Genomic DNA, 922,746 nt, shown 5'->3' with positions numbered 1-922,746 from the left:
TACCAGCGCGACAGCTACTGGCTGAGCGCCCCGGCCGCCCCGGTGGCGCCGAGGCAGGCCGGCGGGCACCCCCTGCTGGACCAGGCGGTCGAACTCGCGGCGGGCCACGGATGGCTGTTCACCGGCACGCTCGACGCCGGCGTGCATCCCTGGCTGGCGGAGCACGCCATCCTGGGCCGGCCGCTGTTGCCGGGCGCGGCCGTCGCGGAACTCGCCCTGTACGCGGCCCGGCGGGCGGGCGCGGCGCAGGTCGCCGAGCTCACCCTCGAACAGCCGCTGCCGCTGGACGAGCGCGTCACCGTCCAGCTGATGGTGGGCGCCCCCGGGCCCGACGGGACGCGCACCCTCGCGCTCCACTCGCGGCCCGAGGGGACGCCGGGCGCGGCATGGGTCCGGCACGCCTCCGGGCTGCTGGCCGACGAGGCCTCCGCAGTGCCCGACGACGCGGCCGACCTGGCCGTCTGGCCGCCCCAGGGAGCCGCCGAGATACCCGTCGGCGACCTGTACGCCCGCCTCGCCGAGCGCGGATACACGTACGGCCCCACCTTCCAGGGCCTGCGGACCGTATGGAGCCGCGGGAGCGACCTCTTCGCGGAGGTGGTGCTCCCCGCGAGCGCCACCGGCCCGCACCCAGACGGCTTCGGTCTGCACCCCGCCGCCCTGGACGCGGCCCTGCACACCGCCCTCGTCGGGGCCGGCGACGGGGACCGGCTGCTGGTGCCCTTCTCCTGGAGCGGTCTGACCCTGCGGACGTCCGGCGCCACGGAACTGCTGGTCCGCATGCGGCGGGGCGCGGGCGACAGCTACTCCCTGCTGATCGCCGACCTGTCCGGTGCACCGGTGTTCACCGCCGACTCGCTCGCCGTCCGCGAGCTGCGGGCGGACCCGGCGGCCGCCGCCGGACCGGTGCACGGGGCCGCACTGTTCGAGCTGCACTGGTCCCCTCTGCGCGAGACCGTTCCCGTTCCGGCCGGCCCGTGGGCCGTCCTGGGCGACGCGGACTCCGCCGTCGTGGATGCCGTACGGGCCGCCGGTGTGGCGGTGCGGGCCTACCCCGGCCTCGACGGGCTGCAGGACGCGGTCGACGGGGGCGCACCGGTGCCCTCCGTGGTCGTGGCCTCCGTGCCCGCCGTCCCGGCCGGGTCGGGCCGGGCCGTGCTCACGGCCCTGGCACCGGCCCAGCGCTGGCTGGCCGACGAGCGGTTCGCGGACTCCCGGCTCGCCTTCCTGACCGAGGGCGCGGTCGCCGCCCGGGACACCGAGTACCCGGATCCCGCCGTGGCGGCGGTCTGGGGGCTGATCCGCTCCGCCCAGTCGGAGCAGCCCGGCCGGTTCGCGCTCGTCGACACCGACGGGCGGCCCGAGTCCGTACGCGCTCTCGTACCGGCCCTGGCCTCGCAGGAACCGCAGCTGGCGGTGCGGGCCGGGCGGATCTCGGCGCCCGCCCTGCGCGGTCACCGGCCCGCCGTCACCGAGGACGCCCCGGCGGCCTTCGGAGCGGACAGCCACGTCCTGGTCACCGGTGGTCTGGGCACACTGGGCCGGCTGCTGGCCCGGCACCTGGTGGAGCGCCACGGGGTGCGGCTGCTGCTGCTGACCGGCCGCCGCGGTGCGGCGACGCCGGGCGCGGAGGAGTTCACGGCCGAACTGGGCGCGCTGGGCGCCGAGGTGGCCGTGGCCGCCTGCGACACCGGCGACCGGGCAGCCGTGGCCGCCCTGCTGGCCTCCGTACCGGCCGGCCGGCCGCTGACCGCGGTGGTCCACGCCGCGGGAGTGACCGACGACTCCGTCCTCGCCGGGCTCACCCCGGAGCGGATGGAAGGGGTGCTGCGGCCCAAGGCCGACGCCGCCCTCCACCTGCACGAGCTGACCCGGGACCTGGAACTGTCGGCCTTCGTCCTCTTCTCCTCGCTCGCGGGCACCCTGGGCTCCGCGGGACAGGGCAACTACGCGGCGGCCAACGCCTTCCTGGACGCCCTGGCCCAGCGGCGCCGGGCCGCGGGGCTGCCCGCCCTGTCCCTGGTCTGGGGCCTGTGGGCGCAGGAGAGCACGCTGACCGGCGACCTGGGCGCAGCGGACCTGAAGCGTCTGGCCCGCTCCGGGATCGGGGCGCTGTCCGCCGAGGAGGGCCTGGCCCTGTTCGACGCGGGCGCGGCCTCCGGCGCCGCGGTCCTGACGGCCGCCCACCTCGACCTGCGGACGGCGGATCCGGAGGCGGTCTCGGCCTTGCTGCGGGGGCTGGCTCCGGCCCGCCGCCGCGCGGGCGGCGCTCCGGCGGCCCCGGACACGGCGGCCGACCTGCGCGAGCGGCTGGCCCGGGCGCCCCGGCGGGAGCACCGTCACCTCCTGCTCGAAGCGGTACGGGTCGAAGTGGCGGCCGTACTGGGCCATTCGAGCCGTGACCGGGTGCCGGCCGACGGCCGGTTCCAGGACCTGGGCTTCGACTCCCTGACCGCGGTCGAGCTGCGCAACCGCCTGACGGCCGCGACCGGCGTCAAGCTGCCGCCCACGCTCATCTTCGACCACCCGACCCCGGGTGCCCTCGCGGACCGGCTGCGGGCCGCGCTCGTACCCGACGTCCCGGCGCAGGACGCCCCCGAGGAAGCCGTGAACGGCGCCGCCTGTCCCGACGGCACGGACCTGCCGGACGGCGGGAGCGCGCTCGACACCATGAGCGCCGACGACCTGGTCCGCCTGGCCCTGGGCGAGGGCTGACCCCCCGCCCGGCCCCGGCTCCGGACCCGTTCCGGACCCCGACCCAGACATCAGACCCACACCCAGCCCCCCACGGGGCCCCCAACAGGGAAGTACGGAGAGAACAGGATGGCTTCCACAACCCAACAGCAGGTCGTCGAGGCGTTGCGGGCCGCGCTGAAGGAGAACGAGCGGCTCAAGGCCGACCACGCCCACCTCGTGGAACGCGAGCACGAGCCGATCGCGATCGTGGGCATGGCCTGCCGCTACCCGGGTGGCGTCCGTTCCCCTCAGGACCTGTGGCGACTGGCCACCGACGAGGTGGACGCCGTCGGGCCGTTCCCCGCCGACCGCGGCTGGGACCTGGCGGGCCTGTACGACCCCGACCCGGACCGGCCGCACACCTCGTACACCCGGGAGGGCGGTTTCCTCTACGAGGCTGCGGAGTTCGACGCCGAGTTCTTCGGTGTCTCGCCGCGCGAGGCGCACAGCACCGACCCGCAGCAGCGGCTGCTGCTGGAGACCGCGTGGGAGGCCTTCGAGCACGCGGGCATCGATCCGGCCACGCTGCGCGGCAGCCGCACCGGCGTGTTCGTCGGCACCATGTACGCCGACTACATGAACCGGTTCTCGCCCGCCCCGGAGGAGTACGAGGGCTTCCTGAGCGTCGGCGGCGCCGGCAGCGTGGCGTCCGGGCGGCTGGCCTACACCTTCGGGCTGGAGGGCCCGGCCATCACGGTCGACACGGCCTGCTCCTCCTCGCTCGTGGCGCTCCACCTGGCCTGTGCCTCGCTGCGGCGCGGCGAGTCCTCGATGGCGCTGGTCGGCGGTGCCACGGTGATGGCGACGCCCATGCCGTTCGTGGAGTTCAGCCGGCAGCGCGGGCTCGCCGCCGACGGCCGCTGCAAGGCCTTCTCCGCCTCCGCGGACGGCACCGGCTGGGCCGAGGGTGCCGGTCTGCTGCTGGTCGAGCGGCTCTCCGACGCCCGCCGCAACGGGCACCCCGTGCTGGCGGTGGTCCGCGGTTCGGCCATCAACCAGGACGGCGCGAGCAACGGGCTGACCGCGCCCAGCGGCCCCGCGCAGGAGCAGCTCATCCGCCAGGCGCTGGCCGGCGCCGGTCTCACCACCGCCGACGTCGACGCCGTGGAGGCGCACGGCACGGGCACCTCGCTCGGCGACCCGATCGAGGCGCAGGCGCTGCTGGCCACCTACGGCAGCGGGCGTCCTGCGGACCGGCCCCTCCACCTGGGCTCCCTGAAGTCGAACATCGGGCACACCCAGGCCGCCGCCGGGGTCGGCGGGGTCATCAAGATGACGATGGCGCTGCGCGAGGGGCTGCTGCCGCGGACCCTGCACGTGGACGAGCCCACCCCGCACGTGGACTGGTCGAGCGGCGCCGTCTCCCTGCTGACCGAGACGATCCCGTGGCCCGAGCAGGGCGGCCGGCCGCGCCGGGCCGCGGTGTCCTCCTTCGGCATCAGCGGTACGAACGCGCACGTCATCCTGGAGCAGGCGCCCGCGCAGGAGCCGGCCGCCGCCGGGAGGGCGGCCGCGCTGCCGACCGTACCGGTGGTGCTGTCGGCGGCCGGCGAGCCCGCGCTGCGCGCGCAGGCCGACCGGCTGTACCGGCACCTGACCGAGGCGGACGGCGACGGGCTGCTGGACGTGGGCTTCTCGCTGGCCACCACCCGCGGCCACCTTCCGCACCGGGCGGTGCTGCTGTCCGAGGACCGCGACGAGCTGCTCGACGGGCTGCGTGCGCTGGCCGACGGCGTGCCGGGGCCGGACGTGGTCCGCGCGACGGCCGGGGAGGGCCGCACCGCCTTCCTCTTCGCCGGTCAGGGCTCCCAGCGCGCCCGGATGGGCCAGGAACTGTACGAGGCCTTCCCGGTGTTCGCGGCAGCCTTCGACGAGGTCTGCGCGGCCCTGGAACCGCACCTGGAGCAGCCGCTGCGGGAGGTGGTCCTCGCGGCCGAGGACAGCCCCGAGGGCGAGCTGCTGAACCGGACGCGGTACACGCAGCCGGCGCTCTTCGCCTTCGAGGTGGCCCTGTTCCGCCTCCTGGAGTCGTGGGGCATCCGGCCCGACGCCGTCCTCGGGCACTCCGTCGGCGCCCTCGCGGCCGTGCACACCTCGGGCGCCCTCTCGCTGGCGGACGCCGCCGAGCTGGCGGCCGTACGCGGCCGGATCATGCAGCAACTGCCGCCGGGCGGGGCGATGGTGGCCCTGCGCGCCTCCGAGGAACAGGCGACGGACCTGCTCGCGGGGCGCGAGGAGGCGGTCTCCCTCGCGGCCGTGAACGGCCCGGCCGCCACGGTGCTCTCGGGTGACCGGGAGGCCCTGGCCGCCGTGGTCGCGGACTTCGAGGCGGCCGGCGGGAAGGCCACCTGGCTGCGCGTCGGCCACGCCTTCCACTCGCCGCTGATGGAACCGGCGATGGCGGAGCTGCGGGCCGTGGTCGCGCGGCTGACGTTCGAGGAACCTCAGCTCGCCTTCGTCTCGGACCTGACGGGCCGGCCCGCGGGGGCGGACGAGCTCGCGGACCCGGAGTACTGGGTCCGCCACGCGCGCCGCACCGTCCGCTTCCAGGACGGTGTGGGCGCCCTCGCGGAGCTGGGCTGCGCCCGCTTCGTGGAGGTGGGGCCGGGCACCGATCTGACCTCGACGGCCGCCGACTGCCTGGAGGAAGTCGGCCCGGGCCGCTCCGGGGGTCACACGCTGATCCCCTCGCTGCGGCGGCGCCTGCCGGAGGTGACCGCGCTGCTCACGGCGGTCGCGCGGATGCACGCCTGCGGCGGTGACGTCGACTGGGCCGCCGTGTTCGCGGGCCGCGGGGCGCGCCGGGTGGAGCTGCCCACGTACGCCTTCCAGCACCGGCCGTACTGGATCGACCTGCCGGCCGGGACCGGGGACGTGAGCTCCGCCGGACTCACCGCCGTCGGACATCCGCTGCTGACCGCCTCCACCGAACTGCCCGACAGCGGCGGCCTGCTGCTGACCGGCCGGCTCTCCCTGGCGCGCCACCCGTGGCTGGCCGACCACCGCGTCGGCGGGCGGGTGCTGCTGCCCGGCACCGCGCTGCTCGACCTGGTGACCCGTGCCGCCCGCGAGGCGGAGTGCGGCCTGGTCGAGGAACTCCTCCTGGAGGCACCGCTGGTGGTCCCGGAGGAGGGGGAGGTCCGGCTGCGGGTTTCCCTGGCCGCCGCGGACGGCTCCGGCAGCCGGGCCGTCGCCGTCCACTCCCGTCCCGAGGACGACGCCGACGGGCAGGGCTGGTCCCGCAACGCCCAGGGCTCGGTCCTCCCCGACGCCTCCGGCCCGGCGCCGGAGCAGGCCGCGGACCTGGCCCCGGTGTGGCCGCCGCGGGACGCCGAGCCGGTCTCCGTACCGGTCTCGGAGCTCTACGCCGCGCTCGGCGCGAAAGGCCTCTCCTACGGGCCCGTCTTCCGCGGCGTGCGCGCCGTGTGGCGGCGCGGGGCGGAGGTCTTCGCGGAGGTGGCGCTCCCCGGTGAGGGCCGGCCCGGCGCCGACGCCTACGGGCTGCACCCGGCGCTGCTCGACGCGGCCCTGCACCCGATCGCACTCGGCGGCCTGATCGACGAGGGCGACGGCGGCGGGCGGACCTTCCTGCCGTACGCCTGGTCCGGCGTCCGCACCCACGGCCCCGCCGGCTCCGTCCTGCGGGTGCGGCTCGCGCCGTCCGGCGCGAACGCGGTGAGCATCGACGTCGCGGACGGCTCGGGCCGCCCGGTCGCCTCGATCGGCTCGCTGGCCCTGCGCCCGCTCCCCGCGGAGGCCGTGGACGCCCACGAGGCACCGCGCGACGGACTGCTGCTGCCGACGTGGGAGGAGCTGGCCGAACTGCCGCCCGCCCCCGCGACGCACCGCTGGACACTGCTCGGCACGTACGGGCGCGACGGCGACGGCGACGGCGCCGAACCGGGCCTGGGTGCGGCCCTGTCCGGCCTGCCGGCCCTGACCGACGCGCTCTCCGCCGGCGCCGACGCCCCCGCACTGCTCGTCCTGCCCTGCCCGCCCTCCCCGGGCGGCGGCGCACCGGACACCGGCGCCGAGGCGGCCGTGCGCACCGCCCTGCACCAGGTCCTCGACACCGTCCGGCTCCTCGTCGAGGACGAGCGGCTGGCCGGCACCCGGCTGGCGGTCCTCACCCGGGGCGCCGTCACGCTGGGCGGCGAGCAGCACCCCGGCGAGCTCGCCCACCGCGCGGTGTGGGGCCTGCTGCGCTCCGCGCAGGCCGAGCACCCCGACCGGTTCTCGGTCCTCGACGAGGACGGCACCCCCGCCTCCCGGCGGGCCGTGGCGGCCGCGCTCGCCACGGGTGAGCCGCAGCTCGCCCTGCGCGGCGGCACCGCCCACCGGCCCTCGCTCGCCGCGCGGGACGAGGACACCGTGCTGCGGCCGCCCGCCGACACCCCGCACTGGCACCTCGACTACGTGGCCAAGGGGACCTTCGCGAACCTCGCCCTCAAGCCCTGGCCTGAGGCGGCCGCCCCGTTGGAGGAGGGCCAGGTGCGGATCCGGATGCGGGTCGCCGGCCTGAACTTCCGCGACGTCCTGCTCTCCCTCGGGGTGATCCCGCCGTCCGTGGACGGGCACGCGGGCGGTTCGGGGCAGGGCGGCGAGGGCGCCGGCACCGTCCTCGAAGTGGGCCCCGGGGTCACCGACCTGAAGCCCGGTGACCGGGTGATGGGCCTGTTCTACGGCATCGGCCCGACCTCGGTCACCGACCGCCGGTTCGTGTGCCGGATACCGGAGGGCTGGTCCTTCCGGCAGGCCGCGGCGGTTCCCGTCACCTACCTGACCGCCTACTACGGCCTGGTGGACCTGGCCGGCCTGCGGGCGGGCGAATCGGTGCTCGTGCACGCGGGCGCCGGCGGCGTCGGCACGGCGGCGATCCAGATCGCCCGCCACCTCGGCGCCGAGGTGTACTCCACGGCGAGCCCCGCCAAGTGGGACGCACTGCGCGGCGCGGGGGTCGCGGACGGGCGCATCGCCTCCTCCCGCACCCTGGACTTCGAGGAGGCCTTCCTCGCTGCCACCGGGGGCGACGGCGTCGACGTGGTGCTCAACTCCCTCGCCGGGGAGTTCGCGGACGCCTCGCTGCGGCTGCTGCCGCGCGGCGGGCGGTTCCTGGAGATGGGCAAGACCGACCGGCGCGACGCCGCCGAGGTCGCCGACGCGCACCCCGGGGTGACGTACCGGACGTACGACGTACGCGACCCCGGTCCGGACCGGATCCAGGAGATCTTCACCGACCTCCTCGGGCTGTTCGAGCGGGGTGCACTCCAGGCACCGCCGGTGGCGGCCTGGGACCTGCGCCGGGCACCCGATGCCTTCCGCTACCTGAGCGAGGCCCGGCACATCGGCAAGGTGGTGCTGGACCTGGCCGACGAGAACGAGCGCTGGGACACCACCCGGGCCGTCCTGATCACCGGCGGCCTCGGCTGGCTGGGCCGGCTGGCCGCCCGCCACCTGGTGGCGGAGCACGGGATACGGCAGCTGGTCCTGATGGGCCGCGGGCTGCCCGGCGAGGACGCCGCACGGGACATCGCCGAGCTGCGCGCCCTGGGCGCGGACGTCCGTACGGTGCCCTGCGACGCGGCCGACCGGGCCGCGCTGGCCGCGGCCCTCGACGGGCTGGCCGGTGACGGCGTCCGCCTCGGCGGGGTCGTGCACGCGGCGGGCGTCCTGGACGACGGCCTGCTCACCTCGATGACGGCCGAGAGCCTGGAGCGGACCCTGCGTCCGAAGGTGGACGCGGCGCTCAACCTGCACGCGCTCACCGAGCCCCTCGGCCTCGACGCGTTCGTCGTCTTCTCCTCCCTCGCGGGAACGCTCAGCTCTCCGGGGCAGGCCGGCTACGCGGCCGGCAACGCGTTCCTCGACGGGCTGATGGAGTACCGGCGTTCGGTCGGCCGCCCCGGCGTCTCCGTCGTGTGGGGCCTGTGGGAGGGGGCCGGTGGCATGGGCGCCGGTCTCACCGACGCGGACGTCGCCCGCATGGCGCGGGTGGGAGTCGCTCCCCTCACCTCGGAGCTCGGACTCGAACTGCTGGACGCCGCGGTGCGCCGCGACCGTCCGGTGGCGGTGGCCGCGCGCTGGAACCTCGACGGGCTGCGGGCCCGGATCGCGGAGGGCGCGGCGGTGCCGGCGCTGCTGCGGAGCCTGGTGCCCGCCCCGGCGGCCGCCGCGGGGGCGCGGTCCGCGCCCGGGGCGGCGCAGGCGGCGGCCGCCGAGGCCTCGCTGACCGGCGACCGGCTGCTGGACGCCGTACTCCACGAGGTCGCGGCCGTCCTCGGGCACACCTCCGGCGCGGCGGTGGACCGGGACGGGGCGTTCGACCGGCTGGGCTTCGACTCGCTCACGGCGGTGGAGCTGCGCAACCGGCTCGCCGTCGCCACGGGCATCAAGCTGCCCGCGACGTTCATCTACGACTGGCCGACCCCGGCCGAACTCGTGGGCCACCTGCGGGAACAGCTCCCGCAGACGGCCGCCGAACCGGCCGCGGAAGCCACCGCCGAACCGGCAGCGCAACCGGCCGCGGGCACGGCAGCCGCCGGCACGGCCGCCCCGGCGGACACGGCCGGCCACGGGGCCGGCGTCACCGTGGCGCTGCTCGCCGACATCGCCCGGCTGGAGGCCGCGGTCGCCGACCGGCCGCTGAGCGGGGCGCAGAGCGCCGCCGTCAGCGAGCGGCTGCGCGAGCTGCTGACCGAATTGGGTTCTATGAAGGAGGATCACTCCGCGTGGGCATGACCAACACCCCGACGGCCGCGCCGGCTCCGCCGGCCGGCCGTGCCACCGGGTCGACCGGGCCCGCGAACAGGCCCGTCGACCCCTCCCGGTGGATCCGTACCCACCACGCCCGGGAGTCCGCGACCGCCCGCCTCGTGTGCTTCCCGCACGCCGGCGGGGCCGCGAACGCCTTCATGGCGCTCTCGGCCGCGCTGCCCGAGGACATCGAGCTGCTCGCCGTCCAGTACCCCGGCCGCCAGGACCGGCGCGCCGAACCCTGCGCCGAGGACATCGGCGAGCTCGCCGCGGGCGTGGCCGAGGCCCTCGCCGCCCGCTCCGACCTGCCGCTGTTCCTCCTCGGTCACAGCATGGGGGCCCTCGTGGCCTTCGAGACGGCCCGGCTTCTGGAGGAACGCGGCGCCGTGGCCCGGCTGTTCGTCTCGGCGGCCCGGCCCCCGGCGCAGGACTGGGAGGAGCCCGACCTGACCGGCGTCGGCGACGAGGAGCTGGTCGCCGGGCTGCGGCGGCTCGGCGGCATCCCCGAACCGCTGCTGCGGGACCCGGAGATCGTCGGCGAGGTGCTGCGCCTGCTGCGCGCCGACCACCGGGCACTGATGCGCTACCGCTGCGCCGACGGGGCAGCGGTGGCGGCCCCCCTCACCGTGCTCCTGGCGGCGTCCGACCCGAAGAACTCCCTGGAGCAGATGGCCGACTGGGCCCGGCACGGCGGCAGCGGGCACACGGTCGTGACGCTGTCCGGCGGGCACTTCTCGCTCGTCGAACGGCCCGGGGAGACCGGGCCGCTGCTCACCCACTGCGTCCGCGAGGACCTGGCGCGGCTCTCCGCGGCGCCCCCTTCCGCGCAGCCGCAGGCGTCCGCCCCGACCGAGGAGCCCCTCGCCGACCTCGTACGGGAGATCCTGCTGGGCGGCCTCGAAGGCCGCACCCCGGCGCTGCCCACCGACCCGACCGCGCTGGAGGCCGCCGCCCGCGCGGTGATGTCCCCCGAGGGCTACGCGTACGTGGCGGGCACCGCCGGCTCCGGCGCGACCGGCCGGGCCAACCGCGCGGCCTTCGACCGCCGGCAGCTGGTGCCGCGGACGCTGCGCGGCACGCGCCGGACCGACACCTCGGTGACGCTGTTCGGGCAGCGGCTGCCCGTGCCGGTGCTGCTCGCGCCGCTGGCCGCGCAGCAAGTGGCCCATCCCGAGGGCGAGTCGGCCACGGCGCGGGCGGCCGCGGCGGCCGGAGTGCCGCTGGTGCTGTCGACCTTCGCCTCCCGCACCCTGGAGGAGGTCGCCGAGCAGGCGGGTGACCACCCGCGCTGGTTCCAGCTGTACCTGCCCTCGGACCGGGCGGTGGGCGAGTCACTGGTGCGGCGCGCCGAGGCCGCCGGCTACACGGCGATCGTGGTCACCGTCGACGCCACCCACCTCGGCTTCCGTCCGGCAGAACTCGACAGCGGCTACTCGCCGTTCCTGCACGGGACCGGCATCGCCAACTTCACGGGCGATCCCGCGTTCCTGGCCGGGCTGCCGGCCGGGGCGGACGCCACCGCGGCCGTGCTGCGCTGGGCGCAGATCTCCACCGACCCCACCCTCACCTGGGCGGACCTGGCCTGGCTGCGCGGGCTGACCCGGCTACCGCTGCTCGTCAAGGGCGTCCTGCATCCGGACGACGCCCGGCTGGCGCTGGAGCACGGCGCGGACGGCGTGGTCGTCTCCACGCACGGCGGCCGCCAGCTCGACGGCAGCGTGTCCGCCCTGGACGCGCTGCCCGCGGTGCGCGCGGCCGTCGGCCCGGACGTACCGGTGCTGATGGACTCCGGGGTCCGGACCGGCAGCGACGTGGTCAAGGCCCTGGCCCTGGGCGCGGACGCAGTCCTCTACGGCAGGCCGTACGTGTACGGGCTCGGGCTCGGCGGCCGGGACGGCGTCGAGCACGTCCTGCGCTGCCTGCTGACCGACCTCGGCCTGGCGCTGGCACTCACCGGCTGCGCCTCCCTCGCGGACGTCGGGCCGCACCTGCTCGCGGGCACCACCTCGGACACCTCCGGGTCCCACGGGCCCGCGGAGAACGGAGATCGGCGATGAAGCGACCCTACGGCTCGGGCTCCGACCCGACGGGCTGGCTGCGCAGTTACCACCGGCCGCCGGCCGGAGCCCCGACGCTGGTCGTCTTCCCGCACGCGGGCGGCTCGGCGACGGGCTACTACAGCCTGTCGGCGGCCCTGTCCGACAGCGCCGAGGTGCTCAACGTGCAGTACCCGGGCCGCCAGGACCGGATGGGCGAGCGCTGCATCGAGGACATCGGGGAGATGGCCGACCAGGTCGTCGAGGCCCTGCTCCCCCGCGCTCACCGGCCGCTCGCCCTGTTCGGGCACAGCCTGGGCTCGATCGTCGCGTACGAGGTGGCCCTGCGGCTGGAGCGCCTGCACCCGGACCGCGCACCGATCGGCGTGATCGTCTCGGGCCGGCCGGCGGCCGCCATCCACCTGAGCCGGGGCCTGTCCCGCATGGAGGACGAGGAGCTCGCCTCGTCGATCTTCGACCTGGCCGGTACACCGCCGGAGCTGTTGGCCGACAAGGACCTGATGGCGGCGGTCCTGCCCTCCCTGCGCGCCGACTTCAAGGCCGCGGAGGGCTATCGGGGCGGCGTGGGCTCCCGGCTCGCCTGCCCCCTGCACGCGTACTCCGGGGCACAGGACTTCAACGTGCCGCGCGAGGGGCTGCTGCAGTGGAGCGAGCACACGGCGGCCGCCTTCACGGCGCGCTTCTTCGAGGGCGGCCACTTCTACCTCCAGTCCTCCGAGCACGAGGTGGCCCGGGCGATCGCGGACGATCTCCGCGCCTTCGCCGCCGCCTCCCTGGTCGGCAGCGGCCGCTGACCCGGTGACCCGGGCCGGCGGCCGGGCATATTGATACGAGACGGCCGGCCCGGATCCCTTTCCGTCAGTGCTCGGCGGGGTCGTCCCGGCCGGGTGTGTCGGGATTCCCGAGGGACAGGCACCACGGACATTCGTGGAGGTCGCTCGCGGCCCTCGCCGGACGGGGCGAGGGCAGGCAGAAGCCCGCCCTGTATTCGTCCTGAAGCACCTGGGTCGAGCATATTTTCGTCGGGGGCGAGCCGGCTGAACCGGCCGTGCCCGCCTCGGCGAGGCGGCGCATCACCCGCATCAGCGCCGCCCGCACTGCGCTCGCCACCCGGACTGCCGCCAGCCGGACACGGCGCCGGGCAGCTGCCCAGGAGCCTCGGAATCGGTCACCGTAGGGGGCCATGCTCACGCAACCCTTCTCTTGGTCGCACGCGGTGGGACGGATAGACCTTGCTGCCGGAGGGCGGCCCCGGGAAGGGTGGCAGCCCCTTGCGAATTGCCGACCAGAGACCCCCTCAGGAACAGAAAGATGATATTTCTTTTATTTTTGACACTTCTCACCATTTCCCCAGACGCGTAGCACGGAAGTACGTCGAACGAGAATGAGAAAGGTCGCGACAAATTCAGCGTGCCCAAATATCGCGGCGAGAGCCAGCAATGTACGGATTGCCGGGGTTTTATGCGACCGGCCGCGTGCGGATTGCCGGGGTTTTTGAGAGATTCAGCGATATCGGCCGCGCTCGAACAGTGGTCATTCGGCGAGTGGCGACGGCCGGCGACGGGGAGGGGCACCGCCGTAGAGGTCTCGCGCGAACGGCGGCCGACACGGCTCGTGGACGACCCGGAACGGGTCCTCGCCCACGCAGGCCGAGGCGCCTGCGGGCCCCTCTCCCGGTTGCACCGACGCCGCGGCCGCCTGGCGAGACAGCCGGATGGCATCCACATGACAGGACAGGACATGCCTGAAGCGCTGTTGGCGCCTCAGTTCAAGGGCGTCCACGCGCCATAGACGGCCAGTCCCTGATGACGTCAAGGCAGTGCAACCTGTGCCCAGGGCTGCGGAGATCAGCACGATCCACAGGAGGATATTGCCCACGGCTGGTCCTTTCGAAGGCTGATGGTTCAAGGGGCGCACACGACCTGAGCCCCGGCGATCGTCGGTCATAACGCAGGGGCATATGCAGAGTTGCGCCCTCCCCGCCGATTGCAGCCATGCGCAGCAATCGGCCCAGCCTTGGCATCTCAGTCTTTCAACTGATGATCTGCCGGATGGCGGCCCGTCGCGGGAGTGGATACGTGTGACCCGTCCGCCGTCGCGGCGGACCGGATGTCAGGGGTGAGCGGCGAGGGGTCCACTGGACTCGGGACCCGCTCCGGCCTGCCGCTCTTCGTCTCCGTGAGCTGCGGCGCGGCGGCGCGGCAGGACGTGGCTGCCGAACTCTTGTCGTGTTTGCAGAACCGATAAACGGCAGGCAACGCCTGTTCATCTGCCACCATCACCCGGATGGCGCACACCCTGACCAACATCGACAGCGTTTATGGAATATGACAACAGCAAAGCTCCCCGTCTTCTTCCGCAAGCCTGTGGAAGTGGACGGACAGGGAGGCAGCTTTCACTCCGGGGCCACCCGGATCGGAAAGTGGACTTTCACCCCACGCGCAACAGGGTGCAGCGAGTCCGGGAACGCAACGCTGGAACACGAGAGCCGGGAGATCGATCTGAGCTACTCATCCTCGATCTTTGAGGACTTCCTCCATACGATGAGCGTGATCCAGGTCGAGTTCGACCGGAGGTCGGGGAGCACCGCACCGTCCACGGCGCCTGTCGACGAGCACTCGGGCGGCAACTCCCGTGTTTGAGCCGTACGGATACCCGGACATCCACGGCCTCCCGCAGCCGGACACCACCGCGTTCTGGCGCCGGCCGGACCACGTACAGCAGCACTTCCCCGGGCAACCGCTCGGCGGGGCCGACGGGCCGGACCGGCCGTGGGATCCGGCGGAAGAGCTCGCCATCCTTCTCCAGGAGAGCGCTCCGCCCGGGCAGCCGGAGCCCTTCAGCCACGTCGGCTTCGACGACGCCGGTGACACGGTCGACGCCCTCGGCCTCGTAGCGGGGCTGAAGCAAACGCCTGCCGAGCGGCCGCCCAAGCAGGCCTCCAGCGGACACCGCCGGAGCACGTCGAAGTCGCCGGTGGTGACCCTGCTGCGAACGGGCAGCCTGTTCACCGCCGTGCTGGTCGCCGTCATCGCCGCCGTGGTGAGCATCCTCAGCGGACTGGCCATCTGTGACGCCCTGCGCCACAGCGCCGGACTCCACACGGCCAGCGAAGTGGTCGGCTGGTGGCCCCTGCTGATCTACGGCCCCTGGATGGTCGCTTCCCTGTCCATCCTCAGATCCGCGCTGCACCAGCGCCGCGCGCTGCATTCGTGGTCCATCGTGCTGCTGTTCTCCACCCTGGCCACGCTCCTGTGCGTGGCTCAGGCGCCCAGAACGATCGCTGCCGGGACGTCGTCCGCACTTCCCGCGGTCGCGGCGCTGGCCTGCTTCCAGCAGCTGGTCCGCCAGATCACACTGACGCGCCCGCCCCGCCAAGCTGCGCCACGGCACCGGACCCCGCCCGCCTCGGTGCTCGGGCAGGCGACCGCGGCCGGGCGCGGCCAGGACGGTGTCCCTCCCCGCTACTCCGTGGCGGAGAAGAAGGCCGTTCGCTCTGCGTCCGGCGGTCGTGGATTCGGGTACGGCGCATGACGGCCGTACGCGCGCGGCGGTGTCCTCTGCAACGCAGGTCAGAGCTGCGGTCCTCGGCCGGGACCGTGGGTCGCGGGGTTCTCGGGTCGGCTGCTCGGCGCGAGTCGGTGAGCTCCCGTGAGAGGGGTGCCGACGGACCGCGACGCGAGAGGGCCGGGCATGGCGTGGACGGCGACCGCGAAGAGCGGGGGCGGTGACAGCCGCTAACTTCCTTGACAACCCACTCCTTCCCCACGCGTCACAAGAGTGCTCGCCTGCACCTTTGAAACGAAGATCGAAACCGATAGTCACGGGCCGTCCACAGACTCAGCCCCACGGTCTACGTCCTCGTCCCGTCGCATCGCGGCCTGGGCCCGGACCCGCTCCCCGCGCTGCGGGGCGGACCGCGTCGCGCCCCGGCCATCCGGTGGCTGCGGCACATCCGGACGACGCGCCGCCGGGCACGGCCGTGCCCGGAAACGGACGCCGGCCGCTGCCGTCGGCATCCCCGACGGACCGGACCGGACCGGACCGAACCAGATCCACGCCGCGCTCCGGCGCGTCACCTCCCACGCCTACCACGAGAGATCATCAGCATGGCCTACGAAATGACCTACACCGAACGAACCAGGTACAAGCGGCGCCAGGACTCCGCCTACCGGGCCGGCGAAGAGGCCGTGACCAACCTCCAGGCGGCGCTCGCGCTCGCGGACCTGACCCTTCCCTCGCTGTGCAACGACGGGCCGGTGGCCGGCCACGGCTTCGTCCGGCTCGGAGGCTGCAACGCGGACTTCGCCAACCGGCTCGCCGAGATCATCGCCGCGGGGGCCGACGCTCTGCAGTGTCAACGGTGAACAGCCGGAAGGCAATTGCCGTCGACGTGTCAGGCTCCGGTGCTTTCCGGAGGACGGCCATCAGGCCGGGCGTTCGCCGGTCAGGCGGACCTTCAAGGTGGCGTGGCCGTTGGCGAAGTTGGAGAAGAGCCGGGTGGGCGGGGCGAGCAGCTCGATGTCGGCCACCCGCGTCCGCAGCGACTCCAGCATGGAGATCATGTGGACACGGCCCAGGTAGGCGCCGAGGCAGAAGTGCGGTCCGTGGCCGAAGCTGACGTGCTTGTTGGGCGTGCGCGCCAGGTCGAAGGTGTAGGGGTCGGTGAACGCGTCCTCGTCGAAGTTGGCCGAGCTGTTCCACAGGGTGACGATCTCACCGGCCTTCACGACGTGGTCGCGGATCGGGATGTCCACCAGGGCGTGCCGGCCGAAGTGCATGGTCGGTGTGGTCCAGCGCATGACCTCCTCGGTGGCGCTCTCCAGCGTGACCTCCGCGTTCTTCAGCCGGCGCCACTGGTCCTCGTACTGGCTGAAGGCGTGCACGATGCCGGAGGCGGTGGCCCGGCTCGACTCGTCGCCGCCCAGGATCAGGCTGTACGCGTTGTAGATGATCTCCTCCTCGCTGAGCGGCTCGCCGTCGATCGTGGCGGTGGCCAGCGTGCTGAGGACGTCCTCGCCGGGGTTGCGGCGGCGCTCGGCCATCAGGCCGGAGATGTAGAGCACGATCTCGTTGCGCGCCATCAGCGAGACCTCTTCGCCGTCGTCGGCGCTGTACCGCGACAGGGTCTGGGCGTTCCAGTCCACGAGCTGCTCGCGGTCCTCGGCGGGGATGCCCATGAGGTCGCCGATGCTGTGGATGGGGATCCGGTCGGCGACGGCGGCGACGAAGTCCACCTCACCCTGCTCGACGGCCTCGGAGACGAGGCGGTCGGTGAGCTTCTGGACGTTCTCCACGACCGGGGCCAGGACGCGCGGCGAGAAGGACTTCATCATCAGGTTGCGGATCTCGCGGTGGCGCGGGCCGTCGGTGACGGCGAGCATCTTGCCCGCGGCGGAGTCCTCGCCGAGCAGCAGGGTGCTGAGCACGTTGCCCTGCTCGGAGGTGTACCGCTTGTTGTCGCGGTAGGCGGTCATGATGTCGTCGTACTTGGTGAGGACCCAGAATCCGGGCTTGCCGTCCCGGGCCGCGTGCCAGAAGACCGGGTTGTGCGCGCGGAAGGGCCGCCACAGCTGATGCGGGTCGTTGTCCTCGAAGGTCTGCGGGTCGGTGAGGTCGTAGGCGGCCGGATCGGCCAGGGCCGCCAGATCGGCCGAGTCGGCCGCCGGCAGGGTGGGGGCAGTCATCGGTATGTCTCCTCCAGGGCCGCGGACCCGGAGGTCCGCGGCACGGTAACGGTCTTCGACGGAGGTGGGCAGGGGGCGGGCGGAGGGCCTCAGGCGGCTTCCGCCGCCACCGCGGTGGTGGCGAGTTCGGCGATCGTCTGCTTGCGGAACACGTCCTTGGCGGAGATCACCAGCCCCGCCTTCTTCGCCCGGGCGACCACCCTGATGCCGAGGATGGAGTCCCCGCCCAGCTCGTAGAAGTTGTCGGTGACGCCGACGGCCGGGATGCCGAGCACGTCGGACCAGATCTGGGCGAGCAGCCGCTCGGTGCCCGTACGGGGCTCCCGGGCGCCCGCGGGGGCGGTCGCGTGCTCCGGGGCGGGCAGGGCCTTGCGGTCGACCTTGCCGCTCGGGGTGAGCGGGAACTGTTCCAGGCACACGAGGGCGGACGGCACCATGTGGACGGGCAGCCGGGCGGAGACGAACTCCCGCAGCTCTGCCGGCTGCGGGTGGTGTCCCGCGGCGGCGGGCGTCACATAGCCGACGAGGCGCTTGTGCTCTCCGTCGGCCAGGGCCAGCACCAGCGCCACCCCGACCTCGGGGTGCTGCTGCAGGACGAGTTCGATCTCGCCGGGCTCGATGCGGTAGCCGCGGACCTTGACCTGGTGGTCGGCCCGGCCCACGTACTCGATGACGCCCGCGCTGGTCCAGCGCACCAGGTCGCCGGTCCGGTACATCCGGTGGTCCGGGGCCCCGCCGTACGGGTTGTCCAGGAAGCGGTCCGCGGTCAGTTCAGGCCGGTTGAGGTAACCCTGGGCGACGCCCGGGCCGGCGATGAACAGCTCGCCGGCCACCCCGATCGGCGCCGGCCGCAGCTGCTCGTCGAGCACGTACGCGGTGGTGTTCGCGACGGCGCGGCCGATCGGGACGGGCATGTTCTCGTCGGCCTCGCGGATGAGGTGCCAGGTGCCGAGGACGGCGGTCTCGGTGGGTCCGTAGAGGTTCACGAGCCGCTGCGGCGGCGCGGCCGCCAGCACCTCGGCCACCCGGACGGAGTTGGCCGCCTCACCGCCGAAGAGCACGTGGCGCAGGGCTCCGAAGGCGTACGGGTCGGCGGCGACGACCTGGTTGAAGACGGCGGTGGTCACGAACAGGGTCGTGACGCCGCCCCGGCGCAGTGCGGCGGTGAGTTCCGCCGGGTCCAGCAGCGTGTCCTTGTCGATGACGACCATCCGGCTGCCCGCCAGCAGGGGGCCCCAGATCTCGAGGGTGGCGGCGTCGAAGGTGACGTCCGAGCCCTGGGCCATGACGTCGTCCGGGCCCAGCGACACCCAGTCGGCGTTGCGGAACAGCCGGACGACGGAGCGGTGTCCGATGACGGCGCCCTTGGGCGTGCCGGTGGAACCCGACGTGTACATGATGTACGCGGGGTCGTCGGCGGTGACCCGGACGTCCGGGGCGCCGGCCGGCTGGGCGGCGACGGCCTCGTACTGCTCGTCCAGGGAGATCATCCGCGTTCCGTCGGACGGCAGCTTGCCGGTCAGCCAGGACTCGGTGAGGCACAGCGGCACTTCGGCGTCGGAGAGCATGAAGCTCAGCCGGTCCCCGGGGTAGTCGGGATTCAGCGGCAGGTAGGCGCAGCCCGCCTTCAGGACGCCGAGCAGTGCGGTGATGAGCTCGGGACCGCGGGGCAGGCAGACGGCGATGAACGTGCCGGGCCGGACCCCGTCGGCGACGAGCAGGTTGGCCAGCCGGTTCGCGCGGGCGTCCAGCTCGGCGTAGGTCAGCGTCTCCAGGCCGGCGCTGACGGCCACGGCGTCGGGGCGCAGGCGCGCCTGTTCGGCGACGAGCTCGTGGACGCAGCTTTCGGAGGGGAACTCGGTCCGGTTGACGGCCCATTCGGTGGTGAGGAGGCGCAGCTCCTCCTCGTCGGCGAGCGGCAGCTCGTCCACGGCGGTGGCCGGGTCGGCCGCGGCGGCGCCGAGCAGCACCGCCAGGTGGCGGGCCAGCACCTCGACGGTGACCGCGTCGAAGAGGGCGGTGTCGTACTCCAGCGCGCCGGCCAGCTCGCCCGTGCCGGTCTCGGCGAACTCGACGGTGATGTCGTACTCGGCGGGCACGCCGGGCGCGGGGAAAGCCTGTACGGCGAGTTCCGGCGCCTGCACCGGCCCGGCCGCCCCGGCGGCGCCGCGCAGCACCACCATCACCTGTACGTCGGGGGTGTCGCCGGCGTCCTTGCCCTCGCCCAGGGCGGTGCGGACCTGCTCGAAGGGCACGTCCTGGTGGGCGGCGGCCTCGGCGAGGGTGGCGCAGGTCTGCGCCAGCAGCTCGGTGAACGGCGCCTCGGAGCGCAGGTGGGCGCGCAGCAGGAGCGGGTTGTCGAACGCCCCGACCAGGCCGTCGAGCACCGGCCGGGGGCGGCCGTCCGCCAGGGTGCCCAGGGCCAGGTCCTCCTGGCCGGTGTGCCGGGAGAACAGCACCTGGCAGGCGGCGAAGAGGCCGGCGAACAGCGTGCCGCCGTGCGCCTCGGCCGCCGCGGTGAGGCCTTTCGCGGCCTCGGCCGGTATCCGGAACTCGTGGCGGGCGGCGGGCGCGCTGCGGGCCCGGGACCGGGGCCGGTCGGTGGGCAGCCGCAGGGCGGGCAGGCCGGCGAGGTGGCCGCGCCAGTGCTCCAGCTGCGCGGCGAGTCCGGCCTCGGTGACGCGTGCGCGCTGCTCGGCCGCGTACTGGGCGTAGCGGACCGGGAGTTCGGGCAGCCGGGCGGCCCTCCCGGACACGGCCGCCGCGTACAGCTCGGTCAGCTCGGCGACGAGGAGCGCCCGGGAGCGAACGTCCACGGCGATGCGGTGGGCGTTCAGCACCAGCACGTGCTCGTCGGCGCCGAGGCGGACCAGGAGGGAGCGCAGCAGCGGGCCGGAGGCGAGGTCGTACGGCCTGGCGGCCAGTTCCGCGATGCGGGCGTCGAGCCGGCGGCCGCGCTCCGCTGCGGGCAGCGCCGCCAGGTCGGCGGACTCCAGCTCCAGCGGCCCGGCCGGCCAGACCTTCTGCACGGGCCGGCCGCCGGCCTCGGTGAACGTGGTGCGCAGCGGCTCGTGCCGGGCCGCCAGGAGCCGCAGGGCCCCGGTGAGTTCGGTCCGGTCGAGGGTGCCGGTCAGCCGGAGCGCGATGACCGGGTGGTGACCGTACGCCCCCTCCTGCCGGTGTCCGGACCGGATGAGCTCCTGCCCGAAGGTGAGCGGCAGCCGGTCGTTCCCGGTGGTCCCGTCGGTCATCCCTTCATTCCTTCCATGTCCATCTCTTCCATCAGGTCGAGCAGTTCGGGGGTGACGAATTCGTCGAGCGGGCAGACACCGGACAGCGTGGAGAAGTACCGGTCCGTCAGTTCGCGGCTGGTGGCGATGGCGCGCAGCAGGTCCACGTGGTGGGCGGGCGGGTCCAGCCGGGCCGTCTTGAGGGTGGCGCGGTATTCGGGCGTGAGGGCCTCCATCCGCTGTCCGGCGTAGGTGTCGAGGGCCGTCCGCAGCCGGTCGGGGTCGTGGAGGCCATCGCCGATGCAGTCCGCGAGCAGCTGGGCCTGGTAGAAGCCGTCGGTGATCCCGCGCGCGGTGATCGAGTCCTTGTGGTGGGCGGCGTCGCCGACGAGCACCCAGCCGGGCCCGGCGGCCTGCCGGAAGAAGTTGCGCTGGTCGCCGGTGCCGTAGACGCGCTCCAGGCGGGCGCCGCCCGCCATTTCCTCCCGCAGTTCGGGGGCGGTCTTCTCCACGTTGGCGAGCAGGGCGTTCAGGGCGTCGCCGCGCACGCTGTGGAACTGGTCCTGGGGGAGGTAGCCGGCGACGAGCGTCGCCCCGTCGTTGGTCGGCACGGTGCCGACCCAGTGCCCGGGGGTGTCGTACAGCCTGAATCCGGGCTGGAGGCCGGACCAGTAGGAGTAGTAGGCGCACGTCGAGGTGGGGTCCTCGACGACGAGCGGGGCGCCGGCCTTCGCCGCGACGGTGGAGCGCATGCCGTCGGCGCCGACGACGAGCGTGGCCCGCTCGACGGTACCGGTGGAGCCGAGCCGGACGCCGACGACGCGGTCGCCGTCGAAGACGAGGTCGCTCACGGAGCAGTTCTCGCGGAATTCGACGCCCGCGTCGACTGCGCCCTGCGCGAGGATCGGGTCGAGCAGGTAGCGGCGGGGCGCGTAGGCGGCACGCTGCCCGTCGGCGGCCCAGGAGCAGCCGTCGAGCCGGATGTCGCCGTGGGTGTAGCGGACGTGGTCGAGGGCGGGGGCGCCGGTGGCCGCCACCGCGGGGAGCAGGCCCCACCGGGCGAGGGAGGCGACGCCGGGCTGATGGATGTAGAGCGTGGAGAGGGTGTCCTTGGGGAAGGTGCCGCGCTCGACCATGAGCACCCGGTAGCCGGCGCGCGCGAGCAGCATCGCGGCCGGAGCCCCGGCGCACCGGGCGCCGACCACAATCACGTCGTAGTGGGTCAAGAGATGCTCCTTGTCCTGCGCCGGCCGCGGTGGCCGGTGTCGTCGTGCCCAGTGGAGACCGCCCGTGAGGCATACGCCGGCGCGCTGCCGGCGTATGCCTCACGGGGTCGTGTGGGGGGGTACGGGGGGCTAGTTCACCCGGATCGGCAGCTTCCAGACCCCGGTGAACTCCGGGGACGTGAGGAAGGTCGGCTTGTCGTCCGGGTCCACCCGCAGCTTCGGGAAGCGGTCGAACAGGATGTTCATCGCGATCCGGCCCTCCAGCCGCGCGAGCGGTGCGCCGAGGCAGAAGTGGATGCCCCGGCCGAAGCCGATCTGCGGGTTGGGATTGCGGGCCGGGTCGAAGACGTCCGGGTTCTCGAACACCCGGGCGTCCCGGTTGGCGGCCGAGAACCAGACCTCCAGCACGTCGCCCTCGGGCACCTTGACCCCGGCGATCTCCACGTCGCGCGTGGTGACCCGGTAGCCCGCGGCGAGCGGGCTCAGGTAGCGCAGCGACTCCTCCAGCAGGGTCGGCACCAGCGACCGGTCCTTCCGCACCCGTTCGTCGACGTCCGGGAAGGCGTCCAGGCACAGGATGGTGTTGCCCAGCAGCATGGTGGTGGTGATGTGGCCGGCCGAGATGAGCAGATTGGCGAAGTTGACGATCTGCCGGTCGGTGAGCCGCTCCCCGTCGACCTCCGCCTCGACGAGCCGGGACAGGAGGTCCTCCTGCGGCTCGGCGCGGCGCTGGGTGACCAGGTCGAGGATGTAGAAGCCCATCGCCATGGCCGCTTCGGCCTGGGTGTCGAGGGACTCCTCCTGCGCCTTGTCGCCCTGGTGCGTGGTGAGCTGGGTGCTCGCCATGAGCGACTGGTCGGCCCACTCCTTGAGGAGCTCGCGGTCCTCGCGGGGGATGCCGAGCATGTCGCAGATGACGATCACGGGCAGCGGGTAGGCCAGTGCCTCCGCGAGGTCGAAGGTGTCGCCCTCGACCTCGTCGAGCAGCTCGTGGGTGAGCGCGGTGATGCGCGATTCGAGCTCGGCCACCATCTTCAGGGTGAAGGTGCGGCCCACCAGCTTGCGCAGCTTCTGGTGCTCCGGCGGGTCCGCCTGGGTCAGGTTCCCGTCGAAGGCGACCTCGGCCTGTTCGGGGCTGACGTAGCGCGCGGCCACCTCGGAGGAGTACGTCGCGGGATCGCTGAGGATCTCGAGCGTCTCCGGGTACCCGTAGACGTGCCACATCCCGACCTCGGGGTCGTACTCGATCGGCGCCTCGGGCTGGATCCCGCGCAGCCAGAAATGCCGTGGATGCATCTCCCACTTGTCGAGGGGGCTGGGCGTGCTGCGCGTGCTGCTCATCGGGGGTTCTCCTTCACCGGCCCGGTCGGGGGCCGCGGGTCGGCGCCTCATCGGACGAGGAGCGGAAGCTCCGAGGTCGAGATGACGTGGGGCAGCGGCAGGAAGGTCGGCGGGTTGTCCGGGTCCGTCCGCATCTTCGGGAAGCGGTCCAGCAGGATGTCCGTCGCGATCCGGCCCTCCATCCGGGCCAGCGGGGCGCCGAGGCAGAAGTGGATGCCCCGGCCGAAGCCGATGTGCGGATTGGGGTCGCGGTACGGGTCGAACAGGTGCGGGCGGGTGAACTGGCGCTCGTCCCGGTTGGCCGCCGACAGCGAGATGGCGACCAGCTGCCCCGGGTGCACCTTGACGCCGGCGAGCTCGCCCTCGGCGACGCAGGCCTTGTAGGCCGTCGCGATCGGGCTCAGGTAGCGCAGCGACTCCTCGATCAGACCGGGCGTGAGGTCCGGGTTCCCGCGGACGGCGGCCAGGTGCTCCGGGTAGGCGTCCAGGCACAGCAGGGTGTTGCCGAGCAGCGCGCTGGTGGTGGCGTGGCCGACGACGAGCAGCTCGTTGGCGAAGTTCACCACCGCGTTGTCGCTGAGCCGCTCCCCGTCGACCTCCGCCTCGACCAGTTTGGTCAGCAGGTCCTCGCGCGGCTTGAGCCGGCGCTCGGCGGCGTGCTCCCGGAGGTACTGGAACATCTCCGGGACCACGCGCATGGCGGCCTGGGCGTCGACGTCCTCGTCCAGGTCCCGGTCGCCGGAGGTGAGGGCGACCGCGCTGTGGGCCATCCGGTCGACCCACGTCTTGAACAGGTCGCGGTCGCTCTGCGGTACGCCGAGCAGCTCGGAGATGACGATGATCGGCATCGGGTAGGCGAGGTCGTCGACCATCTCGATGCTGTCCTGGCCGTCCACCGCGTCGAGCAGTTCGTGGGTGATCTCGACCATGCGCGGCTCCAGGGCCGCGACCATCCCGCGGGTGAACGCCTTGCTGATGATCTTGCGCAGCTTGGTGTGGTCCGGCGGGTCGGACTGGAGCAGGGTGCCGTCGCTGAACTCGGGGTCGATCTCCACGTCGCCCGCGATCAGTTCGGCGACGTCGCTGGAGAACGTCCCCGGATTGCCGACGACCTCCAGCACCTCCTTGTACCCGTACACGTTGACGATGCCGTAGTCGTTGACCTCGACCGGGTGCTCGGGCGTGTGGCCGCGCAGCCAGAAGAACTCCGGATTGATGCCCATGCGGTCGACGAAGGCCGCCGCTTCCTTCGCGTCCGCGCCGGCGGATGTCCCGGTCATGGTCAGTTCCCCTCAAGGTGGAGGTTGATGATGCGGGCGATCTCGGCCGCGGGCTGCGCCTTCGGCATGCCCATGTGCGTGGCGTCGATGTCGTGTTCGTGGATGGTTCCGCCGATGTGCGGGGCCCAGATCGCCGCGTAGGACTCGTCCGGGTTCTGCGTGGCGTTGAAGAACACCGCGTCGCCGTCGTAGACGGGCGAGTCCCACTCCAGCAGCATCTCGGCGTGCGACTTGAAGAGGTGGCTGCCGTTCTCCACCAGCGCCTCGCGGTCCTCGTCCACTCCGGAGCCGATGAAGAACTCCTTGAAGAACTCGCGGACCTCCGGCATGTTCACCGGGTCCTCGATGTGCCGGAACCAGCCGCTCGGCGGGCTGTCCATGAGGGCCAGCAGCGCCACCTCGTGTCCCCGCTGCTTCAGCGCCGCGGCGAGGGCGTGGGCGTAGGTGCCGCCCGTGGAGTGCCCGACGAAGTGGTACGGGCCCTCCGGCTGGACCGCCAGGATCTGCTCCAGGTAGTCGTCGAGCATCGCCTGGGTGGACCCGGCCCGGCCCGTGCCGTCGAAGCCGCGGCCCTGGATTCCGTACACCGGCCGGTCGCCGAGGAGCTGGGCGAGGCCGACGTAGGACCAGCACAGTCCGACACCCGGGTGGATGAACCACAGGGGCGGCTTCGTGCCTTCGGTGCGCATCGGCAGGACGACCGCGAACGGGTCGGCGAAGACGGGCGCCTGGGCGGTCTTGACCTGGGACTCCAGGTACTCGGCCAGCTTCGCCACCGTGGTGGCGCCGAACATCACGCGGATCGGGACCTTGGCCCCGAGGACCGCGCGGATCCGGCTGATCAGGCGGGTCAGGCGCAGCGAGTGACCGCCGAGGTCGAAGAAGTCGTCGTCGATGCCGACCTTCTCCAGTTCGAGCGCCTCGGCGAACAGCTTCGCGAGGGTGGTCTCCAGCGGGTTGCGCGGGGCCCGGTAGTCCGCTCCGCCGGTGAACTCCGGGTCGGGCAGGGCCTCCCGGTCCAGCTTGCCGTTCGGGGTGAGCGGGAGCTGCTCCAGCGTGACGAAGGCCGACGGAACCATGTACTCCGGCATTCGGCCGGTGAGGTGCTTGCGCAGGGCCTCGGCCACCACGCTCTCGCCCGGTGCGGGGACGACGTAGGCGACGAGCTGCTTGTCGCCGGCCAGGTTGTCCCGGGCGGTGACCACGCCGTGGTCCACCGTCGGGTGGGCCGCCAGCGCGGACTCGATCTCGCCCAGCTCGATGCGGAAGCCGCGGATCTTGACCTGGTTGTCCGTGCGTCCGCGGAACACCAGCTCGCCGTCCCGCGTCCACTCGACCAGGTCGCCGGTGCGGTACATCCGCTCGCCGGGCTCGCCGAACGGGCAGGCCACGTACCGCTGGGTGGTCAGGTCCGGCCGTCCGACGTAGCCGCGGGTCAGACCCGCGCCGGCGATGTAGAGCTCACCGGGCACGCCCGGCAGGACCGGCCGCAGTGCGGTGTCCAGCACGTACACCCGGGTGTTGCGGATGGGGCGGCCGATCGACACGGCGCCCTCGGCGGTGAGCTCGCTCACCGTCGCGCCGATGGTGGTCTCCGTCGGACCGTAGCCGTTGAACATCCGGCGTCCGGCGGACCAGGTGGCCACCAGCTCCGGCGAGGTGGCCTCACCGGCCACCATCAGCGAGGCGACGCTGGACAGCGAGCCCGCCGGCATGGCGGCCAGCACCGTGGGCGTCAGGATCGCGTGGGTCACCCCGTACGTGTCGGCGGTCTCGGCGAGCGGGGCTCCCGGCGTGAGCCGGTCCGGGTCCGCCATGACCAGGGCGCCCCCGGCGAACAGGGACATGCACATCTCGGCGACGGAGATGTCGAAGCTCGGCGAGGCGAACTGCAGGACCCGGCTCCCGGCGGTGATGCCGAGCAGCTCCGTCACCTCCGCGACCATGTTGGCGAAGCCCGTGTGCGTGACGGCCACGCCCTTCGGCCGGCCCGTGGATCCCGAGGTGTAGATGACGTAGGCGGTGTTGGCCACCACGAGCGGGCTCAGCCGCTGCGCGTCGGTCAGCACGGCGCCGTCGGTGCCGGCCAGGGCCTCGGCGAACTCCGGGGCGTCCAGGACCAGCAGCTGCGAGGGCAGGTCGGGCAGCCGGTCCGCCGTGGCCCCGTCGGTCAGGATCAGCCCGATCGCCGAGTCCTCGACCATGTACGTGAGCCGGTCGGCCGGGTAGGCCGGGTCGAGCGGCAGGTAGGCGCCGCCCGCCTTGGTCACGGCGAGGACCGCGACGGGCCACTGCGGCGAGCGCCGCAGGGCCACGCCCACGACCGTCTCCGGTCCGACACCGCGCTCGACGAGGGCCCGCGCCAGCCGGTTGGCCCGCGCGTCCAGTTCCCCGTAGGTCACCTTCTCGTCCTCGAAGAGCACCGCGATCTCGTCCGGCGTCTCGGCGGCCTTCCGCTCGAACAGAGCGGGCAGCGTGAGGGCCGGGGTCTGCGTCGCCGTCTGGTTGAAGGCGAGGAGGAGCCGGTCGCGCTCGGCCTCGTGGAGCACGTCCAGCGCGCCCACCGGGATCTCCGGGTCGGCGATCAGCTGCCGCAGGATGTGCAGCACCCGCTCGGCGATCCGCTCCACCGTCTGCGCGCTGATGGCCTGCCGCTGGTACTGCAGGATCATGCGCAGGTACGGCTCGGCGTCGGCCGCCAGGCCCACCAGGTAGGCGGCGCCGGCGGACGGGCGGATGCCGGTGAACGAGACGCCCGCCGCGGTGTTGGCCGCGCCCAGGGCCTCCTTGTCGACCGGGAAGGACTGGAACAGCACGATCGTGTTGAAGAGCTCCTTCAGGCCGGCCTCCCGCTGGATGCGGTGCAGCCCGAAGTGGTGGTGGTCCAGCAGCGCGGTCTGGCGCTCCTGGAGGTCCTTCAGCACCTGGCCGAGCGTGTCGCTCGGCGCGTACTCGGCGCGGATGGGCAGGGAGTTGACGAACAGACCCACCATCTGGTCGACGCCGGGCACCTCCGCCGGGCGGCCGGAGACCGTGGTTCCGAAGATCACGTCCCGCTTTCCGGTGAGCTGGCCGAGCATCAGCGCCCACACGCCCTGGACCAGGGTGCCCATCGACACGCCCAGTTCGGCGGCGCGCTTCTTGAGCGCACGGGCCTCGTCCAGCGGCAGCGGGACGTCGACCTGTCCGACGCGGGCGTCGTCGCCCGCGTCCTGCGGGGTCTCGGCGGCGAGCAGGGTGGCTTCGCCGACCCCCTCCATCTCCTTGGCCCAGGCCGCGGCGGCCGCCTTGTCGTCCCGCCGGGACAGCCAGCGCAGGAACTCCCGGTACTCGGGCACGCGCGGCTGCTCGGACGCGTCGCCCTCGGCCGCGTACAGGTACGCGAGGTCCCGTACGAGCAGGGGGAACGACCATCCGTCGAAGAGCGCGTGGTGCACCGTCAGCACCAGCTCGGAGGTCTCCTCCGCCAGCTGGACCAGCGAGGCCCGCAGCATCGGCGGCTTCGCCGGGTCGAACTGCGCGTAGTGGTCCTCGGCGAGGATCCGCTCCAGCCCCTCCTCGCGGCCCGCTTCGTCCAGCCCGCGGAGGTCGGCGACCCGCCAGGGCAGTTCGACCTCGTCGAGGACGAGCTGGGTGAGGTCGCCGCTCGCGTCGGTGACGAAGGCGGTACGCAGGTTGGCGTACCGGTCGAGGAGCGCCTGCGCCGCGACCCGCATCCGGGCCGGGTCGACCCGACCCTGGACGTGGAAGGCCACCTGCACGATGTGCGGGTCGAAGGCGTCCTCCTCCAGGCGCATGGTCTCGAAGAGCAGGCCGAACTGCAGGGGGGTCAGCGGCCAGACGTCGGCCAGACCCGGGTACTGCGCCTCCCAGTTCTCGATCTCGCCCTGGGTCATGCGGACCAGCGGCACGTCCGAGGGGGTCAGGCCGCCGGCGCCGGGGGTGGCGACGTGGTGGGCGAAGCCCTCCAGGGCGCGGACCCACAGGTCGGCGAGTGCCTGGGTCTCGGCCTGCGTGAGCACACCGGCCGGGTAGGAGACCCGGGCGTTGAAGCGCGGGCCCTTGGCGGTGTCGGTGACGTAGGCGCTGATCTCGACCGTGGAGAGCGCGGGCATGTCCGCGTCCAGGTCCGCGGCCAGGCCGAGCGCGTCGGCGGCCAGGTTCCAGCCGGCGCCCTGCTGCCCGTCGGCGGTGTCGTCGGCGGCGACCCTTCCCAGGTAGTTGAACGAGATCTGGGGGGTGGCCCGCCAGTCGAGTTCGGCGGCGGTGGACGGGTTGAGGTACCGCAGGAGGCCGAAGCCGACGCCCTTGTCGGGGATGGCCAGGAGCTGTTCCTTCACGGTCTTGAGCACGCCGCCCGCGGCGGCGCCGCCGGCGAGTGCCTCCTGCACGTCGTGCCCGCCGAGGTCCAGCCGCACGGGGAACATGCTGGTGAACCAGCCGACCGTGCGGGAGAGGTCGGCGCCGGGCACGACCTGCTCCTCGCGGCCGTGTCCTTCGAGCCGGATCAGCGTCGAGGACTCCTCGACCCCCCGGTCCGCGCGCCACTGCGTCACCGCGAGCGCGAGGGCGGCCAGGAGGCCGTCGTTGACCCCGCCGTGGAAGGCGGTGGGGACCGTGGTCAGGAGCGCCTCGGTGACCTGCTCCGGCAGTTCCAGGGAGACCGTCTCCACGGTGGACATGACGTCCACCGCGGGGTTCAGGGCCCGCGAGCCGAGGACCGGGTCGTTGCAGTCCAGCAGCTCGGACCACTGCGCCAGTTCGGCGATGCGGTCCGGGTCGGACGCCTCGTCGAGCAGCGCGTGCGCCCAGCGGCGGGCCGAGGTGCCGACCGCGGGCAGGCTCGGGGCGGAGCCCGCGCCGATCTGCTCCCAGGCCGTGGCGAAGTCCGGGAGCAGGATGCGCCAGGACACGCCGTCGACGACGAGGTGGTGCAGGACCACCAGCAGCCGGCCGGCGCCCTGCTCCGGGGCGAACCAGACGAACTGGGCCATGGCTCCGGCGGCCGGGTCCAGGCGGCCGGTGGCGGCGTCGAGTTCGGCCCTGGCCGTCTCCAGCCACGCCTCGTCCCAGGTGCCCGCGCAGTCCACCCTCCGTACCAGCGCGGCCGCGTCGACCGTGCCGGGGGCGGCGATCTCCAGGTTGCCGTCGCCGCCCCGGACGAGACGGGAGCGCAGGATGTCGTGGTGGTCGAGCACGGCGGTCAGGACCGCGGTCAGCCCGTCCTCGTCGATGTCCCGGGGCAGTTCGAGCGCCGCGGACATCGAGAACCGGTTGAAGCTGCTGCCCAGTTCGAGCATGTACTTGGCGATCGGGGGCAGCGGCATGACGCCGGTGCCGCCGCCGTCCAGTTCCGCCAGGACCGGGCCCAGGCTCTGGCTGCCGGCGGCCGTGGCCAGCTCGGCGACCGTCCGCAGCTCGAAGATCTGCCGCGGGTTGACCACGACGCCCTGCGCCTTGGCGCGGGAGACGATCTGGATGGACCGGATGCTGTCGCCGCCGATGGCGAAGAAGTCGTCGTCGATGCCGACCCGTTCCAGGCCGAGCACTTCGGAGTAGACCCCCGCCAGCACCTCCTCGGTGCGGCCCCGCGGGGGGCGGTAGCTCTCACCGGTGAAGTCCGGCTCGGGCAGGGCCGCGCGGTCCAGCTTGCCGTTGGGGGCCAGTGGCAGCCGGTCCAGGGGCACGAGCACCGCCGGGACCATGAACTCGGGCAGCCGTCCGGTGATGAAGCGACGCAGCTCCCGCATGGTGATGCCGGAGGTCATGTCGGCCTCGAACCGGCCCTGCGCGTCCACCTGGCCGCCGGAGTCCGGGGAGCTGACCACGTAGCCGACCAGGCGCTTGGCCCCGTCGGGGGCGGTCTGGCCGGTCACCACGGCGTGTTCCACGCCGGGGTGGGCCGTCAGCGCCGCCTCGATCTCACCGGGCTCGATGCGGAACCCGCGGATCTTGAGCTGGGCGTCGCCCCGTCCGACGTACTCCAGCTGCCCGTCGGCCCGCCAGCGGGCCAGGTCGCCGGTGCGGTACATCCGGGCTCCGGGCGCACCGTACGGGTCGGCGACGAAGCGCTCGGCGGTCAGCGCGGCGCGGCCGTGGTAGCCGCGGGACAGGTTGCCCGCCACGTAGAGCTCGCCCACGGCGCCCACGGGCACCGGCTTCAGGCCGGCTCCCAGGACGTACGTGCGCATGTTGCCCAGGGGCGCGCCGATCGGGGCGGTGTGCGCGGTGTCCCAGTCCTCGTCGGCCGGCAGCGCGAAGGTGGTGGCGTAGAAGCTCTCGGTCTGGCCGTAGGCGTTGACCACCCGGATGCCCGGGACGGCCTCGCGGACCCGGCGGACCAGGGACGCGGGCAGCGCCTCGCCGGCGAACACCACGGCGTCCGCCGTGATCTCGCCGTTGACCTGGTCGAGGAGTTCGGCGAAGACCGAGGGGACCGTGCTGATCACGCCGCCGGTCCAGCCGCCCTGCTCGCCGATGACCAGGACGTCGCGGGCCAGCTCGACCGTGCCGCCCGCCGCCAGCGTGGTGAAGACCTCGAAGACGGAGACGTCGAAGTTGACGGAGGCGCCGGCGAGCGTACGGGTGCCGGAGTCCACGCCGATCGTGGAGGCGAGCCGCAGCACGCCGTTGACCACGTTGGCGTGGGTGACGGTCACGCCCTTGGGCACGCCCGTCGAGCCGGAGGTGTACATCACGTACGCCGCGTGATCGGGCAGCAGGGCCGCCGGCGGCGCCGTGTCGCCGGAGCCGGCCGCGGAGCCGCCGAGGGCCAGGTCGCCGAGGTACAGGCGGGTGATCCCGGACTCCGGCAGGACACCGGCGGTGGCCGCGTCCGTGAGCAGCAGCCCCGGCTGCGCGTCGGACAGGATGTGCTCCAGGCGCCGGCTCGGGTACTTCGGGTCGATCGGCAGGTACGCGCCGCCCGCCTTCAGTACGCCGAGCAGGGCCGCGACCAGGTCCGCCGACCGCGGCAGGGCGACGCCCACCACCGTCTCCGGGCCCACGCCGCGTCCGGCCAGCTCGCGGGCCAGCCGGTTCGCCCGCTCGTCCAGTTCGCGGTAGGTCAGCGACTCCTCGCCGCAGACCAGCGCGACCGCGTCGGGCCGCTCCGCCGCCTGGAGCTCGAACAGCCCGGGCACGGTGACCTCGGGGGTCGGCTCCTGCGTGGCGTTGAAGCCCTGCAGCACCAGCTCGCGTTCGGCCGGCTGCACCAGCTCGACCGCGGACACCCGCTGCTCCGGGGCTGCGGCCAGCAGGCCCACCACCCGTACGAAGCGGTCGGCGACGGCCTGGGCCGTCTCCCGGTCGAACAGGTCGGTGGCGTACTCCAGGAGACCCACCACACCCATGCCGGGCAGGTCGGCCATGTTGAAGAACAGGTCGAACTTGGCGGTCTCGGTGCGGACCCGCTCGAACTCCACCTGCAGACCCGGCAGGGCGAAGTCCTTCCGGGCGAAGTTCTGCCAGGCGAACATCACCTGGAACAGCGGGGAGTAGGCGGTGGACCGCTCCGGGTTCAGCACCTCCACGAGCCGCTCGAAGGGGACGTCCTGGTTGTCGTACGCGGCCAGGGACTTGCCCCGGACGCGCTCCAGCAGCTCCGTGAAGGCGGGGTTGCCCGACAGGTCGACGCGCAGCACCCAGGTGTTGACGAAGAAGCCCACGAGTTCCGCGAGGGCCTCGTCGGTGCGGTTGGCGATCGGGGAGCCGATCGTCAGGTCGTCCCCGCCGCCGAGCCCGTGCAGCAGCACGGCCAGCGCGGACTGGAGCACCATCGAGGAGGTCGCACCGTGCCGGCGCGCCAGCTCCTCGACCGCGGCCGCGACCTCGGGGGCGAGGGCGAACTCGACCGACTCTCCGCGGTGGGAGGCCTTGGCCGGCCGCGGCCGGTCGGAGGCGAGCTGCAGCGGCTGCGGCACACCCGCCAGTTCCCCGCGCCAGTAGCCCACCTGTGCGGCGAGCGCGCTGGCCGGGTCCTCCTCGTCGCCGAGCACCTCGCGCTGCCACAGCGTGTAGTCGACGTACTGGACCGGGAGCTCCGCCCACTGCGGGGCGCCGCCCTCCTTGCGGGCCGCGTACGCGGTGGCGAGGTCGCGGGCCAGCGGGGCCATCGAGGAGCCGTCGCTCGCGATGTGGTGGATCAGCAGGACCAGGACGTGCTCCTGCGCGCCGAGCCGGAGCACGGGGGCCCGTACGGGGATCTCCGTGGCCAGGTCGAAGAGGTACGCCGAGGCCTCGGCCATGGCGTCGGCCAGGCCGCCCTGCGCCACCTCCACGAGCGGGACCTGCAGCCGTGCCTCGTCGGCCGGCAGCACGCGCTGGGCCGGGACGCCGTCGGCGTCCTCGACGATCAGCGTGCGCAGGCTCTCGTGGCGGGCCACGACGTCGCGCAGCGCGGCCTCCAGCGCCGGCAGGTCCAGCTCGCCGGTCAGGCGGAGCGGGAAGGGCGCGTTGTAGGTGGCCGAGGGGCCCTCGAAGCGGTCGATGAACCACAGGCGGCGCTGGGCGAACGACAGCGGTACGGAGTCCGGGCGCTCGGCGGTGCGCCGCAGCGGCGGCCGGACCGGCGCTCCGGCGGCGAGGTGCCCGACCAGCTCCACGACCGTGGGCGCCTCGAACACGACCCGGATGGGCAGTTCCACGTCGAGGACCTGGCGGATCCGGCTGACCAGGCGGGTGGCGAGCAGGGAGTGCCCGCCCAGGGCGAAGAAGTCGTCGTCGATGCCGACCCGGTCCAGGCCGAGCACCGCGGCGAACAGGCCGCACAGGACCTCTTCCTGCGGGGTGCGCGGAGCCCGGCCGGTGGCCGCCGCCGCGAAGTCCGGTGCGGGCAGCGCCCGCTGGTCCAGCTTCCCGTTGGGGGTCAGCGGAACCTCGGCGATGGCGACGACGGTGGACGGCACCAGGTGGTCGGGCAGCCGGTCCTTCAGGTAGCCGCGCAGGGCGCCCACCAGGGTGCCGATCCGGCCCGCGGCGGCCGGCTCGTTGGCCAGCGTCCGGTCGGCCCGGCCCGACGGCGTGAAGCCGCCGGTCAGCACCAGGTCGGTGACGGGACCGGCCGGGAAGAAGACCGCGTCGAAACACTCGGCCGCGGCGGCCGACCAGGTGAGCAGCACGCCCCAGCCGCGCTCGGCGGCCCATTCCCGCAGGTCCTGCGGGTCGAGCACCGGGCCGGAGGCGGCGGGTGCGGAGATCACGCCCACGGCCGCGGCGGACTCGACCTCGTCGGCGAGCCGCGCATTGGGGATGCGGGTGACGCGTACGGGCTGCTCGCCGCCCGCTCGGACGAAGTCCTCCAGGCCGAAGAGGTCGTCGACCTGGCGGCCCCACTGCCGGGCCGGGACCCCGCTCAGCGGGAGCGCGGCCACGGGCGCCTTGTGCAGCAGCACCTCGTAGCGGTGGCGGGTGAGCTCGTTGTGCGGACGGCCGGCCTTCAGCCGGATGTCCACGCCGCCCGCGCCGTGCCGCTCGGCCCACCGGGTGAACCACTCGGGGTCGAGGACGAGCTCCTTCTCCATCAGGATCGCGCGGGCGACCGCGGCGCGGCTCACCGAGGCGGAGGCCTCGGGGTGCAGCGCGCGCTGCACGCCGGAGCGGAAGAGCCGCAGGGTGGCGGCGTTGCGGACGTCACCGACGAGGATCCGGCCGCCGGGGGCCAGCAGTTCCATCGCGTTGGCCAGGACCAGGTCCATGTACTCCGCGTCGGGGAAGTACTGCACGACGGAGTTGATGACCACGAGGTCGAAGTGCTCGCGCGGCAGGCCCGAGATGTCGTCGCCGTTCAGGTGCCGCAGGTGCACGCGGTCGCCGAAGCCGGTCTGCTCCACCTGCACGAGCAGCCGGTCGATCACCGCGGCCGACATGTCGGTGCCCCAGTACTCCTCCACCTGCCCGAGGGTCTGCGACATCAGCAGGCCGGTGCCGACGCCGATCTCCATCACGCGGCGCGGCGACCAGTTGGTGATCTGCTCCACGGCGGCGTCGCGCCACACGGCCATCTCGTCCAGCGCGATCGGCTGTCCGCCGGTGTAGCTGGAGTTCCAGCCGGTGAAGTCCTCGCCCCAGGCGGCGTCGGAGACGGCGTAGAGGTCGTCGTAGATCTCCTCCCACTCGTCGACCTGCTCGGCGGCGCCGGAGGTGTCGGAGCCGTCCACGCGCGGGACCACGTAGCCGACCAGGCGGCGTTCGCCGGCCCGGTCCTCGTTCCACGTGACCACGGCCTGGGCGACGCCGGGGTGGGCGGCCAGGGCGGCCTCGACCTCGGCGGGCTCGATGCGGAAGCCGCGGATCTTGACCTGGGTGTCCACCCGGCCCCGGAAGACGAGTTCGCCGTCCGGGGTCCAGGCCACCACGTCACCGGTGCGGTACATCCGCTCGCCGGGGCCGCCGAAGGGCGAGGCCACGAAGCGCTCGGAGGTCAGCGCGGACCGGTGGGCGTAGCCGCGGGCCAGGCCCGCACCCGCGATGTAGAGCTCGCCGGCCACGCCGGGGAGGGTGGGGCGCAGGCCCGCGTCGAGGACGTAGACCCGCATGTTGTCCATCGGGCGGCCGATCGGGATCGGCTCGCCGACCCGCTCCGGGTCGGGCATCGGGTGGGTGGTGGCGAAGGTGGTGGTCTCGGTCGGGCCGTAGCCGTCGACGACCTTGAGGCCGGGGCAGGCCCGCAGGGCGCGGGTCACCGAGGCCGGGGAGACGACGTCACCGCCGGTCCACACCTCGCGGACCCCGGTGAAGCACTCCGGGTTCTCGTCGGCGATCACCTTGAACAGACCGGCGGTCAGCCACAGCGCGGTGATCCGCTGCTCGGCGATGACCGCGGCGAGCGCACCGGCGTCCAGCTTGCCGACGGGCGCCACCACCGCGGCGCCGCCGCCCAGCAGGGGGACCCACAGCTCGTAGGTGGAGGCGTCGAAGGACTGCGCGGAGTGTACGAGGACCCGCTCGTGGGCGCCGCCCCGGTACCGGCGGTCCAGCGCCAGGCCGGACACGGCCCGGTGCGTGACGCCGACACCCTTGGGGACGCCGGTCGAGCCGGAGGTGTACATGACGTACGCGAGCTGGTCGACGCGCCCGTGGGCGGCGGCCGGCAGGGCGTCGGCGGGAGCCGCGGAGACGGCCGGGGCCGTATCCGTGTCGTCCAGGACCACGTACGGGCAGGGGCCGGCCGGCAGCCCGGCGACGATCTCGGAGTCGGTCAGGAGCAGGGTCGGCGCGGCGTCGCGCAGCATGAACTCGATGCGCTCGGCCGGGTACTCCGGGTCCACCGGCAGGTAGGCGCCGCCGGCCTTCAGGACGGCGAGGAGGGCCACGACCAGCTCCGTCGAGCGCGGCAGGGCCACGCCCACGACGGACTCCTGGCCGACGCCGCGCGCGGCGAGCACGTGGGCCAGCCGGTTGGCCCGGGTGTCCAGTTCGCGGTAGGTCAGGCTCTGGCCGCCGAAGGCGACGGCGGTCGCCTCCGGCGTCGCGGCGGCCTGCTCCTCGAACAGGGCCGGGACGGTCTTCCCGGGGGCGGGCACGGCCGTGTCGTTGAACTCGCCCAGGAGCCGGTCGCGCTCGGCGGGCTCCAGGACGTGCACCGCGCCGACCCGCGTGTCCGGGTCGGACACGAGCTGCTGGAGGATCCGCGCGAACCGGGCGGCGATGCCCTCGACGGTCTCCGGGTCGAAGAGGTGGTGCTGGTACTGGAGCGCCACCCGCAGGTGCGGGTCGGCGAAGGCCATCACGACCAGCGGGTAGTGCGCGCCGCTGAGCGGGCTGATGCCGGTGATCGAGATGCCCGCGGCCGAGTTCGCCTCGTTGATGGCGACGCCGTCGATCGGGTACGACTCGAAGCCCACGAGGGTGTCGAAGAGTACGTTCAGCCCGATGGAGCGGTGGATGTCCAGCAGCCCGTGGTGGTGGTGGTCGAGCAGGGCGCTCTGCCGGTTCTGCAGGTCGCGCAGCAGCTCGCCCAGGGTGGCGCCGGGTCCGCACTCCACCCGGACGGGCAGGGTGTTGATGAACAGGCCGACCATCGAGTCCACGCCGGGCACGACGGGCGGGCGGCCGGAGACGGTGGCGCCGAACACCACGTCCTGGCGGCCGGTCAGCCCGGCGAGCACCAGCGCCCAGGTCCCCTGGACCAGGGTGTTGAGGGTGAGGCCCAGCTCGGCGGCGCGCCGGCCCAGGTCGCGGGCGGCGTCCGCGGACAGCGGGATGTCGATCTGGCCGATGCCGGCCGGGTCGGCCGCGGCGGCGGACTCGGGGGCGATCAGGGTCGGCGACTCGACTCCGGCGAGCTCCGCGGCCCAGGCGCGGGCCGAGGCCTCGCGGTCCTGCCCCGCCTGCCACACCAGGAAGTCGCGGTAGCCGGGCACCCGCGGCAGCGCGGAGGTGTCGCCCTCGGAGCCGTAGAGCCGCAGCAGGTCCTGCATGAGGACGGGGATCGACCAGCCGTCGAAGAGGACGTGGTGGGCGGTGAAGACCAGCTCCCAGCGGTCGGGGGCCAGCATGACGAGGGACATCCGGACGAGCGGGGCCCGGCTCAGGTCGAAGTGGGAGTCGTGGTCCTCGGTCAGGAAGCGCTTCAGCGCCTCCTCGCGGCCCTCCTCGCCGAACCCGCTGAGGTCGAGGTACTGCCAGGGCAGCTCCACGCGGTCGCGTACGACCTGCACCCGGTCCCCCGCCGCGTCGAACACGAACGCGGCGCGGAGGTTGGCGTACCGGTCGAGCAGTGCCTGGCCGGCGGCCCGCATCCGGCCCGGCTCGACCTCGCCGGCGAGGTGGAAGACGAGCTGCATCTGGTACGCGTCGAAGGTGGAACCGGCCAGCTGGGCGTGGAAGAGCAGACCGTCCTGCATCGTGGTCAGCGGCCAGACGTCCTCCAGGCCGGGGTAGTGCTCCTCCCAGGCCTCGATCTCGCCCTGGGTCACCCGGACCAGCGGCACGTCCGAGGGGGTCAGACCGCCTGCGGCGGGCTCGGCGGCGTGCCGGGCCAGGGCCTGGAGGGCGGTGCTCCACAGCTCGGCGAGCTCCTCGACGTCCTCCGCCCGGAGCAGGCCCGAGGGGAAGGCGAGCCGCGCGGTGAGCTGCGGGCCCTGCTCGGTGTCGGTGACGAGCGCACCGACGTCCAGGGTCGAGAGGGCGGGCATCCGCTCGTCGGGGTGCGCGATCAGCTCCGTGGTGCCCTCGGCGAGGGTCCAGCCCAGGCCGCGCAGGTGCTCGGGCACGTCGGCGGAGGAGGAGAAGCGGCCCAGGTAGTTGAAGCCGATCTGGCCGGTCGGGTACCGGCGCAGCACCTCGGCGGTCTGCGGGTTCAGGTGGCGCAGCAGGCCGTAGCCCACGCCCTTGTCCGGGAGGGACAGAAGCTGCTCCTTGACCGCCTTGACCGCGGAGCCGGCGGCGGCGCCGCCCGCGAAGGCCTCGTCGAGGTCGATCCCGGCGAGGTCGAGGCGGACGGGGAACATGGTGGTGAACCAGCCCACCGTGCGCGACAGGTCGGCCCCCGGGGCGACGTCCTCCTCGCGGCCGTGTCCCTCGACCCGGATCAGGGCGGAGGACTCGTCGATGCCGCGGGCCCGGCGCCAGCGGGCGACGGCCAGCGTCAGCGCCGCGAGCAGACCGTCGTTGACACCGCCGTGGAAGCGCGCCGGCAGGGTGGTGAGCAGGGTCTCGGTCACCGGCACGGAGAGCTTGAGCCAGGTGTGGTCCACCGTGGACATCACGTCGACGGCGGGGTCCAGGGCCCGCGATCCCAGGAGCGGGTCGGGGCCGGCCACGACCGAGCGCCACAGGGCGAGTTCGGCGACGCGCTCGGGCGACGACGCCTCCTCGACCAGGGCGTGGGCCCAGCGGCGGACCGAGGTGCCCACCTCGGGCAGCTCGGGGGTGCGGCCCTCGCGGACCTGCTCCCAGGCGGCGGCGAGGTCCGGCAGCAGGATGCGCCAGGACACGCCGTCGACGACGAAGTGGTGGAGGACCAGCAGCAGTCGGCCGGCGCCCTCCTGCGGGGCGAACCAGACGAACTGGGCCATGACGCCGGCCGCGGCGTCCAGCCGCCCGGTGGCGGCGTCCAGTTCGGCGGTGGCCGCCTCGAACCACTGCTCGTCCCAGCGGCCGTCGCACTCGACGCGGCGGATCAGCGCGTCCGCGTCGACCGAGCCGGGCGCGCCGGCCTCCAGGCCCGCACGGGCCGCGCCGTCGCCGTCGCCGCCGGTGACCAGGCGGGAGCGCAGGACGTCGTGGCGGTCGAGCACCGCGCCGAGGGTGGCGGCGAGAGCGGCCCGGTCGATGCCCTCGGGCAGCTCGACGGCCATGGACATGGCGAACCGGTCGGTTCCCTCGCCGAGTTCCAGCAGGTACTCGCCGATGGGCAGCAGCGGCATCCGGCCGGCGCCGCCGCCCTCCAGCTCCGCCAGCACCGGGCCGGTGCCGGCCGCGACTCCGACGACCGCGACCGCGGCCAGTTCGGCGACGGTGCGGTGGTCGAATATCTGGCGCGGGCTGACCTCCACGCCGCCGCTGCGGGCGCGGGAGACGACCTGGATGGAGCGGATGGAGTCGCCGCCGATGGCGAAGAAGTCGTCGTCGATGCCGACCCGGTCGAGGCCGAGCACCTCGGCGTAGACCGCGGCGAGGACCTCTTCCGCGGCGTTGCGCGGGGCGCGGTACTCGCCGCCGCTGAAGTCGGGCTCGGGCAGCGCCGCCAGGTCGAGCTTGCCGTTGGCGGTCAGCGGCAGCCGGCCGACCATGACGAAGACGGACGGGACCATGAACTCGGGCAGCCGGCCCGCGGCGAAACGCCGGAGCTCGCGCACGGACACGCTGGTGGTCAGGTCGACGTCGAGGTCGCCGAGGCTGGCGACGGTGCCGAAGCCGCTCTGGTCGGCCTCCAGGGGGACCACGTGGCAGACGAGCTGCTTGCTGCCGCGGCCCTCGCGGATGGTGACCACGGCCTGGGCCACGCCCGGGTGGGCGGTCAGGACGGCCTCGATCTCACCGGGCTCGATGCGGAAGCCGCGCACCTTCATCTGCGCGTCGTCGCGGCCCGCGTACTCCAGCTGTCCGGCGGCGTTCCAGCGCGCCAGGTCGCCGGTGCGGTACATGCGCGAACCGGCCGGCCCGAAGGGGTCGGCGACGAAGCGGTCGGCGGTCAGCCCGGTGCGGCCGAAGTAGCCGCGGCCGATCTCGCCGGCGACGTACAGCTCCCCCACCACGCCGACCGGGACGGGCCGCAGGCCGGGGCCGAGCACATAGGTGCGGACGTTGCCGAGCGGGGCGCCGATGGGGGCGCTGCCGGAACCGTCCCACTCCTCGTCGGCGGGCAGCGCGAAGGTGGTGGCGTAGAACGACTCGCTCTGGCCGTAGGCGTTGACGACGCGGACCCCGGGGATCGCCTCGCGGACCCGCTGCACGAGCGAGGCGGGCAGGGCCTCACCGGCGAAGACCACGGTGTCGACGCTGATGTTCCCGTTGACCTGTCCGAGCAGTTCCGCGAAGACGGACGGGACGGTGCTGATCACGCCGCCGCTCCAGCCGCCGCGCTCACCGATCACCAGTGCGTCACGCACCAGTTCGACGGTGCCGCCGGAGCAGAGGGTGGCGAAGAGCTCGAAGACGGAGACGTCGAAGTTGACCGAGGTGCCGGCGAGCACGCGCGTCCCCGCGCCGACGCCGATCGCCGAGGCCAGCCCCAGCACGTCGTTCACCACGTTGGCGTGGGTGATCGCCACGCCCTTGGGCGTGCCCGTGGAGCCGGAGGTGTACATGACGTACGCGACCTGGCCCGGGCGGGCGGTGACCGGGGCGGCGGGAGCCTGTGCGTCCTGCGGCGCGCCGAAGTCGGTGCCGAAGTCGATGTCGCCCAGGAACAGCTGCGGAACCTGCGCCTTCGGCAGTACGCCGACGGTCTGCTCGTCGGTGAGGATCAGCCCGGGGGCCGCGTCCTCCAGGATGAAGTCGAGCCGTCGGCTCGGGTATCTCGGGTCGATCGGCAGGTACGCGCCGCCGGCCTTGAGCACGCCGAGCAGCCCGGCGACCAGGTCCGCCGTACGCGGGAGGGCCACGCCCACGAGCGTCTCGGCGCCCACGCCGCGCGCGGCCAGCTCCTGCGCCACGCGGGAGGCCCGCGCGTCGAGCTCGCGGTAGGTGAGGACCTCGTCCCCGGCCTCCAGTGCGATCGCGTCCGGGGTCGCCGCGGCCTGCCGCTCGAAGAGCTCGGCGACCGTCACCTCGGGCAGGGCCACCGCGGTGTCGTTGAACTCCCGTACGACGGTGTCCAGTTCGGCGCCGTCCAGCACGGGCGCCAGGGCGACCGGCCGGTCCGGGCGGGCGACGACCTCGCGGATGACCCGCAGGTAGCGGTCGACGACGGACTGCGCCGTGGAGCGGTCGAAGAGGTCGGTCGCGTATTCCAGGTAGCAGAGCATGCCCGGACCGGCCGGGTCCGAGAAGTAGTTGAACTCCAGGTCGAACTTGGCCGTCGGGGTGGCGAGCACCTCGAAGCGGGCCCGCTCCAGACCCGGCAGGTCCAGCTCGATCCAGGCGTCGTTCTCCCAGGTGAACATCACCTGGAACAGCGGGTGGTAGGCGGTGGACCGCTCCGGGTTCAGGACCTCCACCAGGTGCTCGAAGGGAGCGTCCTGGTTGTCGTACGCGGTCAGCGCCTTCTGCCGGACCTGCTCCAGCACCCGGTCGAAGGTGGGCGCGCCGGAGAGGTCCGTGCGCAGTACCCAGGTGTTCACGAAGAAGCCGACCAGGTCGGCGAGTTCGTCGTCGGTGCGGCCCGCGACGGTGGAGCCGATGGCGATGTCCTGGCCGGCGCCCAGGTGCTGGAGCACCACGGCGAGGGCGGCCTGGAGCACCATCGGGACGGTCATGTCCCGCTCGCGGCCCAGGGTCTCGACGGCCGCGAGCAGTTCGGCGTCGATCGGGAAGCCGACCGTGTCACCGCGGTGGCTGGCCACCGGCGGGCGCGGGCGGTCCGAGGACAGGCGCAGCGGAGTCGGCACGCCCTGCAGCTCGTCCTGCCAGTAGGCGACCTGCGTGGAGACCACGCTGTCGGGGTCGTTCTCGTCGCCGAGCAGCTCGCGCTGCCACAGCGTGTAGTCGACGTACTGCACCGGCAGGTCCGCCCACTGCGGGGCCCCGCCCCGCAGCCGCGCGGTGTACGCGGTGGCCAGGTCGCGCGAGAGCGGCTCCATCGACTCGCCGTCGCTGGCGATGTGGTGGACCAGCAGGAGCAGCACGTGCTCCCGCTCGCCGGAGCGCAGCAGGGTGGCGCGGACCGGGATCTGCGCCGACAGGTCGAAGGTGTACTGCGCCGCCTGGAAGACGGCCTCGTCCACCGCGTCGGGCGCCACCTCGACGAGCGGCACGTCGAGCAGCGCCTCGGCCACCGGCAGCACCTGCTGCGAGGGCACGCCCTGCTCGTTCATCACGATGAGCGTACGGAGGCTCTCGTGCCGTGCCACGACATCGCGCACCGCGGACTGCAGGGCGGTCCGGTCCAGCTCGCCGGTCAACCGCACGAGGAAGGGGACGTTATACGTCGCCGACGGTCCCTCGAATCGGTCGATGAACCACAACCGACGCTGTGCGAACGACAACGGGATCATTTTACTGTCCACTCCTGTCCATCTTGCGCAGTCGAGGCCGGCTCGACGTGCCTGCGTTCTTGACCGTGCGCGAAAGCTCTGAAATTGCGTGGTTCTCGAAGATCGACCGCAAAGGCACGCTCACCCCGAGCACCTTCCGGATACGGCTGGTGAGCCGTGTTGCCAGCAGGGAGTTGCCCCCCAGTGCGAAGAAGTCGTCGTTCATGCCGACCCGTTCCACGCCGAGCACCTCCGCCAGCAGCTCGCAGAGAGCCGCCTCCTCGGGAGTGCGCGGCGCGCGGTAGGGGCGGCCGGCCGGTTCGGGTTCGGGCAGCGCGGCCCGGTCGAGGCGGCCGCCGGGCGTCATCGGCAGCCGCTCCAGGGTCACGAGGACCGCGGGGACCAGGGCCGCGGGCAGGCAATGCGCCGCGTGGGCCCGTACCTCGTCGGCGTAGGCCCCGGGCTCGGCGCCGTACGGCTCGGCGGGTACGAGGTAGCCCACCAGCTGCGCGGTCCCGCCCGGCCCGTGGCCCTCGCGGGCGACCACGGCGGCCTGCGCCACCCCGGGGTGCCCGGTCAGGACGGCCTCGACCTCGGCGGGCGCGATCCGCGTGCCGCGGACGGCCGCCTCCGCGTCGCCGCGCCCGAGGAACTCCAGCCGGTCGTCCCCGGTCCAGCGGACCAGGTCGCCGGTGCGGAACATCCGCGATCCGGCCGGGCCGTACGGGTCGGCGACGAACCGCTCGGCGGTCAGTCCGCCGTGCCCCCGGTAGCCGCGGGCCGGCGCGCCGCCCGCGAGGTACAGCTCCCCGACCGCGCCGTGCGGCACCGGAGTGAGGCCGGCGCCGAGGACGTACGCCCGCACTCCGGCGAGCGGTGTCCCGGCGGGCACGGCCGCGGTGCCCGGCGGCTCCTCCCCGTCCGGCGGTGAGAAGGCGGTGGCGAAGCCGGTCTCGGGGTGCCCGTGGAGGTTGACCAGCCGGGCCCCGGGGGCGGACTCGGCCGCCCGCCGCGCCAGCGCGGCCGGCAGCGGCTCGCCCGAGAACACGATCGTGTCCGCGTGCAGATCCCCGGCCACCTCGTCGAGCAGGTCGGCGAAGGCCGAGGGGGTCGTCGCGAGCGCCCCGCGCGCGGCGGCGGAGGGGCCGAGGAGGCGGTGCCCGGCGAGGGCCCGCGGATCGGGCAGCACCTCGACGCCCCCGCCGCCGCAGAGCGCGGCGAGGATCTCCAGGACGGGCGGTTCGATGTCTCCCGGAAGCCCGGCCAGCAGCCGCGGGCCGGCCGCGGAGCCGAGCCGCGCGAGCAGCCCCGTCACCCGGTCGGCCGCGTTCCGGTGGGTGGTCTCCACCCCGGTCGGCCCGCCCGGACCACCGCAGGCGTACGAGAGGTACGCGAGCCCGTCGGGCCGCCGGACGGGGGCCGCCGGAGCGCAGGCGCCGTCCCCGGAGCCCAGTTCGTCCAGGTGCGCGGCCGGGACCGCGGTGCCCGCCGCGGCGGCCGCCGTGTCCGGGTCGGTGAGCACGAGCAGCGGCCGCGCGTCGGCCAGGACGCGCGCGAGGCGGCCGGCCGGGTGGCGCGGGTCGAGCGGCAGGGCGGCGGCGCCGGACTTCAGTACGCCGAGCAGCGCGACCACCAGGTCCGCCGACCGGGGCAGGGCCAGGGCCACCGGGGTCTCCGGGCCGGCCCCTCGGGCGATCAGGCCGTGTGCCAGCCGGTTCGCCCGCTCGTCGAGTTCCCGGTAGGTCAGGGACTCCGCGCCCGAGACCACGGCCACGGCCTCGGGGGTGGCGGCGGCCTGCCGCTCGAACAGCTCCGGGACGGTCGTCCCGCCGGCGTCCGCGCCGGTGGTCTGCGGGCCCGCGCCGAGCCCGTTCAGCAGCCGGTCCCGCTCGGCGGGCTCCAGTACGTCCACGGCGCCCACCCGGCGGCCGGTGTCCTCGGCCAGCTGCCGCAGGATCGCGGCGAACCGGGCGGCGAGGGACTCGGCCACGGCGGGGTCGAGCACGGTGCGCTGGTACTGCACCGCCAGGCGCAGCCGGTCGGGCTCGATGAAGGCGAGCACCGTCACCGGGTAGTGGCTGGCGGTGAAGGAGCGGATGCCGGTGATCGAGATCCCGGCCGCGCGGCTGGCCTCGACGATGCCGGCCCGGTCCATCGGGAAGGACTCGAAGCCGACGATCGTGTCGAAGAGGGCGTCCATCCCGGCGGCCTGCTGGATCTCGCTCAGGCCGAAGTGGTGGTGGTCCATCAGCGCGGCCTGCCGGCCCTGCACCGCGGTCAGCAGCTCGGCGAGGGTGTCCGCGGGGGCGCACCGCACGCGTACCGGCAGGGTGTTGAGGAACATGCCGACGGTGGAGTCGGCGCCGGGCAGGGCGGGCGGGCGGCCGGCGACGGTGGAGGCGAACACCACGTCCTGGCGGCCGGTGAGCTGGGCCAGCAGGATCGCCCAGGCGCCCTGGACCACCGTGTTCAGGGTGACGCCGAGATCGGAGGCACGCCGGAACAGCTCGCGGGAGGCCTCGACGGGCAGCGGCACCTCAGCCTGCCGCATGGCGATGTCCTCGGCGGACTCGGGTGCCCCGGCGGACTCGGCGGCCCCGGCGGCCGGGGCGGCCACCACCGGGGCGAGCAGCGTCGGCTCCCCCAGTCCGCTGAGCTCCTCGCGCCAGACGCGGGCGGACTCCTCGGGGTCCTGTCGGGAGAGCCAGGCGAGGAAGTCCCGGTAGTCGCGGGCGGGTTCCAGGCCGGCGGCCTGCCCGGAGGCCTGCCCCGCCGATCCGTAGAAGGTGAGCAGGTCCTGCATGAGCAGGGGCACCGACCAGCCGTCGAACAGCACGTGGTGGGCGGTCAGTACGAGTTCGTACGTCTCCTCGCCGGTCCGGATCAGCGTCATGCGCAGCATCGGCGGCGCGATCTGGTCGAAGTGCGTGGTCAGGTCCTCGGCGAGGAACCGCTCGAAGGCCTCCGTGCGTTCCGCCTCGCCGAGCCCGGACAGGTCGAGGTCCTGCCAGGGCAGGGTGACGGAGTCCAGGATGAGTTGGACCAGGTCCCCGTACGCGTTGGGCACGAAGGCGGTCCGCAGGCTGGAGTGCCGCTCCAGCAGGGACTGTCCGGCGGCGCGCAGCCGGCCGGCGTCCACCCGCCCGGACAGGTGCAGGGCGTACTGCACCTGGTAGGCGTCGAAGGAGGAGTCCTCGAAGATCGAGTGGAACAGCAGGCCCGACTGGAGCGGGGTGGTGGGCCAGACGTCGGTGAGGCCCGGGAAGCGCCGCTCCCAGCCGTCGATGTCGGACTGGCTCGCGGTCACCAGCGGCAGGTCCGAGGGGGTCAGACCGCCGGCGCCGGGCCGGGCCGCGTAGCGGGCGAGGCCCTCCAGGGCGGCGCACCACAGGTCGGCGAGCTCCCGTACCTCCGCCGGGGTGAGCACTCCCTCCGGCGCGCTGAAGGCGGCGTTCAGGACCGGGCCGGCCGGCTGGTCGCTGACCGTGGCGTTGATGTCGAGTTCGGCGGAGGCGGGCATCCGCGGGTCCTGGGCGGCGTCGAGCTCGGCCAGTTCGGCGATGTCGGCCGCCTCGGGGGCCTGGGTGAAGCCCGCCCCGCCCTGTTCGCCGGGCCGGTCGGTGCCGGCGGCGAAGCGGCCCAGGTAGTTGAAGCCGACCTGCCCGAGGGGGTATTCGGCCAGCTGGGCGGCGGTCTGCGGGTTCAGGTGGCGCAGCAGGCCGTAGCCGATGCCCTTGTCGGGCAGGGAGCGGAGCTGCTCCTTGACCTTCTTGACGGCGAGGCCGGCGGCCGGTCCACCCGCGAAGGCCTCGTCGAGGTCCACCCCGGCGAGGTCGAGGCGCACCGGGAAGGCGGTGGTGAACCAGCCCAGCGTGCGGGCGAGGCTCGCGCCGGGTGCGGCGGCCTCCTCGCGGCCGTGTCCTTCGAGGCGGATCAGCGCGCAGGTCTCGTCGACGGAGCGGGTACGCCGCCACTGCGCGAGCGCCAGGGCCAGTGCGGCCAGCAGTCCGTCGTTGACCCCGCCGTGGAAGGCCGCGGGCAGGTCGGTCAGTACGGCTTCGGTGACGGAGACCGGGAGCTGGACGTGGGTGACGCGGACGGAGGACCGTACGTCGACGGCCGGATCCAGCCGGCGGGTGCCGAGCAGCGGGTCGGGGCCCTCGACGACCGAGCGCCACAGGTCCAGCTCCGCGACCCGCTCGGGGCGCAGGGCTTCGTCGGCCATGGCGTGCGCCCACCGGCGCATCGACGTTCCCACGGGCGGCAGTTCGGGGGTGTGGCCGGAGCTGATCTGCTGCCAGGCCGAGGCGAGGTCGGGCATCAGGATGCGCCAGGACACCCCGTCCACGATCAGGTGGTGGAGGACGAGCAGGAGCCGTCCGGTGCCACCGCGCTCGGCACCCTCGGCGGCCTCGGCACCTTCGCTGCCGGACGCATCGAACCAGACGAACCGGGCGACCGCGCCCGCCGCCGGGTCCAGCTGCTGCGCGGCCTCCTCCAGTTCCGCGAGCAGCAGGCTCCGCCAGGACTCGGCGTCCCAGCGGCCGTCGCACGCGACGCGGTGCAGCAGCGGCTCCACGTCCACGCAGCCGGCGGGCGCGACCACCAGTCCGTCGGCCTCACCGTCGCCCTCGGCGTCGGCGACGAGGCGGGAGCGCAGCAGGTCGTGGCGGTCCACCACGGCCGTCAGGGTGGCGGCCAGGCCGGCCCGGTCGATGCCCTCGGGCAGCTCCAGCACCATGGCCTGCAGGAAACGGTCGAAGCCGGGGCCCCACTCGCGGATCCAGCGGGCGACGGGCAGCAGCGGCATCCATCCGGTGCCCCCGCCGTCCAACTCCTCCAGGACCGGGCCGGTGTGGGCGCCCTCCCCGTTCGCGACGGCGATCTCGGCGAGGCGGGCGACGGTCCGCTGCTCGAAGACCTGGCGGGCGGTGACGACCAGGCCGCGGGCCCGGGCCCAGGACACGACCTGGAGCGACTGGATGCTGTCGCCGCCGATGGTGAAGAAGTCGTCGTCGATGCCGACCTGGCCCACGCCCAGCGCCTTGGCGAAGAGGTCGGCGAGGATCTCTTCCTGCGGGGTGCGCGGGGCCCGGTAGGTCTCGCCCTTGAACTCGGGTTCCGGCAGGCGGGCCTTGTCGAGCTTGCCGTTCGGGGTCAGGGGCAGCCGGTCCAGCAGGACGAAGGCGGCGGGGACCATGTGGTCGGGCAGGTGCTCGGCGGCGAAGGCGCGCAGCTCGCCGGCACCGAAGCCGGAGTCGAGGGCGATGCTGCCGTAGGCGCTGCCCTGGGGGCCCGCCCGGCCGGGGCGGCCGGAGGCCGCGGGAACGACGTAGGCCACCAGCTGGCGGCTGCCGCGCCGCTCGTACGGCAGGACCGCGGTGTCCGCCACGCCGGGGTGTCCGCTGAGCACCGCCTCGATCTCGAGCGGCTCGATCCGGATGCCGCGGATCTTGACCTGGGTGTCGGCGCGCCCGTGGAAGACGAGTTCGCCCTCCGGGGTCCGCTCCACGAGGTCGCCGGTCCGGTACATCCGCGTGCCGGGCCCGCCGAAGGGGCAGGCCACGAAACGCTGGGCGGACAGGTCGGGGCGGCCCAGGTAGCCGCGGGCCAGCGAGGCGCCGGAGACGTACAGTTCGCCGATCACGCCGGCGCCGACCGGGCGGAGCGCGTCGTCCAGGACGTGCACGTCGGTGTCGGTGATCGAGCGTCCGATCGGCGGTACGCGGCCGTCGCCGGCCAGCGGCGCGCTCATCGTGGCGCACACGGTCGTCTCCGTGGGCCCGTACGCGTTGATCATGCGGCGGCCGGACGACCAGGTGGCGACCAGCTCGGGGGTGGTGGCGTCACCGGCGACCACGAGGGTCTCGACGGAAGCCATGGCCCCGGCCGGGAGTGCGGCGAGCACCGGGGGCGGCAGCGTCACGTGGGTGACGCCGTGCCGGGCGATGGTGTCGGCCAGGGGGTCGCCGGGGGCCAGCGCCTCCTTGTCGGCCAGCACGAAGGCGGCGCCGGAGAGCAGGCCCATGCACATCTCCCACACCGAGGCGTCGAAGCTCGGCGAGGCGAACTGCAGCACCCTGCTCGCGGGGCTCACGTTGAGCCGCTCGACGTGCGTAGCGAGCAGCGGGGCGAGGCCGTTGTGGGTGACGGCGACGCCCTTGGGCCGGCCGGTGGAGCCCGAGGTGTAGATGACGTACGCGGTCTGCGCCACCCGCTGCGGGCGGATCCGGTCCGCGTCGGTCAGCGGGCCGGCCGCCTCGGCGGAGACCGCCGCCGCCGTCTCGGGGGCGTCCAGCAGCAATACGGGGGCGGGGAGTTCGGGCAGCAGGCCGCCGGTGACGGTGTCCGCCAGGACCAGGCGGGCGCCGGAGTCCTCCACCATGTACTCGAGGCGGTCGGCGGGGTACGCGGCGTCCATCGGCAGGTACGCGCCGCCCGCCTTGAGCACCGCGAGGACGGCCACCCACAGCTCCGGCGACCGCTGCGCGGCCACACCCACGACCGACTCCGGTCCGACTCCGCGTCCGACCAGGACCCGGGCGAGGCGGTTGGCCCGCGCGTCGACCTCGCGGTAGGTCAGCGAGGTTTCGCCGAAGACCAGCGCGACGGCATCCGGCGCGGTGACGACCTGCTTCTCGAACATCTCAGGAATCGTCGCCACCGGCACCGCCGTGTCATGGAACGAGCACAAAGCGACCATCCCCCAATGGTTGGACATGAAGACCGGAATCTTGTGGGTTTGATTTCTCATTGATCTCAGCCGGCGGGCGGTGCGGCAAGCCCGAAAAAGCCGCCACACAGGAATTTCCCGCGGAATCCGCGCCGCCCGTGATGCGGCCCGATGGGGAGCTTAGGGCTCCAGCACCGTACCGGCGATGAATTCCAGGAGCTCGGCGCTCAGTCCGGGCTCGAAGAGATAGAAATGCCCGCTGGGGTAGACACGCAGGTCGAAGGCGGTGTCCGTGTGCGCGCCCCAGGTCTCCATCTCGTCCAGCGGCGCCCGGCTGTCGGACTCGCCGACCAGCGCGGTGATCGGCACGTCCAGCCGCGCGTCGACGGGCATGGCGTGCTGCTCCCAGAGGGAGAAGTCGTCCATCACGGACGGCAGCAGGGCCTCCATGGCGTCCTCGTCGTCGGCGAGCTCCTCGTCGAAGCCGCCGAGCCGCAGCACCTCGGCACGGAACTCCTCGTCGGACAGTCCGTGCAGCTGGGGCCGGTTGCGGAAGGGCTCGGGCGAGGCCTGGCCGGAGAGGAACAGGTGGGCCGGCCGGGGGCCGCCGCGCGACTGGAGCGCCAGCGCCAGCTCGAAGGCCAGCAGGGCCCCGCAGGAGTGGCCGAAGAAGGAGAACGGGCCGTCCAGGACGGGGCGCAGGGCCTGCATCAGGGCCCGGACGAGCGGGCCGACCTCGGTGGCGGGGTCCTCCATGATGCGGTTCTGCCGGCCGGGCAGCTGCACCGCGACCACCTCGATGTCGGCCGGGAGTTCCTGCACCCAGTCGGCGAAGGCACCCGCTCCGCCGCCGGCCTGCGGGAAGCAGACCAATTGATGGCGGTGTCCGGGCCGTCGCGCCCGCCATATGAAGGGACTTTCGACGACCAGTCCGGCGGCGGTTTCCGTTGCGTGGCTGCGCGTGTGTATGACCATGACCCCTCTGCAGATTTCGGTGGAAGCGGAAAGCAGAAGAAAGTGGAATGCAGTACCGGGTGCGCTGGTGCAGCGGGCCGGATCGGTCACGGCCTATTTCCCGCACTTCCGCAATTGATCGTAGGAGTGGCCCTCCGGCGAGGCAAGGAATGCCCGCACAGCCCTGCCGGACGGGCACTGGTGAGCGATTCCTCCTTGCGTTTTCGGCCATCGCGCCCCGTTCTTCGCGCCTCCCCCCCCTGTCCCGTCGACGGGACAGGGGGGCACGAAAAACGGGGCTGCCCGGCCTTTCGGCCGGGCAGCCCCGTTCAGGGTTCTGCGGTGGTGCGGTGGTGCGGTGGTGCGGTGGTGCGGTGGTGCGGTGGTGCGGTGGTGCGGTGGTGCGTTAGATCTTCGCCTCGCGGCTGAAGGCCGAGCGGGCCCACAGGAAGCCGAGAAGGCTGAGGACGACGCCCCAACCGAGGGCGAGCCAGGCACTGTTGCCGATCTCCGTGCCCATGAGCAGGCCGCGGAGGGTGTCGGTCATCGGGGTGAAGGGCTGGTACTCGGCGAACCAGCGCAGGCCGACCGGCATGGACTCCGGCGGGACGATCGCGCTGCCGAGGAAGGGCAGGAAGGTCAGCGGCATGGGGGCGTTGCTCGCCGCCTCGACGCTGCTGGACCCCAGGCCGATCGCCGCGGACAGCCAGCTGAGGCCGAAGGCGAGCAGGGCGAGGATGCCGGCGGCGGCCAGCCACTCGACGAAGGTCGCGTTCGGGCGGAAGCCCACGGCGAGGGCGACGGCGATGACCAGGACCAGGCTGATCATGGTCTGGATGACGTTGCCCACCACGTGCCCGGTGAGCACGGAGGACCGGGAGATCGACATGGTCCGGAAGCGGTTGATGATGCCTTCGGTCATGTCCGTGCAGACCGAGACGGCGGTCGAGACGGCGCCGGCGGTGGCGGCCATCAGGAGGATGCCGGGGGCCACGAAGTTGGTGTAGTCACCCCGGTCGCCCTTGCCGCCGCCGGGCAGTTCGATGCCGGCGCCGAGCGCGCCACCGAAGACGTACACGAACAGCAGGAGCATCAGGATCGGCATCGCGACGATCGAGATCGTCATCGAGGGGTAGCGCTGCGCGTGCTTGAGGTTGCGCCGCAGCATCGTCATCGAATCGCGCATCGCGTACGTCGTGCTCATCGCCGGGCCTCCTTCACCGTGTTGGCGGGGCTGGGAACGGTGGTGGCGTGGTGGCGCGACCCGTCACCGGTGAGCGCGAGGAAGACGTCGTCCAGGTCGGGCGTGTGGACGGTCAGCGCGTCCGCCTCGACACCGGCGCTCTCCAGCAGGTCGAGTACGGCGCGCAGCGCGGGAATGCTGCCGTCGCTCGGGATCTGCAGGGTGAGCTTCTCCTCGTCGCGGGCGTCGGGGTCGAGGGCGAGCCGGCGGGCGGCGGCGTCCAGACGGAGCACGTCGGCGAACTGGAGGCGGATGTGGCCGCCGGGGATGCGGCGCTTGAGCTCGTCCGCGGTGCCCTCGGCGACGATCTTGCCCTTGTCGAGGACGGCGATCCGGTCGGCGAGCTGGTCGGCCTCTTCCAGGTACTGCGTGGTGAGGAAGATGGTGACGCCCTGGGCGGTGAGCTGCTGGATGAGCTCCCACATGGTGCGGCGGCTGCGGGGGTCGAGGCCGGTGGTCGGCTCGTCCAGGAAGATCAGGCTCGGGTTCCCGACCAGGGTCATGGCCAGGTCCAGCTTGCGGCGCATGCCTCCGGAGAAGGTGGAGGCCATCTTGCCGGCCACCTCGGTGAGTTCGAACTGTCGGAGTAATTCTGCGGTGCGGCGCTTGCCCTCCGCCCGGTCCAGGTGGTGCAGGTCCGCCATGAGGAGCATGTTCTCCTCGGCGGTCAGCAGGCCGTCCACCGCCGCGAACTGACCGGTGACACCGATCTCGCCGCGGATCGCCTCCGCGTCCCGCTGCAGCGAGTGCCCTGCCACGGTCGCCTCGCCGGCATCGGCGGCGATGAGTGTCGAGAGGATCTGGACCGTGGTGGTCTTCCCGGCTCCGTTGGGGCCGAGCAGCGCGAAGATCGTTCCCGCCCGGACCTGAAGGTCAATCCCGTCGAGTACGACCTTCTCGCCGTACGACTTGCGCAGGCCGACTGCGCTGATCCCCTTGGGCGGGGCCATCTGTTCGGTCGCGGCACTCATCGTGCCCCCTCCATTTCGTAGCTGTTGCGAGGCAGAGCTCTGACGTCAGGCGCCGTGCGCACGCTGGATGGTGATGTCACCGAGGCTGGTCCTCGCGTGCACCTTGACGGTCTCCGCGCCCTCCGTGGGGCCTTCGGCGGATCCGAGGGTGCTGTAGACCGTCCCGGACTGGGAGTTGATGTCGAGCCAGGCGGCAGTCCCCTGGCGAATCCCGACCTCGAGGTTGCCAGCCTTAGTCTGGAGCTCGACCGTGCCGCGCGCCACTTCCTCGATGCGTACGTTGCCATTCGAGCTCTTTGACGTCACCGACCCTTGCGCCCGGCCGACGGTGATGTTTCCATTGGCGACCTTCATCCGCAGATCGCCCGCCACGTCGTCCAGCCACGTGTTGCCGTTGGAGTTCTTGATGTCGGCGTCCCCGCCGATCGTGCGGACCCGCACCTCGCCCGAACCGGTCGTGACGTCGACGTCGCCCGTCGCCGTGTCGAGCTGGACGTCCCCGTGCTGGGTCTTCAGCCGCACCGGACCGGCCTGGTCGAGCCGGATGTCGCCGGCGCTGGTGCGGACCTCGCACTCGCCCAGCGTCCCCTTGCAGGTGATGTCACCCATCTCCAGGGTCCCGAGGAGCCGCGAGCCCTGCGGCAGCGAGACCTCGACCAGGACGGAACCGCGGGCGGAGAACAGCCCGCGCGCCTTCGGCGTACGGATCGTCAGCGTGCCGTCGGAGAAGTCGACCTTGGTCTCGTCGGCGGCGCGCTGGTCGTCCTTGTCCCCGGCGGTCCGCGGGTGGATCTCGACCACCGCGTCGGTGCGGTCCCCGGCACTGATCCGGGCGACACCGACCTCGACGTGGATGTTCGCGGTGATGGGTCCCTTGGTGTCGTAAGAAGGCATGGCTGTCCCGTCCTCGTGAGTCTGGTGGTCGCCCCCACTCAGGGGACGTGAAGATGTGACGCGAGAGTGGTCGGCCTCTCGCACGCCGAAACGGTGCTCCGGTGGGGCTAGCTCACCCAGCCCGTGAAGCTCTTCCTGCCACTGCCCCGCTGGGGCGCCGGACCGTCACCCTGCCGCCCGCCGGCGGGTTCGAGTGCACCCGAAACCGCCCTGACGAGCCATGCGTTGAGCGACAGCCCCTCCCGCGCGGCCGCCTGCTCCGCACGCGCCTTGACGTGGCCGGGGAGTCGGAGATTGATACGTGCGGTACTGCTGTCCTCTCCTTCCGGCACGGGCGGCACGGCGGGCAGGGCATGCGTTTCCTCGAAACCCTGCGCCGCGAAGGGCTCGTCCCTCGGCGGCGCGGTCACGACGAACTCGGGCTCGAGCCCGCGCAGCCGCACGTCCACCGAACCCGGAGCGAGCTCCCGGGTGACCTCACCCATGGCGTCCGACAGGGCATTCAGGAGGGTGAGTCTGGCTGCCGACTCTAGCGGTGCGGTGATGCGCTCGGCGAGAGCGCGAGCATCGTCGCCACCCGCTTCGGCGGCCACCGCGAGCTCGTGCCGAAGACTGGCGACATAGGGCGTGAGGTCCATGTCCCACAGCATGACACACACGTGGCGCCATGTCGAGCCAATCTGGCACCACCTGTGTCATCACCCATAAAACCGCAGGTCAGACGCGGCAATACCGTTGCGCCACCCTGAGCCACATGGCGCCACCACCCGACGGCCGCACCACTGCGGCACCACATGCGGGCGGCCGCTCAGAAGCTCGGGAGCGGGCCCGGGCGCGCCGGAGTCGGGCAGCGCGGTGCGAGCCGGCGCCACACGCCGGGACGCGCGCTCGACCGGGGCAGCACCCTCGGGCGCGCGCCTGCCGGGCACCTCCCTCCCGTCGCGCCGTGGCGCGGGTGCCACCACCCGCGGCACGGCGCCGGGGCACAAAAGGACGCACAACGCCCCGCCGGAACGGCCCCGCCGCAACCGGAGGACTTCACTCCCGAACGGCCCGTCCCGCCCCGTCCCGTCCCGTCCCGTCCCGTCCCGTCGACAGGACAAAACAACCCACCCGCCCCCTTGGCCCGCCCCGGCAGCGCCACGTGCAGCCCGTCGGAGACCGCCTACCCGAAGGCCTCCCCATCCGCCGATCGTTACGTGCGACGCGGAAGCTATGGCCACAGCTCCAGCAGGGCGTCCAGGGTCAGCTTCCACATCGGCTCGGCACCCGTGCCGAACGCCGCGGCGAGCGCGTACCCGACGGCCGCGTCGTCGGCACCCGGTTCACCCTTCCACTCGACGGACACCCGGCCGTCCCCGCTCGACGAGAAGAGCCCGAGGACCGCTCCACCCCGGAGCAGCCTGCTCCCGTCGAGCGAGTCGGGGACCAAGCGGTACGCGCCGACGTCCACCCGGTAGGACTTCCGCGTCAGGAACCCCTTGGCGGGCCGCAACGACACCTCCGCCCCGTCGACGGTCATCGACAGGCAATCCGGGTCCCGCGTCCCGATCGGCACGTGGCTCTCCACCGCCACACCGGCGGCCCGCTTCACCTCGACCCGCGAAATCCCCTCCCCGTCCACGACGAGACTCCCGCCGGCGTGATCGAGTTCGACATCGACCCCACCGAACAGCGGGTCCTGGGCGGGTACCTACGAGAACGGGTGCATCAACTGGTCCTTGCCCCTGGGAATCCCCCCATGGTCAGCTCCGACCGACCCCGCCCCGGGCGCGCATCCCGGGCAGGTCGGCGGACCGTACGGCACACCCCGCACGTTCCACCGGATCGGCGGGCGAAGCCCTCTTCCCGCTCACCGCCCGAACCGCAGGGCCTCTACCCGGCGATGCTGCCGAGCCAGAGCAGGTCCCGAGCCCTGGTCATGGCCACGAAGAGCTGGCTGCGCCGCAGTTCCTCCCGCTCCCGGGCCGTCTGCGACGTCTCCGTACCGCCCGCCGTGTCGACAGCCGTCCCGTTCGCGAACACCGTGTCGTGCTGGGGCAGGAAGACGTTCTTGAACTCCAGGCCCTTGGCCCGGCGATAGGTGCCCAGCTTCACCGCGTCGACGGCGTGGCCGTCGTAGTGCTCCAACTGGCATACCGGGATGCCCGCCTGGGCGAGCAGCCGCTGGTAGTGGCCGATGGCACGCACGGAGGGGCACAGCAGGGCGGTGTCGGCCAGCGCACCGTCGGGCAGGGAGCGCAAGGCGTCCAGGAGCGCCCTGTCCTGGGCGTCCACCGTGGGCCTGGTGACGCGTACGACGTCCCCCTCGTGGTAGGTGAGGTCGACATCGCGGCGGCCCGGAGTGCGCAGGCCGTCGAGGTCCTCGAACGCGTCGTCGGCCACGACGGTGAGGGCCGCGTCCAGGATCTGCTTGCTGTTGCGGTAGTTGGTGCGCAGCACCTGTCCGCGATCGCCGCGGATGTCGATGCCCGCGTCGGTGAGGCGGAAGCCGCCCGGGTACACGGTCTGCTGGCCGTCGCCGACGAGCAGCAGACCGTTGGGCACGTCACCGACGAGTGCGTGCAGGAGGCGCACTCCGACAAGGGTGAGGTCCTGGACCTCGTCCACGATGACGGCCGCATACGGGGGCCGTTCGCGCCGGCGCGACGCTTCGGCCAGGGCGAAGGAGAGGACGTCGTTGAAGTCGTGGACGCCGCGCTCGCCGCGCAGCGATTCGTACGCTTCGTACAGCTCCCACACCGACTGCCGGTGCGTTCGGTGCAGGCTCGCCTTCCGTCGCCGCCTGTGGACGGTCGCGTACTCCTCGAAGCTGGTGAGGCCTCGCCCCTTGATGACGTAGTCGATCTCTTCGCGCCAATAGGTCGGGGCCGGATCGAGCGCGACCAGCCGGCTTTCACGGCCGACGTTCTTCCAGGCGAGGCTGAAGGCGGTCTCGGCCTTGTCCCGGTGCAGCCGCACCGGTATGCCCCGCTCCTGCAAGAACTCCTGTGCCCAGGAGTGCAGGCTGCGGAAGTCCACCCGGTCCGCGACGGCCGGAGCCATGGTCCGGAGGAAGGTGCTCTGCACCCGGGGCAGGTTGTTGGCGAAGGTGACGTACAGGATGCGGCCGGTGGTCCGCCTGGCCAGGTGGGCCGCACGGTGCAGGGCGACGACCGTCTTGCCGGTACCCGCCGGTCCGCTGATGCGTGCCGGGCCCGACCAGTTGCGGCGCACCAGTGCGACCTGATCGGGGTGGAGGAAGGTCATCCACTGCTCGATCGGCGCCTCCATCGCGCCCTTCAGCGCCGCATCGCGCAGCCCTTCCAGATCGAACAGCCCGTCCGCAGCGCCCTGTCGGTGACGCTCGGGCGCGGACGAAGCCTGCTGGTCGACCGCCGACCCCACGTGGTCCGGGAACACCCGCTCGAGGTGATCGGCGATCGCACGGACCGATTCCGCTCGCAGCCTGTGCCGTTGCGACAGCAGCACCGGGCCGATCTCGTGTTCACCCAGGAGCCGTATCCGGCCGAGGCCGGCGTCGAAGCGCCGCCCGGCGAACACCATGAGCGGCTGGACCGCCACGGGTGACATTCCGAGGGACGCCACCGCGCTCTCGGCAGCCTTCGTGGCGGTGAGCAGCTTGGCCGCGTGTTCGTCCCGCTGCTCGCCTCCGGCCGTGACGTCGACGACGAAGACACCGCCGGGTCCCACCAGCATCATGTCCGCGTTGGCGGTCCGCGTTCCGGACCATTGCCGGTCGACGAGCAACCGCCACCCGCGCGCGGTCAGTACCAACAGCTGGGCGAGAACCCGCTGCTCGCCCTCGCCGGCCGCTTCCCACCTCAGGGCCTGCCGGCGGGCGGCCTGCCACTGCTCCCGGAGCAACCGCTCCTGCCGCCGCGCCTCCGGCGCCCGCTGCGATGCCGCCTCGCCTGCCCCCATGCCGAGCCCCCCCTCGTACGCGGAGTGGCGATCATAGGACGGAACGCAACCGCAGCGGCAGGGCGCGTGCCGGCCCGGCCGCGGCCCCGTCTTCACTCCTTGCGCAGGACGGTGGTGGTGAACCGTTCGTGCGCGGGGCACGATGCACAGCGGTCCGCACGGGCGACGGCCCGCCCCGGAATCCGTGAGTCCGGGATCCGGGACGGGCCGTCGCTCTTGTTCGTTTCCTTCGGCTTCGTTTCCTCCGGCTGTGTTTCCTCAGCGCAGGGAGACGAACTTGGCGGTGCTCGGTACCCCCTTCTCGTCCAGCAGGAAGAGCATGTAGTGGCCGGGCGGGGCGTCGTTCGCGGAAGGCGGGGCCTGCAGGCCGATCGTGTTGCCCTCACGGTGGACGATCCGCAGTTCCAAGTGGCGCTGACTCGTGTTGACGGCGTGGGTCGCGGTGGTCGGCGCCAGCAGGACGGCCTTCTTGACCTGACCGGGGGTCGAAGTCGTCACCCTGAAGCGGGAGTCGTAGCCGATGGGGCCGCCGGGCACGCGGTCGAGCTTGGGCCGGGTGCCCTGGTGGAGGTAGGCGGGCTCGAAGATCTCGATGCTGCCGTTCATGTCGTCGTCGATCTTCGGATCGTTGGCGAGCTGCTGGAGTTCGTCGCCGGTGACCATGACGCGGCCGTCGGGCAGGAGGACCGAGTTGGCGTGGTAGCCGCGCGGCAGCCGCTGCACGGGCCCGAGCCGCCACTCCCCGAGCGCGTTGCGGGTCTCGATCTGGCGGTACTTGAGATCGGACTTGGGGTTGTAGTCGCCGTTTCCGTAATCCCGGATGCCGTAGGCGCCGTTGACCGTCAGCAGGCTCGCGTCCGGGAGGAGGAGGGTGTTGTCCTGGGTGCGGCCGAAGGCGCGCGGCTGCTTCTTCTCCCACACCCCGTCCGACAGCTGGTAGGTGTTGGGGTCGTCGCGGTCACCGCCGAGGACCAGTACGGAGGTCGGGCCGCGGAATCCGGCGGGCAGCGCCACCGCCGAGCCGTAGCCTCGGTGGACGCCGTCCGGGCGGGCGGGAAGGTCGGTACGCGTCTCGGCGACCGGATCGAAGGCCCACTGCCGGGTGGCGTGGCGGCCCAGGCCGTACACCTTGCCGTCGCGCAGGGTGAACAGGTGCGGGTAGTCGCTGTCCTCGCCGAACGGGGCGTCGACGCGCAGGGTGTCGGTGGGAACGTTGCGCGGGATCACGGTCTTCTCGAAGGGCACCGGGTGGCTCTTGGCCGGGAACCGCTCGACGACCGAGGTGGAGGTGCCCCAACCCGCGTCGGTGTGACCGGACATGATGAGCAGGCGCCCGTCGGGGGCGGTGGCGACGGTCGGGTACCAGCGGCCCACCGCCATGTCCTTGTTGACGGCCCACGTCTCGGTCCACGGGTCGAAGACGAGGGACAGCTTCGCTCCTGCGCCTCCGCCGTAGCCGAGGTTCCCGCCGAAGACGCCGAGCATGCCGTTGGGCAGGAAGGCGTGCCCGGCACAGAAGAAGGGGGCCGGGCGCTTCACGTTCGTGCCGTCCGGCACGACCAGCTCCGGCGGGGTGACCTTCTTGAACGCCTCGGGGCCGGTCCCCTTCCCCGGATCCCAGAGGAAGGCGCGGCCGGCGTTCTCCGGCCCGAGCGTGTTGGTCGGCGCCGGCTCCTCCGTGGGGTCGGTCTCGACGCGCTCGAAGGAGAACAGCAGCACCTTGCCGGTCGGCAGCATGGCGATGTGGGCGGCGAAGTCGGGCGACTGGAAGTACTCCGCGAACTGCCCGTACGCCTTGGGGTGGAACTTCGAGTTCGCCAGCTCCTGGGACCTGGTCAGATCGCTCAGGCTCTCGATCCGCGCCAGCTGGGAGTACCCGCCCAGAGCCTGGGCCGCCGCGCGGATCTTGGCATGCTCCTGAGCATGCCCGGTCCCCAGCGCCGCGGCTTCGTCGGGATGGCTCTCCCCGTCGTGGGCGGCGGCCGGGACGGCGGCGACGAAGAGGGCGGTGGCCGCGAGCGCGGAGAGTGACGCCGCGATTCTCTTGGGGCGGTGCCTGCGTGACATGTGACTCCTCACCTGTAAGCACGTACGGACAGGCGGAGAGCCTGCCGTGGGCGTTGATCACCCACAGCGACAGATGTATGACGATATACATGCAGCGCGCTTGCCGAATCCGGAGCCCCGCGGCAGGGCCGTCGGTGTCACGGGCCAGCACCGACCGCCCGACACACCGAACCCCCAGCCCCGCCACGGTCCCCCGCACGGCCGTCACCCTTCGTAGACGAACACGCCGACAGCGACCGGGTCGACGGGCGGGCCGGCCCGGACGTGTGGCGACGTGGAGGGAGAGGGCGGGCCTCCGTCCCGAGCTCGTGCGCAGCCGACGGCGGGAGCCGCCGGGCTGAGCACGCAGAAGCGGCCCGCCCCCATGGAGTCAGGTCAGCGGGCGGTGGCCGTCCCCCGCCGGCGTACGTAGACCACCACACCCCCGATCGCCGCCAGGCCCGTGGCCCCGGCGATGGCGACCGGCTGCCAGGACGCCTCGGCCGCCGGCATTCCGGACGCGGCGGCCACCGGCGCTCCGGACACGGCGGCCACCTGCTCCGGCTGGTCCTCCACGAGGCCTCCGTACCCGCCGGCCAGGCCCTTGCGGTCGTACTCCGAGCCGGGCATCTTGTCGCCGTAGCGGGCGGTGACCAGCTTCTGGTACGCGGCGAGGGTGATGCCGCGCTTTCCGCCGAGGCCGGTGGTCGCCTCCTCGTTGAGCGGCTCGACCGTGCCTTCGGGGGTGAGCCGGTACCAGGCGTGGATCTGTGGCTCGGTGAACGTACGGGCCTGTGGAGTGCCGCGCTCCGCAAAGCCGAGCTCGACGTCCCCGTCCCGGATTCCGGCCAGCTGCCAGCCCTCGGCACCGACGTTCTGCACGGCGCCTTCCGCGGCAGCGGCGTTGCCCTTGGGTTCGAGCAGTACGGCGGCGTGCTTGCCGTCGGAGGCGGTCACCCGGGAGGCCAGGTAGGAGAGCCGGAGCGCGGTCTCCGGGGTCGCCCGGGTCTTGCCGGTCACGAACTCGGGGCTGATCTCGAACATCGGCACCGGGTCCTTGAGATCGAACGCGGGCGGCGCGGCGACGGCGGCCGGCGCGTTTCCGGGGGCGCCGACGGCACCGCCGTCCGCGGCGGGGGCACTGCCGGCCTGCCGGGCCGAGACCAGGAACCGGGAGACGGTGTCGCGAAGTTGGCCACTGCGGATGGTCTGCTGCGCGGACGGGTAGCCCGCGATGCCGTCACCCTCCGCAGCCTGTGCGGGAACGATTCCGCACAGGGCGGCGGCGAGCGCGGCCGTGGTGAGGGCCGCGGCCCGGACGGCCGCGTGCCTGGTGCGTCGCATGGTCTGCAAGGTCTGCATGGTCGGTGTTCTCCTCAGCCCTGGATCCCGATGCGGGAGTGGGTCCACTGGAACGAGTTGTTGTTCACGTAAGTGGCGTGGTTCCACCAGGTGTAGGTCTGGGTGGTCTGCCACGGGTCACCGACCGCGATCATGTTGGTGGCGCTGTCGTAGCCGTAGACGACGTTCATGTGACCGCCGCCGGTGCGCCAGCCGAACCGGACCGCGAACGGCCGGCCCGCGGCGATCTCGGTGACCGATTCACTGAACGAGGCATTGCGGTACAGGCTGCGGCCGCTGTTCCTCAGCCCCAGCCGCGCCAGGCCGTTGGCCATGTCCTCCAGCGTCGCGGGCTGGTTGTTGCAGTCCACCCAGGTTCCCTGGGCGGCGAGTTGGCAGAACTGCTCCTGACTGACGGAGCGGCCCCAGTGTTTGGCGATGGTCACGCCGGAGGCGTCCCAGCACCACTGGGTCCTGACCTGCTTCTGCATGACGATCGGAAGTGTCTTCGCGGTCGTGGGTTTCGGGTTCGGGTTCGGGCTCGAACCGCACACCGGCAGGGGGGTGGTGTTCTCGCTGATGAAGGCGTCGGCGATGTAGTAGGAGCCGGTGTAGATCCATCGCGGATTGTTCTCCACGGTGTCGCCGGTGGTCCGGCAGGACATCTGGATCCTGTCCCCCACCTTCGAGGAGCCGTTCACCTGAGCCGAAAGGGACGGCTTGGCCCGGTGGTTGACGGTTCTGTGGTTCCCCTGCCCGCCAATGACCGTGCCGCTGACCACGTCGGCCTGGGCAAGGGCACCGAAGCCGAACAGGAGACCGCCCGAGAGTGCGGCGGTGATCGCGGCTATCAGCGTCTTCTTGCGGCGGGACGCGCGACGTCTGTGCATCATGCTCCTTGATCTGAGAATGCGACTTGCCTGCCCGGCGGCGCCCGGAATGAGTGACGAACAACCGGCCCGCCGGCCCCGCGACATCCCGCCCGTCCGGGCAGCCGCGACGGACTCCACTGCGCGGCGATTACGTCGAGACCGCCGGTACTCCGAGGACCGGGGCCGGGGCGGCGCTGCCAAGGGTGGACAGCTCAACCGCCCTACGAGGCATACATGTTGACGGCAGGGACGCCGGGGTGGGCCGGGTAAGGCACCAGCGGCGATGGGCCGACGGCGTCTGCGTCGGTCGCGCTCACCGTGCGGGCGATGGTGCCGCAGGTGGCGGCGAACCGCGATGCCGGTGGCGACACCGCTTTCGATGGGGCTGCCGAACTGGAGGTACTTGCGGGACGCGCGGCCCGAATCCGCACGTGCCCGTTGCGGCGCGGTCGGCCGATCCGCCCAGACGACTACCGCCGGGCCGCACCGACTGACCGAGCGTCACATTCGGGCGGATCGGGGGCCCCGCACTGCCGGTGAAGCCGAGGTTCAGGCCCTCTGAGACCAGGCACAACCGCACCTCTTCCCTTGAGTGGATTGGGTGCCGGGAATCCTGCCAGAGAGATGGAGGGATGCGAACGAAGTTGCTCTACGCGCGAAGATGTCGCCTATTCAATCACCGAAAGCAATCGAGATGACGGATCGTCAATTCAACAGTGCTTCAACCTGGTTGACGATCACACAACTCTTGGTCCAGGCCTTTTCCACGCACCCGACGGCGCACGACTTTACGCAAACTTGATACATCGCAGCCCTTTATTGGACGCAATGTCAAATAGCGAAATCGCCGAGAGTGTGCGGCGCGTGACTCTCCATCATTTCAGAAAGGGAAATCCCTCGGGCCTTTTCCGGCTGGGCCACCAGCCGGTCGGAAGGGCCCGGCGCGCCCAGGCCCGCCCTCGTCGTGGGCGGGGACGACTGGCGACAAAGCACGACAAGGGCCGGTTCGAATCGCGGACCCCGAACGTGTCGTGTCAGCCTTCACCTCGCAAGGTCCGTCAGCAGCACATCCAGAACTGACTCCTCCTCGACACGCAGGGCGTGCTTGGCAAGAGCGAGCGCCAGGTCCGGGTCCCATGGCGACAGCGCCGGTTTCCCGTCCAACGGGCGCAGATCAGGACCAGCGGCTGCTACGGCCCCACGGTAGTCGTCGGCCGTGTAGCGCCAGGGCAGCCAGGGCACGTGCCCCAACAGCGTCGTGGCGATGCGCAGACCGCCCCAGTCGAAGTCGCCGTGGTAGCGGAAAGCGGCACCGAGCTCGTGCAGACGGGCGAGAAGGGTCAGGGCGGCGGCCGACGGCTGGCCCTGCACGCAGACCAGTGGTCGGGCATCCGGTCCGTGGTGATCCGCCGCGGCCGAAAGGACCGCAGGATTCTCACAGATGTGGACCACGGGCGGTGCCGTCCGCGGCGGACGGTGGGCGAGCTGTCGGAGGGTGAGTACGCACGGCTCACCCACGTCGGCCATCCAGTCCAGGGCCGGAGTCCCGCGGAGGTTGAGAGTGAGCACCGTCGAGGAGACGTCGTCCCGGAGCAGGCCGGCGGAAGCCCATGCGGCCCGCCGCCAGGCCGCTCCCGCTCCCTCGGGATGGCCGGTCAGAGCGCGGGCGCCGGAGAGGGCCAGGGTGGCCACCGGCGTGCCGTCGTCGAGTGCGTGGGCACTCCCCAGAATGTCCGCGGCAAACACCGACAGCGACCGCGCTGGTTCGACAGGCAGCTCCCGCAGTACGCGGACGGTCTGTTCCAACAGCAGACGGGCGGCGGTGGGAGTACGGGCGAGGCGGCGTACGAGGCCGTCGTCACGAACGCGACCGGCCCAAGCGGCGTACTCCGGATGCTCTTCGGCCAGCTGCATGAGAGGCGCGTACGCCTCTCCCCAGGCCTGGTCCTCGCTCCGGCGGACCTCGTCGAGAGGGACGACCGGCCCAGTGAGCACCGTCATGGCCGCCGCCAGGCCACCGGGGCTGATGCCCGATCTGACCAGCACGGCGTCCACGGCGTCGAGCCGGACCGTCAGCGCCCTCCCGGCACCTGGTACCCGGCCCAGCAGTCTCTCGGCCGCGGCCCGCTCGGCCGGGCTCGGCGTTGCCAGCGAGACGGCTCCGGTGAGTGGCTGTCCGCGCTCCAGCCGCCGGCGTGCCCGCTCCACCAGCCAGGCCAGGTCGGCGCCGCCGAGGAGTCGGCGCAGGCGCACTTCGTCCACCGGCGGACCGCTCACGCCCACAGGGGCTCCGGGTCGACCGGACGCACGGGGTCCTCGCGGCGCGTGCGGGCCGTGCCGTCCCACTCCCAGCGGGTGACCAGGACAGCGGCCACCTCGTCGACGCGGGCGAGCTGGGCGATGGCGATGCCCGGTACCTGCGGATAGCAGGCCCACTCCCGCTCGCTGGTCATGACCACATCCAGGTCGAAGGCGTGCAGGAGCCCGAGGCACTTGGCACGCGAGTCGTCGTCCACACCCGCGAACGCCTCGTCCAGGGTCACCAGGCGCGGCGCGTACGGGCTGCCCGCGCTCGCATAGTGCGAGGAGGCGGCGGCGAACAAGGGAACGGACACGGCCAGGACGCGTTCGCCTCCGGAAGCGGGCCCCGTGGCGGGTACCCAGCGGCCGTGCTGCTGACGCTCAACGGCGAACTCGTGCCAGGAGCGGTAGTCGAGGGCGGCGGTGAGGTGCTCCAGCCAGCTGCCCGCCGCGTCCTCGGTCTGCTGGCGGGCGATCTGCGCCTGCAGGAACTCACCGACCGCGGCCCGGTCCTCGGCCGTCCAGGCATCAGCGGTCTGCAGCAGGCGGCCACGGGCCTGGGCGAGGCCGACCGGAGCCTTGCGGGAAGGCCGCCACACCAGGCGCAGCCTCATACCGGTGGAAGTGGGCCGTTCCTCCAGCTCGGCGTTCATGGCCAGCACCTGCCGCTCGGCAGCTGCGATCAGCTCCTGGAGCGTGCCGGCCACCTCGGTGATGAGGTGGGTTTCGAGGATCTCACGCTCGTGTGCGGAGAGGATGCGGGTGAGTTCGCCGACCTCGACCGCCAGGGCCTCGGCGAGCTCGGGCACGGCTCGCTCACGGCCCTGGTAGACGATGTCGACGATCATCCCGTCCTCGACCATGCGGGCCGAGGCAGTGTTGCCGTGCCGTGAGAGTGCGTCCTGGAGGGTTTTGAACTCCTCGCTCAGACGCCTCTGCACACGTTCCCAGGCGCCGTCCGAGTCGTCGGTCGTCGACAGCTCCGATTCGAGGGCACGGGCCAGGGCGATGGCTGGGGTGGGGGCCCACGGGCCGTCGTCCGCGGCCGGTACGGCGAGATCCGGAAGTGCGACGGCGATCAGTCCTGTGGCCGTGAAGCGCTGGAGCGCGGCAATGGCCTCGGAGCGCGTCGCGGCGGATTCGGTGACGGCCTTCTCCAGCTGTTCGATGCTGCCCTCGGCCCGGCTGGCCCGTCGGTCCGCCTCCGTGTGCTGGTCCTGGGCGCGCTCCTGGTCGGCGGCGCAGCCGCGCAGGGCTTCTGCGGTCTCCGCGAGCAGCCGCTCCAGCTCTGCGACGGCGGCGCCGACGGTTGAACGCAGCGTGGCCAGCCGCTCGTCCGCGGCTGCCGCCTCACGGGCGGCCTCCTCCGCACGAACGGCGAGTTCGGCGGTCCGCTCCCCTGCCCGGACCGCCTCTTCGCGTTCGTCGTCCGCCTGCCGGGACGCCTCGCTCCGCTCGCGGAGTGCGGGCCAGAGTCCGGCCAGGACGACGTCGAGCTCGGCGAGGGCCTGCCGTACGGCGGCCAGTGCCGGCCGGTCCGGGGGCAGCCCCAGATCGGCTGAGGTCTCGTGCAGTTCGGCGGCGGCCGACTCTGCCCGCTCGGCTGCGGCCGTCACCTCGGCGGCCCGCTCGTCGCACCGGGTCCGCGCCCGGCGCATGGTGTCGGCGGCAGCCGCGGCGTCGGCGTGTGCCCGGATCAGGGGCGCGTCGTCGGGCACGGCGGCCAGCTCGGTGTCGAGCGTACGACGGCGGGTCGCCAGAGCCTGCGCCTGCCCCTCAGCGTCGGCCGACTCCTGCCGCAGGAGGGAGAGTTCAACCTGCAGTGCTGCGATCCGGGTCCGCCTCGCGGCTTCCCGGGCGCCCTCTCCGATGTACTCGGCGGCGGGTTTGGTCCAACGGCCGGTGAGGACGCCGACGCGGTGGCGTCCGTCCAGCGCGACCCAGGTGCCGTCCGTGGCCCCGATGCCCAACGGGCCGGCGCCCGGTACATCGCCGGCCGATGCCGTGTCACCGGAGGTCCCGCCGAGGCCGATCGCCTCCAGCAGCCGGGCCACCGCCTCCACTGCGACCTGTGCGGCCTGCGCGTCTCCGTGGTCCACGGCCGGGCGCAGTACGTCGGCGAGCGACGCCCCCTCGACCGGTCCCGTGTTCGGGGCGAGGAGTACGTCGTGACCGTCCACGGCGACGGCCGCTCCGTCCGGGCGCACCCACGCGTCCAGCAGCCCGGACGCCTCCAGGGCCGCCTCCAGCCCGGCGCGGTCGTGGTCCGCGACCTCCTCCCGGAAGTCGATCAGCCGCCACAGGGGGGCACCGGGTGCCTGGTCCCGCAGGCCGGGGGTCCGGGTGTACGGGGCCTGCGGCCCGCGCCGACCGCCGGACTCCAGCCCGGCGAGTTCCTGTTCGGCGTCGCGGGTCCGGGCGGCCAGGCCGGCCCGGTGTTGTGCTGATTCCGCCGCCTGGTCGGCGAGTACCGCTGCGGTGGCGCTGTGTGCTTCCGCGGCACGGCGGCGCGCCGGGTAGGGGCCGTCCTGGTGCCGGGTCCACTCCTGGAGCTCGTCCAGAAGTCCGGCCGGGTCGGCGTACGCCAGCTCCCCGCACCGGCCCGCGTGCTCGCGTACGGCATCGACCAGAGCCCGTCCGGCGGCCTGCGCCGTGTCCTCGGCCGTGTCCAGCGCCTCGGCGGCGTGCGCCAGCTCGGTCTCCGTCTCGTCGAGCCGGAGTACGGCGGCCCGGCGCCCGGCCGCCGCCGCCTCGGCCTGGTCGGCGAGCGCCTCGACGTGCGTGAGGGTGCGGTGCCTGCGGTCGGTCGCTTCGGCCACCGCGGCCCGCAGGTCGGCAACCGCCTGTCCCTCGCCTCCGGGAAGGTTCAGCCGGGCTGCCGCAGCCGTCTCCCGGGCCCGGAGCAGCGTGTCCCCGGACAGCTCCCGGGCGACCCTGAGCCGGTTCTCCGCAGCACCGAGGCGGTCGAGCGCCTTGGTGTGCTGAAGGGAGGCCTTCTCCCGGTCGTCGCGCGCGCGGGCACAGTCGATCTCCGCCCGGTCCACCGCCTGTGCGACCCGCTCCAGTTCGCGGGCACTGCGCATCTCCGGGCCCTCGCGCAGGGCTGCGTCGGCCGCCTCCAGCCTCGCCCGGGTCTCGGTCAGTGTGGCGACGCGCTCCTCCGCGGCCGCCCGGTCCTCCTCCGCCGCGGTCTTCCCGGCCTGCGCTTCGGCGAGATCGCGCAGCAGCTGCTCGTACTTCGAGTGTTCGCTGCGCGGGAGACGGGCGCGACGGCGGGAGGCCGTGCGGGCGTAGCGCCGATAGTGGTCGAGGAACACGGAGGCCGCCCGTTCGGCGGCCCCGGCCGCCCGCAGCTCCTCCTTCTCCTCGTCCAGGGAGCGGAAGGCCTCGGCCACATCCGCGATGACGGCCTGGTCCATCGGCGGAAGGGCCTCGGTGAGGGCGCGGGAGAGGGCGGCCTCGTTGGGACGCTTGGACAGCTGGGGCTGGCGCAGCTGGATGAGCAGGTCCACGAGGGCTGCGTAGCGCTGCTCCCCGAGGCCGAACAGCGCCTCGTCGACGGCCCGGCGGTAGGCCTTGGCCTGGTCGTAGACCAGGCCCCGGCCGGCGACCGCCTCGATGAGCCGGTCCCGGGACAGGACGGTGCCGGTGGCGTCGAGCAGGCTCAGTGACGCGTCCGCGCGCATATCGGCCGGGCCGTGGTCGATCCGCTGCCCGGTCACCGCCCACCAGTGCCGGGCGATGCCGCGCCCGCTGACGGCCTTGAGCCCGCACAGGAGCGTACGGAACTGCTCCTCGCCGCTCACCTCATCACGGCGGCCGAACTCCACCCAGGTGTAGCCGAGGCGTTCGGAGTGCGGGTGCTCACCCCCGAGCAGGAGGTTCCACTCCATCCGCTTGCCGGCGTCCCCGTCCGGTTCCACTCGACGGGCGCTGAGGTCCCCGTCGAGGAGGAAGGGCAGGGTCAGGGCCAGCACCTTGGACTTGCCGGTGCCGTTGTTCCCCCGGAGCAGCAGCCGGCCGTCGCGGAAGTGGAACTCCTCCACGTCGTAGTGGAAGAGGTCGACGAGACCGATCCGCAGGGGCTGCCAGCGGGGACGCGCAGGGGCGGGGAGTACGGGACGGGGGGTCAAGGCAGGTACGCCTTTCGCTGCGCGGGCACCTGCGCGGTGCCGGCTGTACGGGGTTCGAGTACGACGGTCTGTCCGACCGCGTAGCGGGCGAGCGCCGGGCGCGGCACGACCCCGTCGGCCGTGCGGGCGACCAGGCCGAGAGCGGCCAGCCGGGCGACGGCCTGCTCGGCCAAGTCGGCCTCGGCCCCTGGCTCACGAGCCGACTTGGACCAGAATCCGCTGTGTTCGGCGGCCAGTTCGACGACGCGGCGCTCAAGGTCGCCCATGGGGACGACCAGGCCTCCGACCGCCGTGAGGTACTCGGCGAGCAGGAGGGTGATGTGGCCGCGGGTCCCTGATTCCGGCATGCGGACGTCGGTGAGGTCGTCCTCGGGGTCGACCATGGCGATGCCTTCGGCCCGCACTTCGGCGACCAGCCCGGTCAGTTCGCTGATGCGGGCGGTGAGGAAGCCGCGCTGGCGCGTGAGGTAGCCGAGCTCGGCATCGGTCAGCTCGTCGTAGTAGAGGACGGGGTCGTCGAGCAGCCGCCGGGTCAGCGAGCGGCGCAGGGCGCGGAAGCGCAGTTCGTCGCTGTCGAGGGCCGTTTCCGCGGCGAGTTCGGCGAGCCGGGCATCCGGCGTTTCGGCCCGGACGGTGGAGGGTCCCCGGCGGGTGGCGAGGAGACCTGCGAGGACCCGCCGTTCGACGTCGTACAGGACGTCGCCGGCTCCACTGACGTACGCGTCCTCGTCTCCGGCGACGCGCCGCAGGACTCCGAGGTGGAGCAGGAGCCGCACGACGGCGGCCAGGTCGAGCCGCTCGTCACGGCGGTCCAGGGTGAACTGGATGCCCGCCGCGGCCAGCTGGGGGTCCTTGGCGTCCAGCATGATCTGGTCTGCGAGGCGGCCCAGCGCGATCTGCGCCTCGCCGCGTTCGAGGGCGGCGAGGGCGAGGCAGAGCAGGACGTACCGACGGCGGCTGAAGGGGACGGCGCTACGGGTGACCTCGCGCGCCGGGTGCGTGGCGTCGTCCGGCACACCGGGGATCTTGCCCAGCCGGGCGGTCTCGGCGTCCACCTGGAGGGACCAGCCGGTGTTGCGGTCGAACCAGTCGCGCAGCTCGGAGGCGTGCCGCCGGACGAGGCGGAACTCGTCGGCGTACGCGCCGTGCGCGAGCAGCAGGGGCTGCTTCAGCAGGGCACGGGCCGCCTTGCGCCGCTCGGCGGCGTGCTGCCCGTCGAGTACTTCGGCGAGCGGGGTCGTCATCACGCTCCGCTCCCTCCTCTTCCTTCTGCGAGGTCGACGATCTCGATGGTGTGGTCCGGGCCGCGGAAGGTCCCGTCCAGTGTGCGGACCTCGGCCGTGGACCCGTCGGTCGGCGCGGTGAGCCGGATCTCCATGGAGCCGTCCCCGCTGGTGGCCGAGGTGTGCGTCATACCGGGCCGCCAGGTGGCGAGCGCGTCGCCGAGGAGCTGCAGGAAGAGCCGGAAGCTGAGGGGGTCGAGCTCGCCGAGTCCGGACAGCCTGGTGACGCCGTGGGTGACGAGCCGGGCCCGGGCGGCCACTGTCTCGGCGGCCTGCTTGGCGGCCGTCTCGGCGAGCAGTCGGCGCGCTTCCTGCCGGTCCTCGACCCTGCGGGGCTTGCCGCGCCGCTCGTAGCTTCCCGTGCGGCGCAGCTGCGGGCTGATCCGCAGCGGCGCGGCATCGGCCCATGCGGTTCCCGCGGGCTCGGGACGGGCGTGGCGGGCGGCCAGCGTCTCGGCATCCACGGTCAGGTGCCGAGCCGGGTACAGCCCGAAGGCGGTGCGCCACAGCCGGTGCCGGGCGTCGTCGTCGGGCGCTTCGGCGAACCAGCGCGCAAGGGTGCGGAAGTCGGCGGAGCGGTCCGAACGCCCGGCCCGCCTCTCGTTCAGCGACCGTACGACGGCCAGCAGCTGCGGGATCGCGCCCAGTGCCCGGCCGCGCAGCAGCCGGGCCTGCGACTCCCGGCCGTCCCGGCTGAGGAACCAGGCCGCCAGCCCCGCCCACCGGCCGGCCCACCGCTCGTACGCGGCCTGCCCCGCGTACGCCGCCTCCTGCGGGGTGGCGTCCGCCGCCTCACGGGCGGCCGCAGCCCGCAACAGCTGCTCGATGCTCCCGCCCTCCTCCAGCTCCAGGATCAGCCGGGCGATGCGCCCGCCGAGGGTGATCAGGTCCTGGATGAACCGCTCCAGGTACTGGATGAGCTGGTCCTTGTAGGCGAGGAAGACCTCCTCCCCCACGTCGTGGAGGTCGATGGTCCGCTGGAGCGAGCCCATGAAGGCCCGCGCATTGTCGGCGAGCGCGCCGAAACGACTCGCGAGCCCGTCCAGCGCCAGATGCGCCTTGGCCGGATCGGGCTCCTCCTCGGCCGCCAGCACGAGCAGGGCCCGCAACTGCGTCACGATGTCGTGCAGCGCGACGGCCTGCAGCGCGCCCCGCCGCCCGAGCGCCTCGTCGTACGCGGACAGGGCCTCCTCCGCCGCCTCGCCCTCCCGCGTGAGCTGGTAGATGAACCGCTTGCGGTAGAAGTCCTCGACGGCGGTGACCCGCCCGGTGTCCGGATCGGCGCGCAGGTTCCCCCACCCCACCAGGCTGTCGAGCGCCTTGACCACGGCGTCGAGCTCGGTCGGCCGGGCCCCGGAGGCCAGCCCCGCGTACACGTCCTCGGGCCGCAGATGCACGGCGAACCGCTCCTTGGCGACGAGGAAGGCCCGCATCACCACGCGGTAGAGCAGCACGTTCGGAGCCGTGAGATGCGCGAAGGGCCCGTACGCGTCGGGCGGGCCCTCCGCCTGCGGAGAAGTCATGTCCATTGCCCGCCATCCTCCTGGAGCGCGGTCCATGATCGGCAGGGACTTACGTACTTGGCCGATTCACATCGGTCCTGATCCTGTCCGGCCCGCGGGCGACGTTACCGGAAGCGCTGGAGCCGCGTACCGACCGTCCCTTCCGCCACGTGGTGATCGACGAAGCCCAGGACCTCCACCCGGCGCGGTGGCGCTTGCTGCGGACGCTGGTCGCCCCGGGCCCGACGATCTGTTCATGGCCGGCGACACACACCAACGCCTCGACGGCAACAAGGTGTCACCGCGCAGCCTCGGCGTGAACGTGACCGGCAGGACGAGATGGACGGCGGAACCGAATCGCTGACGGGGTACCGGTCCGTGCTGAACGGCGGGAACCCGGGCCGAGGGCGTCGTGCGACGGGACAGCGAGGGCCTGGCCGAGGCCGTCCAGCGCGACCGCGAGGTCCACGAGTGGCTCACCGCCGCCCGCGACGCCGACCTTCTGGTGATCGCCTCGGCCGCCGTGCTCGTCGAGGTGGTCCACCCCCGGATCAATGACGCCGCCCTCAAATGGACGCTGTCCCGATTGCGGGTCGAGCCGGTCACCCAGACCCTCGCCCAGTCCGCCGCCACTCTGCTGCGCGCGTCCGGGCTGCATGGCCACAAGTACGCCATCGACGCCATGCTCTGCGCCACCGCCCTCGCCCAGCGGGGGCGAGTGACCATCTCGACGCTGACGTCGAGGACATCACCATGCTCACCGCCGACCACCCCCGCGTGACCATCGAGAAGGTCTGATCCACGTCGCTCCGGCCTCTCACACCAGAGCCGTGCGGGACGGGCAGGCCGGTCGTTCAGTGGGGGTCGGGCCGGTGCTCGGTTATCCAACGGGCAGCGAGCAGGCCGGAGGCGGCGGTGAGCACAGCGGCGGCGATCACGGTGGCGTTCAGGCCGAGGGCGTCGGCGAGGATGCCGGCGACGAGGGCGCCTGCGGCGTAGCCGATGTCCCGCCAGAACCGGTACGTGCCCAGGGCGTTGGCCCGCCATGCCGGGTGGGCGTGGTCGGAGATGGACGCGATGAGGGCCGGGTAGACCATGGCCGTGCCGAGGCCGAGTGCAACGGCGGACAGGACTCCGGCAAGCAGAGGCCGGTCGAGCAGGGCGAGGACGAGGACGAAACCGCCGGCCTGGACGAGCATCCCGTAGACGATCAGGGGTTTGCGGCCGATGCGGTCGGCGAGGTGGCCGGTCGGGATCTGCCCGAGGCCCCACAGAATGGGGTAGAGGCCCTTGATGAGGCCGACGGCAGCGAGGCCCAGGCCGTGGTCGGTGAACAGGAGGGGAAAGACGCCCCAGGTGAGGCCGTCGTTGAGGTTGTTGATCAGTCCGGCCTGACTGGCACCGCGCAGCGAGCGGTTGCGCCAGGAGGTGCGGATGAACGTGGCCTTCAGGCCGGTGCCCTCGTCGGTGGGCAGGGGCTTGGTGTGGTGGGCGAGTTCGAGGGCGACATGGGCGGCGGTGTCGCGGACGACGAGAGCCAGGGCAAGGCCCGCGACGACGAAGACGACGCCGATGAGCTCGGGGACCGGGCGCAGTCCGTAGCTGGTGGCGAGGTAGCCGGTGAGCAGGGCGGTGACGCCGACGGCGGTGTAGCCGGCGGCCTCGTTCAGCCCGGTGGCCAGTCCTCGCCGCGAGGGACCGACGAGGTCGATCTTCATGTTGACGGTCATCGACCAGGTCAGGCCCTGATTCAGGCCGAGCAGGACGTTGGCCGCGACGATCCAGCCCCACGACGGCGCCCAGGCGAGAGCGAAGGGGACGGGGATGCCGATCAGCCAGCCGGCCACCAACAGCTGCTTGCGGCGGAAGCGGGAGGTCAGGGCCCCGGCAGCGAGATTGGTGAGGGCTTTGGAGAGGCCGAAGGCGATGATGAAGGAGAAGACGGCCAGCTCGCTGGTCAGCCCGAACGTCTCGGCGCCGATGAGCGGGACGGTGGTGCGTTCCAGGCCGACCAGGCCGCCGACGCAGATGTTGACGACGACCAGCAGGGTGAACTGGAGCCGGTTCTCGCGCAGGCCGAGGCGTACCGGACGACTGGAGGCGTCCGTCGGCGCCGTCGAGATGGGAGTGGTCTTCACGAGCGGGTGCCCTCCGCACCCTGGACGAGCTTCTCGCCGTGGGCGGCGGCGAAGTCGGCTGGTCCGCCGTCGAGCACAGCGACATCACTGTGACCGGCGCGCTCAAGGAGGCTGGCGGCGGTCATGGCGCGCTCGCCATGCCCGCAGGCCACGATCGCGCCCTCGGGAGCTTCCGCGGCGACGTGGGCGAGGCCGCCGAGTTCGATGTTGACCGCGCCGGGGACATGTCCGGCGGTGAACTCCGACTCCTGCCGCACGTCGATATACGGATTGCCCCCGGCGCGGTCGGCGGTGACGAACGCGGTGGCGGCCAGTCGGTGGCCAGCGGCCGTCCATGCGTCCATGCCCCCCGCGAGGCGGCCGGTGAGGCGCTCGTAGCCGATCTTGTACGCCTGCCAGACGATCTCGCTCAGGTCCTGGCCGTCGGCGGTGACGAAGGCGAGGGGGGCGGTGTCGGGCAGGAGCCAGCCGAGCCAGGTGGCGAACTGGCCCCGCAGGGGGATGGAGAGCGATCCGGGGATGTGGCCGGCGGCGTAGTCGGCGGCCTGGCGCACGTCGACGACGTGTCCGCCGTCCGCAACAAGGGCGCGGACTTGTTCGGCGGAGAGCTCGGTCAGCAGCGGGGTGCCGGTGACAACGCCGGGTCCGCGCCGGTTGGCCTCGCCGAGCCGGTCGAAGTACGCGGGGTAGGTGCCCAGGCTCGCGATCAGCTGGGACACGAACGTGTCCTCGTCAGGTGCGGCCAGCAGCGGGTTGGCCTGCTTCTGCGCGCCGATGGAGGAGGTGCGTTCGGTCCCGGGCGGGGCGGAGCAGAACGAGCCGGCCCCGTGCGTGGGCCATACCGCGGTGTTGTCGGGCAGTTCGGTGAGCCGACGCAGGGACCGGTACTGGGCCCGGGCGAGTTCCTCGGTCCGCTCGGGGCCGAGGAGGTCGGTGCGGGCGGCGGAGTTCACTGTCAGCGACCCACCGGTGAAGACGCCCAGTTCTGCCCGGCCGTCCAGCAGCAGGAAGGAGAGGTGCTCATCGGTGTGGCCAGGGGTGGCAAGTGCCCGCAGGGTGAACCCGCCGAGGTCGACTTCGTCCCCGTCGGCCAAGCCCTGGTGGCCGAAGGCACGCCCTCCGGCGGCGGAGGCCAGGATCGACGCGCCGTGCTCGTGGCCGAGCTGCACGGCGCCGGAGAGGAAGTCGGCGTGAAGGTGTGTGTCTGCCGCATAGGCGACGGTCAGACCGCGCCGCTCGGCGGCGGTGTACAGGGTGCGCAGGTCACGGCTCGCATCGACGGCGAGAGCGCGGCCATCGCTCAGATCGACGAGGTATGCGCTGTTGCCGAGTCCTTCGTCAACCAGGGGGATCAGGTGATCTCCGGGGAATCCCATCGAGCTGTCCTTCACGTGGAGAAGGGGGCGGGCGGAAGGCGTCACCGCCCGCATGAGCTACAGTAATCCATAGATATTTGGAGGATGCAATGCGCGACGCCATCACCAGCGGCACGAAGGCCGCCCTCTACGACGCGTTCGCCGCCAGCGGCAAGGCGCTGGCCAGCGGCAAGCGCCTGGAACTGCTCGACCTGCTCGCGCAGGGCGAGCGCACCGTGGACGCCCTGGCGAAGGCTGCCGGACTGAACCTGACCACCGCCTCGGCGCATCTGCAGACCCTCAAGCAGGCCGGTTTCGTCGCCACCCGGCGCGAAGGCGTACGGATCCACTACCGGCTCGCCGGTGACGACGTCGCCCAGCTCTTCGCCCTGCTGCGCAAGGTCGCCGACCGCCACCAGGCCGCCGTTCCCGTCGCCCGGGACGCCTACCTCGGTGAGGACGGCGCAGCCGAGGTCACCCGCGAGGAACTCCTGGCCCGGGTCGAGGCCGGCAACGTAGTCGTGCTCGACGTCCGGCCGCTGGAGGAGTACCTCGCCGGACACATCCCCGGGGCTGTGTGCATCCCGGTCGCCGAGCTGACCGACCGGATCGGCGAGCTGGCCGAGGACGCGGAGGTCGTCGTCTATTGCCGCGGCGAGTACTGCGCCCTCGCCTACGACGCCGTGCGCCTGCTCACCGACCACGGCCGACGGGCGATCCGGCTCAACGACGGCATGCTCGAGTGGCGCCTGGCCGACCTTCCCGTACACGCCGGGGCGACAACGTGAATCCCATCCCCGAAAGCGTTCCCTCGCACCCGCGTCTCGCCGGCGGGCCGGTCTACCTGGACCACAACGCCACCACCCCGGTCGACCCGCGAGTCGCCGAGGCGATGCTGCCGCATCTGACGGATTTCTTCGGGAACCCCTCCAGCAGCCACCCCTACGCCCAGGCGCCTCGCCGGGCACTGGACGAGGCCCGCGCCCAGGTGGCGGACTTGATCGGTGCCAGGGCGGGGAAGGCCGTCTTCACCGCCTCCGGTTCCGAGGCCGACTTGACGGCGCTGCGCGGTGTGGTGCTGGCCTCCAGCCGCGTCCGCACGTGATCACGCAGGCCACCGAGCACCCCGCCGTGCTGGAGACATGCCGTGCGCTGGAGCGGCTGCACGGCGCGAAGGTGACGCTCCTGCCTGTCGACCGGGAGGGGCTCGTTGAGCCGAAGCCGTTGGCCGCCGCCTTCACCGAGGACACGGTGCTGGTGTCGGTGAAGGCGGCGAACAACGAGACCGGGGCCCTGCAACCGGTGGCCGGACTCGCCACGCCGGCCCACGAGCACGGGGCACTCTTCCACCGCGACGCCGCTCAAGCGGCGGGGCAGGTCCCGCTCGCCATCGAGGGGCTGGGGTCCCGGCGCCACCCTCGCCTATCGGCAAGCTGCTCCCCACAGCCTGCTCCGTGCGCGAATCCTACGCCTGCCCGCCCTCGCCACGGAGCACGTCACCGACGGTCTGGCAGGACTCGACTCTGTGCTGTGCGCGCCGCGATGATCACGGCAGGAGCTCCGCCGCAGTAAATCCGGCATGCACTGCGGCAGTTGTGCATACGTCTCCGCAATCGAGCATCTGCCCGAATGCGGTTCTGCTGTGCGGACTCGAGGGGAGGGGACTGTCGGTGCCCGACGCCGACCAGGCCAGGCGCCAGCGTGTTTGCCTGGGTCATACCCCCAGGTCCTCCGTCACGGGCAGGCACTCGGCGAGCAGGTCGACGACGTCGCGCCAGGCTCGCTGCGCGTGCTGTGGGTGGTAGCCGACGCCGGGGACCATGGGGTGGTCGACCGGCGGGTGGTGGAAGGCGTGCAAGGCGCCGCCGTAGACCGCGAGGCGCCAGTCGACGCCCGCGGCCTGCATCTCAGCGGTGAACGCGTTCCGTTGCGCGGGCGGCATGATCGGGTCTTCCGACCCGACCCCGGCCCACACCGGGCAGCGAATGCGCGCCGCCTCGCCCGGTCGGCCCGTGGTAGTTGCGTTGACTGTCCCGATCGCGCGCAGGTTGACGCCATCGCGCCCGAGTTCCAGCGCGATGGCGCCCCCGGTGCCGTAGCCGACGGCGGCGATCCGGTCGGGGTCGGTCCGCGGTTCGGTGCGCAACACGTCGAGCGCCGCGTGGCCGATGCCTCGCATCCGGTCGGGGTCGGCGAGCAGCGGCATGCAACGGGCCAGCATCTCCTCGGGGTCCCCCAAATAGCGCCCACCGTGAAGGTCGAAGGCCAGCGCTACATATCCCAGCTCGGCGAGAGCATCGGCCCGGCGGCGCTCGACGTCGCTGAGCCCCATGCCCTCTGGTCCGAGCAGCACCGCGGGCCGGCGGTCGACACCGGCCGGGAGCGCGAGGTGCCCGATCATCGTCAAACCGTCGGCCGGATACTCGACCGTACGCGTCGTAATCGTCGTCATGAGACTGGACTGTAGTGATCGTCGGGCCCGGTCCGGCCGGTGTTCTGCCGCTGGCAGAACAGCCCGGGTATCCCTCCGAAAACGGACGAGCGTGAAGTCCTCGCCGGCATGCTCACCCAGGACATCGACCTGCTGGCCACCCGCCCCGGGCAGACCATACGGCTGGGCAGCGACCTGCGAGGAGCGGTTCGGCACCCACCCGGTGCAGGTCGTCCACGAGTGGAACTCCGCCGTGCACGTGGAGGAGGCCGAGGCCGACGCCGGGAAGCGGGCTTTCACCCATGACGAGCTGCAGGCGTTCTTCGACCACGCCGACGATCAGGTCGAGCGGGTCCGCGGCCGGGGCCGCAAGGGCTGGCTGCCAGCCTTCCGCGACGCGGTGCTGTTCAAGACCGCGTACGCCTTCGGCCTGCGACGAAACGAGACGAGGATGCTCGACAGCGTCGACTTCGGCCGCAACCCCGAGGGGCTCGAGTTCGGCGACTACGGCGTCCTCTACGTGCGCCACGGCAAGGCGAAGAAGGGCTCACCGCCCAAGCGCCGCAGCGTACTGACGGTCTGGGACTGGTCGGCGGAGATCCTGCAGCAGTGGAACGAGGAGGTCCGCCCGCTGTTCGCCACCTCCGGCACCGGGGCGCCCTTCCCCTCCGAGCGCTCGGCCCGGATCGGGTTCTCGCAGATGAACACCCGCTTCGCCGCCTACCGGGACGCGCTCGGCCTGGACGAGAATCTGGAGCGGATCGCCGCCGCACCGATCCTGCTCTATGCCCAGCCCATCCGGCGTCTGGTCCGGCTCACCATCCACGACGTCCAGCACGAAACCGATCAGGTCGCACTCCGGCTCGGCGAGCCGCCCACCCCAGTCCCCGAGCCCTTCGCCGGCGTGCTCCTCGACTACATCCACACCGCACGGCCGAACCGGCCGAACGGCACCGCTCCGGCCAGCGACTGGCTCTTCCCCGGGCGCCGAGCCGGGCAGCCGATGGACCCCGCGAGCCTTGGCAGGCGGCTCGCTGCCGGGGGTATTCCCACCCTCCACGGCCGGACCGCAACCCTGCAACAGCTCGTCTTTCAAGCCCCACCCTCGGTCGTCGCCGGGATGCTCGGCTACCACGCCGTCCATACCGAGGCCGTTGCCGCGCAGGCGGGAGGAACCTGGAAGAAGTACGCCCCCGGTGACCTCACCGGCCGTCAGACCGCGTCTGAGATCTGTAGCAAGGCAGATGGACTACTGAACGAAGTCCTGCCAGAAGGCGACGGTGGCCCGCGGGTTCCAGGTCTCGGGGTGGTCGTGCCCCTCTTCGAACTCGTGGCTGATGTAGTCGGCAAGGTCTTCGCCGTAGTAGATGATGTCCGTGCCCCAGATCGACAGGACCGGGTGCCCATGGGTTCCCCCACCTGCGGGAAGGAACCGGTGCGCGTAGAGAGGTACCAGTTGGGGCACCGACGCCAGGTGCTTCTTTGCTGCGGCCCGGGCGTCCTGCGGTTCTGCGAGGCGCGGGCCCCACGAGGCGTGCCAGTACCCGTGCTCGACCGCTGACAGCACCGCATCGGTCGGCCAGGCGAGATGGGAGCGGAGTTCGTCGGGGTCGCCGTTGCGCCAGTCCGGCCAGGGCTTCTCCCAGGTGGCGCCCTCTTCGGGTGGTGAGCACACGGGTAGGCCGGCGGCCAGGAAAGCGCGGTGGTCGTCGGAGAACTGGATGCCGTACTCGGCCTCGATGCGATCGAACTCGTCGTGGCTGAGGCCAGGTTCGATGGTGCAGCAGTCGGTCTGCCGCAGGCGGCGGGCGGCTTCGACCCCGAGGCGGGTTCCGTCGATGTTGATCACAGTCGAACGGTAGTGCCCTTGTCGTCCCAGAGTTCAGGTACTCAGCCGAGAGGCGTTGTCGTCTCTCTCGGTAGGCGGATCCAACGGTCAGATCCCAGCCGTGGGGACCAGTGGAAAGTCAGTAGCGCCTGGCGCATGCGTAGCAGCGGGCCCGGGTCGGTGCAGTCCTGGCCGGCCTTCGCGTCGCGAACGGGGCAGCGGCGGCGGACCCAGAACCGGCGGGCGACCTTCTCGTGCAGGGCGACTTCCGGCCCGTCGGGCGGGGCTGCACCGCCCTCGGGGCGCACTCGCCGGGCAGATGCCGCCACGCGTCGTACCGTCGCAGCTGGCGCACTTCTTTGCCGATTTCCCCGTCTCCCGGGGCTTGGCGCGGGCGGGGTCGTACGAGCCCCGGGACAGCCGCGGGGCCAGGGCCGGCCGGGTCTCCTGGGTGCCGTCGCGACGCACGATGGTGACGTCGGAGGCCGGCGGCCGTCGTACGCGGGGAGCTCCGGTGCGGCAAGGTACGGCTACCCCTTCGGGCCCGGTCACTGACGATGCTTCGGCATACCCGGCAGCGTGGCCATCGGCCCGGACGGGCGGCAGGGCGCGACGGGCATGGCCGGAGGCGAGATCGGGTCGGTGGCCACCGTGGTGGGCCCGGCCTTCCCAGGGGCGGGCGGCAGGCCATGCACGGCGGGCACGCTCGCGCCGGACACCTGCTCGTTGGTGGCCGCGATCAGCTTCGGCGCCATCCAGCGCAGCTCCCCCGTACGCGGGGGCGTCGGGGGCGACGCCCAGGCGCCCGGTCTCCGCGTCGAACTTCACCGCCTGGACGTGCCCGACGAGCTCGGGCGCGGCCGTCGGGAGGCCGGCCCCTCACTGGGCCGGGGCGCTGCCGCCGGCGGCCGGGGCGACCAGGCCGCGCTCGGTCATCATCATGCCGATCGCCGCACCCAGCCCGAGCGGCTCATACTGTCATCCCGGCGCAGAACCGTGCCGGTGCGGCGCTTCTGCTCAACCGCCTCTTCGCCGCCTTCTCGTACTGCACTGGTCTTTGTGGTGACGGTCGGGCAGGTCAGTTGTTGGTTCGGTCATGGGTGGGGAACTGGTGACCGAGCCGGCGGAAGCTGGGCGCGCACGCATCCGCCCGCGGCGTGAAACGACGGCGGCCGGCGGATGTCCGCCGCCCGCCGTCGTGTGTCACGCGAGCGTGAGGAAGAGCTTCTCCAGTTCCTGCTCGGTCATGGGGGGTGCGCCTTCCTCGCTCTCGGCGAGGCACTGGCGCATCCCGCTCGCGACGATCTTGAATCCGGCCCGGTCGAGGGCGCGGGAGACGGCGGCGAGCTGCGTGACGACATCCTTGCAGTCGCGGCCGGCCTCAATCATGGCGATGACGCCCGCGAGCTGCCCTTGAGCGCGCCGCAGCCGGTTGAGGACCGCGGTCGCCGCCTCTTCTTCCACCTTCACCGGGTTCCTCCTTCTCACCGACCATCGACTCAAGAATACCCCTCTGGGTATAACGCCAGGGGTGTGCGGCCGATTCCCCGGAGCCTACCTGGGGTGCGTACATGGCGGGCCGTGGGCGGCGTGCCCGCACTGTGCCCCAGGTCACGGCGGTCGCTGCCGCGAGGCCGATGCCGGTCCAGGTGAGCGGGCTGGCCCAGATCGCGTGGGGCAGTTGCCGGCTGAGGACGAAGACGCCCATGACGACGACGAACCAGCCGAAGGCCTTGCGGAGGGTGTCCTGGGGGATGCGTCCGGCGAAGCGGCTGCCGATCAGGCTGCCGACGATGGCCGCGGCGGTCACCATCAGCGCGAGGTTCCAGTCGATCTGGACTCCGTTGAGGTGGCCGGCGAGTCCGGAGAACGACTTCATGGCGATGACCAGGAGCGAGGTGCCGACGGCGACGCTCATGGGCAGTCCGCCGAGCAGGGCGAGGGCGGGAACGACGAGGAATCCGCCGCCGGATCCGACCAGGCCGGTGACCGCGCCGACGACGAGGCCCTCGACGATCACGTGCTTGACGGGCAGTTCCGTGTGTGCGGGCTTGACCGGCTTCGCCTTGCGGGACTTGCGGAGCATGGCGGCGGCGGTGGCGAGCATCATCAGCGCGAAGGCGATGAGCAGGACGGTGCCCGGAATGTGTTCGGCGAGGCGTCCGCCGCCGTAGGCGCCGACCATGCTGACCGCGCCGAAGATCAGGCCGGTGCGCCAGCGGACCCGGCTGGCGCGAGCGTGCGGGACGAGCCCGACCAGGCTGGTGACACCGACGACGAACAGCGAGGTGGCGATGGCCTCCTTGGTGTCCTGCCCGGCCAGGTAGACCAGGATCGGCACGGTCAGGATGGAACCGCCGCCACCGAGGATGCCCAGACTGACGCCGATCAGGACGGACGCCACGAGGACGAGCGTGATCACGAGCGGTCCCGCAGGGAGGCGATGACGGTGCGGATGTCGGTGCGCGGGCCGCGGTTGTAGGGAAGCTTGGCCAGCATCATGCCCATCGCACAGGTGTTGCTGAGCGCGGCGAACGTCAGCCCGGCGCCGATCGCGGTGCCGATCAGGTGCGCTCCGGGCACGAACACGCCCACGACGCCGGTGACGAGCACGATCGATCCGGCGATCAGGCGGACCTGGCGCTCCAGGTCCCAGCGCGCCTCGCCCCGGTTGACGGGAGCACCGGCGGCCTCCCAGGCCATCATGCCGCCGTCCAGGACGCGCAGGTTCGGCAGACCGGCCTCGGCGAGGGCCTGCTCGGCCTGGGCGGCGCGGGCACCGGAACGACAGACGAGGACGACGTCCTCGTCGAGGTGGGTCAGGAGTTCGGCGCGGTGCTCACGCAGGGTGTCCAGCGGGACGTTGTAGGAACCGGGAATGTGGACCGTCCGGAACTCGCCCGGGGTCCGCACGTCCAGCACGCGGGGACCGCGCCCGCTGCCGATCAGCTGCTGAAGGGCGGTGGGGGTGAGGCCGGCGATACGGGAGGCGTCGGTCGTCATGAAAACTCCGTCGTGGTGAGATGATTCCGTACGCAAATACGGGGCGGGGTATATCTGAGGTCAGCGTCGGGGGCCGGGGCCCGCGCGAGGAGGGCCCGTCAGGGCAGAGGGTCTCCCCGCACGGGCGCCGGCGGTTCGTCGCGGCCGGGAAGGGCCGGTCTGTGGGGCGGCAGCCGGTCAGACGGTCGCGGGGGTGTTCAGTAGCGCCCAGGCGGCGTAGCCGCCGAGGATGTCCGAGACGTCGGTGAAGCCGTGGTGGCGCAGCAGGCTCGCGGCGATCGAGGAGCGGTGGCCGCCCGCGCAGTGCAGGACCAGGGGCCGGTCGCCGGGAACCTCGTCCAGGCGGCGGGGCAGCTCGCCGAGCGCGATGTGCAGGGCGCCGTCGATGAAGCCGTTGTCACCGCGCTCGCCGCAGTTGCGGACGTCGATGACGACCGGCGGGTTGTCGCCCGCCAGGGCGGCACAGGCCTGGGCGGCGGTGAGGCGGCTGGCCGGGGTGACCTCGTCGGCGAGGGCGGTCAGGGCGTCGTCCGGGGAGCGCAGGTATCCGGCCACGCGGTCGAAGCCGATCCGGGCCAGGCGCGTGACGATCTCCTCCTCGCGGTTCTGCGGGGCGACGACCAGCAGGTCGGCGTCGGTGGGCAGGACGGTGCCGGCCTGCTCGGCGAAGCGGCCGTCGGCCGGCACGTTCACCGAGCCGCGCAGGTGTCCGGCGGCGAACTCCTGGGGGTCACGGGCGTCGACCACCACGGCGCCGGAAGTGCGGAGGCCGGTGAAGTCCTCGACGCTCAGCGGCCTCGGTGCGGCGGCCGGATCGAACAGCGGACGCTCACTGCGGTTCAGGATCGCGTCGTAGACGAAGTAGCCGGGAGCAGCGGACTGACCGGCGGTCACGATCGCCACGAAGTCCTCCTGCGACATGGGCGCGCAGGCGTAGTTGGTGGCCCGCTGCTCGCCGATGGTGGACTGCTTCTCCGTCGAAAGGTTCTTGCCGCAGGCGGATCCGGCGCCGTGCGCGGGGAAGACCCGCACCTCATCCGGCAGGCCCATCAGCTTGTTCTGGACGCTGTCGTAGAGCATGGCGCCGAGTTCGCCGGCGGTGACACCGATGGAGGCGAGCAGGTCGGGGCGGCCCACGTCGCCGATGAAGAGCGCGTCACCGGTGAGCACGCCGTACGGGACGGTGTCCTGACCGTGCTCGTAGACCAGCACGCTGATCGATTCCGGGGTGTGCCCGGGGGTCTCCATGATCTCCAGGGTGACGCCGCCAAGGCTGATCGTCTCGCCGTCGGCGAGCTTGCGGATGGGGTACTCGGTCTCGGCCCGGCGTCCGTAGCCGATCCAGGCGCCGGTCTCGGCCGCCATCTCGAGGTGTCCGGCGACGAAGTCCGCGTGGAAGTGAGTGTTGATGACGCCGACCACAGTGAAGCCGCGAGCCTCGGCGTCCGCCAGGTACTCCGAGATGTCCCGGCGGGGGTCGACGACCACCGCCTTGCCGGTGGTCTCGTCGGCAATCATGTACGACGCCTGCGAGAGGCAGTCGAGGTAGTACTGGGCGAAGAACACGGAAACCTCCGTAGTCGATGACTCGGATACCCTGGGGGGTATCCGAGAGGTCAAAAGGTGGCCGCTCCCCGGAGGGGCGGGCCCGCGTGAACGGGGGAGGGTCAGACCGCCCCGGGGGCGGATCCCGTTACGACCGGGCGGCCCGTGCCGGCCCAGCCTCGGGTCCCACCGGCGACGGAAAGGGCATCCATCCCGACGGCGGCAAGGCGGTCCGCGGCCCACTGGCTGCGGTTACCGCTCGCACAGATCACATACACCGTTCGCCCCTTGGGTACCCGGGGCAGTGCGGCGGCCAGCGTGGACAGCGGGGCGAGGTGCGCACCAGGCACGTGCGCCGCCCGATACTCCTCCGGCTCCCGCACGTCGAGAACCACGGCGCCGGCAGTCCAGGCCGCGGCGAACGTCTCCAGGTCCACTTCACGAGCCATGAGCGAGATTCACCTCCAGATACCCCCCTGGGTATTACGTCTTCGACGGTAAGCGCCTCCACCAGCGCTGTCAAATACCCCCCTGGGTATTCGACAGCCAATGGATCGCGGGAGCTTGGAACAATCCCGCCCTTACGCCCGTTGAAGCTCCCATATACCCCACCGGGTATATGGGAGGAGAGTGGAACCCATGCCGACCGTCGAGCTGACCAAGGAAAACTTCGAGAAGACCGTCACGGGCTCTGAGATCGTGCTGATCGACTTCTGGGCAGGATGGTGCGGACCCTGCCGCATGTTCGGCCCCGTCTACGAGCGGGCGGCCGAGCGCCACCCGGATATCGTCTTCGGCAAGGTCGACACCGAGGCACAGCCGGAACTCGCCGGCGCCTTCCGGATCTCATCCATCCCCACCCTGATGGCCGTCCGCGACCGGACCGTGCTCTACGCACAGCCCGGCGCACTGCCGCCACCGGCCCTGGAAGAACTGATCACCAGGATTCGGTCCGCCGCCATGGACGACGTCCACCGGCAGGCCGCCACCCGCACGGCCGAGCGAAACTGACGCCCGGAGCGTCACCACGAGGTCAGACCGAAGGACCGAACGGTCTCTCAGCGCCTGTCGTCCGCCTCTGGACGGGTGCGTCAGGACATCATGCCGTTCGCGGCCCAACCCTGGGCCGACCGCTGGCAGCACGGCGACCGGGGTAGCAGCACGACGACCGGGTCGGCCGCATGCCGAGGCGGTCGCCATCCGAAGAGTGAGGTGAAGACCATGCACTACGACCGCACCATCAAGGTCGCCGGAACCTTCGACGAGACGGTGGAGACCGTCCGGCGCGCCCTCGCCGACCAAGGCTTCGGCATCCTGACCGAGATCGACGTCCAGGCCACGCTCAAGGCGAAACTCGGCCACGACATGGAGCCGTACCTGATTCTCGGAGCATGCAACCCCCCACTCGCCCGTCAGGCACTGGACGCCGACCGCTCGATCGGGCTGCTGCTGCCCTGCAACGTCGTGGTCCGCACCGATGGCGACCAGGTGATCGTGCAGGCGATCGACCCCGCGACCATGGTCACGCTCACCGGCGTCGACGCCATGGCCCCCGTCGCGGTCGAGGCGGCGCGCCGCCTCGACGCCGCACTCGCCACCGTTGCAGAAGGCAGTACGTGAGCCGTCGGGACGCCGTGCAGAGCCAACCACCGCCCGCCCCCCCGAGGCCGCCGCACGGTGCGCCCCGACATGCCATCCCCCTGGGGGCAGCGACGAACTGGCTCCCGGCGGGATGCGGCGCAACGATGGAGGCACGGTCCGACCGTCGACCCTGCGCGGCAACCGATACGGCAAACATGCCGGTGGTGAGCCTGCCGCGCATCACCACTGTCGCTCTCCACCGCCCGGCGCCGCGTTCCCCATGCGTCGCTCCGGTGGCCGGCGGCCGCTAGAAGGGAGACGCATCATGTCGTACGGCACCCAGGTACGGGACGAACTGCGGGCACCCGGCCGTGAGCTGCGGCGCGCGATCCCGCAGGTGTACGAGGGCTACAAGCAGCTCCACGACAGCGCGCTGGAATCCGGTGCGCTGGACGCCAAGACCAAGGAGCTCATCGCGCTGGCCATCGCAGTGAGCAAGGAGTGTGACGGCTGCATCGCCCATCACGCCCAGGCCGCCGTCCGGCAGGGCGCCACCGAGCAGGAGGCAGCCGAGACGATAGGGGTCGCCATCTTGATGAACGGTGGGCCGGGCACGGTCTACGGCCCGCGCGCCTTCGCCGCCTTCCGCGAGTTCCAGGAACAGACGACCACCGCCTCTTGAGCACCCTGCCCGTGGTACGACCGGCGCGATCCCGACGGCGCAGCGCCAGGCCCGCTGGCCGTGATCACACATCAGCCACGCCTGAGAGTCGTGAAGTTGACTCGACATCTTCCTGGTCACCCGAGGCGGGAGTCGAGGCCCGGACCAGATGTCCGGCGCGCGAATCGCCGTCCGACCAGGGGACGGACGGTGACCTCAAGTCATGGGCCCGTCACGTGGGGGCGCGCCGGGCGCACTCCCCTCTTCGCAGGCAGGGACTCTCGGTGGCACGCATGCCACGCCTCGGTTACCGCGATCCCCGTTGCCGCGCACTGATCACAAACCAGAGTCGGTAACCAGGTTGACGCGGCAGCCGGCGACTCGCCGGACACCAGCGCTCTACAGACGAGTGACTGAAAAGCCGATGAGGACAACCGCGGTCACCACGATGCCGATCAGCCCGACCCAGCCGCCCACCAGCGCGCACGTCGCCACGATGAGGAAGGCCCCGAGCATGATCGCCGCGAATGCCCCTACCGACAGAGCGCGGTCGTGGTCCCCGTCGGCGGCTCGAGTCTTCTTCATCCAGTTCACGCCAGACACGGTAACCACTACAGCCAGCGCAGTCGTCACCCGGGCCGACTACCAGCGACCGAAGGCTGGTCCCGACCGGGGCGCCGCGCACGCCTTTGATGATGTGGCCGCTCCCGGCGACGCCGTGCCGTGCCGTGCCGTGCCGTGACACCGATCGGCCGGCACGCTTCCCGGTTCCGAAACCCGTCGCCTTCCCGGCTCACTCACACGGTCTGCGGTCCCGTGATCCGGACCAGCAGGTCGCCGTCTCCCTGGCCTTCGGCCCCCTGCAGGCGATTCGGCCTCCGCGGGCAGGCAGCCGAAGGCAAGCGTCTGGCTGACCTGGAGGAGGCCCAGCAGAAGCGCATGCGACGGGAAGCCGTGAAACGCCAGGCCACGGCCGAATGCGCAGAGGCATACCGCGCCCGCCACCTTGAAGCACAGAACGCGGCGTGGAGGCGCGCAGCGGGTCTTGTCGAGTACGTCGACGCACTCCGACTCCACGCAGAGAGTCTGCCGCTCGGACCGGCCAAGGACGAAGCCGAGGCGTGGATCGCCTGGGCCGAGGGCCACGTGCAACGCCTGAATCCGCTCAGCGGTTCACCGTTGATGCCGGAAATCCCCGAGCCCTGGGCCGAGGACCTCAAGCCGTTCATGCACGGCTCGAGCCCCTACGGACCCAGCTGCTGAGCACCCACTCTGCCGGCCGCCAGCCGCGATGCCACACCCGGCAGAGCGCCCGCCGCCGCAACCAGCGACGGCGGAACGGACCGATTTCCTTCAAATCTCCGCAAAGCCAGACCGCACAAACCGAGCTCAGCATCCAGCCCGACCTGCACGATCACAGTCCTGACGCCACGTCAGAACGAGCGTCACGAGCGTCATTTCAGCCTCAAGATATCGCCCGTAACGCCCGCAATGCGCATAACGCACATCGGGAAACCTGCAGGTCAGGCGCCCTTCGCGATGGGTTCAAGGATCGCGACGCACTCCACGTGGTGCGTCATCGGAATAAGATCCAACAAAAACAGGTCAAAGGAAACCACAGGTCAGCGACCCACAAGACACAAAATGGACAGGATGCGCGTGTGCGTTACGTGCAGAGTGGGCGCTATGTGCAGCATGCTGACGCTCTTTGCCCACCTCTGGTCACGGCAAACGGGGCCTGAAGCCGCCGAGGAAGCCGGTCAGGCATGAAGGGGACACCGCGGGCCCCACGAGGGCGCCCGGAGAGAACCATGCCGGCCTGGCTGACGGTCCCACGCCCACCCCAGGACTCTTCGCCGAGACGCTCGCTCATCTCTCTGCGTGTGGCTGCCGCGCCCCTCCAGCAAGGGTTGGGATCTTGGTCGGCTGTACTTCCGGGAGGCGAAACGCCCGGGGCCAAGCCCGGTCAGATGCCTGTGTCAATGCTCCCGCAGAATTGAGCACGCTCTGCTCCCGCAGATTTGACCCCTTGGGGGTTGGTTCAGTCGCGGTGTGTGCGGTTCTCCTTGGCGAGGAGTTCGCGTCGTTGGCGGGTGCGGTAGGAGTCGCCGGTGAGGGTGAGGACCTCGGCGTGGTGGACGAGCCGGTCGATCATGGCGGCTGCGACGACATCGTCGGAGAAGGTTTCTCCCCAGCGATCTGGGGCTGGCACTTGTTCCCTCACAAGAGTTGCCGCTGCCACCTGGCCGTATCCCCCTCCTGCGGTCCTCGTTGGTTCTCGCGGTAGCTGCCGGATTTTCAAGGTGCTGCCTTGACCGTTCAGGTGCGAGGAAGGTATGCCGGTGAGCGAGGTGAGACTGTAGGTCATCGCGGGCGGGGCCGTCCCGCAGGAGATTCCGACGACGGATCCGTGGCAGTTCCAGTCGCTGTGCGTCGACGCGTTCGTAGCCTCGTGGCGGGCCCGCGGGTTCAGCCCGGTGACGATCGACAACGACACCGGGCTGCTGGAGCGGACGCTGACGGCGCTGGGCCGGCCCGCATGGGAGGTAACCCCTGAGGACATCGATCGCGTGGTCGGTGACCTTGCGGTTCAGGGCCGCAAGACCTCGACCCGGCGCGAGTACGTGCAGATCTTCAAGGGCTTCCACCGGTTCCTCCAGGCCCGCAAGTCCGTCGAGATCGAAGCCGCTTTCGGCGTCCGCCTGGTCTGCCCGGTCGATGAGTTCAATGCCTCAAGGCATGTCGGGGACGATTCGCCGGCTCTGTTGCCGCCCCCGACCCCGGAGCGAGTGGGCGAGTTCTTCGGCTTCATGAAGCAGCGGATCGCCACCGCGAGGAAGTACGGACCCGCCGCTCGGGACTATGCGATGTTCCGGACGCTGTATCACGCCGGGCTCCGCTCGGAGGAGGCATCGCTGCTGGAGCGACCGGACCTGCACTTCACCCGCGGCCCGTTCGGCAAACTCCACGTCCGCTTCGGCAAAGGCGCCCACACCTCCGGCCCGCGACCGCGATGGGTGCCCATGCTCGACAACCTCGACCTGGTTCTGCGGTGGTTCCTGGAAGACGTACGGCCCAAATTCCCCGACTCACCCGTCCTCTTCGCCGACGAATCCGGCGGCAGCCTCCATCGCGGAACCGTCCGCAACCGGCTCCGCTATCTGATGGAACTCGAAGGACGCCCGGCGGCCGAACGGTTCAGCCCGTGGCCCGGACCGTGAGTGACGCCCAGGTCCAGGACGCCGTCCGGTCACTGGCCTTCACGACCAACGCGGCCGGGCAGCGTGTGCTGGCTCCGGAAGGGCTCTATGGGCGGCGCAAGATGCTGGCCCTACTCCGCCGCACTCTGCTGCCCGAGGCCGGGTTCGGCGCCGTCGACCGTGCGATGCGCTCGCTTGGCCTGGCCGGCGTCGTCCGCGGGAAGAGACCGAGAACCACGATCCCGAACCCCGCCGACACCCGGGCCCCGGACCTGCTGGACCGGGACTTCACCTCTCCGACCCCGGACCAGAAGTGGATCACCGACTTCACCTACGTCCGCACCTACCAGTCGTTCACCTACGTGGCGTTCATCGTGGACTGCTTCTCCCAGAAGATCGTCGGCTGGCACGCCTCCATCAGGAAGGACGTGGAGCTGGTCGACGTGCCGCTGCGGATGGCACTGTGCGCCGCGGCCACGAAGGAAACCCCGTCCCGCGAGGCCAGTTGATCCATCACAGCGATGCCGGGTCGCACTATACGAGTGTGCACTTCACCGAACACCTGCACATCGAGGGCATCCGGCCCTCGATCGGGAGCGTCGGGGACGCGTACGACAACGCGCTGATGGAGACGATCAACGGCCTCTACAAGGCCGAGTGCATCCGCACCAAGGTCTTCCACGACGGTCCCTGGAGAACCGTCTCCGACGTCGAGTACGCCACCGCCTCCTGGGTCGAGTGGTACGACAACCGCCGTCTGCACTCCACTCTGGGCATGATCAGCCCCACCGAGTACGAGGCAGCACACTACGCTGAAACAGAAGCACGAGCCGACTGATCACCGGCCAACAAACCACCGGCAGGAAAGTCGGAACGGTTCATGATGGCGCGCATGTGGAGGTGTGACGGCGCAGGGGGGTGAAGGGATGAGGTGGGGGAATAGACCGATCCCGCGGCTCGCGGGCACGCTGAAGGATCTGGGGCCACCGGAGTGCCGTCCGTGGCCGATCTGCTGAGCGTGTGTGGAGACGGGACCGTACCGGCCCGGCTGCGCACAGACGCCCCACCGAATGCCATCGTAGCGAATCCGGACGGCTGGGGTAACTGCCCTCGTGTAGCAATTCGATGAATCCGTTCACCAGGTCCCGTGGCCCACGGCCAGTTCGTCGAACAGGACCCGTGTGCCGCGGAGGATCTCGTCCGTCGCCTCGGGGCGGGACCCGATCAGTGCAAGCTGCAAGAGATCGAGGTCGGGCTCGATCCCCCACTGGCGGCGCATTTCGACGGCGTACCGCATCAGCGAGTAGGCCGTGCCTGCCGTGAGGGGAACACTGTCGAGGGAGGGACGGACGTTGAACGCCCAGGCCATCGCGTCGGCGCCGCGCCCTCCGGCGCCCACGGCGGGCGGGCGGGCTCCGGAGGGGGTTCCGCTCCGAAGGACCTGGGGTGGTGTGAAGGGTCCCAGGAGATCACTCAGCAATCCCATCTCCAGCGCGCTGAAGAGGGTGCCGAAGTCCTCGTTCAGGCCGTCTCGGAAGCCAAGGCCGGCGACGGCTGCCATTTGGGTCTCCGTCGCCCGCAGCTGTACAGCTTCCACCACCCGGTGCAGCTCTCGGTTCGCCTCTACGTCTCGGCCTATGTAGGCAGCCGTCCACTCGTCGACTAGGTTCGCCTGCTCCCGCAGTCGGGCAATGAGAGCCATGGCATCCGGGGGGCCGTCGTCCACCGCTGGGCGTCGCTGCGCATCCAGGGCCCTCGGATCGTAGGTCTGGGACAGCGATGTGCTGTCCCGGTCAGGCGAGGGAGTCTCCGCCTCTTGCTCTACAAGGGAGGGAGCGGCGTACTGGTCCAGTATGGAGTGGACGCGGTTGTAGGTGGGTGCCAACGACGGAGCAGTGGACAGTCGGCCCAGCATCGCTACTCCGTAGTCGTGTTGGGTCTGTACTCGGAGTCCGGGTGCTTGCAGTCTCGTGGTCTCCTGGCGGATCAGTGGATGCATGGGGATGGGGGCCAGGCCCGCCAGGGGTGACGCCGTCCGGTCGTGGATCTGCCGTAGTCGGTCCGTGGTGAGGCCGACACGCTTGATCTTGGCCTGTGCGGCCAGCTCGAAGAGTTCTGAGCGGTGTGCCTGGGACACCGGCGTGTCGGGCGCGAGGCCGAAAACGCGGTGGATCAGGGGGTTGAGGTGTTCGGGCCGTGGGGCCCCGTTCTGGTCGAACTCCCGGTGCAGCAGTGCCTGGAGCTGCCTGCCCGCGGTCAGCAGCCGCTTGTCGGGAAGACCGCTGCCGCCCAGGGCGTCACGCACGAAGTACACGGTCTCCTTCGTCTGGAGGGCTTCGCGGGGGGTGACGGCCTGCGGGTCGCGCTGGCGGAAGAGCTGGTTCTTCGGCTTGTGCACGCCGATGTCGACGGCGAGCGTGCTCAGCTGCTCGATGGTCAGGGAGAGGACCGTGTCAAGCGTCCCGTCCGTCGAGCTCGCGAGCTCGTACCCCGAGTCCAGTGATCCGTCGGTGCTGCCCTGCCACGCCTCGCGCTCGGGGCGCAGTGCGAAGTCCCGTACCAGCTCGAAGTGGCGGGTTTCCACGGCGGTGTTGCCGGGCAGCGGGTCCAGGTTCTGGCGCCGGGCGAGACTCGTGGCGAGGGCCTCCTGGAAGGCTCCCAGCACGGTGTCGATCCGCTCGGCGGCGGTCCGCAGGTCCTCCTCCTCGTGGATCCGGGCGGTGAACCGGATCGCCGGGGGCCGTATGCCCTGGGCGATCCGCCAGAGGCCGACCTTGGCGATCTCCTCCGCGATCTTGCCCAGGCGCTCACGATGGAAGTCGCTCAGGCCCTGTGGTGCGCCGGGCATGGCCGTTCCCTCCATCTTGGCGTCGTTGTGACCGCCCTTGACCAGGACGACCATGGGGTTGGCGAACACCGAGTCGTCCGGGCCGGCCCACGTGTCGAAGAAGCTTTCCCCCGGGCTCCGCCCGTGCATGGTGAAGAACCAGCCCTCGTTCGGATCGCCGTACGTGTCCACGGACAGCTTGCTCATGTGCGCGATCGCCGCAGTCATCGTCCGTGCTTCCTGCGCCACCAGGGCGTCCCTGGCCGCGACCGGATCGGCCTGCGCCGACGGGTCCGCGTCCAGAGCGGCGATCTTCCCACGCAGGGTATGGATCAGCCGCAGCGTCTTGGCCAGGTGCGTACGCGTGGCGCGCTTGGGATCCGCCGGGACCGCCGGGACCGCCGGAGCCGCCGGGACCGCCGGAGCCGCCGGGACCGCCGGAGCCGCCGGGACCGCGGGGGCCGCGGGGGCCGCGGGGTCTGCAGGGGCCGCGGGGGCTTCCCACCGGTCGAGTTCGGAGGGGGGATAGTGCGCCAGGTTGGCCTCGACGGCGTCGCGCATGTCCTGGTTGAAGTTTTTTCGTGAGGTGAACATCTGCAGGGCGATGTGGTGGTTCTCGTCGCCTGCCACGACCGGCGCGAAGTGGTAGCCGGCCGTCTGCTGGACCGCGGGCGTGTCCGGACCGGTGCCGTGCGCGTAGTCCTCGTCGTAGAGGCGGACATTATCGGTCACCGCATGCGCGAGCGCCTGGACGACATAGCCGTCACCGGGCTTCTGGGCGATGGCCGACTCGTTGACACCGATCTTCTGGATCAGCTCCCACCAGCGCCACGCGGCCTGCAGATCATGCTTGGCACGGAACAGGGCCTGCCCGTACTCCCTGCCCACGGCAGGCCAGTCCTGCTCAACAGAGTTCCAGACATTGTCCAGAAGAGCGCGGCCCCACTCCACTCCAAGGACGTCCCGCCGGCCTTCGGGTGCGTGGAAGGCCTCCACCAGCCCCTGCGCCAGGTAGGCGGGCCCGGAGATCTCCTTGTCGTGACCGAAATGGGCCAGAGGCGCGGCGGTGGCCGCGGTACCCCCCTCCGCGAGGGGCCGGGCGTCGTGCAGCACCAGGTTCTGGTGCTGACCGCCCAGGATCTTCGCGGAGAAGTCACGCGTCAGGGAACTCTTCTCACCCCGTATCTCAGGCGTGACCCTGTACAGACGCTTCAGCACACCGTCATGCGCGAACTCGGCATACGTCGAGTGATCAACCTTCAGCGTGAGCTTCGCGCCGGTCAGGCCGAGGTGCCTGTGAGCGTCGGCCACCACCTCCTCCGTCGCGAAGAACTCCCGGTTCTGCCCCCCATGGACGGCCAGAGCCAGGTTCCCGTCCCCCGCAACCGCCAGCACGGGATGCTCCTGCACCTCCACCGGACGCATCGCCACGAACCGCGGGAAGACATCGCCAGCCTCCTGGCCCGGGGCCACACCCGTCCGGCTGGACAGACGGTACACAGACGGCGCCTCGGCCAGCTTCCGGGCATCGGGCACATCCGGCCCCCCAACGAACGGCGACGTCAGCGTGTAATCAGTCACCAGCCGCCGGGGCCGGGCAGTGCCATCCGTGAACACCTCACGCCGGCCCAGCACCCCGCCCAGATCCGCCGACCCCACCCCGGCGAACCTCTCCCGACCCCCGGATCCGGCTCCGTCCCGGGAGGCACGTCGCCCAGCACCTCCATCGGACGCGGCGGCGCGGACACCGCGGTCACCCGCAAAGGCCCCTCCTCCAGACCAGCGGGATCAGCGACGCCCACAGGCGGAATCAAACCCACCATGTAGCGCCCGTCCTGGAGGACCAGCAGCACAGTGGGCCCCCCCGCACCCCCCAGGTGCCGCACCGAAGAAGCGTCCTCCAGTTCCGCAAGGGCGACGCGGAACCCCAGCTTGCGGCCCATCAGGTCCGCCGCGAGCTCACTCACCAGACCGTCCCGCCTGTCCTCCCGGCCCAGCAGGAGACGCGCCTGGTCAGCCCGGCCCAGCCTCGCATCCCTGACCGTGACCGCACCCCCCTGGAGAGCGGCCTGGGTACGGACGACCACACTCGGCTCGACACCGGCCTCGAAAAGCTCCTTCAAAGTGAGCGACCGCCTGGACTCCAGGAGGGACGCCCCCGCCGGGATGTCCGGCTCGGTGACCGAGCGGCCCACCCACGCCAGCACCGCCTCAACGTTCTCAGGCAGCATCGCCTGCGGGTCAAGGCCCAGTTCACGACCGGTCGCCGTGTCAAACAACTCAGGCGCCGAATACAGCACAGCGTGCACGACACCCTCAACCAGACGCTTGCCGAGACCAGCCACCTCACGCAAACGCACCTCATTCCCCCCGAAACGCACAACCCAGTCCCCGGAGACACTCCGAACACGACGGGACTCAGGCGTCGGCAGCATGCCACCACTCCCGACAATCCGCTCGATGACAAGGCTCTGCGGCCGCCGCGACCTCCGGTCCTGACCACGTACCGACCGAACCAGACCAGCGAAACCGTAAACGTTGACGAACTCCGCAGACGGACGCGACGGCATCGCCTCCATCGTGACGAACACGCGACGGTCACTGGTCCGCTCATTCACACCTTGAGAAGGCGCCAGCAGGTCGAGCGCCTCGGCCGCGAGGTCGGCCTGTGCGGACATCCAGGCACGGACACGGTCCGTGACCACGGCCAACGCCCGGTCAATGCCCGCCCTGAGTTCGTCTGTCGGCGGCCCGCTCAAGAGGTGTACGAGGTCAGCGGCCAGCGCCCTGAAGTCGGGATCGGTCAGCAGTGATTCCGGAACGCCGTTCGAGATCCCTTGGCCCCGCTCCATCGCCAGGTGCCGGATCGCGGCTCTCATCAGCCACTCACCGTTCCGGTCCCCCAGACGGCTCGCCTGCAGGAAAGCGTGGAACAAACGGTCGTCCGGAGAGACGTACCCGTTCACCGCCGTCAGGTACGGCGCCTGTAGCTCGCGTCGGGCCTCGGTCTTCCACGCGGGGATGACAAGCCGGGAGGAGATGCCGACCGCGTCGGCCGACCCGCTTCCCGCCAGCACCGAAGCCATTGCCGTGTGGTTGCCGGCCGTGTCCCCTACCACGCGCCCGCCGTTGATGCCGTACCGCTCGGCGTACAGGCGGTGGTGCGGGAGTGTCCGGGCCGGGGCGAAGTGCTGTCCGGCCCACTGGTGCAGGCGTGATCCGTCCGTCGCCAACGCGGTCGTCAGCGCGTCATCGGCCGTGCCCACACCAGCGCTCTGACCGTCGGCCAGCACCTCGGACAGGGACTGGACACCCGAGCGCACCGCCCAGGCCACAACCGCCCCCCGGAAACGAAGCTGTTGCTCCGCATCCGCCCCCAAAGCCCGGTAGGCCTCCATCAGCGCCAGCGCCGGCCCCCGCCTGCCCCCCGCATAACGGAACCCGCGCGCGTCATGCGCCAACCGGTACAGCCCGCCGTCCCCGCCCGGCGAAACCACCGCCGGCCTGGTGATCAGGCCCGGCACAGTCGACACCAGCGACGTGGGCGCATCCGAGTACACCGCCCGCGCGAACGCGTCCATCAGCGCAGCCGCACCCGGCTCGGAGCCGATGAACTCCCGCACGGACCACGCGCCCTGCGGCACACGGCCTCCCCCGGGGAAGAAGGCCGCATTCGCCCCGTCCGCACCATGGATCCGCGTCAGAACATCGAGCAGGCCCATGATCGCCCCGCTCACGACCTCGGCCGAATCACCCCCCGCAGCCTCCTCCGCCAGCGCCTGCTCGTACTCGAAGCTCAACGCCCGCCACCGCCGGTCCGCATAGAACGACGCGAACCTCACCGAGCCCGGGGACGCGGGCAGCGCAACGGGCGACGCCTCCGGCCGCCGCCCCGGACGTACCACCGTCCATCCCGTGGCCCGCCCCCGGACATCTTCCAGAACGTGAACGACAGGAAGATCCAAAACACCCGGTGACCCGCCGGTCGAAGTCGCGGTCGCGGGGGGGACGACTGCGATGCGGCCCTGCGGCCGCAAGACCGTCAGGCCACTACGCTCAGCGAGCCGCCGCAAAGATGCGTCCATCGCGGCCGGACGGCCGACGGGGAAATCCGGAGCACACGCGATGAACATGAGGGTGTGGAAGCCCGCGGCTGCCAGCCCGCCGTCCACAAGATCCCTCGCCCACGCCCACTCCGGGCGGACGGGGCCGTCGACGGAAAGCCCGGAGACCAGGGCGTCCGCCGTCCGGCCGTGCATCGCGAAGAACGCGGTGCCACTCCCCCCGGCGGGCATCGCGACCCTCACCGCCACAGCCTCACCCGACGGCGCGACGCTCCACTGCTCGTAGTGCGACACCTCCCGCAGACGCCGATACGCCTTCTCCCGCAGCCCGAAATCCCTCTCCCCGAACACCGTCCAGACAAACGCCCTCCCGCCACCGTCCGCCAGAACACGCAGCTGCGGACCCTGCTCCCCGAAACCCCCTGCAACCGGGCCGTTGACCAGCCCCGCAGACGGACGGACCACCGCGGAAGCGGAAACGGAAACGGAAGCGGAGGCGGAGGCGGAGGCGGAGGCGGAGGCGGAGGCGGAGGCGCCGAGGTGGAACACGGGCGCCGGGTAGCCAGGGGCCGTCCAGTCCACCACCGGCACAGCATCCGGAATGTGGGACTGCGTACGTCCGCCGGGATGATGGACGAGCCAGCCGCCCGGCGTCCCGTCAGGAGCCTCAAGAAGATGCACGTAACCGCTCTGAGCACCCTCCGCCGCGGTAGCGGCCGCCCCCCAACGCGGCTGGATGACCGCAAGACCCGTGGCATCACTGACCAAACGACCGACCGCGGAATCCGCCGCTCCCGTGCCACGCTGGAGCAGCACGATGACCGTCCCGGAGGAAAGCGTCGCCAGGTGCGGCCGGCCCATGACCGCACCCGCGACATCCGCCCCCCGCAAAAGCCTTGTTCCTCCATCGGCGAGGGCCACGGCCAAATGATCACTGTCCCCGTTCCCCGCCAGAAGGAAACGCGTACGTGACTCCAGCGGCATCGGCACCAGCCGGGACACGAGGCGGCCATCCGCACCGCGGCTCCACTCCACATACGTGCCGGCCCCGGCCGCCTGCCGCAAAGCCGGCTCACGGCGCGCGAACTCCCCCGGGCTGAACGACGCCTCACCCAGGACCTTCCCCTTCACATCACGCACCACGTGCATCACAGCCGACACCGGCCACCCCGGCGCCGGAGCCAGTGCCGGCCGGCCCAGCCCAAGCCGGTTCCCGGAATCCCGCAACGCACCGGAGCGCACCATCGCGGCCGCCGAGCGCAGATCCATACGGACCACCACCGGAACCGGCAGCGGAACCTCGACCGTGCCCCGAACCTCCCCCGACCCGACACCAAGCCGCGGACTACGGCCCGCCTCCAACCGCAGATCCACATCAAACTGGACCAGCACAGCAACAGTGTTCAACCGCGAAAGCGGACTATGCCCCGACCCAACCCCCGAACCCAGACCAACAGCACCGCCAAGGATCGGCCCGCCACTGTTCTGCTGATCGTGCACGTCCGGTTCCCGGTAGCGAAGCCAGCCCCCGCCGAAGGCCGAGGGGCCGCCCGACTCCCCGTCGGAGGTACCTGTCCCGAAACTGCTCTCGACGAGCGTCGGTACGTCCGTACCGGCTCCGCCGACGATCTCGAACTCCATCCGGTCGACGGGCCCGAGAACTTCCCCGTTGGTGAAGCGGGAGTACAGGCGGACACTCACGTCGTCGTCGATCAGCAGCCCGGAAACGAACAGGTCGGGCAGCCGCTGGCCTGCGATGAGCCCGGGCAGTGCCGCGGTCGTCCACTCGGTGGAGAACAGTCCCTCGACCGCCTCCGACGCACTCGTCCCGACGGTATTGACCTCTGCCCTCGTTCCCAGACCCACGGCCAACTGCCGCAGAGCTGAACGGAGCAGCGGGGTACCGCTGCTGCTGTCGACCTGGGCCTCGGCCGGCAGTCGGATGCCTTGCCCCTGCCAGTCCTCAAGAGCTTGCGAGCGGCTCATCGGAAGCCAGAGCGATGCGGCCGGGACCCGACCCGCCCGAACGCGGGTGAGCGCGTGCAAGTCGGACTCCAGCATGTCCTGGAGCAGATAGCGATCGTCCTCCCCCTGCTCAGGAGCATCGAGTTCGACAACCGCATCCGGCGTCAAGTCCACCCCCAAGCCCGCCTTGAACACCTCCAGCCTCGCCTGCACCGGGTAACGAAGGCGGACCATTTCGACGTCGGAGGAGACACCGACGCGAACCGAGTTCTCGTACTTCCGTTTCAGTGCCTGCCTGTTCGTCCGATTCGTCTCCGCTCCGGCGGAGACGAACGGGGCCGGTGAGCCACCGCTGTAGCCGTCCTCACCGTTGAGAATGATGACGGGCAGGGCGAACGCTCCTCCCTGCTTGACACTGCTCGCCCCACGGACCAGCGTCTCCTCTTGGGTGGCGCTCTGCGTGAGCTCCATGGTCGGGCGATCGTCCGGGCGGCCATCGAAGGTGCCTTCGCCACGGGTCACCGAGAACCTGACGACGTAAGCCGGGCTGCCGTTCCTCCCGTAAAGGGTGACGGTGCTGCCACCGTCCAGGGCACTGGCAAGCCTCGACTGGCCTCCGATCGTGTTCAGCAGGTTGGTGAGCCGCTGCGTGTTGCGGTAGCGGTCCGCGACGAGTTGTGCGGGCAGCAGTGGCGTGTGGTCCCTGCCGCCCAGAGTCGCCAGCCGTGTCCGCAGGCCCGACAGCAGCCGGCTGAAGTCCGGCACGTGCGCGATCCGGCCGAAGCCCAGCGGGCCCCCGTGCGGCGGGCGCAACCGGGCCACCGGATCCGGGGCGGAGGTAGTGGCCGACGTGTTGAGCAGCGCGTCCGGTCGTGCGTCCAGGCCGAGCTCCCGCACCTGGGCCTCGGAGAGCCAAGCGGACATGGCACCGGGTACCCTGCGTCCCCCCCAGGCGACCGACGGGGTGCCGTCACGCAGCGAGGCCTCGGCCACCATCAGGACATCGAGATCGGCCCGGACCAGGAACATTCGGTCACCCTTGACGGAGGCGGTCGTGCGTTCGATGCTGCCGCCGATGCCGTACGAGGAGGCCCGTGACCAGCCACGAGCCGCGCCGGCCGCCAGCCCCCCGAACATCCACAGGGTCGGCATCGCGACGCCCGCGCCGCCCACGAACCCTCCGCCGGAGAGCGTGAACCCGCCTCCGCGTGCCGAGCCCGCACGGTGTCCACCTGCGTACACCTGGTCGAGCGGCGGTGTCGTCACCGCGCTCTCCTTGCCACCGGCCTCCTTCTTGCCGCCGGTGACGTGCACGACGGTGGGGTGCACCGCGTGGAAGCGGACGCCGACCGCCCCGCGGATACTGCCCAGCCTGCGCTCGAAGCGCAGCCCGTCGACCACCCAGACGTTGCGGGTGGCGAGCGGGAAAGCGGCCTCGACGGCCTCGGGGCTGAAAGCGTCCTCGACGAGGATGCCAGGATCCAGCTCCGGTACGCCGAGCGCGCTGTCGCCTCCCGCCGCCTCGGTCAGCAGTTCCCGGGCCATGTCCACCACGGCCTGGTCGGCTCCTGTGTCCTCCATCCACAGCCAGTCGGTGACCCTGCTCTCCTGCGGCCGGGCCGCCCACCGGGTCTCGTACATGTCAGCGATACCGCGCGCCGGGAGGACCGCGATGGGGATCGGGAGCTGCCGCTCGCGGACGAGCCCGGCAGCGGCCGCCGGCTGCTTGAGCGTCAGCGCGGTCGGTGCTGTCAGCATGACGGGTACGGCCGCGAGGGACAGGGCCTCCGGCGAGGCGGTGGTGTCCAGATGGACGGTGGACACCGGGGTCTCCCGGCCCGGGGCGCCCGGAACGGCCATGCGCTGCCACTGCCGCGGCCGCCGGACGGAAGTGATCTCCACGTCGAAGACGAGCACCGACTCGAACACGCTCACGGGGTCCTGACCGGCAATGGTCGTGCCCGTCATACGGTTCGCTGTCAGAGCCGACTGCGATTCGCGCATGCTGTAGGCACCGAGGGCACCGGTGGCTGCGAGGTAAAGGTGGCCGGGAACGGGTTTGACGCTGAACCGGGCCCGGAGGGAGGCGCCCATCTGGCTCGCGGCCGCTCCCTGGACGTCGGTGTTCAGGCCCGACACCATCAGGACCGACCAGTCCTTGATGTCACCGCGGTACGCGATGTCGTCGCGCAGCCGGCCCGTGACACGGACCAGGAGGTGTTCCGTGTCGTTCCAGTGCTTACGGCGCAGCCTGACCGCGACGCCGGAGGTGAGCAGTTTCTGCTTACGGGTCATCAGGTTGACTGCGGAGAGCGTGGTCGTCAATGCGCGATAGTTCTCCCGCATGCGGGTTTCGTCCGCCTTGGGGGCCATCCAGGTGGACCGCTGGTCGGAGGCGTCGAAGCCCGGAAGGTAACCCGCCAGCGCAGGCAATTCTCGGAACCGGCCCTCGATGGCCGCCACGAGCTGGCTGGTGTCCAGCCCGACGAGCCTCGCGCTGCTCCCCAACGGGCCCGCGGGCAGAACCCGGTCGAAGCCGGGGTGATCGAACAGTGGTGAGGGGGTCATGCCTTCGGGCAGCGGCAGACCCAGATGGGCCGCCTCCTGCGCACTCATGTGGAACCAGACGGTGACCTCCGCCTCGCTCGGCCGGTTTCCCGAGCCGGGGCGAGTGCGAGGACGCGGGCCCATGCCGCTCACCTCGACCCTGACGCGGGCCTGGTAGGACACCTGGGGTGCCAGGATCTCGCTGCCCTGGACGGCGACGGTCTGGGTGCCCGATGCCGCTGACCGGCTCCAGCTCGATTCCAGGCCCGGCTGCAGGAACACCCGCGCCCTCGGGCCGCCCGCCATGACTCCGATGGCGATACCCGGGCCGACCGCGATGCCCCATCCACCGCTCTTCGTGACCTGCGTCGTACGGCCTAGGGCCGACTCGTGGAAGGGTGCCATGCCCCGAAGGTCGGAGCCGCTCACCAGGGGCCGGGGTACGGCGGCGCTGTCCTCGAAGAGGGGGCCTGCCACGGCGGCGGGACCGTCGGCGGCCGAAGCCGCAGGGGTCGTTCCCGCTCCGCCACCGAGCCGGGTGAGGGGCGCAACGGCGGTGATGGTTGCCCTCATGCGGTAACCACCGGTGATCGTGTCGTGGGCGCTCGCCATGTCCTGCGAGGGGACCCAGTCCGCCAGCATGCGCGGCAGGTCCCGGACGAAGTTCTCGGAGGAGGCTGCCTCGTACGCCACTGTCCGTCCCGGTGCGCCATGGCTGATGACGGAGGGGTGGACCTGGCTCTGGATCGCTCCGAACAGGCTGCCGTTGCCCGGGTACGGGCTCCCCGTGTCGGCGGACAGCGGTGTGAGTGACAGGGCCACCTTGAGACGGGCCGCGACAGCGGGAGTGAGAGGGGTCATCCGCGGCGGCCGTGCCGTCACTCCGACGGGCACGAGTTCCTCGATCGCGACATGCGCCACGACCGAGCCCTGGCCCTCGCGCATCAGCGGGTGCCGTACACCGGCCTTCTGGACGCGCAGCTGCCACATCACCTGGCGGGGTACCGCGACCAGGCCGTTCTGAGAGACCAGGATCCGGCCCTCTGCGACGGCCAGCGACCGGTCCGTCCGTGTGGACCACTGGCGGACGGGGACGTTGACGTTGGCCATGGCACCGGCGAGGAAGAACGGATTGTCGGTGGGGAGGAGAAGCATGCCCGCGTAGCGCAGGCCCACGCCCCGGGTGGAGCTGCTGCCGAACGCGCTGGCCGCCTCGGTGGCCCGCTTCACGCGGTTGTGATCGCCGGCCCGGCCACCGAGGTCAGCGGCGGTGATCAGCGTCCGGGGCTCCTGGGGGTCACGGCCCATGGTGACGGTGACGTCGTACCAGCCGTCGCCCCCCCGCACCTGGAACGGCTTCCCGTGCCCCAGGAACACCTCCGGGCCAGCGGTGATCGCGTCCAGGATCGCGTCGGGAGACCCGTTCGCGGTCAGCGCCCGGACCTCATCGGCGATCCACCGCATACCGGTCGGCGCCGTCAAACGGGCCGTACCCGCGGCCCGCATCTCCTCCAAGTAGGACGGCAACCGCCACGAACCGGGCCTCACCACCCCCGACCGCGCGCCGTCGGCCGGGGCGGGGCTGCCGCCTACGGAGGCTGTCGAGGCGAGGGCGGACGGCTCTGCCGGATCGATGCCGAGATCCTCGACGACAACCGTCAGGGCGGCATTGGCCGTGATGGTGGCTCGCGCGGTGCCCTCGGCGGAGTGCGGCGCGGAATCGGGCGCCTGCGCCGGGACGTGCGCCGATTCCGCACGGGGTTCGGGCACCAGTAGCCGGGCGGCGTGGGTGTATTCGCCGATCTGCCGGCCGTCCATGCTGGGCGCGCGGCTGCTGACGTCATCACGCGCCCACGCCGAAACCGGGATCCGCCCGGCCACCGGGACCTCCCGAATCCTCGCGAGCACGTAACTGTGCCCGCTCCCGGCCGTCTCCGTCGCCCACGACACCACACGGAACTCCACCGGCCCCGGGTAACGCACGACCCCCTCCCCGTCGAAGTCGGAAAGGTCACGGCCCGAGGAACGTTCCACCTCGTACAGCACCGGATAGCGCGCCTCACCCACGCCCCCGCCGGACCCCGCGCCGGACCTCGCGAGCGTGAGCGCCCCGCGCACGGCGGCGTCCCGGTCCGTGGTCGCCCGGTGGAACCGCCCCACCTCCACCACCAGCCCCCCGGGACGCCCCAGGACCGGATCCCCCGACTCCTGCCCGACCCACCAGACGGGCCCCGCCACCTCCGCAAGCGCCTCCAACGCCTCCGTCGCCACCGCACGGTGCAACGGCGACTCATCACGCAGCCGGTCCGTGAGCACCTCGGCACCCCCGCCAAGAAGCCTCAGGGCCAGCCCATGCGGCGTCTCACGCGGCAGCGTGGACCGGCCGCCCAGCTCCCCGGCCCGCGCGGCATCGACCGGACCCGACCCCAACAGGCGTGTGGTGGGCACCAGCTCACCGAGCAGTTCCGCGTACACACGCAGGTGCGGCGGCCACAACCGCTCGTCCGTACCCAGCGCCGGCCAGGGAATCACGGCCCCCGCACGCCGAACACTGCTCCCCCGCACGGGTGTCCGGAGCCTGGACTCCATCGAGGGCCGCCGGGAGGAAACGGCAGAGACCCCCATGCCCGGACCGACACGCTGAACGTAACCCGACTGGCTCGCCGGACGGCTCGGGCCCCCTGAACCGGTGACCCGGCCGACCGGCGCCAGCACCGTCCCCGCCCAGCGGTACAACCCCGTGCCGTCCACCGTACCGGGATCAGGATCGGTAACGCTGTACACACCCGCACGGTGAGACGCCGCGAGGACCTCGGCCAGAGAGTGACCACTGGTGGCCATCAGCGCCTCACGGAACCGCAGCACATCCCCACCCGGCACGTTCAACCACTGGTGGACCCGGAGCAGCCACTCCACAGAATCGGCGCGACCACGCCCCCAGCGCAGCCCCCTCATACCAGACAGGAACGGCAGCTCGAGACCTTCCCTGACGAGTGGAGCGGACACCTTCCCCCGATACGGACCGGGGTTGGCCGCCTCTGCGTTGTTCAGTCGTGTGTTACCTGTGACGCCCGCCGACGCGCGGCGCAGCATGTCCCGCGAAGCCGTGAAGAAGCGGCTGGCACCGCGCCATGCGCCCCTGGAGCCGTCGCGCCAAAGGCGGCTCAGGGTGTGGGTGCCTTCGGGGTTGACGTAGGCAGCGTTGCCGAAGGCGGTCATCAGCTCGTCCAAGGTGGCGTCCGCGCCCGGATCCAGAAGCCGCTCCATCGCCGCCACCTCAGCGCCGTGCGCCGGAGCCGGGACGAAGAAGGCCCGCCGGGCAGCCCTCTGCCCGTGCTGCCCCGACAGGTAGGCGTAAAGGCGGGCCACCGCTGCCCGGGCCTCCGCCACCACCCTCGCGTCCTCGCCCAGGAGCTCGGCGACGGCAACCTCATACTCGTCTGTGATCTCCTCCCACCGGGCACTCCCGTAGACAGCCGCGTCCCCCAGGGCCGGTATCAAGGGCTCGAAGTGCCGTGCCACACCCTCCCGTACGGGCACCGGGCGGGATTCGGAACGCGCTGCGTCTTGGACCGGTCCCGAACGGCCCGGGTCCAAGCGCAGGCCGTCGAGGAACCGGCTGGAGAGCATCCAAGCGTCTCGGGTCACGGCGTCATAATCACCCGCGGGTTCCTCGTCCGAGCCGCTGTTCCAGTCCTCCTCGTCGGGCTCCGCCACCGGCACCGCCCGGCCGGGTGCCGGCGTGCGCGCCGGCTCCGCCCCGGACCCCTGCGGCGGCGTCTGCGCGGCATGGGCGGACTCACCGGTGTACCGCCCGTCCAGACCGGACACGCGGTTGTTTACGTCGTCACGCGACCATGCCGAAACCGGGGTCCCGCCGCTCTCCCGGAGTTTCACGAGGACATACGACTGGCCGTACTGCGTTACCGCGATGGCCCTGGAGACCACGCGGAACCTCGTCGGCCGCACGTAGCGAACGGCACCTGCCTCGCCGACGGCGGAGAGGTCGCGTCCTGAGGAGCCTTCCACCTCGTACAGCACGGGGTGGCTGCCCTCGCGCTCGGCCAGGCCGATGGCGGACCGGGAGAGCGTGAATGCCTGTTGCAGGGTGGTTTCGGGGTCCGTGACCGCACGGTGGAAACGTCCTACCGTCACGACGGAAGCCGGGTTCCCCGGCGTCCGCTCCACCCACCAGACAGGTCCGCCCACCAGGGGAAGCGCCTCCAACGCCTCCGTCACCACCGCGCGGTGCAACGGCGACTCCTCGCCCAGCCGCTCCGCCAGCACCGGGTCGGCCCCGTCAAGCAGCCGCAGCGCCAGCTCGTGCGGTGTCTCGCCCGGCAGGCGGGTAGCGGGTGCCAGTTCGCCCATCAGCTCGGCGTAACGGCGCAGATGCGGCGGCCACAGGCGTTCGTCCGGCCCCGGTGCCGGCAAGGAGCCGGTGGCCCGGCCGTCAGGCACCAGCACGGTTGCCGCCCACTGGTACACCTGCATGCCGTCGGCCGTGGCGGGATCGGGCTCCCCGACGGACCGCGCGCCCGCGACGCGCTGGAACGCTTCTAGGACGTCGACCATGGAGTGGCCGGCGGCGATCAACGCGTCGCGGAAACGCCCGGCGTCCCTGCCCGGTACGTTCAGCCACCGATAGACCCGGACCAGCCATTCCACGGAGTCGACGCCCCCGGGCCTCCGCCGCAGTCCACGCGTAGTGGACGTCGAACCGGCTTCCGCCCCCTCTTCGGGCAGCCGGATGGTCCGCACTTCGGGATGGGGCCCCGGGATGGCCGACCTCGGCATCACATCCGGCCGCGCGTGGCCGGCCACCACACCGCGCAGTGTGTGCCGTGAGGCGGTGAAGAAGCGGCTGACACCGCGGTCCGCGCCGCCCTCGGGGCGGTCGCGCCACAAACGGCTCAGGGTGTAGGTGTCGGTGGAGTTCGCGTAGGCCGCGTTAGCGAAGGCGGTCATCATTTCGTCGAGGGTCGCGCCAGCGCCGGGGTCCAGCAGCCGACGCATGGCCGCCGCGGCTCCGGAGCGGGCCGGAGCCGGGTCGAAGAAGGCTCCGCGGGCGGCGCTCTCCCCGTGCTTCCGGGACAGGTACGTGTAGAGGCGGGCCACCGCGGCGCGTGCCTGGGCCACTACCTCGGTTCCCTGCCCAAGGAGTTGCGCGACGGCCGCCTCGTACTGGCCGGTGAGCTCCTCCCACCGGGCACTGCCGTACACAGCCGCGTCGTCCATGATCGGCGTCTGCGGCAGCCCCAGCAGGAGCAGCCGCGGGCGGGTCAACGCGACAGGGGCGCTCAGGGGCTCGTTCCGCGATGCCGCCCCCGCCTGCCCCGCACCCTCGTCCGGCTGTACTTCCGTCCCGGCAGCGGTGGCGCGCACGTGCACGTACCGGCCGCCCGCCTCGTCCCGCCGCTCCTGCCAGTCCAGGACGCGAAGGGTCTCCGGTCGCGCGAACCGCCCCTCCCCGCGGCCGGGATCCGACGAGAACTCCGACACGTCGCGGTACGCCGTCGAGGTCTCCACCTCGACCAGCAGCCGCAGCACGCCCTCGCCTCCGGCGGTTGCACCCACAAGATCGCGCAGTGCCTGTGCCCGGTCCCACGTGCCGGCGTACAGCTCGGGCACCAGCAGTGTGGCCACGCGCTGCGCCGGCCCGGACATGGTCAGCCACACGACCTCGCCGGCGGGCGCGGCCGCCAGCTGGGACAGCGCCTCAAGGGCCATCGCCCGGTGCGCCGGGGTCTCCCGGCGCAGGTCGCCGAGCAGCTGACCGGCCCGGGTGAGCAACGCTCGCCGCAAGGCCGGGCGCACGTCCTCGGCTGCGGTGGCGAACTCGTCGACCAGTTCGGCGAAAGCCGGATCGCGCATCAGCAGGACGGGGAAGCGGCGGCCCGCACCGTCCAGCGCAGCCAGAACCGCACGGACGACTTCCCGGTCGTGTTCGGCACCGGCGTAGGAAGCGGTGAGGAAAGGTGCGTCCGGCCCGCTCAGCAACGACAGGGCCAGGGCGTACGCCGACTGGGGGCGGCCGGGGAACAGTGGGGCGACCAGGTCGGTGTAGGCGGTGTGATGGGGCGGGAGCACGGGCGGGTCCTGGCGTGTCCGCCACAGCTGGTAGGGCAGCAGGAGCCGGTGGACGTATCCGTAGAGGTTCGCAGCGTCGCCGTACTGGAGGGAGATTTCCAGTCCCGCACCCGGATCGAGGGGCAGCAGGGCATCGAACAGGTCATAGAGGGAATAGAGGTTGTCCGGGAGCAAGCCTCCCATCAGTACGGCCCGCACGACCTCCAGACCCGTCTCGGTCAGGTTGATGTGCTCCTTCAAAGCCCTCACGATCTCACGGGGCAGCCCGGGATTCCTGATGGCCAGGAGGCCGCGTGTGCGCAGGTTCCTGGAGGCCCCGCTGTTCTCGTTTCGCAGCTGCGCCCACAAGCCCGGGGCGAGGCTGTCCGCCAGGACGGTCACGAGCTCCCGGAGCGAGACCGCGGACCCCGGGTCGAAGAGGTGGGCTCGTATGCCCGCGTGGTCGAGGGTGGCCGGGTCCGCCGTCGGCAGCAGTTTGCGCAGCGCCAGGTCGGGGTCGTTCGGCTCCGCCGCCAAGTAGCTCTCGTAGAGCCGTCGAACGAGGGCACGAGCCTGCCTGACCAGTCGTCGGTTGCCGGACAGGGTCCGGCCGAGGGCGTCCTCGTACGCCCGGGCCAGCTCCTCCCAGCGCGCGGTGCCGTAAAGGGCGGCGTACCGCCCCGAAGCCCCCCCGAAGACGGCTTCCGCGTCCCGCGCGGCCGCGTCGACGGCAGCCCTGTCAGGGGCCGTGAACGACAGCCACCGCGGCGCCGGCTCGGCAGAGTGGTTCTCGAGGCTCAGTCCAACGGTGCCGTCGGACTGGATCGTCGTGGAGCTGCCGGAGTTCGGCGCCCACACGGTCTGGCGCGGGTTCGCGGCCGCCACCGATTGCGCGAGGGGGGCCAAGCCGGGAAGCACCCGGCCTGACCGTGGTGCGTCGAGGACCAGAGCGAGCTGCTCCCCGGGACGGAAGTGTTCGAGCAGCACCCGCAGGTGACGGCCGAGTTCCCTGCCCGTCACCATGCGTCGTCCTCTGCCGGATCCGACGGAGAAGTACATGCCTTGACCCGTGCGAGCGCTCAGGACGAAGCCGTCGCCCGATCCGTCCCAGGGAAGAGCACGGGCTCCGCTGCTCCGGGGGAACCGCTGGTCGACCACCTCGTAGGTCCTGGCGTCGAAGAAGGTCTCGACGACTCGCCTGGTCCGGGCGGGTTCGAGGGACGGTGCCATGGCCTCGACGCCAATAACGCGGTCGGTCCCGGGACGGGTGACGGCGCGAGTGACGATCTCCCGGTCCCATGCACCGGCCGGCAATGGTTCGGGCAGCTCGGAAAGGACGACGTGCGTGTACCGCTGGCCGGTCGCGACATCGAGAGCCTCCTCACGCGACACCTCGCGCAAACCGGTCGGCCGGGGGAAGAGCGCGGGTCCGGACGCCGGGGTCGCGGCGAAGACGGCGACGTCGCGCGCTGTCGACTCCCTGACCTCATAGACCACCAGAGCACCCGGCTCACCGTCGGCGGCCGCCTCGCGCAGGACCGCTTCCCTGCTTGTACGGGCCGGGTGGAGTGCGGGCACCGCCCTGACGGGCCGGTCATCGCGGGTGGCCCACCACACGGAGGCCAGCAGGGCGGGCAGCAGCTCGACCGCTTCCAGTGCCATCTCCCGGTGCCGGATCACCTCCCGGTGCAGCCGCTCGGCCTGGACCAGCAGAAGGTCCGCCGTCCGGTTGGCCAGCGCGGTCAGCCGCGCCGGCCGACCGGGATCGGCCGCTCCGACCGCCTGGGCCTGCATCACCAGACCTGCCACGTCGGACGGCCGCTGCGCGTACAGCGGAAGCTCCGCCAGTACGTCGCTGGAGGCAAACGCCCGTGCCACCACCGTCCTGACCACTGGCTCCAGCACCTGCGGGCCCTGGTCCAACGGTGCCCGCAGCAGTGCCCCGTCCGGTCCCGCCGCCAGATACAGGGCCGGGAGATGCTCGGTCTGCACGTTCCGCAATACGACCGGGTGTCCATGGCGCACTATCCAGGCGCGCAACGCGTCCCACCGCGTCTCCACCGCCGGCACGGCGACGGTGGGCTGTCGCCGGACCGCGTCGTACTCGGTGCTTCCCGGTGCTCCGGTCAGCATGGCGATCGACCACAGCACGGCCTCGCCACCGGTGAACTCCGGCGTGAGCCAGTCGCTGAGCAACGCGTACCGCCGACGGTCCGGCAACGTGAGCTCGCCCGCCTCGAAGCCCCACGGCAGCCGCGCTGTGCGCGAGCGCTCCACCGGATTCAGCGCGTGGTCGATCCAGCTGTGGAGCGCGACCGTTTCCGCCTCTCGGGCGTCCGGTTCCGCCGGGTCCCACACCCCTGCCCGCTGCGCCGCCTGCAACACCTGCCGGAAGGTCATGCTGTTCTGGCCGAGCATGACACCCATGAGGACATTGCGGAACTGCAGTGAGTCGGAGTCGGCCAGGTTCAGGGCCCGATAGGCACGCAGCAGCCACTCCACGACGGCCCCGGGCTCGGCAGCAGCGGGGGCGAGCGGCACGCCCTGCGGACGCAGCGCGGGGTGGGCCGCCCAGACGGCGCCCAGCGTGTAGGGCGAGGAGGGATGGGAGTACGCGGCGCTGGAGAACGCCTGCACGAGGGCACGCATCTGCGTGTTAGGGCTGTCGATCAGTCTCCGCAGGTCGGTTTCGGTGTCGCTGTCCGTACCGGTCGGGAAGAAGGCCTGGCTCACAGGGGCCGTTCCTCCCACGGCTCCCGTCAAGAAGGATTCCAGGCCCGCGACAGCATTGCGCGCCAGTCCCAACAGGTGCGGGTCGCCGCTCAGGACGTGGCCCACTGCTCTTTCGTATACCAGGCTCTGGTCATCCAGCGACGGCAGGTCCGGCTCGTCTTCCTCCCAGCCGGAGTTCCAGTCCTGCTCCTCCGGTTCCGCCGGTCCCTGGTCCGGACGGTCATCGGGGCTCCCCGGCGCGTCCACCTCCGGGTCGGTCACGCGCAGGTGCACGTAGGGCCCGTGGAAATCCTCGCGGACCTCGCGGTCGAGGACCTTCAGGACGGTCCCTTCGGGGAATACGGCCTCCCCCCGGGAGGGGTCCGGAGCGAACAGCGACACATCACGGTGGCGGGACGCCACCACCTCGGCCTGCACCCGGTAGGCCTCCGGTCCGGCCCCGGACTCGGTGGCCGCGGCGAGGAGGTCGGTCGCCGCGACACGAGCGTGCTGCGTGGCCGCGGTCAAGGCCGGCACCACGAAGGAGCCGAAGCCGTTCGGTTGCCTCGCCGGCTCCGTATCCGCCAGCACGCCGGGCACAAGCAGCGTCAGCCATACCGGAGGGCCGCCCAAGGCCGGCTCAGGCAATGCCTCCAGCGCCTCTACAGCCATCGCCCGGTGCATCGGCACCTCGCTCTGCAGGTCCGGCAGGAGGCCATTGGCACGGTTGAACAATTGACTCAACAGGACGGGTCGCCCGGTGGGCGGAGCCTGGTCGAGGGAGCGGGCCAGCTCGGCGAAGCCGTCATCGCGCATCAGCAGAGCCGGATACCGCCCCATGCCGGCGGCGGCCGACCGCACCGCCGTGATCAGCTCCTCCCCCCGTCCCCCGCTCGCGATGAACGGTCCGTCGGGGCCGCGGAGGAGATACAGGGCCGCAGCATGGGCGGGGTGCAGCCCGTCCAGCGCCGAACCTCCGTGGCGCTCGTGCCACGCGGTGAGAGCGAGCTGCCGTGCACGCCAGCTGCCGAGCGGCGCAGCCGTGTCGCCAGACCGCGGCTTCGGCGTGGGACCGTCGGCCGCAAGCGCGGCCTCCCCCCGAGCCAGCGCCTGCCAGACACCATCGGGAACAGCACCGTCCCCGCTCACCTCGGGAGTGAACCACCGCAGACGGTCGAGGTAGGCACCGTGGTGCGGCAGCTCCCACGCGCGATCGTCTGCTACCTCCGGCAGGCCGCGTGACCGCAGCACCATCCGAACCCACGCGTACAGGTGGACGGCATCGCCACTCGGCAGCCAGCGCTCCGCGCCGTACGCGGCGTCGGCCTCCACGATTGCCTGCACGAGGTCGTACAAACCGTACTCGTTGCCGTACAGCAGTCCGCCCAGCATGATCAGCCGCAGTTCGTCCATCTGACGCGCGGACAGGTTCAGGGCCGACTCCACGCGCTCCAGTACATTGCTCACTCGGTCGGGGGCACTGACGGTGAGGAAGCCACGCTTCTCAAGCTCGACCACGTCTTCCTCACCGGACGGCTCGTGCTCGATGTCACCGGCCATCGCACCGAGCAGGGCCTGCGCGTAACCCGGCAAGAACGCAACCGTGTTCTCGTCGAGCAGCCGGCCGAGTTGCGTCTCCGCTTCGCCCGTATCACCGTCCGCCACGAAGAAGACGCTCTCCGCGCCCTCGTCGTCGTGCTCGTGCTCGTGCTCGTGCTCGTGCTCGTGCTCGTGCTCGTGCTCGTGCTCGTGCTCGTGCTCGTGATCGCGCAGTTCGATCTGAGCGTCGATGAGGCGACGAACCAATTGCGTCGCCGAAGCGGTGAGCTGCGGATCGGCTGCGAGCGCCCGGCCCAAGGCATGCTCGTGCGCACGGATCCGCGCGTCCCAGTCGTCCGAGCCGAAGAGCGCGGCGAAGCGGTACGGCGCCCCCGCGAAAGAGCGTCCCCATGCACGCACGGCCGCCTCGGCCTCAGCCCTCTCCTGGGGAACGAACGTCAGCCAGCGAGGCTCGGGCCTGCCGGGCCCGTCCAGAAGCACCACATCCGCATCCACCACTCCATCGGTGGTGGCGTAACCAGTCGCCACAGTCGCGGCGATAGTCCTCCGCCGACTTTCGTTGGCCACGGTCTGCGCCCAGGGGTTCATGCCGGGGAGACTCCGCCCGGCGTGGCAGGCCATGACAACGAGTCGCAGCCTCTCGCCGGGCCGCGACACCGGAACCCTGTTGCGCAGGAACCGTCCGACCTCCCCGCCGGTCGCCACCCGGTGGCCCCTCCGGGACCCGGCGACGGCCGCCAGGGCGTTCACGTCACCGTGGGAAAGCCAGAGGAACTCCTCCTCCTCGGTCCCGTAGGGGACGGGTAGCGGCCCGCGCTTATCGCTGCCGTCCGTCACGAAGTACTCGCGCCGCTCGAAGAACCGGCTGGTGTCGTTCTCGTGAAGGAAAGCCTCGGAACCGCTCTGTGTGCTGACGCCGATGATTCGGCCCGTAGAGGGATGGATCAGATTTCGAGTGATGATCTCTTGGTCCCAGGCATCCTTCGGCAGCGGCCGCGGGAGCTCGGCGAGCACGACATGCGTGTGCCACCGTCCGCTCGCCGCGTCCAGGACCTCCTCGCGCGATGTCTCCCGCAGCCGCGTCGGGTACGGGAACAGCGCCGGGCGACCACCCGGCTCCGCGGCGAACACGGCAACATCACGCGCCGTCGCCTCCCGGACCTCGTACAGCACGGGCCGGCCCGGACCGATGCCCGACACCTCCCGCAGCGCCACCTCCTTGCTCGTGGTCGCGGAATGCAGCGCGGGAACCTCCAGGACCGACTGCCCCGCGAGCGCCGTCCAGTACACCGGGGCCAAAACCGCAGGCAGCAACTCCACCGCCTCCACCGCCATCTCCCGATGCCGACGCAGATCACCGTGGAACGCCTCGACGTTCGGGACCAACCGCGCGGCGACCGCAGCCGCCAGCTCTCCCAGTCCCCGGTCCCCGCCGGAGCCCGGCGCACCCAGCACCTCGGCCAGGCGATCATCGGTCATCGCGTCCCGACGCAAGAGCAGCGGAAGCGCCGCCCCTACATCCTCACTCGCCAAAGCCGTGACCACAGCCGACCACACCGCTGAGGCCAGCTCCGCCGCCCCCGCCTCCGACGCAACCCGCAGCAACGGAGCATCCGGGCCTGTCACCAGGAACAAAGCCGGAACGTGCTCGATGTGGACGTTGCGTAGGAACTGCGGGTCACCGTGGCGCAACAGCCACGACCAGAGGGCCCCTTGCCGTTCGACGCGCGTCCTGTCGCTCTCCTCGGCGAATACCTCCCCGTCGGCCAGAGCGAACTGGCGGTAGTCACCACGACTGCCGGGTATGTTGGCGAGGTCGGCGATCGACCGCAGGATGTTCGTGCTGCCGGGGCCGTCTGCGTCGCCTGTGAGCCGGTCCTTCATCCAGGCCGTGGACCACCCGTACAGGCGACGGTGCGGCAGCGCGAGATTCTCCGCGTCGAAGTCGTCGGGCATGAGCGGGCTGTCGAGCCGACTGTCCAGCTTCAGGGCGTGGTCGGCCCAGCTGTACAGGACCGTCGGGTCCGCGTCGGCGTCGGGCTCCGTCGCATCCCGTACTCCCGCGCGCTGCGCCGCCTGGAGGAACTCCGGCAGCGCCATCTCCCGGGAAAGCGACCAGGCCATCAGTGCGTCCCGGAAGGCCATCGGTGGCGACTCGGCGACGTCAAGGGCCCGGTGGACACGCAGTAGCCACTCCACTGCCGCGCCGAAGGTGTCTCCCGTCGGCCGGACGGGCAACCCATGACCATTGAGATCGGGATCGTCGGCCCACAACCGGGCAAGGGTGAGCGGCGAGCCGGTGTTCGCGTATGCGGCCTCGACGATGGCGGTGACAACGCGGTCCAGCGTGGTGGCGTCGACCTCCTCGTCGGTCAGGAGGTGGAACGCCTCTTCGGGATTCTTCTCGGTTCCCGACCTGAAGAAAGCCTCCTCGACGTCGTCACGTTCATGCCCCTGGGAGAGGATCACCGACAGGCCGCCAAGGAAGGCCCTCGCTGGAGCGACGAGCATGTTGTCCCTGGCTATGACAAAGGCAAGTGAACCGTCGTACGTACGGCTCATGTCCGTCAGCATGGACTCTTCGTCCGCGGGTGAGAGGAACGGCTCCGTCGAGTCGTCGGCCTCCGAATCGGAACCGCTGTTCCAGTCCGCTTCGTCGGGCTCGGCCTGCGGGCCGGCCTCGGCCGCCTTCACATGGGTGTAGGGACCACTCTCGTCCTGGCGTTCCTGCCAGTCACTGACCGTCAGCACGGTCTGCCCGGCGAACAGGTACGGGAACGTCTCGGGCTGCTGCGCGTAGCGGGAGATGTCCCGCAGCGACGGCGAGGACCCCACCTCCACCTCCACCAGCATCCGCCGCCCACCGGGCAGTGCCGCAACCTCCCGCATCGCCAGCCGCTGATCCCGCGTTCCCGCCTGAAGCCCGGCGACCACCAGACTCCCCACCGGCCCGCCCGGACCGGCCATCGCCACCCACACCGACCCCGCAGCACCATCGGCGGGAGGCAACGAGGCCAGCGCCTCCAACGCCATCGCCCGGTGCGCCGCGGCCTCCCCCAGCAGGCCCTGCGCCAGCTCACCAGCCCGCTCGACCAAAGCAGCCCGCGAAGCAGCACGCGACCCCGGCGCCACACCACCATGCGCACCCGCCAGAGCGGCGAAAGCCCCGTCACGCATCAGCAGCGACGGGAACCCGCCCCCACCGTCCGCCGCACGCACCACCGAACGCACAAGCTCCCGCACCTGCCCGCCGAGGTCGCCGTCAGCGGCCAGAAGAGGACCATCAGGACCACTGACCACATGAAGCGCCAGCACATGAGCCCGATGCTCAAGACCCCCGGAACCCTCCACCCGAGCACGGCCCCCGGTGAGCGACCCGGCCAGCTCGAGATACGCGGTGCGGTGAGGCAGATCAACAACATGCTCCGGGCTCCACGGCAACCCGTTGGGGCGGAGGAACTGCTCGGTCCGCTCATACAGGTTCACCGCGTCCCCGTGCAGCAGCGACAGCTCCAAGCCCTGGGCCGTTTCGGAGCCCACTGACGCCTCGAACAGGTCATAGAGGGAATAGCGGTTGCCCGGGAGCAGGCCGGCCATCAGCACGGCTCGCAGGACCCGCACGTCCACGTCGTTGAGAAGGATGCGCTCCTTCATCCCGTCCACGATCGCGCGCGGCAAGGCCGGATTCGCGACGGCGAGGAAACCCCGGGCCCGCAGCCCATGGAATCGGGGGCTGTTCTTGTCTCTCGGTGTTGCCGATGCGACCCCGCGCAGGCTTCCGGCCAGGGCAGCGACGATCTCCTCCAGCGTGGCTCCGGACCCCGGCTGGAGGAAGTGCGCCCTCCAGTCCTCCTCGCGGCCCTCAGACATGTCCGCGTCGGGCAGCAGCATCTGCAGGGCCCGGCCCGGGTCCCCCGTCTCCTCCAGGTAGCTCTCGTACAAACTTTGCATGAGGGAACGCCCGTCCTCGACCAGCGCCTGGTTGCGGGCCAGCGCGCGGCCCAGGGCGTCCTCGTACTGCCGGGTCAGCTCCTCCCACCGCTGCGAGCCGAAGAACACGTCGTAACGCCCCGGCCGCCCACCGAAGACGGCATCCGCCGCCCGCCCTGCCGCGGCAATCGCCTCCGGCCCACGTCCCGTGAACCGCTCCCAACGCGGCTCCGGATCACCCGACTGGTGCTGCAGAGCCAATGCCACTCCATCGGCGGTGCCCACACCGTATCCGCTGCTGATGACGTTAGGTGCCCATACGACGTGGCGCGGATTCGCGTCCGCCACCGTCTGGCCCAGCGCGTCAAACCCGGGAAGCGACTCGCCCGGCCGGCACGCGAAGAGGACCAGGGCGAGCCCCTTCTCTCCCCGCCGGTGGCGTCTGAGGAGCTCTCCCAGGTGACGGCCGACCTCCCCGCCCGTCGCCCTGCGACGGCCACGCCGGGAACCGAGCGCAAAGAACATCCCATTCGCATGGGAACTCAGGACGAAGCCGTCACCCGCTTCGTTCCACGGGACCGGGATAGAGGGGGCGACGAACCGGTGCGATTCGTCCCTTCTGTCGTAGTGGCGTATGTCGAAGAAGATCTCGGTCGTACGGTGGTGCCGCACATGCTGCTGTGATAGCGGCATGGCGTTGGCGCCGATGACGCGGTCGGTGCCAGGGCGGGCAGTGGCACGGGTGATGATCTCCCGGTCCCACTCGCGGACCGGCAGCGGAGCGGGAACCTCGTCAAGGACCACATGCGTGTACCGCTGACCGGTAGCCGCGTCGAACACCACCCCACGCGACACCTCCCGCAACTCCGTCGCCTGCGCGAACAACGCCGGCCGGGCACCGGGATCCGGCGCGAACACCGCCACATCACGCGCCGTGGAATCCCGGACCTCATACAGCACCAGACCATCCACACCACCAGCAACGGCCGCTTCACGCAACACCGCATCCCGGCTCGTGCCCGCCCGGTGCAGAGCAGGAACCCCCGACACGCTCTGACCCCCGGACCCCACCCACCACACCGGCCCCAGAACGGCCGGCAGCAGCTCGACCGCCTCCACCGCCATCTCCCGGTGCCGCACCAGCTCACCGAGCAGCCCCTCACCCCCGCCCAGCACCACATCAGCCGCCGTGCCCGCCAGCCCGGCCAGCACCACCCCCCGGTCCAGCCCGGCAGCAGAAACCGCCTCCGCCCGCGACAGCAGCTCCTCGATGCCCCGCCGCCGCAGGATCAGCGGCACCGCGGCACGCACATCCCCCGACCCGAACGCCTCACCCAGCACCGACCGCACCAGCGGATACAGCGCCGCAACACCCTCATCCAGCCCCGCCCGCAGCAACACCCCATCCACACCAGCCGCCAGATACAAAGCAGGCACATGCTCCACCTGCACGTTGCGCAGGATGTACGGGTGCCCGTGCCGCAACACCCACGACCGCAAAGCGTCCCGCCGCACAGCCACCCGGCCGAGCGAATCCGCCGTCGCAGCCCCCAGGGCACCGAACTGCGCGTAGCGCCCGACCGACCCCGGAACACCGGTCAGCGCCGCGGTCTCCGCCAGCACGGGAGCGCCCGTGAGCTGCGGAGTGAGCCACCCGGTCGACAACGCGTACCGCACACGGTGCGGCAAACTCAGGTCCCCCCTGTTGAAGCCCGCCGGGAGACGCAGACCCGCCAAGCGCTTCTCCGGGTCGAATGCGTGGTCGGCCCAGCTGTGGAGGGTGACCGTGTCCGCCTCCCGGACATCGGGCTCCGCCCGATCGCGCACGCCCGCCTGCTGCGCCGCCCCGAACGCCTCCACCATGCTCATCCGCTTGTCCCTGAGCATCACACCCATCAAGAAATCACGGAATCCCAGCGGATCGGGCTCCTCCATGCTTTCCAAGGCCTTGTAGACGCGCAGCAGCCAGGCCATGACGGCAGCCGGCTCTCTGCCGGCGGGCGCCAGCGGCACACCCTCCGGATTCAGCCCGGGATCCGCCGCCCACAACGCACTCACCGTATGAGGCGACGAGGGATGCCCAGAAGCCGCCATGGCGAAAGCAGCGAGGACGAGCCCGAGGTCGGTATCGTCCTCGGGATCCATCAGGTTCGCCAGCAGCTCATCCGTGTTGTGCGTGCCCGGCGGGAAGAACACCTCACTGACCTTAACCATCGCGTCAGTGCGCAAGGTGATGTAGACGAAGAGAGCCTTGAGTGCTTGGCCCGCGGTCTCGGCCAGACGCGGGTCGGCGACCAGAACCTCCCCCACCGCGGCCTCATAAACAGCGTCGAGCTCCCCCTGCGAAGGCAGCCCCTCTTCCTCATCGATATCGGAACCGCTGTTCCAGTCCGCTTCCTCAGGCTCGGCCTGCGGACCGGCCTCGGCCACCTTCACATGAGTGTAGGGACCACTCTCATCCTGGTATTCCTGCCAGTCACTGACCGTCAGCACGGTCTGCCCGGCAAACATGTGCGCAGACGTCTTGCGCTGCTGCGCGTAGCGGGAGATGTCCCGCAGCGACGGCGAGGACGCCTCCTCCACTTCCACCAGCATCCGCCGCCCACCGGGCAGTGCCGCGACCTCCCGCATCGCCTGCCGCTGATCCCGCGTGCCGGCCTGGAGCCCGGCGACCACCAGACTCCCTACCCGCTCGCCCGGACCAGCCATCACCACCCACACCGGCCCCGCGGCGGCCGCAGCGGCATCGGCGGGGGGCAACGCGGCCAGCGCCTCCAACGCCATCGCCCGGTGCGCCGCAGCCTCCCCCAGCACGGCCTTCGCCAGCTCACCAGCCCGCTCCACCAAAGCAGCACGCGAGGCAGCCCGCGACCCCGGCGCCATACCAGCATGCGCACCCGCCAGAGCGGCGAAGGCCCCGTCGCGCATCAGCAGCGACGGGAACCCTCCCCCACCGTCCGCCGCACGCACCACCGAACGCACAAGCTCCCGCACCTGCCCGGCGAGATCGCCGTCAGCGGCCAGAAGAGGACCATCAGGACCACTGACCACATGAAGCGCCAGCACATGAGCCCGATGCTCAAGACCCCCGGAACCCTCCACCCCGGCACGGCCCCCGGTGAGCGACCCGGCCAGCTCGAGATACGCGGTGCGGTGAGGCAGATCAACGAACGGATGCTCCGGGGTCCACGGCAACAGGTCAGGGCGGGTGAACTGCTCGGTCCGCTCATACAGGTTCACGGCGTCCCCGTACTCCAGCGACAGCTCCAAGCCCCTGGCCGTTCGGGATTCCACTGACGCCTCGAACAGGTCGTAGAGGGAATAGCGGTTGTCGGGGAGCAGGCCTGCCATCAGCACGTCTTGCAGGATCCGCACGGCCCGGTCGGTGAGAAGGAGGCGCTTCTTCAGCCCGTCCACGATCGCGCGCGGCAAGGCCGGATCCGCGACGGCGAGGAAACCCCGGGCCCGCAGCTCGTGGAATCCGGGAGTGTCCTTGTCTCTCGGTGTTACCGATGCGACCCCGCGCAGGCTTCCGGCCAGGGCAGCGACGATCTCCTCCAGCGTGGCTCCGGACCCCGGCTGGAGGAAGTGCGCCCTCCAGTCCTCCTCGCGGCCCTCAGACATGTCCGCGTCGGGCAGCAGCATCCGCAGGGCCCGGCCCGGGTCCCCCGTCTCCTCCAGGTAGCTCTCGTACAGCCCCCTCAGAAAGACAGCTCCGCCCTCGACCAGCGACGGGATACGGGCCAGCGCGCGGCCCAGGGCGTCCTCGTACTGCCGGGTCAGCTCCTGCCACCGCTGCGAGCCGAAGAACACATCGTAACGCCCCGGCCGCCCACCGAAGACGGCATCCGCCTCCCGAGCCGCCGCAGCAATCGCCTCCGGCCCCCGCCCCGTGAACCGCACCCAACGCGGCTCCGGATCACCCGAATCGCGGGCCAGGCCCAATCCCACTCCAGCGGCGCCCACACCGATTTCGCCGGGGTGCACACCGCGTTCGTTGCTGACGACGTTCGGTGCCCACACGACCTGGCGCGGATTGGCGTCCGCCACCGTCTGGCCCAGCGCGTCAAACCCGGGGAGCGACTGGCCTGGCCGGCACGCGAAGAGGACCAGGGCGAGCCCCTTCTCTCCCGGCCGGTAGCGTCTGAGGAGCTCTCCCAGGTGACGGCCGACCTCCCCGCCCGTCACATTGCGAAGGCCACGCCGGGAGCCGAGCGGAAAGAACATCCCCACGGTCGCATGGGAACTCAGGACGAAGCCGTCACCCGCTTCGTTCCACGGGACCGGAACAGAGGGGACAGCGAGACGGTTTGGCCCTTCATACAGCTCATACTGCCGTATGTCGAAGAAGACCTCGGCCGTGCGGTGGAACCGCACATGCTGCTGTGACGGCGACACGGCCTCGGCGCCGATGACGCGGTCGGTGCCAGGGCGGGCAGTGGCACGGGTGATGATCTCCCGGTCCCACTCGCGGACCGGCAGCGGAGCGGGAACCTCGTCAAGGACCACATGCGTGTACCGCTGACCGGTAGCCGCGTCGAACACCACCCCACGCGACACCTCCCGCAACTCCGTCGCCTGCGCGAACAACGCCGGCCGGGCACCGGGATCCGGCGCGAACACCGCCACATCACGCGCCGTGGAATCCCGGACCTCATACAGCACCAGACCATCCACACCACCAGCAACGGCCGCTTCACGCAACACCGCATCCCGGCTCGTGCCCGCCCGGTGCAGAGCAGGAACCCCCGACACGCTCTGACCCCCGGACCCCACCCACCACACCGGCCCCAGAACGGCCGGCAGCAGCTCGACCGCCTCCACCGCCATCTCCCGGTGCCGCACCAGCTCACCGAGCAGCCCCTCACCCCCGCCCAGCACCACATCAGCCGCCGTGCCCGCCAGCCCGGCCAGCACCACCCCCCGGTCCAGCCCGGCAGCAGAAACCGCCTCCGCCCGCGACAGCAGCAGCTCGATGCCCCGCCGCCGCAGGATCAGCGGCACCGCGGCACGCACATCCCCCGACCCGAACGCCTCACCCAGCACCGACCGCACCAGCGGATACAGCGCCGCAACACCCTCATCCAGCCCCGCCCGCAGCAACACCCCATCCACACCAGCCGCCAGATACAAAGCAGGCACATGCTCCACACGCACACTGCTCAGGATGTACGGGTGCCCGTGCCTCAACACCCACGCCCGCAAAGCGTCCCGCCGCGCATGCGTCACAGCCGTCGGATCACCGAACTGCGCGTAGCGCCCGACCGGCCCCGGAACACGGGTCAGTGCGGCGATCTCCGCCAGGACGGGAGCGCCCGTGAGCTGCGGAGTGAGCCACCCGGTCGACAGCGCGTACCGCACACGGTGCGGCAGGTTCAAGTCACCCCCCTTGAAGCCGGCCGGGAGACGCAGACCCGCCGAGCGCTCCACCGGGTTGAGTGCGTGGTCGGCCCAGCTGTGGAGGGTGACCGTGTCCGCCTCACGGACATCGGGCTCCGCCCGATCGCGCACGCCCACCTGCTGCGCCGCCCCGAACGCCTCCACCATGCTCATCCGCTTGTCCCTGAGCATCACACCCATCAGGACATCCCGGAATCCCAGCGGATTTGACTTCACCACGTTCAAGGCTTTGTAGACGCGCAGCAACCAGGCCATGACATGCATAGACGTTCTGCCGGCGGGCGCCAGCGGCACGCCCCCCGGATTCAGCCCGGGATCCGCCGCCCACAACGCACTCACCGTATGAGGCGACGAGGGATGCGCGAAAGCCGCCATGGCGAAAGCAGTGAAGACGAGCCCGAGGTCGGCATCCCCCTCGGGATCCATCAGCTTGCCCAGCAGATCAACTGTATTGCGCGTGCCCGGCGGGAAGAACACCTCACTGACCTCGACGGTCGCGTCAGTACGCAAGGTGATGTAGGTGAACAGGGCCTTGAGCGCCTGGCGCGCCGTGCCGGCCAGACGCGGGTCGGCGATCAGAACCTCCCCCACCGCGGCCTCGTAAACAGCGTCGAGCTCCTCCTGCGAAGGCAGCCCCTCTTCCTCATCGATGTCGGAACCGCTGTTCCAGTCCGCTTCCTCAGGCTCAGCCTGCGGGCCGGCCCCGGTCGCCTTCACGTGGGTGGAGGGACCGGCCTCGTCCTGGCGTTCCTGATCTGCGGAGGACCCCGGCACGATGCCGGTCGGGGCGGGATACTGCTTGACGGACGTCGTTTCCGTGGCCGTCACATACCAGTACCGGCCGTGGTCGTCCTCCCGCCAGGCACCCTGGCCGAGGCGCAGCTCCGTTCCGGCCGCGTAGATCGCGGGCTGTAGGGCGGGCTGCGCCGCGGCGAAGGATATGTCCCGTGCCGAGGAGTCGGCCACCTCGATGAGTGTCCAGTGGCCGTCCTCGCCCGCGGGTACCCCGGGGAGAGCGGAGCGAGTACCGCCCTCATCCAGTGACACCGCCTGGAACTGCGGGACGACGAAGGTGCCGGCGTTGCTGGGCAGCCACGCGGTGTACCAGACCGACGAGTTGACGGGTGGGAGCAGCTGGAGGGCTTCGGCTGCCATGGCCAGGTGCACGGGGACCGCGTCGCGCAACTCCGATTCCAGCCCGTCGACCTGGAGGCGCAGGGCCTCTGCCGCAGCCTTCCATCCGCCATCGGCAGGAGGCCTGCCTGCCTCGGCAGCCAGCATGGTCTGCTCGACCACAGCGCGGAACGAAGCGTGACGCATCAGGAGGAGCGGGAAGGCGGGCCCGCCCTGGGCGGCCCGGAGCGAGTTGAGGCCGCGGCGGACTGCCTGGTGGGCGCGGAGTGCAAGCCCGGGGTGAGGGGCGGTGAACTTCACGTCCAGCAGGTCACGATCGCGTGTGCTGCTGAGCAGGTACAGCGCAGTGATGTGCGCCGGTGTCAGTGCGTACAGGGGCGTGGCACTCGAATGCCGCTCGTTCCACGCGTCCACGGCCTTTCTGCGGCCGTCGGAAGCGGCATCGCCGCGGAGCGCGCCGACAATGTCAGCGGGGATGCTCTCACCGCCGGTCAGCGCCGGCGTCAGCCATTGGTTCCGGATTCCGTACAGAGTCTGGTAAGGGGTGTGTCCCCGTCCGGGGTCCGTGCGGTCCAGTTCGGTGAAAGCCCATGCGTACAGGTGCGCCGCGTCGCCCACGGCGACGGCCTCTTCAGCGGGAGACGTCAGTAGCGGCCGAGAGCCGTTGAACGCGTCAGCGAGGGTGCCGTGGCCCTGTGCCAGCATCCAGCTGAACAACGCGGTTCGGGCCATCGGGACCTGTTCTTCCGGCATCCGATCCATGTGAGCCTTGAGGAAGGTGGTCACGATGCTCTGCCGGGTCGTGTCCGCGGGCGGGAGACCCCGGCCACCCGGCTGGACTCGTGCGGCGTCCCCTTGCAGGGAGCGGACTGCATCCCCCGACACCACGCCGGCAGCGACCGCGGCATCTATGGCAGCGGCGACGAGTACGTCGGCGCCGGCGCCCTCACCGAACTGCGACACCCCTCCCTCTTCATCGCCCCACGCGGCAAGCATCAAGTGGGCCGCTTCGCGCACCTTAGGGTCCACCGCGAGCCGACGGCCCAACGCACGCTCATAGGCTGCACCGAGTTCGGGCCAGAGCGGGTCCTGGTAGAGACCGCGTAGCCATGCCGCATAGGAAGCGAAGGCCGGCCCGCTCGTACCGATCCTCCCGCCGGAGCCGGACTGGGGCGAGAAGTGGTCGAACCGTGCCGATTGCGTGCTCGAGCTCACCTCCTGAATGGGCACAGGATGGCCGGTGTCTGATCTGGGGACGTGGATCTTGCGGGTCGGAGCGGTAACAAACAACCCGCTGCCCGTAGCCACTGCTTGCGCCAGTGGCACACCGCCGAGTACACCAGCTCCCGACTCGCAGGCAAGCAGGACGATGCGAGAGTCCTGCGGCAGCTTGTTGCTCTGCACCAGTCGCCTGATGTGTTCTCCGAACTCCGCACCTGCGACATTCCTCCCGCCGTAGCGGGACAGCACGAAGAACCCGCGCGGTGAGGAGTGGGTGTAGACGGACAAGGAGCGTCGGTCCCACGGGACGGGAGCTGCCCTCCCGGCCTCGTCAAGACTGGCTCCTGCCATCGTGGTGAACCAGTGGGTGGCCCTGTCCCAGTTCGGTGCTCCGTGCTCGAAGTTTCGCCAGTCTCTCTGGTTGAGGCTGCTGAAGCCCACGAGACGATCTGGCCCCATCACCGGCAAGGTCAGGATCTCGGGAATCCACGGCCCCCTGCGCTGGAGCTCCCTGAGAGTGACGTGGAGGAACTGTGTCCCGGTGGCCCCGTCGACGGATGACGTGGCCGATTCCACCTTGAATCCACTCAGCTTCGGGAAGAGCACCGTCTCCTCCGAGGCCGTGCGGCTCAGCGGGGTGATGTCGCGCCCGTTGGATCGTTCCACCGACCACACGACCGCCACCGAATCGCTGGTCGCGGGTGGGGCACCGAGTCCGGCGATCGCTCCTGCCAGCGTGTTCCGCGCCCTGTGGAAGGGGGGCACCTCGAACTTGGCTCCCGGCCGCGGCGGTTCGGCCTCCCAGCTCGCCCACATGACCCGGTGCGGCGCCTTGGGGAGCATGGCGAGGGCTTCAGTAGCCATTTCGCGGTGCGAAACCAACTCGTGGAGGCGTCCGTCAGTGATCTGCACCCCGCGCCGCACCAGACGAGCTGACCGATCGGCACGCACTTGCGGCGTCCCCGCCTCTTCATCCAGCAGCGAACGGAAGGTCTGGTCTTGCAGGAACAGCAGCGGCAGGTGCGCCCTCGGCGATCGCTCACCAAGCGCCCTCTGGATCAGGGAATCGATCACGTTCTCACGTCGCGCCTTCGCGCGCTCACCGCCGTAGGTGAGTGCCGGGTCCATCAACCGGGAATCGGCACCACTGGCGAAGAAGAGGGCCAACAAGTAAGCATAGTTGAGATTGCCGACCATCAGATCAAGCGCGCCATGACGCGTGATCCACTCAGCCAGCGCGCCGCGCCGGTGCCGGAGGTCTTCGGCCAGCCGCTCGGAGAGCGGGGCTTGCGAGTGATCGGGCTGAGGGAAGATCAGTTCGCCCAATCCCGTCAGGATGGCTCCGCCCTCTGCCATCCCATCCAACAACCGGACGTGTCGGGCGAGATACATCGTGTGATGGGCCGGCTGGAAGTCGGGGCGGGACAGGTTCGCGGCCGCCACCGCGTTCGCCACATCGGAGTGGGACTCCACGCGCTTGTACGCGTTCAGGAAACCGTGTGCCCACCCGTACAGCGCTGCCGCGTCCTCGTGCGCCATGTCGGGCGCGTGCCCTTGTTCCACGCCCGCCACGCGAGAGCCGTGCAGCACCTCCGCCAAGGTGTAGTCGTCCTCTGGGGGAAGACCGGCCAGCAGTGCCTCGCGGAACAGAGTGGGATCACTCTCCTCGATGGGCAGCGCATCGTAGGCACGCAGCAGCCACGCGATCCTCGCGACGGCTTCCGGCCGCATCCGGATCCCACGTGCAACCTGGTGGGGAGGTGTCTGTGCGTGCGGAGGTAGCGCAGGGGGCTTGAGCGAGAGGGGGTGCGTGGCCCGTGGGCCGTCGCGCCACACGTCGCTCAGTGTGCTGCCGGACGGGCCGGGGAGTGCAGCCCTGGTGAACAAAGTGATCAGCTGGTCGAGGTGGAGGGAGTTGTCGTCGTGGTCCGTCCACTCCATGAGCGATGCCCGCAGGCTTTCGGCCTCGTTGTTGGAACCGGGCAGCGCGAAGGCGAGCGCCGCAGCATCGGGGCCGAAGTGCTGTTCCAGGACGGTCAGCAGGGCATGTACGGCATCCTTGGCGCCTCCGATGACCCGTGGATCGGCGGCAAGGGCCGTCCGGACGGCGGCTTCATACTTTTGACTGCGCGACTCCCACCTCGGGTCGGCATACAGATCCGGGAAGCGCTGTGCCAACACGGTACGTGTGCCGACCGCGAGTTCGGTCCGGGGCTCCGGCTCGCCCGAGTTCCAGTCCTCGGGCAGCGGTTCGTCCACGAAATGCGGCAAGTCCGCTTTCTGCGGGCGGTTCGGGACGCTGGGCGTGGGGGGCGGGGGTGTCGCATCGGGCGGCACGTCGGCGGCGTTCCGGGGCTGGAATTTCCGCCATTCGGTCGCTCTGCCTTCGTCGTCGTGTCGCAATGTGATGTGGTCGCCGTCGCCTGAGTCCGTCTCGGAGAAGGCGACTTTTCCAGTGGGGGCGTTGACGGTCAGGCCGGAGATGTCGGCGACGATCTGGGCGTCGGCGATGGTGTTGTGGGCACCGTCGGCGCCGGCTGTGCAGGAGAAGAGGGTGATCTCCTTGAAGTCTGAGAGTTGTGGTTTGAGGTGGCGTACGAGTTCGCCGAGCTCTTGGGCGCTCATGCGGATCTGGCGGGTGCGGGGCGCTGTTCCGGGGCGGCGGGGGGTGTTGGGGTCTTCGACGACGGCCTTGAAGCCCTTCTCGTCGTGGTGCAGGCCGAGGAAGAAGGAGTCCTTGAAGTTCGGCGGCAGGTCCTGCCAGGAGCCGTCCCACTCGCCTTCGCTGTTCCGGACGCCCTGGTAGAACTGGGTCTGGTCCGACAGCTTTCCGTAGTTGCCTTTTCGCCGTGCCAGGTGGTTGTCGTTGAATGAGATTGCTCCCGTCACCTTGCCCTGTGCGTTGGTGACGGGCTGAAGACGCAGCTGGGGTCCCGTCCATGCGCTTGCCGGGGGCTTGGTGTACTTCTTCGGCGGTTGCGCGGGCTTGCGGGGCGGGACGGTGTACGTGCCGGTGGTCGCAGGGCCTGCGGGGGAGGCTGCCGCGGGGGAGGCTGCTGCGGGGGAATGCGCCGTCTGCGTGCCGCGGGCGTCGGTTGCGGCCCCGGTGGCATCGGTGACGGGCTGCGTGGTGGCGGGCCGGGTGGTGGTGGGTGCGGGGTCGGCGGACTGGGTGGAGACCATGCCGACGGTGGGGGGCAGCCCGGGAGTGGTGGGCAGGCCGGGAGTCGTGGGCAGGCCTGTCCTGCCTGGGGTCGTGGGCTGCTGTGTGGGTGTGGTGTTCGTGTGGGGGATGGGCTGTGTCGTCGGGCTGGAGGGGGTGGCTGCGTGGGGCGTGCTGCCCGTGGTCGCGGCCGGGGCGAGCGGGGTGGCGGTGCCGGGCGGGACGGCTGTGCCCAGCACACCCGCAACCGGCACGCCGGCGGCCGGGGTTCCGTGGACCGGCACACCCGCAACCGTCGTGCCCTGAGGCACGCCAGTGACCGGCAGGCCCGTGACGGGGGTGTCCGTGACCGGCTGGCCTGTGACGGGGGTGTCCGTGACGGGCAGGCCCGTGACCGGCTGGCCTGTGACGGGCAGGTCCTGGGGTATGTCCTGGGGCAGGTCCTGGTGCTGGGCGCCCTGGGGCAGGCCCGCCACGGGTGTGCTGTGCGGCAGGCCCGTGACCGGCAGGTCCCGGGGCTGGGTGTGAGGCACGTCCCGGACCGGGGTGGCGGGGTCGGGAATCACTGCGGGATCGAAGGCCCGGGTGGGGTCGGTCGTGGACCAGGTGGGGCTGGTTCCGGCCGTGAACGCCTCGCGGCCGGATGCCAGGGGCAGGCCGCCGGGGTCGAAACCCGTGAGCGGTGAAGCGGTACCCGGGTCGGTGAAGTCGGTGGTGACGTCCTCGAGGTCGGAGAGGTTGGCGACGTCGTCCGACAGGGCGCTGACATCACTCAGGCCGGAGGGGATGCCATGGATCCCCGAGAGCGCGCTGACGTCACTGAAGACCGACTCGGTATCACTGAAGTCGGTGGTGACGTCCTCAAGGTCGGAGAGGTTGGCGACGTCGTCCGACAGGGCGCTGACATCACTCAGGCCGGAGGGGATGCCATGGATCCCCGAGAGCGCGCTGACGTCACTGAAGACCGACTCGGTATCACTGAAGTCGTTGGTGCCGTCGTTCTGGAACCCGTCACCCGGGTCCACGACCCCCTCGGCGGGGACCTGTTGCGTGGTGTCGTCGATCCTGCCGGTGAACGGCGCAACGGGTGCGGTCCCGGCCGTGACCGCACCGGGCACCACCGGAACATCCTGCCCGACGGTGAAGGCCGGCGGGACCGTTTCCGCGGCCACCATGGGCAGCGGCGCCACCACGGGCGGCGGGCCCGGCCGCGTGAGACCGGGAGCCGAGACCACGCCCGTGACACCGGGAACCGTGCCGGGCGGCACCTCGACCCCGCCGCCCACGGGCAGTTCCGGCAGATCCCCGGACGCCACCGACGGCCGGTCCACACGCCCGCCCGCACCACCCGCCACCGTGTCCGTGTTCGTGTTCGTAACGGTGCCGGGCAGGGTGACATCGAACTTCCGCTGGAAAATGTCGTGGACCGCCTGACCGGTCCACTCCGCCAGACCCTCCGCGACCGTGAACAGAACACCACTGGTACCAGCACTGACGAACGTGCCGAGATCGACGGCGAACTTGCCCTCGAACATCCACTCCACCAGGGTCTTCGCCCCGGTCTCCGCGAAACCCTCGTTGACGAACGACTCCGGGACCTCGAAGACCTCCTTCACCCACTGCGGCTTGTCCCTCAGGAAATCCTTCGTGAACTTCGCGGTGACCTCGCCCAGCCCGCCCCCCAGCACACCGGCCACCAGCCCGAACACAGCCGACTTCCCGATGTCACGCCAGTCCAGCGCCGTCCGCCGACGGTCCGTGTCCTCCGGCGCCAGCATCGAGGTGACCTGCGCCAGAAACGTCACGAAGGCCTCCTGCAAAGCCTCCATCACACCCGACACAGGCGTCCCCAGCCCATGCCCCATCCGCTGGAGGATCAACAGCATCCGCAACGCCGTACGCGACTTCGCGGTGATGATCTGCGTCAGCGACGACCCACCCGTGAACACCGACAACGCCAAAATCAACGCGATCTCCAAGTTCATGAAAATGAACTCAAGGAGGATCTCGTACTTGCTCTCACTGAGCTTCCTCGACCGGTCGACCTGCGTCCAGCCCAACCCGTCAAGCTGATCAGCGAAATCCCGAAGATGATTCCGCCCACCATCATCGACAAACAAATTCAACGCGGCAATGAACTCCCGCGCCACCCGCGGCGGAAGAGAATTCCCCACCGTCGACACCGCACTCGTCAACGACGTCGACAACTCACGGAGGTCATCAGCCAGATCCTCATAAGGATACCGGCTCGCATAACCCAGGTCCTCATTGCCGGTCGCAACATTCGCACCGACCCAGACCTCAATAAACCCCCGGAGCTCGGGCGAGAAATCAATCACCGTATATTACCGCTTCGCGTCGTCTTCACTAGCCGTGCCTTGCGTGACAATGTCATCCAGCGCATCCACCTGCGGCTTCTGCACATGCTCGGCCTGCGCCGCTACAACCCCGATCAGAGCCGTAAGCCCCTCCGTGATCGACCGCAACGTCGTCAAGACCCTCTCCTGCTCCTCCACACACTGCTGCCCCACCACGTTGGCGAACTGGTCATCCCCGCCTTCCTGTCCCCACCACCCGTAGTACCGCTCAAGCGAGTCCTCGAACTGGACGGGAAGTCTCTTGCAGGACCTCACGGCGTCGGCGATGTGCCTGGACCCGGCGAAAACCTTTTCCATGTCAGCGGAATACTCAGCCATGGCGGGTGCTCCCTTCTTCTTCCTCGTCGTCGATCTCGTCACGCAGCCGGCTCATGGGCGACGGTGTCCGCTCACCGGCGGCCACGTCCTTCCGAAGCGGACCGAAGAGCTTCTCCCAGTCGACTCCGAGTCGTTCCTTCGCCGAACCCCCGGTGAGCTTCCTGGTGAGAGGTTCCAGCATGTCGATGACCTGGCGGGCCATGTCGGCGCGCGCATCGGCAGAGGCCTGGAGCACCGCGTCAGCCAGCTGTGAGGCGGCCATCTGCCTGTACTTGCCGTCCAGGAAGTCGATGCTCACCAGTTCGCCCTTGGAACCGACGGTCACCTGCACCGACCGGTCCGCCGACGTTCCCGTCCACGAGGTCTTCCGGAACACCGCCTCAGCCTTGGCGACGGCCTTCTCCGTGGCCTTGAGGTCGGCCATCGCCTTGGTGACGCGGTCTTCCATCGACTCACTCACGAGATTCCCTCTCCGGCCTGCTCTGCGTATCAGGTTTCATCGGCCCAGAGCCTGCGGCAGGCCGCCTTCGTCCGTACCCCAGACGTCTTCGTCCTCCGCGAGCCACGAAGTCCGTTCTCGGTCCCCGCTGCTTTGGTCTGTTGTCCCCCTCCGGGCGCTCCCCCACCCATCGGAGGCATGAAGGGAGTGGCGTTGCTGCTGGTCTGCGTTCCACGCGGGGCCACCCGGTGCTCCTCGTCTTCTGTCGTCGGAGCCGGGGACTGCCGTGTGGGGCGGCCGTTGCGATCGACGACGGTGCGCGTCCGCTCCCCGGCGCCTCCGTCGGCACCGCCACCGCCCATGCCGTGCATCATGGGCGGCATCATCCCGGGCGAACCGCCACCGCCGGCGGCGCCGTTCGCCCCCACGAGCGCGGGATCGCCGCCTCCACGGCCGAGTGCGCCCGCCAGGTCGCCCTGGTTGAAGAGGTTGTCGCTGAACTGGCCGGAGAAGGGGCTGCCCGCACCGCCGCGGGGCAGATCGGGCTGAGGCAGGTCGGCGATGCGCTGACGGATCAGATCTTCCATGTTCTTGTCGCCGGCCGCCACACGATCCTGGTCCGCCTGGATGTCACCCATGCGTTGGTCGAAAGCCGCCCTGGCATCCCGGCGCGCCTGCTCGGCCTCCTTGCGGGCGTCCTCCCGCTCCTGCTGGGCCTCGGCACGCTGCTCTTCGAACTTCCCCTTGGCATCGGCCTCGCGCCGGTCGGCGCCCTCGAGAGCGGCCCGCTCGGTGGCGTCGATCTCGGCGTTCCGCTCGTCGAACTCCCGCCGCGCGTCTTCCGCGCTGGTTCGACCGTCCTCGAGATCCCGGTCCAGCTGCTGTTGCGACTCGGCCCGAGCCGCATCCGCCTCTTGTCGGGCCTGCTCCCGCTCGGCCTCGGCTTCCGCCTTCTCCCGCTCGAACTCCTGCTTCGCCGCGGCTTCCTGCTGATCGGCCTGCTGCTCGGCGGCGTTGCGTTCGGTGAGGGCCTCGGCGTTGGCGCGGTCCAATTCGGCCCGGGCGGACTCCTGAGCCTGCTGGGCCTCCTCACGGTCCTGCTCGTTCTGCGCCCGGACCTCCTCCCGCTCCTTCCTGGCCTCTTCCTTGGCGGCCTCCTGCTCCTTCTTGGCCTCCTTGCGGTCCTGCTCGTTCTGCGTCCGGACCTCTTCCCGCTCCTTCTTCGCGTCCTCCTTCTCCTTCTTCGCGTCCTCCTTCTCCTTCTTGGCTTCCGCCTCGTCCGCGAGAGCGGTGAGGGAACCCTTGGAGACGTCAGTCACCTTCTGCCCGAACGGATCGTCGGCCGCTCGCAGCGCTGAGTCGATGGCGACGATCACGTCCGCGGCCGCCGCACTCAACCAGCCCTGTACCGAGTTCTCCCAGCGACGGACGGCCTCGTCCCCGATCGCCTTCCACGTCGCCAACTCGTTCGGCGGACCATAGTCCTGGCCCTCGATGGTGATGGTGTTGCGGAAGCCTGCCCCCGCAACGATGCTGATGTCGCCCCGGGCACCGGAGCGAAAATCGACCTGGGTGTACTGGTTGTCGAACATGCTGAGCTGAGCGTCCATCAACATGTCGTAGAGCCAGCGGTGCGGCGAGCTCTCCGGCCTCCACGCTTCCCAGGCATTGATCAAGTTTACGGCTTCTCGCTGGATGATGAACTGTGCGTTCATCACCGCGCGGCCGGGCGCGGACCCGATCACCTCGCCCTCGATCGAAACGGTCGGGACGAATCCCTCGCCCTTACCCACCCTGTTCGGCGTAGCCCTCGTAGTTCTTGGCGAGCTTCTCCACGAGTTCCTTGAAGAGCTCCGCCCCCGTGCCGGCCCAGGCCTTGCTGCCTTCGCCGATGTCCTCGGATCTCCAGCGCTCGATCTCTTTGGCGCTGTCCTGGAAGAACTGCACCACCCGGTCGAACGACTTGGCCACTTCGGTGAAGGTCAGCAGGTCCACGAAGGCGTCATCGCCGACTGAGATGCCGCTGTCTTCGAAGCCCTGCGTGGTGTGCGGGTACAGCGCGAGCTTGTCCAGGGCTGCCCGGAAACCACGCACGTACTGCATCAAAGGCAAGGCATCCCAGGTGAGCGCCCCGCCCTCCTTGTTCCACATGCCCTTGTCCTTGAGCGCGCCGCTCGTCCTCTTCCCCCCGGCGACGACGTCGTCACCACTGGGCGGAGCCGAACCTGCCTTGCGCCCGATGAGTGTGATGAAGGCCTTGTAGTGCGAGAGGTATTCGTTTCCGGGCGCGGGATCTTCCGCGCCCCCGTCCTGGTCTCGGTAGTAGGGCAGGACGAAGTCCGAGTTGCTCCGGCCCCACCCGCCTGAACTCACCCATCCTGGAAGGTACTTCGAGCCACCGACCTTGTGCAGCCGGACGTGCATCAGGGGAATGCCGTCATTGCCCTTGAGGGTGTCGAACAACGTGGAACGTTCCGGCAGGATGTATCCGGTGAGCAGTTCGACCGCTCTCTTCCAGTTGTCATCGTTGTTCGTGACGGCAGGCACGTCGGCCATGGCGGGGCTCCAGCCTCTCCTCAGGCGTCCTTGGCGGGCATGTCAGAACTCACAGCGGTGTCCACATCCTCGAAGAGATCGAGGAAGGTCTCGGTCGAGATCTTTTGAAGGCTCTTCCCCTGCCTCTCCCGCATCCTCTGGATGGTCTCCCGAAGAGCGTCTTCCACTTCTTCCCACAGCAGATTTTGGTCGGTGAGTATTTTTACGATGCTCGCCGCCGTCTCCTGTATCGCTTTATTGAGATCCCCTCCACCGACCCCTTTCTCGCCGGCCATGAGCCCCAACGCAAGCGGCTTGGTGGCGACGAGGGTGGTGCTGGTGAGCATGGCATCGGCGATGAAACTGATGGCGCGCCCATTAGGGTCGTCCTTGAGAATCTTCTGCAAAGTGGCACGAAATTCATCGATGTTCTCGTGAATGAATCGCTTCAACCACTCGCTGTCGAGAACCGTCGGCGTTCGGCCTTTGTCGGCCACCGGACCTCCCTTCTCATGTGACGAGGTGTGTCAGCGCCGTCGATCTCGCCCGGCACGGCGTAGAACGACGGCGCATGGCTGTATATCGATCAGCGGCCTCCGATTCGAATGTCCCCCCACTTCTGGGCGAGATTGTTCTCGGTGAAGCGATAGTTCCCTGAGATGTCCGTGAGGAGCGCGGAGTGACTAGCGAGAAGAGCCTTGATGTTTTCGACAGCCTGGTCCCATTTCGCCTGGACCTCACTGTAGACCTCGCGGTCGTCACCTATCCAGGTGTTCCTGAGTTCCGCGAGTTCCATTTCCAGGTTGGCGATGATACTCATGATCGCTTGCGACTGGGAGACCATGTCGTCCGCGGCATTTTCAGCATGGTTGTAGTCGACGTAGATGTAGCCGTCGCTGAAGTCCATAGAAGCCTCGATTCGACTGCGAGGGGTCGGATTCCGAGCCATCACCTGTGGGCGGGGCGTGGTTCGGCAGTGCGGTGTGCGGGCGTGCGGTATTACGGGGCGGCTGCAGCGATCAGGAACTGTGGCCGGCACCCGGATTGAGCGTGTCGAAGACATTCGTCGCCTGCGAGTACGCAGAGTCGATGGACTCGTTCGCGGAACCCTGGGCCAGACCGTGCTCCGTGAGCGTGCTGTTGAGCTCGTCCACCATTCTGTCGAGATTGGTCAGGATCGTATCCACATGCCCGTCCCACTGATCCAGGAGCTTGCCGTACTGGCCGCCGTCGGCCCCTCCATATCCAGACGCGAGGTTTTGCCGCGTCCCCTGGACGTCCTGCTGACACTTCAGGACACCGGAGTAAGCCTGCTCCAGCGCCATGATCCCATTCCGTGTTGCGCCCTCTTCGGACTGCTGCATCGCCACCAGAGATCCCCCTTCGGAAGAATTCAACTCAGCGCCTCCGGGACCTACCACAGGGCGCGACGTGTGACGAGCCAAAAGATAGACCGACCCGCCCTGAGGGGCAATATTCCAGCCGTAATCAACTCCCGCCAACCGGTCAAGAGGAATGCTCGATCGAGCAATAACCAAAGGAGCCGCCGCTCAATCGAGCAAAAGCCGAGGCGAGATGGGGCGTTCTCGGGCATTTCCCCCCAGGGGCATGCCCCTGCGTCACGGAAGTTACGCTGAGTCATATCACTCCAGGGCATGACACTTTGGCCATGGGCGCCGATCAGCTACAACGCAGTGTTACTCTTGCCTCACCGAGGGAAAGGGAAGCGGACTCCGGCGTCAGGTCGGGCCCGGTGGGCAACATCGACAGCAATTGCGCGGGAAGCGTCCTTATCCTCGAACTCTCCAGCCCCAGCAGCCCTGCGGTCGCGGCTCCGATCGCCCTGATCCACCCGGCCGCACCGGGCAGGGCGAGAGCGACGAGTCCGAGCATCATGGTGGCGGCGGCAAGACCGTGCAGAAGACGCCTGCTGGCATCGGCGTTCCAGCCGTGCGACTGGTCCTGCATCGCCGTGGAGATGCCGTCGACCAGGTCGTCGAGGTGTACGTCCGGCAGCGCCTCGTCCCGGGCTCTGAGATAGAGGGCTTCGCCCTCGCGCAACGCGAGGGAGTCCAAGACACTCTCAGGATCGAGCGGTGCGCCGCCCAAGCGCTGGAGGATCCAACCTCCGTGGTCCAGGCCGGACTCCTCCAGGGCCTTCCTCCGTAGCTGATCACCGTGGGCAACAGGTCGGCTATGGGGACATCGGCGGGAACGGCCAGGTCAATGAGCCTTTTCCAAGCTCATGTTGAGGCGTGGTGGAGGACGAGGACTGTCTTCACGATGTCGGTGATCCGGTTGGTGCTGCAACGGAGCTTCCGCAGGAGGCGCCAGCCCTTCAGCATGGCCATGGCCTGCTCGCCGACGCAGCTGATCTTGGCGTGGCTGCTGTTGTGCCGTCGCTTCCAGCGCTTGAGCAGGCGGCCCCGGAAGGGGACCGGAATGTGCAGGCCGGCGCCTTGGTAGGCCTTGTCCGCCCAGCATTTCAGTCCCGCGGCGGCGAGCGCGTCGACGATGCCATGGCTTCGGGCGGCGGTGAGGTCGTGAGTGGCTCCGGGCAGGGCTGGTGACGCACAGAGCAGTCGGCCGAAGGGGTCGGTGAGGACCTGCACGTTCATGCCGTGCCGCTTGTGCTTGCCCGAGTAGTACGGGGTGTCGGCGGCGATCCGGTCGATCGGCAGCAGGGTGCCGTCCAGGATCACGAACGCCTTCGTCCGGGCCGTCTCCATCACCTCGGCCAGGGTCGGCGCGAGAGCGCCCAGGACTTCGATGGCCTCGCGTATGTACCGGTAGACGGTCGCGATGCCGATTCCGAAGCCGGCGGCGAGCTGGGCGTAGGTGTCGCCGCACCGCAGGTGGGCCAGGGTGAGGAGGGCCTGACGGCCGGCGGGCAGTCGTCGCCACCGGGTACCGATCTCCCGTTGCCGAACTGTGAGCTGCCCGGTCAGGTGCCGCAGGGTGCTGGTGGACAGATCGATCGACGACGGGTGAACAAGCACGCGAAGCTCCTGGCGGACACGGGTGATCTTGGTCGAGAACCCGTCTACCAGGAGCTTCGTCGTTCCGTACAGCCCAGCTCTCGCCTGATGCCAGTCCTGCGCCTGCTCACGCAGGACAGTGGCGAGCTGGGCCTGGATCGCCTGCTCCCGCGCCGAGTCCATCGCAGCCTGCCACCGGACCTTCCGGTCCTCCTCGGCCCGCTTCTCGTCGATCCGGCGTTGGGCGTCCTCTCGCGAGCGGACTTCCACCTCGCGCAGGACCGCGCCGAGGACGTCCTCCAGCTTCCACCGTTTCCGGTCGGCCCACTTGCCCTGGCGGCCCGATCGGCTGTACGGGAGCTCGATCATCAGACTGTGCGCCCGCTCCGGGTCCTCGGACTGGGGAAACTCCTGCTTGATGGTCACCGTGTACGTGAAGTCGCCGACGGCCAGGTCCAGCTCGCCCTCGCGCCGGGAGGGACGAGATGGGACGTACGTGCCGCCGAACGCATAGGCCCGGCTGCGGTAGTTCCCATCCATCGGGTGCTCCCGTACCGTGTGGCCCCGTTTCACCGCCTCCGCACACAGGCCCTGGAGCAGACGCAGAGCCCTGCTCCGAAGAGTCGCGGACACGGCGAGGCGGCACTGGTCTCCCTTGAGAGCAGCCACCACTGGTTGAAGGGAGCGCAGTTGGGCGGAGACAGGGATCGGCGGCGCGCTCTCCGGCCTCTCGCTCTTCGCGTTGTGATGCGGCCCGTCTTCGAGGGAGATCCGAAGGTCGCGGTTCCACAGGCGGAGCTTCTCGATGCGCTTCCCCGCCGACGTGAGATTGTGCCGCTTCGCGTAGTCGATGGCCCGCCGGTATTAGGCTTCCGTCGCCTCGTCCGGCCCTGGAACGACCACCCGCCGCTCAGCCACGAGCCGTTCGATCAGCTCCGCCGTGGCGCGCCGCGCCCCAACCAAAGCCCGCTCCGAGTACGCCACAGGCGCCTTCTCGGCTCCCTCCTGGGGCGCGGCGGCGTACCGCGGATCCTCCGGATGGTGACCGTGCTCCAGATAGAACTTCCCGGCCTCGGTGACCTCGGCCCGCACCGCCCCGTCACGGCGTACGACGACCAGCGGCCCTCGGTCGCGCAGCGCATGCGCGGAAAGTCGTTCAGCCGACGCCGAGCCCAGCTCCCCGCCGGCATCCAGCCTCCGCAGGAGTTCGCGTCGGCGGCCGTTCAACGGGGACCAGCGGTGCATGCGCCACCTCACGCTCGCAGCCGGCAGTTGCCTCCGCTCTACCGGACATGGGCCGGCATCGGGCCGAAAGCCGGCGAATTGATCCCGACTCGACCGCCGTCGGCTAGATGTCCTGTCCGCGGAGGTTGGGGACGGCGGCCAGGACGGCAACCGCCAGGCTGAGGGTCTGGCCCATGCCGCCGAAGCGAGCAGCGGGGACCCAGAGTCGCTACAGAGCGTGACCGGCAGGAGCTCTTGCACATCGCACCGTCAGAGGCCGACATTCGGCACCACGGTAGGCAGAAAGCCGTCTTCCCGACCAGGCGCACAGCCCGGCCGAGACGACGGCTCCCGCTACTGACGCGACGTCAGCCAATGCTGACAGCTCGTCAGTAAACGTCTCCCGCGAGCGTCAAATGAGCGTCACGAGCGTCATTTCAGCGTCAGGGTATCGCCCGTAACGCCCATAGTGCACATAATGCGCACCCACAAACGTGCAGGTCAGGAGCTCTTCGCAACCTGTTCAAGGATCGCCACGCACTCCACGTGGTGCGTCATCGGGAAGAGGTCGAAGACGCGGAGGGTGCGGACCTTGTAGCCGTTCTCCTTGAAGTAGCCCAGGTCGCGGGCCAGGGCCGCCGGGTCGCAGGCCACGTAGGCGATGCGGCGGGCCGAGAGGCCCGCGATGTGGCGGACCGTGCCCTTGCCGGCGCCCGCGCGGGGCGGGTCCAGGACGACCAGGTCGCACTCCGTGATACCGGTCTTCGGGAGGATCTGGTCGACCTTGCCCTGCTCGATGCGGACCCGCGGGAAGTCCGCCAGGTTGTGCCGGGCGTCCTCGACCGCGCGCTTCGTCGACTCGATGCCGAGCACCGCGCCGGTCTCGCCCAGGCGTTCCGCGAGGGCGCCCGCGAAGATGCCGACGCCGCAGTACAGGTCGAGGGCCATCTCGCCCTTGCGCGGCATCAGGCCCTGCATGACGGCCTTGATCAGGGTGTCGGCGGCCTGCGGGTGGACCTGCCAGAAGCCGCCCATGCCCACGCGGTACGTACGGCCGTCCGCGCGCTCCCGTACGAAGGGGCGGCCGTGGACGCGGTGCACTCCGCCGTCCTTCTCCTCGACCCGGAGGACCGAGACCGGCTTGTCCAGCTCGACGAGGGGGAGGCGGCCGCCGGGGCGGGGGGTGAGGACGACCTGGCGGTCCTGAGAGCCGGTCGCGGCGATCGCCTCGACCGTGGCCATCTGGGGCCAGTCCTGCTGCTCGATGCCCAGTTCGGTGACGCCCGGGGCCGCGATCATGCACTGGTCGATCAGCTCGATGTCGTGCGAGCGGTGCTTGCGCAGGCCTACGCGGCCGTCCTCGTCGATCGCGAACTGCACGCGGGTGCGCCACTGCGGCACCTGACCGGCCGGGAGCTTGTCGCCCTCGGCGGGCATCACGGTGCCGTCCCAGCCGGCTTCCTCCGGGGTGAGCCCGGCAAGCCGCTTCAGCTGCTCGGCGACGACCTCGCCCTTGAGCCGGCGCTGTGCGCCCGGCTTGGCGTGCTGCCAGTCGCAGCCGCCGCACTTGCCGGGGCCGGCGTAAGGGCAGGGGGCCTCGACGCGGTCCTTGGAGGCGTCGAGCACGGTGACGGCGTCGGCGCGCAGGTAGCGCGAGTCCTCGTCGCCCTCCGTCACACGGGCGATGACCTTCTCGCCGGGCAGGGTGTGGCGCACGAACAGGACGCGGCCGTCCGAGGTCCGGGCGATGCAGTGCCCGCCGTGCGCGACGGGGCCGACCTCGACCTCGTACTCCTCCCCGACCAGTGACTGCTTCTCGTTCTGCTCGGCGCTCGTCATGGTGGGGAGACTCCAAGAAAGTGGCTCAAAAGGTAACGGCCGGACGACCGACCCACCAGTTTACGTGGATCTCGTCCGGCCGTTCACCAACCCGGTCAGCCCTTCGAGGCGGGCTCCTTCGGGGGCCGCGGGGTGTCGACCGGGCCGCGGCGCACGGCGCCCGGGGCGTTCCAGTCCTGGCGCTTCTTCGCCCGCTTCTTGGCGAGCTCCGAGGACTCCAGCTGGTAGGGCACCGAGGTGACCATCACACCGGGTGTGAAGAGCAGCCGGCCCTTGAGGCGCAGCGCGCTCTGGTTGTGCAGCAGGTGCTCGTACCAGCGTCCGACGACGTACTCCGGGATGTAGACGCTGACGGCGTCGCGCGGGTTCTCGCTGCGCAGGCCCTTCACGTACTCGACCACCGGGCGGGTGATCTCGCGGTACGGCGAGTCGAGGATCTTGAGCGGGACGTTGATCCCGCGCCGGTCCCACTCGTCGCGCAGCGCCTTGGTCTCGGCCGGGTCGACGCTGATGCTGAGCGCTTCCAGGGTGTCCGAGCGGGTCAGCTTGGCGAAGGCGAGGGCGCGCAGCGTGGGCTTGTGGACCTTGGAGACCAGGACGATCGAGTGGACCCGGGAGGGCCGCACGCTGTCGTCGCTCGGGCCCTCGGCGGCGGCGATCTCGGCGGAGACGCGGTCGTAGTGCTTCCGGATCGCGCTCATCGTGCCGTAGAAGATCAGCATGCCGAGCAGGGCGACCCACGCACCGTGGGTGAACTTCGTGGCGAGGACGATGACCAGCACCATGCCGGTGAAGAAGGCGCCGAAGGCGTTGATCGCCCGGGAGCGGTGCATCCGGCGGCGTGCGGACTGGTCGCGCTCCGACTTCAGGTGGCGGTTCCAGTGCCGGACCATGCCGATCTGGCTCAGCGTGAAGGAGACGAACACGCCGACGATGTAGAGCTGGATCAGCTTGGTCGAGTCCGCGTCGTAGACCCAGACGAGCAGGATGGCCGCGCCGGCGAGGAGCACGATGCCGTTGGAGAAGGCGAGCCGGTCGCCCCGGGTGTGCAGCTGGCGCGGCAGGTAGCGGTCCTGCGCGAGGATCGAGCCGAGCAGCGGGAAGCCGTTGTACGCGGTGTTCGCCGCCAGGAAGAGCACCAGCGCGGTGGCCGCGGCCAGCAGGACGAAGAGGAAGCTGCCGTCGCCGAAGACGGCCTCGGCCACCTGCGAGATCACCGGGTTCTGGATGTACTCGGGGCCGACCGGGACGCCGTTCGCCAGCAGGTCCTCGGAGGGGTTCTCGGCCATCCTCACGTCGCTGGCCATGGCCAGGCCGATGATCCCGCAGAACATGGTGACCGCCAGGCCGCCCATGTAGGCGAGGGTGGCCGCGGCGTTCTTGCTCTTGGGCTTGCGGAAGGCGGGTACGCCGTTGCTGATGGCCTCGACGCCCGTCAGGGCCGCGCAGCCGGAGGAGAAGGCCCTGAGCAGCAGGAAGACCATCGCGAAGCCGGCCAGCCCCTGTTGCTCGGGTTTGATCTCGAGGTCGGCGGTCGGCGCCGTCAGGGTCTCGCCGAGGACGATGCCCTTCCAGGCGCCCCAGCCGATCATGACGAAGACGGCGGCGACGAACACATAGGTCGGGATCGCGAAGAGCTTGCCGGACTCCCTCACGCCGCGCAGGTTCATCAGCGTGAGCAGAAGGATCATGACGGTCGCCGAGAGCACCTTGTGCTCGATGACGAAGTGCACGGCGGAGCCGAGGTTCTCGACCCCGGAGGAGATCGACACGGCGACGGTCAGGACGTAGTCGACGAGCAGGGCGCTCGCGACGGTCAGACCGGCCCTGGGTCCGAGGTTCGTGTTCGCCACCTCGTAGTCGCCGCCACCGCTCGGGTAGGCGTGGACGTTCTGGCGGTAGGAGGCCACGACGGTGAACATCAGCACGACGACCGCGAGTGCGATCCAGGGGCTGTACTGGTACGCCGACACGCCCGCGATCGACAGGACCAGCAGGACCTCGCCAGGGGCATATGCCACTGAGGAGAGCGGGTCGGAGGCGAAGACGGGAAGGGCGATCCGCTTGGGCAGGAGGGTTTCTCCGAGGCGGTCGCTGCGTAGCGCCCGGCCGATCAGGATCCGTTTGGGCACGTCGGTCAGTTTGGACACGCAGAGGATCGTAAGCGTTCGAAATCAGCCTGACGAACCCCCCACCCCCTGATACCGCAATCCCGCCGCAATTCCTCCCCGGCGGCACCACTACTGCGACGCAAGAGGCCCCACTGGTGACCGCCCGTGTGTAGCTTGGGCCATGGTCTGAGACCCTGTTAAACCAGAGCATGCAATGAGGCTGGGTACCAGCGAGTCGCTGACAGCCGGAAGGACGGCCGTGCACATCGTCATTATGGGCTGCGGAAGAGTGGGCTCCGCCCTCGCGCAAACCCTGGAACAGCAGGGGCATACGGTCGCCGTCGTCGACCAGGACCCCACCGCATTCCGCCGGCTCGGCGCCGGATTCGGCGGCCGCCGCGTCACCGGGGTCGGCTTCGACCAGGACACCCTGAGGGAGGCGGGCATCGAAGACGCGGGCGCCTTCGCCGCCGTCAGCAGTGGTGACAATTCCAACATCATCGCCGCCCGCGTGGCCCGGGAGACGTTCGGCGTCGAAAACGTCGCCGCCCGCATCTACGACCCCAAACGCGCCGAGGTCTACCAGCGTCTCGGTATTCCCACCGTCGCCACCGTGCGGTGGACCGCCGACCAAATGCTGCGCCGGCTGCTGCCGTCGGGCGCCGAGCCGCTGTGGCGCGACCCGAGCGGCGGTGTCCAGCTCGCCGAGGTGCACACCTCTGCCGCCTGGATCGGGCACAAGGTCAGCAAGCTCCAGGAGGAGACCGGCGTCCGCGTCGCCTTCCTCACCCGCTTGGGCGAGGCCATGCTGCCCACGTCGGCGACCGTCCTCCAAGAGGGCGACCTCGTCCACGTGATGATGCGTACCGACGAGATCGACAAGGTCGAGGCGGCGTTCGCCGAAGGGCCTGAGGAGGCACACGCATGAGGGTCGCGATCGCCGGGGCAGGCGCGGTGGGCCGCTCCATCGCGGGCGAACTGCTGGAGAACGGCCACGAGGTGCTCCTGGTCGACAAGGCGCCGACCGCCATCTCGGTGGAGCGGGTGCCGCAGGCCGAGTGGCTGCTGGCCGACGCCTGCGAGATCACCTCGCTGGACGAGGCGGCGCTCCAGCGCTGCAACGTGGTCATCGCGGCGACCGGTGACGACAAGGTCAACCTCGTCGTCTCGCTGCTCGCCAAGACCGAGTACGGGGTGCCGCGCGTGGTGGCCCGTGTGAACAACCCGAAGAACGAATGGCTCTTCAACGAGTCCTGGGGCGTCGACGTCGCGGTCTCCACGCCGCGTCTGATGTCGGCCCTGGTCGAGGAGGCCGTCAGCGTCGGCGACCTGGTGCGGCTGCTGCGCTTCAGCCACGGCGACGCCAACCTCGTCGAACTGACCCTGCCGGCCGACTCCTCGGTCGCGGGCACCCAGATCAGCGAGATCACCTGGCCCGAGGACACCTCGCTGGTCACGATCATCCGCGGCAACCGGGTCCTCACCCCGCACGCGGAGGAGACGCTGGAGCCCGGCGACGAACTGCTCTTCGTGGCCGCCCAGGCCCGCGAGGAACAACTGGAGGACCTCCTCCAGGCCCGCGGCTAGCCCTTGGCCCTGCGGGCACGCTCGACGACGAAGGGGGCGCGCCCTGCGGGGCGCGCCCCCTTCGGGCTTTCCGCCCCCGGGCCGTCTCGGGTGCGACGGCGCGGGTGCAGGGTCCCCTGCCCCTGCACGGCGGCGCCGGGCACCCGGCCCGGCACGGACGCGCGCTCCCGGGCCCGTCACGGGCCGTGGACGGGTCCGGCGGCGCGTGACAGGCCGCCGGCTCTCCGGGCCCACCCGTGCGCCCGCAGACGCGCTCCCACCGCCGGGATCGCGTACGCAGCGCCGCCCGGCGCGCAGGGGCCCGGCGGCACGAAGGGGCGGGACCGGCCACCTGGGCCGGTCCCGCCCCTTTCGCCGGCTGTGGGCCGTCAGGCCTTCGGCCCCTTGGCGGCGGCCTCCTCGGCCTCCTTCGCCTCCCACTCCGCGATCACGTCGATCGGCGGCGGCGCCTTCGCCAGGAAGACCCAGGTGAAGTACACGGCGAGCACCATCGGCGGCAGCTTCAGCGCGATCAGCACCCAGCCCAGCTGCGTCGCGTCACCCCACCAGTACAGCGGGAAGAGGATCGCGTACTTGGCGAGGAAGATCAGGCCCCAGGCCAGGCTGGCCTTCGTGTACGCCTTCTTGCGCCCCGGGTTGCGCGTGCGCCAGGACAGGTTCTCCTTGAACACCGGGCCCAGGATCACGCCCAGCAGCGGGAAGCCCACGAGCGCGGAGAGGGTGAAGGCGACCCCGAGTCCGGCGCCGTAGATCATGCCCGGCAGGTAGAAGCCCTTCGGGCTGCCCGTGAACAGGGCGAAGGCCACGCCCACGCCCACGCCGAAGACCCCGCTGAAGGCGTGCTTCACCGTGTCTTTGCGCAGCAGCCGGACGATCACCAGGAGCACCGCGACGGCGCCCGCGGCGAAGGCGGACCACTTCAGGTCCTTGTTGATCGTGTAGATCATGACGAAGAGCAGTCCGGGGAGCATCGTCTCCACGGTGCCCCGGATGCCTCCGAAGGCGTCGAACAGCGCCGCCTGCGTCACCGCGCTCTGGTCCTCGGACGGCGTGGCGGCGGGTTCCGGGGGGGTCGGTTTGTCGAATGACGTCACCGGTCAGTGCTCCTGTCCGAGCGGTCGGAGTTCGTACTTCGGGTTGAAGAGCACCCGACGGCCATGACTCATCGAGATGCGCCCGGAGGCGATCATGCGTCGCCCCGGCTCGATTCCCACGATCGAGCGACGCCCGAGCCAGACCACGTCCAGGGCGGCGGAGCCGTCGAACAGCTCCGCTTCCAGTGCGGGGACGCCCGCCCGCGGCCGCAGGGTGACGGTGCGCAGGGTTCCGGTCACCTTGACTATCTGGCGGTCGTGGCAGTCGCAGATCCGTGTGCACCCCGCGGCTTCTGCGTCCTCCTGCAGCTCCGCCGAATGCAGCTCCTCCTGCGAGGTGGACAGCCGCTCTATCATCCGGCGGAACCGGCCCGCCGGCCTGGCCGGCTTCGCGAGCTTCTCGGGACGCGGTTCAGCACTCATACAAGGAAGCCTACCGGCGTGCCCACTACCTCTCGAAGCGGTATCCCATGCCCGGTTCGGTGATGAAGTGCCGGGGGTGCGAGGGGTCCGCCTCCAGCTTGCGCCGCAGTTGGGCCATGTAGACCCGCAGATAGTTGGTCTCGGTGCCGTACGAGGGCCCCCAGACCTCCTGGAGCAGTTGCCTCTGGCTGACGAGCTTGCCGCGGTTGCGGACCAGGACCTCCAGCAGGTGCCACTCGGTCGGCGTCAGCCGTACGTCGCGCCCCTCGCGTACCGCCTTCTTCGCGGCCAGGTCCACCGTGAAGCCCTCGGTCGCCACGATCACCTCGCCCTCGCCGGAGCCGGCCGGGGGTTCGGCACGCCGGACGGCGGCGCGCAGCCGGGCCAGCAGCTCGTCCATGCCGAAGGGCTTGGTGACGTAGTCGTCGGCCCCCGCGTCCAGCGCCTCGACCTTCTCGTCGGAGCTGTGCCGGGCGGAGAGGACCAGGATCGGCACCCGGGTCCAGCCGCGCAGCCCCTTGATCACCTCGACGCCGTCCATGTCGGGCAGCCCGAGGTCGAGGACGACCACGTCGGGGTGACGGGCCGCCGCGAGCTCCAGTGCGCTGGCACCGTCGGCGGCGGCGTCGACCTCGTACTTGCGTGCCTTCAGGTTGATCACAAGGGCTCGGACGATCTGCGGCTCGTCTTCCACCACGAGCACCCGGGTCATTGAGGTCCTGCCTTCTGTCGTGTCATCCGATCACTGCTGTGATCACGTTCCATGTGTTCCGGTGGTTCCGGCGGTCCTTCCGGCGGCGGGCCGGAGGGCACCGCGCGCAGGGTGAGCACCATGGTCAGCCCGCCGCCGGGGGTGTCCTCGGCTGCCAGGGTGCCGTCCATGGCCTCGGCGAACCCACGGGCGACCGCGAGCCCGAGGCCGACTCCGGCCCCCCGTGGGGCGTCACCGTACCGCTGGAAGGGGGCGAAGATCCGGTCCCTGGCCTCTTCGGGCACCCCCGGCCCGCGGTCGACGACCCGTACTTCGACGCGGTCGCCGAGGCAGCTGGCCGCCACCAGCACCGACTCCCCCGGCGGGCTGTACTTGACGGCGTTCTCCACGACGTTGGCCACGGACCGCTCCAGCAGCCCCGGGTCCACCGCCACCATCGGCAGCGTCTCGGGCACGTCCAGCAGCACGCTGTCCTCCGGTACGCCGCCCAGCGCCATCGGGACCACCTCGTCGAGGTAGATCTCCCGGATGAGCGGGGTGACGGTGCCGGTCTGCAGCCGGGACATGTCGAGCAGGTTGCCCACCAGGTGGTCGAGGCGGTCGGCGCCGTCCTCGATGCCTTCCAGGAGCTCGGCCCGGTCCTCCTCGGACCACTCCACGTCGTCGGAGCGCAAGGAGCTCACGGATGCCTTGATCGAGGCCAGCGGCGTACGGAGGTCATGGCTCACGGCGGCCAGCAGCGCGGTCCGGATCCGGTTGCCCTCGGCCAGCCGGCGGGCCTCCTCGGCCTGCCCGACCAGCCGCTGGCGGTCCAGGACCACCGCCGCCTGGGCCGCGAAGGCGCCCAGCACCCGGCGGTCCTCGGCGGGCAGGACCCGACCGGACAGGGCCAGCGCCATGTGGTCGCCGATGGGCATGTCCACATCGGCGTCCTCGGGCCGGTCGGCGGGGCTCGGGCCGACGCTGCCGGCCGGCTTCCAGGGCTCCACGTCGTTCGCCCGCTCCAGGAGGGCCACGGACTCCATGGCGAAGGTCTCGCGCACCCGCTCCAGCAGCGCGTCCAGCGTGGTCTCCCCGCGCAGCACGCTGCCGGCCAGGAAGGAGAGGATCTCGGACTCGGCGCGCAGCCGGGCCGCCTGGTGGGTGCGGCGCGCAGCGAGGTCCACCACGGACGCCACGGAGACGGCCACCCCGACGAAGACGGCGATGGCGACGATGTTCCGGGAGTCGGAGACGGCGAGCCGGTGCAGGGGCGGGGTGAAGTAGTAGTTCAGCAGGAGCGAGCCGACGGCGGCGGAGGCGAGGGCCGGCCAGAGGCCGCCGAGCAGCGCCGCCGCGACCGTCAGCGCCAGGAAGAGCAGCATGTCGTTGGCGAGCCCGGGATCCCACGCGACGTGCGTCAGCAGCAGGCACAGCAGCAGCGGGAAGACCACGCCCACCACCCAGCCGGCCAGGATCCGGGGCCGTCCGAGCCGGGCCGCCGAGCGGACCACGGGCAGGCCGCGCCCCTTGGCGGCCTCCTCGTGCGTGACGATGTGCACGTCGAGGTCGGGCCCCGAGTCGCGGGCCACGCTCGCGCCGACACCGGGGCCGAAGACGTACTGCCACGAGCGCCGGCGGCTGGAGCCGAGCACGATCTGGGTGGCGTTGACCCCGCGCGCGAATTCGAGCAGCGCGTCCGGGATGTTGTCGCCGATCACATGATGAAACGTTCCGCCCAGGTCCTCGACCAGCGTCCGCTGGACCGCGAGCTCCTTCGGCGACGCCGCGGTCAGCCCGTCGCTGCGGGCGATGTAGACGGCCAGGATCTCGCTGCCGGAGCCCTTGGCCGCCATCCGTGAGGCGCGCCGGATCAGCGTGCGCCCTTCCGGGCCGCCGGTCAGCCCGACGACGATCCGCTCCCGCGCCTGCCAGGTCGAGCGGATGTCGTGCTCGCCCCGGTACTGCTGGAGGTACTCGTCCGCCCGGTCGGCCACCCACAGCAGCGCGAGCTCGCGCAGGGCCGTGAGGTTGCCGGGCCGGAAGTAGTTGGACAGGGCCGCGTCGACCTTTTCGGGTTTGTATATGTTCCCGTGCGCCATCCGCCGGCGCAGCGACTGCGGGGACATGTCGACCAGCTCGATCTGGTCGGCCCGGCGGACCACCTCGTCGGGCACGGTCTCCCGCTGCCGCACCCCGGTGATCGACTCGACCACGTCCCCCAGGGACTCCAGGTGCTGGATGTTCACGGTGGACACGACGTCGATCCCGGCCCGCAGCAGCTCCTCGACGTCCTGCCAGCGCTTGGCGTTGCGCGAGCCGGGCACGTTGGTGTGCGCGAGCTCGTCCACGAGCGCGATGGCGGGCCTGCGGGCGAGGAGCGCGTCCACGTCCATCTCGGTGAAGGAGGCGCCGCGGTAGGTGAGGGCCCCCCGCTCCACCTGTTCGAGACCGTGCAGCATGACCTCCGTACGCGGCCGCCCGTGGTGCTCGACGAAGCCGACGACGAGATCGGCGCCCCGCTCCACCCTGCGGTGACCCTCGGAGAGCATCGCGTAGGTCTTGCCCACACCGGGTGCCGCGCCGAGATAGATCCTGAGCTTGCCGCGTCCCATGCGCCCATTCTCGGGGACGTCCGTGCCGTCCACGCACCGATCACCGCCCGGGCAGCGATCCCTGACGGATCCCTGACGCTCCGCGCGGATACCCTGCCGCGGCGGGCGGAGCGGGACGGGCCCCGGGACGCGGCCGGGCGTGCGAAAGCCGGTGGGCCCCACCCCGAAGGAGTGGGGACCACCGGCCGAAAACATGCGACGGCCCCCTGTGCGCACGGGGGCCGTCCGGGGTCAGCGGACCTCGGTGATCTCCGGGCCGCGCTCGAGCTGGCCCATGCCGCCGCCGAAGCGGGAGCCTTCCTGCTCCTCCGTCTGCACGCCGTCCGGCACCATCTGGGCGTCGTTCGGCAGCTTCAGGACGATCGGGTCGCGGGGGGCCATCGGGCCGTCGCCGCGGACGACGACGGTGTCCCGGAAGATCTGCTCCAGCACGCCCGACGACTCGGGGCGCACCGCGCCCTGGCCGGAGATGACGCCGCGCAGGAACCAGCGCGGACCGTCGACGCCGACGAAGCGGACCAGCTGGGCGCCGGTCTGCCCGTCCGGGAGCGGTACGGGCACCTGTGCGCGCAGCTCCCAGCCCAGCGAACCCTGGGCCTCGTCGATGATGCCGCCCTGCTGGGTGATGCCCGCGGCGATCTCCTCGCGGACCTCGCCCCAGATGCCTTCCTTCTTGGGCGCGGCGAAGGCCTGCAGCTGCACGGCGCTGTCGCCCAGGACCACGGTCGCGGCCACGATCGCGTCACCCGCGACCTCGACGCGCAGTTCCATGCCCTCGACACCGGGTACGAGGATGCCGCCCAGGTCGACCCGGCCGTCGGCCGGGTTCCCGAGTACCTCGGAGACGTCCCAGGGGCCGTCGGGCCGCGGGGCGGGAGGCAGGTTCACCCGGCGCGGCGTGGCAGCGCCGTCCTGCTCGCCCGCGTCGTCCGGCTCACCGGAGCCGACGCCGTCTACGACCTGCTCGGCCGCGCCGCCGTCCTTGGCGGAGTCGTTCTTCTTGCGACGTCCGAACACGTCACTGTCCTTCCCGGTCGGTTACGACCGAAGCGTAGCCATTCCCACCCTGCTGACCAGCCCCGGATCCGGCCACGGCCGCATGACCGCCGGTGGAGCCGAAACCCCCCTCGGCCCGGGCCGAGCCGGGAAGTTCCGCCACCTCGTGGAAGCGCACCTTCTCGACCCGCTGGACAACCAGCTGGGCAATGCGGTCGAAACGCTCGAACCGGACGCTCTCGCGAGGGTCGAGATTGACCACGATCACCTTGATCTCTCCACGGTACCCGGCATCCACCGTCCCCGGGGCATTCACGAGGGCGAGCCCGCAGCGTGCGGCCAGGCCGGACCTGGGGTGCACGAACGCCGCGTACCCGTCGGGCAGGGCGATGGACACTCCGGTGGGCAGCACGGTCCGCTCGCCGGGAGCCAGCTCCGCGGCCCGGGTCGTCACCAGGTCGCAGCCGGCGTCGCCCGGGTGACCGTACGCGGGAAGGGGGACCTCGGGATCGACGCGGCGGATCAGCACGTCGACCTCATGGCGGGGTCCGTTGTGGTTCAGGGACATCAGGGGTTCACCTCGAAGGCGCGTGCGCGCCTGACCTGGTCCGGGTCGGCCATCGCCGCCCGGATCTCCTCGGGCCGTCCGTTGTCGATGAAGTGGTCGACCTTCACCTCGATGAAGAGGGCGTCGGCGCGCACGGCGACCGGGCCCTGCGGACCGCCTATCCGGCCGACGGCGGTGCAGTAGATCTTGCGCCCGGCGACGGCGGTGACCTCGGCCTCCAGGTACAGCACGGTGTCCACGGGCACGGGCCGTACGAAGTCGGTCTCCAGCCGCCCCGTCACCGCGATGACGCGCAGCAGCCAGTTCAGGGAGCCCAGGGTCTCGTCGAGCGCGGTGGCGAGCACCCCGCCGTGGGCGAGGCCGGGAGCGCCCTGGTGTGCGGGCTTGACGGTGAACTCGGCGGTGATGCGCACGCCCTCGCCCGCGCGGGCCTCCAGGTGGAGTCCGTGCGGCTGACCCCCGCCGCAGCCGAAACAGTGCTCGTAGTGCGCACCGAGGAGCTCACCGGGTGCCGGGGCATCGGGGTGCCGGACCGGCGCGGTGGCATCGGCCGGAGGCGTCAACGCTGTGTTTCGTCCACTCACAGCCGCAGACCTTACCCGCGCGGCTACCCACCGGTCGCCTCGTGGCAGGCTTGAGCTCATGCAGCTCTCCCCCGCGCACCACGACGAACGTCTGACCGCCCCCCGCTTCTGGTGGGGCATCGCCGTGATGACCGGCCTCGCGTGCGCGCTGATGCTGCTGCCGCTGGGCACGATGCCGCTGCTGGCCGGCCTGGTCGGAGGCACCGCGCTGACCGGGCTGCTGGTGAGTTCGTACGGTTCCGCGCGCGTGCGCGTGGTGAACGGGTCGCTGGCGGCCGGGGAAGCCCGGATCCCGGTGACCGCGCTGGGCGAGCCCGAGATCCTGGACGCGGAGGAGTCGCGCGCCTGGCGCACGTACAAGGCGGACACCCGCGCCTTCATGCTGATGCGCAGCTACGTGCCCACCGCGGTCCGCGTCGAGGTCACCGACCCGGCCGACCCGACCCCGTACGTCTACGTCTCCACCCGTGAGCCCGCGGCCCTGGCCGCCGCGATCCGAGCGGCGAAGGCGCAGGCCGTGCCGGCCGAATAGCGGCTGCGCTTCCCGGCGGCGGCCGGCCTCAGCCGTGCGGGAAGGGGTCCCGGCCCTCGAGTGCGGCCCTGGTGGCCTCGGGAAGGGGCTGTACGGGCTGCTCCAGGGGCGGCAGGGTGGGCAGGGCGTCCCACGTCACGGCCCGGCTCCGCAGGTCGCCACGGACCTTCTCGGCGACTTTGAGGGTGTCGCGCCGGTTCATGATCGCGCCGACGGCGGCGCCCACCATGAACGGCATGAGGTTCGGCAGGCTGCGGAACATCCGCTTCATGATCTGCTGGCGCAGTTCGCGCTTCATCTGCCCGCCGAGCGCCACGTTCAGCGTCGTCGGCTTGGCCAGGTCGACTCCGCGCTCCTCCGTCCAGGCGGTCAGGTAGGCGTAGCTGCGCTGTCCGAGGGTGCCGGGCGCGCGGAGCCCGTACACCTCGTGGAGCTCGGCGACGAGCTTCAGCTCGATCGCCGCGACCCCGGTGATCTCCGCCGCCAGCTCCGCGGGCATCGCGGGCGGGACGGGCAGCATGGCCGCCGCGCCGATCCCCGCTCCAACGGTGGAGGTGGCGTTGGCTGCGCCCGAGATCAGCTTGTCGGCAAGCTGATCGGGGCCGAGGCCCGGGAACTGCGCGCGCAGGGTCGCGAGGTCCCGAACCGGAACGCGCGGTGCGTTCTCGATGACTCTTTCGGTGATGTACAGGACGGCGTCCCTGACACTCTCGCCGCCCTTGCGTACACCCTTCTTGACGGCTTGCAGCCGATGGGCCCCGGACCTGTGCCGGGCCCCCTCACCGGGCTCTGTGGCCGACGGCACCGCCGGGGCGGTGTCGGAGGGCACGGTGATCACTTCGCTGGCGGAGTCGCCGGGGGCTCCGGAACCCGTTTCCGAGTCCAGGGGTGCCACCTGCGCCTCCGCCGGATCACCAGACTTTCGGAAGCGCCGCTTCCGAAAGGGTGTCGAGCCAGCCACGGCCGACGCCTCTCAGTCGCAGTCGCGACAGATCGGCTGACCGTTCTTCTCGCGCGCCAGCTGGCTGCGGTGGTGCACCAGGAAGCAGCTCATGCAGGTGAACTCATCGGCCTGCTTGGGCAGGACCCGGACGGCCAGCTCCTCATTGGAGAGGTCCGCACCGGGAAGCTCCAGGCTCTCGGCCGAGTCGAATTCGTCCATGTCCACGGACGAAGACGACTTCTCGTTACGTCGGGCCTTCAGCTCTTCAATGCTGTCGTTGTCGACGTCGTCGTCGGTCTTGCGCGGGGTGTCGTAGTCCGTTGCCATTGTTCGCTCTCCCCCTCTGGGTGTTAGCGGTGTCTCAGCGCACGTAACGCACGAGAGGCCGGACTTGTGCCCGACCTGAGGCGGAGATTTTGCCTCACATCAAGGTCTGTTACTCAATCGACACCCAGCCGCCCACCTGAAGGGGCGATTGGCTGGGATGACGACCGGGACCGTACACGGTCCGGGGGCCGTCTTGCACAAACGCCACCCCGTGTATTTCCCGCCATACGGGGGGCCGGAAACCCGGACTTCCCGGGCTTTCCGGCCGCCCCGGAGTCACTGAACGCACATGCGCCGACACTCGCCACTGTGATCGATCACACAGGAGCAATTGTTTTCAGAGGGCAAGCATTCAGCCAACAGCGAACACGGGGTGTACTGCTCACAAAGGAAGAGTGACACGCATCACGAGGCCACCGCCTTCCCGGGGCACCGCCTGGATCCTTCCGCCGTGTGCGCGCGCCACGGAGCGCGCGATCGACAGACCGAGTCCGACACCCTTGTCACTGCCCGTTCGCTCCGTACGCAGCCGCCTGAACGGCTCGAAGAGGTTGTCCACCTCGTACGCGGGAACAACGGGACCCGTGTTCGATACCAGGAGGACCGCCTGACCGTGCTCGGCCTCGGTGGTGACCTCCACCCATCCGTCCTCCGGCACGTTGTACCGGACGGCGTTCTGCACCAGGTTGAGGGCGATCCGCTCCAGCAGCACGCCGTTGCCCTGGACGACGGCCGGCGCGCGCTCGCCGCGGATCTCCACACCCTTCGCCTCGGCCTCGCCCCGCACCTGGTCGACGGCGCGCGAGGCGACCTCCGCCAGGTCCACGGGCTTGCGCTCGACGATCTGGTTCTCGCTGCGGGCCAGCAGCAGCAGGCCCTCGACCAGCTGCTCGCTGCGCTCGTTGGTGGCGAGCAGGGTCTTCCCGAGCTGCTGGAGCTCGACCCGAGCCCCCGGATCGGAGAGGTGGACCTCCAGCAGGGTCCGGTTGATCGCGAGCGGAGTCCGCAGCTCGTGCGAGGCGTTCGCCACGAACCGCTGCTGGGCCGTGAAGGCCCGCTCCAGCCGGTCGAGCATCTCGTCGAAGGTGTCGGCGAGCTCCTTGAGTTCGTCGTCCGGCCCGTCCAGCTCGATCCGCCGGGTCAGGTCGGAGCCGACCACCCGGCGGGCGGTCCGGGTGATCTTGCCGAGCGGCGAGAGCACCCGGCCGGCCATCGCGTAGCCGAAGGCGAAGGCGATGATGCTCAGCCCCAGGAGGGCCATCAGCGAGCGGCTCAGCAGGTCGTCCAGGGCGTGCCTGCGCTGTTCGAGGAGGCACTGGCCCGTCGCGACGTTGAACTGGTCGGGCGTCAGTTCGCCCACCAGGCCCGGGCAGGAACTGCTGGTGACCCTGACCTGGCCGCCGACGATCGTGAACGGGAGGGCGTTGCCCTGCCGCAGGGCCTGCGCCGCCAGCAGGTAGATGATCGACAGCAGCAGGATGCCCGCGATCAGGAACATCCCGCCGTAGAGCAGCGTGAGGCGTATCCGGATGGTCGGCCGCAGCCACGGGAAGGGACCCTCGGGCTGGCCGGGGTCCCAGGTCGGTTTCGGTGGCGCCGCCGGTGGCGCCGGGGTGGTTGCCACGCGGGTCAGATCCGGTATCCGGAACCGGGCACGGTGACGATGACCGGCGGCTCACCGAGCTTGCGCCGCAGGGTCATGACGGTCACCCGTACGACGTTGGTGAACGGGTCGGTGTTCTCGTCCCAGGCCTTCTCCAGCAGCTGCTCGGCGGAGACGACGGTCCCCTCGCTGCGCATGAGGACCTCCAGCACCGCGAACTCCTTCGGGGCCAGCTGCACCTCCTTGCCCTCGCGGAACACCTCGCGCCGGTTCGGGTCCAGCTTGATCCCGGCCCGCTCCAGTACGGGCGGCAGGGCGACGGTGGTGCGCCGGCCGAGCGCCCGCACGCGGGCGGTCAGCTCGGTGAAGGCGAAGGGCTTGGGCAGGTAGTCGTCCGCGCCGAGCTCCAGGCCCTCCACCCGGTCGCTGACGTCGCCGGAGGCGGTCAGCATGAGCACGCGGGTGGGCATGCCGAGCTCGACGATCTTCCGGCACACGTCGTCGCCGTGCACGAGCGGGAGGTCCCGGTCGAGCACGACCACGTCGTAGTCGTTCACGCCGACCCGCTCCAGGGCGGCGGCGCCGTCGTACACGACGTCCACGGCCATGGCCTCCCGGCGCAGGCCGGTGGCCACCGCATCGGCGAGCAGCTGCTCGTCCTCGACGACGAGTACGCGCACGTCGTTTCCTTCCTCCGAGCCCAGAAGGGCACACGTGTATTGCGTCGCCCATCCTGCACGTTTCGGCCGTAAACCGGCTGTAAGACGGCTCATGGAGGGGCTCACGGGGCGGAAGTGAGGATTCCCTCGCCTTGAGAGGTTTCTGGGCCCAGGGTGCCGGGGAGGACGAACAGCACACCCCATCCACTCCCTGACGGCGGACTTCCACGTGCCGCCGCCGACCCACGAAGAGGGGGCGAACCCATCATGGACGCATTCACCGCGGGTCTCCTGCAGCGCATCAGGTCCACGCAGTCGGACCTCATGCACGCCCGCGAGACGGGCGACGACTTCCTCGCGGAAGTGGAACAGGCGGAGCTGGAAGACCTCCAGCGGCTCGCCGCCGAGCACGGTGTCCCCGTCTCGGCCACCGTGCCCGCCTGCTGACCCCGGCCCGCCGACCCGACCCGACCCCGGCCGACCTGCTGATCCCGCACGTCACGAACCCCGGCTGATCCCTTACCTCGCGAACCCCGGCCGCCCCCACGGGCAGCCGGGGTTCGCGTGCTTCCGGCGACCGGAGGGGGCGCGGGGCGGCGCGGGAGGGGTCAGTCGTGCCAGGCCCCGGACTCGTCCAGCAGCGGCTGCAGGGAGGCGAACACGGCGGGTGTGGCGGCCAGGGCCAGCTCGCCCGAGGCCCGCTCCCCCGGCCGGCCGCCCGTCACGGCCCCCGCCTCCCGCGCGATCAGATCGCCGGCGGCCAGGTCCCAGGGGTTCAGCCCCCGCTCGTAGTACCCGTCCAGCCGGCCGGCGGCCACGTCGCACAGGTCCAGTGCCGCCGACCCGCCCCGCCGGATGTCGCGCACCAGCGGGATGATCCGGGCCGCGATCTCGGCCTGGCGGGCCCGCCGGGTCTGGACGTACGCGAAGCCCGTCGCGAGCAGTGCCTGGTCCAGCGGCGCCGCCGGCCGGCACGCGAGGCGCGCCGTGCCCAGCCAGGCACCGCCGCCGAGCACCGCGTGGTACGTCTCCCCGCGCATCGGCGCCGCCACGACGCCCACCACGGTCTCGCCCCCGTACTCGGCGGCGATGGACACGCCCCAGCTCGGGAGCCCGTAGAGGTAGTTCACGGTGCCGTCCAGCGGGTCGACGACCCAGCGCACCCCGCTCGTCCCCGGGGTGTCCGCGCCCTCCTCGCCCAGCAGCCCGTCCTCGGGCCGCCGTTCGGCGAGGATGCCGGTGATCAGCTTCTCCGCGGCGATGTCCATCTCGGTCACCACGTCGATCGGGCTGGACTTCGTCGCCGCCACCGCCAGATCGGCCGGCCGGCCGTCGCGCAGCAGAGCCCCGGCCTGGCGGGCGGCCTCCAGGCCCACGTCCAGCAGTTCGGCCTTCAGCTCTTCGGAGATCACGGTCCCTCTTCCTAGGCGTACGGACTGTCCACGCCCGCGGCCGCCGGCCGGGGGCCGCGCGCCGGGCAGCAGCCCACGGCACACAGGTCATGACTCTGCCCCTGGGTGCCCACCCAGCACTCGGCGGCACGCTCCCCGCGTTCCCGGGCGGCACGCTCCAGCACCAGTTCCCGTACGGCCGCGGCGAACCGCGGATCGGCGCCGACGGTCGCGGAGCGCGCCACGGGCAGACCCAGTTCGGCCGCCTTGGCCGTGGCCTCGGTGTCCAGGTCGTACAGGACTTCCATGTGGTCGGAGACGAAGCCGATGGGCACCATCACGACGGCGGGTGCGCCCTCGGCGTGCAGGGCCTCCAGGTGGTCGCAGATGTCCGGCTCCAGCCACGGGATGTGCGGGGCGCCGCTGCGGGACTGGTAGACGAGCTGCCAGGAGTGGGCGACGCCGGTCCGCACGGCGACCTCGTCCGCGATCACCCGGGCGACGTCGAGGTGCTGCTTGACGTACGCCCCGCCCTCGCCGTCCTCGGTGTGGTCCTCGACCGGGCCGGAGGTGTCCGCCGCGGCGGTCGGGATGGAGTGGGTGGTGAAGGCGAGGTGCGCGCCGGTGCGCACCTCCTCGGGCAGCGCGGCGAGCGAGGCTACCACCCCGTCGATCATGGGCTCCACGAAGCCGGGGTGGTTGAAGTAATGCCGCAGTTTGTCGACGTGCGGCAGCTCCACGCCCTCCTCGGCCAGGGTGGCCAGGGCGTCGGCGAGGTTCTCGCGGTACTGGCGGCAGCCCGAGTACGAGGCGTACGCGCTGGTCGCGAGCACCGCGATCCGGCGGCGCCCGTCGGCGGCCGTCTCCCGCATCACGTCGGTCAGGTACGGGGCCCAGTTCCGGTTGCCCCAGTAGACCGGCAGGTCCAGCCCGTGCCCGGCGAAGTCCTTGCGCAGCGCGTCCAGCAGCTCGCGGTTCTGCCCGTTGATCGGGCTGACCCCGCCGAAGCCGAAGTAGTGCTGTCCGACCTCCTTGAGCCGCTCGCGCGGGATGCCGCGCCCGCGCGTGACGTTCTCCAGGAACGGCACGACGTCGTCGGGCCCTTCGGGACCGCCGAAGGAGAGCAGCAGGAGGGCGTCGTACGGGGCGGCGGACCCGCCGGCGGGCGGGAGGAGCTGGTCTGACATGCATCGAATCCTGCCACCCGGCGTCCCGCGGAGAGAAGCGGCCCGGCCACGACCGACCCCCGCAGCATGGGTAAGGTGAACCTAAGTTCCTGAATCCGGAACCTTCCCCGTGCGGGTGCCCTGTAAGCGGTCGTAACCTGTATGGGCCCACGACGTCCCTTACGGAGGGCCCTTGCCCAGTCCCTATCGCGCCATATTCGCGGCCCCCGGCACCAAAGGGTTCAGCGCCGCCGGCCTCATAGGCCGGCTGCCGATCTCCATGGTCGGCGTGGGCATCCTCACGATGATCTCCGAGATCACCGGTCGCTACGCCATGGCCAGCGCGCTCACCGGCACGCTGGCGCTCGCCGCCGCGGTCGTCGGACCCCAGGTCTCCCGGCTCGTGGACCAGTACGGCCAGCGCCGCGTCCTGCGCCCCGCGACCCTCATCTCCGTGGCAGCGGTCACCGGACTGCTGCTGGCGGCCGCGAACGGCCTGCCGGACTGGACGCTCTTCGTCTGCGCCGCGATCGCCGGCTGCGTGCCCAGCGTCGGCTCGATGGTCCGTGCCCGCTGGACCGTCATCTACCGGGACTCCCCGCGCGAGCTGCACACCGCGTACTCCTTCGAGTCGGTGGTGGACGAGGTCTGCTTCATCTTCGGCCCGATCCTCGCCATCGGACTGTCCACCACCTGGTTTCCGGAGGCAGGGCCGCTGATCGCCGCCGTCTGCCTGATGGTCGGCGTGTGGCTGCTCACCGCCCAGAGCTCCACCGAGCCCGCGCCTCACCCGCGCGACAAGAGCGTGGAACGCACCTCGGCCCTGCGTTCGCCGGGCCTGCAGGTGCTGACCGCCACGTTCGTGGCGACCGGCGCGATCTTCGGCTCCATCGACGTGGCCACCCTGGCCTTCGCGGAGGAGCAGGGCAGCAAGTCCTCGGCGAGCTTCATCCTGGCCGTCTGGGCACTCGGTTCCTGTCTGGCCGGCATCGTGTTCGGCCTTCTGCATCTCAAGGGCCGGACAGAACGCCGTTGGGTACTGGGCGTATGTGCGATGGCCGTGACTATGATCCCCCTCCTACTGGCCGGGAACCTTCCGATTCTGGCCGTGGCGCTCTTCGTCTCGGGCCTCGCCATCGCTCCCACGATGATCACCACGATGGCCCTGATCGAGGCGCACGTACCACACGCGAAGCTGACCGAGGGCATGACCTGGATCAGCACCGGCCTCGCGGTCGGCATCGCGCTCGGGTCCTCCGTGACCGGCTGGGTCGTGGACGCGGCCGGCGCGCGGACCGGGTACGTCGTCTCCATCTCGGCGGGGGTGGCCGCGGCGGCGGTGGCGTTCGCGGGATACCGCCGGCTGACGAGGCCGGCGCAAGGGGAGGAGCCCTCTAGCGATGGCGACGGCGACAGCGGGGACAGCAGGGAACAGCAGGCCGACCACCACGTGGCATAACTGGGCAGGGACCGTCACCGCCACGCCCGTCCGCGTGGTGACGCCGGCCTCGGTCGGCGAGCTCCAGGAGACGGTCCGCCGGGCCGCCGAAGAGGGGCTGCGGGTGAAGGCGGTCGGCACCGGCCACTCCTTCACCGCGGCCGCCGCGACCGACGGGGTGCTGGTACGCCCCCAGGCCCTGGCCGGGATCCGGGCCATCGACCGGGCCGCCGGCACCGTCACGGTGGAGGCGGGCACGGTCCTCAAGGACCTGAACCGGGCCCTGGCCCGGGAGGGCCTGTCGCTGACCAACATGGGCGACATCATGGAGCAGACGGTCTCCGGCGCGACCAGCACGGGCACCCACGGCACCGGCCGCGACTCGGCCTCCATCGCCGCCCAGATCCGCGGCCTGGAACTGGTCACCGCCGACGGCCGCCTGCTGACGTGCTCGGAGAACGGGACCGACGAGGAGCGCGCGGTCCTCGCGGCCGCCCGGATCGGCATCGGCGCGCTCGGCATCGTCACCGCGATCACCTTCGCCGTGGAGCCGCTCTTCTTCCTGACCGCCCGTGAGGAGCCCATGGGCTTCGACCGGGTGACGGCCGAGTTCGAGGAGCACTTCGCGGAGAACGAGCACTTCGAGTTCTACTGGTTCCCGCACACCGGCAACTGCAACACCAAGCGGAACAACCGCAGCCAGGGCCCCGCCGCCCCGCCCGGACCGGTGAGCGCCTGGGTCGAGGACGAGCTGCTCTCCAACGGCCTCTTCCAGGTGGTGAACTCGGTGGGCCGCGCGGTCCCCGCCACCATCCCCTCCATCGCCCGCGTGGCCAGCCGCGCCCTGTCGGCGCGTACGTACACGGACATCCCGTACAAGGTGTTCACCAGCCCGCGCCGGGTGCGGTTCGTCGAGATGGAGTACGCCCTCCCGCGCGAGCAGGTGGTCGAGGCGCTGCGGGAGCTGCGCGCGATGGTCGACCGCTCGCGGCTTCGGATCAGCTTCCCGGTGGAGGTGCGCACGGCTCCGGCGGACGACATCGCGCTGTCGACGGCCTCGGGGCGCGAGACGGCGTACATCGCGGTGCACATGTACAAGGGCACGCCCTACCAGGCCTACTTCACCGCGGCCGAGCGCATCTTCACCGCGCACGGCGGGCGGCCGCACTGGGGCAAGGTGCACACGCGGGACGCGGAGTACTTCGCGCAGGTCTATCCGCGCTTCGGCGAGTTCACCGCGCTGCGGGACCGGCTCGACCCGGACCGGGTCTTCGGCAACGACTACCTGCGGCGGGTCCTGGGCGCCTGAGGTCCCGGCCGACGTCACGTGGGGTCAGGGGGTGCTCTGCCGCGCCGCCGGTGTCGACGGGTCAGCGCTCGGCGGCGGGGTCGGCGGAGCGGGGGTCGGCGTCGGCGTCCGCTTCGACGGGGAGGGGCCGGGCGTCTGCTCCCCGGAGCCTGAGGAGCTCGGGTCGGGGCTCGGACCCCGGCCCGTGCCCGGGCTCGGACCGCCGGGCGGCCGGGGGGAGCCCGGGGAGGTCCCGGACCCGGGGGCCCTCCCGCCCTTCCCGCCGCCCGCCGGCTCGTCCCGGGGCGCCGACGGCCGGTCCTGGCCCGCCGTGCGGGTGCCGCCGGAGAAGAGCGTGCCGCCGTCGCTGCTGACGGAGGTGCCGGCCATCGCCTCGTAGGTGCCGAGGCCGCCGATGGCGAGGACGAACGCCGCTCCGGAGGCCACCGCGGTGCGCTTCCAGCCCCGTACCCGGGTGCCGTGCACGGTGGCCTCGCCGAACTCCTCGCCGAACTCTCCGGCGGGCGCCGCCGCGTGCGGTGCCGTCATGACGTCGGCCGGCTCCCGCTCCTCGCGGGGCAGCGGCACCTGACGGTCGCCGGGCCGGGCGCTCGCGCGCAGCTGGTCGCCGGCACGCCGGAAGAAGTGCTGGATGACGGGGCCGCCGGCGGTGGCGACGACGCTGACCACACCGGCCCCGAGGATGGTCCCGTAGACGCCCATCTTCGAGGCGAGCAGGGCCGCCGCGACGGTGGCGAGGGAGGAGCCGGCGACCTGCGCCGCACTCAGGTCGAGCTTCTTCTCCTCCGGTTGGTTCCCGGTGTCCTGCGTCGTCTTCTGACCCGTCGGCATCCCGTGTGTGTCCCGCCTCTCACGCTTCTCCTCTTCCAGCAGTTACTGACAGCTGAGCGAAGCGGAGAGTTCCGTTTCTGGCGATTCTGTGAAGCAAGACACCCGAAATCGGACGTCGGGTGCAGGTGGGACCCGATGGAGGGCAGCCCAACTCCCGCCGTCCGGGAGAAGTTCGGCGGCGCGGCGGTCCACCCAGGTGGCCCGAATGGAGTACTGTGGCGAGCCCTGGGGCCGTCCTTCCTTTCGGATGTCCGGACTCGGGAGAGGGGGCCGGCTGATGGAAAACGGCACTCAAGACCGGTGATGCCGCGGTATTGCACGGGCTCCTGCTGCGCACAGTAACCGTTCGGTCACTGTGTGTGCCCAACAGGTAACCGTGCCATAACGGCGATCAAGGGCGCATGCCCGACACGCCGGTTTAACTCGGCAAGGTTGTGGCAGGCTGCACCCGGGCAGGCCACACTCGACTAGCGGAAGCAGCGACGCACGTGACGTCGGCAGGCACCACCCGGGAGGTCCCCATGCCCGAACTGCGTGTCGTGGCCGTCTCAAATGACGGCACACGACTGGTGCTCAAGGCTGGGGACAGCACGGAGTACACGCTTCCGATCGACGAGCGGCTGCGGGCTGCCGTCCGCAACGACCGTGCGCGCCTGAACCAGATCGAGATCGAGGTGGAGAGCCACCTCCGCCCCCGCGACATCCAGGCCCGCATACGGGCCGGTGCCTCCGCGGAGGAGGTCGCTCAACTCGCGGGCATCCCCGTCGACCGCGTACGCCGCTTCGAGGGCCCCGTGCTCGCCGAGCGCGCGTTCATGGCCGAGCGGGCCCGCAAGACCCCCGTGCGCCGTCCCGGCGAGAACACCGGGCCGCAGCTCGGCGAGGCCGTGCAGGAGCGGCTGAGCCTGCGCGGGGCCGACAAGGAGTCCGTCCAGTGGGACTCCTGGCGCCGCGACGACGGCACCTGGGAGGTCCTGCTCGTCTACCTGGTGGCCGGTGAGCCGCACTCGGCGAGCTGGACGTACGACCCTCCGCGCCGGCTGGTCGTGGCCGTGGACGACGAGGCCCGCTCGCTGATCGGCGAGTCGGACGACCTGCCGGCGACGCCGGAGCCGAGCTTCCCCTTCGTACCGAGGATCGCGCGGCTGCCGCGCGACCGGCCGCTGGACCGTGCCCTGGACCGGCAGCTGGAGCGGCCGGACAGCAGGCCGGCGCCCGCGCCGGACCCGGAGGAGGAGCGGGACACCCTGACCAGCCTGCTGGAGGCGGTCCCGAGCTTCCGCGGCGACATGGTGGTCCCCGACCGCACCGAGACCCCGGCGACGGAACCGGAGGCCGAGGAGCCGCCGGCACCGGCCGCCTCGGCGGGCGCGGGCTCCGCGTACGCCGACGTCCTGATGCCCCGCACGGTGGCGGGCCACCGCGACCGCCTGACGGGCACCACCGACCGCCAGGCCGAGGCCGACGGGGTCCGCCCCGGGCGGCGCGCCGCCGTGCCGAGCTGGGACGAGATCGTCTTCGGCACCCGCCGCAAGAAGCAGGAGTAGCGCTGCCGACGCCTGGAGCGGCGGGCTGAACGGTACGGCGGGACCGGTGAGCGCGCCGGTTGCACCGGTGCCGGACACGCGCCGGCGCGTCTCCTCGGACGCCGAACGCGACGACGGGCCGGAGGGCCGGGCGGCATGGCGTCCGGCGCCCTGCGGGGATCGCCCCGATACACCCACCCGGCCCCGCCACGCCTACTGGGGGTCCGGGCCCGTGGCCACCGGCCGGGCCGGGTCCGAGGACCACTCCGACCAGCTGCCCGCGTAGAGGTCGGACGCGATGCCTGCCACCTCCAGGGCGAGGACCTCATGGGCTCCGGAGACCCCCGAGCCGCAGTACACGCCCACCGGGCCGCCCTCGGACGCGCCGAGCCCCTCGAACCGGGCGCGCAGTGCGTGCGCGGGCAGGAAACGCCCGTCCGGTCCCACGTTCTCCGTGGTCGGTGCCGACAGCGCGCCCGGGATGTGTCCCGCGACCGGGTCGATCGGCTCGACCTCGCCGCGGTACCGCTCCCCCGCCCGGGCGTCGAGGAGTACCCCTTCGCGCGCCCGTACGGCCGCCGCGTCCGCGTCCAGCAGCCCGACCACCCCCGGAGCTGGCTTGAAATCGCCCTCCTCGGGAGTCACCCGGTCGGCCGTCACCCCACCCCCTGCCGCCGTCCACGCGGCCAGTCCGCCGTCCAGGACCCGCACGTTCGGGTGACCCGTCCAGCGCAGCAGCCACCACGCCCGGGCGGCCGCCCAGCCCTGGCCGCCGTCGTACACAACGACGGGCGCGTGCGCCGAGACGCCGGCCCGACGCATCACCGCCCCGAAGGCCTCCGGGTCCGGCAGCGGGTGGCGGCCGCCCGCCCCCGGCGGACCTGCCAGTTCGCGGTCGAGGTCGACGTACACCGCGCCGGCCAGGTGTCCTTCCTCGTAGGCGGGCCGCTGGTCGGGGCCGCCGAGCTGCCAGCGGACGTCCAGCAGCACCGGCGGCCGGGAACCCGCCAGCTCGTTCCTCAGTTCGGCGGCGGAGAGGATCGCATGTTTCGCAGTCATGCCGGCCATCTTCCTCCCCACCCGGAACAGGCGTAACAGGCCCGTCATCGGCGGGCCGCACCGATCCGGTCAACTCGGCGCCAGGACCCCGCGATGCGGCGCGGTCGGGGCGCGCCGAGTCCTCCGGAGTGGAAGCATCAGCACCGGTAAGCGGCACGACGGAGGAGACGGCTGACATGACCGAGGCAGCGGAAGCGACGCGGCGCACGCCCGGTACCCCGTGCTGGGTGAGCCTCATGGTGCACGGACTCGGGACCACCGAGGACTTCTACGCCGATCTGTTCGGCTGGGAGTACGTACCGGGACCCGAGCAGCTGGGCCCGTACGTGCGCGCCGTGCTGGACGGCGAGGAGGTGGCCGGGATCGGCGAGATGCCTCCGGACCGGCATCTTCCGGTGGCCTGGACGACGTACCTCGCCACGGACGACGCCGACGCGACCGCCGAATCGGTGCGTTCGTGCGGCGGCACGGTCGCGGTGGGCCCACTGGACGCGGGCATCGCGGGGCGGGTGGCGATCTGCTCCGACCCGCTCGGCGCGATCTTCGGGCTGTGGCAGGCCCAGAGCCGCATGGGCACCCGGCTGCCCGGCGGGCCCGGCACCCCCGTCTGGAACGAGCTGGTCACCCAGGACACCTCGACGGTCGGGAAGTTCTACGAGCACGTCTTCGGCCACGAGGCGCTGGCGCACAGCACGGCCTCCGACGACTTCGACTACCTGACCCTCAACCTGGAGGGCCGGCCCGTGGCCGCGGTGCACGGCGTGGGCCGCTCGCTGCCGCACGACCGCGGCCCGCACTGGATGGCGTACTTCGAGGTGGCGGACACCGACGCGGCCACGGCCCGGGTCGCCGAACTCGGCGGACGGGTCGTCGAACCGCCCCGCGAGGGCATGCGCGGCCGCCAGGCCACGGTCGCGGACCCGGAGGGCGCGGTCTTCACCCTCGTCCACTCACGGGCCTAGCGGGACCGGGGTACTGGTCGGGGGCGCGGGGAGTACCCGGGTCCTCGTGCCCACGGGCGACGCCACGGACCGGGCCCGCTTCCTAGTGTCGGGGCATGCGGAGGGACACACGGTGCACCGCACCTGCGGTGCACGACGCCGTGCGTTCCTCCGCCCTCGACCTCTCCGACACAAGGAGCGCCACCCATGGCCGACCTTCGTCCTCTCCGAGCCCGGTCCGTGCACGCCTCGTCCTCGTCCGGGCGGCGGCGGGCCGTCGTCGCGGCGGTGGCCGTGGCGGCCGCCGCCCTGACCGTGGCCGCCGCCCTGCCCTCGGCCGCGGCGGAGTCCCACGGTCCGCGGGATGCCGTACGCAAGGGGCTGGAAAGGCTGGTGGCCGACGACGGGTTTCCCGCGGCGCTGGCCGCCACCGTCGACCGTGCCGGCCGCGCCGCCAACTACACGGCAGGCGTCGCGGACTTGAAGACCCGGGCGAAGGTCCCGGTCGACGGCCGGGTGCGGGCGGGCAGCAACACCAAGACCTTCACCGCCACGGTCGTGCTGCAACTGGTCGGCGAGGGCAGGGTGGTGCTCGACGCCCCCGTGGAGCAATACCTGCCGAACCTGCTGCGGGGCAAGGGCATCGACGGCCGCGCCATCACGGTCCGCCAGCTGCTCCAGCACACCAGCGGACTGCCCAACTACACCGACCACATACTGGAGTCCGTGCTCGGCGAGGAACGCCACACCTATCGCCAGCCGCGCGAGCTGCTCGACATCGGGCTGGCCCACGAGGCGCAGTTCGCCCCCGGAACCGGCTGGGCGTACAGCAACACCAACTACGTCGTCGCAGGTCTGCTCATCGAGAAGGTCACCGGCCGGCCGCTGGCCGAGCAGATCACCGAGCGGGTCATCGACCGCGCCGGACTGCGCCGCACCTATTTCCCGGGCGTGGGCGAGCAGGGCATCCGCGAGGCCCACCCGCGGGGCTACCACGCGGCGGAGCCCGGAGCGCTCTGGGAGGACATCACGGAGATCGACCCCTCCTGGGGCTGGTCCGCCGGGCAGCTGATCTCCACTCCCGGGGACCTGAACCGCTTCTTCTCCGCGTTGATCGGCGGCCGGCTCCTGGCTCCCGCACAGCTGGCGGAGATGCGTACCACCGTCAAGGCCGAGAGCCCGGGCTGGCGGCCCGGCACCCGGTACGGGCTCGGTGTGTCCAGCACCCCGCTGAGCTGCGGCGGCCTGATGTGGGGCCACGGCGGCGACACCCCCGGCTACCACTCCGTCCCCGGCGCCACCGATGACGGCCGCGCCGCCACCGTCGTCGTCACCGGCAACATGGCACCCCCCGAGTCCCTCGCCCACGCGGACGCCCTCCTCGACACCGCCCTGTGCCGGAAATGACCGCGGAGGGGCGGCCGGTAAGCGGGAGCGCGGAGGAGGACCCGGCGCGGTCCGTGGCGGACCGCCCGGGTCACATGGGACGGTCCTCGAAATGGTGGACGACGAACCAGTAGTCGTCGTCCTCCTCGGTGAGGGCGCACAGCCGTCGGCCGTCCGGGGACATCGCGATGACCATGGAGCCGGCCCCGGGTAAAAGGGCGGCGCAGAGCGCGGTGTGCGCGGTGCGGCGCACCCGGACCCAGTCGCGGTCGGCCCCCCGGACCAGGAAGCAGCCCTCGTCATCGATGACGGCAGCGGTCCGCGCGTGCTCCAGCCACAGCCGGTCGGCCTCCTGCAGCGCCCCCGGAGCCGTACGCGCCACGGTGGCCCGCGGGGCCACCTCGACGTTGACGACGGCCTTGAAGGCCCGCGCGTACGAGGGCAGCCCCTCGACGCCGTGGGCCAACACCTCCAGCCCGGCCTTCGCCAGCCGCGGGGCCGGCGCTGGCGCGCTCCGGCACCGTTCGTCCGTCATCCTCAGCCACCGTTCGGGTTGGTGCCGGGCGCGCCGCCGCGACCAGGCGGTCAGGTGTGGTTGACCGGGAGGACGTCCGGGGAGAGGGCGCCCGCGTGGGCCGCGGCCGAGGTCGTGCGACGGCGGTGGTGGCGGCGGCAGAGCACCTCGTAGCCGATCTCGCCCGCCGGGCGGTTCACATCGCCGACGACGACCTGAGCGCCCTCGACCACCATCGCCCCGCCCACCGTACGGGCGTTGTGGGTGGCGCGGGCGCCACACCAGCACAGGGCCTCGACCTGCAGCTGTTCGAGCCGGTCCGCCAGCTCGATCAGGCGCTGCGAGCCCGGGAAGAGCTTGGTGCGGAAGTCCGTGGCGATCCCGAAGGCGAAGACGTCCAGCCCGAGGTCGTCCACGATCCGGGCCAGCTGGTCGATCTGCCCGGGGGCGAGGAACTGCGCCTCGTCCACGATCACATAGTCCGCCCTGCCTCCCTTGGACAACTGCGCGACCAGGTAGGCGTACAGGTCCATGCCCTCCGGCGCCTCGATCGCCTCCGTCACCAGGCCGAGGCGGGAGGACAGCTTGCCCTCGCCCGCCCGGTCGTCACGGGTGAAGATCACGCCCTGGAGCCCCCGCGCGTCGCGGTTGTGCGCGACCTGGAGCGCCAGCGTCCTCTTGCTGGGGCATCCACCACGTTGGCTGAGCCGCGCCTGCTCCTCACGACTCCTCGCCTCCCGCTGGAAGGGAAGTACCTGCCGGAGCTGCCACAGGCCGGCGACGATGAGGCACGGCCGGATCGGCCTCCAGAAGAAGAGGGCGAGACCAACGGAGGGTGCATCACCCGTTCGGATGCATGACCTCGTGCAAAGGCAGACCGTCGGTCGCCCAACGCTTGAGCTGCTCGCGGTCTATGAGACGGATGCGGTCCTCGGTGATCGCCCAGAGCCTGCACGGCGTGGTGAAAGAGCCGTTGGTGACGACCAGCGCTCGCGGAAGTGGTCGCATGGCCGAAGCGGCGCCGAACAGGTCGCGAACCACGCTTGCCCCCACACGTCGCTCGCCGCCCTCAGTGTGCTTGCACTGAACAACCAGCGGGTAGCCCCACGAGTCGTAGGCGTGGACGTCTATGCCGCCGTCCCCCGCCCCACCCCCCGCCTTTTCGATTCGGTATCCATCGCGATGCAAGAGGTCCGCCACGAAGTACTCAAAAGCATCCGGGCTGAGGGCGTCGACCTCGGCAAGCGGATTCGCTTCGGGCGGGGCGGGCGGTTGCGACTCATGGTCCACCCACTGCAGCGCCTGCGCCAGAGCACGGCCAACCTCCCTCAGAAGGACCGGCGATGTGGCCTCAACGACCTGCCGATACCCCTCGGACGTAGGCCCACGGAAAACCCAGTCGGGAGGGAACCCCCTTACGAACGACGCCTGGCTCACAGTCAAGCAGGGCCCCCAAGGACCAAGCAGGCTGCGCTCCGGGCTACTGGCATCGTCCAAGAAGACACGACTGGCGTCGATGCCGCGTTCGCGCCACGCAAGGATTCCGTTCGGGTGCAATACCTCTACGGATTCCTCGTCAACACCCGCCAAATCGATCAGCTGTGGAACGGTCTGAGCTGACGCAAGCGCCGCCCAGCGCGCGTACGCGGCATCGGCACGCGGGTCTTGACCGAACCCATCGAACCGACCACGCATGCTCTCCTCAAGAAGATCCCGCAGCGAAAGTGACTGAGGAGGCTCCGGCGTCGAGAGGTCGAAGGGGCGATCACAGTCCTGGCGCAGCGCCACCAGGATGGCTGCGTTCCACGGGCTCGGGCCCCCATACGTCCGCGCGTCGAAGCGTGACCAGGTTCGGACGGTGTACCCCGCGTGGGCCAGTTGCTCACAGACGAACTCTCGGTACTGCTGCATCGCATCGCGGAAAATGGTGTGCGGGGATTCCAAGACGAATGCTCTGGGCATGAACGCCTCGACTGCGGCGAGTATCGCCGGAACGTCGTCCCGTTCCGTAGCTGACCCAGGGCGGTTCGCCCTACCGTACAGAACGTCCAGCGCACCACGATCCATGTCACTTGGCACGTACCGCGCGAGCGAATCCGGCACGATACGACACCCCGGGAGATTCGCCGCGAGTGTGTCCGCGCAGTACCTGTCCGCCTCCACTGCCTCGACGGCAGTGAATCCCGCCCTGTTCAAGCCTACGATCTGCCCTCCGGATCCTGCGTTCAGGTAGATCGCCGTCAGTAACTTTCCTGCGCCACCGACTTCCCTCACCTCTCGCAGGGCGGCGGCCGGAACCTTCCCGCCCGTGTACGCCGACTGCCCCGTCTTGGCTCCCATGAACGCCCTCCCACCCTCGAACCCGTTCAGGGATGCACGCTAGCCGTAGCCGCCGACAACGCCACCGTTCTCCACCAGCACGCTGAGAGCCGAAGACGGTGCGGGACGGGCTCAGATTCCGTGCGTCGACAGGCAGAAGGGATGACCCGCCGGGTCCAGGAGCACCCGCCACACGTCGGGCCGCGGCTGGAAGGAAGGCAGGACGGCACCCAGTGCGAGCATCCGCTCCTGCGCGGCGTCCAGGTCGTCGACGCCCAGTTCGAGGTGGGCCTGCTTACTGTGGGTGGGATCAGGCCAGGCCGGAGGCTGGAACCCGGCCTGGCGGACGAAGCCGAGCCCAGGGGCTCCCTCCCGCCCCAGCAGGACAAAGCCGTCACTGCGGTACAGCAGGGGCAGGTCCAGGGCATCGCCGTAGAAGCGGGCCAGCTCAGCCGGGTCAGGACAGTCGAAGTCGAAGGAAAGCAGACGGATCTCCGGGTTGCTCATGGGACGGACCGTAGGCCATGACCCTGACAGGGCCTGTCCTGGTCATACGGGACACTGGGTGACTGTGATCAGGACCTCCTCCCGTCTGCTGCGCTTGGTTTCGCTGCTGTCCGTGCGCCCCGAATGGACCTGCCGTGAACTGGCCGAGCGCATGGCGGTCACCGACCGCACAGTCCGCCGGGACATCGCCCGGCTACGGGACCTGGGCTACGGAGTCGAATCCGCTCCCGGCCCCTGGGGCGGCTACCGGCTCAGCCCCGGTGCCCGGATGCCGCCGCTGGTCCTGGACGACGAGGAGGCCCTGGCCGTCGCTGTCGCCCTGCGCGAAGCCGCGCTCAACGGAGTCCTCGGCACCGGGCAAGCCGCCCTCTCCGCGCTGCTCAAGCTCCGCCAGAGCCTGCCCGCACACCTCGCGGACCAGCTGAGCACACTGGACGGGGCACTCGAACACACTCCCCGCTCCGGCGAACCGCAGATCGACACGCTTCTGCTGCTGGAACTGGCGCGAGCCTGCCACGGCGCACTCCGCACCACCCTCTCCTACCGGAACCACGCCGGCCAGGCCTCCGTGCGAGCCGTAGACCCATACCGCCTGGTCCACACCGGCCTGCGCTGGTACCTGGTCGCCCGGGACGTCACCAAACAGGAATGGCGTACATTCCGCGCCGACCGGGTGGTGAACGTACGCCCCACGACCGAACCAGTCGACCTGACCGATCCGCCCGACGCCGCAGCACTGGTCTCCTGGGGGATCGCGAGCGTCGTCTACCCCGTGTACACGACGATCCGCCTCCCGCTCCCCCTGGACCGCGCCCTGCAAAAAGTCCCACCCACCATCGGCACACACAGCCCTGACGGCCCCGAAGCCACCATGGTCGAGATCGGCGGCAACAGCACCGACTGTCTCGCCGACTACCTCATCAGCCTGGCCACACCTCTCACGGTGCTGTCCCCGGAGGAGGTACGCCAGGCACTCATCCGCCACGCCCACGCCCTCCTGGCAGCCAACCGCTGACAGCGACGAGCAAGGCGAAGAAGCATCACGATCCCCAGGACGAAGAGACTTCACCGCCCCCACCTTGAAGCGCCGCAATCGCACGAACGGACCAGACCCGACACTGAATGTGGTGACTGGGCAGAAGGAAATCGTCATCCGTGAAGCGGCCACGGAAGCGAGGCCGGCAGATACGCCCGTCAGGTGTGGTTGACCGGGAGGACGTCCGGGGAGAGGGCGCCCGCGTGGGCCGCGGCCGAGGTCGTGCGCTTGCGGTGGTGGCGGCGGCAGAGCACCTCGTAGCCGATCTCCTCCGCCGGGCGGTTCACATCGCCGACGACGACCTGAGCGCCCTCGACGACCATCTCACCGCCTATCGTGCGGGCGTTGTGGGTGGCGCGGGCGCCACACCAGCACAGGGCCTCGACCTGCAGCTGTTCGAGGCGGTCGGCCAGCTCGATGAGGCGCTGCGAGCCCGGGAAGAGCTTGGTGCGGAAGTCCGTCGTGATGCCGAAGGCGAACACGTCCATGCCGAGGTCGTCCACGATGCGGGCCAGCTGGTCGATCTGCTCGGGGGCAAGGAACTGGGCCTCGTCCACGATCACGTAGTCGGCCCTGCCGCCTTTGGACAGTTGGTCCACGAGGTACGCGTACAGGTCCATGCCCTCGGTCGCCTCGACGGCCTCCGTCACCAGGCCGAGGCGGGAGGACAGCTTGCCCTCGCCCGCGCGGTCGTCGCGGGTGAAGATCACGCCCTGGAGCCCGCGGGCCGAACGGTTGTGTCCGATCTGGAGCGCCAAAGTACTCTTCCCGCAATCCATGGTGCCGGAGAAAAATACCAATTCGGACATCAGAGGAGGGTGACCTTTCGGGGCGGGCAGACCGTGGGGCAGCGGTGGTCGACGGCCCCTACGTGAGATGGCGGACTCCCCAGCGAGTTGGTGCTCTTTCCGCAGTCCATCGTTCCGGAGAAGAACACCAGCTCGGGCATGGGAAGTACGGGACCTTTCGGGCCGTGGTCGGAGTGCGGGACGGGAAGAGGGGTCAGGAACGGATTTCGAGCAGCGGGACCAGCTGCTCCGCCGCGGTCATGGAGCCGTGCATGCCGACGAGCGCGGACTCGTTCGGCTCGTTGCGCGAAGCGGTGATCGCGACGTCGGCCTGGGCGGCGGCGACCACGTCGCCGATGCGTCCGAGCACGCGCTCGTCGCACTCCCCCGGCGCGCCGAACCACCCCAGGTCCAGCGCCTCTTCGCGGCTCGCGACCCAGAACCGGTCGCCGAGGACCTCGCGCCACACGGTCAGTACGTCGTTCTGCGCGCCCGGCACCGCGTACACGTGCCGGGCCCGGCCCTCGCCGCCCAGCAGGGCCACGCCGGCGCTCAGCTCCCAGTCCTCGTCGAAGTCGAACCGGGAGTCCTCGTCGAACGGGACGTCGACCATGCCGTGGTCCGCGGTCACGTACAGCGCGGTGCGCGGCGGCAGCTGCTCGGCGAGCCGCTGCACGAGCCGGTCGACCAGCATCAGCTGGCCGCGCCAGGCGTCGGAGTCCACGCCGTGGCGGTGGCCGGCTCCGTCGAGCTCGCTGAAGTACGTGTACACGAGCGAGCGGTCACCGGCCGCGAGCTGGATCGCCGCGAGGTCCATCCGCTCCTCGCCGGTCATCCGGCCGTGGAAGGTGCCGCCGCTCAGCGCGACCTTGGTGAGCGGGGTCGTCTGGAAGGCGGGCGAGGACACCTGGGCGGTCGCGACACCGGCCTTGTCGGCCAGCTGGAAGACCGTCGGGTACGGCTGCCAGGGCTTCGGCGAGGTCCACGGGTGCCAGCGGAGCTGGTTCATCAGTTCGCCGGTGGCCGGATTACGCACGGCGTAGCCGGGCAGGCCGTGCCGTGCGGGCGGCAGGCCGGTGCCGACGGAGGCCAGCGAGGTGGCGGTGGTCGCCGGGAAGCCCGCGGTGATCGGGTGGCCGGTGCCGCCGCGCGAGCTGCCGAGGAGGGAGGTGAGGTACGGGGCCTCGTCGGGGTGGGCCTTGATCTGCTCCCAGCCCATGCCGTCGACCAGGAACACGCAGTTCCGGTCGGCCGGGGTCAGCTCGGCTATGGCGGCGGTGAAACCGGGGACGCCCTGGCCGGCCGCGAGCGTGGGCAGCAGGTCGGCGAGCGACCCGGTGCCGTACTCCGGGACGGGGGCACCGGCCAGGTCCAGCAGCTCCGGCTCGGGCCAGTTCTGCGCCGCGGAGTACGCCATCAGCGGGCGGAGGGGGAGGTCGACGTCGCTGCGGTGGCTTCGGAGAGTGCCTGCGCGAAGACCAGGGTCTGGCGCACCGCCTCGGGGCCGTCGCCGGCCTCGCTGACCCGCAGGCTGAGGTCGTCCGCGGTGGAATTGCCGGTGTATCCGTGGTCGGAGTCGCAGTTCGGGTCGCCGCAGGCGGCCGGCTCCAGGTCGATCCGCGAGACCGCGCCCCAGCCGATGGTCAGGACGACCTCGCGGGGCAGGGTGCCCGGGGTGTAGGACTCCGGGTTGGCGACGACACGGCTCAGCACCACGGAGGAGATGCTGGACAGCTTGACCGACTCGGTGGAGGTGGTCGCGTACGGGGACGGGGACCCGGCGTCGGCGGCCTGCTCGTCGGTGTGGCTGACGATGAAGCGGTTGCCGGTCAGGACCAGCACGGTGACGTGGCGGCGCACCTCGTTGGAGTCGAAGGTCGTCTCCTGGTGGACCAGGTACGACGAGATCGGCTCGCCGCCCACCGCGGCCTCCACGGCCTCGGCCACGAGGGCCGGGTAGTAGCCGCTGCGCTCGATCGCCGTGCGCAGCCCCTGGGTCGTCGTACCGGATTTCGCCATGAGGTCCATCCTAAGGCCCGTACGGGGCCCCCAGGCCGCGTCGTACTCGCTCAGTAACTGGGGAGGGTCCGCGGGCCGAGGTCGCCGCGGGCGGGCGGGTGCGCGACGCGGACGGTGGCGCTGAGCACCGAGAGGCCCTCGGCGGCGACCACGACGGGCTCCAGGGAGACCCCGATCACCTCGGGGTGGTCGTCCACCAGGCGCGACAGCCGCAGGAGCAGTTCCTCCAGGGCCGGGGTGTCCACGGGGTCACTGCCGCGCCAGCCGAAGAGGAGGGGTGCGGCCCGGATCGAGCGGATCAGTCCTGCGGCGTCCCGGTCGGTGGCCGGAACCAGCCGGTGGGCGGTGTCGCCGAGCAGCTCGGAGGCGACGCCGGCGAGCCCGAAGGAGAGGACGGCGCCGGCGGCCGGGTCGATGACGGAGCGGACGACGGTGTCGACCCCGCGCGGCACCATGGCCTGGACCACGGGCTGCAGCTCGGCCGGCTTGCCCAGCACGTCGGTGAGCTCCTCGTAGGAGCGCCTCAGCTCGGTCTCGTTCGCGAGGTCGAGCCGTACGCCGCCCAGGTCGGCGCGGTGGCGCAGGTGCGGGGCTGTGGTCTTGAGGGCCACCGGGTAGCCCATGATCCCGGCGGCGCGGACCGCCGCGTCGGCGCTGGGCGCGGGCAGGGCGGCCCGGACGCCGATCCCGTACCGGGCGAGCAGCTCGCGGGCGTCCCACTCCGTCAGGGTCAGCACGGCTGCGCCGTCGACGTCGGCCAGCAGCCGGGCCAGCTGGGCGGCCGCCCCGGCCTCGTCCACGTCCTCGAACTCGGGGACGTGTCCGCCCTCGGCGAGGCCGCGGCGCCACTGCCCGTACCGGACGGCTTCGGCGAGGGCCCGTACGGCCCGCTCGGCGGCGGGGTAGCTGGGGATCCGGTCCCCCGCGGGGGGCTTCTCCGCCGCCCCGCCCGATTCGTCTCGCCCGGCGTTCGGGGGCACGGTCGGGTAGGGCACGTACGGGGCCGGGGGCGGGGTCCCGGTCCTGGTTCCGGTTCCGGTTCCGGTTCCGGTTCCGGTTCCGGGAAGGGGCGGGGTGGGGGAAGGGCCCCGCGTGGCGGACAGGGCTTCGACGAGCTCGCCGAGCTCGACGTGCACCACGGCCACGGGCTTGCCCGGGACCTCGGCCACCGCCTCCCGCAGCGCGTCGGCCAGGTCGTCGGCCAGGGCGTGTTCGCTGACCCAGGGAATGGCCGTGACCACGACCGCGTCGCAGTCCTCGGAGGCGAGCGCGGCGGCCAGGGCGGCCCGGAAGTCCGCCGGCGCGGCCGCCGTCGTGAGGTCCAGCGGCGGCAGCGGCCTCAGGTCCTGGGCCAGGCAGGCGTCGTAGGTGAGGACCCCGAGGGACTCGGAGTTGCCGAGGATCGCGATCCGGGGCCCGGCGGGCAGCGGCTGCGCGGCCAGCAGGAGGCCGACGTCCACCAGCTCCGTGACCGTGTCGACCCGGATGACGCCGGCCTGCCGCAGCAGGGCGGAGACGGTGGCCTCCGGCAGCCTGGTTCCGGGAACGACGTGCCCGGCCGGGGTGTGGCGGCCGCCCTTCGCGACGACCACCGGCTTGACCGCGGCCGTCCGGCGGGCGAGGCGGGTGAACTTCCGCGGGTTGCCCAGGGTTTCGAGGTACATCAGGGCGACGTCGGTGGCCTCGTCGTCGTACCAGTACTGGAGGATGTCGTTGCCGGAGACGTCGGCCCGGTTCCCCGCGGAGACGAAGGAGGACAGGCCTTCGCCGCGCCGCAGCAGCGCGGAGAGCAGGGCGATGCCGATCGCCCCGGACTGCGTGAACAGGCCGATCCGGCCCCGCATCGGCATCGGCGCGGGCGTCAGCGAGGCGTTGAGCTCCACCTCCGGCGCGGTGTTGATCACCCCGTAGGCGTTCGGTCCGATCAGCCGCATCCCGTACGAGCGCACCTGCCGCACCAGTTCGCGCTGGCGGGCCAGGCCGGCCGGGCCGCTCTCCCCGTATCCGGCGGACAGGACGACGAGCCCCTGCACCCCGTGCTCGCCGCAGGCGGCCACCGCGTCGGGGACCCGCTCGGCCGGAACGGCGATCACCGCGAGGTCGACGGCGGCTCCGATGGCCCCGATCGTGCGGTAGGCCCGTACGCCGTCGAGCAGATCGCGCGTGACGGCCTCGTTGACGGCGTAGAGGTGGCCGTGGAAGCCGCTGTCCCGGAGGTTGCGGAGCGCGGCCGCGCCCACGCCGGCTCCGGAGCGGCTGACTCCGATGACGGCGACCGAGCCGGGGGCCAGCAGCCGCTGCACCGAGTGGGCCTCGGCGCGCTGTTCGCGGGCGCGCTGCACGGCGAGGGACTCGGCGGTGGGTTCGAGGTCGAGGGTGAGGTGGACGGAGCCGTCCTCGAAGCTGCGCTTCTGCTGGTAGCCGACGTCCGTGAACACTTTGATCATCTTGGTGTTGGCGGGCAGCACCTCGGCGGCGAACCGGCGGATGCCGCGCTCCCTGGCCACCGCTCCGATGTGCTCGAGGAGGGCGGAGGCCACCCCGCGGCCCTGGTGGGCGTCCTGGACGAGGAAGGCGACCTCGGCCTCGTCGGCGGGCTCCGAGGCGGGCCGGCCGTCGGGGCCGATGCGGTCGTAGCGGACGGTGCCGATGAACTCCCCGCCGATGGTCGCGGCGAGGCCCACCCGGTCCACGTAGTCGTGGTGCGTGAAGCGGCGCACGTCGCGGTCGGAGAGCCGGGGGTAGGGGGCGAAGAACCGGTAGTACTTCGACTCGTCGGAGACCTGCTCGTAGAAGCTGACGAGCCGGCCCGCGTCCTCGGTGGTGATGGGCCTGATCCGGGCGGTGCCGCCGTCGCGGAGGACGACATCGGCTTCCCAGTGGGCCGGGTAGGAGGGGTCCGACTCGATGGTCATGGGGCCACCTTAAGGCCGGGAGGGGCCGGACAGCCCCTGCGCGGCGCATAAGGCAAACCGGGACAAACGGTGCAAGCTGGGGAAGGTCGAACGGCGGCAGATTCGGACCGAAGGCCGGTCGGAGCATTCCGAGCGTCGTGAGAGACTGGTCTAGACAACCGTAAGAACCTGAAGGGCATCACCATGGCAGAGCGCCGCGTCAACGTCGGGTGGGCCGAGGGCCTGCACGCTCGTCCCGCCTCGATCTTCGTCCGTGCGACGACCGCTTCCGGCGTCCCGGTGACCATCGCGAAGTCCGGCGGCGACCCCGTCAACGCCGCCTCCATGCTGGCGGTCCTCGGCCTGGGCGCCCAGGGCGGCGAGGAGATCGTCCTCGCCTCCGAGGCCGAGGGTGCGGAAGCCGCACTGGACCGCCTCGCGAAGCTGGTCGCCGAGGGTCTCGAGGAGCTCCCCGAGACCGTCTGACCCTTCGGGTTCGACCCACGCGGTACCGAGCCGAAGCCGCGGCCCCCGATCATCAGGGGGCCGCGGCTTCGCCGTTTTCCGCATCGGAGCCCGCGGGCGGCGGCGCCCGCCGAAGCCGAGGCGCCCCACCGGGCGCCGGATCGGCGGGAAACCGGTGTTCCGCGCACGGCGGGCTGCCCCGGAATTCAGCTCCACAAGAAATTCGGCAGGCCGGAAATCAATTCCGGCCACGATCCGCCCGCGCCACCCGCGCCGCGAATTCACGCGGGCTGCGAATTCCGGCAGCAGTGCCCGACGCCACCTTTGTATACGGCTCCTGTTAATGCCGGCCGCTCGACATGTTTACGGCAGGTTGCGAAGTGCTCACCGCCGGACGGAGCCGCAACCGGTGCGCCCCCGCAGCCCGGTCGGCGTGGACCACGGTCAGCGCCCGCGCCCGCTCCGCGTCCCCGCGGGCCACCGCGTCGACGATCGCGCCGTGCTCCGCCCAGGACTCCGCGGGCCGCACCGGCGCCTCCACCACGTACATCCACGCCACCTTGTGCCGCATCTGCGTGAGCAGCGCGATCAGCCCGGGGCTGCCGGAGGCCTGCGCGAGCGTCTCGTGGAACCAGCCGCCCAGGGACCGCAGATCCTCCCCCTGCCCCCGCCTGGCCCGCTCCTGCCCCAGCCTGACCAGCCCGCGGAGCACCTTGAGGTGCGCCTCGGTGCGCCGCCGGGCGGCCCTGGCGGCCGCCAGCGGCTCCAGGAGCATCCGCACCTCCAGGAGGTCCGCGGCCTCCTGTTCGGTCGGCTCCGCCACACAGGCCCCCGCATGGCGCCGCGTGGTCACGAAGCCCTCGGACTCCAGGGTCCGCAGAGCCTCGCGGACCGGGACGCGCGAGACTCCGTACCGGCGGGCCAGCACCTCCTCGGTCAGCCGGCCGCCCGGCTCGAACACCCCGGAGACGATGTCGTCGCGGATTGCTGTGCATACCGCGTGCGCAGGAATACGCAAGACCGAACCTCCGCCTATTTCCGACTGCCAGCCTCATTGCACGCACGTGCGCGTGCTGCGACTCTATTGCAACACACGATAATTTCCGAGAGCGGTCGGAAATCCGAAACATTTGCACAAAGACGCAACACGAAGGCCCCGACTCGGGGAGCCGGGGCCTTCGGTGAAGCGGTGCGGGGCGGAGTCAGAGGCTGACGCCGTGCGAGCGCAGGTACGCGATCGGGTCGATGTCCGAGCCGTACTGCGAGCCCGTGCGGGCCTCGAAGTGCAGGTGCGGGCCGCTGGAGTTGCCGGTGGAGCCCGACAGGCCGATCTGCTGGCCCGGGGTGACCTGCTCGCCGACGGAGACGTTCAGCGAGGTCATGTGCCCGTACTGGGTGTACGTACCGTCGTTGTGCTTGATGACGACGTTGTTGCCGTACGCGCCGCCCCAGCCGGCCTCGACGACGGTGCCGGAGCCCACCGCGTGGACCGACGTGCCGGAGGCGGCGTGGAAGTCGATGCCGGTGTGGCTGCCGGAGGACCACATGCCGCCGCCCGCGTGGTACTGCGTGCTGACGTACGAGCCGTCGACCGGGGCGACGAAGGTGTTGAGGCGCTTGCGCTCCTCCTCGCGGGCCGCACGCTCGGCGGCGTCGCGCTCGGCCTTCGCCTTGGCCTCGGCGAGGCGCTTGGACTCGGCGGCCTTCTGCTTGGCGTCCGCCTCCGCCTGCGCCTTGGCGGCGGCGTGCTCGGCGGCGCGGTGCTGGGACTCGGCCTGGTCGGCGATGTCACCCGCGAGGTCCTCGGCGACGACCACGGCACCCAGCCCGTTCTCCGGGGCGGTGCTGCTGTGGTTGTCCGCGGCGAAGGCCGGGGCGGCGAGGGAGCCGACGACACCCGTGGTGGCGATCGCGGCGATACCGGCGTAACCGGCGGTCTTCTTGCTCAGACGGCTGGAGCCACGGTGCTTACCGGTACCAGCGGGACGACTGCCAAACGCCATGAAGGGTTTGATCCTTTCCTTCCTTCTCGCCTACCGGGTTAGCTGACGGGTTCGGAGCAGGAAGGTCTCCTACGGGCCTCCTCTTGCGAGGGGGTCCGATTCACCCCAGGGACTCATGTGGGTCCCCGGCTCCCCAGGCTCGCGCCTGACGGGGACTCGGCGATCGCTGTCCGGTGCCGCGGGTGCGGCGGGCACAACTGACGGACAGCACGGACGACGCTAGGCGGATCATCAGTCAATCGCCAAACAGACGCGCCTTTTTGTTGCGTACGCCACACCGCATACAAGCAACCTAGCCACCAAACGGACAAAAGGGGCTCCGGCGGATGTGCCCGCCAGAGCCCCTGCGCGATCCGTCGGTCGACCGTCAGCCGGCCGTCACCGACAGATCAGTTGGTGACGACCGTGACGTCACCGATCCCGAGGGCGCGCACCGGCTCCTCGATCACTGCCGCGTCGCCCACCAGGACCGTGACCAGGCGGTCCGCCGGGAAGGCCTTCACGACCGCCGTGGTCGCCTCCACAGTGCCGGTTTCGGCGAGCCGCGCGTACAACTGCGCCTGGTAGTCGTCCGGCAGCTCCTGCTCGACCTGGTCGGCGAGGGTGCCGGCGACCGAGGCCGCCGTCTCGAACTTCAGCGGGGCCACGCCCACCAAGTTCTGTACGGCCACGTCGCGTTCGGCGTCGGTCAGACCGCCCTCCGCGAGGGTGCGCAGCACCTTCCAGAGGTCCTCCAGCGCCGGTCCCGTGTTCGGGGTGTCCACCGAGCCGCTGATGGCGAGCATCGAAGCGCCCTTGCCGTCGGCGGTGGAGCGCAGCACCTGGCCGAAGGCGCGTACGCCGTAGGTGTACCCCTTCTCCTCGCGCAGCACCTTGTCCAGGCGGGAGGTGAGGGTGCCGCCCAGGCAGTACGTGCCCAGCACCTGGGCCGCCCAGACCTGGTCGTGGCGGTCCGGCCCGATCCGGCCGATCAGCAGCTGCGTCTGGACCGCGCCGGGCCGGTCCACGATGACCACGCGGCCGGTGTCGTCCGCGGTCACCGGCGGCACCAGAAGGGCCGCGGCGGTGTTGCCCGTCCACGCGCCCAGGGTGTCCGCCAGCACGGCGTCCAGGTCGATGCCGGTCAGGTCGCCGACGACCACCGCGGTGGCGGTGGCGGGGCGTACGTGGGCCTCGTAGAAGGCACGTACGGCGGCGGAGTCGATCCGGGCGACGGTCTCCTCGGTGCCCTGGCGCGGCCGGGACATCCGCAGGGAGGCGGCGAACAGCTCCTTGGAGAGCTGCTTGGCGGCGCGGCGCTGGGGGTTGGCCAGCTCGTGCGGGATCTCGTCGAGCCGGTTGCGCACCAGGCGGTCCACCTCGGCGTCGGCGAAGGCGGGGGCGCGGAGCGCCTCGGCGAGCAGGCTCAGCGCCTTGGCCAGCCGGGAGGCCGGGACCTCCAGGGAGACCCGGATGCCCGGGTGGTCGGCGTGCGCGTCGAGGGTGGCGCCGCAGCGCTCCAGCTCGGCCGCGAACTCCTCGGCGGAGTGCTTGTCGGTGCCCTCCGAGAGCGCGCGCGCCATGATGGTCGCCACGCCGTCCAGGCCCTCGGGCTCGGCGTCGAGCGGGGCGGCGAGATTGATCTCGACCGCGATCACCTGCTGGCCCGGCCGGTGGCAGCGCAGCAGGGTCAGCCCGTTGGACAGCTCCCCGCGGTCGGGGGCCGGGAAGGCCCACGGCTGCGGCTCGCCGGCCTGCGGGCGCGGGTGGAAGGTCATCGTGACGGCTGCGGTGTCGCTCACTGCTCCGCCCCCTCGTTCTCGTCGGACTCGTCGTTCTCGTCGTCGTCTGCCGCGATCGGCTCGTAGACGAGCACCGCGCGGTTGTCCGGGCGCAGTCGGGCCGCGGCCACGGCCTGCACCTCCTCGGCGGTGATGTCGAGGACGCGCTGGACCGCGGTCAGCGCCAGCTGCGGGTCGCCGAACAGCACCGCGAAGCGGCACAGTTCGTCGGCGCGGCCGGCCACCGTGCTCAGCCGGTCCAGCCATTCGCGCTCCAGCTGTGCCTGGGCGCGCTCCATCTCCTCGGCCGTCGGGCCCTCGGCGGCGAACCGCGCGAGCTCCTCGTCCACGGCCGCCTCGATGGCGGGGATCTCGACGCCGCTGGAGGTCTTGACGTCCAGCCAGCCCAGCGAGGGCGCGCCGGCCAGGCGCAGCATGCCGAAGCCGGCCGCGACGGCCGTCTGGTCACGGCGTACCAGCCGGTTGTGCAGCAGCGAGGACTCGCCGCCGCCCAGGATCGTCAGCGCCACGTCGGCGGCGTCGCACCCGCGGGTGCCGTCGTGCGGCAGCCGGTAGGCGGCCATCAGCGCGCGGGCCGGGACCTCCTCGACGATCTCCTCGCGCAGCTGCTCCCCGATGACGTCGGGCAGCGAGCCGTCACGGGGCGGCTGCTTGCCGTCGTGCGCGGGGATGGTGCCGAAGTACTTCTCGACCCAGGCGAGGGTCTGCTCGGGGTCGATGTCACCGACGACCGAGAGCACCGCGTTGTTGGGCGCGTAGTACGTACGGAAGAAGGTGCGCGCGTCCTCCAGGGACGCGGCGTCCAGGTCGGCCATGGAGCCGATCGGGGTGTGGTGGTACGGGTGGCCCTCGGGGTACGCCAGGGCGGTCAGCTTCTCGAAGGCCGTGCCGTACGGGACGTTGTCGTACCGCTGGCGGCGCTCGTTCTTGACGACGTCGCGCTGGTTCTCCATGGACTCGTCGTCCAGGGCGGCCAGCAGGGACCCCATCCGGTCCGCCTCCAGCCAGAGCGCGAGCTCCAGCTGGTGGGTCGGCATCGTCTCGAAGTAGTTGGTGCGCTCGAAACTGGTGGTGCCGTTGAGGGAGCCGCCGGCCCCCTGGACCAGCTCGAAGTGCCCGTTGCCCGGGACGCTCGCCGACCCCTGGAACATCAGGTGCTCGAAGAGGTGAGCAAGGCCGGTGCGCCCCTTGACTTCGTGACGCGAGCCGACGTCGTACCAGAGGCAGACCGCGGCGACCGGGGTCAGGTGGTCCTCGGAGAGCACCACGCGCAGGCCGTTGGCCAGCCGGTGCTCGGTCGCTGTCAGGCCGCCGGAGCCGGCCTGGGCTGTGGCCGTGTGACCCATGGGCATGTGGTCCCTTCGATCGCGATGTAGAGATTTCCGTCAGACCTGCCACTGTATGCAAGCGCGTCGGCCGCCGGATAAGTTCCCGGGTCACTCCCCCGGGGTCGGAGTCGGCGTTGTCGGTGCCTCGGGCCACAATGGTCCGCGTCATACCCCGTCCGGACACCCGCCCGCCCCGGCAAGACCGGCCAGACCCAGCCAGACCCCCAGCAGACCAGCCAGACACCCAGCACACCCCATTCTTGGTTAAGGAGCCGCGCAGCGATGGCCCGCCGCAGCACGAAGACCCCGCCGCCGGAGGATTTCGAGGAGAAGATCCTCGACATCGACGTCGTCGACGAAATGCAGGGCTCCTTCCTCGAGTACGCGTACTCGGTGATCTACTCCCGCGCCCTGCCCGACGCCCGGGACGGCATGAAGCCGGTGCACCGACGCATCGTCTACCAGATGAACGAGATGGGGCTGCGCCCCGACCGCGGCTACGTGAAGTGCGCCCGTGTCGTCGGCGAGGTGATGGGCAAGCTCCACCCGCACGGCGACGCCTCGATCTACGACGCCCTCGTGCGCATGGCCCAGCCCTTCTCCATGCGGCTCCCGCTGGTCGACGGCCACGGCAACTTCGGCTCGCTCGGCAACGACGACCCGCCGGCCGCCATGCGTTACACCGAGTGCAAGATGGCCGATGCCACGTCGCTGATGACGGAGTCGATCGACGAGGACACCGTCGACTTCACCGCCAACTACGACGGCCAGGAGCGGGAGCCGGTCGCGCTGCCCGCCGCTTACCCGAACCTGCTGGTCAACGGCGCGTCCGGGATCGCGGTCGGCATGGCCACCAACATGCCCCCGCACAACCTCGGCGAGGTCATCGCGGCCGCCCGGCACCTGATCCGCCACCCGCAGGCGGACCTGGAGGCGCTGATGCGCTTCGTGCCGGGTCCCGACCTGCCCACCGGCGGCCGGATCGTGGGCCTGTCCGGGATCAAGGACGCCTACGAGAACGGCCGCGGCACCTTCAAGATCCGCGCGACGGTGGCCGTGGAGAACGTGACGGCGCGCCGCAAGGGCCTGGTCGTCACCGAACTGCCCTTCACGGTCGGCCCCGAGAAGGTCATCGCGAAGATCAAGGACCTGGTCGGCTCGAAGAAGCTCCAGGGCATCGCCGACGTCAAGGACCTCACCGACCGCTCGCACGGTCTGCGCCTGGTCATCGAGATCAAGAACGGCTTCCACCCGGAGGCCGTGCTGGAGCAGCTCTACAAGCTGACGCCGATGGAGGAGTCCTTCGGCATCAACAACGTGGCGCTGGTCGACGGACAGCCGCTGACGCTGGGCCTCAAGGAGCTGCTGGAGGTCTATCTCGACCACCGCTTCGAGGTCGTCCGGCGGCGCAGCGAGTTCCGCCGCACCAAGCGCCGGGACCGGCTGCACCTGGTCGAGGGCCTGCTGGTGGCGCTCATCGACATCGACGAGGTCATCCGGCTCATCCGGGACAGCGACAACTCCGCGCAGGCCAAGGCCCGGCTGATGGAGCGGTTCTCGCTGAGCGAGATCCAGACCCAGTACATCCTGGACACCCCGCTGCGCCGGCTCACCAGGTTCGACCGGATCGAGCTGGAGTCCGAGCGCGACCGGCTGACCGGCGAGATCGACGAGCTCACCGGGATCCTGGAGTCCGACACGGAGCTGCGCAAGCTCGTCTCCACGGAACTGGCGGCGGTCGCGAAGAAGTTCGGCACCGAGCGGCGTACGGTCCTGCTGGAGTCGGCGGGTACGGCGGTCGGCGCGGTTCCGCTCGAGGTCGCGGACGACCCGTGCCGGGTGCTGCTGTCCTCGACGGGCCTGCTGGCGCGTACCGTCACCGGCGAACCGCTGCCGGAGACGGAGGGCGGCACCCGTGCCAAGCACGACCTGGTCGTCTCTCAGGTCGCGGCGACGGCCCGGGCCGAGGTCGGCGCGGTCACCTCGTACGGACGCCTGCTGCGGCTGTCGGTGATCGACCTGCCGCAGCTCCCGGACACGCACGCCGCGCCGAACCTGGCGGGCGGCGCCCCGGTCTCGGAGTTCCTGTCCGGGCTGGAGGCGGACGAGAAGGTGATCTGCCTGACCTCGCTGGACGAGTCCTCGCAGGGCCTGGCCCTGGGCACCGAGCAGGGCGTGGTCAAGCGCGTCGTGCCGGACTACCCGGCCAACAAGGACGAGCTGGAGGTCATCACCCTCAAGGACGGTGACCGGATCGTCGGCGCGGTGGAACTGCGCACGGGCGAGGAGGACCTCGTCTTCATCACCGACGACGCCCAGCTGCTGCGCTACCCGGCGGGCCAGGTCCGGCCGCAGGGCCGTCCGGCGGGCGGTATGGCGGGCATCAAGCTCGCCGACAACGCCAAGGTGATCCACTTCTCGGCCGTCGACCCCGGACGGGACGCCGTGGTGTTCACCGTGGCGGGCTCGCACGGCACGCTGGACGACTCGGTGCTGTCCGGCAAGCTGACCCCCTTCGACCAGTACCCGCGCAAGGGCCGGGCCACCGGTGGTGTCCGCTGCCAGCGGTTCCTGAAGGGCGAGGACGTGCTGGTGCTGGCCTGGGCGGGCGGCTCCCCCGTCCGCGCGGCGGCGGCGAACGGCACTCCGGCGGAGCTGCCGGCCGTGGACCCGCGCCGGGACGGCTCGGGTACGGCGCTGCCCGCGTCCGTCGCGGCGCTGGCGGGTGCCGCGCTGTAGGAGGTACGAGGTCATTCGGGTGGTACGTCCGTGGGACGTACCACCCGAATGGCGACTAGTGTTTTCCCTCTTGGCACTGTCGGGTGGGGCGGGGAGACACAGAGCTGATGAGTCGTCGGTCGGGCGGAGTGATCGGGGACTGGGCCGAGGCCCAGCGCCGGATGCAGCAGACGCAGCTGATCCAGCAGCGCGAGACGGAACGCCGCCAGCGGGCGTACGAACGGGACGTGGCGCGGGGGCAGCGCGAACAGCAGGCCGCCTACCGCCAGCATCGCGAGGCCGAGGCTCGGCGGCGTACGGAGCACATCGAGGCGGAAGTCGCCGCACTGCAGGGCCTGCTGACCGCGGGCTGCCGGGCACCGGCGTTCCGTGCGGCCGCACTGGTCAGGTCCGAGCGGCTGGAACCCTTCGCCCCGGGGAACCTGGCGCATCCGCTGCCCATGCCGCACATCGAGCAGTTCCAGCAGCAGAACGCCGGCTGGACGTTCGGTTCGAACCGCCGGGCGCAGGCGGAACGCGAGGCGCACGCCCGCTACACCCAGGCCTGGCAGGCGGCACACGCCGCGGAGACGCAACGCCAGCAGCAGCTGGCGGCGTACCGGCAGCAGTACGACCGGTGGGCGGCGGAACAGCTCGCCGGGATCCGGGCGCACAACAGCGGGCTCACCGAGCTGGCCGGGGCACTGCGCACGGGCGACGCCGAGGCCGTGGTCGAGTACTTCTCGGCAGCCCTGTACGCCTCCACCGCCTGGCCCGAGGCGCTGCCGAGGCAGCTGGCGGCCGCGTACGACCGCCGCGCGCGCGAGCTGGTGCTGGACTGGCAGCTGCCCGGGTTCCAGGTGGTGCCGGAAGCCAAGTCGGTTCGGTACATTCCGAGTACGGACCAGGACAAGGAGACGGCCCGCCCGGTCACACAGCGGCGGGCGCTGTACCGGGACCTGCTGGCGCAGTGCGTGCTGCTGGTGGTGCGCGATCTGTACGCTGCAGACGAGTTCGCCGTGCTGGACTCGGTCGTGGTCAATGGCTTCGTGGACGACCACGACCCTGTGACGGGGCAGGAGGCGCAGCTCGTGCTCGCCACGCTGTCGGTGGCGCGGTCTGCCTTCGCAGGGCTGCGGCTTGAGCAGGTCAGCGCGGTGGACTGCCTGGTCGAGGGGTTGCGGGGGCAGCTGTCGGCGCGGCCCGACCAGCTGACCGCGGTACGCCCCGGGCGCAGGCCCGACGAGGTCGGCGGCGGGGTCGTCAGCCACGGCGGGCACGCGGGCGGCGACCAGGACGAGCCCGACCTGTTCGAGATGGACCCGATCGCCTTCGAGAACCTGGTGGCGGAGCTCTTCCGGGCGATGGGCATGGAGGCGCTGACCACCCAGCGGTCGGGCGACGGCGGGGTGGACATCGAGGCGAACGACCCGTCCCCGATCACGGGCGGGCGGATCGTGGTGCAGGTCAAGCGCTACCGGAACACGGTGTCGCCCACGGCGGTGCGGGATCTGTACGGCACGGTCCAGGACAAGGGGGCGAACAAGGGGGTGCTGGTCACCACCGCGTCCTTCGGGCCGGGTTCGTACACCTTTGCCAACGGCAAGCCGCTGGAGTTGGTTCCCGGCGACAAGCTCGTGGAGCTGCTGCACCAGTACGGGCTGCGCGGCCGGCTGGGCGGCGTCCCGGCGGGCATCCCGGCGCAGCGGGCACCCGAGCCCGCCCCTTCCCCGGACCACAACGTGCTCGGCATGTCCTGGTCCGGCCGGGTCGCGCTGGACGTGTGCGCGCTCGTCTGCACGGGCAACCGGGTGCTGAGCGAGGACCACTTCGTCTTCTTCAACAACACCCGGACCCCCGACGGTTCGGTACGGGCCCGCGCGCACGCGGCGCCCGACAAGGCCGCCCTCGAGGTCTCCTTCGACGCCCTGCCGCGCGAGGCCGACCGCCTCGTCCTCGTGGCCGCGGTCGACCCCGAGGCCGACCCGCACGCCGACCTGGCCGGCTTCACCGACGCCCGGATCCGGCTCCTCGACGCCTCCGGCGCGGAGGCCGGTCAGCTGGAGGTCTCCGACGGGCGGGCCGGCGAAACGGCGTTGGTGCTCGGCTCGTTCCGGCGCCGGTCGAACGGCGATTGGGACTTCGTGATCGGCGGCAAGGGCTACCGGGGCGGCCTGGAGGACCTGCTGCGCGAGTACGGCGTCGAGGTCGCCTAGGGTCTGCCGCATGACTCTTGATTACGATGCGGCCGGCGACGGTCCCGCGCTGGTGCTGCTGCACTCCGCGGTGTGCGACCGGAGGATGTGGGACCCGCAGTGGCCGGCCCTGGCCGATGCCGGATACCGGGTGGTGCGTTGCGACTTCCGGGGCTTCGGCCAGAGCCCCCTGCCGGACCGGCGCCACAACGACGCAGAGGACGTACTGGACCTGCTGGACACCCTCGGCATCGAGCAGGCGGCCCTGATCGCCTCCTCGTACGGCGGACGAGTTGCCGTGGAGATCGCCGCACGCCGTCCGGACCGGGTCTCTGCCATGGCACTGTTGTGTTCCGGGCTGCCCGGACATGAACCCAGCGATGAGCTGCGCGCGTTCGGCGAGCGGGAGGACGCGCTGATCGAGGCGGGTGACATCGCGGGGGCCGTGGAACTGAACGTGGACACCTTCCTGGGGCCGGACGCCGGGGAGACGGTCCGGGACGAGGTGCGCGAGATGCAGAGGCGTGCCTTCGAGGTGCAACTGGCCGCCCCCGAGGGGGCCGGGCGGAAGAACGTGGACATCGACCTGTCAGCGGTCAAGGCGCCCGGTCTCGCGCTTTCGGGCGGCCTCGACCTGGCGGACTTCCGGGAGATCGCGGCCCGGCTGCCGGGGCTGCTCGCCGACACCCGGCACGTCGAACTGCCCTGGGCGGGCCATCTCCCCAGCCTGGAGCGGCCCGCCGCCGTGACGCACCTGCTGATCGACTTCCTGCATGAGACGGTTCCCGCCGGCTGAGCCGGATCACCCGGCCTCCGGTTCAGCGCATCAGACGACCTCGGCCCCGGCCCCGAGTCCGGACTCCGGCTCTGCTTCGGCTCCGGCTTCGGGATGGGCCGCGGGCCGGTGCTCGGCGACGTACCGCAGCACGCCCCACATGCTCTCGGGGGATGCGTCCTGCGGGGCCGCCTCGCGGCAGGCCTCCAACTCCCGCACCAGCGCCTCGCCGTCGGTGCCGGAGCCGATCAGGACGAGCTGCGTCAGGCGCGCTTCTCCCCGCCCCCAGGGCTGCGGGGCGAAGCGGAGGAACCGGCCGACCGCGTGGACCTCGTACTTCTCCTCGTGACCGGGGACCCCGAACCACACGAAGCCCTTGATCCGGTAGAGCCCGGCGGGCCGCCGGTCGAGGAAATCGATGAACCGGCGCGGGGAGAGGGCCTGGTCGGAGGCGAACTCCGTGCTCTCGTAGGCGGCGTGCGCGTGGGTGCAGTGGTCGTGGCCGTCGGCCTTCGCGAGGAGGTCCTCGAAGGAGAGCTGGCCCCGGGTCTCGGTCCAGGGGCGCCGGTCGAAGAGCAGTTCGGGGTCGATCCGCCCGTGGTCGGCGCCCACGACCGGGGTGCCGGGCGCGCAGAGCCCGGCGAGTTCCGTCTCGATCCGGGCCCGTTCGCCGGGGTCGACCCGGTCGGTCTTGTTGAGCACCACCAGGTCCGCGACGGCGAGGTGGCGGTCGGTCTCCGGGTGCACGGCCCGTGTCGCGTCGAATTCGGCCGCGTCCACGACCTGCACCAGCCCGCCGTAGCGGATGGCGGGGTTCTCGCTGGCCATGAGCATCCGGATCATCTCCTGGGGCTCGGCCAGCCCGCTCGCCTCGATGACGATCACGTCGATGCGGTGTACGGGGGCCGAGAGCTTCTCCAGGTACGCGTCCAGCTCGCTGCCGTCGACGGCGCAGCAGAGGCAGCCGCCGCCGAGGGAGACCATCGAGTCCCCGACCTGGCCGGCCACCGACATCGCGTCGATCTCGATCGATCCGAAGTCGTTCACGACGACCCCGATCCGGGTGCCTCCGCGACCGGCGAGAAGGTGGTTCAGCACGGTGGTCTTGCCGGATCCGAGGAAACCGGCGAGGACGACGACGGGGAGGGGCTGCCTGCTGTTCACCCGGCCGATCGTAGCCAGCCTCCGCCGGTCGATCAGTCGATCACCGGCACCGGCTGGGGCGGGGTGGGGCCGCTGTACCGGGCTGCAGGGCGGATGATCTTCGAATCGGCGGCCTGTTCGAGGACGTTCGCACTCCAGCCGACCACACGGGCCGCGCAGAAGGTCGGGGTGAACATCTCGCGCGGCAGCCCGCACAGCTCCATGACCACGCCCGCGTAGAACTCCACGTTGGTGTGCAGCTCCCGGCCCGGCTTGAGCTCGGCGAGGATCTCCTCGACCTGGCGCTCGACCTCGACGGCGAAGTCCACGAGGGGCCCGCCGAACTGGAGGGCGATCTCGCGCAGCATGCGTGAGCGGGGGTCCTCGGTGCGGTAGACGGGGTGGCCGAAGCCCATGATCCGGTCGCCCGCCAGGACCCGTTCGCGGATCCACGGCCCGATCCGGTCCACGGTGCCGATGGCGTCGAGGGTGTCCAGGGCGCGACTGGGGGCGCCGCCGTGCAGCGGTCCGGAGAGCGCGCCGATCGCGCCGGTCAGGCAGGCGGCCACGTCGGCGCCGGTGGAGGCGATCACGCGGGCGGTGAAGGTCGAGGCGTTGAAGCCGTGGTCGACGGTGGATATCAGGTACCGCTCGACCGCGCGGGTCTCGGTCGGGCCGGGCTCCCGGCCGGTCAGCATGTAGAGGTAGTTGGCGGCGTACGGGAGGTCGTCGCGCGGCTCGACGGGCTCCAGGCCCTGGCCCAACCGGTACAGGGCGGTGAGCAGGGTCGGTACGGCGGCGCACGCGGCCAGCGCGTCGGCGGCCCGGCGGGTGGGGTCGAGGTCGTACACCGGGCGGAAGCCGGCGGAGGCTCCGAGCAGCGAGAGTGCGGTGCGCAGCCCGGCGAGCGGGCCGGAGAGCCGGGTGGCCCGGGCCAGGCCCGGCAGCGCGTCCCGGACCTCCTCGGGCAGGTGGCGCAGCGGGGCGGTCTCGGCGGCGAACGCGGCCCGCTCGGCGGCGTCGGCGGGCAGTGTGCCGCGGAACATCAGGTGCCAGACGTCCTCGAAGCTGCGGCGGGCGGCGAGTTCGACGGCCGAGTACTGGCGGTAGTGGTAGAAGCCCTCACGGCCTCGGACATCGCCCAGCCCGGTTTCGGTGACCACGACCCCCGCGAGGCCGCGCGGTCCTTCGATGGTGCTGTCGGTGGTGTTCATGGATCGACCATCCATGATGGATTGAATCCTTGTCAACGTTGATTGGGTCAACATGCAAATCCATCTGTAGGGTGTCCGTCATGAGCGACCAGACGGACGGCGGGCGCAGGCTGAGCACACAGGAGGCGGCGGGGGTACTCGGCGTGAAACCGGCGACGGTGTACGCGTACGTCAGCCGGGGCCAGCTCACCAGCCGCCGCGATCCGGCCGGGCGGGGCAGCACCTTCGACGCGGCCGAGGTGGAGGCGCTGGCCCGGCGGAGCCGGCGCGAGGCGGCGGCGCCCGCCGGAGAACTTTCCGTCCGCACGGCGCTCACCCTCATCGAGCCCGACCGGTACTACTTCCGGGGCGTGGACGCCGTGGCGCTGGCCTCGGAGCACCGCTATGAGGAGGTCGCCGAGTGGCTCTGGACGGGGCACGTCGTGCACGGGGCACGGTTCACCGCTCCCCCGGAAGCCCTGGCCGCGGCCCGGCGGGCGGTGGCCGCACTGCCGGCCCACGGAGGCCCCATCGACCGGCTGCGGGTGGCGGTGGCCGCCGCCGCCGTGGCGGACCCGCTGCGCTTCGACCTGTCCGAGGAGGCGGTCCTCGGCTCCGCTCGCAGTCTGATTCCCACACTGGTGGGCGCACTCCCCCCGGCGGGCCCGGCCCAGTGGGCCGGTGACGGCCGGATCGCCCGGCAGTTGTGGTCGCGGCTGACGGCCCGGGAGCCGGACCCGGACGCCTTGGCCGTGCTGGACCTGGCGCTGGCGCTGCTGGTCGACCACGACCTGGCCGCCTCGACCCTGGCCGTACGGGTGGCCGCCTCGGCGCGGGCCCATCCGTACGCGGCGGTGTCCGCGGGGCTCGGCGCGCTCGAAGGACCCCTGCACGGCGCGGCCGGACGCCTCGCGCACCGGATGCTCGTGGAGGTGCTGGAACAGGGCGGGGCCGCGCCGGTGGTGGCGGAGTACCTTCGGGCCGGGCGCCGGGTCCCGGGGCTCGGACACCGCCTGTACCGGGGGGAGGACCCGCGTGCGCGGGCGCTGTTCGCCCGGCTGGAGGGGCTGGAACAGGCCGCTCCCGCCCTGGGTGCGGCGCGCGAGGTGGCCGCGGTGATGGCCAGGCAGGGCGGGCTGCACGCCAATGTGGACCTGGCACTGGCGGTGCTGACCGTGTCGTGCGGGATGGCCGCGGAGGCCGGGGAGACGGTCTTCGCCGTGGCCCGTACGGCGGGCTGGATGGCACACGCCCTGGAGGAGTACCAGGAGCGGCCGCTGCGGATGCGGCCGAGCGGGCAGTACCACGGCCCCCGCCCGCCCCAGCCGATGCCGTAACGGCCCCGCCCTCCGTCCGTACGACCTCCGCTTCACCGCCTTCACCGCCTTCACCCGCAGTGAAGTGCGCAACACGGCCCGAACGTGACAGAAGTGGCGAAGCCGACAAGCTCGCCGCAGACGTTCCGCTCGTGCCGGGGCCGACCTACCGTTGCTGCCCATGCGGTTCCCCCTCATGAGCGCTCGGCGCCTCGGGCTGCCCAGACGGGCCGTCTCCCAGATCCTGCTGACCCAGCTGGCCATCGCCGCCGGGGTCGCCGTCCTGGCGACCGGACTCTTCCTGGCACCCCTGAGCGCGCAGCTCGACGACCAGGCGATGCGGCGCGCCCTCGCGATCGCGCAGAGCGCCGCGGCCGACCCCTCGCTGGCCGCCGACCTCCTGGACTCCGGGGCCTCGCCCGACAGCCCCGTACAGTCCTCGGCCGAGCGGATCCGCCGGGCGACCGGGGCCGAGTACGTGGTCGTCCTGGACCTGGACGGCATCCGCCGCTCGCACCCGAGCCCCGACCGGATCGGGCTGCCGGTCTCCACCGACCCGAGCGCCGCGCTGGCGGGCCGCGATGTCATGGAGATCGACGAGGGCACCCTGGGCCGCTCCGCCCGCGGCAAGGTCCCGCTCGTCGCGGCAGATGGCGAGATCGTCGGCGCCGTCTCGGTGGGCATCGCCTACGACAGCGTCCGTGACCGGCTGATCGGCGCCGTACCCGGCCTGCTCGCCTACGCGGGCGGCGCGCTGGCCGCGGGCGCCCTGGCCGCCTATCTGCTCTCCCGCCGGATCCAGCGCCAGACCCGGGACCTGGCCTTCTCCGACATCTCCGGCCTGCTCGCCGAGCGCGAGGCGATGCTGCACTCCATCCGAGAAGGAGTCATCGCCCTCGACCGCCGCGGCCGGGTCCGGCTCGTGAACGACGAGGCCGCCCGGCTGTTGGGCCTCGCCCCGGACTCCACCGGCACCCTGGCGGGACGCCCGCTGGACGACGTACTCGGCGCCGGCCGCACCGCCGACGTGCTGTCGGGCCGCGTCACCGGCCGGGACCTGCTCACCGTCCAGGGCCCGCGGGTCCTGGTCGCCAACCGCATGCCCACCGAGGACGGCGGCGCCGTCGCCACCCTGCGCGACCGTACCGAGCTGGAACGCCTCGGCCGCGAACTCGACTCCACCCGGGGCCTCATCGACGCCCTGCGCGCCCAGGACCACGAGCACGCCAACCGCCTCCACACCCTCCTCGGCCTGCTGGAACTGGGCCTGCACGAGGAGGCGGTGGAGTTCGTCACCGAGGTCGCCGACGTGCACCGCACGACCTCCGAACAGGTCACCGAGAAGGTCCACGACCCGCTGCTGGCCGCCCTTCTCGTGGGCAAGGCGACCGTCGCGGCGGAACGCGGCGTCCCCCTGCGGCTGGCCGAGGCCACCCTCCTCCCCGACCGCCTGGTGGACCCGGGCGGCCTCGTCACGATCGTGGGCAACCTGGTGGACAACGCCCTGGACGCCGCCGCCGGTTCGACGGCGCCCCTGGTCGAGGTGGAGCTGCGCGCGGAGGGCCGTACCGCCGTGCTGCGGGTGCGCGACAGCGGTCCCGGAGTGCCCGCCGCGCGCCGCGAGGAGATCTTCACCGAGGGCTGGTCGACCAAGCAGCCCAGCGCCCACCGCGAGCGCGGGCTGGGCCTCGCCCTCGTACGCCGCCTCGCGGAGCGGCAGGGCGGCAGTGCCCGGGCCGGTGAAGCAGCGGACGGAGGGGCGGAATTCTCCGTCGTGCTCCCGGAGGCCCTGCGATGAACGAGACCCCGATCCACGTATTGGTCGTCGACGACGACATGCGTGTTGCCCGGATCAACGCGGCGTACGTGGCGAAGGTTCCCGGTTTCCGCGTCACGGCGCAGGCCCATTCGGCGGCCGAGGCACTGGAGTTCCTCACCTCGCAGGTGGTGGACCTGGTCCTCCTGGACCACTACCTCCCCGACGAGAACGGCCTGGACCTGGTCCGGCGCCTGCGCCAGCTCGGCCACCAGACCGATGTGATCATGGTCACGGCCGCCCGCGATCTCGCCACCGTGCAGGCCGCGATGCGTCTCGGGGCCCTCCAGTACCTGGTCAAACCCTTCACCTTCGCCGGACTGCGCACCCGACTGGAGGCGTACGGGGCCCTGCGCCGCACCCTGGAGACGGGCGGCGAGGCCGAACAGGCCGAGGTGGACCGGATCTTCGGCGCCCTCGCCGCCGCGGGACCCGCGAACGAGCTCCCCAAGGGTCACTCGCCCACCACGGCGGAACTGGTCCGCCAGGTCCTGCGCTCCGCGGAGGGCCCCTTGTCCACCCAGCAGATAGCCGACCGCGCGGGCATCAGCCGCCAGACCGCCCAGCGCTACGTGAAGCTGCTCGAACGCACCGCCCGCGTGACCCTGGCCCTGCGCTACGGCGAGACCGGCCGACCGGAGCACCGCTACACCTGGCTGCCGTCGGAGGGGCCGGCCTGACGGCGCTCAGACCGCTCCGGCGCCGGTGAGGGAGCGGACCTCCGTCTGAGCGTGCTTCGCCTCGTCCGGCTCCTCGCCCGAGGTGACCGTGCCCAGCCAGCCCGCCAGGAACCCCAGCGGGATCGAGACGATGCCCGGGTTCTGCAGCGGGAAGTACTGGAAGTCGACACCCGGGAAGAGGGACTCCGCACTGCCCGACACCACCGGCGAGACCAGTACCAGCAGCACCGCCGGAACCAGGCCCCCGTACACCGACCAGACGGCTCCCCGCGTGGTGAAGCCGCGCCAGAAGAGCGAGTACAGCAGCACCGGAAGGTTCGCCGAGGCCGCCACCGCGAAGGCCAGTCCCACCAGGAACGCCACATTGAGGTCCTGGGCGAGCAGCCCGAGCGCGATCGCCACCGCCCCGATGCCGACGGCCGCGACCCGGGCCACCGCGACCTCGCTGCGCTGCTTGGCCCGGCGCCGCTTGAGGGATGCGTACAGGTCGTGCGCGACGGAGGCCGAAGAGGCCAGGGTGATGCCGGCCACCACGGCCAGGATGGTGGCGAAGGCGATGGCGGCCACGAAGGCGAACAGCACCGCGCCTCCGGTGGATCCCGCGCCCCCGCCGAGGAAGGCCGCGAGCAGCGGAACGGCCGTGTTCCCGGAGGCGTTGGAAGCCCGCACCTCGTCCGGGCCCACCAGCGCCGCCGCCCCGAAACCGAGCACGATGGTCATCAGGTAGAAGCCGCCGATCAGCGCGATCGCCCACACCACCGACCGGCGCGCCGCACGCGCCGTGGGCACCGTGTAGAAGCGCGACAAGATGTGCGGCAGCCCGGCGGTCCCGAGGACCAGCGCGAGGCCGAGGCTCATGAAGTCGACGCGCGAGGTCCAGTCGCCACCGTACTTGAGGCCGGGGCCGAGGAACTTGGACCCGTGCCCGCTGCGGTCGGCGGCGCTGGTGAGCAGCTGGTCGAAGTTCCCGTGGAAGCGCAGCAGCACGAGCACGGTCAGGGTGACCGCCCCGCCCATCAGCAGGACGGCCTTGACGATCTGGATCCAGGTGGTGGCCCGCATCCCGCCGAAGGACACGTAGACCACCATCAGTGCGCCCACCCCGATCACGGTCAGGGTCCGGGCCGCTGCGCTCGAACTGCCGAGCAGCAGGCCCACCAGGCTGCCCGCGCCGACCATCTGCGCGACGAGGTAGAGCACGGAGACGACGACCGAGGAGGTGCCGGCCGCGATCCGCACCGGACGCTCGCTCATCCGCGCGGCGACCACGTCGGCGAGGGTGAAGCGCCCGCAGTTGCGGACCAGTTCGGCGACCAGGAACAGGACCACCAGCCAGGCGACGAGGAATCCCACGGAGTAGAGCATGCCGTCGTAGCCGAAGAGGGCGATCAGACCGGAGATGCCGAGGAAGGAGGCGGCGGACATGTAGTCGCCGGCGATGGCGAAACCGTTCTCCATCGGGGAGAACAACCGCCCGCCCGCGTAGAACTCCTCGGCCGACCCGTGCCGGTTCCGGCTGACCCAGGTGGTGATGCCCAGGGTCACCGCGATGAAGACGCTGAACAGGATCAGCGCGAGGGTCTGGTGCTCGGTGGTCACCGGCCGGCCCCCCTCGCCCGGGTCCGCTCCTGGTCGCGTTCCTGCTCGAAGACGGTCCAGCGCAGATCGAGGGCGGCCCGGTCCCGGCGCAGCCGCGCGTGCCGGGCGTAGGCCCAGGTCAGCAGGAAGGTGGTGAGGAACTGGCCGAGCCCCGCCAGCATGGCCACGTTGACCGCGCCCACCACGGGCCGGGCCATCACACCGGGTGCGGCGGTGGCGGCGACCACGTAGGCGACGTACCAGAGGAAGAAGCCGGCGGTCGCGGGGACGACGAACCTGCGGTAGCGGCTGCGGACCTCCTGGAAGGCGGCGCTGCGCTGCACTTCGAGGTAGATGTCGGATGCGCCGGGCGCGGGGCTGCCGCCCGGGGCCGGGCGCGGTGGGGACGTTTCCTCGCCCTCGCCCCAGCCGACGGCCAGCGCGTCGTACCAGGGGTCGTCCAGCCGGATCGTTCCGGCATCACGACCTTCGTGCTTGTCCACCGAACTCTCCTTGTCCGCCGCCGCATTGGCCGCGTGCCCACAAGGATGTGCTCAATAGTCGCTTTCCGGACTGGTGTACCGGCGCTCTTCACTCCAACAGGTGATGGAGGGAAGAGCGCCGGTGTGCCGCGAAGCCCTTCGGCGCCGTCCGCGTCTGACCCGGTCGGTGCCGGGCGCCGGCTCCGACCGGGTCAGACACCCCATGTCGTTTGGTGTCAAGCGGCATGGGGGTGGGTGTGGTGGGACCAAGCGGTCGCTTCGTCGTAGCGGGTGCGGGTTTTGAGGCAGCCGTGGAGGATGCCGACGAGCCGGTTCCCGAGCTGGCGGAGGGCGGGGTTGTAGCCGGCCTCACGGGCGCGTTGCTTGTCGTAGTAGCCGCGGGCGCCGGGTGAGGACCGCAGAGCGGAGAACGCCTGGGTCTGAAGCGCGTCGGCGAGCCGGTTGTTGCGGACGTAGCGGGCCTGGACGGTGTGGCTCTTGCCGGAGGCCCTGGTGATGGGGCTCGTGCCGGCGTAGTTCTTGCGGGCCTTCGCGGACGTGTATCGGGTGGGGTCGTCTCCGAACTCGGCGAGCACCCGGGCGCCGACGATCTCACCGATGCCGGGCATCGAGAGGTAGATCTCAGCGTCCGGGTGCGCCAGAAAATGTGCCCTCACCTGCTCTTCCATCACGGCGATCTGCTCGTTCAACGCGATGATCAGACGGGCGTGAGCGGTGGCGGCGGCCGCGTAGGCGGCGGTGACCGGCTCGGGCAGGCCGAGCTGCCGCTCACGCAGCGCGCTCTGGACGGTGGCCGCTTTCGCGTCCCGGTTGTGGCGGCGGTGGCGGGTCAGGACGGCGGTGATCTGGGTGCGGGTCAGCTTCGCCGCCGTGGCCGGGGTGGGTGCCTTGATCAGCAGTTCCAGCGCGTCGGTGCTGGTCAGGGTCAGGTCCGAGTAGGCGTTCAGGGCGGCGGGGAAGTACTCGCGCAGTGTGGTGCGCAGCCGCTGGAAGGTGCGGGTGCGTTCCCAGATGAGGGTCTGGTGGGCGCGGGCGACGACCTTGACGGCCTGGGCCGCCTCGCTGTCGCCGGCCACCGGCCGCAGCTGGGCCCGGTCGATGCGGACCATGTCGGCGAGCGCGTGCGCGTCGCCCTTGTCGCTCTTGGCTCCGGAGGAGCCATACCGTTCCTTGAAGCGGTTGACCTGCCGGGGGTTGACCGCGAACACCTGGTAGCCGGAGGCGATCAGGGCCTGCACCCACGAGCCGCGGTCGGTCTCGATTGCGACCACGACGCCGGCCGGGTCCAGGTCCTCACCGCCGTGGCGGGCGACGAGTTCGTGCAGTTTCGCGATGCCCGCCACTCCTTCGGGCAGGTTCGCGGCGGCCAGTTTCCGGCCGGTCTCGTCCTGGACCTCGACATCATGGTGGTCCTCGGCCCAGTCATCACCGATCAGCAGCAACAGACCCTCCCCGGTCACGTACTTCACCCAGCGGTGCAGCCTGCGGAAGGCACGGCACGCGGCCTAATGGATCCAGTGCTCACGCCCCGTGGGGCGGGCACGCCACCCCATCAGCGGTCTGGCCTCCCGGCCGACCAGCAAGGGCACGGTCTGACCTCAGAGCTCGAAGGCTCCGGCGTCGAAAGTGCTCACCAGCTGGCGGCTACGGAACCGAGCATTCCCCGGTTCCGTAGCTCCCATTAGGCGTCGATGCGCGAGCGGTCCAGGGTCGCCGCGGAGCTCGTGATGAACTCCTTGCGCGGCGCCACCTCATTGCCCATGAGCAGGTCGAAGACCTGCTCGGCCGAGTCCAGGTCGCCGATGTTGATCCGGCGCAGGGTGCGGAAGCGGGGGTCCATGGTGGTCTCCGCCAGCTGGTCCGCGTCCATCTCGCCGAGGCCCTTGTAGCGCTGGATCGAGTCCTTGTACCGGATGTTCTTGCGCTGGTACTCCAAAAGGGTCTGGCGCAGCTCGCCGTCCGAATACGTGTAGACGTACTTGTCCTGGCCCTTCTTCGGCTGGATCAGCTCGACCCGGTGCAGCGGCGGCACGGCCGCGAAGACCCGGCCGGCCTCGACCATCGGCCGCATGTACCGCTGGAAGAGCGTGAGCAGCAGGCACCGGATGTGCGCGCCGTCCACGTCGGCGTCGACGAGCAGCACGATCTTGCCGTAGCGGGCGGCGTCGATGTCGAAGGTCCGGCCCGAGCCGGCTCCTATGACCTGGATGATCGCCCCGCACTCGGCGTTCTTGAGCATGTCCGAGATCGAGGACTTCTGGACGTTGAGGATCTTGCCGCGGATGGGCAAGAGCGCCTGGAACTCCGAATTCCGGGCGAGCTTCGCCGTACCGAGGGCCGAGTCGCCCTCGACGATGAAGAGCTCGCTGCGGTCCACGTCGTCACTGCGGCAGTCGGCCAGCTTGGCGGGGAGCGAGGAGGTCTCCAGCGCGGTCTTGCGACGCTGCGCCTCCTTGTGCTGACGGGCCGCGATCCGGGTCCGGGCGGCCGCGACGATCTTCTCCATCACGGCGCGGGCCTGCTGCTTGTCGTCGCGCTTGGTGGAGGTCAGGAAGGCCTTGAGCTCCTTGGCGACCACGGCGGCGACGATCCGGGTGGCCGCCGAGGTGCCGAGCACCTCCTTGGTCTGGCCCTCGAACTGCGGCTCCGCGAGGCGGACGGTCACGACGGCCGTCATGCCCTCCATCGCATCGTCCTTGACCACGTCGTCCTCGGCCACGCGCAGCAGCTTGGCCGAGCGCAGCACCTCGTTCACGGTCTTGGCGACCGAGCGCTCGAAGCCGGAGACGTGGGTGCCGCCCTTGGGGGTGGCGATGATGTTCACGAAGGACTTGACGTTGGTCTCGTAGCCCGTGCCCCAGCGCAGGGCGATGTCCACGCCGAGCTCACGCGTGACCTCGGTGGGCGTCATGTGGCCGCGGTCGTCGAGGACCGGGACGGTCTCCTTGAAGGTGCCCGTGCCGTTCAGGCGCAGCACGTCGCAGACGGCCTTGTCCTGGGCGAGGTACTCGCAGAATTCGCTGATGCCGCCGTCGAAGCGGAACGTCTCCTCGGTCTTGCCGGCGCCGTCGATGCCGCGCTCGTCGCGGACGACCAGCGTCAGGCCCGGGACGAGGAAGGCGGTCTGGCGGGCGCGCTGGTAAAGCGTCTCCAGATTGAGCCGGGCGTCCTTGAGGAAGATCTGGCGGTCGGCCCAGTAGCGGACCCGGGTGCCGGTCTTGCCCTTGGCGATCCGCTTGACCTTGCGCAGGCCGTTGGCGGGATCGAAGGGGCTGTCGGGGCCCTGCTCGATGAACATGCCGGGGACGCCGCGGCGGAAGCTGATGGCGTGGGTGGAGCTGCCCCGGTCGACCTCGACGTCCAGCCGGGCGGAGAGGGCGTTGACCACGGAGGCGCCGACGCCGTGCAGGCCGCCGGAGGCCGCGTACGAGCCCCCGCCGAACTTGCCGCCGGCGTGCAGCTTGGTCATGACGACCTCGACGCCGGACAGGCCGGTCTTGGGCTCGACGTCCACGGGGATGCCGCGGCCGTTGTCCCGGACCTCGACGGAGGCGTCCTCGTGGAGGATCACCTCGATGTGGTCGCAGTAGCCGCCCAGGGCCTCGTCGACGGAATTGTCGATGATCTCCCAGAGGCAGTGCATCAGGCCCCGGCTGTCGGTCGAGCCGATATACATGCCGGGGCGCTTGCGGACGGCCTCCAGCCCTTCGAGGACGAGCAGGTGCCGCGCGGTGTAGTTGGAACCGTCCCGGTCTGCTCCGGACAGCAGCGCGCTGGAAGGCACGGACGTGTCGGCGGTCACGCAGTTCGCTCCTCGCTGAATTTCTTTTCTGGCCCGGTCGGGCGCAGGGGTGGCTCGGCTGCCGGTCGAAGGGTACCGAGGCCAGGTAGAGCCGATGCAACGCCACCCTCGTGCGTTCCTCACCCTAGTCCAGATCCGCACGGATGTTCGATCCCCCGGGCGGGTGAAGGAAACATCACGTTCCCTTCCGCGCATGAACCATTTAGGGTTCGGGCACGTCCTCATGAACAACCTGGCACTCACGCCGGGGAGGATGGAACTGCAACAAGCGCACGACTGACAACGCGAAACCGTAAAGCAACGCAATACGGCTCCTTCGCCGCCAACCGGCAACAGCCGGCCAGCTTCGGAAGGAAGTTTCGAGGAAAAGCCGCGAGCGGGAACGTTTTCGGCCTGGTTGGATGTTGACCCTGGTACGACAGCTCGTCGAGCTAGAGAAGAGGCGACGTGACTACTGTTCTGACACCCGCGACCCCGCTGACGGCCGCTGACCGATGCGACCGTTGCGGCGCCCAGGCATATCTGCGCGTCGTCCTGCTGAGCGGCGGTGAACTGCTCTTCTGCGCCCACCACGGTCGCAAGTTCGAGCCGGAACTCAAGAAGATCGCCGCGGAAATACAGGATGAGACCGAGCGGCTTACGTCCGCTCCGGCTGCCAATGCCGAACCCGAGGACCGCTGACACAGGCCTACACCTCGCATCCGACGAGCCAGGACCGGCGATGCCGGTCGACGGGCGGCACCCCTGAGACCCAGGGGTGCCGCCCGTCCTCACATCCACGGCCGCCCGCGCTCGGGGGCGGGCGGCCGTACGGTCCCTAGCGCCTGCGATGCCCCTGTGCGGCCCCTGCACCCGGTACGGAGCGCCTGCGAGCCTCCCACGCACCATCCTGGACCCCGGCGGGCTGCGCGGCCGTCTCCGGGGCCGTCACGAAGCCGGCCAACGGGGCGATGCGCGTGTACACCCCCGGGCTGTCCGCGCGCCCACAGCCGCGGCCCCACGAGACCAGCCCGATGAGCCGCCCCTGCGCCACCAGCGGTCCGCCGCTGTCACCCTGACAGGCGTCCTTGCCGCCCCCGCCGTCCCCCGCGCACACCATGGACTCGGCGCGGTACTGCCCGTCGGCGTCCCCCGGGTACGCCCGCCCGCACACCTCGTCCTCCAGCACCGTCACCCGCGCGGCCCGGAGCGCGTACGCGTAGTCCCCGAAGCCGCTCGTGTCGCCCCAGCCGTAGACGGCCGCCTCGGTCCCCGCCCCGTAGGCGGGATGCCCCGCCTCCGCCACGGGCAGGACGTGGTGGGCCGGCACGGCCTCGGCCAGGTCCAGGACGGCGAGGTCCCCCGCGTTGCTCTGCGGGTCGTAGGCCGGGTTCACCCGCGCCCCGCGCACAGGGATCTCCCGGCCGTCGCTCGCCTGAAGCTCCGTACGCCCGACGATCACCCGGAAATCGGGCACCGATTCGACCGGGCCGCCCAGCACCTGGCTGCCCAGGCAGTGCGCCGCGGTCAGCACCCGGGTCGGGGCGACGACGACTCCCCCGCAGAACTGCCCGCCCCGCGTACCTCCGAACCGGTCACGGCTGGCCAGGGCCACGACCCAGGGGCTGTCGGCCACCTTGACCGGCTTGCCGCCGATCACCACGCTGTCCGCGGCCGCCTGCGGCATCTGGGCGAGCGGCGCCGCGGCCGCTCCCGCCGCCAGGGTCAGCGCGCCCGCCAGAGCACGGGCAAAGGGACGACGCATGAGGCCTCCTGACTCCGAGTGTGCATGACTCCACCCAGAGTGGGATGCCCGGTGGCCGAGCGCACCCGCGCGGCCACCGTCGCTGCCGTCCGCCGCCGTGACCGTGCCCGGTCAGTCCAGGTAGTCGCGGAGTACCTGGGAGCGGGACGGGTGCCGCAGCTTCGACATCGTCTTCGACTCGATCTGGCGGATCCGCTCGCGCGTGACCCCGTAGACCTTGCCGATCTCGTCGAGGGTCTTGGGCTGGCCGTCCGTGAGGCCGAAGCGCATCGAGACCACGCCGGCCTCGCGCTCGCTCAGGGTGTCGAGCACCGAGTGCAGCTGCTCCTGCAGGAGCGTGAAGCTCACGGCGTCGGCCGGGACCACGGCCTCGGAGTCCTCGATCAGGTCACCGAACTCGCTGTCGCCGTCCTCGCCGAGCGGCGTGTGCAGGGAGATCGGCTCGCGGCCGTACTTCTGGACCTCGATGACCTTCTCGGGGGTCATGTCGAGTTCCTTGGCCAGCTCCTCCGGGGTGGGCTCGCGGCCCAGGTCCTGGAGCATCTGGCGCTGCACGCGGGCGAGCTTGTTGATGACCTCGACCATGTGCACCGGGATGCGGATGGTGCGGGCCTGGTCGGCCATGGCGCGCGTGATCGCCTGCCGGATCCACCACGTGGCATAGGTCGAGAACTTGTAGCCCTTGGTGTAGTCGAACTTCTCGACCGCGCGGATGAGACCCAGGTTGCCCTCCTGGATCAGGTCCAGGAAGAGCATGCCGCGGCCGGTGTAGCGCTTCGCGAGCGAGACCACGAGGCGGAGGTTGGCCTCGAGCAGGTGGTTCTTGGCGCGGCGGCCGTCCTCGGCGATGATCTCCAGCTCGCGCTTGAGCTTGGGCGCCAGCTTGTCGGAGTTCGCCAGCTTGTCCTCGGCGAACAGCCCGGCCTCGATGCGCTTGGCGAGCTCCACCTCCTGCTCGGCGTTGAGGAGGGGGACCTTGCCGATCTGCTTGAGGTAGTCCTTGACCGGGTCGGCGGTGGCGCCGGCGACCACGACCTGCTGGGCGGGGGCGTCGTCCTCGTCGTCGGAGATGACGAAGCCCTTGTTCTCGCCGCCCTCCTCCTCTTCGTCGGCCTCGGCCTTGGCGGCGTCGGGGCCCTCGTCGGAGGTCTCGTCCTCGCCGGCCTCGTCGGCGTCCTTCTTGGCGGCGGTCTTCTTCGCCGCCGTCTTCTTGGCGGCGGTCTTCTTGGCGGGCGCGGCCTTCTTGGCGGCGGTCTTCTTCGCCGCCGTCTTCTTGGCGGCCGGCTCGGTTCCGGGCTCCTCCGCGACAGCGTCCGCGGTCTCCGGGTCCGCCGTTTCGGCTGCCGGGGCCTCGGCGGGCGCGGTGGCTGCGGGCTGCGCTGCCGTCGTCCTGGCCGCCGTCTTCCTGACGGGCTCGGTGGCCGTCCGCTTGGCCGGGCTCTTCGCTGCGACGCTCTTGCGGGTGGTGCGCTTGGGCGACTCCGCGGCACTGACCATCAGCGTCACACCCTCTTCCTCGAGGATCTGGTTGAGGCTGCGCAGAACATTCTTCCACTGGGTCGCAGGAATCTGGTCAGCCTCGAAGGCCCGACGCACGTCATCGCCGGCGATCTGCCCCTCGGCCTTGCCCCGCTCGATGAGCGCCATCACAGACTCGGAATCGGCGATCTCCGGCGGGAGCGTACGGGATGTGCTGGCCGACACGAACAACCTCTCGGAACGATGGGAACGGCTTCCGACGCCGGGCCTGGTGGTGCTGGACCGGAGCCGACGACCACCGACCGGGGTTGGGCCGGCGGCGCGGGCAGGGGCCGGGGAGCTGCACAGCACCCCCAAGGGCTGCTGTCTTCCCTCCGTCGGCCATCACCTCTTAGGTCATCGCGTGACCTCGCAGAGTGTTACGCCCAATCTTCGTGGCCCGAGTCACACCCCGTAGGCACGGACGCCGGTCAGGCGGTCCTACCGGCGGTCCGGAGCTGGTCGGACACCCGTGACAGAGGGCCCCACGCCGGTGTCGCCGGACCCGACCGGGCCCGGCGACACGTCCTGCGAACCCCCGCTCCCCCGCGCGTCCGCCCTCAGTGCTCGCGCGGGGCGGGGACCACGCGCTCTACCTCCGGATGAACCGTCAGGAGCTGACGCATGGCGTTCTCGGCGCCGGTCGCGTCACCCGCGGCGAGGGCCTCGACCATCCGTGCGTGATGGGCCACGCAGGTCTCGCTCGGCCGGTCGCACGCGGTGATCGGGCTGCCGGAGACCTGGAGGGCGGCGGAGACGATGCCGGAGAGGTGCTCCAGCATGCGGTTGCCGGCGACCTGGATGAGGAGTGCGTGGAACTCGTTGTCCGCGCGCGCGAAGGTGATCGAGTCGCCCTGCCCGAGGGCGTGGCCCATGATCTCGACCATGTCGGCGAGGCGCTGCTGGATGTCCGGGCGGCCGTGGCCGGCCGCGAGGCGGGCGGCGAGCGGTTCGATGGTCCAGCGGAGCTCGCCCAGCTCGCGGCGCTGGTCGTCGCGCTGGGGTCCGAAGGCGCGCCACTCGATGATGTCGGGATCGAGCAGGTTCCAGTCGGCGACCGGGCGGACCCGGGTGCCGACGTTGGGGCGGGCGCTGACGAGGCCCTTGGCCTCCAGCACCCGCAGCGATTCGCGGACGACCGTACGGGAGACCTCGAAGCGCTGGCCGATCTCCTCGGGGACCAGGGGGCGGTCCGCTCCGAGGTCGCCGGAAACGATCATCTGGCCGAGCTGCTGGACGAGTTGGCCGTGCAGTCCGCGGCCGCGGCTGCCTGCCGCGCGGCGGCCGACCCGGCTCAACTCGACGTCGGCGCCGTCCCAGTGGGGCGCTCCGACGCGGTCGGACCCGGGGGTCTCCGCGTAGGGGTAGCGGTCGAGTTCGCCCGGGCCGGCGAGGCCGGAGTCGGCGTGGCGGGCGGCGGTCATCATGGCGTGCGCAAGGGTACTCACGAATCCTTTGTCGGCCGCGCCTCCATGAGCCTTGAGGTCTTTGGTGAAAAGCACACGAAAGGGTGATCGGTGCCACCTACGCAATTGACGACTTATCGTAAAGAACCGGGCCTTTTGCGGGGAGTTGTTGTCTGCTTGACGCGACACGGACGGCAACGGTCCCGTCCGTGACTTCTCCGGCACCGTAACGATCACCAACGGACCCTGCTGCGCAGTCCGGTGAACCCATAGGCGCACAACAGGACCATCAGCGACAACACCAGTGCGGTCCCGACGGGTTGGGCCATCACCCGTAGGGCCCCCGCGAGCAGGCGGTCCGCCTCCGGCGGCCACTGCACCCAGGTCAGGCCCCGCAGCCGGGGGCCGAGCCCGGTCACCGGGTACGCGGACGGACCCTCCAGGGCCTTGCGCACCAGCGGCACCACCATCACCGGTACGGCGAGCACCGCGGCCAGCCCGGCGGTGGCCGACCGGAAGACGCCGGAGGCCAGTACGCCGGCCCAGGCACAGCCGATCAGCAGCCCGGCCCAACTCACCGCCGGGGACAGCCACTCCACAGGGGTGCGCAGCGGGCCGCTGTCGAATACGAGTGCGAGGGCGGCGGCGTCGGCCGCCACGGCGAGGGCGCCCAGCAGCAGGGCGAGGGCGGCGCAGACGCCGAGCTTGGCGGTGAGCAGCCCCATCCGGCGGGGCACGGTGCCGCGGTCGGCGGCGAGCGCGGGGTAGCGGTACTCCTCGCCGAAGGCCAGCGCGCCGAGCAGGCCCGCCCCCAGGGCGGCGGGCGGCAGCGGCAGCAACTCGGGCCAGGCGGCGAGCAGCCGGTTCTGCGGTGTCTGACCGGCCCGGGCCAGGACCAGAGCGGTGACGACGGAGACGGCGACGACGAGGGCGGCGGTGAGGACGGGCGTGGCGGTGCCGAAGACCCGCAGCAGCTCGTAGCGCAGCGGCCGCAGCGGCCCGCCCACGCGGCGCACGGCCGAGGTCGGCCGCCGGGGGCGGCGACCGGAGTCCTCGGCACGCGCTTCTGCGGGCTCCGGAGGGCTTGCTGCACTGGAGGCGCGGGCGTGCGGGACCGGCGCCGTCGGCGAACCGGCGTCACCCGTCTCGTCGGCGAGCTGGTGGACCAGTACGCCGTGCCGGAACGCCGCCTCGCCGACCTCGGCGCAGTTGCTGCCGTACACCGACAGACGGCTGCCACTCTCCTCGACGATCTCCACCGAGCGCTGGGCGGCCCGGGCCTCCCGGCCCAGCAGGTCGGCCAGCCGTGCGGCGTGCGGGGTTCGCACGGCGACCCGCGGCCGCAGCCGGGTGCGGGCGAAATCGGCTGCGTCCTGGTCGGCGACGAGCCGGCCCGCCTCGATGCTGACGACCCGGTCGGCGCTGCGCGCGGCTTCCTTCGCGTCGTCTGTCGTGAAGAGCACGGCCCCGCCGAGGGAGGCGTGACCGCGCAGCAGCCCGTGCAGCCAGCCGCGCTCGCGGGGGGAGAGTCCGGCGCCGGGCTCGTCCAGGAGCAGGGTGCACGGATCGGCGAGCAATGCCGAGGCCAGTGCGACCCGGCGCTCCATGCCGAGCGAGAGCGAACCGAGCCGCTGGTCCCGAAGGCCGGCGATGCCGACGACCTCCATCATGGTGTCGGCCCGGGACGTCGGCACCCCGGCGGCGGCGCAGAGCATCCGCAGCTGGTTGCGGACGGTCCGAGAGGGGTTGCCGGGGACGTCCCCGAGCACCACGCCGACCTCACGGCCGGGGTACGGGAGCCGGTGCAGCGGGCGGCCGCGGAAGTAGGTGACGCCGCGGCCCGGTTCGAGTTCGAGCATGAGCCGCAGCGCGGTCGTCTTGCCCGATCCCGGCTCGCCGAGCAGGGCGGTCACGTGCCCCGGGCGGGCCTCGAAGGTGAGGTCGTCCACGAGGGGCGGGGCGTCGGTTCGGTGTTTGCTGGTGAGTCCGATGGCCTGGAGCATCGCTTCTCTCGCGGGGGGTGAGACCGCTCTGCGGCAGGGTGAGTACCGCAAGCAAGATAGCGTGATATGTCCGATTTTCTGCGCAACCGGTCCGATGGGATGCCGATATTGCCGTCAGGGTCGGTGCGCCCGCCGGGCCCGGTCCCCGCGCCGCCGGCCGCACCCCGGCCGGCCCATGCCGCGCGGCGTCAGACTTCCGGGCGCAGCATCGGCGGGTTGAGCAGGGTGGCCCCGCCCGCGCGGAACAGCTGGGCCGGGCGCCCGCCCTGACGGGTCGTCGTTCCTCCGGCCGGCACCAGGAATCCGGGGGTCCCGGTGACCTTGCGGTGGAAGTTGCGCGGGTCGAGGGCCACGCCCCAGACAGCCTCGTAGACCCGGCGCAGCTCACCGACGGTGAACTCGGGCGGGCAGAAGGCGGTGGCCAGCGAGGAGTACTCGATTTTCGAGCGGGCCCGCTCCACACCGTCGGCGAGGATCCGGGCGTGGTCGAAGGCGAGCGCGGTCGCGGCCTCGTCGGGGGCGGCCAGCAGCTCGTCGACGGGGGCCCAGCGCGCGCTGTTGGCGTCGCCTCCGGCCCGCGGCGCCGGCAGGTCCGGAGCCAGCACCAGGTGCGCCACACTGACGACACGCATCCGCGGATCCCGCTTCGGATCGCCGTAGGTGGCCAGCTGTTCGAGGTGTGCCCCGTTGCCCGCGCCGGGCAGGGCGGGATCGTGGGCGCACAGGCCGGTCTCCTCGGAGAGCTCCCGCGCGGCGGCACCGGCCAGGTCCTCGTCCCCGCGGACGAATCCGCCGGGCAGCGCCCAGCGCCCCTGGAACGGCTGCTCACCCCGTCGGACGACCAGCGCGCACAGCGCGTGGCGCCGCACGGTGAGCACGACCAGGTCGACGGTGACGGCGAAGGGCGGAAAGGCCGACGGGTCGTAGGGCGACATGCCGCGATCATAGTCGTCTGCCTGACGATAAACAGCTCTTTGGTGACCTTGAAGACACTGTTCCGGAGCCGGGAGGCCGCCGACCCGACAGACAGCCCGGTACGACCGGCCACGGCATTAGCCGCCCAGTTGGAGTGCATCGGCGGCCTCCTCCACCATGCCGAGGCCGAGGCGGCTGACCCTGACGGCGAAGGGCTCCCCCGACACCCGCAGGCCCGCGAGCCGCAGCGCGCCGAGGGGGGCGCCGGCGAGCGGGGCGAGGGCGACCGTGCCCGAGGGGGCGTCGGGGCGGATCCCGGCGAGGGCGGTCAGTACGTGGACCCCGGCCGCCGCGGCCACGGCGGCCGGGCGGCAGGCCGCCGGGTGCGGGACGGGGGCGCTGCCGGCGGTGCGCTGCTCGGCCGCGAACATCTCCGGCAGCCGGTACCCGAAGGCCTCGGCCGCGTCCAGCAGGCCCCTCAGCAGGCCCGCGGCCTCCTTCTCGAAGCCCGCCTGGGCCAGGCCCGCCACCGCCACGGCACTCTCGTACGCCCGGACCGCGCCCGAGCGGTGGCCGAACGGGTTGTGCCCCTGCTCCCTGGTGGCCATGCTCCGCAGCCCCCATCCGGAATCCATGGCGGGGGCTCCGAGCAGCCGCGCCAGCTGCTCCGACCGCGCGCGGTCCAGGAGCCCGGGGGCCGTGCGTCCGCCACCGATCAGTCCGGTGTCGAGCAGGTGGGCGGCGGCACCCGTCAGCCTGGGAAGCGGCCGCCCGTCGGGATGCAGGGCCGAAGCGGGCCGCCCGCCGTCCGGACCGTCGATCCAGAACCCGGCCCGGAACCGCTCCCGCAGTGCGGCGGCCCGCTCCCGCCACTCCTCGGCGCCGGGCCGCCCGCATCCGGCGAGGAGGTCCGCGCCGAGCACGGCGGCCCGGTGGGCGTGGGCCTGGGTCTCGCAGCGCCGCGGACCCGGGTCGGGATCGGCCAGCAGGCCGTCCTCCCCCAGCGCGCCGCGCAGCCAGTCGAGGCACCGCTCGGCGGCCGGGAGCAGCCGGGCCACCTCCTCTTCCGGCATGCCCCAGAGCCGGGCTTCGGCGAGCACTGCGGGGAAGGCCAGGGTCGCCTCCGTGCCGGTGCACCCCGGCGGCAACTGCGGGCCCGCTCCGCGCAGCGGCCCCGGGATCTTCCCGGCGTCGGACCCGCACCCGTCGGTCTGGGTCCGGGCCAGGATGCGCAGGGTGGCCGCGGCGAGACCGGTCCCGAGGGGCAGCGCCATCCGCGCGGCCCACAACGATTCGGCCGGGGCCAGACCCAGCCTCCAGGGCGCCCCTGCCGCCACGAAGGCGTCGCCCGGTACCTCGGGATCCCTCAGGAGCAGCGCGCCCAGGTCCTCGACGCTGCTGCGGAACCACGCCTCGACCCTCGGATCGTCCCCTTCGGCCCGGGCGTCGGCCAGTGGGTTCGCCACCTGCCCCGCGGAGGCCCGCACGACCCGGTCCTGGCTGGTCCGCAGCTCGATGGTGCGGGATTCGCCGGGGCCGAGTTCGAGCTGCCAGCGCAGCAGCCCCGCCGAGGCCAGCGCGTCGTCCGGCGGCGGCTCGGCGGCGGTGACCGTCTGCACCTCGCCCGTGCTCCAGCGCAACCCGGCGGCGTGCACCCCGGCGGGCAGCTCCGGCCCGGCCCGGCCGGCCGCCACGGCCGCCAGCTCCGCCAGATCGGTCCCGAGGAGGACCTCCACGGGCAGGCGCAGCGGCCGGGCCGAGAAGCTGCGCAGGGTGATCCGCTCGGTGCCGTCCGCGTGCCTGACCCGTTCCACACCGATGTCCGGGTCGGGGCCGGGCTCGGCACCGGTGCGCACGGTCGCGGTGAAGGCGGCCCTGTCGGAGCCGAGGCTGCGTCCTTGGACGGCGACCGGGTCCCGGCCGCCGACGCGCAGCACGCAACGGGAGAGCAGCCTGCGACCTGCCCGGTAGATCCCGTCGATCCCCCGCCCGGTCAGCTGGCCGTGCTCCGGCGAGATGACCAGACAGGGCGCGGCGACGCAGATGACGGCGCCGTGCACGGGCGGCAGTTCGGACCTGCGGGCGGCGGGCACGCCGGATGGGCGGGGAGGTGCGGGGTGAGACATGTGTCGCCTTGTCTGCGCTCCGGTCGGTTCAGCTGGGCGGCGGCGTGGCCGGGCCCCCACCACCCCACATCTGAACGCCCCCGCCCCCGCCCGGGTCACGGTCTCCCGCCCCGCCCGGGCAGCGAGTGCCGGTCCCGTCCGGATCGCGAGCCCCGGCCGTGCGCGGGTCACGGGCCCCGGCCGCAGAGGCCCGGGGCGGAGGCTGCGCCTCAACGTCCGGACCAGGGCGCTCCGGAGCAGCCGTACCGGTCCACGGCGCCAGGGCCGGCGCGCCTTCACTGCTCGCTTCCCGCGGTGCGGCGGGACCCGCGGCGGGGCGCCGTCCGGCCCCGCCGCCCGGGAGGACGAGTACCGGCCGAGGAGCGCCCCCGCCTGGGCTCGCGGCGGCGGCGCTCCTCCCGCAGGCACTCCCGCAGCCCCTCGGGGTCGATCCCCTCGTTGCACGCGTGGTGGAGCAGCTGGGCGAAGCGGTACTCGGCGTCCGCCCGCAGGGCCAGTCCGAAGGCGATCCGGGCGGTCGGCTCGTCCCCGGTGGACCAGGAAACCCAGCCTGCGAGGGTGAGCGGGGCCGCGGCGTGCTCGCCGTAGGCCCCGACGCAGCGCCGGGCGAGGGCCCGCCACAGCCGCAGGGCCGGGGCAGCCTCCTCGTCTTCCATCCACTCCGCCGCGATGTCCCGGATCTCACGGTCCTGGAGGCCCAGGATCAGCGAGGCGGCCTCGTCGTGACCCAGCAGGGCGTCGTCCCAGTCGTCTGCGTGGGAACCGCCCTCGACCGGCGGGGCCAGGGTCATGCGCCGCATCAGGGCCTGCGCGAGCGAGATGGTCTCGGCCCCGACCTCCTCCCGGGTGGCCCCGTCGAGGATCCTCGGCATCAGGGCCGCGGCCGCCCGGTCCAGGGCCCGTTCCGCCTCGTCGGCCACGGCCCCGCGCAGCGGTGCGAGCCTGCCCTCGATCTCCTTGAGGGAGCCCCGTACCTGGAGCCCGGCGAAGGTGGCGGTCGCCGCCATCACCGACGTGCCGACCGCGGCCAGCCGGGTGCCCTCGGCCGGGCAGCACCGCTCGTCGGGGCAGACGTAGGACCAGAATCGGCCCTCGGAGAGGCACAGGGCCTCCAGGACCGGGACGTCCAGCGCACCGCAGGCAAGCCGGATCCGCTGGGCGAGCGGCCGCAGCCGGGTCATCACCCGCTGGCCGCTCTCCTCCCCCCGCGGCTCCTGGCAGAGGTACACGACGATGCCGTCCGGCTTGCCGCCACGGCGTTCGCTGCCCCGGATCAGGCAGTCGGCGACCTGCCGGGCGGTGTCCTCCCATTCGGCGGGCGCGGTGGGGATGCCGACCCGGAGCCGGCCGCCGAAGCGCCCGCCCTCGCCGTGCACGGCGACCAGGACGAGGGAGTCGCTCGGGTGGAAGCCGAGCATGTAGGGCAGCGCGTCGGCCAGTTCGGCCGGGCTGCGCAGGGTGATCTGGGGGCCGGTGGCGGCTCCGGCCGGGCTGATGGAGGGCCGGTCGGACGGGCTGCGTGATTCGTGGTTGTTCGTCATGGCACGAAGGTCCCGTGCGTGATCCGATCCGGAAAGCCCTGTGGATAACTGTTGACGCTTCAATGTCCACAGGCTCAGAGCAGCATTGGCGCGATGTCACAGGCATCGGGTTGCATGGGGGCATGAACGCAGACCTGAGGTCCTCGGCCGACTCCGTACTAGCCCGTCTCGTGGGCGACCCCACGGGCACCGCCCGGCTGCGCGAGGACCAGTGGCGTGCGATCGAGGCCCTCGTCGCGCACAAGCGGCGCGCGCTGGTGGTCCAGCGCACGGGCTGGGGCAAGTCCGCGGTGTACTTCGTCGCCACCTCGCTGCTGCGGGCGAGCGGCGCCGGCCCCACCGTGATCGTCTCCCCGCTCCTCGCGCTGATGCGCAATCAGGTCGAAGCCGCGGCCCGGGCCGGCATCCGCGCCCGCACCATCAATTCCGCCAACCCCGAGGAATGGGAGGGCATCCAAGCCGAGGTCGCCGCCGGAGAGGTCGACGTCCTGCTGGTGAGCCCGGAGCGGTTGAACAACCCTGACTTCCGCGACCAGGTCCTCCCCAAGCTCTCCGCCGCAACGGGTCTGCTCGTCGTGGACGAGGCGCACTGCATCTCCGACTGGGGGCACGACTTCCGCCCCGACTACCGCCGGCTGCGCACCATGCTGGCCGACCTGCCGCCCGGCGTCCCGGTGCTCGCCACGACCGCCACGGCCAACGCCCGCGTGACCGCCGACGTCGCCGAACAGCTGGGCACCGGAGCCGGCACGGACGCCCTGGTGCTGCGCGGCCCGCTGGACCGCGAGAGCCTGAGCCTGGCCGTGCTGACCCTGCCCGACGCCGCGCACCGGCTGGCCTGGCTCGCCGACCGCCTCGGCGATCTGCCCGGCTCCGGGATCATCTACACGCTGACCGTGGCCGCGGCCGAGGAGGTCACCGCGTACCTGCGCCACCGCGGGCACACGGTCGCCTCGTACACCGGCAAGACGGAGAACGCCGACCGCCAGCAGGCCGAGGACGACCTCCAGGCGAACCGGGTCAAGGCGCTGGTGGCCACCTCCGCCCTCGGCATGGGCTTCGACAAGCCGGACCTGGGCTTCGTGGTGCACCTCGGCTCGCCCTCCTCCCCCATCGCCTACTACCAGCAGGTCGGCCGCGCCGGCCGTGGCGTGGAGCACGCGGAGGTGCTGCTGCTCCCCGGCCGCGAGGACGAGGCGATCTGGCAGTACTTCGCTTCCGTGGCCTTCCCCCCGGAGGAGCAGGTGCGCCGCACGCTCGACGTCCTGGCCCAGGCCGGCCGGCCGCTGTCGCTGCCCGCCCTGGAACCTCTGGTGGACCTGCGTCGCACCCGGCTCGAGACCATGCTCAAGGTCCTCGACGTCGACGGCGCCGTGCACCGGGTCAAGGGCGGCTGGACCTCGACGGGCGAGCCGTGGGCCTACGACGCCGAGCGCTACGCCTGGGTTGCCCGGCAGCGGACCGCCGAGCAGCAGGCCATGCGCGACTACGCGGCGGCCACCGAGTGCCGGATGGAGTTCCTGCGCCGCCAGCTCGACGACGAGGAGGCCGCGCCCTGCGGCCGCTGCGACAACTGCGCCGGCGCCCGGTTCACCGCCGAGGTCTCCACCACCGCCCTGGACACCGCCCGCGGCGAGCTCGGCCGCCCGGGCGTGGAGCTGGAGCCGCGCAAGATGTGGCCGACCGGGCTCGCGGCGGTCGGCGTCGACCTCAAGGGCCGCATCACCGCCGGGGAGCAGGCCTCGACGGGCCGGGCGCTGGGCAGGCTGTCCGACATCGGCTGGGGCAACCGGCTGCGCCCCATGCTCGCCCCGCAGGCTCCGGACCAGCCGATTCCCGACGACGTCGCCCAGGCCGTGGTCGCGGTGCTCGCCGACTGGGCCCGGGGGCCCGGCGGCTGGGCCTCGGGAGCGCCGGACGCCCCGGCCCGGCCGGTGGGCGTGGTCGCCCTGCCCTCGCGCAGCCGTCCTCGGCTGGTCGGTTCGCTGGCCGCGCGGATCGCGGAGGTCGGCCGGATGCCCCTGCTCGGCACGGTCGCCTACACCGATCAGGCTCCGGAGTTCGGAGCTCCGGCCTCGAACAGCGCCCAACGGGTGCGAGTGCTCCACCAGGCCCTGACCGTGCCCCCGGAGTTGGCCGAGGCGCTGGCGCAGGCGGCGGGTCCGGTGCTCCTCGTCGACGACCGCTCGGAGAGCGGGTGGACCCTCGCGGTGGCCGCCCGGCTGCTTCGGCGGGCGGGCGCGAAGGAGGTGTTCCCACTGGTGCTGGCGCTCCAGGGGTAGCCGAATGCGTCATCCTCGGCGTGGCGGGGCAAGGATATGAACGGCATACCGGCGAATTCCGGTCGGCGGCGTCAATTGCTCGTTGCCGCATGCTCAGGAGCCACGCGAGAATTGGAGTGCTCCCGCCCGGCTCCTCGGCACCCTCCTGGGCCGCGCTGCGGCGCGCCCTGACTCCAGCCGTGCCCGTCCGCGGGCGTGTACCCGAAGGGAGGACCGTGACCTTCGGATTCGCGCCGCCTTCGACCACGTCCCTGGCAACAACCAACGTCGCCGCCAGCCGGCACGGCAGGCTGCTGGAACCGGCCGAATGGACGGCGGCGGGCATTCCCCTCCTCCGCAATCCCCGGGAGGTCGTCAGCGGACTGCACTCGCGCCACAGCCCGGTGCCATCGACCGCGGTGATCGCCGTCCTCGGTCCGGAGGAGCGGCTCGTGGCGAGCGCCTCGTTCGTGCAGCGGTCGGCCTCGGCGGACGGCTGGGAGTACCGCAACGCCCTGCTGTCCCGGCTGCGCCGGGTCCTCCCGCACGACCTGCGGCGACGGACCCCTGTGCGTACGGCGGTCCTGCTCTACTGCCGCGAGGGCGACGAGCGGTGGACCGAGGAGGACGGGGCGTGGATGTGGGGGCTGAGGGACGCCTGCACCCTGCACGGGCTGCGCTGCGGCGCGTACATCACACTGACCCGCGGCGGCTGGCAGGTGCTGGGTGAGGGCCGTGGCGGCCGTCAGCCCAGTTCGGACTCGCGGCCCCAGCGCCTCGGCGACACCGTGGCCGAGTTCGCTCCACTCGCCCTGCACACCGGCGGTGGCGCGGTCGAGGCCCTGCGCCGGACCGCCGCGCGCTGACCTTCGTACGGCCGGCCTGGCCGCACGGGTTCGACCGGGCGGACGTACGCACGACGGGTGACGGCGACGGGCAAACGACGTAGCGGCCTACCGGCCCACGCGGACCGGACGTGCGCGGGCAGGCCTCACGGCCGTACACCCGGAACCGGGCGTACGGCGGATCAGGCCTCGGACTGCAGCCCGAACTTCGGCTCGGGCCTCACACCGGATGCGGCTCGGGCCTCACACCGGATGCGGCTCGGGCTTCGACCCGGACCTCGGCCCGGGCTTCAGCGGGGCCGGCTCGAAGCCCGCCCCGCCCCTCGCCCGTGCCGGGGTACAGGGCGTCAGACGCCCGCACCCAGCACGGAGTTGATCTGCTGCGTGTCACCGCACACGATCAGCAGCGCACCGGCCCGGGTGAGCGCGACCGGCAGGGCGCCGGCAACGCTCTCGACCGCTCCGCCGTTGACCGCGAAGACCACGACCGGACGGCCCGCGGCGCGCTGGACCTGCGCCGCGTCCGCGTAGAAGACGTCGTCCCCGGCGTCGTGCAGGGCCCAGTACGCGGCCTCGCCGAAGGACAGCTCGTGCGCGGCCCACGGGTGCGGGTCGCCGGTGGTGAGCACCAGGATGTCGCCGGGCGCGCGCCCGGTGTCGAGCAGCAGGTCGACGGCTTCTTCGGCGGCGTCCAGCGCACCCTCGACGGAAGCCGGGATCAGCTGGATCTGCGGCACCGCCGCGGAGACGGACGGTGCGGTGGGAGCAGCGGCGGGCGCTGCGGGAACGGGTCCGGAGGCGGCTTGCGGCGCGCGCTGCGCGGGCGCTGCGGGCCGGGGGGCACCACCCGTGCGGCTTGCCGCTACGGGGGAGGGACCAGGGCGTCCGGGCCGCGGTACGGCGGCGGGACGCGGACCAGGTACAGGGCGGGGGGTCTGCGCGGTGCGGCTCGCGGCCGGCGTGACGCGGGGACCCTGGGCACTCTCGTGAATCTGAGGCTCCTCGATGGCGGGGGTGAGAGGCATGAGTTGATGTCTATCAAACACCGGTACGAAACGTACCGGCCGGTGGCACATGGGTGCGATCAGAAATCGAAGCCGAGTTGGCCTCCGTTTTCCAGCTCCACCGATTCCTCGCTGCGACGCACCTTCTTCAGGTGGCGCCACCGGGGCAGCCCGTCGAGGTAGGACCACGAGAGCCGGTGGTAGGGGGTGGGCCCCAGTTCCTCCAGCGCCGCCCGGTGCACGGGCGAGGGGTATCCGGCGTTGGCGGCGAAGGCGAAGTCCTCGATTCCGCCGCCCTGTTCGCCCAGTTCGGCCATCATCCGGTCGCGCGTGACCTTCGCGATGACCGAGGCTGCGGCAACGGCGATGCAGGACTGGTCGCCCTTGATCACCGTTCGGACCCGCCAGGGTTCGCCGAGGTAGTCGTGCTTGCCGTCGAGGATCACCGCGTCGGGCCGTACCGGCAGGGCCACCAGGGCGCGCTCCGCCGCCAGCCTCAGGGCGGCCGTCATGCCGAGCTCGTCGATCTCCTCGGGCGAGGCGTGCCCGAGGGCGTACGCGGTGACCCAGCCCTCCAGGACGTCGAGCAGGGCATCGCGTCGCTTGGCGGTGAGCAGTTTGGAGTCGGTGAGCCCGGCGGGCGGCCGGCGCAGGCCGGTGATCGCCGCGCACACGGTGACGGGACCGGCCCAGGCCCCTCGTCCGACTTCGTCGACCCCGGCGATGACCTTGGCGCCGGTGGTTGCACGGAGGGAGCGTTCGACGGTGTGGGTGGGTGCTTCGTACGGCATGGCGCCAGCAAGGTTACGCCGCCCCGGGCCGACTGCACACCCCCGCCCGGGTCCGACCCCCGCCCGATCCGGCTCGGATCCCGCTCCGAACGCCCCCGGCCACGCCCGCCGCGTCTCACGCCCTGAGCAGCGGCACCATCACCTCGTCGATCAGCTCCACGATCTCCGCGTCCCCCCATTCGCTACCGCACACCTTGGCGCGGTACATCAGCATCGCCGGAATGACATCCACGACAAACGGACCAGTCGCGTCCGGCCGTACGTCACCCCGCCCGATTCCCCGCAGGACAAGCTCCCTGATCAGCCGCTGGGCCGGCTCGTGCAGGCCCGACCAGATGACCCCGTGGAACCGGTCGACACGCCTGTGATCGCATTCGTGAAGAACCGACCGCAGCGCCTGTCCGGCGCGGGAGTGCATGACGTCCCGCGTGCGCACGCACAGCAGGCGGAGGTCCTCACGGATCGATCCGCCGTCGGGAATCTCTCCTATCTGCGGCAGGCCGGTCCGCAGCGCATCGGCCACGAGGTCCGCCTTCGACGGCCAGCGCCGGTAGAGCGAGGCCTTGCCGGTGTGCGCGCCGGCCGCGACGCCCTCCATGGTGAGCGCGTTCCAGCCGACCGTGCTCAGCCGCTCCAACGCGGCGTCCAGAATCGCCCGTTCGAGTTCGGGGCCCCGCCTGCGCCCCGGCGACGCCACCGACCAGCGTGAACCCGCCATCTCTCCACCTCCCGACCGGCCCCCGTGCCCGACGTACGCATTTTCAGCCTTAGCCTCAATACCAGTGATTTAAGGGTCCGGGGTGCCTGGGGTCTTCGGTGGGTTGGTCGGGGCCGTTTTGTGGTGTGGGGCGATGGCCACGGCTCGGGCTGGGTCGAGTGTCGGCTGTGGCCAGAGCCGGTGTGCGGTGCGCTTGACGCCGAAGTTGGACATCTTGCGTTTGACGACGCGGGCGTTCGACCGCTGTCGTCGCGGTGGCAGGAGGTGACGGGCTATCTCTCGTATCCCGTCGGTGAGGGCTGTGGCCAGGCGGTCAGGGGGAAAAGGCCGCCTGCGCGGTGACCTGGCGTCGGGCGAGGCGGAGGGTGCGGGTGAAGGAAAGCCGGTCGGTATCGGTGTCGGTGTCCCGGGCGGCGGTGTGCATGAGCTGGCGGATCGCGTGATGGAGGTCATGTCCCCCTTCGTGGTGTAGCCGATCACTCGGTGGGCGCGTTGGTGGCGTTGGGTGGTGCGGGGGCGCTTTTAGGGAGCTCGGTGGGGTAGATCTCGTCCATGCTTCCCTCGGGCAGGTAGCGGCGGGGGAAGGCGATCCATTCGTCGTGCAGTTCGAAGAGCACGGCTGTGACCAGTCGCAGGAGGGCGTCGTCGTTGGGGAAGACCTGGACGACGTCGGTGCGGCGCTTGATCTCGCGGTTGATCCGTTCGAGCGGGTTGGTGGACTGGATCTTCTTCCAGTGCCGTTCCGGGAAGGCCGCGAAGGCGGTCAGGTCGTCCTTGGCGTCCAGGAGCATCTGTTTGACCTTGGGGAACTGCTTGCCGAGCATCTCGGCGACGGTGTCGAGCTGGGTGCGGACCGCGTCCTGGGTGGGCTGGGCGAAGACTGTGCGGATGGTTGCGGCGACCATCTCGGTCGCCTCCTTCGGAATCACCGCGAAGACATTTCGCAGGAAATGAACACGGCATCTCTGCCACGCGGCGCCGAGCATGACCTTGCGGATCGCCTTGACCAGGCCGGAATGGCTGTCGGACAGGACCAGGCGGACCCCGGTCAGGCCGCGTTCGCGCAGGGAGCGCAGGAACTCGGCCCAGAACGCCTCGGTCTCGCTGTCGCCGACCATGACGCCCAGGACCTCGCGGCCGCCGTCCTCGGTGATCCCGGTGGCGACGACCACGGCGCGAGAGACGATCTGGTGGTTCACGCGTGCCTTGCAGTAGGTGGCGTCCAGGTACATGTAGGGGAAGCGGGTGTGGTCCAGCGGCCGGGTGCGGAAGGCGGTCAGCGGCTCGTCCAGGTCCGCGCAGATCCGGGAGACCTCGCTCTTGGAGATCCCGGTGTCCGCGCCCAGGGCCTTGACCAAGTCGTCCACCGACCGGGTGGACACGCCATGGACGTAGGCCTCCACGATGACCGCGTACAGGGCCTGGTCGATCCGGCGCCGGCGCTCCAGCAGGCTGGGGAAGAAGCTTCCGGCGCGCAGTTTGGGGATGGCCAGCTCCAGGTCGCCGGCCTGGGTGGTGAGCGTCTTCTCGCGGTGCCCGTTGCGCAAGGCGGTACGGGCCTCGGTGTGCTCGTTCCAGCCGGCACCGATGTGGGCAGCGGCCTCGGCCTCGATCAGCTCCTGCAGCATCCGCTCGGCGATGCCGCGGACGAGTTCGAGTCCGTCTGCCGAGCGTAGTGACTCCAGCAGGCGTAATAGGTCAGACTGGGACAGGGCCACCTCGCACCTCCGTTGTTGAACTGGCCGTTCAATACGGAGAGTTGCATGGTGGCCCACCTCATGCGCAGAGAGCGCGAGCCCTCCGCGGGTGTGCGCCCGGCGAGCAAGCCCGCGCACACCTCACCCTTGATCGGCTACACCACGTGGCGGGACGCCATCGTGATGGACGAGGAGGTGGGCCCAGACCTCCTGTTCGACGCCGTCGGGCGATCGGGAGCGCAGGACCTGGGCGGGGCCGCGTTGGTGGGTCTTCAGCTCGTCCAGTGTGGTCTCGATCTCCCATCGCTCGTTGTAGAGGGCCGCCAACTCCGCCGCGGGTGCGGCTTCGTGGTCGAGGATGGTGGTGATCAGCCGGTACGGGGCGTCGTGCTGCGGGCGTCCGGGGTCGTCCAGGGTGTACTCGATGACCCGCACCACGGTGGGATCGGTGCGTTTGCGGTGGTCCTTGGCCGCCACGATGTCGGAGAGGTAGGACCCGTCGGGGAGCTCGCGCCGCACGGGCAGGACGGCGTTGGACTTGATGCGCCAGAGCAGGTCCGCACCGCTCGGCCGATGCCGCTCGCCACTGCTCCAGCCCGGCGAAGCCCCGGTCGGCCATCAGCAGGTCATCCGGTCCAAGGGCGTCGAACAGCTCCCGCGCGATCACGGACTCCGCGGTGGTGAACGGCCCCAGAGCCGCGCGGGTGATGGCGTGCGTGCCGCACTCCGCCAGCGCCACCACCCGCACCTGCGGGAACGCGGTCCGCTCGCCCCGGTGGGTGGCGGGACGACCGAACCGGGCGTCGTTCTCCTCACTGTCCGGCACGTCGAACGTGGTCCCGTCGACCGCCATCAGACGCCAACACCCGTACCACGCACCGGGAGTGGACTCGGTCGCCACAGGCCCGGCGGACTGCTCGAAGAGAGCCTTGAGCGGCTCGGGCCCGAGCCTGGCCCGGGCCCGGGAAACCGCACCGGGCGTAGGCACCTGCCACGAACCCGACCAGTGCTTGGCCCAGGCCAGACCCTGAGTGAGCAGCCGTGCGACCTCTTCGTAGCCCTGACCGGAGAACAAGCACATCGCCAGCACGAAGTAGACGACCACCCGTGGAGGCAGCAGCCGGTTGCGCTGCCCGGCCTTCCCGGATTCCTCCACGACCCGGTCCACCAGCTCCGGCGGGAACGTCCGCGTCAGCAGTCCGATCGCGATCCGATCCGACAACCGCTCGTCCGTCTCCGGCTTGACCTGTCCAGGGCGTGGCATCCAGACACCTCCTGGCCAACACCCTACCAGCCGAGATCCTTAAGTCACTGGTATTGGCCTTAGCCTCGATCCACCGACTGGCCTGTGTACTGTGGACAGAGAACCGAAGAGAGGTGCCTGCTGACCTGCGATGATGGGAGTTCTGACGCTTCCAGCACGCACAATCAGCAAGGCACCTCGTAGATGAAAGCTTCCCATACTCCGGCGGCGGTCTCCGCTGCGTTCGACGACCGGAATCTGATCGCGCATGCCGGGCTGGTCCCGGTGATGCGCCTGGCCGAGCGGTGCGGGCTTGCCCGTCTGGCCGCGGAGAAGGTGAAGCTGACCGGGGCGAAGAACGGTGCGGGTGCGGCGGCGGATGCCAAGGTCACCAGCATCGTGGCCGGGATGGCCGCGGGTGCGGACAGCATCGATGACCTTCACGTCCTGCGCCACGGCGCGATGCCCGTGTTGTTCGCAGGCGTCCGTGCGCCGTCCACGCTGGGCACGTTTCTGCGCGCGTTCACCCACGGTCACGCACTTCAGCTCCACGCGGTGCACCGCAGGTTCCTGGCCGCTCTGGCCGCGCATACCCCGCTGCTGCCCGGCGCGGGCGAGAAGGCGTTCATCGATGTCGACTCCACCCACAAACGGGTCTACGGCCGGGCCAAGCAGGGCGCCGAGTACGGCCGGTTCAAAGGCGTACGCACCCTGCACCCCCTGCTCGCCACGATCTGCACCCCGCACTCCCGCCCGGTGATCGCCGGGGTGCGGATGCGCCGCGGCAAAGCGGCCGATGCCCGCGGCGCCCCCAAGTTCGTCAGTGAAGCCCTGGCCGCCGCCCGGGAGGCCGGCTGCACCGGGACCCGTATCCTGCGGGCGGATTCACAGTTCTACAACGCCGGTGTCATCGCCGCCTGCCGCCGGGCCGGGGCCCGCTTCTCGGTCACCACCGGCATGAACCCCTCCATCAAACGGGCCATCCACAGCATCCCCGACCAGGCATGGCAGCAGATCACCTATCCCACCGCGGTGCCCGACCCCGACACCGGAGAGCTCATCTCCGGCGCCGAAGTCGCCGAGATACCCGCCTACACCGCCTTCGCCGGCCGCAAGAAGGCGGAACAGGTCACCGCCCGGCTGATCGTGCGCCGCGTCCGTGACCTGGCCAAACCCACCGTCGTGGGTGACCAGGGCGAGCTGTTCCCCGTCTGGCGCTACCACCCGTTCTTCACCGACAACCCCGCCGGAACGCTCCAGGCCGAGCGGGAACACCGTCACCACGCCGTCGTCGAGCAGGTCATCGCCGACAGCAAAGCCGCAGCTCTGGCCCACCTGCCGTCCGGACACTTCCACGCCAACGCGGCCTGGCTGACCCTGTGGGCCATGACCTACAACCTGCTGCGGGCCACCGGTGCGCTGACCTCCGCCTTCCACGCCAAGGCCACCACCGCCACCCTCCGCACCCACCTGATCCACGTTCCGGCCCGGACCGCCCGCTCCGCCCGGCGCGTCACCCTGCACCTACCGCACAACTGGCCCTGGCAGCACGCCTGGACACACCTCTTCGACACCGTCCACGGACCAGCCGGCTGACACGAACCGCCCCTGCCCACCCCCCGCCCGCCAGGGCCCAACCGGAACCGAACACGTGGAAACGCTGGGCAGACCAGCAGCTACAACCTGCCCACCTACAAGCACCGACCCGGAACCGGCACAGAAACCCGCCAGAAGATCACTTCCGAACCACGCCGGTGGATCGAGGCTTAGAGAACGCTTGCGTTCCCTAAGGATCGGCTCCTACCGTGGCCCCGTAGTGAACGAATGCGTTCACTATTTCACTTTGGGGGGGGGATCCTCAGTGACAAGCTCTCAACTCGCCACACCCCGGATACCGGGGGCGGCCCGCCGCGAGGGGCGTCCCGGAGTGGCGCTCGCCGTCATCGCCGCGTGCCAGCTCATGGTCGTCCTCGACGCGACGATCGTGAACATCGCACTCCCGCACATCCAGGACGCGCTCAGCTTCAGCACCACCGACCTCTCCTGGGTGCTCAGCGCCTACACCCTCACCTTCGGCGGCCTGCTGCTGCTCGGCGGCCGGGCCGGTGACATCCTGGGCCGGCGCCGCGTGTTCCTGTCCGGAATCCTGCTCTTCACCCTGGCCTCCCTCCTCGGCGGATTCGCCCAGGAGCCCTGGCAACTGCTCGCGGCCCGCGCCCTGCAAGGGGTGGGCGGCGCGATCGCCTCCCCGACCTCGCTCGCCCTGATCACCACGACCTTTCCCGAAGGCCCCGAACGGAACCGGGCGTTCGGGGTGTTCGCGGCCGTGTCCGCGGGCGGCGGCGCGATCGGCCTGCTGGCCGGCGGCATGCTGACCGAGTGGCTCGACTGGCGCTGGGTGCTCTTCGTCAACGTCCCTATCGGCGTGCTGATCGCGGTCCTCACCCCGCTCTACATCACCGAGTCCGAGCGACACCCCGGGCGCTTCGACATCGCCGGAGCCCTCACCTCCACCGGCGGCATGGCCTCGCTCGTCTACGGGTTCATCCGCGCCTCGGAGGACGGCTGGCGCGATGCACTCACCATCGGCTCCTTCGCCGCGGCCCTCGTTCTGCTCGCGCTCTTCGTCGTCATCGAGTCTCGGGCCCGCGAGCCGATCATCCCGCTGCGCATGTTCGCCGACCGCAACCGCACCGGCACGTACGTGATCATGCTCGGCCTCGCGGCGGCGATGTTCGGCATGTTCTTCTTCATCGTCCAGTTCGTGCAGAACGTGCTGGGCTTCTCCCCGATCCAGTCCGGGCTCGGCTTCCTGCCCGTGACCGTCGCCATCGTCACCGCCGCCGGCCTCTCGCAGCGGTTCCTGCCGCGCTTTGGCCCCAAGCCCTTCATGGTCATCGGGTCCGCGCTCACCGGAACCGGGCTGGCCTGGCTGACCTTCCTCCGGACCGACAGCTCGTACGTCTCCGGAGTGCTCGGGCCGATGCTGCTCTTCGGCTTCGGCATGGGCCTCAACTTCGTGACCCTCACCCTCACCGCCGTCTCCGGGGTGGCGCCGAAGGAGGCCGGCGCGGCCTCCGGGCTGCTCAACGCCAGCCAGCAGGTGGGCGGCTCGCTGGGCCTGTCCATCCTGGTCACCGTCTTCGGCACGGCCAGCCGCGACGAGGCCGCGAAGCAGGTCCCGGCCTTCATGGCGCAGGCGGATCCCGACCAGCTGGCCGCCTTCAAGGAGACCCGGCAGCTGCCCGACCCCTGGGGAGACCTCGTCCTCGCCCAGGGCATCTCCACCGCGTTCTTCGCCGCCGTGGCGATGGCGGGCCTGGCCCTGGCCACCGCCCTGCTGGTGATCCGGGTGCGCAAGAGCGACCTGGACGCCCTGGCCGGCGCGGCCGCACAGGGCGGCCCGGCCGCCTGAACCCCTGTCGTACGAGAGCCCGGGCGCGGGGACCGTTCCCCGCGCCCGGGCTCTCGTACGAACTCTCCCGGCGCCGCGACCCCTAGTACTGCAACCGCATGTGGCGTGACGGTTGGCGTCGATGCTCGTTGTTGTGACTGTGTGATCAAACGCTGACGGTCGAGCAGATCGAGTCGTGGTCCGAGGGTGTAGCGGACTTGCATGCCCGGTTCGGGCATCGTTTTGGCAGGTCGGAGCCACGTGATCGGGCTCTGGACTACCTCAGGGGCCTGCTTGCTCCGCTGGAGAAGAAGAACGGGTGGACGCTGGCCGAGCAGGTCGGCCAGCTCCGCCCGGACGGTGTGCAACGCCTGCTCAATCACTCCGAATGGGACGAGAACGCGGTCCGGGACGATGTCCGGGACTTCGTCGTGGAGACCATCGGCGCCAGAAACGGCGTGCTCATCGGGGACGACACCGGGTTCCTGAAGAAGGGCACCAGGTCAGCAGGGGTCCAGCGGCAGTATTCCGGCACCGCTGGCCGCACCGAGAACTGCCAGATCGGCACCTTCCTCGCCTACGCATCCGCCAAAGGGCGGGCGCTGATCGACCGGGAACTCTACGTCCCGAAGTCCTGGACGGACGACCGCGACCGCTGCCGGGCAGCCGGAATCGACGACACGGTGCCGTTCGCCACGAAGATCGAGCACCTCAAGTGGATGCTGCAACGCGCCATCGACGCGGCTGTTCCCTTCGCCTGGGTCACCGCGGACGAGGCATACGGGCAGGTCAAACACTTCCGTGCCTGGCTGGAAGAACGCCGGGCCGCGTATGTGCTGGCGACGAAGGTCAACGACACCGTGATCACCGCCGACGGCCGCGACGCGCGCGTCGACGAGCTGATCGCGGCCCTGCCGAAGCAGGCATGGAAGCGGATCTCCGCCGGAGCCGGCGCCCACGGCCAGCGGATCTACCACTGGGCCCGCGTCGCGATCCGGCCCACCTGGGAGGGCGGATCCGGGCACTGGGTGCTCGCCCGCCGCAATCTGTCCGACCCCACCGACATCGCCTACTACGTCTGCTACGGCCCCGTCACTTCCCGGCTGAAAGACCTGGTCAGGACCGCCGGAGCCAGGTGGGCGGTGGAGGAGTGCTTCCAGACCGCGAAGGGTGAATGCGGGCTCGACCACTACCAGGTGCGGCTCTACCGGGCCTGGTACCGGCACATCACCCTCGCCATGGCCGTCCTGGCCTACCTCACGGCCATCCGTGCCGCAGAAGCCGCAAAAGGGGCAGCGGAGACGACGAGCAAGACCTCATACCCCTCAGCGTCCCGGAGATCCGCCGGATGATCGGGCACGTCGTCCTCACGCCCCGCTGCCACACCAACGAGCACCGTCTCCACTGGTCACACTTCCGACGCCGCAGCCAAGCCCGAGCCCGCCGCTGCCACTACCAACGACGGGGCCACGACCCCCACATGCGGTTGCAGTACTAGTACTCCAGGCGGCTTCCGAAGGCGCCCAGGCGCGAGCAGACCTCGTACGGGGCCGTCACCGGTCGCTCGCGCAGGATCTGCCGGGCCCGGTACTCGCCCAGGCTCATGGCGTACCAGGGGACGTCTCCGGCCCTGGACATCTCGTCGTTGATCCCGCGAAGGGAGCAGGACCTCTGGGGCTCGGGCAGCCGGTCCAGGGCGGGCGCGGCGTCGGCCGACAGGGACTGGAAATAGGCCAGGTCGATCTTGGCTGCGTCCTCGAAGCGGGCGACGTTCCGCTCGGCGACCATCCCGTCGGGGGACAGCAGGCCGAAGGCCAGGACGGCTGCGGCCGCACTGCCCGCGACCGCGCGCGGCAGCCAGCGTGCGCCGAACACCCCGGCAGCCATGATCAGTACGATGACCAGCCCGAGCCACAGCTCCATCGCGGCCACCGACACGCGCAGCCTGGTCAGCCCGTACGCGTCCACGTAGAGGTCCATCCGGCGCAGCGCGGCGGCGACGACGACCAGGGTCAGCGCGCACAGCACGCCGAGGACGATCCGGACGAAGCGGCGGTCGCCCGCTCCGGAGCGCGGGGCCCAGCGCAGGGCGAGCGCGATCACCGCGAGCGTGAACAGGGTGGCCCACAGCAGCTGCCAGAAGCCCTGGCGGGCGTACTCGGCATAGCTGAGACCGGTGCTCTCCAGGACCTTGTCGTAGCCGCCGAACAGGACGGCCAGCTGGACGGCGTTGAAGCCGGCGAAGAGCAGATTGAGCACGACGAGGGGAAGGGCCCATTCGACCCGGGAGCGCGGCTTCCCCGGGGCCACCTTGATCCGGTCCCAGCGCAGCGGGGCCGCGGCGGTGCGGGCGGCGGCGAGCGCGATGAGCGTGCCGAGGAGGAAGAGCAGGAACCGGATGGGCCCGTTCTCGGTCGACACGTCGGGCATCAGGCCGCTCAGGAGGTCGGCGAAGGCGGCGTCGGCGGAGGCGAACAGCGCGCCGAAGACCACCAGGAGGGCCACGGCGACGGCGGTCGCCTTGGCGATGGGCAGCCAGCGGTCCCTGCCGACCCCGCCGCGCGACCGCAGTCCGACCAGGGCCCAGGCGAGCCCGGAGACGGCGGAGTCGAAGAAGCCGAGCGGGCTGAGCAGGACGCCGGGCCAGGTACGGCTGCCGTGCAGGGCCAACGCGCCCAGCAGGACGGCGGACAGGATCGCGAGCGTGGACGGCCAGGCGGAGTCGCGCAGGGCGGGTACGGCGAGGAGGGCGAGGCAGCCGATCGCCCAGACCACGGTCCAGGGCCGGGCCGTACGCCGTGCCGTGCGGGCGGCGACGTACGCGGCGACGACGGCGGGCAGCAGCGCGAGCAGCAGGCCGGGACCCATGCCGTCACCGAGGAGCAGTGCGGCCGCGAGGCCGGCGGCGAGGGCGGCGAGGAGGGTGGCGGTCGCGATGGGGGCTGCCTCGGCGGGGCGCACGCGCGTGACCCACGAGGGCGTCACGGACGGCGCGTGTGCGCCGGGCCATGGGCGCTGCTGGTGCTGGTGCGCCTGCCAGGCCTGCCACGCGGCGGCGTCGGCGGGCCCCGCCGACGGTGGACCAGCCGGGCCGGTGGGTGTGCTTCCGGCCGGAGCAGCGGGCGCCGCCGGAGCCGTCGGAGCCGGACTTGCGGGCGAATCCCCGGCCGTGGCACCTGCGTTGACGGTGCCGTCGGGGGCCTTCGAGTCCTTCGGGTCCTTGGACCGGGCTTCGTCCGCCCCGCCGGTGTTCTCTGACATCGGGTTTCCTCCCCTGTCGGCCGCCCCATCGTTCCTCGGGGGCGGCGCAGCGGACAGAGTAGGCCGGCGGCAGGCGGTTTTGAACAGGATCAAAAGAGCCCTGTGGCAGGACCGTGACAATCGGAAGGACTCATTTCACCCCGCCCCGGACGCCCGGAGCGGCGATCCGTCAGCGCGCCGCCGACTCCGGCAGCCAGGCCGGCAGGGCCTCGGTACGTGCCAGCCACGCGGCCGGCAGCACCGCGTCCCCGCGTGCCCCCAGCACTCCCCCGACGATCGCGCAGGTCGTGTCGACGTCTCCGCCCACCTGCGCGGTGGTCCAGAACGCCCGCTCGTAGTCGTCCAGCGCACGCGCCGCGGACCACAAGGCGAACGGCACGGTGTCATGGGCGCTCGTGCGCCGCCCGCAGCCCAGAACCGCCGCGACCGTGGTCGCATCGCCGTAGTCCAGCATGTCCCGCGCCCGCCGCAGCCCGGCGCCCACGGCGCTGCGCGGCACCAGCGCGATCACTCCGTCCAGCAGGTCGGAGGCCTTCGGCGGACTGTCCGGAGCGGCGGCCAGCGCGGCCGCCGCGGCGACGGCCATCGCCCCGCACACGGCCTCGCGGTGCTGGTGGGTGGTGTAGGCCGAGATCTCCGCCTGGTGAGTGGCCTGCTCCGGGTCGTCGGCGTACCAGGCGCCCAGCGGCGCGATCCGCATGGCGGCGCCGTTGCCCCACGAGCCCTGCCCGTTGAACAGTTCCGCGGCCAGGGTGCGCCAGTCCTCGCCCTCCCGCACCAGCCGCAGCATCCGGTTGACCGCGGGCCCGTAGCCCCGGTCGAAGTCGTGGTGGTGGGCGAAGGAACGCGCGAGCGCGTCCTGGTCGATCCGTCCGTGCTCGGCCAGCACGGCCACCACCGAGCAGGCCATCTCGGTGTCGTCGGTCCACTGCAGCGTCTCGGTGCCGGCGGGCAGCTCGCGCCGCTTGAGCAATGGGTAGTTCACGGGGACGAAGTACTGGGAGCCCAGGGCGTCACCCAGTGCCAGCCCGCGGAGGCTGGACATGGCGCGTGCGTAGCGCCGTTCGGGAGTGGAGTCAGGCGTCATCGCGGGTCACTCTAGCCGTCCAGGTCATAAGGCTCGGGTGTGGTCCACCGCTCAAACGGGCGGTCCATCCGGTACCGGCCGTCCGGGCCCCGCAGGAGCACCCGGAATTCGCCGTTGCCGGGATTGGACAGGGCCTCGAATTCGGCGACCGACCAGTGGAACCAGCGCATGCAGAACAGCCGCATCGTCAGCCCGTGCGTCACCAGCAGGACGTTCTCGGGGTGGTCCGGGGCCTCGAAGCTGCGGTAGAGGCTTTCCAGGAAGGACCCGACCCGGTCGTACACGTCGGCCCCGGACTCGCCCTGCGCGAACCGGTAGAAGAAGTGCCCGTACGCGTCCCGGTACGCCTTCTGCAGCCGTACGTCGTTCCGGTCCTGCCAGTTCCCCCAGTCCTGCTCGCGCAGCCTCGGCTCCTCGCGCATCCGGACCCGGGCCGGGTCCAGCCGGAGCTCGCGGAAGGTCTGCAGGGTCCGGCGGTAGGGGGAGACGTACGCGCTGATGGTCTCCTCGCCGAAGAGCTCACGCAGCCGCACCCCGGCCGCCGCAGCCTGCTCGCGCCCGTTCCGGGTCAGCCGCAGGGCGTGGTCGGGCTCGCGTTCGTACACTGAGTCGTCGGCGTTCCCCTCCGATTCCCCGTGCCGGACAAGGACGATGCGCCGTGGTCGAGCCATCCCACGACCCTATTCGGCCATCGGCCGACCGGTGCACCGGGCACGCCGAACGGCCTGGCGGTAGTCGTACGGTCATACCGTCCAGGACGGTTCGAGGTCGACCACGTCACCGGTGAGGGCCTCGACATCGGCCTGGATCTGGGCGCGCAGGGAGAGCCGCTCGACCCGCTCCTGCCGGTACTTGCCGTGCTCGGCGGCCGCGTGCCACATCGACAGCACCAGGAACTCCCGGCCCGGGGCCTCCCCGAAGAGACCGCGGATCATCCCGGGCGAGCCCGCCATGGCCGGATTCCACACCTTCTCCTGCATCAGGGCGAAGTGGTCGACCCGGCCCTCCCGGACGCGGGTGTGCGCGACCCGCACCACGTCGGCGTCGGTGAAGCGCGGCTCGAAGCCGGTCTTCACGTCGAAGCGGTGGTCGAAGAGGGTGACCCGCAGGTCGGTGTAGGTGCCGTTCTGCGCGGCGGCCAGCCGGTCGTGCGAGCGGGCCATGAAGGAGTCGTAGAAGGACCGGCTCTCCCAGAACGCGAAGACATGCGCGACCCCCTGCCGGCCCCGGCTCCAGCCGCCGCCCTGCCCCCGGAAACCCGGCTCGCCCGGCAGCCCCGCCCATTTTCGCTGCCCGCGCTCGAACCCGCGTCGGTCCGTCACCGTGCAGCGAATCCACTTGACCAGCACTGCGCCATCGTACGGGCCAGGCGCGGCCCGGGTCAGTCCCCGGCGCAGTGGATCCGCACCAGTTCCGCCGCATCCCGCTCGGCCAGGCGAAGTCCGAACTCCCGGTCGAGTACGGCGAGCAGCTCGTCCGAGCCGACGGCCCTCCTCTCGGCCCGACCGTCGGGATGCAGGAGGGTGAGCTCCCGCCCGACGAGCGCCCGGCGGACGGAATCGCCCGGGTAGTGGACGACGAGCCGCCCCACGAAGGAGGAGCGGGGGTGGGTGGAGCTGTAGTGGTTGAGCAGGACGTAGTCGACGGGGTGGTAACGCTGTGGGGAGAAGGCGTACAGGTCCCGCCAGGTCCCACCGCGCAGGAGGCACAGCACGAGGATGCCGTCCTCTTCCTCGCGGACGCGGTACGTCCACTCCCCCTGCTCGACTGCGACGCCGGGGCGCCCAAACGGAACCGGCTCACGGGGGCCCTGGTGGCCGAACCCCACGTCGCACAGCCATGGTTCGCCCTCGACCGTGACGACGAGGACGGCGTGCGTCACTGCCAGGAGGGAGTCCCCGCGGGTGCGGTTGCGGGCACCGCGTCCGGAGACCTCGAAGCCGATCCGCTCCAGGGCAGCGGCCAGCAGCGAGTTCTGCTCGTAGCAGTAGCCGCCCCGGCGGGCGTGCACGAGCTTGTCCTCGATCGACTTGACGTCCAGCGCGACGGGGCGGCCGAGCAGGACGTCCAGGCTCTCGAAGGGGATGGCCGCGGTATGGGCCCTGTGCACTGCGTACAACGTGGCCAGGTCCGGCCGGAGTTCCCGGCTCTCCCCCGGGTTCTCCTGATATCCGATCCGCGCGAGATACGCGTCCAGGTCCAGCTCGTCACCGCTCCACATGGCTCACCGCTTCCCCGTTCCCCCGTGCGCGTCGGCATAGCGCCGCCGTGAATTCCCGGGGCACCGGCTCGCCGCACCCCGCACAATGATCGCCATGACGGCCCTGCACACCAACCCGCTTTTCGCCCGCCTCGCCGACGCCGAACGCATCCTGGTCGCCGGCGCGGGCGGCGGCTTCGACATCTACGCCGGCCTGCCGATCGCCCTCTCCCTCCTGCACCAGGGCAAGGAGGTCCACTTGGCGAACCTCTCCTTCAGCTCCCTCGCCGGACTGCCCCTCGAGGAGTGGGCCGCTCCCGACCTCGCCGTCATCACACCCGACTCCGCACCGCACCAGACGTACTTCCCCGAGCGGACGCTGGCCCAGTGGCTCCGGCTGCACGGCTACCCGGCGCGCGTGTACGCCTTCCCGCAGATCGGGGTGCAGCCGCTGCGCGCCGCCTACCGCGCGCTGGTGGACCTCCACCGCATCGACGCGATCGTCCTGGTCGACGGCGGCACGGACATCCTGATGCGGGGCGACGAAGCGGGCCTCGGTACCCCCGAGGAGGACCTGACCAGCGTGGCGGCGCTGGCCCCGCTGGACGACGTACCGGAACGGCTCGTCGTGTCGGTCGGCTTCGGCGTGGACGCGTACCACGGGGTCAGCCACGCCCTGGTCCTGGAGAACATCGCGGCGCTGGAGCGCGCGGGAGCGTACCTCGGCGCGTTCTCCGTGCCGCGCGCCACCCGCGAGGGCGCGCTCTTCCTGGACGCGGTGGCCCATGCCCAGGACCGCACGCCGGACCGCCCCAGCATCGTCAACGGCTCGATCGCCGCAGCTGTCCGGGGCTCCTTCGGCGACGTGCAGTTCACCTCCCGCACCCAGGGCAGCGAGCTCTTCGTGAACCCGCTGATGTCGTTGTGCTTCGCCTTCGACCTGCCGGGCCTGGCCGCGCGCTGCCTCTACCTGGACCGCATCGAGGACACCCACCTGATACGCCAGGTGCATTCCCGGATCGCGGAATTCCGCGAGGACCTCGTCACCCGCCCGCCCCGCCGCATCCCCCACTGAGAATGCCGGAGGCGGGCAGGTCCCCCCGGGGGGACCTGCCCGCCTCGGTGGTTCACGGCGTCAGCCAGGTCCCTGGTGGGGAAAGGCCCGCAGTTCGAGCTCCGGCGCCACGGAGTCCGCGAGCCACGTCAGTTGCCCGTCCCCGGCCGCGAGTCCCTCCCGCGCCGTGTCGCACCAGTCCGCACGGTCGACCAGGGTCAGGTAGGACGCCCTGGCCCGGGCCCAACGCGCCGTGGCGCCGGCGTCGTCGGACCAGGCGGGTGATTCCTTGGTCAGGTAGTGGGCGACCGTCGCCGCTGCGAAGTAGCGCTCGGCAGTCGGCCCCAGGCGCCCTAGGTGGCGGACGTGGGCCTCCATCACCGCGAGCGCATGCGGGTAGTGGCGGAGCGAAGTCCCCATGCCCTCGCAGTACGTCATCACGTGGAGGATCCGCCCCGTGTGGTCCACCACTTCGGCGTCGTCCCCGGAGTCCGCGATGATCTCGTGGAGCCTGGCCGCTTCCGCGACATCGGAGGCGAAGTAGCTGTTGAGGAAGTCGCCGTCGGCGGCCCTCCGCAGCAGCCAGGGGCGGACGGCCGGGTGATCGTCGGCGTGCCCGCACAGCGTCTCCACCCCATGGCCCCGGCCCCAGCCGGTGACCCGCTCCGCGAGCCAGATCAGTGCGTCGACACCGCCCGGCAGGCGTTCCAGGGCGCGGGCCGCAAGGGGGCCGAAGGCGTTGGAGAGCAGGCCGATGGTCTGGATCCTCGGGATGTCGTCCACCGTGCCGACCTCGGCGAGCAGGGCCAGCCCGACGCCCACCGTGCCGGTGTCGGTCCCGTGCCGGACCAGCCACCGGCCGGTTTCCCTGGCCCTCGCTGCCGGAGCCCTCAAGGCTGCGCCGCTGATGTGCTCGTTGTGGCAGACCGTCACGGGAAGGCATCGGAGTCTGCCGGCCAACTCGGGCGGCGAGGCCCTTGCGTCACGGAAGTACTCGACCACACCCTCCGCGACGTCGATGCCGCGGAGGGTGTGGTCGAGCGGCCGATCCCGCCGGGGTCCGCTCCGACGCCCTCCCCCGTCCGGAAACGGCTCCCCGCTACGGAAAAGGGGCTTGTCCGGCGTCAGCCGATGCAGCCGATGCAGCCGGAGGGCGTGCTGAAACAACGTGGTCGTGGTTCCGGGCAGTCCGGTCCCGGGCGTCCCGCTCACAGGCGGACGGAGGACTCGATTCTCTTGATCATGCCCGGAGCCTGCCACGACCACCCCCTGCGCGCCAAGCCTCAGAGGTCTCGACGTCGTCCCGGCTCCGTGTCCGGGCGGGCGTACGGAATGCAGGGACACGGCGAAGGGGGGCCGGCCTCGGGCCGGTCCCCTTCGTGACCTGCCGGTCAGCTGCGCGCGGGCTACGCCGGACGGTGAGTCCGTCGCGGCCCCACCCGGTGTACTGGTACAGGGCACTTACTCCTGGCGTGCGGCATTCCCCGCGCCGTCGGCCCCGTACGATTCGCGGAACACGGTGCGCTCCCGGGCACGCCGCCCCGGATGGCGCCGGTCCTCCGCCGGGTAGCCGACCGACACCAACAGGGCGATGGCCAGGTCGTCACGGTCACCGATACCGATCACCTTCTTCACCTTGTCCTCGTCCCAGCCGTTCATGGGCGAAGTCGCCAGGCCCATCTCCGTGGCGGCAAGCATCACGAAGGAGGCCGCGATCACGGCGTCCTTGACCGCGTACTCCCGGAGCAGACCCCGCCGGTCGAGATCCTCCTGGAACGCCCGTGATGCGGCGGCGAACATCGCGACGAACTCGTCGCTCCACGCACCGCCGCGCCGCGCCTGCTCGTAGACGTCGTTGTGGTCATCACGCCAGGACTGAGGCTCGGCGACGAAGACCAGTACGACAGGAGCCTCTTGCGGCTGGGGCTGGCCCCCCGTGGCCCATGCCAGCCCCGCACGGCCCTCGTCCCCGGATACCGCGACGATCGACCGGTCCTGCAGGTTCCAGCTGGTGGGGGCCTCAACGGCGAGACCGAGAAGCGCGTCGAGCGTGGCATCCGGGATCGGGTCGGGCAGGTAATGGCGGACGGTGCGGCGGGTACGGATCGCTTCTGCGACAGACATCGTGGGACTCGTCATGTCACTCACTATTGGAGAGTCGCTCTCCGATAGGAAGAAGGCACTATTTTGTGCGTTACTCTCCCCGCATGGAGACCATTGTGGAATCGTCCGGGCTGCCGGCCGACGTCTACTCCGCGAAGTGCCCGACACGCCAGGTCCTCGATCACATCTCCGGCAAGTGGACCATTCTGGCCGTGGACGCCCTCCTCGCAGGCACCCTGCGGTACACCGACTTGAGCCGGCGCATCGAGGGCGTGTCGCAGAAGATGCTCACTCAGACTCTGCGCGGACTCGAAGCCGACGGGTTCGTCACCCGCACCGTGTATCCCACCGTTCCGCCCCGGGTCGAATACGACCTGACGGAGCTCGGCCGCAGCCTCGCGGAGCCGATCACCGCGCTCCGCCAGTGGACGGAAGCCCATATCAACGAGATCGAGCGGGCTCGGGCCCGGGCCGCGTCGGAGGCCGGGAAAGCCCCCTGATCCGTTGCACCGCATGCATGCATACAATCGGCAAAGCGAGAGCGGGGAGTCGGTATTCCCCGACTCCCCGCTCTGACCAGGCACTTCATGCCTGGCGGTTACCTATTTTCAGCTGCAGCCGCTGGTGGATCCGCAGCCCTCGCAGATGTAGCAGGAGCCGGCGCGCTGCATCTTCGTACCGCAGGAGAAGCAGAGCGGGGCGTCGGCGGAGACCCCGAGCTGCATCTCGACCAGTTCGGCGTTGCTGTGCGCCGTCTTCGGGGCCGGGACCGCGACGGTCACGGCCGGCTTCGGCGCCGACGGCACCGCGGCCAGCGGGACCGACTGGGTCAGGGACTCGGTGTCCAGCTCGTCCTCGAGGGGCTCGTAGGAGCCGGTGTCGAGGTGGCGCTGGCGCTCCTCGGCGGTGTGGATGCCGAGGGCCGAGCGGGTCTCGAAGGGCAGGAAGTCGAGCGCCAGGCGGCGGAAGATGTAGTCGACGATCGACTGCGCCATCCGCACGTCCGGGTCGTCCGTCATGCCGGCCGGCTCGAAGCGCATGTTGGTGAACTTCGAGACGTAGGTCTCCAGCGGCACGCCGTACTGCAGGCCGACCGAGACGGCGATCGAGAAGGCGTCCATCATGCCCGCGAGGGTCGAGCCCTGCTTGGACATCTTCAGGAAGACCTCGCCCAGACCGTCGTCCGGGTAGGAGTTCGCGGTCATGTAGCCCTCGGCGCCACCGACCGTGAAGGAGGTGGTGATGCCCGGGCGGCCCTTCGGGAGGCGCTTGCGGACCGGCCGGTACTCGATGACCTTCTCGACGGCCGCGCGGATGGTCTCCTCCGTCTTGGCGGTGACCTCCTCCTTCTCCTCTTCCTTCTTCTTCGCGGAGAGGGGCTGGCCGACCTTGCAGTTGTCGCGGTAGATCGCGAGCGCCTTGACGCCCATCTTCCACGCCTCGAAGTAGATCTCCTCGATCTCCTCGACGGTCGCCGTCTCCGGCATGTTGACCGTCTTCGAGATCGCGCCGGAGATCCAGGGCTGGATCGCGGCCATCATGCGGACGTGACCCATCGCGGAGATGGAGCGCTCGCCCATGGCGCAGTCGAACACCGAGTAGTGCTCGGTCTTCAGGCCCGGGGCGTCGACGACCACGCCGTGCTCGGCGATGTGGGAGACGATCGCCTCGATCTGCTCCTCCTGGTAACCCAGGCGGCGCAGGGCCTGCGGGACGGTGCCGTTGACGATCTGCATCGAGCCGCCGCCGACGAGCTTCTTGAACTTGACCAGGGCCAGGTCCGGCTCGACACCGGTGGTGTCGCAGGACATCGCGAGACCGATGGTGCCGGTCGGCGCGAGGACGGAGGCCTGGGAGTTGCGGAAGCCGTTCTTCTCGCCGAGGCGCAGGACGTCCTGCCAGGCCTCGGTGGCCGCGGCCCAGATGACGTTGTCGAGGTCCTCGGTGCGCGGTGCGACGGCGTTGGCGTCGGCGTGCTGCTTCATGACGCGCTTGTGGGACTCGGCGTTGCGGGCGTAGCCGTCGTACGGGCCGACGATGGCGGCCAGCTCAGCGGAGCGCTTGTACGCCGTACCGGTCATCAGCGAGGTGATCGACGCGGCGAGGGTGCGGCCGCCGTCCGAGTCGTACGCGTGGCCGGTGGCCATCAGCAGGGCGCCGAGGTTGGCGTAGCCGATGCCCAGCTGGCGGAAGGCGCGGGTGTTCTCGCCGATCTTCTGCGTCGGGAAGTCGGCGAAGCAGATGGAGATGTCCATCGCGGTGATGACGAGCTCGACGACCTTGGCGAAGCGCTCGGCGTCGAAGGACTGGTTGCCCTTGCCGTCGTCGTTGAGGAACTTCATCAGGTTGAGCGAGGCGAGGTTGCAGGACGTGTTGTCCAGGTGCATGTACTCGCTGCAGGGGTTGGACGCGGTGATGCGGCCGGACTCGGGGCAGGTGTGCCAGTTGTTGATCACACCGTCGTACTGGATGCCCGGGTCGGCACAGGCCCACGCGGCCTCGGCGAGCTTGCGGAAGAGCGCCTTGGCGTCGACCTTCTCGATGACCTCACCGGTCATGCGGGCACGCAGGCCGAACTCGGTGCCGTTCTCGACGGCCGTCATGAACTCGTCGTTCACGCGGACGGAGTTGTTGGCGTTCTGGTACTGGACGGACGTGATGTCGTCGCCGCCCAGGTCCATGTCGAAGCCCGCGTCGCGCAGGGCACGGATCTTCTCCTCCTCCTTCACCTTGGTCTCGATGAAGGCCTCGACGTCCGGGTGGTCCACGTCCAGGACGACCATCTTGGCCGCACGGCGGGTGGCGCCGCCCGACTTGATCGTTCCCGCGGACGCGTCGGCGCCGCGCATGAAGGAGACCGGGCCGGAGGCGTTGCCGCCGGAGGAAAGCAGCTCCTTGGAGGAGCGGATGCGGGAGAGGTTCAGGCCGGCGCCGGAGCCGCCCTTGAAGATCATGCCCTCTTCCTTGTACCAGTCGAGGATCGACTCCATGGAGTCGTCGACGGCCAGGATGAAGCAGGCGGAGACCTGCTGCGGCTGGGGCGTGCCGACGTTGAACCACACCGGGGAGTTGAAGCTGAAGATCTGGTGCAGGAGGGCGTAGGTCAGCTCGTGCTCGAAGATCTCCACGTCGGCGGGCGACGAGAAGTAGTCGAAGTCCTCGCCGGCCTTCGTGTACGTCTTCACGATCCGGTCGATCAGCTGCTTCAGACCGGTCTCGCGCTGCGGGGTGCCGACCGCGCCGCGGAAGTACTTGCTGGTGACGATGTTGACCGCGTTCACCGACCAGAAGTCGGGGAACTCGACGCCGCGCTGCTCGAAGTTGACCGAGCCGTCGCGCCAGTTGGTCATGACGACGTCACGGCGCTCCCAGCTCACCTCGTCGTACGGGTGCACGCCCGGGGTGGTGTGGATGCGCTCGATACGCAGGCCGCCCTTGGCAGTCTTGGTCCCCTTGGCGCGGGAACCTCGTGCCGAGCCGCTCGCCGTCTCTGTCATGCCGCTTCCTCCCATATGCGGGCAAAAACGCCCTAAAGTGCCAGCGCTATTCCGCGGCACGGTGCTGTGTGTCTGTTTCTACGTTTTTTCTCCCCCGGCTCCCGCCGGGAGGGGCCTCCGGACCGACCGGCCGCGCCCTGATGCATGCGCATCACGGCGCGGGCCGTCCGGTCAGTCGGAGGCGGAGGCGGGCACGGGGACCGAAGCGGTCCCTCGGGGCTCGCACTCACCGGAATGAGGCCGCGGCTCGCGCAGTTCCACGATGGCGGTCTCGAAGTCTTCAAGGGTGTCGAACGCTTTGTAGACGGACGCGAAGCGCAGGTAGGCGACCAGGTCGAGCTCCTGCAACGGGCCGAGAATGGCCAGACCCACGTCGTGGGTGGTCAGCTCGGCACTCCCGGTGGCGCGCACCGCCTCCTCGACCCGCTGGCCGAGCTTGGCGAGGGCGTCCTCGGTGACCGGCCGCCCCTGGCACGCCTTGCGCACGCCGGAGATGACCTTGGTACGGCTGAAGGGTTCCGTCACCCCGCTGCGCTTGATCACCATCAGCGAGGCCGTCTCCACCGTCGTGAAGCGACGGGAGCAGTCGGGGCACTGACGGCGCCTGCGGATCGACGTACCGTCGTCCGTGGTGCGGCTGTCGACGACACGGCTGTCGGGGTGCCTGCAGAAGGGGCAGTGCACGGTTCCCTCACCCTCCCTCTTGGCACGACAGAATCACCCCACAGGCCCCTGAACAACAGAGACGGACTCTGTCGGGGGCTCGTGGAGCAGCCACCAGCATATGCGATCCCAGGAGCCTCAACAGACCCGAGGACCACTACTTCTGGGTGGCAGCACCCATCCAACCACTAGATCTTGGGTTGGGGTGGATTTTCGTGGCTCTGCGTGTCGCGGTGTCCGCCAGGCGGTCACGAGGCCCTTCGATGCCACACTGGGCGCAGGCCGGCGCCGGCGACACAGGCCGGCACGGGCCCGGACGGCGGCGACCCGACCGGGAAGGGTAGCGTAAGCAACGGACGCGGATCGAACCCGCGTTCGGTGAGCCGATCGTCCATACACCCCTTGATGTGCCCACGCCGGACGATCCCCGATTTTTCACTCGAACGTGTGTTTGGCGCAACCTTTCGAAAGCTACTACCGTTGTCCAGCTAGGGAGAACATTTCGAGAGGGGCCGACGTGACCACCACCGCAGACAGTGCCACCATCACTGCCCAGAACCGCTCCCAGAGCCGACTCGAGCCGGTGCATGCCATGAACGACGCAAACCTGAACCCGGATGCGGAGCCCGTAGTACGCCCCGCACGCTCGCTGCCAGGTCGACCTCCAGGCATCCGCGCCGACAGCTCCGGGCTCACGGACCGGCAGCGGAGGGTCATCGAGGTCATTCGCGACTCCGTGCAGCGTCGGGGTTACCCGCCGTCCATGCGGGAGATCGGCCAGGCGGTCGGCCTGTCCAGTACCTCGTCGGTCGCCCACCAGCTGATGGCCCTCGAGCGGAAGGGCTTCCTGCGCCGCGACCCGCACCGCCCCCGCGCCTACGAGGTACGCGGCTCCGACCAGCCCAGCTCGCAGCCCACCGACACCACCGGCAAGCCCGCCGCCTCCTACGTTCCCCTGGTCGGCCGGATCGCGGCCGGCGGCCCGATCCTCGCCGAGGAGTCGGTCGAGGACGTGTTCCCGCTCCCCCGCCAGCTCGTCGGCGACGGCGAGCTCTTCGTCCTCAAGGTCGTCGGCGACTCGATGATCGAGGCCGCCATCTGTGACGGCGACTGGGTCACGGTCCGCCGCCAGCCCGTCGCGGAGAACGGCGACATCGTCGCCGCGATGCTCGACGGCGAAGCCACCGTCAAGCGCTTCAAGCGCGAGGACGGCCATGTCTGGCTCCTCCCGCACAACGCCGCCTACCAGCCGATCCCCGGCGATGACGCGACCATCCTCGGCAAGGTCGTTGCAGTGCTGCGTCGGGTCTGACCCCCGCCGCCTCCATCCGGCCCCCGGGACCCACTGCGCCGGTCCCGGGGGCTTTCATGTGCCCCCGGAACTCGTTCGCCCCGGGTTCGCCCCCGGCCGCCCCGGAATTCCTGCTCCCCGGGACCGGCGGACCGCTACGTACCGTCGGCCTTGGCCTTCGCGTCGATCGCCGCCAGGGAGCGGCGGGCCTGGTTGCGGTCCGTGGTGTACCAGAAGTCAGGCAGCGTGGCCCGCAGGAAGCTCCCGTACCGGGCCGTGGCCAGCCGGGGGTCCAGCACCGCGACGACACCCCGGTCGCCCGTGGCTCGTACGAGACGACCCGCGCCCTGCGCCATCAGCAGGGCGGCATGGGTGGCCGCGACGGCCATGAAGCCGTTGCCGCCGTGCTCCTCCACCGACTTCTGGCGGGCACTCATCAGCGGGTCGTCGGGGCGCGGGAAGGGAATCCGGTCCATGACCACGAGTTGGCAGCTGGGGCCGGGCACGTCCACGCCCTGCCAGAGTGACAGCGTCCCGAACAGGCAGGTCTTCGGGTCCGCGGCGAAGGCCTTGATCAGCTCGCCGAGGGTCTCCTCGCCCTGGAGCAGGATCGGGTTGTCCAGCCGGCCGCGCAGCTCCTCGGCGGCCGCCTTGGCACCGCGCATGGAGGAGAAGAGGCCGAGGGTCCGGCCGCCGGCCGCCTCGATCAGCTCGGCGAGCTCGTCCATCATGTCGCCACGGGTCCCCTCGCGGCCCGGCGTGGCCAGGTGCTTGGCGACGTAGAGGATGCCCTGCTTCGGGTAGTCGAAGGGCGAGCCGACGTCGAGGCCACGCCAGACGGGGACGTCGTCCCCCTCGACCCCCTCGGGAGACAGCCCCAGGGAGGCCGCGACACCGTTGAAGTCACCGCCCAGCTTGAGGGTGGCCGAGGTCAGGACCACCGAGCGGTCCTCGAACAGCTTCTCCCGCAGCAGGCCGGACACCGACAGCGGGGCGACCCGGAGGGTGGCGCCGAAGCGGTCGTGGCGCTCGTACCAGACTACGTCGTACTCGGAGCCGTTGGTGATCCGCTCCGCCACCCCGTGGACGCTCTCCACCGCGGCCAGGGCCTGCTTGCGCACCGCGTCCTCGTCCTGGACGGACTTGTCGCGGGTCGAGCCGATCGCCGAGATCACGTTGCGCGCGGCGTCGCGCAGCGACATCAGCGCGTAGCCGAGGTCTTCGGGAACCTGCTCCAAGCGGCCCGGGAGCGCCAGCTCCATGACCCGCTCGAAGGACTCGGACGCGGTCTGCAGGGAGTCGGTGGTCTTCTCGTCGACCAGCTTGGCCGCACGCTTCACGGCCCGGTTGACCTGCCCGGGCGTGAGCTCGCCGGTGGCGACGCCGGTGACCCGGGAGACCAGCTCGTGGGCCTCGTCCACGATCAGCACCTCGTGCTGCGGCAGCACAGGAGCGCCTTCGATGGCGTCGATGGCGAGCAGCGCGTGGTTGGTGACGACCACGTCCGCGAGCTTGGCCCGCTCGCGGGCGGCCTCCGCGAAGCACTCGGCCCCGTACGCGCACTTCGTCGCGCCCAGGCATTCGCGCGAGGAGACGGAGATCTGCGACCAGGCCTTGTCCGAGACGCCCGGGGTCAGGTCGTCGCGGTCGCCGGTCTCCGTCTCGTCCGCCCAGTCGCGCAGGCGCAGCAGGTCCTTGCCGAGCTTGCTGGTGGGGGTGGCCGCTTCGAACTGGTCGAAGAGGCCCTCCTCCTCGTCCTGCGGAGCACCCTCGTGCAGGCGGTGCAGGCACAGATAGTTCGACCGGCCCTTGAGCATGGCGAACTGCGGGCGGCGGCGCAGCTGCGGATGCAGTGCCTCCACCGTCCGGGGCAGATCACGCTCGACGAGCTGCCGCTGGAGCGCGAGGGTCGCGGTGGCCACGACCACGCGCTCGCCGTGGGCGAGGGCCGGCACCAGGTAGCCCAGGGACTTGCCGGTACCGGTACCGGCCTGGATGAGCCGGTGGGAGTTGTCGTCGATCGCTTCGGCGACGGCTTCGGCCATGGTCACCTGGCCGGGGCGCTCCGTGCCGCCGACGGCGGAGACGGCGGCGTGCAGCAGGTCGGGGAGGGAGGGCTTCGTCATAGCACTGCCAACCCTACGGGGCCCCACCGACAGCGCGTGCACCGACGAGGAATCAAGGCCGGTACAAGGGGTTGGGTACGGTGCCGTGCTGCACGGCGTGCGGGCGGTCGGGGCGGTCGCGGTAGCCGTCCTCGTAGAGCCGGTTCCGGTTGAGGCAGAGCCGCCCGATGCGTTCGCCGAGCAGGTCGAAGAGCTCGTAGCGGTCCTTGAGCTCCGGGAAGCGGGCCTGGTAACGCAGGATCTCCGCCCGTACGAGGGACCAGAACTCGTCCTCCGGGACGCCGAGGCGGTCCTCGCACAGGGCCGAGAGGTAGCGGAAGACGCCGACGAACAGCCCGGAGTGGATGAACTGCGGCAGGAAGTCGGCGGGCTCGGTGAGCAGGGCCGCCCGGACCTCCTCGGGCAGGGAGGCCAGCTCGGGCAACGGTTCGTCGCTGATGTTGATGTCGTCCACGAAGTCCTTGACCCCGAGCCGGACCGGGACGTCGTGCTCGTCGAAGATCACGATGGCGTTCTCGCCGTGCGGGGAGAAGACGGTGCCGTAGCTGTAGAGGAAGTGGAGCAGCGGCGGCAGGAGGGCGGCGAAGAGGCGCTGCAGCCAGACGGAGGGGGTCAGCCCGGACCTGGCCACGAGCTCGGCGGTGAAGGACCGGCCGCGCGGGTCGGTGTGGAGGAGCGAGGCGAGGGTGCGGGCGCGCTCGCCGGGGGCGAGGAGTCCGGTGAGGGGCTCGCGCCAGATCGCACCGAGGAGCTCTTTGTACTGGTAGGGGACCTCGGGGAGCTCTTCGTACACCGGGTGGCGGACGGTGACGGAGGCGACCTCGCCGAGCAGGACGACCCGGCACTCGTCGCGCAGGAAGGGGTCGGCGTCGCGGAGGGAGTGGATCCAGGCGGTGACGGCAGGGGCGGCGAGGGCGAGGTCGGAAGGCAGGCCACGCCAGACCATGGTGTTGAAGACGGAGAGCGGGAGTTTGACGCTGTGCCGGTCGGGGTGGCTGAGGTTGAGGAAGGTGCGGATCGATTGCTGGGGCAGGCGCAGGTCGGGATCGGCGGGGAGCGGCACGAGGGCGCCGGAGGAGAGCGCAGGGGCGAAGAGGGGGAGGACGACCTCGTCCCACTGCCAGGGGTGGACCGGTAGGTAGAGGTAGTGGAGCGGGTCGAGGCCGCGGTCGCGGAGCGTCTGGTCGAAGGCCGCGCGGGTGACGGGGTCGAGCTCGGCGGAGTAGAGGCGGGCGGGGTCCTCCAGTCCGGCGGTGCCGCGGTAGGCGGCGAGCGAGGTGTGGGCGGCGAGCCACGGCAGGCGCTGGCGGGTGCGGGCCTCGGGGGCCCAGGAGGCCGTGTCGGAGGCGGAGAGTCCGATGCGGCCCTTGTTGAGGACGAGCCAGGGGTGGCCGGTCTGGTGCCCTTCGAGTGCGGCGTAGTCGAGGTCGGCGAGGACGTCGGCGGTGAGGGCGGTGTGGTCGATCCGGGCATCGGCGGCGAGGGTGGCGCTGAGTTCGCGGACGAGGTGGCCGAGGGTGGGTCCGTCGAGTCCGAGGAGGGTGCGGGCCCGGACGAGGAAGGCGTACGGGTCCCCGAAGGCGGTCGGGTTACCGGAGGCGGTCGGGTTACCGGAGGCCGTGGGTGCCTGGGGTGCGGCCGGCGGCGGCGTGAGGGTGATGGTGTCGGCGACGACGTGCCAGCTGTCGTAGGAGCGGCGGCGGGCACGGAAACCGAGACTGCTGCCGTCGTCGAGGGCCAGGGTCCATGCGTCGCCGGCGGCGGCCGGGGCGGGGACGGGGCTGACGACCTCCTCGTAGGCGAACTCGGCGATCATCTTGGCGAGCAGCCGACGGGCGGCGAAGTCCCAGGTCGGACCGTTGAGTTCGGGCGGTGTGCAGGGGTGCTGGGGCGACGGTGGCACGGCGGGTTCCGTCGAGTCGGGGGCTGCGTGGAGGTTCGGCACGGGACTCCTCGAAGATCGGGAACTTTGCTGCGCGACGCAGAGTTTTCTAAGGGAGAGGTGCGAAGCGGCGACGACGGTCAGGGCTTGTTGGGCGGCACTCAGAGGAGATTGCGCAGCGCCCGCTCCCGGATCATCAGGGCAGCGCGCTTCTCGGGGAGGTCGATTTCCGCGGAGCAGCGGAAACCGGAGTTCAGGAAGGCAGATACGGAGGGGGTGTTGCGGATGTCCGGTTCCGCGATGACACGAGTGCAGCGGGGGCGGTTGCCGAGCACGAGGTCGGCGACGGCGCGCAGCAGGGTCGTGCCCAGGCCGCGGCCGCGGTTCGTGCCGTCTCCGATGAGCAGGTGGATACCCGTGTCGTGGGGGCGCGCCGGGTAGTGGAGAGAAAGCGGGTCGAGGTCGGCCCGGTAGATCTCCCAGTAGCTCATCGGCGTGCCGTCGAGGAGGCCTAGGCAGGGGATGCTGCGGCCGTCGCCGTCGAGCTGCGCCCGTAGGTGGGCCGCGGTGACCGCGGCGGGGCCGGCGAGTTCCCAGTAGGCGGCCACCTCGGGATCGTTCATCCAGCCGGTGAGGAGCCCGAGGTCCCGGCCCGGCCGTACGGGTTCGAGGCGGAAGGCTCCGGCGGTTGTGGCGGCGCTGCCCCAGAGGGCCGGCGAGTCGAGCAGGTCGGCTTCGGCGAGTAGCGGCAACAGGTCGGCGTTGAGCCGTGGTTCGACGGTGTGCTCCACCACCTCGATGGCGCCGAGGGCGTCGGTGGCGGAGCCGGCGGAGTGGGCGGGTGTGTCGGTGGAGCGCATCGGGGGCTCTTCTCCGCGTCGGCGCCGACGCGTCAATCGTGAAGGGGGTTGGTGATGGTGACGTAGACGGACTGGGTGTCGACGGGACCGACCAGCTCGTCGAGACCTCCCAGGCGGGTGAGCAGATTCGCCTTGCAGCGCAGGGTGGGCGAGTCGAGCAGCCGCGTGGGGAGCGGGCCGAGGCCCGCAGCCTTGGCGAGGAAGCGGCGGAAGGCGGCGAGGAGCACGCGCTCGTCGGCGAGCCGCTGGGATCCGAAGGCGCCGATGAGGCCGAGCACGTTGTTGATGCCCAGGTAGTAGGCGAAGCGTTCGTCGGTGACGGCGTCGGAGACGAAGGTGTCGCTGGCGCTGCCGATGCCGGGGAGCCGGTGCTCCAGTTCCGCGCGGCGGGACGTGCGGAAGTAGTAGCCCTGGTTGTCGCGGTAGCGGCCGCCACTCGGCCAGCCGGCCGGGTCGAGGAGGACCAGGGTGTTCTGCTGGTGCGCTTCGAGCGCGATACCGGCGAGCGCGTCGAAGGCGAGGACCGGCAGGACCACGTGGTCGAGGTAGCGCAGGAACCACTCGGCGGCGACGGCGGACGTGCTGCGTCCGGTGGCGGCGGCGAGGCGGGAGACGAGTTCGGCGAGGCGGGAGTTCATGGTGGTCCGGCCGGGCCACGGGCGGGGAGCGGTGAGCGCGGCGATGCAGACGGCGTCGTCGCCCGAGCGGAAGGGGTTGTGGCGCAGCAGGGCGTCGAGTCCGGGAACGGGGGTGCCGTCCGGGGCGTCCACGGCGACCCAGGCGGGGTCGCGGACGATGTCGAAGCCGGGGTGGACCGCCTGCCACTGCTCGGCCAGGCCGGTGCGGAGCAACCGGTGGACCTCGACGCCCCGGTGCAGTTCCTTGCGGAGGTTCTCGCGGCGGGAGTTGGTGATGCGCAGGCCCAGGGAGAGCTTGAGCATCGCGGGAGCGCCGGGACGGTGGACGGTGCGGACGGAGGAGGTGGGGTACCAGGGTTCGCCGTGCGGGCCCAGGTCGTGCAGAAGCCCTGCGTCGCGGAGGGCGGTGACAGCGGGGCGCTGGAGCAGGTCGCGGGCCTGCCAAGGGTGCAGGGGAAGGGGGGTGGTGCCGTCGGGCAGCGGGAGCCCGGGGGCGAGTCGGCCGAGGAGCTGGGACGCGGAGACGGGGCGTCCGCGCTCGGTCCAGGCCGATTCGGTGGCGAGGACGGAGGGGTCTACCGCGAACCAGTGCAGGGGGAAGGAGCCGTGGAGTTCGGGCGAGTAGTGACGCGCCTCGGCTTCGGAGAGTCCTTCGCGGCTCTTCGGGTCGGGTTGGAGGGGGTGACCGAGAAGGAGTGACTGCTCGGCTGTGAGGAAGCGGTCCCCGTCCACGGGGGCCGGGGTGGTGGGGCGCTCGCGTCGGTCGGCGATGAACTCGGTGGTACGGCGCACCGAGTCGGCGACCCGGCCGACGAGGTCGGCGCCGCCGCGGCCACCTCTGGTTCCCTCACGGGCGATGAGGGAGGCGAAGGTGACGGCGTCCAGGCAGGGTGCGCCGGTGGGGGAGCCTTCGAGCCGGGCCGGGCCGAATCGGTGCCAGCCGGCCTGGGACCAGTAGCGGACGGCGACGAGTGCGGCGGTGCCTGATGCGGGGAGGGGGATGCGAAGCGGGGTTCCGGTGGGGCCGTCGGGACGGCCGATACCGGCTTCTCGGACCCAGCACCGGAGCAGGTTCTCCACTGCCGCGGCCTCGGCGGCAACGGCCGGGTCCGGGTGGTCCAGGAGGTCGGGCAGCGCGGCCGGCTCGGGCCAGACAGGGCCAGACCACCCGGAACGGGCTCTGGGCGTGCCGTCCTTCTGGCGCGGCACGGTGACCGATGCGCCGGTGCCGTCGGCGGCGAGCTGCCAGGCCTCGCTGCCTCGCGGATCGGTGGGGGTGCCCGCCGGGCCCTCGGCCTCGTGCTCCGGGGTGGCCCCGCCGGGGTGGGCCGGCATACCGGAGCAGGAGCCCGCGACCGGGTCTGCGGAGGTCCCGTGCGGTCTGGCGGCAAGGGGGGCCTGCCCACCGTCGGCGCCTCGCGGGGCGGCGGGGGGCGCTGCCGGGGTGTCGTCGGCGGGAGTGGGCAGCGCCGTGGCCGCACCCGGGACGGTGGCGGCGTCGGGAGACGCTGCAGATGTCGACCACTGCTGCCGGCCTTCCATCTGGGGGGCCGATGGGCTCACCGCGGGGCTCGGCGCGGTGTCGGGAGACACCTCAGAAGTCGGCAACAGCGGCCGGTCCTCCATCGGGCGGGCCGACTGCCCCACCACAGGGCCCGGCGCGGAGGTGTCGGGCGACGCGGCCGAGGTCGGCCACGGGTGCCGGTCCTCGATCGGGCCGACCGACGGACTCACTCCGGGGCCGGGAGCGGCCGTATCGGGAGACACAGCCGAAGTCGGCCACGGGTGCCGGTCCTCGATCGGGCCGACCGACGGACTCACTCCGGGGCCGGGAGCGGCCGTATCGGGAGACACAGCCGAAGTCGGCCACGGGTGCCGGTCCTCGATCGGGCCGACCGACGGACTCACTCCGGGGCCGGGAGCGGCCGTATCGGGAGACACAGCCGAAGTCGGCCACGGGTGCCGGTCCTCGATCGGGCGGGGGGACGGGCTCGCTGCGGAGTCCGGGGTGGGTGGTTGGGGCTGGGGGGTCGGTGCGGGATCCGGCGTCGGTGTGGGAAGCGAGGAGCCGGCGGTGTCGCGTACGGGGCCGGGGGCCGGCAGCGGTGACGACCGGTGGGCGGGAGCCGACGACAGTGGTGGTTGGGGGGCGGGTGCGGTTTCCGGGAGGGGGTTGGGGGTGGTGGGGCTGGACTGGTGCGGCTCTGGCATCGCGGGTCCTCGCAGGTCAGTGGGTCCGGCGGGCGGCGGCCGGGATGGCGTCGGCCAGGCGGTCCAGGACCGCCGCGGCCTGCTCGTCGGTCAGGGTCAGCGGGGGGAGCAGGCGGACTACGGCGCCGTGGCGGCCGCCGAGTTCGACGATCAGGCCGCGGTCCAGGCACTCCTGGCGGACGGCCGCGGCAAGGGCCGGTGCGGCGGCCCCGGTCTCGGGATCGACGAGTTCGACGCCGATCATCAGGCCCCGGCCCCGGACGTCCCCCATGCAGGGATGGCCGGCGGCCAGACCGCGCAGGGCCGTCAGCATCCGCTCGCCGAGGACGGCGGCGCGCTCGGCGAGGCGGTTCTCTCGCACGAAGGCGAGCGTGGCGGTTCCGGCGGCCATGGCGAGCTGGTTGCCGCGAAAGGTTCCGGCATGGGCTCCGGGGACCCATACGTCCAGGCCGGCCCGGTACACGATCACCGCGAGCGGCAGGCTGCCGCCGATCGCCTTGGACAGGACCATCACGTCCGGCACCACCCCGGCGTGGTCGACTCCCCAGAAGGCACCGGTGCGGCCCACGCCCGTCTGCACCTCGTCGGCGATCAGCGGGATCCCCCTCGCCGTGGTGATCTCGCGCATCCGGCGCAGCCAGGCGTCCGGGGCGGGAATGACTCCGCCCTCGCCCTGTACGGGTTCGACGATCAGGCCGGCCGGGGCGGGTACCCCGCCCTTGGGGTCGTCCAGCAGGTTCTCCGTCCAGCGCGCGGCGAGTTCGGCGCCCGCGGCGCCGCCGACACCGAACGGGCAGCGGAAGTCCTGCGGGTACGGCAGCCGGGTCACCCGTACGTCCTGGGCGCCGCCCGAGGCGTCCAGCGCCCCTGCGGTCATGCCGTGGTAGGCCCCGGTGAAGGCGAGCAGGCCGGACCGCCCGGTCGCGGTGCGCACCAGTTTGAGGGCGGCCTCCACGGCGTCCGTACCGGCCGGCCCGCAGAACTGGATGCGCGCGTCGGCTGCCAGCGCCGGCGGCAGGTTGGTGAACAGCTCGGTGGTGAAAGCGTCCTTGACCGGGGTCGCGAGGTCGAGCACGTGCAGCGGGGCCCCCGAGTCGAGGACCCCACGGACGGCTTCGAGCACCACCGGGTGGTTGTGCCCGAGGGCGAGGGTGCCGGCGCCGGAGAGGCAGTCGAGGTAGCGCCGGCCGTCGGCGCCCTCGATGGTCAGCCCCCGGGCCCGCACCGGGACGATGGGCAGGGAGCGCGCGTACGTCCGGGCGGCGGACTCCCGCTGCGCCTGCCTGCGCAGGATCCCGTCGGCGGCGACGGCGCCGCCGCGTTCGCCTCGGCCCGGTACCCGGCTGCCCTGTGGCGCCACTTGGGGCGCGTCCTGCGGCGGGATCTGTGTCGCGGCCGCCGTCGCGGCCGGCTCGGTCAAAGCCACGAGTGTCGGTCCTCCCGCACTGAACGCTCTTCCGGATTGCGCCTCGAACACCAACGCTGCTCCCCCATCCCCCGTACGTACCAACGACGGTGACGGCGACGGATCACGGGTGGCCCCAAGATCCTTGCCGCGCAGGGGCGGGCAACAGGAACCACGGCCCCGGGCTGTGTCGTCATGGGCGGCAGCGGCATAGTGGGGGGCTGCACTCCACGCCTCGAAACCACCAGGGGGACGAACGACATGCGACCGAACCGACCGGTCACCGCGATCCTGTGCGCGGCCGCGCTCGCGCTGACCGCAGCTGCCTGCGGCCCCGGCGACGAGGAGGCCGGCGGCGACGCCAAGCCGACCGTGGCGGCGAGCCTCCCCGGCCCGGACGGGATCAAGATCCCGGACCAGCTCAAGGAGAAGCTCAAAGAGCGCGGCATCGACCTGGAGAAGTGGAGGGGGGGTGAGTGGAAGAACTGGAAGCAGGAGGACTGGCTCCGCGAGGCGGGCGACTACATAAACCCGATCATCGAGGGCCTGTGGGACCCGGACCGCATGCGTGACGCCGAGCAGCCGCAGCGCCCGTCCGTCGACCCGGACGCGGGCAAGGACCAGGGCGTCACCGACCCGACCCCGGCCCCGGCCCCGGTGACGGCCAAGCCGGCAAACCCGCCCTACCACCAGAGCGTTCCGGAGTCCGGCAAGGTCTTCTTCGACGGGCCCGAGGGCTCGATGGTCTGCTCCGCGACCGTGGTCAAGGACCCGGCTCACCCCGGCAAGTCCAACATGGTCTGGACCGCGGGCCACTGTGTGCACGCGGGCAAGTCCGGCGGCTGGTACCGCAACATCGCCTTCGTCCCGTCCTACAACAACGCGGGCAAGCCCTCGGCGCAGCTCAAGGGCGCGCCCCGCGAGCAGGTGGCCCCGTACGGCGTCTGGTGGAGCGACTGGGCGCAGACCTCGGACCAGTGGATCGCGACCGGCGGCCCGACCGGTGGCGCGGGTGCGCCGTTCGACTTCGCGGTGCTGCACGTGACGCCCGAGAAGGGCAGCGGCAAGTCCCTGGAGGAGACGGTCGGTTCGGCGCTCCCGGTCGAGTTCGCCGCGCCGGCCGTGCCGAAGGTCGCGAGCATCACGGCGACCGGCTACCCGGCGGCGGCTCCGTTCGACGGCCAGAAGGCCTTCCAGTGCACGGACAAGCCGGGCCGGCTGTCCCTGAACGCGACCGACCCGGCGATGTACCGCATCGGTTGCACCATGACCGGCGGTTCCTCCGGTGGCGGCTGGGTCGCGGCGGGCGCCGACGGCAAGCCGGCGCTGGTGTCGAACACCTCGATCGGCCCGGCCAAGGCGGGCTGGCTGGCCGGACCCCGGCTGGGTCCGGAGGCGAAGGGCGTCTTCGAGGCCGTCAGCCGCAAGTTCAAGTAGCTCCAGCCCCAGCTCCAGCCCCTGCCCACACCGTTGGGCAGGACCGAACGACCGAGGGCCCCCTGCACACCGCAGGGGGCCCTCGCCCGTCAAGCCGTCAAGCCGTCAAAGCGGCAAGCCGTCCGGCCCGCTCACTGCTTCGCGAGCGCGTACGGTGCCAGGTCCGCCGCCAGCTCCTGGTGGACCCGCGCCCTGAGCAGGGTGCCGTCCGGGGTGTGCTCCTCGGAGATCACCTCGCCCTCGGCGTGCGCCTTGGCGACCAGCGAGCCGCGCGTGTACGGCACCATGGCCTCCACCTCGACCTCGGGCCGCGGCAGCTCGGAGTCGATGAGCGCGAGGAGTTCCTCGATGCCCAGTCCCGTCCGCGCCGATACGGCGATCGAGTGCCGCTCGATCCGCAGCAGCCGCTGCAGGACGAGCGGGTCCGCGGCGTCCGCCTTGTTGATCACCACGATCTCGGGCACGTTGACCGCGCCGACCTCGCGGATCACCTCGCGCACCGCCGCCAGCTGCTCCTCCGGCGCCGGGTGCGAGCCGTCCACGATGTGCAGGATCAGGTCGGAGTCACCGACCTCCTCCATCGTGGAGCGGAACGCCTCGACGAGGTGGTGCGGCAGGTGCCGGACGAAGCCGACCGTGTCGGCCAGGGTGTAGACCCGGCCGCTGGGCGTCTCGGCCCGGCGCACGGTCGGGTCGAGGGTGGCGAACAGTGCGTTCTCCACCAGGACGCCCGCGCCCGTGAGGCGGTTGAGCAGCGAGGACTTGCCCGCGTTGGTGTAGCCGGCGATGGCGACCGAGGGCACCTTGTTGCGGCGCCGTTCCTGCCGCTTGATGTCGCGGCCGGTCTTCATCTCCGCGATCTCCCGGCGCATCTTCGCCATCTTCTCGCGAATCCGTCGCCGGTCGGTCTCGATCTTGGTCTCACCGGGGCCTCGGGTGGCCATGCCGCCACCGCCGCCGCCACCCATCTGCCGGGACAGCGAGGCACCCCAGCCGCGCAGTCGCGGCAGCATGTACTGCATCTGCGCGAGGGCGACCTGTGCCTTGCCCTCTCGGGACTTGGCGTGCTGGGCGAAGATGTCGAGGATGAGGGCGGTCCGGTCGACCACCTTCACCTTGACGACGTCCTCGAGGGCGATGAGCTGGCCGGGGCTGAGCTCGCCGTCGCAGACGACGGTGTCGGCGCCGCTCTCCATGACGATGTCACGCAGCTCGCGCGCCTTGCCCGATCCGATGAAGGTGGCCGGGTCCGGCTTGTCGCGGCGCTGGATCACACCGTCGAGTACGAGAGCACCCGCGGTCTCGGCGAGGGCGGCGAGCTCCGCGAGGGAGTTCTCCGCGTCGTTCACCGTGCCGGAGGTCCAGACACCGACGAGAACGACGCGCTCCAGGCGCAGCTGCCGGTACTCGACCTCGGTGACGTCTTCGAGCTCGGTGGAGAGGCCGGCCACGCGGCGCAGGGCCGCGCGCTCCGAGCGTTCGAACTGCTCGCCGTCCCGGTCTCCGTCGATCTCGTGGCTCCAGGCGACGTCCTCTTCCATCAGGGCATCGGCCCGAAGGCTCTCGGTGAAGCTCTGCGGGTCCGGCACGTCCTGTGCGTCCCGCGCGTCCTGGGAAGGGGAAGAAGAGGAGGTCATTGGATCCTTACGTCGATTCGAATAGCACTGGCACGTGAACAGGCACGTTAACTGTCACGTCCAACGTGCCACACCGCCGGGGGATTCCCCGAACGGCCTCGTCGATGGTGACATGCCCGTTCCTCACCGGTCACACTCTTTATTTGCGGGACGCGGCCGGGGTGCTCCACTCCGGGTGCCCGGGCATCGCCGGGGTGGTCTTGCCGTACAGCCAGGGCTCCAGGAAGGCCCCAAGGTCCCGGCCGGCCTCCTCCGAGGCCAGGCGTACGAAGTCGGCCGTGCCCGCGACCCCGTCCCGGTGCTGCGACACCCAGCGCCGCTCCAGCCGGTCGAAGGCCTCGGTGCCGATCTCCTGCCGCAGCGCGTAGAGGATCAGCGCGGACCCGTCGTAGACCACCGGCCGGAAGAGCCCGATCTTCTCGCCGGGCGCGGCGGGCTTCGGTGCGGCCGGGGGGCCGCCCGCCGCCCGCCACTGGTCGGAGCGCTGGTACGCCTCGCGCATGCGCCGCTCCAGGGAGTACTTGCCCAGCCCGTCCGCGTACAGGGCCTCGTACCAGGTGGCGTGTCCCTCGTTGAGCCACAGGTCGGACCAGGTCAGCGGGGTGACGCTGTCGCCGAACCACTGGTGGGCGAGCTCGTGGACCATCACGGACTCGACGTACCACTCGGGGTAGCCCTCGCCCGCGAACAGGCTGTGCTCGAAGAGCGAGAGGGTCTGGGTCTCCAGCTCGAAGCCGGTCGTCGCCCGCGCGATCAGGATCCCGTAGTTCTCGAAGGGGTAGCGGCCGACCCGCTCCTCCATCCACGCGATGTGCCCGGCGGTCTTCTTCAGCCAGGGGTCCAGCCGCTCCCGGTCCGCCGCGGGGACCACGTCGCGCAGCGGCAGCCCGTGCGGGCCGGTGCCGTGCACGACGGCGGACCGGCCCACCGAGACCTGGGCCAGTTCCGTGGCCATGGGGTGCCGGGTCCGGTACGTCCACGTCTTCGAGGAGCCGAGGCGCATCGCGGGGACCACCTGCACCCCGTTGGCGACGGCCGTGAGCCCGGGCGGGGCGGTGATCCGGAAGGTGAAGAAGGCCTTGTCGGCGGGGTGGTCGTTGCAGGGGAACACGCGGTGGGCGGCGTCCGCCTGGTTGGCCATGGCCAGGCCGTCCTCGGTGGGCACCCAGCCGCCGTCCCCGCGTCCGCGCGGGTCGCTGGTGTGGCGGACGGTGATGTGCAGCGGCCCGTTGTCCGCCACCGCCCGCGCGGGGGTCAGCACGAGGTCCTCCCCCACGCTCTCGAACCGGGCCGGCTCCCCGTTGACCTCGGCGGACGCCACCTTGCCGTGGGTGAAGTCCAGGTTGATCCGCTCCAGCGGCTCCAGCGCACGGGCGTCGATGACGGTGACCGCGTCGAGCGGGCTGCGGTTGTCCTTGTACGCGAAGGACAGGTCGTACGAGAGCACGTCGTACCCGGGGTTCCCGAGCTCGGGGAAGAGCGGGTCGCCGATGCCCAGCGGCTTCGGCGGAGGCAGTACGGCGGCGACGAGGGTCAGGGAGGCCGCGGCGAGCAGAGCGGCGCGCAGGCGGGGGGAGGAGAGCTGCATCCACCACCGCTTACCAGCGCCCGCCGCACGGCCGCGTACGGCGCGCGACGTTTCCACCCGAACGGGGCCTTCCGGGGCCGTCCCGGCCTACTCCGCACTGACGCAGGAGCGAGGGCGGACCCGATGCCCGGGCAGGGGCTGGCCGACGCCTGGGCGGGGTTGCGGCGGACGTCCGGGCGGCGTCCGGGCGGACCTCCGTGCTCCCCCGGCGGGCGGGGCCCGGGCCTTATGCCCGGCGCACGTCGTACACGCCCGGCACGTCCCGCATGGCGCGCATCAGCGCGGGCAGCCCGGCCGCGTCCGGCAGCTGCAGGGTGTAGCTGTGCCGGACCCGCTGCTCGACCGGGGGTTCCACGGTCGCGGAGACCACCTCGACCCCCTCGCGGGCGATGGCCTCGGTGAGGTCGGCCAGCAGGTGCGGGCGGCCGAACGATTCCGCGAGCAGGGTGACCCGGCAGTCGGCCGTGGCCCGCCAGTGCACGGCGACGGAGGTGCGCCCCACGGCGCGCATCTGCGCCACCGCCGCGCAGTGGATGCGGTGGACGGTCACGGCCCCGCCCCGGACCAGGAAGCCGGCGACGGCATCGGGCGGCACCGGAGTGCAGCACCCGGCGAGCCGCACGGTGGCGTCCGGCAGGTCGGCGACCGCGTTGCCCCCGCCGCCCCGGGCCCCGATCACCGACAGCGGCGCCCGCGCGGCGGAGGTGGTGGACATGGCCCGGTCGGGATGGGATTCGAGCCAGCTGCTGATGGCGATCCGGGCGGCCGGGGTCCGCGCGTGGTCCAGCCATTCGGCGGCCGGTCCCGAGGAGGCGTCCTGCGCGAGCAGCAGCTGCACGGTGTCGCCGTCGGACAGCGGGGAGGACAGGGAGGTGAGGCGCCCGTTGACCCGGGCGCCGATACAGCCGTGGGCCGCCTCGCCGTGCTGGGCGTAGGCGGCGTCGATACAGCTGGCCCCGGCGGGCAGGCCCAGTGTTCCCCCGTCGGCCCGGAACACGGTGATCTCCCGGTCCTGGGCCAGCTCCGCGCGGAGCACGCTCCAGAAGGTGTCGGGGTCGGGCGCCGACTGCTGCCAGTCGAGCAGCCGGGACAGCCAGCCGGGCCGGGTGGGGTCCACCCGCTCCTCGTCGGCGTCGGCGGCGGCGTCGGGCGTCGCGGTGGCGTACGGGTTGCCGAGCGCCACCACGCCGGCCTCCGCGACGCGGTGCATCTGGCGGGTCCGCACGATGACCTCGGCCACGTACCCCTCGGGCGTGGCGACGGCGGTGTGCAGCGACTGGTAGAGGTTGAACTTCGGGGTGGCGATGAAGTCCTTGAACTCCGAGACGACCGGGGTGAAACAGGTGTGCAGCTCCCCGAGCACCCCGTAGCAGTCGGCGTTCTCGCCGACGAGGACGAGGATGCGGCCGAAGTCGGAGCCGCGCAGCTCGCCGCGCGTCCGGGCGATGCGGTGCACGGAGACGAAGTGGCGTGGCCGGACCTGTACCTCGGCGGCGATGCCGGCGTCGCGCAGGACGGCCCGTACGGAGTCGGCGATGGCGGGCAGCGGGTCGCGTTCCCCGGCGTGGGCCGCGATGAGCGCGCGGGTGCTCTCGTACTCCTCGGGGTGCAGGATCGCGAAGACGAGGTCTTCCAGCTCGGTCTTCAGGGCCTGGACGCCGAGCCGTTCGGCCAGCGGGATGAGGACGTCGCGGGTGACCTTGGCGATGCGGGCCTGTTTCTCGGGGCGCATCACGCCGAGGGTGCGCATGTTGTGCAGCCGGTCGGCGAGTTTGATGGACATGACGCGGACGTCGTTGCCGGTGGCGACGAGCATCTTGCGGAAGGTCTCGGGTTCGGCGGCGGCGCCGTAGTCGATCTTCTCGACCTTGGTGACCCCGTCGACGATGAAGCAGACCTCGTCGCCGAACTCCGCACGGACCTGATCGAGGGTCACCTCGGTGTCCTCGACGGTGTCGTGGAGCAGAGAGGCCGTCAAGGTGGTGGTCTCGGCGCCGAGTTCGGCGAGGATCAGGGTGACGGCGAGCGGATGTGTGATGTACGGCTCACCACTTTTTCGCATCTGGCCTCGGTGCGAGGTCTCCGCGAGGAGGTACGCCCTTCGCAGAAGGGACAGATCGGCGTCCGGATGGTGGGCGCGGTGGGCCTCGGCGACGTGGCCGATGGCGTCCGGGAGCCGGTCCCGGGACGTGGGCCCGAGCAGGGCCGCTCGCCCGAGCCGGCGCAGATCGAGCCTGGTCCGGCCCCGTCTGCGGAGCTCAGGGCGCGCTTCGGGGTGTGCTTCGGGGTTCGTGGCCTCTGCACTCATGGGCACCTCCGGCGGCTTCGACCGGCGGTGGCGGGCATGGGGTGAGCCCTCAGGGCCGGTGCCTGATGTTACCGACCCCACCACGTGGCGCAGTCCACCTCTCGCTCAGCGTGAAACGGATCACCCATTAGAGGGAAGCTTCAGGCGAAAGCCGTTTCGTTGAGCCAGGCCGCGTCGAACTCGCCCGCGGCCACGATCACGGCCGGTCCGGTCATGTCGATCTGCCCGTCGGGGTGTTCCGTGATGTGCAGGGTTCCGCCCGGGAGGTCGACGGTGTACGTGACCGGTGCGCCGGTGACGGCCGGGTCCACGCCGTCGCGGCGGATGGTGGCCACGGCGACGGCGCAGGCGCCGGTGCCGCAGGAGCGGGTCTCGCCGGAGCCGCGCTCGTGGACGCGCATGGCGACGTGCCGGGGGCCGCGGTCGACGACGAACTCGACATTGACACCCGTCGGGTAGGCGGACGCCGGGCTGAAGGGCGGGGCGGTGTAGAGGTTCCCTGCGTCGTCGAGGCTTTCAACGAAGGCCACCGCGTGCGGGTTCCCCATGTTCACGTTGCGCGCGGGCCAGCTCCGGGAGCCGACGCTGACCGTGACCTCGCCCTCGGGGAGTTCGGCGCGGCCCATGGAGACGGTGACGTCGCCGGTCTTGTCCAGGTGTACCCGCTTGATCCCGCCGCGGGTGGCGACGGCCAGGTCCCCGGGCTCGACATGGCCGGCGTACTGGAGGTAGCGGGCGAAGACGCGCACGCCGTTGCCGCACATCTCGGCGATGGAGCCGTCGCTGTTGCGGTAGTCCATGAACCACTCCGCCTCGCCGGCGAGGTGGGCCGCCTCCGGGTGCGCGGCGGACCGGACGACGTGCAGGACGCCGTCCGCGCCGATGCCGGCCCGCCGGTCGCACAGCTTCGCGACCGCGGAGGCGGGCAGTTCGATGGCGTTGTCCGGGTCCGGGACGATCACGAAGTCGTTCTCGGTGCCGTGGCCCTTGAGGAAGGAGAGGGTGCGCTGCGTCACCCGCCCATGGTACCGAGGCCCAGCTCAGCGGCGCCGCACGGTCCAGTACGCGGACCCCTGCGGGAGGGCCGGTCAGCGCAGCCGGGCGACCCGGTACACGGCCAGGCCCACGACGGCCAGCGCGATCACGGCGTACAGCGCGGCCATGCGCCAGTCCGGGCGGCGGCCGCTCCCCCGGGCCGGGAGCCCGGGCCACGTGTAGCCGACCCTTCGGGCGGCCATCATGCCCCAGCCTCCGGCGCAGCAGCTGATCAGGAAGCCGAGCATGGCGACCACGGCTCCGCCGTCGCCGAACTCGAAGGCGAGCGGGAAGGCGAACATCAGCGAGCCGGCGGCGGCGAGCATGGCGATGGGGGCGATCTGCCACAGGCGCAGGCGGCGCTGCGGGCGCAGTTCCACCTCGTACTCGGGGCCTGCGGCCGCCTCAGCCTCGGCGGTGTCCGGGGCGTCCGGGCCGTCGGGGGTCAGCCGCGCGGGATCCGCGGGCAGCCCGAGGCCTGCGGGCCCGTCCGTACCGTCGAGAAGCGTCGGATCCGCTTCCCGTCGGGTGTCGTCCCGCCCGGTGTCGCGAGGGCCGGCCTCCATCGCCACGCGCCCTCCCCACTCGGACTCAGTGCGCCGCCATTCACCGCAGGTGACCGCACCCGCAGAAGTTTGATGATGGCACGCCCCCGGCCCCGCAACGGGCGCCCGGGGCGTCCCGATGCCATCACGTGATCAGGCTGTGACCGCTCGTTCGACCAACGACTGCGCGAGTCCGGGGAGTTCCCCCCGGTCGGCGGCGGCTCCGCTGAGCCAGTGCACGCGCGGGTCGCGGCGGAACCAGGAGTCCTGGCGGCGGGCGAACCGCTTGGTCGCCCGGACGGTCTCCGCCCTGGCCTCGTCCTCGGTGCACTCCCCGGCGAGCGCGGCGAGCACCTGCTGGTAGCCGAGCGCCCTGGAAGCGGTGATTCCGTCGCGCAGTCCGCGGGATTCCAGCGCGCGGACCTCGTCCACCAGCCCGGCCTCCCACATCCGGTCCACGCGCAGCGCGATCCGCTCGTCGAGCTCCGGCCGCGCGACGTCGACGCCGATCTGCACGGTGTCGTAGACGGACTCGTGGCCGGGCAGATTGGCGGTGAAGGGGCGTCCGGTGATCTCGATGACCTCCAGCGCGCGGACGATGCGACGGCCGTTGCCGGGCAGGATGGCCCGGGCCGCGGCCGGGTCGGCGGCGGCGAGGCGGGCGTGCAGGGCGCCGGAGCCGCGCAGCGTGAGCTCGTCCTCCAGCCGGGCGCGGGCCTCGGGGTCGGTGCCGGGGAACTCCATGACGTCCAGGGCACCCCGGACGTACAGGCCTGAGCCGCCGACGAGGACGGGCGTGCGGCCCTCGGCGAGCAGCTTGTCGATCTCCAGGCGGGCCAGGCGCTGGTACTCGGCCACGTTGGCGGTGTCGGTGACGTCCCAGATGTCGAGGAGGTGGTGCGGGACTCCACCGCGCTCCTCGGTCGTCAGCTTGGCGGTGCCGATGTCCATCCCCCGGTACAGCTGCATGGAGTCGGCGTTGACGACTTCGCCGTCGAATTGGCGGGCCAGGGCGACGCCCAGGTCTGACTTTCCTGCCGCGGTGGGACCGACGACGGCGATGACCCGCGGGGCGGGGGCTGCTTTCCTCACTGCCCCAGTCTCGCAGCCCCCGGTCAAGACACGGCCATGTACCCGATCGAGTTACGTGACGGGGTGTGGGCAGGGTCGTTGCCCTGGCGAGGTTCCGGCCCGGCATGCGCCCTGCGTACGCCCGGCGGAGGCCGGTCCGGCCAAGGCGGAACTTCACTCACACGAGTAACGTTATGGGAGTAGACATGGGCGTTTTTGATCGGTTTTTTCGTCGTAAGGAAGAGGCTGCGACCGAGGAGGTCGCTACCGAGGCCCTGACGGCGGAGTCCGGTGCGGCCGAAGAGGCCGAGGCCGGGCCGGCTGTTGCGGAGGCCCCGGCGGCGGAAGCCGTGGAGATCCCGAAGCAGCAGTCGGCCGAGGTGGCCGCGGACAGCGAAGCCGGCGAGGGCGCCCGCACGTAGCGACCGCCAACGGAAGGTGACCCATGGGCCTGCTGGACAATCTGAAGGCCAAGCTCGCTCCGGCGAAGGAGAAGGTCGAGGGCCTCGCGCAACAGCACGAGGGCAAGATCGGCGAGGGTCTGGACAAGGTGGCCAAGGCCGTGGACTCCAAGACCCACGGCAAGTACAGCGACCGGATCACGAGCGGTACGGGCAAGGCGAAGGACGCCCTGGGCAAGATCGCGCACAAGGACGCCCCCGGCGGTACGACGCCGCCGACCACCTCCTGACGCGCTTCCGGAAGGGGCGCGGGACCAACGGCTCCCGCGCCCCTTCGGCGTCTTCCGGAGCCCCGGCTACGACCAGGCGGCCACGAAGTAGCCGACCCCGTACGGCGCGTCCTCGTACAGCAGGCGGCCCTCGAGGCCCGCGCCCTCGGCGGCGCCCGCCAGCACCTGCCAGGGGGCCCGGCCGGCGGCCTGGAGTTCGGCCGCGAGCTCGGCGTCGAGCGCGGCGAGGGCGGCCGTGTCGGCGGCGCCCAGGGCGCGGGCGGCGGCCGCGTCGAAGTCGGCGGCGCGCTCGTCGAGGTAGCCGGGGGCCTTGAGGGTCCGTCGCGCGCTGCCGTCACCCATGACGAGCAGCGCGACCCGGGCGTCGCGAGCAGCGAGCTCCCGGCCGGTCTCCAGGCAGCGCGCGGTGTCCGTCGGCTCCCCCACGCCCAGCCCCTCGACGGGGGCTGCGCCCCACCGCGCGTGCCGCAGCAGCCAGGCGCCGACGGCGAGCGACGGGGGCAGCAGGCGGGGCCCCTCATCGCCTTCCCCGAGCTGTACGTCGCTCTCGACGCCGAAGCCGCGGAAGCTGCCGCGGGCGCCCTGCGGGTAGGGGCCGCGGTGGTCCCGGTCGGCGGCGCCGACCACGACCAGCAGGTCGGGCCGGGAGGCGGCGAGCACCGCGAGCGCGTCGGAGCAGGCGGTGCGGGCGTCGCCGAGTTCGGCGGCGGCCCCCGCGGCGACCTCCGGCACGAGCAGGGGCGGGGCGGGACAGACGGCAGCGGCTACGAGCATGATCCGCAGCCTAACGCCAGCGCGGCTCGGGCGGGGCGGGGCGGGGCGGGGCGGCCATGCTGCCTCGTAGCCGCCCTCGTCCGCGCGCCTGCAAGCCCCGGGGCTCCGGCCGGGCCCCGCGCCTCAAACTCCGGCGCGGCCGGATTCGGCTCAGCCCTGCGGCACCGCGCAGCCCGACGTGGTGGCCGGGAGGGGGGCCGGGACCCCGAGGGTCGGGATGCCGAGCATGACGCCCGCGGGCTGGGCCGGGGCGGCGTTGCGCTTCTCCCAGGCGTCGCCGGCGCGGGTGCGGCGCACGGTCAGCGTCGGGCCCTCGGCCAGGAGGTGGTGCGGGGCGGCGTAGGTGATGTCCACGGTGACCACGTCGCCGGGGCGTACCTCCTGCTCCGGCTTCGTGAAGTGGACCAGGCGGTTGTCGGGGGCGCGGCCCGACAGCCGGTGCGTGGCGCCGTCCTTGCGGCCCTCGCCCTCCGCAACCATGACCTCCAGGGTGCGGCCGACCTGCTTCTTGTTCTCCTCCCAGGAGATCTCCTCCTGGAGGGCGACCAGGCGCATGTAGCGGTCCTGCACGACCTCCTTGGGGATCTGCCCGTCCATGTCGGCGGCGGGGGTGCCGGGCCGCTTGGAGTACTGGAAGGTGAAGGCGTTCGCGAAGCGGGCCTCGCGCACCGCGTGCATCGTCTGCTGGAAGTCCTCCTCCGTCTCACCGGGGAAGCCCACGATGATGTCGGTGGAGATCGCGGCGTGCGGGATCGCGGCGCGGACCTTCTCGATGATGCCGAGGAACCGCTCCTGCCGGTACGAGCGGCGCATCGCCTTGAGGATCGGGTCCGAGCCGGACTGCAGCGGCATGTGCAACTGCGGCATCACGTTCGGGGTCTCGGCCATCGCGGCGATCACGTCGTCCGTGAAGTCGCGCGGGTGCGGGGAGGTGAAACGGACCCGCTCCAGGCCCTCGATCTGGCCGCAGGCGCGCAGCAGCTTGCTGAAGGCCTCGCGGTCGCCCAGGTCGGAGCCGTACGCGTTCACGTTCTGGCCGAGCAGGGTGATCTCCGAGACGCCCTCGGCGACCAGGGCCTCCACCTCGGCGAGGATGTCACCGGGCCGGCGGTCCTCCTCCTTGCCGCGCAGCGCCGGAACGATGCAGAAGGTGCAGGTGTTGTTGCAGCCGACGGAGATCGAGACCCAGGCGGCGTACGCGGACTCGCGGCGGGTCGGGAGCGTGGAGGGGAACGCCTCCAGCGACTCGGCGATCTCGACCTGCGCCTCTTCCTGGATGCGGGCGCGCTCCAGCAGCACGGGGAGCTTGCCGATGTTGTGCGTACCGAAGACGACGTCGACCCAGGGGGCCTTCTTGACGATCGTGTCGCGGTCCTTCTGGGCGAGGCAGCCGCCGACGGCGATCTGCATGCCGGGGCGCTTCGTCTTCATCGGGGCCAGCCGGCCCAGGTTGCCGTACAGCTTGTTGTCGGCGTTCTCGCGGACCGCGCAGGTGTTGAAGACCACGACGTCGGCGTCGCCGTCGGAGCCCTCGGGTGCCCGGACGTAACCGGCGTCCTCCAGCAGACCGGAAAGTCGCTCGGAGTCGTGCACGTTCATCTGGCACCCGTAGGTGCGCACCTCGTAGCTTCGCTTCTCGTCCACTGCCTGGCTCCGGTCGCTGCTGGTCATGCAACAAGGGTAGGCGGTACCCGGGAGCCCTCCGGTCCCGCGTGCGACCGGCCGCGGCAGGGCGGCCGGGGGGACCGGGGCGGGTGCCCGGGCGGCCGCGCCGTGACAAGGCGGCGGACGGATGGCAGGATCGCGGACATGCCTCTCGTACCGCCCCGGATCAGCAGGCGCCACGCCCTGCGGGTCCTGGTGGCCGTACTGGCCGTGCTCGGCGTCCTGACCTGGTGGCTCAAGCCCTTCGGGGAGCCGGAACTGCAGGGCGAACTGACCATCAGCACGGGCGCGCGGACCGGGGTCTACCACCGGTACGGGCAGCTGCTGCAGCAGGCGCTCGGGCGGGACGTGCCCGGGGTGGACGTGCGGCTGGAGACCAGCGAGGGCTCGCAGGAGAACCTGAAGCGGGTGGCCTCCGGTGAGGCGGACTTCACGGTGGCGACGGCGGACGCGGTCGCCAAGTACCGGCTCGACGGGAAGCCGCGCGCGGACCTGCTGCGCGGGGTCGCCCGGCTCTACGACGACTACGTGCAGCTGGTGGTGCCGGCCGACTCCCCGGTGCAGTCGGCCCGGGACCTGCGGGGCAAGCGGGTCGCGATCGGCCAGCCGGGGTCCGGGGTGCGGCTCGTCTCGGAGCGGCTGCTCACGGCGGCGGAGCTGGACCCGGTGCTGGACGTCACGCCGGTGTCCATCGGCATCGACACGATGCCGGGCGAGCTGGAGGCCGGCCGGATCGACGCCTTCTTCTGGTCCGGCGGCCTGCCGACGAACGCGGTGCGCGAGCTGTCCGAGCGGTTCCAGATCCGGCTCGTGCAGCTCGGCGACCTGGTGGAGCAGTTGCAGGGGAGCGGCAGCCCGGCGCGCTACTACCGGACGGCGGTCATGCCGCAGGACGCGTACGCGCGGGCGCGCAACACCAGTGCGGTGACGACCCTGGCCGTGCCGAACCTGCTGGTGACCACGGCGGAGACGGACCCCGCCCTGACGGAGCAGCTGACGCGGACGGTGATCCTCAGCCGCGACCTGGTCGGGCGCGAGGTCCACGCGGCGCAGCTGGTGGACCTGCGGACGGCGATCTACACCGATCCCCTGAAGCTGCACGAGGGCGCGGGCCGGTACTACCGGTCGGTCAAGTCCTGACGTCCCCTCTGGGGGCGAGGGCGGGAGCGAGGCGGCCGGGCCCTATGGGGGCGGAGGCGACGGCAGCAGCATCATCGCCGCGGCGGCCGCGCCGATCAGGCCCGCGTGGGTGCCCAGGGTCGCCGGGACCACCCGGAGCTCCTTGACGAAGGAGAGCGTGGCGTAGGCCTCGAGGTGGGTGCGGATCGGGGCGAAGAGGATGTCGCCGGAGGCGGCGACCCCGCCGCCGATGACGGCGATGTCCGTTTCGACGAGGGTCGCGGTGGCGGCGATGGCGGCGGCGAGCGCACGGCCCGCGCGGTCGAAGGCGGCCAGGGCGATCGGGTCGCCCGCGGCGGCGGCCGCGGCCACGCCGGCGGCCGAGGCGTCCCGCGTGCTCCCCGTGCCGTTCCCGCTGCTCGCGCCGGCCGCCGGGGTCCAGCCCTGGTCCCGGGCCCAGCGGGCGATCGCCGTGCCGGAGGCGACCGACTCGACGCAGCCGCGGCTGCCGCAGACGCACGGTTCGCCGTCGAAGGCCACGCTGATGTGGCCGATGTGGCCCGCGTTGCCCGTGGGGCCGGGGTGTAGCTGGTTGTTCAGGATGAGGCCGCCGCCCACGCCCGTGGAGACGACCATGCAGAGCGCGTTCGCGTGCCCCCGCGCCGCGCCCAGCCAGTGCTCGGCGGCGGTCATCGCCACGCCGTCCCCGGCCAGTACGGTCGGCAGCTCGGCCCCGCGCGCCGCCAGTTCCGCCGCCACCCGGGCCTGGACCGGGAACTCCCGCCACGCCCCGATGTTCACCGGGCTGACCGTGCCCCGGGAAGTGTCCACCGGGCCGGCACTGCCGATCCCGCAGCGGACCGCCGAGGCCCACAGCGGGGAGCCGGACAGGTCGGCCACGACCTCGCTCACCGCCGCCATGACACCCTCCGCGTCCACTCCGCGCGGGGTCGCCCGGCGGGTGGTGGCGGTCATCGTGCCGTCGGGGTGCACCAGCGCACCGGCGATCTTCGTACCGCCGATGTCGATCGCCACCGTCGGGCCGGCGGCCGCGCCGGCGCGCGGTGCGGGGAAGGGGGCGGCGGGGGTGATCACGGGGCGGCTCCAGGAAGGGTTCAGGATTCAGTATGCGCCGGGGGCGGCGCCGTGCTCTCGCGAGGCTCCAGTCGCGGCTGCTCGCTGATCCGGACCCCGGGCGGCCCGCCCGCGAGGACGGCGAGGAGCTCCTCGGCGGCGAGCCGGCCGAAGCCGGCGGTGTCGCGCACGAGGGCGGTGAGCCGGGGGTGGGTGACCCGGCAGAGCGCGGAGTCGTCCCAGGCCACGACCGAGAGCCGGCCCGGTACGGGGATGCCCAGCTCGGCGGCGACCGCGCTCCCGGCGACGGCCATCACGTCGTTGTCGTAGACGAGTGCGGTCGGCGGCTGCGGCTCGGCGAGCACCCGGCGGGTGGCCGCCGCGCCCTCGGCGTCGGAGTAGTCGGTGACCACCGAGCGCACCTGGTCCGGGCCGAGTCCGCGCCGCGCGGCCTCGGTCCGCAGGGAGTCCATCCGGCGGACGGTGTGGGCCAGGCCGGGGAGCCCGGCGATGTGGACGATCCGGCGGTGGCCCAGCCCGTGCAGGTGGTCCAGGACCTGGGCCATGGCCCCGGCGTCGTCGGCCCGCACCGAGGAGACCACCACGGCCTCGGGGACCTCCGGGGCCGGGGAGGAGCCGTCGGCGGGCTCGGGCTCGCCGATGGTGACCGCGGGCAGGCCCAGCTCCCCGAGGAGGGCCGGGCGCGGGTCCCGCATGCGCGGGTCGACGACGAGGACCCCGTCGACCCGCCGTTCGGCCCACCAGCGCCGGTAGACCGCGCATTCGGCGTCGATGTCCTCGACGACCTGGAACAGCAGCGCGGTCCGGGCGGCGGAGAGGACCTCCTGGATGCCGGAGACGAGCTGGAGGAAGAAGGACTCCACGCCGAGCGTGTGCGCGGGCCGGGCGAGGACCAGCCCGACGGCTCCGGACCGTTCGCCGGACAGGGCGCGGGCGGCGCTGTTGGGCTGCCAGCCGAGTTCCTCGGCGACGCGGCGGATCCGGGCCCGGGTGTCCTGCGAGACGCCGGGCCGGTCGTTGAGCGCGAACGAGACGGCGCTCTCCGACACCCCGGCCTGCCGGGCGATGTCCTTGATCGTGGGTCTGCGGGCCATGACCTGTCTCATTCGTCCTTCGGGTGCGTCAGCGGCGGAATACGGAGGGCAATGGCCGGACCGTACGCGATCCTGCCCTGGCAGGTGGCCTTGACCGCGATCCAGTACTCCCCGGGAGGGGTGTCGAGCGGCGGCCGCACCTCGAACTCCACCTCGGCCGGCTCGTCCGCCGGTACGTGCAGGGGCAGGGCGGCGGGTGCCGTCAACTGCCAGGTTCCGTAAGGGGAGACGGCGTAGGCGCGGCCCGTCAGCGCGCTGCGGACGCCGGTGCTGCCGATCCGGGCCCGTACGAGGCCGCGCGCGCCGGGGGCGACGACGACCTGCCGGTCGGGCGCCTCGACCCACAGCCCCGCGGGGACGGGGCCGCCGGGGACGGTCACGGTCAGCACGTCCTCGAACTCCCCCGCGGGGGTGGCGGCGAGGATCCGGACCAAGTGTTCGCCGGGTTCGGCCGCGGCAGTGGGCGTCACGCCCAGCGGGATGCGCTCGTACCCGCCGGGCGCCGGCTCCGTGGTCCGCCGGGTCCAGGAGGTGTGCCAGCCGTCGGGGGCGCGGACCTCCAGTGCGACCGGGCCGCCCGCACCGGCGTGGGAGGCGAGGGTCACCGTCGCGGCGGACGCCGGGCCGTCACACGTCACCGTGTACGGCGCGTCCCCCAGCGGAGCCGTCCCCGTGTTGTGCAGCCAGTACCGGCTGAACACCGGCTGGTGGAGCTCTCGTCCGCCCTCCCGCAGCGGCATGCCGGAGGATGTGCGCAGCAGCACAGTGGTGGTGGCCGCACCGCCGATGCCCGCCCCGAAGGGGCCCAGCGGGCGGTCCAGCAGGTCCGCTTCGGCGCTCGCCCCGGTGGGCCAGAGCACCTCGGGCGCCGCCGGGCTGCCGTGCGTTTCGCGGAGCCGGACGGCCAGTCCGCCCTCCTCGCCGCGTTTCACGGCCTCGACCAGCACCCGGCCGGCCGGTTCCACGCCGAGGAGGGAACGGGACGGCGGGCGCGGTCCGCCCGCCGGCACTCCCGTCACCGCGGTGAGGGGCTTGTTGAACTCCCGCCCCCGGCACGCCAGGTCCACTTCCCGCCGGTCCCCCTCGCCCGCCACCAGCGCGTGCTCGAAGACGTGCGTCCAGTGCTGGAGCTGGAAGGAGCTGCCGTCCGGGGCGGTGCGCCGGGGAGGGTCCATCCAGGCGCCGCCGGGGCGGCCGGTGCACGAGCGCATGAGGCTGCTGTGCAGCCGGCCCGCCGTGTCCACGGCGAAGCCGGGCGTGCCCCGGACCAGGATCCCGACGGTCCGGTTCGCGTACGGGACTTCGTGCGCGGCCTCCTCGGCCGGCTGCCCGGCGCCCGGCAGGCGGCCCGAGGCGGCGACGGTCCGGGCGAGTTCCGCCGGTGAGCCGGTGTGCACCAGGACCGGCAGGTCCCGGATGCCGGTCAGGTCGCAGCCGGGGCTCCACAGTGCGCGGAGCCGGGCCCGGGCCGGGATCCACGTCCGCGCGTGTTCTCGTACCTCCTGTGCGTAGGCGGGATCGGCCCCCTCCAGAACCGCCGCCGTGAAGGTATTGGCCCCGGGGCCGCCGAGGGCGATCCGGAAGTCCGGGAGGCTGCTGTCCACCGCCAGGTCGCCCCAGCGCGGACCGGCGGGCCGGGTCGGGGTGGCGGTGACCCCGTACCGGCCGAGCGCGGTGACCAACTCCCGCAGCCCGTCTGGAGTTCCGGCGTCCGGCAGCACGATCTCCGCCGCGCCCAGCGCCCGGTCCGGCCCGGCCAGCGGCGCCGAGAGCGCGAACCAATTGAGGCACGGACTGTCCAGGGTCCACGGAGCCCGGACGTGGTCGGCCCCCGCATCCGCCTCCGGGAAGGCGAAGCCGCGTCCCACGGTGGCGGCAGCCGTCTCCGCGACCGGGACCGCCCCTGGCACGTCCGCCGGGATCCGCAGCCGCACCAGCTGGTCGGAGCCGTCGAACTCGTCGATCCGCGTGGTCAGTTCCACCCGGTCGAGGCCCTCCCACAGGGTGGTGGTGCGGGTCCAGCGGACCGGCCCGGTGCGCCCGGTCGCGACGATCCGCGCCCCGAGCGGCCCCCGCTCGACCCGGCAGGACGCGGCGGGCGCAGAACCCGAACCGGTGCCCGGCCCCTTCGGCAGCAGGTGCCAGGGGCCCTCCTCGAAGTAGGGGTGTTGGGGGTACTCGTCCTGCACGACCAGTTCGTCCACTTCCCCGGCGCGCAGGAGTTCCCGCCCGGTGCGCCGGTCCTGCAGCCGGGCGAGGCCGCCGCCTCGCGCCGGATCGGCCTCGGCGCGGAAGAACTCGTTCTGCACGGTGAGGCCGTCCGCCGGCTCCCAGCCGCCCGAGGCGGCGGGCCGCGGGAGCGGCGGCCGTGCTGCCTCCAGCCACCAGGTCCGGTGCCCGAGCGAGGGAACCGCCACGGCGAGGAACACCACCTCGGCCACGGCTTCGGCCGCCGCCTCGATGTGGACGGGCGCGTACCGGCCCTCGGCGTCACGGACGGTGATCCGGTGCGCCTCCGCGGCCGTCAGCCCCAGCGCGGCCAGGTCGACGGACGTCCGGACCAGGTCGGTCCGCGTCCAGGACACCGGGTTGTGCACGGTCACCGCGAGCGGCGACGGCCCGCGGGTGTCGGCCGCGCCGGTGAGCGCGGCGAGCGCCTCCTCCCGTACGGCGGCGGCCAGTTCGTGCGCCTCCCGCCAGGTCGGGAGCAGGTCCAGGTACACCTGGTCGGAGAAGGTCCCGGTCACCGCGTCGTGGAGCAGGTGCCGCCAGGCCTTGGCCAGTGTCTGCGCCGGATAGTCGAGCAGTCCCTCGGCGCAGGCCAGTGCGGCGAACGCCTCGGCCTGTTCGAGGAGGTTCTCGGCGGCCCGGTGGGCCTGCTTCACGTCGATGTAGGTGACGTCCTTGCCGGTGTAGACCGGCCCCATCTCCCGGGTCACCGGCAGCGGCCGCTCCCCGCGCGCGGCGAACTCGGCCCGGACGGCGTCGAAGTGGGCGCGCGGGCCGGAGTGCTCCATGCGCGGCCAGCAGTAACGGCGTTTCCAGGCGTGCTGCACGTCCAGGCCCCAGCGGTGGGGCCAGGAGAAGTCCGTGCCCATGGGGATCAGGACGTTGCGGGTGGCGGCGCGGATGCGCAGCAGTTCGTACAGGTCCAGCAGCTGCTCGGCGGCGCTCTCGGCGTCGGGTGCGCGGTGGGAGGGCCAGCCGGCCGAGTAGTGCGCGGGCAGGTAGTGGAGCAGCAGACCCTGCCCGCCGTCGTCGCCGGGCGCGATCCACTCGAACTCGGCGGGCAGCTGCATGGCCGTGGGCGCCCGCAGCGGGTCGCCCCACCGGTCCGTCATCGGGCCCCACTGGTGGTGCGGGCCGCGGGCGAGGACGGCGGAGTCGAGTCCGCAGCCGGACATCAGGGCGGGGAAGGACGGGTCGTGGCCGAAGACGTCGAGCTGCCAGGCGGTGCGGGGGTCGGCGTCGAGGGTGCCGCGGTGCAGGGCGAGGCCGTGGAGGGCGCTGCGGACGGTGGTCTCGGCGCAAGTGAGCGTGGTGGACGGTTCGTTGTAGGTGCCGCCGACGATCTCGACGCGCCCCTCGGCGATCAGCGCGCGCAGCTCGGCGCGGCCGGCGGGACGGGTGTCCCAGTAGGGCTTGAGGTAGTCGACCTCGGAGAGCACGAAGCGGTACGCCGGTTCCTCGCGGGCCTGTTGGAGGTGGAGCGGGACCAGGGTGAAGGCGGGCACGCCCGCGTACTCCCATCCCCGCTCCGCCTCGCCGGGCCGTGGCGGGGCGTCCCACAGGGCGGTGTAGGCGGCCTGGGTGTTCCACCACATCGGGTTGTAGTGGAAGTGCGGGACGAGCCGGACGGTCCAGCCGGGCTCGGCGACGGTCAGCCCGAACGGCAGCTCGGCGAGGGGGCGCCCGTCGGGGGTGGTGACACGGGCGGTGGCGGCCAGCAGCTCCCCGGGGGCGGCGGCCCCGGTACGGACGGCGACCTCGACGGTGGCTTCGCGCTCCGTCCCGTCCGCGGCCGCGTCCTTCGCGGCCGGATCCGTGTCCGCGTCCGCGTCCGCGTCCGTGTCCGCGCGCAGGATGCGCGGGTGCGGCGTGGTGAGGCCGTCGCCGCGCACGGTGACGTACAGCGGACCGGCCGGACGCTCCCTGCGGATGCGCACGCGGACCACCTGCGCGGGCGTTTCCGGCGGCCCGGTGAAGAGGGCCGGAGTGGTGACCGCCGTGACCGAAATTCCGCTGTCCATTTCCACATGCTTCCCTGTGGCCAGCCAGAACTAAACCGCATTAGTTCCCTCAGGTTCCAGCCAACAGAACCCTTGTGTCAACTGGACTGAAGCGCATAAGTAGCCAAGCCTGAGGCCCTGTTGACTTTCCTCATCCACACCGGCAGGTTGTGGCCCATCCGGTGAATTCCCCCAGAACTCCAGGACGCCCTGTGCACGATGACGCGCTCCGCTTCGGCGCCAACTACACGCCGGCCCGCGGATGGTTCCACCACTGGCTGGACTTCGACCTCGACGAGGTCAGGGCCGACCTCGACTCGATCGCCGCGCTCGGGCTGGACCACGTCCGCGTGTTCCCGCTGTGGCCGGTCTTCCAGCCGAACCGGACGCTGATCCGCCCGCGCGCTGTGGAACAGCTCGTCGCGCTCGCGGACGCGGCCGCCGAACGCGGGCTCGACGTCAACGTGGACGGGCTGCAGGGCCACTTGTCGAGCTTCGACTTCCTGCCGGCCTGGACCCGGACCTGGCACCGGCGCAACCTCTTCACCGACCCGGATGCGGTCAACGGGCAGCAGGAGTACCTGCGCACGCTGGCCGCCGCGCTCGCCGACCGGCCGAACTTCCTGGGCATGACCGTGGGCAACGAGATCAACCAGTTCTCCGACGCCCCGCACCCCGACCCCGACCGGATCACCCGGGACCAGGCCTGCCGCTGGCTGGAGCGGATGCTCGCCGCCTGCGAGCAGGGCGCACCGGGGCGGCTGCACCTGCACGCCGAGTACGACGCCGCCTGGTACCAGGACGGGCACCCCTTCACGCCGGCCCAGGCGGCCCGGCTGGGCGCGGCCACCGCCGTGCACTCCTGGGTCTTCAACGGCACCGCGCAGCGCCACGGCGGGCGCGGGACCGCGACCGAGCACCATGCCGCGTACCTCATCGAGCTCTCCAAGGCCTGGGCCCTCGACCCGCACCGTCCCGTGTGGCTCCAGGAGGTCGGCACCCCGGCGCCGCTGATCCGGCCGGAGCACGCGGCGCGGTTCACCGAGGCCACCGTCACGAACGCGCTGGACTGCCCGGACCTGTGGGGCGTGACCTGGTGGTGCTCGCACGACGTGTCCCGGGAGCTCGCGGACTTCCCGGAGCTGGAGTACGGCCTCGGCCTGCTCACCAACGACCGCCGGACCAAACCGGCCGGCGCCGTCGTGGCCCGGATCGCCGAGGAGTGGCGGGGCCGTGCGCACCGCCCGGCCGTGCGCTCCACCGCGCTCGCCGTGGACGTCGGCGGGGCGCAGGAGGCGCCGGGCCGGTCGGTGTGCGCCCCGGGCGGCACGTTCTTCGAAGCGTGGGCCGCGCTGACGGCCCAGGGGGTGCGCCCCTCGGTGGTCCTGGCGGAGCAGGCCGAGGACCCGGCCCACCTGTCGGCGCGCGGCATCACCGAGGTGCTGCGCGTGCACGACGTGACCTGACCGATCCCCTCGCGAGGAGCCCCGCATGGCCGAGACCAGCGAGACCGACGAGACCAGCGAGACCGGCAAGATCAGCGGGACGCGCAACGGCGTCTACCCTCATACGCCGCCCGCCGCGCCCGTACGACCGTCCCGGCGCGCGGTGCTGGCCGCCGGAGCCGGGGCCGCCGCACTGCTGGGCGCGGCGGGCCAGGCCCCGTACGCCTACGCCGCGCCGGCGCCCGCCGCCCCCGACGCCCCGATCACGCCCGCCCCGCCCGCCCCGCCGGCCCCGGCCGACCTGGCCCCGTACGCCTCGTACTGGTTCCCGGACTCCCTCCCGGCGGGGAGCCCCGGCCCGGGGATCGTGTGGCGCTCGCTCCTCCAGTGGAGCCCGGAGGGGGACCCCGACCTGGCCCACAACACCGCGACCGTGCCCCTGGCGCAGCGGTTCACCCCGGTCCCGGCGCACCGGGGCGCCCGGGCCGGCCAGGCCCGGATCGCCTCCCTCGTGTCCTTCGGGCCCACCGCCGGGAACCCCTCCCAGGGCTCCCCGACCGCCGACTACTACGCGCTCACGCACTGGGCGTACATCGACGAGCTGGTCTTCTGGGGCGGCTCCGCCGGCGAGGGCATCGTGCTCGCCCCGAACGCGCCCGTGGTCGACGCCGCCCACCGCAACGGGGTCCGGGTGCTGGGCAACGTGTTCCTGCCGCCCGTCGCCTACGGCGGCGACCTCCGGTGGACCCGCGACCTGGTGCAGCGGGACGCCCTCGGCCGGTTCCCGCTCGCGGACAAGCTCGTCCAGGTGGCGCGGACGTACGGCTTCGACGGCTGGTTCGTGAACGCCGAGACGGACGGCGGCGACAGCGAGCTGGCCGCCCGGATGCGGGAGTTCCTGCGCGCCCTGCGGGCCGCGGGCGCGCCGCACGGGTTGCGCATCACCTGGTACGACGCCATGAACACCACGGGCCGGGTGGGCTGGCAGGGCGCCCTCAACCAGCTCAACCAGGAGTTCTTCGAGGACCGGGGCGGGAAGGTCGCGGACACGATGTTCGTGGACTTCCGCCGGACCGCGCAGACCCTGGCCTCGTCGGGAGCGCTCGCCGACCGGCTGGGGCGTTCCCGCCACGAGCTGTGGGCGGCCGTGGACACGGAATCCCGCGGCTGGGACTCCGCCGTCCCCTGGGACGCGATCATCCCGCGCGACCGCGAGCACGTCGTCAGCTACGGCTTCTACCGGCCCGAGTGGACCCGCAACCACCTCACCGACCGCTCGCCCGGCGCGTTCCACCGCGCCGACGACCGGTTCTGGACGGGCGAGTCCCTGGACCCCGCGAGACCCGCCCCCGAATCCGCCTCCGGGTCCGGGGCCGCGTCCGGCTGGCGGGCCCCGGCCACGGCCGTCGCCGACCGGTCCACGGTCACCGGGCTCCCCTTCGCCTGTTGCTTCAACACCGGGCACGGGCTGCGCTGGTACGAGAACGGCAAGGCCGTCTCCGACACGCCCTGGAACCACCTCGGGCTCCAGGACCGGCTCCCGGGCCGCCGCTGGGTGGTGGACACGGCCGGCGAACGCCCCTCCGTCACCCTGGACTTCGCGGACGCCTGGCGCGGCGGCTCCAGCCTGCTGGTCGCGGGCGCCCTGAGCGCCCCGGCGGTCATCGGGCTGCACTCCACGCGGCTGCCGCTGACCCGCGGGAGCGTCCTGGAGCTGGTGCACGCCAGCGGGTCGGGGCCCGTCTCGGTGGAGGTCGGCGTGGCCGTCCGCGAGCCCGCCGCCCCCGGCGAGCCGGTCCCGTACACGTGGCTGCCCGCCGGAAGCACGGACCGCGGGCAGGGCTGGCGCACGGCGCGGGCCGGGCTCGGGGCGCTGGCGGGGAGGACCGCGTACGCCCTGGCCGTACGGATCACCGCACGGGGGAAGGAGCCGGCGGTGTGGCGGCTCGGCGCCCTGTCGGTACACGACACCCCTCGCCCCGGGCGCCCGGCCCCGCCCACCGCGCCGGCCGTCGCCGCCTCGGCCCGGCGGGACGGAAGGGCCTGGCTGCGCCTGTCCTGGCGCGGCGCGGCCGGCCCGCACCGGCAGCCGCGCCACTACGAGGTGTCGCGCGTCCTGCCCGACGGCACCCGCCGTTTCCTCGGTGGCACGTGCGGTACCGCCTTCTACCTCCCGGCCGTCCCGCGGGCCGGGCGGGAGCGGGCGGCCGCCTTCGAGGTGCGGGCCGTGGACGAGCTGTACGCGGCCTCGGCCCCGGCCCGCGCCACCCTCGTCTGGCAGCGGCTCAGGCGCCGTGGGGGCCGGTGCGCGGCACGGACACGGTCACCCGCAGCCCGTGCGGCGGGTTCGTCTCGTACGAGAGGGATCCGCCGCCCGCGGCGAGCAGCGCGCGGGAGATCGACAGGCCGAGCCCGGAGCCCTTGATGTTCTGGTGGCGGCCACTGCGCCAGAAGCGGTCGCCGACGCGGAGCAGCTCCTCCTCGGTGAGGCCGGGTCCGCGGTCGGCGACGACCACGCGGGCGACGCGCCCCTCGGCGGCGACCGACACCTCGACCTCCTCACCTTCAGGGGTGAACTTGAGGGCGTTGTCGATGACGGCGTCGAGCGCGCTGGACAGGGCGATGGGGTCGGCCCAGCCGGTGACGGCGGTGCGGCCCGTCTCGGTGAGCCGTACGCCCTTCTCCTCCGCGTACGGGCGCCACGCGGCGACCCGCTCGGCGGTCAGCGCCCCGATGTCGGTGAGGCTGATCTCGGCGGAGGCGTGCTCGGCCAGCGCCAGGTCCAGGAGGTCGTCCAGCACCTGGGTCAGGCGTTTGCCCTCGGTGCGTACGGAGGCGATCTCCTCGTTCCCCTCGGGCAGTTCGAGGGCGAGCAGCTCGATCCGCAGGAGCAGCGCCGCGAGCGGGTTGCGCAGCTGGTGGGAGGCGTCGGCGACGAACGCCCGCTGCTGCTCCAGTACCTCTTCGACGTTGTCGGCCATCTCGTTGAACGAACGGGCCAGGCGTTGGAGTTCCGGAGGTCCGCCGGCGGCCGCGACGCGCGAGTTCATCCGTCCGGTGGCGATGCCGTGGGCGGCCGCGTCCAGGGTCTGCACGGGCTTGAGCACCCAGCTGGTGAGCCTCAGGGCGGCGCCGAAGGCGACCAGCATGGCGGCGGCGAGGCCGCCCGCGATGAGCAGCCAGCCCTGCAGGATCCGGCCGCGCATCAGGTCGGTCGGCGAGTCGGTGGCGACGACCGCGACCACGTCGCCGTCGAGGACGACCGGGGAGACGACGAGCAGTCGGCCGTGGGTCTGCCAGGGCCACACCTGCGGCGGATCGTGGCTGCGCCGGCCTGCGAGGGCCTCCTCGAAGGCCCGGCGGCCCTCGCCCGACTCCGGGAGCTGCCACCAGCTGGGCGAGCGGGCCATGTCGTTGTCGTCGCGGTAGAAGATGCCGACGCGGATGCCGTACAGCTCCTGGTAGCGGCCGAGTTCGAGCTGGAGGGTCTCGCGGCGGGCGTCGGCGCCGGTGGATCCGGAGCCCTGGGCGTCGATGACGAGCTGGGCGAGGGCGGCGAACCGGGCGCTGTCGTCGATGCGGTCGACCACCACCCGCTGCTGCTGTCCGGCGGCCAGGCTCACCGCGAGCGGGAAGCCCAGCGCGAGCAGCGTGCCCGCCATCAGGATGACGAGCAGCGGGAGCAATCGGGCGCGCACGGCAGAGGACCCCTAGGGGGCGGTCGGGGCGGTCGGAGTGACGAGCCGGTAGCCCACCCCGCGGACGGTTTCGATCAGGGCGGGCATGCGCAGCTTGGAGCGCAGCGAGGCGACGTGGACCTCCAGGGTGCGCCCGGTCCCCTCCCAGCTGGTGCGCCACACCTCGCTGATGATCTGCTCGCGGCGGAAGACGACGCCGGGCCGCTGCGCGAGCAGGGCCAGCAGGTCGAACTCCTTGCGGGTGAGCGGCACGTCGGCGCCGTCCACGCTGACCCGGCGGTTGGGCAGCTCGATGCTGACGGGGCCGAGCCGGACCGTCGCGGGCGTACCGGTCCCGGTGGCCGCGGCCTCCTCGGAGGCACCCGTGCGCCGGGCGACGGCGTGGATGCGGGCGAGGAGCTCGCCGGTGTCGTAGGGCTTGGTGACGTAGTCGTCGGCGCCCATGTTCAGCCCGTGGATGCGGGAGCGTACGTCGGCCCGCGCGGTCACCATGATGACGGGGGTGGCGGTGCGCTTGCGGATCTTGCCGCACACCTCGTAGCCGTCCTGGTCGGGCAGGCCGAGGTCGAGCAGGATCACCCCGTAGGGAGACGCGCCGGGCAGGGCCCCGGCGGGCAGCAGCGCCTGCAGGGCTTCCTCGCCGCTGCGGGCGTGGGTGACCTGGAAGCCGTGCCGGGCGAGGATCGCGGACAGGGCGGCGGCGACGTGATCGTCGTCCTCGACGAGCAGCAGTCTCATGTCGTCCCCCTCTCCTCTTCTCGCTCCCGGGCTTCGCCGGGCATGGTCACACGGATGGCCAAAGGGTGGCCATCATGCATACACGCCGATGCGGCGTCCCACGTCAAGGGGGTTCCGCTGCGGCGCGCCTTCCGTTATGCACCCGGTACGTGCCGCGCCCGGCCGTGCCGGTGCCGCGCACGGAGCGTATCCGAGGAAGCCGGATCGTTATCCTCAATTCTCCCTCAGATGTGATGACGTTGTGGGCGTGACGTCACTACTGTCCTCCCAACCGAGGAGGACGGAGCAAGAAGCCGATGAGCGGAGTATCAGTGACCAAGGACGTGCAGGACGCGGCCGGTGCCGCGGACGACCTGGTCGTACTGAGCAACGTCAACAAGCACTTCGGCGCGCTGCACGTGCTTCAGGACATCGATCTGAGCATTGCCCGCGGTGAGGTAGTCGTCGTGATCGGTCCCTCGGGATCGGGCAAGTCCACGCTGTGCCGGACGATCAACCGTCTGGAGACCATCGACTCGGGCACCATCACGCTCGACGGCAAGGAGCTGCCCTCGGAGGGCAGGGAACTGGCCCGGCTGCGCGCCGACGTCGGCATGGTCTTCCAGTCGTTCAATCTCTTCGCGCACAAGACGGTGCTGGAGAACGTCATGCTGGGCCAGGTCAAGGTCCGCAAGACCGACGGGACCGCAGCGCGCGAGAAGGCGGTGGCCCTGCTGGACCGGGTGGGCGTCGGCTCGCAGGCCGACAAGTACCCGGCGCAGCTCTCCGGCGGCCAGCAGCAGCGCGTGGCGATCGCCCGGGCGCTGGCCATGGAGCCGAAGGTCATGCTGTTCGACGAGCCGACCTCGGCTCTCGACCCGGAGATGATCAACGAGGTGCTGGAGGTCATGCAGCAGCTCGCCCGCGAGGGGATGACCATGGTGGTCGTCACGCACGAGATGGGCTTCGCCCGCTCGGCGGCCAACCGGGTCGTCTTCATGGCCGACGGAAAGATCGTCGAAGAGGCCACCCCCGAGCAGTTCTTCAGCAACCCGCGCAGTGACCGTGCCAAGGACTTCCTGTCGAAGATCCTGCACCACTGAGGGTCTCGTCTGGTAGTCATCCGTATGCGGATCACTGCCGGAACGGTTCCTGTCGGCCGTGCGTACGCCGTAAGCGTCGCTCGTCGTTCAACAACGTCTCATCCGAGGGAAGTTCACCATGAAGATCTCCAAGGCCGCTGCGGCCGCGGCCGTCGCCGTCGCCCTTTCCCTGACCGCGACCGCCTGTGGCGGCAGCAAGCAGGACGCCGCCAGTGACGGCGGTGCGTCCGGCGCCGCCAAGGACAAGATCGTCGTCGGCATCAAGTACGACCAGCCCGGTCTCGGTCTGAAGACCCCCGACGGCAAGTACACCGGCTTCGACGTCGACGTCGCCACGTACGTGGCCAAGGAGCTCGGCTACGAGCCGAACCAGATCGAGTTCAAGCAGGCCGTCAGCGCCGAGCGCGAGAACCTGATCAAGAACGGCGACGTGAAGTTCGTCGTCGCGACGTACTCGATCAACGACAAGCGCAAGGAGCAGGTCGACTTCGCCGGCCCGTACTTCCTCGCGCACCAAGACCTGCTGGTCCGTGCCGACGACACGAGCATCACCAAGGTCGAGGACCTGAACAAGAAGAAGCTCTGCTCGGTCACCGGCTCGACGTCGGCGCAGAACGTCAAGAAGACCCTGGCCCCCGAGGCCGACCTGCTGGAGCAGGGTGGCTACTCCGAGTGCCTCACCGGCCTGGAGAACAAGGCCGTTGACGCCCTGACCACGGACAACTCCATCCTGGCCGGCTACGCCGCGCAGGAGAAGAACAAGGGCAAGTTCAAGCTCGTCGGCCTGAGCATGAGCAACGAGAACTACGGCATCGGTCTGAAGAAGGGCGACAAGGAGCTCCAGACCAAGATCAACGCCGCGCTCAAGAAGATGGTCGAGGACGGCAGCTGGCAGAAGGCCGTGGACAAGAACCTCGGCCCGGCCAACTACAAGAACGAGCCTGCCCCGCAGATCACCGAAGGCAGCTGATTCATCGGTGAGGTGCGTCGCCGCCCGCCTGCCGCGGGCGGCGCCGCACCTCACCGGCCATCCTGGGGAGAGCGCAGGGCATCGTGTTCGATTTTCTTGATTCCGGGCAGTACGACGTGCTCGGAGCCTTCTGGGTGACGGTTCAGCTCACCCTCTACTCGGCGGTCGGGTCCCTGATCTGGGGCACCGTCCTGGCGGGGATGCGGGTCAGCCCGGTCCCGCTGCTGCGGGGCTTCGGTACCGCGTACGTCAACCTGGTGCGCAACACCCCGCTGACCTTGCTGGTCATCGGCTGCTCACTGGGTCTCAGCCAGACCCTCAAAATCAACCTGGGCGGCGACACCTTCAAGGAGATCGGCTTCCGGCTCGCGGTCCTCGGACTGATCGCCTACACCGGCACCTTCGTCTGCGAGGCCCTGCGCTCCGGCATCAACACCGTGCCCGTCGGCCAGGCCGAGGCGGCCCGGGCACTGGGGCTGAGCTTCTTCCAGGTGCTCACCCTGATCGTGCTCCCCCAGGCCTTCCGGGCGGTCGTGGCACCGCTCGCCAACGTACTGATCGCGCTCACCAAGAACACCACGGTGGCGGCGACCATCGGCGTGGCCGAGGCGGCTCTGCTGATGAAGGAAATGATGGAGAACGAGGCGCAGGCCCTCTTCGCCGTCTTCGCGATCTTCGCCCTCGGCTTCGTCCTGCTGACCCTGCCCACCGGCCTGCTCCTGGGCTGGGTGGCCAAGCGAGTGGCGGTGAAGCGATGACCTCCGTGCTGTACGACGTCCCCGGCCCCAAGGCCAAGGCGCGCAACTGGATCTACAGCGGGATCTTCATCGTCCTGTTCGGGCTCTTCATGTGGTGGGCTCTGTCCCTCATGGCGGAGAACGGCCAGCTCGAAGCCGACAAGTGGACCCCGTTCGTCACCGACAGCCGGGTGTGGACCACGTACCTGATTCCCGGCCTGATGGAGACCCTCAAGGCCGGGGCGCTCGCCATGCTGATCGCCCTCCCGCTGGGAGCGGTGCTGGGCATCGGCCGGCTGTCCGACCACGCCTGGGTGCGGGGGCCGGTCGGTACGTGGGTGGAGTTCTTCCGTGCCATCCCGGTACTGATGCTCATGCTGTTCAGCAGCGCGCTGTACGCACCGCAGTTCATGGACGTCCCGTCCGACACCCGGCCGTTCTGGGCCGTCGTCACGGGCCTGGTCCTCTACAACTCGGCCGTCATCGCCGAGATCGTCCGGGCCGGTGTGCTCTCCCTGCCCCGCGGCCAGACCGACGCGGCCAAGGCGATCGGCATGCGCAAGGGTCAGACGATGTTCTACGTCCTGATCCCGCAGGCCGTCACGGCGATGCTGCCGGCCCTGGTCAGCCAGCTCGTGGTGATCCTCAAGGACACCGCGCTCGGTGGCGCCCTGCTCGGCTTCCAGGAACTGCTCTCCATGAACCGGCAGATCTCGGCCAACTACAGCAACACCATCGCCACGCTCGTCGTGATCGCCCTGATCTACATTGTGGTGAACTTCGGCCTCACCACCTTCGCCTCCCAGCTCGAGGGCCGGCTGAGGAAGTCGAAGAAGAGCACCGGCGCGGTGCTCGGCGCGGAAGAGATCGACGACGCGGTCCCCGGGGCGAACACGGCCGCCGGAGCCTGACGGCACCTCCCGTTCGCCGCCCCTTCGGGGCTGACCGGACTGCAGTCATAGTGCGTATCCAGTGTGGTGCGGCGGAACTCATCCGCCGCACCACACTGCGTTGCGCCCTCTTGTGTCACTTGACGCAGACACCTCCAGTGGGTTGCATACGTTCTGTGATCACATACCGGACACCGGGAGCCACATCATGGACCCGGTGATCGTCGTCGGCGCGGGGCCCGTCGGCCTGTCCCTGTCCCTCGCCCTGGCGGGCGCGGGCGTGCCCTCCGTCGTGCTCGACGAAGGGCCCGGCAAGGAGGAACCGCGCCCGGCCCGTACCGTCGTCCTGCACGCCGACACCGCGGCCATGGCCCACCGGCTGGGCTGTACGACGCTGCGCGACGAGGGGGCGTACTTCGCCGCCTGGCGCACCATGCGGCGCGGCCGTGACGCCCAGCGGATCACCTTCGAGGACCACCCGGCCCCCCTGCACGTGCCGCAGCACGCGCTGACGCGCGGGCTGCGCGACGCCGCCTCTGCCCACCCGCTGGTCCAGTTGGTCACCGAGAGCCGTGTGGACTCCGTGGAACAGGACGACCACGGGGTCACCGCCCACACCCGGGGCGCCGAGACCACGTGGTGGCGCGGGAGTTACCTGGTCGGCTGCGACGGCGCCCGCTCCACCGTGCGCAAACTGCTCGGCATCCGCTTCCCGGGCCGCACCGCCGTCGAACGGCACGCCGTGGCCGCACTGCGCACCGAACTTCCCTGGCCGGGCGAGGCCCTGCTGCACCGCAGTCCGCCGCAGGAGGTCACCTCCCGGCCGCTGCCCGACGGGGTGTGGCGGCTGGACTGGCTGCTTCCCGCCCGCGGGGAGCTGGTGACCCCCGACCTGCTGGTGACCCTGATCCGGGACACCCTCGCGGTGTGGTGCGGGGGCAAGACGCCCCCGTACGACCTCATCGACACCGGGGTCCACACCCTGCACCACCGCCTCGCCCGGCGCTGGCGCGACGGCCGCGCCTTCCTCGCCGGCGACGCCGCGCACCTGCTGGGCGCACTCGGCACCCAAGAGGTCGAGGAGGGGCTCCGGGACGCCGAGAGCCTCGCGTGGAAGCTGTCCCTGGCCTGGCACCAGGGAGCGTCCGAGGCCCTGCTCGACAGCTACGAGGGCGAGCGGCGCACCGCGGTCGCCTCCCGGCTGCGCGCGGCCGACCAGGCGATTCCGACGCTGCGGGCCGGCGGCGGCCTGCGCACCTACCTGCCCGGAGCCTCGCGCTCCGCCGAATCCCTCCTCACCGACGGCCACCTGGGGCGCGGGCCGCTGGGCGCGGAGCCGACGTACGCCCCGCCGGTCGCCGTACGCGAGGTCCCGACGGCCACCGAACCGGGCGGTCCGGTGGCGAACGTGCCCGTGACCGCACCCGACGGGTCGACCGTGCCGCTGCGGGACCTGCTGGGGCAGGGCCGGCTGCTGGTGGTCCTGGTCGCCCCGGGCACCGGGGTCTGGGACCGGCGCCACTGGCTCGGCGCCGGACTGATGCCCCGCCTCGCCGCGGCGGTCAGCGCCCTCCCGGTCCGCACCGACCTGCTGGTCGCGGACTCCTACCCGGGGGCGCCGGCCCACACCGTGCTGCTCGTACGGCCGGACGGGCATCTGGCGGCGACCTTCGCGGGCGTCCGCCCCGCGGAACTGTACGAGGCGGCGGACACGGTCCGGGCGGGCGCGCCCACGCCCCGGCGAACCGCGCCCTCGACGACACCGACCGTGGTGATCGATTGACCGTCCTCCCGGACTCGTGGTTCACTCGCCGAATGACCGGCAACGACGTACGCCTGTGGCGGAGGGTCCATATGGACCTGCTCCGCTACGCGGGCTGCGTGTGTCGCCCTTCCTGCTGATTCGCCCTTCCCTCCGCGCGCCCCGTGCCGTCCACCGGCCTGCGCGCACCTCCGCGAACCCAGGAACGGTCCCCCTTCATGTCTGCACCCGCGTCCACCGCACGCCCGTACGCCCCTGAGCCCGTGACGGCCGGGGGCCCCACGGCCGCCGAACTCCTCGACTTCGCCCTCCGCACGGCCGCCGATCCCGCCGTCGTGGCTTCGCTGCCGCTCGATCCCGAGGGCCGCACCTGGATCCGGCTGGACGGGCCGGGCGGCAGCGAGGCCTGGCTGATCGGCTGGCCGCCGGGCACCGGCACCGGCTGGCACGACCACGCCGAATCGCGGGGCGCGTTCGCCACCGCGCGCGGCCGGCTCACCGAACACTCGCTGACCGTACGGCTGCCCTCCGAGGGCTGGCGGTCGCTGGAGCTGGCCCCCGACGTCGACCGCAGCCGCAGGCTGGACACGGGCACCGGACGGGCCTTCGGGCGCCACCACGTGCACGAGGTCCTCAACGAGTCCCCGACCGAGCACGCGGTCTCGGTGCACGCGTACCACCCGCCGCTCCCGCTGATCCGCCGCTACAGCCGCAGCGGCCCGGTGCTCCACCTCGAGCACGTCGAGCGTCCGGCGGACTGGCAGTGAGCGCCCCGGCCGACATCGACGAGCTGCTGGAGCAGGTCCGCGCTGGCTACACCCGCGTCGGCCCGGAGGAGGCGCACGCCGCCTCCCGCGCCGGCGCCCTGCTGGTGGACATCCGCTATCAGGCCCTGCGCGAGCGCGACGGCCTGATCCCGGGGGCGCTGGTGGTCGAGCGCAACGAACTGGAATGGCGCCTGGACCCCCGCGGCAGCCACCGCGCCCCCGAGGCCACGAGCCACGACCTCCAAGTGGTGGTGATCTGCAACGAGGGCTACGCCTCCAGCCTCGCCGCGGCCTCCCTCCACGCCCTGGGCCTCCACCGCGCGACCGACCTGACCGGCGGCTTCCAGGCCTGGAAATCAGCCGGCCTCCCGGTCACCGACAGCCCCGCCGGCGTCTGAAGCGATCATTCAGCCCCGCCGGCGCTTGAGGCGATCTTTCAGCCCCGCCGGCGCTTGAGGCGCGGGGGCTCGGGGGCGGAGCCCCCGCAACGGCGCCGCACGGGTCCGGACCAGGGCCAGGGCCAGGCCTTGGCCGTGGCCACCTCTACCGGGGCCACCCTCCCCGGGAGGGAAGTCGCCGCGAGGGCCAACAATCCGCCCACCCCCAGCACCACCGCGTACGCGACCGGCCGCACCGCCGGCGCCGCAGCAGGGCGAGTTCGCGGTGGCGCTGCTGGACGGAGAGCGCGAAGGTGCCGACCACCACGAGGGTCGCGACCAGGAGCGAGGTGCCGCCCAATCGCGCCGCCCATGGAGACCAGCTTGATCCGGGCGCCGGCGGCGTCGAGGAACTCCACCGGCCCGCGCTCGTCCCCCGTACTGACCTGCGCCGTGGTGCCCTTCAGCGCCTGCGCGACCCGGTCGGCGAGCTCACCGGCGTCGACACCCGGTGCGGGCAGCACCCCGATGGCGCTGACCTGCCCGTCGCGGGCTGCGAGGCGCCGGGCCTCGTCGTCGCTGAAGAACAGCGTGCTCTGCCGGGCGAGGTCGCCGCGGGGCGTGGTCGCGATCCCGCTGACCTGGTACGTCCTGGGCTCGCCGGTGGAATGGACGGTGAGCTCGGAGCCGGGCTTCAGCCCCGCGCGGGCGGCCGGCGCCCGGTCGAGGACGATCTCGCCGCCGCCCCGGGGCGCACGGCCCTCGGTGATCGTGAAGGGGGTCAGCGCAGCGGAGGCCCAGGCGTGTCCGTACGAGGGCTTGGGCTCGCCGGAGGCCTTGACCAGCGGGACGGTCTGGAACGGAGCTCGGGCACGGCCCGCTCGACGCCGGGCACGGCACGGACCGCGTCCACGGTGGCTGCCGGGAGCCGGGCCCGCTCGGCGACGGGCTTGGCCTTGTGCTCGCTCTTGGTCTTGGTCTTGGTCTTGGCCTTCTCCCCCTCGCCCTTCCTCTTGACCGTGGTCTCGTGGACGTTCTGGTCGGCGGAGAAGAGGACGGGCGCGGATGCGTAGCGCTCGGTGCCGATCTTTCTGCGGAGTCCCGTTTCCAGGAGGGTTCCGCAGGCGGTGACGCGGGCGGCCGCGCACAGCAGTGCGACCGATGGCACCGAGGAAACCGGCTGTGCGGTCCCGGCGGGCCTGAAGGGCGTAGCGCAGCATCATTCCGTCAACTCTGCTGGCGGGCAAACCTCCTGGCACTGGCGTACCCCGACATCCGCACCCGGGGGCTACCCCCACCCCGGGCCCGGCGGCTCACTCCCCCGGGTACCCGAGCTCGTCGGCGTCCTCGCCCTCCGCCTCCAGCGCACGGCGGACCACCCGCAGGGCCATGCCCTCCGGGTATCCCTTGCGCGCGAGCATCCCGGCGAGGCGCCGGATCCGCTTGTCGCGCTCCAGGCCCCGGGTGGCGCGGAGCTTGCGCTCCACGAGCTCCCGGGCGGCCTGTTCCTCCTGCTCGGAGTCGAGCAGCTCCAGGGCCTCCTCCACGAGGGTCGCGTGCACCCCCTTGGTCCGGAGCTCCTGGGCGAGCGCCCGGCGGGCCAGGCCCCGGCCGCGGTGCCGGGACTCGACCCAGGCTCCGGCGAAGGCGGCGTCGTCGATCAGGCCCACCTCCTCGTACCGGGAGAGGACCTGCTGCGACACCTCCTCGGGGATGCCCCGCTTGTGCAGGGCGTCCGCGAGCTGGCGCCGGGTGCGCGGGCTCCCCGTGAGCAGGCGCAGGCAGATCGCCCGCGCCTGCTCCTCGGGGCTCTGGGGCGGCAGTTCCTGGCGGTCCTCACGACCGCGCCTGCTCCTGCCGCCCCCTTCCTGCTCCTGCACGGGTCAGCTCTTGGCCACGGCGGCCTTGGCCGTCGTCTTGGCCTTCGACGCGGGCGCGGGCACGGCCGTGGCCTCGGCGGGCGCAGCGGCGGCGCCATCGGCGGCGGCGTCCTTGCGGACACCCACGCCCAGCTTCTCCTTGATCTTCCGCTCGATCTCGTTGGCGAGATCCGGGTTGTCCTTCAGGAAGTTACGGGCGTTCTCCTTGCCCTGGCCGAGCTGGTCGCCCTCGTACGTGTACCAGGCACCGGCCTTGCGCACGAAGCCGTGCTCCACGCCCATGTCGATCAGTCCACCCTCGCGGCTGATGCCCTGGCCGTAGAGGATGTCGAACTCGGCCTGCTTGAACGGGGGCGCGACCTTGTTCTTGACCACCTTGACGCGGGTGCGGTTACCGACCGCGTCCGTGCCGTCCTTCAGGGTCTCGATACGGCGGATGTCGAGGCGTACGGAGGCGTAGAACTTCAGCGCGCGGCCACCGGTGGTGGTCTCCGGCGAGCCGAACATCACACCGATCTTCTCGCGGAGCTGGTTGATGAAGATCGCGGTGGTCTTGGACTGGTTGAGCGCACCGGTGATCTTCCGGAGCGCCTGGCTCATCAGACGGGCCTGGAGACCCACGTGCGAGTCGCCCATCTCACCCTCGATCTCCGCGCGCGGCACGAGGGCCGCCACGGAGTCGATGACGATCAGGTCGAGGGCACCGGAGCGGACGAGCATGTCCACGATCTCCAGCGCCTGCTCGCCGGTGTCCGGCTGCGACAGGATGAGGTTGTCGGTGTCCACGCCGAGCGCCTTCGCGTACTCGGGGTCGAGCGCGTGCTCGGCATCCACGAAGGCGACGGTGCCGCCGGCCTTCTGCGCGTTGGCCACGGCGTGCAGGGTCAGGGTCGTCTTACCGGAGGACTCCGGCCCGTACACCTCGATCACGCGGCCGCGGGGCAGCCCGCCGACGCCGAGCGCGATGTCCAGCGCGGTCGACCCGGTGGGGATGACCTCGATGGGGTCGTTCGGCTTGTCGCCGAGGCGCATGACCGCACCCTTGCCGAATTGCCGTTCAATCTGTGCGAGAGCGGCGTCGAGAGCCTTCTCGCGGTCGGTGCCTGCCATGGGTTCCACCCGGTTTGCTTGAGTCGATCGCTTCACGCCATTGACGCTAATGCCTGCCACTGACAATGCGCCTCCACGACCGGTTCGGCTGTGGATAACTCATCAGAATAGATGTTCGATTTCCCTGTCAAGCGCGCCACGCCCACCCCGCCCGTTGCCGGGCCCGCGGCCGCCCCGGCGCCGTCAGTAGCGGACTCCTTGGCCTCGCACCCTTCGAGCCCGCCGTGACCAGGTAGGCCGAAGCCCCCGCCCGGTGACCGGGCGGGGGCTTCGCGGGCCCGGGATCCGTCGGGGCGAGGGCGTCAGCTCACGGCCTGCTTCACGAGCGCGGCGATCCGCTCCTCCACCTCGGCCGTCACCTCGGTCAGGGCGAAGCCGGCCGCCCACATCGCGCCCTCGTCCAGCTTGGCCAGGTCGCTGAAGCCGAGGGTCGCGTAGCGCGCCTTGAACTTCTCCGCGCTCTGGAAGAAACAGACGACCTTGCCGTCCAGGGCGTAGGAGGGCATCCCGTACCAGAGCTTCGGCGCGAGGACCGGGGCGGCGGCCGTGATGACGGCGTGCACGCGCTCGGCCATGATCCGGTCCGAGTCCTGCATCTCGGCGATCTTCGCGAGGACCTCCCGCTCCGCCTCCGCCGCCTTGTCCGCGCGCGAGCTGCGGCGCGCGGCCGTCTTCAGCTCCTGGGCGTGGTCCTTCATCGCGGCCCGCTCCTCGGCCGTGAATCCCTCGTGCGTGCTGCCGCCGGTCCTGCTCATGCCGGATCTCCTCCTTGAGGTTCTTGATGCGCGCGCCTTGAGAGGGACCTTAACCCCGCCCACCGACACGGCCCCTGTCGATGCGTCACAAGTGGAGATCGTTCAACAGCGTTTACCTAAGGCTTGGCTGTGGCCCGTCGGCGGTCGTTCACCGACGGCGCGAGCGGCGCGCCCTGGACGGGCCGCTCACTTCTGCGACAGGCCGGCCCTGATCATCGACACGGCGCTCACCAGCCTGCCGAGACTGGAGCTCGTCCCCCTTCGCGGCACCGGCGACGCACTCCTCCGTGCCGCGCCTGAATCCGTCCAGGGACTCCTTCCCGTAGCCCTGGGCGGCTTCGCGCGGGATCGGGCCGAGCCTCTCGGCCGCGGTGACCTCTTTCAGCAGGTCCTGACAGGCGGGCCCCTGGACGTCGAGCGTGCGCATGCTCACCTCGTCGACCCGGCCCACGCTCTCGTTGAGCTGCTTGATCCGGGACTCGCCCCCCGAGGAATACCAGTCCTCCAGCTCCTCGGCCGGCGTCTGGGAACAGCCCGCGAGCAGCACGGCAACGGCTGCGGCGGCAACGACGACGGCGGCCGGCGCGAGGACGCGCGCACGTAACGGCATGGAACCCCCCGAGTCGGTCCGACCGATGCTGCCAGGGGCCGCCCGATCCCGTACGCCTCGTGATGCTTTCGTGACGGATCGCGATCACATCAGCCCCTTCCCACGAAGTGACAACCTAAGGTTGACGCCCTCCTGACTGTCAACCTACGGTTGCACTCATGACGAACCCATCCGTGGAACCCGTTCGCATGACCAATCCCGTACGCCTCGACGACCTGATCGAGGCCATCAACAAGGTTCACACCGACCCCCTGGAGCAGCTCAGCGGCGCCGTCGTGGCCGCCGAGGCCCTCGGGGACGTCGCGGACCACCTCATCGGCCACTTCGTCGACCAGGCCCGCCGCTCCGGCGCTTCCTGGACCGACATCGGCCGCAGCATGGGCGTCACCCGCCAGGCGGCCCAGAAGCGCTTCGTCCCCAAGGCGGACAAGGAGGGTGCCGCCGCGCTCGACCCGAACGCGGGCTTCGGCCGGTTCACCCCCCGCGCCCGCAACGTCGTCGTGACCGCACAGAACGAGGCCCGCGCCGCCGGCGGCACCGAGATCCGCACGGACCACCTGGTCCTGGGCCTGCTGGCCGAGCCCGAGAGCTTCGCGGGACTCGCCCTGGGCGCCCAGGGGGTCACGGCGGACGACGTACGCGCCGCCGTGGCCGCCCTGCTGCCCCCGCCCCATGCGGAGGTCCCCGACCTCATCCCCTTCGACGCGTCCGCGAAGAAGGCCCTGGAGCTCACCTTCCGCGAGGCCCTGCGCCTGGGGCACGACTACGTCGGCACCGAGCACGTCCTGCTCGCGCTCCTGGAGCTGGAGAACGGCGAGGGCCCGCTGAGCGGCCTCGGAGTGACCAAGGCCGCCGCCGAGGCGACCGTCACCGAAGCCGTGGCAAGCGCACTCGGCGGCGCCGGGGACGCGCCGTAGAGGAATCCGCCTCCTCCGTCAGCGCGTAGCGCTTCACGTACGCGCCGAGGAAGGCCTGCAGCGTGGCGACGGCCGGGATCGCGATGAGCGCCCCGACCGCGCCGAGCAGGGCGGTGCCCGCGATGACCGATCCGAAAGCGACCGCCGGATGGATGTCCACGGTCTTCGAGGTCAGCTTGGGCTGCAGGACGTAGTTCTCGAACTGCTGGTAGACCACGACGAAACCGAGGACGTACAGCGCGTACCAGGGGTCGACGGTGAAGGCGATCAGAACCGGCAGCGCACCCGCGAGGTAGGTGCCGATGGTGGGGATGAACTGCGAGACCAGGCCCACCCACATCGCGAGGGCGGGCGCGTACGGCACGCCGAGGACCGCCAGCAGGATGTAGGTGGCGAGACCGGAGATCAGCGCCATCAGCCCGCGCGAGTAGAGGTAGCCGCCCGTCTTGGCGACGGCGATCTCCCAGGCGCGCAGCACCTCGGCCTGCTTCGCGGGCGGCAGTACGGAGCACAGCGCGCGCCGCAGCCGCGGTCCGTCGGCGGCGAAGTAGAAGGAGAACAGCCCGATCGTCAGCAGCTTGAAGAGTCCGCCGAGCACCGTGGCGGAGACGTCGAGCACACCGGACGCGCTGTTCTGCACGTACTTGCGCAGCCAGTCGGAGCGCAGCACGCTCTGCTGGATCTCCAGCCGGGACAGTTCGGTGTGGAAGGTGGAGTTGATCGCTTTGATCACCGAGTCGAGATAGCCCGGGAAGCCCTCGACCATGGCGACGATCTGCCCGGCGAGCAGCGAGCCGAGCAGCGCGAGGAAGCCCGCGGTCACGACGAGCACCGCGAGGAACACCACGAAGGTGGCGAGCCCGCGGCGCACCCCGCGGGCCGCCATCCCGGACACCGCCGGTTCGATCGCGAGCGCGAGGAAGAACGCGATCAGGATGTTGACGAGCAGCCCGATGAGCTGGTGGAAGGCCCAACTGCCGAGCTGGAAGCAGGCGACGAGCGCCAGTACGAGGATCACGGCGCGCGGCAGCCAGCGCGGCATCCGCGCCTCCGCCCCGCCGGGGGCCGCGGGGGCCGCACCGGCCGGAGGGCTCCCTGCGCCGCCGGAGCCGGCCTGCGGGACGGGGCCGCCGGGGGCTACCGGGCGGTGCGGGCCGCCGGGGCCTTCGGCCCCTCGATCGGAGGCCGGGCCGGAGGCCGGACCGGGAGCCGCCGGCATGCTGCCCGGCCGCTCGCCCCGGACGTCGGCGGTCTGGTCGTCGGTCGTCGTCTCATCACTGGCTGCCACGCCGCCAAGTCTGTCCCACCGGCCGCCCGAACCACGAAGCGGTGCCCGGCGGCATCAGCGCAGCGAGGCCGGCACGTCCATCGCCGAACACACCGCGCGCCACACGTCCTTGGCCTCCCAGCCCGCGTCCAGCGCTTGGTGGACGGTTCGCCCGCCCAGCTCCGTCATGACGTGGTCCCGCGCGAAGGAGTCGGCGTAGCCGGCGCCGAAGTGCTCGGCCATCCGCTCCCAGAAAATCGTCAACCGCATGCCCCCAGTATCCCGCCCCGGGAGAGTGCACCGGCCGCGTTCGCCCCTCCTGGCCGCACCGCCGCGTCCTAGGTTGCACGCATGCCCGGAGACGAAGCTTCCTCGCAGACGTCGCAGACCCCGCACGCCCCGCAGCCCCCGCAGACCCCGCTGGCCCGCGCGGAGCAGTTCATCTGGCTCACGGCCCGCGTGCTGGAGCAGCGGCAGTTCGCGTTCCACTTCCTCGGCGGGGACGCCGACCCGGTGGACACCGCCCTCGGTTCGTACCTCAACGGCGACGGCGGCTACGGCCACGCCCTCGATCCGGATCTGCGCGGTCCGCTCAGCCAGCCCCTGCACACCGCGCACGCGCTGCGCGTGCTGGACAGCCTGGGCCGCTGCGCGGGGCAGCGCATCGAGCGGCTCTGCCGCCACCTGACCTCGGTCTCCACCGCGGACGGCGCGCTTCCGGTGGTCTCCACGGCCCCGCGGGCCTACCCGGCGGCCCCGTACCACCCGATGTACGACGTCCCGCCCGGCGAGCTGCTGACCACCGGCCCGGTCGTCGGCCTGCTGCACCGCAACCGGGTCTGGCACGCCTGGCTCTTCCGGGCCACCGACTTCTGCTGGGACCGGGTCGAGAGCCTGCGCCACTCGCATCCGTACGAGGTCCAGAGCGCGGTGGCCTTCCTCGACGGCGTCCCGGACCGGGCGCGCGCGGCGGCGGCCGCGGACCGGCTGGGCCGCCTGGTGCGCGCGCAGAAGCTCGCGGTGCTCGATCCGGGGCGCCGCGGGGAGTACCCGCCCGCCCCGGGCTACGCACCGGGCGAGCTCCTCTTCCCGCACGACTTCGCGCGGCGGCCCGAATCGCTGGCCCGCGGCTGGTTCACGGACGACGAGGTGCGCCGCTCACTGGATCACCTGGCCGCCGCGCAGCAGGGGGACGGCGGCTGGCCGGTCCGCCGCGAGGCCTGGGCTCCGGGGAGCTCGCTGGAGCGGCGGCCGATCGCGACGCTGGACGCCCTGCTGACCCTGCGGGCGTACGGGCGCCTGCCGGCCGGGATCAGCCGCCCAGCGCCCGTACCCCCGCGGTGACGACGACGGCGGCCGCGACCACGACGAGGAACGGGGCCCGCAGCAGCAGCGCCAGCCCGGCGGCGGCGAGCCCGGCGGCGCGGGCGTCGACGACGAGGGCGGAGCCGGTGCTGAAGGTCTGCTGGGCGGTGAGCGCGGCGAGCAGCGCGACCGGCAGCAGGGCGGCCAGCCGGCGTACCAGCGGCCGCTCCAGGGCCCCGGCGGGGACGAGCAGCCCGGCGAGCTTGACGGCGTAGCAGCCGACGACGGTCAGTCCGATGGCGATCCAGACGTTCACGGACGGCGTCCCTTCGTCCACAGCACGACGGGGGCGGCCAGGGCGGCGATCAGCACGGGCACCCCGGCGGGCAGCACGGGCAGGAATCCGAGCCCGAGGACGAGCGCGAGGGCGGCCACGGCCCGCTCGGTGCCGGTCTTCAGCATCGGCGCGAGCAGGGCCAGGAACACGGCGGGCCCGGCGGCGTCCAGCCCCCACGCCTCGGTGTCCCCGACGGCCTCGGCGCCGAGCGCGCCGAGCAGGGTGGTCAGGTTCCACAGCGCGTAGAGGCTGAGCCCGGTGGCGGTGAAGCCGAGCCGGGCCGTCCTCCGGTCGGGCTGGGCCAGCGCCACGGCGGTGGTCTCGTCGATCACCCAGTGCGCGGCGAAGGGCCGTACGGCGCGGGGCAGCGCGAGCAGCTGCGACAGGCGCAGCCCGTAGAAGGCGTTGCGGGTGCCGAGGAAGAAGGCCCCGGCGGCGGCGGTGAACGGATTCCCGCCCGCCGCGAGTGCTCCCACCAGGGCGAACTGCGAGGCGCCGGTGAAGACGAGCAGGCTCAGCACGCAGGCCTGGAGCGTGCTGATGCCGGCCCCGGCGGCGGTCACCCCGAAGGCGAACCCGGACAGCCCGACGGCCACCCCGACCCCGAGCGCGTCGCGGATGACGGCGGCCCGCGGCCGCCCGTCGGGCACTGCTGTCTCTCGTATCTCTGGCTCTGTGACCAGCTGCTTCTCTCCCACGCCCCGAAACTACGCGGGGCCCGGGCGGATGGTCTTGTACGTTCTTGCGCGCCCCCGTCGGCCCTGGTCGGCCCCGGCGCGGCGGGATCGGAAGGCTAGACGGCCCGTTCGCGCCGGTACGCCCCCGGGGGGACCCCCACGATGCGGGTGAAGTGCCGGTTCAGGTGCGGCTGGTCGGTGAAGCCGACGGTGACGGCCGCCTCCGCCGGCGCGGTGCCCGCGTCGAGCAGCCGGCGGGCCTGCCGGACCCGGGCGTCGGTCAGCCAGGTGTGCGGCGGCATCCCGTACTGCTCGCGGAAGGCCCGCAGCAGCGCGAAGGGGCTGGTTCCGAGGTCGGCCGCCAGCTGCTCCAGCGACGGCGGGTCGGCCATCCGCTCCGCCAGCACCGCTCGGGCCCGTTCGGCGTCGGCGGCGCCCGCGCGCCGTGCCCTGCGGGCCGGCAGCGGGCCCGCGTGCCGGGTCAGCATCCGTGCCACGACTCCTCGCAGCAGCGTGTCGGCGGCCAGCGCGTTCCCGGCCTCGGCGGCCCGGTGCACCTCGGTGATGGTCCGCGATCCGTGCGGGTCGGTGACCACGTCGGCCGTGAAGCCGGGAGTGCCGCGCAGGGTGCCGATCTCGTCGGCGACCTCGGTGATCAGCTCGCGGGAGGGGTAGAGGGTGGCGTACGCCCAGCCCTCGGGGACCCCGGCGCGCGCGGTGTGCGGCACCTCTGGGTTGATCAGGACCACACTGCCCGGTCCGGCGCGCACGACGTGGCCCGGCAGGCCGACCTCCTCGATGCCGCCGGTGACGGCCGCGATGACGTACCCGTCGTGGGCGTGGCGCGGGAAGGTGTGGCGGACGTAGTGGGCGCGCAGCAGGTCCAGCCCGGGCAGTTCCGCGTACTGCCAGTGCCGTGCCCACTCCCGGCCGCCCTCTCGCGTCCCCATCCCCCCATTCTGCGCTCCGCCCGTGACGGACGTTTGCCCAGGTCCGGGACGTTGTCAGTGGCCGGGTGCACGATGGGGGCATGGCAGGCGCTGCGCTCGACTCGTTCTCCCCCGCGACCCGCTCGTGGTTCACGGGGGCCTTCCGTACGCCCACCACCGCTCAGGAGGGTGCCTGGCGGGCGATCGGGGAGGGCTCGGACGTGCTGGTCGTGGCTCCGACCGGCTCCGGCAAGACCCTGGCCGCGTTCCTCGCCGCCCTCGACCGGCTCGCCTCGACCCCGCCGCCCGCCGAGTCGAAGAAGCGCTGCCGCGTCCTGTACGTGTCACCCCTGAAGGCCCTGGCCGTCGACGTGGAGCGCAATCTCCGCAGCCCGCTGACCGGGATCCGTCAGGAGTCCGTCCGCCTCGGCCTGCCCGAGCCGGACATCCGGGTCGGGATCCGCTCCGGCGACACCCCGCCCGCCGAGCGGCGGGCGCTGGCCACCCGCCCGCCGGACATCCTGATCACCACCCCCGAGTCGCTGTTCCTGATGCTGACCTCGGCCGCCCGGGACGCCCTCGCCGGGATCGAGACCGTGATCCTGGACGAGGTGCACGCGGTCGCCGGGACCAAGCGCGGCGCCCACCTCGCCCTCTCCCTGGAGCGGCTGGACGAGCTGCTGCCGCGCCCGGCGCGCCGGATCGGGCTGTCGGCGACGGTCCGGCCGGTGGACGAGGTGGCCCGGTACCTCGCGCCGCGCGGCAAGGTGGAGATCGTCCAGCCGCCCTCCGCCAAGGAGTTCGACCTGTCGGTGGTCGTCCCGGTGCAGGACATGGGCGAGTTGGGGGGATCTCCGGCGACCGAGGGCAGGGAGGGCGGGGACAAGCCGTCGATCTGGCCCCATGTGGAGGAGCGGATCGCGGACCTGGTGCAGGCCCACCGCTCGACGATCGTCTTCGCCAACTCCCGCCGCCTCGCCGAGCGTCTGTGCAACCGGCTCAACGAGATCGCGTACGAGCGCGCGATGGGCGAGCGGCTGCCGGAGGGTTCGCCCCCGGCCGAGATCATGGCCCAGTCGGGCGCCGCCCTGGGCGCCCCGCCCCTGCTGGCCCGCGCGCACCACGGCTCGGTCTCCAAGGAGCAGCGGGCGATCGTGGAGGAGGACCTGAAGGCGGGAAGGCTGCCGGCCGTCGTCGCCACCTCCAGCCTGGAGCTGGGCATCGACATGGGCTCGGTGGACCTGGTGGTGCAGGTGGAGTCCCCGCCGTCGGTGGCGTCCGGGCTCCAGCGGGTGGGCCGGGCCGGCCACCAGGTGGGCGCGGTCTCCACCGGGGTGGTCTTCCCCAAGTACCGCGGCGACCTGGTGCAGGCGGCCGTGGTCACCGAGCGGATGCGCACGGGGGCGATCGAGTCCCTCCGTGTCCCCTCCAACCCCCTGGACGTACTGGCGCAGCAGCTGGTCGCGATGGTCGCGATGGACACCTGGCAACTGGACGACCTGCTCGCCCTGGTGCGGCGGGCGGCGCCCTTCGCCGCGCTGCCGGAGTCGGCGTTCACCGCGGTGCTGGACATGCTGGCGGGCCGCTATCCGTCGGACGCGTTCGCCGAGCTGAGACCGCGCGTGGTCTGGGACCGGGTGGCGGGGACGATCACCGGGCGGCCGGGGGCCCAGCGCCTCGCGGTGACCTCAGGCGGCACGATCCCGGACCGCGGTCTCTTCGGCGTCTTCCTGGCCGGCTCGGACCCGAAGAAGGGCGGCGGCCGGGTCGGCGAGCTCGATGAGGAGATGGTCTACGAGTCCCGCGTCGGGGACGTCTTCACGCTGGGCACGACCTCGTGGCGGATCGAGGACATCACCCGCGACCGCGTCCTGGTCACCCCGGCCCCCGGGGTGCCGGGCCGGCTGCCGTTCTGGAAGGGCGACCAGCTCGGCCGCCCGCTCGAACTGGGCCGCGCGGTCGGCGCGTTCCTCCGCGAGCTCGGCGGCCTCACCGACGAGGACGCCCGGCTGCGGCTGCTGGCCGCCGGCCTGGACGCCTGGGCCGCGGAGAACGTGCTGGCCTACCTCGCGGAACAGCGTGAGGCCTGCGGCCACGTCCCGGACGACCGGACCATCGTGGTGGAGCGCTTCCGCGACGAGCTGGGCGACTGGCGGGTCGTGGTCCACTCCCCCTTCGGCGCCCAGGTGCACGCCCCGTGGGCGCTCGCGCTGGGCGCCCGCCTCGCCGAGAAGTACGGCATGGACGCGCAGGTGATGCATGCCGACGACGGCATCGTGCTCCGCCTCCCGGACGCGGACCTGCTGTCCATGGACCTGCTGGACCACGACCCCGCGGCTCCGCAGCCGTTCGAGTTCGACGACGAACAGGCCCCGCTGGGCGCGGCCGACGTCGCCTTCGACCACGGCGACATCAACCAGATCGTCACCGACCAGGTCGGCGGCTCCGCGCTCTTCGCCTCCCGCTTCCGCGAGTGCGCGGCCCGCGCCCTGCTGCTGCCGCGGCGCAGTCCGGGCAAGCGCACCCCGCTGTGGCAGCAGCGCCAGCGTGCCTCCCAGCTGCTCCAGGTGGCCTCGGAGTTCGGTTCCTTCCCGATCGTGCTGGAAGCCGTACGCGAGTGCCTCCAGGACGTCTTCGACGTGCCCGGCCTGACCGAGCTGATGGGGGACATCGAGGCGCGCCGCGTGCGACTGGTCGAGGTCACCACCCCGGAGCCCTCCCCCTTCGCCCGTTCCCTCCTCTTCGGGTACGTCGCCCAGTTCCTCTACGAGGGCGACTCGCCGCTCGCCGAGCGCAGGGCGGCTGCGCTGTCGCTGGACTCCCGGCTGCTGGCCGAGCTGCTCGGCCAGGCGGAGCTGCGCGAGCTCCTCGACGCGCAGGTGCTGGAGGATCTGGAGCGGGAGCTCCAGTGGCTGACCGAGGACCGGCGGGCCAAGGATCCCGAGTCGGTGGCCGACCTGCTGCGCATGCTGGGCCCGCTGACGCAGGACGAGCTGACCGAGCGCGGGGCGGAACCGTCCTGGGCACACGAGCTTGCCGAGGCCCGCCGCGCCATCCGGGTCCGGATCGGCGGCGCGGACCACTGGGCGGCGATCGAGGACGCGGGCCGGCTGCGGGACGCGCTGGGCACGGCGCTCCCCGTCGGCGTTCCGGAGGCCTTCACCGAGCCGGTCAAGGACCCGCTCGGTGACCTGCTGGCCCGGTACGCGCGCACCCACGGGCCGTTCACCACGGCCGCCGTCGCCACCCGCTTCGGGCTGGGCACCGCGGTGACCGAGGGCGCGCTGCACCGGCTGGCGGCGGCCGGCCGGGTGGTCCAGGGCGAGTTCCACCCGGCGGGCATCGGCCAGGAATGGTGCGACGCGACGGTGCTGCGCCGGCTGCGCCGCCGCTCCCTCGCCGCGCTCCGCCAGGAGCTGGAGCCCGTGCCGCCGACCTCGCTGGCCACGTTCCTGCCCCAGTGGCAGCACCTGGGCGGAGCCCTGCGCGGCCTCGACGGACTGGCCCGGGCGGTCGAGCAGCTCCAGGGCGCCCCGGTCCCGGCCTCGGCGCTGGAACGGCTGATCCTCCCGTCGCGGGTGGCGGGCTACTCCCCCGGCCTCCTGGACGAGCTGACCACTGCCGGAGAGGTGGTCTGGGCGGGCGCGGGAGCCCTCCCGGGCAAGGACGGCTGGATCTCCCTGTACCTGGCGGACGCGGCCCCCCTGCTCCTGCCCCCGCCGCACCCGCTGGATCCGAGCCCGCTCCACCAGGCGGTCCTGGCCGCCCTGACCGGCGGGTACGGCCTGTTCTTCCGCCAGATCGCGCAGTCGATCCGCGCCGACTTCCCCGAGGTCTCCGACGTCGCCCTTTCCGAGGCGGTGTGGGACCTGGCCTGGTCGGGCCGGCTCACCAACGACACCCTGGCCCCGCTGCGCTCGCTGCTGGGGTCGGGCCGCACGGCGGGCGCGACGGCCCACCGGGCCCGGCGCACGGTCCCCCGCGGCCGGTACGGCACGCTCAGCGCGACCGTGTCCCGTACCGGCCCGCCCACGGTCTCCGGGCGCTGGTCGCTGCTGCCGTCCCAGGCCCCCGACCCGACCCACCGGGCCCACGCCCTGGCCCGCACCCTGCTGGACCGGCACGGCGTGGTCACCAGGGGCGCGGTGGCGGCGGAGGGCGTCGAAGGGGGCTTCAGCGCGGTGTACCGCGTCCTGTCGGCCTTCGAGGACAGCGGCCAGGCCCGTCGGGGCTATGTGGTCGAGGGACTGGGCGCGGCCCAGTTCGCGATGGACGGCGCGGTGGACCGCCTCCGTGCCGCGGAGCGGACCCCGCCCCCGCTGGCGGCGGTGGTCCTCGCGGCCGCCGACCCGGCGAACGCGTACGGCGCGGCCCTGCCCTGGCCCGAGCCCCCGGCCGGCGCCACCCACAAACCGGGCCGCAAGGCCGGCTCCCTCGTGGTCCTGGTGGACGGCGAGCTCACCCTGTACCTGGAGCGCGGCGGCAAGACCCTGCTGGCCTGGCCCCCGCCGGAGGATCCCCGCCTCGCGGCTGCCACGGCCGCCCTGGCCGCGGCCTCGCGCGCGGGCACCCTCCCGGCCCTCACGGTGGAACGCATCAACGCGGCCGCGGCGCTGACCTCCCCCCTGGGCCGGGCCCTGGAGGCGGCCGGATTCCACGCCACCCCGAGGGGTTTGCGCTTGCGTTCCTGACGACTGCAAACCGGCGCCGACTGTTCCGCTCACGTCCTGGACATGTCACAGAACTGTTGTGGGCCGCCCCCTGGGCTGGCACAGCCGCTTACTCATCCTTTATCAAGATGATCACAGGCATTGCATTGGCGATGCACAGTCATGGGGGAGTAGAAGAGTGAGCACCATCAGCATGCGTACCACCACCCTCGGCGCGGTCGTTCTGGCGGTCGCCGGCACCCTGGCCCTGACCGGATGCAAGAACGGCAACGAGGAGCTGGCCCCCGCGCAGCCGAGTGATTCCGCCTCGTCCGCCTCGCCGGCCGCCCCGTCCGAAGCACCCAGCCCCAGCGCCACCGCCCCCACCACAGGCGGCAGCGAGGCCCCCGCCGGGGCGAACGGCACGGCGAAGTCCGGCCAGACCTTCAAGATCGGCGAGGCCGCGGAGATCCCGTTCAGCTACGGAAGCAACAAGGGCGGCCAGATCGCCCTCACGGTCACCGCGATCGAGCAGGGCAACCCCGCCGACCTGGACGCGCTCAAGCTCGGCGACAAAGTGAAGGGGATGATCCCGTACTACATCCGCTACTCGGTCAAGAACACCGGCACCACGGACCTGTCGCACTCCTCCGTGACCCAGGTCAAGGGCCTGCTCGGGGACGGCACCGAGGCACAGCGCGTATCGATCATAGGCAAGTTCGAGAAGTGCCCGAACGAGTCGCTGCCGAAGGGCTTCGTCAACGGCCAGACGCAGACCAGCTGCGCGGTGGCCCTCGCCCCGTCGGCTCAGAGGCTGTCGGGTGGCCGGTTGATTACGCTGCGATGAGGTCTTCGACGGTCGTGGTTCGGGCAGCCTTGCGGTGGGATTCATGGCTCCACCGCGATGGCTGCCCGGCGAGCCGGACCAGCATCAGGCGGATCATCGCTACTTTGATCATGGCCTCGGAGGTCGCGGTCAGCCGTTCGTAGTCGCGGGCCAGCCGGCGGTTTCGGACCAGCCAGCCGAAACTTCGCTCCACCACCCAGCGACGGGGCAGGACCTTGAAGCCCTTGACGTCGTCGGTCCGCTTCACGATCTCGACGACGATGTCCAGCGCATCCCTGGCCCATGAAAGCAGTGTGGAGTCAACGGAGTTGGCGTATCCGCCGTCGGCCCACACCAGGCTGGCCGTGCGGAAGCCGGCGGCGAGCCGGGCCAGGACGGTGCGGCCTCCGGCCCGGTCCTGCACGGACGCGGAGGTGACGGCGACGACCAGCAGCAGGCCCATCGTGTCAACGATCACGTGTCTCTTCCGCCCTGTCGTCCGCTTGCCCGCATCGAACCCGCGCGCCTCGCCGCCCTCGCTGGTCTTGATCGACTGGGCGTCGATCACGGCGGCCGACGGCTCGGGATCGCGTCCGGCCCCGATCCGGACCTGGCGGCGGAGCTCGTCGTGGATGCGGTCCCAGGTCCCGTCCCGGCGCCACTTGGTGAACCAGCGGTGGGCCGCGTCCCAGGGCATCAGGTCGCGCGGGAGCATCCGCCACTGGCAGCCCGAGCGCAGTACGTAGAAGACCGAGTCGAGCACCAACCGGTCTCCGTACTTGCGCACCCCGCCACCTTTTCGCAGGTCACGCGCGGGAAGGAGCGGCTGGATGATCTCCCACATCTCATCGGTCAGGCTGGACGGATAGCATGGGCCGCTGACGGCCTCGGAGTTGTCGCACTGGCACACACCACGTGATCATTCCGGGGCCGTCGCCATGCCCGGAGGGCAGATCGCGACCGTCACGCTTCACGCATGATCAGCCAACCGACAGGCTCTTAGAAGTCCTTGAACTCCACCGGGCCCCGGTCCATCGCCACCACGCCGTCGGCGTAGAGCATCGGACGGCTCTCCGAGCTGCGGCGGCTGTACTTCTCGACCTGGCTGATCCGCACTCCGTGCGGGTTGGTGAAGTCGACGAGGGCGATGGCCACCCAGTAGGCATACTCGTTCTTCGAGAACAGCGGCGCCACGACCGTCGATCCGCGCCCGTCGCTCACCACCGCCTTCGCGCCGAAGCTCTTGAAGCTGCCGGTGCCGTTACCCACCGCGCTGTACGCGCAGATCAGTACGTAGCCGTGCGCGTCGGGGCGCTGGATGCGGACCGTCTCGCAGCCCGGCTCCTGCGCGTCCCCTTCGAGGGCGATGTAGGGCGCCGCGTCGAGCGTGCCGAGGTTGTTCCAGTACACGGCGCCGGCCGCCGGGTCCTCCTCGCTCGCCTCGTCCGCCTCGTACCGCTCGTCCTTGCCGAGCTTCGGGCGCACCTGCTGGGCCGGGGCGAACAGGGCGTACAGGTCGAGGTCGGCGGCGCCTTCGGCGCGTGTGCCGCCGTCCCACTCCAGGGTCGCGGTGACCACCGCGCCGGAGTCGCTCTTGTCGAGGGAGATCGTCGCCGCCCCGTGCTTGGTCAGCTCCACCTTGCCGAGCGCCACCCCCGGTATGGCGGCGGGTGCGGCCAGAGGTGCGGCGGGTGCCGGTACGGCCGCGGGCGCGGGCGCCTCATCGGCGTCCTCCTCCACCGTGATGCCGAAGTCGGTGGCCAGCCCCGCGAGGCCGGTCGCGTAGCCCTGGCCCACCGCCCGCAGCTTCCAGCCGCCCGCGCGCCGGTACAGCTCGACGAGCAGCAGCACCGTCTCACCGTTCGTCAGCGGCGGCGGGGTGAACCGCGCGTCCTGGCCCCCGCACACCACCGAGACCGCCGGGGTCGAGGCGGTGTCGAAGGCCGCGCCGGGCTGGTCCACGTCGATGCTCGCCACACAGACCACCGTCTCGATCCCCGCCGGGATCCGCTCCAGGTCCGCCTCCACCACCGCGCCAGCCACCCGTAGGCCGTCCTGCTCCGGGTGATTGAAGAAGACCAGGTCGGAGTCGTCGCGCACCTTGCCGTCCGCCGTGAGCAGCAGCGCGGAGACGTCCACGGCCGCCGTGGTCCGTACGGTCACGGTGACCGCTCCGCCGGGGAGGGGGCAGTTGCCGCCCTTGCCGAGTGTCACAGGTGTCACTGCCACAGTTCCCACCCCGATCATCGAAGTTCTCCGTTCAACTTCCAGATTCTGCACGAGGACCGCCGCACGCGCATGCGGAGCCCTCACATCCAGGTTGTCAGTGGGGCTCGCGAGTCTCCCGACATGGGCCTGCTGCTGGTCGTCGCCGTCACCTCCGCGTCCGTGCAGGACCGGGCCGGAGGCCGCACCGTCCTGGCCCGGCTCGCCGCCGGCTTCCGCACGGCCAGCCTGGTGTGGGCCGACGGCGGATACGCCAACTCCGTTGACTCCACACTGCTTTCATGGGCCAGGGATGCGCTGGACATCGTCGTCGAGATCGTGAAGCGGACCGACGACGTCAAGGGCTTCAAGGTCCTGCCCCGTCGCTGGGTGGTGGAGCGAAGTTTCGGCTGGCTGGTCCGAAACCGCCGGCTGGCCCGCGACTACGAACGGCTGACCGCGACCTCCGAGGCCATGATCAAAGTAGCGATGATCCGCCTGATGCTGGTCCGGCTCGCCGGGCAGCCATCGCGGTGGAGCCATGAATCCCACCGCAAGGCCGCCCGAACCACGACCGTCGAAGACCTCATCGCAGCGTAATCAACCGGCCACCCGACAGCCTCTCAGACGAAGGTCACCGCAGCCGAGTACTGGGGCAACCCCTACAACTATCCGAACAAGGGTCTCGTCTGGAAGTGATGAGCGGCCTCTCCGGCCCCTCCGGCCTCTCCGGCCTCTCCGGCCCCTCCGGCCCCTCCGGCCCCTCGGACCCCTCCTGCATCACAGAGCCCCTGCGGCCACACCTCGCCGCAGGGGCTCGCCCCGTTCGCCCGGCCCGGCGGGCCCCCGGACCTCCCGGAACCCGGCCCTCGCAGGCCGCGGCGGGCGACAATGGCCCCATGCCCGAAGGCGACAGCATCCGGCGCGCGGCGACCCGTCTCCACGCCGCCCTGGCAGGCCGCGAACTCACCCGCAGCGACCTCCGCGTCCCCCGTTTCGCCACCGCCGACCTCACCGGCCGCGTCACCCTCGACGTCACCCCCCGCGGCAAGCACCTCCTCACCCGCTTCGAGGGCGGCCTCACCCTGCACAGCCACCTCCGCATGGACGGTGCCTGGCACGTCTTCGCAGCCGGCGAGAAGTGGCGCGGCGGCCCCGCCCACGAGATCCGGGCCGTCCTCGGCACCGCCGAGCACACCGCCGTCGGCTACCGCCTCCCCGTTCTGGAACTGCTCCGCACCGCCGACGAGGACAGGGCCGTGGGTCATCTCGGCCCCGATCTCCTCGGCCCGGACTGGGATCCCGCGCGAGCCGCCGCCAACCTGCTCGCCGCCCCCGAGCGCCCCCTCGGCGAGGCCCTGCTCGACCAGCGCAACCTCGCCGGTATCGGCAACATCTACAAGGCCGAGCTCTGCTTCCTGGCCGGGGTCACCCCGTGGACACCGGTCGGCGCGCTCCCCGAGGCCACCCTGCCGCGCCTGGCCGCCGCCGCCCACCGGCTGCTGTCCGCGAACACCGGCGAGCGGCCGGGCCCCCGCAACACCACCGGCAGCCGCCGCCCCGGCCAGAACCTCTTCGTCTACGGCCGCTCCCACCGGCCGTGCCTGCGCTGCGGCACCCCCGTCCGCGAAGCCCCCCAGGACGACCGCCCCACGTACTGGTGCCCCCGCTGCCAGCCGGGCCCGACTCCGTAGACGGCGTCCAGGCGGCAGGACGCACCGGTTGACGCTCCGTCAGATCCGGTCGTACCGTCCCGGCATGCCCACACCCACAGCCTCGTACGACCTCACCGGCCGCACCGCCCTGGTCACCGGCGCGGCCAGCGGCATCGGCCGCGCCACCGCCGTCCTCCTCGCCGAGGCGGGCGCGCACGTCCACTGCGCGGACCGCGACGAGCAGGGCCTCGCCGAGACGGCTGCCCTCGTCACCAAGGCCGGCGGCGCCGCCACCGTCCATCCCCTCGACGTCACCGACCAGGTGGCGCTCCGGGCGGCCGTCTCCGCGGCGGGCCCGCTCGACATCACGGCCGCCATCGCCGGGGTCATGCACATCAGCAGCGTCCTGGAGACGACCGACGAGGACCTCGACCGGGTCCTGGACGTCAATTTCAAGGGGGTGCTGCGCACCTGCCAGGAAGCCGCCCGCAGCATGATCGCGGCGGGCCGTCCCGGCTCCATCGTCACCATGGCCTCCGGGGCCGTGGACGCCGCCCAGCCCGGCCTGCTCTGCTACAGCGCCGCCAAGGCCGCCGTGGTGCAGCTGACCAAGACCCTCGCCACCGAGGCCGGCCCGCACGGCATACGGGTCAACGCCGTCGCCCCCGGCTGGATCCGCACCCCGATGACCGGCCGCCACGGCCCCGAGGTCCAGGAACGGACCGAGGCGGCGATGGTCCGCATGTCCCCCCTGCGCCGGGTCGGCGAGCCCGAGGACATCGCCCAGGCGGTGCTCTACCTGGCCTCGGACGCCTCGTCCTTCATGACGGGTCAGATCCTTCGCCCGAACGGCGGAGTGTCGATGCCCTGGTGACTCCGGAACCTCCGACGGCCCCCGCACCTCCGGCACCCTCCGCACCCCCGCCGCCGGCATCCACCGACCGCCGCGCCTTCCGCACCGGGCCCGGTACGCAGTGCACCGGCAGCAGCCCCAGCCCCCAGCCGCCCACCGCCACCGCGCCCTCCACGGCCCCGGACTCCTCGGGCGCCAGCACCAGCCGCAGCACGGCCCACCACCACAGGACCCCCACCGTCAGCGCGAGGGCCGACGCCGCAGGTACGTGCAGTAACCGCCGCACGGCTACCTCCCTGGGGGTGCCCCCGGACGGAGTCTGGGGGAGGGCCGGGACCCGGACGGCCCCATCCTCCCGCACCACCCCCGGGACCGCACCCAGAACGGCCCGGAGCCCCGGCCGGTGCTTCACGCACCGGCCGGGGCTCCGGCCACGCTCAAACGCTCACGTGCTCGCTCACGCGGCTACGACATTCACCGCTTCCGCAGGCGCCTTGATGGTCACCCGCTCCGGTCCACCCGTGACCGAAGCCATGGAGACCGAATTGAGCATCGGGCGGACCGGCACACTCACCGGTTCGCTTGCCGCGGCCGACTGTGCCAGCTCGGCCAGCGACAGTTCATCGCTGACTTCGCGCATCAGCTCGGACATCCGTACGTCCAACGCGTCGCAGATCGCGGAGAGCAGCTCGGAGGATGCCTCCTTCTGCCCCCGCTCCACCTCGGAGAGATAGCCGAGCGAAACTCGGGCCGACGAGGAGACTTCGCGCAGAGTACGGCCCTGGCGCTGGCGCTGCCGACGCAGCACGTCACCCAGCAGGCGACGGAGCAGAATCATCGGTGGCTCCCTCCTCTGACCGTGTAGCCGCATCCTTCACGCCCCACCGTACCGCCTCGCGCCGCGGCCGTGCGGGGAGCGATGTCGTGTTCACTCAGGGCTGCAAACATCAAATCCCCCCGTTCTGTTCCGTATCCTGCCTCCGCGCATTCTCACGGAGTTGGCCTGAGAGAAGCTCGAGCACTGTGCGTGCACTCTCCCTACGGATTTCCGCACGGGAGCCGTTCAACCTCAGCCGGACCGTTTTCCTGCTCCCCGGACCGTCCACCGCGACGAAGACGGTGCCCACAGGCTGCCCGTCCTGCGGCTGCGGACCGGCCACCCCGGTGGTCGCAATTCCCCACGAAGCGCCCATCACCCGCCGCACCCCGGCTGCCATCTCCGCCGCGACCTGCGCGTTCACCGCGCCCTCGGCCGCGAGCAGTCCCGCGTCCACCCCGAGGACCAGGTGCTTGATCTCCGTGGCGTACGCCGTGACCGATCCGCGGAAGGACAGCGAGGCGCCGGGAACCGCGGTGAGCTCGGCGGCCACCATGCCGCCGGTGAGCGATTCGGCCACGGCGAGCGACTGGTCACTTTCCGTGAGCAGGCGCAGCACCTCCGCGGCCGTCTCGAACACATGATCGACCGCTCCGACCCCGCCGTCCGCCTCTGCTCCGCCTCCGGTCACCGGAAGGATTCCCCCAGGCCGTTGGTCACTGCGCGGCCCGCTCCGCCGCGATCCCCTGCCGGCGCAGCACGACGGCCTGCCGGATGTAGTCCAAACCGGTGACGACGGTCAGCACGACGGCGATCGCCATCACCCAGAAGCGCATGGTCGCCAGCGCCCCGGTCAGCGCGAGTACGTACATGCCCACGGCCGTGCCCTGGGCCAGGGTCTTCAGCTTGCCGCCGCGGCTGGCCGGAATCACTCCGTAGCGGATGACCCAGAAGCGCAGGAGCGTGATCCCGAGCTCCCGCCCGAGGATCACCCCGGTCACCCACCACGGGAGGTCACCGAGCCAGGAGAGACAGATCAGCGCCGATCCCATGATCGCCTTGTCGGCGATGGGGTCGGCGATCTTGCCGAAGTCCGTGACCAGGTTGTACGTCCGGGCCAGGTGCCCGTCGAAGATGTCCGTGATCATGGCGACGGCGAACGCCGCCCAGGCCCAGGCGCGCCAGGCCGGGTCGTAGCCGCCCTCGGCGAGCAGCAGGAAGACGAATCCCGGCACCAGGACGAGCCGGATCATCGTCAGGATGTTGGCGATGTTCCACAGGCTGGCCTGATTGACCGCCGCGGCCCCCAGCTTCGCGCCGGGTACGGGCCGGCCGGTCCCGCCCGCCGCAGATGCCGGGACTCCGGTCATCCGGCCGCCTCCTCAAGATCCATGCCCAGGGGCTCCGCCACCAGGTCCACACCCAGGGTGCCGACCACCTTGGCCGTGACGATACGTCCGGGGACCAGGCCTGTGCTGTCCGTGAAGACGACCTGGCCGTCGGTCTCGGGGGCCTGGTGGGCGGCGCGCCCGTAGGCGCCGTCGCCGTCCTCGTCCACCGCCTCCACGGACTCGACGAGTACCTCCAGGGTCTCCCCGATCCGCTCCTCCGCGCGCTGCGAGGTGAGCTCCTCGGCGAGCCGCTGCATGTGCGCGAGCCGCTCGGCGATGGTGTCCTCGTCCAGCTTGTGGTCGTAGGTGACGGCCTCGGTGCCGTCCTCGTCCGAGTAGCCGAAGACGCCGATGGCGTCCAGCCGCGCGTGGGTGAGGAAACGCTCCAGCTCGGCGAAGTCCGACTCCTTCTCGCCGGGGAAGCCGACGATGAAGTTGGACCGCACACCGGCCTGCGGGGCCTTGCTGCGGATGGTGTCCAGCAGTTCCAGGAACCGGTCGGTGTCACCGAAGCGGCGCATGGCGCGCAGCACGTCGGGGGCCGAGTGCTGGAAGGACAGGTCGAAGTACGGCACGACCTTGGGGGTCGAGGTGAGCACGTCGATCAGGCCCGGCCGCATCTCGGCGGGCTGCAGGTAGCTCACGCGGACGCGCTCGATGCCGTCCACCGCGGCCAGCTCCGGGAGCAGGCTCTCCAGCAGCCGGATGTCGCCGAGGTCCTTGCCGTACGAGGTGTTGTTCTCGGAGACCAGCATGACCTCCTTGACGCCCTGCTCGGCGAGCCAGCGGGTCTCGCCCAGCACGTCGCTGGGGCGGCGGGAGATGAAGGATCCGCGGAAGGACGGGATGGCGCAGAAGGAGCAGCGCCGGTCGCAGCCGGAGGCCAGCTTCACCGAGGCCACGGGGCTCTTGTCCAGGCGGCGGCGCAGGGGCGCGCGCGGCCCGGAGGCGGGTGCGAGTCCGGTGGGCAGGTCGGCGGGGGCCTCGGCCGGCTCCTGGGCGTGGCCGGGGAGGGCCACCTCGGCGCTCTGGCGTTCCGCCGGGCTGATCGGCAGCAGCTTGCGCCGGTCGCGCGGGGTGTGGGCCTCCACGCTGCCACCGTTCAGGATGGTCTGGAGGCGGTTGGAGATGTCGGCGTAGTCGTCGAAACCGAGGACTCCGTCGGCTTCCGGCAGGGCTTCGGCGAGCTCCTTGCCGTAGCGCTCGGCCATGCAGCCGACGGCGACGACCGCCTGGGTCTTGCCGTGATCCTTGAGATCGTTGGCTTCCAGGAGGGCGTCTACGGAGTCCTTCTTGGCGGCTTCGACGAAGCCACAGGTGTTGACGACGGCTACGTCCGCGTCGGCGGCGTCCTCGACGAGCTCCCAGCCATCCGCCGCCAAGCGGCCTGCGAGCTCCTCCGAGTCCACCTCGTTACGGGCGCAGCCAAGAGTGACAAGGGCGACGGTACGGCGTTCGGGCATGGACTCAAGACTACTTCGTCCCGGCGTCGGCCCCAGCCGCAAGTCCCCGTACAGCAAGATCCCCGGGGTGCGGCGCAGCACCCCGGGGATCCGGATTTCCCTGTTCCGCCTGGGGGCGGCCTCTGCTCAGCCCGCCTGGGGCTGATCCTGAAGAGGGTCCGCCTTGGTGTATGTGAGACGTTCCACCTGACCCGGCTGGAAGTCGTCCTTGATCTCCTTGCCGTTCACGAAGAGCTTCACGGCCCCGGCGTCGCCGAGCACGAGGTCGACGGACTCCTTGTCCGTGAAGGTCTTGGACTCACCCTGCGTGAGGGTGCCGTCGAAGAGCAGACGGCCGGTGGAGTCCTTGGCGGAGATCCAGCTCTCGCCCGTGTCGGCCGTCAGGACGACGGTGACGAGGTCCTTGGGCGCGGCGGCGATCGCGCTGTCCGAGGGTTCCGGCTTGGGCGCGGCAGGGGTCTGCTGGGGCTGCGCGGCCGGCTTGCCCCCGGTCTGCTTGGGAGCCGCGGGCTTCGGGGTGGCGGAACCTTCCGCCACCGGCCGCTTGTCCTTCTCGTCGCCGCCGCTGAAGGCGGTGAAGCCCACGAAGCCGATCACGGCGACGATGGCGGCGACCATGGCCGCGGTCCAGTTGGGCCGCTGCCGTTCGGGACGGATGCGCTCGGCATCGAACATCGGCGCGGCGGGCGTGGGTGCCGGCCGGCCGCCGTGGGCCGCGTCGTAGCTCTCGACCAGGGGTACCGGGTCGAGGTCGACGGCGCGGGCGAGCGTACGGATGTGACCGCGGGCGTACACGTCGCCGCCGCACCGCGTGAAGTCGTCCTCTTCGATCGCGTGCACGATCGGAATGCGCACGCGGGTGATGGAACTGACCTCGTCGACGGTGAGCCCGGCGGCGATGCGGGCCTTCTTGAGGGCGGTCCCGATGGACGGGGTCTCGACAGGTCGTTCGACGATGCGGTCCTCGGACCGGTCGTCGGTCGAAGGCCGCTCTTCTTCTGGGGAGTTGGCGTTGCCGATGGACACGTGGGCGCCTTTCGAGCGTGTAGCCACCTGCTGGATGTCCAGTCTAGGGGGGTGACGAAAGGGTGGAGCAACCGGAGGGTGCACTTCATACGCCATACGAATGGCGAAGGGAGGCCCGCTCCGGCGTGGCGGACCGACGCCGTACGCGAGGTCGTGCGCGGTGCCACTACCTCCCTTCAACTGGACGTGGGCCCAAGGGAAACGGTTGCTCGCGAATTGGTTACGGATGGGCCTCGCCGCGGATGACGGCGAGCACGTCGTCCAGCTCGTCGGCCTTCAGCAGGACGTCGCGCGCCTTCGAACCCTCGCTCGGGCCGACGATCCCCCGCGATTCCATGAGGTCCATCAGCCGCCCGGCCTTGGCGAAGCCCACCCGCAGCTTGCGCTGGAGCATCGAGGTGGAGCCGAACTGCGTGGTGACCACCAGCTCCGCCGCCTGGCACAGCAGGTCCAGGTCGTCGCCGATGTCCTCGTCGATCTCCTTCTTCTGCTTCTGCCCGACGGTGACGTCGTCCCGGAAGACGGGCGCCATCTGGTCCTTGCAGTGCTGGACGATCCCGGCGATCTCGTCCTCGGTGACGAAGGCCCCCTGGAGACGGACCGGCTTGTTCGCCCCCATCGGCAGGAACAGCCCGTCACCCTTGCCGATGAGCTTCTCGGCGCCCGGCTGGTCGAGGATGACCCGGCTGTCGGCGAGCGAGGAGGTGGCGAAGGCGAGGCGCGAGGGCACGTTCGCCTTGATCAGGCCGGTGACCACGTCCACCGAGGGCCGCTGGGTGGCGAGCACCAGGTGAATGCCGGCCGCGCGGGCCAGCTGGGTGATCCGGACGATCGAGTCCTCGACGTCGCGCGGGGCCACCATCATCAGGTCGGCCAGCTCGTCGACGATCACGAGCAGGTACGGGTACGGGCTGAGCTCCCGCTCGCTGCCCGGCGGCAGTTTGATCTTGCCGTCCCGGATGGCCTGGTTGAAGTCGTCGATGTGCCGGTAGCCGAAGGCGGCCAGGTCGTCGTAGCGCAGGTCCATCTCGCGCACGACCCACTGCAGGGCCTCGGCGGCCCGCTTGGGGTTGGTGATGATCGGCGTGATCAGGTGCGGGATGCCCTCGTACGCCGTCAGCTCCACCCGCTTGGGGTCCACGAGCACCATCCGGACGTCCTCCGGGGTCGCCCGGACCATGACGGAGGTGATCAGGCAGTTGATGCAGGAGGACTTTCCGGAACCGGTGGCGCCGGCCACGAGCACGTGCGGCATCTTGGCCAGGTTGGCCATGACGTAGCCGCCCTCGACGTCCTTGCCGAGCGCGACCAGCATCGGGTGGTCGTCCTCGGCCGCGTCCGCGAGGCGCAGCACGTCACCGAGGTTGACCATCTCACGGTCGGTGTTCGGGATCTCGATGCCGACCGCCGACTTGCCCGGGATCGGGCTGATGATCCGCACGTCCGGCGAGGCCACGGCGTAGGCGATGTTCTTGGTCAGCGCGGTGATCCGCTCGACCTTGACCGCGGCGCCCAGCGTGACCTCGTACCGGGTGACCGTCGGCCCCCGGGTGAAACCGGTGACGTCCGCGTCGACCTTGAACTCGGTGAACACGTTGCGCAGCGAGGCAACCACCGCGTCGTTGGCGGCACTGCGGGTCTTGCCGGGCCCGCCCTTCTCCAGCAGGTCCAGCGAGGGCAGGGCGTACGTGATGTCCCCGCGCAGTTGGAGCTGCTCGGCGCGCGGCGGCAGCGCCTGGGTCTGCGGCGGCGCCTTGGTCAGGTCGGGCACCGACAGCGTCCCGGAGGCCGCGGCGGTGGTGGCGTGCGGCTGCTCGGCGGTGGTTTCGGGAGCGGTGGGGGGCTCGGCGGCGGCGGGCGCCGCGGTGCGCTCCCCGCGGGCGGTCGGCACGGGCGCGGTGATCTCCGCGCCCTCCCGCTCGACGCTGATGCCGTGGGTGAGCTCGGCGACGAGCGGGGAGGGCGGCAGGCCGCCGTAGACCGCCCCGTCCAGCGCGGCGGCGGCCGCCGCCGCCACGTCGACGGCGTCCATCTCCCGGTCCATGGCAGGCCGGGCGGAGCTCCTGCGCGGCCGGCGCCGCCGGGCGAGCGCCTCCTCCTCGGCGGCGTCCGCCGGGTCGCCGGAGCCGGCGCCGGAGCCCGTACGGGCCCGCCACTGCTCCGCGTCGTGGCGGTCCCGCCGGTCGGCGGCGCCGCCCTCGGTCTCCCCGTACCCCTCGTCGTACTCGTTCGGGGCGATGATCCCGAGCCGGATGCCGAGCCGGCGCAGGCGCTGCGGGATCGCGTTGACCGGGGTCGCGGTGACCACCAGCAGCCCGAAGACCGTCAGCAGCACCAGCATGGGCACGGCCAGCGGCGCGCCCATGGTGAAGATCAGCGGCTTGGAGGCGCCCCAGCCGACGAGCCCGCCCGCGTTCTGCATCGCGGTGGTGCCCTCGTCCCGGCCGGGCGCCCCGCAGGCGATGTGGACCAGGCCCAGGACCCCGATGACGAGGGCGGAGAGCCCGATGCCGATGCGGCCGTTGGCGTCGGTCTGCTCGGGATGGCGGATGAAACGTACCGCCATGACGCCGAGCAGGATCGGGACGAGCAGATCCAGTCGTCCGAAGGCACCGGTGACCAGCATGGTCACCAGATCCCCGACCGGACCGCTCAGATTCGACCAGGTACCGGCGGCCACGATCAGCGCGAGGGCGAGCAGCAGCAGCGCGACGCCGTCCTTGCGGTGGGCGGGGTCGAGGTTCTTGGCCCCCTGGCCGATCCCGCGGAAGACGGCGCCGACGGCGTGCGCGCAGCCGAGCCACACGGCGCGCACCAGCCGCACCACGCCCCCCGTCGGAGACGGCGCGGGCTTGGCCGCGGCCTTCTTCGCCGGGGCGCGCTTGGCGGCCGCGGCCTTCTTCGCCGGGGGCTTGCGCGCGGGGGCCGCCTTCTTGGCCGGCGCCGTCGTACGGCCGGTGCGGCCCTTCGCGGTGCCCGCGGTGCTCTGGGAACCCTTGCCGGACGTACTTGAGGCCATGGGCCCGAGGTTACCGGTGCGCGCGCCGGTGGACACGCGTGCCCACCCCTTCACCCGTTCGTGTCGTCGGCTCCGTTGGTGCTTTGACGCACCGCCAGAGCCGACGCCCGCGCGGTCAGTTCTGCGAGGGCAGGGCCGGAGCCCCTCCGGCGGTGCCGGGCTCCAGCGCGTCGAGCGCCCGCCGCAGACCCGTGAGCTTGCGCTCCAGGTGGGCCGCGGTCGCCACCACGCCGGCGTCGGCCGAGTCCTCGCCGAGCTGCTTGGTCAGCGCCTCTGCCTGCTCCTCGACCGCCGCGAGCCGCGCGGAGAGCTCGGCCAGCAGTCCGGCCGTCTCCTTGCTGGCGTCCACGCCGTTCGAGCTGCCGCCCTCCAGCTGGAGCCGCAGCAGGGCCGCCTGCTCGCGCAGTTGGCAGTTCTTCGTGTACAGCTCCACGAAGACCGACACCTTGGCCCGCAGCACCCACGGGTCGAAGGGCTTCGAGATGTAGTCGACCGCACCCGCCGCGTAACCGCGGAACGTGTGGTGCGGACCGTGGTTGATCGCGGTGAGGAAGATGATCGGGATGTCCCGGGTCCGCTCGCGCCGCTTGATGTGCGCGGCCGTTTCGAATCCGTCCATTCCCGGCATCTGGACATCCAGCAGGATGACCGCGAAATCGTCCGTCAGCAGCGCCTTGAGCGCTTCCTCCCCCGACGACGCCCGGACCAGTGTCTGATCGAGCGCGGAGAGGATGGCCTCCAGCGCCAGCAGATTCTCCGGCCGGTCGTCGACCAGGAGGATCTTGGCCTTCTGCACCATGCCCTGTCCTCCTCGCCCCGGCATGGGGCCTCCCCGGCTCCTGGCTCCGGCCTGTGTGCCGGGCCCCGCCCCAGAGGACGGCATCCTTGCGCCGTCCGTCCTTGTGCCGGTCATCGTAGCCCCAGTCCCGAGATCGCCACACCCTGTCACCAAGATGTCACTGTGCACGAAGCAGAAACGTGGCGGGAGAGCAGAAGGTTCCCCGTATACCGGGGTCACACACCGCTCCGGCCACAGTGAGTCAGCAATTGATGTGCAGCGCTCTCCCCGCGATCACTTTCCTCGCATCCACTGCTCCATCACCGACAGGAGGTAGTCGGGGTCGACGGGCTTGGTGACATAGTCGGAAGCACCGGAGTCGATCGCCTTCTCCCGGTCGCCCTTCATCGCCTTCGCCGTCAGCGCGATGATCGGCAGCCCCGCGAACTGCGGCATCCGCCGGATCGCCGAGGTCGTGGCGTATCCGTCCATCTCGGGCATCATGATGTCCATCAGTACGACCGTCACATCGTCGTGCTGCTCGAGGACTTCGATGCCCTCCCGCCCGTTCTCCGCGTACAGCACGGCCAGTCCGTGCTGCTCCAGCACGCTGGTGAGCGCGAAGACGTTGCGTACGTCGTCGTCCACGATGAGCACCTTCTCGCCGTGGAAGTCGTACGTCCGGGGCACCACCGGAAGTTCATCCTCCGCGCTCCCCCAGCCGTCCTCGGCCGCCACCGCGTTCGGCTGCCCCGGCACCGCCGTACGCGGCTCCAGGTCGCTCAGCGCCTTGCGCCGCCGCCGGAACAGCGCGGCCCCGCCGCCCTGCCCCGGCCCGCCCTGCTCGGCGGCCGACAGCGCCGGCCGCGCCGACTGGGGCGGCTGGGGCGGCTGGGGCGGCCCCGACGGTACGGCCGCGGGCCCGGCCGGGGCCGCCGGCAGCACCGGCCGGGCCCCGTCGAGGGACCTGCGGTACAACTCGCCGCGGCCACCGCCGGGCGTGGGCGGCGCGTACCCCTGCGGAGGCAGCTCGCTCGGGTGCAGCGGCAGGTACAGCGTGAAGGTGGACCCGCGGCCGGGCTCGCTCGCCGCGTGGATCTCCCCGCCCAGCAGCCGGGCGATCTCCCGGCTGATGGACAGGCCCAGTCCGGTGCCGCCGTACTTGCGGCTCGTCGTCCCGTCGGCCTGCTTGAACGCCTCGAAGATCACCAGCATCTTGCTCGCCGCGATCCCGATGCCCGTGTCCGTCACGGAGAACGCGATCAGATCCGCGTCCGCCTCCCGCAGCGAACCGGCTTCCAGCAGCTGCTCGCGGATCGCCGTCGGCACATCGGCCCCGGCCGGCCGGATCACCAGCTCCACCGCCCCGGTGTCGGTGAACTTCACCGCGTTCGACAGCAGGTTGCGCAGCACCTGGAGGAGCCGCTGCTCGTCGGTGTGCAAAGTGGCGGGCAGCTCCGGCGAGACCCGCACCGAGAAGTCCAGGCCCTTCTCCGCCGTCAGTGGCCGGAAGGTCGCCTCCACGTAGTCGACGAGCTGGACCAGTGCGATCCGGGTCGGCGAGACGTCCATCTTCCCGGCCTCGACCTTCGACAGGTCGAGGATGTCGTTGATCAGCTGCAGCAGGTCCGAGCCCGCGCCGTGGATGGTCTCGGCGAACTCCACCTGCTTCGGCGACAGGTTCTCGTCCGCGTTGTCGGCGAGCAGCTTGGCCAGGATCAGCAGCGAGTTGAGCGGCGTGCGCAGCTCGTGCGACATGTTCGCCAGGAACTCCGACTTGTAGCGCATCGAGACCGCGAGCTGCTCGGCACGCTCCTCCAGGACCTGCCGGGCCTCCTCGATCTCGGTGTTCTTCACCTCGATGTCCCGGTTCTGCTGGGCCAGCAGCTCGGCCTTCTCCTCCAGCTCCGCGTTGGCGGCCTGGAGGGCCTTCTGCCGGTTCTCCAGCTCGTCCGAGCGCTCGCGCAGCTGCTCGGTCATCTCCTGCGACTGCTTCAGCAGCATCTCCGTCTTGGAGTTGACGCTGATGGTGTTGACGCTCGTACCGATCATCTCGGCGATCTGGCTGAGGAAGTCCTTCTGGATCTGCGTGAACGGCGTGAACGAGGCCAGCTCGATGACGCCGAGCACCTTCCCCTCGAAGAGCACCGGCAGCACGATCACATGCGCCGGCGGTGCCTCGCCCAGCCCCGAGGAGATCTTCAGGTAGCCGGGCGGGGTGTTCTCGACGAGGATCGTCCGCTTCTCCTCGGCGACGGTCCCGATCAGTCCCTCCCCCGGCCGGAAGGCGATGGGCATCTGACCGCCCGCGTACGCGTAACTCCCGCGCATCCGCAGCTCGTACGAGCCGTCCCCGCCCCCGTCCGTACCGATCTCGGTGGAACCGCCGGTCGGCAGCGCCAGGAAGAAGGCGCCGTGCTGCGCGGAGACCACCGGAGTGAGCTCGCTCATGATCAGCGAGGCCACGTCGTCGAGCTCCCGGCGGCCCTGCATCAGGGCGGAGATCCGGGCGAGGTTGCCCTTGAGCCAGTCCTGCTCCTTGTTGGCCAAGGTGGTGTCGCGCAGGTTGACGATCATCGTGTTGATGTTGTCCTGGAGGACCTGGATCTCGCCCGCCGCGTCCACGTCGACCTTCAGGCTCAGGTCGCCCCGGGTCACCGCCGTGGCCACGGCCGCGATCGCGCGCACCTGCCGGGTGAGGTTCCCGGCCATCTCGTTCACGGACTCGGTCAGGTCCCGCCAGGTGCCGTCGACGTCCCGGACCCGGGCCTGACCGCCCAGGATGCCCTCGGTGCCCACCTCGCGGGCCACCCGCGTGACCTGGTCCGCGAACGAGGACAGCTGGTCGACCATCGTGTTGATGGTGGTCTTGAGCTCCAGGATCTCGCCCCGGGCATCGATGTCGATCTTCTTGGTCATGTCGCCCTTGGCGATGGCCGTCGTGACCATGGCGATCTGCCGCACCTGACCGGTGAGGTTGGAGGCCATGAAGTTCACCGAATCGGTGAGGTCCTTCCACGTCCCCGAGACCCCGGGCACGTGCGCCTGACCGCCCAGGCGTCCCTCCGTACCCACCTCGCGGGCCACGCGCGTGACCTCGTCGGCGAAGGAGGACAGGGTCTTCACCATCGTGTTGACCGTGTCGGCGAGCTGCGCGACCTCGCCGCGCGCCTCGACCGTGACCTTCTTCGTCAGGTCGCCGTTGGCGACCGCCGCCGAGACCTGGGAGATGTTGCGCACCTGCGAGGTCAGGTTGTTGGCCATCAGATTGACGTTGTCGGTCAGGTCCTTCCAGATGCCCGTGACCCCGCGCACCCGGGCCTGACCGCCCAGGATGCCCTCGGAGCCCACCTCGCGGGCCACCCGGGTCACCTGCTCCGCGAACGAGGACAGCTGGTCCACCATCGTGTTGACGGTGGTGACGAGTTCGAGGATCTCGCCCTTCGCGTCGACGGTGATCTTCTTGGAGAGGTCGCCCATGGCCACGGCCGTGGTCACCTCGGCGATGTTGCGCACCTGCGACGTCAGGTTGTTCGCCATGAAGTTGACGGACTGCGTGAGGTCCTTCCAGGTGCCGGAGACACCCTTGACCTCCGCCTGACCGCCGAGGATGCCCTCGGTACCCACCTCACGGGCCACCCGCGTCACCTGCTCGGCGAAGTTCGAGAGCTGGTCGACCATCGTGTTGAGGGTGTTCTTCAGCTCCAGGATCTCGCCCCGGGCGTCCACGTCGATCTTCTGCGACAGGTCGCCCCGCGCCACCGCCGTGGCCACCTGCGCGATGTTGCGGACCTGCGAGGTCAGGTTCCCGGCCATGCCGTTCACCGAGTCCGTCAGGTCACGCCATACGCCGGCCACCCCGGGTACCTGCGCCTGGCCGCCGAGCCGGCCCTCCGTACCCACGTCCCGGGCCACCCGGGTCACCTGCTCCGCGAACGCGGAGAGCTGGTCGACCATCGTGTTGATGGTGTTCTTCAGCTCCAGGATCTCGCCCCGGGCGTCCACGTCGATCTTCTGCGACAGGTCGCCCCGCGCCACCGCCGTCGTCACCTGCGCGATCTGGCGCACCTGCGAGGTCAGGTTCCCGGCCATGAAGTTGACGGAGTCGGTGAGCTCCTTCCAGGTGCCGGACACCCCCTCCACCCGGGCCTGGCCGCCGAGCCGGCCCTCCGTACCCACGTCCCGGGCCATCCGCGTCACCTGGTCGGCGAAGGAGGACAGCTGGTCCACCATGGTGTTCACGGTGTTCTTCAGCTGGAGCATCTCGCCGGAGACGTCGACCGTGACCTTCTGCGAGAGGTCGCCGTTGGCCACCGCCGTCGTCACCTGCGCGATGTTGCGCACCTGCCCGGTGAGGTTGCGGAAGGCGGTGTTCACCGAATCGGTGAGGTCCTTCCACGTCCCCGCGGCACCCGGCACCTGCGCCTGGCCGCCCAGCTCGCCCTCGACACCGACCTCACGGGCCACCCGCGTCACTTCGGCACCGAAGGACTGGAGCTGGTCCACCATCGTGTTGACGGTGTTCTTCAACTCCAGCATCTCGCCGGCCACGTCGACGGTGACCTTCTGCGACAGGTCTCCGTTGGCCACCGCGGTGGTCACCTGCGCGATGTCCCGCACCTGCGTGGTGAGGTTGCGGAAGACCGTGTTCACCGAATCGGTGAGGTCCTTCCACGTCCCTGCGGCACCCGGCACCTGCGCCTGGCCGCCGAGCAGGCCCTTGGCGCCGACCTCGCTGGCCACGCGCGTGACCTCGTCCGCGAAGGTCCGCAGGGTCTCCGTCATCTGATTGATCGTTTCGGCCAGCTGCGCCACCTCGCCGCGCGCGCTGACCCGAACCTTCTGCGACAGGTCGCCGTTCGCGACCGCCGTCGTCACCTGCGCGATCCCGCGCACCTGGGCCGTCAGGTTCCCGGCCATGGTGTTGACGGAGTCCGTCAGGTCCTTCCACACGCCCGCGACCCCGGGCACCTTCGCCTGGCCGCCCAGCTCGCCCTCCGTACCCACCTCGCGGGCGACACGGGTCACCTCGGAGGAGAAGGACGACAGCTGGTCCACCATCGTGTTCACGGTGTTCTTCAGCTGGAGCATCTCGCCGGCCACGTGCACCGTGACCTTGCGCGACAGATCGCCCTTCGCGACCGCCGTCGTGACGAGAGCGATATCACGTACCTGGGCGGTGAGCCGGTACGCCATGGTGTTGACGGAGTCGGTCAGGTCCTTCCACGAACCGGACATTCCACGCACCTGGGCCTGGCCGCCGAGCTTGCCCTCGGTACCCACCTCCAGTGCCACGCGCGTCACCTCGTCGGTGAACGCGGACAGCTGGTCGACCAGGTTGTTGACCGTGCGCCCGACCTTCAGGAACTCCCCGCGCAGCGGATGCCCCACCCCGTCGGCGGCCTGCGTCCGCAGGTCCATCCGCTGGTCCAGATCGCCCTCGGCCACCGCCGACAGCACCCGGCCCACTTCGGACACCGGCCGGGCCAGGTCGTCCACCAACTGGTTCGAGGCGTCGATCGCGGCCGCCCAGGAACCCTCGCAGGCACCCGTTTCCAGCCGTTCGCTCAGCTTGCCCTCGCGGCCCACCATCCGCCGCACCCGGGACAGTTCACCGGTCAGGTGGAGGTTGCGGTCGGCGACCTCGTTGTAGACGGCGGCGATCTCCGCCATCACGCCCTCGCCGGACACCGTCAGCCGCTTGCGGAAGTTCCCGTCCCGCATCGACACCAGGGCCGTGAGCAGCCTGTTCAGAGCGGCGGTATCGACCTCCGTCGTGCCACTGCGCCGGGGACGTCCGCCCTTCGGCCGCGTTCCCGTACGCCGCACCGCTGCGCCAGACTCCACCGTGTCCCTCCCGAAAGGGTCGACCGCTGTTCCGCCGGGCTTCGAGTGCTGCTGCCCGGCTCTTCAAGCCTGCCCAGTGTTTCACCCTGGCCGAACCCGGCCATAACACTTCGGCACCATCGCACACCCGCCGTACCCTGCGGGTGGATTCCCGGACGACGGCACCATGCCGACCGTGAAGGTAAGTAACCTGGCAACCGATGTCCAACCGCGTCGAAGGAGATTCGTGATCACGGCACGGGCGGCTGCCAGCTTCGACCCCCTCGGGCGCTCGGTCGCCGCCGCTCGCGCGTTCGTCCGCGACACCCTGCAGGGCTGGGGTTTCGCGGACATCGTCGACGACGCGGTGGTGCTCACCAGCGAGCTCGTCACCAATGCCGTGGTCCACGCCGGAACCCGGGCCGAGGTCCTGTGCCTGCGCGCCGAAGGCGGCGTACGCGTCGAGGTCGCCGACCGGTACCCGGAGCGCGAGCTCCCGCTCCGGCACCCCGACGAGCGCCCGTACGCCGACCCCGACCGCGAGAACGGCCGCGGCCTGATGCTCTGCGCCGCCCTCGCCACCCGCTGGGGCGTCGAGTACACGGCCACGCACAAGCACGTGTGGTTCCGCCTCGACCTGCCAGACCGGCCGGTCGGTACCCGCTCCGCCGGTCCGGTCGTCCCCGACCGCATGCTCCCCCTCGCCGACAGCCGGGTCCGCGTCGCCGTCCTCCAGATCGACGCCTCCGACGCCATCTCCGCCTGGAACGAGGACGCGGAGCACATCTTCGGCTACCCCGCCGAGAAGGCCCTCGGCCGCCCCCTCGCCGAACTCGCCGCCTGGCCGCAGACCCCCGGCACCGGAACCGGCATCGCCGAGGCCCTGCGCCTGTCCCGCTGGGAGGGCAGCTACGGAGTCCGCGGCTCGGACGGCCGCGTCATCCCCGTCTACGCCTCCCACCTGCGCGTCCGCGACGCCCACGGCGAGCCGTCCATCGTCTGCCTCCTCGTCCACGACGACGAGCGCGCCCTGCTCCAGACCCCCGTACGGGTCCCGGCCACCGACAGCGGCCACTTCACCGAGCCGCGCCCCGCGGACCCCTTCGAGGTCTTCATCGGCTCCCCCACCCCCGACGACCTCGACGGACTCCTCCAGCGCACCGTCGAACGCGCCCGCGACCTCCTCGACGCCGACGCCGCCTTCCTGCTGCTCGCCACCGACGACGAGACCGAGCTGGAGGTCCGCGCCACCACCGGCCTGCCCTCCACCCGCCAGCGCTTCGCCCGCGTCCCCATCGAGGCCGGCACCAACCGCTACGGCTCCGCCCGCATGCCCGCCGTCCACGACGACCTCACCGCGGTCCCCGGAGCCGTCCCGCTGCTGGAGGCCACCGGCATGCGCTCCGCCGTCACCGTTCCCCTCAAGGTGGAGGGTCGGCTCACCGGCTCCCTCGGCGTCGCCGCCGAAACCCCCGGCCGCTACACCAACGAAGAGGCGCTCCACCTCCAGTTCGCGGCCGACCGCATCGCCCTCGCCGTCGAATCCGCCCGCCTCGGCGAACTGGAACGGCTGCGCCGCGGCTCCCTCTCCTTCCTCGTCGAGGCCTCCGACCTGCTGGCCGGCACCCTCGACCGGGACCAGACCCTGGCGCTCATGGCCCAGATGACCGTCCCGACCCTCGCCACCTGGTGCGCCGTCTACACCATCGCCGACCAGTCCTCCGACCCGTACCTCTCCTACGTCCTCCACGAGGACGAGGAGCGCATCGACGGACTCAAGGCCCTGCTCTCCCGGGTCAGCCCGCCCGATCCGGTCCGCGAGGCCGGCGCCCGCCCCTGGCCCGAGGCGACCCTCGCGGTCGGCGGGGAGACGGTGGTCCTGCCCCTCCTCGCCCGCAACCGCGTGATCGGCATGCTCACGCTCGGCAAGCCGCGCGAGGAGCACTTCCGCCAGGAGATCCTGGAACTCGCCGAGGACCTCTCCCGCCGGGCCGCCCTCGCCCTCGACAACGCCCGCCTCTACTCCGAGCGCACCGCGATCAGCCGCTCCCTCCAGCGCAGCCTGCTGCCGCCCGGCTCGCCCGCCATCCCCGGCATGGAGGTGGAGGTCATCTATCGCGCCGCCGGCGAGGGCAACGAGGTGGGCGGCGACTTCTACGACGTCTTCCCGATCCGCGACGGCGCGTACGGCTTCGCCATCGGCGACGTGTGCGGTACGGGTCCCGAGGCGGCCGCCGTCACCGGCCTCGCCCGGCACGCACTGCGCCTGCTGGCCCGCGAGGGCCTCGGCGGCCCGGCCGTCCTCGAACGTCTCAACGCGGCCATCCTCGACGAGGGGGCCCGCAGCCGCTTCCTCACGCTCCTCTACGGAGAGCTCCACCCCCAGCCCGACGGCGGCGCCCTCATGAAGGTCGTCTGCGCCGGCCACCCGCTCCCGCTCCGCCTGCGCCCGAACGGCCAGGTCGACGCGGCCGCGGACCCGCAGCCCCTGCTGGGCGTGATCGAGGACCTGGACCTCTACGAGCAGACCCTCACCCTCGACCCCGGCGATGTCCTGCTCTGCGTCACCGACGGCGTGACCGAGCGCCGCGAGGGAACCCGCATGCTCGGCGACGACGGCCTCGCCGAGGTCCTCACCACCTGTACGGGCCTCACCGCGGGCGCGGTCGCCTCCCGCGTGCTGCGCGCCGTGGAACGCTTCGCAGCCGAGCCGGCCTCGGACGACATGGCCATCCTGGCCTTCCGCGTCCCGGAACAGCGCACGGGCGACTAGTCCACTAGTTCACGACGGGACCGTGGGTGGGGTCGTCGGTGTCGCTGGTGACACGTACGGGCGCGGTGCTCGGGGCGGCGGACGCCGAAGAGCACAGGGAGACGCCTCCGGAGCCCAGAGCGATCACGATGACGAGGGCGAAGCGTCGGATCCTTGCGATGGCCATGAGAGAGGCCCTTCCGCGGCTCGAGGGAACGGACTGTCCACTCCATTGCGCCCCGCGCGGCTTCCCGGGTCACGGTACGAACAGTCGGGACTTGACAACGGCCCGGAAACGCAAGAAGGCCCCCGCCAAATGGCGGGGGCCTTCTTATTTGGAGCCCTTTAACGGAATCGAACCGTTGACCTTCTCCTTACCATGGAGACGCTCTACCGACTGAGCTAAAAGGGCGGGTTGTTCGGCGGCGTCCTACTCTCCCACAGGGTCCCCCCTGCAGTACCATCGGCGCTGAAAGGCTTAGCTTCCGGGTTCGGAATGTAACCGGGCGTTTCCCTAACGCTATGACCACCGAAACACTATGAAATTTGAACGCTGGCATGAACACAGCTGTTCGTTATTTCAGAACTAACACAGTGGACGCGAGCAACTGAGGACAAGCCCTCGGCCTATTAGTACCAGTCAGCTTCACCCGTTACCGGGCTTCCACATCTGGCCTATCAACCCAGTCGTCTACTGGGAGCCTTACCCTCTCAAGGAGGTGGGAATACTCATCTTGAAGCAGGCTTCCCGCTTAGATGCTTTCAGCGGTTATCCCTCCCGAACGTAGCCAACCAGCCATGCCCTTGGCAGGACAACTGGCACACCAGAGGTTCGTCCGTCCCGGTCCTCTCGTACTAGGGACAGCCCTTCTCAATATTCCTACGCGCACAGCGGATAGGGACCGAACTGTCTCACGACGTTCTAAACCCAGCTCGCGTACCGCTTTAATGGGCGAACAGCCCAACCCTTGGGACCGACTCCAGCCCCAGGATGCGACGAGCCGACATCGAGGTGCCAAACCATCCCGTCGATATGGACTCTTGGGGAAGATCAGCCTGTTATCCCCGGGGTACCTTTTATCCGTTGAGCGACGGCGCTTCCACAAGCCACCGCCGGATCACTAGTCCCGACTTTCGTCCCTGCTCGACCCGTCGGTCTCACAGTCAAGCTCCCTTGTGCACTTACACTCAACACCTGATTGCCAACCAGGCTGAGGGAACCTTTGGGCGCCTCCGTTACCCTTTGGGAGGCAACCGCCCCAGTTAAACTACCCATCAGACACTGTCCCTGATCCGGATCACGGACCGAGGTTAGACATCCAGCACGACCAGAGTGGTATTTCAACGATGACTCCACAACCACTGGCGTGGCCGCTTCACAGTCTCCCACCTATCCTACACAAGCCGAACCGAACACCAATATCAAACTGTAGTAAAGGTCCCGGGGTCTTTCCGTCCTGCTGCGCGAAACGAGCATCTTTACTCGTAGTGCAATTTCACCGGGCCTATGGTTGAGACAGTCGAGAAGTCGTTACGCCATTCGTGCAGGTCGGAACTTACCCGACAAGGAATTTCGCTACCTTAGGATGGTTATAGTTACCACCGCCGTTTACTGGCGCTTAAGTTCTCAGCTTCGCACGCCCGAAAGCGCACTAACCGGTCCCCTTAACGTTCCAGCACCGGGCAGGCGTCAGTCCGTATACATCGCCTTACGGCTTCGCACGGACCTGTGTTTTTAGTAAACAGTCGCTTCTCGCTGGTCTCTGCGGCCACCCCCAGCTCACGGAGTAAATCCGATCACCAGTGATGGCCCCCCTTCTCCCGAAGTTACGGGGGCATTTTGCCGAGTTCCTTAACCATAGTTCACCCGAACGCCTCGGTATTCTCTACCTGACCACCTGAGTCGGTTTAGGGTACGGGCCGCCATGAAACTCGCTAGAGGCTTTTCTCGACAGCATAGGATCATCCACTTCACCACAATCGGCTCGGCATCAGGTCTCAGCCTTAATGAGGGACGGATTTGCCTACCCCTCGGCCTACACCCTTACCCCGGGACTACCACCGCCCGGGCTGGACTACCTTCCTGCGTCACCCCATCGCTTACCTACTACAAGTCTGGTTCGTCGGCTCCACCACTTTCCTTTCCCCGAAGGGTCCGGAACGGCTTCACGGACTTAGCATCGCCTGATTCGATATTGGGCGTTTCAAAGCGGGTACCGGAATATCAACCGGTTGTCCATCGACTACGCCTGTCGGCCTCGCCTTAGGTCCCGACTTACCCTGGGCAGATCAGCTTGACCCAGGAACCCTTAGTCAATCGGCGCACACGTTTCTCACGTGTGTATCGCTACTCATGCCTGCATTCTCACTCGTGAACCGTCCACAACTAGCTTCCGCTGCTGCTTCACCCGGCACACGACGCTCCCCTACCCATCACAGCGGGCGTTGGCCCTATTGCTGCAATGACACGACTTCGGCGGTACGCTTGAGCCCCGCTACATTGTCGGCGCGGAATCACTTGACCAGTGAGCTATTACGCACTCTTTCAAGGGTGGCTGCTTCTAAGCCAACCTCCTGGTTGTCTCTGCGACTCCACATCCTTTCCCACTTAGCGTACGCTTAGGGGCCTTAGTCGATGCTCTGGGCTGTTTCCCTCTCGACCATGGAGCTTATCCCCCACAGTCTCACTGCCGTGCTCTCACTTACCGGCATTCGGAGTTTGGCTAAGGTCAGTAACCCGGTAGGGCCCATCGCCTATCCAGTGCTCTACCTCCGGCAAGAAACACACGACGCTGCACCTAAATGCATTTCGGGGAGAACCAGCTATCACGGAGTTTGATTGGCCTTTCACCCCTAACCACAGGTCATCCCCCAGGTTTTCAACCCTGGTGGGTTCGGTCCTCCACGAAGTCTTACCTCCGCTTCAACCTGCCCATGGCTAGATCACTCCGCTTCGGGTCTAGAGCGTGCAACTCAATCGCCCTATTCGGACTCGCTTTCGCTACGGCTTCCCCACACGGGTTAACCTCGCTACACACCGCTAACTCGCAGGCTCATTCTTCAAAAGGCACGCAGTCACGACCGTTGCTCCGAAGAACAACGGCGACGCTCCCACGGCTTGTAGGCACACGGTTTCAGGTACTATTTCACTCCGCTCCCGCGGTACTTTTCACCATTCCCTCACGGTACTATCCGCTATCGGTCACCAGGGAATATTTAGGCTTAGCGGGTGGTCCCGCCAGATTCACACGGGATTTCTCGGGCCCCGTGCTACTTGGGAGATGAGCAAGCAAGCCGCTGATGTTTCGTCTACGGGGGTCTTACCCTCTACGCCGGACCTTTCGCATGTCCTTCGACTACATCAACGGTTTCTGACTCGCCGACCGGCCGGCAGACCGATCAAGCTCATTCCCACAACCCCGCATGCGCAACCCCTGCCGGGTATCACACGCATACGGTTTGGCCTCATCCGGTTTCGCTCGCCACTACTCCCGGAATCACGGTTGTTTTCTCTTCCTGAGGGTACTGAGATGTTTCACTTCCCCTCGTTCCCTCCACATGCCCTATGTGTTCAGGCATGGGTGACAGCCCATGACGACTGCCGGGTTTCCCCATTCGGACACCCCCGGATCAAAGCTCAGTTGGCAGCTCCCCGGGGCCTATCGCGGCCTCTCACGTCCTTCATCGGTTCCTGGTGCCAAGGCATCCACCGTGCGCCCTTAAAAACTTGGCCACAGATGCTCGCGTCCACTGTGTAGTTCTCAAACAACGACCAGCCACCCATCACCCTGCTCCCTCAAGGAGAACAAGTTCACTGGGGCCGGCACTGAAGACATGACCTCACGGCCGTACCTTCAGGACCCAACAACGTGCCAAGCATCTTCGTTCTTCCGTCTCCTCTTTCCACGCCGAAGCAGTACTCGAGAACCATCAGATCCGAAGATGCCAACTAATCAACGTTCCACCCATGAGCTGACCGTGCAGAACATTTGTCTGCAATCGGTACTGTGCTCCTTAGAAAGGAGGTGATCCAGCCGCACCTTCCGGTACGGCTACCTTGTTACGACTTCGTCCCAATCGCCAGTCCCACCTTCGACAGCTCCCTCCCTTACGGGTTGGGCCACCGGCTTCGGGTGTTACCGACTTTCGTGACGTGACGGGCGGTGTGTACAAGGCCCGGGAACGTATTCACCGCAGCAATGCTGATCTGCGATTACTAGCAACTCCGACTTCATGGGGTCGAGTTGCAGACCCCAATCCGAACTGAGACCGGCTTTTTGAGATTCGCTCCACCTTACGGTATCGCAGCTCATTGTACCGGCCATTGTAGCACGTGTGCAGCCCAAGACATAAGGGGCATGATGACTTGACGTCGTCCCCACCTTCCTCCGAGTTGACCCCGGCGGTCTCCTGTGAGTCCCCATCACCCCGAAGGGCATGCTGGCAACACAGGACAAGGGTTGCGCTCGTTGCGGGACTTAACCCAACATCTCACGACACGAGCTGACGACAGCCATGCACCACCTGTATACCGACCACAAGGGGGGCACTATCTCTAATGCTTTCCGGTATATGTCAAGCCTTGGTAAGGTTCTTCGCGTTGCGTCGAATTAAGCCACATGCTCCGCTGCTTGTGCGGGCCCCCGTCAATTCCTTTGAGTTTTAGCCTTGCGGCCGTACTCCCCAGGCGGGGAACTTAATGCGTTAGCTGCGGCACCGACGACGTGGAATGTCGCCAACACCTAGTTCCCAACGTTTACGGCGTGGACTACCAGGGTATCTAATCCTGTTCGCTCCCCACGCTTTCGCTCCTCAGCGTCAGTAATGGCCCAGAGATCCGCCTTCGCCACCGGTGTTCCTCCTGATATCTGCGCATTTCACCGCTACACCAGGAATTCCGATCTCCCCTACCACACTCTAGCTAGCCCGTATCGAATGCAGACCCGAGGTTAAGCCTCGGGCTTTCACATCCGACGTGACAAGCCGCCTACGAGCTCTTTACGCCCAATAATTCCGGACAACGCTTGCGCCCTACGTATTACCGCGGCTGCTGGCACGTAGTTAGCCGGCGCTTCTTCTGCAGGTACCGTCACTTTCGCTTCTTCCCTGCTGAAAGAGGTTTACAACCCGAAGGCCGTCATCCCTCACGCGGCGTCGCTGCATCAGGCTTTCGCCCATTGTGCAATATTCCCCACTGCTGCCTCCCGTAGGAGTCTGGGCCGTGTCTCAGTCCCAGTGTGGCCGGTCGCCCTCTCAGGCCGGCTACCCGTCGTCGCCTTGGTGGGCCATTACCCCACCAACAAGCTGATAGGCCGCGGGCTCATCCTTCACCGCCGGAGCTTTCAACCCCCGCCCATGCAGGCAGGAGTGGTATCCGGTATTAGACCCCGTTTCCAGGGCTTGTCCCAGAGTGAAGGGCAGATTGCCCACGTGTTACTCACCCGTTCGCCACTAATCCACCCCGAAGGGCTTCATCGTTCGACTTGCATGTGTTAAGCACGCCGCCAGCGTTCGTCCTGAGCCAGGATCAAACTCTCCATGAATGTTTACCCGTAATCGGGTGCACACATCACTTAGAGCGGGCACGTCATGTCGGAATAAGACCGACGCGCCACAACGTCCTCGCTGTGTAATTGCCTGCCAGCACCCGAAGGCCCGACAGGACTTTTTCAAAGGAACCTCATCCACCGAAGCGGACGGGGTATCAACTTCTGGCGTTGATTTTTGGCACGCTGTTGAGTTCTCAAGGAACGGACGCTTCCTTTGTACTCACCCGCAGCTACATTCGCTGAGGCTTTCCTCCGGGCTTTTCGTTCTGTGTTCTTGCGTTTCCGACTCTACCAGACTCTCTCGGGCCCGACTTCCTCGATGCTTTCCAGTTCCTGCGCTTTCGCGCTTTCCCTTTCCGGCGATTCCGACTCTATCAGATTCTTTCCGGGCCGTTTCCGGCTGGATTCGAATTCCGATGGCCTTCGGAGGGCCTTTCCCTTTCGGGCGGACCAGACTTTATCAGGTCTCCCCGGTCTGGATTCACACCCGCTCGCGCGAACCGTCCGGACACACGTGTGTGCCCGGATGCCGTGCGAGGTGGAGACGTAAACGTACTGGAGCGGGGCCCCCGGATGCAAATCCGGTTGCCCCGCTCCCGTTCGGCCGTTACGGCGAGGCTCAGACCTCGACGACGACCGGGAGGATCATCGGGCGGCGGCGGTAGCCGTCCGAGACCCACTTGCCCATCGTGCGGCGGATCAGCTGCTGGATCTGGTGCGGCTCGGCGACGCCGTCGGCCGCGGCGCGGGCGATGGCCTCCTCGATCTTCGGGATGACCGATCCGAAGGCCGAATCGTCGATGCCGGAGCCGCGGGCCTGGATGTTCGGGCCGCTGACGACCTTGCCCGTGCTGCTGTCCACCACGACGTAGACCGAGATGATGCCCTCGTCGCCGAGGATCTTGCGGTCCTTGAGGTGGACTTCCGTGACGTCGCCGACCGACAGGCCGTCCACGTACACGTAGCCGGCCTGGACCTTTCCGGAGATCCGGGCCTTGCCGTCGATCAGGTCGACCACCACGCCGTCCTCGGCGATGACGATGCGGTCCTTCGGGACACCCGTCATGGCACCGAGCTCGGCGTTGGCGCGCAGGTGGCGCCATTCGCCGTGCACCGGCATCAGGTTCCGCGGCTTGCAGATGTTGTAGAAGTACAGCAGCTCGCCGGCCGAGGCGTGGCCCGAGACGTGCACCTTGGCGTTGCCCTTGTGCACGACGTTGGCGCCCCAGCGGGTCAGGCCGTTGATCACGCGGTAGACCGCGTTCTCGTTGCCCGGGATCAGGGACGACGCCAGGATCACGGTGTCACCGGGGACGATCCGGATCTGGTGGTCGCGGTTGGCCATGCGGGACAGGGCCGCCATCGGCTCGCCCTGCGAACCCGTGCAGACCAGGACGACCTCGTGGGCCGGCAGGTCGTCGAGGGTCTTGACGTCCACGACGAGACCGGCCGGGACCTTCAGGTAGCCCAGGTCACGGGCGATGCCCATGTTGCGGACCATCGAGCGGCCCACGAAGGCGACCCGGCGGCCGTACTCGTGGGCGGCGTCCAGGATCTGCTGGATCCGGTGCACGTGGCTGGCGAAGCTGGCCACGATGATCCGGTTGTGGGCGTTCGCGAACACCGTGCGCAGGACGTTGGAGATCTCGCGCTCGGGCGGGACGAAGCCCGGGACCTCGGCGTTCGTCGAGTCCGAGAGGAGGAGATCGATGCCCTCTTCGCTCAGACGCGCGAAGGCGTGCAGGTCGGTGAGGCGCTTGTCCAGCGGGAGCTGGTCCATCTTGAAGTCGCCGGTGGCGACGACCAGGCCCGCGGGGGTCCGGATCGCGACGGCCAGGGCGTCGGGGATGGAGTGGTTGACCGCGATGAACTCGCAGTCGAAGGGACCGAGGCCCTCGCGCTCGCCTTCCTTCACCTCGAGGGTGTAGGGGCGGATGCGGTGCTCCTGGAGCTTCGCCTCGATGAGGGCCAGCGTCAGCTTGGAGCCGATCAGCGGGATGTCCGGCTTCTCCCGGAGGAGGTAGGGGACGGCGCCGATGTGGTCCTCGTGACCGTGCGTGAGCACGATGCCCTCGATGTCGTCGAGGCGGTCCCGGATGGACGTGAAGTCCGGCAGGATCAGGTCGATGCCCGGCTGCTCCTCCTCGGGGAAGAGGACGCCGCAGTCGACGATCAGCAGGCGACCGTCGAACTCGAAGACGGTCATGTTGCGGCCGATCTCGCCGAGACCACCCAGGGGGGTGACTCTGAGGCCGCCCTTGGGCAGCTTCGGCGGCGGACCGAGTTCCGGATGCGGATGGCTCAAAAGTGTCTCCTCACCACGCACGCCACGTACCCGGAAGGCACGTGGCGCGCATGTCATTCGTGCACTTGCTGTTGTCTGTTCTGTATTTGTTCGTCGTGCTTGTTCAGTTGTGAAGTCTGTTGTCAGAGCTGTACCCCGCCGGCGGCAAGATCGATCTTGAGCTGCGCCGTCTCTTCGGCGGTCAGTTCGATCAGCGGGAGCCGGAGCGGGCCCGCGGGCAGGCCCTGCAGGTTCAGCGCGCCCTTGGTGGTCATCACGCCCTGGGTGCGGAACATGCCGGTGAAGACCGGGAGCAGCTTCTGGTGGATCTCGGCGGCCTTCTGGACGTCTCCGCCCAGGTGGGCCTCCAGCATGGCGCGCAGCTCGGGGGTGACCACGTGGCCGACCACGGAGACGAAGCCGACCGCGCCGACCGAGAGGAGCGGCAGGTTCAGCATGTCGTCGCCCGAGTACCAGGCCAGGCCGCTCTGCGCGATGGCCCAGCTGGCGCGGCCGAGGTCGCCCTTGGCGTCCTTGTTGGCAACGATACGGGGGTGCTCGGCCAGTCGTACGAGAGTTTCCGTCTCGATCGGGACACCGCTGCGGCCGGGGATGTCGTAGAGCATGACCGGCAGCTCGGTTGCGTCCGCGATGGCCGAAAAGTGCCGGTAGAGGCCCTCCTGCGGCGGCTTGCTGTAGTACGGGGTGACGGCGAGCAGGCCGTGGGCGCCGGTGCGCTCGGCCTGGCGGGCCAGTTCCAGGGTGTGGCGGGTGTCGTTGGTACCGATGCCGGCGACCACGTGGGCGCGGTCCCCGACGGCTTCGAGTACGGCTCGTACGAGGTCGTTTTTCTCCGCGTCGGTGGTGGTCGGCGACTCACCGGTGGTGCCGTTGACGATCAGGCCGTCGTTGCCTGCGTCCACCAGGTGGACGGCGAGCTGCTGCGCGCCGTCGAGGTCGAGTGCGCCATCCGCCGTGAACGGCGTGATCATGGCGGTGAGGACCCGCCCGAAGGGGGTCTGCGGAGTCGAGATCGGAGCCATGGGTAACACGCTACTCGCTGCCATGCTCGCGGTGTCCCCTCGGGGGACGACAACGGGGTGTGCCGCCCGGCGGCGGCCGGGGGGCGATGTTGGACGCCGGCACTGCCTGCTCGGGGGTTCAAGCAGTGCCGGGTCCGTTTGATCAGCCTAGATGAAGTTTACGAAACGTCGCAATACGGACACTTGGGACTTAACGCAGCACATCTGTGCGTCGCGGGACCAACGGGCCTTACGGGGCAACGCGCCCGTTGCCGTTGTAGGCCGCGTACGTGAGCGGCATGAGCTTCGCCCAGTGCTGCTCCATCTTCTCGCCGACCATCTCGATCTCCCGCTGCGGGAAGGACGGCACGGTCGCAAGCTCGTGCTGGGTGCGCAGGCCGAGGAAGTGCATCAGCGAGCGCGCGTTGCAGGTGGCGTACATCGAGGAGAAAAGCCCGACCGGCAGGACCGAACGGGCAACCTCCCGGGCCACGCCCGCGGCGAGCATCTCCTGGTAGGCCTCGTAGGCCCGCACGTAGGAGTCCTCCATGACGCGGCCGGTCAGCTCCTGCTGCGCCTGGGTGCCCTCGACGAAGACGTACTTGCCCGGGCGGCCCTCCTGGACCAGCTTGCGCGCGGCGTCCGGAACGTAGAAGACCGGCTCCAGCTCCCTGTAGCGGCCCGATTCCTCGTTGTACGACCAGCCCACGCGGTGACGCATGAACTCGCGGAAGACGAAGATCGGGGCGCTGATGAAGAAGGTCATCGAGTTGTGCTCGAAGGGGCTGCCGTGGCGGTCGCGCATCAGATAGTTGATCAGGCCCTTGGAGCGCTCCGGGTCCTTCTGCAGCTCCTCCAGGGACTGCTCGCCGGCCGTGGAGACGCGCGCGGCCCACAGCACGTCGGAGTCGGCGGCGGAGTGCTTCACCAGCTCCACCGTCACATCACTGCGGAAGCTGGGTTTCAGATCTGAAGCGGCGGTCTCGCTCACCGGGGGTCCTTCCAAACGTGCGTTCCTGGGGCGCGCCCACTCTACGGCGCCCCTCGCGGGTCCTCGCGCAAACGCACGCGCAGGGCGGACTCACCACAGCTGACGCACAGCCATGAAATCTGGTGAATGTCCCGAAATCCGGCACCGATTGACCGGCTCGTTCGTCCTACAGGGCAGAACCCCCACCCCACCATCCCGAGGAGATTCGCTCTGATGTTCCTCCGGCGCGAAGCCGTCCCGTTCGCTTTCGTCTCCGAGGCCGACCGTTTCCGAAGCAACGTCACTCCGCCGCCGCGCGAGCGTCTGAGCCGGACCCAGATGGCCGCCCGTAGTCTGGTCGGACTGACCGTGGTTGCGGGGCTCGCCGGCTCGCTGCTCTTCGGCATGCCCGCGCTGCAGCCGAACAAGGCACCGGAGAAGTCGCAGCAGTCGGAGGCGTCTGAGGGGCGGTAGCCTCACGGGCACAGTCCAACCGAACGTGCATGTGAGTGAGGTCCAGCCGTGCCCCTGCCCTTCCTGACGGCCGACGGCGTATCCGATGCGGATGACGACGACGAGGTCCTGGCCCATGCCGACCACGACCGCTGGCGCCGTCCCTACCGGCCCGGCCCCTGGCGCGTGGCCATCGCCGCGCTGCTGCTCCTGCTGTCCGCCTTCATGCTGCTGGCCACGATGATCATCGCTTTCGCGGGTGCGTGGGGCGGGGCCGGCGTCTGCCTGGCGGCCGCCCTCGCGGTCGTCGGGTCCGCGGTGCAGACGCTGCGCGTGGGCGTGTGGGTGAGCCGCAAGGGACTGCGCCGGGTGGGCTTCTTCGTGACCCGCACAGTCAAGTGGAGCGAGATCGCCGGGGTCCGTACGGTGCAGCAGCCGGTGCGCTGGCTCGGGCTGCCGAGGACCGTACAGGGGCAGGCGCTGACGATGTCCGGGCGCGGCGGCGCGGAGCTGGCCGTGCCGGTGCTGCTGACCGACCACAACGCCGATTTCCTGTCGCGGGCCGAGGCCTTCGACCGGGCGGCCGACACGGTGGGTGCCTGGGTCGACGAGTACCGGCCCGTGCCCGCCTGATCGGCCGCAGCGCGCCCGGGAAGCCCGTACAGGTGTCAGACCTGCACGGGCTTCTTGTCGTGCAGGGCGATCGCCCGCTGCATGGCCTTGCGCGCCCGCGGGGTGTCCCGGGCGTCGTGGTAGGCGACGGCGAGCCGGAACCAGCTGCGCCAGTCCCCCGGCGCGTCCTCGGTCTCGGCCTTGCGGCGCGCGAAGACCTCGTCGGCGGAATCCCGCAGGATCCGCCCGTACGTGTCCCGCTCCAGCTCGTCGACGGGCAGTCCGCCCTCGGCCTCCAGCTCGGTCGCGAGGTGGTTGGCCCTGGTGACGAACTGCGTGTTCTTCCAGAGGAACCAGACGCCGATGACCGGCAGGATCAGCACGGCCACACCGAAGGTGACGGTGAGCCAGGTGCCGTGCTGGATCAGCATCAGGCCCCGGCTGCCGACCAGGACGAAGTAGACGACCAGGACGGCGGCCGTGAGGAAGTAGGTGATCTTCGCGCGCATCGTGAAATCAGTCCGTCAGCCCAGGTCGAGGAAGTGTTCCAGGCCGAACGTGAGGCCCGGGGTCTGCGTCACGCGGCGCACGCCGAGCAGGATGCCCGACATGAAGCTGCTGTGGTGCAGGGAGTCGTGACGGATGGTCAGGATCTCGCCCTCGCCACCGAGGAGCACCTCCTGGTGGGCCAGCAGCCCGCGCAGGCGGACGGCGTGCACCGGGACGCCGTCGACGTCCGCGCCACGGGCCCCGTCGAGGGCCGTTTCGGTGGCGTCGGGCTGCGCGCCGAGGCCGGCCTCGGCGCGGGCGGCCGCGATGAGCTGCGCCGTACGGGTCGCCGTACCGGAGGGGGCGTCGACCTTGTTGGGGTGGTGCAGCTCGACGACCTCGACGGACTCGAAGTAGCGCGCGGCCTGGGCGGCGAACTTCATGGTGAAAACGGCGCCGATGGAGAAGTTCGGGGCGATGAGCACACCGGTCTCCGGGGAGCCGGCGAGCCAGGTGTTCAGCTGGGCGAGGCGGTCCTCGGTCCAGCCGGTGGTGCCGACCACTCCGTGGATGCCGTGGCGGATGAGGAAGTCCAGGTTCCCCATCACCGAGGCCGGGGTGGTCAGCTCGACCGCGACCTGGGCGCCGGCCTCGGCCAGCGTCTCCAGCTTGTCGCCGCGGCCGAGGGCTGCCACCAGCTCCATGTCGTCGGCGGCCTCGACCGCCTTGACCGCCTCGGCGCCGATGCGGCCCTTGGCACCGAGGACTGCCACGCGCAGCTTGCTCATATTGCTTCCTCACTCACGTACGGAACTAGGCGACCGCTTCGTCGAGACGGGCGGCCTGCTTCTCCTTCAGCGGGCCGATCACCGCGAGCGAGGGCCGCTGGGCCAGTACATCCTGTGCGACCGAGCGGACGTCGTCCGGGGTCACCGCGGCGATCCGGGCCAGCATGTCGTCGACCGACATCTGGTCGCCCCAGCACAGCTCGCTCTTCCCGATGCGGTTCATGATCGCGCCGGTGTCCTCCAGGCCGAGGACGGTGGAGCCGGACAGCTGGCCGATGGCCCGCTTGATCTCCTCGTCGCCGATCCCGTCGGCCGCGACCTTGTCGAGCTCGTCGCGGCAGATCCGGAGCACGTCGTGCACCTGGTTGGGCCGGCAGCCCGCGTACACGCCGAAGAGGCCGGTGTCGGCGAAGGCCGAGGTGTACGAGTACACGCTGTAGGCGAGGCCGCGCTTCTCCCGGACCTCCTGGAAGAGCCGGGAGGACATGCCGCCGCCGAGGGCGGTGTTGAGCACGCCCAGCGCCCAGCGGCGCTCGTCGGTGCGGGCGATGCCGGGCATGCCGAGGACCACGTGGGCCTGCTCGGTCTTGCGGTTCACCAGCTCGACGCGGCCGGCGGTGCGGATGCGCTTGGCGCCGCTGCGCGGGCCGATCGGCTCGGCGTCGGTGCGGCCGAGGGCGCCGGCCTTCTCGAAGGCGGCGCGGACCTGGCGTACGACCTTGTTGTGGTCGACGTTGCCGGCGGCGGCCACGACGAGGTGGGTCGGGTCGTAGTGCTTCTTGTAGAAGCGGCGGATCCGGTCGGCGCCCAGGGCGTTGATCGTGTCGACGGTGCCGAGGACGGGGCGGCCCAGAGGGGTGTCCCCGTACATGGTCTGCGCGAACAGGTCGTGGACCATGTCGCCCGGGTCGTCCTCGGTCATCGCGATCTCTTCGAGGATGACGCCGCGCTCGGCGTCGACGTCCTCTTCGCGGATCAGCGAGCCGGTGAGCATGTCGCAGACCACGTCGATGGCGAGCGGCAGGTCCGTGTCGAGCACCCGGGCGTAGTAGCAGGTGTACTCCTTCGCCGTGAAGGCGTTCATCTCGCCGCCGACCGCGTCGATCGCGGAGGAGATGTCGAGGGCGCTGCGCTGGTGCGTGCCCTTGAAGAGGAGGTGCTCCAGGTAGTGCGTGGCGCCGTTGAGCGTGGGCGTCTCGTCACGGGAGCCGACGTGCGCCCAGATGCCGAAGGTGGCGGAGCGGACGGAGGGCAGCGTCTCGGTGACGACCCGCAGTCCGCCGGGCAGGACCGTGCGCCGGACGGTGCCGATGCCGTTCTGGCCCTTGAGGAGGGTTTGGGTACGGGCGACGGCCCGCCCCTCCGAAGAGGGGCGGGCCGTCACACGGGAACTACGCGACATCACTTGTCGGAGTCGTCCTTGTCAGCGTCATTGTCGGCGTCACCTGCAGATTCGCCGTCGATCACGGGGATCAGGGAGAGCTTGCCGCGCTGGTCGATCTCGGCGATCTCCACCTGGACCTTGGTGCCGACCGCGAGCACGTCCTCGACGTTCTCCACGCGCTTGCCACCGGCGAGCTTGCGGATCTGCGAGATGTGCAGCAGGCCGTCCTTGCCGGGCATCAGGGAGACGAAGGCACCGAAGGTGGTGGTCTTGACGACCGTACCCAGGTACCGCTCGCCGACCTCCGGCATGGTCGGGTTGGCGATGGCGTTGATCGTGGCGCGGGCGGCCTCGGCGGCCGGGCCGTCGGAGGCACCGATGTAGATGGTGCCGTCGTCCTCGATCGTGATCTCGGCGCCGGTGTCCTCCTGGATCTGGTTGATCATCTTGCCCTTGGGGCCGATGACCTCACCGATCTTGTCCACCGGGATCTTGACGGTGATGATCCGCGGGGCGAACGGGGACATCGCGTCCGGCGTGTCGATCGCTTCCATCATCACGTCGAGGATGTGGAGGCGGGCGTCGCGGGCCTGCTTGAGGGCCGCGGCCAGGACGGAGGCCGGGATGCCGTCCAGCTTGGTGTCCAGCTGGAGGGCGGTGACGAACTCCTTGGTGCCGGCGACCTTGAAGTCCATGTCGCCGAAGGCGTCCTCCGCACCGAGGATGTCGGTGAGGGCGACGTAGTGGGTCTTGCCGTCGATCTCCTGGGAGATCAGGCCCATGGCGATACCGGCGACGGGGGCCTTGAGGGGCACACCGGCGTTCAGCAGCGACATGGTGGAGGCGCAGACCGAACCCATCGACGTCGAACCGTTGGAGCCGAGGGCCTCGGACACCTGACGGATCGCGTAGGGGAACTCCTCGCGGGTCGGGAGGACCGGCACGATCGCGCGCTCGGCGAGCGCGCCGTGGCCGATCTCGCGGCGCTTCGGCGAACCGACGCGGCCGGTCTCACCGACGGAGTACGGCGGGAAGTTGTAGTTGTGCATGTAGCGCTTGCGGGTCACCGGGGAGAGGGTGTCCAGCTGCTGCTCCATGCGGAGCATGTTGAGGGTGGTGACGCCCAGGATCTGGGTCTCGCCACGCTCGAACAGCGCCGAGCCGTGCACGCGCGGGATGGCCTCGACCTCGGCGGCGAGGGTACGGATGTCCGTGAGCCCGCGGCCGTCGATGCGGACCTTGTCCTTGATGACGCGCTCGCGGACCAGGGCCTTGGTCAGGCTGCGGTAGGCGGCGGAGATCTCCTTCTCGCGGCCCTCGAAGGCCGGGAGGAGCTTCTCGGCGGCGATCTCCTTGACGCGGTCCAGCTCGGCCTCGCGGTCCTGCTTGCCCGCGATGGTCAGCGCCTGGGAGAGGTCACCCTTGACGGCGGCCGCGAGGGCCTCGTACACGTCGTCCTGGTAGTCCAGGAAGACCGGGAACTCGCCCTCGGGCTTCGCGGCCTTGGCGGCCAGGTCGGCCTGGGCCTTGCAGAGGACCTTGATGAAGGGCTTCGCGGCGTCGAGGCCGGAGGCCACGATCTCCTCGGTCGGCGCCTGGGCGCCGCCCTTGACCAGGGCGATGGTCTTCTCGGTGGCCTCGGCCTCGACCATCATGATCGCGACGTCGCCGTCCTCCAGGACGCGGCCCGCGACGACCATGTCGAAGACGGCGTCCTCGAGCTCGGTGTGCGTCGGGAAGGCCACCCACTGGCCGCGGATCAGCGCGACGCGGACGCCGCCGATCGGGCCGGAGAAGGGCAGGCCGGCCAGCTGGGTGGACGCGGAGGCAGCGTTGATCGCCACGACGTCGTACAGGTGGTCGGGGTTGAGCGCCATGATCGTCGCGACGACCTGGATCTCGTTGCGCAGGCCCTTCTTGAAGGACGGGCGCAGCGGGCGGTCGATCAGGCGGCAGGTGAGGATCGCGTCCTCGGAGGGCCGGCCCTCACGACGGAAGAAGGAGCCGGGGATCTTGCCGGCCGCGTACTGCCGCTCCTCGACGTCCACCGTCAGGGGGAAGAAGTCGAGCTGGTCCTTGGGCTTCTTCGACGCGGTGGTGGCGGACAGCACCATCGTGTCGTCGTCCAGGTAGGCAACGGCGGAGCCGGCGGCCTGGCGGGCCAGACGGCCCGTCTCGAAGCGGATGGTGCGGGTGCCGAAGGAACCGTTGTCAATGACGGCCTCGGCGTAGTGGGTCTCGTTCTCCACTAGCGTTTTCTCCATTTTCGTCGTCTCCGTCCGCCGCCCGTGTGGCGGTGGACGGTTGCGGAGAAGCGCTCCTGGCGTGCGGGCCGGTCTTCGATCGAAGCATCCGGTTCGTTGCCCCCCTGGGGCATTCCGGGTGCCACTACCGAGGACCGGCGGCGTGGGAGGGCGCTCCTCCTCTTCAGTTGTGCGCGTCTTCCTCAGACGCGCACGTGCGTCCGTTCCAGACTACAAAGGGTCCGGTCCGGTGCGCACGTACAGCAAAGGGAGCGGCCCCCTGATGTGGGAACCGCTCCCTTCACGGCGTGTTACTTGGCGCCGGCCGCACCGCGGCGGATGCCGAGGCGCTCGACCAGCGTACGGAAGCGCTGGATGTCCTTCTTGGCCAGGTACTGCAGCAGGCGGCGACGCTGGCCGACCAGGATCAGCAGACCACGACGGGAGTGGTGGTCGTGCTTGTGCGTCTTGAGGTGCTCGGTCAGGTCCGAGATGCGGCGGGAGAGCATCGCAACCTGGACCTCGGGGGAGCCGGTGTCGCCCTCCTTGGCACCGAACTCGGTGATGATCTGCTTCTTCGTAGCGGCGTCGAGCGGCACGCGTACTCCTCGTTTTAGGTCTTCGTTGCCACCGAGTGCCCCAGGTCTGAGTCTCTGGGGAGCTTCCGTAACTCGGGAGGCGGGGTCCGCTGAGCGCAGTCCACAGACCCTTGGGAAGGAATCCGGGGGACGCGTACACAAACGGCCGTCACACAGCGTACCAGGCTGCCGGGACGCGGCGTCTCAGCTGGTGAGAGCGCGGGCCCGGGAGTAAACGTCCAGCACGGCCAGGGTCAGGGGGACCAGGCTGAGCAGGACCGCCGCCTCGGTGAGGTCGAGCAGCCTTCCCCAGAAGGGTGACAGACCCTTGCTCGGGATGACAAGCGCAATTCCCGCGAGGAGGGCCGCGCCGGCCGCGACGGCGGCGGTCAGCCAGATCGTACGGAGGTCCAGGCCACTGCGGTCCTGCTCGAGGACCAGGGCCTCGATCAGGTCGACCGGCGGGTGCAGGGCCATGCCCAGGATCAGCAGGGCGATGGCGGCGAGACCGGCGGCGAGGGCGCACACCACCTGGGAGGTGTAGCGGAAGAGGCGGGCGCGCAGCAGCATGGCGAGGCCGGTGGCGAGGGCCAGCAGGCGGCCCCAGGTGTTGTCGGAGAAGCCGAGGACGGCGGCGGACGCGACGGCGACGGCGGCGCAGCCGCCGACCAGGCCGAGGAGCATCTCGTGGCCGCGGCGGGCCTGGGCGGCGATCGCCTCGGCGTCGAGCGGGGTGCCGGCCGCCTCGTGCTGGTCGGAGCCGGACTGGTCACCGTACGGCTCGGTCTCGTAGCGGTCCGGGGTCTCCGCATAGTCGGTGTACTCATCCGTGGCGCTCTGCGGGGCGGCGTAGCCGATCGGCAGCCGGGCGAAGCGGGCGGAGAGGCCCGGGAGGAAGGCGACGAGCCCGATGGCGACGGGGGCGCAGGCGGCGGCGGTGTGGGTCGCGGACGCCTCGGTGGCGATGGCGACGAAGGTGGCGAGCGTTCCGGTGGCGGCGACGAAGGTGGCCGCGACGAAGGGGGCGTCGCCACTGGGGGTGAGCGCGACCAGCGCGACGGAGGCGACCAGGACGCAGACGCAGCCGAGCAGGAACTGGAGCCGGCCGGGGCCCTCGCCGACGGCGGGGGCGGTGATCCCGGAGCCGGCGATCAGCAGGTGCGGGAGGGCTCCGAGGCCGAGGGCCACGGCGGAGAGGCGGTCGCGGTAGACGCGGGCCCGGACCCCGGCCACGGCGGTGAGCAGGACGCCGACGGCCCCGGCGATGATCCCGGGCAGCCCGTGCATGTCGTGGCGGACCGGGTCCGCGTACCAGAGGACGAAGCCGAGCATGACGAGCAGCAGGGCGGCGCCGGCCAGGCCCGCGCCGCGCAGCATGTCGTCGCTCCAGCGGTGCCGGTCGCGGACGACGGCGGAGGCGACGGCGTCGGACACGTCGTCGAACACCGCGGGCGGCAGGGACTCGGCGAAGGGGCGCAGGCTCAGCACCTCGCCGTCGAGGATCTGCTGGGCGGCGAGGGTGCGGGCTCCGTCGAGGACGGTGCCGGAGCGGCGTACGAGGTGGAAGCCGGTCGGGGCGCCCACGGGCTGGGTCTGTCCGGTGAGGCGAAGCAGCTCGGGATAGACGTCGGCGACGGCGATGTCCTCGGGGAGGGCGACGTCGATCCGGCTGTCAGGAGCCACGACGGTGACCCTGCAGAACCCCGTCGTTGCGGCCGTACTCACCTGTGTGACCCCCCTGGTTGGTGCCCGCACCGGCGGACGATTCGCGGATGCGCATGCTGCGCGCGCCACCCTACCGGGCGTCTGCCCTACTGTCGGCAAGTAGGATCACCGTCGCGTGGGGGAACCCCCTTCGCGCCCGGGACTTGGGGGCGCCGGTTATGACGTCCCGTCCGTTTTCGAGGGATTGATGCTCCGGTGAGCCAGATCGTCGTCAAACGCCCGCCGCGGTCCCTGCCGCCCGAGGTTCCCTCGGACGAGCTGAGGCTGGAAGCTCCGCCCGAACTTCCGCGCGGGCAGCAGGAAGGCATGCTGATGCAGCTCCTGCCGATGCTCGGCATGGGCTCTTCCGTCGTCTTCTTCTTCATGCCGGGCGCGGCACCGTTCATGCGCATCATGGGTGTGCTGATGCTCGTGTCGACCGTCGGCATGGTCATCGCCCAGCTGATGCGCCACCGGCGCGGTACGCAGGGGCAAATGGCCGATGTGCGCCGGGACTACCTCAAATACCTTGCGCAGACGCGCCGTCAGGTACGCAGGACCGCGCGGGCGCAGCGCGACGCGCAGCTCTATCTGCACCCGGCCCCGGAGCAGTTGTGGTCGGTGGTGGCGGAGGGTTCGCGGCTGTGGGAGCGGCGGGTCGGCGACCAGGACTTCGGGCAGGCCCGGCTCGGGCTGGGCGCGCAGCGGCTGGCGACCACGCTGGTGGCGCCGGAGACGGCGCCGGTGGACGAGCTGGAGCCGCTGACCGCGGGCGCGATGCAGCGCTTCCTCAAGGTGCACTCGTCGCTGGACGGGCTGCCGGTGGCGCTGTCGATCCGGGCGTTCTACCACGTGACGGTCTCCGGGGAGCCGGACTCCGCGCGCAGTACGGCGCGGGCGATGGTCGCGCAGCTGGCGACGCTGCACTCCCCCGAGGACCTGATGGTGGCCGTGGTGGCCGCGCCGGGTGCGGTGCCCTCGTGGGACTGGACGAAGTGGCTGCCGCACACGCAGGTCCCGGGCCAGGTCGACGGGGCCGGAACGAAGCGGCTGTTCGGCGACGACCTCGCCGAGCTGGAGGGGCTGCTGGGATCCCGGCTGGAGGGCCGTCCGCGGTTCAGCCGGGACGTTTCCCCGGTCCTGGACCAGCCGCACCTGGTGGTCGTGCTGGACGGCGGCATGGTGCCGCCCGACTCGGTGTTCGCGGCGGCCGAGGGGCTGCAGGGCGTCACCATCGTCGAGGTGGTCGCGGGCGAGCTGGACGAGCCGCGCGGCGGGCTGTCGGTCGTGGTGCGGCCGGGCCGGCTGCGCCTGGAGTCGGGCGGCGGGGTCGCGTACGAGGGCGTCCCGGACACCCTGTCGCTGCCCGCGGCGGAGGCGCTGGCCCGGCAGTTGGCGCCGATGCGCACGGGCGGCGGGGACGACGACGAGCCGCTGCTCGCCAACCTCGACTTCACGGACCTGCTGAACCTGGGCGACGCGGCCGCGGTGGACGTGGCGCGGACCTGGCGGCCGAGGTCGGCCGGTGAGCGGCTGCGCGTGCCGATCGGTGTCGGCGAGGACGGCGCCCCGGTCATGCTGGACCTGAAGGAGGCCGCGCAGGAGGGCATGGGCCCGCACGGTCTGTGCGTGGGCGCGACCGGTTCGGGCAAGTCGGAACTGCTGCGCACGCTGGTGCTGGGTCTCGCGGTCACGCACACCTCGGAGACGCTGAACTTCGTGCTCGCCGACTTCAAGGGCGGTGCGACCTTCACCGGCATGGGGCAGATGCCGCACGTCGCGGCCGTCATCACCAACCTGGCCGACGACCTCACGCTCGTGGACCGCATGGGCGACTCGATCCGCGGTGAGCTGCAGCGCCGTCAGGAGCTGCTGCGCTCGGCGGGCAACTACGCCAACATCCACGACTACGAGAAGGCCCGCGCGGCGGGCGCCCCGCTGGAGCCGCTGGCCTCGCTGGTGCTGGTCATCGACGAGTTCAGCGAGCTGCTGACGGCGAAGCCGGACTTCATCGACATGTTCATCCAGATCGGCCGCATCGGCCGGTCGCTGGGCGTGCACCTGCTGCTGGCCTCGCAGCGCCTGGAGGAGGGCAAGCTGCGCGGCCTCGACACGTACCTGTCGTACCGGATCGGCCTGCGGACCTTCTCTGCGGCGGAGTCGCGGACGGCGATCGGCGTGCCGGACGCCTACCACCTGCCGTCGGTGCCCGGTTCGGGCTACCTGAAGTTCGGTACGGACGAGATGACCCGCTTCAAGGCGGCGTACGTGTCGGGCACCTACCGCTCGGGCGGGCCGGACCTGTCGGTGGGGCTGTTCCCGGTGGAGCGGCGGCCCGCGCTGTTCACGGCGGCTCCGGTGCCGGTGGTGTACGCGGCTCCGGACCCGGCGTACCTGGCGGCGCAGACGCCGCGGGAGGACGACGCGCTCGCGGACACGGTGCTCGACGTGATCGTGAGCCGGCTGGAGGGGCAGGGGGTGCCGGCGCACCAGGTGTGGCTGCCGCCGCTCGACCAGGCCCCGCCGCTGGACCAGTTGCTGCCGGCGCTGGCGCCGAGCGCGGAGCGCGGGCTGCACGCGGACGGGTACACGCGGCCCGGCGGGCTCGTGGTGCCGCTCGGCCTCATCGACAAGCCCTTCGAGCAGCGGCGCGAGGTGCTGTACCGGGACTTCTCGGGTGCGGCGGGCCACATGATGGTCGTCGGCGGTCCGCAGTCGGGCAAGTCGACGCTGATGCGGACGCTGATCGCTTCCTTCGCACTCACCCACACACCGCGCGAAGTGCAGTTCTACGGGCTGGACTTCGGTGGCGGCAGCCTGTCGGCGGTGGCCGAGCTGCCGCACGTGGGCGGGATCGCCTCGCGCCTGGACCCGGAGCGGGTACGGCGTACGGTCGCGGAGGTCGGGGGCATCCTCAACCGCCGGGAGGAGTTCTTCCGCGCGAACAACATCGACTCGATCGGCACCTACCGGCGCCGCCGGGCGGCCGGCGACCTGCCCCACGAGCCGTGGGGCGACGTGTTCCTGGTCGTCGACGGCTGGGGCAACTTCCGGGGCGAGTACGACGGCCTGGAGCAGATCGTCACGGACATCGCGTCCCGCGGTCTGGGCTACGGCATCCACGTGGTGATCACCGCGGCGCGGTACATGGAGGTGCGGGCCGCGCTCAAGGACCAGATGCTCAGCCGGCTGGAGCTGCGCCTCGGTGACACGATGGACTCCGAGTTCGACCGCAAGGTCGCGGCGAACGTCCCCACGGGGATGCCGGGCCGCGGCCAGGTGGCGGAGAAGCTGCACTTCCTGGGCGCGCTCCCGCGGATCGACGGCTCGCACGAGGCCGGGGACCTCTCGGAGGCCACGACGGCCTTCGTGGAAGCGGTGAAGCAGAACTGGTCGGGCCAGTCGGCTCCCGGCGTACGGCTGCTGCCGCGGCTGCTCCACTCGGACCAGCTGCCCAAGGGCGGGGAGTTCCCCGGCCGCGGGATCGCGATCGGCATCGACGAGAACGACCTGGAGCCGGTCTTCGTCGACTTCGAGTCCGACCCCTTCCTCCTCGTGTTCGGCGAGAGCGAATCGGGCAAGACGAACCTGCTGCGGCTCATCGCGAAGCAGATCGCCGAGCGCTACACGCCGGACCAGGCGCGGCTGGTCGTGGGCGACTACCGGCGCAGCCTGCTCGGGGCGCTGCCGGAGGAGCACCTGCTGGAGTACGCGCCGATGGCGAGCTCGCTGCAGATGCACATGGAGGCGCTGGGCGGGGTGTTCTCGCGTCGGCAGCCGCCGACCGACGTCACCCCGCAGCAGCTGCGCGACCGCAGCTGGTGGACGGGCCCGGACGTGTTCATCGTCATCGACGACTACGACCTGGTCTCCACCAGCCAGGGCAATCCGCTGGCGCCGCTGGTGGAGTTCCTGCCCTTCGCCCGCGACACGGGTGTCCGCTTCATCATCGCGCGCAACTCGGCGGGTGCCTCGCGCTCGCTGTACGAGCCGTTCATGCAGCGGATCAAGGAGCTGGGCGCGCAGGGCCTCGTGCTGTCCGGCGACCCGTCCGAGGGCGACCTGGTCGGCAATGTCCGGTCGCGTCCGATGCCGCCGGGCCGGGCCTACTTCGCCTCGCGCAAGCGGGGGACCTCGCTGGTCCAGCTCGGCCGGATGCCGGGCCACATGTGATCACCTTCCCGGTGGCCGGACACCTGTCAGGGGCCGGCCACCGGGAAGGATCGGGTGGAAACTTATCCCGGCCGGCGGCGCAGCCCCGATAATCGGCGGTGAAGACCGCGCCACCGAGGGAAAGGCCTCCTATGGGCACCCAGCAGGAGAAGGACGAGCTGTACGCACTGGACATCAGCGGTGTGGAGTGGGAAGGGCCGCCCGGCACCAGCCCGGACGAGGAGCGGGTCGAGATCGCCCGGCTTCCCGAGGGAGCGGTCGCCATGCGGTCCTCGCTGGACCGGGACACGGTGCTGCGCTACACCGCCGCCGAGTGGGAGGCGTTCGTACTCGGGGCCAGGGACGGCGAGTTCGACCTCGACCGGCACCGTCCCTGATAGGACCGCAGGACAACGCCGAAGGGGCGCGCCCGGTGTGGGCGCGCCCCTTCGGCGTGTGCGGACCTGTCGGCGACCGGGCTCAGAAGGCCTCGGTGAACAGGCTCGACGCCCGCTTGTCGGTGGCGCGGTAGTCGTCCTTGCCGCGCTCGATGAGCTGGGCGACCTTCTCCAGCATGTTCTTCATGTGGTCGGCCTTGTCACGGTACTTCTTCTGGAGATCGACGTACTGGCCGTGCGCCTCGCCGTCCCAGGTGTCCGTGACGACCGCCACTGCCCGCTCCATCGCGTCCAGGTCCTCGATGATGTGCTTCGAGACCTGGCGGAGGCGGTTGGCCATCTGCTGGACGCTGTCATACCGGACCTTAGTGTGGCCGTCGTCGGCAGCCATGTGCTTCTCCTTCTCGCTGAGCGGGTTACCTGAAAACGACGTGGGTCAGAGGCTGTTGAGGCCGGAGCTGCTTGTACCGTGAGCCTGGATCCCCTGCCTGAACGCCGCTTGCACCTCGTCGTCCTGGGCGTTGGTCAGGTTCTTGGTCTGGGACACCGCGTTGTGCAGGACGCGGAGCAGACGACGGATCTCGTCGTGGTCAGCGTTCAGCAACACCTGGGCTCGCTTGAACCCGTCGGCACCGACACCGGTCCAGCCGGCACTCACAGTTTCGAGGATGTCGGCCATCTCGCGGGCCTGCCTGGAGACGGCAGTGGCCGTCTCTTCGATCTTGGTCTTCGCCTTGACAACCGGAGTGTCTGCAAGTCCGAAAGTGTTCGTGCTCATACGAAGCTCCTCACTTCTCAATTCGCCGGCGGAACCGGCGGATTGCGTGGCGGAGCGAACACGGCCCCGGCGCGGTCTTGAGCCACGCGCCCTCGGGCGTCCCCCTCCGCTCCACGCGATCCCCCGATCACACTCGTGAAGCCTGGTGTCACTCTAGCCAGTTCGGCGCCCAGTCCCAACACCGGTAGGCCGCTTCCGTTGATGAACTGTGACCGTTCACTGCAAACGGCGTCGGCGGCCGCGTGCATCCCGGATGACCGTCGCGGTCCCCGCGATGACGGCGATGAGGACGGCGCCGATGCCGAGAGCGTACGTGCCGAACCGCTCCTCACGCTCCTGGGCCGTCTCGGTGAGCTGGAGCGCCGCCGCCTCGGGGGCCGTCGCCGGGGGCGGGCCGGGGTCCGGGACCGGGGCCTTGGGTGCCTCCTGGTCCTGGCTGAGCGCGCGCACCGGGTCGACGATGCCCCAACCGACGTAGTCGTCGCGGCCGTTGACCGAGCGCTCGGCGGTGTTCTGGATCTGCCAGACGATCTGCTCCGCGGACCAGTCCCCGTGCTCGGCGCGCAGCAGGGCGGCGACCCCGGCGACGTACGGGGCGGAGAAGCTGGTGCCGTTGTCGATGCACTGGCCGAAGCCCGGGACGGTGGACACCATGTCGACGCCGGGCGCCGCCACCCCGATGAAGTCGCCGGGCTGGGAGAACGGGGCGCGCTCGTTGTTGCGGTCCGAGGCACCGACGGCGAGCACTCCGGGGAAGGCCGCCGGGTAGGTCTTGCGCTTCTCGCCGCTCATGCCGTCGTTGCCGGCCGAGGCCACGACCACGACGTTGGCGGCGACCGCCTTCTGGACCGATTTGCCGAGCTCTGAGTCCGCGGACAGCTGTGCGTCGGTGTCCTGGGAGATGTTGATCACGTGGGCGCCCTTGGCCACCGCGTGGTCGATCGCCTGGCTCAGGGACAGGGCGTTGCCCTTGCCCTGCCCGTCGTTCTGCCGGATCGGAATGATCGTGGCGTCCGGGGCCAGGCCGACGAAACCGGTGCCCTCCTGGGGGCGGGCCGCGATCAGCCCGGCGACCTTCGTGCCGTGGCCGACGGTGTCGCTCGTGCCGTCACCGCCCTTGGGATCGACGAAGTCCTTGCCGGCGCCCGTGTCGAGGGCGCCGCTGAGCTGCGGGTTCACCCGGTCCACGCCGGTGTCGATGACGGCGACGCGGACGCTGGCGCCGTTCTTGTCCTTGCCCTTGGTCTGGGCCCAGAGCTCGTCGAGCAGCAGCCGCTGCAGGGCCCAGGGGCGGTCCGCGATCTGCTTCTTCATGGGGAAGGTGCACTCCCCCGCGCCGTCCGGGCGCAGGGCGTACGGGGCGGGCGGGGCCTGCGGCGCGGGTGCTTCGGCCGCGGCGGCCGCGCCCGCGCCGCCGGAGACCAGGGTGAGGGCGAAGGCGGCGGCGAGGAGCACGGTCCGGGGCGTCTGGGGCTGGGGCATCGGCGGCTTCCTCACGAACCCTGGGGCTGACGGGCGGAGTTGGTGTCCAGGCGCGGGCCCTTGGAGAGGAACTCCGACCAGGCGATGGGCACCATGGCCGGGGTGATGCTTCCGTAGCCGAGCCGGACCTGCGCCTGGCTGGCCTCGGGGCGGCCGTCGGCACCCCCCTTCGCCTGCGGGTCGGGCGCGCCGATCTTCGACTTCTCGGCGTCGCTGTCGCCGTTGGCCTGGACGGCGTACCGCAGGCCGGTGTCGGTGACCAGGAAGAGGGAGCCGCCGGCCGTGGTCTGCTTGCCCTGGACCTGCGTGTAGAGCAGCCCCGAGCCCGGGGTGACGTACGCGCTGGTGCCGCTGGCGGTGATGTCGATGGGGAAGCCGGTGCCCGCCCAGGTGCTCAGGGTCTGGTTGCCCTGGCCGTCGACCGAGCGCAGGACGTTGCAGACGGTGTCGCGGTTGTTGGAGCCGCCCGTCTGGTTGCCGGCGGCCGGCGCCGTCTGGTTGATCCGGTCGGACTTCTCCTGCGGCCACTTGACGTCGCCGGCGAACGGGGCGGCGTCCGGGTTGAGTGACTGGAGGTCGACCTCGCGGGCCTTGCCGTGCATGTTGAGTCCGTCGGTCGCGGGTGCCGAGATCAGCAGCCAGGCCACGAAGTCGGAGACCGGTGCGACCTTCCCCGGCAGCACCACGTAGTGCTGTGCGCCGGAGCCGGTCTGGGCCTTGAGCACCATGCCGACCTTGTTGTCGGCGGTGACCAGGCCCTTGACGTCGGCGTTGGCGCCGGCCTTGCCGGGGATCGGCGGGAAGGCCAGGTCGTCGCCGGAGTTGAGGGTCCCCAGCCATTCCGGGGTGACCTGCTGCGGGGTGGCGCCGGTGCCGACCAGGGCGTTGGTCATGGTCCCGGCGGCGGGCGTGCCCTCCGGGAACTTGTACTTCGCCCCGGTCCAGTCGACCAGGTAGCGCTCCTTGCCCGGACCGGTGCTCTGCACGTACAGCGACTGGGTCTCGGTGAGCCTGCGGGCGTCGTCCGTCTTGGCCGCCTCGCGGTCGGCGAGGACGAAGGTGGCGGTCTGCACGCCGCGGCCGTTGCCGCCCGGCTGCTGGCAGACGGCCCAGCGCTTGGCCTTGCCGGCGTCCTCCTTGGAGGGGAGCCGGTCGGGGGCGTACGGGATGCCGATGATGGGGCCGCGCGGCGGCTTGCCCGCGTCGAGGACCTTGTCCTCGACCTGGATCACCTTGAACTTCTGCGGATCCAGCAGGAGTCGGGCGGAAGCGAGGTTCAGCACCGGGTGCAGCCGCGTCTGGTCCTTGCCGTTGACCTTCGTGGTCAGGACCACGTACCGGGTCGTCGAGTCCTTGCCGACGATGACCCTGGTCCCGGGCTCCGCCCAGCCCTTGGGGGCGGTCGGCTTGAACATGCCCCAGGCGCCGAACCCGGCGAGCACGAGCGCGCCGACGATCAGGCCCGGCAGGACCGCGCGCAGCGGGCGCGGCGCGCCCTCCTCGGTGCCCGTGGCGGATGGCTGGAGGAACGCGGCCACCGTGCGCCGCTTCGCAAAGGTGTACGCGTTGAGCTCATCACGTCGTGATGCCATGACCGCCTGTTTCTCCCCGCACGGCCCGGCCGGTGAGTACGGTCCCCGGGCCTCGATTGTCGGACCGGGCACCTACTATGCCTCTTGACGGACGGTATGCACGGGCCGGGTAGGGTGAGGCAGCCGCTCAGTGCCTCCCGCACCGGGGTAATCAGGGCTTGTTGAGGTGGATTGGGGAGATTCCGGGGTCGTGCGGCAAGTGTCGCGCAGCGCCGGACTCATGGGTTCTGGCCCTGGGGGCACCACCCAGCGTGGCTGGGGAAGAGAGGGGAAGTGCGCGAGTGATGGCAACCGCGACGGAGCCGCAGACCGGCGCACCCGCGCCCGCACCCGCCCGTGGCGGGGTGACGCCGCATCCGAAGTCGAGCCCCGGCCGCTTCGGACCGTTCCGACTGCAACAGCTCGTACTGCTCCAAGTCGCCGCGGCCGCGCTGCTGGTGGCCTGGGTGGTCGAACCGCTCCTGCTGGTGCCCGTCGGCGTACTGGCGCTCGTGCTGGTGGTGCTCGCGGTCGTACGCCGCCACCAGCGCTCCCTGCCGGAATGGATCGGCAGCGCGCTCGCCCTGCGGGCGCGGCGCGGCCGTGCCGCGTCCCTCGTCGTGCCCGCGGGCACCGAGCCCGGGCTGGCCCCGCTGGTCGAGGCCGATCCGGCGCTGCGCACGCTCACGTTCAGCGCCCGGGAGCGGCGTCCGGTCGGGATGATCGGCGACGGGACCTTCCTGACCGCGGTCGTCCAGGTCGACACGGACGCCACCGCGCTGCGGCCCGACCGGGCGGCTCGGCCGCTGCCGCTCGGCCTCGTACGGGACATCCTCGAAGTGGACGGCATCCGGCTGGAGTCCGCGCAGTTGGTGCAGCACACCCAGCCGGCGCCGGCCCCGCACCTGCCGGCCCAGTCGATGGCCACCCGCAACTACGCGCCGCTGCAGGCCCGGACCGGGACTCCGGCGGTGCGGCTGACCTGGATCGCCCTCAAGCTCGACCCGGAGCTGTGCCCCGAGGCCGTCACCGCGCGCGGCGGCGGGCTGTCGGGGGCGCAGCGGTGCGTGGTGCGCGCGGCCGACCAGTTGGCGAGCCGGCTGGCCGGGGCCGGGTTCACGGCCACCGTGCTGACCGAGCAGGAGCTGACGGCGGCGCTGGCCACGTCCTCGTGCGCGAACCCGATGGCGATCACCCAGGCCGGGCGGTCGGCCAGTACCGGGCGGCGCACGGAGGAGACCCCGCGGACCTGGCGCTGCGACGACCGGCGGCACACGACGTACTGGATAGGCCGCTGGCCGCAGCTGGGCGGCGCGGGAGCGGCGGCGCTGCCGCAGTTCGTGGCGCTGCTGACCTCGCTGCCCGCGCTCGCCACGAACTTCAGCCTGACGATGGCCCCGGCGGAGCGACAGGGCGTGACCCTGACCGGACACGTACGGGTGACCGGGCGCAGCGATGAGGAACTCGTTGCGGCCCGCCGGGAGTTGGAGAGGACGGCGCGGGGCGTGAAGGCCGGGCTGGTCCGGCTCGACCGTGAACAGGTGCCGGGGCTGCTGGCTTCGCTGCCGCTGGGAGGGGCGCGATGAGGGGCGGTTTCGGGCTGGTCGGCCCGCGACGGGAACGGCACGTGGTGCCCGCGGCGGACCTGGACGCGCTGGCGCTGCCCGTCGGGGACGACGGGGTCGTCATCGGCGTGGACGCCGAGGGGAGGCCTGCGGTGCTCGGCATCAACCGGCCCACCCCGTACGAGGTGACGCTGATCGGCGGTCTGTGGACGGCGCAGGTGCTGGCGCTGCGCGCGGCGGCCACGGGTGCGCGGGTGGCCGTGGAGACCGGGCGCGGCCAGGTGTGGTCCGGTCTGGCCCAGGCGGCGGGCGGCGGGCAGCAGTGCGTGACCCTGCACGAGGTGGGCCGGGTCCCGCCGCAGGGTGCCTCGGCGGGCAGCCCGGTGCTGGTGGTCCGCGACTGCGGGATGCGGCCGCCGCGCGGGCGCGTGGTGGCCGGGCCGTGGCAGTCGGTGCTGACCCTGCTGCCGTATCTGAGCCCGACGGCGCCGCGGTTGCTGCAGCAGGCGTCGCTGGTGGGCGTGCAGCGGGTGTCCCCGGACGAGGCGGAGCAGATCGGCCGCCTGATGCAGCTGCCCCGGCAGGCGGTGGCTTCCCTGCCGACGCTGGGTGACGGAGTGACGCTGTGGTGCACGCCACGGGACCGGCAGTTCGTGATGACCCAGGGGACGGAAGCCGAGACGGGCCTGCTGGGCGGAGCCCGGCGCATCGACTGACCACGGGCCCCTGAGGGGGGCGGACAGTGATGTCGGGGCGCGATTAGGCTGGGTCCGGGCGCGGCGAGGTGGACGCCGGACCGGTGTTCAACAGACCAGGAGGACCAGTGAGCGGCGATCGGAACGAGAGGCGCGGCGGGACGTGGGACGTCCCGACGGACGATCAGTCCGACGCGGAGCCCGAGCTGACGGGCGAGTTCACCATCGACTACACCCCGCCGGCCTGGTACACGCAGGGCGCGGCCCCGGCCGCGCAGGTTCCGGGGCTCCCCGGGGGCAGCGGCTTCGAACCGCACCGCCCGACGGACGTGGAGCCGCCCTCGACGATGCGGATGGCTCCGCCGGCCCAGCGGACCCCGTCCGACGGCGCGGGCCTGCCCGTCCCGTTCCCGGCGCCCACACCGGCCGAGTCGCCGCTCCCGGCCCCGACGCCGCTCGAGGCACCCGCTCCGGCTCCGGCCGACGTCGCCCCGCCGAACCCGGCGCCGGCGCCGCTCGATGCTCCGGCTCCGGCTCCAGCTCGGGCCTACGACATCCCCGCGTATCCGGCCCCGGCCCCGGTCGAGGCGCCTGCTCCGTTTCCGCCGTACACGGCTCCTGCCCTGGACCCGGCCCCTGTCGAGGCTCCGGTTCCGGCGGACGCCCTCCCCGCTGCCTACCCGGCCGCGGCCTCGCTCGAGGCGCCTGTTGCGGCTCCGGCCGACGCCGCCCCGGCGTATCCGGCCCCGGCGCCCTCGTACTCGGCGCCGGTGGAGAACGGGCTGCCCGCTCCCGACGCCCCGGCCCCCGTCGCGCCGTTCGGCGCTCCCGACGAACCGGCTCCGTCCTACGCGCCTTACGCCCCGGGCCCGGCAGCGATCGAGGCTCCGGCTCCGGCGGACGCCCTCCCGGCTTACCCGGCCCCGGTCGAGGACGCTCGGCCCGCGCTCGACGCCCCGGCGCCGTTCACCGCTCCCGCCCTGGAGCCGGCCCGGGTCGAGCCCCCGGCTCCGGTCGCCGACGAGCCCGTCGCCGACGCGGTCCCCGCAGTGCAGGCTTCCTCCGGCGGCTGGGCCGGTCCGCAGGACACCCCCGCCGACGGGGTGTCCGTGCTGCCTCCCGCCGAGCAGGCGCAGGCGCAGGCCGGCGGGGAGACCCCGTTCGGGGGACCCGGTGGTGAACTGCCTTCGCTGCCGCCCGCGTTCGCGACGCAGGATGCCTATCCGTTCCCGCCGCCGGCACCCGCCCCACAGCAGCAGCTTCAGCAGCCGCAGCCGCAGTCGTACGACCCCCGCTCCGCCGGGCAGTGGCCCGTGGGACCGGGGCAGCAGCAACAGCCGCCGCAGCCCCAGCCGCACGACCCGCGCTACTCCGCCGGCCCGACCGGCGGCGGGGCGCCGCTCGGCTACACCGCCGCGGTCGAGCTGTCCTCCGACCGCCTGCTGCGCAACAAGCAGAAGCCCAAGAACAACAACAACGGCGTCGGCGGCCGCTTCCGCTTCGGCGGCAAGGCGGCCGAGGCGGAGCGCCAGCGCAAGCTGGAGCTGATCCGCACCCCGGTCATGTCCTGCTACCGCATCGCCGTCATCAGCCTCAAGGGCGGCGTCGGCAAGACCACGACCACCACCGCGCTCGGCGCCACCCTCGCCACTGAGCGCCAGGACAAGATCCTGGCCATCGACGCGAACCCCGACGCCGGTACCCTCGGCCGCCGCGTGCGCCGCGAGACCGGTGCCACCATCCGCGACCTGGTCCAGGCGATCCCGTACCTGAACTCGTACATGGACATCCGCCGGTTCACCTCGCAGGCGCCCTCCGGTCTGGAGATCATCGCCAACGACGTGGACCCGGCCGTCTCCACGACCTTCAACGACGAGGACTACCGCCGCGTCATAGAGACGCTGGGCCGCCAGTACCCGATCATCCTCACCGACTCGGGCACCGGCCTCCTCTACTCCGCCATGCGCGGAGTCCTGGATCTGGCCGATCAGCTGATCATCATCTCGACCCCGTCCGTGGACGGCGCCAGCAGCGCCAGCACCACCCTCGACTGGCTCTCCGCGCACGGGTACGCCGACCTCGTCTCCCGCTCCCTCACCGTCATCTCGGGGGTCCGCGAGACGAGCAAGATGATCAAGATCGAGGACATCGTGCAGCACTTCGAGACCCGCTGCCGCGGTGTCGTCGTGGTGCCGTTCGACGAACACCTCGCGGCCGGCGCCGAGGTCGATCTCGACATGATGCGGCCCAAGACGCGCGAGGCGTACTTCAACCTCTCCGCGCTCGTGGCGGAAGACTTCCTGCGGGCCCAGCAGCAGGCCCCGCAGGGCCACTGGGGAGCGCCGCAACAGCCCCAGCAGTCCCACCAGCCCCACCCCCAACAGCCGCAGCCCCAACAGCCGCAGCCGTACGGCCAGCCCCAGGGCCAGCCCCCGTACCAGCAGCCACCTCAGGCGCCGCAGCAGCCGCAGCCCTACGGCCAGCCCTACCCGCAGCCCGGCCAGCCCTGGCAGCAGCCCCCGGCCCCGCAACAGCAGCCGCAGCCCCAGCAGCCCCCGCGCGACCCGCGCCTCGGCTGACCGGCACAACAGGAAGGGCCCGTACCGCGCCCGGACCGGATCGAGGAGGATCCGGTTCCGGCGCGGTACGGGCCCTCGCCCGTTCGTCCGTCAGCGATGCAGGTCGTACGTGTCCGTGAGCACCCGCGCCCGCTTCACATCGTCCGCGATCGCCTCCAGCAGCCCGTCCAGCGACTCGAACCTCGCCATCCCCCGCACGTACGCGAGGAAGTCGACGGCCACGTGCTTCCCGTACAGGTCCAGCCCGACCCGGTCGATCGCGTACGCCTCCACGGTCCGCTCGGTGGCGTCGAACTGCACGTTCGTCCCCACCGAGATCGCCGCCGGCATCCGCTCGCCGTCCGCCGTCAGCCAGCCCGCGTAGACCCCGTCCGCCGGGATCGCTGTGTGCGGCGCCGTCTCGACGTTCGCCGTCGGGTAGCCGAGTTCGCGCCCGCGCTGCGCACCGCGCACCACCACGCCCTCGACCCGGTGCGGGCGTCCCAGGACCTCGGCCGCGCCGTCCATGTCGCCCTCGGCGACGAGCCGGCGCGCCAGCGTCGAGGAGAACGGCACTCCACCGCCCGCCTCGCCCCGCTCGACCAGGTCCACGACCTCGACCTCGTAGTCGTACGTGGAGCCCAGCTCGCGCAGGAAGTCGACGTTCCCGGCGGCCCGGTGGCCGAAGCGGAAGTTCGGGCCCTCGATGACGGCCCGCGCGTGCAGCTTGTCGACGAGCACCTTCACGATGAAGTCGGCCGGGGACAGCTGCGAGAACTCCGCCGTGAACGGCAGGATCAGCAGCGCGTCCACACCCAGCCCGGCCATCAGCTCGGCACGCCGGTCGTAGGGGGCCAGGATCGGCGGGTGGCTGCCGGGGCGGACGACCTCGCTCGGGTGCGGGTCGAAGGTGACCACGACGGACGGGACGTCGAGCGCGCGCGCCCTGGACACGGCCCGTCCGATGATCAGCTGATGTCCCCGGTGCACGCCGTCGTAGGAGCCGATGGTGACGACGCTGCGTCCCCAGTCCTGGGGGATGTCCTCCAAGCCACGCCAGCGCTGCACTGTGACCGCTCCTCGCCCGAACCCGGTTGGTCCTTGAACTGATTGCCGATTGCAGGTCTAAGACTGCCATGCCGGTGGCCGCTGCCCCGCATCGGTGTCTGGGTCGGACCACTGCCGCGGGATATCGCTTCACGTCACGTCCGGCGCCGTCCTGCCGAGTGTCTCCACCGTCCGCCGCGCGCTCGGCCCCAGCAGGGCCGCGGCCTCCGCGCGCGCCTCCGCCAGCCAGCGGGCGACGAGCGCCCCGAAGGCCGGTTCGGCCCGGGCCAGCTCCACCGTCCGCCGCTCGAAGACCGCCGGCCCGCCGGGAGCCCTCAGCAACTGCCGCCCGGTGCGACGCAGCAGTTCCCGCGTACGGGCCTCCGGGCGCCCGGAGGTCCCGGCCGCCAGGCCCCCGAGGAACGCGCCGAGGACCTGCGGATCGGCCACCTCGCGCAGCAGTACGCCGGCCAGCTCGCCGCGCAGCGGGTACGAGCACTCCCCGCCCGGCGCGGCCAGTACGGCGGCCAGCTCCGCCCTGACCCCCGCCGGGGCGTTGCGCAGCAGGTCCAGGACCAGCGGGCGCAGCACGGGGGCGGCGGCCGGGCCCTGTTCGAGCCGCCGTTCCACGAAGACGGCCGCGTGCGGTGCGTCCCCGGGCTTGCGCGCGAGGTGCTCCCGTACGAGGTCACCCGCGCGGCGGGCCAGCCCCGGGGTGGTCAGCGCGGCCAGGGCGCGCACCACCTCCCCGTCGGCCCGGGCCCGCAGGGCGGCGAACACGGCGTCGGGGTCGGGCAGTACGGGCAGGGCCGCGACCAGCGCCGCCGCGGGCAGCCGGGAGCCGGGCTCGGGGGCGCGGAAGCAGGCGAGGGCCTCGGGCAGGTAGCGGCCGCGCACCTGCGGGTCGCGCAGCAGCACGGCCAGGGCGCTGCCGTGCAGGGTCGCGTCCGCGGGCCGGGCGAGCAGCGCCTGGGCGGCGTGGCGCAGCAGCTCGCGGTCGGCGGGGGTGCGCACGTGCGGGGCGGTGGCGAGCCCGTAGGCGGCGGCCGCGACCCGCCGCCCGGGCCGTTCGTCGTGCGCCCAGCGGTCCACGGCCCGGCACATCGCGGACGGCTCCTCCTCGGCGAGTACGGCCAGCAGTTCGTCGGCGCGGGGGTGCGCGGCGGTGACGAGCGCCTCGGCGAGGTCGTCCACGGCGAGCCGGCGGTGGGTGTGCAGCAGGGCCTGTGCGGCAGTGGCGACGGTGGCCCCGGGGCGGCCGCGCAGTCGGCGGCCGTCGGCGAACCAGGCACAGAGCAGCGGCTGCGCGCGCTGCGGGTCCCGGACCAGGCGGCGGGCCGCGGCATCGAGATAGCGGTCGCCGGGGACCGCCTCGGCGGGGTCGGCGGGCAGCAGGCGGCGCAGCAGGTCGAGGCGGTCGGGCTCGGGCAGCCGGAGCCGGTTCCAGAACCAGCCGCCGAACTCCCCCGGGCCCGCGCGGGCCACGTGCTCGGCGAGGGCGTGCAGGACGGGCAGGTGGGGGTACGCGTCGGGAGCCCGGAGCAGGCTCTCGCGCAGCAGCCGGGCGGCCCACCAGGCGCGGTCCGGGCCGGCCTGCGCCGGCTCCTCGGCGAAGTGGTCGAGGCGGTGGACCAAGGCGGTGAGCTGGCCGCGCAGGTGCTCCGCGGGCAGCCTGCGCAAGGCCTCCAGAACGGGGCCGATCCGGTGCCGGGGCACGGGCAGCCCCGGCCCGGCGGGGCCGTGTACGAGGAAGGCGAGGGTCGTCGGGACGTCGAGGTGGACGGCCTGGATCCAGTCGGACAGCTCCTCGTGGGCGAAGCAGTAGCCGGTCCCGGCGGGCACCAGCAGACCCTCGGTGAGCACGGCGGAGGCCCAGCCGGTGCGCCAGGGGAAAAGCTCCTCGAAGGAGGCCCGGTCCAGCTGCCCCTGTCCGGGCCCCAGGCAGCGGCGCGCGGCCTCGTGCACGCTGCCGGCCACGCGCGCCGCGAGCCGCCGGACCCCGGGGCCGTGCACGCCGGCTCCGCCGGCGTCGGCGCAGGCCGCGGCGACGCGGACGGCGGTGCGCAGGCACAGCAGGTCCAGGTGTGCGGCGAAGACCTCGTCACGGCCGGGGCGGCCGACGGTCACCTCGGCCGCGCGGATCCCGGCCAGCAGGCTCAGGGTGAGCGGGTGGCGGGCGTCGGCCGCGCGGACGGCGTCGGCGGGGATGCCGAGACGGGCCCGGACGGTCTCGGCCTCCGCGGCGGTGAGGTCGCCGAGCGGGAGCGCGGGCGGCAGCCGCCGGGCGGGCCGGGGTGTGCAGTGCCCCGGGCGGGTAGAGGGCGCCGGCCCGCTCCCAGTACTCGGGCCGGGCGGCGACGACCAGCCGGGCCCCGGTCCCGCGCAGCCACCCTGCGGTGGCCTCGGTCCAGGGCCCCAGCCGGTGGGCGAGCTCCCGCGGCATCTCCTCGGGGGCGTCGAGCACCACGAGCAGGGGCCGGCCGGCGCGGGCGACCACGTGCGCGAGATGCTCCGCGATGCCGGGGGCTCCGGCCGGGGCAGCGGTTTCCCCGGCGGGGGCGGACGGGTGCCGGGGCTCCCGCTGGCGCGGGGCATCGAGGCTCGTCCCCGGCGGGGCGGTTCGGGTGGAGCCGGACGCGGGTTGGCTGCGCCACTGGCCCGGGACGGCTCGGTCGGGGCTCACCCCCGGCGGGGTGGGTCCGCCGGGGCCGGACACGGGTTGGCTGCGCCACTGGCCCGGGACGGCTCGGTCGGGGCTCACCCCCGGCGGGGTGGGTCCGCCGGGGCCGGACACGGGTTGACTGCGCCACTGGCCCGGGACGGCTCGGTCGGGGCTCACCCCCGGCGGGGTGGGTCCGCCGGGGCCGGACACGGGTTGACTGCGCCACCGGCCCGGGACGGCTCGGTCGGGGCTCACCCCCGGCAGGGTGGGTCCGCCGGGGCCGGACACGGGTTGACTGCGCCACCGGCCCGGGACGGCTCGGTCGGGGCTCACCCCCGGCAGGGTGGGTCCGCCGGGGCCGGACACGGGTTGACTGCGCCACCGGCCCGGGACGGCTCGGTCGGGGCTCACCCCCGGCAGGGTGGGTCCGCCGGGGCCGGACACGGGTTGACTGCGCCACCGGCCCGGGACGGCTCGGTCGGGGCTCACCCCCGGCAGGGTGGGTCCGCCGGGGCCGGGCGCGCGCCGGGGCGTCTCCTCGGGCGCCGAACGTGGCGGGGGGGTCGGAGGGCCGGGCCGCATGGCGTTCGACGCCCTGCGGGGAGCGCCCCGGCACACACCCGTCCCGGTCGGGAGCGGTGCGCGGGCCGGGTGCCTCTACGATCCGGGCCGCCTTCGTCAGCGCGCGCGTCACCGCGTCGGACAGGGAGGTGTCGTCGGCGTGCAGGTCCGCGCCGCGGAGCCAGAGGGTGGGGGCGGGGCGGGGGCCGTGGGCTCGGCGTACGGCCAGGGCCGCGAGTGTGGTGGTGCGGCCCGTGCCGGGTTCTCCGACCAGGCCCAGGACCGGGCGGTCGCCGTCCGTGAAGGCCGCCAGTTCGGCAGTGGTACCCGGCCGTTCCACCGGCTCGGAGGCGTCAGTGGGGAAGGCCGTGCCCAGCGTGGTCACGGTGAGTTCCAGTGCCCCGGCGAGGTTCAGGTCGGGGCCGTGGCCCGGCACGGTGGCGGCGTTGCGCTCCAGCAGGGCGGCCAGGGGGCCGCCCGGGTCGGCAGCGGCGGCGGTGCGCAGGGCCACCGCGAAGGGCGCCGAGCGGTGTTCCGCCTGCAGAGCGGTGCCCAGGACCGCGAGCACCGCTCCGGTCCGGGCATCGAGGACCGGGCCCCCGCAGGCCTCCCCGCCCAGCAGCAGGGCGTCCCGGCCGTCCGTGCCGATCGCCAGCTCCACCGCCGGGTACGTGACCTGCGCGCCCCCCAGTACCCGCGCCTGGCGCCAGCCCCGCGCGGGCAGCCGTACGTAGGTCCCCGGATCGATCGCCTCGCGCATCGCGACCGGCAGCGGCCGCATGCCGAGTCCGTCGCTCCGTACGAGCGCCAGCGCCAGCCCCGGCAGCGCGGTCACGTCCGCCGCTTCCGCCAGCCAGGTCCGCCCGGGGCCGTTCAGGAGCACCCGGGTCAGTCCGTCGACGGCCTCGTGGCTGGTGACCACCGTGCCGCGGTCGTCGGCGACGAATCCGCTGCCGCGCACCCGCCCGGTGGGATCGCAGATCTTGACGAGCTCCGCCATGGCCGCACCACTCCCCCGCAACTCCCCGTGTTCACGACGGTAGGCAGGTGAAGATCAGCACGGAAAGCACGCGTGGCGAACGCGCCCCCTTACGCTCCCTCCCTTCACTCCGAGCGCCTGCTCGGACGGGTGAATACGGGCGTCCGGGTGGATAGAGACCTACCCGAGGGGGGTCGTGGAGCGGTGAGCAGCAGTCCATGTGCGCTCACCGCTCCACGTCAACGATCAGACGAAGACCGCGAGGGACTTCGCCTTCCCGTTCTTGCTCTCGACGAGCCCGAGGAGCTGCCCCTGCGGCCCGAAGACCGCGACCGTGCGCCCGGCCTCGTACTCCTCCGGCATGTCGATCCGCACGCCGTTGGCGAGCAGCGAGGCCCGCCGGGCGTCCAGGTCCCAGCGCGGGAAGGCCGCGGCGGCCGCCTCGCCGATGGGCATGACGGTCAGCTCCTCCTGGAGCTGGTCCAGGGTCCGCGCCCGGTCGAGCTTGTACGGGCCCACCCGGGTGCGCCGCAGCGCGGTCAGGTGCCCGCCGACGCCGAGGTCGGCGCCCAGGTCGCGGGCGAGGGCGCGGATGTACGTACCGCTGGAGCAGACGACGGAGACGACGAGGTCGACGACCTTGGTGCCGTCCTCGGCCTCCGCCTCCCGCATGTCGTACACCTGGAAGGAGGAGACGGTCACCGGCCGGGCCGGGATCTCGAAGTCCTCGCCGTCCCGTGCGCGCTTGTAGGAGCGCACGCCCTTGATCTTGATGGCGCTGACCTTGGACGGGACCTGCATGATCTCGCCGGACAGCTTGGCGACTCCCGCGTCCACGGCGTCCCGGGTGACCCCGGTGGCGTCCGTGGAGGAGGTGATCTCGCCTTCGGCGTCGTCCGTCAGGGTGTTCTGGCCCAGTCGGATCGTGCCGAGGTACTCCTTCTCCGTGAGCGCGAGGTGGCCGAGGAGCTTGGTGGCCTTCTCGACGCCCAGGACCAGCACGCCCGTCGCCATCGGGTCGAGCGTGCCGGCGTGGCCGACGCGGCGGGTCTTGGCGATCCCGCGCATCTTGGCGACCACGTCGTGCGAAGTGAAGCCGGACGGCTTGTCGACGATGACAAGGCCTCCCCCAGCCTCCGGCCGGGAGGTGCCCCCAGGCGTCTTCCCTGCGTTGGTGCTCATTCCGCGGCTGCGTCCTCGTCGTCGTCCTCGCCCGGCTTCTTGTACGGGTCGGCATCACCGGCGTACTGGGCGCCGGAGGACACCTCGCGCACCTGGGCGTCGGAGGTACGCGCCTTTTCGAGGAGGTCCTCGATGGTCTTCGCGTTCTCCGGGAGGGCGTCCGCGACGAAGGTCAGGGTGGGCGTGAACTTGGTGCCCGCCGCCCGGCCGACCGCGGAGCGCAGGACGCCCTTCGCGCTCTCCAGGCCCGCTGCCGCGCTGGCACGGTCCTCATCGTCCCCGTAGACCGTGTAGAAGACCGTGGCCTCCCGCAGGTCGCCGGTGACCCGGGTGTCCGTGATGGTCACGTGCGTACCGAGGCGGGGGTCCTTGACACCACGCTGCAGCTTCTCCGCCACCACCTCCCGGATGAGGTCCGCCAGCTTCTTCGCCCGCGCATTGTCGGCCACTGGTCCGTCTCCTTCTTATGTCTTGCTATCAGTCTTCATCACCGTGGAAGCGCCGTCGTACGGACAGCAGCTCCACTTCCGGACGCGCCGCGACCAGCCGCTCGCAGCGGTCCAGTACATCCGAGAGGAACCCCGCGTCCCCGCTCACCAGAGCGACCCCTATACGGGCCCTGCGGTGCAGGTCCTGGTCGCCCACTTCAGCCGCGCTCACGGGGAACTTTCGTTGGAGCTCGGCGACGATGGGCCGGACGACGGAGCGTTTCTCCTTCAGCGAGTGGACGTCGCCGAGGAGCAGGTCGAAGGACAGAGTCCCCACGTACATGCAGTTCCGGATATCCCGCCGGTGCGGGTTCGGTGGCCTGCCGGGCCGTCGCCCGGAAGGAACACCCGGCGCTCGCGCGGCCGGGTCACCAGAACCGTACACGCAACGGCCGGGGCCGATCGACGGATATTCCGCCGACCGGCCCCGGTGTTACGAGTTACGACACGGTGCGAACCGCCTCGTGCTTACGCGCGGGGCTTCTCGCGCATCTCGTACGTCGCGATGACGTCGTCGATCTTGATGTCGTTGAAGGAACCGAGGTTGATACCGCCCTCGAAGCCTTCGCGGATCTCGGTGACGTCGTCCTTGAAGCGGCGCAGACCGGAGATGGTGAGGTTCTCGGCGATGACCTTGCCATCGCGGATGAGACGCGCCTTGGTGTTGCGCTTGACCTCGCCGGACCGGATGAGGACACCGGCGATGTTGCCCAGCTTGGACGAGCGGAAGATCTCGCGGACCTCCGCCGTACCGAGCTCGACCTCTTCGTACTCCGGCTTGAGGAGACCCTTCAGGGCCGCCTCGATCTCCTCGATGGCCTGGTAGATCACCGAGTAGTAGCGGACGTCGACGCCCTCGCGGTCCGCCATCTGCGCGGCACGGCCGGCCGCACGGACGTTGTAACCGATGACGATGGCGTCGGAGCCCATCGCCAGCGAGATGTCGGACTCGGTGACCGCACCCACACCGCGGTGCAGGACCCGGATGTCGACCTCTTCACCGACGTCGAGCTGGAGCAGCGAGGACTCGAGAGCCTCGACCGCACCGGACGCGTCGCCCTTGATGATGAGGTTGAGTTCCTGGACCAGACCGGCCTTGAGCACGGAGTCGAGGTCCTCGAGGGACACGCGACGGACGCGCTTGGCGAAGTTGGCGTTGCGCTCTCGCGCAGCACGCTTCTCGGCGATCTGACGGGCCGTACGGTCCTCGTCCACGACGAGGAAGTTGTCGCCGGCGCCGGGGACGTTGGTGAGACCCAGGACCAGGACGGGGGTCGACGGACCCGCTTCCTCGACGTTGTTGCCCTTGTCGTCGAGCATGGCGCGCACTCGGCCGTAGGCGTCGCCCACGACCATCGTGTCGCCGACGCGGAGGGTACCGCGCTGGACGAGGACGGTGGCGACGGCACCGCGGCCGCGGTCGAGGTGGGACTCGATCGCAATACCCTGAGCGTCCTGCTCCGGGTTGGCGCGGAGGTCGAGCGAGGCGTCGGCGGTGAGGACGACGGCCTCGAGCAGGGAGTCGATGTGCAGACCCTGCTTGGCGGAGATGTCGACGAACATCGTGTCGCCGCCGTACTCCTCGGCGACCAGACCGAACTCGGTGAGCTGACCGCGCACCTTGACCGGGTCGGCACCTTCGACGTCGATCTTGTTGACCGCGACGACGATCGGGACGCCGGCGGCCTTGGCGTGGTTGAGCGCCTCGATCGTCTGCGGCATGACGCCGTCGTTGGCCGCGACCACGAGGATCGCGATGTCGGTCGACTTGGCACCACGGGCACGCATGGCGGTGAACGCCTCGTGACCCGGGGTGTCGATGAAGGTGATGCGACGCTCTTCGTCGTTGACCTCGGTGGAGACCTGGTACGCACCGATGTGCTGCGTGATGCCACCGGCCTCGCCCGCAACGACGTTCGTCTTGCGGATGGCGTCGAGCAGTCGGGTCTTACCGTGGTCGACGTGACCCATGACGGTCACGACCGGCGGACGCGGCATGAGGTATTCCTCGCCGCCCTCGTCCTCGCCGAACTCGATGTCGAAGCCCTCGAGGAGCTCGCGGTCCTCTTCCTCCGGGCTGACGATCTGGACGACGTAGTTCATCTCGCCGGCCAGCATCTCGAGCGTCTCGTCGGAGACGGACTGCGTGGCAGTGACCATCTCGCCGAGGTTCATCATCACGGCGACGAGCGACGCCGGGTTGGCGTTGATCTTCTCCGCGAAGTCGGTGAGGGAGGCACCGCGCGACAGGCGCACGGTCTCGCCGCCACCGCGCGGCAGCATCACGCCGCCGACGGACGGGGCCTGCATGGCCTCGTACTCCTGGCGCCTCTGACGCTTGGACTTGCGACCACGACGGGCCGGACCACCGGGACGGCCGAAGGCACCCTGCGTGCCACCACGGGCACCGGGACCACCGGGACGACCACCGAAGCCGGGACGACCGCCGCCACCGGCACCGGCCGGACCGCCGCCGAAGCCGCCGCCACCGGGACGCGGGCCGCCGAAGCCGCCACCGCCACCGGGACGCGAGCCCGGACCGGCCGGACGGCCGGCGAAGCCGCCGCCCGCGGGACGACCTGCGCCACCGGGACGCGGACCGCCCGCACCGGGACCACGGCCACCGGGGCCGCCACCGGGACGGGGACCGGGACCACCGGCAGCGGGACGCTGCGGCATCATGCCCGGGTTCGGACGGTTACCACCGGGGGCACCACCCGGACGCGGGGCGCCGGCCTGCGGGCGCGGCATGCCGCCCGGGGTCGGACGGGCGCCGCCGGGACCCTGCGGACGCGGAGCGCCGCCGGGGCCGCCCTGCGGGCGGGGAGCACCCTGGCCGCCACCGGCGCCGGGGGCACCGGGACGGGGAGCGCCGGCCGGACGGGGCGCCTGCGGGCGCGCCATGCCGGTGGAGCCACCAGAGGTGAAGGGGTTGTTGCCCGGACGGGGACCGGCCGGACGGGCGCCCTGGGGACGCGGGGCCTGCGCACCCTGGGGGCGCGGGGCCTGGCCACCGGGAGTGGCGCCGGCCGGGCGCGGGGCGCCGGGACGGGCGCCGGCCTGGCCACCCTGACCCTGAGCCGGACGCTGCTGCGCCGGACGGGGACCCGGGGCCGCGGCGGCGGGACGCTCGGTGCGCGCCGGGGCGGCCGGAGCCGCCGGAGGCGCGGAGAACTCGGTCGCCACGGGCGCCGCCGGAGCGGGCTTCGGGGCGGCCGGAGCCTTCGGGCCGGGACGCGGGCCGGAGGCGGCCGGAGTCACCGGGGCGGGCGCTGCGGCGGCCGGAGCCTCCGCGACGACCGGCTTGGGGGCCGGTGCGCCGGGCTTCGGCGCAGCGGGACGTGCAACGGCACCCGGGGTCGGGGCCCCGGGCCTGGCGGGTGCGGCCTTGCGGGGCGCACCCGGCTTCGCAGCGGACTTGCCGGCGTTGCCGCCGGGGCCCTGCAGTGCGTCGGTCAACTTGCGTACAACCGGCGCCTCGATCGTCGAGGACGCCGAACGGACGAACTCACCGAGTTCCTGGAGCTTGGCCATGACGACCTTGCTCTCAACTCCGAACTCCTTGGCGAGTTCGTATACCCGGACCTTAGCCACTTCGCTCCTTTTAGGTCCGGGTTACGCCGGACCGTTGCTACTTCATGGGCGTACTCATCGCGTACTCATCGAGTGCTCATCGCAATCTCGACCTACTTCCAACTCGCGAGGTACCTGACCGCACGGGGTATCCGTGCCGTTCTACGTCTTACGGTGTGGCCCCGGCCTCAATGACCAAGACTTTGCGCAGTTCCGTTGTGTCGAGTGCTCCGGCGGACCGAAGGGCCCGGGGGAACGCTCGGCGGCGGACCGCCTGGTCGAGGCAGACCACGGCAGGGTGCACGTAGGCACCCCGGCCGGGCAGCGTACCGCGAGGATCGGGGACGCATTCGTCCTCGATCGCCACGATCCGCAGCAGATCGCTCTTGGCCGCTCGCTCCCGACACCCCACACAGGTGCGTTCGGGGCATGCGCGGGCTTGCGTCCGGCCAGACACGCCTAAGTCTACCTCCCCGCACCGACCTCTCCCCCGACAAGTGGCGGGCGAAAGATCGAACGGCTGTTGTGTTGTCTTGATCCGCTGCCTCTGCAGCGGCCGTACGGCACGGCCCGGCGGCAGCCGTACGCCTTGTCTACCGTCCGGGTAGCCCCGGCCGGTACCGGTTTATTCCCCGCCCCGGTCCCGGTCCGCGTCCGGGGACGCCTCGGTGTCGGGACGGATGTCGATGCGCCAGCCGGTGAGCCGCGCGGCAAGGCGGGCGTTCTGGCCCTCCTTGCCGATGGCCAGCGACAGCTGGTAGTCGGGCACGGTCACCCGGGCGGAACGGGAGTCCCAGTCGACGACCTCGACCTTGCTCACCCGGGCGGGCGACAGCGCGTTCGCGACCATCTCCGCCGGGTCGTCCGACCAGTCGACGATGTCGATCTTCTCGCCGTGCAGCTCGGCCATCACGTTGCGCACCCGGCTGCCCATCGGGCCGATGCAGGCGCCCTTGGGGTTCAGGCCCGAGCGGGTGGACCGCACGGCGATCTTGGTGCGGTGACCGGCCTCACGTGCGATCGCCGAGATCTCGACGCTGCCGTCGGCGATCTCCGGGACCTCCAGCGAGAAGAGCTTCTTCACCAGGTTGGGGTGGGTGCGGGAGAGGGTCACGGACGGGCCGCGGACACCCTTCGCCACCCGCACGACGTACGCCTTCAGGCGCAGACCGTGCGTGTACTCCTCACCGGGGACCTGCTCCTGCACCGGCAGGATGGCCTCCAGCTTGCCGATGTCGACGAGGACGTTCTTCGGGTCCTTGCCCTGCTGGACCACGCCGGTGATGACGTCGCCCTCACGGCCGGCGAACTCGCCGAAGGTCAGGTCGTCCTCGGCGTCGCGCAGACGCTGCAGGATCACCTGCTTGGCAGTCGTCGCGGCGATCCGGCCGAAGTCCGACGGGGTGTCGTCGAACTCCTTGGGCTCCTGGCCCTCTTCGAGATCCCTCGGGTCTTCCGTCGCCCACACGACCACGTGACCGTTGGCGCGGTCCAGCACGACGCGTGCGCGGCGGAAGCTCCCCTCGGTCCGGTGGTACGCGATGAGGAGGGCCGACTCGATCGCCTCGACGAGCAGGTCGAAGGAGATCTCCTTCTCCCGGACCAGACCCCGCAGGGCACTCATGTCGATGTCCACGGCTACGCCTCCTCTTCCTTCTTGTCCTTGCGGTTGAACTCGATCTCGACACGCGCCTTGGCGATGTCGGTGAAAGCAATGCGGCGGGCGGTCGCCTTGCGGCCCTTCACGCCCGGTACTTCGAGGTCCATGCCCTCGTCGTCGACGTCGAGGATGCGGGCGACCAGTTCCCCGGCAGCCTTGTCACCCTCGGCGGACAGCTGGAACTTCACGAGACGGCCGATGGCCCGTACGTAGTGACGGTGCTCAGTCAGCGGGCGGTCGGCGCCCGGCGAGCTCACTTCGAGGACGTACTCGTCCTCACCCATCACATCGGTTTCGTCGAGCTTGTCGGAGACCTCGCGACTCAGCTCCGCACACGCGTCCAGCTCCACGCCCTCGTCGGAGTCCACGATGATCCGCAGCATCCGGCGCTTGCCCGCCCGCGACATCTCGATCTCTTCGAGGTCCAGGCCCTTGGCGGCGACGAGCGGCTCCAGCAGTCCGCGCAGCCTGTCGCTCTGGGTGGTGCTCATCCGGGTGACTCCTCGGCCGCGTGTGCTGTTGTGATTTCCGTCGTGTGTCAGGTCAAAGGGTATCCGGTGTCGGAGGGTGTTGCCGTCCGCCCTGTGGACGGGGCCCCGGGTACCGTGATCACACCCTTCCCTGCCATCACCACCGAGGACGTCGCCGTGCCCTGGACTCTGCCTTCGAGACCCTCGCGCCGGAGCCTGCTCGCCGGAGCCGCCGGCGCGGCCGGAGCCGCGCTGCTGACGGGGTGCTCCGACGACCACCCGGCCGGCGGCGAAACCGGGATTCCACTCGAACGGCGGATGCGGGAGACGGCCGTTCGTGACAGTGCGCGCCTGCTGGAACGTTACGACGCCACCGCAGCCGCCCATCCGGCCCTGGCCGCGCGGCTGGCGCCGCTGCGCGCCGCCGTCGCCGCGCACTCCGCGGCCCTGGCCCCGACCCCTGCGGGCTCGCCCTCGCCCTCCGCGTCCCGCTCGGGCGGTACGGGGGCCGCCGCGCCCGGGGCGGCGAGCGGCGAGCCGGTGCCCCCGAAGCCCGCCGACGCCCTGACCGCCCTCGCGGACGCCGAGCGGAGCCTGTCGGAGGCCCGGACCATGGACCTGGCCGGGGCCCCGGGGGAGCTCGCCCGGATGCTGGCCTCGGTGGCCGCCTGCGGCGCCGTCCACGCGTACCTGCTGACCTCGACCCCCGGAGCCACGTCGTGAAGCCCGAACCCCCCGCCGCCGGCCGGGCCCTGGAGGCCGCCCAGGCCGCACTCGCCGCCGAGCACGCGGCCGCCTACGGCTACGGAGTGATCGGCGCCCGCAGCACCGGCGCCCGCGCGACCGAGGCCCGCGAGGCGTACGGCGCCCACCTCGCGCGCCGTGACGCGCTCGCCCGGACCGTACGGGAACTAGGCGGTGCGCCCCGGCCCGCGGAGGCGGCGTACGCCCTGCCGTTCGAGGTCCGCACCCAGGCCGAGGCCGAGCGGCTGGCCGCGGTGGTCGAGGACCGGGTGGCGGGCGCGTACTCCGATCTGGTGCGTGCGGCGGAGGGTCCGCTGCGCCGCGAGGCGGCCGACGCGCTGAGCGCCGCGGCCGTGCGCGCGGCACGCTGGCGCGGTGTCGGCGTAGCCTTCCCTGGGCTCGCGGAACGCGCTGACGAGGCGCAACGGGCCCAGCACAGCTGAAAGGGACCACGCACGCATGGCTTTCGAACCGCCGCAGCGGCTTGTACGGGCGCTCGGCGAGATGCCGGAAACGGCGCAGGACGAGGACTGGCTGGAGCAGTTGCCCCGACTCACCGAGGCCGCGCTGTCCCGGCGCGGGGTACGCGCGCAGCGCGTGCAGGCCCCGGGCGGGCGCAGCAGCCTGGTGGTCCTCGTCACGTACGCGGACGGGACCCCGGCCGCGCTGAAGCTGGCGCCCCCGCACGCCCGGCCCGACCGGGAACTGGCCGCGCTGGCGCACTGGGGCGGTTTCGGAGCCGTACGGATCCTCGACACCCGGCATCACGAGGACGACGGGGCGCTGCTGCTGGAGCGGCTGCACCCGGAGGTGTCGCTGCGGTCGCTGCCGGAGGCGAAGGCGCTGCTGGAGGCCAGCGGCACCCTGCGCAGGCTGTGGGTGGCCCCGCCGGCCGGGCACGTCTGGGAGACGGTGGCGGAGCGCACCGGGCAGCAGTCGGCGGCGCTGCGGGCGGCCCCCGCGGAGGTCCGGGCCCTGGCCGACACGGCCCTGGCGATGCGCGAGGAACTGCTCGCGGCCCCGCCGGAGGAGCTGCTGCTGCACGGCAACTTCCGGCAGGGCAAGGTCCTCGCGGGCGAGCGGGCGCCGTGGCTGACGGTGGGACCCGACCCGCTGGTCGGCGAGCGGGCCTACGACCTGGCGCGGCTGGTCCGGGACCGGCTGGAGGACCAGGTGGCCTCCTCGGCGGGGGCGGCGGGCGCGCGGCGCCGGGTGAACAAGCTGGCCGACGCCCTGGAGGTGGACCGGGACCGGCTGCGGGGCTGGACCCTGTTCCGGGCGGTGGAGTCCGGGAACCGGGCCCTGGCCGCCGGACGGCTCCGGGACGCGGAGCTGCTGCTGGAGTTCGCGGCCTGGCTGTAGGGCATACCGTAGGTAGGAAGATGCGTCCGGCAGGGGGCCGTCATGGTCGAAGAACTGCTGACAGCGGCGATCGCCGCGGGTGTGGGCGTCATGGTCTACGTGGGCGCCGCGGCCCGGGTGGTGAAGCAGTACGAGCGGGGCCTGGTGTTCCGCTTCGGCAGGCTGCGCGAGGAGATACGGCCGCCCGGCTTCGCGATGGTCGTTCCGGTGATCGACCGGCTCCACAAGGTGAACATGCAGATCGTGACGCTGCCGGTGCCCGCGCAGGAGGGCATCACCCGGGACAACGTCACCGTGCGGGTGGACGCGGTCGTGTACTTCAAGGTCGTCGACCCGGCGAACGCGATCGTGGCGGTGGAGGACTACCGGTTCGCGGTCTCGCAGATGGCGCAGACCTCGCTCAGGTCGATCATCGGAAAGTCGGACCTGGACGATCTGCTGTCCAACCGGGAGATGTTGAACCAGGGCCTGGAGCTGATGATCGACAGCCCGGCGGTGGGTTGGGGCGTGCAGATCGACCGGGTCGAGATCAAGGACGTCTCCCTGCCGGAGACGATGAAGCGGTCGATGGCCCGGCAGGCGGAGGCGGACCGTGAGCGGCGGGCCCGCGTGATCAACGCCGACGCGGAACTCCAGGCCTCGCACAAGCTCGCCCAGGCGGCGGAGGTGATGTCGGAGCAGCCGGCCGCGCTGCAACTGCGGCTGCTGCAGACGGTCGTGGCCGTCGCCGCCGAGAAGAACTCGACGCTGGTCCTGCCGTTTCCGGTGGAGCTGCTGCGCTTCCTGGAACGCGCGGCCCCTTCGCCTGCGGCGGCGGCGGCCGCGCCCCATGAACCGGCCCCGGCCGGCCCGGCTTCCGAAGGCCCCGGGCCGGCCGAGGTCGCCGATGCGCTCGACGAAGCCCCGGCTCCGGACGCCCTCGGCGGCCCGGCGGACGGCCAGCTCCTGGACGCGCTACCGCCGGAGCACGAGCCGGACGGGCCGCGCGGCTAGCCGCTGCGCGGAGCCTTCTCCCCACCCCGCCCTTTCTCCGTTTCTCCCCCGGCTATCGCTGGGAGGTGTCCCCGGGCGCTGCCCGGACCCGGTCCTCAAACGCCGGACGGGCTGAAATTGCCCGGCCTCGGCCAAAATCCAGCCCCTCCAGCGCTTGAGACGCGGGGTGCGGGGAGCAGCCCCGGTCTTTCAGCCTCGCCGGCGCTTGAGGAGCGGGGTGCGGGGCCGAGCCCCGGGAGTTCGGCCGGTCAGGGCGTCAGGCGGGCGAGGGCTTCGGTCAGGGGGAGTTCCTCGCGGGTGCCGGAGGCGCGGTCCTGGAGTTCGACCACCGACTCCGCGGAGCGCCGGCCCGCCACGAGGATCCACGGCACGCCGATCAGCTCCGCGTCCGTCAGCTTCACCCCCGGGGACAGCCCGGGCCGGTCGTCCAGCAGGACCCGGAGGCCGGAGCCCGCCAGGGCCGTCGCCGCCTCCTCCGCCAGGGCCAGCGGCACGGCCTTGCCCGCCGCCACCACGTGGACATCGGCCGGGGCCACCGCCGCCGGCCAGCACAGCCCCCGCTCGTCCGCCGTCTGCTCGGCCAGCGCCGCCACCGCCCGCGAGACACCGATGCCGTAGGAGCCCATGGTGACGCGGACCGGCTTGCCCTCCTTGCCGAGGACGTCGAGGCCGAAGGCGTCCGCGTACTTGCGGCCCAGCTGGAAGATGTGGCCGATCTCGATGGCCCGGTCCAGTCGCAGTCCGGCGCCGCAGTTCGGGCAGGGGTCGCCGGGTTCCACGACCACCACGTCGAGGTACTGGTCCACTTCGAAGTCGCGGCCGCAGACCACGTTCCGGGCGTGCGTGTCCGCCCGGTTGGCCCCGGTCACCCAGGCCGTGCCGGGCGCGACCCGCGGGTCGGCCAGGTAGCGGACCTTGTCGAGGCCCTGCGGGCCCACGTAGCCGCGTACGAGGTCGGGCCGGTCCGTGAAGTCCTCGGCCGTGACCAGTTCGACCACCGCCGGGGCCAGGTGCTCTCCCAGCTTGCCGAGGTCCACCTCGCGGTCCCCCGGCACGCCCACGGCGACGATCTCGCCGTCCACCTTCACCAGCAGGTTCTTCAGCGTCGCGGAGGCGGGGACGCCCAGGTGCGCCGCGAGGGTCTCGATGGTCGGGGTGTCCGGCGTGTCCACCTCCTCCAGCGCCGGGTGCTCGGCGGACACGGGGGTCAGGGCGAAGGTCACGGCCTCCGTGTTCGCCGCGTAGTCGCAGGAGGGGCAGTCCACGAAGGTGTCCTCGCCGGCCCCGGCCGGAGCCAGGAACTCCTCCGACGCCGAGCCGCCCATCGCACCCGACACCGCCGAGACGATCCGGTGGTCGAGGCCGAGCCGCTCGAAGATGCGGACGTACGCCTCGCGGTGGAGCCGGTAGGACTCCTCCAGTCCCTCGTCGGACACGTCGAACGAGTACGAGTCCTTCATCTGGAACTCGCGCCCGCGCAGCACGCCGGACCGGGGCCGCGCCTCGTCTCGGTACTTGGTCTGGATCTGGTACAGCATGACCGGCAGGTCCTTGTACGAGGTGCACTGGTCCTTCACGAGCAGGGTGAAGATCTCCTCGTGCGTCGGGCCGAGCAGGTAGTCCGCGCCCTTGCGGTCCTTGAGCCGGAAGAGCAGGTCGCCGTACTCCGACCAGCGGCCGCTGACCTCGTACGGCTCCTTGGGCAGCAGGGCCGGGAGGAGCACCTCCTGGGCGCCGATGGCGTCCATCTCCTCGCGGACGATGCGCGAGACGTTGTCGAGGACCCGCTTGCCGAGCGGCAGCCACGTCCACACCCCGGCCGAACTGCGCCGGACGTAGCCGGCGCGGACCAGGAGCCGGTGGCTGAGGGTTTCGGCGTCGGCCGGGTCCTCGCGGAGGGTCTTGGCCATGAGGCGGGACATGCGCTGCACGTGTTGCGTAGACATGCCGGGAGGTTACCGGGGCCCGCGCGGGCCCCGGTAATCAATTCAGTGCCTGCTCAGCGGCAGTGTGGCGCCCATGACGGCGTACGGGAGGCTCGCGCTCGGGAAGTGGACCTGGCGGGCGAGGTCGATGTAGCCGAGGGCCCGGTAGAGCCCGCGGGCGGGGCTCTCGGTGTCGACGGCGGAGAGGATCGAGCGGGGCTCGGCGGCGGCGTCGGTGATCCGGGTGATCAGCTCGCGGCCCACTCCGTGGCCCTGGAAGCCGGGGTGGACGTGCAGTTCGGTGATCACGAAGGAGTCGTCGAGCCAGCCCTCGTGCCCGCCGGCCCGCAGATAGGGCTCGACGATCGTGGACCACCAGTGGGTGCGGTCGTTCGGCATCCCGTACACGAACCCGGTGAGGGCCCCGTCCTCGGCGAACGCCCCGAGGGCGCGGGCGCCGCGGCAGGTCATGTGGCGCTGGACGATGTAGCGCCGGATGCCGACCTCCTCCTCGCTGAGGCCGAAGGCGACGGCCTGCACGCGCAGGGCCTCGTCCACGCGGGCGGCGAGGTCGAGGGGGCCGATGCGGAGTCCGGAAGGCAGCATGCGGCGACCTTACTTCGCGGTAGGGGCGTGCCGGAATGCCACCGGCGGGGTCCGCCCCCCACCTTTTCGATCAGGACGGCCGGGCCCGCTGCCGCCTTCGGAACGGCACGCTTTCAGAACAGCACGCTCATGAACGCGCCGACCTCGCGGAAGCCCACCCGCCGGTAGGCCGCCCGTGCGGCGGTGTTGAAGTCGTTCACGTAGAGGCTGACGACGGGGGCGACGTCGCGCAGCGCGTAGGCGACGACCGCGGCCATTCCGGTCTCCGAATGCCCGCGGCCGCGGAACTCGGGGGCCACCCACACGCCCTGGATCTGGCAGGCGCGCGCGGTGGCGGCGCCGATCTCCGCCTTGAAGACGACCTTGCCGTCCTCGACGTGCGCGAAGGAGCGGCCGCCGGCGACGAGCTCGGCGACGCGGGCCTGGTAGAGCAGCCCGCCGTCCCCGGCCATCGGCGAGATGCCGACCTCCTCGGTGAACATGGCCACGCAGGCGGGCATGATCAGGTCCATCTCGTCCTTGCGGATCCGGCGGACCTGCGGGTCCGCCTCGACCGTGGTGGACGGGCGCTCGATGACCATGAGCGGCTGGTGGGAGCGGACCTCGCGGGCCGGCCCCCAGCTGGGCTCCAGGAGCTGCCACAGCAGCCGGGTGGCCTCGGCGGGGCCGACGATGGAGGAGCAGCGGCGGCCGGTGCGGCGGGCGCGGTCGGCGAAGGCGCGCACGGCGTCGGGCTCGGCGCAGACGGGGACGAGGTTGGCGCCCGCGTAGCAGAGCGACCGGAGCTCGCCGTCGGCGTACCAGCCCCACATCTCGCCGCCCAGGCGCCAGGGGTCGAGTCCGGCGACCTGGACCCGGGAAGTGACGAAGGCGTTCTCGACCGGCTCGCGTCCGAGGATGTCGAGCGCGGCGTCGAGATCACTGGGCTCAAGGACCCGGGTGGTGGTCTGCGTCAACGCTGGGGCCTCACCATGCAAGTCTGCTGATCTCCGCACTGTACCCGGCGATGCCTGGCGATGCCGCGTCGCAGGTCACGAAAAAGCCCCGGCCCCGCCCGCGAACTGCGGGAACGGGGCCGGGGCGGCACCTCGGGGGTGCTCAGACTCCGATGGCGACGGTGGGCTCGCCGCTCATCACGCCGTCCTTCTCCATCTGTTCGGCGATCTTCATCGCCTCTTCGATGAGGGTCTCCACGATCTTGGACTCGGGGACGGTCTTGATGACCTCGCCCTTGACGAAGATCTGGCCCTTGCCGTTGCCGGAGGCGACACCGAGGTCGGCCTCGCGGGCCTCGCCGGGGCCGTTGACGACGCAGCCCATGACCGCGACGCGCAGCGGGACCTCCATGCCCTCCAGGCCCGCGGTGACCTCTTCGGCGAGCTTGTAGACGTCGACCTGGGCGCGTCCGCAGGACGGGCAGGAGACGATCTCCAGGCGGCGCGGCTTGAGGTTGAGGGACTCCAGGATCTGGATGCCGACCTTGATCTCCTCGACCGGCGGGGCGGAGAGGGAGACGCGGATGGTGTCGCCGATGCCCTCGGAGAGCAGCGCGCCGAAGGCGACGGCGGACTTGATGGTGCCCTGGAAGGCGGGACCGGCCTCGGTGACGCCCAGGTGCAGCGGGTAGTCGCAGGCCGCGGCCAGCTGCCGGTAGGCGTTGACCATGACGACCGGGTCGTTGTGCTTGACCGAGATCTTGATGTCGCTGAAGCCGTGCTCCTCGAAGAGGGACGCCTCCCACAGGGCGGACTCGACCAGGGCCTCGGGGGTGGCCTTGCCGTACTTCTTCAGCAGCCGGGCGTCGAGCGAGCCCGCGTTGACGCCGATCCGGATCGGGGTGCCCGCGTCCTTCGCGGCCCGCGCGATCTCCTTGACCTTGTCGTCGAACTGCTTGATGTTGCCCGGGTTCACGCGGACGGCGGCGCAGCCGGCGTCGATCGCGGCGAACACGTACTTGGGCTGGAAGTGGATGTCGGCGATCACCGGGATCTGCGACTTCTTCGCGATCACCGCGAGCGCGTCCGCGTCGTCCTGGGTCGGGCAGGCCACCCGGACGATGTTGCAGCCGGAAGCGGTCAGCTCGGCGATCTGCTGGAGCGTCGCGCCGATGTCGGAGGTACGGGTGGTGGTCATCGACTGCACCGACACGGGCGCGTCGCCACCGACGGCCACGGAACCGACCTGGATCTTGCGGCTGACCCTGCGGTCGGCAAGCTTCGTCGGCACGGCCGGCATTCCGAGAGAGATGGCAGTCATCTGCTGTGCAACCCCAAGGTGTGGATCAAGGTCCCGAATTCGGCGGGCTCCAGCCTTCGAGATTACGCCAACCACGGCGCGCCCCGTGCATCCGAGGGGGTGCGCCACCCGAACGCAGGGAGCCGGGCACGATCTGTGCCCGGCTCCCGTTGATCAGGGGTAAGGCTCCGCGGGGGCTAGGTGATCTTGATGGGGTTCACCACGTCCGCGACCATCACCAGCAGGGTGAAGCAGATGAACAGACCCGCGACCACGTACGCGACGGGCATCAGCTTCGCCACGTCGAAGGGGCCGGGGTCGGGACGCCGGAAGACCCGCGCCACGCCCCGCCGGACCGACTCCCACAGGGCGCCGGCGATGTGTCCGCCGTCGAGCGGGAGCAGCGGCAGCATGTTGAAGAGGAACAGCGAGAGGTTGAAGCCGGCCAGCAGGTTGAGGAAGAACACCAGCTGGTGCTGGGCGGGGATGTCGAGGGTGAAGATCTCACCGCTGACCCGCGCAGCGCCCACGACGCCCATCGGGCTGTCCTGCTTGCGCTCGGCCCCGTTGAAGGCCGCGTTCCACAGGTCCGGGACCTTGGACGGCAGCTGGACCAGCGACTGCACGCCGGCCTCCATCATCTCGCCCATGCGGTCGACGGACTGGCCGAAGGACTGCGGGACGTAGCCGGAGGCGGGGGCGAAGCCGAGGAAGCCCGCGGTGACGTACTGGTCCTTGACGTACCGGCCGTTGCCGTCGGTCTTGGCGACCTTGTTCTCGATCAGGTTCGCCGTGAGGTCGGCGCGCTCCCCGGCCCGCTCCACCGTGATCGTGGCGGGGCCGACGGTGGCGCGGATGTCCTTCTGCAGGGCGGACCAGTCGCGGACCGGGCGGCCGTTGAAGGCGACGATCTTGTCGCCCGCCTTCAGGCCCGCCGCCTTGGCGGGGGCGGCCGGGTCCCCCGGGGCGCACTTGTCGCGCTTCTCGCTCTGCTGGATGACGCAGTCGGAGACGGTGGCGACCGAGGTGGTCTGGGTGTTCAGCCCGAAGGCCATCAGCGTGGTGAGGAAGATCGCCACGGCCAGGACCAGGTTCATGAAGGGGCCGGCGAACATCACGATCACGCGCTTCCACGGCTTGCGCGTGTAGAAGAGCCGGCTCTCGTCCCCGGGCTGGAGCTCCTCGTACGCGGCGGAGCGCGCGTCCTCGATCATCGACCGGAACGGCGAGGTGGAGCGGGCGGTGACCTTGCCGTCCTCACCGGGCGGGAACATCCCGATCATGCGGATGTAGCCGCCCATGGGGATGGCCTTGATCCCGTACTCGGTCTCGCCCTTCCTCCGCGACCAGATGGTCGGGCCGAAGCCCACCATGTACTGCGGCACGCGAATGCCGAAGAGCTTGGCCGTGGACAGGTGCCCCAGCTCGTGCCAGGCGATGGAGACCAGCAGGCCGACCGCGAAGACCACGACCCCGAGCACCGTCATCAGTAGCGTCATGCGCGCGCCTCCACGGCGGCCCGAGCCGCCATCTCCCGCGCCCGGGCCCTCGCCCAGGCCTCCGCTTCAAGGACGTCCTGGACGGTCAGGGAAGTTCCCGACTCCGGTGTCCCGTGCTCATCGACCACGGCAGAGACGGTATCCATGATTGCTGTGAACGGCAGCCGACCGGACAGGAACGCCTCCACGCACTCCTCGTTGGCCGCGTTGAACACGGCCGGGGCGGTGCCGCCGAGGGTGCCCACGTGCCGGGCCAGGCCCACGGCGGGGAAGGCCTCGGTGTCCAGGGGGAAGAACTCCCAGGTGGAGGCCTTGGTCCAGTCGAAGGCGGGGGCCGCGTCAGGGATCCGCTGCGGCCAGCCGAGGCCGATCGCGATGGGGCCCCGCATGTCCGGCGGGGTGGCCTGGGCGAGCGTGGAGCCGTCCGTGAACTCCACCATCGAGTGCACGTAGGACTGCGGATGGACCACGACCTCGATGCGGTCGAAGGGGATGTCGTAGAGCAGGTGCGCCTCGATGACCTCCAGCCCCTTGTTGACCAGGGTGGCGCTGTTGACCGTGATCACCGGGCCCATGGCCCAGGTGGGGTGCGCGAGGGCGTCCTTGACGGTGACGTTCGCCAGCTCGGCACGGGTGCGGCCGCGGAAGGGCCCGCCGGAGGCGGTGACCACGAGCTTGCGGACGTCGGCCCGGGTGCCGGCGGCGAGCGCCTGGAAGAGCGCCGCGTGCTCGGAGTCCACCGGGATGATCTGGCCGGGCTTCGCGAGGGCCTTGACCAGCGGGCCGCCGACGATCAGCGACTCCTTGTTGGCCAGGGCCAGGGTGCGGCCGGCGCGCAGCGCGGCGAGGGTCGGCGCGAGGCCGATGGAACCGGTGATGCCGTTGAGGACGGTGTGGCACTCGGAGGCGGCGAGCTCGGTCGCGGCGTCCGGACCGGCCAGGATCTCGGGCAGCGGCTCGGACGGGCCGTACTGGGCGCTCAGCGCCTCTTTCAGGGCCGGTACGACGTCCTCGCGGGCGACGGCCACCTTCTGGACCCGCAGCAGCCGGGCCTGCTCGGCCAGCAGTCCGACCCGTCCGCCGGCGGCGGACAGCGCGGTGACCCGGAACCGGTCCGGGTTGCGCAGGGTGAGGTCGATGGCCTGGGTGCCGATGGACCCGGTCGACCCGAGGATGACGATGTCCCGGAGGCCGGCCGCGGGGTCGAAGAGGAGGTGCGGATCGGCGAGGGGGGCTGGGCGGTCGCTCATGCCCCCATTGTTGCCGGAAGTCAGGAGCGGCCCGACACGGAGCCCCCTTCAGTGACCCGGAGCAGCAGGTGCGGGAGGGTTCCGGCGAAGTCCGGGAGGGTGCGGGCCACGCGCCACCAGGCGTCCGGGTCCTCGCCGAGGGCCGCGGCGAACAGCCGGTCCGCCTCGGCGTGGGCGGCGAGGACGGCCTCCGGGTGGTCGTGCCGGTCGGGATGGTCCACGTCGCCGAGCCAGTGGTCCTGGTCGAGGGCCCAGCAGGCCGGCAGCTTGTGCCGGATCACGTCGATGCCGGTGAGCAGGCCGCGGTCGAGGCAGGCGCGCACCCAGCGGATGTCCTCCCCGACGCTCTCCATCGGCACGGCGAGGCTCGCCAGCGCCAGCTCGCGCTCCACGTCCCCGGAGGGCTCGACGGCCGCCGGGGCCAGGTGGCGCACCGCCCGGGTGAGTTCGGGGCCCGGGTCCCGCGCGCCGGCCGGCTCGGGCAGGGTTCCGTCGGCCACGGCGGCCACCAGCTCGGGCAGCGTGCCCGGGTGGCCGGGGGCGTGCCGGAGCAGCTCCGCCCACAGGCGCGGGTCGTCCCCCAGCGGGCGCAGGGCCCGCATCACGGCCGTCTGCATGCCGGCCTGTTCGGGCAGGGTCCAGCGCAGGGAGCGGAGGGCGGGGAGGTGGCCGAGGAGCAGGGTGTGGCGTGCGGGGGCGACGTGGGCGACGAGTTCCTCGTGCGTGACCCGGCCCATCCGCACGGCGCGGACGGCGGGCCGGTGCCAGGAGCGCTCGTCCGCCGCAGCCCCGGTGGCGAGCAGCCCGCGGACGGTGTCCAGGGGCAGGTCCTCGACGAGCAGCAGGGCCTCGACGGAGCCGACGGGCAGCGGTCGGCGGAGGTGCTCGGCGAGCAGCAGCTCCGGGTCCGGCCGGTGGCGGAGCGCCAGGACGTTCAGCGGGACCCGGGGCCCGCGCCGGCCGTGCCGGCGCAGCAGGCCGATCAGCTCGGGCGTGGTGAGCGGCTCCTCGCCGGGGTCCCGGCCGAGTTCCGCGCGGAGCACCGGCAGGAGTTCCGGCGGGGTCCGGCGGCGGGCGTACCGGGCGGGCCCGGGCAGGCCGGGCAGCGGCCGGCCCACGACGCGGGGGTTGCGGGCTATGTAGGTCCGGTCGGCTGCGCCTCCGTGGCGCAGCAGCAGCGTGACGGTCGAGGCCGCCAGCCATTCGTCCCGGCACAGGTACTTGAGGGCGGGCTCGTCGAGCCTGCCGATCAGGTCGGTGACGACGTGGTCCGGTGCGTGGCGCAGCAGGTGCGCCACGCACCAGGCCAGCCGTCGGCTGGCGCGGTCTTCCTCGGCCGTCGGCATCTCGTCCGCCTCGCGCTGTGCTCGTACGCGTACCAGTACTCGTACTCATCCTCGTACGTCTGTCCGACGTCTGGCGATGATCGCAGGTCAGCGGATGGGGCGGTGCACGTTTTTCTGAGTGGAGGGTCCGGGGGCGGCGTCCGCGATCCAGGGGCCGTCTCCGGAGGGGTCGAGGACGCCCTCCTCCAGCCAGGCGTAGGTGCCGGACAGCACCCCCGCGACGACCTTGCGGTCGAGGTCGTCGGTGTTGGCCCAGAGCCGGCCGAAGAGTTCCTCGACGCGCAGCCGGGACTGCTCGCAGAAGGCGTCGGCCAGCTGGTACGCCTCGCGGCCGTGCTCGCCCGAGGCGCGCAGGTGCTCGGCCCGGACGCAGGCCGCGCTCATGGCGAAGAGCTCGGCGCCGATGTCGACGATCCGGCCGAGGAAGCCCTGCTTGGTCTCCATGCGGCCCTGCCAGCGGGACATGGCGTAGAAGGTGGACCGGGCGAGTTTGCGGGCGCTGCGTTCCACGTAGCGCAGGTGGGTGGCGAGGTCGGGGTGGCCGCTCGGGTGGAAGGCCCGGTAGGTGCCGGGGACCTGGCCGGGGCCGGTGACCAGCTTGGGCAGCCAACGGGCGTAGAACCCGGCGGCGCGGGCGCCCGCCTTCGCCTTGTCGCCGAGTGCCTTGTCGGGGTCGATGAGGTCGCCGGCCACCGAGAGGTGGGCGTCCACGGCCTCGCGGGCGATCAGCAGGTGCATGATCTCCGTCGAGCCCTCGAAGATCCGGTTGATGCGCAGGTCGCGGAGCATCTGCTCGGCGGGAACGGCACGCTCGCCGCGGGCGGCCAGCGAATCGGCGGTCTCGAAGCCGCGCCCGCCGCGGATCTGGACCAGCTCGTCGGCCATCCGGCAGGCCATCTCGGAGCCGTAGAGCTTGGCGAGGGCGGCCTCGATGCGGATGTCGTTGCGGTCCTCGTCGGCCATCTGGGAGGCGAGGTCCACGACCGCTTCGAGGGCGAAGGTGGTGGCGGCGATGAAGGAGATCTTGGCGCCGACCGCCTCGTGCTTCGCGACGGGCCGGCCCCACTGCTCGCGCACGCCGGACCATTCGCGGGCGATCTTCAGGCACCACTTCCCTGCGCCGACGCACATGGCGGGCAGCGACAGCCGTCCGGTGTTGAGCGTGGTGAGGGCGATCTTGAGCCCGGCGCCCTCGGCGCCGATGCGCTGGGCCGCGGGGACCCGGACGCGGTGGAAGCGGGTCAGGCCGTTCTCCAGGCCGCGCAGGCCCATGAAGGCGTTGCGGTGCTCGACGGTGATGCCCGGCGAGTCGGCCTCCACGACGAAGGCGGTGATCCCGCCGCGGTGGTTCTCCGACTTCGGGACGCGGGCCATGACCACGAGGAGGTCCGCGACGACGCCGTTGGTGGTCCACAGCTTCACGCCGTCGAGGACGTACGCGTCCTCCCCGTCCGGGACCGCCGTGGTGGCCAGCCGCGCCGGGTCGGAGCCGACGTCCGGCTCGGTGAGCAGGAAGGCGCTGATGGCGGTGGTGGCGCAGCGCGGCAGGTAGGCGTCCTTCTGCTCCTGCGTGCCGAACATCTTCAGCGGCTGCGGTACGCCGATCGACTGGTGGGCGGAGAGCAGGGCGCCGATGGCCGGGCTGACCGAGCCGACGAGGGCGAGCGCCTTGTTGTAGTAGACCTGGGTGAGGCCGAGTCCCCCGTACTTGGGGTCGATCTTCATGCCGAGCGCGCCGAGCTCCTTGAGCCCGCGCACGGTCTCGTCGGGGATCCTCGCCTCGCGCTCGATGCGTGCGCCGTCGATCTCGGTCTCGCAGAAGGCCCGCAGCCGGGCCAGGAAGGCCTCGCCGCGCCGGACGTCCTCGTCGGCGGGGAGCGGGTGGGGGTGGATCAGGTCGAGCCTGAACCGTCCGAGGAAGAGTTCCTTGGCGAAACTGGGTTTGCGCCAGTCCTGTTCCCGGGCCGCTTCCGCGACCTGACGCGCCTCGCGCTCGGTCACCTTGGGCTGTGTGCCGCTGGGCTGTACGGGCTGTGTTGCGGACATGAGGGGACTCACCTCGCCGCCGGAGTCGGGGGGTTCACCGGATTACCAGCCGGTGCTACCTGTGAGTCGTACCCAATGTGGGCGGGATGGAAAAGGGGGACGGCCGGAGCCCCCGCACAGTAGGCTCCGGCCGTCGGCTTTTTGGCCGTACGAGATCAGATGTCGAGGCCGGTCAGGACCAGGACTCGCTCGTACGTGTAGTCGTCCATCGCGTAGCGGACACCCTCGCGGCCCACACCGGACTGCTTGACGCCGCCGTACGGCATCTGGTCGGCGCGGTAGGACGGCGCGTCGCCGATGACCACGCCGCCGACCTCGAGCTCGCGGTGCGCGCGGAACGCGGTCTGGATGTTCCGGGTGAAGACGCCGGTCTGCAGACCGAACTTCGAGTCGTTCACCGCGGCGAAGGCCTCGTCGGTGTTCTCGACCCGCTGCAGGGTCAGGACCGGGCCGAAGACCTCCTCGGTGGCCAGCTTGACGCCCTCGGGCACGTTCGCGACGACCGTCGGCTCGTACGAGGCACCCTCGCGCTTGCCGCCGGTGAGCAGCTTCGCGCCGGCGGACACGGCCTCATCGACCCAGGACTCGACACGCTGGGCGGCGGCCTCGGAGACGAGGGGGCCGACGTCGGTGGCGGAGTCGGAGGGGTCGCCGGTGACCTGCGCCTGGACCTTCGCGACGACCTTTTCGACGAGGCGGTCGTAGACGGAGGCGTCGGCGATCACGCGCTGCACGGAGATGCAGGACTGGCCGGCCTGGTAGTTCGAGAAGGTCGCGATGCGGGTCGCGGCCCAGTCGAGGTCGGCGTCGGAGGACCAGTCGTCCAGGACCACGGCCGCGGCGTTGCCGCCGAGCTCCAGCGTGCAGTGCTTGTGGGGCACGGACTGCTGGATGGCGTAGCCGACGGTGTCGGAGCCGGTGAAGGAGATGACGGGCAGACGCTCGTCCTTGACCAGGGCGGGCATCTTGTCGTTCGCGACCGGCAGGACCGACCAGGAACCGGCCGGGAGGTCGGTCTCGGCGAGCAGCTCACCGAGGATCAGCCCGGAGAGGGGCGTGGCCGGGGCGGGCTTGAGGATGATCGGCGCGCCGACGGCGATGGCCGGGGCCACCTTGTGGGCGCACAGGTTCAGCGGGAAGTTGAACGGCGCGATGCCGAGGACCGGGCCCTTGACGAAGCGGCGGGTCAGCGCGAGACGGCCGACGCCACCGGCGTCGGTGTCGAGGCGCTGGGCCTCTCCGCCGTTGAAGCGGCGGGCCTCTTCGGCGGCGAAGCGGAACACGGACACCGCACGGCCGACCTCACCGCGGGCCCACTTGACGGGCTTGCCGTTCTCGGCGGAGATCAGCTGGGCGATCTCCTCGGTGCGCTCGGCGAGCCGCTTGGACACGTGGTCCAGCGCGGCGGCCCGTACGTGGGCGGGCGTCGCGGAGAACTCCGCCGTCACCGCGTACGCCGCGGCCACGGCTTCTTCGACCTGCTCGTCGGTGGGCACGCTGACGGCGGCGACCAGCCTGCCGTCCCACGGGGAGTGGACGTCGAAGCTGTCCTCGCCGGTGGCCTGGCGGCCGGCGAGCCAGAAGGCGTGGGTGGAAGTCATGCGAATCCCGGCCCTTCGGATGTGTGCGGTGGGCTTGTCCCCTCCACCGTAGGACTCCGTCGGCGTTTCGGCGTTTGTCCCTGATGGAGCGGCGGGTCGCCGGCCTTCGCCGCTTTGTCACTGTCGCCGGGCCGAAACCGGGCCCCGTCGGCGCGCGGCCCGTCCGCCCCGCCGGCGTGTGAGGCGCGGGCGCTGGGGCGCAGCCCCGGTCTTCCAGCCCCGCCGCCGGGCCGATCCAGCCTCGCCGGCGCTTGAGGCGCGGGGTTCGGGGCGGAGCCCCGGGTCCTTCAGCCCCGCCGGCGCTTGAGGCGCGGGTCCGGGCGGGGCCCGGCTGGGGCAGGGCGACGGAACGGCCGGAACGGGCGGTCGGCTACGACGGGGCCGAGGTGGCCTTGAGGGCGAGCCACAGTTCCATGCGGACGTCCGGGTCCTCCAGAGAGCGTCCGAGGATCTCCTCGACCCGCTTCATCCGGTAGCGCAGGGTGTGCCGGTGCACGCCGAGGTCGGCGGCGGCCGCGTCCCACTGCCCGTGCCGCGAGAGCCACGCCTGCAGCGAGGCCACCAGGTCGCCGCGCCCGGTCGCGTCGTGCTCGCGCAGCGCCCGCAGCGTGCCGTCCGCGAAGGCCCGTACCGCGTCGTCGGCCAGCAGCGGCAGGACCGAGCCCGCCGCCATGTCCTCGTGCTCGACCATCGGCCGCCCGCGCCGGCGGGCCACGGCGAGCGCCTGGTCGGCCTGCTTGAGGGCCGCCGCCACGCCTTCCGGACCGGCCGGGGCGGACAGGCCGACCACCAGTTCGTCCGGCTCGGGCCCGGCCGCGTCCCGGCCGCGCCTCGACTCCAGCGCCTCCGCGTGGTCCACGCACGCCTGTACGACCGGGCCCGCGTCGGAGGCCAGCACCACCAGCCGCCCCGGCTCCGGGACCACCAGCAGCGCCTCCCCGGTGCGGGCGGCCGCCGACTCCACCGCGTCGGCGAGCAGCGCCAGGCCCTCGGGCTGCGCGGTGCCCGGCAGCGCCGGCTCGGCCACGATGAGCCGGAACGGCGCCTCCAGCAGGGACCCGTACAGGTCGCCGGCCACCGACCGGGCGTGCTCCGCCTCGCCCGCCAGCAGCATCCGCAGCACCGCCGCCCCCAGCCGGGACTCGGCGTCGTGCAGCGAGCGCGACCGCTCGGTGGTGAGGGTCAGCAGTGCGACCGCGGAGTGGACGGCGTACCGCTCGGCCGTGCCCAGCGGGGCCCCGGTGCCGACGGCGAGCGCGCCCCGCGCCCGTCGGCCCGTGCCCAGGGACTGGAGTTCGACGCGGTCCTCCGAGCCGCCGACCACGGCGCTGGCGGGCGCCGGCCGCTCCCGCAGCCGCTCCACGTCGGGGGTCAGCCGGGCGGCTCGCCGCGCGGCCCAGTCGGGGGCGGCCGCGACGACCGCGCCCGAGGTGTCGTACAGCGCGGCCCAGCCGTGCACGTGCGCCGCCAGCTTCGCCAGCAGGTCGGCGGGCCCGTCGGCGGAGAGCGCGGCACGTGTCAGCTCCCGCTGCGCCTCGAAACCGGCGGTCACGGCCCGGTACTGGTCGGCCGCGAGGGCCGCGGAGACGGCCTTGCTGATCGCCAGGAAGGGGGTCCGGCGCGGCACCTCCAGCAGCGGCATGTCCTCGGTGCGGGCGGCCTCGACGAGCGCCTCGGGGATCGCCTCGTAGTTCACGCCGATCGCGAACCCGATGCCGACGACCCCGGCCGCGGCGAGCCGGCGTACGTAGCGGCGCATCTCCTCCGGATCCTCCGCGTCGAGCTTCATCGCGGTGATCAGGAGCAGCTCGCCGCCCTCCATGTACGGGACGGGGTCGGCGAGCTCGCTGACGTGGGCCCAGCGCACGGGGGTGTCCAGGCGGCCCTCTCCCGCCCGGACGCCGAGCTTGAGCGCCGAGTGCTGGACGAGTGAGGCGAGGGTGAGCGGCATCGGTTACCAGGGGCCTTCGCGGGAGGGGGCGACGGAGGGGCTACGGAGGTCTACGGGCACGCCTTCGGGCGCGGGTGCGCGCCCGAAGAAGAGGAGCAGAGCAGCCGCGGGCACTTTTCGCCTTAACGTATGAACGACTCCCCTTGATTCTGCCACCCCGTACGGGTAGGGGCTTGGGTCAGGCCGTCGGACCGGACCCGCCCTCAGCCAGTCGGACCAGCAGCGGAGCCGCCCGTTCCCCGCGGACCGAGGTCAGCGACAGCACCGCGTGCCCGGGCGGCACGGTGTGCGCCAGGTCCGAGGCGGACCACCGCTCCCGCTCCACCTGCCGCACGGTCACCGCGTCGGTGGTGACCGCCTTGCCGGTGACGAGCTTGCGGAAAGCGTGCATCGCCCGGGTCAGCGGCTGGTCGGCGAAGACGGTGCGGTGGGTGACGTCGCGGGTCTCCACCCACTCGGTGCCCCAGGCCTCGGCGAAGCGCTTGCCGTCCCAGGTGGTGACTCCGGAGAAGGCCATGCGACAGCCGACCGCTCCGAGCAGCGGCGTCCGCAGCGCCTCGGGTACGTCGTCCAGCGTGCGCAGCGTGAGCAGGACGCCGGCGTGCGCCGAGCGCAGCCGCTGGACACCCCGCACCGTCTCCGTGGTCAGGGTCCGCGAGGCGTCGTCGAGAGCGAGGAAGGCGAAGAGGGAGCGGTCGGCGCGGGCGGCCACCGAGGCGTTGAACTGGGCGAGCAGCAGCCGGGCCAGGATCCGGGAGGCGTCGGCGTGCCCCCGTTCGGGCAGGTCGATGCGGACACGCAGCGGATGTTCCAGGGCGCGCAGCGAGAACGGCCGCCCCTGCCCGGTGGTGTCGAAGAATCCGGCGAAGGCGGGCCGGTCCAGCAAGGCCACCCGGTCGGCGAGGGCCGGTCCGGGGTCGCCGTGGGCCCCGTGCTGGCGGGTCCGGGCGTCGAGCTCGCGCAGCATCGCCTGCTGTCCCCCGCCGACCGGCCCGAGGTCGCGGCGCAGCGCCTCGAAGGCGGCGGGCACCTGGTCGAGCAGTTCGCGCAGCTCGGGCACGGCCGGGAAGCGGTCGTACGCCGCCCGGAACGGGCCGAGGAGCTGGGCGAGGGCGGTCGCGGCCCGGCGCACGTCGACCCCGGCGACGTCCCCGACGAAGGCCTCGGCGAGCAGGGTGGCGGCCTCGTCGGGGTCGGTGGCGCCGCCGTAGAGGTCGAGGTCGTAGACGGAGGCGGGGTCGCCGATGCGGACCACGACGTCGTAGGCGTCGTCCGGCCCGAGCTGGGCCCCGGCCGCGCCGACGGCGACGACGGCGGCCTGGCCGGCGAGCGCCTGGAGCGCGAGGGACTCGACGACGGGCCGCACCAGGCGCCGGGTCTTGCCGCTGCCGGAGGGTCCGACGGCGAGGAGCGAGGTGCCGAGCACGTCGGGGTCGAGGGCGAATCCGGTACCGCGGCGGGCGTACGGGTTGCGCACGCCGTCCTCGACGGTGCCGAGCAGCACCTGCCGGGCCAGCAGATCGTGCCGGGCGGCCCGCACGGGCAGGTCCCGCGCACCGGACGGGTGCACGCAGGCCCCGGCACCCTTGTCGCGCACGGCGTCGTCGAAGGCCCTCATCCGGGAGGGGTCGGCGCGTACGGAGTCCCAGGCCCGCCGGATGCGCGCGTAGTCCACGTCGTTCATCTTCCCGCCCCCGGCCTCCCCCTCGAGCCGATCGGCAGCCTCCCCCATCCCCACGGCCCGCAACTGGGGCCACCGTGCGGGATCGTCCGGACCGCCTGCCACGGGGCCTGCCGGTCCGGCGGAGTGCAGGGGCCTCACGGCGCGGCTGCGGAGCACCCGGCGGCCCAGTTCGGGCCAGCGGCCGAGGCGCCCGAACCCGAAGACCAGGGCTCCGATGACGATGCCGTACCAGACGTACGCGGCGACGACGGCGGCATTGGTACGTGCCCAGGAGTCGGGCGTGAACATGTAGAGCGGCCAGAGCCAGAAGCCGCCGAGGTAGTTGTTCACCAGTAGCGACCACAGCAGCAGTCCCGCCAGCAGGGAGATCAGGGCCCCGCTGATCAGCTGGCGGGTGGGTGTCTCCTCGGGCTCCTCGGCGGCCCGCGGCACATGTCCGTACGTCCACACGCCCGGCCCGTCCGAGGAGCGCGGGAAGCGCAGCCAGTCCCCCAGCGCCGGCCCGGCCGACGGCGCGTGGGACGGCTTCGGCGGGAGGCCCGGGGGCGGCGGGGCTGCTGGTCTCGGGATGTGCCCGGTGTGGCCCGGGCGCGTCTCGTGCGTGCCGTCGGTGTCCATGAAACCCCTGCCCCCTGACCGTGCCTGCGCTGCTGCGTCGCTCAATGTAGTGGTCGCCGGCGCCCGGCGGGTGTACCCAAGTCGTGTTCGCCTCAGTGGTCATGACGCACAATTGAGACCGCAGCAAGCACGAGGGGGTGGCGATGTCGCTGGTGCACGTGCATGGCATCGGGAACAGGGACAGGGAAGCTTTCGAGCAGCGTTCCGTTGTGCTGGAGGCGCTGTTCCGCCGGCACCTGCTTCCGGCGACGGGGTGCGACGCCGAGCGCAGCACGGTCCTCGGTCCGTGGTGGGGCGGGGACGTACCTCCCCTCGCCTGGAACGGGGCTTCGCTGCGGCGGGCCGGACCGGAGGTCCTGGGCGGGCCCGGTGCCGGGGGCGAAGAGGACGCCGTCCGACATGCCGTCACGGGCCTTGCCGTCGTGACGGGGACGCCCGCCGCGCCCGACCGGGTCCTGATCACCGCGGCGGCCACTTCGCTGGCCCACGCCGTCGGGCTCCTCAGTGCGGCGGTGTCGGCGGCCGAGGGCGACGACGTCGCGGCCGTCGTCGACTTCTGCGCGCGGGCCACCGGCTACTGCGACGAACTCGCGCCGGACGGACGCCTCCTCGGCCTCTCCCGGTTCTCGTGGGCGAAGGACGTCGAGGACGACGAGGCCCTCATCGATGCGTTCGTCGACGTCCTGGCTCAGTGGACACCCGGCGCCGTCGCGGACGGCGCGGGCGCCGCGGGCACCTGGGAGCGGTTCGGCCAGGTGTCGTCCACCCGCAGCGCCCTGCGCCGCCCGCTGCGGAGGATCAACAGGGCGGCGGCGACCGTCGTCGCCGGGGGCATGGCGTCCGCGGCCCGCCGGTGGGCGACCCCCACAACGTCCTCCCTCCTGGGTGACGTCATGGCGTACCTCGCCGGCCGGGGCACCCCGCAGCAGCCGGGGGCCATCGTCACCACCGTCACCGGGGCGCTCGACGAGGCCGCGAAGGCGGCGTCGGAGCTCGGTGAACCGCTCGTCGTGGTGGCGCACAGCATGGGGGGAAACATCGTCCACGACATCCTGTCGACGTTCCGCCCCGACCTGGAGGTGGACCTGCTGGTGACCGCGGGGACCCAGGTGGGGATGTTCGAGGAGCAGAAGCTGTTCCTCGCCAGCGACCCCGGCCTGCCGCACGCCGGCTGCCCCAAGGTGCCCGCCCTGGCCAACGTACGGCGGTGGATCAACACGGTGGACCCGGGCGATCCAGTGGGCTTCCTCGCCGCCCCCGTCTTCGAGGGGGCGGAGGACTTCGTCTTCAGCAGCGGCGCCTGGTGGGCCCACAGCGGCTACCTGAGGTCGTCGGCCTTCCACACCCGCCTCGCCGCCCGGGTGTCGGGGAGCCCGGTGTGACCACGCTCTGGGAACGTGACGAGCCGGGCCCCGCTCTGCACGCCCTCGTGATCGGCGTGGGCCGGTACGACTACTTCCCCGGCAGTCCGACGGGGCAGCACTGCAGGCGGGACGCCTTCTCCAGGGAGCTGGGACAGCTCACCTCGCCTCCGGAATCGGCGCGGCGTGCCTGCCGGGAGCTCCTGGATCTGAAGGGCCGGTCGGACCTGCCCCTGGGCAGCCTCGAACTGCTCCTGTCCGCGGGCGATGACGGCCGGGACGACGAGGAGTTCGGCGCCGTCGACCCCGCCAGGCTGGCGGACGTGAAAACGGCCTTCAAGCGCTGGGACGAGAGGTGCGACAGCGACCCCGGCAACGTCGCACTGTTCTTCTTCATCGGCCATGGCCTGCAACAGGGGCGGGGCGACCAGATCCTGCTGCTGCAGGACACCGGTGCGGACCCCGAGGACTACTTCGCCACCGCTTTCAACTTCGACCGGATGCGCATGGGGCTGGAAGCCAACCGGGCCCAGATCCAGTGCTTCTTCGTCGACGCGTGCCGTTCCGCCTCCGACGCCGTCGATGACCTGGACAGGATCGAGGCGCCTCCCCTGAAACAGCCCGGCAAGAGGCCCGTCCGACGTGACACCGTGATCGTGCGCTCCACCGGCGCCGGCCAGAGCGCCTACGGGGCGCAGTACGACAGCACGCTCTTCACCAAAGCCGTCCTGCGCGCCCTGCGGTCGCCCGACAGCCGTGGCACGCAGGACTGGGCGGTCACCACGCGCACCATCGGCACCGCGGTCCAGTACTTGATGGAGTGGCCCGGCCTGGCCGTCGAGGGCCGGCCGGACCAGGCCTGCGAGGTCTCCGGGACCATGCTCGGCGGCGAGCTGTTCCGCTTCGACGGGCTGCCGCAGGTGCCCTTCCACTTCGACACCGATTCCGCGGACTCGCTCGCCGCAGCCGAGTGGTCGTTCCACGACGGCAGCGGCCGGCTGGTCGCCGACCGCACGGCCAAGGCCGAGCCGTGGCAGGACAACGGACCGCCAGGCCTTGGCGAGGTCGGCGTGACCTTCGCCAACGGCCGGTTCGAATCCACTCGGCGGGAGTCCTGGCTCCAGCCGCCCTGCCACGCTCACAGCGTGGAGGTACGGAACCTGTGAGCGTGCGCGTATCCGTTCCGCTCCGCGCGGCAGCGATACCGAAGGCCGGGCCCGGCACCGTGATCGGCGTGGCCGACGTGGTCGACCGCGGGGCGAACCTGCTGGCGCGGGTCGCGCTGCGTGCGGGCCGCCCGGCCGACGTCGTACTCCCCCGGGGCGAACGCTGCCTGGTGAGGGCCTGGTCTCCGTATCTGCGCATGCAGCCCGCGGTGGTCACTCCGGGCGACTCCGGCGAGGTCCTCCTCGATGTGCGCAAGAGCCCCGCGGGGCGACCAGAGGCAGGGCGTTTGCCCGTCGGCCGACCCCGCAGCTCCTCCGGCTGGGTGCAGGTGTGGAGCCGGACGGCGGATGGCGGTGACTGGAGTCTTCTCGATCCGCACGACGCGGTGCGGGTCGACGACGCCGCGGCCGGCCGCCTGGTGCTCTCGGTGGCCGAGCACGTGGCTGCGGGGCCGCTCGCGATCCACGTCGGGGGTGGTCGTCGCAGCCCGGTCTCCACACTCGCCCTCCGCGGGATGTCGATGACCCTTGCGCCCGCGGGCCACGCGTACGGCGCACCTCAGGTCGAGGTCCGGCCGACCGCCGATTCGGGCTTCACCTTGCTGGAGGCCCTGCGGCTCGGCCGTATGGCGTACGCCGAAACGGTGGCCGCGGCATGGCCCGGCGCACCGCGGGAGGAGGCGTCGGCGCTGTTCGACCTCGCGGTGGGATATCTGCGCTGCCGCCAGGAGGACGTCGAGGGGGTCGTCAGCTGGCAGGACCAGGTGTCGACCGCCGCCGGGACGAGCGCGGACCGGCTGGCCATCGGGGCCTGGCTGGCCCGGCGGACCGAGTCCCGCGGCACCTATCGGGACGCCCTCGCCCAACTCGGGGCGGAGCGGCGGCCGCCGGTCGCCTCCGCGGGCATCGACCTGCTGGGCTCCCTGCTGAGCCGGCTGCCGGCGGGCCGCGGCGGCGCCCGGCGCACTGCGCTGGAGGCCTTCTCCCCCTACATCGCCACGGCACGGGCGGGAGCCCTCACCGCCTACACGGCGGAGGATCCCTCCAGGCCCGCTCGTGCGCCAAGTCGCAACCGGCGCCCTGACACGGAGGTGATCGAGTTCCGTATGAGCAGGGGAGAGATCAGCCTCCTGCGCGGCGGCCGGGCTGGGCTCGGGATGGCCGCTCTGGAGCCGGATCTCCTCCTTCCGATCCCCCGTGGGGGCGTGCTCACGGACCCGGTTCTCATCGTGACCCTGGAGGACGCGGACGCCCGCTGGAGCCTCGCCCGGTGGCTGGTGGAGGCCGGGATCGTCGCCCAGGTGACCGTACGCAACCCCCACGCGTTCGAAATTCCGCTCGCGGGGCTCCGCGAGGGCCTTCTCGCAGAAGCCCTTCGGCAGTGGAGCCGCGACACCCCCGGCGGGCACCGGCTGCGCCTCACGACCGACAGTCGCGATCGGGAGCCGCTGGCCTTGGTCCGCGGCCTGGAGAGCGTTGTGGAGGCAAGCGCCCAGGGGGATGAATGACGGACCTCCTATGGCCGTCGCGGACAAGGACACGCCGAGATCACTACCGAACGGAGCATGCAGTACCCCCGCCCCCGGGCCTAGCCTGCGGACAAAGACACAAGTGCGTCCGAAAACACCCCCAGGAGCCCCCTATGACCGCTGTCCCGCAGGAGCGCAAGATCGTCACCGCGATCCCCGGCCCCAAGTCGCAGGAGCTGCAGGCACGCCGCCTCCAGACGGTGGCCGGTGGCGTGGGCTCCGTCCTGCCCGTCTTCACGGCCCGTGCGGGCGGCGGCATCATCGAGGACGTCGACGGCAACCGCCTGATCGACTTCGGCTCCGGCATCGCCGTGACCTCGGTCGGCGCCTCCGCCGAGGCCGTCGTGCGCCGCGCCTCCGCGCAGCTCGCCGACTTCACCCACACCTGTTTCATGGTCACCCCGTACGAGGGCTACGTCGAGGTCTGCGAGGCGCTCGCCGAGCTGACCCCCGGTGACCACGCGAAGAAGTCGGCCCTGTTCAACTCCGGCGCCGAGGCCGTCGAGAACGCCGTCAAGATCGCCCGCTCGTACACCAAGCGCCAGGCCGTCGTCGTCTTCGACCACGGCTACCACGGCCGCACCAACCTGACGATGGCGCTGACGGCGAAGAACATGCCGTACAAGCAGGGCTTCGGTCCGTTCGCCCCCGAGGTCTACCGCGTCCCGGTCGCCTACGGCTACCGCTGGCCCACCGGCGCCGAGAACTGCGGCCCCGAGGCCGCCGCCCAGGCGATCGACCAGATCACCAAGCAGATCGGCGCCGAGAACGTCGCCGCGATCATCATCGAGCCGGTGCTCGGCGAGGGCGGCTTCATCGAGCCGGCCAAGGGCTTCCTGCCCGCGATCGTGAAGTTCGCCAACGAGAACGGCATCGTCTTCGTCGCCGACGAGATCCAGTCCGGCTTCTGCCGCACCGGCCAGTGGTTCGCGTGCGAGGACGAGGGCATCGTCCCGGACCTGATCACCACCGCCAAGGGCATCGCGGGCGGTCTGCCGCTCGCCGCCGTGACCGGCCGCGCCGAGATCATGGACTCCGCCCACGCGGGCGGCCTGGGCGGCACCTACGGCGGCAACCCGGTGGCGTGCGCCGGTGCGCTCGGCTCCATCGAGACCATGAAGGAGCTCGACCTCAACGCCAAGGCGAAGAAGATCGAGTCCCTCATGAAGGCCCGCCTGACGGCCATGCAGGAGAAGTACGAGATCATCGGCGACATCCGCGGCCGCGGCGCCATGATCGCGATCGAGCTGGTCAAGGACCCGGTGTCCAAGACCCCGTTCCCGGAGGCGGCCGGCGCGCTCGCCAAGGCCTGCCACGCGGAGGGCCTGCTCGTCCTCACCTGCGGCACCTACGGCAACGTGCTCCGCTTCCTCCCGCCGCTCGTCATCGGCGAGGACCTGCTGAACGAGGGCATGGACCTCATCGAGGCCGCGTTCGCCGCCATCGGCACGGACGTCTGAGCGGACGCCTAGAACGTCCGATCGCAGCACCCCCTCCATACCGGCGGTAACGGGCGGGCGCTGTGAAGAAGCTGTGGGGGGCCGATGGCGGGAGCGCGATCCTGCTGTCGGTCCCCCTTCTGCTGCCGTACGGTTTCTGCAGATGAGTGAGACACCCCGCTCACGGGAAACCGAGGGCGACACCAGTACCGGGCTTCCCCAGCGCCGTATTGGACATGCGTTCGCGCACACTCCTCACCGATCGGACAGCCGTTCGCCCCAAACCCCCCGGGGCGTGCGGCAACCCGATCCGGGCGGCCGTCCCGGAACCATCCCCCCTGTTCCGGGACGGCCGGCCACTCCTCTCCTGATCGCCGTCGTCTGCGGCCTGGTCTTCTCCCTGATCACCTGGCAGGTGCTGGTCTCCGGCCCGCTGCTGGCGCCGGATCACGCGCTGAGCCGCGCCCTGGTGCGCACGGTCCCGGACTCCGTCACCGAACGTCTGTCGGACCTCGGGAACATCCCGGTCGCCGTGCCCGTCCTCGCGCTCGCCATGGCCTGCGCCGCGTGGCGCGGCCGGCGTCTCGCCGCCGGGGCCGCGGGGCTGGCCATGGCCCTGGTACCGGCCCTGGTCATCCCGTTCAAGGAGTGGACCGCCCGGCCCGGCCCCCTGGAACCGTGGGCCGCCGGCTACTTCCCCTCGGGCCACACGGCCACCGCGGCCGTCGCGTACCTCGGCGCGGCCCTGCTCGTGCGCCCGTACACCCGCCGCCCCTGGCCGACGGCCGCCGCCCTCGTGCTCACGGGGGCGACGGCCGTCGGGCTGGTCCTGCGGGGGTGGCACTGGCCCCTGGACGTCCTGGCCAGCCTGCTGATGTGCACGCCCCTGCTGTTCGGGGTGGGCTGGGTCAGCCGCCGAAGTATCCGTCGAAGTTCCGGCTGAACTCCCAGCCGCCGAAGCGGTCCCAGTTGATCGACCAGGTCATCAGGCCGCGCAGGCCGGGCCAGGTGCCGTGGGTCTGGTAGCTCCCGCAGTCGGTCTTCTTCGTCAGGCAGTTCAGGGCCTTGTTCACCTCCGCGGGCGAGGTGTGGCCGTTGCCCGCGTTGGTGGTGGCCGGGAGGCCGATCGCGACCTGTTCCGGGCGCAGGGCCGGGAAGACGCGGGCGGTGTTGCCAGCGACCGGGAAGCCGGTGAGCAGCATGTCGGTCATGGCGATGTGGAAGTCCGCGCCGCCCATGGAGTGGTACTGGTTGTCGAGGCCCATGATCGAGCCCGAGTTGTAGTCCTGGACGTGGAGCAGGGTGAGGTCGTCGCGCAGGGCGTGGATGACCGGGAGGTACGCGCCGGCGCGCGGGTCCTGGCCGCCCCAGGGGCCGGAGCCGTAGTACTGGTAGCCCAGCTGGACGAAGAAGGTCTCCGGGGCCATGGTCAGGACGAAGTCCGGGCCGTACTTGGCCTTCAGGGTCCTGACGGCCGAGATCAGGTTCACGATCACCGGCGTGGTGGGGGCCCGGAAGTCGGTGTCCCCGGTGGCGAGGGAGAGGGAGTGGCCCTCGAAGTCGATGTCCAGGCCGTTGAGGCCGTACTCGTCGATGATCTTGCTGACGGAGGAGACGAAGGTGTCCCGGGCGGCGGTGGTCGCCAGCTGCACCTGGCCGTTCTGGCCGCCGATGGAGATGAGGACCTTCTTGCCGGCGGCCTGCTTGGCCCTGATCGCGGACTTGAACTCCGCCTCCGACTCCACGTTCGGGCATTCGGCGACCGGGCAGAGCCGGAAGCGGATGTCGCCGGAGGTCACCGAAGTCGGTTCGCCGAAGGCGAGGTTGACGACGTCCCAGGAGGCGGGCACGTCGGCCATCCGGACGTAGCCGGAGCCGTTGGCGAAGCTCGCGTGCAGGTAGCCGACCAGCGCGTGCGCGGGCAGGCCTCCCCCGCCGCCACCGCCGGCGGTCGTGGTCGCGGAGGCGGGGGCGCTCTGCGGGGACTCGCCCGCCGCGTTCACCGCGCTGACCCGGAAGGTGTACGTGGTGGACGCGGCGAGGCCCGTCACGGCCGCGGATGCGGAGGTGACGGAGAACGCCGCGGCGCCGTCCCGGTGGACGGTGTACGAGGTGGCTCCGGACACCGCCGACCAGTTCAGGGAGACCGAGCTCGACGAGGTGGCGGAGGCCGTCAGGCCGGTGGGGGCGGCCGGGGTCTGGGGCTGGCCGGGGCCGCCGGGGTCGGGACCGACCAGGGTGAGGTCGTCGGTGAGGTGGGCGGGCTGGCCGTACCAGCCGTGGGTGTAGACCGTCACCGAGGTCGTCGACGGGCCGGTGCGGAAGGTGGTCGTGAGCTGCTTCCACGTGCCGGGGGTCTGCGTCCAGGCCGACTCGTCGGTGGTGCCGGTGCCGCTCGCGCCGAGGTAGACGTACGCGCCCTGCACCCAGGCGGCCAGCGTGTACGTGGAGTCGGGCTTGACGGTGACGCTCTGGGAGCAGCGGGCGTTGTCCTGACCGGCCGGGGTGGCCTTGAGCGCGGAACTTCCGCTGTGTACGGGTGTGGTGACGACGGCTCCGCTGCCCGCCGAGCAGCTCCAGCCGTCGAGACCGGCCTCGAAGCCGCCGTTGCGCACGAGGTCGGCGTCGGCCGCGGCGGCGGGCGGTCCGGCGACGAGGAATCCGGCCGCCGCCAGGGCGAAGGCCGTAAGGATGGACCAGGTTCTGCGCACAACTGCCTCCGGGGCATGGGGGGATGGAGGGGGTCAGCGGCGCCCAAGATGGTCCAGACCAATGCCCTTGTCAAGATGTCCGGCCCTCCCCTGCGAGCGCGCTCGCGGCTGCCTCGTGCATCGCGAGCTCCAGCAAGACCGGGTCGGTGAGGGTCCCCTCCCCGTCCGGGAGCACCGCCCAGCGCACCCCGCCGGTGGCCCGGCCGGGATACGGGACGACGATCCAGGTCCCGCGCCCGGCACCCCGTACACCCGTGCCGAGCCAGCGGGACGCGGTGCCGGCGGGCACGAAGAAGCCCAGCCGGGAGTCGCCGAAGTCGGCGAGCACCGGGCCGGGCCGGTCGGTGATGAGCCGCAGTACGTCGAGGGTGGCCTGCCCCAGGTCCCCGGGCAGGGTGAGCACGTCCCACAGCCGGCCGGCGGGCAGCAGGACGACCCCGAGGGGGCTGCGCTCCCACTCCCACCGGCAGGCATCGGGGTCCGGCGCCACCGATACCAGCCATTCCACTGCCGTCTTGGCCCCCGGGAACGTCATCGCCCGGCCTCCGTTCGTCTCGTGCGCGGTGAAGGGTTCTCACCGGGAGAGAGCGGGGCCGGGCGCGACTATGACGCGGGTTGCGTTACTCCATGGCAGCGAATCGGGTCACACGGTGACCGGCGGTTCGCGCCGGGGCGCGTGCGTCAGCTGTCGAAGCCGAGGCCGAACCGGTCGAGCGTGCGGAGCCACAGGTTGCGGTGCCCGCCGCGGCGGTCGGCGCGGGCCAGCGACCACTTCGTGAGGGTGATCCCGGTCCAGGCGAAGGGCTCGGGCGGGAACGGCATCGGCTTGGACTTCACCATCTCCAGCCGGGTGCGCTCGGTGTCGAGGCCGTCGAGCAGGTCCAGCATCACGTCGGCGCCGAACCGGGTGGCACCCACCCCGAGCCCGGTGTAGCCGGCCGCGTAGGCCACCTTCCCGGAGTGCGCCGTGCCGAAGAAGGCGGAGAAGCGCGAGCAGGTGTCGATGGCGCCGCCCCAGGCGTGGCTGAACTTCAACCCCTCCAACTGCGGGAAGGCGGTGAAGAAGTGCTCCGCGAGCTTGAGGTACGTCTCGGGGCGGTGGTCGTACTCGGAGTCGAGCTTCCCCCGGTAGGGGTAGATCGCGTCGTATCCGCCCCACAGGATCCGGTGGTCCTTGGTGATCCGGAAGTAGTGGAACTGGTTGGCGCTGTCGCCGAGCCCCTGCCGGTTCTTCCAGCCGATCGCGGCGAGCTGGGCCTCGTCCAGCGGCTCGCTCATCAGCGCGTAGTCGTAGACCGGAACCGTGAAGGGTCGGATCCGCCTGACCAGCGAGGGGAAGATGTTGGTGCCCAGGGCGACCCGGCGGGCGAGGATCGTGCCGTAGGGGGTCTGGACGGCCATTCCGGTGCCGACCGCGGACATCTTCAGGCCGCGGGTGTTCTCGTAGATCCGCACCCCGAGGCCGAGGCACGCCTGCTTGAGGCCCCAGGCCAGCTTCGCCGGATTGAGCATGGCGACGCCGTCGCGGTCCCAGAGGCCCGCGAGGAAGGTCGGCGAGTCGACCTCGGCACGCAGTGCGTCGGCGTCCAGCCATTCGGAGCCGCCGGCCAGGCCGAGGCGCTGCGCCTCCTCGTGGAGTTCGCGCAGCTCCTCCACCTGGTGGGGCTCGGTGGCGACGTCGATCTCGCCGCTCCGCTCGAAGTCGCAGTCGATGCCGTAGCGGGCGACGGCCTCCTCGATGGCGTCGAGGTTGCGGGCGCCGAGTTCCTCCAGCCGGGCGAGCTCGTCCGGCCAGCGGGCCAGCCCGTTGGCGAGCCCGTGGGTGAGGGAGGCGGCGCAGAAACCGCCGTTGCGCCCGGAGGCGGCCCAGCCCGCCTCCTTGCTCTCGATGAGTACGACGTCCCGCCCGGGGTCGCGCTCCTTGGCGAGCAGCGCGGTCCACAGCCCGCTGTAGCCGCCGCCGACGACCAGCAGGTCGCAGCGCTCGTCCGAGGTCAGCGCCGGCTGCGGCGCCGGCTTGCCGGGGTCGTCCAGCCAGTACGAGACCGGCTTCGCTTCGGAAAGGGATTTCGCAACACTACGCATGGCGACTGGGGCCATGGCTTCCAACTCCCTACAGGGCTCTACTTCGGTTGTGCCTTCTTGCGGCGGTTGCCGACCATCTGGCCGACGAGGACCACCAGCACCGCGATGACGAACATCGCCGTGCCGATGACGTTGATCTGCACAGGCGTACCGCGCTGGGCCGATCCCCACACGAACATGGGGAAGGTGACGGTGTTGCCCGAGTTGAAGTTGGTGATGATGAAGTCGTCGAACGAGAGCGCGAAGGAGAGCAGCGCGCCCGCCGCGATGCCGGGGGCCGCGATCGGCAGGGTGACCCGTACGAAGGTTTGCACCGGGCCCGCGTAGAGGTCCCGGGCGGCCTCCTCCAGGCGCGGGTCCATGGACAGGACACGCGCCTTGACGGCGGCGACGACGAAGCTGAGGCAGAACATGATGTGGGCGATCAGAATCGTCCAGAAGCCCAGCTGGATGCCCATGTTCAGGAAGAGCGCGAGCAGCGAGGCCGCCATCACGATCTCCGGCATGGCCATGGGCAGGAAGATCAGCGAGTTGACCGCGCTGCGTCCCCGGAAGCGGTAGCGGACCATCGCGAAGGCTATGGCGGTGCCCAGGGCGGTCGCGGCGAGGGTGGACCACAGCGCGATCTGGAGCGACAGCGAGAGCGAGCCGCACATGTCGGCGACCCCGCAGGGGTCCTTCCACGCGTCGAGCGAGAACTCCTGCCAGGCGTAGTTGAACCGCCCGGTGGGGTTGTTGAAGGAGAAGACGGTGACGACGACGTTCGGCAGGATCATGTACGCGAGCGTGCCGAGGCCCGCGATGACGACCAGATTGCGCCGGAGCCAGGTGAGGGGAGTGCGCATCAGACCAGGTCCTCCGTCCCCGCTCGGCGGATGTAGATGGTGACCATGATCAGCACGATGGCCATGAGGATGAACGACAGCGCGGCCGCCGTCGGGTAGTCGAGGATCCGCAGGTACTGCGACTGGATGACGTTGCCGATCATCCGGGTGTCCGTGGAGCCGAGCAGTTCGGCGTTGACGTAGTCGCCGCTCGCCGGGATGAAGGTGAGCAGGGTCCCGGAGACCACGCCCGGCATGGAGAGCGGGAAGGTCACCTTCCGGAAGACCGTGGCGGGGTGGGCGTAGAGGTCCCCGGCCGCCTCGTGGAGGCGGGTGTCGATGCGCTCCAGCGAGGAGTACAGCGGCAGGATCATGAAGGGGAGGAAGTTGTACGTCAGACCGCAGACGACCGCGAGCGGCGTGGCCAGCACCCGGTCCCCCTCGGTCATGCCGAGCCAGCTGGTGACGTCGAGGAAGCCGATGCTGTTGAGGACGGCGACCACGGGGCCGCCGTCGGCCAGGATCGTCTTCCAGGCCAGCGTGCGGATCAGGAAGCTGGTGAAGAAGGGGGCGATGACCAGGACCAGCAGCAGGTTGCGCCAGCGGCCCGCCTTGAAGGCGATCAGATAGGCCAGCGGATACCCGAGCAGCAGGCACAGCGCCGTCGCGGTGCCGGCGTACAGCAGGGAGCGCAGGAACTGCGGGTAGTACTCGGTGAGCGCGTCCCAGTACGTCCGGAAGTGCCAGGTGACCTGGAAGCCCTCTTCGAGGGAGCCGGTCTGCACCGAGGTGGAGGCCTGGTAGATCATCGGCAGCACGAAGAAGACCAGCAGCCACAGGATGCCCGGGAGCAGCAGCCAGTACGGGATCAGCCGCTTGCGCACGGACGGCTTGTGCACCGGGGGTTCGGCGGAGGCGGGCGCCTGGGGCGGCGCTGTGTCCGTGGCGGCGCTGGTCACGCGATCTCCTCGACGGTCTCGATGCCCGCGTCGATGTCCTGGGCGGCGTCGAGGCCGAAGCTGTGCTCCGGGTTCCAGTGCAGGATCACCTCGGCGCCCGGGACCAGGCGGGCGTCCCGCTCGATGTTCTGGGCGTACACCTCCAGCTCGGGGCAGACCTGGCTGTCGATCACGTACTGGGTGGAGACGCCGATGAAGGAGGAGTTCGCTATGCGGCCCGGGACCTTGTTGCGGCCGGCCGCGATGGTGTGCTCCTCGTCGGCGTGGACCAGGGAGATCTTCTCCGGGCGCACGCCGACCAGCAGCTTTCCGCCGGCGCGGGGCGTGGTCGAACATCGGGCGGCGGGCAGCCGGAGGGTGGTGCCGGAGGCCGAGACGACGACATCGGACCCGGCGGACTCCACGTTCGCCTCGATGAGGTTCGAGGTGCCGAGGAAGTTGGCGACGAAGGTGGTGCCCGGGTTCTCGTACAGCTCGGCGGGGGCGCCCAGCTGCTCGACGCGGCCGCCGTTCATCACGGCGACCGTGTCGGCCATGGTCATGGCCTCCTCCTGGTCGTGCGTAACGTGCACGAAGGTGATGCCGACCTCGGTCTGGATCCGCTTGAGCTCCAGCTGCATCTGGCGGCGCAGCTTGAGGTCGAGGGCGCCGAGCGGCTCGTCGAGGAGCAGCACCTGCGGGTGGTTGATCAGGGCTCGGGCGACGGCGACGCGCTGCTGCTGGCCGCCGGAGAGCTGGTGCGGCTTGCGCTGGGCGAACTGACCGAGCTGGACGAGCTCCAGCATCTCGTCGACCTGCTTCTTGACCGACTTGATGCCGCGGCGGCGCAGCCCGAAGGCGATGTTCTCGTAGATGTTCAGGTGCGGGAACAGCGCGTAGCTCTGGAAGACCGTGTTGACCGGGCGCTTGTACGGCGGCAGGTCGGTGACCTCCCGGTCGCCGAGGTGGACCGTGCCGGTGGAGGGCTCCTCCAGGCCGGCGATCATGCGCAGGGTGGTGGTCTTCCCGCATCCCGAGGCGCCGAGCAGGGCGAAGAAGGAGCCCTGGGGGATGGTGAGATCCAGCGGGTGCACGGCGGTGAAGGTGCCGTAGTGCTTGCTGATCCCGGAGAGGCGGACGTCGCCGCCCGCGGTCTTGTCAGTCATGAAGGGGTCCCGGGGGTGGGTGGGCGGAGCGGGCAAGGGAGGGGTTCGCGGCGGGCGCGTACGGCTACGCGCCGATGAGCTTGGCGAACTTCTCTTCGTACGCGGTCTCTTCCTCGCTGGAGAGGGAGCGGAAGGCGTGGGCCTTGGCGGCCATCGCCTTGTCCGGGACGATCAGGGGGTTGTCCGCGAGTTCGGGATCGATCTTGGCCAGCTCGTCCTTGACGCCCTCGACCGGGCACACGTAGCTGATGAAGGCGGCCAGCTGGGCGGCGATCGGGGGCTCGTAGTAGAAGTCGATGAGCTTCTCCGCGTTGGCCTTGTGCCGGGCCTTGGCGGGGACCAGGAGGTTGTCGCTGGAGGTGATGTATCCCGGTGCGGGGATGGCGTACTTGATGTCCGGGTTGCCGGCCTGCAGCTGGATGATGTCGCCGGCCCAGGCGAGACAGGCGGCGAGGTCGCCCTTGTCGAGGTCCGCCGTGTAGTCGTTGCCGGTGAAGCGGCGGATCTGGTTGGTGTCCACGCCCTTCTGGAGCCGGCCTATCGCCCCGTCGAAGTCCGCCGTGGTGAAGGCGGCCGGGTCCTTGCCCTGGTCGAGCAGGGTCATGCCGACGCTGTCGCGCATCTCGGTGAGGAAGCCGACGCGGCCCTTGAGGGTGGGGTCGTCGAGCATCTGGGTGACCGAGTCGACCTTCTTGCCGCCCGTCGCCTTCTCGTTGTAGGCGATGACGGTGTCGATGCCGGTCCACGGGTAGCTGTACGCCCGTCCCGGGTCCCAGTCCGGGGTGCGGAACTGCGGGATCAGGTTGGCGTAGGCGTGCGGGAGGTGCGAGGGGTCCAGCCGCTGCGCCCACCCGAGCCGGATGATGCGGGCGGCGAGCCAGTCGGTGACGACGATCAGGTCGCGGCCGGTGTCCTGGCCTGCCGCGAGCTGCGGCCTGATCTTGCCGAAGAACTCGACGTTGTCGTTGATGTCCTCGGTGTACTTGACCTTGATCCCGGTCCGCTTGGTGAACTCCTCCAGGGTCGGACGGCTCTTCTCGTCCTCGCTGGTGTCCATGTACTCGGTCCAGTTGGAGAACTGGATCTCCTTCTCCCCGGCCGAGTGGTCGTCGGAGGCCACCGCCGTGTCGCCCTCGCGCTTGGCGGGCGGGATGCCGCACCCGGCGAGGGCGGCCAGGCCGCCGAGGGTGAGCGCTCCTACTCCGGAGGCGCGCAGCAGCGAACGGCGGGTGAGGGCGCCGCGCCCACTGGTGAGGCTGCGCCGCATCGCGGCGAGTTGCACCGCCGAGAGGCGGTCGGGCTCGAACTGCTCCATGCGCTGTGCCCTTTCGGGAGGTGTACCGCTGGTCGGGCGGTGGTCTCTTATCGGTCCCCGAAGATAGTGCGGTGCCAGTCCTTCGCGGCCACCGCCGTGTTGTCGAACATCACGTGCTTGACCTGCGTGTACTCCTCGAAGGAGTAGGCGGACATGTCCTTTCCGAAGCCGCTGGCCTTGTAGCCCCCGTGGGGCATCTCGCTGATGATCGGGATGTGGTCGTTGACCCAGACGCAGCCCGCCTGGATCTCACGGGTGGCGCGGTTCGCCCGGTAGAGGTCGCGGCTCCAGGCCGAGGCCGCGAGTCCGTACGGGGTGTCGTTGGCCAGCGCGATGCCCTCTTCGTCGGTGTCGAAGGGCAGGACCACGAGGACCGGACCGAAGATCTCGGACTGGACCACCTCGCTGTCCTGGGCGGCGCCGGCGATGAGGGTGGGCCGGTAGTACGCGCCGTCGGCCAGCTCGCCCGCCGGGATCTCGCCGCCGGTGACGACGGTGGCGTAGGCACGGGCCCGCTCGACGAAACCGGCGACCCGGTCGCGCTGGGCGTGCGAGACCAGCGGGCCGAGGTCGGTGGTGGGCGCGAAGGGGTCGCCGAGGCGCACGGTCTCCATCAGCTCGGCCACCCTGGCGACGAAGGCGTCGTGGAGGGGGCGCTGGACGTAGGCGCGGGTGGCGGCGGTGCAGTCCTGGCCGGTGTTGATGAGGGAGGCGGCGACGGCGCCGTGCGCGGCGGCCCCCAGGTCGGCGTCGTCGAAGACGAGGAAGGGGGCCTTGCCGCCGAGCTCCAGGTGGAGGCGCTTGACGGTGGCGGTGGCGATCTCCGCGACGCGCTTGCCGACGGCGGTGGAGCCGGTGAAGGAGGTCATCACCACGTCGGGGTGGCCGACCAGGTGCTCACCGGCCACGCGGCCGGCGCCGGTGACGATGTTGATCACACCGTCGGGCAGGCCCGCCTCCTTGGCCGCCTGCGCGAACATCAGGGAGGTCAGCGGGGTGAGCTCGGCGGGCTTGAGGACGATCGTGTTGCCCGCGGCGATCGCCGGGAGGATCTTCCAGGCGGCCATCTGGAGCGGATAGTTCCAGGGCGCGATGGAGCCGACGACCCCGATGGCCTCGCGGCGCACGTAGGAGGTGTGGTCGCCGGAGTACTCGCCGGCGGCCTGCCCCTGGAGGTGGCGGGCGGCTCCCGCGAAGAAGGCGGTGTTGTCGATGGTCCCCGGCACGTCGAACTCCGTGGACAGCTTGATCGGCTTGCCGCACTGCAGGGACTCGGCGTACGCGAAGTCCTCCGCCTGCTCGGCCAGCACGGCGGCCAGCCGGTGCAGGGCGTCCGAACGCTCGCCGGGGGTGGCGCCGGACCATCCCGGGAAGGCACGCCCGGCGGCGGCGACCGCCTCGTCGACGTCCGCGGTACTCGCCAGTTCGTAGGTGAGGACCTCGTCGCCGGTCGCCGGATCGACCACCGTGTGTGACTGCCCGGAGGTACCGGGCCTGAGCTGCCCGTCGATGTACTGCGCGCCGTCTGCGAAGCGGTCCTTGACCTGGAAGCGGTTGCCCATCACGCTCTCACGCTCTCCGTAGCTACAGTTCGAGCTACAGCTCGAATTGAGTGCCGATCCTGACAGAGGTGGTGCCCTCGGCCAAGTGATTCCGTTGTTTCCTTTTGATTACGCGACGGAATCGGTCGACCATGTGTCGAGGCACACCGGAAATCCCGTACGAAGTGTCAGTGGCGACTGCCAGACTCGCGTGCATGGAGATGATCGAGGACCTGATCAAGCAGGTCAGCCGCGGTGAACGGGTGAAGTACCTGCCGTTCTGGGGGCACCGGCCGCTGCCGGACGGGAGGCTCGGACCGAGCTGCCTGAGCCAGTGGTGGCCCTCGGCTTTCACTGTCGGTGACGTCCGATATGCCACGGCCGAGCACTGGATGATGGCCGGCAAGGCCAGGCTGTTCGGGGACGCCGAGGGTGAGCGGGCCGCGCTGGAGGCGAAGAGTCCGGCGGCCGCGAAGAAGGCCGGGCGGCTCGTGCGCGGCTTCGACGACGCGATATGGAAGCGGGAGCGCTTCGCCCTGGTCGTGGAGGGCAGCCTGCACAAGTTCGGCTCCGATCCGGCGCTGCGCTCGTACCTGCTGGGCACCGGGAACCGGGTGCTGGTGGAGGCGAGCCCGATGGACCGGATCTGGGGCATCGGGCTCGCGGCCGACGACGAGCGCGCCCTGGACCCGGCCCGCTGGCGCGGGCTGAACCTGCTGGGGTTCGCCCTGATGGAGGCCCGGCAGCGGCTGCGCGAGGACGGCGCGTGACGGAGCGGCGCCGGGTCGCCGCGATCATCGTCCGCGACGGCTGCGTGCTGATGGTCCGCGAGCGCGGCAGGGGGGCCACGGCCCGGCACGACGGGCCGGAGTACTGGACCCTGCCCGGCGGCGGTCTGGAGGAGGGCGAGGAGCCCGAGGAGGCGGTCCGGCGGGAGGTGGCCGAGGAGACCGGCCTGCACGCCCTGGGCGTGCGGTACGCGTACGACACGCCCTACCCCTCGGGCTGGACCTCCTGCTTCCGCGTGGACGTGGCGCCCGGCGAGCCGGTCCTGGGCGTCGACGCGGACCTGGAGTGCGACTGCCCCCGGATGGTCGGGCTCATCTGGGTCCCGCTCTCGCGCGGTACGGACGGCAAGTCGGTCATGGTGCCCACACTGCTCAGTAATTGCGTGGTGGATCCCGGCCCCGCCGCCTAACGTGTTCCTCGTCCAGGTGCGAAGGCGAGACCTACTTCGACTCATAATCGGGCGGTCGCGGGTTCGAGTCCCGTCACCGGCTTCGGGCCGGTGTAGCTCAGCTGGCAGAGCACCTTGTGGTTTCGCCGGCCTTGTTCTCTGGACACCTACGTCACGCACCTCCCGGTGCGCAGGCAGCGGCTCCTTCTTTTGCAAAGAAACCCAGGCCGCCGCCACCTTGATCTCGGGAGGCCCGCGTGGGGGATGCCCGGTGCGCAGGCGACGGCTACTTCTGGGGACCCGGAGGTCGTGGGTTCGAATCCCACCCGGCTCGTCACCCGCAAGGGAACGGGCTGGTGGAGCAGTCAGGCAGCTCGCCGGGCATAAAAGTCCGCCGCCGATTCCCGATCTCGGGCATCCCTCACGCAACGCCTCCCCGCTTCCATCGAATTCGGGGGGATTCTCATGGCTCGCTTCAACCTGCGCGCGTCCAAGTCGGCGCCCGCCGCGCCCACTTCGCCGGTTCGCTCGACCGGCCGCGCCCGCACCGCTCAGGGCGGCCCCGGCCACCTGCGCGATCCGCGCTCCGAGCTGTTCCTGCTCGCCGTCGCCAACTTCGTGACGCAGCGCACCGCGTACGAGAGCGGCGAGGCCCGCGACGACCGCTTCGCCGCGCTCGTGCGCACCCTCGCCGTCGAGGATCCCGCGTGGACGGCCGGCCTGCTGGGCTGGCTCCGCGGGGACGCGAACATGCGCACCGCCTCGCTCGTCGGCGCCGCCGAGTACGTCAAGGCCCGGCTCGACGCGGGCGCCACCGACGGGCCTTCGAACCGGCAGGTCGTGGATCGCGTACTGCGGCGCGCGGACGAGCCCGGTGAGCTGCTGGGCTACTGGACGGCGACGTACGGGCGCACCGTGCCCAAGCCCGTCAAGCGCGGCATCGCCGACGCCGTACGGCGGCTCTACTCGGGCACTTCGCTGCTGAAGTACGACACGGACTCCAAGGCCTTCCGCTTCGGTGACGTCCTCAACCTCGTGCACGCGTCCCCCGACCCGGCCAAGCCCTGGCAGGGCGAGCTGTTCCGCTACGCCCTCGACCGCCGCCACAACCCGGACGACGCGCAGGTCCCGGCCGGCAACCGCACCCTCGCCGCCCACCGGGCGCTGATGGAGCTGCCGGTCTCCGAGCGGCGTGGAGTGGTCCTCGCCCCCGACGGCGCGGAGCGCCTCGCGGCGGCGGGCATGACCTGGGAGGCACTGGCCGGCTGGCTGCAGGGCCCGATGGACGCGGCCGCCTGGGAGGCGGTCATCCCGTCCATGGGTGCGATGGCGCTGCTGCGCAACCTGCGCAACTTCGACCAGGCCGGGGTCTCGGACGCGGTGGCCGCGCAGGTCTCGGCGAGGATCTCCGACCCGGAGGTCGTCGCCCGGTCCCGCCAGTTCCCCTTCCGCTACCTGGCCGCCTATCAGCACGCCCCCTCGCTGCGCTGGGCGTACCCCCTGGAGCAGGCGCTCGGCCACTCGCTCGCCAACGTACCGGCACTGCCGGGCCGGACGCTGGTGCTCGTCGACCGGTCCGGGTCGATGTGGTCCCCGCTGTCGGACCGCTCGAAGCTCAACCGGGCGGATGCGGCGGCCGTGTTCGGGTCGGCGGTGGCGCTGCGGGCGGAGCAGGCCGACCTCGTGCAGTTCGGCTCGACCAGCAAGGCGGTCCCGTATGCGCGGGGCGAGTCCGTGCTGAAGCTGCTGGAGCGCTTCGAGGACCTCGGCGGAACCTGTACGGCCCAGGCCGTGAAGCAGCACTACCGGGACCACGACCGGGTGCTGATCGTCACCGACGAGCAGGCCGGCTCCTTCGGCTACAGCGGCGATCCGACGGTGGAGGTGCCGTCCGCGGTACCCGTCTACACGTGGAACCTGGCGGGCTACCGGGTCGGGCACGCGCCCTCCGGCGGCGGGAACCGGCACACCTTCGGAGGGCTCACCGACGGGGCCTTCCGGATGGTGTCCCTGATCGAGGACGGCCGGAACGCGGACTGGCCCTGGGCCTCTTGAGGCGGTCCGGTGACCTGGGTCAGACCTTCTCGTGGACCTGGGAGTTGTCGTAGGGGCTGTCGTACGACGGAGACTCTTCGAGCGGCCCCAGGTCCATGAAACTGGCGAACACGGCCGCGAGCATCAGCCCGCCCAGCACGATGCCGATGACGCCCAGGATGATGCCCGCGAGCGCCACCCCGCCGTTGTCGGCCTCGCCGCGGTTCGCCTTGCCCTTGCCCAGGGCGCCGAAGACGACCGCCCCGATCCCGAGCGCCACGCCTATGAAGCTCAGGAAGCAGCCGACGACCGAGATGATGCCGAGGACGAGCGCGGTGATGCCGAAGCCGTTGCTCGGCTGAGGCCCGTACGGGGCGTACGGCGCGTACGAGCCGTGGCCCGGGTACCCCTGCGGGCCCGGGAATCCCTGGTACCCGGGGGGGCCGGGGTAGCCCGTATCGCCGGGGTACCCGTAGCCGGGCTGGACCGGATATCCGTACGCCGCGGACGCGGGTCCGGCCGGTGGCGCGGCCTGGGCGGGCGTCGGTGTCGGGGCGGTCGGGGGCAGCTGGTCTCCCGGCATCCCCGCGAGCGTCGGCTGGTCGTGCACGGACGGCGGACCCGACACGCCTGGCGTGCCGTGCGCGTCGGGCGCGCCCTGCGACTTGCCCAGCTCCACCGCGGGTCGCTCCGGCGGTGCCCACGGGTCTCGCGGCTCGGGACTGCTGTCAGTCATGCGGTGCCCCCCTCTCGTACAGCCATGCTAAGCGCTGCCACCGACAGTCACGGGCCTGCCTACGATGAATCCCGACCTGCCCGCACCCGCGTCCTCCCGGAGGCAACCCCATGACCGACCTGCACCCTTTCATCGCGGGGCTGCCCAAAGCCGAACTCCACGTCCACCACGTCGGCTCGGCATCCCCGCGCATCGTGGCCGAGCTCGCCTCCCGGCACCCCGACTCCAAGGTCCCCACCGACCCCGAGGCCCTCGCCGACTACTTCACCTTCACCGACTTCGCCCACTTCATCGAGGTCTACCTGTCGGTCGTCGACCTCGTCCGCACCCCGGACGACGTGCGCACCCTCACCTTCGAAGTCGCCCGCGACATGGCCCGGCAGAACATCCGGTACGCCGAGCTGACCATCACCCCGTACTCCTCCACCCGCCGCGGCATCGACGAGCGGGCCTTCATGGAGGCCATCGAGGACGCCCGCAAGGCCGCCGAGGCCGAACTCGGCGTCATCCTGCGCTGGTGCTTCGACATCCCCGGCGAGGCCGGCCTCGAAGCCGCCGCCGAGACCGCCCGGCTCGCCGTCGAACTGCGTCCCGAGGGCCTGGTCTCCTTCGGTCTGGGCGGGCCCGAGATCGGCGTCCCGCGCCCGCAGTTCAAGCCGTACTTCGACGCGGCCCGCGCCGCCGGCCTGCACAGCGTGCCGCACGCCGGCGAGACCACCGGCCCGGAGACCGTCTGGGACGCCATCCGCGACCTGGGCGCCGAGCGCATCGGCCACGGCACCAGCTCCACGCAGGACCCAGAGCTCCTCGCGTACCTCGCCGAGCACCGCATCGCGCTGGAGGTCTGCCCGACCTCCAACATCGCCACCCGCGCGGTCACCGACCTCGACCGGCACCCCGTCAAGGAGATGGTCGCGGCGGGCGTGCTCGTCACCATCAACAGCGACGACCCGCCGATGTTCGGCTCCGACCTCAACAACGAGTACGCGGTGGCCGCGCGCCTCCTCGACCTCGACGAGCGGGGGCTCGCGCAGCTCGCCAAGAACGCCGTCGAGGCCTCCTTCCTGGACCCGGCCGGCAAGGCGAAGATCACAGCGGAGATCGACGCGTACACCGCCGAATGGCTGGCGCGCTGACGTCCAATTGACGTCCGCGGCACGGAGAATGGGGCCATGCCTACCCTGACTGCCGTCGGCCACCGCGGCGATCCCTACCGTGTCCGTGAGAACACCCTGCCCTCGATCCGCTCCGCCTTCGCCCGCGGGGCGGACGCGGTCGAGATCGACGTACGGCTGACCCGCGACGGGGTGCCGGTCCTGCTCCACGACGAGACGCTCCAACGGCTGTGGGGCCATGACGTCCGCCTCGACGACGTCACTGCCCCGCAGCTCAAGGAGCTGACGCAGGACGGCGTTCCCACCCTGCGCGACGCCCTGATGGCCGCCGGGGCCGGGCGGCTGATGCTCGACCTCCCGGGCGCCACACCCGAGTCGGTACGCACCGTGGTGGGCCTCGTCCGCGAGTGCGGGGCCCGCGAGCGGACGTACTACTGCGCAGGCCCGAACTCGATGCTGGCGGTCCGCGCGGCCGATCCGGGCGCGGAGATCGCGCTGACCTGGACCACGCTGTCGCCGCCGCGGCGGGTGCTGATCGACGCCGTGGCCCCGCGCTGGCTCAACTACCGTTTCGGGCTGGTGAGCCGGGAGCTGACGGACGCGCTCCACCGGGACGGCCTGCTGGTCTCGGCCTGGACCGCGGACACCAGGCGGACGATGAAGTCGCTCGTCAAGGCGGGGGTCGACGCGGTCACCACGAACCGGATGGACGTTCTGGCGCGGGTACGGGCCGAGTCCGGACGGTGATGCGCGAGCTGACCGGCCGGTTGCGGCGCGCCAACCCCTGGGCCGTGGACCTGGGTCTGACGCTGCTGGTGCAGCTGGCCGTCACGATGCCGTTCGTGCTGCCGCGGGAGGCCGGGCTGCCGCCGGTGACCTGGGCGTCGTACGCGATGACCACGGCTGCGGTGGTACCGCTGGTGTGGCGGCGGCGCCGTCCGGTCGCCGTACTGGTGGTGATCCTGCTCGTGGGCGGTGTGTACAAGGTGACGCTCGACGGACCGGGTCAGCCGCTGCCGTACGCCGGGCTGATCGCCGCCTACACGGTCGCCCTGCTGTGTCCGGCGCGCGTGCGGGCGGCGGTCGCGGTGATCACGGTGGTGGCCGTCGCCGCATCGGTGGAGCTGGAGACCGGTTCGGCCAGAGAGCTGTCCTTCACCCTGTTCTGCGCGGGCGCCGCATACGCCCTCGGCCGGCTCCAGTTCACCCGGCAGGCCTACACCGCGGCCGTCGAGGACCGCGCGGCTCAGCTGGAACGGGCCAACCGGATCGAGGCCGAGCAGGCCGTGGCGCGTGAACGGGCCAGGATCGCGAGGGAGATGCACGACATCCTCTCCCATGCGGTCAGCATCATGATCGTGCAGGCGGAGGCCGGTCCGGTGGCGGTACGGCGTGCTCCGGAACGGGCCGAGGCCGCCTTCGAGGCCATCTCGGAGACCGGCCGGGACGCCATGGTGCAGCTGCGCGCGATGCTCGGGGTGCTCCGGGAGGACGGCCCGGCCCCGCGCGAGCCGCAGCCGGGGGTGGCTGCGCTGCCCGTGCTGCTGGACCGGATACGGCTCGGCGGGCCCGAAGTGACGTACGAAGAGACGGGCGTGAACCGCCCGCTGCCCGCTGCGGTCGACACGACGGTCTACCGGGTGGTGCAGGAAGCCCTGACGAACGTCGTGAAGCACGCCGCGGCTCGGCGGGTGACGGTGTGCCTGGACTACGCGCCCGAGGCATTGGCGATCACGATCACGGACGACGGGCGGGGCCCGCTGGGCGGCGCGGGGGGCGGACACGGCCTGGTCGGCATCCGGGAACGTGCGGCCGCGCACGGGGGAACCGCGCGGACGGGTCCGGGACCGGGCGGCCGGGGGTTCCGCGTGGCAGTGGACCTAGTAACGTCCCGTGCGGAGGTGGGACGTTGACGATCCGTGTGGTGGTGGCCGACGACCAGGAGCTGGTGCGCAGCGGGTTCGCGATGATCCTGGACGTCCAGGAGGACATCGAGGTCGTGGCGGAGGTGGGGGACGGCGCGGCGGCGGTGGAGGCGGTGGCCCGGCTCGCTCCGGACGTGGCGCTGCTGGACATCCGGATGCCGGTGCTGGACGGGATCGAGGCGTGCCGGGCGATCTCGGCGCGGAGCGCGTGCCGGACGGTGATGCTGACGACCTTCGATTCGGACGAGTACGTGTACGAGGCGCTGCACGCGGGGGCGAGCGGGTTCCTGCTGAAGGACGTGCGGCGGGACGATCTGGTGCACGCGGTACGGGTGGTGGCGGCGGGCGAGTCCCTACTGGCGCCTTCGGTGGCGCGGCGGCTGATCGAGGAGTACACGGCGGCGGCGGTACGGCCCTCCCTTCCGGCGGACCGGCTGGAGGTACTGACGGCGCGGGAACGGGAGACGCTGCTGCACCTGGGGCGGGGCCTGTCGAACGCGGAGATCGCGGTGTCGCTGGTGGTGAGCGAGCACACGGTGAAGTCGCACGTGGGGAACGTGCTGGCGAAGCTGGGGCTGCGGGACCGGATCCAGGCGGTGATCTGCGCGTACGAGACGGGCCTGATCGCGGCGGGTACTCCCTCTGGGGAGTGAGGGGACGGCGTGTCGCCTCCCCCGCGCCGGGTAGTTGTCGTACCGGTGAAGACCCCTCTTGATGGTGATCCGCGACTACCCCTCTGACCTGGAGCATTGAGGTCATCGGGGCAGACGGCCCCGATGCCTCACAGGGGGAGCACACCACCATGAACGCACGTACGCGCACGCTGATCGCCGCCGCTCTGGTCCTGGGGATCGCGTCCGGCCCGGCCGTCGCCCACGCCGCGCCGGCCCCGAATCCTGCTCCGCTCTCCTCCGCGAGGGTCGCGCCGGTGATTTCGACGCCGCCCGACGCTGCGGCGCTGGAGAAGGCGATCGCCGGTCTCGGCCCGGAGCACGGGGATGCGACCGCCGCGCTGGTCCGGGTGGGCGGCAAGAGCGGTGCCTGGCAGGGGAGTTCCGGTGTCGCCGATGTCCGTACGGGGCGCGCGGCGCTGGAGCAGGGCCGGTTCCGGGCGGGGTCGGTGACCAAGACGTTCACCTCGGCGGTGGTGCTCCAGCTGGCGGCCGAGGGCCGGCTGGATCTGAACAGGCCGGTGCGGCAGTATCTGCCCGGCACGGTCCCCGAGGGGTACGGGACGGTCACCGTCCGGCAGTTGCTGAACCACACCAGCGGCATACCGGCCGCCGACGGACCGGGGAACGGCTTCGAGGAGCAGTGGGAGCACCGCTTCGATGTCACCGACCCGCACGATCAGGTGGCCAACGCCTTTGCGAAGAAGTCCGAGTTCACCCCGGGCACGTCCCAGCACTACCTGAACATCAACTACACGGTGCTGGGCGTGCTCATCGAGAGGGTGACGGGCACTTCGTACGAGGAGGCGGTCGCCCGGCGGATCCTGAAGCCGCTGGGTCTGCGTCAGACCTCGTTCCCGGCGCGGACGCAGACGAAGATCCATGGGCCGCACAATCGGGGCTACCAGGCGACGGTGGGGGCGGACGGCTCCCGGGAGCTGCGGGACGTGACCGAGTGGAATTCCTCGGACCGGTGGGCGGCGGGGGACATCATCTCGACCACGGCGGACCTGGAGCGGTTCACCATAGCCCTGTTCGCCGGACGGATCGTGCCGAGGGCCCAGCTGGAGGAGATGTTCACGGTGCCGGCGGTGAAGGACTTCGTGAGCGGGAAGGACGCCGCGCTGACGGCGGGGATGTCCAAGATCGTCCTGCCCGACGGCACGGTGGCCTGGGGCAAGACGGGCGGCCGCCACGGCTGCAACACCGCGATCGGCGGCACCCGCGACCTGTCCCGCACGCTCGTGTACTCGGTGAACGCCACCGACGCCAAGGGCCAGGACATGAACAAGGTGGCACTCGGCATCGTCATAGCGGCCTTCGCTAAGCGGGCATCGCCTCAAGGCGCTTGATCATGCGGCGGAGCACCAGCAGGGGGATGACCCCGAAGACGCCGAACGCCATGTCGATGACGCTCCACCAGAGGGGGATGCCCCGGATCGGGCCGCAGATCAGGGCCAGGGGTATCACTCCGGCGCAGGCGATCATGCCGGCTTCGACGATCCAGATGTTGCGGACCGGGTCGCGGTGGACGCCGTAGAAGAAGACGGCGATGACGAGGTGGGCGAAGGCGAGCCAGTCGGTTCCGTAGAGGAGGAAGGGGTAGGCGGCATCGGCCTGGTCCAGCCCGTCGCCCACCCGCCGCAACCAGTCGTTGTCCACGAGGGAGTTGGCCCAGTGGAGTTCGGTGACCAGGGGGAAGGCGGTGAGGCCGCTGAGTACCAGGCAGATGAGGAACAGGGTCAACCAGGCACGGATCCGCCGCTGAAGGGCGCTTCTCTCGCTCATGGGAGTAAGCCTACGGACATTTCTGAACACGTTCAGCCGCATTGATGAACGTGTTCAATTCCGTGGCCGGACCGTGATCAAAGTCCGACGATCGCGTTCCAGCGCTTGGCGAGGGAGCGGCGCTCGGCCGAGGAGATGTCCCGGGCCACCACGAGCCGCTTGCGCATCTCGTCGTCCGGGAAGATCAGCGGGTTCTCGGCCAGTTCGGCGGTCTCCTTGTCGTCGGAGCCGGCCAGGACCTCCCGGGCGGCCGGGACCGGGCAGACGTAGTTGACGGAGGCCGCCAGCGACGCGGCCACCGCCGGGTCGTAGTAGTAGTCGATGAGGGCCTCGGCATTGGCCTTGTGGCGGGCCAGGTTGGGGACGAGCAGGCTCTCCGCCCAGAGTTCGGCCCCCTCCTCGGGGACCACGAACTCGATGTCCGGGTTGTCGGCCTGCAGTTGGATGGCGTCACCGGAGTAGGCCTGGCAGGCGAGGACATCGCCCTTGCTCAGATCGGAGGTGTAGTCGTTGCCGGTGAAGCGGCGGATGTGCTTCTTCTTCACCATGCTCTCGACCTGGTCGCACATCCGGTGGAAGTCGGACTCGGTCCAGCGGGTGACGTCCACGCCGTTGCCCTGCATCAGCAGGGAGAAGGACTCGTCGAGGCCGGAGAAGAGGGTGACCCGGCCCGCCAGGTCCGGGTGCCACAGGTCCCTGACCGACTTGATCTCCCGGCCCAGGGCCTTGCGGTTGTAGGCGATGCCGGTGATCCCCGACTGCCAGGGGACCGTGCGAAGCCGGCCCTCGTCGAAGGCGGGGGAACGCAGTTGCGGGTCGAGGTGCCTGGCCACGTTGGGCTGCACCGAGCGGTCCAGCTTCTGGGCCCAGCCCAGGTGGACGAAGCGGGCGGCCATCCAGTCGCTGACCACGACCAGGTCGTGACCGGTCTCCTGGCGGTTCATCAGGGCCGGGCTGACCTTGCCGAAGAACTCGTCGTTGTCGTTGATCTCCTCGGTGTACCGGACCTCGATGCCGGTCCGCTCCGAGAAGGCCTCCAGCGTCGGCCGGCGCTCCTCGTCCTCCTCGTCGGTGTCGATGTAGAGCGGCCAGTTGGAGAAGGCGACGCTCCGGTCCCGCTCGGACCGGTCCGGGCCCGTACGCCGTTCCTCGGGAACGTGGGCGGCGGGCACGCCGCAGCCGGCGAGGGCGGCCGACAGGCCCGCGGCACCGAGGCCGCACAGCGCCGCACGGCGGGAGAAGGCGAGTTCAGGCATGGGCTCAGCCTCGGGGAACGCGGAAGGGCGGGCAATAGACATGTTGTCTACTGCCCGCCCCGTCAACGCTGTGCTGTGCTGTGATCGATGCGACCGGTCAGCCGCCGAGCGAGGTCATCACGTGCTTGATGCGCGTGTAGTCCTCGAAGCCGTAGGCGGAGAGGTCCTTGCCGTAGCCGGACTTCTTGAAGCCGCCGTGCGGCATCTCGGCGACCAGCGGGATGTGGGTGTTGATCCACACGCAGCCGAAGTCGAGGTTCTTGGACATCCGCATCGCGCGGCCGTGGTCCTTGGTCCACACGGAGGAGGCGAGGGCGAACTCGACGCCGTTCGCGTACTCCAGGGCCTGGGCCTCGTCCGTGAAGGACTGGACGGTGATGACGGGGCCGAAGACCTCGTTCTGGATGATCTCGTCGTCCTGCTTGAGTCCGGAGACCACGGTCGGGGCGTAGAAGAAGCCCTTGTCGCCGACCTGGTGGCCACCCGCCTCGACCTTGGCGTGGGCGGGGAGGCGCTCGATGAAGCCCGCGACCTGCTTGAGCTGGTTCGGGTTGTTCAGCGGGCCGTACAGCACGTCCTCGTCGTCCGGCTGACCGGTCTTCGTGTCGGTCGCGGCCTTGGCGAGCGCGGCCACGAACTCGTCGTGGATGGACTCGTGCACGAGCACGCGGGTGGCGGCGGTGCAGTCCTGGCCGGCGTTGAAGTAACCGGCGACCGCGATGTCCTCGACGGCCTTGGGGATGTCGGCGTCCTCGAAGACCACGACCGGGGCCTTGCCGCCGAGCTCCAGGTGGACGCGCTTGACGTCCTTGGAGGCGCTCTCGGCGACCTGCATGCCCGCGCGCACCGAACCGGTGATGGAAGCCATCGCCGGGGTGGAGTGCTCGACCATGGCCTTGCCGGTCTCGCGGTCGCCGCAGACGACGTTGAAGACGCCCTTGGGCAGGACCGAGTCGATGATCTCCGCCATCAGGACGGTGGAGGCCGGGGTGGTGTCCGAGGGCTTGAGCACGACGGTGTTGCCCGCCGCGATGGCCGGGGCGAACTTCCACACGGCCATCATCATCGGGTAGTTCCACGGCGCGACCTGGGCGCAGACGCCGACCGGCTCACGGCGGATGATCGAGGTCATCCCCTCCATGTACTCGCCGGCCGAGCGGCCCTCCAGCAGGCGGGCGGCGCCCGCGAAGAAGCGGATCTGGTCCACCATCGGCGGCAGCTCCTCGCTGGCCGTGAGGCCCAGCGGCTTGCCGGTGTTCTCCGACTCCGCGGCGACGAGCTCGTCCGCGCGCGCCTCGAAGGCGTCCGCGATCTTCAGCAGCGCCTTCTGCCGCGCGGCGGGGGTGGTGTCGCGCCAGCCCGGGAAGGCCGCCGCGGCGGCGGCCATGGCGGCGTCGACGTCGGCCTGGCCCGAGAGCGGAGCCGTGGCGTACACCTCGCCGGTGGCCGGGTTGACCACCTCGGTGGTCCGCCCGTCGGCGGCGTCCTTGAACTCCCCGCCGATGTAGTTGCGCAGACGACGCAGTTCGGTGGTCACTACAGCCACACTCCTGATCACATGTCCAATGGTTGAGACGATTACCAAGCCTAGCCCCTCGGCAGAGGCTTTCGACAGACCTGGAGGCCACCAACTACGAAATCGGTGAGATCTGCGCCCTCAAACAACGGATTTCATCGATTCCGTCTTGCGGAACAGACGACCCTCGTGCACAGTGAGGTCGTGGTCAGTCGAAGCGCAGATTCCAGGAACAGACAACCGTCCCCTTCGGTCGATGCTGTGTCGCTGGCGATCATCGAGCAACTGCAGGAGGACGGCCGTCGTCCCTACGCATCGATCGGCAAGGCCGTCGGCCTCTCCGAAGCGGCGGTGCGCCAGCGCGTGCAGAAGCTGCTCGACCAGGGCGTCATGCAGATCGTCGCCGTCACCGACCCGCTCACCGTGGGCCTGCGACGCCAGGCCATGGTCGGCATCAACGTCGAGGGCGACCTCGACCCGGTGGCCGATGCACTGACCGCCATGGCCGAGTGCGAGTACGTGGTGATGACCGCAGGGTCGTTCGACCTGATGGTGGAGATCGTCTGCGAGGACGACGACCACCTGCTCGAAACGATCAACAAGAAGATCCGCACGCTCCCCGGCGTGCGATCAACCGAAAGCTTCGTATACCTGAAGCTGAAGAAGCAGACCTACATGTGGGGAACCCGATAACCGTGAGCCAGGACCTCTCCAAGACCGCGTACGACCACCTGTGGATGCACTTCACCCGCATGTCGTCCTACGAGCACTCCCCCGTCCCCACCATCGTCCGGGGCGAGGGCACCTACATCTGGGACGACAAGGGCAAGCGCTACCTCGACGGTCTCGCCGGCCTGTTCGTGGTCAACGCCGGTCACGGCCGCAAGGAACTGGCCGAGGTCGCCTACAAGCAGGCGCAGGAACTCGCGTTCTTCCCCATCTGGTCGTACGCGCACCCCAAGGCCGTCGAGCTCGCCGAGCGCCTCGCCCACTACGCCCCGGGCGACCTGAACAAGGTCTTCTTCACCACCGGTGGCGGTGAGGCCGTCGAGACCGCCTGGAAGCTCGCCAAGCAGTACTTCAAGCTGCAGGGCAAGCACACCAAGTACAAGGTCATCTCGCGTGCGGTCGCCTACCACGGCACCCCGCAGGGCGCCCTGTCCATCACGGGCCTGCCGGCCCTGAAGGCCCCCTTCGAGCCGCTGGTCCCCGGCGCGCACAAGGTGCCCAACACCAACATCTACCGCGCCCCGATCTTCGGCGACGACCCCGAGGCCTACGGCCGCTGGTGCGCCGACCAGATCGAGCAGGAGATCCTCTTCGAGGGCGCCGACACCGTCGCCGCCGTCTTCCTGGAGCCGGTGCAGAACGCCGGTGGCTGCTTCCCGCCGCCGCCCGGGTACTTCCAGCGGGTCCGCGAGATCTGCGACGAGTACGACGTCCTGCTCGTCTCCGACGAGACGATCTGCGCGTTCGGCCGTCTGGGCACGATGTTCGCCTGTGACAAGTTCGACTACGTGCCGGACATGATCACTTGCGCCAAGGGCATGACCTCGGGCTACTCCCCGATCGGCGCCTGCATCATCTCCGACCGCCTCGCGGAGCCCTTCTACAAGGGCGACAACACCTTCCTGCACGGCTACACCTTCGGCGGCCACCCGGTCTCCTCGGCGGTCGCACTGGCCAACCTCGACATCTTCGACAAGGAAGGCCTCAACCAGCACGTGCTGGACAACGAGGACGCCTTCTTCTCGACGCTGAAGAAGCTGCACGACCTGCCGATCGTCGGCGACGTCCGCGGCAACGGCTACTTCTACGGCATCGAGCTCGTCAAGGACAAGGACACCAAGGAGTCCTTCACGGACGAGGAGACGGAGCGCGTGCTCTACGGCTTCCTCTCCAAGGCGCTCTTCGAGAACGGCCTGTACTGCCGGGCCGACGACCGCGGTGACCCGGTCATCCAGCTGGCGCCGCCGCTGATCGCGGACCAGGGCACCTTCGACGAGATCGAGGGCATCCTGCGCTCGGTGCTCACCGAGGCCTGGACGAAGCTGTAAGCAGGCCCACCGGACCGGCCGGGATGTAAATCGGCCGAGGCCAATGGTCCGATCACACGGCCCGGATCCTCCGTTCGAGTGAGAACGCGGGGGTCCGGGCCGTGTGCTGTCACCATCCAAGACGTTCATCTCTTTACATCTCATTGCGGCGCCAGTGACCGAACCGGCTCCGCTTCGTTCCCCCGGACGGAGGTGTACGCCATGGTGGCTCCACCGGACAATGCCCCGCCTGACAATGACGTCCTATGGGCTCGGTCCCTGCAGTACTCCCACGACGGATCCCCCGCTCTCGTCGGGGTCTCCGTGGGAGTCCGCCAGGGCGAGATCCTGGCCCTGACCGGTCCCCGCGGCAGCGGCAAGACCACCTTGCTCCGCTGCCTGTCCGGGCAGCTGCGGCCCGAGCAGGGCGAGGTCTGGTTCAACAGCGTCCCCGTGCACACCATGGGCTCGCTGGCCCGCGAACGGCTGCGCCGCGACCGGTTCGGCTGGATCGGCCCGGAGCCGCAGCTGCTGCCCGAGCTGAAGGTCTGGGAGAACGCCGCCCTGCCGCTGCTCCTCGCCGGAGCCCCCCACCGCACCGCCAAGAACGCCGCCTGCGAATGGCTGGACCGCCTCGACATCGGCGGATTCGCCCGCAAGCGCCCCGGCGCCCTGACCCGCGCCGAGTCCCAGCGGGTCGCGCTGGCCAGGGCCCTGGTCAACGAGCCCGCGGTGATCTTCGCCGACGATCCCACGGCCCCGCTGCACCGGGCCGAGCGGGCCCTGCTGCTCCGGACGCTCACCACCGCGGCCCGGTCCCACGAGATCACCGTGCTGCTGGCCACCCACGACGAGGCCACCGCGGCCGTCGCGGACCGCCGCCTGGCGCTGCTCGACGGCCGGCTCGCGGGGACCGCGGCCGCCGCCTCCCCCCTCCCCGACACCCCGGAGGGCCAGGCCGCGTGCTCGCTCTCCGCCTAGCCCGCGGTTCCCGGCCGCTCGTCCAGCTGCGGCGGCTCCTCGTCGCCGCCGCCTCGGCCGGGACCGGGTTCCTGCTGCTCTCCGTACTCGCCGGGGCCGTGGCCCGGCCCGCCGGATCGTTCCCTCGCCTGCTGTGGGCCCTGATCCCGCTGGCCGTCACCGTCCACTTCGCCGTGGCCGTGGCCCGGGCCGACCCCGCGAACCGCCCCCGCGAGGGAATGGACGCGGCCGGGCTGGGACCCGTACGGCTCGCCCTGGTCGCCGCGATCTCCACCGCCGTCGCCTGCGCCCTGGGCAGCGCCGTGGCCCTGGCCGCATTCCTCCACCTGCGCGGGGACCTGGCCGGTCTGCCGTTCGACGGAGCCGGGGCCGTACTGCTCCACGCGGACCAGCCGCTGCCCGTGGCGGCCGCCCTCACCCTGCTGGCCCTGGTTCCGCTGACCGCCTCGGCCGCCACCGCCCTCGCTCTGCGCCCGCACCGGCCGCCGGCCCCTCAGACCGGCCTGCCCTGGGGGATCGCGCTGACCGCCTGCGGGCTCGCCGCCGAGGCCTACGCGGGCCGGAGCGGCCCCGGAATGCTCGCCGGCTGGGCGCTGACCGCGATCGGACTCGCCCTCGCCGGGCCGGGTCTCGCCTACGCCGCCGGGAGCCTGGTCCAGGCCGTGCGCCCGGGCGCGCTGCGACTGCTGGCCGGGCGGGTCCTCCAGGAGGACGCGCCCCGGATCGGCCCGCCGCTCGGGGTGCTGTGCTCGGTCGGCGTCGGCGCCCTCACCGTCCTGGCCCTGCGCGACGGGGGCGGGCCGCTCGTCCCGCTGGGCCCGCTGACCGGTCCGGCCGCCGCGCTCGTGGCCCTGTGCGCGGCCGCGACCCTTCTCACATCCGCGGTGGAGGCCCGCCGCAGCCGGGGCGCCGCGCGCGAGGCCCTGCTCGACCTGGGCGCGCCCGCCAAGGTCCTGCGTACGGCGGCGAGTCTGCGGGCCGGCGCGCTCGTGGCGGTGTGCGTTCCGCTCAGCTGGGGTGTGGCGCAGCTGACGTCGCTGGCACTGACCCGCTGACGCGGGCAGCCCTTAGGGTGGGCCGAATGGTCAACGCAGACATCGGGATAGAGACGCTCGCCGAATTCGACCAGGTCGTGGCGCGCGGCTCGCTCAGCGGCTACCGGATCCAGTCGGTCAACCTGCTGGAGCGGACCTTCGCCCTGCTCTCCGCCGACACCTCGGCGGCCGTGTTCCTGGGCTGTGCGATGGAGCCCGACGCCGCGGTGAAGGTCCGCGCCGACGGCGCGCTGGTCTTCCCGCCCGTCCCGGACCTGCCGTTCAACCCGTACCGGGGCCTGCTCTACACGCCCGAGGAGCTCTTCGCCGGGCTGCCCGACGGGTACGAGGCCACCCCCGACGCCTGGGCCTACGCCTGGTTCCAGGAGATCAAGGCCGACGGCGACGTCTTCTCCTCCATGCTCCGGTCCGTCCACGACGACGCCATGTCGGACGCCCTCGACGAACACCTCGTCGGCGCCCGGGTCGTCGGCGTGATGGGCGGCCACGCCATGTCGCGCGGCGGTACGGACTACCGCGGCGCGGCGGAGCTGGGCCGCGCCCTGACCCGGTCCGGGCTGACCGTGGCCACCGGCGGCGGCCCCGGCGCGATGGAGGCCGCGAACCTCGGCGCCTACCTGGCCCCGGCCCCGGACGAGGCCCTCGCGGAGGCCCTGGAGCTGCTCGCCAAGGCCCCGTCCTTCACCCCGTCGGTGTCCGACTGGGCGCGCGCGGCCTTCTCCGTGCGGGAGCGCTGGCCCGGTGGCGGCGACTCGGTGGGCATCCCGACCTGGTTCTACGGGCACGAGCCGCCGAACGCCTTCGCGGGGCACATCGCGAAGTACTTCGCGAACGCCACCCGGGAGGACGGGCTGCTGGCCCGGTCCACCGCGGGCGTGGTCTTCCTGCCCGGCGCGGCGGGCACGGTCCAGGAGATCTTCGACAACGGCACGCCGAACTACTACGGGTCCCGGGGCGAGCCGGCACCGATGATCCTGGTCGGCCGCACCCACTGGACCGAGCACCTCCCGGCCTGGCCCCTGCTCCGGGCGCTGGCCCGCGGCCGCGCCATGGAGTCCCGGATCGCGCTGGTCGACTCGGTGGACGAGGTCCCCGGCGTCCTCGCGTCAATGAGCTGAGCTCCGGAAGCAACTTCGCGGCCCGTTCACACGTCTGGCAGAGGTACCGCAAAACCTGCCAGACGTGAACGGAGCCCTTGGTGCTCATAGGCCTACTGACCGCCGTCGCGGCATCCATCTGCTACGGCACGGGATCCGTGCTGCAAGCCGTCGGATCGCGCCGCGCCGCCCGGATGTCCCCGACCGCCGCCGGGGTGACCGCCCACGGCGGCCCCAACCTGTCGTCCACCGCGAAAGCGGCGATGACCTGGGAATTCATCGTCGGCACGATCCTGGACTTCGTGGGCTTCGGGCTCGGCGCCCTGGCCGCCCGACTCCTTCCCCTGTTCCTCTCGCAGACGGTGATCAGCGCCAATCTGGTGATCACGGCCGTGCTGAGCGTGAAGATGCTGGGCATCCGGCTGAGCCGGAAGGAGTGGACCTCGATCGGCGTCGTCTGCACGGCGCTGGTGCTGCTGGCGACGGCGGCGGGCCACGAGGGCGGCCACCACGCGCCGATGTCCACGCACTGGTGGCTGCTGGGGATCACCCTGCTGCTGATGGTGGGCGGCACGGTCGCCGTACGCCTCCTCGGCGGCGGCGCGGCGATCCTGGCGGGCCTGCTGTCGGGCCTGGGCTTCGGCGCGCTCGGCGTCGGCGTCCGGATCCTGGACGGCGTGGACCCGTTCGACCTCGGCACCTTCCTCTCCGACCCGGCCCTCTACGCCATTCTGGTGGCGGGCATCGGTGGCATGTACCTGCACACGGTCGCCCTCCAGATCGGCTCGGTGAACGGCGCCACGGCGGCCCTGGTCGTCGGCGAGACGGTGCTCCCGGGCGCGATCGGCGTGCTGTGGCTCGGTGACGCCTCCCGCCCGGGACTGGCCTGGCTGGCGGTCCTCGGCTTCGTCCTGGCCGTCGCGGGCGCGGTGGCCGTCGCCTGGTACGGCAAACACGAGGGTGCCGAGGAGGAGGCCGGGAGCCCGGTGCCGGAGCCGGTCGGCTGACCCGCCGGCGGGCCGGCGTCACCCGGTCGGCCGTCTCCTGGTGGTGGCGCGGCGGCGGCTGCCGCTTGCTGGACCAGGGGAGAGAGCGAGGGGCTTATGGAGCCCACGACCGATCGGCTGAAGACTCCGCGCGCCGCCGGAATGGCCGGGGTCGGCTTCGCCCTGCTGCTCGGGGCGGCGATCGTCCTGATGCGTATCGCCGTCCCCGGCGACGCCGCCCACGCGGTCATCGACCCGGACAAGCGCTGGGCGGTCCAGGTGTCCCTGGAGATCGTGCCCTTCGCGGGCATCTTCTTCCTCTGGTTCATGGGCGCCCTGCGCGCCCACACGGGTGAGGCCGAGGACCGGTTCGTCGCCACGGTGTTCCTCGGCAGCGGATTCGTCTTCGTGGCCACGCTGTTCGTCTCCGCCGCGGCCGCGGGCACCGTGCTGAACGAGGACACGCCCTCCAGCTTCGGCCGCCACTACTCCTACACGCTCCTCGCGACGTACGCCCTGCGGATGGGCGCCGTCTTCGTCCTGGCGACCTCGACCATCGGGCGGCTGCTCGGCGTCTTCCCGCGGTCGCTGGCCCTGCTGGGCACCGTCGTCGGCCTGGTCCTGATCGTGGTCGGTTCCGGCGTGCCCTGGTCCGAGCTGCTCTTCCCGGCCTGGGCCCTGATCATCAGCGTGCACATCCTGCGCGCCCGGCGCGGCAGCGCCCGTACCGGCCCGTCCGGTCCGCCGCCCTGACCGTCCCCGACCTGGAGGTCCGTGCTCCGGCAGGCGGCCTCCGGGTCCCGCGTGCATGCTGGTGGGGCGGGGAGGAACCGGGGGTTCCGGGGGGCGAGACGGGGATGAACAGCCGAGGGAAAGGCAGATCCGTCATGAGGCTTGTCGTCGACCTCAACCGCTGCCAGGGATACGCCCAGTGCGCTTTCCTCGCTCCCGATGTCTTCGCCATGCACGGCGACGAATCGCTGCTCTACAACCCGGAGGCCGCTGCCGAGCAGCGCGAGAACGTCGAACGCGCCGTGGCCGCGTGCCCGGTCGGCGCGATCCTCCTGGAGCTCACGGACGAGGACATGAAGCACGTCCCGACCCCGGACGCCGTGGCCGGCGCCGCCGGTTCCGGAGGCGCACGGTGACTGCTCAACGATCACGCGACGGGGCCCTGGAGCACCTCAAGCGGGAGGGCCGCATCGTCGTCGTCGGGGCCTCGCTGGCGGGTCTGCGGGCCGCCGAGACCATGCGCGAGAAGGGCTTCGCCGGTTCGCTGACGATGATCGGCGACGAACCGTACGAGCCGTACGACCGGCCCCCGCTGTCCAAGCAGGTCCTGCTGGGCAACGCGGTGGCGCAACACACCGCGCTCCCCCGGCGCCGGGCGATCGACGCCGACTGGCGGCTCGGGGTCCCCGCCACGGGCCTGGACATGGCCGCCCGCCGGGTCCGTCTCGGCAACGGCGACGAGGTCGAGTACGACCGGCTGCTGATCGCCACCGGGGTCCGCGCGCGGCCCTGGCCCAACGAGGAGGAAGGCGCCCTGCAGGGAGTCTTCGTGCTGCGCACCCGCGACGACGGCGAAGGACTCCAACGTGCCCTCGCCGCCGGTCCCCGCCGGGTACTCGTCATCGGAGCCGGTTTCACCGGGTCCGAGATCGCCTCCGCCTGCCGGGAACGCGGCTTCGACGTCACCGTCGCCGAACGGGGCTCGGCGCCCCTGGTCGGCGCGCTCGGCGGGGTCATCGGGGAGGTCGCCGCCGAGATGCACCGCGAGAACGGGGTCGACCTGCGCACCGGGGTCATGGTGACCCGGCTGGAGGGCGACCCCGCCGGCCGGGTCCGCGCCGCCCACCTCTCCGACGGATCCACCATCGAGGCCGACGTGGTGGTCGTCTCGCTCGGCGCGCAGCGCAACACCGAATGGCTCACCGGGTCCGGACTGGGCGCGGGGCCCCGCGGCATCGCCTGTGACGCGGGCTGCCGGGCCTTCGACATCCGGGGCATCGTCACCGACGACATCTACGTGGCGGGTGACGTGGCCCGTTCCCCGCACGCCCTGTTCGGCTACCAGTTCCTCTCCCTGGAGCACTGGGGCAACGCCGTCGCACAGGCCGACACCGCCGCGCACAACATGCTCAGCGAGAGCGCGGACCGCCGCCCCCACCTGTGGGTTCCGGCGTTCTGGTCCTCCCAGTTCGGCGTGAACATCAAGTCGGTCGGGGTGCCGCCGATGGGGACCGAACTCCTCGTCATGCAGGGCTCGCTCACCGAGCGCCGGTTCGTGGCCGTGTACGGGTACCAGGGGCGCGTGATCGCCGCCGTGACCTTCGACAACTGTCGGTGGCTCCCCTTCTACGAGCACCAGATCGAGACCACTGCGCCGTTCCCCCCGCCGTTCACCACGGTGGACCGCAGGCCGGAGGGGAACAAGCCGGTGCCGGCCGACTTCCCCGACCCCTCGATCCCCTCGCACGGGCCGACCATCACCCTCAGCGGTTACTCGCCGGCCGACCGGAAGATGACCTTCACCCCCGCGCGCCACTGACCGCGCCCTCCCCCCGAGGATCACGAGGACCCGTCATGACACAAGCCATCCTGCGGGAGATCGTCGACTACGCGAACCGCGCCGATCCGTATCCGCTGTACGAGGAGCTCCGCAAGACCCCGGTGTCCCACGACGGGGACGGCCCGTACGTCGTCAGCACGTACTACGAGATCCAGAGCCTCCTGCACGACCCCCGGATCAGCTCCGACGCCAAGAACCTGAAGGCGACCGGGGACGATCCGCTGGGCCAGGGCGAGGAGGAGGGGTCGACCCTGCCGCCGTCCTTCCTCAAGCTCGACCCGCCCGACCACGACCGCCTGCGGCGGATGACGAACCGGCCGTTCGGGCCGCCGCACACCCCCCGCCGGGTGCACGACATGCGGGAGGAGCTCGGCGGCCTCGTCTCCGGGCTCATCGACGGCATCGCCACCACGGGGAACCTGGACCGGGTCGACCTGGTCGACCAGTTCGCGTACCCGTTCCCGGTCTCGGTCATCTGCCGTCTGCTCGGGGTGCCCCACGAGGACGAGCCGCGCTTCCACGTCTGGGCGGAGACCCTCGCGGCCAGCCTGGACCCCGACCCGGACGCGGACCCGACCCAGCACGGCAAGGGGGCGATGGACGCCCGCATGGAACTGGGCATGTACCTGGCCGGGCTGATCGAGGAGCGCCGCAAGAACCCCGGCGACGACATGCTGTCGCAGTTGGCGACGGCGGACGGCCCGGACGGCTCGATGACCACGATGGAGGTGCTCAGCACCTCCGCACTGCTGCTGATCGCGGGCCACGAGACCACGGTCAACCTCATCACCAACGGCATGCTGACCCTGCTGCGCCACCCGGACGTGCTCCAGCGGCTCCGCGAGGACCCCGCCCTGTCCGTCCCGATCGTCGAGGAGCTGCTCCGCTACGAGCCGCCCGTGCAACTGCTGCCCCAGCGCAGCACGCTCACCGAGATCGAGGTCGCCGGTGTCACCATTCCCAAGGGCGCGTCCCTGTGGCTGATCCTGGCCTCCGGGAACCGCGACCCGAAGCGGTTCGAGAACCCGGACCGCTTCGACCCCGACCGCAAGGACATCCAGCACCTGGGCCTCGGCAGCGGCATCCACAGCTGCTTCGGCGCCCCGCTGGCCCGGCAGGAGGCCCAGCTGGCGCTGAGCGAGCTGGCCCGCCGGCTGGAGAACCCGCAACTGTTGGAGGACCCGCCCCCCTACCGCCAGAACGCGGTCCTGCGCGGCCCCCGCCACCTGCCGGTCTCCTGCGACGGCATCCGCCCCTAGCTAAGCGGCGAGTCCCTCGTCTGCCGGGAGTACGACCACCTCGGCGGGGCTGAAGGCCACCTCCACCCGCTCCCCCACGGCCGGAGCGCCGGCCAGCCCGCAGTCCGCCTCCAGGACCGGTCCCGCCTCCGGCCGCAGCAGCAGCGCGACGTGCGTGCCGCGGAAGGTGCGGGACACCACCTCGCACCGCAGGCCGGCCGCGCCGAGCACCACCCCGGCCGGGCGGATCAGCAGCCGCTGCTCGCCCTCGGGGGATCCCTCCGGCACCGGGACCTTGCCCCACGGGGTCCCGGCCGCCGTGCCCGAGACCACGGCCGGGACCACGTTCTCGAAGCCGAGGAACCGCGCCACGAACTCCGACGCGGGCCGCTGCCACACCTCCAGCGGGGTCCCGGCCTGCGCGATCCGGCCGTCCTGCATCACCACCACCCGGTCGGCCAGTGCGAAGGCCTCCCCCTGGTCGTGCGTGACGGCGAGCACGGTCGTTCCCAGCCGGGCGAACAACTGCCGGAGCTCCACCACGAGCCGCTCCCGCAGCCCGCGGTCCAGCTGTCCCAGCGGTTCGTCCAGCATCAGCAGCCGCGGCGACGGCGCCAGTGCCCGGGCCAGCGCCACCCGCTGCTGCTCGCCGCCCGACAGGGAGGCCACCGCCCGGCCCTGGGCCCCGGGGAGCCCGACCAGTTCCAGCAGTTCCGCGACCCGGGACGCGTACGAGGCCCGCCCGCCACCGCGCATCCGCAGGCCGAAGGAGACGTTCGCGCCGACGTCGCGGTGCGGGAAGAGCTGGTGGTCCTGGAACATCAGGCCCACGCCCCGCCGGTGCACGGGTACGCCGGCCTGGTCGTCCCCGCCCAGCAGCACCCGGCCCGCGGACACCTGCTGGAGCCCGGCGACGACCCGCAGCAGCGTGGACTTCCCGCTCCCGCTCGGGCCCAGTACGCACACGATCTCGTGCTCGGCGACGGCGAGGTCCACGGAGTCGACGACCGCGCGCTCACCGAACCGGACCGACACCCCTTCCAGCTGAAGCAGTGTCATCAGAACTCTCCGGAGGTCTTGTCGGGCCGCAGTCGCTCCAGCACCAGCAGGGACACCGCGCACACCAGCATCAGAATCGTGCTCATGGCCATCGCCTGCCCGTAGTTCATCTCGCCGGCCCGCCCCAGCAGCCGCGCCACGGCCACCGGCAGTGTCGGCTGGTCCGGCCGCGCGATGAAGACGGTCGCGCCGAACTCCCCCAGCGACACCGCGAAGGCGAATCCGGCCGCGATCAGCAGCGCCCGCCGCACCAGCGGCAGGTCCACCTCCCGCCAGGCCCGCAGCGGCGACGCGCCGAGCACGGCGGCCGCCTCCCGCAACCGCCCGTCCACCGCGCGCAGCACCGGCAGCATGGTCCGTACGACGAAGGGCACGCCCACCAGCGCCTGCGCCAGCGGCACCAGGATCCACGAGGTCCGCAGATCCAGCGGCGGCTCGTCCAGGGTGATGAGGAAGCCGAAGCCCACCGTCACGGCGGATACCCCGAGCGGCAGCATCAGCAGCGCGTCGAAGCCGCGTACGAAGGTACCCGCGCGCCGGGTCAGTGCCGCGGCCGCCAGTCCCCCGATGAACAGGGCGATCGCGGTGGCGGCGAGGGCGTACTGGAGGGAGTTCCAGATCGCCTCCAGCGGCGGCACCAGGAAGGTTCCGCCGCCGGCGCCCGCGTCCTGCAGCGCCCGGTAGAAGCCGAAGCCGTATCCGCCGGGGGCGTCGAAGGACCGCTCGACCAGCACGGCCAGCGGTGCCACGATCAGCAGCCCGATGGTCGCCAGGACCCCGCCCAGCAGCGTGCGCTGGGCCCAGCCGCGCGGCCGGTGCGTGGTCCGGCCCGGGTCCACCAGCCGCAGCGCGGTCTCGCGCCGGCGCACGGTCCAGGCGTGCACGGCGAGGATCCCGCCGATCGCGGCGAACTGCACCATCGTCAGCACGGCGGCCGTCGGCAGGTCCAGGAGCTGCGCGGTCTGCCGGTAGACCTCCACCTCCAGGGTGGAGTACGCGGGCCCGCCCAGGATCAGTACGACGCCGAAGGAGCTGAAGGTGAACAGGAAGACCATCAGCGAGGCCGCGGCCACCGACGGGGCCAGCGCGGGCAGTGTCACGCGCCGCCAGGCGGCGAACCGGCCGGCGCCCAGCACCCGGGCGGCCTCCTCCTGGCGCGGATCGAGCTGCGCCCACAGCCCGCCGACGGTGCGGACGATGACCGCGTAGTTGAAGAAGACGTGTGCGAGGAGGATCGCCCAGACGGTGGTGTCGAGCCGGACCCCCATCGATTCGTCCATCAGTCCACCGCGTCCCAGCAGCGCGAGGAAGGCGGTGCCGACGACCACGGTCGGCAGCACGAAGGGAACGGTCACCACGGCCCGCAGCAGTTGCTTGCCGGGGAACTCGAAGCGCGCGAAGACGTACGCGCCGGGGAGCGCGATCAGCAGCGTGAGCACGGTGGAGGCGAGCGCCTGCCAGGTGGTGAACCACAGCACGCCGGCGATGTCGGGCCGGGTCAGCACCTCGCCGATCCGGCCGAACTGCCAGCCCTCGTCGGTCTTGAGGCCGCGCCCGACGATCGAGGCCACGGGGTAGGCGAAGAACAGCCCGAAGAAGGCCAGGGGCACGGCCATCAGGGCGAGCCGTACGGCGGACGCCCGGCCGCCCCCGTGGGGGCCGGGACCCGGCGCGGCGCCCCCCGACGCCGCGCCCGACCCCTTGGTACCGCCTACTTCACGACGAGCGAGGTCCATGCCTTGACCCACTGCTCACGGTTCTTGGCGATGGTCTCGGGAGCCACGTTCTCAGGCTTCTCGACCACCACACCGTGCTTGGTGAACAGCTCCGGCAGCGCGGCGTCCTTGGTCACGGGGTTCACGAACATCTGGAGCGGCATGTCCTCCTGGAACTTCTTGCTGACCAGGAAGTCCACCAGGGCCTTGCCGCCCTCCTCGTTCTTCGCGCCCTTCAGCAGGCCCGCGAACTCGATCTGGCGGAAGCAGGTGCCGGTGGCGACGCCCGTCGGAGCCTCGGCCGGCTGCGGCTCGCCGTACAGCACCTCGACCGGCGGGCTGGAGGCGTAGGAGACGACCAGCGGGCGGTCGCCCTTGGCCTTCTTGCCGCCCGCGGAGCCGGAGAACCGCTCGTTGTAGGCCTGCTCCCAGCCGTCGACGACCTCGACGCCGTTGGCCTTCAGCTTGCTCCAGTAGTCCTTCCAGCCCTCGTCGCCGTACTTGCCGACGGAGGCGAGGAGGAAGCCGAGGCCGGGCGAGGAGGTCGCGGCGTTCTCGGTGACCAGGAGGTTCTTGTACTCCGGCTTGATCAGGTCGTCCAGCGTCTGCGGCGGGGCGATCTTCTTGTCGGCGAAGTAGGCCTTGTCGTAGTTGACGCAGATGTCGCCGGAGTCGATCGGGGTGACCCGGTGCTCCTTGTCGAGGACGTACTCGGGCTTCACGTCGGCCAGGCCCTTGGCCTCGTACGGGGTGAAGATGCCGTTGTCGAGGGCGCGCGAGAGGAGGGTGTTGTCCACGCCGAAGAAGACGTCGCCGCGCGGGGAGCCCTTGGTGAGGATCTCCTGGTTCAGCGCCGCACCGGCGTCCCCGGACTTCAGCACCTTGACGGTGTAGCCGCTCTGCTGCTCGAACTCCTTGAGAACCGTGTCGGTCACGTTGAAGGAGTCGTGCGAGACGAGGGTCACGGTCTTGGACTTGGGGGCGTCGCTCGCGCCCGCGGTCTTGTCCTCGGCGTCGCCGCCGCAGGCGCTGAGCGTGGTGACGCCCAGCGCGGCCGCGAGCGCGGCGCCCGCGATCTTCTTGGTGGTGCTCACTGGTGAATTCCTCCTGGGATGTCCAGGAGAAGACGCGGCCCTGCCCGGCGCTCTGCGGGAGCGGACGCCGGGCAGGGCGCAACAGCTTGAGTGGTGACCGAACTTCCTACCCCGAATGACCGGGGCGAGGTTCAGAGGGTCTGCGGATGACGGATACCGCACTCTCAGCGCTGTGGCGCTCCCCTGTCGGAATATGAAATTGGTTCGGCCACAGGGTACCCCGTGGCCGAATGTGAACGTCTCTGGCCGGAATCTAGCGCTCCGAGGCGGCGAGCTGGCCGCACGCGCCGTCGATCTCCTGACCGCGGGTGTCGCGTACGGTCACGGGCACGCCGTGGCGGGCGATGGCCTCGACGAACGCCTTCTCGTCCTCGGGCCGCGAGGCGGTCCACTTCGAGCCCGGCGTGGGGTTCAGCGGGATCAGGTTGACGTGGACACGCTTGCCCTTGAGCAGCTTGCCCAGCAGGTCACCGCGCCAGGCCTGGTCGTTGATGTCGCGGATCAGGGCGTACTCGATCGAGATCCGCCGGCCCGACTTCTCCGCGTACTCCCAGGCCGCGCCGAGCACCTCGCGGACGTTCCAGCGGGTGTTCACGGGGACCAGGGTGTCGCGCAGCTCGTCGTCGGGCGCGTGCAGGGAGACGGCGAGACGGCACTTGAAGCCCTCGTCGGCGAACCGCAGCATGGCCGGGACCAGGCCGACGGTGGAGACGGTGATGCCGCGCTGCGACAGGCCCAGGCCGTCGGGCTCGGGGTCGGTGAGCCGGCGGATGGCGCCGACCACGCGGTTGTAGTTGGCCAGCGGCTCGCCCATGCCCATGAAGACGATGTTCGACAGGCGCGCCGGGCCGCCCGGGACCTCGCCGTCGCGCAGCGCGCGCATGCCGTCGACGATCTGGTGCACGATCTCGGCGGTGGAGAGGTTGCGGTCGAGGCCCGCCTGGCCGGTGGCGCAGAACGGACAGTTCATGCCGCATCCGGCCTGCGAGGAGATGCACATGGTGACCCGGTCGGGGTAGCGCATCAGCACGGACTCGACGAGCGTGCCGTCGTGCAGCTTCCACAGGGTCTTGCGGGTGGTGTCGTCGTCGCACGAGATGTGCCGGATGACGTTCATCAGGTCCGGCAGCAACTCCTGCTGGAGCTTCTCCCGCGACCCCGCCGGGATGTCGGTCCACTCGGCCGGGTCGTGCGCGTAGCGCGCGAAGTAGTGCTGGGAGAGCTGCTTGGCCCGGAACGGCTTCTCACCGATCGCGGCGACCGCCTCGCGGCGCTCGGCCGGGGTCATGTCGGCGAGGTGCCGGGGCGGCCGCTTCGCTCCGCGGGGCGCGACGAAGGTGAGCTCACCCGGAACGGGACGGGGGGCCATGCGGTACTCCTCAGTACGACGAGGTGGGGGGCACCCCGCGCGTGCAGGGCCGGTCCGCGGCTCGGCCGCGAGACGGAAAAGGCGCGCCGCGTAGTCGCGGCGCGCCTTCCAGGATAACCCGGGCGGATCGGCCCGTGCCCACACCAGCCGTGTCAGCCCGTTCCTACGAAAGCGGCCAGCAGCAGCCAGACCACCGGCGCCGTCGGCAGCAGGGAATCGAGCCGGTCCATGATGCCGCCGTGCCCCGGCAGCAGGGTGCCCATGTCCTTGATGCCCAGGTCCCGCTTGATCATCGACTCGCCGAGGTCGCCCAGGGTGGCGCTGACCGCGACCGCGAAGCCGAGCAGCAGGCCCTGCCACCAGGCGCCGCCGTCGATCAGGAACTCCATGCACAGCACGCCGGCGGCCATCGCGAAGGCCACCGCGCCGAACAGTCCCTCGCGGGTCTTTCCGGGGCTGATGCGCGGCGCGAGCTTGTGCTTCCCGAAGCGCCAGCCGACCGCGTAGGCCCCGGTGTCGCTGACCACGGTCAGGAGCAGGAACGTGATCACGCGCTGGGGGCCGTCGTCGGCGGTGAGCAGCATCGCGACGAAGGTGGCCAGGAAGGGCACGTAGAACGCCGCGAAGGCGCCCGCGGTGACGTCCTTGAGGTAGTCCTCGGGCGGTTCGGTCATCCGCCACACCAGGACCGCCAGCACGGTCAGGGCCATGGCGACCCAGGCGCCCTCGGCCCCCCGGACGTACCCGGCGATGACCATGGCCGCGCCGCCGACCGCGAGCGGGACCAGCGGGGCCTTGATGCCCTTCTTCTCCTGCAGCCGGGAGGTGAGCTCCCACAGGCCCACGACGACCGCGACGACGATGACGCCGACGAAGACCGCCTTGACGATCAGCAGCGAGGCGAAGATCACCGCGCCGAGACCGACGCCGACCCCTATGGCGGCGCGCAGGTCCCGGCCCGCGCGCTTCTTCGGCGGCGGGGGCGAGGCGTCCTGCGGCTGCGGGGCATGCGGAGGCGGGGGGCTGGGCATGGGCTCCTGCGGCGGCGTATCGGCGCGGAACAGGGGGCCGCCGTCCAGGGCGGCCCCCCGATCGCGTGCTTCCCGGTCGTCGAAGTCACGGCCGGCGGCATCGGGCACGATGGGCATGGGCCGAGTGTGCGGGCCCACCTGCGCATCGTATGCGGGACCCGCCGGAACCGGCTCCGGCTGCCAGGAAGTGTCGTTCATCAGACTTCGAGGAGCTCGGCTTCCTTGTGCTTGAGGAGCTCGTCCACCTGCGCGACGTACTTCGCGGTGGTGTCGTCGAGCTCCTTCTCCGCGCGACGGACCTCGTCCTCGCCGGCTTCCTTGTCCTTGACGAGCTTGTCGAGGGCGTCCTTGGCCTTGCGGCGCACGGCGCGGATGGAGACCTTGGAGTCCTCGGCCTTGGTGCGGGCGACCTTGATGTACTCCTTGCGGCGGTCCTGCGTCAGCTCGGGGAAGGTCACCCGGATGATGCTGCCGTCGTTGCTCGGGTTGACACCGAGGTCGGAGTCGCGGATGGCCTGCTCGATGTTGCGCAGGGCGCTCTTGTCGAACGGGGTCACGATCGCCATGCGCGGCTCGGGCACCGAGAAGGACGCGAGCTGGTTGATGGGCGTGATGGCACCGTAGTAGTCCGCCACGATCTTGTTGAACATCGCCGGGTGCGCACGGCCGGTGCGAATCGCGGCGAAGTCTTCCTTGGCGACGACGACGGCCTTTTCCATCTTCTCCTCGGCCTCGAGGAGGATCTCTTCGGTCACCACGTGCTCCTGCATGTCTTGAATGGATGGTTCAGGCGGGCGGGGCCGGCGGGGCCGGTCCGGGCTCGGTCCGGCAGCGGACCGCTCAGACCCGGGTTTCCTGGTCGCTGACGAGCGTGCCGATCTTCTCACCCTTGACGGCGCGGGCGATATTGCCCTCGGCGAGCAGCTCGAACACGAGGATCGGCAGCTTGTTGTCGCGGCAGAGCGTGATCGCGGTGGCATCGGCGACCTTGAGGTCGCGGGAGAGGACCTCGCTGTACTCGAGCGCGTCGAACTTGACCGCGTCCGGGTTCTTCTTCGGGTCGGAGTCGTAGACCCCGTCGACGCCGTTCTTGCCCATGAGCAGGGCCTCGGCGTCGATCTCCAGGGCACGCTGGGCGGCCGTGGTGTCGGTGGAGAAGTAGGGCATGCCCATGCCCGCGCCGAAGATGACGACCCGGCCCTTCTCCAGGTGCCGCACGGCACGCAGCGGGATGTACGGCTCCGCGACCTGGCCCATGGTGATGGCGGTCTGCACGCGGGAGTCGATGCCCTCCTTCTCCAGGAAGTCCTGGAGTGCGAGGCAGTTCATGACGGTGCCGAGCATGCCCATGTAGTCGGACCGTGCCCGGTCCATGCCACGCTGCTGGAGTTCGGCGCCGCGGAAGAAGTTGCCGCCGCCGATCACGACGGCGATCTCCGCGCCGTCGCGGACCACCGCGGCGATCTCACGCGCGATGGCGTGGACGACGTCGGGGTCGACGCCCAGTCCTCCGCCACCGGAGAAGGCCTCGCCCGACAGCTTCAGCATGAAGCGCCGGCCCTTCTTGTCCTGGTCGCTCTTGTCGTCGGATGCGGTGTGGGGGTCCACGCCCTGATTCATGGAGATCTCCTCGTGCACATACGAAGAAGGCCATTGCCGGTGGGTCCTTGCGGTTCCCTCTACGGCAATGGCCTCCTCGTCAGATCTGCGGTCGTCCTGCGCAAGCACGGACGACTGCCTCAGACCCTACCGGGGTCCGGTGTCCGTCGCGTACGGACGGACTCAGATGCCGACCTTGATGCGCGAGAAGCGCTTCAGGGTGACACCGGCCTCGTCCAGAACCTTCTGGACGGACTTCTTGTTGTCCAGCGCGTAAGCCTGGCCGAGCAGCGTGGCGTCCTTGAAGAAGCCGTTGACGCGACCCTCGACGATCTTCGCGATGGCAGCCTCGGGCTTGCCCTCCTGGCGGGTGACCTCTTCGGCGATGCGACGCTCGGACTCGACCTTCTCGGCCGGAACGTCCTCGGCGGACAGCCACTGCGGGGCGAACGCGGCGATGTGCTGCGCGACGCCGCGGGCGACCTCGGCGTTCTCCTTGTCGAGCTCGACCAGGACACCGATCTGGAACGGCAGGTCGGGCATCGTGCGGTGCATGTACGCGGTCACGTAGCCGCCGGTGAACTGCGCGAAGCGGTCCAGGACGATCTTCTCGCCGAGGTTGGCGTTGGCCTCGTCGACGAAAGCGGTGACGGTCTTGCCCGGCTCGATCTCGGACGCGAGCAGCGCCGCGATGTCGGCCGGGGAGGTGGCGGCCACGTGGGCGGCCAGCTGGTTGGCGACGGCCAGGAACTTCTCGCCCTTGGCGACGAAGTCGGTCTCGCACTTCAGCTCGACGATGACACCGGAGGTGTTGTCGTCGGCGATGAGGGAGACGACCGCACCGTTCTCGGCAGAACGGCCCTCGCGCTTGGCGACGCCCTTCTGACCCTTGATGCGGAGCGCTTCCTGGGCCTTCTCGACGTCACCGTCGGCGTCCACGAGCGCGTTCTTGCAGTCCAGCATGCCGGCGCCGGTGAGCTCGCGGAGCTTCTTGACGTCAGCGGCGGTGTAGTTCGCCATGAGTCTGTGATTCTCTCTCGAAGTCGTAGATCTACGGGTGAACGGCGGAGGCGCCGCGCCCCAGGCGCGGCTCCCCCGCCGTCATCGTCCGTGCTGTGAGTGCCCGGCGCGTGAACGCCGGGCGCTCTCAGTGGGTCAGGCCTGCTCGGCGTCGGCGGCCGGGGCTTCGGCCTCGGCGGCCGGGGCCTCGACGGCCGGGGTCTCGACGACCTCGGCGGCGGCCGCGGCCGGAGCGGCCTCGGCGTCGTCGGCCTTCTTGTCACCCTCGAGCAGGTCGCGCTCCCACTCGGCGAGCGGCTCGGCGGCGGCCTTCTCGCCCGGCTTCGAGTCGCCGGTCGCAGCGCCGGAGCGGGCGATGAGGCCCTCGGCGACGGCGTCGGCGATCACGCGGGTGAGCAGGGTGACGGAACGGATCGCGTCGTCGTTGCCCGGGATCTTGTAGTCGACCTCGTCGGGGTCACAGTTGGTGTCGAGGATCGCGACGACCGGGATGTGGAGCTTGCGCGCCTCACCGACGGCGATGTGCTCCTTCTTGGTGTCGACGATCCAGACGGCGCTGGGAACCTTCGACATCTCGCGGATACCACCGAGGGTCTTCTCCAGCTTGATCTTCTCGCGGGAGAGGACCAGGAGCTCCTTCTTGGTGAGACCCGAGGCGGCGACGTCCTCGAAGTCGATCGCCTCAAGCTCCTTCAGACGCTGAAGGCGCTTGTAGACGGTGGAGAAGTTGGTGAGCATGCCACCCAGCCAGCGCTGGTTGACGTACGGCATACCAACGCGCGTCGCCTGCTCGGCGATGGCCTCCTGGGCCTGCTTCTTGGTACCGACGAACATGATGGAGCCACCGTGCGCGACGGTCTCCTTCACGAACTCGTAGGCGCGGTCGATGTACGACAGCGACTGCAGCAGGTCGATGATGTAGATGCCGTTGCGCTCCGTGAAGATGAAGCGCTTCATCTTCGGGTTCCAACGGCGGGTCTGGTGACCGAAGTGGACGCCGCTTTCCAGCAGCTCCCGCATCGTGACGACGGCCATGGCCATCTCCTTGGTTTCTCGGTTTGGTTCCTGACGCCCCACCGCGCCCTGCCCCATGAGGGACCGAGAGACGCTGCCACCTGGCCGTTTCGGGCTGGTGGCGGGGCGTGCGAAGTCGACCCGGTGACCCGGATCGCCACAAGAAGTGTACGGGACCCGGCGGCATGCCGGGTGACGCCGTTGTCCACAGCGCCCGGACCGTCCACAGGCCCGCTCGCGGCCGTGCACGGGCGCGGGACGCTACGGCGCATGACGACTCTGCTGCTCAGCCTGCTCCTGGCCTTGGCGCAGGCGGCCCTGCCCGCCCCCGTTCCCGGACATCAGCCCGGGGCCCGCCCGCTGCCCGCACCGCTGACGGTGGCCCGCTGGTGGGACCCGCCGCCGACCCCGTACGCCGCAGGGCACCGCGGCGTTGACCTGTCCGCCCCGGTGGGCGCGGAGCTCCGCGCGGTCGGCCCGGGCCGGGTCCACTACGCCGGGCATGTCGCGGGCCGCGGGGTGCTCTCCCTGACCCTCCCGAACGGACTGCGCACGACCTACGAACCGGTCCGCCCGCTGGTCGCGGAGGGCGAGCAGGTCACGGCGGGCCAGGTGGTGGCGGTCCTGGCACAGGGCTCCCACTGTCCGGCCCCGTGCCTCCACTGGGGCCTCCTGTCAGGCGAGACCTACCTCAACCCCCTGACCCTCCTGCCCCGCCCGACACCCCGCCTACTGCCGGCCGACAGCCCCGCCGGCGTTTGAGGCGGGGGGTCCCCCGGACGGAGTCTGGGGAGGGTCCGGGGCCGAGCCGCAGGGACGTCAGCCCCGCACGCCCCGCAGGGCCATGGCCACGGCCGTCTCCGTCACGACGGCGGGATCCTCCGCCGCGCCGAGCTCGATGCGGCGCACGGCCGCATCCACGACCCCCTGCAACAGCATCGCCGCGAGGCGCGGCTCCGGCTGCCCCAGGCCGGCCAGCGCCTCGACGATCATCGCGACCAGCCCGCCGTGCGCCGCACGGATCTTCTCCCGCGCCCCTGCGTCCAGCTCGCTCGCCGAGATGGCCACCACGGCCCGGTGCCGCCGGTCCCCCACCAGCCCCAGCTGGCTCCGCACGTAGGCCTCGATCTTCGCCTCCGGCGACTCCGCCTGCTCCATCGCCGCCTCGATCTCGGCGGCCCACACGGGGAAGTCCACCGCGCACAGCTCTTCGACGACGGCCGCACGGGAGCGGAAGTATTCGTACACGGAGGACCGGGCGAGGCCGGTCCGCTCCGCGAGGGCGGGGAAGGTCAGCGCCTCCGTCCCGCCTTCGGACAGCAGGGAGCGCGCGGCGTCCAAGAGGGCGCCGCGCTGCATCGACCGGTGCTCGGCCACGGAGGCCGCTCGAATCCTGGGCACGCCTCCACTCTACGGAGGTGGCGCAAGCTCACCGTCCTACATCTGCCAACTTCGCGCGCAGCTGCAGGACGGACTTGGTGTGGATCTGACTGACCCGACTCTCGGTGACGCCCAGCACGTTGCCGATCTCGGCGAGGGTGAGGCCCTCGTAGTAGTAGAGGGTCACCACCGTCTTCTCCCGCTCGGGCAGTGTGTTGATGGCCCGCGCCAGCAGGCGCCGCAGTTCGCGGTCCTCCGCCACCTCCACCGGGTTGTCGGCGGCGGTGTCCTCCAGGGTGTCCATCAGCGAGAGGCGGTCGCCGCCCTCCCCGCCGACGTGCAGCAGCTCCTCCAGGGCGACCACGTTCGCCAGGGACAACTGGCTGAAGACGGTGTGGAGATCCTCCACCCCGATGCCCATCTCCCCGGCGACCTCGCTCTCCGTCGGGGTGCGCCGCAGTTGGGCCTCGAGCGTGGCGTAGGCCCGCTCCACGGCCCGCGCCTTCTGCCGGACCGAGCGGGGGATCCAGTCCAGTGCCCGCAGTTCGTCGATCATCGCGCCGCGGATCCGGGTGATCGCGTACGTCTCGAACTTGATCGACCTGTCGATGTCGAACTTCTCGATGGCGTCGATCAGGCCGAAGACCCCGGAGGAGACGAAGTCGGCCTGCTCCACGTTGGGCGGCAGGCCCACGCTGACGCGGCCGGCGACGTACTTCACCAGGGGCGAGTAGTGCAGGATCAACTGCTCCCGCAGCCGCTCGTCACCCGATTCCTTGTACGTGCGCCACAGCACCTCCAGGGACGAGGGCGCGGTGGACCGCACGCTGCCGCGGGCAGCGGGGGGCACCGCGGCGCGGTCGGACCCTGAGGTGTGTTGGGGCATGCTTCGCCTTTGCCGGAGCCGGATTCCTTGGGAGCGTAGCGTGACGGAAGTGTCGCGGTGCGCGAAGAGTACGGGATGGCGCGGGGGCGCAGGCGCGTCCCGACTCGCACGGGCCGCCCGGGACCGGCGCAGCGCGCACGGTCCCGGCAGCTGCCACCGGGAAGACCGCGTCTCTCATCGGTTTCACTCTTTCACCGGAACTCCCCAGGTCAACGACCGCCTCGCCGGGTGGACCGGGTTTGTATGTCCACTCCAGCCGTTTGTCTGCTCAACTGCCAGCCGTCGCCCTGCCGTTCGACGAACCCCAGAGAGTGAAGTTCGTACAGTCTGCCGATGACTTCATCGGCGCCGGTGCCGCAGGCAAGTGCCAGCTCCGCCACGTCGGCCGGGCGTCCGGCCGGCAGCGCTTCGAGCACCCGGGCCGTGTCCCGGTCCAGAAGGTCCCTGGCGAGCACCGGGCCGCGCCGCTCGGGAGCCAGCTCGCCGATCGAGCCCACCAGTTCGACGACTTCCGCCGCGTCGGTGACGAGCAAGGCCTCGCCGCGCAGCAACTCGTGCACCCCGGCCGAGAGCGTGCTGGTGGCGGCCCCCGGGACACCCATCGTGATCCGCCCGAGCTGCTGGGCCCGCCGGGCGGTGACGAGGGACCCGCTGCGGTGCGCGGCCTCCACGACGACCGTGCCCCGCGTGAGGGCCGCGATGACCCGGTTGCGCAGGACGAACCGGCTGGGGGTCGGGTGGCTGCCGGGCGGCAGTTCGCCGAGGATCAGTCCCTGGCCGGCGATCCGGTCGAGCAGCCCGGAGTGTCCGCGGGGGTAGGCGACGTCCACCCCGCAGGCCAGCACCGCCGCGGTCGCGCCGCCCGGGGCGAGGGCCCCTCGGTGGGCGGCGCCGTCGATCCCGAACGCGGCGCCGGAGACCACGACCCAGCCCCGCTCGGCGAGCCCGGCGGCCAGGGTCTGGGCCATGTGCGCGCCGTACGGGGTGCAGGCCCGGGCCCCGACCACGGACACCGAACGCAGCGCCCAGGTCCGCAGGTTCGGCCGGCCCCGCAGCCACAGCCCGACGGGGCGGGCGTCGCCGAGGTCGTCGAGCTGGGTCGGCCACTCCCCCGATCCCGGAAACACGAACCGGCCTCCCGATGCGACGGCCCGTTCGAGGTCGCGCCGCGGATCGGCCAGCGCCGCGCGTCTGCGGTACCCGGCGAGACGCTCCGGCCCCACCCCCGCCGGAGCCTCCGATCCCGCCTCGGGGCCGGTCAGCAGCCCCATCAGCCCCACCGCGCCGTGCTCCCGCAGCCAGCGCCCGCCGTGCTCGTCCCCGGGCTCGAGCACCCGCGTCAGTGCTGCCCGCGCCAGCAGTTCCTCGTCCCCTGCGCCGGTCATGTCCCGCCTCCCGTCACCGGGATGGCCCCGCGGGCGATCCCGGTCCGCAACTCCAGCGCCACGGCCACGTCCAGCGCGTCGGGCCGGTCCCGCCCCCGCAGGTCGGCCACGGTCCAGGCGACCCGCAGGACCCGGTCCAGCCCGCGCGCGGTGAGCAGCCCCCGCTCCAGATCGCGCTCGGCCTGCGCCAGTGCCCCGGGGCCCGCGTGCCACCGGGTCCGCAATTCCTGTCCGGGCACTTCGGAGTTGAGCCGCCACGGCGTGTCGGCGAGCCGGGCCCCGGCGCGCTCCCGGGCCTCCCGCACCCGTTCGGCGACCACGGCGGTGGCCTCCCCCCGCCCGCCCTGCCCCAGCAGATCGGACCGGGTGACGGGCTCGACCTCCACCCTCAGGTCCACCCGGTCGAGCAGCGGCCCGGACAGCCGCGCCTGATAGCGCCGGATCACCGAGGGCGGGCATTCGCACCCGGCTCCCAGCAGGGTGTGGCGCCCGCACGGGCAGGGGTTCGCCGCGAGCACCATCAGGAACCGGGCCGGCAGCCTCACCACGCCCGCGGCCCGGGCGATGACCACGTGTCCCGATTCGAGGGGCTGCCGCAGCGCGTCGAGGGCCCGGCCGTGGAACTCCGCGGCCTCGTCCAGAAAGAGCACGCCGCGGTGCGCCAGGGAAACCGCTCCGGGCCTCGGGATACCGGTCCCGCCGCCCACCAGGGACTGCATGGTCGCCGAATGGTGCGGTGCGCAGTACGGCGGCCGGGCGACCAGCGGTTCGCCGGGCGGGAGGATCCCCGCGACCGAGTGGACGGCCGTGACCTCCACGGAGTCCTGTCGGGTCAGCGGCGGCAGGATCCAGGGCAGCCGCTCGGCCAGCATCGTCTTGCCCGCGCCCGGGGGTCCGCTGAGGAAGAGGTGGTGCCCTCCGGCGGCCGCCACCTCCAGGGCGCGGCGCGCCGTCTGCTGCCCGGCCACGTCGGCGAGGTCGGGGAAGTCCGCGGCGTCCCCCCGGCCGGAGCGGCCCGGGGCGAGCCCCGCACCCAGCCCCGCACCCGGGACCAGCAGGCCGGCCAGTATCGGATCGGGGCGCCCCGGCGGGTCGGGCGGATCCTCCTCGGGGACCGCCCCGCCGGTCAGGACCGCGATCAGCTGGCGCAGGCTGCGCACGCCGAGCACCGAGACGTCCGGCACGAGCGCGGCCTCGGCGGCGCACTGCTGCGGCACCACCACCTGCCGGTATCCGGCCTCCATCGCGGCGAGGACCGCCGGCAGGATCCCCCGGACCGGACGGACCCGGCCGTCCAGTCCCAGCTCCCCGATGAGGACGAGATCGGCGATGGCCCCCGGGTCGACCACCTCGGCCGCCCCGAGCACCGCCGCGGCGACGGCCAGGTCGAATCCGGCGCCGGACTTCGGCACGGAGGCAGGACTGAGCCCGACCGTGAGCTTCTTCTGCGGCCAGGCCGCCCCCGAGTTGACCACGGCCGCGCGCACCCGGTCCCTGCTCTCGACCAGGGTCTTGTCCGGCAGCCCCACCAGGGTGAACGCCGCGACCCCGGGCTCCAGATCGGCCTGGACCTCGACCACCACCCCGTCGACGCCGACCAGGGCCACCGAGCAGGCTCGCGCGAACCCCATCAGGCCACCCCCCTGACGTGTTCCACCAGGGGCGCACCGCGCCGCGGCAGCAGGACCCCGACGAGGTCGATGCGCACGCCGCCCGGGGGCGGTCCGCCGTGGTCGGCGAGCCACCGCCCCGCGAGCCCCCGTAAGCGCTCGGCCTTGGCGGGCCGCACGGCGGCCATGGGATGTTCGAAGTCACCCGCCCGGCGGGTCTTGACCTCGCACACGACGAGGGCGTCCCCGTCCCGCGCGACGATGTCGATCTCCCCGCCGCGGCACCGCCAGTTCCGTGCGATCACCGTCATGCCGGCCTCGGTCAGCCGCCGCGCGGCGAGTTCCTCGCCGTACCGCCCCAATGCCTGCTGTGCCACGCCCTTCGCGTTCATCCGGCACCACCTCCGGCACCGACGGTCCCGCGTCGCCGCCCACCTTGTGGATCTTGGTGGACGAGCCGGCCGTTGTGGAAAACCTCCTCACCCTCCCGGGTGAGGATGCTCAGCTGCCGGGCAGTTCGAGGTCGCTCTTGTTGAGCTCCTCGATGTTCACGTCCTTGAAGGTCAGCACACGGACCTGCTTCACGAAGCGGGCCGGCCGGTACATGTCCCAGACCCACGCGTCGGCCATCGAGACCTCGAAGAACACCTCACCCTGGACCGAGTGCACCTGCATCTCGTAGTCGTTGGTGAGGTAGAAACGGCGTTCGGTCTCGATCACATACTTGAACAGCCCGACGACGTCGCGGTACTCCCGATAGAGCTTCAGCTCCATCTCGGTCTCGTACTTTTCGAGGTCCTCGGCACTCATGGCATGTTCCCCTTCAGCCGTGCGTCCCCCTATTGTGCGCCAGGCCCATGCGCCCCTAAACGATTTCCGGGGCCAGGACCACCGGCGCACCCGGAGGACCGTCGTCGAGCAGCGTACGGAGCAGCTCGGCGAGTCTGGTCGGGTACACCGTCTCATGGGCCGAGAGAAGTTCCTCGGAGGTCCACCACCTGGCTCCGGTGACGCTGCGCCGCTCCAGCTCGGTGAGCCCGCCCATCTCGGTCTCCGTCCGGCTGGTACGTGCCAGGAAGTACCACTCGTCCTGCTCCCAGCGGCGCCCGTCGAAGGGGAACGAGCAGTAGCGGTGCCAGAGCACCGGCCCCAGCTCCACCTCGGTGATCCCCGTCTCCTCCGCCAGCTCGCGCAGCGCGGCCTGCTCCCTGGTCTCGGTGCCCTCCAGCCCGCCGCCCGGGGTGAACCACCAGTCGTCCGAGGGGTCCGCGGGCTCGAAGCCGTGCAGCAGCAGGATCCGGTCGTCCGGGTCCAAGAGGATCACCCGCGACACCTTCCGGCGGCCGGTCCCGGCCGGGTCAGCGGACACCGGCCCGCTCCTGCCGCCGCCCGCGCCCCAGGACCCGTGCCACTGGCCCGTACGCGGCCCCCAGCAGGACCAGGACGGCGCCGGCCACCACCGCCACCAGCTGGAGCGGCAGCGGCCCGGGCCGCGAGGTCCCGCCGGGCAGGGCGGCGTACGTCGCCGGACGCTCCAGCATCTTCACGGAGGGCCAGGCCAGGGCGTCGACGCGGGCGCTGACGGCCGACCTCGGCACGGTCCCCTGCCCGGCCTCCTGCAGGTGGGCCCGGGAGTCCAGGGAGGCGGCCCGCCGGTCGCCCAGCAGGAAGAGGTTCCCCTCGGGGACCGTCACCTCGAAGGGGGTTCCGGGCGGCGGGGCCTGACCCGGAGGCATGGCCAGACCCGTGTCCGGGCGGGTGGTGTCGGCGTACGGCTCGTCCAGCGGCGTGCCGTTCACCGTCAGCTCGCCGCCCGCGCCGCAGCACTTCACGGTGTCGCCGCCGATGCCGACGACCCGCTTGACCATGGGCGAATCGCTCCACATGGAATCAGTGAAGATGACCACGTCCCCGCGGCGCACCTCCCCGCCGTCGATGCGCTGCGCGAGCACCCGGTCCCCGGGCCGTACGGTCGGCATCATCGAGTCGGTCGGCACCGTGTAGGGCTGGTAGAGGAACGCCCCCCACACGAAGCCGCCGAGGAAGAGCGCAAAGCCGATGGCCACGGCGAGTCCCGACAGCACATTGCCGAGACCGCCGCGGCCATCCTTGCCACTGCGTATTGCTTGTGTTCCGCCCATTGCAGCGCCCCCACACTCCGGGATCGTCGACCTGGGCGGCACCCTACCGGGCGGTACGACCGGTGGTCAGCTTCTGCCTGCGCCACATGACGAGCGGAACCGCCCCCACGAGCCCCAGCGCGGCCGGGCCCAGCCCGACCGGCGCCAGCCCGGCGGCCCCGAGACCGAGCGCGGTCGCGGCGGCCTGGTTGCCGATGCCCGGCTGGTCGAAGGTGTCCGGGATCGGCAGGGTCGACCAGCGGGTGATCGGCCACGCGATCACGACGGCCCGGCCGACGACCTTGTCGACCGGCACGAAGCCCTGGGTGGAGTCCTGCATGTGGTAGCGGGAGTCCTGGGAGTTCTGCCGGTGGTCGCCCATCACCCAGATCTTGCCCTTGGGCACGGTGATCGGACCGAAGGGGGCGTCGTCGCACGGGGTGTTGCCGGGGTAGATGTACGGCTCGTCGAGCGCCTTGCCGTTGACGACGACCGGTCCCCCCTTCTTGCACTCGACCGTGTCACCGCCGATGGCGATCGTCCTCTTGATCAGGTCCTTCTCCTCGGCGGACGGCATCAGGCCGATCCAGCTGAGGGCCTTCTGCACGAAGTTCGGCTCCGGAGTGGGCTCCCCCGAGAGCCAGTTCGCAGGGTCGTGGAAGACCACGACCTCACCGCGCTCCGGCTCGGAACCGAACCACGGGGTCAGCTTGTCCACCAGCACCCGGTCCCCGCGCTGCAAGGTGTCCTGCATCGAGTCGGACGGGATCGAGAACGCCTGGACCAGGAAGGTCTTGATCAGCAGGGCCAGCAGCAGGGCGATGCCGATGAGGAGCGGAAGCTCCTTCCAGAACGAGCGGTGCGCGGGCGCCGCGGTACCGTCCTCGTCGGCCTCGCGCTCGACTGCATCGTCCGGCCGCTCCTCGCCCTCGTCGCGTCCGGAACGTGCGCCTACCGCCACATCCCCCACATCCACTCCTCACTCGCGATCGCCGCCCGGCCGAAACAGGCACGGGCCCTCCCCTCCCTTAACGAGCGGGAGTTCCCTAAGGCTCGGGAGACCGAAGACACACTATGCGAACGGGACGCCCCGACGGCGCCTACGCCGTCCGCGTCCTTCACTCCGTGCCTGATCGGGCACCATGCGGAAGGTCGCGGGCTGTTCCAGTCGCTTCCAGTGCCCGAACGGCCAGGCGATCACCACGGCTTCGCCCACGACCCCGTTCTCGTCGATGGTGCCTTCGAAGGCCTCGTCGAGGTGGAAGCGTGAGTCCGAGGAATTCGCCCGGTGGTCGCCCATCACGAAGAGCCGGCCGACCGGCACCTCGACCTCGAAGGCGATGTCCGAGGGGGCGTTGCCCGGGTTCACGTACGGCTCGTCCAGCGGTGAGCCGTTGACGGTGACCCGGCCCCTGCTGTCGCAGCACTTGACGGTGTCCCCGCCCACGCCGATGACGCGCTTGATGAGGTCCTGCTCATCGGCCGAGGGCAGCAGGCCGATGAAGGTCAGGCCCTGCTTGATCTGTTTGACGCCGACCGGATCCTGGGCGGGCCGGGCCGCCTCGCCCCTGAGCCAGCCGCCGGGGTCCTTGAACACGACGACGTCGCCGCGCTCGACCTTGGAGCCGAACCACGGGGTCAGCTTGTCCACGAGGACCCGGTCGCCGATGCGGATGGTCTGCTCCATCGAGCCCGACGGGATGAAGAAGGCCTGCACCAGGAAGGTCTTGAGCAGCAGGGCTATGCACAGGGCCACCACGACCAGCAGCGGCAGCTCGCCCGCGCGGCGCGTGCGGCGGCGCCGGCGCACCTTGCGGGCCGTCCGGCGCCGTTCGGCCCGGCCGCCCTCGACCACGGGGACGGGCGTCGGTTCCGGCTCCGGTTCGGGCTCCCACTCCCGTCCGCCGCGCGGCCGTCCCCGGCTACCCATGACCGCCGCCGACGGAACCCCAGCGCGAAACCGGCCAGCCGGTCCAGTCGGCCCGCCCGATCACCTTCTCCACCGGCACCATCCCCCCGCCCGGTTCCCCGAGGTGGTCCCGCGAGTCCCGGGACTGGGACCGATGATCACCCATCACCCACAGGCTCCCCAGGGGTACGACGATCCGGAACGGCACCTTCGAGGGAGCGTCACCGGGATACAGGTACGGCTCGTCCAGCGGCACGCCGTTGACCTCGACCCGCCCGCCGGCGTCGCAGCACACCACGTCGTCGCCGCCGACGCCCACGACCCTCTTCACGAAGTCGGTGTCGGACGGCTCCGCGAGCCCGAGCGCCGAGGCCGCGCCGTGGAGCAGCACGCCGACCGGATTGCCCTCCGGGCGTTCCCCCACGAAGGAGCCCGTGCCGTCGAAGACCACCAGGTCCCCGCGGCCCGGCCGGTCGCCGAAACGGTACGCCAGCTTGTTGACCAGCACCCGGTCGCCGACCTGGAGCGTCGGCTCCATGGAGCGGCTCGGGATCAGGAAGGGCTGGACGACGAAGTTGCTGACCAGCAGCAGGAAGACGGTGCAGATCACACCGAGCACGCCGGCCCGCCGCCAGGTCAGCGTGCCCCGGGTCAGCGCCCGCCCGTTCGCGGGGCGCCCGGACGCCCGCCGCCCCACCGCCGGCTTCCCGGTCGTGGAGAACGCAAAACGCGGCCGCTCTTCCCTCTCGCCGGGGGAAGAGTGGCCGCGCTGCGTGTGAGGTGCTTCGGTGTCCATCGGGGGCGAGCCTATCCGGCCGCCCCCGAACACCGGAGGCGACCTTACTTGTCGCGCTTCTCCTTGATCTTCGCGGCCTTGCCGCGGAGCTCACGGAGGTAGTACAGCTTCGCACGGCGCACGTCACCGCGGGTGACGAGCTCGATCTTCTCGAAGATCGGGGAGTGGACCGGGAAGGTGCGCTCCACGCCGACGCTGAAGGAGACCTTGCGGACGGTGAAGGTCTCGGAGACCCCGGCGCCCTGGCGACGGATGACGACGCCCTTGAACTGCTGGATACGGGAGCGGTTGCCCTCGATCACGCGGACGTGCACGTTGATCGTGTCACCCGGGCGGAAGGCCGGGACGTCCGAGCGGAGCGCGGCGGCGTTGACGCCATCGAGCAGGTGAGACATGTTCTTCGTCTGCTTTCTTCGCACGACGCCACAGGCCGCCGGGCGGGTTTCCGTAGAGAATTCGGGAGCTGTCCCACCCGGCGGGCGACGGTCCCCCTGTGGCAGGGGCGCCCGCGGGCGTACAGCAGCCGCCTATTCTTCCACGACCTCGGGCCTGCGCCAAAATCGGCCGTCCGCGGACGGCGTCCAGCCCAGGATGGAGAGGATCTCCCGGTCCTTCTTGTCGAAGGCGGAGGCCTCGCAGCGCTCGATCAGGTCCGGGCGGTTCTGCGCGGTCCGGCGGAAGGCCTCGTCCCGGCGCCAGCGTGCGATCTTCCCGTGGTGGCCGCTGAGCAGCACCTCGGGGATGTCCCGGCCGCGCCACTGCGGGGGCTTGGTGTAGACGGGCCCCTCCAGCAGGTTGGCCATCTCGCCCGGCGCGAAGGAGTCGTCGCGGTGCGATTCGGCGTTGCCGAGCACCCCGGGCAGCAGCCGGGCCACGGCCTCGGTGACGACCAGGACGGCGGCCTCGCCGCCCGCCAGCACGTAGTCGCCGATGGAGACCTCGTACACCGGCATGCGGGTGGCGTACTCGTCCATGACCCGGCGGTCGATGCCCTCGTACCGGGCCGGGGTGAAGATCAGCCAGGGCCGCTCGGAGAGCTCGACGGCCAGTTCCTGGGTGAAGGGGCGGCCGCTGGGCGTGGGGACGACCACGACGGGCCCGTGCGCGCCCGCCTCGTAGCCGTCGGCCAGCGCCGCGTCCAGTGCCTCGCCCCACGGCTCGGTCTTCATGACCATGCCGGGACCGCCGCCGTACGGGGTGTCGTCGACCGTGTTGTGCCGGTCGTACGTCCAGTCCCGCAGGTCGTGGACGTGTACGTCGAGCTGCCCGCGGGCGCGGGCCTTGCCGACGAGGGAGACGTTCAGCGGCTCCAGGTACTCGGGGAAGATCGTGACGACGTCGAGACGCATCAGGCGTCGTCCCCGGAGTCCTCGTCACGGGTCGAGTCGATGACGGCCTCGCGCTCGTCGATCAGCCCGGGCGGCGGGGTGATGACGCAGCGCTGCTCCTCCAGGTCGATCTCGGCGACGATCTCCTCGACGAAGGGGATCATCACCTCGGAGCCGTCCGGCCGCTCGACGATGAAGAGGTCCTGCGAGGGCAGGTGGGAGATCTCGGTGATCCGGCCGATCTCGGTGCCGTCGGCGAGGACCACGTCGAGGTCCATCAGCTGGTGGTCGTAGTACTCGTCGGGCTCCTCCGGCAGCTCCGCCGGGTCCACTTCCGCGATCAGCAGGATGTTGCGCAGCGCCTCGGCCCCGGTGCGGTCCTTGACGCCGGCGAAGCGGAGCATCAGCCGGCCGCTGTGCACCCGGCCCGTCTCGATGGTCAGCGGGCCGGCCGACGCGGGCTCCGTCTTGAGCACGGCGCCGGGACTGAGCCGCAGTTCCGGCTCGTCGGTGCGCACCTCGACGGTGACCTCACCCTTGATGCCGTGGGCGCGGCCGATCCGCGCGACTACCAACTCCACTGTCTCTCCTGTTCAGACGACGACGGGCCGGGGCGGGCACGTATGCCCTCCCCGGCCCGTGCCGGTGATTCAAATGCTCAGCGGACCTGGTCCACGTCGACGAGGTCGACGCGGATCCCACGGCCGCCGATGGCGCCCACGACGGTACGCAGAGCACGTGCGGTGCGGCCGTTGCGGCCGATCACCTTGCCGAGGTCGTCGGGGTGAACCCGGACCTCGAGCACCTGCCCACGGCGCAGGTTGCGCGAGGCGACCTGCACTTCGTCGGGGTTGTCCACAATGCCCTTTACGAGGTGCTCAAGAGCCTCCTCGAGCATGCTCAGGCCTCGGTCGACTCGGCGGCGGCCTCAGCCTCGTCCGCCTTCTTGTCGGCCTTCTTCGCCTTCTGCGTGATGGCCTCGCCCTTGCCCTCGCCGATGCCCTCGAGGGCCTTGGCGAACTCGTCGAAGGAGCGACGCTTGCTCTCCTTCGTCTCCGGCTGCAGGAGCGGCGCGGGGGCGGGGAGACCCTTGTGGGCCTGCCAGTCACCGGTCAGCTTCAGGATGGCGAGCACAGCCTCGGTGGGCTGGGCGCCGACGGACAGCCAGTACTGCGCACGCTCGGCGTTGACCTCGATGCGCGACGGGTTGTAGGTCGGGTGGTAGATACCGATCTCCTCGATCGCGCGACCATCCCGGCGGGTGCGGGCGTCGGCGACGACGATGCGGTAGTGCGGCTGGCGAATCTTGCCGAGGCGCTTGAGCTTGATCTTGACTGCCACTGGAGTGGTGTCTCCTGAACTTGACGTGGTTGGGCACATGAGATGCCACGTGGGGTTGCGGTACTCGGGTGCCCGATGGACGCGTCAGCCGGAGGAGAGAGGGGTCCTATGCGACTGTCGAGTACAGCTGTCCATTGTGCCATACGCCCGCGGCGCGCTCCGCCGGGCGGGCGGGTCCGCCTCCCGTGGGCGGCCCGTGCCCGCCTCCGTGCGGGCACGGGGTACCGCAAGGACGGCGGTGCGGGGCTCGGGGCACGGCCCACCGGTGGTGCGGCGGTGCGGGCTGCCCGCGTGTGCTCCGGCGGCGGTCGCCCCGGTGGGGGCGAGGGCGCGGCGGCCGGTTCGCCGTGGGGGCGGTGGCCCGGCGGCGACGGTGAGGCGGTCAGGAGGCCGCCGCGATGGCGATTTCGGGGATGCGGAAGGGCTTCATGCACCCGCCGCACACGATCGGCGCCTGGGCCAGCACGGAGGGGACCACCCGCACGTTGCGCCCGCAGTCGCAGACCGCCTTGACGCGCACGCCGCCCCCGGAGGACCCGTGCCGGGCGGCCGGTCCGCGGAAGCTGCGCTTGGTGTCGGCGGCCGTGGCGGCGGTGTGCGCCTTCAGGGCGCGCTGCAGCCGTTCGATGGTGGGGCGGTAGCGCCGCTTCGCCTCCGGATTGAGCGTGACGAGCGAGAAGCCGCTGCTGGCGTGCGGCTCCTCGGAGTGGTCCAGCCCCAGTTCCTCGGCGATCGCGAGGAATCTGCGGTTGTGGTAGCGGCCGGCGCGCGAGGTGTCTCGGACCCCGCGGGCGGCGGCGATGCCGTGGACTGCCTCGTGCAGCAGTCGCTCGAAGGAGAGCTCGGCGCCGCAGGCGGACGAGGACTCTCCGATCAGGGACTCGGGCGCGGCAAGGTCAGGCAGCTCGGGGTGGTGCCGCTGAATATCGGCCCACGCCTGCGCCAGCTCTGCGGCGAGAACAGGTGGTGTCGTGCTCACGTCGTGACAACGAGCCGAGGTGCCCGGGTGTTCCGATTCCGGGCCATTCCAAATTTTTTGCACGTACCAGTCAGTTCAGTCTCATGCGTGCTGACGAGGACGGGTGCGCCGATCTCAGGAGGAGTCGGTACTTAACGAGGACCAATGACGAAGCTGCCCCGGCGCGCGGCACGAGCCGCACGCCGGGGCACAGGGGCCTTCGGGCCCGATCAGTACGAGCGCGCGACGATCGCGAGGGTACCGGGAGCGTCGTCCGCCTCGGGGACCGATCCGTCCTCGGCGATCAGGCAGCGCACGGAGACGGCCTGCTCGGCCAGCTTGGCCTCGCCCTCCGGACCGAGGTCCGCCCACGGGATCCGCGCCCAGCCGCCGACGATGGCGGCCTCGGCGGCCTCCTCGATGGTCGAGACGTCGGAGGTGCGGGACTCGCGGCGCTCGCGGGACTCGCGCAGCAGCTGCGCCTGGTCCTCGTCGAGCACCTTGGGCAGCAGGTCGGCGAGCGCGTCGATCTGCACCGGGGTCTTCCCGCCCGGGATGCGGCGGGCCAGCATCGCGGTGCCGGCCTCCAGGTCGCGGGGGCCGATCTCGATGCGCACCGGTACGCCCTTGAGCTCCCAGTCCACGGCGCGGCGGCCGAAGGGGGTGTCCACGCGGTCGTCGACCTGGACGCGGAGGCCGGCGGCCTTCAGCTGGGCACCGAGCTCGCGGACCTTGGTGACGGCCTCGTCGCCCTTGATCGCCATGACGACGACCTGGACGTGCGCCAGGCGCGGCGGGACCCGCAGGCCGTTGTCGTCGCCGTGGGACATGATCAGGCCGCCTACCATGCGGGTCGAGACGCCCCACGAGGTCTGCCAGACGAGCTCCTGCTTGCCTTCCTTCGACAGGTACTGGGTGTTGAAGGCCTTGGCGAAGTTGGTGCCGAGCTCGTGGCTCGTGCCCAGCTGCAGGGCCTTGCCGTCGCCCATCATGCCCTCGAGGGTGAGGGTGTTGATGGCGCCGGCGAAGCGCTCCTTGGCGGTCTTGCGGCCGAGCACGACGTCGATGCCGAGCACGTTCGTCATGAAGTCGCCGTAGACGTCCGTGTGGATGCGGGCGGCGTAGTCGCGGGCGTCCTCGTAGGTGGCGTGGGCGGTGTGGCCCTCCTGCCAGAGGAACTCGCTCGTACGGAGGAACACGCGCGGGCGCATCTCCCAGCGGACCACGTTGGCCCACTGGTTGATCAGCAGGGGCAGGTCGCGGTAGCTCTGGATCCACTTGGAGAAGTAGTCGTTGATGATCGTCTCGGACGTGGGCCGGACGACGACCGGCTCTTCCAGCTCCTTGCCGCCGCCGTGGGTGACGACCGCGAGCTCGGGGGCGAAGCCCTCGACGTGCTCGGCTTCCTTCGTCAGGTACGACTGCGGGATGAAGAGCGGGAAGTAGGCGTTCTGGGCGCCCGCGTCCTTGATGCGCGCGTCCATCTCCTGCTGCATCCGCTCCCACAGGCCGTAGCCGTACGGTCGGATGACCATGGTGCCGCGGACCGGACCGTTGTCGGCCAGCTCGGCCTTGTTGATCAGATCCTGGTACCAGCGGGGGAAATCCTCCGCCTGCGGGGTGAGAACGGGTGCCTTTGCCATGCCGCGAATCGTACGGCGCCGGGCACGCGATGCGTGAATCGGGTGCCTCGCTCCTCTGGACGCGGGGGCGAATGGGGAGTTCTCTGGCAACGGGGGCAAGGGGGCGACACGGAATCAGGAGCGCTCTTTCGATGACACCTACGCCGACGGCGACGCTCGTCGCCCGGGACTGGGCGGAGATCCAGGAACGGATGCTGGTACCGCTGTACGAGGCGGTCTACGACCGGCTGGAGGTCGGGCCGGGCGACCGGCTGCTGGGCCTCGACTGCGGGGCCGGCCTGGCCCTGCTGCTCGCGGCCGGGCGGGGAGCCGTGGCCACGGGCGTGGAGGCGGATCCGGCCCGGCGGGCACTGGCCCGTGAGCGGCTGCTGGAGGTACTGGCGGCCCCGCCGTCGGCGCCCCGCCCGTACGACGCGCTACTGGCCTTCTCGCCGTCCCCGGCGGCCCTGGCCGCGGCCCTGCCCGCCGTGCGCCGCGGCGGGGCGGTGGTGCTGGCCGACTGGGGCCCGGCGGAGCGCTGCACGGTGCCCGCGGTCCTGGGCGGCGGGCCCTCGCCCAGGGACCTGGACGCGCTGGTGGAGCGGGCCGGACTCAGACCGGACGGATCGGGGCGGGTGTTCTGCCCGTTCGGGTACGCGGACGTGGACAGCGCGGTGCGCGGGCTGCTGTCGACCGGGCTCTACGACAGCGCGGCCGACCCCGCGCTGGCGGAGAAGGAGCTGGCCGAGGCGCTTCACCCGTTCGAGCGGTCCGACGGCGCCGTGTGGCTGCCGAACATCTTCCGGTACGTGATCGCCCGGGTGGGCTAACGACCGTACGACTGTGCGATTGTGCGGCCGCCGTCATTCGGTGTCGTGTGCCTTCGTCAGGCGGGTGATCCCGGCGGCGGCGTAGGCGGCCGCCTCGTCCAGGGTCTCGTTGGCGAGCAGGGCCTCGGCCAGGGCGTCGAGCTGCGGGCGGTGTTCGCGCAGGAGACGACAGGCCTCCGTGTAGCACTCGTCGACGATCCGCCGCATCTCGTGGTCCACCACGTCGAGGGTGGCGGGGGCGGCGGACAGGCCGTACGGGCCGCCTCCGTCGGACGGGATGGCGGTGAGCTTGCCGACGCGGTCGCTCATGCCCCAGCGGGCGACCATTCCCCGGACGATGTTGGTGACCTGTTCGAGGTCGTTCTCCCCGCCCGTGGTGATGACGTCGTAGACGACGTGCTCGGCCGCCATGCCGCCGAGCGCCCCGATGACGCGGCCGCGCAGGTACGGCTCGGTGTAGGCGTACCGGTCGGCGTCCGGCGTCGAGAGGGTGACTCCGAGGGCGCGGCCCCGGGGCACGATCGTGATCTTGCGGACCGGGTCCGCGCCGGGCTGCAGCATGCCCAGGAGTGCGTGGCCGCTCTCGTGGTACGCGGTGCGGCGGCGCTCCTCCAGCGGCATCACCAGGGACCGCTCCGCGCCGAGCTGGACCTTCTCGAGGGCGTCGGACAGATCGGACTGGGTGACCTGGTCCTGCCGGCGCTTGACGGCCAGCAGCGCGGCCTCGTTGGCGAGGTTGGCCAGTTCGGCGCCGGTCATTCCGGGGGTGCTACGGGCCACCTGCGCGAGGTCGACGCCCGGGCCGAGCGGGATGTCCCGGGTGTGGATGCGCAGGATGGCCTCGCGGCCGGCCCGGTCGGGCGGGGAGACGGCCACCGTGCGGTCGAAGCGGCCGGGGCGGGTCAGGGCGGGGTCCAGGACGTCGGCCCGGTTGGTGGCGGCGAGGACGACGACCCCCTCCGAGCCGGAGAAGCCGTCCATCTCGGTGAGGATCTGGTTCAGGGTCTGTTCGCGTTCGTCGTGGCCGCCCATGGCCGCGCCGCCGCCGCGCACCCGGCCGATGGTGTCGATCTCGTCGATGAAGATGATCGCGGGAGCCACCTTGCGCGCCTCGGTGAAGAGTTCGCGGACCCGGGAGGCGCCGACGCCGACGATCATCTCGATGAACTCGGAGGCGGACGCGGAGAAGAACGGCACCCCGGCCTCGCCCGCGACCGCCCGCGCGAGCAGGGTCTTGCCGGTGCCGGGCGGGCCGGACAGGAGGACCCCGCCGGGCATCCGGGCGCCCAGCTTCCGGTAGGCCTGCGGGTTCTTGAGAAAGTCGACGACGTCGTTGAGCTCGCCCGCGACCTCGTCGATGCCGGCCACGTCCTCGAAGGTGGTGCGTTTGTCGCCCGTCTCCAGCTCCACCGGCTTGGGCGGGGCCTTGTGGCCGAGGGCGCCCATGCCGCCCATCCGCCCGCCCATCCGGCGGGCGATGACCACCCACAGCAGGACCAGCAGGAGCATCGGGGCGAGGGAGAGCAGCAGATTGGCGAGGAAGCTGCGCTGCACGACGACCGGGGAGGCCGTCACGGTCACGTTCTGCTTGGTGAGGTCGGCCCACAGATCGTCGTCGGCGAAGGCCGGGCGCTGGGTGACGAATTTGGTGTAGTCCCCCTCGTCCCCGTCGGGCAGCGGCTGCTCGGCCTTCAGCTCGCCCTGGATCGCGTCGCCCTTGGAGTAGATCTTCGAGACGTTGCCGCCGGCCACCTGCTTGCTGAACTCCGTGTACGAGATGGTCGGCTCGTCCCCCTCGTTGAAGTAGGACAGCACCAGGTTGGTCACCAGGTAGACGATCAGGGCGGCGAGGATCAGTCCCCTCCAGCCGCCCGGCATCCTCCTCTTCGGCGGAGGCGTGGGCGGGGCGCCCTCCGAGCGCCAGGGCGTGTCGGCCCGGTCGCGGGGAGGTACGGGGGTGGGGCTGGGCACGGGGCGCCTCCTTCTGCCATCCTCCCGGCCGACCATAAGCGACAAATCGACCCGTTGCCCCGCAGAAGACGGAGGGCCCCGGCCGTGAGATCACGACCGGGGCCCTCCGCTGCCTGCCTGCGCGGGTACTACTTCATGAACTTCTTGAACTCGTCCGGAAGGTCGAAGTCCTGGCCCGGCTGGCCACCGCCGGCGGGAAGGCCGAAGGGGCTGCCGCCGGCCGCGGGCTCGATCGCCTGCGGACCCTGCTCGCGGCGGGCCGCTGCCGCGGCCTCCTCTTCCTTGCGCTTCATCGGGTTGCCGCTCTTGCGCTTGCCCTTGGCCTGCTTGACCTGCTTCTTCTGCCGGCCGGGGCCGCCGCCCATCCCGGGGATGCCGGGCATGCCCGGCATGCCGCCGCCCTGGGCCATGCGCGACATCATCTTGCGGGCGTCGAAGAACCGCTCGACGAGCGACTTGACGGCGCTGACCTCGGTGCCGGAACCCTTGGCGATACGGGCACGGCGCGAGCCGTTGATGATCGTCGGGTCCTGGCGCTCGGCCGGGGTCATCGACTTGATGATCGCGGCCGTGCGGTCCACGTCGCGCTCGTCGATGTTGTTGATCTGGTCCTTGATCTGACCCATGCCGGGCAGCATGCCGAGCAGCTTCGAGATGGAGCCCATCTTGCGGACCTGCTCCATCTGGGCCAGGAAGTCGTCGAGCGTGAACTCCTTGGGACCCTTGGCGAGCTTGGCCGCCATCTTCTCGGCCTCGGCCTGCGAGAAGGTCTTCTCGGCCTGCTCGATGAGGGTGAGCATGTCACCCATGTCGAGGATCCGGCCCGCCATGCGGTCGGGGTGGAAGGCGTCGAACTCGTCGAGCTTCTCGCCGTTCGAGGCGAACATGATCTGCTTGCCGGTGACGTGCGCGATAGAGAGCGCGGCACCACCGCGGGCGTCGCCGTCGAGCTTCGAGAGCACGACGCCGTCGAAGCCGACGCCGTCGCGGAAGGCCTCGGCGGTGTTGACCGCGTCCTGGCCGATCATGGCGTCGACGACGAAGAGGATCTCGTCGGGGCTGACGGCGTCGCGGATGTCCGCGGCCTGCTGCATCAGCTCCTGGTCGATGCCGAGGCGGCCGGCGGTGTCGACGATGACGATGTCGTGCTGCTTGGTCCGCGCGTACTCGATGGAGTCCTTGGCGACCTGGACCGGGTCACCGACGCCGTTGCCCGGCTGGGGGCCGTAGAAGGCCACGCCCGCGCGGTCGGCGACGACGGAGAGCTGGTTGACGGCGTTGGGGCGCTGGAGGTCGCAGGCGACGAGGAGCGGGGTGTGGCCCTGCCCCTTGAGCCAGAGGCCGAGCTTTCCGGCGAGGGTGGTCTTACCGGCACCCTGGAGACCGGCCAGCATGATCACGGTGGGGGCGGTCTTGGCGAAGCGCAGCCGCCGGGTCTCGCCGCCGAGGATCGTGACGAGCTCGTCGTTGACGATCTTCAGGACCTGCTGGCCGGGGTTCAGCGCCTTGCTGACCTCCTCGCCGCGGGCCCTCTCCTTGACGTTCGCGATGAAGGAGCGGACGACCGGGAGGGCGACGTCGGCCTCGAGGAGGGCGATACGGATTTCCCGGGCCGCGGAGTCGATGTCAGCCTCGGACAGCCGGCCTTTGCCGCGCAGGCCCTTGAAGGTATTCGCCAAGCGGTCGGAGAGCGTATCGAACACGGTGGTCGCGATTCCTCGGGTCGGGGGCGTTGTGGTCGTCCCCCAGGGTATCCGGCCGTACCACGTGATGGACCCGGCGGTCCTTCCCCGGTCTCGGCCCGCCGCTGTGCCTCAACGGCCGACGGGGCCGGATTCGGCTGGTGCCCGCCTGCCCGGCGCGGCTCGAAGAGCGGGCTCCGCCCGGCTCGAAGACCGGGCTCCGCCCCGCACCCCGCTCCCCGAACGCCGGAGGGGCCGGAAGATCCGGCCCCTCCGGCGCAACGGCGCCGCGCCGCGGGCTAGGACAGCGCCACCTGCACCGACCCGGCCAGGGTGGCCGCCTCCGCGGGTTCCAGTGGCTTGCCGTCCGGGGACGTGACGTACAGCGTGTCCACGGCGTTGGCGCCCAGCGTCGAGACGTGCGCGCTCCGCACCCTGACGCCCGCCGACTCCAGAGCCCGCCCGATCCGGTGCAGCAGGCCGACGGCATCGGGCGCCCGCACCTCCAGGACCGTGGCCAGTGAGGAGACGTCCGGGACGACCGTGACCCGGGGCGGCGGCGGGGTCACCCCGCGCCGGCGCGGATACGCCGCCTCGCGGTCCGCCAGCTTCGCCGGGACGTCCAGCGAGCCGTCCAGGGCCCGGACCAGGTCGCTGCGCAGCCGTGCGGCCTGGGGCAGCGCCCCGTACTCCGCCGCCACCCGCCACCGCAGCACCAGGACCTCGCCCAGCTGGTCCGGCAGTTCCATGGAGCGCAGGTCCGCCGCCCGTACGGTGAGCCGGTGCAGGGCCAGCACCCCGGCCACCGCCGGGAGGACCCCCGGCTGGTCGGGAACGGCCACGACGAGTTCCCCGCCGACCGCGTCCTCCTCCTCCTGGCGGACGTGGAGCGCGAGCACCGGCTCCCCGGTGCGCAGGGCCTCCACCGCCAGGCGTTCCTGTTCCGTGGTCGGGATCTCCGCCTCCCGCACCGCCGGGGCCGTGCCGCGCAGCACGGCGGCGACCCGCGCGACGAGGTCCGCCACCAGCGATCCCCGCCATGCGCTCCACGCGGCGGGCCCGGTGGCCAGGGCGTCCGCCTCCGTCAGGGCGTGCAGTATCTCCAGCGTGCCCACCGACCCCACGGCGTCGGCGACCGAGCGGACCGTGGCCGGGTCGTCGAGGTCGCGCCGGGTCGCGGTGTCGATCAGCAGCAGGTGGTGCCGTACGAGCGCCCCCAGCACGGCGGCGTCCTGCGCGTCGAAGCCGACGCGGGCGGCGACGTCGCGGGCGATCGTCTCGCCGGCCACCGAGTGGTCGCCCGGCCAGCCCTTGCCGATGTCGTGCAGGAGGGCCGCCATCAGCAGCAGGTCGGGGCGGCCGACCCGGCGGGTGAGGGCCGCGGCGCGGACCGCCGTCTCGATGAGGTGGCGGTCCACCGTCCAGGTGTGGACGGGGTTGCGCTGCGGGCGGCACCGCACCCGCTCCCAGTCGGGGAGCAGCCGCGTGATCAGGCCTTCCGCCTCCAGGGCCTCCCACACGGCCACCGTGGGCTCCCCCGCCCCGAGCAGTGTCACCAGCTGCTCGCGCGCCTCGGCCGGCCAGGGCACCGGGAGCTGTTTGCCCTGCGCGGCCAGCCTGCGTACGGCGTGCAGCGATACGGGAAGACCCGCCTGCGCGGCAGCCGCGGCGAACCGCAGGGGCAGGACGGGATCGCGGTCGGGGCGCGCGGCCAGGGCCAGTACGGCCTCGCCGTCGGACTCCACCACGCCCTCGGCCAGTGGAGCCCGCGCGGCGGCCGCGGCGCCGCGGGGGCCGAGCAGCCCGCGCAGCCTGGGCCGGGCGGCGCGGGCCCGCAGCACCCGCCCGACCTCCCGCCAGGTCACGTCACCGGCGTACGCGACGACGCGCGCGGCCTCGTACACCTCCCGGAGCAGGGCGTCCGCGTCGAGCAGCCCGAGCTGCGCCGCGACCTGGTCCTGTTCCTGGAGCGAGAGCCGGTCGGTGGCCCGGCCGGTCACCAGGTGCAGGGCGTCGCGCGCGTCGAGGAGCCGTCGCCGCGCCTCGGCGAGGCCGTCGCGCGGGGCGTCGGCCAGCCAGGACGCCGCGACCGCCCGCAGCGCGGTGATGTCGCGGAGCCCGCCGCGGGCCTCCTTGAGGTCGGGTTCGAGCAGGAAGCGGAGCTCTCCGGCGCGCTCGGCCCGCTCGCGGCACAGGGAGTGCAGTTGCGGGAGCCGCTTGGCGGCCTGGTTGCGCCAGTCCGCCAGGACGGAGGTCCGCAGGCCGGCGAGGAGTCCGGCGTCACCGGCGACGGTCCGGGCGTCGAGCAGGCCGAGCTGCACCTTGAGGTCCTCGGCGGCGGTCTTGCGGGCCTCGCCGGGGGTCCGTACCGAGTGGTCGAGGGCGAGGCCGAGGTCCCACACCGGGTACCAGACGCGGTCGGCCAGCGCGCTCAGCGCCTGCGGCTCCGCCTTGCCGTCGTGCAGCAGCACCAGGTCGAGGTCGCTGCGCGGGGAGAGCTCGCCCCGCCCGTAGCCGCCGACGGCCACCAGGGTGGCGCCGCGGACGCCGGTCTCCCGTACGGCGGTCGTGAACAGGGCGTTCAGCCAGTCGTCGGTCAGCCCGGACAGGGCGGAACGCCGCGAAGGCCCGGACCGCGACTCCTCCTGGAGGAGTCGCAGCCGGGCCGCGGCGTATCCGCTGGGTCCCGAGTCGGCCGTGTTGTCCGTGGTCTCTTCGACGCTCGTCACCCAGAAGCTCCCGTCACCTAGAGCGCGTCAGCGCCGCGCTCGCCGGTGCGGACCCGTACGACCGAGTCCACGGGGACGCTCCACACCTTGCCGTCACCGATCTTGCCGGTGGCCGCCGCGCTCACGATGACGCGGATCAGTTCCTCGGCGTCGGAGTCGTCGACCAGCACCTCGATGCGGATCTTGGGGACGAGGTCCACCTGGTACTCGGCACCGCGGTATACCTCGGTGTGACCGCGCTGGCGGCCGTAGCCGCTGGCCTCGGTGACCGTGAGCCCCTGCACTCCGAAGGTCTGGAGGGCTTCCTTGATCTCGTCCAGCTTGTGCGGCTTGACGATCGCGGTGATCAGCTTCATGCGTCAACCTTCTTGCTCGCGGCGGAGGGGGTGGGTGCGGCGGTGCTGCGCGAGGCCGCGCCGCCACCGGCTCCGCTGAAGTCGTAGGCGGTCTCGGCGTGTTCGACCTGGTCGATGCCGGCGACCTCGACGTCCTCGCTGACCCGCATCCCGATCGTCTTGTCGAGGAGGAAGGCGAGCAACGCGGACGCCACCAGAGAGTAGGCGAGGACGGAGAAGACTCCGATGGCCTGCTTGCCGAGCTGTTCGAGGCCGCCGCCGTAGAAGAGGCCGGCCACGTCGGACTGCACCCCGCCGGTGGCGAAGAGGCCGACGAGGAGGGAGCCGACGACACCGCCGACGAGGTGGACTCCGACCACGTCGAGGGAGTCGTCGTAGCCGAACTTGTACTTGAGGCCGACCGCCATGGCGCAGAGCACGCCGGCGATGGCGCCGACCGCGATGGCGCCGAGCGGGCTGACCGCACCGCCGGAGGGGGTGATGGCGACGAGGCCGGCGACCGCGCCGGAGGCGGCGCCGAGGGTGGTGAAGGAGCCGTGGCGCAGCTTCTCGTAGCCGAGCCAGGCGAGCATGGCGGCGGCGGTGGCGACCTGGGTGTTGACGAACATGACCGCGCCGACGCCGTCGTCGTTGCCGAGCCAGGAGCCCGCGTTGAAGCCGAACCAGCCGAACCAGAGCAGACCGGCGCCGAGCATCACGAGGGGCAGGCTGTGCGGGCGCATCGGGTCCTTCTTGAAGCCGACGCGCTTGCCGATGACCAGGATCACGCCGAGGGCGGCGGCGCCGGCGTTGATGTGGACGGCGGTGCCGCCCGCGAAGTCGATGACGCCGAGCTCGAAGAGCCAGCCGCCGGCTCCCCAGACCCAGTGGGCGACGGGGAAGTAGACGACGGTGACCCACAGGACGGTGAACAGGGCCCAGGCGCTGAACTTCACGCGGTCGGCGAGGGCGCCGCTGATCAGGGCCGGGGTGATGACGGCGAACATCAGCTGGAAGACGGCGAAGACGTAGACCGGGATGGTGTAGCCGTCCCACAGCTCGGTGATCCCGATGCCGCTGAGGCCCACGTAGTCGGAGTTCCAGCCGATGAGGGAGCCGGAGTCGGTGCCGAAGGCGAGGCTGAAGCCGTAGAGGACCCAGAGGATCGTGACGATCCCCAGGCTGATGAAGCTCATCATCAGCATGTTGAGGCTGCTCTTGACTCGGACCATGCCTCCGTAGAAGAAGGCGAGTCCCGGGGTCATCAGCATGACCAGGGCGGAGCAGATGAGCATGAACCCGGTGTTCGCGGCAGACAGCGTCGGGGCGTCTGCCGCGAGGGTCGTGATGGCTGATGCCATCGGCGTCTCCTCGTCGTCGGTACGTTCGCGTGCGGGCGATCGTGAAAACCTGAGCGGCGGCATTGGGAACTGGCCGGTTATTGGCCATGAGATTCGCGCAGGCCGGTTTCCGGCGGCGCCGCTGGGTGTTTCGAGCCGATGACGAAGAGGTCGGGAGTGTTACGCGTCAATGAACTGGGCGGGTGGTGCAACCGGCCGCGGCGGTGACCCGGACGTCCTGGCTGGGGGAGCCTGATCGGGCTTCACGGGGTGACTGCCGCGGCCGGGGCCTGAGGGGCGGCCGCCGGGGCCGTCAGACGGCCGCCGCGGCTTCGGGGAGCCGGGAGGCGAGGTGGTCGGTGAGCCGGACCACTTCGGCTACGTCGCCGTACTCACGGGCGGCGCTGTCGACGGTCTTACGCAGGCGGGTGTTCACCCGTTCGGACCGCACCTTTCCCGCCACGTCGAGGGCCCGGTCGACGAGCACCGCGGCCTGCTCCGGCTCACGCTGGAGCAGGTGAACGGTGGCCAGGCCGATGAGGTTGAGGGCGTAGGAGCGCTGGTGCTCCTCGTCCTTCTCGAAGAGCTCGACGGCCCGCTCCATGACGGGTTCCGCCAGGGAGGCGTACATGGGGCTGCGCCCGGCCACGTAGGCGAGGTCCCGGTACGAGTGGGAGTTCTCGCCGTTCAGCTCGGCCTCGGAGAAGAAGCGGATCCAGTCGGGCTCGGGCTCGCCGCCGAAGGCGACGTCGGAGAAGGTGTCCTCGGCCATCCGCACGGCCCGCTTGCAGCGGCTGGGCTGTCCCATGTTGGCGTACGCGCGGGCCTCCATCGCATACAGCATGGCCTGGGTGCGCGGGCCGGCGCAGTCGCGGCTGCCGTACTGCGCGAGGTGGACGAGTTCGAGGGCGTCCTCGGGGCGGCCCAGGTGGATCATCTGGCGGCTCATGCCGGAGAGGATGTACGAGCCGAGCGGCTTGTCGCCGGCCTCCTTCGCGGCGTGCAGGGCGAGGACGAAGTACTTCTGCGCGGTGGGGTGCAGGCCGATGTCGTAGCTCATCCAGCCGGCCAGCTCGGCCAGCTCGGCGGCGACCTTGAAGAGCCGCTTCATGACCGGGGCGGGGTGGTTCTCCTGGAGCAGGTCGGTGACCTCGTGGAGCTGGCCCACGACGGCCTTGCGGCGCAGGCCGCCCCCGCACTGGGCGTCCCACTGGCGGAACATCACGGTGGTGGCGTCGAGGAGGTCGAGTTCCGGTTCGGAGAGCCGGGGCGGGCGGTGGCCGCCGAGGGCCCCCGTCGGCCCTCCCCCTCGCTCCGCCGGGGGGAGGGCCGCCTGGCGCAGTCCCGGGTCGGCGGCCGGGACCGGTACGAGCCAGCGCTGCATGGGCTCGATGAGGGCGGGGCCGGCGGAGAGGGCGAGCGAGGTCCCGAGGAAGCCGCGGCGGGCCAGCATCAGGTCGCTGCGGGAGAACTCGCCGAGCAGCTCGACGGTCTGCGGGCCTGCCCAGGGCAGGTCGACCCCGGAGACGGAAGGCGTCTGGTGGGCGGTGCGCAGGCCGAGCTGCTCGATGGCGACGACGGAGCCGAAGCGCTCGGAGAACAGCTCGGACAGGATGCGCGGGACGGGCTCGCGGGGCTGTTCGCCGTCCAGCCAGCGGCGCACCCGGGAGGTGTCCGTGCTGATGTGGTGGGCGCCCATCTGACGGGCCCGGCGGTTGACCTGCCGGGCGAGTTCGCCCTTGGACCAGCCGCTGCGGACGAACCACGAGGTCAGCTGGTCGTTGCGCGCAGCAGCGTCCTCGATCGTTCCGCTTGCGCCATTGCCGCTCACTGGAACGCCCCCATCCGCTCAGCCTCTTCCACACGAAACCCTGGCCGGGGCGCAGCGCGCCGCCACGGACCTTCACAGGTCCTTCACACATTGCCTCCGGCATACCCACGGACGGGTGTGCCTTGGGGGTTCGCGTACCGAAAGTAATCCTACGATCACCCCTGCCGCGAGGTCGATTCCGGAAACGCCACCATTCGCCACCCCTTCGAATGAACTCGCCACCTGCCAGGCGCGATTCACTTGACACCGAGGTGAAACGGATCGGTTGGACTGGAGTGCGCTCGGGGCGCGCGCGGCGAGGAGTGCGCCGGGCAACCACGGAGGGCACCCCGCGGCGGACCGCGGTCCGCAGGGTCCGCCGACGCCGTCACCACCGGCGTCGTAACCACCGGCGCGTCCGACCCGTTGGAGGGGGCATGGGCATGGGCTTCACGATCGGCGGCAGCCGCGGCACCAAGGAGTTCCGTTCCGGCACCCGGCGCCGCGGCCGGACCTCGGAGTGCACGGCGGTGGCGGAGTACACCGGGCTGTGGGGCTGGGACGCGGTCCCCGGCGCCCGCGCCGCGGCGCCCGCCCGCGACTGTTCCTGCGGGGACGCGGAGTGCGTCTCCCCCGGGGCGCATCCGCTCCCCTTCGCACCCACCGTCAAGGCCGGGGCCACCCTGGACGAGGTCACAGAGGCCTGGGGCGATTACCCGGGCGCCGCGGTACTCCTCCCCGTGGGCCGCGCCTTCGACGTCATCGAGGTCTCCGAGGAGGCCGGGCGCCGGGCGCTGGTGCGGCTGGAGCGGATGGGGCTGCCCCTCGGCCCGGTCATCGTGACCGCGGACGGCCGGGCGCAGTTCTTCGTGGCCCCGGGCGCGGCGGCCGAGCTGCCGCAGCTGCTGTACCGGATGGGCTGGGACGACGCCGACCTCGACCTGCTGGCCCTGGGCCACGGGGCCTACGTAACGGCGCCGCCCTCGGACCGGGCCGGCCTCGGCCAGGCCGGCTGGCTGCGGCCGCCCGCGCTGGACTCGGCCGGGGGTCCGCCGCAGGCCCGGCTGCTGCTGGGCACGCTCGCCTACATCTGCCACCGCTCGCGCCGGTAGGCGCGCCCGGCACGCGACGGTGCCCCCGCGTTCCGGTCGGCGGATTCTTGGGGTCCTCGCAACACCTGACGGTCTACGTGCTCGTCAGTAGATCACGCAGGCGCTCGGCTGGGGTTTTCCAGCCGAGCGTTTTGCGGGGCCGGCCGTTGAGTTGCTGGGCGACGTGTTCGAGGTCTTCGGGGCTGTGCACGGACAGGTCGGTGCTCTTGGGGAAGTACTGCCGTAGCAGGCCGTTGGTGTTCTCGTTCGATCCGCGCTGCCAGGGTGAGTGCGGGTCGCAGAAGTAGACCGGCACGCCTGTGGCCACGGTGAACTGCTTGTGCGCGGCCATCTCGCAGCCCTGGTCCCAGGTCAGCGAGCCGCGCAGGTGCCCGGGCAGGGTCTGGATCAAGGGCACCAGCACGTCGCGGACCTCCTCGGCCGTATGCCCGCCGGGCAGATGCCCCAGCATGACGTAGCGGGTGGAGCGCTCGACCAGGGTGACGATCGCGCTCTCGCTGCGGGGGCCGACGATCAGATCGCCCTCCCAGTGACCGGGCACTGCCCGGTCCTCGACCTCGGCAGGACGCTCGGAGATCATCACCATCTCGTCGACGAACCGGCGCGTGCGCTGGTCCGGGCTGCGGTGCGGCTTGCGGCGAGTGCGCCCGGTGCGCAGCGCGGCCGCGACTTCGCGGCGCAGTCCGCCACGGGCCTGGACGTAGACCGCCTGGTAGATCGTTTCCGGGCTCACGCGCATGCTCTCGTCGTCGGGGAACTCGATGACCAGAGCGTGGCAGATCTGCTCGGGTGACCACTGTTCCTGCAGCTTTTCCGCGACGAACCGGCGGAGCGGGCCGTCCTGGGCGAGCTTGGAGTCCTTGGGGCGCGACCGGCTCCTCGCCCATGCCCGCTGGGCCCGGTGCGGCCGGTAGACGCCATCGACCGACCGGGCGTCGATCTCGCGCTTGATCGTGGACGCCGGTCGGCCCAGTGCCCGTCCGATCGCGCGCAGCGACCGGCCTTCACGGTGCAGATCAGCGATCAGCTCTCGCTCGGTCACCGTGAGAAACCTGGGGTGCAGTTCGGCCTCGACCGTTGCGAGGGACGACCTTGAAGAGGTGGCGGCGATGGTGGTCACACCAGTCTTGTAGTCGATGCGGCGCCCGTCAGGATGCAGGCGCGAGTGGCCGATCTGCCGGATACCGCGGTCCCAGTCCTCAGCGGTGCGCTCATGGACGCCGGCCTGCGCGGCGGCATCACGGCGCCGGACTCCCGCAGCACGCAGCCGCTCGTACTCCGCCCGACCGGGGTGGCCGGGCCTGCGAGGCTTGCCGCGACCACGGACTCCGGCCCGGCGTGCCCACCCGAACGCCGTGTTGCGGTTCACTCCGACTGCACGAGCCGCAGCAGTGATGCTGCCGTTCTCCCTGTCCAGCGCCTCGAAGAACCTCGCCTTCAGCACCTCGAAATCCACGATCCCCGCAACTCCCTGAACTCCAGGGTGTTGCGTGGATCATTAGAACCCGCCGTCGGAACTCGGGGGCACCCGTTGTGCGCGGAGACCGCGGTCAGTCGCCGATGAGGGCGTCGACGAACGCCTCCGGCTCGAAGGGGGCCAGGTCGTCCGGACCCTCGCCGAGCCCGACGAGCTTGACCGGGACGCCCAGCTCGCGCTGGACGGCGACGACGATGCCGCCCTTGGCCGTGCCGTCGAGCTTGGTCAGCACGATGCCGGTGATGTCCACGACCTCGGCAAAGACGCGGGCCTGGGTCAGGCCGTTCTGCCCGGTGGTGGCGTCGAGGACCAGCAGGATCTCGTCCAGCGGACCGTGCTTCTCGACGACGCGCTTGACCTTGCCGAGCTCGTCCATGAGGCCGGTCTTGGTGTGCAGGCGGCCGGCGGTGTCGATGAGCACCACGTCGGCGCCCTCGGCGATGCCCTCCTTGACCGCGTCGTAGGCGATCGAGGCCGGGTCTCCGCCCTCGGGGCCGCGTACGGTACGGGCACCGACCCGGTCGCCCCAGGTCTGGAGCTGGTCGGCGGCGGCGGCACGGAAGGTGTCGGCCGCGCCGAGCACCACGCTGCGGCCGTCGGCGACGAGCACGCGGGCCAGCTTGCCGGTGGTGGTGGTCTTGCCGGTGCCGTTGACACCGACGACCATGATCACGCCGGGCGTGTCCTCGCCGCTCTCCGTCTTCACGACGCGGTCGAAGTCGGTGCCGACCAGGGTCAGCAGCTCCTCCTTGAGCAGGGCGCGCAGGTCCGCCGGGGTGCGGGTGCCGAGCACCTTGACCCGGTCGCGGAGCCGGTCGACGAGCTCCTGGGTGGGCACGACGCCGACGTCGGCGATGAGGAGGGTCTCCTCGATCTCCTCCCAGGTGTCCTCGTCGAGGTGCTCCCGCGAGAGCAGCGTGAGCAGCCCCTTGCCGAGGGAGTTCTGCGACCGCGCGAGGCGGGCGCGCAGCCGGACCAGGCGGCCGGCGGTGGGCTCGGGCACCTCGATCGCGGGCGCGGCCGGAGCCTCGGGCTCGGCGGCCGGCGCCTCGACCGGAGCCTCGGCCTCCGCCTCCGGGAGCCCGACCTCCTCGATCGTGCGGCGCGGCTCTTCCGCCGTCTCTACGGCGTCCTCCCCCACCTGCGGTTCGGCAGGCGGGGCAGTGATGGTCGGCGTGCTGGGCGGTGCCGGGGGCGGCAGCTGCTTCTTCTTGCGGCTGCTGACCACGAGCCCGCTGATCGCGCCGACCGCGACCAGGGCGATGACTACAGCAAGGATGAGGATGTCCATAACCTCACCAGTATCGGCCACGGGCGGCCCGGAGCTCGGACCCCGGGCGTTCACACCGGGACGTAAGCCTCTGTTTGTTGTTTTAGCGGCAAATCTACGATGATGGACGACTTCCCCCCGCCCCTCCCCCACGGAGCAGCCGCATGCCTGCCGAGCCCGCCGACGGCGGAACCGAAACCGCGATCGAGACCCGCGGACTGGAGCCCGTCCCGGACGGCGAGCGCGGCGGCCGGGTCCGCGACCTCGTGCCCACCTGGGTCGCCGCCAACATCAGCGTGCTGCTGCTGACCATGGGCGCGGGTCTGGTGATCTTCAACAAGCTCAACATCTGGCAGGTGCTGGTCGTCGCGGTGGCCGCGCCGGTCGTCTCGTACGGGATCGTCGGCCTGATATCGATCGCCGGCAAGCGCGGCGGCGCTCCCGGCATGGCCCTCTCACGAGCCGTGTTCGGCCAGCGCGGCAACCTCTTCCCGGGCTCGCTGATCTGGGTGGCCCGGTGGGGCTGGGAGACGATCAACGCGGTGAGCGGCGCCTACGCCGTGCTGACCGTGCTCGACCTGCTCTTCGGGATCAAGAGCAACACCCCGCTCATCGTGGTCACCCTGCTGTTCTTCGTGGGCTGCACCTTCGTGGTCTCGGGCCTCGGCATCAAGGCGCTGCGCGTCTGCTCCACGTGGTCGACGTACCTCTTCGGCGCCTTCAGCGTGCTCGTCCTCGGGTACCTGCTCTTCACGACCGACTGGTCCGCCGTCCTCGGCAAGCCGGCCGGCTCCACCGCGATGATGATCGCGGGCATCGGCACCATCGCGGCCGGCGGCATCAGCTGGGTGCCCTCGGGCCCCGACTTCACCCGCTACCTGCCGCGCACGGCCTCCTCCAAGGGGCTGGTGGGCGCGACGATCGGCGGCGCCGGCGTCGTCGCGCTCCCGATGGTCCTGATGGGCGCGGTCATGGCCGTCGGCACCCCGGACCTGGCCACCGCGCAGGACCCGGTGTCCTTCATCGGCGAGCTGCTCCCGACCTGGATCGCGGTCCCGTACCTGCTCGTCGCGCTCGTCGGGATGCTGCTGATCAACTCGATGTCCATGTACTCGGCCGGCTTCACCGCGCAGACCCTCGGCATCAAGGTCCCGCGCGCGTGGGCGGTCAGCGTCAACGCGGCCATCAGCCTGGTCTTCGGCTTCCTGCTGATGGTGGTCGCGACGAGCTTCTTCGGCTCCTTCATCTCCTTCCTGACGCTGCTGGCCGTGGCGTTCTCGGCGTGGATCGGCGTCTTCGGCGTGGACATGCTGCGCCGCCGGACCTACGACGGGGCCGCGCTGCTGGACACCACGCGGACCAGCGCCTACTGGTACAGGGGCGGTTTCGCCTGGCAGGCCATGACCGCGTGGGCCCTCGCCCTGGTGGTCGGGCTGCTGTTCACCTCGGTGGACTGGTTCAGCGGGCCGCTCGCCACCACCTGGATCGGGCGCAACGGCCTCGGCTGGGCGGCCGGCATCGTGACCTCGGGCGTGCTGTACGCCGTCCTGCCGCGCACGGCCCCCGCGGAGCCGGTCCCGGCCGCGGCGGAGGAGCCCGCGCTCGCCGGATCCCTGTCCAACTGACGCTGCGTCAGCTAACGTCCCCCTTCGCCCGCCCACCCACATCCGGCGAAGGGGGACTCCTCCATGCCCATCACCGTGGCCCGGTTCAACCTCGTCGACCCCAACGGCACCCCCGAGTCCCTCTCCGCCCGCTACAAGGCGGCCCTGGAGATGGCCCGGTACGCGGACGACCGCGGGATCGACACCATCCAGACCGAGGAGCACCACGGCACCGACAACAACTGGCTGCCCTCCCCCTTCGCCTTCGCGGGCGCGGTCTTCGGCGCCACCCGCCGGATCGCCGTCACCGTCTCGGCGATCATCGGTCCGCTGTACGACCCGCTGAAGGTGGCCGAGGACATCGCCGTCCTGGACCTGCTGAGCGGCGGCCGCCTGGTGACGGTCGCGGGCATCGGCTACCGGCCCGAGGAGTACGAGCAGCACGGTGTGGACTGGGGCCGGCGCGGAAGGCTCCAGGACGAGCTGCTCGAGACCCTGCTGAAGGCGTGGACCGGCGAGCCCTTCGAGTTCCGCGGCCGCACGGTACGGGTCACCCCGACGCCGTTCACGCGGCCGCACCCGCTGCTGCTGGTCGGCGGCAGCTCCGAGGCGGCGGCCCGCCGCGCGGCCCGGCTGGGGCTGCCGTTCTTCCCGAGCGCGCACCTGCCGGAGCTGGAGGCGTACTACAACGCGAAGCTCGCGGAGTACGCCACCGAGGGCTTCTGCATGATGCCGGCGGCCGAGACCCCGCTGCTGCACATCGCGGAGGATCCGGACCGGGTCTGGGCGGAGCACGGCGAGCGCTTCCTGCACGAGGCCGGGATGTACGCGTCCTGGCAGTCCAAGGACATCCGCAGCGCCGTACGGTCGGCGGCGCGCTCGGTGGCGGAGCTGCGCGCGGAGGGCGTGTACCGGATCCTCACCCCGGACGAGGCGGTCGCGTACGCCCGGGGCGCGGGCGAGGCGGGGAACCTGGTCCTGCACCCGCTGTGCGGCGGGATGCCGCTGGACGAGGGCTGGCGCAGCCTGCACCTGCTGTGCGAACAGGTACTGCCCCGGCTCAAGGACTGAGCCGGGGCAGTATCGAGGAGAGGGGTGGTGGCGGGGATGGTCACCCCATCTCCTCCAGCGCCTTGCCCTTGGTCTCCGGCACCCACTTGAGGATGAACGGGATCGAGAGCAGGGCGAAGAACGTGTAGATCACGTACGCGCCGGCGAGGTTCCAGTCCGAGAGCGTCGGGAACGTGACGGTGATGACCCAGTTGGCGATCCACTGGGCCGCGGCGGCGACACCGAGCGCCGCGGCCCGGATGCGGTTCGGGAACATCTCGCCGAGCAGCACCCAGACGACCACGCCCCAGGAGAGGGCGAAGAAGAGCACGAAGGAGTGGGCGGCGACGAGCGCGATCGTGCCCTGGGTGTCGGGGATGGTGATGTTGTCGCCGCTGCCCTCCTTGTACGAGAACGCCCACGCGCAGAGGCCGAGCGAGACGGCCATGCCGGCCGAGCCGATGAGGGCCAGCGGCTTGCGGCCCAGCCGGTCGACGAAGACCATCGCGATCACCGTGCCGATGATGTTGATGATCGACGTGGTGAAGGAGTAGAAGAACGAGCTGGTCGGGTCGATGCCGACGGACTGCCACAGCGAGGAGCTGTAGTAGAAGATCACGTTGATGCCGACGAGCTGCTGGAAGAGGGAGAGGCCGATGCCGATCCAGACGATGGGCAGGAAGCCGAAGCGGCCGCCGAGCAGGTCCTTGAAGGCGGACTTGTGCTCGGAGCGCATGGCCAGGTCGATCTCGGCGGCGCGCGCGTCGATGTCGATCTTCGAGCCCTCGACCTCGCGCAGCACCTGCTTGGCCTGCTCGGTGCGGCCGACGGAGATCAGGTAGCGGGGGGACTCCGGGATGACGAAGGACATCAGTCCGTAGATCACGGCCGGGATGACCATGATGCCGAGCATCCACTGCCAGGCCTCCAGGCCGGCGATCTCGCCGCGCTGGTCGCCGTCGGCGAGGTTGAGGATGCCCCAGTTGACGAGCTGGGAGACGGCGATGCCGATGACGATGGCGGCCTGCTGGAAGGAGGCGAGACGGCCGCGGTAGGCGGCCGGGGACACCTCGGCGATGTAGGCGGGGCCGATGACGGAGGCCATGCCGATGCCGAAGCCGCCGATGACGCGCCACATGGCCAGGTCCCACAGGGCGAACGGAAGGGCCGAGCCGATGGCGCTCGCGGTGAAGAGGACGGCGGCGATCTGCATGCAGCGGATTCGGCCGATCCTGTCAGCGATGCGGCCGGCGGTGGCGGCGCCGAACGCGCAGCCGATCAGTGCGGCGGCGATCACCTGGGCGAGCGCGGCGGACCCGACGTCGAACCGTTCGCGGATGGCGACGACGGCGCCGTTGATGACGGAGCTGTCGTAGCCGAAGAGGAAACCGCCCATCGCCGCGGCCGCGGCGATGAAGATGACGTGCCCGAGGTGATCGGGGCGTGCCTCCCGGCCACTGCCGGACGCGGGTGCGTTCGCTGTGCTGGTCAAGGTGTGCTCCTGGGCCCGGCGCCGACGGCGGGCGGTGTGGGGGTGTTCGTCTGTACGCGTGTTCCTCCAGTGGCGCACAGCAAACTGCTCGCCACCACCTGAACGTCGGACACGGCAAGCAGAGCTTATGGCTTCACTTTCTGAAGTCAAGAGCCCATGAAAATCCGCCAAGCCGGAGTGAAGAGAGCCACAGTGTTCACTTCCTGAAGCGAACGGGTCAGCGCAGACGCTGGCTGATGACTTTGGAGACCCCGTCGCCCTGCATGGAGACGCCGTAGAGCGCGTCCGCGACCTCCATCGTCCGCTTCTGGTGCGTGATCACGATCAGCTGTGAGCTCTCCTGGAGCTCCTCCATGATCCGGATCAGCCGCTGCAGGTTGGTGTCGTCGAGCGCCGCCTCGACCTCGTCCATCACGTAGAACGGGCTGGGGCGCGCCTTGAAGATGGACACCAGCAGGGCCACGGCGGTCAGCGAACGCTCGCCGCCGGAGAGCAGCGACAGCCGCTTGACCTTCTTGCCCGGTGGGCGGGCCTCGACGTCGACGCCGGTGGTCAGCATGTTGTCGGGGTCGGTCAGGATCAGCCGGCCCTCGCCGCCGGGGAACAGCCGCGAGAACACCCCCTCGAACTCCCGGGCCGTGTCCCGGTAGGCCTCGGTGAAGACCTGCTCAACGCGTTCGTCGACCTCCTTCACCACTTGAAGGAGATCGGCTCGCGTCTTGCGGAGGTCCTCCAGTTGCTCGCTGAGGAACTGGTGGCGCTCCTCCAGCGCCGCGAACTCCTCCAGCGCGAGCGGATTGACCTTGCCGAGCTGCTGGTAGGCGCGTTCGGCCGCCTTGAGCCGCTTCTCCTGCTGCGCGCGGACGAAGGGGCCGGGCCGGTTGCGCGGGTGCTCGGGATCCTCGGGGAGTTCCTCCCCCTCGGCGGGCGGCGACGGCGGCACCGGCTGGTCGGGGCCGTATTCGGCGACGAGCCCGGCGGACTCCATGCCGAACTCCTCCAGCGCCCTGGCCTCCACCGCCTCGATGCGCAGCCGCTGCTCGGCGCCGAGCACCTCGCCGCGGTGGACGGAGTCGGTGAGCTTGTCGAGCTCCCCCTTCAGTTCGCGTCCGCGGTTGCGCGCCTCGCCGAGCTCCCGCTCGCGCAGGCCCTTGGCCCGTTCGGCCGCGAGGCGCTCCTCGTCGGCCCGCAGCAGCGAGACCTCCACGTGCGCGAGCAGCTGCCGGGAGCCGTCGGCCACCGCGCGGGCCACCTCCGCCTCGTGCCGCAGCCGCGCCCGGCGCCGTTCGGCGCGGGCCCGGGCCTCGCGTTCCGCCCGGGCCGCGCGGTCGAGGGAATCGGCTCGTCCGGCCAGCCCCTTGACCCGCTCCTCATGGGTGCGCAGTTGCAGCCGCGCCTCCATCTCGGTCTGCCGCGCGTTGGCCCCGTCGGCCGCGAGCCGGTCCCGCCGGGAGCTGTCGGGCTCCTCCTCCACCGGCAGTTCCTCGGCCGACGCGAGCCGTTCCGCGCACTCCTCCACGTCGGCCAGCGCCTGCTCCAGCGCGTCCTGGGCCTTGGCCGCGGCGGCGGCGCTGCGCTCGGCTTCGCCTGCGGCCCCCTTCGCCTGCCCGGCGAGCCGCCCGAGCTGCTGCGCGACGCCGGCGCGGGCCTGCTCCGCGGCGCGGCGGCGCTCGGCGAGCTCCTCGACCAGGGCTGCCGCGTCCCGCCGCCGGGACTGGGCGGCGGCCTGGGCCTCGCCGAGTTCCGTGCACCGCACGCCCAGCGCGGTCAGCTCCGCCGCCGCCTCGTCGACGGCGGCCTGCACCTCGATCAGGCTGGGCGCCCCGGCGGAGCCACCGTGCGCGAGGTGCGCCCCGAGCACGTCTCCGTCGAGGGTCACGGCCACCGCCTCGGGCCGCGCCGCGACGAGTGCCTCGGCCTCGTCGAGCGTGCCGACCATGACGTGGTCGCGCAGCACCCAGGCGGCCGCCCGCCACGCCTCGGCGTCCCCGCCGACCAGCCGGGCCGCGGGCACCCCCTCGCCTGCGGGCCCGTCGCAGGGGCTCTGCCCCAGCCCGGGTCCGGGCAGAGCCCGGTCTCGGGAACGGGCGGGGTGGGGGAAGACTCCCCCGGCCGAAGCCTGCCCGGGCGGCTGGGCGCCCGACCCCGCGGCGGGAGCCGGTCCCGGGCCCGGAGCACCGGGCAGACCCGCAGGGTCGGAGGCCTGGCCCGGAGCGGGCGACGGACCCGCAGGGGCAAAGGCCTGGTCCGGGAGGGCGGGCGGGTCCACAGGGGCGGACACCTGGCCCGGCAGGGCCGACAGACCCGCAGGGTCAATGGCCTCGGCCGCGACGGCCGGCCGACCCGCAGGGGCGGTGGCCTGGCCTGTGGGGGCGGGCGGGACGGTGGGTGGGGTTGCGGTTCCGGGCGGGGTGATCAGGAGGGTGGCGCGGCCTGCGTCCGTGTCCCGGAGGTGGCGGAGCGCGGCGGCCGCCGCGTTCGGGGAGGACACCGCCAGGGCGTCCGCCGCCGAGCCCAGCGCAGCGGCTACGGCGGCTTCGTAACCCGGGGTCACCGTCAGCCGCTCCGCAGCCGGCCCGAGCAGCCCGGCCAGCTTCTCCCGCGCCGCGAGCAGCGCCCCCGTACCGTCCTTGCGGCGCAGTCCGAGCGCGAGCGCGTCCCGCCGCGCCGACACCGCCGCCCGCGAGCGCTCCGCCCCGGACAGCGCGTCGCGCGCGGCGGACAGGGCCTCCTCGGCCGCCGCCAGCTCGGCGCGCGCGGCCTCGTGGTCCGCGTCCGCCGACGGCTCGTCCAGCCCGCCGACCTCCTCCGCCAGCGCCTCGTACTCCGCCTGCGCGGCGGCGGCCCGGGACTGCGCCGCGTCCCGCGCCGCGACGAGCCGGTCGATCTCGGCCTGCGCCGCCCCCGCGCGGGAGCGGGCCGCGCCGAGCCGCCCCGTCAGCCGGGCCAGCCCCTCGCGCCGGTCGGCGATGGCCCGCGCCGCGTCGCGCAGCCGCCGTTCTTCCTCGGCCAGCGCCCGCTCCAGCTCGGCCCGGTGCCCGGCCGTGTCCTCCAGCGCCCGCGAGGCCGCCTCCAGAGCCGCCGTCAGTTCCGCCTCCTGCTCACGGATCCGCCCGGCCTCCCGCTCCATGTCCTCCGGATCGCGGCCCCGCCGTTCGTCCTCCACGGGCGCCGTCGCGCTCTTCACCCGCGCGTCCGCCAAGGACGCGGTGCCCCGTACCCGTTCGGCGAGCTGCGACAGCTCGTACCAGGTCTGCTGCGCCCGCTGCAGCCGCGGCGCGAGCTCCCGCACCGCCTCCTCCAGCTCGGCCTCGCGCCGCAGCGCGAGCGCCAGCTGGGCTTCGGCCGCTTCCTTGCGCTCCTTGAGAGCCGCCTCGTCCGCGATCTCCGCGTCGAGCGCCCGCCGCAGCGTGACCAGGTCGTCGGCGAGCAGCCGCAGCCGCGCGTCGCGCAGGTCGGCCTGGATCACGGCCGCCCGCCGGGCGACCGCGGCCTGCCGTCCCAGGGGTTTGAGCTGGCGGCGCAGCTCGTCGTTGAGGTCCTGCACGCGCGCGAGGTTGGCCTGCATCGCGTCGAGCTTCCGCAGCGCCTTCTCCTTGCGCTTGCGGTGCTTCAGTACGCCCGCCGCCTCCTCGATGAAGGCGCGGCGGCCCATGGGATCGGCGTGCAGGACGGAGTCCAGCTGGCCCTGGCCGACGATGACGTGCATCTCGCGGCCGATGCCGGAGTCGGAGAGCAGCTCCTGGATGTCCAGCAGCCGGCAGGTGTCACCGTTGATCTGGTACTCACTGCTGCCGCCGCGGAACATGATCCGGGTGATGGTGACTTCGGCGTAGTCGATGGGGAGCGCGCCGTCGGAGTTGTCGATCGTCAGCGACACCTCGGCGCGCCCGAGCGGCGGCCGTCCGGTGGTCCCGGCGAAGATGACGTCTTCCATCTTCCCGCCGCGCAGGGACTTGGCCCCTTGTTCGCCCATGACCCAGGACAGCGCGTCCACCACATTGGACTTGCCCGAGCCGTTCGGACCCACGACACAGGTGATGCCGGGTTCGAAGCGCAGGGTGGTGGCGGAGGCGAAGGATTTGAAGCCACGCAGGGTCAGGGACTTGAGGTGCACGCCGCCGGACTCTACCTTTCGCGTTCGGTTTCACCCATGAAGGTGCAGGGCACCACTGACGCTAAAGGCATCACGCCCCCCACCTGGCCCTCTGGGACCGTGGCGCGGAGGCAGAGGGGGTGGAGGGGGAGGTCAAAGAAAGAAGGGACGCCGAAGCGTCCCTTGCAGATCAAACGGGGCTGGAGTCGAGCGACGAATGAGCGCGGATCAGGTGAGCGCAGGCTCCGCCTGGGGTACGTCGATGTCGATGCGGTCCAGCAGCGAGTCTCCGTCGTGCTGAGCGGCGGCCGCGTTCAGCGCGTCATTTTCAGACTGAATCCGTACGAGCTCGGACTCAAGGTCCTGGACGCGCTGCTGAAGCCGTCGCATCTCGGCGAGGAGTCGCGGATCGGAACCGCCGACGTAACCGAGAAGCGCCTTTGCCATGATGGATGGTCCTCCACACTGAGTGACCGACCGAAGCGGTGTGGGTCGTGAGGGAATCGCACCCGCGGATGTCCGGCAGCGACTGACAGTCACTGCGCTTGCTACTGCCAACACTGCCAAACAGCTCAGGTGCGCGGGGCTTCCAGCGTCTCACCAAAAAGTTTGACGGTCAACACGATCACACCCCGTATCGGCGGGCGCCCCGGCCCCGGCAGGGGGCGTGGAGATCATCCTCATCTCCGAGCCTTCCACGGTTCGCCCCCGTCGGCAACGCGTCGGGGACGAATGCGCAGTTCCGGCCGTGTGCGGACGATCAGAGGTGTGATGAGTGCATGATCAGTCGATCGGTCACCACATCCCGAATCCGTCGTAGCCACCGCGCGGTGTGCCCCAGATCTCTGTCACTCCGTCCACCCGGCCGGGCGTGTCGGCGGAGCGCAGCCAGTCGAGCAGCCGGTGGCAATTCTCACGTTGACCTTCGGCGACCACCTGTACTCGCCCGTCGTCGAGGTTGAGCGCGAAGCCGACGACGCCTCCGATCTCCAGGGCGTTCTCCCTGGTGAACCAGCGGAAGCCGACTCCCTGCACACGGCCGCGCACCCAGGCGGTCAGACGGACGTCTTCATTCATGCGTGAACGCTAACCGGGCGATGACTTTCCGGACACATCGCCCCCTGGCCCCATGGCGTACAGTCGCGCAGCAACGAACTCACCCATTTGGGTGCGTAAGGGATGATCTTGATCCGGCAAGGAAGGCACGACAGCGATGGGACGTCACCGACTCCCCGCCGCGCCGCACAGCGGCGGCAAGCGCGGCACCGTCCTGCGCACCGGCCTGCTCGGCGTCTCGGTGGCCGTGGCCCTCGGCACGGCGGCCGTCACCACCGGCATGGTGCCGGTCGGCAGCGCGTTCCCCTATGTGGGCGTCAGCGCTACGGGGGGCGCCGGCACGCCGGAGGCCAAGGCCAAGGCCTCGCCCACCCCGGACCCCGCGCCGGAACAGCAGGGTGGCCTCGCCAGCCTGTCGGGCCGCGCCGCCACGGGCGCCGGCTCCGGTTCCCCCTCCAAGAGCCCGTCGGCCTCGCCGTCCCCGTCGGCCTCGCCCTCCTCCTCGGCCCCGCCGAGCCCCTCCGTGTCCGCCTCGCCGAGCGCGTCGCCGACCGCTTCGCCTTCGGCCACGCCCGCTCCCGCCCGCAAGGCCCCGGAGAAGAAGCCGGTTCCGGCACCCTCGAAGCCGATTCCGGCACCCGCGAAGCCGATTCCGGCACCCGCGAAGCCGGTTCCGGCACCCGCGAAGCCGGTCGCGGCGCCCCCGACGCCGGCCACCCCCGCGCCCCGGCCGGCCCTGGACGGCCACTCCGCCGAGGAGGACGCCGTGGTCGCCCTGGTCAACCAGGAGCGCGCGATGGCCGGGTGCGGTCCCGTCCGGGCCAATCCGCCGCTCGCGGCGCTGGCCGGAGCATTCAGCAAGGACATGGCCACACGGGGCTTCTTCAGCCACGACGACCCCGACGGCAACAGCCCGTGGGACCGCGCCGCCAAGGCCGGCCTCGCCGGCCTCGGCGGCGAGAACATCGCGCGCGGCCAGGGCGACGCAGACGCCGTGATGAAGGCCTGGATGAACAGCCCGGGCCACAAGGCGAACATCCTCAACTGCGAGTTCCGCACGCTGGGCGTCGGCGCCCACTTCGCCGCCGGCGGCCCCTGGTGGACCCAGGACTTCGGCCTCTAGCACCGACGGCCACGCTCACCCGCCTGCAGCGGCCGGCGGTCGCCGGCGCGAGCGCCGCGACCGCCCGGGGCTCAGGCCCCGGCCGCGGCCAGGGCCGCGCGGCCCGCGATGACGATGCGCGTCTGCTCGGCGACGCGGCGGCCCAGGTGCTCGGCGGTCGCAATGTCGGCCTTGTGGACGGCGTCCGCACCCTCGTCGGAGTTGCTCTGGGCGGCGGCGCCGGCGAAGACGCCGAGGCGGTTGAGGTCGTTCTCGGAGGCGGTGCTGCTGTTCCAGCCCGGCTTCAGGCCCAGGTTGACCCAGCTCATGCCGTGCTGGGCGGCGAGGATCTGGAAGAACTGCAGGGTGTGCAGCTTGTCGCCGCTCTTGGAGGCGGAGTTCGTGAAGCCGGCGGCCACCTTGTTCTGCCAGACGTCGCCGAACCAGCGCTTCGAGGTGGCTTCCGCGAACACGTGGAAGGCGCCGGAGGCGGTGCCCATGTAGGTCGGGGAGCCGAAGACGATCGCGTCGGACGCGTCGAGCAGCTCCCACTGCGCGTCGTCGATCTCGTCGACCTTGATCAGGTGGACGGTCGCCCCGGCGTCGACGGCGCCGCTGCGGACCGCCTCGGCGACCACGGCGGTGTGGCCGTAGCCGGAGTGGTAGGCGATCGAGACGACGGGGGTGTGCGCGATACCGGACAAGGTGATTCTCTCCCTCGGAAGACTCCCTCCCCCGCACATGCGTGGTGCGGGGGAGCAGGACGGTGACGACACCCAGAGAAGCACTAACTTTTGGAAAGCGCAACCCTCAAGTTAGCGCTGTAGGGGAGTACGCTCTTCCTATGGAGACCCCAGTCCGCACAGAAGCCGCCGACACCGATCAGCCGTTCGACGTGTTCGCGCGTGCCTGCCCGTCCCGCGAGACCCTGGAACACGTCACCGGCCGCTGGGGCAGCCTCACCGTGGGCGCCCTGCGCGAAGGCCCGTGCCGTTTCAACGAACTGCGCCGCCGGGTGGAGGGCGTGAGCGAAAAAATGCTCTCCCAGACCCTGCACGCGCTGGAGCGCGACGGCATAGTCCACCGCGAGGCCCAGCCGACGAATCCGCCACGCGTCGACTACGAGCTGACCCCGCTCGGCATCGAGGTCGCGGATCGGCTGCTCTCGCTCATCCACTGCCTCGAGGGCAACATGCCGGCGGTGCTCACCGCCCGGACGTCCTACGACGCCGCGCGCGGCGGCCGCTGACAGCGCGGGCAGAAGTAGCTCGACCTGTTCGTCCAGGGGCGCCGGCGCATCGGCGTACCGCAGCGGCGACAAGGCTCGTCCTCGCGCCCGTAGGCGTCGAGCGAGCGGTCGAAGTACCCCGACTCGCCGTTCACGTTCACGTACAGGCTGTCGAAGCTGGTGCCGCCGACGGCGAGGGCCGCGTTCATGACGTCCCGGACATGGCCGAGGAGTTCCGCGCTCCGGGGACGCGTGAGGTTGGCGGTGGGGCGCTCGTAATGCAGCTTGGCGCGCCACAGCGCCTCGTCCGCGTAGATGTTGCCGACCCCACTGATCAGGGACTGGTCGAGCAGCGCCCGCTTGACGGTGGTCCGCTTGGCGCGCAGTGCGAGGTGGTACGCCCCCTCGTCGAAGAGGGGGTCGAGCGGGTCCCGGGCGATGTGCGCGATGACGTCCGGCAGCCCGTCGGCCGTGTTGTCGTGCAGCGAGAGCCCGCCGAAGGTCCGCTGGTCCACGAAGCGCAGCTCGGTCCCGGCGGCGCCCGCGGCGGAGCCGCTGTCGCAATCAGTGAACCGCACCCGGATCCGCAAGTGCTTCTCGTCGGGGGCGTCCTGCGGCTGCACGAGCAGCTGCCCGCTCATCCCCAGGTGCCCGAGCACGGACAGGTCCCGTCCCTCCAGCGGCAGCCACAGGTACTTCCCGCGCCGCTGCGGCACTCCGAAGGTCTCGCCGCGCAGCCGCGCCGCGAAGTCGGCCCCGCCGCCCGGATGGCGCCGTACCGCCCGCGGGTGCAGGACCTCGACGGCCTCGACGGTCCGCCCGGCCACCCAGCGCTCCAGCCCCCGCCGCACGACTTCGACTTCGGGCAGCTCGGGCACGGTGTACCTCCGGGGATGCGGATCTGGGTGCTCCCGGCGAGCGTACCGGCCCCCGGAAACGGAATCGCCCGCCCCTGCGAGGCAGGGGCGGGCGGGGAAATCCGGAAGGAAGGGTCAGGCGTCCGGCGCCGGTTCGGCGGGCGTCGGTACCCCGCCGTCCTCGGACCCGGCCGAAGCCGGGACCTCGGCCGGAGCGGCGGCGGCCACGGCGGCCGCCGCGATCCGCTCGTCCGCCGCGGTGCGGATTCCGCGCCATGCGGACTCCGCAGCCTGCTGTTCCGCTTCCTTCTTGCTGCGGCCGGTGCCGGTGCCGTACGAGACACCACCGACGCGGGCGGCAGCGGTGAAGGTCTTCTCGTGGTCCGGACCGGTCTCGGTGACCAGATATTCCGGTACGCCAAGACCTTCGGCCGCCGTGAGCTCCTGGAGGCTGGTCTTCCAGTCCAGGCCGGCCCCGAGGTTCGAGGACTTCTCGATGAGCGGGTCGAAGAGCCGGTGGACCAGCTCCGAGGCCGCGTCGAGGCCCTGATCGAGGTAGACCGCGCCGATCACCGCTTCAAGGGTGTCGGCGAGGATGGAGGCCTTGTCCCGGCCGCCCGTGCCCTCTTCGCCCCGGCCGAGCCGGATGAAGGAGCCGAGTTCGAGGCCGCGCCCGACCTCCGCCAGTGCGCGCGAGTTGACCACCGCGGCCCGAAGCTTGGCCAGCTGGCCTTCGGGGAGATCGGGGTGGGTCGTGTACAGCGTGTCCGTGACCACCAGGCCCAGCACGGAGTCCCCGAGGAACTCCAGCCGTTCGTTGGTGGGCAGACCGCCGTTCTCGTACGCGTACGAGCGGTGGGTCAGTGCACGCACCAGAAGGGCGGACTCGAGTTGATACCCGAGCCGCCCTTCCAGAAGCGTGTGGGACGAGGCCGCGTTGTTACTGTCTGCCTGCTTCTCAGCGTTGGACAGCTCAGACATTGCGCCTCTCACCAGCCGCTCAGACCTCGAGGACCTGGCGCTTGTTGTAGGTGCCGCAGCTCGGGCACGCAATGTGCTGGAGCTTCGGCTCCTGGCAACGCTCACACGAAACCAGGGTGGGGACCGCAGCCTTCCACTGCGACCGGCGGTGGCGCGTGTTGCTGCGCGACATCTTCCGCTTCGGAACAGCCACGGCTACTTCTCCTGCTTCTCGGCGGCGCCCTGAACTCCGTCAGAGGCAGTGCCGCTCATGTTGTCCTTCTCGCCGTCCTGATCGGTCACGACGAGTCCTTGCAATGCCGCCCAACGGATGTCGACGGCGTCATGGTGGTGGTCCGGGTCGTCGTTCAGGCTGAGCCCGCAATCGGGGCACAGTCCGAGACAGTCCTCCCGGCACACCGGCTGCATGGGCAGTGCGAGCACCACCACATCCCGCAGCACGGGTTCGAGGTCGAACAAACCGTCCTCGAGGAAGAGCGTGTCCTCGTCGTCCTCGGCGTCGTCGGCCGGTTCCGCCTTGGAGCGGCTCCGGTCGTCGGCGTCAGGGTACGAGAACATCTCCTGGAAGTCCGCCTTGAGCTCGCGCTCGACGGACTCCAGACACCTTACGCACTCCCCCACGGCCGACGCACGGGCGGTGCCTGTGACAAGCACCCCTTCCATGACCGACTCCAGGCGGAGGTTGAGCTTCACCGGGGCGCCTTCCGGCACTCCGATGACGCCGACGAGACCGAAGTCCGCCGGTGCCGCGATCTCACGGGACAGCCGCTGCATGGCACCAGGACGCCGACCCAGCTCGTGCGTGTCGAACACGAGGGGGTTGCGGTGGTCGAGGCGGGTATTCAGGGCCGTTCCTGCTTTCACAGATCGCTGAAGATCAAAGATTCCGCCGCTCTAGGGCAGCATGGACCGCGGTGCATACGCGCGACCGAAGAGCCAGGATACCCGGAGCGGCGCCCAGTGCCCAATCCGGTCCTAGCGCCCCTGTTCGTACTGGCGCAGCTGGTCCAGGTTGATCATGCTCGTGTCGAAGAGGCTGGTCTCGTCGAGCGAGGGCTGCTGGGCCTGCGGCTGCTGCTGGTACGCGGCATAGGGGTCGGGCTGCTGCTGGTAGGCCGCGTACGGGTCCGGCTGCTGCTGGTAGCCGCCGTACGGATCCTGGTAGGCGTAGGCGTCCTGCTGCTGCGCGGCCGGCTGCTGGTAGGAGTACGAGTCGTACACGGGATCCGCCTGCGCCGGGATCGGCGCCTGCACGTGGAGGGGCTCCGGTTCCGCCAGGCCCGCCAGGAAGTCCGCGTCGCTCGCGGAGCGGGACTGCTGGCCACCCGCCGCGTCCTGGGCGGCCATGTGCACGCCCAGGTCGTCCGACGGGACCCGGCCCAGCAGCTTCTGGCGGCCGCGGCCCACGGCCTCCAGGGTCTTGGAGAGCACCGCCTCGAAGGTCGCCAGCTTGGTGTCCACGTACGCGTCCGCCTGCTGCCGCTGCGTCTCGGGGTCGTGGCTGCGCTCGGGCGCCTCGTCGTAGTCGGGGTCCCGGTAGCCCTGCTCGTCCAGGCCCGGGCCGCGGCCCAGCAGCTTCTCCCGGCCCCGGTCCACCGAACCGATGGTCTTGGACAGCACGACCTCGAAGTTCGCGAGCTTGCTGTCGACGTAGTCGTCGGCCTCGGCGCGGATCTCCTCGGCCTCCCGGCGGGCCTCTTCGAGGATCCGGTCCGCCTCCGCCTGCGAACGGCGCGCGATCTCGGTGTCGGAGATCAGCGAACCGCGCTGGTTGTGGGCGGCGTCGATGATCCGCTCCGCCTCCCGGCGGGCCTCCTCGACCATCTGCTCCCGGCCGCCGATGAGCTCCTGAGCCTGCGCGAGCGAGCCGGGGAGCGCCTGGCGGACCTCTTCGAGCTGGGCGAGCAGCTCGGCGCGGTTGATCACGCAGGAGGCCGACATGGGCATGGACCGGGCGCCGCCGACGGCCGCGACGATCTCGTCGAGCTTCTTCTGCACGTCCATGGGGGCTCGCACTCTCTCGGCCTCAGGCGGTTCCTGAGACGGACGGGACGACTGTAAGGCCACCGGGCGGGCCCCCGACACTGCCTGACGGCCCATCAGGGAGTCAGCGGTTGCGCAGCCGCTCCAGGAGGGCCGTGTGCACGTGCGCCGGCAGCAGGTGGGCGACGTCGCCGCCCCAGGCCGCGACCTCCTTGACCAGCGAGGAGGACAGGAAGCTGTAGGTGGGGTTGGTCGGCACGAACAGCGTCTCGACGCCCGACAGGCCCATGTTCATCTGGGCCATCTGGAGCTCGTAGTCGAAGTCGCTGACCGCGCGCAGTCCCTTGACGATGGCCGGGATGTCCCGCTGCTTGCAGAAGTCGACGAGCAGCCCGTGGAAGGACTCGACCTGGATGTTGCCGTAGTCGGCCGTCGCCTCGCGGATCAGCTCGATCCGCTCCTCGACGGTGAAGAGTCCCTGCTTCGACTGGTTGATCATCACGGCGACGTGCACGACGTCGTAGAGCCTGGAGGCGCGTCCGATGATGTCGAGGTGTCCGTTGGTGATGGGGTCGAAGGACCCCGGACAGACGGCGCGGCGCAACTGAACTCCCTCGTTCATGAGTCTTCGCTGGTGAAGGCGGCGCGGCCGTACCAAAGGGTGCCCTCGCCGTACTTGCGCGACCGGAGCGGCTCGAAGCCCTCGGGCCACGGGAAGGCGCCGCTCCTGGTGCTGCGCTCCACGGTGGCGAGCGCATCGTCCGTGAGCCAGCCATTGGACCGGAGTGTGAGGAGGATCTCCCGGAGATCGTCGCTGTCCACGGCGTACGGCGGGTCCAGGAAGACGATGTCGTACGGGTCCCCGCCCGCCCGGGCCGCCACGATCTGCTCGGCCTTGCCCGCCCGGAACTCCGCACCGGGCAGGCCCAGCGTCTTGATGTTGTCCCGGATCGCCTTGGCGGCCTTGGCGTCCGCCTCCACGAGCAGGGTGTGGGCCGCGCCGCGGGAGAGGGCCTCCAGGCCGACGGCGCCGGAGCCGCCGTACAGGTCGAGCACCCGGGCCCCTTCGACGCCGTGCAGCGACTCCCAGGTGGAGAACAGGCCTTCGCGCATCCGGTCCGAGGTCGGCCGGGTGCCGGTGCCGGGGGGCACGGCCAGCCGTCGCCCGCCGGCGCTGCCGGCGATCACGCGGGTCATCTGGGGTCCTTCGGTACGGCGGTAGGGGGAGCCGCGGGGCTGCCGCGGCACTCCAACGATAGGTCGTGCCGCTCATCCCTTCTCCAGGTACTGCTCGCGCTCGGTGTCGAGCAGGGCGTCCAGCGCGGTCCGCAGGCCGGGCAGCCGCTCCAGCGCGGGGTCGTCGGCGACGACGCGGGTGGCCTCCTCCCGAGCCTGGGCGATGACCTCCTCGTCCTCGATGACCGCGAGCATGCGCAGCGAGGAGCGCACGCCCGACTGGGCCTGGCCCAGCACGTCGCCCTCGCGGCGCTGCTCCAGGTCGATCCGGGAGAGCTCGAAGCCGTCGAGGGTGGCGGCGACGGCGGCCAGCCGGGCCCGGGCGGGGCTGGCCTCGTGCATCTCGCTGACCAGCAGGCACAGGCCGGGCGCGGAGCCGCGGCCGACGCGCCCGCGCAGCTGGTGGAGCTGGGAGACGCCGAACCGGTCCGCGTCCATGATCACCATGACGGTGGAGTTCGGGACGTTCACACCGACCTCGATGACGGTGGTGGCGACGAGCACCTTGACCTCGCCCGCGGCGAAGCGCCGCATGACGTCGTCCTTGTCGGCCGGGTCCATCCGGCCGTGCAGGACCTCCACGGACAGCCCGGCGAGCGGGCCGCGCGTCAGCTGCTCGGCGATCTCCAGGACGGCCAGCGGGGGCCGCTTGTCCCCGTCCTCCTCGGCCGCCTTCTTCTTCTTGGGCTCGTCCTCGCCGTCGCCGATGCGGGGGCACACCACGTACGCCTGGTGGCCGTTCTCCACTTCCTCGCGGACCCGTTCCCAGGCCCGGGCGAGGAAGTGCGGCTTGTCCTTGGCGGGCACCACGTGGGTGGCGATCGGCGAGCGCCCGGCGGGCAGCTGGTCGAGGACGGAGGTCTCCAGGTCGCCGAAGACGGTCATGGCGACCGTGCGCGGGATCGGGGTGGCGGTCATCACCAGCAGGTGCGGGGGCTGCTTCCCCTTGGACCTGAGGGCGTCGCGCTGCTCGACGCCGAAGCGGTGCTGTTCGTCCACGACCACCAGCCCGAGGTCGTGGAACTGCACCTTGTCCTCGATCAGCGCGTGCGTGCCGATCACGATCCCGGCCTCACCGGTGACCAGGTCGAGCAGGGCCTGCCGGCGCGCGGGCATCCCCATCGACCCGGTGAGGAGCACCACCTTCGTGCCCTGGTCGGAGCCGCCGAGCATGCCTGCCTCGGCCAGTTCGCCCATCATCTCGACGATGGAGCGGTGGTGCTGCTGCGCGAGCACCTCGGTGGGCGCGAGCATCGCCGCCTGCCCGCCGGAGTCCACGACGGCGAGCATGGCCCGCAGGGCCACCATCGTCTTACCGCTTCCGACCTCGCCCTGGAGGAGGCGGTGCATGGGGTGGCTGGTGGCCAGGTCGTCGAAGATCTCCTTCGAGACGCCCACCTGGCCCTCGGTGAGGGTGAAGGGGAGCTTCGCGTCGAAGGAGTCGAGGAGGCCGCCGGGGGTGGGGCGGCGCGGAACGGACGGGAGCTGGGAGTCGGCGTGGCGGCGGCGGGCCAGGGCGACCTGGAGGACGAAGGCCTCGTCCCACTTCAGGCGCTGGCGGGCGTCCTCGATGTCGGCCTTGGTGGCCGGCCGGTGGATCTTCAGCAGGGCCTCGGTGAGCGGGACCAGCCCTCGGCCCTCGCGCAGGGCGGGCGGCAGCGGGTCCACGGCCTCCTGCGCGCTGGGCAGCACCGCGTCCACGCATTTGGCGATCTTCCAGGACTCCAGCTTCGCGCAGGCCGGGTAGATCGGGATGAGCTGGTTGGCGAAGGCGCTGGCGGCGTCCCGGTCGGAGGCGTCCGCGCCGAGCGGCTCGTACGCGGGGTGCGCGAGCTGGAGCTTGTGGTTGAACTTGGAGACCTTGCCGGCGAACATCGCGCGACTGCCGGGCAGCAGCTCCTTGTGCGGCTTGTGGACGCCCGCACCGAAGAAGACCAGCTGGAGCCGGCCGCTGCCGTCGGTGATGGTCACTTCGAGGCGCTTGCCCCGGCCGCCGTTGAAGGTCAGGATCCGGGCGTCCGCGACCTGCGCGACGACGGTCACGTGCTCGTCGATCTGGTCGGCGAGCTCGGCCAGCGAGGTCAGCTCACCGCGCTCGGCGTACCGCCGCGGGTAGTGGTGGAGCAGGTCCAGGGCCGTGTGCAGGCCGAGCTGCTCGGCCAGCACCTTGGCGGTGGCGGGTCCGAGCGTCTTCTTGAGGTCTTCGTCGAGCGCGGGCACGTGTTCCATTGCACACCATGGCGCTGACAAGCCCGCTATTCCACCCCGATGAGGAGCGGCGCCGAGTACCGGCCGCCCCGGTAGGTCACGGTGTCCACGGCCAGGTGGCCGTGCTGGACGTACGCCTCCAGGCGCTCGGCGACCGCGTCCGGCACCTCGGGTCCGAGCACCAGGGTGACGAGTTCGCCGCCGGAGCCGAGCATCCGTTCCAGGACCGCCTCGGCGGTCTCGGCCAGGCCCGAGCCGATCACGGCGACGTCCCCGTCGATGAGACCGAGCACGTCGCCGGCCTGGCAGATGCCGGCGGAGGTGAAGGACTGCCGTTCGGCGACGGCCAGCTCCCCGTACCGGGTGGCGCCGGCCGCCGCCGTCATGGCGACCACGTCCTCGTCGAAGCTGCCGTCCGGGTCGTGCACGGCGAGGGCGGCCAGCCCCTGGACCGCGGAGCGGGTGGGGATCACGGCCACCCGTACGCCTTCGGCGCGGGCCTGTTCGGCCGCCGCGGCCGCGGCGGCGCGCAGCTCGGCGCCGCCCGGCAGCAGGACCACCTCGCGGGCGTGGGCGCGGCGGATGGCGTCGAGCAGTTCGGGGGCGGCGGGGACCTCCCCGGAGCGCACGAGCACGGCGGTTGCTCCCGCCTCCCCGCACAGCCCGGCCAGTCCCTCGCCGGGGACCACGGCGACCACGGCCCGCTGGGCGCGCTCGCCCCGGGCCCGGCGCCGCTCGTCCCCGAAATGCGTGATCCGTATCCGGTAGGGCCGCCCGGCGACGACCCCGGCCTCCACGGCCGCGCCGGGGTCGTCGACGTGCACGTGGACGTTCCACAGCCCGTCGCCGCCGACCACGACCAGGGAGTCGCCGAGCCCGTCGAGCCGTTCGCGCAGTTCCCCGACCGCCGCCTCGGAGGCCTCCAGCAGATAGATCACCTCGTACGCGGGCCCGTCCTCCTCCTGCCCGCAGGGGTCCGAGGTCTGCGGCACGGGCACCGCGCGGCCGCGCACGGGTTCGGCGGCCGGTTCCTGGCCGGACAGGGCCTGCCACAGGGCCCCGAGTACGGCGACCAGCCCGCACCCCCCGGCGTCGACCACTCCGGCCCGGCCGAGTGCGGCGAGCTGCCCGGGGGTCTCGGCCAGGGCGGCGCGGGCCCCGTCGTAGGCGGCGCGGGACACGTCCGCGGCGGTCCCGGCGGCGGCGGCCTCGCCGGCCCGCGCCGCGGCGCGGGCGACGGTGAGCATGGTGCCCTCCACCGGGTGCGAGACGGCCGTGTACGCCTCCTCCGCGGCCCGGGTCAGCGCCCGGGCCAGCAGCACACCGGCGCCGCGCTCCTCGGGCCCGCCGCCCCCGGGCACGGCCACCTCGGGTCCGGTGGCCCCGGGCGCGCTCGCCTCGGGTTCGCCGCCGAGTACGTCGGCCACTCCGCGCAGCAGCTGCGCCAGGATCGTCCCGGAGTTCCCCCGGGCGCCGACGAGGGCGCCGTGCGCCCAGGCCCGTACGGCGTGGGCCAGGGAGGCCGGCGCTGTGCCCTCGGTCACCTTCGCGAAGGCGTCGTCCAGCGCGCGGTCGGCCGATTCGGCGGTGAGGTAGAGGTTGGTGCCGGTGTCCGCGTCGGCGACCGGGTAGACGTTGATCGCGTCGATGTCCTCGCGGGCCCGGCCCAGTGCGGCCAGGGCCAGCGAGCTCCAGGTGCGCACCGCTTCGGCGTCGAGGGTCTGCGGCTGCTCGTGCGGCACCGGGCGTTCCTCCTTGTGCGGGCCAGGGTTCACCGCAGGGTAGCCAAGGTCTGCCCGGGCGTCCGGACCGCGGGGCGGGGGCAGCGGCGGTCATGGTAGTTTTCTTGGACGGACGCAGTCGTTGTATGCTGCTCCGGTTGCCCGATGAGAGTCGGGCCATTCCCCGGCAAACCACTTCAGATCTCTGATTCCGGTGCGCCGGTTTCACTGTAATTGCATCTGAAGTCTTGGAGTGACCTGTGGCTGCCAACTGCGACGTTTGCGCCAAGGGGCCGAGCTTCGGCAACAACATCTCCCACTCGCACCGCCGCACCTCGCGTCGCTGGAACCCGAACATCCAGCGCGTCCGTGCCGTGGTCAATGGGACGCCGAAGCGCCTCAACGCCTGCACCTCGTGCATCAAGGCCGGCAAGGTCTCGCGCTGACGCCTCCCGTCGTAGCGCAGCCCTTTCCGGTTGCCAAAAAGGCCGGTTCACCTCTGGTGAACCGGCCTTTTGCCTTGTCCGGCGGGGCTCAGCGCCACTGCCAGGCGTGATCCACCGGGCCGGTGCCCCCGCCGAGCGCGAAGCCGGCGGCGATGGCGCCCGTGACGTACTCCTTGGCGGCCGTGACGGCCTCCGGGACGGCCAGTCCCTTGGCCAGGCCCGCCGCGATCGCGCTGGCGAGGGTGCAGCCCGTGCCGTGGGTGTGCCGGTTGCCGTGGCGGGGGGCGCGCAGCCACCGCTCCTCGGTCCCGTCGGTGAGCAGGTCCACCGCCTCGCCGCCGTGCGCCGCGAGGTGTCCGCCCTTGATCAGCGCCCACCCCGGTCCGTGGCGGAGGATCGCGTCGGCGGCCCGCCGCATGTCGTCCTCGGTCTGCACCAGTACGCCCGTGAGCTGCGCCACCTCGTCCAAGTTGGGCGTGGCCACGGTGGCCCGCGGCAGCAGCTCCTTGCGCACGGCGTCCAGCGCGGAGGCGGCGAGCAGCCGGTCCCCGTGCTTGGAGACGCCCACCGGGTCCACGACGGCCGGGGCGGGGGTGCCGGCGAGCAGCTCCGCCACCGTCTCCACCAGCACGGCGGAGGAGAGCATCCCGGTCTTCACGGCCTGGACGCCGATGTCGTCCACGACGGCCCGGTACTGGGCCGTGACGGCCTCTGCGGGAAGCTCCCATGTTCCCCGTACCCCGAGTGAGTTCTGTGCGGTCACGGCCGTCACGACGCTCATGCCGTGCACGCCGAGGGCGAGCATCGTCTTGAGGTCGGCCTGGATGCCCGCGCCGCCGCCGGAGTCGGATCCGGCGACGGTCAGGCACAGCGGCGGGGCGGTGCTCACGGCGCGCCGTCCTGGGCGGCCGGGTCGGCCCCGAAGTGGTCCCAGCCGCCGGTGCTGGTCCAGGGCGCCCCGTCCACGGTCACCTGGGGCAGCGCGGAGCGGTTCAGCACCTCGCCGATGACCTTCCAGCGGGCGGGGAGCTTCACGTCGGGCGGGAAGGTCGCCACGATCGCGTGGTCCTCTCCCCCGGTGAGCACCCACAGCAGCGGGTCCACGCCGACGGCCTGCCCGATGTCGTGCATCTGGGTCGGGATGTCGACGGCCGCCGAGCGCAGGTCGATCCGCACCTTGCTGGCCTCGGCGATGTGCCCGAGGTCGGCGATCAGGCCGTCGCTGACGTCGGTCATGGCGGTGGCGCCGAGTCCGGCGGCTGCGGGGCCCGCGTGGTACGGCGGCTCGGGGCGCCGGTGCGCCTCGACGAACGCCCGCGGGGAGCGGAAGCCGCGCGAGAGAACGGCGAAGCCGGCGGCGGACCAGCCCAGCCAGCCGGTGACGGCGACGACGTCGCCGGGCTGGGCTCCGGAGCGCAGCACGGGCTCGTGGTTGCGCAGGTCGCCGAGGGCGGTGATGGCGACGGTGATGACGTCGCCGCGGACCACGTCCCCGCCGACCACGGCCGCGCCGGCGACCTGGCACTCGTCGCGGATGCCGTCCATCAGCTCGGTGGGCCAGGTGACCGGGAGTTCGGCGGGCACGACGAGGCCGAGCAGCAGCGCGGTCGGTACCGCGCCCATGGCGGCGATGTCGGCGAGGTTCTGCGCGGCGGCCTTGCGGCCGACGTCGTAGGCCGTGGACCAGTCGCGCCGGAAGTGCCGGCCTTCGAGCAGGATGTCGGTGCTCGCCACGACCCTCCGGTCGGGGGCCGACACCACCGCGGCGTCGTCACCCGGTCCGAGCCGGACCGCCGGGGTGGTGGTGAGCCGTGAGGTGAGCTCCCTGATCAGCCCGAACTCCCCCAGCTCGCCCACAGTGCCCTTCATCGCTGTGCCCCTTCTTGCCCAGTCCGCTTGCGGTCGCGAGCCGTCACAGCTCTGGGTACCGTCAACAGATACGTCAACTTCTGCTCTCCGTACGCCCCGCTGTGCGTGGCGCCGGGCCCGCAGGTCGCCCCGCGGCGCACGGCGACGCGGTACCGTGGCGTCCCTTCTTCCCCCGGCCCTGTCGTTCGTGTGGGGCCCACCCGAAGGTTAGGGGAAATGATCCTCGTGGCCGCCCTGGAGGTTCCGTGGTACAGGCGTACATCCTTATCCAGACCGAGGTGGGCAAGGCGTCGTTCGTCGCCGAGTCCATCGGCCAGATCCCGGGGGTGATCCAGGCCGAGGACGTGACGGGCCCGTACGACGTGATCGTGCGCGCCCAGGCCGACACCGTGGACGAGCTCGGCCGCATGGTCGTGGCCAAGGTCCAGCAGGTGGACGGGATCACCCGCACCTTGACCTGCCCGGTGGTCCATCTGTAGCCCCCGTCTACTCTTGGCCGGTGATGACCTCTCACCGCCGGCCCCTCCGTGTCCTGGCCCTGCCCGCCGCGCTGGCCCTGCTGGGCCTCGCGGCGTGCTCACCGGGCGGTTCCGAGGCCCGGGTGGATCCGCCGCCCACGCCGCCCGCCGCCATCGGTGAGCTCTGTGCAGCACTGCACGAGGAGCTTCCGGAGACGGTGGCCGGCCTGGAGCGGACCCGGGCCGAACCGGAGTCCGCTCTGACGGCCGCGTGGGGCGGCTCGGCGATCGTACTGCGGTGCGGTGTCCCCAAGCCCCCCGAGATGCTGGACGAGAAGCAGGAGGGCGTCCACGTCAACGACGTCGCCTGGCTGCTGGACAAGCAATCCGACGGGGGGTTCCGTTTCGTCTCCGGGATGCGGAAGGCGTACACGGAGGTCCTGGTCGACAAGGAGCATGCCACGGACGCGGGGATGCTGGTCGGGCTGTCCACGGCGATCGCCAAGACGGTGCCCCTGGGCTTCTCCTCGTACTGATCCCCCGCCCCTGGCAGGAGGACCGCTACGACTCACAGCGACCGCCCGCCGGGCATCCCGGCGGGCGGTCGCTGCTCTCTCGCGGTCCGGTCTAGCGCAGTCCGGTGGAGCGGCTCAGGGCGGCCTGGATCAGGCGGTCCACCAGCTCCGGGTACGCGACGCCCGTCTTCTGCCACATCAGCGGGTACATGGAGATCGGCGTGAAGCCCGGCATCGTGTTGATCTCGTTGATGACGAAGGTGCCGTCCTCGGTGAGGAAGAAGTCGGCGCGCACCAGGCCCTCGCAGGACGCGGCCTCGAAGGCCTCGATCGCGAGCGCCTGCACTTCGGCGGTCTGCTCCGGGGTGAGCGGAGCGGGCACGATCCCGGAGGCGGAGTCGATGTACTTCGCCTCGAAGTCGTAGAAGTCGTGGCTGGAGACCGGCGGGATCTCGGCGGGCACGCTGGCGCGCGGCCCGTCCTCGAACTCCAGGACCCCGCACTCGATCTCGCGGCCGCGCAGCAGCGCCTCCACGATGATCTTCGGGTCGTGGCGCCGGGCCTCCTTGACGGCGGCGTCCAGGCCGGAGGCGTCGTCGACCTTGGTGATGCCGATGGAGGAGCCGGCCCGGGCGGGCTTGATGAAAAGCGGCCAGCCGTGCTCGGCGGCGAAGTCGAGGATCTTCGCCTTGGCGGCGTCCCGGTCGGCTTCCCACTCGCGCGGGCGGATGGTCACGTACGGGCCGACGCGCAGCCCGAAGGAGGTGAACACCCGCTTCATGTAGTCCTTGTCCTGGCCGACCGCCGAGGCGAGGACGCCCGAACCGACGTACGGGATGCCGGACAGCTCCAGGAGGCCCTGGAGGGTGCCGTCCTCGCCGTACGGGCCGTGCAGGACGGGGAAGACGACGTCGACCTCGCCGAGGGCCTTCGGGACGGCGCCCGGCTCGGTGTAGACGACCTGGCGGCTCGCGGGGTCGACCGAGAGCACGACGGCGCCGTCCTCGGAGTCGGCGAGCTCCTCGACGCTCGGGAGCCGGCGGTCGGCGATGGCCATCCGCTCGGGCTCGTCGGCGGTCAGCGCCCATCGGCCGTCCGTGGTGATGCCGATGGGCAGCACCTCGTACTTGGACCGGTCGATGGAGCGCAGCACGGCGCCCGCCGTGACGACCGAGATGGCGTGTTCCGAGCTGCGGCCGCCGAACACGACGGCCACGCGGGGCTTGCGGCCCTGCTGCTCAGGGGTCTGGGGGAGGTTCTCGCTGCTCATATCGCCACGAGAGTACCCGCTCATGCGTCCGGATTGGAGTCAGCGACGTTCCGGTTTGGCGCTGCGGCCCATCAGTTCCTTCAGCGCGACCAGGGTCGGCTTGCCGTGGTGGACGATGTCCACCACGGTGTCGGTGATGGGCATGTCGACCCCGTGGCGGCGGGCCAGATCGGCCACCGACTGGCAGGACTTGACGCCCTCGGCGGTCTGCTTGGTGACCGCGATGGTCTCCTCCAGGGTCATCCCGCGGCCGAGGTTGGTGCCGAAGGTGTGGTTCCGGGAGAGCGGCGAGGAGCAGGTGGCGACCAGGTCACCGAGGCCCGCGAGGCCGGAGAAGGTGAGCGGGTCGGCGCCCATCGCCACGCCCAGCCGGGTGGCTTCGGCGAGTCCGCGGGTGATGAGCGAGCCCTTGGTGTTGTCGCCCAGGCCCATGCCGTCCGCGATGCCGACGGCGAGGCCGATGACGTTCTTGACGGCGCCGCCGAGCTCGCAGCCGGTGACGTCGGTGCTCGTGTACGGGCGGAAGTACGCGGTGTGGCAGGCGGCCTGGAGGCGCTGCGCCACGGCCTCGTCCACGCAGGCGACGACGGAGGCGGCGGGCTGGCGGGCGGCGATCTCGGCGGCCAGGTTGGGGCCGGTGACCACGGCGATGCGCTCGGCGGGGACCTTGGCCACCTCCTCGATGACCTCGCTCATCCGCTTGGCGGTGCCGAGTTCGATGCCCTTCATGAGGGAGACGAGCACCGTGTCGGGGGCCAGCAGCGGGGCCCACGCGGCGAGGTTGTCGCGCAGCGTCTGGGAGGGGATGGCGAGGACGGTGAAGTCGGCTCCGGCCGCGGCCTCGGCCGGGTCGGTGGTGGCCCGGAGGTTCGCGGGGAGCTCGACGTCGGGGAAGTAGTCCGGGTTGGTCCGGCCGGTGTTGATGGCGTCGACCACCCCCTGGCGGCGGCCCCAGAGCGTCACCTCGCATCCGGCGTCGGCGAGCACGATGGCGAAGGCCGTGCCCCAGGAGCCTGTTCCGAAGACGGTCGCCTTCACGGGACGTGTCACTTCTTGCCCTCCCCTGCGGCCTTGCGCCGCTGTTCCGCCCTGGCGTTGCGATGGTCGTACGGCTGCTCGGGCGCGGTCTCTCCCCGCACCTCCTCCAGCAGCCCGGTGATGGCGGCCATGATGACCTCGGTGGCCTCCTTGAGCACGTCCGGGGTGGGTTCCCGGTCGTAGAAGGCGGAGAGGTCCACCGGCGGTCCGGCGAGCACCCGGAGGGTCTTGCGCGGGAAGAGCCGGACCTTGTTCTCCTTGGCGTACGGCGGCATCGCGAGGTTCGCGCCCCACTGGGCCACCGGAATGACGGGCGCCTTGGTGATCAGCGCGACACGGGCGGCGCCGGTCTTGCCGGCCATGGGCCACATGCCGGGGTCCCTGGTGAGGGTGCCTTCCGGGTAAAAGGCCACGCATTCGCCGCGCTCGATCGCGTCCACCGCGGCCCGGAATGCGTCCAGGGCGTTGGTGCTCTCCCGGTAGACGGGGATCTGGCCGGAGCCGTGCAGGATCGACCCGACAATAGGGACCTTGAAGAGGGCGGCCTTCGCGAGCAATCGGGGCACGCGGCCGGTGTTGTACTGGAAGTGCGCGTAGGAGAGCGGGTCCAGATACGAGTTGTGATTGACGGCGGTGATAAATCCGCCCTCGGCCGGAATGTGCTCCATTCCCCGCCAGTCCCGCTTGAAGAGCACTACCAGCGGCGGTTTTGCGATGACCGCCGCCAGGCGGTACCAGAAGCCGATTCTGCGGCGGGACACTCGGACACCTTTCCTCTGGACCGGTGGGCGGGGATACCTCCCAGCGGTGGCTGGGGGAACTTGGGCACCTCGTCGGCCGGACAAGTGTCGCCCCGGGCCCGGTCTCTGTCGAGAACACCGTACGCCCCGCTCACGCCACCGGGCTCCCGGGCCGCCCGGGCGGAGGTGACAATGAGCCGACGCATGACCCGGCCATGACCCGACCATGGTCCGGGGAGGGGCCGGAGCGCACCGGAGGGAAGGGGTCCGTCACGAACGCCGTCTGGAGTCTGGTGGTCCCGCTGAAGCCTCTGGCGGTGGCCAAGAGCCGTCTCGCGGCGGCCGTGGGCGCCTCCCGTGCGGGGCTCGCGCTGGCCTTCGCCCAGGACACCGTCGCGGGGGCCCTGGCCTGCACGGCGGTCGCGGATGTGGTGGTAGTCACGGACGACGCGGCGGCCGGTGCCGAACTGTCCCGGCTGGGCGCGCGGATCGTGCCGGACGCCCCGGCGGCCGGACTCAACGCGGCACTGGCCCACGGGGCGCGGGTGGTGCGGTCGGGGCGGCCCGGTGCCGCGGTGGCCGCGATGAACGCCGATCTGCCGGCGCTGCGGCCCCCCGAATTGCTACGCGTGCTCGAAAACGCCTCGGCATTTCCACGGGCATTTCTGGCGGATGCGGCCGGAATCGGGACGACCTTGCTTTCCGCTGCGCCGGACGTGGAATTGACCCCCTCCTTCGGCGGGCCGTCGCGGGCCAGGCATTCGGCTTCGGGGGCGGTGGAAATCGCCCTGTCGGGCGTCGACAGCGTGCGCCGGGACGTGGACACCGCGGCGGATCTGCGGACGGCGCTCGCCCTCGGTGTGGGGCGTCACACGGCCCGATACAGTGCCGGTATGCAGGCGACCGCGTACACGTACGACTCCCAGACCCGCAGCGGCAGCGTGCTGCTGGACGACGGCACCCCGGTGCCCTTCGAGGCCCCGGCCTTCGACGCGGGCGGCCTGCGGCTGCTGCGGCCCGGGCAGCGGGTCCGGATCGAGACGGACGGCGAGGGTGCCGGCCTGCGGATCACCCTGGTGACGCTGCAGACCTTCTGACCTTCTGACCTCCCGGCCTCCTGACCTGCGACTGAACGCACCGCGGGCCGGCTTCCCCAGCAGGGGGAAGCCGGCCCGGCGTGTGTGACCCGTACCCCTACTTCTTGCGGGCCGTGGTCTTCTTCGCGGTGGCCTTGCGCGTCGCCGTCTTCTTGGCGGGCGCCTTCGTCGCGGCGGTGACCTTCTTGGCCGCCGGGGCGGTCTTCTTCGCGGCGGCGGTGGTCTTCTTCGCCGTGGTTGTGGCCTTCTTGGCGGTGGCCGTGGCCTTCTTCGCCGTGGCCGTGCTCTTCACCGCCGCCTTCTTGGCGGTCGCGGTGGTCTTCTTGGCGGCGACCTTCTTCGCGACCGCGGTCTTCGCCGCGGCCTTCTTGGCGGTGGTGGCCTTCTTCGCCACGGCCTTCTTGACCGTCGCGGAGGCGCCACCCGTGAGGCTGCCCTTGGGCGCCTTCTTCACCGACACCTCGCCGCCCTTGGGCAGCTTCTTGGTGCCGCTGACCAGGTCCTTGAAGCCCTGGCCGGCGCGGAATCGGGGTACCGAGGTCTTCTTGACCCGGACGCGCTCTCCCGTCTGCGGGTTGCGGGCGTAACGGGCCGGACGGTCGACCTTCTCGAACGAGCCGAAGCCCGTGACCGAGACCCGGTCGCCCGCGACGGTAGCGCGGACGATCGCGTCCAGTACCGCGTCGACAGCATCCGCGGCCTGCTGGCGGCCGCCCAGCTTGTCGGCAATCGCTTCTACGAGCTGCGCCTTGTTCACGTCTTCCCCTTCGGAGACTTCGCCAGAACGAATGTGTTCAAGCTTATTTCGCACGTTAGGCGGATATATACCGCAAATCAAACACGAAACGGGCTAATCACCCTAGTGCCGCAACGCTGGAGGCCGTTACGGAGTTCCTTCGCATCAGTCGCCTTCAGGGAATCGACCCTCGTCGAGGTCCTTCATCAACCTGTCCAGGCGCCTTGCCGCATCGGCGAGATCGTGCTTCGCCGCGGCCGTGACGACCAACAGCTTCCGGGACAGCGCCATCCTTACGCCCTCCGGGACTTGCAGTGAGCGCACCCGTGTGTGTGCTTCTTTCAGCCGGTCCGCGACGAGTTCGTAGAGCTCGAGTTGACTGTCGCGTTCCATGCACAGATTGTGCCATCTGGGGCGAGTTGTCGCCTCACGGGGCCTCAACAAACGGCTGTGCCCCCCGCCGGAAGGCGGGGGGCACAGTGTTGCCGATGTGATCACCCGGGGGTGAATAAGCGCTGATCAGGCAGGAATCAGGCCTGAATCGTGCGCGGCTTGAAGGCCGGGCGGACGCTTTCGTACGAAGCGATGTCCGCTTCGTTCTGAAGGGTGAGCGAGATGTCGTCCAGGCCCTCCAGCAGACGCCAGCGGGCATTGTCGTCGAGTTCGAACTCCGCGACGACGCCTTCCGCTCGCACCTGGCGGTCGACCAGGTCGACCGTGATCTCGGCGGTGGGGTCGGCCTCGGTCAGCTTCCACAGCCGTTCGACGGTCTCCTGCGGGAGCACGACCGTCAGCAGACCGTTCTTCAGCGAGTTCCCACGGAAGATGTCGGCGAAGCGGGAGGAGATGACCGTCTTGAAGCCGAAGTTCTGCAGGGCCCAGACGGCGTGCTCGCGCGAGGAGCCGGTACCGAAGTCGGGGCCGGCGACCAGCACGGTCGCGCCGGCGCGCTCCGGGCGGTTCGTGACGAACTCCGGGTCCTTGCGCCAGGCCTCGAAGAGCCCGTCCTCGAACCCGTCACGGGTGATCTTCTTCAGCCAGTGGGCCGGGATGATCTGGTCGGTGTCGACGTTGCTGCGGCGCAGCGGGACGGCCCGGCCGGTGTGGGTGGTGAAGGCTTCCATGGTTCAGACTCCGGCGGTCGCATCGGCGGCGGACAGGTCGGCGGGCGAGGCCAGATGGCCCAGCACCGCGGTGGCGGCGGCCACCTGCGGGGAGACCAGGTGAGTGCGCCCACCCTTGCCCTGCCGGCCCTCGAAGTTGCGGTTGGAGGTGGACGCGGAGCGTTCACCGGGCGCCAGTTGGTCGGGGTTCATGCCCAGACACATCGAACAGCCCGCGTGCCGCCATTCGGCGCCGGCCTCCTTGAAGACCTTGTCCAGGCCCTCTTCCACGGCCTGCAGGGCGACGCGGACCGAGCCCGGGACGACCAGCATCCGTACGCCGTCGGCGACTTTGCGGCCCTCGACGATCCCGGCCACGGCGCGCAGGTCCTCGATGCGGCCGTTGGTGCAGGAACCTACGAAGACGGTGTCGACCTTGATGTCGCGCAGCGACTGTCCGGCGGTCAACCCCATGTACTCCAGGGCCTTTTCGGCGGCCATGCGCTCCGAAGCGTCCTCGTACGAAGCCGGGTCGGGGACGTTGGCCGACAGCGGCGCGCCCTGGCCCGGGTTGGTGCCCCAGGTGACGAACGGGGACAGCGCGGTGCCGTCGATGACGACCTCCGCGTCGAAGACCGCGTCGTCGTCGGTGCGCAGGGTCTTCCAGTACGCGACCGCCGCGTCCCAGTCCTCGCCCTCGGGGGCGTGGTCGCGGCCCTGCAGGTAGTCGAAGGTGGTCTGGTCGGGGGCGATCATGCCCGCGCGGGCGCCGGCCTCGATCGACATGTTGCAGATGGTCATGCGGGCTTCCATCGAGAGCTGCTCGATGGCCTCTCCGCGGTACTCCAGGATGTAGCCCTGGCCGCCGCCGGTGCCGATCTTGGCGATGATCGCCAGGATCAGGTCCTTCGCGGTGACGCCCTCGGCCAGCGCGCCGGTGACGGTGATCGCCATCGTCTTCGGGCGGGCCAGCGGCAGCGTCTGCGTCGCCAGCACGTGCTCGACCTGGCTCGTGCCGATGCCGAAGGCCAGCGCACCGAAGGCGCCGTGCGTGGAGGTGTGCGAGTCACCGCAGACCACGGTGGTGCCGGGCTGGGTCAGCCCCAGCTGCGGTCCCACGACGTGGACGACGCCCTGCTCGACGTCGCCCAGCGAGTGCAGGCGGACGCCGAACTCGGCGCAGTTCGCCCGCAGCGTCTCCAGCTGGGCCCGGGAGACCGGGTCCGCGATCGGCTTGTCGATGTCGATGGTGGGGGTGTTGTGGTCCTCGGTCGCGATGGTGAGGTCGAGGCGTCGGACCTTGCGGCCGGCCTGACGCAGACCCTCGAAGGCCTGCGGGCTGGTCACCTCGTGCAGCAGGTGCAGATCAATGAAGAGGAGGTCGGGCTCGCCTTCGGCGCGCCGGACGACATGGTCGTCCCAGACCTTCTCCGCGAGTGTCCTACCCATCGCTTTCCCTCCGGCCGGCCGGTTGTGCCGGCGCTTCATAGAGATCTTGTGCGCCGCATCGTCCGTACCCCACGTCCTGGACGACGGCTCGGACCCAGTGGTTCGTGGACCCGCACATACAGACTCGCTGGTTCTTGGAAAAATTGAACTTGCGTTTCACAGTGTGAGACGCGAATATCGTTTCATGGACAACTCTAGCGGCGTCGGCGTTCTCGACAAGGCAGCTCTGGTACTGAGCGCACTGGAGTCCGGTCCGGCCACCCTCGCCGGGCTGGTCGCGGCGACAGGGCTCGCACGACCCACGGCACATCGCCTTGCCGTGGCACTGGAACACCACCGGATGGTGGCGAGGGACATGCAGGGCCGGTTCATCCTCGGTCCGCGGCTGGCGGAGCTCGCCGCCGCGGCCGGCGAGGACCGTCTGCTGGCCACGGCGGGACCGGTACTCACCCACCTGCGCGACGTGACGGGCGAGAGCGCGCAGCTCTACCGCCGTCAGGGAGACATGCGCATCTGCGTGGCGGCCGCGGAGCGGCTGTCGGGCCTTCGGGACACCGTCCCGGTGGGCTCGACGCTCCCGATGAAGGCCGGCTCGGCAGCGCAGATCCTGATGGCCTGGGAGGAGCCCGAGCGGCTCCACCGCGGGCTGCAGGGCGCGCGCTTCACGGCGACGGCGCTCTCGGGCGTACGACGCCGCGGCTGGGCGCAGTCGATCGGCGAGCGGGAGCCCGGCGTGGCCTCCGTCTCGGCGCCGGTGCGCGGGCCGTCGAACCGCGTGGTGGCCTCCGTGTCGGTCTCCGGGCCGATCGAGCGGCTGACCCGCCACCCGGGCCGGATGCACGCCCAGGCCGTCATCGACGCGGCCGCACGCCTCACGGAGGCCCTGCGCCGCTCCGGCTGAGCACCTCCCGGCCCGAAGGCCTTCCCCCATCCGTCCCCCGGGCCCGGGGGCGCGTACGACGCCGCACACGTCCGAACACGCGCCTCCGGGCCCGCACTTACATCCGCGCACACGTCCGCGGGTCGAGCGCTCACGACGTGCGTGAACGCAAAGCGAAGAGGCCCTCCGCGATGAACGCGGAGGGCCTCTTCGATGCGTACCCCCGACCGGATTCGAACCGGCGCTACCGCCTTGAGAGGGCGGCGTGCTAGGCCGCTACACAACGGGGGCTAGCTGGTGCTGCTGTTACTGCGCTGGGCTACCAGGACTCGAACCTAGAATAAGGGAACCAGAAACCCTCGTGTTGCCAATTACACTATAGCCCAAAGTGGTCTAGACCAGACCAACAGTACCCCCGACCGGATTCGAACCGGCGCTACCGCCTTGAGAGGGCGGCGTGCTAGGCCGCTACACAACGGGGGCCCTAGCGATCCTGCTTCGAGACGTCCGGGTGCGACCCAGGAGATCTCGCGGGAAGGATCTGTACCCCCGACCGGATTCGAACCGGCGCTACCGCCTTGAGAGGGCGGCGTGCTAGGCCGCTACACAACGGGGGCAAAGCACTGCGTTACTACTGCACTGCGCTGGGGTACCAGGACTCGAACCTAGAATAAGGGAACCAGAAACCCTCGTGTTGCCAATTACACTATACCCCACCAAAAGTCAACCCCTTGCGGGGGCTTTTCTTTGGGTGGCGCCTCCGTCCGGCCTTTCGGCCCGCTCCGGCGGCGCAGAAAGAACATTACCGGATGCCTGACCGTGCTCCAAAACGGGTATCCCCTGCCAGCAGCTCCGGGAGCTGGTCAAGGCCTTCGATGCGGTGCGCGCCGCCGGGCCCGGGCCCGCGACCGCCGTCGCGGTCGATCCAGACCGCCAGCAGCCCGGCGTCACGGGCCCCGCGCGCGTCGATCTCGGGCTGGTCCCCCACGTACGCCACCTCGCCCGGCGGCAGTCCGAGCGCCTCGCACGCGGCCAGGAAGGCCGCCGCCTCGGGCTTGCTGACCCCGAGTTCGACCGCGCAGACCAGCACCTCGAAGCGGTCGCGCAGCCCGAGGTGACGCAGCTTGGGGTCCTGGTTGGCGGTGGAGGAGTTGGAGAGCACCCCGTGCCGGTAGCCGGCCGCGAGGGCGTCCAGTACGGGCACGACGTCGGGGAAGACGGCCCAGGCGGCCTTGTAGTGCTCGACGTACCGGTCGAACCAGGCGCCGGCCTCGTCCGCGGTCATCCCGGGCAGCTCCAGGAACTCCCGCACCCGGTCCTGCCGCTGCCCCTGGAACGTCCCCTCACCCGCGGCGAAGCGCGCCCAGTGACGGTCGGTGATCTCCCGCCACAGCGCGAGCGCCTGCACGGGGGTCCCGTACCGGTCCGCGAGCTCCTCGGTCTCCAGCTGCCGCGCGAGCCCGGCGGCATCGGCCCCCGTGTAGTCGAAGAGGGTGTCGTCGATGTCCCACAGCACGGCGCGGATCGGCATGGGGCCGAGCCTACGCCGCGGGCACCTTCGCCGTGGGCACGACCAGGAAGTCCGTCACGAAACAGGTGACCCGGCCCTCGGCGTCACGTCCGACCCAGGGCCGTCGCCGACCGCCTCCATGGCGGCCCACACCGCCCCCTCCTCGTCCTCGGTGCCGGGGAACGAGCCGTCGGCGGCGGCGTCGTGGAAGCAGCCGGTGCCCGCGTCCACGCCGTAGCCGTAGAACTCGTCCTCGCCGAGGACGGCGGGGTCCTGGCCCTCGGCGACGGCCATCTCCCAGCGCACGGTCGGCGTGTCCCGTATCACGAGACGCGCGGCGGCGACCCGGGTGTGCGGGCGGGGTCCCTCCGGGACGCCGAGGCGCACCAGCGTGGCGATCGCGGCCTCCGCCCGGTACCGGGCCGGGTCCACCACGACACTGAACGGCTCGGCTTCGCCCTCGCCGAGGCAGACGAAGGGGTCGCAGGCGACGACCCGGCCCGTGGGCAGGGTCACGTCGCCGATGACGACCGGGGCGAGGGCCCCGTCATGCCGTCGTCGTAGGCGAAGGCGGAGCCCTGGGTGAAATGCCATGATCGTTCTCCCGGAGACCAGCCAGGGCCCGCCTCCGGCAACGCCGCAGGGGGCGGCGGCCGGAGTTCGGCTGCCGCCCCCTGCGGTGGGGGTCCCTCCCAGCGGTAGCTGGGGGAGTACGGGAGTGCTACGCGGCCAGCTTGGCCAGCGTCGCGTCGATGCGGGCCAGGGAGCGGTCCTTGCCCAGGATCTCCAGGGACTCGAACAGCGGCAGGCCGACCGTGCGGCCGGTGACCGCCACGCGGACCGGGGCCTGGGCCTTGCCGAGCTTGAGACCGTGGGCCTCGCCGGCGGTCAGGACGGCCTGCTTGAGGGACTCGGGGTCCGACCAGTCGGCGTTCGCCAGGTTCTCGCGCGCCGTCGTCAGGAGGGCCGCCGGCTCGCCCTTCATCGCCTTGTCCCACGAGGCCTGGTCCTCGACCGGCTCCTTCAGGAAGAGGAAGTCGACGTTGGCCGTGATGTCCGACAGGACGGTGACGCGGGTCTGGGCGTACGGGGCGATGCGCTCCCAGGCCTCGGCGTCGAAGTCCTCGGGCGCCCAGTTGGCGTGCGGGGCCTGCAGCCACGGGGCGCAGGCGTCCGCGAAGGCCTTCGGGTCGAGCAGGCGGATGTGGTCGCCGTTGATCGACTCGGCCTTCTTCAGGTCGAAGCGCGCGGGGTTGGCGTTCACGCCGTCGATGTCGAACTTCTGGACCATCTCCTCGATCGAGAAGACGTCCTGGTCCTTGGAGAAGGACCAGCCGAGGAGCGAGAGGTAGTTCAGCAGGCCCTCGGGGAGGAAGCCGCGCTCGCGGTACAGGTTGAGCGAGGCCTCGGGGTCGCGCTTGGAGAGCTTCTTGTTGCCCTCGCCCATCACGTACGGCAGGTGCCCGAACGCGGGGGTGGACTTGGCGACGCCCAGCTCGATCAGCGCCTTGTAGAGCGCGATCTGGCGGGGGGTCGAGGAGAGGAGGTCCTCACCGCGCAGGACGTGCGTGATCTCCATCAGCGCGTCGTCGACCGGGTTGACCAGCGTGTAGAGCGGGGCGCCGTTGGCCCGGACGATGCCGAAGTCCGGCACGTTCTCCGGGGTGAAGGTCAGCTCGCCGCGGACCAGGTCGGTGAAGGTGATCGGCTCGTCGGGCATCCGGAAGCGGACGATCGCCGGGCGGTGCTCGCCCTGGTACGCCTCGACCTGCACGGTGGTGAGCTCGCGGCAGTGGCCGTCGTAGCCGGAGGGCTTGCCGGCCGCGCGGGCGGCCGCGCGGCGCGCGTCGAGCTCCTCGGTGGTGCAGTAGCAGTGGTACGCGTAGCCGCCGTCGAGCAGCTTCTTCGCGACGTCCTTGTAGATGTCCATGCGCTCGGACTGGCGGTACGGGGCGTGCGGGCCGCCGACCTCGGGGCCCTCGTCCCAGGTGAAGCCGAGCCAGCGCAGCGAGGCGAGCAGCTGGTCGTACGACTCCTCGGAGTCGCGGGCCGCGTCGGTGTCCTCGATGCGGAAGACGAACGTGCCGCCGTGGTGGCGGGCGAACGCCCAGTTGAACAGGGCGGTGCGGACCAGGCCCACGTGGGGGTTGCCGGTCGGGGAGGGACAGAAACGTACGCGGACAGGTCCGTTAACCACGCTTGATCACCTTGTTGGTGAGAGTGCCGATGCCTTCGATGGTGACGGCGACCTCGTCGCCGACGTTCAGGGGGCCGACTCCGGCCGGGGTCCCCGTGAGGATGACGTCGCCCGGGAGCAGCGTCATGGCCTCGGTGATGTGGACGACGAGGTCTTCGATGGAGCGGACCATGTCGCTGGTGCGGCCGAGCTGGCGCTGTTCGCCGTTGACGGTGCACTGGATGGTCAGGTCGCCCGGGTCCAGGTCGGTCTCGATCCAGGGACCGAGGGGGCAGGCGCTGTCGAAGCCCTTGGCCCGGGCCCACTGCTTCTCCCGCTGCTGGACGTCGCGCGCGGTGACGTCGTTGGCGCAGGTGTAGCCGAGGATCACGTCCTTGACGCGCTCCCTGGGGACCTCGCGGCACATGCGTCCGATGACCACGGCGAGCTCCGCCTCGTGGTGGAGGTCCTGGGAGAAGGAGGGGTACGTGATCGGGTCGCCCGGGCCGACCACCGAGGTGGAGGGCTTGAAGAAGGTGATCGGGGCGTCCGGGACCTCGTTGCCCAGCTCCGCCGCGTGCTCCGCGTAGTTGCGGCCGATGGCCACGACCTTGTTCGGGAGCACGGGCGGCAGCAGCCGGACCTTGCTCAGCGGGACCTTCGTGCCCGAGAGCTCGAAGTCCGCGAACGGGATGCCCTTGATGATGTCGAGCACGAGCGTCGCTTCGTCGCCGGGGGCGGTGCTGCCCTCGACCGCGCCGAACGCGACATTGCCGTCGATCGAGAACCTGGCGATGCGCACGTGTTGCGTCTGCCCCTCTGTATGTCCGCTGGCTGGAGTCTGCGGACCCAGGCTAACGCGGTGGGCAGGGGCGCTTCGCGTTCCGCAGCCGTGCGGCTACTGCGCGGCGGCGGCGACCGGTGCGTCCATCAGGATCGTGCGGCGCGGGTTGGCGGTCTGCGTCGGCAGCTCGACGGAGTGTTCCGGGGTGGCCGGCGCCGCCTGCAGTTCCTCGGCGTCCTTGAGGTGCGCGAGGGTGGTGCGGCGGGGGTTGGCTATGTTGCGGAACATCATCGTCGTCTTCATGGGAGTTCGGGGTCCTCGGTTCGATCTGTGAGTGTCGGCTGTCGATGCACCAACCCTGGCGCCAACCCTTTAAGGGGCAAGGCTAAACATCTGAATCCCCCGCCGAACCAGGAAGTAATGGCCACGGCTGTGTGAGTTTGCTCACCCGTGGCCAGACATTCGCGACACAATGGACAGCCAACCGCGCCCGTCGAAACGGACATTGCGCCACTGAATGCGCCATTCCGCTCCTGATCATCTCGACTGGGACACCTTGCCAGCCATGTTGTTTGGATGATGTAAGTCCGGTTTCTACCGAATGTGGTCGCACATCGCGTAGCAAATCCGTCACCAGAGGTAATCGACTCTCCGGGCCGACACGCGCACCTTGTTGGAGATCCTCCACTGTGCTGGAATTCGCGGGACCGCCGCGGGAATCAGCCGGCGCGCAGGTGGCGCGACTCAGCGCCGAGCGCGGTGTCAAGGAGAGGGAGACGCGCCGGTCACCGACGACCACCATGGGGCCGCACGTGCCCCACGACTCGACACCGTCCCACCGGTCGCCCGGCGGGACGCCTGGTCCAGAGGTTGCGACGCTAGTGCAGGGACGATTCAAGAGGGATGGCAGCGCTGCGGCGGAGCAGGAGCCGCGCGGCGGGACCGACCGTGGCTCCTCGCCCCAGCACGCCCAGAACCGCGGGCCGGCTGTCGAGGGCGCAGGCCCCGACTCCTCCGCCGCGGTGAAGGCGAAGGGCCGTGGGAAGACCGCCAAGGCAGGCAAGGCCAAGGCCGGGCCGGCCGAGCAGGACGTGGCGATACCGAAGGCCCCCAGTGGGCCCGGCTCTCGTCTCGCCATGCAGAACTGGCGCATCAGCACGCGACTCGTGTCGCTGCTGACCCTGCCGGTCGTCGCCGCCACCACGCTCGGTGGCTTCCGCATCAACGACTCGCTCAACGACATCGCGCAGCTGGAGCACATGCAGCTGCTGACGACGATGACCCGGCAGGCCACCAACCTGGCCGCCATGCTCCAGGAGGAGCGCGACCTCTCCGCGGGTCCGCTCTCACTCTCCAAGGGCAAGAGCACCAGCCAGGTCGACGTCGTCCGCCAGCAGACCGACACCGCCGCCAAGTCCTTCGCCGCCGCGACCGACAAGGTCGACAGCACGGGCGCGAAGGACGACGCCCTCAAGTCGATCCGCAACAACGTCCTGCAGATCGGCCGTCAGCTCGCGAACATCCAGACGGTCCGCGACAAGGCGTACATCAACGGCGCCCAGCAGACCGTCAGCGAGTACAACGCGATGATCGTCTCGCTGCTCTCGCTCTCCCAGGACATGGCGCAGGCCACCTCCAACCCGGAGATGATCAAGCGCACGCGCGCCCTGGCGGCATTCTCCGCCGCCAAGGAGTACGCCTCCATCCAGCGCGCGATCATCGCCGCCTCGCTCCCGGACACCAACGAGCGCCAGGGCAAGCTGGAGGAGAACGACCGTCTCTACGCCCTCTCCGCCCAGAAGGGCGAGCAGCAGGCGAAGACCACCTTCGAGCTCGTCTACCAGGGCCGGACCGAGGAGCTCCTCGCGGGCCTCGGCGACAGCAACTCGGAGATCTCCACCGCCGACCACTACGCCCGCCGCGTGCTGACCAGCCAGGACGCCTTCCTCCGCGAGAAGAACCGGTCCTGGCTGGACTGGTACGACGCCGACGGCACCAAGCTCCAGGCCATGAAGGTCATCGAGCTGACCCTGCTCGAGGAGATGGAGCAGAAGGCCCGTGAGCTGAAGAACGAGGCCCAGCAGGACGCCATCATCAACGGTGCCCTGATCCTCCTCGTCCTCGGCGTCTCCCTCGTCGGCGCCTTCGTCATGGCCCGCTCGATGATCCGCTCGCTGCGCCGCCTGCAGGACACCGCGACGCGCGTCGCGCAGGACCGGCTGCCCGAGCTCGTCAAGCAGCTGTCCGAGTCCGACCCGCAGGACGTGGACACGTCCGTGGAGTCGGTCGGTGTGCACACCCGCGACGAGATCGGCCAGGTGGCCGCGGCATTCGACGACGTGCACCGCGAGGCCGTCCGCCTCGCCGCCGAGCAGGCCCTCCTGCGAGGCAACGTCAACGCGATGTTCACCAACCTCTCGCGCCGCTCGCAGGGCCTCATCCAGCGTCAGCTGTCGCTCATCTCCGAACTGGAGTCGCGCGAGGCCGACCCGGACCAGCTCTCCTCGCTCTTCAAGCTCGACCACCTCGCGACCCGCATGCGCCGTAACGGCGAAAACCTCCTCGTCCTCGCGGGCGAGGAGCCGGGCCGCCGGTGGACCCGCCCCGTCCCGCTGGTCGACGTGCTCCGTGCCGCCGCCTCCGAGGTGGAGCAGTACGAGCGCGTCGAGCTGTCCTCGGTGCCCGGCACCGATGTCGCCGGCCGCGTCGTCAACGACCTCGTGCACGTCCTCGCCGAGCTGCTGGAGAACGCCACCTCGTTCTCCTCCCCGCAGACCAAGGTCAAGGTCACCGGTCACGCGCTGCCCGACGGCCGCGTGCTCGTCGAGATCCACGACACCGGTATCGGCCTCTCCCCCGAGGACCTCGCCGCGATCAACGAGCGGCTCGCGTCGCCGCCGACCGTGGACGTCTCCGTCTCCCGCCGCATGGGCCTGTTCGTGGTCGGCCGCCTGTCCCTGCGACACGGCATCCGCATCCAGCTGCGCCCCTCCGACTCGGGCGGTACGACGGCCCTCGTCATGCTGCCGGTGGACGTCGCCCAGGGCGGCAAGAAGCCGGGTCCGATGCCGGGCCAGGGCGGCCCCGGGGGCGCCCAGGGCGCCCCCGGCGGGCAGGCTTCCGTGCCCGGTGCGGCCGCACGGCCGCCCGTGGGCGCGGGTCCGCAGCGCGGTCAGGTCGGTGCGGGCGGCCAGCGCGCCGCCCTCCCGGGCCGCGACGGCGCCGGTCAGCGTCCGCAGGGCCCGCAGGGCGGGCGGCCTCCGCAGCAGGGCGGCCCGGGTGCTCCCGGTGGCCGTCCGCAGCAGGGTCCGACCAGTGCGGGGCAGGGCCAGGGTGCCTTCGGCGCCGGTGGGCCGCTGCCGGCCCGCGGTCCGGTCGCCAACGGCGGATTCGGCGGCGGCCCGCAGGCCCGTCCGGTCTCGTCGCCCTCGGCGTCCGGTCCGTCCGGGTTCCCGCAGGGCAACGGCTTCGAGCGACCGCAGCAGCAGCAGGCTCAGCAGCCGCAGCCCCAGCAGCAGCAGTCGGGCGCTCAGGCTCCGAACGGTGCCCGCCCGCAGCTGCCGCCGCGCGGCGGTGCCCCGCGTCCGGAGCTTCCCGGCCCGCAGACCACCAGCTGGGGTGCCGACCAGGCCCGCGGCCACGACGAGCTCTCGGGCCCCGGTTCGACGGCGGAGTTCGCCCGCCCTGACTTCAACGCCCCGATGCCGCAGGGCGACGGCCCGGGCAGCACGACCGGACAGTTCGAGCGTCCGGACGTGCGGGGCTCGGTGGACCCGTCCACCACCGGACAGTTCGAGCGCCCGGGCTACCAGGCCCAGCGGCCCGGCGGCCCCGGTGTCGGCGGATTCGCCCGTCAGCAGCCCCAGGCCCCGCAGCAGCCGCAGGCTCCGCAGCCCGGCGGCGGGTACGCACCCGTACCGCCCGCACGCCCGGAGACCCCGCGACTGCCGCAGGCTCATCGGCCGGAGGCCCTGCCGCCGGCCCAGAGCTCCGGCGACGGCCGCAGCCCGATATTCGACACGCTGGAGTCGAACTGGTTCCGCGAGGAGGGTCAGCAGCCCCCCGCGCAGGGACCGGGCGTACCTCAGCAGCCGCAGCAGTCCGCTGCGGCAGCTCCGGCGCAGCAGCAGCTGCCGCAGCGCGGCCAGGAGCAGGCGGCCGAGCCCGCGGCGACCGGCAGCATGCCGACCGTCAGCTGGAAGTCCTCGCCGAACGACGAGCTGATGCGCCAGGCCGAGCGCGTGCGCCAGCCCGCCGCCGGCGGCATCACGACCTCGGGGCTGCCCCGCCGGGTCCCGCGGGCGAACCTCGTGGCCGGCACCGCGCAGCAGCAGGCCGAGGAGACGGCGGGTCCCCAGGTCTCGCGGGCGCCGGACGACGTCCGCGGCCGTCTGACCAACCTCCGACGCGGTTTCCAGCAGGGCCGTCAGGCCGGCAACAACGGACCGGCGACCGGCAGTTACCACATCGACCCCACTTACCAGCAGGAGCGTTAGTTGAGTTCGATGAGCCAGGCGGCACAGAACCTGAACTGGTTGATCACCAACTTCGTGGACAACACCCCAGGGGTGTCCCACACGGTGGTGGTCTCCGCCGACGGACTCCTTCTGGCGATGTCCGAAGGATTCCCCCGTGACCGCGCCGATCAGCTGGCGGCAGTGGCCTCCGGACTGACCTCGCTGACCGCCGGTGCCTCCCGCATCTTCGAGGGCGGCGCCGTCAACCAGACCGTGGTCGAGATGGACCGGGGATTCCTCTTCCTCATGTCCGTCTCGGACGGATCCTCGCTGGCCGTACTGGCGCACCCCGAGTGCGACATCGGACTCGTGGGCTACGAGATGGCCCTTCTGGTGGATCGCGCGGGCAGTGTCCTCACTCCGGACCTGCGCGCCGAACTGCAGGGAAGCCTGCTCGGCTGACTTCCCAATCTCCCGGCCGGACGGTACTACCGGCCGGGAGACCGGGGCCCCGCCCCGAAATCCAGTACCCCCGCCAGGCCGTCATACAGTCCCCCCCACCGGCCGCCCCGTCAGACGGCACGCTGACCACTGCTGTCCAGCCCGGAGGATCCATGACCCCGCCCCCCGCCTACCCCGATGCGTACGGAGATTCGTACTCGGAAGGCGATCAGCCGCTGGTGCGTCCGTACGCGATGACCGGCGGCCGGACCCGGCCCCGCTACCAGCTCGCCATCGAGGCGCTGGTCAGCACCACCGCCGATCCGATGCACCTGTCCGGCCTGCTCCCGGAGCACCAGCGCATCTGCACCCTGTGCCGCGAGGTCAAGTCGGTCGCGGAGGTCTCCGCGCTGCTGTCGATGCCGCTCGGTGTCGCCCGGATCCTCGTCGCCGACCTGGCGGAGGCCGGAATGGTGGCCATCCACCAGCCGGGCAATGGAGAGGCCGGCGGCACGCCGGATGTAACGCTGCTCGAAAGGGTGCTCAGTGGCCTTCGGAACATCTAGCGGAGCGGCTCCTGCTCGCTCCACCACCTCCGCCAAGATCGTGGTGGCGGGCGGCTTCGGCGTGGGCAAGACCACGTTCGTCGGAGCCGTGTCCGAGATCAACCCGCTGCGCACCGAAGCCGTCATGACCAGCGCCTCCGCCGGCATCGACGACCTCACCCACACCGGTGACAAGACGACCACCACGGTCGCCATGGACTTCGGCCGCATCACCCTGGACCAGGACCTGATCCTGTACCTCTTCGGTACCCCGGGTCAGGACCGCTTCTGGTTCATGTGGGACGACCTGGTCCGCGGCGCCATCGGCGCCGTCGTGCTCGTGGACACGCGCCGCCTCGCCGACTGCTTCCCCGCGGTCGACTACTTCGAGAACAGCGGCTTGCCGTTCGTCGTTGCCCTCAACGGCTTCGAGGGACACCAGCCGTACACCCCGGAAGAAGTCCGCGAAGCGCTGCAGATCGGCCCCGGCGCCCCCATCATCACGACGGACGCCCGCCACCGCGCGGACGCCAAGAGCGCGCTCATCACGCTCGTCGAGCACGCCCTCATGGCGCGTCTCAAGTAACACCACGCAGGCGGCCCGGCTCAAGCGGCACCACTCAAGTCCCACGGGTTCTTCACAACGTGAGAGGGCGGGCTGTGTCATAGGACACGGCCCGCCCTCTCGGTTCATAACGTTTCGACAGACAATTGCCGCCAGTCGGCCACGGGGTGCGTTCGGTTGGTGCCGCTACGCGCACGACTTCCCCTATTTTTGCCGCAGGACGTTCTTTATGTCCGATTTACGTGGGGCATAAGGATCTTGGAATGGCTGATTCCAACTGTTTGGAACACGGCCGTTAACCGTGCTGGAATTCAACGAACTAGCTAGTAGCACCGCCGGAAGGTTGTTGGTCGAGTGAGGCGAAGCAACGCAAGCCCCGCGGTTGAACCCGCGCGCGGCAACTTCACCCCGCCGCCGCGAGCGGCCGCGTCGCCCGTCGACGTGCCCGTGGAGCCACCCGCACGCCCCGGGAGCACCAGCAGATTCTCGCCCCGCAACTGGCGGGTGCCGACCCGCCTGAACGCCATCCTGCTCGTGCCGGCCCTCGTGGGCCTGGTCATGGGCGGCTTCCAGGTGAAGGGCTCCGTCGACCAGTGGAACGAGGCCAAGGACGCCGAGCAGATAGCCCGGGTCGTCCAGGCGGCCTCGGAATACAGCCAGGCACTGCTCAACGAGCGTGACCTCACGGCCGAGCCCCTCCTGAACGGCCAGACCAACTCCGAGCAGGTCAGCAAGGCCTACGCGGTCACCACCGGGGCCAAGGAGAAGTTCGACAAGGCCGTCCAGGACATGCCCAAGAACCAGGGCCTGGAGCGACGCCTGAGCCTCTTCCGTGCGGAAGAGCCCAAACTCAAGGAAGTCCGCGAGAAGGCCTACCAGGCCGCCTTCGAGACCCCCAAGAAGAACCTCCCCACCGCGGGGGGCCCCATCCCGACCGAAGAGGGCTACGTCGGGGTAGAGCACTACCTCATGCAGTTCGCCAACGAGCTCGGTCTCGGCACCGGCAACGTGACCTCGTACGGCCGCATGGTCTACGCGGTCCAGCTGGCCAAGGCAGCGAACTCGCTGCAGCGCTCCGTCGGCACCCACCTGCTCGTCCGTCCCAGCACGGACGAGAACGTGCGCAAGGCCCAGCTCGTCGCCTTCTCCTCCTACGCGTACCTCGAGGAAATCGCCATCGGCGAGTACGTCGCGGCCGGTACCGAGGACGACGTGAACCGCCTCAAGGAGGTCATGGGCAAGAAGTCGGACGAGGGCAAGGCCAAGCTCGCCGACGCCAAGCACCAGGCCGAGGCGGCCGGCACCCGTTTCGTGCCGCCGCCCGCCCCCAACGGCAACCCGCTGCTCGGCATGACCGAGGCGATCGCCAGCGGCGAGAGCAGGAAGAAGCTCGCCGAGAACGGGACGAACCCCGTGTTCTGGCAGGCCGCCGCCACCGCCAAGTTCGACGGCTACGACGAGATCGAGAGGGAACTCCTCGACAAGGCCGTCAAGGATGCCGTCGCGGTCTCCGACGAGGCCCGTACCGACGCGATCGTCAACGGCGCCATCGTCGTCGTGGCCCTGCTCGCCGCCTTCATCATGGCCGGCCTCATGGCCCGCCAGATGGGCCGCGCGATGCGCCGCCTGCGCAGCTCGGCCTTCGACATCGCCGAGCAGCGCCTGCCGATGCTCGTCGACCAGCTCTCGCGCACCGATCCGGGCAAGGTCGACACCCGTGTCCACCCGATCCCCATCGACTCCCAGGACGAGATCGGCGAGGTCGCCCGCGCCTTCGACCAGGTCCACCGGGAAGCCGTACGGCTCGCCGCCGAGCAGGCGCTCCTGCGAGGGAACGTCAACGCGATCTTCACGAACCTCTCCATGCGCAACCAGTCGCTGATCGAGGGCCAGCTGACCCTCATCACCGAGCTGGAGAACAACGAGGCCGACCCGGACCAGCTGGAGAACCTCTTCCGCCTGGACCACCTGGCCACCCGCATGCGCCGCAACGGCGAGAACCTCCTCATCCTCGCGGGTGAGGAGCCGGGCCGCCGCTGGGACCAGCCGGTGCCCCTCGTCGACGTGCTGCGCGCCGCCTCCTCCGAGGTGGAGCAGTACGAGCGCATCGAGCTCTCGGGCGTCTCCGAGGCCGAGATCCACGGCCAGGCCGTGACCGACCTCGTGCACCTGCTCGCCGAGCTGCTGGAGAACGCCACCACGTTCTCCTCCCCGCAGACCAAGGTCCGCGTCAACGCGACCCGTCTTCCGGACGGCCGCGTGATGGTCGAGATCCACGACAAGGGCATCGGCCTCACCGCCGAGGACTTCGCGGACATCAACCACAAGCTGGCCAACCCGCCGACCGTGGACGCCGCGATCTCGCAGCGCATGGGTCTGTTCGTGGTCGGCCGGCTGGCGGACCGCCACAGCATCCGCGTCCAGCTGCGCCCCTCGGGCGAGGCGGCCGGCACCACCTCGCTGGTCATGCTCCCCGACGCCATCACCCACGGTGGCGGTGGCGAGGGCATGCCGGACGACGACTTCACGGTCTCCCAGATCATCCCGGAGCAGAAGACCCTGCAGGCCGCCCCGCTGCGCACCGCCGCCGAACTCGGTTTCGACGACTCGCGGTACGACCAGCAGGGCGCCGACGGCCTCCCGGCCGACCCGGTCGGCCGGTCCCTGGGACAGCAGGAGCGCCGAGCCGCGCTGGCGGCCCAGGTGGGCTACCCGCAGGATCAGCAGCAGTACGCCGACCAGCCTGCCCAGGAGTATCCGGAACCACAGCCGGAGCACGGGTACCAGGAGTACCAGGGCTACGAGCAGCAGTCCGGGCAGGCCTACGACACCTCCTACGAGGCTCAGCAGGCACAGCAGGGCTACGAGGCGTACCCGCAGCAGGACTACGGTTATACGGAAGACGGCTACCCGGACCAGCAGCCGGCCACTCAGGGCTACGACAATGGCTACGAAGCCCGGTCGGAGCAGGCCGAGTGGCCCGATCAGAACACGTATCCGGCTGCCTACCAGCAGGATTACGGGACTGAATCGGAATCCCAGGCCGTCCCCGAACCGGCCGCGGAACGCGTAGGCTTCGACCGTCCGGGAGCCGCTGCCGACACCGGTCACGCGATGACCGGAGCGGGCCTGCCGCGCCGCGGCAGCCAGCAGCAGTGGCAGCCGGCACAGCAGGAAGCGGAGTCCACCGGATCTCTCTTCGAACAGCGGTCGCCGCGTCAGCAGCAGCCCGCCGCTCCGGAGCAGGGGAAGGAAGGCGGCACCGACTGGCGCTCGGGTAACGACGAGCGCTGGCAGCAGGCCGCCAAACTCCGTGAGCCGAAGGCGGGCGGGGTCACCCCGTCCGGTCTCCCTCGGCGCGTGCCCAAGGCCAACCTGGTCGAGGGCGCAGCGGAGACGACCCCGCAGGGCGGCCCCCAGGTCTCCCGCGCCCCGGAGGACGTCCGCGGCAGGTTGAGCAACCTGCGGCGAGGTGTCCAGCAGGGACGCAACGCGGGTTCTGAGCAGTCAAGTAACAGCTATGACCAGGAGCGTTAGTGTGAGCCCGATGAGCCAGGCGGCACAGAACCTGAACTGGTTGATCACCAACTTCGTGGACAACACCCCAGGGGTGTCCCACACGGTGGTGGTCTCCGCCGACGGCCTTCTTCTGGCGATGTCCGACGGGTTTCCGCGCGACCGCGCCGATCAGCTGGCGGCCGTGGCCTCCGGTCTGACCTCGCTGACCGCCGGGGCCTCCCGCATCTTCGAGGGCGGCGCCGTCAACCAGACCGTGGTCGAGATGGACCGGGGATTCCTCTTCCTCATGTCCGTCTCGGACGGATCGTCCCTCGCGGTGCTCGCGCACCCCGAGTGCGACATCGGCCTCGTGGGCTACGAGATGGCCCTTCTGGTGGATCGCGCGGGCAGTGTCCTGACCCCGGACCTGCGCGCCGAACTGCAGGGAAGTCTTCTCAACTAGCAGACAGGCAGTGCGTTTCGCGCCATCGCACCATAGGGTGCGGTGGCGCGGTTCCACAGGGAGTACTGCGTACTTGGAGTCGGAGGAGGAAACGTGACAACACCCGGAGGACATCCTTATGGCGGCGCGCAGCAGCCGCAGGGTGGGCACGACCAGAACCGCTTCAACTTTCCCTCCGCTCCCAGCCGGCCCGTGCCGGAGCAGAACCCCTACCAGCAGCAGCCGTACGGACAGCCCCAGCAGCCCCAGCACCAGATGCCTCCGCAGCAGCCTCCGCGCGCCGCGCGGCAGCCGGCGCCGAAGGCCCACAACCCGCTGGTGCGCCCGTACGCGATGACCGGCGGCCGTACTCGGCCGCGCTACCAGCTCGCCATCGAGGCGCTGGTCAGTACCACGGCCGATCCCGCGCGCCTGCAAGGGCAGTTGCCCGAGCACCAGCGCATCTGCCGCCTGTGCCAGGAGATCAAATCCGTCGCGGAGATCTCGGCACTTCTCTCCATTCCTCTTGGTGTCGCCCGCATCCTCGTCGCCGACCTGGCGGAGGCGGGCCTTGTCGCCATTCACCAGCCCGGCGGCGACGAGTCTGCCGGTGGCCAGCCAGATGTGACACTGCTCGAAAGGGTGCTCAGTGGACTTCGCAAGCTCTAACGGCGGAGCGGCTCCTGCTCGCTCCACCACCTCCGCGAAGATCGTGGTGGCGGGCGGCTTCGGCGTGGGCAAGACCACGTTCGTCGGAGCCGTGTCCGAGATCAACCCGCTGCGCACCGAAGCCGTCATGACGTCCGCGAGCGCGGGTATCGACGACCTCACCCACACCGGTGACAAGACGACCACCACGGTCGCCATGGACTTCGGCCGCATCACCCTGGACCAGGACCTGATCCTGTACCTCTTCGGTACCCCGGGTCAGGACCGCTTCTGGTTCATGTGGGACGACCTGGTCCGCGGCGCCATCGGCGCCGTCGTGCTCGTCGACACGCGCCGCCTCGCCGACTGCTTCCCCGCGGTCGACTACTTCGAGAACAGCGGCCTGCCGTTCGTCGTGGCCCTCAACGGCTTCGACGGGAACCAGGCCTACACCCCGGAGGAAGTCCGCGAGGCCCTGCAGATCGGCCCGGACGCCCCCATCATCACGACGGACGCCCGCCACCGCGCGGACGCCAAGAGCGCGCTCATCACGCTCGTCGAGCACGCCCTCATGGCGCGTCTGCGGTAGCGGCAACGGTCGCAGCATCCGAAGGCCCCCGTGTCGTACGACGCGGGGGCCTTCGGCGTGTCCGGGCCCGGCCCCGTACGGGACGGCCCCCCGCATCCCGGACCGGGTACGCGCAAGGCCCCGCACCCAAGTGTTCGGGGTGCGGGGCCTTGCGCCGGGCTCGGGGACTCAGCCCTGCCAGCTGTGCGGGGCGCGGAAGCCCGGGGTACGCTCCAGGCGGCGCCAGCCGGCCTGGCGGGGCGTGGGGACCACGGTCTCCTCGGGGGTGGCGGCGGCGCGGGCGAGCAGGATCGCGGTGATCGCGGCCAGCTCCTCGGGCCGGGCATTGCCCTTCTCGACGCGCAGCAGGGTGTCAGTGGCGGTGGTCATGTGGTGGCAGGTCTCCTTCGCGGTTACTGCGGCGGGTTGCCGTGCTTGCGGGACGGCAGATCGGCGTGCTTGTTGCGGAGCATCGCGAGGGCGCTGACGAGGACCTCGCGGGTCTCGGCGGGGTCGATGACGTCGTCGACGAGGCCGCGCTCGGCCGCGTAGTACGGGTGCATCAGTTCGGCCTTGTACTCCTTGACCATGCGGACGCGCATGGCCTCGGGGTCCTCGGCGTCCGCGATCTGCTTGCGGAAGATGACGTTGGCCGCGCCCTCGGCGCCCATCACGGCGATCTCGTTGGTGGGCCAGGCGTAGGTGAGGTCGGCGCCGATGGACTGGGAGTCCATGACGATGTAGGCGCCGCCGTAGGCCTTGCGCAGGATCAGCGAGATCCGCGGGACGGTGGCGTTGCAGTACGCGTACAGCAGTTTGGCGCCGTGGCGGATGATGCCGCCGTGTTCCTGGTCGACGCCCGGCAGGAAGCCGGGGACGTCGAGCAGGGTGACGATGGGGATGTTGAAGGCGTCGCACATCTGGACGAAGCGTGCGGCCTTCTCGGAGGCCTCGATGTCCAGGACTCCGGCGAGGTGGCCGGGCTGGTTGGCGACGATGCCGACGACCTGGCCGTTCATGCGGGCCAGGGCGCAGATGATGTTGCGGGCCCAGCGCTCGTGGATCTCCAGGACGTCGCCCTCGTCGACGATCTCCTCGATGACCTTGAGCATGTCGTAGGGGCGGTTGCCGTCGGCGGGGACCAGGTCCAGGAGAACCTCGCTGCGGCGGTCCGCGGGGTCGCCGGTCTCGTGGACGGGCGGGTTCTCGCGGTTGTTGGAGGGCAGCATCGAGATGAGGTAGCGGACCTCGGAGATGCAGGTCTCCTCGTCGTCGTAGGCGAAGTGCGCGACGCCGGAGGTCTCGGCGTGCACGTCGGCGCCGCCGAGGCCGTTCTGGGTGATCTCCTCGCCGGTCACCGCGCGGACCACGTCCGGGCCGGTGATGAACATCTGCGAGGTGTCGCGGACCATGAACACGAAGTCCGTCAGGGCCGGGGAGTAGGCGGCGCCGCCGGCGCACGGGCCGAGCATGACGGAGATCTGCGGGATGACGCCCGAGGCCTTGGTGTTGCGCTGGAAGATGCCGCCGTAGCCGGCCAGCGCGGAGACGCCCTCCTGGATGCGGGCGCCGGCGCCGTCGTTCAGGGAGACCAGCGGGGCACCGGCCGCGATGGCCATGTCCATGATCTTGTGGATCTTCGTGGCGTGGGCCTCGCCCAGGGCGCCGCCGAAGATGCGGAAGTCGTGCGCGTAGACGAAGACCGTGCGGCCCTCGACCGTGCCCCAGCCGGTGATGACACCGTCGGTGTAGGGCTTCTTGGCCTCCAGGCCGAACCCGGTCGCCCGGTGGCGGCGGAGCTGTTCGACCTCCTTGAAGGAACCTTCGTCGAGGAGCAGCGCGATGCGCTCACGGGCGGTCAGCTTGCCCTTGGCGTGCTGGGTCTCGGTCGCGCGGTCACTGGGGCCGCGCCGCGCCTGCTCACGCAGGGAGTGCAGCTCGGCCACGCGCCCACGGGCGTCCGTCGGCTCGCTCGGGGTCTGGTCCACAACGGTCATGTACCGACCTTACGAAGATCGCGATGAAAAACCTCCGTTCATTCCGCACAGTCTCGGGAGTCTTCCGCTGTGTGGCCCGCACAGTACGACCGGAGGATGTAGGGACTCCGCCAGACGGGACCTTCGCCAGTTGTAGGACCTTCACAAAATGACCTGACACCCCGCCTAGATGTTGAAATTTAAACGGAATGCGTCTAGCGTCGTACTCGTTGAAATCGTTGAAGATTCAACAGATTCTTTCGACCGGGCAGAACGCCCAGACACTACCGAGGAGCAGGCCATGGGTCTCTTCACCCGCCGCAGCCAGATCACCGACCACCAGAACGGCGGCACCACCGTCACCACGCTGGACGTGGACCCGGCGCTCGCCGCCCTCACCGGCGACTACGTCATCGACGCCGCCCACAGCAGCATCGGCTTCACCGTCCGCCACGCCATGGTCACCAACGTCCGCGGCTCCTTCGCGGAGCACGAGGGCACCCTGCACCTGGACGGCGCCGACCCGGCCCGCTCCACGGCCGCCATCGACGTGAAGATCCCGTCGGTCAGCACCGGCATCGCCGACCGCGACGCCCACCTGCTGGGCAGCGACTTCTTCGACGCCGAGCTCTTCCCGCTGATGACCTTCCGCTCCACCGAGGCGCGCCAGCTGGGCGGGGACGCCTACCGCATCACCGGCGAGCTGACGATCAAGGACGTCACGCGGCCGCTCGCCATCGACCTAGAGTTCACGGGCTCCGCCAAGGACGTCTACGGCAACGAGCGCGTCGGTTTCGAGGGCTCCGCCGAGATCCTGCGCTCCGACTGGGGCCTGACCTGGAACGCCGCCCTGGAGGCCGGCGGTGTCATGGTGAGCGACAAGGTGAAGCTGACCTTCGACATCTCGGCCATCAAGCAGGCCTGACCGGCGGGATCCGGCGAACCCCGGGGGCGGCTAGATCCGTACTTCGCGGGTGGCTGAGTCAGGTGGAGTTGGTGTCTGGCCGTGTCCGGTCCGGGGGTGGCTGTGTTGATCCGGGTGTGACGAAGTCTTCCCGGTCCCCACGGCTGCGGACGGTGCGCCCGCGCATGGAATGTGTGGTCACCTCCGTGGTGGAGAAGCGTCTGGGCGCTCTGCCTGTCGCTGCCGAGTTTCTGCGCCGGCTTGATGTGGCCGGGACCGTCGACCGGCTGTGCCCGGGCCGCGACATCGCCCATGTGACGCACGGCCAGGTCATCGAGGTGCTGGTGGCCAACCGGCTGACCGCACCCGCACCCCTGTGGCGGGTGGACCGCTGGGCCCGGGAGTGGGCGGTGGAAGAAGTATTCGGAATTGAGGCGGAACTGCTCAACGACGACCGTCTGGGCCGGGCCCTGGACGCCATCGCCCCGCGGCTGAGAGAGCTCACCGACAGCATCGGGGCCCAGGCGATCGGCGAGTTCGGCATCGATGTGTCCACGTTCCACTGGGACATGACATCCATGTCGCTCTACGGCGCCTACCCGGCCGATGACCAGGACGAGGAGTATCCCCGCATCAGACACGGCCATCCCAAGGACCGCCGCTACGACCTCAAGCAGATCCAGACCGGCCTGGCGGTGACCGGCGACGGCGGTATCCCCCTGCTGTCCCGCGTCATCGACGGCGGAGCCGCGGAGATCTCCCAGATCACCGGCACCATGAACGCTCTGCGCGCGATGGCCGGACCGAAGAAGTTCCTGCTGATCGCCGACTCCAAGCTGATCTCATACGGCAACGTCACCGCCCTGATCGGGGCCGGGACCGATTTCATCGCCCCGGCCCCCGCTTCCAGGGTCGACGACGCCGTCTACGCCGCCCTCGACCTCGAGACGGCCACCGTCGTGGACTACACCCCCGCCCGCGACGAGAACACCCCCGCCGCAGCGCGTGAGACCTACCGGGTCCTGGAAGACATCCACCTTGTGACCGGGCCCCGCAAGAGCGATCCCCCGCTCCAGGTACGCCGGATCCTGGTGCACTCCACCGGCAACGCCAAAGGCCAGCAGCGGGCCCGCGAGAAACGCCTGGCCAAGGCCCGCGAAGACCTCGACAAGCTCCAGCACTCTGCCGGCGGCCGCTACTACAGCACCGCAGAGAAGATCGCCGCACGCCTCGGCGTGATCACCCGCACCCGCCGGGTCTCCGGCTGCCTGCACACCGAGATCACCACCGACGAAACCGGACGGCCCGCCCTGTCCTGGCACTTCGATCAGGACGTGCTCCAGGCCGAAGCCGCCGTCGACGGCTGGTACGCGCTGCTGACCACCCTCACCCCCGAACAGGCCGATCCCGGCGAAGTACTACGCCGCCACAAAGGCCAGGGCACCGTCGAGCGCCGATACAGCGACTTCAAGGGCCCCCTGGCCGTCACCCCTGTCTTCGTGCAGGACAACAAACGCGTCGCCGCACTGATCACAGTGATCTGCCTGGCCCTGCTGCTGTTCTGCCTGATCGAACGCCAGGTCCGCCGAGCCCTCGGCGGCGACCAGAAGATGCAGGGGCTCTACCCCGGCAACCAGAGGGTGCGGCCCACCGGCCGGATGATCCTCTACCACCTGTCCGACCTGCGGCTACGGGTCGGCAGCGCCACCGACCCACCCGTCATCGCCATCACCCGGGGCATCCAGCTCCACCTCCTCGACCTCCTCGGCCTGGAACCCACACATCCCCGCTGGCCAGAGACCTGAACGAACTACCCGCGAAGTACAGAGCTAGAAGCCGCCCCCGCCGTCGAAGCCTCCGCCCCCGTCGAAGCCGCCACCGCCGCCGAAGTCCCCGCCGCCGAAGTCGGACGGGTTGAAGTCGGCCCCGGAGACGTCCCCGCCGTCGAAGCCGCCGCCGAGGTCCGAGGCGTAGGCGGGGCTGGACATCATCGAACCGAGCATCGTGCCCACGAGCAGACCGGGCAGGATGCCGCCGCCGAAGTAGCCGCCGGCCCAGGGACCGTACGCCGGGCCGGCGTCGTAGTACGGCCGCGGACCGTGCTCGGTGTCGACCGTGCGGACCGCCGGGTCCAGGCCGTCGCGCAGCCGCACGGCGTCCGCCGTGCAGACGGGCACGGTACGGGCCTCCCCGCCGGCCGGAGCCCAGGTGGCGTCCTCGGTGCTCGGCCCGTGCCGGGGGTCGAAGAAGCAGGGCGACCGGCGCTCGGGCACCGGCTTCCCCTGCCGGCGCGCGTCCAGGCAGGCCAGGGCGTACCGGCCGTCCTCCAGGGCCTGGGTGACGCCCTTGACCTCTTCCGGGTACCGCACCGAACCCATGATCTGCTTGGCCTTGTCGTACGAGTCGAGCCCCTGCTCGAAGTCCTTGCGCATGGCGTCGTCGGCGCCGGGCTCGCCGGGGTGGAAGTCGAGCCGGTCCAGCTCCTCGCCGAAGGCCGTGATGTCCTCGTCGACGACCACGCCGAGGCGCTCCAAGGCCGCGCGCCGGGCCTCTTCCTTCTTCTTCCGGTTGCGGCGGACCAGCGCGTACGCGCCACCGCCGCCGATGGCGGCCACCGCGCCGAGGGTGATCAGCCCGCCGACGGGGACGCCGGCGTCACTGCCCGTGGTGCCCCAGGAGGCCGGGGCGCTGCCCTTGGCCTGGCTCAGGGCCTGGTCGACGAAGTTGTCGAGTTGGGTGGCCGCGTCGGGCGTGCCCACTTTCACCGCGTCGGTGAGGTTGCGTACGGCGTTGGCCGGCATGACCGCCCGGTCGGCGCGGGCGCTGAAGCCGTCGCCGAGCCGGATCGCGTAGAGCCCGGTGATACCGGTCTCGGCCCTGACGGCGCCGAACACCTTGGCGGCGGGGAACTCGTCCGTCGCGGGCAGCACGGCGACGAACACCGGCTTCCCCGCGTCCTTGATCTTCTTCCCGAGCGCGTCGGCCTCGGCCTGCGGCAGCTGCGCCTGCATCCGGGGGTCCACGTAGACGGGCCCGTTCTTGAGGGCCTCCCCCACGGCGGCGACCCCGGTCGCCGCCGACGCCTGCGGGGCGACCACGAGCGCGGTCCCCGACAGGGCCAGCAGCAGACCGGCCAGCACTGATCCAAAACGTACGGATATAAGCCTGGTCCTCATACGGATGACGCTACCCGAACCGGACCTTTCATGTGTGAGTAGGGCATAAGGGCTCGCGACTACTCGGCGGGTTCGACGCCCGCGTGCAGGAGGCCGTACGTGAACGCGTCCTCCAGGGCCTGCCAGGAAGCGGCGATCACGTTCGGGGCGACGCCGACCGTGGACCACTCGCGGACGCCGTCCGTCGTGGCGATCAGCACGCGGGTCGTGGACTCCGTGCCGTGCGTGCCCTCCAGGATGCGGACCTTGTAGTCGACCAGCTCGAACTTGGCCAGCTGCGGGTAGAACCGCTCCAGCGCCACCCGCAGCGCCCGGTCCAGCGCGTTGACCGGGCCGTTGCCCTCGGCCGTCGCGACGATCCGCTCTCCCTTGGCCCACAGCTTGACCGTGGCCTCGTTGGCGTGGGTGCCGTCCGGCCGGTCCTCGACGATCGCCCGCCAGGACTCGATGCGGAAGTACTTGCGGGACCGGCCCTCGGCCTCGGCGCGCAGCAGCAGCTCGAAGGAGGCGTCGGCGGCCTCGTACGTGTAGCCCTTGAGCTCCCGCTCCTTGACCCGCTCCACGACCCGGGAGATCAGCGCGCGGTCTCCGTTCAGCTCGACGCCGAGCTCCTTGCCCTTGAGCTCGATGGAGGCGCGGCCGGCCATGTCGGAGACCAGCATCCGCATGGTGTTGCCGACCCGCTCGGGGTCGATGTGCTGGTAGAGGTCCGGGTCGACCTTGATGGCCGAGGCGTGCAGGCCCGCCTTGTGCGCGAAGGCGGAGACGCCGACGTACGGCTGGTGCGTGGACGGGGTGAGGTTCACGACCTCGGCGATGGCGTGCGAGATGCGGGTCATCTCGGCGAGCGCGCCCTCGGGGAGCACCTTGCGCCCGTACTTGATCTCGAGGGCGGCGACGACGGGGAAGAGGTTCGCGTTGCCGACGCGCTCGCCGTAGCCGTTGGCCGTGCACTGGACGTGCGTGGCGCCCGCGTCGACGGCGGCCAGGGTGTTGGCGACGGCGCAGCCGGTGTCGTCCTGGGCGTGGATGCCCAGGCGGGCGCCGGTGTCGGCGAGGACGGTGGCGACGGTGGCCGTCACCTGGGCGGGCAGCATGCCGCCGTTGGTGTCGCAGAGGATGACGACGTCGGCGCCGGCCTCGTGGGCGGTGCGGACGACGGCCTTGGCGTACGCGGCGTTGGCCCGGTAGCCGTCGAAGAAGTGCTCGCAGTCGACGAAGACGCGGCGCCCCCGGCCGACCAGGTGGGAGACGGTGTCGCGGACCATCTCCAGGTTCTCGTCCAGGGTGGTGCGCAGGGCGAGTTCGACGTGGCGGTCGTGGGACTTGGCGACGAGCGTGATCACGGGGGCACCGGACTCCAGCAGGGCCCGCACCTGCGGGTCCGTGGCGGCCGTGCCGCCCGCCCGCCGGGTGGCGCCGAAGGCGACCAGCTGGGCGTTCTTGAAGTCGATCTCGGCGCGTGCACGGGCGAAGAACTCGGTGTCACGGGGGTTGGCGCCGGGCCAGCCGCCCTCGATGAAGCCCACTCCGAAGTCGTCCAGATGCCGGGCGATCGTCAGCTTGTCGGCGACCGTGAGGTTGATGCCCTCGCGCTGCGCGCCGTCGCGCAGGGTGGTGTCGAAGACGTGGAAGCCGTCGTCCAGGCCCCCTGAGCGCACGGTTGCCGCCTCTGGTGTCGTCGTCATGCTGATCTGGCTCCTGTCGGATGAGTGGTTCCGGATGCCCGCCAAGGGGGCAGGCCGCCGTCACTGCCCCCATCATCGCGCGCGGTCCGGTCCCGGCTCGGATGGTCCGGGAAACGAAAAAACCTCTCGCGGGTAGCGAGAGGTCTGCGCGCGGGTCCGAGGCACGGTGGCCGCTTCCGCGAAGTTCTTCCGCGGTTCAGCGGCCACTGGGGACCGGCGCGCTGCTGGCGATAATCATGAGCTGAGCAGGCACGCTGGCAGTGTGCCACAACGCTCGCCGCGGATGGACAGGGATCTCAGCATGCGGGCAGCGGGCCCGCGCGCCGAACGCTGGCCGGGCTAGTTCTGCGGGGTGAGTGCCTCCGTGAGGAACTCGCGGACGTGGTCGAGGATCTCCTGCCGGTCCACCGTCGGCAGACCCACCGCCAGCTGGATGCTGAATCCGTCGAGCAGGGCCCTGATGCGGGTCGCCACGCGCTCGGCGTCCACCGGTCGGAACTCCCCGCGCGAGATGCCCTCGGCGAGCAGTGCCACCAGGTCGCGGTGCCAGGCGCCCTCGATGGCCGCCTGCCGCTCGCGCTCCTGGGGGCCGGCGTTCTGGGAGCGGTTCCAGACCTCCAGCCACAGCGTCCAGTGCGGGTCGCGGGCCTGCGTGGGCACGTACAGGTCGACGTACGCGCGCAGGCGCTCGGCGACGGGACCGCGGCGGGAGAGCAGGGCCCGCCGCTCGCTGCCCAGTGCCGCCTCGCTCCACTCCAGGGTCTGCAGCAGGAGCTCGTCCTTGCTGCGGAAGTAGTAGAGGAGGTGGCCGCTGCTCATGCCGACCTCGCGGCCCAGACCGGCCATGGTCAGGCCTTCCAGGCCGCGCTCGGCGATCGTGGCCATGGCGGCGACGAGTACGTCCTCGCGCGGGGGCGCGTTCTTGCGCGCCGCCCGTACCGGTACTCCACCCGCCACCATGGGCCCACTCCTCGTCCGTTTCCCGAAGGTCAGACCTTCGGCTGCTGCTGGGTGATGCAGTGGATACCGCCACCCCCGGCGAAAATCGTACGTGCGTCAACGAGTGTCACGCTCCGCTCGGGGAACAGTCCGCGGAAGATCTCCGCCGCCTCCTCGTCGCGCGGGTCGTCGAAGGAGCACAGGACCACGCCGCCGTTGCACAGGTAGTGGTTGATGTAGGAGTAGTCCACCCACTCCCCGTCCTCCTCCAGCACGGTCGGCGCGGGGATCTCCACGACCTCCAGCTGCCGGCCCCGCGCGTCGGTGGAGGCGCGCAGGATGGCGGCGATGGTCTTGCAGCGCTCGTGGTCCGGGTGGGCCGGGTCGGGCTGGGTGTGCACCATGACGACGCCGGGGCGGGCGAAGGCGGCGACGATGTCGACGTGGCCCTGGGTGCCGTAGGTGCCGTAGTCGCCGGCCAGGCCGTACGGCAGCCAGATCGCCTTGGTGGTGCCGAGGTGGGCGTGGATCTCGGCCTCGACCTGCTGGCGGGTCCAGCCGGGGTTGCGGCCCTCGCCCAGCTGCACGGTGTCGGTGAGGAGCACGGTGCCCTCGCCGTCGACGTGGATGGCGCCGCCCTCGTTGACGAGCGCGGTGCTGTACGTACGGGTGCCGGCCACGTCCGAGACGTGCCGGGCGATCTTCGAGTCGTGGTCCCAGCGGGCCCACTCCTGGGCGCCCCAGCCGTTGAAGGTCCAGTCGACGGCCGCGATCTCGCCGGCGTCGTTGGTGACGAAGGTCGGGCCGATGTCGCGCATCCAGGCGTCGTCGAGCTCCTGCTCGACCAGCTGTACGTCGCCGCCGACGACCGCGCGGGCACTCTCGGCGTCGCCGGGCGAGACGACCAGGGTCACGGGCTCGTACGAACGGACCGCGCGGGCGACGGCGCCCCAGGCCTCGCGGGCCTCGGCGAGCTCCTGCTCGTTGGTGAAGGTGGGGTTGGGGCTGGGCCAGGCCATCCAGGTGCGCTCGTGGGGGGTCCACTCGGCGGGCATCCTGAAGCCGTCGTTCACGGGCTTGGCGGGCTGTGCAGTCATGGCAGGGGTCCTCACAGGCTTACAAGAAGTACAGGCGGTTGAGGGAGACCGACTCGGCGGCTTCCGAGCGCAGCGGTTCCCCGTCGAGGGAGACGAGTCCGCTGCGCGCGTCCACATCGACCGCGCCCACCCGGGAGTTGAGGAGCAGGTCCTTGGGGCCGATGCCGCGGGTGCCGCGGACGGCGACCCGGCGCCGGCGGGTCGGCATCTCGTCGGAGCCGAGCGCGGCGGCCGCGGCGGAGACGAAGGCGACGGAGATGTCGGCCGCGGTGGCCCCGTACGAGCCGAACTGCGGGCCGAGCACCAGCGGTTCGCAGGTGTCGGTGGCGGCGTTGGGGTCGCCGGTGACTCCGTACGCGGGGAAGCCCGACTTGAGGACGAGCTGGGGCTTGGCGCCGAAGAACGGGGGGCGCCACAGCACGATGTCGGCGAGCTTGCCGACCTCGATGGAGCCGATCTCGTGGGCCAGACCGTGGGCGATGGCCGGGTTGATGGTCAGCTTGGCCATATAGCGCAGCACGCGGGCGTTGTCGTCGCCCTCGCCGTCACCGGCGAGCGGGCCGAGCTCGCCCTTCATCTTGGCGGCCATGGCGAAGGTGCGGCGGATGGTCTCCCCCGCCCGGCCCATGCCCTGCGCGTCGGAGGAGGTGATGCCGATCGCCCCGAGGTCGTGGAGCACGTCCTCCGCGCCCATCGTGCCGGCGCGGATCCGGTCACGGGCCATGGCCGCGTCACCCGGCAGGTCCGGCTTGAGGTCGTGGACGGAGACGATCATGCCGTAGTGCTCGGCCACCGCGTCCCGGCCGAAGGGCAGCGTCGGGTTCGTGGAGGAGCCGATGACGTTCGCCACGCCCGCCATCTTCAGCACGTTGGGAACGTGCCCGCCGCCGCAGCCCTCGATGTGGAAGGCGTGGATGGTCCGGCCGTCCAGCACGCGCAGGGTGTCCTCGACGGAGAGGCACTCGTTGAGGCCGTCCGAGTGCAGGGCGACCTGCACGTCGTGCTCCTCGGCCACCCGCAGGGCGGTGTCCAGGGCACGGGTGTGCGCACCCATGTCCTCGTGGACCTTGAAACCGGACGCCCCGCCCTCGGCCAGCGCCTCCACCAGCGGAGCCGCGTCCGAGGAAGAACCCCGGGCCAGGAAACCGATGTTGACGGGCCAGGCGTCGAAGGCGTTGAAGGCGTGCTTCAGCGCCCAGGGCGAGTTGACACCGACACCCCAGACCGGGCCGAACTCCTGGCCGATGACCGTGGTCACGCCCGCGGCGAGGGACGCCTCCATGATCCGCGGGGAAAGCAGGTGGACATGCGTGTCCACGGCGCCGGCGGTCGCGATCAGGCCCTCGCCGGAGACGATCGACGTGCCGGTGCCGACGACGACGTCCACGCCGTCGAGGGTGTCGGGGTTGCCGGCCCGGCCGATCGCGTGGATCCGGCCCTCACGAATACCGATCGACACCTTGCGGATGCCCAGAACGGCATCGATCACCAGGACATTGCTGATCACCACGTCACAGGTCTCGCGGACCGCGGCCGCCTTCAGGTGCAGACCGTCACGGGCCGTCTTCCCGAAACCGGCCAGGAACTCGTCACCGGGCTTCTGCGCATCGGACTCCACCCGGACGGTCAGCCCGGAGTCGCCGAGCCGGACCCGGTCCCCGGCCCGGGGGCCGAAGACGGAGGCGTACTCGTGCGGGTCGATGTGCCGGCTGCCCGGCGCACAGTGGTCGCCGTGCCGGGTCGGTCTGCTCACGCCTGTGCTCCTTCGCTACCGGTTTCGGCTACTCCGAGGTAGCCGCAGGCCGCCGCGCGCCGCAGGGCCTCGTCCTTGGCGCCGGGGGCGTCCAGCGGGCCGTCGACCAGGCCGGCGAAGCCGATCGCGATGCGGTCGCCGCCGATGGGGACGAGGCCGACCTCGCCCTCGCCGTGCGGGTCGAACCGTACGGAGGAGCCCGCCGGCACGCACAGCCGCATCCCGTAGGCCGCGGCGCGGTCGAAGTCGAGGCGCGGATTGGCCTCGAAGAAGTGGAAGTGGGAGGTGACGCTCACCGGCACGGCGGCGGTGTTGCGCACGCGCAGGTGCACCACCGGCTCCGGCTGGGGGACGCCGGGGCCGGGGACGACCGCGCCCGGGGCGTCGTCGCCGAGCGGCTGCGCGCCCCGGATGGGCGACGAGACCACCGCGAGGCGGGATCCGTCGTCGAAGACGGCCTCCACGTGCACCTCGGTGACCACGTCGGCGACGCCCGGCAGGACGTCGCCGGGACCCAGCACACTGCGGGCCTCCTCGATGGCCTCCGCGAGCCGCTTGCCGTCGCGCGCGGCCTCGCAGACCGTGTCCGCGATCAGCGCGGTGGCCTCCGGGACGTTGAGTTTCAGGCCACGGGCCCGACGGGCCCTGGCCAGTTCCGCTGCGCTGCGGAGCAGCAGCCGGTCGCGCTCCGTAGGGGTCAGCCGCACGCCGATCCACCACCTCTTGAGTCGATGGGTTAGAGCATCACTCTAACTCTTCATTTCGCTGTAGGGAATCATTGACCTGGGACACGGGCTTGGGTCACATTGAGTGTCGCTCAAACAAATGCGAACCACCCCCCGCCCTGCCAAGGGAGTCCCCCCATGCCCATCGAACAGCGCGGAGTCGACACCATCCCGGAGGAGGAGCGGACGAGCGGTCCCCGTGACCTGATCTCGATCCTCCTCGGCTCCAACCTCTGCCTCGGTGTGATCGTCTTCGGCTGGCTGCCCCCGTCCTTCGGACTGGGCCTGTGGCCCTCGGTCACCGCCATCGTGACCGGCACGCTCATCGGTATCGCCTTCACCGCGCCGCTGGCGCTCGTCTCCCTGCGCACCGCGACCAACCTCTCCACCTCCAGCGGCGCCCAGTTCGGTGTCCGCGGCCGCCTCGTCGGCTCGGTGGTGGGCCTGCTGCTCTCGCTCGGCTACACGGCGCTGACCCTGTGGATCGGCGGCGACGTGATGGTGGGCACCCTCTCGCGGCTCACCGGGCTGCCGGACACCGGAGTCTCCCGCGCGGCGATGTACGGCGTGCTCGCCGCCTGTACCGTCGTCGGGGCCGTCTTCGGCTACCGGCTGCTGCTGCGCCTGAGCAAGGTGCTCTCCATCGGCATGGTGGTCCTGCTGGCCGTCGGCTTCTTCGCCTACGCCCCCGACTTCACCACCGCCGCCCCGCCCGAGACCCCGTACCTGCTCGGCTCCTTCTGGCCGACGTGGCTGCTGGCCGCCGTCGCCGCCGGGCTCAGCGGGCCCGTCGCCTTCATCACCCTGCTCGGCGACTACACCCGCTACATCTCCCCGCGCCGGCACGGGTCCCGCAAGGTGCTCTGGGCCACCGCGTTCGGCCTGCTCATCGGCCTTCTGATACCGCAGCTCTTCGGTACCTACACCGCCCTGGCCGCCAGGGCGGGGCTGGACTACGCCGGCCCGCTCGTCGAGAGCGCCCCGTTCTGGTACCTGGTCCCGCTGCTGGTCGCCGCCGCGGCCGGTTCGGTGGGCAATGCCGGGCTGATGCTCTACTCCATGGGCCTGGACCTCGACGCGATCGTCCCCAAGGCCACCCGCACCACCGCCACCCTGGTCGCCGCGGCCGTCGCCACCGCCTTCGTCTTCTTCGGCTCCTTCGAGTGGGACGTGCAGTCCGCGATGACCTCCTTCGTGCTGCTGCTGACCGCGATCGGCACCCCGTGGGCCGTCATCACCCTCATCGGGTACGTGCGCTGCCGGGGGGTCTACGACCCCGATGCCCTCCAGGTGTTCAACCGTCGGGCCCGTGGCGGCGTCTACTGGTACAGCGGTGGCTGGAACCTCCGCGCCACCGCCTCCTGGGCGGCCGGCGCGGCCGTGGGACTGGCCGCCGTGTCGACCCCGGTGCACGAGGGCCCGCTGCTGGCCCTCACCAGCGGGGTGGACTGCAGTTTCATCCTGTCGGGGCTGGTCGGCGGCGTGGTGTACACCGCGCTGACGGTCCGGCCGCAGGCGGCACCGGCCGCCGATCCGGCGGGGCAGATGGCAGTGGCGGCCGACTAGCAAGGGGCCGTCGCGAACGACACGGGGAGGCGTCGTGGAAGAGCTCGCATACGTGGCAACGAAGATCGTCAAGGGGGTCGCGGGCCTCGCCTACGTCTTCGGCGACACCGTGATGGCCCTCGGCGGCCCGGACGCGGCGAACCGGAAGCCGCGGCCGGACGAGGACGAGGCGGACGGGAAGCGCTGACCACGCACCTCTCCCCCGCCCCACCGGAACGGCCGAAGGCCCCCCGCACCACCTGCGGGGGGCCTTCGGTCCGTCTCGGGGCGCCGGGGACTAGCCGAGCGGGTGCATCCAGCCGTGGGTGTCGGCGCTGTGGCCGGTCTGGAGTTCCAGGAGCGCCTTGCGCAGCCGCATGGTGACCTCGCCGGGCTCGCCGTCGCCCTGGGTCCAGTTGGCGCGCTCGGACTTGACCGAGCCGACCGGGGTGATGACGGCGGCGGTGCCGCAGGCGAACACCTCGGTGAGGGTGCCGTTCGCGTTGTCGCGCTGCCAGTCCTCGGTGGTCAGGCGGCCCTCCTCGGCGGTGTAGCCGAGGTCGCGGGCGATGGTGAGGAGGGAGTCGCGGGTGATGCCGGGAAGGAGCGAGCCGGTGAGCTCCGGGGTGACGATGCGGTCGCCGTACACGAAGTACAGGTTCATCCCGCCCATCTCCTCGATCCAGCGGTGCTCGACGGCGTCGAGCCAGACCACCTGGTCGCAGCCGTGCGAGGCCGCCTGGGCCTGCGCGACCAGCGAGGCCGCGTAGTTGCCGCCGGTCTTGGCCGCGCCGGTGCCGCCCTTGACCGCGCGGACGTAGTCCTCGGACAGCCAGACGGAGACGGGCTTGACGCCACCGGGGAAGTACGCGCCGGCGGGCGAGGCGATGACGATGAAGAGGAACTCGTTGGCCGGGCGGACGCCGAGGCCGACCTCGGAGGCGAACATGAACGGCCGCAGGTACAGGGAGGCCTCGCCGGAGTCCGGCACCCAGGCGCGGTCCTGCTTGATGAGCGCGTCGCAGGCCTCGATGAACAGCTCGGCCGGCAGTTCCGGCATCGCCATGCGGCGGGCGGAGGCCTGGAAGCGTGCGGCGTTGGCCTCGGGGCGGAAGGTGGCCACGGTGCCGTCGGGCTGGCGGTAGGCCTTGAGCCCCTCGAAGATCGTCTGCGCGTAGTGCAGGGTCATGTTCGCCGGGTCGATCGAGAGCGGCGCGTACGGGACCAGCTCGGCATCGTGCCAGCCGCGGCCCTCGGTCCACTTGATCGTCACCATGTGGTCGGTGAAGTGGCGGCCGAAGCCGGGGCTGGCCAGGATCGCCTCGCGCTCCGCATCGGACAGCGGGTTCGAGGAGGGCTTGAGCTCGATCGTGGGCGTTGTCATGAGTGCTTGTCCTTCACCGGTTGTGTATGGCGGACCGCGCTCACGGCGTACTAGGACGTCCGAGCTTCCCCGCATTCCGCGGCCTCGCGTTCGATTATCGCGCGCGAGGAGGCTACGGAGAAGCGGGAACTGCGGCCCAGGGGAGATGGTGGCACCCGGGGGCCGCACAGGAGAAGCCGCCAGGTCCCATTGTGACCCGGCGGCTTCCTTTGAGGTGGAGCTGCCGGGTCAGCCGGCTACTCGAGCGGCGAGCGCGTCGCCGATCGCGTCGGTGGAGCGGAAGGTGCCGTCGCGCTCCGCCAGGTCGGCGGAGACCGCGTCCTCGATGCGGACGGCCTGGGCCTCGTAGCCGAGGTGGCGCAGCAGGAGGGCGACGGAGAGGATCGTCGCGGTCGGGTCGGCCTTGCCGGTGCCGGCGATGTCCGGGGCCGAGCCGTGGACGGGCTCGAACATGGACGGGAAGGCGCCGGTCGGGTTGATGTTCCCGGAGGCGGCGAGGCCGATTCCGCCGGTCACGGCGGCCGCCAGGTCGGTGAGGATGTCACCGAAGAGGTTGTCCGTGACGATGACGTCGAAGCGGTCGGGCTGGGTGACGAAGAAGATCGTCGCGGCGTCGACGTGCAGGTAGTCGGTGGTGACCTCGGGGTACTCCTGGCCGACCTTGTCGAAGATGTTCTTCCACAGGTGACCGGCGTACACGAGGACGTTGTTCTTGTGGACCAGCGTCAGCTTCTTGCGGGGGCGGGCATTGGCCCGCTCGTACGCGTCGCGGACCACGCGCTCCACGCCGTACGCGGTGTTGAGGCTGACCTCGGTGGCCACCTCGGCGGGGGTGCCGGTGCGCAGGCTGCCGCCGTTGCCGGTGTACGGGCCCTCGGTGCCCTCGCGGACCACGACGAAGTCGATGTCCGGGCGACCGGCCAGCGGGGTGGCGGTGTTGGGGAACAGCTTCGACGGGCGCAGGTTGATGAAGTGGTCGAAGGCGAAGCGGAGCTTCAGCAGCAGCCCGCGCTCCAGCACGCCGGACGGGACCGACGGGTCGCCGATGGCGCCGAGGAGGATCGCGTCGTGGTGCTTGAGGGCTTCGAGTTCCGCGTCCGGGAGGGTCTCACCGGTGCGGTGCCAGCGCTGGGCACCGAGATCGTATTGCTTGGTCTCCAGCTTCACATCCTGGGGCAGGACCGCGGTAAGGACCTTGAGTCCCTGAGCCACGACTTCCTGGCCGATGCCATCACCGGGGATCACTGCGAGATTGATGCTGGTCGACATGGCGAAACCGTACTCCCTGTCCCAGCCCTCAGACATATTGCGTCCATCATGTGGACGCAATATGTCCGCCGGGGGTGGCTCAGTGGCCGGTCGACCCGCCGTTGTCGCGGCGGTCGAGGGCGCGCTGGAGGGCGGCGGCGGCGTTCTTGCGGTCGGCGGCCGAGGCGGAGGTGTGGCGGACGCGACGGACGGCGGTGGTTGCGTTCATGGTGATCGACTCCTTGAGATCACGGCGTGGCCGGGCCACGGATGAGGGGTTCCTTCAAGGCGCCGGAAGAGGCGGGGAGCGGTGCGCCGCAGGGGTTGCCTGCCAGGGGCGCGCGCTCTCGACCGCCATTCGCCGGATCGGCGAGACGTTCGGCTCCTACAAAGCTAAGGGAGGTCTCGCCGTATGTCTCGGCAATTACTCGGACTTCCTACTATCTGAGACGGGGAACCTCTCGGAAGGCCTCGCGCCGAGGGTCCGTTTCAGCCCCTCCTGGAGCAGAATTTTCCTGGTCAGAGCCCAGATGGGGCGGATGCGATCCTGTTCCGCTGGAGTGACGCACGCCACCCTCCTCGCCGGCCGCCGGAGAGCCGGACGGGTGATCCGCCCGACGCGGCCGCCGCGCCCGGACGGGGTATTGGTTCGCGATCACACCAATCCGCAGGACGAGCCGGGGCCGGCCCGTCCGCCGCCCGCTCGGTGGCCGGATCGGTACCGATACCACCGTTGTGCAGGGATTCGACCACCTCACGTACGCCTTGCGGATCCTGCTCCGCAACGCCGATCCGGACAAGGGGCCTGTGCGGATCACCGGCTGGTTCCGGCCACACGGAAGTTCACCGAACTCTTACCGCACGGATGTAGACCTTTGGCGCGGCCACCGCCACTCTTGCCGTCAATGTGCCAGCGGGGCACTTGAGTTGGAGGCGAGGGGCCAGTGACACCGATCAGCCGCAGAGGGTTCGTGGGAATCGGAGCCGGGCTCATGGCGGGAGCCGCCCTGCCCGCGGCGCTGCCGACGACGGCGGCCGCGGCCGCCGCGACCGGCACCATCACCGACGTGAAGCACGTGGTGATCCTCATGCAGGAGAACCGCAGCTTCGACCACTACTTCGGCAGGCTGAAGGGCGTCCGCGGGTTCGGCGACCGCGCCGCCGGCAACCTCCCGGGCGGCTGGGGCATGTTCAACCAGCCCAACTGGGGCGGTCGCCAGTACCCCTGGAAGCTCAGCTCCACGCCGCCGGCCGGCGGCGTCGACGGCGAGACCCTGGCCCAGTGCAACGGCGACCTCCCGCACAGCTGGAGCTCGCAGCACGCGGCCTGGAACAAGGGCCGGATGGACAACTGGGTCACGGGCGTCGGCAACACCCGCACCCTCGGGTACCTGGACCGGGGGGACATCCCCTTCCACTACGGCCTCGCCGACAACTACACGGTCTGCGACGCCTACTTCTGCTCCACCCTCAGCGCGACCGGCCCCAACCGCACCTTCCTGTGGAGCGGCAAGGTCGACGCCTCCAGCAAGGACGGCGGCGACGAGTCCGGCCTGACCTGGGAGACGTACGCGGAGGCCCTCCAGCGGGCCGGCATGAGCTGGAAGGTCTACCAGAACGCCCAGGACAACTACGGGGACAACGGTCTGGCCTACTTCAAGAAGTTCACGGACGCGGCCCCGGGCAACCCCCTGTGGGACCGGGGCATGGGCTCGGTCCCCAAGGTCACCGGCTCCACCCCGGACGACATCGCGGCCGCGATCCGCGCCGACGTCGTCGCGGGCACCCTCCCCCAGGTGTCCTGGGTCGTGGCCAACGAGGCCTTCTCCGAGCACCCGTACGCCCCGCCCGGCGACGGCGCGCACTTCGTGGACCTGGTCTACCGCGCCCTGGCCGCGAACCCGGAGGTCTTCGACTCCACGGTCCTCTTCCTCAACTACGACGAGAACGACGGCTTCTTCGACCACGTGCCCCCGCCCATCGCCCCGCCCGGCACCCCCGGCGAGTACCTGGACGGCGTCCCGATCGGGCTCGGCTTCCGCGTCCCGATGATCGTGATGTCCCCGTGGACCCGCGGCGGCTGGGTGAGCTCGGAGGTCTTCGACCACACCTCCGTCCTGCGGTTCATGGAGCAGTGGACGGCCGCCCTCGGCACCCCGGCCACCTGCCCGAACATCAGCGCCTGGCGCCGGAAGGTGGCCGGCGACCTGACCGGCGTCTTCGACTTCGCACACCCGGTCTACGGAGTCCCCGCAGGCCTCCCCTCCACCGCCAAGGTCATCGGCCAGTCGACCTGCGGCCCGCTGCCCAACCCGGCGCCGCAGGACAACGCCCTCCCGGCGCAGGAACCCGGCACCCGCCCGGCGCGGGCCCTGCCTTACCAGGCGAACGGGAACCTGGACCGCTTCGAGTTCGGGGCGGCCGGCAAGATCCTGGCGTGGTTCTCCATGACCAACCAGGGCGCGGAGGCGAAGCGGCCGGCGCACTTCTCGATCCACCCGCACCAGCACCGGGACACGGCGGCCTGGCAGTACACGGTCGACCCGGGCGCCACCGGCAGCGACTACTTCAACATCGGCTTCGGCCACGGCTCGGGCAAGTACGACATCTCGATGTACGGGCCGAACCGCTTCCTGCGCCGCTTCATCGGCGACGCGTCGAAGACGGGCAAGGACATCGAGGTGGCGGCCCGCTTCGCGGTCGAGCCGGGGACCGGCAAGACGGCGGTCTACTTCAAGATGACGAACTCCTCCGCCTCCCCCGTCACCTTCACGATCCGCTCGAACGCCTACCGCACGGACGGCCCCTGGACCTACACCGTCCCGGCGAACTCCTCGCGCGAGGACTACTTCAACGCGGTGGCCTACAGCAGCGGCTGGTACGACTTCACGATCCTGGCCGACTCCGACGGCACCTGGTCGCGCCGCTACACGGGCCACATCGAATCGGGAGCGCCGAGCATCTCGGGCTCGTAGCCCCCGGTCGCGTGGGCACGACACCCGCTAGAGCACGTCCCCGTCCCGCCAGTCGAAGTCGAGCCGCCCGTCGGGGTCCAGCCGGATCCCGCCGGGCGGCACCCACACGTAGGTGGAGCCCTCCTCGTCGGGGAGGCGCACCGGCCCGTCCGGCGACAGCGCCCCGACCGGGCCCGGCCACACCGCCCAGCCGCGGCCGGGGTAGAGCGCGGCCCCGTCCTGCGACGCCGACAGCGCGCCCAGCACGTAGGCCCGCGTGATGATCCCTTCGAGCTCGGCCATGACCTGCCCGCCGAGGCCCCGCCGCCGCGAGCCGGCCCGTACGGCTACGGCCTCGACGTACCCGGTCCGCAGGGCCCGCCCGCCGTGCACGACCCGGCGCTGCACGACGCTGCCGTGCGCGACGAGCACGCCGCCCGCGTCCCGGACCAGCACGTGCATCCCGCCGAGGGCGTGCTCGAAGTCCTCCTCGCCGAAGTCCCCCTCGAAGGCCTCGTCCAACAGGGCCCGCACCTCGCGGAGCTCGTCGCCGGTCAGAGCGGCGGTGTGTGCGACGCGCACGCCCGTCACTTCTCCAGCCAGTCGGTGTACCAGGTGCGGAAGTCCGGGCTCTCGGGCATGCAGGTCCCGAAGTCCTGGTCCAGGTGCCAGACCTGACCGGCCAGCGGCCCGTTGAGGATCAGCCTCGTATACATGCCGCACCCCTGCTCGGCCAGCATGAGCGTGCCCAGGGTCAGCCCCTCGCGCTCGTCGAACCTCCGGTTCACGTCGAACGGGCGGCGTTCCCTGATCGGGCAGGGCGCGGCCAGCCGGCCCTGGCGCCGGTCGTCCTCCCACTCCCCGTCCACCGCCCAGTCGTCGGCCTCCGGGCGCGGGGTGACCAGCGGCATCAGCCCGTGTTCGGGGCCCGCGGGGCCGTCGCCGACCGTCGTGACGAACGTCCGGTACTCCTCGGGCAGCCGGATGCCGTGCTCCACCTCGAAGGCCCGGACCTCCGCCTCCGGGAGCGGCGCGGCCAGCTCGTAGCGCATCCTCTTCGCGCGCAGCCGAGCCCGTACGGCCCAGGCGTCCCAGTCGCTCATCCCGCGACCGTACCAAGGACCGCATTGCGGACGCCGGACGCCGTCCACCGGCCGGAATCGGCCGACGCGGCCCTGGCGGTCTGGACCATTGCCTCGGCAGACTCGCCCCATGTCGCCCGAAACCCAGCAGTGGACCCCGATCCACGGCCAGCCGTACCGTCCCGCCCCCTACCGGCCCGAGCGGATGGCGAGCGGCGAATCGCTCGCGCGCGCCGCCGAGTTGCGGGCCCGCATGGACCAGCGGCGGACCGTGCGCCACTTCTCCCCCGACCCGGTGCCCGAACAGGTCGTCCGGGACGCGATCGCCTGCGCCGCGACCGCCCCGTCCGGGGCGCACCAGCAGCCGTGGACCTTCGTCCTGGTCAAGGACCCGGCCGTACGGGAGCAGATCCGCGCCGCCGCCGAGCAGGAGGAGCTGATCTCCTACGACGGCCGCCTCGGCGACGAATGGCTCGCCGCCCTGCGCCCGCTCGGCACCGACGCCGTCAAGACCCACCTCACCGACGCCCCGGCGCTGATCGTGGTCTTCCAGCAGCGCTACTGGCTCGGCCCGGACGGCACCAAGCGCAAGCACTACTACGTCGACGAGTCGGTCGGCATCGCCGTCGGCATGCTCCTGTCCGCCCTCCACCTGTCGGGCCTCGCCGCACTCATCCACACCCCGAGCCCGATGCGCTTCCTGAGCCACGTCCTGAACCGCCCGGAGAACGAGAAGGCCTTCGCGGTCATCCCGGTGGGCTACCCGGCGGACGACTGCGAGGTCCCGGACCTCGTCCGCAAGTCCCTGGACCAGGTCATCGTGGAGGTGTGACGACCTCCCCGGCGGGCGGCTCCGGGGACGGCCCGGACTGCCCGCCGCCCAGGGCCTCGGCGAGCCGCATCCCGATCCGCACCCGGTCCTCCGGCGTACCGGCTTCCATGGCGGCCCGCACCTGCCGCAGGATCAGCCAGTCCCGCACCACTTTGGCCACCCCGAGCACGGCTGCCGTCACGATCACCGCGGTCAGCATCAGTGCGCCCTCCGCGCCGTGGCGTACGACGCGTGGCAGGGCCCGCGCCGCAGGGTGACGAAGGCTCCACCCATCGCGATCTCACCGGGGAACCACGGCCGGTCCCGCAGCCGCTCGGCGATCCGGTCCGGCCGCTCCGCCAGACCGCTGCGACGCAGCCGCCGCTCGAGTTCGTCCCGTTCCTGGCCGCAGCACCACTCGACGACGACGTCCCCGCCGCCGTGGGTGTAGACGTTCGCCCATCCGTGCACGGCCCCGGCGGCGCCCAGCAGCCCTGGGCGCCGCAGCAGCCTGCTGTTCAGCCAGTCCTGCGCCAGGACCGATCCGGGATCGCCCCCTGCGCCGACGCGCCCCCTGAGCTCCGCCGCCTCGACGGGGTGCAGGCGATGACGGTTGCGCCGCCACAGTTGCGTGAGTCCGTCACCGTGCTCCGGCAGCAGCGGGCGCCAGTCGGGGTCGGGATGCACCAGTGCCACCGTTGCCGGGCCCTGCAACTGGTTCAGCGCCCAGCTGCAGCCCATCGGGACGATGCGCAGCCCCGGCACCCCGCGCAGTCCGCCGTAGTGCTCGTCGATGCGCGGCAGGACCGTGGCAAGGACCCGGTCCGCCATCGCCGGATGCAGGACGAGCGCCAGACCGGCGCCGACCGGCCGGGCGGCGGTGAAGCCGAACAGGGCCCCGTCACGGCGCTCGTGTTCCCGGAGCCCGTCGGCGAGCTCGGCCACCAGGAGCGATTCGAGGGCGCGCTGCGCCTCGTCCTCGGGCTCCGGGACCGGTTGGTGGCGGGTGATCAGGCCGGCTTCGGCCCAGCCGAGGCAGGTGCGGTGCGGCAGGCCGGTGGCCTCACGGCAGATGGTCGCCACGCGGTGGCGGTTGTCGGTGCGCCTGGACATACGTCTCCCCGGGCGTCGTCCCGGCACGGACGCGTAGAGGTCTCGTATCTCCTGGCAAACATCCCACCCGTACGGGAACTCGTCAGAGCCCTCGGCTCCCTCGGGTAACCGGGCCCGAGTCCTGGAGCGTGTCGCCGTACACGACAACTGCGGCCAGGCTAGCAGCAGTTGCCCGGTGGGGAAATGGATACCGCCCCCGCTCCGGACTTGGGGGTGCCGGAGCGGGGGCGGGGTTCAGCAGGGCGGAGGTCAGCCCATGTGGGGGTAGCCGTACTCGGTCGGCGCGACCAGGGTCTCCTTGATGGAGCGGGTGGACGTCCAGCGCTGCAGGTTGGTCGCCGCGCCCGCCTTGTCGTTCGTGCCCGAGGCCCGGCCGCCGCCGAAGGGCTGCTGGCCGACCACGGCGCCCGTGGACTTGTCGTTGATGTAGAAGTTGCCCGCTGCGAAGCGGAGCTTCTCCATCGCGTCCGCCGCCGCGTAACGGTCCGCCGCGATGATCGAGCCGGTCAGGGCGTACGCCGAGACGGACTCCATCTGCGCCAGCATCGCGTCGAAGTCGGCGTCCTCGTAGACGTGCACGGCGAGGATCGGGCCGAAGTACTCGGTCGTGAAGACCTCGTTCTCCGGGTCGGTGCACGCGATGACGGTCGGGCGGACGAAGTAGCCCTCCGAGTCGTCGTAGGTGCCGCCGGCGATGATCTCGCAGGTCGGGTCGGCGATCGCGCGGTCGATCGCGGCCTTGTTCTTCGCGAACGAGCGCTCGTCGATGACGGCGCCGATGAAGTTGGTCAGGTCGCGGACGTCGCCCATGGCGATGCCGTCGACCTCGGCCGCGAAGGCCTCCTTGAAGCCGTCGTTCCAGATCGAGGCCGGGACGTAGGCGCGCGAGGACGCCGAGCACTTCTGGCCCTGGAACTCGAAGGAGCCGCGGGTCAGGGCGGTCTTCAGGACGGCGCGGTCCGCGGACGGGTGCGCGACGACGAAGTCCTTGCCGCCGGTCTCGCCGACCAGGCGCGGGTAGGACTTGTACTTCTCGATGTTGTTGCCGACCGTCTTCCACAGGTACTGGAAGGTCTTGGTCGAGCCGGTGAAGTGGATGCCGGCCAGCTCGGGGTGGTTCAGGGCCACCTCGGAGACGGCGATGCCGTCGCCCGTCACCAGGTTGATGACGCCCTTGGGCAGGCCGGCCTCCTCCAGGAGCTCCATGAGGAGGACCGCGGAGTGGGTCTGCGTCGGGGACGGCTTCCACAGGACCACGTTGCCCATCAGGGCGGGGGCGGTCGGCAGGTTGCCGGCGATGGCCGTGAAGTTGAAGGGCGTGATCGCGTAGACGAAGCCCTCGAGCGGGCGGTGGTCGCTGCGGTTCCACACGCCGGCGGAGTTCGCGACCGGCTGCTCGGCCAGGATCTGGCGGGCGAAGTGGACGTTGAAGCGCCAGAAGTCGACGAGCTCGCACGGGGTGTCGATCTCGGCCTGCTGGGCGGTCTTCGACTGGCCCAGCATGGTCGAGGCGGCGAGCTTCTCGCGCCACGGGCCGGACAGCAGCTCGGCGGCGCGCAGGATGATCGCGGCGCGGTCGTCGAAGGACATCGAACGCCAGGCCGGGGCGGCGGCGAGGGCGGCGTCGATGGCCTCCTGCGCGTCGGCCTGGGTGGCGTTGGCGAAGGTGCCGAGCACCGACTTGTGGTCGTGCGGCTGGACCACGTCGAAGCGCTCGCCGCCGCCCATCCGCTTGACGCCGTTGATCGTCATCGGGAGGTCGATCGGGTTCTCGGACAGCTGCTTGAGCTGTGCTTCGAGCCGCGCGCGCTCCGGGGTGCCGGGGGCGTACGAGTGGACCGGCTCGTTGACCGGCGCGGGGACCTGGGTCACAGCATCCATGGGGCTGGTAACTCCTTGACCTAGTTCTTGGCTAGTTCTTGGTGATCATCGAGCGGAGGAAGAACAGGAGGTTGGCCGGCTTCTCCGCGAGGCGGCGCATGAAGTAGCCGTACCAGTCCGTCCCGTACGCGGTGTAGACCCGCATCCGGTGGCCCTCGGCGGCGAGCCGCAGGTGCTCTTCGCCGCGGATGCCATACAGCATCTGGAACTCGTACTCGTCCAGCTTGCGCCCTGCCTGCCGGGCCAGTTCCTGGCCGATGGCGATCAGCCGCGGGTCGTGGGACCCGATCATCGGGTAGCCCTCGCCCTCCATCAGGATCTTCATGATCCGGACGTACGCCTTGTCGATATCCGCCTTGTCCTGGTACGCGACCTCGGCGGGCTCCTTGTAGGCGCCCTTGACGATCCGGACGCGGCTGCCGGCGGCGGCCAGGCGCCGGGCGTCGGCCTCGGTGCGGAAGAGGTACGCCTGGATCACGCAGCCGGTCTGCGGGAAGTCCCGGCGCAGCTCCTCGTGGATGGCGAACATCGAGTCGAGGGTGGTGTGGTCCTCGGCGTCGAGCGTCACGGTGGTGCCGATGGCGGCTGCGGCCTCGACGACCGGACGGACGTTGGCGAGCGCCAGCTCGTGGCCGCCCTCCAGCGCCTGGCCGAACATCGACAGCTTCACGGACATCTCGGCCTTCTCGCCGAGGCCGAGCTCCGCGAGGCGCTCGATGAGCTGGAGGTAGGCGTCCCGGGCGGCGTAGGACTGCTCCACCTGGGTGATGTCCTCGCCGACGACGTCGAGGGTGACCTCGAGGCCGTTGCGGGTGAGGTCCTCGACGATCGGGATGACCTGGTCGACCGTCTCGCCGGGGATGAACCGATTCACCACGGGCTTGGTCACCGGGGCGGCAGAGACGATACGACGCATCTTGTCGCTGCGCGAAGCGGCGAGGATCACGGGACCCAGCACGGGGGCACCTCCAGCGGGTGGCAGAAGAAAAGCGCAAGTAAAACCACCGTGAAACCTAAGGATCGCTTCGATCCTCTGCCATCGACAGCTGTCACGCATCCGTGTCCCGGATCTCATACATCTGTCTGAAGCGTCGGCCCCGAGGTGGGAGAATGTCGGGGTGAAGGGCGATTACCAGGACCTGGTGGACGAGATCTCGGCGCTGCTCGGCGCCCCCGCGACCCTGGAGAACCGGGACTTCCGCCTCATCGCCTTCGGCGCGCACGACAGCGATGACGATCTCGCGATGGACCCGGTTCGGACCCGCTCGATCCTGACGCGGCAGTCGACGGCGGCCGTCCGGTCCTGGTTCGAGGGCTTTGGCATCGCCCGCGCCACCGGCCCCGTCCGGATCCCGGCGGCGCCCGACGCCGGGGTGTTCCGGGGGCGGATCTGCCTGCCGGTGCGGTTCCGGGGCATCGTGCAGGGCTACGTGTGGCTCCTCGACCAGGAGCCCGGCAAGCCCGGCCCCGAGCCGGCGGCCCTGGCCGCGGCCATGGAGGTGGCCCAGCGGATCGGGGTGCTGCTCGCCGAGGAGGCGAAGGCGGGGGCCGACCTGTCGCGCGAGTTCCAGGCGGTGCTCACGGCCGGGCGGGGCTGGCAGCAGGACATGGCGGTGGCCGCGCTGCGGGCCGCCCTCGGCCCCGGCGGGGACGGGCTGCACGCGGCGGTCTGCGTGGCGCCGTGGTCCGGAGAGGCTCCCGCGTCGGTGCCGGGCGCGGCCGCCGTGTGCCTCGTACCCCGGCGGGGCACAGGCGGGGACGAGGCGGGCGCGGCCGGCGACCTGGCCCTGGCGGTCCTGCTCCGGCTGCGCTCGACGGACACGCTGGCCCCGGCGCTGACTGCGGTGGCCCGGCTGCTGCCGCGTGCGGCGGAACCGGCCGGGACGGCCGGAGCGGGCGTCCCCGGCGGAGCCGCCGGGGACGGCGGAACGGCCAAGGCGGGCGGAACGGCCAAGGCGGCCGGGGCGACCGCGGCAGCCAAGGCCAGGGCCAAGCCCCTTGCCGGGCCCACCCGGCGGATGACCGCGGGCGTCGCCGACCCCGTCCGGGGCCTCGCGGAGCTGCCCGCCGCCTGGGAGCAGGCCGTCGCCGCTGCCCGGGCGGCCGCCGCGCAGCCCCGGCTCGGCCCGGTCGCCCAGTGGTCGGCGATCGGCCCGTACCGGCTGCTCGCGACCCTCGCCGCCGACCCGGTGGACGATCCGGCGGCGCGCGCCCTGCTGACCCCGGCGCACCGCGAACTCGCCCGCACCGCCGAGGTGTTCCTGGACTGCGCCGGCCAGGCGGGCCGCGCGGCGGCCGCCCTGGGCATCCACCGTCAGACCCTCTACTACCGCCTCGCCCGGGTGGAGCAGCTGACCGGGCTCGATCTGGACGAGGGCGAGGACCGCCTGCTGCTCCACATGGCCCTGAAGGCCGCCCGCCTGACGTAACGGCTGCCTTGGCGTACTGGAGTTGAGGGAGGTCGAACGGCCGGTGCCCGGAGATCACCAGGTGCTGGTACGGGTCCGCGCGGCCGTGGTCGTGCTCGACCTGGTGGGCAACCTGTCGCCGGCCGGCTGCCGGCGCGGCTGACCCCCGCGGGGACGCTCGCTCCGGGAACTCGTCGAACCCGGCGAGGTCACCCCGGTGACCCACCGGACCCGTCCGCTCCGCGAGGTGCCGGAGGCCATCGGGTACCTCGCAGTGGAGCACGCGCGGGCGCAGGGGTCGTCACGGTGCGACGGTCGCGGGCGCCACCTGCGGCCGCGGCTCCCCGAGGGGTGCGCCCGTCGCGGCCCCGATGACGAGCCGGGCACCCAGCGGCCGGGCCAGCGCGACCGGAACCATCTCCATGCGCATCGCCGCGTCGCAGGACGTGCCCGGCTCGGCGCCGGCCACGATCCGGCCGGCCAGCCAGCCAGCCAGCCAGCCAGCACCACGGTGTCGACTCCCTCCAGGACGTCCACGTCGACTCCGCCTCGTCCCGGGCCCATTCGGGGGTGGGACGGGGCGCCGCCGGCGGTGGTTCCCGCTCCGCTTACTCCCCGTCCTCGGATTCCCGGGGACGCGTCATCGCCTCGGCCGCCCGGCGCATGCCCTCGGTGAACTCCTCCGCCGTGGCCGCCGACTCCGGATCGAACAGCCACTGGATCATCAGGCCGTTCAGCAGCGCCTGGTAGAACGTGCCGAGCGTGCGCTCGTCCCGGTCGTCGAGCTGGTCCTCGGGGGTCCCGGTCAGCAGGGAGATCAAGCCGCGGCGCCCCTCGGCCTGCGAGGCGGCGAGCATGGACCGCAGCTCCGGCCGCTGGTCCCTGCCGAGTGCCACCTCCAGGCTGGCCGCCCAGACCGGACCCGACTTCTCGTGTGCTGCGAGGACGCCCTCCCAGAGCGCGCGGAACCGCTCCAGCGACCCGCCCTCACCGTCCAGGCCGACCTGGAAGACGGCGCCCCACTCCTCCATCAGGCCGATGAAGGCCTGGGCGAGCAGGGCGTCCTTCGAGCCGTAGTGGTAGCCGATGGACGCCAGGTTGGTTCCCGAGGCGCTGACGATGTCGCGCGCGGTCGTGCGCACGAACCCCTTCTCGACCAGGCACTTCTTGGCACCTTCGAGCAGATCTTCGCGATGTCCCATGGCCACAAGGTAGCAAGACAGCCGTCCCAGACAACAGTTCTAGACAGTTGTCATAGACGAGTGTTTAAGACGTGTGTATATTCCTGCTCATGACAAACCCCGCTGCCACAGCGCGACGTGCCGGCCGCCGCGAATGGACCGCCTTCACCGTCCTCCTGCTGCCCCTGCTCCTGGTGTCGATGGACGTCTCCGTCCTCTACTTCGCCATCCCGGCCATCACCGACCAGCTCGCCCCGAGCGCCACCCAGCAGCTCTGGATCTTCGACAGCTACGGCTTCGCCCTCTCCGGCCTGCTGATCACGATGGGCTCGCTCGGCGACCGGATCGGCCGCCGCAAGCTGCTGCTGATCGGCGCGACCGCCTTCGGCATCGCCTCGGTCTGCGCCGGCTACGCCACCAGCGCCGAGATGCTCATCGCGGCCCGCGTCCTGCTCGGCATCGGCGGCGCGACCCTGATGCCCTCCACGCTGGCCCTCGTACGGAACCTCTTCCAGGACGACAAGCAGCGCGGCAAGGCCATCGCCATCTGGTCCGGGGCCATGACCGGCGGGATCGCCCTCGGCTCGGTGCTGAGCGGTGTGATGCTGAACCACTTCTGGTGGGGCTCCGTCTTCCTCATCAACGTGCCCGCGATGCTGCTCCTGCTGCTCCTGGTCCCGGTCCTGGTCCCGGAGTTCAAGGACCCGGCCCCCGGCCGCTTCGACCTGCTGAGCGTCCCGCTGTCCATGGCCGCCGTGCTGCCGGTCGTCTACGGCCTCAAGGAGATCGCCGCCGAGGGCTTCGAACCCCTCTACCTGGGCTGCCTCGCCGTCGGCCTGGCCTTCGCGTACGTGTTCGTCCGCCGCCAGCGCACCCGCGACGACGCCATGATCTCCCGGGCCCTCTTCCGGGGGCGCGGCTTCGGCGCGGGCATCGCCTTCAACACCCTGGCCGCCTTCGCCGTGATGGGCTCGGCCTACTTCACGACCCAGTACCTCCAGTCGGTGCTCGGCATGGGCACCCTGGAAGCGGCCCTGTGGAGCCTCGCCCCCTCGGTCCTCATCGGCGCCGCGGCCCCCGTCTCCGCCGCCCTGGCCCAGAAGGTGGACCGGGGCTACGTCATCGCCGGCGGGTTCGCCCTCGCCGCCGTCGGCTTCGCCCTCTTCAGCCTCGTGGACACCGACTCCCTGTGGCTGATCCTGACCGGCGCCGGGGTGCTCTCCTCGGGCGTCGTCGCCGTGATGTCCCTGGTCTCCGACATGGCGCTCGCCGCCGCCCCCGCCGAGAAGGCTGGCTCCGCCGCCTCCCTGCTGGAGACCGGAACGGAGTTCGGCGGCGCCCTGGGCATGGCGGTCCTCGGCAGCCTGGGCACCGCGGTCTACCGCAGCGAGCTGGCGGACTCCGAGCCCGCCGTGCGGGAGACCCTGGGCGGGGCCGCGGCCGCCGCCCACCGGATCGGCGGGGAGGCGGGCGAGCAGGTCCTGGCCCTGGCCCGGGAGGCCTTCGTCCACGGGATGCAGTACGCGGCCTGGGGCGGCGCGGCGCTGCTGCTCGGGGCGGCCGTGCTCGCCGCGGCTCTGATGCGGGGTATCGAAGCCCCGGCCCCGCCCGCGGCGGAGCAGGCCGATGTGCCCGCGGACGGCGCTGCGGTGCCGGCGTACAACTGATCGGGACGGGGCGGAACAACGTGAAAGGGCCCGGGGGAATCCCCCGGGCCCTTCGCCGTGTCACACGGGTCAGCCGAGGCTGACCGTACGTGCCGAAACGGCGCCGATCTCGGCGGAGATGTCCGCCAGGACGTTCGCCGGCACCTCGGCGTCGACGGTGAGGACGGCGAGCGCCTCGCCGTGCTCCTCCGCACGGGCGACCTGCATGCCCGCGATGTTCAGACCGGCCTCGCCGAGAACGCGGCCGACGGTGCCGACCACGCCCGGCCGGTCGGTGTAGCGCAGCACGACCATGTAGTCGGCGAGCGCCAGGTCCACGTCGTACTCGCCGATGCCCACGATCTTCTGCAGGTGCTTCGGGCCCGCGAGCGTGCCGGAGACCGAGACCTCCTGACCGTCCGACAGGGTGCCGCGGACGGTCACCACGTTGCGGTGGTCCGGGGACTCCGAGCTGGTGGTCAGGCGCACCTCGACCCCGCGCTCCTGTGCGAACAGCGGGGCGTTGACGTAGGAGACCGTCTCGTCGACGACGTCCTCGAAGACACCCTTGAGCGCGGAGAGTTCGAGCACCTTGACGTCGTGCTGGGTGATCTCGCCGCAGACCTCGACGTCGAGGCGGACCGCGACCTCGCCCGCGAGGGCGGTGAAGATGCGGCCGAGCTTCTCGGCGAGCGGCAGGCCGGGACGGACGTCCTCGGCGATGACGCCGCCCTGGACGTTGACCGCGTCCGGCACGAGCTCGCCGGCGAGCGCGAGGCGCACCGACTTGGCGACCGAGACGCCGGCCTTCTCCTGGGCCTCGTCCGTGGACGCGCCGAGGTGCGGGGTGCAGACGACCTGGTCGAGCTCGAAGAGCGGGGAGTCCGTGCAGGGCTCCTTCGCGTACACGTCGAGGCCGGCGCCGGCGACGCGGCCCTCCTTGATGGCCGAGTACAGCGCGGCCTCGTCCACGATCCCGCCGCGGGCGGCGTTGACGATGCGGACGGAGGGCTTCACCTTGTGCAGGGCCTCGTCCCCGATGAGACCGAGGGTCTCGGGGGTCTTGGGCAGGTGCACGGTGATGAAGTCGGCGACCTCGAGGAGTTCGTCCAGCGTGAGCATCTTGACGCCCATCTGGGCGGCGCGCGCGGGCTGCACGTAGGGGTCGTACGCGACGATCTTCATGCCGAAGGCCGACATGCGCTGCGCGACCAGGACGCCGATGCGGCCCAGGCCGACGACACCGAGGGTCTTCTCGCTGAGCTCGACACCCGTGTACTTGTTCCGCTTCCACTCACCGTTCTTCAGGGCGGTGTTGGCCTGCGGGATGTTGCGGGCGGTGGCGACGAGCAGACCGCAGGCCAGTTCGGCCGCCGTCACGATGTTCGAGGTCGGGGCGTTGACGACCATCACGCCGGCCTTGGTGGCGGCGGAGACGTCGACGTTGTCCAGACCGACGCCGGCGCGCGCGACCACCTTCAGCTTCTTGGCGACGGCGATGGCCTCGGCGTCGACCTTGGTGGCGGAGCGGACGAGGATCGCGTCGACGTCGACGATCGCGGGCAACAGCTCCGCGCGGTCGGCTCCGTTGACGTGCCGGATCTCGAAGTCCGGACCGAGCGCGTCCACCGTGGCGGGCGACAGCTCTTCGGCGATGAGTACGACAGGTTTCGAGCTCACGTGGGTCATCCTCACAAGTCCAGTGCGGACGGCCGTCCCGACGGCCGCAGGCGGTGGAGGGGGTAGCCGCGTGGAAGACGCACGACACTGTGGGCCTGACGCGTATGTGTTGAGCAGTGTAGTGGCGCTGACGGACCGGATTTCCGCCTGTACGGAAGGATCACCCTTCCGGGGTTGGCCGTGTTGGACAAGCGACGCGCGGCGGGGCCGGGACACACCGCCCCGGCCCCGCCGTCCACGATCAGCTCTCGTCGCTGTCGACCCAGCTCATCAGCTTGCGCAGCTTCTTGCCGGTGGTCTCCAGCAGGTGCGCCTCGTCGGCCTTCTTGTACTCGTTGTACTTCGGCAGACCGGCCTTGTACTCGGCCATCCAGGTGTTGGCGAACTCGCCGCTCTGGATCTCCGCGAGGACCTGCTTCATCTCGGCCTTGGTGGCGTCCGTGATGATGCGGGGGCCGGTGATGTAGTCGCCCCACTCGGCGGTCTCGGAGACCGACCAGCGCATCTTCTCCAGGCCGCCCTCGTACATGAGGTCGACGATGAGCTTCAGCTCGTGCAGGCACTCGAAGTACGCGATCTCCGGCTGGTAGCCGGCCTCGGTCAGGGTCTCGAAACCGGCCTTGACCAGGGCGGACGCGCCACCGCAGAGGACGGCCTGCTCACCGAACAGGTCGGTCTCGGTCTCCTCGGTGAAGGTGGTCTTGATGACGCCGGCGCGGGTGCCGCCGATGCCGGCCGCGTACGAGAGCGCGAGGGCGAAGGCGTTGCCCGAGTGGTCCTGCTCGACGGCCGCGATGCACGGAACGCCGCGGCCCTCCTCGTACTGGCGGCGGACCAGGTGGCCCGGGCCCTTCGGGGCGACCAGGGCGACGTCCACGTTGGCCGGGGGCTTGATGAAGCCGTAGCGGACGTTGAAGCCGTGCCCGAAGAAGAGCGCGTCGCCGTCCTTGAGGTGGTCCTTGATGGACTCCTCGTAGATCTCGGCCTGCAGCGGGTCCGGGGTCAGGATCATGATGAGGTCGGCCCAGGCGGCGGCCTCGGCCACGGGGACGACCTTCAGGCCCTGCTCCTCGGCCTTGGCCTTGGACTTCGAGCCCTCCTTCAGGCCGACGACGACGTCGACGCCGGAGTCACGGAGCGACAGCGCGTGGGCGTGGCCCTGGCTGCCGTAACCGATGACCGCGACCTTGCGGCCCTGGATGATGGACAGGTCGGCGTCGTTCTCGTAGAACAGCTCGGCCACTGGGATATCTCCTTGGTGCGCTGGTGTTGCTCCCACCGTACGGCGGGGAACGGAATCTGAGTTTGCCGGTCTCGACATGCGAGCCGAGCGTGTCTTCCGCGGCTTGGGCGGCCGCTGCGCCGGCCGGGTCAGGCGCTGCGGTCGAGCGCGCGCAGACTGCGGTCCGTGATGGACCGTCCGCCACGCCCTATGGCGATCGTGCCGGACTGCACGAGCTCCTTGATGCCGAAGGGCTCCAGCATCTTGAGCATCGCGCCGAGCTTGTCGGAACCGCCGGTGGCCTCGATGGTGACGGCCTCCGGGGAGACGTCGACCGTCTTGGCGCGGAACAGCTGGACGATCTCGACGATCTGCGACCGGGTCTCGTTGTCGGCGCGGACCTTCACCAGGACGAGCTCGCGCTCGATGGCGTTGTGGGACTCCAGCTCGACGATCTTGAGGACGTTGACCAGCTTGTTCAGCTGCTTGGTCACCTGCTCCAGCGGGAGGTCCTCGACGTTCACGACGATCGTGATGCGGGAGATGTCGGGGTGCTCGGTGACGCCGACCGCGAGGGAGTCGATGTTGAACCCGCGGCGGGAGAACAGGGCGGCGATCCGGGCGAGGATGCCGGGCGTGTTCTCGACCAGGACGGAGAGCGTGTGCTTGGACATGTGGGGCGTTCTCTCTCTCGGGCTCTCTCGGCTCAGTCGTCTTCGTTGTCGCCGAAGTCGGGACGGACGCCCCGGGCTGCCATGACCTCGTCGTTGGAGGTGCCGGCGGCGACCATCGGCCACACCATGGCGTCCTCGTGGACGATGAAGTCGATCACGACGGTACGGTCGTTGATCGCATTGGCCTCGGCGATGACCTTGTCCAGGTCGGCCGGGTCCTCGCAGCGCAGCGCCACGCAGCCCATGGCCTCCGAGAGCTTGACGAAGTCCGGGACGCGCGTGCCCTTGCGGGGCGCGATGGACTCGCCGAGCTGGGAACCGACGGTGTCGTGACCGGTCTCGTCGGCGTGCAGGACGGTGTTGGAGTACCGCTGGTTGTAGAACAGGGTCTGCCACTGGCGGACCATGCCCAGCGCACCGTTGTTGATGATCGCGACCTTGATCGGGATGTTGTTCAGGGCGCAGGTGACCAGTTCCTGATTGGTCATCTGGAAGCAGCCGTCACCGTCGATCGCCCAGACCGTGCGCTCGGGCATGCCGACCTTGGCGCCCATCGCGGCCGGGACCGCGTAACCCATGGTTCCGGCGCCGCCGGAGTTCAGCCAGGTGCGGGGCTCCTCGTACTTGACGAAGTGCGAGGCCCACATCTGGTGCTGGCCGACACCGGCCGCGAAGATCGTGCTCTTCGGCGCGAGCGCGCCGATCCGCTCGATGACCTGCTGGGGCGACAGGCTGCCGTCGGTGGGCAGGTCGTAGCCCAGCGGGTAGGTGTCGCGCCAGCGGCTGAGGTCGTTCCACCAGGCGGTGTAGTCCCCGGTGTTGCCCTCGGTGTGCTCGGCCTGGACGGCCTGGATCAGGTCGGCGATGACCTCGCGGGCGTCACCGACGATCGGAACGTCGACCGCGCGGTTCTTGCCGATCTCGGCCGGGTCGATGTCCGCGTGGATGATCTTGGCGAAGGGGGCGAAGCTGTCCAGCTTGCCGGTGACGCGGTCGTCGAAGCGGGTGCCGAGCGCGATCAGCAGGTCCGACTTCTGCAGTGCGGTGACGCCGGTGACGCTGCCGTGCATGCCCGGCATGCCGACGTGCAGCGGGTGGCTGTCGGGGAAGGAGCCCAGCGCCATCAGGGTGGTGCAGACCGGGACGCCGGTCAGCTCGGCGAGCACCTTCAGCTCGGCGGTCGCGCCGGACTTCATGACGCCGCCGCCGACGTACAGCACCGGGCGCTTGGCCTGGCAGATGAGCTTGGCGGCCTCGCGGATCTGCTTGGCGTGCGGCTTGGTGACCGGCCGGTAGCCGGGGAGGTCCTGGGCGGGCGGCCACGAGAAGGTGGTCTTCGCCTGCAGGGCGTCCTTGGCGATGTCGACCAGGACCGGGCCGGGGCGGCCGGTGGAGGCGATGTGGAAGGCCTCGGCGATGGTCCGCGGGATGTCCTCGGCCTTGGTGACCAGGAAGTTGTGCTTGGTGATCGGCATGGTGATGCCGACGATGTCCGCCTCCTGGAAGGCGTCGGTGCCGATCGCCTTGGAGGAGACCTGGCCGGTGATCGCGACGAGCGGGACGGAGTCCATGTGCGCGTCTGCGATCGGGGTGACCAGGTTGGTGGCGCCCGGGCCGGAGGTGGCCATACAGACGCCGACCTTGCCGGTGGCCTGCGCGTAGCCGGTGGCTGCGTGGCCGGCCCCCTGCTCGTGGCGAACCAGGATGTGACGGACCTTCTTGGAGTCCATCATCGGGTCGTACGCGGGGAGGATGGCACCTCCCGGAATCCCGAAGACGGTGTCGCACCCCACCTCTTCGAGAGAGCGGATGAGGGACTGCGCACCCGTGACGTGCTCAACTGCGGCGGACTGATGTCCGCCGGAACGGGGCCGCGGCTGCGGATGGTGGGCCCCGGTGGCCTGCTCGGTCATCGGCATTCTCTTCTCGAAGCTGAGGGTTTTACGCGGATTCGACTCTGTGCCAGTGCAACAAAAAACCCCTCGTGCCGGGAGGCAAGCGAGGGGAGCGCGTCGGGTGTGTTGAGCGGGGACATGCAGGTCCCTGCTTCAGCCGACGCGCTTTCCAAGTACGAGAATTCGGGTGCGCATGGCATTGACCCTCCCTCTGGCGGGAGGGTGATGTCAAGTAGGTGGGACGGGCGTCTCATTATGTGAGCCTCTGCGGATGGCCATCGAGCCCCCGGGGGAGCCGCCGGCCAGAGCCGGCTGGGCCGCTCCGCCCGGTACTGGGAACGTACCGCGCACCAGCGCACGGCGCAGCCTGTACTCGTCGAGGGGGCCGGAAAAGGCCATTCCCTGGCCGTGCGTGCAGCCCATCGCGCGCAGGGCCGTCACCTGCTCGGGGAGGTCGACCCCGTCGGCCACCGAGCGCATGCCCAGGTCGTTTGCGATCCGCAAGAGGCCGGCGGTGATCTTGTGCAGGCGAGCCGACTCGACCACCCCCTCCACCAGGCCCCGGTCCAGCTTGAGCATGTCCACGGGAAGCCGGCGCAGGGCGCTGATGGCCGCGTAGCCGCTGCCGAAGCCGTCCAGGGAGATACCCACCCCCAGCCGATGCAAGGCAGTCAGGCGGCGCTCCAGGTCGTCGAAGGGCACTCTGGGGTCGGATACGGCGAGCTCGAGCACCAGGGACCCGGAGGGCAGGCCGTGCCGGGTCAGCAGGGCCTCCACGGAGCGGAGCGGCATGGCGCGGTCCAGGAGCCGCTGGGCGGTCATCCGCACGGCCACCGGTACGTCGTGCCCGGCCCGGTGCCGGTCGGCGGCCTGCTCCACGGCCTCCTCCAGCAGCCAGCGCCCCAGCTCGGCGGTGCGCGAGGCGTCCGGGCCCGCACCGCCGGGGCCTCCCGCACCTCCCGCGCCGCCCTCGCTGTACTCGGCGGCCCGGAGGAACTCGGCCGGCGTGAAGAGGATGCCCTGCGCGGAACGCCAGCGGGCCTGCGCGGCGACGGCCGCCACCTCGCCGGTGGCCAGCGAGACCACGGGCTGGTGCAGCAGGGCGAACTCCCCCTCGTGGAGTGCGGTCCGCAGCCGGCCCGCCAGCTCGGCCTTCCGTACGACCTCGGCCTGCATCTGGGGGGCGTACATCTCGACGCGGTCCTTGCCGGCCGCCTTGGCCCGGTACATCGCGAGATCCGCGTTGCGCATCAGGTCCGAAGGGGTGATGCCGGGGTCGGCGAAGGCCACGCCGATGCTGGCGGCGACGCGCACCTCGCTGCCGCCGATCCGGTACGACTGGGAGAGCGTGGTGCGCAGCCGGTCGGCGATCTCGCGCACCTGGTACTCACGGGCACTGCGGTCACGGTTCCCGTCGCCCAGGATCAGCGCGGCGAACTCGTCGCCGCCGAGGCGGGCCGCGGTGTCCCCGGCCCGGACCGAGTCCTGGAGCCTGCGCGCGGCCTCGATGAGCAGCTCGTCGCCGGCCTGGTGGCCGATGGTGTCGTTGACCGCTTTGAAACCGTCGAGGTCGATGAAGAGCACGGCGGTGCTGTGGTCCCCCGCCCGCCGGCCGGTCAGGGCCTGGCGCACCCGCCGGGTGAAGAGGGCGCGGTTGGGCAGGTCCGTCAGCGGATCGTGCTCGGCGCTGTGCTGGAGCTGGGCCTGGAGCCGGACCCGCTCGGTGACGTCCCGGCTGTTGAGGATGAGACCGCCCTGGTGGCGGTTGACGGTGGACTCCACGTTGAGCCATTCGCCGCCGCCCGACTTGAAGCGGCACTCGATGCGGGTGGTGGGCTCCTCGGTCGGCGGTGCGGCGAGGAAGCGGCGTACCTCGTGGACCACCCGGCCGAGGTCGTCCGGATGGATGAGGGTGGCGAGCTCGGTGCCGACCAGCTCCTCGGCCTCGCGGCCGTAGACCCCGGCAGCGGCGGGGCTGACGTAGCGCAGGGTCCCGGTGGGCGCGGCGATCATGATGACGTCGCTGGAGCCCTGGACCAGGGAGCGGAAGTGGTTCTCCTTCTGGGCCAGTTCCTGGGTGAGCGCGATGTTGTCGAGGAGCATGATGCCCTGCCGGATGACGAGGGCGAGCACGACCGTGCAGCCGGTGAAGACGACCATCCGGTCGACCTTCCGGCCGTCCACGACGTTGTAGAGGATGCCGAGGGTGCACACGGCGGCTGCGAGGTACGGGGTGAGGGCGGGCAGGGAGCCGGTGATCGGGCGGCTGTGCGGCCGGTCCCCGCGCGGGTGCCCGGCCGGCTCCGGGCCCGGGTGGAGGCGTCGGGCGCCCCAGGGTGCGTACGCGAGCAGCAGCGAGCCGGCGAACCAGCCGGCGTCGAGCAGCTGTCCGGACTGGTACTCGGCGCTCAGCAGGGGCGAGGTGAACAGCGCGTCGCTGAGCACGGTCAGGGCCAGTGCCGCGATGGCGGTGTTGACGGCGGAGCGGTTGGTCTCGCTCCGCCGGAAGTGCAGGACCAGGACCATCGAGACGAGCGCGATGTCCAGGAGCGGGTAGGCGAGGGAGAGCGCGGCGCGCGGGACGCTGCCCGGGGCGCCGGACTGGGCGGTCCGCGCCGCGTGGGCCAGGGCCAGGCTCCAGGACAGGGTGAGCAGGGAGCCGCCGATGAGCCAGGAGTCGAGCCCGAGGCACACCCAGCCGGCGCGGGTGACGGGCCGTTTGGCGAGGACGAGCAGGCCCACGATGGCGGGCGGGGCGAAGCAGAGGAAGGCGAAGTCGGCCAGCGAGGGCTTCGGGACGGGTTCACCGAGGACCACCTCGTACCAGCCCCAGACCGCGTTGCCGCCGGCACCCATGAGGGAGGAGAAGGCGAAGAGCAGCCAGGCGGGGCGTTCGCGGCTGTCGATGGCACGCGCGTACGAGTAGCAGGAGACAGCGGCGAGCAGGCCCGCTGCGCTCAGTCCGAAGTCGCCCATGATCTCGGCGACTTCCTCCGAGCCCCAGTTGAGGGCGGCGCCGACGGCGTACCCGCCGCTGACCACCGCGAGGAGCAGCTGCATCGCCAGGCCCCTGCCTCCGCCCGAGACGGACGGACGGTTCAGGAGCGCCGCCCCCGGGGCACTCACCGGTCCCCCTCGCTGGCTGGTTCCGGTGCAGCCCAGTCTCGGCAGCGTCGCCTCCGGCGGCTGTGCCGCATCGGATCCTTCGTCCATTGGCCGTGCATCGCCCGTCGCCCCCCAAAGTGTCCGATCACTCCCCAGCGCCAGACGTTCGCGGCGCAGCCCCTTGTTCCGGACGATACACCACTTTCGTTACTCAGGGACATAGTTCCTCTACTCTCCGTTACCGATCGGGGAGGGATGTCCACTGTGCGCGTCCGGGTGAATGCGGAGCGTGCGCAACGTGCGTCACTCGGTGACCAGCACCGTGTGCTCCAGGGGCTCGCCGGCGGCGAACAGGCCGAGCTGGCGCGCCAGCAGACGCTTGGCGCGTGGCTCGAACGCGGTGCTGCTGCCGCCCACATGAGGCGTGATCAGGACGTTCGGAGCGTGCCAGAGCGGGTGGCCGGCGGGCAGCGGTTCCGGGTCGGTGACGTCGAGCGCCGCGCACAGCCGGCCCGACTCGGCCTCCGCCAGCAGGGACTTGGTGTCGACGACGGGGCCGCGGGACACGTTCACCAGTAGGGCGCCGTCCTTCATGCGGCTCAGGAAGTCGGCGCCGGCCAGGCCCCGGGTGGCGTCCGTCAGCGGTGTCACGAGGATCACCACGTCGGCCTGCGGCAGCAGGCCGGGCAGATCGGCGAGGGCGTGCACGGGCCCGCGCCCGGTGCTCCGTGCCCTACGGGCCACGCGCGCGATCCGCCCGCATTCGAAGGGCACGAGCCGGTCCTCGATGGCCGAGCCGATCGATCCGTAGCCGATGATCAGAACGTTCTTGTCCGCAAGTGCGTCGTAGAAGCCGGAGCGCCACTCCTCGCGGTCCTGGCCGCGCACCATGCCCGGGATGCCGCGCAGGGAGGCGAGGGTCAGGGCGAGGGCGAGTTCGGCGGTGCTGGCCGTGTGGACCCCGGCGGCGTTGCACAGCCGTACGCCGGGGCGCAGGTCTCCGAGGCGGCCCCGCACGTCGTCGATGCCGGCGGTCAGGGTCTGGACGACCCGGACCGCGGTCATCGCGGCGAGCGGCCGCACGGTGACCTCGGCGGGCTTCATGTAGGGGGCCACGTAGAAGACGCAGTCGGCCGGGTCGGCCGGGAAGGCGTCCTCGCCGTCCCACACGCGGTACCGGAAGGAATCGGGGAGTCCGGCGACCTCCTCGGCGGGGAACGGGAGCCAGACGTCCTGGGGCGTAGCAGTCATGATCACGAGGCTATGCCAAGCCCAACACCGTTGCTTTAGCGCCGTGAGCGGCTGTTGAGGCCGTGCTCGAAGAACGTGATAGTGGTCTGGATGCTGTAGTTCTGGCTGGTCACGGGCTGTTGTCCGGCGTTCGGGCCGTACTTGCTGGTGGGGTTCTTGCGGGTGCGGGCTTTGATGCGTTGCCTGTGTTGGGACGGCAGCGGGGCTTCGAGGACGGCCTGACCGATCACGCCGACTCGGTCGACAGGGCCGAGTGGGGGCAGGATTCCGGTCGCGCTGATGACGGTGTCACCGGCGGTGCGGATCAGGACGGTGAAGCTGATCCGGCTCATGGTGAGGTCGGGGCGGGTCTCGATGCCGTCGGCGGCGGCGCGGAGGAGGGCCTGGTAGGTCGTGAGCAGGGCGTAGACCTCCTGGTCGAGGCCGGGCTGGGTGCGCGAGCGCAGGACGCGGCCCTCCAGGATGGTCGCCTTGATCGAGAAGTAGGTGGTTTCCACCTGCCACCTGCGGTGATAGAGCTCGGCCACTTCATCGGCGGGGTAGCGGACGGGGTCGAGGAGGCTGGTGAGCAGGCGCCACTGCTCGTGGCGGACAGTGCCGTCGTCCAGGCGGACTGTGAGGTGGGCCTCGATGACGCGGACGGTGATCAGGACGGGAATGACGCCGTAGCCGATCCGGGCCAGGTAGGAGCCGTCGGCCAGGTGCTCGGCGGGGGTGGGGATGCGTCGGGCGGAAGAGCGGATCAGGAATCGTGCCCCGCTGCCCTGGATGTCACGGAGGAATTCCACCGCATCGAAGCCGGCGTCGGCCAGCAGGAGCATCGTGTCGTCAAGAGCGCCCAACAGGCGGTTCGCGTAGGTGAGTTCACCGTCACTCTCGGGTCCGAAGGTGGCGGCGAGCAGGGCGCGGGTGCCACACTCGACCAGGACGACGAGCCGCAGCAGCGGGTAGCCGAACTCCAGCGTGTCACCGGCCCGTTTCGGGTACTTCCAGGTGAGCGTCTTCTCGTCCGGGACATGGAGGAGAGTGCCGTCGACGGCCACGCACCGCAGGCCCCGCCAGAACGTGCCCGACTGCCCGCGGACAGCGAGGGGCCCGGCCAGGATCTCGAACAGCCGCCGTAGCGGGGCGGCCCCTATCCGCCGCCTCGCCCGCGACAGCGAGGAAGCCGCCGGGACGGCCAGGGCCAGACTCGTCAGCGAGGCGGTCAGTTTGCCCCACACCGCCCGGTAGGAGCAGTTCTCGAACAGTGCGAGCGCGAGGACGAAGTACACCACCACCCGCGAGGGCAGCAGCCGCAGTCGCCGCTCGACCGTGCCGGTCTCCTCAAGCACCGCGTCCACCAGTTCGAAGTCCACCGTCTGCGTCAGCTCACCCAGCTGCCCCGGCGCGAACACACCCCCAGCGACCTCGATCGTGCGCGTGATGACAGACTTCTCCCGCAACGGGACTCCTGGACTCGACGATCACCTTGCTTCAGCACAAGTTGATCTACCAGGAGTCCCGTTCCTGCTACTCATGCGGGGGTTGCCAACGACTCAAGATCCCTAACGCAACGGTGTTGATGCCAAGCCGTCTTGATCAAGCCGTTAGTTTGGTGGCCGGAGCGGGAGGGGGACGCAGCGGTGGAGCGCAGGTCGATCGGGGCGGGGGCACTGACCGTGGGCGCCGTCGGCCTCGGCTGTATGCCGATGAGCTGGGCGTACGCGCCTTCGCGGCGGCGGGGTCAGGAGTCGCTGGCGGCCGTGCACGCGGCGCTGGACCTGGGGGCGAACCTGCTGGACACGGCCGACGTGTACGGGCCGTTCACCAATGAGCTGCTGCTGGGGCGGGTACTGCGGGAGCGGCGGTCCGAGGCGTTCGTCTCGGCCAAGGTGGGTCTGCGGGCGGGCGACCAGCACGTGGTCGCCGACGGGCGCCCCGGCTATCTGCGGCGGGCCTGCGACGCCTCGCTGCGGCGGCTGCGGACCGATGTCATAGACCTCTACCAGCTGCACCGGGTGGATCCGGAGGTGCCCGTGGAGGAGACCTGGGGTGCCATGGCGGAGCTGGTGGGCGCGGGGAAGGTGCGCGCCCTCGGCTTCTGCGCGCTGGGCGCCGGGGCCGGGCCGGGGGCGGGGCGCAGCGGGGACCGGGGGTACCGGACGACGCTGCGGCACCTGGAGCGGCTGCAGCAGGTGTTCCCGGTGAGCGCGGTGCAGGCGGAGCTGTCGGTGTGGTCACCGGAGGCGGCGTGGCAGCTGCTGCCGTGGTGCGCGGCGCGGGGGGTGGGCTTCCTGGCGGCGATGCCACTGGGCAGCGGGTTCCTCACCGGGACGCTCACACCGGGTGAGGGCTTCGAGCCGCAGGACGTGCGGGCCCGGCATCCGCGGTTCACGGCGGAGGCGATGGCGTCGAACCAGGTCCTCGTGGCGGGGCTGCGGCGGGTGGCGCGGCGGCACGGGGCGGAGGTCACGGCGGCGCAGGTGGCCCTGGCGTGGGTGCTGGCGCAGGGGCCGCAGGTGGTGCCGGTGCCGGGGGCCGACCGGGCGCACTGGGCGGCGGAGAACGCGCGGGCGGCGGAGGTGCGGCTCTCGGCCGGGGACCTGGCCGAGATCGCGGCGCTGCCGGTCGAGGTGGGAGCCTGGGACTGACCGACAACCACTCGATCGAGTGTACGAGTGGTGGAACTTCGGGGACCGTCGCAGCTGTTGAGATGGGTGAAGGGCACGACCGGAGGACCGGAAGGGAGCAGGGCGATGCGATACGGAAGTTCTCCCGGGCAGGTGGGGTACGAGGCACCGGGCGGGCGGCGCCGGGGCGCGCTGGCGGCGGTGGCACTGGCGGGGTGCGGTGCTCTGCTGGCGGCGGGATGCTCGCCGGCCGGTGCCCCCGGGGCGGTGCGGGGGAGCTCTCCACCGGGCGCGGCCGCGGCCGGCGCCGGGTCCGCGGGCCCGTCGGGGAGCGCGTCCGCCACACCGGAGGCCACCGGGCCGCCGGCGAAGGGCGCGGTGACGGTCACCGGCGAGGTGGCCAAGGGCCTGGAGTCGCCGTGGGGCGTGGCCGAGCTGCCGGGCGGGGACCTGCTGGTCGCTTCGCGGGACAAGGGGACGATCAGCAGGGTCGCGGTGGGCTCGGGCACGGTGACGCAGATCGGTGAGGTGCCTGGGGTGGCCCCGGGCGGGGAGGGCGGGCTGATGGGCCTCGCGCTGTCGCCCTCCTTCGCTTCGGACCGGCTGGTGTACGTGTACTTCACGACCGAGTCCGACAACCGCATCGCCCGGCTGCGGTACGACGAGCACAGAGCGGCCGGACAGCAACTGGGCGCACCGGACACCGTGTTCCGGGGCATCCCCAAGGGCCTCGTGCACAACGGCGGCCGGATCGCCTTCGGCCCGGACAAGATGCTCTATGCGGGGACCGGAGAGACCGGCGACAAGGGGCTCGCGCAGGACAAGAAGTCCCTGGGCGGCAAGATCCTGCGGATGACCCCGGACGGGGATCCGGTGCACGGCAACCCGGAGGCGGATTCGGTCGTCTACTCCTACGGGCACCGCAATGTGCAGGGCCTCGCCTGGGACAAGGACAAACGGCTGTGGGCGGCCGAGTTCGGCCAGAACGCCTGGGACGAGCTGAATCTGATCGAGCCCGGAGCGAATTACGGCTGGCCCGAGGCCGAGGGGAAGGCGGGCAAGCCCGGCTTCCGGGATCCGGTGGCCGTGTGGAAGACCGACGAGGCCTCGCCGAGCGGGATCGCCTGGGCGGAGGGTTCGGTGTGGATGGCCGGGCTGAAGGGCAGCCGGCTGTGGCGCATACCGCTGGCCGGCACGGAGCCGGTGGCGGAGCCCGAGGCCTTCCTGGAGGGACAGTACGGCCGGCTGCGGACGGTGGTGGCTCTCGGCGGGGACCGGTTGCTGCTGGTCACGAGCGAGACGGACGGCCGCGGGTCGCCGGAGGCGGGCGACGACAGGATCCTGACACTGACGGTGCGGTGACCAGCACGTCCCCGGAAGGGGATTACAGGGGCGGGGGGCACGGTGTTCAACATGATCGAGGAGCTGTTCAACCCGGGGCGCAAGCACACGAACGAGGAGAAGAAGCGGCTGGAGCTGTCCCGGACCGATGTCAATGACAACGATCCGGGACGGGGGCCGATAGACCTCGACTCCGGCAGAGTGCTCATACGCCTTGCCGAGCAGCCTCCGGACGGGAGCTGACCGGGACGGGCGGGGCGAAGAGCCGTAGCCGGTGGGCGAGGGCGGCCGCCTCGCCGCGGCTGGCGACGCCCAGTTTCGCCAGGATGTTCGAGACGTGCACGCTCGCCGTCTTCGGGGAGATGAAGAGCTCCTCGGCGATCTTGCGGTTGGTGCTGCCGGCCGCCACCAGACGCAGTACGTCCCGCTCGCGGCTGGTCAGGCCGAGGGCCTCGGCCGGATCGGTCTGCGGTGCGGGAGGAGCGGCGGGTGCGTCGGCGTCGGTCAGCGGGAGCCGGGCGCGCTGGGCGAGCAGGGCCAGGTCCTCGCGCAGCCGGCGTGCAGCGATCCGCTCGGCGGTGGCGTAGGCCTCGCGGAGCAGTGCGGCCGCGGGCTCCCGTTCGCCGCCGGCGGCCAGCAGCGCCTCGGCGAGCCGGTGGCGGGCCCGGGCCAGCAGGTACGGGCGCTCCAGCGGGCGGACGGCCTCCTCGACGGCGGTCCAGTCGGCGGGGGTGTCCCGAGCCTCGGCCCGGAGCAGCTCGACCCGGACGTACTCGGCGTGGGCGGTCCACAGCGGGACCGGGGTGGCGAGGGAGCGGGCGGCGGTGCGCAGCACGACCAGGGCGCAGTCCCGGCCGGCGCCGGCGGCCGGGAGGCCGCGGGCGTCCGCCTCGGCAGAGGCGGACGCGAGCAGCAGCGGCCAGGCGTAGCGGTGCTGGCCGAGCCGGAACCCGTAGGCGATGGCGGCGGCCGTCTCGGCGCGCACGTCGGCGATCCGGCCCTCCCCCGCGGCGAGCCCGATCGCGAGGCGGTAGAGCGGTATCCGGTGCTGGGGCTGGACGTCGTGGGTGCCGAAATGGGCGTGGGCGGCGGCAAGCTGGTGGGCCGCCTCGGTCAACTCGCCACGGGCCAGGGCCAGATAGGCAAGCCGCGCGGAGCCGGAGCCGCGCGGGGCCGCGCTCTGCCCGACGAGCAGGGCGCGCCGGGCCGCCTCGGTGGCCTCGTCCCAGCGGCCGAGGCTGTAGAGGCTCTCGGCCATGTTTCCGCAGACCCAGGCCTCGCTGTCCAACAGCCGGGATTTCCTTACCAGTTCGGCCCCTTGTTCGGCCAGTTCCACGGCTTCGCGGGACCGGCCCATGCTTTCCAACTGAGAGGTGAGATTGACATGCGCGCGCCCTGCCAGCTTGGCGAGACCGAGCTTCGTGGCCCGTTCCTTTACCGCGTACAGCTCGGCGAGTCCGGACGCGCCGTCACCGGAGTCGGTGAGCAGGCAGCCGACGGTGATCCGGGCATTGAGCTCGGTGTCCTCGGCGCCGAGCATCCGCGCGTACTCGACGGCGCGTTCGGCGGCGGCGAGGTTGTCGGGGCCCGGCTGGTGGAGCATGCCCCAGCTCGCGGCCCGGACCAGGACCTCGGCGTGCACCTGGGACGGGGGCAGCCCCCGGACGAGGTCCTGCGCCTTGGCGATCTCCTCCCAGCCGTCGCCGCGGCCGAGGCTGGCGACCAGCCGGGAGCGCTCGGTCCAGAACCACGCGGCCCGCAGCGAGTCGCGCTCCTCCTCCAGCAGGCGCAGCGCCGTCTTCGTGATCTTCAGGGCGCGTTCGCGCTCTCCGCCGTAGCGTGCCGCGACGGTGGCCTCGGCCAGCAGGTCGATCCGCTGGAGCGGGGTGGCGGCCGTGTCGCCGCAGCCGCACGGCGGGTACACCTCGGTGTAGTCCGCCGGGCGGAGCGCCTCTCGGACCTCTTCCGGAGCGCTGTCCCACAGGTCCATGGCCCGCTCCAGCAGGCGCAGCTGCTCGGAGTAGGCGTGCCGGCGGCGGGCCGCCACGGAAGCGGCCAGTACGGCGGGCAGTGCCTTGGCTGGGTCGTTCGCCTGGTACCAGTAGCTGGCCAGCCGGATGACCCGCTCCCCGGAGCGGATCAGCGACTCGTCGGCCTCCATGGCCTCGGCATAGCGGCGGTTGACCCGGGCCCGCTCGCCGGGCAGCAGGTCGTCGCTGACGGCCTCGCGGACCAGCGAGTGCCGGAACCGGTAGCCGTCGCCGTCGGGGGTGGCGAGCAGGATGTTGGCCCCGACCGCTGCCCTCAGTGCTTCGATCAGCTCGTCCTCGGTGAGCCCGGCGACGGCGCGCAGCAGCGGGTACTCCACGGTGGAGCCGCCTTCGGCGACGATCCGGACCAGGCGCTGGGTCTCGTCGGGCAGGACCTCGACGCGGACGAGGAGCAGGTCGCGCAGGGATTCGGTGAGTCCGGTGACGCAGCCGCTCTCCCGGGAGGCGACGAGTTCCTCGACGAAGAAGGCGTTGCCGTCGGACCGGTCGAAGACGGAGTCGACGAAGTCCTCGTCGGGCTGCGCGGCGAGGATGCCGGCGAGCTGGCGGCGCACCTCCGCCCGGTTGAAACGGGCCAGTTCGATGCGATGGACCGTGCGGAGCCGGTCGAGTTCGGCGAGGAGGGGGCGCAGCGGGTGGCGGCGGTGGACGTCGTCCGCACGGTAGGTGGCCACGAGGACGAGCCGGCCGCTGCCGAGGGTGCGGAAGAGGTAGGAGAGCAGGTGCCGCGTGGAGGTGTCCGCCCAGTGCAGGTCCTCCAGGACGAGGACGACGGTGCGTTCGGCGGCGAGCCGCTCCAGCATCCGGGCCGTCAGTTCGAAGAGCCGGGCGGTGCTCTCCTCGTCGTGCGGGCCGCGCGGGGTGTCGCCGAGTTCGGGGAGGATGCGGGCGAGTTCGTCCTCCTGGCCGGCGGTGGCGGCGGCCAGTTCCTCGGGGAGCATGCGGTGCAGGGCGCGCAGGGCCGTCGAGAAGGGGGCGAAGGGAAGTCCCTCCGCCCCGATCTCCACACAGCCTCCGACGGCGACGACGGCGCCGCGGCGTTCTGCCGCGCAGATGAACTCCTCGGTGAGGCGGGTCTTTCCGACCCCCGCCTCACCGCCGATGAGCATCGCCTGCGGCTCCTGGTCGGCGGCGCGGGTCAGTGCGCCGGTGAGTACGGCCAGTTCGTCGGCTCGGCCGACGAACACCGGGCTGACAGATCTGGTCTCCACGTCGCCGAGCATCGCACAGCCGTCCGGCGCGGCGGCACTCGATATCGGTGCGCTTCTCATCACGCATCGGTTCACACGGTGCGGGGCGCATGGCCCGCGGTGCGGGCGAGGCGGCTGCGGAGTGCTCTCACCGGCCCTCGCGGTTCAAGGCTTCGCAAGGAGGCGCGGCGCGCCTTCCGGGCCTCCCGGACCGTGCGGTACGCGGCGGCCTCGCGGAGGAGGTCGGCGGTGCGGACGGTGGCGGCGATCTCGTACTCGAACATCTCGTACTCCCTGGTGGCGTTTCTCGGACACCTCGTTCGGTGTGATCCAAGATTCGCGTCCCAGGGGGTGCCGGCACATCGGTCGCATGCCGCATCTGCCGGGGGCAGGGGGCCTTAGTCCGGGCGTGGAGCCGCCCGGACCAGGCCGAGTTCACCTAAGGCAGTACCTAGCCCGCCGCCTTCGGGATGGCGAGGAGGAGGTCGAAGTACATGAGGACGAAGAGGAGTACGCCGAGGGCGCCCAGTCCGATGCCCGCCCAGGAGACGGACCGCACCCAGGTGGGGAGGATGCGCTCGGGGGTGCTGAAGGCGGGGAGGGCCAGCACGAAGGTGGCGATGATCAGGGCGAGGGCGGAGAAGACGCCGTTCACCATCGCGGTGGTGTGCCACGGGTCGACGAACTGGGCGGCGATCTGCGCGTTGGCGTCGGCGGCCTGGCTCAGCTCGAGCCGGGCGGCGATGCTCGCGCGCTCGGACACGATGCCGGCGACCCAGCTGCCGCTGAGGGCGACGACGCCCAGCCCCGCGGCGATGATCGCGAAGGCCGCGGACCCGACGTGGCCCGGCTGCCCGACCTCGGCCTCGTCCTCGTCCCCGTCGTCGGCGAAGGCCTCGTCCTCCGGGGCCGCGTCGGCGGGTACGGAGTCGGCTTCGGCGGGCTGGGTGACCTCGGTCTTTTCGAGGTCGACCGGGGCGTCCGCCTCGGTGGCGTTCGCGGCGGGGGTCTTCGTGGTGTCCATGCGGGGCACCGTAGGCGCCCTGTCTGAGAGTTTTCTGAGAATCCGCTGGTCGTGGCCACGACGGGCCCCACGGTCGGCGGGGCCCGGGCCGGCACCCGGTCGATCCGGTCTAGGCAGAGCGGGCCGCGGACCACTCGTGGGCGAGGAGCGACCAGACCTCGGTGTCCTGGCGGACGCCGCGGTGCAGGTAGTTCTGCCGCATGACGCCCTCGCGGGTCATGCCGAGGCGCTCGGCCACGGCGAGGCTCTTCTTGTTGCCGGTGGCGGCGTGCCACTCGACGCGGTGCATGCCGCGCTCGCCGAAGGCGTAGTCGATGAGGACCTGGCACGCCTTGGTCACCAGGCCCCGGCCGGCCGCGGCGGGCTCCAGCCAGCAGCCGATCTCACAGTTGCCGCCGTCCGCGTCGAAGGCCGGGAAGAGGACCCCGCCCACGAGGGTGCCGTCGAGCCGGATGCCGAAGAACCGGGCGCCGTCCTCCCCGGCCTTCACCGCGTACTTGGCCAGGAAGGCCCTGGCGGAGTCGAGGTCGGGCGACCGGTCCGGGAAGCCGACGTACTGGCCGATGAACTCGCGTCCGCGTTCGATGTGGGCGAAGAACTCCTCGGCGTGCCGGGCCTCCAGCGGGAACAGCTGGGCGTCGTCGGCGAGGTCTATCGAGAACATGCTCGGTCTTCCTTGGGTCTCGGGCGGCGGGTGGCCGGATCACCTGGAGGTGGTGGCGGGCTCGGCGCCGTCCTCGCTCGTGGCGGGGACCGCGGCGGTCCGCTGTGCCGGAAGTTTCGCACGCGGGCGGTGTTCGGGGGGCTCGATGCTGATCCTGGGCAGCCGCCGGTCGAGCCAGGCGGGCAGCCACCAGTTGGCGCCGCCGAGCATGTGCATGAGGGCCGGGACGAGGAGCGTGCGCAGCACGAAGGCGTCGAGGGCCACGGCCGCGGCGAGCGCGATGCCGAACATCGCGATGATCCGGTCGCCGCTGAGGACGAAGGCGAGGAAGACGGAGATCATGATCACGGCCGCCGAGTTGATGACCCGGCTGGTCTCGGCGAGGCCCACGCGAACGGCCCGCCGGTTGTCGCCGGTCTCCAACCACTCCTCGTACATCCGGCTGACGAGGAAGACCTGGTAGTCCATCGAGAGTCCGAAGAGGACGGACACCATGATCACGGGGAGGAAGGGTTCGATGGGGCCGGCGCTGCCCAGACCCAGCGGTTCGCTCCCCCAGCCCCACTGGAAGATCGCGACCACGACGCCGAAGGAGGAGGCGACGGCGGCGACGTTCATGGCCGCCGCCTTCACCGGGATGCCGATGGAGCGGAAGGCCAGCAGCAGGAGCACGCAGCCGAGGGCGATGACCACGCCGACGAAGAGCGGCAGCTTGCCGATGATGACCTCGGCGAAGTCGTCGTAGGCGGCGGTCACACCGCCGACGTGGACCTCCATGGAGTTGCCGTGTGCGGCGCGCGGGATGACGTCCTGGCGGAGGGTGTCGACGAGGTCGCTCGTGGCCCGGGACTGGGGGGCGGAGTCCGGTACGACGGTCAGGACGGCGGTGTCCCCGCTGCGGTTGAGGACGGCGGGGCCGGTGGCGGCGACGCCCTTCGTCGTACGGAGCGCCTCCGCCAGGTGGTCAACGGCGAGCCGGTCGCCGGCGCCGTCCAGCCGGGCGACGACGGTGAGCGGGCCGTTCGTGCCGGGCCCGAACCCGTCCGCCAGCAGGTCGTAGGCCTTGCGGGTGGTGGAGGTGGCCGGGTTGTTGCCCTGGTCGGAGGTGCCCAGGTGGAGGGAGAGGGTGGGCAGGGCCAGCACCAGCATGACCGCGGTGGCGACGAGGCCGAGCAGCTTGGGGTGGCGTTCCACGAAGACGGACCAGCGGGCGGCGAATCCGGAGGTCTGTGCGGGCCGCGGGCCCTCGGCGGCGAGTTTGCGGCGCTCGCGGCCAGAGAGGGCGCGCGTGCCTATGTACGAGAGGAGGGCGGGCAGCAGGGTGACCGAGGCCGCGACCGTCAGGACGACCGTCACGGAGGCCGCTATCGCGACCCCGTTGAGGAAGTTGAGCCTCAGTACGAGCATGCCGAGCAGGGCGATGCAGACGGTGGCCCCGGCGAAGACGACGGCCCGGCCGGTGGTGGCGACGGCGTTCTCGGCCGCCTCCTCGACGGGGAGGCCGCGCGTGAGGCCCTTGCGGTGCCGGGTGACGATGAAGAGGGCGTAGTCGATGCCGACGCCGAGGCCGACGAGGGTGCCGAGCATCGGCGCGAAGTCGGCGACGGGCATCGCGTGCCCGAGGAGGGTGATGCCGAAATAGGCGGTGCCCACACTGACCAGGGCGGTCGCGATGGGCAGCAGGCTCGCGGCGAGCGAGCCGAAGGCGAGGAAGAGGACCAGGGCCGCGACGGCCACGCCGATGACCTCGGCGAGGTGTGCGGTGGGGGCCTCGGTGAGCTGGATGGCGCGTCCGCCCAGTTCGACCTGCAGGCCGCCGGCCTCGGTGGCGGGGTTCTTCACCGCGTCGACGACAGCCCTGGCCTGGGCCTTGGGTACGGAGTCCGCCTGCTGGTCGAAGGTCACCACGGCATAGGCGGTGCGCCCGTCGGGGCTGATCCGTGCGGCGCTCTCGGGGCCCGGGCCGTAGGGTCCGGCGACGGATCCGACACCCGGGAGTGCGGCGACGGCGTCGAGTGCCCGGGCCATGCGCTGTTCGATGTCCGGGGTGCGCGCGCTCTGATGGTCCGGGGCCCGCCACACGATGGTGTCGCTGTCGCCGCCCTGGCCGTGGAAGCCCTCGCGGAGGAGGTCGTTCGCCTTCCCGGATTCGGTGCCGGCGACCTCGTAGTCGTTGGAGAACGCCGCTCCGGCGGTGCCTGCGGCCACCGCGGTCCCACCGAGCGCGAGCAGCCAGATCAGGACGGTGAGGAGACGGTGGCGCATGCACCAGCGTGCGATTACTGCCAACGGACGTGCTCCCTGATGGTTCGGGTCTTCACCGGGAGGCGGCCCGCCGCAAAGAACGCATGAACTCGTGCAGACACGGCCGACCGCCCGGGGGATCGCCCCGGGGATTCGGCCCAGATGGTCTACACCTACACGATCTCAGCGTTTCGTGATCGTTGGCCCCTTTCGTGTGCATCGTCACAGGGCGCCCGGGAAGGTGCGCGACCTCGCTCACGGGGACGGCCTAGTGGACGGCCGCCAGTTCGTCGGGATCGTCCACCCGGTAGCCGGGGATCGACGGCCAGCGAACGGTGAGGACCACCGCGTCCTCCTCCGCGTACCAGGAGTGGTCGACGCCGCGGCCCCAGAGCACGTAGTCCCCCTGCTCGGCGAGGACGACGGTCCGCTCCGGGAACTCCAGCCGGAAGCGTCCGCTGATCAGCACCAGCAGTGCGGTGCGCTTCTCGGCGGTCGCCCACCGCTCCCGTTCGTCGCCCTTCGGGTGGACGCCCCATTTGATCTCCACGTCCTCGCTGTGACGGGGATCGGCGGGGTCCTTGAAGTGGCCCAGCAGCCAGCCTCGGTCGGCGGCGGCATCGGGGGTGGCCTTGCCGGTGTAAATGGTGGAGTCGTCGTTCACGGGGTGAGGCTAATGCAGTTGTGCCGGGCGGTCGGGAACTGGTCAGCTGGGGCTGATGACGATGGATCTTGATGAACTTCTGAAGGTACGCGCCCGCTACGACGCCGAGGAGCGCAAGGGGGCGCAGCCGGACAGCGCGCAGGCTCGCGTGGAGCGGGCGGGCCGGGTCGTACGGCAGAGCGTGCCCGGGCTCGGGTGGAACGGCGTGCTCTGGTCGGACCTCGACGAGGAGAACGCGGATGCGGAGATCGCCGCGCAGGTGGCGTTCTTCGCGGAACGCGGATGTCCCGAGTTCGAGTGGAAGACGTACGGCTACGACGGGCCGGCGGATCTCGGGGAACGGCTGCGGGCGGCCGGCTTCGTACCGGAGCCGCCGGAGACCCTGATGGCGGGGCGGGTCGCCGAACTCGCACAGCTGCCGGTGGAGCCGCCGGAGGGGATCACGCTGCGGGTGGTGACGGACGAGGCCGGGGTCGACCTGATGATGGAGGTCCACGCGGGGGCCTTCGGAACCGAGCGGCCGCGGATCCGGGACCACCTGCTCGACCAGCTGCGGAACAAGCCGGAGTGCATCGCCGCGGTGCTGGCGATGGCCGGCGACACCCCGGTGAGCGCGGCCCGGATGGAGATGCGGCCGGGATCGGCCTTCGCGGGCCTGTGGGGCGGCGGCACGATCGCGCAGTGGCGCGGTCGCGGCATCTACCGCGTGCTGGTGGCCCACCGCGCCCGCCTGGCGGCGGAGCGCGGTATCCCGTATCTCCAGGTGGACGCGTCGGACGACAGCCGCCCGATCCTGGAACGGCTGGGCTTCGGGGTCCTGGGCGTGACGGTGCCGTACACCTGGACGGCCACCGGCACGGCCTGACCTCCGCGCCCCGCCTGTGTGCGGGCTCATGCGGTCCGCCTCCCCGACGGGGTTCCCGGGCCCGGGATCAACGGGCAAGATCGCCCGCATGGAACGCATCAGCCCGCCCCTGACCGGCAACGAGCGCGAAACCCTCCGGGCCTTTCTCGACTACCACCGGGCCACCCTCGCCTGGAAGTGCGAGGGCCTCACCGACGAGCAGTTGCGCCGGAGCTCGATGCCCCCGTCCACGCTGTCCCTGCTGGGCCTGGTCCGGCACATGGCCGAGGTCGAGCGGCACTGGTTCCGCCGCGTCCTGGGCGGCGAGGACCTCCCGCACCTGTGGTCGGACACCCACGACTTCCAGGCCGCCTACGACGCCTCCGGCTCCAGCCGCACCGAGGCCTTCACCGCCTGGCAGGACGAGGTCGCGCACGCCCGCCGGATCGAGTCGGCCGCCGAGTCCCTGGACGTGAAGGCGTACGTGCCGAGCTGGCAGGAGGAGGCCTCGCTGCGCCTGGTCATGCTCCACCTCGTCCACGAGTACGCCCGCCACAACGGCCACGCCGACTTCCTCCGCGAGGCGATCGACGGCGCCACGGGCGCGTAGGCCGCCTCAAGCCGGGCACGGCCCGGCTCCCTGTCTAGCTCTGTACTTCGCGGGTAGTTCGTTCAGGTCTCTGGCCAGCGGGGATGTGTGGGTTCCAGGCCGAGGAGGTCGAGGAGGTGGAGCTGGATGCCCCGGGTGATGGCGATGACGGGTGGGTCGGTGGCGCTGCCGACCCGTAGCCGCAGGTCGGACAGGTGGTAGAGGATCATCCGGCCGGTGGGCCGCACCCTCTGGTTGCCGGGGTAGAGCCCCTGCATCTTCTGGTCGCCGCCGAGGGCTCGGCGGACCTGGCGTTCGATCAGGCAGAACAGCAGCAGGGCCAGGCAGATCACTGTGATCAGTGCGGCGACGCGTTTGTTGTCCTGCACGAAGACAGGGGTGACGGCCAGGGGGCCCTTGAAGTCGCTGTATCGGCGCTCGACGGTGCCCTGGCCTTTGTGGCGGCGTAGTACTTCGCCGGGATCGGCCTGTTCGGGGGTGAGGGTGGTCAGCAGCGCGTACCAGCCGTCGACGGCGGCTTCGGCCTGGAGCACGTCCTGATCGAAGTGCCAGGACAGGGCGGGCCGTCCGGTTTCGTCGGTGGTGATCTCGGTGTGCAGGCAGCCGGAGACCCGGCGGGTGCGGGTGATCACGCCGAGGCGTGCGGCGATCTTCTCTGCGGTGCTGTAGTAGCGGCCGCCGGCAGAGTGCTGGAGCTTGTCGAGGTCTTCGCGGGCCTTGGCCAGGCGTTTCTCGCGGGCCCGCTGCTGGCCTTTGGCGTTGCCGGTGGAGTGCACCAGGATCCGGCGTACCTGGAGCGGGGGATCGCTCTTGCGGGGCCCGGTCACAAGGTGGATGTCTTCCAGGACCCGGTAGGTCTCACGCGCTGCGGCGGGGGTGTTCTCGTCGCGGGCGGGGGTGTAGTCCACGACGGTGGCCGTCTCGAGGTCGAGGGCGGCGTAGACGGCGTCGTCGACCCTGGAAGCGGGGGCCGGGGCGATGAAATCGGTCCCGGCCCCGATCAGGGCGGTGACGTTGCCGTATGAGATCAGCTTGGAGTCGGCGATCAGCAGGAACTTCTTCGGTCCGGCCATCGCGCGCAGAGCGTTCATGGTGCCGGTGATCTGGGAGATCTCCGCGGCTCCGCCGTCGATGACGCGGGACAGCAGGGGGATACCGCCGTCGCCGGTCACCGCCAGGCCGGTCTGGATCTGCTTGAGGTCGTAGCGGCGGTCCTTGGGATGGCCGTGTCTGATGCGGGGATACTCCTCGTCCTGGTCATCGGCCGGGTAGGCGCCGTAGAGCGACATGGATGTCATGTCCCAGTGGAACGTGGACACATCGATGCCGAACTCGCCGATCGCCTGGGCCCCGATGCTGTCGGTGAGCTCTCTCAGCCGCGGGGCGATGGCGTCCAGGGCCCGGCCCAGACGGTCGTCGTTGAGCAGTTCCGCCTCAATTCCGAATACTTCTTCCACCGCCCACTCCCGGGCCCAGCGGTCCACCCGCCACAGGGGTGCGGGTGCGGTCAGCCGGTTGGCCACCAGCACCTCGATGACCTGGCCGTGCGTCACATGGGCGATGTCGCGGCCCGGGCACAGCCGGTCGACGGTCCCGGCCACATCAAGCCGGCGCAGAAACTCGGCAGCGACAGGCAGAGCGCCCAGACGCTTCTCCACCACGGAGGTGACCACACATTCCATGCGCGGGCGCACCGTCCGCAGCCGTGGGGACCGGGAAGACTTCGTCACACCCGGATCAACACAGCCACCCCCGGACCGGACACGGCCAGACACCAACTCCACCTGACTCAGCCACCCGCGAAGTACGGATCTAGCCGCCCGTGCCCGGCCGCCAGTAGCCCAGCCCGTTCACCCGGTGCTTCGGCAGCGCGAGTTCCTTGCGCAGGTACGCCGTCAGGCCGCGCGTCGTCGCCGTGTCGCAGGCCAGCCAGACGTACGCCGACTCCGGGTCCCCGAGCAGCTCCGGCAGTTCGGCCCGGACCCGGTCGGTCAGCGCCGTACCGCCCCGCGGCACGCGGCGGATGTCGCGCAGGCCCGCGTTCCCCCGCACCGGCAGTTCCGCGTCCGAGGTGTGCTGCGTCTCGAACCAGATGGTCGCCGGCGTCTGCGGGTACGCGTCCAGCAGCGAGTTGACCGCGGGGAGGGAGGCCGGGTCACCGATGACCAGCAGGCGCTCGGGGGACGGGACGGGGCCGGTGAATCCGGTGCCCTGAACGGTGGCCTCGATCGTGTCACCCGGCTCGGCGCCGCGCGCCCAGGCGCTGGCGACCCCGTCGTGCAGGGCGAACTCGAAGCAGAACGTGCCCGCTTCGGGATCCGGGTCGACCAGCGTGTAGGCCCGCTGGTGCGGACGGCCCGCGCCCTCGAACCAGACCCGCACCCACATCGTCGGATGCAGGGACTCACCGGCGGCCGCCAGCAGCCCGCCGTCGGTGAAGTACACCCGGCGGTAGTGCTCCGTGACGTCTTCCGCCCCCGTGACCGTGAACGTGAAGTCCTTGCCCCGCATGAGCTTCAGGACCACGCCCTCCCAGCCCTTGCCGACAGCCATGTCCAGCCCCTCCCCTGCACGCGTCTATAGTTAGGGCAGCCTAACCTAATACACCCTGGGGAAGAGTGTGAGCAACGTGAGCAGTGTGAGCAGCGAGAACGACTCGGAGACCTCCGAATCGTACGAGGTCTTCCGCGACCCCTGGGGCATCCCCCACCTCCGCGCATCCGACGAACTCCGGCTCGCCCACGCCCAGGGCCGCGTCACCGCCTTCGACCGCGCCTGGCAGCTGGAGGTCGAACGGCACCGGGCCCAGGGCTCCAGCGCCTCCTTCCTCGGCGCGGACTCCGTCGGCTGGGACCGCTTCGCCCGCCAGTGCCGTCTCGCCGACACCGCCCGCCTCTGCTACGAGGCCCTGGAAACCGATGATCCCGGCACCGCCGCCTGGGTCCGCGCGTACGTGGACGGCGTCAACGACGGGCTCGCCGCCGGCGCCGCCCGCGACGAGCGCTTCGCCCGCACCGGCCTCGCCCCCGCCCCCTGGGAGCCGTGGGTGCCGCTCGCCATCTGGATCGCCACGCACATCCTGTTCGCCGGCTTCGCCACCAAGCTGTGGCGCGAACGCGTGGCCCGCGCCCTCGGCGACGAGGCGGTCACCCTCTTCGCCACCGACGGCCCCGGCACCGCCGGCAGCAACGGCTGGCTGGTGCCGGGCGACCGCACCTCCACCGGTTCGGCGATCATCGCGGGCGACCCGCACCGGTTCATCGAGGACCCCGGCGTCTACCAGCAGATACGCCTCTCCTGCCCGGACTACGACGTCCTCGGCCTGGCCGTCCCAGGCGTCCCCGGCCTCGCCCACTTCGGGCACACCGGCACCGCCGCCTGGGCCATCACCAACGCGATGGCCGACTACCAGGACCTGTACGTCGAGCGGTTGCGGCGCGGCGGCGGCTCCGCCGTCGAGGCGCTCGGCCCGGACGGCACCTGGGAGCCCGTCGCCCGCCACACCGAGACCATCACCGTGGCCGGCGGCGACGACGTCGAGGTGGAGATCCTGGAGACCGCCCGCGGCCCCGTGATCATCCACGCGGACGGGGACACCGGGGCCGACGCGCACGCCGAGGCCCACGCCGACGGCAGCGCGCAGACCCTCTCCCTCCGCTACCCGCCCCGGGTCCGCCGGGACCTCGGCTTCGCCGCCCTCCCCGCCCTCCTGCGCGCCCGCACGGTCGCCGACATCGACCGCGCCCTCGACGGCTGGGCCGAGCCGGTCAACGTCGTGCACGCCGCCGACACCTCGGGCGGGCTCCTGCACCGCGTCGCGGGCGCCGTGCCGCTGCGCCACCGCACCAACCGGCTGCGCCCCGTGCCCGCCTGGGAGCCCGGGCACACCTGGCAGGGCTGGGCCCCGGCCCCCGCCGAGCCCGTGCAGGGCTTCGCCGTGATGGCCAACGCGCGCGGGATCGCCTCCCCGCTCGGCGTGGAGTTCGCGCCCCCGCACCGCGCCAACCGCATCCGCGAGCTGCTCAGCGGCTCCGCGGACTGGTCCCCGAAGGCGATGGCCGGCGTACACCGGGACACGCACCTGGCCTCGGCCGCGCCCCTGCTCGCCCTGCTGCCCGGCTTCGAGGACCTGACCCCTGCGGCGCACAGGGCCTGCGCGAGCGGCTGCTGGCCTGGGACCGGCACATGGCGTCCGACAGCACCGACGCCACCGTCTTCTCGGCCTTCCGGACCGCGACCGTACGCCGCTTCGCCGCCGACCCCGTCTTCGCGCAGCTGTGGGGGGCGCCGACCGGCCCGGACGTGTTCCACCCCTGGCTGTACCTGGTCCCCCGCATCGGCTACGCCCTCGAAGGCCTGCTCACCACGTCCCTCGTCCCCGGCCTCGACCGGGCGGCGCACGTCCGCGCCGCCCTGGAGGAGACGGCCGCCGCCGGCGCCCCCGACGCCCCCTGGTCGGAGGTGCACCGCCTCACCCCCTGGCAGGCGCTGCCCGACCAGGAGGCCGCGGACTGGCCCGGCCTCGGCGGCGACCACGACTGCGTGAACGCCACCTCCTCCGTCCCGGGCTTCACCGACCGCACCGCCCGCGCATCGGCGGCCCGTTACGTCTGGGACCTCGCCCGCCGCGAGGACAGCCTCTGGGCCGTCCCGCTCGGTGCGGACGGCGTCACCGGCTCACCCCACCACCGCGATCAGCTCCCGCTGTGGGCTGACTGCGAACTCGTCCCCGTCGTCACCGACTGGACCCGGCTCACCAAGGAATCGATATGACCTCCACCGTCTCCGTCAGACAGCCCGTTCACACCGAGCACGTCGAGGGCTTCGGCACCGTCGTCTTCACCCCCGTCGACCCGGCCGCCGACTCCGCCCTGATCCACAGCTGGGTCACGCAGGAGCGGGCCCGCTTCTGGGGCATGGGCGAGGCCAGCCGCGAGCTGGTCCAGGAGATCTACGAGGACGTCGACCGGCGCACCACCCACCACGCCTTCATGGTCGGCCTCGACGGCGAGCGGGTCGCGCTCTTCCAGACGTACGACTGCGCGGAGGACCGGGTCAGCGAGTGCTACGAGGTCCAGCCCGGGGACGTCGGCGCGCACCTGCTGGTCGGCCCGGCCGACGGCGGGGTCCAGCACGGCTACACGGCGGCCCTGATGACCGCGTTCATCTCGTTCGTGTTCTCCGACGGCTCCACCCGCCGTGTGGTCGTCGAACCGGACGCCCGCAACGTCAAGGCCATCGCCCTCATGGAACGCACCGGCTTCACGCTCGGACCCGAGGTCGAACTCCCGGAGATCGACCTGCCCGAGGTCTACCTCCCCGCCAAGCAGGCCCGCCTGGCGTTCTTCACCGCGCCGGGTGCCGCGTCAGGAACTCACTGACCAGAGCCGCCCATTCGGCCGGGCGCTCGGCGAACGGAAGGTGCCCCGTGGGCAGTTCCGCGAGCTCTGCGCCCGGCAGCGCGTCGGCCAGTTCCCGCTGGGACGCGAGGGGTACGAGCCGGTCCCCGGTCGTCGCGATGACGAGGGCCGGTACGTCGATCCGGGCCAGCTCGGCCCTCAGGTCGGCCCCCTTGATCAGCGCGGCGTGGTCCCCGCCCCCGGGCTGCAGGGTCGCCGCGGTCCCCCGCACGACGGCCTCCAGCTGCTCGGGGCTCAGCACCTCCAGCTGCTCCGCGCTGAGCAGGAGCGGCACGAGGAGCCGCGCGAGCAGCTCGTCCTCCCCGAGCCGTGCCAGCTCGGACCACAGCTCGCCGACGAGGCCGAAAGCGTGGTCGGCCCGCGCGAAGCTCGCGGTGAGCACGAGTGCCGTGACCCGCCCGGGGTGGCGCGCGGCGACCCGTACGGCGACGTTCCCGCCGAGCGAGTAGCCGAGGACGGCGAAGCGCTCCAGGCCCTCGGCGTCGGCGGCTGCGACCAACCGGTCGGCCAACTCGTCGAGTTCGAGCCGCCCGGTGGCCCGCGGGGTGGCGCCGGCGCCGGGGTAGTCGACGGCGACGACGCTGTGCATGGCGGCGAGGGCGTCCAGGACCGGCCCGAAGTTGGACTCCACCGAACCTCCGGCACCGTGGGCGAGCAGGAGTCCCGGCCCGCCGCTCTCCTTGCGGACCGTGCGGGCGTATTCGGTGCTGCCGGTGCTGGTGCTGGTGCTGGACATGACGGTACCCCTGATTTCCGTAACGATCACTACAGAAAGAACGTTACCCGAACGTCTTAACGATCGCTACAGAAAGAGGGACCCCAACGGGGATCCCGATTCCCATTGACCCCGCACGCCTCGCCCCGGGAAGCTGATGCCCTCTCAAAGTGGGTTGAGGTGGGGGACATTGACCAGTCAGAACCTGCACATCGGACCGGATTCGGCGGCCGACCGGTACCGCCTTCTCCGGTCCATCGGGCGCGGCGGGGAGGCCGTGCTCTATCTCGCGGAGATCGAGCTCGCGGGCGGATCCGAGCCCGTGGTCGTCAAGGTGCTCGACTCCAAGACGACCATCACGCCCGACGTCTTCGACCGCATCAGCCAGAAGTGGAACGAGCAGGCCGAACTGCTGCGCTTCGTCCACCGGCCCGGCGTCGTGGGCGTACGTGAGCACTTCGAAGGGCCGCCGATCCACCGGCCCGGGGAGTCCTCGACCCTGACCGGGCGGGCACTCGTCCTGGTGATGAACCACGTCGACGGCCTGGACCTGCGGGACTGGCGGGCCGAGCGGACGCTCGCGACCGCCGCCGAGCGGCGCGAGGTGATGCGCACCCTGGAGCAGCTGGCCGACGTACTGGACTGGCTGCACTCGGGGAAGGCCACCCCGTCCGGGCGCCAGGTCATCCACGGCGACCTCTCCCCCGGCAACGTGATGGTCGACGCCCACGGGCAGGCCACGCTCGTGGACTTCGGCCTGAGCAAGCTGACCGCCGACCACCAGACGGCGGAGGTCTGGTTCACCCCGGGCTACGCGGCGCCCGAGGTCTTCGACGGCAAGCGGACGCCGGGCACGGACCGGTACGCCTTCGGGGCGATCGCCTACTTCCTGCTGAGCGGGCAGTCGCCGCCCGCCACCCCGGAGCAGCTGGCGCACGCGCTGACGGCACTGCCGCAGATCGCCGTGCTGGACGCCGAGCAGCGGGCGCGGATCGCCTCGATCTACGCGGCCGACCCGGGGAAGCGGCCGGTGAACCTGGCCGGCTGGATGAAGGACGTCCGCCACGCGGTGGTGTCCACGACCACTTCCACCTCGCAGCGGGCCGTCCAGGACACCCGGCCGCCGCGTCCGGCCGCCCCGCCGCCGCCCGTGGTCCCGCCGCAGCCCGCGGCCGCCCCCGCGGTGTACGTGCCGACGGAGCCGGTGGCGGCGCCCGGGCCGCATCCCGCCACGGCCCCTGCCACACCTCCGGCGACGGCTCCGGCGACGGCTCCCGCCACGGCTGCGGAAGCGGCGGTGCCCGCCGGGTACGGGCCCGCGTACAGCATGAGCCCGGCGCCCGCCCCCGAGCCGCCCCGCCCGAAGAAGCGGCGCACCGGCCTGATCCTCGGCTCGGTGGCCGCCGTCGTGGTCATCGCGGCGCTCGCGGTGGCCGGCGTCCAGCTCCTCGGCGACAAGGACAAGGACGACAACGCGGGGGACGGCAAGCCCGGCGCGACGAGCACACCTGCGGCGTCGGGGACCCCGTCGTCCACCCCGTCCGCGGAGGCCACGCCCGACGGGGCCACACCGGACGCGGCCACCCCCGAGGCCTCCACGAGCGCGGACGCCTCCACCGGCCCGGCTGCTCCGGGCTCGGTCAAGGACAGCAACGTCGCCGACCTGACCGTACTGTCCTCGGTGGGCTCGGCCGACAACTTCGAGGTCGGCTCCGCCAAGCTGAACACGAAGGAGTACGGGGCGACCCTGCTCGGCAGCTGCTACTACGGCGCGGCCGTCGAGTACGACGTGAACCGTGCCTGGAAGACCCTGGAGTTCACGGCGGGCATCGACGACGGCTCGACCGTGGAACAGGCCCGGCTGACCATCTCCGTGGACGACAAGCCGGCGCTCTTCTCCGAGCTCGTCCACCTGGGCAAGCCGGTCACCAAGTCCCTGAACATCGAGGGGGCCCTGCGACTGCGGATCAAGGTGGAGGAGGGCTGCAAGGGCCGCGGGAACGCCGTCCTCGCGGCGCCCGTCCTCAAGCGCTGAGGGATCCGTCCGACACCCCGAGGTCTTGGCGCATCGCCGCCCGCATGGCGGCGATGCGCTCCCAGACCGCGTACTGGGCCCGGGCGGCGGTCTCGGCCGTCTCCCCCGGTGCCGGGGCACCGCGTTCAAGCCGCTTGACCTGGCCGTAGACCTCGTTGAGGGCCCGGTTGACGGCCTTCGCCCACTCCAGCACCTCGTCGGGAGCGATCATCTGCGCCTCCGAGTACCGGTCTCGGTGGGTGTTCTTCGCCGCGTCGAGGGCTTCGCGGTCGGCGTCCTCGACCCCACGCTCGCTCATGACGTGCAGGTGGCGGTTGAGGGCGGTGGTGAACTGCCGGGAATCCCGGTTGAGTTCCACGTAGCAGCTGCGCCGCAGCGCCTGGCTCTCGCGGACCGCGTCGTGGCGGCGGAGCAGTTCTATCTCCCGGCGCTTCGCCCGCGCGGCGCCGCGCTGGGTGAGCAACGCGCCGCCCAGGGTCCCAAGGACGCCCGTCACCGCGATGACCATCGCACCGAGTTCCACCGACTGCCTCCATGACCGCTCCCGGCCGTGCACCCTCCGCGCCCGGCCCCGGCCGTCCAGTGTGCGGGAGACGGCGGAGGCCCCGCACCAACGGGTGCGGGGCCTCCGGGCGTTCGGCGGGAGGGCTCAGCCCTCGAAGACGCCCAGGCGCTCCAGGATGAGCTCCTTGACGCGCGCCGCGTCGGCCTGGCCGCGCGTGGTCTTCATGACCGCGCCGACCAGGGCGCCGACGGCGGCGATCTTGCCGCCGCGGATCTTGTCCGCGATGGCCGCGTTGCCGGCGATGGCCTCGTCCACGGCCGCGCCGAGCGCGCCCTCGTCCGAGACGACCTTCAGGCCGCGCTTCTCGACGACCTCGTCCGGGGTGCCCTCGCCGGCGAGGACGCCTTCGAGGACCTTGCGGGCCAGCTTGTCGTTGAGCGAACCGTCGGCGACCAGGGCCGCGACCCGCGCCACCTGGACCGGGGTGATCGGCAGCTCGTCGACCACCACGCCCTGCTCGTTGGCGTTGCGGGCCAGCTCGCCCATCCACCACTTCCGCGCGGCGGCCGAGTCGGCACCCGCCTCGATCGTGGCGACGATGGAGTCCACCGCGCCGGCGTTGAGGATCGACTGCATGTCGTGCTCGGTGACGCCCCACTCCTCGCGGAGCCGGTTGCGGCGCACGCGCGGCATCTCGGGCAGACCGCCGCGCAGCTCCTCGACCCACGCGCGGGCCGGGGCCACGGGGACCAGGTCGGGCTCCGGGAAGTACCGGTAGTCCTCGGCGTTGTCCTTGATGCGGCCGGCCGTGGTGGAGCCGTCCTCCTCGTGGAAGTGCCGGGTCTCCTGCACGATCGAACCGCCGGACGTCAGCACCGCCGCGTGGCGCTGGATCTCGAAGCGCGCGGCGCGCTCGACGGAGCGCAGCGAGTTGACGTTCTTGGTCTCGCTGCGGGTGCCGAACTCGGACTCGGGCGTCGGGCGCAGCGACAGGTTCACGTCACAGCGCATCTGGCCCTTGTCCATGCGGGCCTCGGAGACGCCGAGCGCCTTGATGACCTCGCGCAGCTCGGCGACGTACGCCTTGGCGACCTCGGGAGCCCGCTCGCCCGCGCCCTCGATGGGCTTGGTGACGATCTCGATGAGCGGGATGCCGGCGCGGTTGTAGTCCAGCAGGGAGTGGGACGCGCCGTGGATACGGCCGGTGGCGCCGCCGACGTGCAGCGACTTGCCGGTGTCCTCCTCCATGTGGGCGCGCTCGATCTCCACGCGGAAGATCTCGCCGTCCTCCAGCTGGACGTCCAGGTAGCCGTTGAAGGCGATGGGCTCGTCGTACTGGGAGGTCTGGAAGTTCTTCGGCATGTCCGGATAGAAGTAGTTCTTCCGGGCGAAGCGGCACCACTCGGCGATCTCGCAGTTCAGCGCGAGGCCGATCTTGATGGCGGACTCGATGCCGATCGCGTTGACGACCGGCAGCGAGCCGGGCAGGCCGAGGCAGGTCGGGCACGTCTGCGAGTTGGGCTCGGCGCCCAGCTCCGTGGAGCAGCCGCAGAACATCTTCGTCTTGGTGCCGAGCTCGACATGGACCTCGAGGCCCATGACGGGGTCGAACGAGGCGAGAGCGTCCTCGTACGACAGCAGTTCGGTGAAGGTCACGGTGAAACTTTCCCTCTCAGCCCAGCAGGACGTCGTCGTCGCCCAGGCGCTTCAGCTCGCGGTACAGGATCGCGAGGCCGGTGACGATGGCGGCGGCGGACACGGCGGCGTCGACCAGCTTCAGCATGTCGTTCTCGGTGCGGGCCTTCTTGACCTGCTTGATCACGCTGATGGCGCCGAAGGCGGTGGTGCCGATCGACAGGTAGGTGCCGGTCTTGGACTTCTTGAAGCCCTTGGCCTTGGACAGTGCACTGGTGCTCACAGCGACGGTGCCTCCTCGAGCAGCGGGTGACCCCAACGTGCGACGAAGGCGGCCTCGACGGCGGCACCGACCTTGTAGAGCCGGTCGTCCTTCATCGCCGGGGCGATGATCTGCAGCCCGACCGGGAGACCGTCCTCCGGTGCCAGGCCGCAGGGGAGCGACATGGCGGAGTTGCCGGCCAGGTTGGTCGGGATGGTGCACAGGTCCGCGAGGTACATCGCCAGCGGGTCGTCGGTGCGCTCACCGATCGGGAAGGCGGTGGTCGGGGTCGTCGGGGAGACGATCACGTCGACCTGCTCGAAGGACTTCTCGAAGTCCCGCGAGATGAGGGTGCGGACCTTCTGGGCGGAGCCGTAGTACGCGTCGTAGTAGCCGGAGCTGAGCGCGTACGTGCCGAGGATGATGCGGCGCTTGACCTCGTCGCCGAAGCCGGCTTCTCGGGTCAGGGCGGTGACGTCCTCGGCGGACTTGGTGCCGTCGTCGCCGACGCGCAGGCCGTAGCGCATGGCGTCGAAACGGGCCAGGTTCGAGGAGCACTCGGACGGCGCGATCAGGTAGTACGCGGCCATCGCGAGGTCGAAGGACGGGCAGTCCAGCTCGACGATCTCGGCGCCCAGCTCCTTCAGGAGCTCCACCGACTCGTTGAAGCGCTGGACGACGCCGGCCTGGTAGCCCTCGCCGGCGAACTGCTTGACCACGCCGACGCGCATGCCGGCGACCGAGCCGTTGCGGGCGGCCTCGACGACCGGCGGGACCGGGGCGTCGATGGAGGTGGAGTCCAGCGGGTCGTGGCCGGCGATGACCTCGTGGAGGAGCGCCGCGTCCAGGACCGTACGGGCGCAGGGCCCGCCCTGGTCGAGGGAGGAGGAGAAGGCGACCATGCCGTAGCGGGAGACGCCGCCGTACGTGGGCTTCACGCCGACCGTGCCGGTGACGGCGGCGGGCTGGCGGATGGAGCCGCCGGTGTCCGTGCCGATGGCCAGCGGAGCCTGGAAGGCGGCGAGGGCGGCCGCGGAGCCGCCGCCGGAGCCGCCGGGGATCCGGGTGAGGTCCCAGGGGTTGCCGGTGGGGCCGTAGGCGCTGTTCTCGGTGGAGGACCCCATGGCGAACTCGTCCATGTTGGTCTTGCCGAGGATGACGACGTCGGCTTCCTTCAGCTTGCGCGTCAGGGTGGCGTCGTACGGCGGGATCCAGCCTTCGAGGATCTTCGAACCGACGGTGGTCGGGACCCCGACGGTGGTGAAGATGTCCTTGAGGGCGAGCGGGACGCCGGCCAGCGGGCCGAGCTTCTCGCCGCGCTCGCGCTTGGCGTCGACGGCGCGGGCCTGCGCGAGGGCGCCCTCGCGGTCCACGTGCAGGAAGGCGTTGACCTTCTCGTCGGTGGCGTCGATGCGGGCCAGGTGGGCCTCGGTCACCTCGACGGCCGTGAGCTCGCCGGAGGCGATCTTCTCGGCGGTCTCGGCGGCCGTGAGCTTGATGATGTCGACCATGACTGTTAGTCCTCCCCCAGGATCTGCGGCACCTTGAAACGCTGCTGCTCCTGGGCGGGAGCACCGGAGAGCGCCTGCTCGGGGGTGAGCGACGGACGGACCTCGTCCGCGCGCATGACGTTCGTCAGCGGCAGCGGGTGGGAGGTCGGCGGGACGTCTTGGTCGGCGACCTCGGAAACGCGGGCGACCGCGCCGATGATGTCGCCGAGCTGTCCGGCGAAGTGATCCAGCTCGTTGCTGGACAGCTCAAGGCGCGCCAGCCGAGCGAGGTGGACGACCTCCTCGCGCGTAATGCCAGGCATGCAGCGATCCTCTGGGGGTGGGTGGATGTTTGGTTTCGGACCCAATCCTATGGGGCCCGGCCCCCGGCCTGCGAAACGGTTTGCCGCTGTGCCGGTACGGGGGCGGGGGCGGGGCCGCTGCGCGGTGCTTCCGGGCGCCGCCCGAACCCGCGCCTCAATCGCCGGCGCGGCTCCAAAACCCGGGGCTCCGTCCCAGCAGCGGCGCGGCACCCGCAAGCCCGACCGCACCCCGCCGGGAGTCAGACGGCGTCGGCCTCGGCGGCCGCGAGCTCGGCCGTGATGTCCGCCGGGCGGCGCCAGCCGCGTTCGCCGCGGGCCAGCAGCCAGGCGGTGGCCTCCTGCGGCGGCATCGCGGCGGCGATCAGCCACCCCTGCACCGCGTCGCAGCCCAGGTCCCGCAGCCGCTCCCAGGTCTCGTCGTCCTCCACTCCCTCGGCGACGACCAGCAGGCCGAGCGAGTGCGCGAGGTCCACGGTGCAGCGGACGATCTCCGCGTCCTGCGCGTCGACGGCCAGCCGGCCGACGAAGGAGCGGTCGATCTTCAGCTCGCTGACCGGCAGCCGCCGCAGGTGGACCAGCGAGGAGTAGCCCGTTCCGAAGTCGTCCAGGGACATCTTCACGCCGTGGCCGGTGAGCCCGGCCATGGTGTCGGCCGCCCGCTGGGGGTCCTCCAGCAGGACGTGTTCCGTTATCTCCAGCTGCAGCCCGCTCGCCGGGACCCCGTGCCGGGCCAGTCGCGCGGCCACCGCACCCGCGAAGCCCGGGGTGTGGACGTCGCGCGGCGAGACGTTGACGGCCACGGGGACCTTCAGGCCCTGGGCCCGCCACCGTGCCACCTGGGCGAGGGCGGTCTCCAGTACGTACTCCGTCAGGTGCGGCATCAGCCCGGAGGTCTCGGCGATCGCGATGAACTCGTCCGGGGACACCCGCCCGCGTTCCGGGTGCACCCAGCGCACCAGTGCTTCGAGCCCGGCCACCTGGCCGTCGAAGCGGACCTTCGGCTGGTAGTGGAGTTCCACTTCGCCGGCGTCGAGGGCCCTGCGGAGATCACCGAGGAGGCCCAGGCGGTCGGGGGTGTTGCTGTCCCGCTTGGACTCGTACACCTCCACGCCCGTACGGTCGCGCTTGGCCTGGTACATCGCCACGTCCGCGCGCCGCAGCAGCCCCTCCGCGTCCAGCGCGTGGTCGGGGAAGACGGCGAGGCCGGCGCTGGCCTCCAGGACGAGGGTGAGGCCGTCGAGGTCGAGGGGAGAGCTGAGCTCCGCGACCAGGTGGCGGGCGACCCGCTGGGCGCTGGTGGTGGAGTCGGTGACGGGGAGCAGCACCGCGAACTCGTCGCCGCCGAGCCGGGCCGCCTCGGCTTCCTCGGGCAGGGCCTGGCGCAGCCGGTCGGCGATCTGGAGCAGCAGCCGGTCGCCCGCCAGGTGGCCGAGAGTGTCGTTGACCGCCCGGAAGCGGTCCAGGTCGATCAGCACAAGAGCTGCCCGGGTGCCCAAACGTTCAGCCTCGTCCAGGGCGGACCAGGCGCGCTCCAGCAGCCACTGCCGGTTCGGCAGCCCGGTCAGCGGGTCCCGCAGCTGCTCCTCGGCGCGCGCCCGGGCGATCCACAGGGTGGAGTCCAGTGCGATCAGCGGTACGGCGAACAGCGGCAGCAGGACCGGCTGGGTGACCGCGACGACGCAGATCAGGGGGGCGATGCCGAGCAGCGCCACGGCGACTAAGGCCTGCCGGAGCAGGGCGGTGCGGGCGACCGTCGGGAGGCCGTCTCCGCGCGGGTTCAGCGCGATCCAGAGCAGGACGCGCGTGACGAGCAGGTAGGCGACGGCGACGAGGACGACCTCGGGGACCGCCTCCAGCCCCCAGGCGGTGGGCAGCCAGGGGGTCTCGACGGAGGGTGCCACCCCGAAGGCGGCGAGTACGAGGGCTCCCGCGCCGATGCCGAGGATGTCCACGGAGCCGTGCACCAGACCCTGCCGCCAGCGGTGCCGGCGCGCGGCCCCGACCAGCGAGACGACGGCCAGGGAGACGAGTCCTGCGGGCACCCACCCGTAGAGGAGGAGCACGCCGAGGGTGAGCGCGGCCCCGGATCCGGTGCCGCCCCACCAGCGGTCACGGCCCAGTGCGACCAGGTGGCCGACGATGATGCCGGTGAGGAGGGCCAGCGCCCAGCCGACCGTCCCGCCGGGGAACAGCGCATGACGGCCGTTCAGCGCGGACACGATGCCGACGCCGAGGGCCACGGCCGAGAGGCCCACGACGAGGAAGGGCAGCACGCCGCGCCGCCCCTGTCCGCCCGCGTCGGTGTCGATCGGTCGGGTCTCCGGTGTCCTGGCACCCAGGACTCCGAGCCTGCCCGCCCGCATGGACGGGAGTTCCCCGCCGAATTCAGGTGACGGGTCGGCGCTTTCGGTGGGTTTCATGCCCGTACCTCTCACAGCCGGCGATGCCGATGTCACGCGATGGCCCCGATGTCATGCCACCACGGCCGGATCGCATCCTGCAGCCGTGCACGACGGGCGCACCCCTCAACAGTAGGACGCGGGAGGCTCCCAGGGGCAGCGGTCGGCAGTGGTTGCCCGAATGCGACCCAGCCATCCTCATCAGTACGGTATCCGCCGAACGGGTGAGTTTGGACCGGGCCCCCCACGTCACCCATCCGATGATCCGACAGGTCACCGCCCTGCGACCAGCCTTGTACCAGCCGTTTACCACCGTCCGCCGCGCCTGGCGTGCGCCCGCCCGTACGGCCGCACGCCATGCATCCGTTCGTCTTCGCTACTCCCCTTCGGCGATTCCCCTCACGGACTTTCCCCGGTACTGCTCGGTATTACTCCGCTCCGCCTTCGCCGTCCACCGGGAGCGCGGCCTCACGCGCCGCGTCCGGTCCCTGCTCCAGCAGCACCGCGAAACCGGCGTCGTCGAGGATGGACAGCTTCAACTGCACGGCCTTGTCGTACTTGGATCCCGGGTTGTCGCCGACGACGACGAACGAGGTCTTCTTCGAGACGGAGCCGGTGACCTTGGCCCCGCGGCTCTGCAGGGCCTCCTTCGCGCCGTCCCGCGTGTGGCTCTGCAGCGTGCCGGTGACGACGACGGTCAGCCCCTCGAGCGGCCGCGGCCCCTCCTCCTCGGCGGAACCCTCCTCCTCCATCCGCACCCCGGCCTCCCGCCACTTGCGCAGGATCTCCTGGTGCCAGTCGACGGCGAACCACTCCTTGAGGGAGGCGGCGATGATCGCCCCGACCCCGTCGGTGGCGGTCAGCTCCTCCTCGGTGGCCTGCTCGATGCGCTCGATCGACCGGAACTCGCGGGCGAGGGCCTCCGCCGCGACCGGTCCGACGTGACGGATCGACAGGCCGTTGATGACGCGGGCGAGCGGGCGCTCCTTGGCGGCCGCGATGTTCTCCAGCATCGCCAGGGCGTTCTTCTTCGGCTCGCCCTTCTGGTTGGCGAAGACCGTGACGATCTTCTCCTCGCCGGTCTTCGGGTCCCGCTTGGGCAGACCGCTGTCCGGGTCCAGGACGTACGCCTTGATGGGCAGCAGCTGCTCGATGGTCAGGCCGAAGAGGTCGCCCTCGTCGAGCAGCGGCGGCTCGGCGGGCTCCAGCGGGCCGGTCAGCGCGGCCGCTGCCACCATGCCGAAGTTCTCAATGTCCAGGGACTGCCGGCCGCCCAGGTAGAAGAGCCGCTCGCGCAGCTGGGCGGGGCAGGTCTGGGCGTTGGGGCACCGGACGTCGATGTCCCCCTCCTTCATCGGCCGCAGCGCCGTCCCGCACGCGGGGCACTCGGCGGGCATCACGAACTCCCGCTCGCTGCCGTCCCGCAGGTCCACCACCGGTCCGAGGATCTCGGGGATGACGTCGCCGGCCTTGCGCAGGACGACGGTGTCCCCGATGAGCACGCCCTTGGCCTTGACGACCTCCTGGTTGTGCAGCGTGGCGAACTCGACCTCCGAGCCCGCCACCGTCACCGGCTCCACCTGCGCGTACGGGGTCACGCGCCCGGTGCGGCCGACTCCGACCTTGATGTCGATCAGCTTGGTGTTGACCTCTTCGGGGGCGTACTTCCAGGCGATCGCCCAGCGCGGGGCGCGCGCGGTGGACCCGAGCCGGCCCTGCAGCGCGATCTCGTCGAGCTTGACGACCACGCCGTCGATCTCGTGCTCCACCGAGTGCCGGTTCTCGCCGAATTCCGCGATGAACGCGCGGACGTCGGCGAGGGAGGCGACCACCTTGTTGTGCCGGGCGGTCGGCAGGCCCCACCCGCGCAGCAGCTCGTACGCCTGCGACTGCCGCTCGATCGCGAAGCCCTCGCGGGCGCCGATGCCGTGGACGACCATGTGCAGCGGACGGCTCGCCGTGACCTTCGGGTCCTTCTGGCGCAGCGAACCGGCCGCGGCGTTGCGCGGGTTGGCGAAGGGCTTGCCCTCCGCCTCCACGAGGCGGGCGTTGAGCTCCTCGAACTTCTCCATCGGGAAGTAGACCTCGCCGCGGATCTCGACGAGGGCCGGGATCCGGTCGCCCTTGAGGCGGTCCGGGATCTCGGCGATGGTGCGGACGTTGGGCGTGATGTCCTCACCGGTGCGGCCGTCGCCGCGGGTGGCGGCACGGGTGAGCCGGCCGTGCTCGTAGGTGAGGTTGACGGCGAGGCCGTCCACCTTCAGCTCGCACAGGTAGTGGTAGTCCGAGGTGTTCACGTCCCGGGCCACCCGCTCGGCCCAGGCGGCCAGTTCCTCGTCGTCGAAGGCGTTGTCGAGGGAGAGCATCCGCTCCCGGTGCTCGACGGAGGCGAAGTCCGTCTCGTACGCCCCGGCCACCTTCTGGGTGGGCGAGTCGGGCGTGCGCAGCTCCGGGAACTGCTCCTCCAGCGCCTCCAGCGAGCGCAGCAGCTTGTCGAACTCGGCGTCGCTGACGACCGGCTGGTCGCTCACGTAGTACCGGAAGCGGTGCTCCTCGACCTGCTCGGCGAGCAGCTGGTGCTGCTCGCGCACCGCCGCCGGTACTGCCGTGTCCTGCTGTTCGGCTGCCATGCCGTGTCCTCCCGTGCCCCGTCTCGACCGTCACTCAGGGTTGTCGGCGAGCGACCTCGCCGCCCTGACGCAATGCGCCTGCACCGCGCGGGCGTAGGCGGGCGAGGCGCCCGCCAGACCGCACGACGGGGTGACCACGACGGACTCCGCCAGAGTCCCCGGGGCCAGCCCCAGCCTGCGCCAAAGCTTCCTGACACCCATGACGCTACCGGCAGGCTCTGACAACGGGCCGTCGGTGCCCGGCACCACTCCGGCGAAGAGTTTCACACCGCCTTCGACGGCCTCCCCGATGGCGTCATCCTCGCGCTCGGTGAGCAGCGAGAAATCGAACGAGACGCCCGTGGCTCCGGCTCGCCGCAGCAGTCCGAAGGGGACCTCGGGCGCGCAGGAGTGCACGACCACGTCCCCGTCGTGCACGGCGAAGAGGTCGCGCAGCGTGCCCTCGACGACCTGCCGGTCGACGGCGCGGTAGGTGCGGTAGCCGCTCGCGGAGCGGACCCGGCCGAGCAGGACGGCCGTCAGGGACGGCTCGTCGAACTGCAGCACGATGTCGGCGCCGGGGATCCGCTTGCGCACGTCGGCCAGGTGGTCGCGCAGCCCCTCGGCCAGCGATCCGGCCAGGTCCCGGCAGGCCCCCGCGTCCTGGAGCATCGCCTCGCCGCCGTGCAGCTCCAGGGCGGCGGCCAGCGTCCACGGGCCGACCGCCTGGACCTTGAGCTTCCCGGTGTAGCCCTGGGTGAACTCCTCCAGGGCGTCGAGGTCCTCGCCGAGCCAGGACCGGGCCCGCTTCGAGTCCCGTCCGGGGCGGTCGCTGATCCGCCAGCCACTGGGCTCGACGTGCGCGTACATGTCGACGAGCAGTCCGAGGGAACGGCCGATCATGTCGGCGCCGGGCCCGCGGGCGGGCAGCTCGGGGAGGTACGGGAACTCCTCGAAGGAGCCGGTGACGGTCTTGGCGGCCTCGCGGGCGTCGCCGCCGGGCAGCGAACCGACGCCGGTGGCGCTCGCGGTCATCGGCCCGGCCTGACGCTCAGGTCGTTGACCTCGGCGTCGCGCGGCAGGTCGACGGCCATGACGATGGTGGTCGCCACCGACTCGGGGTCGATCCAGTGGGCGGGGTCGTACTCCTTGCCCTCCTGGGAGTGCACCTTGGCCTGCATGGGGCTGGCGGTCCGTCCCGGGTACACCGAGGTGACGCGGATCCCGTTGGCCTTCTCCTCCGCGCGCAGCGAGTCGGCGAGGGCCTTCAGCCCGTGCTTGGAGGCGGCGTACGCGCTCCAGTCGGCGTGGGCGGTCAGGCCGGCGCCGGAGTTCACGAAGACGACGGTGGCCCGGGAGGCGCGCAGGGTGGGCAGCAGCAGCCGGGTGACCTCGGCGGGCGCGATCAGGTTGACGTTGAGCTGCTGGTGCCAGGTCTTGGGGCGGAGCTCACCGACCGGTCCGAGGTCGACGATCCCGGCGACGTGCAGCAGGGAGTCGATCCGCTCGGGGATCGCCTGCTTGGAGAAGGCCCACGAGAGCCGGTCGGGATCGGCGAGGTCGCCCACGAGGGCCCGCGCCCCGGGGTACCGCTCGACGAGCTGCTTGCCTCGGGCGGCGTCGCGGGCGAGGAGGACGAGGTCGTCGCCGCGGGCGTGCAGCCGGGCCGCGACGGCCGCGCCGATGCCGGATCCGGCACCGGTGATCAAGTGAGTAGCCATACCGCCCATGCTCGCACCCCGCCGGTGCCCGTCAGCCCCCGGTGACCGAGCGGTACGCCTCCTCGATTGCCGCGCGGGCGGCCGGGCCCTGCCGGGAGACGGGGCCCCGGTGGTCCAGGCCGGCCAGACAGGGGAGCCCGTCCTGGTCATGGCGGATCGGCGTCCAGTGCTGCAGCGCCGCGTCCCGTACGTCGGTCAGCGCGCCGGCGTCGTCCGGTTCGGTCGGGTCGAAGCGGCCGCCGGAGGCTGTGCGGTGCGCGGCCCAGCGGTCCTCCCAGAACTCCACGGTCCAGCCGGGCCAGCGGGCAGCGGCGGTGTCGTGGTGGATCTGGTGGCTGGTGAGCCACCAGCCGACCCGGCGCCGCTCCGTGTCGACGTGCAGGCCCGCCACGGCGAGCTCGTGGTACGCCCCGTGGTCGGTGGTCGCGGCCAGCCAGTCGAGCAGGGCCGGACCGTACATCACCGGGTGGTCGAAGGCGTAGCAGACCAGGTGGCAGCGGTCTGCGCCGTCCAGGGTCACCACGGTGACCTCGGGGTTCGGGTACGGCAGCGCGACGCCGTCCGTCTCGGACAAGTCACTTTCGCACACGCGTTTGTCCCGGTCGGGGTCGTCCGCCGGGTCGAGGCCGGCGTAGGCGCGCAGGCCGGTCCGGCCGCCGTAGGCCCAGCGCACGTCCCAGCCGGGCCAGGCGGCGCGCACGAGGGCGAGGGTGGCCCGGCGGGTGCGCATCTCGACGGAGGGGCCCTCCAATGCGAAGAACAGCAGGACCTTGCGTTCGGGGTCCACGAGGACGCCCGCCTGGACGTCGTCGTCGCCTTCGCCGGTCCCGGACAAGGGCTGTCCGTACGCGGAGGCGCGGCCCATCAGCACCATCACGGTGTCCGGGCCGGCCAGCAGGTCGAGGTCCACGCTGGCGGCGCCCCAGTCGTCCGTGATGGCGCGGTACCCGTCGGGTCCGCCGAGAATGTAGACGGCGGGGTTCATCAGAGCCCCGCCGCCGCGCGCAGGCCGGCGGCCGTCTTCGTGGCGTCGTATCCGGCGGGGACGCCCTCGACGAGGATGACCTCGCCGGCGATGTGGTCGGTGCGCAGCGGGAGGATGGCCTGGTAGGCGTCGGAGGCGTACCAGGCGTGGGCCTGCTCGATGCCCGGGAAGCCGATCATGACGACGGTTCCGGGGAAGGGGCCCTCCAGGACCTCGACCTCCGCGCCGTGGACGAGGAACCGGCCGCCGAAGGGTGTCATGGTCGACTGGATCTCCTCGATGTAGCGGAGGATGTCCTCGTTCATCGTCTCGGGCCGGATGTGGGCGATGGCGTACGCGGTCATGGTCTGCTCCCCTGTCGACCGGCCCGTCGGTCCGGGCCCGTTGGTCCGATCCTGTCAGCGCGCGGCTCCCGCGGCGATTACCCCGCAGGTCATGCCGATGCCGGCTGGAAGGTGCGCCGGTAGGCGATCGGGGAGACGCCGAGGGTGGTCCGCATGTGCTGGCGCAGGGAGTTGGCGGAGCCGAAGCCGGCCCGGTGAGCCACCAGGTCGACCGACAGGTCGCTGGACTCCAGCAAGTGGCGGGCCAGTTCCAGGCGTTGCGCGGTGAGCCACTGCACCGGGGTCATGCCGACCTCGTCGCGGAACCGCCGGGTGAAGGTGCGCAGGCTCATCCGGGCGTGCGCGGCCAGTTCGCCGAGGGTGACCGGCTCGGCGAGGCGCTCCAGGGCCCACGCGCGGGTGGCGGTGGTGGTGGCGACGGTCGGGTCGGGGACGGGGCGGTCGATGTACTGGACCTGGCCGCCGTCGCGCCAGGGCGGGACCACGCAGAGCCGCGCGGCCCGGTTGGCCACGCCCGTGCCGTGGTCCTGGCGGATCAGGTAGAGGCAGAGGTCGACGCCGGCGGCCACGCCGGCCGAGGTGAGGATGTCGCCGTCGTCGACGAAGAGGACCTCCTCGTCGAGCCGGACGCGCGGGAAGCCCCGCTGGAACTCGGGCGCGTGCAGCCAGTGCGTGGTGGCGGGCCGGCCGTCGAGCAGTCCGGCGGCGGCCAGGACGTACGAGCCGGTGCAGAGGGAGACCAGCCGGGTGCCGGGCCGGATCGCCGCGAGGGCGTCGGTCAGGGGCTGCGGCAGGGGCGCGCCGTGCGCGAGCTCGTCCATGGCGTGGGTGGGCGTGATGACCACGGTGTCGGCCGCGGCGAGGGCTTCGGGGCCTGCCGAGACGCCGACGGTGAAGCCTGCGTCGCTGGTCACCGGCTGTCCGTCGGCGGTGCAGACGGTCAGCTCGTAGAGCCTGTTCCCGGCCTCGTCGAAGGCGTTGCCGAAGACCCGGGAGGGGATCCCGAGCTCGAACGGGGGGACGCCTTCGAGGGCGAGTACGGCGATCCGGTGCATGGCCAGATCCTGTCACATGGTGGCCGTACGGCCAATACTGCGAGGGTCGGCGAGCGGAGAGAGTGAGGTCACCGGCCGGGACACCGGCCGGCAGGAACCCAGCAAGGAGACATGTCATGCGCGCTGTCGTCATCAGCAAGTGGGGCGGACCCGAGGTCCTCGTCGAGACCGAGGCCGAGCGTCCGGAGCCCGGCATGGGCGAGGTCCTGGTCCGGGTCCACGCCGCCGGAGTCAACCCGGTGGACTGGAAGACGCGCGAGAGCGGCGCCCTGATCCCCTGGGGCCCGGTGCCTGCGGTCGGCTGGGACGTGTCCGGCACCGTCGAGGCCGTGGGACCGGGCGTGACCCTGTACCGGGCGGGCGACGAGGTCTACGGGATGCCCCGCTTCCCGCAGCAGGCCGGCGCGTACGCCGAGTACGTGACGGCTCCCGCCCGGCACTTCGCCCCCAAGCCGGCCGCGCTGGACCACGTGCAGGCCGCGGCGCTGCCGCTGGCCGCCCTGACCGCCTGGCAGGCCCTGGTGGACACGGCCGCGGTGAGCGCCGGGCAGCGGGTGCTGGTGCACGCGGCGGCCGGCGGGGTGGGTCACCTTGCGGTGCAGATCGCCAAGGCCCGCGGCGCGTACGTGATCGGCACCGCGAGCGCCGGCAAGCACGAGCTGCTGCGCGAGCTCGGCGCCGACGAGGTGATCGACTACCGCACCACGGACTTCGAGGACGCCGTCGCCGACGTGGACGTCGTGATCGACGCCATCGGCGGGGACTACACGCAGCGCTCGCTGAAGGTCCTCAAGACCGGCGGCCACCTGGTGACCCTGCCCGGCCCCGACTCCCTCCCGGCCGACCCGCAGGGCGTGCACGCCTCCTGGGTCCTCGTGGAGCCCGACCTGCAGGGCCTGCGGGAGATCGCGGCCCTGGTCGAGCAGGGCCTGCTGAGGCCCCTGGTCGACACGGTGCTCCCGCTGGAGCAGGCCGCGAAGGCCCACGAGATCGGCGAACTGGGCCGCACCACCGGCAAGATCGTCCTGACCGTCGCCTGAGCACCGGATTCACCTGGGCTTACCGGACCGCCCCGCGCCACAGAAACGGTTCATCCCGCGCGAACAGCTCCTCGCGATGCTCGAACCCGGGAAGGGCCAGACCCATCTCTCGCCGGAAGGCGGGACCGTGCCCCGGCACCTTCACGTGGCACAGCTCGTGCACGAGGACGAAATCGACCAGGGTCGCGGGCAACTGCATGACGGCCCAGTGCACGGCGATCAGCCCGTCGGGGCCGCACGAGCCCCAACGCTCCCCGAGGTCGCGCACGCTGACCCCGGCTGGCCGCACCCCCACTCGGAGGGCGATCGCGGGCATCCGGGAGGTGAGCCACCGCTGCCCGCGCTCGATGTACCAGGCGGCCAGGGCCTCTGAACCACCCGAAGGCGTGGCGGGCTCGGGAAGCTCCAGCCATCCGGCTCTCAGCCGCACGCACGCGCCCTCGGCCGCCGGTACCGGTCTGAGCCGGTACCGACGCCCGAGGTAAGGGAAGCTGCTGCCGCCGACGAGTTCCTTGACCGGCTCGGCAGGGCGGGCACGGCGGCGGCGGACCTCATCCGCGAGACGCGGCAGCCGGGAGCGTACGGCTGCGGCCACCGCTCGCGGATCCGCGTCGGCCGGTACGGCGAAGAGCACCTCCCCATCCGGCGTGACGTCGATGCCCAGGGTCCGACGCCGGGGGCGGGACTCGACGCGCCAGCTCCACCCCTCGGGGAGGGGTAGTGCGGCGATCGCCTGCTGGACCGAGGTACTCACCCGGCATTCCTACCACCCGGCTCGGACAGTCCGGCGGCACGGGCTCAGCCGTCGTGGCGCGACGGGTAGCGCAGGAAGTCGCCGTGCCGGTGCAGCGCGAGCTCGACCAGCAGGCCGGCCACCGGTCCGGTCGCACTCCAGTCGACGTGCAGTTCTTCCTCCAGATAGATCCGCAGCTCCTTGCGTACGCGGTTCTGGGCGTCCGGCAGCGTCGTGAAGTTCGGGGAGCGCACCAGCCCCGCGATCTTCCAGGTGACATCGCGCGCCGCCTGGTAGAGGTCGGTCCCGTCCGGCACCAGCGACCCGCCCGCCGCGTCCAGCTCGCGGGCGAGCAGGGCGTACACCGGCCTCTCGGTCCAGCGGTCGAGGCCCGCCCCCGCCTCCTGACCGCCGTCCCGCTCGGAGGCGATGACCTCGTCGGCGAGCCCGGCCAGGGCCGCGGCGGCCTCCTCGAAGTCCGTTCCCATCCGCCGGATGACGGCCTCCATGCGCTCGCTGAAGACCTCGTAGCGTGTCCGGTCCGTCTCCAGCCGGGCCGTGATGTGGGTGTGGATCCGGCTGGTCAGGTACGAGATCCGCGCCCGCGGGTCGGCGTTGGCGTCGACCCGTTCCAGGAAGTCGGGCGCGCCGAGCTCCACCTGTGGGACGCGTTCCACGATGCCGTTCGCCTTCAGGTGCGACGCGATCAGCGCGCGCACCTTGGCCCCGTAGCGGCGCGGACTGAACTGGTCCCGGCCGTCGAGGTAGCGGGCGCGGGCGAGGTACTGCACCTCACCCAGCCTCGCGGCGAAGGCCTCGTACCGGAGCGCGAACGGCCGGGGCAGGACGGCGCCCAGCGCGTTGAAGAAGTCCCGGGCCAGTTCGTCGAACTCGCCCCGCAGCAGCGGGTCCTCCAGCGCCGCCAGCAGGTCCTCGCGCTGCTCCTCGTCGGCGAGCCGCCCCGCGCCCCGCTCGGCCAGGAAGTCGCCGAGGCGCTTGAAGAGGTCCGCGAGGAGCGCTTCGGCCGCCGCGTCGGTCTGGAGCCACATCCGGCCCGTGGCCGGCTGCTCCGCGCCACTGTCGGGGTCGAGGTGGTCGAAGGACACGTTCTCGTAGCCGAGGACGGCCTTCAGGTGCGCCTCCTCGTAGTCGGTCATGGACTTCGCCAGCTCGGGTCCGACGCCGATGTAGTCCACCACCTGGCCCCAGTGCTTGTTGCGGTAGGGGCGGTTGGTGCGGGCGATGGCCTGGAGCAGACCGGCGCCGAACAGCGGCCGGTCGAGGTAGAGGACCTGTTCCACGGGCGCGTCGAAGCCCGTGAGCAGCATGGAGGTGACCACCAGGAACCCGAGGGGACGCTCGGCCTCTTCGGCGCGGGGCCGCCGCCCGGCGTCCTCACGGTCCCCGCCCGCGCCGCCGTCCCAGGGGTCGTGGGCCGAGGTCCGGGCCCCCGTGCGCGCCCCTCCCCCGGGCCGTCCGTGCGTGTGGGCGGTCCAGGAGGGATCGTCGCTCGTCTCGAACGGATCGGGCACCTTCACCCCGCGCCGGAAGCGGTCGATGTGCGCGCTCTGGCTGCTCGGCCGGGTCCACACGTCCCAGTCCTTGGGGTCCTTGCCCTGGCCGCGCTTCGGCGAGGCCGAGATGACCGCGGCGGCTTCGACCTGGGCGAGCACGTCGCGGTAGCGCAGCAGCCGCAGGAGGTCGGCCTCGCCCTCCGGGGCGGGCGCGGGGTCGTGGGCGTCGCCGCCCAGCCCGTCGAGGTCCGCCACGAGACGGCTCAGCGCCTTCGAGATGGCCTCCCGGTACGCCACGGCCGCGCGCCGGGACACGGCGACGACCTGCGCGCCGAATCCGTCCGGCATGGCGCCTGCCGCCCAGTGCCGCACCATGTGCTCGGCCTTCCTGGCTATCACCGCGGGCGATTCCAGGACCTCCTTCTTCCGCCCGAACCGCCGCAGCACCCGGCGCCGCTGCTCGGGATCCTCGGGGACGTGTGCGTCGAAGCCCGCGTCCAGCGCGGCCTTCTCCACCACCTCCAGGTTCACCTCGTGGGCCTCGTACCGTACGGGGACGACGGCCCCGTCGATCTCGGCGTCCCGCAGCGTGTAGGTGTCGGCGTACGAGCCGAAGATGTCCTCGGTGGTCTTGCGGGCCCCGCCGAGAATGGGCGTGCCGGTGAATCCGACCATGGCGGAGTTGGGCAGCATGGCGCGCAGCCGGGCGTGCTGCCAGGCGCTCTGCCCCCGGTGCGCCTCGTCGACGAGGACGACGATGTCGGAGCTCGCGTTAGCCACGCGGTTGTGGAGCCGGTCCCGTCCTTCGGGGTCCTGCGCGAGCACCTCGTCCCGGCCGTCGTCGGCGCTGTCGTCGCGGCGGGCCTTCTGGAGCATGACGAGGACGAGGTCGGGGACGTCGAGGCTCAGATAGCTGCGGGCGTACTTCACCGAGCGCGCCCGGTAGATCTTCTCTTCGGCGGCGGCCAGGCTCTGGCGGATCTGCGCTTCCAGGTCCTTCCGGTCGGTCACGACGACGACCTTGTGGCGGGCCAGGTCCCGGCTGCTGCGCAGGTAGCGGACGAGGAAGGCCATGGTGAGGGACTTGCCGGAGCCCTGGGTGTGCCAGGTGATCCCGCCGCGCTGATCGACGTCCAGGCCCCCGGCCAGGGCAGCGTGCCGGTCGCGCAGCCGCTTCGCGATCTTGTGGACGGCGCGGAACTGCTGATAGCGGCCGACCACCTTGACCGTGCGGGGTCCGCGCCCCGCCTCGGTGGTGAAGTCCTTGACCAGGGTCAGCAGGTGCGCGGGCCGGAGCACGCCGCCGGCCAGCGTCTCCTGCGCGTGGAGCTCGCGTCGGCTGTCGGGTGCGGCGGCTTCCTTCCGTACCGTCTCCTGCCGGGCCGGGTACACGGTCCGCCAGGGCGCGAAGTGCGCAGCCTCCGCGCTGATGGTGCCGATCTCGGCGTGATCCCGGTCGGTGGCGACGAGCACCTGCGCGAAGCGCACGAACTCGGTGACGGGCTCGGGCGCCTCTACCCCCGCGTAGCCGATCACGTCGTCGACGGCCCAGTCGATGGTGAACCGCTTCTCCCCGGGGCTCGCCAGCGGGGCCTTGCACTCGACGACCACCCAGGGCAGGCCGTTGACGAACAGCACGACGTCGGGGATCGCCGGGGGGGCCGTCGCGGCGCTCCACCCTGAACTGTGAGACGGCGAGCAGGTCGTTGCCGGTGCCCGCGTCGCCCAGTTCGGCGAACTCCCCCTGCCAGTCCACCAGTCGTACGTGCTCGGGGTCCCCCTCGGTCCATCCCGGGAGCGTGCGCGCGTTGATCCCCTCGCGCAGCATCCGGGTGACGTCCAGGTTCCCGGCGACTCCGCGCCCGGCCGGGCCCTGGCCGGGTGCGGTGCCCAGGAGCAGGGCGAGCAGGTGGTCCAACTGGGCAGCCGTCAGCCAAGGCTTGCCGTGGGCGTCCGGGTTGATCCGCGCCACGGCGGCGCGGAACCGCTCGGCGTAGACCACCTCGGTGAACGAGCCGCGCCCGGACCGCGCCGGGTCGGTCACCGGCTTCCCCGGCGGCGCGCCCTGGAGGTGCTTCCACCCCATGGCGACCAGCTGGTCGATGAGCGGCCTCTCGACCTTGTCGTACTCCGGCTGCCCCATCGCTGGTCTCCCCGCCCCGTGTGCGTACGTCGCTCCCCGCCCCTGTCGAACCTCGAACAGGGGTAGGGGCCACTTTACCTACGGGGTTGGAGCGCGCCGGGGGCCGATACTCAGGCCGCGAGGGCGGCGGCTGCCGGGGGTGGGGGCGCGTCGGGCCCGCCCTTGCCGGTACTCAGCTCGAACCAGATGGTCTTGCCGCCGGTCCCGAACAGCTTCTCGTCGAGGCAGCAGCCGCCCCACTGGTCCGCGACGAGTTCGAGTATGGCCAGCCCCCGGCCGCGCTCGGCATCCCAGGCGACCGCGGCGGGGACCTCCATCGGGAACACCGGGCTGGAGTCGGAAACGCTGACCCGCAGCACGGGGCACATCCAGCGCAGCCGCACGGAGGCGGGCCCCTCGGTGTGCCGGACGGAGTTCGTGGCCAGCTCCGAGGCCAACAGTTCGGCTCGGTCGGCCAGTTCGTCGAGCCCGTGCGCGTCGAGCACGGCCCGCAGGGTGGTCCGCGCGATGCCGGGTGCGCGGGGGTCCCGGGGGAAGTGGAGCTCGTACTCCCAGGGTTCGACGAAGGCAATCGGCGGCGGGGCCGCCGTCCCGGCTCGGATGCTGTCCGTTTCGCGTGTCACGCGGGCACCTCCATGTGCGGCGTGAGGGATCTACGTCGGCCACGTGTCGCGTCCGCAACGCCTGAGCCGTGCCGGTGGCTTGCCGGTACCGAGCCCTTGGCGGGGCCCGGGGTCCGGTGCGCTTCCGACGGCCCAGGAGCGAAGATCACTGCGGCTTGCCTCACAACGTAGGCCATTCCGACTCACATATGAGTCAGATTTCACGAATGAGTGAACTGGAAGTTCACTCACTAGACCGCTGCTCGACGGACTGTCAGACTGTCCGCGCGCACGAGAGAGGACCCATGGCAGCAAGGAACGCCCCTACCGGCCGCCAGCGCCGCCTGGCCACGGAGCTACGCCGCCTTCGCGAACAGGCAGGCGTCTCGATCCAGGACGCCGCGTCGATGCTCGGCGCGGACCGGACGATGGTGTCGAACATCGAGGCCGGACGCACCACCGTCAGCGAGGACCGCGTGCGGCAGCTGGCCTGCCACTACACGTGCCCGGACTCCGACCTGGTCGACGCTCTGGCCTCGATCGCGAGCAGCCGCCGAGCCTCCAACTGGTGGGCCGAGTACCGTGGCAAACTCCCGGAAGGCCACCTGGACATCTCCGAACTGGAACACCACGCGGTACGCCTCCGCACTGCGCAGACTGTGCACCTGCCCGGGCTCCTGCAAACGGAAGACCACGCACGGGCCCTTTTCGAGCTCACCGTGCCGAAGCTGTCTCGGCTTGACGTGGAGCTACGTGTGGCCCACCGGATGCGTCGCCAGGCGGTCCTCAGCGGCGAGAACCCCACGCCCTACCTCGGCATCATCCACGAGGCCGCTCTTCGACTGACGTTCGGAGGCCACGATGTCACCCGCGCGCAACTGGAGCGATTGGCGGACGCGGCCGACGAACCGCACATCACGCTGCTCGTGATCCCCTTCAGCGCCGGAGGCTTTCACGGCGCGGGCCAGTCCATCCTGTACGCCGAGGGGCCCGCACCCCAGCTCGACACCGTCCAGTTGGACACGGCGCTCGGCGCCACATTCGTGGATGCGCCGACTCCACTGGCCAACTACCGTTCACTACTGGACCTCATGGAGGAGTCCGCGCTTTCAGCGGACGACTCCCGAGAGATGATCCAGTCGATCGCCCACAAGATCTGAGAGGCCCGAAGGTGAACGGAATCGTCTGGCAGCGCTCGTCGTTCTGCGGGGGCGGGGGCAACAACTGCGTGGAGATTGCCGAACTTCTGGATGGCATAGCCATCCGGGACAGCGTCTACCCAGACCGGGTAATGGCGGTCGGTCGAAGCACGCTGTCCGCCTTCATCCGCCACGTGCGCGCCGATGAAGGCAATGCGTGATCACCCCCTGTCGCCACCAGCAGTCGGGAATCGCCCAACAAGTAGATTCCCCATCATTCCCCGTTGAACAGCCCTGAGCTTTTCAACATGCCTCTGCACAAGACTCGACTGCCGCTTACTCGCTTCGAGCGCCCCGCTCAGCCGCCGCTGCTCACCGAGTGGAACATCCGGCACAAGCAGTTCCTCGACTGCGGATTGACTGATGTTCTTCATGCTGCCACTTGTCCCTGTAGCAGCTGCTGAGATCTGGCGACGCACACCTTGGGTCGCCAGAACTGCCTCAAGGAACCGCGGATCTGCAACGTTCTCCTTCACAACGAGCCGCAACGTCTTGTCACTCAACATAAGTTGGCGTGGAGGATTCTCGGCCACGCACGCCAGTCCCACGAGCGCCTCGGTGTTTGCCCGAGTCATCAAGAGATCACCGTGCCTGACCGAAAAGGCCGGGTTGATCAGGTCAGGGTCGCGTACGACTTTGTTCTCTGTCGGTTGAAACCACCCTGCCTGCACGGCACTGACTTTCAGGACGCCCCATTCACCTGCACCCGCCGGGGTTCCCTCAGCCAACGGGCTATTTCCCGTCTCGATGCGTCGAAGCCACGAGCCGAGCGAAACCCACTGCCCCCTGAACGGCGACGCCAGCAAGGAAGCTTCAACGATGGCGGACTTCTTCCGGACCCGCTCCAGCCCGGCGATGCGCCGCTCGATCGCGTTGTGGGCGGCAACGATGCGACGCTGCTCGCCAAGTGGGACATCGGGCACCGGCAAACGCCGAATCTGTCCCTGGCCGATGTTCTTCATGCTGCCGCTCGTACCAGTAGCCAGCGACCGGATGCGCTTACGCAGCGACGGTTGGGCCAGCACGAGGGCGAGAAACGTCGGATCAGCCACCGACTCGTCCACGACAAGCCGCAGGGTCTTGTCGCTGAGCATCAGTCGCGGAGGGGGAGCCACCGCGACGCACGCGAGGCCGACGAGTTCCTCCGTGTTGGCCCGCGTCATGATGAGATTGCCGGGGCGCACCTCGTACCCTGGGTGAATCAGTGCCGCATCCCGTACAGCCTTATTTTCCCGCGCGACGAACCGGCCGGCCTGGATCGCGCTGACCTTGAGCACCCCCCACTCGCCCTGGCCAGCAGGTGCGTCATCAGCCATGGGGCTCTTGCCAGCCTCAATACGGCAGAGAAGATCGCCAAGTTCAACGTGCCCGAACCTGCTACCGCGCATAGCCGAGCTCCTTCAGCCACTCCCCGAACTCCCCCGCCGCGCCCGCGCTTTCCGCCTCCAGGGCTTCCAGCGAGACGGCGTACTTGTCGGCCCACCGCCGCACGGACGCCACGAGTTCGCGGCGGCCGGCGGCCACCGATGCCGTAAGGCGGGTGGACAGGGCCTCGTCCATGACTGCCAGGACCACGCGCTGCGCCCCGTCTGGCTCCGCCTTCGCCAGTTCGGCGGCGGCCTTCAGGTCGGGGAGGAAGCGCGCGTCCAGCGCCGAGCGCTTCTTCGACGCCGCCGTACGCTCCTTGCGGCGGCGGGTGACCTCGGATTCCAGGCGGGCCAGTTCCTCCGGGGCAACGGGAGTGCGGTCCGGAGTCTCGTCCTCCTCCGTGTCCCCTTCGGGGTTCGGAGTCGAGGGCTGGGCGGCGGCCAGTTCCTCAACCGCCGTCTTGTAGGCGGCATCGGCAGCGGCCAGGGCCGCGTCCGCGCGGGAGACCTCGGCCAGGAACTCCGGGATCAGCACCCGGACCACCGGCTCGTCCATCGCACGACGGCGGTCTGCGGCCGATACGGAGGACTTCGCGCGGCCCCGGCCGCGTCCGCCGGCGGGCTCGTCCGCCTCCGGCGTGACCGGTTCGACCATGGTCTCCACCGAGTCGACCCAGCCGTCGAGCACCCGCTCGTATCCGCCCGCCGCGAGCGCCTTCAGGTCGTAGCGGGTGACCGTCCACCAGTCGGCCATGATGCCGGCCGTCGTGTACTCGTCCAGGACCCCCGCCGCGCCGATCGTGTCCGTGAAACCGGTCACCAGCTGTTCGCGCAGCACCATCAGGCGCTGGTTCTTGATCAGGGACTCGAAGTGGCTGGTCTGCTCCGACCACCACTTCTCGTACGTCTTCCGCAGGGCCTCTTCCTTCGGGGCCGTCAGCTCCGGGACGCGGGCCGCCGTGGCCTCCGGGCCCTCGGCCAGGAAGTCGACGTACTCCTCGTCGTCCGCGCGCGCCGCGAAGAGGCCGGAGGAGTCGACGCCGTACGCGGCGAACAGCTCCGCCTTCGCCTCGATCTCGGACTTCGGCACCCCGCCGTACAGGTGGGCACGGACGTCCTGCGGCTCCGCGGGCGGGGAGTTGTCCACCCATCGGCGGATGTTCAGGTTGGCGTCGGCGGCCAGCAGGTCGTCGCGGCTCACCGCGCGCGAGTAGCCCGGCTCCTGGCGCCAGTGCCGGAAGACCGTGGCGATCTTCTCCACGTGCTCGGGGCCCAGCTCGTTCTGATTGCGCGCGGACCGGAAGTCGCGGTCGGCGTTGATGAAGAGGACCTTCTCCTCACGGTCGCCGCGCTTGCGGTGCGGGGGTCGCAGGACCAGGATGCAGGCCGGGATACCCGTTCCGTAGAAGAGGTTGGGGCCCAGGCCGATCACTGCCTCGATGCAGTCGTCCTCCAGCAGCTTGACGCGGATGTCGCGCTCCTTGCCGCTGCGGAAGAGGACACCGTGCGGCATGACCGTGACCGCCGTGCCCCGTGCCTCCAGCACGGAGACCATGTGCTGGACGAACATGAGGTCGGCCTTCTTGCCGTTCTCCGGGGTCTCACCCCACTTCATGCGCCAGCCGTGCTTCTCGTCGGCCTCGGCGACGAGCGCGGCGTCGTAGTTCAGCGAGAACGGCGGGTTCGACAGCACCTTGGTGAAGGTCCTCAGCCGCCCGGCCGGGGTCAGGTGCAGCGGCTCGGTCAGGGTGTCGCCGTGCTGGAGGTCGAACTCGCGGATGCCGTGGAGCACCATGTTCATGCTGGCCATGGACCAGGAGGGGCCGTTCTTGTCCTGGCCGTTGATCGAGAGGTCGTCCGGCGATCCGCCGTGCTCCTCGACGTACTCGTGGGCCGCGATCAGCATGCCGCCGGAGCCCGCGCAGGGGTCGTAGACGCTGTCCCCGGGCTGCGGGTCGGCGAGGCGGACCATCATCCGGACGACCTCGCGCGGGGTGTAGAACTCGCCGCCGCGCTGGCCCGCCGAGTCGGCGAAGCGGGCGAGCAGGTACTCGTACGCCGCGCCGAGCATGTCGGGGAACTCGAAGTCCTCGTTGCGCAGGCGGTACAGGCTGAAGTGCCGGATGAGCGCGCGCAGCTCGGTGTTGGTGAAGCGGGGCTTGGTGCCGACGATCTCGTTGAAGGAGATGTGCGAGGCCACGCCCGCCAGCCGGCTGTGGCTGCCCTGGAGGGCCACCAGCGCCTGGTCCAGGCTCTCGCCGACCTTGTCCACGAGCATGGACAGGCCCGGCAGGGGGTGGCCGGGCTGCTCCGGGTTCTCGTGCGGGCCCTTCCACCAGCGGGCCCGGGGCGGGACGTAGAAGATCCGCGGGTACTTGTCCGGGTCGTCGGCCCGCTCCAGGGCCTTCGCCCGGTCACCGGTCCGCTCCAGGGCATCCGCGTAGACCCGCTCCCACTCCGGCTGGAACTCGTCGGAGGAGCGCTTCAGGAACAGCATCCCGAAGATGTAGTCGCGGTACTCCGAGGCGTCCATCCGGCCGCGCAGAATGTCGGCGGCGGAGAACAGATGCCGTTCCAGCTGGGGCAGTGTGATTCGGGCCACGCACCGGTCCTTCGTACGCCGTGGGAGTTTCGGGAGAACTCCGGAAGCGTAGTCGGGGAGGGGCGCCTGAAGGAAACCGTCCGCTCAGCGGCCCCGGCCGGGCATCTGGGTCTTGCGCGTCCCGATGCCCAGCGAGGCGAGCAGGCGCCACATGTCGGTGGACGGGTCGCGCTTGAGCGGGTCGCAGCCGTCGCCGTGGCCGGAGCGGCGGTTCCACTCCTCGTACGTTTCGGTGCCCGGGCCGGGGATCTTGTCGAGGCTGAGGTTCTTCGCGGAACAGGTGCCATGCGGGCACATGTCGACGAGCTTGCGGGCGTTGTCGACCGCCGTCTGCTCCTTACCGAGGAGCGTCTGCCCGCGCTGTCCGGCCAGGCCCTTGCCCCGACCGCCGGACTTCTTGTCGTACTCGGCGAAGCCCTCGGCCTTCGGGTGCTTGCGCAGCCGGTCCTTGATGGTGCCGCTTCGGCCCTCCTCCTGGCTGGTGAACTGCTGGAAGTGGAGCAGCAGCCACAGCTCGATGGAGGGGTGGGAAAGAGCCACCTGTACACCCTTGAGGGCCGCCGTGTTCATGGCGTCCCGGATGGCGCTGTCCCGGTTGTCCTCGGAGTCCCGGTCGAACAGGGCCCACTTCTCGTCACCCGGGCTCGATGCCTGGGCGATCACGTGGTCGACGACCTGGTCCGGGCGAAGGCCCTTCTTGACCGGGGTGAAGCGCAGGAAGAACTTCTCTCCCGGTCCGTCACGGTAGGTGTCGTTGATCAGCTTGATGTAGTCGGCCTCGGTCCGCTCGCCCTCGGCCGCGAGGTAGACGATCCGGGACGACTCGTCCGGGTAGGAACCCAGGTCTCGCCGCAGGGCGCGGGGCGCCTCGTTCCGGCCCTTCCGCCGGTTGACACGCCGGCTTTCGGCGGGTGGTCTGCTCACGCTGTCGTCGTCGCCTTCGGCTCCGGTTCCGTTTCCGCCTGCTGCGCGAGGCGCCGCTCCAGTACGGCGAGCTGGCGGGCGACCTCGCCCGTGGCCAGCCGCGGCACGCCGCCGTAGTGACCGTGGAGGTAGCGGCGTTCCATGTTCTCGTCATTGCGCGCCTTGCGGGCGGCGAGGAGGGGGTAGAGGGAGGACTCTCCGCTGCCCTCCTTGACCGCGATCCAGACCTGGTCCCGGTCGAGCGGGCGCTCCGTGACCGAGGGGCCGAGCAGAGTGGCGGCGTGCGTGGTGAAGACGAGCTGTGCGAGCTGCGGGTTGGCGTCCTCGTCCTGGAAGAGACGGACGACCTCCGCCGCGAGCACGGGGTGCAGGCTGGAGTCCAGCTCGTCGGCGAGCAGGACTCCGCCGTCCTTCCTGTTCAGCATGGTCAGCAGGGGGCCGAGGAAGGCGAACCAGGCGTGGGTGCCGAGCGACTCCTGACTCCAGAAGTCCAGCGGGCGGACGGAGTCCCCCTCGCCGCGGTGCAGGAGCTGGATGTCCCCGGTCTCGGGGTCGATTTCCACCCCCGTGACGCCGATGTCGGCCGATACGAGCATCGTGACGAGGCGCTCCCGCATCTCAGCACCTTGGCTACCGGTCAGCCGCTCGCGTGTCCACGCCGTGCGCTCCACCACGTCCTTGCCGGTGGTCACGAGCCAGAGGTTGTCGCGGAACCAGCGGTGGACGGCGGAGAGCTGGGGATGGTTGAGCGCCGCGCCGACGGTCAGGAAAAGGGCGTTCGGGCGGGTGGTGGCGACGAGGAGGTCCTTGAGGTCCTTGCGTCCGCTCAGGCCGGTGCCCGGAAAACGGAACTCGCCCCCGTCCGCCTCTGCTCTGTCAGCCTCACGGTCGAACCACACCTGGCGCCGTCCGGTCGGGTACGCGTGGAGCCACTCACTCTCGACGCGATCATCCGAGAGCTCGAAGCCGTAGGTGTACCGGACCTTTTCGCTCCGGCCGAGAAGCAGCTCGACCTCGAAGAGGCTGGTGTCGTCCGAGGCCTCGTCCGCTAGCGCGAAGGGCTCCCGGGGAACGGGAACATCCGGGTCCCGGTCCCAGTCGGCCAGGGATTCGAGGACCGCCCGCCGCATGAAGCGCATCGCATCCAGGATGTTGGTCTTGCCGGAGGCGTTCGCCCCGAAGATCCCGACGGCGGGAAGCACCGACACGGGCTTGCCGTCGGAGCGGGTACCCGTCTCGCGGGCGGTCCTCTCGTTGAATTCCGTGGCTACGAGCGAAAGCTCCTGCTCGTCACGGATGGACCGGTGATTGGCCACCCGGAAGCTGAGCAACATGACCGACCTCCCAGTGAGGCGGGCTAGCGATTCGCCGCCTTAGGCGCTTTCGTACGGGTAATCCGTACTGGGCACCCTAAGACCTGCCGGACGAATGCGCCAGCGTACCGTCACACAGCCTTGACGGAGGAGGGGTCAGGCGTCAGCCGCTCAGACGGCGGCCGCGGCCCGGGTGGTCGTGGCGATCGTGGCCGAGCCGACCACGCGGGTGCCGTCGTAGAGCACGATCGCCTGGCCGGGGGCCACGCCGCGGACCGGCTCGGTGAAGGAGACGCGCAGCTCGCCGTCCACGAGCTCGGCGAAGACCTCGGTCTCGCCGCCGTGGGCGCGCAGCTGGGCGGTGTACGTGCCCGGGGCGGCGGCCGTGGAGCCGCACCAGCGGGGGCGGATCGCCGTGAGGGCGGTGACGTCGAGGGCCTCGGCGGGGCCGACGGTGACGGTGTTGTTCACCGGGGAGATGTCGAGGACGTAGCGCGGCTTGCCGTCAGGGGCGGGGTGGCCGATGCGCAGGCCCTTGCGCTGGCCGATGGTGAAGCCGAAGGCGCCGTCGTGGGTGCCGACCGTCCGTCCGGTCTCGTCGACGATGTCACCCTCGGCCTTGCCGAGGCGGTTGGCGAGGAAGCCCTGGGTGTCGCCGTCGGCGATGAAGCAGATGTCGTGGCTGTCGGGCTTCTTCGCGACGGCCAGGCCCCGCTCCTCGGCCTCGGCGCGGATCTCTTCCTTGGTGGTGAGGGTGTCACCCAGCGGGAAGAGGGCGTGGGCGAGCTGCTTCTCATCGAGGACGCCGAGGACGTACGACTGGTCCTTGGCCATGTCGGAGGCGCGGTGCAGCTCGCGGGAGCCGTCCTCGTTCTCGACGACGGTGGCGTAGTGGCCGGTGCAGACGGCGTCGAAGCCGAGGGCGAGGGCCTTGTCGAGCAGCGCCGCGAACTTGATCTTCTCGTTGCAGCGCAGGCAGGGGTTCGGGGTGCGCCCGGCCTCGTACTCGGAGATGAAGTCCTCCACCACGTCCTCGCGGAAACGCTCGGCGAGGTCCCAGACGTAGAACGGGATGCCGATGACGTCGGCGGCGCGGCGGGCGTCGCGGGAGTCCTCGATGGTGCAGCAGCCGCGGGCGCCGGTCCGGAAGGACTGCGGGTTCGCGGAGAGCGCCAGGTGGACGCCGGTCACGTCGTGCCCGGCTTCGACCGCGCGGGCGGCGGCGACGGCGGAGTCCACTCCGCCGGACATGGCGGCCAGGACGCGGAGGGGGCGGGCGGTGCGCGGCAGGTTCTCAGTCATAGCACCGTCCAGAGTACGGGGGAACCGAGCGGGGTCACAGCGCGTTATCGCGTACGGGGGGTGGATCACATCGTCGAGCAAGGGAACACGGAGAAGAAGCCGCCGAGCCGGACCCGCAGGGCCGTGCTGTTCGGCGGGCTCGGGGTGTTCGCGGTGGCGGCTGTGGCCGGCCGGGAGGAGATAGGCCGGGCCTGGTGGCTGCTGCCGGGGGTGGCCAAGCCGCGCAAGGAGGGCGAGATCGACCACGAGGGCGCGAGCTGGACGGCGGCCTCACCGGCGAACTGGCGCCTCGCGGACCGGCCGGACGACTACCGGGTGGACAGGATCGTCGTCCATGTCACGCAGGGCGGTTTCGCGTCCTCGGTGGACGCCTTCAAGAACCCGTGGCACAAGGCCTCGGCGCACTACATAGTCCGCGGGGACGGCCACGTGGAGCAGATGGTGCGCGAGCTGGACGTGGCCTTCCACGCGGGCAACCGCTCGATGAACGAGCGCAGCGTCGGCATCGAGCACGTGGGTTTCGTGGACCGCCCGCAGGACTTCACGGACGCGATGTACGCGGCCTCGGCCCGGCTGGCGGCCGACGTCTGCCGCCGCTACGGCATACGCCCGGACCGCAGGCACATCGTCGCGCACTCCGAGGTGCCGGGCACCGACCATACGGATCCGGGCCCCCACTGGGACTGGGACCGCTACCTCCGCATGATCGGTTCGGAACTCGACGGAACGGGACCGGGCGCGGACCGGGTCTGATCCGGGCCGAGCAGGCCTGACCCGGCCCGCCCCTGCCCGGCCCGGTACGGAAAGCCCCGCCTAGCTGAGGCCCGCCGTGCGGGCGCGTTCCACCGCCGGGCCGATGGCCGCGGCCACGGCGGCGACGTCCTCCTTGGTCGAGGTGTGGCCGAGGGAGAAGCGCAGGGTGCCGCGGGCCAGCTGCGGGTCGGTGCCGGTCGCCAGCAGGACGTGGCTCGGCTGGGCCACGCCGGCGGTGCAGGCGGAGCCGGTGGAGCACTCGATGCCCTGGGCGTCGAGCAGGAGCAGCAGGGAGTCGCCCTCGCAGCCGGGGAAGCTGAAGTGGGCGTTGGCCGGAAGTCGCTCGTCGGGGTCTCCCCCGAGCACAGCGTCGGGCACGGCCGCGCGCACGGCGGCGACCAGCTCGTCGCGCAGGGCGCCGATCTCGGTGGCGAACCGCTCCCGCCGCTCGGCGGCGAGGACCGAGGCCACCGCGAAGGCGGCGATGGCCGGCACGTCGAGGGTGCCGGAACGGACGTGCCGCTCCTGGCCGCCGCCGTGCAGGACGGGTACGGGGGTCTGGTCGCGGCCGAGGAGCAGGGCACCGATGCCGTAGGGGCCGCCGACCTTGTGGCCGCTGACGGTCATGGCGGCGAGGCCGCTGTCGGAGAAGTGGACGTCGAGCTGCCCGAAGGCCTGGACGGCGTCGGAGTGCAGCGGGATCCCGTGCTCGCGGGCGACGGCGGCCAGTTCGCGGACCGGCATGACGGTGCCGATCTCGTTGTTGGCCCACATCACGGTGGCCAGGGCCACGTCGTCGGGGTTGCGCTCGACGGCCTCCCGGAAGGCCTCGGGGTGCACACGGCCGTAGCGGTCCACGGGCAGGTACTCGACGCGGGCGCCCTCGTGTTCGGCGAGCCAGTGGACGGCGTCGAGCACGGCGTGGTGCTCGACGGGGCTGGCCAGGACCCGGGTCCGGGCCGGGTCGGCGTCGCGCCGGGCCCAGTAGAGGCCCTTCACGGCGAGGTTGTCGGCCTCCGTGCCGCCGGCGGTGAAGACCACCTCGCTGGGGCGGGCACCGACCGCTTCGGCGAAGGCCTCACGGGCCTCCTCGACGGTACGGCGGGCCCGGCGGCCGGCGGCGTGCAGGGAGGACGCGTTACCCGTGGCGGCGAACTGCGCGGTCATCGCCGCGGCGGCCTCCGGCAGCATCGGGGTGGTGGCGGCGTGGTCGAGGTAGGCCATGATCCCCCGATTCTACGAGCCCGCCGGTGCCGGTCCGCCCGGCGGGGCCCGGGCCGTCCTGCCCCGCCGCCGCCCGGGTCCGCCCCGAAGCCCCGCGCCTCGCCGACGGGCTCAAAGACCTGGGGCTCGCCGCAGACCCCACGCCTCAAACGCCGGCGGGGCTGGAGTTGCCCGGCGGCGCCCCCGGCGCACACGACGGACGGAGTCCGGCGCAGCGCCCCGAAGCCCGGGAGGCCCGCCAGGGCCGAGCGGTGCGAGGGGCGCGTCTAGGAGCGGAGCGCGCGGGCCAGTTGGCGGGACTGGGCGACCAGGTGGTCCGTCGAGTCCCAGACCTCCGCGTCCTCCTCCAGGAAGCCGCCGGCCAGGTTGCGGGTGGTGATGGAGACCCGGAGCGGTCCGGGGGCCGGGCGGCGGCGGATGTGGGTGGTGAGTTCCACCGTCGGGGTCCAGGCCACCAGGCCGAGGTCGAAGGCGGTCGGCGGCAGCGCGTCCACCGCCAGCAGCATGGACAGCGGGTCGGCGTCGCGGCCGTCGGCCAGCTCGAACCAGGACCGCATCTCGCCCTTGCCCGACGGGGCTCCGACGGCCCATCCCGCGGTCGCCGGGTCCAGGCGGAGCCGGAGCCGGTCCACGATGGCGGAGCTGCCGGGGATCGGGGCCGGGCCGGCCTCGGGGCCGATGCAGTCCTCGTAGGCGGGCATGACGGGCGGCTCGGCGACCGTGCGCACGTCGTCCGGCAGGGCCGCGAGGTCGCCGTAGGAGGCGAGGACGCGGATGCGCTCGACCTCGGCGCCGCTCTCGTCGTACTGGAACAGCGAGGCCTGGCCGGTGGAGAGGGTGCGGCCGACCCGTACCACCTGCGTGCGGATCACGGCGGGGCCGGGCACGGAGGAGGTCAGGTAGTGCGCGGAGACGGTGAAGGGGTCCGGGTGCGGGAGGGCCGCGGAGAGGGCCCGGCCGACCAGGGCCAGCAGGTAGCCGCCGTTGACGGCGGCGATGATCGTCCACCCGGCGGAGAGCTCCGCGTCGTACACCCCGGGCTCGCCCGCGCGTGCGGTGATGCTGGTGTCGCGGTCGAACTCACTGTCGCCGATGGATGCCTTGGCAGCTGCGTGTGACATGAAAACGACGGTACACCGGGATATTACTAAGCGGTAGCTTTCTTCTGTTACGGCTCTTCGGCCACCGAAGAGCGCCGGTTCCAGGCCAGCGGGGCCCGCCAGTGGTAGCGCATGGCGAGGATCCGCAGGACGAACGTGGTGACGATCGCCAGGCCGGTGGTGACGGCGTTGAGGGAGTCCAGGGCGATGAAGACGGCGACCATCGCGGCGCCGACGGTCGCGGGCACGGCGTACATCTCGCGGTCGCGCAGCAGCGAGGGCACCTCGTTGACGAGTACGTCGCGCAGGACGCCCCCGCCGACGGCCGTCGCGAGGCCGAGCGCGGCGGACGCGGTGAGGCCGAGGCCGTACTCGTAGGCCTTGGTCGTGCCCGTCACGCAGAACAGCGCGAGGCCGGCGGCGTCGAAGACGTTGATGGCCCGGTTGATCCGCTGGACCTCGGGGTGCAGGAAGAAGACGAGCGCGGCGGCGATCAGCGGCGTGACGAAGAAGCTGAGCTCGCCGAAGGCGGCCGGTGGGACGGCGCCGATGACGAGGTCGCGGAAGAGACCGCCGCCGAGGGCCGTGACCAGGGCGAGGACGGCGATGCCGAAGACGTCGAAGTTCTTGCGGACGGCGAGCAGGGCGCCTGCGGTGGCGAAGACGAAGATGCCGGCGAGGTCCAGCGCATGCTGGACCCCGGGCGGGAAGAGATCGTGGAGCACGGGGTCATTGTCGCCCCTCGGCTCCCGCCCTTGTGCTCCCGCCGGGGTTACGGGGTGGGGTGCGGGCCGCGCTGGCGGTGCGGCTCAAGGACCTGGCGCTCCGCCCCAGACCCCCGCGCCTCAAACGCCGGCGGGGCCGGAATGGTGCGGCCGGGCCGGGTGCGGGCAGCGCGGCCTGCGCGGCTCAAGGACCTGGGGCCCCGCCCCAGACCCCGCGCCTCAAACGCCGGCGGGGCCCGGAATGGTGCGGTGGGGCCGGGTCCGCGGACCCGGCCCCACCGGCCCGGCTACTCCGTCGCCTTCGCCACCGCGTCCGCCGCGCCGGGCAGGGGCTTGTCACCCGGTGCCTGGTCGGGGGCGTTCTCCGGGTGGTGGCAGGCCACCTGGTGGCCCGTCTTCAGCGTCAGCAGCGGCGGTTCCTGCGTCGTGCAGATCTGCGTGGCCTTCCAGCACCGCGTGTGGAAGCGGCACCCGCTCGGCGGCGAGATCGGAGAGGGCACGTCGCCCTTGAGCAGGATGCGCCCGCTCTTCGCGCCCCGCCGGCGCGGGTCCGGCACCGGTACGGCCGACAGCAGCGCCTTGGTGTAGGGGTGCATCGGGTTCTCGTAGAGCGCGGTCCGGTCGGCCAGTTCGACGAGCTTGCCGAGGTACATCACGGCGATGCGGTCGGACACGTGCCGGATGACCGACAGGTCGTGCGCGATGATCACGTACGTGAGGCCGAGCTCCTCCTGGAGGTCGTCCAGCAGGTTGACCACCTGGGCCTGGATCGACACGTCCAGCGCCGAGACCGGCTCGTCCGCGACGACCAGCTTCGGATTCAGGGCCAGGGCGCGGGCGATGCCGATGCGCTGGCGCTGGCCGCCGGAGAACTCGTGCGGGTAGCGGTTGTAGTGCTCCGGGTTGAGGCCCACCAGCGCCAGCAGCCGCTGGACCTCCGCCTTGAGCCCGCCCTCCGGCTGCACGCCCTGCAGCTTGAAGGGGGTGCTGACGATCGTGCCGACCGTGTGCCGCGGGTTCAGCGAGCCGTACGGGTCCTGGAAGATCATCTGGATGTCCCGGCGCAGCGGCCGCATGGCCGAGGCCCCGAGGTGGGTGATGTCCCGGCCCTCGAACTCGATGCTCCCGCCCGTGGGTTCCAGCAGCCGGGTGATCAGCCGGCCCATCGTGGACTTGCCGCAGCCGGACTCGCCCACGACCCCGAGGGTCTCACCGCGCCGCACCTCGAAGTCGAGGCCGTCGACGGCCTGGACCGCGCCGGCCTGGCGGCGCAGCAGTCCCTTGTGGATCGGGAAGTGCTTGGTGAGCCCGGACACCTTGAGCAGCGGTCCGTCCTGCTCCGCCCGCTGCGCGGGGACACCGGGGGCGTCCTTCTTCTTCATGTCCTCGGTCACAGCTTCGGCGCAATCTCTTCGGTCCAGATCCGGGTCCGCTGCTCCGTCGACATGTGGCAGGCGGACCAGTGCTTGTCCCCGTCCTCCGTCAGCTCGGGCCGCCGGGTGCGGGTGATCCCGTCCTCGGGCACGTCGGCGTACGGGCAGCGCGGATTGAAGGCACAGCCGCTGGGGATGTTGATCAGGCTGGGCGGCGAGCCCTTGACCGGGATGAGCCGCTCGGTCTGGTCGCGGTCGATGCGGGGCATCGAGCCGAGCAGGCCCCAGGTGTACGGGTGCCGGGGCTCGTAGAAGACCTTCTCGGCGGAACCGCGCTCCACGCACCGGCCGCCGTACATCACGAGGATGTCGTCGGCCATCTCGGCCACCACGCCGAGGTCGTGGGTGATCATGATGACCGCGGAGCCGAACTCCTTCTGCAGGTCCCGGATGAGGTCGAGGATCTGCGCCTGGACGGTGACGTCGAGGGCGGTCGTCGGCTCGTCCGCGATGAGCAGCTCGGGGTTGTTCACCAGGGACATCGCGATCATGGCGCGCTGCCGCATGCCGCCCGAGAACTCGTGCGGGTAGCTGTTCACCCGCTTGCCGGGCTCGGGGATGCCGACGCGGTCCAGCATCTCGACCGCCCGGGCGCGGGCGACCTTCTTGCTCACCTGGTGGTGGACCCGGTAGGCCTCCACGATCTGGGAGCCGATGGTGTAGTAGGGGTGCAGCGCGCTGAGCGGATCCTGGAAGATCATCGCCATCTCCCGGCCGCGCAGCCGGCGCACCTCCTCCGGGTCGGCGGAGAGCAGTTCCTTGCCGTTGAGCCAGATCTCCCCCGAGAGGGAGGCGCTGGAGCGGCCGCCGTTGCCGACGCGGTGCAGGCCCATGAGGGCCAGGGAGGTGACGGACTTGCCGGAGCCCGACTCGCCCACGATGCCGAGGGTCTTGCCCTTCTCCAGCTGGAAGGAGAGTCCGTCGACCGATTTCACCAGGCCGTCGTCCGTGGGGAAGTGGACCCGCAGGTCGCGGACGTCGAGGAAGGTCCCGGGCGCGCCGGGGGCCGTCGCGGTGCCGGTGCCGGTGTTCGTTCCGGTGCCGGCTTCGGTGCTCGTTTCGGTGCCTTGACCGGCACCGCTGACGGGCTTCGTCGGGTCGGTCACGACAGCCTCACCCTCGGGTCGATGATGGCGTAGACGAGGTCGACCACCAGGTTGCAGAACACGATGAAGAACGCGGCGAACAGGGTCACGCCGAGGATCTTCGGAAGGTCGTTGACCGCGATCGCCTGATAGGCGTACTCGCCGACCCCGTGGTACGAGAAGACGGTCTCGGTGACGATGGCGCCGCCGAGGAGGAGCCCGAAGTCCATGCCGAAGATGGTGATGATCGGCGTCAGCGCGGACCGCAGTCCGTGCCGGGTCACCACCACGCGCTCGCGCAGGCCCTTGGCGCGGGCCGTCCGGATGTAGTCCTCGTTCATCGTCTCCAGCATTCCGGCCCGGGTGAGGCGGGCGTAGAGCGCCGAGTAGAGGAAGGCGAGGGTGCACCAGGGCAGGACGAGCGCCTGGAACCAGCCGGCCGGGTCGTCGGAGAAGTCGACGTACACGTTGGTGAAGATCGGCCAGTTGAAGACGAACAGCGCCAGCGACAGGACGCCGGTGAAGAACATGGGCAGCGAGACGCCGGCCAGCGCCACGCCCATGGCCACGCGGTCGAAGAGCGATCCCGGCCGCAGGGCGGAGATGACGCCGGTGGTCACGCCGGTGACCAGCCAGACGACGGCCGCGCCGAAGGCGAGGGAGGCCGTGATCGGCAGGCGTTCCAGCATCTGGGGCCAGACCTCGACGTGGTCCTTGAAGGAGTAGCCGAGGCAGGGGGCGTGGCACTGTGAGGGCTGCGGGCCGAAGTTGAACTCGCGGCCGACGAATATCCCCTTCAGGAACTCCCAGAACTGCTGGTGCAGGGGCTGGTCGAGGCCGAGGTTCTGCTTGACCGCGGCGATCGACTCCGGTGAGGGGTTCTTGCCCACGTACTGGGTGGCAAGCGAGTCGACGGTTCCGCCGGCCAGCCTGGGCAGCAGGAAGAAAATCGCAAAGGTGATCGCGCTGACGACGAGCAGCAGGGCCACCGCGGCGATCATCCGCCGGACGATGTACACAAACACGAGGGTCGGCTTCGGCGTCCGCCGGCCCGTACGGCTCCCCGGTCGGGGGAGCCGCACGAGCCGGCGTGCACTGCTGCCTTCACCTGCCTTCCACGGTTCTGGCAGATCGGGCTGAAAGGTCGGGCCTTACTGGGTTCGGACTTACTTCAGGCCGACGTTGAGGTAGTCGTACTGGCCGCTCCAGGCCGGGTTCGACACCGCGTTGGTGATCTTCGGCGAGCGGTAGTGCAGCACCTTGAAGTAGGTAAGCGGCACGATGACCGCCTCATCCATGACCTTCTTGTCGATGTCGCCGTAGACCTTCTCGCGGGCGGCGGGGTCGGTGTTGGCGATGTTGGCGTCGAGCATCCCGTTGATCTCGGGGCTGTTCAGCTGCGACAGGTTGGTGTTACCGGTCTTGCCGATCGCACCACCGTGGACCACCTGCTGGAGGAAACCGAAGCCGGTCGGCCAGTCGGCGCCCCACTGCATCATCATGAGGCCGATCTTGTTGTCCTCGGTGAACTTCGGGACACCCGCGTAGTCACTGAAGTACTTGCCGGCCGGGTACTGCTGGATCTTGACGGTGATCCCGACCTTCTTCAGCGAGGCCTGGATCGCGGTGGCCATGTCGACCTCACCGGCACGGTCGTTGCGGGCCGTGATGGTGGTCTCGAAGCCGTTCGGCTGGCCGCAGGCGGTCAGCAGTTCCTTGGACTTGGCCTCGTCACCCTTGTTGTCCGGGGTCTTGTAGGTGTCGAAGTCGACGTGGCCCGGGATGTCCGTCGGCAGCACCGTGCTGGCGACGGCGCCGCGGACCGGTCCGCCGAACGCGGTCTGCACCGAGACCTTGTCCACCGCGTACTGGACGGCCTTGCGGCACTCGACCTTGTCGAAGGGCGCCACCTTGGTGTTGATCGCCATGTAGACCAGGCGACCGCCCTGCGCGTTGTCGGTGTTCGGGTCCTTCGAGCTCAGCAGCTCCGACTGGGTCTGCTGGGCGACGCCGTTGCCCACGATGTCGATGTGGGAGTTGCCGGCCTTCAGGTTGGAGTCGATCGTCTCCTGGTTGACCTTCAGCTTGACGACGATCTTGTCCGGCAGCTGCTTGCGGAGCGGGTCGTTGCCGGCGTCCCAGTTGGGGTTGCGGACCAGGACGGCCTGCTTGTCCTGCTCGTAGCTCTCGAACATGTACGAGCCGGAGGACATGATGTGCTTGACGTAGTCCGCGCCGTCGTCCTTCGCCTTCGGCACCGGGGCCGACTGCGGGTTGGCGAGCAGGTAGTCGAACTCCGCGAAGGGCTGCTTGAGCTTGAAGACGATGGTGTGGTCGTCCGGGGTCTCGATGGACTTCAGACCCTCGTCGCTCTTGTCCTTGTACGGGCCTTCGTACTTCGGCTCGTTGTCCTTGAGGTACTGGGCCAGGTAGCTCGGGCCGTTGGAGTGGACGTCACGGGCGAAGTTGCTCCGCTCGACGCCGTACTTGACGTCCTTCGAGGTGACCTCGGTGCCGTCGCTGTACTTCACGCCCTTGCGGAGCTTGTACGTCCAGGTGGCGCCGCCGTCGCTCGGGACGCCCAGGGACTCGGCGAGGTCCGGCACGACCTTGTTGCCCTCGGCGCCCGGAGCGGGCGCGAAGGTGGTCAGCGGACGCGCGTACAGGCGGCTGAAGTTGAAGACGAAGCCGTAGTACGTGTTGCCCGGGTCGAACGAGTCGGGCGTGTCGGACGCCTCGTAGACGAGCGTCCCGCCCTTCTTGTCCGAGGCGTTGACGACACCCGTGACGGCTGCGTTGGCGGCGGAACCCTTGCCGTCGGACTCGCCCGTCTTGTCCCCGCCGCTGCACGCGGAGGCGCCCATGGCGATGCTGATGGCGGCCACGAGCACCGCAGCTGATCTCGACCTGCTTTTCATGGTGGAGTTAAGCCCCCTGATTCAGAGTGGAGTGGTGATGGGGTGGGCGGTGGCCCGGCCGCGCCCGAGGAAACGGTTCAGCGGCGGCTCTTGGGGTCCAGGGCGTCCCGCAGACCGTCGCCGAGCAGGTTGAAGGCGAGCACGGTGATGAAGATCGCCAGGCCCGGCACGACCATGTACATCGGGTCGACCTTGTAGTACCTGACGGCCTCGCTCAGCATTCCGCCCCAGGAAGCCTGCGGGGGCTGGATACCGACGCCCAGGAAGCTCAGGGACGCCTCGAAAAGGATGTTGGTGGGGATGAGCAGGGTCGCGTAGACGAGGATCGGCGCCACCAGGTTCGGGAGCAGTTCCTTGAAGACGATGAACGGGCCCCGCGCGCCCAGGGAGCGTGCCGCGTCGACGAACTCCCGTTCGCGCAGCGACAGCGTCTGCCCGCGCACGATGCGCCCGATGTAGGGCCAGCCGAAGAAGCCGATCACGAACACCAGCACGCTGATGTGGAGCGGCAGCCCCTCCAGTCCGAACGCCCCGCCCTGCAGCGCCGCCGAGATGGAGATCGCGAACAGCAGCAGCGGGAAGGCGAGGAAGGTGTCCATCATCCGGCTGATGACGGTGTCGGCCCAGCCGCCGTAGTAGCCGGCGACGACGCCCAGCACCGAGCCGATGACCACGGACAGCAGCGTCGAACCGAAGGCCACGAGCAGCGACACCCAGGAGCCCTCCAGGATGCGGGTGGCGATGTCGCGGCCGAACTTCGGCTCCACGCCCAGCGGGTGGGACCAGCTGATGCCGCCGAAGGACCCGATGGGGGTCGCGAGCGACGGGTCGATCAGGTCCTGGTGCAGGGCGTCGGGATCGAGGCCGAAGATCGCCTGGATCGGCTGCGAGAGAACGGCCAGCACGACCAGGAAGAGGACGACGATCCCGCCGGCCATCGCGACCCGGTCCCGCTTGAGGCGGGTCCATGCGATCCGGCCGAGCGAGCGGCCCTCAATCGCCCCTTGCTTCGACCCGTCCGGGCTGGCGCCGGGCTGGGGCCGCGCGGGCCCGCTGGTCTCGGTAGGTGCCGTCATCGTGGTGGGGACCCCTCTCGGCCGGCTGGTGGCCGGCCCCTGCCAGCCGCTGTGACGGCTTGGTTCACTTCGTGGCGCGGTTGTCGCTGGTTGCCGGCGGTTCGTCGCTACGGAACTGCTCGCGAAATGCGGATGAAGAGTGGGCGCCCACTGGTTGGGCCCTCTCAGTGGGGGGAGTCTTCAACGGTCGCTCGATCACCCGCCAGACCCGACGGGGATGTGATGCGCAACCGTGATGTGACGAGTCGACTTCCGTTATCCGAACGGCGCACCCGTCTCAGCGGTTCAAGAGCTCACGTTCGGCGCGGAACGGACATCCGTCCCAACTGCCTTTTCGTGCATGGATCTTGGGTCTATTCAGCGGATATGCCGAAGGCCGCACCGATGGGTCCGGTGCGGCCTTCGAGATGAATGTCTCGATATGTGGATGCGTGGGGGAATCAGTACGCCGGCGCCTGGCCCTCGCGGTCGTAGAAGGGGCGGGTCTGCGCGCGCAGCCACATCGCCACCGGGTCGTGCTCGTCCGCCAGCGCGACCGTGCACACCGGGACGCCCTCGGGGACCACCCCGACGGACTGCCGCATCATCTCCCGTACGGATTCCAGCGCGGGCGCGGAGGCGTCGTACAGGTCGAGCCCGACCGCGAGGTACGGGGACCCGAGCGCGGGCTGCACCCAGGCGCGGCGCAGCGAGCGGACGGCGGGCGTGCGGTGCGCGTGCTGGGTCAGCAGCCCGTAGAACTGCGGGAGCTCGATGGCGGGCTCGGACAGCCGCAGCGGGCCGGCCGGCATCCGGTCCAGGCCGGTGGCGATCCGGCGCAGGTCGGCCCAGGGCACGCCGAGGCCGCCGCCCTGGGCGTGCGGGTTGAGCCACAGGCCCCAGCGGTCCGGGTAGAGCGCGCGGGCGATGTCCCGCCCGGTGACCACCTCGTAGCCCCGGTTCCAGCCGCTGGCGGCCAGCTCCTGCGGGGAGGTGACGCAGGGCGCGTACCCGAGGCTCTCGACCTCCATGCCGCCGTACTGGGCGTCCGGGGAGCCCGGCTGCCCCTGCCACAGCAGCATCCAGAGCCGGCCCTCGGACAGGGCATGCAGAAGTGACTCGTAGCTCTCATAGCGCCCGGGAGTCACCTGGCGCATCATGTGCTCGACCTGCCCGGCCGCGGCCGTGCCTGACGCACTCACCCGGTACCCCTCTTCGTCCGCCTGTCGTCCACGCGTGCCCCTCAGCTTAAGCGGCCCTACGGGACGTGGAAGGGGCGTACGCGCTCACGAATCCAGTCCGTGACCGGGTCCTGGGCGGCGTCCAGGAGGATCAACTGCACCGGCCACGGCGGCGGGACGCGGGTCAGGGCCCGCCCGAGGGCCTCCATCGGGGCCTCGCGCATCTCGGGTTCCCATCCCACCAGGCGGACACCGATGAACAGCTCCGGCGCCCCGCCCTCGATGCTGGCGAGGCAGCGGTGCGCGGCCGCGACCACGCCGGTGGCCCGGAACTCCTCGGTGGCGGCGGCCAGGAAGTCCACCGGGTCTTCCTGCCAGTCGGGCTCGTAGAGCCGGACTCGGCCGCCGGTGGAGGGGCCGTCGAGCGGGGTCCGGCCGGTGCGGCAGAGCTCCGCGACGGCGGGCGGGGGCAGCGGGACGCCGACGGCGCCGTCGGGATTGAGCGCGATGCCGAGCTGCGGGGGCAGGCCGCGGGCGAACTCCACGGCCGGGGCCACGGCGAAGCCCATGCCGGGGCCGACGCAGGCGAGGAACTGGGCCTCGGAGGTGTAGACGGGGACGTACGCCGCCCCGCCGATGTCCATCGTGGGCAGGGTGAGATCGGCCGAGTCCGGGCCACCGCCGCCGGGCAGGGGGACCCACACCTGGCTGCGCCCGAGCACTTCCAGGATCCGCCCGCCTGCGTCCGGGTGCCCGAGCGCCGCCCCGAGCACCTGCTCCAGCTCATTCCCCGGCCAGCCGCTGCCCTGCATGTGCCCCTGCCTTTGCCTGATCCCGCGCGTGTCGCCCCGCAGGGTACCGGCCCCGTGTGCCGCACCGTCGCCGGGGCTCCGCCCCGGGTCCCGGGGGCAGAGCCCGGCAGCGGCGGCGCGCGCCCGGCGGTCAGGCGTGGAACCGGCGGTCAGGCGCGGAAGGCGATGCGGGTCACCGTCGCGGCGGAGGCCCGGTCCAGGAGGGTCACCGAGGCGCAGCCTGCCGGGGGGCGGCCCGCCTCGGCTTCGCGCAGCAGGCGGCCCACCGCGCCGCGGTGGCGGGCGAAGGCGTAGGCGGACACCCGTCGCCCCCGCGCGGCCTGGCCGGAGAGGGCCTCCGCGGGGCTGCTGTCGAGGAGGAGCAGGTGCAGCGCCCGCCCCCGGCGCCGCGCGGCCACCGCGAGCAGGCCGCGCACCCAGCTCTGCGTACCGCAGTCGTGGACGACCACGGAGGCTCCGGAGCGCAGGAGCCGCCACAGCCCCCAGTAGTGCGCGGCGCGCACCAGCGGGCGGTACACCGCGTACGGCAGCGCCGCCGGCATCCGCCGCTCCCAGCGCTCACGGGCGTCCTGGGAGTCGACGGCGCCGCCCTCGGCCGCCGCCCGCTTGATCAGCGTGCTCTTGCCGCCGCCGGGCAGGCCGGACACGACGACGATGTCCCCGTCCGCGAACGCGAGCCGCTGCGGGCCGTGCACCGCGGGGCCGCGCAGGTCGCGTACGGGGCGGATGCCGGGGTCCGCCGCACGCTTGCGCCCGTGGTCCCGTCCGTGCGTGCCGCGCTGCGCCGGCACCGCGTCCACGGTTCCCGTCGTCGTCACCACTCCGAATCTCCGCACAGTGTTCGCCTCCCCCGAATCGGGCCACCAGGACCCTTGCCCACTGAGTGTAAAGAGACGGTAATCCGGCAGCCCCGGTTCCGGTCCGCCCGCTCGGGGCACCGTACGAACTTTCGGACCCCTCCGCCCGATCACGGGCATGGCGTGCAATGATGTGCGCCATCTGGACCAACTGCATACCGGCCGCTTGAATCCGCGCGGGAGAGTCCCGGCACGCCGCAAGGCCGTGCGCGGGCGCCGAAGGAGCAAGATCCTCCCTTGAATCTCTCAGGCCCCGTACCGCGTGGATGAGGCAGATCTGAAAAGCGAGCTGCTCGACAGCTCCACCCAAGGTGCAAGCCGAGGAACTCTCGGCGAACCTCTCAGGTTCCGATGACAGATGGGGAGGACCCTCCTCGTCATGTCATGCCCTGGGACTCGGGAGCCACACCCATGAGCACTGCCCCCCGTCTGACCGCCCTCGATGCGCTGCACCGCTCGCTCGGTGCGACCATGACCGACTTCGCGGGCTGGGACATGCCGCTGCGGTACGCCAGCGAGCGCGACGAGCACAACGCCGTGCGCACCAAGGCCGGTCTGTTCGACCTGTCGCACATGGGCGAGATCACGCTGACCGGCCCGGAGGCCGTCAAGGCCCTCGACTACGCGCTGGTCGGCAACATCTCCACCGTCGGCGTCGGCCGCGCCCGCTACACGCACATCTGCCAGGAAGACGGCGGGATCGTCGACGACCTGATCGTCTACCGCCTCGGCGAGACCGAGTTCATGGTCGTCGCCAACGCCTCCAACGCCCAGGTCGTCCTCGACGCCCTGACCGAGCGCGCCGCCGGCTTCGACACCGAGGTCCGCGACGACCGCGACGCGTACGCGCTGCTCGCGGTGCAGGGCCCGGAGTCCCCCGGCATCCTGAAGTCCCTGACGGACGCCGATCTGGACGGCCTCAAGTACTACGCCGGTCTGCCGGGCACCGTCGCGGGCGTGCCCGCGCTGATCGCGCGTACGGGCTACACGGGCGAGGACGGCTTCGAGCTGTTCGTCGCCCCCGAGCACGCCGTGGAGCTGTGGCAGGCGCTGACCAAGGCGGGCGAGGGCGTCGGCCTGGTGCCGGCCGGCCTGTCCTGCCGCGACACCCTGCGCCTGGAAGCGGGCATGCCGCTGTACGGGCACGAGCTGACCACCTCCCTGACCCCCTTCGACGCGGGGCTGGGCCGGGTCGTGAAGTTCGAGAAGGAGGGGGACTTCGTCGGTCGCGCCGCGCTGGAGGTCGCCGCCGAGCGCGCCGCCACCAACCCGCCGCGCAAGCTGGTCGGCCTGATCGCCGAGGGCCGCCGCGTCCCGCGCGCCGGTTTCCCGGTCGTCGCCGACGGTCAGGTCATCGGCGAGATCACCTCGGGCGCCCCGTCCCCGACGCTGGGCAAGCCGATCGCGATGGCGTACGTGGACGCGGCGCACGCCGCGCCCGGCACCTCCGGCGTCGGCGTCGACATTCGCGGTACGCATGAGCCGTACGAGGTCGTGGCGCTGCCGTTCTACAAGCGGCAGAAGTAGTTCCGCACACGGCCGAGCCGTGCACGAGCCGTACGGAACCCCGTACGGCAGCGTCTCAGTACCCGAGACCACCGTTCGTATCCACTCCCCCGCATCCAGGAGAATCAGGTCATGAGCAACCCCGAGAAGCTGCGTTACACCAAGGAGCACGAGTGGCTGTCGGACGCCGTGGACGGCGTCGCGACGGTCGGCATCACGGAGTTCGCGGCCAACGCGCTCGGTGACGTCGTCTACGCCCAGCTCCCCGAGGTCGGCGACACCGTGACCGAGGGCGAGACCTGTGGCGAGCTGGAGTCGACGAAGTCGGTCAGCGACCTGTACTCCCCCGTCTCCGGCGAGATCGTCGAGGCCAACCAGGACGTCGTGGACGACCCGGCGCTCGTGAACACGGCCCCGTTCGAGGGCGGCTGGCTGTTCAAGGTGCGCCTCTCGGAGGAGCCGAAGGACGCCCTGTCCTTCGAGGAGTACACCAAGCTCACCGCCGGTAACTGACCCCAGGGGACCCTGATGTCTGTACTGAACACCCCTCTCCACGAGCTCGACCCGGACGTCGCCGCCGCCGTCGACGCCGAGCTCGTGCGCCAGCAGTCCACCCTGGAAATGATCGCGTCGGAGAACTTCGCTCCGGTCGCCGTCATGGAGGCCCAGGGTTCGGTCCTGACCAACAAGTACGCCGAGGGCTACCCGGGCCGCCGTTACTACGGCGGCTGCGAGCACGTCGACGTCGTCGAGCAGATCGCGATCGACCGCATCAAGGCGCTGTTCGGCGCCGAGCACGCGAACGTCCAGCCGCACTCGGGTGCGCAGGCGAACGCCGCCGCGATGTTCGCGCTGCTGAAGCCGGGCGACACGATCATGGGCCTCAACCTGGCCCACGGCGGTCACCTGACCCACGGCATGAAGATCAACTTCTCCGGCAAGCTCTACAACGTGGTCCCGTACCACGTCGACGAGACCGGCGAGGTGGACATGGCCGAGGTCGAGCGCCTCGCCAAGGAGTCCAAGCCGCAGCTGATCGTCGCCGGCTGGTCCGCGTACCCGCGCCAGCTGGACTTCGCCGCCTTCCGCCGGATCGCGGACGAGGTCGGCGCGTACCTGATGGTCGACATGGCGCACTTCGCCGGCCTGGTCGCCGCGGGTCTGCACCCGAACCCGGTGCCGCACGCCCACGTCGTCACGACCACCACGCACAAGACCCTCGGCGGTCCGCGCGGCGGTGTCATCCTGTCGACGCAGGAGCTGGCCAAGAAGATCAACTCCGCGGTCTTCCCGGGTCAGCAGGGCGGCCCGCTGGAGCACGTGATCGCGGCCAAGGCCGTCTCCTTCCTGGTCGCGGCCTCGCCCGAGTTCAAGGAGCGCCAGGAGCGCACCCTGGAGGGCGCCAAGATCCTCGCCGCCCGCCTGGTCCAGGACGACGTCAAGGCCGTGGGCGTGGACGTCCTCACCGGCGGCACCGACGTGCACCTGGTCCTGGTCGACCTGCGCAACTCCGAGCTGGACGGCCAGCAGGCCGAGGACCGCCTCCACGAGGTCGGCATCACGGTCAACCGCAACGCCATCCCGAACGACCCGCGGCCCCCGATGGTCACCTCGGGTCTGCGGATCGGTACGCCGGCCCTCGCCACCCGCGGTTTCGACGCCGAGGCCTTCACCGAGGTCGCCGAGATCATCGCGCAGGCGCTGAAGCCGGCGTACGACGCCGAGTCCCTCAAGGCGCGCGTCTCCGCGCTCGCCGCGAAGTTCCCGCTGTACCCGTCGCTCTAAGCGACGGCATGAAGGGCCCGGTCTTGTTCGCGGACAGGGCCGGGCCCTTCTCATGACCAAGGAGTACCGGGCGGGCGCACCCCCCGCCCCCACCCTCCGCACCTGCCCCGGCCCCTAGCCCCCGCACGGCGCAGGGCTCCCTCCACCCCTTCTTCCGCCACCCGGCGACGAGTGTCGGCGCGGCCACGGCCGTGCGGGACGACGAGGCGGCTCCGGAGCGCGAGACGGCACCCGCCCGACCTGTCCACGTAATCCTTCCCACCTCGTCCGACAGCCGAGCCGTTCACCTCATCGCGTTAAGCTCGACTGTCGGACAAAATCCGATCAATCCACCTCTCCTGCCCCCTCCCACCCCACGAGCAGACAAGGGAGTCCGCCACCGTGGCCATCTCCGTCTTCGATCTCTTCTCCATCGGCATCGGTCCCTCCTCCTCCCACACGGTCGGTCCGATGCGCGCCGCGCGGATGTTCGTCACGCGGCTGAAGAAGGACGGCGTGCTGGCCCAGACCACCGCCGTGCGGGCCGAGCTCTTCGGCTCCCTCGGCGCGACCGGCCACGGACACGGCACCCCCAAGGCGGTGCTGCTCGGCCTGGAGGGCCACTCTCCGCGCACCGTGAACGTCGAGACGGCGGACGACGAGGTGGAGCGCATCCGCAAGAGCGGCCGGCTGCGGCTGCTGGGCGCGGAGATAGGCGATGCCCACGAGATCGCCTTCGACGAGCCGAACCAGCTGATCCTCCACCGCCGGCGGTCCCTGCCGTACCACGCGAACGGCATGACGCTCTTCGCGTACGACAGCGCCGGCACCCCGCTGCTGGAGAAGACCTACTACTCGGTCGGCGGCGGCTTCGTCGTGGACGAGGACGCGGTCGGCGAGGACCGGATCAAGCTCGACGACACGGTGCTGAAGTACCCCTTCCGCTCCGGCGACGAGATGCTGCGCCTCGCGAACGAGACCGGCCTGTCGATCTCCTCGCTGATGCTGGAGAACGAGAAGGCCTGGCGCACGGAGGAGGAGATCCGCGAGGGCCTCCTGGAGATCTGGCGCGTCATGCAGTCCTGCGTCTCGCGCGGCATGTCCCGCGAGGGCATCCTCCCCGGCGGCCTGCGGGTCAAGCGCCGGGCCGCCTCCACGGCACGCCAGCTGCGCACCGAGGGCGACCCGATGCTGCACCGCAGCGAGTGGGCGACGATCTACGCGATGGCGGTCAACGAGGAGAACGCGGCGGGCGGCCGGGTCGTGACCGCCCCGACCAACGGCGCCGCGGGCGTCCTCCCGGCGGTGCTCCACTACTACATGAACTTCGTTCCGGGCGCGGACGAGGACGGCGTGGTCCGCTTCCTCCTCGCGGCGGGCGCGATCGGCATGCTCTTCAAGGAGAACGCCTCGATCTCCGGCGCCGAGGTCGGCTGCCAGGGCGAGGTGGGCTCCGCCTGCTCGATGGCGGCCGGTGCGCTCGCCGAGGTCCTCGGCGGCACCCCGGAGCAGGTCGAGAACGCGGCCGAGATCGGCATGGAGCACAACCTGGGTCTGACCTGCGACCCGGTCGGCGGCCTGGTGCAGATCCCCTGCATCGAGCGCAACGGCATGGCCGCGGTCAAGGCCGTCACCGCCGCCAGGATGGCGATGCGCGGCGACGGCACCCACAAGGTCTCCCTCGACAAGGTCATCAAGACCATGAAGGAGACCGGCGCGGACATGAAGGTGAAGTACAAGGAGACGGCCCGCGGCGGCCTCGCGGTCAACGTCATCGAGTGCTGATCGCCGACCGGTGACGGAAGGGGCCCGGCGTACGCGCCGGGCCCCTTCCCGTTTCCGCCATCGGCTATCCGCGGCGCAGCGCCTTGAGGACCCCCTTGGCGAAATCGTCCACCGACGCGTCGTACGCCTTCAGGCTCTCGGCAGTGGGCGGTGTGCGGGCCTCGGCCGTGACCGTCACGTCGATCATCATGTTGCCGTCGCGCAGCCGCAGCGCGCGCACCCGGCGCAGCTCGGTCGGCTTGTTGAAGGCGAACCGGTAGGCCTCCTTGCCGACGCCCTTCACCTCGGTGAGGCCGCTGTCGGGCATGTCCTCGGCCGTGCCCCGGGCCCGGGCGAAGACGTCCTCGGAGAAGTCGACGCTCTCCGTGTACGCGAGGTCCAGCTCCACCTTGACGTTGCCGTACTTCGCCGGGCCGGTCTCGACGAGCGGCTGGACGCACTTGACGCCCGGGGCGCCCTGGGCGCCCTGGCCGGACCGCTTGTCCCGGTCCGCGGCCTCCTCGCGCGCCCCGAGCGGGTCGGCGAGCTCGCCGTACGGGAGCACGTTGCAGATCTCGTCCGTGGCCACCCAGCGTAGCCCCCGTTTCGAGAAGCGATGGTGACTCGCCACCGCTGCGGGCCGCATTCGACCGAGCTCCACAGGAAGCATCGGACGCCCACCACTCCCGGTCCTCCCGCATGCCCCGCACGTGGTGGATCTCCTCGCCCGGGGCAGGAAGGCCGACCAGGAGGAGAAGAGGGAGGTCTCAGATCCTCCCGGCTCTGGCGGCTTCGGACGGCACAGGTGCTCACCGCCGCCAGAAGAGGTGGTGCGTCACGCCGCTCGGGCTGGGCACGACGTCGAGATGGAACCGGTCGAGCAGCTCGTCGGGGGACTCCCAGAGCCGCGCCCCGGCTCCGAACTCCACCGGCGCGACCGCCACGTGCAGGGTGTCGACGAGGTCGGCGTCGAGGAACTCCCGGATGGTGGTGGCCCCGCCGCCGAGCCGGACGTCCCGGCCCCGCGCCGCTACCCGTGCCATGCCGAGGACCGTGGCCGGGTCGGCGTCGACGAAGTGGAAGGCGGTGTCGGAGAGCGTGAACGAAGGGCGTTCGTGGTGGGTCATGACGAACACCGGTGTGTGGAACGGGGGCTCGTCGCCCCACCAGCCGCGCCAGTCGTGGTCGCGCCAGGGCCCGCGCTGGGGCCCGAACTTGTTGCGGCCCATGATCTCGGCACCGATGTTGTGCTCGAAGTCCCGGGTGAAGTAGTCGTCGAGGCCCCGGCTCCCTCCGGGGTCGGTGCGATGGGGTCAGCTCGCCGTGGCTCCGGCCCAGGCGAACAGCTCCCCGGGGTCGGCGTCGCCGAACGGCCGCTCCAGGCTCTGGTGCTCACCGGCACCGAATCCATCGCGCGAGACGCCGAAGTTCTGGACTCTCAGCAGTTGTTCCACGGCTTCCTCCAGCCGTTCGGCCACGTGCGCGGCGCGGGCTCAGCGGTGCTCGGGGTTGGGGAAGTCGAAGCGGCAGCCGGCGTCCCAGAGCGAGCGCTGGTTGCCGTGGGCCGGGACGCCTCCCGAGCGCTTGAGCAGGGCGGCCAGGTGCATCAGGTTCCACGACATGAAGGTGGTGTTGCGGTTGGTGAAGTCGTTCTCGGGACCGCCCGAGCCCGGGTCGAGGTAGGACGGCCCGGGTCCGGCCTCGCCGATCCACCCCGCGTCGGCCTGCGGCGGGATCACGTAGCCGAGGTGCTGGAGGCTGTAGAGGATGTTCATGGCGCAGTGCTTGACGCCGTCCTCGTTGCCGGTGATCAGCGCGCCGCCGACCCGCCCGTAATAGGCGTACTGGCCCTGCTCGTTCAGCAGGGAGGAGCAGGCGTAGAGCCGCTCGATGACCTGCTTCATCACGGAGCTGTTGTCGCCGAGCCAGATGGGGCCGCACAGCACGAGGATGTCGGCGTCCATGATCTGGCTGTAGAGGACCGGCCACTGGTCGCTCTCCCAGCCGTGCTCGGTCATGTCCGGCCAGACGCCGGTCGCGATGTCGTGGTCGACGGCCCGGATGAGCGAGGTGCGGGCGCCGGCCGCTTCCATGACCGCGCGGCTCTTCGCGATCAGGCCGTCGGTGTTGCTGGTCTCGGGCGAGCGCTTGAGGGTGCAGTTCACGTAGACGGCGGTGAGGTCGGCGTACTCGAAGTCGGCGGACACTCCCCCAGCCTGCGCACCGCCGGGCCCGGCCGCCAGCCGGGGGCGGCCGTACGGGGCGGCCATGGGGCGGCCATGGGGCGGCGCCCGCAAATCTAGGATGGCGCCATGTCCCTCCCCCATGCCATCCTCACCGCCCTGCTCGAGAAGCCCTCGTCCGGGCTGGAGCTGACCCGGCGGTTCGACAAGTCGATCGGGTACTTCTGGTCGGCGACGCACCAGCAGATCTACCGCGAGCTCGGGCGGCTGGAGGAGGCCGGGCTGATCCGGGCGCTGCCCAGCGAGGTGCCCGTGCGGGGGCAGAAGAAGGAGTACGAGGTGCTGCCCGGCGGCAGCGCCGAGCTGGCCCGGTGGGTCGGCGAGAGCCAGGACCCGAAGCCGATGCGCGACCCGCTGCTGCTGCGGATCCGGGCGGCGGGCGTGGTGGGGCCGCAGGGGCTCGGCCCTGAGCTGCGGCGCCATCTGGATCTGCACCGGCGCCAGCTGGCGCAGTACGAGGCCATCGAGGAGAAGGACTTCCCGCCGGGGCGCGACGCCGTGGAGGACCGGCTGCGCCGGCTCGTCCTGCACGGCGGGATCGCCCTGGAGACGTTCTGGCTGACCTGGCTGGAGGAGGCCCTCGCCGAGGTCGAGGACATGTCCGGGCCGCAAGCCTGACGCGAGCGCACGCACGCTCCCGCCCCGGCGGCGGGGCGGGAGCGGAGGGACCGACTACTTGTTCAGGGAGACCCAGAACTCGTCGAAGCTCAGCAGGCCGTCGCCGTTCGCGTCCTTGGCGGCGATCACGGCGTCCGCGACCGGGCCGGTGACGAACGGGTCGCCCATGGCCGCCATGGCCGCCTTGAACTCGTCGGCCGTGACGAAGCCGTCGCCGTTCACGTCGAACTTGCCGAACGTCGTCCGTGCGTTCTCGATGTCCGCCACTGGGTCCACTCCTTCTTGATGCCTGTTGACCGGCTCAGGGTAGCGGTCCCCCCGGCCGGCCCCCGCCGCGGGTCCCGTTCGAGCGGCAGAAATAACTTCAATTACCCTTCCGTAATACGGAAGCGATAATTCCAGCCAACAAATCCCGGCCTCCGCTTGTCACGCTCCGGGGCCACGGCATAACGTAACGGCATTGCCGCCACACCAGGAGCGCAGGGCTCCCAGGGACAAGCGGCAACAAGGGCGACCACACAGGTGACGATCACAGCTGACGCATCATTCGAAGTCCTGCCCTTCACCCGCACCTGCCGCCACATCCGGGAAGACGGCGACCATGTGCTCATCGGAGTGAGTCCCGGCAACAGCTACTTCAGTTCCGAACGCATCGCCGGCCTCGCCCAGTGGGCCAAGACCCGCTTCGCACAGGTCGACTTCGTCTACGCCGACCTCCATGTGGACCGAATGTTCGCCGCTTTCGGCTACACCCGCGAGCACGCGGAAAGGCGCGCCGGGAAGGAAATCAAGGCGGTCCGGCGGCGGATACTCAAGGGCGTGGAGGAATCGGTCCCCGGGCAGGCCGATATCCGCGTGCGGGCCCTGTCCTACTTCCAGTCGAACCCGGTTTACCAACTGCTGCACCGTCGCGTCCTGCATTTCCTGGAAACCGACGGCGAATTCCGCAAGGGCTGCGAGAAGATGGCCCTGCACTTTATCGGGTCCAAGGTGCCGGAAGGTGAATCGATCACAGACCACCAGTTGCAGGTCTGTTTCGATTACATGGCGGCCGAGCTCCCGTTCTTCGTGGACACCCGAGCATTCTCGACGTGCCGTCCTCGGTGGCGGCCTACCACGTCGAGATGCCGCTGACCGATGCCCTCTTCGCACGCGGCGGGGGCCTGCGCGCGACCCGCAACCAGGCCTACGCCGTCGTACGGCCCGAGCCCGCCACGGCCACCGCACCCCAGGACACCGTGCACCACGCACCGGCCGAAAGGACCGTCGGTGAGCGTCGAGCAGTTTGAGGGCCGGGAGGGCCGGGAGCCTCAGCCGCTCCTCGACTTCCCGCTCTCACGGCGCGGTGACGTGCTCCCCGAGGAGTGCGGCCGGCTGCGCGAGAAGGCCCCGTCGCCGGGGTCCGCACCCTCACCGGGGACCCGGCCTGGCTGGTGAGCAGCTACGCGCTGGCCAAGCAGGTGCTGGAGGACGAGCGCTTCAGCCTCAAGGACACGGCGAACGCCGGGGTCCCGCGCCCGTACGCGCTGACGATCCCGCCCGAGGTCGTCGACACCATGGGCGACATCAACAGCGCCGGCCTGCGCAACGCCGTGATGAAGGCGCTCCATCCGCGCCGGAAGGGGCTGCAGGACCTGCTGCGGGCCAAGGCCGGCCGGCTCATCGACCGGATCGTGGCCGACGGCGGCCCGGCCGACCTCCGGGCGGGGTTCGCCGACCCCTTCTCGGCGGCCCTGCACTGCCAGGTGCCCGGGGTGCCCTTCGAGGACCCACGCCGGCTGATGTCGGGGCTGGACGTCGCGTTCATGACCGCGCGCGAGCCGTTCGCCGACTCGGCCCTCAACTGGTATAAGGACGTGGGCTACTTCGCCGAGCAGCTGGGCGTCCGGCTCGGCCTGGCCCCCGAGGAGCGTACGGGGCTCCTCGGGAGGTTCGCCGGGCTGAAGGAGGCGGACCCGGAGTCGGCCCATCTGACCGACGACATGTTCGCGACGGTCGCCGTCTCGCTCTTCGGCGCGGGCGCGGTCTCCACCTCGGCGTTCCTCACCCTCGCGGTCCTGGCGCTGCTCCAGAGGCCCGAGCTGATCGGGTACCTGCGCGAGCACCCGGAGCGGACGGGCAAGGCGGTCGACGAGCTGCTGCGCTGGAACCTGTCCGTCGGCGACGGCCTGCCGCGCATCGCCCTGGCGGACGTCCGGGTCGGCGACGTGCCGGTGAAGGAGGGCGAGCTCGTCCTCGTCCTCCTGGAGGGGGCCAACTTCGACCCGGAGGCCTTCGAGCACCCGGACGAGCTGGACCTGGAGTGCGAGAGCCCGAACGCCCATCCCGCCTTCGGCGCCGGGCGCCACTTCTGCCCTGCCTCCGCGCCGGGCCGGGCACACGCCGAGATCGCGCTGGAGGTGCTGGTCGAGCGGCTGCCCGGGCTGCGCCTCGCGGTGCCCGCCGAGAACCTCGTCTGGTGCACGGACTTCATCAAGCGGCCTCCGGAGCGCCTTCCGGTCGCCTGGTAGTCCGTGGCCCGACGGGTCGGTGACGGTGCCCTGGGAGTTGTGCGAGCTCCCGGGGCACCGTCGTCACGTCCTTCGGGTGTGGAGCCTTCGGCTACCGGAAGATCCCGGTGTGGCCGAGCGAGTAACGGCCGGGCTGCGGGTAGACCGCGAGCCCGTGCGGGCCGCCGCCGACCGGGATGCGGGCGAGCTGCTTGCCGGTCACGGTGTCGATCGCGTACACCTCGGAGTTGTAGCGGCCCGACAGCCACAGCACCTTGCCGTCGGCCGAGACCCCGCCCATGTCGGGGCTGCCGCCGTCCGGCAGCGTCCACTTCTTGGTGAGCCTGTTCTCGGGGAAGTTGAAGACCGAGATCGTGCCCTCGCCGCGGTTGGAGACGTACATCTCCTTGGAGTCGCGGCTCACGTACAGGCCGTGGCAGCCCTTGCCGGTGGGCAGCAGCTTGGGGGTCTCGAAGGTGTCGCCGCTGAGCACCCACATGCCGTGCGCCATCATGTCGGCGACGTAGAAGGTCTTCCCGTCCGGCGAGATCTTGACGTCCTGCGGCATCGCGCCCTCGAACGGCAGTTTCTGCTGGCCGATGACCTCCATCCGCTCGGTGTCGACCTTGAGGAGTTCGCCGGAGAACTCGCAGCTCACGATGAAGTAGCGGCCGTCGGCGGAGAAGTCCGCGTGGTTGACGCCGTAGCAGGTCACCGGGACGGTCTTCACGCGGTCCATCGTGTGCGGATCGCGGAAGACGAGCTCCTTGTCCATCGAGGCCATGACGATCGCGTACTTGCCGTTCGGCGTGAAGTACAGGTTGTACGGGTCGTGCACCTCGACCGGCTTTCCGGCCTCGCCGGTGGCCGGGTTGATGGGGGTGAGCGTGTGGCCGCGGTTGTTGTTGACCCACAGGGTCTTCATGTCCCAGGAGGGCACCACGTGCTGGGGCTGGACGCCGACCGGGATGGTGTCGATGACCTGGTAGGTCACCGGGTCGATGACGGACACCGTGTTGGAGTTGGTGTTCGGCACGTAGACGCGCGACGGGAAGTCCTTGACCACCGGGGAGAGCTTGTTCGGCCGGTCCGCGGCGTAGACGTCCTTCGGATCGAGGACCGGAGGCATGCCGGGCAGGCCGGGAGGGAGGGCCGGGACGGCCTTGACGGGCTTGGCCGGGCCCTTGGTGCCGAGCGCCTCGGCAGGCCCCTTTTCGGCTGCTCCGCAGCCGGCCAGGGCGGCGAGGACCAGACCGGCCAGCAGCACGGTGACCTTCCGGGGAAGGCGGGTGGTCGTCATTGGGTCAGCAGCTCCGTGGTGGTCACCGCGCGCAGCTTGCGGCGCGCGAGTTCTTCGAGGAGGGGAGGCATCGCGTCGACCGTGTCCGCGTAGCCGAAGTGCAGGCTCACCACCGATCCGCCTTGGATCGTCCCGGTGACGGTGCGGATGACGGCCGCGGCGCCGGGCGAGGTGAAGTCGAGGGAGTCCACGTCGTACGAGAGGACGTGCGGATAGCCGGCCCGCTGGGCCAGTTTCTGGACGAGCGGGGTCGCGTACTGCGTCTGGGAGGGCCGGAACCAGGTGCCGATGGAGCCGGTGAGCCGCTTGAGCCGCTGGGCGCAGCCGGTGATCTCGGCGTAGGCCTCGGCCTCGGGGAGGTCGTTGACCGCGAGGTGGCGCTGGGTGTGGTTGCCGAGCTCGTGGCCGCCGTCGAGGACGCGGCGGGCCATGTCCGGGTGGGCGTCGAGCCAGCTGCCGATCGCCAGTACGGTGACCCGCGCGCCCCCGCGTTCGGCCTCGGCCAGGACCGCTTTGGCGATGGCGGGGTCGCCGTTGCCGTGGAAGGTGAGGGCTACCCCGGGGCGGTCGCGCGGGCCGTGGCCGATCTCCACGGGCTGCCCGGCGAACCGGCGCGGGGCGGCGGCCGCCTTGGCGGGCCGGTCCGGCCTGGCGGGGCCGGGGGGCGGAGCGGAGGACGCGGTGGCGGGGCGGCCCGGTCCGCAGGCGGCGGTCAGGCCCGCCACCGCGGCGCCGGCCGCTCCGAGACCGGCCGCACGCAGGGCCCCGCGCAGGGCCGCGCGGCGGCCTGGATGTGAGAGCACTTGCCCATTTAAGAGGTGGATGACCCGGAAGGTAATGATTGACCCAATTCGGGACGTTCACCCGAAGAGGCCGAGCGGGTGGTCAATCCTCTACGTGATCAACGATTTACTCAGAGGTTCCGATAGTTATTCATCGAATGCGAGGCGAGTGGCCCACCTCACCTAGGATTTAGCTAGAAAGTCTTACGATTTGCACACTTATGTCCAACTAGGGACTTTTGGCGTTTGGACCCTCGTCTGCCATAGTCGGATGCACGACTTCCCCAATTGACCCGAGCGAAGTCACCACGCCGAGGATCACACCCCCTTCGATCCTCGGCGCACCCACGAAGCCCCCACACCGCCCCATCTCGGCGCCCGGGGGCTTCAGGCGTTCTGGCGGTCGGCGACCCGCATCTCGAACCAGGTGATCTTGCCGCGCGGCAGCAGGTCGGCGCCCCAGCGGTCGGACAGCTTGTCGACGAGGAAGAGGCCGCGGCCCGTGGTGTCGAGTTCGTGGACCGGCATCAGACAGGGCAGCCCGCGCGAGGGATCGCGCACCTCCACCCGGATCCAGCCGCGGCGGCGCAGCATGCGTAAACCGAAGGAGCGGGCGCCGGTGTGCCGCACCGCGTTGCCGACGAGCTCCGAGACCAGCAGGACGGCGTGTTCGGCGATCTGCGGCGAGAGACCCCAGAGGCGGACCACCACGCACTGGGTGAGCCGGCGCGCCGTGCTCGCCGACTCCGGCATGGACGGCAGCGTCACTTCCGCCTCGGCCGGATTCCCGTACGACTCGAGCGCCTTGAGGCCCTGTTCGTCCTCGGGAGCCGCCGTGAGCCGTACCGCCGAAGCGCTGCCGCGCTGCCGCGGCTGTTCCACACCCTCCAGGCCCGCCATGCACCCATCATGGACGGCCGACCTGCCCCTCCGGGCCGTTCCAGAGGAAAACACCCCCCGGATTCAACGAATCCAAGGGGGCGCCCTGTCATATGCGGGAGGCAATAGGGGAGCCCCAATACCCAGTTTGACCTGCGGTGACACATCGCAGGGAATTGATCACCGCGAGTGGATCACCGTTTCCGCTTAAGGCTCCCTTAAGGCCTGGCTAATCCACCCACAGGGAGGACCGGTGCCGCGCTCAGACGAACTTCGCCTTGCCCGGGCCCTCTTCGACGAAGCTGCGCATGCCGCGCTCGCGGTCCTCGGTGGCGAACAGGCCCGCGAACCAGTTGCGTTCGATGGTGAGACCGGTGTCGATGTCCGCCTCCAGGCCGACATCCACGCACTCCTTGGCGGCGCGCAGCGCCATCGCCGGCCCCTGTGCCAGCTTGGCGGCCCAGGCGTGCGCCTGCTCGTACACCTCGGCGGCGGGCACGACCCGGTCGACCAGGCCCAGGGTGAGCGCCTCGTCGGCCTTCACCATGCGTCCGGTGAAGATCAGGTCCTTGGCCTTGGACGGGCCGACCAGCCGGGACAGCCGCTGGGTGCCGCCCGCGCCCGGGATCAGGCCGAGCAGGATCTCGGGCTGGCCGAGCTTCGCGTTGTCCGCGGCGATCCGGTAGTCGGCGCACAACGCGAGCTCGCAACCACCGCCCAGCGCATAGCCGGTGATGGCAGCGACGACCGGCTTGGGGATGCGGGCGACGGCGGTGAAGGCGTCCTGGAGCGCGCGGGACCGGGCGACCATCGCCGCGTGGTCCATCGTCTGCATCTCCTTGATGTCCGCGCCCGCCGCGAACACCTTCTCGCCGCCGTAGATGATGACCGCGCGGACGTCGGCCCGGTCGGTCGCCTCCACCGCGAGCTCGCGCAGCCGGTCCTGGGTGGCGATGTCCAGGGCGTTCATGGGCGGCCGGTCCAGGCGGATGGTGCCGACGCCTTCGGAGACTTCGAGAGAGAGGGTCATACGGGCCAGGTTAGCGCCGGTTAACGTGAAGTGGCCCGGTGCTGTGGGTCACAGCACCGGGCCACTTCACGGGGTACGGGACCCGCTTACTTGATCCACTCCGCCCAGTCCATGTTCCAGCCGTTGAGGCCGTTGTCCGGGGCGATCTGCTTGTCCTTGGAGTTCTTCACGACGACCACGTCGCCGATCAGGGACTCGTTGAAGAACCAGGCGGCGGGCTGGTTGTCGTCGCCGGCGCCGCGGACGTCCTTGAGGCCGACGCAGCCGTGGCTGACGTTCGCCGAGCCGAAGGTGCCCGCGGAGGCCCAGTAGTTGCCGTGGACGAAGGTGCCCGACTGCGACAGGCGCATCGCGTGCGGGACGTCGGAGATATCGTACTCGCCGCCGAAGCCCACGGTCGCGCCGTTCATCCGCGTGACCTTGTACTTCTCGCTGATGACCATCTGCCCGTTGTAGGTGGTGGTCGACGGGGCGCCCGCGGTGATCGGGAGGGTCTTGATGACCTGGCCGTCACGGACGACCTGCATCTCCTTCTCGCTCGCGTCCACCGTGGAGACCTGGGAGCGGCCGACGGTGAAGGTGACCGTACGGGTCTGCTTGCCGTAGACGCCCGGGCGGCCTTCGACTCCGTCGAGGGCGAGCTTCACGGTGACCTTGGTGCCCGCGGCCCAGTACTTCTCGGGGCGGAAGTCCAGGCGGTCGTTGCCGAACCAGTGGCCCTCGACCGGCACGGCCGGCTCGGCGGTCACGGTGATGGCCTTCTCGACGGCCTCGGGGTTGGTGATCCCACGGGTGAAGTTGATCGAGACCGGCATGCCCACGCCGACGGTCGCGCCGTCCTCGGGCGTGTAGTGGCCCACGAAGGTGTTGGTCGGCGTCAGGGTGGTGAAGGTGGTGTCCTTGGCGGACTCCCGGCCGGCCTCGTCCTTGGCGACCGCGTGCACCTTGTACTCGGTGGCGGAGGCCAGGTGACGGGCCGGCTCCCAGTTCGCCCCGTCGTCGGTGAGCTTGCCCTCGACCGCGTTGCCCTTGGTGTCGGCGACGGTCACCGTGGTGAGCTTGCCGCCGGTGCTGGAAATCTTCAGGACGCCGCTGGTGGCGACCTCCTTGGCCCCGTCGTCGGGCTTGACGCTGACGACTGCCTTCGACGCCTCGGTCCCGTTCTTGGCGCCGCCCCCGGCGTTGTCGCCGCCGCTGCCGCTGCTGTTACTCCCGCCACCACCGCTGCACGCGGTGGTGAACAGCAGGGCCGCCCCCAGCAGAAGGGCCGGCAGGCCGGTGCGGGCGCGGCCGCGTATCGGCTGCAGGTTCACTCTTGTTCTCCCCATGTCCCCCGCGCGCGGACAGTCGCGCGCTTGTCGACAGGAAATCACATGGGCAGATCACGATGAGCCACGGTCTTGTCACCGTTCCGTCCCAACTGCCGCGCGTCGGCCGGGACGGCTTGCGGGTCAGTCCTCGGTGCCGGGTTTGGTGCCCCAGACGTAGACGGCGTCGCCCTCGGTGAGCAGGCCCCAGAGGCGCTCCGCGTCCGGCTCGGTGAGGTTGACGCAGCCGGCGGAACCACCGCCTCCGTAAAGGGAGCCCGGCGTGCCGTGCAGCGCCTGGCCCCCGTCGAAGAACTGGGCGTACGGCATGGGTGAGCCGTACAGCGAGGAAACGTGGTCCTTGCTGCGCCAGTACACCTCGTGCCAGCCGGGCCGGGTCTCCTGGTAGTCGCGGCCGGTGCGGATGGGCACGGGCGGGAGGACGACCTTGTCGCCCCTCTGCACCCACAGCAGCTGACGGTCCATGTCGACACAGGTGACGCGGTGTTCGCGGACGGGGCAGTCGCCCGCGGCGTTGGGGTCGGGACGGGCGGTCACGACGAGCATCGTGCGGTAGGTGGACAGGCCCGGGTAGCCGTGGGCGGGAGTGACGCCGTTCGCGCGCTGGAAGGCGCGGACGGCGTGGCAGTCCGCCGAGGACTGCACCCCGTCGACCGGCCGGCCCAGGTGGTTCTCCAGCTCCCGTTGGTAGGGGCCGGTGCCCGCCACGCACGCGCTCTCCGGTTCCGCCGGGGCGGCCGCAGCCTGGGACGGATGCAGGCCCGCCAGTGCGAGCAGGGCGCCGAGTGCGGCCACGCGTACTGTCGGACCTGTCCCCTGACGTCCGGCCATCCGGACCTCCTCGGGTCTGCGAGCTCGACGGTCGCGGCCCAGCCAACCCTTCGGGCGGGGGTCCGGCTCGCGCTGATGCGCCGGCCGGGTGAGGGGGTCACTCCACCGGCGCACCGGTGCGCGCGTCCCGGGCCCGGCGGCCGTCGTCCTGCTTGCCCTCGGGCTCGTCCACGGCGGGGATCCGCTCGTGGCGCTTGTTGTGGAAGGTGACCACGAGCCGCCGGCCGACCGTCCCGTCCAGCAGCAGGGGGCCGGTCACCGGGTCCTCCGGCAGCACGTAGCCCTCGGCGACGTCCGTCTCCACCAGGAAGTACGGGCCGTCGGCGAGCCTGCCGAAGTCGCAGGTGCCGTCGGCGTCGGTGGCGCAGCCCGGCCTCGCCCGCTGGTCGGCGTCGACGCCCCCGGTCTGGAGGCGGGCGGTGCCGTTGGTCTCCTTCCAGAGCTCGAACACCGCGCCGGGCAGCGGCGAACGGGTCTTGCCGTCCTTCGTCCGGACCCGGATCGCGCCGCTGTACGCAGCACCCTCCCGCCGGTTCGCGACGTTGACGACGAGCCCGTCCCTGGCGGCGGCCTCACCCAGGTTGAAGCCGGTGAACGGTTCGTCCGGCCGCTCGTAGCCGGCGGGGACCGCGATCTGCACCCAGTAGTACGCCTCGCCGGTCGCGAGCTCCACCGTGCAGGTGCCCTTCGCGTCGGTCACGCAGACGCCGTCCTGCCGTTCGTCCGGGGCCTGACCGGTGCGCTGTGGCCCCGCCAGGTCGTTGGTCTCGCGCCACAGCTCGAACCGGGCCCCGGACAGGGGCGCTCCGGTGTCCGGGTCCGTGCTGCGCAGCACCACCCGGGCGGTGCCGGCCGCCGCAGCGGGCGGCGCGGCACGGGCCGGCGCCGCCGCGCCGATCACCACCGCGGCGGCGAGTCCGATCGGCCACGCCCTCGTCGTCCAGGCTGTCATGCCACTCCGTCCGTCGTACGGGGCCGCCCGCGGATGCTCGCACCGGAGCCGGGGCGGCCGGTCCAGCGGTCGGGGTCCGGTCCCTTGCCGACATGACGCTCCGCCCGCTTCCCGCTCCCTGATGCGCCCTGACAGGCTGGGGGCAGGGGCCGGCGGATCGGGGCGCGGACACTCTCCGCTACGGCATTCCGATCACACGAGTCACCCGTGCGGGCGCTCCGTGCGGCGTTCAGACGATGGCGGAACCGGCGACCCAGTCCGCCCAGGACATGTTCCAGCCGCCCAGCCCGTTGTCGGCGGCGACCGTCTTGTCCTGCGAGTTGACGACCTCCACCACGTCCCCGATCAGGGTCCGGTCGAAGAACCAGCCGGCCGGGGTGTCGGAGCCGCCGCCCTTGTCGTCGCGCAGGCCCACGCAGCCGTGACTCACGTTGGTGGTGCCGAAGGTGTCGGGGCTGGACCAGTAGTTCCCGTGCAGGAAGGTCCCGGAGGAGGTGAGCCGCATGGCGTGCGGGACGTCGGGGATGTCGTACTCGCCGCCGAAGCCGACGGTCTGGCCGTTCATGCGGGTGACGTCGAAGAGCTCCATCACCACCATCTTCCCGTTGTACGTGGTGGTCTTGGGCGCCCCGGCGCTGACGGGCACGGTCGACAGCAGCTCCCCGTCCCGGCGGACCTCCATGGTGTGCGCGGCCGCGTCCACCCGGGAGATCTGGGAGCGGCCGACGGTGAAGGTGACGGTCTTGGACTGGATGCCGTACGAACCGGGCGCGCCCTCAACGTCGCGCAGGTCCATCTTCACGGTGACCTTGGTGCCGGCCTTCCAGTACTCCCTGGGCCGGAAGTCGAGCCGCTCGCGGCCGAACCAGTGGCCGATGACCTGCACGGCCGGGTCGGAGGTGACGGTGATGGCCCGTTCCACCTCCGCACGGCGTTCGATCGGGCGGTTGAACTTGAAGGAGACGATCATGCCGGTGCCGACGGTGGAGCGGTTCTCGGGCTTGAAGTAGCCGATGAACCGCTCCTCGGGAACGTAGGTGGTGAAGGTGGTGTGCCGGGCCTGGCGGCGGTTGTGCCCGTCGAGGGCGACGGCGTCCACGGTGTACTTGGCCGCGAGTGCGAGCCGGCCGGAGGCCGGGTCGGGGCTCCAGCTGAGCCCGTCGGCGGCGATGGAGCCGGGGACCTCCTCCTCCTGCGCGTCCTCCACCTTGGTGACGACGACCCGCTCCAGCCGGCCCTCCGGCACGGTGACCGTCAGCCGCGCGTCGCCCTGGACCCCCTTGGCGTTGTCGTCGGGGGTGATCCGGATGGCCTCGTCCGGCGAGCGGGGTTTGCCGGGCAGCTGGATCTCGACCGGCGACTTGCCGTCCTGGGTGCATCCGGCCAGCCCGCCCAGCAGGCCCGCCCATGCCGCCACGGCGGCCAAGCCCGCCCCTGCCCGCCTCGTCAGAAGTGTCACGATCCCTCCAACGACCGGGCCCCTCCGGGGGAAACGTGAGGGCGTGGCACGTTCCGGGCAGAACAGTCAGGGCAGAACAGTGTGAAGGACCAGACGGGGGCGGGCCCAGGCCGGGACGCCGGGGCCGCACTCCCCCTCCCCCCGCAGGTACCCAGGAGCCGTGGAGGCGGGCAGTGTCGAGCGCAGCCGAGCAAGAGGCGGTGGAAGCCGTCGGCAACGCCGTCGATGCGGTGCGGGGCGGCCAGGCCGCGCCCGTACCGCCGGTCGACGGCCATCCGGACGGACGACCGAACGGCGATCAGTCGAACGGCCGTCCGGGCGGCCATCCGAACGGCCAGGTCAGGGGGCAGGTGTTACGGACCCACACGCGCCCGGGACCAGCGGTGTGGCCGGGGTCCTCGCATCCCCTGGGCGCCCGGTTCCACCACGGTCCGGACGGGACCGCGGGCACCAACTTCGCCCTGTGGGCGCAGGGCGCGGAGGCGGTGGAGCTGTGCCTGTTCGACGCCGAGGGAGCGGAGACCCGGTGCTCGCTCACCGAGCTCACGCACGAGATCTGGCACGGCTTCGTGACGGGCGTGCGTCCCGGGCAGCGGTACGGATTCCGGGTGCACGGGCGCTGGGACCCCTGGACGGGCGCCCGGTTCAATCCGGCGAAGCTGCTCCTGGACCCGTACGCCCGGGCCGTCGACGGGGACTTCACCCTGCCGCCGGAGGTGTACGGGCACGTCCGGGACTGGCCGCAGCAGTACATCGCGGACACCGTGCGCGACGACCGGGACTCGGCGCCGTACGTCCCGAAGGGCGTGGTCGTCCACGATGACGACGACTGGGCGGACGACGTCCGGCCGAAGACCCCGTGGGCCGATTCGGTGATCTACGAGCTGCACGTGCGCGGCTTCACGATGCGCCATCCGGGTGTTCCGGAGGCACTGCGCGGCACGTACGCGGGACTCGCCCATCCCGCGGCGGTCGAGCACCTGACGACGCTGGGCGTCACGGCGGTCGAGCTGCTGCCGGTGCACCAGTTCGCGCACGAGGACCACCTGTTGCGCCGGGGACTGCGCAACCACTGGGGCTACAACTCGGTCGGCTACTTCGCCCCGCACGCGGGGTACTCGTCGAGCGGGACGACCGGCCAGCAGGTCGGGGAGTTCAAGCGGATGGTCCGGGCCCTGCACGCGGCGGGCATCGAGGTGATCCTCGACGTGGTCTACAACCACACGGCGGAGGCGGGCGAGCTGGGCCCGACCCTGTCGCTGCGCGGGATCGACAACCGGGGCTACTACCGGCTCCAGTCCGACCAGCGCCGCTACGCCGACTACACGGGCTGCGGGAACACCCTGCACGCCGGGCGCCCGCACGTGCTGCGCCTCATCACGGACTCCCTGCGCTACTGGGTGACGGAGATGGGGGTGGACGGCTTCCGCTTCGACCTGGCGGCGGCGCTGGCCCGCTCGATGCACGACGTGGACATGCTGTCCCCGTTCCTGGCGGTGATCGCCCAGGACCCGGTGCTGCGGCGGGTGAAGCTGATCGCCGAACCGTGGGACGTGGGCTCGGGCGGCTACCAGGTGGGCGCGTTCCCCCCGCTGTGGACGGAGTGGAACGACCGCTACCGGGATGCCGTACGGGACTTCTGGCGGGGCGCGCTGCCCGACGTACGGGATCTCGGGTACCGGCTGTCGGGGTCGAGCGACCTGTACGCATGGGGCGGGCGGCGCCCGTACGCCTCGGTGAACTTCGTGACCGCGCACGACGGTTTCACCCTGCGCGACCTGGTGTCCTACGAGCGCAAGCACAACGAGGAGAACGGGGAGGGGAACCGGGACGGGACCAACGACAACCGCTCGTGGAACTGCGGGGCCGAGGGCGAGAGCGACGACGCCCGGATCGGGGTGCTGCGCCGCCGCCAGCTGCGCAACCTGCTGACCACCCTGCTGCTGTCGACGGGGGTTCCGATGCTGGTGGCGGGCGACGAGTTCGGGCGCACGCAGGGCGGCAACAACAACGCCTACTGCCAGGACAACGAGACGGGGTGGGTGGACTGGTCGCTGCTGGAGGACCCGGCGTGGCGGGAGCTGTTCGCGCTGACGGAGCGGCTGATCTCGCTGCGGCAGGCCCATCCGGTGCTGCGGCGGCGGGCGTTCTTCTCGGGACGGCCGCAGGGGGCGGACGGGCTGCGGGACCTGGCCTGGTTCACGCCGGCGGGCGCGGAGATGACGGAGCGGGACTGGTACGCGCCGGCCGCCGCCCTCGGGATGTTCCTGTCGGGGCGGGACATCCCGGGCCGTGACGAGCGGGGCCGGCAGGTGACGGACGACAGCTTCCTCGCGCTGCTGCACACCGGGGACCGGCCGCTGGCGTGGGTCCTGCCGGGGGCGCCGTGGGCGCAGGCGTACGAGCTCGTCCTGGACACCTCCCTGGAGAGCCAGTCCGTGGCGCCCGGGACCCGTCACCGCGGCGGGGAGACGCTGACGGTCCCGGCCCGCTCGGTCCTGCTGTTCCGGGTCTGCGGGTCCCCGCCGCGGGAGCCGTCCGCGTGAGGGGGCGGCGGCCGCCCCGCGCGCCGCCGCGGACCCGACGGGGCGCCTCCGGGCGTCCGCGGACATCCGGAACGCCCCTCACGTTCGCCCTGCGATGATGTGTTCGACATCGTTCTGAGGGGGTCCCTGCATGGGCAGAGTCAACACCGCGCTGCAGGAACTGCGCGGGGCGCAGAAGTCGGCGAAGGGGGTGTCGCTGTATTCGCGGTTCGTCAACCGGCCCGCCGGGCGCTACCTGGCCGCCGGTTCGTACGCGCTCGGGCTCACCCCGAACCAGGTGACCCTGGTCAGCGCCGCCTTCAGCTTCGCCGCCGTGGCCGCGGCGGCCCTGTGCGCGCCCTCGTGGGGGCTGGGGATCGCGGTGTGGGCGGCGCTCGCCGTCGGGTTCGCCTTCGACTCCGCGGACGGGCAGCTGGCCCGGCTGCGCGGGGGCGGCAGCGCGGCCGGCGAGTGGCTGGACCACGTCGTGGACGCGGCCAAGCTCACGGCGCTGCACTCGTGCGTGCTGATCGCCTTCTACCGGTTCCCCGAGGAGTACGGAACGACGGCCGAGGCCTGGCTACTGGTGCCGCTGGGCTTCCAGTTCGCCTCGGTCGTCACCTTCTTCGGCGGGCTGCTGACCGAGAAGCTCAAGCCGAAGCCGGCCCCGGGCAGCCCCGCCGCCGCCCCGTCGACCCTGCGCGCGGTGGCCCTGCTTCCCGTGGACTACGGGGTGTTCTGCCTGGTGTTCCTGCTGCTCGGCGGCGGGAAGCTGTTCGCCTGGACGTACGCGGGACTGGGCGCGGTCGCCGGGCTGTTCCTGCTGGCGTTCCTCGCGAAGTGGTTCCGGGAGCTCAGCGCCGTTCCCCGGTGACCTGAGCGGGGAGCGCGGGCGGTTCCGCGAGCGCGTCCAGCGCCCGGCGCAGCTGGGTGCTGGAAGTGTGCACGGTGTAGGGGAAGTAGACGACGTCGACGCCGTGGGCGGCGAAGTCCTTCTCCAGCCGGTCGCCCTTGGGCGTGCCGCGCCAGTCGTCGCCCTTGAAGATGACGTCGAAGCGGACCTGCTTCCAGGTCTCCACCTTGTCCGGGACGGTCTCGACGAAGGCGGCGTCGACGTACTTCACGCTGCGGACGATCTCCAGCCGCTCGACGAGCGGGATCATCGGGCGTCGCCCCTTGGCGAGTTCGGCCATCTCGTCGGAGACCACTCCGGCGACGAGGTAGTCGCACTGACTCCGGGCGTGCCGAAGGATGTTCAGATGTCCGATGTGGAACAGATCGTAGGCCCCCGGCGCGTAGCCGACTCGGTACGGTCTACGCCCTGGCGCGCCAAAGTCGGACATGTCGCGCTCCGTCATCTGTTATCCCCAGCGGCCGCACCCCCCGGTGCAGCTGATTAGCAGACAATAGCGTGCACGTTCCGCAGTACGCGGGTGAACGAATAGGGTGACGTGCGCATCATCCAGGGGAAGAGGGGACGCTCGGTGTCCAGATCCGGTCAGCGGCGCATGCTGCTGGTTTCCACCAATTACGCTCCGGAGCATGCGGGGATCGGCCCGTACGCCACCCAGATCGCGGAGCACTGGGCGGATCTCGGCCACGAGACCCACGTCCTCGCCGGCATGCCGCACTACCCGGCGTGGTCGATCGAGCCGGAGTACAAGGGGGCGCTCCGGCGCACGGAACAGCGCGCGGGCGTCACCGTGCACCGGCGCGCGCACACCGTACCGCCGCGCCAAACCGCCGTGAAGCGGGCCCTTTTTGAAGGATCGATTCTGCTGCACGGCGCCGTGGCTCCGCCCCGGATGCCCAAGCCGGACGCGGTCCTCGCCCAGATGCCCAGCCTGGCCGGCGGGGTGCTCGCCGCCCGGCTCGCGGCGCGCTGGAAGGTCCCGTACATCCCCGTCGTCCAGGACCTGATGGGCGCCGCCGCCGCGCAGAGCGGGATCAGCGGCGGTGACAAGGCGGCCGCGATCGCCGGCCGCGCCGAGGCCTACGCCCTCAAGCGGGCCACCCTCGTCGGCGTCATCCACGAGACCTTCGTGGACCGGGTCGTCGGCATGGGCGTGGACCCGGGCAGGATCCGCCTCGTCCCCAACTGGTCGCACGTGGCGGTGCCCACCAAGCCGCGCGGCGAGACCCGTCGCCACCTCGGCTGGGGCCCCGGCGAGACCGTCGTCCTGCACTCCGGGAACATGGGGCTCAAGCAGGGGCTGGAGGTCCTCGTGGGCGCCGCTCGCCTGGATCCGCATGTCCGCTTCGTCCTCATGGGGGACGGAAGTCAGCGCGCGGCGCTCGCCGACCTCTCGGCCGATGTGCCGAATCTGGACATCATCCCCGCTGCCGCGGACGGCGAGTTCCCGGATATCCTCGCCGCGGCGGACGTACTCGCGGTCACGCAGCACGCTGCCGTGCTGGACATGAGCGTGCCGTCGAAACTCACCTCCTACTTCCAGACCGGCCGTCCCGTCGTCGCCTCCGTGGCGGCGGAGGGCGGCACCGCCCAGGAGGTGGAACGCTCGGGCGCAGGGGTGCTCGTACCGCCGGAGGACCCCGAGGCCCTGCTGAAGGCCGTACGGGCCCTGGCCGAGGACCCCGAAGGCGCAGACGCACTGGGAGCGGCCGGACCCCGCCACGTGGCGGCCCATCTGAGCCGTGAAGCGGGCCTGGCCCGCATCGACGCACTGATAGACGAAGCACTTGGGGGACCCCGGCCGTGATCGAGACGAACCGCCCTGCAGCGGCACCGGCCGACGACGAACCGGATCTCCTCAGAGACCAGTTCCGGCAGCTCCTGCGCTACCGCAGGCTCATCGGCGCGGGCATCGGGATCGGCCTGCTGGGCGGCGTCTACCTCGGCATCTCCACGGCCGACACCTACGTCGCGACCGCCGACGTCGTGCTGCGCGCGCCCACCGACGACCCGTTCAACCCGAGCCTCGCCCCCGACAAGGCGATCAACATCGGCTCGGAGCGCCAGGTCGCGCTCAGCTCCTCCATAGCCAACGAGGCGGCGAAGAAGCTCGGCGTGTCCGCGTCCGGCTTCGCCGCCCTGCGCAGCGGTCTGCAGGTCACCAACCCGCCGCAGACCATGGTGCTGCGCTTCACCTACACCGCGTCCTCCCCCAAGGAGGCCGCCAAGCGCGCCAACGCGATGACCGAGGCGTACCTGCTCAAGCGGCAGGAGTCCCTCGACGCCACCCGCGACAAGATGGTCAAGGGCTACAAGGAGCAGCGCGACCCGATCGCCAAGCAGCTCGACGAGCTCTCCAAGGAGATCGCGCGGATGCCCGCCGGCGCGGGGCGCGACGCGGCCGGCTCCTCCAAGACCGACCTGCAGAGCGAGGTCGGCGGGTACAACACCAAGATCACCAAGCTCGAAGCCCTCGACATGACCCCGGGCCGGGTCACCAGCGCCGCGACGGCGCCCCCCGCAGCCGACGGCCCCGGCATCCTGATGTCCCTCGCGCTCGGCGCCGCCGTGGGCCTCGCCCTCGGCCTGCTCGCCGCCTGGGTCCGGCTCGTCTTCGACCCGGCGCCCCGCTCCGAGGGCGACGTGGCACGGGCCCTGCGCGCACCCGTACTCGGCTACCTGCCCCGGGACCGGACGGGCGGCGGGCCGCTGCTCGCCGCCGGCGAGGCCGATCCCCGCCTCGCCGAGGAATACCGCTCGGTGGCCTTCCGGCTCGCCTACGACTCCCGCTTCGCCGACCGGCGCCGGCTGCTCGTCGTCGCCCCGCGCGGCAGCAGCGAGACCGCCGCCGCGGTGGCCGTGAACCTCGCCGCCTCCTTCGCCGAGACCGGCAAGGACGTCCTGCTCATCGAGGCCGACCTGCGCACCCCGGTACTGGCCAGCCAGTTGCCGACGGACGCCGGCGGCCGGCCCCGCTGGAGCCAGACCCCGGGCAGTCCGAAGGGCGGCGGACGGCACTCCGACTCCGAGTGGCCCGACGGACGCCAGCTCGTCGTGGACGCCGGCGAGTCCGGCTCCTTCGACCTGATCCCCGGCGAGCGGGCGCGCAACGTGCCGCGCGCGCTGACCTCCCCGCGCGCCACCCGGCTGATCTCCGAGGCCGACTCCCCCAACGCGACCGTCGTCGTGCTCGCGCCGCCCGTGCTCTCGTACGCCGACGCCCTCGCCCTCGTCGACCGCGTCGACGGCGTCCTCGTCGTCTGCAATCCGCGCGGCGTCCACCGCACCGATCTGTCCCGGATCCGCGAGCTGATCAGCGGCGCCGGCGGCACGGTGCTCGGCGCGGTGCTGCACGCCCCGCTGCCCGGCGAGAAGCGCGGCCGCGGCAAGGACAAGAACCCCGCTCCCGCCCCTGCCGCGAGCTCCCCGGCGAGCGGGCCGCAGCCGCCGCAGCCGATCCCGTACGAGGTGGCCGAGCCCGAGCAGCACATCCCCGGTGACGGCACCGACACCGTCGCGCTGCGCACCGTGCGCATGGGCCGCAGATGAGCCGACGCGGCCTCGCCGCCGTCGCGTCGGTCCTCGACCAGGCCGCCTCCAGCGCCACGAACATCCTGGTGCTGGTGCTGGCCGCCCGGCTGTCCTCGGCAGCCGGGTTCGCCGGCTTCTCGATGGTGTACGTGACCTTCAGCGTGCTCCTCGGACTCAACATGGCCTACGTCGGCCAGAGCCTCGTCCTGGAGAAGGGCGAAGGGCTCGGCGCGACGTGCCGCTCCGCCGTCGGCTTCACCGGGGCCGCGTCGGCCGCCGTGGGCGCGCTGCTCGTGGTGGTGGGCCTCGCTCTCCCCGGCACGCCCGGGCGGGCCTTCCTCGCGCTGGGCCTCGTACTGCCGCTGGTGCTCCTCCAGGACGGGCTGCGGTACTGCTTCTCCGCGCTGCGCGCCCCCGAGCGGGCGCTGGCCGCGGACGCGCTGCGGCTGGTGTGCGTGGTCGCGGCGCTGGCCGTGCAGCCCGAAGGGGCCTCGGCGGGCCGCCTGGTACTGGCGTGGGGCCTCTCCGCGGTGCCCGCGCTGGTACTGGGGCTGTGGCTGCTGCGGCCGTACGTCCGCGGCGCCCGCGCGGACCTGCGGCCGTACCTGCGGCGGGGTCACCTCGGGCAGCGCTTCGTGGTCGAGTTCGCGGTGGGCAACGGCTCCAGCCAGCTCGCCGTGCTGGGCCTCGGCGTCTTCGCGACCCCGCTGGCCGTCGGCGCGCTGCGGGGCGCGACCACCCTCTTCGGGCCGCTGAACGTGCTGTTCAACTCCGCGAACGCCTTCGGGCCGCCGGTGCTCGGCCGGATCGGCGGCAAGCGGGCCACGGTGCGGGCGACCGCGCTGCTGGGGCTGGTGCTGGCCGCGGTCGGCGCGGGCTGGGGGGCCGTGCTGTACGCACTGCCCGACCGGTTGGGCCGTCAGCTGCTCGGCGACACCTGGACGGCGACGGCCGGGCTGCTGCCGGCGACGGGGGCCCAGTACGCCGTCATGGGGCTCGGCACCTGTGCGCTGCTGACCCTGCGGGTGCTGGCGCCGAAGGCCACGCTGTCCTTGCAGGTGGTCTTCTCGCTGCTGTCCGTGGGCCTGCTGCTGGGCGGCTACGCGGTGGGGGGTGTGGCGGGCGCCGCGGTGGGCCTGACTGCCGGCTCCGCCCTCAAGGCCGCGGCCGCCTGGTGGCGCGTCACCCGCCTGCGAGTCCCTGCTGCGCAGGACCGCGAACCCGAGCCGGCCCCCGCCGCCTGACCCGCTGCCCGCCGTTTCCCGGGCTCTGCCCGGACCCACGGGTTCGGGGGCGGCGCCCCCGCAGCGGCGCGGCACCTGCGCACGGGCGGGGCTAGCGCAGGGTGGTGGACTTGTCCGTACGGTACGTCGCGACCAGCGCGAGGCAGAGGGCGGCGATCGCCACGCGGCCGGACGCCTGGAGCAGCGGTCCGCGCAGCAGGATGAAGGAGTAACCCGCGACCAGCGGGACGACCACCGAGATCAGGCTGCCCGGCGGCGACCGCCGCGTGGCCCGTTTCGCGTAGCGCCGGTCGACGCGGGCGGAGGCGTACCCCATGCCCAGCAGTCCGGCGCCCATCCCGAGCGGACCGAAGTCGAGCCACAGCTCCGCCCAGATCGGGGAGGAGAGGTTGGTGTTGACCGTGCCCATCCACTGGCCGACCATCACGCCGGTGTCCCGCGGCTTGCCCGCCCACACCGAGCGTGGCACCGCGAACAGGATCGACCCGGCCAGCTGGCGCCCGTAGAAGTGCCCGGGGCCCGACTCCGAGAAGGTGATGGTGTTCGCGAACATGCCGATCTGGTCGTAGTCCTTGAGCGCCATCGGCTCCAGGAAGGACGTGGTCTCGACCGGGCGGTAGTTCTTCTCGTCGTACCGGAAGCGGTCGGCGAACGGGAAGATCAGGAGCGCGACGACCACCGCCATCGACAGCGCCACGCGGTACATCGCCGCGCTCACCGGGAAGACGGTGAAGAGCAGCGCGAACATGACCGTCAGGAACCAGTACCGCGGGTTGGAGATCGGGTTGTTGACGATCAGGTTGAGGCCGACGAGCGCCGCCCACGTGACGATGACCGACACCTTGCGGCGGGCGAACTTCGAGGTGATCAGCCAGCGTGTGTAGAGGAGCAGCGCGAGCAGTGCCGGGACGGTGCCGAAGCCGCGCAGCAGGGCCTGCCCGGCCTGGCCGTCGCCGTTGGAGACGCCCGCCTCCTCGATGCCGGCGATGATCTCCTGGCGGCTGGAGAAGAAGACCGCCGGACCGCCGAGCTTCATGATGAAGACCGCGCTGCACCCGAAGGACAGGATCGTGAGCAGCTGGAGGCGCCGCCGGTGGGCCATGACCGGGCGCGACTTCTTCTGCGAGCCGCCCGCACGCCCGGCCGGCCGGTGACGGGCCAGCAGCACGCCGACGTCGAAGGCCGTGCAGCCGAGCAGCACCAGCCCGATGGCGACGGTCAGGTCGGAGCGCGGACCGACGACCGGAGTCGGGACCTGGCCGAGGACGGCCTGCGCGAGCGGGGCCACGCCCATGGCCATGTAGACGAAGAGCCAGAAGGAGCCCTGAAGCAGCTTGCGTCGGCTGGTGAGCACCATCGCCGAGAGCCGGGCGCCCGCGTACATGGTGAGCAGCAACTGCAGCCAGAAGGCCGCGTCGCGGGCGCCGGCGCCCGACTGGGCGGCGACGAACAACGGCAGGAAGACGGTGAATCCGAGCGCGAGCGGGACGGACAGCGCGCGCGAGAGCAGGGTGCGCGGGAGGGTGGCCCGGCCCCACAGGCTCTCGTCCTCGAAGGGGGACGGGGCGGGCTGCTTCGCGGGCGTTGCGGAGGGCTTGCGTACGTCCGTCGTCACTGCCGCCCCCACCCGATGTGCCTGGTCCGCGCGCAGTCTAGTCTGAGCGGGCCACGCCCGGGGAGGCGGCGGCGGAGTGCAGATGGGGGCGACAGTTGCGGGATCTTCCTTCCTTCACGCTGGCCGGGTACGACAAGGGCCGCGGGCTGCTGACGCAGGCACTCTGGTTCGCCGTGATGAACACGCTGTTCATGAGCTGGTTCTGTCCGGCGCGGCTGCGGGTGGCGCTGCTGCGGGCCTTCGGCGCGAAGATCGGCGAGGGCGTGCTGATCCGGCACCGGGTGCGGGTGCTGTGGCCGTGGAAGCTCACCGTCGGGGACCACACCTGGATAGGCGAGGGCGCCTGGCTGCTGAACCTGGAGCCGGTGACGATCGGTTCGCACGTGTGCGTCTCGCAGGAGGCCATGCTGTGCACCGGCTCGCACGACCACCGGGCCGCCGACTTCCGCTACCGCAACGCGCCCGTCACCGTCGAGGACGGCGCGTGGGTGGCGGTGCGGGCGACCGTGCTGGCCGGGGTCACGGTGGGCCGCTGCGCGGTCGCCGGTGCGGGCTCGGTCGTGCACAAGGACCTGCCGGAGCTGACCCTGCAGACCCAGGACGGGCAGCGCCGCCCGGTGGAGGAGCCCAAGTGAGCACCCCGCTGAGCGTGCTGCACGCCGTCACCCTGCACTCCCCCTCGCACGCCTTCGGCGGGCCGGTCCGGGTCGCGCTGAACCTGGCGAAGGGGCTGCGCTCCCGGGGCCACGAGGCGCGGCTGCTCGCCCTGGGCGAGGGCTTCAACGAGTGGCCCACCTCGGTGGAGGGCGTACCGGCGAAGCTGTTCCCGGCCCGCCGCCTGCTCCCCCTCGGCTTCAGCGGTATGACCTCGCCGGCGCTGCTGGCCTCGGCCGGGCGCCTCGTGCGCGACGCGGACCTCGTCCACGTCCACCTGGCCCGGGACCTGGTGACCCTGCCGGTGGCCCTGGCTGCGCTGCGGGCGGGCAAGCCCCTGGTGCTGCAGACCCACGGGATGGTGGACCCGAGCGAGAAGCTGCTCGCCAAGGTGCTGGACGCGGTGGCGGTACGCCGGCTGCTGCGCGGCGCGGACGCGCTGCTGTACCTGACCCCGCACGAGCGGGAGGGCCTGGACGCAGTGGTGGGCGCGCCGCTGGCCCACGCGGTCCGCCTGGTCAACGGAACCCCGGCGCAGGAGGAGCGCCCGCAGCCGGTCGGCCCGCCGCGGATCCTGTACTCGGCGCGCCTGCAGGCCCGCAAGCGGCCGGTGGACTTCGTGGACGCGGCCCCGGCGGTCCTGGCGGCGCACCCGGACGCGCACTTCGTGGTCGCGGGCCCGGACGAGGGCGAGTTGGGGGCCGTACGCGCCCGGATCGGGGCGCTGGGCCTGACGGACCGGTTCACGGTCCCGGGGGCGCTGTCCAGCGCGGAGGTCCTGGCGGAGCTGCGCCGGGCCCACGTGTACGTGCTGCCCTCGGTGGACGAGCCGTTCCCGATGTCGGTGCTGGAGGCGCTCTCGGTGGGCGTCCCCTCGGTGGTCACGCACTCCAACGGCCTGGCCCGCGACGTCGCCGGGGCCGGTGCGGGGCACGCGGTGGATCCGGGCCCGGCGGGCGTCGCCGCGGCCGTCCTGGCCCTGCTGGACCCGGCGGCCAACCGCGAAGCCTCGCTGTCGGCCCGCAAACTGGCCGCGGACTCCTTCTCCATGGACGCGGTCCTGGACACCCTGCTCCCGGTGTACGAGGGCGCGCTGCGCGCGTGAGGCCCTGCCGCGGCGTCAGATGACGTCGCAGCGGTGTTCCTCCACCACGGGTATCGCGCCCGCGGTCCGGCGCCGCTTGTAGATGCTGGTGTACACGGCGAGGCCGATCCCGCCCACCGCCATCATGATCAGACCGACCAGGTCGAGGTTGACGCTCTCCATCTCCCAGTCGCTGGCGAAGGTGAGGATGGCACCCACCACGATCAGAACGATGCATCCACCGATGCCCATGAGCCTGCCTTCCGCCGTCGTGGCTGTGACCGCGCGGCTACCCGGGTCCGGAGCACGAAAACGCCCCCGGGGGCCGGGAGTCCGGTCCTCGGGGGCGTTCTTGCCTCTGCGGGCGTTCGCGGTGCTACGCGGGGATCCAGGCGTAGCAGCCGGAGGAGTTGAACTCCGCCGTGCCCGCCGGGATGGTCGCCGTGATCTTGTCGCCGGCCTTGAGCGGGGCCTCGGGGCCCGAGGCGAGGACGGAACCGTCCTTGCCCTTGGCGTCCCAGGTGCAGTTCACGGCCTGGGTCAGCGCCCGGTAGCTGCCCGCCGCGGGCGACTTCCTGGGGCCTTCGGCGAAGCCCTTCTCCGCCGCGGCGAGGACCGGCTTCTGGTCCGGGCACAGGTAGGTGATCGCGTCCTTGGCACCCGGGATCTCCCCGGTGATGACGGCCCCGGTCGCGGCGTCCTTGTCGCGCTTCGCGGTGCGCGCCACCCGCTGGCAGGCCTCCTGGCCCGTCTGCAGGACGGCCGCCGGGTCCATCTTCTCGGGGACCCGCCCGCTCAGGTACTTCTTCTCCTGCTCCGTGAAGCTGCCCGTCTTCGGGGTGAGCTTCGCGTCGGGGAGGACCGGGCCCGTCGGCTTCGCGTCGGCCGCGGGATCCGCCGCGGCCGGGGTGGCCGGGGTGTCCGCGGGATCGGGGGCCGCCGACGAGGCCGGAGGCTTCGCCTTCACCCCGGAGTCGTCCCCGCCCGAACTGCAGGCGGTCAGGGTCAGGGCGGCGGTCAGCAGGACAGCGGCCGCCGCGGAGCGTCGGTACATCGGATGGCTCCCGTACTACTTACAGGGGTGGGACAGGCGAGCGGGGCCCGGCCACGTAGAGCCGGGCCCCGCACGCCGTCAGGCGGTTGCTTCGGTGGTCGCTACTTCGCGCCGAAGGTCAGAACCAGCTGCGGAGTGCCCTCCGCCGCCGTGGACTCCGAGGACCAGATCCACAGCGGGTCGGTGCCCGTGCTCGTCAGGCCCAGGCTGTAGCTGCCGCCCAGCACCGCGGAGAGCGCGGTGGTGTCCAGCTCGACGCTGTGCACCGCCGAGCCGTCCGGCACGCCCGCGATGCTGCCGAGCGGGGTGGTGCCGAGGGTGGGCTTGGTGTTGAAGGTGGTGCCCGCGCCGCTCCAGGTGCCGGTGACCGGGACCACGGAGACGGTGTCGGCGGTGCCGGCGCCCGCCTGCGTGGAGGTCTTGATCTGCAGCGAGGCGGACTTCAGGACCTGGCCGGCCGGGGCGGCCGGCAGGTCGAAGCGCAGGTACGTCTCGTACGCCGAGGTGCCGCGCACCGCGAGCGAGGTGGACGTGCCGTAGGCCGTGCTCGGGGCACCCTGGTTGATGTAGGTGTCCTCGGTCGCCTTGACCGCGGAGACCGAGTCGGTGGGAGCCTTGGCCAGGTCGAAGTGGTTCTTGACCTGGGCCTGGGTGAGCGCCGTCGGGTAGACGGCCGTCTCGTCGAGCTGACCGGCGAAGAAGTTGCTCGTCGGGCGGGTCGGCCAACCGGAGAGGTTGTCACCGCCGGCGTGCCAGTAGCCCGCGTAGGTGGCGTTGCTGGTGGCGTTCAGCGAGCCCTTGCTCTGGCCGTCGACGTACAGCGTGATGCCGCCGGGGCCCTGGGTGCCGACCACGTGGTGCCACTTGTTGTCGTTGTACGTCTCGAACAGACCCGTGGAGACGGTGCGGGCCGAGCCGTTGTAGACACCGAAGACGAGGCGTCCGGTGTTGGTCATGTAGATGTGCCGGTCGAACGAGCCGCTGTTGCGCGTGGTGTTGTTGCCGAAGCCGATCAGCTTGCCGCCGCGCGTGGTGTTCGTCTTGAACCAGGTCTCGACGGTGAACGTGTTGCCGACCGTCTGACGGCGGTCGCCGTGCACCTGCTGGCTGGTTCCGTTGAAGCCCATCGCCGTGCTGGCGCCGGAGACCGCGCCGGGCGTCTGGCGCAGGGCCGGGGCGTTGAGCTGGACACCGCTGGTGTTGCCACCGTTGGAGGAGTCGGCCACGTACGGGCTGACGGTGTCGTCGTAGCGCCAGTACAGGTTGGCGCCGTCCGCGCGGACCTGGTTCGGGTACGACTGGACCGAGGTCGGGATCGTCACCGGGGCGACGGCCGACAGGGCGCTGGTGTTGCCGGCGTCGTCGGTCGCGGTCACCCGGTAGGTGTACGTCTGGCCGGCCTTGACCGTGGCGTCGGTCCAGGAGGCCTGCGGGCGCTCCCACTCCAGCGAGCTGGCGGTGACCGTCGCGGCCGGGGTGGCCGAGCCGTTGCGGTAGATGCGGTACGTCAGCTTGCTGTCGTCCGCGTCGTAGCTGGTGCGCCAGCGGATCTGGGCCTCGCCGGGCTTGACGCTCGCGGCGCTGGCCACCGGGGTGGTCGGGGCGCCGACGTCGCCGGTGGAGGCGAAGCGGGTCAGGCCCTGCTGCGCCTTGCCGTTGATGAGGGTGAACTCACCGCCGACCCACATGTACTTGACGTCGTTCTTGTCGGCCACGGCCATGACGCGCGGGCCGATGCCCTCGCCGAGGCCGTCGTTGGCGGTGGGGTGCCAGCCGAGCTTGCCGGGGCCGCGCACGAATCCGTCCACGGGCGCGGGGGCGGCGCCTTCGTGGTTGGTCGGCTGGGCCAGCAGGAAGTGCCGCTTGCCGTCGGGGAACTCCAGCTCGCTGGAGCAGTTGTGCGCGTGCGAGGAGCTGTAGAGCACTCCCTCGTAGGGCAGGACGAACTGGGTGGCGCCGAGGCAGCGGTCGCGCCACTTCTCGCTGAAGTCGCTGAGGCGCAGGCCGATGCGGCCGTCGAAGACGCCGCCGCCGGAGCCCTCGTTGCCCGTGTAGAAGCCCGCGTCGTCGGTGGAGATGTCCTTGACGACCGAGTTCGACGGGATGTTGCTGTACGTCTTGGTGACCGCGCCCGTGGTGGCGTTGACCACGGCCAGGGCGTGGCTGTCGGAGCCGTTGACGGTGAAGAAGTCGCCGCCCAGCAGCACGTTCTTGCCGTCGGGGGTGACCTCGACCGCGCGGCCCGGCTCGTCGACGTTGGCGACGAAGGGCTTGAGCGCACCGGTGCCGGCGTCCACGGCGGCGAACCGCTCGCGGGTCTGGCCGTCGACGGCGTTGAAGTCGCCGGCCGCGTACAGGGTGTCGTCGGTGACGGCGAGCCCGCGCACGGTGGCGGGGAAGCCCGGGTGGAACGATGCCTTGGGGGTGCAGCTCGCGATGTCGATCGCCGCGAGGCTGGAGACCGGGGTGCCGTTGACGGCGCCGAAGTAGCCGCCCGCGTACAGGGTCTTCTTGTCCTTGGAGACGACCAGGGTGCGCACGGTCGCCGTGCCGTCGCCGACGGTGAAGGCGAGCTTGCAGGCGGTGGGCTGGCCCGTCGCGGCGTCGAGCGCGACGAAGTTCACGGCCTCCTGCTCGGCTCCCGCGGCGCCCTCGGGCGGACGGACCGCCGAGAAGGTACCGCCGGCGAAGACCGTGCCGTTCGCCTGGGCCATCGCAAAGACGATGCCGTCGGGCTGCCAGGTGGGCAGTTCGTCGGCGGTGAATGCCACCGGCGGCGTGATGGCGGACGCCTGAGGCATCAACACCAGGCCTATGCCGGTGCCGGCACCGGCCAGTGACAGGACGAGGGCAGCAGTCAGCCCTCTGGATCTACGCATGAGCCCCCCAGGGCAATCGCCCGGTTTGATGGCTGGAACTATCCGAACAGCCATATGTACGGGCGAAGACTAGGGCTCACGCGAGGGCCTGGTCACCCCTCTTGACCCATTGCATACCAACTTGGAATCAACGGTTCAGCATTGAGGGTGCGCAACGGACATATGGCAGGTTTACCCCGACCACACCTGCAGAGAAGTGCACGAATGACCGGGACACGGCAAATCGTAGGGGAAATATAAGGCCTCAGCGGTCGATACGGACCGTCACGCCCGCCAGCTGGTCCTCGACTTGACGAATGTCGGCGTCGACCATGATCTGCGCCAGCTCCGCCACCAGGACCGATGGCTTCCAGCCAAGCAGGTCATGGGCCTTCGAGGCGTCGCCGATGAGGGCGTCGACCTCGCTGGGACGCTCGTACTTGGCGTCGTAGCGCACGTGCTCGTTCCAGTCGAGACCGGCGTGCGAGAAGGACGACTCGACGAACTCGCGGACGGTCGCGGCCACGCCGGTGGCGACGACGTAGTCGGTGGGCTCGTCCTGCTGCAGCATCCGCCACATGGCGTCCACGTACTCGGGGGCGTAGCCCCAGTCGCGCACCGCGTCGAGGTTGCCGAGGTAGAGGTGGTCCTGGAGACCGGCCTTGATGCGGGCGACCGCGCGGGTGATCTTGCGGGTCACGAAGGTCTCGCCGCGGCGCGGGGACTCGTGGTTGAAGAGGATCCCGTTGACGGCGAACATGTCGTACGCCTCGCGGTAGTTCACCGTGGTCCAGTACGCGAAGACCTTCGCGGCGCCGTACGGGCTGCGCGGGTGGAACGGGGTCCCCTCGTTCTGCGGGGGCGGGGTGGCCCCGAACATCTCCGAGGACGAGGCCTGGTAGATGCGGGTGTCGACGCCGCTGGCCCGGATGGCCTCCAGCAGCCGCAGCGCGCCGAGGCCGGTCACGTCGCCCGTGTAGAGCGGGGCGTCGAAGGAGACGCGGACGTGGGACTGGGCGCCGAGGTTGTAGACCTCGTCGGGGCGTATGTCACGGAGCAGGTTCACCAGCGCGACGCCGTCGGAGAGGTCGGCGTGGTGCAGGACGAAGGACCGGTTGGCCGTCTGCGGGTCCTGGTAAATGTGGTCGACCCGCTCCGTGTTGAAGCTGGAGGACCGCCGCACGAGCCCGTGCACCGTGTAGCCCTTGGAGAGCAGGAGCTCGGCGAGGTACGAGCCGTCCTGCCCGGTGACGCCGGTGATCAGTGCGGTCTTGCCCATACGGTCCCCCTGGGGATGGTTTCGGTCAGTTGTGATGAGCGGGGCGCCCCCACCCGTTCAAGGTCCCGGCAGGCAGACGGCCCGGCGCACCGGCCGGAACCGGGGACTGGATGCGTACCGTACACGCCCGGTCCAGCCGCCTTTGCGGCGGATTCCTCCACACCCCTCACACACCGCCCGCACACCCCGACCGCCAGGGCCCGTGCGGGAGCGCGGCGGTGGTCCGGGCCCGCGGGCCCGGACCACCGCCACCCCCGCGGGAGCGGACTGGCATCATCGGCGGTATGACAAGTTCGCTGCCGCTCCTGCCCCCGAACGCCCGCGTCTTCGTCGCGGGCCACCGCGGCCTCGTGGGGTCCGCGGTCGCCCGGCGGCTGACCGCCGACGGCCACGAGGTGCTCGCCCGGGGCCGCGCCGACCTCGACCTGCGCGACGCCGCCGCAACGGGTGCGTACCTGAAGGACGTCCGACCGGACGCCGTCGTGCTGGCCGCCGCCAAGGTCGGCGGGATCATGGCCAACAGCACCTACCCGGTGCAGTTCCTGGAGGAGAACCTCCAGATCCAGCTCAGCGTGATCGGCGGCGCGCACGCCGCCGGCGTGGGCCGGCTGCTGTTCCTCGGTTCGTCCTGCATCTACCCGAAGCTGGCCCCGCAGCCCATCCGCGAGGACGCCCTGCTGACCGGCCCGCTGGAGCCGACCAACGAGGCCTACGCCCTCGCGAAGATCGCCGGCATCGTCCAGGTCCAGTCGTACCGCAAGCAGTACGGGGCCTCGTACATCTCGGCCATGCCCACGAACCTCTACGGCCCGGGCGACAACTTCGACCTGGAGACCTCGCACGTCCTGCCCGCCCTCATCCGGCGGTTCCACGAGGCCGCCGCCGAGGGCCGCGAGGAGGTCACCCTGTGGGGCTCGGGGACCCCGCGGCGGGAGTTCCTGCACGTGGACGACCTGGCCGCCGCCTGCGCCGTGCTGCTCGGCAGCTACGACGGCGACGAGCCGGTCAACATCGGCTGCGGCGAGGACCTGACCATCAGGGAACTGGCCGAGACGGTCGCCGAGGTGACCGGCTTCCAGGGCCGGCTCGCCTGGGACACGTCCAAGCCGGACGGGACCCCGCGCAAGCTCCTGGACGTCGGCCGCCTGACCTCGCTCGGCTGGAAGCCCGCCGTCCCGCTGCGGGACGGGATCGCCGCCACGTACAAGTGGTGGCGCGAGCAGAGCTGATCGCACAGGCGGCCTCGACACCCCGGAGCCTCAGTACGCTCCGCGTCCGTCGACGACGGCGCGGAGCGTACGGCCCATCACGTCGACATCGCTGGTGAAGGACCAGTTGTCGACGTACTGCAGGTCAAGCTGGATCGTTTCGTCCCACGACAGGTCGGACCTGCCGCTGATCTGCCACAACCCGGTCATCCCGGGCCGCACGGTGAGCCGCCGCAGTTCGACCTCGTCGTACTGGGCCACCTCCTCCGGCAGCGGCGGGCGCGGACCGACCAGCGACATGGTGCCGGTCAGCACGTTGACCAGCTGCGGCAGTTCGTCCAGCGAGGTGCGGCGCAGCAGCCTGCCCACCCGGGTCACCCGGGGGTCACGGCGCATCTTGAACATCAGGCCGTCGTTCTCGTTCGCCCCGGACAGCTCGTCCTTGCGGGCGTCGGCGTCCGTCACCATCGTGCGGAACTTCCACATGACGAACGGGACCCCGTCGCGGCCGATGCGCTGCTGCCGGTAGAAGGCCGGACCGCGCGAGCCGAAGCGGATGGCCAGTACGATCCCGAGGAAGACCGGCGCGAGCAGCAGCAGTCCGGCCGCGGCTCCCACCCGGTCCAGGGCCGACTTGAGCAGGGTCTGCACGCCGCGGCCGACCGGGGGCGCGACCCGCAGCACGGCCAGCCCGCCCGCGGACAGGGTCTCCAGCCGCTTGACGGAGACCTCCACCAGCCCGGCGAAGACCGCCAGTTCCAGCCCGGCGTCGTGCAGGGCCCAGGCGACGCGGCGCAGCCGCTCCCCCGTGATCCGTACGCCGGGGGCCACCAGCACCAGGTCGGCGTGGTGGCTGCGGACGGCGCCGAGCACGGCCGCGGCGTCGCCGGCCGGGGCCTCGGGCTTCGCTTCGTCGAGCCGGGCCGCCACGGGCACCCCGCTGGAAAGGGCTCCGGAGCCGACCGGGACCACGCCCACGACCACGTACGGGTGGTCGGTGCGGGCGGCGAGGTGCGCGATGACGTCCTCGGCCGCGTCGGGCTCGCCGACGACGAGGACCCGGCTCACGGCCTGGGCCTCGCGGCGGGCGGCCGAAAGGTGACGATAGGTCAGTTTGTGGCAGGCGACGGTGATGAGCAGGGCCGGCAGCAGGGCTCCGAGAGCGGACAGCCGGGGCGTGTCCTCCTCGGTCACCACGCGGGCCACGGCGAGCACGCCGATGAGAATCAGCCAGTCGTGCACGACGGGCAGCACTCCGCGCGACTCCCCGAGCGCGCGGGCCGCGTACCGCCGGCGCAGCGCCTGGACCCCGGTCCACGCCACGGCGGCGGCAAGGGCGCAGTAGAGGGGCCGGACCTGCTGTGCGGCATCGAAGACGAGCCCTACGGGGAGGGCGGCGCCGAAGAAGTCGGCGGCGACGGCGGCCGGGCGGTACCAACGGGCCTTGTCCCCGAGGCGCCGGGCGGACCCGACGGAATCATGGGCCGCCCCGGCCACTCTTTGCGCAGGAAAATGGACATGCCTCATGGGCCCCCCTGGCACGTGGTCTATGACAGTGGCGGGTGTCCATGGCTTCCCCTGGCAACGGACATCTGCCGCACCGGGAAACAGTACGACAAACACCCGTACGGTAAATGCCGTTTGGGTCAACGCAGCCTCTTGGTGCGCAAGTGTTAGCAACCGGTATTGGCCGTTCCGTATACCCAACGCCTCCTTGTGCACACGAAGGTGAATGGTCCGAATACCGGATACGTATCTTCGGACAACGAACCGTTTCCGGCCAACCTTTTGACGCGGCCCTGACATCTAGACCGACAAGTGGCAATCTTCGACCGTTCATCGCACCAGCCCTGTTCTGCCCGGAGGCCCACCCAGCCATCCGGAACCCCCCTTGCAGAAGGAGTCTGCGTTGAGGTCCACCCCCCAGAGGCGTGCCACCGCGGCCGGCGCGCTCGTTGCCGCGGCAGCCCTGCTCGCCGTAGGTATACAGACCGGCACCGCCACCGCCGACGCCACCGCGTCCCAGGCACCCAAGGCCGCCCAGCCCAATCCGGGCGCGGCCAACCGCGTACTCAGCGCTTCGGAGCGTGCGACGCTCCTCGCCGAGGCCAACTCGACCACCGCGCAGGCCGCCAAGGCGCTCGGCCTCGGCAGTGGCGAGAAGCTCGTCGTCCGCGATGTCGTCCAGGATGCGGACGGCACCACGCACACGACGTACGAGCGCACCTACGACGGCCTCCCCGTGCTCGGCGGTGACCTCACCGTTCACGCCAAGGGCGGTGTCACCAAGAGCGTGACCAAGGCGACCCATCACGAGATCAAGGTCGCCGACACCAACGCCACGGTCACCCCGTCGGCCGCGGAGGGCCAGGCGGTCTCCGCCGCCAACGCCGAGGGCTCGAAGGATGCCAAGACCTCCAAGAACGCCCGCAAGGTGATCTGGGCGGCCGAGGGCGCTCCGGTGCTCGCGTTCGAGACCGTCGTCGGCGGCCTCCAGCACGACGGCACCCCGAACGAGCTGCACGTGGTGACCAACGCCAAGACCGGCGCCAAGATCACCGAGTGGCAGGCCATCGAGACCGGCACCGGCAACACCATGTACAGCGGCCAGGTGACCCTCGGGACCACCCAGTCGGGCAGCACCTGGAACCTGACCGACGCCGCGCGCGGCAGCCACAAGACGTACAATCTCAACCGCGGCACCGGCTCCGGTACCGGCACCCTGTTCTCCGGCCCGGACGACATCTGGGGCAACAACCAGCCGTCCAACCTGGAGACCGCCGGCGCGGACGCCCACTACGGTGCGGCCGTCACGTGGGACTACTTCAAGAACGTGCACGGCCGCAACGGCCTGCGCAACGACGGCGTGGCCCCGTACAGCCGGGTCCACTACGGCAACGCCTACGTCAACGCGTTCTGGAGCGACTCCTGCTTCTGCATGACGTACGGAGACGGCGAGGGCAACAACAAGCCCCTCACCTCCACCGACGTGGCGGCGCACGAGATGACCCACGGTCTGACCTCGGTCACCGGCAACATGACCTACAGCGGTGAGCCCGGCGGTCTGAACGAGGCCACCTCGGACATCATGGCCGCGGCCGTCGAGTTCTACGCCAACAACCCGCAGGACGTCGGCGACTACCTGGTCGGCGAGAAGATCGACATCAACGGCGACGGCAGCCCGCTGCGCTACATGGACAAGCCGAGCAAGGACGGCGCGTCCAAGGACGCCTGGTACTCGGGCCTCGGTGGCATCGACGTCCACTACTCCTCGGGCCCGGCCAACCACTGGTACTACCTGGCCTCCGAGGGCTCCGGCGCCAAGGTCGTCAACGGCGTGAGCTACGACTCGCCGACCTCCGACGGCCTCCCGGTCACCGCGATCGGCCGCGACGCCGCCTCGAAGATCTGGTTCCGCGCGCTGACCACCGGTCTGTTCAAGTCGAACACCAACTACGCGGCGGCCCGTACGGCCACCCTGCAGGCGGCGGCCGACCTCTACGGCGCCGGTTCGACCACCTACAACAACGCGGCGAACGCCTGGGCGGCCATCAACGTCGGCGCGCGCATCGTGAGCGGCGTCTCGGTCACCCCGATCGCGAACCAGAACACCCAGATCAACACCGCTGTCAGCCTGCAGGTCCAGGCCACCAGCACCAACCCGGGTGCACTGAGCTACGCGGCGACCGGCCTGCCGGCCGGCCTGTCGATCAACTCCTCCACCGGCCTGATCTCGGGCACGGCCACCACCGCGGGCACGTCCAACGTGACCGTCACGGTGACCGACTCGCAGAGCAGGACCGGAACGGCGTCCTTCACCTGGACGGTCGGCACCGGCCAGCAGAACGTCTTCGAGAACACGAACGACTACCAGATCGCGGACAACGCCACGGTCGAGTCCCCGCTCTCGGTGACCCGCACGGGCAACGCCCCGAGCACGCTGAAGGTGGACGTGAACATCGTCCACACCTACGTCGGTGACCTGGTGGTCGACCTCGTCGCCCCCGACGGCAGCGTGTACAACCTGCGCAACCGCAGCGGCGGCAGCGCGGACAACATCGTCCAGTCCTTCACCGTGAACGCCTCCTCCGAGGTCGCCAACGGCACCTGGAAGCTCCGCGTCAGGGACGCTGCCAGCCTGGACACCGGCTACATCAACAGCTGGAAGCTCACCTTCTGACCCCACCGGGGCAGCGTGAGCCAGAGCTGAACAGATAGACACGGGGCCGCCCGGGAGAAGACCTCCCCGGGCGGCCCTGTCCCATGTGCCGTCCCATCGGCCCTGCCTTCGCCCCGTGCGGGGAGCTGCGCGGCCGGGCGCACGCCGGCGCCCTGACGGTCCGCCAAGGTGGCGGAGCGGCCGGGGCCGGTCTACGAGCCAGAAGTGGTCGCGGCCCGGCGTCGGGTGCGCGACCTGGGCTTCCTGCGCACGCCGGTACGCAGCCCCCGCGATCTGCTCCACCGGTACGCGGCCGAGCCGGTGGGGAGTTACGTCCGCAAGGGCGGGGACGTGGCCGACGCGGTGGGCCGGCAAGGACCTGTCCTTCCTGCGGAAGCGGCCTGACGCGGATGGGGCCTGACGCGGAAGCGGCCCGGCCGCCGCGTGGGGCGCCGGACCAGTTCCGGGTCAGGGAGCCACCGGATCAGCCGATGGCGCGGAAGACGAGGTCTTCCTCCTCTTCCTCCTCGTCGCGGGCCTGGTCGTCACGGGCCTGGTCGTCACGCGCTTCGTCGTCACGGGCCTGGTCACCACGACCCTGGTCGTCACGAGCCTGGTCGTCACGCGCTTCGTCGTCACGCGCTTCGTCGTCGCGGCCCTGGTCACCGCGGCCCTGGTCGTCACGAGCCTGGTCGTCACGAGCCTGGTCGTCACGAGCCTGGTCGTCGCTGCCCTGGTCACCGCCGTTGTTCCAGTCGCCGCGGCCGTCGTCCTCCCCGTTCACCGGCGTGAAGTAGGCCGAGACGACTCTCACCTGGTTCAGCTGCCCGTCCGGCCTCAGCGTCGCCACCTCCTCGCCGGAGCAACTGCGGTTGGCGAAGAGATGCGCCCGCGACCTCGTGTTGTTCTGGACCGCGACCGCGGGCCTGTCCCCCGAGGCGCGCGTCAGCACGTAGCAGGTGTTGTTGTCCACGGGCCGGATCTGGCCGTTCTCCTCGACGTCGTTGTCGTTGACGAAGCGGTAGTTCAGCGTGCCGAGCACGCGGTCGCCGTGGTCGTCGGCCAGCGACGGGCCGGCGGTGGGCAGGACGAGCGCGAGAGCGCCGACGAGCACGGCGGCGGTGGTGCGAAGACGCATGGGGGGAATTCCGTTCCTCGGGTCCGCGGATGCCGGGTTCGGTGGCATCCGCGGGCAGCGTAGGAGCGGAGCGGGTCGCCGAAACGATTCAGCATGCCCAGTACGTTCGAAGGTTCACCCGTGAGGTCCCAGCCCCAGGACCTCACCTCCGGGCGGGGGGCGCCGCCGCGTCGGCAGGCACCGCGGACTTCGTGCGGGCCCGCGGGATGCGGGCGGCGGCGTCCGGGGTCCCGCCGCGGAGCAGCAGGAAGACCGCCAGAGCGCCGGTCAGACCCATCGCCGCCGAGGCCAGGAACGTCTCGCGCAGACCGCTGGCGAAGGCCGCCTCCACCAGTCCGGCCAGCGTCTCGCGGGCCGCGCCCGCCGGGGCCTCGGCAAGTATCTGCCCGGCGCCGCCGGAGGCCAGCGGCTCCGCCAGTCCCCGCCCGCCCTCACCGAGCCCGGAGCGCAGCCCCGCGTGGAAGACGGCGCCGAGCACGGCGATGCCGAGGGCGGTGCCCAGCTGGCGCGCGGTGTTCAGGGCGCCGCCCGCCATGCCCGCCCGGGCCGGGGCCACGGCCCCCATCGCCGTGGCGGCGAGCGCCGGGGTGGCGGCGCCCACCCCCACGCCGGTCACGAGCAGCCCCGGCACCAGCGCGCTCCAGCCGTCCCCGGCGTCCAGCATCCAGGCCTGGAGCAGCGCGCCCACGCCGATCAGCAGCAGCCCGCCGCCGATGGTCAGCCGGGGCGGAACCCCGTGCAGCAGCCGCCCGGCCACCGCGGCGACGACGAAGCCGGCCGCGCTCAGCGGCAGCAGTACCAGCCCCCCGCCGACCGGGCTCATCCCCTCGGCGGACTGCAGCCAGAGGGAGACGTACATGAGGGAGGAGAACGCGGCGCCCGAGAGCAGCAGTCCGGCGGCCATGACGGCGACGAAGGTGGGGCTGCGGAACAGCGAGAGGTCCAGCATCGGGTGGGTGCTGCGCAGTTCGACGAGGACGAAGGCGCCGAAGGCGGCCACGCCGAGGCCGAGCAGGCCGAGGGTGGCGGGCGAGCTCCATCCGTTCTCGCCCACCCGGATCACGGCGTAGGTGAGGGCCGCGGCACCCGTGGTGAAGGTGGCCATGCCGGGCAGGTCGAGGCGCCCGGCGCTCGGGCCGCGGGACTCGGCCACCGCCTTGAGGGTGACGTACACGGCCAGCGCGCAGACGGGCAGGTTGATGAAGAAGATCCAGCGCCAGCCGAACTGCTCGGTGAGCAGCCCGCCGATGATCGGTCCGGCCGCGGCGGCGGCGCCGTTGACCGCGCCCCAGACGCCGAAGGCCACCCCGCGGTCACGGCCCTGGTAGGCCGCGCTGAGCAGGGCCATGGTGGTGGCGAACATGGCGGCTCCGCCGATGCCCTGGACTGCGCGGAAGGCGATCAGCCCGGCCGGGCCGGCGGCCAGCCCGCAGGCGAGCGAGGCGGCGGCGAAGAGCCCGAGTCCGCCGAGGTAGACGCGGCGGCGGCCGATCCGGTCGGCCAGTGAGCCCGCTCCCAGCAGCAGGGCGGCCAGCGCGAGGGCGTAGACGTCCATGACCCATTGGAGACCGGAGAAGCCGCCGAAGGAAGGGTCGGAAGCCATGTCGGCGGCCATGTCGGGCAGGGCGACGGTCACGATCGTGACGTCGACCAGGAGCATGAAAGCCCCGAGGCAGACGGCCGTCAGTGGCAGCCATTTGCGCATGGGAGTTCTCCTCGGGTGACGGAGGGGTGAAGGCGCGGGCGGATCCCCGGTGACCCCAAGGTCCCACCGCCCCGCTCCCGCACCCCATCCAGCAGCCCGCTTCTGCCGGATTTCCGTCCTGGGAGCCCCTGACATGATGGAAACCATGAGCGACACGGAGCTGGACGCACTCGACCGGTCCCTGGTCCAGGCCCTCGTGATCGACGGCCGGGCCCCCTTCAGCCGGCTCGCCGAGGTGCTGGAGGTCTCCGACCAGACCGTGGTACGCCGCTACCGGCGGCTGCGGACCACCGGCCTGATCCGGGTGGTCGGGCTGCCGGTGGGCAGCCGCGTCGGGCTGTTCGAGTCCTGGCTGCGGGTGCAGTGCGCCCCGGACGCCGCGCTCCCGGTGGCCGGGGCGCTCGCCCGCCGCCCTGACATCGCGTGGGTGACCCTGAACTCGGGCGGCACGGAGGTCCACTGCATGACCCGGGCCCGTACCCGCAAGGACCGGGACACCCTGCTGCTGGAGAAGCTGCCGCGCACCCGCCGGGTGACCGGCATCAGTGCCCACACCATCCTGCGGAAGTTCTTCGGCGGGCCCGACGCGTGGGCGGGCGTGGACGTGCTGCGCCCCGACCAGATCGCGGCCCTGGAGCGGCCGCCCGCGCCGCCCGCGCCGCCCGCGCCGGAGCGGTACGCCCTGGACGACACGGAGTTCGCGCTGCTCACGGTGCTGGGCCGGGACGGCCGCGCCGGGTATCCGGAACTGGCCCGGGCCACCGGTCTGTCGGAGTCGACCGCCCGCCGCAGGCTGGAGCGGCTGCGCGAGCTCGGGGCCCTCTTCTTCGACGTGGAGTTCGTCCCCACGCTCTTCGGCTACGAGGCGGAGGCGACGGTGGTGCTGACCGTCCCGCCCGCCCGCCTCGCGCAGGTGGGGGCCGCGCTGGCGAGCCACCGCGAGGTTCCGTTCGCGGCGGCCGTGACCGGGGCGGCCTCCCTGATGGCGGTGGTCGTGTGCCGGGACACCGACGCGCTCTACACGTACCTGACCGAGCGGATCGGCGCGGTGGACGGGGTGGGGCAGGTGGAGGTGATCCCGGCCCTGCGCAGCGTCAAGCGGGCCGGGATGCTCGTGGAGGGCGAGCGGCTGGTGGATCCGCCGCCCGCCCCCTGAACCGGTACCGCGGCGGGTCCTACCGCAGGAGTACGCCGCCTCCCGCGTCCGTGTCCACCGGGGACGCGACCAGGCCCAGTTCGGCCGGGGTCGCCAGCAGCGGGTGCGCCGGCAGGATCCGTACCGTGTAGCCGAAGGGCCCCGTACGGTCGAGTGCGAGCGGGCCCTCGTACACCCAGCGCCCTTCCAGGTCGGGCCCCGCGGCCGGCTTGAGCGGGAAGGTCCGCCCGTCCCGGATCACGTCCTGCGCGTCCACGCGGCCTGCGAAGGCCTGCACCTCCACGTCCTCGGGCGCGAGGGCGTCCAGCGACACCTGAACCCGGAGGGTGAGGGTGGCGCCGAGCTCGGCGGTGCCGTTCACGGGAGCCGCGGCCAGCGCCTCCACGTGCTCGACGGAGACCCGTGGCCAGGCCGCCCGGACCCGTCCCTTCCACCAGGCGAGGTCGCGCGCGGCCCCGGCGTCCAGGGTCCGGTGGGCGAGTGCGGCCGGCGTGTACAGCCGTTCCACGTACTCGCGCACCATCCGGCCCGCGAGCAGCTTCGGCCCCAGCGAGACGAGCGTGCGCCGGACCATCTCGATCCACCGCACCGGGAGCCCGGTGCGCCCGGCCCGGTCGTAGAACCGGGGTGCGACCCGGCCCTCGATCAGCTCGTAGAGGGCGCTCGCCTCCAGGTGGTCGCGCCGGTCCTCGTCCGCGCCGAGTCCGTCGGCGGTCGGGATCGCCCAGCCGAAGTCCGGCTCGAACCACTCGTCCCACCAGCCGTCCAGCACGGACAGGTTGAGGCAGCCGTTCAGCGCGGCCTTCATCCCGCTCGTCCCGCACGCCTCCAGCGGCCGCAGCGGATTGTTCAGCCAGACGTCGCAGCCCGGGTAGAGCTTCTGCGCCATGGCCATGCCGTAGTCGGGCAGGAAGACGATCCGGTGCCGCACCCTCGGGTCGTCCGCGAACCGCACCAGTTCCTGCACCAGCCGCTTCCCGCCGTCGTCGGCCGGATGCGCCTTGCCCGCGACCACGATCTGCACCGGCCGGTCCGGGTCCAGCAGCAGCCTGCGCAGCCGGTCCGGGTCGCGCAGCATCAGCGTCAGCCGCTTGTACGAGGGCACGCGCCGGGCGAAGCCGATGGTCAGCACGTCGGGGTCGAGTACGGAGTCCACCCAGCCCAGCTCGGCGGCGGCGGCCCCGCGCTGGAGCCACGAGGCCCGCAGCCGGTCCCGTACCTCCTGCACCAGCTGCTCCCGGAGCACCCGCCGCAGGTCCCACACGTCCTGGTCGGGGATCTCGGCGACCGCGTCCCAGCGGTGGGAGCCGCCGACCGACAGGGCGTCCTCGGTGCGGCCCGCGCCGATCTGGCGGACGCCGAGCCGGACCACCTCCGGGGCCACCCAGGTCGGGGCGTGCACCCCGTTGGTCACGGAGGTGATCGGCAGTTCGGCCGGGTCGAAGCCGGGCCACAGGCCGGCGAACATCTCCCGGCTGACCGCGCCGTGCAGGGTGGACACCCCGTTGGCCCGCTGGGCCAGCCGCAGTCCCATCACGGCCATGTTGAACACCCCGGGGTCACCCCCGGGATAGGTCTCGGCTCCGAGCTCCAGGATCCGCTCGACCGGTACGCCGGCCAGTTCCCCGCCGTCCCCGAAGTGCCGGGTGACCAGGGACCGCTCGAAGCGGTCGATCCCGGCCGGGACGGGGGTGTGCGTGGTGAACACGGTCCCGGCGCGCACCGCCTCGACGGCGGCGTCGAAGCCGAGCCCCTGCTCCCGCTCCAGTTCCCTTATGCGTTCGAGCCCGAGGAACCCGGCGTGGCCCTCGTTGGTGTGGAAGACCTCGGGGGCGGGGTGGCCGGTGAGCCCGCAGTACAGCCGGACGGCGCGGACACCGCCGATGCCCAGCAGCATCTCCTGGAGCAGCCGGTGGTCGCTGCCGCCGCCGTAGAGCCGGTCGGTCACCTCCCGGGCGGCGGCGTCGTTGTCCTCGACGTCGGAGTCCAGGAGCAGCAGCGGCACCCGCCCGACGCGGGCCTGCCAGATGTGCGCGTGCAGGGCCCGGGCGCCCGGCAGGGTCAGGGAGACCCGGGCGGGGGTCCCGTCCTCCTGGCGGAGCAGGCCGAGCGGGAGTTCGTTGGGATCCAGTACGGGATAGTGCTCCTGCTGCCAGCCGTCGCGGGACAGCGACTGGCGGAAATAGCCGTGCCGGTACAGCAGTCCCACCCCGATGAGCGGGACGCCGAGGTCGCTGGCGGCCTTCAGGTGGTCCCCGGCGAGGATGCCGAGGCCGCCGGAGTACTGCGGCAGGGCGGCGGTGATTCCGAACTCGGGGGAGAAATAGGCGATGGCGGCGGGCAGTTCCGCGCCGTTCTCCTGGCTCTGGTACCACCTCCCGCCGTTGACGTAGTCGTCGAGGTCTGCGGCGACGACGGCGAGGCGCCGCAGGAAGCGGCGGTCTGCGGACAGTTCCGCGAGCCGGGCGGCGGAGACGGCGCCGAGCAGCCGGACGGGATCGCCGCCGGCGGCCAGCCAGCCCTCGGGGTCGACGGATTGGAAGAGTTCGCGGGTCTCGGCATGCCACGACCAGCGCAGATTGCGCGCGAGGTCGGTGAGCGGCAGCAGGGTTTCCGGGAGGACGGGGCGCACGGTGAATCGACGGATAGCCTTCACACGTTCCACCTTCGCAGGGGATTGCGGATCGGGGCGGTCGCACCACGCTGTGCACCCGCGCATCACCCCGGGAAGGCTAGCGAGGCCCGCCTGTTCCGGCCATGGCGCCTCCGGCGGTGGCCGGTGGCCCCGCCTCCCGCCCCCTGCCGACGGCTCCGGGTCCGGCCGGGCCGCCGCGACGGCGTGCGCACGCTGTTCGCCGGGGCTCCCCGGAGCGATGGACCCCGTCTCCTGACCACTCGTTCGAGCGGTCCGTGAGGTGCCCGAGGGACCCGTGGGACGGGTGGTGTCGGCCCCTACGTCACCTAGTCCCGGCCGACTTGACGGAGCCCCGACGGATGTCGATCCGGGGCTTGGTATCGCCCGTTCCACTACGTACGAGTAGTTAACCGAGCGCGCGGATTGGGCTGGGCGAGAGTGGGAAGGGCTCCCCGGGTACACGTCGTACACGCACGAGGCACCCGCCCACAAACCCTCTCCCCGCCACCCGAGTGAACGCGGACAGGAGCGGCCATGCCCGCAGCCCAGCCGTCTTCCGAGCGGCTAGAAACAGAGCGAACAGAGCGTGCACTACCAGTCGTGACACCGACTGGCCTGTTGTCACCGAGCCCTGCGAACTGCCCCCAGGTGATCCCATCATGATCGGTCGCATTCCCGTGCTGGACGTCCGCCCCGCCGTCGACTGCGGCGCCAGACCCGCCAAGGCGGTCGTGGACGAGGTCTTCGAGATCTCGGCCACCGTGTTCCGCGAGGGACACGATGCCGTTGCGGCACACATCGTCCTGCGCGATCCGAGCGGGCGGCTGCGGCCCCCCGTACCGCTGCGCGAGCTCGCCCCCGGCACCGACCGGTGGGGGGCCCGCGTCTCCGCCGAGGCCGAGGGGAGGTGGACGTACACGGTCGAGGCGTGGAGCGACCCGGTGGCCACGTGGCGGGCCCACGCCGCGATCAAGATCCCGGCGGGCATCGACACCGGGCTGATGCTGCTGGAGGGCGCCGAGCTCTACGAGCGGGCCGGGGCCCGGATTCCCAAGCGCGACGGCCGCGAGGCCGTACTGGCCGCCGCCGAGATCATGCGCGACGAGGACCGGCCGGCCGCCGAGCGGCACTCCGCCGCCCTCGACCCCGCCGTGGACGCGGCGCTCGCCAAGCGCCCGTACCGGGAGCTCGTCACCGCCTCCAAGCCGCTGCCACTCCTCGTCGAGCGCAAGCGGGCCCTGTTCGGCTCATGGTACGAGATGTTCCCGCGCTCCGAGGGAGCGGTGCTGGAGCCCGGCGAGGCTCCGGTCAGCGGGACCTTCCGGACGGCCGCGGAGCGGCTGCCCGGGATCGCCGCGATGGGCTTCGACGTGGTCTACCTGCCGCCCATCCACCCGATCGGCAGCACCTACCGCAAAGGTCCGAACAACACGCTGTCCGCGGGGAGTTGGGATCCGGGCGTGCCCTGGGCCATCGGATCGACCGAGGGCGGGCACGACGCGGTCCACCCGGAGCTCGGCACGATCGAGGACTTCGACGCGTTCGTCGCGCGCGCCCGCGAGCTGCGCATGGAGATCGCGCTGGACTTCGCCCTCCAGTGCTCCCCCGACCACCCGTGGGTGGAGAAGCACCCGGAGTGGTTCCACCACCGCGCCGACGGGACGATCGCCTACGCCGAGAACCCGCCGAAGAAGTACCAGGACATCTATCCGATCCATTTCGACACCGACATGGCCGGCATCGTCAAGGAGACGTGCCGGATCCTGCGGTACTGGATGGAGCACGGCGTCCGCATCTTCCGGGTCGACAATCCGCACACCAAGCCGGTCGTCTTCTGGCAGAAGGTGATCGCGGACATCAACAAGTCGGACCCCGACGTGATCTTCCTGGCGGAGGCCTTCACCCGTCCGGCCATGATGCGCGCGCTCGCCGCCGTCGGCTTCCAGCAGTCGTACACGTACTTCACCTGGCGCAACACCAAGGCCGAGCTGACCGAGTACCTGACCGAGCTGTCCGGAACCGCCTCGGCCTCCGTGATGCGGCCGAACTTCTTCGTGAACACCCCGGACATCCTCCACGAGTACCTGCAGGAGGGCGGCCGCCCCGCCTTCGAGGTACGGGCCGTCCTCGCCGCCACCCTCTCCCCCACCTGGGGGGTGTACGCCGGCTACGAGCTCTGCGAGAACACCCCGGTGCGGCACGGCAGCGAGGAGTACCTGAACTCGGAGAAGTACGAGTTCAGGCCCCGCGACTGGGAGGCCGCCGACCGCGACGGCGGGACCATCGCCCCGCTGATCACCGCCCTGAACCGGCTGCGCCGCCGCAACCCCGCGCTCCAGCAGCTGCGTGACATCCACTTCCACTCGACCGACAACGAACAGGTGATCGCCTATTCGAAGCACGCCGGAGCCAACTCCGTACTGGTGGTCGTCAACCTCGATCCGCACCACACCCAGGAGGCGACGGTGTCGTTGGACATGCCGGTACTCGGCCTCGACTGGCACGGGTCCCTCGCGGTGCGCGACGAGCTCACCGGCGAGACCTATCACTGGGGCAGGGCGAACTACGTGCGCCTAGAGCCGGGCCGCACGCCCGCGCACGTACTGGCCGCTCTGCGACCGTCCCCGCCCACCGGAGGGTCACCCACCACATGATGATCAACGATCCCGTCCACGACACCTTCGAGGACACCCCCGCCAAGGACCGCGATCCCGACTGGTTCAAGCGGGCCGTCTTCTACGAGGTCCTCGTCCGCTCCTTCCACGACAGCAACGGCGACGGCGTCGGGGACCTCAAGGGGCTCACCGCCAAACTGGACTACCTCCAGTGGCTCGGCGTCGACTGCCTCTGGCTGCCGCCGTTCTTCGCCTCGCCCCTGCGCGACGGGGGCTACGACGTCTCCGACTACACCTCCGTGCTGCCGGAGTTCGGCGACCTCGCCGACTTCGTGGAGTTCGTGGACGCGGCGCACACCCGCGGCATGCGGGTGATCATCGACTTCGTCATGAACCACACCAGCGACCAGCACGAGTGGTTCCAGCAGTCGCGCAAGGACCCGGACGGCCCGTACGGCGACTACTACATGTGGGCCGACAACGACAAGCAGTACCAGGACGCCCGCATCATCTTCGTCGACACCGAGACCTCCAACTGGACGTACGACCCGGTACGCAAGCAGTACTACTGGCACCGCTTCTTCTCCCACCAGCCGGACCTCAACTACGAGAACCCGGCCGTCGTGGAGGAGATCGTCTCCGCCCTGCGCTTCTGGCTCGACCTCGGCATCGACGGCTTCCGCCTCGACGCCGTGCCCTACCTCTTCGCCGAGGAGGGCACCAACTGCGAGAACCTGCCCCGCACCCACCGGCTCCTCAAGCGGGTCCGGGCGGAGATCGACGCGCACTACCCGGACACCGTGCTGCTCGCCGAGGCCAACCAGTGGCCCGAGGACGTCGTCGACTACTTCGGCGACTTCGCGAAGGGCGGGGACGAATGCCACATGGCCTTCCACTTCCCCGTCATGCCGCGCATCTTCATGGCCGTACGAAGAGAGTCCCGCTACCCGGTCTCCGAAATCCTGGCCAAGACACCGGCGATCCCGGACCGCTGCCAGTGGGGCATCTTCCTGCGCAACCACGACGAGCTCACCCTCGAGATGGTCACGGACGAAGAGCGCGACTACATGTACGCCGAGTACGCCAAGGACCCGCGGATGCGGGCCAACATCGGCATCCGGCGCCGCCTCGCCCCGCTCCTGGACAACGACCGCAACCAGATGGAGCTGTTCACGGCCCTGCTGCTGTCCCTCCCGGGCTCGCCGGTGCTCTACTACGGCGACGAGATCGGCATGGGCGACAACATCTGGCTCGGCGACCGCGACGGCGTCCGCACCCCCATGCAGTGGACCCCGGACCGCAACGCCGGTTTCTCCTCCTGCGATCCGGGCAGGCTGAACCTGCCGGTCATCATGGACCCGGTCTACGGGTACCAGGTCACCAATGTCGAGGCGGCCATGGCGTCGCCCTCCTCACTGCTGCACTGGACCCGCAGGCTGATCGAGATCCGCAAGGCCAACCCGGCCTTCGGACTCGGCTCGTACACCGAACTGGCCTCGTCCAACCCGGCGGTGCTCGCGTTCCTTCGCGAGCTCGGGGACGACCTGGTGCTGTGCGTGCACAACTTCTCGCGCTTCGCGCAGCCCACCGAGCTGGATCTGCGGTCGTTCAACGGACGGGTCCCGGTGGAGCTCACGGGCGACGTGCGCTTCCCGCCGATCGGTGAGTGGCCGTACCTGCTGACCCTGGCGGGCCACGGCTTCTACTGGTTCCGGCTGCGGACCGAACAGCGCGGCGAACAACGCGACGGGTAACGGGGCCGGCGAAGGGGCGGGCAACTCGAATGGGTCAATCGCCCGCCCCTGTACGGATCATCCTGACCCGACACTCGCACATGCCGGAGAAGCAACTGCCGCGCATCCGGGACACTCTGCGCATTCTGTGACGGCCCGGGGAAAGGACGCGACGCCATGTCGGAGGCTGCATCCGCCCGGAGCCGGCTGACGGCCGACCGGGCCGCCGGGATCACCCCGCTGGAACCGATGCTGAGGGCCTGGCTGCCCGCACAGCGCTGGTTCGCGGGCAAGGGCCGCACCATCAGCAGGCTCAGGACCGTCTCGGCGGCCGAGCTGCTGCCGCCGGGTTCCACCCCCGGACTGCTCCACCTGCTCCTCGACGTCGACGGGGACTGCTACCAACTGCTGCTGGGCATCCGCCCGTCCCTGCCGCCCGCGCTCGCGCCCACCCTGATCGGCCACGCCGAGGACGGCCCGTACGCCGGCCGGGCGGTCTACGAGGCGCTGGGCGACCCGCGGCTCGCGGCCATGCTGCTGGAGCGGCTGCGCTCCCCCGGGGTACTCGGCCCGCTGCGCTTCGACCGGGACCCGGCCACGCCGATCCCGGCGGGGCTCGTGCCCCGGCCGCTCTCCGGGGAGCAGACCAACTCTTCGCTGATCTACGGAGATTCGTTCATCCTGAAGGTGTTCCGCCGGGTCGGCCCCGGGGTCAACCCGGACCTGGAGCTGCCCCGGGCGCTGGCCGCGGCCGGCTGCGCCCGCGTCCCGGCGCCCGTCGCCTGGTACGAGGCCGAGCCGCCCGGGAGCGAGCCGCTGACCCTGGGCGTGCTCCAGCCGTACCTGCGCGGCTCCGACGACGGCTGGCAGCTCGCGCTGCGCCGGCTCGGCGCCGGGGCCGACTTCACCGCCGAGGCGCACGCGCTCGGCCGGGCCACCGCCGAGGTGCACAGCGCGCTCGCCTCCGCGCTGCCCACCGTCGCGCTCGGCCCGGAGCAGACCGCCCGGCTGGCGGCCGGGATGACCGCCCGGCTGGCCGCGACCGCCCGGGAGGTGCCCGCCCTGCGGCCCTACGAGGCCGGGCTGCGGGGGGCCTTCGACGCGCTGGCCGCCTCGCGGGGAGCGGGGGTGCCCGCCCAGCGGATCCACGGGGACCTCCATCTGGGTCAGACCCTGCGCACCCTCGACGGCAGCTGGTCGTTGATCGACTTCGAGGGCGAGCCGGCCCGGCCGCTGGCCGACCGGCGCCGTCCCGAACCGGCGGTGCGCGACATCGCCGGGATACTGCGCTCCTTCGACTACGCCGCCCGCTCGCACCGGCCGTTCGCCCCCGCCTGGGCGGACGACTGCCGGGCCGCCTTCTGCGAGGGATACGCCCGCACCACCGGCCGGGACCCCCGCGAGGACCCCGTGCTGCTGCGGGCGTACGAGACCGACAAGGCGGTGTACGAGGCCCGTTACGAGTCCCGGCACCGCCCCGACTGGCTGCACGTCCCGATGGCCGCGATCCGGCGGCTCTCGGAACCCTCGCGACCCGCGCACCGCGTGCCGCCGACCCCGCCCGCCCCCGGTTCCATCTCCCCGCACCCCCGCCCCAAGCCCCCGAGGAGGCCGCTCGCGTGAGCGCCGCACGACAGCCGTCACCGACCGTCCGCGACGAAGCCGCACCCGCCCCGGCGGCGGCGAAGAAGGCCCGCGCCCCCCGGGCCCGCCGCGCCGCCGCCCCTCCGCGCGGGGTCCGGCCGGCGCCCGCACTCGGCGGTGACGAACGGGCCCGGCTGCTGGAGGGCCGCCACCACGATCCGCACGGGGTGCTGGGTGCCCGTACCGCGCGGGGCGGGGTGGCCTTCCGCGTGCTGCGCCCCTACGCCAAGTCGGTCACCATCGTCGCCAAGGGGCTGCGGGCCGAGCTCTTCGACGAGGGCGACGGGCTGTTCTCCGGGCTGCTGCCACTGACCGGCGTGCCGGAGTACCGGCTGCTGGTGGCGTACGACAGCGACGAGATCGAGGTCCACGACCCGTACCGGTTCCTGCCCGCCCTCGGCGAGCTGGACCTGCACCTGATCGGCGAGGGCCGCCACGAGCAGCTGTGGACTGCGCTCGGCGCCCAGCCGATGGAGCACCAGGGCGTCGCCGGGACCCGGTTCACCGTGTGGGCGCCGAACGCCCAGGGGGTCCGGGTCTCCGGGGACTTCTCGTACTGGGACTCCGTCGCCTACCCGATGCGCTCGCTCGGCGCGAGCGGCGTGTGGGAGCTCTTCCTTCCCGGTGTGGGCGCCGGTGCGCTCTACAAGTACGACATCACGCGCCCGGACGGCAGCCACACCCTGCGCGCCGATCCGATGGCCCGGTCCGCGGAGGTCCCGCCGGCGAACGCCTCGGTGGTCACCGCCTCCGGCCACGTGTGGCAGGACGCGGAGTGGATGGCGCGGCGCGGCGAAAAGCCCCCGCACCAGGCCCCCTTCTCCGTGTACGAGCTGCACCTGGCGTCCTGGCGGCCGGGGCTCTCGTACCGGCAGCTCGCCGAGCAGCTCCCCGCGTACGTCAAGGAGCTGGGCTTCACGCACGTGGAGATGATGCCGGTCGCCGAGCACCCCTTCGGCGGCTCCTGGGGCTACCAGGTCACCGGCTTCTACGCGCCGACCTCGCGGATGGGGACCCCGGACGACTTCCGCTTCCTCGTGGACGCCCTGCACCGGGCCGGGATCGGGGTGATCGTCGACTGGGTGCCCGCGCACTTCCCGCGCGACGACTGGGCCCTCGCCGAGTTCGACGGGCGGCCGCTGTACGAACACCAGGACCCGCGCCGGGCCGCGCACCCGGACTGGGGGACGCTGGAGTTCGACTACGGCCGCAAGGAGGTCCGCAACTTCCTCGTCGCCAACGCCGTTTACTGGTGCGAGGAGTTCCACGTCGACGGGCTGCGCGTGGACGCGGTGGCCTCGATGCTCTACCTCGACTACTCGCGCAGTGAGGGCGAGTGGGCGCCGAACGAGCACGGCGGGCGGGAGAACCTGGACGCGGTGGCGCTGCTCCAGGAGATGAACGCGACCGTGTACCGGCGCTGCCCGGGGGTGGTGACGATCGCGGAGGAGTCCACGGCCTGGAACGGCGTGACGCGCCCGACGGACTCCGGCGGGCTCGGCTTCGGCCTGAAGTGGAACATGGGCTGGATGCACGACACCCTGCGCTACATGTCGAAGGAGTCAGTGCACCGCAAGTACCACCACCACGACATGACCTTCGGGATGATCTACGCCTTCAGCGAGAACTACGTGCTGCCGATCTCGCACGACGAGGTGGTGCACGGCAAGGGCTCGCTGGTGTCCAAGATGCCCGGGGAGGACTGGTGGCAGAAGCGGGCGGCCCACCGGGCCTACCTGGGCTTCATGTGGGCCCACCCGGGCAAGCAACTGCTGTTCATGGGACAGGAGTTCGCCCAGGGCTCGGAGTGGTCGGAGGTGTACGGGCCGGACTGGTGGCTGCTGGACGAGTCCTACGCGGCGGCCGGCGACCACCGGGGCGTACGCAACCTCGTGCGCGACCTGAACCGCACGTACACGGCGGCGCCCGCCCTGTGGGAGCGGGACACCGTGCCGGAGGGCTTCGCCTGGGTGGAGGCGGACGCCGCGGAGGACAACGTGTTCGCCTTCCTGCGGTACGCACAGGACGGCTCGCAGCTCCTGGCGGTGTCGAACTTCTCGCCCGTGGTCCGGCACGGCTACCGGATCGGCGTGCCGGAGGAGGTGCCGCTGTGGCGGGAGGTCCTCAACACCGACCTGCAGGTCTACGGCGGCAGCGGCGTCCACCACACCCGGCCGCTGCGGGCGGAGCCGGTGCCGGCGCAGGGCCGCCCGGCCAGCCTGCGCATGACCCTCCCGCCCCTGGCGACGGTCTGGCTCAGGCCCTAGCGGCGGCCGTCAGCGCCTCCTCCAGTTCCCGGAGGAGGCGGCGCCTGGGCCGGGCTCCGACGATCTGCTGCACGGGCTCGCCGTCACGGAAGAGGAGCAGGGTCGGCAGGGACAGCACCCCGTACCGCGTGACGGCGGCGGGGTTGCTGTCCGCGTCGATCTGCACGACCTTGAGGCGGTCGGCCTCCTCGGCGGCGACCGCGGACAGCACGGGCGCGATCCGGCGGCAGGGGCCGCACCAGTCGGCCGTGAACTCCAGGAGGACGGGCCGCCCGCGCTCCGCGATCACCTCGGCCTCGAAATCCGCGTCGGTCACTTGCGCCACACCGTGAGCCTTCATGTCCCCGCCCCTCTCATCCGTTATCCGTCATCCGGTCATCTCGCACTTCGGCACGGCCGCCTCCGCACCGGCCGGCTGCCGCGTGAGCTGCTCCCGTACGTCGGCCAGCTGGCCGATCAGTCCGTCCAGCTCGGCGAGCTTGCGCCGGTGGACGGCCAGCGAGGCGGGGCTGGGGGCACCTCCCGGCGGTAGCCGGGGGAGAGTCCCCGGCCGGGTGGCCGGCCCGCAGGCAGTCCACGAAGGGCCGGGTCTCCTCCGGCTCGAAGCCGAAGTCCTGGAGCACGCGGATCTGGCTCAGCAGCCGCAGGTCGTCCTCGTCGTAGGTCCGGTAGCCGTTGCCGGCCCGCCGTGCGGGCAGCAGCCCCCGCGACTCGTAGTACCGCAGCGTCCGGGTGTCCTTGACGCCGACGTCAAGGCAAAGGACGGGAGGGAAAGGAAGAGGTGTCCGGTTCATCTTGTGTGGAGCGTGTGACGACTCTTGCGCCGGCGGGGATTGGCTGGAACCGTACTCACATCAAAGGATCTTCGAGCTGACCGATTACCGGACAGTCGCCCGAAAACCCGACGAAAGCCCTTATCTCCATAGGACTTTCCTACGAGGTATGGGCTTGTTTGTTTGGTCCGTAGGCGCCATTGCCCGGCCACTCCTACGGTGTGCGGTGTGCACTCCAGCCCACCTTTCAATGCCCCCGCCGCGCGTCGCCTGCGCGCGGCCCTGGGCATGGCTCCCGGACATGTCGCCTACGGCCTGCGCGCCCAGTACGGACTCGTCGTCGCGCCCGAGACCGTGATGGCCTGGGAGCGTGGCGAGATATCACCCTCTTCGGTCGAGCTCACCGCCCTCGCGGGCGTCCTGTGGTGTTCGCCCGGGGAGCTGCTCGCCGAGCCGGTCACCCTGCGGGAGCACCGGATGGCCCGGGGGCTCGCCGCGGACGAACTGGCCCGGCGGATCGGCCTGGAGACGAGCTCGTACCAGAAGATGGAGGACACCGGACGCTGGAAGGGCAACGAACGGCAGTCCGCCGCCCTCGCGACGGTGCTCGGTCTGACGCTGGCCCAGTTCGTGACGGCGACCGGCAAGCAGGAGGAGCTGGCCGACCTGCTGCGCAGTGCGGTGACCACGCGCTGGCAGGCGTACGTGAAGCCGCTGGGCAAGCTGCTGCCCATCCCCAAGTCCAACCTGGAATGGGTGCTGGAGCAGCTGCACGGCGACTACCAGTCGCGGATGGTGGCGACGCTCAGCTGGGGCGGCGGCCAGGGCGAGGCCGGCAGCGGGGACGCCGGCCGGGAGTTCCTCGTCGAGATCGTGGACCGGTTCTGGCAGCTCGCGGGCGGTAGGGCGTAGGACGCGTCCGGGCTGCCGGAGCACCCCCTACGGCAGCGGCGCGTGGACCACGGTGGCCGCGCTGCCGGCGGCCGCCAGGTCGTTCCTGAGCCGGTCGGCGGTCTTCCGGTCGCCCACCAGGACGGTCGGCGGGGCCGGGCACGAGGCGATCGCGGTCTTCAGGTGGCCCAGCGAGGCCTGGTACTCCGTCTCCTCGACCGTCGCGGGTCCGCCGACCTTGACGTAGAAGACCTCGTACAGCCCGACCATGTTGCCCGCCTGGTGGGTGAGGATCTGGGCGAGGAAGGTCGACCTCAGGTTGAGGTAGGCGTCGTTGCCGTACAGGGCGATCACCGGCGAGGTGACCCCCTTCAGGTCGCGCCCGGTGAGGGCGGCGGCCGGCGGGCCGATGTCGCTGCTCCCGGCCTCGCCCCGGGCCCACTTGAGCATGGAGCTCTCGTACCAGGCCGAGGGGTGGCCCCAGCCGGAGGGCACGCCCCACTGGACGCCGCCGAACAGCGCCAGCGCCGCCGCCGCCGCGAGGCCGGAGCGCAGCAGCAGGTCCGCCCGGCGGCGCAGCGCGGTGGCCGTCGTCCCGCCGGCGGGCGGCAGCATCAGCCCGATCAGACCGAGCGAGAGCAGGGCGATCACCAGCCCGGCGGCGGTCAGCTTCTCGAAGTAGTACGAGTAGTAGCCGATGGTGTGCTTCTGCCAGGCGCCGAAGACGCCGATCACGGCGGCCGCGCCGAGGACGAGGGCCAGCACCATCCGTCCGGTGCCGGTCCGGCGGTTCACCGGGAGGGTGGCCGCGACCAGGGCCAGCAGTCCGAGCCCGATGAACACCGGGCGGTCGGGGATGACCATCGGGCCGGCCAGGTTCGAGGTCTTGGCGACGTCCAGCTTCGTGAGGACGGAGAAGACGCTGGGCAGTCCCGCCACCAGGGTGGCGCCGGCCAGTGCCGCGAGGACCGGGAGCCAGCGGCCGGCGAACCGGCGCCGGTGGACGAGCAGCACCGCGGCCAGGGCGATGCCGACGAGGGCGCCGTAGAGGTTGTAGACGTAGGTGACGGCGATCAGCCCGGCCGCCGCGACGAGGACGAACTCGGTCCGGCCCGTCGCGGGCCGCACCAGCAGGGCCAGGGCGACGGCCAGGAACAGCAGGCCGATGGTCTCGGAGTCGAAGCCCCGCTCGATCAGCTGCGCCATCGATCCGGACATCATCAGAGCGGCCACGGTGGAGCAGACCGCGGCCGCGCGCCAGCCGCGCAGGCGCGGGCCGCCGATCCAGCGGGCGGCCCAGACCAGCGCCCCGCAGAACAGCGCGTAGGCGGCCAGGACGTAGAGGAAGTACCGGTTCGTCATGGCGAGGGCGGAGCCCGCCTGGGCCGAGGACGTCACCAGGGCGTCGGTCCAGGCCAGGAGGAAGTGGGAGCCCTGCGGGTAGACCGCCTCGGACGGGGTCATCATGTACGTCCGGGCGGCGTCCTGGTGGAGGAAGGCGTAGCCGCCGACCTGCCGGATGCCGGTGAAGTACGAGAAGTGCCCCATCCGGTCCTCGGACGTGACGAAGTGGGCCAGCCGGTCGGCGGCCGACTTGCCGGCCACCGGGTGGTGGACGTAGTGCCAGACCACGGCCACGGTGCCGGCGATGAGCGCATCCGAGCCGCGCAGCCGCAGCGGGATGCGGGGCCTGCGGCGGGCCAGCCAGCCGGAGACGGAGGCGATGGTCAGCAGCAGGCCGGCCCCGGGCACGGGGGCCAGGCCCCACGGCCAGACGGAGAAGAGCAGGCCGAAGCCCATCACGGCGCCGCAGAGCAGGAAGGCCGCGACCACGAGGCGGTCGAGCAGGCCTCCGCCCACCCGGATCAGGGCGGCGATCGTCAGGACCAGGACGGGGAGGAGCGCCACGTCGAGGGCGACCGCGTGGAGCAGCAGCGGCACCGCCCAGGACGCGGCGAGGGCCGCGGCGAGGACGAACGGTCTGCGTCGTGCGGCGGGGCCGGTGGCTCCGGGTCCCGGTCGGTTCTCGACCGGTTCGGAGGTCAGGACGGCAGAGCTGGTCGCCACGGGAGTGGGGCACCTTTCCATCGAGTGCGTGCGAGCGGAGGACGGGCCCGGACACGCAGGCCCGATCCGTCCACACGACTCGGCCGACCTATCCCCCGGCCGGAATCTTAACCAGCGGGGTCCGGGGCGCGGAGCGGCCCCGGAGCACTGGTCTCCGGGGCCGTCCGGCGGGAAAGCGGGGCCGGAGGTACCGGCCGGGCGGGGGCGCGGGTACCGGCCCGGCGGGGGCGCGGGTACCGGCCGGGCGGGGGCGCGGGTACCGGCCGGGCGGGTCAGAAGACGGACTCCGCCTCGTACATGCGGTCCTCGGGGACCGTCTTCAGCTCCGTGGTCGCGGAGGCGAGCGGGGCCATCACGATGTCGGTGCCCCGCAGGGCGGTCATGTTGCCGAAGTCGCCGCGGTGGACGGCCTCGACGGCGTGCCAGCCGAAGCGGGTGGCCAGGACGCGGTCGTACGCGGTGGGCACACCGCCGCGCTGGACGTGGCCGAGGATGACGGGGCGGGCCTCCTTGCCGAGGCGGTGCTCCAGCTCGATCGCGAGGCGGTTGCCGATGCCGGCGAAGCGCTCGTGACCGTACTGGTCGATCGCGCCCTTCTCGTACGGCATGGAACCCTCGGCCGGGTGGGCGCCCTCGGCGACGCAGATGACGGCGAACTTCTTACCGCGGGAGAATCGTTCCTCCACCATCTTCACCAGGGCGTCCACCTCGAAGGGGCGCTCCGGCAGGCAGATGCCGTGGGCGCCGCCGGCCATGCCGGACTCCAGGGCGATCCAGCCCGCGTGGCGGCCCATCACCTCGACGACCATCACGCGCTGGTGCGATTCGGCGGTGGTCTTGAGGCGGTCGATGGCCTCGGTGGCGACCATGACGGCGGTGTCGAAGCCGAAGGTGCGGTCGGTGGAGGAGATGTCGTTGTCGATGGTCTTCGGCACGCCGACGACCGGCATCCCGGCGTCCGACAGCATCCGGGCGGCGGTCAGGGTGCCTTCGCCGCCGATCGGGATGAGGGCGTCGATGCCGTAGCGCGTCGCCAGCTCCCGGGCGTTCTCGGCGGCCTCGTGCAGGCGGGAGCGCTCCATGCGCGCCGAGCCGAGGATCGTGCCGCCGCGGGCGAGAATGCCGCTGACGGCATTGATGTCGAGGGGGCGGAAGTGGCCGTCGAGGAGGCCCTTGAAGCCGTCCTCGAAACCGATGACCTCGTCCCCGTGCCCGACCAGGGCGCGGTGTACGACCGACCGGATGACAGCGTTGAGGCCCGGACAGTCGCCGCCTGCGGTGAGAACTCCGATACGCATCGTGCTGTGTCTCCTGCCGTACATATGAAGGGCGTAATGGTGAAGCCTGTCCGATTGTTCCACGGGCTCGGGGTGCCGCGCGTCTTGTGCCGCTCCCCCCTCCGGGCCTTTCGACCCCCCTGGCCAGGCCCTTTCCCGGGGGGCGCCCTATCTATTGACAGAGGTATTGTCAAGGGGTCAAGCCAGACCAAACAGACATCCACAGCATGGGACGGAGTGCGGGCGTGACGCGCAGCGTGTACGTGACCGGTATCGAGCGGGGGGACGGCCGCCAGGTCGTCGAGCTGGGGATCATGGAGCTCCTGACCCGGCAGACGGGCCGGGTCGGCGTCTACCGTCCGTTGCTCCACGACGGACCGGACCTCCTCTTCGAGCTCCTGAAGGCCCGCTACCGGATCGACCAGGACTCGGCGACCGCCTTCGGGATGGACTACGAGGAGGCCTCGGCGATCCTGGCCGAGAAGGGCACCGACGAACTCGTCTCCGGGCTGGTCGACCGCTACCACCGGGTGGCCCGCGACTACGAGGTCATGCTCGTCCTCGGCACCGACTACGCGGACACCAACCTCCCGGACGAGCTGGCGCTCAACGCCCGCCTCGCCAACGAGCTGGGCGCGGTCGTCATCCCCGTCGTCGGCGGCACCAAGCACCACGCCGAGGCGGTGCGCGCCGAGGCCCGCAACGCCTACCGCGCCTACGAAACCCTGGGCTGCCACGTCGTCGCGATGGTCGTCAACCGGGTGGCCGCGGAGGACCGCGACCTCATAGCCGAGCGGCTGGCCGCCCGGCTCCCCGTGCCCTGCTACGTACTGCCGGACGACAAGTCGCTCTCCGCCCCGACCGTCGCCCAGATCACCCGGGCGCTCGGCGGCGAGGTGCTCCTCGGCGACGAGGCCGGGCTGGCCCGCGACGCCCTGGACTTCGTCTTCGGCGGCGCCATGCTGCCGAACTTCCTGAACGCCCTGACCCCCGGATGCCTGGTGGTCACCCCCGGCGACCGCTCCGACCTGGTCATCGGGGCGCTGGCCGCGCACACCTCGGGCACCCCGCCGATCGCCGGTGTGCTGCTCACCCTGAACGAGCGCCCGGGCAAGGACGTCCTGACGCTCGCCTCGAAGCTGGCCCCGGGCACGCCCGTGGTGTCGGTGGCCGGCAACAGCTTCCCGACCGCCGCCGAACTCTTCTCGCTGCAGAGCCGGCTGAACTCCGCGACCCCGCGCAAGCTGGAGACCGCGCTCGGCGTCTTCGAGCGGCACGTGAACACCGGCGAGCTGCGCGACCTGCTCTCGGTGGCCCGCTCGGAGCGGGTCACCCCGATGATGTTCGAGCACGAGCTGCTGGAGCGGGCCCGCTCCGAACGCCGCCGCGTCGTCCTGCCCGAGGGCACCGAGGAGCGCGTGCTGCGCGCCGCGGACGTGGTGCTGCGCCGGGGCGTCTGCGACCTGACCCTGCTCGGAGACGAGCAGGTGATCCTGAAGAAGGCCGGCGACCTCGGCATCGACATCTCCGGCGCGCAGATCATCGACCCGGCGACCTCCCCGATGCGGGCGGGCTTCTCCGAGTACTACGCCGAGGTCCGCGCCCACAAGGGCATGACCATCGAGCTCGCCAACGACGTGGTCACCGACGTCAATTACTTCGGCACGCTGATGGTCCAGCGGGGCCTGGCCGACGGCATGGTCTCCGGCTCGGTGCACTCCACCGCGGCGACCATCCGCCCGGCCTTCGAGATCATCAAGACCAAGCCGGAGGCGTCGATCGTCTCCTCGGTCTTCTTCATGTGCCTGGCCGACCGGGTCCTCGTCTACGGCGACTGCGCCGTCAATCCGGACCCGAACGCCGAGCAGCTCGCCGACATCGCCGTCCAGTCGGCCGCCACCGCCGCCGCCTTCGGCGTCGAGCCGCGGATCGCGATGCTCTCGTACTCGACCGGCACCTCCGGTTCGGGCGCGGACGTGGACAAGGTCCGCAAGGCCACCGAGCTCGTCCGCCAGCAGCGTCCCGACCTGCAGATCGAGGGCCCGATCCAGTACGACGCGGCCGTGGAGCCCTCGGTCGCCGCGACCAAGCTCCCCGGGTCGGAGGTGGCCGGCCGCGCGACGGTGCTGATCTTCCCCGACCTCAACACCGGCAACAACACGTACAAGGCCGTGCAGCGTTCGGCGGGCGCGGTGGCGGTCGGCCCGGTGCTCCAGGGTCTGCGCAAGCCGGTCAACGACCTCTCGCGCGGCGCGCTCGTGCAGGACATCGTCACCACCGTGGCCATCACCGCGATCCAGGCGCAGGGCGCGCCGTCGCCCGCGGCCACCGCCTGATCCCCTCCCCTCCCCTCCCCTCCCCTCCCCACCGCCCGAGACAAGGAAAGACCTCCATCGTGACCGCATCGCGCGTACTCGTCCTCAACTCCGGCTCCTCGTCGGTCAAGTACCAGCTCCTCGACATGGCGGACCGGTCCCGGCTCGCGGTCGGTCTGGTGGAGCGGATCGGCGAGGAGACCTCGCGGCTGGTGCACGAGCCGCTGACCGGCCCGGGCGCCGCCGGCGGCAAGCGCGAGCAGCTCGGCCCGATCGCGGACCACGAGGCCGCGCTGAAGGCCGTGGCCGCGGAGCTCGCCGCCGACGGGACGGGCCTGGACTCGGAAGAACTGGCGGCGGTGGGGCACCGGGTGGTGCACGGCGGGACGAAGTTCACCGAGCCGACCGTGATCGACGACGAGGTGCTGGCGGAGATCCGGAACCTGATCCCGCTGGCACCGCTGCACAACCCGGCGAACGTGACGGGCATCGAGGTGGCGCGCTCCCTGCGCGCGGACATCCCGCAGGTGGCCGTCTTCGACACCGCCTTCCACTCGACGATGCCGGAGTACGTGGCGCGGTACGCGATCGACGCCGCGACGGCCGACGCGTACTCCATCCGGCGGTACGGCTTCCACGGAACCTCCCACGCCTACGTCTCCCGGGCGACGGCCGCGCTGCTCGGCAGGCCGGTGGAGGACGTGAACGTGATCGTGCTGCACCTGGGCAACGGCGCCTCCGCCTCCGCGGTGCGGGGCGGGGTGTGTGTGGAGACGTCCATGGGCCTGACCCCGCTGGAGGGGCTGGTCATGGGGACCCGTTCGGGCGATCTCGATCCGGCGGTCGTCTTCCACCTGGCGCGGGTGGGTGGCCTCTCGGTGGATGAGATCGATTCGCTCCTGAACAAGAAGAGCGGTCTGCTGGGCATGTGCGGCGACAACGACATGCGCGAGGTGCTCCGGCGGGCGGGCGAGGGCGACGAGGCGGCGAGCCTCGCCTTCGCCGCGTACGTCCACCGGCTGAAGAAGTACATCGGCGCCTACTCGGCGGTCCTGGGGCGGGTGGACGCGGTGGCGTTCACCGCCGGGGTCGGCGAGAACGCCCACCAGGTCCGCGAGGCCGCGCTGGACGGCCTGGCCGAGCTGGGCCTGGCGCTGGACCTGCAGGCCAATGCCGTGCGCTCCGGCGAGCCGCGGCTGGTCTCGGCGGAGTACGCCCGGGTGGCCGTGGCGGTGGTCCCGACGGATGAGGAACTGGAGATCGCCACCCAGGCGTATGCGCTGGTTACTCGATAGTCACTTGGACTTTCCACCAGTCGGAATATTCCGCTACGAAACAAACCGATAGGATCCAGTCATGCGCCGTTCCAAAATCGTCTGCACGCTGGGCCCCGCCGTCGACTCGTATGAGCAGCTGAAAGCGCTCATCGAGGCAGGTATGAACGTGGCCCGATTCAACTTCAGCCACGGATCCCAGGCAGAACACCAGGAGCGGTACGACCGCGTCCGGCAGGTCTCCGAGGACACCGGGCGCGCCGTTGGCGTCCTCGCCGACCTCCAGGGCCCGAAGATCCGTCTGGAGACCTTCGCCGAGGGTCCCGTCGAGCTGGTGCGCGGTGACGAGTTCACCATCACCACCGAGGACGTCCCGGGTGACAAGTCCATCTGCGGCACCACCTACAAGGGTCTCCCGGGCGACGTCGCCAAGAGTGACCAGATCCTGATCAACGACGGCAACGTCGAGCTCCGGGTGACCGAGGTCGAGGGCCCCCGGGTCAAGACCATCGTCATCGAGGGCGGTGTCATCTCGGACCACAAGGGCATCAACCTGCCGGGTGCCGCCGTGAACGTCCCCGCCCTGTCGGAGAAGGACGTCGACGACCTCCGCTTCGCCCTGCGGATGGGCTGCGACATGGTCGCCCTGTCCTTCGTCCGCGACGCCAACGACGTCAAGGACGTCCACAAGGTGATGGACGAGGAGGGACGCCGGGTCCCCGTCATCGCCAAGGTGGAGAAGCCGCAGGCCGTCGAGAACATGGCGGCCGTGGTCGACGCCTTCGACGCGGTCATGGTGGCCCGTGGCGACCTGGCCGTCGAGTACCCGCTCGAGAAGGTCCCGATGGTCCAGAAGCGGCTCATCGAGATGTGCCGCCGCAACGCCAAGCCGGTGATCGTCGCGACCCAGATGATGGAGTCGATGATCACCAACTCCCGCCCGACCCGCGCGGAGGCCTCCGACGTCGCCAACGCGATCCTCGACGGCGCGGACGCGGTCATGCTGTCCGCCGAGTCCTCGGTGGGCGCCTACCCGATCGAGACCGTCAAGACGATGTCGAAGATCGTCACGGCGGCCGAGGAGGAGCTCCTCGCCAAGGGCCTGCAGCCGCTGGTCCCGGGCAAGAAGCCCCGTACCCAGGGCGGCGCCGTCGCCCGCGCGGCCTGCGAGATCGCGGAGTTCCTCGACGGGAAGGCCCTCATCGCCTTCACCCAGTCCGGGGACACCGCCCGCCGCCTGTCGCGCTACCGCTCCACGCAGCCGATCCTGGCCTTCACCACGGACGTCAACACCCGCAACCAGCTCTCGCTGAGCTGGGGCGTCGAGTCGTACGTCGTCCCGCACGTGGACAACACCGACGCGATGGTCGACCTGGTGGACGGCGAGCTGCTCAAGCTCGGCCGCTACAACGAGGGTGACACCGTGATCATCACCGCCGGCTCGCCCCCCGGTGTCCCGGGCACGACCAACATGGTCCGGGTCCACCACCTGGGCGGCGGCGCCCGCGACTGAGTCCCCCGGCCACCGCTGGGAGGTTCCTTCACCGCACCGCCTGAAGCCTGAACTCTGCCGCACAGAGACCGAGGGCGGCACCGCGGATCCGATCGGGATCCGGGGTGCCGCCCTCGGTGTGTTCCAGGTGACCGCTGCCGTACGGGACTACTCCGGCGGTCCGATGTAGTTCTTCAGGCCCGGGACGGTCAGGGTGCCGCCGAACTGGCCGGCCTGGACGACCTTGACGTCCGTGAAGAACGCGAAGGGGACGTTCAGGGGCGGCGGGCTGTTCGGGGTGAACTCGATCGGGATCAGTCCGAACAGGTTCCCCTTGAGGCTCTCGGTGTACATCGTCACCGTGCCGCCGCGGATCTTGGACGTGGAGCCCGGACGCGACTTCAGGTGGGCGACGTTCCCGTCCTTGCCGACCGTCTGGTACAGGTCCTTGATGTCCAGCGAGTCCGCGGTGAACTTCAGGACCTTCTTGATCTTGCCGCTGCCGGTCTTCACCTCGACGATGCCGTGGTAGTCCAGGCCGTAGAGGGTCAGCAGCGAGCTGTCGAGGTACCAGGGCTCGTCCGGCAGGAGCGGGATGCCCTGCTCCAGCTCGGCGTCGGCCAGCGCCTTGGCGTCGTGGGTCGGGCAGGGGAAGGGTTCCTTCCCGTCCGGGTCCTTCGACTCCTCGGGCTTGGCCTCGTCCTCGTCCTTGTCCTTGTTCTCCCGCTCGCCCGCCTTGCCCGTCTCGTCCTTCGGGGTCTTCGCGGTGTCCTTGACCTCGTCGGACAGCTCCGAGACGTCGACGCCCGCCTGCTTCGCCGCGTCGCGGATCGCGTCCGCGGCCGGGTCCGGGGTCGGCTTGGCGGTCGTGGACGGCGTGGGGGTGGGCGTCGGGGTGGGTGTCGCCTGGCCGTCCTTGAGGGGCCGGCCGAGCTCGTCGAAGAGGCCCTTGAGCGCGTCGCCGACACCCAGCGGGTCCAGCGGGTTCGTGCTCTTGGTCGGCGTCGGGGTGGCGGCCGGGGCCGCCTCCTGCTTCGCCGGGGGCGTGGTCGCCGACGGCGAGGCGCTCGTCGTCGGCTTGGGCTTCGCTGCTGCGGACGCGGACGGCGAGGGCGTCGCACTGGGCGAGGCGCTCGGCGAAGGCGTCGTCGACGGCGTCGGGGACGGCGACTTCGACTCGGTCTCCGCGGGTTCGTCGGACCGCGTGACGCACGGCCCGGGCGCGAAGGGGATCTCCTTGTCGTCGGCCACGGCCAGCTTCGGCGCCATGCCCATCCCGACGAACACGGCCGTCGGCATCGCCGCGAGCGCCATCGTCTTGCCGACGGGTATCTGGATCTTGTTCAGCAGCGACTTCCTGGGTGCCGCGTGGCGCGGCCCCTTGCTCTCACGGGACTCTGCGCCTGGGGCCAGGCCCCGCTGCGTCTCGTCACCCCGCACTGTTCCTCCCGCCATCGGCGTGGGCAGTCGTCTCGCTCGCGTGTGCCGGCGTTTCCGTTTCGCGCTGTCCCGGGAAGCCCTGGGGGCCCGCCATCGCCTCCGCCTTGCCCATGTCCAGCGCGCCCTGACGCTGCCCGACCGGCTCCTCGTCCGCCGGCTGCCCGGGGACCCAGGCCAGCGCGAGCGCGCCGCCGATCAGGGCGGGTACGAAGCCCAGCCCGAAGCCGCCGAGGTTGGACACCGGCAGCGAGACCAGGGCCAGCAGGATCGAGGCGACGCCGGCGAAGACCCGGATGGCCTGCTGGAACCAGAGAGCCAGGCCCAGCGTGATCAGCAGTACACCGATGATCAGCGCCCCGGCGCCGCCGGTGGTGGCCATCGCGAGGCTGAGGTTGCCGAGCCGGAGGTCCGCGTACGGGAAGTACGCGATGGGGAAGCCGCTGACGAACGTGAACAGCCCGGCCCAGAAGGGACGGCGCCCGCGCCAGGCGTGGAAGTGATACCACGCCACGGTGAGCCAGGCGTCGTCTTCAGCGCGAACGTAAACGGGGGCCTGGGGGTTCATGGACAACAGCTCCCTGGAAACGGTGGTACGGAAAACTCGGTGGAGCCCGGACGGGCGGGCGGCGACGTGCGCCGCCGACCGCCCCTCCGGTCACTCGCCTGGACGGATCAGTTCGCGTCCTGGTAGCACGGCTGGTCGCCGCCGAGCAGGCGCAGCTTCAGGTCGGGAAGCTTGAAGGTTCCCGCCGTCGTCGCCCACGCCTTCTGGCGCACGTTCGTCAGGATCGCCTTGTCGGCGCGCTGCGAGAACGCGTACGGGCTGGCGACCGTGCCGGCCTGCGGCTTGGTCTTGTGGCTCGCGTCGCCGACGGCGACGCCGATGTCCAGGTTCTTGAACTCGGCGTCGGTGTCGAGCTCGGCAACATCCAGGTAGATGTTGTCGGCGACGGCCGGCTTGCCCTTGTGGCCGGTGCGCAGCTGCAGCGTGATGTTGCCCAGCGGCGTCGGGGTCACCAGTGACTGGCACATGTTGGTGATCTCGGCGTGGCTGAACCCGGAGATGGTGACCGGGTGGTGCTGCGCGTTGCCCTTGAGGTCATGCCCCTCGGCGATACCGCCGTACTGAATGAGGTTGTCACCGTCGAGCTTGTCGGCCGAGACCTTGAAGTCCTGGCCGGAGACGCTGAAGGACGCCGCGAGGGCACCCTGCGCCAGACCCACACCGACCGCGGCCGTGGCCGCGATGCTCGGCACCATGACGAGCGCGAAGCGCTTCCATCTGGTCCCGCCACGAACCTGAGAACTCATTTCGTTCCTCCTTCTCGGACGTACATCTCCGGTCCGGGCCGTGCCCGTCCTGGGATGGGAGAAGTGCTACGTCCTCGGGAAGGAGCGCAGGCGGCCGGGCCGCGGCTGTGCCACGTCCGAAACACCGGCGATCACCCCCGAGCGACAACCACTGGGCCACGCGTTCGCGCAACCTGGAGGACAGGCCCCGCCGGTGTGGCAGAGACCCCCCTGTCCCACGGCCGGTGCCACTGCCACAGGCCGGCTCGGTGGGGACCCTTCACCGCGGCTCCGAGTGAGCGGCTCTGCGGGAAGGACCGAGCGTCGCCGATCGTGGTCCATTCCCGGCCGGGGCACAAGGGGGTTCGTTACTGGCGGGTAACGGCCAGATAACCTGGATGCGACCTGTCGCGGTCGGGTAGCAACACAGGGTGTCACCCAGGGCCACGACAGAACGGGGGAATGGCGAACACACCGGACAGTTCACGGGGTTCGATTTACTGCGAGTAACAGCGGCCGCGATTGCCAAGTTTTGGCAAAGCGCGGCCGCTGTTTATCTACGTGTCAACAAATCGTCGGCCGCCCGGAGCGGGCCGGAGCGGGCCTAGAAGAGCACCCGGGCGAGCGCCGTACGCGCCGCGGACACCCGCGGGTCGTCGGCGCCGATGACCTCGAACAGCTCCAGCAGCCGCAGCCGTACGGCGTCCCGGTCCTCACCGAACGTGACGCGCACGGTGTCCACCAGGCGACCGAAGGCGTCCTCCACGTGACCGCCGACCAGGTCGAGGTCGGCCGCGGCGATCTGCGCGGCCGGGTCCTTCGGGTTCTCGGCCGCCGCGGTGCGCACCGCCTGCGGGTTCATGTCCTGGACACGGGCGAGCAGCTCGGCCTGGGCCAGGCCCAGCTTGGCCTCGATGTTGGCCGGGTCGTCCGCGAGTACGTTCTTGTACGCCTGCACCGCGCCGCCCAGGTCACCGGCGTCCAGCGCCGCGACGGCCGCCTCCAGCAGCGCGTCGTACGGGCCGGCCGGGGTCTCGGCCGCGGCGGCCGGAGCGGCGCCTTCCGCGTTCGGGTCCACCTCGATGCCGATGATCCCGAAGCGCTCCTCGGCGGCCTGCACCAGCTGGGCCAGGGTCTCGCGGATCTGCTGCTCGGGGGCCACGCCCTGGAAGAGCGGCAGCACCTGGCCGGCGATCACGGCGAAGACGGCCGGGATGCCCTGGATCTGGAACTGCTGCATCAGCATCTGGTTGGCGTCGACGTCCACCTTGGCCAGCACGAGCCGGCCGTTCGCCTCGACGGTCAGACGCTCCAGCAGCGGGCTGAGCTGCTTGCAGGGCTGGCACCACTCGGCCCAGAAGTCCAGGATGACCGGAACCTCGGCGGAGAGCTGGAGCACATCGCGTTCAAAGCCGGCCTCGTCTACGTCGATGACGAGCGCGGACGGCGGTACCGCACCGGCGGACGGGCCCGCCCCGCCACCCTGGCCGGCCTGGCGTGCCGCTTCGGCTCGGGCCTGCTCGGCCTTGGCCTTGGCATCACCGGCCGCCTTCACCGCGGCGAGGTCGACGACGCCGCTCATGGACATGTTTCTGGGCTGCATGCGTACATCCTCCCCCGTGTGCGCGCGCCGACGAAAAAGATCGCGTGAATTGGCCGTACCGGCCGTCTGTCGCGATCGTGATGCTGGTCGTGTTGCTGGTCGTGTTGCCGTGCGGCACCGGGTCCCCACCTGGCGCCTGTAGCCGTTCGCGTGGTTGTCGCTCTTACGCTACGAGCCGTAGCGTAACTCTCCGGGAGGCCGTCCGGGCCCTTCCGCGTCCCGTGATCTGAACCACAGCGGCCGCCTCGGCTACCGACGGGTATGGTCTCGGCCATGCGCAACCCCAGCCCCGGCCGCACCGGTCGCCCCCGCAGCGCGACCGCGGACGCCGCCATCCTCGCCGCGACCCGGGACGCGCTGGTCGAGCTGGGCTGGTCGAAGCTGACGATGGGCGACGTCTCGGCCCGCGCGGGGGTCGCCAAGACCACCCTCTACCGGCGGTGGGCGGGCAAGAACGAGCTGGTCGTCGACGCGGTGGCGGAGCTCTTCGACGCGCTCGAACTCCCCGACCGGGGGTCCCTCGAAGCCGACATCGAGAACGTGGTCCTGCAGTTCGCGGCGCTGCTGCGGCGTCCGGAAGCCCGTACCGCCCTGATGGCGGTCGTCGCCGAGTCCACCCGGGACGAGGCCCTGCGCGACCGGATCCGGTCCGCGATCGTGGACCGGCAGAAACGTCTCGTCGTACTGGGTCGCGAACGGGCCCAGGCCCGCGGCGAACTCCCGTACGAGGAGGACGAGTCCCTCGCGGGCCGCACCACGGACCTGATCTTCGACGTGATCGCGGGCACGGTGGTGCACCGCGCCCTGGTGAGCTCCGAGCCCGTGGACGAGCTCTGGGTGGCCACCTTCACGGCCCTGCTGATGCACGGCCTGCGCGGGCCGGCGCCGGCCTGAGCCCGCCTCAGCGGGGCCCCGCCCGGCGGATCCGCCCGTACAGCTCCTCGGACCGGGAGTTGTGGCCGGGCCAGGGCCGCAGCCGGCCCGGCCAGGTCGCCCAGCGCAGGGCGTCCGCCTCCTCGGCGGGCCGCAGTCCGGCCGCGACGAGGGCGGCCCGGGCGGCTTCCGCCCCGGCCGTCCGGTAGCCGATGTCCCAGGCGTCCGCCTCGTACACGCCCCCGTCCGTGAGCAGTACGGCGGCCGCGACCCCGTCCAGACCCAGCTCGATCCCCGCCCGCACGGCCGGGAGGAACTCCGCCGGCAGCCGCTTGTCCGGGACCAGGTTCACCAGCTCCGTCCGGCCGTCCGGGCCGGGCGGCTCGAAGTCGGCCGCGAGGTGGGCGCAGTAGCCCCCGCAGCCGCCCTTGTTCATCACCACGCGTGCGCTGACGCCCCGTACGGGGACAGGAAGGCCGGTCATGGCGCCACCGTAGGGGCTCCATGACCGGCCGGTCCCCGAGGGGTGTCCTGCCGGGCGGGCTCAGAAGCCCGGCGGCTCCGTGTACGTGCCCCATTCGTCGCGCAGGACGTTGCAGATCTCGCCCAGCGTGGCCTCGGCCCGTACCGCGTCCAGCATGGCCGGGATCATGTTCGACCCGTCGCGGGCGGCGTCGAGCATGGCCTTCAGGGAGGCGGTGACCTCGGCGTCGTCGCGCCGCGCCTTGCGCGCCGTCAGTTCCCGTACCTGGACGGTCTCCACCTCGTGGCTGACCCGCAGGATCTCCAGGTCCCCGGTGACCGACCCGTGGTGGACGTTGACGCCGACGACCCGCTTGTCACCCTTCTCCAGGGACCGCTGGTACTGGAAGGCCGACTCGGCGATCTCCCCGGTGAACCAGCCGTCCTCGATGCCGCGCAGGATGCCCGAGGTGATCGGCCCGATGGGGTGCCGGCCGTCGGGGTGGGCGCGCAGGCCGCGCTCCTTGATCTGCTCGAAGATCTTCTCGGCGTCGGCCTCGATGCGGTCGGTGAGCTGCTCCACGAACCAGGAACCGCCCAGCGGGTCCGCCACGTTGGCGACGCCGGTCTCCTCCATCAGCACCTGCTGGGTGCGCAGGGCGATCTCGGCCGCCTGCTCGCTCGGCAGGGCGAGGGTCTCGTCGAGGGCGTTGGTGTGCAGGGAGTTGGTGCCGCCGAGGACGGCCGCGAGGGCCTCCACCGCGGTGCGCACGACGTTGTTGTACGGCTGCTGCGCGGTCAGGGAGACGCCGGCGGTCTGCGTGTGGAAGCGCAGCCACATCGACTTCTCGCTCTTCGCCCCGTAGACCTCCTTCATCCAGCGCGCCCAGATGCGGCGGGCGGCGCGGAACTTGGCGATCTCCTCGAAGAAGTCGAGGTGCGCGTCGAAGAAGAAGGAGAGCCCGGGCGCGAAGGCGTCCACGTCCATGCCGCGCGAGAGTCCGAGCTCCACGTACCCGAAACCGTCGGCGAGGGTGTAGGCGAGCTCCTGCGCGGCCGTGGCCCCGGCCTCGCGGATGTGGTAGCCGGAGACGGAGAGCGGCTTGTAGGCCGGGATGCCCTTCGTGCAGTACTCCATCAGGTCGCCGATGAGGCGCAGGTGCGGCTCGGGCTCGAAGAGCCACTCCTTCTGGGCGATGTACTCCTTGAAGATGTCCGTCTGGAGCGTGCCGTTGAGGACGGCGGGGTCCACGCCCTGCCGCTCGGCGGCGACCAGGTACATGCAGAAGGCGGGCACGGCCGGGCCCGAGATCGTCATCGAGGTCGTGACGTCACCGAGCGGGATGTCCTTGAACAGGACCTCCATGTCGGCGGCGGAGTCTATGGCGACGCCGCAGTGGCCCACCTCTCCGAGGGCGCGGGGGTCGTCGGAGTCGCGCCCCATGAGGGTCGGCATGTCGAAGGCGACGGAGAGCCCGCCGCCGCCGGCGGCCAGGATCATCTTGTAGCGCTCGTTGGTCTGCTCGGCGTTCCCGAATCCGGCGAACTGACGGATGGTCCAGGTCCGCCCGCGGTAGCCGGTGGCGTGGAGCCCGCGGGTGTACGGGTACTCCCCCGGCCACCCGATGCGCTCGAACCCCTCGTAGGCGTCGCCGGGCCGGGGCCCGTACACGGGGTCGACGTCATCTCCGGAGAGCGTCGTGAAATCGGCCTCGCGCTTGCGGGCCTTGTCGTACCGGGCCTGCCAGCGACGGCGGCCCTCCTCGATGGCGTCAGCATCCATACCCATGAATTTACTAGGACGTCCTAGTAAATGTCGATGGGCAACCCCCCGGGGAGTCGCCCCGGGGGTGGGTGACGTTCGCCTCGTATCAGGCCTCGGCGGTCGCGAGCGAGTCGCTGACCAGCGGTTCCACCTCGGCGCGGACCTTGCGCTCGACGAAGAAGGCGGCCAGCGGAATCGTGCCCGACACGAGCACCCAGAGCAGCTTGCCGAAGGACCACTTGGCCTTGGAGCCCAGGTCGAAGGCGAAGACCAGGTAGACCATGAAGAGGACGCCGTGGGCCTGCGAGACCGCGAAGGTCAGGCCGGCGCCGGTGTCGAAGCCGTACTTCGCCACCATGCAGGCACAAAGGATCAGGAGCATGACCGCGGTCACGTAGGCCATGACGCGGTAGCGGGTCAGCACGCTTCGTTTCATGCGGACGAGCCTAACCGTCCGTTTTGCTCGATCTTGACGCGGCCCCGGGGATCGCGGGACGTGCCTCGGATCCGCCCCGGGGCTCCTCAGGACTCGTCGAAGTCCGCGGCGGCCACCCGCAGCGGGCGCAGCAGCGCGAAGATCTCCGCGCACTCCTCGGCGTCGTAGGCGCCGAGGCCGAAGTCGATCGCCATCAGGTCCTTCGTGGCCGCCTCGACGACCTCGCGGCCCTTCTCGGTGATGGAGGCGAGGGTGCCGCGGCCGTCGTTCGGGTTGGGCCGCTTGTCGACGAGCCCGGACTTCACCAGCCGGTCCACGGTGTTCGTCACCGACGTCGGGTGGACCATCAGCCGCTCGCCGATCTTCGACATCGGCAGTTCCCCGGCCTTGGAGAAGGTGAGCAGCACCAGGGCCTCGTACCGCGCGAAGGTCAGCCCGTAGGGCTTGACGACCGCGTCGACCTCGCCGAGGAGGATCTGGTGCGCGCGCATGATCGAGGTGATCGCGGCCATCGAGGGCACGGGCCCCCAGCGCTGCTGCCAGAGCTCGTCGGCGCGGGCGATGGGGTCGAAGGGAAGGCTGAGCGGCTTGGGCACGGGTCCGACCCTACCGGGAGGTCACTTCGCGGCGAGGGGCGTCTCATCCTTCAGTCCTTCCTCCTGGCGGGCGGCTGCCCGGAGTTCGGCGAGGAGCAGCAGGACGACGGCCGTGCCGAGGATCCCGGATCCGGTGACGACCGCGTGCACCGGCAGGAATTCTGCGGCCAGGCCCGCCAGGGCCATGCCCACCCCCTGGAGGGTCATCAGGCCGGTGCTGAGCAGGGTCATCGCACGTCCGCGCAGCTCGTCGGGCACGGCGTCGACGTACCACTGGTCCAGCCCGAGGGTGTAGGCGTGGGCGAGGCCGGCGAGCAGCAGCGCGGCCAGGACGAGGGGCGCGCCCGGCCGGGCGGCGAAGAGGAGGAGCGGCAGCAGACCGGCGGCGGCGAGCGGGGCCACGATCCGCGATCGCGTTCGGGCGGTGAGTGCGGAGCCGGCCCAGAGTTCGCCGACGATGGTGCCGACGGGCATCGCGCACATCAGCAGCCCGAGGACGGCGGGGCCGGCGCCGATGCCGTCGGCGTACGGGGCGAGCAGCGCCTCGGGGACGACGATGAAGACCGGCGGCAGCCAGAACAGCAGGGTGAGCGCGCGCAGCCGGCGCCGGCCGAGGACGGCGCGCATCCCGGCGAGCGGGGAGGTGCGGGTCCTCGTGCGGGCGGGCCGGCTGCGGGTGCCGAGGCGCAGCAGCAGCGCGGAACCGAGGAATCCGGCAGCGGTGAGGGCGATGGCCCCGCTCGGCGCGAGCAGGGTGAGCAGCAGCCCGCCGAGGCCGAAGCCGACGAGCTGGGCGCTCTGGGCCACCATGCGCAGCAGCGAGCGGCCCAGGACGAAGGTGTCGCCGGGGCCGAGGATGTCGGCGAGGGAGGCGTTGCGCGTGCCCTGGAAGAGCGGCGCCACGAAGGCCATCGCGCAGCGCAGGGCGAGGAGCACGGCGACGGGGGTGCCCGGCAGGATCATGGCCGTCGCGCAGACCGCGCAGACCAGGTCGCACACGACGAGCACCCGCCGGGCGGGGTGGCGGTCGGCGATCCCGGCGAGCAGGGTCCCGCCGAGGGCGTAAGGGAGGAAGCCCAGGGCGAAGGTGAGCGCGCTCATCAGGGGTGAGCCGGTGGCACGGTAGACGAGCACGGTGAGGGAGATCTCGGCGACGACGACACCGAGCACGGACATCAGGTGCGCGGCGAAGACGGGGCGGAACTCGCGAGTCCGGAAGACGGAGCGGTAGCCCGGCGACGGCGTGGACCGCCCGGGCTCCTGGGTGTGGGCTGGCATGGGCCCAGCGTCCGCGCGGTGGGCGCGGCGCCCCAGAGATTCGTCCGTGCCCGAATATTGAGCCCGAATATCGAGGGCGGAGACCTGTGAGGAAAGGGGCCGGGATGGGCCTGCACCATCGGTTCGGGCACCGGGACCTGCTGCGGTGCCGGTTCGCGCTGTCCCCCGCGTGGGAGACACAGGAGGCGGTCCGCACCCTGGGCCGCCCGGACCGGCAGGGCTACCACCTGCCCTGGCTGCAGCGGATCCGCGCCGCCGCCGACGGGCTGGACCTGCGGCCGCTGTGGCTTCTGATGCCGCGCCGGGGGCACAGTACGGACTTCATCAGCCCGCCGCCGGGCGGACCCGGCGTCACCTTCGAGGAGGAGCTCGCCCTGATCCGCGCGGCCGATCCGGCCGCAGCGCGCGAGGACATGCGCAAGGCCCTGGCCTGCACGCCGGGCGCGCTCGACAGCGAAGCGGGCCGGGCCCTGCTCGCCGATCCGGCGCGGGCGGTGCACGATCTGGCCGATCTGCTGGAGCAGGCCTGGAGCGTCCTGATCAAACCGCACTGGCCGCGGCTGCGGGCCCTGCTGGAAGCGGACATCCTCTTCCACACGCGCCGCCTCGCCGCCGGCGGGCTGGATTCGCTCTTCGACGGTCTGCACCCGGACCTCCGCTGGGACGCCGCCTCCCTCACCCTGACCATCGAGCGGCCCGGCAGTCACCACGAGCGCGTCCTGGGCGGCCAGGGCCTCCTCCTCATGCCGAGCGCCTTCATCTGGCCGGGTATCGCGGGCGGCTTCGACCCGCCCTGGCAGCCGACCGTGGTCTACCCGGCCCGCGGAATCGGCGCCCTGTGGACCCCCGTACGGGAGGACACCCCGGCCGCGCTCGCCCGCCTGCTCGGCCCGGCCCGGGCCGACGTGCTGTGCGCGTTGGACGAGCCGTCCTCCACGACGGCGCTGGCCCACCGGCTCGGCCTGGCCCCGTCCACGGTCTCGGCCCATCTGGGGATCCTGCACGCGGCGGGCCTGCTCATCTCCGCCCGCCACGGCCACCAGGTCCTCTACGAGCGCACGCCCCTGGCCATCGCCCTCGCGACCGGTGACCCCACGGTGTCGTAAGAGGACGACAACTGACCGTTATGTCACGATATCCCGGTCCGCTGCCCGACCCTTCGTCCCGAGGAAGCCGGATGCCCCCCGCCGCCCCCAGCCGCCGCCTCCAGTCCGCCCTCGGCCTCCTCCTGCTGCTCGCCGCCACCCCGGCCTGCTCGGGCGGGCCCGCACCCGCGCCGGGGAGCCCCGCCGCCCCGGCCCGGGCCCCTGCTCCCGTCGCGGCCGACGCCGAGTCCCCGTACTGGGTGGACCCGCAGAGCAGGGCCGCCCGGCAGGTCGCCGCCTGGGAGGCGGCCGGCCGCAACAGCGACGCACAGGTGCTGCGCAGGATCGCGGACCGGCCGATGGCCCTGTGGGGGCCGGGCGGCGACCCGGGCCCCGAGATCCGCCGGGCCGCGGCGGGCGCCCGGGCCACCGGGCGGACCCTGCTGCTCGCCGCGCACAACATCCCGTACCGCGACTGCGGGCAGCACCCGGCCGGCGGCGCCGCGAACGCCCGGGCGTACCGCAACTGGATCGGCGCCTTCGCCGACGGCATCGGGAGCACCCGGGCCCTGGTCGTCCTGGAGCCCGGCGCCGTCGCGCACACCGTCGACGGCTGCACTCCGGCCGACCACCACGCCGAGCGCTACCGGCTGCTCTCCGAGGCCGTCGACCGGCTCAAGCGGAACCCGAACACCAAGGTCTACCTGGACGCGGGCGGTCCGGCCTCGGTCGAGAACCCGACGGACCTCGTCGCGCCCCTCGCCAAGGCGGGCCTGGAACACGCGGACGGCTTCGCCGTCAACGTCTCCGGCTTCCGGCCCGACGCGGCCGCGCGGGCGTACGGCGCCAAGATCTCCGAACGGACCGGGAACAGACACTTCGTCATCGACACCGGCCGCAGCGGCGCCGGGCCACTGCCGGGCGACCGCGCCCGGGCCTGGTGCAACCCGCCGGGCCGCGCCCTCGGAACCCCGCCGACCGACCGCACGGGCGACCCGCTCGTCGACGCTTACCTGTGGATCAAGCGCCCCGGCGAATCCGACGGCACCTGCCGCGGCGGCCCGACGGCCGGCACCTGGTGGCCGGACTACGCCCTGGGTCTGGCCCGCCGCGCCCGCGAATGAGCCGGGACGGGGGCGAATCCCGTCGGGCCGGCGGCGCTCCCCCGCGCAGACGCCGGTCCCGTCGACGGACACGAAGGGCAGCACGCGGATCGCGTACCGGAACCGCTGGGGCGCGCCCTCGGCCTGCGGGAGGTAGTGGATGGACGCGAACCGCAGGTCCCTCGACGGCGGCCACCGCACGCCTGACCACGTCCATGACATCGTCCCACTCGCGGCGTGGGGAGGTCTCCGCAAGGCGTCGGGCGGGCGCACCCGCATGGCAGCCGAACCAGCGTACGGGTGTCAGAGGCGGTGCCAGTCGAGTCGTCCCTAGTGGACCGGGACTCCCCGCTCCCACAGCTCTTCGGCGTGGTCCCGGAATCTGTCGAACATCCCGCCGTCGCCCTGGCGCCTGAGATGGAGCATGGGCGAGTCATGCCCGATGACACGGGCCAGATGGGCTGTGACCAACGCGTCACCATCGAACCGGAAGACGCTCAGACCCACATGGTTCACGGCATCTGACTCGGCGCTGAATCTCGCCTCCAGCCCTTCCAGGGGCCCAAGGTGGTTCAGGTGCTCCAAGGTGATCCGGATGCGCGTGGAGACCGTGAGCGCAGCCGCTTCAATCATCTCGCGCTGGCGGGTGATCTCCCCCTCTGGGTCTCCGATCAGGAACCGCACGCGGCACCCGCCTTCGACCTTCCGGCGGACGATGCCGGCGAAGTCCGGGACCTGGGTCCAGAAAAAGTAGTTCGTGTACCCGCTGAGGAGCATCTCCTTGGTGGTGTCGTTGACCAGTCGGGTCCAGACGGTGGAGGGACAGGCAGACCGGTAGGGGTAGGAGTGGACCAGCTCCCGATCGTTGCCGACTTTGACGCGGGTGGTCACTGCCTCGGGCCAGATCATGTCTTCGTCCACTCCCAACACCCGGCACGTATCGAGCCGGTTTCGCGCGTGCGGCGTGAGCTTCTCATCAGCGATCCAGCGTTCCACGCTCTTCACAGTGACGCCCACTCGGGATGCGAGTTGTCGGGGAGACACATTCGCTTCCGCCATAGCGTCTCGTAATGCCGTGTTCAAGGGCTCCCTCAGGGACGTTTGGGCCTTCTTGGACTCTACTACTGGACGTCTCAACTGTCCGCACAACGGGGGGAGATACGTCCTCAATGGTGGGCCAGCATCGCACCGTCCGGCAGACGACACGGAGGGGTGCGGCATGGCCACGGCAGCAGCATGGCAGACGGCACGAATCGATCCGCTCGAACCGGTGCCTGTGAGCGGCTGCGGCGTGTGTCTCGCGCTGCACACAGCCCGAGAGATCGCCCGGGAAGTCGGAGACCGTCCCTCGATGGCCACGCAGAACGCGGAACTGCGCAACCACCCGCACGGCCAGGGGGAAGCATGACCGTGCGAGCCGTGCTCCGATACGTCAGCTACGTCATGCGCCGCCACCCCTCGGCGGAGACCACGGCAACGGCACGGTGCCTGAACCCTGACTGCCGCTGGGCCTCCGCGCCGACCGGGAACGCGGACGTGTGCACTGACATGTGCATTGAGCACACGGGCCGCACGGGACACATCACCTTCCTCCGGGAGTTCTCGGAAGTCGCCGTGGTGGAGCGTGTCCAGTGACCGACGAAGAGCACCAAGGCGACGACTCAGAGCGGGCGTGCGGCATCGTCGTGACGATCGGCGCTGTGGTCTTCGTCACCGTTGCAGCCATTGCGGATCGGGGGTGGGGCGTATGAGTGGCCGGTCACGACTGACGGTCCGCGTGGTTACCGGGGACTCTGCCGGCCCCGTCCTGGTCTTCCGGTCCGGTGAGCCCGTAAGCCCGCTGGTGCGCGACCCGGTCGACGTGGCGCGCTTCCGCCGTGAGGGCTACTGGGACGGCTGGGGAGACACATTCCCGCCCTGCGAATGCCTGCACTGCGAACTGGCTCGCTGGAACCCCGAGACCCCTCGCCCGTAATGGAGGCGGGGTGCACGTGATCGACGGTGCGGGGACCGTCTCCCCGCTGTACGACGAAGGGATCAGCACCATGCCCCAGCGACCCGAATTCGAGTTCATCAGCGCGGCCGCCTGCCGTGACCCCCGCGTGAACAACTGCATGGAGGTGGCCACCAACGTGCCCGGCATCGTCGCCCTCCGCGAGAGCGCCGCCCCCGGCGTGGTCATCGAGACGACCCCCGAGAAGTGGAACACCTTCGTGGAGGCCATCCGCGCGGGAGAATACGACCTCGGAGCCTGACCCCTGGAGGCGCACCGTGGAGCCCTGCCCGCACTGCGGCAACGACAGCACCACCGACCCCGAGAACGGGCTTGTCTGGTGCTTCTCCTGCCGCTGGTTCTACCGGGCCTCCCCGGAGGTCTGCGCGGGGACTGGGCGACTGGAGCGCTTCACGAACACCCGCGCCCCCTACTCGGTGCGCAAACACTGATCAGCCGCCCCGTCCTCCTGTCGCTGCGCGCGTCAGTCGGGCGGGGCGTACCGCTACGGCCTCAGAGCTGTACTCTTTCGCCCTCGACGGTGGTGAACATGGCGTCGGCACGGTTCGGCAGTCTGGACTCGCGGACCACCCGGACCGCGGCGGCGGCGTGCTCGCCGGCCTCTTCGCCGACCCCCAGCGGGGTCACCGAGAACGCGACGATCATGCTTGCGCCGCCTGTCGCGCGCGGGCCGCCACCACGCTGTCGGCCTCTTCCCGCTTGAGCAGCTTGTCGCCGTACAGCCCGCCGAAGGGCACCAGCGAGAGGGCGAAGAACAGCAGGACCCTCTTCACCGGCCACTTCGCCTTGCTCCAGACGTCCACCAGGAGGAGCCCGTAGATGAGGAACAGGATCCCGTGGATGGCACCGAGCGGCATCATCAGGTAGTCGATGTCCGAGACCCGGCTCAGCAGGGAGCCGAAGATCAGCAGGGCCGGGAACGACAGTGCCTCCGGAACGGAGATCAGGCGCAGACGGTGCAGGGCGGAGGCGGTCTTGATGTCCACGTTCAACCTTCGGGGTGGAGGCCTGGGTCGGTTCCAGTATCTCAGCCGCTTTGCGGGATCTTGACCCGGCCCCTCCCCCGCCCGCAGGGGCCCGGATCGCCCGGCATCGCGCCCATACCGACCGGGTGTGGCATATATCGGCCACGGGGCTCTGTTCGGGTTCGCCCGGTGCCGATAACGTCTTCCCGTGGCTCAGTTCCGACTCCAAGGCAGCAAGGTGCTGGCCGTCGACCTGACCGGGGATGCCGTGAAAGCGAAGAACGGCTCCATGGTCGCGTACGACGGGCAGATGGCCTTCAAGAAGATGACCGGCGGTGGCGAAGGCCTCCGCGGCATGGTGACCCGCCGGCTGACCGGCGAACAGATGACGGTGATGGAGGTACAGGGGCACGGCACCTGCTTCTTCGCCGACCGCGCCAGTGAGATCAATCTGGTCAATCTGCGCGGCGAGAAGCTCTACGTCGAGTCCAGCAACCTGCTGTGCACCGACGCCGGTCTGCGGACCGGCACCACCTTCACCGGCCTGCGCGGTGCGACGACGGGCAACGGTCTCTTCACCACGACCGTCGAGGGCTCCGGCCAGGCGGCGATCATGTCGGACGGTCCGGCGGTGGTGCTGCGCGTGAGCGCCCAGTACCCGCTCTCCGTCGACCCGGGGGCGTACATCGCGCACACCGGCAACCTCCAGCAGTCCTTCCAGTCCGGTGTGAACTTCCGCACACTGATCGGCGAGGGCTCCGGCGAGGCGTTCCAGATCCGCTTCGAGGGCGAGGGCCTGGTCTACGTGCAGCCCAGCGAGCGCAACACCGTCGGGGGCGACATCTGATGCCGTTCCGCGAGATCAACTCGAAGATGGTCGAGGCTCAGGTCGTCCCGGGCCAGAAGATGTTCAGCCAGCGCGGCGCGATGCTCGCGTACCGCGGCGAGGTCTCCTTCACCCCGAGCCTGACGGGCGGTCAGGGCGGGGTCATGGGCATGATCGGGCGCCGGGTCGCGAACGAGCAGACCCCGCTGATGACGGTCGAGGGCAGCGGCACCGTGATGTTCGGCCACGGCGGCCACCACATCCAGGTGATCAACCTGACCGGCGAGACCCTCTACGTCGAGGCGGACCGGCTGCTCGCCTTCGACGGCACCCTCCAGCAGGGCACGATGTTCATGGGCTCCCAGGGCGGGGTCATGGGCATGGTCCGCGGCCAGGTGACCGGCCAGGGCCTGTTCACCACCACCCTCAAGGGCCACGGCTCGGTCGCCGTGATGGCTCACGGCGGGGTCATCGAGCTCCCCATCACCCCGCAGCGCCCGGTCCACGTGGACCCGCAGGCGTACGTCGCCCACCACGGCGACGTGCGCAACAAGCTCTCCACCGCGCTCGGCTGGCGGGACATGGTGGGGCGCGGCTCGGGCGAGGCGTTCCAGCTGGAGCTGTCCGGCCAGGGCGCGGTGTACGTACAGGCCTCCGAGGAGAAGCTGTGAACTTTGGCCCCGTGACCGGCGGCCCGGGCGGCCCGACGGTCTTCGACCCGTACACGCTGCCCTCCGACGACAACGTGAACGCGTACACCTTCTGCGTGGAGCTCAAGGGGAGCCAGTGGTTCCTGCAGAAGGGCAAGATGATCTCGTACTACGGGCACATCGAGTTCAACGGCATCGGCAACGGACGCTTCGACCGCCTGCTGCGCACCAGCTTCCACTCGCCGCTGCACGCCAGTGACTGGGTGGTCGCCGAGGGCTCGGGCAAGATGCTGCTGGCCGACCGGGCCTTCGACGTGAACTCGTACGACCTGGACAACGGCAACCTGACGATCCGGTCGGGCAACCTGCTCGCCTACCAGCCCTCCCTGGCGCTGAAGCAGTCGATCGTCCCGGGCTTCCTGACCCTGATCGGCACGGGCAAGTTCGTGGCGGCGTCGAACGGCCCCGTGGTGTTCATGGAGCCGCCGCTGCGCGTGGACCCGCAGGCGCTGGTGGGCTGGGCGGACTGCCCCTCGCCGTGCCACCACTACGACCACGGCTACATGTCGGGCGTGCTGGGCGGCCTGCGCTCGCTGACCGGCATCGGGGGCAGCTCGGGCGAGGAACACCAGTTCGAATTTGTCGGAGCCGGGACGGTGCTGCTGCAATCGTCGGAGATGCTGATGGCGGAGCAGGCGGTCGGCGCGGTCGGCGCCGGAGCGGCCACGGGCAACGCCCAGGGCGTTCCCGGGGCCGGTCAAGGTCCGATGGGACAGTTGGGCGTACCGCGGATGCCGGGGCAGCTGGGTGATCTCCAGCGCCGCCTCGGACTGTGACACCCAAGACTTCCGATCTTTGTACGTAATTCAACTTTTTAGGTAGAGTTCATTCATGGAGACCATGGAGACCGAGACGGCCACCCGCTGGCTGACCGACGCCGAACAGTGCGCCTGGCGCACCCACCTGGACGTCAGCAGACTGCTGATGCACCAGCTGGAAAAGGATCTCCAGCCCTTCGGACTCACCAACAACGACTACGAGATCCTCGTGAACCTCTCGGAGTCGCAGGACCACAGGATGCGCATGAGCGACCTCGCCACCGCCACCCTGCAGTCCAAGAGCCGACTGTCGCACCAGATCACGCGCATGGAGACGGCGGGCCTCGTCCGCCGGGTGAACTGCGAGTCCGACCGCCGCGGCCTGTACGCCGTCCTCACGGAGGAGGGCATGGAGACGATGCGCAAGGTCGCCCCGCACCACGTGGCGTCCGTCCGTCAGCACTTCATCGACCTGCTGCCGCCGGAGGCCCTGGCGGCGCTGCGCGCCTCGCTGACCCCGGTGGCGGAGCACCTGCGCGGCACCCGCGGCAAGGTCTGACCCCGGGTACTCCACGCGCCCCGCACGGCGGTGGGCCGGACAATGGGCGGTATCCGCCCGCTGCCGGCCGCCGCCGGGCAACCGTAAGCGCCATGGCCGGCCTGAGGAGGTCCGTCCATGAAGCGCACCACGTACATCTCTGCGGCCGCGTCCGTCGTCCTGATCGCAGGAGGCCCGGTGGCGGCCGCGACAGCGGCATCCGCCGACACGGCGAGAACCGTCACCACGGCCGCTGCCGCCGTCCCCGCCGCCGAGACGGCCGAGGAGGCATCGGCGGCGGCCCTGAAGCACTACCCGGGCGTCGTCGAGTCCCTCGACGAGGACGGCACCGTCTGGCAGGTCGACGTGATCAGCAAGGACGGCAAGGGCCACGCCGAACTGGAAGTGGCGGCCGACGGCACGGTCACCGAACTCAACCGCGACACCGACGAGAACGCCACCGAGCACAAGGATCTGCTCGCCGCCAAGGTCACCGCCGAACAGGCGATGAAGGCGGCCCTGGCCGCCCACCCCGGGCAGGTCTGGTCCGTCAGCTGGGAGGACGACGAGGACGGCGGCGCCCACTACTGGGACGTCGAGGTCAGGTCCTCCGACGGCAAGACCTGGAACGCCCACGTCGACCACGCCACGGGCAAGGTCACCCAGTCCGGCTCGGACTCGGACGACGGCGACGACACCACCGACGACACCAACTGACCCCCTCCAACCCCACCGGGCACAATCCAGCCCCGCCGGCGTTTGAGGCGCGGGGTCGGGGGCGGAGCCCCGGTCTTCAGCCCCGCCGGCGTTTGAGGCGCGGGGTCCGGGGCGGAGCCCCGGCAACGGAGCCGCACCCGGCCCCCACCTCAGCCCCAGCCTCAGGCCGGACTCACACCTCGGTCAGCGTGGCCAGCAACGCATCCGCAGCCGCATAGGGATCCAGCTCGCCCACGGCAACCCTGGCGGCCAGCGCATCAAGATGCGCATCGCCCCGCAGGTCCGCCATCCGCGCCCGCAGCGCCGTCACGGCGATGGTCTCCACCTCCCGCGCGGCCCGCGCCGCGCGCCGCTCGGCCAGCACCCCCCGCGCGTCCATCCACGCCCGGTGCTTCTCCAGCGCCTCGACCAGCTCGTCGATGCCCTGCCCGCGCGCCGCCACCGTCTTGACGATCGGCGGCCGCCAGTCCTCCCGGCCGCGCGCCTCCCCCAGCCCCAGCATGTGGTTCAGCTCGCGGGCCGTCGCGTCCGCACCGTCCCGGTCCGCCTTGTTCACGACGTACACGTCGCCGATCTCCAGGATCCCCGCCTTCGCGGCCTGGATCCCGTCGCCCATCCCGGGGGCCAGCAGCACCACCGAGGTGTCGGCCTGCGAGGCGATCTCCACCTCCGACTGGCCGACCCCGACCGTCTCGACCAGGATCACCTCGCAGCCGGCCGCGTCCAGTACCCGGATCGCCTGCGGGGCGGCCCACGCCAGCCCGCCCAGGTGCCCCCGGGTGGCCATGGAGCGGATGTAGACCCCCGGGTCGGAGGCGTGGTCCGACATCCGGACCCGGTCGCCGAGCAGTGCCCCGCCCGAGAAGGGCGAGGAGGGGTCGACGGCGAGGACGCCGACCCGCTTGCCGGCCTTGCGGTAGGCGGACACGAGCGCCGAGGTCGAGGTCGACTTGCCGACGCCCGGCGAGCCGGTCAGACCGACCACGTACGCCCCGCCCGTCAGCGGGGCCAGCGCGGCCATCACCTCGCGCAGCTGCGGGGACGCCCCCTCGACCAGCGAGATCAGCCGGGCCACCGCTCTCGGCCGGCCCTCACGCGCCTGGGCCACCAGCTGGGGGACGTCCACCGCCGTCATACGTGCTGCGCTCCTCGGTTCTCGTACGGGTACGTGCGAGCCGCCGGGCCCCGTTTCGGGGCCCGGCGGCCTGGCTGTGCCTACTTGGCGACGCGGACGATCAGCGCGTCGCCCTGGCCGCCGCCGCCGCACAGCGCGGCCGCGCCGACCCCGCCGCCGCGGCGCTTCAGCTCCAGCGCCAGGTGCAGCACCACACGGGCACCGGACATGCCGATCGGGTGGCCCAGGGCGATCGCGCCACCGTTGACGTTCACCTTTTCCGGGGTCACCCCGAGGTCCTTCATTGACTGGACGGCGACCGCCGCGAAGGCCTCGTTGATCTCGATGAGGTCCAGGTCGGAGACCTCCAGGCCCTCCTTCTTCAGGGCGTGCAGGATCGCGTTGGACGGCTGCGACTGGAGGGAGTTGTCCGGGCCCGCCACGTTGCCGTGGGCGCCGATCTCGGCGATCCACTCCAGGCCGAGCTCCTCGGCCTTGGCCTTGCTCATCACGACCACGGCGGCCGCGCCGTCGCTGATCTGGGAGGAGGTGCCGGCGGTGATCGTGCCGTCCTTGGCGAAGGCGGGGCGCAGCTTGCCCAGGGACTCCACGGTCGTCTCGGGGCGGATGCCTTCGTCCGACGAGAAGACCACCGGGTCGCCCTTGCGCTGCGGGATCTCGACCGGGGTGATCTCGGCCTCGAAGACGCCGTTCTTCTGCGCGGCCGCGGCGCGCTGGTGCGAGGCGGCGGCGAACGCGTCCTGCGGGGCGCGCTCGATGCCGAGGCGGGTGTTGTGCTTCTCGGTCGACTCGCCCATCGCGATGTTCTCGAAGGCGTCGGTGAGGCCGTCGTAGGCCATCACGTCGAGCATCTCGATGGCGCCGTACTTGAAGCCCTCACGGGACTTGGGCAGCAGGTGCGGTGCGTTGGTCATGGACTCCTGGCCGCCCGCGACCACGATGTCGAACTCCCCGGCGCGGATCAGCTGGTCCGCGAGCGCGATCGCGTCGAGGCCCGAGAGGCACACCTTGTTGATGGTGAGGGCGGGGACGTTCATCGGGATGCCGGCCTTGACCGCCGCCTGACGGGCGGGGATCTGGCCTGCGCCGGCCTGCAGCACCTGGCCCATGATCACGTACTGCACCTGGTCGCCGGAGATTCCGGCCCGGTCCAGCGCGGACTTGATGGCGAAGCCGCCGAGGTCGGCACCCGAGAAGGACTTGAGCGAGCCGAGCAGCCGCCCCATGGGCGTGCGGGCCCCGGCGACGATCACAGAAGTGGTGTTGTTCGATCCGGACATGAGGCACAGCCCCTTGGATGAGGAGTGAACGAGGGTTTACGTGAATGTACTGGGCGGTACCGCAGCGGTCACCGGGCTGCCGGTGTGATCGCGCGCACGTTGCGTGACCGCCCCCTTCGGCGGTGCACTGTCACCATGCTGACAAGAATCGACCACATCGGGATCGCCTGCTTCGACCTGGACAAAACCGTCGAGTTCTACCGTGCCACGTACGGCTTCGAGGTGTTCCACTCCGAGGTCAACGAGGAGCAGGGTGTCCGCGAGGCCATGCTGAAGATCAACGAGACGTCCGACGGCGGCGCCTCCTACCTCCAGCTCCTGGAGCCCACCCGCGAGGACTCCGCGGTGGGCAAGTGGCTGGCCAAGAACGGCGAGGGGGTCCACCACATCGCCTTCGGAACCGAGGACGTCCAGGGCGACTCGGAGGCCATCCGCGGCAAGGGCGTCCGCGTCCTCTACGACCAGCCCCGTACGGGCTCGATGGGCTCCTCCATCACCTTCCTGCACCCCAAGGACTGCCACGGCGTCCTCACCGAACTGGTCACCTCCAACCCGAACCACTGACCCGATTCCCCGGCCGCTGAAGTTCTCTCCCGTGAACGGGGAGACTCCTGCCCACCTCGCGGTGGCAGGTTTGACGCGACCGGCGCGCCTGACGACTGCCCTCCCGGCAGCCGGGATCGCCGCGAGGCCGATCCGGTACAGGTGCAAGACGTTCCGTGCCGCGTTCTGGTCGGTGTTGCCGGACCAGCCGCAGCAGGGGTTCTTGCACACGAACACAGCCTGGGACTCCCGGCTGCCGGGAGCGGTGTGACCACAGGACGTCTGCGAGACGTTGCTCCCCGGCGCTTCCACGGTGCCTCTGGCGGACTGGGCCATGCCGCTCAAGGTGCAGGAGTTCGGCCCGTTCCCTGGCCGTCGGCCACTGGCCGTGGCTCGCCGCGTGTGCTCGTTCATCCACCCCGGGGCAAGGGTCGACGACAGCACCAGCCGGGCCCGATGCCCTGACAGCCGCTCTTGCCTTTTCCCCGAGCCCCCACCCATAAACACCACTACAGCACAGGAAATACCACCAACCGATGTGAACCCCGAAACGGGCGCCAGGTGGGAACAGATCCGGCAGGCGATACAACGCGCACCCGCACGACTCCGGTAAGTTCCGGCAGTCCGCGCTGCGAACCGGGGTGTCTCGGAGCTTCACCCTGAGGGCCGGGCGGTGGGCGAGGCCACAGGTAGAGTGGCCATGGCTCGGCCGGGGTTCGGTGCGGAGACGGGGTCGGGGCCTGTGACCCCTGCCCCGGTATCTGACACCATTCCCCCGGGGGCGTCGTTCAGCGGGCGAGCGATGCTCATTTGGGAGTGAGCTTGCGACCAGGGGACGGATGGGACCGCGCTGTGCGGGGCTACGAAAGCCAGGAGAGCCATCAGGCCGGGGCCGACCATCTCTCGCGCTTCGAAGCCGAGATGGAGCGGCTGAAGAAGGAGCGCGGGAAGGCCGTCCAGCACGCTGAGGACCTGGGGTACCAGGTCGAGGTGCTGCGCGCCAAGCTCCATGAGGTACGCCGATCCCTGGCGTCCCGCCCTGCCTACGACGGCGCGGACATGGGCTACCAGGCGGAGCAGCTGCTCCGCAATGCCCAGATCCAGGCCGATCAGATGCGCTCCGACGCCGAGCGCGAACTGCGCGACGCCCGGGCACAGACCCAGCGCATCCTCCAGGAGCACGCCGAGCACCAGGCACGCCTGCAGGCGGAACTGCACGCCGAGGCCGTCAACCGCCGCCAGCGGCTGGACCAGGAGCTCAACGAGCGCCGCCAGACCGTCGAGGCGCACGTCAACGAGAACGTGGCCTGGGCCGAGCAGCTGCGCGCCCGTACGGAGTCCCAGGCGCGCCGGCTCATGGAGGAGTCCCGCGCCGAGGCCGAGCAGTCCCTGAACGCCGCCCGCGCCGAGGCCGCCCGGGTCGCCGAGGAGACCCGGCGCCGGATGGCCGCCGACGCCGAGGCCGCCCGCGCGGAGACCGAAGCCACCCTGCTGCGCGCCCGCAAGGAGGCCGAGCGGCTGCTGACCGCCGCCTCCGCGCAGGCCCAGGAGGCCACCGAGCACGCGGAGCGGCTGCGCTCCACCACCTCCGCCGAGGCCGAGCAGACCCGGCAGCAGACCATGGACCTCGGCCGGGTGGCCGAGTCCCGCGCGCAGCAGGCCGAGTCCGCGCTGCGCGAGGCCCGGGCCGAGGCCGAGCGGGTCCTCGCCGAGGCCAAGGAGAGCGCGGCCCGCCAGCTCGCGTCGGCGGAGTCCGTCAACGAGCAGCGCACGCGCACCGCCAAGGAGCAGGTCGCCCGGCTGGTCGGGCAGGCCACCAAGGAGGCCGAGGCCCTCAAGACGGAGGCCGAACAGGCCCTGGCCGACGCCCGCGCGGACGCCGAGCGGCAGCGCACCGAGGCCGGCGAGCAGGCCCGTACGGCCGCCGCCGAGGACATGGCGGCGCAGCTGGCGAAGGCCGCCCGCACCGCCGAGGACGTACTGAACAAGGCCTCGGAGGACGCCCGGGCCACCACCCGGGCCGCGTCCGAGGAGGCCGAGCGGATCCGCCGCGAGGCCGAGACCGAGGCCGACCGGCTGCGCCTGCAGGCGGCGGCCACGGCCGACGAGCTCAAGGGCGCGGCGAAGGACGACACCGAGGAGTACCGGGCCCGCACGGTCGAGCTCCAGTCGGAGGCCCGACGGCTGCGCGGCGAGGCCGAGCAGCTGCGCGCGGAGGCCGTCGCCGAGGGCGAGCGGATCCGCGGCGAGGCCCGCCGCGAGGCCGTCCAGCAGATCGAGGAGGCGGCCCGGACCGCCGAGCAGCTGCTCGGCAAGGCCAAGGCGGACGCGGACGAGCTGCGCGGCGGCGCGACCGCCGAGAGCGAGCGCGTGCGCGCCGAGGCCGTGGAGCGGGCCGGCACCCTGCGCAAGCAGGCCGAGGAGACCCTGGAGCGGACCCGCGCCGAGGCCGAGCGGCTGCGCGCCGAGGCCGAGGAGCAGGCCGAGGCCGTACGCGCCGAGGCGGACGCGGCGGCCCTCGCGCGGCGCGAGGAGACCGAGCAGGCGGTGGCCGCCAGGCGGGCGGAGGCCGACGAGGAGCTCGTACGGCTGCACACGGACGCCGAGAGCCGGCTGACGACGGCCGAGCAGACGCTGCGCGACGCCCGCGCGGCGGCGGAGAACATCCGGCGGGAGACGTCGGAGGAGAACGACCGGCTGCGCGCCGAGTCGGCGGAGCGGATCCGCACCCTGCAGTCGCAGTCCGAGGCGGAGGCCGACCAGCTGCGCACCGACGCGGCGCAGGACGCCGGGCGGGTGCGCGCGGAGGCCGAGCAGGTCGCCGTACGGCTGCGCGGCGAGGCCGAGGCCGAGGCCGAGCGGGTGCGCTCGGAGGCGCAGGAGACCGCGGACCGGCTGCGTGCCGAGGCGAAGGCGGCGGCCGAGCGGGTCGCCGAGGAGGCCGCGGAGGCGCTGGCCGCCGCTCAGGAGGAGGCCGCCCGGCGCCGCCGGGAGTCCGAGGAGACCCTGGCGTCGGCCCGGACGGACGCGGAGCAGGAGCGGGCGCAGGCCCGCGAGCAGAGCGAGGAGCTGCTGGCCGCGGCCCGCCGCCGCTCGGAGGAGGCGCAGGCCGAGGCGGCCCGCCTGACCGAGGAGGCCGAGCGGCGCGCGTCGGAGCTGGTGTCCGCGGCGGAGGCCACCGCCCAGCAGGTACGGGACTCCGTGGCGGGCCTGCACGAGCAGGCCGAGGAGGAGATCGCCGGGCTGCGCAACGCCGCCGAGCACGCGGCGGAGCGTACGAAGACGGAGGCCGAGGAGGAGGCGGGCCGGGTCCGTTCCGACGCCTACGCGGAGCGGGAGCGGGCCACCGAGGACGCCAACCGGATCCGCAGCGAGGCGCGCGCCGAGACGGACGCGGCGAAGGCGCTGGCGGAGCGGACGGTCGGCGAGGCGATCGCCGAGGCGGAACAGCTGCGCAGCGACACCGCCGAATACGCGCAGCGGGTGCGTACGGAGGCCACCGACGCCCTGGCGGCGTCCGAGCGGGACGCGGCGCGCACCCGGGCCGATGCCCGTGACGACGCGAACCGCATCCGCGGCGAGGCGGCGGAGTCGCTGGAGACCGCGCGCGCCGAGGGCGCCCGGATCGCGGCGGAGGCGACGGCGGAGGCCGAGCGGCTCACCGAGGAGACCCTCGCGGCGAACGCGGCCACGGTCGCCGAGGCCGAGGCCGAGGCCTCGCGGATCACCGCCGAGGCGGCGCAGGCGGCGGAGGCCACCCGCGTCGAGGCCGCCACGGCCCTGGACGAGTCCCGCGCCGAGGGCAACCGGCTGCGCACCGAGGCCGCGGAGCAGGTCGACCGGCTCATCACCGAGGCCTCGGCGGAGGCCGACCGGCTCATCGAGGAGACCCGGGCGGCCAACGAGGCCACGGTGGGCGAGGCCAAGGCGGAGGCCGAGCGGCTGGGCGCCGACGCGGCACGCTTCAAGGCGCAGGCGGCCGAGACGCTGGCGAGCGCCGAGCGCGACGCCGCGAGGATCATGGTCGACTCGCGTGCCGAGGGCGACCGGCTCATCGACGAGACCCGCGTGGCCAACGAGGCCACGGTGGGCGAGGCCGCGGCGGAGGCCGACCGGCTGCGCGCCGAGGCGAACCGGGTCCTGGACGACGCCCGCGCGGAGGGCGGCCGGATCATCGGCGAGGCCACCGCGGAGGCGGACCGCGTCACGGTCGCGGCGAACGAGACCCTGGCGAGCGCGGAGCGGGACTCCGAGCAGACGCTGGACGAGGCGCGCGCCGAGGCGAACCGGTTGCGCACCGAGGCGGCCGAGCAGGCGGACCGGCTCATCGCCGAGGCCGCGTCCGAGGCCGACAAGCTCACCGCCGAGACCCGCAAGGCGAACGAGCGCACGGTCGGCGAGGCGGCGGGCGAGGCCGAGCGGCTGCGTGCGGACGCTTCGGAGGCGCTGTCCTCGGCGCAGGAGCACGCGACCCGTACCCGGGCGGAGGCCGAGCGGGTCAAGGCGGAGGCTGCGACCGCGGCCGAGCGCACCCGAGCGCAGGCCCGTACGGAGTCGGAGCGGCTGCTGGACGAGGCCCGCGAGGCGGCCAACAAGCGCCGCAGCGAGGCTGCGGAGCAGGTCGACCGGCTCATCACGGAGGCCTCCGCGGAGGCCGACAAGCTCACGACCGATGCCCAGAAGCAGGCCCTCGCCGCCACCACGGCGGCCGAGGAGCAGGCCGACGCGATGGTCGACGCGGCGCGCAAGGAGGCGGCGCGCATCACCTCGGAGGCGACCGTCGAGGGCAACTCCATGGTGGAGAAGGCCCGTACGGACGCGGACGAGCTGCTGGTGGGCGCGCGCACGGACGCGGCCGCCATAAGGGAGCGGGCGGAGGAGCTGCGCGGCCGCGTCGAGGGCGAGGTCGAGGAGCTGCACGAGCGGGCCCGCCGGGAGTCGGCCGAGCAGATGAAGTCGGCCGGCGAGCGCGTGGACAAGCTGGTGCGGGCGGCGACCGAGCAGAGCGTCGAGGCCGAGGCGAAGGCCAAGGCCCTGGTGTCGGACGCGAGCAGCGAGGCGAGCAAGGTGCGCATCGCTGCGGTGCGCAAGGCGGAGGCGCTGCTCAAGGAGGCCGAGCAGAAGAAGGCGGAGCTGACCCGGGAGGCCGAGAAGACCCTCGCGCAGGCCACGGCGGAGGCCGAACGCCTCGTCGAGGAGGGCCGCCGTGAGCTGGAGGTTCTGGTGCGCCGGCGCGAGGACATTCAGGCGGAGATCTCCCGTGTCCAGGACGTTCTTGAGGCGTTGGAATCATTCGAGGCGCCTTCGGGCGGCGGAAAGCCGGCGGTCGGCGGTCAGGGCGCGGGGGGCGTGAAGGCCGGAGTGACTGCGGGGTCCACTCGTTCGGGTGGCAAGACGTCAGAGGGGTAGCCAAACGCACGGGGGTGTGTCCACCTGATGGAGGTTCAGGCGAACGAGTGACAAGCATTCTGTCGCCTTGCCACTCAAAAGGGGTGTCATTGTCCAGATCAAACGCGGATTGACTCGATGACACGCCGCTTGGGCGCCTAGGATTCCCCTTAACACCTCACGTAGCACCTCATCGGTCTCATTCGACAGGAACCCCATGAGCGACACTTCCTCCCCCTTCGGCTTCGAGCTCGTGCGGCGTGGTTACGACCGCGGTCAGGTGGACGACCGCATTACCAAGCTGGTCTCCGACCGCGACAGCGCCCTTGGACGTATCAACTCTCTGGAAAAGCGGATCGAGGAGCTGCACCTCGAGACGCAGAACGCCCAGGCCCAGGTGAACGACGCCGAGCCGTCGTACGCCGGCCTCGGCGCCCGGGTCGAGAAGATCCTGCGGCTGGCCGAGGAGGAGGCGAAGGACCTGCGCGAGGAGGCCCGTCGCGCGGCCGAGCAGCACCGCGAGCTGGCCGAGTCGGCTGCCCAGCAGGTGCGCAACGACGCCGAGTCGTTCGCCGCCGACCGCAAGACGAAGGCGGAGGACGAGGGCGTCCGCATCGTCGAGAAGGCGAAGGGCGACGCGTCGACCCTGCGCGCGGAGGCCCAGAAGGACGCGGCCTCCAAGCGCGAGGAGGCCGACGCGCTGTTCGAGGAGACCCGCGCCAAGGCCGCCCAGGCCGCCGCGGACTTCGAGACCAACCTGGCCAAGCGCCGTGAGCAGTCCGAGCGCGACCTGGCCTCGCGTCAGGCCAAGGCCGAGAAGCGCCTCGCCGAGATCGAGCACCGTGCCGAGCAGCTGCGCCTGGAGGCCGAGAAGCTGCGTACGGACGCGGAGCGCCGTGCCCGGCAGACCGTGGAGACCGCGCAGCGCCAGGCCGAGGACATCGTGGCCGACGCCAACGCCAAGGCGGACCGTATCCGCAGCGAGTCCGAGCGCGAGCTGGCGGCGCTCACCAACCGCCGCGACTCGATCAACGCGCAGCTGACCAACGTCCGCGAGATGCTGGCGACGCTCACCGGTGCGGCCGTCGCCGCGGCCACCCCGATCGTGGACGACGAGCCGGTCAGCCGCGGCGTCCCGGCGCAGCAGAGCCGCTGATCGACCGCCGGCTCGAAACCCGTCACACGTGCTTGGCCCGACCGAGGGCCCTGCGTCACCCTTTCGAGGTGGCGTAGGGCCCTCGGGCGTTCTAGCGTGGCCGCATGATCGAGCTAGAGGGACTTACCAAACGATTCGGTGCGAAGACCGCCGTGGACAACCTCAGCTTCCAGGTCCGACCGGGGGTGGTGACCGGCTTCCTCGGCCCCAACGGGGCAGGGAAGTCCACGACCATGCGCATGATGCTCGACCTCGACAATCCGACCAGCGGGACGGTCCGGATCGACGGGAAGCACTACCGCGACCTGCCGGAGCCGCTGAAGCACATCGGGGCGCTGCTGGACGCGAAGGCGATGCACGGCGGCCGCAGCGCGTACAACAACCTGCTCTGCCTGGCCCAGTCGAACGAGATCCCGCAGAGCCGGGTCGGCGAAGTGCTGGACCTGGTCGGGCTGACGGCCGTGGCGAAGAAGAAGTCCAAAGGATTTTCGCTGGGCATGGGCCAACGGCTGGGAATCGCCTCCGCACTGCTGGGCGATCCGGAAATCCTGATGTTCGACGAGCCCGTCAATGGTCTGGACCCGGAGGGAATTCTCTGGATCCGCAATCTGATGAAGGGACTGGCGGCAGAGGGGCGAACGATCTTCGTGTCCTCCCATCTGATGAGTGAAATGGCGCTGACCGCAGACCATTTGGTCGTCATTGGTCAAGGGAGGCTTCTGGCCGATCTTCCCATGGCCGATTTCATTCAGCAGAACTCCCGCAGCTACGTCCTGCTGCGCTCCCCGCAGCAGGAACGGCTCAAGGACGTCCTGCACGATGCCGGGATCAACGCCGTCAGCGTCCCCGCCACCGGCACGCTGGAGATCGACGGGGCGAGCGCGGAACAGCTCGGCGAGCTCGCCGCCCAGCACCAGATCGTGCTGCACGAGCTCAGCCCGCAACGGGCCTCACTGGAAGAAGCGTTCATGCGCATGACGGCCGACTCCGTCGAGTACCACGCCCACGCACCGGGCGCACCCGGCGCCCCCGTCCCGGCCGGCATGGCCGCCGACAACCCTGCCCGGCCGGCCGACGTCCCCGCCTGGGGCGCCGGCTACGAGGCGACGCGCAAGGGCGGCGAGTGACCATGGCCTTCAACGCCGTCCTCAAGTCCGAGTGGACCAAGATCCGCACGGTCGCCTCCACCAGTTGGACCCTCGCCCTCGTCTTCCTCGTCACCGTCGGGTTCGCCGCGCTGTTCAGCGCCACGTTCGACAAGAGCAATCTGGACCCGGCCCAGCAGGCCACCTTCGACCCCACCGCGATGAGCTTCGGTTCGATGCAGTTCGGACAGCTGGCGATGATCGTCTTCGGTGTGATGGTCGTGAGCACCGAGTACAGCACGGGCATGATCCGCACGTCGCTGGCCGCCGTACCGCGCCGCGGGCACTTCCTGCTCGGCAAGATGGCAGTGGCGACGGCGCTGGCCCTGGCCGTGGGGCTGCTGACCAGCTTCGTGTCGTTCTTCCTCACCCAGGCGCTCCTCGGTGACCTCGGCATCGGCGTCGACGAGGAGAACGTGCTGCGCGCCCTGATCGGCGCCGGACTGTACCTGGCGCTGCTCGCCCTGTTCTGCATGGGCGTGGCGGCGATGCTGCGCAGCTCGGTCGCCGCCATCAGCATCCTGATCCCCTTCTTCCTGATCGTCTCGAACCTCCTCAACGGTTTCGAGGCGACCCGGACGGTCGGCCAGTACCTGCCGAGCAACGCCGGGGCGAGGATCATGCAGGTCGTGCCCAACGCCTTCGGGTCCCCCGAAACCCCGTACGGCCCGTGGGGCGGCTTCGGGATCATGGTGCTCTGGACGCTGGCCGCGGCACTCGGGGGCTACGCCGTCCTCCGCAAGAGGGACGCCTAATGGGAGCTACGGAACCGGGGTACTACGGGGGATCCCCGGGTCGGTCTCAGGGGCAGCTCAGGGATCCGGCCCGGGACGGAACCAGAGGAACCTCGTTATCCTCTTAACCCTTACGCGGGCGAAAGTCGTCCCGGCCTGGTAAGGGGCAGCAAGATGATCGAGGCAGTCGGCCTGACCAAGCGCTACGGCGCCAAGACCGCCGTCGACCAGCTGTCCTTCCAGGTCAAGCCGGGTCACGTCACGGGATTCCTGGGGCCCAACGGCTCCGGGAAGTCCACCACCATGCGCATGATCCTGGGGCTGGACCGGCCCACATCCGGCCATGTCACGATCAACGGCCTCCCCTTCCGGGAGCTCCCGAACGCCCAGCGGCACGTCGGGGCCCTGCTCGACGCCAAGGCCCTGCACGGCGGCCGCCGGGCCCGTACCCACCTGCTCTCCATCGCCCAGCTCTCCGGGATCCCGGAGAAGCGGGTGGACGAGGTCCTGGCCGTGGTCGGGCTCCAGGACGCCGCCCGGCAGCGCACGAAGGGCTTCTCGCTCGGCATGGGCCAGCGGCTCGGCATCGCCACCGCCCTGCTCGGGGACCCGCAGGTGCTGCTGTTCGACGAGCCGGTCAACGGGCTCGACCCCGAGGGCATCCTCTGGGTCCGCAACCTCATGCGCCGGCTGGCCGCCGAGGGCCGCACCGTCTTCGTCTCCTCGCACCTGATGAGCGAGATGGCGCTGACCGCCGACCACCTGATCGTCATCGGCCGCGGGCGGCTGCTGGCCGAGATGGGCACCCAGGAGTTCATCGCGCACAACTCGGCCGGATTCGCTCGGGTGCGCGCGGCCGACACTGATCCGGATGGCCGGGACACACTGGGTACGACCCTCACCAGGGCGGGTGGCCGGGTCCTCCAGGAGCCCGACGGAGCACTGCGCGTGACCGGCCTGGAGCTGCCCCGCATCTCGGACCTCGCGCACGAGGCCGGCGTACGGCTGTGGGAGCTCTCACCGCACCACGCCTCGCTGGAGGAGGCGTACATGCGGATGACCCAGTCCGCGGTCGAGTACACCTCCACCGAGGACCCGCGGGCCGAGCTCTGGGAGCCCGAGCCGCTGGCCCTCCCGGCGTGGGAGGAGGAGCCGGCGGCACCGCACGTCCCGCAGACGGGCTTCTTCGCGCCGCCGCCGCCCGGAGCGGGCGGGCAGCCCTTCCTCATGCCCAGCCATCCCGGCGAGCTCACGAGCACCGCCAAGAAATCCCCCGAGGACACACGATGACCCCGACGCCGGAGCGGCCCCGGAGCTACAGCTCCCCCCTCCCCACGCCGCGGCCGCATCTGGGGCACGCCGTCGCCTCGGAGTGGACCAAGCTGATCTCGATCCGCTCCACCATGTGGACGCTGGGCTCGCTCGTGCTCACCGTCGTCGGCATCGGGCTGCTCTTCGTCTCGCAGACCTCGGACGAGGACTACGAGGGGATCACCTTCACCACACCCGCCCTCTTCGGTCTGCTGGTGGGGGAGATCGCGGTGATGGTCCTCGGTGTGCTGACCATCACCTCGGAGCACGGCACCGGGCTGGCGCGGACCACGTTCACCGCCGCCCCGGACCGGTACCGGGTGCTCACCGCGAAGTACCTCGTCTTCAGCGCCACGGCCCTCGTCACCACCATGCTGTCCGTCTTCGTGGTCGGGATCGCCGCGTCGCTCGCCCACGACGGTGCCGCGGCCGGCACGCACGCCGCACACGAGTGGCTCGGCGCGCTGTGCGGCTGCCTCTACGTCACCCTGCTCGGCGTGCTCGCGCTGGCGATCGGCGCGCTGGTGCGGCACTCGGCCGGGGCGATCTCCGTCATGCTCGGCCTGGTCACGCTGCCGCCGGTGATAGGGGCCATGCTCATCAGCTGGGAGGCCGTCGCGCCCTTCGGACGGGCGATCCTCCAGCGCAACGTGCCGGTGGCGCTGAGCCAGCTGTTCGGCATGAAGGAGGGCGGCGACCTGGGCGCGGCTCCCAGCAACCTCTCGCAGCTGGTGCTCATCGTGCTGGTCACGGGCGGAGCGGTGGCCGCCTCGTACCTGTCGGTCGGCCGCCGGGACGTCTAGGGCGCCCTAGTACCGGGGCGCGTTGCGGGACCGCTGCACCTTCGAGGTGCGGCGGTCCTTCGCGTTCCAGCAGGCCTTGTGCCAGTGCCGCCGGTCGTCCACGCCGCCGTACTCCGGCCAGGCCACCAGGTGCGGGGTGCCGGAGGGGATCTCCTGGTCGCAGCCGGGGCAGCGGTAGCGCTTGCCTGCCGCGCTGGCACCGGCCACGTGGCGGACCTTCCAGTCCTCGCCCTGGTACTCCTCGGTGCGCTCCAGCCCGTAGCGGTCGAGGCCGGTGCTGGGGCGTTCCTCCGGGGTCTCGCCGCCCCTGGGACGGTTGTTGCGCGGTGACACGTATACCTCACGGAAGGGCGGACGGCAGTGACTTTCTCCCAGACTACGCGCAGCGAGGCCGGGTACCCGCAGGGTGGCTGAAGAAGGCGGCCGCGCGAAGAGGAATGGCCCGACAATCCCAATAACTTTCCTGTCAGCCCGTGCCTTTGGCACGTGTCAGACGTTGTTGCCATAGGAAGAACCGGTCCACCTGGGGAGGCCGCGTCAGCCGCGAGGAGGGTAAAGGCGATGCGCGTAGGAGCGTTTGTACTGGCGGCCCAGTTCCCGGGCCAGGGACAGGGAGAGGCACTGCACCGGGCGGTGCGGACCGCCGAAGTGGCCGAGGAGGCCGGGCTGGACTCGGTCTGGCTGGCCGAGCACCACTTCGTCCCGTACGGGGTCTGCCCCTCGGCGGTGGCCCTGGCGGCCCTCCTGCTCGGCCGGACCCGGCGGCTGCGCGTGGGCACGGCGGTGAGCGTGCTGCCGAGCACGCACCCGGTGGCTCTCGGGGAGCAGGCGGCCCTGCTGCACCTGACCTCGGGCGGCCGCTTCACCCTCGGGGTGGGCCGCGGCGGGCCGTGGGTCGACCTGGAGGTGTTCGGGGGCGGCCTGGACAGTTACGAGAACGGCTTCCCGGAGGCCCTCGACCTGCTGCGGCGCTGGCTGACGGAGGCGAGGGTGGGAGCCGCCGGCGAGCGGTACGGCTTCCGCGAGGTGGCCGTCGTACCGCGGCCGTCGGAGGCCCTGGACGGGGACGGCGCGGGGCCGGAGGTCATCGTGGCGTGCACCTCTCCCGCGTCGGTACGGCTGGCCGCGCAGCGGGGGCTGCCGATGCTCCTCGGCATGCACTGCGGGGACGAGACCAAGGCGGAGATGGTCGAGCTGTGGCGCAGCACGGCGCTGGCGGCGGGCCACTCGCGGGATCAGGTGGCGGACGCGGGGCACGTCTCCGCCGGGGTGTGCCAGCTCGCGGACCGCACGGCGGACGCCCGCGAGACCCTGCTCAAGGCGTTGCCGGGCTGGCTCAAGCAGGGCTTGGACGCGCACGTGACGGTGGACGGACGCGTGCGCGCGATGCGGGATCCGGTCGCGTACACGGAACTGCTGTGCGACCTGCACCCGGTGGGCACCCCGGAGGTGGCGGCGGACCGGCTGGCGGCCACGTCCGCACGGACGGGCATCACGCGCTTCGCCCTCCTGACGGAAGGCTCCGGCGATCTCGCCGCGACGGAGGAGAACGTACGACGACTCGGCGTCGAGGTCCTGCCCCGCCTCGGCTGAGACCTACCGGACCCGCTCAGCAGTCCCGGAGCTCCGGCGACTGGTTGAGCAGCTGACCGCGGATCGAAGTGAACTTGGCCAGCCGGTCGTCCACCGAGGGGTCCAGCGGGAACACCGCAACCCGGTGACAGTTCTGGAAAGCCAGGCGCACTCCGAAGTGCCGCTGCAGGGCACCCCGTATCGCGTCACTCGCGAGGGCACGCAGCAGCTGCCCCCGCGCCTGCTCGTCGGGCGGCGGCGTCTGGTTGTCGGCGAACTGTCCGCCGTCCACCTTCAGCTGGGCCACCAGCGAGCTGATCATCTCCCATGCATAGGGCAGGGAGGTCCGGACGCAGTCGACGAAAGCGGCTTCGTCGACCTCGCCTCGCTCGGCCTGTTCGAGTAGGGCCGGTGAGACGTCGAGCGACATGGGTTCTCCTCTCGCGACCCCGGCCGATTGGGTTGCCGGAGTCTTACGGGCAGGGAAGGAGGTCGCGACGCAGAGTGCACGCTCCGCCACCTCCCGCTCACCACGGTAGGCGCCCCATGGGTGGCGCACCAGGAGAATGCGCATACAACGCGCCATCCGCGAAGGGGGCTTTCAGGGGCGAATCGCGTGGAGGCCCGTCGGTCGAGTAGCGTTGCCGACCATGCGTCTCGTCATTGCCCGCTGCTCCGTTGACTACGCGGGCCGGCTCACCGCCCATCTGCCCTCGGCACCCCGTCTGATCCTCGTGAAGGCCGACGGCAGTGTCTCGATCCACGCGGACGACCGGGCGTACAAACCGCTCAACTGGATGTCGCCCCCGTGCACCCTCAAAGAGGGGAGCGGTGATGACTCCGGGGTGTGGACGGTCATCAACAAGGCGGGCGAGAAGCTCATCATCACCATGGAGGAAGTCCTGCACGACTCCTCCCACGAGCTCGGCACCGACCCGGGACTCATCAAGGACGGCGTCGAGGCACACCTGCAGGAACTCCTCGCGGACCGCATCGAAACGCTGGGCGAGGGCTACACCCTGATCCGGCGCGAGTACATGACGGCGATCGGTCCCGTGGACATCCTGTGCCGGGACGCCTCCGGCGCGACGGTGGCCGTGGAGATCAAGCGGCGCGGCGAGATCGACGGCGTCGAGCAGCTGACCCGCTACCTGGAACTCCTCAACCGCGACCCGCACCTGGCGCCGGTCCGGGGCATCTTCGCCGCCCAGGAGATCAAGCCGCAGGCCAAGGTCCTGGCGACGGACCGCGGGATGGACTGCGTGTTCCTGGACTACGACGCGATGCGCGGCATCGAGGACGACAAGCTCCGCCTGTTCTGATCCCCCGCCCAGCCCGACTGTCCGCCCGACCGCCCACTGACGCAACGGCTCCGTCCCGAAGGACGGAGCCGTCGGCGTTCACGGGCCCGTGGGCGGGGAGGCCGCGGTGGCCGTGACCGCCTGGGTGGCCGTCGGCGACGGCACGGCGGTCTCGGTCGGCGTCGGAGACGGCCCCGCGCTCGTCGGCGGGGGCGAAACGGACGACGACGGCGGCGGGGAGTTCGGCGGCGTCGGGGACGGACGGCGGGACGGGGTCCGGCCCGGCGTGCGGCCGGGGGTCGGGGCGGCGGCGCTCTGTCCCGGCTGCGCGGCCTCCGACGACGGGGCCGAGGCCGGCGGCTGTGCAGGGTCGTTCACGCTGGGCCCCGGCACGGTCGGCGGGACCACGGCCGTCGGGGTCAGGGAGACCGCCGGGACCTGCGCCGGCGGCGCGTCGTCCGAGGAGCCCAGCGCCAGGGCCACGACCGTGCCCAGGGCCACCACCGTCAGCGCTCCCGCGCCGGCCAGCAGCACCAGCCGGCGCCGGCCCGCATCCTTGGCCGGCGCGGGCGCCGGCTTCGGGAGGGCGGCGGGCGCGGCCGGCTTCGGCGACAGCGGGAAGGCGTCCTCGAACACCTCCGACAGCGTCGTGGGCGGCTCCGAGCTCCGGGACACCGGCACCACCGGGGTCATCCGCGTCACCGCCTCGGCGGAGACGGGCCTCACCACGGGGGCGACGCGGGTGGACGGGGTCGGCGCGAGGGACGGGGTCGGCCGTTTCACGGCCGGGGCCGCAGGGGCCGGCGAGACCGCCGGGGCGGACGGGGTCGCCACCGTCACCGCCTCCGAAGCCGCCGCCAGGGCCGCCGGCGCCTCCAGCCTCAGCGGAGGCGACGGAGCCGCCTCCGCCGCCTCCCGGTCCACGACCAACGCCAGCGCGCGCCGTCCGGCCACCGTGCCCCGCTTGTCCGCCAGCGCGCCCCGCAGCCCGATCGAGGTCTCCAGCTCGGCCCGCGCCCGGTCCAGGCGCCCCTCGCACAGGGCCAGCACGCCGAGCTCGTGGTGGAAGTACGCCTGCTCGGCGACCTCTCCCGCCTTGCGCGCGGCCTCCGCCCCGGAGCGCAGCACCCGCTCCCACGCCTCCCAGTGCAGCGAGCCCGCGAACGCCGGGGCCGCCGTCCGTGCCAGCAGCACCGCCGCCACCACGTCGGCACCGGCCAGCGCCGCGAGGACCGCGTCCGCCTCGGCCGCGACCCGCTCCAGGGTCACCGAGGCGTGTCCGGTCCACCAGGCGTAGTGCCGGGCGGCCGTACGGGCCTCTTCGGCCGCGGTGTCCCCGTACCCGGCCTCCTCCAGCTGTCGTGCGACGCCGGCGGCCAGCCGGTAGCGCGTCCCGACGGGCGTCAGCAGCCCGCAGGCCAGCAGCTCGGGCACCGCCGTATCGGCGTGGGTGTCCCCCACCAGCGCCGGCAGGTGCGCGTGGTGCGGCAGCTCCCCGCCGAGCGCGCAGGCGATCCGCAGGGCGGCGCGCGCCGACTCGCTGACCCGCGAGGCCAGCAGCTCGGCCGGGGCCGCGCCCTCGGCCAGCGTCGGCAGCGGCACCTGCGCGGGGTCGCGCGGGCGCTCGTCGAAGACGCCGGGCTCCTCCTCGTCGTCGTCCTCGGCGGCGTGGTTGAGCTCGTCCCGCTGCCGCAGCAGCGCGGCGGCCTGGACGAAGCGCAGCGGCAGCCCCTCGGAGGCGAAGCGCAGGTCTCCCGCCCAGGCGGTCTCCTCGTCCGTCAGCGGCCGTCCGAGGCCCGCTTCGAGGAGATCGACGCAGTCGGTCTTGCCCAGCCCGCCGAGGAAGACCTCCTCGATGTGCGAGTCGTCGGAGGGGGAGCGCGTGTCGGGGGTCGCGGCGAGCAGGTAGGCGCATTCGGGGGTGGCGCGCAGCAGCTCGTCGAGTGCGGCGCCGCCCATCTCCATGTCGTCGAGGAGGACGACGGCGCCGATGTCCCGGACGCGGGCGAGCAGCTCGTCGCGCTCGGGCCGCTCCCCCGGAGCCTCGTACACGGTCGCGTAGAGCGTCTGGAGGAGTTCCGAGGGCTGCTGGTGCCCGTATCCGGAGAGCCGTACGACGCCGTCGGGCGCGAGGCCCGCGCACCGGACGGCAACCGCGTCGAGCAGCACGCTGCGACCGGATCCGGAAGGTCCGGTCAGCCGTACGGACCGCCCCCGGGCCAGCAGGCGGACGAGGCGCTCCTGCTCCTCCTCACGGGCGAGCAGCGGCCGTGCGGGGACGGCGGGGCCCGGCAGGGCGGACGGCCGTGCGGCGGTGTCCCCGGCGGTACGGGCGACCGCGTCGCGTTTGGCGGGGCGGCTCCGCTCGGTGCCGGGGCGGAGCGGCTCGATCTCGCTGCCGTCGACCGGGTTGACGGTGAGGGTGAAGTCGCCCGCGGTCAGGGTGACGACGCGCGCGGGCCCGTGTGCCGCGGGTGCGGCGGTCGCGGTGGGCCGAGTGGGCGCAGCGGTCGCACCGGACGGGGCCGGAGCCTGCCCGGATCCGGGCACGGGCGGCGCGGAGCCGCCTGCGGGCTGCCCGTCGTGCTCGGTCTGCCCCTGTATTCGGTCCATGATCCAGTCCCCCGATCGCGGGCCGCGCGCCTCGCCGTCGTACCGCCCGGCCTCGGCGCACCCGCGGTCGCTCCTGGTCCGGTTTCCGCCCGAACCCTAGACCGTGGCCGGTCGTGCGGGAAACCGCAGGGGTGCGATCACCACCGGACCGTTACGTTTCCGCAGGAAATGCAAAGGTCAGCGGCTTGCCCGTTCAGACGCGGGGCAGGGACTCGGCTTCCAGGCCGCCCTCGATCGCGAGGATCCGGTGCAGCCGGGTCGCGACGAGCAGCCGCTGCATCTGCGGCGGCACGCCGCGCAGGACGAGGCGCCGGCCGGTCCGGCCGGCCCGCCGGTGCGCGCCCATGATCACGCCGAGGCCGGTGGCGTCCCAGGAGTCGAGCCCGGTGAGGTCGAGCACGAGGTCGCCGTGGCCGTCGTCGAGCGCGGTGTGGAGGGCCGTACGGGCGTCCGCCGCGCTGCGCACGTCGAGGCGGCCCCCGACAGCGAGTTCGGCGTGGTCGCCCCTGATGTGCATGTGTACTCCCGGCAGTGCAGTACTGCGTACGTATGGTCCGACTGGTCCGTGGTCGGCAACTCTCACTTGAACTGACTGCCCCACGGGCAGGGAAGTTGCCGACCGTGAGCGAACCGATACCTAATTCACCCTGAGGGGTGAACCGATATTCGAACGGCGGCGCTCGACGGTCGGCCCGGGCCTCAGTGCTTGTAGAAGCCCTGCCCGCTCTTGCGGCCGATGTCGCCCGCGTCCACCATCCGGCGCATCAGCTCCGGCGGCGCGAACTTCTCGTCCTGCGACTCGGTGTAGATGTTGCTGGTGGCGTGGAGCAGGATGTCGACGCCCGTGAGGTCGGCGGTGGCCAGCGGCCCCATCGCGTGCCCGAAGCCCAGCTTGCAGGCGATGTCGATGTCCTCGGCGGAGGCCACGCCCGACTCGTAGAGCTTGGCGGCCTCGACGACCAGCGCGGAGATCAGACGGGTCGTCACGAAACCGGCGACGTCGCGGTTCACGACGATGCAGGTCTTGCCGACGGACTCGGCGAACGCCCGCGTGGTGGCGAGGGTTTCGTCGCTCGTCTTGTAGCCGCGCACGAGCTCGCACAGCTGCATCATCGGGACGGGCGAGAAGAAGTGCGCGCCGACGACCCGCTCCGGACGCTCCGTCGCGGCCGCGATCTTGGTGATCGGGATGGCGGAGGTGTTGGAGGCGAGGATGGCGTCCTCGCGCACGATCTTGTCGAGGGCGCGGAAGATCTCGTGCTTGATCTCGATCTTCTCGAAGACGGCCTCCACGACGATGTCCACGTCGGCCACCGCGTCGAGGTCGGTGGTCGTCGTGATGCGCGCGAGCGCCGCCTCGGCGTCCTCGGCCGTCATCTTCCCCTTGGAGACGAACTTGTCGTACGAGGCCTTGATCCCGTCCGTGCCACGGGTCAGCGCGGCGTCGGTGACATCGCGCAGCACGACGTCCCAACCCGCCTGAGCGGAGACCTGAGCGATCCCGGAACCCATCAGTCCGGCACCGATGACGGCGAGCTTCCCAGCCACTGCACACCCCACGTTCTTCAAATGACCGGTCTCAATACGGCACGGTCTCGTAGCCACTCCGGCGGAGACTAGCGCCCGGGCGGTGCGCTGTGACCGCGAAGTAACACGCGTCACGTCTCAGATGACGGACATCACACCGGTACGGCCCAGCACCCCTGCCTGGCCCTCCAGTTCACCCGTCCTCCGGCTCGCCGGGGCCGGGGGCGGTCCGTCTACGCTGGCCGCATGGTGAACCTCACGCGCATCTACACCCGTACCGGCGACTCGGGCACGACCGCCCTCGGCGACATGAGCCGCACGGCCAAGACCGACCTGCGGATCTCCGCCTACGCCGACGCCAACGAGGCCAACGCGGCCATCGGGACGGCCGTCGCGCTCGGCGGGCTCCCTGCGGAGGTCGTGAAGGTCCTGGTCCGCGTGCAGAACGACCTGTTCGACGTGGGCGCGGACCTGTGCACCCCGGTGGTCGAGAAGCCGGAGTACCCGCCGCTGCGGGTGGAGCAGTTCTACGTCGACAAGCTGGAGGCGGACTGCGACCACTTCCTGGAGCAGGTGGAGAAGCTGCGCAGCTTCATCCTGCCCGGCGGCACCCCCGGCGCGGCCCTGCTGCACCAGGCCTGCACGGTGGTCCGGCGCGCCGAGCGCTCGACGTGGGCGGCGCTGGAGGTGCACGGCGAGGTGATGAACCCGCTCACCGCCACCTATCTGAACCGCCTCTCCGACCTGCTGTTCATCCTGGCCCGGGTGGCCAACAAGGAGGTCGGGGACGTGCTGTGGGTGCCGGGCGGCGAACGGTAGCGCGCGGGGCGCCGCCGTCCGCCACGCGGGGCCGCCCCCCCGAGGCCCCGCGTACCGCTATCGCTCGGTCTTCGCCATTACGGGCCGCTCCTCGACGCCCGCGGGGGCCTTTTTCGGCCAGATCGTGTAGGCGACGGCGACCAGGGCGTGGATGCCGACCGCCCGCAGGGCGCCGAACCGCCAGGCCTCGAGCGAGCTGACGTCGCCCGCGTCGCCGACGTACCAGATGGCCGCCTGGAGCAGGCCGAGGGCGACCGCGGCGGCGACGACGGTACGGACCCACAGCTTCCACTCGTGCACGGCCCGCGCCTTCCCATACCCGGCGCCGGCCGGCTTGGGCCCCCCGGCCAGCCGGTGCGCGGCGTGCCCGTCGAGCCACTTGATCGTGTAGTGGCCGTAGCCGACGGTGTAGCCGATGTAGAGCGCGGCCACACCGTGCTTCCAGTCCGGCTCGGCGCCGTTCTTGAGGTCGAGCGTGGTGACCACCAGCAGAGCCAGTTCCATCAGCGGCTCGCACAGCAGGACCGCCGCCCCCAGCCTGGGCATCCGCGCCAGGTAGCGCAGGGCCAGGCCGGCCGCCAGCAGCACCCAGAAGCCGACCTCACAAGCGATGATCAGCGCGACGATCACGGGACTCTCCGTCCGCTAGGTTTCCGGTTCCCTCCCAGGCTCCCGTCCCGCCGGGCCGGTCGCGTCGTCGCCGCTGACGACGTGTGCCTGCATCCTTCGATGTAGCCGCACGTCGGCCCCTGCTCCGACGTGCGCGGCCCGGACACCCTGTTGGATGGGACCGTGACCACGAAGAGCCTGCGCCCCCACCGCGACGACGTCCTGCTGGCCGTGTTCAGCGTGCTCGTGGGCCTGGTGTTCTGGTCGCTCGGGGTCTACAGCAACGGCAGCCGGCACTTCCTGCCGGACTGGGCCGCCCTGGTGCCCCTCGTGGCCCTCGGTTCGATGGAGCTGCTGCGCCGCACCAAGCCGTCGGTGACCCTCGCCGTCGGCACCCTCGGGGTGATCGCCGACCAGTTCACGGTCGGCAGCCTCGCCACCGTCGTGATCTTCACCGACCTCATGTACGCGGCCGTCGTGTACGGGAAACCGTCCATGGCCCGCCGGCTCCCGGTCAGCACCGGGCTGATCACCGTCGTCGTCACCATCGCCTCGGTGGCCTGGTTGCGCACCCCGCAGGCCCTGCTGATCGGCGTGGTCACCGGCATCGTGAGCTTCGCCCCGGCGCTGACCGGCGCCACGCTGCGCAACCACCGCGAGGCCGCCGTGGCCGCCCGGCTGCGCGCCGAGCAGACCGCGCTGCTGGCCGAAATGGACCGCAGCCAGGCCGTGGTCGCCGAACGCGCGCGGATGGCCCGCGAGCTGCACGACATGGTGGCCAACCACCTGTCCGCCATCGCGATCCACTCCACCGCCGCGCTCTCCATCGACACGGCCGCCACCAGCCGCGAGGCACTCGGGGTGATCCGCGAGAACAGCGTGCAGGGCCTGGCCGAGATGCGCCGCCTGATCGGGCTGCTGCGGGAGGCCGGAGCGGAACAGGAAGCGGTCGCCGTGCCCTCGCTGGACGGTCTGGACGCCCTGGTCGGACAGGCGAAGACCAACGGTTCGGCGAGCGGACTGGATTTCGTGCTCCATGACGAGCGGCCGCCCGGGGAGCAGACGGCGGCCCCGGTGGAGCTGGCGGCGTACCGGATCGTCCAGGAGTCGCTGACCAATGCGCTCAAGCACGCCGCCCCGGGGACGGTCACGATCCGCGTGGCGCACACGGACGGGCTGCTGACCGTGGGGGTGGACTCGCCCTACGGGGACCGGCCGGGCCCCCGCGCGCCCGGCTCCGGGGCCGGGCTGATCGGCATGCGGGAGCGGACGGAGCTGCTGGGCGGAGAGTTCACGGCGGGCCGGTCCGGCGCGGTGTGGCAGGTGCGGGCGACACTGCCCGCGGAGGAGAAGGCGGTGGAGGCATGACCATCCGGGTGGTGGTGGCGGAGGATCAGGGCGCGGTGCGGGCCGGGCTGGTGCTCATCCTGCGCAGCGCGGGGGACATCGAGGTGGTGGGCGAGGCCGGCGACGGGGAGGAGGCGGTGCGCCTGGCCCGGGAGCTGCGGCCGGACCTCGTCCTCATGGATGTGCAGATGCCCAGGCTGGACGGGGTGTCCGCGACGCGCGAGGTGGTCGCGGAGGGCCTGGCCGATGTCCTGGTGCTGACGACCTTCGACCTCGACGAGTACGTCTTCGGGGCGCTGCGCGCGGGGGCCGCGGGCTTCCTCCTGAAGAACGCGGACGCGGCGGAGCTGATCGAGGCGGTACGGACGGTCGCGCGCGGGGAGGGCCTGATCGCCCCGGCGGTGACCCGGCGGCTGATCGCCGAGTTCGCGGCTCCCCGGCCGGCCCGGGCCACCCCGGCGCCGGAGACGGCCGCGGCGGTGGCCTCGCTGACCCCGCGGGAGCGGGAGGTGCTGAGCGCGCTGGGCGAGGGCCTGTCGAACGCGGAGATCGCCGTGCGGCTGGAGATGGCGGAGGCGACGGCGAAGACGCACGTCAGCCGCCTGCTCGGGAAACTGGATCTCCGCAGTCGGCTCCAAGCCGCCGTACTGGCACAGGAGTTGGGGATATAGCTCCGACCCCGGTCGGCACGGCGCGTACCGGTCTGGACCTCTTGACGGTTGGTCCAGACCTTTCTACGCTCGCCGCAACACTGTGGTGAGCGCGCCATGACAAAGCGTGCTCACGGGCGGCGCAGGTCCCACGCCCATGTCGAGGTCCCCCACGACCGAGACGGACCTACGGAGGATCACCCTTGAGCACAGCATCCCCACCCCGCACCAGGCGCACCCGGTTCTTCAGCAGAGTCGCGGCCGTCGTGGCCGCCCTCGCCCTGCCCGTCAGCGGACTCGTCGCCCTGGCCGGGCCGGCCCAGGCAGCCGCCTCCGCGACGGCGACGTACACCAAGGTCTCCGACTGGGGCACCGGCTTCGAGGGCAAGTGGGTGGTGAAGAACACCGGCACCACCACCCTCACCAGCTGGACCGTGGAGTGGGACTACCCGGCCGGCACCTCGGTCACCTCGGCCTGGGACGCCACCGTCACCGGCTCGGGCACCCACTGGACGGCCAAGAACGTCGGCTGGAACGGCACCCTCGCCCCCGGCGCGAGCGCCGGCTTCGGCTTCAACGGCGCCGGCTCCGGCGCCCCCGGCGGCTGCAAGATCAACGGCGTCTCCTGCGACGGCACCCAGCCCGGCGACACTCCCCCCACGGCTCCCGGCACCCCCGCCGCGACCAACGTCGCCGACACCTCGCTCACCCTGAGCTGGTCCCCCGCCACCGACGACAAGGGCGTCAAGAACTACGACGTCTACCGCGGCTCCGCCAAGATCGCCACCGTCACCGGCACCGGCTACGCGGACTCGGGCCTGACCAAGGGCACCACGTACACGTACAGCGTCACCGCCCGTGACACCGCCGACCAGACCGGCGCCTCCTCCGGCACGCTCTCGGTGACGACCACCGGCGGCGTCATTCCCCCGGACCCGGGCGGCAAGGTCAAGCTCGGCTACTTCACCGAGTGGGGCGTCTACGGGCGCAACTACCACGTGAAGAACCTGGTCACCTCGGGTACGGCGGGCAAGATCACCCACATCAACTACGCCTTCGGCAACGTCCAGAACGGCCAGTGCACCATCGGTGACGCCTACGCCGACTACGACAAGGCCTACACCGCCGACCAGAGCGTCGACGGCGTCGCCGACACCTGGGACCAGCCGCTGCGCGGCAACTTCAACCAGCTGCGCAAGCTGAAGAAAGCCTATCCCCACATCAAGATCCTGTGGTCCTTCGGCGGCTGGACCTGGTCCGGCGGATTCCCGCAGGCCGCGGCCAACCCGACCGCCTTCGCCCAGTCCTGCTACAACCTGGTCGAGGACCCGCGCTGGGCCGACGTCTTCGACGGGATCGACCTGGACTGGGAGTACCCGAACGCCTGCGGTCTGTCCTGTGACACCAGCGGCGCCGCCGCCTTCAAGAACCTGATGCAGGCGACGCGCGCCAAGTTCGGCGCGAACAACCTGGTCACCGCAGCCATCACCGCCGACGCCTCCAGCGGCGGCAAGATCGACGCGGCCGACTACGGCGGCGCCGCGCAGTACGTCGACTTCTACAACGTGATGACGTACGACTTCTTCGGCGCCTGGGCGGCGCAGGGCCCGACGGCCCCGCACTCCCCGCTCACCTCGTACGCGGGCATCCCGCAGGCCGGCTTCAACTCGGCCGACGCCATCGCCAAGCTCAAGGCCAAGGGCGTCCCCGGCGCCAAGCTCAACCTCGGCATCGGCTTCTACGGCCGCGGCTGGACCGGCGTCACGCAGGCGGCACCCGGCGGCACCGCCACCGGACCGGCTCCGGGCACGTACGAGCAGGGCATCGAGGACTACAAGGTGCTCAAGACCAGCTGCCCGGCCACCGGCACCGTCGCCGGCACGGCCTACGCCAAGTGCGGCGGCAACTGGTGGAGCTACGACACCCCCGCGACCATCGCCGGGAAGATGACCTGGGCCAAGCAGCAGGGCCTCAAGGGAGCCTTCTTCTGGGAGTTCAGCGGCGACACCGGCAACGGTGAGCTCGCGAACGCGATCCACACCGGGCTGCAGTAGCAAGACGGAAGCCGGGGAGACGGGTCCGCCCCCGTCTCCCCGGCTTCTTCACGTCTGAAAGACGTCAGGCCACGTTCACCCTCTGCCCGGGAGGCGCCGCCTCCAGCCAGGCCAGGAAGCCGGTCAGCGCGTCCTCGCTCATCGCCAGCTCCAGGCGGGTCCCGCGGTGGACACAGCCGAGCACGACGGCGTCGGAGAGCAGGGCCAGCTCCTCCTCGCCCTCAGGGGCGCGGCGGGCGACGACCTCGATGGAGGAACGCTCCAGCAGCCGGCGCGGCCGGTGGGAGTACGAGAACACCCGGAACCACTCGATCCGGTCACCGCTGTAGCGCGCGACCCCGTACACCCAGCCCTTGCCGGAGACGTCGGGCTTGTCGGCCACGCCCCAGCGCATGCTGCAGTCGAAGGTCCCGCCGGACCGCTGGATGAGCCTGCGGCGCAGTCCGAAGACAAACAACCCGATCACCACCAGGGCTACGACCAGGCCGCTCACAAGCAGAGCGAGGAGCATCTTCACCGACCTCCTCGCTCATCGAATACGCATGAGAAAAAAACAGACCTGCATCGCCACAGCCGCGACCCGGTCTGGAAAATTCCAGAACGGACCGCGGCTGAGGTCTGCCGAGCCCCGGCGGTCGCCCCCCGGTGCTCAGCGGTTCAAACTCCGACGGGCGTTCAGCCCGTTACGGCGCGCAGCCGGACATCAGCGCGACGCTCGGCGGCGGCATCCGCCTCCGCCTTCGCGCGCTCCAGTGCCCGCTCCGCACGCTGGACGTCAATCTCGTCCGCGAGCTCGGCGATCTCGGCCAGCAGGGACAGCTTGTCGTCCGCGAACGAGATGAAACCGCCGTGCACCGCGGCGACGACAGTGCTGCCCTCGCTGGTGCGGATGGTCACAGGGCCCGATTCCAGCACACCGAGAAGCGGCTGGTGACCGGGCATGACGCCGATGTCGCCGGACGTGGTGCGGGCGACAACAAGGGTGGCCTCGCCGGACCAGACATTGCGGTCCGCCGCGACCAGCTCGACGTGCAGCTCAGCAGCCAAGGTGGCTCCTCGGGTCACCACCCGGCGGGTCGGCCGGGTGTTGGGTCAAATTCTAATGGGCGTGGGGAGAGGGACGGGACACACCCGCCCCTCTCCTCAGAACGTGCGAACCGGATGCGCTCCGTGAGGAGCGCGCCGGATCAGGAGACGCCCAGCTCCTTGGCGTTGGCCTTCAGGTCCTCGATGCCACCGCACAGGAAGAACGCCTGCTCGGGGAAGTGGTCGTAGTCACCGTCGCAGATCGCGTTGAACGCGGTGATCGACTCCTCCAGCGGAACGTCCGACCCGTCCACACCGGTGAACTGCTTCGCCACGTGGGTGTTCTGCGACAGGAAGCGCTCGACGCGACGGGCACGGTGGACAACGAGCTTGTCCTCCTCGCCCAGCTCGTCGATACCGAGGATCGCGATGATGTCCTGGAGGTCCTTGTACTTCTGGAGGATCCCCTTGACGCGCATCGCCGTGGCGTAGTGGTCCGCCGCGATGTACCGCGGGTCGAGGATGCGGGACGTCGAGTCCAGCGGGTCCACGGCCGGGTAGATGCCCTTCTCGGAGATCGGACGGGAAAGAACCGTCGTCGCGTCGAGGTGGGCGAAGGTGGTCGCCGGCGCCGGGTCGGTCAGGTCGTCCGCGGGGACGTAGATCGCCTGCATCGAGGTGATCGAGTGACCACGGGTCGAGGTGATGCGCTCCTGCAGCAGACCCATCTCGTCAGCGAGGTTCGGCTGGTAACCCACTGCGGACGGCATGCGGCCGAGCAGCGTGGAGACCTCGGAACCGGCCTGGGTGTAACGGAAGATGTTGTCGATGAAGAAGAGCACGTCCTGCTTCTGCACATCGCGGAAGTACTCCGCCATGGTCAGACCGGCAAGCGCGACGCGAAGACGGGTGCCCGGGGGCTCGTCCATCTGGCCGAAGACAAGCGCCGTCTTGTCGATGACGCCCGAGTCGGCCATTTCCTCGATGAGGTCGTTGCCCTCACGGGTACGCTCACCGACGCCCGCGAAGACCGACACACCGTCGTGGTTGTTGGCGACGCGGTAGATCATTTCCTGGATCAGAACGGTCTTGCCGACACCGGCACCACCGAACAGACCGATCTTTCCACCCTTGACGTACGGGGTGAGAAGGTCGATGACCTTGACGCCGGTCTCGAACATCTCGGTCTTCGACTCGAGCTCGTCGAAGCGAGGGGCCTTGCGGTGGATCGGCCAGCGCTCGGTGACGTTGGCGTTCTCCTCCGGGTAGTTCAGCACCTCACCGAGGGTGTTGAACACCTTGCCCTTGGTGAAGTCACCGACGGGGACGGTGATGCCCTCGCCCGTGTCGATCACCGGGGCCTGGCGGACCAGACCGTCGGTCGGCTGCATCGAGATGGTGCGGACGACGCCGTCACCCAGGTGCTGCGCGACCTCGAGGGTCAGGGTCTTGAGCTTGCCGTCCTCGGCCGGGTCGGCGACCTGGACCTTGAGGGCGTTGTAGATCTCGGGCATGGCGTCGACGGGGAACTCCACGTCGACGACCGGGCCGATGACCCGGGCGACGCGGCCCGTGGCGGCGGCCGTCTCAACAGTGGTCGTCATTACTTGTCACTCCCCGCGGTCGCGTCAGCCATGGCGCTCGCGCCACCGACGATCTCGCTGATTTCCTGGGTGATTTCGGCCTGGCGGGCCGCGTTGGCAAGCCGGGAGAGGCTCTTGATGAGGTCTCCGGCGTTGTCGGTCGCCGACTTCATCGCGCGGCGGCGGGCGGCGTGCTCGGAAGCGGCCGACTGCAGCAGTGCGTTGTAGATGCGGCTCTCGACGTAGCGCGGCAGAAGGGCGTCGAGGACGTCCTCCGCCGACGGCTCGAAGTCGAACAGCGGAAGGATCTCGCCCTTCGCGCCGGTCTCCTCCTCTGCCTTGTCGAGGCTGAGCGGCAGCATCCGGCCGTCGACCGCGTTCTGCGTCATCATCGACACGAATTCCGTGTAGACGACGTGCAGCTCGTCGACGCCGCCCTCGGCCGTGTCCAGCTGGATGGCCTCGATCAGCGGTCCGGCGACGCGCTTGGCGTCGGCGTAGGCCGGGCTGTCGGTGAAGCCGGTCCACGAATCCGCGACCTTGCGCTCGCGGAACCCGAAGTAGGCGACACCCTTGCGGCCGACGATGTACGTGTCGACCTCCTTGCCCTCAGCGCGCAGCCGCTCGGTGAGCCGCTCCGCCTGCTTGATGGCGTTCGAGGAGTAGCCGCCGGCCAGACCGCGGTCGCTCGTGATGAGCAGGATCGCGGCACGGGTCGGCTGCTCGACCTCGGTCGTCAGGGCGTGCTTGGTGTTCGAACCGGTCGCCACCGCGGTCACCGCACGGGTGAGCTCGGTCGCGTACGGCATCGACGCCGCCACCTTGCGCTGCGCCTTGACGATGCGCGAGGCGGCGATCATCTCCATCGCCTTGGTGATCTTCTTGGTCGCCGTGATGGCACGGATGCGACGCTTGTAGACCCGGAGCTGCGCTCCCATGAGTCAGGTCCCTTCCGTCGTCACTTGGAGACGTTGACGGCCGGTGCGTCCTCGCCCAGGAGCTTGCCGTCCGAGGTCTCGAACTGCCGCTTGAAGCCGGTGATGGCGTCCGCGATGGAGGACAGGGTGTCGTCCGACATCTTGCCGCCGTCGGCGATGGAGGTGAGGAGGTCCTTGCGCTCGCGGCGCAGGTGCTCCAGCAGCTCCGACTCGAAGCGACGGATGTCGGCGACCGGAACGTCGTCCATCTTGCCGGTGGTGCCGGCCCAGACGGAGACGACCTGCTCCTCGACGGGCATCGGCTGGTACTGGCCCTGCTTCAGCAGCTCGACCAGACGCTTGCCGCGCTCCAGCGAAGCCTTCGACGCGGCGTCCAGGTCGGAACCGAAGGCGGCGAACGCCTCCAGCTCACGGTACTGGGCGAGGTCCAGGCGCAGACGGCCGGAAACCTGCTTCATGGCCTTGTGCTGGGCGGAGCCACCGACGCGGGAGACCGAGATACCGACGTTCAGCGCCGGGCGCTGGCCCGCGTTGAACAGGTCGGACTCCAGGAAGCACTGGCCGTCGGTGATGGAGATGACGTTGGTCGGGATGAACGCCGACACGTCGTTCGCCTTGGTCTCGACGATCGGCAGACCGGTCATCGAACCGGCACCCATCTCGTCGGACAGCTTCGCGCAGCGCTCCAGCAGACGGGAGTGCAGGTAGAAGACGTCACCCGGGTAGGCCTCGCGGCCCGGCGGGCGGCGCAGCAGCAGCGACACGGCGCGGTAGGCGTCGGCCTGCTTCGACAGGTCGTCGAAGATGATCAGGACGTGCTTGCCGGCGTACATCCAGTGCTGGCCGATGGCGGAACCGGTGTACGGCGCCAGGTACTTGAAGCCGGCCGGGTCGGACGCCGGGGCGGCGACGATCGTCGTGTACTCGAGCGCGCCCGCGTCTTCCAGCGCGCCGCGAACGGACGCGATGGTCGAGCCCTTCTGGCCGATGGCGACGTAGATGCAGCGAACCTGCTTGTTCACGTCGCCCGAGCGCCAGTTGTCGCGCTGGTTGATGATCGTGTCGACGGCCAGGGCGGTCTTACCCGTCTGACGGTCGCCGATGATCAGCTGACGCTGGCCACGGCCGACGGGGACCATCGCGTCGATGGCCTTGTAGCCGGTCTGCATCGGCTCGTGGACCGACTTGCGGACCATGACGCCGGGGGCCTGCAGCTCGAGGGCGCGGCGGCCTTCGGTCGCGATCTCGCCGAGACCGTCGATCGGGTTGCCGAGCGGGTCGACGACGCGGCCGAGGTAACCCTCGCCGACGCCGACGGAGAGCACCTCACCGGTGCGCTGCACCGGCTGGCCCTCCTCGATGCCGCTGAACTCGCCGAGGACGACCGCACCGATCTCGCGCTCCTCGAGGTTGAGGGCGAGACCGAGGGTGCCGTCCTCGAACTTCAGCAGCTCGTTCGCCATGGCGGAGGGCAGGCCCTCCACCTTCGCGATGCCGTCGCCGGCAACGCTGACCGTTCCGACCTCCTCGCGCGAGGCCGCGTCCGGCTGGTACGACTGGACAAAGTTCTCCAGTGCGTCCCGGATCTCCTCCGGCCGGATCGTGAGCTCCGCCATCTGGGTTCCCTGCTCTCCTTGTTGGGCCTGAAGCTTCTTAGGGGTCTGGGGGCGACCCCCAGGAATCTTCTGCAAGTTCTGCACGGCCCAACCGGGCCGCTAGGAATGCTTTGTTCTATTGGTGGCTGGTCAGCCGGCCATGCGGCGGGACGCCTCTGCGAGGCGGTCCGCGATGGTGCCGTCGATGACCTCGTCGCCGACTCGCACCGAGATCCCGCCGAGGACCTCGGGGTCCACGTCGAGGTTCAGGTGCATCTGGCGGCCGTACAGCTTGGCCAGCACCGCGCCGAGACGCGTCTTCTGCACGTCGCTGAGCGGAACCGCGCTGGTCACGGTGGCGACCATGCGGTCACGGCGCTCGGCGGCGAGCTTGGAAAGGGACTCGAGTCCCGCTTCCAGGCTACGTCCACGCGGGTGCGTGACAAGACGGATCACCAGGCGCTCGGTGACGGCGTTCACCTTGCCGCCGAGCAGGCTGCGCAGCAGCTCGCTCTTGGCGGAGGCGGTGGCCGCGCGGTCGGTCAGCGCGGAACGCAGCTCGGTGCTCGAGGAGACGATCCGGCCGAACCGGAACACCTCGTCCTCGACGTTGTCGAGCGCGTCGCCCTGCTGGGCCGCCGTGAGGTCGGCGGTGGCCGCCAGCTCCTCCAGCGAGTCCACCAGGTCGCGGGACTGCGACCAGCGGGACCGGACCATGCCGGACACCAGGTCGAGGGTCTCCCCGCCGACCTGGCCGCCGAGCAGCCGTCCGGCCAGCTCGGCCTTGGCCTCGCCGGACTGCGCCGGGTCGGTGAGGACCCGACGCAGCGAGACCTCACGGTCGAGCAGCGCGGTGACGGCAGCCAGCTCACCGGCGAGCTTCGCAGCGTCGACGGACGTGTTGTCCGTCAGCGCGTCGAGACGCTCACGCGCGGAGGCCAGCGCCTCGCGGCTCGCTCCGTTCATCGGGCCGCCTCGGCCTTCTCCTCAAGCTCGCTGAGGAAGCGGTCGATGGTGCGGCTCTGCCGGGCGTGGTCCTCAAGGGACTCGCCGACGAGCTTTCCGGCCAGGTCGGTGGCGAGCTTGCCCACGTCCTGACGCAGCGCCTGGGAAGCGGCCTTGCGGTCCGCCGCGATCTGGGCGTGACCGGCAGCGATGATCTCCTCACGCTGCCGCTGGCCCTCTGCGCGCAGTTCTTCCTTGAGCGCAGTGCCCTGCTCCAGCGCTTCCTGGCGCAGGCGCGCGGCCTCGTGCCGGGCTTCGGCGAGCTGGGCCTTGTACTGCTCCAGGACGCTCTGGGCCTCGGTCTGGGCGGATTCCGCCTTCTCGATACCGCCCTCGATGGCCTCGCGGCGCTCTTCCAGAACCTTGTTGATGTTCGGGAGGAGCTTCTTCGCGAGGAAACCGAAGACGATGACGAAGGCGAGCAGACCGATGACGAGCTCGGGGATCGGCGGGACGAGCGGGTTACCCGGCTCCTCGGCCGCGAGAACCAGGAGGTTCACATCAGTGCCTTTCGTCGATTCGGACTAGTCGTGGGGTTCGTCAGCTGTAGACGAACGGCATGACCAGACCGATGAGGGCGAGCGCCTCACAGAAGGCGAAGCCGAGGATCTGGTTGGCGCGGATCAGACCGGCAGCTTCGGGCTGACGGGCGAGCGCCTGGGTGCCGTTACCGAAGATGATGCCGACGCCGACGCCGGGGCCGATGGCCGCGAGGCCGTAGCCCACGGAGCTGAGGGAACCGGTGACGGCAGCAAGGGTCTGGGACATGCCAGTTCTTCCTTCTCTTTCACGGACCGGTGGGGGTTGGCCACCGGACGACTGGGGGTTTGCGGAGCGGCTGCGCTCAGTGGTGCTCGGCGACCGCACCCTGCAGGAAGCTGCAGGCCAGGAGCACGAAGACGTAGGCCTGGACGGCCTGGATGAAGAGCTCGAACGCGGTCATCACGATGACCATGACGAACGAGACGCCCGCGTAGGCGATGCCGATCCCGTTCAGCAGGTACCAGCTGGCGATGGTGAACAGCAGCAGCAGGGTGTGACCGGCGAACATGTTCGCGAACAGTCGGACCGCGTGGGTGAAGGGGCGGACCAGGACGTTCGAGAAGAACTCGATCACCATGACCAGCGGCAGGATCCCGCCGAGGGACTTGTCGTAGCCGGTGATGTTCTTGAAGCCGCCGACGAAGCCGTGGCGCTTGAAGGTCACCGACATCCACATGATGTAGATGACGAGGGCCAGGCCGGCCGGGTACGCGATGACCGCGGTCACCGGGAACTGGGCGAGCGGGACGATCGACCAGAGGTTCATCATCCAGACGAAGAAGAACGTCGCGACCATGAAGGGGACGTACTTCTCGCCTTCCTTCTTGCCCAGCGTCTCGTAGACGATGCCGCGGCGCACGAAGTCGTAGCCCGCCTCGGCGACCATCTGCAGCTTGCCCGGGACGACCTTCGGCTTCCGGAACGCGGCCCAGAAGAAGCCGACGATGATGACCGAGCCCAGCAGGGCCAGCAGCATCGTCTTGTTGAAGTACAGGTTGCTGTCCGCGTCACCGAAGATCGGGTGGAACAGGAACGAGTACAGGGTCGGGCCCGGGAAGCCGCAGCCAGTGCCGTCTTCGAAATGACAATTGATCTCGAAGGCGAGCGTCATGTCAGCAGCACTCACCGCAGGGCTCCTTCAGCGTGGCGCATAGGTACGGCAACCTCGTTGTGTCGGCGCGGCGCGCAGCCGCGGTTCGGCACTGGACTGGTGTATCGGATGGTGGGGCGGCAGTCAGGCATCGAGCCTCGCGATGGGACAGGCGTCAGCTCAGATGCCCGCGCCCGCAGTGCCGCAGTTGGCACCGGACGATAGCAGGATCTCGAACGCTCGCTTATCCCGGCCCTACCCTTCACGACTTCGGCCCCGGATTTTCGGGCTTGTCGCCCTTCACCGAGTCCGGCTCGACGTAAAGAATCTTGGCCTTCATATGAGCACGGGTCTGCGCGCCGATCCACACCAGGGTGGTGGCGACGAGCGTGATCGCGAACGCCTTGGGGTTGAACAGGGTGGTGTTCTTGAACGCCGCGACAAAGACGAAAAGCAGCAGAATCTGGGCCGTGTAGAGCATGAGCCCCATGGCCTGGAAAAGATGCGGGAGTGACCTCGCCGTGCGCTGCAGAACGACGAATCCGATGCCCATGAAAAGAATCACGACCAGCGTCGCGACGACGGCCCCGACCGCGCCCTTGCCGCCGACGACCAACGCGCTGATCACGGCGGCGAGAGCGCCGGCGACAGCCGTGGGTACGGCGGCTTGCAGGAGGAGTCGGACGTCATCTGACCGCATGGCGGTTTGCTCCGCGTGGTGGTGGGGGCACTGGACTCGTACGGGACGAGCGTAAGCCCGGTCCGAGAGAGAACCTCGGGCCAAGGGACCGTCGCACTACGGTCCTTCGGCTCTGTCGCCGGGTTTAGTGAACGGTATCACAAACTATTTGATGAGAGCTTTACCTGCCGGGTGTGCTGACTGTCACACATGAGAGTGACCCTGCGCGTGTGTGCACGATAGGCGTGCGGGTTGTCTGGTAAAGAGGCGCCATGTCCGACATACGATGCGGCTGTCAGCGGGTGGATTCAGCCTTACGTCGGTCGGGGAAGCGCGAACGGGGGCCCACGGCGGTCGCTCCGTTGACGCCGGAGACGCCCGCCGCGATCGGCCTGACGGGCTCCGGCTCCGCGCCCGAGGCATCCAGCGCGGCCGCTTCCGCGGCGGCCTCGGCCGCCCGTGCGGCGTGCCGGTAGCGCGGCGGAACCAGACCCTCCGCCCAGCGCGGGGTACGCGGGGTGAAGCGCGGCAGGAGCAGCAGGATCAGACCCACGGCGCTCAGCGCGGCGATGGCAGCCACGATCCACATCGTGGCGGAATGCACCGAATAGGCCACCGTGCCGAAGGCGATCAGCCCCGACCAGAAGTACATGATCAGGACCGCGCGGCTGTGCGAATGTCCGAGCTCCAGCAGGCGGTGGTGCAGGTGCCCGCGGTCGGCCGCGAAGGGCGACTGGCCCTTCCACGTACGCCGCACGATGGCCAGGATCAGGTCCGCCATCGGGATCGCGATGATCGTCAGGGGCAGGATCAGCGGGATGAAGACGGGGAGCATCGCGTGGGTCGCGTTGCGCTCGCCCTGCGCGTACAGGGCCAGGGCGTCGGGGTCCACCTGGCCGGTGATGGAGATGGCGGCGGCGGCGAGCACCAGGCCGATCAGCATCGAGCCGGAGTCGCCCATGAAGATCCGCGCGGGATGCATGTTGTGCGGCAGGAAGCCGAGGCACATGCCCATCAGGATCGCGGCGAAGAGGGTGGCCGGCGCGGCCGCCTCGATGCCGTAGCCGAACCAGATCCGGTACGAGTAGAGGAAGAACGCCGCGGCGGCGATGCAGACCATGCCCGCGGCCAGGCCGTCGAGGCCGTCGACGAAGTTCACCGCGTTGATGGTGACCACCACGAGGGCCACGGTGAGCAGGTTGCCCTGCCACTGGGTGAGCGAGACCGTGCCGAAGAAGGGCACCGGGATCCACAGGATCGTCAGGCCCTGCATGACCATCACGCCGGCGGAGATCATCTGCGCGCCGAGCTTGATCAGGGCGTCGATCTCGAACTTGTCGTCCAGCACGCCGACCAGCCAGATCAGCGCCGCACCGGAGAGCAGTGCGCGCGGCTCGTTCGACAGCTCGAAGACGCCGTTCAGGTTCCGCAGGTGGTCGGCGACCAGCAGACCCGCGCACAGACCGCCGAACATGGCGATGCCGCCCAGCCGTGGCGTGGGCTCTCGGTGCACGTCGCGGGCACGGATCTCCGGCATGGCCCCGGCCGCGATCGCGAACTTCCGCACGGGCCCGGTCAGCAGGTAGGTCACCGCGACCGTGACGCAAAGCGTCAGCAGATATTCACGCACGGGCTGCCCCAGATGTATCGCCGGCCATCTCAGCCCCACACATTAGCTGCGATGTCCCCTCCCCCGAGGACGCGAGGGGGCCGTATCCCGGTTGCACTACGTCCCTCTTGCCCCGCTTACTCCCCGTAAGGGGGAAATTCCAGCGCCAGCTCATTGACCTCCGTACGTGTCTTCGCGCCATCCCCGCGCAGCCCGGCCGCGAACAGAGCCGCGATCCGGTGCATCTCCGCCTCCCCCATCCCCTGGGTGGTCACGGCGGCCGTTCCCAGCCGGACGCCCCGCTGGTCCCCGTACGGGAGGGCGCAGGTGTCGAGCACGATCCCGGCGGCGGCCAGCCGGCCGCGCGCGGTCGGACCGTCCATGCCCAGCGGCGCCGGATCGGCGGTGATCAGATGGGTGTCGGTGCCGCCGGTGGTGATCGTGAACCCGTGCTCTTCGAGGGCGCCCGCGATCACCCGGGCATTGGCGACGACCCGGTGGGCGTACGTGGTGAAGGCCGGCCGGGCCGCCTCGCCGAAGGCCACGGCCTTGGCGGCGATGGTGTGCATCTGGGCGCCGCCCTGGGTGAAGGGGAACACCGCCCGGTCGATGCGCTCGGCGAACTCGGCGCCGCACAGGACCATCCCGCCGCGCGGCCCGCGCAGCACCTTGTGCGTGGTCGCGCAGACGACGTCGGCGTAGGGCACCGGACTGGGCGCGGCCCCGCCGGCCACCAGGCCGATCGGATGGGCCGCGTCGGCGATCAGGTAGGCCCCGACCTCGTCGGCGATCTCCCGGAAGGCCGAGTACTCGGGGTGGCGGGGGTAGGAGATGGACCCGCACACGATCGCCTTGGGCCGGTGTGCGCGGGCGAGGTCCTGCACCTGCTCGTAGTCGATGAGACCCGTCTCGGCGTCGACCCCGTACCCGACGAAGTCGAACCAGCGCCCGGAGAAGTTGGCGGGCGAGCCGTGGGTGAGGTGGCCCCCGTACAGGAGCCCCATCGCCAGCACGGTGTCCCCGGGCCGCAGCAGGGCGGCGTACGCGGCCAGCACGGCGGAGGAGCCGGAGTGCGGCTGCACGTTGGCGTGCTCGGCCCCGAACAGCGCCTTGGCCCGCTCCACGGCGATCTGCTCGGCCAGGTCGGCGTATTCACAGCCGCCGTGGTACCGGTTGCCGGGGTACCCCTCGGCGTACTTGTTGGCGAGCGGCGACCCGAGCGCGCCGAGCACGGCTGCGGAGGTGAAGTTCTCGGCGGCGATCAGCTGCAAGCTGCCGGCCTGGCGCCGGCGCTCCCCGTCGAGCACGTCGGCCATCTGCGGATCCTGCTGCCGCAGCAGGTCCGTGGACTGGGTGATGACGCTCATGGCGCGACTCCAGGTGGTACCGGGTACCAGCCACTGTAGGCCCGCGGCCCTCACCGCGCCCTGCGGCGGCGCCGGGGCTCCGCCCGATCCAGCCCCGCCGGCGCATCGGGCCCCGCCGGCGTTTGAGGCGCGGGGTCCGGGGCGGAGCACCGGTCTTGCAGCTCTGCCGGCACAACCAGCCCCGCCGGCGTTTGAGGCGCGGGGTCCGGGGCGGAGCCCCGGTCTTTCAGCCCCGCCGGCGTTGAGGCGCGCGGCCCCGGGCGGGGAACCGGCGACCGGCCCGCAGGTCAGCGCGTCAGCGGGAGGCCGTGACGCCCGTCAGGGCCGTGACCACGGGGTCCAGCGCCTGGTTGATCTCGTCGCCGATCGAGCGGAAGAAGGTGATCGGCGCCCCGTACGGGTCGTACACCTCGTCCGCGTCCGGCGAAGGGGCCAGCAGCCACCCCCGCAGCGCCGCGGCGGCCCGCACCAGCGCCCGTGCCCGCTCCGCCATGCCGTCGTCCAGCGGCGGCAGCGTGGCCGGATCTATCGCCCGCACCAGCCGGGTGAATTCCTTCAGCGTGAAGGTCCGCAGGCCGGCCGAGTGACCCATCGAGATGACCTGCGCCCGGTGGTCGCGCGTGGCGGTCAGGACCAGGTCGGCGCGTATGACGTGCTCGTCCAGCAGTTCCCGCCCGGTGAAGCCGGAGGCGTCGGCTCCGAAGTCCGCCAGTACGGCGGCCGCGTTGGCCTCCATCGGGGCGCCCTCGTGGCCCCAGGTACCCGCGCTCTCCACGATGAGGTCGCCGGTCACGATCCCGCCGAGCCGGTGCGACAGGGCGTGCCGCGTCAGCCGCTCGGTGATCGGCGAGCGGCACACGTTGCCGGTGCTGACGTGGAGTATGCGGAAAGTTCCCCCAGCTATGCCACGCCCCTCAGGGCTCACGGGGCGACCTCGAGGTCGGGTACGACCTCCCGCAGCTGCTCGGCGGTGAGCGCACCCTCCCGCAGCAGGACGGGAACCTTCCCGGTGACGTCGACGATCGACGACGGCTGGATGCCGGGCGTCGGGCCGCCGTCCAGGTACACGGACACGGAGTCCCCGAGCATCTCGCGCGCCGCGTCGCAGTCCTCCGGCGCCGGGTGCCCGGACAGGTTGGCCGAGGACACCGCCATCGGGCCGACCTCGGTCAGCAGCTCGATCGCGACGGGGTGCAGGGGCATGCGGACGGCGACCGTGCCGTCGGTGTCCCCCAGGTCCCACGCCAGGGACGGCTGGTGCTTGGCGACCAGCGTCAGCGCGCCCGGCCAGAAGGCGTCGACGAGCTCCCACGCCTGCTCGGAGAAGTCCGTGACGAGGCCGTGCAGGGTGTTCGGGGAGCCGATGAGCACCGGGGTGGGCATGCCGCGGCCCCGGCCCTTGGCGGCGAGCAGGTCGTGGACGGCCTCCGGGCTGAAGGCGTCCGCGCCGATCCCGTACAGGGTGTCGGTGGGCAGCACGACGAGCTCGCCGCGGCGCACGGCGGATGCGGCTTCACGCAGACCCGTCTTACGGTCCGTCGCGTCGTTGCAGTCGTATCGCCGGGCCATCAGCGGGCCTCCTCGTGCAGCAGGGGGGTGGCGGGAATCGTCGCGCCGGTCACGGCAGTGCCTTGCGCGCGGTCGCGAAGCGGGGGCGGTTGTTGAGGTCCGGGTGGTCGGCCGCGTCGGCCCAGCCCCGTTCCTCGGCGAAGATCCACGGGACCTGGCCGCCCTGGGTGTCGGCGTGCTCGATGACGACGATGCCGCCGGGCCGCAGCAGCCGGTGGGCGGTGCGCTCGATGCCGCGGATGGTGTCCAGGCCGTCCTCGCCGGAGAAGAGCGCCATCTCCGGGTCGTGGTCGCGGGCCTCGGGCGCGACGTACTCCCACTCGGTGAGCGGGATGTACGGCGGGTTGGAGATGACCAGGTCGACCTGGCCGTCGAGCTCCGGCAGGGCGCTCAGGGCGTCGCCCTGGTGCACGGTGACCCGGGAGCCCTCGGCGTTCTTGCGGGTCCACCGCAGCGCGTCCTCGGACAGCTCGACGGCGTGCACGCGCGAGCGCGGCACCTCCTGCGCCATGGCCAGAGCGATGGCGCCGGAGCCGGTGCACAGGTCCACGATCATCGGCTCGACCACGTCCATCGCCCGGACGGCGTGTATGGCCCAGTCCACGACCGACTCGGTCTCGGGCCGGGGCACGAAGACCCCGGGTCCGACCTGGAGCTCCAGGTACCGGAAGAAGGCGCGGCCGGTGATGTGCTGGAGCGGCTCGCGCGCCTCGCGGCGGGCGACGGCCTCCCAGTAGCGGGCGTCGAAGTCCGCGTCCTTGACGTGGTGCAGTTCCCCCCGTTTGACGCCGTGCACGAAGGCCGCGAGCTCCTCCGCGTCGAAACGCGGTGAGGGCACGCCGGCGGCGGCCAGCCGCTGGGTGGCCTGGGCCACCTCGGCAAGCAGCAAGTTCACGCTGGTCCTCCGGGCTGCTGTCGAACGGGGGGTGGAGCAGGGATCAGGGTCAGTGCGCGGCCGCGAGCTTGGCTGCGGAGTCGGTGTCCACGCAGGCCTGGATGACCGGGTCGAGGTCACCGTCGAGCACCTGGTCCAAGTTGTACGCCTTGAAACCGGTCCGGTGGTCCGAGATCCGGTTTTCCGGGTAGTTGTACGTACGGATCTTCTCGGAGCGGTCCACGCTGCGCACCTGGCTGCGGCGCACGTCGGAGGCCTCCTGCTCGGCGGCCTCCTGGGCGGCGGCCAGCAGGCGCGAGCGCAGGATGCGCATGGCCTGCTCCTTGTTCTGGAGCTGGCTCTTCTCGTTCTGGCAGGAGGCGACCACACCGGTCGGGATGTGCGTGATGCGCACGGCCGAGTCGGTGGTGTTGACGGACTGGCCGCCGGGGCCGGACGAGCGGTACACGTCGATGCGGAGGTCGTTCATGTTGATCTCGACCTCGACCTCCTCGGCCTCCGGGGTGACGAGCACGCCGGCGGCGGAGGTGTGGATGCGGCCCTGGGACTCGGTGGCCGGAACCCGCTGGACGCGGTGCACGCCGCCTTCGTACTTCAGGCGGGCCCACACGCCCTGGCCGGGCTCGGTGGCGCCGTTGCCGCCCTTGGTGCGGACGGAGACCTGGACGTCCTTGTAGCCGCCGAGCTCGGACTCGGTGGCGTCGATGATCTCGGTCTTCCAGCCCACCCGCTCGGCGTAGCGCAGGTACATGCGCAGCAGGTCGCCGGCGAACAGCGCCGACTCGTCGCCGCCCGCGCCCGCCTTGACCTCGAGGAGCACGTCCTTGTCGTCGCTGGGGTCGCGCGGGACCAGCAGCAGGCGGAGCTTCTCGGTGAGCTCTTCGCGCTGCTGGGTCAGCTCCTTGACCTCGGCGGCGAAGTCCGGGTCGTCGGCCGCGAACTCCTTGGCCGTCTCGATGTCCTCGGCCGACTGCTTCCACGCACGGAAGGTCGCGATGATCGGGGTCAGCTCCGCGTAGCGCTTGTTCAGCTTGCGCGCGTTGGCCTGATCGGAGTGGACCGAAGGGTCGGCGAGCTTCTTCTCAAGATCGGCGTGTTCGCCGACCAATTCCTCGACCGCCTCGAACATCGGGGGCTCCTGTGGTGAAAGTACGAACGGGGTGACTTGGCGAGACGACGACAAAGGCGCCGGTCCGGCCGCCCCCGAGTGGACAGGGGGCGGCCGGAGACCGGCGCCTGGGTCGCGCTACTTCTTGGCCGCACCCTTGCCGAAGCGCGCCTCGAAGCGGGCCACGCGGCCACCGGTGTCGAGGATCTTCTGCTTGCCCGTGTAGAACGGGTGGCACTCGGAGCAGACCTCGGCTCGGATGGAGCCCTCGGTCAGGGTGCTACGGGTGGTGAACGACGCGCCACAGGTGCAGCTGACCTGGGTCTCGACGTACTCGGGGTGAACATCGCGCTTCAAGGTGTCTCCTAGATTCGGGAGGGCGCCGGGTCGCAGGAGCCGAATTGCGCACTGCGTGAACCGGGGCCGACAGACCAGTCTGCCAGGACCGGGCTGCCTGTCAAAATTCTGAGGACGCCTCCCTCAACGGAGGGGGGCCGGCATCTATTCCACACCCCCGCGGAATCCGCCCGAGAGCCGCCTGAGCAGGGGCTCCCTACTGGACGATGCCGCCGGCCGTGCCCTTGTCCCCCATGGACTTCTCGGTGGCCTCGGCCGGGATCGGCTGGTCCGCGAGCAGCGCTTCCCAGACCAGCTTCGACTCCTTCGTGAGCGGGGCGACGCGATCGGCATCGCGTGCGTCCACGGTCACCGGCAGGGTGATCATGTGCATGTTCTGGGCCTCGATGCCCTGCAGGCCCTGGGCGAAGCCCATGAGGGACTTCACGTCGCCGAGCGCCTTGTCGGTCGTGAGCGCCTTGGTCCCGGAGTCGGCGAGGTCGACGAGCCGCTTGGGGTTGTCGAACACCCCGATGCTCTTGACCTGCTTGATCAGTGCCTTGATGAAGGCCTGCTGGAGCTGTATTCGGCCCAGGTCGCTGCCGTCGCCGACGCTCTTGCGCGTCCGGACGAGGCCGAGGGCCTGTTCGCCGTTGAGGTGGTTCGGGCCGGCCGCGAGCTCGAGGTGGCTGGCGCCGTCCTTGATCGGCTTGGTGGTGGTCACGTCGACGCCGCCGAGGTTGTCGATGATCTTCTTGAAGCCCGTGAAGTCGACCTCGATGTAGTGGTCCATGCGGATCCCCGACATCTTCTCGACGGTCTTGACCGCGCAGGCGGCCCCGCCGATGGTGTAGGCCTCGTTGAACTGCTTGCGGGGGCCGCCGGGGTCGGTCCTGCCCTTGCCGGTGGGGCATTCGGGACGGGCGGTCATGGTGTCGCGCGGTATCGATATGACGCTGGCCTGCTTGTGGCCCTCGTACAGGTGGACGATCATCGCGGTGTCCGAGCGGGCGGAGCCGCCGTCGTCCCGGCCGTACTCGCCGTTGGCGCCGCCCCGGGAGTCGGAGCCGAGGACGAGGATGTCCATCGAACCGTTGTCGACGTTCTGCGGGCGGTCGGCGCCGAGGGCCTGGTCGATGTCGACGGTCTTCAGATTGCCGTTCAGCTTGAAGTAGAAGTAGCCGAGGCCCGCACTCCCCAGCAGGACCACCCCCGCGGCGCTCCACGCGGCGATGACGAGAGCCTTGCGGCGCTTCGCCGGTTCGCGTCGGCGCCGGCCCGCGGCACGCCGGCCGCGGCCCTTGCTGTCCTCGGTCATGCTCTCCTCAGTCCTGAGTCCGGTCCCCTGGTCCGTTCCGGCCCGCCGTCCACCGCGGGCTCCTCTCACACAGACGGGTGAACGCCGTCCAGGGTTCCAGGGGCGGGGTGTGGCGAAGCCCGCACCCGGGGGGCCCGTGGACCGCGCGTGGAGCCCCGTGGAGCCCCGTGAACGCGCAGCAGCCCCCGCCGCGGGTGCGGCGGGGGCTGCTGGCGGTGATGCCACGTGCCGGACGTCAGACGCCCGGCGTCACACCTCAGTCGTCGTTCTTGCCCGACGGGGTCGTCTTCGCGATCTGCATCAGGAACTCGGCGTTCGACTTCGTCTGCTTCATCTTGTCGAGAAGCAGCTCGATCGCCTGCTGCGAGTCGAGCGCGTGCAGCACCCGGCGCAGCTTCCAGACGATGGCGAGCTCCTCCGCGTTGAGGAGGATCTCCTCCTTGCGGGTGCCCGACGGGTCGACGTCGACGGCCGGGAAGATGCGCTTGTCGGCGAGCTTCCGATCGAGCTTGAGCTCCATGTTGCCGGTGCCCTTGAACTCCTCGAAGATCACCTCGTCCATGCGCGAGCCGGTGTCGACGAGCGCGGTGGCCAGGATGGTCAGCGAGCCGCCGTCCTCGATGTTGCGCGCGGCACCGAAGAAGCGCTTCGGCGGGTACAGCGCGGTCGAGTCGACACCACCGGACAGGATGCGGCCGGAGGCGGGCGCCGCGAGGTTGTACGCGCGGCCCAGACGGGTGATGGAGTCCAGCAGGACGACCACGTCGTGACCCAGCTCGACGAGACGCTTGGCGCGCTCGATGGCCAGCTCGGCGACGGTGGTGTGGTCCTCGGCCGGGCGGTCGAAGGTCGAGGAGATGACCTCGCCCTTGACCGACCGCTGCATGTCGGTGACCTCTTCCGGACGCTCGTCGACCAGGACGACCATCAGGTGGCACTCGGGGTTGTTCGTGGTGATCGCGTTGGCGATCGCCTGCATGATCATGGTCTTGCCGGTCTTCGGCGGGGCCACGATCAGACCGCGCTGGCCCTTGCCGATCGGCGACACGAGGTCGATGATGCGGGTGGTCAGCACGCCCGGGTCGGTCTCCAGGCGCAGACGGTCCTGCGGGTACAGGGGCGTCAGCTTCTGGAACTCCGGTCGGCCGCGGCCGGATTCGGGCGCCATGCCGTTCACCGAGTCCAGCCGCACGAGGGCGTTGAACTTCTCGCGGCGCTCGCCGTCCTTGGGCTGGCGCACGGCACCGGTGGTGTGGTCACCCTTGCGCAGACCGGCCTTGCGGACCTGGGCGAGGGAGACGTACACGTCGTTGGGGCCGGGCAGGTAGCCCGAGGTCCGGATGAACGCGTAGTTGTCGAGGATGTCGAGGATGCCCGCGACGGGGATCAGCACGTCGTCGTCGGCGACCTGCGGCTCGCTCGGCGCGAACTCGTCGCGGCCACGACGGCCACGGCGGTCGCGGTAGCGGCCGCGACGGCCACGACGGCCGTCCTCACCGTCGAAGTCGTCCTGGGGACCGTTGTCCTGGCGGTCCTGACGGCCCTGCTGACCCTGGCCCTGGCCCTGGCCGCGGCCGCCCTGCTGCTGGCGGTCGGCGCGGTCCTGACGGCCGCCGCCCTGGGCGCCCTGACCCTGGCCCTGGCCCTGGCCGCCCTGCGCGCCCTGGCCCTGACCCTGGCCGCCCTGGCCCTGGTCGTCGCCCTTGGCGCCGCGGTCACGGCGGTCGCGCTGGCGGTCGCCGCGCTCGGCGCGGTCACGGCGGTCGCGACGGCCGCGGCCCTCGCCGTCCTGGCCCTGCGCCTGGCCGGCGGAGACCGCCGTGGCGTCGGCCTTGACCTCGGACTGCGCCGGGGCGGCGGTCACGGTCTCGGTCTTCTGCTCGACCTGCACGGCGACGGGGGCCGAGGCCTCCGGGCTGCCGGAGGGGGCCGTGGCCCGACGGCGGCGGCGCTCGCCGACCGGGGCGTCGTCGCTGGCCGGCTGACCCGGGATCTCGATCTGCGCCTGCGCGGCAGGCTTCTCGGCGGGCGCCTCGGCGGCGGCCTCACCCGTTCGGGCCTTGCTGGTGGCGCGGCGCTTCGGCTTGGCCTCGGCGGTGTCTGCGGCGGCGGAGGCCGCGGCCTTGGGGGCACCGCTGCCCGCCTGCGCCTCCTTGATGACCTCGATCAGCTGGCTCTTGCGCATCCGCGCGGTGCCCCTGATCCCGAGGCCCGACGCGACCTGCTGCAGCTCGGCCAGGACCATGCCGTCAAGGCCGGTGCCGGTGCGTCGACGCTTGGGTGCGGCGCCCGCGGCGGGGGCACTGGTGTCGACAGAGGTGTCGGCAGCGCCCATCAGATCGGTGGTGTCGCTCACGAAGGGTCCTTCCCTGGAGCGGACGTCGGCCTGTCTGGCTCGGCGACCGGTTGTGCTGTCCGACAACAGTCCATGACTTGATGGGTCGTGGACCGCAGCCGGGGCGGTGGTCCGCCGGTAGAAATACGGCGGAGAGAAACGTGCATGGGTGGTTTCGGCGAGAAGCCCCCGAGCTGAAAGCGTGGGAATGTCACGCCGATTCCGGAGCGTGCTCGAAACTGCTGGAAGTCAAAGCAGTCGGGGAGGCTCCCGGAAGAAATGTGGTCCCGGATGGGGACGCTGAGCACCGAGCCATGGCGGCTTCCGATGCGCACTTGAGACTAACACTACCGGATCCAATAGATATTCCCCCTCTCAATCACCGGCAATCGCGCCCTTCCGCGCGGGCGGCCTGCCCTGGCCGCCCGCCCCTGACCGGCTGTGCAATCCAGAAGAACGGCCCTAGCCGCCCTGGGTGCCCAGCGGAAGTACGCTCGCGCCCGCGGCGTCGAGTGCGAGCCGGTTGGCCGCCCACCCCTCGCCCGCGAGCTGCGCGACCTTGTCGGCCGCGCCGTTGTCGACCAGCGCGAGGACCGTGGGGCCCGCGCCGGAGATGACCGCGGGGATCCCGTCCGCCCGCAGCCGGTTCACAAGGGCGACGCTCTCGGGCATCGCCGGGGACCGGTACTCCTGGTGGAGCCGGTCTTCGGTGGCCGGCAGGAGCAGCTCGGGACGCCTGGTCAGGGCTTCCACGAGCAGGCCCGCGCGGCCCGCGTTGACGGCCGCGTCCACGTGCGGGACGGTGCGCGGCAGCAGGCCGCGCGCGGTCTCCGTCAGGACCGGCTTGGAAGGTACGAAAACCACCGGAACGATGGATTCGGCAGGCTCCATCCGGATCGCCTTGGCACTGCCCCCGTCCATCCACGCCAGGGTGAACCCGCCGAGCAGACAGGCGGCGACGTTGTCGGGGTGTCCTTCGATCTCGGTGGCGAGCTCCAGCAGCGCCGCGTCGTCGAGCCTGGCCTCGCCGCCTATGGTCACGGCGCGGGCGGCGACGATGCCGGCGCAGATCGCGGCGGACGAGGAGCCGAGGCCCCGGCCGTGCGGGATGCGGTTGGCGCAGACGACCTCGAGGCCGCGCGGCTGTCCGCCCAGCAGGTCGAAGGCGGTGCGCATGGAGCGTACGAGCAGGTGGCTCTCGTCCCGCGGGAGGGTGTCGGCGCCCTCACCCGCGATGTCGATGTTCAGGCCGGAGTCGGCCACCCGGACGACTACGTCGTCGTAGAGCCCCAGGGCCAGGCCCAGGGCGTCGAAGCCCGGGCCGAGGTTGGCACTGCTGGCGGGGACGCGCACCCGTACGGCGGCGGCGCGGAACGCTGGACCGGCCATCGTCCGATGACACTCCTTGTGACTGTGCGAGATCTTCGCTCTTCGCTGGCTCGCTGCGAATGTACTGGAGAACGTACGACACCCGAAGGCCCTCGGGGCAGCACCGCAGTCATATGCGCGGTGGCGGATGTAAGTACAGCGTATCGAAGGAAGGTTCTCTCGCGACATAGGGCGCACAGGAGGCGCACGATGCGTGTCGCGGGCTTCGACGGCTTCGGCCGCACTTTTGTCGTCGTACGGGGTGAGTTGCCGGGTTCCGGAGGGCCTCAAGAGCCCCTCCGGACCCGGCTCACACGTGGTGCGCGTTACTACCGGGACCGGTGTGGACCAGGCGGCCCGGACCCGGAACGGCCCGGACCACGCGCCGGACCGGCCTAGACCAGGCCGAGACGGATGGCGGCGGCCTCGGCGTCCACCGGAACGGTGACCGGCTGCGGAGCGCCGGCGATCGCCCAGTCGGGGTCCTTCAGGCCGTTGCCGGTGACGGTGCACACGATCGTCTGACCGGGGTCGACCAGGCCCAGCTCGGCGGCCTTGAGCAGGCCGGCCACCGAGGCGGCCGAGGCGGGCTCGACGAAGACGCCCTCCTGGGCGGCCAACAGCCGGTAGGCGGCCAGGATCTGGCGGTCCGTCACCTCGTCGATGAAGCCGCCCGACTCGTCGCGCGCCTGCAGGGCGTAGTCCCAGGAGGCCGGGTTGCCGATCCGGATCGCGGTGGCGATGGTGTGCGGCTCCTTGACGACCTCGCCGCGGACGATCGGCGCGGACCCGGAGGCCTGGAAACCCCACACGCGGGGCGTACGGGAGGACAGGCCGTCGGCCTTGTACTCCTTGAAACCCTTCCAGTACGCCGTGATGTTGCCGGCGTTGCCGACGGGCAGCACGTGGATGTCGGGGGCGTCGCCGAGCGCGTCCACGATCTCGAACGCGGCCGTCTTCTGGCCCTCGATGCGCACCGGGTTGACCGAATTGACCAGCGCGACCGGGTAGTTGTCGGAGAGCGCGCGGGCCAGGTTCAGGCAGTCGTCGAAGTTGCCGTCCACCTGCAGGATCTTGGCGCCGTGCACGAGGGCCTGGCCCATCTTGCCGAGCGCGATCTTGCCGCGCGGCACGAGCACCGCGGAGACCATCCCGGCGCGCACCGCGTACGCGGCGGCGGAGGCCGAAGTATTGCCGGTGGAGGCGCAGATGACCGCCTTGGCTCCCTCCTCCTTGGCCTTGCTGATCGCCATGGTCATGCCGCGGTCCTTGAAGGACCCGGTGGGGTTCGCCCCCTCGACCTTGAGGTGGACCTCGCAGCCGGTGCGCTCGGAGAGCACCTGCGCGGGGACGAGGGGAGTGCCGCCCTCGCGGAGCGTCACCACGGGAGTCTTGTCCGTCACCGGCAGGCGGTCCCGGTACTCCTCGATGATGCCGCGCCACTGGTGGGTGCGATTGCTGCTCATGGGTCCTTACTCCCCTTCAACACGCATGATGCTGGCGACACCGCGGACGGTGTCCAGCTTCCGCAGTGCCTCGACGGTCCCGGAGAGGGCGGCGTCGGGCGCGCGGTGAGTGACGACGACGAGGGAGGCCTCGCCGTCCTTGCCCTGCTGGCGGACCGTGTCGATGGAGACACCGTGCTCCGCGAACGTGGTCGCCACCTGGGCGAGAACGCCCGGCTTGTCCGCCACATCGAGGCTGATGTGGTACCGGGTGACGACCTCGCCCATGTGGCTGACCGGCAGCTGGGTGTAGGCGGACTCGCCGGGCCCCGTTGCCTCGGCGAGCTTGTTGCGGGCGACGGCGACGAGGTCGCCGAGTACCGCGGACGCGGTCGGCGCGCCGCCCGCGCCGGGCCCGTAGAACATGAGCCGCCCGGCGGCCTCCGCCTCGACGAAGACGGCGTTGTACGCCTCGCGGACGGAGGCGAGCGGGTGGCTGAGCGGGATCATCGCCGGGTGGACGCGGGCGGTGACGGACTCGCCGTCGGCGGCGCGCTCCAGGATGGCGAGGAGCTTGATGGTGCAGCCCATCCGCTTGGCGGAGGCGAAGTCGGCGGCGCTGACCTCGGTCATGCCCTCGCGGTACACGTCGTCCAGGCGGACGCGGGTGTGGAAGGCGATGCCGGCCAGGATCGCGGCCTTGGCGGCGGCGTCGTAGCCCTCGACGTCGGCGGTCGGGTCGGCCTCGGCGTACCCGAGGGCGGTGGCCTCGTCGAGCGCCTCCTGGTAGCCGGCGCCGGTCGAGTCCATCTTGTCGAGGATGAAGTTCGTCGTGCCGTTGACGATGCCCATCACCCGGTTGATCTTGTCGCCCGCGAGGGACTCGCGCATCGGGCGGACCAGCGGGATGGCGCCGGCGACGGCGGCCTCGTAGTACAGGTCCAGCCCGTGCTGCTCGGCGGCCGCGTGCAGCGCGGCACCGTCCTGGGCCAGCAGCGCCTTGTTCGCGGAGACCACGGAGATGCCGTGCTCGAAGGCGGTGGTGATCAGCGTGCGGGCGGGCTCGATGCCGCCGATGACCTCGATGGCGATGTCGATGTCGCCGCGTTTGAGGAGGGCGGTCGCATCGGTGGTGACCAGGGACGGGTCGATGCCCTCGCGCACCTTCGAGGGGCGGCGTACGGCCACGCCGGCGAGCTCCACGGGCGCGCCGATCCTCTGCGTGAGGTCGTCGGCGTGCGTCGTCATGATGCGAGCCACCTCTGAGCCGACCACTCCACAGCCCAGCAGCGCCACCTTCAGCGGACGCGTACGCATCATTCGACCTACGCCTTTCGATCTTCCATCAGTACCCCGCGCGCGGTTTGTGCGCGGGGTGGAACCAGTCTCACTCAATGGACAGCACTTTCCATCCCCGGTCCATTGAGTGAGACACCGATTTCATTATCCGAGGTCGAGACGCAGGAGATCTTCCTCCGTCTCGCGGCGGACGATCACTCGGGCCTGTCCGTCGCGCACGGCGACGACGGGCGGGCGGAGCGCGTGGTTGTAGTTGCTGGCCATGGAGCGGCAGTAGGCGCCGGTGGCCGGGACGGCGAGCAGGTCGCCGGGGGCCAGGTCGGCGGGCAGGAAGGCGTCCTTCACGACGATGTCACCGCTCTCGCAGTGCTTGCCGACGACGCGTACGAGCATGGGCTCGGCGTCGGACGTGCGGGAGACGAGGTTGACGGAGTACTCGGCGTCGTACAACGCCGTCCGGATGTTGTCGGACATCCCGCCGTCGACGCTCACGTACGTGCGGAGCCCTTCGAGGGGCTTGATCGTCCCCACCTCGTAGAGCGTGAAGGCGGTCGGGCCGACGATGGCCCGGCCGGGCTCGACGGAGATCCGCGGGGCGCGCAGCCCGGCGCTCTCGCACTCCCGGGCGACGATCTCGGTGAGCGCCTTGGCGATCTCGTGGGGCTCGCGCGGGTCGTCGCTCGAGGTGTAGGCGATGCCGAGCCCGCCGCCGAGGTCGATCTCGGGCAGCTCCACCCCGTGCTCGTCGCGCACGGCGGCGAGCAGCCGGACCACGCGCTTGGCGGAGACCTCGAAGCCGGCCATGTCGAAGATCTGCGACCCGATGTGGGAGTGGACGCCGAGCAGCTCCAGCGAGTCGTGGCCGAGCGCGCGCCGCACCGCCTCGGCGGCGGACCCGTCCGCGACGGCGATCCCGAACTTCTGGTCCTCGTGGGCGGTGGCGATGAACTCGTGCGTGTGCGCCTCCACGCCGACCGTCACACGGATCTGCACGGGCTGGCGTACGCCCAGCTCACGGGCGATGTGCGCGACGCGGGCGATCTCCTGGAAGGAGTCGAGGACGATCCGCCCGACCCCGGCCTCGACGGCCCTGCGGATCTCGCCCTCGGACTTGTTGTTGCCGTGGAACGCGATCCGCTCCGCGGGCATCCCGGCGGCCAGCGCGGTCGTCAGCTCCCCGCCGGAACACACGTCGACGTTCAGCCCTTCCTCCTTCAGCCACTTCACGACGGCCTTGGAGAGGAACGCCTTGCCGGCGTAGAAGACGTCGGCGTCGGGACCGAAGGCGTGCGCCCATGCCCGGCACCGCGCCCGGAAGTCCTCTTCGTCCAGGAAGTACGCGGGCGTCCCGAACTCCTCCGCGAGCTTGGTCACTTCGATGCCGCCGACGGTGACGACCCCGTCCGCCGTACGCGTGACGGTCCGGGCCCAGACCTTCTCGTCGAGGGCGTTGAGGTCAGCCGCGGGCGGGGAGTAGTGCCCCTCGGGCAGGACGTCGGCGTGGCGGGGCCCGGCGGGGTGGGCGGAACGGCTCATCGGTATCTCTCTTCGCGGGTCACAGGCGTGTCGGTGCGTCTATGCCGAGCAGGGCCAGGCCGCCGGCCAGCACCGTCCCGGCGGCTTCGGCAAGAGCCAGCCGGGCGCGGTGGGCGGCCGAGGGTTTCTCGTCGCCCTGGGGCAGCACGCGGTACTGGAAGTCGAGCAGCGCGTCCGCCAGCTCGACGAGGTGCCTGGCGAGCCGCTCGGGCGCGCGGTGGTGCGCGGCGGCTTCGAGGGCGAGGGGGTAGTCGGCGAGGGCGCGCAGCAGGGCGGGCGCGTCGGCGACGTCCCCGACTTCGGGAGCGAACGCGAGGTCGGCGGCGTTGCGCAGCAGGGCGCGGCTCCGGGCGTGGGCGTACCGCACCCGGAAGAACTCGTTCGCCTCACTTTGGAGGAGCAGCCCCTCGGAGAAGACGGGGGTCTCCCGGGCCGGCACGGCGAGCATCCGCCAGTGCGCGGCCTCGGCCCCGTACCGGGCGACGACGTCGGAGTCCCGCTGGGCGAGGGGGGCGACGGGCAGCACCTCGGGCAGGTCGCGCTCACTGCCGCCCTGGGCGCACACGAGCCGCAGCACGCTGCGGCGCACGACGCGCTCGCGCAGCCCGAGCCCGGTCTCGTCGGCGGGGGTGGCGAACATGGCCCCGCCCCGCACATCCCGGATGGCGATGTCGTGGACGATGGCGTCCCCGACGACGTAAGGGGCGGACGGAGCCGGCAGCACGAAATTGAGGAACCCGGCACCCGTGACCTCGACGCGGTCGATGCCCGGCTCCGCCGCGAGCCGGCGGGCCAGTACGTCCGCCACGTCACGGGGCGGGAGCCCGACCGCCTTGGCGACCTGAAAGGCGACGGGGGTGGCGTACTCCCCCACCCCACCGGGCCGCGTCCGCTCGACGACGACCCGCTGGGGCACTGCTTCCTCCCCCGGCAGCTCCCCGTCGGCGACGGCGCAGCGCACGGCGCGTACGACGCAAGGGGAGAGGTCTGCGGGGGTCACGGGACCAGCCTAGGGGAGACGCCCCGCCATCCCACGAAGGGTTTCGCCATTTGAAACCTCCCCTCCCTGGGAGGGAGGGGATTCCTAGCTCACTTTGCCTGGCACCTAGCAGGTGGCGGGTCTTACAAGTTCAGCACTAGCCGGGTTGAGACCAGCCCGGACGAGCATCACGCGGGCGGAGTTCTTGTCCCTGGGGGACACCGCTCCGCACGCGGTGCACGTATACGTTCTCTCGGAGAGGGGGAGTGCGTGCTTGGCTCTCGCTCCGCACTGTGCGCAATCCATGGTGGTGTGCGCGGGGTGGACAAGGTGCACGGTCTTGCCGTGCTTGCGGGCCATCTCGATCAGCGCCGCCTTGACGGCGCCGATCGCGGCGTCGGCCGCTTTGCGGGCCATTGTGGACTTCGCGAGGAACCGCGGGCGGAAGTCTTCGACGGCGAGGTGGTCGAAGTCCCGTACGACCTGTTTGGCCCACTTGCGGCCGGTGTCCTGCCGCTGCCGGGTGATCTTCTTCGACACCTTCGCCGCAGCCTTGCGGGCCTTCTTGTATCCGGTGGTGTCGGGCCGGTTCTTCGGCGTCTTCCGGCGGGCCATCATCCGCTGGTAGCGGGCCAGCTTCACGGCGGCCGACCTGCCGTGCTCGGCGTGCGGGAGGTCGTGGTCGTCGGAGGTGGTGGTCGCGGTCTCCTTGATGCCCCAGTCAACGCCGATCACCCGGCCCGTGGCGGGCAGCGGGACGGCCTCGGTGGCGACGACGAACGAGGCGTACCAATGCCCGAGGCTGTCCCGGTAGACCCGCACCGAACTGGGTGCGGACGGAAGATCACGCGACCACACCACCGACAAGGCGATCCCGCCTGCCAGGTGCAGGTGACCGTCCCGCACCCGGAACCCGCGGGTGGTGTAGTTCAGCGACGGCAGCGCCTCGCGCTTGCGCTTGATGCGGGGCATCCCGGCACGCTGCTTGACGGGCAGCTTCGCCTCGACGTCTTTGAGGGCCTTGGCGCGGGACTTCGCGAAGTCCCGGATGATCTGCTGCTGAGGAACCGAAGAACCCTCGCGCAGCCAGCCCATCGACCGGCGGGCCTCGGTAAGCATCTTGTCGAGCTGCGCCGGACCGCACGTGATCATCTCGACGGCAGTCTTGTTGAGCCGGTGGACCTTGCGGGACATCTCCACGCACTCATTCCACACCCAACGGCACCGCGCCCACTCCCCTTCCAGGGCAGCCCGCGCGGCGGACGACACACGAAGCCGGAAGGTGTACCGGGCATGCCCGCCACCATCAGCTCTCGACCCTGCCGTCGTCATGCTCCACAACCTAACGCCCGCCACTGACAACAGAAGAGAGTGCAAGTCAGAGCAAATGTGCAACGAACTCCGCCGCTTCGCGGCTCCGCCCCAAGGACCCATTCCTCCCCGGCCTGAAGGCCGGGGCCTCCTGGGAGAAATCAGGTGAACAAGGAGGCCCGGGACTCAGCCCCGCCCCCTACCGGCGGGGGTCCCCTTCCTCCCGTCGCGCCGGTCCTTGCGCTCGACCAGCCGCCGCACGACCCGCACCAGCTCGGCGGGCTCGAAGGGCTTCGCGAGGAAGGCATCCACCCCGGCCGCGATCCCGGCCTCCACCTCCTGCTGCGTGCAGGCACTCACGATGGCCACGGGCACGTCCCTGGTCCGCGGATCTGCCCGCAGCTGCGCGGCCGCCCCGAACCCGTCCAACCGCGGCATGACCACATCAAGGGTGATCACATCGGGACGGACACGATGCACGACGTCCAGACACTCGGCACCATCGTTCGCGGTCACGACCTCGAAGCCCTCCAGCTCGAGATTGACCTTGATCAGCTGCCGGATGACCTTGTTGTCGTCGACAACAAGCACCCGGCCTGAGACGCCTGACACAACTCGAGAGTAGGTCGCGCCGGGCCCCCGCGTCCGGGTTTTTGCCACTTCCACCTCCTGCGGGCGACCCGCCCTCTCCTCCCCCGCAAACCCGTTCCTGATCACCCTACGGAAGCTGGTAGGGTTCAACCCGTCGCAGCAACACAAGCGACGCGCCCCCGTAGCTCAGGGGATAGAGCAACGGCCTCCGGAGCCGTGTGCGCAGGTTCGAATCCTGCCGGGGGCACCGCAGTTCAGGTGCCAAAAAGACCCTCTGACCAGGCGTTAAGCCCAGTCAGAGGGTCTGCTGTTATGTGCAGCCATATGCCACCGGAAGCACCCCTAGGACACGCCTCGCGGGACATATGCGGGATCGAACATATCGCGCATATGGGCCACTGGGGAGCAAAAGAATGCCCCGAGGGTGAGCCCCCGGGGCATTCAATGTGATCATCGTCACGCATATTCGGCGTAGAAATTCTCTACGCGCTGGTTGGCGACTGCGGCTCGGCCGTGTAGGCACTTGGCGTACCGAGCCAGGAGCACCTCCACCGTGTTGCCGGCGCGCTGCGCCGCTTCGGTGGGGTCCATCCCGGCATTCAGCCAGGTCGACAGAGCCGAGTGGCGAAGGTCGTACGGAACTTCTGCGAGCGGGCTGTCGACCAATTCGGGCGGAAGCCCGAATTCACGCGTCTCCGACCATACGCGGCTGTACGTGGATGACCCGACCACACCACCACGTTCGTTGAAGAACAGCCTTCCATCGTCAGCCGTGCCAAATACGTTGATACTGTCGCGAAGGATGCCAACTAGGACAGGCGGAAGAGGGGCGACCCTGACGGCTTCCGGGGCGCGGTTCTTCAGGCCTCGGTCGTCGTGGACCTCTCCGGTCCGAGTCCACTTCTTACCGACGGTCGGACGGGTCCGGTGGAGCGTGGCATGCCCCCACCCTTCCTCGGGAAGGTGGCAGTCTGCTTCCGCCAATCCCACGGCCTCGGCCGGCCGCAGGCCCGCGTAGTACATGCTGGCGAACATGCCGACCAGGCGTCGGCCGCGCGCACGTCCGTACAGCCCTACATACGAGACGGCGTCGATGAGGTTGGCGGCCTGGCGGGGGTTCGCGACGACCCGGGGGTCGACTTCCACGATTTTCGGAGCCCGGGTCTCCTTGACCTGTTTGATCGGACTCTCTGTGAACTCGCCAATCTCAGTGGCGTAGTTCAGCGCGGCGACGAATCCCTTCCTCTTACGCTTGGCCGTTTCCGTTGCCGCCGCCGTCCCGTCGAGCTTCAGTTTCAGCGCGTCTAGGACCTTGTGGACCAGTTCCTTGTCCCCCAGTCCCGCAAGGGGCGGAGAATTCTCGGCCACCCACGTCAGTACCGCCCGCGCCTGCTCGGGTATCTCCCGGTCATACGGCCCCGGCATGACGAACGCCCAATCCCGCAACGCCCGCTGCAGTGCATCGTCGCCCGGCCTGCCGGGCCCCGGGGGCAGCACCGCTTTCGTGACGGCGGTCAGGGACTCGTTGATCTCGTCCCGGTAGTTCGGTGAGGCCATTGGCCAGCGCCGCGCCATGTAGGCCAAGGCGAACTCGTACCACGAACGAGCCTTCGGCTTCTCCTCCATCGAGGCCGGCAGGCCGCTCTCCGTGTCGAACTGCTCGCCCGCGTCCTGGGCCATGAGCAGCTTCGAGTGCAGCTTCTGGGCCAGGCCGAAGGACTTGCGCGAGCGGGAGAACTCGCGCCCGGACACCACCCAGCGCACCTCGTAGGTGTCACGCCCGCGACGCTGCTTTTCCCTGATCTCCCACAGGCTTACGTCCGTGGACTTCAAGCGAAGATTTCCTCTCTTTCTTGCAGCCATTCCATAAAGTCACTGCGCCACAGACGCAGCTCCCCATTGGGCAGTTTGAATGTGGTGGGACCGGTGCCGAGTTCCCTCCACCGATAGAACGTGCGGCGTGATATCCCCTTCAATTCCGCGAGAACCTCGGGGACCGTCATCAATTCGTCACCAGCACGGATCTTTGGGACCTTCTGCCGCCTCATTGCGCCGCCTCATCCCCGAGACCGAAGAACACCCACGAAGACGCCCCTACCGCAGTCATACAGTCAGCGCATTCCAGGGAGGAGGCGCCCTGTTTCAGGGCAGGGTGTAGCACGGATCGAGACATGAAGGAATTCCTTGCAGAGACGTTCGGTGGCGTCCGAGTTCGGGTGGCATTTCGGTCGGAGCGGGATTCGACGCCAGAACTCGGGGCCGGCGGAGAACACGGGACTGCGTGCCGGTCCACCGCCAAGCAGCCGGAACACACCACTGATGGTCCGCAGGATCCCCGGTTTCGGAAACCGGGGATCGCCCGCTATATTGCGCGCCGCCGAGGCGGCGCACATCAGCCGGAAAGGCTGTACGTGCGCACCGTCGCTTCCTCCCCGCCATGAGCCACGAGGCCGTCTGCCACGAGGCGTTCGAGGCTCGCCTCGATCGTGCGGGAGGAGAACTCAAGGTCGCGGGCGGCGCCCATAAGAGAGGTCTTCGGGTGGGCGGCCACGTAAGCGAGGACTCGCCGGTCACGGCGCAGTCCGTGCTGGAGCCGGTCCTCGACGAAGAGGCCACCGGCGCACACGCACAGGCACAAGGCGGTGGCCAGGGCTCCCCGGTCATCTTGCATCTGGGCCGTGACGGCGTTCAGGGCGCCGAGGGCAAAGAGGACGGGGGTTGTGAAGCGGAGCGAGCGAAGCAGCATCTTGGACAGCGTTCTCCTCGGGTAGCGCTGGGGCCGGCATGGAGCGGAATCGCCCACGGAAACCTGGCTGATCAGGGACGTTGTACGTTGACATGCTCCTGCGAGGTCTTCCAGTCCTGTCAGGGGTTTTCCTGTCTGCCGTGAGCGATCCCGGCCCGGAGCCACCCATCGGGACTGCCGGCCGGGCCCCTCATTGATCACGGCTTTTGTCGTCACCAGTCGGCTGGGGCACCCCGCGGCGCTGGCGTGACTCCCCGGCGGAGGTGGCTTGTCTCCGCCGACTGCGGGGCCGGGTGAAATTCGCTCGCGCCTTCGTGCCGCTTCTGATGTTGTGAGCGGCACGGGGTACTCGAGCCTTGAGGGGGCAGGCTGTGGCGGACGACGGATGCATCTTTTGTGCAATAGCGAGAGGTCGGGCGGACGCCAGCATCGTCCACGAAGATGAATCGGTGATCGCTTTCATGGATCTCCAGCCCGTCACCCCAGGCCACTTGCTGGTGATCCCCAAGGCGCATGCTGTGGGACTGGAGGATCTTCAGGAGGACGTCGGCGTCCTGGTCTGGAAAGTGGCGCATCAGCTCGGACGGGCACTACGGCGATCAGGCTTGCGATGTGAGGGCGTCAATTTGTTCCTTGCGGACGGCGAGGCCGCCTTCCAGGAAGTTTTCCACGTTCACCTGCATGTCTTCCCCCGCTTCACAGGTGACCCATTTCGCATTGATGCTGACTGGCGCGTGCAGGAGCGAGACCAGCTCGACAAGACGGCTACTGCCGTTCGTGGCGGCCTCGCTGCCCTCGACGCCAGGCAACGCTGACGACCATCGCTCGCCAGGCGGGGCACAGCCTTCAGCCTGACGCCACCCAGGCCATGCTGCCCCTGCTCTCCGCAGCGAACGGAGGATTATCGCTATGCCCGAGAAGCGCACGAAGGAAAAGGTGCTGGCCTATGTCGTACGCGACGGGCGCCTGCTGGTGTTCCGCCACACCGACTACTCCTACGAAGAGGTAGGCATCCAGGTGCCTGCAGGCAGCATCCGCCCGGGTGAGGCCCCAGAGGACGCCGCGCTTCGCGAGGCGCGCGAGGAGACTGGCCTCTCTGACTTCGAGATCGTCCGCAAGCTCGGCGAGACCGAATACGACATCAGCCCGTACCGCTCCGAGATCCAGCACCGCCACGTGTTCCACCTGGAACTCACCGAGCCGACCCCCGAGCGGTGGATGAGTCAAGAGGACCACGATGGCGAACAGGAGCCGACCCGCTTCGAATGCTTCTGGATCCCGCTGGAGGTCGCACATGTCCTCCAGTCCGGCCAGGGAGCCCTGCTGGGACGCCTGGCCGATTAGCCGCTCTGACTCCACCACCCGCCCGCGAGGGGAGACCCTATGTGGCCTGTGTTCAGGTAGGCGGTGGCGCGGATTGGCCACCTCGATGCTGGCGTTGAAGATGAACGCGGCTGCCGCGAACTCGGCCGCGTGTGACGGAACCGAGAGGGCCATCCACCTTAAGGAGCGGCGTGACCGTTTCGCGTCGATGGTGTTGGTGGAGCAGCACATCCGGCGACACCTCGAGCCGGCTCGTGTAACGGCCCTGATGTCGGAGCGCGGGATTCCTCGGTGTCAGGGCCACATGCCTCAGGGCCCAAAGGGACGTCGTCGAGACCGTCGTTGGCCTCCGGACGGCCCCCGCGACCCTTGGCCTCCTGCGCCCGGGATGGGGCGGTTGCCTCATCCCGAGTCGCGCAGGGGTCCTGCCGCATGTCCGATTGTGGATCGGCGGTAGGTTGCTCAGCTTTCCTCGAAGCCGCTGTCCTCGAACTTCAACTGGACGGCGTTCTCGCGGACGGTTCGTACTTGCTGCTCGGTGAAACCGTCGGTGGTGGTTGCGGTGATCTCGATGCGAACCTCGAGCTGGGCGCCGTCGGCGGCTTCAAGGTGTGCGAGGACCTCCTGCTGAATGTTGGCGAAGTCGGCGGCAGGACGGTTGGGGTTGAGAGTTTTGACGCCCCAGAACCTCCGCGCGACCTTCTTGGCCATCGGCGTCGACGGGTGAGTGCCGGTGCTCGGGAGAGGCGTGCCGATGCTGGGCTGCGGGGTGGTGTCTTCGCTGCTGCTGGCGTCTTCTGCCGGGATCTCCGGCTCAGCTGGCGGGGTGGCGATTACCCGTGCACGCTGGGCGACCGCTCGTCCCGGCTGGACGAGGAGCATGTCGTCGGTGACGAAACCGGGCTCGGGCTTGTCCCCATGGATCCACAGGTTCTGGTACTCGTCGTTGGCCTCGTCGTAGCCATCGGCGAGGGCGAAGGCGTCCTGCTGCCACAGGAGGACATCGGCAGCGCTGAGTACGGCCTGCTCAAGTACCTGCCGGTTGGGCAGGCGCTTCAGGTACGGGTACTGGGTGTACCAGGACCACAGGTCGCCGAACCGCACGTGACCCTTGCTCCAGGCGTTGGCCAGTGCGCCTTCGAGAGCCATGCGCACGAGCGTGGCCCCCAGGAGTGGGGTGATCCACCCCTTGGCCTTGAGCGCAGCGGTGACGCGCTCGGCCAGGGAACCGCCATCCTTGGCGACACGGGTGAAGGAGATTGTCGGCTTCTGGCCGGGCAGCTCGATCGGAATCAGCGCGGCGGTGAAGGCGGCACGGACACGGTCGTCGACGGCCGCATTCAACTGGCGGGCGCGGGTGATGGACTGCTTGCGCTGCTGGGCGCTGAGTTCGAGCTCGTCTGCCTCGTCGGCGATGGACTGCCAGGCCCGGTACTCCCGTACTACGCCGTCGAGTTCGGGGTAGGTTTCGCGATCTGCGGCGACCATGACCAGCATGTTGCGCCGCTGTCGCTGCCCATTACCGGCCTCCCGCAGGAGACGCTCGGCGAAGTCCGTGGCGGTGGAGGCCTCTTTGCCCCAGGTGAACTTCGGGTGCAGGAACACGAGCTTGAGAGCCTCGGAATCTGGGATGTCCCCGGTGTCGAGAGGCGCGGCATACACGGCACCGAAGGAGGCCTTGGGAGCCTTCCCCACGGCCTTGAGGCGTTCGACGATCGTGGCGTGCACGTCGGCCTCGCTGTAGCCGGCGGCCCGGTCGGCTGCCACCCGGGAGACGGAAGCCGCCAGGTCGTACCAGGAGCGGTCACCGTCTTCATAGAAGTACGTGGCACGCTGCCCCAGCAGTGCGCGGGCGTCACCGATGTGGTTGATGACGTCGCCGGGCACCGCAGTGCCCAGGCGGAGATGCTGGATGTCCACGCCCTTGTGAGCCGAGCGCAGCGTAGGGACGGTCGCGATGAACACCGACCGGGCGACACGCCTGGTGAGCGCTCGCTGTCCAAACGACGGACGCTCGCGGTCGATCTGAACCGGGGTGGCGCCTTCGCCATCGACATCCTTGTCCACGACCGGCTTCCAGTTGTCGTCGAGATACTTGGTGATCTCGCTGAAAACCTGGGTGTCATGGACGGGCACCGCGCCGGGCGTGATGAGCGGCGTGGTGTCATTGGCGGCCCACAACGAGTTGATGACCACGCTCATCAGACGCAGCACACCGCGGGTGCGCTGGAACTTCGGCAGCGCCGACCAGTCCTCGTAGAGCCGGTCGAACAACTCGGGATGGATCGGGTACGCCGCCCGGATGCGCTGCTCGTACTCGCCGGTGGTCGTCTCACGCGGGAAGAACCCGGTGTTCTCCTGGTAATACTTCACGTACTGCTTGGCCACGGCAGAGATGTCCGCCAGGGCCACGGCGTCGGGTTCTTCGAACAGGCGCCGGCGCACGATCTCGAAGGACTCGATGTTGTTGGCCGGCCGCCAGTCGTCGGCGTTGCGACCGATGGTGTGCTGCAGGGTCTCCAGAGCGACGTGCCCGTTGGGGCCACCCACCTCCAGCGCCGAGCCGCCGCCTCCGTTGTCCAGAGAGTCGGAGGCGGGGATGGAGACCACGAGCATGGTGCCCGGGATGGACTTGGCCATCTCGGTCAGGTGCTGGGCGAAGGTGTGCTGCGTGGCGAAGGATCCGCCAGGCAGGTCTTCGCGCCCCACGAGCTGGCGGGCGTAGGCCACCCACTCGTCGATCAGGATCAGCACGCTCTTGCCGCCGGCGACGACGTCGCGCACGACGGCGTCCAGCGCGTCGCCAGGATCGGTGCCGGTCGCATCCGCCATCGCAACGCGGTCGAACGCCTCGCGGCCTCCGAGCTGCCAGGCCAGCTCCCCCCAGATCGTGCGCACGTGCGTGCCGTCGTCCTTGACGATCGGCTGGCTCGGGGAGAGCTTGGTGCCCACCAATGTGACCCGCTGTACGTCCAGCGACCTCAGCGGGTCGCCTTCGGTTGTGGGCAGTGCGTTATGCACGACGTCCTGCACGGCCTGAGACAGTGCGCTCGTGGCCAGGCCCTCGGAGAACAGGTGGTATAGAGCCAGCATCGAGTGCGTCTTACCGCCACCGAACTGGGTCTGCAGATTTATCACCGGGCTCGCCCCTGCGTCCCCGGAGAGACGCTTGAGCGCACGGGTCAGCAGGTCGGACAGACCACTGGTGAGGTAGGTACGGGAGAAGAACTCAGCCGGGTTCAGATACTCCGGCGCCGCGGTGTAGCCGTGGGCCACCGCGTACAGGTCGGCAGCGAACTCCGCGGCGGAGAACTGCCCACGGATCACGTCGGCGTGCGGCCGGATGACCTCACGCCACGGCTTGATCGCCGTACCGGCCTGCACGCCGGCGACCTTGACCGCCTGCGCCTCACGCATCAGCCGGTTGCGGGTCTGCTTCTCGAAGACCTCCCGCTGGTGCTCCATGCGCATCTTCGCGACCACATCGGCCTCGTCAGCGGCACCGATCACCGTCAGGAGACGTTCGATCGTGTCCAGCGCACGATAGGTGTCGTCCGAGGAGAACTTCTGCCCGTGGTGAGCTGCGTTCGCCGTCTCCCGCAGCTCAGAGGCCAACGCGGACTGCGGGCGCGAGAGGTCCTTCTCGAAGACCTTCCACCTCTCCGTCACGATGCGCAGCAGGAACCGCACGTCGTCCTGCGAATACGTCTTGGCTGTGCCGAACTTCGCCACGTCCTCAGCGGCGATCAGCTCCATCCAGTCCTTGCCGGCCGGAGCCTGCGCGGACATACGCATGTCGACCCACGGCCGCATGCCCTCAAGCAGCTGGTCGAAGCTGCGCAGTACCTTCTCATTGTTCGTCAACGCCATCAGATCTCCTCCCCAAAGAGCATCTCGGCCACAGCGGCCGGGCGGATCGTGGTCGACGTCGCGGAGACATCGGCCCACGCACCACCGAGCCCATTGAACAGGCCAGCGGTCGAGGAGTCCTGAGACTCCATCAGCTCGTACAGGCGCGTGGCCAGGCGGTTGACCTCGTCCAGGTCCACCCTCCCCTTCACCTCGGCCATGAGCCTGGCGGCCTCCTCGCGCCCCTCGGTCGCGTACGCGCGTGCCAGGTGGCAGGTGACCTCCCAGAGCGACAGCCGGTCGTCGTGAGCCGGATTCCACCGGGGGTCGAGGTCCTGCGGCTTGATCAGCGCGACCTTGCCGGCGCCGGAGGTGAGAGTTCCGCCGCGGGCGATCCCGTCCACAGACAGGCCCAGCGGCACGGCCAGCGACTCGGCGTCACCGTAGGGGCGCGTGTCCCAGCCGTAGGAACGGAACCAGTCCAGGCAGAACCGGCTGTCGGCGTCCAGTTCGGCGTCATGCTCGTTCTGCAACGCGTCGAAAGTCTGGTTGATCAGGGCCAGCGCGGTCTTCACCGACATCGTGGAGCCGTCATCCTCCAGCACCCGGGAGAAGCGGGAGAACACCGCCATACCAGGGCCGAGGATCGTCTGCCTCAGGTCCGCCGGGGCGATCGCGCCCTCACGGATACGAGGCAGTGCCTCGTCCAGATCGGCATGCAGCGCAGCCAGGAACCCTGTTCGGTCCGTCGCAGGGGCGGTTGTCTCACGGGGGCGGAGAGCCAACACGATCGAAGAGGCGAGAGCGTTCGTCCCCACAGAGATCATTCGCCCGCCACGCTCCGAGCGAACGGGCCACGTCGCGGTGATGGCCCAGCCGCTACGGACCATGCCCTCCAGGAAAGTAGACCATCCTGTGGAAGCAACCCCCTCCTTCTCCAGCTCTGCCTGTTTGAAGGCGTAGAAGATGGTGATCGGGTAGTCCGACGAGGCTGTCTGCCGCGCACGGGCGAAGACGTGCTGGAAACCATCCTCGAAGAACTTCTCTGCACTCTCCTTCCCTCCGTGGCGGTATGGGTTGGCGACGAGTTCTTCTGCCTTCGGGACGAGCATCGTGCCGAACAGGTCCGGGTGGATGTCGCGCAAGGAACGGCGCAGCCAAACGTAGAAGTAGTCGGAGAGGTCCGAGTACCCGATGTTGTCGTAGTAAGGCGGGTCGGTAGCAATTAGGAGATTCGTGTAATCACGACTCGCAGCGTCGGCTTGCCTTGCACGTCCCTCATTGTGCGCAGGGAGCTCGTCGAGTACACGAGTGATACCGCGAAGCATAAACCCGAGGTTTCCGGAAGACTCGCTGAATGGATTCACCTCGGCGAAGTCCCAAGTCATGGGGAGCGCCTGGCGGGCGAATGTATTTCGAATGCCTTCATTCTTCGGGTCGGGCATCCAGGTAGAGATGGTTCCGCAGTAGTCAGAAAGGCGGCTTGCCGCCATCCCGAGATATGTTGCTACTGCGTCAGCGTAGGCCTCGGCGCCAGTTCCACCATCAGTCAAAGATCCACCACGGGGGAGACCTGCCGCGACGGCGTCGGTAACCAACTGCTCTCGAGCCTCACCAACGAGATCGCCGAGAGTCATGAGTGTCGCAAGCTGCCGGGCTGTGAACAGATCGGAGAACTCGGTCAATCCGTACTGCGGGGGAGAGAACCAACGCGGGTTCGTCGCAATGGAACCGGAGGGCGTATTGGCCGGTCGTGGGATATTCGCCGCCTGCGCATGCTTCTCATCTGGAGCAAGGTAAACGCGGCGACGGTAGCCCTCTGTGACGGTGGCGAGCAGTTGGGCGCCAATCCGGCCGGCAGCTCCTTCAGAGCGGATAGCTGCCAAAGTGACGAACCCTCCACAGGCGACGCATGTGGCGCCTCTGCCTGTCGTCATGGTTCCGTCGTTCGTTTTCGTGGGGGCTTGCTTCGGGTTGTGCCCAATGCTGAACTCTACGCGCCGTCCGCCGGATGCCGCAGCCTCATCTACTACCGTGGGGACAACGTACGCCTCCTTGCCCCTCTTCTTGCCCAGCCACCAAGAACGCACCAGTGGCATTTGAATGCCGCAAGCCGGGTTCGGGCAGGCCAGCGTCCGGGCCCAGATCCAAGCGATGACGGTGCCTTCGGTGGTCTTCCCTGTGGGCTCGCCATCGTGTCCCAGCACAGGCACCTCCGCCTTGGGATACAGGTGTCCGATACGCTCCTGGGCCCGTTCACGCATCCACGCGCCGTAGCGACGCACGTCCTCTGCCAGACCTGTAGCGCGCGGCCATGCCCCCAACCGACTCTCCGCAGCCCCCGGGAAGACGGGCGGCTGTCCCGCGAACTTCGGCGGGATCTCGATGAGGGCCTTGTTGATCAGTACTGGCACCGGGTTGAGGTCGCTGGCGTGAGCCTCCAGCCCCAGGCGCTGCGCCTCCAACGGGATCGTGCCGCCGCCCGCGAACGGGTCCAGGATCGCCGGCGGGTTCCCTCCCGTGCTCTTGAGGATCTCCTCGCGCGCCTCGCGGTACAAGCCTTCGTCGTTGCTGTTCTCCCAAACCACCAGACGTCGGATGATTCCGTGCAGGCGCTCGCGCTCCTTCTTCTGTTCCCCCTCTGTGGGGAACACCTCGGGATGCGAAGACGGGTCGTCGACAAGCTGGGCGAACAGCACGGCGCGAGCCGCGGCCAGGGGGCGGCGGGCCCACCACAGGTGCAGCGTGGAGGGGTGTCCATGGCGGATCGACTTCTCTCGGGCCGACTCGGCGTTGATGTCCTCCAGCGGGAGGGAGACTTCGATGAGCTTGCGTCGAGGGACAGAACCTGACGGCGTTCCGGGCTGCACTGCGGTATTCACCTGTTCACTTTAGATTCCGAGAGGCCCGAATCGTGCCTCGGGTGACGTTCAAGCATGTGAAGCATTTTTGCGTACGTCAGAGAGGGTCGACGCCGCGCTGCCATTCGGCTTTCCACTTCCGGCGAAGATCGTCGACGTACTTGTCCAAGACCAGGTCAGCGAAGGGGTTGAGCACGTAGCGGACCCGATCGTTCGACCCGTCAGGGGTATCAGGATCGACGGCGACCAGGGCGAGCCGGTAGTCGGGCTCGGCGTTCTTGGCGTAGCCGACCTCGCTGGTGGTGACGGTGAAGTTGTCAGCGCCCAGCACTCGCCCTTTGACCTCGATGAAGATCAGGTGGCCGTCGGGCTTGAGGGAACGGATGTCGAAGCCCTTATTGGAGTGCGCCATCTCCTCAGGATCCCGGCCGAGCCGACGCTCGGCAGCCAGTACAGCATCGACGGCCCGGCGCTCGGTAACGGTGGTGTCCAGAGCGAAGCTGCCAGGTGTCGGCTGTTCGCCGGCGGCCCCCGGGATGAACCCGGCGGGCAGGACGAGCGCAGCGCTGATGATCTGTGGCGGGTGCACGTTGACCTGGGTTTCGAGGTCGAGTTCGCCTTGGCGGCGTTCGAGCCGGGCCTCCAGTGATCGGGCACGGTCACGTGCGGTGGCCGGCGAGATGCGAACCTTCTTGCCAGCCGCTTGGGCCTCGGCGAGCTTGATCGACTCGCCGTCCCAGTAGTTCATCTGCGCCAGCAGCCGCTGCCGTACAAGTTTGCGTGTGCGCTCGACGGCCGGGACGACACGAGCGGCAACGTCGGCGCGGTGCTCGGGCAGACCGTGCTGGATCGCCCAGTTCTGGGCGATCTTCTCCACGCCTTCGGCTAGCCAGGCCGTGGACAGCTCGGAGTTGACGGCAAGGGCCAGTGCGGTGTGCTGCTCAAGGTTCAGACCTGCCGGCAGGGACAGGTCTAGGTACGGGGCGGCGCCTGCCGGCTGTGCGGTTCCGTCTGGTAGCACGGAGACGTACTCGAACCTCTTGCTGATCGCGGTGCCGCGTCCGTCGGAGAGCTCTTCCAGGAGGGCGAACACGAGCTGGGGGGTGCTGATGGTCCGGTCCAGGAAGGTGGCTCCGCGGGTCAGGGCGTCGCCGTACCTGTTCAGGATCTCGGCGATGATCGCGTCCATCAGCGGATGACCGGGTGCTACGAGCTCGGCGTCCGGTCGGCCGGGTATCACCACGGCCGAGGGTTCGAAGGTGATGCGTGCGTAGCGCGGACTGACAGTACGCCGGCCTTCGCGCAGGGCAGCGGGCACTTGGGTCAGCTCGAACCGGTCCTTCTCCCGTTTCGACGCCCGCCCGCCCAGGGCGCGGAGGGACTCCATGACGAAGGCCTGCACGAAGTGGGGCTGCATGCGCCGGGCGCGGGCCTCGTCCATCTGCCGGCGCAGCTTGGCCAGCTCTTCCAGCCCGATGTCCGGAGTGGCCAGTGCGCGTTCCTTGATCAGCTCCTGAAGCCCGTCGGCGACAGACTTGTCGATGACCTGGTCCAGGTAGGCCCGGACCTCGGGCTGCTCGCCGTAGCGGATGGCTCGCATGAGCAGGTCGCGCAGTGGCTCATCCGCGAAGGCGTTCTCGCCCAGGACGTCGAAGACCTTGCCGCCGTAGGCGCGGCGCTGCTGCTCGATCTTGGTGAGCAGGCGCTGGAAGACCTGCCCCTCTCTGGTCTGGGAAGCCACGAGGTTCCACAGTCGGCAGACCTCGCGCTGGCCGATGCGGTGAATACGCCCGAAACGCTGCTCGATCCGGTTGGGGTTCCAGGGGAGGTCGTAGTTGACCATCAGGTGCGCGGCCTGAAGGTTCAGTCCTTCACCGGCGGCATCGGTGGCGATCAGGACGTGGCAGCGCGGGTCGTTGGTGAACTTGGTGCGGATCTCCCGCCGCGCCTGTCGCGCGGTGCCGCCGTGGATCGTGCGCACGGCATCCGCATCGCCGCCCAGCAGGGTGGTGATGCGGCCTGCGAGGTAGTCGAGGGTGTCGCGGTGCTCGGTGAAGATGATGAGCTTGCGCGGAGTGTGGTGGGCGCCGCTCAGGCCATCCTCGTGAGCTTTGAGGACGAGGGAACGCAACTCCTGCCACTTGCGGTCCTCACCCGAGGCACGCACCTGCTGGGCAATCTCCTCCAGACGCGCCAGGACCGCGAGCTCGGCGTCCAGCTCGGCTGCGGTGCGCGCAGCGGTAGCGGCGTCCAGGACCTCGCTCTCCAACTGCTCCAGCTCGGCGGCTCCCAGCTCGTCGGAGTCGAAGTCGTCCGGGTCGAACGACAGCGTCTCGGACGGGGGAACAAACGGGCCCGACAGCGTCTGCTCACGGTGGGTGCGCAGCCGGGCGATGCGGCGCCGGATCGACTGGTAGATCGCCTCAGGACTGGATGCGAGACGCCGCTGCATGACCGTGAGCGCGAAGCCGACCGTGCGCCGCTTGCCGTCGGCCTGCTCGGCCCTGTTCATCTCCGTGCGTACGTACTCGGTGACCTCTTCGTACAGGAGCATCTCCTGCGGGGAGAGGGTGTACTCGATGGTCTCAGCCACCCGCTCGGGGAAGAGCGGCTTGCCCTCAAAGGTGAGCAGGTCCTCCTTGATCATCCGGCGCATCAGTCCGGTGGTGTCGGTGGAGTGCACGCCCTGGCGGTACTGGCCGTCGTACCGGTCGGGGTCCAGCAGGGCGAGGAAGGTCTGGAAGTTGGCTTCCGACCCAGAGTGCGGCGTCGCGGTCATGAGCAGGAAGTGCCGGGTGATCTTGCCGAGGAGCTGGCCCAGTTCGTAGCGGCGGGTGCGCTTGAGCTCGTTGCCGAACCAGGATGCGCTCATGCGGTGGGCCTCGTCCACGACGATGAGGTCCCATTCCGACTCTGCGAGTGCGGTCTGCCACTCTCCGTTGCGGGCCAGCTGGTCCATGCGCGCGATCAGCATGGGGTTCTGTCGGAACGGGTCGCCGTCGCGGTCGGCCTCCGCGAGGTCGCGCGTCAGGATCGCCATTTCGATTCCGAACTTCTCCGCGAGTTCGGTCTGCCACTGCTCGACCAGCCCGCCAGGGGCGACGATCAGGCAACGCTGCACGTCGCCACGCAGCAGCAACTCCTTGAGGTACAGACCGGCCATGATCGTCTTTCCGGCGCCCGGATCGTCCGCGAGCAGGAAACGCAAGGAGCCGGCCTGGGCCAGCATGGAGCCGTAGACGGCGCGGATCTGGTGGGGCAGCGGATCGATGTCGCTTGTCTCGACAGCCAGCATCGGGTCGGACAGGCCTGCGTGCCGCATACGCAGCGCCTCGGAGGCCAGACGGAACTGCGCGGGGTCGGCGTCGAACGACCAACGCGACTTCGGCGCCTCTGGTTGCAGCGAAGCAATGTCATTAGGGAAGAGCACCTGGTCAGACAAGTGTCCGTGATCATCCCGGAATGTGACTTGCAGGGCGTGACCGATCGGTGTGACAGCCACGATGGTGACCGCCCCTGAGGTCAGCCCGGTCAGGCGGATGCCGGGCTGGACGTCATCGGCGCGCATAGGGTCCTTCTCTATGGCCAGGCGCCGAGCAGCCTCGGCAGCTCAATCGTAACCAGTGACGTGGCTCATACTCCTCTGATCATGACCATCCGATCGTTGAGCAGACGTTGAAACCGAGCTGCATCCCGGCGGCAGCAAGGCGAAGATGGCCAGAGGTCAGTTGGTCATGCTGACACCGTACGGGCATGGTCTGACAACGAGTGGTGGGCAAGGCGTGCGAGGCACAAGCCTCGGTCTCGTTCCTGCACGGCCGGCCAGCGGCTGAGGCTCTCCCAGTAAATCTCGACGGCCTGGTCCGGGCGCTCCAGGAGGACGTCGCAGTTCGCGGCTTCCATTTCGATGTAGGCCACGGAGCAGTACCCGGCCGTGGGGTCAGCGTCATCGCCTCTGGCGGCGGCAGCGAGAGCCTGGCCAATCGCGCGGGGTCTCGGCCGCTTCGCCGAGTCCTGCCTTGCTGTTGACGAGCAGGCGAAGTACGACGGCATGGGCCGGGGGAGAGTTGTGCGGCGTAGCGGAGCGCGGCGCTGGCGAGGCCGGCGCCGCGCCCTGCGTGGCCGGCTCGGTGGAAATGTTGCTGCGTCGCTGGAACAGGTAGGCGATCAGGCTGTGCCGATCGCGAGGACGTGCGCCGAGGCGTCGGTGAAGACGCCGTGCTCGTCCGCGAGGCGGGCCGTCGCGATAGCGTCCGCAAGCAGCGCTCCAGCTGCCTCCTGGTCCGCGAAGCGGCCAGCCGCGACTACGTACGCCCACCCCGGGCCCTCGATTCCATGCACGCTCACACCGCTGAGCCCCGCCTCGCCAGCCTCCTGAGCAAGCTCGGCCGCGGTGTGAAAGTGCACCACCGTGAACCCCCTGCTGCCGTCATAGGAACCGGTACGGACCACCTGCGTGACCTCACCGGCCAGCAGCTCCGGGGACAGGCCCGCGCTGACGGTGTAGTCCTGCATCAAGGAGTAGCGGGAGATCCCCGCGGCTGCCACCAGACCGCCCGGTACTGCGACCCGGCGAGCCTCCCGGAGGGCCCTGAGGCGGTCCGCGCGGTCCGCCAGGTGGTACAGCGGGCCCAAGAGCAGGACCGCGTCGAAGCTGTGGGCCGAGAGGGCCAGGTCGCGGGCGTCTCCGAGCTCGGCCGAACACCGCGGCGCGTGCGCGCGGGCCTGTTCCACGTGCTTCGGCACGGGGTCCAGGAGTAGCACCTCGTAGCCTTCCTCGGTGAGCCAGCGGGCGTGCGTACCCGGGCCGCCACCCACGTCCAGTACCCGGGCCGGCGGCGGAGGTAAGCGTCGGCGCAGCAGCTCCCGGGTTCGCTCGAACTCCAGGCAGCCCGTCGCGGTGGCATGCAGCCTGGACGCCTCGTCGTACTCCGTGTAGAAGTCGCTGATCCGCTCGTCGATGCTTGTCATGCCTTGCGATGGTAGGGCCCGGCTAAAGGTCCTGCATCCCCATATCCGGCTGCTGCGGGGCCGGACCCGGGGCAGAGAATCCGGTGGCACTTGCACACCAGTGCCTAGGACACATCTCAGCGCCAGCGCCAATATCCCGGAGCCGCGGAACATCGCTGCGGCCTATGGTGTGCAGCACCTGGCGCGTACATGCACTGCCGTGTCGTACGAGAAGGAGAGGCTTGCGTGCTGATGACCAACGAGACGCTGCACGACCGGTTTATCGACCTCGCGGAGCTTCCGGAGCGGGGACGAGTGGTCGACTTAGGCTGTGGCAGTGGCCCGGCCTTGGCCGCCTTCGCAAGGCGCTTTCCGCAGGCGCAACTCACGGGCTTCGACCGGTCCGAGCTGGCCCTGGCCACGGCTCGCGAGCGTCTACAGGCTCACGCTGGCACAGTGGAGTTGGGCTCGGTGGATCTACGCGAGCAGCTCCCTCTCGCGGACGGCAGCGTAGACACGGTCATCTCGTCCAACCTTCTCGAGTGCCTACCTGACCCGGCTCAGCTCCTGAACGAGGTGTGGCGGGTGCTACGGCCGGGTGGTCGCGCGGTGCTGTCCCATTCCGACTTCGACTCACTCGTGATCGCCGGTGCTCCCGTCGACCTCGACCGCAAGATCGGCCACGCGTTCGCCGATGACGCGCCCTCATGGATGGACAGCTCGGATGGGAGGATCGGGCGCAAGCTGCCCGGTTTGGTCCAGGCATCACCGCTTGCCCGGACCCATGTAGAGACCGTAGTGACTTCCTCAACCGAATTGTCCGGCCATGCCGCTCGCAGGGTCGGCGATATCCGTGGAGCGTTGCGGTCGACCACCAGTCGAGGACACAGCACACTGGGGTTGGACGAGATCGACGAGTGGTACGCCGCGGTTCAACGGGCCGCAGCAGCTGGGCGCTTCTTCTTCGCCGAGACAGCAGTGCTTGTTGCAGCTCACCGCATCTGATGGGTCACCGGCTGCTCGTCCACGGCGTCCAGGAGAGCGAGCAGGGGACCGTTGTCACTGCGCCGCTCTGCGTCCCACTCAGTCCGCTCCACCCATCAGTACGTCACGAAGACCCGGCGCTCTGGCCCGTCTACGCGGATGCGCCCGCCGCAGGGGATCACGACCTGCGGGTCAGTGTGACCAAGGTCGACGTCAAAGACCGCCACCGCCTGGGGCGCGTACTCCGCCAACGCGCGCAACACCGCCTCCCGTTGTGCCTGGCGGAACTCCGCCTTCTGTCTATCGTGTAGCGTTCGATGGCGGGACCAAGTCTTCGGGCGACCCATCAGCAAAGCGGAAAACCGTTCGAGCAGACCTCGTTCGCCCATGTTGCGCATGATCACATACGCTTCCTCGGCGCTCGGCATCGAGTCTCCAGTTTCCAGGAACAGCACGCTGCCGGAATACACATCGACCGGTCGTACCGCAAGGTCCGCCATCAGCAGCCAAGACACGATCTCCAGGTCGCCTCCCCAGCCGGCTCCTTCGACTGCGCGATCCGCGTTGTGCCAGGTCCAGCCACCTGCGGGCTCCATCTGTGGTTCGACCTCGAAGGTTTTCGGATCCTGCCAGGAGCCGAGGACCTCGCCGTACGCAGGTGCCGGCTGGAGTTCGAATTCGCCGGAGCTGAAGAGCGCTGCCCGCAAGGATTCTGCTGTCATCGGGTGCATCACGCCGGGTCGGCCATACTGAGTCATCACCATGCCGCCGTGAAAGCTGACGATGCCCAGGCTGCACAGGAAGAGCACCAGGTTGGTGTTGTCGCTGTAGCCGAAGAACGGCTTCGGATTGGCGCGGATCAGATCGCGGTCGAGATGGCGCAGCACGGTGATCTGGTCAGAACCGCCGACGCTGGCGATGACTGCCTTGATCTGAGGGTCGGCAAAGGCCGCGTTGATGTCGGCGGCCCGAGCCTGCGCGCTCGCTCCCATTTTGCGGGTGGTGGGATACTCCACGGGCTTGAGCCCGAAGCCCTCCCGGAGTCTTCGCAGTCCAAGCTCGTAGGGCAGCGGCACCTCGCCGGGCAGGCCGCGCGAAGGTGATACGACTGCGACGGCATCGCCAGGCTTGGGCTTCGGGGGATAGATCGGGACTGCCATGCTGCGATGGTAGTAAGTCAACTGCTGGATCGCTGGGATGTGGCCACTGGGCATGGCTCTCCGGGCTGCGGCAATGTCGAGGGTCTTGACCAGGCTTGGAACGAAGTAAGAACTTCGTGTAGTCAGCCTTGGACTCGATGGGCGTCGAGGAGAATCGCGCCCATGAAGGCCCTCCCAAGTCACCCTGATGACCCATCCGAATCCATCGGTCAACGGCGAGAGGCCGCCGCGGGCGACTGCAAGGCGTCAGCCCGGCAGTCGCCCGCGTCCAGGTCCCCGGTCAGCGCCCGAGAAGCTTGCCCACCTGCGCCACGACGTCGCTGGTCGGCACCTCGATCTGCTCGCGGGTGGCCAGGTTGCGAACCGCCACGAGCCCCCGCTCCCACTCGCTCGGAGCGATGACGACTGCAACCTGGGCCCCGGCCTGGTCGGCGCGAACCAGCTCCTTGCTCAGCTTGCGATGCTCCAGCGGCGAAGACGTCCGGATGCCGGCCAGCCGCAAGTCGCGGGCGACGGCTCGGCAATCAGACAACAGCTCCGCACCGACAGGGATCACCACGGCGTCCACCTCGGCGCGGGGCTCCGGCAGCAGCCCGTGTCCCTCCATGAAGTCGTGGAGGGTGACGTCGCCCATGCCGAATCCGATGCCTGGAATCTGCTGGTTCGTGAAGAGCCCGGCCAGGTCCTCGTACCGGCCGCCGCCGAAGAGCGATCGGCTGTTTTGTGGGTGCTGGTCGAAGACCTCGAAAACGGTCCCGGTGTAGTACTGCAGCCCGCGCACGATGAACGGGTCGAAGGTGACCAGGTCGCGGGAGTCTCCCGCCAGGATCTGCGCCAGCATGGACCGGCTGCGTGCCTCCTCGGAGACATAGTCCAAGACGCCAGCTCCGCTGCTCAGCACCTCTTCGAGGAGGTCAAACCGCGTCTCGTCGATCCCAAGGCCCTCGGCGTCAGTGACCAGCTGCTCACGGGGGTACTTCGCCCATCGGTCGATCAGCGACGAAGCCTCCTGCAGCTTGTCGGCAGGAATCTTGACGACGTCGAGGAGGATGCTTTCCAGCAGAACGCGGTCGCCAGCCCGGAGCACCCACATGTCCCTGGTGGCGCCGATCGCGGCCATCATGTCGTGGATCAGTTCGAAGATCTCGATCTCGCAGCTAACGCTGTCGGACCCGAAGATGTCCACGTTGATCTGGAGGTGCTCGCGCAGGCGGCCGCGCTGTGGGCGTTCGTAGCGGTGACAGATGACGTGGCTGTACCAGCGTACAGGCAACTGAAGTTGACCGGCATTGCCAGCGATCATGCGCGCCACGGATGGGGTCATCTCCGGCCGCAGTGCGAGACGGCGACCGCCGCGGTCAGTGAGGGAGTAGAGCTGCTGGTTGGCAATCTCCTGGCCGGACTTCGCCTCGTAGATCTCCGCCGACTCCAGGATGGGGCCGTCATAGCGGGCGAATCCATAGCGTTCGATCGCTTCGTAGAGTTGATGGAAGACCTGCTGCCGAACGGACATCTCCGAGGGGAGGAAGTCCCTCGTGCCGCGATACGGGGTTGTCGGCAGCAATCGTCCCACCGGAAATGCCTTTCCAAGAGAAGCGAGTCAAAGCCCGTCGAAGAAGCGGACGGATCGTCAGCCTACCAGCGGCGCCGTTACGTTGGGTTGGCGCCTGAATCGGTCAAGCGAACCCTCGCGCGCGGCCTCTCAGAGTCGGGTTCGTCTCTGAGAGGCCGCAAGCGAGAGGGTCTCAGGCGCTCTACTCGGGTCCGTCCAGCCCGCGCGGTGCCAGGTCGTAGAACGCGAAACGCGGGCCGGCGTTGCGGCGCGAGTAGACCGCACGGCACGCGAGGTCGGATCGCGGGAAGAGCTCGAGCCAACCGGTACGCCTACGCGGGAAGCCCTGGAGCGTCAGGATGTGCACCAGGTCCAGATCGGAGTCGTTGTCCTGCCGGTCGTAGTACAGCTCAGGTTCCCCAAGAATGATCGATTTGAGTCCTCGGCTCCATGCGGTGGCGAACCCGTTCAAGATTTCAATGACCGCGTCCTCCCCTTGCCGAAAGTGCTCGTGCAAGACGCCAGCTGCGAAGAGCGCGTCGGCCCGGGCGCAGGCATCTGGCCACGTCGCGGAATCGAAGGCGTCGGCGACGTGGAACGACACGCGCTCGGCCACGCCCGCCTCCACGGCCCGCTTGGAGGCTTCCGCGATGGCCCCTTCCGAGATGTCCAGCCCGATTCCGCTGAACTCCGGGTCCCGCCGGGCGGCCTCGATGAGGAATCCGCCCGCTCCGCACCCCAGGTCCAGGGCACAGGTTGCACTACGTCGGGCAAACGCTTCGAGCACCACATCGATGTGGTACAGGTCGAACAGGGTGTTGCAGCTGCGTCCCAGCGCTGCGCCGTCGCGCTGGATGTCACGGCCGTAGTGGGCGGTTCCTGTCAGAAGGTCTTCGATGCGCTGCGTCACCGGACCGTACGCCTCGATGTAGAAGCTCAGCTGCGCGAGAGAGGTGTCACTCAACAGCGCGGTGCCGGCCTCGGTGGGTGCGTATCCACCGTCGATGCTCCGGGTGTATCCGGCGGTGGAGAGCCAGCCGAGCAGCTTCTCGCCGAAGTAGGGGTCGAGGGGGCCGAGCAGGTCTCCGAGGTCTGTGTGGCCTTCTCGCAGCCGCTGGAGCACCCCGGTGCGCATGAGCGCTGCGAGGACGACGGCCTTGTGGTAGCCGTCCAGTATCTGGGGCATGTCGGAGAGCCGGTAGGCGCTCCATGCTTGTTCGGTGACCTGGTCTTGGAGTTCGACACTGCGATGGTCGTAGCGGGTGGTCACGATGCTCCTTGTGTGTCGGCTGAGTTAGGGACTGCAGGGGGTGAGCCAGTCGTCATAGGCGGGGTCAAGGCCCTGGACGACCGCGCGATAGCGGCTGGCGAGCTCGTCTGCGACCGGGCTGGTGCCGTTCCCGATGGTCTTGTGCTCGACAGAGCGCACGGGGCGGATCTCTGCGCCTGTCCCCGTTAGGAACAGCTCGTCGGCGCTGAGTACCTCGTCCAGTTGGAGCGACCGCTCGGTCACCCGCAGGCCGGACGCGGTGGCCAAGGTGAAGACGCTCGACCGGGTGATGCCTGGCAGGGCGCCTTGTGGCAGTCCCGGGCTGATCAGCTCGTCCCCGGTGCGGATGAAGAGGTTGGCTCCGGTTGACTCCACGACGTGGCCGGCCTCGTCCAGTAGCAGGGCGTCGTCGTAGCCCCGCTGGACCGCGTCGGCCTTCGCGAGCATGAGCGGGCCGTAGCTTCCGTTGGCTTTCGCGCCGGGTGGCAGGACTGTCGGGCCGGGTCTGTGCCACGGGCTGATCGCGAGATGCAGGTCGCCCGGTTTCAGGAGGCCGGCCCAGGGGGTGACCAGGATTACCACCTGGGCGGCGCCGACCGTCGGGTCGTTCCCGATGCCTCCCGTGTATAGGTGGATGACCGGGCGTACGTAGCAGGCGTCATGCCCGTTGGCGCGTACGGTGTCCACGACCGCGCTCCGCAGGTCCTCCTCGGTCCACGAGATGGCATCCAGCGGAGGGTAGAGGCGGGCCGAGGCGAATAGGCGGCTGACGTGCTCGGCAAGTCGGAAAGCGCTTGGGCCACGGGGTGTCGGGTAGACCCGGATGCCTTCGAACACGCCGTAGCCGTAGTGGAAGCTGGGCGACCACGCTTCGGGGCGAGCAGCGGCTTCATCCAGGAGCGTTCCGTCAACCCAGGCCACGGCACCCTGTCGGCCCGTCATGAGAGCGTCCGGGGGTGCCGCAGGACCCATTCGCTGAGCTTCGCTCGGTCGATCTTCCCCGTGGATCCAACGGGCAGGCTCTCCCGGATATACAAAACATCAGGGACTTTGTAGCGCTCGACCCGCTGGGACATCCACCGAAGCAGTTCCTCCGGGATGGGCTCGTGCCCTGGTGCCGGGGCGACTACGGCGTAAAGTCGCTCCCCCAGCGACGGGTCCGGGACGCCGCAGGAAAAGGCATCGACCACCTGCGGGTGTTGCTCCAGGACGGCCTCCACCTCGGCGGGAGCAATCTTGTTCGCCCCCTTGACGACCACGGCCGTGCCGCGACCCTGGACCGTGATGCGGCCCCCTTCCCGGACTTCTACCTGATCCCCTGTCCGGAAGAAACCGTCCTCCACCGAGGCGCTGGTCAGCTCCGGTTGCCCGAGGTAGCCGCGCAGCACGCCAGCGCTGCTCACCGCGAGAACGCCGCTGTCGCCGACAGCAGCAGCCCGACCCGGAGCATCCACGTACCAGCGCACTCCCGTCAGGGCCCGGCCCACGGTGTCGGGGTGCGCGTCGTAATCGGCCGCGGGCAAGATGAAGTCGGGGGCACTGGTCTCGGTCAGTCCGTAGATGACGGAGAGACCGCTGTGTGGGAGCAGTGTGCGGTAGCGACCACCAGTTTGAGGGGGGAGTAGTTCGCCGCCTACGACCACCTGCTGAGGCGAGCGTGTCCGCACCAGCGGGTCGCGCACTCCCTCGTCTTCCAGCAGCGGCAGGATCTGCCGGAGCATGGTAGGGACCACCGCGACACGCGAGACCGGTTCTTCCGCCAGCGCTTCGCAGAGTCCCTTGGGGGTGAACTTGCCCAGCAACCGGACTGAGCCACCCGTGCCCAGGGTCAGCAGGATGTCCCACTGGCAGAAGAGAAAGCTCGTCCGGAGGACAGCGAGCGCGTGGTCGCCCGGCTGATAGTCCAATGCCTCTTGCACCATGGCCAGTTTGGCCAAAATGCCGGTGTGGTCGAGGACAACGCCCTTGGGGATTCCGGTGGAACCGGAGGTGAAAATGACAAGTGCGGCCCCGGAGAGCAGCGGGTCCCGCTCTCCGTCCTGCGCGGGCAACACGCGAAGCCCGCCGGGCAGGGCTTCCCCCAACTCCACCAGATCGGGGCGGGTCTGCTCGATGTCGCCCAGACTCACCGCCGCGGCCCTGGTACGGTCCGCCGCGCTGATGACGACCGGAGCCGGCACCGAGGCGTCGAGAGGGACCGCGCAGCGTCCGGACCTCCAGATGGCGAAGAGACGCACCAGGCTGTCAACGCTGTTGTCCATGAGGACGAGCACCGGGCCATCGTCGCCTCCGGCGCTTTTGTGGATCAGCTGGGCCGCCTCTTCAACGGCAGCGTGAAGTTGGCCGTACGACAGGCGCCCCTGGCTGTCCGAGAGCGCGAGACGGTCGGTGTACTTGTCACAGCTGAGCGCCAGATAGTCGCTCAGGTCCTGAGCGCCGGTCGCCGGCGCCGTATGGGACGTCATGCCTGCTCTCCGGAGGTAGTGGGGGTGGTGGCCTGTTGGAGCCGGTGGAAGGCCAGCGGTGTGATGCTGGTGAAGGTTCGGGTGTCGCCGCAGGGCATCGTCCGGCGGCGTAGGTAGTCCCTGAGGTCTTCGACCAATTCGTCGGTCGGGCCCAGGAGCAGTCCGCGCCGCAGGACGAAGACTGGGGGGCCGTCCGCTGAGGTCTGCGGTTCCCCGTCGAGGGCCACCACGATGCGGTCTTCGGCGGCGCGGTCGCTGGACGTGGCCACCGCCGCGTCCTGCCACAGTTCGACCACCCTGGTGCACCCGGACAGGGTGACACTCCATCTTTCGTCAGAGGAGTCGGTGATCGCGCCCTTCCAGACGAGTTCCCGTTGCCAAGCGGCCAGGGCTTGGCGGACCTCGTACATGGCCTGGTCATCCGTGAGCGGTGGCTGCTCGAAGGTAGCCTTCTCGCGGGCGGGCACGCCTGCCAGGAGTCGGCGGGGCGGGAAGCTCTTGGCGACGACGGCCCCGGCGGCGACTATGCAGCTGTCGCCGATGTCCGCGCCAGGCATGATGGAGCAGTGGTAGCCGAGCCACACCTTGTCCCCGATGCGCACGCCTTCGTAGGCGGTGCTGTAACCGTCGAGGACACTGTGGGCGAAGTGGTAGCCGTGGGTCCAGATGCTGACGTACTGCCCCGAGCCGACGTCCGAGCCGATGTCGATCAGGCAGTTGGCGTTGAGAAGGTTGTGGGGGCCGATGGTGACTCGATCGCCGATGCGTACGGTGGCCGTGGATTCGAGGGTGCCTCCACCTCCCACTGTGCTGTGCGGGCCGACGTAGAGGAGTCGGCCGGCGCCGAAAGAGCGGGCGACGATATCAACGCCGTTGCAGACGCGTGCGGCCGGACCGGTGCTGAAGCTGTCGGCGCAGAGGACCTTCACGCCAGCGGCGATCTCGCTGTTCTCGCCAATGCTGAGGTGGGCGGCGCGCAAGTCGGCTCCCGCGCCGACGTGGACGTTGCGGCCCAGGTGAATGCGGTCGCCCACAAGCTGGACTCCGTCGTCGAGCCGTACGCCGGGGCCGATCGTGAGCTCGTGGGCGTGGATGACCACGTCTTGTCCCACTACGCAGTCTGCGGGCGGGTGTGCGCGGGGGATGACGGAGTCGATGAGCAGGGACACGTGAACCTCCGTAGAGTCAGTCAGCGGGGCAGCTGTGTCAGCAGGTCACAAACACGCTGGACGTCGGCGTCAGACATGGCGGGATAGAGCGGCAGCGAGAGAGTTCGGGCCACGGCGGCTTCGGCTGCGGGGAAGTAGTGGGAGTCGAAGCCGAGTTCTCGGTGCAGCAGTTCATGGCGCTGTGTCAGTCGACTGGCGTCGACCTCATGTAGGTGGAAGAAGTCGAGGAGGCGCTCACGTTCCTTCTCGTCTGCGCACCGCAGGACGAACCGGTAGACGAGTCGGCCCGGGTCGGGCAGGCCCGTCGGTGCAAGTGCGTCGGGGCAGGCCGCGAGGTACTGGTTGGTAATCCAGGCCCGGCGTTCCCGGACCTGGGCGAGCCGAGAGAGCTGCGATCGGGCCAGCGCCGCGTGCAGGTCGGACAGGGTGAGGGTCATCCGGGGCCATCGGCTGCTGCGAAAGCTCGCCTGGGTGTAGGCGGTGATCCGTTCCGCGATCTGAGGGTCCGCGCTCCAGCACAGCCCCCCGGTCGCCCCCGTGAAGACCTTCGTGGCATAGAGCGAGGACACCGCGACCCGCCCGAAGGTCCCGTGCCGGCCGTAGGGACCCTCGCTGCCGAACGAGTGGCAGCAGTCCTCGACGATGTTGGGGCAGATCTTGGCCAGCTCAGGCAAGGCCGCGGTCGCGCCATAGGTGTGCACCACGAACGCGGCGTATGGCTGTCCGATGCGCTCGGCAGCGTCCCGCAACGCCTCTGGAGACATAGTCAGTTCGTCTGGCTCGACATCCACAACGAGCGGGCGGCAGCCGGCCAGACGTACGGCGTCGAGCAAGGCCACGCAGGAATAGGTGGGTACGGCGATGAGAGCTCCGGCTGGCGCGTCCAGGCCAACGAGAGCGAGGAACAGGGCGAGTGTGCCCGAGGTCGTGGCGACGGTCCGACCCGAGCCGAAATACGAGGCCAGGTCCTCCTCCAGGCGATGGCGTTCAGGGCCCGGCGCAATCCAGCCAGACTGGAGCACCCGGTCCACGGCGGCCCGGTCATTAGCGGTGACCAAGGGCGCGTTGTGATCGATCCACGTCACTGCTCGCTCCTCGGGGACAGGCGCTCAGCCGGCTCGCGCAACCAGTCAAGGAGGCGCCGGTCCGGATGGCCGTGCCCCGCGCCGTGTTCCAGGACGACTACTGACGGACGGCAGGCCCGCAGGACATGGGCGACCACGTCGTAGGGCACCTGCGGTTGCGTGCCACCGCCCGGGGCCGGGTACGGCCGATGCCCAGGGCCCGAGCGATCGTTGTCGTACAGGTGCACAGACCTGATGCGCGAGCCGAGCACGTCCGCGAAGGATTGCACCGCCGCCGGGCCACCCAACTGGTGTGCGTGGCCGATGTCCAAGCACATGCCCAAGGTAGGCCATTCCTTGAGAAACAGCGCGTACTGCTCGGCTCTCGCGCAATGGGGGTTGTGCGTCATGTTCTCGATCAGGACCGGCACCTGGAAGGCCCGACTGAGCCGGGCGGCCTCCGAGAGGAAGGCGCCAGCCAAGTCTTCGAACCCCTCAGCCGGATAAGGCGGATAGGGCGTGGGGAAATGCGCCACGACGTGCTGCGCCCCTAGGTCCGCCGCACACCTAACTGTGGCCTCAAGAGCCTCAACCGCAGCCGCAGCCTCCCGTGCATCAGGCCCCGTTGGGCAGTAGCGAGACATCAGTTGCGGGTGGGGAGTCGGGGTGTGCAGCGCTGGCGTGATGCCGTGATCGGCGCAGAACTTCCTGATGCGGGCCAGTGCCTCTACTGGGTAGGTGTAGAACTCCACGAGGTCCGGCTCGTAGGCCAGCAGCGCCTCCAGGTCCGACTTGACCTTCAATACGCTGGTCGAAACGCCGAGCATCATGCCCCCTCTCCAAGGTCGCACCGAGCAATCTCGAGCACGGCATGTTGATGAATTAGCTGGCTCCCGTTGACCAGCCGCTGCTGTCCATCAACCTCGGCGGACCACGAGTGCAGCGGGTCCTCGGACCAGCGCGGCACCGTTCGGGACGGCGCCATCGCGGTCCAGCGCCACCACAGTCCCCGCTCTCGCAGGCCCGTTTCGATGGTCCGCCGCGACCACAGCGTCCAGCCGCTCTGCCACTCCCCCGGGGTGCCAGGGCCCGAGCGGCGCACCCGCACCAGAGTGTCCACGTCCTCGGGGTTGAACAGCCCGAAGACCACCAGTCGGACCTGCGGGGTCCCCGCGCTCAGTGCTCCGTCCAGCCAGGCGAGCGGCTCGTCGAAGATCGAGTGGATGCCGAGCAGGGTGACGATGTCCTGATCCCTCGGCAGCGCCGTCGGGTCGAGGACGTCGCCGACATGCAGGTCAACGCCCGGTAGCAGCCCGCGAGCGTACTCCACCACCTGCGGCAACACATCGACGCCCGTGCACCTAAGTTGTGGCCATCGCGCGCGGAGCTGCTGTAGGAATCCGCCGAGAGAGCAGCCGATGTCCAGCAGCGACGCGGAAGGGTTCGCATCCAGGTGGGGGGCGAGCAGGTCGGTGACCGCTGTGAAGTGCGGTTTGTCGAGGGCCCTGTCGGGCTCGCTGAGGCAGTTGAGGTCGATGCTTCGGCCGCCGAAGGGCAGCTCAGGTCGAGCCATGCTGCTCCCCCCGCAAGACGTCTTCGAAAGCCGTCAAATAGGAACTCAGCGCCACAGCGTCTGGCGTCTCGGCTTCCTCGAGTGCTTCCTTGAGTCCGGCGCACCGGTCAGCGAAGAACGGCGGCTTGACGCCCGCGAGCTTCGTACGGCGGCAGGTCACCTTCACCCAGGTGGACTGGAAGAGCGCGGCTCCGGTGAGGTCCGCACCCGTAAGGTCCGACTGACTGAACCGACTGTATGCCGCGTTGACCTCACGCAGGTCCGCGCTGCTGAGGTCGGCCGCGATGTATGCCTGGACGAGGATCGCGCCGGCGAGCGAGGCTTCGGCCAGACACATGCCGCGCGGCGGGTCACCAGTGATCATCGCTCGGTAGAGGTTGCTCTGCGACAGATCCGCACCGCGCATATCCACGTCACGGAATACGGCGCAGCGGCCGGTGAATCCACGCATCCGAGTATGCCGAAGTTGCGACTCGACGACGTGCAGGTTCTCGGCCTGGACGTTCACCAGGTCAGCGTCGGACAGGCATGTCCTGTGCACGGAGGCGGCCACGAGACTGGCCGAGGAGAGCTTGGCGCCTGCCAGGTCGCTGTCACGCAGCCTGAGCCCGTGAAGGGCGGCGGCGCTCAGGTCGATGCTGGGCAGGCAGCAGTGCCCGATGTCTGCGTCGGGCGCATGAAGGTCCCGCGCGACGACGCTGTGGCCGCGCAGACCGTCAAGGCGCAGGCTCGGCAGCCTCGCTCCGCTGAGGTCGAGGCCGTCGCAGTTCGTGGCGCGCTGGATGACGACACCGGTCCCGGTCATTCCGCTCAGCCGGGCCCCGGCCATATCGCTTTTGGTCACGGTTAGCTGATCGGCGACCGCGTTCCCGAAGTCTGTCTCGCGCAGGACGGATTCGTTGAAGGTCGCGCCTTGCAGGCTGGCGGCCTTGAGATCGGCTCCTTCCAGATCGCACTGATAGAAGGTGGTGCCGGCCAGCTGGCCGGCAGGCATGGCGGTGCCGCGCATGGAGCAGCCATGAAAGAGGCTGCCTGTGGCGTCTCGCAGATTGCTGAGGTCGGCATTGTCGAAGATGGACGTCTGCGCGGCGAGGGCGTGGACGTAGGCGTCGCGCATGCTGGCGCCGGTCAGGTCTGTGCGTTCCATTCCGGGGCAGATCATGGTGACCCGGTCCAAGAAGGCCCCGCGCAACGAGGTGCTGTGGAGGGTCGCGCGGTTGAGGACGGCACCGGTCAGGTCGGCGTCCGCGAGGTCCAGGTTGGAGAGATTCGCCTCGGCGAGCTGCAGCCCGCGCCCGGTGTTGTGTAGAAGATCCGCGGTCAGCGCCGCGATGTCTTTGAGAACTGGTTCGCGCTCTTCGGCAGCATCCAGTGTGTTCAGGAGCTTCACGTGCGTGGCGTTGGCCATCAGATTTCCCCTCTGCCATTGCGGGCGGTCGAGTTGGTCCACTGTCTGCTCAGCCGTCGGGCAGGGCTGCTCCCAATCCGTGCTGGCGTTCCAGGAGGAAGGCTTCGGCGTGCTCGGTGCCACTGAGTTGGCCGTGAAAGCGATCGGTGAGTTGGACGGCGATACCGTCCACGGGCCGGAAGCCCGGGCGCCGGCGGGTGAATGGTTCGAGGGCCTCGGCCTTGCGCTTGACGTAGTCGCTGATGTCTACGAAGACGGTGGGGGTGAATTGTGAGGTGGCAATCGTGCGCGGTTCGGCAGGGCGGATGGAGAAGAGGTCCGCCCGGTAATTGCGCAGAGCTGCTGCGACGGCTCGTCCAGTTAGGGCATGGTCGACATGCCCGTCGCCGCGCCAATGGGTGAGCACCGTATGCGGGGCGATGTCCGCCATGAGACGGTCGATGGTGGCGACGAGGGCGACTTCTCCGTAGTCGGCGACCTGGAGCGGGAGATCCTTGCGGGGCCAGCACAGCTCGTAGCCGAGGAGGTCCGCGGCTCGTGTGGTGTCACCAATCCGGCGTTCCGCGCCGACGCCGGTCTCCGCGAGGGAGAGCACCGCAGTGACGACCCGCACGCCCGCGTCACTGAGGCGGGCGATCGTTCCGCCGGCAGCGATCTCGGCATCGTCCGCATGAGCGACGACGACGAGCACGGTACGGGACGGTGTATCCATCTCGGCCCGCGTGCCAGCGGGCCAGTTCTCGTCCTCGCTCATCGGGTTCCATCCGAAACCGACGATCCGTTGCCGAGAACCGGGTTGTGCTCCGCCCACAGGGCCGGTGTGCCTATTTCGACGTAGCGGACTTTGGTGCCAGCGAAAGCTTCGCGCAGCTTGCCGAGGCTGTCGATGACCGTGGGCGGATCGGCAAGGGCCGACAGATGGTCGGGCAGGTCCGCGTACACCGTGTGCGGGGTGGCGATGACGAGTGTCCGTACGGCTGCCAGGTCTTCCGGCCAGCTGAGAGCTCTAGCGCCTTCCCCTCGGGCGATGACCTCCTCTGTTGAAAGGAAGGGGTCATGAAGCCGGACATCCGCCCCGTGGGCAGATAGTGCTGCCGCCAGGGCAAGAGTCGGTGAGCCTTGGGGAACGTGGACGTCCGGCGCGTAGCTGATGCCGAGAATGCCAATTGGGCCATCGAACTTGTTGGTCAGCCACTCAGCGACTCGGCTGGGGTGGGCAGCGTCCCAGTCGAGCGCGCTGTCCACGAGGGGGAGCTGTCCCTCGCCGAGGAGTCCGTCCCCGGCGTAGTGCGGGCTGAGCGGTATGCAGTAGCCGCCTATCCCGATCGAAGGATGGAGGCTAGGGACGTTCCACTTGGTGCCGGCCAGTCGGAAGACCTCCGCCATATCCAGGTCCGGGTAAGCCGCCGCGAGCTGATTGGTCAACACCAAGTCGACATACCGATAGAGGTTTTCGACCGACTTGGACAAGGCCGCGCGGGTCCAGTCACCGGCCATGTGCACCACGTCGCTGACGGTGCCATACAGCTCAGTCACCAATGGCTGGGACGCGGGACTGAGCGTGCCAACTACCCTGGGCAGGCTGCGCAGGTTCATCTCCGGGTCAAGCAGCCAGTCTCTGCGCGGGGCCGTTGCGAGATGGATCCCGGTCCCCACCACCCCGGTCGCACCCGTGAGCAGCGGAAGCACCAGGTCTAGCCAGCGCACGCTCACCGTGCTCTCGATGCTGACAAGCAACTCCCTGTCGGCCCGATGTGCGGAGCCGATGGCCTTGAGCACGGCTTGGAGGGGATCCTGGAATGCCTTGCCGTCACGATCGGTGTTGACACAGATGAGGTGGATCTGGGCGTCGAGAGCATCCTTGTCGTCCGGCGAAACCGCGCGGAGCCGGCCGTCACGCAATGTTTGCGGGTCCAACTGGACCCTGTCCTCGAAGCCGGGCAGCGGCACGGTGCCAGCATTGATACAACGCACCCGGGAGGCGTCCACGTCCACGATCGCGCAGTGGAAGCCCTCCTGAGCGAAAGCGGTCGCGGCAGAAAGTCCGATGAATCCGGCTCCCCAGATAGTGATCCGAGCCGACCGGTCACAGACGCTGCGATGGAGGGGAGAGGTGTTGCTGGCCGTCATACCTCGTTCCTTTCAGGACGTCGGGGAGCCACCACGCGGGTTGCTGGCTGATCACTGGGGGAAGTCCGGACCTGGACCTGTCGCGTGCGGCCGACTACGGCCGTGTTCTGGAGGGTCAGTACTCCACTGGTTTGCTCCCGTTCGCCGACGAAGGCGAACCAGACCATTTCGTCACTGGTCATGCGCTTGAGCTCGCGGCCGATCCGTCCAGGACGCCAGTGTTCGATCACCTGCGTGCCGCAGGCTCGGAGCTCCCGTGCTGCCGAGAGGAAAAAACTGAGGTCAGCGGAACCGTGGACTTTGAGCAGGTGAACCTGCTCCGTCGAATCCGCGGGCAGCAGCTCAGCGAGAAGCTCGATCGAGACGGCTGTGCTCCAGCATGTCTGTATGTCTTCCCGCAGGGCACGGACAACATGGTGGTAGCCGCCACCGTCGCCGAGCATTCGACCGTCGGCGTCGTGCACAGTGAAGCTCAGCCCGGCGCAGTACTCGGTTGCACGCGGCCAGTCCACGGAGAAGGCTGTGGCGGCGCCCAGCCCTCCTGCCGCGCCGAGCACTTGGCGCACATGGCTCGTCCGGGATCGCAGCAGTGGTTCGGCACAGTCGATCGCCTCTAACGCCTGTTTCGCGTCAGATCCCGCACATAACCGAACAAGTTTCTGATATCGCCATAGAAAGCTGGCCGCGCTCTGGTCACCTACTGGTTGCTGCTTACGCGCTTGGTGCATGGCATTCCGCGCCTGCAACAGTGAGAGCCCTTCATCCTCCGCCAGCTTGTCGATCATGGAGAAGTCGCAATAACGGAAGCCTGCTCCCGGGGCTCGGCCGTCCAAGAGCGTGGTCCAGAGGCGGAGGAGGGTCAGATCTGCGCCAAGTTCGTCCTGCTCATTGCACAGGGCCGCGACAGCCTGTGTCCAGCCTCGACGACGTTTGTGTCGATACCGCGCCACGGGTACGCACGCGGCGGCTCGAACGGGCCGCCCGTGCCGTAACTCCCCGGCGCCTGCCAGCGCCCGCAGTACGCCGACCAAGGAATCCGCCGTCAGCGCGAGTTCCCGTCCGCCGAGGTCCGCGAAACTGAAGATCCGCCCTGCCGCCGCCGTGCCGAACTGCTCGAAGGTCGCCGCATAGCCGACCGGCGAGACATGAACCGGAAGGAAGCCGAAGCTACTGACCACCGAACGAAACTCAGCCTCCGCGCGGAAGATCCGGGCTGCCACCGGCCCCACGTCGTCGGCGAATCCCCTTGGGGTTGCCCATGCGTCCACGTTCCTGGCACCTCCTAGGGCGTTTGTCGTCTCCTGGTCCGTGCGGCGCTGTAAACGATGAGATGGAATGTCGGGAACTGTCCTGCTGCGCGACGGAGCGGAGTCTCGGCCGAGCAGTGGTGGGCTTCGATCCGGCCCTCTGCTTGACCCAGCCCAACGTGCCGCCCAAGACTGCCCACCAGCGCCCACGACACCATTAGCTGCTTCCTGGCTGACCCCTCCCACCCGCTCCGGATGAGCGATGAGGTTGATCTGCGGCAACGGTGCTCCCATCTCGAAGTGGTGAGTAGCAGGTCAATCGCGCCCCGCAGCACAGGGGCGGTGAAACGATCACGCGGAGCCTACGTTCGGCGCGATCGAACTCGCAGACGATCTGATCAAATCGATGGACCTTGGCTGAGCATCGACCGTTGATCGCGTGCCGCTTGGACCACCGCCTGGGGCAGGCATCGGTCCGATGCTGTTCCGTGTCCAACCGTTTGCCCCACCAGCGATCCCGCCTCCCGCGGTGCTGTCGATTCAGCGCACCGCCGCAACTCTGCTTTATCTAGCGGGAGTTGGCACATCACGCCTGTAATATCACGCAGGTAGTGCAGCACTCCGTGAGGGCACAGACCGGATCGGCAGGTCGACGCCGGCGGTGGCTCTGCCGGCGAGAGTCGAGTCGGCCCGCGACCGCAGGATCAAGCCAGTGAGTTCGAGTGGGGCCTGCAGGCCATCGAGCAGGCAGACGATCTTGTCGATGTTGGTCAGGCGGCGCGCACCTGATTCCAGCATCGACAAGAACGGCTGACTCAGCCCGGTTAGCGTGACCATGTCTTCCTGCCGGAGGTTGCTGATCTCCCGCACGAGCGTGCACAGCCTCCCGAAGTCCCTGGCGACGAGTGCCTCCCGAACACTCGCATCGGTCCATACCTCCGGCAGGACATGAGGAGATGCTGGAGGTGATCCCGCGAGAGTTCGAAGGCACCCACTACAGCGGACCTCACGGTTATAGCGGCTGAGGCGACAGCCACACCGGGAACATCGACGGTTACGTTCAGTGATCGCTCTCGCCCTGGCACTGCTCTCTCTCAGCACGGTCATCCCCTCGCTACTGTCACCCGGCCAGCTCCTCGTTGAGCCGCGCGACGTTCGCTTCCCCGGGCAGCCTCGGGTCCAAGCCCACAGTCGAACGCCACGACACGATCGACACTCTGTAGGCGGACGGTTACCGTCGAAAGGGTGGACACGGGGGGCACCTCAAATGCCCCCGCCATGTCCCCGCAGTCCGTGCGCGGGTAACGACCCCGCGTGCAAGACTCGCTAAGAAGAGACGCCCGCCGGCTAGGTGGAAGGCATGACATGATCGACGACCGCCCCAGCTGGGCGCGACGCATGGAGTCCGAGCGTGCGGCTCGCGGCTGGAGCCCTCTCGACGCTGCCCGCGCCATGCGCGCTCACTCAACCCATGAGCTGTCCGACGAACGGGCCCTCGCGCGATCATGGCGCCGCTGGGAGTCCGGCGCAGTCGCGCCACGAGACCACAAGGCTCTGATCGCAGCCGTCTTCGGCACAACCACCCACGCGTTCTTCCCAGTGGACCACCGTCGGGACGGAAACACCGAGGTGAGGGACGTCTCAGGGATGGACACAGTCGAGATCGTCGCCCGGCTGCGGGCTTCAGACATCGACGAAGCCACCTTGGACGCACTCCGCATCACAGTCGACAGGCTCTGTACGGAGTACGCCTACATGCCTGGCGATCAGTTGCTCGTCGAGGGCCGGGCGTGGCTCAACCGAGTCGTCAGCATGCAGCACCAGCGACTCACGCTCGCACAGCATCGTGACGTGCTCTTCCTCGCAGGGATGCTCACCTTGCTCGTGGGATGCGTGGAGTACGACGGCGGGGGTGTGACCCGCAGCCACGCGGAGGCCACCCGGCAAGCAGCCCTGTCCATTGGCCACGAGGTCGGACACACAGGAATTCAGGGGTGGGCTCACGAAATGCGCGCATGGTTCGCCCTCACGAACGGAGACATGCGCGGTGTAATCGCCGCCGCCGACGCCGGTCTCGCCGCCGCACGAAGCGAATCCGTGGCTGTCCAGCTACTGGCACAGAAGGCCAAGGCATGGGCAAGGATCGGAGATCGGCGTCAGACGGAAGTCGCACTCGATGCCGGCCGGAGTCTCCTTGAGTCCATGCCTTATCCGGAGAATGTGCAGAACCACTTCGTGGTAGACCCGAACAAGTGGGACTTCTACTCCATGGACTGCTATCGCAAGGTCGGCGACAACCAGATCGCCGAGACTCTGGCGCGCGAAGTCCTCCGAGCCGGGGTGGATTTTGACGGGACGGAGCGTTCCCCCATGCGCAATGCCGAGGCCCGCATCACCCTGGGAGTCGTTGCGGCGCGGGAAGGTGATCTAGGAGCTGCCCTCACGTACGGCGAACAGGCATTGCGTAGTGATCGACAGTCGCTGCCTTCGCTGAGCATGGTCGCTGGCGACCTGGCTGCTGTACTCACCCAGCGGTACGACAGTGATCCCCAAGCGCGCGAATTCGTTCAGTACATGCGTGCTCTGGGCTCTCGCTGACACCACTTAGCCCTGACACCACCTCGATTCAACTACGTTCAGTCGTGCCACTGCACGCCGATCCGGACCCGGTACAGAATCCCGTCGATCACCTTACGGCGTATCCCGTCACCTGCCTCAACGCCCGTTGCTGACCGGGAGGAATGGCCGTCGCTGATCCCCTCTCGGCATCCGTCAGATCGCCCCGCCCCATGCCCAGAGCAACGCCCCGATCCAAAGGAAAGTCAGATGACTGAGCTGGACAGATCCCAGAAGTGCGCTTGACTGCGCGAATGGACATCAACTCGACGGAAGTGAGTCCGTCTGCAACCGTGCAAGTCAGGCGTTTCCGCAAAGATGATTCGGTAGAGCAACTGACTCTCTTGCTCCATCGCGCCTACGCAGACCACGCCGCTGCCGGGCTGGTCTTTTTCGCCTCCTACCAAGATTCGCAGGACACACAGCACCGCCTGAGCAAAGGCGAGTGCTGGGTCGCGGTGAACGGGAACGCGTTGGTCGGCACCGTCACCGTGTCAGCCCCTCACACCACTCCGGCTGGATACCCGGCGCCGGCAGGAGGGGGCTCGTTCTGGCAACTGGCTGTCGAGCCATCACAAAGAGGCACTGGCCTCGGACAGCGACTGCTGGCCCTGGCAGAGTCACGTATCGCTGCTCTCGGATCGACACAGGTCGTCATCGATACCTCTTCACAGGCAACAGACCTCGTCGACTGGTACCGCCGGCGCGGCTACGCGCCGATCGGCACTTGGCGGTGGGACGTCACCAATTACGACAGCATCGTCCTCATGAAGAACCTCCCGACGACAACTTCTTCGTGAACGGCCGGGCAGAACCTTAAGGCTGCCCGCTCGTCGTCAGCGCGGCGATGCCCTCTAGAACCCGTGCCACGTCTGCGAGGGATTCGAGTACGAGGTCGGCCCCGGCCTCGGTAAGTTCGGCGGCCGTGGTCTTGCCCGATGCGATACCGATGACGGGGGCGCCGCCCTCGATGCCGGTGCGAACATCCTCCAGCGAGTCCCCGATGATCACGGTGTTCGAGCGGGTGAAGACCGTGCCGTACTTGGCCTGGGCGCGCCTCTGGGCGATGGCGACGAGCGCCGGCCTGTGGTGGTCGTCGGAGGCGAATCCGCCGATCTCTGTGTCGAGGAGGCCGTCGAGGTCGAAAGCCGCGAGCTTGAGCACGGCGTTCGGCTTGAGGTTTCCGGTCACGGCGGTTGGAATCAACCCGGGGTGACCGTGCACCGCGCGCAGCGCGGCGGCGGCTCCTGGCATGAGGACGCCCCGTGTACGCAGGTCCTCAGCGTGTGCGGCGAGGTGGACTGGCAGGAGATCCACCATACGCGGCAGCAGAGCGACGACTTCGGCTTCCGGGACTCCGTTGTCGATCAGGAGCGATCGGATCGCCAGCGGCATGGTGACGCCGGTGCCGCGGGCCGGCAGGTGTTCGGCGGGTCGGCCGACGACCTCGGCAAAGGTCTCGCGGTAGACCTGCCGGTCGATGTCGCCGACGTACAGCAGCGTGCGGTCGATGTCCCACAGCACGAGGACCTGCTGGGCCTGGGTCACGTTCAGCTCCTTGCACCCGTCACGAGAGCGGCACGGTCGATCAACTCCCGAGCGTACGGGCTCCGGCGGACCGGGGCGAGCTCGCCGATCATGTCCTCGATGTGCTCGTTGAGGCGGGCCGAATGGAGCTGTTCGGCAAGGTCGAGCGCCTGGTGCGCCGTGGCGCAGCCGGCTTCGAGCTCGCCCTTCCTGAGGTAGGCGGAGGCCCCGCGGGAGAGGAACAGGGCGTTGGTGCGCTGGTCTGCCGGGTTGAGGGCCTTCCGTGCCTCGGTGAAGCTGACGGCGGCATGGGGCGCATCGTCCAGGTCCAGATAGGCGCTGCCGGACTGGCCGTGGATCTCGCCTTCGTTAATCCAGTACAGCCAGTGGGGGTCGAACTCGGAACGCCCCCGGGCGCAGAGTTCGGCAGCCTCGCCGAGCGCGATGAGGGCTGCCTGCCGCTCGCCGAGCTTGGCGTGCCCGCGCGCCTGCCGGGTCAACAGCATCGCCTCCAGGGCGGGGGTACCCAGGGTCCTGATCTGCTCGCGGGCGGCTCGTGCCGCAGTGACCGCGGTACGTGGCTGTCCGGTGGAGTAGCCGTGGATGGCCAGGTAGGACAGGGCGCCGGCCCCCAGGCGGTCGTCGCCGGAGACCTTGGCCGCGCGGAGCGCGGCGAGCAGGTAGCTCTGGGCGTGGTCGTGGCGCCCGGAGTCGAAGGCGAACCAGCCGGTCTGTGTAGCGGTGTCGGCGACGATGGCGGCCAGGCGGCGGCCGATGTCCTCGGTGTATGACGCCTTCTGCAGAAGGCGTTTGAGGAGTTCGAGGTGCGCGTCGCCGAGCTCGGTGAGGGTCCCACTGCCGGCGCTGGCATCCATGATGCGCAGGTGGTCGGTGGTCGCCTGCAGGTTGTCCAGCAGTTCCGGGGCGAGCTGGCTTCCCTCCGCGGCGCGTTGAAGGGGCTCTGCCTCGGCGGTGCCCCAGTGGTGGACGAAGGCGGTGAGCGCGATGCCGCTCACCGTGAGGAATTGCCGGCGGTCAATCACGTCGCCTCCAACCGCGTTGTCCAAGGCCGCCACCATACGGGCCGCGGTCCAGGGGAGGGTTGGGTCGAGATCTCCGGCCGACTGGTCCGTGGGCTGTTGAAGCAGTCTGCCCGCTGACCGTGGGAGCGGGAGCTGTACGAGCTCGGCGGGTGCGCCAATGCCTGCGACGAATTCGATGATCTTGTCGATGTTGGTGAGGCGGCGGCTGCCCGACTCCAGCATGGATAAGAACGCCTGGCTCAGTCCCGTGAGCTGGGCCATGTCCTCCTGGCGCAGCGAGCCTCGCTGTCTGATCAAACGGCTGGCCTTGCCGAAGTCCAGGGCTGCAAAGGCCTGTCGGACATCTACGTCTTGCCACACCCGCTCCGGTACGGCGGGTAACGCGGGGGCGGAAGGGATGCGAGATCGCGCGCAAGCGGAGCAGAGCCCGTCAGGGTTGTACTGGCTGAGCCGGCAGCCGCAGTCGTCGCACTGTCGCAGCGCCTGCTGGGCCACCTGTACCTCCCCTAACGAAAGTGCGCCGGCCGCCGGCGTAGACCGCCGAAAACCGAGATCACCTCAGTGATATCACCGGCGGAATGTGCGCACCGGGCGTTTCCCGGTCAGCCTTGTGCCTCAATCAGCCTCTGTTCAGGGCCGATTACCACTCGCAGCACGAACGCATTCGGGCCTGTGTACCTCTCGCACCGGTTCGTCGGCAATGTCGTCGGGAATGGGCTTGGGCTCCGCTGCGGGGGACTTGGGCCGAGAACGAGCCGCATCACCGACGGTTCGGAAGGGGGACACATCCATGGCGGTCAGCGTCTCCGCTGTCGTGCTGCTCGCGGTCCTCGTCATCCTCTTCGTCAAAAAGGGCGGACTGAAAGCCGGGCACGCCGTCGTGTGCGTCCTCCTGGGGTTCTACCTGGCCAGCTCTTCGATGGCCCCCGCGATCGCCGAGGTCGCGACGAACATCGCGCGCCTGATCAGCGGGATCAAGTTCTAGACCGGGCGCTGGCAGTCCGGTGGCTCTCTCCGACGCGCAACGATCCTGTCCGGCACCAACGTCCCTCTCTCTGCCGAGGAAGCATCCGATGACCGAGAAAAGCATGACGCACCCCTGTGCCGCGATAGAGAGCACGAGGCTTCAGCTTTCCCGGCCCTCGACTGCGACCGGCGACCACCCCGGTCACGAGGCGCACTGATGCGCCCCGTTTACCACCCGGCCGGCACCGATGAAGCCCTCGGTATGGCCATGGTCGAGTTGCAGGCCGGCCGGTGGAGACCGGCGCGTGACTTGCTGGCCGCAACCGGTGGGCAGTGGGGGCTGCGGACATCGCGTACGCAGGTGCTGGCGGTCACCGCTGCCCACTCCGATGTGATGGGCGTGTGGCTGGCCGAGGAGCCGAACAGCTACGACGCCCAGGTGATGCGTGCCCGCGTCTCGGTGGAGCGAGCCCTGCGCGCCCATCACCAGCAGCACGCAGGCGCTGCGGCATTGGAGGAGGCTGCTCGGCATGCCTCGCTGATGATGGCGCACCGGGAGCCTCGGGATCCGGTGCCTTGGATCTGTTTGCTCGCCCTCGCCCAGATCGATGGACGTCAGGTGCGCCGGGAGCATCGTGAGGTCTCGGCAGAGCCGATGCTGCCGAGCGGGCCATGGGGGCTGCTGCACGGGATCAACCAGCGCGACCCGTACAACCGGGAGGCGTACCACCGGATACTGCAATTCATCCTGGCCCGCCCCGTCCCACCGGCGGCCTCGCTCGCCGCTGTCTTCGACTTCGGCCGATGGGTGGCCTCGTGGTCGCCGGCGGGTTCCCCGTTGCTGCTGTTGCCGCTGTACGCGCTGGTCGAGCAGTGCCGGCAGCAGTCCCTCCAGCATCGTGCCGATCCGCTGTGGCGTCGGCAGTGGGCGCAGGAGCCGACGCTCACATACACGGTCAAGGCGTTCCACCACTGGTTCAAGCAGGCGGACACCGCGCCGCGCTCGGTGACGGACCTGCACCACCTGGCGTACGCCTTGTGGGCCGGCCACCGGTTCGTGGAGGCCGCCGAGGTGTTCACGGCCGTGGGCACCTACGCCTCGCGGGAGCCGTGGGCGTCCGTCCATGAGGACCCGAACCATCCCGACGGCGGCGAGGCTCTGCTGCTGAGGGCCCGTCGGGAGTCCCTGTCCTTCGCACGCACCCACGCCCCTCGCGCCGGACCGGTGCGCTGACCGTCGCGCACAGCAAACCGAACTTGGCATGCACCTGACCTTTTCTTACTCGTTCCACCCATTCCCATGGAGGATGTCCTGTGTTACGAACACGCCCGACTCGCCGCGCGGCGGGGGCCCAGTCAGATGACGCGTTCCTTCGGGAACTGGGCTACGAGCCGGTGCTGGCCCGCCGCATGGGCCCGTTCGGCAACTTCGCCATCAGCTTCTCGGTGATCTCCGTACTGAGCGGCTGCATGACCCTGTACGGCTTCGGTCTCGCGACCGGGGGGCCCGCCGTGATGATGTGGGGCTGGATCGCCGTCGGCGCCATGGTGATGCTCGTGGGCGCCGGCCTCGCTGAGGTCACCTCCGCGTACCCCACCTCCGGCGCCCTCTACTACCAGGCCGAGCAACTGGGCGGTCGCAAGTGGGGCTGGTACACCGGCTGGCTCAACCTGCTGGGCCTGCTCGGCGCGATCGCCGGCATCGACTACGGTGCCGCGCTGTTCACCGGCGCCTTCTTGAACCTGCAGTTCGGCTTCGTCCCCACGCCGGGCAAGATCATGGCGATCTACTTCTGCATCCTCGCACTGCACGCCACCCTCAACCTCTTCGGGGTCCGGCTGGTCAGCATCCTGAACTCCATCAGCGTGTGGTGGCACCTGGGCGGGGTCGCCGTGATCGTCGGCGCGCTCGCGATCGTCCCGTCACACCACCAGTCGCCAGCCTTCGTATTCGGGGAGTTCGTCAACAACACCGGCTGGTCCAGCTCGCTGTACGTGGTGCTGATCGGGCTGCTGCTCGCCCAGTACACCTTCAGCGGGTACGACGCCTCCGCCCACCTGTCGGAAGAGACCACCAACGCCCAGGTCTCCGCCTCCCGCGGGATCATGCGGGCGATCGGCTGGTCGTGGCTGGCCGGGTTCGTCCTGCTGGCCGGACTGACCTTCGCCATCCAGGACTATGCCGCCACCCAGGCCAGCGCCACCGGGGTGCCGCCGGCGCAGATCTTCCTCGACGCCCTCGGCGTCGCCGGCGCGAAGGCCCTGCTGCTGGTCGTGATCGTCGCGCAGCTGTTCTGCGGCAACGCCGAGACCGCCGCCGCCAGCCGGATGGTGTTCGCCTTCTCCCGGGACGGCGCCCTGCCCGGGTCGAGACTGTGGCGTCACGTCGATGCCCGCACCGGCACCCCGACCCGCGCGGTGTGGCTGGCGGTCGGCGTGGCCGCGGTCCTGGCTCTGCCGTCGCTGTACAGCCCGACCGCGTACGCCGCCGTCACCGCGATCAACGTCATCGGGATCACGCCCGCGTACGCCATCCCGATCTACCTGCGGATCCGCAACCGCCACCGCTTCCAGCCCGGCCCCTGGAACCTGGGCCGCTGGGGCGTGCCCGTCGGTGCGATCGCCGTGGCCTGGGTGGCCTTGGTGACCGTGCTGTTCTGCCTCCCCCAGTCCCGGCCCGAGTCCGGTCTCGTCTCCGTGACCACGTTCAACTACGCACCCATCGCCCTGCTGGTCGTCCTCGCCCTGGCCACCGTGTGGTGGCGCGTTGCGGGACGGGACTACAAGGTGCCGACCGCGGCGGCCGACGCGGGCTCGGGCATGGCCCGGATCCAGGAAGAAGTCATCTGATGACCGCTCCTGCCACCCAGACCGGAGCGACGCCTCGCCCGAACGGCCCGTCGCAGCGTGATACCGATACCGCCTCGACCGCCCCGCGGCGGCCGGCCCGGGCGTTCAGCGTCGAGGACCTGCGCAAGGCCGTCGTAGCCGGCGTGATCGACACCGTCCTCCTCGCCGTGCCGGACCTGCAGGGCCGCCTCAAGGGCAAACGCTATGGGGCACGGCACTTCCTCGACCGCGTCCTCGACGGCAGTGCGGAGATGTGCGCCTACATCCTGGCCGCGGACGTCGACATGACGCCCGCCGACGGGTTCGCGCTCACGTCCTGGGCGAGCGGGTACGAGGACATGACGGTCGTGCCGGACCCCTCGACGTTGCGAACCCTGCCGTGGATGCCGCGCACCGCGCTCGTCCTCGGCAACGCGATCGGCCTGGACGAGGAGCCCATCGAGGTTGCGCCGCGCGAGATTCTGCGGCACCAGCTGACCCGGCTGGCCACCCACGGGCTGCACGCCCAGGCCGGCCTGGAGACCGAGTTCACGCTCTACCGCGGCACCTACACCCCGAACGTCGGCATCGGCTCGGGCGGACTCGTGCCGGTATCCGAGGAGAACCTGGACTACGCCCTCGACCACACTCCGGACAGTGACCGCTTCTTCCGCCGCCTCCAGGGCTCACTGTCCAAGGCGGGCATGCCCGTGGAGGCGATCAAGACGGAAGGCGCCCCGGGCCAGGTCGAGGTCACCTTCCCCTACGGCGCTGCGCTGCCCGCGTGCGACAACCATCTCGTCTTCAAGCACGCGGCGCGCACCCTCGCAGGACGGTCCGCCATGACGGCCACGTTCATGGCCTCCCCCCAGACCGGCATCGCCAGCGGACTCCACCTGCACGTCTCCCTCACCCGCAGCGGCAATCCCATGCTCTCCGATGCGGCCGGAAGGCTGTCCGAGATCGGCGAGCAAGCAATCGCCGGACTGCTGACGGCCCTGCCGGGGCTCGCTCCGCTGTACGCGCCGAACGTCAATTCCTATAAGCGGTACACGCCTGGCTCCTTCGCCCCCACTCGCATGACGTGGGGGTGGGACAACCGCACGTGCGCCGTGCGGCTCACCGGCCACGGTTCGGGCCTGCACCTGGAGATCCGCGTTCCGGGGGCGGACGCGAACCCGTACCTCGCTCTCTCCGCCGTTCTCGCTTCGATGATCCATGGCATCGAGCGGCAGCTCACCCCGCCGGCACCCTGCACCACCAACGCCTACGAGGCCACCGACGCGGCTCTCCTGCCCCTCACCCTCGATCGGGCGCGCTCCGCGTTCCGGCACAGCCCCATCGCCCAGGAGGCGTTCGGGAAAGAGGTGGTCGAGCACTACGCCCACCTCGCGCAGCTCGAACTCGACCACCACCGCGGCATCGTCACCGACGCAGAACAGGCCCGCTGGTTCACCCGCGCCTGATCTCCGCCGCACCAAGACCAGACTCCGGCCGGGAGAGTTCCCCCCTCGGCCGGGGTCTGCCCAACCTGCACCACCACACCGCCGCCGCAACGTAAGGACCCGCTCATGCCCGCACGGCCCGCCACGGCCGCCTCACATCCGACCCCGGCGCAAGTGAAGATCGCCGGAACCCTCGCCCAGGGCATGAGCACCGCCAAGGCGGCAGCCGAACTGGGCCTGTCCGAGGGCACCGTCGCGATCCAGATGTCGCACGGGAACCGGCGGGCCGGAGTACGCCACCGTCATGCCCTGGTCCACGCGTGCTACGTCACCGAGCAGCTGCCCCGGCCGGAGCCGACAGCACCACCGCCCGGCGGCGTCGACGACATCGAGACCAAGATCCTCTGGTCGCTTGCCCTGGACGGCACGTACGCCGAGATCGCAGAGCATTGCGGCCTCTCCCACGACGGGATGAAGAAGCGGATCCGAGCGCTGCGGGCGCGTTGGGGCGCCGAGCACGACCCGCATCTGATCACCCTCGGCTGGATGTTCGGCGTAATCGACGCCTCCCACGGAACCGGCGGCCACCAGGTCACATAACTGCTGACCGGCCACGTTGTCAGTGGCCCTTGGCAAGCTACTCCCCCACACAGCAAGACGACACTGCGCACCCACGCCATCACTCTATGTGATCATCCTGGGTGGGCGGCCTATCGAAGGGCGCATCGGCATGACCGACATCCCCGCGAGGATCGAAGACCTGATCACCACGGTGGCCGGCACCTTCGAGCTCGTCGCCGAGCATTCATGGCCGGGCCCCGATCGCCCCCGAGTCTGGGAAGTACGAGGCAGTGACGGCCAGCGGCGGTTCGTGAAGAGGCATGCCGGCCCGAAGGGCCACCGCCGCGAGGTTGAGGCCTACCAGCGGTGGACCCACTGGCTCGGTGCTGGGCGCGCTCCCACGCTGGTCGCGGCCGACACCGAAGCGCTAGCCATCGTGATCACGCCGGTCACCGGACGCAGCGTCCGCAGCCACCCTCTGGACGGCAAGGAGGAGCTGGAGGCATACCAGCAGGCCGGCTACTTGCTAGCGCTGCTCCACTCCGCTCCAACCGGCACAGCCTCGCACTCGGCCGAGGGCGAGGACGAGTGGGCGGCGGCCGTTGAGAAGATGCTCAACCACGCCGCGCTGTACCTGCCCGCCGATGTCGGCGTGATGCTGCGCCACCTCACCCGGGAGCGCCCCGGCAAGCTGGCGGCGCACGTGTCCCACGCCGACTACCAGCCCAGGAACTGGCTGTGGGACAGCACCACCCGAACCTTGCGACTGATCGACTTCGAGCGGACCTGCGTCGAACCCTCCGTGAAGCGCGATCTCCCCCGCCTCGAACTGCGCATCCTCGCCTCCCGTCCCAATGTCCGCGCCGCCTTCTATGACGGCTTCGGGCGCGACCTCACTCCGGCCGAACAGCACGCATGTATGGCCTACGGCGCCCAGGACGCCGTGAGCGCCCTGCAGTGGGGTCTGGAACACCGGGACGTAGAGACCGTCGACGCAGCCCACACCATGCTCGAAAACCTCCGGGCCCACTACAACCACGGCCGCATGTACTCCTCGTCCAGGGGGCGGTGACCGTCATGGAGGAGATGAACTGGGAGGACGAAATGACAGCCGAGGTGCTGGCCGACCGGTACGGCATCGAGGCCGAGTCCGTCCAGCAAGTGCCGATGGGCACCGACACCGTCAACTGGCGCGTGGTGACATCCAGCGGCCAGCGGCTCTACGCCAAGGAGTACCCGCCGACGGCCGATCTGGAAGCGGCCCGCGCGGCATGGGATATGTCGGAGTTCTGCCGGGCCGCGCGGCTGCCGGTACCGCGGGTATGGCCAGACCGGGCCGGCAACCTGCTCAGCCTGACCGACGGCAGCCCATGGGCAGTGGCCGACGAGGCACCCGGGTCGGTCGCCACCTCCGCGATGACGGTGGCACGCGCGGAGCACATCGGCATGGTTCTGGGACGGATGCACCGGGTCCTGGCCGCCTACCCTCTCCCCCGGCTCCGCCAGCACGCGCGGTGGCGTACCGGCTCCATCGAGGACGCACTGGCCAGGTGCGACACGGTCATGGACGCGGCCCGCCGCCAGCAGCACGAAAATCTCGGAGCGCTGCGCAGCCAGATCGACCAGCGACGCGAGGACCTGCACGCCCATGTCGGCCGGCTCAGGGCCGCTCTGCCTGAGGAACTGGTCGAGCAGGCCCTGCACGCGGACTTCACCCGCACCAACCAGCTGGTCCTGGGCGATGCCGTCACCGCCGTCATCGACTTCCGCGCGGCCAGAGCACTGCCGGCCTGGGAGCTCGGGCGTGCCGCATGCGACCCACGCACCATCGCCAGCTCCGAGCCATGGGCCGACTGCATCCTGGCGATGGTCGCCGCCTACCGTTCCGAGAACCCGACCCTGCCCGTTGCCGACGTACTCGCCTGCGCGCGGATCGCCCTGCTGTACATGCTCTTCAGCTTCTACGGCTCCACCACCGCCGAGTACGACCTGCCCGACGAGGCAGAGGCAGACCTTCAACGGCACTGGTCGGAGCGGCAGACCAGCATCCGGCGTCTGATCGACAGCCTCGCGGATCTCGAAGACGCGCTGGCAACCGAAACGGCACGCCCTGGGGGCCTGTCGTGACGGCAGCGGCTTCCCCGCCGGAGGGTGGGCGTCTTGCGGACGACCCGCTGTTCCAGGACACCCAGTTCGTGGTGCTGGACTTCGAGGGCACCACCCCGAGAGGTGCCCCACCCGAACCGATCGAAGTCGCCGCGCTGGGCCTCAAGCACGAGCGCGGCCGGGGCCCGGGGCGCACCGGCTTCTCGTTCACCTCGTTCATCCGCCCTCCGGCACATGCGCCGATCACACCCTTGGGCATCGCGCAGACCGGCATCACCATGCGAGACGTCGCCGAGGCGCCGCCCGCAGCCACGGTGCTTCATGCCCTGGACGAGGCGCTGCCCGAGCCGCCCCTGCTTCTGGTCGCGCATCATGCACCGACGGAAGGGTCCATCCTCTACAACTATCGCGAGGCGTGCCCGCGGCTGGCCCAGACGCGGATCGTCGACACCCTGCTGCTCGCCAAGCACGTCGTACCGGGCCTTGACTCCTACTCCCTCGACGCGCTGCTGGCCCACTTCGCGATCCCGCAGCCGGCCCACCGGCACCGGGCGATGGATGACGTCACCGTGACCGCGGTGCTCCTGCGCACGCTGCTGACCGAGGCCGCGGTCCGCCAAAAGATCACCAGCGTCGCGCACCTCGTACGTGTCGCGAGCCGGCCCCCGAGAGCAACTCAGCCCACCCAGCTCGAACTGTCCTGACCTCGGACGCCCCTCCAGGAGATCTCCTGCACGACGTTCCCGGACCCCCGCTGAAACCCACGACCACGGACCCCACCTGGAACCGGAGCCGCCTATAGCTGGGAAACCCAGCCCCGAGCGCAACAGAAGTCTCGAAGTCCGAGCAGCTGCTCTTCGGCGGGCCGCTGCGGTACGCCGCCGCAACCCGCCCTCGGCTGACCAAGGCTGACCCTCTACGGACATCGCCACCGCCGACACGACCCGCCAGGAGAGCACCGGATGCTGTTCACCGTCCTAGTTCAGAACACCTGCGAGGGCGGCCACGACCGCTGGCCGCTCCTCGCCGAGCGCATATCGGCGGCGCGACCCGACATCGCGCTGCTGCAGGAGCTGAAGGGCTGGAGCGAGACCGGCCACCGCCAGACCGTACGCGCCGAGCGCGATCTCGACATGGACGCGCTACTCGCCCCATCCCGAAGCAGACTGGGCACCGGCGTCCTCTACCGCCGCACCACCCTGGGCCGACGTGTCTACTGGAACACCGACTACGCGGCCGATGAAACCCACCACGGCCTCGGCACCGCCGGCTTCGACATCCCCGGCCTGCCCGACCCTCTGACCGTCACCTCCGTTCACTTCACGCCCTACTCCGGGGACAAGGCGATCACGGAGGCCGACTTCGCCGCCTCCCGCAGCTACAAACTCGGCCCGTACGCCATCCTGGGCGGAGACATCAACTATCCGCCGCAGGACGGGCCGCAGCCCAACTACACGGAGATGCGCCCGTACAACCTCGGCTCCCGCACCTTGCTCACCGACCCCAACCGTCAGGCGGACCCGCAGCCCGACCGGCGCGTGGCGTGGAAGCTGCACGCGAACGGGTTCCGTGACACGGCCTGGGAGCTGTACCAGCGCACCGGCGACGAGACGCTGCTGCGCCCCACGGGCACGGATGACCGGATCGACCAGATCTGGGTGAGCGCCCCGCTGGTCCCCGCCCTCGTCTCCTACCGTCTGCTCGACGCACCTTCGGACGCGAGCGATCACCGCGGTGTGGCGATCACCCTCGACACCGATCTGATCAACACCGACCATTCCTGGACGTACCGCTGAACCCCGGCCCACCGCCCCCGACGCGAGGAGAACCGTCTGTGCGCGACTTCTGGGAAACCCACCACTGGCCGGACGGTGAGCACCGCGCCCACTGGCACCTGACCTTCGAAGGGCAGGACGATGTCCACCGCTTCGTACGCGACCACCGGCCACTGCTAGACGACTATCCGCAGCTGACACCCGTGCCGGTCGAATGGCTGCACGCCACCCTCCAGTCCATCGGCCCCTTCACACCCGAACAGGCCCTGGCGCTCAGCGACGCCGCGCATGCCGCTGTCGGGGGGATGCCAGCCTTCGATGTCGAGGTCGGGCCCGCCCAGGCCATCCACAACGGCCTCGTCGCCTCCCTCTACCCCGAGGAAGCCCTCTCCGACCTGTATGGGGCGCTGCGCGACGCCACCGAGGGCGTGCTCGGCGCCGGCGCCCTCGGATCCCGGCCGCAGCGGCCCTGGCCTCACATGTCGCTCGCGTACTCGAACTGCCGGTGGCAGGACGAGGACTTCCGCAGAACCCTGGTCAAGGACGTGAGACCCAAGCGTGCCCGGATGACCGTCGCGCAGGTATCGCTCGTGGACCAGCAGCAGGACTGGCGCAGCCTGTACTCCTGGACGACGATCTCCACGATCCCGCTCGGCACGGCGTCCGACCTCGGCGCCGGCGACAGCGGAGGGGGCCGGTGAAGCGGTTCACGCCCTCGTTCCAGGGGAGGCCTTGGAACGGCGACCGGGTGCTGCATGTGTACGCACTCCCAGACCAGGACACCGACGCTGCGCTCCTGGCCCTCGCGGACGCCTGCCACGCGGCGATGAGCCCCTACCCGATCCGCGCACTCGGCCACGACCAACTCCACGTCACCATCGAGATGATCACGGATGCCACCGCCGACGCGATCGGCGAATCCGAGCGAGGCGTGCTCGTCGAAGCCCTGCGCGAGAAGCTGGCCGCGGCCGAGCCGGTCCACACGGAGATCGGCCACCCGTACAGCAACCGCGCCGGCGTCCTGTTCGACGTCTGGCCCGACCAGGACCTGCTCAACGTGCGGGCACTGGTCCATGCCGCTGTCCGGGAAGTACGCGGAGACGGCGCCGTTCTCCATGACTGCGGCCGGCCCCACATGGCGCTCGGTTGTGCACGGTTGGTCATTGACCGCGCAGGCCTGTCCAACTCGTTGCGTGCGCGGTGAAAGGCATCGCTCTCCGGTGGCAGCGCCCTCGCCTTCCGGGCGCGGCGCTCGGAGATCGCTCTCTTAATCTCCGGCGGCGGGGCGACTGCCCGCAAGGGCAAGCACGGCGGCCGGCCCCAGGTGATCACCGACGACATGCTGCACACCGCGCTCCGCCGCCGCGCGAACGGCGAGTCCGTCGAGCAGATCCGCCCGACCTGCAGATCCCTACCGGTAAGCGCAAGGGCCAGAACCCCAGCCTCGCGAGTGCCTACCGGGCGCTCGCCGAACACGAGAAGGCCCAGGCGTACCCCGGGGCCATCGAGGCGGCCCACGCCGACTTCGCCGTCCTTCAGAGTGACGGCCGCCAGGGCGACGACATCCCCCAACCCCGCCGCTGCGGGCAGGCCGTAGTCTCATAAAGCTGCTGGTCAGCGCTCTCGGCGCCCCCCGGCTCTCGGTAAGGCATGTGGGCAGGACGCCGCCGCTCCTGACCGACCTTCACGAAGACGGCACGGCGGATACCGAGAGCCGCTAACCTCGTGACCACCCAGGGCGGCCGGCCATCGCGAACCGGCACTCCGGGCAGCAAGCCTCAAGGATTAATCGGCAATTCAAAACCAAATATTTCGACGTCGAGTCAAACTCTTTTCCGCTGCGCGGAGAGGAGTTTTGTTGCGTTCTAGGGGAAAAATAATGCCGAAGAATAAATCTCTTCCAGTTGTCTTTAGCTATGTCGACGGATCCAATGTCTTCGTCGCCGGGATGCAATGTGCCGCAGCCCGACGGGGCTGCGCCCCGTCCGCCCATGAGGCCGCAGTCCGCCGCATGGCCGATCCGTCGTGGCGGTGCAACTTCCGCGCGTTGCACGGACTGCTGTTCCCGCCCACCTGTGCAGAGGGCCAGGCCATCATGTTCGGTTCGTATGGGGAGCCGGGGACGGCAGTGTGGGAACAGCCGGCTCAGTACGCGGGCTTCACGGTGGACCTGCTGCGTCGCAACGCGCACAACCGCGAGAAGCAGGTCGACAGTGCCTTGACCACGATGATGCTCACCGACATCCGCTACATGCGCCCGGAACGCGGGGACATCGTGACGCTGGTCTCCGGCGACAGCGACTTCGTCCGCCCCGTCCAGGCCCTCCAAGGAGCAGGGGTCAGGGTGCGGGTACGCAGCTGGGATCACGCTGCGAGCCGCGAGCTCATCGCGACAGCCGATGAGTACATGCCTCTGGATCCGCACTTCGACGAGCTGACCTACACAGCCTGATCCGTCGGCCGGCCTAACGCGACAGGCACGAGGCCCCCGGAGGCCGGCACCGGGGGCCAGCGACCGGACCGGCCAGGCCCGTTCGATACAAGATCAATCTCACCGATACTGGCTGTTCCGTTGGCCGCCGAGGCCGGTACACCCACCGCTGGGACACCCGGCCCGCCAGCCCCCGCATCCGATAACCCCAGCTCACGCCCTACTGGCGGACGCTCTTACCGGTTTCGGTTGGCGATGTAGCCGCAGGCGGCGGTCGCGATGATGGACGTGAAGAGTGCGAGAAAGTATCCGGTTCCCATGGTCATGAAGTCGCCGGCGTGTATCTGGGCGGGTGGGCCGCCCGCGCCCTGGACGGCTGCCTCCTTGTTGAGGAGTTCTCGCAGGATGCTGGGGGTGAGGAAAAGAAGGAAGGTGTAGAGGCCGAGGAAGAGAGCGGCCCAGAACGAGAAGGTGTAGCGCTCGCATGAGGTCCGGCGGCTGCCTGCCTGGTAGACGAGGACACCGACCCCGGCCAGTACGGCGAGGCAGATGAAGCCGCCACCGTCGGTGAGGGTCATCGCGGACCTCTCGAACGCGAACCCGAGAAATGAGAAGTCCACCCACGGCAGCGGCAGGGAGAACAGGTCCAGGCCGACTGCTGCGGCGGCTGTGATGTAGACGGCGCGCGGGGCGTCGGTGTAGCGGGGCTCGGGGTCGCTCATGGGGTCCTCGTCTGGGTGGGCGCGCAGGCGGCCGTCGTCGACAGAAGGGATCTTTCGCGATGCGGCGCCCGCGCAGATTAGACCTTGAACGCTGATCAATCCATACAGGTCCAGAACATGGAACAACCCCTGCGGAGGACGATGTTCTCGTCAGGAGTGACGGAGCCTCCGCACCGTTTTCTGTGACGATCCCGGGATGGACACGACACCTGGTACGAGCCCTTTCCGCAGCCTGGGCAACCACCTCGATCACGCTTTTGAGCCGTGTACGTGGTTCGAGGGGCTCAGTCCCGAAGCCCGCGCCGCTTGGGAGCGCCACGAAAGCCACTGCGACGACGGGCGCCCCGATGAAGATCGTGCGCTACGAGCCCAACGAGCTGTTCACCTCCACCGCCCCCTACTACGCCACCATCGCCACCCGACCCCAGTGACCAGCGAACTCAAGCACGGCCAGGCAGCCATACCACTCCCCTTGTGGAGTCGTATACGAACTCTTACAGTTATGGAGTCGTATACGACTTCGGAGGATTGGTATGGATCAAGAAGCCCTGCGGTCAGTCGTGGTCGGCGCACTCGCCGACGTCGAGTCGCTCCAGGAGAAGCTCGCTGGCCTGCTGGCAGACATCGACGGAACCGCAGAATCGGTGAACATCCCTCGACAGGGCCGTTGGAGCCGCGAGCAGGTGCACCTTCTTTGGGAGGGCTCCAAGCACCTGACAGGGGTCCGCGCGCTGTTTGAAGCCACAGCCGCAGCGCCTGGCGAGACGGTCACGTTCACTGAAGTACTGAAACGCTCGAAACTGGACGAGCGGCAGCAGCGCAATGAACACGCACGTTTGAGCCGAATCGCTGCTGGGCTGTTCGGCGCCAAACGCTGGCCAATCGAAAACTGGCAGGGCAGCCACAACGCGAACCTGGGCAAGGCCGAAATGCTCTACCGGATGGATCCTCAAGTGGCAGATTGGTGGCGCAACTTGCGCCATTGATCCTACCGAGTCGAGCAAGGGGGTCCGGGAGAGTCAGCCCTCTCGGACCCTACCGAAGGAGACCTTTGTTAGTTCAGAGAAACTAAACCGAACGCGACGCCCTCCTGTCCACACTGAACAAGCTCGTCACGTCTGCGGGAGCCATCGTCGCAGTCGGCGGACCGGCTGAAGTCACCCTCAGCCCCAGCCGGATCGGCGACATCGTGCCGCCCTCATCCTCAACGAATCTGGAAATGATCAACGCTGAGAAAATGGCCGGGCACGCTGGTCTGTGATGACGCGGCTGCCCGTCTTGACTACCGGATTTCCGTCGAGACCGGGTCGAGGAAGAAGACGCACTGCTTCGCGTTGAATTCGCCCACCTCGGCGACGAAGCGGAACTTATCGCCCGCGCGGACGGTAGCGGGGGTGTTCCGGCCGGACAGCTTCAGGTCGTGGATGTTGACGTCCTCGTACTTGAAGGCCGGGCCGACCCCCGTATTCGATCCCTTGTCGCCCGGGCCCAGGAGGAAGTCGTAGCGGGTGTCGTAGTCCCCGTGGGGCGCCATGTGCACGATCGAGCCGTCGAACGCTACCGTCTTGCCCTTGTACTTGGTCGCGAAGTCCAGGTTCGCATCGTCGCACGAGTCCGTCTTCAGCAGCGCCGCGAACTCCGGGTTGTTCTGAGGCGTGATCACCTCAGCGGCAGCCGACCTGGCCGCGGTCGGAGCAGACGTGGCGGAGGGCTCTGCGCTCGCAGTGGCCGCCGCCGGCTTGTTCGACTCGTCCTTATTCTCGCCTCCGTCCTCAAGTGCCGCGGCCACGCCGATGACGATGGCCAGGATCACGAGGCCGCCGACCGCGGTGCCGATCAGGAGCCGCGGCAGCGGCTTTTTCGGCCGGCGGAAGTCGAGGCTGGAGCGCAGCATGCCCTGGGCTTGTTCGACGAGCTCCCAGCCGTCCTTCTGCATCTTCGCGATCACCAAGCCGTCGGTGCCGCGAACTGTCTGCACGGTCTTGTACTCGTACTTGATCTCGTCGGCCATGCGGCTCCGCCCCCCGAAATGAACTGTTCATACCAACTGCCTCGCGAGCATAGGGGACTCCACGAGGAACTCGGCATACCCGACGTCACCCTTGGCCCCGAGCCGACGACCTGCTCGCCCAGGCCGCGGCAACCGGAGCCAGGCCCAGTGTGCTGGCCCTGGCCCGGCACTTCGGCCTGAGCAACACGACCTTCCGCCGGCGCTACCCCGAGATCGCCCGCGTGATCGCCCAGGCACGGACCGCCCCTACCGACAGCACGGCCGCCTCCGGGCAGCCGAGCGCGTTCGACCGGTTGGCCGCCCGCAACGCCAAGCTGAAGCGAGCCAACCGGCTCCAGGCCGACCAGCTCAAGCTCGCCGCCGCGCATCTCCAGCGCCTGGCCGTGGAAAACGCCCGGCTACGCGAGATCGCCGACGACCGCGCCGGGGTCACCCGCATCGACACCCACCGAACCTGAACACGGGGCGGCAGCAACAGGCACCCCGGGCCGGGGCTCAGCTCAGCCGCCCGCGAGCGGAATGGCCGCCAGGTGCTCCCAGGTGATCGTCTTGGCGGCGCTGTCCGCGGTGACATCGACGAGATGGACGCTGTCGATATGCAGAGGTGCGTGGCTGGGGCGGACCCGCCGTACACGACGCTGGATCTGGTGGAAGTGCTCCAGAGTGACTTCTGCCGTGGCGTACGACTCGGTCATGTGCAGGACGCCGGTGTCGTAGGACGTTGCCTCGGGTCCTCGCACGATCTCGAAGGCCCTGGTCGTGGCGGTGCGCAGGGCGTTGAGGGGTTCGTCCGGCCCGAGGTCGAAGATGATTCCGCTGCCGTATGTGAGAGGGCTGCCCACCGTGATTGCGAAGGGGGCGACGCGCCGCAACTGCGTGGTCAGCTCGGCGGCCAGGGCCTCTCGCTCGGCGTCGGGAATCTTGGAGGCGGGCGTTTGACTCAGTTGGTAGAGCGTGATGTGGAACCATCGGTCGCCGACGTGGGTGAGCGGGTCGTTGTTCGTCGCGGCACGAATGCCGCGGACGAGCTCGAACAACTCCGGATGATGTCCGAGATCTACGGCCACGTAGGCGTGCAGTAAGGACGGGGTACCCGCCCCCCATGCGCCTTGTCCCTGCCGGAAAACAAATGGCTTCATGACGAGGGAACGTACCCCCTTGGCTTCGTTCAACTGACCGCCTTGGGTGCCCTCGGTCATGCAGTGCAGCGTGGTCCGCACCGAAGCTGGTCGAAGAAGCACGCGCCCTTCGCGCTGGGTTGAGGCCGGCGCGAAGGACGTGCTCGTGGGACCGGGCGTCCCCCGGGGCAGGGCTGGGGCGGCGATGACGCTTCGTACGGCCAGCCCCGGACTGGGTGCGACGGGGGTGCTCTGGCCGTGAGCCCCTCGTGGGCGGTGACGGCGTGGTCCCCGTCCCAGGATTTCAAAGAGCCGCCGAGGGCTACTCCTCGTCCTCTTCGTCTTCAGACTCCCTTACGAACCAGAGGTCGAGGGTGTACTGCTCAGTTGCGGGGCACTGCTGCCACGCGGCGCGGAGCCGTTCCGGGCTCCATTCCTCTTCGACGGAGCGTCGGTGGCTCGTGTCGCAGTAGGCGGCCATGGCGTCGCGTCCGCTCCAGGTCGCCTGCCCGTCGTACACGCCAGGCCTGGGAAGTTCCATGACGCCTGCCGGCCCGTAGGTGAGCTGGTTGACGACGAGCTGCCCGGTTTCTGATTCCAGGGTGAGGGCAACGGTGCCCTCGATGTCTTCCGGGGGCTTTTGAGGGCCGTCCCAGACCTTGATGGTGACCTGGACTTCGATGTCGGCTTGGAGGCTGTGCAGGTAGAGGTGGTATCCGTTTCCGGCGACCACCTCGGTCCTCGACCGGGCCAGCGTCTCGTCGTCGCCAAGGTAGGCGTCGGCGTCGTAGACCTGCACGATGCCGCGGTCCGGGCGGGCTGTGGTGCTGTACTCGGCGATGAGGGGCACGGGAGCTCCGTCAGTGATCAGGGCGTGATTTTCACGTAGAACGCGTCTCCGTTGAGGATACGGTTCAGGGTGTACATCTCATTGAGGCGTCGGCCGCCGGTCTCGTTGTCGCCTCCGTCGATGAGGCGGGCGGAGAAGCGCTTGCCCGGAGCTGCGGCCCCCTCCTTCGTCGAGGCGAAGGGGTACTCGTCGCACTGGAGCTTCGTTCCGCTGTAGTCACCCCACACGTCCTTGCACGTGGCGATCGCAGCGTCGCGGTTCTTGTCCTGCGCGGTCTTGTCGATGAGGCGGTGGAGCGGGGTGGAGCCTCCGGGCACAGACTTGCCGGGGAAAGACGGGAAGGTGCGTTCGGGAAGCGTCTGTGCGTCGAGGATGTGCCGGGCGCTCTCGTTGACGGCCGGGTCCTTCAGGCTCATCACGAGTTCGACGCGGGCTTCGGTGAACACGGTGCCCTTGAACTTGCCCGCGGTCGGTCCGGCGTAGTCGAAGCGGACGCTGGAGTAGGCCATGACGGGATCCGACCACGGTACGGCGGTGGGCGAGGACACCCGCATCTCGAGGGAGACCATCCCGGAGACGATCTGGGTGTTGGCCGCATCGAGCTTGCCCGTGTCGGGCGAGGTGTAGTTGAGCTGCCAGAAGGGCTTGGCCTTCCACTGGGCGATGGTCTCGCTGCGGCTGGTGACGGCCGGCTTGGTCATCCTGGGGTTAGGGCCGCTGGCAGAGGCGTTGATGGAGTGGCTGAAGTTCTGGTCGATCTTCCACGTGGCCGGGTTCTCGCCGGCGACCGCCTTGGCCTTGATGTTCTCGATGCTGCTGGTGTAGTCGACACGCCGGGATCCGTCGTAGGTGAAGCCGAGAATCCACAGGTCGAACCAGAGCTCGCCTCGCAGGCGCTTCTTGTCGTCGATGAGCTTGAGGTAGACAGGCTGGTGCACGCATGCCTCGAAGCGGTTCTTGATCCACCCCTTGCGGGTCTTCGCCTCCGGGCGGGTAGCGCATTCGGTGCGCAGGTCCTCATCCTCCGGGCCAAGCACGGTCGTGGCGGTCGAACCGGGCTGCGAGGGTATCGTCGCGCCGGCCGGGCCTGCTGTTGTGAGGCCGGCCACGAACACGAGCAGCGCGGAAAGGATCACTGTCGCCGTCCGGCGCCGCGGGGCTCGCCTGGACCGGGGCGGGTGGGCGTCGGGCACTGCGATCTCCTGCTCTGAGGATGGTGCGGACACGTGGGTGGTGGTCAGGAGCGGCACATCTGCCCCCAGCAGGCATCCAGGAGCTGGCCGGTGGCCGCCGAGTAGGTAGCGCGGAATCCGCTGAAGGTCAGACCGCGCTGCTCAAGTCCGCGGGTGGACGCCGAGGACTCCACGGTCACCACGGCGGCAGCCAACTGGAGGGCCAGCTCGGCGGTACCTGCGGGCGCGGGCAGCGTGGTCGCCGTCGTCACACGCAGCGTGTCCTTAGCGACGCCGAATGACGCAGCGGCCCGGACGCCGATGTCGTCAACGCTCACCGGGACACTGCTGGCGAGCGGAGCGGTCTCTGGGGAGGGCTGGAGGGCGGCGGCGTTGCAGACCTTGGCCGTCTGTACGCATGCGGACAGGCCAGGGACCGAGGTCAGGCAGGAGTCCGGGGCGTTGGCTATGCACTGCGACAGGGCCTCCTGGTCGACGCCGTTGAGGGTTCCAGTCGACGGGACCGGTGCGGGAAGTAGCGTGGCCAGGGTGGTGGGGCCGGGTTTGCTCGCGCTCCACTGGGTGAACTTCGTGCCGTCCGTCAGCTTCGCCTTGAAGCAGTACGGTGCGGTGTACACGGCCGTCGGGTCGGAGGGAATGTCCCTCGATTTCCCGCAGATCCCCAGGGTTGTGACCTGGGCGGTATCCGCGGTCGCGGCCCGGTACCAGGTCTTGTTCTCCGCCATGAACTGGACCCTGCTCGAGATCAGCGGGACCGTGACGTACTGCGGCCCCCTCACCTCCAGCCCGATGTCGATCCGGTTGGAGTTCCCCCGCGGGACCTTGAGCTGGTCCGTGGTGCTGCCGACCCAGTTGAAGTCGTACAGCACGTCCCACTGGGCGCCACTGGCCTGCCGGACCGTCATATAGGTGTGGTTCGCGTTGTCCGTGGCAGTCGGGTTGACCCCGGCCGTGATCGCCTTCGTTTTCCCGCCGCTGTTGCCCAGCTCGGTCCAGCGCGGGCCGTACGAGCGGGTCGTCGCACCGGTCTTCTCGGCGTAGAGGCCGACCGCGATGGAGTTGGCGAACATGCCGCCTTCGGTGTTCGGGACCATCCGCAGGTAGTTCGATGCCTCCGAGGTCCCGGCGCTGCCTCCGCTGGTGAAGGTGATGGGCACGTTGCGCCAGGTCGCGAATGCGCCGATCACCGGCTGGCCGGCCTGAGTACAGGCCACTGCCCAGAAGAAGATGCGGGCCTGATGGGTCTCGTTACAACTCTGCACCGGCGCACTCGCAGCGGCTGGCGACGCCGCCGCCAGCGGCAGCACCAAGGCCACCGCGGCTGACAGAACGGTGAGCAGCTTTCCCCGTAAACGCAAGGTTCCCCCCTGAATGTGATCATGTGGATGACCTGGCGAACCTATCGAGTCGATGCACGCAGCACGTGTTTGACTGGCGACTTGGCCGGAACGGTCTCAACGCTGGCTCAACCAGCGCCCTGACATCTGCGGGAGGCGCCTGCGGGCCTGGAGTGGCCCCGGGACCGAGCTGGAGCATCGACGAAGGACCAGGTTCTGTCGCGACGAAACTCCCGAGTACGGGAAGATGCGTACTTGCACCGTGCGAAGTCATCGGAGAACTGGAGCAGCATGTCGGACAGCGCCTCTCAGACCGCGTCTCTCAGCGCTGCCGAAGACGGCCTCATTGACTACATCCGCCAATTCGCCGAGCTCTCCCAGGACGCCTACCACATACCCGCGAGCTGGAGCTACCGGAGCCAGTTCCATCTCCTGCTGGCCTTGGGCCGTCGGTTCACCCCTGCGACCAGCCTCGACAATCTGGTCGGCATGCCTGACCGGCTCTGCTACAGCAACGCGGCCCGCTACGCCCGGGCTCACCGTGACGAAGGAGTGGTGTACGCCGAGGGGTTCGCCCTCACCCATGCCGGGCTCGACGTCTACCTCCCTCACGCCTGGATCGTGCGTCCCGACGGGACAGTGCTGGACCCGACCTGGGATGACGCACCAGGCCGGGCATACGTCGGCATCCCCGTTGCCAACTCCCGGCTATGGCCCGTTGAGGGCGGTGGACTGCTACAGGACTTCGACCGGACCCTGCCGTTGCTGCGCGACGGCTTCCCGCACAATGCGCTCGCTGATCTCGGCCGCCCTCTGACAGCAAGCGGCAGCCAGGACCTTCTTCCCGAACTCGGTGAGGCGCATTCGGTGCACTGATGTCATGACCATGCGCACTAAGGGAGTCGCAGCGACCGGCTACGAGGCCCGGGGTGGTGCTGACCAAGCAGGGCAGGACGTCGGTCAACGGTCAGCCGCAAACCCTACCTACAAGCTCGGGTACAGCTGGGGCACCGCCGACTCCGACCCCCTCAACAGCACCCTGCGCGCCATCACCCCGCGGCGGGTCCCGGTCACCATCTCCCGCCTGCACCTGCTCGACGTGACGTTCACCCAACAGCCCCTCGACGGCTGCCGCAGCGCCTGGGACATCTCCTGGACACCGATCGCCGTGCTCCCCCTCGGCTGCGGGGTCTGAACTCACCGGCAAGCAGCTCGAACCCCATAGCCCATACAAGATCCATTCACGAAGGAGCACCGCTGATGCCGCTCACACCGCCTCTGGAAGAGACCCTGGTACAGGCCGAACAAGCCCGCCACCAGGGCCGGCTCAGCGAATCAGAGCGGTTATACGACAGCGTGGTCACCGCGCTCGCCGCGGTCGCGGACACCGACGAAGCCCTGTGCCGGGTGCTGCACGGGTTCGCGCTGACGCTGTACGGCCTCGAGCGGTACGCCGAGGGCGAGTACCACCTGCGCAGGGCTCTGGCGGGTCGGGGCAAGGCGCTCGGCCCGAGCGCGCCGGAGACCATCGACACGCTGGCGCGCCTGGCCGAGGCCATCGGCGAACAGGGCCGCTGGATCGAGGCCAACGCCCTGGCCCGCGAGGCATTCCGCCTCGGCCAGAGCGCACTCGGAGTCGGCCACGACGTCACCCGCGGGGCCCTGCTGGCGAGCGCCTGGGTGACTGTGTCCTCCGGCACCCCGCACGCGGACACGCTGGCCCGTGCCGTCGTCATGGCCCTGGACGGCTCCACCCACGCCGCCTCCGCCCGCAACCTCCTCGTCGTCGCCCTCCGCAAGAGCGGCCAGTACGAGGAAGCCGAAGAAGTGGCCCGCAAGACGCTCGTCATGCGCGTGGAGCAGCTGGGCCCCGATCATCCGCACACCCTGCTCCTGCGTTCCGATCTCGCGCTCACCCTGCACGCCGCCGGCCGCACGACCGAGGCCCTGACCTTGGCGGAGGAAAACCTGGCTGCCGGCGAGCGAGCCCTGGGGCCGCACGCCCCCTGCACGGCGCGGCTACGCAAGGCCCAGGAGACGATCGCCGCCTGAGCCTCCGCCCGCCCTCGGTGACCGGCACGGTGGCGGCCGAACTGATCGAACCCGAAGTCTGCGCGCCAGTCCAGTGGCAGACTCCCCCTATGGCCACCATCGACATAACGGGACTCGAACCTGCCGCCGTTGTTGCCGCCCTGTACAACCATGCCCAGCCCGTCGGGCTGGGCATGGCGGCCGAGGGCAGTGATAGGCAGCTGAATGTCGACGAGGCGCGGAGGCTGCTCGATGAGGTGCCAACGATCTCTGTGCGGCAGGCGCCGCCCTCGGACCTGCCGTATGCCGACGCCTTCGGCAACTTGTTCATCAATTACCTTCAGGGCCGCCCTATGTACGTCTCGATCACCGGCTCCGAACTGGACACCGGCCGCTACGACCGGGATCACGGCGACGGCGCCGCCGAGCGCATCGTGGAAGACCTGAAGCAGACCCGTGAAGCAACGACTTCGGCAGACTTGGACGCGGCTACGGGAGCAGATGCATGAGGACTGGCACCATGACCCTCAGCCACCAAGTGGACGTCGCCGCTTACCATTCCCTGCCCAGACTCCCCACCTTTCACCCCTGCAACAAGCATCATGGGCACGACTTTCGGATCACCCTGGAATTGACCGCACCGGCCGGCCTCGTCACCGATGACGCAGGCAACCAGCTGCGAGTGGTCGCCGCGGAACTCGTCAGACCCGGCGGCCCGCTTCACATGGAAGAGCTGGGATACCTGGACGGCGGGGAGTTCGATCCTCGCGCAGACAGCCAGTGGCTCGCGGCGTGGGTGCACCGGTGGGTGGCCGCTCGCCTACCGGACGCCCTGAGCACTTACCTGGTGATCCAAGTCCAGGCTCCCGCAGTTGACCGCATCCCCATGGTCCACCGGGGCAGCGCATTCCCGGAGGAACACAACGGGCAGCCGGTCTGAGCCACCCCCTGGCAAGTGCAAAGGCCGGGCCTCGTACCGCCACCTCGATCGCGCAGGGCTTTGCCGAGAGGTCAAATTCGGCGATGCCGCCCCGCTCGAGACCGACCAGAACTGCGAGAGGATCACACCCGTGGGCACGTTCGCATCCGCCGCCCCCTACTACGCCCTCTTCCGGCCCGGCTACCCGGACGCCCTCTACCAACACTTGCGAACGCAGTTCGGCCTCAATGGAAGCCAGCACATGCTCGACCTCGGCTGCGGGCCGGGAACCATCGCTCTACCCCTGGCTGCGCACGTGGCCGTCGTGCACGCCGTGGACCCCGAACCGGCGATGCTCGCCGAAGGCATCCGTCTCGCCCACGAGCAGGGCGCGGCGAACATCGCCTGGCGGGCCGGGGACTCGACCATGCTGAACCGCATGGGGCTGCCGACGATCGCGCTGTGCACCATGGGCAAGGCCATCGGATGGATGGACCAGCGAAAGGTCCTCGCCGACCTCGACCACGTCGTCGCACCGACAGGCGGGCTCGCGTTCGTCTCCGGAGCTGCTCTATACGAGCGGCCGACCTGGCTCGAGGTCATCGAGCGAGTCGGAACCACCCACCTTGGCCCCGGCTACCGGCAGACCTATGGGCCTGCCACACGTCCAGCTGACGCCCTCGACCAGTACTTGTCCGCCTCCACCTTCTCGAGGTTCTCCACGACAACCTTCGAGCAGCCCCTGGCATTCACGGTGGACGACCTGGTAGGCATGCAATTCTCCTTCTCCTACACCAGCCCTGCCGTCCTCGGCGCCCGGAAGGACGCGTACGAGAAGGATCTGCGGGCGGCCCTGGCCGAGTTCGAACCGTCCGGGGTCTTCCGCGAGGTCCGGCACATCGAGTGCACCACCGCCATCCGGGCGTGACCTCCAGGGCCTGGCCGTCCAGCTGATGCCAGAGGGAACCTTCTGGATGGGTCACGGTGGGAGTGTGGCGGGTCGGCACCGGCAACCCCGGACTCTGCGGGAGCTGACCGAGGCCCTCGCGTACGAGGTCGACGACCAGGTGGTCCGGGAATACCCCCGAGTCCTTCGGACGCGTCAGGCCGCCTGAAGCTCGGCCACCAGCCGCGCGGCTTCCTTCTTCGCTGGCACCAGCAGGGGATCGGCGTCGTGGGCGTGGGGGCCCGACGATCTGAGCTGAACTGGCCCAACTTGGTCAGCACCTCAGAGGCTCCCGGGGTCAGTTTTCAGGAACCCGCGACAGCCCCTTGACCGCAGACGTGTTCGCGCTTCTCCCAGCGGAAAACCACGAGCGCACGCCGACGGCACGCGGGATCATGAGGTATGAGTCCGGATGGCTGGCACCTCACCGAAGACCTCGACGACTTTCTCGCTCGCGCCGGAGACTTCCTGCGGTCGCGTCCCGCCCTGCACACAGTCCCGCTGACGGTGACCGAGGCACTGCGTACGCGCGGGGCGGATGCGTACGGCGCCGATGCCCCCTCCTTCGGCCTGCTGGAGCGGGCGGGCGAGGTCCGCGGGACCTTCTTCCATACCCCGCCCCGCCGGCTGACCCTCACCCCCCTCCCCCACGAAGAGGCCGACAGCCTCGCCACCCACCTAGCCGATCTCGGCCACCCCCTCCCCGGCGTCAACGCCGACCACGACACCGCCACCTCCTTCGCCGAGGCTTGGCAGCGGCACACGGGCGCGATACCGACGGTGCACGAGCGGGAGCGCCTGTACCGCCTGGGCACGCTCACGCCACCGGAGCCGATCCCTGAGGGCCGGGGGCGAGTCGCAGGTGAGCAGGACTGCAAGCAACTCATGCTCTGGCACCGCGAGTTCGTCACCGACATCGGAGGAACCCCCTCTGCGGACAACAGCTCGTGGGCGGACACGCGCATCGCTCACGAGCGCGTCACACTCTGGGAAACCCCGGACGGCACCCCCGTCTCCATGGCGGGCAGGACCCCCATGGTCGCGGGTCAGATCCGGGTGGCCCCCGTCTATACCCCCGCCCACCTGCGCGGACGCGGCTACGCGGGCGCCGTGACAGTCGAGGTGAGCCGGGCCGCCCTAGCCGCGGGCGCGGCGGAGGTCCTGCTGTTCGCGGATCTGGCCAACCCCACCAGTAACGGCCTCTATCAGCGGATTGGGTACCGACCGATTTGTGACTTCGTGGTGTACGACTTCTAGAGTCCGCGCCAGAGATCCGGCGGAGGACTCCTGAGCGCCCCTTGGCGGGCAGCACAGCGAACAAGGCGAGGGCCGGAACCTGCACCGCCACGTCTCCTTGATCGCGCAGGGCTGTGTCGAGAGGCCCCATACGAGGTGCCGCCCCGCTCGATGGTGACCAGAACTGCGAGGCGACATGCCTGAACACCAGCGCGAGGACTAAGCGTCCCGCGGTGCATCCGATCGGATGCGGGGACGCTCTACCGGGCAGTCGCGCCAGAGCGATCCGACCAAGTGGGGGCTTCGTATGTTCGGGCCGGGTCAGCCGTCGAGCTTGTTCAGCATGACGGCGTACACGGGGCTGTCGGGGAACGGCTGGTTCTCGCCGATCTTGCGGTAGCCCCAGCCCTCGTACATCGCCTGAAGCCGGGGCCGCTTCGTGTCCACAGTGAGGACCGCCCACGGCTCCGGGCGTCCGGCGAGGAGCGCGTCGTGCAGGCGGGGCCCGAGGCCAGTCTTGCGCCACTGCGGGCGCACCATCAGCTCGGAGACGGAGAACGTGGCGGGATCCTCCGGCGCCGTGTCGAGGTGTCCCTGCCACCACTCCCTCCCCGCGGTGGCGGGAGCACCGTAGGTGAATCCGACCGGCACGTCGCCGTCGTAGGCGATCACGCACGAGAAGCCCTCGTTGCCGCCCCAGTGGTCCACGAACCATGGGAAGCGCTGCACGAACTCCTCGTGCCGTCGGTCGGCGTACGCATCCTCGTGCACATCCAGCAGCGTCTGCCGGATGCCTCCGAGATCGTCGTGGCTGTAGTGCCGCAAGGTGGTGCCGGTCAACGGACGCTCCATTGGGTGCGGTAGCGGTCGGCCCACTCCCGGGCCGTCCGGTCGGTGGGGGCAAGGGTGAAAAGGTCGCGCTGGAAGTCCCCGAGCTGGGTTCGCATCCGGCCCGGGAGTGGACCGCTGGCCATCAGCTCGAACGCGTCTCCCGTCGTCGCGCACGCCTGTCCGATGTCACCCTGGCGAAGCTGCGCGTGGGCGAGCCGGACCATGGTCATGGCCCTGTTACGCCGGTACTCGGCGGGCAGCACTGCCAGCGCGCGGTACGAAGCGGCCTCAGCATGGGCGGGCTCGTCGAGCAGGTCGTGGACGATCGCGGTGAGCGCGGCCAGTTCCGCAGGTCCGTAGAAGCCGATCCACGCCGGCCGGGGAACGGCCTCGGCTTTGGCAAGGGCGTCGTGGGCGTAGCCGAGGGAGCGCAGTGCGGGTTGCCGGTCGCGGCGGGAGGCGTGCCCGATAGCCGTCCGGGCGTGGGCGAGGGAGGAGAACAGCGGATCCCGGCGTGCGGTGGCCGTGGTCTGCGCGGCCTGGGAGGCGGCGATGCCCTCCCCGTATTCGTGGCGCTGGTGCGCGAGCATCGCTGTGGAGTTCCACACCCTCATCTGCGCCATCGGGTCCTGCGCCAGCCCGGCCAGCCGCAGGCCTTCCGCCAGGTGGGTACGGGCGCGGTCGAGCTGCCGGGCGTCGATGCACGACCAGGCGGCAGAGGCGGTGTAGTGCGAGGCCACCGAGAAGAGACGCTGCCGAACGGTCTGAGAGGCGGCCCACTGCTGCAACCCGATCGCCTCTGCCGCCCCAGCGAGCGCGGCTCTCTCCAGGGCGGTGTGACCGCCCCGGGCCTGGTCCAGCGCGGTCAGAGCGGCCATTCCTTCACGCAGGCGGATCACGTCTGCTGTTCCGACCGACCTGCGCCCGGCCGGGGCGGGAGCAGCGATGGCGACGGCCGCGCCGGCGGTCAGGGTCCAGAACGTACGGCGGTGCACGGGGTCCTCCGGTGGTGCAGTGGCGGGTGAGGCGAACCCTAAATCCGACAATGGGCATCCGAACACCTGCTCAAGCGCGGCGCGGGTCCGCCCGATCGGCCGTGTGGTGCGTCCGTTCACCAGATTCCACACGCTGCGCGCGGACATATTTCCCGGCCTGCCGGTGATCGAATGCAGCGCCGCGTTCATCTGACCTGCTAACTCCTCCTGAGTCAGCCCAAGATCAGCCATCCGCTGCCGAAGTACGGCGTTCTCTGCCATGCCACAGACCGTAGCGACGGGCTCACCCGCAGGACACCTGCTCGGGTAATCCATCCGTAAAGTCTTCCGGCGGCCCGCGACCCCACCACCCGCAACCTTTCCTGTCTCCAAGACCGTTGCCGTCGTTGACTAGACATCACGCCGCCGGAATGGCCCAGGCTCCCCGGCCAGCGGCAGGAGGAGAGCCCCGTCCATGTGCCACGCATGGGCGGGGCCATCGCCCGACGAGGAGGCACCGCCGTGACCACCGCGCACCGCCCGCCGTCCCACCAGTCGCTGCCCGCATGGCTGTACGAGGGCGCTCGGGTCCTGGACCCGGAGAAGGACCGCGAGGCGATCGTGCAGTTCATCGGGCCGTGGGAGGAACCGCAGACCGGCCGCATAGTCCCCTGCGGGGTGTTCCTGCGGCCCGAGGGCGGGGGCATGGAGTGGATCGTCGCGCCTGGTGCGGTACGAGAGGCGGAAGGCCGATGAGGTTACGGCTGCTGGACGGGACCGAGCTGGCCGGCGACCCCGCGCGCTGCGTGGAATTCGCGCTCGACCAGGTGCGCGTCGAAGACGGTCACCTGGTCCTGCGGATTACCCCGGCGGACCTCGTGCATCTGCGGATCGAGACCGACATCGTCCTGCGGGAAATCCGCGGTGAGGCCCTCCGCGCGGAACAGGCCTGGCGACGCGCCCTCGGCGAGTGGCACGAGGAAGGCCGGGCGGCCGTCGAAGCCCGCGCACCCGACGTGGCGTTGCTCACCCGGGTCCTCAATGCCTTGCGCTGCGAAGCCCTGGTGCTCGTGTAGGCGCATCACAGATTTCCGCCCCCGAACCTTCCAGGCAGTCGGCACGGGGGCGGAACGGCGCCGGAGGCCACGGCCCCACGGGCTTCCGGCGCCATCCACGCACCACTCGCACACAACCGAGAGGACCACCATGAGCGCCACCCTGACCCCCGAAAAGGTCGAACTCGGACGGTTCTTCACCGTCAGCGCCGCCCGCTTCAAGGACGGCCACGCCACGGTCGAGATGTTCTCCGGCGCGATCGATGCCGAATGGCACGAGCTGCTCGACTCCCCCGAGTTCGCGGAGTTCTGCACGCAGCACGCCGGCCAGCAGATCGGCCACGCCCCGCTGAAGGGCTCGGGCGAGATCGCCTGGGTCACCGCGTACGAGAAGCTGTTCGGCCCGCTGCCCGAGGTCTGGTTCACCAACGCGGCCGGCGAGGTCGACACCGAGGCCCTGCACCGCTACCGGACGACCGGCATCGTGGTCGCGGAGTGGGACTGCTCGCCGATCGGCGGCGGCGACGGGGACGACGTGGTTCCCGAGCGCCGGGAGATAGCAGCCGCGTGATCACCGCGCACGCTGCCGGAGCGCTCCGGTCCACAGCCGGGGCGCTCCGCCTCATCGAAGCCCGCACCACACAGCCGAGCACCGTGGAGATCGCCGCGTACGTCCAGGCCGTGTCGGCGCACTGCCCCTATCTCGCGCCGTCCGTCGAACGGGGGGTGACCGGGTGGACCGTGTACGAAGCTGCCGGGGACACGGGAGCGGTCGAAGCGGAGGTGTTCCACGCGGCGGTCCAGGCTGCCGAATGGGTACGGCCGTTGGCCTCTCGCCGCCACGGGATGCTCGTATGCGAGAACATCGTCGTCCTGGGCGCGGATGCCGGGACGCTGGTGTGGCCGCACTGGGCGCTGAAGAATCTGTACGGGCCGGTGGGCTTGATGTTCGGGAAGTTCACGGCCGGCGAAGTTCGCGGCCAGATCCCGGTGCCCCCGGTCTCGTTCCTCCCCGTGCGGGTCGCGGTACGGCCCCGTGACCCGCGTTTCCTCGGCGCCACACCCGAGTTGGCCGCCGCGGTGGCGGAAGCGGTCGATGACGGCCGTGACGTCCTCGACGGCATCGGACACGACTGGACGGAGATCAGACAATGGGCGCAGCACCTCCTCCCAAAGCACTAGAAGCCCTGGAACGGCGGTTCGGGACGGTCGCCCACGACCTGCTGAGCGACCGGCGGGGCTCCAGGGCGTGGAAGATCACGACGCCCAGGGCGACACTGGTGCTGAAGGCCAACGCTCCCGAACACGACGGCGCCAGGAACAAGGCTGCCGAGATGGAGCAGGAAGACCGCCACCTCCTGGCCCTGGCCGAGGCCGCCGCGATCCGTCCCTCCTACCGGATCGACGCGGGAGCGTGGGGCGGCGGGCGGTGGCTGGCGGTGGAGTGGGTTGACGGCGCACCGCTGTGGCGGGCCCTGACTCCCACCCGCGAGGACACCGGAAACACCACCGCGCACCGTGCTCTGCTGCTGCGCCTGGCCCAGACGTGGGCTGCCCGGCTCGCCCCGATGCACGCCGCCGGGTGGGCCCACGCGGACGTCCAGCCCACCAACACCCTCGTCGACCCCGACGGCGCCGGCCACGTCATCGACTACGCCCTGGCCTGCGGCCCCGAGACCGCTCGCCTGCCCTACCGAGGCGCGCTCACCCACACCACCGCCCCCGAAATCGCCGACGCCATCTTGTCCACCGCCGACGACGTCCACGTCCAGACGAACCCCGCAGCCGACATCTGGGGCCTGGGCGCCTCCTTGTTCTGGTGCTGGACCGGGCACCGCCCCGGCATCTACGAGGACGACACCCCCCGCGCCGACAAACTCCGCACGCTGGCCCAGGGGAAGCTGTACGACCTCCAGGACGTCCAGCCGTGGCGTTTTCCGGCGCTGGAGGAGCTGATCGAGGCGTGCCTGTCACCGGACCCCGGCCAGCGCCCCACGGCCGCCGAGGTGACCTCGTGGTCACGCTGAGAAGGCTGACCCTCGACGACGCTCCCGCGATGGCGCGGATCTACCGCGGGGCCTCGGTCCGCTTCACCCACGGCGAGGACTACCGGATGACCGTCGAGGACGCCGCCGTACGCATGAAGAACATCCACGACCAGGATCGCGCAATCCCCCGCACCCACTGGAACCTCGGCATCACCGTGGCCGGCGACCTGATCGGCGTCATCAAATCTCGCAAGCACAGCCCCGACTTGGCCACTCTTAGCTACATCCTGCGCGAAGACACCTGGGGCCACGGCCACGCCACCGACGCCGTAAGGCAGTTCGTCCCGATCGTGTTCGCCGAAGCCGCGGTGACCCGTCTCGAAGCCAAACACCACCCCGACAACCCTGCCTCCGGCCGCGTCCTGGCCAAGTCCGGGTTCACCCGACTCGGCGTACACGAGGGCTACACCGAATATCGGATCGCTCCACCCTCGCCAAACAGAAAGATCCGTTGACCGGAATTGCGCTGTCCGCGGTGCTGCCACCCAACCCCATTCCCATGATGCCGCGACCCTGCCGCAGGCCCGATGATCTTCATGCGGAAGTCGAATTGGCCGTTTCCAGGTGGGGGTCACGGCCGGGCAGTAGGTTGGTGATCGTGGACACCCAGGTACCTGACAGGTCGGTTGCCCGAGCCCTTGCCCTGCTGGACGAGGTCGACCGGCTGCGGGACGAGCGTCGGTACGAGAAAGGGTTCTGGACCGCGCAGGAGGCGCTGGAGGCCCTGCCGACCGACGGCTCCATGGAGCGGTCGGAGTTTGAGGAACTCCAGCTCGCCGCCGTGCTCAAGCGCGAATACTGCCAGCTCCGGTGGAGTGATCAGCTCGGCTATAACGACCGGCGAGAACAACCGGCTCCCGGGCCCGTATCGCCGGGCCCGGGGGTTCCAGCTTGATGCGAGCCTGATCCCCCTCGGTCACTTCTTGGCCGGATACCGCATTGTGCGGCGCGGTTGGGATGGCCGGGCGGGCCGAGCGCGGCATGCCACGGCGCAGTACGGCATTAGGGTGCCGTCGAGCGAGTGAAAGGGGCCCGTGATGGGCGCGCACGAGCATGGGTCCGTGGAACTGCCCGGGGGACCGTTCAACGCCGACGGGCGTGCGGTCAACGAGGCTTTGGTCGGTGCCCTGATGGCAGCGGCGATTAAGGGCTGTGCCGCTTGCGTGGACCGGCTGCTGGACGATGTCGCCGGTGACCCGGCTTGTGTGGCGCGCCTGGTGGAGGTGTGCCGGCTGACCGCGCTGCGTCTGCATCGCGGGGAGGTCCCCGGGTTCATGACGGACGATGACGACAGGTTCGGTCCCGCCGCGCCGGAGCTCAAGCGGCTGGTGCGGGCCGCCACCGCGGCCGAGCCCTTGGCCGAGGTGTGTGAGCAGCTGACGGCCGCCGAGCGGCGGGCCGCGGTCGGCTACGCCCTTGAGTTGCTGGTCGGCCAGTTGACGCTCGCGAATTCGGTCGGGCTCCATGACGGTGAGACGCTGGCTGAGATGTGCTGCGCGATCAGCGCTCTCCTCGTCGAGTGGTGGTTCACGACAGTGCCGCTGGCCGCAAGGGAGTTCACCGAGATCTGGCGCCGGTGGGTGCACGGCCACCGGGAGGCGGGCCTGCCGGGTAACGGTGTCCACGCGGTGGCACTTGTGCTGGGCGCGGTGCTCCACGACCAGGCCCTCCAGGACCAGGTGCCCGTCGAGAAGCTCGGCACCCTGGTCTTCACCCGCGTGCTGCCCGCGCTGCGGGAGCCGGAACGGGCTGGTGAGATTCTGAGCGCGTTCGCGGCGCCGCCCAACACGGACGACATCACCGTGCCGGTCAAGCGCTTCGCCCGGAGCAACCCCGCCTTCCTCGCCGAGATGTGCAGCCTCGCCCGGCATACGCTCACCGTCCACGCCGAGGACTGCCCGCACGGCCTGCGCGAGCCCCATCACGCCTGCACCCTCGCCCACCGGGCACCCGCGCTGTCCGGAGGCACCGAGGTCCAGGTTGCCGCGCCAACGCCCGAGGAAGGCCGGCGCGTGGCCCTGCCCCGCATCGGCTACAGCGAGGACGAACCTGCCGAGGGCACCCCCGGCGGCTATGGCGCCGACTACATCTGGCAGATCAACGTCGACCGGATCCTGCTGAAGCGGTTCGACGCCGGCATCGCCCGGTGGAACGAGAACATCTCCGAGGACTCGTCCATCAGCGAGCCGAATTACGAACACGAGATCGGCCTGGAGGCGTTTACCTGCCCGGCCTGCGGCAGCCGCGCGTCCTTCCTTGCCGAAGGATGCTGGGACGATCCCCTCACCCTGCACTGCCGCTGCGGTGTCACCATCATGTCGCCCGTCGGCGCCCCGCCCGAGGACCTGGGACGGCGCATCCTCAAGCGGCTCATCCTGTGCGAGGCGGACCCCGCCTACGCGGCCCGCCGCCTGCTGCCGCCGCTCGCCCAGTACCAGGAGCGCGAGCACGAAGGCCGCGTCGGCAGCTGGTACCGCGGCCCGGACAGTGAGGACGTCGCGCTCGTCGAGGCCATCGACGTGAACGACGACGATCTCGCGCGTGCCTTGACTGCGGCCCTGCAGCCGAAGCTCCCCGAGCGCCACGGGGGACGTACGCTGACCTTGCTTCTCCTGCAGGTCCTGTACGCGCTGTCTGCCCCTGCCGTACGCGACAGCGAGGACGGCCGGACCCTGGCCGAAGCTGTGCGCACCCTTGTGGCCGATCTACAGGAAGAGAGCGCCCGGTGGGCGCCGACCCGGCAGCCGCTCGTGGACCGCCTACAGACATGGCGAGCCGAGGGCGGCCCGCAGATGTGGCAGGACGCATGGTCCCGAACCCTGGAAGTGGCCGGCCGCCACTTCAAGCGACACCGGGTCGGCGACGGCCGCCTCAGCGACGGCTGCGCCGCGCTCACCCTCGCCCAGTACCTCCTGGCCCGCGAGGCCGACACCGGTGGCGTCGGTGAGATCACCATGGACGATATCCGCGGCCTGCTGTCCCCGGGCGGCGCGGACGAATCGGACCGGAACCCCGCCGAGGTCGTGCGGCAGTGGGGGGCGCGCTTGCAGACCCTCGGCCACGATCTCGACGCTGCCGACGATCCGGTCGCCCAAGCATGGCGGCATCTGCGCACGGACCGCCCCACCGACACCTACGGCGCCGGCCGGGAGCCCGCCCTGACGCTCGGCCTCAAAGACCTTCTCGGCGAACGGTCGTACTACCGCATCCACTTCTGACACCGCCGCAGGCGAAGGCCGGGCCCGCATCGACGGATTCGCCCTCAGCGGCCCGGACGCTGCAGTCATCTGCCGCCGGCCACGACACGCGGTGAAGGAGGCCCTTCCCGTACGCGGCGGCGAGGTGTGGGAGAACAACGACCACCGAGCCGTCGTGGAGGCCATCCTCTGCAAGCTCGGCACCGGCGCCCGCTGGGACGATCTCGCGCTGTCCGCCGGGTCCCCTGTCACGGTGGCCAATTGGTACTACGAATGGGAGAAGAGCGGCCTGTGGCAGGAGATCTCACGACGGGCCAAGGTGCTCGGACGTCACCTGTGACCGCGCCCGGCCTCGGGCCATCCTCGAAGTCCTGCTCCAGCGCAGCGACCGCGATGGTGGAGGAGGACACACGGATGTGTGCCCGGTGGCGGGCCGCCGGCGTCGGCGTCCGCTTCAGCCGCCCACCTTCGACTCGGGGGACACCCCGTCGTGATCAGACGCCCGGACGAAGCTGGTGATGTCCGGCAGCTCTGGCTGGTATCCGTCCGAGGTGTCGACGGTCAGGGTGGGGACGTCCATGGAGATCGGCACGAAGGATGCGAGGGAGTGCTCTCCGGCGGCGATGGCTTCGAGCAGGTCCTGGTCGCCGTGGGCGGCTCGGTGTGCGTTGTCTTTGGCGCGCTGGACGATGCGGTCGTGGGTGACGTCGGTCGCGGTGGTGCAGCGGATGACACGGAGGTGTGCAAGGCCGGTGAGCGGCTCCAGGTTCGGCCGCCAGAGCCGGTCCTGGAAGGCGGCTTCGGCGACCACCGTGACTCCGGCCTCCAGGAGCACCTTCAGCACGCCGAAGAAGGCGTCGAGGGTTGGGTAGTTGAGGGGGTCATCGCCGCCGCGCTGATAGCCCGGATGGGACATGACCATGCCCTGCTTGATTTCGTCGCGGATGATCGCGGGGCATCCGAGGGCGCTGGCGAGCTCGTGCGCGAGAGTGGTCTTCCCCGTTCCGGGGCCGCCGCTCACGATCACCAGGGTCGGCGTGCTCATCGCGTGTTCTCACAGGTCAGCATGGAGTTCCCCTTCGTGGCGTCGTCCCGTGAGGACGGGGATGGATCGGGCACGGCGTTCTTCGCGAGCCGGAGGGCGATGAATCCGGGCTCGCGGGGGACGGTTCAGTTGCCGGCGGCCTGGATGGTGTCGGCGTAGCTGTTGAACACGTCGAGTTCGTCCTGCTCGAAGCGGCGGATGCCGCCGCGGATGGAGTCGTAGCCGGCCACAACGGAGGTCGCGGTGGCGTAGACGTGCTCGTCGTCCTTGACCTCGAAGTGGAAGGTGAGCGAGACGCGCTTGACGTCGGTCACCCAAGCTTCGATGCGGACCGGCGTCTCCCAAGTCTCCAGCGGATACTGGTAGCGGATGGTCTGCTCGCGCAGGAGGAAGTTGCGGGCCAGGCGCTCGGCGGGGTCCTGGGGGACCAGCATGCTGAACATGCGCATTCGGGTCTCTTCCAGGAGGACGCCGTAGCGGGAGCTGTTGAGGTGTCCATTCGCGTCGAGGTCCGACCAGCGAACGGGGCAGTCGTAGATGTGTCGGGACACAGTGACTCCTGAGGGTTGTGGGATCTGTCGTACCTTCGAGGCGCCCGGCCGATCCGAGGACGGGCTGGCGCACTTTCCGTCGTCAAAGGCCCAGGGGCTGCGGGGATCAGCCGTCCGGACGTTCTCTGCCGTCCGGACGGCCACACCCCGACCCCCAGGCCCCCAAACGGAGACAGCACCAGCCGTGACAGTAAGTGACTTTCCTTGGTCAACTCGCCAGCCACACCAGCTAGCGGGGCAGGCCCTCGCCCTCTTGGAGGTCGTTGAAGATCTCGCGAAGGAGGGCGGCCCGAAGGTCGACCTGGGGCAGTTGTCCATGGAGCCGGCTGATGGCCGCCTGGTCGGAGTCCGGCAGCGAGGCGCGCAGGAGTAGCTTCAGCTCCGCTCGGGCCTGGGGGTCGACGATCGGCCGATGGATGCGGTCGACGACGGCTCCGGCCCCCAGCTGCGTGATGCCCCACTCCCCAGGGACTTCCTGGATGGCCCACACCACGGAGTGGTTCTCGGGCGACAGGGTGAGCTGACACTCCGAACCGGCCAGTGCGCTGAGTGCTGGGAGCGGGACGCCGTCGGGGCCGGCGAGCGCTGCGGCTTCGTCGGCACTGTCGACGACGAGGCGGGCGGTGAGTGCACGGGCCGCGCGGCGGCGGGCGGCATCGGCTTCGGCCTGGGCAGGGGGCTGCGGAGTCGAGGGTGAGCCGGCCTCAGCATGGGCCCAGGCGTTGCGCTTGCCGCCAAGGGCGTCGATCTCGTCGTCGGAGGACTCGGTCTCGACCCAGGTGATCACTACGAACCGGCAGTGCGGCATCGACGCCGGGTACAGGACGTGGGAGACGACTTCGATGGTCTCCCAGCCCAGGGCGGGTATGATCATCCGGAAGACGTGACCGTCCCTGTCGGCTTCCAGATCGGCCTCGGTGCGCCAGATCCGCTCGACGTCCGGGTTCTGGCGAACTTCGGCGATCAGGTCGACGAGCTCGGTGTTGTCCTTGTGGGTGGCCTGGGCGAACTTCAACAAGCGGACGTAGGCCGCGGCGTGCATTTCCCATTCGTGGTACTGGGTGCGGGCCTCGGGGTTCGTCAGGGCCCAGCGCATGAGGTTGGCGCGCGGCTCCATGACCCAGGGCCACCACTCGGCCATCGCCGCGTTGTACGCGAGGATGTTCCAGTTGCGGTCGGTCAGATACGTAGGTGAGGGCATCTGCCTGTCGATTAGCAGGCGAAGTGCGCGGCGCAGCTCCGGACTCGCGTCGATCTGCGGGTCACCATCGAGCGTGGTGCCGATGTTGTAGAGCAGCAGGGCGTGGCGCTCGCTCTTGTCGAGCCCGAGGAGATCCGCGAGCGCCTCGCACTGGGGCTTGGTGAACCGGGGCGGGACTGCGCCCTTCTCCACGTTGCGGTAGGTCCGGACCCCCATGCCGAGGGCCTTGGCCACCGGGGCCTGGGTGATCCCCGCTACCTGGCGCCATCTCTTCAGCCAGCCGCCGAACCCCATGAACTGACCGGCGATTTCTCCGCCGTGTGCGCCCTTTTTCTCGGCGTGGCCATCGCCGAAGGGGACTATCCCCTGAGCAACCATGAGGTTCTTCCTTTGTCTCCGCAGTCAGCAGGGCGCGGCATCCGGTCGAGGGCATGAAAAAAGAGGGGCAGCACGAATGCTGGCCCCCCGGCCGGATGTCTCCCACAAAGACGATACGACGACGTTGAACGCTTTCCCCAATTTGTGGCGTCGACCACAGGGCAGTTGGTTAAACGTGCAACCACGCTCACCCACACCCAGCCGCCTTCCATGACGAATCTGGACAATCCCTCACCTGCAGTTTTCCATGATCAGGAAAGCGGCAAATCCTTGCCGGTTTTTCTTGCAAGAGGGCGAATGATCATTCATGCCGCCGATGACCGCTCCGGCAAGTCGACTCCAACCATCCAACCCCCTTGCGACTAAAGGGTGTTACACGAATCATCCACGCAGCCTCCATGCATCCCACACTCTCATCTACGCGCGTGGATTCGGCCTTGAGATGCCGTTGACGAAGCCTTTGCCTGCGGGCTTAAATCCAGACCTGACCAGCCGGTACAGAGCGACAGCCTGCCGGTTCATGAACGTGGGGGCTCCTTTGAAGATCCTTTTTGGCGTGCCCGGAGTGCGCCTGGGCGGCACTGCCGCACAGCGGCTCACATCTGCACGCTCTGACACATCGGCGAAATGCTTGGCGTATACAACTTTTCACGGACTGTAGAGCCAGGTCTGGATCTTGCGCAGGCGTCTGCGTATGTTCGTCGTCCCCCACCGGGAGGCAACCCGGTGACCGGCGAAAGGAACGCATGCAGGACACACCGAGCGGCTAGTCCGTAAATGCAATCGGCGCCCGGGAGAGGCAACTCCCGGGCGCCGGACGCGAAGAGCCCTATCTCCAGCCGAGGCAAAGGCCGGAGAGACCCGTCATCACCGCGCCGGCCCTTCCAACGGGGCACACCGGCTGCGGCATCACTCAGGGAGAGTTTTGCATGGGCACGCCCCTGCGCGAAAGGCCGGACCCTCGGGCCGCCGCTGCGGACTGTGCAGCGAACACCGCTCACCCGCCCATTTCGGGCCTCTGGCGCGGGGGTGACGCCTGATGGCGCGCATACGCACCATCAAGCCCGAGGCGTTCGAGTCAGAGGACCTTGCCGCCGTCGATGTCACCGCGGTGCTCACGTTCTTCGGGCTGCTGACCCAGGCGGACGACTCCGGCCGGTTCCGGGACCACGCGGCCATCATCGCGGGACGGCTGTGGGCGCTGCGCCCGGAGCACACCCCCGCTCACGTCGCCCGCGACCTGGAGCAGCTGGCCGAGGTCGGCCTCGTGTGCCGGTACACAGGCTGCGACGGCAAGTCCTGGCTGCACATCGTGACCTGGGACCGACACCAGAAGATCAACCGCGCTTCGGACTCGCGACTGCCCCGCTGCCCGGCCCACGAGGCGGCGAAGGCGTGCGGCGAGTGCGACCGTCCCCAGTGCCACACCCAGACCCATGCGGCGATCCCCCGACAGGCGCCCTCCGAAGCCCACGGGGCGCCCACCGGCACCGTCGGCGGAGGCGATTCCGCGGACGCTCACGGAGCACTCACGCGAACCGTTCCGTCCGATTCACCCGCTTCCACCCCCGCCGTGACGCACGCCACTCCCACCCAGGAGGGTGAGAGCGAGGCCACATCACCCCCTTGCCCGCCTCGCGCAACACCCGCGAAGGAATCTGCAGGTCAGGGCGGTGCAGGCCGAGCAGACGACGTGATGGGCGCCACATTCACTGAGGACTCACGGTCTGGATCTAGGATCTTGGATCCTGGATCTTCCCGTAGGGGGCGCGAGGCGCCCGCACTCGGCTCCTCCCCGGAAACGGTGCTCGAAGCGGCCGACGCGAGCGAGTGGTCGGCGAAGGTCTTGATGGCCGAGTACCTGCGCGGATGCCTTGGAGGGCGCCCGCCGAAGAAGGTGCTCGGGCACCTGGGCAAGGAAATCCGCACGCTGCTGGACGAGGGCTACGGCCCCGACGTCCTGAGGCCGGCGCTGGAGCGGCTGCGCGCCAAGGGGCTGAACCCCAGCGTCCTGCCGAGCCTGGTCAACGAGCTCCTCAACTCCGGGCCAGCGCCGTCGTCAAACTCGAGCCCGTCCTCCGCCTCCGGCGCGGGGCCCTGGGCCAGCGCCTCTCCCGCCTACACGCCGTACCTCAACCCCACCGAGCCCGCCGGAATCTTCGGAGTCGCCCTGTGAACCGCACCAGCCTCGCCGACCCCCAGACCGCAGCGGACAACGCCGCGATGGCCTGGATGCGGCGCAAGCTCGCCGAGCGCGGCATCGACCCCACCGCCCCCATCGCGGACACCCTCGCAGCGATCCCCGCTCTGGAGGCCGCTCAGCTGCGAATCCCCCGCGACTACCGCGAGGCCCAGGTCGAACACCCCGCCGTAGGCGAGTGGGTCCGCGCCATCGCCGACAGCGCCGTCGGCCACGCGGCCAGCCCGCTGAACCCGCACTTCGGGGCTGCCGGGCAGCGGGAGATCACCCACGGCCGCAGTCTGCTGCTGTGGGGCTCCACCGGCGCCGGCAAGACGCACCAGGCGTACGCCGCAATCCGCGCCTTGACCGCCTCCGGGTGCGGGGTGCGCTGGCACGCCACGACCGCCGCCGACCTGTACGGCGAGATGCGGGCCCGGGGCGGTGGCGATCCGGAGTACCTGCTGCGCCGGATCGTGCGGATACCGCTGCTGCTCCTGGACGACCTCGGGGCTGCGAAAGCATCCGAGTGGAACGAGGAGATCACCTTCCGGCTGCTGAACTGGCGTGCGCAGAACCAGATGCCGACGATCGTCACCTCGAACCTGCCGCCGGTGCGTACCCCCGGGATGGCGACCGGGCAGCCGGTGCTGCGGGACAAGGTCGGCGACCGAGTGATCTCCCGCCTGTCCGGCATGTGTACCCCGGTCCACCTCAACGGCCCTGACCGCCGCTTCCGCGCCGCCTGACCACCTGCGCCCACCACCTTCCACCGCCCGGCCAGCGAGCCGGTCAGCTGGCACCCACCGCTGCGTGCCGCACCCGCTCGCCGCTATCCGGCATGCCCTGGAGACCCATCCCATGCGCGAAATCACCACCAACACCCAGCCCGTGCCCGACCTGCGTGGCATCGCCGACATCTCGTGGCACGACCGAGGGAACTGCCACGACCTGGACACTGCCGAAGCCGACCGGATGTTCTTCCCCGCGCCGCGGGCCCACGCCGACATCGCCGAGGCCAAGACCCTGTGCGGCGCCTGCCCCGTGCGGCAGGACTGCTTCACGCACGCCATGGACAACGACATCCGCTGGGGCCTGTGGGGCGGCCTGACTGAGGCGGAACGGAAGCCCTGGCGCGCCAAGGTCGCCAAGCGACTCGACTACGAGCGGGTCCGCGCCGCCCTCATGGGCCGGGACGTCCACCTTTCCGCCGCCGAACGCGACGCCGTCACCCGCGCCGCCCACGTACGCAGCTGGAGCACCACACGGCTGGCCTACGTCCTCGGGGTCGATTTCGACCACGCCCGCGACCTCCTGCGCCGGGCGGCGCACGCAGTGGCAGACCGCGACCGGTACTGGAAGGTCCCCGCCGCGGACAGCCAGGCCAGCCCCGCCGGCAGCGACGACGGAAGCGCACCCGAGGAAACGTTCTGCCAGGTACCGCGCCAGGCCCAGACACGCGAGCTCAACGACGCTCTGCGGAAGGCGGCATGACCTGCCCGGCGCCACCTCCCGACCGGACGACCATGCGCGCCGCCGGCGGCCACACACCACGCCCCACAGCAAGCCCGGAGAAAGGGAGCCCTTGACCGAGGAGACCGCCGACCGATACGCCCTGATCGCTGCCGGGACGGTGATCATCGTCCTGACTGGCGCCGGATTCTGGCTCTCCTACGCCCACCTCGCCGAAGTCGCTGGGAGGCACGGCCTGGACCGCTCGCCCATCCGGCAGTGGGCTTGGCCCGCCACGCTGGACATGTTCATCGTCGCCGGCGAACTGCTCATGCTGCGAGCGGGTCTGCGCCGGGTGACGGACTGGTGGGCAATCGGGCTGACGGCCGCAGGGTCGGCCGGATCAATCGCGCTGAACGTCGCCGGCGTCAGCGGCACCACCGGCAATCCGGTCCCGGTCCTGGACTACGTGGTCGCCGCCGTCCCGCCGACGGGCGCCATGCTCGCCTTCGGAGTCCTGATGCGGCAGATCCACCAGCGCATCGCCCGGCCCCTCCGGAACAGCGCGACCGAAACCCGGACCGGCTCCGGCCCGAGCCGGACCACCGCACCGCCGGACACGACGGAGCCCCGGACCGGACCGAACCCGGACCACGACGAAACCCGGACCGACGCCCCCGCCGGACCGGACCGGCCCAGCCCCAAACCCGGACCGGACCCGGACCCAAGCCGGACCACCGCACCGCCGGACACGACGGAGCCCCGGACCGGACCGAACCCGGACCACGACGAAACCCGGACCGACGCCCCCGCCGGACCGGACCGGCCCAGCCCCAAACCCGGACCGGACCCGGACCCAAGCCGGACCACCGCACCGCCGGACACGACGGAGCCCCGGACCGGACCGAACCCGGACCACGACGAAACCCGGACCGACGCCCCCGCCGGACCGGACCGGCCCAGCCCCAAACCCGGACCGCGGCGCACTCGGACGGGACCGGTACGTCCTCGGACCGTCCGGGCGAAGGTCCACGCCGGACGGTCCGAACGCCGGACCGGACCGCGCCGCCTGTCCGAGGAAGAGGTTGTCGAGCTGGTCCTCCCGGACGTCCCCGCAGCCCTGGCTGCGGACGGGAACGAGCAGATCACCCGAACCCAGCTGCGGAGCATCATGCGCGCCCGTGGCATCCCCCTCGGCAACGAGCACATCGGCCCCGTCCTGACCGCGCTTCGCTCTGCGACCGCCTCCCCCAAATCCCACGAAGGAGCGACCCACCGATGAAGACCTGCACTCGATTCGCCGACATGAAGGCCGGTTACGAGCGCGACATCGCCTTCCTGCGCGGCCATGCCGCCCGTCACGAGGGCAGCACCGCAGCGAAGGCGAGCACCCGGCACGCCTGGGGCGTGAAGCAGAACATGGCCCGGGCCCTGGCCCGGCACTTCGAGCGCTGCCCCCTGTGCCGGTGACCGAACCCTGTCCCTACGGCGGCCCGGACCAGCACCCGGGCCGCCGTCCCGTTCCCCCACCACCTGGCCTCCCGGAAGGAGCCAATGCACCCATGCAGTCCGCTGAAAACCAGCCCGAACCGGCGCCGAACAGGACCGTCAAGTCGACCGAATCCTGGGCTCGTGACGACCCTTCTCCCGACGTCAACTCGCTCCCAGAAGGAGCAAGTTATCGGCCAAGACACTCTTCCCCGTCGGGGAAGCGCGTCTTGGCCCATCCCGCCCCAGGGGTGGCGGGAGCGGACCGGAGCCAGGGGGCACCGGTCCACAAGGCAGCGACCGAGGGCGGATCGCAGCCGGAGGAGAAGCCCGCGCCGCGCCGCAAGCGCCCCGCCACGAAGAACGCTTCGCGCAAGCGCTCGCCGAAGACCGCCGCCAACAAGCGCTCGCATGTCTGCAGCGTCCGCCTCAACGACGACGAGAAGAACCGCCTTGCCACCGCAGCAGCTGCATCCCGTACGAGCCTGCCCGCGTTTCTCGCCCGCAGCGGGCTTGCCGCCGCCCGCGACCCAGACCGCGCCTCCGCCGCCATCGCCGGTGAACGAGAAGTAGTCGCGGAGCTCTTCGCCGCCCGCCGGCACCTCGGCCACGTCGGCAACAACCTCAACCAGCTGGCCCGCGCGGTCAACTCCGGTGGCCAGCCAGCGGACGTCCAGCTCCATGCCGTGCTGATCGCCGTGCAGCGGGCAATCCACCGAGTCCAGACCGCCACCGACCAGCTCCTCGAACACCGCTAGGAACCCCCACCCGTCATGGTCCCCAAGATCCACAAGCGCGGGACGCGCACCATCGGCCTTCTGTACTACCTGTACGGGCCCGGCAAAGCCGAGGAACACATCGACCCGCACCTGGTGGCCTCCTGGGACCACGCCGCCCCCGACCCCGGCCGCGACCCCGAAGTCACCTACAAGCAGCTCCAGGAACTCCTCGACCAGCCCCTGGCCAACCTCCACGAGAACGAGCGGCCGACGAAGCATGTGTGGCACCTGTCGGTACGCAACGCGCCCACCGACCGGACCCTGTCCGACCAGGAGTGGGGCGACGTTGCCCGCCGGATGGTCGCCGCCGCGGGCATCGACGACCCCGAGCAGGGCTCCGGCTGCCGCTGGGTCGCCGTCCGGCATGCCGACGATCACATCCACATCCTGGCCACCCTGGTCCGCGAGGACGGCTACCGGCCCGACCTCGACTTCGACGCCGTCCGCGTCCAGGCCGAAGCCCGGCTCCTGGAGAAGGAACTGGGCCTGCGCCAGCTCAACCCGGGTGACGGCACCGCCGCCCAGCGGCCCACCAGCGCCGAACGCCATAAGGCCGATCGCATGGGACGCGAGCGCACGCCCAGGGAGGAACTGCGGGAGACCGTACGACGTGCAGCAGCCGGCGTTGCCAGCGAGGAGGAGTTCTTCGAGCGACTGGGCGCCTCCGGGGTCCTGGTCCGCAAGCGCGTTGCACCCTCCGGAGACCTTCTGGGCTACACGGTCGCCCTGCCGGGGGACCTCAACAAGGACGGGGAACCGATCTTCTACCCGGGCTCGAAGCTCGCCGCAGATCTGTCCCTGCCCCGAATCCGCGAGCGCTGGTCCGGCCGCAGGCAGGATGAACCGATCGTCGAGCCGGTGGCCGCGTCGGGGCCGGCGCAGGCCCGGCGTCGGGCGAGCGCGGCGGTGTGGCAGGCGATCCTCGTCATGGACGGGACGGACGACGCGGCGACGGCCGCGTACATCGCCGCGGCCGGCGAGATCCTCGACGCCCTCGCGAAGACGAGTGCCGCCCACACCCGCCGTGAACTGCGTGATGCCGCCTCCGTGTTCGAGCGGGCATCCCGTTCTCACGTACGAGCCGAGCGTGGCCACGACCGGGCGCTGCGGCAGGCCGCTCGCGATCTCGTCTACAGCGGTCCCGCCCTGGGGCGCGGGGAGGACGGGGCGACGACTGCGATGGTGATCGACGCCGTGTTCTTCCTTGTGATCGTGGCCGGGCACTGGCATGCGAAGAAGGCACACGCGCAGCAGGCCGCCGCCGCCCACCTGGCGGCAGAGCACCTGCGGACCGCCTACCGAGCCGCCGCCGCGCAGCCCATGGGCGTGCTGGCCGTACGGGGCCGATCTCTGGCTCTTCCGGTGCTGCGCCGCCAGGTCCTCCGGGTCCGGGAAGCGCTGCCGGCGGAGCTGGCGGAGCGGGTCCTGGCCGAAGCCGGATGGTCGGCGCTGACGGCGACCCTGGCCGATGCCGAGGCAGCCGGATACGACGCCACCGCCCTGCTGGCCGACGCCGCCGCCCGACGGGAGCTGGGGAGCGCCGAGTCGGTGTCCGACGTACTGGTGTGGCGGCTGCGCCGCGCTGCGAACCTGCCGACCGACGCACAGGCGATGCCCTTGCCCGACGGCGCCACCGCCTCGTCGGGCCCCGCGGGACCGAAGGCCGAGAGCCCGGCAGCGAAGGGCACGCAGCGCCGCCGGAGGTGATCAGGCTTTCAGGAGTTTGTGAGTTGCCGCAGGTGGGGCCCATGGGGCACGCTTCTTGACCCACCGCCGTGTACGGGGAGCCGACTGGGAGGGGAGCCCAAGTGTTCGGTCGCAGGAAGGCCAAGCGAGAGCGTACGGAGCTGGGGCCGACGGGTGTCCCGTGGCTGGCGCACCCGGAGCCGCAGTGGCCCGACCCGGTCCAGCAGACGCCCGCCCCCGCTCCGGCCGCCCCGGTGGTGGACGACTTCCTGCCGCCGGACTTCCGCATGGACACCGATGACGACCTGGCGGGCCGGCTCATGCCATGGCCGCGCCCCCTGGTCATCGAAGGCGATGTCCGTGCCTGCCCACAGTGCGAGGCATACCGGGACTGGGTCGTCCTGTGCACTGAAGGGCGGATCTGGCTGCGCTGCCGCGACGGCCACGAGACCCTGGAGCCGCGGCTGGACGTCGCCTGGTACAACCGCAACAGCGGACCGAGCAACGGCAAGTTCGGCACGCTCGAGGAGGGCCTGCGCTCCATCGGCCACTGATCGGGTACCGCGCCCCTGGACCCCTGTATTCCTTCCCTGCCGCTCCGAGGAGGCGGCCACGGTCAGCACACCCGCATCCGACCCAGGGAACCCGCATGCGCCTGCGCCAATCCACCGTCCACACCAGCACCTGCCTCGCCCTCTGGTCGCTGACCAGCTGTTCCGCACCGCCCTCCGAAACGGCGTCTCCAGCGCCTCGGGCGGAGACCTCCATGCCCACCGCCGGCAACCACGAAGTACTGCCGTCGGAGCGGCTGGCGGACCGGCTGCTCACCGCCGACGACCTCGGCCCCGGCTACGCCGCCCGCCCCGCCGCATCCACGGCTTCGCCCGAGGCATCCGTCGAGGGCTGCCCGCAGCTGGAGCAGCTGGGCAGCGCCGCGGACAACCCGTACGCGATGTTCCCGAACCATGGGAAGCGGGTCCTCACCGGCCCCGGCGGCACCCAACTGACCGAGGAGCTGTACTCCGCGCCGCCCAAGGACCTTTCCGCGAGGGTCGGGCGGATCATGACCGCGATGGGTGCCTGCCCGTCGTACCAACTGGTCACCGCCACCACCGTGGCGGAGGTCCGCACCCAGACGGTGCCGGTGCCCCGTCTCGGTGACGAGCAGTGGGGGCAGGTCCTCACCGTCATCGCCGGCGGGCGGCGCACCGTCGTCCAGCAGACCGTGATTCGCGACGGAGCCGTGCTGCTGGTCATCTCCGGCAGCCCAGCGGAAGTCGCCGTCCACGGGCAGACCGCCCTGGCCAAGGCAACAGCCCGCTGAGCCGCCCCACGGCGGCGTTCGCCGAGAGGCAGTCCCTGCTCGGCGCAGCCAACGCCCAGGCGGTGCGCCGCTCCGGCATCCGTGCCCGTGCTGCCCATCTCACCGAAAACCTGACCGCAGACGGGGGTCTCCCGGCTGTGCACTGGCACAAGCCCGGCGGCCAGCCGCCCCGAGGTACCACGGGCCACGGCCTCTGACCGGTGGCCAAGGGAGACCGCCTTCGCTTGGCGCCCCGCCCAACTCGCGCACAGACGCTGAGGCCGGGCGGGGTACCGGTCGTCGGCAGGTATCGCGACCACCTCCTGAGGCGCACATCGATCAATGACTGTAAATGCGACGCAAAAGGCCGACGGCCGGACCCAAGAGGGTCCGGCCGTCGGCGTATCAGACAGTCGGTTGCACAGTGAGCTGGCCCTCGCTGCTCTCCGGCAAGGTGTGGCGCAGCACCGGTGCGGGTGAGGCCAGCGAGGCGGCGAAGGCCGCAACGAGATCGTGCGGCGTGCTGGCGGAGAACATGGCGGCCCACAGGAGCCCCCCGCCCATCCTCGGTTCGCACCATGCCTGCCATCCCGCCGCTTCCGCCTCGGGATCGAGGGCGAGCGGGTCGCCGTCCTGAATGCCCTCGTCCGGCAAAGCGGTCAAGGCCATGGTGGCGGCCAGCCTCGGGTCGGACATGGCGGTGGGGGTGTCGATGTCGCGGATCCATCCGCTGCCGGCCAGCGCGTCGAGAACCGCCTGCGGTCCGGCGTAGCCGTGGGCGGGATCCGGGCTGTCCTCCAGGGCGAGCAGGAAGTCGGTGACAGCCTCGGGCGGGGTGCCGGCGGAGAAGTACGCATTCCACTGGGGAAGGCTGGCGGGGGTGGCGCGGGCAGAGACCGTCCATGCCACCGGCTGATCACCCAGGAGGATGGGCTCGTCGGCTAGCACCCACTGCGCCCAGCTCAGCGCATCCGGAGCGACGTGCAGGACGGTGCTGCGGAGAACCTGCCGGGCGTCGTCCGATTCGTCGGGCTCACGCCGACCTCGGACGAGGGTGAGGCTGGTCCAGCCCGCCGCGGTGAGGTGGGAGCCGACCTGGTCCGCAAGGAGGCCGTCGTCGCCGGCGAGATGGCGCGGGGTGACCCAGTACGCGGGAAGGGAAGGGAAGTCAGGGGACGGGGGCAGAAGTGCTCCTTGTCGTCAGGGGGTTTCGCGGCTCGTATCGTCGTCGGAGACGGCGCGCAGCCGCCGTCCACGGGCCGGTGGCTCGACCGGAGGCATCCAGGTAAGGGCCTCGGCGACTGGCCTGGGGAGGTACCCGTATTGCACCGCCTCCGCGTCCTCTGCGAGATAGACGACCGGTCGCCCGTCCTGGTCCGCGCCCACGGTCACGGTGCCCATCTTGTGGGCCATCGGAAAGAAAGGGTTGATCGCGAGCCGCACGCGGGCGGCAGGGTCCGCCGCAGACAGGTGTTCCATCAGGTCAGCGACGGTCATCTCGGCGCCGGGCTCGGGCTGGGGGGCCACGGTTCTCCTCACGGGTGGAAAGCGTTGTGGTGGGTGCGGATGTGCGCCGCGCGACCTCCGGGAACGGACCACGGAGGGACGGGCGAGCCGCTGAAGGACGGGAGGCGGCGGTCCCGGCCTCAAGGCGGCGTGGGCACTACTGCCGCCGAGCGGTGGCGAGCACCTCGGAAACGGTAGCCGCCACGAGCCGTGACGGAGTTTGTGGATCGAAGACGACACGGTAGCCGGGAACCTTGGCGGTGCCGGTGACGGCCAGGACCCAGCCCTCCTCCTCAGCTCCGGGCCGGCCGTCGGGAAACCAGCCGAGATAGAGCCTGCCATCGGCCGAGGAGATATGGGTGTCGGCCCGGTCGTCGACGATGAGGTTGAAGTCGCCGTTCGCCTCGGGGAAGCAGTCGATGACCTCGGTCGGCTGGCCAGGCCCCAGAAGCCAGCTATGCAGTCGCAACTTCTCGATCGTGGTGCGGAATCCGGCGTTCGACAGCTCCACGGTCACAAGCATCACCTCTCTGACCTGGGAAAACCCCGAGTGGGGGGAAGGTCGTCTAGGTTGACATGCGCCGCAACGTTGTACCAGTCCTTGCGGGATCTTTCCTGTCTGCCACGGGCGAACTCTGCCCTTGGACAGCGAATTAGCCCGACCGGCTCGCATTGACCACGTGGTCCACGGCCGTCTCACACCTGCGGCGGCTACGCCTCGCGATCGCCTCGGTTCCGGTGGTGACCCATAAGAAATACTGCTTGTCCCGGGGCGGCCGTGAATGTGATCCTTTACTGAAACGAGAAGGACGCATGCTATGGCACACGCTCGCTGGCACCACATCCTCACGGAGTCGCAGCGCCACGCCCTGAAGGCAGTTGACGAGTGGAACTGCTCGACGGGCGACTACTCCGACTTCCTGACGCACATGCACAAGGCGTGGCACTACCTGATTCACGCGGAATTCCACAAGGACAAGATCGACTACCACTACAGGGACCCAAAGACCGGCCAACACGTCGTGATCGACGGCGAGCCGAAGGCATGGGACCTGGAACGGTGCTTGAGAGAGCGCTACCCCAACAGCGGCGACCCCGTCCGCCTGAACGCCGAGCTTTTCGTCGCGCTCCGCAACAAGGTGGAGCACCGGTACGAGCACAACCTGAAGATCGCCACGGGCGGCAAGGCTCAGGCGCTCGTGATGAACTACGAGCAGGAGATGGTGGACCACTTCGGGTCCAAGTACAGCCTCGCCGACAGGCTTCGCTTCCCGATCTCCCTCCAGGCGCTCACAGCCGACGGTCGCGAGCAGCTCAAGGCCGCCGCCAAGACGCTCCCGAAGCAGACCCGCGATCTGGTTGCCAAGTTCGAGGCAGCCATAGAACGGGATGTACTGGACGATCTGAAGTACGACTACCGGGTACGGCTCGTGCCCATCGTCGGTTCAAAGACCGACGCCGACCTGGCGATCGACTTCGTAAAGCTCGACGAGCTGACCGAGGAGGAGCGCAAGGTCATGGTCGAGGCCGGGCGTAAGGGCACCGTCATCGTCAGGGATCGTCAAGTAGAGGTTGCGGACAAGGCGAAGCTGCGCCCGAAGGAGGTCTGCGCTGCCGTAGAGGAGCAGTTGCCCTTCGAGTTCAGTGTGTACAGGGAGCACCTCGAAATGTGGCAGCGGCTCGGGGTTCGTCCCGCGAAGGGCTCCGCGAAGCCGTACGACACCGACGCCCGCTATTGCGTCTACAGCGCGGCGTTCGACTGCTACCTATATACGCCCGCCTGGGTCGAGAAGATCGTCAGAGAGGTCGGTACGCCCGAGAAATATCGGGCCTTTTTCGGCAAGGAGCCGTGCTTGAAGAAGGTCGTCCCGCTGCCGAAGCAGGCGGTCTCGCCCACCGAGGAGGGCGAACTCCACCCACAGAGCAAGAGCGCCTGATCTATTGAGCGCCTGACTCGCAACGACCGGCCGGGCGCATTCCGAACCGGTTCTACGGCTCCCCTCGGCCATCAACGCCCCTGTCCGCAGTCGGACGCCAGTGAGGGCCGGGGCAGGCGTCAGGCGCAAGGACAGCGCTGGCTCTCCCACGTTGGCAGAGGCCCAAGCGCGGCCTGCTCCTGGTGGTGACCGAACCGCTGCTCGGCCAGGCCGCGGTCCTTGAAGCGTCCGAGGCCGGGCTCTGCGGACGGAGTCAGCTCAATCGTCTCCCACCCACCGGCGACCGGAACCCCCCGAAACGCAGCTGGCCCCGGGAACCTGTCTGGTTCCCGGGGCCGGTGGTGGTGAGGTCAGTTGTCGTCGGTACGCCGGTGCTGGCCGGTGCCGGTGTCGCTCTCGTCGTTCTTACGGCGGCGGGCGGCGTAGACGGCGCCGCCTCCGGCGGCGAGGAGAAGGCCGCCGGCTGCCAGGAGCCACCCGTTGGTGCTGTCGGCGCCGGTGTGGGCGAGGGAGCCTTCGGGCTTGGTGTCAGGTGCGGTGGGGGTCGCGGTGGCGGTGCCGATCTCCGGGCTGCTGGAGGGGGATGCCGCATCGGTCGGCTCCCCGGTGCCGGTCGAGGGCGACCCGGTCGGCGTGGGCTGGGAGGTGGGATCGCCGGTGGGCTTGGCCGTCGGCTTCCCCGTCGGTTCCTCGGTGGGCTTGGCGGTGGCCGCGTTCGTGAAGGCTGCGGTGGTCTCGGCTCCGGGCTTGGCCGTGATCTCCACCGGGGTGGTCTCCAGTCGGTAGCCGTCCGGGGCCTTGGTCTCGGTGGCGGTGTAGGCGCTGCCGGTCTTCTTTCCGACGGGGAGCGGGGCCTTGGCGGTTCCGTCCGGGCCGGTGGTGAGGGTGAAGGCGCCCTTGTCGTCCTTGGCGTCCTTCGGGGCGATGTTGACGATGGCTCCGGCCAGGCCCTTGCCGGTGGCCTTGTCGGTGACCTTGAGGGTGAGGCCGGCGGACTTGTACGGGTCGGTGATTGCCAGGACCTGGGGCTCGCCGGGTGCGACGACGACGTCTTGGTCGGGGACGGTGCCCAGCAGCGGGCTGCCGGAGGCGGTCTCCTTGAGGCGTACGACGCCAGGGGTGAGGTCGGAGAAGGCCAGGGTGCCGTCGGCGCCGGTCTTGCCCTCGGCGAGCGTCTTACCCGCGGAGTCGAGCAGCTGGAAGGCGGCTCCAGGGGCGGGCTGGCCTTCGGGGTCCGTCTTGACGATGCGCAGCCCGGCCTTGTCCGCCGCCGCGGTTGCGCCTTGATCCTTGGGGGCTTCGGTGGACGGGGAGGGGGCTGCGGTGGCGGTGGTGGCCGGGCCGGTCAGGGCGACGGCGGCGGTCACGGCGAGCGCGGTGAAGAGGAGGGGGCGGTGCTTCATCAGGGGTGCTCCGGGCGGGATCGTGCGGTGCGGGACGGTGTGGCGCGGGCTCCGAAATCGGGGCCCGGCAGCGCGGGGGGTCAGCTGGGGGCGTCGCCCGTACGGCGGCGGCGGTTGATCAGGTAGAGGCCGCCGCCTGCGGCGAGCAGGACGGTGGCTCCGCCGGCCAGCCAGGTGGTGGCGTCGGCGCCGGTGTGAGCGAGGGATCCGGGCGGCGTCGGCGGCGGGGTGGTGGCCGGGGGTGTCGCGGGCGGGGTGCTCGGGCTCGGCGGCGTGGTCGCGGTGGGCTTGTCGGCGAGGGTGACGGTGACGTCGGCGCCGGGTCGGGCGGTGAACGCGAGCGGTGTGGTGTCGAGTTGGTAGCCGTCGGGGGCCTTGGTCTCGCCGGCCCAGTAGCGGGTGCCCGCCTTGAGCATGACGTCGAGGGGGATCGTCGCGGTGCCGTCGGTCCCGGTGGTGAGGCTGGTGATCACCTTGCCGGGGGTGTGCTTGCCGGTCTTGTCCGTCTCGTCGGCGCGGATGGCGATGACCGCGCCCGGCAGGGTCTTGCCGGTGTTCTTGTCGGTCTTCTTCACCGACAGGCGGGCCTTCTTGAGCGGGTCGACGAGGTCGAGGGCGTTGGCCTGAGCTGTGCGTCCGGCGGTGATCGTGATGGTCTGCTCGGCGATCAGGTCGTGGACGGGGCTGCCGGAGGAGGTCTCGCGTAGCCGGTAGGTGCCGGCGGGGAGCTTGTCGAAGACGAGGTTGCCCTGTTCGTCCGTCTTGCCTGCGGCGACCTGCTTGCCGTCGGAGTCCAGGAGCTGGAACGCTGCGCCGACCAGGCGGGTGCCTTCGGGGTCCTTCTTGCGGATCGTCACGCCGCCGGTGGCCTCGCCGACGGTGATGGCGGCGGAGTCCCTGACGCTGGTAGTGCCCCCGGCAAGCAGCATCCGCTGGGCGGCCGGGTTCTTGGGCGTGAGGACCTGCAGCCCGATGGCGGGCAGCCCCTCGGCCGTCGCGGTGACGCTGGCGGTCCCGGCCTTCTCGGCGGTGAACTCCCAGGCGCCCGTGCCGTTGTCGTTGGTGGTGACCTTGCCGGACGCAGTGCCTGAGCCCGACTCGGCGAGCGTGACGGCAACCTTCGGGACCGGCGTGCCAGCGGTGGTGGTGACCTTCACCGCGACGGTGACCTTCGTCCCGGCGGTGGTGGTCTTCACCGACGGCGTGATCTGGAGGGTGTAGGGGCCCGCGAGCTTCTTGGCCTCGGCGACGTAGCCCTGGGCGAGGGTGCGGGCGGTCGGGGAGACGACCGGGTACGCCAGGCGCTGCTTGCCGCGGTCGCCGTCGCCGTCGAGGGCGTAGGTGCCGCCGGCCAGGTACTCGTACACCACGGCGTCGACCGCGGCGGCCTGGGCGTTGTCGCGGGTCTGCCCGTACTTGCCGATCACATAGGCGGCCTGGGCCAGGTTCTCCTTGGTGGCGGGCTTCCCGGTCACCGACGACGTCCAGGACGGGACCGGCTGCGGGTCGCCGTAGCCTCCGGAGTCGGCCGGGCCCTTGCGCTCGGGGTCGGCGCAGTAGGTCTCGGTGTCGCCGTGGACGGCCGGTCCGGGCGGGCCGTAGGCACCGATGTGGCTGGAGGCGGCGTGTCCCTCGGAGTCGGGGATGGTGTAGCCGGGGCCCAGCACCACGGAGGCTTCCGGGGCGGCCATGGCCGTCGCGGGCAGCAGGGTGCCTGCCGCGAGGGCGGCGACGGCGACGGCGAGGTGGGCGGGGTGGGCAGGGCGAAGGCGCATAAGGAGGAGAGGGTCCTGTCGGTGGAGAGGGGAAGTCGGGTGCGGGCGGCGGTGAGTCAGTAGGCGCGATGGGCCAATGACGGCCGAGGGGCGGGGCTTTACGGCAGGAGGGTGGTCACCGCGCCCGGGCGGCAGAGGTCCGAACTTGCCGGGATGCGGCGGCGGGGGGCTGGCTGGTCCGTACCGGTGGAGCGCCGGGGATCCACAGGCGTACGTACTGGTCGATCGCGGCCCGCAGCCGGGTAACGCCGATGCCGACCCACGGGGGGTGCTCGCTGTGGTTCCAGTCGTTGAAGGTGCCGTACTCGCCCTGGCCGGGCTTGTGTCCGAGGCGCCGGTCTCGGGTGTCGAAGGCGCCGTGGTCGGCGAAGCGCAGCACGGCGGTGTCGATCGGTCCTTTGTCGAGGTGCACGATCTGCAGTCGCAGCCCGTCGTAGCGGTCGGCGTAGATCGTGGGGGCGAAGTCGATGCGGAGCCGCAGCGGGAGGTCTGGGGCGGGGGCGGCGTAGTAGGCATGGCCGACGACGGCGGCCTCGGGGTAGGGCAGCGTGAGGTGGTCGGCGAAGAACTGTTCGGTGAACAGGGCCAAGGGGGGTCCTCGTTGTCGGTCAGCGGCGTACAGCGCCGCGGGCGGGAAGGGCAGCGGAGGGGGTGGTGGCGGTGCTCCAGCGCGGCACGCTGCCGACCGCGACGGGCGGGCGGACGCCAATGCGGGGGCGGAGATCGCGGGGAGTCGGCACCGGAGGGCGGGGCGGTACGACGGGCGTGAGCTGCGCGAGGGCGGCGAGCTGACGGTGGAGGCCCTGCTGCCAGCGGGCCACGGGAGTTGTCTCGGTGAACGCCTCCGCGGTGGCCGCGATGAGGTGGGAGGGCGTACGGGGGCTGAACGTGATCTCCGCGCGGGTGCCCCAGCCGGGAGGGCCGGCCCACAGTTCCGTCCCGTCCGGCAGGTCGCGGCGGGGGCGGTTGATGTAGACACCCGCGTTGCTGTCGGGGGCGGTCAGCTCCACGGTGCCGACCTCGGCGCCCGTGCGCTGCCAGCCGGCGGCGACCAGCGGTGCCAGGCTGTCGGCCCAGTACGCCGACGGGGCCGCGAGGAAGCGGTCCTGGCCGTCGGCCCAGTCCCGGGCGAGGGCGGTGGTGAGGGCGGCGACGAGCTCGGGCGGGGTGTTCTGGTTGACGATCGCGGTCCACTGCGGTCCGGAGACCGCGTCGGGCGCGGCGCTGATCGTCCACAGGTCGTAGTCGTCTCCGGCCCAGCCGATCCGGATGCGGTGGTCCGGGCTGGTTACGACGAGCTGGTGCGGGCCCTCGTCGAGGTGATGGTGGGGCCAATGCTTGACGGGGGCGAAGCCGGCATCGCCGTAGCCGGGCGATCCGGCGAGGTAGCGGGGGGGTGACGTAGACGTCGCCGTCCACGGTGGCGGCGGCCTGGGGGGCGGATGAAGGCAAGGGCGTCTCCACGAACGAAGGGGGTGCGGTCAGAGCGTGGCGGTCAGGGCAGCCGGGGCGGCGAGGGCCGGCCGGGGCGGGAGCGCGGAGGGCAACACGGTGTCCAGCTTCCGGATGGCGGCGAGGTCGGCGAGGACCTCGCGCTTGGCACGGGCGCGCAGGGCCGGGGTGAAGGTGTCCGGCTCGAGCCTTCCGTCCGCGGTGGCGTACGGGCGAAGGCGGGCCAGGATGCGGGCGGCGGCGGCAGGCTGCGCGGCGACGAGGCGGTCGAGGGCCGCGTCGATGGCCTGGCGCCGTAGATCGTGGTCGGGGGCGGCGCGGCGCCGGTCGGTCACCGTGATCGCGTACTGGTGGATCAGGCGGTTGTGTTCGGCTCGGCGCTGCCAGGCCGCGACCAGGAACCGGCGCGCGTTGAGGACCTTGAAGGCGTCGGGTTCGGGGATGCCGGCGAACCCGTTGGGCAGGGAGCCCAGGGCCGAGGAGCTGGAGGCGCGGGCCACCGGCACGGTCAGGCTGGTCAGTTCCTCCAGTGCCGTGTTCCAGCGCCGCTGCAGCAGCGGGTGGCGCAGCGCCGGGTCGCGGTCGTTCTGATTGCGGGCGTCATCGGCGACAGCGCTGCGGAAGGCGACGGCTCCCATGGACAGCAGGCGGTCGACCTCCGCTGTGCGGGGCGCGGGGAGGTAGCCATCGGCCCAGCCTTCCTCGACGGTGTCGAAGATGTCCTTGGCCAGCGGGCGCGCGGGCAGCCCTGCGGCGGCGTGAGCCTGGGCGAGGAGCTGGGCGAAGAGGACGGGATACGCCTGCGAGAGCCAGCCCCGGGTCGTGGTGACCGTGTCCGTCGAAGGAGTCTCCTCGGATTCGCGCGTGCGGTCTTCGGACCGGCGCAGCGCGGCGGTTTCCCGGTGGACTTGGTGGCGGGCGGTACGGACCTGCCTCAGCTGGCGGGCGGTGCGGGTGGTGCGCGGGTCCTGGTGGTAGGCCATCCGCTCGACGGCGACCTGGAGGTCGCCCTCGGCGAAGGTGAGGGCGTCACGCAGTTCGTGCAGGCGGGCGGGAGCGTGGAGCAGGTCGTGCTGGGCGGGGCGGAGGTGGCCGCCGGCATCGGCTATCGCGGCCGTCACCAGGTGCTCGAAGCGCTCCTGCAGGTAGTGGGCGAACGCCTCGTCGTCGAGGGCGGCCACTTCGCGCAGGCGGAGGCGAAGGTGCTGCGGCTGGGTGGAGTCGGTGGGCTCGGGCATGGTGGTCCTGTTCGGGATGGCAGGCGGGGTGGGAGGGGTCAGGCGGGGAGCGGGCGGCGGGTGGCCGGATGGGTGCGGAGTTTCGCGAAGGCCACGGCCAGGCCGACGGCCTGCAGGACGGCGCAGGCGGTGATGGCGTGGCCGAGCAGGTCCGGTGGTGTGAGCGCGACCAGGGCTCCGGCGAGGGGGAACGGCGCGAGGAGCAGCAGGATGATCAGCGAGAGGGTGCTGCCGAACACCTCGGCCGGGACGAGGTGGGCGCGCAGGGTGCGCAGCACCACGGTCATGCCCGCTTCGCCGGCCATCAGCAGCGCCACCAGGACCAGGAAGACGGTGTAGGTGTCGGCGGCTGCCAGAGCTAGGCAGGCCAGGGAGGCGAGGGCGGCTGCGGCAGCTCCGACCGGCCACAGGCCGGCGCGGTCGATCGCGAAGCGGGCGAGGGTGACCATGGCCAGGGAGGCGATGGCGGCGGCCGACCAGACGAGGCCGACCTGGCTGCTGGTGCCGCCGAGTTGCTTGATGACCAGGACGGGGCCGGCGGCCTGCACGAGGCCGATCGCGCAGTTGGACAGCACCAGCCCGACGCACAACCACCCCAGGGCGGGGAGCGACCGCAGGGTCCGCCATCCGATCTTGAGGCCCTGGGCGACGGGTACCGGGGCCTCTTGGGGCCAGACGGGACGCTGACGGGGGGCCAGGGCCGCGCCGAGCAGGGAGCAGGCGGCGATGATCAGGAGCATGCCGGTGGCGCCGCTGTACTGGAGCAGCACGCCGGCCAGGGCCGGGCCGGCCAGGGTGGCGCCCTGGTCGATGCCCAGCAGGACGGCCTGGACGCGGTGGGCATGGCCTCCGGCGTCCCGGCTCGCGGCGCCGCCCGCGGTCTCGGCCGCGATGTAGGAGAACTCGGTGAGGACGCCTGTCGTGGCGGCCAGTGTCATGACGGCAATCACGGCGCCGGTTCCCTCGCCCACGGAGGGCAGGACGGCGGCTGCGGCGAGGACGACCGCCGCGCGCAGGACCGAGGCGATGCGAAGGACCCGTGTGCTGCCGAACCGGTCCACGGCGGCGCCCGCGAGGGCGAACGCCCCAAGGCGGGGAACCCATTCGAGCATGAAGGCCAAGCCGGTCAAGGTGGCCGAGTCGGTGACAGCCAGGACGAGCAGCGGGATGCCATACGTACTCATCGCGAAGGCGCCGGCATCGGCGGTACGCGGGACGTAGACGCCGCGTACGGGTCCGAAGTCGGGAGTGCGGACATGTCGGCCGGTGGGTGGCCGCAGGACGGCAGCGTGCTTGGGGGGCATCGTCTTTCCGGGGTGGGGCGGATACGTTCGGGGAGCAGACCGGCTGGACGGTGACGGCGGTCCGAGCGGGCGGCAACAGCGGCTAGCGGGGCGTCGAGACCGAGTGACGCGGGTGGCTGTGGCGTGGGCGGCGGTGGCGGCCCAGGCGTCGGCCGGGGCCGAGTTTGGGGCGGGCGGCGATCAGGACGGTCAGCGCAGTTGCGGCGCCCGCGGCGGGCAGGGCAGCGAGTATCTGCGGGCTGGTGGAGAGGGCTCCGGCGAGCGCGGTGCCGGCGGCCTGCCCGGTGCCGACCGAGAGGATCAGCCAGGCGTACGCCTCGGTCGTGCGGGAGGCCGGGGCGAGGGCGTCCACCGTGTGGAAGCCATTGGTGATGATCAAGGTGAGGAAGAGGCCCGGTATCCCCACGAGGCCGACGGCCGCTCGGGGGCCTGGGTCGGCCAGCAGCGGAAGCCAGCCGAGGAGGAACAGGACGCTGGTGCAGAGAAGTTGCGTGGTCGTGGTGCCGGGCCAGGTCCTGCGGGCGTAGACCAGGCCGCCCAGGAAACTGCCGGTGGAGAACATGGCGGGAAGGAGCCCGGACAGCATCGGCTGCTCCTGTACGGCGGCCATGTCCGCGGCCCAGACGTTCATCGCGCCGAGCGTGAACCCGGTCCCCGCCAGGCCGGCGAACAGCATGACCAGCCCGCTGCTCATCAGCCGTCCGGTACCCGCGCCGCCCTCTGTGGTCGGCCGCCATGTCCTCGACGGACCGGCGGTCAGGACGATCGCCGAGCCCGTCAGGCCGAGTGTCGCGGTCGCCAGCAGAGCGGTATCGGGGCCGTGCGTGGTCGCCAGCCACGAGGCGAGCAGTGGGCCCACCACGTAGAGGAGTCCCTGCGAGCCGGTATCGAGGGCCTGCACGACGCGCCGCCGCCCCGGATCCGGCAGGACCGTCGGCCACAAAGCCCGCAGTCCGGCTTCCAGGGGCGGGGTGATCAGCCCGGCGAACCCCACGACTGCGGTCACCACCACCTGTTGTCCGTCGGCACCGACCCACGGGAGCGCCAGCAAGCAGGAGGAGTTGAGCACGGCGGCCGGGATGGAGATCCGGGTCTGCCCGTACCTGTCCATCAGCCGGCCCTTGACCGGCTGGGAGAGGCCCGAGGCCAGGCCGTAGAGCGCGGCGAGGAGTCCGCCGAACGCCAGCGTCCCGCCGCCCGCAGTGATCCACAAGACCAGGGAGACGGGGACCATGCCGTTGGGCAGGCGCCCGATCAGGGTGCCGCCCAGCAGGCGGGACACGTACCGGCTGCCAAGGACGGATCCGTACGTGGCAGCCGGGGCGGTGGCGGTCAAGCGAGCGGTCAACGGGGGGCTTTCCGTCAGGGCTCAGCGCCAGGGCGCCGTGAGCGAGGGGATACCGGCGTCGGGCGGCCGGAACCTGGCAGTGGTCGGTTGGGGTTCACCGGCTCGGTCCGCTGGTCGGTGCGGAGAACAGATCCGTGGGCCGCCACCCGGTGGCCGGGGCGGGGGCCGGCGGCTGGGCTACAGCCACGGCCGGGCTGGTCTTGCGGGCCTGGTGGGCGGCCCACTGCCCGGAGCGGGTGGCGGCCGGGATACGGGGTGCGCCCCAGACGGGGTGTGCCTGGGCCTCGGGAAGCGGGCGTGCGGTGGCCCAAGTCGAAAGAGCCAGGTAGATAGGGGCGAGGGCCTGGCCCGGGGCGGTCAGCTGCAGCGAGGCGGCGTCATCGCGGGTGACGGCGACCAGGCCGTCGTCGATGAGCCGACGGATCGGCGGGTAGATCGCGCTGGGGCTGTGGTCGGGCATCGCCTCGGCCGAGAGTGCTGCCATGGTCGAGGTCCCGCGGGCCTTGAGGGTCCACAGCAGCACGGTGGCGTGGCGGTGACTGATCACGGCGAGGGTGTCCTCGGCGTTCTGCGCAGCCGGTATCCGCTCCGGCTCCGTCTTCCCGGTGACGGGGTTGAGGACGAGGTTCTTCTCCAGGTGTCCGTCGCCCCAGCCCGCCAGGGCGGTCAGCGACGGCATCAGCTCCCGTCCGCGGGCGGTCAGGCCGTAGGTGACGTGCAGTCGGGTCTGGGCGGTGCGCTCGACGAGCCCAGCATCCGAGAGCGCCCGCAGCCGCGGGTGGAGCTGGCCGTCGCCGAGCCACGGCAGGTGCTCCTTGAGCTTGGTGTAGCGCAGCGGGCCGGGCTGGGAGGCCAGCGTCATCAGCACCCACACGCTCCAGCGCGGCGTGATCATCTCCAGCGCTTCGGCAACGCGGGGCAGGTCGTTGGAAGGCAGGCGGGCAGCAGCCAAGGCGGTAACTCCAGACGGCGCGGGGTGGACGAGAAGAAGGAGAAGGAGGGGGTCAGCGCGAGCGGGCGGGCCCGTCAGACGCGACCGGCGGCATGGCCGGTGTGACGGCCGTGGCCTGGGATGCGGGCGCCGGGGACTCGGTGTCGGGGACACGAGCCAGGCTGTTCAGAACGTCGCCGAGAACCTGGGCGTGGGAGTCGCGGACGGTGACTGCGTGTGCCAGGCGGCGGGTGGCGTCGGAGATGTGGCCGACATCCACGGATTCGATCGTGCGGTCGGGGTGAGTCAGCCGGTGGAGCTGCTCGGTGTGGAAGGCGACGGCGCGGTCGGCGTACTGCAGGGCGTCGAAGCTGTTGAGCAGGGCGTAGCGCATGCTGCCGGGCACGGCGTCCGCGGCGAGGCCGGTGACCGGGCGGCCGTAGAGCGCTTCGATCTGCTCGCCCGCCGCCCGGGAGGCAGCGTACGGATCGGGCACTCAGCGTCCCCGGGCCGCCGCCACGTCCTCGACGCCGGTGGGCGCGGGCCGTAGGCCGCTGCCCACGACGGCGGACCGGACCTGGAGGGGGGCGGCCGGCGGACGGGCGGCTGGCGGCGGCATCGCGGAGAGTAGCTTCTCCAGCGCGATGCGGTAGCCGGTGCGGCCGGCCAGTGCGGCCTCCAGCCACTCGGCGTCGAACCGGAGCGTGTCCGAGGACAGCGAGTCCAGCTCGGCGTCGGGGGCCATGGCTGCGTGGACACGGTCGCGGACGCGTACGACCTGGGCCTCGGCCAAGGCGAGGAAGGCGCGCAGTTCCAGGGCCCGGACCAGGGCGGGCGAGCTGCCGGGGCGGACCGCGCGCTGGTGCAGCTGGTCCAAGGGTCCGCCGAACACCTGCTCCAGGCGGGCGTCTTGGGTACTGGGCTTGCGAGCGTCGCTCATAGGGCTCCGCCCCTGATCCGCGCGGGCTGTGCCGGGACGGCAGTGGGCAAGGTCGTTGTCACCCGGGGTCCGAAGCGCCGCTGGATGCGGGCCTGCTCGACGGGGGACTCCAAGAGAAACCGGAGGACCTGCGCCCGACCGTCACGGGCGGCAACCGCGAAATTCACACGGTGGGCCAACTCCATCACCGGGTCGTCCAGCACGTCCCCCGGCGCCGTCTCCAGCGCGGAGACCAGAGCGTCCTCGGCCGTCTCCACTCCCTGCTGCGCCTCGGTGAGCAGCGCATACCAGCGGACCACCTGGGTGGCACTGGGGTAGGCATGCGGAGCGGCCTGGACGGCCTGGGCCAGTTCGGGCAGACCCAGGCTGAACTGGGCCTCGATCCGCTCGGCGAACAAGCCGAGCACGTCGCCGTCGAAGACGTCGGGGATGTCGGACACGAAAGGTGGCTCCTGGAAGAGGGGAACGTACGGGTGGGTCAGTTCGGGCGACGGCTGCCGTCGCGACGGAGGTCACCGTCGTCAACCCAGCCGGTGATGCCCGAGGCGGTGGTGACGTGCAGCCAGGCGCCGTCGGTGACCGAAGCCGTGAACGGCTCTCCGCGCCGCAGCACTCCGACGGCCGTGGAGTCACCGTCGGCACGGGCATGGACGGCGACGGCGAGCACCGGCTCGGCCCGCCGAGCCGTAAGGGGCGTGACGGGGCTGAGTACCGCGGTGGCGGCGGAACGGGATGGGGTGCCGCTCAGGACGGTGGCGGTGATGGACGCGGGTGTGTGGCACACAGCGGATGGCTCCAGACCAGGCAGAACAACAGGAAGTGACCGCCCTCAGTGGGCCGGTGGTGTTGCAAAGGGTCCGGAGAATCCCCGGTTTCCGAAACCGGGGATCGGCAGCTATATTGCGCGCCGCGATCAGCAGGAACGGGTCCGAGCGGAGGTCGTGTTCAGCGGCCCTGCGGCCGTCGGGCCGTCGCCAGCGCGGGCGAGACCGGGCCAGCGGGGGCGGGTCCCGGGCTTGCAGCGAGGGCGGGCGAAGGCAGCGCCGGGGCCTCGCCGTCCGCCCAGGCCCCCCACCAGGCAGTGGCCGCCTCGTACGTTGCGAATCCACCCTCCCGCAGGGTGTGGGTGTAGGTGTCCTGGTCGAACCTCTCCAGCAAGATCCGGAATTCCGGGACCGCCTTGGGGTCGAGGGAGCGCAGCATCACCACCGTCTGCGGGGTATCGCGTAGGTCGTCCGTATAGCCGGCCAGGAGGGCGAAGTGGTCACCGTCGCCGCGGACGCGCGCCTCCAGGGCTCGGGTGATGTCGTCGGCGGGCATGTGGACGTCGCCCGAGGCTGCGAGGGCGTCGGCAGGGCAGCCGCGGGCGATCAGATACGACTCGGCCATCGGGTAGAGCGGGAGAGGACTGGAGTCGACCTCGTAGGTGCCGGCGTCCAGGTCGCGGGACACGTGGACGGCCCTGAGCTGGGCTGTGCCAGGAACTCCCCAGGTTGCGCCCTCGTCGTGAACGATGAAGTAGGTGTCGGTAGGGGTGTGGTGCTCGCCCAGCACCTTGAAGTCCTGGATGAGAAGCCGGTGGTAGTGCTTCTCATGACTTGCGTCGGCGGGCTCGAATTCGTCCAGGTCGAATTCAGGGAGGTCGGGGTAGGGCACGGGGAGGTGGCTTTCGTCAGGAGGAGCGGACTGCATGGGTGGGCAAGGCCGGCGCCACGAAGTCAGCGCACTCGGGCGGGATTCGGCCACGCACCTGCCGGGCGGGCGGCCAAGGCGGCCTGCGGGACGGACGGGCGGCGCGTGCCGAGCAGCGCAGTCCGGCCGGTGTCGGTCAGGGTGACCGGCTGGCCGACGGTCAGGGCCCGGGAGGTGTCCCGGGTGACCAGCCCGTGAGCCTCCAGGCGCTGGAACGCCGGAAGGTCAATCAGACGGCCCTGGACTGTGCGGACGGAGACCCGGTGGGTGAGGAGGTGTTCGCGCATCGTGCCGCCGCCGGCGAGGGAGAGCAGTGCGGCGAAGTCGTGCGCCGTCAGCTCGTCGTCAGCGGGGGCGGAGGCGGGGGGCGCGGCTTTGACCGCGTCCAGTGCGGCAGCGACACCCTCCTGCAGCCGGTCGCGGGCGGCCGTGGCCTGGGCCAAGTCGTGCACAGTCCGGCGCAGGCGGTCCAGGAGCGGGGTATCCACGGGGTAGCTGCCGGAGGACAGGCGCATCAGCACGTTGCGGTGGTAGGCGACCGCGCCCTCAGCATTCACCAGTTCCCGGTGTACGGCAGCGAGCGCGGCCCGCTCCGCCAGGAGCAGCCCGCGGAGATGGTCGTGACGCAGGACGGTCAGGTCGCCGACGACTTGCTCAATGGCGGCGTCCAGGGCGGTTGCCGGGGATTCACGGGCGGTCACGACGGGCGGCAGTCGCAGTCGGCCGGGATGGCGGCCAGAAGGGCCGAGCGGCGGTAGGACTTGCGGCGCCGGCCGTCGCCGTGGGTGATGTCGCGGCTGGCCACTTCGTAGGGGCGCAGCAGGGTGGCCAGGCGGGTCTGGGTGAGTTCGGCGTACGGCCAGCGTCCTTCGGCGATGCCGGGCAGGGTGCGCAGCTCCGCGACGAGGTCGGCGGAGGACAGTGCGTCCGGGCTGCCGTGGAAGGCGAAGGCGTCCAGGCAGGCGGCCAGGATGCACGGGGCGGCGAAGGCCGAGACCGCGTTCTCGCCGGGGCGACTGAGTACGATCGGCGGCTGCTCGGGGTCGGTGCACGGCGAGCAGCAGGTGTCGGCGCCAAGGAGGTACGAGACCTGTCGGCCCGCCTGCGCATGCTCGACCAACAGATTGCTCAGGTCGTCGAGTTCCTTATCCTGGGCGGCTTCGGTGGTGGGCTGCGGTCGGCTGGCCCAGGCGCTCAGTTCCGCCTCCACCTCCAGCTGACGCTCGCGAGCATCCAGCAGGGCCTGGTGGCGCGGGTGCGGAGCCGGCCGGGGCTCGAGGAGGGCCGTCATCAGGGCCTGGAGCAGGGAGGAGGACTGGGCGGTGAGGTTGGTCATCGCGAAGGACCCTTCGGGGAATTCGTGGTGGCGATGCGGGCGGGTGCGGGGAGTCCGGGGACCGGGAACGCTGCGGCTGGAGGCGCCGGCGTGAAGGCAGGGCGCGGCCGGACTTGTGGCGAGAGGGAGCGAGCCGCGTACGCGCGGGGCCCGGCTGCGGGGAGAGGGCGGCCGACGCGGGCCCGGACGGTGTCGTAGATGTCGTGCTTGGCGCGGGGGCGTACGGCGACGATGTGGACGTTGGTGCGGTGGCTGGAGCCGGGCGGGGCCGGGCGGTAGTCGTAGACGATGCGGTACTGCACCCGGGAGCCGAGGTAGAGCTTGCGGTAGCCGGTCAGCTCGGCGGTGAGTTCGGGCCCTCTCACCTGGGCGCGCACGACGTCCTGGATGAGGGCAAGCCCGAGGTCGCGCATGTCGCCCGGAGCGGCGAGCAGGTCGTTGAGGGCCTCGGGGTGGAAGGAGAGGCCGAACGCCGGTGGAGGCTGCGGTGGGTGCGTCACAACGCGGCCCCGTCCGGGGCCAGGGTGCCGCCGGTCGTCTGGGCCTCCGACTCGCGGGCGGCGGACCGTGCGGAGGGGCCCGGCCCGCGCAGCAGGCGATGCTCGGCACGGTCCGGGTCGGTCTGGCAGGCGCTCAGGGGACCGCCGGGGGCACGGACGTAAGCCATGCAGTGGGTGAGGAAGTCCCGGTGCCACACGAACATGCCACTGGGGCCGGCCTCGGCGTCCTTGTGCTGGTGGTAGGCCATCCACAGCGCGTGCAGCCACGCGACGACGTCGAGGTGCTCCTGCCACTGCTCGCACCATGGTGCCGCGGTGGTGATCTCGGCGCCGTAGACGTCCATGAGGTGGTCGTCCACCCAGTCGGTCAGCGCAGCGATTTCGTCCTCGTACTCCTCGCCTTCCAGCTCCAAGATCGGCTTGGGGTCCGGCGGCGGGGTGGGGGCGGTGAACGACGGCATGCCGGGGAACCCGGCGAAGGGCATGCTCGCGGCCATCGGGTCCGCAGGCGGCGCGGAGGCCAGTGTGTCGATCATGCGGGCCTGCTCGGCCGACTGGTCGAGCAGCTTGCGGACGGACGCCTCGATCGATTCGAGGTCAGCGTCCGGCAGACGGACCGGCTCTATTTCCCCGCCATGGCGGGGCTCGGCAGATTCGGACACGAAAGGGGTTCTCCTTGCAGCCAGGGCCGTGAATTCGATGGCCCTGATGGTCCGGAGAATCCCCGGTTTCGGAAACCGGGGATCTGCCGCTATATTCCGCCTGCCACGAGATCGGGCTGTGGTGCAGCTCGGTCAGGAGGTCAGGTCGAAATCGTCCTGGGAATGCACCTGATGGGCGGTCTCGGTGAGGCGCTCGGAGGCAACAGCCGCGTACTCCTTCGTCTTCTCGATGCCGATGAAGTCGCGTCCCTCCAGCAGCGCGGCGACCCCGGTGCTGCCCGATCCGGCGCAGAAGTCGAGCACGGTGCCGCCGAGAGGGGCGATCTTCACCAGCTCGCGCATCACCTCGACCGGCTTCTGCGTGATGTGCCGGCGAGCCTTGCCCGAGGGCTGCGAGGCGCTGTACAAGCCGGGCAGGTAGACCGGGTTCGCGGCGGCGTCGATCTTGCCCTTCGCGCCCCAGACGATGAACTCGCAGTCCTGCCGGAACTTACCCTTCTGCGGCCTGGCCTGCGGCTTGTGCCAGGTCAGGACGCCCAGCCACAGCCAGCCAGCGGCCTGGAGCGCGTCCGTGGTCGCCGGCAGCTGCCGCCAGTCGGTGAACAGCAGCGCCGTGCCCCCGACCTTGGTGGCCCGGTGGGCCTCGGTCATGATCTGGGTCAGCCAGAGCGTGTACGAGCGCTGGTCCATGTTCTCGCCGACAAAGTCCGGCAGGGCGTGCTGGGCGTCCGCGGAGACGTACTTCTGGCGGGCTGAGCGGCTCGTGCGCTCCTTGGCGGTTCGGCCGCCGCTGTTGTACGGCGGGTCGGTGATGACGGAATCGGCGCAGCCGTCGGGCAGAGTCGCGAGCACGCTGAGCGCGTCGCCCTGGTGAAGGGAAAACGACAAAGGGGAACCCCAATTCGGTGAGGGATGCAGACGGGAAGGCTCCAGACCGTGCGGCGGCCATCGCAAGACATGCGGGCAGGCGGCGCGGGGAGGTCCCAAACTGTAGGTGACGATTCCCGGTTGAGACGCATCGCCGACCAAGAACCCCGGAAATCAGGCGGATTCCGCCCGTGATTTCGGTGACCGGGGATTCGGGCTTACTGTCTTGTCACTGCCCGGCGGACACCGCTGATGGCGACCCTTCCCCGTTTCCCCCCTCTCCCGCAGGAGGCCCCTGTGTTCCGTCCGTGACCCCGCACGCAGCCATCGCTGCCGCCTCGCCGTTCCCTGCCCGCCCGCCCGCCGCAGACCCTGACAGGGAGGCCGCCCATGTACCGCCCCTGCTGACCTCGCCCGTGTTCCCCACAACTGCGCCGGCCGAGGAGGTGCCGCTCATGTTCCGCCCGTAATCCCCTTCCGCCCTGGTGGGCGAGGCAACGCCCACCAGGCACCCCAGTTCGATCCCGGCTTCCCGCCCCGGCACCCCTCCAGGAGTTCGCTGATGTTCCGCCCGTAAGACGCCCCGCCGTCCCGCTCTTCACCAGCCCGCCGCTGCGGGCCACTCCTTGAACGTCCCAGGAGGCACACCCATGTTCCGCCCGTAACCTCCCCCGTCCCACCGGGTGTGTGAGGCAACACGCACCCGAGCCGGGGCTCTTCGCCCACCTCCACCGCTCCGGCCGCACGGCCCTCCCCCTTTCACACCGTGCGGCCGGGGCCCACCCCGAGGACCTCCCCGTGGCCCCTTCCTCTCCATCCCCACGTGACATCCCCGCAGCCCGCCGGCCGGAGGCCGCCCGGGAGTGAAAGGCATCGCCGCCGCGATCGGCGTGCTCTGCCTCTCCCCCGCGCTGCTCGCTGGCACCGCCGTCCTCGCCGCAGCCGCGAGCCACTCCTCACGCCCGGGCACCTCCTGCGTCACCGACTCGGTCGACACCGACGCCGTACGGCGCCAGGTCACCGCCGTCCTCGGCGGGTCAGGCGCTCAGAACGTCCACGTCGAGGGCCTGGACCTGCCCGCCGAGCAGATTCCCCACGCCCGAACCATCGTCGCCACCGGCATCACGCTCGAAGTGCCCGAGCGCGGCCAGATCGTGGCCCTGGCCACCGCCATCCAGGAATCCCGGCTGCGCAACCTCGGCTACGGCGACCGCGACTCGCTGGGCCTTTTCCAGCAGCGGCCCAGCCAGGGATGGGGTACCCCCGCCCAGGTCCGCGACCCCGTCTACGCCAGCACGAAGTTCTACCAGGGCCTGCTGAAGGTCCCCGGCTGGCAGCAGATGACGGTCACCCAGGCCGCGCAGGCCGTCCAGCTGAGCGGATTCCCCAACGCCTACGCCCAGTGGGAGCCTCTCGCCCGCGCTCTGCAGCAGGCCATCGCCCCGACGCTGAAGGGCTCAGGGCCGCCCGCCGACGGCCAGACCCCGCGCCTCCCTGCGACAGACCCGTGCACCCCGGGCGAAGACGGCAGCGGCTCCGGACCGATCCCCGAAGGGGCGGTCCCCAAGGGGTACTCGATCCCCGCCGACGCCGACCCCCGCGCCAAGACGGCCATCACCTGGGCCATGAACCAGCTCGGCACCCTCTACCAGTGGGGCGGCTCGTGCCTGGATCCGCACGGTCCGGACCCGATGGGCCGTTGCGACTGCAGCTCGCTGACCCAGCAGGCGTACAAGAAGGCCGGGATCACCCTGACCCGGACCACGTACACCCAGATCGCAGAAGGCCACGCCGTCCCGCTGAACCAACTTCGCCCCGGCGACCTGGTGTTCAGCCGCGGCACCCCGGCGGTCCCCGAGCACGTCGGCATCTACGCCGGCCACGGCTACGTCATCGAGGCCCCGCGCACCACAAAGCCGGTCCGCTTCAGCACCCTCGCCGACTACGCCGCCCACAGCGCACGCCGTCTCCCGTGACACCGGTCCGCTCGGCCAGCCCTTGAGGCACCGGGCGGACCGGACCACCTTCGCGCCGCAGAGCGCCCCTTCCCCCTCCCCTCTCCCCCCTTTCCTTCCTGTTCCCCGGCAGGGCCCGTCGTGTCCTGCGCATGCAAGGAGCGCACCACCATCTCCCCCGCCAATCTCACCCCACCCCTGCCCGAACGCCTCACCCTGCTTGCCTACGATCCGGGCGTCTCGCCCAAAGGCGGCGGCCTGCCCGGCCTCGACGTCCTGCGCACCGTCGTGAACTCGATCAACCTGTTCGGGATCGTGGCCGTGGTCGGCGCCCTGGCCGTCAGCCTCGGCGTCTGGGCCTGGGGCCACCACTCCGGCGGCCACCAGGCCGAAGCCAACGGCAAGAAGGGCGCGGTCGTAGCCGCGGCCTCGGCTCTCGGCCTGGGCGCGGCCAACGGCATCGTGGCGTTCTTCAGCGCGCTCGGCCAGCAGGTCCGATGAGGAAACGTTCCCTCGACGTGCTCGGCCTGGGCTGGCAGCCACCCCGGCGCGTCCTGCTTTTCGCCGGTGTACTGGCCGCGCTGCTGGTCCTCGCCGGCGCCGTCGCCTGGTGGACCGGGAGCCACCAGAGCCCCGAGGCATCCGGCAAGCAGACCAGCCCGACCGGTGCACCGAAGGCCTCCTCCGCTCCCGTGCCGACAGCGCCCGCAGGAGGGTCCACGGTCGCCGGGCCGCCGCCGATCTCTGATCCGCTCGCGTTCGCCCGGGCGAGCGCGGTGATGCTGTGGACCTTCGACGCCCGCACTACCAGCCGCGACGCCCAGCTCGCCGGCATGCACAGCTGGCTGACCGGCGAGTCCGCATACGCGGACTGGGACTCCGTCCAGGCCCAGATCCCCGACCCGGTGCTGTGGTCACGGCTGAAGGACAACGGCCAGCACGCCAGCGCCACCACGTCGGAGGCGCACTTTCCGTCCGCGTTCAAGCAGGCCCTGGCCGACAACCCGCAAGCCATCACCGAGGCGTACATCTACGCCGTCACGGTGCGCGGCAAAACCCAGCTCGCCTGGAACGGAGGCGGAGGCGGTGCCGAAGACCGGCAGATCACCCTCGCCGTCCAGTGCCGACCCGGCAAGGACTGCCGCCTGGTCGCTATAGCCCCGCGCGTCGCCCCGTAGCCACCGCCTGTACCTCCCGAAAGGACGCCCGACGTGGGCTTTTGTGACCTGCCTGTCGCCGGCTACCTCTGCAAGGCCGGCGATGTGATCGACTTCGCCTCCGATCCCGTCGGCGCGATCGGGAAGTGGATGGCGGAAAGCGCCGGTGACGTCGCCGCCGCCGCGGCGGACCTCGCGTCCAAGGCCATCGACCGCACCACCAACATCGACCTCGGCGCGGGATGGTTCCGCGACAACTACGAGACGATTCTGCCGATTGGCCTGCTGATGCTCGTCGCGACGTTCTGTGCGCAGCTGGTGAGAGCCGCGATCAAACGCGACGGCCAAGCCCTCGCCCAAGCGGTGACCGGAACGGCCTCCGGCGTCTTGTTCGCCTTCTGCGCCATCGCCTTCACCACCGTCGCCATCGAAGTCGTCGACGCCCTGTCCAACGGGCTGTTCGCGGCTTCCGGTACGGACATCTCCTCCGCCGTGCGCAGGATCGTCAAGGTCCAGCAGATCAGCTCCATCGCCGGAATGGGCTGGCTCGTCGCAGTCGTCGCGGCCCTCGGCAGCGCGATCGGAGCGTTCCTGTTCTGGGGCGTGATGATGGTCCGCAAGGTCGGCATCCTGATCCTCGTCACCTTGGCCATTTTCGCCGGAGCCGGCGGCGGCTGGGAAGTCGCCCGACGGTGGCGCCGCGGCTGGATCGAGGCCACCGCCACCCTCGTCGTCTCCAAGCTGCTGATGACGATCATCTTCGTGCTCGGCATCGCAGCCATGGGCAAGACCGAAGCCAAGGACGGCGTTGCCGCCCTCGCGGACGTCGCCGCAGGCATGGTCATCATGCTCATGATCCTTTTGTGCCCGTACATGACGTTCAAGTTCGTGCACTGGGCCGCTGAGGGAACCGACGGCGAGTCCCTCCACCGCGCCGGCGGCGCCGGCGCGACGGTTGCCCGTCAGCACGCCGAGAACGCGGCGCGCAAGGCTGCTGCGGCGGCCACCGGCGGCGCGGCGGCCGGAGCCGGCGCTGCCGGTGGTGGCGCCGAGGCTGCGGGCAGCGGCGGGGGCTTCCCCGGCGACATCGCCTCCAACCCGACCGGCGGCATGGACATGGGCAAGGGCGACTCCGGCGGCAGCTCCGGCGGGGGCTTCCACGACCTGATGGAGCAGGCCGCGCCCCCGCAGGCCCGGACCGGAAGCGGCCAGGACACCGGCCAGGCAGACGGTCCGCCGAGCTGGAGCGGCCCCGGATCCCAGCAGAGCGGGTGGAGCACCAGTGCGCCCGCCGATCCGATGCCTCCGGCCCACGGCGCTCCGGCCAACGGTGACAGCGCCTCCCAGACCGGCTCGCCGACCGGCCTGTAGTCCCTCCGCCAGCCCACCCCGGGGCAGGGCCACCACACTCCCTGCCCCGGGCCGACCCGCCCCGGGAACCGTCCTTGTCCGAAGTCCTCCCCCTCACCGTCAAATTCCCCACCCGGTCACGGCGCGGGATCCTGCTGGGCCTCTCCCTCCCGCAGCTCGTCCTCGTCTCCTCGACCCTGGCATTGCTGCTGGTGGCCGTGCTGACCGTCGGCCTGATGGGCGCCGTCGCACTGGCCCCCGTCTGGATCACCACCGCCGTCCTGGTCGGCGTGCGCCGGGAAGGCCGGTCCCTGATCGACTGGGCGCCGCTGGTGGCCCGCTACGCCCACCGCCGCCGTACCGGCCAGACCATGTGGCGGGCCCGGCCCGTCTCCCGCCCCCAGGTCGAGGGACTGCTGCACCTGCCCGGCACCACCGCCTCCCTGCGCGTGGCCACCGCCGCCTCCGGCGCCTCCGCGATCCACGACCCCCACCGCCAGACCCTCACCGCCGTCGCCCGGGTGAGCTCCCGCGCCTTCGCACTTCTCGATCCGGCCACCCAGAACGCCAACGTGAGCGCCTGGGGCAGGGCGCTCGCCGGCATCGCCCGCACCGGGCACGTCGCCACCGTCCAAGTCCTGGAACGCACCGTGCCCGACTCCGGCGACAGCCTGGCCCGGCACTGGACCGAGCACGGCAACCCTCAGGCCCCCGTGGCCGGACACATCTACTCCGCGCTCGTCGACTCCGCTGGCCCCGCCGCCGCACCCCACGAGGCATACCTGGCCATCGCCCTGGACCTCAAGGCCGCCAAGCGCCTGATCGGCCAGGCAGGCGGAGGACTCCACGGCGCGTTCACCGTCATGGGGCAGACCACCGCGTCCGTCGCCCAGGCCGCCCGCGGCGCCGGGCTCACCGTCACCGGCTGGCTCGGCTCCCGCGAGATCGCCGCCGTGCTGCGCACCGCGTACGACCCCGCCGCCACCGCCCGGCTGCAGCAGTGGTCCTCCACCGGCCGCGCCGAAGCCGACCCGGCCGCCGCCGGCCCTGTCGCCCAGGTCGAGGAGAACGACCGGGTCATCACCGACAGCGCCCGGCACGCGACGTACTGGATCGAGAACTGGCCGAGGACCGAGACGAGTTCGGGCTTCCTGCACAGCATCATGTTCAGCACCGGCGTCCGCCGCAGCTTCTCCCTTATATACGCGCCGCAGGGCATCGAGTCCGCCCTGCGGGACGTCCAGCGGCGCAAGTCCGCGATCATCTCGGACGCCTCCGAGCGACGGCGCCGCGGCCAGGTCGAGTCCGAAGCCGACAACGTCGAGTACGCCGACGTCAAGACCCGTGAGAAGCAACTGATCTCCGGACACGCCGACGTCGCCCTGACCGGACTGCTCACCGTCTCCGCGGACACCGACCAGGCCCTGGACGCCGCCTGCGCCCAGCTGGAGACCGCCGCTGCCAGTGCCCAGGTCGACCTGCGGCGCCTGCTCTTCCAGCAGACCGACGCCTTCACCACCTGCGCCCTCCCCCTCGCCCGCAACACCCTCTAGTCCCATCCGCCCGCCGCCCCCGGCGTCCCCCTCCACGAGGAGCCCCTTGTCCCCTGACGAACACCCCGTCGGCGACGCCCACCCGTACCTCCGGGCGGCCACCGCCGGCCTTCGCCACCACACCCGCCTCCTCGCCACCCGTGCCAGTCAGCCAAGCGACCGACACCACCTCGACACCCTCCACGCCCACCTCACCGACCTGCACCGCCTCCTGGACCAGCTCGCCGAGCACACCCAGCCCGAACGACCCGCCTCTGGACGGCACCTGGCCACGGCCCACACCCGCCTGTGGCAGGCAGCCGACGCCGTCCACGCCGCCTTCCACCTGCTCCCCGCCGCGTCTGACGGCACCGGCTGCCACCCAGAGCGGCTCCCGGACGGCCCGCCCGTGCTGACCATCTGCCAGCGGCACCTCGCCGCCTCCCACGTAGTGCGGCGCAAGACCACCCCCGCCGACCTCGCGTCCTGACCGCCACCACCCCGGAAGCGTCCTCTTGTCCCACCGCCGAGAAGCCAGCGCGACCCCCCTGTTCACGCCACAAGGCATCGGCCGGGCCCAGCGCCGCGCCCTGCGCAAGCAGACCGCCCGCGCCGAGGCCCGCGCCCGCGCCGCCGCCGGCCCCAGCTCCGAGCAGCAGCCCGCCGAGGCCGTCTACCCCGAGGCGGCCTACCCACCCGCAGGGCGGCCGGGCCCCTTCTCCGCCCGCGGCAGCCGCCTCAAGCTCCCCGCCCACCGCATGACCACCGCCGTTGCGAGCGCCGCCTACCCCTTCCTCGCCGAAGGCGGACTCGGCGCCGACGGCATCTACATCGGCAAAGACCTCCACGCGGAGGGCAGTTTCACGTTCGACCCCTTCGAGCTGTACGGAAAGGTCGAGGGCTTCACCAATCCCAACGTGCTGCTGGCCGGTGTGATCGGGCAGGGGAAGTCCGCGCTCGCCAAGAGCCTGGCGCTGCGCTCCGTCGCCTTCGGGTACCGGGTGTACGTGCCGTGCGACCCGAAGGGGGAATGGACGGCCGTCGCCCACGCCCTGGGCGGGGCGTCCATCGCCCTCGGGCCCGGGCTCCCCGGCAGGCTGAACCCGCTGGACGCGCCTCCCCGGCCTCCCTCGGTACCGGAGGCGGAGTGGGAGGGGGAGGTGCGCAAGCGCCGCCTGCTGCTGCTCGGCTCCCTGGCGCGTACGGTCCTCGGCCGCGACCTGCTGCCGATGGAGCACACCGTCCTAGACGTCGCGCTCGGCACCGCCGTCGCCCGGGCTGCGGCGTCCGGCAGGCCCCCGCTGCTCGGCGACGTCGCCCACGCCCTCGCCGACGGGCCGGGTCTCGACCTGGCCGGCGGTCTGCTGGCCGGGCGCCTCGGAGACGCAGCCCGCGACCTCGCCCACGCCATGCGCCGACTGGTCTTCGGTGACCTGGCCGGGATGTTCGACGCTCCCTCCACCACGGCCTTCGACCCGTACCGGCCCATGCTGTCCATCGACCTCTCACGCCTGGGCGGCACCGACGACTCCGCCCTCGTGCTCGCCATGACCTGCGCCTCCGCCTGGATGGAGGCAGCCCTCACCGACCCGTACGGCGGCCGGAGATGGGTGGTTTACGACGAGGCGTGGCGATTGATGAGGCATCCGGCACTCCTGATGCGCATGCAGGCCCAGTGGAAGCTGAGCCGCGGCCTGGGCATCGCGAACTTGATGGTGATCCACCGGCTGTCCGACCTGCTCACCGCGGGCGACGCCGGCAGCCAGAGCCGGGCCCTGGCCGAGGGCCTGCTGGCCGACTGCTCCACCCGCGTGATCTACCGGCAGGAGACCGACCAGCTCGCAGCCGCCGCCGGACTCCTCGGTCTGACCAGCGTCGAATCCGGAGCGCTGTCCCACCTGACCAGGGGCCGCGGTCTGTGGAAGGTCGCAGGTCGAAGTTTCGTGGTTCAGCACCAGTTGCACCCCGCTGAACTGCAACTTTTCGATACAGACGCCCGTATGCACTGACCGCAGAATCGTTCAACCAACCCGGGAACCCATGCCTTCAGCACGCGCCGACCTGTCCCTGTTCGCCTCCGCGCTCGCCGCCCGTCTCCCCGGGCAGTGGACGAGCAACTACCGACTGCACCTCACCTTCGAAGACCAGTGCGCCACCATCGACCGTCTCTGGGACCGCGGCCACGTCGAGTACATCGTCAGCCAGTACGTCCTGGGCCACGAGGCCGTCCTCCACGGTCCGGACGGCCAACACCTCTACGTCACCGACCGGCCTTTGCGGCCACGTCAGTTCGTCGTCGCTCCGCTGGGCCCCGACGTCGAGCCGCACCATTTCGTGGGCATCGAGGAACCCAACGGGATCGCGGTCCCCAATGATCCCGTCCGTGCCGCCGCCCACATCGCGCGGCGGCTGCTGCCCCGTTACGAATCCGCCCGCGACGCGGTGCGCCGCAGTCTCGTCGACCGGCCCGAGCCCCCGCACCGCAAGGCCCCGCCGCAGGTCGACCGAACCCTCACCTTGACCTGGTACGAGGACGGGGTGGTCGGGGCGCCGTACGAGGACGTCCTGGAGGAAGCCAGGGAAGTGCTGTACGTCCACGGATTCCAGTACGTGCCCCACCAGGCCGCGTTCCTCCTCCCCGCCTCCTACGGCGAGGCCGACCGCGCCGTACGCATCCAGGCTGTCGCACTCCGGCTCGCCGCAGCGGGAATCGGCGTGAACCTGCGTCACGCCACGCCCACCGCCACGCGACCCCGCCCACCGGCCGTGGCCCGGCCCATACCCGCACTGCCCGCAGCCCCTGTCGTCCGCGCCCGCTGACCACCTGCACGAAGGGATCCTCCATCAGCACCCGCAGCTTCATCGCCCGCCCCACTGGTACCGGCTACGAGGGCATCTACTGCCATTACGACGGCTACCCCGACCATCAGCTCCCTCTCCTGCTCGGCGCCGCCCGCTACCGCTTCGGCGGTGACCTCGACGCCCTTCGCCGGCACCTCATCGATGGCCCCCACGACTGGAAGCAGCTCGGCATGGACCTCCTGGACCGGGCCCCCGACAGCGTCCGGGAGCGGCTCGACCCCCGCAGCGACCTCGGTCCGAGCGCACCCTTCGACAACGTCTTCAACGTTGACGGCACCCCCGCGAAGCCGATCCCGGTCACCGACGCCAACGCCGATGCCATGGGCCTGGAATGGGGCTACGTCCTACACGACCACGGCATCGAGGTCATCGCCCTGACCTGGTACGACAGCGGTCCCATTGTGTCCTGGGACACTGACCCCCTCTCCCGGATCTCCGGCACCCCCTCGCTGTGGGACTCGAACCGGCCCGCGCCCATCCAGGCCCCCGCCGCCCCACTGAAGATCACGAAGCCGGTCACCCCGGCACCCGCACCCGCCCGACCGCGGATCACCCGCTGAACGCCCCGCCCATGGACCGCACTCCGGAGAAATCTCTGTCCGCCCCGCAGATCACCGTCGTCATCGCCACCCAGCTCCGCCCCGAGCGCCTGCCCTACCTGCAGGAGATGCACGCCAGCCTCACCCGGCAGACCGTGCCCTGGGAGGCAGTCCTCGTCCTCGACGGCGCCGACCCCGCCCTCGTGCCTGCCCCGATCACCGCCGACCCCCGGATCCGGACCCTCGCCCTGCCTCGCCCGGTCGGCGCCGCCTGCGCCCGCAACCTCGGCCTGAACGAGGTGCGCACCGAGTTCGTGAACTGGGCCGACGACGATGACGTCTTCCCCGACTGGAGCCTGGGCGTACGTCTGGAGACCTTCACCGACGAGCTCGGGTGGGTCGCCGGATACAGCGAGGACTGGCTGCCGGACCGCTCCCGGCGCCTGTGGGAATGCCCGGCCCCGCCCGGCTATCACGCCGCCGGCGACGTGGTGACGTACTGGCCCCGGCCGCAGGACACCATCCCCGTCGGGCCGACGACCATCCTGGCCCGCACCCGCCTCGTGCGCGCGGCGGGCGGCATGGGCGGACTCGTCCAGGGCGAGGACTACATGGCAGCCGTCGGCGTCACCGCGCTGGGCCCCGGCGTGCTGCTCCCGCTGCCCGTCTACCGGTACCGCAAGCACGACGGTCAGATGACCCGCGGCGAGCAGTACGAGGAGCTGGAGCTGGCCGCCCGCCGCCATGCCCACGCGTTCGGGCACGGCCTGCGCAACGCCCTCGCCAGCCGGGCGTGAGCATGGACGACCGCACGACGCCCCGCCCCAGGGGCCTGGCACAGATCATCCTCGCCCTCAGCCCGGCCGACGGCCTTGTCGCCGTCCCCGTAGGCGAGCAGTACCGGTGGGCCAACACCGCTCTTCAGCTCACGCCCGGATTCGAGCGGCGCCCCGACGGCACGTACGCCCTGCGCGACGTGGACAGCGCAAAGCCCAACCTGCTTGCTCTCGCGGAGAACGCGCGCCGACACCGCGTGCTCCTCTTCGGCGGCGCCCGCCCGTACCTGGGCGACTACGCCACCGCGCTGGCCGACGGCCTGCCCGGGACGTGGACGGTGAAGGTCGAGGTCTACGCCCACCCGGTGTGGCAGGAAGACCTCGTCCCGCTCCTGTGGGACGCGGGCGAACTCATCGACTCGGTGGAACACGGCCGCATCCCGTACGCCGCCCAACTTACAAACGGCGCAGGCATCGAACTCCTCCTGGTCGAACGGCTCGGCAGCGCCCACGAGTACCTGCTCGGCGCCTTCGCGAGCGCCTCCTTCGACGACAACTACGCCGACCCGCACGCCCCCCGCTCAGTCGTGCTGCCCTCCGAAGCGGCCCACGCCGCCGGCCTGGTCACCGGCACATTCCTGCCCGCGTACGAGCAGGCAGTCCACGAACGGCTGCTGGTTGCCGTCGAAGCGGCGCACGGCAGGCTCGAGAAACTCCATGTGGAGTGGACTTCAATCCAGCAGTCCAGCCTCTACAGCGACGGCACCCGCCTGGACCCGGCCGCGCTCGGACACACCGAGCAGCAGTACCTCGAAGAGAGCTCCGTGGAGTGGCGCCGCGTGCGCCCCCACGCCGCTGAACTCCTCTCCCGTGTGCGCCCCGTGTCGGGCTCCGAGGACTCCGCCTCCCTGGACCGCCTCCACCAGCTCCTTCACCCGGACGCGGCGGAACCCTCGTGGCCGGCGGCACCGTCCTCGCCTGCCGCCCTGCCGCCAGGCACAGCCGAGACCCTCCGCCGATGGCGCACCGACGCGCCGGCCCTGCTGCGGCAGACCCGCGCCACCCGACCCGGCGGCCCTGCGACCACGGTCCGGCCTGCACTTCCCGCTGCAGCCAAGGCCGCGCCCTCCGTCCCCGGACGAGCGCCCCGCAGCCGATGACCTCCCCCGACCATCAGGACGCCCCCCATGCAACCGCACTTCCATTTCGGGCTGCACGCCGAGCACGGTGTGGTCGCCCGTCCCACCACAGCCATCAATTCCCACCTCGCGGCCTGGTACCTGGAGCGCGAGCAGTTCGAACCAGTACCGGGCCGAGCGGATCTGTTCCGGCTGACCCAGCCCGATCACGCCCTGCGGCGCCGCGCCCGGCAGACCGTCCATGACCTCCGCCGACATGGGTTCACCGTGCATGCGGACCTCTCCCTCGATCCAGCCGAAACGGCCCCGGCGAACGCCCCGGTCCGAGCGAACTCCGCGGCCGAACGGCTGGCTCGCATCGCCCGGGCCGCCGCCGCCCGACCTCCGCAGCACCGCGTAAGCACCCCCCAGGTTGCCTCCGTGCCCGTACCCACCCTCGGCGCCCACTCCTCGGCTGCCAGACGAACCCGGTGACCACGACGGGCCCCTCCCCGGCCTGACAGCCACACCGCACCGACACAACCCCTACCCCGACCCAAGGACACCTGCCCTGCCGCCGACCGCCACCATCACCCTCCACCGCACCACTGCCGGCACCCTGACCGGCCACGCATCCGGAGCGCGTCACCAGTGGGCCGAGACCTGCCTGACCCTCGCCGGATTCACCGCGGACCAGTACGGAATCCACCAACTGCCCCTGGACGATCCCAGCCAGGCCCGCGAGGCACTGCACCAGCTGCGTCAGAGCGCGCAAGACCTCGACGTCGCCGTCATCCTCAGCGAGCGGCCCTTCCTCGGCGATGTCGCTGACCGCATCGCCCACGCCCTGCCCGGGCGGTGGACGGTGATGGTGACCGCGCATCCGGAACGCCACGCACAGCAGGGCCTGCTGGAGTCGGTATGGGCCTCTGGCCCTTCGGGGGGAGCGCTTCACAAGGCCCTGGAGACACCCCGCCCTCCGGGCATGAGTCCGACCCGCTGGCCGTCGCGGGCGCCGACTGCCCCCGGCTTCCTGGGCGCCTCGCCATACCGCTGTGCGACCGGCTCACGCGACCGGTCCAGCCCTCCACCCCTTCTGTTGCAAGGAGTTCTCCGTGGCCATTGTTGGTACACCCGGCTATCAGAACGTGCCGAAAGGCGAGTCAGGTAGCTGAGGGGCGGTGAGGCCCGCCCTGGAGCATGTCGGCAGTCATTGCCCATCGTTCGTGGTCCAGCCACGCACCGTTGACGTGCTGGAAGCTCCGGGCCCGCCTCGCCTTCGCCCAACACCCCACCGCTTTCCCGCCACCACCGATAGGAGATCCTCCATGCCCGAAGCACCAGCAGAGCCGTTCATGACGATCCGGCACACCATCACCGGCGAGATCACCACCACCGGCTACAACGCCGCCGCCCGGCGGATCCTGCTCCAGGACGGCTTCGAAGAGACGCCCGGCTGCGCCTGCCGAGCGACGGAACCCGGTACGGAGCGGACGCACGGGCCTGCTCGGCAGCCAGCGAGCTGCTCGTCGCCGGCCATCCCGTGCACCTGGACCGAGCCCTCGGTCGGCCGGTGAGCGCCGACGGTACGCCCCGGTTGGCCCGGTCGCCGATGTCGGCACAGTCCGTGATCCGCTCCGAGAGCGGCCAGCCTCTCCAGCGCATCGCCCACCCCGCCCGCACCCGTACCTGTTGAAGGGGCCTCGTTTTGACCACACCTGGAACGCCTACCAGTTCAGCGCGCACCAAGGGCGGCGAACTGCGGGCCAAGGTGGCCCGACTGCTGGCCGACCGGCCGGCGGACACGCTCACCATCGGGGACATGGCCAGGCAGCTGGGCCACTCCCACGGCGCCGTCCGCAACGCCGCCCTCACCCTGGTGCGACGCGGCGAGGCCGACCAAGGCGGAACCGGACAACCGGAGTTCCGGGCGAACGGGAAGACCGCCGCAGCCGCGCAGACCGCTGTGATCAGCCCACCGGGCACCCACTCTCCCCGCGCCCAGGCGGCCACGGCCCGCACGACCAGTCCCGCAGCAGCCACGCCCAGGCAGACCGGCCCGATCCGCCGCGCGGGGGGCCAGCTCTACCACCCCCGGGAGCTGGCCGACCTGCCCGACGTCGAGGCGTTGAACCGCTTGCGCGACGCCGACGTGCCGGTGCTGCTCTACGGCCCTCCGGGCACCGGCAAGACGAGTCTGGTCGAGGCGGCGTTCCCGGACCTACTCACCGTCGCCGGTGACGGCGACACCACGGTCGGCGACTTGATCGGCGAGTACACACAGGACGACGCGGGAGCCTACGTCTTCCAGTACGGTCCGCTGGTCACCGCGATGACCGAGGGCCGCGCCCTGCTGATCGACGATGCCACCTTGATCTCACCGAAGGTCCTGGCGGCGCTGTATCCCGCGATGGACGGGCGCAGGCAGATCCAGGTCAAGGCCCACAAGGGCGAGACCATCAAGGCCGAGCCGGGCTTCTACGTGGTGGCGGGCCACAATCCCGGCGTCCACGGGGCGGTGTTGACGGAGGCGCTCGCGAGCCGGTTCAGCGTGCAGATCCAGATCGGCACGGACTATGACCTCGCCCTGGCGCTGAGGATAGATGCCCGGGTGGTCCGGGTCGCCCGACACCTCGCCCGCCAGGTCGAGCTCGGCGAGCTGGGCTGGGCCCCCCAACTGCGCGAGCTGCTCAGCTACCAGAAGACCGAGGCCGTCCTCGGCACCAAGGCCGCGCTCGCGAACCTGGTCGGCATCGCTCCTCTGGAGGATCGTGACGCCGTCGCCGCTGCCGTCATCAAGGCTGTCGGGGTCAAGGAGGTCGCTCCCCTCACCCTCGGCAAGCAGCTTTCCGCCTCGGCCGTCCGGCAGCCCCCGGGCATCACCGGCTCCGCGCACCGGGGCCGCTCGCGATGAGCGCCCACCACCACGTCCAGGCCCCCGCCACCACGCCGGACGACGACGCCGACCTCGCGCGATGGGACGACGACGGCGCCCCGCCCGCGCAACCCCGTTCCTCCCCGGACGCGTGGCTGCGCGTGGGAGCCGAACTCGGCGATCGGCTGGTCGCCCTCTCCGGCCGCCAGGACCTCCTTGTCACCTGCCGCCCCGGCACGCGCAGCGGCGCACCGGCCGCGTTCTTCCCCACTCTGGGCGAGGTCGAGTTCGACGCCGGCCTGTTCGCCCCGCTCCAGCCCCACGAGATCCATCCGCGGATCGTGGGCGACGAGGAGCGGTATCCCGCCGCCTGGGGAGTGTTCGTCCACGAGGCCGCGCACGCGGCCCACTCCGTCTGGACGGCGCCTGCCGGAGCGAACCCCCGTGTCGTCGAGGCCGCGCTCCTGCTGGAGGAGAGCCGTGTCGAAGGCGCACACCTGATCACGCGGCCCACGGACCGCACGTACCTGCGCACCAGTGCCCGAACCCTGGTCATGCCCGATATCGACCAGACCACTCTCCAGGGCATCGAGCACGCCGCCGCCGTGGCGGCCCTGGTCCTCGGCCGCCGTGACGTCGGCATCCTGGACGCCGGCGAGACCCGGGCCGTCGCCGACCTGTGCGAAAAGGTGCTGGGCGCAGACCTGCTGGCCACACTCACCCGCATCTGGACCGCAGCCCACCAGTGCGCCGACCACGACGCCACGACCATGCTCGCGCACGCTCAAGAATGGTGCGACGCTCTGGACACCGCGGCCCCCGCCCTGCCCGTGCCGGAGAACCTCACCGATCTACTGTCCGGCGCCGTGGGGGTCGTCATGGACAGCACGGCAGCCACCGACGCCGCCGACCTCGCGGCACAGGCCGCAGCGACCAACGCCAAGGCCGCGCAGTCCAAGGCGCAGGCTCAGGACCGCGCCCAGCGAGCCGGCCAGCGACGCAAAGCCGCCGCCACCGCCAAGAGCGTCTTCAACGCCCGTGGCACCACCGTCGCCCCCGACGGCACACCGGCGCCCTACGGCAACCCGGTCACCGGCACCCGCAGGCCCACCGCCGCCGAGCAGAGTGCCGCCGCACGCCTGAGCCGCGCCCTGCGTGCCGCCGCCTACCGCGAGCGGACCGAGGAGCGGACCACCAGCCCCACCCCGCCCGGCCGCCTCAATATGCGTGCGGCCCTCGCCCGTGACGCTCAGCGCGCGGCCGGGTCGGTCCCCACCGCGGAACCGTTCACCCACACCCGCCGCCGGAACTCCCCCACCCCACCGCTGCGTGTGGGTATCGCCGTCGATGTCTCCGGCTCCATGCGTGCCGCCTGCGCGCCCGTCGCGTCCGCTGCCTGGATCGTGGCACGCGCAGCAGCCCTGACCGACCCCGACTCCCTTACCGCCACCATCGCCTATGACAGGCACCTGACCGCATTGATCCGACCCACCCACCGAGCACCAGAGCGCGTGACGACGTTCGATGCCAACGGCGGCCAGCACAACCTCGGCGACGCCATCGACGCACTCGACCACGGCCTCGAACTCAGCCGCCCCGGCGCCGGCCGCCTCCTCGTGATCGTCACCGACGCCCGGTACGGCAGCGACGAAACCGCTCAAGCCGTCACCCGCGTCAAGCAGCTCACGACCGCCGGCTGCGCCGTACTCCAGCTCACCCTCACCGCGGAGTCCCTCCACTTGCCGGGGACCACCTTGCTGCACCTGCCCCGGCCCTCCAGCGCTCCCGTCGCCATCGCCACGGCGGCCACAGAGGCCATCCGCAGAACACGCTGAGACGACGCAGAAGGCGGAAGCGTCCCCGAGACCACCGCCAAGCACTCCAGACCACCTCCGTTCGCCGCATGAATCGTGCATCTGATGCATGACCCTCCGCGACGACGCAGGCCACCACCCCAACCGCCAACGAAAGGCACTCGATTTGAAGCCTCAGACCAGCAGCCCGACCTCGACCGTAACGCCCATCAAACGGAATTCCCCGGGGGTCCCCACGTCCTTTGAGATCGTCCACAGCTGTGGACACACCAACACCAATGACCTGTCGAGTCGTTCGGCGGACCAGCGCTCTGGATACGCCCGCTGGCTCGCCGCCCGGCAGTGCACCGACTGCTGGCGGGCCGATCACCAGGCGGATGCTGCCAGCACGGCCGAGTGGCTGGCCGCCAAGCGCGCCGAAGAACAGACCGCCGCTGCGGACTGGGCAACCCAGTTCGACATGCCGCCCCTTGAGGGACCCGAAAAGATCCTGGGCTGGGGCGAGCGCACCCGCCACCAGCTGGTGACCCGCGCGTACGCCGCGCTGGTCACCGAAGGCACCTGGGACGAAGCCGACTGGGCCCAGTTGGAGGAGCAGGTCCGGCTGCTGACGAGAGCGGGGTGGTGGGTCGACCAGCGCGAGGCTGAGGGGACCGATCTGCCCGAGCTGTTGGAGGCCGCCGACGACCGCGACCGGCCCACGGAGAACCCGTTCCGGTAGGCCGGGCGGCGCGCAATATAGCCGCCGATCCCCGGTTTCGGAAACCGGGGATTCTCCGGACCCTTTGTCTTCCACCGCCGCCCAATGTCTTCGTGGAAGGACCTCCGTGCCCGAGACCCGCCCCGTGTACCTGCCGCCCGACCCGCTCACCCCCAACCGGGACATCACCCACCAGCACTTCCGCCCCGGCGAGCACGTCGTGGTCCTCAAGGGCGCCGCCGGCGGAGAGCTGTGGGGCGACGCGATGAAGATCGTGGCCCCTTCCTGGCACACCCCGACCGACGAGGACGGATGGCGGCTGCTCGACCCCCATGGCGGCGACCGGTCCTACGTCACCGCCCACCCCCGCTACCTGGTGCACCTGTCCAAGCGGTGCCCGGAGTGCCTGATGCACCAGAAGGCGCTGCGGGAATACCTGGTCAAGCGCCTCGGGGACGCCGAGGAGGCCGTGGACTGCAGCTGGTACTCCCTGACCGCCGCCAATCAGCTCCTCCACATCGCCGACGCCCGCCCCGGCCGGTGATCACCGCCATCCTGCCACGGCGCGAAGCCGCCGGCCCGCAGCCGCCCTTCGAAAAGCCGACCCCGAGCGGGACCATGATCATTGAAGTCCACTCCCGCGACGTGACCGCCGACGAAGCCCTCGCAGAGGCGCTCGGCCGCGAGATCAGCGTGCAGGAGGGCCTGACCACCGAGCCCGGCGGCACAGTGGTGGCCCACTGGAACCGGCTGGACCACTACACCGACGACGACCGGATATGGGAGTCGGCGACGTGGGCCGACCATCTCGCCGACCCGGCACTGGAACACCCACTCGTCTCCGGGCCCGACGGCGACCGGCGTGCGATCCTCCACATCACCGCACACCTGCACCCGCTGGACCGGGAGTTGAAACACGCAGAGTGGTCCGAGATCGGCTATCGGATCGCCCGTGTCGCCGGGATCGCGCCACCCGGCGGCGACGCGGCATGCCGGTGGATCGCCGTCCAGGGCCAGCCCGGCCGCCTGGACGTGATCGCCAACCTGATCCGCGCCGACGGCACCTGGAGCACCCCTCCCCGCCGACTCCTGCAGGCCCTGGTCACCGAGGCGCGAAACATCGCGGCCGACCTCCTTCTGCACTCCATCCCCCAGCAGCGTTCCGGCCCCCAGAACCCGCCAGCCGGCCCGGCGGTCACCGCCTCCCCGCGGGTGCCGACCGCGACCAGCCCGCTCGCGGGAATCCTGCGGCAACTCGCCGCCGAGCAGTCCGGCCCGATCGCCGCCGTGCGCCAGCTCGTGGAGGAGGTCGGCCGACAGGCCGCCGCACTGCCCGGCGACCAAACCGACGCCGCGGCAAGGGACTTGTTCTGGGCAGCCCGCCGCCTGTACGGGCTGCAGGAGCAGCTGGGCGAGATCGCCTCGCGACTCCAGCCTCCCGCACCTCCGGCCCCCGTTGCGCCGACACTGCCCGTGCAGGCAGCCACCTCAGCCCGTGCGATGCCCCGGTGAACGAGCCTGCCGCCCCGCGCAAGGCGCCGCCCATCACAGTCACAAGGGACGCGGACACCGGACGGATCACCGCCCACGGCGGTGACGGGCTGGCCCACGGCATCCTGGAACGCACGTTCTTCCTGCGTGAGGTCCGCGGGGTCACCTGGCACCGGATGTCGCCGACCGTCGAGCAGGCGGACCAGGCGGCCGTGGCCAAGCTCGCCGTCGCCCGGCTCCAGGCCGCCGGATACCGGGTACAGGCCGACCCGCAGTTCGCGACCTCGACGACCCAGCCCCGCTACGTGACGACGGGCCGGTCGATCGCGAACCTCGCAGAGTCCATCCGCGAAGCGGCCAGCCCGGCCGAGGTGTCCGACCGCCTGGAGGAGGTGACCGCCGCGCACGACGGCATCCTCGCCTCCCTGGGGCAGCTTCTCCACTCCCTTGCCTCCGTCTACGACGGCCTCGGCGGACCTGCCGACAGGCACGTCGCGGCCCGGATGCGCTACCTGGCCGAGCACCGGCTCGGTCCCATCACCGCCGACCTGCTGCACACCCGCGCCGAACTCGCCGACCGCACCACGGCCCCGGCCCGGCCTGGCACAGCCCTCCCCGCTGCCGCCCTGCCAGCCTCACCCGCCTCTACCGCCTCCGGACGGACCCGATGACCCCCGCCCCAAGTTCGAGGAACCCATGACCGCCCCCCATACCCTGCCCGCCGACGACAGCCGCGACGTCGAATCGTTCGCCACCGTCCTCTCCGAGGAACTCCCCGGCCACTGGACCATCCAGTACCACCAGCACGCCCGGCACGAGGAGCAGTTCACCCACGCCGAGAACGTATGGGACCTCAACGAGGTAGCCGCCGCGCTCGCCGAGTACGCCCTGGGCGCCGACGCCCACCTCGTCCGCGACGACGGCATGAGCCTGTACGTCACCGTCCACCCCCGGCATGAGGAGGAGTTCCTCGTCGCCGCCATCGCTCCGGCCGGCGTCGCCCCCGAGGCGTACGCCGGGGTACGCGAGCCTGACGGGATCGCCGTGCCCGCCGACGCCGAGCGCGCCGCCCGCGCGGTCACCGCAGATCTGCTGCCGCGCTACGACATCGCTCTGGCCCAGGTCCGGCACAACGCGATGAACCCCCCGCAGCCCAGGCCCGGTGCGCAGCAGGAGCAGGTGGTGATGACCTGGCTCGAGGACGGTTCCCTCGCCGCGGTCACCACCACCCGTCCCTCAGCCGAGGTCCTTCTCGCTGAAGGGTTCGTCTGGGAGAGCGCAGCGAAGGCGTACGTGCTCGGCGGGGACGACACCCGGCCCCAGGCCCACGCCGTCCGGGCCGCCGGCGCCCGCCTCGCCCGCCTCGGCATCGCCACCGTGCTGCGCGCCGCCGCCCGCCCGGCCGCGGAGGCCACGCTACCCACGCCCCAGCCCGGTGCCCGGACCACCGCCCGAACCCGGTGACCGCGCCCGACCCGCGCCAGACCAACCGCCCCCAGCCATCGGCTGACACTCCTGACGGTCGGCCCCGTGTCCCGCTGCTCACAGCGGCCCGCCGACCGGCGCTCGCCCGCTTCCTGCTGCGCCGCTACCTGCGCGCCGCCGTCGTCAAAGCCGCAGGCACCGACCGGCCCCGGCCAGCGATGTCACCGACGCGCCACGTTGGCGCACCGGCCGCCTCCATCCACCGCCACACCCGCTGACCGCCGTCGTGGGTAACGCACAGCACCCTGGACCGCCCATGACCCCACCCGTCACCGCCGACGCCCTCACCGCGGGCATCACCCTGCAGCTCGACCAGCTCTCCGAGCGGCTGTCCCAGGCCGGCCCGCAGCAGGCCGCCCAGATCCTCCGGCAGGTCCTGGATGCCGACAGTGGCGTCCTCGGCAGGCTGTCAGCCCTGGTCGGTACCGGTACCTACGTGACCAAGCACCATGCCCAGAGCGGCGTCTTCCCGGCGGAGATGTGGCTGGCTCTCGGGCGCACCGCCAACACGTTGTACGACCTCGCCCTCGACCTGGACGAACACCAGGAAGTCTTCGAGGAGATCGCCACGCGCCACCCCCTGACCACGTCGTCTCCGGCGGCCACACAGGCCACCGCCCTGGTGGCGCGCGGGAGGCACCGGTGAGCCGACAGCAGCAGTGGACCGGCTGGGGTCAGGCCCAGCAAGCTGAGCAGCACTACTTGATCGAACCGCGCTACCTGGCCGGCGGCGGCGACCTGCGGCATGTCAGCGAGTTCCTGCGCGCTTCGGGCTGGAAGGACATCACCCCCAAGTCCGGCACGACGCTCGCCTTCGACTCGCCCGACCAGATGGTGCGCGTCGCCTACCAGCCGCCTGGCGGCTGGCAGATCCACGGCGCCGCCCAGGGACATCAGCCGGCCTGGCAGGTCACCCTCACCCCGCAGACCCCGGTGGAGATCGTCGCGGGCCTGACCGACGCACTCACCAAGCCGCGCTCGGCACACGCCCCGAACGTGTGGGCGCCGCTCACCGAGAAGTCGTGGAGCATGCAGCAGGACGACTACTTCGTAGCCCAGAGCCCCGACCGGCACGCCGTCGTGCAGTACGTCAAAGCCGGCGGTGACGGCAGCCAGGACCACTGGTGGGTCGGCGCCCGCAACGAGCACGGGCCCGTGTGGAACGTGCAGGCCACCGCGAGCACCCCGCTGAACCTGATGCAGTCCCTGACCACGGCCCTGGCCGACCCGGAGCCGGTGATGCGCCCGCGCGGACACGTCCCGCTCAGCAACCGGATTCGCGTGACCTCCGTGTCCGTGCGCCCCGACCAGCTCGGCGCCTGGCAGCAGGCCCGCCTCTCCGCCGCCCGCGCCGCCACCTGGGGCCGCAACTGGGTCTCATCCCGTGCCCGGACCAGCAAGGCACCCGGCTATGCAAGAACCCGATGACCGGCCCGGTCCATCGTCGCCCCTCCTCGGCCGCGCCCTTGGGCGACATCTCACCCCGACCACCAGGCCCGGCCCGCCACCCGGCGCCTCCACCGCCCAGTCACCGCCTAATGGGAGCTACGGAACCGGGGAATGCTCGGTTCCGTAGCCGCCAGCAGGTGAGCACTATCGCCGCCGGAACCATTCGAGTTCTGGGGTCAGACCGTGCCCCTGATGGTCGGCCGGGAGGCCAGACCGCTGATGGGGTGGCGTGCCCGCCCATCAGGGCGTGAGCACTAGATCCATTAGGCCGCGTGCCGTGCCTTCCGCTGGCTGCACCGCTGTTGGGTGAAGTACGTGACTGGGGAGGGTCTGTTGCTGCTGATCGGTGACGACTGGGCCGAAGATCACCACGATGTCGAGCTCCAGGACGAGGCCGGCCGGAGGCTGGCCGCCGCGAACCTGCCCGAAGGAGTGGCAGGCATCGCCAGACTGCACGAACTCATCGCCCGTCACGGCGGCGAGGGCCTGGAACCGGAAGAGGTGGTGGTCGGGATCGAAACCGACCGCGGTTCATGGGTGCAGGCCCTGATCGCCTCCGGCTATCAGGTCTACGCGATCAACCCCCGCCAGGTAGTCCGCTTCAAGGAGCGGTACGCATCCTCCGGCGCCAAGAGCGACAAGGGCGACGCCCACGCGCTGGCCGACATGGTCCGCCTCGACCGGGCCCAGCTGCGGCCAGTGGCGGGCGACAGCGAACAGGCCCAGGCCGTCAAGGTCGTCGCCCGCGCCCACCAGAGCCTCATCTGGGAACGCACCCGCACCTTCCACCGGTTGCGCACCACGCTGCGGGAGTACTTCCCCGCCGCCCTGAACGCCTACGCGGACCTGACCCTGACCAGCACGGACGCACTGGAACTGCTGATCAAGGCACCCACACCGTCAGCGGCTGCGAAGCTGAACCGCACCCAGATCACGGCCGTCCTGGCCCGCCACCGCCGCCACAACCGCGACGCGAAGGCCACCGCCATCCGCACCGCTCTGCGCGAACCACAGCTCGGCCTGCCCGATCCGGTCACCACCGCCTACGCGACCACCACCACGGCCCACGCACGACTGCTGATCGCGCTGAACGAGCAGATCGCCGCGATGGAAGGGCAGGTGAAGGCGCATTTTCTGGCGCACCCGGACGCTGAGATCTACCTCTCGATGCCCGGCATCGCGGAGATCACCGGCGCCCGGGTGCTCGCCGAGTTCGGAGACGACCCCACCCGCTACGCCAGCGCGAAGGCCCGCAAGAACTACGCCGGCACCAGCCCCATCACCCGGGCCTCCGGCAAGAGCCACCACGTCCAGGCCCGCTACGTGCGCAACAACCGCCTCGCCGACGCCCTCCAGACCCAGGCGTTCTCTGCCCTGCGGGCCTCACCCGGAGCCCGCCGCTACTACGACAAACAACGCGCTCGCGAAGTCGGCTACAACCCCGCCCTCCGCCAGGTCGGCAACCGCCTCGTCGGCATCCTCCACGGCTGCCTCAAAACCCGCACCCTTTACGACGAAGCGACCGCCTGGTCCCACCACGCCCACCCCCACACCCCTTGACCCTTAACGACATGGGGTGTCTGACACCCCCGCGCTCCTGAACCGCCTTTCCCCTCCCCGGAGCTTTCGATGACCGACGAACCCACCACCCAGCTGACCGCGGAAGAGGTCCGCGCGTCCGCCCAGACCCTGCACCGCCTCGCCGCCCACCTGCGGACCGGTCCCAGCCTGGCCGATGCCCTTCCCTTGATCGCCGCGCTCGTCGACGCCGATACAGGTACCGCAGCCCGCCTCGGCGAAGCCCTGCGCGGCATCGCCCGCTACCTCGCCCAGGAGACCACCGTTCCCCGCACCGAAACCGTCGAGGCGACCCTGGGCGAGTACATCGAGGCCGCATCCGTCCTGCAGGACCTGCGGCTGCTCGACCTCACCCTGGAACCCCTGCGGACTGCCTCCGTCCGCAGGGCACCCGCCCAGGCGGTCCCGTGGCGGTAAGCCCCGCCCAGCGGGCCTCGTACGCCGAGGACCACGCCACGAAGATCCCCTTCGAGACCACGCCCCGCCCCCTCGCCGGGCCCGGCGACCCACGCCACGTCACCCACGCCCTGCTCGCCGCCGGCTGGACCCTCACCTCCGCCCCCGGCGACCTCCGGATCGCCCTGGCTGGCCCCGACGAGGCCCGGCACCAGCTGGTGGTCGATCCTTTCGCCTCCGGCTCGCCGTGGCGGATCCAGTCCGTCGACTGGACGTGGAACGCCTCCTTCGACCGGATGGTGCCGTCCGAGATCATCGCCGGATTCACCGACGGCCTTCTCCACGGGCCGCGCCGGGGCGACAGCAGTCCGTGGGAGCACATGCAGAAGGCCGGCTGGGCCGTGGAGCGCCGGCCGGACGGCACCGGCCAGGCCCGCTCGCCTGCACCGGAGCTGCCGATCCGCGCCGAACTGCGTCCGATCTTCAACGACTCCTCCGACCACCTGGCTTGGCGCATCGTCCAGCCCGACCACATCGGTGCGCCGATCTGGAAGATGTGGATCAGCGGCCCGGTTCCGGAGCACCTCATGGCCGGCCTGGCCGAACAGCTCGTCTCGGCCGCCCCCGTCCTGCGCGGCATGTACGACCTCGATCACTACAGCGCCCGGCAGAACCCCAGCCCGCTCACTCCCCAGCAGGCAGTCGAAGCCCACTTCACCCGCATCGACGCCGCCCGGGCACAGGCCCGCTCCCAGCGCCGCACCCACCTCACCACCCGCCTACCGGCCCCGGCCGCCGCTCCGGCAAGTCCGGCGCACTCCCGTACATCCCGCCCCTGAAACCCGAAGGCCCGCCCGTGCCCCAATCCGCCCCCTTCGGCAGCACTGCCGTCCCCGGCCTTCAGGAGATGGTCAGCCGTCTTGCGACCTTCCTGCGCACGGCGGATGCGGCGGTCGACGCCTGGGACCTGTACTCCGACGAGCACACCGATCTCGATGGCTGGCCGTACGACCCGGAGAGCTACGACGACCGCAAGGCCGACCGGGACCAAGTGGTGTGGAAGGCGTTCGAACCGGTCAGCGAGGAGGCCGGCGTCCTGCTCGACGCCGCCGAGGCCGACCTCGAACGGGTCCCCGCCTCTTCCGTCCAGAACCGTTGGGCCTGGCAACTGACCCAACTGCGCGACGCGCTCGACCAGATAACGGCCATCAGGACGGAGTGCCGAACCCTCCTCGCTGCCCATCCTCATGCAAGCGCGGAGGCCCGCCAGGCTGCAGTCGACGCCCGTAACGCGGAGGCGTGGAACGCCCTGTACGGCTGGTTCGTCCACGGCCGTGCCGTCCTGGAGATCCACACCTCCGCCGTACGCACCGCCGCAGGCCCTCGGATCGAAACCACCACCCCGCCGCCACCTGCTCCGCCGGCCACCGCCGGTCGCACGACCCGCCGCTGAACCAACCTCTCTTCCCTTCTGCCTTGGAGTCCGCTTGTCCCTGCGTCCGTTCGTCCTCGTCGTCGCCCCGGGTGACGACATCTATCGCGGCTACTGCCTGCGCCAGGTTGCCGATGCCTACGACGTCGCCGTCATCACGACCGGTCCGATCACTTGGGAAGGACCCCACGTGGTCGACCACGAGATCGTCAGCGACATCGAGGATGAGGCCGGCCTCTTCGCTGCTGGTGAGGCGCTCGCCGAGCGCCGCCCGATCGCGGGCGTGGTGACCTGGGCCGAAGGACACCTGACTGCGGTGGCCCGGCTGGCCGAGCACCTCGGTCTCGCCACTACCAGCGTGGAGTCGGTCCGCACCTGCCGGGACAAGGCTGCCAGCCGCGCCGCGTTCGCTGCCCACGGTGTTCCGTCGGCCCGGTCCACCGCGGCGAACTCCCTGGACGAGGCCCTCTCGGCAGCATCTGCCATCGGCTATCCGGTCGTCGTCAAGCCCGCCTCGGTCGGCGGCAGCATCGGCGTCATCAAGGCCGAGACGCAGGAGGACCTGGCCGACGCCTACGCATTCGCCACCCGCGGGGTCCAGCTCCACGGCGGAGACAACACCGTCGTCCTGGTCGAGGAGTACCTGTCCGGCGAGGAAGTCAGCGTCGAGTGCGTGACGTACCAGGGCGTGACCACCGCAGTCGCGGTGACCCGCAAGGAACTCGGGGCCGAGCCGCTGTTCGAGGAAATCGGCCACACCCTCACCGCCGGCGACCCGCTGCTGGAGACCGTCGCGCCCATCGCCTCGGCGGCGGTGAAGGCCACCGGCACCATGAACGGCATCCAGCACGTGGAACTGCGACTCACCCCCTCCGGACCGCGCGTAATCGAGGTCAACGCGAGGATCGGCGGGGACTGGATCGGCTGGGCGGTCTGGCGGGCAACGGGACTGTCCCTGCCGCGGATCGCCGCCGACCTGGCCGTCGGCTGGGCCCCCGACCTCACCCCCGCCCGGCACCAGGCCGTCGCCATCAAGGTCCTCTACGCCCCCGCCTCCGGCACCCTCGCCGAGCGGGCCATCGTCGGCGGGTTCACCGAGGCCGCCGGGTGGGTGCACGGCCCGGCCTGGCTGATGGAGGAAGGCGACGAAGTCCTCCTGCCGCCCGCAGGCGACCTCGACTCCGCCCGCATCGGCCTGTTCGCCACCCACGCCGCCACCCTCGAACTCGCCGTCGCGCGCCGCACGGTCACCGCGAACCACATAGCCGTCACCGTCACGGACAGCGGGCGGGAGTGAACGAGCCCGAGAAGCCGCCGGTACTCGCCCAGGTCACCCCCCGATATCTGGCCGGCGGCGGTGACCCGCGCTGGGTGACAGCCCCTCTTCAGAAGGCATTCCGCTGGCAGCCCGCACACATCCCCCTCAGCCCGGTCGTACGGCTCACCCGCCGCGACCGGCAGGCCGAACTGCTGCTGTCACCGGACCCGGACGAACACTGGTGGACCCTGCACCACACCGGGACCACCGCTGGCGAGAAGGCGTGGACCATGCGCTTCGGCGCCCGGACCCCGGCCGAGATCATCGCTGCCGCCACCGACGCCCTCACCACCGGCCCGGCCGACAGCGCGGCCGATCCGATGCAGGTCCTGGAGCAGGCCGGTTGGAAGCGCTCCGTCCTGGAGCACCAGATCTCCTCGCCCGACGGATTCGTCACCGTCTCCCGGCACCCTCTCGGCGCGCTGCACATAGAGGTCACCGCCCACGACGGCCCCTGGACCTCCGAGCCCACTGCCCGTACGGCCTGGCGGGCGTACTTCTCCGACCACACCCCGCCCCACCTGGCCGCCGCGGTCCTCGCAGGCATGGTCTCCGCCGAGCCCCTGCTGCGTGACGAGAAGGAGATGGCCGCCTTCCTGCGGTACAGCGTCCGCATCGCCCGCGAACGCGTTCCCGCCCATCAGGCCGAGTACGCCCTGTGGGACAGGGTCGACCGCCTCGCCGCCCACCGCACCGGCACACCGCTGCTGCCACAGCCACCCGGCCGATCTCTGCCGCGCCGCACCCGCTGACCCCCTTCGTCCCCCCGACCCCTCCATGGAATCGCGCGCCCTTGTCCCAGCCCAGCTCCTCCTCCGACGGCTACGACATAGCCTTCAAGGTCCTCCTCGGGGCCTTCGCCGTCGCCATCCCCCTCGCCCACCTCGCCTGGCTCGGCGGAAACCTCACTGCCCTGGCCACCGGCAACACCAGGGCCGCCTACCGGCCCGCCGACGCCCTCATACGCCCCGACCAGCTCTGGCCCGGCCTGGGAGAAACGTCCCTGCTGATCGGTGCGCGGATCCTGCCCGTCCTGGCCCTGCTCGCCCTGGCCGCCGCCAGCGGCCTGTGGTGGAGCCGCCACAAGGGCACGCTCGGCGGCAACAGGAAGCGCCGCATCGAGGGCACCGCTAAGGCCAAGGACATCGCACCGGTCCTGGCCGCCGCCATCACCGACAAAGCCCGCAGCCTGCGCCCGAGCCTGAAGGACGCCCAACGCATCGCCCCGTCCGACACCGGGATCCTCCTCGGCAACCTCCAGGGCAGCAAGACCGAAGTCCGGATGGGGTGGGAGGACGTAGCGGTCGCGATCATGGCCCCCCGCTCCGGCAAGACCACCTCGCTGGCGATTCCCTCCATCCTGGCCGCGCCCGGCGCCGTACTCCTCACCAGCAACAAAGCGGCCGGTGACGCCTATACGACCTGCTTCGACGCCCGCAGCAAGGTAGGGCGGGTGTGGTCGATGGACCCCCAGCAGATCGCCCACGCACCGCGCACCATGTGGTGGAACCCGTTGGCGGACGCGAAGTCTCTGGAGGGCGCGGGGCGGTTGGCGGGACACTTCCTCGCCGCGTCCGTGGACGCAAGCCAGCAAGGCGACTTCTGGTCCAAGGCCGGATCCAACGTCTTGTCTCAGCTATTCCTGGCCGCAGCCCTCGACAACCGCCCGATCACGGACGTGATGCAGTGGCTGGCCTTCCCCGCCGACCGGCGCCCCCTCGACATCCTGCGCGACCACGGTTTCACCGCCGTCGCAGCCCAGTTGAAGGGAACGGTCGAGGGACCCCCGGAAACCAGAGACGGTGTGTATGAGACCGCGAGACAGTACGCGTCCGCCCTACTCAGCGCCGACATCGCCACCTGGGTGACCCCGCAGAAGGACGTCCCGGAGTTCCACCCGGCCGATTTCGTGGCCTCCACCGACACGCTGTTCCTGCTCTCCAAGGACGGTGGCGGCGGAGCCTCCGCGCTGATCGCGGCGTGCGCGGACTCGGTGATGCGGGCGGCGACTTCCCGAGCCGAACGCAGCGGCGGACGCCTCGACCCGCCCATGCTCGCGATCCTCGACGAGGCCGCAAACGTGTGCAAAATCTCCGACTTGCCGGATCTGTACTCGCACCTGGGTTCCCGCGGGATCATCCCGATCACGATCCTGCAGAGCTACCGGCAGGGTCAGAAAGTGTGGTCGGACGCAGGCATGGACGCCATGTGGTCGGCGGCAACGATCAAGGTCATCGGTGCCGGCATCGATGATCCCGATTTCGCGGACAAGCTCAGCCGGCTGATCGGCGACCACGACGTCGAGACGAAGTCCACCTCTATCTCCGACTCGGGCAAGTCCACCTCGATCAGCATGCGGCAGGAGCGGATCCTGCCCGCGGACCGGATCCGCGCGCTGCCCAAGGGCACCGCCCTGCTCTTCGCCACCGGGCTCCGCCCGGCCGCGCTCGACCTGCGCCCCTGGTACCTCGAACCGGGCGCGGGCGACCTGGCCGCCGCGTCCAAGGCAGCCTCGGAGGCGATCACAGCGCGGGCCGTCGCCAAAGCCGCCCCTACGCAGGCCGACTTCAAGAAGGCCGCGTAATCCCGCACCTCACACCCGTGCGGTTCCGCCACACAGATGCCTTCACCCACGCCTGACGCCGCCGCCCGTCGTCGGCCTGGATGGCCTTTGTCGTCAGCGCCGCCGACAAGACCGGGCTGCTGCGGCCGATCGCCACGGTGGGCCGCCCCATTGCCCGTACCTGTGCCATAAGGCATCCGCCTTCCCCTTTCCCAGGAGACCCCTTGCCCCAGTCCTTCGCCCTCGGCCCGAGTAACGAGGAATTGCTGCTCCTCACCAACCTGCTGCTCGATGCCGCGTACGGGTTCGACGGCCTCAAGAAGCAGCGCAGCGCGGGCCCTGGGCAGCTGGAGGAGATGGTGCGGATCAGCGGCACCCTGCACCGGACTTCGCTGCTCTGCGGCCAGCTGCTCTCCAAGGCGGCGCTGAGCGACGCGCCGACCACCCTCGACGGCCGGGAGGCCGTCGCCCTCCTGTGCCAGCTGACCGAGGCCACCACGACCGCCGCCGCACGGGCGGCGGACACCATCTCGGCTCTCGCTCACGACGACACCGCCTCTGCCGGCGGCCTCCTGGAACAGACCCGCGCCCCGCTGTCCCGAGCGCCCTCGGCCGTCGAGCAGATCCGCGCCGCCCTGCTGCGGCACGACGGCCTCCTCTACGCCCAGATACGTGCCGCGCGGGAGGGCCTGAGCCCGGGAGGCAAGACCGTCACGATCAGCGACGCCCAACGCAAAGGGCTCGCTTCCCTGGCGCGGGGCGACGGCGTATTCCGCGAGCGCTACGGCATCCGGGAGGTCGTATCCCCCCTGTCCGCGCACGTCCTGCCGACCACAGTCGACGCCCTCGTCACCAAACAGCTCATCACCGTCACACCGCTCCCGGAACACCAGGACCGATTCGGTCTGCGGCTCACCACCACCGGCGTCCAGGCCCTGCTCGCAGCCAGCACCCGTCGGGTCCGCTCCGTCACCGCCACGACCCCTGCTCCGGCAAGAACGAACTCGGCAGGCCCGGCGGTTGCCCGCCGCTGAGCGGCCGGACCACACCACCGCCCCGTACCCACCCAGGAGATCTCACGCCCCCCACCAACCACTTCGGCGCACCCACCCCCGCCGACATCGCACGCGCCCTCGCCACCCGCATCTCCACCAACCCGCCGCCTCCGCCACACGTCGTGACCGTCAGCTTCGGCCTGCTGCGCAGCGCCGCCTCCCGCTACGACTTCCGTTCCTCCGGCGGACCCGTGCTCGGCCTCGCCAACACACTGCACGCCCAGCTGTACGGCCTTCCGCTCGAACGCCCGCCGCTGCCGGGTGCACTGGACGAGCTGCTCCAGGCCACCGGTCACGACGACGACCAGGAGGCAGTGCTCGGCCTGGTCTCTGCCCAGTTGGAGGCCGCCGCCGCGCTCATCGAACGGGCCCGACTCCAGGCCCGCTGGAACCGACTGCCAGAGACGGTGCACGCCCGTCTCGTCACCAGCCAGGCACTCGCCCAGCACCTGGCCAGCGAACTCCAACAGCTAGCGCCTGCCTTCACGCAGCCCGGCACGCCCGCCGTGCCGGCACCCAGCCTCCCTGCGCCTGCCGCATCAGCTGCACGATCCCGGCTCTGAAGCCGACCTGGGCGGCAGCACTGAACGTGGCACTTCCCGCGCATTGCTGAGGCCCGTCTCCCCCGCCCCTCCCGGATTTCCCGGCTTCCCGCCCCGCCGCGTCCCGAGCGTTTCGGCACCCGGCCCCACCCGAAGGCCCTCCCTGACTATGACCGAGCCCACCGACGGCCAGTTGTTCGATATGCCCGAGCCCCGCACACCCGTCGAACTCCTCCTCTCCTTGTCTGGCAACTACACCCGGCACAACGACGCCCTCGCCCTCTTCCGGCCCACCCACGCCTCTGGTCCAGAGCTTGGTGCGCACGCCAACTCCGCGGCGCAGCTGGCACACGAGTCCCTCGCGGCAGTCAAAGCCGTCCAGGACCAGCAGCTGTACGCGAGCGCCGACCTGATCGACGCCACGGTACGGATCAAGCAGATCGCCTACCTCAGCAGCGAAGCGGCCCGCCACCTGGCCGAGGCGCAGGCCGTGGTCACCGCCGCATCCCTAACGAACCCCGAACGCACCGGCCCGCCCGACGGCGTCGACCGCCAGGTTCAGCTGGCGCAGGAGCTGACCGCACTCGCTCCGGAGGCAGCCGTCGAGTCCGCCACTGGGATCGCCCGGGAAACGCAACGGCGCCGGCCTGCCGCGGCAGGGGCATCCGACGGCCTGGCCGCCGCCGAACTCTCTGCTCTCCACGCAGCCGCCCGCGGCCACGTCGTGATGGCCCAGAGCCTGGGGCGGCAGTACGTCCACAGCCGCGACGGCCGCGTCCGGATCAGCACCCTGCGCTCCCTGGAAAGCAAGGGCCTGATCACACGCGAGCCCGCCACCGCGCCACCGGCTTACGACAACGGCCCGGCCCAGGACCGCATCCGCCTCACCGCCAGCGGAGCGAGCACCGTCGCCGCCCTCCTCGCGGCTCCCCCCACCACCCCGGCGTCCGCCACCCCTGCCGTACCCCCAGCGCCCGCCACGTCGACACCGGCACGAGGCCGCTGACGGAGCCGCTTCCCCTCTTCCCGACCCGCCCATGAACGACGCCGCCCACGCCGCGGGCGGCACCACCCGCAAGGACCCGCCATCCCCACCACCGCCAAAACCTCCACCACACCGCACCAGTCGGCCACCAACACCGCGGCCACCGCCCTCCGCCCGGCCCTCCGCGCCCTTTCGCTTGGTGCCGGGGTCCAAAGCTCGGTCCTGTTGTGCCTGTCCGCCGACGGCACCCTCCCCAAGATCGACGTCGCGATCTTCGCGGACACCGGCTGGGAGCCGAAGAAGGTGTACGAGCACCTCGACCGCCTTGAACGCGAGATCGCCACCCCGGCCGGAATTCCGATCCTTCGCGTGTCTTCGGGAAACATTCGCAACGACGCCCTTGACCCGAGCCACAGATTCGCTTCCATGCCGCTCTACATCCTAAACAAGGACGGAAAGCAAGGAATGACCCGGCGCCAATGCACCGGGGAATATAAAATAAAACCCATCAAAAAGAAGGTCCGAGAAATCCTCGGGTACCCCTATCCCGCCAGGGTGCCAAAGGGGGTGTTTGTCGAGCAGTGGGTCGGCATCAGTACGGATGAGTTCCACCGGGCCAAGGACTCCGGCGTCCAGTACATGCACAACACACACCCACTCCTGGATATAGATTGGTCTAGGGCTGACTGTCTCCGCTACTTGGAGCGGATCGGACTGGCCGATACACCCAAGTCGAGCTGCCTCGGTTGCCCATTTCACGGAAATTCGCAATGGCGCAGCATCAGGGACAGTTCTCCCAGCGAATGGGCTGACGTAGTCGAGTTCGATGCGGCCATCCGCCAGGGCAATGCCCGCGCGAACGCGAGCGGCAACCCGCTCCTCGGCCAGGCTTTTCTGCACCGGTCCCGGGTACCCCTTTCCGAGGCGCCGATCGACCATGTCACCGCAGCAGAATGGGCCGCCCTCCAGCAGGAGAACGACGCTCCGGACGCGGAGGCTCTCGAAGCCGGTGTCGTGGACGGCTGCTCGCCGTGGGCCTGCCGGGGTGAGCAGCCCGAACCGGTCCGGGACGACTTCGGGCTGGCCGTATGAGAGACCTCATCGTGGACCTCTTCGCCGGTCCGGGCGGTTGGGGGCATGCCCTGCACGTGCTGGGTGTGCGCGACGTCGGCCTGGAGTGGGACGAATGGGCCTGCAAGACTCGCGCCGCAGCCGGGCAGACCACGATCCGTACCGACGTCGCGCTGTACCCGGTCCGACCCTTCGTGGGGCGGACCCGCGGGCTGATAGCGAGCCCGCCCTGCCAGGCATGGAGCATGGCCGGCAAACGTCTCGGGCTTGTCGACCAGCCCCTTGTCCACCAGGCCGTTGCCGACCTCGCGGTCGGCCGCGACACCCGGCCCCAGCTGCTTGCCGCCTGCCAGGACCCGCGGTCGCTACTGGCCGCCGAGCCAATGCGATACCTCCACGCTCTCCACACCGTGGGCGAGCCGGAGTGGGTGCTGATGGAGGAGGTGCCCGACGTCGCACCGCTGTGGAAGCAGTACGCCGCCGTGCTGCGCACCTGGGGGTTCTCCACCTGGAGCGGCATCCTGAACGCGGCCGACTACGGCGTACCGCAGACCAGGAGGAGGGCGATCCTGATCGCCTCCCGCACCCGTCGGGCCGCCCCGCCCGAACCCACGCACGCCAAACTCGGCGAGCAGGAATCCCTCTTCGGGCCCGGCCGCCAGCGATGGGTGTCCATGGCCGAAGCCCTGGGCTGGGGACGCACGGACGGGCCCGTGCCCACTGTGTGCGCCGGCGGCGGACCCGGGGGCGGGCCCGAACCCTTCCCGTCCGGCTCCCGTAAGACGCTGTCCGACGCCCGCGACCGCGGCGCCTGGCAGAGCCCCCCGCCCCGCATGGAACCCTCCCGGAGCTCCAAGGCCAGCTCGCCGTGCAGGTGCCGGGAAGGGGCCCGGCCGTCGCCGCGCTGCACGGCCGGTCCGGACTGGGTTCTGCGCAGCAACAGCCAGGCGAACGCGGCTGTCCGCCCCGTGACCGAGCCGGCCGCCACCTTGTTCTTCGGCAACCGCGCCAACGAATGCATCTGGACCACCCGCTCCACCACGGCCCTGGGCTCCGTCGCGGCGCCGGCCATCCGGATCACCGCCGAGGAAGCCGGAATCCTGCAATCCTTCCCGGCGTCCTACCCCTGGCAGGGCACCAAGGGCCAGCGCTTCTCCCAGATCGGCAACGCCGTCCCCCCGCTGCTCGCAGGGCACTTGATTGCCCCGCACGTGGAACGCATGCTCAACCGCGACGACTTCGTTCTGGCGGCGTGATGGCCGACCACGCCCGCGCCGCAGCCGAGGAGGAGCCCCTCGGCGATCCGGCGCCCCTGCCTGTGGTCCACTACGCCGAGCAGGCCCTGCTCGGCGCCCTGCTCCTGGTACCCGACCGCCTGAAGACCATCGGCCCGCTCGAGCCCGAGCACTTCGCCAGCGCCGCCCACAGCAGCCTGTTCGCGGCGATGCGCACGGTCTCCCCGCCCACGCCCGAGGTCCACCGCACCAGCCCGGTATGGCCCAACCAGCTCCTCGCCGCCGCCCAGACCCGCGCCCTGACAGCCGCCTACCTGCACATCCTCATCAGCAACTGCCCCACAGACGCCCATGCCCCGGCCTATGCCCAGATGGTCCGCTCCGGACACGCCCGCCGCCTCCTGCGCCAGCACGCCGGGCTCCTCTCCCAGGCCGCCCGCACCCCGGGGCCCGACCCGGCCGGAACGGTACTGGCCCGCGCCGACCAGCTCGCCGTCTACCTCGACGAGCTGGCCACGGCCTTCCCCTCTCACCCCGGGTCGATGCCCCGAACCCCGGCGGCACCCGGCCCGACAGCCGAGGCGCCGGCGGAGGCGGAAGACGAGGAACGGATGCTGCTGGCCGCAGCGACCGCCCGCCCCGACGACCTGCCGCGGATGCGCTGGCTACACGAAAGCGACTTCACCGTCCCCGTGCACGCCGCCCTCTTCGCCTGCCTGACGACCCTCGCCCGCAGAGGTGCGCCCGTGGACCCCGTCACCCTCCTGTGGGAGGCCCAGCAACGCGGCCTGCTTCAGCCGGGGTTCGGCCCTGACGAGGTCCTCGACCTGGTCTCCCATCCCGCCGGGGCTCCCGAGCACTGGGGCCAGAAGATCCTCCAGCGCGCCCTTCTCAGTCAGGCCGTCACGGTCGCCGCCCGGATCGCAACGCTGACGTCGGACGAGGCGACCTCCGTCCACCAACTGGCCACCGGCAGCCGCCGGGCACTCTCCGCACTGTCCTCCGTCCGGACCCGCTGGCACCACGCCACCAACGACCCGGGCGAGAAGCCCCCATCCCGCCCGTCAGCCGCCCCTCGAACTCCGGCCGTACGAGCTGGCCCCGCCGCACGAACCCCAGCCCGGCCAGGCCGATGACCATTCCCGCCGCGACCGAAAGCCCCTCATGCCTCACGCCCCCGCCGACGCGCTCATCCGCTTCGCCCTCCACCCAGACCACCACCCGGCCGTCATCGCCACGACCTCCGGCTCCACGAGCGACGCCGCCCGCTCTCACCTGCACGACCTCGGCTTCTGCAGCATCAGACCGGACGCCATGGTCCTCGCCCGCATCGACCACGAGGAGCCGTACTACGCGAACACCGCAGCCAAGCAACTGAGTCGGTACGGCTTCACCGTCGAGATCGAGACGGCTCTCCAGGACGAGATCGACACGGAATGGACCTGGGGCAACTATCCCTTCCCCTGGTGCACCCGCGACGAAGTCCGCGAGGTGAGTGCCGAAGCCCAGCGCATCCACGACGACATCGCCGAAGGCCGCCTGATCATCCACGCCCACGCCAACGACGGGCACACGACCGTCGCCGTGGGCACGTACGCCACTGGCGTCCGCCGCCACGTCCACCTTCACGGAGAGAACCACGTCCGCCAAGTCGCCATGGCCTACGAGGACGAGACTGAGGCCGTGGCAGAGTTCCACAGGCTGTACACCGTCGCAGTCCGGCCCGGCCCCGCCCCGCTCACAGACCTCGAACAGAGCGTCCGCCGAGCCCTCCGCGGCGAGACCACACCGCCGACCAGGCTCCAGCTCACCGAAGCGCAGCCGGCCTCGCCGACGGTCGCCGGTCCCGGCGAACACGAGCGGCTCCTCAACGCCCTTTTCGAATCGAGCCAGCAGTGGGTCAAGCACCGCACCTGGAGTGACGAGACGACCATCGCCGTGCACGAGAGCCTCACCGTCCGGGCCGAGTTCGACCACGAGGCCCGCCATCGCACCGACATCGCCTGGACGATCGCCGAGTACGACGGGCCCGTGGGCGAGAGGCTCTGGCGGGCGACCATCACCGCCGGCACCCCCGTCCCCCTCATCCACGCGATCACCGACCACCTCGACGTCCCGCTCCCGGTAGACGCAGCAGCACCCCACACTCCTCTGGAGGAGGCCGGCTGGTCTGTGGCAAGCCACCCGGCCCGCACGACGTGGCAAGCCCCAAACCACAGCGTCGCCTTCGAGTTCCTGCCACACGCGGCCGACGACCAGTGGACCGCCTTCGGCGGCGACGACGCGAACCGACCCGCCTGGGCCATCCGCCTCTCCGCAGGCGTGCCCCACGACCTCCTCGTCCAACTCGCCGCCGCAGCGGCCGACGTCGCTTCGCCGCCGCCCTCCGTAACACGGCGGGCATCTCTCGTCTCTCGGCTCCCCGCGCGTCCTCCCCAGCCGCGCGCCCGCCTCCGCTGAGCGCGGCAACCACGAGAAGGTCCTGGACGCCTTCTTCGAGGAGCATCGCGACTGGGAGAAGGTAAGGACCTGGATCGACGAGACCATCCTCTCGAACCACGAGCCACACCCCCGACCAGACCTATCCGTTCGATGCCCACGCCTACGGGCGACCCGGCTTCCGACGTGGCCCCTCATGGGCATCGAGGACGACGTTCAGTCCAGGAGTGCCGAGCTTCCGCAACGCACCCGTCTACATCCTGGAGACCCTCGCCGGCGAACTCGTTCACGACCCCGGCACACGGGTCGTACCGCCCGCGGGCCCTGCCACCTCGGCCGCCACCGACCTCCCGGTCACCGGTCTGCGCCCTGACCCTCCTTCGAGGGTCAGGGCGCATGCGACCCGCTGACCTCCCGCCGGAACGCTCCAGCCAGATAGGAAGGCGTCCCTACCGAGCCGACTGGAACTCGCTCGACAACTGCGCCAGTTCCGAACGGCGAGCCTGCAGCTCTTCACCGAAGTCGCCAGCGGCATCGCGCAGGTAGACGCCCTTCTCGAACGGCTCGAAGCCGATCGTCTCCCACAGGGCAGCGATCTTCGCGGTTGCGGCGTCGTGTTCCTCCTGCGACCGCTCCAGCCCGTCATCGGGCCGCTCAGCGGGTCCGGGGGCGCAGGCGATGGCACAACAACCGCCCTCCAGGCGGAGGATCGCCTCCTGGGCAAAGAACGGACCGAGGCCAAAGCCGCGCCACGCCCTGTCCAGAACCACTCGGTCCAGGATCAGCAGGTCCCCGACCGGCATCTCCACCGCTTCTTCGAAGGCCGTGCTGTACACCTCACCCTCCAGGACCGCCTCGGCGATGCGCAGCAGTTCCCCGGAGATCTCGTCCGCCGCCAGGACACGGCTGTAGTTGGTGAAGTCGCACAGGCGGTACAAGGTCAGCCACCCGATCGGAGACTCTTCCTCCTCTTCGTCCAGAGCGGAAAGTGTCACTCTCCACGCCTGCAGGGTGTCGTTGGCCTCGTCCGCTTGGGCCAGTTCCTCGTAAGAGAAGGAAATACGCACCATTTCCGGGTCGCTGGGCAGTTCCGCTCCAGAACGCCGCTTCGTCATTCGGGCCGCCTCCAGTTGATCCACAACACGACATCTCCCCACCTGTGCCGAGCATCACACCGTATCGAGTGGGTCGGGAGAGGCGCACATACCACCAGATCCCCGGTTTCCGAAACCGGGGATTCTCCGGATCCTGGTCCTTCCACCGCCACCCCCCGCCCACCCCGTCGAAAGGCCCCTCACCCGGATCCGATTCCACCCCGGCGACCTGCCCCGCCCAAGCACGCGGAGCCGTGCCCAGCACCTACGCCGCGGCGTACGACAGCCGAAACAGGTCCACCGCACGCTCCACGTCCCGCTCCGAGCGCACCTGGACCTCCAGGTCGCCTGTGCCGTGATGCCCCAGCCCCGTCACGTCCCTGGTGAAGCCGGGCACGAGGTCGACCGCCGCCGGGGCAGCCTTGAGGTACACCAGGAGCTTGTCCTGCCGACCCGTGACGCAGGCGAAGTTCCGCAGCCTCTGGTAGGCGTCGTACTGCTTGCGCCGGACCTTCGAGACGTCCTCGCCCAGCCCCAGCAGCACCTCGTCCACCGCTGCCGCCAGCTCCGCCATCGCCCCCGACGCCCGCCGCTCAGGCGCCGGCGCGTCAGCGCCACGACGACGCGGGCGCGGGGCCGCTTTGGCCTGCCCGGCGACCGAAGCGACCGTCTCGAGTGCGATGTGGTGCTCGCCGTACAGCCTGTACCGCACCAGGTCGATCGACCGGCGGTGCTCGCGGACCGCGTGGAGGTCGTAGCGGGTGAAGTCGCCGGCCACGCAGATCAGCCGGGGCGCGCTCCACAGCACCTGCGAGGCGGCCGTCGCCCCGAGGCGTTCGCGGACCAGGGCCTGGAACTCGGTGCGGTGGTCCATCAGCCACGCCATGTAGAACAGGCCCTGCGACAGGACGCCGGGGTCAGTGGCGCGTTTGAACTCCACGACCACGGGAGCCCCGTTCTCGTCCAGTCCGAGCGAGTCGACGCGTCCGCCGTGAACGGGGCCGGTGCTGTACTCGGTGGCGAGGAACCTGACCCCGAGCATGACCTCCATCGCGCTCTCGACGAGGGCCTGCACATCAGCCTCGGCTTCGGCCAGATGCGGCGTGACCTCGGTCACGCCGTTTGTCGTATGGAACAGTTTCAGGCCCGACACCCCCCGGTTCGTGTGGTTGCCGAGCGGGAACACTCCGGGGGTGTGGGATTATTTCCAGCGGCTTACCTGAGACCGGCAAGTCGGGCGTAAGCTGACAGTTGACACCATTTGGACATTTCAATCTGGCGGGACATGCGCGGGACGGCGAGCCTGACAATGCGTCACCTAGCTCTCTGACCTGCGGAAACTCGGAATTTCGCGACGGCCTCCGGAGCCGTGTGCGCAGGTTCGAATCCTGCCGGGGGCACTTCGCAGGAAGTGCCAAAGAAACCCTCCAAACAGTGTCATTACTGTTCGGAGGGTCTTCTTGTGTTTCGCACCATGGATACCCGCAGACCAGCATTCGGGGGGACCGACACCGTGGACGACAGGCTCCGCGACTTCGCGAAGGGATCACCGAACTTCGGGGTCCTGTACCAACACCAGCCGCTGCTCTCCCTTTACGGCGCTTCGGCGGAAGCCACGGTATTCACGCACCCGAACTCGTCCCTGGTCCAGGCCGGACAGTTCGGTGAGGTCCTCGCCGAGGAACTGATCACCCGCATCGGCATGCGGGTCGAGGGCGACCGGCAGATCGACCGGCTGACCGCGCTGACGCGTGCCGGGGTACTCGTCCCCGAGATCCGTGATGACTTCGACCGGGTGCGTCGTGACCGGAACAAGGCCGCGCACAGCCACCTGTTCGACACGGCAAGGGCCCTGGCCGCCGTACGCGTCTGCTACAAACTCGGCCTCTGGTTCCACGACGCCATCGAGGGCCGACGGACGGTCGCGGAGTTCGTACCGCCCACGGACCCCGGTGACACCGCGCAGGTCACCGACCCGGTCGAGCTGGCTGAGCTGCGGGAGGCCCTCGACGGCCACCGCCAGGCGCTGACCCAGGCCCGCACTCGGCTCGCTGAATCCAGCGATGCCCTCGAAGCTGAGCGCAAGGCACGTGCCGAGGCCGAGCACCTGATCGCCAGCGCCGACGCGAACAAGAGCGAGCTGATGGCCCGCGTCGAGCAGCTGACCTCGCAGATCGATGAGCTGCGCACCACTCAGCAGGCGAAGTACGAGGCAGCCCGTCAGCAGCCCCGGCAGGTCGACGCCAGGCGCCGCGAGGCGATCATCCACCGTGCGCAGCGGCCGGCCCCGCTCAACGAGGTGCAGGCCCGCGACGCCATCGACGGGATGCTGCGCGCGTCCGGCTGGGTCGTGCAGGACCGCGACCAGGTCAACCCGGAAGCGGGGCAGGGCGTGGCGGTCCGCGAGTTCACCCTCGCGACGGGCCGCGCGGACTACGTCCTGTACGTCGACGGGCACATCGTCGGTGTGGTCGAGGCCAAGCGCGAGGGCGACCACCTCTCCAGCGCCGTCGAGCAGAACGACCGGTACGCGTCCGGAGTCCTGAAGGAGCACCGCCTCGCCGTCTGGCGCGAGGCGGAGCCCTTCGCGTTCCGGTACGCGACCACCGGCACCGAGACCTACTTCATCAACCGGCTCGACCCTGATGCCCGCTCCCGCGAGGTCTTCTCCTTCCACCGCCCCGAGACGGTCGCCGGGTGGATGCGGCGGGCGGAGGAGAACCCGGCTGCCCTCACGTTCCGCGCGGCTCTGCGCCAACTGCCCGTGCTGGAGGCCAACGGCCTGCGCCTCGCCCAGATCGACGCGATCACCGGTCTGGAGAAGTCCCTGGGCGAGGACCGCGCGCGGGCGCTGATCCAGATGGCGACGGGTGCCGGCAAGACGTTCACAGCCGTGGCGCAGACGTACCGGCTACTCAAGCACGCCAAGGCGCGGCGGGTCCTGTTCCTCGTGGACCGCAACAACCTGGGCAGGCAGGCGTACGACGAGTTCCGGAAGTTCACGACGCCCGACGACGGCCGCAAGCTCTCCGACATCTACAACGTCGACCGGCTGGGTGCCGCCGGACTCCAGGACACCTCGTCGGTCACCATCTGCACGATCCAGAAGATGTACTCGCTGCTGCGCGGGGAAACCCTCGCCGAGGACGAGCAGGCGGACGAGGCCGCGGACAGCGAGGCGTACGAGGACACATACGCGACCGACCTGCCGATCGACGTCTCCTACAACCCCGATGTGCCGATCGAGTCCTTCGACCTGATCATCGTGGACGAGTGCCACCGGTCGATCTACGGCCTGTGGCGGGGCGTCCTGGAGTACTTCGACGCGCATCTGGTCGGCCTGACCGCCACACCCACGCTCCAGACCCTCGGCTTCTTCGGCCGCAACCTGGTCTCCGAGTACACCTATCCGCAGGCCGTCGCGGACGGGGTGAACGTCGACTTCGACGTCGTACGGATGCGGACCGACCTGCGCGAGAACGGCGGCGCGAAGATCGAGTCGGGTACGACGGTACGGATCAAGGACCGCAAGACCCGGCGGCAGCGCTACCAGGAGCTGGACGACGACTTCACGTACACGACCGGGCAGATCGGCCGGTCGGTGGTCACGGTGGACGAGATCCGGGCTGTGCTGACGGCGTACCGGGACAACTGGCAGCGCTGGTTCCCGGGCCGGAGCGAGCTGCCGAAGACGCTGATCTTCGCGGTCGGCGAGGACCACGCCGAGGACGTACTGGCCCAGGTCAAGGAGATCTTCGGGCGTGGAGATGATTTCGCGAAGAAGATCACCTACAAGAGCCGCCAGGCCGGCGAGGACCCGGACGAGCTGATCCGTGCGCTGCGGACCTCGCCCCGGATGCGGGTCGCCGTGACCGTCGACATGATCGCTACGGGCACGGACGTGAAGGCCCTGGAGTGCGTGATCTTCCTGCGCGAGGTGCGCAGCGCGGTGCTCTTCGAGCAGATGAAGGGGCGAGGCGCCCGGACCATCGACGCGACGGAGCTCCAGGAGGTCACGCCGGACGCGGACGCGTCGGTGCGCAAGGACCGCTTCGTGCTGGTGGACGCGGTGGGCGTGACCGACTCACCGCTGGTGGACGCCCGGCCGCTGGTGCCGGCGGGCGAGGGTCAGGTTTCGCTCGCCAAGCTGCTCGACAAGGCCGGTACGAAGTCCATCAGTGCGAACGAGGCCGAGATCCTGGCGGGACGGCTGGCGCGCCTGAACCAGCAGCTGACGACGGAGGAGCGTGAGCAGCTGACGCGGGCTGCGGGCGGGCAGACGCTGTCCGAGATCGCGGGGGCGATCGTCAAGGCGGTGGACCCGGACCGGCAGGAACGTGCGCTGGACGAGGGCGGCCAGGCGGCGGCCAGGCGGCTGATCGAGAACGCGATCGCCCCGCTGACGGAGCGGCCGGAGCTGCGGCGGCACATCATCGAGATCCGCCGGGACAAGGACTACGTCTTCGACGAGTTCACGCCCGTCGCGGTGACGGATCTGAACGAGATCCCGCGCGAGGAGCGGGCCAAGGAGCAGGTCGACCGATGGAGCCGGCTCCTGAAGGAGGAGCGCGACCGCATCGCGGCGGTCAGCATCGCCCTGACCAGCCCGCGGTCGGTCTCCCCGGCGGAGACGTACGCGGCGCTCCAGGAGCTGGCGCTGGAGATCCGCCGCCCGCACTTCGCGTGGACCCCGAAGGTCCTCTGGACCTACTACGAGGACCTGGGCGTGGCAGCCCACTCCCCCGGCCGCGAGGCGGGCGTACCGGATCTGATCTCCCTGATCCGGTACGAGCTGGGCGTGGACGAGGAGCTGCGGCCGTACCGTGAGACGGTGGAGGAGCGCTTCGAGGCGTGGCTGCTGAAGCAGGGCCAGGCCGGGGCGGAATTCTTAGAGGAGCAGCTGTGGTGGCTGCGGTCCATACGGGACGTGGTGGCGAGCGACGTCGGCATCAGCACGAAGGAGTTCAACGCGGAGCCCTTCAAGGGGAAGGGCGGGGGCCGCGGTTTCCAGCACGCTTTCCCGGGGCGGGACGTACGGTCTTTGTTGAGTGAGTTGAATCGAGAATTGGCTTGAGCGGCTTGAGTGATGTGGCGCTGCCTGCAGGGTGGGCGATGGCTCGCCTCGATGAAATCGTAGAGATTCTCGACAATCAACGAGTTCCGATCAGCGCGAAGGAAAGGGCAAAGCGCCCCGGAAACATTCCCTACTACGGAGCCACCGGCCAGGTCGGATGGATCGACCGCCCGCTATTCTCAGAGGAATTGGCGCTCCTCGGCGAAGATGGCGTGCAATTCTTCGACCGCAGCAAGCCGAAGGCGTACAGGATTTCAGGCCCCACATGGGTGAACAACCATGCCCACGTTCTGCGCGCACGTGAAGACGTTACGCCCACGCGTTTCGTGGTCCACTACCTGAATAGCTTCAACTACGAGGGCTACGCCAACGGAACCACTCGCCTTAAGTTGACAAAGGCGTCCATGTCTTCGATCCCAGTACCGCTGCCACCGCTCGCGGAGCAGCACCGCATCGTCGAGGCCCTCGAAGACCACCTCTCCCGCCTCGATGCGGCATGTACTGCACTGCGTGGCTCGCTGGCCCGCAGTTCACACCTTCGGCAGTCAACGATTCGCCGCGCGCTGCGAGGCGAAGGCCTCCCGCCGCCCAATAGGGGGGATGCAGCCGAAGAATTCCATCCCCGCTCTCGGCTCGCTCCGCATGAGCACCCTTGGCACGTTCCGGACGGATGGCTCTGGACGACTGTAGGCAGCATTTTCAACGTCTACGTCGGGACTACGCCAAGCCGCAAGGTGCCGGAGCTGTGGTCTGGCGCGATCCCGTGGGTATCAAGCGGCGAAGTAAGCTTCGGTCGGATTTCCAGCACGCGGGAGCACATCAGCGAGGAAGCAGTCGGTAATCGAAGGACGCGCCTACACCCGCCCGGCACCGTCATGATCGCGATGATTGGCGAGGGAAAGACTAGGGGGCAGGTGGCCATTCTTGACATCGAAGCGACACATAACCAGAATTGCGCTTCGATTCGAGTGTCAGAGACGCGTATCCTGCCTGAATACGTGTACCTCGTACTCGAGGAGCGCTATCAGCAGTCACGGAGTTCTAGTTCCGGCGGCAATCAACCTGCACTGAACAAGTCCAAGGTCGAGGCAATTCCCGTACCACTGCCTCCTCTGGCTACTCAACAGCAGATCGTTGCGCAGATCGCCGAGTTCAGCCAGGCCTCCGATCGAGTTCGAAGGGAACTCGAAAGGACGTTGAAGAGGGCGGCCCACCTGAGGCAAGCTCTACTCGCTCGTGCATACAGCGGGAAGCTTGTTGCTCAAGATCCGGCCGACGAGCCCGCCTCCGTGCTGCTCGATCGGATCCGGGCCGAGCGCGAAGCGCAGGGCGGCAAGGTCAAGCGGGGCACGCGTCGGCCCCGTAAGGCGGCCGAAGTGGCGCCGCCGCCGGCCCCCGCCTCAACCCCCTCACCCGCCTCCGCCGTTCAGCAGGAGCTTCCGCTGTGACCCCCGCATCCCCCGCCCTGGCGCACGCTCAGACCAACACCCTGGTCGCCAAGCTCTGGAACTACTGCAACGTCCTCCGGGACAACGGCCTGTCCACCATCGAGTACGTCGAGCAGCTCTCGTACCTGCTCTTCCTCAAGATGGCCGACGAGATCGCCTCCGACCCCTTCACCGAGGCCGAGGCTCGCACCGTCGTACCCGCCAAGTACGACTGGCAGTCGCTCGCCTCCAAGAAGGGCATCGAGCTCGAAGTCCACTACCGCGAGATCCTGGCCGAGCTCGGCAAGAGCCCCGGTACCACCCTCGGCCGGATCTTCGCCAAGGCGCAGAACCGGATCACCGAGCCCGCCCTCCTCGAAAAGCTCGTGGTCGAGCTGATCGGCAAGGAAGACTGGACGATCCAGGGCACCGACCTCAAGGGCGACGCCTACGAGGGCCTGCTGGCCAAGGGCGCCGAGGACACCAAGACCGGCGCCGGCCAGTACTTCACGCCCCGCGCGCTCATCGACGCCATGGTCGACGTGATGCAGCCCCAGCCGGGCGACACCATCACCGACCCCGCCTGCGGAACCGCCGGCTTCCTCATCGCCGCGCACGCCTACATCCGCAAGCACCACATGCAGAACCTCTCCCGCGAGGAGCGGCTCGCGCTCGGGGACGGCAAGATCTGGGGCAACGAGCTGGTCACCGGTACCGCTCGCCTCGCCGCGATGAACATGCTGCTGCACGGCATCGGGGACGCTGACGGCAAGTCACTCATCACCGAGGGGGACGCGCTCGCCGAACAGCCCAAGCAGCACGCTTCCCTGGTCCTCGCGAACCCGCCCTTCGGCAAGAAGTCCGCGATCACCATCGTCGGCACCGACGGCAAGGCCGACAAGCAGGACATCTCCTACGACCGAGATGACTTCCGCGCCACCACCACCAACAAGCAGCTGAACTTCCTCCAGCACATCATGTCGCTGATGGAGATGAATGGCCGCGCGGCGGTTGTTCTCCCCGACAACGTGCTCTTCGAGGGTGGCGCCGGCGAGAAGATCCGACGTCGCCTGCTCGAAGACTTCGATCTGCACACGATCCTTCGTCTGCCCACCGGCATCTTCTACGCGGGCGGCGTAAAGGCCAACGTCCTGTTCTTCGAGAAGAAGCCCCCGCGTAGCGGAGGAGCGCACAACACCTCGAAGCTCTGGGTCTACGACTTCCGCACCGCCAAGCACTTCACCCTCAAGCAGCACCCGCTCACTCGCGCTGCCCTGGAGGAGTTCGTCGAGGCCTACCTGCCGGGCAAGGACCGAAGCGAGCGCGTCGAGACCGAGCGCTTCAAGTGCTTCGAGTACGACGAACTCATCGCCCGCGACAAGGTGAACCTCGACATCACCTGGATGAAGGACCCGGCCCTCGACGACGCCGACAGCCTGCTGCCGCCCGAGGTGATCGCGCAGGAGATCGTGGAGGACTTGCAGGCCGCGCTCAGCGAGTTCGCCGCGATCGCGGAGGCGCTCGGTGGCGAGATCTCGGTCGACACTGACGAGATCCAGCCAGGGGAAGGCGCTTAACCCGCAACTGAGTTGACCCGCCCCCGTCCCGCCGGAAGTCTTGATCTCGATCAATCAGCGAGACGGGGGCATCCCATGGCAGTTCCGCATCCGCAGACGCGCGAGTTCCAGGCGTTCAAGACCAACATCGAGTACGCCCGGAAGATGGTCCTCGCCGGCCAGAGCCTGGCTGCCTTCCAGTCCCCCGTCTTCGACATCGGTGACTTCTACCGTGCCGCGTGGGTGCAGGCGGTCAGCGCCATCGACCACTGGTTCCACGAGGAGCTGTACCGCCGGGTGGCCGACCTCGCCGCAGCGGACAGTCCTGGAATGCCGTACCAGCTGACGAAGTTCGAGCTGCCGCTGGAGAAGGTCGAGGAGGTCCGACGGGGTACCACCACGCTCGCCGACGCCGTATCCGAGCACGTCAAGGCGAAGTGGGCCAACGCCTCCCTCCAGAACCCGCGCAAGATCAGCGAGGCGCTGAAGCTGGTCACGGAGGAGAACATCTGGGGCAAGGCCGCGGTCCAGCTCAACGAGTGGAACCACGGCCGCACGGGGATGACGGACCAGACGCTGAAGAAGCAGTACGTCTCCATCACCGACCGCCGCAACAAGATCGCCCATGACGCGGACCTGCTGGACGGCGACCTCAAGCGGCGGCGCCCGATCTCCGACGCCGACGTGACGGACGCGATCGACTGGATCGAGCGGATCGCTCTCGCGATCGCCAAGGTTCTCGGCTGACCTCTGGGATGGGTGAGGGCGCTGTGAACTGCTGTCCGTGGCGCCCTCGGCGTCTCAAGAGCCGGGCGGCGTTCCGTACAGGGGAAGGCCCGAAGTGGGCAGGTCGCCGCCGAGGTCGTCGGGCAGCGGGACCGGTTCGCCGTACTTTCCGTGGACGACGCCCTTGTACTCGCCTTCTCCCGGACGGGTGAACAGGGACCACGTGCCCGTGCGCGGGTCGATCTGCAACAGGCGGGCGACACGTGCCGCCGCGTACCACGCGGTCTTCTCGTTGATCCCCCTCAGCCGCTCGCTGGGCGAGATGACCTCTACCGCGAGGGCGATCGCGTCCGCCTCCAGGAGCCAGCCGTCGTCCTCCTTGAAGGCGCGGGGACCGATGGTCAGGTCCGGGGTCGCGTAGTCGTCCGGATCGTCGGGCATCGGGACGGACACGTTCTCGTACGCCTCGTACGCGGCGGAAAGGCTCGGACGAATGGCGTCGCGCAGGTCGATGACGGTCCCGGCGTGCTTGCCGCTCGGGCTCGGGGACATCATGAGAATGCCCCCGATGATCTCCACGCGCATGCCGGTGGCCTGCTCGATCTGCTCGGCGGCGTCGCGCAGGTGTCCGCGGCGGACGGGGATGGGGTGGTGGACCGGGTCCGCCACGGTGTCGCCTCCTTGCCTGCGGGGAGTGAGTGCGGGGCCTGGGTGTACATCGCACTCGGCACTCGCACGGCGCGTTTCACCTTACGGCAGCCCTCGTACGGACAGCGGTTCCGCAGCGGGCAAGCGCAGCGGCGGGCCTTCGTCCAGGGCGAGGACGACCGTCAGGCCGCCGGTGGCGTGGCGCGCCGTTCGCACGCTGCGGACCGCGCGCCACGCACCCCAAACGCGGATCTGTTGGCCGGAGCTGACCGTGACCGCCGCGACCTCCCTCGTTGACGGGGTGGGGAGGAGGTCGGGGGCCTTCAGCTCCGACCAGACCGTCTTGCCGATGCCGCCCGCGCGTGCGGTGACGCCCCAGCGGTGGCTGAGGGCGTCCACGAGCCGTAGCCCCCGGCCGCGTTCGTCGTCCGTGGCGGGGTGGCGGAGTTCCGGCCGGCCGGATCCGGCGTCGCTCACTTCCAGGCGCAGCAGCCCGTCCGTCGAGGAGTGCGCGATCCGTACGCCGACCTGGCGGTCGCTGGGTGCGGGTGCGCGGAGGGCGTTGGTCACGAGTTCGGAGAGGACGAGTTCGGCGGTCTGGAGGAGGTCGTCCCCCGCGCCCCAGTCCCCGAGTAGGGCGTGCAGTGCCGCGCGGGCCCTTGGCGCGCTGCGGGGTCGGCGTGAGAGCCGGAAAGAGACGTCGATCAGTGCAGCCATGGCAGCTCCAGAGGGTCGGAACCCCCGGACAAGCGGGGGCTCAGGTACCGACACCAGGAGAGTGCCCGCAGAACAGGTATCCGCGCAACGTTGAATGGATTGCTGGCTCTTAATTCACCCATACGGGAATTCGCGAGTCCGCAAGCCCCCTGCTCTGATAGGGAGTTGCCTATGCCAAACGTGATGCCCTCCACGGTCCTGGGTCGCCAACTCGGCGACGAACTACGCCGGTCCCGAGAGGCCGCAGGCCTCACCACTGCGGCTGCTGCCGAGGTGCTGGACTGCACAAAGGGAAAGATCAGCCGCATCGAGAACGGCCATGTCCCAGTCCGCACACCTGATCTCATCGCGCTCATGGAGGCATATGGGGTGATGGACACGGAGTCGCGGGAGCGCCTGACTTCCCTTGCCTTGAGGGCGAACAGACGACGGCGTGAAGGGTGGTGGCATGAGTACGCCTCCGTTCTCAGTGACGCGTACCGCGACCAGATCGAGATGGAGTCGATCTGCGACAGCATCCGCACTTACCAGGTGCAGATGGTGCCCGGACTCCTCCAGACTCCGGAGTACGGGCGGGCCGTAACTGTGGCATCGCGCGCCTGGCAGACGGCTGAGGAGATCGACCGGTTCGTCCAGGTACGACTTGCCAGGCAGGAACGGTTGGCGGGTGCGGAACCCATGGAGTTCTGGGCAGTACTTGCTGAAGGAGTGCTGCGCCAACAAGTCGGCGGGCCGGACATCATGCACGCACAGTTGAAGCACCTACTGACCATGGCCGAGCGACCCAACATCACCGTTCAGGTGCTGCCGTTCACACGCGGCGCCCACTCGGGCATGTTCGGCCCGTACGTGCTGCTCAGCTTCCCGCAACTGTCGTCGCTCGACCTCGTACTCACCGAGGCCCCCACTGGCAACATCTGGATGGAGCGAGAGCAGGAAGTCGCCTGCTACCGAGGGCTCTTCGATGACGCCCGCATGGCAGCATTGCCGCCTACGGAGTCACTCGCGCTGATCCAGCGTGTTGCCAAGGAGCACAGAGCATGAGCAACGAGGTCCGCTCGACGACCGGGGTCCACAAGACCGCGATATGGCGCACGAGCAGCTACAGCGGAGGGCAAGGCGACTGCGTCGAGGTCGCCGACAACGTCCCCGGCGTCGTCCCCGTCCGCGACAGCAAGCGGCCCGCCGGGCCTGTGATCGGGTTCGGGGCCGGCGCCTGGCGGGCGTTCGTCACGCAGGTGCGCTGAACGGGCGGCCCGGGGACAGGAGCCGGGCGGGCGCGGGCCCCGGCTCCGCGTGGCCCCGGCCCGGTGTTCACGGCGGTCAGCGCCGCTTGCGTTTCCCGCCCGCGCGCTTGGCGGGCTTCTTCCTGCCCGGGGAGCGGGTCGTACCGCTGGTCTGGAAGGCCCGCCAGGCGCGACGGGCCTGTTCGGCGGTGGCACGGTCGGGGTGGTGTGAGAGCTGCCCTGCCAGGAAGGCGGACGTATACGGGTCCGCCGCCGTGAGGGCGGTGACCAGGGCCGGGCCGCCGCTGAGCCAGGCTGCCGCGGCCTTGTCGAAGACGGCGTGGACTTCGGCGAACAGCTCGGGCTCCTCCTCGTTCGGAGCCGCCGTCATGCGGTGGTCGAGGGATGCGGCGCTCCGTACGGCTTCGAGCGCGTCGAGCAGGTACACCGCGCGGGCCGACAGCGGAACGGCTGAGGGGTCGGGCGCCTGGCCGCGTGCGTGCAGGGCGTGTTCGGCCCAGCCCCCCAGGACCGGGTCGGCCAGCAGTGCGTACAGGGCCTCGTCGGGCACGGCCGTCGCGTCAAGGGCGGCGAGCAGCGCTCGCCGCCTCGCGGGCTCGTCCTCGGGGCAGGCGGCGGAGATCGCCTCGAACAGAGGGGTCCATCCGTCGGTGCCCTGCGCGTCCAGCCAGTCGCCGACGGCCGGCCGGGCGGCCCGCTTCGGCCACCACTGGGCTGCCGCGACGAGCCGTTCCGCGTCCCAGGAGAGCATCTGCTCCCGAGTGGGGAAGACATCGGCGGCCTCGCCTCCGAGGCCCAGGAGGAGGGCGTCGCGGAGCAGGGCGGAGCCGAGTGGGGTGAGGCTGAGTGCGTCTCCGGTCCGTTCGGTGACACCCAGAGCGGCCAGGCGGTCCATCAGGCGCACGAGGCGGGCAGCGGACGGGATCAGATCCGTACGGTCGGACGCGGTGAGTGCCGGGAGTCCCAGGACCGCGGACAGGGCCTGGGGGTCGGGCAGTTCGTACTCTCCGGTGGCCGGGACGGACACGTCGGGGTCGCTCTCGTAGCCCGGCGGCACGCACCACATGTCGCTCAGGGCGGCCACGCGGGCCACGGACTGCGCCATCCCCGCTTGCTCGCACAGGAGGTAGAGGGTGAGCAGGTGCTCGCCGTCGTACTCCTCCGCGGTCTCTTCCTCCTCGGCCGGCTGTGTCAGCAGGACGCCGAGCAGGTTCAGGGCCAGTCCGGTCAGCTCGGCGGGGCCACCCTCACGCCAGGCCTCGGCCGATGGCCCCGCGCTGAGCGCGCCGCCCTGCTCCCGCACCAGGAAGCCGCTCGCCAGCGCCAGTTCGCGCGTTCGCTCGTCCGCGCCCTGCGGATCGGCGGCGGCTCGCGCCAGGAGCTGGGGCAGCGGGGCGGAACGCAGCAGCGCGGCCTGCTCCTCCGGGGAGTCCGGCAACGGGGCCGGGGGCAGCGGCGCGAAGGCGTCGCCATTCATCTCCAGGTGCTGGCCGACCATGGCCTGGACGAGGGCGAGGAGAGGGGTGGGAGCGCTGCCGCCGCCCGGCGCCAGGTGCGCGAAGGGTCCGCGCAGCAGGGCGTCGAGCCCGGCTGCCGTCCAGCGATCCGTGAGCACCGCTGCCTGCGCCTCGTACCAGTCGTCCCTCTCGTCGTCCGGCTTGCCTGCCGGGGCATCGGCGACCAGCAGGCCCTCGCCGGGGCGGGGTCGCACCCGCTCGGCCAGCGCCACGGCCTCCAGCCGTGCGGCGAGCAGCGGACGGGCCTGCCGGGAGCGTTCCGCGCACAGCGCCTGCGCGTATGCCGCTTCGGCGAGCGGTCCGTTCGGAGAGGAGGAGGCGAAGCCGAGCGCGGCGTTCCGCTCGGCCTGCGGGCGCGCGGCGAACGCCTCCAGCCAGGCGCGCACAGCCCGGGGATCGGTGGCGTCCACGCCCGCGGCGCGCAACAGGTTTCCGTACAGCCGCGGCCAGGTGAGGCGGCGGGGGCTCGTCATCGCCTGGGTGAAGCCCTCGGCCAGCTCGTGCACCCGGGTCACGAGCTTCGCCTGCCGCTTGGCATTGAGGCGGCCGACCTCGTGGGTGTGGTCGACAAGTGCGACCAGCGCGGCGACGAAGCCCGGCAGTTCTTCCTCGGTGGCGCTGACGTACAGCGGGAGCAGGATGTGCAGCAGTTCCTCCGCCAGCTCCTCGGTGGGCTCGGGCAGGCCGGTCCGGCGGCGTGCCTCGCCCAGCGCGAGTAGACCGAGGACGGCCTCCGCCGCCCGCACGTCCAGCGGGGTGCCTCGCTCTTCGGCCCGGGCGAGGAACGAGTCCATATCAAGGAGAAGTGGCGTGGCGGTGTTCATCCCGGCAGCCTAGCGACGCGGCACGGCCGCCCGTTCCCATCGGCGGAATCCGGGACGGCGAGCGGGGCGCGACGCGCGAATACACGCCATCGATGCCATGCCCTGCGCCACCGCCCCTCGACTCGCCCGACCCTGTCACCGTGCTCACCTCCGCTCCGGAAGGCCTGACGGCGCTGTGCGGCGGTCGGGTCACCCGTCATCGAGGTCTGACCCACGCGTCCTAGCCGGCCGAGGTGAGTGCGCAGGCCAGCGCGCGGGCGCTCGCCGGGACGCCGCGGACCGGACTGCCGTACACGGGGTGAGCCTGGTCCAGGGTGGGCAGGAGGCTCGGCGCGCGGTCGGTGGGGGCGCGGTCGAGGACGGTGGTGCCGGTCTCGGCCTCTTGGGTGGGGGCGTAGCCGGCCGTGCGGAGGGCTGACAACGTCTCCTCCGGCGGGGCTGTGGAGATCAGGACGGTGGGGGCGATCCGGCGCAGGCGGAGCTTGGCCAGGCCGCGGGCCTGGGCCACCTCGGCGATCAGGCCGGTGTCGTCCGAGCGGATGCAGCAGGCCGAGCGGACCACCTTGAGTTGTCCGTGGGTGCGGGCGGTGTCCTTGATCGTGTAGGCCAACGGCTGCGGCAGCAGTGTGCCGCGCTTGCTCGCGGCGGTGAGGCGGTCGAGGAGTTCGTCGGCACTCCAGCCGGAGTCCAGGGCCCGGCGTACGGAAGCCGCGGTGATCCGCCAGACCACCGCGTGGCCCTCGGATTCGATGTCGCCGACGGCGGAGAGCAGGTCGGCGAGGGCGGGCGCGGGCGCGCCGGTGACGGTGGCGGTCAGGTCGCTCTGGAACCGGGCCGTGCCGCTGGGTGCGGGCAGGGTGGCGTACAGCGCCTCGCGCAGCGCGGTCACGGCCTGGGCCAGGGCGGGGCGGGTGGTGAGGTCCTCGCCCAGGTCCTCGGAGCCGCGGGCGGCCGGGTCGGCGCCCGCTCCGGGCACGGCGGGGTAGTGGTGGGCGGCGCCCACCTCCAGCAGGCGGCACAGGGCCCGCCCGACTGGGGTGAGGGCACCGTGGGCGACCACGCCGAGCAGGGCCGCCTCCTCCAGGGTGGCGGCCAGCCGGTCGAGCGGTTCGTCCGCGCCGGTCAGTGTTCCGGTGCCGTCTCCGGCCAGGTGGGCGCGCAGGGCGGGCCGGAACCATGCGGCCAGAGCGAGGAGTTCGGCATGTCCGTGCGCCTCCCCGGTGAGGCCTTGTCCGTCGGGGAGCGTGGCCAGCGCCCGCAGTACCCCGGTGCGCAGGGTGACCGCCTCCTCGTCCTGCGGGCTGATCAGCGCGACGGGGGTCTCGTCCGGGTCCGGCCAGTGGCTGAGGACCTCGGGGACCACCGCCCAGGCGGCCAGCAGCGGCAGCAGTTTGCCCGCGGGCGGTGCGGCGGCCCAGGCGTCGTAGCGGTCGCTGGGCAGCAGCCGGGCCGAGGGCTTGGGAGCCTGGGAGTTCCGGCCCCGGGCGGCGGGGGCCGGCTCCTCGTCCTGGGGTGCGGCGAGCCCGGCGTTCACGGCGAGGTCGAGCCACAGCCGGGTGTCGGCCTCGTCCGCCCCGGCCGCCTTGGCCAGCCGCCGGGTGTCGCGTACGGCGATCCCGCCCGTCTTGCGGATCGCGACCGGCTGGGCGGCCAGCGCCCGCAGGACCAGTTCGGCCCGCCAGGCGGCCGCCGCGGCGGCCGTGCCGCCCTCGCCCTCCCATCCGGGCGGCAGCGGCGCGGTGGCGGTGAGCGGCTCCGCCTCCAGCCGGGGGCTGGGTGCCGCGCCCTCATCGCGGAGCGCACGGGCGACCTCGTACGGAAGCTCCACGAGGTCGAGCCCGACGGGGACCAGCAGCCCGCGTGCGGCCAGCCAGTCGGTGCCCTCGTCGCCGCTGCCGCCCTCCCGGAAGACGTACTTGGAGTCCGGAGCCGCGTACTGCGCTCCGTACCGGCTGACGAAGCAGTGGGTGCGCAGCAGCGGCGGGCCGGGCACCAGGTGGTCCAGCAGTTCCTGAGCCCGGGCCGGGGCGTCCGCCACGAGAGGCCGCACCAGGTCGGGGTCGGCGAGCATGGTGGTGATCAGCTCCTGCGCCTGGTCACGCGTACGGGCCGCGCCCTCGCCGAAGAGGGTTGCGGCGATCCGCTTGACCTCGGGGGCGTTGTAGGCGGAGGTCAGCAGCCGGTCGGCGGTGCGCCCGTAGCCGTCGAATCCGGCCGCCCGGACGTGCAGCAGCGGCGGCAGCGCCAGTTTCCCCTTGGGCGCGGGGAGCAACAGCGCGCGCTCCCGCAGTCGGGCGAGCGTGTGCTCCGCCCGCCGCCGCTCCGCCCCCGGCTCGAACCAAGCCAGTACGTCCCGCTCGGCCACCAGCCGTTCGGCGGGCTCCACCGGCGCCACGGGCCGGTGCTGCTGCCAGGGATAACGGGGCCCGTCCTCGGCCTCGCCGCCGGCCACGGGTCCGTGCCGCTCCAACGCCAGGGCGGCGATGGAAGCCAGCAGTTCCAGTTCGCCCGCGGTGCCCGCCATCAGGCCGTGGGCCACCGACTCGTCGGTGAGTAGGTGTTCGGCCAGTTCGCGGAGTGTGGTGATCCGCCGGTGCTCGGCGGCGAGCGGCAGATCCCGCTCTTCCAACAGGACGGTCAGTCCCTCGGAATCCAGGGTGCCGAGCCATTTCGCCAGGGCGGTACGCGCGTTCACCCGGCCAGCCTAGCCCCGCCCGGCCACCCCGCAGGGGTGAACCTGGCAGCATTTCGAGGATCACCGCAGCTTGGCGACGTCCCGGCTCCTCCCCTGCGCGCGCTGCGCCCCTGACCCGGTCGCCGCCCTCACCGCCGTATGGGACAGGCGCCAGTCACCCGGCGTCGCGTAGACCGGGCACCGGCACCCTCGGACAGGCGGCGTCACGCGAACGGCGCTGATCCCGGGTGGTGGAGCCGGCCTCAGCGCTGGACAGCGCGTACACCGCCGCGCGTATGGGCTTCGATGCCCGGAAGGTTCTCAGAGGACGGTCAATCCCTACTGCCACTGGGCGCCCGAGGCAGGTACATCACCATGACCACCCTGGCGGTTCCCTGACTACCGCCAGGCACGAACAAGGTCCTCCGGACCCCAATGCGCCGCAAGAGGCAGATCGTCCTCAACACCGCAACGGGACACCGCAACCAGCGCCGTGCCCGGCTCGGCGCCGGGCACGGCGAGCATGTCCCGCACCAGGGCGTCGTACTCACGCCGGCCGAACGGCTGCGACTCCAACCACTTCACCGAGCCGATGAAGTGAACCTGCCCTGCGACGGGTTCGCGGTCGGCTCCGATCAGGTCGATCTCCGGGTTGTTCTGGCGGTTCCACCAGCCCCCGACCGCCTCCGTCTGCGGCCACATCTCGTCGGGCAGCAACCGCAGCAGCGACTCGCGGACGACCGGCTCGACGGCCCGGCCCCGCCATGTCGTCCACGACCGCTCGATGCGCTCCAGCGCCAGATCACCACGACCGCGCTCGATGAGCGGGATCCCGCGTTGCAGGAAAGCCAGCCAGAACCGCAGGTACGGATCAGCGATGCGATAGCGCTTGTTCTTGCTGTCCGCCTTGACCGAGAGCGGCAGGTCAGCGGCCAGGACTCGCTTGGCCAGCAGCGTGTTCAGCAGCGGAGACAGCGTGCCCGAGGGCAGTGCGCCGCCACCACCGGCTTGTGCGGCAATGGTGGAGAAGGTCCGCTCGCCACTGCCGACCGCTTCCAGGATCGCGCGCGAGTGGGACGCCTCGGGAAACTCCCCCAGCAGCGACAGTTCGCCCGCCACCAACAGCGGGGCAAGCGGGTTGGACACAGCCTCGCGCAGAAAGTCTCGGCGGCCCATCCCCGGCCGCCAGGACTGAACGATCTCCGGGAACCCTCCGGTGATCAGCAGCGCGTCCACCGCTTCCGCCGCGTCAAGGCCGGTCATCGCCTGCACATCGGCCAGATGCAGCGGCTGTACGGTCATCTTGGCCGCCCGGCCGAAGAACGGGCGGCCATAGGACTGCAGCGCCTCCATCACCGACATGTCACTGCCGACCAGGATCAACAGGACGGGCTTGGCGGACAAGTGCCGGTCCCAGACCGTCTGCAGCGCCCCCTCGAACTCCCCGTCCTGTTCGACCAGCCACGGCACCTCGTCGACCACCGCAATGCTCGGTGCATCGTCCGGAATCGCGACTGCGAGGGAACGCAGTGCCTGGTTCCAGTCGGCGGCCTGCAGCCCGGCCACCAGCTCAGCCCCGGGAAGAGGGGAATGCGCCAGCGTCGCGGCGAAGTCCGCCCGCTCGGCCACGGCGTTGCGTCCCCGGGTCGCCTGGAAGACCACGTACGGAAGCCCGGAACGGTCGCAGAACTCCTGGACCAGACGAGACTTGCCCACCCGGCGCCGCCCCGTCACGATCACAGCCTGACCACGGGTGGCGCCCGTACCGCCGACCACCAGGCCCAGCTGCCGAGCCAGCTGATCCAGATCAGCAGACCTGCCCTTGAACTCCATCAGCGCCCCATCCCCAGCATCTATAAAACATAGATTCGATATTACGTAGATTGAATCTTACTTAGACGTTAGCTCGCTTGCTCACTTCTGACGTCCACATCGGCGGCGCGGGGACGGCGGGGAAGCCATCGCGCGCCGGGGCCTCAGCCACTGGGGCCCACGCTCGCCCACGAGCGCCGCCGAGGAGTCGCCCCCGGGAGCTCGGACAGCCCGCCCCGGACGCCAGTGACGCAGAGTGTTCGAGCAGCGACTCCTACAGAACAGCCGTTCGCCCCCGCCCGGCGGTCTTCCCTGTTCCCATGTCCCGAGTGCCCCCACCCCCGCTCCCGCTCGATCTTCTTGTTCAGGACTTCTTTCCGGCCGTAGACGCACCCTTCGCAGGGTGCACCCCAGCTCTCACCTCACCCGGCCCCGTCACCGCGCTCACCTCCGACCCGGACGACCTCACCGCGCTGTGCGGCGGCCGGATCGCCGTCATCAAGGTCTGACACTGCACATTGCAGGACATACAGCACATTTCCAAGTCGTGGGGCATGCATGGGACGGCAAGCCTGACAACTCATCAACTACGCGTCTAACCTCAATACCAGTGATTTAAGGGTCCGGGGTGCCTGGGGTCTTCGGTGGGTTGGTCGGGGCCGTTTTGTGGTGTGGGGCGATGGCCACGGCTCGGGCTGGGTCGAGTGTCGGCTGTGGCCAGAGCCGGTGTGCGGTGCGCTTGACGCCGAAGTTGGACATCTTGCGTTTGACGACGCGGGCGTTCGACCGCTGTCGTCGCGGTGGCAGGAGGTGACGGGCTATCTCTCGTATCCCGTCGGTGAGGGCTGTGGCCAGGCGGTCAGGGGGAAAAGGCCGCCTGCGCGGTGACCTGGCGTCGGGCGAGGCGGAGGGTGCGGGTGAAGGAAAGCCGGTCGGTATCGGTGTCGGTGTCCCGGGCGGCGGTGTGCATGAGCTGGCGGATCGCGTGATGGACGAGGAGGTGGGCCCAGACCTCCTGTTCGACGCCGTCGGGCGATCGGGAGCGCAGGACCTGGGCGGGGCCGCGTTGGTGGGTCTTCAGCTCGTCCAGTGTGGTCTCGATCTCCCATCGCTCGTTGTAGAGGGCCGCCAACTCCGCCGCGGGTGCGGCTTCGTGGTCGAGGATGGTGGTGATCAGCCGGTACGGGGCGTCGTGCTGCGGGCGTCCGGGGTCGTCCAGGGTGTACTCGATGACCCGCACCACGGTGGGATCGGTGCGTTTGCGGTGGTCCTTGGCCGCCACGATGTCGGAGAGGTAGGACCCGTCGGGGAGCTCGCGCCGCACGGGCAGGACGGCGTTGGACTTGATGCGCCAGAGCAGGTCCGCACCGCCGGCCGATGCCGCTCGCCACTGCTCCAGCCCGGCGAAGCCCCGGTCGGCCATCAGCAGGTCATCCGGTCCAAGGGCGTCGAACAGCTCCCGCGCGATCACGGACTCCGCGGTGGTGAACGGCCCCAGAGCCGCGCGGGTGATGGCGTGCGTGCCGCACTCCGCCAGCGCCACCACCCGCACCTGCGGGAACGCGGTCCGCTCGCCCCGGTGGGTGGCGGGACGACCGAACCGGGCGTCGTTCTCCTCACTGTCCGGCACGTCGAACGTGGTCCCGTCGACCGCCATCAGACGCCAACACCCGTACCACGCACCGGGAGTGGACTCGGTCGCCACAGGCCCGGCGGACTGCTCGAAGAGAGCCTTGAGCGGCTCGGGCCCGAGCCTGGCCCGGGCCCGGGAAACCGCACCGGGCGTAGGCACCTGCCACGAACCCGACCAGTGCTTGGCCCAGGCCAGACCCTGAGTGAGCAGCCGTGCGACCTCTTCGTAGCCCTGACCGGAGAACAAGCACATCGCCAGCACGAAGTAGACGACCACCCGTGGAGGCAGCAGCCGGTTGCGCTGCCCGGCCTTCCCGGATTCCTCCACGACCCGGTCCACCAGCTCCGGCGGGAACGTCCGCGTCAGCAGTCCGATCGCGATCCGATCCGACAACCGCTCGTCCGTCTCCGGCTTGACCTGTCCAGGGCGTGGCATCCAGACACCTCCTGGCCAACACCCTACCAGCCGAGATCCTTAAGTCACTGGTATTGCGTCTAACCTGGGCAAATATCTGGGTGCGGTCCGGCCTCCGGAGCCGTGTGCGCAGCTTCGAATCCTGCCGGGGGCACTTCGCAGGAAGTGCCCAAAGACCCCGCCATCAGCGCCTTCGCTGAGACGGGGTCTTCGCGTATGCGCAGCCAACTGCCGTGCTGTGCAGCCGCATGTCGGCGCCCGTGGACTGTTCGTGGACAGGATCTTGGATCACTCCCACAGGTGACGATGCGCCTCGGAGTCGAGTGGCGCCACTTGTACGCTCGCGTCCTGGTCTCGGAAGACGTGCCCAAGGGTGGGGCACGAGACCGACTGAGGTGCCATCCGCCGTCACAGACCGCCGGCGGCGGGCGGGACGAATGGACGACCTGGGGGATCTCGTGGATGTGACCACGCTTGCCGTTGCACTCATCAGCGTCGGAGGAGCGCTGGGCGGAACTCTGGGCGGGGCAGCGCTCAGCCAGCGCGCCAGCCGCGCCCAAGCGGCGGAACAGAACCGGCGTGCCGACCGTGAACGAGAGGAGGAGCGCGCCGAGCAAGCGCTGCAGGCCAAGCGCGACCTCTACGCCCATCTGAACACCGCAGCCCGCGCTTACCGCGTCGCCGCCCGAGACGCTGTCGAAGCTGCCGAACACGGTGAGAGCGTCGACCCGGCGCTCCTCGACGCCGCCAAGGAAGCCTGGGCCGAGCAGTACTCCCAAGCGCAGATGGCCTTGGCCAATGATGTGTTGCGCATAGCCTCGGCCCTCAACAGGTCACTCGGAGTCGGGTACTCGGTCGTCAAACAGCTGCCGATCAGTCCCCGGCTCGACGTGGCACACCTGCGGGCCAAGAGATGGTTCGGCGGCCCTCTGTCCGATGGGGTGTACCTCTTCCGCGTCGCTCTGCGACACGACCTCGGCGTCGAGGTCGATCCTCACTTCGAACAGACGCGGATGCAGATGCTTGCCGCGCTCGACAGCGCGCGTGACGGTCTCGCGCACGCACTCGCCGCAGAGCGAGCCCAGGCCACCTGAGGAGCTGCCGGCACTCCGTACGGGCCAAGAGCCCCCGCCACGGTGCGAGCCTGAATACGGCGGGGCCCCTGGACACAACTCCAGGGGCCCAAACCGATCACCGAGGGCCGCACCGGTGGTGTGCCCCGCTCCGTGGTCAGGAGGTACAGCTGGGGACCGCCCCGACAGGGCGGCAGTTGTTGGGCGTGTTGTCGATGATCTTGCTGTTGACGAGGTTCAGGACGCTGGGGGACGGCGCCTGCCAGATGCCGCCGCCGTTGAGCGCGCTGTTGTGCCGCACCACTGTCTTCGTCAGCGTGCTGCTGCCGTAATTGGCGATGCCGCCGCCCATAAGGCCTGCGCGGTTGTCGGCGATGGTCGTCGAGGAGATGTCCATCGGGGCGCAGCCCGGCCCGCCGGTCTGTGGCCGTCTCCGGGACCTGGAAGCCCATCGTCTTCGCCATCCACTCGGGGGTGACGTTCTCCTCCCAGCAGCAGGTCCTGTCGTGCCCGGCCGGCTCCCGCAGCCCGTACGCAACCATCACGACCGTGCCGAGGAGACCGAGGGCGTACGCGGCTTCCAGCGCGCCCCGGCACGTCCGGGGCAGCACCCGGTCGGCGACGTCCTGCGGCAGGTTGCGGTCGCCCGCCGCGGGGCGGGCCTAGTCCAGCGCGGGGGAGACCGGGGCGTCGGTCCGGGTGACCCGTACGACGGAGCCGGTCTGCCGGGAGACCTGCATGACCGTCACGGGCGCGCGCAGTTGGCGGACGGCCGCCTGGAGCCGGGTGTCGTGGGTGAAGACGACCACCTGGCGGCGCAGGGAGCAGAAGTGGAGGACGCGGGCGAGTCCCTCGACCTTCTCCGGGTCCATGGACTGTACGGGGTCGTCGATCACCAGGAAGCCGAAGGGGCTGTCGGGGTGCGTGGCGCGCGGGAGGAACAGCGAGAGCGCGAGCGAGTGGAGCTCGCCCTGGCTCATCACGCCGAACGCGGGCGCCTCGACGGCGTCCACGGCGGCATCGAGCACGACCTTGCGCGCGGTGGCGGTGCCCGCGAGGCTGATCGAGCCGAGCGAGACGCTGCTGCGCTCGCACAGCAGTTTCCAGATGCCCTGGGATTGGTCGGCGAAGGGCCGCAGCCGTTCCTCGCGCAGTTCGTCAGTGACCTTCCTCAGCCATGCACGAACGTCCTTGATCTGCTTGATGAGCGGGCGGGCGGCCTCCGTCGCCTCTGCGGCGCGCAGGCATTCGGCGAGGCGCAGGGCGAGGGGCTGCCACCGGCCGTCCTGCTCCGCGATCCGGTCCGCGGCCTCGTCGCTCTGCTGCCGGCACGCGTCGGCCAGTGTGGCCGCCGCGCGCTCGATCCGGTCCGCGAGTTCGCGCGGGTCGGTGACGTCCCGGCAGGCGGCCCAGTCGTCCCAGAGCGGGGCGAGCGGCGAGGCATCGCCCTGGAGCCAGCCCGGAGCCGGCTGTACGAGGTCCCGTACGGCCCGCGCCGCGGCTTCCAGGCCCGTACGGGCGGTCTGTGCCTCGGCAGCCTCCCGCCGGAGCCGGTCGACCTGTTCCCGGGCGCGCACGGACCAGCTCTCGTCAAGGCGGCTTTCGGCGCCGCACACGGGGCAGTCGGCGGACTGCGGGTGGCGGCGGTGGTGGTCCTGGGCGCGCTCCAGCAGTTCGATCAGCTGCCTGGCGTCCTCGGCGGTGGTGAAACGCGCGTTCTCGGCAACGGCCGCGGCCTCCCGGAGCCGGGCGACCGCGCCCGCGGCCTCGCGCGGGTCGGGGCCTTCGAGGCCGGCGAGGCGGCGCAGCCGGGCGAGTTCGGCGCCGTCCGTCGCGACCCGGCCCTTGAGCAGCGCGCGCAACCGGTCGAGGTCGGGCCGGCGTCCGCCGAGCGCCGCCACGGCCTCGGCGGCCCGCGGGTCGTCCGACTCCGACAGTTCGGCGGTCACGGCGCGGATCAGGTCACCGGCTCCCGCGACCGTGTCGGTGAGCTTCTTCGCGCGGGCGCGCGCTTCGTTGTCGGCGTCGCTGAGCAGGTCCAGACCGAGGATCTGCGCGAGCGCGTCGTGCAGGGCGCTCATCCGCCCGTTGATCATCGCACCGAGCTCGCTGTACGAGAGGAACGGCCGGTAGAGGGAGAGGTCTTCGGCGTCGATGACCTCGCGGGGGTCCTGCTCGGGCCCGCCGGGCCGGTGGACGGCCGTCCGGGAGTCCTCCAGGCCGTCCCCGTGCCAACTCCTGCGCACGGTCAGCGGATCGCCGTCGCCGTCGCCGTCGAGGCACAGCTGCACGGATATCTGCGGAGCGGTGTGGTCGTGCAGGTTGCGCCAGCCCTGCTTCCAGATCTGAGTCCGGTCCTGCCAGCGGAAGTTGTCTCCGGTGAGCACCATCTCGGCGGCCTCGGCGAAGCTCGACTTTCCCGACCCGTTGCGGCCCGCGACGATGGTGAGGCCGGGGCCTGGTTCGAGGTCGAGCGTCGCGGCCGGTCCGATGCCGCGCCAGCCGGCGGCCGATATCGAGCGCAGGTACAGCGGCCCGGCCCGCCCGGCGCTCCTGGCCCGCGCCTCGGGCAGCAGCCCGGCCACGAGCTGCTGCGCCGCGGGGGTCAGCCCGGACGCCGCGAGGCGGCCGAGTAACAGATCGCGGAGCGAGGGGTGGGGCTGGTCACTCACGGCGGCTCCTTGGGGGGGCACGGGGGCGGCGTTGATCAAGCTGCTCGCCCATGGTGCCCGAGCCCGCCGCCCCTGCGAGGCGGAACCGTCCAGCGGGCCCGCGAAGCCTCCGGCCGGTTCCCGCCGTGCTCCGGCGCCGCGGTTCCGGTGGTCTGTACGAGGGAGGTGGGGCGGGGTCTGTGGGTTTGGGGGGTGGGTAGGGGTGAGGGGCGTGCTTAGGGTGGTTCTGAGGCCGCATCGTGCCGTTGACCTGGCGCTTTGCGGGGAGTGAGCTCGGAGTGGATGGGGCGGCACAGATGCGTGAGCTGGTGGAGACGGCGCGGCAGTGGGTGGCCGAGGGGCGGTCGGGATGTCTGGCCCGGCCCGTGACCGAGCAGGGGTTCGGGCCGCGGGATCCGGCCGGGGCCCTGCTCGTCGACGCGCGGGGGGAGTGTGTCGGCTCCCTGTACCGGGGGGTCTTCGACGCCGAGCTGATCGCCGAGGCCGGGGCCATGCGGCCCGGGGACACCGCGCGGGTGTGCGAGGTGTCCGTGCGGCTGGCCGAGGCCGTGGAGGCGAAGCTGACCTGCGGCGGGCAGGCCGAGGTGCTGCTCCAGCCGCTCTCGGCGATCCCGGCCGCGTGGTGGGAGCTGCTCGGCGAGGGGGTCGGGGTGGCCTTGGTGACCCGGCTGAACGAGGCCGCCGACCACGCCTCCAGTGAGGTCGTACGGGCCACCGACGTACCGCACGACGACGCCGGGCGGCGGGCCGGCGAGCTGCTGGCCGTCCGGCGGCCCGGGCGGGACGCGCTGTACGGGGAGTCCGGGCTGGTGCTGGTCGAGGCGTACCCGTCGGCGCCGTTCGTGGTCATCGGCGGCAACGGCGAGCTGGCCGAGATCATCGAGCGGCAGGCGCTGCTGCTGGGCTGGGAGGCCGCGCTGGTCACCGGCCGGGAGGAGGCAGCCGAGCTGATCGAGGCGCGCCGGGACGCGGCGTGCGTGGTCGTGCTGAGCCACGACGAGGAGTTCGACGTGCCGACGCTGCGGGCCGCGCTGGCCGCGGGGGTTCCGTACATCGGGGCGCTCGGGTCGCGGCGCACGACGGCGCGGCGGCGGGAGGGGCTGGTCTCCGCGGGGGTGGGCGAGGCCCAGTTGGCCCGCGTGCACGGGCCGATCGGGCTGGACCTCGGCGCCCGTACCCCGGCCGAGACCGCGCTGGCGATCTGCGCCGAGATCCTGGGCGTGCTGGGAGCCCGCGAGGCGGGCGCACTGCGGGATGCCGACGGGCCCATCACCCCGTAGGGGCATTCCGGGATCCGCCCCGGACACCCCCTTGGATCCACCTCGGGTCCGTGCCTGGATCCGGCTCCGGATGTGTGCCTGGATCCGCCCTTCGGTCCGCCCTGGACGCGCCCCTGGATCCGCACTTCCCCGGCGGCGCGTGCCCCGGCTGCCGCACGACATCCGGGCGGAAGTGCGCATATCTGGATGAAGTGCGCGAAACTTGGCTGCATGGACACGATCCTGAGTGTGGACGCGATCCTCCTCAACATCGCCTGGTTCCTGCTCGTCGGACTGGTCGTCGTCGCCCTGCTGCTCGGCGGATTCAAGCTGGGCCAGCGGGTGCGGGCGAAGGAACCGCCGCCGCCCACCACGGAGGAACAGCCGCACCTGCCCAACGGCGGCGCGGTCTACGAGGTCCGTGAGGAGCGGGATCCGGTGGAGATCCCCGAGGGCGGCCTGAGGCCGCACGAAATGCAGGGCTACGGAAACTTCGGCTCCAGGACCTCCAGCCATCCCGAGGATGTCAGGAAGGAACGCGAGGCCGGGTACGAGCTGCCCGAAGGACCGGGCCCGCACCCGCAGCCGGGATCTCCCCCGGACGCGGGGCGTGGAGCGCACTCCTGACACGGCACACCCAGCGGTCCGGTATTCCGGGTTCCGGTTTCCGGTTTCCGGTTTCAGTTTCCAGTTTCCGGTTTCCGGTTTCGGTTTCGGTTTCGGTTTCCGCTGATCCTCTGGCCCGCGCCTCCCGCGCGGGTCAGAGGTCTGACCGCAGTCGGAGCACCTCCGGTGGCGGGTGCCGGGTCGAGGTGTGCCGGACCTCCGCCGTGAGCGGTGGGTCCAGCGGCCGGAAGGGGACCTCCCCGAGGCCGATCGCCGTCACCGTGGCGAGAGCCCGGGCCGTCGGCGTGGCCGTGGCCGTCACCGTGCGCGAGGCCACCTCCGCCGCCACCTCCGCGCGCAGCGCCGCCGTCAGCGGGCTCGACACCAGCGGGGTCTCGTCCCCGACCGGCAGGACGAGCACCAGGGCGAGCGGCCGGCGCGGGGTCCCGGTATAGCCGACCACCGCCGCGTCCCGGACGTCCGTGTGCCGGAGCTTCTGCCAGCCCCGCCGCCCGGCCGGGTAGGCCTGGTCCAGCCGTTTGACGACGAGGCCCTCGATCCCGCTGGCGGGCAGCGTCTCGTACCAGGTGGCGGCCAGTTCCGGGTCGGTCGTCATCGGCACGGGCTGCAGCGGCGGCCCGAGCGGCAGGAGCAGGTCGACGAGGAGCGCCCGGCGGCGCTCGTACGGGCGTGCGCGCAGGTCGAGCCCGGCCAGTTCCAGCACGTCGAAGGCGGCGTACGAGGCCGGCAGGCTCTGGGCGAGTACGGCGGCCCGCGCGGCCGTGGCGGCCGCCCGCCGCTGGACGAGGGCGAAGTCCGTGCGGCCGGCGTGCCAGACCACCACCTCGCCGTCGAGGACCGTCGCGGCGGGCAACTGCAGCGCGGCCGCGGCGAGGTCGGGGAAGGCGCTGGTCACGATGCGGCCGGAGCGCGCCTGGAGGACCACGTCCTCGGCCGTGCGCACGATCACCAGCCGGTGGCCGTCGAACTTCGGCTCGTACGCCAGTCCCGCCGCGCGCGGCAGGGTCCGTACGGCGGCGGCCAGCGCGACGCGGATCACGGCCGCCCCCCGGGCAGTCTCCCGGCCCGGTCCGGGTCGGTCAGCGGGGCGAACAGGTCCCCGTCGCGCTCCAGCCGCGGCGCGATGTCGTCGGCGAGGAAGACCAGCCCGGAGGGGGTCCGGCAGGCCCCGACCTCCTCCCAGGACACCGGCGCGGACACGGTCGGCCGGGCTCGCGCGCGCAGGGTGTAGGGGGCAGCGGTGGTCTTGGCGGCGGCGTTCTGGCTGTGGTCGACGAAGACCTTGCCGGGGCGCAGGGCCTTGGCCATGCGGTGCACGACCAGGTCGGGGAGCTCGCGCTCGGCCTCCTGGGCGAGCTGCTTCGCGTACGCCGACACCCGCTCGGACGGGGTCGGCTCCAGCGGCACGGCCAGGTGCATGCCCTTGGAGCCGGAGGTCTTGGCGTAGGCGTGCAGGCCGTCGGCGGCGAGCCGTTCGCGCAGCCAGAGCGCGGCGGCGCAGCACTCGACGACGGTGGCGGGCGCGCCGGGGTCGAGGTCGAGGACCATCCGGTCGGCGACGGCGGGGCTGCCGGCGGGCCACTGGGGGGTGTGGAGCTCCACGACGAGGTTGGCGGCCCACATGAGGGAGGGCAGGTCGGCGATGACCACCTGCTCGGCGGAGAGGTCGTCGGAGCGGGGCACGGGGGTGGTCTTCACCCAGGTGGGTGTGCCGGGCGGCGGATTCTTGGTGAAGAAGAGCTGGCCGTCCGGTCCGTCGGGGTAGCGCAGGAAGGACACCGGCCGGTTGTGGACGTGGGCGAGGAGCGGGCCCGCGACGGTTGCGTAGTAGTGGAGCACCTCGCCCTTGGTGAAGCCGGTCTCCGGGTACAGGACCTTGTCGAGATTGCTGAGCGAGATGCGACGGCCCTCCACCATGGTGATCGGCGTCATACGATGAGACTGCCACGAAACAGGAGGAACCGTGCGATCCATATGGAACGGGGCGATCTCCTTCGGCCTGGTCAGCATTCCGATCAAGCTCGTGAACGCCACCGAGAGCCACTCGATCTCCTTCCGCCAGATCCACCTCGGTGACGGCGGGCGGATCCGCTACCGCAAGGTGTGCGAGCTGGACGGCGAGGAGGTGCCGAGCGCCGAGATCGGCAAGGGGTACGAGGAGGCCGACGGGTCGGTCATCCCGATCACGGACGAGGACCTGGCGCAGCTGCCGCTGGCGACCGCGAAGACGATCGAGATCATGTCGTTCGTACCCGCCGACGAGATCGATCCGCTGCAGATGGACGCGGCGTACTACCTCGCGGCGAACGGGGCGACGGCGGCGAAGCCGTACACGCTCCTGAGGGAGGCGCTGAAGCGGAGCCGGAAGGTCGCGATCGCCAAGTACGCGCTGCGGGGGCGGGAGCGGCTGGGCATGCTGCGGGTCGTCGACGACGTGATCGCGATGCACGGACTGCTGTGGCCGGACGAGATCCGGGCGCCGGAAGGGGTGGCGCCGGAGGTCACGGTGTCGGTACGGGAGGCCGAACTCGACCTGGCGGACGCGCTGATGGCGACGCTGGGCGAGGTGGAAATGGCCTCGCTGCACGACGACTACCGGGAGGCCGTCGAGGCGATGATCGCGGCGAAGGCGGGGGGCGGGTTCGAGCCGGCGGAGGCCGTGCGGGAGCCGGCCGGGGGGCAGGTGATCGACCTGATGGCGGCGCTGGAGAAGAGCGTGCGGGCGGCGAAGGCGTCTCGGGGGGAGGCGGGTGCGGGGGCCGAGGCCGGGGCCGAGGTGACGCCGATGCGGCGCAAGGCGCGGGCGGGGGCTGGTGGTGCGGCTGCGGCTGCGCCGAAGGCGGTGGGCGGGAAGAAGTCCACGGCGGCTTCGGCGAAGAAGACTGCTGCGGCGGCCGCGACGAAGAAGAAGGCGACCACGGGCAAGTCGGCGTCGGCGAAGTCGAGTTCGGCCGGGGCCGGGGCCGCGTCCGGCTCCGCGAAGAAGACGGGTGCGGCCGCGAAGAAGGCGGCGACGCCGCGGAAGCGGTCCTCCGCCTGAGGGTGCGGGGGCTGGGCCTGCGGCGCTCTCCCCTACCCGCCCCTTCCCGAAACCGGGGCTCCGCCCCAGACCCCGCGCCTCGATCGCCGGCGAGGCTGAATCTGTGCGGCCCAACTGGATCGCGCGGCCCGGTGGGGCGCGCCTGAGGCGCCGTCCGAGCTGCATCGCGCGGCCCGGGTGGCCTACGTGTGGGGGGTGTGGGTGGGTAGCCAGGTTCTTGTGTCGCGGGCCTGGGTGAAGAGGGCTTCGATTTCTGGGGGTTTGAGGGTGGTGGGGGATGCCGTGAGGTCCGGGGTGGCCGTGGGGGGATGGAGGATGCGGATGTCGCGGACCGTGGGGGCCTTGTCGATGCGGGAGGCGTCGACCAGGGCCAGGGCCGGGGTGACCCGGGCGGTCAGGGCCAGGGAGGCGCCGGCCGCCGCGCGGCGGATCCAGCGGGGGTCCGGGCGGGGTTCCGTGCGGCCCACCGTGAGCAGGAGGTCGCCGACCACCGCGCGCTGGCGCCGGCCCGGGATCGTACGCACGCAGAAGATCCCGGCCGGGCCGATGAGCAGGTGGTCGATGCGACCCAGGCCCGGGAGCGGAACGCAGTGCAGGGTCCGCCAGCCGTCCGGCTCCAGGGCGTCGAAGGCGTCACCCATCCGCTGCTGCGCGGCGAGGTCCTGACGCAGCCGGTGCCGGGCGCGGGTGCCCGCCGAGCCGTGTTCCAGCTCGCCCAGCAGGGTCTCGCCCGGGCGGTTCGGGGCCAGGTCCGCGTCCGGCTGGAGGACGAGGCGCCGCAGATCGGCCGCCGTGGGGACCGGGGGCGGGCCGATCGAGACGGTCCCGCTCAGATAGGGGCGCAGCACCGCCAGGATCGCCTCGCGGTGGTCGTCCGCGAGCACGCTGATCCGGTTGGCCTGCCGGTCGTACCAGGCAACCGCCTGCCCGTCGGGCAGGTTGACGTACAGCCGGCCGCGGCCGGGCCGGCCGCTCGGCAGTACCTTGAGTCCGCGCATCGCCCTCACCCCCCGCCGTCCATGGGAGCAGCCGGAACGCCGCACCACAATCCCTCGGTTGTGTAACGACTCCGACGGAACGTTGCGACTTCGCTGTTACACGTCCGGGGCTCGGCCGCAACGGCCGACGCCTAGGTTTGTCCCACCTGGACGCGCCAGGTCCTGACCAGCACCGAAGGGCTTCCCGTGAGCACCGTCAGCCGCCGCACCCTCGTTCGCGCTTCCGCCGTGACCGCATGTGCCGCAAGCCTGCTGGCGCTGCCCACCGCCGCCGCGCTGGCCGAAGGGGTGCCGGCCGCCTCGTCCGCGCACTCCGCGGCCCCGTCGCGGACCCTCGTCAAGAGCCTGTCCCTCGCGGACGACGAGTCCACGGCGAGGGTCTACCGCACCGCCAAGGGCGCGTACCAGGCCGAGATCCTGACCGCCGACGGCGCCAAGGCGGCCACGCTGACCAGCCGTGACGGGATCACCGACTTCGCCGCGGCCGGGCACCTGCACGCCGCGCTGGACTCCACCGGGCGGCTGACCTCCTGGGTCGGTGACAACGCCGCGCAGGGCGGCGGGCACGCCGTCGCGGGCGACGGGCACAAGACCGGTACGCGCAGCGGACACGTGCTCCCCGCCTCGGCTCCACAGCAGCCGGCGACGGGCCGCGACCTCGCCTCCCGGCCCGCCGACGCGCCGCGCCTGAGTACCCTGGCCGACGGTCCGGGCGAAGGCGTGCTGCTGCTCGCGGCCGGCGGCGGGATCGCGGCCGTCGGCGCCGCCGGGCTCGGCTTCGCGATGCTGCGCCGCGGGCGCACGGACGGCTGACATCTCAAAAGGGTCGTACCTCCGCATATGGTTGACGAGATCGGCCGTCGTCCGGCGCGGACAGGAAGGCACGGGACGCTGTGAACAGGCATCGCACGCTCCACGCCCTGCCGGCCCTGGCCCTGCTTCCGCTGCTGGCGGGCTGCGGCGACACGGGCGGGCTGGTCGGCGCCGGCGCCACCCCGACCGCGAGCGGGCCCGTCCACCTGTGGCCCGACCGTGCCGGGGCGTCCGTACCGCCCGCCGATCCGGGTGGGGCTCCGCCCGAGTACGTCCAGGGGATCCCGCCCGTCCGCGACCAGGACGTGCACGGCGTCGACCCGGTGGCCCTCGTCCAGGCGGAGCTGCGGGCCCACCCGAACAGCGACGTCGGCGCCGACGGGATGCCGCCCGAGACCGCGGCAGCGATCCGGGCCTGCGGGAAGAACGAGGACGCCGAGGCGGAGGCGGAGGCTGCGGCGTGCCCGGTGCTGACGCCGTACTACCGGGACCTCACGGGCAACGGCAAGGACGAGCTGATCGTCGGCATCGAGCTTCCCGACAAGTTGATGTCCGTACGGGTGTACACCCCGGACCCCGCCGGACGGCTCAACCGGATCATGGCGACCACGGAGACCGTCATCTCGGTGGAACTGGCCGGGCGCGACGTGGTCCTGCGGGTGCCCAGCGGGAACCGCGGCTACGAGCTGATCACCGCCTGGTCCTGGGACGAGAAGCAGCTCACCATGCTGCCGACGCGCGAGCAGATCGTACGGGTGCCCTCGGGTCCGCAGGGCCCGGCGAGCCGCGGGCCCGGCCCCGCGCCGGTCCGGCCATGAGACCGCCGCCGGGGCCGAAGCCGGCGACGGGGCCGAAGCCGCCGTCGAGGCCGAAGCTGCCCGCCTGGACGGCCACGCTGACATGGAAGTCGGCGTGCTTCATCGTGGTCATGTGCTGCTCGCTGGCGGCCGTGCTGGGCGTGCTCGTCCACGTGGAGGTGACCCGGCAGACGGTGGCCACGGCGCGAGAGAAGGCGCTCGGCAAACTGCACGACGTCTCGCGCGCGTACGAGGCGGGCGAGGCCCTGCCGCGCGACGCGGGGCTGGATCCCGAGGGGCTGCCGCCGGAGCTGCGGGCCCTCGCCCTCAGCGGGCAGCGGGGAACGGTCGTGGCCGACCGCCGGGGCCGCGCCATGATGTGGGCGGCCGCGCCGGCGGACGGCCGGGCGCTGGCGACCGCCGTCGACTACGGACAGAGCGCGCGCACGATCAGCGGGCTCGACAACGCGATCATCGGCTCGTCCGTGCTGGCGATCGGCGGAACGCTGCTGGTCGGCGCGTTCGCGGTGACCCGCGTGACCCGGCGGCTGCACCAGACGGCGACCGTGGCGCGCCGGATCACCCAGGGAGACCTCGACGCGCGGGTGGACGACCCGCGGACGAAGGACCCCACGCGGCACCAGGACGAGGTGGCGACGGTGGCCGGGGCGCTGGACACCATGGCGGGGAGCCTGCAGTCGAAGCTGGAGAGCGAGCGGCGGTTCACGGCGGACGTGGCGCACGAGCTGCGCACGCCGCTGACGGGGTTGCAGGCGGCGTCGGAGCTGTTGCCGGAGAGTCGGCCGACGGAGCTGGTGCGCGAACGGGTACGGACGATGCGGCAGCTGACGGAGGACCTGCTGGAGATCTCCCGGCTGGACTCGGGCAGCGAGGTGGTGGAGACCGACCTGCACCAGCTGGGGCGGCTGGCCGGGCGGGTGGTGCGGGCATCGGGGACGGACACCGAGGTGGTGATCGTCCGGGACGCCCACGTGGAGACGGACCGGCGCAGGCTGGAACGGGTGTTGGGGAACCTGGTGGCCAACGCCCACCGGCACGGCCGGCCGCCGGTGGTCCTGACGGTGGACGGGCCGGTGGTGACCGTACGGGACCACGGCGACGGCTTCCCCGACTACCTCCTGGCACACGGTCCGCAGCGCTTCCGCAGCGGCGGCGGCAAGGGCCACGGGCTGGGCCTGACGATCGCGGTCGGGCAGGCGACGGCGATCGGAGCACGGCTGGAGTTCCGCCGGGCGGAGGGCGGCGGAGGCCTGGCGGTCCTCTCCCTACCGGGCTCCTAGCCGGGAGCGCGGCCGGTGCCAATGCGGCTCCCCTGCCGGGCTCCCAGCCGGAAGCGCGGCCGGTGCCAATGCGGCTCCCCTGCCGGGCTCCCAGCCGGAAGCGCGGCCGGTGCCAATGCGGCTCCCCTGCCGGGCTCCCAGCCGGAAGCGCGGCCGGTGCCAATGCGGCTCCCCTGCCGGGCTCCCAGCCGGAAGCGCGGCGGGTGCTGGCCCGCAGACGGCCGGGGCCGGGCGCGCGCCGGGGCGTCTCCTCGGACGCCGAACGTGGCGGGGGGGGGTCGGAGGGCCGAGGGGATTGCGTTCGGCGCCCTGCGGGGAGGGCCCGGCACACACCCGGTCGGCTCGCACGAGGTGCGGGCGAGGGGTGACGCCGTCAGGCTCGGGAGGTCCTCGACCAAGGCCAGCGCGGGGAGCGCCCCGGCACACACCCGGCCGGCTCGCACGAGGTACGGCCGAGGCGTGACGCCGTCAGGTTCGGGGGGTTTTCGACCAGGGCCAGCGGGGCTTCGGTTTCTGGCCCGTCGGGCGGAATTCGTACTTCCAGCCCTTCTGGAGGCCCAGGCGCTTCGAGTAGCCCGCCGGGACGCGTTCGTACAGCAGCACCGTCGGCGGGCCGTCCGGCGTCGGGACGGGGATCTCGTACCACTTCGGGGGGTGGCCGGTCGGGCCGAGGAGGATCTGGAGGACCCGGCCGTCCATCGGGCCGCCCTCGAAGGGGGTCGGTTGGCTTCTCACCCCACCAGTGTCACAGCAGGTGGGCGGCCTCGGAGACCACCGGGATCACGCGGCGGGCCAGGACCCCGACCGGGCCGTCCGCCGATTCCAGCGCGAGCGCGGCGCGCGCGGCCGCCGCGGTTTCCGGGTCGGTGGCCGCGGTGGCCGTCAGCAGGGCGATGAACTGGTCCAGCAGCCAGTCCCGGAGCCGGTCGACCTCCGGCTGCTTGCCCTCGTCGATCCATATCAGGGAGGCCGCCTCGACCGCCGTGATCCACGTACGGACCATCATGCGGAGCCGGGGGCCGGGGGACGGGACGCCGAGGTGGACGAGGATCTGGTCCGCCGCGGCCCGGCGGATGCCGTCCACCGTCGCCGTGGTGCGGGAGGTCTCCACGACGCTGCCGCCCTGGAGGAGGGCGGCGAAGCCGGCGTCGTGTTCGTCGACGAAGGCGAGGTAGCGGTCGAGGGCCCGGGCCAGGCGCTGGGTCAGGGGGCCCTGCTGGGGTTCGGCGAAGCAGAGTTCGAGGACGTCCGCCGCGGAGCGGAGGGCGGCCTCGTAGAGCTGCTGCTTGCCGCCCGGGAAGTAGCGGTAGACGAGCGGGCGCGAGACCCCGGCGGCCTCGGCGACGTCGTCGAGCGAGACCTCCTCCGGCGCCCGGTGCGCGAACAGCGAGAGGGCCGCGTCGAGGAGTTGGGCTCGCCGCTCCTCGACGCTGAGCCTGCGGTAGGCGCGTACGGTCATGACCGCAGGGTAGCCCGACGGTGGCCGCCCGGGCCCTGCCCGGACGATCTCCGCGCCCCCGGGACGCCCGGACAGGGCAATACACCTAGGCCAGGAGTCCGGAGCTCTTCCACAACTTGCGGCCGACCCCGCGCAGGACGCCGATGTCGTCGAGGAAGTCGGTGAGCCGCTTCGCGCCGGTCTGCATGACCTCGCGGCGGTGGCCGCTCGCCCTGACCTGGGCGACGGCCTCGCGGCGGTCCAGGCCTACGTTGTCGTAGACGGCCGGGTTCACGAAGGCGAGGGAGAACACGCGGGCGGCCTCGCCGCAGCTGATCCGGGTGAGCTCCTGTTCCCAGCGCGGGGCGGTCAGCATCTGGCGGCGCAGCTCCTCGCGGGCGTACCGGACGTGTCGGGCCTCCTCGATGACGTGGATCCGGGTGACCCCGCGGACCAGCGGCTGGACGCGCTCGTCCGGGAAGGTCAGGCGCTGCATCCAGTCGAGGATCTCCTCGCCGAGGAGGGTGCAGGCGAAGGAGCCGGGGGTGGTGGAGACGGTCTTCAGGATCCGCGCGAGGTTGTGGTTGAGGCGGGAGACCGGGTACTCGGGGCTGCCGCTCTGCTTGATCATGCGGGCGAACATCATCGAGTGGCGGCACTCGTCGGCGATCTCGGTGAGCGCGTAGCGCACGTGGTTGCTGGTCAGGGACTTGTCGTAGATGTGCCGGACCATCAGCTGCATCAGGATGATCTCGAACCAGATGCCGAGCGAGCCGAGCGCCGCCGCCTCGTGCCGGGAGAGGTCGATGCGCTGCTCCTCCCCCATCTTCTTCCACAGCGGGGTGCCGTAGAGGGAGAGCAGTTCGGGCGGCCAGTAGTACTTGCCCTCGACCGCGGGAGCGTCCCAGTCGAGTTCCTTGTCGGGGTCGAAGGAGTGCTTGGCCGAGGATTCGAGCAGTCGCTCGGCGATCTGCTCCCGGTCCTTCAGCAGGCCGAGGGCGTCCCTGAGCTCGGCTCGTTCGGTCACGGTCGTCATGGTTTCGGACACCTCGTGGTCGAGTTACCGGCGGTCGCTTCTTATGAGACTGCCTGTCAGCAAGGTCGTCAATCCCCCGCGCACGACTTGTTGACCCCGTGTCTACCAACGTGTGACCCTGCCAACTGTCCGTTCCCGCACGGCAGTACGTGAGACGAGGGGGCGTCAGTGTCGACGCACGAGCTCTACACCGAGGACCCGGGCGAGGCCGTCTGGCAGGTTCCCGCCTCCGGCTCCGCCCGCTTCAACTGGGAGTACGGGGACGGCCGCGAGCGGCTCCTCGCGCTCTACCAGAAGGGCAAGGACAAGCAGTGGGACGGCGCCAAGCGCATCGACTGGGACATCGAGGTGGACCCGTACGATCCGCTCGGCACCCCCGACGAGGCGCTGACGCTCTACGGCACGCGGCACTGGGCCAAGCTCACCGAGAAGGACAAGGGCGAACTGCGCCGGCACTACGCCGCCTGGAACTTCAGCCAGTTCCTGCACGGCGAACAGGGCGCCATGGTGTGCGCGGCCCGGATCGTGGAGTCGGTGCCGGACCTGGAAGCGAAGTTCTACTCCGCGACGCAGACCATGGACGAGGCCCGGCACGCCGAGATCTTCGGGCGCTTCCTGCACGAGAAGGTCGGGATGCTGTACCCGATCAACGACAGCCTGCAGGAACTGCTGGGCGACACCTTGCGCGACTCCCGCTGGGACATGCCGTACCTGGGCATGCAGGTGCTCATCGAGGGCCTGGCGCTCGCCGCCTTCGGCATGATCCGCGACACGACGGACAAGCCGCTGCCGAAGCAGCTCCTGGCGTACGTGATGCAGGACGAGGCCCGGCACGTGGCCTTCGGGCGGATGGCGCTGCGCAACTACTACAAGCAGCTCACGGACGCCGAACTGCGCGAGCGCGAGGAGTTCGTGATCGAGGGCTGCCACCTGATGCGGGACCGGCTGCGCGGGGTGGAGGTGCTGGAGAACTTCGGCATCCCGAGGAAGGAGGCGGAGCAGTTCAGCGAGCAGTCGGAGTTCCTGCACCTCTTCCGGAAACTGCTGTTCAGCCGGATCGTGCCGTGCGTGAAGGACATCGGGCTGTGGGGCGAACGGCTCCAGCGGGCCTATGTGGACATGGGCGTCTTCGAGATGGGCGACTCCAACCTGGACCTGCTGATGAGCCAGGACGAGGAGATCTCCGAGGTCCTGGACCGCGAGCGCTTCGCGGCCGAGGAGGCGCGGCGGGTGGCGGAGGTCGAGGCGACGGTACGGGAGGGCGCCGCCGGGGACGCCTCCGGCTAGGGCTGCGGCTCGGCCTCCGGAACACCGGGGGAGGCGGGGCCGAGGTCGGAGCCGGGGCCCGGGTCGGAGCCGGGGCCGGGGCAGGGGCCGGGGTCCGGGTCGGAGCCGGGGTGGAGGCCGGGGTCAGGGTCCGGGCAGGAGGCCGCGCGGCGTCGGCGGGCACGGACGGTGGGGGTCGTGCGGGCAATGCCGTAGCCGAGGAGCCATGGCAGGAGCGTGATGCCCCCGATGTACACGGCGGCGTAGCCGAGGAAGTCGTCCCACCACTGCTCCTCGTGCCACGTGTCCGTCGGCAGGATCTGGTCGGTCGTCGCGACCGCCACCGGGAGCAGCGGCAGCAGCACCGCCCACAGCCGTGACCGCAGGCCGGGCCGGCGGGCGCACCACACCCCCGCGGCAGCCATGGGGAAGGGCCCGAACGGCACCCAGAGCACCACCGGGGTGGCCGGCGCCGCCCACCATTCGTCCGCATGCCCGCATACCCGCATACCCGCATACCCGAACGTCATCGTGAAGCCGCCCTCACGCCCTCCGGCCCCGGTGCTCCGTCCCCGCCCCGCCGCCCCCCTTTGGACCAACGGCCGTCCGGGTCCGGCGGGGATTACCTGCCCGTGGCCAGCGCCGCCTCCATCACCGCCCGCGCGATCGGCGCGGCCGCGCTGTTGCCGCTGATGTCGCCCCGGTCCGCCACCGCGTCCTCGACCACCACCGCCACCGCGACCGCCGGCAGCGGCGCGCCCTCGGCCTTGGCCCAGGAGATGAACCAGGCGTACGGGGTACCGGCGTTGCCGACGCCGTGTTGTGCGGTGCCGGTCTTGCCTCCGACCACCACACCCGGGATCGCCGCGTTCCGGCCCGTCCCGTTCTCCACCACCTTCACCATCAGTTCCTGCATCCGCAGCGCGGTGGCCGGGTTCATCGCCCGGCCCAGGCTGCGCTGGTCCCCGCGCCGGACCGGGGACCCGTCGTCCTGGGTGGTGCGTTCCACCAGGTAGGGCGACTTGAGCTCGCCGCCGTTGGCGACCGCCGCCGCCACCATCGCCATCTGCAGCGGCGTGGCCTTGGTGTTGAACTGCCCGATGGAGGACAGGGCCAGCTGGTCCTGGCTCATGTCGGTGTCGAAGTTCGACCGGGACACCCAGGAGGGCACCCGCAGCGCCTCCCCGTCGAATCCGAAACGGCGGGCCGCCTCCACCATGCCGCGCAGACCGACCTGTACGCCGATCTTCGCCATCACCGTGTTGCAGGACCACTGCACCGCGTCCGCCATCGAGGCGTCCTCGCAGCCCGTGGCCGCGTTCGGCAGCAGGGTGCTGGTTCCGGGCAGCGGGTAGGGGTCGGGGGTGCGGGTCGGCGCGTCCACGTCGGTGACCACGCCCGCGTCGAGGGCGGCCGCCGCCGTCACGATCTTGAAGGTGGAGCCGGGCGGGTACGTCTCGCGCAGCGCCCGGTTGAGCATCGGCTTGGCCGGGTCCGCGTTCAGCCGCGCCCAGGCCTCCTTCACCCGCGTGCCCGTCCCGGACAGCTCCGCCGGATCGTACGAGGGGCTGCTGACCAGCGCGAGGATCCTCCCGGTGGCCGGCTCGACGGCGGCCACCGCCCCGCGCTTGCCCGCGAGCCCGGCGTACGCGGCCAGCTGCATGCCGGAGCGGACGGTGGTGGCGGCGTTCCCGCCGGGCGGGCGGCCGCGGGCCAGGTCGTACCAGAGCGGGAAGGCCGAGAGGCCGGGGTCCGTGCCCGACAGGACCGCGTCCTCGGCGCGCTCCACGAAGCTGGTCCCGTACGTCTGGGAGGAGAAGCCGGTGACGGGCGCGTAGAGCGGGCCGTTCGTGTAAGTGCGCTCGTAGCGCAGCAGCTGGCCGCTGTCGCGGGAGCCGGTGACGGGCCGCCCGTCGACCAGGATGTCCCCGCGCGGCTTCGCGTAGCGCTCGATGGCGGGGCGTTTGTTGGCCGGGTTCGCGCCGTAGGCGGCGGACTCCCAGACCTGTACGCGGGCGATGTTGACCAGCAGGGCGACGAGCAGCAGCGCACAGAAATACGCGCACCAGCGGATGTAGCGGATCACTGGGCCCCCTCCTCGGCGGGGCGCGGCCGACGGGCGCTGTCGCTCAGCCGGACCAGCAGCGCGACGATGATCCAGTTGGTGACGACGGAGGAGCCGCCCTGGGCGAGGAAGGGCATGGCCATGCCGGTGAGCGGGATCAGCCCGGTGACTCCGCCCGCGATGACGAACACCTGGAGGGCGACGATCGAGGCGAGCCCGGTGGCGAGCAGCCGGCCGAAGGGGTCGCGAACCGCGAGACCGGCGCGGAAACCGCGGGCGACGAGGAGCCCGTAGAGGAGCAGGATCGCGGCGAGGCCGACGAGGCCGAGCTCCTCGCCGGCGGTGGCGAGGATGAAGTCCGACTTGGCGGCGAAGCCGATGAGGAAGGAGTGACCGTGGCCGAGTCCGGCGCCGAGCAGGCCGCCGGCGCCGAAGGCGAAGAGGGACTGGGCGAGCTGGCCGGGGCCTTCGCCGCGTTCGATGGAGGCGAAGGGATTCAGCCAGTCGTCCACGCGACTGTGCACGTGCGGTTCGAAGGTCCCGACGGCGTACGCGCCGAGGGCGGCGAGCAGCAGTCCGATCGCGATCCAGCCGATCCGCCCGGTGGCGGTGAACAGCATGATCACGAACAGTCCGAAGAACAGCAGCGAGGTCCCCAGGTCCCGCTCCAGGACGAGCAGGCCGACGCTGAGCAGCCAGATCGCGAGGATCGGGCCGAGGACGCGGCCCGGGAGCAGGCGCAGCTTCCAGAAGAGCCGGCGGCCAGTGAGGGCGAGGGCCGTGCGGTTCGCGGCGAGGTAGGAGGCGAAGAAGACGGCGAGCAGGATCTTGGCGAACTCCCCCGGCTGGAAGGAGAGTCCGGCGAACCGGATCCAGATGTGCGCACCGTTGACCGCGGGAAAGAAGACGGGGACCAGCATCAGCACGAGGGCGGCGGCCACCGACAGGTACGCGTAGCGCTGCAGCACGCGGTGGTCGCGCAGCAGCGCGACGACGAGGACGAAGAGCGCCATCCCGAGGGCGGACCAGCGCAGTTGGTCCCCGGCGGTGAGGTGGCCGGGGGTGGTCGCGTCGAGGCGCTGGATGAGGACCAGCCCGAGCCCGTTGAGCAGGACGGCGATCGGCAGCACGAGCGGGTCGGCGTACGGGGCCCTGAAGCGGACGGCGAGGTGCGCGAGCAGCGCGGCGGCGGTGAGCCCGGCGGCGTACCGGCCGGCGAGGCGGGGGACGTGGCCGGTGGTGGCGAGGCCGACGTAGAGGTGGCCGAGGACGCAGACCAGGACGGCGCCGGCGAGGAGCGTCAGCTCGACGCCACGGCGCTTGGGGGCGCGGGCGTCGGGGGGCGGGGGCGCGGGCTCCGTCACCTTCGCCGTCAGAGCGGTCATACGCGAAACGTAGCAAGCAGACGGATGGTATGTCCGCTTATGTCATAGTGTGCCGAAGAGTCGTCACAAACGGTCACACGTGAGGAGCCGAGGCGTATGGGACCCGTGGAATTCATCGTCCTCGCCTTCCCGGAGGAGCAGTTGCGGGTACCGGCGATCGAGGCCGTGATGGGGCTGCGCAAGGCGGGGGTGGTCCGGCTGATCGACGGGCTCGTGGCGACGAGGACCGCCTCGGGCGACGTGCTCGCGGCGGAGTTCGACGAGTTCGTGGAGCTGCACGGCCTGCTGACGGGACGGGACGTGGCACGGCTCATCGGACCGGAGGACGTACAGGAGGCGGCGGGACTCCTGGAGCGCGGGAGCTGCGCGCTGCTGCTGGTGGTCGAGCACGTGTGGGCCGAGGACGCGGCGGTCGCCGTACGGGCGGCGGGCGGGCGGATCGTCGGCTCGGTCCGCATCCCGCCGGACCGGATCCCGGCGGACCCCCGGGCGGGGGTGGCCTGATGTTCATCCGGCCCGTGGGAGCGACGGTCCGCCCGGCCCAGCGCCCGGCGGGCCACCCGCTGTTACGGGGCCTGCTGGCCCGGGCGGCCGGGGCGGCGCAGGACACGACGGGCGCGATGGGCCCGGCCGAACCGCCACGCCGGGGCCTGCTGGCGCGGGCGGTCCAGGCCGCGCAGGCCCCGGCGGAACCGGAACCGGAGTTGATGCCTGAGCCTGAGCCCGAGCCTGAACCTTGGCCGGAGGAGGAAGGGGGAGGCGGGGCTACGGCCGCCCCGACGACGGCCGCGCCCGCCCCGACCCCTCTGGTGGCGGAGCTCCGGCAACTGGCCGACCTGGCCCGCGAGGGCCTGCTGACCCCGCAGGAGTTCACGGCGGCCAAGGCCCGGCTGCTGCGCGACTGACGCCGCGCGGCCGCGTCACACGGCCGGACCCTTCGCGGCGCGGCGCCCGGACGCCAGGGCCGGGGCGGCCCCGCAGACGACGCCGGCCAGCGCGAAGCCCGCCACGGCCGGGTTGACGTAGCCGGGAACGGATTCGGCGGCGTAGCGCCCGCCCCCGGTCGTCTCGCAGACGAACCGGAGCGGCACGTAGTCCACGGTGTAGTCGACGACCTTCGAGGCCCGCTCCTCCTGCCCCGGCGTCCGGCAGGGCAGGAGCGGCGACGACGAGGCTCCGCCGTCCTGCGCGCCGACCACGGCACCGGCGACGTGGAGCAGCCCCCACGTGTAGAACCCGGCCGCGACGGCGCCCAGCAGCGCGGCCACGCTCCGGTACCGCCCGGGGCGGCCCAGGGTGCCGAAGCCGTAGCCGAGGAGCCCGAGGGTCACGACCGGCGCGGCGGGAAGGAGCAGCAGAGGCAGGAGCACCATCCGCGGAGTCCATCAGAACGACGGCACGGAAGCCATGGGGGATCCCCTGGTCGATCAGCCGCCGGTCGGCGCGGCGAGGGTCTCGACGGGGCCGAACTCGCTGAAGGGGCCCTTGGTGGCGGCCGGCGTACCGCGCAGCTCCATGCGCTGCTCGAAGCGGAGGGTGCGGCCTGGCTGTCGGCTCCGCGAGGGCCGCCCCGGGGTCGAACGCCCCGGCGACGGGCGCGGTGGAAGCGGCCGCGGGCGCCGCCGGCGCGGACCGCCCCGGACCTCCCCCAACCGGGTGGTGTCCCGCGACCGGCCGTCACCGTTGGGCGATTTGTCATACCGGGCGTGGCAGCATCGGGTGCCTCGGAGGTGATCCCATGTCACATCGGCCGCTTCGCGCCGCCTGCATCGCCGCGGCGCTCCTCGTCGCCGCACCGGTCCCGCGTGCCGGGGCCGAGCCCGCCCGCCCCGAGGCGGAGTCCGTCGGGGTCCTGCTCACCCGTCTGCAGGGGCTCTACCAGAAGGCCGAGGAGGCCACCGAGGCGTACAACGCCACCGAAGTCGCCCTCAGGGCCGGCCGGGAGGAGGAGCGGCAGCGCACCGCCGACCTCGGCCGGGCCCGTACCGCCCTCGACTCCGAGAGGGCCCTCGTCGGGCGGCTGGCCCGGGAGCACTACCAGGGCACCCGGGGCCTCTCCCCCTACGCCCGGATGCTGCTCGCCGGCACCCCCCAGGCGGCCCTGGACCAGCGCCGGCTCACCGCTCGCGAGGGCGCGCGGCGGGCCGGCGTGCTCGGCCGGCTCGCGCGCGGCGAGAAGAAGGCCGACGAGCTCGCCGTCCGGGCCCGCAAGGCCCTGGACACCCGGCAGACCCTGGCGGCGCGGCAGAAGCTCCACAAGGACGAGGTCGCGGCGCAGCTCAAGGAGGTCGAGCGGGTGCTCGCCTCGCTGACTCCCGATCAGCTCACCCGGCTCGGCGCGCGGGAGGCCGAGAACACCGCGGCCGCGCAGCGCGATCTGCTGGACTCCGGCCGGCTCCCCGCCCGCACCGGCACCCCCACGGCGGCCGGCGGCGCCGCCCTCACCTATGCGGCGGCCCAGATCGGCAAACCGTACGTCTGGGGCGCCGAGGGCCCGGGGTCCTTCGACTGCTCCGGGCTCACCTCGCAGGCCTGGGCGCACGCCGGGCGCACCATCCCGCGGACCAGCCAGGAGCAGTGGGCGCAGCTGCCGAAGGTGCCGTTGGACCAGCTCCGCCCCGGGGACCTGGTGGTCTACTTCCCCAAGGCCACGCACGTGGCCCTGTACGTGGGCGAGGGCAAGGTGATCCAGGCGCCGCGGCCGGGGGCGAAGGTGAAGGTCTCGCCCCTCGCCGCGAATCCGCTCCTCGGCGCCGTACGCCCGGACCCCGCCGGCACCCCGCTCGCGCAGTTCACTCCCCCGCCGCTGCCCGGGGCGGACGCGACGGGCACGGCGGGGGACGAGGACACCGGTTACTCGTCCGAGGAGGCGCCCGCCGAGGATGCCGCCACCGACGAGGCGACCTCGGCCACGTAGTCCGCCGCGTCCTCGGGGTCGTAGAAGTACGCGTCGAAGTCGGCCGGGTTGTCGAAGCCGTTGGCGAATCGATCCGCCACCGGCTGCAGCTGCCCGGCCGCGCCGATCAGGTTGAGCACGTGCTCCGGCGGAACGCCCAGCATGGCGTTCGTCCACTGGGTCACCGGCTTGCCCGTGGTGAACCAGTACTTGTCGAAGGTCGCCTTCATCCACGCCTCGTCGAACGGGTTCTCCCCGTGCATCAGGATCGAGGAGAGGTACGAGGCCGCGCACTTGGCGGCCGAGTTCGAGCCCTGCCCGGTGATCGGGTCGTTGGCGACGACCACGTCCGCGACGCCCAGCACCAGCCCGCCGCCGGG

Annotated in this window: 740 protein-coding genes, 7 tRNA genes, 3 rRNA genes, 21 pseudogenes and 2 riboswitches (2 of these 773 only partly in view); of the genes and pseudogenes, 293 read left to right on the top strand and 478 right to left on the bottom strand. The window is 71.0% G+C overall.

Translation table 11 applies throughout. The features are described from left to right. The 7 genes and pseudogenes from OG332_RS33325 to OG332_RS33295 all read left to right on the top strand — a co-directional run. Positions 1 to 2,715: the 3' end of an SDR family NAD(P)-dependent oxidoreductase gene (locus OG332_RS33325; RefSeq protein WP_327416912.1), read on the top strand. It extends 15,741 nt beyond the left edge of the window; the window shows 2,715 of its 18,456 coding nt (coding positions 15,742–18,456); the start codon falls outside the window, past its left edge; its stop codon occupies positions 2,713 to 2,715. Between the two features lie 129 nt (positions 2,716 to 2,844). After that, positions 2,845 to 9,474, top strand: a pseudogene (locus OG332_RS33320) (type I polyketide synthase); the annotation flags it as partial. Beyond that, positions 9,471 to 11,546 carry an alpha-hydroxy-acid oxidizing protein gene (locus OG332_RS33315; protein ID WP_327419462.1) on the top strand — a complete coding sequence of 692 codons (2,076 nt, stop codon included), beginning with the start codon at positions 9,471 to 9,473 and terminating at the stop codon, positions 11,544 to 11,546. The pseudogene OG332_RS33320 and the gene OG332_RS33315, both read left to right, overlap by 4 nt. Further along, the gene (locus OG332_RS33310; protein WP_327416910.1) at positions 11,543 to 12,340 is read left to right on the top strand and encodes a thioesterase II family protein; all 798 of its coding nucleotides are present in this window, start codon (positions 11,543 to 11,545) and stop codon (positions 12,338 to 12,340) included. The genes OG332_RS33315 and OG332_RS33310 overlap by 4 nt, the downstream gene beginning before the upstream one ends. Positions 12,341 to 13,873: 1,533 nt before the next feature. Further along, the gene (locus tag OG332_RS33305) at positions 13,874 to 14,188 is read left to right on the top strand and encodes a hypothetical protein (protein WP_327416909.1); all 315 of its coding nucleotides are present in this window, start codon (positions 13,874 to 13,876) and stop codon (positions 14,186 to 14,188) included. Then, positions 14,181 to 15,080, top strand: a complete 900-nt coding sequence (locus OG332_RS33300; protein ID WP_327416908.1) for a hypothetical protein — start codon at positions 14,181 to 14,183, stop codon at positions 15,078 to 15,080. Before OG332_RS33305 ends, OG332_RS33300 begins: the two co-directional genes overlap by 8 nt. A gap of 587 nt (positions 15,081 to 15,667) precedes the next feature. After that, complete coding sequence (locus OG332_RS33295; RefSeq protein ID WP_327416907.1) at positions 15,668 to 15,913, top strand: hypothetical protein; 246 nt, start codon at positions 15,668 to 15,670, stop codon at positions 15,911 to 15,913. Between the two features lie 60 nt (positions 15,914 to 15,973). On the opposite strand, the gene OG332_RS33290 is transcribed toward OG332_RS33295, so the two are convergent. The 21 genes from OG332_RS33290 to OG332_RS33190 form a co-directional block, all read right to left on the bottom strand. Next, entirely contained in the window at positions 15,974 to 17,233 is a 1,260-nt protein-coding gene (locus OG332_RS33290) for a cytochrome P450 (protein ID WP_327416906.1), read from the bottom strand. An 89-nt stretch (positions 17,234 to 17,322) separates the two neighbouring features. Then, positions 17,323 to 20,484, bottom strand: a complete 3,162-nt coding sequence (locus OG332_RS33285) for a non-ribosomal peptide synthetase (protein ID WP_327416905.1) — start codon at positions 20,482 to 20,484, stop codon at positions 17,323 to 17,325. Continuing rightward, positions 20,481 to 21,689 carry an NAD(P)/FAD-dependent oxidoreductase gene (locus tag OG332_RS33280; RefSeq protein WP_327416904.1) on the bottom strand — a complete coding sequence of 403 codons (1,209 nt, stop codon included), beginning with the start codon at positions 21,687 to 21,689 and terminating at the stop codon, positions 20,481 to 20,483. The genes OG332_RS33285 and OG332_RS33280 overlap by 4 nt, the downstream gene beginning before the upstream one ends. 129 nt (positions 21,690 to 21,818) lie before the next feature. Further along, positions 21,819 to 23,030 (bottom strand): cytochrome P450, encoded by a 1,212-nt coding sequence (locus OG332_RS33275; protein ID WP_327416903.1) that lies wholly within the window; start codon positions 23,028 to 23,030, stop codon positions 21,819 to 21,821. 47 nt (positions 23,031 to 23,077) lie between these two features. After that, on the bottom strand, positions 23,078 to 24,310 hold the full coding sequence (locus OG332_RS33270; protein ID WP_327416902.1) for a cytochrome P450: 1,233 nt from the start codon (positions 24,308 to 24,310) through the stop codon (positions 23,078 to 23,080). 2 nt (positions 24,311 to 24,312) lie between these two features. Next, a complete protein-coding gene (locus OG332_RS33265) occupies positions 24,313 to 41,901 on the bottom strand; it encodes a non-ribosomal peptide synthetase (protein ID WP_327416901.1) in 17,589 nt (5,862 codons plus the stop codon). 10 nt (positions 41,902 to 41,911) lie between these two features. Continuing rightward, the gene (locus tag OG332_RS33260; protein ID WP_327416900.1) at positions 41,912 to 48,535 is read right to left on the bottom strand and encodes a non-ribosomal peptide synthetase; all 6,624 of its coding nucleotides are present in this window, start codon (positions 48,533 to 48,535) and stop codon (positions 41,912 to 41,914) included. A 207-nt stretch (positions 48,536 to 48,742) separates the two neighbouring features. Continuing rightward, a complete protein-coding gene (locus OG332_RS33255) occupies positions 48,743 to 49,537 on the bottom strand; it encodes a thioesterase II family protein (protein ID WP_327416899.1) in 795 nt (264 codons plus the stop codon). Between the two features lie 385 nt (positions 49,538 to 49,922). Beyond that, complete coding sequence (locus OG332_RS33250) at positions 49,923 to 50,720, bottom strand: ABC transporter permease (RefSeq protein ID WP_327416898.1); 798 nt, start codon at positions 50,718 to 50,720, stop codon at positions 49,923 to 49,925. Beyond that, complete coding sequence (locus OG332_RS33245; RefSeq protein ID WP_327416897.1) at positions 50,717 to 51,730, bottom strand: ATP-binding cassette domain-containing protein; 1,014 nt, start codon at positions 51,728 to 51,730, stop codon at positions 50,717 to 50,719. The genes OG332_RS33250 and OG332_RS33245 overlap by 4 nt, the downstream gene beginning before the upstream one ends. A 45-nt stretch (positions 51,731 to 51,775) precedes the next feature. Then, the gene (locus tag OG332_RS33240) at positions 51,776 to 52,624 is read right to left on the bottom strand and encodes a DUF4097 family beta strand repeat-containing protein (protein ID WP_327416896.1); all 849 of its coding nucleotides are present in this window, start codon (positions 52,622 to 52,624) and stop codon (positions 51,776 to 51,778) included. Between the two features lie 107 nt (positions 52,625 to 52,731). Beyond that, positions 52,732 to 53,262, bottom strand: coding sequence for a toxin-antitoxin system HicB family antitoxin (locus OG332_RS33235; protein ID WP_327416895.1), 531 nt, complete (start codon positions 53,260 to 53,262; stop codon positions 52,732 to 52,734). Positions 53,263 to 53,837: 575 nt separating this feature from the next. Then, positions 53,838 to 54,248 carry a hypothetical protein gene (locus tag OG332_RS33230; RefSeq protein ID WP_327416894.1) on the bottom strand — a complete coding sequence of 137 codons (411 nt, stop codon included), beginning with the start codon at positions 54,246 to 54,248 and terminating at the stop codon, positions 53,838 to 53,840. 251 nt (positions 54,249 to 54,499) lie between these two features. After that, positions 54,500 to 56,548, bottom strand: coding sequence for a nuclease-related domain-containing DEAD/DEAH box helicase (locus tag OG332_RS33225; protein WP_327416893.1), 2,049 nt, complete (start codon positions 56,546 to 56,548; stop codon positions 54,500 to 54,502). Between the two features lie 258 nt (positions 56,549 to 56,806). Next, positions 56,807 to 58,615 (bottom strand): galactose oxidase-like domain-containing protein, encoded by a 1,809-nt coding sequence (locus tag OG332_RS33220; protein ID WP_327416892.1) that lies wholly within the window; start codon positions 58,613 to 58,615, stop codon positions 56,807 to 56,809. Positions 58,616 to 58,990: 375 nt separating this feature from the next. After that, on the bottom strand, positions 58,991 to 59,956 hold the full coding sequence (locus tag OG332_RS33215) for a hypothetical protein (protein WP_327416891.1): 966 nt from the start codon (positions 59,954 to 59,956) through the stop codon (positions 58,991 to 58,993). Between the two features lie 14 nt (positions 59,957 to 59,970). Beyond that, positions 59,971 to 60,828 (bottom strand): papain-like cysteine protease family protein, encoded by an 858-nt coding sequence (locus tag OG332_RS33210; protein WP_327416890.1) that lies wholly within the window; start codon positions 60,826 to 60,828, stop codon positions 59,971 to 59,973. Between the two features lie 1,020 nt (positions 60,829 to 61,848). Next, positions 61,849 to 63,084, bottom strand: a complete 1,236-nt coding sequence (locus OG332_RS33205) for a TIGR02679 family protein (RefSeq protein WP_327416889.1) — start codon at positions 63,082 to 63,084, stop codon at positions 61,849 to 61,851. After that, on the bottom strand, positions 63,081 to 67,241 hold the full coding sequence (locus tag OG332_RS33200) for a TIGR02680 family protein (RefSeq protein ID WP_327416888.1): 4,161 nt from the start codon (positions 67,239 to 67,241) through the stop codon (positions 63,081 to 63,083). Before OG332_RS33200 ends, OG332_RS33205 begins: the two co-directional genes overlap by 4 nt. Further along, positions 67,238 to 68,485 carry a TIGR02678 family protein gene (locus OG332_RS33195; RefSeq protein WP_327419461.1) on the bottom strand — a complete coding sequence of 416 codons (1,248 nt, stop codon included), beginning with the start codon at positions 68,483 to 68,485 and terminating at the stop codon, positions 67,238 to 67,240. The genes OG332_RS33200 and OG332_RS33195 overlap by 4 nt, the downstream gene beginning before the upstream one ends. Beyond that, positions 68,485 to 70,047 carry a TIGR02677 family protein gene (locus tag OG332_RS33190; RefSeq protein WP_327419460.1) on the bottom strand — a complete coding sequence of 521 codons (1,563 nt, stop codon included), beginning with the start codon at positions 70,045 to 70,047 and terminating at the stop codon, positions 68,485 to 68,487. Before OG332_RS33190 ends, OG332_RS33195 begins: the two co-directional genes overlap by 1 nt. Positions 70,048 to 70,187: 140 nt before the next feature. Here OG332_RS33190 and OG332_RS33185 point away from each other — a divergent pair. Beyond that, positions 70,188 to 70,363: pseudogene (locus tag OG332_RS33185) on the top strand (UvrD-helicase domain-containing protein); the annotation flags it as partial. 75 nt (positions 70,364 to 70,438) lie between these two features. Beyond that, positions 70,439 to 70,824 (top strand): annotated as a pseudogene (locus OG332_RS33180) (DNA-binding protein). Positions 70,825 to 70,880: 56 nt separating this feature from the next. On the opposite strand, the gene OG332_RS33175 reads toward OG332_RS33180, so the two are convergent. Together OG332_RS33175 and OG332_RS33170 are read right to left on the bottom strand one after the other, a co-directional pair. Continuing rightward, positions 70,881 to 72,164, bottom strand: a complete 1,284-nt coding sequence (locus OG332_RS33175; RefSeq protein WP_327416887.1) for an MFS transporter — start codon at positions 72,162 to 72,164, stop codon at positions 70,881 to 70,883. Further along, positions 72,161 to 73,540, bottom strand: a complete 1,380-nt coding sequence (locus OG332_RS33170) for an MBL fold metallo-hydrolase (protein WP_327416886.1) — start codon at positions 73,538 to 73,540, stop codon at positions 72,161 to 72,163. The genes OG332_RS33175 and OG332_RS33170 overlap by 4 nt, the downstream gene beginning before the upstream one ends. Before the next feature lie 89 nt (positions 73,541 to 73,629). On the opposite strand from OG332_RS33170, the gene OG332_RS33165 reads away from it, so the two are divergent. Genes OG332_RS33165 through OG332_RS33155 form a run of 3 tightly spaced genes read left to right on the top strand, consistent with a single transcriptional unit; the run spans position 73,630 to position 75,091 of the window. After that, entirely contained in the window at positions 73,630 to 74,307 is a 678-nt protein-coding gene (locus OG332_RS33165; protein WP_327416885.1) for an ArsR/SmtB family transcription factor, read from the top strand. After that, entirely contained in the window at positions 74,304 to 74,624 is a 321-nt protein-coding gene (locus OG332_RS33160) for an aminotransferase class V-fold PLP-dependent enzyme (protein ID WP_327416884.1), read from the top strand. Before OG332_RS33165 ends, OG332_RS33160 begins: the two co-directional genes overlap by 4 nt. Continuing rightward, positions 74,621 to 75,091, top strand: a complete 471-nt coding sequence (locus OG332_RS33155; RefSeq protein WP_327416883.1) for an aminotransferase class V-fold PLP-dependent enzyme — start codon at positions 74,621 to 74,623, stop codon at positions 75,089 to 75,091. Before OG332_RS33160 ends, OG332_RS33155 begins: the two co-directional genes overlap by 4 nt. Positions 75,092 to 75,233: 142 nt before the next feature. On the opposite strand, the gene OG332_RS33150 is transcribed toward OG332_RS33155, so the two are convergent. Then, positions 75,234 to 75,971 carry a dienelactone hydrolase family protein gene (locus tag OG332_RS33150; RefSeq protein WP_327416882.1) on the bottom strand — a complete coding sequence of 246 codons (738 nt, stop codon included), beginning with the start codon at positions 75,969 to 75,971 and terminating at the stop codon, positions 75,234 to 75,236. Between the two features lie 202 nt (positions 75,972 to 76,173). Here OG332_RS33150 and OG332_RS33145 point away from each other — a divergent pair, with 202 nt between their 5' ends. Beyond that, a complete protein-coding gene (locus OG332_RS33145) occupies positions 76,174 to 77,511 on the top strand; it encodes a hypothetical protein (protein WP_327416881.1) in 1,338 nt (445 codons plus the stop codon). Positions 77,512 to 78,326: 815 nt separating this feature from the next. Here the strand turns inward: OG332_RS33145 and OG332_RS33140 are convergent. The 6 genes from OG332_RS33140 to OG332_RS33115 form a co-directional block, all read right to left on the bottom strand. Then, a complete protein-coding gene (locus OG332_RS33140) occupies positions 78,327 to 78,533 on the bottom strand; it encodes a hypothetical protein (protein ID WP_327416880.1) in 207 nt (68 codons plus the stop codon). Between the two features lie 448 nt (positions 78,534 to 78,981). Then, on the bottom strand, positions 78,982 to 79,248 hold the full coding sequence (locus OG332_RS33135; protein WP_008741329.1) for a metal-sensitive transcriptional regulator: 267 nt from the start codon (positions 79,246 to 79,248) through the stop codon (positions 78,982 to 78,984). Beyond that, positions 79,160 to 80,200: a sulfite exporter TauE/SafE family protein gene (locus tag OG332_RS33130; RefSeq protein WP_442816250.1), complete on the bottom strand. Its 1,041-nt coding sequence runs from the start codon at positions 80,198 to 80,200 to the stop codon at positions 79,160 to 79,162. The genes OG332_RS33135 and OG332_RS33130 overlap by 89 nt, the downstream gene beginning before the upstream one ends. Beyond that, positions 80,197 to 80,781, bottom strand: coding sequence for a rhodanese-like domain-containing protein (locus OG332_RS33125; protein ID WP_327416879.1), 585 nt, complete (start codon positions 80,779 to 80,781; stop codon positions 80,197 to 80,199). The genes OG332_RS33130 and OG332_RS33125 overlap by 4 nt, the downstream gene beginning before the upstream one ends. Positions 80,782 to 80,958: 177 nt before the next feature. Further along, the gene (locus OG332_RS33120; protein ID WP_327416878.1) at positions 80,959 to 82,347 is read right to left on the bottom strand and encodes an MBL fold metallo-hydrolase; all 1,389 of its coding nucleotides are present in this window, start codon (positions 82,345 to 82,347) and stop codon (positions 80,959 to 80,961) included. A gap of 101 nt (positions 82,348 to 82,448) precedes the next feature. After that, complete coding sequence (locus OG332_RS33115) at positions 82,449 to 82,775, bottom strand: rhodanese-like domain-containing protein (RefSeq protein WP_327416877.1); 327 nt, start codon at positions 82,773 to 82,775, stop codon at positions 82,449 to 82,451. Between the two features lie 190 nt (positions 82,776 to 82,965). Between OG332_RS33115 and OG332_RS33110 the strand changes: the two genes are divergently transcribed. The 3 genes from OG332_RS33110 to OG332_RS33100 all read left to right on the top strand — a co-directional run bounded on the left by OG332_RS33110 (position 82,966) and on the right by OG332_RS33100 (position 84,589). Then, positions 82,966 to 83,337: a thioredoxin family protein gene (locus OG332_RS33110; RefSeq protein ID WP_327416876.1), complete on the top strand. Its 372-nt coding sequence runs from the start codon at positions 82,966 to 82,968 to the stop codon at positions 83,335 to 83,337. 210 nt (positions 83,338 to 83,547) lie between these two features. Then, a complete protein-coding gene (locus OG332_RS33105) occupies positions 83,548 to 83,946 on the top strand; it encodes a DUF302 domain-containing protein (RefSeq protein WP_327416875.1) in 399 nt (132 codons plus the stop codon). A 286-nt stretch (positions 83,947 to 84,232) separates the two neighbouring features. After that, on the top strand, positions 84,233 to 84,589 hold the full coding sequence (locus tag OG332_RS33100) for a carboxymuconolactone decarboxylase family protein (RefSeq protein ID WP_327416874.1): 357 nt from the start codon (positions 84,233 to 84,235) through the stop codon (positions 84,587 to 84,589). Between the two features lie 378 nt (positions 84,590 to 84,967). Here OG332_RS33100 and OG332_RS33095 read toward each other — a convergent pair whose 3' ends face one another. Further along, the gene (locus OG332_RS33095; RefSeq protein WP_327419459.1) at positions 84,968 to 85,153 is read right to left on the bottom strand and encodes a hypothetical protein; all 186 of its coding nucleotides are present in this window, start codon (positions 85,151 to 85,153) and stop codon (positions 84,968 to 84,970) included. Between the two features lie 354 nt (positions 85,154 to 85,507). On the opposite strand from OG332_RS33095, the gene OG332_RS33090 reads away from it, so the two are divergent. Beyond that, a complete protein-coding gene (locus OG332_RS33090) occupies positions 85,508 to 85,831 on the top strand; it encodes a hypothetical protein (RefSeq protein ID WP_327416873.1) in 324 nt (107 codons plus the stop codon). A gap of 778 nt (positions 85,832 to 86,609) precedes the next feature. On the opposite strand, the gene OG332_RS33085 is transcribed toward OG332_RS33090, so the two are convergent. Further along, entirely contained in the window at positions 86,610 to 86,780 is a 171-nt protein-coding gene (locus tag OG332_RS33085; RefSeq protein ID WP_327416872.1) for an ATP-binding protein, read from the bottom strand. A gap of 265 nt (positions 86,781 to 87,045) precedes the next feature. Between OG332_RS33085 and OG332_RS33080 the strand changes: the two genes are divergently transcribed. Next, entirely contained in the window at positions 87,046 to 87,789 is a 744-nt protein-coding gene (locus OG332_RS33080; protein ID WP_327416871.1) for a tyrosine-type recombinase/integrase, read from the top strand. Then, positions 87,780 to 88,606: pseudogene (locus OG332_RS33075) on the top strand (IS3 family transposase); the annotation flags it as partial. The gene OG332_RS33080 and the pseudogene OG332_RS33075, both read left to right, overlap by 10 nt. A 297-nt stretch (positions 88,607 to 88,903) precedes the next feature. On the opposite strand, the gene OG332_RS33070 reads toward OG332_RS33075, so the two are convergent. The 14 genes from OG332_RS33070 to OG332_RS33005 all read right to left on the bottom strand — a co-directional run bounded on the left by OG332_RS33070 (position 88,904) and on the right by OG332_RS33005 (position 138,221). After that, positions 88,904 to 92,095: a hypothetical protein gene (locus tag OG332_RS33070; RefSeq protein ID WP_327416870.1), complete on the bottom strand. Its 3,192-nt coding sequence runs from the start codon at positions 92,093 to 92,095 to the stop codon at positions 88,904 to 88,906. 77 nt (positions 92,096 to 92,172) lie between these two features. Next, positions 92,173 to 126,420, bottom strand: coding sequence for a hypothetical protein (locus OG332_RS33065; protein ID WP_327416869.1), 34,248 nt, complete (start codon positions 126,418 to 126,420; stop codon positions 92,173 to 92,175). A 285-nt stretch (positions 126,421 to 126,705) separates the two neighbouring features. Continuing rightward, on the bottom strand, positions 126,706 to 127,056 hold the full coding sequence (locus tag OG332_RS33060; RefSeq protein WP_327412678.1) for a hypothetical protein: 351 nt from the start codon (positions 127,054 to 127,056) through the stop codon (positions 126,706 to 126,708). Then, on the bottom strand, positions 127,049 to 127,516 hold the full coding sequence (locus OG332_RS33055; protein ID WP_327416868.1) for a YbaB/EbfC family nucleoid-associated protein: 468 nt from the start codon (positions 127,514 to 127,516) through the stop codon (positions 127,049 to 127,051). The genes OG332_RS33060 and OG332_RS33055 overlap by 8 nt, the downstream gene beginning before the upstream one ends. A gap of 29 nt (positions 127,517 to 127,545) precedes the next feature. Then, the gene (locus OG332_RS33050; protein WP_327416867.1) at positions 127,546 to 129,288 is read right to left on the bottom strand and encodes a hypothetical protein; all 1,743 of its coding nucleotides are present in this window, start codon (positions 129,286 to 129,288) and stop codon (positions 127,546 to 127,548) included. Continuing rightward, the gene (locus OG332_RS33045; RefSeq protein WP_327416866.1) at positions 129,281 to 130,051 is read right to left on the bottom strand and encodes an AAWKG family protein; all 771 of its coding nucleotides are present in this window, start codon (positions 130,049 to 130,051) and stop codon (positions 129,281 to 129,283) included. The genes OG332_RS33050 and OG332_RS33045 overlap by 8 nt, the downstream gene beginning before the upstream one ends. Before the next feature lie 20 nt (positions 130,052 to 130,071). Further along, the gene (locus tag OG332_RS33040) at positions 130,072 to 130,527 is read right to left on the bottom strand and encodes a type VII secretion system-associated protein (RefSeq protein ID WP_327412681.1); all 456 of its coding nucleotides are present in this window, start codon (positions 130,525 to 130,527) and stop codon (positions 130,072 to 130,074) included. An 89-nt stretch (positions 130,528 to 130,616) separates the two neighbouring features. Beyond that, positions 130,617 to 130,937, bottom strand: coding sequence for a WXG100 family type VII secretion target (locus OG332_RS33035; RefSeq protein WP_327412682.1), 321 nt, complete (start codon positions 130,935 to 130,937; stop codon positions 130,617 to 130,619). A gap of 112 nt (positions 130,938 to 131,049) precedes the next feature. Next, on the bottom strand, positions 131,050 to 131,394 hold the full coding sequence (locus tag OG332_RS33030; RefSeq protein ID WP_327419134.1) for a hypothetical protein: 345 nt from the start codon (positions 131,392 to 131,394) through the stop codon (positions 131,050 to 131,052). Between the two features lie 316 nt (positions 131,395 to 131,710). Then, complete coding sequence (locus OG332_RS33025) at positions 131,711 to 132,139, bottom strand: hypothetical protein (protein WP_442816249.1); 429 nt, start codon at positions 132,137 to 132,139, stop codon at positions 131,711 to 131,713. A 134-nt stretch (positions 132,140 to 132,273) separates the two neighbouring features. Next, positions 132,274 to 133,029 carry a transposase family protein gene (locus OG332_RS33020; RefSeq protein WP_327419458.1) on the bottom strand — a complete coding sequence of 252 codons (756 nt, stop codon included), beginning with the start codon at positions 133,027 to 133,029 and terminating at the stop codon, positions 132,274 to 132,276. 843 nt (positions 133,030 to 133,872) lie between these two features. Further along, positions 133,873 to 134,253: a hypothetical protein gene (locus OG332_RS33015; protein ID WP_327416865.1), complete on the bottom strand. Its 381-nt coding sequence runs from the start codon at positions 134,251 to 134,253 to the stop codon at positions 133,873 to 133,875. Positions 134,254 to 134,733: 480 nt separating this feature from the next. Then, positions 134,734 to 136,071: a class I SAM-dependent RNA methyltransferase gene (locus OG332_RS33010; protein ID WP_327416864.1), complete on the bottom strand. Its 1,338-nt coding sequence runs from the start codon at positions 136,069 to 136,071 to the stop codon at positions 134,734 to 134,736. A 95-nt stretch (positions 136,072 to 136,166) separates the two neighbouring features. After that, positions 136,167 to 138,221 carry an APC family permease gene (locus OG332_RS33005; RefSeq protein WP_327416863.1) on the bottom strand — a complete coding sequence of 685 codons (2,055 nt, stop codon included), beginning with the start codon at positions 138,219 to 138,221 and terminating at the stop codon, positions 136,167 to 136,169. 220 nt (positions 138,222 to 138,441) lie between these two features. Between OG332_RS33005 and OG332_RS33000 the strand changes: the two genes are divergently transcribed. Then, positions 138,442 to 139,110, top strand: coding sequence for a potassium channel family protein (locus tag OG332_RS33000; RefSeq protein ID WP_327416862.1), 669 nt, complete (start codon positions 138,442 to 138,444; stop codon positions 139,108 to 139,110). Beyond that, positions 139,107 to 139,769, top strand: coding sequence for a potassium channel family protein (locus tag OG332_RS32995; protein ID WP_327416861.1), 663 nt, complete (start codon positions 139,107 to 139,109; stop codon positions 139,767 to 139,769). Before OG332_RS33000 ends, OG332_RS32995 begins: the two co-directional genes overlap by 4 nt. A 368-nt stretch (positions 139,770 to 140,137) precedes the next feature. Here the strand turns inward: OG332_RS32995 and OG332_RS32990 are convergent, their stop codons facing one another. The 7 genes from OG332_RS32990 to OG332_RS32960 all read right to left on the bottom strand — a co-directional run bounded on the left by OG332_RS32990 (position 140,138) and on the right by OG332_RS32960 (position 146,740). Further along, complete coding sequence (locus tag OG332_RS32990) at positions 140,138 to 140,863, bottom strand: DUF3159 domain-containing protein (RefSeq protein ID WP_327416860.1); 726 nt, start codon at positions 140,861 to 140,863, stop codon at positions 140,138 to 140,140. 3 nt (positions 140,864 to 140,866) lie between these two features. Continuing rightward, on the bottom strand, positions 140,867 to 141,286 hold the full coding sequence (locus tag OG332_RS32985; protein ID WP_078892815.1) for an OB-fold nucleic acid binding domain-containing protein: 420 nt from the start codon (positions 141,284 to 141,286) through the stop codon (positions 140,867 to 140,869). 25 nt (positions 141,287 to 141,311) lie between these two features. Next, positions 141,312 to 141,998 carry a response regulator gene (locus OG332_RS32980; protein ID WP_327416859.1) on the bottom strand — a complete coding sequence of 229 codons (687 nt, stop codon included), beginning with the start codon at positions 141,996 to 141,998 and terminating at the stop codon, positions 141,312 to 141,314. Continuing rightward, entirely contained in the window at positions 141,995 to 144,592 is a 2,598-nt protein-coding gene (locus OG332_RS32975; RefSeq protein ID WP_327416858.1) for a sensor histidine kinase KdpD, read from the bottom strand. Before OG332_RS32975 ends, OG332_RS32980 begins: the two co-directional genes overlap by 4 nt. 231 nt (positions 144,593 to 144,823) lie before the next feature. After that, positions 144,824 to 145,609 carry a DUF3710 domain-containing protein gene (locus tag OG332_RS32970; protein ID WP_327416857.1) on the bottom strand — a complete coding sequence of 262 codons (786 nt, stop codon included), beginning with the start codon at positions 145,607 to 145,609 and terminating at the stop codon, positions 144,824 to 144,826. 1 nt (position 145,610) lies between these two features. Further along, positions 145,611 to 146,156, bottom strand: a complete 546-nt coding sequence (gene dut / locus OG332_RS32965; RefSeq protein WP_327416856.1) for a dUTP diphosphatase — start codon at positions 146,154 to 146,156, stop codon at positions 145,611 to 145,613. Then, a complete protein-coding gene (locus OG332_RS32960; protein WP_327416855.1) occupies positions 146,156 to 146,740 on the bottom strand; it encodes a PaaI family thioesterase in 585 nt (194 codons plus the stop codon). The genes dut and OG332_RS32960 overlap by 1 nt, the downstream gene beginning before the upstream one ends. 58 nt (positions 146,741 to 146,798) lie before the next feature. On the opposite strand from OG332_RS32960, the gene OG332_RS32955 reads away from it, so the two are divergent. After that, on the top strand, positions 146,799 to 147,272 hold the full coding sequence (locus OG332_RS32955; RefSeq protein WP_327416854.1) for a DUF3093 domain-containing protein: 474 nt from the start codon (positions 146,799 to 146,801) through the stop codon (positions 147,270 to 147,272). Positions 147,273 to 147,300: 28 nt separating this feature from the next. Here OG332_RS32955 and OG332_RS32950 read toward each other — a convergent pair whose 3' ends face one another. The 4 genes from OG332_RS32950 to OG332_RS32935 all read right to left on the bottom strand — a co-directional run bounded on the left by OG332_RS32950 (position 147,301) and on the right by OG332_RS32935 (position 150,825). Continuing rightward, a complete protein-coding gene (locus OG332_RS32950; RefSeq protein WP_327416853.1) occupies positions 147,301 to 148,233 on the bottom strand; it encodes a hypothetical protein in 933 nt (310 codons plus the stop codon). Between the two features lie 12 nt (positions 148,234 to 148,245). Next, entirely contained in the window at positions 148,246 to 148,542 is a 297-nt protein-coding gene (locus tag OG332_RS32945) for a DUF4193 domain-containing protein (RefSeq protein ID WP_030036261.1), read from the bottom strand. Positions 148,543 to 148,924: 382 nt separating this feature from the next. Then, entirely contained in the window at positions 148,925 to 150,166 is a 1,242-nt protein-coding gene (locus tag OG332_RS32940; protein WP_327416852.1) for a sensor histidine kinase, read from the bottom strand. A 5-nt stretch (positions 150,167 to 150,171) separates the two neighbouring features. Continuing rightward, positions 150,172 to 150,825 (bottom strand): response regulator transcription factor, encoded by a 654-nt coding sequence (locus OG332_RS32935; protein ID WP_030008767.1) that lies wholly within the window; start codon positions 150,823 to 150,825, stop codon positions 150,172 to 150,174. Positions 150,826 to 151,071: 246 nt separating this feature from the next. Between OG332_RS32935 and OG332_RS32930 the strand changes: the two genes are divergently transcribed. Next, positions 151,072 to 151,251, top strand: coding sequence for a hypothetical protein (locus OG332_RS32930; protein WP_319728675.1), 180 nt, complete (start codon positions 151,072 to 151,074; stop codon positions 151,249 to 151,251). A 161-nt stretch (positions 151,252 to 151,412) separates the two neighbouring features. Here OG332_RS32930 and OG332_RS32925 read toward each other — a convergent pair whose 3' ends face one another. Both OG332_RS32925 and OG332_RS32920 read right to left on the bottom strand, forming a co-directional pair. Continuing rightward, positions 151,413 to 152,216: an inositol monophosphatase family protein gene (locus OG332_RS32925; protein WP_442816248.1), complete on the bottom strand. Its 804-nt coding sequence runs from the start codon at positions 152,214 to 152,216 to the stop codon at positions 151,413 to 151,415. Positions 152,217 to 152,227: 11 nt separating this feature from the next. Continuing rightward, positions 152,228 to 153,382: a ferrochelatase gene (locus OG332_RS32920; protein ID WP_327416851.1), complete on the bottom strand. Its 1,155-nt coding sequence runs from the start codon at positions 153,380 to 153,382 to the stop codon at positions 152,228 to 152,230. A 172-nt stretch (positions 153,383 to 153,554) separates the two neighbouring features. Here OG332_RS32920 and OG332_RS32915 point away from each other — a divergent pair, with 172 nt between their 5' ends. Then, positions 153,555 to 154,820, top strand: coding sequence for an MFS transporter (locus tag OG332_RS32915; RefSeq protein WP_327416850.1), 1,266 nt, complete (start codon positions 153,555 to 153,557; stop codon positions 154,818 to 154,820). Next, positions 154,762 to 156,108 (top strand): D-arabinono-1,4-lactone oxidase, encoded by a 1,347-nt coding sequence (locus OG332_RS32910; RefSeq protein WP_327416849.1) that lies wholly within the window; start codon positions 154,762 to 154,764, stop codon positions 156,106 to 156,108. Before OG332_RS32915 ends, OG332_RS32910 begins: the two co-directional genes overlap by 59 nt. Before the next feature lie 24 nt (positions 156,109 to 156,132). On the opposite strand, the gene OG332_RS32905 is transcribed toward OG332_RS32910, so the two are convergent. Continuing rightward, a complete protein-coding gene (locus OG332_RS32905; protein WP_327416848.1) occupies positions 156,133 to 156,939 on the bottom strand; it encodes a hypothetical protein in 807 nt (268 codons plus the stop codon). Positions 156,940 to 157,427: 488 nt separating this feature from the next. Between OG332_RS32905 and sepH the strand changes: the two genes are divergently transcribed. Next, positions 157,428 to 158,486, top strand: coding sequence for a septation protein SepH (gene sepH, locus OG332_RS32900; RefSeq protein ID WP_327416847.1), 1,059 nt, complete (start codon positions 157,428 to 157,430; stop codon positions 158,484 to 158,486). A gap of 192 nt (positions 158,487 to 158,678) precedes the next feature. On the opposite strand, the gene OG332_RS32895 is transcribed toward sepH, so the two are convergent. Continuing rightward, positions 158,679 to 159,524, bottom strand: coding sequence for a sulfurtransferase (locus OG332_RS32895; protein WP_327416846.1), 846 nt, complete (start codon positions 159,522 to 159,524; stop codon positions 158,679 to 158,681). 176 nt (positions 159,525 to 159,700) lie between these two features. Here OG332_RS32895 and OG332_RS32890 point away from each other — a divergent pair, with 176 nt between their 5' ends. Together OG332_RS32890 and OG332_RS32885 are read left to right on the top strand one after the other, a co-directional pair. After that, entirely contained in the window at positions 159,701 to 160,486 is a 786-nt protein-coding gene (locus OG332_RS32890) for a VOC family protein (RefSeq protein ID WP_327416845.1), read from the top strand. Positions 160,487 to 160,672: 186 nt separating this feature from the next. Beyond that, on the top strand, positions 160,673 to 161,872 hold the full coding sequence (locus tag OG332_RS32885; protein ID WP_327416844.1) for a serine hydrolase domain-containing protein: 1,200 nt from the start codon (positions 160,673 to 160,675) through the stop codon (positions 161,870 to 161,872). A gap of 70 nt (positions 161,873 to 161,942) precedes the next feature. Here OG332_RS32885 and OG332_RS32880 read toward each other — a convergent pair whose 3' ends face one another. The 4 genes from OG332_RS32880 to OG332_RS32865 form a co-directional block, all read right to left on the bottom strand. Next, entirely contained in the window at positions 161,943 to 162,386 is a 444-nt protein-coding gene (locus OG332_RS32880) for a hypothetical protein (RefSeq protein WP_327416843.1), read from the bottom strand. Positions 162,387 to 162,436: 50 nt separating this feature from the next. After that, positions 162,437 to 163,036: a thymidine kinase gene (locus tag OG332_RS32875; RefSeq protein ID WP_327419456.1), complete on the bottom strand. Its 600-nt coding sequence runs from the start codon at positions 163,034 to 163,036 to the stop codon at positions 162,437 to 162,439. 169 nt (positions 163,037 to 163,205) lie between these two features. Then, positions 163,206 to 164,705, bottom strand: a complete 1,500-nt coding sequence (locus OG332_RS32870) for a restriction endonuclease (protein ID WP_327416842.1) — start codon at positions 164,703 to 164,705, stop codon at positions 163,206 to 163,208. Positions 164,706 to 164,816: 111 nt separating this feature from the next. Then, positions 164,817 to 165,191 (bottom strand): VOC family protein, encoded by a 375-nt coding sequence (locus OG332_RS32865; RefSeq protein ID WP_327416841.1) that lies wholly within the window; start codon positions 165,189 to 165,191, stop codon positions 164,817 to 164,819. 64 nt (positions 165,192 to 165,255) lie between these two features. On the opposite strand from OG332_RS32865, the gene OG332_RS32860 reads away from it, so the two are divergent. Next, entirely contained in the window at positions 165,256 to 166,206 is a 951-nt protein-coding gene (locus OG332_RS32860; RefSeq protein ID WP_442816387.1) for a helix-turn-helix transcriptional regulator, read from the top strand. 179 nt (positions 166,207 to 166,385) lie between these two features. Here the strand turns inward: OG332_RS32860 and OG332_RS32855 are convergent, their stop codons facing one another. The 4 genes from OG332_RS32855 to OG332_RS32840 all read right to left on the bottom strand — a co-directional run bounded on the left by OG332_RS32855 (position 166,386) and on the right by OG332_RS32840 (position 171,949). Next, a complete protein-coding gene (locus tag OG332_RS32855) occupies positions 166,386 to 167,036 on the bottom strand; it encodes a thymidine kinase (protein WP_327416839.1) in 651 nt (216 codons plus the stop codon). A gap of 193 nt (positions 167,037 to 167,229) precedes the next feature. Further along, positions 167,230 to 168,432 (bottom strand): alkaline phosphatase family protein, encoded by a 1,203-nt coding sequence (locus tag OG332_RS32850; protein WP_327416838.1) that lies wholly within the window; start codon positions 168,430 to 168,432, stop codon positions 167,230 to 167,232. Next, entirely contained in the window at positions 168,432 to 169,034 is a 603-nt protein-coding gene (locus OG332_RS32845; protein ID WP_327416837.1) for a DUF5998 family protein, read from the bottom strand. Before OG332_RS32845 ends, OG332_RS32850 begins: the two co-directional genes overlap by 1 nt. Positions 169,035 to 169,084: 50 nt before the next feature. Then, a complete protein-coding gene (locus OG332_RS32840; protein ID WP_327416836.1) occupies positions 169,085 to 171,949 on the bottom strand; it encodes a bifunctional acetate--CoA ligase family protein/GNAT family N-acetyltransferase in 2,865 nt (954 codons plus the stop codon). Between the two features lie 183 nt (positions 171,950 to 172,132). Between OG332_RS32840 and OG332_RS32835 the strand changes: the two genes are divergently transcribed. Continuing rightward, positions 172,133 to 172,414: an HPr family phosphocarrier protein gene (locus OG332_RS32835; RefSeq protein WP_030026990.1), complete on the top strand. Its 282-nt coding sequence runs from the start codon at positions 172,133 to 172,135 to the stop codon at positions 172,412 to 172,414. Positions 172,415 to 172,733: 319 nt separating this feature from the next. Here the strand turns inward: OG332_RS32835 and OG332_RS32830 are convergent, their stop codons facing one another. From OG332_RS32830 to OG332_RS32815, 4 genes are all read right to left on the bottom strand, one after another. Further along, the gene (locus OG332_RS32830; protein WP_327416835.1) at positions 172,734 to 173,411 is read right to left on the bottom strand and encodes a GntR family transcriptional regulator; all 678 of its coding nucleotides are present in this window, start codon (positions 173,409 to 173,411) and stop codon (positions 172,734 to 172,736) included. Positions 173,412 to 173,595: 184 nt separating this feature from the next. Beyond that, positions 173,596 to 174,396 (bottom strand): M23 family metallopeptidase, encoded by an 801-nt coding sequence (locus OG332_RS32825; RefSeq protein ID WP_327416834.1) that lies wholly within the window; start codon positions 174,394 to 174,396, stop codon positions 173,596 to 173,598. Positions 174,397 to 174,409: 13 nt separating this feature from the next. Beyond that, positions 174,410 to 174,568: riboswitch (cyclic di-AMP (ydaO/yuaA leader) on the bottom strand. Between the two features lie 217 nt (positions 174,569 to 174,785). Then, complete coding sequence (locus OG332_RS32820; RefSeq protein ID WP_327419455.1) at positions 174,786 to 176,153, bottom strand: M16 family metallopeptidase; 1,368 nt, start codon at positions 176,151 to 176,153, stop codon at positions 174,786 to 174,788. A 20-nt stretch (positions 176,154 to 176,173) separates the two neighbouring features. Beyond that, the gene (locus OG332_RS32815; protein WP_327416833.1) at positions 176,174 to 177,523 is read right to left on the bottom strand and encodes a M16 family metallopeptidase; all 1,350 of its coding nucleotides are present in this window, start codon (positions 177,521 to 177,523) and stop codon (positions 176,174 to 176,176) included. Positions 177,524 to 177,787: 264 nt separating this feature from the next. Here OG332_RS32815 and OG332_RS32810 point away from each other — a divergent pair, with 264 nt between their 5' ends. From OG332_RS32810 to OG332_RS32800, 3 genes are all read left to right on the top strand, one after another. Further along, positions 177,788 to 180,244, top strand: coding sequence for a DNA gyrase/topoisomerase IV subunit A (locus tag OG332_RS32810; RefSeq protein ID WP_327416832.1), 2,457 nt, complete (start codon positions 177,788 to 177,790; stop codon positions 180,242 to 180,244). Between the two features lie 107 nt (positions 180,245 to 180,351). Further along, entirely contained in the window at positions 180,352 to 182,439 is a 2,088-nt protein-coding gene (locus tag OG332_RS32805; RefSeq protein ID WP_327416831.1) for a restriction endonuclease, read from the top strand. Between the two features lie 10 nt (positions 182,440 to 182,449). After that, positions 182,450 to 183,214 (top strand): alpha/beta fold hydrolase, encoded by a 765-nt coding sequence (locus OG332_RS32800; RefSeq protein WP_327416830.1) that lies wholly within the window; start codon positions 182,450 to 182,452, stop codon positions 183,212 to 183,214. Positions 183,215 to 183,244: 30 nt separating this feature from the next. On the opposite strand, the gene OG332_RS32795 is transcribed toward OG332_RS32800, so the two are convergent. Both OG332_RS32795 and OG332_RS32790 read right to left on the bottom strand, forming a co-directional pair. Continuing rightward, positions 183,245 to 184,357 carry a CobW family GTP-binding protein gene (locus OG332_RS32795; protein WP_327416829.1) on the bottom strand — a complete coding sequence of 371 codons (1,113 nt, stop codon included), beginning with the start codon at positions 184,355 to 184,357 and terminating at the stop codon, positions 183,245 to 183,247. A gap of 32 nt (positions 184,358 to 184,389) precedes the next feature. Further along, a complete protein-coding gene (locus OG332_RS32790; protein WP_442816247.1) occupies positions 184,390 to 185,550 on the bottom strand; it encodes a citrate synthase in 1,161 nt (386 codons plus the stop codon). Positions 185,551 to 185,630: 80 nt separating this feature from the next. Here OG332_RS32790 and OG332_RS32785 point away from each other — a divergent pair, with 80 nt between their 5' ends. The 3 genes from OG332_RS32785 (at position 185,631) to OG332_RS32775 (ending at position 189,341) form a co-directional block, all read left to right on the top strand. Beyond that, positions 185,631 to 186,866 (top strand): citrate synthase, encoded by a 1,236-nt coding sequence (locus OG332_RS32785; protein ID WP_327416827.1) that lies wholly within the window; start codon positions 185,631 to 185,633, stop codon positions 186,864 to 186,866. A gap of 175 nt (positions 186,867 to 187,041) precedes the next feature. Next, complete coding sequence (locus OG332_RS32780) at positions 187,042 to 188,643, top strand: sensor histidine kinase (RefSeq protein WP_327416826.1); 1,602 nt, start codon at positions 187,042 to 187,044, stop codon at positions 188,641 to 188,643. After that, a complete protein-coding gene (locus tag OG332_RS32775) occupies positions 188,640 to 189,341 on the top strand; it encodes a response regulator (protein WP_327416825.1) in 702 nt (233 codons plus the stop codon). The genes OG332_RS32780 and OG332_RS32775 overlap by 4 nt, the downstream gene beginning before the upstream one ends. Before the next feature lie 6 nt (positions 189,342 to 189,347). Here OG332_RS32775 and OG332_RS32770 read toward each other — a convergent pair whose 3' ends face one another. From OG332_RS32770 to OG332_RS32755, 4 genes are all read right to left on the bottom strand, one after another. Beyond that, the gene (locus OG332_RS32770; protein ID WP_327416824.1) at positions 189,348 to 190,940 is read right to left on the bottom strand and encodes a solute symporter family protein; all 1,593 of its coding nucleotides are present in this window, start codon (positions 190,938 to 190,940) and stop codon (positions 189,348 to 189,350) included. After that, positions 190,937 to 191,422: a DUF485 domain-containing protein gene (locus tag OG332_RS32765; RefSeq protein WP_327416823.1), complete on the bottom strand. Its 486-nt coding sequence runs from the start codon at positions 191,420 to 191,422 to the stop codon at positions 190,937 to 190,939. The genes OG332_RS32770 and OG332_RS32765 overlap by 4 nt, the downstream gene beginning before the upstream one ends. Positions 191,423 to 191,637: 215 nt before the next feature. Then, on the bottom strand, positions 191,638 to 192,864 hold the full coding sequence (locus OG332_RS32760) for an IS110 family transposase (RefSeq protein ID WP_327419279.1): 1,227 nt from the start codon (positions 192,862 to 192,864) through the stop codon (positions 191,638 to 191,640). A 239-nt stretch (positions 192,865 to 193,103) separates the two neighbouring features. Next, on the bottom strand, positions 193,104 to 195,224 hold the full coding sequence (locus OG332_RS32755) for a DNA gyrase/topoisomerase IV subunit B (protein WP_327416822.1): 2,121 nt from the start codon (positions 195,222 to 195,224) through the stop codon (positions 193,104 to 193,106). A gap of 447 nt (positions 195,225 to 195,671) precedes the next feature. Here OG332_RS32755 and OG332_RS32750 point away from each other — a divergent pair, with 447 nt between their 5' ends. After that, on the top strand, positions 195,672 to 195,905 hold the full coding sequence (locus OG332_RS32750) for a DUF7455 domain-containing protein (protein ID WP_030016583.1): 234 nt from the start codon (positions 195,672 to 195,674) through the stop codon (positions 195,903 to 195,905). 136 nt (positions 195,906 to 196,041) lie between these two features. Here OG332_RS32750 and OG332_RS32745 read toward each other — a convergent pair whose 3' ends face one another. From OG332_RS32745 to OG332_RS32715, 7 genes are all read right to left on the bottom strand, one after another. Beyond that, positions 196,042 to 196,968: a serine protease gene (locus OG332_RS32745; protein ID WP_327416821.1), complete on the bottom strand. Its 927-nt coding sequence runs from the start codon at positions 196,966 to 196,968 to the stop codon at positions 196,042 to 196,044. Between the two features lie 111 nt (positions 196,969 to 197,079). Further along, complete coding sequence (locus tag OG332_RS32740) at positions 197,080 to 198,672, bottom strand: RNA polymerase sigma factor (protein ID WP_327416820.1); 1,593 nt, start codon at positions 198,670 to 198,672, stop codon at positions 197,080 to 197,082. 374 nt (positions 198,673 to 199,046) lie between these two features. After that, positions 199,047 to 199,988 (bottom strand): FadR/GntR family transcriptional regulator, encoded by a 942-nt coding sequence (locus OG332_RS32735; protein ID WP_327416819.1) that lies wholly within the window; start codon positions 199,986 to 199,988, stop codon positions 199,047 to 199,049. A 137-nt stretch (positions 199,989 to 200,125) separates the two neighbouring features. After that, positions 200,126 to 201,895 carry an ABC transporter ATP-binding protein gene (locus OG332_RS32730; RefSeq protein ID WP_327416818.1) on the bottom strand — a complete coding sequence of 590 codons (1,770 nt, stop codon included), beginning with the start codon at positions 201,893 to 201,895 and terminating at the stop codon, positions 200,126 to 200,128. 188 nt (positions 201,896 to 202,083) lie between these two features. Then, positions 202,084 to 202,830 (bottom strand): NUDIX hydrolase, encoded by a 747-nt coding sequence (locus OG332_RS32725; RefSeq protein ID WP_327416817.1) that lies wholly within the window; start codon positions 202,828 to 202,830, stop codon positions 202,084 to 202,086. Positions 202,831 to 202,947: 117 nt separating this feature from the next. Next, the gene (locus tag OG332_RS32720; RefSeq protein ID WP_327416816.1) at positions 202,948 to 204,936 is read right to left on the bottom strand and encodes a glycogen debranching N-terminal domain-containing protein; all 1,989 of its coding nucleotides are present in this window, start codon (positions 204,934 to 204,936) and stop codon (positions 202,948 to 202,950) included. Positions 204,937 to 205,211: 275 nt separating this feature from the next. After that, positions 205,212 to 206,477: a DUF4192 domain-containing protein gene (locus OG332_RS32715; RefSeq protein ID WP_327416815.1), complete on the bottom strand. Its 1,266-nt coding sequence runs from the start codon at positions 206,475 to 206,477 to the stop codon at positions 205,212 to 205,214. 122 nt (positions 206,478 to 206,599) lie between these two features. On the opposite strand from OG332_RS32715, the gene OG332_RS32710 reads away from it, so the two are divergent. After that, complete coding sequence (locus OG332_RS32710) at positions 206,600 to 208,759, top strand: RecQ family ATP-dependent DNA helicase (protein WP_327416814.1); 2,160 nt, start codon at positions 206,600 to 206,602, stop codon at positions 208,757 to 208,759. Between the two features lie 215 nt (positions 208,760 to 208,974). Further along, on the top strand, positions 208,975 to 209,604 hold the full coding sequence (locus OG332_RS32705; RefSeq protein ID WP_327416813.1) for a hypothetical protein: 630 nt from the start codon (positions 208,975 to 208,977) through the stop codon (positions 209,602 to 209,604). Positions 209,605 to 209,930: 326 nt separating this feature from the next. On the opposite strand, the gene OG332_RS32700 is transcribed toward OG332_RS32705, so the two are convergent. From OG332_RS32700 to OG332_RS32670, 7 genes and pseudogenes are all read right to left on the bottom strand, one after another. Continuing rightward, positions 209,931 to 210,608 carry a hypothetical protein gene (locus tag OG332_RS32700; RefSeq protein ID WP_327416812.1) on the bottom strand — a complete coding sequence of 226 codons (678 nt, stop codon included), beginning with the start codon at positions 210,606 to 210,608 and terminating at the stop codon, positions 209,931 to 209,933. 59 nt (positions 210,609 to 210,667) lie between these two features. Continuing rightward, positions 210,668 to 211,378: a ribonuclease HII gene (locus OG332_RS32695; RefSeq protein WP_327416811.1), complete on the bottom strand. Its 711-nt coding sequence runs from the start codon at positions 211,376 to 211,378 to the stop codon at positions 210,668 to 210,670. A gap of 115 nt (positions 211,379 to 211,493) precedes the next feature. Continuing rightward, positions 211,494 to 212,096 (bottom strand): TetR/AcrR family transcriptional regulator, encoded by a 603-nt coding sequence (locus OG332_RS32690; protein ID WP_327416810.1) that lies wholly within the window; start codon positions 212,094 to 212,096, stop codon positions 211,494 to 211,496. Between the two features lie 313 nt (positions 212,097 to 212,409). Beyond that, a pseudogene (locus tag OG332_RS32685) lies at positions 212,410 to 212,541 on the bottom strand (IS4 family transposase); the annotation flags it as partial. A 31-nt stretch (positions 212,542 to 212,572) separates the two neighbouring features. Continuing rightward, the gene (locus OG332_RS32680) at positions 212,573 to 213,814 is read right to left on the bottom strand and encodes an IS256 family transposase (RefSeq protein WP_327411484.1); all 1,242 of its coding nucleotides are present in this window, start codon (positions 213,812 to 213,814) and stop codon (positions 212,573 to 212,575) included. 120 nt (positions 213,815 to 213,934) lie between these two features. Beyond that, positions 213,935 to 214,312, bottom strand: coding sequence for a transposase (locus OG332_RS32675; RefSeq protein ID WP_327416809.1), 378 nt, complete (start codon positions 214,310 to 214,312; stop codon positions 213,935 to 213,937). Between the two features lie 115 nt (positions 214,313 to 214,427). After that, a pseudogene (locus OG332_RS32670) lies at positions 214,428 to 215,057 on the bottom strand (IS4 family transposase); the annotation flags it as partial. A 183-nt stretch (positions 215,058 to 215,240) separates the two neighbouring features. On the opposite strand from OG332_RS32670, the gene OG332_RS32665 reads away from it, so the two are divergent. The 3 genes from OG332_RS32665 to OG332_RS32655 all read left to right on the top strand — a co-directional run bounded on the left by OG332_RS32665 (position 215,241) and on the right by OG332_RS32655 (position 219,782). Beyond that, entirely contained in the window at positions 215,241 to 216,632 is a 1,392-nt protein-coding gene (locus tag OG332_RS32665) for an IS1380 family transposase (RefSeq protein WP_327416808.1), read from the top strand. A gap of 265 nt (positions 216,633 to 216,897) precedes the next feature. Next, complete coding sequence (locus OG332_RS32660; RefSeq protein WP_327416807.1) at positions 216,898 to 218,451, top strand: MFS transporter; 1,554 nt, start codon at positions 216,898 to 216,900, stop codon at positions 218,449 to 218,451. Between the two features lie 167 nt (positions 218,452 to 218,618). After that, a complete protein-coding gene (locus OG332_RS32655) occupies positions 218,619 to 219,782 on the top strand; it encodes an IS701 family transposase (protein ID WP_327419454.1) in 1,164 nt (387 codons plus the stop codon). A 142-nt stretch (positions 219,783 to 219,924) separates the two neighbouring features. Here OG332_RS32655 and OG332_RS32650 read toward each other — a convergent pair whose 3' ends face one another. The 5 genes from OG332_RS32650 to OG332_RS32630 form a co-directional block, all read right to left on the bottom strand. After that, positions 219,925 to 221,691 (bottom strand): DUF4153 domain-containing protein, encoded by a 1,767-nt coding sequence (locus OG332_RS32650; RefSeq protein WP_327416806.1) that lies wholly within the window; start codon positions 221,689 to 221,691, stop codon positions 219,925 to 219,927. Positions 221,692 to 221,860: 169 nt separating this feature from the next. Then, on the bottom strand, positions 221,861 to 222,778 hold the full coding sequence (locus tag OG332_RS32645) for an ADP-ribosylglycohydrolase family protein (RefSeq protein ID WP_327416805.1): 918 nt from the start codon (positions 222,776 to 222,778) through the stop codon (positions 221,861 to 221,863). 11 nt (positions 222,779 to 222,789) lie between these two features. Beyond that, a complete protein-coding gene (locus OG332_RS32640) occupies positions 222,790 to 223,449 on the bottom strand; it encodes a histidine phosphatase family protein (RefSeq protein ID WP_327416804.1) in 660 nt (219 codons plus the stop codon). A 72-nt stretch (positions 223,450 to 223,521) separates the two neighbouring features. Then, positions 223,522 to 224,127, bottom strand: a complete 606-nt coding sequence (locus OG332_RS32635) for a YdbC family protein (RefSeq protein ID WP_319728923.1) — start codon at positions 224,125 to 224,127, stop codon at positions 223,522 to 223,524. Positions 224,128 to 224,159: 32 nt separating this feature from the next. Continuing rightward, on the bottom strand, positions 224,160 to 224,999 hold the full coding sequence (locus OG332_RS32630) for an arylamine N-acetyltransferase family protein (RefSeq protein ID WP_327416803.1): 840 nt from the start codon (positions 224,997 to 224,999) through the stop codon (positions 224,160 to 224,162). A gap of 94 nt (positions 225,000 to 225,093) precedes the next feature. On the opposite strand from OG332_RS32630, the gene OG332_RS32625 reads away from it, so the two are divergent. Continuing rightward, entirely contained in the window at positions 225,094 to 226,053 is a 960-nt protein-coding gene (locus OG332_RS32625) for a DUF1152 domain-containing protein (protein ID WP_327416802.1), read from the top strand. Positions 226,054 to 226,113: 60 nt separating this feature from the next. Here OG332_RS32625 and OG332_RS32620 read toward each other — a convergent pair whose 3' ends face one another. Together OG332_RS32620 and OG332_RS32615 are read right to left on the bottom strand one after the other, a co-directional pair. Continuing rightward, positions 226,114 to 226,965, bottom strand: coding sequence for a hypothetical protein (locus tag OG332_RS32620; RefSeq protein ID WP_327416801.1), 852 nt, complete (start codon positions 226,963 to 226,965; stop codon positions 226,114 to 226,116). A 528-nt stretch (positions 226,966 to 227,493) separates the two neighbouring features. After that, positions 227,494 to 228,156 (bottom strand): nitroreductase family protein, encoded by a 663-nt coding sequence (locus OG332_RS32615; RefSeq protein WP_327416800.1) that lies wholly within the window; start codon positions 228,154 to 228,156, stop codon positions 227,494 to 227,496. 83 nt (positions 228,157 to 228,239) lie between these two features. On the opposite strand from OG332_RS32615, the gene OG332_RS32610 reads away from it, so the two are divergent. Then, on the top strand, positions 228,240 to 228,635 hold the full coding sequence (locus OG332_RS32610) for a winged helix-turn-helix transcriptional regulator (RefSeq protein WP_327416799.1): 396 nt from the start codon (positions 228,240 to 228,242) through the stop codon (positions 228,633 to 228,635). A gap of 108 nt (positions 228,636 to 228,743) precedes the next feature. On the opposite strand, the gene OG332_RS32605 is transcribed toward OG332_RS32610, so the two are convergent. Further along, positions 228,744 to 231,632: a vitamin B12-dependent ribonucleotide reductase gene (locus tag OG332_RS32605; protein ID WP_327416798.1), complete on the bottom strand. Its 2,889-nt coding sequence runs from the start codon at positions 231,630 to 231,632 to the stop codon at positions 228,744 to 228,746. Positions 231,633 to 231,803: 171 nt separating this feature from the next. Beyond that, the gene (gene nrdR, locus OG332_RS32600) at positions 231,804 to 232,316 is read right to left on the bottom strand and encodes a transcriptional regulator NrdR (RefSeq protein ID WP_327416797.1); all 513 of its coding nucleotides are present in this window, start codon (positions 232,314 to 232,316) and stop codon (positions 231,804 to 231,806) included. Between the two features lie 496 nt (positions 232,317 to 232,812). Here nrdR and lexA point away from each other — a divergent pair, with 496 nt between their 5' ends. Continuing rightward, on the top strand, positions 232,813 to 233,607 hold the full coding sequence (gene lexA, locus OG332_RS32595) for a transcriptional repressor LexA (protein WP_030709636.1): 795 nt from the start codon (positions 232,813 to 232,815) through the stop codon (positions 233,605 to 233,607). 134 nt (positions 233,608 to 233,741) lie between these two features. On the opposite strand, the gene OG332_RS32590 is transcribed toward lexA, so the two are convergent. The 5 genes from OG332_RS32590 to OG332_RS32570 all read right to left on the bottom strand — a co-directional run bounded on the left by OG332_RS32590 (position 233,742) and on the right by OG332_RS32570 (position 242,663). Beyond that, entirely contained in the window at positions 233,742 to 235,712 is a 1,971-nt protein-coding gene (locus OG332_RS32590; RefSeq protein WP_327416796.1) for an ATP-dependent DNA helicase, read from the bottom strand. 52 nt (positions 235,713 to 235,764) lie between these two features. Beyond that, positions 235,765 to 237,657 (bottom strand): IucA/IucC family protein, encoded by a 1,893-nt coding sequence (locus tag OG332_RS32585; RefSeq protein ID WP_442816246.1) that lies wholly within the window; start codon positions 237,655 to 237,657, stop codon positions 235,765 to 235,767. A gap of 98 nt (positions 237,658 to 237,755) precedes the next feature. Continuing rightward, positions 237,756 to 238,454, bottom strand: coding sequence for a GNAT family N-acetyltransferase (locus OG332_RS32580; protein ID WP_327416795.1), 699 nt, complete (start codon positions 238,452 to 238,454; stop codon positions 237,756 to 237,758). Positions 238,455 to 238,486: 32 nt separating this feature from the next. After that, positions 238,487 to 240,427, bottom strand: a complete 1,941-nt coding sequence (locus tag OG332_RS32575; RefSeq protein ID WP_327419452.1) for an IucA/IucC family protein — start codon at positions 240,425 to 240,427, stop codon at positions 238,487 to 238,489. Positions 240,428 to 241,319: 892 nt separating this feature from the next. After that, the gene (locus OG332_RS32570; protein WP_327419451.1) at positions 241,320 to 242,663 is read right to left on the bottom strand and encodes a diaminobutyrate--2-oxoglutarate transaminase family protein; all 1,344 of its coding nucleotides are present in this window, start codon (positions 242,661 to 242,663) and stop codon (positions 241,320 to 241,322) included. Positions 242,664 to 242,969: 306 nt separating this feature from the next. Here OG332_RS32570 and OG332_RS32565 point away from each other — a divergent pair, with 306 nt between their 5' ends. Then, positions 242,970 to 244,145, top strand: coding sequence for a trypsin-like serine peptidase (locus OG332_RS32565; protein WP_327416794.1), 1,176 nt, complete (start codon positions 242,970 to 242,972; stop codon positions 244,143 to 244,145). Positions 244,146 to 244,276: 131 nt separating this feature from the next. On the opposite strand, the gene hflX is transcribed toward OG332_RS32565, so the two are convergent. From hflX to miaA, 6 genes are all read right to left on the bottom strand, one after another. Continuing rightward, positions 244,277 to 245,782: a GTPase HflX gene (gene hflX, locus OG332_RS32560; protein WP_327416793.1), complete on the bottom strand. Its 1,506-nt coding sequence runs from the start codon at positions 245,780 to 245,782 to the stop codon at positions 244,277 to 244,279. A 139-nt stretch (positions 245,783 to 245,921) separates the two neighbouring features. Then, positions 245,922 to 247,370, bottom strand: a complete 1,449-nt coding sequence (locus tag OG332_RS32555) for a M1 family metallopeptidase (RefSeq protein WP_327419450.1) — start codon at positions 247,368 to 247,370, stop codon at positions 245,922 to 245,924. 226 nt (positions 247,371 to 247,596) lie between these two features. Beyond that, positions 247,597 to 249,678 carry a RelA/SpoT family protein gene (locus OG332_RS32550; protein ID WP_327416792.1) on the bottom strand — a complete coding sequence of 694 codons (2,082 nt, stop codon included), beginning with the start codon at positions 249,676 to 249,678 and terminating at the stop codon, positions 247,597 to 247,599. Between the two features lie 140 nt (positions 249,679 to 249,818). Beyond that, the gene (dapF, locus tag OG332_RS32545; RefSeq protein ID WP_327416791.1) at positions 249,819 to 250,694 is read right to left on the bottom strand and encodes a diaminopimelate epimerase; all 876 of its coding nucleotides are present in this window, start codon (positions 250,692 to 250,694) and stop codon (positions 249,819 to 249,821) included. Between the two features lie 72 nt (positions 250,695 to 250,766). Further along, complete coding sequence (locus tag OG332_RS32540) at positions 250,767 to 251,279, bottom strand: hypothetical protein (protein WP_327416790.1); 513 nt, start codon at positions 251,277 to 251,279, stop codon at positions 250,767 to 250,769. Positions 251,280 to 251,411: 132 nt separating this feature from the next. Beyond that, the gene (miaA, locus tag OG332_RS32535) at positions 251,412 to 252,350 is read right to left on the bottom strand and encodes a tRNA (adenosine(37)-N6)-dimethylallyltransferase MiaA (RefSeq protein ID WP_327416789.1); all 939 of its coding nucleotides are present in this window, start codon (positions 252,348 to 252,350) and stop codon (positions 251,412 to 251,414) included. A 185-nt stretch (positions 252,351 to 252,535) separates the two neighbouring features. Here miaA and OG332_RS32530 point away from each other — a divergent pair, with 185 nt between their 5' ends. Together OG332_RS32530 and OG332_RS32525 are read left to right on the top strand one after the other, a co-directional pair. Further along, complete coding sequence (locus OG332_RS32530; protein ID WP_327416788.1) at positions 252,536 to 252,751, top strand: gliding motility protein; 216 nt, start codon at positions 252,536 to 252,538, stop codon at positions 252,749 to 252,751. 23 nt (positions 252,752 to 252,774) lie between these two features. Beyond that, a complete protein-coding gene (locus OG332_RS32525; protein WP_327416787.1) occupies positions 252,775 to 253,020 on the top strand; it encodes an antitoxin in 246 nt (81 codons plus the stop codon). A gap of 66 nt (positions 253,021 to 253,086) precedes the next feature. Here the strand turns inward: OG332_RS32525 and OG332_RS32520 are convergent, their stop codons facing one another. Next, positions 253,087 to 253,794: a hypothetical protein gene (locus OG332_RS32520; RefSeq protein WP_327416786.1), complete on the bottom strand. Its 708-nt coding sequence runs from the start codon at positions 253,792 to 253,794 to the stop codon at positions 253,087 to 253,089. Between the two features lie 150 nt (positions 253,795 to 253,944). Next, positions 253,945 to 255,465, bottom strand: a complete 1,521-nt coding sequence (gene miaB, locus OG332_RS32515) for a tRNA (N6-isopentenyl adenosine(37)-C2)-methylthiotransferase MiaB (protein ID WP_327416785.1) — start codon at positions 255,463 to 255,465, stop codon at positions 253,945 to 253,947. 138 nt (positions 255,466 to 255,603) lie between these two features. On the opposite strand from miaB, the gene OG332_RS32510 reads away from it, so the two are divergent. After that, positions 255,604 to 256,599, top strand: coding sequence for a TAXI family TRAP transporter solute-binding subunit (locus OG332_RS32510; RefSeq protein ID WP_327416784.1), 996 nt, complete (start codon positions 255,604 to 255,606; stop codon positions 256,597 to 256,599). Between the two features lie 42 nt (positions 256,600 to 256,641). On the opposite strand, the gene OG332_RS32505 is transcribed toward OG332_RS32510, so the two are convergent. The 3 genes from OG332_RS32505 to OG332_RS32495 are packed head-to-tail and all read right to left on the bottom strand — an operon-like array spanning position 256,642 to position 263,017. Next, positions 256,642 to 257,670, bottom strand: a complete 1,029-nt coding sequence (locus tag OG332_RS32505) for an ROK family protein (RefSeq protein WP_327419449.1) — start codon at positions 257,668 to 257,670, stop codon at positions 256,642 to 256,644. 23 nt (positions 257,671 to 257,693) lie between these two features. Next, positions 257,694 to 258,767 (bottom strand): LacI family DNA-binding transcriptional regulator, encoded by a 1,074-nt coding sequence (locus OG332_RS32500; RefSeq protein WP_327416783.1) that lies wholly within the window; start codon positions 258,765 to 258,767, stop codon positions 257,694 to 257,696. Between the two features lie 8 nt (positions 258,768 to 258,775). Then, positions 258,776 to 263,017, bottom strand: coding sequence for an NEW3 domain-containing protein (locus tag OG332_RS32495; RefSeq protein ID WP_327416782.1), 4,242 nt, complete (start codon positions 263,015 to 263,017; stop codon positions 258,776 to 258,778). Positions 263,018 to 263,208: 191 nt separating this feature from the next. On the opposite strand from OG332_RS32495, the gene OG332_RS32490 reads away from it, so the two are divergent. Both OG332_RS32490 and OG332_RS32485 read left to right on the top strand, forming a co-directional pair. Continuing rightward, positions 263,209 to 264,462, top strand: a complete 1,254-nt coding sequence (locus OG332_RS32490; RefSeq protein ID WP_327416781.1) for a glycoside hydrolase 5 family protein — start codon at positions 263,209 to 263,211, stop codon at positions 264,460 to 264,462. A gap of 25 nt (positions 264,463 to 264,487) precedes the next feature. Continuing rightward, positions 264,488 to 266,719, top strand: a pseudogene (locus OG332_RS32485) (endo-beta-N-acetylglucosaminidase); the annotation flags it as partial. Between the two features lie 7 nt (positions 266,720 to 266,726). Here OG332_RS32485 and OG332_RS32480 read toward each other — a convergent pair. Together OG332_RS32480 and OG332_RS32475 are read right to left on the bottom strand one after the other, a co-directional pair. Beyond that, positions 266,727 to 268,139, bottom strand: coding sequence for a sensor histidine kinase (locus OG332_RS32480; RefSeq protein WP_327416780.1), 1,413 nt, complete (start codon positions 268,137 to 268,139; stop codon positions 266,727 to 266,729). A 12-nt stretch (positions 268,140 to 268,151) separates the two neighbouring features. Next, complete coding sequence (locus tag OG332_RS32475; RefSeq protein WP_327416779.1) at positions 268,152 to 268,877, bottom strand: response regulator transcription factor; 726 nt, start codon at positions 268,875 to 268,877, stop codon at positions 268,152 to 268,154. Between the two features lie 296 nt (positions 268,878 to 269,173). Between OG332_RS32475 and OG332_RS32470 the strand changes: the two genes are divergently transcribed. The 8 genes from OG332_RS32470 (at position 269,174) to OG332_RS32440 (ending at position 275,483) form a co-directional block, all read left to right on the top strand. Next, positions 269,174 to 269,959: an amino acid ABC transporter ATP-binding protein gene (locus OG332_RS32470; RefSeq protein ID WP_327416778.1), complete on the top strand. Its 786-nt coding sequence runs from the start codon at positions 269,174 to 269,176 to the stop codon at positions 269,957 to 269,959. Between the two features lie 118 nt (positions 269,960 to 270,077). Then, positions 270,078 to 270,929: a glutamate ABC transporter substrate-binding protein gene (locus OG332_RS32465; protein WP_327416777.1), complete on the top strand. Its 852-nt coding sequence runs from the start codon at positions 270,078 to 270,080 to the stop codon at positions 270,927 to 270,929. Between the two features lie 83 nt (positions 270,930 to 271,012). Further along, a complete protein-coding gene (locus OG332_RS32460; protein ID WP_327416776.1) occupies positions 271,013 to 271,687 on the top strand; it encodes an amino acid ABC transporter permease in 675 nt (224 codons plus the stop codon). After that, entirely contained in the window at positions 271,684 to 272,577 is an 894-nt protein-coding gene (locus tag OG332_RS32455; protein ID WP_327416775.1) for an amino acid ABC transporter permease, read from the top strand. Before OG332_RS32460 ends, OG332_RS32455 begins: the two co-directional genes overlap by 4 nt. A 187-nt stretch (positions 272,578 to 272,764) precedes the next feature. Next, positions 272,765 to 274,339, top strand: coding sequence for an FAD-dependent monooxygenase (locus tag OG332_RS32450; RefSeq protein ID WP_327416774.1), 1,575 nt, complete (start codon positions 272,765 to 272,767; stop codon positions 274,337 to 274,339). 32 nt (positions 274,340 to 274,371) lie between these two features. Continuing rightward, positions 274,372 to 274,458, top strand: a complete 87-nt coding sequence (locus tag OG332_RS47915) for a putative leader peptide (RefSeq protein WP_311318651.1) — start codon at positions 274,372 to 274,374, stop codon at positions 274,456 to 274,458. Positions 274,459 to 274,536: 78 nt separating this feature from the next. Beyond that, complete coding sequence (locus tag OG332_RS32445; RefSeq protein ID WP_327416773.1) at positions 274,537 to 275,085, top strand: cysteine dioxygenase; 549 nt, start codon at positions 274,537 to 274,539, stop codon at positions 275,083 to 275,085. Beyond that, positions 275,076 to 275,483 (top strand): rhodanese-like domain-containing protein, encoded by a 408-nt coding sequence (locus OG332_RS32440; protein WP_442816386.1) that lies wholly within the window; start codon positions 275,076 to 275,078, stop codon positions 275,481 to 275,483. Before OG332_RS32445 ends, OG332_RS32440 begins: the two co-directional genes overlap by 10 nt. Positions 275,484 to 275,727: 244 nt before the next feature. Here OG332_RS32440 and OG332_RS32435 read toward each other — a convergent pair. The 5 genes and pseudogenes from OG332_RS32435 to OG332_RS32415 all read right to left on the bottom strand — a co-directional run. Next, a pseudogene (locus OG332_RS32435) lies at positions 275,728 to 276,685 on the bottom strand (ABC transporter permease); the annotation flags it as partial. Between the two features lie 90 nt (positions 276,686 to 276,775). After that, positions 276,776 to 277,342, bottom strand: coding sequence for a recombination regulator RecX (gene recX / locus OG332_RS32430; RefSeq protein WP_327416771.1), 567 nt, complete (start codon positions 277,340 to 277,342; stop codon positions 276,776 to 276,778). A 3-nt stretch (positions 277,343 to 277,345) separates the two neighbouring features. Then, the gene (recA, locus tag OG332_RS32425) at positions 277,346 to 278,452 is read right to left on the bottom strand and encodes a recombinase RecA (protein WP_327416770.1); all 1,107 of its coding nucleotides are present in this window, start codon (positions 278,450 to 278,452) and stop codon (positions 277,346 to 277,348) included. 302 nt (positions 278,453 to 278,754) lie between these two features. Beyond that, positions 278,755 to 279,207, bottom strand: a complete 453-nt coding sequence (locus OG332_RS32420; protein WP_327416769.1) for an iron chaperone — start codon at positions 279,205 to 279,207, stop codon at positions 278,755 to 278,757. Positions 279,208 to 279,355: 148 nt separating this feature from the next. Continuing rightward, positions 279,356 to 279,817, bottom strand: a complete 462-nt coding sequence (locus OG332_RS32415) for a hypothetical protein (protein WP_327416768.1) — start codon at positions 279,815 to 279,817, stop codon at positions 279,356 to 279,358. 158 nt (positions 279,818 to 279,975) lie between these two features. Here OG332_RS32415 and OG332_RS32410 point away from each other — a divergent pair, with 158 nt between their 5' ends. After that, complete coding sequence (locus OG332_RS32410) at positions 279,976 to 280,734, top strand: Clp protease N-terminal domain-containing protein (RefSeq protein ID WP_327416767.1); 759 nt, start codon at positions 279,976 to 279,978, stop codon at positions 280,732 to 280,734. Here the strand turns inward: OG332_RS32410 and OG332_RS32405 are convergent. Together OG332_RS32405 and OG332_RS32400 are read right to left on the bottom strand one after the other, a co-directional pair. Next, on the bottom strand, positions 280,685 to 282,022 hold the full coding sequence (locus tag OG332_RS32405; protein ID WP_327416766.1) for an AI-2E family transporter: 1,338 nt from the start codon (positions 282,020 to 282,022) through the stop codon (positions 280,685 to 280,687). The genes OG332_RS32410 and OG332_RS32405 overlap by 50 nt on opposite strands. A 54-nt stretch (positions 282,023 to 282,076) precedes the next feature. Next, positions 282,077 to 282,271: a DUF3046 domain-containing protein gene (locus tag OG332_RS32400; protein WP_030154244.1), complete on the bottom strand. Its 195-nt coding sequence runs from the start codon at positions 282,269 to 282,271 to the stop codon at positions 282,077 to 282,079. Positions 282,272 to 282,352: 81 nt separating this feature from the next. On the opposite strand from OG332_RS32400, the gene OG332_RS32395 reads away from it, so the two are divergent. After that, a complete protein-coding gene (locus tag OG332_RS32395) occupies positions 282,353 to 283,345 on the top strand; it encodes a hypothetical protein (protein WP_327416765.1) in 993 nt (330 codons plus the stop codon). Here OG332_RS32395 and OG332_RS32390 read toward each other — a convergent pair. From OG332_RS32390 to OG332_RS32380, 3 genes are all read right to left on the bottom strand, one after another. Further along, positions 283,314 to 283,622, bottom strand: coding sequence for an AzlD domain-containing protein (locus OG332_RS32390; RefSeq protein WP_030010743.1), 309 nt, complete (start codon positions 283,620 to 283,622; stop codon positions 283,314 to 283,316). The genes OG332_RS32395 and OG332_RS32390 overlap by 32 nt on opposite strands. Beyond that, entirely contained in the window at positions 283,619 to 284,326 is a 708-nt protein-coding gene (locus OG332_RS32385; RefSeq protein WP_327419448.1) for an AzlC family ABC transporter permease, read from the bottom strand. The genes OG332_RS32390 and OG332_RS32385 overlap by 4 nt, the downstream gene beginning before the upstream one ends. A 110-nt stretch (positions 284,327 to 284,436) precedes the next feature. Further along, positions 284,437 to 285,270 carry an AraC family transcriptional regulator gene (locus OG332_RS32380; protein ID WP_327416764.1) on the bottom strand — a complete coding sequence of 278 codons (834 nt, stop codon included), beginning with the start codon at positions 285,268 to 285,270 and terminating at the stop codon, positions 284,437 to 284,439. A gap of 80 nt (positions 285,271 to 285,350) precedes the next feature. Here OG332_RS32380 and OG332_RS32375 point away from each other — a divergent pair, with 80 nt between their 5' ends. Both OG332_RS32375 and OG332_RS32370 read left to right on the top strand, forming a co-directional pair. Next, positions 285,351 to 289,940 (top strand): ATP-dependent helicase, encoded by a 4,590-nt coding sequence (locus OG332_RS32375; protein WP_327416763.1) that lies wholly within the window; start codon positions 285,351 to 285,353, stop codon positions 289,938 to 289,940. 157 nt (positions 289,941 to 290,097) lie between these two features. Continuing rightward, positions 290,098 to 290,745, top strand: coding sequence for a hypothetical protein (locus OG332_RS32370; RefSeq protein ID WP_327416762.1), 648 nt, complete (start codon positions 290,098 to 290,100; stop codon positions 290,743 to 290,745). Here OG332_RS32370 and OG332_RS32365 read toward each other — a convergent pair. Together OG332_RS32365 and OG332_RS32360 are read right to left on the bottom strand one after the other, a co-directional pair. After that, positions 290,732 to 291,634 (bottom strand): IS5 family transposase, encoded by a 903-nt coding sequence (locus OG332_RS32365; protein ID WP_442816245.1) that lies wholly within the window; start codon positions 291,632 to 291,634, stop codon positions 290,732 to 290,734. The genes OG332_RS32370 and OG332_RS32365 overlap by 14 nt on opposite strands. Before the next feature lie 89 nt (positions 291,635 to 291,723). Beyond that, on the bottom strand, positions 291,724 to 292,947 hold the full coding sequence (locus OG332_RS32360; protein WP_327416760.1) for a TerD family protein: 1,224 nt from the start codon (positions 292,945 to 292,947) through the stop codon (positions 291,724 to 291,726). Between the two features lie 126 nt (positions 292,948 to 293,073). Between OG332_RS32360 and OG332_RS32355 the strand changes: the two genes are divergently transcribed. The 3 genes from OG332_RS32355 to OG332_RS32345 all read left to right on the top strand — a co-directional run bounded on the left by OG332_RS32355 (position 293,074) and on the right by OG332_RS32345 (position 295,458). After that, entirely contained in the window at positions 293,074 to 293,529 is a 456-nt protein-coding gene (locus OG332_RS32355) for a transposase (protein WP_442816244.1), read from the top strand. 299 nt (positions 293,530 to 293,828) lie between these two features. Next, complete coding sequence (locus OG332_RS32350) at positions 293,829 to 294,623, top strand: Fpg/Nei family DNA glycosylase (RefSeq protein WP_327416759.1); 795 nt, start codon at positions 293,829 to 293,831, stop codon at positions 294,621 to 294,623. A gap of 64 nt (positions 294,624 to 294,687) precedes the next feature. Next, positions 294,688 to 295,458 carry an SDR family NAD(P)-dependent oxidoreductase gene (locus OG332_RS32345; protein WP_327416758.1) on the top strand — a complete coding sequence of 257 codons (771 nt, stop codon included), beginning with the start codon at positions 294,688 to 294,690 and terminating at the stop codon, positions 295,456 to 295,458. Here OG332_RS32345 and OG332_RS32340 read toward each other — a convergent pair. The 9 genes from OG332_RS32340 to OG332_RS32300 form a co-directional block, all read right to left on the bottom strand. Then, on the bottom strand, positions 295,406 to 295,723 hold the full coding sequence (locus tag OG332_RS32340) for a hypothetical protein (RefSeq protein WP_442816243.1): 318 nt from the start codon (positions 295,721 to 295,723) through the stop codon (positions 295,406 to 295,408). The genes OG332_RS32345 and OG332_RS32340 overlap by 53 nt on opposite strands. A 171-nt stretch (positions 295,724 to 295,894) precedes the next feature. Beyond that, positions 295,895 to 296,275: a helix-turn-helix domain-containing protein gene (locus OG332_RS32335; RefSeq protein WP_030012484.1), complete on the bottom strand. Its 381-nt coding sequence runs from the start codon at positions 296,273 to 296,275 to the stop codon at positions 295,895 to 295,897. Positions 296,276 to 296,384: 109 nt separating this feature from the next. Further along, on the bottom strand, positions 296,385 to 296,894 hold the full coding sequence (locus OG332_RS32330) for a CinA family protein (RefSeq protein ID WP_327416757.1): 510 nt from the start codon (positions 296,892 to 296,894) through the stop codon (positions 296,385 to 296,387). A gap of 76 nt (positions 296,895 to 296,970) precedes the next feature. Beyond that, a complete protein-coding gene (pgsA, locus tag OG332_RS32325; RefSeq protein WP_327416756.1) occupies positions 296,971 to 297,624 on the bottom strand; it encodes a CDP-diacylglycerol--glycerol-3-phosphate 3-phosphatidyltransferase in 654 nt (217 codons plus the stop codon). After that, positions 297,621 to 299,108 (bottom strand): 30S ribosomal protein S12 methylthiotransferase RimO, encoded by a 1,488-nt coding sequence (gene rimO, locus OG332_RS32320; protein WP_327416755.1) that lies wholly within the window; start codon positions 299,106 to 299,108, stop codon positions 297,621 to 297,623. The genes pgsA and rimO overlap by 4 nt, the downstream gene beginning before the upstream one ends. A gap of 126 nt (positions 299,109 to 299,234) precedes the next feature. After that, entirely contained in the window at positions 299,235 to 300,134 is a 900-nt protein-coding gene (locus tag OG332_RS32315) for a helix-turn-helix domain-containing protein (RefSeq protein ID WP_327416754.1), read from the bottom strand. Between the two features lie 220 nt (positions 300,135 to 300,354). Next, complete coding sequence (locus OG332_RS32310) at positions 300,355 to 303,153, bottom strand: FtsK/SpoIIIE family DNA translocase (RefSeq protein WP_327416753.1); 2,799 nt, start codon at positions 303,151 to 303,153, stop codon at positions 300,355 to 300,357. A gap of 115 nt (positions 303,154 to 303,268) precedes the next feature. Beyond that, positions 303,269 to 303,952 (bottom strand): response regulator, encoded by a 684-nt coding sequence (locus tag OG332_RS32305; RefSeq protein WP_319729795.1) that lies wholly within the window; start codon positions 303,950 to 303,952, stop codon positions 303,269 to 303,271. 273 nt (positions 303,953 to 304,225) lie between these two features. Next, on the bottom strand, positions 304,226 to 309,778 hold the full coding sequence (locus OG332_RS32300) for a HAMP domain-containing protein (protein ID WP_327416752.1): 5,553 nt from the start codon (positions 309,776 to 309,778) through the stop codon (positions 304,226 to 304,228). 166 nt (positions 309,779 to 309,944) lie between these two features. Between OG332_RS32300 and OG332_RS32295 the strand changes: the two genes are divergently transcribed. Beyond that, entirely contained in the window at positions 309,945 to 312,530 is a 2,586-nt protein-coding gene (locus OG332_RS32295; RefSeq protein ID WP_327416751.1) for a SpoIIE family protein phosphatase, read from the top strand. Positions 312,531 to 312,534: 4 nt separating this feature from the next. On the opposite strand, the gene OG332_RS32290 is transcribed toward OG332_RS32295, so the two are convergent. The 8 genes from OG332_RS32290 to thyX all read right to left on the bottom strand — a co-directional run bounded on the left by OG332_RS32290 (position 312,535) and on the right by thyX (position 322,355). Further along, positions 312,535 to 312,696, bottom strand: coding sequence for a hypothetical protein (locus tag OG332_RS32290; RefSeq protein ID WP_327416750.1), 162 nt, complete (start codon positions 312,694 to 312,696; stop codon positions 312,535 to 312,537). 149 nt (positions 312,697 to 312,845) lie between these two features. After that, positions 312,846 to 312,921 (bottom strand) — tRNA-Thr (locus OG332_RS32285). 5 nt (positions 312,922 to 312,926) lie between these two features. Next, positions 312,927 to 313,043 (bottom strand): 5S ribosomal RNA (gene rrf, locus OG332_RS32280). Positions 313,044 to 313,119: 76 nt separating this feature from the next. Then, a 23S ribosomal RNA gene (locus OG332_RS32275) occupies positions 313,120 to 316,242 on the bottom strand. A 285-nt stretch (positions 316,243 to 316,527) separates the two neighbouring features. Further along, positions 316,528 to 318,052 (bottom strand): 16S ribosomal RNA (locus OG332_RS32270). Together the 16S, 23S and 5S rRNA genes with 1 tRNA gene alongside form the textbook arrangement of a ribosomal RNA operon. Positions 318,053 to 318,677: 625 nt before the next feature. Next, entirely contained in the window at positions 318,678 to 320,363 is a 1,686-nt protein-coding gene (locus OG332_RS32265) for a ribonuclease J (protein ID WP_327416749.1), read from the bottom strand. A gap of 122 nt (positions 320,364 to 320,485) precedes the next feature. Further along, positions 320,486 to 321,385: a 4-hydroxy-tetrahydrodipicolinate synthase gene (gene dapA, locus OG332_RS32260; protein WP_327416748.1), complete on the bottom strand. Its 900-nt coding sequence runs from the start codon at positions 321,383 to 321,385 to the stop codon at positions 320,486 to 320,488. Between the two features lie 229 nt (positions 321,386 to 321,614). Then, the gene (gene thyX, locus OG332_RS32255; protein ID WP_327416747.1) at positions 321,615 to 322,355 is read right to left on the bottom strand and encodes an FAD-dependent thymidylate synthase; all 741 of its coding nucleotides are present in this window, start codon (positions 322,353 to 322,355) and stop codon (positions 321,615 to 321,617) included. 213 nt (positions 322,356 to 322,568) lie between these two features. On the opposite strand from thyX, the gene OG332_RS32250 reads away from it, so the two are divergent. Further along, positions 322,569 to 322,808: a hypothetical protein gene (locus OG332_RS32250; RefSeq protein ID WP_327416746.1), complete on the top strand. Its 240-nt coding sequence runs from the start codon at positions 322,569 to 322,571 to the stop codon at positions 322,806 to 322,808. Positions 322,809 to 322,856: 48 nt separating this feature from the next. Further along, positions 322,857 to 323,420, top strand: a complete 564-nt coding sequence (locus OG332_RS32245) for a PH domain-containing protein (protein WP_327416745.1) — start codon at positions 322,857 to 322,859, stop codon at positions 323,418 to 323,420. A 35-nt stretch (positions 323,421 to 323,455) separates the two neighbouring features. Here OG332_RS32245 and OG332_RS32240 read toward each other — a convergent pair whose 3' ends face one another. The 6 genes from OG332_RS32240 to eccD all read right to left on the bottom strand — a co-directional run bounded on the left by OG332_RS32240 (position 323,456) and on the right by eccD (position 330,606). Next, positions 323,456 to 323,908, bottom strand: a complete 453-nt coding sequence (locus OG332_RS32240) for a hypothetical protein (RefSeq protein ID WP_327416744.1) — start codon at positions 323,906 to 323,908, stop codon at positions 323,456 to 323,458. A gap of 15 nt (positions 323,909 to 323,923) precedes the next feature. Then, positions 323,924 to 324,676, bottom strand: a complete 753-nt coding sequence (dapB, locus tag OG332_RS32235; protein WP_327416743.1) for a 4-hydroxy-tetrahydrodipicolinate reductase — start codon at positions 324,674 to 324,676, stop codon at positions 323,924 to 323,926. A 25-nt stretch (positions 324,677 to 324,701) separates the two neighbouring features. Continuing rightward, positions 324,702 to 326,081 carry a M16 family metallopeptidase gene (locus tag OG332_RS32230; RefSeq protein WP_327416742.1) on the bottom strand — a complete coding sequence of 460 codons (1,380 nt, stop codon included), beginning with the start codon at positions 326,079 to 326,081 and terminating at the stop codon, positions 324,702 to 324,704. Continuing rightward, the gene (locus OG332_RS32225) at positions 326,078 to 328,309 is read right to left on the bottom strand and encodes a polyribonucleotide nucleotidyltransferase (protein ID WP_327419446.1); all 2,232 of its coding nucleotides are present in this window, start codon (positions 328,307 to 328,309) and stop codon (positions 326,078 to 326,080) included. Before OG332_RS32225 ends, OG332_RS32230 begins: the two co-directional genes overlap by 4 nt. Before the next feature lie 305 nt (positions 328,310 to 328,614). After that, complete coding sequence (rpsO, locus tag OG332_RS32220; RefSeq protein WP_030011220.1) at positions 328,615 to 328,902, bottom strand: 30S ribosomal protein S15; 288 nt, start codon at positions 328,900 to 328,902, stop codon at positions 328,615 to 328,617. A gap of 183 nt (positions 328,903 to 329,085) precedes the next feature. Next, entirely contained in the window at positions 329,086 to 330,606 is a 1,521-nt protein-coding gene (gene eccD, locus OG332_RS32215) for a type VII secretion integral membrane protein EccD (protein WP_327416741.1), read from the bottom strand. Between the two features lie 195 nt (positions 330,607 to 330,801). On the opposite strand from eccD, the gene eccCa reads away from it, so the two are divergent. Together eccCa and OG332_RS32205 are read left to right on the top strand one after the other, a co-directional pair. Next, positions 330,802 to 334,758: a type VII secretion protein EccCa gene (eccCa, locus tag OG332_RS32210; protein ID WP_327416740.1), complete on the top strand. Its 3,957-nt coding sequence runs from the start codon at positions 330,802 to 330,804 to the stop codon at positions 334,756 to 334,758. 131 nt (positions 334,759 to 334,889) lie between these two features. Then, positions 334,890 to 335,135 carry a DUF397 domain-containing protein gene (locus OG332_RS32205; RefSeq protein ID WP_030708695.1) on the top strand — a complete coding sequence of 82 codons (246 nt, stop codon included), beginning with the start codon at positions 334,890 to 334,892 and terminating at the stop codon, positions 335,133 to 335,135. An 82-nt stretch (positions 335,136 to 335,217) separates the two neighbouring features. Here the strand turns inward: OG332_RS32205 and OG332_RS32200 are convergent, their stop codons facing one another. The 4 genes from OG332_RS32200 to eccB all read right to left on the bottom strand — a co-directional run bounded on the left by OG332_RS32200 (position 335,218) and on the right by eccB (position 338,987). Beyond that, positions 335,218 to 335,526, bottom strand: a complete 309-nt coding sequence (locus tag OG332_RS32200; protein ID WP_327416739.1) for a WXG100 family type VII secretion target — start codon at positions 335,524 to 335,526, stop codon at positions 335,218 to 335,220. A 45-nt stretch (positions 335,527 to 335,571) separates the two neighbouring features. Continuing rightward, the gene (locus tag OG332_RS32195; protein WP_327416738.1) at positions 335,572 to 335,913 is read right to left on the bottom strand and encodes a WXG100 family type VII secretion target; all 342 of its coding nucleotides are present in this window, start codon (positions 335,911 to 335,913) and stop codon (positions 335,572 to 335,574) included. A gap of 216 nt (positions 335,914 to 336,129) precedes the next feature. Beyond that, entirely contained in the window at positions 336,130 to 337,395 is a 1,266-nt protein-coding gene (gene mycP, locus OG332_RS32190) for a type VII secretion-associated serine protease mycosin (RefSeq protein ID WP_327416737.1), read from the bottom strand. A gap of 11 nt (positions 337,396 to 337,406) precedes the next feature. Then, the gene (gene eccB, locus OG332_RS32185; protein WP_327416736.1) at positions 337,407 to 338,987 is read right to left on the bottom strand and encodes a type VII secretion protein EccB; all 1,581 of its coding nucleotides are present in this window, start codon (positions 338,985 to 338,987) and stop codon (positions 337,407 to 337,409) included. Positions 338,988 to 339,271: 284 nt separating this feature from the next. On the opposite strand from eccB, the gene eccE reads away from it, so the two are divergent. From eccE to OG332_RS32170, 3 genes are all read left to right on the top strand, one after another. Then, on the top strand, positions 339,272 to 340,552 hold the full coding sequence (gene eccE, locus OG332_RS32180) for a type VII secretion protein EccE (RefSeq protein ID WP_327416735.1): 1,281 nt from the start codon (positions 339,272 to 339,274) through the stop codon (positions 340,550 to 340,552). After that, a complete protein-coding gene (locus tag OG332_RS32175) occupies positions 340,549 to 341,247 on the top strand; it encodes a hypothetical protein (protein WP_327416734.1) in 699 nt (232 codons plus the stop codon). Before eccE ends, OG332_RS32175 begins: the two co-directional genes overlap by 4 nt. A 107-nt stretch (positions 341,248 to 341,354) precedes the next feature. Then, positions 341,355 to 343,805 (top strand): SCO5717 family growth-regulating ATPase, encoded by a 2,451-nt coding sequence (locus tag OG332_RS32170; RefSeq protein WP_327416733.1) that lies wholly within the window; start codon positions 341,355 to 341,357, stop codon positions 343,803 to 343,805. Positions 343,806 to 343,895: 90 nt separating this feature from the next. On the opposite strand, the gene OG332_RS32165 is transcribed toward OG332_RS32170, so the two are convergent. From OG332_RS32165 to rimP, 10 genes and pseudogenes are all read right to left on the bottom strand, one after another. After that, positions 343,896 to 344,852 carry a bifunctional riboflavin kinase/FAD synthetase gene (locus OG332_RS32165; protein ID WP_327416732.1) on the bottom strand — a complete coding sequence of 319 codons (957 nt, stop codon included), beginning with the start codon at positions 344,850 to 344,852 and terminating at the stop codon, positions 343,896 to 343,898. A gap of 129 nt (positions 344,853 to 344,981) precedes the next feature. After that, positions 344,982 to 347,385: pseudogene (locus tag OG332_RS32160) on the bottom strand (serine protease); the annotation flags it as partial. Between the two features lie 676 nt (positions 347,386 to 348,061). Then, positions 348,062 to 349,054, bottom strand: a pseudogene (locus tag OG332_RS32155) (serine protease); the annotation flags it as partial. A 225-nt stretch (positions 349,055 to 349,279) separates the two neighbouring features. Continuing rightward, a complete protein-coding gene (gene truB / locus OG332_RS32150; RefSeq protein WP_327416731.1) occupies positions 349,280 to 350,215 on the bottom strand; it encodes a tRNA pseudouridine(55) synthase TruB in 936 nt (311 codons plus the stop codon). Beyond that, the gene (rbfA, locus tag OG332_RS32145; protein WP_031148855.1) at positions 350,212 to 350,664 is read right to left on the bottom strand and encodes a 30S ribosome-binding factor RbfA; all 453 of its coding nucleotides are present in this window, start codon (positions 350,662 to 350,664) and stop codon (positions 350,212 to 350,214) included. Before rbfA ends, truB begins: the two co-directional genes overlap by 4 nt. Positions 350,665 to 350,692: 28 nt before the next feature. After that, entirely contained in the window at positions 350,693 to 350,986 is a 294-nt protein-coding gene (locus OG332_RS32140) for a DUF503 domain-containing protein (protein WP_327416730.1), read from the bottom strand. Positions 350,987 to 351,171: 185 nt separating this feature from the next. Then, positions 351,172 to 354,297, bottom strand: coding sequence for a translation initiation factor IF-2 (gene infB, locus OG332_RS32135; protein ID WP_327416729.1), 3,126 nt, complete (start codon positions 354,295 to 354,297; stop codon positions 351,172 to 351,174). Positions 354,298 to 354,445: 148 nt separating this feature from the next. Continuing rightward, positions 354,446 to 354,733: a YlxR family protein gene (locus OG332_RS32130; protein ID WP_327416728.1), complete on the bottom strand. Its 288-nt coding sequence runs from the start codon at positions 354,731 to 354,733 to the stop codon at positions 354,446 to 354,448. Positions 354,734 to 354,901: 168 nt separating this feature from the next. Then, positions 354,902 to 355,912: a transcription termination factor NusA gene (nusA, locus tag OG332_RS32125; RefSeq protein ID WP_327416727.1), complete on the bottom strand. Its 1,011-nt coding sequence runs from the start codon at positions 355,910 to 355,912 to the stop codon at positions 354,902 to 354,904. A gap of 2 nt (positions 355,913 to 355,914) precedes the next feature. Further along, positions 355,915 to 356,427: a ribosome maturation factor RimP gene (gene rimP / locus OG332_RS32120; RefSeq protein WP_319726730.1), complete on the bottom strand. Its 513-nt coding sequence runs from the start codon at positions 356,425 to 356,427 to the stop codon at positions 355,915 to 355,917. Between the two features lie 114 nt (positions 356,428 to 356,541). On the opposite strand from rimP, the gene OG332_RS32115 reads away from it, so the two are divergent. The 4 genes from OG332_RS32115 to OG332_RS32100 are packed head-to-tail and all read left to right on the top strand — an operon-like array spanning position 356,542 to position 359,505. Continuing rightward, the gene (locus tag OG332_RS32115) at positions 356,542 to 357,129 is read left to right on the top strand and encodes a hypothetical protein (protein WP_327416726.1); all 588 of its coding nucleotides are present in this window, start codon (positions 356,542 to 356,544) and stop codon (positions 357,127 to 357,129) included. Next, positions 357,126 to 357,593 (top strand): ferritin-like domain-containing protein, encoded by a 468-nt coding sequence (locus OG332_RS32110; protein WP_327416725.1) that lies wholly within the window; start codon positions 357,126 to 357,128, stop codon positions 357,591 to 357,593. The genes OG332_RS32115 and OG332_RS32110 overlap by 4 nt, the downstream gene beginning before the upstream one ends. A gap of 16 nt (positions 357,594 to 357,609) precedes the next feature. Beyond that, the gene (locus tag OG332_RS32105; protein ID WP_327416724.1) at positions 357,610 to 358,512 is read left to right on the top strand and encodes an aminoglycoside phosphotransferase family protein; all 903 of its coding nucleotides are present in this window, start codon (positions 357,610 to 357,612) and stop codon (positions 358,510 to 358,512) included. Positions 358,513 to 358,554: 42 nt separating this feature from the next. Next, on the top strand, positions 358,555 to 359,505 hold the full coding sequence (locus tag OG332_RS32100; RefSeq protein WP_327416723.1) for a slipin family protein: 951 nt from the start codon (positions 358,555 to 358,557) through the stop codon (positions 359,503 to 359,505). Positions 359,506 to 359,753: 248 nt separating this feature from the next. Here OG332_RS32100 and OG332_RS32095 read toward each other — a convergent pair whose 3' ends face one another. From OG332_RS32095 to OG332_RS32045, 11 genes are all read right to left on the bottom strand, one after another. Next, positions 359,754 to 361,451 carry a proline--tRNA ligase gene (locus OG332_RS32095; RefSeq protein WP_327416722.1) on the bottom strand — a complete coding sequence of 566 codons (1,698 nt, stop codon included), beginning with the start codon at positions 361,449 to 361,451 and terminating at the stop codon, positions 359,754 to 359,756. Between the two features lie 42 nt (positions 361,452 to 361,493). Further along, positions 361,494 to 362,036 carry a GNAT family N-acetyltransferase gene (locus tag OG332_RS32090; RefSeq protein ID WP_327416721.1) on the bottom strand — a complete coding sequence of 181 codons (543 nt, stop codon included), beginning with the start codon at positions 362,034 to 362,036 and terminating at the stop codon, positions 361,494 to 361,496. Between the two features lie 113 nt (positions 362,037 to 362,149). Continuing rightward, complete coding sequence (locus OG332_RS32085) at positions 362,150 to 362,992, bottom strand: GNAT family N-acetyltransferase (RefSeq protein WP_327416720.1); 843 nt, start codon at positions 362,990 to 362,992, stop codon at positions 362,150 to 362,152. 142 nt (positions 362,993 to 363,134) lie between these two features. Then, the gene (gene ispG, locus OG332_RS32080) at positions 363,135 to 364,292 is read right to left on the bottom strand and encodes a flavodoxin-dependent (E)-4-hydroxy-3-methylbut-2-enyl-diphosphate synthase (protein ID WP_327416719.1); all 1,158 of its coding nucleotides are present in this window, start codon (positions 364,290 to 364,292) and stop codon (positions 363,135 to 363,137) included. Positions 364,293 to 364,468: 176 nt separating this feature from the next. Continuing rightward, positions 364,469 to 365,770 carry a M50 family metallopeptidase gene (locus OG332_RS32075; protein ID WP_327416718.1) on the bottom strand — a complete coding sequence of 434 codons (1,302 nt, stop codon included), beginning with the start codon at positions 365,768 to 365,770 and terminating at the stop codon, positions 364,469 to 364,471. Next, the gene (gene dxr, locus OG332_RS32070; protein ID WP_327416717.1) at positions 365,767 to 367,020 is read right to left on the bottom strand and encodes a 1-deoxy-D-xylulose-5-phosphate reductoisomerase; all 1,254 of its coding nucleotides are present in this window, start codon (positions 367,018 to 367,020) and stop codon (positions 365,767 to 365,769) included. The genes OG332_RS32075 and dxr overlap by 4 nt, the downstream gene beginning before the upstream one ends. A 20-nt stretch (positions 367,021 to 367,040) precedes the next feature. Continuing rightward, positions 367,041 to 368,366 (bottom strand): hypothetical protein, encoded by a 1,326-nt coding sequence (locus OG332_RS32065; RefSeq protein WP_327416716.1) that lies wholly within the window; start codon positions 368,364 to 368,366, stop codon positions 367,041 to 367,043. Between the two features lie 87 nt (positions 368,367 to 368,453). Then, complete coding sequence (locus OG332_RS32060) at positions 368,454 to 370,412, bottom strand: acyl-CoA dehydrogenase family protein (RefSeq protein ID WP_327416715.1); 1,959 nt, start codon at positions 370,410 to 370,412, stop codon at positions 368,454 to 368,456. A gap of 155 nt (positions 370,413 to 370,567) precedes the next feature. Continuing rightward, a complete protein-coding gene (locus OG332_RS32055) occupies positions 370,568 to 372,013 on the bottom strand; it encodes an aldehyde dehydrogenase family protein (protein ID WP_327416714.1) in 1,446 nt (481 codons plus the stop codon). A 370-nt stretch (positions 372,014 to 372,383) separates the two neighbouring features. Continuing rightward, on the bottom strand, positions 372,384 to 373,964 hold the full coding sequence (locus OG332_RS32050; RefSeq protein WP_327416713.1) for a PucR family transcriptional regulator: 1,581 nt from the start codon (positions 373,962 to 373,964) through the stop codon (positions 372,384 to 372,386). A 178-nt stretch (positions 373,965 to 374,142) separates the two neighbouring features. Continuing rightward, positions 374,143 to 376,266: an ATP-binding protein gene (locus OG332_RS32045; protein WP_327416712.1), complete on the bottom strand. Its 2,124-nt coding sequence runs from the start codon at positions 376,264 to 376,266 to the stop codon at positions 374,143 to 374,145. A 143-nt stretch (positions 376,267 to 376,409) separates the two neighbouring features. Here OG332_RS32045 and OG332_RS32040 point away from each other — a divergent pair, with 143 nt between their 5' ends. The 5 genes from OG332_RS32040 to OG332_RS32020 all read left to right on the top strand — a co-directional run bounded on the left by OG332_RS32040 (position 376,410) and on the right by OG332_RS32020 (position 382,704). Next, entirely contained in the window at positions 376,410 to 377,648 is a 1,239-nt protein-coding gene (locus OG332_RS32040; protein ID WP_327416711.1) for a hypothetical protein, read from the top strand. Beyond that, positions 377,645 to 378,793, top strand: a complete 1,149-nt coding sequence (locus tag OG332_RS32035) for a caspase family protein (protein WP_327416710.1) — start codon at positions 377,645 to 377,647, stop codon at positions 378,791 to 378,793. The genes OG332_RS32040 and OG332_RS32035 overlap by 4 nt, the downstream gene beginning before the upstream one ends. 2 nt (positions 378,794 to 378,795) lie before the next feature. Further along, on the top strand, positions 378,796 to 380,301 hold the full coding sequence (locus OG332_RS32030; RefSeq protein WP_327416709.1) for a hypothetical protein: 1,506 nt from the start codon (positions 378,796 to 378,798) through the stop codon (positions 380,299 to 380,301). 134 nt (positions 380,302 to 380,435) lie between these two features. Beyond that, on the top strand, positions 380,436 to 381,782 hold the full coding sequence (gabT, locus tag OG332_RS32025; RefSeq protein ID WP_327416708.1) for a 4-aminobutyrate--2-oxoglutarate transaminase: 1,347 nt from the start codon (positions 380,436 to 380,438) through the stop codon (positions 381,780 to 381,782). Between the two features lie 142 nt (positions 381,783 to 381,924). Beyond that, positions 381,925 to 382,704, top strand: coding sequence for a phosphatase PAP2 family protein (locus tag OG332_RS32020; protein ID WP_442816242.1), 780 nt, complete (start codon positions 381,925 to 381,927; stop codon positions 382,702 to 382,704). Here OG332_RS32020 and OG332_RS32015 read toward each other — a convergent pair. The 8 genes from OG332_RS32015 to OG332_RS31980 all read right to left on the bottom strand — a co-directional run bounded on the left by OG332_RS32015 (position 382,670) and on the right by OG332_RS31980 (position 392,362). After that, entirely contained in the window at positions 382,670 to 384,472 is a 1,803-nt protein-coding gene (locus tag OG332_RS32015) for a chitinase (RefSeq protein ID WP_327416706.1), read from the bottom strand. The genes OG332_RS32020 and OG332_RS32015 overlap by 35 nt on opposite strands. Positions 384,473 to 384,542: 70 nt before the next feature. Beyond that, positions 384,543 to 385,007 carry a hypothetical protein gene (locus tag OG332_RS32010; RefSeq protein ID WP_327416705.1) on the bottom strand — a complete coding sequence of 155 codons (465 nt, stop codon included), beginning with the start codon at positions 385,005 to 385,007 and terminating at the stop codon, positions 384,543 to 384,545. Positions 385,008 to 385,153: 146 nt separating this feature from the next. Continuing rightward, complete coding sequence (locus tag OG332_RS32005; RefSeq protein WP_327416704.1) at positions 385,154 to 386,572, bottom strand: NAD(P)/FAD-dependent oxidoreductase; 1,419 nt, start codon at positions 386,570 to 386,572, stop codon at positions 385,154 to 385,156. A gap of 23 nt (positions 386,573 to 386,595) precedes the next feature. Beyond that, a complete protein-coding gene (locus OG332_RS32000; RefSeq protein ID WP_327416703.1) occupies positions 386,596 to 387,402 on the bottom strand; it encodes an ABC transporter permease in 807 nt (268 codons plus the stop codon). Next, a complete protein-coding gene (locus OG332_RS31995) occupies positions 387,402 to 388,340 on the bottom strand; it encodes an ABC transporter permease (protein ID WP_442816241.1) in 939 nt (312 codons plus the stop codon). Before OG332_RS31995 ends, OG332_RS32000 begins: the two co-directional genes overlap by 1 nt. Continuing rightward, on the bottom strand, positions 388,337 to 389,485 hold the full coding sequence (locus OG332_RS31990; protein WP_327416702.1) for an ABC transporter ATP-binding protein: 1,149 nt from the start codon (positions 389,483 to 389,485) through the stop codon (positions 388,337 to 388,339). The genes OG332_RS31995 and OG332_RS31990 overlap by 4 nt, the downstream gene beginning before the upstream one ends. A gap of 64 nt (positions 389,486 to 389,549) precedes the next feature. Next, on the bottom strand, positions 389,550 to 390,800 hold the full coding sequence (locus tag OG332_RS31985; protein WP_327416701.1) for a polyamine ABC transporter substrate-binding protein: 1,251 nt from the start codon (positions 390,798 to 390,800) through the stop codon (positions 389,550 to 389,552). A gap of 47 nt (positions 390,801 to 390,847) precedes the next feature. Further along, positions 390,848 to 392,362, bottom strand: a complete 1,515-nt coding sequence (locus OG332_RS31980; RefSeq protein ID WP_327419444.1) for a gamma-aminobutyraldehyde dehydrogenase — start codon at positions 392,360 to 392,362, stop codon at positions 390,848 to 390,850. Positions 392,363 to 392,556: 194 nt separating this feature from the next. Here OG332_RS31980 and OG332_RS31975 point away from each other — a divergent pair, with 194 nt between their 5' ends. The 3 genes from OG332_RS31975 (at position 392,557) to OG332_RS31965 (ending at position 395,573) form a co-directional block, all read left to right on the top strand. Continuing rightward, positions 392,557 to 393,111 (top strand): NADAR family protein, encoded by a 555-nt coding sequence (locus tag OG332_RS31975; RefSeq protein WP_327416700.1) that lies wholly within the window; start codon positions 392,557 to 392,559, stop codon positions 393,109 to 393,111. After that, positions 393,108 to 393,539, top strand: coding sequence for an NUDIX domain-containing protein (locus OG332_RS31970; protein WP_327416699.1), 432 nt, complete (start codon positions 393,108 to 393,110; stop codon positions 393,537 to 393,539). The genes OG332_RS31975 and OG332_RS31970 overlap by 4 nt, the downstream gene beginning before the upstream one ends. Before the next feature lie 444 nt (positions 393,540 to 393,983). Next, positions 393,984 to 395,573, top strand: a complete 1,590-nt coding sequence (locus OG332_RS31965) for a TROVE domain-containing protein (protein WP_327416698.1) — start codon at positions 393,984 to 393,986, stop codon at positions 395,571 to 395,573. 19 nt (positions 395,574 to 395,592) lie between these two features. Here OG332_RS31965 and OG332_RS31960 read toward each other — a convergent pair whose 3' ends face one another. Continuing rightward, positions 395,593 to 396,288: a DUF4190 domain-containing protein gene (locus OG332_RS31960; RefSeq protein WP_327416697.1), complete on the bottom strand. Its 696-nt coding sequence runs from the start codon at positions 396,286 to 396,288 to the stop codon at positions 395,593 to 395,595. Positions 396,289 to 396,398: 110 nt separating this feature from the next. Here OG332_RS31960 and OG332_RS31955 point away from each other — a divergent pair, with 110 nt between their 5' ends. The 5 genes from OG332_RS31955 (at position 396,399) to OG332_RS31935 (ending at position 401,351) form a co-directional block, all read left to right on the top strand. After that, positions 396,399 to 397,424: an adenosine deaminase gene (locus tag OG332_RS31955; RefSeq protein ID WP_327416696.1), complete on the top strand. Its 1,026-nt coding sequence runs from the start codon at positions 396,399 to 396,401 to the stop codon at positions 397,422 to 397,424. A 36-nt stretch (positions 397,425 to 397,460) separates the two neighbouring features. Beyond that, on the top strand, positions 397,461 to 398,150 hold the full coding sequence (locus OG332_RS31950; protein WP_327416695.1) for a glycerophosphodiester phosphodiesterase: 690 nt from the start codon (positions 397,461 to 397,463) through the stop codon (positions 398,148 to 398,150). Continuing rightward, positions 398,150 to 399,316 (top strand): sensor histidine kinase, encoded by a 1,167-nt coding sequence (locus tag OG332_RS31945; RefSeq protein ID WP_327416694.1) that lies wholly within the window; start codon positions 398,150 to 398,152, stop codon positions 399,314 to 399,316. Before OG332_RS31950 ends, OG332_RS31945 begins: the two co-directional genes overlap by 1 nt. Continuing rightward, a complete protein-coding gene (locus OG332_RS31940; RefSeq protein WP_327416693.1) occupies positions 399,313 to 399,981 on the top strand; it encodes a response regulator transcription factor in 669 nt (222 codons plus the stop codon). Before OG332_RS31945 ends, OG332_RS31940 begins: the two co-directional genes overlap by 4 nt. A gap of 149 nt (positions 399,982 to 400,130) precedes the next feature. Continuing rightward, positions 400,131 to 401,351 (top strand): serine hydrolase domain-containing protein, encoded by a 1,221-nt coding sequence (locus OG332_RS31935; RefSeq protein WP_327416692.1) that lies wholly within the window; start codon positions 400,131 to 400,133, stop codon positions 401,349 to 401,351. Here the strand turns inward: OG332_RS31935 and OG332_RS31930 are convergent. The 3 genes from OG332_RS31930 to OG332_RS31920 all read right to left on the bottom strand — a co-directional run bounded on the left by OG332_RS31930 (position 401,323) and on the right by OG332_RS31920 (position 404,580). Beyond that, positions 401,323 to 401,787 (bottom strand): hypothetical protein, encoded by a 465-nt coding sequence (locus OG332_RS31930; protein WP_327416691.1) that lies wholly within the window; start codon positions 401,785 to 401,787, stop codon positions 401,323 to 401,325. The two genes, OG332_RS31935 and OG332_RS31930, sit on opposite strands and share 29 nt — an antisense overlap. A gap of 77 nt (positions 401,788 to 401,864) precedes the next feature. After that, positions 401,865 to 403,043 (bottom strand): polyamine ABC transporter substrate-binding protein, encoded by a 1,179-nt coding sequence (locus OG332_RS31925; protein WP_327416690.1) that lies wholly within the window; start codon positions 403,041 to 403,043, stop codon positions 401,865 to 401,867. A 97-nt stretch (positions 403,044 to 403,140) separates the two neighbouring features. Then, entirely contained in the window at positions 403,141 to 404,580 is a 1,440-nt protein-coding gene (locus OG332_RS31920; protein ID WP_327416689.1) for a gamma-aminobutyraldehyde dehydrogenase, read from the bottom strand. A gap of 168 nt (positions 404,581 to 404,748) precedes the next feature. Between OG332_RS31920 and OG332_RS31915 the strand changes: the two genes are divergently transcribed. The 10 genes from OG332_RS31915 (at position 404,749) to OG332_RS31870 (ending at position 414,545) form a co-directional block, all read left to right on the top strand. Further along, entirely contained in the window at positions 404,749 to 405,252 is a 504-nt protein-coding gene (locus tag OG332_RS31915; RefSeq protein WP_007266859.1) for an Lrp/AsnC family transcriptional regulator, read from the top strand. Continuing rightward, on the top strand, positions 405,237 to 406,616 hold the full coding sequence (locus OG332_RS31910; RefSeq protein WP_327416688.1) for an aspartate aminotransferase family protein: 1,380 nt from the start codon (positions 405,237 to 405,239) through the stop codon (positions 406,614 to 406,616). The genes OG332_RS31915 and OG332_RS31910 overlap by 16 nt, the downstream gene beginning before the upstream one ends. 201 nt (positions 406,617 to 406,817) lie before the next feature. After that, positions 406,818 to 407,576, top strand: coding sequence for an ABC transporter ATP-binding protein (locus OG332_RS31905; RefSeq protein ID WP_327416687.1), 759 nt, complete (start codon positions 406,818 to 406,820; stop codon positions 407,574 to 407,576). Next, positions 407,558 to 408,631 carry a hypothetical protein gene (locus OG332_RS31900; protein WP_327416686.1) on the top strand — a complete coding sequence of 358 codons (1,074 nt, stop codon included), beginning with the start codon at positions 407,558 to 407,560 and terminating at the stop codon, positions 408,629 to 408,631. Before OG332_RS31905 ends, OG332_RS31900 begins: the two co-directional genes overlap by 19 nt. 26 nt (positions 408,632 to 408,657) lie before the next feature. After that, on the top strand, positions 408,658 to 409,749 hold the full coding sequence (locus tag OG332_RS31895; RefSeq protein ID WP_327416685.1) for an LOG family protein: 1,092 nt from the start codon (positions 408,658 to 408,660) through the stop codon (positions 409,747 to 409,749). Between the two features lie 80 nt (positions 409,750 to 409,829). Continuing rightward, positions 409,830 to 410,735, top strand: a complete 906-nt coding sequence (locus tag OG332_RS31890; RefSeq protein WP_327416684.1) for a hypothetical protein — start codon at positions 409,830 to 409,832, stop codon at positions 410,733 to 410,735. Between the two features lie 96 nt (positions 410,736 to 410,831). Next, positions 410,832 to 411,467, top strand: a complete 636-nt coding sequence (locus OG332_RS31885; protein WP_327416683.1) for a hypothetical protein — start codon at positions 410,832 to 410,834, stop codon at positions 411,465 to 411,467. A 134-nt stretch (positions 411,468 to 411,601) separates the two neighbouring features. After that, a complete protein-coding gene (locus OG332_RS31880; protein ID WP_327416682.1) occupies positions 411,602 to 411,862 on the top strand; it encodes a ferredoxin in 261 nt (86 codons plus the stop codon). Beyond that, a complete protein-coding gene (locus OG332_RS31875; protein ID WP_327416681.1) occupies positions 411,859 to 413,265 on the top strand; it encodes an NAD(P)/FAD-dependent oxidoreductase in 1,407 nt (468 codons plus the stop codon). Before OG332_RS31880 ends, OG332_RS31875 begins: the two co-directional genes overlap by 4 nt. Positions 413,266 to 413,300: 35 nt before the next feature. Further along, the gene (locus OG332_RS31870) at positions 413,301 to 414,545 is read left to right on the top strand and encodes a cytochrome P450 (protein ID WP_327416680.1); all 1,245 of its coding nucleotides are present in this window, start codon (positions 413,301 to 413,303) and stop codon (positions 414,543 to 414,545) included. On the opposite strand, the gene OG332_RS31865 is transcribed toward OG332_RS31870, so the two are convergent. From OG332_RS31865 to rpsB, 9 genes are all read right to left on the bottom strand, one after another. Next, positions 414,546 to 415,583 (bottom strand): ABC transporter ATP-binding protein, encoded by a 1,038-nt coding sequence (locus OG332_RS31865; RefSeq protein WP_327416679.1) that lies wholly within the window; start codon positions 415,581 to 415,583, stop codon positions 414,546 to 414,548. It lies immediately after the preceding gene. Next, entirely contained in the window at positions 415,583 to 417,199 is a 1,617-nt protein-coding gene (locus OG332_RS31860) for an ABC transporter permease (protein WP_327419443.1), read from the bottom strand. The genes OG332_RS31865 and OG332_RS31860 overlap by 1 nt, the downstream gene beginning before the upstream one ends. Before the next feature lie 95 nt (positions 417,200 to 417,294). Then, a complete protein-coding gene (locus OG332_RS31855; RefSeq protein ID WP_327416678.1) occupies positions 417,295 to 418,392 on the bottom strand; it encodes a thiamine ABC transporter substrate-binding protein in 1,098 nt (365 codons plus the stop codon). Positions 418,393 to 418,645: 253 nt separating this feature from the next. Beyond that, the gene (rlmN, locus tag OG332_RS31850) at positions 418,646 to 419,761 is read right to left on the bottom strand and encodes a 23S rRNA (adenine(2503)-C(2))-methyltransferase RlmN (RefSeq protein ID WP_327416677.1); all 1,116 of its coding nucleotides are present in this window, start codon (positions 419,759 to 419,761) and stop codon (positions 418,646 to 418,648) included. Positions 419,762 to 419,913: 152 nt separating this feature from the next. Continuing rightward, positions 419,914 to 420,990 (bottom strand): phosphatidate cytidylyltransferase, encoded by a 1,077-nt coding sequence (locus OG332_RS31845; RefSeq protein ID WP_327416676.1) that lies wholly within the window; start codon positions 420,988 to 420,990, stop codon positions 419,914 to 419,916. Continuing rightward, on the bottom strand, positions 420,990 to 421,547 hold the full coding sequence (gene frr, locus OG332_RS31840) for a ribosome recycling factor (protein ID WP_031144133.1): 558 nt from the start codon (positions 421,545 to 421,547) through the stop codon (positions 420,990 to 420,992). Before frr ends, OG332_RS31845 begins: the two co-directional genes overlap by 1 nt. 85 nt (positions 421,548 to 421,632) lie before the next feature. Continuing rightward, on the bottom strand, positions 421,633 to 422,412 hold the full coding sequence (pyrH, locus tag OG332_RS31835; protein WP_052872354.1) for a UMP kinase: 780 nt from the start codon (positions 422,410 to 422,412) through the stop codon (positions 421,633 to 421,635). Positions 422,413 to 422,574: 162 nt separating this feature from the next. Next, the gene (gene tsf / locus OG332_RS31830) at positions 422,575 to 423,411 is read right to left on the bottom strand and encodes a translation elongation factor Ts (RefSeq protein WP_327416675.1); all 837 of its coding nucleotides are present in this window, start codon (positions 423,409 to 423,411) and stop codon (positions 422,575 to 422,577) included. A 135-nt stretch (positions 423,412 to 423,546) separates the two neighbouring features. Further along, on the bottom strand, positions 423,547 to 424,446 hold the full coding sequence (rpsB, locus tag OG332_RS31825) for a 30S ribosomal protein S2 (protein WP_327416674.1): 900 nt from the start codon (positions 424,444 to 424,446) through the stop codon (positions 423,547 to 423,549). 249 nt (positions 424,447 to 424,695) lie between these two features. On the opposite strand from rpsB, the gene OG332_RS31820 reads away from it, so the two are divergent. Next, positions 424,696 to 425,187 carry a M23 family metallopeptidase gene (locus tag OG332_RS31820; RefSeq protein ID WP_327416673.1) on the top strand — a complete coding sequence of 164 codons (492 nt, stop codon included), beginning with the start codon at positions 424,696 to 424,698 and terminating at the stop codon, positions 425,185 to 425,187. A gap of 57 nt (positions 425,188 to 425,244) precedes the next feature. Here the strand turns inward: OG332_RS31820 and OG332_RS31815 are convergent, their stop codons facing one another. The 18 genes from OG332_RS31815 to proS form a co-directional block, all read right to left on the bottom strand. Next, on the bottom strand, positions 425,245 to 425,802 hold the full coding sequence (locus OG332_RS31815) for a TetR/AcrR family transcriptional regulator (RefSeq protein WP_327419442.1): 558 nt from the start codon (positions 425,800 to 425,802) through the stop codon (positions 425,245 to 425,247). A gap of 52 nt (positions 425,803 to 425,854) precedes the next feature. Further along, the gene (gene whiG / locus OG332_RS31810) at positions 425,855 to 426,691 is read right to left on the bottom strand and encodes an RNA polymerase sigma factor WhiG (RefSeq protein WP_327416672.1); all 837 of its coding nucleotides are present in this window, start codon (positions 426,689 to 426,691) and stop codon (positions 425,855 to 425,857) included. Between the two features lie 209 nt (positions 426,692 to 426,900). Continuing rightward, positions 426,901 to 428,076, bottom strand: coding sequence for a DNA-processing protein DprA (gene dprA / locus OG332_RS31805; protein WP_327416671.1), 1,176 nt, complete (start codon positions 428,074 to 428,076; stop codon positions 426,901 to 426,903). Beyond that, the gene (locus OG332_RS31800) at positions 428,073 to 429,707 is read right to left on the bottom strand and encodes a YifB family Mg chelatase-like AAA ATPase (RefSeq protein ID WP_327416670.1); all 1,635 of its coding nucleotides are present in this window, start codon (positions 429,705 to 429,707) and stop codon (positions 428,073 to 428,075) included. The genes dprA and OG332_RS31800 overlap by 4 nt, the downstream gene beginning before the upstream one ends. Further along, a complete protein-coding gene (locus OG332_RS31795) occupies positions 429,707 to 430,078 on the bottom strand; it encodes a YraN family protein (protein ID WP_319730868.1) in 372 nt (123 codons plus the stop codon). Before OG332_RS31795 ends, OG332_RS31800 begins: the two co-directional genes overlap by 1 nt. Positions 430,079 to 430,187: 109 nt before the next feature. After that, on the bottom strand, positions 430,188 to 430,496 hold the full coding sequence (locus tag OG332_RS31790; protein WP_005311352.1) for a DUF2469 domain-containing protein: 309 nt from the start codon (positions 430,494 to 430,496) through the stop codon (positions 430,188 to 430,190). 55 nt (positions 430,497 to 430,551) lie between these two features. Then, positions 430,552 to 431,055 carry an NUDIX hydrolase gene (locus OG332_RS31785; RefSeq protein ID WP_327416669.1) on the bottom strand — a complete coding sequence of 168 codons (504 nt, stop codon included), beginning with the start codon at positions 431,053 to 431,055 and terminating at the stop codon, positions 430,552 to 430,554. Beyond that, entirely contained in the window at positions 431,045 to 431,827 is a 783-nt protein-coding gene (gene lepB / locus OG332_RS31780) for a signal peptidase I (RefSeq protein ID WP_327416668.1), read from the bottom strand. The genes OG332_RS31785 and lepB (OG332_RS31780) overlap by 11 nt, the downstream gene beginning before the upstream one ends. Before the next feature lie 43 nt (positions 431,828 to 431,870). After that, the gene (lepB, locus tag OG332_RS31775; RefSeq protein ID WP_327416667.1) at positions 431,871 to 432,767 is read right to left on the bottom strand and encodes a signal peptidase I; all 897 of its coding nucleotides are present in this window, start codon (positions 432,765 to 432,767) and stop codon (positions 431,871 to 431,873) included. 111 nt (positions 432,768 to 432,878) lie between these two features. Continuing rightward, positions 432,879 to 433,736: a signal peptidase I gene (gene lepB / locus OG332_RS31770; RefSeq protein ID WP_442816240.1), complete on the bottom strand. Its 858-nt coding sequence runs from the start codon at positions 433,734 to 433,736 to the stop codon at positions 432,879 to 432,881. Beyond that, positions 433,729 to 434,511: a signal peptidase I gene (lepB, locus tag OG332_RS31765; protein ID WP_327416666.1), complete on the bottom strand. Its 783-nt coding sequence runs from the start codon at positions 434,509 to 434,511 to the stop codon at positions 433,729 to 433,731. Before lepB (OG332_RS31765) ends, lepB (OG332_RS31770) begins: the two co-directional genes overlap by 8 nt. Before the next feature lie 44 nt (positions 434,512 to 434,555). Then, on the bottom strand, positions 434,556 to 434,906 hold the full coding sequence (rplS, locus tag OG332_RS31760) for a 50S ribosomal protein L19 (protein WP_030823745.1): 351 nt from the start codon (positions 434,904 to 434,906) through the stop codon (positions 434,556 to 434,558). 132 nt (positions 434,907 to 435,038) lie between these two features. Continuing rightward, entirely contained in the window at positions 435,039 to 435,860 is an 822-nt protein-coding gene (gene trmD / locus OG332_RS31755; RefSeq protein ID WP_327416665.1) for a tRNA (guanosine(37)-N1)-methyltransferase TrmD, read from the bottom strand. Continuing rightward, positions 435,860 to 436,420 carry a ribosome maturation factor RimM gene (gene rimM / locus OG332_RS31750; protein ID WP_327416664.1) on the bottom strand — a complete coding sequence of 187 codons (561 nt, stop codon included), beginning with the start codon at positions 436,418 to 436,420 and terminating at the stop codon, positions 435,860 to 435,862. Before rimM ends, trmD begins: the two co-directional genes overlap by 1 nt. Positions 436,421 to 436,497: 77 nt before the next feature. Next, positions 436,498 to 436,737, bottom strand: a complete 240-nt coding sequence (locus OG332_RS31745; RefSeq protein WP_030011889.1) for an RNA-binding protein — start codon at positions 436,735 to 436,737, stop codon at positions 436,498 to 436,500. A gap of 2 nt (positions 436,738 to 436,739) precedes the next feature. Continuing rightward, positions 436,740 to 437,180 carry a 30S ribosomal protein S16 gene (gene rpsP / locus OG332_RS31740; RefSeq protein ID WP_030386406.1) on the bottom strand — a complete coding sequence of 147 codons (441 nt, stop codon included), beginning with the start codon at positions 437,178 to 437,180 and terminating at the stop codon, positions 436,740 to 436,742. A 382-nt stretch (positions 437,181 to 437,562) separates the two neighbouring features. After that, entirely contained in the window at positions 437,563 to 438,159 is a 597-nt protein-coding gene (locus OG332_RS31735) for a hypothetical protein (RefSeq protein WP_327416663.1), read from the bottom strand. A 209-nt stretch (positions 438,160 to 438,368) separates the two neighbouring features. After that, the gene (proS, locus tag OG332_RS31730) at positions 438,369 to 439,781 is read right to left on the bottom strand and encodes a proline--tRNA ligase (RefSeq protein WP_327416662.1); all 1,413 of its coding nucleotides are present in this window, start codon (positions 439,779 to 439,781) and stop codon (positions 438,369 to 438,371) included. Between the two features lie 131 nt (positions 439,782 to 439,912). Between proS and OG332_RS31725 the strand changes: the two genes are divergently transcribed. Continuing rightward, complete coding sequence (locus tag OG332_RS31725) at positions 439,913 to 440,590, top strand: methyltransferase type 11 (protein ID WP_327416661.1); 678 nt, start codon at positions 439,913 to 439,915, stop codon at positions 440,588 to 440,590. Between the two features lie 33 nt (positions 440,591 to 440,623). Here OG332_RS31725 and ftsH read toward each other — a convergent pair whose 3' ends face one another. The 6 genes from ftsH to nsdA all read right to left on the bottom strand — a co-directional run bounded on the left by ftsH (position 440,624) and on the right by nsdA (position 450,478). After that, entirely contained in the window at positions 440,624 to 442,561 is a 1,938-nt protein-coding gene (ftsH, locus tag OG332_RS31720) for an ATP-dependent zinc metalloprotease FtsH (RefSeq protein WP_327416660.1), read from the bottom strand. Positions 442,562 to 442,689: 128 nt separating this feature from the next. Further along, entirely contained in the window at positions 442,690 to 444,264 is a 1,575-nt protein-coding gene (gene ffh / locus OG332_RS31715) for a signal recognition particle protein (protein WP_327416659.1), read from the bottom strand. Between the two features lie 278 nt (positions 444,265 to 444,542). Further along, complete coding sequence (locus OG332_RS31710) at positions 444,543 to 446,972, bottom strand: [protein-PII] uridylyltransferase (RefSeq protein ID WP_327416658.1); 2,430 nt, start codon at positions 446,970 to 446,972, stop codon at positions 444,543 to 444,545. A 17-nt stretch (positions 446,973 to 446,989) separates the two neighbouring features. Beyond that, complete coding sequence (locus tag OG332_RS31705; RefSeq protein WP_030708521.1) at positions 446,990 to 447,328, bottom strand: P-II family nitrogen regulator; 339 nt, start codon at positions 447,326 to 447,328, stop codon at positions 446,990 to 446,992. Further along, positions 447,325 to 448,668 carry an ammonium transporter gene (locus OG332_RS31700; RefSeq protein WP_327416657.1) on the bottom strand — a complete coding sequence of 448 codons (1,344 nt, stop codon included), beginning with the start codon at positions 448,666 to 448,668 and terminating at the stop codon, positions 447,325 to 447,327. The genes OG332_RS31705 and OG332_RS31700 overlap by 4 nt, the downstream gene beginning before the upstream one ends. 292 nt (positions 448,669 to 448,960) lie before the next feature. After that, positions 448,961 to 450,478 carry a transcriptional repressor NsdA gene (gene nsdA, locus OG332_RS31695; RefSeq protein WP_327416656.1) on the bottom strand — a complete coding sequence of 506 codons (1,518 nt, stop codon included), beginning with the start codon at positions 450,476 to 450,478 and terminating at the stop codon, positions 448,961 to 448,963. Positions 450,479 to 450,900: 422 nt separating this feature from the next. Here nsdA and OG332_RS31690 point away from each other — a divergent pair, with 422 nt between their 5' ends. Continuing rightward, positions 450,901 to 451,569 (top strand): bifunctional DNA primase/polymerase, encoded by a 669-nt coding sequence (locus OG332_RS31690; protein WP_327416655.1) that lies wholly within the window; start codon positions 450,901 to 450,903, stop codon positions 451,567 to 451,569. Between the two features lie 73 nt (positions 451,570 to 451,642). Here the strand turns inward: OG332_RS31690 and OG332_RS31685 are convergent, their stop codons facing one another. Both OG332_RS31685 and ftsY read right to left on the bottom strand, forming a co-directional pair. Continuing rightward, positions 451,643 to 452,836: an IS30 family transposase gene (locus OG332_RS31685; RefSeq protein ID WP_327419355.1), complete on the bottom strand. Its 1,194-nt coding sequence runs from the start codon at positions 452,834 to 452,836 to the stop codon at positions 451,643 to 451,645. Between the two features lie 283 nt (positions 452,837 to 453,119). Then, positions 453,120 to 454,337, bottom strand: a complete 1,218-nt coding sequence (gene ftsY / locus OG332_RS31680; RefSeq protein WP_327416654.1) for a signal recognition particle-docking protein FtsY — start codon at positions 454,335 to 454,337, stop codon at positions 453,120 to 453,122. Between the two features lie 143 nt (positions 454,338 to 454,480). Between ftsY and OG332_RS31675 the strand changes: the two genes are divergently transcribed. Next, positions 454,481 to 455,941, top strand: a complete 1,461-nt coding sequence (locus tag OG332_RS31675) for a cytosine permease (RefSeq protein ID WP_327416653.1) — start codon at positions 454,481 to 454,483, stop codon at positions 455,939 to 455,941. A 63-nt stretch (positions 455,942 to 456,004) separates the two neighbouring features. Next, on the top strand, positions 456,005 to 456,991 hold the full coding sequence (locus OG332_RS31670) for an LLM class flavin-dependent oxidoreductase (protein ID WP_327416652.1): 987 nt from the start codon (positions 456,005 to 456,007) through the stop codon (positions 456,989 to 456,991). 40 nt (positions 456,992 to 457,031) lie between these two features. On the opposite strand, the gene OG332_RS31665 is transcribed toward OG332_RS31670, so the two are convergent. The 4 genes from OG332_RS31665 to OG332_RS31650 all read right to left on the bottom strand — a co-directional run bounded on the left by OG332_RS31665 (position 457,032) and on the right by OG332_RS31650 (position 463,635). Beyond that, positions 457,032 to 458,462, bottom strand: coding sequence for a sugar porter family MFS transporter (locus OG332_RS31665; RefSeq protein ID WP_327416651.1), 1,431 nt, complete (start codon positions 458,460 to 458,462; stop codon positions 457,032 to 457,034). A 217-nt stretch (positions 458,463 to 458,679) separates the two neighbouring features. After that, entirely contained in the window at positions 458,680 to 462,579 is a 3,900-nt protein-coding gene (locus OG332_RS31660) for an AAA family ATPase (protein ID WP_327416650.1), read from the bottom strand. 207 nt (positions 462,580 to 462,786) lie between these two features. After that, the gene (locus tag OG332_RS31655) at positions 462,787 to 463,005 is read right to left on the bottom strand and encodes a hypothetical protein (protein WP_030708500.1); all 219 of its coding nucleotides are present in this window, start codon (positions 463,003 to 463,005) and stop codon (positions 462,787 to 462,789) included. 348 nt (positions 463,006 to 463,353) lie between these two features. After that, a complete protein-coding gene (locus tag OG332_RS31650) occupies positions 463,354 to 463,635 on the bottom strand; it encodes an acylphosphatase (protein ID WP_327416649.1) in 282 nt (93 codons plus the stop codon). A gap of 136 nt (positions 463,636 to 463,771) precedes the next feature. On the opposite strand from OG332_RS31650, the gene OG332_RS31645 reads away from it, so the two are divergent. Then, complete coding sequence (locus OG332_RS31645; RefSeq protein ID WP_327416648.1) at positions 463,772 to 464,737, top strand: CAP domain-containing protein; 966 nt, start codon at positions 463,772 to 463,774, stop codon at positions 464,735 to 464,737. 71 nt (positions 464,738 to 464,808) lie between these two features. Here the strand turns inward: OG332_RS31645 and OG332_RS31640 are convergent, their stop codons facing one another. Beyond that, positions 464,809 to 465,459: a flavodoxin family protein gene (locus OG332_RS31640; protein ID WP_327416647.1), complete on the bottom strand. Its 651-nt coding sequence runs from the start codon at positions 465,457 to 465,459 to the stop codon at positions 464,809 to 464,811. Positions 465,460 to 465,560: 101 nt separating this feature from the next. Between OG332_RS31640 and OG332_RS31635 the strand changes: the two genes are divergently transcribed. Continuing rightward, entirely contained in the window at positions 465,561 to 465,965 is a 405-nt protein-coding gene (locus OG332_RS31635; protein ID WP_327416646.1) for a winged helix-turn-helix transcriptional regulator, read from the top strand. On the opposite strand, the gene mutM is transcribed toward OG332_RS31635, so the two are convergent. From mutM to OG332_RS31590, 9 genes are all read right to left on the bottom strand, one after another. After that, entirely contained in the window at positions 465,938 to 466,822 is an 885-nt protein-coding gene (gene mutM, locus OG332_RS31630; RefSeq protein ID WP_327416645.1) for a bifunctional DNA-formamidopyrimidine glycosylase/DNA-(apurinic or apyrimidinic site) lyase, read from the bottom strand. The genes OG332_RS31635 and mutM overlap by 28 nt on opposite strands. A 114-nt stretch (positions 466,823 to 466,936) precedes the next feature. Further along, positions 466,937 to 467,782: a ribonuclease III gene (gene rnc, locus OG332_RS31625; RefSeq protein ID WP_327416644.1), complete on the bottom strand. Its 846-nt coding sequence runs from the start codon at positions 467,780 to 467,782 to the stop codon at positions 466,937 to 466,939. A gap of 19 nt (positions 467,783 to 467,801) precedes the next feature. Then, a complete protein-coding gene (gene rpmF / locus OG332_RS31620) occupies positions 467,802 to 467,975 on the bottom strand; it encodes a 50S ribosomal protein L32 (protein WP_003965982.1) in 174 nt (57 codons plus the stop codon). Positions 467,976 to 467,977: 2 nt separating this feature from the next. Continuing rightward, entirely contained in the window at positions 467,978 to 468,646 is a 669-nt protein-coding gene (locus tag OG332_RS31615; protein ID WP_037713377.1) for a YceD family protein, read from the bottom strand. A gap of 111 nt (positions 468,647 to 468,757) precedes the next feature. Then, positions 468,758 to 469,786: a cell division initiation protein gene (locus OG332_RS31610; RefSeq protein ID WP_327416643.1), complete on the bottom strand. Its 1,029-nt coding sequence runs from the start codon at positions 469,784 to 469,786 to the stop codon at positions 468,758 to 468,760. Between the two features lie 103 nt (positions 469,787 to 469,889). After that, positions 469,890 to 470,369, bottom strand: a complete 480-nt coding sequence (gene coaD / locus OG332_RS31605) for a pantetheine-phosphate adenylyltransferase (RefSeq protein ID WP_319722213.1) — start codon at positions 470,367 to 470,369, stop codon at positions 469,890 to 469,892. 14 nt (positions 470,370 to 470,383) lie between these two features. After that, a complete protein-coding gene (rsmD, locus tag OG332_RS31600; RefSeq protein WP_327416642.1) occupies positions 470,384 to 470,962 on the bottom strand; it encodes a 16S rRNA (guanine(966)-N(2))-methyltransferase RsmD in 579 nt (192 codons plus the stop codon). A gap of 72 nt (positions 470,963 to 471,034) precedes the next feature. Continuing rightward, on the bottom strand, positions 471,035 to 473,230 hold the full coding sequence (gene recG / locus OG332_RS31595; RefSeq protein ID WP_327416641.1) for an ATP-dependent DNA helicase RecG: 2,196 nt from the start codon (positions 473,228 to 473,230) through the stop codon (positions 471,035 to 471,037). A 26-nt stretch (positions 473,231 to 473,256) separates the two neighbouring features. Beyond that, entirely contained in the window at positions 473,257 to 474,951 is a 1,695-nt protein-coding gene (locus OG332_RS31590; protein WP_327416640.1) for a DAK2 domain-containing protein, read from the bottom strand. 239 nt (positions 474,952 to 475,190) lie between these two features. Here OG332_RS31590 and rpmB point away from each other — a divergent pair, with 239 nt between their 5' ends. Then, positions 475,191 to 475,376, top strand: a complete 186-nt coding sequence (gene rpmB / locus OG332_RS31585) for a 50S ribosomal protein L28 (RefSeq protein ID WP_007266795.1) — start codon at positions 475,191 to 475,193, stop codon at positions 475,374 to 475,376. Between the two features lie 88 nt (positions 475,377 to 475,464). On the opposite strand, the gene thiD is transcribed toward rpmB, so the two are convergent. Further along, positions 475,465 to 476,265 carry a bifunctional hydroxymethylpyrimidine kinase/phosphomethylpyrimidine kinase gene (thiD, locus tag OG332_RS31580; protein WP_327416639.1) on the bottom strand — a complete coding sequence of 267 codons (801 nt, stop codon included), beginning with the start codon at positions 476,263 to 476,265 and terminating at the stop codon, positions 475,465 to 475,467. Further along, on the bottom strand, positions 476,262 to 477,245 hold the full coding sequence (locus OG332_RS31575; protein ID WP_327416638.1) for a thiamine-phosphate kinase: 984 nt from the start codon (positions 477,243 to 477,245) through the stop codon (positions 476,262 to 476,264). Before OG332_RS31575 ends, thiD begins: the two co-directional genes overlap by 4 nt. A gap of 245 nt (positions 477,246 to 477,490) precedes the next feature. On the opposite strand from OG332_RS31575, the gene OG332_RS31570 reads away from it, so the two are divergent. Together OG332_RS31570 and OG332_RS31565 are read left to right on the top strand one after the other, a co-directional pair. Then, positions 477,491 to 477,724 (top strand): Lrp/AsnC family transcriptional regulator, encoded by a 234-nt coding sequence (locus tag OG332_RS31570; protein WP_327416637.1) that lies wholly within the window; start codon positions 477,491 to 477,493, stop codon positions 477,722 to 477,724. Positions 477,725 to 477,747: 23 nt separating this feature from the next. After that, positions 477,748 to 478,239, top strand: coding sequence for a DUF3515 domain-containing protein (locus tag OG332_RS31565; RefSeq protein ID WP_327416636.1), 492 nt, complete (start codon positions 477,748 to 477,750; stop codon positions 478,237 to 478,239). Between the two features lie 91 nt (positions 478,240 to 478,330). Here the strand turns inward: OG332_RS31565 and OG332_RS31560 are convergent, their stop codons facing one another. Genes OG332_RS31560 through OG332_RS31550 form a run of 3 tightly spaced genes read right to left on the bottom strand, consistent with a single transcriptional unit; the run spans position 478,331 to position 481,287 of the window. Then, entirely contained in the window at positions 478,331 to 479,488 is a 1,158-nt protein-coding gene (locus tag OG332_RS31560; RefSeq protein ID WP_327416635.1) for a D-alanine--D-alanine ligase family protein, read from the bottom strand. A 39-nt stretch (positions 479,489 to 479,527) separates the two neighbouring features. Then, entirely contained in the window at positions 479,528 to 480,538 is a 1,011-nt protein-coding gene (locus OG332_RS31555; protein WP_327416634.1) for an NAD(P)H-dependent glycerol-3-phosphate dehydrogenase, read from the bottom strand. Continuing rightward, positions 480,535 to 481,287 (bottom strand): lysophospholipid acyltransferase family protein, encoded by a 753-nt coding sequence (locus tag OG332_RS31550; protein WP_327416633.1) that lies wholly within the window; start codon positions 481,285 to 481,287, stop codon positions 480,535 to 480,537. Before OG332_RS31550 ends, OG332_RS31555 begins: the two co-directional genes overlap by 4 nt. 269 nt (positions 481,288 to 481,556) lie before the next feature. On the opposite strand from OG332_RS31550, the pseudogene cofC reads away from it, so the two are divergent. After that, positions 481,557 to 482,159 (top strand): annotated as a pseudogene (gene cofC / locus OG332_RS31545) (2-phospho-L-lactate guanylyltransferase); the annotation flags it as partial. 301 nt (positions 482,160 to 482,460) lie between these two features. Here cofC and OG332_RS31540 read toward each other — a convergent pair. The 4 genes from OG332_RS31540 to leuC form a co-directional block, all read right to left on the bottom strand. Beyond that, the gene (locus OG332_RS31540; RefSeq protein WP_327416632.1) at positions 482,461 to 483,120 is read right to left on the bottom strand and encodes an HU family DNA-binding protein; all 660 of its coding nucleotides are present in this window, start codon (positions 483,118 to 483,120) and stop codon (positions 482,461 to 482,463) included. Between the two features lie 144 nt (positions 483,121 to 483,264). Next, positions 483,265 to 483,492 (bottom strand): hypothetical protein, encoded by a 228-nt coding sequence (locus OG332_RS31535; protein ID WP_030009267.1) that lies wholly within the window; start codon positions 483,490 to 483,492, stop codon positions 483,265 to 483,267. A gap of 137 nt (positions 483,493 to 483,629) precedes the next feature. After that, positions 483,630 to 484,223 carry a 3-isopropylmalate dehydratase small subunit gene (leuD, locus tag OG332_RS31530; protein ID WP_327416631.1) on the bottom strand — a complete coding sequence of 198 codons (594 nt, stop codon included), beginning with the start codon at positions 484,221 to 484,223 and terminating at the stop codon, positions 483,630 to 483,632. A gap of 3 nt (positions 484,224 to 484,226) precedes the next feature. Further along, a complete protein-coding gene (gene leuC, locus OG332_RS31525) occupies positions 484,227 to 485,651 on the bottom strand; it encodes a 3-isopropylmalate dehydratase large subunit (protein ID WP_327416630.1) in 1,425 nt (474 codons plus the stop codon). 184 nt (positions 485,652 to 485,835) lie between these two features. On the opposite strand from leuC, the gene ndgR reads away from it, so the two are divergent. Next, a complete protein-coding gene (ndgR, locus tag OG332_RS31520) occupies positions 485,836 to 486,552 on the top strand; it encodes an IclR family transcriptional regulator NdgR (protein WP_007266782.1) in 717 nt (238 codons plus the stop codon). Between the two features lie 197 nt (positions 486,553 to 486,749). Here the strand turns inward: ndgR and OG332_RS31515 are convergent. From OG332_RS31515 to OG332_RS31470, 10 genes are all read right to left on the bottom strand, one after another. Then, a tRNA-Glu gene (locus OG332_RS31515) sits at positions 486,750 to 486,822 on the bottom strand. Positions 486,823 to 486,845: 23 nt separating this feature from the next. Then, positions 486,846 to 486,917 (bottom strand) — tRNA-Gln (locus OG332_RS31510). Positions 486,918 to 486,941: 24 nt separating this feature from the next. Next, positions 486,942 to 487,014, bottom strand: a tRNA-Glu gene (locus OG332_RS31505). 61 nt (positions 487,015 to 487,075) lie between these two features. Continuing rightward, positions 487,076 to 487,148: transfer RNA gene (locus OG332_RS31500), tRNA-Glu, on the bottom strand. A 27-nt stretch (positions 487,149 to 487,175) separates the two neighbouring features. Next, positions 487,176 to 487,247, bottom strand: a tRNA-Gln gene (locus tag OG332_RS31495). An 86-nt stretch (positions 487,248 to 487,333) separates the two neighbouring features. Beyond that, on the bottom strand, positions 487,334 to 488,062 hold the full coding sequence (locus tag OG332_RS31490; RefSeq protein WP_327416629.1) for an HAD family hydrolase: 729 nt from the start codon (positions 488,060 to 488,062) through the stop codon (positions 487,334 to 487,336). A 54-nt stretch (positions 488,063 to 488,116) separates the two neighbouring features. After that, the gene (locus OG332_RS31485; protein ID WP_327416628.1) at positions 488,117 to 488,635 is read right to left on the bottom strand and encodes a DUF4241 domain-containing protein; all 519 of its coding nucleotides are present in this window, start codon (positions 488,633 to 488,635) and stop codon (positions 488,117 to 488,119) included. Between the two features lie 127 nt (positions 488,636 to 488,762). After that, on the bottom strand, positions 488,763 to 490,238 hold the full coding sequence (gltX, locus tag OG332_RS31480) for a glutamate--tRNA ligase (RefSeq protein WP_327416627.1): 1,476 nt from the start codon (positions 490,236 to 490,238) through the stop codon (positions 488,763 to 488,765). Then, positions 490,231 to 491,019: a fumarylacetoacetate hydrolase family protein gene (locus OG332_RS31475; RefSeq protein WP_327416626.1), complete on the bottom strand. Its 789-nt coding sequence runs from the start codon at positions 491,017 to 491,019 to the stop codon at positions 490,231 to 490,233. The genes gltX and OG332_RS31475 overlap by 8 nt, the downstream gene beginning before the upstream one ends. A gap of 96 nt (positions 491,020 to 491,115) precedes the next feature. Further along, positions 491,116 to 491,304, bottom strand: a complete 189-nt coding sequence (locus tag OG332_RS31470) for a hypothetical protein (RefSeq protein ID WP_327416625.1) — start codon at positions 491,302 to 491,304, stop codon at positions 491,116 to 491,118. Positions 491,305 to 491,882: 578 nt separating this feature from the next. Here OG332_RS31470 and OG332_RS31465 point away from each other — a divergent pair. The 8 genes from OG332_RS31465 to OG332_RS31430 all read left to right on the top strand — a co-directional run bounded on the left by OG332_RS31465 (position 491,883) and on the right by OG332_RS31430 (position 502,186). Beyond that, positions 491,883 to 495,497 carry a sensor histidine kinase gene (locus OG332_RS31465; protein ID WP_327416624.1) on the top strand — a complete coding sequence of 1,205 codons (3,615 nt, stop codon included), beginning with the start codon at positions 491,883 to 491,885 and terminating at the stop codon, positions 495,495 to 495,497. 9 nt (positions 495,498 to 495,506) lie between these two features. Next, positions 495,507 to 495,920: a roadblock/LC7 domain-containing protein gene (locus OG332_RS31460; RefSeq protein WP_030708442.1), complete on the top strand. Its 414-nt coding sequence runs from the start codon at positions 495,507 to 495,509 to the stop codon at positions 495,918 to 495,920. A 152-nt stretch (positions 495,921 to 496,072) separates the two neighbouring features. Further along, entirely contained in the window at positions 496,073 to 496,465 is a 393-nt protein-coding gene (locus OG332_RS31455) for a DUF742 domain-containing protein (protein ID WP_030037344.1), read from the top strand. Further along, the gene (locus OG332_RS31450; protein ID WP_326587834.1) at positions 496,446 to 497,030 is read left to right on the top strand and encodes a GTP-binding protein; all 585 of its coding nucleotides are present in this window, start codon (positions 496,446 to 496,448) and stop codon (positions 497,028 to 497,030) included. Before OG332_RS31455 ends, OG332_RS31450 begins: the two co-directional genes overlap by 20 nt. A gap of 333 nt (positions 497,031 to 497,363) precedes the next feature. Beyond that, positions 497,364 to 500,546, top strand: coding sequence for a sensor histidine kinase (locus OG332_RS31445; RefSeq protein WP_327416623.1), 3,183 nt, complete (start codon positions 497,364 to 497,366; stop codon positions 500,544 to 500,546). Positions 500,547 to 500,556: 10 nt separating this feature from the next. Continuing rightward, positions 500,557 to 500,970: a roadblock/LC7 domain-containing protein gene (locus OG332_RS31440; protein WP_030037347.1), complete on the top strand. Its 414-nt coding sequence runs from the start codon at positions 500,557 to 500,559 to the stop codon at positions 500,968 to 500,970. A 93-nt stretch (positions 500,971 to 501,063) separates the two neighbouring features. Beyond that, a complete protein-coding gene (locus OG332_RS31435; protein WP_319722193.1) occupies positions 501,064 to 501,618 on the top strand; it encodes a DUF742 domain-containing protein in 555 nt (184 codons plus the stop codon). After that, positions 501,599 to 502,186: a GTP-binding protein gene (locus OG332_RS31430; protein WP_215149809.1), complete on the top strand. Its 588-nt coding sequence runs from the start codon at positions 501,599 to 501,601 to the stop codon at positions 502,184 to 502,186. Before OG332_RS31435 ends, OG332_RS31430 begins: the two co-directional genes overlap by 20 nt. Before the next feature lie 168 nt (positions 502,187 to 502,354). Here the strand turns inward: OG332_RS31430 and OG332_RS31425 are convergent, their stop codons facing one another. Further along, the gene (locus OG332_RS31425) at positions 502,355 to 502,555 is read right to left on the bottom strand and encodes an acyl-CoA carboxylase subunit epsilon (RefSeq protein WP_327416622.1); all 201 of its coding nucleotides are present in this window, start codon (positions 502,553 to 502,555) and stop codon (positions 502,355 to 502,357) included. Positions 502,556 to 502,578: 23 nt separating this feature from the next. Next, positions 502,579 to 504,162 (bottom strand): acyl-CoA carboxylase subunit beta, encoded by a 1,584-nt coding sequence (locus OG332_RS31420; RefSeq protein ID WP_327416621.1) that lies wholly within the window; start codon positions 504,160 to 504,162, stop codon positions 502,579 to 502,581. A gap of 280 nt (positions 504,163 to 504,442) precedes the next feature. Between OG332_RS31420 and OG332_RS31415 the strand changes: the two genes are divergently transcribed. Further along, positions 504,443 to 505,066: a YceI family protein gene (locus tag OG332_RS31415; RefSeq protein ID WP_327416620.1), complete on the top strand. Its 624-nt coding sequence runs from the start codon at positions 504,443 to 504,445 to the stop codon at positions 505,064 to 505,066. A gap of 164 nt (positions 505,067 to 505,230) precedes the next feature. Beyond that, on the top strand, positions 505,231 to 506,850 hold the full coding sequence (locus OG332_RS31410; RefSeq protein WP_327414171.1) for an IS1634 family transposase: 1,620 nt from the start codon (positions 505,231 to 505,233) through the stop codon (positions 506,848 to 506,850). Positions 506,851 to 506,874: 24 nt separating this feature from the next. On the opposite strand, the gene OG332_RS31405 is transcribed toward OG332_RS31410, so the two are convergent. From OG332_RS31405 to ureA, 6 genes are all read right to left on the bottom strand, one after another. Further along, positions 506,875 to 508,221: a hypothetical protein gene (locus OG332_RS31405; protein ID WP_327416619.1), complete on the bottom strand. Its 1,347-nt coding sequence runs from the start codon at positions 508,219 to 508,221 to the stop codon at positions 506,875 to 506,877. A 59-nt stretch (positions 508,222 to 508,280) separates the two neighbouring features. Beyond that, a complete protein-coding gene (gene cimA, locus OG332_RS31400) occupies positions 508,281 to 509,909 on the bottom strand; it encodes a citramalate synthase (RefSeq protein WP_327416618.1) in 1,629 nt (542 codons plus the stop codon). Between the two features lie 339 nt (positions 509,910 to 510,248). After that, positions 510,249 to 510,869 (bottom strand): TetR/AcrR family transcriptional regulator, encoded by a 621-nt coding sequence (locus OG332_RS31395; protein ID WP_327416617.1) that lies wholly within the window; start codon positions 510,867 to 510,869, stop codon positions 510,249 to 510,251. Positions 510,870 to 510,898: 29 nt separating this feature from the next. Then, a complete protein-coding gene (locus tag OG332_RS31390) occupies positions 510,899 to 511,945 on the bottom strand; it encodes an agmatine deiminase family protein (protein ID WP_327416616.1) in 1,047 nt (348 codons plus the stop codon). Between the two features lie 19 nt (positions 511,946 to 511,964). Then, positions 511,965 to 513,698, bottom strand: coding sequence for an urease subunit alpha (locus OG332_RS31385; RefSeq protein ID WP_327416615.1), 1,734 nt, complete (start codon positions 513,696 to 513,698; stop codon positions 511,965 to 511,967). Next, positions 513,695 to 514,405: an urease subunit gamma gene (gene ureA / locus OG332_RS31380; RefSeq protein WP_327416614.1), complete on the bottom strand. Its 711-nt coding sequence runs from the start codon at positions 514,403 to 514,405 to the stop codon at positions 513,695 to 513,697. Before ureA ends, OG332_RS31385 begins: the two co-directional genes overlap by 4 nt. A 156-nt stretch (positions 514,406 to 514,561) precedes the next feature. Between ureA and OG332_RS31375 the strand changes: the two genes are divergently transcribed. Then, a complete protein-coding gene (locus OG332_RS31375) occupies positions 514,562 to 515,989 on the top strand; it encodes a cytosine permease (RefSeq protein WP_327416613.1) in 1,428 nt (475 codons plus the stop codon). A 34-nt stretch (positions 515,990 to 516,023) separates the two neighbouring features. After that, positions 516,024 to 516,176: a hypothetical protein gene (locus OG332_RS31370; protein WP_327416612.1), complete on the top strand. Its 153-nt coding sequence runs from the start codon at positions 516,024 to 516,026 to the stop codon at positions 516,174 to 516,176. Between the two features lie 90 nt (positions 516,177 to 516,266). Here OG332_RS31370 and OG332_RS31365 read toward each other — a convergent pair whose 3' ends face one another. From OG332_RS31365 to OG332_RS31355, 3 genes are all read right to left on the bottom strand, one after another. After that, positions 516,267 to 517,352: a branched-chain amino acid aminotransferase gene (locus OG332_RS31365; RefSeq protein WP_327416611.1), complete on the bottom strand. Its 1,086-nt coding sequence runs from the start codon at positions 517,350 to 517,352 to the stop codon at positions 516,267 to 516,269. Between the two features lie 228 nt (positions 517,353 to 517,580). After that, positions 517,581 to 518,621, bottom strand: coding sequence for a 3-isopropylmalate dehydrogenase (locus OG332_RS31360; protein WP_327416610.1), 1,041 nt, complete (start codon positions 518,619 to 518,621; stop codon positions 517,581 to 517,583). 79 nt (positions 518,622 to 518,700) lie between these two features. Continuing rightward, positions 518,701 to 518,829, bottom strand: coding sequence for a hypothetical protein (locus OG332_RS31355; protein ID WP_327416609.1), 129 nt, complete (start codon positions 518,827 to 518,829; stop codon positions 518,701 to 518,703). 715 nt (positions 518,830 to 519,544) lie between these two features. Between OG332_RS31355 and OG332_RS31350 the strand changes: the two genes are divergently transcribed. Continuing rightward, positions 519,545 to 521,575, top strand: a complete 2,031-nt coding sequence (locus OG332_RS31350; RefSeq protein ID WP_327416608.1) for a phosphocholine-specific phospholipase C — start codon at positions 519,545 to 519,547, stop codon at positions 521,573 to 521,575. A 27-nt stretch (positions 521,576 to 521,602) separates the two neighbouring features. Here the strand turns inward: OG332_RS31350 and OG332_RS31345 are convergent, their stop codons facing one another. Together OG332_RS31345 and OG332_RS31340 are read right to left on the bottom strand one after the other, a co-directional pair. Beyond that, positions 521,603 to 522,145, bottom strand: coding sequence for a GNAT family N-acetyltransferase (locus OG332_RS31345; protein WP_442816239.1), 543 nt, complete (start codon positions 522,143 to 522,145; stop codon positions 521,603 to 521,605). Further along, a complete protein-coding gene (locus OG332_RS31340) occupies positions 522,142 to 522,657 on the bottom strand; it encodes an SMI1/KNR4 family protein (protein ID WP_327416606.1) in 516 nt (171 codons plus the stop codon). The genes OG332_RS31345 and OG332_RS31340 overlap by 4 nt, the downstream gene beginning before the upstream one ends. Positions 522,658 to 522,766: 109 nt before the next feature. Between OG332_RS31340 and OG332_RS31335 the strand changes: the two genes are divergently transcribed. Then, positions 522,767 to 523,468: a nitroreductase family protein gene (locus OG332_RS31335; protein ID WP_327416605.1), complete on the top strand. Its 702-nt coding sequence runs from the start codon at positions 522,767 to 522,769 to the stop codon at positions 523,466 to 523,468. Here OG332_RS31335 and OG332_RS31330 read toward each other — a convergent pair. From OG332_RS31330 to OG332_RS31315, 4 genes are all read right to left on the bottom strand, one after another. Further along, positions 523,452 to 523,667, bottom strand: a complete 216-nt coding sequence (locus OG332_RS31330) for a hypothetical protein (RefSeq protein ID WP_327416604.1) — start codon at positions 523,665 to 523,667, stop codon at positions 523,452 to 523,454. The two genes, OG332_RS31335 and OG332_RS31330, sit on opposite strands and share 17 nt — an antisense overlap. After that, on the bottom strand, positions 523,667 to 524,560 hold the full coding sequence (locus OG332_RS31325; protein ID WP_327416603.1) for a hypothetical protein: 894 nt from the start codon (positions 524,558 to 524,560) through the stop codon (positions 523,667 to 523,669). The genes OG332_RS31330 and OG332_RS31325 overlap by 1 nt, the downstream gene beginning before the upstream one ends. A 249-nt stretch (positions 524,561 to 524,809) precedes the next feature. Further along, positions 524,810 to 526,441: an L-glutamate gamma-semialdehyde dehydrogenase gene (gene pruA, locus OG332_RS31320; protein ID WP_319728625.1), complete on the bottom strand. Its 1,632-nt coding sequence runs from the start codon at positions 526,439 to 526,441 to the stop codon at positions 524,810 to 524,812. A 31-nt stretch (positions 526,442 to 526,472) separates the two neighbouring features. After that, the gene (locus OG332_RS31315; protein ID WP_327416602.1) at positions 526,473 to 527,399 is read right to left on the bottom strand and encodes a proline dehydrogenase family protein; all 927 of its coding nucleotides are present in this window, start codon (positions 527,397 to 527,399) and stop codon (positions 526,473 to 526,475) included. A gap of 160 nt (positions 527,400 to 527,559) precedes the next feature. Here OG332_RS31315 and OG332_RS31310 point away from each other — a divergent pair, with 160 nt between their 5' ends. Beyond that, positions 527,560 to 528,870, top strand: a complete 1,311-nt coding sequence (locus OG332_RS31310) for a PucR family transcriptional regulator (RefSeq protein ID WP_327416601.1) — start codon at positions 527,560 to 527,562, stop codon at positions 528,868 to 528,870. Positions 528,871 to 529,150: 280 nt separating this feature from the next. Here the strand turns inward: OG332_RS31310 and OG332_RS31305 are convergent, their stop codons facing one another. Then, positions 529,151 to 529,318, bottom strand: a complete 168-nt coding sequence (locus OG332_RS31305; RefSeq protein WP_327416600.1) for a hypothetical protein — start codon at positions 529,316 to 529,318, stop codon at positions 529,151 to 529,153. A 139-nt stretch (positions 529,319 to 529,457) separates the two neighbouring features. After that, positions 529,458 to 530,051 carry a TetR/AcrR family transcriptional regulator gene (locus OG332_RS31300; protein WP_327416599.1) on the bottom strand — a complete coding sequence of 198 codons (594 nt, stop codon included), beginning with the start codon at positions 530,049 to 530,051 and terminating at the stop codon, positions 529,458 to 529,460. 89 nt (positions 530,052 to 530,140) lie between these two features. Between OG332_RS31300 and OG332_RS31295 the strand changes: the two genes are divergently transcribed. Continuing rightward, positions 530,141 to 531,697 carry an MFS transporter gene (locus tag OG332_RS31295; RefSeq protein WP_327416598.1) on the top strand — a complete coding sequence of 519 codons (1,557 nt, stop codon included), beginning with the start codon at positions 530,141 to 530,143 and terminating at the stop codon, positions 531,695 to 531,697. Between the two features lie 69 nt (positions 531,698 to 531,766). Here OG332_RS31295 and serA read toward each other — a convergent pair whose 3' ends face one another. The 7 genes from serA to OG332_RS31260 all read right to left on the bottom strand — a co-directional run bounded on the left by serA (position 531,767) and on the right by OG332_RS31260 (position 542,948). Beyond that, positions 531,767 to 533,356 carry a phosphoglycerate dehydrogenase gene (gene serA / locus OG332_RS31290; protein WP_327416597.1) on the bottom strand — a complete coding sequence of 530 codons (1,590 nt, stop codon included), beginning with the start codon at positions 533,354 to 533,356 and terminating at the stop codon, positions 531,767 to 531,769. A 241-nt stretch (positions 533,357 to 533,597) separates the two neighbouring features. Then, complete coding sequence (gene ilvC / locus OG332_RS31285; protein ID WP_327416596.1) at positions 533,598 to 534,599, bottom strand: ketol-acid reductoisomerase; 1,002 nt, start codon at positions 534,597 to 534,599, stop codon at positions 533,598 to 533,600. Positions 534,600 to 534,727: 128 nt separating this feature from the next. Next, positions 534,728 to 535,252: an acetolactate synthase small subunit gene (gene ilvN / locus OG332_RS31280; RefSeq protein ID WP_030010002.1), complete on the bottom strand. Its 525-nt coding sequence runs from the start codon at positions 535,250 to 535,252 to the stop codon at positions 534,728 to 534,730. A gap of 32 nt (positions 535,253 to 535,284) precedes the next feature. Further along, positions 535,285 to 537,171 carry an acetolactate synthase large subunit gene (locus tag OG332_RS31275; RefSeq protein WP_327416595.1) on the bottom strand — a complete coding sequence of 629 codons (1,887 nt, stop codon included), beginning with the start codon at positions 537,169 to 537,171 and terminating at the stop codon, positions 535,285 to 535,287. Between the two features lie 204 nt (positions 537,172 to 537,375). Then, on the bottom strand, positions 537,376 to 540,273 hold the full coding sequence (locus OG332_RS31270; RefSeq protein WP_442816238.1) for a putative bifunctional diguanylate cyclase/phosphodiesterase: 2,898 nt from the start codon (positions 540,271 to 540,273) through the stop codon (positions 537,376 to 537,378). A gap of 282 nt (positions 540,274 to 540,555) precedes the next feature. Continuing rightward, a complete protein-coding gene (locus OG332_RS31265; protein WP_327416594.1) occupies positions 540,556 to 541,503 on the bottom strand; it encodes a 2-hydroxyacid dehydrogenase in 948 nt (315 codons plus the stop codon). A gap of 35 nt (positions 541,504 to 541,538) precedes the next feature. Continuing rightward, a complete protein-coding gene (locus OG332_RS31260) occupies positions 541,539 to 542,948 on the bottom strand; it encodes an IS4 family transposase (protein WP_327411459.1) in 1,410 nt (469 codons plus the stop codon). A gap of 180 nt (positions 542,949 to 543,128) precedes the next feature. On the opposite strand from OG332_RS31260, the gene OG332_RS31255 reads away from it, so the two are divergent. From OG332_RS31255 to OG332_RS31245, 3 genes are all read left to right on the top strand, one after another. Further along, complete coding sequence (locus OG332_RS31255) at positions 543,129 to 544,136, top strand: aldo/keto reductase (RefSeq protein WP_327416593.1); 1,008 nt, start codon at positions 543,129 to 543,131, stop codon at positions 544,134 to 544,136. 105 nt (positions 544,137 to 544,241) lie between these two features. Continuing rightward, positions 544,242 to 545,477, top strand: a complete 1,236-nt coding sequence (locus OG332_RS31250) for a PQQ-dependent sugar dehydrogenase (RefSeq protein ID WP_327416592.1) — start codon at positions 544,242 to 544,244, stop codon at positions 545,475 to 545,477. Positions 545,478 to 545,519: 42 nt separating this feature from the next. Then, positions 545,520 to 545,699 carry a DUF6191 domain-containing protein gene (locus OG332_RS31245; RefSeq protein ID WP_327416591.1) on the top strand — a complete coding sequence of 60 codons (180 nt, stop codon included), beginning with the start codon at positions 545,520 to 545,522 and terminating at the stop codon, positions 545,697 to 545,699. Here OG332_RS31245 and OG332_RS31240 read toward each other — a convergent pair. The 6 genes from OG332_RS31240 to OG332_RS31215 form a co-directional block, all read right to left on the bottom strand. Then, the gene (locus OG332_RS31240; RefSeq protein ID WP_442816385.1) at positions 545,662 to 548,730 is read right to left on the bottom strand and encodes a helix-turn-helix transcriptional regulator; all 3,069 of its coding nucleotides are present in this window, start codon (positions 548,728 to 548,730) and stop codon (positions 545,662 to 545,664) included. The genes OG332_RS31245 and OG332_RS31240 overlap by 38 nt on opposite strands. Positions 548,731 to 548,789: 59 nt before the next feature. Further along, complete coding sequence (locus OG332_RS31235) at positions 548,790 to 548,981, bottom strand: hypothetical protein (protein ID WP_327416589.1); 192 nt, start codon at positions 548,979 to 548,981, stop codon at positions 548,790 to 548,792. Between the two features lie 167 nt (positions 548,982 to 549,148). Continuing rightward, positions 549,149 to 549,721 (bottom strand): hypothetical protein, encoded by a 573-nt coding sequence (locus tag OG332_RS31230; RefSeq protein ID WP_327416588.1) that lies wholly within the window; start codon positions 549,719 to 549,721, stop codon positions 549,149 to 549,151. A 109-nt stretch (positions 549,722 to 549,830) separates the two neighbouring features. Continuing rightward, positions 549,831 to 550,385: a GNAT family N-acetyltransferase gene (locus tag OG332_RS31225; protein ID WP_327416587.1), complete on the bottom strand. Its 555-nt coding sequence runs from the start codon at positions 550,383 to 550,385 to the stop codon at positions 549,831 to 549,833. A gap of 39 nt (positions 550,386 to 550,424) precedes the next feature. After that, positions 550,425 to 552,674 carry an MMPL family transporter gene (locus OG332_RS31220; protein WP_327416586.1) on the bottom strand — a complete coding sequence of 750 codons (2,250 nt, stop codon included), beginning with the start codon at positions 552,672 to 552,674 and terminating at the stop codon, positions 550,425 to 550,427. A gap of 223 nt (positions 552,675 to 552,897) precedes the next feature. Further along, entirely contained in the window at positions 552,898 to 553,293 is a 396-nt protein-coding gene (locus OG332_RS31215) for a signal peptidase I (protein WP_327416585.1), read from the bottom strand. A 61-nt stretch (positions 553,294 to 553,354) separates the two neighbouring features. Between OG332_RS31215 and OG332_RS31210 the strand changes: the two genes are divergently transcribed. Continuing rightward, positions 553,355 to 554,158 (top strand): GNAT family N-acetyltransferase, encoded by an 804-nt coding sequence (locus tag OG332_RS31210; RefSeq protein ID WP_327419440.1) that lies wholly within the window; start codon positions 553,355 to 553,357, stop codon positions 554,156 to 554,158. Positions 554,159 to 554,246: 88 nt separating this feature from the next. Further along, positions 554,247 to 554,747: a DinB family protein gene (locus OG332_RS31205; RefSeq protein WP_327416584.1), complete on the top strand. Its 501-nt coding sequence runs from the start codon at positions 554,247 to 554,249 to the stop codon at positions 554,745 to 554,747. A 62-nt stretch (positions 554,748 to 554,809) separates the two neighbouring features. Here the strand turns inward: OG332_RS31205 and OG332_RS31200 are convergent, their stop codons facing one another. Next, positions 554,810 to 556,429 (bottom strand): IS1634 family transposase, encoded by a 1,620-nt coding sequence (locus tag OG332_RS31200; protein ID WP_327414171.1) that lies wholly within the window; start codon positions 556,427 to 556,429, stop codon positions 554,810 to 554,812. Positions 556,430 to 556,559: 130 nt separating this feature from the next. Beyond that, the gene (locus OG332_RS31195) at positions 556,560 to 557,300 is read right to left on the bottom strand and encodes a siderophore-interacting protein (protein WP_327416583.1); all 741 of its coding nucleotides are present in this window, start codon (positions 557,298 to 557,300) and stop codon (positions 556,560 to 556,562) included. 85 nt (positions 557,301 to 557,385) lie between these two features. Between OG332_RS31195 and OG332_RS31190 the strand changes: the two are divergent. After that, a pseudogene (locus OG332_RS31190) lies at positions 557,386 to 560,128 on the top strand (GNAT family N-acetyltransferase). On the opposite strand, the gene OG332_RS31180 reads toward OG332_RS31190, so the two are convergent. Then, positions 560,094 to 560,903 carry an alpha/beta fold hydrolase gene (locus tag OG332_RS31180; RefSeq protein ID WP_327416581.1) on the bottom strand — a complete coding sequence of 270 codons (810 nt, stop codon included), beginning with the start codon at positions 560,901 to 560,903 and terminating at the stop codon, positions 560,094 to 560,096. The pseudogene OG332_RS31190 and the gene OG332_RS31180 sit on opposite strands and share 35 nt — an antisense overlap. A gap of 169 nt (positions 560,904 to 561,072) precedes the next feature. Between OG332_RS31180 and OG332_RS31175 the strand changes: the two genes are divergently transcribed. Next, complete coding sequence (locus tag OG332_RS31175; protein ID WP_327416580.1) at positions 561,073 to 562,917, top strand: protein kinase domain-containing protein; 1,845 nt, start codon at positions 561,073 to 561,075, stop codon at positions 562,915 to 562,917. Here OG332_RS31175 and OG332_RS31170 read toward each other — a convergent pair. From OG332_RS31170 to OG332_RS31115, 12 genes are all read right to left on the bottom strand, one after another. Continuing rightward, positions 562,907 to 563,440 carry a hypothetical protein gene (locus OG332_RS31170; protein ID WP_327416579.1) on the bottom strand — a complete coding sequence of 178 codons (534 nt, stop codon included), beginning with the start codon at positions 563,438 to 563,440 and terminating at the stop codon, positions 562,907 to 562,909. The genes OG332_RS31175 and OG332_RS31170 overlap by 11 nt on opposite strands. A gap of 126 nt (positions 563,441 to 563,566) precedes the next feature. Further along, a complete protein-coding gene (gatB, locus tag OG332_RS31165; RefSeq protein ID WP_327416578.1) occupies positions 563,567 to 565,078 on the bottom strand; it encodes an Asp-tRNA(Asn)/Glu-tRNA(Gln) amidotransferase subunit GatB in 1,512 nt (503 codons plus the stop codon). Between the two features lie 16 nt (positions 565,079 to 565,094). Beyond that, positions 565,095 to 565,340, bottom strand: a complete 246-nt coding sequence (locus OG332_RS31160; protein ID WP_326587877.1) for a hypothetical protein — start codon at positions 565,338 to 565,340, stop codon at positions 565,095 to 565,097. Then, positions 565,337 to 566,830: an Asp-tRNA(Asn)/Glu-tRNA(Gln) amidotransferase subunit GatA gene (gene gatA / locus OG332_RS31155; RefSeq protein ID WP_327416577.1), complete on the bottom strand. Its 1,494-nt coding sequence runs from the start codon at positions 566,828 to 566,830 to the stop codon at positions 565,337 to 565,339. Before gatA ends, OG332_RS31160 begins: the two co-directional genes overlap by 4 nt. A gap of 5 nt (positions 566,831 to 566,835) precedes the next feature. Continuing rightward, complete coding sequence (gene gatC / locus OG332_RS31150) at positions 566,836 to 567,132, bottom strand: Asp-tRNA(Asn)/Glu-tRNA(Gln) amidotransferase subunit GatC (RefSeq protein ID WP_030010586.1); 297 nt, start codon at positions 567,130 to 567,132, stop codon at positions 566,836 to 566,838. Positions 567,133 to 567,371: 239 nt separating this feature from the next. Continuing rightward, entirely contained in the window at positions 567,372 to 569,552 is a 2,181-nt protein-coding gene (locus OG332_RS31145) for a putative bifunctional diguanylate cyclase/phosphodiesterase (RefSeq protein ID WP_327416576.1), read from the bottom strand. 407 nt (positions 569,553 to 569,959) lie between these two features. Next, a complete protein-coding gene (ligA, locus tag OG332_RS31140) occupies positions 569,960 to 572,161 on the bottom strand; it encodes an NAD-dependent DNA ligase LigA (protein WP_327416575.1) in 2,202 nt (733 codons plus the stop codon). A gap of 30 nt (positions 572,162 to 572,191) precedes the next feature. Continuing rightward, entirely contained in the window at positions 572,192 to 573,175 is a 984-nt protein-coding gene (locus OG332_RS31135) for a methionine synthase (protein WP_327416574.1), read from the bottom strand. Continuing rightward, the gene (locus OG332_RS31130; protein ID WP_327416573.1) at positions 573,172 to 573,861 is read right to left on the bottom strand and encodes an SDR family oxidoreductase; all 690 of its coding nucleotides are present in this window, start codon (positions 573,859 to 573,861) and stop codon (positions 573,172 to 573,174) included. Before OG332_RS31130 ends, OG332_RS31135 begins: the two co-directional genes overlap by 4 nt. A gap of 31 nt (positions 573,862 to 573,892) precedes the next feature. Beyond that, positions 573,893 to 574,846: a hypothetical protein gene (locus OG332_RS31125; RefSeq protein WP_327416572.1), complete on the bottom strand. Its 954-nt coding sequence runs from the start codon at positions 574,844 to 574,846 to the stop codon at positions 573,893 to 573,895. Next, on the bottom strand, positions 574,846 to 575,190 hold the full coding sequence (locus OG332_RS31120) for a DUF1330 domain-containing protein (protein WP_327416571.1): 345 nt from the start codon (positions 575,188 to 575,190) through the stop codon (positions 574,846 to 574,848). The genes OG332_RS31125 and OG332_RS31120 overlap by 1 nt, the downstream gene beginning before the upstream one ends. A gap of 89 nt (positions 575,191 to 575,279) precedes the next feature. Further along, a complete protein-coding gene (locus OG332_RS31115) occupies positions 575,280 to 576,245 on the bottom strand; it encodes a GlxA family transcriptional regulator (protein WP_327416570.1) in 966 nt (321 codons plus the stop codon). A gap of 116 nt (positions 576,246 to 576,361) precedes the next feature. Between OG332_RS31115 and OG332_RS31110 the strand changes: the two genes are divergently transcribed. Continuing rightward, positions 576,362 to 577,285 (top strand): NADP-dependent oxidoreductase, encoded by a 924-nt coding sequence (locus OG332_RS31110; protein WP_327416569.1) that lies wholly within the window; start codon positions 576,362 to 576,364, stop codon positions 577,283 to 577,285. Between the two features lie 19 nt (positions 577,286 to 577,304). Here the strand turns inward: OG332_RS31110 and OG332_RS31105 are convergent, their stop codons facing one another. The 4 genes and pseudogenes from OG332_RS31105 to OG332_RS31090 form a co-directional block, all read right to left on the bottom strand. Then, the gene (locus tag OG332_RS31105) at positions 577,305 to 578,039 is read right to left on the bottom strand and encodes a M48 family metallopeptidase (RefSeq protein ID WP_327416568.1); all 735 of its coding nucleotides are present in this window, start codon (positions 578,037 to 578,039) and stop codon (positions 577,305 to 577,307) included. Between the two features lie 44 nt (positions 578,040 to 578,083). Continuing rightward, positions 578,084 to 581,170 (bottom strand): type I restriction endonuclease subunit R, encoded by a 3,087-nt coding sequence (locus tag OG332_RS31100; protein ID WP_327416567.1) that lies wholly within the window; start codon positions 581,168 to 581,170, stop codon positions 578,084 to 578,086. Positions 581,171 to 581,255: 85 nt separating this feature from the next. Beyond that, positions 581,256 to 581,618, bottom strand: a pseudogene (locus OG332_RS31095) (hypothetical protein); the annotation flags it as partial. Between the two features lie 167 nt (positions 581,619 to 581,785). Continuing rightward, entirely contained in the window at positions 581,786 to 582,298 is a 513-nt protein-coding gene (locus OG332_RS31090; RefSeq protein WP_327416566.1) for an ATP-binding protein, read from the bottom strand. A 284-nt stretch (positions 582,299 to 582,582) separates the two neighbouring features. Between OG332_RS31090 and OG332_RS31085 the strand changes: the two genes are divergently transcribed. Both OG332_RS31085 and OG332_RS31080 read left to right on the top strand, forming a co-directional pair. Then, positions 582,583 to 583,437, top strand: coding sequence for a helix-turn-helix domain-containing protein (locus tag OG332_RS31085; RefSeq protein WP_327416565.1), 855 nt, complete (start codon positions 582,583 to 582,585; stop codon positions 583,435 to 583,437). 11 nt (positions 583,438 to 583,448) lie between these two features. Then, on the top strand, positions 583,449 to 583,637 hold the full coding sequence (locus OG332_RS31080) for a DUF397 domain-containing protein (RefSeq protein ID WP_327416564.1): 189 nt from the start codon (positions 583,449 to 583,451) through the stop codon (positions 583,635 to 583,637). Here OG332_RS31080 and OG332_RS31075 read toward each other — a convergent pair whose 3' ends face one another. From OG332_RS31075 to mnmA, 5 genes are all read right to left on the bottom strand, one after another. Beyond that, positions 583,638 to 584,864: a hypothetical protein gene (locus OG332_RS31075; RefSeq protein WP_327416563.1), complete on the bottom strand. Its 1,227-nt coding sequence runs from the start codon at positions 584,862 to 584,864 to the stop codon at positions 583,638 to 583,640. Further along, on the bottom strand, positions 584,854 to 587,445 hold the full coding sequence (locus OG332_RS31070; protein WP_327416562.1) for a type I restriction-modification system subunit M: 2,592 nt from the start codon (positions 587,443 to 587,445) through the stop codon (positions 584,854 to 584,856). The genes OG332_RS31075 and OG332_RS31070 overlap by 11 nt, the downstream gene beginning before the upstream one ends. An 84-nt stretch (positions 587,446 to 587,529) precedes the next feature. Then, complete coding sequence (locus OG332_RS31065; RefSeq protein ID WP_327416561.1) at positions 587,530 to 588,369, bottom strand: RloB family protein; 840 nt, start codon at positions 588,367 to 588,369, stop codon at positions 587,530 to 587,532. After that, entirely contained in the window at positions 588,366 to 589,703 is a 1,338-nt protein-coding gene (locus tag OG332_RS31060) for an AAA family ATPase (RefSeq protein WP_327416560.1), read from the bottom strand. The genes OG332_RS31065 and OG332_RS31060 overlap by 4 nt, the downstream gene beginning before the upstream one ends. A 150-nt stretch (positions 589,704 to 589,853) precedes the next feature. Continuing rightward, complete coding sequence (mnmA, locus tag OG332_RS31055) at positions 589,854 to 590,984, bottom strand: tRNA 2-thiouridine(34) synthase MnmA (RefSeq protein WP_327416559.1); 1,131 nt, start codon at positions 590,982 to 590,984, stop codon at positions 589,854 to 589,856. A 60-nt stretch (positions 590,985 to 591,044) separates the two neighbouring features. On the opposite strand from mnmA, the gene OG332_RS31050 reads away from it, so the two are divergent. Next, on the top strand, positions 591,045 to 591,737 hold the full coding sequence (locus OG332_RS31050; RefSeq protein WP_327416558.1) for an N-acetylmuramoyl-L-alanine amidase: 693 nt from the start codon (positions 591,045 to 591,047) through the stop codon (positions 591,735 to 591,737). A gap of 60 nt (positions 591,738 to 591,797) precedes the next feature. Here the strand turns inward: OG332_RS31050 and OG332_RS31045 are convergent, their stop codons facing one another. From OG332_RS31045 to OG332_RS30995, 11 genes are all read right to left on the bottom strand, one after another. Then, the gene (locus tag OG332_RS31045; protein ID WP_327416557.1) at positions 591,798 to 592,961 is read right to left on the bottom strand and encodes a cysteine desulfurase family protein; all 1,164 of its coding nucleotides are present in this window, start codon (positions 592,959 to 592,961) and stop codon (positions 591,798 to 591,800) included. Between the two features lie 266 nt (positions 592,962 to 593,227). Then, the gene (locus OG332_RS31040; RefSeq protein WP_327416556.1) at positions 593,228 to 594,082 is read right to left on the bottom strand and encodes a thioesterase family protein; all 855 of its coding nucleotides are present in this window, start codon (positions 594,080 to 594,082) and stop codon (positions 593,228 to 593,230) included. Positions 594,083 to 594,129: 47 nt separating this feature from the next. Then, the gene (locus OG332_RS31035) at positions 594,130 to 594,786 is read right to left on the bottom strand and encodes a trimeric intracellular cation channel family protein (RefSeq protein ID WP_327416555.1); all 657 of its coding nucleotides are present in this window, start codon (positions 594,784 to 594,786) and stop codon (positions 594,130 to 594,132) included. Between the two features lie 287 nt (positions 594,787 to 595,073). Beyond that, positions 595,074 to 596,168 carry an ABC transporter ATP-binding protein gene (locus tag OG332_RS31030; RefSeq protein WP_327419439.1) on the bottom strand — a complete coding sequence of 365 codons (1,095 nt, stop codon included), beginning with the start codon at positions 596,166 to 596,168 and terminating at the stop codon, positions 595,074 to 595,076. An 8-nt stretch (positions 596,169 to 596,176) separates the two neighbouring features. Next, positions 596,177 to 597,325 (bottom strand): ABC transporter ATP-binding protein, encoded by a 1,149-nt coding sequence (locus OG332_RS31025; RefSeq protein WP_327416554.1) that lies wholly within the window; start codon positions 597,323 to 597,325, stop codon positions 596,177 to 596,179. Next, positions 597,322 to 598,329, bottom strand: a complete 1,008-nt coding sequence (locus OG332_RS31020) for an ABC transporter permease (RefSeq protein WP_327416553.1) — start codon at positions 598,327 to 598,329, stop codon at positions 597,322 to 597,324. Before OG332_RS31020 ends, OG332_RS31025 begins: the two co-directional genes overlap by 4 nt. Positions 598,330 to 598,470: 141 nt before the next feature. Then, positions 598,471 to 600,222 (bottom strand): ABC transporter substrate-binding protein, encoded by a 1,752-nt coding sequence (locus OG332_RS31015; RefSeq protein ID WP_442816237.1) that lies wholly within the window; start codon positions 600,220 to 600,222, stop codon positions 598,471 to 598,473. Positions 600,223 to 600,299: 77 nt separating this feature from the next. Then, positions 600,300 to 601,298, bottom strand: a complete 999-nt coding sequence (locus OG332_RS31010; RefSeq protein ID WP_327416552.1) for an ABC transporter permease — start codon at positions 601,296 to 601,298, stop codon at positions 600,300 to 600,302. A 440-nt stretch (positions 601,299 to 601,738) separates the two neighbouring features. Next, positions 601,739 to 602,479 (bottom strand): enhanced serine sensitivity protein SseB C-terminal domain-containing protein, encoded by a 741-nt coding sequence (locus OG332_RS31005; RefSeq protein WP_030386846.1) that lies wholly within the window; start codon positions 602,477 to 602,479, stop codon positions 601,739 to 601,741. A gap of 56 nt (positions 602,480 to 602,535) precedes the next feature. Then, positions 602,536 to 603,270, bottom strand: coding sequence for an enhanced serine sensitivity protein SseB (locus tag OG332_RS31000; protein WP_327416551.1), 735 nt, complete (start codon positions 603,268 to 603,270; stop codon positions 602,536 to 602,538). Between the two features lie 149 nt (positions 603,271 to 603,419). After that, a complete protein-coding gene (locus OG332_RS30995; protein WP_442816236.1) occupies positions 603,420 to 604,088 on the bottom strand; it encodes an AAA family ATPase in 669 nt (222 codons plus the stop codon). A 206-nt stretch (positions 604,089 to 604,294) separates the two neighbouring features. After that, positions 604,295 to 604,398: riboswitch (glycine riboswitch) on the top strand. 140 nt (positions 604,399 to 604,538) lie between these two features. Between OG332_RS30995 and gcvT the strand changes: the two genes are divergently transcribed. From gcvT to OG332_RS30975, 4 genes are all read left to right on the top strand, one after another. Beyond that, the gene (gene gcvT, locus OG332_RS30990) at positions 604,539 to 605,654 is read left to right on the top strand and encodes a glycine cleavage system aminomethyltransferase GcvT (protein ID WP_327416550.1); all 1,116 of its coding nucleotides are present in this window, start codon (positions 604,539 to 604,541) and stop codon (positions 605,652 to 605,654) included. Positions 605,655 to 605,765: 111 nt separating this feature from the next. After that, positions 605,766 to 606,146 (top strand): glycine cleavage system protein GcvH, encoded by a 381-nt coding sequence (gene gcvH / locus OG332_RS30985; protein WP_327416549.1) that lies wholly within the window; start codon positions 605,766 to 605,768, stop codon positions 606,144 to 606,146. Between the two features lie 15 nt (positions 606,147 to 606,161). Then, entirely contained in the window at positions 606,162 to 607,418 is a 1,257-nt protein-coding gene (gene glyA, locus OG332_RS30980) for a serine hydroxymethyltransferase (protein WP_327416548.1), read from the top strand. A 381-nt stretch (positions 607,419 to 607,799) separates the two neighbouring features. Further along, positions 607,800 to 609,182 (top strand): L-serine ammonia-lyase, encoded by a 1,383-nt coding sequence (locus tag OG332_RS30975; protein ID WP_327416547.1) that lies wholly within the window; start codon positions 607,800 to 607,802, stop codon positions 609,180 to 609,182. 64 nt (positions 609,183 to 609,246) lie between these two features. Here the strand turns inward: OG332_RS30975 and OG332_RS30970 are convergent, their stop codons facing one another. From OG332_RS30970 to OG332_RS30960, 3 genes and pseudogenes are all read right to left on the bottom strand, one after another. Beyond that, complete coding sequence (locus OG332_RS30970; RefSeq protein ID WP_327416546.1) at positions 609,247 to 609,750, bottom strand: hypothetical protein; 504 nt, start codon at positions 609,748 to 609,750, stop codon at positions 609,247 to 609,249. A gap of 220 nt (positions 609,751 to 609,970) precedes the next feature. After that, a pseudogene (locus OG332_RS30965) lies at positions 609,971 to 610,615 on the bottom strand (dihydrofolate reductase family protein). A 39-nt stretch (positions 610,616 to 610,654) separates the two neighbouring features. Beyond that, entirely contained in the window at positions 610,655 to 611,431 is a 777-nt protein-coding gene (locus OG332_RS30960; protein ID WP_327416545.1) for a flavodoxin family protein, read from the bottom strand. A 42-nt stretch (positions 611,432 to 611,473) separates the two neighbouring features. Between OG332_RS30960 and OG332_RS30955 the strand changes: the two genes are divergently transcribed. After that, positions 611,474 to 612,022: a PadR family transcriptional regulator gene (locus OG332_RS30955; protein WP_327416544.1), complete on the top strand. Its 549-nt coding sequence runs from the start codon at positions 611,474 to 611,476 to the stop codon at positions 612,020 to 612,022. Between the two features lie 54 nt (positions 612,023 to 612,076). Here OG332_RS30955 and OG332_RS30950 read toward each other — a convergent pair whose 3' ends face one another. After that, positions 612,077 to 612,289: an EF-hand domain-containing protein gene (locus OG332_RS30950; protein WP_327416543.1), complete on the bottom strand. Its 213-nt coding sequence runs from the start codon at positions 612,287 to 612,289 to the stop codon at positions 612,077 to 612,079. Between the two features lie 255 nt (positions 612,290 to 612,544). On the opposite strand from OG332_RS30950, the pseudogene OG332_RS30945 reads away from it, so the two are divergent. The 3 genes and pseudogenes from OG332_RS30945 to OG332_RS30930 all read left to right on the top strand — a co-directional run bounded on the left by OG332_RS30945 (position 612,545) and on the right by OG332_RS30930 (position 614,532). Then, a pseudogene (locus OG332_RS30945) lies at positions 612,545 to 613,311 on the top strand (tRNA-dependent cyclodipeptide synthase). Beyond that, the gene (locus OG332_RS30935; RefSeq protein WP_327416540.1) at positions 613,292 to 613,459 is read left to right on the top strand and encodes a hypothetical protein; all 168 of its coding nucleotides are present in this window, start codon (positions 613,292 to 613,294) and stop codon (positions 613,457 to 613,459) included. The pseudogene OG332_RS30945 and the gene OG332_RS30935 overlap by 20 nt, the downstream one beginning before the upstream one ends. After that, positions 613,456 to 614,532, top strand: coding sequence for a cytochrome P450 (locus OG332_RS30930; RefSeq protein WP_327416539.1), 1,077 nt, complete (start codon positions 613,456 to 613,458; stop codon positions 614,530 to 614,532). Before OG332_RS30935 ends, OG332_RS30930 begins: the two co-directional genes overlap by 4 nt. A gap of 91 nt (positions 614,533 to 614,623) precedes the next feature. Here the strand turns inward: OG332_RS30930 and OG332_RS30925 are convergent, their stop codons facing one another. From OG332_RS30925 to OG332_RS30890, 8 genes are all read right to left on the bottom strand, one after another. Further along, positions 614,624 to 615,811 (bottom strand): YncE family protein, encoded by a 1,188-nt coding sequence (locus OG332_RS30925; protein ID WP_327416538.1) that lies wholly within the window; start codon positions 615,809 to 615,811, stop codon positions 614,624 to 614,626. Then, positions 615,808 to 616,614 carry a polysaccharide deacetylase family protein gene (locus OG332_RS30920; RefSeq protein WP_327416537.1) on the bottom strand — a complete coding sequence of 269 codons (807 nt, stop codon included), beginning with the start codon at positions 616,612 to 616,614 and terminating at the stop codon, positions 615,808 to 615,810. Before OG332_RS30920 ends, OG332_RS30925 begins: the two co-directional genes overlap by 4 nt. Positions 616,615 to 616,980: 366 nt before the next feature. Further along, the gene (locus OG332_RS30915; protein ID WP_327416536.1) at positions 616,981 to 617,493 is read right to left on the bottom strand and encodes an ATP-binding protein; all 513 of its coding nucleotides are present in this window, start codon (positions 617,491 to 617,493) and stop codon (positions 616,981 to 616,983) included. A 241-nt stretch (positions 617,494 to 617,734) separates the two neighbouring features. Then, on the bottom strand, positions 617,735 to 618,502 hold the full coding sequence (locus tag OG332_RS30910) for an enoyl-CoA hydratase/isomerase family protein (RefSeq protein ID WP_327416535.1): 768 nt from the start codon (positions 618,500 to 618,502) through the stop codon (positions 617,735 to 617,737). 86 nt (positions 618,503 to 618,588) lie between these two features. Beyond that, on the bottom strand, positions 618,589 to 619,830 hold the full coding sequence (locus OG332_RS30905) for a L,D-transpeptidase (RefSeq protein ID WP_442816235.1): 1,242 nt from the start codon (positions 619,828 to 619,830) through the stop codon (positions 618,589 to 618,591). 123 nt (positions 619,831 to 619,953) lie between these two features. Further along, a complete protein-coding gene (locus tag OG332_RS30900; RefSeq protein ID WP_327416534.1) occupies positions 619,954 to 620,661 on the bottom strand; it encodes a L,D-transpeptidase family protein in 708 nt (235 codons plus the stop codon). Between the two features lie 97 nt (positions 620,662 to 620,758). Next, complete coding sequence (locus OG332_RS30895) at positions 620,759 to 621,613, bottom strand: MSCRAMM family protein (RefSeq protein ID WP_327416533.1); 855 nt, start codon at positions 621,611 to 621,613, stop codon at positions 620,759 to 620,761. 229 nt (positions 621,614 to 621,842) lie between these two features. Continuing rightward, complete coding sequence (locus OG332_RS30890; RefSeq protein ID WP_327419435.1) at positions 621,843 to 623,063, bottom strand: L,D-transpeptidase; 1,221 nt, start codon at positions 623,061 to 623,063, stop codon at positions 621,843 to 621,845. A 182-nt stretch (positions 623,064 to 623,245) separates the two neighbouring features. Here OG332_RS30890 and glgX point away from each other — a divergent pair, with 182 nt between their 5' ends. Both glgX and OG332_RS30880 read left to right on the top strand, forming a co-directional pair. Continuing rightward, on the top strand, positions 623,246 to 625,618 hold the full coding sequence (gene glgX, locus OG332_RS30885; RefSeq protein WP_442816234.1) for a glycogen debranching protein GlgX: 2,373 nt from the start codon (positions 623,246 to 623,248) through the stop codon (positions 625,616 to 625,618). Between the two features lie 130 nt (positions 625,619 to 625,748). Continuing rightward, positions 625,749 to 626,471 (top strand): CDP-alcohol phosphatidyltransferase family protein, encoded by a 723-nt coding sequence (locus OG332_RS30880; RefSeq protein ID WP_327416532.1) that lies wholly within the window; start codon positions 625,749 to 625,751, stop codon positions 626,469 to 626,471. On the opposite strand, the gene OG332_RS30875 is transcribed toward OG332_RS30880, so the two are convergent. Continuing rightward, positions 626,452 to 626,940, bottom strand: coding sequence for an adenylyltransferase/cytidyltransferase family protein (locus tag OG332_RS30875; RefSeq protein ID WP_327416531.1), 489 nt, complete (start codon positions 626,938 to 626,940; stop codon positions 626,452 to 626,454). The two genes, OG332_RS30880 and OG332_RS30875, sit on opposite strands and share 20 nt — an antisense overlap. 165 nt (positions 626,941 to 627,105) lie before the next feature. Here OG332_RS30875 and OG332_RS30870 point away from each other — a divergent pair, with 165 nt between their 5' ends. The 3 genes from OG332_RS30870 to OG332_RS30860 are packed head-to-tail and all read left to right on the top strand — an operon-like array spanning position 627,106 to position 631,285. Further along, complete coding sequence (locus OG332_RS30870; protein WP_327419433.1) at positions 627,106 to 628,317, top strand: glycosyltransferase; 1,212 nt, start codon at positions 627,106 to 627,108, stop codon at positions 628,315 to 628,317. Beyond that, positions 628,314 to 630,059, top strand: coding sequence for a lipopolysaccharide biosynthesis protein (locus OG332_RS30865; protein ID WP_327416530.1), 1,746 nt, complete (start codon positions 628,314 to 628,316; stop codon positions 630,057 to 630,059). Before OG332_RS30870 ends, OG332_RS30865 begins: the two co-directional genes overlap by 4 nt. Beyond that, positions 630,056 to 631,285, top strand: coding sequence for a hypothetical protein (locus OG332_RS30860; RefSeq protein ID WP_327416529.1), 1,230 nt, complete (start codon positions 630,056 to 630,058; stop codon positions 631,283 to 631,285). Before OG332_RS30865 ends, OG332_RS30860 begins: the two co-directional genes overlap by 4 nt. Before the next feature lie 91 nt (positions 631,286 to 631,376). Here OG332_RS30860 and OG332_RS30855 read toward each other — a convergent pair whose 3' ends face one another. Continuing rightward, positions 631,377 to 632,825 carry a hypothetical protein gene (locus OG332_RS30855; protein WP_327419432.1) on the bottom strand — a complete coding sequence of 483 codons (1,449 nt, stop codon included), beginning with the start codon at positions 632,823 to 632,825 and terminating at the stop codon, positions 631,377 to 631,379. Between the two features lie 170 nt (positions 632,826 to 632,995). Between OG332_RS30855 and OG332_RS30850 the strand changes: the two genes are divergently transcribed. Continuing rightward, positions 632,996 to 633,535, top strand: coding sequence for a WcaF family extracellular polysaccharide biosynthesis acetyltransferase (locus OG332_RS30850; protein WP_327416528.1), 540 nt, complete (start codon positions 632,996 to 632,998; stop codon positions 633,533 to 633,535). Between the two features lie 8 nt (positions 633,536 to 633,543). Further along, positions 633,544 to 634,659: a glycosyltransferase gene (locus OG332_RS30845; RefSeq protein WP_327419431.1), complete on the top strand. Its 1,116-nt coding sequence runs from the start codon at positions 633,544 to 633,546 to the stop codon at positions 634,657 to 634,659. A 15-nt stretch (positions 634,660 to 634,674) separates the two neighbouring features. Here OG332_RS30845 and OG332_RS30840 read toward each other — a convergent pair whose 3' ends face one another. The 4 genes from OG332_RS30840 to gmd form a co-directional block, all read right to left on the bottom strand. Next, on the bottom strand, positions 634,675 to 634,890 hold the full coding sequence (locus OG332_RS30840) for a DUF6458 family protein (RefSeq protein ID WP_327416527.1): 216 nt from the start codon (positions 634,888 to 634,890) through the stop codon (positions 634,675 to 634,677). A 124-nt stretch (positions 634,891 to 635,014) separates the two neighbouring features. Continuing rightward, on the bottom strand, positions 635,015 to 635,692 hold the full coding sequence (locus tag OG332_RS30835; protein WP_327416526.1) for a hypothetical protein: 678 nt from the start codon (positions 635,690 to 635,692) through the stop codon (positions 635,015 to 635,017). Between the two features lie 101 nt (positions 635,693 to 635,793). Then, positions 635,794 to 638,571 carry a CBM96 family carbohydrate-binding protein gene (locus tag OG332_RS30830; RefSeq protein ID WP_327416525.1) on the bottom strand — a complete coding sequence of 926 codons (2,778 nt, stop codon included), beginning with the start codon at positions 638,569 to 638,571 and terminating at the stop codon, positions 635,794 to 635,796. 244 nt (positions 638,572 to 638,815) lie between these two features. Continuing rightward, on the bottom strand, positions 638,816 to 639,829 hold the full coding sequence (gene gmd, locus OG332_RS30825; RefSeq protein WP_319723598.1) for a GDP-mannose 4,6-dehydratase: 1,014 nt from the start codon (positions 639,827 to 639,829) through the stop codon (positions 638,816 to 638,818). 284 nt (positions 639,830 to 640,113) lie between these two features. Here gmd and OG332_RS30820 point away from each other — a divergent pair, with 284 nt between their 5' ends. Then, positions 640,114 to 641,058, top strand: a complete 945-nt coding sequence (locus tag OG332_RS30820) for a GDP-L-fucose synthase family protein (RefSeq protein ID WP_327416524.1) — start codon at positions 640,114 to 640,116, stop codon at positions 641,056 to 641,058. 30 nt (positions 641,059 to 641,088) lie between these two features. On the opposite strand, the gene OG332_RS30815 is transcribed toward OG332_RS30820, so the two are convergent. Beyond that, the gene (locus OG332_RS30815) at positions 641,089 to 642,564 is read right to left on the bottom strand and encodes a sugar transferase (protein ID WP_327416523.1); all 1,476 of its coding nucleotides are present in this window, start codon (positions 642,562 to 642,564) and stop codon (positions 641,089 to 641,091) included. Positions 642,565 to 642,946: 382 nt separating this feature from the next. On the opposite strand from OG332_RS30815, the gene OG332_RS30810 reads away from it, so the two are divergent. Beyond that, positions 642,947 to 645,217, top strand: coding sequence for a M4 family metallopeptidase (locus OG332_RS30810; protein ID WP_327416522.1), 2,271 nt, complete (start codon positions 642,947 to 642,949; stop codon positions 645,215 to 645,217). Positions 645,218 to 645,385: 168 nt separating this feature from the next. After that, a complete protein-coding gene (locus OG332_RS30805; RefSeq protein WP_327416521.1) occupies positions 645,386 to 645,601 on the top strand; it encodes a hypothetical protein in 216 nt (71 codons plus the stop codon). A 79-nt stretch (positions 645,602 to 645,680) separates the two neighbouring features. Here the strand turns inward: OG332_RS30805 and OG332_RS30800 are convergent, their stop codons facing one another. Both OG332_RS30800 and OG332_RS30795 read right to left on the bottom strand, forming a co-directional pair. Further along, positions 645,681 to 646,334: a hypothetical protein gene (locus tag OG332_RS30800; RefSeq protein ID WP_327416520.1), complete on the bottom strand. Its 654-nt coding sequence runs from the start codon at positions 646,332 to 646,334 to the stop codon at positions 645,681 to 645,683. Between the two features lie 142 nt (positions 646,335 to 646,476). After that, on the bottom strand, positions 646,477 to 648,039 hold the full coding sequence (locus tag OG332_RS30795) for an MFS transporter (RefSeq protein ID WP_327416519.1): 1,563 nt from the start codon (positions 648,037 to 648,039) through the stop codon (positions 646,477 to 646,479). 145 nt (positions 648,040 to 648,184) lie between these two features. Here OG332_RS30795 and OG332_RS30790 point away from each other — a divergent pair, with 145 nt between their 5' ends. Continuing rightward, positions 648,185 to 649,195 (top strand): Lrp/AsnC family transcriptional regulator, encoded by a 1,011-nt coding sequence (locus OG332_RS30790; RefSeq protein ID WP_442816233.1) that lies wholly within the window; start codon positions 648,185 to 648,187, stop codon positions 649,193 to 649,195. Between the two features lie 19 nt (positions 649,196 to 649,214). Here OG332_RS30790 and glgP read toward each other — a convergent pair whose 3' ends face one another. Next, positions 649,215 to 651,851 (bottom strand): alpha-glucan family phosphorylase, encoded by a 2,637-nt coding sequence (glgP, locus tag OG332_RS30785; RefSeq protein ID WP_327419429.1) that lies wholly within the window; start codon positions 651,849 to 651,851, stop codon positions 649,215 to 649,217. Positions 651,852 to 652,489: 638 nt separating this feature from the next. On the opposite strand from glgP, the gene OG332_RS30780 reads away from it, so the two are divergent. The 4 genes from OG332_RS30780 to glgB all read left to right on the top strand — a co-directional run bounded on the left by OG332_RS30780 (position 652,490) and on the right by glgB (position 660,089). Beyond that, complete coding sequence (locus OG332_RS30780) at positions 652,490 to 654,484, top strand: alpha-1,4-glucan--maltose-1-phosphate maltosyltransferase (protein WP_327416518.1); 1,995 nt, start codon at positions 652,490 to 652,492, stop codon at positions 654,482 to 654,484. After that, entirely contained in the window at positions 654,481 to 656,199 is a 1,719-nt protein-coding gene (gene treS, locus OG332_RS30775; RefSeq protein ID WP_327416517.1) for a maltose alpha-D-glucosyltransferase, read from the top strand. Before OG332_RS30780 ends, treS begins: the two co-directional genes overlap by 4 nt. Before the next feature lie 156 nt (positions 656,200 to 656,355). Then, positions 656,356 to 657,801 carry a maltokinase N-terminal cap-like domain-containing protein gene (locus tag OG332_RS30770; protein ID WP_327416516.1) on the top strand — a complete coding sequence of 482 codons (1,446 nt, stop codon included), beginning with the start codon at positions 656,356 to 656,358 and terminating at the stop codon, positions 657,799 to 657,801. Further along, positions 657,798 to 660,089 carry a 1,4-alpha-glucan branching enzyme gene (glgB, locus tag OG332_RS30765; RefSeq protein ID WP_327416515.1) on the top strand — a complete coding sequence of 764 codons (2,292 nt, stop codon included), beginning with the start codon at positions 657,798 to 657,800 and terminating at the stop codon, positions 660,087 to 660,089. The genes OG332_RS30770 and glgB overlap by 4 nt, the downstream gene beginning before the upstream one ends. Here the strand turns inward: glgB and OG332_RS30760 are convergent. After that, positions 660,079 to 660,429 carry a thioredoxin family protein gene (locus tag OG332_RS30760; protein ID WP_327416514.1) on the bottom strand — a complete coding sequence of 117 codons (351 nt, stop codon included), beginning with the start codon at positions 660,427 to 660,429 and terminating at the stop codon, positions 660,079 to 660,081. The genes glgB and OG332_RS30760 overlap by 11 nt on opposite strands. A gap of 27 nt (positions 660,430 to 660,456) precedes the next feature. After that, positions 660,457 to 660,883 (bottom strand): annotated as a pseudogene (locus OG332_RS30755) (MerR family transcriptional regulator). Positions 660,884 to 661,150: 267 nt separating this feature from the next. On the opposite strand from OG332_RS30755, the gene OG332_RS30750 reads away from it, so the two are divergent. After that, positions 661,151 to 661,774, top strand: a complete 624-nt coding sequence (locus OG332_RS30750; protein WP_442816384.1) for a helix-turn-helix domain-containing protein — start codon at positions 661,151 to 661,153, stop codon at positions 661,772 to 661,774. Positions 661,775 to 661,801: 27 nt separating this feature from the next. Here OG332_RS30750 and OG332_RS30745 read toward each other — a convergent pair whose 3' ends face one another. Then, complete coding sequence (locus OG332_RS30745) at positions 661,802 to 663,820, bottom strand: hypothetical protein (RefSeq protein WP_327416512.1); 2,019 nt, start codon at positions 663,818 to 663,820, stop codon at positions 661,802 to 661,804. A 272-nt stretch (positions 663,821 to 664,092) separates the two neighbouring features. Beyond that, a complete protein-coding gene (locus OG332_RS30740) occupies positions 664,093 to 665,118 on the bottom strand; it encodes an ATP-dependent 6-phosphofructokinase (protein ID WP_327416511.1) in 1,026 nt (341 codons plus the stop codon). 224 nt (positions 665,119 to 665,342) lie between these two features. Here OG332_RS30740 and pta point away from each other — a divergent pair, with 224 nt between their 5' ends. From pta to pyk, 3 genes are all read left to right on the top strand, one after another. Further along, positions 665,343 to 667,433, top strand: a complete 2,091-nt coding sequence (gene pta, locus OG332_RS30735) for a phosphate acetyltransferase (protein WP_327416510.1) — start codon at positions 665,343 to 665,345, stop codon at positions 667,431 to 667,433. A 59-nt stretch (positions 667,434 to 667,492) separates the two neighbouring features. Continuing rightward, a complete protein-coding gene (locus OG332_RS30730) occupies positions 667,493 to 668,707 on the top strand; it encodes an acetate kinase (RefSeq protein ID WP_327416509.1) in 1,215 nt (404 codons plus the stop codon). 61 nt (positions 668,708 to 668,768) lie between these two features. Beyond that, complete coding sequence (pyk, locus tag OG332_RS30725) at positions 668,769 to 670,199, top strand: pyruvate kinase (protein WP_327416508.1); 1,431 nt, start codon at positions 668,769 to 668,771, stop codon at positions 670,197 to 670,199. A gap of 147 nt (positions 670,200 to 670,346) precedes the next feature. Here the strand turns inward: pyk and OG332_RS30720 are convergent, their stop codons facing one another. The 4 genes from OG332_RS30720 to OG332_RS30705 form a co-directional block, all read right to left on the bottom strand. Beyond that, a complete protein-coding gene (locus tag OG332_RS30720; protein WP_327416507.1) occupies positions 670,347 to 671,618 on the bottom strand; it encodes a hypothetical protein in 1,272 nt (423 codons plus the stop codon). After that, on the bottom strand, positions 671,608 to 672,183 hold the full coding sequence (locus tag OG332_RS30715; RefSeq protein WP_327416506.1) for a DUF6114 domain-containing protein: 576 nt from the start codon (positions 672,181 to 672,183) through the stop codon (positions 671,608 to 671,610). The genes OG332_RS30720 and OG332_RS30715 overlap by 11 nt, the downstream gene beginning before the upstream one ends. 107 nt (positions 672,184 to 672,290) lie before the next feature. After that, positions 672,291 to 672,929, bottom strand: coding sequence for a DUF6230 family protein (locus OG332_RS30710; protein WP_327416505.1), 639 nt, complete (start codon positions 672,927 to 672,929; stop codon positions 672,291 to 672,293). Between the two features lie 583 nt (positions 672,930 to 673,512). Next, positions 673,513 to 674,511: a tetratricopeptide repeat protein gene (locus OG332_RS30705; protein ID WP_327416504.1), complete on the bottom strand. Its 999-nt coding sequence runs from the start codon at positions 674,509 to 674,511 to the stop codon at positions 673,513 to 673,515. Positions 674,512 to 674,784: 273 nt separating this feature from the next. Here OG332_RS30705 and OG332_RS30700 point away from each other — a divergent pair, with 273 nt between their 5' ends. Beyond that, entirely contained in the window at positions 674,785 to 675,405 is a 621-nt protein-coding gene (locus OG332_RS30700) for a TetR/AcrR family transcriptional regulator (protein ID WP_327416503.1), read from the top strand. 7 nt (positions 675,406 to 675,412) lie between these two features. On the opposite strand, the gene OG332_RS30695 is transcribed toward OG332_RS30700, so the two are convergent. From OG332_RS30695 to OG332_RS30675, 5 genes are all read right to left on the bottom strand, one after another. After that, complete coding sequence (locus OG332_RS30695) at positions 675,413 to 675,868, bottom strand: hypothetical protein (RefSeq protein ID WP_327416502.1); 456 nt, start codon at positions 675,866 to 675,868, stop codon at positions 675,413 to 675,415. 60 nt (positions 675,869 to 675,928) lie between these two features. Further along, positions 675,929 to 677,629: an acyl-CoA mutase large subunit family protein gene (locus tag OG332_RS30690; RefSeq protein WP_327416501.1), complete on the bottom strand. Its 1,701-nt coding sequence runs from the start codon at positions 677,627 to 677,629 to the stop codon at positions 675,929 to 675,931. 88 nt (positions 677,630 to 677,717) lie between these two features. Continuing rightward, positions 677,718 to 678,047, bottom strand: a complete 330-nt coding sequence (locus tag OG332_RS30685) for a DUF3817 domain-containing protein (protein ID WP_327416500.1) — start codon at positions 678,045 to 678,047, stop codon at positions 677,718 to 677,720. A gap of 86 nt (positions 678,048 to 678,133) precedes the next feature. Then, positions 678,134 to 678,643, bottom strand: a complete 510-nt coding sequence (locus OG332_RS30680; protein WP_319728205.1) for a MarR family winged helix-turn-helix transcriptional regulator — start codon at positions 678,641 to 678,643, stop codon at positions 678,134 to 678,136. A gap of 21 nt (positions 678,644 to 678,664) precedes the next feature. Next, on the bottom strand, positions 678,665 to 679,921 hold the full coding sequence (locus OG332_RS30675) for an MFS transporter (protein WP_327416499.1): 1,257 nt from the start codon (positions 679,919 to 679,921) through the stop codon (positions 678,665 to 678,667). A 104-nt stretch (positions 679,922 to 680,025) separates the two neighbouring features. On the opposite strand from OG332_RS30675, the gene OG332_RS30670 reads away from it, so the two are divergent. Continuing rightward, on the top strand, positions 680,026 to 681,027 hold the full coding sequence (locus OG332_RS30670) for an ArsR/SmtB family transcription factor (protein ID WP_327416498.1): 1,002 nt from the start codon (positions 680,026 to 680,028) through the stop codon (positions 681,025 to 681,027). 71 nt (positions 681,028 to 681,098) lie between these two features. Beyond that, the gene (locus tag OG332_RS30665) at positions 681,099 to 682,130 is read left to right on the top strand and encodes a glycoside hydrolase family 6 protein (protein WP_327416497.1); all 1,032 of its coding nucleotides are present in this window, start codon (positions 681,099 to 681,101) and stop codon (positions 682,128 to 682,130) included. A 142-nt stretch (positions 682,131 to 682,272) separates the two neighbouring features. Here OG332_RS30665 and OG332_RS47910 read toward each other — a convergent pair. Beyond that, positions 682,273 to 682,386: pseudogene (locus tag OG332_RS47910) on the bottom strand (thiamine-binding protein); the annotation flags it as partial. Between the two features lie 53 nt (positions 682,387 to 682,439). Next, positions 682,440 to 683,018 carry an XRE family transcriptional regulator gene (locus tag OG332_RS30660; protein ID WP_327419428.1) on the bottom strand — a complete coding sequence of 193 codons (579 nt, stop codon included), beginning with the start codon at positions 683,016 to 683,018 and terminating at the stop codon, positions 682,440 to 682,442. Between the two features lie 495 nt (positions 683,019 to 683,513). Here OG332_RS30660 and OG332_RS30655 point away from each other — a divergent pair, with 495 nt between their 5' ends. The 3 genes from OG332_RS30655 to OG332_RS30645 all read left to right on the top strand — a co-directional run bounded on the left by OG332_RS30655 (position 683,514) and on the right by OG332_RS30645 (position 684,554). After that, on the top strand, positions 683,514 to 683,744 hold the full coding sequence (locus OG332_RS30655) for a DUF7848 domain-containing protein (RefSeq protein ID WP_327416496.1): 231 nt from the start codon (positions 683,514 to 683,516) through the stop codon (positions 683,742 to 683,744). Positions 683,745 to 684,094: 350 nt separating this feature from the next. Next, entirely contained in the window at positions 684,095 to 684,364 is a 270-nt protein-coding gene (locus OG332_RS30650) for a DUF397 domain-containing protein (protein WP_327416495.1), read from the top strand. Positions 684,365 to 684,380: 16 nt separating this feature from the next. Beyond that, positions 684,381 to 684,554, top strand: a complete 174-nt coding sequence (locus OG332_RS30645) for a hypothetical protein (protein ID WP_327416494.1) — start codon at positions 684,381 to 684,383, stop codon at positions 684,552 to 684,554. Positions 684,555 to 684,630: 76 nt separating this feature from the next. Here the strand turns inward: OG332_RS30645 and OG332_RS30640 are convergent. Continuing rightward, positions 684,631 to 684,768: pseudogene (locus OG332_RS30640) on the bottom strand (thiamine-binding protein); the annotation flags it as partial. Further along, positions 684,765 to 685,109: a DUF3817 domain-containing protein gene (locus OG332_RS30635; protein WP_327416493.1), complete on the bottom strand. Its 345-nt coding sequence runs from the start codon at positions 685,107 to 685,109 to the stop codon at positions 684,765 to 684,767. The pseudogene OG332_RS30640 and the gene OG332_RS30635, both read right to left, overlap by 4 nt. Before the next feature lie 187 nt (positions 685,110 to 685,296). On the opposite strand from OG332_RS30635, the gene OG332_RS30630 reads away from it, so the two are divergent. The 5 genes from OG332_RS30630 (at position 685,297) to OG332_RS30610 (ending at position 688,637) form a co-directional block, all read left to right on the top strand. Further along, entirely contained in the window at positions 685,297 to 685,935 is a 639-nt protein-coding gene (locus OG332_RS30630) for an AIM24 family protein (protein WP_030009698.1), read from the top strand. Continuing rightward, complete coding sequence (locus tag OG332_RS30625) at positions 685,935 to 686,585, top strand: AIM24 family protein (protein ID WP_327416492.1); 651 nt, start codon at positions 685,935 to 685,937, stop codon at positions 686,583 to 686,585. The genes OG332_RS30630 and OG332_RS30625 overlap by 1 nt, the downstream gene beginning before the upstream one ends. Before the next feature lie 11 nt (positions 686,586 to 686,596). Next, entirely contained in the window at positions 686,597 to 687,400 is an 804-nt protein-coding gene (locus OG332_RS30620; RefSeq protein WP_327419427.1) for an AIM24 family protein, read from the top strand. A gap of 64 nt (positions 687,401 to 687,464) precedes the next feature. Then, on the top strand, positions 687,465 to 687,941 hold the full coding sequence (locus OG332_RS30615) for a MarR family winged helix-turn-helix transcriptional regulator (protein WP_327419426.1): 477 nt from the start codon (positions 687,465 to 687,467) through the stop codon (positions 687,939 to 687,941). A gap of 117 nt (positions 687,942 to 688,058) precedes the next feature. After that, positions 688,059 to 688,637 carry a PepSY domain-containing protein gene (locus tag OG332_RS30610; protein ID WP_327416491.1) on the top strand — a complete coding sequence of 193 codons (579 nt, stop codon included), beginning with the start codon at positions 688,059 to 688,061 and terminating at the stop codon, positions 688,635 to 688,637. A gap of 172 nt (positions 688,638 to 688,809) precedes the next feature. On the opposite strand, the gene meaB is transcribed toward OG332_RS30610, so the two are convergent. Both meaB and OG332_RS30600 read right to left on the bottom strand, forming a co-directional pair. Then, the gene (meaB, locus tag OG332_RS30605; RefSeq protein WP_327416490.1) at positions 688,810 to 689,772 is read right to left on the bottom strand and encodes a methylmalonyl Co-A mutase-associated GTPase MeaB; all 963 of its coding nucleotides are present in this window, start codon (positions 689,770 to 689,772) and stop codon (positions 688,810 to 688,812) included. Between the two features lie 80 nt (positions 689,773 to 689,852). Then, a complete protein-coding gene (locus OG332_RS30600) occupies positions 689,853 to 691,052 on the bottom strand; it encodes an acetyl-CoA C-acetyltransferase (RefSeq protein ID WP_327416489.1) in 1,200 nt (399 codons plus the stop codon). Positions 691,053 to 691,187: 135 nt separating this feature from the next. On the opposite strand from OG332_RS30600, the gene mce reads away from it, so the two are divergent. Continuing rightward, positions 691,188 to 691,616 carry a methylmalonyl-CoA epimerase gene (mce, locus tag OG332_RS30595; RefSeq protein WP_327416488.1) on the top strand — a complete coding sequence of 143 codons (429 nt, stop codon included), beginning with the start codon at positions 691,188 to 691,190 and terminating at the stop codon, positions 691,614 to 691,616. A 54-nt stretch (positions 691,617 to 691,670) separates the two neighbouring features. On the opposite strand, the pseudogene OG332_RS30590 reads toward mce, so the two are convergent. Then, positions 691,671 to 691,907 (bottom strand): annotated as a pseudogene (locus OG332_RS30590) (RNA-guided endonuclease TnpB family protein); the annotation flags it as partial. Between the two features lie 540 nt (positions 691,908 to 692,447). On the opposite strand from OG332_RS30590, the gene scy reads away from it, so the two are divergent. The 6 genes from scy (at position 692,448) to OG332_RS30560 (ending at position 702,132) form a co-directional block, all read left to right on the top strand. Next, positions 692,448 to 697,004, top strand: coding sequence for a polarized growth protein Scy (gene scy / locus OG332_RS30585; protein WP_327416487.1), 4,557 nt, complete (start codon positions 692,448 to 692,450; stop codon positions 697,002 to 697,004). Between the two features lie 196 nt (positions 697,005 to 697,200). Further along, a complete protein-coding gene (locus OG332_RS30580; RefSeq protein WP_327416486.1) occupies positions 697,201 to 698,139 on the top strand; it encodes a cellulose-binding protein in 939 nt (312 codons plus the stop codon). A 104-nt stretch (positions 698,140 to 698,243) separates the two neighbouring features. Next, the gene (locus OG332_RS30575) at positions 698,244 to 699,266 is read left to right on the top strand and encodes an ABC transporter ATP-binding protein (protein ID WP_327416485.1); all 1,023 of its coding nucleotides are present in this window, start codon (positions 698,244 to 698,246) and stop codon (positions 699,264 to 699,266) included. A gap of 2 nt (positions 699,267 to 699,268) precedes the next feature. Next, entirely contained in the window at positions 699,269 to 700,039 is a 771-nt protein-coding gene (locus OG332_RS30570; RefSeq protein WP_327419425.1) for an ABC transporter permease, read from the top strand. A gap of 153 nt (positions 700,040 to 700,192) precedes the next feature. Beyond that, on the top strand, positions 700,193 to 701,308 hold the full coding sequence (locus tag OG332_RS30565) for an ABC transporter ATP-binding protein (protein ID WP_327416484.1): 1,116 nt from the start codon (positions 700,193 to 700,195) through the stop codon (positions 701,306 to 701,308). Continuing rightward, positions 701,305 to 702,132 (top strand): ABC transporter permease, encoded by an 828-nt coding sequence (locus tag OG332_RS30560; protein WP_327416483.1) that lies wholly within the window; start codon positions 701,305 to 701,307, stop codon positions 702,130 to 702,132. The genes OG332_RS30565 and OG332_RS30560 overlap by 4 nt, the downstream gene beginning before the upstream one ends. Before the next feature lie 6 nt (positions 702,133 to 702,138). On the opposite strand, the gene OG332_RS30555 is transcribed toward OG332_RS30560, so the two are convergent. Beyond that, on the bottom strand, positions 702,139 to 702,465 hold the full coding sequence (locus tag OG332_RS30555) for an ATP/GTP-binding protein (protein ID WP_327416482.1): 327 nt from the start codon (positions 702,463 to 702,465) through the stop codon (positions 702,139 to 702,141). Between the two features lie 228 nt (positions 702,466 to 702,693). Here OG332_RS30555 and OG332_RS30550 point away from each other — a divergent pair, with 228 nt between their 5' ends. Beyond that, positions 702,694 to 703,725, top strand: coding sequence for an LLM class flavin-dependent oxidoreductase (locus tag OG332_RS30550; RefSeq protein ID WP_327416481.1), 1,032 nt, complete (start codon positions 702,694 to 702,696; stop codon positions 703,723 to 703,725). Positions 703,726 to 703,741: 16 nt separating this feature from the next. Here OG332_RS30550 and OG332_RS30545 read toward each other — a convergent pair whose 3' ends face one another. Continuing rightward, the gene (locus tag OG332_RS30545; RefSeq protein ID WP_030660337.1) at positions 703,742 to 704,134 is read right to left on the bottom strand and encodes an SCO5389 family protein; all 393 of its coding nucleotides are present in this window, start codon (positions 704,132 to 704,134) and stop codon (positions 703,742 to 703,744) included. Between the two features lie 220 nt (positions 704,135 to 704,354). On the opposite strand from OG332_RS30545, the gene nucS reads away from it, so the two are divergent. Further along, complete coding sequence (gene nucS / locus OG332_RS30540; protein ID WP_327416480.1) at positions 704,355 to 705,026, top strand: endonuclease NucS; 672 nt, start codon at positions 704,355 to 704,357, stop codon at positions 705,024 to 705,026. 78 nt (positions 705,027 to 705,104) lie between these two features. On the opposite strand, the gene OG332_RS30535 is transcribed toward nucS, so the two are convergent. The 3 genes from OG332_RS30535 to OG332_RS30525 all read right to left on the bottom strand — a co-directional run bounded on the left by OG332_RS30535 (position 705,105) and on the right by OG332_RS30525 (position 709,166). Next, entirely contained in the window at positions 705,105 to 707,618 is a 2,514-nt protein-coding gene (locus OG332_RS30535) for an ATP-binding protein (protein ID WP_327416479.1), read from the bottom strand. Between the two features lie 193 nt (positions 707,619 to 707,811). Then, positions 707,812 to 708,135 carry an STAS domain-containing protein gene (locus tag OG332_RS30530; protein WP_030153791.1) on the bottom strand — a complete coding sequence of 108 codons (324 nt, stop codon included), beginning with the start codon at positions 708,133 to 708,135 and terminating at the stop codon, positions 707,812 to 707,814. Between the two features lie 182 nt (positions 708,136 to 708,317). Next, positions 708,318 to 709,166 carry a 3-hydroxyacyl-CoA dehydrogenase family protein gene (locus OG332_RS30525; RefSeq protein WP_327416478.1) on the bottom strand — a complete coding sequence of 283 codons (849 nt, stop codon included), beginning with the start codon at positions 709,164 to 709,166 and terminating at the stop codon, positions 708,318 to 708,320. A gap of 225 nt (positions 709,167 to 709,391) precedes the next feature. On the opposite strand from OG332_RS30525, the gene OG332_RS30520 reads away from it, so the two are divergent. Next, positions 709,392 to 709,964, top strand: coding sequence for a cob(I)yrinic acid a,c-diamide adenosyltransferase (locus OG332_RS30520; protein ID WP_327416477.1), 573 nt, complete (start codon positions 709,392 to 709,394; stop codon positions 709,962 to 709,964). A 57-nt stretch (positions 709,965 to 710,021) separates the two neighbouring features. Here the strand turns inward: OG332_RS30520 and OG332_RS30515 are convergent, their stop codons facing one another. After that, on the bottom strand, positions 710,022 to 710,594 hold the full coding sequence (locus OG332_RS30515; RefSeq protein WP_327416476.1) for a hypothetical protein: 573 nt from the start codon (positions 710,592 to 710,594) through the stop codon (positions 710,022 to 710,024). 162 nt (positions 710,595 to 710,756) lie between these two features. Here OG332_RS30515 and OG332_RS30510 point away from each other — a divergent pair, with 162 nt between their 5' ends. The 3 genes from OG332_RS30510 (at position 710,757) to OG332_RS30500 (ending at position 714,624) form a co-directional block, all read left to right on the top strand. Continuing rightward, positions 710,757 to 711,941, top strand: coding sequence for a sensor histidine kinase (locus tag OG332_RS30510; RefSeq protein WP_327416475.1), 1,185 nt, complete (start codon positions 710,757 to 710,759; stop codon positions 711,939 to 711,941). Continuing rightward, complete coding sequence (locus OG332_RS30505) at positions 711,938 to 712,591, top strand: response regulator transcription factor (protein ID WP_327416474.1); 654 nt, start codon at positions 711,938 to 711,940, stop codon at positions 712,589 to 712,591. Before OG332_RS30510 ends, OG332_RS30505 begins: the two co-directional genes overlap by 4 nt. A 182-nt stretch (positions 712,592 to 712,773) precedes the next feature. Further along, on the top strand, positions 712,774 to 714,624 hold the full coding sequence (locus OG332_RS30500) for a glycoside hydrolase family 18 chitinase (protein WP_327416473.1): 1,851 nt from the start codon (positions 712,774 to 712,776) through the stop codon (positions 714,622 to 714,624). A gap of 64 nt (positions 714,625 to 714,688) precedes the next feature. Here the strand turns inward: OG332_RS30500 and OG332_RS30495 are convergent, their stop codons facing one another. The 26 genes from OG332_RS30495 to OG332_RS30370 all read right to left on the bottom strand — a co-directional run bounded on the left by OG332_RS30495 (position 714,689) and on the right by OG332_RS30370 (position 742,224). Beyond that, a complete protein-coding gene (locus tag OG332_RS30495; protein ID WP_327416472.1) occupies positions 714,689 to 715,135 on the bottom strand; it encodes a DUF2550 domain-containing protein in 447 nt (148 codons plus the stop codon). A gap of 164 nt (positions 715,136 to 715,299) precedes the next feature. After that, entirely contained in the window at positions 715,300 to 715,671 is a 372-nt protein-coding gene (locus tag OG332_RS30490; protein WP_327416471.1) for a F0F1 ATP synthase subunit epsilon, read from the bottom strand. Positions 715,672 to 715,811: 140 nt separating this feature from the next. Next, positions 715,812 to 717,254, bottom strand: coding sequence for a F0F1 ATP synthase subunit beta (gene atpD, locus OG332_RS30485; RefSeq protein WP_327416470.1), 1,443 nt, complete (start codon positions 717,252 to 717,254; stop codon positions 715,812 to 715,814). Next, complete coding sequence (locus OG332_RS30480) at positions 717,254 to 718,171, bottom strand: F0F1 ATP synthase subunit gamma (RefSeq protein ID WP_266614941.1); 918 nt, start codon at positions 718,169 to 718,171, stop codon at positions 717,254 to 717,256. Before OG332_RS30480 ends, atpD begins: the two co-directional genes overlap by 1 nt. A 20-nt stretch (positions 718,172 to 718,191) precedes the next feature. Next, a complete protein-coding gene (atpA, locus tag OG332_RS30475) occupies positions 718,192 to 719,787 on the bottom strand; it encodes a F0F1 ATP synthase subunit alpha (RefSeq protein ID WP_327416469.1) in 1,596 nt (531 codons plus the stop codon). 129 nt (positions 719,788 to 719,916) lie between these two features. Continuing rightward, positions 719,917 to 720,732, bottom strand: a complete 816-nt coding sequence (locus OG332_RS30470; protein WP_327416468.1) for a F0F1 ATP synthase subunit delta — start codon at positions 720,730 to 720,732, stop codon at positions 719,917 to 719,919. Continuing rightward, on the bottom strand, positions 720,729 to 721,271 hold the full coding sequence (locus tag OG332_RS30465) for a F0F1 ATP synthase subunit B (RefSeq protein WP_053705305.1): 543 nt from the start codon (positions 721,269 to 721,271) through the stop codon (positions 720,729 to 720,731). The genes OG332_RS30470 and OG332_RS30465 overlap by 4 nt, the downstream gene beginning before the upstream one ends. 40 nt (positions 721,272 to 721,311) lie before the next feature. Next, positions 721,312 to 721,539, bottom strand: coding sequence for an ATP synthase F0 subunit C (gene atpE, locus OG332_RS30460; protein WP_030386954.1), 228 nt, complete (start codon positions 721,537 to 721,539; stop codon positions 721,312 to 721,314). Positions 721,540 to 721,615: 76 nt separating this feature from the next. Then, positions 721,616 to 722,425, bottom strand: coding sequence for a F0F1 ATP synthase subunit A (atpB, locus tag OG332_RS30455; RefSeq protein ID WP_327419424.1), 810 nt, complete (start codon positions 722,423 to 722,425; stop codon positions 721,616 to 721,618). Between the two features lie 241 nt (positions 722,426 to 722,666). After that, positions 722,667 to 723,104: a hypothetical protein gene (locus OG332_RS30450; protein ID WP_327416467.1), complete on the bottom strand. Its 438-nt coding sequence runs from the start codon at positions 723,102 to 723,104 to the stop codon at positions 722,667 to 722,669. Positions 723,105 to 723,378: 274 nt separating this feature from the next. Beyond that, complete coding sequence (locus OG332_RS30445; protein WP_327416466.1) at positions 723,379 to 724,713, bottom strand: MraY family glycosyltransferase; 1,335 nt, start codon at positions 724,711 to 724,713, stop codon at positions 723,379 to 723,381. A 116-nt stretch (positions 724,714 to 724,829) separates the two neighbouring features. Continuing rightward, complete coding sequence (glyA, locus tag OG332_RS30440; protein ID WP_327416465.1) at positions 724,830 to 726,059, bottom strand: serine hydroxymethyltransferase; 1,230 nt, start codon at positions 726,057 to 726,059, stop codon at positions 724,830 to 724,832. A gap of 295 nt (positions 726,060 to 726,354) precedes the next feature. Further along, positions 726,355 to 726,984: an arsenate reductase/protein-tyrosine-phosphatase family protein gene (locus OG332_RS30435; protein WP_327416464.1), complete on the bottom strand. Its 630-nt coding sequence runs from the start codon at positions 726,982 to 726,984 to the stop codon at positions 726,355 to 726,357. Continuing rightward, positions 726,981 to 727,628, bottom strand: coding sequence for an L-threonylcarbamoyladenylate synthase (locus tag OG332_RS30430; protein WP_327416463.1), 648 nt, complete (start codon positions 727,626 to 727,628; stop codon positions 726,981 to 726,983). The genes OG332_RS30435 and OG332_RS30430 overlap by 4 nt, the downstream gene beginning before the upstream one ends. 49 nt (positions 727,629 to 727,677) lie before the next feature. Beyond that, positions 727,678 to 728,523, bottom strand: coding sequence for a peptide chain release factor N(5)-glutamine methyltransferase (gene prmC, locus OG332_RS30425; protein WP_030295285.1), 846 nt, complete (start codon positions 728,521 to 728,523; stop codon positions 727,678 to 727,680). A 49-nt stretch (positions 728,524 to 728,572) separates the two neighbouring features. Further along, positions 728,573 to 729,652 carry a peptide chain release factor 1 gene (gene prfA / locus OG332_RS30420; RefSeq protein ID WP_327416462.1) on the bottom strand — a complete coding sequence of 360 codons (1,080 nt, stop codon included), beginning with the start codon at positions 729,650 to 729,652 and terminating at the stop codon, positions 728,573 to 728,575. Between the two features lie 117 nt (positions 729,653 to 729,769). Continuing rightward, positions 729,770 to 729,988: a 50S ribosomal protein L31 gene (gene rpmE / locus OG332_RS30415; protein ID WP_030708126.1), complete on the bottom strand. Its 219-nt coding sequence runs from the start codon at positions 729,986 to 729,988 to the stop codon at positions 729,770 to 729,772. A 196-nt stretch (positions 729,989 to 730,184) separates the two neighbouring features. Beyond that, the gene (locus OG332_RS30410; protein ID WP_327416461.1) at positions 730,185 to 731,285 is read right to left on the bottom strand and encodes an LCP family protein; all 1,101 of its coding nucleotides are present in this window, start codon (positions 731,283 to 731,285) and stop codon (positions 730,185 to 730,187) included. A gap of 256 nt (positions 731,286 to 731,541) precedes the next feature. After that, entirely contained in the window at positions 731,542 to 733,641 is a 2,100-nt protein-coding gene (rho, locus tag OG332_RS30405; RefSeq protein ID WP_327416460.1) for a transcription termination factor Rho, read from the bottom strand. 441 nt (positions 733,642 to 734,082) lie between these two features. Beyond that, positions 734,083 to 735,009, bottom strand: coding sequence for a homoserine kinase (gene thrB / locus OG332_RS30400; protein WP_327416459.1), 927 nt, complete (start codon positions 735,007 to 735,009; stop codon positions 734,083 to 734,085). A 374-nt stretch (positions 735,010 to 735,383) separates the two neighbouring features. Continuing rightward, a complete protein-coding gene (gene thrC, locus OG332_RS30395) occupies positions 735,384 to 736,454 on the bottom strand; it encodes a threonine synthase (RefSeq protein WP_327416458.1) in 1,071 nt (356 codons plus the stop codon). Between the two features lie 6 nt (positions 736,455 to 736,460). After that, entirely contained in the window at positions 736,461 to 737,753 is a 1,293-nt protein-coding gene (locus OG332_RS30390; protein ID WP_327416457.1) for a homoserine dehydrogenase, read from the bottom strand. A 123-nt stretch (positions 737,754 to 737,876) separates the two neighbouring features. After that, positions 737,877 to 739,268: a diaminopimelate decarboxylase gene (gene lysA / locus OG332_RS30385; protein ID WP_327416456.1), complete on the bottom strand. Its 1,392-nt coding sequence runs from the start codon at positions 739,266 to 739,268 to the stop codon at positions 737,877 to 737,879. 19 nt (positions 739,269 to 739,287) lie between these two features. After that, entirely contained in the window at positions 739,288 to 740,268 is a 981-nt protein-coding gene (gene nrtL, locus OG332_RS30380; protein ID WP_327416455.1) for an ArgS-related anticodon-binding protein NrtL, read from the bottom strand. 105 nt (positions 740,269 to 740,373) lie between these two features. Beyond that, positions 740,374 to 741,579, bottom strand: coding sequence for an RNA-guided endonuclease InsQ/TnpB family protein (locus OG332_RS30375; RefSeq protein ID WP_327416454.1), 1,206 nt, complete (start codon positions 741,577 to 741,579; stop codon positions 740,374 to 740,376). Between the two features lie 165 nt (positions 741,580 to 741,744). Continuing rightward, positions 741,745 to 742,224, bottom strand: a complete 480-nt coding sequence (locus tag OG332_RS30370; protein ID WP_442816383.1) for a response regulator — start codon at positions 742,222 to 742,224, stop codon at positions 741,745 to 741,747. Between the two features lie 100 nt (positions 742,225 to 742,324). Here OG332_RS30370 and OG332_RS30365 point away from each other — a divergent pair. Next, a tRNA-Arg gene (locus OG332_RS30365) sits at positions 742,325 to 742,396 on the top strand. A 209-nt stretch (positions 742,397 to 742,605) separates the two neighbouring features. Here OG332_RS30365 and OG332_RS30360 read toward each other — a convergent pair. From OG332_RS30360 to OG332_RS30350, 3 genes are all read right to left on the bottom strand, one after another. Continuing rightward, positions 742,606 to 743,982, bottom strand: a complete 1,377-nt coding sequence (locus OG332_RS30360; RefSeq protein WP_327416453.1) for a tyrosine-type recombinase/integrase — start codon at positions 743,980 to 743,982, stop codon at positions 742,606 to 742,608. Next, positions 743,979 to 744,152, bottom strand: a complete 174-nt coding sequence (locus OG332_RS30355; RefSeq protein WP_327419422.1) for a helix-turn-helix transcriptional regulator — start codon at positions 744,150 to 744,152, stop codon at positions 743,979 to 743,981. Before OG332_RS30355 ends, OG332_RS30360 begins: the two co-directional genes overlap by 4 nt. Positions 744,153 to 744,541: 389 nt before the next feature. Then, entirely contained in the window at positions 744,542 to 744,895 is a 354-nt protein-coding gene (locus OG332_RS30350; RefSeq protein WP_327416452.1) for a MarR family transcriptional regulator, read from the bottom strand. A gap of 371 nt (positions 744,896 to 745,266) precedes the next feature. Here OG332_RS30350 and OG332_RS30345 point away from each other — a divergent pair, with 371 nt between their 5' ends. Together OG332_RS30345 and OG332_RS30340 are read left to right on the top strand one after the other, a co-directional pair. After that, entirely contained in the window at positions 745,267 to 745,710 is a 444-nt protein-coding gene (locus OG332_RS30345) for an HIT family protein (protein WP_327416451.1), read from the top strand. A gap of 94 nt (positions 745,711 to 745,804) precedes the next feature. After that, positions 745,805 to 746,239: an NUDIX hydrolase gene (locus OG332_RS30340; protein WP_327416450.1), complete on the top strand. Its 435-nt coding sequence runs from the start codon at positions 745,805 to 745,807 to the stop codon at positions 746,237 to 746,239. Between the two features lie 441 nt (positions 746,240 to 746,680). Here OG332_RS30340 and OG332_RS30335 read toward each other — a convergent pair whose 3' ends face one another. From OG332_RS30335 to OG332_RS30320, 4 genes are all read right to left on the bottom strand, one after another. After that, on the bottom strand, positions 746,681 to 750,088 hold the full coding sequence (locus OG332_RS30335; RefSeq protein ID WP_327416449.1) for a Swt1 family HEPN domain-containing protein: 3,408 nt from the start codon (positions 750,086 to 750,088) through the stop codon (positions 746,681 to 746,683). Further along, positions 750,088 to 752,949, bottom strand: a complete 2,862-nt coding sequence (locus OG332_RS30330; RefSeq protein ID WP_327416448.1) for a DUF1156 domain-containing protein — start codon at positions 752,947 to 752,949, stop codon at positions 750,088 to 750,090. The genes OG332_RS30335 and OG332_RS30330 overlap by 1 nt, the downstream gene beginning before the upstream one ends. 76 nt (positions 752,950 to 753,025) lie before the next feature. After that, on the bottom strand, positions 753,026 to 756,370 hold the full coding sequence (locus tag OG332_RS30325; protein ID WP_327416447.1) for a helicase-related protein: 3,345 nt from the start codon (positions 756,368 to 756,370) through the stop codon (positions 753,026 to 753,028). A 725-nt stretch (positions 756,371 to 757,095) separates the two neighbouring features. Beyond that, the gene (locus OG332_RS30320; protein WP_327416446.1) at positions 757,096 to 757,899 is read right to left on the bottom strand and encodes a class I SAM-dependent methyltransferase; all 804 of its coding nucleotides are present in this window, start codon (positions 757,897 to 757,899) and stop codon (positions 757,096 to 757,098) included. A gap of 231 nt (positions 757,900 to 758,130) precedes the next feature. Here OG332_RS30320 and OG332_RS30315 point away from each other — a divergent pair, with 231 nt between their 5' ends. Further along, the gene (locus OG332_RS30315) at positions 758,131 to 758,883 is read left to right on the top strand and encodes a methyltransferase domain-containing protein (protein WP_327419421.1); all 753 of its coding nucleotides are present in this window, start codon (positions 758,131 to 758,133) and stop codon (positions 758,881 to 758,883) included. Positions 758,884 to 758,978: 95 nt separating this feature from the next. Here the strand turns inward: OG332_RS30315 and OG332_RS30310 are convergent, their stop codons facing one another. From OG332_RS30310 to OG332_RS30245, 14 genes are all read right to left on the bottom strand, one after another. Then, positions 758,979 to 760,022 (bottom strand): S66 peptidase family protein, encoded by a 1,044-nt coding sequence (locus tag OG332_RS30310; protein WP_327416445.1) that lies wholly within the window; start codon positions 760,020 to 760,022, stop codon positions 758,979 to 758,981. 280 nt (positions 760,023 to 760,302) lie between these two features. Next, positions 760,303 to 761,595, bottom strand: coding sequence for a histidine--tRNA ligase (gene hisS / locus OG332_RS30305; RefSeq protein ID WP_327416444.1), 1,293 nt, complete (start codon positions 761,593 to 761,595; stop codon positions 760,303 to 760,305). Between the two features lie 181 nt (positions 761,596 to 761,776). Continuing rightward, positions 761,777 to 762,844 carry a class I SAM-dependent methyltransferase gene (locus tag OG332_RS30300; protein WP_327416443.1) on the bottom strand — a complete coding sequence of 356 codons (1,068 nt, stop codon included), beginning with the start codon at positions 762,842 to 762,844 and terminating at the stop codon, positions 761,777 to 761,779. 24 nt (positions 762,845 to 762,868) lie between these two features. Continuing rightward, the gene (locus tag OG332_RS30295; RefSeq protein WP_327416442.1) at positions 762,869 to 763,786 is read right to left on the bottom strand and encodes an aminotransferase class IV; all 918 of its coding nucleotides are present in this window, start codon (positions 763,784 to 763,786) and stop codon (positions 762,869 to 762,871) included. Then, on the bottom strand, positions 763,783 to 765,309 hold the full coding sequence (locus tag OG332_RS30290; protein ID WP_327416441.1) for a class I adenylate-forming enzyme family protein: 1,527 nt from the start codon (positions 765,307 to 765,309) through the stop codon (positions 763,783 to 763,785). Before OG332_RS30290 ends, OG332_RS30295 begins: the two co-directional genes overlap by 4 nt. Next, a complete protein-coding gene (locus OG332_RS30285) occupies positions 765,306 to 766,478 on the bottom strand; it encodes a DapH/DapD/GlmU-related protein (RefSeq protein ID WP_327416440.1) in 1,173 nt (390 codons plus the stop codon). Before OG332_RS30285 ends, OG332_RS30290 begins: the two co-directional genes overlap by 4 nt. Before the next feature lie 20 nt (positions 766,479 to 766,498). Continuing rightward, positions 766,499 to 767,563 (bottom strand): DegT/DnrJ/EryC1/StrS family aminotransferase, encoded by a 1,065-nt coding sequence (locus OG332_RS30280; protein ID WP_327416439.1) that lies wholly within the window; start codon positions 767,561 to 767,563, stop codon positions 766,499 to 766,501. Further along, positions 767,560 to 768,372: a sugar phosphate isomerase/epimerase family protein gene (locus OG332_RS30275; RefSeq protein WP_327416438.1), complete on the bottom strand. Its 813-nt coding sequence runs from the start codon at positions 768,370 to 768,372 to the stop codon at positions 767,560 to 767,562. Before OG332_RS30275 ends, OG332_RS30280 begins: the two co-directional genes overlap by 4 nt. After that, positions 768,369 to 769,115 (bottom strand): class I SAM-dependent methyltransferase, encoded by a 747-nt coding sequence (locus OG332_RS30270; protein WP_327416437.1) that lies wholly within the window; start codon positions 769,113 to 769,115, stop codon positions 768,369 to 768,371. Before OG332_RS30270 ends, OG332_RS30275 begins: the two co-directional genes overlap by 4 nt. Then, a complete protein-coding gene (locus OG332_RS30265; protein WP_327416436.1) occupies positions 769,102 to 770,523 on the bottom strand; it encodes a pentapeptide repeat-containing protein in 1,422 nt (473 codons plus the stop codon). The genes OG332_RS30270 and OG332_RS30265 overlap by 14 nt, the downstream gene beginning before the upstream one ends. A gap of 49 nt (positions 770,524 to 770,572) precedes the next feature. Further along, positions 770,573 to 771,277 carry a PIG-L deacetylase family protein gene (locus tag OG332_RS30260; protein ID WP_327416435.1) on the bottom strand — a complete coding sequence of 235 codons (705 nt, stop codon included), beginning with the start codon at positions 771,275 to 771,277 and terminating at the stop codon, positions 770,573 to 770,575. Continuing rightward, positions 771,274 to 772,653, bottom strand: a complete 1,380-nt coding sequence (locus OG332_RS30255) for a UDP binding domain-containing protein (protein WP_327416434.1) — start codon at positions 772,651 to 772,653, stop codon at positions 771,274 to 771,276. The genes OG332_RS30260 and OG332_RS30255 overlap by 4 nt, the downstream gene beginning before the upstream one ends. Then, positions 772,650 to 773,921, bottom strand: a complete 1,272-nt coding sequence (locus OG332_RS30250) for an ATP phosphoribosyltransferase regulatory subunit (RefSeq protein WP_327416433.1) — start codon at positions 773,919 to 773,921, stop codon at positions 772,650 to 772,652. The genes OG332_RS30255 and OG332_RS30250 overlap by 4 nt, the downstream gene beginning before the upstream one ends. Positions 773,922 to 774,500: 579 nt before the next feature. Continuing rightward, entirely contained in the window at positions 774,501 to 774,770 is a 270-nt protein-coding gene (locus tag OG332_RS30245) for a helix-turn-helix transcriptional regulator (protein ID WP_327416432.1), read from the bottom strand. Between the two features lie 495 nt (positions 774,771 to 775,265). Between OG332_RS30245 and OG332_RS30240 the strand changes: the two genes are divergently transcribed. Next, positions 775,266 to 776,498 carry an XRE family transcriptional regulator gene (locus OG332_RS30240; RefSeq protein WP_327416431.1) on the top strand — a complete coding sequence of 411 codons (1,233 nt, stop codon included), beginning with the start codon at positions 775,266 to 775,268 and terminating at the stop codon, positions 776,496 to 776,498. 272 nt (positions 776,499 to 776,770) lie between these two features. Next, positions 776,771 to 777,316, top strand: coding sequence for a GNAT family N-acetyltransferase (locus tag OG332_RS30235; protein WP_327416430.1), 546 nt, complete (start codon positions 776,771 to 776,773; stop codon positions 777,314 to 777,316). Between the two features lie 16 nt (positions 777,317 to 777,332). On the opposite strand, the gene OG332_RS30230 is transcribed toward OG332_RS30235, so the two are convergent. Both OG332_RS30230 and OG332_RS30225 read right to left on the bottom strand, forming a co-directional pair. Next, the gene (locus OG332_RS30230; RefSeq protein ID WP_327416429.1) at positions 777,333 to 778,064 is read right to left on the bottom strand and encodes an HAD family hydrolase; all 732 of its coding nucleotides are present in this window, start codon (positions 778,062 to 778,064) and stop codon (positions 777,333 to 777,335) included. A gap of 2 nt (positions 778,065 to 778,066) precedes the next feature. Next, positions 778,067 to 779,383: a helix-turn-helix transcriptional regulator gene (locus OG332_RS30225; RefSeq protein WP_327416428.1), complete on the bottom strand. Its 1,317-nt coding sequence runs from the start codon at positions 779,381 to 779,383 to the stop codon at positions 778,067 to 778,069. A 493-nt stretch (positions 779,384 to 779,876) separates the two neighbouring features. Here OG332_RS30225 and OG332_RS30220 point away from each other — a divergent pair, with 493 nt between their 5' ends. The 12 genes from OG332_RS30220 (at position 779,877) to OG332_RS30165 (ending at position 791,220) form a co-directional block, all read left to right on the top strand. Next, positions 779,877 to 780,071, top strand: a complete 195-nt coding sequence (locus OG332_RS30220) for a hypothetical protein (protein WP_327416427.1) — start codon at positions 779,877 to 779,879, stop codon at positions 780,069 to 780,071. A gap of 198 nt (positions 780,072 to 780,269) precedes the next feature. Beyond that, positions 780,270 to 781,286, top strand: coding sequence for a hypothetical protein (locus OG332_RS30215; protein WP_327416426.1), 1,017 nt, complete (start codon positions 780,270 to 780,272; stop codon positions 781,284 to 781,286). A gap of 80 nt (positions 781,287 to 781,366) precedes the next feature. Beyond that, on the top strand, positions 781,367 to 782,902 hold the full coding sequence (locus OG332_RS30210) for an amino acid permease (RefSeq protein ID WP_327416425.1): 1,536 nt from the start codon (positions 781,367 to 781,369) through the stop codon (positions 782,900 to 782,902). Continuing rightward, positions 782,902 to 784,347, top strand: coding sequence for a glutamine synthetase family protein (locus OG332_RS30205; RefSeq protein ID WP_327416424.1), 1,446 nt, complete (start codon positions 782,902 to 782,904; stop codon positions 784,345 to 784,347). The genes OG332_RS30210 and OG332_RS30205 overlap by 1 nt, the downstream gene beginning before the upstream one ends. 105 nt (positions 784,348 to 784,452) lie before the next feature. Then, on the top strand, positions 784,453 to 784,926 hold the full coding sequence (locus OG332_RS30200) for a LuxR C-terminal-related transcriptional regulator (RefSeq protein WP_327416423.1): 474 nt from the start codon (positions 784,453 to 784,455) through the stop codon (positions 784,924 to 784,926). A 130-nt stretch (positions 784,927 to 785,056) separates the two neighbouring features. Further along, positions 785,057 to 785,959: an aminoglycoside phosphotransferase family protein gene (locus OG332_RS30195; RefSeq protein ID WP_327416422.1), complete on the top strand. Its 903-nt coding sequence runs from the start codon at positions 785,057 to 785,059 to the stop codon at positions 785,957 to 785,959. Between the two features lie 5 nt (positions 785,960 to 785,964). Then, positions 785,965 to 787,014: a phosphotransferase enzyme family protein gene (locus OG332_RS30190; RefSeq protein WP_327416421.1), complete on the top strand. Its 1,050-nt coding sequence runs from the start codon at positions 785,965 to 785,967 to the stop codon at positions 787,012 to 787,014. Next, positions 787,011 to 787,697, top strand: a complete 687-nt coding sequence (locus tag OG332_RS30185; protein WP_327416420.1) for a 3'-5' exonuclease — start codon at positions 787,011 to 787,013, stop codon at positions 787,695 to 787,697. The genes OG332_RS30190 and OG332_RS30185 overlap by 4 nt, the downstream gene beginning before the upstream one ends. A 258-nt stretch (positions 787,698 to 787,955) precedes the next feature. Beyond that, the gene (locus OG332_RS30180; RefSeq protein WP_327416419.1) at positions 787,956 to 788,789 is read left to right on the top strand and encodes an endonuclease/exonuclease/phosphatase family protein; all 834 of its coding nucleotides are present in this window, start codon (positions 787,956 to 787,958) and stop codon (positions 788,787 to 788,789) included. Between the two features lie 38 nt (positions 788,790 to 788,827). Further along, entirely contained in the window at positions 788,828 to 789,469 is a 642-nt protein-coding gene (locus OG332_RS30175; RefSeq protein ID WP_327416418.1) for a 2'-5' RNA ligase family protein, read from the top strand. Between the two features lie 56 nt (positions 789,470 to 789,525). Then, a complete protein-coding gene (locus tag OG332_RS30170) occupies positions 789,526 to 789,972 on the top strand; it encodes a hypothetical protein (RefSeq protein ID WP_327416417.1) in 447 nt (148 codons plus the stop codon). Positions 789,973 to 790,779: 807 nt separating this feature from the next. Continuing rightward, positions 790,780 to 791,220, top strand: a complete 441-nt coding sequence (locus OG332_RS30165; protein WP_327416416.1) for an NYN domain-containing protein — start codon at positions 790,780 to 790,782, stop codon at positions 791,218 to 791,220. A 215-nt stretch (positions 791,221 to 791,435) separates the two neighbouring features. On the opposite strand, the gene OG332_RS30160 is transcribed toward OG332_RS30165, so the two are convergent. Further along, complete coding sequence (locus OG332_RS30160; protein ID WP_327416415.1) at positions 791,436 to 791,921, bottom strand: hypothetical protein; 486 nt, start codon at positions 791,919 to 791,921, stop codon at positions 791,436 to 791,438. A gap of 257 nt (positions 791,922 to 792,178) precedes the next feature. Here OG332_RS30160 and OG332_RS30155 point away from each other — a divergent pair, with 257 nt between their 5' ends. Beyond that, complete coding sequence (locus OG332_RS30155; RefSeq protein ID WP_327416414.1) at positions 792,179 to 792,352, top strand: hypothetical protein; 174 nt, start codon at positions 792,179 to 792,181, stop codon at positions 792,350 to 792,352. Between the two features lie 102 nt (positions 792,353 to 792,454). Then, the gene (locus tag OG332_RS30150; RefSeq protein ID WP_327416413.1) at positions 792,455 to 792,907 is read left to right on the top strand and encodes a hypothetical protein; all 453 of its coding nucleotides are present in this window, start codon (positions 792,455 to 792,457) and stop codon (positions 792,905 to 792,907) included. A gap of 296 nt (positions 792,908 to 793,203) precedes the next feature. Here the strand turns inward: OG332_RS30150 and OG332_RS30145 are convergent, their stop codons facing one another. After that, on the bottom strand, positions 793,204 to 793,932 hold the full coding sequence (locus OG332_RS30145; protein WP_327416412.1) for a DUF4839 domain-containing protein: 729 nt from the start codon (positions 793,930 to 793,932) through the stop codon (positions 793,204 to 793,206). A 149-nt stretch (positions 793,933 to 794,081) separates the two neighbouring features. Between OG332_RS30145 and OG332_RS30140 the strand changes: the two genes are divergently transcribed. After that, positions 794,082 to 794,390 (top strand): hypothetical protein, encoded by a 309-nt coding sequence (locus OG332_RS30140; protein ID WP_327416411.1) that lies wholly within the window; start codon positions 794,082 to 794,084, stop codon positions 794,388 to 794,390. A gap of 42 nt (positions 794,391 to 794,432) precedes the next feature. Here the strand turns inward: OG332_RS30140 and OG332_RS30135 are convergent, their stop codons facing one another. From OG332_RS30135 to OG332_RS30120, 4 genes are all read right to left on the bottom strand, one after another. Further along, positions 794,433 to 795,131, bottom strand: coding sequence for a 2'-5' RNA ligase family protein (locus OG332_RS30135; protein WP_327416410.1), 699 nt, complete (start codon positions 795,129 to 795,131; stop codon positions 794,433 to 794,435). Between the two features lie 241 nt (positions 795,132 to 795,372). Continuing rightward, a complete protein-coding gene (locus OG332_RS30130; protein ID WP_327416409.1) occupies positions 795,373 to 795,900 on the bottom strand; it encodes a hypothetical protein in 528 nt (175 codons plus the stop codon). 17 nt (positions 795,901 to 795,917) lie between these two features. Then, positions 795,918 to 797,093: a NucA/NucB deoxyribonuclease domain-containing protein gene (locus OG332_RS30125; protein ID WP_327416408.1), complete on the bottom strand. Its 1,176-nt coding sequence runs from the start codon at positions 797,091 to 797,093 to the stop codon at positions 795,918 to 795,920. A 44-nt stretch (positions 797,094 to 797,137) separates the two neighbouring features. After that, positions 797,138 to 798,307 (bottom strand): hypothetical protein, encoded by a 1,170-nt coding sequence (locus OG332_RS30120; protein ID WP_327416407.1) that lies wholly within the window; start codon positions 798,305 to 798,307, stop codon positions 797,138 to 797,140. Between the two features lie 414 nt (positions 798,308 to 798,721). Between OG332_RS30120 and OG332_RS30115 the strand changes: the two genes are divergently transcribed. The 7 genes from OG332_RS30115 (at position 798,722) to OG332_RS30085 (ending at position 803,583) form a co-directional block, all read left to right on the top strand. After that, complete coding sequence (locus tag OG332_RS30115; RefSeq protein ID WP_327416406.1) at positions 798,722 to 799,306, top strand: hypothetical protein; 585 nt, start codon at positions 798,722 to 798,724, stop codon at positions 799,304 to 799,306. A 4-nt stretch (positions 799,307 to 799,310) separates the two neighbouring features. Next, the gene (locus tag OG332_RS30110) at positions 799,311 to 799,625 is read left to right on the top strand and encodes a hypothetical protein (RefSeq protein WP_327416405.1); all 315 of its coding nucleotides are present in this window, start codon (positions 799,311 to 799,313) and stop codon (positions 799,623 to 799,625) included. 65 nt (positions 799,626 to 799,690) lie between these two features. Further along, a complete protein-coding gene (locus OG332_RS30105) occupies positions 799,691 to 800,482 on the top strand; it encodes a tetratricopeptide repeat protein (RefSeq protein WP_327416404.1) in 792 nt (263 codons plus the stop codon). A gap of 89 nt (positions 800,483 to 800,571) precedes the next feature. After that, positions 800,572 to 800,970 carry a hypothetical protein gene (locus OG332_RS30100; RefSeq protein WP_327416403.1) on the top strand — a complete coding sequence of 133 codons (399 nt, stop codon included), beginning with the start codon at positions 800,572 to 800,574 and terminating at the stop codon, positions 800,968 to 800,970. A gap of 11 nt (positions 800,971 to 800,981) precedes the next feature. Beyond that, entirely contained in the window at positions 800,982 to 801,401 is a 420-nt protein-coding gene (locus OG332_RS30095) for a hypothetical protein (protein WP_327416402.1), read from the top strand. A 130-nt stretch (positions 801,402 to 801,531) separates the two neighbouring features. Then, the gene (locus OG332_RS30090) at positions 801,532 to 802,308 is read left to right on the top strand and encodes a class I SAM-dependent methyltransferase (RefSeq protein ID WP_327416401.1); all 777 of its coding nucleotides are present in this window, start codon (positions 801,532 to 801,534) and stop codon (positions 802,306 to 802,308) included. A 420-nt stretch (positions 802,309 to 802,728) separates the two neighbouring features. Continuing rightward, the gene (locus OG332_RS30085) at positions 802,729 to 803,583 is read left to right on the top strand and encodes a GNAT family N-acetyltransferase (protein ID WP_327416400.1); all 855 of its coding nucleotides are present in this window, start codon (positions 802,729 to 802,731) and stop codon (positions 803,581 to 803,583) included. Positions 803,584 to 803,883: 300 nt separating this feature from the next. Here OG332_RS30085 and OG332_RS30080 read toward each other — a convergent pair whose 3' ends face one another. Further along, positions 803,884 to 804,414: a GNAT family N-acetyltransferase gene (locus OG332_RS30080; protein WP_327416399.1), complete on the bottom strand. Its 531-nt coding sequence runs from the start codon at positions 804,412 to 804,414 to the stop codon at positions 803,884 to 803,886. After that, the gene (locus OG332_RS30075; RefSeq protein ID WP_327416398.1) at positions 804,399 to 805,388 is read right to left on the bottom strand and encodes a hypothetical protein; all 990 of its coding nucleotides are present in this window, start codon (positions 805,386 to 805,388) and stop codon (positions 804,399 to 804,401) included. Before OG332_RS30075 ends, OG332_RS30080 begins: the two co-directional genes overlap by 16 nt. 501 nt (positions 805,389 to 805,889) lie before the next feature. On the opposite strand from OG332_RS30075, the gene OG332_RS30070 reads away from it, so the two are divergent. The 9 genes from OG332_RS30070 to OG332_RS30030 all read left to right on the top strand — a co-directional run bounded on the left by OG332_RS30070 (position 805,890) and on the right by OG332_RS30030 (position 812,007). After that, a complete protein-coding gene (locus tag OG332_RS30070) occupies positions 805,890 to 806,123 on the top strand; it encodes a hypothetical protein (RefSeq protein ID WP_327416397.1) in 234 nt (77 codons plus the stop codon). Next, positions 806,120 to 806,443: a hypothetical protein gene (locus tag OG332_RS30065; protein WP_327416396.1), complete on the top strand. Its 324-nt coding sequence runs from the start codon at positions 806,120 to 806,122 to the stop codon at positions 806,441 to 806,443. The genes OG332_RS30070 and OG332_RS30065 overlap by 4 nt, the downstream gene beginning before the upstream one ends. Before the next feature lie 130 nt (positions 806,444 to 806,573). Then, complete coding sequence (locus tag OG332_RS30060) at positions 806,574 to 806,993, top strand: hypothetical protein (protein ID WP_327416395.1); 420 nt, start codon at positions 806,574 to 806,576, stop codon at positions 806,991 to 806,993. Then, positions 806,990 to 807,604, top strand: coding sequence for a hypothetical protein (locus tag OG332_RS30055; protein WP_442816232.1), 615 nt, complete (start codon positions 806,990 to 806,992; stop codon positions 807,602 to 807,604). Before OG332_RS30060 ends, OG332_RS30055 begins: the two co-directional genes overlap by 4 nt. Beyond that, complete coding sequence (locus OG332_RS30050; RefSeq protein WP_327416394.1) at positions 807,574 to 808,449, top strand: protein kinase domain-containing protein; 876 nt, start codon at positions 807,574 to 807,576, stop codon at positions 808,447 to 808,449. Before OG332_RS30055 ends, OG332_RS30050 begins: the two co-directional genes overlap by 31 nt. Further along, positions 808,437 to 808,925 carry a GNAT family N-acetyltransferase gene (locus OG332_RS30045; RefSeq protein ID WP_327416393.1) on the top strand — a complete coding sequence of 163 codons (489 nt, stop codon included), beginning with the start codon at positions 808,437 to 808,439 and terminating at the stop codon, positions 808,923 to 808,925. Before OG332_RS30050 ends, OG332_RS30045 begins: the two co-directional genes overlap by 13 nt. Before the next feature lie 143 nt (positions 808,926 to 809,068). Next, positions 809,069 to 809,365 carry a hypothetical protein gene (locus OG332_RS30040; protein WP_327416392.1) on the top strand — a complete coding sequence of 99 codons (297 nt, stop codon included), beginning with the start codon at positions 809,069 to 809,071 and terminating at the stop codon, positions 809,363 to 809,365. Positions 809,366 to 809,531: 166 nt separating this feature from the next. Next, positions 809,532 to 811,688 carry a hypothetical protein gene (locus OG332_RS30035; RefSeq protein WP_327416391.1) on the top strand — a complete coding sequence of 719 codons (2,157 nt, stop codon included), beginning with the start codon at positions 809,532 to 809,534 and terminating at the stop codon, positions 811,686 to 811,688. 91 nt (positions 811,689 to 811,779) lie between these two features. Continuing rightward, positions 811,780 to 812,007, top strand: coding sequence for a transposase (locus OG332_RS30030; protein WP_327416390.1), 228 nt, complete (start codon positions 811,780 to 811,782; stop codon positions 812,005 to 812,007). A gap of 114 nt (positions 812,008 to 812,121) precedes the next feature. On the opposite strand, the gene OG332_RS30025 is transcribed toward OG332_RS30030, so the two are convergent. The 3 genes from OG332_RS30025 to OG332_RS30015 form a co-directional block, all read right to left on the bottom strand. Beyond that, a complete protein-coding gene (locus OG332_RS30025; RefSeq protein ID WP_327416389.1) occupies positions 812,122 to 812,712 on the bottom strand; it encodes an AAA family ATPase in 591 nt (196 codons plus the stop codon). 125 nt (positions 812,713 to 812,837) lie between these two features. Beyond that, a complete protein-coding gene (locus tag OG332_RS30020; RefSeq protein WP_327416388.1) occupies positions 812,838 to 813,263 on the bottom strand; it encodes an acyl-CoA thioesterase in 426 nt (141 codons plus the stop codon). 229 nt (positions 813,264 to 813,492) lie between these two features. Continuing rightward, on the bottom strand, positions 813,493 to 814,842 hold the full coding sequence (locus tag OG332_RS30015; protein WP_327416387.1) for a helix-turn-helix transcriptional regulator: 1,350 nt from the start codon (positions 814,840 to 814,842) through the stop codon (positions 813,493 to 813,495). 1,039 nt (positions 814,843 to 815,881) lie between these two features. Here OG332_RS30015 and OG332_RS30010 point away from each other — a divergent pair. The 9 genes and pseudogenes from OG332_RS30010 to OG332_RS29970 all read left to right on the top strand — a co-directional run bounded on the left by OG332_RS30010 (position 815,882) and on the right by OG332_RS29970 (position 823,750). Continuing rightward, on the top strand, positions 815,882 to 817,018 hold the full coding sequence (locus OG332_RS30010; RefSeq protein WP_327416386.1) for a hypothetical protein: 1,137 nt from the start codon (positions 815,882 to 815,884) through the stop codon (positions 817,016 to 817,018). Beyond that, positions 817,015 to 817,770, top strand: a complete 756-nt coding sequence (locus tag OG332_RS30005) for an ATP-binding protein (protein ID WP_327416385.1) — start codon at positions 817,015 to 817,017, stop codon at positions 817,768 to 817,770. The genes OG332_RS30010 and OG332_RS30005 overlap by 4 nt, the downstream gene beginning before the upstream one ends. Positions 817,771 to 817,882: 112 nt before the next feature. Further along, complete coding sequence (locus OG332_RS30000; protein WP_327416384.1) at positions 817,883 to 818,515, top strand: WhiB family transcriptional regulator; 633 nt, start codon at positions 817,883 to 817,885, stop codon at positions 818,513 to 818,515. Positions 818,516 to 818,606: 91 nt separating this feature from the next. Continuing rightward, positions 818,607 to 819,018 (top strand): annotated as a pseudogene (locus OG332_RS29995) (DUF2637 domain-containing protein); the annotation flags it as partial. Between the two features lie 733 nt (positions 819,019 to 819,751). Beyond that, positions 819,752 to 819,943, top strand: coding sequence for a hypothetical protein (locus OG332_RS29990; protein ID WP_266578827.1), 192 nt, complete (start codon positions 819,752 to 819,754; stop codon positions 819,941 to 819,943). A 248-nt stretch (positions 819,944 to 820,191) separates the two neighbouring features. Continuing rightward, entirely contained in the window at positions 820,192 to 820,719 is a 528-nt protein-coding gene (locus OG332_RS29985) for a MobC family plasmid mobilization relaxosome protein (RefSeq protein WP_327416383.1), read from the top strand. A 15-nt stretch (positions 820,720 to 820,734) separates the two neighbouring features. Further along, complete coding sequence (locus OG332_RS29980; RefSeq protein ID WP_327416382.1) at positions 820,735 to 822,447, top strand: relaxase/mobilization nuclease domain-containing protein; 1,713 nt, start codon at positions 820,735 to 820,737, stop codon at positions 822,445 to 822,447. Positions 822,448 to 822,548: 101 nt separating this feature from the next. Then, positions 822,549 to 822,980 carry a hypothetical protein gene (locus OG332_RS29975; protein WP_327416381.1) on the top strand — a complete coding sequence of 144 codons (432 nt, stop codon included), beginning with the start codon at positions 822,549 to 822,551 and terminating at the stop codon, positions 822,978 to 822,980. A gap of 212 nt (positions 822,981 to 823,192) precedes the next feature. Beyond that, positions 823,193 to 823,750 (top strand): hypothetical protein, encoded by a 558-nt coding sequence (locus tag OG332_RS29970; RefSeq protein ID WP_327416380.1) that lies wholly within the window; start codon positions 823,193 to 823,195, stop codon positions 823,748 to 823,750. 384 nt (positions 823,751 to 824,134) lie between these two features. Here OG332_RS29970 and OG332_RS29965 read toward each other — a convergent pair whose 3' ends face one another. The 3 genes from OG332_RS29965 to OG332_RS29955 form a co-directional block, all read right to left on the bottom strand. Beyond that, entirely contained in the window at positions 824,135 to 824,695 is a 561-nt protein-coding gene (locus OG332_RS29965; RefSeq protein ID WP_327419419.1) for a DUF317 domain-containing protein, read from the bottom strand. A 234-nt stretch (positions 824,696 to 824,929) separates the two neighbouring features. After that, entirely contained in the window at positions 824,930 to 825,226 is a 297-nt protein-coding gene (locus OG332_RS29960; protein ID WP_327419418.1) for a hypothetical protein, read from the bottom strand. A 166-nt stretch (positions 825,227 to 825,392) separates the two neighbouring features. Continuing rightward, positions 825,393 to 825,758 (bottom strand): DUF317 domain-containing protein, encoded by a 366-nt coding sequence (locus OG332_RS29955; RefSeq protein WP_442816382.1) that lies wholly within the window; start codon positions 825,756 to 825,758, stop codon positions 825,393 to 825,395. 295 nt (positions 825,759 to 826,053) lie between these two features. Between OG332_RS29955 and OG332_RS29950 the strand changes: the two genes are divergently transcribed. Further along, positions 826,054 to 827,172: a DUF3644 domain-containing protein gene (locus tag OG332_RS29950; RefSeq protein WP_327416378.1), complete on the top strand. Its 1,119-nt coding sequence runs from the start codon at positions 826,054 to 826,056 to the stop codon at positions 827,170 to 827,172. A gap of 350 nt (positions 827,173 to 827,522) precedes the next feature. Here the strand turns inward: OG332_RS29950 and OG332_RS29945 are convergent, their stop codons facing one another. The 19 genes and pseudogenes from OG332_RS29945 to OG332_RS29855 all read right to left on the bottom strand — a co-directional run bounded on the left by OG332_RS29945 (position 827,523) and on the right by OG332_RS29855 (position 842,641). Further along, positions 827,523 to 828,575: an MSCRAMM family protein gene (locus tag OG332_RS29945; RefSeq protein WP_327416377.1), complete on the bottom strand. Its 1,053-nt coding sequence runs from the start codon at positions 828,573 to 828,575 to the stop codon at positions 827,523 to 827,525. An 80-nt stretch (positions 828,576 to 828,655) separates the two neighbouring features. Then, positions 828,656 to 830,350 carry a SpaA isopeptide-forming pilin-related protein gene (locus OG332_RS29940; protein WP_327416376.1) on the bottom strand — a complete coding sequence of 565 codons (1,695 nt, stop codon included), beginning with the start codon at positions 830,348 to 830,350 and terminating at the stop codon, positions 828,656 to 828,658. A 115-nt stretch (positions 830,351 to 830,465) separates the two neighbouring features. Beyond that, positions 830,466 to 830,939 carry a hypothetical protein gene (locus tag OG332_RS29935; protein WP_327416375.1) on the bottom strand — a complete coding sequence of 158 codons (474 nt, stop codon included), beginning with the start codon at positions 830,937 to 830,939 and terminating at the stop codon, positions 830,466 to 830,468. A 19-nt stretch (positions 830,940 to 830,958) separates the two neighbouring features. Continuing rightward, positions 830,959 to 831,360: a DUF317 domain-containing protein gene (locus OG332_RS29930; RefSeq protein WP_327416374.1), complete on the bottom strand. Its 402-nt coding sequence runs from the start codon at positions 831,358 to 831,360 to the stop codon at positions 830,959 to 830,961. Positions 831,361 to 831,531: 171 nt separating this feature from the next. Beyond that, positions 831,532 to 831,579 (bottom strand): annotated as a pseudogene (locus tag OG332_RS29925) (hypothetical protein); the annotation flags it as partial. Between the two features lie 252 nt (positions 831,580 to 831,831). Beyond that, positions 831,832 to 833,040: a hypothetical protein gene (locus OG332_RS29920; RefSeq protein WP_327416373.1), complete on the bottom strand. Its 1,209-nt coding sequence runs from the start codon at positions 833,038 to 833,040 to the stop codon at positions 831,832 to 831,834. Between the two features lie 38 nt (positions 833,041 to 833,078). Then, positions 833,079 to 834,344, bottom strand: coding sequence for an MFS transporter (locus OG332_RS29915; protein WP_442816231.1), 1,266 nt, complete (start codon positions 834,342 to 834,344; stop codon positions 833,079 to 833,081). A gap of 82 nt (positions 834,345 to 834,426) precedes the next feature. Further along, positions 834,427 to 835,692, bottom strand: a complete 1,266-nt coding sequence (locus OG332_RS29910; protein ID WP_327416372.1) for an MFS transporter — start codon at positions 835,690 to 835,692, stop codon at positions 834,427 to 834,429. A gap of 94 nt (positions 835,693 to 835,786) precedes the next feature. Next, complete coding sequence (locus OG332_RS29905; RefSeq protein WP_327416371.1) at positions 835,787 to 836,644, bottom strand: winged helix-turn-helix transcriptional regulator; 858 nt, start codon at positions 836,642 to 836,644, stop codon at positions 835,787 to 835,789. A 52-nt stretch (positions 836,645 to 836,696) separates the two neighbouring features. Next, on the bottom strand, positions 836,697 to 837,119 hold the full coding sequence (locus OG332_RS29900) for a hypothetical protein (RefSeq protein WP_327416370.1): 423 nt from the start codon (positions 837,117 to 837,119) through the stop codon (positions 836,697 to 836,699). Continuing rightward, positions 837,120 to 837,563 (bottom strand): hypothetical protein, encoded by a 444-nt coding sequence (locus OG332_RS29895; RefSeq protein ID WP_327416369.1) that lies wholly within the window; start codon positions 837,561 to 837,563, stop codon positions 837,120 to 837,122. It lies immediately after the preceding gene. Continuing rightward, positions 837,560 to 838,003 carry a hypothetical protein gene (locus OG332_RS29890; protein ID WP_327416368.1) on the bottom strand — a complete coding sequence of 148 codons (444 nt, stop codon included), beginning with the start codon at positions 838,001 to 838,003 and terminating at the stop codon, positions 837,560 to 837,562. The genes OG332_RS29895 and OG332_RS29890 overlap by 4 nt, the downstream gene beginning before the upstream one ends. Before the next feature lie 38 nt (positions 838,004 to 838,041). Continuing rightward, positions 838,042 to 838,347 carry an SH3 domain-containing protein gene (locus OG332_RS29885; protein WP_327416367.1) on the bottom strand — a complete coding sequence of 102 codons (306 nt, stop codon included), beginning with the start codon at positions 838,345 to 838,347 and terminating at the stop codon, positions 838,042 to 838,044. Positions 838,348 to 838,508: 161 nt separating this feature from the next. Then, the gene (locus OG332_RS29880) at positions 838,509 to 839,219 is read right to left on the bottom strand and encodes a hypothetical protein (protein ID WP_327416366.1); all 711 of its coding nucleotides are present in this window, start codon (positions 839,217 to 839,219) and stop codon (positions 838,509 to 838,511) included. A 62-nt stretch (positions 839,220 to 839,281) separates the two neighbouring features. After that, positions 839,282 to 839,956 (bottom strand): hypothetical protein, encoded by a 675-nt coding sequence (locus OG332_RS29875; RefSeq protein WP_327416365.1) that lies wholly within the window; start codon positions 839,954 to 839,956, stop codon positions 839,282 to 839,284. Then, positions 839,953 to 840,591, bottom strand: a complete 639-nt coding sequence (locus tag OG332_RS29870; protein ID WP_327416364.1) for a DUF3631 domain-containing protein — start codon at positions 840,589 to 840,591, stop codon at positions 839,953 to 839,955. Before OG332_RS29870 ends, OG332_RS29875 begins: the two co-directional genes overlap by 4 nt. Next, positions 840,588 to 841,091: a hypothetical protein gene (locus tag OG332_RS29865; RefSeq protein ID WP_327416363.1), complete on the bottom strand. Its 504-nt coding sequence runs from the start codon at positions 841,089 to 841,091 to the stop codon at positions 840,588 to 840,590. Before OG332_RS29865 ends, OG332_RS29870 begins: the two co-directional genes overlap by 4 nt. After that, complete coding sequence (locus OG332_RS29860) at positions 841,088 to 841,753, bottom strand: DUF4913 domain-containing protein (protein WP_327416362.1); 666 nt, start codon at positions 841,751 to 841,753, stop codon at positions 841,088 to 841,090. The genes OG332_RS29865 and OG332_RS29860 overlap by 4 nt, the downstream gene beginning before the upstream one ends. A 132-nt stretch (positions 841,754 to 841,885) precedes the next feature. Further along, positions 841,886 to 842,641 (bottom strand): DNA-methyltransferase, encoded by a 756-nt coding sequence (locus OG332_RS29855; RefSeq protein ID WP_327416361.1) that lies wholly within the window; start codon positions 842,639 to 842,641, stop codon positions 841,886 to 841,888. A gap of 842 nt (positions 842,642 to 843,483) precedes the next feature. Here OG332_RS29855 and OG332_RS29850 point away from each other — a divergent pair. The 37 genes from OG332_RS29850 (at position 843,484) to OG332_RS29670 (ending at position 878,747) form a co-directional block, all read left to right on the top strand. Then, positions 843,484 to 844,596, top strand: coding sequence for a C40 family peptidase (locus OG332_RS29850; RefSeq protein ID WP_327416360.1), 1,113 nt, complete (start codon positions 843,484 to 843,486; stop codon positions 844,594 to 844,596). Between the two features lie 177 nt (positions 844,597 to 844,773). Then, positions 844,774 to 845,076 carry a DUF6112 family protein gene (locus tag OG332_RS29845; protein ID WP_442816381.1) on the top strand — a complete coding sequence of 101 codons (303 nt, stop codon included), beginning with the start codon at positions 844,774 to 844,776 and terminating at the stop codon, positions 845,074 to 845,076. Beyond that, positions 845,073 to 845,753 carry a hypothetical protein gene (locus OG332_RS29840; RefSeq protein WP_267011056.1) on the top strand — a complete coding sequence of 227 codons (681 nt, stop codon included), beginning with the start codon at positions 845,073 to 845,075 and terminating at the stop codon, positions 845,751 to 845,753. The genes OG332_RS29845 and OG332_RS29840 overlap by 4 nt, the downstream gene beginning before the upstream one ends. Positions 845,754 to 845,786: 33 nt before the next feature. After that, complete coding sequence (locus OG332_RS29835) at positions 845,787 to 847,103, top strand: SCO6881 family protein (protein WP_327416359.1); 1,317 nt, start codon at positions 845,787 to 845,789, stop codon at positions 847,101 to 847,103. A gap of 74 nt (positions 847,104 to 847,177) precedes the next feature. Then, positions 847,178 to 848,635 carry an SCO6880 family protein gene (locus OG332_RS29830; RefSeq protein WP_327416358.1) on the top strand — a complete coding sequence of 486 codons (1,458 nt, stop codon included), beginning with the start codon at positions 847,178 to 847,180 and terminating at the stop codon, positions 848,633 to 848,635. 46 nt (positions 848,636 to 848,681) lie between these two features. Next, on the top strand, positions 848,682 to 849,104 hold the full coding sequence (locus OG332_RS29825; protein WP_327416357.1) for a DUF6238 family protein: 423 nt from the start codon (positions 848,682 to 848,684) through the stop codon (positions 849,102 to 849,104). A 25-nt stretch (positions 849,105 to 849,129) separates the two neighbouring features. After that, positions 849,130 to 850,623: an ATP-binding protein gene (locus tag OG332_RS29820; protein WP_327416356.1), complete on the top strand. Its 1,494-nt coding sequence runs from the start codon at positions 849,130 to 849,132 to the stop codon at positions 850,621 to 850,623. Between the two features lie 31 nt (positions 850,624 to 850,654). Beyond that, the gene (locus OG332_RS29815) at positions 850,655 to 851,434 is read left to right on the top strand and encodes a hypothetical protein (protein ID WP_327416355.1); all 780 of its coding nucleotides are present in this window, start codon (positions 850,655 to 850,657) and stop codon (positions 851,432 to 851,434) included. Positions 851,435 to 851,646: 212 nt separating this feature from the next. After that, the gene (locus OG332_RS29810; protein ID WP_266949395.1) at positions 851,647 to 852,036 is read left to right on the top strand and encodes a hypothetical protein; all 390 of its coding nucleotides are present in this window, start codon (positions 851,647 to 851,649) and stop codon (positions 852,034 to 852,036) included. Between the two features lie 11 nt (positions 852,037 to 852,047). After that, positions 852,048 to 852,812 (top strand): glycosyltransferase family 2 protein, encoded by a 765-nt coding sequence (locus tag OG332_RS29805; protein ID WP_327416354.1) that lies wholly within the window; start codon positions 852,048 to 852,050, stop codon positions 852,810 to 852,812. A 2-nt stretch (positions 852,813 to 852,814) separates the two neighbouring features. After that, on the top strand, positions 852,815 to 853,951 hold the full coding sequence (locus tag OG332_RS29800) for a hypothetical protein (protein WP_327416353.1): 1,137 nt from the start codon (positions 852,815 to 852,817) through the stop codon (positions 853,949 to 853,951). A gap of 27 nt (positions 853,952 to 853,978) precedes the next feature. Next, on the top strand, positions 853,979 to 854,404 hold the full coding sequence (locus OG332_RS29795; protein WP_327416352.1) for a hypothetical protein: 426 nt from the start codon (positions 853,979 to 853,981) through the stop codon (positions 854,402 to 854,404). Positions 854,405 to 855,264: 860 nt separating this feature from the next. Beyond that, positions 855,265 to 855,486, top strand: a complete 222-nt coding sequence (locus OG332_RS29790; RefSeq protein ID WP_327419415.1) for a hypothetical protein — start codon at positions 855,265 to 855,267, stop codon at positions 855,484 to 855,486. Positions 855,487 to 855,680: 194 nt separating this feature from the next. Next, complete coding sequence (locus tag OG332_RS29785; RefSeq protein WP_327419414.1) at positions 855,681 to 856,823, top strand: AAA family ATPase; 1,143 nt, start codon at positions 855,681 to 855,683, stop codon at positions 856,821 to 856,823. Further along, a complete protein-coding gene (locus tag OG332_RS29780) occupies positions 856,820 to 858,619 on the top strand; it encodes a hypothetical protein (protein ID WP_327416351.1) in 1,800 nt (599 codons plus the stop codon). Before OG332_RS29785 ends, OG332_RS29780 begins: the two co-directional genes overlap by 4 nt. Positions 858,620 to 858,845: 226 nt before the next feature. After that, on the top strand, positions 858,846 to 859,319 hold the full coding sequence (locus OG332_RS29775) for a hypothetical protein (RefSeq protein ID WP_327419413.1): 474 nt from the start codon (positions 858,846 to 858,848) through the stop codon (positions 859,317 to 859,319). Positions 859,320 to 859,425: 106 nt separating this feature from the next. Beyond that, on the top strand, positions 859,426 to 859,842 hold the full coding sequence (locus tag OG332_RS29770) for a hypothetical protein (protein ID WP_327416350.1): 417 nt from the start codon (positions 859,426 to 859,428) through the stop codon (positions 859,840 to 859,842). A 74-nt stretch (positions 859,843 to 859,916) separates the two neighbouring features. Further along, on the top strand, positions 859,917 to 860,810 hold the full coding sequence (locus OG332_RS29765) for a relaxase/mobilization nuclease (RefSeq protein ID WP_327416349.1): 894 nt from the start codon (positions 859,917 to 859,919) through the stop codon (positions 860,808 to 860,810). Then, positions 860,807 to 861,460 (top strand): hypothetical protein, encoded by a 654-nt coding sequence (locus tag OG332_RS29760; RefSeq protein ID WP_327416348.1) that lies wholly within the window; start codon positions 860,807 to 860,809, stop codon positions 861,458 to 861,460. The genes OG332_RS29765 and OG332_RS29760 overlap by 4 nt, the downstream gene beginning before the upstream one ends. 25 nt (positions 861,461 to 861,485) lie before the next feature. After that, positions 861,486 to 862,253 (top strand): hypothetical protein, encoded by a 768-nt coding sequence (locus OG332_RS29755; protein ID WP_327416347.1) that lies wholly within the window; start codon positions 861,486 to 861,488, stop codon positions 862,251 to 862,253. A gap of 277 nt (positions 862,254 to 862,530) precedes the next feature. Further along, on the top strand, positions 862,531 to 862,920 hold the full coding sequence (locus OG332_RS29750; protein ID WP_327416345.1) for a hypothetical protein: 390 nt from the start codon (positions 862,531 to 862,533) through the stop codon (positions 862,918 to 862,920). Beyond that, positions 862,917 to 863,702 (top strand): DUF317 domain-containing protein, encoded by a 786-nt coding sequence (locus tag OG332_RS29745; protein WP_327416344.1) that lies wholly within the window; start codon positions 862,917 to 862,919, stop codon positions 863,700 to 863,702. The genes OG332_RS29750 and OG332_RS29745 overlap by 4 nt, the downstream gene beginning before the upstream one ends. Positions 863,703 to 864,056: 354 nt before the next feature. Next, a complete protein-coding gene (locus OG332_RS29740; RefSeq protein WP_327419412.1) occupies positions 864,057 to 865,283 on the top strand; it encodes an IS110 family transposase in 1,227 nt (408 codons plus the stop codon). A gap of 69 nt (positions 865,284 to 865,352) precedes the next feature. Continuing rightward, positions 865,353 to 865,718 (top strand): hypothetical protein, encoded by a 366-nt coding sequence (locus OG332_RS29735; protein WP_327416343.1) that lies wholly within the window; start codon positions 865,353 to 865,355, stop codon positions 865,716 to 865,718. Then, positions 865,709 to 866,536: a hypothetical protein gene (locus tag OG332_RS29730; RefSeq protein ID WP_327416342.1), complete on the top strand. Its 828-nt coding sequence runs from the start codon at positions 865,709 to 865,711 to the stop codon at positions 866,534 to 866,536. The genes OG332_RS29735 and OG332_RS29730 overlap by 10 nt, the downstream gene beginning before the upstream one ends. A 17-nt stretch (positions 866,537 to 866,553) precedes the next feature. Beyond that, a complete protein-coding gene (locus tag OG332_RS29725; RefSeq protein ID WP_327416341.1) occupies positions 866,554 to 867,150 on the top strand; it encodes a hypothetical protein in 597 nt (198 codons plus the stop codon). 34 nt (positions 867,151 to 867,184) lie between these two features. After that, entirely contained in the window at positions 867,185 to 868,426 is a 1,242-nt protein-coding gene (locus OG332_RS29720) for an ATP-grasp domain-containing protein (protein ID WP_327416340.1), read from the top strand. Next, complete coding sequence (locus OG332_RS29715) at positions 868,423 to 869,199, top strand: DUF317 domain-containing protein (RefSeq protein WP_327416339.1); 777 nt, start codon at positions 868,423 to 868,425, stop codon at positions 869,197 to 869,199. The genes OG332_RS29720 and OG332_RS29715 overlap by 4 nt, the downstream gene beginning before the upstream one ends. A 41-nt stretch (positions 869,200 to 869,240) precedes the next feature. Continuing rightward, positions 869,241 to 871,031 carry a type IV secretory system conjugative DNA transfer family protein gene (locus OG332_RS29710; protein WP_327416338.1) on the top strand — a complete coding sequence of 597 codons (1,791 nt, stop codon included), beginning with the start codon at positions 869,241 to 869,243 and terminating at the stop codon, positions 871,029 to 871,031. A gap of 203 nt (positions 871,032 to 871,234) precedes the next feature. Beyond that, positions 871,235 to 872,044, top strand: coding sequence for a hypothetical protein (locus OG332_RS29705; protein WP_327416337.1), 810 nt, complete (start codon positions 871,235 to 871,237; stop codon positions 872,042 to 872,044). 143 nt (positions 872,045 to 872,187) lie between these two features. Continuing rightward, positions 872,188 to 872,628: a hypothetical protein gene (locus OG332_RS29700; RefSeq protein ID WP_327416336.1), complete on the top strand. Its 441-nt coding sequence runs from the start codon at positions 872,188 to 872,190 to the stop codon at positions 872,626 to 872,628. A 148-nt stretch (positions 872,629 to 872,776) separates the two neighbouring features. Beyond that, a complete protein-coding gene (locus OG332_RS29695) occupies positions 872,777 to 873,613 on the top strand; it encodes a hypothetical protein (RefSeq protein ID WP_327416335.1) in 837 nt (278 codons plus the stop codon). 201 nt (positions 873,614 to 873,814) lie between these two features. Further along, on the top strand, positions 873,815 to 874,684 hold the full coding sequence (locus OG332_RS29690) for a hypothetical protein (RefSeq protein ID WP_327419411.1): 870 nt from the start codon (positions 873,815 to 873,817) through the stop codon (positions 874,682 to 874,684). Next, positions 874,681 to 875,919, top strand: coding sequence for a DNA cytosine methyltransferase (locus OG332_RS29685; protein ID WP_327416334.1), 1,239 nt, complete (start codon positions 874,681 to 874,683; stop codon positions 875,917 to 875,919). The genes OG332_RS29690 and OG332_RS29685 overlap by 4 nt, the downstream gene beginning before the upstream one ends. Beyond that, positions 875,919 to 877,034: a DnaB-like helicase N-terminal domain-containing protein gene (locus OG332_RS29680; protein ID WP_327416333.1), complete on the top strand. Its 1,116-nt coding sequence runs from the start codon at positions 875,919 to 875,921 to the stop codon at positions 877,032 to 877,034. The genes OG332_RS29685 and OG332_RS29680 overlap by 1 nt, the downstream gene beginning before the upstream one ends. 28 nt (positions 877,035 to 877,062) lie before the next feature. Then, a complete protein-coding gene (locus OG332_RS29675) occupies positions 877,063 to 878,358 on the top strand; it encodes a DUF317 domain-containing protein (protein WP_327416332.1) in 1,296 nt (431 codons plus the stop codon). Positions 878,359 to 878,564: 206 nt separating this feature from the next. Beyond that, complete coding sequence (locus OG332_RS29670) at positions 878,565 to 878,747, top strand: hypothetical protein (protein WP_327416331.1); 183 nt, start codon at positions 878,565 to 878,567, stop codon at positions 878,745 to 878,747. A 39-nt stretch (positions 878,748 to 878,786) separates the two neighbouring features. Here OG332_RS29670 and OG332_RS29665 read toward each other — a convergent pair whose 3' ends face one another. Together OG332_RS29665 and OG332_RS29660 are read right to left on the bottom strand one after the other, a co-directional pair. Next, positions 878,787 to 879,476 (bottom strand): hypothetical protein, encoded by a 690-nt coding sequence (locus OG332_RS29665; RefSeq protein ID WP_327416330.1) that lies wholly within the window; start codon positions 879,474 to 879,476, stop codon positions 878,787 to 878,789. A gap of 220 nt (positions 879,477 to 879,696) precedes the next feature. Beyond that, positions 879,697 to 880,584 carry a DUF5655 domain-containing protein gene (locus OG332_RS29660; protein ID WP_327416329.1) on the bottom strand — a complete coding sequence of 296 codons (888 nt, stop codon included), beginning with the start codon at positions 880,582 to 880,584 and terminating at the stop codon, positions 879,697 to 879,699. Between the two features lie 360 nt (positions 880,585 to 880,944). Here OG332_RS29660 and OG332_RS29655 point away from each other — a divergent pair, with 360 nt between their 5' ends. The 4 genes from OG332_RS29655 (at position 880,945) to OG332_RS29640 (ending at position 888,235) form a co-directional block, all read left to right on the top strand. Then, a complete protein-coding gene (locus OG332_RS29655) occupies positions 880,945 to 884,505 on the top strand; it encodes a type I restriction endonuclease subunit R (RefSeq protein WP_327416328.1) in 3,561 nt (1,186 codons plus the stop codon). A gap of 14 nt (positions 884,506 to 884,519) precedes the next feature. Beyond that, positions 884,520 to 885,953, top strand: a complete 1,434-nt coding sequence (locus OG332_RS29650; protein WP_327419410.1) for a restriction endonuclease subunit S — start codon at positions 884,520 to 884,522, stop codon at positions 885,951 to 885,953. After that, a complete protein-coding gene (locus OG332_RS29645; protein ID WP_327416327.1) occupies positions 885,950 to 887,509 on the top strand; it encodes a type I restriction-modification system subunit M in 1,560 nt (519 codons plus the stop codon). Before OG332_RS29650 ends, OG332_RS29645 begins: the two co-directional genes overlap by 4 nt. A 75-nt stretch (positions 887,510 to 887,584) precedes the next feature. Then, positions 887,585 to 888,235, top strand: a complete 651-nt coding sequence (locus tag OG332_RS29640) for a hypothetical protein (RefSeq protein WP_327416326.1) — start codon at positions 887,585 to 887,587, stop codon at positions 888,233 to 888,235. 54 nt (positions 888,236 to 888,289) lie between these two features. Here the strand turns inward: OG332_RS29640 and OG332_RS29635 are convergent, their stop codons facing one another. Both OG332_RS29635 and OG332_RS29630 read right to left on the bottom strand, forming a co-directional pair. Beyond that, a complete protein-coding gene (locus OG332_RS29635; RefSeq protein WP_327416325.1) occupies positions 888,290 to 888,883 on the bottom strand; it encodes a Uma2 family endonuclease in 594 nt (197 codons plus the stop codon). A gap of 81 nt (positions 888,884 to 888,964) precedes the next feature. Further along, positions 888,965 to 889,579, bottom strand: coding sequence for an ATP-binding protein (locus OG332_RS29630; RefSeq protein WP_327416324.1), 615 nt, complete (start codon positions 889,577 to 889,579; stop codon positions 888,965 to 888,967). 171 nt (positions 889,580 to 889,750) lie between these two features. On the opposite strand from OG332_RS29630, the gene OG332_RS29625 reads away from it, so the two are divergent. After that, a complete protein-coding gene (locus OG332_RS29625; protein WP_327416323.1) occupies positions 889,751 to 890,623 on the top strand; it encodes a helix-turn-helix domain-containing protein in 873 nt (290 codons plus the stop codon). Continuing rightward, positions 890,620 to 890,826, top strand: coding sequence for a DUF397 domain-containing protein (locus OG332_RS29620; protein ID WP_327416322.1), 207 nt, complete (start codon positions 890,620 to 890,622; stop codon positions 890,824 to 890,826). The genes OG332_RS29625 and OG332_RS29620 overlap by 4 nt, the downstream gene beginning before the upstream one ends. 76 nt (positions 890,827 to 890,902) lie before the next feature. Here the strand turns inward: OG332_RS29620 and OG332_RS29615 are convergent, their stop codons facing one another. The 3 genes from OG332_RS29615 to OG332_RS29605 all read right to left on the bottom strand — a co-directional run bounded on the left by OG332_RS29615 (position 890,903) and on the right by OG332_RS29605 (position 897,674). After that, positions 890,903 to 893,167, bottom strand: a complete 2,265-nt coding sequence (locus OG332_RS29615) for a hypothetical protein (RefSeq protein WP_327416321.1) — start codon at positions 893,165 to 893,167, stop codon at positions 890,903 to 890,905. 220 nt (positions 893,168 to 893,387) lie between these two features. Next, on the bottom strand, positions 893,388 to 895,862 hold the full coding sequence (locus OG332_RS29610; protein ID WP_327416320.1) for a helicase-associated domain-containing protein: 2,475 nt from the start codon (positions 895,860 to 895,862) through the stop codon (positions 893,388 to 893,390). A gap of 378 nt (positions 895,863 to 896,240) precedes the next feature. Next, positions 896,241 to 897,674: an ATP-binding protein gene (locus OG332_RS29605; protein ID WP_327416319.1), complete on the bottom strand. Its 1,434-nt coding sequence runs from the start codon at positions 897,672 to 897,674 to the stop codon at positions 896,241 to 896,243. A 299-nt stretch (positions 897,675 to 897,973) separates the two neighbouring features. Here OG332_RS29605 and OG332_RS47905 point away from each other — a divergent pair, with 299 nt between their 5' ends. Further along, on the top strand, positions 897,974 to 898,162 hold the full coding sequence (locus OG332_RS47905) for a hypothetical protein (RefSeq protein ID WP_442816230.1): 189 nt from the start codon (positions 897,974 to 897,976) through the stop codon (positions 898,160 to 898,162). Between the two features lie 350 nt (positions 898,163 to 898,512). Here OG332_RS47905 and OG332_RS29595 read toward each other — a convergent pair whose 3' ends face one another. Continuing rightward, a complete protein-coding gene (locus OG332_RS29595; RefSeq protein ID WP_327416318.1) occupies positions 898,513 to 899,721 on the bottom strand; it encodes an IS4 family transposase in 1,209 nt (402 codons plus the stop codon). Between the two features lie 416 nt (positions 899,722 to 900,137). On the opposite strand from OG332_RS29595, the gene OG332_RS29590 reads away from it, so the two are divergent. Then, positions 900,138 to 900,794, top strand: a complete 657-nt coding sequence (locus OG332_RS29590; RefSeq protein WP_327416317.1) for a hypothetical protein — start codon at positions 900,138 to 900,140, stop codon at positions 900,792 to 900,794. A 136-nt stretch (positions 900,795 to 900,930) separates the two neighbouring features. Here OG332_RS29590 and OG332_RS29585 read toward each other — a convergent pair whose 3' ends face one another. Both OG332_RS29585 and OG332_RS29580 read right to left on the bottom strand, forming a co-directional pair. Then, complete coding sequence (locus OG332_RS29585) at positions 900,931 to 901,170, bottom strand: hypothetical protein (RefSeq protein WP_327416316.1); 240 nt, start codon at positions 901,168 to 901,170, stop codon at positions 900,931 to 900,933. A 265-nt stretch (positions 901,171 to 901,435) separates the two neighbouring features. Next, entirely contained in the window at positions 901,436 to 903,445 is a 2,010-nt protein-coding gene (locus tag OG332_RS29580; RefSeq protein WP_327416315.1) for an AAA family ATPase, read from the bottom strand. Positions 903,446 to 903,741: 296 nt separating this feature from the next. Between OG332_RS29580 and OG332_RS29575 the strand changes: the two genes are divergently transcribed. Then, entirely contained in the window at positions 903,742 to 904,725 is a 984-nt protein-coding gene (locus OG332_RS29575) for an XdhC family protein (protein ID WP_327416314.1), read from the top strand. Positions 904,726 to 904,935: 210 nt separating this feature from the next. Further along, positions 904,936 to 905,331, top strand: coding sequence for a DUF6479 family protein (locus OG332_RS29570; protein WP_327416313.1), 396 nt, complete (start codon positions 904,936 to 904,938; stop codon positions 905,329 to 905,331). 133 nt (positions 905,332 to 905,464) lie between these two features. Here the strand turns inward: OG332_RS29570 and OG332_RS29565 are convergent, their stop codons facing one another. Both OG332_RS29565 and ligD read right to left on the bottom strand, forming a co-directional pair. Beyond that, positions 905,465 to 906,367: an ATP-dependent DNA ligase gene (locus OG332_RS29565; RefSeq protein WP_327419409.1), complete on the bottom strand. Its 903-nt coding sequence runs from the start codon at positions 906,365 to 906,367 to the stop codon at positions 905,465 to 905,467. Continuing rightward, positions 906,367 to 907,263 (bottom strand): non-homologous end-joining DNA ligase, encoded by an 897-nt coding sequence (ligD, locus tag OG332_RS29560; protein WP_327416312.1) that lies wholly within the window; start codon positions 907,261 to 907,263, stop codon positions 906,367 to 906,369. Before ligD ends, OG332_RS29565 begins: the two co-directional genes overlap by 1 nt. Positions 907,264 to 907,294: 31 nt before the next feature. Between ligD and ku the strand changes: the two genes are divergently transcribed. Further along, the gene (gene ku, locus OG332_RS29555; RefSeq protein WP_327416311.1) at positions 907,295 to 908,371 is read left to right on the top strand and encodes a non-homologous end joining protein Ku; all 1,077 of its coding nucleotides are present in this window, start codon (positions 907,295 to 907,297) and stop codon (positions 908,369 to 908,371) included. Positions 908,372 to 908,553: 182 nt separating this feature from the next. On the opposite strand, the gene OG332_RS29550 is transcribed toward ku, so the two are convergent. Beyond that, positions 908,554 to 909,369 carry a nuclease-related domain-containing protein gene (locus tag OG332_RS29550; RefSeq protein WP_327416310.1) on the bottom strand — a complete coding sequence of 272 codons (816 nt, stop codon included), beginning with the start codon at positions 909,367 to 909,369 and terminating at the stop codon, positions 908,554 to 908,556. 186 nt (positions 909,370 to 909,555) lie between these two features. Here OG332_RS29550 and OG332_RS29545 point away from each other — a divergent pair, with 186 nt between their 5' ends. From OG332_RS29545 to OG332_RS29535, 3 genes are all read left to right on the top strand, one after another. Next, positions 909,556 to 910,182, top strand: a complete 627-nt coding sequence (locus OG332_RS29545) for a hypothetical protein (protein WP_327416309.1) — start codon at positions 909,556 to 909,558, stop codon at positions 910,180 to 910,182. Between the two features lie 80 nt (positions 910,183 to 910,262). After that, positions 910,263 to 911,000 (top strand): hypothetical protein, encoded by a 738-nt coding sequence (locus OG332_RS29540; protein ID WP_327416308.1) that lies wholly within the window; start codon positions 910,263 to 910,265, stop codon positions 910,998 to 911,000. Continuing rightward, positions 910,997 to 912,280: a HAMP domain-containing sensor histidine kinase gene (locus OG332_RS29535; RefSeq protein ID WP_327416307.1), complete on the top strand. Its 1,284-nt coding sequence runs from the start codon at positions 910,997 to 910,999 to the stop codon at positions 912,278 to 912,280. The genes OG332_RS29540 and OG332_RS29535 overlap by 4 nt, the downstream gene beginning before the upstream one ends. Positions 912,281 to 912,748: 468 nt before the next feature. Here the strand turns inward: OG332_RS29535 and OG332_RS29530 are convergent, their stop codons facing one another. The 3 genes from OG332_RS29530 to OG332_RS29520 form a co-directional block, all read right to left on the bottom strand. Further along, positions 912,749 to 913,015, bottom strand: coding sequence for a hypothetical protein (locus OG332_RS29530; RefSeq protein ID WP_327416306.1), 267 nt, complete (start codon positions 913,013 to 913,015; stop codon positions 912,749 to 912,751). A 10-nt stretch (positions 913,016 to 913,025) separates the two neighbouring features. Beyond that, positions 913,026 to 913,739, bottom strand: a complete 714-nt coding sequence (locus OG332_RS29525) for a TetR/AcrR family transcriptional regulator (protein ID WP_319733962.1) — start codon at positions 913,737 to 913,739, stop codon at positions 913,026 to 913,028. Positions 913,740 to 913,824: 85 nt separating this feature from the next. After that, positions 913,825 to 914,754 (bottom strand): AurF N-oxygenase family protein, encoded by a 930-nt coding sequence (locus tag OG332_RS29520; RefSeq protein ID WP_327416305.1) that lies wholly within the window; start codon positions 914,752 to 914,754, stop codon positions 913,825 to 913,827. A 168-nt stretch (positions 914,755 to 914,922) separates the two neighbouring features. Between OG332_RS29520 and OG332_RS29515 the strand changes: the two genes are divergently transcribed. Next, on the top strand, positions 914,923 to 916,041 hold the full coding sequence (locus OG332_RS29515; RefSeq protein ID WP_327416304.1) for a ferritin-like domain-containing protein: 1,119 nt from the start codon (positions 914,923 to 914,925) through the stop codon (positions 916,039 to 916,041). Here OG332_RS29515 and OG332_RS29510 read toward each other — a convergent pair. The 3 genes from OG332_RS29510 to OG332_RS29500 form a co-directional block, all read right to left on the bottom strand. Further along, positions 916,038 to 916,550 carry a hypothetical protein gene (locus OG332_RS29510; RefSeq protein WP_327416303.1) on the bottom strand — a complete coding sequence of 171 codons (513 nt, stop codon included), beginning with the start codon at positions 916,548 to 916,550 and terminating at the stop codon, positions 916,038 to 916,040. The genes OG332_RS29515 and OG332_RS29510 overlap by 4 nt on opposite strands. A gap of 92 nt (positions 916,551 to 916,642) precedes the next feature. Further along, positions 916,643 to 918,106: a penicillin-binding transpeptidase domain-containing protein gene (locus OG332_RS29505; RefSeq protein ID WP_327416302.1), complete on the bottom strand. Its 1,464-nt coding sequence runs from the start codon at positions 918,104 to 918,106 to the stop codon at positions 916,643 to 916,645. Then, the gene (locus tag OG332_RS29500) at positions 918,103 to 919,470 is read right to left on the bottom strand and encodes an FtsW/RodA/SpoVE family cell cycle protein (RefSeq protein ID WP_327416301.1); all 1,368 of its coding nucleotides are present in this window, start codon (positions 919,468 to 919,470) and stop codon (positions 918,103 to 918,105) included. The genes OG332_RS29505 and OG332_RS29500 overlap by 4 nt, the downstream gene beginning before the upstream one ends. A gap of 96 nt (positions 919,471 to 919,566) precedes the next feature. Here OG332_RS29500 and OG332_RS29495 point away from each other — a divergent pair, with 96 nt between their 5' ends. Continuing rightward, positions 919,567 to 919,974 carry a DUF6325 family protein gene (locus OG332_RS29495; RefSeq protein ID WP_327416300.1) on the top strand — a complete coding sequence of 136 codons (408 nt, stop codon included), beginning with the start codon at positions 919,567 to 919,569 and terminating at the stop codon, positions 919,972 to 919,974. Continuing rightward, a complete protein-coding gene (locus tag OG332_RS29490; RefSeq protein WP_327416299.1) occupies positions 919,974 to 920,375 on the top strand; it encodes an SHOCT domain-containing protein in 402 nt (133 codons plus the stop codon). The genes OG332_RS29495 and OG332_RS29490 overlap by 1 nt, the downstream gene beginning before the upstream one ends. A 15-nt stretch (positions 920,376 to 920,390) precedes the next feature. Here the strand turns inward: OG332_RS29490 and OG332_RS29485 are convergent, their stop codons facing one another. Beyond that, complete coding sequence (locus OG332_RS29485) at positions 920,391 to 920,843, bottom strand: hypothetical protein (protein WP_327416298.1); 453 nt, start codon at positions 920,841 to 920,843, stop codon at positions 920,391 to 920,393. A 365-nt stretch (positions 920,844 to 921,208) separates the two neighbouring features. Between OG332_RS29485 and OG332_RS29480 the strand changes: the two genes are divergently transcribed. Continuing rightward, a complete protein-coding gene (locus tag OG332_RS29480; RefSeq protein WP_327416297.1) occupies positions 921,209 to 922,387 on the top strand; it encodes an NlpC/P60 family protein in 1,179 nt (392 codons plus the stop codon). Here the strand turns inward: OG332_RS29480 and OG332_RS29475 are convergent. Next, a protein-coding gene (locus OG332_RS29475; RefSeq protein WP_327416296.1) for a styrene monooxygenase/indole monooxygenase family protein crosses the window boundary here: on the bottom strand, positions 922,324 to 922,746 show its end. It continues 852 nt past the right edge of the window; the window shows 423 of its 1,275 coding nt (coding positions 853–1,275); its start codon lies beyond the right edge, outside the window; it ends in the stop codon at positions 922,324 to 922,326. The two genes, OG332_RS29480 and OG332_RS29475, sit on opposite strands and share 64 nt — an antisense overlap.

This window comes from Streptomyces sp. NBC_01233, assembly GCF_035989305.1.
In the GTDB taxonomy this organism is placed as follows: domain Bacteria; phylum Actinomycetota; class Actinomycetes; order Streptomycetales; family Streptomycetaceae; genus Streptomyces.
This window is presented reverse-complemented; position numbering and strand designations above follow the sequence as displayed.

What these genes read in the sequence shown, in the direction of transcription:
- OG332_RS33315 (WP_327419462.1), top strand. Translation starts at nt 9,471, where the DNA reads ATGACCAACACCCCGACGGCCGCGCCGGCTCCGCCGGCCGGCCGTGCC.
- OG332_RS33310 (WP_327416910.1), top strand. Translation starts at nt 11,543, where the DNA reads ATGAAGCGACCCTACGGCTCGGGCTCCGACCCGACGGGCTGGCTGCGC.
- OG332_RS33305 (WP_327416909.1), top strand. Translation starts at nt 13,874, where the DNA reads ATGACAACAGCAAAGCTCCCCGTCTTCTTCCGCAAGCCTGTGGAAGTG.
- OG332_RS33295 (WP_327416907.1), top strand. Translation starts at nt 15,668, where the DNA reads ATGACCTACACCGAACGAACCAGGTACAAGCGGCGCCAGGACTCCGCC.
- OG332_RS33290 (WP_327416906.1), bottom strand. Translation starts at nt 17,233, where the DNA reads ATGACTGCCCCCACCCTGCCGGCGGCCGACTCGGCCGATCTGGCGGCC.
- OG332_RS33285 (WP_327416905.1), bottom strand. Translation starts at nt 20,484, where the DNA reads ATGACCGACGGGACCACCGGGAACGACCGGCTGCCGCTCACCTTCGGG.
- OG332_RS33275 (WP_327416903.1), bottom strand. Translation starts at nt 23,030, where the DNA reads ATGAGCAGCACGCGCAGCACGCCCAGCCCCCTCGACAAGTGGGAGATG.
- OG332_RS33270 (WP_327416902.1), bottom strand. Translation starts at nt 24,310, where the DNA reads ATGACCGGGACATCCGCCGGCGCGGACGCGAAGGAAGCGGCGGCCTTC.
- OG332_RS33260 (WP_327416900.1), bottom strand. Translation starts at nt 48,535, where the DNA reads ATGTTCGAGAAGCAGGTCGTCACCGCGCCGGATGCCGTCGCGCTGGTC.
- OG332_RS33255 (WP_327416899.1), bottom strand. Translation starts at nt 49,537, where the DNA reads ATGGTCATACACACGCGCAGCCACGCAACGGAAACCGCCGCCGGACTG.
- OG332_RS33250 (WP_327416898.1), bottom strand. Translation starts at nt 50,720, where the DNA reads ATGAGCACGACGTACGCGATGCGCGATTCGATGACGATGCTGCGGCGC.
- OG332_RS33245 (WP_327416897.1), bottom strand. Translation starts at nt 51,730, where the DNA reads ATGAGTGCCGCGACCGAACAGATGGCCCCGCCCAAGGGGATCAGCGCA.
- OG332_RS33240 (WP_327416896.1), bottom strand. Translation starts at nt 52,624, where the DNA reads ATGCCTTCTTACGACACCAAGGGACCCATCACCGCGAACATCCACGTC.
- OG332_RS33235 (WP_327416895.1), bottom strand. Translation starts at nt 53,262, where the DNA reads ATGGACCTCACGCCCTATGTCGCCAGTCTTCGGCACGAGCTCGCGGTG.
- OG332_RS33225 (WP_327416893.1), bottom strand. Translation starts at nt 56,548, where the DNA reads ATGGGGGCAGGCGAGGCGGCATCGCAGCGGGCGCCGGAGGCGCGGCGG.
- OG332_RS33220 (WP_327416892.1), bottom strand. Translation starts at nt 58,615, where the DNA reads ATGTCACGCAGGCACCGCCCCAAGAGAATCGCGGCGTCACTCTCCGCG.
- OG332_RS33215 (WP_327416891.1), bottom strand. Translation starts at nt 59,956, where the DNA reads ATGCAGACCTTGCAGACCATGCGACGCACCAGGCACGCGGCCGTCCGG.
- OG332_RS33210 (WP_327416890.1), bottom strand. Translation starts at nt 60,828, where the DNA reads ATGATGCACAGACGTCGCGCGTCCCGCCGCAAGAAGACGCTGATAGCC.
- OG332_RS33195 (WP_327419461.1), bottom strand. Translation starts at nt 68,485, where the DNA reads ATGACGACCCCGCTCGCCGAAGTACTCGACGGGCAGCACGCCGCCGAG.
- OG332_RS33190 (WP_327419460.1), bottom strand. Translation starts at nt 70,047, where the DNA reads ATGACTTCTCCGCAGGCGGAGGGCCCGCCCGACGCGTACGGGCCCTTC.
- OG332_RS33170 (WP_327416886.1), bottom strand. Translation starts at nt 73,540, where the DNA reads ATGGGATTCCCCGGAGATCACCTGATCCCCCTGGTTGACGAAGGACTC.
- OG332_RS33165 (WP_327416885.1), top strand. Translation starts at nt 73,630, where the DNA reads ATGCGCGACGCCATCACCAGCGGCACGAAGGCCGCCCTCTACGACGCG.
- OG332_RS33150 (WP_327416882.1), bottom strand. Translation starts at nt 75,971, where the DNA reads ATGACGACGATTACGACGCGTACGGTCGAGTATCCGGCCGACGGTTTG.
- OG332_RS33140 (WP_327416880.1), bottom strand. Translation starts at nt 78,533, where the DNA reads ATGGCGCCGAAGCTGATCGCGGCCACCAACGAGCAGGTGTCCGGCGCG.
- OG332_RS33125 (WP_327416879.1), bottom strand. Translation starts at nt 80,781, where the DNA reads ATGACGACCGACGCCTCCCGTATCGCCGGCCTCACCCCCACCGCCCTT.
- OG332_RS33115 (WP_327416877.1), bottom strand. Translation starts at nt 82,775, where the DNA reads ATGGCTCGTGAAGTGGACCTGGAGACGTTCGCCGCGGCCTGGACTGCC.
- OG332_RS33110 (WP_327416876.1), top strand. Translation starts at nt 82,966, where the DNA reads ATGCCGACCGTCGAGCTGACCAAGGAAAACTTCGAGAAGACCGTCACG.
- OG332_RS33105 (WP_327416875.1), top strand. Translation starts at nt 83,548, where the DNA reads ATGCACTACGACCGCACCATCAAGGTCGCCGGAACCTTCGACGAGACG.
- OG332_RS33100 (WP_327416874.1), top strand. Translation starts at nt 84,233, where the DNA reads ATGTCGTACGGCACCCAGGTACGGGACGAACTGCGGGCACCCGGCCGT.
- OG332_RS33095 (WP_327419459.1), bottom strand. Translation starts at nt 85,153, where the DNA reads ATGAAGAAGACTCGAGCCGCCGACGGGGACCACGACCGCGCTCTGTCG.
- OG332_RS33090 (WP_327416873.1), top strand. Translation starts at nt 85,508, where the DNA reads ATGCGACGGGAAGCCGTGAAACGCCAGGCCACGGCCGAATGCGCAGAG.
- OG332_RS33060 (WP_327412678.1), bottom strand. Translation starts at nt 127,056, where the DNA reads ATGGCTGAGTATTCCGCTGACATGGAAAAGGTTTTCGCCGGGTCCAGG.
- OG332_RS33045 (WP_327416866.1), bottom strand. Translation starts at nt 130,051, where the DNA reads ATGGCCGACGTGCCTGCCGTCACGAACAACGATGACAACTGGAAGAGA.
- OG332_RS33035 (WP_327412682.1), bottom strand. Translation starts at nt 130,937, where the DNA reads ATGGACTTCAGCGACGGCTACATCTACGTCGACTACAACCATGCTGAA.
- OG332_RS33030 (WP_327419134.1), bottom strand. Translation starts at nt 131,394, where the DNA reads ATGCAGCAGTCCGAAGAGGGCGCAACACGGAATGGGATCATGGCGCTG.
- OG332_RS33015 (WP_327416865.1), bottom strand. Translation starts at nt 134,253, where the DNA reads ATGCACCGCTGGTCCCCGTTGAACGGCCGCCGACGCGAACTCCTGCGG.
- OG332_RS33010 (WP_327416864.1), bottom strand. Translation starts at nt 136,071, where the DNA reads ATGACGAGCGCCGAGCAGAACGAGAAGCAGTCACTGGTCGGGGAGGAG.
- OG332_RS32995 (WP_327416861.1), top strand. Translation starts at nt 139,107, where the DNA reads ATGAGGGTCGCGATCGCCGGGGCAGGCGCGGTGGGCCGCTCCATCGCG.
- OG332_RS32985 (WP_078892815.1), bottom strand. Translation starts at nt 141,286, where the DNA reads ATGAGTGCTGAACCGCGTCCCGAGAAGCTCGCGAAGCCGGCCAGGCCG.
- OG332_RS32980 (WP_327416859.1), bottom strand. Translation starts at nt 141,998, where the DNA reads ATGACCCGGGTGCTCGTGGTGGAAGACGAGCCGCAGATCGTCCGAGCC.
- OG332_RS32975 (WP_327416858.1), bottom strand. Translation starts at nt 144,592, where the DNA reads ATGGGACGCGGCAAGCTCAGGATCTATCTCGGCGCGGCACCCGGTGTG.
- dut (WP_327416856.1), bottom strand. Translation starts at nt 146,156, where the DNA reads ATGTCCCTGAACCACAACGGACCCCGCCATGAGGTCGACGTGCTGATC.
- OG332_RS32955 (WP_327416854.1), top strand. Translation starts at nt 146,799, where the DNA reads ATGCAGCTCTCCCCCGCGCACCACGACGAACGTCTGACCGCCCCCCGC.
- OG332_RS32945 (WP_030036261.1), bottom strand. Translation starts at nt 148,542, where the DNA reads ATGGCAACGGACTACGACACCCCGCGCAAGACCGACGACGACGTCGAC.
- OG332_RS32930 (WP_319728675.1), top strand. Translation starts at nt 151,072, where the DNA reads ATGGACGCATTCACCGCGGGTCTCCTGCAGCGCATCAGGTCCACGCAG.
- OG332_RS32920 (WP_327416851.1), bottom strand. Translation starts at nt 153,382, where the DNA reads ATGTCAGACCAGCTCCTCCCGCCCGCCGGCGGGTCCGCCGCCCCGTAC.
- OG332_RS32910 (WP_327416849.1), top strand. Translation starts at nt 154,762, where the DNA reads ATGGCGACGGCGACAGCGGGGACAGCAGGGAACAGCAGGCCGACCACC.
- OG332_RS32905 (WP_327416848.1), bottom strand. Translation starts at nt 156,939, where the DNA reads ATGCCGACGGGTCAGAAGACGACGCAGGACACCGGGAACCAACCGGAG.
- OG332_RS32895 (WP_327416846.1), bottom strand. Translation starts at nt 159,524, where the DNA reads ATGACTGCGAAACATGCGATCCTCTCCGCCGCCGAACTGAGGAACGAG.
- OG332_RS32890 (WP_327416845.1), top strand. Translation starts at nt 159,701, where the DNA reads ATGACCGAGGCAGCGGAAGCGACGCGGCGCACGCCCGGTACCCCGTGC.
- OG332_RS32885 (WP_327416844.1), top strand. Translation starts at nt 160,673, where the DNA reads ATGGCCGACCTTCGTCCTCTCCGAGCCCGGTCCGTGCACGCCTCGTCC.
- OG332_RS32880 (WP_327416843.1), bottom strand. Translation starts at nt 162,386, where the DNA reads ATGACGGACGAACGGTGCCGGAGCGCGCCAGCGCCGGCCCCGCGGCTG.
- OG332_RS32870 (WP_327416842.1), bottom strand. Translation starts at nt 164,705, where the DNA reads ATGGGAGCCAAGACGGGGCAGTCGGCGTACACGGGCGGGAAGGTTCCG.
- OG332_RS32865 (WP_327416841.1), bottom strand. Translation starts at nt 165,191, where the DNA reads ATGAGCAACCCGGAGATCCGTCTGCTTTCCTTCGACTTCGACTGTCCT.
- OG332_RS32855 (WP_327416839.1), bottom strand. Translation starts at nt 167,036, where the DNA reads ATGTCCGAATTGGTATTTTTCTCCGGCACCATGGATTGCGGGAAGAGT.
- OG332_RS32850 (WP_327416838.1), bottom strand. Translation starts at nt 168,432, where the DNA reads ATGGCGTACTCCGCGGCGCAGAACTGGCCCGAGCCGGAGCTGCTGGAC.
- OG332_RS32845 (WP_327416837.1), bottom strand. Translation starts at nt 169,034, where the DNA reads ATGGCGAAATCCGGTACGACGACCCAGGGGCTGCGCACGGCGATCGAG.
- OG332_RS32840 (WP_327416836.1), bottom strand. Translation starts at nt 171,949, where the DNA reads ATGACCATCGAGTCGGACCCCTCCTACCCGGCCCACTGGGAAGCCGAT.
- OG332_RS32835 (WP_030026990.1), top strand. Translation starts at nt 172,133, where the DNA reads ATGGCAGAGCGCCGCGTCAACGTCGGGTGGGCCGAGGGCCTGCACGCT.
- OG332_RS32825 (WP_327416834.1), bottom strand. Translation starts at nt 174,396, where the DNA reads ATGGCGTTTGGCAGTCGTCCCGCTGGTACCGGTAAGCACCGTGGCTCC.
- OG332_RS32820 (WP_327419455.1), bottom strand. Translation starts at nt 176,153, where the DNA reads ATGACCTTCCACCCGCGCCCGCAGGCCGGCGAGCCGCAGCCGTGGGCC.
- OG332_RS32815 (WP_327416833.1), bottom strand. Translation starts at nt 177,523, where the DNA reads ATGGGTCACACGGCCACAGCCCAGGCCGGCTCCGGCGGCCTGACAGCG.
- OG332_RS32810 (WP_327416832.1), top strand. Translation starts at nt 177,788, where the DNA reads ATGGCCCGCCGCAGCACGAAGACCCCGCCGCCGGAGGATTTCGAGGAG.
- OG332_RS32805 (WP_327416831.1), top strand. Translation starts at nt 180,352, where the DNA reads ATGAGTCGTCGGTCGGGCGGAGTGATCGGGGACTGGGCCGAGGCCCAG.
- OG332_RS32800 (WP_327416830.1), top strand. Translation starts at nt 182,450, where the DNA reads ATGACTCTTGATTACGATGCGGCCGGCGACGGTCCCGCGCTGGTGCTG.
- OG332_RS32790 (WP_442816247.1), bottom strand. Translation starts at nt 185,550, where the DNA reads ATGAACACCACCGACAGCACCATCGAAGGACCGCGCGGCCTCGCGGGG.
- OG332_RS32785 (WP_327416827.1), top strand. Translation starts at nt 185,631, where the DNA reads ATGAGCGACCAGACGGACGGCGGGCGCAGGCTGAGCACACAGGAGGCG.
- OG332_RS32780 (WP_327416826.1), top strand. Translation starts at nt 187,042, where the DNA reads ATGAGCGCTCGGCGCCTCGGGCTGCCCAGACGGGCCGTCTCCCAGATC.
- OG332_RS32775 (WP_327416825.1), top strand. Translation starts at nt 188,640, where the DNA reads ATGAACGAGACCCCGATCCACGTATTGGTCGTCGACGACGACATGCGT.
- OG332_RS32745 (WP_327416821.1), bottom strand. Translation starts at nt 196,968, where the DNA reads ATGCGTCGTCCCTTTGCCCGTGCTCTGGCGGGCGCGCTGACCCTGGCG.
- OG332_RS32730 (WP_327416818.1), bottom strand. Translation starts at nt 201,895, where the DNA reads ATGCTCCAGGCCATCGGACTCACCAGCAAACACCGAACCGACGCCCCG.
- OG332_RS32725 (WP_327416817.1), bottom strand. Translation starts at nt 202,830, where the DNA reads ATGTCGCCCTACGACCCGTCGGCCTTTCCGCCCTTCGCCGTCACCGTC.
- OG332_RS32720 (WP_327416816.1), bottom strand. Translation starts at nt 204,936, where the DNA reads ATGTCTCACCCCGCACCTCCCCGCCCATCCGGCGTGCCCGCCGCCCGC.
- OG332_RS32715 (WP_327416815.1), bottom strand. Translation starts at nt 206,477, where the DNA reads ATGACGAACAACCACGAATCACGCAGCCCGTCCGACCGGCCCTCCATC.
- OG332_RS32710 (WP_327416814.1), top strand. Translation starts at nt 206,600, where the DNA reads ATGAACGCAGACCTGAGGTCCTCGGCCGACTCCGTACTAGCCCGTCTC.
- OG332_RS32700 (WP_327416812.1), bottom strand. Translation starts at nt 210,608, where the DNA reads ATGCCTCTCACCCCCGCCATCGAGGAGCCTCAGATTCACGAGAGTGCC.
- OG332_RS32695 (WP_327416811.1), bottom strand. Translation starts at nt 211,378, where the DNA reads ATGCCGTACGAAGCACCCACCCACACCGTCGAACGCTCCCTCCGTGCA.
- OG332_RS32690 (WP_327416810.1), bottom strand. Translation starts at nt 212,096, where the DNA reads ATGGCGGGTTCACGCTGGTCGGTGGCGTCGCCGGGGCGCAGGCGGGGC.
- OG332_RS32665 (WP_327416808.1), top strand. Translation starts at nt 215,241, where the DNA reads ATGAAAGCTTCCCATACTCCGGCGGCGGTCTCCGCTGCGTTCGACGAC.
- OG332_RS32650 (WP_327416806.1), bottom strand. Translation starts at nt 221,691, where the DNA reads ATGTCAGAGAACACCGGCGGGGCGGACGAAGCCCGGTCCAAGGACCCG.
- OG332_RS32645 (WP_327416805.1), bottom strand. Translation starts at nt 222,778, where the DNA reads ATGACGCCTGACTCCACTCCCGAACGGCGCTACGCACGCGCCATGTCC.
- OG332_RS32640 (WP_327416804.1), bottom strand. Translation starts at nt 223,449, where the DNA reads ATGGCTCGACCACGGCGCATCGTCCTTGTCCGGCACGGGGAATCGGAG.
- OG332_RS32630 (WP_327416803.1), bottom strand. Translation starts at nt 224,999, where the DNA reads ATGTGGAGCGGTGACGAGCTGGACCTGGACGCGTATCTCGCGCGGATC.
- OG332_RS32625 (WP_327416802.1), top strand. Translation starts at nt 225,094, where the DNA reads ATGACGGCCCTGCACACCAACCCGCTTTTCGCCCGCCTCGCCGACGCC.
- OG332_RS32615 (WP_327416800.1), bottom strand. Translation starts at nt 228,156, where the DNA reads ATGTCTGTCGCAGAAGCGATCCGTACCCGCCGCACCGTCCGCCATTAC.
- OG332_RS32610 (WP_327416799.1), top strand. Translation starts at nt 228,240, where the DNA reads ATGGAGACCATTGTGGAATCGTCCGGGCTGCCGGCCGACGTCTACTCC.
- OG332_RS32605 (WP_327416798.1), bottom strand. Translation starts at nt 231,632, where the DNA reads ATGACAGAGACGGCGAGCGGCTCGGCACGAGGTTCCCGCGCCAAGGGG.
- OG332_RS32590 (WP_327416796.1), bottom strand. Translation starts at nt 235,712, where the DNA reads ATGACGAAGCCCTCCCTCCCCGACCTGCTGCACGCCGCCGTCTCCGCC.
- OG332_RS32580 (WP_327416795.1), bottom strand. Translation starts at nt 238,454, where the DNA reads ATGCGCTCCACCGACACACCCGCCCACTCCGCCGGCTCCGCCACCGAC.
- OG332_RS32575 (WP_327419452.1), bottom strand. Translation starts at nt 240,427, where the DNA reads ATGCCGGCCCACCCCGGCGGGGCCACCCCGGAGCACGAGGCCGAGGGC.
- OG332_RS32565 (WP_327416794.1), top strand. Translation starts at nt 242,970, where the DNA reads ATGCGACCGAACCGACCGGTCACCGCGATCCTGTGCGCGGCCGCGCTC.
- hflX (WP_327416793.1), bottom strand. Translation starts at nt 245,782, where the DNA reads ATGACCTCCTCTTCTTCCCCTTCCCAGGACGCGCGGGACGCACAGGAC.
- OG332_RS32555 (WP_327419450.1), bottom strand. Translation starts at nt 247,370, where the DNA reads ATGCAGCTCTCCTCCCCCCGCCTGCGCGCCGCTCTGCTCGCCGCGGCC.
- OG332_RS32550 (WP_327416792.1), bottom strand. Translation starts at nt 249,678, where the DNA reads ATGAGTGCAGAGGCCACGAACCCCGAAGCACACCCCGAAGCGCGCCCT.
- OG332_RS32540 (WP_327416790.1), bottom strand. Translation starts at nt 251,279, where the DNA reads ATGGAGGCCGGCCCTCGCGACACCGGGCGGGACGACACCCGACGGGAA.
- OG332_RS32530 (WP_327416788.1), top strand. Translation starts at nt 252,536, where the DNA reads ATGGGCGTTTTTGATCGGTTTTTTCGTCGTAAGGAAGAGGCTGCGACC.
- OG332_RS32525 (WP_327416787.1), top strand. Translation starts at nt 252,775, where the DNA reads ATGGGCCTGCTGGACAATCTGAAGGCCAAGCTCGCTCCGGCGAAGGAG.
- OG332_RS32520 (WP_327416786.1), bottom strand. Translation starts at nt 253,794, where the DNA reads ATGCTCGTAGCCGCTGCCGTCTGTCCCGCCCCGCCCCTGCTCGTGCCG.
- miaB (WP_327416785.1), bottom strand. Translation starts at nt 255,465, where the DNA reads ATGACCAGCAGCGACCGGAGCCAGGCAGTGGACGAGAAGCGAAGCTAC.
- OG332_RS32510 (WP_327416784.1), top strand. Translation starts at nt 255,604, where the DNA reads ATGCCTCTCGTACCGCCCCGGATCAGCAGGCGCCACGCCCTGCGGGTC.
- OG332_RS32500 (WP_327416783.1), bottom strand. Translation starts at nt 258,767, where the DNA reads ATGGCCCGCAGACCCACGATCAAGGACATCGCCCGGCAGGCCGGGGTG.
- OG332_RS32495 (WP_327416782.1), bottom strand. Translation starts at nt 263,017, where the DNA reads ATGGACAGCGGAATTTCGGTCACGGCGGTCACCACTCCGGCCCTCTTC.
- OG332_RS32475 (WP_327416779.1), bottom strand. Translation starts at nt 268,877, where the DNA reads ATGAGACTGCTGCTCGTCGAGGACGACGATCACGTCGCCGCCGCCCTG.
- OG332_RS32470 (WP_327416778.1), top strand. Translation starts at nt 269,174, where the DNA reads ATGAGCGGAGTATCAGTGACCAAGGACGTGCAGGACGCGGCCGGTGCC.
- OG332_RS32465 (WP_327416777.1), top strand. Translation starts at nt 270,078, where the DNA reads ATGAAGATCTCCAAGGCCGCTGCGGCCGCGGCCGTCGCCGTCGCCCTT.
- OG332_RS32455 (WP_327416775.1), top strand. Translation starts at nt 271,684, where the DNA reads ATGACCTCCGTGCTGTACGACGTCCCCGGCCCCAAGGCCAAGGCGCGC.
- OG332_RS32450 (WP_327416774.1), top strand. Translation starts at nt 272,765, where the DNA reads ATGGACCCGGTGATCGTCGTCGGCGCGGGGCCCGTCGGCCTGTCCCTG.
- OG332_RS47915 (WP_311318651.1), top strand. Translation starts at nt 274,372, where the DNA reads ATGACCGGCAACGACGTACGCCTGTGGCGGAGGGTCCATATGGACCTG.
- OG332_RS32445 (WP_327416773.1), top strand. Translation starts at nt 274,537, where the DNA reads ATGTCTGCACCCGCGTCCACCGCACGCCCGTACGCCCCTGAGCCCGTG.
- recA (WP_327416770.1), bottom strand. Translation starts at nt 278,452, where the DNA reads ATGGCAGGCACCGACCGCGAGAAGGCTCTCGACGCCGCTCTCGCACAG.
- OG332_RS32420 (WP_327416769.1), bottom strand. Translation starts at nt 279,207, where the DNA reads ATGAGCAGGACCGGCGGCAGCACGCACGAGGGATTCACGGCCGAGGAG.
- OG332_RS32415 (WP_327416768.1), bottom strand. Translation starts at nt 279,817, where the DNA reads ATGCCGTTACGTGCGCGCGTCCTCGCGCCGGCCGCCGTCGTCGTTGCC.
- OG332_RS32410 (WP_327416767.1), top strand. Translation starts at nt 279,976, where the DNA reads ATGACGAACCCATCCGTGGAACCCGTTCGCATGACCAATCCCGTACGC.
- OG332_RS32400 (WP_030154244.1), bottom strand. Translation starts at nt 282,271, where the DNA reads ATGCGGTTGACGATTTTCTGGGAGCGGATGGCCGAGCACTTCGGCGCC.
- OG332_RS32395 (WP_327416765.1), top strand. Translation starts at nt 282,353, where the DNA reads ATGCCCGGAGACGAAGCTTCCTCGCAGACGTCGCAGACCCCGCACGCC.
- OG332_RS32380 (WP_327416764.1), bottom strand. Translation starts at nt 285,270, where the DNA reads ATGGGGACGCGAGAGGGCGGCCGGGAGTGGGCACGGCACTGGCAGTAC.
- OG332_RS32375 (WP_327416763.1), top strand. Translation starts at nt 285,351, where the DNA reads ATGGCAGGCGCTGCGCTCGACTCGTTCTCCCCCGCGACCCGCTCGTGG.
- OG332_RS32355 (WP_442816244.1), top strand. Translation starts at nt 293,074, where the DNA reads ATGGGCCTGCTGCTGGTCGTCGCCGTCACCTCCGCGTCCGTGCAGGAC.
- OG332_RS32350 (WP_327416759.1), top strand. Translation starts at nt 293,829, where the DNA reads ATGCCCGAAGGCGACAGCATCCGGCGCGCGGCGACCCGTCTCCACGCC.
- OG332_RS32345 (WP_327416758.1), top strand. Translation starts at nt 294,688, where the DNA reads ATGCCCACACCCACAGCCTCGTACGACCTCACCGGCCGCACCGCCCTG.
- OG332_RS32335 (WP_030012484.1), bottom strand. Translation starts at nt 296,275, where the DNA reads ATGATTCTGCTCCGTCGCCTGCTGGGTGACGTGCTGCGTCGGCAGCGC.
- pgsA (WP_327416756.1), bottom strand. Translation starts at nt 297,624, where the DNA reads ATGACCGGAGTCCCGGCATCTGCGGCGGGCGGGACCGGCCGGCCCGTA.
- rimO (WP_327416755.1), bottom strand. Translation starts at nt 299,108, where the DNA reads ATGCCCGAACGCCGTACCGTCGCCCTTGTCACTCTTGGCTGCGCCCGT.
- OG332_RS32310 (WP_327416753.1), bottom strand. Translation starts at nt 303,153, where the DNA reads ATGGCCTCAAGTACGTCCGGCAAGGGTTCCCAGAGCACCGCGGGCACC.
- OG332_RS32305 (WP_319729795.1), bottom strand. Translation starts at nt 303,952, where the DNA reads ATGGTGCAGAAGGCCAAGATCCTCCTGGTCGACGACCGGCCGGAGAAT.
- OG332_RS32295 (WP_327416751.1), top strand. Translation starts at nt 309,945, where the DNA reads ATGCCGACCGTGAAGGTAAGTAACCTGGCAACCGATGTCCAACCGCGT.
- OG332_RS32290 (WP_327416750.1), bottom strand. Translation starts at nt 312,696, where the DNA reads ATGGCCATCGCAAGGATCCGACGCTTCGCCCTCGTCATCGTGATCGCT.
- dapA (WP_327416748.1), bottom strand. Translation starts at nt 321,385, where the DNA reads ATGGCTCCGATCTCGACTCCGCAGACCCCCTTCGGGCGGGTCCTCACC.
- OG332_RS32250 (WP_327416746.1), top strand. Translation starts at nt 322,569, where the DNA reads ATGTTCCTCCGGCGCGAAGCCGTCCCGTTCGCTTTCGTCTCCGAGGCC.
- OG332_RS32240 (WP_327416744.1), bottom strand. Translation starts at nt 323,908, where the DNA reads ATGCGCGCGAAGATCACCTACTTCCTCACGGCCGCCGTCCTGGTCGTC.
- dapB (WP_327416743.1), bottom strand. Translation starts at nt 324,676, where the DNA reads ATGAGCAAGCTGCGCGTGGCAGTCCTCGGTGCCAAGGGCCGCATCGGC.
- OG332_RS32205 (WP_030708695.1), top strand. Translation starts at nt 334,890, where the DNA reads ATGGGCACCCAGCAGGAGAAGGACGAGCTGTACGCACTGGACATCAGC.
- OG332_RS32200 (WP_327416739.1), bottom strand. Translation starts at nt 335,526, where the DNA reads ATGGCTGCCGACGACGGCCACACTAAGGTCCGGTATGACAGCGTCCAG.
- OG332_RS32195 (WP_327416738.1), bottom strand. Translation starts at nt 335,913, where the DNA reads ATGAGCACGAACACTTTCGGACTTGCAGACACTCCGGTTGTCAAGGCG.
- mycP (WP_327416737.1), bottom strand. Translation starts at nt 337,395, where the DNA reads ATGCCCCAGCCCCAGACGCCCCGGACCGTGCTCCTCGCCGCCGCCTTC.
- eccB (WP_327416736.1), bottom strand. Translation starts at nt 338,987, where the DNA reads ATGGCATCACGACGTGATGAGCTCAACGCGTACACCTTTGCGAAGCGG.
- eccE (WP_327416735.1), top strand. Translation starts at nt 339,272, where the DNA reads ATGGCAACCGCGACGGAGCCGCAGACCGGCGCACCCGCGCCCGCACCC.
- OG332_RS32175 (WP_327416734.1), top strand. Translation starts at nt 340,549, where the DNA reads ATGAGGGGCGGTTTCGGGCTGGTCGGCCCGCGACGGGAACGGCACGTG.
- truB (WP_327416731.1), bottom strand. Translation starts at nt 350,215, where the DNA reads ATGAGCACCAACGCAGGGAAGACGCCTGGGGGCACCTCCCGGCCGGAG.
- OG332_RS32140 (WP_327416730.1), bottom strand. Translation starts at nt 350,986, where the DNA reads ATGTACGTGGGGACTCTGTCCTTCGACCTGCTCCTCGGCGACGTCCAC.
- rimP (WP_319726730.1), bottom strand. Translation starts at nt 356,427, where the DNA reads ATGAGCACCACCCAGAGCGACAGGCTGCGCGGACTGCTGGAGCCGCTC.
- OG332_RS32105 (WP_327416724.1), top strand. Translation starts at nt 357,610, where the DNA reads ATGGCTTTCGAACCGCCGCAGCGGCTTGTACGGGCGCTCGGCGAGATG.
- OG332_RS32100 (WP_327416723.1), top strand. Translation starts at nt 358,555, where the DNA reads ATGGTCGAAGAACTGCTGACAGCGGCGATCGCCGCGGGTGTGGGCGTC.
- OG332_RS32095 (WP_327416722.1), bottom strand. Translation starts at nt 361,451, where the DNA reads ATGTCTACGCAACACGTGCAGCGCATGTCCCGCCTCATGGCCAAGACC.
- OG332_RS32090 (WP_327416721.1), bottom strand. Translation starts at nt 362,036, where the DNA reads ATGCTGCCTTCCGGACTCCGCATCGGCCCCCTCGACCTCGCCGCCCGC.
- ispG (WP_327416719.1), bottom strand. Translation starts at nt 364,292, where the DNA reads ATGACTGCCATCTCTCTCGGAATGCCGGCCGTGCCGACGAAGCTTGCC.
- OG332_RS32075 (WP_327416718.1), bottom strand. Translation starts at nt 365,770, where the DNA reads ATGACGCTACTGATGACGGTGCTCGGGGTCGTGGTCTTCGCGGTCGGC.
- dxr (WP_327416717.1), bottom strand. Translation starts at nt 367,020, where the DNA reads ATGAGCGACCGCCCAGCCCCCCTCGCCGATCCGCACCTCCTCTTCGAC.
- OG332_RS32065 (WP_327416716.1), bottom strand. Translation starts at nt 368,366, where the DNA reads ATGCCGACGGCCGAGGAAGACCGCGCCAGCCGACGGCTGGCCTGGTGC.
- OG332_RS32060 (WP_327416715.1), bottom strand. Translation starts at nt 370,412, where the DNA reads ATGTCCGCAACACAGCCCGTACAGCCCAGCGGCACACAGCCCAAGGTG.
- OG332_RS32055 (WP_327416714.1), bottom strand. Translation starts at nt 372,013, where the DNA reads ATGACTTCCACCCACGCCTTCTGGCTCGCCGGCCGCCAGGCCACCGGC.
- OG332_RS32050 (WP_327416713.1), bottom strand. Translation starts at nt 373,964, where the DNA reads ATGCCGCTCACCCTCGCCTCACTCGTCCAGCACTCGGCGCTCAAGCTC.
- OG332_RS32045 (WP_327416712.1), bottom strand. Translation starts at nt 376,266, where the DNA reads ATGGACACCGACGGCACGCACGAGACGCGCCCGGGCCACACCGGGCAC.
- OG332_RS32040 (WP_327416711.1), top strand. Translation starts at nt 376,410, where the DNA reads ATGTCGCTGGTGCACGTGCATGGCATCGGGAACAGGGACAGGGAAGCT.
- gabT (WP_327416708.1), top strand. Translation starts at nt 380,436, where the DNA reads ATGACCGCTGTCCCGCAGGAGCGCAAGATCGTCACCGCGATCCCCGGC.
- OG332_RS32020 (WP_442816242.1), top strand. Translation starts at nt 381,925, where the DNA reads ATGAGTGAGACACCCCGCTCACGGGAAACCGAGGGCGACACCAGTACC.
- OG332_RS32010 (WP_327416705.1), bottom strand. Translation starts at nt 385,007, where the DNA reads ATGACGTTCCCGGGGGCCAAGACGGCAGTGGAATGGCTGGTATCGGTG.
- OG332_RS32005 (WP_327416704.1), bottom strand. Translation starts at nt 386,572, where the DNA reads ATGGCCCCAGTCGCCATGCGTAGTGTTGCGAAATCCCTTTCCGAAGCG.
- OG332_RS32000 (WP_327416703.1), bottom strand. Translation starts at nt 387,402, where the DNA reads ATGCGCACTCCCCTCACCTGGCTCCGGCGCAATCTGGTCGTCATCGCG.
- OG332_RS31990 (WP_327416702.1), bottom strand. Translation starts at nt 389,485, where the DNA reads ATGACTGACAAGACCGCGGGCGGCGACGTCCGCCTCTCCGGGATCAGC.
- OG332_RS31985 (WP_327416701.1), bottom strand. Translation starts at nt 390,800, where the DNA reads ATGGAGCAGTTCGAGCCCGACCGCCTCTCGGCGGTGCAACTCGCCGCG.
- OG332_RS31980 (WP_327419444.1), bottom strand. Translation starts at nt 392,362, where the DNA reads ATGGGCAACCGCTTCCAGGTCAAGGACCGCTTCGCAGACGGCGCGCAG.
- OG332_RS31975 (WP_327416700.1), top strand. Translation starts at nt 392,557, where the DNA reads ATGGAGATGATCGAGGACCTGATCAAGCAGGTCAGCCGCGGTGAACGG.
- OG332_RS31965 (WP_327416698.1), top strand. Translation starts at nt 393,984, where the DNA reads ATGGCTCGCTTCAACCTGCGCGCGTCCAAGTCGGCGCCCGCCGCGCCC.
- OG332_RS31960 (WP_327416697.1), bottom strand. Translation starts at nt 396,288, where the DNA reads ATGACTGACAGCAGTCCCGAGCCGCGAGACCCGTGGGCACCGCCGGAG.
- OG332_RS31955 (WP_327416696.1), top strand. Translation starts at nt 396,399, where the DNA reads ATGACCGACCTGCACCCTTTCATCGCGGGGCTGCCCAAAGCCGAACTC.
- OG332_RS31950 (WP_327416695.1), top strand. Translation starts at nt 397,461, where the DNA reads ATGCCTACCCTGACTGCCGTCGGCCACCGCGGCGATCCCTACCGTGTC.
- OG332_RS31945 (WP_327416694.1), top strand. Translation starts at nt 398,150, where the DNA reads ATGCGCGAGCTGACCGGCCGGTTGCGGCGCGCCAACCCCTGGGCCGTG.
- OG332_RS31935 (WP_327416692.1), top strand. Translation starts at nt 400,131, where the DNA reads ATGAACGCACGTACGCGCACGCTGATCGCCGCCGCTCTGGTCCTGGGG.
- OG332_RS31930 (WP_327416691.1), bottom strand. Translation starts at nt 401,787, where the DNA reads ATGAGCGAGAGAAGCGCCCTTCAGCGGCGGATCCGTGCCTGGTTGACC.
- OG332_RS31925 (WP_327416690.1), bottom strand. Translation starts at nt 403,043, where the DNA reads ATGCCTGAACTCGCCTTCTCCCGCCGTGCGGCGCTGTGCGGCCTCGGT.
- OG332_RS31905 (WP_327416687.1), top strand. Translation starts at nt 406,818, where the DNA reads ATGGTGGCTCCACCGGACAATGCCCCGCCTGACAATGACGTCCTATGG.
- OG332_RS31895 (WP_327416685.1), top strand. Translation starts at nt 408,658, where the DNA reads ATGGTCAACGCAGACATCGGGATAGAGACGCTCGCCGAATTCGACCAG.
- OG332_RS31885 (WP_327416683.1), top strand. Translation starts at nt 410,832, where the DNA reads ATGGAGCCCACGACCGATCGGCTGAAGACTCCGCGCGCCGCCGGAATG.
- OG332_RS31880 (WP_327416682.1), top strand. Translation starts at nt 411,602, where the DNA reads ATGAGGCTTGTCGTCGACCTCAACCGCTGCCAGGGATACGCCCAGTGC.
- OG332_RS31870 (WP_327416680.1), top strand. Translation starts at nt 413,301, where the DNA reads ATGACACAAGCCATCCTGCGGGAGATCGTCGACTACGCGAACCGCGCC.
- OG332_RS31865 (WP_327416679.1), bottom strand. Translation starts at nt 415,583, where the DNA reads ATGACACTGCTTCAGCTGGAAGGGGTGTCGGTCCGGTTCGGTGAGCGC.
- OG332_RS31860 (WP_327419443.1), bottom strand. Translation starts at nt 417,199, where the DNA reads ATGGCCGTGCCCCTGGCCTTCTTCGGGCTGTTCTTCGCCTACCCCGTG.
- rlmN (WP_327416677.1), bottom strand. Translation starts at nt 419,761, where the DNA reads ATGGCCCCCCGTCCCGTTCCGGGTGAGCTCACCTTCGTCGCGCCCCGC.
- OG332_RS31845 (WP_327416676.1), bottom strand. Translation starts at nt 420,990, where the DNA reads ATGAACGACACTTCCTGGCAGCCGGAGCCGGTTCCGGCGGGTCCCGCA.
- pyrH (WP_052872354.1), bottom strand. Translation starts at nt 422,412, where the DNA reads ATGAATCAGGGCGTGGACCCCCACACCGCATCCGACGACAAGAGCGAC.
- tsf (WP_327416675.1), bottom strand. Translation starts at nt 423,411, where the DNA reads ATGGCGAACTACACCGCCGCTGACGTCAAGAAGCTCCGCGAGCTCACC.
- rpsB (WP_327416674.1), bottom strand. Translation starts at nt 424,446, where the DNA reads ATGGCCGTCGTCACGATGCGGGAGCTGCTGGAAAGCGGCGTCCACTTC.
- OG332_RS31820 (WP_327416673.1), top strand. Translation starts at nt 424,696, where the DNA reads ATGACGACTCTGCTGCTCAGCCTGCTCCTGGCCTTGGCGCAGGCGGCC.
- whiG (WP_327416672.1), bottom strand. Translation starts at nt 426,691, where the DNA reads ATGCCCCAACACACCTCAGGGTCCGACCGCGCCGCGGTGCCCCCCGCT.
- dprA (WP_327416671.1), bottom strand. Translation starts at nt 428,076, where the DNA reads ATGACCGGCGCAGGGGACGAGGAACTGCTGGCGCGGGCAGCACTGACG.
- OG332_RS31800 (WP_327416670.1), bottom strand. Translation starts at nt 429,707, where the DNA reads ATGGGGTTCGCGCGAGCCTGCTCGGTGGCCCTGGTCGGCGTCGACGGG.
- OG332_RS31795 (WP_319730868.1), bottom strand. Translation starts at nt 430,078, where the DNA reads ATGAACGCGAAGGGCGTGGCACAGCAGGCATTGGGGCGGTACGGCGAG.
- OG332_RS31790 (WP_005311352.1), bottom strand. Translation starts at nt 430,496, where the DNA reads ATGAGTGCCGAGGACCTCGAAAAGTACGAGACCGAGATGGAGCTGAAG.
- lepB (WP_327416668.1), bottom strand. Translation starts at nt 431,827, where the DNA reads ATGGGCGGAACACAAGCAATACGCAGTGGCAAGGATGGCCGCGGCGGT.
- lepB (WP_442816240.1), bottom strand. Translation starts at nt 433,736, where the DNA reads ATGGGTAGCCGGGGACGGCCGCGCGGCGGACGGGAGTGGGAGCCCGAA.
- lepB (WP_327416666.1), bottom strand. Translation starts at nt 434,511, where the DNA reads ATGGACACCGAAGCACCTCACACGCAGCGCGGCCACTCTTCCCCCGGC.
- rplS (WP_030823745.1), bottom strand. Translation starts at nt 434,906, where the DNA reads ATGTCTCACCTGCTCGATGGCGTCAACGCCGCCGCGCTCCGCTCGGAC.
- trmD (WP_327416665.1), bottom strand. Translation starts at nt 435,860, where the DNA reads ATGCGTCTCGACGTCGTCACGATCTTCCCCGAGTACCTGGAGCCGCTG.
- OG332_RS31745 (WP_030011889.1), bottom strand. Translation starts at nt 436,737, where the DNA reads ATGCTCGAGGAGGCTCTTGAGCACCTCGTAAAGGGCATTGTGGACAAC.
- proS (WP_327416662.1), bottom strand. Translation starts at nt 439,781, where the DNA reads ATGGCAAAGGCACCCGTTCTCACCCCGCAGGCGGAGGATTTCCCCCGC.
- OG332_RS31725 (WP_327416661.1), top strand. Translation starts at nt 439,913, where the DNA reads ATGACACCTACGCCGACGGCGACGCTCGTCGCCCGGGACTGGGCGGAG.
- OG332_RS31705 (WP_030708521.1), bottom strand. Translation starts at nt 447,328, where the DNA reads ATGAAGCTGATCACCGCGATCGTCAAGCCGCACAAGCTGGACGAGATC.
- OG332_RS31700 (WP_327416657.1), bottom strand. Translation starts at nt 448,668, where the DNA reads ATGGCATCAGCCATCACGACCCTCGCGGCAGACGCCCCGACGCTGTCT.
- OG332_RS31690 (WP_327416655.1), top strand. Translation starts at nt 450,901, where the DNA reads ATGGGCTTCACGATCGGCGGCAGCCGCGGCACCAAGGAGTTCCGTTCC.
- ftsY (WP_327416654.1), bottom strand. Translation starts at nt 454,337, where the DNA reads ATGGACATCCTCATCCTTGCTGTAGTCATCGCCCTGGTCGCGGTCGGC.
- OG332_RS31675 (WP_327416653.1), top strand. Translation starts at nt 454,481, where the DNA reads ATGCCTGCCGAGCCCGCCGACGGCGGAACCGAAACCGCGATCGAGACC.
- OG332_RS31670 (WP_327416652.1), top strand. Translation starts at nt 456,005, where the DNA reads ATGCCCATCACCGTGGCCCGGTTCAACCTCGTCGACCCCAACGGCACC.
- OG332_RS31655 (WP_030708500.1), bottom strand. Translation starts at nt 463,005, where the DNA reads ATGGCAAAGGCGCTTCTCGGTTACGTCGGCGGTTCCGATCCGCGACTC.
- OG332_RS31650 (WP_327416649.1), bottom strand. Translation starts at nt 463,635, where the DNA reads ATGAATGAAGACGTCCGTCTGACCGCCTGGGTGCGCGGCCGTGTGCAG.
- OG332_RS31645 (WP_327416648.1), top strand. Translation starts at nt 463,772, where the DNA reads ATGGGACGTCACCGACTCCCCGCCGCGCCGCACAGCGGCGGCAAGCGC.
- OG332_RS31640 (WP_327416647.1), bottom strand. Translation starts at nt 465,459, where the DNA reads ATGTGCGGGGGAGGGAGTCTTCCGAGGGAGAGAATCACCTTGTCCGGT.
- OG332_RS31635 (WP_327416646.1), top strand. Translation starts at nt 465,561, where the DNA reads ATGGAGACCCCAGTCCGCACAGAAGCCGCCGACACCGATCAGCCGTTC.
- rnc (WP_327416644.1), bottom strand. Translation starts at nt 467,782, where the DNA reads ATGTCTGAGCTGTCCAACGCTGAGAAGCAGGCAGACAGTAACAACGCG.
- OG332_RS31610 (WP_327416643.1), bottom strand. Translation starts at nt 469,786, where the DNA reads ATGGACGTGCAGAAGAAGCTCGACGAGATCGTCGCGGCCGTCGGCGGC.
- rsmD (WP_327416642.1), bottom strand. Translation starts at nt 470,962, where the DNA reads ATGACCCGCGTGATCGCCGGCAGCGCCGGCGGGCGACGGCTGGCCGTG.
- recG (WP_327416641.1), bottom strand. Translation starts at nt 473,230, where the DNA reads ATGGAACACGTGCCCGCGCTCGACGAAGACCTCAAGAAGACGCTCGGA.
- OG332_RS31575 (WP_327416638.1), bottom strand. Translation starts at nt 477,245, where the DNA reads ATGAAGGGCACTGTGGGCGAGCTGGGGGAGTTCGGGCTGATCAGGGAG.
- OG332_RS31565 (WP_327416636.1), top strand. Translation starts at nt 477,748, where the DNA reads ATGACCTCTCACCGCCGGCCCCTCCGTGTCCTGGCCCTGCCCGCCGCG.
- OG332_RS31560 (WP_327416635.1), bottom strand. Translation starts at nt 479,488, where the DNA reads ATGAGCAGCGAGAACCTCCCCCAGACCCCTGAGCAGCAGGGCCGCAAG.
- OG332_RS31535 (WP_030009267.1), bottom strand. Translation starts at nt 483,492, where the DNA reads ATGGAACGCGACAGTCAACTCGAGCTCTACGAACTCGTCGCGGACCGG.
- leuD (WP_327416631.1), bottom strand. Translation starts at nt 484,223, where the DNA reads ATGGAAGCCTTCACCACCCACACCGGCCGGGCCGTCCCGCTGCGCCGC.
- leuC (WP_327416630.1), bottom strand. Translation starts at nt 485,651, where the DNA reads ATGGGTAGGACACTCGCGGAGAAGGTCTGGGACGACCATGTCGTCCGG.
- ndgR (WP_007266782.1), top strand. Translation starts at nt 485,836, where the DNA reads ATGGACAACTCTAGCGGCGTCGGCGTTCTCGACAAGGCAGCTCTGGTA.
- OG332_RS31490 (WP_327416629.1), bottom strand. Translation starts at nt 488,062, where the DNA reads ATGCCGATCCGCGCCGTGCTGTGGGACATCGACGACACCCTCTTCGAC.
- OG332_RS31485 (WP_327416628.1), bottom strand. Translation starts at nt 488,635, where the DNA reads ATGGCATTTCACCCAGGGCTCCGCCTTCGCCTACGACGACGGCATGAC.
- OG332_RS31470 (WP_327416625.1), bottom strand. Translation starts at nt 491,304, where the DNA reads ATGAAGACGACGATGATGTTCCGCAACATAGCCAACCCCCGCCGCACC.
- OG332_RS31460 (WP_030708442.1), top strand. Translation starts at nt 495,507, where the DNA reads ATGAGCCAGGCGGCACAGAACCTGAACTGGTTGATCACCAACTTCGTG.
- OG332_RS31455 (WP_030037344.1), top strand. Translation starts at nt 496,073, where the DNA reads ATGACCCCGCCCCCCGCCTACCCCGATGCGTACGGAGATTCGTACTCG.
- OG332_RS31440 (WP_030037347.1), top strand. Translation starts at nt 500,557, where the DNA reads ATGAGCCAGGCGGCACAGAACCTGAACTGGTTGATCACCAACTTCGTG.
- OG332_RS31425 (WP_327416622.1), bottom strand. Translation starts at nt 502,555, where the DNA reads ATGACCACCGCCACTGACACCCTGCTGCGCGTCGAGAAGGGCAATGCC.
- OG332_RS31420 (WP_327416621.1), bottom strand. Translation starts at nt 504,162, where the DNA reads ATGACCGTTGTGGACCAGACCCCGAGCGAGCCGACGGACGCCCGTGGG.
- OG332_RS31415 (WP_327416620.1), top strand. Translation starts at nt 504,443, where the DNA reads ATGGGTCTCTTCACCCGCCGCAGCCAGATCACCGACCACCAGAACGGC.
- OG332_RS31410 (WP_327414171.1), top strand. Translation starts at nt 505,231, where the DNA reads ATGGAATGTGTGGTCACCTCCGTGGTGGAGAAGCGTCTGGGCGCTCTG.
- OG332_RS31405 (WP_327416619.1), bottom strand. Translation starts at nt 508,221, where the DNA reads ATGAGGACCAGGCTTATATCCGTACGTTTTGGATCAGTGCTGGCCGGT.
- cimA (WP_327416618.1), bottom strand. Translation starts at nt 509,909, where the DNA reads ATGACGACGACACCAGAGGCGGCAACCGTGCGCTCAGGGGGCCTGGAC.
- OG332_RS31395 (WP_327416617.1), bottom strand. Translation starts at nt 510,869, where the DNA reads ATGGTGGCGGGTGGAGTACCGGTACGGGCGGCGCGCAAGAACGCGCCC.
- OG332_RS31390 (WP_327416616.1), bottom strand. Translation starts at nt 511,945, where the DNA reads ATGACTGCACAGCCCGCCAAGCCCGTGAACGACGGCTTCAGGATGCCC.
- OG332_RS31375 (WP_327416613.1), top strand. Translation starts at nt 514,562, where the DNA reads ATGCCCATCGAACAGCGCGGAGTCGACACCATCCCGGAGGAGGAGCGG.
- OG332_RS31365 (WP_327416611.1), bottom strand. Translation starts at nt 517,352, where the DNA reads ATGACAACGCCCACGATCGAGCTCAAGCCCTCCTCGAACCCGCTGTCC.
- OG332_RS31360 (WP_327416610.1), bottom strand. Translation starts at nt 518,621, where the DNA reads ATGTCGACCAGCATCAATCTCGCAGTGATCCCCGGTGATGGCATCGGC.
- OG332_RS31355 (WP_327416609.1), bottom strand. Translation starts at nt 518,829, where the DNA reads ATGAACGCAACCACCGCCGTCCGTCGCGTCCGCCACACCTCCGCCTCG.
- OG332_RS31340 (WP_327416606.1), bottom strand. Translation starts at nt 522,657, where the DNA reads ATGAGCGACTGGGACGCCTGGGCCGTACGGGCTCGGCTGCGCGCGAAG.
- OG332_RS31335 (WP_327416605.1), top strand. Translation starts at nt 522,767, where the DNA reads ATGTCGCCCGAAACCCAGCAGTGGACCCCGATCCACGGCCAGCCGTAC.
- OG332_RS31330 (WP_327416604.1), bottom strand. Translation starts at nt 523,667, where the DNA reads ATGCTGACCGCGGTGATCGTGACGGCAGCCGTGCTCGGGGTGGCCAAA.
- OG332_RS31325 (WP_327416603.1), bottom strand. Translation starts at nt 524,560, where the DNA reads ATGTCCAGGCGCACCGACAACCGCCACCGCGTGGCGACCATCTGCCGT.
- pruA (WP_319728625.1), bottom strand. Translation starts at nt 526,441, where the DNA reads ATGGATGCTGTGACCCAGGTCCCCGCGCCGGTCAACGAGCCGGTCCAC.
- OG332_RS31300 (WP_327416599.1), bottom strand. Translation starts at nt 530,051, where the DNA reads ATGGGACATCGCGAAGATCTGCTCGAAGGTGCCAAGAAGTGCCTGGTC.
- OG332_RS31295 (WP_327416598.1), top strand. Translation starts at nt 530,141, where the DNA reads ATGACAAACCCCGCTGCCACAGCGCGACGTGCCGGCCGCCGCGAATGG.
- ilvN (WP_030010002.1), bottom strand. Translation starts at nt 535,252, where the DNA reads ATGTCCAAGCACACGCTCTCCGTCCTGGTCGAGAACACGCCCGGCATC.
- OG332_RS31275 (WP_327416595.1), bottom strand. Translation starts at nt 537,171, where the DNA reads ATGCCGATGACCGAGCAGGCCACCGGGGCCCACCATCCGCAGCCGCGG.
- OG332_RS31265 (WP_327416594.1), bottom strand. Translation starts at nt 541,503, where the DNA reads ATGACTGCTACGCCCCAGGACGTCTGGCTCCCGTTCCCCGCCGAGGAG.
- OG332_RS31250 (WP_327416592.1), top strand. Translation starts at nt 544,242, where the DNA reads ATGCGATACGGAAGTTCTCCCGGGCAGGTGGGGTACGAGGCACCGGGC.
- OG332_RS31240 (WP_442816385.1), bottom strand. Translation starts at nt 548,730, where the DNA reads ATGCTCGGCGACGTGGAGACCAGATCTGTCAGCCCGGTGTTCGTCGGC.
- OG332_RS31235 (WP_327416589.1), bottom strand. Translation starts at nt 548,981, where the DNA reads ATGTTCGAGTACGAGATCGCCGCCACCGTCCGCACCGCCGACCTCCTC.
- OG332_RS31230 (WP_327416588.1), bottom strand. Translation starts at nt 549,721, where the DNA reads ATGGACACCACGAAGACCCCCGCCGCGAACGCCACCGAGGCGGACGCC.
- OG332_RS31225 (WP_327416587.1), bottom strand. Translation starts at nt 550,385, where the DNA reads ATGTTCTCGATAGACCTCGCCGACGACGCCCAGCTGTTCCCGCTGGAG.
- OG332_RS31210 (WP_327419440.1), top strand. Translation starts at nt 553,355, where the DNA reads ATGGATCTTGATGAACTTCTGAAGGTACGCGCCCGCTACGACGCCGAG.
- OG332_RS31205 (WP_327416584.1), top strand. Translation starts at nt 554,247, where the DNA reads ATGGAACGCATCAGCCCGCCCCTGACCGGCAACGAGCGCGAAACCCTC.
- OG332_RS31200 (WP_327414171.1), bottom strand. Translation starts at nt 556,429, where the DNA reads ATGGAATGTGTGGTCACCTCCGTGGTGGAGAAGCGTCTGGGCGCTCTG.
- OG332_RS31195 (WP_327416583.1), bottom strand. Translation starts at nt 557,300, where the DNA reads ATGGCTGTCGGCAAGGGCTGGGAGGGCGTGGTCCTGAAGCTCATGCGG.
- OG332_RS31180 (WP_327416581.1), bottom strand. Translation starts at nt 560,903, where the DNA reads ATGTCCAGCACCAGCACCAGCACCGGCAGCACCGAATACGCCCGCACG.
- gatA (WP_327416577.1), bottom strand. Translation starts at nt 566,830, where the DNA reads ATGGTCGACATCATCAAGCTCACGGCCGCCGAGACCGCCGAGAAGATC.
- gatC (WP_030010586.1), bottom strand. Translation starts at nt 567,132, where the DNA reads ATGCCTGGCATTACGCGCGAGGAGGTCGTCCACCTCGCTCGGCTGGCG.
- OG332_RS31145 (WP_327416576.1), bottom strand. Translation starts at nt 569,552, where the DNA reads ATGAAACCCACCGAAAGCGCCGACCCGTCACCTGAATTCGGCGGGGAA.
- ligA (WP_327416575.1), bottom strand. Translation starts at nt 572,161, where the DNA reads ATGGCAGCCGAACAGCAGGACACGGCAGTACCGGCGGCGGTGCGCGAG.
- OG332_RS31135 (WP_327416574.1), bottom strand. Translation starts at nt 573,175, where the DNA reads ATGACCGCGAGCGCCACCGGCGTCGGTTCGCTGCCCGGCGGCGACGCC.
- OG332_RS31130 (WP_327416573.1), bottom strand. Translation starts at nt 573,861, where the DNA reads ATGGCTACTCACTTGATCACCGGTGCCGGATCCGGCATCGGCGCGGCC.
- OG332_RS31125 (WP_327416572.1), bottom strand. Translation starts at nt 574,846, where the DNA reads ATGAACCCCGCCGTCTACATTCTCGGCGGACCCGACGGGTACCGCGCC.
- OG332_RS31120 (WP_327416571.1), bottom strand. Translation starts at nt 575,190, where the DNA reads ATGACCGCGTACGCCATCGCCCACATCCGGCCCGAGACGATGAACGAG.
- OG332_RS31115 (WP_327416570.1), bottom strand. Translation starts at nt 576,245, where the DNA reads ATGCACCGGATCGCCGTACTCGCCCTCGAAGGCGTCCCCCCGTTCGAG.
- OG332_RS31110 (WP_327416569.1), top strand. Translation starts at nt 576,362, where the DNA reads ATGCGCGCTGTCGTCATCAGCAAGTGGGGCGGACCCGAGGTCCTCGTC.
- OG332_RS31085 (WP_327416565.1), top strand. Translation starts at nt 582,583, where the DNA reads ATGGCAGCAAGGAACGCCCCTACCGGCCGCCAGCGCCGCCTGGCCACG.
- OG332_RS31075 (WP_327416563.1), bottom strand. Translation starts at nt 584,864, where the DNA reads ATGCGCGGTAGCAGGTTCGGGCACGTTGAACTTGGCGATCTTCTCTGC.
- OG332_RS31060 (WP_327416560.1), bottom strand. Translation starts at nt 589,703, where the DNA reads ATGTTGCTCAGCTTCCGGGTGGCCAATCACCGGTCCATCCGTGACGAG.
- mnmA (WP_327416559.1), bottom strand. Translation starts at nt 590,984, where the DNA reads ATGACTGAGAACCTGCCGCGCACCGCCCGCCCCCTCCGCGTCCTGGCC.
- OG332_RS31045 (WP_327416557.1), bottom strand. Translation starts at nt 592,961, where the DNA reads ATGGCCTACCTCGACCACGCCGCCACCACCCCGATGCTGCCGGAGGCC.
- OG332_RS31040 (WP_327416556.1), bottom strand. Translation starts at nt 594,082, where the DNA reads ATGTCACACGCAGCTGCCAAGGCATCCATCGGCGACAGTGAGTTCGAC.
- OG332_RS31030 (WP_327419439.1), bottom strand. Translation starts at nt 596,168, where the DNA reads ATGAAGAAGAAGGACGCCCCCGGTGTCCCCGCGCAGCGGGCGGAGCAG.
- OG332_RS31015 (WP_442816237.1), bottom strand. Translation starts at nt 600,222, where the DNA reads ATGAAAAGCAGGTCGAGATCAGCTGCGGTGCTCGTGGCCGCCATCAGC.
- OG332_RS31010 (WP_327416552.1), bottom strand. Translation starts at nt 601,298, where the DNA reads ATGACGGCACCTACCGAGACCAGCGGGCCCGCGCGGCCCCAGCCCGGC.
- OG332_RS31000 (WP_327416551.1), bottom strand. Translation starts at nt 603,270, where the DNA reads ATGCAGGGCAGCGGCTGGCCGGGGAATGAGCTGGAGCAGGTGCTCGGG.
- gcvT (WP_327416550.1), top strand. Translation starts at nt 604,539, where the DNA reads ATGAGCACTGCCCCCCGTCTGACCGCCCTCGATGCGCTGCACCGCTCG.
- gcvH (WP_327416549.1), top strand. Translation starts at nt 605,766, where the DNA reads ATGAGCAACCCCGAGAAGCTGCGTTACACCAAGGAGCACGAGTGGCTG.
- glyA (WP_327416548.1), top strand. Translation starts at nt 606,162, where the DNA reads ATGTCTGTACTGAACACCCCTCTCCACGAGCTCGACCCGGACGTCGCC.
- OG332_RS30960 (WP_327416545.1), bottom strand. Translation starts at nt 611,431, where the DNA reads ATGGCCGCCCCGTACGGCCGCCCCCGGCTGGCGGCCGGGCCCGGCGGT.
- OG332_RS30955 (WP_327416544.1), top strand. Translation starts at nt 611,474, where the DNA reads ATGTCCCTCCCCCATGCCATCCTCACCGCCCTGCTCGAGAAGCCCTCG.
- OG332_RS30925 (WP_327416538.1), bottom strand. Translation starts at nt 615,811, where the DNA reads ATGACGACCACCCGCCTTCCCCGGAAGGTCACCGTGCTGCTGGCCGGT.
- OG332_RS30915 (WP_327416536.1), bottom strand. Translation starts at nt 617,493, where the DNA reads ATGGCGGGCCTGGAGGGTGTGGAACAGCCGCGGCAGCGCGGCAGCGCT.
- OG332_RS30910 (WP_327416535.1), bottom strand. Translation starts at nt 618,502, where the DNA reads ATGACCCTCTCTCTCGAAGTCTCCGAAGGCGTCGGCACCATCCGCCTG.
- OG332_RS30905 (WP_442816235.1), bottom strand. Translation starts at nt 619,830, where the DNA reads ATGGGGAGAACAAGAGTGAACCTGCAGCCGATACGCGGCCGCGCCCGC.
- OG332_RS30900 (WP_327416534.1), bottom strand. Translation starts at nt 620,661, where the DNA reads ATGGCCGGACGTCAGGGGACAGGTCCGACAGTACGCGTGGCCGCACTC.
- OG332_RS30895 (WP_327416533.1), bottom strand. Translation starts at nt 621,613, where the DNA reads ATGACAGCCTGGACGACGAGGGCGTGGCCGATCGGACTCGCCGCCGCG.
- OG332_RS30880 (WP_327416532.1), top strand. Translation starts at nt 625,749, where the DNA reads ATGGGCAGAGTCAACACCGCGCTGCAGGAACTGCGCGGGGCGCAGAAG.
- OG332_RS30875 (WP_327416531.1), bottom strand. Translation starts at nt 626,940, where the DNA reads ATGTCCGACTTTGGCGCGCCAGGGCGTAGACCGTACCGAGTCGGCTAC.
- OG332_RS30870 (WP_327419433.1), top strand. Translation starts at nt 627,106, where the DNA reads ATGCTGCTGGTTTCCACCAATTACGCTCCGGAGCATGCGGGGATCGGC.
- OG332_RS30860 (WP_327416529.1), top strand. Translation starts at nt 630,056, where the DNA reads ATGAGCCGACGCGGCCTCGCCGCCGTCGCGTCGGTCCTCGACCAGGCC.
- OG332_RS30840 (WP_327416527.1), bottom strand. Translation starts at nt 634,890, where the DNA reads ATGGGCATCGGTGGATGCATCGTTCTGATCGTGGTGGGTGCCATCCTC.
- OG332_RS30835 (WP_327416526.1), bottom strand. Translation starts at nt 635,692, where the DNA reads ATGTACCGACGCTCCGCGGCGGCCGCTGTCCTGCTGACCGCCGCCCTG.
- OG332_RS30830 (WP_327416525.1), bottom strand. Translation starts at nt 638,571, where the DNA reads ATGCGTAGATCCAGAGGGCTGACTGCTGCCCTCGTCCTGTCACTGGCC.
- gmd (WP_319723598.1), bottom strand. Translation starts at nt 639,829, where the DNA reads ATGGGCAAGACCGCACTGATCACCGGCGTCACCGGGCAGGACGGCTCG.
- OG332_RS30820 (WP_327416524.1), top strand. Translation starts at nt 640,114, where the DNA reads ATGACAAGTTCGCTGCCGCTCCTGCCCCCGAACGCCCGCGTCTTCGTC.
- OG332_RS30815 (WP_327416523.1), bottom strand. Translation starts at nt 642,564, where the DNA reads ATGAGGCATGTCCATTTTCCTGCGCAAAGAGTGGCCGGGGCGGCCCAT.
- OG332_RS30800 (WP_327416520.1), bottom strand. Translation starts at nt 646,334, where the DNA reads ATGCGTCTTCGCACCACCGCCGCCGTGCTCGTCGGCGCTCTCGCGCTC.
- OG332_RS30795 (WP_327416519.1), bottom strand. Translation starts at nt 648,039, where the DNA reads ATGCGCAAATGGCTGCCACTGACGGCCGTCTGCCTCGGGGCTTTCATG.
- OG332_RS30790 (WP_442816233.1), top strand. Translation starts at nt 648,185, where the DNA reads ATGAGCGACACGGAGCTGGACGCACTCGACCGGTCCCTGGTCCAGGCC.
- OG332_RS30780 (WP_327416518.1), top strand. Translation starts at nt 652,490, where the DNA reads ATGATCGGTCGCATTCCCGTGCTGGACGTCCGCCCCGCCGTCGACTGC.
- treS (WP_327416517.1), top strand. Translation starts at nt 654,481, where the DNA reads ATGATGATCAACGATCCCGTCCACGACACCTTCGAGGACACCCCCGCC.
- OG332_RS30770 (WP_327416516.1), top strand. Translation starts at nt 656,356, where the DNA reads ATGTCGGAGGCTGCATCCGCCCGGAGCCGGCTGACGGCCGACCGGGCC.
- OG332_RS30760 (WP_327416514.1), bottom strand. Translation starts at nt 660,429, where the DNA reads ATGAAGGCTCACGGTGTGGCGCAAGTGACCGACGCGGATTTCGAGGCC.
- OG332_RS30750 (WP_442816384.1), top strand. Translation starts at nt 661,151, where the DNA reads ATGGCTCCCGGACATGTCGCCTACGGCCTGCGCGCCCAGTACGGACTC.
- OG332_RS30740 (WP_327416511.1), bottom strand. Translation starts at nt 665,118, where the DNA reads ATGCGTATCGGAGTTCTCACCGCAGGCGGCGACTGTCCGGGCCTCAAC.
- pyk (WP_327416508.1), top strand. Translation starts at nt 668,769, where the DNA reads ATGCGCCGTTCCAAAATCGTCTGCACGCTGGGCCCCGCCGTCGACTCG.
- OG332_RS30715 (WP_327416506.1), bottom strand. Translation starts at nt 672,183, where the DNA reads ATGAACCCCCAGGCCCCCGTTTACGTTCGCGCTGAAGACGACGCCTGG.
- OG332_RS30710 (WP_327416505.1), bottom strand. Translation starts at nt 672,929, where the DNA reads ATGAGTTCTCAGGTTCGTGGCGGGACCAGATGGAAGCGCTTCGCGCTC.
- OG332_RS30705 (WP_327416504.1), bottom strand. Translation starts at nt 674,511, where the DNA reads ATGCAGCCCAGAAACATGTCCATGAGCGGCGTCGTCGACCTCGCCGCG.
- OG332_RS30700 (WP_327416503.1), top strand. Translation starts at nt 674,785, where the DNA reads ATGCGCAACCCCAGCCCCGGCCGCACCGGTCGCCCCCGCAGCGCGACC.
- OG332_RS30695 (WP_327416502.1), bottom strand. Translation starts at nt 675,868, where the DNA reads ATGACCGGCCTTCCTGTCCCCGTACGGGGCGTCAGCGCACGCGTGGTG.
- OG332_RS30690 (WP_327416501.1), bottom strand. Translation starts at nt 677,629, where the DNA reads ATGGATGCTGACGCCATCGAGGAGGGCCGCCGTCGCTGGCAGGCCCGG.
- OG332_RS30685 (WP_327416500.1), bottom strand. Translation starts at nt 678,047, where the DNA reads ATGAAACGAAGCGTGCTGACCCGCTACCGCGTCATGGCCTACGTGACC.
- OG332_RS30675 (WP_327416499.1), bottom strand. Translation starts at nt 679,921, where the DNA reads ATGCCAGCCCACACCCAGGAGCCCGGGCGGTCCACGCCGTCGCCGGGC.
- OG332_RS30670 (WP_327416498.1), top strand. Translation starts at nt 680,026, where the DNA reads ATGGGCCTGCACCATCGGTTCGGGCACCGGGACCTGCTGCGGTGCCGG.
- OG332_RS30665 (WP_327416497.1), top strand. Translation starts at nt 681,099, where the DNA reads ATGCCCCCCGCCGCCCCCAGCCGCCGCCTCCAGTCCGCCCTCGGCCTC.
- OG332_RS30660 (WP_327419428.1), bottom strand. Translation starts at nt 683,018, where the DNA reads ATGATCTGGCCCGAGGCAGTGACCACCCGCGTCAAAGTCGGCAACGAT.
- OG332_RS30655 (WP_327416496.1), top strand. Translation starts at nt 683,514, where the DNA reads ATGACCGTGCGAGCCGTGCTCCGATACGTCAGCTACGTCATGCGCCGC.
- OG332_RS30625 (WP_327416492.1), top strand. Translation starts at nt 685,935, where the DNA reads ATGCCGTTCCGCGAGATCAACTCGAAGATGGTCGAGGCTCAGGTCGTC.
- OG332_RS30615 (WP_327419426.1), top strand. Translation starts at nt 687,465, where the DNA reads ATGGAGACCGAGACGGCCACCCGCTGGCTGACCGACGCCGAACAGTGC.
- OG332_RS30610 (WP_327416491.1), top strand. Translation starts at nt 688,059, where the DNA reads ATGAAGCGCACCACGTACATCTCTGCGGCCGCGTCCGTCGTCCTGATC.
- meaB (WP_327416490.1), bottom strand. Translation starts at nt 689,772, where the DNA reads ATGACGGCGGTGGACGTCCCCCAGCTGGTGGCCCAGGCGCGTGAGGGC.
- OG332_RS30600 (WP_327416489.1), bottom strand. Translation starts at nt 691,052, where the DNA reads ATGTCCGGATCGAACAACACCACTTCTGTGATCGTCGCCGGGGCCCGC.
- mce (WP_327416488.1), top strand. Translation starts at nt 691,188, where the DNA reads ATGCTGACAAGAATCGACCACATCGGGATCGCCTGCTTCGACCTGGAC.
- OG332_RS30580 (WP_327416486.1), top strand. Translation starts at nt 697,201, where the DNA reads ATGAGCGACACTTCCTCCCCCTTCGGCTTCGAGCTCGTGCGGCGTGGT.
- OG332_RS30575 (WP_327416485.1), top strand. Translation starts at nt 698,244, where the DNA reads ATGATCGAGCTAGAGGGACTTACCAAACGATTCGGTGCGAAGACCGCC.
- OG332_RS30570 (WP_327419425.1), top strand. Translation starts at nt 699,269, where the DNA reads ATGGCCTTCAACGCCGTCCTCAAGTCCGAGTGGACCAAGATCCGCACG.
- OG332_RS30565 (WP_327416484.1), top strand. Translation starts at nt 700,193, where the DNA reads ATGATCGAGGCAGTCGGCCTGACCAAGCGCTACGGCGCCAAGACCGCC.
- OG332_RS30560 (WP_327416483.1), top strand. Translation starts at nt 701,305, where the DNA reads ATGACCCCGACGCCGGAGCGGCCCCGGAGCTACAGCTCCCCCCTCCCC.
- OG332_RS30550 (WP_327416481.1), top strand. Translation starts at nt 702,694, where the DNA reads ATGCGCGTAGGAGCGTTTGTACTGGCGGCCCAGTTCCCGGGCCAGGGA.
- OG332_RS30545 (WP_030660337.1), bottom strand. Translation starts at nt 704,134, where the DNA reads ATGTCGCTCGACGTCTCACCGGCCCTACTCGAACAGGCCGAGCGAGGC.
- nucS (WP_327416480.1), top strand. Translation starts at nt 704,355, where the DNA reads ATGCGTCTCGTCATTGCCCGCTGCTCCGTTGACTACGCGGGCCGGCTC.
- OG332_RS30535 (WP_327416479.1), bottom strand. Translation starts at nt 707,618, where the DNA reads ATGGACCGAATACAGGGGCAGACCGAGCACGACGGGCAGCCCGCAGGC.
- OG332_RS30530 (WP_030153791.1), bottom strand. Translation starts at nt 708,135, where the DNA reads ATGCACATCAGGGGCGACCACGCCGAACTCGCTGTCGGGGGCCGCCTC.
- OG332_RS30520 (WP_327416477.1), top strand. Translation starts at nt 709,392, where the DNA reads ATGGTGAACCTCACGCGCATCTACACCCGTACCGGCGACTCGGGCACG.
- OG332_RS30505 (WP_327416474.1), top strand. Translation starts at nt 711,938, where the DNA reads ATGACCATCCGGGTGGTGGTGGCGGAGGATCAGGGCGCGGTGCGGGCC.
- OG332_RS30495 (WP_327416472.1), bottom strand. Translation starts at nt 715,135, where the DNA reads ATGCTCCTCGCTCTGCTTGTGAGCGGCCTGGTCGTAGCCCTGGTGGTG.
- atpD (WP_327416470.1), bottom strand. Translation starts at nt 717,254, where the DNA reads ATGACGACCACTGTTGAGACGGCCGCCGCCACGGGCCGCGTCGCCCGG.
- OG332_RS30480 (WP_266614941.1), bottom strand. Translation starts at nt 718,171, where the DNA reads ATGGGAGCGCAGCTCCGGGTCTACAAGCGTCGCATCCGTGCCATCACG.
- atpA (WP_327416469.1), bottom strand. Translation starts at nt 719,787, where the DNA reads ATGGCGGAGCTCACGATCCGGCCGGAGGAGATCCGGGACGCACTGGAG.
- OG332_RS30470 (WP_327416468.1), bottom strand. Translation starts at nt 720,732, where the DNA reads ATGAACGGAGCGAGCCGCGAGGCGCTGGCCTCCGCGCGTGAGCGTCTC.
- atpE (WP_030386954.1), bottom strand. Translation starts at nt 721,539, where the DNA reads ATGTCCCAGACCCTTGCTGCCGTCACCGGTTCCCTCAGCTCCGTGGGC.
- atpB (WP_327419424.1), bottom strand. Translation starts at nt 722,425, where the DNA reads ATGACGCTCGCCTTCGAGATCAATTGTCATTTCGAAGACGGCACTGGC.
- OG332_RS30450 (WP_327416467.1), bottom strand. Translation starts at nt 723,104, where the DNA reads ATGCGGTCAGATGACGTCCGACTCCTCCTGCAAGCCGCCGTACCCACG.
- glyA (WP_327416465.1), bottom strand. Translation starts at nt 726,059, where the DNA reads ATGAGCGTCATCACCCAGTCCACGGACCTGCTGCGGCAGCAGGATCCG.
- OG332_RS30430 (WP_327416463.1), bottom strand. Translation starts at nt 727,628, where the DNA reads ATGGCCCGGCGATACGACTGCAACGACGCGACGGACCGTAAGACGGGT.
- prfA (WP_327416462.1), bottom strand. Translation starts at nt 729,652, where the DNA reads ATGTTCGAGGCGGTCGAGGAATTGGTCGGCGAACACGCCGATCTTGAG.
- OG332_RS30410 (WP_327416461.1), bottom strand. Translation starts at nt 731,285, where the DNA reads ATGACCGAGGACAGCAAGGGCCGCGGCCGGCGTGCCGCGGGCCGGCGC.
- thrB (WP_327416459.1), bottom strand. Translation starts at nt 735,009, where the DNA reads ATGGCCGGTCCAGCGTTCCGCGCCGCCGCCGTACGGGTGCGCGTCCCC.
- thrC (WP_327416458.1), bottom strand. Translation starts at nt 736,454, where the DNA reads ATGAGCAGCAATCGCACCCACCAGTGGCGCGGCATCATCGAGGAGTAC.
- OG332_RS30390 (WP_327416457.1), bottom strand. Translation starts at nt 737,753, where the DNA reads ATGATGCGTACGCGTCCGCTGAAGGTGGCGCTGCTGGGCTGTGGAGTG.
- lysA (WP_327416456.1), bottom strand. Translation starts at nt 739,268, where the DNA reads ATGAGCCGTTCCGCCCACCCCGCCGGGCCCCGCCACGCCGACGTCCTG.
- OG332_RS30375 (WP_327416454.1), bottom strand. Translation starts at nt 741,579, where the DNA reads ATGACGACGGCAGGGTCGAGAGCTGATGGTGGCGGGCATGCCCGGTAC.
- OG332_RS30355 (WP_327419422.1), bottom strand. Translation starts at nt 744,152, where the DNA reads ATGACGGTCCCCGAGGTTCTCGCGGAATTGAAGGGGATATCACGCCGC.
- OG332_RS30350 (WP_327416452.1), bottom strand. Translation starts at nt 744,895, where the DNA reads ATGCTGCTTCGCTCGCTCCGCTTCACAACCCCCGTCCTCTTTGCCCTC.
- OG332_RS30340 (WP_327416450.1), top strand. Translation starts at nt 745,805, where the DNA reads ATGCCCGAGAAGCGCACGAAGGAAAAGGTGCTGGCCTATGTCGTACGC.
- OG332_RS30335 (WP_327416449.1), bottom strand. Translation starts at nt 750,088, where the DNA reads ATGGCGTTGACGAACAATGAGAAGGTACTGCGCAGCTTCGACCAGCTG.
- OG332_RS30320 (WP_327416446.1), bottom strand. Translation starts at nt 757,899, where the DNA reads ATGACAAGCATCGACGAGCGGATCAGCGACTTCTACACGGAGTACGAC.
- OG332_RS30315 (WP_327419421.1), top strand. Translation starts at nt 758,131, where the DNA reads ATGACCAACGAGACGCTGCACGACCGGTTTATCGACCTCGCGGAGCTT.
- OG332_RS30310 (WP_327416445.1), bottom strand. Translation starts at nt 760,022, where the DNA reads ATGGCAGTCCCGATCTATCCCCCGAAGCCCAAGCCTGGCGATGCCGTC.
- OG332_RS30295 (WP_327416442.1), bottom strand. Translation starts at nt 763,786, where the DNA reads ATGACGGGCCGACAGGGTGCCGTGGCCTGGGTTGACGGAACGCTCCTG.
- OG332_RS30290 (WP_327416441.1), bottom strand. Translation starts at nt 765,309, where the DNA reads ATGACGTCCCATACGGCGCCGGCGACCGGCGCTCAGGACCTGAGCGAC.
- OG332_RS30275 (WP_327416438.1), bottom strand. Translation starts at nt 768,372, where the DNA reads ATGATGCTCGGCGTTTCGACCAGCGTATTGAAGGTCAAGTCGGACCTG.
- OG332_RS30270 (WP_327416437.1), bottom strand. Translation starts at nt 769,115, where the DNA reads ATGGCTCGACCTGAGCTGCCCTTCGGCGGCCGAAGCATCGACCTCAAC.
- OG332_RS30265 (WP_327416436.1), bottom strand. Translation starts at nt 770,523, where the DNA reads ATGGCCAACGCCACGCACGTGAAGCTCCTGAACACACTGGATGCTGCC.
- OG332_RS30260 (WP_327416435.1), bottom strand. Translation starts at nt 771,277, where the DNA reads ATGAGCGAGGACGAGAACTGGCCCGCTGGCACGCGGGCCGAGATGGAT.
- OG332_RS30255 (WP_327416434.1), bottom strand. Translation starts at nt 772,653, where the DNA reads ATGACGGCCAGCAACACCTCTCCCCTCCATCGCAGCGTCTGTGACCGG.
- OG332_RS30240 (WP_327416431.1), top strand. Translation starts at nt 775,266, where the DNA reads ATGATCGACGACCGCCCCAGCTGGGCGCGACGCATGGAGTCCGAGCGT.
- OG332_RS30235 (WP_327416430.1), top strand. Translation starts at nt 776,771, where the DNA reads ATGGACATCAACTCGACGGAAGTGAGTCCGTCTGCAACCGTGCAAGTC.
- OG332_RS30220 (WP_327416427.1), top strand. Translation starts at nt 779,877, where the DNA reads ATGGCGGTCAGCGTCTCCGCTGTCGTGCTGCTCGCGGTCCTCGTCATC.
- OG332_RS30215 (WP_327416426.1), top strand. Translation starts at nt 780,270, where the DNA reads ATGCGCCCCGTTTACCACCCGGCCGGCACCGATGAAGCCCTCGGTATG.
- OG332_RS30205 (WP_327416424.1), top strand. Translation starts at nt 782,902, where the DNA reads ATGACCGCTCCTGCCACCCAGACCGGAGCGACGCCTCGCCCGAACGGC.
- OG332_RS30200 (WP_327416423.1), top strand. Translation starts at nt 784,453, where the DNA reads ATGCCCGCACGGCCCGCCACGGCCGCCTCACATCCGACCCCGGCGCAA.
- OG332_RS30195 (WP_327416422.1), top strand. Translation starts at nt 785,057, where the DNA reads ATGACCGACATCCCCGCGAGGATCGAAGACCTGATCACCACGGTGGCC.
- OG332_RS30190 (WP_327416421.1), top strand. Translation starts at nt 785,965, where the DNA reads ATGGAGGAGATGAACTGGGAGGACGAAATGACAGCCGAGGTGCTGGCC.
- OG332_RS30180 (WP_327416419.1), top strand. Translation starts at nt 787,956, where the DNA reads ATGCTGTTCACCGTCCTAGTTCAGAACACCTGCGAGGGCGGCCACGAC.
- OG332_RS30165 (WP_327416416.1), top strand. Translation starts at nt 790,780, where the DNA reads ATGGCCGATCCGTCGTGGCGGTGCAACTTCCGCGCGTTGCACGGACTG.
- OG332_RS30160 (WP_327416415.1), bottom strand. Translation starts at nt 791,921, where the DNA reads ATGAGCGACCCCGAGCCCCGCTACACCGACGCCCCGCGCGCCGTCTAC.
- OG332_RS30150 (WP_327416413.1), top strand. Translation starts at nt 792,455, where the DNA reads ATGGATCAAGAAGCCCTGCGGTCAGTCGTGGTCGGCGCACTCGCCGAC.
- OG332_RS30145 (WP_327416412.1), bottom strand. Translation starts at nt 793,932, where the DNA reads ATGGCCGACGAGATCAAGTACGAGTACAAGACCGTGCAGACAGTTCGC.
- OG332_RS30135 (WP_327416410.1), bottom strand. Translation starts at nt 795,131, where the DNA reads ATGACCGAGGGCACCCAAGGCGGTCAGTTGAACGAAGCCAAGGGGGTA.
- OG332_RS30115 (WP_327416406.1), top strand. Translation starts at nt 798,722, where the DNA reads ATGTCGGACAGCGCCTCTCAGACCGCGTCTCTCAGCGCTGCCGAAGAC.
- OG332_RS30110 (WP_327416405.1), top strand. Translation starts at nt 799,311, where the DNA reads ATGACCATGCGCACTAAGGGAGTCGCAGCGACCGGCTACGAGGCCCGG.
- OG332_RS30105 (WP_327416404.1), top strand. Translation starts at nt 799,691, where the DNA reads ATGCCGCTCACACCGCCTCTGGAAGAGACCCTGGTACAGGCCGAACAA.
- OG332_RS30100 (WP_327416403.1), top strand. Translation starts at nt 800,572, where the DNA reads ATGGCCACCATCGACATAACGGGACTCGAACCTGCCGCCGTTGTTGCC.
- OG332_RS30095 (WP_327416402.1), top strand. Translation starts at nt 800,982, where the DNA reads ATGACCCTCAGCCACCAAGTGGACGTCGCCGCTTACCATTCCCTGCCC.
- OG332_RS30085 (WP_327416400.1), top strand. Translation starts at nt 802,729, where the DNA reads ATGAGTCCGGATGGCTGGCACCTCACCGAAGACCTCGACGACTTTCTC.
- OG332_RS30080 (WP_327416399.1), bottom strand. Translation starts at nt 804,414, where the DNA reads ATGGAGCGTCCGTTGACCGGCACCACCTTGCGGCACTACAGCCACGAC.
- OG332_RS30065 (WP_327416396.1), top strand. Translation starts at nt 806,120, where the DNA reads ATGAGGTTACGGCTGCTGGACGGGACCGAGCTGGCCGGCGACCCCGCG.
- OG332_RS30060 (WP_327416395.1), top strand. Translation starts at nt 806,574, where the DNA reads ATGAGCGCCACCCTGACCCCCGAAAAGGTCGAACTCGGACGGTTCTTC.
- OG332_RS30050 (WP_327416394.1), top strand. Translation starts at nt 807,574, where the DNA reads ATGGGCGCAGCACCTCCTCCCAAAGCACTAGAAGCCCTGGAACGGCGG.
- OG332_RS30025 (WP_327416389.1), bottom strand. Translation starts at nt 812,712, where the DNA reads ATGAGCACGCCGACCCTGGTGATCGTGAGCGGCGGCCCCGGAACGGGG.
- OG332_RS30015 (WP_327416387.1), bottom strand. Translation starts at nt 814,842, where the DNA reads ATGGTTGCTCAGGGGATAGTCCCCTTCGGCGATGGCCACGCCGAGAAA.
- OG332_RS30010 (WP_327416386.1), top strand. Translation starts at nt 815,882, where the DNA reads ATGGCGCGCATACGCACCATCAAGCCCGAGGCGTTCGAGTCAGAGGAC.
- OG332_RS30000 (WP_327416384.1), top strand. Translation starts at nt 817,883, where the DNA reads ATGCGCGAAATCACCACCAACACCCAGCCCGTGCCCGACCTGCGTGGC.
- OG332_RS29990 (WP_266578827.1), top strand. Translation starts at nt 819,752, where the DNA reads ATGAAGACCTGCACTCGATTCGCCGACATGAAGGCCGGTTACGAGCGC.
- OG332_RS29980 (WP_327416382.1), top strand. Translation starts at nt 820,735, where the DNA reads ATGGTCCCCAAGATCCACAAGCGCGGGACGCGCACCATCGGCCTTCTG.
- OG332_RS29970 (WP_327416380.1), top strand. Translation starts at nt 823,193, where the DNA reads ATGCCCACCGCCGGCAACCACGAAGTACTGCCGTCGGAGCGGCTGGCG.
- OG332_RS29960 (WP_327419418.1), bottom strand. Translation starts at nt 825,226, where the DNA reads ATGACCGTCGCTGACCTGATGGAACACCTGTCTGCGGCGGACCCTGCC.
- OG332_RS29955 (WP_442816382.1), bottom strand. Translation starts at nt 825,758, where the DNA reads ATGCTTGTGACCGTGGAGCTGTCGAACGCCGGATTCCGCACCACGATC.
- OG332_RS29950 (WP_327416378.1), top strand. Translation starts at nt 826,054, where the DNA reads ATGGCACACGCTCGCTGGCACCACATCCTCACGGAGTCGCAGCGCCAC.
- OG332_RS29945 (WP_327416377.1), bottom strand. Translation starts at nt 828,575, where the DNA reads ATGAAGCACCGCCCCCTCCTCTTCACCGCGCTCGCCGTGACCGCCGCC.
- OG332_RS29940 (WP_327416376.1), bottom strand. Translation starts at nt 830,350, where the DNA reads ATGCGCCTTCGCCCTGCCCACCCCGCCCACCTCGCCGTCGCCGTCGCC.
- OG332_RS29920 (WP_327416373.1), bottom strand. Translation starts at nt 833,040, where the DNA reads ATGCCCGAGCCCACCGACTCCACCCAGCCGCAGCACCTTCGCCTCCGC.
- OG332_RS29915 (WP_442816231.1), bottom strand. Translation starts at nt 834,344, where the DNA reads ATGCCCCCCAAGCACGCTGCCGTCCTGCGGCCACCCACCGGCCGACAT.
- OG332_RS29895 (WP_327416369.1), bottom strand. Translation starts at nt 837,563, where the DNA reads ATGAGCGACGCTCGCAAGCCCAGTACCCAAGACGCCCGCCTGGAGCAG.
- OG332_RS29870 (WP_327416364.1), bottom strand. Translation starts at nt 840,591, where the DNA reads ATGACCAACCTCACCGCCCAGTCCTCCTCCCTGCTCCAGGCCCTGATG.
- OG332_RS29840 (WP_267011056.1), top strand. Translation starts at nt 845,073, where the DNA reads ATGAGGAAACGTTCCCTCGACGTGCTCGGCCTGGGCTGGCAGCCACCC.
- OG332_RS29815 (WP_327416355.1), top strand. Translation starts at nt 850,655, where the DNA reads ATGCCTTCAGCACGCGCCGACCTGTCCCTGTTCGCCTCCGCGCTCGCC.
- OG332_RS29810 (WP_266949395.1), top strand. Translation starts at nt 851,647, where the DNA reads ATGGACCTCCTGGACCGGGCCCCCGACAGCGTCCGGGAGCGGCTCGAC.
- OG332_RS29805 (WP_327416354.1), top strand. Translation starts at nt 852,048, where the DNA reads ATGGACCGCACTCCGGAGAAATCTCTGTCCGCCCCGCAGATCACCGTC.
- OG332_RS29800 (WP_327416353.1), top strand. Translation starts at nt 852,815, where the DNA reads ATGGACGACCGCACGACGCCCCGCCCCAGGGGCCTGGCACAGATCATC.
- OG332_RS29795 (WP_327416352.1), top strand. Translation starts at nt 853,979, where the DNA reads ATGCAACCGCACTTCCATTTCGGGCTGCACGCCGAGCACGGTGTGGTC.
- OG332_RS29790 (WP_327419415.1), top strand. Translation starts at nt 855,265, where the DNA reads ATGACGATCCGGCACACCATCACCGGCGAGATCACCACCACCGGCTAC.
- OG332_RS29780 (WP_327416351.1), top strand. Translation starts at nt 856,820, where the DNA reads ATGAGCGCCCACCACCACGTCCAGGCCCCCGCCACCACGCCGGACGAC.
- OG332_RS29765 (WP_327416349.1), top strand. Translation starts at nt 859,917, where the DNA reads ATGATCATTGAAGTCCACTCCCGCGACGTGACCGCCGACGAAGCCCTC.
- OG332_RS29755 (WP_327416347.1), top strand. Translation starts at nt 861,486, where the DNA reads ATGACCGCCCCCCATACCCTGCCCGCCGACGACAGCCGCGACGTCGAA.
- OG332_RS29750 (WP_327416345.1), top strand. Translation starts at nt 862,531, where the DNA reads ATGACCCCACCCGTCACCGCCGACGCCCTCACCGCGGGCATCACCCTG.
- OG332_RS29735 (WP_327416343.1), top strand. Translation starts at nt 865,353, where the DNA reads ATGACCGACGAACCCACCACCCAGCTGACCGCGGAAGAGGTCCGCGCG.
- OG332_RS29695 (WP_327416335.1), top strand. Translation starts at nt 872,777, where the DNA reads ATGACCGAGCCCACCGACGGCCAGTTGTTCGATATGCCCGAGCCCCGC.
- OG332_RS29685 (WP_327416334.1), top strand. Translation starts at nt 874,681, where the DNA reads ATGAGAGACCTCATCGTGGACCTCTTCGCCGGTCCGGGCGGTTGGGGG.
- OG332_RS29680 (WP_327416333.1), top strand. Translation starts at nt 875,919, where the DNA reads ATGGCCGACCACGCCCGCGCCGCAGCCGAGGAGGAGCCCCTCGGCGAT.
- OG332_RS29675 (WP_327416332.1), top strand. Translation starts at nt 877,063, where the DNA reads ATGCCTCACGCCCCCGCCGACGCGCTCATCCGCTTCGCCCTCCACCCA.
- OG332_RS29640 (WP_327416326.1), top strand. Translation starts at nt 887,585, where the DNA reads ATGGCAGTTCCGCATCCGCAGACGCGCGAGTTCCAGGCGTTCAAGACC.
- OG332_RS29630 (WP_327416324.1), bottom strand. Translation starts at nt 889,579, where the DNA reads ATGGCTGCACTGATCGACGTCTCTTTCCGGCTCTCACGCCGACCCCGC.
- OG332_RS29625 (WP_327416323.1), top strand. Translation starts at nt 889,751, where the DNA reads ATGCCAAACGTGATGCCCTCCACGGTCCTGGGTCGCCAACTCGGCGAC.
- OG332_RS29620 (WP_327416322.1), top strand. Translation starts at nt 890,620, where the DNA reads ATGAGCAACGAGGTCCGCTCGACGACCGGGGTCCACAAGACCGCGATA.
- OG332_RS29615 (WP_327416321.1), bottom strand. Translation starts at nt 893,167, where the DNA reads ATGAACACCGCCACGCCACTTCTCCTTGATATGGACTCGTTCCTCGCC.
- OG332_RS29605 (WP_327416319.1), bottom strand. Translation starts at nt 897,674, where the DNA reads ATGGAGTTCAAGGGCAGGTCTGCTGATCTGGATCAGCTGGCTCGGCAG.
- OG332_RS47905 (WP_442816230.1), top strand. Translation starts at nt 897,974, where the DNA reads ATGTCCCGAGTGCCCCCACCCCCGCTCCCGCTCGATCTTCTTGTTCAG.
- OG332_RS29595 (WP_327416318.1), bottom strand. Translation starts at nt 899,721, where the DNA reads ATGCCACGCCCTGGACAGGTCAAGCCGGAGACGGACGAGCGGTTGTCG.
- OG332_RS29590 (WP_327416317.1), top strand. Translation starts at nt 900,138, where the DNA reads ATGGACGACCTGGGGGATCTCGTGGATGTGACCACGCTTGCCGTTGCA.
- OG332_RS29585 (WP_327416316.1), bottom strand. Translation starts at nt 901,170, where the DNA reads ATGGACATCTCCTCGACGACCATCGCCGACAACCGCGCAGGCCTTATG.
- OG332_RS29575 (WP_327416314.1), top strand. Translation starts at nt 903,742, where the DNA reads ATGCGTGAGCTGGTGGAGACGGCGCGGCAGTGGGTGGCCGAGGGGCGG.
- OG332_RS29570 (WP_327416313.1), top strand. Translation starts at nt 904,936, where the DNA reads ATGGACACGATCCTGAGTGTGGACGCGATCCTCCTCAACATCGCCTGG.
- ligD (WP_327416312.1), bottom strand. Translation starts at nt 907,263, where the DNA reads ATGACGCCGATCACCATGGTGGAGGGCCGTCGCATCTCGCTCAGCAAT.
- OG332_RS29550 (WP_327416310.1), bottom strand. Translation starts at nt 909,369, where the DNA reads ATGCGCGGACTCAAGGTACTGCCGAGCGGCCGGCCCGGCCGCGGCCGG.
- OG332_RS29535 (WP_327416307.1), top strand. Translation starts at nt 910,997, where the DNA reads ATGAGACCGCCGCCGGGGCCGAAGCCGGCGACGGGGCCGAAGCCGCCG.
- OG332_RS29525 (WP_319733962.1), bottom strand. Translation starts at nt 913,739, where the DNA reads ATGACCGTACGCGCCTACCGCAGGCTCAGCGTCGAGGAGCGGCGAGCC.
- OG332_RS29520 (WP_327416305.1), bottom strand. Translation starts at nt 914,754, where the DNA reads ATGACGACCGTGACCGAACGAGCCGAGCTCAGGGACGCCCTCGGCCTG.
- OG332_RS29510 (WP_327416303.1), bottom strand. Translation starts at nt 916,550, where the DNA reads ATGACGTTCGGGTATGCGGGTATGCGGGTATGCGGGCATGCGGACGAA.
- OG332_RS29500 (WP_327416301.1), bottom strand. Translation starts at nt 919,470, where the DNA reads ATGACCGCTCTGACGGCGAAGGTGACGGAGCCCGCGCCCCCGCCCCCC.
- OG332_RS29495 (WP_327416300.1), top strand. Translation starts at nt 919,567, where the DNA reads ATGGGACCCGTGGAATTCATCGTCCTCGCCTTCCCGGAGGAGCAGTTG.
- OG332_RS29490 (WP_327416299.1), top strand. Translation starts at nt 919,974, where the DNA reads ATGTTCATCCGGCCCGTGGGAGCGACGGTCCGCCCGGCCCAGCGCCCG.
- OG332_RS29485 (WP_327416298.1), bottom strand. Translation starts at nt 920,843, where the DNA reads ATGGTGCTCCTGCCTCTGCTGCTCCTTCCCGCCGCGCCGGTCGTGACC.
- OG332_RS29480 (WP_327416297.1), top strand. Translation starts at nt 921,209, where the DNA reads ATGTCACATCGGCCGCTTCGCGCCGCCTGCATCGCCGCGGCGCTCCTC.